Origin of the sequence: Cupriavidus necator (genome assembly GCF_016127575.1) — a bacterium.
Lineage (GTDB): Bacteria > Pseudomonadota > Gammaproteobacteria > Burkholderiales > Burkholderiaceae > Cupriavidus > Cupriavidus necator_D.
Genome location: NZ_CP066018.1, coordinates 224967 through 1124673, shown reverse-complemented (window position 1 = coordinate 1124673; position 899707 = coordinate 224967). Strand labels below are relative to the sequence as shown.

Genomic DNA, 899707 nt, shown 5'->3' with positions numbered 1-899707 from the left:
TCGGCCGGCAGGCACGAAACTTCCAGGTCGTTCAGGATGTGGTTGACGATGCCGTGGCCCAGCTTCACGCCAGGAGCGGTTTCCTGGTTCATGAAGTGCAGCGGCACCTTGACGTGGATCTTGTCGTTGGCCGACACGCGCTGGAAATCTACGTGCAGCACCAGCGGCTTGAACGGGTGCATCTGGAATGCGCGCAGCAGGGCCTGTTCCGACTTGCCAGCGACTTCCAGTTCCAGGATCGACGAGTGGAACGCTTCCTTCTTCAGGGCGTGCCACAGCGCGTTGTGATCCAGTTCGATCATCTTCGGCTCGGCGGCGCCGCCGTAGATGATGCCGGGGGTCTTGCCCGAATTGCGCAGGCGGCGGCTCGCACCCGTTCCCTGTACGCTACGCTCGAAAGCGACAACTTTCATGATGACTCCAAAAGTAAGAAGGCCGTCCGCGACCAGACAGCCTCGTTGCGGCGCAAACAGAAAATGATGCGCCGATCAAGTCACGTTGATCGCCGAAAAACGGCGATCAACGCAGTAAAGCCTTAAATTCTATCAGGAACCCGCAAACAGCGACATGATCGAGTCGCCCTTGACGATGCGGGTGAAGGTCTCGGCCAGCAGCGGGGCGGTCGAGAGCTGGCGGATCTTGGTGCACTTGGCGGCTTCTTCGGACAACGGGATGGTGTCGCACACCACCACTTCGTCCAGCGCCGAGTCCGCGATGCGGGCGGCCGCGCCACCCGACAGCACCGGGTGCGTGCAGTAGGCGAAGACCTTCAGCGCGCCGCGCTCCTTCAGCACCTGGGCGGCCTTGCACAGCGTGCCGCCGGTGTCGATCATGTCATCCATGATGACGCAGTTGCGGCCGTCGACTTCACCGATGATGTTCATCACCTCGGCCACGTTGGCCTTGGGACGACGCTTGTCGATGATCGCCAGGTCGCAGTTCAGTTCCTTGGCCAGTGCGCGGGCACGGACCACGCCGCCGACGTCCGGCGACACCACCAGCAGGTCGCCGTAGTTCTTCTCGCGCAGGTCGCCCAGCAGTACCGGCGAAGCGTAGATGTTGTCGACGGGAATATCGAAGAAGCCCTGGATCTGGTCAGCGTGCAGGTCCATCGTCAGCACGCGCTCGACACCGGCGACTTCCAGCATGTTGGCCACGACCTTGGCCGAGATCGCGACGCGCGCCGAACGCGGGCGGCGGTCCTGGCGCGCATAGCCGAAGTAGGGCATGGCGGCGGTGATGCTGCGTGCCGAGGCGCGCTTGAGCGCGTCGACCATCACCATCAGCTCCATCAGGTTGTCGTTGGTCGGCGCGCAGGTGGACTGCAGCACGATGACGTGCTTGCCGCGAACGTTTTCCTGGATATCAACTTGAACTTCGCCGTCGGAGAAACGGCCAACCAACGCCTTGCCCAGGGGAATGCCGAGGTGCTGTACGACAGCCTCCGCGAGTTTGGGGTTGGCGTTGCCGGTAAATACCATCAAGCCTTCGCTGCTCATTCGGGGCACCTGTCTTGCTGCTGGGGGAGCTTGGTGTCACCGGCAAAGCCGGTGACTGATACAGAGAGTCCGTAAGGACACTATAGGAATGTAATGGCAGGGGAAGAAGGATTCGAACCTTCGAATGCCGGAATCAAAATCCGGTGCCTTGACCAACTTGGCGACTCCCCTACACAACCGGGCCGTTCTTCGTGGTACCAGACTGCCGTACCGCGCCGAACGAAAACTTGCTACGCGAGCGCTGCGAGCGGATGACGTGCCAGACTGCGCACACACCTGCCGTCCCATTCGGGAGGCAACCTTTCCAAAACCTGCTGCGCTGTTGCTGCGTCGGGAAAACGCGCAAACACGCAGGCTCCGGAACCGGTCATCCTGGCATGCTGATTGTGTTGCTTCAGCCATGCCAGGGCTCGGGCGACTTCGCCGAACTTCGCTGTTGCTATCGGTTCCAGGTCGTTGCGACCGAAATCGAATTTGTTTGTGCGAGCAGCGAAGACCGCAATTATGGAGAGCGGCGTATCCCTTGTCAAGCACTCGTCCGAAAAAATTTCAGCGGTGGGGACATGCTGTTTCGGGTGGATGACCACGAACCAGCTCTCGGGCAGCTCGACTGGCGTCAGGTCCTCGCCGATGCCCTGTGCAAAGGCGTTCTGGCCCAACACGAATACTGGCACGTCGGCGCCCAGCGCCAGCCCGATGCGCATCAGTTCGGCACGCGCAAGGCCCAGTCCCCACAGGTGATTCAGCGCCAGCAGCGTGGTGGCGGCATCGGACGAGCCGCCACCGATGCCGCCGCCCATCGGCAGCACCTTGTCGATGGCTATGTCGGCCCCGAACGTGGCACCGGTGGCCGCCTGTAACGCGCGCGCGGCGCGCACCACCAGGTCGGTCTCGGCCGGCACGCCGGGCACGTCGGTGACGCGTGCGACCACGCCGTCGTCGCGCCGGCGGAAATGCAGCGTGTCGCACCAGTCGACCAGCTGGAACACGGTCTGCAGCGTGTGGTAGCCGTCGGCGCGGCGGCCGGTCACGTGCAGGAACAGGTTGAGCTTGGCCGGCGCGGGGCAGTCGCGCAGTTCGGGCGGGGGCAGGGGCTGGCTGCGATGCATGGCGTGGTTCACGGCGTCCGGGGATCGATCACGAGGCGCACCGACAGCGGATTGCTGCCGGCGTCGCGCGCCAGGTCGATGCGGCGCGGCACCTGGGCGGCTGCGTCCTGCCAGGCGACGTAGCGCACGGTCCAGCCGTTCTGCGCCAGCGTGGCCAGCCGGCCCTGCTCGTCGCGCGTGGTGCGCGCGGGCGCGCCCTGCGTGGCGCGGCCGTGCAGCCAGTCGCGCATGCCGGCCACTGGCAGCGCAAAGCCGAGCGCTTCCTCCATCAGGGTGTCGACCTCTGGCGCGTTGCGCGGCGGCTGGTTGGGCAGGTCGAGCGTGGCGCCGGACGGTGTGGCGGTGACCACGGCCAGGGTCTGGCCGAGCGGGGACACCAGGTCCAGCCGCACGTTGCGGCCCTGCTCTTCCCAGCGGAAGCTTCCCTGCACGCCTTCGTCGCGCCCGTAGCGCACGTAGTTGGCGGAGAAGCGGCCGGTGTATTGCTGGCTGGCGGCGGCCTGGTCGCCATCAAAGCTGCGCGACGGTGCCACGCTGGCACACGCCTGCAGCAGCAGCGGGGCGCCAAGGCAGAAGAGCGCCAGGCGTCGGGATCGGTTCATGGGCTTGGTCGTGAGAACGGCGGCGCGGCGGCGTCCGCCGGCTGACGGAAATCCGGCGCCGCGGACCCGGGCTGCGGGTCGCGGCGGGCGGGGTTACTTGGACACTTGCACGTTGACCTTGTAGCGGCGCAGCGTGTCGACCAGGGTCTCGTTCTCGGGGTCGATGCGGACGGCCTCGGTCCAGGTCTTGCGCGCTTCGTCATGCTCGCCGAGCTGCCACAGCACCTCGCCCAGGTGCGCGCCGATCTCGGCCTCGGGCGCCTTGGAATAGGCATTGCGCAGCAGGTCGGCCGCCGGGCGCAGGTCGCCCATGCGGAATTTGACCCAGGCCAGGCTGTCCATGATGTAGGGATCGTCCGGCCCCAGCTCGGAGGCGCGCTCCAGCAGCTTGAGCGCCTCGGGCAGCCGCTCGTTGCGGTCCGCCAGCGAGTAGCCCAGCGCGTTGTAGCCCTGCTTCTGCTGCGGCTGCAGCGCAATCACCTTGCGCAGGCCCTTCTCCATGCTGTCGTAACGCTTCTGGCGCTCGTCGAGCATGGCCAGCTCGTAGATCCAGTCGGCGTTGTCGGGCTCGGCCGTAATGCGGTCGTTGAGCAGCTTGCGGGCGCGGTCATAGGCTTTGCTTTCCATCAGCGTGGCCACCTCGGCCTGGCGGATGGCGGTCATGCGCTGCGCGCGCTGGCCAGGATCGGAGATGTCCTCGGCGTCGGTGAGCATCTCGCCGAAGAGCGCCTGGGCGTCGTCGAGCTTGCCCATGCGCGCCAGCAGCTGTGCGCGCTTGGCGGTCGCCGCGGGCGCCAGCCGGATGTCCTCGATGCGGTCCAGCCACCGGATGGCGCCGGCGTAGTCCTTGCGCTCCTCGGCGATCTGCGCCAGGTACTGGTAGGCAATGTCGGGGTTGGCGGTGGGCTGCTTCTCTACCAGCTGCAGGTATTCCTTCAGGTACTGCTCGGCCTCGCCGTAGCTCTTGGCCTGCAGGCTGGTCAGGCCCAATGCCAGCGGCACGCGCGGGTCGCCCGGGGCTACCTTGCGCAGGGTCTCGAACTCCTGCCGGGCCGACTGCATGTCGTTGCGCAGCAGGTACAGCCGCGCCAGCGTGATATGGCCGTTGACCGAATCGGGCGACTTGTCGAGGAAGCGCTTCAGGATCGCGACGGCTTCGTCGGGCTGCTTCTCGGCGCGCAGCTCGGCCGCCATCAGCGCGGCCGCTTCATAGCCCGGGCGCAGCCGCAATGCCTGGTCGAGCGCGGCGAGCGCGCCCGGCTCGTCGCCGGCGACTTCCCTGGCGCGCGCCAGTGCCAGCTGCGTTTCCGGCAGCTTGGCGTCATTCTTGGTCAGGTCCTGCAGCAGTGTGGCCGCGCCGGCCGCATCGCTGGTGCGCGACAGCTGCTGCTGCAGCTGCAGAATGGCCTCGCCTCGCTGGCTGGCCGGCACCGCCGCCAGCTGTTGCTGCAGCAGGGGCCGGGCATCGTCCCAGCGGCCGTTGAGCACCAGCAGCGTCGACAGCACCTGCGCTGCCGCGGGCGAAGTCGGAGAAATCTCCTTCCACAGGCGCGCGGAGTCCAGTGCCTGCTGCGGGATGCGCGCATTGAAGGCGATCTCGGTGGCGCGCTGCGCGAAGCGCGGGTCGCGGGTCTGCCGGGCCAGTTCCATGTAGGTCCGGTAGGCCGGGCCGACCAGGCCGCGCTGCATGGAAATCTCCGCGGCCAGCACCATATAGACGATGTCGTCGGTCAGCTCCAGCGACGGCAGCGCGCTGCGTGCGGACCTGGCGGCGGCGGGGCGCTCGCTTTCGGCCGCGGCCAGCTGCAGTGCCGGTGGCAATGGCATGGCGCCCGCAGGCGGCGCGGCGTGGCTGGTGCCGGCGGCCAGGGCCAGCAATGCCGAGGCGGCCAGCGCACGCGCATGGCGGCGGGGCGCCTGGAAAAACCGGGCCAGGGCGCCAGCCGTGCGCGCTGTGCGGGAAACGGCGCCTGGAAAAGCGATCGGGAGGCCGCCCGCGGTGGCTTGCAATGTGGAGTCCGGCATCAGGTCCGGCATGAGGTCCGACATGTAGTGATTGCTCCGGCGCGCGCTGGCGAGGGATGAGAGAAAGCGCATTGATAAAGGGCATTGTAGCCTGCCGCTACAATGCGCTGCTTGGCGCCGCAGGCCGGTGCCCGCAGGCGCCGCTGGAGTTTTGAGCGGTAACCAACGGAGAGGTTCGATGCCAGAATTGCCCGAGGTCGAGGTGACCCGGCGCGGCTTGCTGCCGCATGTGGTGGGACGGCGCATCGCCGCGGTCACGGTGCGCCACCGCGGCCTGCGCTGGCCGGTCGATCCGCAACTGGAAATGCGGCTGGCCCAGCGCGTGGTACGCCGGATCGAGCGCCGCGGCAAATACCTGCTGCTGGAATGCGTGAGCGAGGCGGCGGGCGAGCCGGCCGGCTGGCTGCTGGTCCACCTGGGCATGACCGGGACGCTGCGGGTGCTGCCCGAGGCGCCGTCGCCTGGCGCGCACGACCACCTTGACCTGGTGCTGGCCCCCGGTCCCGGCGCCGCGCTGGGCACCAAACCGGGCACCATCGTGTTGCGTTTCCGCGATCCGCGCCGCTTCGGCGCCATCCTGTGGAGCACGCTGCCCGAGGCTGAACTGCCGTCGCACCCGCTGCTGCGCACGCTCGGCATCGAGCCCTTCGATCCTGCCTTCGACGGCGCCTGGCTGCACCGCCACACGCGCGGGCGCAGCGCCGCCATCAAGACCGTGCTGCTGGCCGGCGGCATCGTGGTCGGCGTGGGCAATATCTATGCGTCCGAAAGCCTGTTCCGCGCCGGCATCCGTCCGACCACCCCGGCCGGGCGCCTGAGCCGCGCGCGCTGCGACCGCCTGGCGCAGGCGGTGCGCGAGACCCTGGCACAGGCAATCGAGCGCGGGGGCAGCACGCTGCGCGACTTTGTCGGCAGCGACGGCGCCAGCGGCTATTTCCAGCTGGATTGCCTGGTCTACGACCGCGCCGGCCAGCCATGCCGGGTCTGCGCCACGCCGGTGCGCCAGATCGTGCAGGGCCAGCGCTCGACCTTCTACTGCCCGAACTGCCAGCACTGAGCCTTGGCGGCCACCCCGGGCAGGCGCCGTGTGGCGCACAATGCGCGCCGCCGGCGATTGTCGATGGGTCGGCGCAACACTCCTTGTGCAAGCCATTACTGAGGGGCGTGAATTCCACAAAACCGTCGTGGAAACCTGTATCGTGTGCGCAGTCATAAAAAGTTACAAAATGGCCCGCCGCCTGCAGGTAGACCGTGGTCGGGCCGGCATTGTGCGAACACGGGCGCAGCGCGAAAGCGGCGTGCCCCGAGGTAAAACCAAGTCAGCCGAACAGCTCCATGACAACGCTCGCCCACCAATTCGAACAATACGGCGCCTGGAGAACCGGGGTCCTCCAGTCACTGGCCGAATTCCAGTCCTGGCTGCAGCAGCACGACCTGTACGACGCCCAGGCCGATGACCGCGTGCAGCGCATCCAGAGCGTGCTGCGCAGCGACCGGCTCAAGGTCGCGTTCATTGCCGAGTTCTCGCGCGGCAAGAGCGAGCTGATCAACGCCATCTTCTTTGCCGACTACGGGCGCCGCATCCTGCCGTCGTCGGCGGGGCGCACCACGATGTGCCCGACCGAGCTGCGCTACGACGAGGCCGAGCCGCCGTGCATCCGGCTGCTGCCGATCGAGACACGCCTGCAGGAGGCCTCTACCGCCGACTTCCTGGAGGCCGGCACCTCGGCTTCGCACTGGCATTCGGTGCCGCTGGACCCGTCTTCGCCCGAGGGCATGCTGGCTGCGTTCCAGCACGTGGTGCAGACCGTGCGCGTGCCGCCGGCGCAGGCCGAGGCGCTGGGCCTGTACCACGAGAACGATCCCGATGCCGCCTACGCGGTCGATGCCGAGGGCATGGTCGAGATCTCGCGCTGGCGCCACGCCGTCATCAATTTCCCGCATCCGCTGCTGCGCCAGGGCCTGGTGATCCTTGACACGCCGGGCCTGAATGCGATCGGCACCGAGCCCGAGCTGACGCTGCGGCTGATCCCCGATGCCCATGTGGTGGTGTTCGTGCTGGCCGCCGATGCGGGCGTCACCAAGAGCGACCTGGAGCTGTGGCGCAGCCATGTCGGCGCCGGCCACCGGCGCGGCTGCCTGGCGGTGCTCAACAAGATCGACGGGCTGTGGGATCCGCTGCGCGAGCCGGGCGAGATCGCGCAGGAGATCGCGCGGCAGGTGTCCACCACCGCGCAGGTGCTGGGCATCGAACAGTCGCGCGTCTATCCGGTATCGGCGCAGAAGGGCCTGGTGGCCAAGGTCACGCACGACGACGAGCTGCTGGCGCGCAGCGGCCTGCCCGAGTTCGAGCACGTGCTGTCCGACCAGCTGATCCCGCGCCGGCGCGAGATCGTCTCGGACCAGGCGCACCGGCTGGTGCAGGACATGGCGCGCGCCGCGCAGCAGCTGCTGCAGAGCCGCCGCCGCGATATCGTCGAGCAGCTGTTCGAGCTGCGCGGCCTGCGCGGCAAGAACCACGCGATGGTCAAGCACATGTTGATGCGGGTGCAGGGCGAGAAGGAAGAGTTCGAGCAGAGCATCAGCAAGTTCCAGGCGCTGCGCCTGGTCTTCGGCCGCCACAGCGCCGACATCATCAAGAGCCTGCAACTGCGCGACGTGCGCCTCACCATGCGCAGCGCGCGCGAGCAGATGAAAGAGCGCTTCTTCTCGCGCGGACTGCGCGAAGACATGGACGCGCTGTTTGCGCAGCTGACCAGGCTGGTGACCGATGCCGACAACAAGATCGGCCAGCTGCACCAGCTGATCGAAAGCATGTACCGGCGCTTCAACGCCGAGCACGGCTTCACGCTGCCCGCGCCGATGCAGTTCACTGCCGAGCGCTACGTGGCCGAGCTTGAGGAAACACTGCGCCTGGTGCATGCGCACTTCGGCACGGTCAGCATGCTGACGCGCTCGCGCCCGCAGCTGGTCCAGAGCGCCTTCAGCACCATGGCCAGCCGCGTGCTGGAGAACTTCCGCGACCTGAACCGCGATATCGAGGTCTGGCTCAAGTCGGTAATGACGCCGCTGGAAGCGCAGGTGCGCGAGCACCAGAAGCAGCTGCGCCGGCGCGTCGATTCGATCGAGCGCATCCACGAGGCCACCGACACGCTGGAAAGCCGCATTGCCGAACTCGAGGAAGTGCTCAACGGCCTGGACGAGCGCAGCGGCCGTATCGAGGGCTACGCGCAGCGGCTGCTGCGGCCGACGGCTGCAGCCGACAGCGCGAGCCTTGCGGTGGCCTGATCCTGAAGCCGGTATATCATGTGGCGCCGCACTTAGCGGCGCCTTTTCCTTTGGTGCGCCGCGCGCCCCGCGCTTCAGAACGTTTCACCCAGATGCCCCGCAAACCAGCCCCTCGCGCCGTTCCCGCCATCCCCGACGATATCTGCGTGCCGCCCGACTTCGGCGCCAGCGTGGTCGACTGGCAGCGCCAGCATGGCCGGCACGACCTGCCGTGGCAGAACACGCGCGACCCGTACCGCATCTGGCTGTCGGAGATCATGCTGCAGCAGACCCAGGTGAGCGCGGTGATCGACTACTTCCAGCGCTTTGTCTCGCAGCTGCCCACGGTGCAGGCGCTGGCGGCGGCGCCTGCCGACCAGGTCATGGCGCTATGGGCGGGGCTGGGCTATTACTCGCGCGCACGCAACCTGCACCGCTGCGCTATGCAGGTGGTGAGCGAGCATGGTGGCCGTTTCCCGACCGATCCCGCGGTGCTGGCCACATTGCCCGGCATCGGCCGCTCCACCGCCGCGGCAATCGCCGCGTTCAGCGCCGGCGTGCGTTCTCCAATCCTGGATGGCAACGTCAAGCGCGTGTTCGCGCGCTGCTTCGGCATCCACGGCCATCCGGGCGAGCGCGTGGTGGAAACGCGCATGTGGCAGCTGGCCGAGCTGGCCTTGCCGGCCGCAGGCCCGCGCCAGGCCGAGGACATGATCGCCTATACGCAAGGGCTGATGGACCTGGGCGCCACGGTGTGCTCGCGCGGCAAGCCGGCCTGCCTGGCCGATGCCGGTGCGTGCCCGCTGTCGGCCGACTGTGTGGCGCGCCGCGACGGGCTCACCGGCGTGCTGCCCACGCCCAAGCCGCGCGCGGCCATCCCCGAGCGCAGCACGGTAATGCTGCTGGTGCGGCGCCAGCGCGAAGTGCTGCTGCGCCTGCGCCCCGGCAGCGGCATCTGGGGCGGCTTGTGGAGCCTGCCGGAGATGCCGGTCGACAGCGTGCCCTTCGACACGGAAGCCGCCGAGGCGGCGGCGCTCGACTATGCCCGCGCCTTCGGCAAGCCCGCGCGCGCCGCACTGACCGGCGAGCTGACCCATGTGTTCACGCACTTCCGCCTGCTGATCCGTGCCATCCGGGTCGATGTGAGCGCGGACGGCGCAAGCCTGATGGCGCAGGACGGCGCCGCGGAAGCCGCGCAGCGCTGGATCTCGCTTGACGATCTCGATGCGGTGGGTACGCCCGCGCCGGTGCGCAGGCTGCTGGAGGACCAGGCCCGCGGCGGGCTGTTCTGAGCGCCTAGAGCATGTGGTTCTGGCGCATGTAGCGGTGCACGATCTCGATGCGCATGCCGGCATCGGGCAACGCCATCAGCATCTGCTTGGCCTTGAGCGGCACCGGCAGCAACTCGCACAGCCGGTTGGCGACCCAGCTCGGGTCGTCCCACAGGTAGGGCTCGTCGAATGGCAGGCGGTCGGGTTGCTCGGCATGGAGCCGCGTGACAATGCGCCGCAGCGCATCCAGGCATTCGCCCAGCAGCTCCAGCTTGCAGTCGATGATGTCGGGAGGAAGCACCTCGGCGCGCGCAACCAGCAGGCCGTCGTCGCGGGTGTCATGGCTGACGATATGGAAGCGCTCGCGGCCGCGCGCACGGATCAAGAGCACGCCCAGCTGTTCCATGTTGCAGTCGACGATCTCCGCCAGGCAGCCGATCAGTTCCGGCACGGTGGGCTGGTCCGGCCGGGCCACTTCCTCGCCGCTTTCGATCAGGCAAACGCCGAAGGGAGTGTTGTCGCGCAGGCAGTTGCGCACCATGTCGACATAGCGCGCCTCGAACACGCGCAATGGCAGCCGTCCACCGGGAAACAGCACGGTGTGCAACGGGAACAGCGGCAGGTTGTCGAGCGTCCGCGGCGGATCTTCTGATGCCGTGGGACGGTAGAGGTCGGTCGAGGACATGCAGTGCCAGCTTGGGTATCGCGCAGCAATGGGCCAGCCGGCCAACGCGGCGCGCAGATGCCAATGATGCCAGTGGGCAGTCCCGCCTGCGTCAGCCCGCCGGTGCGAGCTCTCGGTGTCTCACCAGCACATTACCATGCGCCCGGAAGTAGTTGGCAAGCCTTTCCGCAATATAGACCGAGCGATGCTGGCCGCCGGTGCAGCCGATCGCCACGGTCAGGTAGCTGCGGTTGTCGGCAATGAAACTCGGCAGCCACTTTTCCACGTAGGCGCGGATATCCTCGGCCATCGCCAGCACCATTGGCTGGGCCTGCAGGAAGTCGATCACCGGCGTGTCGCGCCCCGTCAGCGGGCGCAAGGCCAGGTCGTAATAGGGGTTGGGCAGCGAGCGCACGTCGAACACCATGTCCGCATCGCTGGGCACGCCGTGCTTGAAGCCGAACGACTCGAATAGCAGCGTCAGCCGCTGGCTGTCGTCGCGGATCAGCTCCTTGATCCAGCTGCGCAGCGTATTGGTGCGCACATTGCTGGTGTCGATGCGGTGCGCGGCCTCGGCCAGCGGGCTCAGCAGCGCACGCTCCATCTCGATCGCTTCCATCAGCGCGGTGTCGTTGAAGGCGGGTTCACCGCCCGGGCCCGGCACGCCGTCGGTACGGACCGAGAGCGGGTGGCGGCGGCGCGTCTCGGAGTAGCGCTGCACCAGTGCGTCGGTGCTGGCGGTCAGGAACACCACCTCGACCTGGTGCTCAGCGGCCAGCGCGCGCACGGTGTCGGGCAACTGGTCGAGCGACTCGCGGCTGCGGATGTCAGTGGCGACGCCCAGGTGCGTATAGCCCTGGCTGTCGAGATAGCGGGTCAGTTCCGGGATGAACTGAGCCGGCAGGTTGTCCACGCAGTAGTAGCCTGCGTCTTCGAGCACGTTCAGTGCGACGGACTTGCCGGAACCGGATATGCCGGTGATGAGGATGATGCGCATAGCAACTGAAGCATAGCATCACGTGATGAAGGCGTCATGACACCACGCGCAAAAGCAAACATGGCGAACCTCGCGGTTCGCCATGCTTTTGTCGTCAGCTTGCGGCGCTGGTTGCGGCTCAGGCTGCCTTGGACAGGCATTCCTTCATGTAGGCCTTGTATTCGTCGCCCTTCTTGCCCTTGCCCGACTTGCTGCAGGAGGCCATTTTCTCCTGCTGGGTCTTGGACGCGCCCTTGGACAGGCATTCCTTCATGAACGCCTTGCGTTCGTCGCCCTTCTTGCCGGCGGCTTGCGTATTGCAGGCCTTCATCTTGTCCTGCTGGGCGTTGGCTGCGGGCTTGTCCGGGGTAGCCGGGGTAGCCGGGGTGGCGGGCGTGGCAGGCATGGCCGGCGTTGCCGGTGCGGTGGCCGCCGGCTTGGCTGGCGTCGCGGGGGTTGCCGGCGTGGCGGTGGTCTGTGCAAAAGCGCTGGCGGCGATCATCGGGGTGACCAGCGCGCACATCGCGATCAATTTCTTCATGCTTGCTCTCCTGGGTGTGGAAAACTTCATGGCCGCGCGCCATTGCCGGCGTTGCAGCTTCCGTAACGGGCGCGATGCCCATTACAGCACAAAACGGAGCATGCCTGAAGAACGTTGACGTTCTGCGTCAACGCCGTTGTAAGCAAATGAAAACGCCGGCGCTCAGAGCAAGCGGCCCTGGCCGCGCGATACTGCATCGGCCTGCATCGCGGCGCGCTGCCGGTCCATGAAGTCGCGCAGCGTATCGATGCCGCGCAGGCGCAGGATGGTGTTGCGCACCGCGGCCTCGACCAGCACGGCCAGGTTGCGCCCGGCCGCCACCTGGATCTTGACCATGTGGATCGGCAGGCCCAGCACGTCGAGGTATTGCGAATCGAGCGGCAGCCGCTCGAACTCGCCGTCATTGCGACGCACCAACTGCACCACCAGCTTGATCTTCATCTTCCGGCGCACCGCGGTCTCACCGAAGATGGTCTTGATGTCGAGCAGGCCCAGACCGCGTACTTCAAGCAGGTTCTGCAGCAGCGGCGGGCAGCGGCCTTCAATGAAATCCGGCCCCAGGCGCACGAAGTCCACGGCATCATCGGCCACCAGCCCGTGGCCGCGCGAGATCAGTTCCAGGCCCAGTTCGCTCTTGCCCAGGCCCGATTCGCCCATGATCAGCACGCCCATGCCCAGGATGTCGAGGAATACCCCGTGCATGGTCACGCGCGGCGCGGAGATACGCGACAGGTACAGGCGCAGGTGGTCGATCACCGCGGCCGACGACACCGGCGTGGTGAACAGCGGCGTGGACGAGCGCGTGCAGCGCAGTTCCAGGTCGGGCGGCGGCTCCATGCCGTCGGCGATCACCAGGAAGGGCGGCTCCAGCAGGATCAGCTCGCCCATCTGGCGCTTGCGGGTCTCGTCGTCCAGTCGCTGGTAATAAGTGATCTCGGGCTTGCCGAGCACCTGGATGCGGTTGGGGTGGATCAGGTTCAGGTGGCCCACCAGGTCGGCGGCGGAGGTGGCTTCGCGGGCGAACTCCACATCGAAGGCGCGATCCGCACCTTCCAGGCCGGCCACCCACGAGAGTTTGATGTCGGCTGCGTTGTCGTCGAAGATGGACTGGGAGGTGACGCCGGTGAGTTCCATGCGGTATGACTGGTGGGGCGGTTTGCGAAGCGCCTTGGCGCCTGCCCGGTCTGGTGCCGGCCCGCTTGAGGGATCAGGGGATCAGGGATGCCATGCGATCAGCAACTGATGGACGGCATCGGGCGTGGGCAGCGTGGCCAGCCCTTCACGCATGTCGCGGTCGGAAAGCAGTTGCGCGATTTCGGACAGGATTTCCAGGTGCTGCTGCGTAGCCTGTTCGGGCACCAGCAGGAAGATCAGCAGCGATACCGGCTTGCCATCGGGCGATTCGAACGGAATTGGTTCGGCCAGGCGCATGAACGCGGCCAGCGGCTGCTTCAGGCCCTTGATGCGGCCGTGCGGGATTGCCACGCCGGCGCCCAGGCCGGTGGATCCAAGCGACTCGCGCGCGAACAGGTTGTCCGTCACGATGGCGCGCGCCACACCATGGTTGTTCTCGAAGAGGAGCCCGGCCTGCTCGAACACACGCTTCTTGCTGGTGACGCTGACGTCGAGGGTGATGTTGCCGGGTGGCAGCAATTTGGCCAAACGATTCATGGGCGATGCGCAGGATTTCAGTTAGCGGGCGGACCGTTCCGCCGGGCAGTGGGCCGGCTCCGGCCTGCCGTTGGCCTGGCCGGAGGCGTCCGGCCCATTATAGAGCAGCGACTACTCCCGCATTGTGCAGCGCAACGGGGCAAGCCGGTGCAGAAAGATACATGGTGATGCAATGGTGCCTCCGCGGCGGGGAGCCGGTGCACCGGTGCGGGGCACGGCCAGGATTCCCTCTCTTTGTATGGCGCAGCATACACCTTGGCGCAGCGCTTGCGAACACCCTTGCTCATTCGGGTGAAAAGCATCGGCTCCGGCGCCACAGCCGGGCCGCGCCGCCAGTGCGGGCGCGGCATGCCGGCGGCAACCGGGAACGCGAGGGCGCAAAAAAGCCGCGCTTCTTGGCGCGGCTTGCCTGTTCAATCCTGATTCAGCAGCCCGCTGCGGGGCTGCCGGGCACGGTCATTGCTGCATTTGCGCTGCGGCCATCTGGTACTTGACCGCTTCGCGGTCGTGGCCTTGCACGCGATCCTTGTAGCGGATCACCTGACGGTCCAGCTTGTCGACGAGTGCGTCGATCGCTGCATACAGGTCTTCGTGATGCGCTTCGACAAAGATGTCCTTGCCCTTGAGATGTAGATTGATTTCCGCGTACTGACGCCGGTCCTTTTCCTTGTGGTTGTCGACAGAGAGCAGCACACTAACGCCAATGACTTGATCGAAATGCCTGACGATTCGCTCCAGCTTCGTTTCCACGTACTCACGCAGAGGGGGCGTGATGTCCAGGTGGTGTCCACTGATCTTGAAGTTCATAGCGCTTCTCCTTCTGAAAGAGCCTCACCAGGCAGGCGGTGGGCTCGGCTACAAAGACTTGCGGAGATTGACTGCGGGGATCTTCAGGGCTTCGCGATACTTGGCAACGGTGCGGCGTGCGACAACGAAGCCTTGTTCGCCCAGCAGTTCGGCAATGCGACTGTCGGAAAGGGGATTCCTCGGGTCTTCGGCTCCTATCAGTTGCTTGATCAAGGCGCGGATGGCCGTTGACGAAGCCGCGCCACCGGTTTCGGTGGACACGTGGCTGCCGAAGAAGTACTTCAGTTCGAAAGTACCCATCGGCGTTGCCATATATTTATTGGTCGTCACCCGGGAGATGGTTGACTCGTGTAAACCCAGTGTATCGGCAATCTCCCGCAAAACCAAGGGGCGCATGGCGATTTCGCCGTGGCTGAAAAAGTTCTTTTGACGCTCGACAATGGCCTGCGAGACACGCAGGATTTTGTCGAACCTCTGCTGGATGTTCTTGATCAGCCAGCGCGCCTCTTGCAGCTTCTGCTGCAGCCCGGCGGTGCCGGACTCACCCTTTGCGCCACGTAGGATTTGCGCATACATGTCATTGATGCGCAGCCTCGGCATCACATCCGGATTGAGCTGCGCGATCCAGCCGCCGCCACCCTTGCGCACGAACACGTCCGGCACCACGAAGTCCGCCTCCGGGCGGCTGTATGCATGGCCGGGGTAGGGCGCCAGCGAGCGGATCAGTTCGTGTGCGGACTTCAGCGCCGCTTCATCCACCTGCAGCGCCTTCTTCAGCCGCGTGTAGTCGCGTACTGCGAGCAACTCCAGGTGGTTGGTCACGATGTTCAGGGCCAGTTCGCGCTGCGGGTGCGTCAGGCGCCGCAACTGCAGGGCCAGGCACTCGGCGGCGTTGCGCGCGCCCACGCCGGGCGGGTCGAAGCTCTGCAGCAGCGTGAGGATGGCGTGGACCTCCTCGATCTCGAACTCGAGTTCTTCCGGCAACTCCGTGCAGATCTCCTCAAGCGATGCGCTCAGGTAGCCATCGTCGTCGAGCGATTCGATCAGGAAGATGGCCAGGCCCTTGTCGCGCGCCGAGATCTTCAGCGGCGTGAGCTGTTCCATCAGGTACTCGCGCAGCGTGGGCTCGGCTTCGCGCAGCTGCATCGGCGTTTTTTCGTCCTCGTCGCCCTGGGGGCGGCGGGCAAAGTCGTCCAGGCTCCAGTCGCTGCTGCCATAGTCGTCGCCGTTGCCGCTGTCGCCATAGCTGTCGTCGTCAGCCGCGCCGTCGGCGCGGGCCTCGCCATTGCCCTGCGGCTCTGCCGGCGCGGGCGCCGGTGCGCTCTGCAGGTTGACCGAGCCGTCGGCCGCCACGCGCAGCGGGCTTTCGATCCAGTCGTTCTCGCGTTCGAGCAGAGGGTTTTCCGTCAGTGCCTGTTCGACCTCTTGCTGCAGTTCCAGCGTGGAAAGCTGCAGCAGCCGGATCGACTGCTGCAGTTGCGGGGTCAGGGCCAGATGCTGGGAAAGGCGGAGCTGTAGCGACGGTTTCATGCGACCTATTCTATGCGCATCTTTCCGTTGTTGGAACGGAAATTGCTATCGCTTATGCGGTCTGATCGCTGCTGGCTGTGGCAGGCCCACGTGCGCCCGCGAATAGGCCTGCCGCTCCATGGCAGGCCGCTGCATCACATGCGGAAGTTCTCGCCCAGGTAGACGCGCCGCACTGCGTCATTGGCGATGATTTCCTCGGGCTGGCCCGCGGCCAGCACCGTGCCTTCGCTGATGATGTAGGCGTGGTCGCAGATGCCGAGCGTCTCGCGCACGTTGTGGTCGGTGATCAGCACGCCGATATTGCGTGCCTTGAGGAAGCTGACGATGCGCTGGATCTCGCCCACGGCGATCGGGTCCACGCCGGCGAAGGGTTCGTCCAGCAGGATGAAGCGCGGCGACGACGCCAGCGCGCGCGCGATTTCCACGCGGCGGCGCTCGCCGCCCGACAGCGACAGCGCCGGGTTGTTGCGCAGGTGCGCGATCTGCAGGTCGTCGAGCAGCGAATCCAGGCGGCGCTCGATCTCGGCCTTGGGCAGGGGCTTGCCGTTGCTCACCTGCAGCTCCAGCACCGCGCGGATGTTCTCTTCGACGTTGAGCTTGCGGAATACCGAGGCTTCCTGCGGCAGGTACGACAGCCCCATGCGCGCGCGCTCGTGGATCGGCAGGCCGCTGATGTGGTCGCCGTCGAGCACGATATCGCCTTCGTCCAGCGCCACCAGGCCCACGATCATGTAGAAGGAGGTGGTCTTGCCCGCGCCGTTGGGCCCAAGCAGGCCGACCACCTCGCCGCTCTTCACGTCGAGCGAGACGTCCTTGACCACCGTGCGCGAGCCATAGCGTTTCTTCAGGTGGCGCACGACCAGCGTGCTGCCGCCGGCAAGGACGGTGGAGGCTTCGACGGAAGGCTTGTCGGCGATGGTTGCGGTATCGGTCATTGGCACAGTCTGGCGTTCAGGCGTTTCTGGCGCCGGCCGCATGCGATGCACGCAGCCGGCGCCAGGCGTCAGGGTTTGTTGGCAGGCGCGGGCGCCGGCTTCAGGTCCAGCGGCGAGCCGCCGCTGCCCGTGGCGCCGGCCTTCTGGTCCTGGCGCGGCGACAGCACCGCGCGCACGCGGCCGGACGGATTGGCGGCCGCGGCATCGCCGCTACCGCCGCCGGCAGCCGTGTAGAACTCCTTGCGGCTGTCGTAGGTCAGCACCGCGCCGCGGATCTCGTCGACCTGCTTGGCGCCCTGCAGGCGCGCCATGCGGGCATTGCCGATCAGCTTGGAGTACTCCTGCTTGCCGTCGTACTCGATGCGGTCGCCCCAGCCGTCGATGTATTCGTCGACGCCTTCGCGCTTCTGCCGGATGTAGGCCTGCTTGCCCGGCTTGGCGGTGGCCACCGCGAACTGGTAGCCCTCGGGATCGGTGCGCAGTTCGGCGGCGTCGGACTTCAGGATCATGGTGCCCTTGGTCAGCACCACATTGCCGGTCAGCGTATAGATCTGCTTGACGTCGTCATAGCTGGCGTTGTCCGCCTCCAGCACCATCGGCTTGTCGCGGTCCGCGCGCTCGGCCAGGGCGGGCTGGGCCAGCAGGCCGAAGGCCATGGCCAGGGCGAGCAGGGCCGGGGCGGTGCGTCGACGGGACGATGTCGTCAGGGAAGCAGTCATGTTGGCAGGGTTGCTTGAGGGCGTCTGGGTACGTTGGTGCGGGTTGGTGCGGCCCCCGGGCCGGGGCTCAGGACCCCGGCGCGCGGCCAGGGGTCGGCCCGGTGATGATGGTGCCGCGTACATTGCCGAGCAATTGTACTTCGCGCGTGACGTTGTTGAAGATCAGGCCGTTGGCGGTCATCACCGACGGGCCGCGCGTCAGCTTGACCGGCTTGTCGGTCTTGACGATGTCGTCATTGACCAGCAGCTGGAAATAACTGGATGCGGCGGTCAGCTGCGGGTCCTTGGACACGTCCACGCCCTGCTGGCGCATGACGAAGCCGTTGCCGTACAGGTCGATCACCGAACCCTCGGCGTTCATGCGGCCCATATCGGCGCGGGCGGTGACCGGCGGGCGGTCCGGCTCATACGCGCGCATGGCGGGCCGGGTCACCTCGTAGGTCTGGTCATCCTCGAAATGGACCATGCGCTCGCCGGTAAAGCGGATTTTGGTGCTGCCGTCCGGCGCCAGCTCAGTGGCCGAGAAGCGGTCCATGAAGTAGTCGGGCTCATGCTTCTTGGCGCTTTGCGCGGCCGGGTCTTCCTTGGGGGAGTTGATCTGGACCAGCCAGAACGTGCTGCCCGCCACGAAGGCCATCAGCAGCAGCGGCAGCAGCCGCATGACGATGCCGCTGAGGGAGGCGAGGAGTGCCTGCATGGTGTCCTTGGCGTTGTGCCGGTTGTGCCGGGCCCGCGCCCGCTCAGATGACCTTGGCGCGGGTCAGGTCGTGGATATGCAGCGCGCCGGTCAGGCGGCCGTCGTCATCCACCACCAGCAGCTGGTTGATGCGGTTGGCCTCCATCACCTGCACCGCTTCGACGGCGAGCTGGTTCTCGTTGACCACGTGCGGGTTGCGGTGCATGACGTCGCCGATGGGAACGGTCTTCCAGTCGCGCGGGGTTTCCAGAAGGCGGCGCAGGTCGCCGTCGGTGAAGACGCCGATGGCGTGTCCGTCCGGGTCCACCACGGCGGTCATGGCCATGCCCTTGCGGGTGATTTCCATCAGCGCCTGGGCCAGCGGGGTGTTTTCACGCACCTCGGGCACGGCGTTGCCGGTGCGCATCACGTCGCGCACATGGGTCAGCAGCTTGCGCCCGAGCGCGCCGCCGGGGTGCGAGCGCGCGAAGTCTTCCTCGCCAAAGCCGCGCGCATCGAGAACCGCCACTGCCAGCGCATCGCCCAGCGCCAGCGCCGCGGTGGTGCTGGCCGTCGGCGCCAGGTTCAGCGGGCAGGCTTCTTTCTCGACCGCCGCGTCCAGGTGGACGTCGGCCAGCTTGGCCAGGTTGGAGTCGGGGTTGCCGGTGACCGAGATCAGCCGCGCACCGATGCGCTTGACGATCGGGATGATCGACAGCAGCTCGCCGGTCTCGCCCGAATTGGAGAAGGCGATCAGCACGTCGTCGCGCGTGACCATGCCCAGGTCGCCGTGGCTGGCTTCGGCCGGGTGCACGAAGAACGCCGGCGTGCCGGTAGAGGCCAGCGTGGCCGCGACCTTGCGCCCGATATGGCCGGACTTGCCGATGCCCGAGACGACCACGCGCCCGGTGCATTGCAGGATCAGCAGCACGGCACGGGCAAAGTCGCCGTTCAGGCGTCCGGAAAGTGCGGAAACCGCATCGGCTTCGGTCTGGAGAGTGTCGCGGGCGAGCCTGAGTGCTCGATCCGCATCGAAATTGGCTATCATGGCGACGAAGTATACCAACGAATGCGATGGCGCCTGGCCCGACCCATGGCGCACGTCGTGCTTGCCGTGCTCGCCGTATTTTGCCGGCTGGGTGCCCGTGCCGGGTCGGACGCGCGCCTGGCCGGTCACCCAGACCGCCTGATGCATTCTCCGCTGGAACTGACCCTGGTGCTGCTGGCCGCCGCCGTCTTCGGCGTGGTCGCATTCCGCATGCTGCAGCTGCCGCCGATGCTCGGCTACCTGGCCGTCGGCATCCTGATCGGCCCCCATGCGCTGGGGCTGGCCAGCGACACCGCGCAGACCAAGTACCTGGCCGAATTCGGCGTGGTCTTCCTGATGTTCTCGATCGGGCTGGAGTTCAACCTGACCAAGCTGCGCTCGATGAAGCGGCTGGTGTTCGGCCTGGGCGGCTCGCAGGTGGTGCTGTCGATGCTGGCGGTGGTGCCGGCCAGCTGGGCTTTCAACTGGCTGTTCCCGCTGTCCTGGCAGGCGTCGGTGGCGCTGGGCGGGGCGCTGGCGATGTCTTCCACCGCGATCGTCTCCAAGATGCTGTCCGAGCGCATGGAGCTTGAGAGCGAGCAGGGCCGCAATATCATCAGCATCCTGCTGTTCCAGGATCTGGCGGTGGTGCCGCTGCTGATCGTGATCCCGGCGCTGTCGCGCGATCCGGGCGACCTGATGGTGGCGCTGGGCCTGGCCACGGTCAAGATCGTGGTGGCCCTGGGCGTCATCTTCTTCCTGGGCCAGCGCCTGATGAGCCGCTGGTTCCACGTGGTGGCGGCGCGCCGCTCGCAGGAACTGTTCATGCTGAACCTGCTGCTGGTGACGCTGGGCATGGCGGCGCTGACCGAGCGGCTGGGCCTGTCGATGGCGCTGGGCGCCTTCATGGCGGGCATGCTGATCTCCGAGACGCCCTACCGCCACCAGGTGGAAGAGGACATCAAGCCGTTCCGCGACGTGCTGCTGGGACTGTTCTTCGTCACCATCGGCATGCTGCTCAATATCCGCGTGGTGCTCGACCACGTATGGCTGGTGCTGGCGCTGCTGGTGGTGCCGGTGCTGTTCAAGCTGGTGCTGATCGCGCTGCTGGCGCGGGTCTTCGGCTCGCGCCAGGGGGTGGCGATCCGCACCGGGCTGGGGCTGGCGCAGGCCGGCGAATTCGGTTTCGTGCTGCTGAACCAGATCGACGGCCTGAACCTGGTCGACCCGGTGCTTATCCAGGTGATCCTGGCATCGATGCTGCTGTCGATGCTGGCCGCGCCATTCCTGATCCAGTACAGCGACGCCATCGTGCTGCGCTTTGCCGCCAACGAATGGCTGATGCAGTCGCTGAACATGACCCGCATTGCCGCGCAGAGCCTGCAGACCGAGAAGCACGCGATCATCTGCGGCTTCGGCCGCAGCGGGCAGAACCTGGCGCACATGCTGGAGCGCGAGGGCATCAACTACGTGGCGCTGGACCTGGACCCCGATCGCGTGCGCGAGGCCGCCGCGGCCGGCGATACCGTGGTCTACGGCGACGCGGGCCGGCGCGAGGCGCTGATCGCCGCCGGCATCCACCGCGCCGCCGCCCTGATCGTCACCTATGCCAACACCCCATCGGCGCTCAAGGTGCTGCACCACGTGCAGGAACTGGCGCCGGCGCTGCCGGTGATCGTGCGCACGGTGGACGATTCAGAGCTCGATACGCTGCAGAAGGCCGGCGCCACCGAGGTGGTGCCCGAGATCATCGAGGGCAGCCTGATGCTGGCCTCGCACGCGCTGGTGCTGCTGGGCGTGCCGATGCGGCATGTGCTGCGCGGCGTGCAGGAGGCGCGCGACGCGCGCTACAGCCTGCTGCGCGGCTATTTCCACGGCCGCGACGATGATGAGGACATGGTCGAGCGCGATTCGGTACGGCTGCATTCCGTGTCGCTCGGGCCGCAATCCACGGCGGTGGGGCGGCGTCTTGGCGTGCTGGGGCTGGAGCGGATCGGCGTGGAGGTGACCGCAGTGCGCCGGCGCGGCATCCGCGCCTTCGATCCGGAGCCCGAGACCGTGCTGGAGCCGGGCGATATCGTGGTGCTGCGCGGCCCGCCCGAGGCGCTGGAGGCTGCGGAAACTCGCATCCTGAACGGCTGAGCCAGGGCGTCGTGCGCGTCAGTGCGGACGCGCCTCGACCCAGGATTCCGGCAGGTTGTCGAGCACGGCGCGTGCGTCCAGCGAGCGGATCGGCACGCTGGCATCGGCCGGGATGCGGCCTTCGCCCTGCAGCATCAGGTAACGCAGGCAGCACACGCGCAGGAAGGACGAGAAATTGCCGGCCACCGCCTCGCTGCCGCGATGTTCGGTCAGTTCATCGTGCAGGCGCGTGATCAGCTGGTTGACGGTCATGTCGTCGCGCCGCGCCAGTTCTTCCAGCACCTCCCAGAACAGGCTCTCCAGCCGGATGCTGGTGGCCACGCCATGCAGGCGCAGCGAGCGCGACTGGCTTTGGTACGACGCCGGATTGGCGCGGATAAAGATTTCACACATGGATGCTCCCGTGCGGGCGGCGCAGCCTGCGGGCATGTGCACGGCTCGCGGATGGGGCGGGCCGTGCCTTCACGCGTGGGGGCGCCGCGTGCGGAAAGCTCTAATGTACGATCCGCGTGCCCAGCACGGCAAGGAACTGCGCCAGCCAGGCCGGATGCGCGGGCCAGGCCGGGGCCGTGACGAGGTTGCCGTCGGTATGGGCCTGGTCGACGGGAATATCGGCATAGGTGCCGCCGGCCAGCTTCACCTCGGGCGCACAGGCCGGGTAGGCGGAGCAGGTCTTGCCTTCGAGCACGCCTGCCGCGGCCAGCAGCTGGGCGCCGTGGCAGACCGCGGCGATCGGCTTGTCCGCCTGGGCGAAGTGGCGCACGATCTCCAGCACGCGCGCGTTCAGGCGCAGGTATTCCGGCGCGCGGCCGCCGGGGATGACCAGTGCGTCGTAACCGGCGGGGTCGATCTCGGCAAAGCTCGCATTGAGGGTGAAGTTGTGGCCGCGCTTCTCGGTGTAGGTTTGGTCGCCCTCGAAGTCATGGATAGCGGTGGCGCAGGCGTCGCCCGCCTGCTTGTCCGGGCAGGCCGCATGCACGGTGTGGCCGACCATCTGCAGTGCCTGGAACGGCACCATGGTTTCGTAGTCTTCGGCGTAGTCGCCCACCAGCATCAGAATCTTCTTTGCCATCGCGCTCTCCTGTATGGTTACGGGTGTCCGGCGGGTGCCGGACGCGGCAGCCCGGCCCCTGGCCAGCCAAGCGGGCCGGCAGGGCCATTGTGCTGGCCGCCCCGATGGCGCGGGTGGTAACTGGTTACCGCGCCGGCGGCCATCCTGCCGCGACCCACTGCGACCCCTCTTTCTGATTGGCGCGCCACGCTGCGCGCCTACCGTTTCCAGACCCCTATGGCAGACTCCATCATCCAGTCCCCCGAGCTCGGCGACGTCACCGGCTACCTGCGCGAGCGCATCCGTACGGTGCCGGACTGGCCCATGCCGGGCGTGATGTTCCGCGACATCACCCCGCTGCTGCAGAACCCCAAGACGCTGCGCGTGCTGATCGATGTCTTCGTGCACCGCTACATGGATGCGCAGCTCGACCTGGTGGCGGGCATCGACGCGCGCGGCTTTATCCTGGGCGCGATCGTCGCGTATGAGCTGAACCTGGGCTTTGTGCCGATCCGCAAGAAGGGCAAGCTGCCGTTCCAGACCGTGGCCGAGGAGTACGAGCTGGAATACGGCAGCGCCACCGTCGAGATCCATGCAGACGCCTGCAAGTCCGGCGACCGCGTGCTGCTGGTCGACGACCTGATCGCCACCGGCGGTACCATGATGGCCGGACTCAAGCTGCTGGAGCGCCTGGGCGCGACGGTGGTGGAGGGCGCCGCCATCGTCGACCTGCCCGAACTGGGCGGCTCGAAGCTGCTGCAGGACGGCGGGCTGCCGCTGTTCACCGTGTGCAAGTTCGAAGGGCACTGAGCCACGCTGACCGGCCCGCAAGATTTCCACGCAAGGAGACCCCATGCCTGACCTGTTGCTGTTCCTGCTGACTTCGATTGCCGTGACTGTGGCCCCGGGGCCCGACAACCTGCAGGTGCTGGCGCGCGGCATGGCGCAGGGCCGGCGCGCGGGGCTGGTCGCGGCACTGGGCTTTTCGGTCGGGTGCCTGTTCCACACCGTGATTGCGGCGGTGGGGCTGGCCGCGGTGCTGCGCTCGTCGCCGCTGGCGTTCCAGCTGATCAAGTATGCGGGCGCGGCCTACCTGATCTGGATCGGCATCCAGGCGCTGCGCGCAAAGGGCGGGCTGGCGCAGGGCGGTGATGTCGATGCGGTGCCGCTCGCGCGCGTGTTCCGCCAGAGCGTGCTCGGCAACATCATGAATCCCAAGGTGACGCTGTTCTTCCTGGTGTTCCTGCCGCAGTTCGTGCGCGCCGATGCCGCGCACCCGGGGCTGCAGTTCCTGCTGCTGGGCGTGGTCTTCATGCTGCAGACGGCGGTGGTGTTCTCGCTGTTCGGGCTGTGCGCGGGCTGGCTGGGCGCCTGGCTGCGCCGCCGCCCGGCCACCGGCCGCTGGCTGGACCGCGCCGCCGGGGCGATCTTCGTCGGGCTGGGGATCAAGGTCGCGCTGCCCTGAGCGGCGCCGCTGGCGCGCATCCGCGCGCCGGTGTTGCCCATTGTCCGCGCGCCGCGCCCATGCCGTTGCCGCTGTCGGGTGACGGGCGCATAATGCCTCATTGACAACTACACGATGACCGGGCCTAGCCTCCAGGGTTTTGTCGGCACTGGTCACACAAAGGCGCACCATGGGCGTACTCCTTCACCTGCTATCAGGCGTTGCCCTGCTCGTCTGGGGCACCAACATCGTCAAGGTCGGCATCCTGCGCGTCTACGGCGCGAACCTGCGCCATGTCCTGTCGACCAGCGTCTCCAACCGCTTCACCGCCTTCCTTGCCGGGCTCGGCGTCACCGGGCTGGTCCAGAGCAGCAATGCCACCGCGGTCATCGTCAGCTCCTTCGTCGGCCAGGGCCTGATCGCCGTGGCACCGGCGCTGGCCATCATGCTCGGCGCCAACGTCGGCACCGCGCTGATGGTGCAGGTGTTCTCGCTGGACCTGTCCTGGCTGTCGCCGCTGCTGATCTTTGTCGGCGTGATCTGCCATCTGACCTGGAAGGGCAGCAGGGCCGGCCACGTCGGCCGCGTGCTGATCGGCCTGGGCCTGATCACGCTGGCGCTCGAGCTGATCTCCATCGCCACCCGTCCCGTGGTGCAGGCTGCCGGCGTCAAGGTCTTGTTCGCCTCGCTGACCGGCGACGCGGGGCTGGACATGCTGGTCGGCGCCTTCCTGACCATCCTGTGCTATTCCAGCCTGGCCGTGGTGCTGTTCTGCGGCGCGCTGGCCTCGGCCGGCGTGGTGTCGATCCACGTGGCGCTGGCGCTGGTGCTGGGGGCCAACCTGGGTTCGGGCATCTCGGCGCTGCTGACCACCTCGGGCAACAACCAGCCGGGCAAACGCGTGACGCTGGGCAACCTGCTGTCGCGCCTGCTGGGCTGTCTGGTGGCGCTGCCGCTGCTGGGCCAGGCCGAGGAGCTGCTGGCGCTGCTGGACCATGACCCGCAACGGCTGATCGTCAATTTCCATCTGCTGTTCAACGTCGCGCTGGCGGTGCTGCTGCTGGGCGCCACCGCGCCGCTGGCGCGGCTGTGCGAGAAGGTACTGCCCGGGCGCAACACCGGCGACAGCCAGGTCACGCCGCGCCACCTCGATACGGCCGCGCTGTCCACGCCAACGCTGGCGCTGGCCAACGCCGCGCGCGAAGTGCTGCGCATCGGCGACCGCGTCGAGCAGATGCTGGACAACATGCTGCGCGTGCTGCGCACCAACGACGCCAAGCTGGCCGACGCCACCTGCCGCATCGACAACGAGGTGGATGACCTCTACACCGCGATCAAGCTCTACCTGACGCGCATCAGCCTGGAAGCGCTGGACGAGCGCGACGGCCAGCGCTGGACCGAGATCATCTCGCTCACCATCAACCTGGAACACGCGGGCGACATCATCGAGCGCATCCTGCTCGATACCAAGGACAAGAAGATCGCCCACAACCTGATGTTCTCGGAGGCGGGAATGCAGGAAATCGCCGAGATGCACGCGCGCCTGGTCGCCAATCTGCGGCTGGGCCTGTCGGTGTTTCTCAACGGCGACCTCAAGAGCGCCCAGGCGCTGATGGCGGAAAAAGCGAACTTCCGCGAGCTGGAGCGCAAGTACGCGCGCACCCACCTGCAGCGCGTGGCGGTGCAGACCGCCGAGAGCATCGAGACCAGCTCATTGCACCTGGATGTGATCAGCGAGCTCAAACGGCTGAATTCGCTGTTCTGTGCGACGGCTTATCCGGTGCTGGAGCAGGCTGGGGTGCTCAACCGCAGCCGGATGAAGGAAGACGATGTGCCGGCGGTGCCGGCGGTGCAGGCAGCGCAGCACTGAGCGGCGACGCTAGAGCTTGTAGCCGAACTTCCGCAACAGCGCCTTGCGCTCGGCCACATCGGCATCGGTCTCGATCCCCAGCGGCGAGGCACCATCGATCACGCCCACCACGCCGCGTCCGGCATCGGTCTGGGCGATGATCACCTCGGTCGGGTTGGCCGTTGCGCAGAAGATGCGGCACACCTCCGGCACTGCCCGCACCGCGGCCAGCACGTTGACCGGAAAGAACCCGTCGCCGAGGAAGATCACGAAGGTATGCCCGGCGCCGATGGCGCGGGCGTTCTCGCAGGCCAGGTCGATCAGGTCTTCATCTGTGCCCGACCAACGCACCAGGCGCTTGCCCGAGGCCTCGCAGAACGCCAGCCCGAAGAGGATGCCCGGCACCGTGCCGACCAGCGCCTCGTGCAGGTCTTCCACGGTCTTGATGAAATGCGAATGGCCGAAGATGAAGTTGGTGGCTTCCGGCTTGGTGACCGGTACGACCGTCAGTTCCATGGCTGGCTCCAGAATGGCGGCGCGGCTTGCCGCCATCCGGTTCATGGTAGGGCGCGGGGTGGTGAATGCAAGCGGGCAGGGATCCTCGCATGGCACGCGTACCTGCTATACCGGATGGACTGGCCCGTCACCGGAGACGCCGATGCCGCTTCTTCGCCTCTTCCTCGCATGGCTTGCCATGGCGCCGTGCGTGGCCGCCGCCCAGGTCGTTCCGGCATCACAGGGCGAAATCGCCGTCAGTGAACTGAAGCGCCCCAATGTCGTCGTCGTGCTGCGGCATGCGAGTGCGCCGGGGGTCGGCGATCCGCCGGGCTTCAAGCTGGACGACTGTTCGACCCAGCGCAACCTGGACGCGAACGGCCGGCAGCAGGCGGCGAGGCTCGGTAGCAGCTGGAAGGCGGCGGGCTTCCGGCCGACGCGGGTCTACAGCAGCGCCTGGTGCCGCTGCCAGGACACCGCCCGCCTGATCGACCTGGGTCCGGTGCGGGTCCAGCCATTGCTCAATTCATTTTTTGGCGCGGATGCACAGCGCCGGGAAGCGCAGACCGCGCAGCTTTCGCGCTTTATCGACGGGCTCGATCCGCGCGGCGGGCCTTACCTGCTGGTCACGCACCAGGTGGTGATCACCGCGCTGAGCGGCCACGGCGCAGACAGCGGTGGCGGCGTCGCGATCGAACTGCAGCCGGGCGGAGCGCCGCGCCGCGCGCGGGTGCTGCCCAACGCCGGGCTGGACTGAAGGGGCAGGCCCGCCTCAGCAGCGGCAAGCTCACCTCATCTTGATACACCTCAACTTGTGCAATCGCTTGCGTAAGCGAGTCGCGACAATTCTTCCCGGGCCTGTATCCGAAAATTCCTAAGGCCTTACCGCTCCAGCAATGGCTTCAGATACTTGCCCGTAAAGCTCGCCTTGCTCCTGGCCACATCCTCCGGCGTGCCGCGCGCGATCACCTGGCCGCCACCGGCGCCGCCTTCCGGCCCCATGTCGATCAGCCAGTCCGCGGTCTTGATGACATCGAGGTTGTGTTCGATGATGACCACGGTATTGCCCTGGTCGCGCAGCTTGTGGATGACCTTGAGCAGCAGCTCGATATCGTGGAAGTGCAGCCCGGTGGTGGGCTCGTCCAGGATATAGAGCGTGCGCCCGGTGTCGCGCTTGGACAGCTCCAGCGACAGCTTGACGCGCTGCGCCTCGCCGCCCGACAGCGTGGTCGCCGACTGGCCCAGCCGGATATAGCCCAGGCCCACGTCCAGCAGCGTCTGCAGCTTGCGCCGCACCACCGGCACCGCGCTGAAGAACTCGTGCGCCTGCTCGACGGTCAGGTCCAGCACCTCGGAGATGTTCTTGCCCTTGTACAGGACTTCCAGCGTCTCGCGGTTGTAGCGCTTGCCGTGGCAGACATCGCACGGCACATAGACGTCGGGCAGGAAGTGCATCTCGACCTTGAGCACGCCGTCGCCCTGGCACGATTCGCAGCGCCCGCCCTTGACGTTGAACGAGAAGCGGCCCGGGTCGTAGCCGCGCTCCTTTGCCGACGGCACGCCGGCGAACAGTTCGCGGATGGGCGTGAACAGGCCCGTATAGGTGGCCGGATTGGAACGCGGCGTGCGTCCGATCGGGCTCTGGTCGACGTTGATGACCTTGTCGAAATGCTCGAGCCCCTCGATGCGGTCGTGCGGCGCCGGCTCCGGCGTCGAGCCGTACAGGTGGCGCGCCACCGCATGGTAGAGCGTGTCGTTGATCAGCGTCGACTTGCCCGAGCCGGACACGCCGGTGATGCAGGTCAGCAGGCCCACCGGCACTTCGGCGGTGACGTTGCGCAGGTTGTTGCCGCTGGCGTTGACGATGCGCAGCAGGCGCTCATCGTCGGGCGCGGCGCGCTCCTTCGGCACCTCGATGCGGCGCTGGCCGGACAGGTACTGGCCGGTCAGCGATGCCGGCGACTCCTCGATCTGCCGCGGCGTGCCCTCGGCCACGATCATGCCGCCGTGCACGCCGGCGCCCGGGCCGATGTCGACCACGTAATCGCAGGCGCGGATCATGTCCTCGTCGTGCTCGACCACCAGCACCGAGTTGCCGATGTCGCGCAGGTGCTTGAGCGTGCCGATCAGACGGTCGTTGTCGCGCTGGTGCAGGCCGATCGAGGGCTCGTCCAGCACATACATCACGCCGGTCAGACCCGAGCCGATCTGCGACGCCAGCCGGATGCGCTGGGCCTCGCCGCCCGACAGCGTATCGGCGCTGCGCTCCAGTGACAGGTAGTCCAGCCCGACGTTGTTCAGGAAGTTCAGCCGCGCCGAGATCTCCTTGATGATCTTGTCGCCGATCTCGCGTTTGGCGCCGTGCATGTCCAGCGTCAGGAAGTAGGTCAGCGCGTCGCGCAGCGGCCAGCCGTTGATCTCGAAGATCGCGCGTGCCTGCTCGCCCTCGCCCAGCTTGACGTGGCGCGCCTCGGTGCGCAGGCGGGTGCCTTGGCAGGCGGGGCAGGGCTGGTTGTTCTGGTACTTGGCCAGTTCCTCGCGCACGGCGACCGAATCGGTTTCGCGGTAGCGGCGCTCCAGGTTGGGGATGATCCCTTCGAACACATGCTCGCGCACGGTGGTGCGGCCGCGTTCGTTGATATAGGTGAACGGGATTTCCTGCTCGCCCGAGCCGTGCAGCACCGACTGCTGCACGTTTTCCGGCAACTCCTCGAACGGGGTCTCGGTGTCGAAGTCGTAGTACGCTGCCAGGCCTTGCAGCATCTGGAAGTAGAACTGGTTGCGGCGGTCCCAGCCCTTGATCGCGCCCGAGGCCAGCGACAGGTTGGGGAAGGCCACCACGCGCTTGGGATCGAAGAAGGTGATCTGGCCCAGCCCGTCGCAGCTAGGGCAGGCGCCCATCGGGTTGTTGAACGAGAACAGCCGCGGCTCCAGCTCCTGCAGCGAGTACGAGCAGATCGGGCAGGCAAACTTGGAGCTGAACATATGCTCCTTGCCGCTGTCGAGTTCCAGCGCAAGCGCGCGGCCATCGGCTAGGCGCAACGCGGTCTCGAACGATTCGGCCAGGCGCTGCTTGATGTCGGCGCGCACCTTGACGCGGTCCACCACCACTTCAATGGTGTGCTTCTCGGTCTTCTTCAGTTTCGGCAGCGCATCGACCTCATAGACCTTGGCCTCGGCCTCGTGCGCGGTGCCGCCGCCCGAGCGGATGCGAAAGCGCACGAAGCCCTGCGCCTGCATGCTGTCGAACAGGTCCGAATGCTCGCCCTTGCGGTCGGCCACCACTGGCGCCAGGATCATCAGCTTGGTGTCCTCGGGCAGCGCCAGCGCGGCGTCCACCATCTGCGACACGCTCTGCGCTTGCAGCGGCAGGTTGTGGTCGGGGCAGTAGGGCGTGCCGGCGCGGGCGTACAGCAGGCGCAGGTAGTCGTGGATCTCGGTGACGGTGCCGACAGTCGAACGCGGGTTGTGGCTGGTGGCCTTCTGCTCGATCGAGATCGCCGGCGACAGGCCTTCGATCAGGTCCACGTCCGGCTTTTCCATCAGCTGCAGGAACTGGCGGGCATAGGCGGACAGAGACTCCACGTAGCGGCGCTGGCCCTCGGCATAGAGCGTGTCGAAGGCAAGCGAGGACTTGCCCGAGCCCGACAGGCCGGTGATCACGATCAGCCGGTTGCGCGGCAGGTCGAGATTGATGTTCTTCAGGTTGTGGGTACGCGCCCCACGGATCTTGATTTCTTCCATATGCCGAAAAGTCGTCGCCAGACAGGCCGCCCTGCCGGGGTTGGCAAGGCTGTCTGAAGGAATCGCAAAACCCAGAAACAAGTACCGTATTTGGCACTTCCGACCGCTGGCGACGGCCGGAATGCGCGCCCGGGCACACGCCCGGGGGCCAGCTGGCATGGCCAGGTGACCCGGGAAGCGCGAAGGAGCAAACCTGTTAATATACCCAACTTCGGTTTCCGGGGTGGCCCGCGCCATGCAGGCGCCCGGCGAAGCCGCCGCCGGCCCCGGGTTCCGGGCGGCAACTTCCCCCCGCGATCCCGATCGAAACTGCCGTTGCGATGCACCGGCAGCCAGCCTGACAGATTCCACGATCCCACGATCGCAATGCCGTCGATCCAGTCTTCTTCCCCGGGTGCGGGTGCCGCTGACGCATCCCAGGCCCCCGCCCGCGAACGCATGACCCGCGCCGAGCTGCGCGCCGCCGTGTCGCTGGCCAGCATCTTCGCGCTGCGCATGCTGGGCCTGTTCCTGATCCTGCCCGTCTTTGCCGAATACGCGCACAGCCTGCCCGACGGGCACGACGCCCAGCGCGTGGGCCTGGCCATGGGCATCTATGGCCTGATGCAGGCATTCCTGCACATCCCGCTGGGCTGGCTGTCCGACCGCATCGGGCGCAAGCCGGTGATGGTGGCCGGGCTGCTGCTGTTCATCGCCGGCGGGCTGGTGGCCGCCTTTTCCGACACGCTCAGCGGCATCATCGCCGGCCGCGCGCTGCAGGGCACGGGCGCGATCTCCGCGGCCATCACTGCCTGCATCGCCGACCTGACGCGCGAACGGCATCGCACCAAGGCGATGGCGATGGTGGGCGGCAGCATCGGCCTGACCTTCGCGCTGTCGCTGGTGATTGCCTCGCCGCTGCTGCACAGCATCGGCATGTCCGGCATCTTCGGGCTGATGTCGGTGCTGGGGCTGGTGGCCATCGGCGTGACGCTGTTCCTGGTGCCGACCCCGCCGCCGCCGCATCCGGTGCGCCTGCCGTTCCGCAAGGTGCTGCTCAACGCCGACCTGGCGCGCCTGAACGTCGGCGTGCTGGCGCTGCACGCTTCCCAGGTGGCCATGTTCATGGTGGTGCCCACCATGCTGGCCGATGCCGGCATGCCGCTGGACCAGCACTGGAAGGTCTACCTGCCGGTGGTGCTGGTGTCCTTCGTGCTGATGCTGGGCCCGATGATGGCGGCCGAGCGCTACGGCCGCGTGCGCCCGGTGCTGCTGGGCGCGGTCGCGCTGATGACCGCGGTGCAGCTGCTGTTTGCCGCCGTGCACGGGCTGTGGGCCATCGTCGGCGTGCTGCTGCTCTTCTTCGTCGCGTTCAACGTGCTGGAAGCGATGCAGCCTTCGCTGGTGTCGCGCTACGCCGCGGCCGCGCGCGGGGCGGCGCTGGGCGTCTACAACACCACGCAGGCGCTGGGCCTGTTCCTGGGCGGCGCGGCCGGTGGCTGGCTGCTCAAGCACGAGGGGCGCAGCGCCGTGTTCGTCGGTTGCGCGGTGGTGCTGTTGCTCTGGCTTATAATCGCCTGGAGCATGAAGGCGCCGCCGGCGCGCGGGCAGGAAGCTGCACCGGCAACGCCGGCCTGATCCGCATCACATCGTAAAGAATCCGGCCTGGAAAAGGCCTAGCATGATCGCGCCACCCGACGTCTGGCCGGGGGCGCGATGTTCGTTTACGTCGCCGCAGTATCGCGTCACACTACATCCGCTTTACCGTCATCGTATTGCCACGCTTTTCAACACAGCGCGTGGCTTTTGGAGAACATTTCATGGCATCGGTCAACAAAGTCATTCTCGTCGGCAACCTCGGCGCAGACCCGGAAACCCGCTACCTGCCCAGCGGCGACGCCGTGACCAATATCCGCCTGGCGACCACCGATCGCTACAAGGACAAGCAGAGCGGCGAGATGAAGGAGGCCACCGAATGGCACCGCGTCTCGTTCTTCGGCAAGATCGCCGAAATCGCCGGCCAGTACCTGCGCAAGGGATCGTCGGTCTATATCGAAGGCCGCATCCGCACCCGCAAGTGGCAGGACCAGTCGGGCCAGGACAAGTACTCCACTGAAATCGTTGCCGACCAGATGCAGATGCTGGGCTCGCGCCAGGGTGGTGGCGGCGGTGGCGGTGACGAAGGCGGCTACGGTGGCGGCGCAGGCGGCGGTGGTGGCTACAGCCGCGAAGCGTCGGGCGGCGGCTACGGCGGTGGCCGCGGCGGCCAGGGCGGCGGCCAGAGCGGTGGCGCTGCGCGCCGGCCGCAGCAGCCCGCCTCGAATGGTTTCGAGGATATGGACGACGATATCCCGTTCTGAGCACGGACTCGCTTCAAGCATCACCCCCGAAAGCCCGCATAAGCGGGCTTTTTTGTGTCCGCATTTTCCGCGCAAACCGCATTTCCTCATGCGCACACATTCGTATGCGGATGTGCGGCCACACCCTATATTTTGCATTCTTAATTTGTATGCAAACTGAGGGTGGTGCGTGAAGGTGGGGAACACAAGGCGCAGTCACGCCATGGCGCTTGCCGGCGTGCTGGCGGGGGCGAGCTGCGGCGTTACGCAGCAGGCGCAGGCGCAATCAGTATCGACTTCCATATCGGTCTACGGCCTGATCGACACCATGGTCCGCTACTCGGACAACAACCGCGGGGACGAGCGCCTGGCTGAACTGAGCGAGGGCTACTTCAGCGGTTCGCGCTGGGGCGCGCGCGGCAATGAGGCGCTGGGTGCGGGATGGTCGGCGCTGTTCAACCTGGAAAGCGGCTTCGACCTGGCCTCGGGTACTTCGCTGCAAGGCACCGCGGCGTCGAACTACGGACAGGTTGGCACGCAGGGTACAGGCCGGCTGTTCGGCCGGCAGTCTTACCTGGGGATCGAGCACCAGGCGTGGGGGAAGCTGACGTTCGGACGCCAGTTCACCACGGCCTATGACGCGACCTTCCGCTTCCAGCCCTATGGCCATCCCAATCTCGATGCGGTGGCCATTCTTAACGGCTATACCGGTCCGCGGCAAGACAACATGGCGAAGTACGCGGGCAGGTGGGGCGCGTTCTCGGCGGCGGCGCACTATACCTTCGGCGAAGTGCCGGGCGATGCGGCGGCCAGCAGCAGCCGGGGGCTGGCGCTGGCCTGGACCACGGCACGGATCGACATTGGTGCCCTGTTCCAGAGCACCAATGCGCTGGCCACCGAAGAGAAGCGCACGATCTGGGGCATCGGCGGCAGCAGCCAGCTGGGGCGTGTCAAGCTGGCGCTCGGCTACCTGGACAACCGCTACCACCTGAGCCCGACCCGCAACCATGTGCTGACCGGCGGCGCCACGGTGCAGGCAACGCCCGCGCTGGCGGTGTCGCTGGCGGCCGGCTATGACCGGCAGAGCGCCGCCAGCGGCCACCGGCTGATGCTGACCAGCGTGGCGGAGTACAGCTTGTCCAGACGCACCAGCGTCTATGCGGAAGCCGATTTCAACCGCATCAGCGGCAGCTATGCGCTGCCCGCCTTCATGGGCGTGCGTGGCAACAAGTTCGGCGGCGGCGTCGGCCTGCGCCATCGCCTGTAAAGCCGGAGGGCCACCGTGATTTCGAGAAGACAGTTCCTTGCCGCGGCGCTGGCCGCGCCGGCATTGCCGGGGATGCCGGCGCGCGCGGACAGCGGCGCCGCGGCATGGCCGCGCCATCCGGTGCGGCTGGTGGTGACTTTCCCGCCGGGCGGGTCCAGCGACATCGTGGCGCGGCTGCTGGCACCGGTGCTGCAGGAAAAGCTGGGGCAGCCATTCGTGACCGACAACCGGCCGGGGGCGGGATCGACGATTGGCGCGGCTGCGGTCGCCGCGGCGCCCAATGACGGCTACACGCTGCTGATGTCGAACTCGGCGGCGCTGAGCATCTCGCCGTTCCTGCTCAGGCGGCCCGCCTACGACCCGGTACGCAGCTTCACGCACGTGCATTACATCGGCGCGGTGCCGACCGTCTTTGCCGTGCATCCGTCGGTGCCGGCGCGCAACCTCGCGGAGCTGGCGGCGTGGATCCGCGCGCAGCGCGAGCCGGTGCCGTTCGGCAGCGGCGGGGCGGCGTCGGTGGCGCATATCGTCGGCGAGCTGTTTGGCCAGCAGGCGGGGTTGCGGCTGACCCATGTGCCATACAAGGGCGCGGGTCCGATGCGCGCCGACCTGCTCGGCGGACAGATCCCGTTTGCGGTGGATGCCCTGCCGCAGAACCTGCCGTTGCTGCAGTCCGGCGCCTTGCGCCTGCTGGCGGTGACCTCGGCGCAACGCGTGCCGCAGGCGCCCCAGCTGCCCACCGTGGCGCAAGCCGGCTATCCCGGCCTGGTGGCCGAAAACTTCGTCGGCGTCTCCGCGCCGGCCAACCTGCCTGAGGACATCGTGCAACGCTTGCATCAACAACTGCAGGTCATCCTGCAACAACCGGCCCTGCGCGGCCGCCTGGAAGCCCAGGGCTTTGTGCTGGCCGAGCGCCGGCCCGATGAGTTTGCCGCCTACGTACGCCAGCAGGCGCAGGCCTGGGGTCCTGTGGTCGTGGCAACCGGGGCGACGCTGTCATGAGCGCGCGCATCCAGGTAGTGCTGTTCGGGCCCGAAGGACGCGGCAGCTTCAATGAAGCCGGGCATGCCGGCGCCATGCGCGCACGCAATGCCGGCCACGACGTGGCGGTGACGTGGATTGCCGATCCGGATCCGCAGGCGCGCGCAGCAGCGCTGCTGGCGCTGTGCCAGACCGGCCCGGACCTGATCGTTGCGCATGGCGGACAGGGGGACTATCCCGTTTCTGTTGCCGCGGCTCGCCATCCCGCCCGGCGCTTCGTGGTCACGCAGGGCAGCGTGCTGTGCGCCAACACCGCGAGCTATGAGGTGCTGCAGGAACAGTCCGCCTTCCTTGCCGGCGTGCTGGCGGCGACGGATTCGCGCACCGGCGTGGTCGCCCATTTGTCGGGCGAAAAGGTGCGCCCCGGGCTGAAGGGGCGCGCGGCGTTTCTCCATGGCGTGCGCAGCGTAGTGCCTGGCCTGCCGGCACTCACGACCTTCTGCGGCAACCAGCACGATCCGGCGTTGGCCGGCGACGCGGTTGCCGCGCAGGCCCGCGCCGGCGCAGATATCGTCTTTGCGATGATCGACGGCGGCCGCGACGGCGCCATCGCCGCCTGCCGTGCCGCGGGCATCCGCCAGATCGGCAACGTGGTCGACTGGACCAGCAGGCATCCCGATGTCTTCCTGGCTTCCGCGGTGGCCGACAGCGGCTTGTGCGTCGAGCAGGCGATCGGGGATTTCGAACGGGACCAAATTGCGTGGGGAACCACCCGCAGCTTCGGGCTGGAAGCGCCGGCGGCCGTCCGCCTTGCCCTGGGCCGCGATGTCAGCCAGGCCGCGCGCGCGGCGCTCGACCACTGGAGCCAGCGGTTGCTCGATGGCGGCGTGTCCGTGGCGCAGAGCTATGACGGGCCGGAGTTTGCGGTGGTGGGCACGCCCACGGTTGCTTAGCCGCGCCGGACGGGAGGCACGGCAGCATCATGCCAGCACCGGCAAGCCGGCCTCCCGTTCCCACTCCACGCAATTCCTGCCCTTGTTCTTGGCCGCATACAGCACGTTATCCGCGCGCATCAGCAGGGCTTCCAGGTCTTCGCCGGGCCGCAGCGTGGCCACGCCAAAGCTGGCGGTCACCGTGTGCATGCCCGGCAGGACGTCCATTTCCGTGCTCTCCAGCGTCTGGCGCAAGCGTTCGGCCAGGTGCAAGGCTGCATCGGGCGGGGTATCGGGCAACAGCACGACGAACTCCTCGCCGCCCAGGCGCGCGGCGATATCGCGCCGCCGGATGCCGGCGGCGATGATCCGGCCGATTTGCGCCAGCACCGCGTCGCCGGCGCTGTGGCCGTAGTTGTCGTTGATGAACTTGAAGAAATCGAGATCGCACAGCAGCACGCTCAGCGGCTTGCCCTGAGGTGGCGGAATTTCCCGCGCGGCCAGCGCCTCCAGGCTGCGGCGCGTGTGCAGCTGCGTCAGCGGATCGGTGTCGCGTTCATGCCGCAGGCCGTCGATCACGTCCAGCGTGGTCGCCGCCAGCAGCGCCAACGCCAGCGTGAGCAGCAGCAATGCCATGGTGACCTGCAGCCACAGCCAGTAGGCCGAGCGGGTGAGGGCGGCAGCGTCCTGTCCGATGACCGGAGCAATGGTCAGCACCGTGCGCGGCAGGAAATGGAGGGCAAACAGCAGGAAGACCCAGAACAGCACCTGGTCCGCGGTGCTGCCTGTGCGCAGGCGGGCCAGCGGCGCGATGCCCAGCAGCAGGATCAGCGCGATGCCGATATTCAGGATGCAGATGCGGGCGACCAGCTGGGGTTGCATGAAATCAAACCAGGCAAGCGCAGCAAACAGGGCCAGCGGCAGCGACACCAGCGCGCAGGTATCGACGCGCGCGCCGATGCGCGCCAGCATGCCACGCAGCATCAGCACGGCGCTGCCCAGGTAGAGCGCACCGGTGACGGTGGCGTTGCCGCCGTCGTTGCGCGGCTGCCAGATGATCTGCAAGGTGATGGCAACCGCGTACAGCAAATAGCAGGCACCTAGCTCCAGCAGGTAGTGCCGCGTGCGCTCATGGTTCCAGGCCAGCAGGAAGCAGAGCGAAAGCAGGATGGCCATGGCGGGATTGACCAGGGCCAGGAATTGACCAGTATCGTGCAACACGGAGAGTCCCCAGTTTTTATGGTTCTCTGGCAGGGACGGGTGCCCGCGTGCGAAGCGCCGTGAACAGGGCGTAAGCCAGGGAACATCGAGGGCGGTACGCGCCCGCGGCGCGGGTCGCGGGGCCGCGGCCCGCTGACAGCTGAGTGGCGGCCGCCCGTAACAAATTGTTTCTGTCAGGACCCATTCTAGTCACGGGTGGCGTCGGCGGCTCCCCCCCAATGGGTGCCAACCGGCAAACAATTGTGAACAATCTGTCAGGGCGCGAATGCCCCGTCGGTCAAATCGAGCGCCAGCGCATGGACGGCGGATGCCGCAGTTGTCCGCATTTGTGACTAATCTGGTAGATGCTGTCCGGATCCTCCGGCAGTTCGGTTTTCCCGTACGCAAGGAGATCACGATGAAGACCAAGAAAGCGATGCCGGCACTGTTGCTGGCGGCAAGCGTGCTGGCGGCGCCGTTTGCGATGGCGCAGGGTGGTGCCAAGTCCAAGCCGATGGCAGATCCCATGGCCGCCTCCGCGCCGGCGGCGCAGAACTCGCCTTATATGCAGGTGCAGCAGTGGAAGAAGGGTGACCGGCTGCCCACCGAGTTCAGGGACCGCCAGTATGTGATCGACGACTACAAGCAATACAACCTGCCCGCGCCGCGCAAGGGCACGCGCTGGGTCGGGATTGGCGCGGAATATTACCTGGTGGCGCCCAACGGTGTGGTCCAGCAGGTTGGATCGGGGTCCTGACCCGGCCTGCTGCGGCGACGACCGCGGGAAAAATAAACAAAGCCGCCACGCCTGGGCGCGTGGCGGCTCTTCTTTGCGATCGGTCTCAGATACCCAGGATCTTTTTCGCTTCGAGCAGCGATTTCATCGATTCGTCATGCTTGCCGGCCTTGTGATAGGCCTCGCCGTCGGCGCGCAGCTTGGCAACCTTGGCGGAATTTTCCGGCGACAGCGCCGGCTTGGTCGACAGTTTGGCGTCGATGGCCTTCATCTCGTTGGGGCAGTTATGGGCCAGCGCCAGGCCGGGGGCGCTGGCCAGCAGCAGTGCCGTAAGGACTAGGACAGATTTGCGCACGATGGCCTCCGCGAGGACGCTGTTGGGATTTCCAGCATAGTCCATCGCCGCGCCATGCTGCGCATGGCCGTTTGCCGGTGCCGCGCATATTCCCCCACGAAGGGGTAAATGGCGATTATTCGTTTCTCCTTTTAACAGCCCGGAGCCACGCTATCCCATCCGCAACTCAACCGTTCGGGTGAGATATTGCCGGTATTTTCTGGCCGCACCGGCGCGCACGGATGCGGTCGTGTGGTGCTTGAATTCGCCCGCTCTGAATCGGGCCAGATGCCCGCCGTGTTACCGCCAGGTGCGGCAATCCGGGTATTTTCATAATTATTATCCCGAGTCATCCGGGATTTCAAACGGGCGTTGACGCTATTAGGGCGGGGCAGTTTTTCGCGGCTCCGGAAACGCGCTTCATTAATGAAACAGCCCGTGCAAATGCACGATTTACCGGAATCACCGCGATCTCTAGATTGAACTCACTCGGCACAGATCCGGGCATGCCATTCATGAGAAACCGGGGGGCTTCCATCGTGCAACGCATTGACCTGAAACTCGCGGCGATCCCGCTCGCCTGCCTCGCTATCCTGCTCGCAGGATGCGGTGGCGGTGGCGGCGATTCCGCGCCAGCCAGCGCCGCGCCATCCGCCAGCGCGGCCGGCCCGGCCGGCGCGAACGGCAAGACCATCCTGTCCGGCGCCAATGCGCCCGCGGCGGACGTTGGCACGGACGGCGACTTCTACCTCAATGCCTCGACCTCGACGCTCTACGGACCCAAGGCTGACGGGGCCTGGCCTGCCGGCGTGTCGCTGGTCGGCCCGCAAGGCGTGGCCGGGGCGCCCGGCGCCGTGCTGCTGCACGGCGCGGCAGATCCCACCGCTGCCGATGGCAGCAAAGGCAGCTTCTACCTCAATACGGCCACCAATACGCTGTTCGGCCCGAAGACGGCCGAGGGCTGGCCGGCCGGGGTCTCCGTGGTTGGCCTGACTGGCCCGGTCGGGGCGCAAGGTCCGCAGGGCGAGAAGGGCGAAAAGGGCGACACCGGCCCCCAGGGCCAGCAAGGAGAGACAGGCGCCGGCGCGACGATCTATACCGCCAACTTCGCTGTGTACGACTCGCCGGATGGCAATGGCACCTATGTCATGACCGGCACCGCGCTGGACCGGCAAAGCAACGATCCGAATTTCGGCGCTGTGATGCCGGTGGGCTGCAGCGGCGGCCTGACCCTGAACGCGAGCCTGGCGGGCCCGGTGCCCGATGACGAGGTCAAGTACACCCTGGCGGCATACCGTGTCGCCAGCGGCGCGGCGCTGGAAACGATCGCCCCGCTTGCCATCACCGATGCGTCCGCCTGTTCGCTCGGCGCCACCGTGCGGACCTGCTCGGCGCCGGCCACGACGGCGGTGGCGGCCAACGACATTGTCCAGGTGCAGGTCAGTGGCAACCGCAACTTCAAATGGGGCGGCGGGCTGTACGTCAACCTCTCCTGCAAGAGCAGCAGCTGATCCATGCGGCGGCCACCCGGCCGCCACCGACCCTCTGCCAGGGCTACGAGCACGGCCGCGCGCCCGCCGCGCCCGCTCCCTGGTTTTCCTGCACGCCTTCCAGTGATATTTTGGAGGGCGGCTTTTTTTTCCGCGCTGTTCCCGATCGTCCCGGACACCGACCAGGCCTGCCGCTGCGCATGGAAACTTCCGCCGAACACTATTCGCTGGCCCTGCTGTGCGCCGCCGTCCTGACCGTGACCGTGGTCGGCATCCACTACGAGGCACTGCGGCTGCTGTCAGCGATACACCCCCGGCGCTGGAGCGGGCGCATGAACATCGGCGTGCTGATCGTCTGCATCATCGTGGTCCATTGCCTGGAAGCGCTGGTGTTCGCGCTGGGTTTCTGGTTCGCCGACCAGGTGCTGGGCCTGGGCGGACTGACCGCGATGGGCGTTGCCGGCGTGTCCGGCGTCCACACGCAGCCAGGCGCGCTGGTCTACGCCTACTTTGCGCTGGAGACCTTCACCACGCAGAGCCTGGGCGACATCGTCCCGGTGGGCGCCAGCCGCCTGATCGCCAGCATCGAGCCGCTGGTCGGCCTGATCCTGATCGGCTGGTCCACCTCGTTCACCTATGTCATGATGCGCCGCGACTGGGAGCTCGAGCGGGACGAAGGAGGCGGGCGTCGCGCGCCCTAGCGGAATCTCCGCGCCACAGCTTGCTGTTGGCCGTATTGTCCTGTGGCCCAACCACGGGCCGCTCCCGCCGCCGGTCCGGCAACCGATACGGCTGCTGCCGCCGATGCGCCCGACATGACCATCTGGGACGGTCCGCCCGGACCCGGCGAGCACGCGCTGACCGTGCATGTCTGGACCCCGGTCGGGTCCGCCCGCGGCGAAGCGCGCCGCCAGCCGCTGGTCGACCGCTATATCGCCGCGGTGGACCGCGACGGCGTGATCTCCACCGGCCATGCAGCGCTGGAATCGCCCGAGGGCATCTATATCAGCCTGTACCCAGGCAGGCGCAGGTGGCATCGACGCCGCAAATGCCGGAAATGCCGGTAGTGTCAGACAGGCCGCGAACGATTAAGCTGGCAGCCTTTGCATAATTTCATCGAGCCACAGGAGAGAAGTCATGCCGAGCCAGCGAACCCTGACCCGCATTTCCGCCATCGCCGCCCTGGCGATGGCCTGCAGCGCGCATGCGCAGAGGCCGGACGGGGACAGCGCTGCCGCCGCCGCCATCAACGAAGCGGTGCAGCAGGGCACCACGCCCTACCGTCCCGACCCGGCCGCGACGCCGGGCAGCATCCAGTCGGACGAATGCCGCGCCCTGGCCGCGCAGATCGCCGAAGCACCCAAGCGCGAATACCGTGCCACCCAGCCGGCCATCGAGACCGCGCAGGGCCGCATGATTCCGGAACTGGAGCGTGACCGGCCGAAGAGGTCGCTGCAGCAGGCGTACCGGGAGAAGTGCACGCAGTAGTGATGAGTGACTGGGGGCCACCCTCACTCGCGCCCCGCCACCACATACGCCCCGGTCCGGTGCAGCTCGCCCTCGGCTTGTTCCAGCGCGCGGATCGCGCCCTTGCCCTTGCGCGCCAGCAGCTGCTCGACCAGGGCCTCGACCACGGCCACGCCGGCGGTGACTGATGGGAAGAACGACGGGCTTTCCACCGAGAACAGCAACGTGCAGTCCGCCGCCAGCGCGATCGGCGCGACCGTGCTGTCGGTCAGCGCGATCACCTTGCAGCCGCACTCGCGCGCGGCGGCGGCGACGCGGATGCTTTCCTGCGAGTAGGGGGCGAAGCTGACCACCAGCACCGCATCCTTGGGCGCCAGGCCACGCAGCTCCATCTCCAGCGTGCCGGCATCGGCGCGGATCAGGTGCACCGTGCTGCGGAACAGCCGGTAGACATAGTGGAAGGTGAACGCGATCGGAAAGCACGAGCGGAAACCCGCCACATGCACGCACGCCGCATGCGACAGCAGTTCCGCCGCTTGCTGCAGCGTCTTCTCGTTGTTGGCGGCGATCATGTCCAGGTTGTGGTGCTGCGCGTCCAGAATCTCGCCCAGCATGCGGCTGGAGCTGCTTTCACGCACCACCTTGCGCGCGCGGCGCGCGTACGGCTGGCTGCCGCCGCGCAGCGCATCGACGAACAGTTCACGCAGCCCCTGCCAGCCCTCGAAGCCGAGATGCTGCGACAGCCGCACCAGGGTGGCAGGCTGCACCCCGGCACTGGCCGCGATCTTGCGCATCGACAGCACCGGCACGTCCTGCGGATGGTCGAGCAGGTAGCGCGCGCCGCCCTGGAACTGCGTGCTGAGCGTGGGGAAGTTGCTGCGCAGCAGCGCCAGCAGGGCGTCCAGGTCCTGCGGCGGCGCTTGCGGCGATGGGGTAGGGCTGTCGGGCGGCATGGGCATTCCGGATTCGGTGTTTGTAACGATTGTTGCACAGGTGCGCCCGCGCGCGCATCGGGCCGGTCGAACAGGGCGGGTCAGGGTTCCCCCTCACTGACGGTTAACGTCTGCATATGCCTTGGCTGTATGTCCTGAGCAGGTCTCGTAACATCACTGTCTGTTCGCTACAACGCCGGTCGGCCGGCATCATATTTTCCTTACCCGCTTAGCAGATCGTGACTTACACTCCGCGCCATAACCTCCGGAATTGGTCATCCGGAACATAATTGGTATCGGAGCGCGGCATGGGACATAGAAGCCCGGCAGTGCGACACGGCGGGAGGGTCAACCCGTCGTTTCGGGTCATTGGGGAAGTTGGGGCAACCGGCAATCCGTGCCGGGGCTGGCGCCTGCGCGGCGCCAGGGCAGCGCATGGCTTCACGCTGATCGAGGTGATGATCACCGTGGCGGTCATTGCCATTCTTGCCGCCGTCGCCATTCCAAATTACAGCCGTCACGTCGTGCGCTCGCACCGGGCCGCGATCGAGTCCTTCATGCTGGAGGTCGCGAGCGCCCAGGAGCGCTACCTGGTCGACAACCGCGCCTATGCCGCCAATCTGGGCGCGCTGGGCATGTCGGTGCCGGCCGCGCAGGCAACGCGCTACGACGTCGCCGTGACGCCGAACGCGGCGCTGCCGCCCGGCTACAGCATCGTGGCCACGCCCAAGGGCAGCCAGCTCGCCGGCGACGCCGACTGCGGCTCGCTGACGCTGACCAGTGCCGGCGCGAAATCGGCGTCTGGTTCAGGCACCGACTGCTGGAACTGACCATGCGGCGCGCCACGTTCCCGCCGTCTTCGCCCGGCCGGCCCACCCGCCGCGGCTTCACCCTGGTCGAACTGCTGTGCGCCATGTCGGTGCTGGCGATCCTCGCGGTCGCGGCGGCGCCGTCGTTCTCTTCACTGATCGCCAACCAGCGCGTGCGCGGCGCCTCGCTTGACCTGACCTCGGCGCTGCTGCTGGCGCGCAGCGAGGCAGTCAAGCGCAATGCCACGGTCACGCTGGCAGCCACCGGCGCCGCATGGACTGCCGGTTGGGCAGTCACCGCAGGCGCCGAGACGGTGCGCAGCTTCGGGCCCTACGGCGGCCTGACCATCACGCCCAGCGCTGCCGGGGCCCTTGCGCTTGGCAACGACGGCCGCCTCACGGGCGCGGCCATGACTTTCGAAGTGGCGCCCAACGGCGATACGGCAGCGGCGTCGCGCGTCTGCGTGCAGGTCAGCGAGACAGGCCGCGTCGCTTCCGACACGGGAGCCTGCTCATGAAGCAAAGAATTCCGCGGCTGCGGCCGAGCATGCCTGTCCGCCGCACGCAGCGCGGCTTCCTGCTGATCGAGGTGCTGGTGGCGGCAGTGATCCTGCTGGTCGCGCTGCTCGGCACCGCCGGGCTGGTGGCGCGCTCGGGCCAGACCGAGATGGAGTCCTACCAGCGCGTGCAGGCGCTGGCGCTGCTGCAGGACATGGTTGCGCGCCTCAACGCCAACCGCCAGGTGGCATCGTGCTATGCCAACGGCGCGACCGGCATGCAGCTGGGCAGCGCGGCGGCGCCGCCGGCGGCGTGCACGCAGGGCACCGCCGCGCAGAAGGCTACCGCCGATGCGGACCTGCAGGCCTGGAACACCGCGCTGCTGGGTAGTGCCGAGATGCGCCTGGGGGCCAGCGCCGCTGATGCCGCCCAGGCCGTCGGCGCCATGATCGGCGCGCGCGGCTGCATCGAGACCGTCGACGCCGTCAACAATATCTACCGCATCACCGTGGCCTGGCAGGGCCTGGCCACCACCGGCGCGCCCGCGCTGGGCTGCGGCAAGGGCCAGTACGGCAACGATGCCTATCGCCGCGCGGTCAGCACGCAGATCCGCATCGGCACCCTGGGAACCGTGTCATGAGCCCCCTGCGCCTGTCCGCGCGCCGCCTGCGCCGCCAGCGCGGCATCTCGCTGGTCGAGCTGATGATCGGCATCACCATCGGCCTGGTGCTGCTGACCGCGCTGGCGAGCCTGTACCTTGCCAACAGCCTGTCGCGCACCGAATTCACCAAGTCTGCCGAGCAGGTCGAGAACGGCCGCTACGCGCTGGAGCAGATCCGGCGCGAAGTGGAGCTGGCGGGGTTCTTCGGCGTCGGCAACATTGCACGCAGCACCAAGGCCGCGGATCCGGCGCTGTGCGCGACGGATGCAGCCGCCCTTGGCTTCTCGCCTGCTGCCGAAACCGTGCCGGTGGCGCTGACCGGCTATGCGCCGGGCGTGGCGGCACCATGCCTGCCGGACCTGGCGCCGACTTCCGAGGTGCTGGTGATTCGGCGCGTGTCGACCACGGCGGTTGCCGCCCCGGCACCGGGCGTGCCCTACCTGCAGGTATCGGCCTGTTCGCAGGACACGCAGACCTTTGTCTTCGATGCCAGCGGCGCGGCGGCCTTCGGGCTGCGCACCAAGGCCTGCGATCCGGCCCAGCCGGCTGAACTGCGCCGCGCCATGGTGCGCATCTTCTACCTGGCCGGCTGCGACCGCTGCAGCAACGGCGGCGACGGCATCCCCACGCTGAAGATGGCCGAACTGGTCAACGGTGCGTTCCAGTCGCGCTCGGTCGCGCAGGGGGTGCAAGACATGCATGTGCTGTACGGTGTCGACCAGGACAGCAACGGCTCGGCCGACTGCTACGTGTCCGATCCCCGCGCGAACAACAGCGCCGTCTGCACCGCCGTTCCCGGCTATGACTGGGGCGTGGTGCTCAACAACCTGGCCAATGTCACCACGGTGCGCGTGCACCTGCTGGCGCGCACGCTGAAGCCCTCGGGCGGGCATTCAGACAACCGCACCTATGACCTCGGCCGCGCGGCGGCCGCAGGCCCGTTCAATGACGGCTACAAGCGCCACGTCTACGCCCAGGTGGCGCGGCTGGTCAATGTGGCCGGGCTGCGCGAGCAATAACGCCATACCGATTCAACACAGCGAAGAGCGAGCAATGATGAAGTCAACGGGCAGGCCGCTGCGCCGCAGGCAATTCGGGGTCACGCTGGTGGTGACGCTGGTGTTCATGGTGCTGTTCCTGCTGGTCGCCGTGGCCATGGTCAATTCGGGGCTGGTCAACGTCAAGGTGGCGGGCAACCAGCAGCACAGCGCCGAAGCACGCGACGTGGCGCAGCAGGCGATCGAGCAGGTGATCAGCGACGACTTCACCAAGGCGCCGGTTGCGGTGGATGTGCCGGTGGACGTGACGGGTGACGGCAAGGCGGATTACATCGCGCAGGTGGCGGCACCGACCTGCGTGACCAGCAAGCCAGTGGCCAAGGTGATCGATCCGGAAAAGCACCCGGAGGATGCCGAATGCACGCTGGGCAGCAGCACCGGCAATGGCAACCTGGTCATGGGCGCAAGCGGTGTCAGTGCGATCAGTTCGCTTTGCAACGATACGCAGTGGGATGTAGCAGCCACCGTCAATGACGTCAATACAACCGGCGCCGTCGCGACGGTGCACCAGGGCGTTGCGGTGCGCACGCTGTATGGCTCCACTTGCCCCTGAAGTCTCGGGCCAGATCCGGATCTTGAAAGGAAGAACCAGCATGTCCATGCCCGCTCGCCGGCTTCGCGCTTCCGCTGCCTGTGCCACAGCCCTGCTCGGGCTGGCTGCCGCGCCCGCGGCGATAGCCGAAGACATCGACCTGTTCACCGGCCTGCAGGCCAACTCCGGGTCGCGTCCCAACGTGCTGCTGATACTCGACAACGCATCGGCGTGGAATGCCAATGCCCAGGTCGATTGCGAAATGCAGAACGTGGTGAGCGCCAACAACGATAACAGCAACGTCGGCGCAGAGCAGTGCGCACTATACAAGGCGGTGTCGGACCTGATCAATGATGACAAGACGAACGGCAAGATCAACCTTGGCGTGATGATGTTCGGGCAGGGCACCAATACGGGTGGCCAGTTCCGCTTCCCGAAGGTGACGCCGCCCACCGCGCCGTCCGGGCTGGTGCTGATGGAGAAAGGTGCGGGCGGACAGGACATGCTCGACTACATCAAGACCATCGACCGTACCAAGGACAGTGCCAACAACTCGCAGGTCGGCGGCGCCATGCAGGAGGCATGGGCCTTCTTCTCCGGCAAGACGGGATTGTCCGGCACCACATACAAGTCGCCGATCACCAACCCGTGCCAGAAGAACTTCATCATCTACATTGCCAACGCGCTCAACAACGGCAAGCCGCAGGACTCCGGCCAGGATGCCTACAACAAGCTCAAGGAGGCGGGCGCCACCACCGCGCAGCTCACTCCGATCCCGCTGCCCAAGGGCAACAACATCGACAACTGGGGCGATGAGTGGGCGCGCTTCCTGAACGACCTGGACCTGAACGCCGCCAACAACGCGGGCTCGACCACGGCGACGCGCCAGAACATCATTACCTACACCATCGGCGTCACTGACGGCAGCCAGCAAAGCCAGGACTACCTGCAGTTCGTCACCAGCATGGCCCAGAAGGGCGGGGGCGGCAACTTTACAGTCCGGGCCGGAGATGACGACGCGCTTTCGAAGGCGCTGAAGGACATTTTCAACGAGATGCAGGCGGTCAACAACGTATTTGCCTCGGTCAGCCTGCCGGTCAGCGTGAACGGGCAGGGTTCGTACCTGAACCAGGTCTATATCGGCATGTTCCGCCCGGACGGTAAGGCCCGTCCGCGCTGGGTGGGCAACCTCAAACAGTACAAGCTGGGCTATGACAGCAACGGCAATCTGGTGATGCTCGACGCCGGGGTGCAAGGCGCGATCGACCAGCCCCCGAAGAATGCGGTTAGCAACGCGGGGACCGGGTTTATATCGCCCAATGCCCGCAGCTACTGGACCGAGGATCCGCCGAAGGCGGTGGGCAGCTCCAGTATCGTGACGGACTGGCCCTCGGACGGGTTCTGGAAGAATGCCTCGTCGCTGCTGCGCAATGCCAAGGATTCACCCGACGGCGAGGTCGTCGAGAAGGGCGGCGCAGGAGAAATGCTGCGCGCAGACTACCTGACCAGTCAGGCCGGGCGCCGGCTGCTGACCTGCGCCGACGCGAAATGCAGCAAGGGGACCGCGCTGGCGAATTTCGATACCGCCAACAAGGCCCTCACCGAGGGCAACGGTCCGTCGCTGCTGAAGACCACTGCCGCGGATGTGGCCAATATGATCAGCTGGGTGCGCGGCAAGGACGTCTTCGCCACGCTGACCGGCACCGACCCCAAGAAAGAGGCGGAGCCCGGCCCCGGCGGCAACGTCACGGTGCGCGGCTCGATCCACGGCGACGTGCTGCATTCGCGCCCGGTGGTGGTCGACTACGGCGGCACCACTGGCGTAGTGGTTTTCTACGGTGCCAATGACGGTGTGTTCCATGCCGTCAACGGTAACCGCACTGCAGCCATTTCCACCACCGCGGGCACGGTGCGCGCGGGCGGTGAACTGTGGGGCTTCATCGCTCCCGAGTTCTACGGCAAGCTGGCGCGGATCTATAGCAACGCTCCCGAGGTGCGGCTGACGGGCAGCCCCCAGGACACCGCCGAGGTCCAGTTTGTTCCACGCGACTATTTCTTCGACGGCACCACGACGGTCTACCAGGACCTGAGCACCCCGGCCACGCCCCAGGTAAAGATCTACCTGACAGCACGGCGCGGCGGTCGCCTGATTTATGCATTGGACGTCAAGGATCCGGCAAAGCCGGAGTACCTTTGGAGCAAGACCAACGCCGACATCCCTGAACTGGGGCAGACCTGGTCGCAGCCGCGGGTGATGCGCGTGCGCGGCTACCCGACGCCTGTGCTGATCATGGGTGCGGGCTACGACCCCGATGGCGAGGATACCGACCCAGCGCTCAATGGCATCGCCACGGCGACGAACAAGCAAGGCCGCGGCGTGATCGTGCTCGACGCCGGGACGGGCGACGTGGTCTGGGCAGCCCTGGCCAATTGCGCTGGCATCAGCACGGGCACCTGCGTCACCATCAACAGCCGCGCGATTCCTTCCGACGTTGCCGTGGTGGACCGCAATGGTGATGGCTATGCCGAAAAGGCTTATGTCGGCGACGTCGGCGGCAATGTCTGGCGTATCGACTTCGGATCGACGGATACGGATACTCCGTCGACGTGGACGGTCGGCAAGCTCGCGCAATTGGGCGGCGCAGTGGACACCAACGAGGCGCGCAAGTTTCTCTATCCGCCCGATGTCGTCGCGACCGGCAAGTACGACGCGGTGATGATCGCCTCGGGCGACCGCGAAAAGCCGCTGTACTCGCTGAGCCAGACCCCTGGCGCGGCGCAGAACGTGCAGAACCGCTTCTTCATGGTCAAAGACCCGAACGTCGATGGGAGGCTGCCTTCGACCTGGACGGCGGTCAAGGCGGCCGATCTTGTCGATGCGACCAACGTGGCCTACCGCGATTCGGCGGTGGCTAGCGGCTTCTACTTGTCGCTGGAATTCGGCGAGAAGGCGGTCAATGCGCCGCTGACCGTGGCGGGCTACACGTACTTCGGCACCAACACGCCTTCCAAGGTCGAGCCCGGAGCCTGCTACCCCGACCTGGGCGTTGCGCGGGGCTACGCGGTGTCATTCCTGAGCGGGCTTGGCATGAACAACGGGCCGCGGTTTGTCAGGTTCGACAACGGCGGGCTGCCGCCGTCGCCCGTGTTCGGCATGGTGTCGGTCACGCAGACCGACGGATCGACCCGGCTGGTCCCGGTGCTGATCGGGGGCGGCAAGGCTGGTGCCTCGGGCGGCGACGACAAGTCATCGCTGGGCGGCCAGGAGGTGAAGCCCGCCAGCACCGGCAAGCGCAAGCGCACCTACTGGCACACGCAGAGCGACAAGACCTAGCCAGCCGCCATCACCGCGGTGCTGCCGCCACAGCGCCGCCTTCCTCCTCCCACCACCCACCCCCCAACGCCTGCAGCAGCGCGGCCGAATCCGCCAGCCGGTCGGCGCGCGCCTGCGCCAGTTCCAGCGACGCCTGGCGCGACTGCCGTTCGGCATCCAGCACCGTCAGCTGGCTGACGCCGCCGAGCTGGTACTGCTCCGACACCACCGCCAGCGTATCGCGCGCCTGCCGCGCGCTGTCGGCGCGTTCGCGCAGCGCGGCGGCATCGGTTTCGAGTGCGCGCAGCGAATCGGCCACGTTCTGCAGGCCCTGCAGCACGGCTTGGCGATACGCGGCCAGCGACTGCTCATAAGCCGCCTCCGCCGCGCGTTTGCGTGCCTGCAGCTCGCCGCCGCGGAATACAGGCTGCACCAGCCCCGCGGCCAGGCTCCATACGTTCAGGCTGCTGAACAGGTCGCGCGCCGCGGTGGCCTGCGTGCCGCCGCTGGCGCTCAGCGTGATCTGCGGATAGAGGTTGGCGGTGGCCACGCCGATATTGGCCGAGGCCTGGTGCAGCAGGGCCTCGGCCGCGCGGATGTCGGGACGGCGGCGTGCCAGCGTGGCCGGCAGGCTGACCGGCAGCGTGTCGGGCAGGTGCAGGTCGTCGAGGCGGAATTCGGGCAGCGTGGCCGAGGCCGGGGTCTGGCCCGTGTACACCGCGAGCTGGTGCCGCGTGGCATCGAGCTGGCGCTGCAGGGCCGGCACCAGGGCCTGGGCTTGCGCAAGCTCCGCGCGCTGGCGCTGCACGTCGACGCGCGCGACGCCGCCCGAGCGCAGGCGTTCCTCTGTGATGCCAAGCTGGCGCTGCTGGGCCGCCGCCACGGCGGCGGTATCGGCCAGTTGCGCGCGCAGGCCGGCTTCGCGGATGGCCGCGGTGGCCACGTTGGCGGCCAGCGCCAGGCGCGCGGCTTCCAGTTCATAGCGCTGGTAGTCCACCGCTGCCTGCAGTCCTTCCAGTTCGCGCCGCTGGCCGCCGAACAGGTCGAGCACGTACGACACCTGCACCGTGGCGCCGTAAAGCGTGAACGGGCCCGGGCTGGGGATCGCGGTGATGCCCAGGGACTGGAAGTCGACCTGCTGGCGCGTGGTGTTCAGTTTTGCGTCGACGGCGGGCCAGCGCGTCGCGCCGGTGCGCGCGGCCAGGTTCTCCTGCGCCTCGCGCAGCCGGGCGCGCGCCTGCGCCAGCGTCGGGCTGGTATCCAGCGCGCTGCGGATGGTGGCGTCCAGCGCCGGGCTGCGGAACAGCGTCCACCACTGCGCGGGCACGTCAGCGCCGGCGGCCAGGGTTTGCGCGTGGGATTGCCCGGCGGCGTCGGCGCTGTCGGCCGCGACGGTTGCCACCGGCTGCGGTCCCGGCACGTAGCCGGCGTCATCGGGCGGCGCGGGCGCGCGGAAGTCGGGGCCGACGGCGCAGCCGCACAACAGTGCCGCGGCGGCAAACAGAGGCGTGAGTCGTTGCATGGCCAACCCCTTCAGTCCAGCGTGCGGCGGTAGAAGCGCACCGAAATTGCCATCACCACCACGATGAACAGCGCCATCGGCCACACATTGGGCCATAGCTCGACCCAGCCGTTGCCCTTGAGCAGGATGCCGCGCACCATGCGGTGGAAATAGGTCATCGGCAGGATGTTGCCGATGGCCTGCGCCCAGCCCGGCATGCCGGCGAACGGGAACATGAAGCCGGACAGCAGGATGTTGGGCAGGAAGTAGAAGAACGTCAGCTGCATCGCCTGCAGCTGGTTCTGCGCCAGCGACGACAGCGTGATGCCCACCGTCAGGTTGGCCGCGATAAACAGCAGCGCCGCCAGGTACACCGCCAGCACCGAGCCGACGAACGGCACGCTGAAGATCCAGCGCGCGGCCAGCAGCACGATGGTCGCCTGGATCAGGCCGATGAAGATATAGGGCACGATCTTGCCGGTCATCACCTCGAGCGGCCGCACCGGCGTGGCCAGCAGGTTCTCCATGGTGCCGCGCTCGCGTTCGCGCGTCATGGCCAGGCCGGTCATCATCACCATGGTCATCGTCAGGATCACGCCCATCAGGCCGGGAATGATGTTGTATTGCGTGATGCCTTCCGGGTTGTAGAGCCGCTGCACCTGCACGTCGAAGGGCGGCTTGCCGCCGGCCAGCGGCGCCAGCGATCCCTTCAGGTCATGCGTGGCCACGCGGTAGGGCAGCTGCGGTAGCGCGGCGATGGCCTGGCCGGTGGCGGAGGGATCGGTGGCATCGGCCTCGACCAGCAGCGCGGGCCGTTCGCCGCGCAGCAGACGGCGCGTGAAGTCGGGCGGGATGGTCAGCACGAACTGCACCTCGCCCTTCATCAGCGCCTCGCGCCCGGCCTGTTCGTCCGGCAGCGTGCCGACCAGCTTGAAATACGTCGATTGCTCCATGCTGGCGATGAAGGAACGCGTGAATTCGCTCTGGTCGGCGGCAATCACCGCGGTCGGCAGGTGGCGCGGATCGGTGTTGATGGCAAAGCCGAACAGCAGCAGCTGCATGATCGGCAGCCCGATGATCATGCCGAAGGTGACGCGGTCGCGCCGCAGCTGCAGGAATTCCTTGAGCACGATGCTCCACCAGCGTTGCAACGAGAAGCGCTGTTGCGCGGCCGGGTTGCGGGCGGCGGCTGTCATGACGCCTCCCTGGCCTTGCGGGCTGCCATATTGTCTTCGGCCCCGCTCATCATGTGGATGAACACGTCTTCCAGGCTGGTCTGGGTTTGCTCGACGCGCCGGCCCGGTCCGGCCAGCCGCGCAAGCGTATCGGCCAGCGCCTGCGCATCGCGCCCGGTCACATGCAGCGCGGTGCCGAAGGCCACGGTCTGCTCCACGCCCGGCGCACCCTGCAGCTGCTCGGACAGCGCGGCGAGGTCGTCGCCTTCCACGCTCCAGGTCGACAGCTTCTGGCTGGCCACCACTTCATCGGCGGTGCCCTGCGCCAGCAGCTTGCCGTAGGCGATATAGGCCAGCTTGTGACAGCGCTCGGCCTCGTCCATGTAGTGCGTGCTGACCAGCACCGAGATGCCGCGCGCGGCCAGCTGGTGCAGCTGCTCCCAGAAGTCGCGCCGGGCCTTGGGGTCCACGCCCGCGGTGGGTTCGTCGAGCAGCAGCAGCTCGGGCTCGTGCAGCAGGCACGCCGCCAGCGCCAGCCGCTGCTTCCAGCCGCCAGACAGCGCGCCGGCCAGCTGCGCCGAGCGCGTGGCCAGGCCCAGGTCTTCCAGCGCGCGGTCGACCGCCTCGCGCCGGTTCGGCATGCCGTAGACGCGCGCGACGAAGTCCAGGTTCTCGCGGATCGACAGGTCGTCCCAGTAAGAGAACTTCTGCGTCATGTAGCCGACGCGGCGCTTGATCTCGTCGGACTCGCTGCGGATGTCGTAGCCCAGGCAGGTGCCCTCGCCGGAATCGGGCGTCAGCAGCCCGCACATCATGCGGATCGAGGTGGTCTTGCCGCTGCCGTTGGGGCCGAGGAAGCCGAAGATCTCGCCGCGCGCGACCTGCATGCTGAGGTCGTTGACCACGTGCTTGTCGCCGAAGTGCTTGTTCAGGCCGCGCACGTCGATGGCGAGTGCGGCCGCGCCGCCGTTCGCTCTGGTGTTCATTGCCGCACCACCTCGACGGGCTGGCCCGGCCGCAGCTTGGGCGCATCGGCCGCCGCCGGGCGCGCTTCGACCAGGAACACCAGCTTGCGCCGCGTCTCGTTGCTGTAGATCACCGGCGGCGTGTATTCGGCCTCGTTGGCGACGTAGCTGATGGTGGCGGCCACCGGCGCGGCGCAGCCGTCGCAGCGCACCTGCACCGCCTGGCCGTTGCGCAGCGCGCCCACCACCGTCTCCGGCACATAGAAGCGCACCTTGACGTTGCCCGGCGGCAGCATGCGCACCACGGGGCTGCCCGCCGGCACCCACTCGCCGAGGCGGTAGGGCGTGTCGTAGACCAGCCCCGCCTGGGTCGTGGCCACGGTCTTGCGCGACAGCTTCCACTCGGCCTGCGCCAGCGCCGCGCGCGCGGCCGCCACCTGCGCGGCCTGCGCGGCTTGCTGCGCATCGCGGCCCGGCAGCCGGGCCACGTCGATATCGCGCTGCAGTTCGCGCACGCGGGCGGCGTCGCTGCCGGCCTGTGCGCGCGATTCGTCCAGCTGCGCCTGCGCGATGCCGCCGATCTCATACTGGCGCTGGTCGCGCCGCAAGGCCGCGGCACTGCGCTGCGCCTGGGCCTGTGCCTGCGCCAGCTGGGCGCGGCTGACCTCGACTTCGACCGGGCGCTTGCCGGTCTTCATGTCTTGCAGCTGTGCCTCGGCTGCGCGCAGCTGGTCTTCGGCCTGCTGGCGCGCGGCGCGCTCGTCGTCGGATTCGAGTGCAAACAGCGCGGCGCCCTGGCCGACCTGCTGGCCGCGCTGCACCGACAGCGTGTCGAGGCGCCCGGCGAACGGCGAGGCCACGCTGACGAATTCGCCTTCGACATAGCCTTGCCAGGTGTCGGCGCGTTCACGGCTGCAAGCGGCGAGCAGCAGCACCGCCGCCAGCGTGGCAAGCGCCGCTGCCGGCAGTTGCGGGCGGGTGGGGTGGGCGTGCTTCATGATGACTCCGGAGAAAGCCTGGACTTGCCGGCATCGGGCGCCGGTGCCAGCCCGTGCGTCAGCAGCGCGGATACGTGGCGCACCAGGGTGTCGGTATCGACCGCTTCGCCGCCGGGCAGCCGGCGCCAGATATGGGTGGTGGCCAGCGGCAGCAGCGTCAGGCCGATCAGCGACGGCATCACCAGCGCCGGCTCCAGGCCGCTGTTGAGCTGCCCGCGCGCGATCGCGGCCGCCAGCGGCGCGCTCAGTGCGCCGGCGCGCTGCAGCGCGAAGCGGTCCAGCACGCGCTCGCGCAGGGCGCCTTCGGCGCTGGCGACTTCGCGGATCCACAGCCCGGGGAACCAGGGCGTGGCGGCCGCGGTGCGGATCAGCTGGCCGGCGATGCCGATCAGCATGGCCATCGGCTCGGCATCGCCGGCGGCAGCGAAGACGCCGGCCACCAGCGGCTGCAGCTTTTCCTCGACCACGGCGTCCAGCAGCAATTCGCGGTCGCTGAAGTAGTAATGGACCAGCGCCGGCGTCACGCCGGCCTGGGTGGCAATCGCCTTGACCGGGGTGCCGGCCACGCCCTGGCGCGAGAACAGCTCGGTGGCCGCATCGAGGATGCGTTCGCGCTGGCCGGGCTGGCCGGCCGCAGGGCGACCGGGGCTGCGGCGGGCGGAGGGTTTCGGTTTGGCGGGTGGGCGCGGCATGGGCGCATGGATGCAAGCGGTCTTCAGTGAATATTAATTTTTGCGTTAATTAATTCAAGGGCGGTTACAACGTCGGCTTTCCGGCACACCCTTTGGCAGGTAGACATGTCATGGGTGCTTGGCTATGCTGCGGGCGCCGGAGCGCGCCGCCTCCGGCACATCCCTTGCCGATCGCCTCTGCCGATGCCGTTTCCGCCACTTGCCAGCGCTCCCGTTCGTATCCGTTTTCGTCGTGTGCTGGCAGCGCTGGCCTGTTGTGCGTGCCTGCCAGCGATGGCGCAGCAAGCGGAGCCGGTGCAAGGCCCGGCTGAAGCGGAGAGCCCGTTTGCCTTTCACGGCCAGAGCACCTACATCTGGCAGCGCAAGCCAGCATTCGGCGCGGCCTACTCCGGCCCCAACAGCCTGGGTACCGAACGGGCCAAGAGCTACTCGTTCAGTGCGACGCTGGATCTGGGACTGAAGCTGTGGCCAGGCGCGGAGTTCCACTTCAATCCGGAAGCCACGCAAGGCGTGCCGTTTTCCGGCCTGCACGGCCTGGGCGGCTTGTCCAACGGAGAACTGGGCAAGGCCGCCAGCACCAACCCGGTGTTCTACCGGGCGCGCGCGTTCGTGCGGCAGACCTGGGGCCTGGGCGGCGGCAGCGAAGCGCTGGAAGCGGATTTCAACCAGTTTGGGCGCACCGTCGATCAGCAGCGCGTGGTGCTGACAGCGGGCAACTTCAGCGTGCTGGATGTCTTCGACCAGAACGAGTTCGGCTCGGACCCGCGCACGCAATTCATGAACTGGTCGTTCATGACGCATGGCGCCTTCGACTATCCGGCCGATGCACGCGGCTATAGCTGGGGCCTGTCGCTGGAATACATCGGCGACGGCTGGTCGGCGCGCATCGGGCGCTTCCTGCAGCCGCTGGAATCCAACGGGCTGCGGCTCGACACCCGCATGTTCGAGCACTACGGCGACATCATCGAAGTGGAGAAGCGCTACCAGCTGGCTGGCCGGCCCGGCACCGCGCGGCTGCTGTGGTTCCGCAACAAGGCGCGCATGGGCGCGTTCAGCGATGCCATCGGCTTCGGCATGGCCAACAACACCACCCCGGACGTCGCCGACGTGCGCCGCGAGCACGCCAAGAGCGGCGTGGGCGTGACACTGCTGCAGCAGGTCACCGATTCACTGGGGATGTTCGCGCGCGCCAGCCTGTCCGACGACAAGACCGAGACCTACGCCTTCACGGAGATCGGCCGCCAGGTGTCGGCGGGCGGCGTGCTGAAGGGCGATGCGTGGGGACGGGCGCGCGATGCGCTGGGCGTGGCGGTGGCGATCAACATGCTGGGCCCAGACCACCGCAACTACCTGGCCGCGGGTGGGCAGGGCGCCTTCCTGGGCGACGGTGCGCTGCGCTACGGGCCCGAGCAGATCCTGGAGATCTACTACAGCTTCCAGCCGGTGAAGTACCTGAGCATCAGCCCGGACTTCCAGTACGTGCGCAACCCCGGCTACAACCGCGACCGCGGGCCGGCGAAGTTCTACGGGGTGCGCCTGCACGGGGAGTTCTGATCCTCCCCGCCTGCCTCATTGCCGCGCGTTGCGCTTGTTATCCGGCCATGCCGTATTGAAGTTGGTGCGGAACGGGTTGATATCGAGCCCGCCGCGGCGCGTGTAGCGCGCATACACCGCCAGCTTGACCGGCTTGCACTCGCGCATCACGTCCATGAAGATCCGCTCCACGCACTGCTCGTGGAACTCGTTGTGGTTGCGGAACGAGATCAGGTACTTGAGCAACCCTTCCTGGTTGATCGGCGCACCCACGTAGCGGATCTGCACGCTGCCCCAGTCCGGCTGGCCGGTGACCAGGCAGTTGGACTTCAGCAAATGCGACACCAGCGTTTCCTCCACCGGCGATTCTTGCTGGTCGGCAGAGAGCAGCTCGGGCGCGGGCTCATAGCGGTCCACCTCGATGTCGAGCCGGTCCAGCAGCAGGCCATCGAGCTCGCCCATCTTCTGCTTGCCCAGGTCCGCTTCAGTCACCAGCCGCACCTGCACGGTGCCGCCGGTGGCTTCGGACAGGTCGTGGTGCAGCAGCTGCTGCAGCGCCTCGGGTGAAGCAATCCTGGTCTGGTTGAACGAGTTCAGGTACAGCTTGAACGACTTGGACTCGATGATATTGGGCGTGTCCGACGGGATGATGAAGCTGGCCAGCGCCACCTGCGGCTTGCCCTTCAGGTTCAGCCACGACAGCTCGTACGCATTCCAGATATCGACGCCGAAGAATGGCACCGGCTTGCCTTCGGGCAGGCCGATCTCGGTGCGCTTGGGCTGGCGCGGGATCGGGAACAGCAGCGAGGCGTCGTATTCGGTCTTGTAGGCCGAGGGCTTGCCCAGCGGCGAATGTTCAGGGAGGCTCATGGGGCGCTCAGCAGGTGTCAGGACAGGAACAGCTTGTACACCGGGTTGTCGGTCTCGTCCCAGTGTACGTAACCCAGCGTCGAAAGGAAGGCGCGGAAGGCGCGCTTCTCGTTCTTCGGCACCTGGATGCCGACGAGGATGTTGGAGGTATCCGCGCCCTGGTTGCGGTAGTGGAACAGGCTGATATTCCAGTTCGGGCTCATGCTGGACAGGAACCGCATCAGCGCGCCCGGCCGCTCGGGGAACTCGAAGCGGTACAGCAACTCGTCATGCGCCAGCGCCGAGCGCCCGCCCACCATGTAGCGGATATGCTGCTTGGCCAGCTCGTCGTTGGACAGGTCCAGCGTGTCGAAGCCGTGCTTGCGGAAGCTGGCCGCGATCTTGTCATTCTCGGCGCGGCTGGCGATCTGCACGCCAACGAAGATATGCGCCATGCTGGTATCCGCGATGCGGTAGTTGAACTCGGTCACGCTGCGCGTGCCCACCAGCTCGCAGAAGCGCTTGAAACTGCCGCGCTCTTCCGGGATGGTCACGGCGAACACGGCTTCGCGCGCCTCGCCCACCTCGGCGCGCTCGGCGACAAAGCGCAGGCGGTCGAAGTTCATGTTGGCGCCGCAGGCGATCGCCACCAGGTGCTGGCCCTTGAGCTTCTCGCGCTCGGCATAGGCCTTCAGGCCTGCCACGGCCAGCGCGCCGGCCGGCTCCAGGATGCTGCGGGTGTCCTGGAACACGTCCTTCAGGCCCGCGCAGATGGCGTCGGTATCCACCAGGATGATGTCGTCGACCAGCTCGCGCGTGATGCGGAAGGTCTCCTTGCCGACCAGCTTGACCGCGGTGCCGTCCGAGAACAGCCCCACTTCCTTCAGCTCGACGCGCTTGCCGGCGTCGACCGAGCGCTTCATCGCGTCAGAGTCCACCGTCTGCACGCCGATCACCTTGATCTCGGGGCGCACCGCCTTGATGTACGAGGCGATGCCAGAGATCAGCCCGCCGCCGCCGATGGCGACGAACACGGCATGGATCGGGCCCGGGTGCTGGCGCAGGATCTCCATGGCGATGGTGCCCTGGCCGGCGATGACCTCGGGATCGTCGAACGGATGGATGAAGGTCAGCTTGTGCTTCTTCTCCAGCTCCGCGGCGTGGTTGTAGGCGTCGCTGTAGGACTCGCCGTGCAGCACGATTTCCACCCACTGGCCGCCGCGTTCGCGCACGGCGTCGATCTTCACCTGCGGCGTGGTGACCGGCATGGCGATGATGGCCTTGCACTGCAGGCGCGCCGCGGACAGCGCCACGCCCTGCGCGTGGTTGCCGGCCGAGGCGGCGATCACGCCGCGCCTGAGCTCTTCCGGCGTCAGCGAGGCCATCTTGTTGTATGCGCCGCGCAGCTTGAAGGAGAAGACCGGCTGGGTGTCCTCGCGCTTGAACCAGACCGAATTGCCGGTGCGCGCCGACAATTGGTGCGCGTAGGTCAGTTCGGTCTCCTGCGCCACGTCGTAGACCTTGGCGGTCAGGATCTTCTTCAGGTAATCGGGTCGGGCGGCGGACGTGCGGGTCATGGTCTCGGGGCGGGCCGTGGGGCGGCGCAAAAAAAGGCGGAAATTCTGGCGGAAACCGTCAATGATAAAGGATGGCGGCGACTTCCACCCGGCCCGGGCGACGCTCCCGCCGCCCGCGACGGGCGGCCCGGGCCGCGCGGAGGTCACTCTTCGTGTGGATGACGATGCACTCATGCGGGCACGGCGAGCCAGGGCGCAGCGGGGGCCGCAGACGCTGGCCCTGGACTTGCGTCGAGGCCAGGTTGCGTGCGCGCCATGTAGGACGGCGTCCGGTGGACGCCGGTCAAAACGACGTGTTACGGTGTAACGCGATGCCACAACTACCGCTAATCGAATCTAATACCGCCCTGTTTCTCGACTTCGACGGCACCCTGGCCGACCTGGCCCCGCGCCCGGAACTGGTGCAGGTCGAACCCGAACTGGTCGGCACGCTGCACACGCTGTTCCAGCGTCTGGACGGCGCGCTGGCCGTCATCTCCGGGCGGCCGATCTCTGAACTCGACCACTTCCTGCAGCCGCTGCGGCTGCCGGCGGCCGGCGTGCATGGTGCTGAATTCCGCACCGACGGCGGCATGGTGTCCAAGACTTCCGCCGCCCCCGGCCTGGAACTGCTGATCCCCCACCTGGAAGCGCTGGTGCGCGCCTATCCCGCGCTGCGGCTGGAGCGCAAGTCCGTCGCCGTCGCCATCCACTACCGCCAGGCGCCTGAACTTGCCGGCGTGGTCGATGCCGCGGTCACCGAGGTGCTGCGCCATGCCGTCGGACTGGAAGCGCTGCCCGGCAAGATGGTGGTCGAGATCAAGCCGGCCGGCGTCGACAAGGGCGACGCCATTGCCGCATTCATGAAATCCGCGCCGTTCGCCGAGCGCATGCCGCTTTTTGCCGGCGACGACCTGACCGACGAGCCGGGCTTTGCCGCCGTGCGCAAGCTCGGCGGGCTGGGCGTGCTGGTGGGCCAGCGCGAGACCGTGGCCAGCGTCACCGTGCCCGGGCCGGCCGCGCTGCGCAGCTGGCTGCACCGATCGGCCCGCGCGCTGGAAGGCGCCGGCGGCCACCCGCGCGCCGTGCCGAATGAGGCCGAGCCAGGCCCGGCCCGGCGCACAACGACATCCTGAGGGAGGTATCGCTGTGACCAATCCGAGCAGCCCGAGCGAACCGGGCCAGCCGCCGACCGAAGGCGTGCACAAGACCGTGGACGGCGGCAGCCGCTTTGCCATTCCGTCGTTGTCGCTTGGCATGATCGGCAACTGCGCCATCTCTGCGCTGGTGGACTGCCGCGCGCGCATTGTCTGGTCGTGCCTGCCGCGCTTCGATGGCGACCCGGTGTTCAACGCCCTGCTGGACCCGAGCGAGAACGCCGGCCATTTCTCGATCGAGATCGAGGACTTCCAGTCGTCGCGGCAATGGTACGAGCCCAATACCGCGGTGCTGCGCACGCGGCTGACGGACATCCACGGCAACTGCCTGGAGATCACCGACTTTGCGCCGCGCTTCTTCCGGCTGGGGCGCTATTTCCGCCCGACCACGCTGGTCCGGCGCATCCGCCCGGTGCGCGGCGCGCCGCGCGTGCGCGTGGTGGTGGCGCCGCGCTTCGAATGGGGCCGCAAGGCGCCGCAGACGACGCGCGGCAGCAGCCATGTGCGCTATATCGGCGACGACATGACCCTGCGCATGACCACCGACGCGCCGATGGCGTATGTGCTGTCGCATACGCCGTTCCTGGTCACGCGCGGGTACAACTTCATCCTCGGCCCGGACGAGACCCTCGCGCACGGCGTGGAAGAAACCGCGCGCGACTTCGAGCAGGAGACCACCGCCTACTGGCGCCTGTGGAGCCGCCGCCTGGCGGTGCCGCGCGAATGGCAGGACGCGGTGATCCGCGCGGCCATCACGCTGAAGATGTCGCTGTTCGAAGAGACCGGCGCCATCGTCGCGGCGATGACCACCAGCATCCCCGAGGCGCCGGGCAGCGGCCGCAACTGGGACTACCGCTTCTGCTGGCTGCGAGACGCCTTCTTCGTGGTGCGCGCGCTCAACAGCCTGTCCGAGGTCGGCACCATGGAGGATTACCTGCGCTGGCTGTCCAACGTGGTGATGCAGTCGCAGGACGGACATATCCAGCCGCTGTACGGCATCGGCCTGGAGCGCGAGCTGCCTGAAAGCATGCTCGACCATCTGCCGGGCTACCGCGGCATGGGCCCGGTGCGCGTGGGCAACCAGGCGCAGGAGCACTTCCAGCACGATGTCTACGGCAACGTGGTGCTGGGCGCGGCCCAGGCCTTCCATGATCACCGGCTGCTGCACCGCGGCGGCCCCGCTGAATTCCGCCGGCTGGAAGAGGTCGGCGAACAGGCAGTGAAAGTGTTCGGCACGCCCGATGCCGGCATGTGGGAGCTGCGCACGCGGGCGCGCGTGCATACGTCGTCGGCGCTGATGAGCTGGGCCGCCTGCGACCGCCTGGCCAAGGTTGCCGACAAGCTCCAGCTGCAGGCGCGTGCCGCCTACTGGCACGACCATGCCGAGCGCATGAAGGAGCGCATTCTGGCCGAATCCTGGAGCGAGGAGCGCCAGGCCTTCGCCGAGAGCTTCGGCGGGCGCGAGCTGGATGCCAGCGTGCTGCTGATGGCCGAAGTCAATTTCATCGAGCCGCGCGATCCGCGCTTCATCGCCACCGTCAAGGCGCTGGAGGCATCGCTGTGCGACGGACCCTATATGCGCCGCTACGAGGCGCCCGACGATTTCGGCAAGCCCGAGACCGCGTTCAACATCTGCACGTTCTGGCGCATCGATGCCCTTGCGCGCATCGGCCGGCGCGAGGAAGCGCGCGAGATTTTCGAGTCGATGCTGGCCTCGCGCAATCCGCTGGGGCTGCTGTCCGAGGATACCCATCCGGTGACCGGCGAGATGTGGGGCAATTTCCCGCAGACGTATTCGATGGTCGGGCTGATCAATGGCGCGATGCGGCTGTCGGCGCCGTGGGACACGGTGATCTGAACCGCCTGCGCGCACGGCAACCAGAACAGAGGACTCCAAGAACAACATATGCCAAGACTTGTAGCGGTATCCAACCGGGTCGCCGATCCCCGCAACGTGGCGGCGGGCGGCCTCGCCGTGGCGCTATCCGAAGCCCTGCGCCAGACCGGCGGCATGTGGTTCGGGTGGAGCGGCAAGGCGCTGGAAACCGCCCAGGGCGGCACGCCCGGTGAAGGCGACCTGCATCTGCAGCAGGCCGGCAACGTGACGCTGGCCACCGTCGACCTGAGCCGCGAGGACCACGACGCCTATTACCTGGGCTACAGCAACGGCGTGCTGTGGCCGGTATTCCACTACCGGCTGGACCTTGCGGACTTTGACTCCAATTTCCTGAACGGATACCGGCGCGTGAACCAGCTGTTCGCGCGCAAGCTGGCGCCGCTGCTGCAGCCCGACGACATCATCTGGATCCATGACTACCACCTGATCCCGCTGGCGTCAGAGTTGCGCGCGATTGGCTGCGGGCAGAAGATCGGCTTCTTCCTGCATGTACCGCTGCCGCCGCCGCTGATCCTGGCCGCCATCCCGCAGCACGAGTGGCTGATGCGCGCACTGTTTGCCTACGACCTGCTTGGCTTCCAGAGCCATGCGGATGTCGAGCACTTCTCGCGCTATGTGCAGGCCGAAGCGCAGGCCGAGCCGATGGGCGAGCACCGCTACCGCGCCTTCCACCGCACGGTGCGGGCGCAGGCCTTCCCGATCGGCATCGACGTCGACGAGTTCATGGAGCTGGGCCGCGGAGCGGACGCGCAGGAAACCTACGAGATGATGTGCGCGCAGTACGCGCGCCGCCGGCTGCTGCTTGGCATCGACCGGCTCGACTATTCCAAGGGCCTGCCGCAGCGGCTCAAGGCGTTCTACCGGCTGCTGGCCGAGTACCCAGAGAACCGTTCGAGCGCAACGCTGGTGCAGATCGCCGCGCCCTCGCGCGAGTCGGTCGATGCCTACGTCGACCTGCGCCGCGAGATGGAACAGCTGAGCGGCTCCATCAATGGCGAGTTCGGTGAGCTGGACTGGATGCCGGTGCGCTATATCCACCGCACCACCGCGCGCAAGCGGCTGCCCGGCCTGTGCCGCGCCAGCCGCGTGGCGCTGGTGACGCCGCTGCGCGACGGCATGAACCTGGTGGCCAAGGAGTTCATCGCCGCGCAGGACCCCGAGGACCCGGGGGTGCTGGTGCTGTCGCGCTTTGCCGGCGCCGCCGAGCAACTGCGCGAGGCGCTGCTGGTCAATCCGTACGACACGCGCGCCACCGCGCAGGCGATCCAGCAGGCGCTGCACATGCCGCTGGCCGAGCGCCAGCAGCGGCATCAGAAATTGCTGGAGCGCATCCGCGCGCAGGATGTGCACTGGTGGAGCAGCGAGTTCCTGCGCGCACTGACTGAGACCGAAGGGGCCTGAGGCGCGGGCTGTTCTTCCGGTCGGGGAGCATGACCATGAGCGAAGACCTGGCAGCGCAATCGTGCACGCCTTGCCGTGGCGGCGTGCCGCCGCTGACGCCGGCTGAAGCCGAGATGCTATTGCAGCAGGCGCCGGGATGGGAGCTGGTCGATAGCGCGACGCGGATCGAACGGCGTTTCACCTTCGGCAATTTCGCGCAGGCGCTGGCGTTCGTGAACGGCGTCGGGCAACTGGCCGAGACGCAGGGGCATCATCCCGAGATCAGCTTTGGCTGGGGGCATGCCACGGTGTCGTGGCGGACCAAGAAGATCAAGGGCTTGCACCGGAATGATTTCATCATGGCGGTGAAGACGAGCGAGCTGGCGGAGGGGATCGGGTGAGGTTGGTGGGGGTCACTTCAGATCCCCGGGCGTATCAATATCCCGAAACGCCCCTTCATCCTCGGTCAGGATCCGCGTCACAGGCTTGTCCTTCAGCAACGCCCGCGCGCCCTCATCCCCATCCAGCTTCAGCAATTCCTCGCGCCAGGCTGCGCCAAAACCCACCGGATGCCCACGTTGCCCGTTGCGCCAAGGGGCGGCGATGGTGTCCGGCGCGGTGATCGTCAATGCCACCGCCCGGATCAGTTCCATCGGCAGCCAGGGCATGTCCGCCAGCGCCACCACCCAGCCGCGCGCTTCGGGCGTGGCGGCCACGGCAGCACGCAGGGCAGCGCCCATGCCGGCTTCGGCGTCGGGCGACTCCAGCACGCGGCAGCCGCCGCGGCGCAGTTCCTCCGCCAGTGCCGGGTTGCCCGGACGAATGACGGCGATCGATTCCGGCAGCGCCGCGGCCAGCGTGCGGGCGCTGCGCCAGGCCACGGAGCGGCCGCCGGGCAGCACCTCCAGCAGCTTGTTGCGTTTGCCGGCGGCGTCGAAGCGGCGGCCGTAGCCTGCGGCCAGCAGGATGCCGGTGGGCAGGTCGGTGCGGAGCAGGGGAGCGTTGGGGGCGGCAGTCATGGCGGCACTTGCGAGGTCGTCAGGTGGGATCGGGCGCGACGTCGCAGCTGCTGCCGGTGCCGGCAGCCATCTCGCGTGCGGCCTTGGCGCCTTCCACCTGCAGGATGTCGGGCAGCGATACGTGGTTCCTGGCCGCGATCACCTCGGCCAGGATCGAGATGGCGATCTCGGGCGGCGTGCGGCTGCCGATGTAGATGCCCACGGGGCCATGCAGCCGCGCCAGCTGCAGCTCGGTCAGGTCGAATTCCTTGAGCCGTTCGCGGCGCGCCTGGTTGTTGCGGCGCGAACCCAGCGCGCCCACGTAGAAGGCGCGGGTGCGCAGCGCTTCCATCAGCGCCAGGTCGTCCAGCTTGGGGTCGTGCGTGAGCGCGATCACGGCGCAGCGCTCGTCCAGCTTCATGTCGGTGACGGTGTCGTCGGGCATGGTGCGCACCATGGTCACGCCGGGGATGTCCCAGGTCTCGGTGTATTCCTCGCGCGGGTCGCACACGGTGACCTGGAAGCCCAGGCCCACGGCGATCTGGCACAGGTACTTGGACAGCTGCCCGGCGCCGATCACCAGCATGCGGTAGCGCGGGCCGTGGATGGTCAGCAGGGTCTTGCCGTCGAACACCAGGCCGTCGGTGGCGTTGGCCGGGCCCAGCGTGGCGGTGCCGGTGGCCATGTCGAGCGTGCGCGCGACCAGGCGGCCGTTCTCAACGGCATCGAGCAGCTCGGCGATGCCGCTGGCCGGGGTCAGCGGTTCGGTCACCAGCTCGATGGTGCCGCCGCACGGCAGCCCGAAGCGGTGGGCTTCCTCGGCGCTGATGCCGTACTTGATCGCTTCCGGGTGGTCGGCGGTGATGCCCTGCCGGCGCACGCGGTCGATGATGTCGTCCTCGATGCAGCCGCCCGAGACCGAGCCCACCACCAGGCCGTCGTCGCGCACGGCCAGCATCGCGCCTTCGGGCCGGGGCGACGAGCCCCAGGTCCGCACTACCGTGACCAGCAGCACGCGATGGCCTTGCTGCTGCCACTGCACGCTGTTCTTCAGGACTTCGAGATCCACGCTGTCCATGATCGTTTCCGCTTCGGTTCCTCTGTTGGTTCATTGTCGCCGGCGGCCGCGGCGGGGGCGCTCTCGGCCGCTGGCGTTTCGTCGGTGGCGTCAGGGGTGACGGCCTCGGTGAAGCGCGCAAAGAAGGTGTCTGCCATCTTGCGCGCCGCGGCGTCCACCAGCCGCGAGCCGATCTGTGCGATCTTGCCCCCCACGTGGGCGTTGACGGTGTAGGTCAGCACGGTCTCGTCACCGTCTGCTTCCAGCCGGACCTGGGCGCTGCCCTTGCCGAATCCCGCCGCGCCACCCTGGCCATCGAAACGGATGGTGTAGCTGTCGGGGGCCTGGATGTCTTCCAGTGCCATGCGGCCCTTGAAGCGCGCCTTGACCGGGCCCACCGCGGCCGTCAGGGCCAGCTGGTACGCGTTGTCGCCGTCGGGCTCGATACTCTCACATCCCGGGATGCAGTGCTTGAGCAGCTCGGTGTCGTTGAGCGCTTCCCATGCCACCTGCTGCGGGACCGGCAGGCGCTGGCTCTGGTTCATTTCCATGGCGGGGCTTCCTTGTTGTGCCTGGCGAGGGCAGGGGTGGCGGCCCGGGGCGGGCCGCCATGGTCGGACAGCAGCGTCTCGAGCGCCAGCAGGCTGTCCAGGTTATGGGCCGGGCGCAGTGCGTCCACGTGCGGCAGGATGGCTTGCACGCCACGCGCCTGCGGGGTGAAGCCGGGGTAGCGCAGCAGCGGGTTGAGCCAGACGATGCGGTGCGCAAAGCGGCGCAGCCGTGCCATTTCGTCGCCGAGCAGGTCGATATGCTCGTGGTCCAGGCCGTCGGTGACCAGCAGTACGGTGGCGCGCCCGGACAGCGTGCGCCGCGCCCAATGGCGGTTGAAGCTGGCCAGCGCCGCGCCGATGCGGGTGCCGCCGGCCCAGTCGCGCACCTGGCCGGTGATCAGCGCGACGGCCTCGTCGGGGTCGCGTTCGCGCAGCGAGCGCGTGATGTTGGTCAGCCGCGTGCCGAACAGGAATACCGACAGCCGCTCGCGCGACTGCATCAGCGCATGGCAGAAGTACAGCACCGCGCGCGAGTACTGGCTCATCGAGCCGGAGATGTCGAGCAGCAGCACCACCGGCGGCTTGCGCTCGGCGTGCTTGCGGAATTTCCAGCGCAGCCACTCGCCATGCTGGCGCACCGCCAGGCGCGCGCTGGCGCGCAGGTCGGCATGGGTGCCACAAGTGGCGGCGCGCAGGCGGCGGGTGCGCTGCAAGGCCAGGTGGGCGCGGCGCGTGCGCACCAGGTGCTGCAGCGCGCGCCATTCCTGCGCGGTCAGGGTTTCAAAGTCGCGCTGCGCCAGGCGTTCCTGGTCGGAGAAGGTCAGCGGCACGTGGATGCGCTCGGCTTCGGCCTGTGCCGGACGTGACTGCGCTTCGGGCTGGCGCGCGGCCAGGGCATCGGCCAGCCGGTTGCTGCGTTTCGGTGGCGGCGCGCCGCTGTCGACGCGCGGCAGCAGCAGCGCGCGCAGCTTGCCTTCCCAGTCGGGATCGCGCCAGAACAGGTCGAAGGCGGCATCGAACAGCGGGCGCTGGTCGGGGCCGGACAGCACCAGCGCCGCCAGCGCGGCGCGTACCTCGTCGCGCTGGCCGATATCGATATGGCGCAGCGCCTCCAAGGCATCGACAGCATGGGCCGGCGACAGCGCGAAGCCGCCGTCGCGCAACAGCCGCATGAAGTGCGTGACATTGCGCGCCAGCACCGGCAGGGCCGGTGCGGCGGGCCGTGCGGCGGCGTGCAGCGTGGCCATCTTCAGCCTCCCGGCGTGGCACCCGCCAGCAGCTCGGCCACGGTGGGGCCGTCCACGCGCGCCAGGTCGTCCTGGTACTTGAGCAGCACGCCCAGCGTGTCGCGCACGGACTGCGGATCGAGCTCGGTCGCGCCCAGCGCGGACAGCGCGCGGCACCAGTCGATGGCCTCGGCGATGCCCGGCGCCTTGAACAGGTCGATGCCGCGCAGCCGGTGGATAAAGTCGATGGCCTGGGCCTGCAGCGCCGCGGCGGCCTCGGGCGCGCGCGCGGCCACGATCTGCAGTTCGCGGTCGCGCTCGGGGTATCCCATCCACTGGTACAGGCAGCGGCGCTTGAGGGCGTCGTGGACTTCGCGGGTGCGGTTGGAGGTGATCACGATCAGCGGCGGGCGCTCGGCGCGGATCACGCCGATCTCGGGGATCGACACCTGGAATTCGGACAGCACCTCCAGCAGGAACGCTTCGAAGGGCTCGTCGGCGCGGTCGATCTCATCGATCAGCAGCACGCGCGGCACGTCGGGCGCGGCGGGGTCGGGCAGCAGGGATTCCAGCAGCGGGCGCTTGAGCAGGTAGTCATCGTGGTACAGCGACTGCGCCTCGGGCCGCTCGCCGCGCGCCTCGGCCAGGCGCAGCGCCATGATCTGGCGCGGGTAGTCCCATTCGTACAGCGCGCTGGCGGCGTCCAGCCCTTCATAGCATTGCAGCCGCAGCAGCCGCGTGCCGAGCACGCCCGCCATCGCTTGCGCCATGGCGGTCTTGCCGACGCCGGGCTCGCCTTCCAGGAACAGCGGCCGCTGCATGCGCAGGGCGAGATAGAGCACCGTGGCGGTCTCGCGGTCGGCGAAGTATTGCTGGCGTTCCAGCTGGGCGATGGTGTCGTCGATGGAGGTGGGAAGCATGAGCAATCTTGTGTGCCAACGCCACAAAAGCGCCGGCGGTTTGCTCCCCTCTCCCGCCGTGCGGGAGAGGGGAGACAACAAGCGGCGGCGAAGCGCTACCCCTTCGCCGCCGCCTCCACTGCCCTTGCCGCCAGCACCGGGATCAGATGCGCCCGGTACTCCGCCGACGCATGCAGGTCGGCATTCAGCGTCGACGCATCGACCTTCACCCCACGCGCCGCCTGCGCGGTGAAGGCGGCCGACAGCGCCTGCTCCAGCGGCTGGCAGCGGAACACGCTGTCGGCCGCGCCTGTCACCGCCACGCGCACCGTGTTGCCGGTGCGCGCCACCATCACGCCCACCAGCGCGAAGCGCGAGGCCGGGTTGCGGAACTTGGCGTAGGCCGCCTGCTCCGGGATCGGGAAGCGCACCGCGGTGATCAGCTCGTCCGGTTCCAGCGCGGTCTCATAGAGGCCCTTGAAGAAGTCGTCGGCGGCGATGGTGCGGCGGTCGGTGACCACGGTCGCCCCGAGCCCCAGCACACCCGCGGGATAGTCGGCAGCGGGATCGTCATTGGCGAGCGCGCCGCCGATGGTGCCCATGGCGCGCACCTGGCGGTCGCCGATGCCGCCGGCCAGTGCCGCCAGCGCCGGGATGCGCCGGCGCACCTCGGCATGCTCGGCCACATCGGCATGGCGCGCGGCGCCGCCGACCACGATCTCATTGCCTTCGACGCGGATCTCGGCCATGCCGGGAATACGCGCCACGTCCACCAGCACGGAGGGCGCGGCCAGCCGCAGTTTCATCGCGGCCAGCAGGCTCTGGCCGCCGCCGAGGAACTTGGCGTCGGGATCGGCCCTGAGCGTGGCCACGGCCGCCTTGGCATCCGCGGCGCGTTCAAAATTGAATGCGTACATGTCGGTTTCCTTTGCGGTGTGCGTGGGTCACGGCCGGGCGGCCTGGATGGCCTGCCAGACCCGGTGCGGCGTGGCGGGCATCTGGATGTCCTTCACGCCCAGCGGGCTGAGCGCATCCACCAGCGCGTTGATGAACGCCGGCGGCGAGCCGATCGCGCCGGCCTCGCCGCAGCCCTTCACGCCCAGCGGGTTGTGGGTGCAGGGCGTGCCGGTGGCGGTCTCGACGGTGAAGTCGGGCAGGTCGCCGGCGCGCGGCATGGCGTAGTCCATGTACGAGCCGGTCAGCAACTGGCCGCTGTCGTTGTCGTAGACGCACTGCTCCAGCATGGCCTGGCCCAGCCCCTGGCCGATGCCGCCATGGACCTGGCCTTCGACGATCATCGGGTTGATGATGTTGCCGAAGTCGTCCACCGCGGTGAACTTGACCACCTGCGACTCGCCGGTATCGGGATCGACTTCCACCTCGCACACATAGGCGCCGGACGGGTAGGTGAAGTTGGTCGGGTCGTAGAACGCGTTTTCGTTCAGGCCCGGCTCCAGCTTGTCGAGCGGATAGTTGTGCGGCACGTAGGCGGAGAGCGCGACTTCGCCGAAGGTCTTGGTGCGGTCGGTGCCGGCCACGCGGAACACGCCGTTGCTGAACTCGATGTCGGTGTCGGCGGCTTCCAGCAGGTGCGCGGCGATCTTCTTGGCCTTGGCCTCGATCTTGTCGAGCGCCTTGACGATGGCCGAGCCGCCCACCGCCAGCGAGCGCGAGCCATAGGTGCCCATGCCGAACGGCACCCGGCCGGTGTCGCCGTGCACGATCTCGACCTGGTCCAGCTGCAGCCCGAGCCGGTCGGCGACCACCTGCGCGAAGGTGGTCTCGTGCCCCTGGCCATGGCTGTGCGAGCCGGTGAACACGGTCACGGTGCCGGTCGGGTGCACGCGGATCTCGCCCACCTCGAACAGCCCCGCGCGCGCGCCCAGCGCGCCGGCGATATTCGACGGCGCCAGCCCGCAGGCCTCGATATAGCAGGAATAGCCCAGGCCGCGCAGCTTGCCGCGCTGCTTCGCTTCGTCGCGCCGGGCCGGGAAGCCCTTGACGTCGGCCAGCTCCTGCGCGCGCGCGAGGCACGGCTCGTAGTCGCCGGTGTCGTAGGTCAGGCCCACCGGCGTGGCGTACGGGAACTGGCGGATGAAATTCTTGCGGCGCAGCTCGGCCGGGTCGATCTTCATCTCGTGCGCGGCGGTTTCTACCAGGCGCTCGACCACATAGGTGGCCTCGGGCCGGCCGGCGCCGCGATAGGCATCCACCGGCGCGGTGTTGGTGAACACGGCCTGCACCTCGGCGTAGATCGCGGGCGTGGCGTACTGGCCCGCCAGCAGCGTTGCATACAGGATGGTGGGCACGCTGCTGGCGAAGGTCGACAGGTAGGCGCCCATATTGGCGGTGGTATGCACCCGCATCGCCAGGAACTTGCCGTCGGCGTCGAGCGCCAGCTCGGCCCTGGTCACGTGGTCGCGGCCGTGGGCATCGGTCAGGAAGGACTCGGAGCGGTCCGCGGTCCACTTGACCGGGCGCCCGATCTTCTTCGAGGCCCAGGTCAGCGCCACGTCTTCCGGGTACAGGAAGATCTTGGAGCCGAAGCCGCCGCCCACGTCCGGTGCGATGATGCGCAGGCGCGATTCGGGTAGCCCCAGCACGAACGCGCCCATCAGCAGGCGTTCGACGTGCGGGTTCTGGTTGGCCACGTAGACGGTGTAGCTGTCGTCCTGGCGCGTGTAGCTGGCATTGACCGCGCGCGGCTCGATCGCGTTGGGGATCAGCCGGTTGTTGACGATGTCCAGCGTGGTCACGTGCGCGGCCTTGGCAAAGGCGGCGTCGGTGGCGGCCTTGTCGCCGTGGCCCCAGGTGTAGCAGGTGTTGGCCGGCACGTCGTCATGCACCAGGGTGGACGCCTTGGCGGCATCCGCGGCGCTGACCACGGCGGGCAGCTCTTCATAGTCGACGTCGATCTTCTCTGCCGCGTCACGCGCCTGCTGCAGGGTCTCGGCGATGACCAGCGCGACCTGGTCGCCGACGTGGCGCACCTTGTCGTGGGCAATCACCGGGTGCGGCGGCTCCTTCATCGGCGAGCCGTCGATGCTGTGGATCAGCCAGCCGCAGGGCAGGCCGCCGACCTTGTCGGCCGCCAGCTCGTCGCCGGTCAGCACGGCGATCACGCCGGGCGCGGCCAGGGCCTCGGTCTTGTCGATCGAGCGGATGCGCGCATGCGCGTGCGGCGAGCGCAGGAAGTACGCGTAGCTTTGCTGCGGCAGCACGATGTCGTCGGTGTACTGGCCGTTGCCGGTCAGGAAGCGATAGTCTTCCTTGCGCTTGACCGGCGCGCCTACCAGGCGCTGGCTTTCGGGTGCGTTCATGGCCGGTCCCCCTTATTCAGCGCTGGCGGCGGTGCCCTGCATGGCCGCCTGGCCCTGCTGCACTGCGCGCACGATGTTGTGGTAGCCCGTGCAGCGGCACAGGTTGCCTTCCAGGTGGGCGCGGATGGTGGCGGCGTCGGCGCCCGGATGTTCCTGCACCAGCGCGGTGGCGCTCATCACCATGCCCGGCGTGCAGAAGCCGCATTGCAGGCCGTGGCATTCGCGGAAGGCTTCCTGCATCGGGTGCAGCGTGCCGGGAGCGGCGAGGCCCTCAATGGTGGTCACGGCGGCGCCGTCGGCCTGGACCGCGAGGATATTGCACGACTTGACCGCCCGGCCATCCAGGTGGACCGTGCAGGCGCCGCACTGCGCGGTGTCGCAGCCGACGTGGGTGCCGGTCAGGCGCAATTGTTCGCGCAGGAACTGGACCAGGAGGGTGTTGGGTTCTACCTGCGCGTCAACGGGCTTGCCGTTGACCGTCAGGCGGATCGGAATCGCCATGCTTGTCTCCATGTGGGGTGGACGCGCATGACCAATTGCCCGAAATCCCGAAAGAACTGCGTGGGACTGGCCACGACGCGGTACTGCCGCTTAAGACGGCTATAGGACGGCTAATTCGTGATATTGGTGCTGCCGCTACAACTGCTGTAGGTGCGCCAGCGCACGCGGCGAGCGGCTTCAATGCTGGCGCGAATGCTGCGGCCGGCGAACGATTGGCCACAACAGGCTCTAACAGTTAATCACAAATCCAGCACAGGTGCCATGTGGTTTGCCCGCTCCCCATTCGCGGGGCGGGGTCCTGGCAGGGCCGCTGCTAGAATGGCCCGGCCCCCTTGCTCACCCTGACATGGAAGCCTTCTTCGACTGGCTGTTCGAAACCATTGCCCTGCCCAAGGTGGGCCTGCCCGCGATCTTTGTGGTCAGCCTGATCTCGGCCACGCTGCTGCCGCTGGGCTCGGAGCCGGCGGTGTTCGGCTACGTCAAGCTCAACCCGCAGATGTTCTGGCCGGCGATCGTGGTGGCCACTGCCGGCAACACCGTGGGCGGCGCCATCGACTGGTGGCTGGGCTATGCCGCCAAGCTGGCGCTGGTGCGCTACCACAAGCGGCGCCGGGCGCGCGAGCACGACCGTGAGCACCTGGAGCACCGCGAGCACGCGCGCAAACCGCCCAAGCCCAAGCTCGACGCGCGCTACTTCCGGTGGATGCGCCGGCTTGGGCCGCCTACGCTGCTGTTCTCGTGGTTGCCCGGCATTGGTGATCCTTTGTGCACTTTAGCCGGCTGGCTGCGCCTCTCCTTCTGGCCCAGCCTGGCCTGGATGGCGGTCGGCAAGTTCATCCGCTATCTGTTCATGACCGCCAGCCTGCTTTGGATCCCGGACAGTTTTTGGCAGAACATTGCGCAAACGTTCAAGGCCTGGTTCTGATCCGGTGCGTTGCCGGCACCACCGTGGGGCGCCATTGCCAGGCCAGAAAGCTGCCTAATCCCTTGTTCCGACAAGGATTCCTCTATGTTGCGGTGCGGCGAAAGCAGGGGTTGAAGTACAATCGCCCTTTAATGAACGATTCGCGCACAGTCCCCGTGCGCAGCAGGAAGCGGTCCCCCAATGAACGCCCCACTCGTGCTCGACGCCAAGCTCGCCGCGCAGGACGCCCCGCCGCGCCTGCGTGAAATCCCTTATAACTACACGTCCTTCTCGGACCGCGAGATTGTCATCCGCCTGCTGGGCGAGGAAGCCTGGCGCATCCTGGACGAGCTGCGCAGCGAGCGCCGCACCGGCCGCTCGGCCCGCATGCTGTACGAGGTGCTGGGCGATATCTGGGTGGTCCGCCGCAATCCCTACCTGCAGGACGACCTGCTGGAAAATCCCAAGCGCCGCCAGATGCTGGTCAGCGCGCTGCACCACCGCCTGAACGAGATCGAGAAGCGCCGCGCCGCCGACCGTGCCGAGCACGCCGAGCCCGCCGCCGAGGACCGTTCGCACCGCGTGGAGCAGCTGGTCGCCTTCGCCAAGCAGGCGATCGAGGACTTCAAGAACGAATTCGCCGCGGCCTACGACCTGCGCAAGCGCGCGCAGCGCGTGCTGGGCAAGGTCACGCAGAAGGACAACATCAAGTTCGATGGCCTGTCGCGCGTGTCGCACGTGACCGACGCCACCGACTGGCGCGTGGAATACCCGTTCGTGGTGCTGACGCCCGATACCGAGGAAGAGATCGCCGGGCTGGTCAAGGGCTGCTTCGAACTGGGCCTGACCATCATTCCGCGCGGGGGCGGCACCGGCTATACCGGCGGCGCCGTGCCGCTGACGCCGATGAGCGCGGTGATCAATACCGAGAAGCTGGAGCAGCTCGGGCCGGTGGAGCAAACCGACCTGCCGGGCGTGTCGCACAAGGTCGCGACCATCTTCTCCGGCGCCGGCGTGGTGACGCGCCGCGTGGCCGACGCTGCCGACAAGGCAGGCCTGGTGTTCGCGGTCGACCCGACCTCGATCGATGCCTCGTGCATCGGCGGCAACGTGGCCATGAACGCGGGCGGCAAGAAGGCCGTGCTGTGGGGCACCGCGCTGGACAACCTGGCCTGGTGGCGCATGGTGGATCCGGAAGGCAACTGGCTGGAGATCACCCGGCTGGACCACAACCTGGGCAAGATCCACGACGTGCCGGTGGCCACCTTCGAACTGAAATGGTCGGACGGCAACCGCGCCCCGGGCGAGAAGGTGCTGCGCACCGAGACGCTGGCCATCGAGGGCCGCAAGTTCCGCAAGGAAGGCCTGGGCAAGGACGTCACCGACAAGTTCCTGGCCGGCCTGCCCGGCGTGCAGAAGGAAGGCTGCGACGGCATCATCACCAGCGCGCGCTGGATCCTGCACCGCATGCCGAAATTCATCCGCACGGTCTGCCTGGAGTTCTTCGGCCAGGCGCGCGACGCGATCCCCAGCATCGTCGAGATCAAGGACTTCCTCGACGCCGAGACCAAGAAGCCCGGCGGCGCCATCCTGGCCGGCCTGGAGCACCTGGACGAGCGCTACCTGCGCGCGGTCGGCTACGCCACCAAGAGCAAGCGCAACGCCTTCCCGAAGATGGTGCTGATCGGCGATATCGTCGGCGACGATGAAGACGCCGTGGCGCGCGCCACCTCGGAAGTGATCCGCATGGCCAACGGCAAGAGCGGCGAAGGCTTTATCGCCGTCAGCCCCGAGGCGCGCAAGAAGTTCTGGCTGGACCGTTCGCGTACCGCCGCCATCGCCAAGCACACCAACGCCTTCAAGATCAACGAAGACGTGGTGATCCCGCTGAACCGGATGGGCGAGTACACCGACGGCATCGAGCGCATCAATATCGAGCTGTCGATCAAGAGCAAGCTCAAGCTGGTCGACACGCTCGAAGCGTTCTTCGCGCGCGGCAACCTGCCGCTGGGCCGCAGCGACGACGCCAACGAGATCCCCAGCGCCGAGCTGCTGGAAGACCGCGTGCAGCACGCGCTGACGCTGCTGCGTGAGATCCGCGCGCGCTGGCGTTACCTGCAGGACCACATGGACGTGCCGCTGACGCAGGCCAAGGCCTCGCTGATCGGGCACGGGCTGGGACTGCTGGGGCAGGAGTTCGATGCGCGCCTGCAGCATCAGCCTGATGCCACCGTGTTCCACCTGCTGCAGGACCGCACCATCCGCGTGTCCTGGAAGGCGGAGATCCGCGCCGAATTGCGCAAGATCTTCAACGGCGGCGAGTTCAAGCCGATCCTGGACGAAGCCCAGAAGATCCACAAGCAGGTGCTGCGCGGCCGCGTCTTCGTGGCGCTGCACATGCACGCCGGCGACGGCAACGTGCACACCAATATCCCGGTCAACTCCGACGACTACGACATGCTGCAGGACGCGCATCGCGCGGTGGCCCGTATCATGGACCTGGCGCGGTCGCTCGACGGCGTGATCTCGGGCGAGCACGGCATCGGCATCACCAAGCTGGAATTCCTGACCGAGGAAGAGATCGGCGACTTCCGCGCCTACAAGCTGAAGGTCGATCCGCAAGGGCGCTTCAACAAGGGCAAGCTGCTGCCCGGCGCCGACCTGCGCAATGCCTACACGCCGTCGTTCGGCCTGATGGGGCATGAGTCGATCATCATGCAGCAGAGCGATATCGGCGCGATTGCCGAGAGCGTCAAGGACTGCCTGCGCTGCGGCAAGTGCAAGCCGGTGTGCGCCACGCACGTGCCGCGCGCCAACCTGCTGTACAGCCCGCGCAACAAGATCCTGGCGACCTCGCTGCTGGTCGAGGCCTTCCTGTACGAAGAGCAGACCCGCCGCGGCATCTCGGTCAAGCACTGGGACGAGTTCTCGGACGTGGCCGACCACTGCACCGTGTGCCACAAGTGCGTGACGCCGTGCCCGGTCAAGATCGACTTCGGCGACGTGTCGATGAACATGCGCAACCTGCTGCGCAAGATGGGGCAGAAGAAGTTCAACCCCGGCACCGCGGCGTCGATGTTCTTCCTCAACGCCACCAACCCCGAGACCATCAACCTGACCCGCAAGGTCATGATCGACTGGGGCTACAAGGCGCAGCGCCTCGGCAATGACGTGCTGAAGAAATTCGCCAAGAAGCAGACCGCGCATCCGCCCGCGACCGTGGGCAAGGCGCCGGTGCGCGAGCAGGTGATCCACTTCATCAACAAGAAGATGCCGGGCAACCTGCCCAAGAAGACCGCGCGCGCGCTGCTCGACATCGAGGACAACGAGATCGTGCCGATCATCCGCGACCCGAAGGCGACCACGCCGGAAACGGAAGCGGTGTTCTACTTCCCCGGCTGCGGCTCGGAGCGGCTGTTCTCGCAGGTGGGCCTGGCCACGCAGGCGATGCTGTGGCACGTGGGCGTGCAGACCGTGCTGCCGCCGGGCTACCTGTGCTGCGGCTATCCGCAGCGCGGCAACGGCCAGTATGACAAGGCCGAGAAGATCGTCACCGACAACCGCGTGCTGTTCCACCGCGTCGCCAATACGCTGAACTACCTCGATATCAAGACCGTGGTGGTCAGCTGCGGCACCTGCTACGACCAGCTCGCCGGCTATGAATTCGACAAGATCTTCCCGGGCTGCCGCATCATCGACATCCATGAATACCTGCTCGAGAAGGGCGTGAAGCTGGAAGGCGTGACCGGTACCCGCTACATGTACCACGATCCCTGCCACACCCCGATCAAGACCATGGACCCGACCAAGCTGGTCAACGACCTGATGGGCGGCAACACCGGCCTGGGCAAGATCGAGAAGAACGAGCGCTGCTGCGGCGAGTCGGGCACGCTGGCGGTGACGCGTCCGGATATCTCGACGCAGGTCCGCTTCCGCAAGGAAGAGGAAATGACCAAGGGCGCCGACAAGCTGCGCGCCGACGGCTTCACCGGCGACGTCAAGATCCTGACCAGCTGCCCGTCGTGCCTGCAGGGGCTGTCGCGCTACAAGGAAGATGCCACGGTGCAGGCGGATTACATCGTGATCGAGATGGCGAAGCATCTGCTTGGGGAAAACTGGATGCCGGAGTACGTCGCGAAGGCGAACGCCGGCGGTATCGAGCGGGTGCTGGTTTAAATCTCGACGATGGCACGCGTACCCAACTGCCCCTTGTGCGAGACCGACGGCGGCGAACTGGTCTGGATGGGCGACCGCGCCCGGCTGATCCTGGTCGAGCATGACCGTTTCCCGGGCTTCTGCCGCATCGTCTGGAACGATCACGTGGCCGAGCTGAGCGACCTGGAGGATGCCGACCAGGCCTGGCTGATGCGGCTGGTCGCACGTGTCGAACGGGTGGTGCGCGAGGTCATGGCGCCGGACAAGGTCAACCTGGCGGCCTTTGGCAACATGGTGCCGCACCTGCACTGGCATATCATCCCGCGCTACCGCTGGGACACCCATTTCCCCGAGGCAATCTGGGCCGCGCCGCAGCGCGCGGCGGATGCCGTGCGCGTGCAGGAGCTGGCCAGCCGGTTGCCGGCGCTGCGTACGGCGCTTTCGCTGCTCGAAGCCGGCGACGCCTGAGGGGCGCGCGGAACCCACGCCTGGCCGTGACCGTCTGAATGCTGTTGCCGCCGTGGCCTGCCGCCACGGTATCCAGAACAACAAGCCCGGCCGGCATCCGCTGACGGGCCAAGCACTGCCGCTATGTCCTCCACTCCGACCTCAGTCACCGTACCGGGCCCTGCCGTCCCTGCCAGGGCCCTCAAGATCCAGAGCCGGCTGCGCATGGCTGCCACGTGGGCGCTGATCAAGCCTTACTGGAAATCCGAGGACCGCCTCGCCGGGCTTGGCCTGCTGGCGCTGGTGGTGGTGCTCAACCTCGGCATCGTCTATATCAACGTGCTGCTCAACGAGTGGAACCGCGTGTTCTACAACGCGCTGGAGCAGCGCGACTACGCCTCGTTCAAGGTGCTGCTGCTGCGCTTCTCGTGGATCGCGGCGTTCTTCATCGTGGCGGCGATCTCGCGCCAGTACTACACCATGATGCTGCAGATGCGCTGGCGTACCTGGATGACCGGCCGCTTCATGGGCCACTGGCTCGGGCACCAGGCCTATTACCGCATCGAGCAGACCCACACCACCGATAACCCCGACCAGCGTATCGCCGACGATTTGCGCCTGTTCACGGACGGCGCGCTGTCGTTGTCGCTCGGGCTGCTCAACTCGGTGGTGACGCTGCTGTCCTTCGTCGGCATCCTGTGGACGGTATCGGGGCCGATCAGCTTTGCGCTGGGCGGCACCGAGTGGACCATCCCCGGCTATATGGTGTGGTTCGCGGCGGGCTATGCGGTGATCGGCTCGCTGGTGGCGCACGTGGTCGGCCGCCCGCTGATCGGCCTGAACTTCCAGCAGGAGCAGTATGAGGCGGATTTCCGTTTCACGCTGGTGCGCCTGCGCGAGAACAGCGAGCCGGTGGCGCTGTACCGCGGCGAGCCCACCGAGCAGGCCGGCCTGCGCGCGCGCTTCGACCGCATCCGCGCCAACTGGAACCAGCTGATGCGCTATACGCGGCGGCTGACCTTTGTCAGCTCCGGCTATGCGCAGTTCGCCATCATCTTCCCGATCCTGGTGGCGGCGCCGCGCTACTTCGCCGGCAAGATGACGCTCGGCGGCCTGATGCAGACCAGCTCCGCCTTCGGCCAGGTACAGGGCGCGCTGTCGTGGTTTGTCGACAGCTACGCCACGCTGGTGGGCTGGAAGGCGGCCGCCAACCGCCTGATCGATTTCCAGGAAGCGATCCGCGTGGCCGAGCGCCAGGACTTGGCGCCGGGCGGCGTGCGCGATATCGAGGTGGAACATACCGGCAAGCCGCAGAATGGCATCACCATCGACGGCCTGGCGCTGGCACTGCCGGTACGCGCCGCGCGCAGCGCGGCCGTGGGCCAACGGCCGCTGGTGGCGCCGTTCTCGCTGTCGGTCGCGCCGGGCGAGCGCTGGCTGGTCAGCGGCCCGTCCGGCTGCGGCAAGAGCGTGCTGTTCCGCGCGCTGGCGGGGATCTGGCCGTACGGCAGCGGCACCGTGACCATGCCCGACGGCGCGCGCATGCTGTTCCTGCCGCAGCGCAGCTACCTGCCGATCGGCACGCTGGCCGATGCGCTGGCTTACCCGGACGCCGGCACCGTGCATAGCGCGGAAGCGCTGCAGGCGGCGCTGCGCCAGGCGCGGCTGGCGGCGCTGGCGGACCAGCTCGACGTGTTCGACAACTGGGCGCTGCGGCTTTCGCCGGGCGAGCAGCAGCGTCTGGCCTTCGCGCGCGCGCTGCTGCAGAAGCCGGACTACCTGTTCCTGGACGAAGCCACCAGCGCGCTGGACGAGGAAACCGAAGGCGCCATGTACCGGCTGATGGTGGAGTCGCTGCCGCAGGCGGCCATCATCAGTATTGCCCACCGCAGCACCGTGGCGGCCTATCATCAACGGCGCCTGCGTTACGTGCCGCAGGACGGGGAAGCGGCCCGGGCTGCGCAAGCCGGCGAGCCTGGGGTAAGCTATCGGGTCGTATGCGAAGCGTGATGCCGTGCCGTACCGGCAGCATCGCGCGGCAATCACCCCCTCAGGAGCGACCCTAACCGGGCCGCGATCATCATGGCAGGCCTGGAAAAAGACACCCCTCATCCCACCGCGCTGACCGTCCATACGCAATCCCGCGTGCTGGAGATCGGCTTCGACAACGGCCGCAGCTTCCGGCTGCCGTTCGAGCTGCTGCGCGTGTATTCGCCGTCCGCTGAAGTCCAGGGCCACGGCCCGGGGCAGGAAGTGCTGCAGACCGGCAAGCGCGAGGTGGGCGTCAACGCGGTCGAGCCGGTCGGCAACTACGCGATCCAGATCCGCTTTACCGACGGCCACGATACCGGCATCTATTCCTGGGACCTGCTGTACCGCCTCGGCGACAACCAGGACGCGCTCTGGCAGGACTACCTGCAGCGCCTGGAAGCCGCCGGCGCCGACCGCGACACCCCGATGCCCGCCGCCGGCGCTGCCGGCGGCCACGGCTGCGGCCATCACTGAGCCGCGCCGAACCGATTACCCTGGAGTCTGAAAGATGAGTGAAACCCACTTCGGGTTTGAAAAGGTCGACGAAGCGGAAAAGGCCGACAAGGTTGCCGGCGTGTTCCATTCGGTGGCGAGCAAGTACGACGTGATGAACGACCTGATGTCGGGCGGCATGCACCGGCTCTGGAAGATGTTCACCATCGCCCAGGCTGGCGTGCGCCCCGGCCACAAGGTGCTGGACATCGCCGGCGGCACCGGTGACCTGGCCAAGGCGTTCGCGAAGCAGGCCGGCCCGACCGGAGAGGTCTGGCTGACCGACATCAACGAGTCGATGCTGCGCGTGGGCCGCGACCGGCTGCTGAACAAGGGTATCGTCACCCCGGTGTGCCTGTGCGACGCCGAGCGCATTCCGTTCCCGGACAACCACTTCGACCTGGTGACCGTGGCCTTCGGCCTGCGCAACATGACGCACAAGGATGCCGCGCTGGCCGAGATGCGCCGCGTGGTCAAGCCGGGCGGCAAGGTCATGGTGCTGGAGTTCTCCAAGGTGTGGAAACCCCTGGAGAAGGCCTACGACGTCTATTCTTTCAAGGTGCTGCCGTGGCTGGGTGAGCGGGTGGCAGGGGATGCCCCCAGCTATCGCTATCTCGCGGAATCGATCAGAATGCATCCAGACCAGGCTTCACTTGTACGCTTGATGGAACATGCCGGCCTGGAAAATGTCGAATACTTCAATCTGACGGCCGGAGTGGTGGCGCTCCACGTCGGGCGCAAGTATTAAGAAGACTTGAAATCGCCATGCCTCGCCCGCATATAGGATGAAACTGACAGGGGATAGCAGAATATGTCGTCATTTCGTGGGAAATTCCTGGTTGGGTCGCTGATCACCGCGATTGCCTTGGGAGTAATGTTCGACGCCAATGCCAAGCGCATGGGCGGTTCGCGCAGCATCGGCAAGCAATCTGAGTCGGTCACGCAGCGCCAGCAGGCGCCGCAGCCCACTTCGCCGACCCAGCAGGCGCAGCAGCCCGCACAGCAGGCGGCTCCGGCAACGGCCGGTGCGGCCGGCGCGGCCGCGGCCGCGGCGCCCAAGCGCAACTGGGGCGGCATCCTGGGCGGCATCGCCGCCGGCCTGGGTATCGGCTGGCTTCTGTCGCACTTCGGTCTGGGCGGGGCGGCGCTGAGCTTCCTGTCCAATCTGATCCTGATCGCGCTGGTGGCGTTCGCTGCGATCTGGCTGATCCGCAAGTTCCGTGGCGGCAGCAAGCGCACCCAGCAGCCGGCCTACGCCGGCGCCGGCAACGCGCCGAACCTGGGCCGCAGCGCCGAGCCCATGTTCCGCGGCGAGCCGACGCCTGTGTCTTCGGGTAGCCCGGCAGGCCCGGCCGCCAATACGGTACTGCCGGCAGCATCGGCAGCCCCGGTCGCGGCCGATGCGGTGGCCCAGCAGCCGTGGGGCGTGCCGGCCGACTTCGATACCGAAGCCTTCCTGCGCAACGCCAAGGTTCATTTCGTGCGCCTGCAGGCCGCGTGGGATGCAGGCAACCTGGACGACATCCGCGAGTTCACCACGCCGGAGATGTTCGCCGAGATCAAGATGGACCTGGCCGACCGCGGCGCCGAGGTCAACAAGACCGACGTGGTCACGCTGGAAGCCCAGCTGCTCGGCATCGAGTCGGCTGCGGCCCAGCATATCGCCAGCGTGCGCTTCTCGGGCATGATCCGCGAGAAGTCCGGCGAGGCGGCCCAGCCGTTCGGCGAGGTCTGGAACCTGGCCAAGCCTGCCAGCGGCACCGGCGGCTGGCTGCTGGCCGGCATCCAGCAAGAGTCCTGATGCCGCACCCCGCGGCGGTGATGCGCCGGGGGGAGTAGCTTAGAATGGAGGCCCACGCGAAAGCGTGGGCCTTTTTTTGTTTGGGACGCCCGACCTGCGGCGTCGCTGCCTGCCCGCCAACCGCGCTGTCATGAATACTCTGCCTTCCGCCCTGGCCATGCCCGCCATCTCGGCGCTGAACCACCTGCTTGAGCAGGAGCCGTGGGCCCGCAACCAGCTCACGCCGTTTGCCGGGCGCGTGATCCGCTTCGATGCGGCCGCCTTCGTGCTGTCGCTGAAGGTGACGGAGCACGGCTGCACCGAACCAGCGCCCGAGGCCGAGGCGCCCGCGGTGACGCTGCGTGTGCCGGTGCAGCAGTGGCCGCTGGTGGCCGCCGACGTGGCCGAAGGCGGCCAGGCCGCCGCCATGCGCCATGTCCGCATCGAGGGCGACGCCGAGCTGGCCAACACCATCTCGACGCTGGCGCGCAACCTGCGCTGGGACGCCGCCGAAGACCTGTCGCGCGCGCTGCGCGGCATCCTGGGCGGGCCGGTGAGCGACAGCGTGGCGCAGCGCGTGGTCGACGGCGCGCGCCAGGTGCATGAGCAGGCCACGCGCGTGGGCCGCGCCCTGGTCGACAACGTCACCGACTACCTGCTGGACGAGCATCCGACCCTGGTGCGCCACGCCGCGCTCGATGCCTTCGGCACCGACGTGGGCCGGCTGCGCGACAGCCTGGCCCGGCTCGAAAAACGGCTGGAGCGGCTGGAGCGCGCCGGCCCGCCGCCGGCTTCCGGACAGTCGGGCCAGTCCGGCAAGCTGCCGTCGCCGCACCGCTGAGCCGGCCGCGCCCCGATCCCATCCACCAACAACATGACTGCCTGCCCGGCCCTGTGAAGACTCCCGAATGACCCGCCTCCTGCGCCTTGGCAAGATTCTCTTCGTCATCCTCTATTACGGCCTGGACGAGCTGGTGCTCTCGGGCTTCAGCAGCCGCAGGATCCGCTTCCTGGTACGCGTCATCACCATCGGGCGCAAGCTCGAGATGCCGCGCGGCGAGCGCCTGCGGCTGGCGCTGACGCGGCTGGGCCCGATCTTCGTCAAGTTCGGCCAGGTGCTGTCGACCCGGCGCGACCTGATGCCGGCGGACATTGCCGACGAACTGGCCAAGCTGCAGGACCAGGTGCCACCGTTCGATTCGGTGGTGGCGGTGAAGATCATCGAGCGCGCGCTGGGGCGGCCGCTGGACCAGCTGTTCGAGACCTTCGAGCACCAGCCGGTGGCCAGCGCCTCGATCGCACAGGTACACTTCGCCACGCTCAAGGGCGGCCCCTGCCACGGCCGCGAGGTCGCGGTGAAGGTGCTGCGCCCGGGCATGCTGCCGGTGATCGACAGCGACCTGGCGCTGATGCGCGACATGGCCACCTGGCTGGAACGCTTCTGGGCCGACGGCAAGCGCCTGAAGCCGCGCGAGGTGGTGGCCGAGTTCGACAAGTATCTGCACGACGAACTCGACCTGATGATCGAGGCGGCCAATGCCAGCCAGCTGCGCCGCAACTTTGCCGACACCAGCCTGCTGCTGGTGCCCGAGGTGTTCTGGGACTGGTGCAGCAGCACCGTGTTCGTGATGGAGCGCATGCACGGCATCCCGATCTCGCGCACCGAGTCGCTCAAGGCCGCCGGCGTGGACATGCACCAGCTGGCGGAAGAGGGTGTCGAGATCTTCTTCACCCAGGTGTTTCGCGACGGCTTCTTCCATGCCGACATGCACCCGGGCAATATCCTGGTGTCGGTGCAGCCCGAGACCTTCGGCCGCTATATCGCGCTGGACTTCGGCATCGTCGGCGCGCTGTCCGAGTTCGACAAGAACTACCTGGCGCAGAATTTCATCGCCTTCTTCCGGCGCGACTACCACCGCGTAGCACTGCTGCACGTGGAGTCCGGCTGGGTGCCGCCAGACACCCGTGTCGAAGAGCTGGAAAGCGCCGTGCGCGCCTGCTGCGAGCCGTACTTCGACAAGCCGCTCAAGGAAATCTCGCTGGGCATGGTGCTGATGCGCCTGTTCCAGACCTCGCGCCGCTTCAATGTCGAGATCCAGCCGCAGCTGGTGCTCCTGCAGAAGACGCTGCTCAATATCGAAGGCCTGGGCCGCCAGCTCGACCCCGACCTGGACCTGTGGAAGACCGCCAAGCCTTTCCTGGAACGCTGGATGCACGAGCAGGTGGGCTGGAAGGGCGCCTGGGAGCGGGTCAAGGTGGAGGCGCCGCTGTGGGCCAAGATGCTGCCCGACTTCCCGCGCCTGGCGCACCAGTTCCTGGAGCGGCGCGCGCTGACCAGCAACGGCGAGCAGGACAAGCTGCTGGCGATGCTGGTGGTGGAGCAGCGCCGCACCAACCGGCTGCTCGGCACCGGGCTGCTGTTGCTGGGCGGCTTTGTCGCCGGCATCGTGCTGACGCATGTGCTGGGCTGGGCGGGCTACTGGTAGCGCACCCAGGCTGATCCATTTTTGAGGTGACCATGAGCGACCCTGCCAAGCCCGTGCCGACCTTCGCCACCCGCAACGCCGCCGACCCGGCATTCTGGGACGAGCGTTTCGAACAGGGCTTCACGCCCTGGGACCAGGGCGGCGTGCCCGAGGAATTCCGGCAGTTCATTGAAGGCCGTGCCCCATGTCCGACCCTGGTGCCAGGCTGTGGCAACGGCTGGGAGGCCGCGTGGCTGTTCGAGCGTGGCTGGCCGGTGACGGCAATCGACTTCTCGCCGCAGGCGGTGGCGTCGGCGCGGCAAACTCTGGGGCCGGCGGGGGTAGTGGTGCAGCAGGGCGATTTCTTTGCCTTCACGCCGCAGCCGCCGTGCGAGCTGATCTACGAACGGGCCTTCCTGTGCGCGCTGCCGCCGGCGATGCGGGCCGACTATGCCGCCCGGGTCGCGCAACTGCTGCCGCCGGGCGGCCTGCTGGCCGGCTACTTCTACCTCGGCGAAAACCGCGGCGGGCCGCCGTTCGCGATGCCGGCCGAGGCGCTGGACGCGCTGCTGGCACCGGCCTTCGAGCGACTTGAGGACCGGCCCACGGCCGCGCCGCTGCCGGTGTTCCAGGGGCAGGAGCGCTGGCAGGTCTGGCGCCGCCGGTCCGGCTGAAGCAGCCGCCGGCCAGCCCTTGTGGCGCAGGCGATGCTCCGCGTGGCGCATTTGCGCCAGCGGGGAATTTTTTTCGTCCACGCTGGTCTGCGTCGCTATAATCCGCGTTTTGATTCGGCTACGACCGCAGCCCCGGCCGCGTTTTCCGCCCAGCGCGAGAACTCCAGGCAGCTCGATATGCGGCCCCGACCGATGAATTGGACTCCGGGCAGATGCGCGCAAGCAACGTGCACTCATGCGCCGCCCGGCATTCGGTTTCTCGCCACAAGGGCACTTCTGCATAGGGCAGCGGCATGCTGATCTGGTTCGTCATCATCTACTGGGTAATCTCGGTCGGCATCGGCCTGTGGGCGGCGCTGCGCGTACGCAACACCACCGATTTCGCCGTCGCCGGGCGCAGCCTGCCATTCCATATCGTCACCGCCACCGTCTTCGCCACCTGGTTCGGCTCGGAGACGGTGCTGGGCATCCCCGCCGTATTCCTCAAGGAAGGCCTGTCGGGCGTGGTCTCCGACCCCTTCGGCTCGTCGCTGTGCCTGATCCTGGTGGGCCTGTTCTTCGCCCGGCCGTTGTACCGGATGAACCTGCTGACCATCGGCGACTACTACCACAACCGCTATGGCCGGCTGGCCGAGGTGCTGACCACGCTGTGCATCGTGGTGTCCTACCTGGGCTGGGTGGCGGCGCAGATCAAGGCGCTCGGGCTGGTGTTCTATACCGTCTCGGACGGCGCGCTGTCGCAGGAGGCCGGCATGATGATCGGCGCAGCCAGCGTGCTGGTCTATACGCTGTTCGGCGGAATGTGGTCGGTGGCCATCACCGACTTCATCCAGATGATCATCATCGTGATCGGCATGCTCTATATCGGCTACGAGGTCAGCGGCCAGGCCGGCGGCGTCACGGCGGTGGTGTCGCACGCGGCCGCGGCCGGCAAGTTCGAGTTCCTGCCGTCGCTGGATTTCATACAGATCATCGGCTTCGCGGCGGCGCTGTTCACCATGATGCTGGGCTCGATCCCGCAGCAGGACGTGTTCCAGCGCGTGACCTCGTCGCGCACCGAGCAGATCGCCGGGCGCGCCTCGGTGCTGGGCGGCGTGCTGTACTTCTGCTTCGCCTTTATCCCGATGTTCCTGGCGTATTCGGCCACGCTGATCGACCCCGGCATGGTGGCCAGGTACATCGACACCGATTCGCAGCTGATCCTGCCGAAGCTGATCCTGCAGCACGCACCGATGTTCGCCCAGGTGATGTTCTTCGGCGCGCTGCTGTCGGCGATCAAGAGTTGCGCGTCGGCCACGCTGCTGGCGCCGTCGGTGACCTTTGCCGAGAACATCCTGCGCCCGTACTTCCGCCACCTCGACGACCGGCAGTTCCTGCGCGTGATGCAGACCGTGGTGCTGGTGTTCACCGCGCTGGTGACGCTGTTCGCGCTCAACTCGCACCTGTCGATCTTTCATATGGTCGAAAATGCCTATAAGGTCACCCTGGTCTCGTCCTTCGTGCCATTGGCCTTCGGCATGTTCTGGAAGCACGCCACCCGCCAGGGCGGGCTGGCGGCGATCCTGCTGGGCCTGTCCTCCTGGCTGACCTGCGAGGTGGCCTTTGCCGATGCCGTGGTGCCGCCGCAAATGGTGGGCCTGCTGTTCTCGATCAGCGGCATGGTGATCGGTTCACTGCTGCCGCAGTGGATTGCAGATCACGCGCCGGTCAAGGAAGTGCATATCGCCTGACGGCCCGGGGTCTGCCACCCCCTCATTTCCGGCGATCAGGCGGCCCCGGAACGGTTTATAATTCAAGGCTTTGCATCGTCGCACGGGAACTTCCCGCGGCCGCCATGGCCCGCGCCGATGTCCGCCTTTGTACCAATTCCGAAGTTTTCTCGCGAAATAACACCATGCCGATCTATGCCTACCGTTGCGACGCCTGCGGCCACGGGCGCGATGTGCTGCAGAAAATGAGCGATGCCCCGCTGACGGACTGCCCGTCGTGCGGCACCGCCGGCGCGTTCAAGAAACAGCTGACCGCTGCTGGTTTCCAGCTCAAGGGCTCGGGCTGGTACGTGACCGACTTCCGCGGCGGCAGCGCCGGCACGCCGACAGCGACCGGCGCCGCTGGTGGCGCCGCTGCAGCGGCGGCCAGCACCCCGGCGGCGGCTGAATCGCCGGCCAGTCCTGCCTCGTCCGCTTCGGCCACGCCCGCGGCAGCCGGCGGCTGCGGCAGCGCCTGCGCCTGCCATTGAGCCGGACCCGCCCCGTGGTTGCCAAGAAGACTTCCGCCCTGAAAACCTGGTTCCTGACCGGGCTGCTGGTGCTGGTGCCGCTGGGCATCACGCTGTGGGTGCTCAGCCTGATCATCGGCACGATGGACCAGAGCCTGGCGCTGCTGCCCGAGGCCTGGCGCCCGGACCGGCTGATGTTCGGCAAGCGCGTGACGGGCCTGGGCGCCATCCTCACGCTGCTGGTCATCCTGCTGGTCGGCCTGCTGGCGCATAACTTCATCGGCCAGCGCCTGGTGCGCTGGTGGGAAGCGCTGCTGGGCCATATCCCGGTGGTGGGCCCGATCTACACCAGCGTCAAGCAGGTCTCGGACACGCTGCTGTCGTCCTCGGGCAACGCCTTCCGCAAGGCGCTGCTGGTGCAGTACCCGCGCGAGGGCTCGTGGACCATCGCCTTCCTGACCGGGCGCCCCGGCGGCGACGTGCAGAACCACCTGCAGGGCGAATACGTCAGCGTCTACGTGCCGACCACGCCGAATCCGACCTCGGGCTTCTTCCTGATGATGCCCAAGGCCGACACCATCGAACTCGACATGACCGTCGACGCCGCGCTCAAGTACATCGTCTCGATGGGCGTGGTGGCACCGGCGGAATTGCCGCGCAAGAACGGCAGCATGTCCCGGCCGGCAGCCCCGGCCAATCCGGCCGGCAGGGCCAGCAGCGAGGAAACGGTCGAGACGACCGATCCTTAAGCATCCAATCTGATCACGGGCCGCCCGATGTGCTTCGGGCGGCCGCGTTTTACCGGGAATCTCCTTATGTCCTCCATGCGTACTCACTACTGCGGTCTGGTGACCGAACAATTCTCGGGCCAGGAAGTGGCCCTGACCGGCTGGGTCCAGCGCCGCCGCGACCATGGCGGCGTGATCTTCATCGACCTGCGCGACCGCGAAGGCCTGGTGCAGGTGGTGTGCGACCCGGACCGCCCCGAGATGTTCAAGGCCGCCGAAGAGATCCGCAATGAGTTCTGCATCCGCGTCACCGGCAAGGTCCGTCCGCGTCCGGCCGGCACCGAGAACGCCAACCTGACCTCGGGCAAGATCGAGGTGCTGTGCCATGAGCTGACCGTGCTGAACCCGTCGGTCACGCCCCCGTTCCAGCTCGACGACGACAACCTGTCGGAAACCACGCGCCTGACGCACCGCGTGCTGGACCTGCGCCGCCCGCAGATGCAGTACAACCTGCGCCTGCGCTACAAGGTGGCGATGGAAGTGCGCAAGTTCCTCGATGCGCAGGGCTTTATCGACATCGAGACCCCGATGCTGGGCAAGAGCACGCCCGAAGGCGCGCGCGACTACCTGGTGCCGTCGCGGGTCAACCCGGGCCATTTCTTCGCGCTGCCGCAGTCGCCGCAGATCTTCAAGCAGATGCTGATGGTCTCCGGCTTCGACCGCTACTACCAGATCACCAAGTGCTTCCGCGACGAAGACCTGCGTGCCGACCGCCAGCCGGAATTCACGCAGATCGACTGCGAGACCTCGTTCCTGACCGAGCAGGAGATCCGCGACCTGTTCGAGGACATGATGCGCACGGTGTTCAAGAACGCCATCGACGTCGACCTGGACGCCAGGTTCCCGGTGATGGAGTTCCGCGAGGCCATGGCCCGCTTCGGCTCGGACAAGCCTGACCTGCGCGTCAAGCTGGAATTCACCGAGCTGACCGAGGTGATGAAGGACGTCGACTTCAAGGTGTTCTCGAGCCCCGCCAACAGCGACAACGGCCGCGTGGTCGGCCTGCGCGTGCCGGGCGGCGGTGCGATCTCGCGCGGCGAGATCGACGCCTACACCCAGTTCGTCGGCATCTACGGCGCCAAGGGACTGGCCTGGATCAAGGTCAACGAAGTGGCCAAGGGCCGCGACGGCCTGCAATCGCCGATCGTCAAGAACCTGCACGACGCCGCCATTGCCGAGATCCTCAAGCGCACCGGCGCCCAGGACGGCGACATCATCTTCTTCGGCGCCGACAAGGCCAAGGTGGTCAACGACTCGATCGGCGCGCTGCGCCTGAAGATCGGCCACTCTGACTTCGGCAAGGCCAACGGCCTGTTCGAAGACACCTGGAAGCCGCTGTGGGTGGTCGACTTCCCGATGTTCGAGTACGACGAGGAAGACGCGCGCTGGGTGGCCATGCACCACCCGTTCACCAGCCCCAAGGACGAGCACCTGGAATACCTGGAGACCGACCCGGGCAAGTGCCTGGCCAAGGCCTACGACATGGTGCTGAACGGCTGGGAAATGGGCGGCGGCTCGGTGCGGATTTTCCGTTCGGACATCCAGAGCAAGGTGTTCCGCGCGCTCAACATCAATGACGATGAAGCCCGCGCCAAGTTCGGCTACCTGCTGGACGCGCTGCAGTACGGCGCGCCTCCGCACGGCGGCCTGGCCTTCGGCCTGGACCGCATCGTCACGATGATGGCCGGCGCCGACTCGATCCGCGACGTGATCGCCTTCCCGAAAACCCAGCGCGCCCAGGACCTGCTGACCCAGGCCCCGAGCTCGGTCGACGAGAAGCAACTGCGCGAACTGCACATCCGCCTGCGCGCCACGGAGCCCAAGCCGACGGCCTGAGTTGCCTGAAGTCCGCAAGGAAGCCGCGCGATTGCGCGGCTTTTTTGCTTTATGCGCAACGTCTGGGCGCCTGCGCTGTGAGGCGCGCGGCGCATTGGTTTCGATTTGTTACCGGTCGGAACGAAGGGCGCCGCGGCGGGGTCTGCTCTCTTTGACACGTAATTTGCCGAGCGGCCTCGCAATGAAGGCTTCCGGCACTCGGGAGGAAATTCGTGACCCTGGATATCGACCTGATCCGCCAGTTCCTGCTGGCCCATGACCAAACCATCCTGACCTGGCTGGTGGCCGGACTGGTGATGATGCTGCTGGCGCGCTTCGAGCTGCGCCGCGCCGTGCGCCGCTCGGCGCAGGCCATGTCTGAATCGGTGGCCACCACGGTGGCCGCCTGCGTGCCCGACATCGCCCATGCGGTGCAGTCGGCCGCGCCCGCCGCGGCGGCCGAGCCGGTGGAAATGCAGCGTGCCGAAGCGCTGCGCCGGCTGGCGCTGGATACCGTCGGCGTGGTCATGACGCGCGGGCGCTGGCTGGACGAGCTCGGCAACCTGCGCCTGGCCGACGACGCCTTGCTGGCCGGCCAGCGCGCCGACGGCGCCGACCCGCTGCTGGTGGTGGCGCCGCAGCCGGTGGTGCAGGCCTACCTGGATGCGCAGCGCGTGTTCGAGGACGAGGCCGCGCAGGTGCAGGCACTGCGCCGCGACGCCCAGCGCGTGCAGGAGGCGCTGCAGGCCCTGGACGCCGAGGTTGCCCATATCGAGCAGGAAACCGGCAGCATCGTGCTGCGTTTCGAGCAGGTCAACGCGCAGGCGGCGCAGGGCATGGATGGCGGCGATTACCAGCGCTTCCTGATCCAGAAGTACAACTCGCTGGGACAGCGCGAGAAGGAAATCGCGCTGGAGCGCACGCGGCTGCAGGGCGAGGTCCGGCACCGCGCCGACGCGCTGGCCACGCACGCGCATGGCGCGTCCAAGCGCTACCGCCAGGCGCTGGCGCCGCTGATGGACCAGCTGCGTGCCGCCTGGGGCCACGGCGATTCGCCCCAGGTGTTCGACACCTGGCAGCGCACTGCCGCCGACGAGCCGTACCTGGCACCCCGTGCCACCTATGGCACGCGCAGCGCCGCCTGAAGGCCGCCGAGGGTCGACCCGGGCGTGCGCCGCCACGCTTTCGCGTGGCAACGTGGCACGGCTGCGCTATCCTTGGGTTTGTCCTTTCGCCCAGACCCATGTCCTACAAGATCCCGGAATCCGTGCTGGTGGTGATTTACACGCCAGATCTTCAAGTCTTGCTGCTGGAACGCGCCGATCGCCCGGGGTTCTGGCAGTCCGTGACCGGCAGCCTCGACACCCTGGACGAACCCCTGGCCCTGACCGCCGCGCGTGAAGTGGCCGAGGAAACCGGCATCATCGCCGGCGAGCACCAGCTGACCGACTGGGCCCACACCATCCAGTACGAGATCTACCCGCAGTGGCGCCACCGCTACGCCGAAGGCGTCACGCGCAATACCGAGCACTGGTTCGGGCTGCGCGTGCAGCAGGCGCTGCCGGTGACGCTGGCGCCACGCGAACACCTGCAATACCAGTGGCTGCCGTGGGAGCAGGCGGCGCAGCAATGCTTTTCCAGCAGCAATGCCGAGGCCATCCGCCAGCTCGCCTGGCGCGCGGCCGGGGCTGGCGCTGGCGAGCGGCAGGCGGTATACGGAGCGCAGCCATGAAGCTGCGCGTGGTCACCTACAACATCCACAAGGGAGTGACCGGCATCTCGCGGCGCCCGCGCATCCAGAACGTGCGCGCCGGCCTGCATGCGATGGATGCGGACATCGTCTTCCTGCAGGAAGTGCAGGACCGCAACGACCGGCTGGTGGCCGCGGCGCTGTTCGATCCGGAGCATACGCAGCTCAACTACCTGGCCACTGACGCCTATCCGCACTCGGTCTACGGCCGCAACGCGGTCTATGACTACGGCCATCACGGCAACGCGATCCTGTCGCGCCACCCGATCCTGATGTCCGAAAACCTGGATATTTCCGACCACCGCTTCGAGCAGCGCGGGCTGCTGCATGCGGTGGCGGATGTGCACGGGGTGGAAACCCACCTGATCTGCGTGCATTTCGGCCTGTTCGCGCGCAGCCGCGTGCGCCAGGCCGAGGCCCTGGTGGAGCGTGTGCGCACCGTGGTGCCCGCGGGCATGCCGCTGGTGATCGCCGGCGACTTCAACGACTGGAACCACCGGCTCGATGCGCAGATCTGCAATACGCTGGGCGCGGTCGAGGCCTCGCACGCGCGCGGTGCGCGGCTGCATACCTTCCCCAGCCATATGCCGTGGTGGCAGCTCGACCGCATCTATGTGCGCGGCTACGAGATCGAGCGCGCGCATGCGCTGACCGGCCGCGACTGGGCGCAGCGCTCGGATCACGTGCCGCTGGTGGCGGAACTGGGGCATCCGCGGGGCGAGCTGGCCATGCCCGCGGAGCCCGCCGGCAAGGCCGCCTGAATTCAGCGCGCGCTGTCCGGATAGTCGCGGATGAAGGCGAACACCGCCTGCGGGTCGTTCAGGTCCAGCACCGGCAGCGCGGTCATGGCAGCGACCGCGGCAGGGTCGTCGCTTGCCACCGCCACCACGCCCGGCACCTCGTCCCACAGCGGCGTGCGCCCCAGTGCCGGGCGATATACCTCCAGCTTGGGAAAATCACTGCGCTTGTAGCCCTCCACCAGCACCAGTTCGGTGTCGGCCGGCAGCACGGCGAGCGCATCGTCCAGTTCGGGCGAGGGCACCGCTTCCGGGTAGTGGCGCATCAGCGTAAGGTGGCGCGCGCCGACCAGCACGACATTGGCGCAGCCGGCCTCGCGCATGCGCCAGGAGTCCTTGCCGGGCGTGTCGGGGTCAAAGCCGTGATGGGTATGCTTGACGCCGGCCACGCGCAGGCCGGCGGCGACGAAACAGGGGATGAGCTGGTCCAGCAGCGTGGTCTTGCCGCTGCCGGACGATCCGGTAATGCCGAATACCTTCACAATGGGTTCCGTGGGGGCGTCAGTCGTCGCTTGCCCGTCGCTGGCTGCGCGGGCAAGCATCAGTCTCGACGATAGCAGAGATGCGCCTGCCAATGTGCGCGCGGCGCCTTGCGCCCGGCAATCTGTCCGATAATCACGGCATGTCACGGATCTCCCACTCCGCTCATGCCGACACCCGCGCGCACGACCCCGCAGCGGCCGGCGACCACGCGCCGCGCCGCCACATGCTGCGCTGGACCTGGCGCCGCGGCAAGCCCACCACCGGCAATGCGGTGCGGCTGCTGCACGGCGGCCAGGACTTCTTCCCCGCGCTGATCGCCGCCATCGACCAGGCCGCGTTCCAGGTGATGCTGGAAACCTACATCTATGCCGATGACGAGGTCGGCCGCGCGGTCAGCGACGCGCTGATCCGCGCCGCCGCGCGCGGCGTGACCGTGCGCGTGACCGTGGACGGATTCGGCGCCGGCGACATGCCCGCCGAGCTGGCCGCGCGGCTGCGCGCCGGCGGCGTGCAACTGCGCGTATTCCGCATGCTGCGCGGCTTCCGGCTGGCGCGGCGCCACCTGCGCCGGCTGCACCGCAAGCTGGCGGTGATCGACCGGCGCGTGGCTTTTGTCGGCGGCATCAATATCATCGACGACCACAACCACGGCCCGTTCGAAGGCGCCAACCTGGGGCCGCGCTATGACTTCGCGGTGCAGGTCGGCGGCCCGCTGGTGGACGGCATCGCGCTGTCCGCCGAGCGGCTCTGGTGGCGCTTGTCGCTGCGCGATATGCACGGCACCGAACGCGCCGCCGCGGTGGCCGACTACCCGCTGGTCACCGACCTGCCGCCGCGCCCGGAAGCCGCGGGCGGCGTACGCGCCGCGCTGCTGCTGCGCGATAACCTGCGCAACCGCCGCACCATCGAGCGCGAATACCTGCGCGCGCTGGGCGCCGCGCGCCACGACGTGATCCTTGCCAACGCCTACTTCCTGCCTGGCCACAAGATGCGGCGCGCGCTGCTGGCCTGCCGCGCGCGCGGCGTGCGCGTGCGGCTGCTGCTGCAGGGGCGGGTCGAATACCGGCTGCAGCACTACGCCACCCATGCGCTGTATGCCTCGCTGCTGGAGGCCGGCGTCGAGATCTACGAGTATGCCGAGAGCTTCCTGCACGCCAAGGTGGGCGTGGTCGACGAGGCCTGGGCCACGGTCGGGTCGAGCAATATGGACCCGTTCAGCCTGCTGCTCGCGCGCGAAGCCAACGTCGCCGTTTATGATGCGGCCTTCGCCGCTGAACTGCGCACCGCGCTGGAATACGCCATTGCGCACCGCAGCGTGCGCGTGATGCCCGAGGTGCATGCGCGCCGCTCGCCGCTGCACCGGCTGGCCAACTGGGCGGCCTATATGCTGCTGCGCCTGGGTGTCGTCATTGCCGGTGTCGCGGGGCGCTACTGAACGACAGCCGCGAACGCGGTGTGCGTTTGCTGCCATGCGGCAGGGCGCTCGCTGCAACCGGTCGCGGCGCAAGCCATGACCGACATGACGGACATGCTGCATTGCAGTCCGTTTAGAAACAGCGGTCTAATTAAAAGCTTGATGGTCGGCTGCTGCGCCAGAATAATCTGAACGACCGTTCTTTTTTGGCTTAGACTGCGTGCATTCGCGGTATGCACCGGCAAATCCGCCGGTTCGGCCGCAAGCAAATAATGCAACGTCAGGGTCATACGCGGGGCCGCAGCAGGGTCCCGCAGAACGGAGAAAAAACATGCGACACCAGTCAGCCCGTCTCGAATCCGCCGCCGCCTCCCCCGCGCCAATGCGCAAGGGTGAAATGACGCGCGTGGCGATTCTGGATGCCGCACTGGAATTGTCGTCCCGCGACGGGCTCGAAGGTCTGACCATCGGGCTGCTCGCGGAACGCATGCAGATGAGCAAGAGCGGTGTCTTCGCGCATTTCGGTTCGCGCGAAGACCTGCAGGTGGAGGTGGTGCGGGAGTATCACCGCCGGTTCGAGCAGGAGGTGTTCTATCCCTCGCTGCAGGAGCCGCGCGGCCTGCCCCGGCTATGGTCGATGGTGCGGCGCTGGATGGAGAAGCGCATCCAGGAAGTGACGACTGGATGCATCTACATCAGCGGCGCCGTGGAGTACGACGACCGTGCCGGCAGCCTGGTGCGTGACGAGCTGGTCAAGAGCGTCACCATCTGGCGGGCAGCGCTCACGCGCGCCATCAACCAGGCGCGGGAGGAAGGGCACCTGCGCGCGGACTGCGATCCGCGCCTGATGCTGTTCGAGATGTACAGCCTTGAACTAGGCTTGCATCATGACGCCCGTTTCCTGCGCCTGCCTGACAGTGCCGAGCTTGCCATGGTCGCGCTCAACAAGCTGATTCAGTCTTACCGTACCTGAGGTCGCCCCGGTCGGACCGTATCGCGCAAGCGGGACGGGCGGCGTGGCGGCATCGCACAACTCCAAGGAGTCTCAGATGGGCCAGTACACCGCACCGTTGCGCGACATGCAGTTCGTGCTCCATGAACTGCTCGGCGCCGAAGCCGAACTCAAGGCGATGCCGCCGCACGCGGACATCGACGCGGACACCATCAACCAGGTTATCGAGGAAGCCGGCAAGTTCTGCTCGGACGTGGTGTTCCCGCTCAACCAGGTGGGCGACCGCGAAGGCTGCACCTACGTCGGCGACGGCGTGGTCAAGGCTCCCACCGGCTTCAAGGAAGCCTACCAGCAGTATGTCGAGGCCGGCTGGCCGGCGCTGGCGTGCGATCCCGAGTTCGGCGGCCAGGGCCTGCCGATCGTGATCAACAATGTGGTCTACGAGATGCTGAACTCGGCCGGCCAGGCCTGGACCATGTACCCGGGCCTGTCGCACGGCGCGTACGAGGCGCTGCACGCGCACGGCACGCCAGAACTGCAGCAGACCTACCTGCCCAAGCTGGTCTCCGGCGTGTGGACCGGCACCATGTGCCTGACCGAGCCGCACTGCGGCACCGACCTCGGCATCCTGCGTTCCAAGGCAGAGCCGCAGGCCGACGGTTCCTACCTGATCTCGGGCACCAAGATCTTCATCTCGGCCGGCGAGCACGACATGGCCGAGAACATCATCCACCTGGTGCTGGCACGCCTGCCGGACGCGCCGGGCGGCACCAAGGGCATCTCGCTGTTCGTGGTGCCCAAGTTCATCCCCGATGCCAACGGCAACCCGGGCGAGCGCAACGGCATCAAGTGCGGCTCGATCGAGCACAAGATGGGCATCCACGGCAACGCCACCTGCGTGATGAACCTGGACGGCGCGCGCGGCTGGATGGTGGGCGAGCCCAACAAGGGCCTGAACGCCATGTTCGTGATGATGAACGCCGCGCGCCTGGGCGTGGGCGCGCAGGGCCTGGGGCTGACCGAAGTGGCGTACCAGAACTCGCTGGCCTACGCCAAGGACCGCCTGCAGATGCGCGCGCTGACCGGCCCGAAGGCGCCGGACAAGCCCGCCGACCCGATCATCGTGCACCCGGACGTGCGCCGCATGCTGCTGACGCAGAAGGCCTACGCCGAAGGCGGCCGCGCCTTCAGCTACTGGACCGCGCTGCAGATCGACCGCGAGTTGTCGCACCCTGACGAAGCCGTGCGCAAGCAGGCCGGCGACCTGGTCGCGCTGCTCACGCCGGTGATCAAGGCCTTCCTGACCGACAACGCCTTCACGTCCACCAATGAGGGCATGCAGGTGTTCGGCGGCCACGGCTATATCGCCGAGTGGGGCATGGAGCAGTATGTGCGCGATGCGCGCATCAACATGATCTACGAAGGCACCAACACCATCCAGGCGCTGGACCTGCTGGGCCGCAAGATCCTGGGCGACATGGGCGCCAGGATGAAGGCCTTCGGCAAGATCGTGCAGGAATTCGTTGAAGCCGAAGGCACCAACGAAGCCATGCAGGAGTTCATCAACCCGCTCGCCGACATTGGCGACAAGGTGCAGAAGCTCACCATGGAAATCGGCATGAAGGCGATGGGCAATGCCGACGAGGTGGGCGCTGCCGCGGTGCCGTACCTGCGCGTGGTGGGCCACCTGGTGTTCTCATACTTCTGGGCCCGCATGGCCAAGATCGCGCTGGAGAAGGAAGCGAGCGGCGACAAGTTCTACACCGCCAAGCTGGCCACGGCACGCTTCTACTTTGCCAGGCTGCTGCCGGAAACCGCCGCCGAGATCCGCAAGGCGCGCGCCGGTTCGGCCACGCTGATGGCGCTGGACGCAGACCTGTTCTGAGTCGACTCTACCCGTCGTTCCCGGCCGGGAACGACGGCTTCGCATCTGTCTAACGCTCACTAATCCAGGAGCGAGCATGTCCAATTTCATCGTCAAGAAGGTCGCCGTGCTGGGTGCCGGCGTCATGGGGGCGCAGATCGCCGCCCACCTGATCAATGCGCGCGTGCCGGTGGTGCTGTTCGACCTTCCCGCCAAGGAAGGCCCCAAGAACGGCATCGCGCTGCGCGCCATCGAGAACCTGAAGAAGCTCTCGCCCGCGCCGCTGGGCATCAAGGAAGAGGCCGGCCTGATCCAGGCGGCCAACTACGAGGACGACATCGCGCTGCTCAAGGAATGCGACCTGGTGATCGAGGCGATCGCCGAGCGCATGGACTGGAAGCACGACCTGTACAAGAAGGTCGCGCCGCACCTGGCCTCGCACGCGATCTTCGCGACCAACACCTCGGGCCTGTCGATCACAGCGCTGTCCGACGGGTTTGATGCGGACCTGAAGTCGCGCTTCTGCGGCGTGCACTTCTTCAACCCGCCGCGCTACATGCACCTGGTGGAACTGATCCCGACCGCGACCACGCAGCCGCAGATCCTCGACCAGCTGGAAGCCTTCCTGACCACCACGCTCGGCAAGGGCGTGGTACGCGCCAAGGACACGCCCAACTTCATCGCCAACCGCGTCGGCATCTTCTCGATCCTGGCCGTGTTTGCCGAAGCCGAGAAGTTCGGCATCCCGTTCGACGTGGTCGATGACCTGACCGGCTCCAAGCTGGGCCGCGCCAAGTCCGCCACCTTCCGCACCGCGGACGTGGTCGGCCTGGACACCATGGCGCACGTGATCAAGACCATGCAGGACACCCTGCACGACGACCCGTTCGCGCCGGTGTACAAGACCCCGGCCGTACTCAAGGGCCTGGTCGACGCGGGCGCGCTGGGCCAGAAGACCGGTGCCGGCTTCTACAAGAAGGAAGGCAAGGCCATCAAGGTGCTCGACGCCAAGACCGGCCAGTACGTCGATGCCGGCAAGAAGGCCGACGAGATCGTGGTGCGCATGCTGAAGAAGGATGCGGCCGAGCGCATCAAGCTGCTGCGCGAGTCGACCAACCCGCAGGCGCAGTTCCTGTGGGCGGTGTTCCGCGACGTGTTCCACTACATCGCCGTCTACCTGGAGCAGATCGCAGGCTCCGCCGCCGACATCGACCTGGCGATCCGCTGGGGCTTCGGCTGGAACTCGGGTCCGTTCGAAGACTGGCAGTCGGCCGGCTGGAAGCAGGTGGCCGAGTGGGTCAAGGAAGACGTGGAAGCCGGCAAGGCGCTGTCGGCCGCGCCGCTGCCGGCATGGGTATTCGAGGGCCCGGTGGCAGAGAACCAGGGCGTGCACGCCGCTGCCGGTTCGTGGTCGCCGGCGACGCAGTCCTTCGTCGCGCGCAGCAAGCTGCCGGTGTACCAGCGCCAGGCATTCCGTGCCGCGATCAAGGGCACTGCCGCGGCCGATCCGCGCAAGGCCGGCCGCACCGTCGAAGAGAACGACGCCGTGCGCATCTGGGTGAGCGAAGGCCAGGACGACGTGCTGGTGGTCTCGTTCAAGAGCAAGATGAACACCATCGGGCCGGACGTGATCGACGGCCTGACCCGCGCCATCGACCTGGCCGAAGCCGGCTACAAGGGGCTGGTGGTGTGGCAGCCGACTTCGCTGCAGCTGGGCGCACCGGGTGGCCCGTTCTCCGCCGGCGCCAACCTGGAAGCGGCCATGCCCGCCTTCATGATGGGCGGCGCCAAGGGCATCGAACCGTTCGTGAAGAGGTTCCAGGACGGCATGATGCGCGTGAAGTACGCCTCGGTGCCGGTGGTGTCCGCGGCGTCCGGCATTGCGCTGGGCGGCGGCTGCGAGCTGATGCTGCATTCGGCTTCGCGCGTGGCCGCGCTGGAGACGTATATCGGCCTGGTCGAAGTGGGCGTGGGCCTGGTGCCGGCCGGCGGCGGCCTGAAGGAAGCCGCGCTGGCGGCCGCGCGCGCGGCGCAGGCCGCGGGCAGCACCAACATCCTGCAGTTCCTGACCAGCCGCTTCCAGAGCGCGGCCATGGCCAAGGTCTCGGCCTCGGCGCTGGAAGCGCGCCAGATGGGCTACCTGCAGCCGTCCGACAAGATCGTCTTCAACGTGCACGAGCTGCTGTACGTGGCGCAGAACGAAGTGCGCGCGCTGGCCAGCGCCGGCTACCGCGCGCCGCTGCCGACGCTGGTCCCGGTGGCCGGCCGCTCGGGCATTGCCACCATCAAGGCATCGCTGGTCAATATGCGCGACGGCGGCTTTATCTCGACGCACGACTTCCTGATCGCCAGCCGCATCGCCGAGGCGGTGTGCGGCGGCGACGTCGAGGCCGGCTCGCTGGTGAGCGAGGACTGGCTGCTGGCGCTGGAGCGCAAGGCCTTTGTCGACCTGCTCGGCACCGGCAAGACGCAGGAGCGCATCATGGGCATGCTGCAGACCGGCAAGCCGGTGCGTAACTAACAGGGCAAGCGAGGAACCGACATCATGAAACAACTGCAAGACGCATATATCGTTGCGGCCACCCGCTCGCCGATCGGCAAGGCCCCGAAGGGCGCGTTCAAGAACACGCGCCCGGACGACCTGCTGGCAACCATCCTGAAGGCTGCCGTGGCGCAGGTGCCGGACCTGGACCCGAAGCTGATCGAAGACGCCATCGTCGGCTGCGCGATTCCTGAGGCGCAGCAGGGCCTGAACGTGGCGCGCATCGGTGCGCTGCTGTCGGGCCTGCCCAATACCGTGGGCGGCATCACCGTCAACCGCTTCTGCGCCTCGGGCGTGAGCGCGGTGGCGATGGCTGCCGACCGCATCCGCGTGGGCGAGTCCGACGTGATGATCGCCGCCGGCGTGGAATCGATGAGCATGGTGCCGATGATGGGCAACTCGCCGTCGATGTCGCCGGAGATCTTCACCCGCGACGAGAACGTGGGCATCGCCTACGGCATGGGCCTGACCGCCGAGAAGGTGGCGCAGCAATGGCAGGTCAGCCGCGAGGACCAGGATGCGTTCTCGCTGGCCTCGCACCAGAAGGCCATCGCGGCGCAGCAGGCCGGCGAGTTCAAGGACGAGATCACGCCGATCGAGATCGTCGAGCGCTTCCCGGACCTCGCCAGCGGCCAGGTGAACGTGAAGTCGCGCACGATCTCGCTGGACGAAGGCCCGCGCCCGGAGACCTCGCTGGAAGGCCTGGGCAAGCTGCGCCCGGTGTTTGCCAACAAGGGCAGCGTCACCGCCGGCAACAGCTCGCAGACCTCCGACGGCGCCGGCGCGCTGATCCTGGTCTCGGAAAAGATCCTCAAGCAGTTCAACCTGGTGCCGCTGGCGCGCTTCGTCTCGTTCGCGGTGCGCGGCGTGCCGCCCGAGATCATGGGCATCGGCCCCAAGGAAGCGATTCCGGCGGCGCTGAAGGCTGCGGGCCTGACCCAGGACCAGCTTGACTGGATCGAACTGAACGAGGCCTTTGCCGCGCAGTCGCTGGCGGTGATGCGCGACCTGCAGCTGGATCCGGCCAAGGTCAACCGCATGGGCGGCGCGATTGCGCTGGGCCACCCGCTCGGTGCCACCGGTGCGATCCGTTCGGCCACGGTGGTGCACGCGCTGCGCCGTCACAACCTGAAGTACGGCATGGTGACCATGTGCGTTGGCACGGGCATGGGCGCCGCAGGTATCTTCGAGCGCGTCTGAACGCGCCTGCGGGACGGTCCCTCGGGACTGTCCCGCCCTTCTGCATCAGGTGAAGAAAGCAGTAACCGGGGGCTGCCGCCCGCGACGCGGGTCACCAGGTAGGGAGGAGACAATAATATGCAGGAGACAGCCATCCTGGCCGATGCCGCGTGCGATCTGCCGCGCGACGTCATGGCCCAGCTGAAGGTCCACACGATTCCGTTCCGCATCCGCGCGGGCGAACACTTTGTCGCCGATACGCGCGATGAAGACGCGCTGCCCACGCTCTACCAGCAATACCTGATCGGCCGCCAGGACCACTACGCCGAATCGATCCCGCTGCTCGAGCGCGAGCTGGAAGAACACCTGCTGCGCAACGTGGTGGCCCACTGCGACCGCGCCATCCTCTTCACCATTGCCAGTTCGCGCAGCAAGCTGTATGCGCATGCCACCGGCGCGGTGATCGGCACCGTGGCGCGCAGCGTGCGCCTGCGCAAGGAAGCCGGGCGCACGGGCCTGTTCGACCTGACCGTGGTCGACACCGGCGCGATCGGGCCGGGCCAGGCGCTGATCGTGCGCGAAGCCGCGCGCATGGCCGCCGCCGGCGCCAGCCCGCAGGCGGTGCGGGAAGCGGTCGAGACGCGCCTGCGCGATGCCGCCCATATGTTCCTGGTGCCCGACGAGCTGCTCTACATGTACACGCGCGCGCGCCAGAAGGGCGAGGGCAGCATTACCTGGGGGCGCTATGTGATGGGCAGCGCCTTCAATATCCGCCCGGTGGTGCGCATGCACCGCGGGCACACCGAGGCCATTGCCAGGGCGCGCGGCTCCGAGGAGGGTGCGCGCCGCGTGCTGCAGCATGCCGAGCAGTGCATCCGCGGCGGCGACCTGATGGTGCCGGCGATCTCGGTCTGCTATGCCGGCCCGCTCGATGACGTGCGCGAGATGCCGGCGTTCCAGTCGCTGGAGCGCACCGCGCGCGGACAGGGCGTGGCACTGATGCTGGCGCCGATGAGCCTGACGGTGGCGCTGAATGTCGGCGCGCGCGCGTTCGGGCTGAGCTATCTTTCCGAATCGCCGCCGCCTTTTGAATAAACCCAGCAATGCATCCACAGATGAGGACACCATGAGCATCCGCACCGGCATCGAGCAGGGCATCCTGACCATCGAGTTCGACCGCATCGACAAGAAAAACGCCATCACCGCGGCGATGTACCAGGCCATGGCCGACGCGCTGCGCGCGGCCGAGACCGACCGCAACGTGCGCGCCATCCTGCTGCGCGGCAAGCCCGAGATCTTTACCGCCGGCAACGACCTGGAAGACTTCATGCAGCGCCCGCCCACCGCCGGCGAAGGCGCGGAGCAGGCGCCGGTGTTCCAGTTCCTCTACCAGATCAGCCACGCCACCAAGCCGGTCGTGGCAGCCGTCAGCGGTGCCGCGGTCGGGGTGGGCACCACCATGCTGCTGCATTGCGACCTGGTCTATGCGTCCGATACGGCCAAGTTGTCGCTGCCGTTCGTGCAGCTGGGCCTGTGCCCGGAGGCCGCCTCGAGCCTGCTGCTGCCGCGGCTGGTCGGCTACCAGCGCGCGGCCGAGAAGCTGCTGCTGGGCGAAGCCTTCAGCGCGCAGGAGGCGCTGGAGATCGGGCTGGTGACGCGGGTGCTGCCGGTGGCCGAGCTGCACGACTTTGCGTTGGAGCAGGCGCGCAAGCTGGCGGCCCTGCCGGCGTCGTCACTGCGCGAGACCAAGCGGCTGATGAAGGCGGGCGATGTGGCGGTGGTGGAAAAGCAGATGGCCGACGAGGGCGCGGTGTTCCGCAGGATGCTGGTGGCGCCGGAGGCGAAAGAGGCGTTTGCTGCCTTCTTCCAGAAGCGCAAGCCGGATTTTACGAAGTTCGAGTAAGGCCCACGTCTGTCCAATCCCGCTTGTTCTCTCCCCTCTCCCGCTCGTGGGAGAGGGGAGAAAACAGCCAGCAAGCGCTGGCTTATCCCTTCAAGCCGACGGCAGCATCCGCGGCTGCCGCGATTCATCCGTCGCCACATACGTCAGCGTGGCCTCCGTCACCTTGACGATCTCATTGCTGTGGCGCATCCGTTGCGCGTAGACCTCGACCGACACCGTGATCGAGGTACGGCCGGTCTTGACGATGTCCGCATAAAAGCTGACCAGGTCGCCAACGAACACCGGATGCTTGAACAGGAAGGAGTTGACCGCGACGGTGGCCACGCGGCCCTGGGCGCGTTCCACCGCCGGGATCGAGCCGGCGATATCCACCTGCGCCATGATCCAGCCACCGAACACGTCGCCGTGCACATTGGCGTCGGCGGGCATGGGCACCACACGCAGAGCGGGATTCTTGCCGGCGGGCAGGGCGGGGACGGTGTGGGGAGCGTTCATGACGGTGTGTGGTGGACTGCGGAAGGAGGCGGGGCGCGGCGAAAGACCCTTCGCCTGCCACGTAATGCGAACTCTGCGACAATCGCGCATTGGCCCGAATTCTAACGTATGCGCCGCTATTCCACGACCGCCGAGCCGGCCCCCGCTCCTGCTTCAAACACGCTCTTTCCCGGTCAGCGCGCGCCCCGCAGCGACTGGCAGACGGTGCGCAACCTGCTGCCCTATGTCTGGCACTACAAGTGGCGCGTGATGCTGGCGCTGGCGTGCCTGGTGTCCGCCAAGGTGGCCAACCTGGGCGTGCCGGTGCTGATGAAGCAGCTGATCGACAGCATGAACCTGCAGCCGGGCGATCCGCGCGCGCTGCTGGCCGTGCCGGTCGGGCTGATCGTCGCCTACGGGCTGCTGCGGCTGTCGGCGACACTGTTCACCGAGTTGCGGGAGATGCTCTTTTCCAAGGTCACGCAGAGCGCCGTGCGCGAGATCGCGCTGCAGGTGTTCCGACACCTGCATGCGCTGTCGCTGCGCTTCCACCTGGACCGGCAGACCGGCGGCATGAGCCGCGACATCGAGCGCGGCACGCGCGGCATCCAGTCGCTGATCTCGTACTCGCTGTACAGCATCCTGCCCACGCTGGTCGAGATGGGGCTGGTGATCGGCTTCTTTATCCTGCACTACGACATCTGGTTCGCGGCCATCACCGGCTGCGCGCTGGTGGGCTATATCGTCTTTACCATCGTGGTGACGGAATGGCGCACGCATTTCCGCCGCCGCATGAACGAGCTCGATTCGCGCGCCAACCAGAAAGCGATCGATTCGCTGCTCAACTTCGAGACCGTCAAGTACTTCGGCAATGAAGAGTACGAGGCGCAGCGCTACGACGAGAACCTGCGCAAGTACCGCACCGCGGCGATCCGCTCGCAGAACTCGCTGTCGTTCCTGAACTTCGGCCAGCAGACCATCATCGCACTGGGGCTGATCCTGATCCTGTGGCGCGCCACCGTGGGCGTGGTCGACGGCAAGCTCACGCTGGGCGACCTGGTGCTGGTCAACACCCTGATGATCCAGCTCTATATCCCGCTGAACTTCCTCGGCGTGATCTACCGCGAGATCAAGCAGGCCACCACCGACATGGACCGCATGTTCGTGCTGCTGGGCACCAACCAGGAGGTGGCCGACGCGCCCGGCGCGCAGCCGCTGCAGGTCAGCGGCGCGCAGGTGCGTTTCCGCGACGTGCGCTTCAGCTATGAGCCGGACCGGCTGATCCTGGATGGCGTGGATTTCACCATCGCGGCGGGCACCACCACCGCGGTGGTCGGGCACAGCGGCTCGGGCAAGTCGACGCTGGCGCGGCTGTTGTTCCGCTTCTACGACGTCAACGGCGGCGCCATCGAGATCGACGGCCAGGACATCCGCGCGATCACGCAGGACAGCCTGCGCCGCGCCATCGGCATCGTGCCGCAGGACACGGTGTTGTTCAACGACAGCATCTTCTACAACATCGCCTACGGCCGGCCAGACGCCAGCCGCGACGAGGTCATCGCCGCCGCGCGCGCCGCGCAGATCGACAGCTTCATCCGCGAGCTGCCGCAGGGGTACGACACCCCGGTGGGCGAGCGTGGCCTGAAGCTGTCCGGCGGCGAGAAGCAGCGCGTGGCGATCGCGCGCACGCTGCTGAAGGACCCGCCGGTGCTGGTCTTCGACGAAGCCACCTCGGCGCTGGATTCACGCACCGAGCAGGCGATCCAGGCCGAGCTGATGCGGCTGGCGCAGAACCGCACCACGCTGCTGATCGCGCACCGGCTGTCCACCGTCGTGCATGCCGACCAGATCCTGGTGATGGACCACGGCCGCATCGTCGAGCGCGGCACCCATGCCGAGCTGATGCGCGCGCGTGGCCGCTACGCCGAGATGTGGGACATCCAGGCGCGCGCCGCCGCCAAGGGCGGCGAAGCCGTGGGCGCGGATGCGCTGGCACTCGACGTGGGCGACGCCACGCAGGACGCCTGACGGGACTGCATTCTCCTGTATCCGCGTGCACCAAGGGGCGGCGGGCATTGTCGACAATCATTGCCGACGATGGCGCTGCGGCAATCGCCTCGCACACTTTTGGTTCGGCAATCGCTTGCGGGCACGCCCTGAAACGGGGCTGAAAAACCTGGCACGTCCCTTGCGGACGAATCCCTCCGAGATCACGATCAACGGAGAGATTCAATGCCTCATTTCCACGCTGCGCTAGCGTCCCCCGGCGTTTGCGCTGCTGCCGCCGAGAACCATGAACATACCGGCACGCGCGCGTCCCGCACTGCGGCACGGCGCCGCCTGCTGAAGCTCGGCGTGATGATCGGCACCAGCCTGGTGCTGTCGACACAGTTCGCCGGCGCGGCCCACGCGCAGGCTGCACCAACCAAGGTCCGCTTCCAGCTCGACTGGCGCTTCGAAGGGCCGGCGGCGCTGTTCCTGCTGGGCGAGCAGAAGGGCTACTACAAGGCCGAGAAGCTCGACGTCTCGATCGATGCCGGCAACGGCTCGGGCAACGTGGTCAACCGCGTGGCCTCGGGCACGTACGACATGGGCTTCGCCGATATGTCGTCGGTGATGGAGTTCTACGGCAACAACCCCGACGCGAAGAACAAGCCGGTGGCCGTGATGATGGTCTACAACAACACGCCCGCCGCCGTCCTCGCGCTGAAGAAGTCCGGCATCCGCGCGCCGAAGGACCTCGCCGGCAAGCGCATGGGTGCTCCGGTGTTCGACGCCGGCCGCCGCGCCTTCCCGATCTTCGCCAGGGCCAACGGCCTGCAGGCGTCCTCGTTCAACTGGCAGGCAATGGACCCGACGCTGCGCGAGACCATGCTCACGCGCGGCGACCTCGATGCCATCACCGGGTTCTCGTTCACATCGATCCTGAACCTGAACGCGCGCGGCGTGAAGGATGAAGACATCGTGGTGCTGCCGTACCCGCAGTTCGGCGTGAAGCTGTACGGCAACGCGGTGATCGCCTCCGAGGATTTCATGAAGAAGAACCCCGAGGCGGTGAAGGCCTTCCTGCGCGCCTTCAGCAAGTCGGCGCGCGACGTGATCGCGCGGCCGGAAGAGGGCATCAAGGCGGTCAAGGCGCGCGACGGCATCATCGATGAGAAGCTGGAAGTGCGCCGGCTCAAGCTGGCGCTGGACAGCGTGGTCAAGTCGCCGGACGCGAAGGCCGAGGGCTTCGGGCGCGTCAGCGAGCCGCGCCTGTCGCTGATGGCCTCGCAGGTGGCCGATGCCTTCGGCACCAAGGGCCGCATCAACCCCGATGCCCTGTGGACCGACGCGTTCCTGCCCAGCGCGGCCGAACTGGATGTGCTGCGATGATGACGCGCCAGGCTGCCTTCATGCCCGCCTCCGGCGGGAGCGCCGCGCCCGCGGCCGCGGAACCCTTTGTCGATTTCAACCGGGTCTGGCTGGCCTATAACGACGAGCTCGCGCACAAGGGCGAGTTCGCGGTCGAGGACATCTCGCTGCAGGTGGCGCCGGGCGAGTTCATTGCCATCGTCGGCCCGTCCGGCTGCGGCAAGTCCACCTTCATGAAGCTGGCGACCGGGCTCAAGGCGGCCACGCGCGGCGTCGTGAGGATTGCCGGCGAGAAGGTGACCGGCCCGCTCAAGCAGGTCGGCATGGCCTTCCAGGCGCCCACGCTGCTGCCGTGGCGCACCACGCTGGACAACGTGATGCTGCCGCTGGAGATCGTCGAACCATATCGCTCCACCCTGCGCGCACGTCGCGACGAGTACGTCGAGCGCTCGCGCAAGCTGCTGCATACGGTGGGCCTGGCCGGCTACGAGGACAAGTACCCGTGGCAGCTGTCCGGCGGCATGCAGCAGCGCGCCTCGATCTGCCGCGCGCTGGTCCACGAGCCGCGCATGCTGCTGCTGGACGAGCCCTTCGGCGCGCTCGACGCCTTTACGCGCGAGGAGCTCTGGTGCGTGCTGCGCGACCTGTGGCAGGCGCAGCGCTTCAACGTGATCCTGGTCACGCACGACCTGCGCGAGGCCGTGTTCCTGGCCGACACCGTCTACGTGATGAGCCAGCGCCCGGGCCGCATCCTGATGCGCAAGGAGATCGACCTGCCGCGCCCGCGCGACCTGGAACTGACCTATACCGAGCCATTTGCCGACCTGGTGCACATGCTGCGCGAGAAGATCGGCCATGTGCGCCAACACTGAGGCAAAGCTACCATGATGACTCTCACTTCCGCGCAGGAGCGCCGCGTGCAGCGCGTGGCGCCCTGGCTGCTGCTGGCCGCGGTGCTGCTGCTGTGGCAGGGCGCGTGCATGGCCTTCGGCGTGTCCGACTTTATCCTGCCGACACCATCGGCGATCGTGGCCTCGCTGGTGGAATATGCCGACGTGATCGCCGGCCATGCGTGGCGCACCTTCTGGACCACCATGGTGGGCTTCGGCGTGGCCATCGCCGTGGGCGTGCTGCTGGGGCTGGCAATGGGCTCGTCACGGCTGCTCTATGCCGCCAGCTATCCGCTGATGACGGCCTTCAACGCGCTGCCCAAGGCCGCCTTCGTGCCGATCCTGGTGGTGTGGTTCGGCCTGGGCGCGGGTCCGGCCATCCTGACCGCGTTCCTGATCTCGTTCTTCCCGATCATGGTCAATATCGCCACCGGGCTGGCCACGCTGGAGCCGGAACTGGAGGACGTGCTGCGCGTGCTCGGCGCCAAACGGCGCGACGTGTTGTTCAAGGTCGGTCTGCCGCGCGCCATGCCGTATTTCTTCGCCTCGCTGAAGGTGGCAATCACGCTGGCCTTTGTCGGCACCACGGTGTCGGAGATGAACGCCGCCAACGAGGGCATCGGCTACCTGCTGGTGTCGGCCGGCTCGGCCATGAAGATGCCGCTGGCCTTTGCCGGGCTGGTGGTGATCGCGGTGATGGCGATGGCGATGTACGAGCTGTTTGCGGTGGTCGAGAAGCGCATGACCGGCTGGGCGCATCGTGGCTGACGGCTTGCCGCCGGACAGGTGACGGAGGCCCGGGCGCGGGTGGATAATCCGCGTCATGGAAATCAAATGGCTTGAAGACTTCGTCAGCCTGGCCGAGACGCACAGCTTCTCGCGCTCGGCCGAGCTGCGCCACGTCACGCAGCCGGCGTTCTCGCGCCGCATCCAGTCGCTGGAGGCGTGGGTCGGCACCGAGCTGATCGACCGCTCGAGCTACCCCACCAGCCTGACCCCGGCCGGCAAGGTGTTCTACGAGCAGGCGCTGGCCATGCTGGCGCAGGTCAGCGAGACCCGTGCGCTGATGCGCGGCCAGCGCTCGGCCAACGCCCAGGTGCTGGAGTTCGCGGTGCCGCATACGCTGTCGCTGACCTTCTTCCCGGAATGGCTCAAGGCGCTGGAGCGCAGGATCGGCACGCTGCCGTGCCGGCTGCGCGCGCTCAACGTCCACGACGCGGTGCTGATGCTGGTGGAGGGCGGCTGCGACCTGGTGATGGTCTACCACCACGCGCGCCAGGCGATCCAGCTGGATCCGGCCCGGTACGACATGCTGGTACTTGGTACCGAGCGGCTGTCGCCCTACAGCGTGCCGGACGCTGCCGGCAAGCCGCAATTCCGGCTGCCCGGCACCGACAAGAAGCCAGTGCCCTTCCTCAGCTACACGCCCAACGCCTTCCTCGGCCGCATGGTCGACCTGCTGCTGGCCGACACCTCCGAGGCGCTCAAGCTCGACAAATGCTACGAGACCGACATGGCCGAGGCGCTCAAGGTGATGGCGCTGGCCGGCCACGGCATGGCCTTCCTGCCCGAAAGCGCGGTGCGCGAGGACGTGGCCGCGGGCCGGCTGGTGCGGGCCGAGTCGGCGCGCGGGCTGCCGTTGTCGATCGACATGGAAATCCGCCTGTACCGCGAGCGCCCGGGCGAGAACGGCAACGAACGCCGCGCCGGGGCACGGCGCAAGCGCCAGCTGGTCGACCAGGTGTGGTCGACCTTGTCGGCGGCCCAGTCCGCCCAGCCGGCCGGCTCCCCGGTTTCCGCCAGATGACAACGTTATGCAGGTTTTGCATGACCGGATGAGCAAACGGCATTGGATTCGGGCGGGGCGCCAGCCCTAAGCTTGCGGGCATTCTTCACACCGGAACCAACCGATGTCTTCCGCAGCACCGACCAATATTGCTGGCCAAAAGCACGCACTCCCGTCTTACCTCAATGCCGACCATCTCGGCCCCTGGGGCATCTACCTGCAGCAGGTCGACCGTGTCACGCCTTACCTGGGCTCGCTGGCACGCTGGGTCGAAACCCTCAAGCGCCCCAAGCGCGCGATGATCGTCGACGTTCCCATCGAACTGGATAACGGCACCATTGCCCATTTCGAGGGCTATCGGGTGCAGCACAACCTGTCGCGCGGCCCGGGCAAGGGCGGCGTGCGCTTCCACCAGGACGTGACCCTGTCCGAGGTGATGGCGCTGTCGGCCTGGATGTCGGTGAAGAATGCCGCGGTCAACGTGCCCTACGGCGGTGCCAAGGGCGGCATCCGCGTCGATCCGCGCACGCTCTCGCACGCCGAGCTGGAACGCCTGACGCGCCGCTACACCAGCGAAATCAACATCATCATCGGGCCGAGCAAGGATATTCCGGCGCCGGACGTGAACACCAACGCCCAGGTCATGGCCTGGATGATGGACACGTACTCGATGAACTCCGGCAGCACGGCCACCGGCGTGGTGACCGGCAAGCCGATCTCGCTGGGCGGCTCGCTCGGCCGCCACGAAGCCACCGGCCGCGGCGTGTTCGTGGTCGGCTCCGAGGCCGCGCGCAATATCGGCCTGGAGATCAAGGGCGCGCGCGTGGCGGTGCAGGGCTTCGGCAACGTGGGCGCGGTGGCGGCCAAGCTGTTCCATGAGGCCGGCGCCAAGGTGGTGGCGGTGCAGGACCACCGCACCACGCTGTTCGACCCGGCCGGCCTGGACGTGCCGGCGATGATGGAATACGCCTCGCACAGCGGCACCATCGAAGGCTTCCGCGGCGAAGTCCTGCGCACCGAGCAGTTCTGGGAAGTCGACTGCGACATCCTGATCCCGGCCGCGCTGGAAGGCCAGATCACGGTGCAGAACGCGCCCAAGATCACGGCAAAGCTGGTGATTGAAGGCGCCAACGGCCCGACCACGCCGCAAGCCGACGATATCCTGCGCGAGCGCAATATCCTGGTCTGTCCCGACGTGATCGCCAACGCCGGCGGCGTGACCGTGTCCTACTTCGAATGGGTGCAGGATTTCTCCAGCTTTTTCTGGACCGAGGAAGAAATCAACCAGCGCCTGGTACGGATCATGCAAGAAGCCTTCCGGGCAATCTGGCAAGTGGCACAGGACAACAAGGTGACGCTGCGCACGGCGGCGTTTATCGTGGCCTGTACGCGGATCCTGCAGGCGCGCGAGATGCGCGGCCTGTATCCCTGATCCGGGCACGGGAAACGGGATAAGGCACTGCCATGGTGCAATGCAATAATCGTCACGCTCCCCATGGCTCATGACCGTCAGACGCGGTCTCCGGCAAGCGCCGGAGACCGCGTTGTCGTATCCGGACGCCGTGCGCAGTGATTGCCCTGAAGTGGGGTTCTAGGAGAAAACCCAGTTGTATTGCGGCGGATGCTGCGCAATACTGTTTCACCAGTGGGGGTTTTATCTCTAGAATCCCGCTTTCTCTTCATGGTCAAGGAGATGTTATGAATTTCGCCAAGCTGGCTGCCCTGATGATTGCCGGGGGCGTGATGTGCGGGACGGCACAGGCAGCTGAACAACTGACGGGCACGCTGAAGAAGATCAAGGACACCGGCGTCATCACGCTGGGCGTGCGCGAGTCGTCGATTCCGTTCAATTACAACCTGGGCGGCGTGCGTCAGGTCGGCTATTCCTACGATATCAACATGAAGATCGTGGAAGCCATCAAGGACCAGCTCAAGCTGCCGAACCTGCAGGTCAAGGAAATCCCGATCACCTCGCAGAACCGCATCACGCTGCTGCAGAACGGCACCATCGACATCGAGTGCGGCTCCACCACCAACAACCTGGAGCGCCAGAAGCAGGTTGGGTTCACCAACTCCATCTTCATCATCGGCACGCGCATCATGGTGAAGAAGGACGCCGGCATCAAGGACTGGGCCGACCTGAAGGGCAAGAACGTCGTCACCACCGCCGGCACCACGTCGGAGCGCCTGCTGCGCAAGATGAACGACGACCAGAAGCTGGGCGTGAACATCATCAGCACCAAGGACCATGGCCAGTCGTTCCTGACGCTGGAATCGGGCCGCGCGGTCGCGTTCATGATGGACGACGCGCTGCTGTACGGCGAGCGCGCCAAGGCCAAGAACCCGGCCGACTGGATCGTGGTGGGCAAGCCGCAATCGCGCGAGTCCTATGGCTGTATGATCCGCAAGGACGATCCGCAGTTCAAGAAGCTGTCCGATACCGTGATCTCCGGCATGATGAAGGACGGTTCGATCAACACCCTGTACACCAAGTGGTTCATGACGCCGGTGCCGCCGAAGGGCCTCAACCTGGACTTCCCGCTGTCCGAAGACATGAAGGCGTTGTTCAAGACGCCGAACGACAAGGCGCTGGACTGACCTGCCGTTGACAGCAGTGTGAAACGGAAGGCATGTCCTTCCGTTTCTTTTTGAGGACGCAACATGAACTACAACTGGCATTGGGCAGTTTTCCTCGAACAGGCCGCCCAGAACGAGACCTACCTGGACTAGATGATCTCGGGCCTGAAGGTAACGCTCGCCCTGGGACTCTCGTCCTGGGTCATCGCCCTGGTCATCGGTTCGGTGCTCGGCGTGCTGCGCACCGTGCCCAACAAGTGGCTGGCGGGCATCGCCGCCACCTATGTGGAAATCTTCCGCAACATCCCGCTGCTGGTGCAGCTGTTCATCTGGTATTTCGTCGCGCCCGAGCTGCTGCCCGGTGGCGAGGCGATCAAGCAGATGAACCCGTTCGCGCAGCAGTTCCTGGCCGCCATGCTGTGCCTGGGCACCTTCACCGCCGCGCGGGTCTGCGAGCAGGTGCGCTCGGGCATCAACTCGCTGGCGCGCGGGCAGAAGAATGCCGGCCTGGCGATGGGCTTCACGCTGCCGCAGACGTACCGCCACGTGCTGCTGCCGATGGCGTTCCGCGTGATCGTGCCGCCGCTGACTTCCGAATTCCTGAACATCTTCAAGAATTCGGCGGTGGCTTCGACCATCGGCCTGCTGGAACTGGCGGCGCAGGGCCGGCAACTGGTGGACTACACCGCGCGCCCGTATGAATCGTTCATCGCGGTCACGCTGATGTACGCGCTGATCAACGTGACGGTGATGCTGATCATGCGCTGGGTGGAAGCCCGCACGCGCGTGCCCGGCTTTATCGGCGGCAAGTAAGGGGGCGCCATGGCTTATTCCTTCGATTTCACTTCCATCACCCCTGCCACGCTCGAGGTCCTGGGCGAGGGCATGATGGTCTCGCTCAAGATCACCGTCACCGCGGTGGTGGTGGGCATCGTCTGGGGCACCATCCTGGCGATGATGCGGCTGTCGTCGTTCAGGCTGCTGAACTGGTTTGCGCAGGGGTACGTGACCATCTTCCGCTCCATCCCGCTGGTGATGGTGCTGTTGTGGTTCTTCCTGATCATTCCGCAGGTGCTGCAGAACCTGTTCAACCTGTCGCCGGCGACCGACCTGCGCATGACGTCCGCGCTGGTGGCCTTTGCGCTGTTCGAGGCCGCGTACTACTCGGAAATCATCCGCGCGGGCATCCAGAGCGTGTCGCGCGGGCAGATGTTCGCGGCGCAGGCGCTGGGCATGACCTATGGCCAGTCGATGCGGCTGGTGATCCTGCCGCAGGCGTTCCGCAACATGGTGCCGCTGCTGCTGACCCAGGGCATCATCCTGTTCCAGGATACGTCGCTGGTCTACGTCAGCGCGCTGGCCGACTTCTTCGGCCAGGCCTACGGCATCGGCGAACGTGACGGCCGCATCGTCGAGATGCTGCTGTTCGCCGGCGTGGTGTACTTCGTTATCTGCTTCTCCGCTTCGCTGCTGGTCAAGCGTTACCAGAAAAAGGTGGCTGTATGATCGAAATCAACAATGTCTCCAAGTGGTACGGCGCCTTCCAGGTGCTGACCGACTGCACCACCAAGGTCGCCAAGGGTGAAGTGGTGGTGGTATGCGGCCCGTCCGGGTCGGGAAAGTCCACGCTGATCAAGACCGTCAACGCGCTTGAGCCGTTCCAGAAGGGCGATATCCTGGTCGACGGCACCTCGGTGGGCAATCCCAAGACCAACCTGCCCAAGCTGCGCTCGCGCGTGGGCATGGTGTTCCAGAACTTCGAGCTGTTCCCGCACCTGTCGATCACCGAGAACCTGACCATCGCGCAGATGAAGGTGCTCGGCCGCTCCAAGGACGAGGCGATGGCCAAGGGCCTGAAGTACCTGGACCGCGTGGGCCTGAAGAGCCAGGCGGAGAAGTACCCCGGCCAGCTGTCGGGCGGCCAGCAGCAGCGCGTGGCGATCGCCCGTGCGCTGTCGATGGACCCGATCTGCATGCTGTTCGACGAGCCGACTTCGGCGCTGGACCCGGAGATGGTCAACGAAGTGCTGGACGTGATGGTGCAGCTGGCGCAGGAAGGCATGACCATGATGTGCGTGACCCACGAAATGGGCTTCGCGCGCAAGGTGGCCAACCGCGTGATCTTCATGGACCAGGGCAAGATCGTCGAGGACTGCGAGAAGGAGGAGTTCTTCGGCAATATCGAACACCGCTCCGAGCGCGCCAGGCAGTTCCTGTCGAAGATCCTGCATCATTGACCGGCCTGGCAGGGCAAGCAGAAAGGGACGCCTCGGCGTCCCTTTTTTCGTTCCCGATGGCTCAGGTGCAGGCCGTGTTGGCCGCGTTCTTCGCCTGCACTTCAGGCGGGATCGGCACCGTCAGCGTCATGGTCGGGTGCCCGTCCTCGAACATGATCAGCTCGCCCGGGGCGAAGCGGGTCCAGGTCTCGTTGTCGGTCAGCGGCTGGGTGGCGATCACCGCCACGCGGTCGTCCGGTGTGGTGACCTGGGCGAAGTCGATCGACAGGTCGGCGTCGATCAGGTGCGCGGTCGAGAACGGCCACTGCCGCACGATGTAGTACAGGTGCGTGGAGCAGTGCGCGAACTGGGCCTGGCCGTTGCACAGCAGGTAGTTGAACACGCCATGCAGCGTGATCTCGCGGGTGATGTCGGCCAGCGCATGGCACAGCTCGTTCAGCGGCGGCTGCGAACCCGGGAAGCGCTTGCGCAGGCCCTGCATCAGCGTGCAGAAGGCCAGTTCGCTGTCGGTATCGCCCACTGGCTGGTAGACGCCGGACAGGAACGGGGTGAAGCCCTTCAGGTCGCCGTTATGGGCAAAGATCCAGTGGCGGCCCCACAGCTCGCGCATGAAGGGGTGGCAGTTCTCCAGCAGCACGGTGCCCTGCGTGGCCTTGCGGATATGCGAGATGACGTTCTTGGACTTGATCGGGTAGCGCTTGATCAGGTCTGCCACCGGCGAGGTGCCGGCTGACTGGTTGTCGATAAACAGGCGGCAGGCCTTGTCCTCGAAGAAGGCCACACCGAAGCCGTCGGCGTGATGGTCGGTCAGGCCACCACGCGCGGCAAAGCCGGTGAAGGAGAACGTCACGTCGGTCGGCGTGGCGCAGTTCATGCCTAGCAGCTGGCACATATCGGGGCACCGGTCGGCAGTGGGCTGCCGCTTTGCAATAGAATGCAGACATTATCCCGCGCACCCGGGCCGCTGCCAAGCAGCGTCGGCCGGCCGCGCGCGGCGACCGGCCATCCTGCACGTATCTCCCCAATAACCATGCGCCAATACAAGATCGCCGTGATTCCCGGAGACGGAATCGGCACGGAAGTCATGCCCGAGGGCATCCGCGTGATGGACGCCGCGGCGCGGCGCTTCGGCATCGACTTCCAGTGGGACCACTTCGACTTTTCCAGCTGCGACTACTACGCCCGCCACGGCAAGATGCTGCCGGACGACTGGTTCGACACGCTGGTCAAGTACGACGCCATCTACTTCGGCGCGGTGGGCTGGCCTGATGCCGTGCCTGACCACGTCTCGCTGTGGGGTTCGCTGCTGCAGTTCCGGCGCTCGTTCGACCAGTACGTGAACCTGCGCCCGGTGCGGCTGATGCCCGGCATCAGGAGCCCGCTGGCCGGCCGCCAGCCTGGCGATATCGACTTTTATGTGGTGCGCGAGAACACCGAGGGTGAATACTCCAGCATCGGCGGGCGCATGTTCCCGGGCACCGAGCGCGAGATCGTGGTGCAGGAAACCGTGATGAGCCGCACCGGCGTCGACCGCATCCTGAAGTTTGCCTTCGAGTTGGCACAGAAGCGGCCGAAGAAGCACCTGACGTCGGCGACCAAGTCCAATGGCATCTCGATCACCATGCCGTACTGGGACGAGCGCGTCGAGGCGATGGCGGCCAGCTACCCCGGCATCAAGGTCGACAAGTACCACATCGACATCCTGACCGCGCATTTCGTCCAGCATCCGGACTGGTTCGACGTTGTGGTGGCCAGCAACCTGTTCGGCGACATCCTGTCCGACCTGGGCCCGGCTTGCACCGGCACCATCGGCATCGCGCCGTCGGGCAATATCAACCCCGACCGCACCTTTCCCAGCCTGTTCGAGCCGGTGCACGGCTCGGCCCCGGATATTGCCGGGCGCGGCGTGGCCAACCCGATCGGCCAGATCTGGTGCGGCGCCATGATGCTGGAGCACCTGGGCCATGAAGCAGCCGGCGCCGCCGTACTGGGCGCGATCGAAAAGGTGCTGGCCGCGGGCCCCGAACACGCGCCGCTGACGCGCGACATCGGCGGCAAGGCCGGCACTGCCGACCTGGGCCTGGCTATCGCGGAGGCGCTGTGAGCGCGGCGGTCGCGGGCGATCCCCGCGCCTTGCTGCTGGACAGCTTCCACGCGGCGGTGGCGGCGGCCGATCCGCTGCAGATCGTGGCGCAGCACCTGCCACCCCCGCACGCGGGCGGCCGCACGCTGGTGGTGGGCGCGGGCAAGGCCGCGGCGTCGATGGCCGCGGCGGTCGAGCGTGCCTACGCTGGCAAGGCCACGCTGGAGGGGCTGGTGGTCACGCGCTACGCCCACGGGCTGCCGACCGACCATATCCGCGTGATCGAGGCCGGCCATCCGGTGCCCGACGAGGCCGGCGAGCAGGCCGCCGCCGATATCCTGGCCAGCGTGCAGTCGCTGACGCCGCAGGACCGGCTGCTGGTGCTGGTGTCAGGCGGCGGCTCCAGCCTGCTGTCGCTGCCGGCCGAAGGCATCCCGATGGCTGACCTGAAGGCCGCCACTCGGGAACTGCTGCGCTGTGGCGCGCCGATCACCGAGATGAATATCGTGCGCAAGCATGTCTCGCGCATCCAGGGCGGGCGGCTGGCGCAGGCAAGCCGTGCGCCGGTGACCACGCTGATCGTCTCGGACGTGGCCGGCGACGATCCCAGTGCGATCGCCTCGGGCCCGACCGTGGCCGACCCGAGCACCTTTGCCGATGCGCTGGAGATCCTGCGCCGCTGGGGCGCGCAGGTGCCGGCCAGCGTGCAGGCACACCTGGAGTGCGGCGCCCGCGGCGACGTGCCGGAGACGCCCAAGCCGGGCGATGCACTGTTCGCCCGGGTCGACCACCGCATGATCGCCACTGCCCATGGCAGCCTGCAGGCGGCCGCGGCGCTGTTCCGCGAACGCGGCATCACCCCGGTGGTGCTGGGCGATACCGTGACCGGCGAAGCGCGCGAAGTGGCCCGCGTCTACGCCGCGCTGGTGCGCGAGATTCGCGCGTACAATGCGCCGTTTGCCGCGCCCGTGGCGCTGATTTCCGGAGGTGAGTGCACGGTCACTTTGCCTGCCGGCGGTGGCGCCACGAAGGCACGGGGCGGGCGTTGCTCCGAATTCCTGCTGTCGCTGGCGGTCGAGCTTGACGGCATGCCCGGCGTGCATGCGATCGCAGCCGACACCGACGGCATCGACGGTTCGGAAGACAATGCCGGTGCGCTGGCCGATCCGACCACGCTGGCGCGCGCCGCGGCCGCCGGCCTGCCGGGACTGCGCCAGCTGGACGCGCACGACGCCTGGGGCCTGTTCGATGCCATCGGCGACCTGGTAGTCACCGGCCCGACGCGCACCAATGTGAACGACTACCGCGCCATCCTGATTCTCTGATTTCGACGAACGCCAGCCGCCGCCGCGGCAGGCCCAAGCTAGCCATGACCCAGAAGCTCACCATCACCCGCCCGGACGACTGGCACCTGCACCTGCGCGACGGCGCGGCCCTGGCCGCCGTGCTGCCCGACACCGCGCGCCAGTTCGCACGCGCCATCATCATGCCCAACCTGAAGCCGCCCGTGACCACGGTGGCGCAGGCGCAGGCCTACCGTGCCCGCATCCTGGCGGCGCTGCCGGCCGGCCTGCAGTTCGAGCCGCTGATGACGCTGTACCTGACCGACAACACCACGGCCGAAGAGATCGCCGCGGCCAAGGCCAGCGGCTTCGTGCACGGCGTCAAGCTGTACCCGGCCGGCGCCACCACCAACAGCGACGCCGGCGTGACCGATATCCGCCGCTGCTACCCGGCGCTGGAAGCGATGCAGCGCGCGGGCCTGCCGCTGCTGGTGCATGGCGAGGTGACCGACCCCAGCATCGACATCTTCGATCGCGAAGCCGTCTTTATCGACCGCGTGATGACGCCGCTGCGCCGCGACATGCCCGAGCTGAAGGTGGTGTTCGAGCACATCACCACCAAGGATGCGGCCGAATACGTGCGCGACGCCAGCGGCCCGGTCGGCGCCACCATCACCGCGCACCACCTGCTCTACAACCGCAACGCCATCTTCACCGGCGGCATCCGCCCGCACTACTACTGCCTGCCGGTGCTCAAGCGCGAGACCCATCGCGAGGCCCTGGTGGCGGCCGCGGTCTCGGGCAGCCCGCGCTTTTTCCTGGGCACCGACAGCGCGCCGCACGCGCGCGGGCTGAAGGAGCACGCCTGCGGCTGCGCCGGCTGCTATACCGCGCTGCATGCGATGGAGCTGTATGCCGAGGCCTTCGACGCCGCCGGCGCGCTGGACAAGCTGGAAGCCTTTGCCAGCTTCAACGGCCCGGCCTTCTACGGCCTGCCGCGCAACACCGGCACGCTGACGCTGGAGCGCGAGGACTGGGAACTGCCGGCCGAGCTGCCCTATGGCGACACCACGCTGGTGCCGCTGCGCGGCGGCGAGACGCTGCGCTGGAAGGCCCGCTAAACCCTGCTGCGGCCTTGCCCATGCAGGCGCAAGCGGGCGACGAGCCCTTCGTCGCCGCGCTGGCCGGGATCGACTGGTCCCGGCCGTGGTTCCAGCTGTTTGCTGCGCAGGGTGCCGCGCTCGCTGCGGCGGTGCAGGGCGGCGCCGATCTGCGCGCGCTGCTAAGTGCGCATGCAGCCCAACTCCGCCTGTGCAATGCCCGCGGCCTGCCGCTGCGTTTCATTGCCCAGCATGCCTTGCCGGAAGGCAGCGCCTATGAGGCGCATATCCATGCCACCGGCGAGATCCCGACCCGCGACAATCTCCACGATTTCTTCAACGCGCTGACCTGGCTGCATTTCCCGCAAGCCAAGCGCGTGCTCAACCAGATCCAGGCCGAGGTCATTGCGCGCGAAGGCGTGCAGACCACGCGCGGCAGCGTGCGCGATGCGGCGACCCTGTTCGACGAAAATGCGGTGCTGTTTGTCAGCACCGACCAGGACCTGGCGGATGCGCTCAAGGGGTTTGCGTGGCAGCGGCTGCTGGTCGAATCCAGGCCGGCGTGGGGCAGGGCCTGCACGGTGGTGCCGTTCGGCCATGCGCTACTCGAAAAACTGGTGCAGCCGTACAAGTCGGTCACTGCCCATGCATGGGTGCTGCCGCTGGCGCCGCAGCAGGCGGCAGGCCCGTGGCTGGACGTCATGCTGGCGCAATCCCTTGCCGCTGCGGCCCAGGCTGGCGCGCTGCGCGGCGGGCGCAGTTTTGCGCCGCTGCCGGTGATGGGTATTCCGGGCTGGTGCGACGATAACGCCGAACCTGGCTTCTACGCCGATACCTCTGTGTTCCGCCCAGGACGGCGCGCCGACTGAAGGCGCCGCCAATCGGTGTTAGACTGCGGGCCGCAAAGCAGGCCAGGCAACCGCTGCCTGCACCGCAAGGTGCAGGGGGAGGAAAGTCCGGACTCCACAGGGCAGGGTGTTGGCTAACAGCCATCCACGGCAACGTGCGGAATAGGGCCACAGAGACGAGTCTTGCCGCCGGGTTCGCCCGGCGGGAAGGGTGAAACGCGGTAACCTCCACCTGGAGCAATCCCAAATAGGCAGGCGATGAAGCGGCCCGCTGAGTCTGCGGGTAGGGAGCTGGAGCCGGCTGGTAACAGCCGGCCTAGAGGAATGGTTGTCACGCACCGTTTGCCGCAAGGCGGGCGGGGCGCACAGAATCCGGCTTATCGGCCTGCTTTGCTTCTTCTTCCGGCATGACCCGGCGCCACCACGGCGTACCGGGTCTGCATCTTCCTTTCAGGCTTCGACGATTTCCATCGTGTGCGTGATCTCGGCCGTCTTGGCCAGCATGATCGACGCCGAGCAGTACTTTTCGTGCGACAGCTTGATGGCACGCTCGACCGTGGCGGGGTTGAGATTCTTGCCGGTCACCACAAAATGGAAGTTGATGCGGGTGAAGACTTTGGGGTCCTCGCCGGCGCGCTCGGCCTGCAGCTGCACGCTGCAGCCGGAAACGTCCTGGCGGCCGCGCTTGAGGATCAGCACCACGTCATAGGCGGTGCAGCCGCCGGTGCCGAGCAGCACCATCTCCATCGGCCGCGGTGCCAGGTTATGGCCGCCGCCGTCGGGCGCACCGTCCATCGCCACGATATGGCCGCTGCCGGTCTGGGCCACGAAGCTCATGCCGTCGGCACCCATCCATGTCACTTTGCATTCCATTTTGTTCGTTCCTGTCGTTTATATTGTGTGCTTCCGATCACAGGCGCATGATCTCGAATCTTGCAATTCTCAGTATATGGCATCGCCCAGCTTGGGTTGCTGACGCCCAAATCCCTATGAAATCTGAGGGTTTCCTCTAGTATGACAGCTCAATGACATGCCTTGATTTTTCGTAAGTCATTGATTTCTAAGCGAAATGCTCTGTCTGGTGCGTCACGTTTTTCTTTCCGCAATACGAAATTGAATTTCGCAGTACAAATTTTCCTTGCACTGGGGAAAACCCCATGTATAATTTGAATCATTGAACGACGGCACTGACAGCGCGCCAGAGTGCGAAAGCGAAGCCCCAGGGCAAGCCGCACCGCCCGCCAGTCCCTCCGTCGATCTCCCAGTGTCTCCTCCACCCTCCTCCTTTGGTGGATTCAAACCCAAGCTCAACCGCTTGGGTTTTTTTTCGCCCCTGCGTTCTGGCGCGCTAAGCACTGAAAAGCGCGCGACGCTGCCCTGGTTTGGGCCCGCGATGGCGGCGACCTTGACGAAAAGGTCAGTCTTTGCTTGTGCGGTTCCGGTAGCCGCCAGTATAATGGAAGGCTTTCCGTCATACCCGCGGAAGAAAGAGCAGGATCAGGCCAGCCCTCACGGGCCAGCCACAAGACTTGCAGGGGCGAGTACAAGCCTTCGCGAGTCGGATTTCGGGTACGAACTAATAGTCAGGAAAAATCATGAAGACCTTTTCCGCCAAGCCTCATGAGGTAAAGCGCGACTGGTACGTGATTGACGCGACGGACAAAGTCCTCGGCCGTGTCGCCAGCGAAGTGGCACGCCGTCTGCGCGGCAAGCACAAGCCGGAATTCACTCCGCACGTCGACACGGGTGATTACATCATCATCGTCAATGCAGCCAAGCTGCGTGTCACGGGTACCAAGGAAACGGACAAGAAGTACTATCGCCATTCGGGCTACCCGGGCGGTATCTACGAAACGACGTTCGGCAAGATGCAGCAGCGTTTCCCGGGCCGTGCCCTGGAAAAGGCTGTCAAGGGCATGCTGCCGAAGGGTCCGCTGGGCTACGCGATGATCAAGAAGCTGAAGGTTTACGCCGAAGCCGAGCATCCGCATGAAGCGCAGCAGCCCAAGGCGCTGGAAATCTAAGGAGGCCAATCCATGATCGGTAACTGGAATTACGGTACTGGCCGCCGCAAGAGCGCTGTGGCTCGTGTCTTCATCAAGTCGGGCAAGGGCGATATCATCGTCAACGGCAAGCCCATCAAAGAGTATTTCGCTCGCGAAACCTCGCTGATGATCGTGCGCCAGCCCCTGGAACTGACCGCTCACGCTGAAACGTTCGACATCAAGGTCAACGTGACCGGCGGTGGCGAAACCGGCCAGGCCGGCGCAGTGCGCCACGGCATCACCCGCGCCCTGATCGACTACGATGCGACCCTGAAGTCGGCCCTGTCGAAGGCTGGCTACGTCACGCGCGATGCACGTGAAGTCGAGCGTAAGAAGGTCGGCTTCCACAAGGCGCGTCGTCGCAAGCAGTTCTCGAAGCGCTGATGCGTTTTCGCAGGTCCGGTACTGCCGGATCTTGCGAGACCAAAGAAACCGCACGCTGGCCGTGCGGTTTTTTTTCGCCTGCAGGGTACGGAAATACTCTGGCCTGCCGAAAAAGCGATTGGGCAGCCATACTTTTGTGGGGTATGGGCTGCGCGCGGCTACAATCACGCCCTGTCGCCATCGGCAAGTGCTGCTTGCCGGCGCGAATGCGCCACGGCCGGAGGGTTCGGCACGAACGAGAGAGGAGTGAGAGTGATGCTGTTTTCGAAAAAGAAGGGCCTTTCGATCGATACTCTGATCGGCGAAGACACCGCCGTCGACGGCGACCTGGTATTTGCGGGCGGCCTGCGCCTGGACGGCCGCGTGCGCGGCAACGTCACCGCGGCGCCGGGCAAGCCGAGCATGCTGGTGGTCAGCGAAAAAGGCATGATCGAGGGCGAGATCAGCGTTGGCCACCTGGTGCTCAACGGCACCGTCAAGGGCCCGGTGCAGGCCACCGACCTGCTCGAACTGCAGCCGCATGCCCGCGTGCTGGGCGACGTGCGCTATGCGGCGCTGGAAATGCACCAGGGCGCGCTGGTCGAAGGCCGCCTGATGCCGCTGGTGCAAGGCGAGATCAAGGCGCTGCCGAACCTGGTCGAGGCGGCGCCGGCGGTCGAAGTGACGGAAGCGGCGGACGAGGCTGCTGTCACGGACCGCGCAACGCCCGCTGCCGACACCCAACCCACTGAAAAGGCCGCCTGAGCGGCACCCGCCATGCCGGGAACCCCTTGAAAACACAGGGTTTCGGCACGATCTTTCAGTAGCGCTTAGAATACAGGCGTATCTAAACAGGAGAACCCCCCATGAACGCAGTCGCAGAGGCACCCGTTACCGAGGACGTGCCGGCACCGTTCGTCTTTACCGACAGCGCCGCCGACAAGGTCAAGCAGTTGATCGAGGAAGAGGGCAATGCCGAACTGAAACTGCGCGTGTTCGTGCAGGGCGGCGGCTGCTCCGGCTTCCAGTATGGCTTCACCTTCGATGAGGAAGTCAACGAAGACGACACCACCATGGTCAAGAACGGCGTCACCCTGCTGATCGACTCGATGAGCTACCAGTACCTGGTCGGCGCCGAGATCGACTACAAGGAAGACATCAACGGCGCGCAGTTCGTGATCAAGAACCCGAATGCCTCGACCACCTGCGGTTGCGGCTCGTCGTTCTCGGTCTGACCGGCACCGGCCCAGAAAAAAACGCACCTTCGGGTGCGTTTTTTCTTTTCCGCGATGGCTTACCGCGCGGCGCGCCAGACCACGGGAAACCAGTCTTCGCGCATGCGCTCGCCGGTCTGCTGATCGATGCCGGGAAAGGGCGGTGAGGTGCGCCCGGGCCGCAGCATGAAGCGCACGTCGTCGCCCAGGAAGCGCGCCGAGAACGCTCGCCGGCGCCCGCTGCCGGTATTGCCGGCAGCGCCATGCACGGTACGGAAGTCGAACACCACGGCATCGCCTGGCTCCAGTTCCGGTGCGAGCAGGGTGTAGCTGCCGTCTTCCACGTCCGGCATCTCCATGAAGGCGTCGTTACCTCCATAGAAGTTCTCGTTGCTGGCCCAGCGCTTGGGCCGCACCAGCCGCGCCCAGCGGTGCGAGCCGGCCACCACGCGCAGGGTATTGGCCTGCGTCACCGGGTCCAGCGGGATCCAGTAGCTCGCGGTCTGGGTGCCGTCGACACAGTAGTAGGGCAGGTCCTGGTGCCACGGCGTGGGCTTGGCCGTGCCGGGCTCCTTGACCAGGATGTGTTCGTGGAACACCTGCACCGCCTGCGACTGCATGATGCGCCCGGCAATGGCAGCCGCCGGCGACTGGCGGATAAAGTCATCGAACGGCGTAATGCGCTGCCAGTTGCAGTAGTCCTCGAAGAAGCGCCCGCTTTCGCCGGGCCGTACGTTCTCGATGGCGAAGGCGCCCGGCTCGGCCAGGTTCTGCGCAAAGCCGTCGCGCAGCCGTTCGACCCAGTCGGTGAAAGCGCCGCGCAGCACCAGCACGCCGTCGCGCTGGTAGGTGTCGATGTGTTCCTGGGTGATGTTCATGGCGATATTGTGTGGGGGCGATGTGCCCAGTATCGCCATGCATTGGGGATAGGAAAAGCATATATTTCCTATGTTGCGATATAGGAAATCATGATCCCCTTCTCTTTCCGCCAGCTCGAATACTTTGTCGCCGCAGCCGAGCACGGCAGCATCAGCGCGGCGGCTCGCGCGCGCCATGTGTCGCAGCCGTCTGTCTCCACCGCGATCGCGCAGCTGGAAGACACTCTGGGCGAGCCTCTCTTCAGGCGCCAGGTCAGCCGTGGGTTGTCGCTGACGCCCGCCGGTCAGCGCCTGCTGGGGCGGGCACGAGACATCCTTGCGCTGGCGGCCGGCCTCACCGTGGACGACGCCACCGGCCGGGGGTTGACCGGCCAGCTCTCGCTGACCTGCTTCCAGGACCTCGGGCCGTACTTTGTGCCACGTCTGCTGGCGGGGCTGCGCCGGCACCATCCGGGCATCTCGGTGACCTTGTTCGAGGCCGACCTGGCGACCGTCCACCGCACGCTGCAGGCGGGCAAGGCCGAACTGGCGCTGACCTATGAACTGGGGCTCGATGCCCGCACCGAGCGCCGCACGCTGGCGGAACTGGCACCCTATGCGCTGCTGCCCGCCGGCCATCCGCTGGCAAGCGGCACCGATGTGAGCCTGGCCGACCTGGCCGGCGAACGGCTGATCCTCGAGGACATCCCGCAGACGCGCGAGTACTTCCTGTCGCTGTTCTGGGCGCATGGCCTGCACCCGGTGCTGCACCAGTACACGCAGACCTTCGAGATGCAGCGCGGACTGGTGGCGCACGGCTATGGCGTGGCGCTGTCGTGCACGCGCCCGGCCGGCGACCACAGCTACGACGGCGTGCCGATCGCCTGCCTGCCGCTGCGCGAGCCGGTGACGCCGCAGCGCGTGGTGCTGGCGCGCTCGCCGGCCATGCGGGCCTCGCCGCTGGCACAAGCGTTCATGGATTGGGTGGAGGCGGGCGGCGCGATGCGCCTGCCTTAGCGCGGATAGATCGCGCCCAGCACGCGCGGCCCGGCGGCGCCGGTCACGGTGGGCACGTTGCCGGGCAGGCGCAGCAGGCACTGGCGTGCCAGCCAGGCAAAGGCGATGGCTTCGACCTGCGACACCGGCACGCCGTAGTCATCCGAGGTCTCGATGGCCACGCCGGGCAATGCCTGCGTCAGTCGTGCCATCACGAACGCATTGCGGGCGCCGCCGCCGCAGACGATCAGGCGGCGCGCATCAGGCGCATGGGTGCGCATGTCGCGCGCGATGGCCTCGGCAGTCAGCGCGGCCAGTGTCGCCTGCACATCGGCAGGCGCGAGGTGTTGGAACGAGGCGAGACGGGCTTCGAGCCAGCCCGGATGGAACAGGTCGCGCCCGGTGCTCTTGGGCGGTGCTGCGCTGAAGTAGGGCTCGGCCAGGCACTGCGCCAGCAGCGCGGCGTCGACCCGCCCGCTGGCGGCCCAGTCGCCGTTGCTGTCGAAGGGAAGCCCGCGGTGGCGGCCGACCCAGTAGTCGAGCAGCGCATTGCCCGGGCCGCAGTCAAAGCCGCTGACGGCGCCGCCCGCCGCGGGCAGGATGCTGATATTGGAGATGCCGCCGATATTGCAGGCAACGCGGGTTTCGGCGTCGCTGCCGAACAGCGCATGGTGCAGCGCCGGCACCAGCGGCGCGCCCTGGCCACCGGCGGCGAGGTCGCGGCTGCGGAAGTCCGCCACCACGTCGATGCCGGCGAGCTCGGCCAGATGCGCCGGATGCTGGCTTTGGCGGGTGTAGCCGATGCCGTCGTACAGGCCCGGCCGGTGGCGGATAGTCTGGCCGTGGGCGCCGATGGCGGCCACCGCGGCCGCGTCGACCTGGGCCTCGCTCAGCAGTGCCGCCACGCAGTCGGCGTAGACCTGCGCCAGTGCATTGGCTGCCAGCGCCTCGCGATGGATCTCGTCCTCGCCCGGCTGCTGCAGGGCAGAGAATGCCGCGCGCAGCGTGTCGGGGAAAGGCTGGCTGGCGGCCGCCAGCACGGCGGGCCGCGCGCCGCTGAAATCCACCAGCACTGCGTCGGCACCGTCCATGCTGGTGCCGGACATGATGCCGATATAGCGTTCGCTGCCAGGCACGGGCTGGGTCACGATGGGCGCGGTCAGTTGGAGGCGGTCAGCACGTTGTAGGTGCGCAGCGCATTGATGCGGCTGAGCAGCCCGCTGGTGTAGGTCAGGAATTCCTGGCGCGACTTGCCGGTCAGCGTCGGCGATTCCATCAGCGTGATGGTCAGCGGGTTCTGCGGCACGTCGTTGAAGCGGAACTCATAGTGCAGGTGCGGGCCGGTGGCCCAGCCGGTCGAGCCGACATAGCCGATCAGCTGGCCCTGGCGCACCGGCTGGCCCTGGCGCATGCCGGCAAAGCCGGACAGGTGCGCGTAGTAGGTCGAGTAGCCGTTGGCGTGGTTCAGGATGACGATATTGCCGTAGCCGTTCTGCTGGCCCACGAACTCGACCACGCCGTCGCCGGTGGCCAGCACCTTGGTGCCGGTCGGGGCGGCGAAGTCCACGCCCTTGTGCTGCGCCCAGTCATGATGCAGCGGATGCTCGCGGCCGCCGAAGCCCGACGACACGCGCGAGAATTCCACCGGCGAACGCAGGAACGGCCGCTTCATGCTGCGCCCGTCGAAGGTGTAGTAGGCGCCGCCGTCCTTGCTGTCTTCGGGCGCGAACCACAGCGCCTGGTGCAGCTGGTTGCGGTTGATCAGCTCCAGTGCGACCACGCGGCCGTTGCGCACGAAGGTGCCGTCGCGGAAGCCCGCTTCGTAGATGATGCGGAAGCGGTCGCCGCTGGCGATGTCGTGGTGGAAGTCGATCACGCCGGAGAAGATCGACAGCATCTGCTGCACGACTTCGTCGGGCACGTTGGCCGCGTCCATGGCCTTGAAGAAACCGCCCGCGGAAATCGCGCCCGAGGCCATCTCATAGTGCACGTCATTGTCGACGCGCTGCACCTTGGCCTTGTAGGTGGCGGCGGTGTTGTCGCTGGCCGCGCGCACGCGTTCGATCACCAGCTCGCGCGAGGCGGCTGCGTCGCCGCCCAGGTTGGCCTGCAGCGACACCAGCGTGTTGCTTTCGTCGATCTCCGCCTGCACCGCCTGGCCGGGGTTCAGGTTGAACAGGCCGCGCGCGGTCGGGTTCTTGACGATGAACGCCTGCGCGTCGGCATCGTCCACGCCCAGCCGCTTGAGCAGGCTGGCGATGGTGTCGCCGCGCTGCATGCGTTCTTCGCGCACGTAGACGGCCTGGCTGTCGGTAAGCTGTTCAAGTTGCTCGCGCACGTCGGGCATGCGCAGCGCCTGCTGCGTGCGCGGTGCGAGCGGATCGTCAAAGGCGCTGCGCGGCGCAACGCCCATCGCCGCGGCCATGCCGAGCGTGAAGATTGCGCCCACCGAGGCCGTCAGTTGTTTGCGCCGCCGCGCGTGCTGGGGGTTGGTCGGATCGACAAGAACCACCAGCTCACGCGCGAAAACTTCGCGGAGTCTGGACCACATCACGTAAAATTCAACCTTGGTCTGAGCACCGCTGCCGGGGACGATGTGTCTCGTCTGCCTTCCTCCCCCGAGGTGCGGCGCGGGCTCTTCACTGTTATTTGGCCGCCTGCACTGCTGCATAAAGTGGCGGGTGGCGCACTGGAAAGGCTTCCGTAGGCGCCGGGAATCGCGGATTATACCAAAATCCGGCCCTGGCGGCTGTCAGGAAATTTCCTAAAATTTCAAGTATTTCAAAGACTTACGTCATGACTGAAGTTGCCACGGGCCCCACGGCCAAATACCCCCTGACGCCGTCGGTGATGCAGGCCCTGGAAGTCTCCAAGCGAGGCTGCGACGAACTGCTGATCGAATCCGAATGGGCGCAGAAGCTGGCGCGCAGCGAGGCCACCGGCGTGCCGCTGCGCATCAAGCTGGGCCTGGATCCGACCGCGCCCGACATCCATATCGGCCATACCGTGGTGCTGAACAAGCTGCGCCAGCTGCAGGACCTCGGCCACCAGGTGATCTTCCTGATCGGCGACTTCACCTCGACCATCGGCGATCCGTCGGGCCGCAACAGCACGCGCCCGCCGCTCACGCGCGAGCAGATCGAGGCCAACGCCCAGACCTACTACCGCCAGGCCAGCCTGGTGCTGGACCCGGCCCGCACCGAGATCCGCTACAACAGCGAGTGGTGCGATCCGCTGGGCGCGCGCGGCATGATCCAGCTGGCGGCCAAGTACACCGTGGCGCGCATGATGGAGCGCGACGACTTCACCAAGCGCTTCCGCTCCGGGATTCCGATCTCCGTGCATGAGTTCCTGTACCCGCTGATGCAGGGCTATGACTCGGTCGCGCTCAAGTCAGACCTGGAGCTCGGCGGCACCGACCAGAAGTTCAACCTGCTGGTCGGGCGCGAGCTGCAGAAGGAATACGGCCAGGAGCCGCAGTGCATCCTGACCATGCCGCTGCTGGTGGGCCTGGACGGCGTCGAGAAGATGTCCAAGTCCAAGGGCAACTACGTCGGCGTGACCGAGGCGCCTAACGAGATGTTCGGCAAGCTGATGAGCATCTCGGACGACCTGATGTGGCAGTACTACACGCTGCTGTCGTTCCGCCCGCTGGCCGAGATCGAGCTGATGAAGCAGGAAATCGCGCTGGGCCGCAATCCGCGCGACTGCAAGGTGCTGCTGGCGCAGGAAATCGTGGCGCGCTTCCACAGCCAGGCCGATGCCGAGAAGGCGCTGGAAGACTTCAACCACCGCGCCCGCGGCGGCGTGCCGGACGATATCCCGGCAGTGAGCCTGACTGGCGCGCCGCTGGGCATCGCGCAGCTGCTCAAGCAGGCCAACCTGGTGCCGTCCACCTCGGAAGCCAACCGCAATATCGAGCAGGGCGGCGTCAAGATCGATGGCGCCACGGTCAGCGACAAGGCCACCAGGGTGGCAGCGGGCACCTATGTCGTGCAGGTGGGCAAGCGCCGTTTCGCGCGCGTGACGCTGGCCTGAGGCGGCCGGGATGATCGCGCTGATCCAGCGGGTGGCCCAGGCCCGCGTCACGGTCGAAGGCCGCACCACCGGTGAAATCGGCGCCGGCCTGCTGGCGCTGGTCTGCGCCGAGCGCGGCGACACCGAGGCGCAGGCCGAGCGGCTGCTGGCCAAGATGCTGTCGTACCGGGTGTTTTCCGATGCTGCCGGCAAGATGAACCTGCCGGTTCAGAACATGGACGGCAACGGCAACGCCGGCGGGCTGCTGGTGGTTTCGCAGTTCACGCTGGCGGCCGATACCAACAGCGGCACGCGGCCGAGTTTCACGCCCGCTGCCTCGCCCGAGGACGGCCGGCGCCTGTACGAGCATTTCGTGGCGCAGGCGCGCGCCGCCCATCCGCAGGTGCAGACAGGCGAGTTCGGCGCGATGATGCAGGTCAGCCTGGTCAACGACGGCCCGGTCACCTTCTGGCTGCGGGTGCCGCCGGCCTGAACAGATTCCAAGCTGCCGCGCCCCGGCGCGGCACCAAGACAGGAGAGACAAATGAAAGTCTGGAGCAAGTCCTTCAACGACAACGCGCCGATTCCCGGCGAGTTCGCCTTCTGCGTGCCCGACGCCGCCGCCCACGTGGCCCTGTCGAATAACCGCAATCCCGACCTGCGCTGGGAAGACGCCCCGGCCGAGACGCGCTCGTTCGTGCTGATCTGCCACGACCGCGACGTGCCAAGCAAGGGCGACGACGTCAACCAGGAAGGCCGCGAAGTGCCGGCCGCGCTGCCGCGCGTTGACTTCTTCCACTGGGTGCTGGTCGACATCCCGCCGGGCCTGACCTCGATCGCGGCGGGCTCGCACAGCGACGGCGTGATCGCGCGCGGCAAGCCGGGCCCCGAAGCCACCGGCGGCACCGCCACCGCGGGCGGCCTGCGCCACGGCATCAACGACTACACCGGCTGGTTCGCCGGCGATGCCGACATGAAGGGCGACTACTACGGCTATGACGGCCCGTGCCCCCCGTGGAACGACACGCTGCTGCACCACTACGTGTTCACGCTGTATGCGCTGGACATCGACCGGCTGCCGCTCGATGGCACCTTCACCGGCGCGCAGGTGCGCGAGGCGATCCAGGGCCATGTGCTGGCGCAGGCCAGCCTCACCGGCACTTATACGCTGAACCCCAATCTGGCGAAATAACGTCTGGCCGGCGCCGCGCCAGCCGCGCGGCGCCGGCCTCAAAGGAAATCCCGAAGGAAACGGCATGTCGCAAAGCCCCGGGCCGCATTCGCTGGCCTATACCCACCTGATCGTGATCCGCCACGGCGAAACGGCCTGGAACCGGGAGCGCCGGCTGCAGGGCCAGCTCGACATTCCCCTGAACGAGACCGGCCGCGCCCAGGCGCGCGCGCTGGCCACGGCGCTGGCGGGCGAGCCGATCGATGCGGTCTATGCCAGCGACCTGTCGCGTGCGATGGAAACCGCTGCGCCGCTGGCCGAGGTGCTCGGGCTGCAGGTGCGCCCCGATGCGCGCCTGCGCGAGCGCAGCTACGGCACGCTGCAGGGTAAGACCTACGCCGAAGTAGCCGAGCACCTGCCCGAGGATTTCGCCCGCTGGCAGGCGCGCGTGCCGGACTACGCGCCGCCTGAAGGCGAGTCGCTGCTGGGCTTCCATGAGCGCGCGGTCGAGGTGGTGCTGGCGCTGTCGCGCCGGCATCCCGGCGAGCGCATCGCGCTGGTGGCGCACGGTGGCGTGCTTGACTGCCTGTACCGCGAGGCCACCGGCATGACGCTGGAAGCACCGCGCCAGCATGAACTGCTCAATGCCAGCGTCAACCGGCTACGCAGCGACAGCAGCCACCTGACGCTGGCGCAGTGGGGCGATGTCAGCCACCTTGAAAACCTGTCGCTGGACGAGGTGGACCGGCGCGTGCCTTAGCGCTACACGCGGACGCGGAACGGGGTGAAGTCGGTATTGCGGTCGAAATAATCCTCGTTCTCGGCCCGCTTCAGGAACCCGACCACCTTGTACGTCACCGGTGTCATCACCACTTCCCAGCCGGTCTTCAGCACGTACTGCGCCACTGCCACCTGGATCACCTTTTCCAGCGGCCAGATGCCGTAGAACGCGATCACGTAGAACAGCGACGAGTCGACCAGCTCACCGGCCAGCGAAGAGCCGATCGTGCGCGTCCACAGCCACCGCCCCGAGGTCCACAGCTTCATCTTGGCCAGCACGTAGCTGTTGGTGAAGCTGCCGCAGCAGAAGGCGATCAGCGAGCCGAGCGCAATCCGCCAGGTGTTGCCGAACACGTCCTGCAGGCTTTTCTGGTAGTCCGCCATGAAGGGCGCCACCGGCATGTTCAGCACCACCAGGCTCATGAAGGTGGCGAAAGCCAGCGCGGCAAAGCCGGCCCAGACCACGCGCCGGTCGCGGCCGTAGCCGTAGACCTCGGTCAACACGTCGCCGAAGATGTAGGAGATCGGGAAGAACAGCACGCCGGCGCCGAAGGTCACCGTGCCGATCACGGGCAGCGTCACCTGTGCCGCCTTGGCCGCGCCGATCAGGTTCGAGCACAGCAGCACGGTAACAAAGGCCACCATGACGAAGTCATAGTAACGGTAGACGCGGCCAGCGGGGCCTGCGCTGGCGGGGATGGCGGACATGGGGGCTCCCGGTCGGACGCGCTGGCGCGCGGTGTTTTGGGCGCGATTATGCCAGCGGACCCCGGATTCTGCCGCGGCATGCGCAAGCGTTGCTGCGGCCGCCTGAAATGAAAATTCCCGGCCGAAGCCGGGAATTTCAGGTGGAGCGGCGCAGCCGGGTGGCCGGGTCAGATATCCAGCTTGCTGATCTTGGAGCCGTTTACCGAGACGTCGAACATCAGGCCGGCATTGGTCTGCACGAAGGCAATCACCGGCTGCTGGCTGGTCAGGGTGTCGAGCCTGCCGTCCGCGCCGACCTTGGCCACCGCCACGTTGGCATCGGCGCCGGCGGTCCAGCCCTTGCTGGCAACAAACTTGTTGTAGGCCTCCGGGGTCATGAACATGATGATGACGGCCTTGGACTGCCCGCCGGCGGTCAGCCCGACCGAGGCCTGCGTCGTGCTGTAGTAGCCGACCGTCGCGCCCTTCGATCGCAGCGCACCCTCGCCGTACTCGCCGCCTACCACCAGGCCGGCCGAGATGACACGCGGGAACACCAGGACTCCTTGCGCACGCTGCGCCAGGTCGCGTGCGCCGGGGTTGGCGGAGAACAGCCGGTTCAGCGCTCCGTCCACCCCTGCATCGATTTCCTGCTTCTTGGCGACCGGGTCCTTCGAGGCGCTGGTGCCGGTGGTGGTGCAGCCTGCCGCCATTGCGGTGGCAACGAGCAGGCCCGATCCGGCAACCCGGGTAACAAAGTGGCGACGATTCATAGGTAACCTCCTGATGGGAAAAGTACCGCGTCTGGCTCAGTGGCTCAGTTGGCTGCGGCTGCCGCGGGTGCCTTGACCGTAATGGCCACGACTTCACGGTAGACGATCTTGGCCATCTGGCCCTGCTTGATGCCGTTCAGGTCGATGGCCGGATCCTGCACTTTCACGGTGCGCAGCGTCTCGCGCGGACCGCGGAAGGTGATCAGGCGCTTGGCCGGGTCGACCTTGGTGATCTGTGCGGTCACTGTGGTGGTGATCTCGCGCATGATGCCGGGCTTGCCGCCCTCGGCGGCGCGCGTGGTGCGGTCGACCGATTCGGCCAGTGCGGTGGCCTTGCTGTCGACCGGCTCAAGCGCGGCGACCAGCGCGGCGCCACGCGCCACGGTGAGGATGTCGCCCTTGCGGATCTGGCCAAAGTTGCGGGCCTCGTCGCCAGCCACCAGTTCGACCACGTTGCCGCGCGGGCCCTGGACCAGCACGGCCTTGGATTCGGGATCGATATCGACGATCTTGCCGCTGATGACCGCCTCTTCGGCCACGCCGACCGGCGCCGGCGGGCGCTGGGCGTTGGCACTGCCGGCGGCGAACGCGGTGGCGGCGAGGGCTGCGGCGAGCAGGCTGGACGAATGGCGAATCATTGGCTTTCCTTGACGTATTTGTGAAGGTGCCGTGCCTGGCGGGGCGCGGCCATCGCAGCACCGGGCCGGTGCCGATAAAGCCATTGTGGACAATCGGCCACGGGCCAGCAATCCACTTCGAAAAAATTTGGAGCGCGAAATTAAAACGTTTAATTGGTGCTGCGCCGGGGCCCTGCCAAGGCGCTGTTGCTGCTTCGTGCTGTCAGGCGTCGCCGAACAGTTCGCTGGCGCCGCTGCCTTGCGGGTTGGCCAGGCCGAAATGCCGGTAGGCGGCAGCCGTGGCCACGCGCCCGCGCGGCGTGCGCTGCAGGTAGCCTTGCTGGATCAGGTAGGGCTCGAGCACGTCCTCGATGGTGTCGCGCTCCTCGCCGATGGCCGCGGCGAGGTTGTCCACGCCCACGGGGCCGCCGCCGAACTTGTGCAGCACTGCTTCCAGCAGCTTGCGGTCCATCAGGTCGAAGCCGACGCTGTCCACGTCCAGCATGGCCAGCGCCGCGTCGGCCATGGCGCGGGTGATGTTCCCGTCACCCTTGACCTCGGCGTAGTCGCGCACCCGGCGCAGCAGCCGGTTGGCGATACGGGGCGTGCCGCGCGCGCGCCGGGCGATCTCCAGCGCGCCCTGCGGGTCGATACGGGCATGCAGCAGCTGCGCCGAGCGCGTGACGATGCGGGCCAGCTCATCGGCGGTATAGAACTCCAGCCGCGCCACGATGCCGAAGCGGTCGCGCAGGGGGTTGGTCAGCATGCCGGCACGCGTGGTGGCGCCCACCAGCGTGAACGGCTGCAGGTCGAGCTTGACCGAGCGCGCCGCCGGGCCCTCGCCGATCATGATGTCGATCTGGTAGTCCTCGAGCGCCGGGTACAGGATCTCCTCGACGACCGGCGAGAGCCGGTGGATCTCGTCGATGAACAGCACGTCGTTGGCTTCCAGGTTGGTCAGCAGCGCGGCCAGGTCGCCCGGGCGCTCCAGCACGGGGCCCGAGGTCTGGCGCAGGTTGACGCCCATCTCGCGCGCGATGATGTGGGCCAGCGTGGTCTTGCCCAGGCCCGGCGGGCCGAACAGCAGCACGTGGTCCAGCGCCTCGCGCCGGTTGCGCGCGGCGTGCATGAAGATATCGAGCTGCCCGCGCACCTTTTCCTGGCCGACATACTCGTCCAGCAGCTTGGGCCGCAGCGCGCGCTCGAACGCCTCCTCCTGCGACGAGGCGGGGGTGGCGGCAATTACGCGGGCGGGGGCGGCAAGCTTGTCAGTTTCGATCATGGTGGTCAGGGGCCCGGACAGCGGCAACAATCCGCCATTCTACGCGCCTATGCAGGTCTCAAGCCTTGGACAATGCCTTGAGCGCCAGCTTGATGCCGTCCGACACGCCGGTCCCCGCCGGCACCTGCTTGATCGCGGCGGCGGCTTCCTTTTCCGAGTAGCCCAGCGCCAGCAGCGCATTGAGCACGTCGACGGCGCTGTCCGGCACCGCCGGCGTGCCCGGCACGTGGCCCAGCTCCGCGCCCAGCTTGCCCTTGAGCTCCAGCAGCAGCCGCTCCGCGGTCTTCTTGCCGATGCCGGGAATGCGCGTGAGGCGGCCGGCTTCCTGCAGCGTGATGGCCTGCGCCAGCTCGGGCACCGACATGCCCGACAGCACCGCCAGCGCCATGCGCGCGCCGATGCCGGTGATCTTGATCAGCTCGCGGAAGGTGTTGCGCTCCGATGCGGTGCCGAAGCCGTACAGCAGGTGCGCGTCCTCGCGCACGATCAGCTGCGTCAGCAGTGTCACCGGCTGGCCCACCGCGGGCAGGTTGTAGAAGGTGCTCATCGGCACGTCCACCTCGTAGCCGACGCCGTGGCAGTCGACCAGCAGGTGCGGGGGATTCTTCTCGATAAGGGTGCCGGCGATGCGTCCGATCATGGTGCGGAGGAGGGAATGGAAGGTGGGGGTCAGGGACCAGGCGGCCGCAAGTGTAGCCCAGCGGCCGCCCTGCCGGGGTCAGCGCGCCGGCGTATCCACCGCGCGCCGGCCCAGCGCCGGGTCGTCGGTGAAGAAACCATCGATGCCGGCCGCGATAAAGGCCTGCACTTCCCGCTCCATGCCGGACGGGCTGCGCGTGGCGTCGTCGCCGCCGGCCTGCAGCACCTTGGGCAGGAAGCTGTTTTCCGGACGGAAGGTGTAGGGATGGACGAACAGCCCGGCAGCATGCGCCTGGCGCACCACCGGCGTCGGCGCAGCCAGCGCGCCCTGCGCATCGCGCGGCACCACGCTGCTCTTCTCGGGGCCGATGCCGTCGGCATAGGCTGCCACCTCGCGCAGGCCGGTCGCGCCCAGCATGTCGCCGAAGGTGCGGCCGTCGCCCGCCAGCTTCCAGTCGGCCGGGCCCTTGCGCGGGTTGCCGATGAGCTGCACCAGCTTCACGTTGTGCTGCCCGCTGCCAAGCGTGCGCCGCAGCGCGCGCAGGCTGCCGGTCTCGAAGCATTGGATAAACACGGGTGCGTTGCGCAGGTAGGGTTGTGCCCGCAGCGCGGCCACCAGCTTGTCCTCGAGCGGCAGCCCGATGCCGCGGAAGTAGCTCGGGTGCTTCAGCTCTGCGTAGATGCCGATGGGTTTGCCGGTGCGCAGCGCGGCCTGCTCGGCCAGGCGCACGATCTCGTCGAAGGTCGGCACCTCGAACTGGTCGTTCAGGCGCGCATTGTCCGGGCGCAGGCGCGGGATGCGCTCACGCGCGCGCAGCGTCTTGAGCTCCGCCAGCGTGAAGTCTTCGGTGAACCAGCCGCTCAGGCGCTCGCCGTCGATCACCTTGGTGCGCTTGCGCTCGGCGAACTGCGGCAGTTCGGCCACGTTGGTGGTGCCGGTGATGTCGTTCTCGTGGCGCGCTACCAGCACGCCGTCGCGTGTCATGACCAGGTCGGGCTCGATGGCGTCGGCGCCGTCCTCGATGGCTTTGGCGTAGGCGGCAAGTGTATGTTCGGGGCGCAGCGCGCTGGCGCCGCGATGGGCGATCACCAGCGGTTTGGGAGGCTGGGTGGCGGCGGCCGCAGGCGCAGCGCTCGCGGCGGGTGCCGGCACCGGAGCCGCGGACACGGGCTTAGGGCGCGGCGCGGTGGCGCAGCCCGCGACCAGCGCGGCGCAGGCCGCGGCGGCCGGAAACAGCCAACGCCGGAAGGCAAGAACAGGGAAGAGGCTGGGGCGCCGGCGCGGCGCGCTCAATCGGGACTGACTAGGCATGCAGCGTTCCTGTGGTGAGACCAAGGCCCGATTGTAAGAGATGGGGAAGCGGGCACAGCAAGCGCCAGCCGCTGGCGTGTTCAGCCGACCAGCCGCCCGCGCCGCACGCGCATGCCTTTGCGCACCAGGTCGGGCGCCAGGCCCGACAGCGTGCCCAGGGTATCGCTGCCGTTGGCATGGCAGATCGCCACGCCGAGCGCATCGGCCGCATCGCTGCCGGGCTGGCCGGGCAGCATCAGCAGCCGCGTCACCATTTCCTGCACCTGCGCCTTGTTGGCGCGGCCGTAGCCGACCACCGCCACCTTGAGCTGCAGCGCGGTGTACTCGAACACCGGCAAGCCGTAGCCCACCAGCCCGCAGATCGCCGCGCCGCGGGCCTGGCCGAGCAGCAGCGTGGACTGCGGGTTGACGTTGACGAAGACCTTCTCGATCGCCGCGCAGTCGGGTGCATAGGTGCGCGACACTTCGCTGATGCCGTCGTAGAGCGTCTTCAGCCGTTCCGGCAACGTTGAATTGCCGTCGCTCTTGATCGTGCCCGAGGCCACGTAGGCAAGCTTGTTGCCGTGCTTCTCGATCACGCCGAAGCCGGTGGTGCGCAGGCCGGGGTCGATGCCTAGGATTCGCATTGGGTGGGTAGGATGGATGCCGTCGCTAGTGTATTGCTTTTTGCACCGGCACCTAAGGCAAAAAGCGGTTTCGCTTTCCCTTGCAGGAGAACGAAACCGCTTCGGAGCCGGCGGCCTTGCCAGGCAAGGCCGCAAGCCTGCCAGTGCTTAGTGGCGGAAGTGGCGCGTGCCGGTCACCACCATGGCGATGCCGCGTTCGTCGGCGGCGGCGATCACTTCGTCGTCGCGCATCGAGCCGCCCGGCTGGATCACGCAGGTCGCGCCCGCGTCGACCACCACGTCCAGGCCGTCACGGAACGGGAAGAACGCGTCCGAGGCCACTGCCGAGCCGGCCAGCGTCAGGCCGGCATTCTGCGCCTTGATGCTGGCGATGCGGGCCGAATCCACGCGGCTCATCTGGCCCGCGCCCACGCCCAGCGTCATACCGCCGCCGCAGAACACGATGGCATTGGACTTGACGAACTTGGCCACGCGCCAGGCGAACATCAGGTCGTCCATTTCCTTCGGGTTCGGGTGGCGGCGCGTCACCACGCGCAGCTCGGACGGCTGCACGTTCCTGGCGTCCGGGCTCTGCACCAGCAGGCCGCCGCCGACACGCTTGAAGTCATACTGGTTGATGCCCTGGCCCAACGGGATCTCCAGCAGGCGCACATTCTGCTTGGCCGCGAACACGGCACGCGCGCCGGCGCTGAACGACGGGGCGATCAGCACTTCGACGAACTGCCTGGCCACGGCCTGCGCGGCGGTTTCGTCCAGCTCGACGTTGAAGGCGATGATGCCGCCGAAGGCCGAGGTCGAATCGGTCTTGAAGGCCTTGTCATACGCTTCCAGCGCATTCGCGCCCAGCGCCACGCCGCACGGGTTGGCGTGCTTGATGATGACGCAGGCGGCGCCGCTGGCGGCGTCGAACGACTTGACGCATTCCCAGGCCGCGTCGGCGTCGGCGATGTTGTTGTACGACAGTTCCTTGCCCTGCAGCTGCACGTAGTTGGCCAGCGCGCCGTCCACGGCCCTCAGGTCGCGGTAGAACGCGGCGGACTGGTGCGGGTTCTCGCCGTAGCGCATTTCCTGCACCTTGTCGAAGGCGAGGTTCAGCGTCTGCGGGTAGGCGCTGCGGCCCTGGTGCGACTTGTCGGCACCCAGGCTGGTCAGGTAGTTGGTGATGGCGCCGTCGTACTGGGCGGTGTGCGCGAACACCTTGGTGGCCAGGCGGAAATTGGTGTCGTAGCCGACGCTGTTGGCGTTGGCGCGCATTTCGTCGAGCACCACGGCGTAGTCGGCCGGGTCGACGATCACGGTCACGTCGCGATGGTTCTTGGCCGCCGAACGCAGCATGGTCGGGCCGCCGATGTCGATGTTCTCGATCGCGTCGGGCAGGGTGCAGTCATCCTTGGCCACGGTCTGCTGGAACGGGTACAGGTTCACCACCAGCAGGTCGATGGTCGGGATGTCGTGCTCGGCCAGCGCGGCCATGTGCTCGGGCAGGTCGCGGCGCGCCAGGATGCCGCCGTGGACCTTGGGATGCAGTGTCTTGACGCGGCCGTCGAGCATTTCCGGGAAGCCGGTGTAGTCGGCCACCTCCGTCACGGGCAGGCCGCTGTCGGCCAGCAGCTTGGCGGTGCCGCCGGTGGAAAGCAGCGTGACGCCGAGCGCGTTCAGTTCGCGCGCGAAATCGACGATGCCGGTCTTGTCGGAAACGGAGAGTAGGGCTTGCTTGATCATGGCTGTGGGAGACGCTTCAAATTCAAAGTAAACCGTGCTGCTGCAGCTTCTTGCGCAGCGTATTGCGATTGATGCCCAGATAGGCGGCGGCCAGCGACTGGTTGCGCTCGGCGCGCACCATCACGGCTTCCAGCAGCGGCCGTTCGACCGCCTCGAGCACCATGTTGTACATATTCGACGGCTCTTCGCCGTCCAGGTCGCGAAAATAAGTGTCCAGGCTTTCCCGGATACACTGGTCGATAGCGTTGCGGCTCATGCGGCAAGCAACTCCCCGTTTTTGTTGTTGTTCGCTTCGTCTTGGTCTTGTGCTGCGTCGTCCACGTACACCAGCCGGTCAGAGATCTGCGCCTGCTCGTCGAAGAACGCATTGACCGCCGCCAGTTGTTCGGCGGTGCTCTCCAGTGTGTTCATGCGGTGGCGGAACAGGTTGGCGCCGCGCAGCCCGCGCGTGTACCAGGCAATATGCTTGCGCGCGGTGCGCACGCCGGTGAATTCGCCATAGAAGGCGTAGTGGTCTTCCAGGTGCGCATTCATGATGGCACGGATCTCGGCCACTTCCGGCGACGGCAGCATCTCGCCGGTCTTCAGGAAGTGCTCGATCTCACGGAACAGCCAGGGCCGGCCCTGCGCCGCGCGGCCGATCATGATCGCGTCCGCGCCGGTCAGCGCCAGTACTTGCTTTGCCTTCTGCGGCGTGGTGATGTCGCCGTTGGCGACCACCGGGATCGAGACCGCTGCCTTGACCGCGGCAATGGTCTCGTACTCGGCGTTACCGTGGTACAGGTCGGCGCGGGTGCGGCCGTGGATGGTCAGCATGCTGATGCCCGCGTCCTCGACCATGTGCGCGATGCGCAGCGCATTGCGGTTCTCGCGGTTCCAGCCGGTGCGGATCTTCAGCGTGACCGGCACCCGGTCGCCCACTGCGCCGACCACGGCCTGAACGATGCGCACCACCAGCGGCTCGTTCTGCAGCAGGGCCGAGCCGGCGGCGACGTTGCACACCTTCTTGGCCGGGCAGCCCATGTTGATGTCGATGATCTGCGCGCCGCGGTCCACGTTGTAGCGCGCGGCCTCGGCCATCATCGACGGCTCGGCGCCGGCGATCTGCACGGCGATGGGTTCGACCTCGCCGGCGTGGTTGGCGCGGCGCATGGTTTTCTCGCTCTTCCACAGCTGTGCGTTGGACGCCACCATTTCCGACACCGCATAGCCCGCGCCGAGCTGCTTGCACAGCTGGCGGAAGGGCCGGTCCGTCACGCCCGCCATCGGGGCGACAAACAGGTTGTTGCGGAGTTGGTGAGGTCCGATCTGCACGGTTGGGCGGCGGTTCTGAGAGGCCGTCCCGGTGACCGTAGCGTTCCCCTCGCGGCGTGGATGGCGCCAGGGAAGGGGTCGGGACAGCCTGCTCTGAGACGGAAGACGAAACGGAAAAACATGCCCCTGCCGAAACTGCAGCCGGCCTTGGATCGGGACATGTGCGAGGGCAGGATTCTACCGCCAAACCATCGCCATTGCCCAAGATTTGAGCATCCGGAGCGCAACCGGGCAGGGGCCGTGGCGCAAACGCCGCCATGCGCGTGGCGCTTGCGCCACTGGCGGGGTCAGCGACGCATCCCGAACATCATGTGGCGCGCCAGCGCATGCCGCAGCGGCGGCAGGCAGGCCAGCACGGCCAGCGACGCGCCCCGCGCGTGCGCGGCCAGGGGGTAGGCGATGCCGAACACACGTGGCAGCAGGTCGGTCACGCCGATGGTGACGGCGCGGTCGAGCCGGTGGCGGCTGGCGAAGGCTTGCAGCGCCTGCGGCGTGCAGGCGCTGCGCAGCGAATCGGCCAGCGCGAAGGCGTCGCGCAAGCCCAGGTTGAGTCCCTGTCCGGCCACCGGGTGCAGCGTTTGCGCGGCATTGCCGACCGCCGCCACGCGGCCGTTGACGGTCACCGGGGCCGCATTCAGGCCGAGCGGGAAGGCATGGCGCTTGCCGGCCAGCGTGAAATGGCCCATGCGGTCGCCAAAGGCCCGGCCCAGTTCCGCCGCGAACTCCGCTTCCGGCAGCGCGATGCGCCGCGCGGCCTGGTCCGGCGGGCAGCACCACACCAGCGCATAGCCCGGCACGCCATGCTCCTCGTGCGGCAGCAGCGCCAGCGGGCCTTCGTCGGTAAAGCGCTCCCAGGCCCAGCCCGGCTGCGGGCGCGAGCAGGTCACATGGGCGATCACCGCGGTCTGGCGGTAGTCGCGCGTGCGCGCGCCGCGGCCCTGGTGGGCGGCCTGCTGGTGGAACAGCCCGCCCTCGGCCTGCACCACCAGGCGCGCGGCCAGGTGTGCCACCTGGCCGTCGTGGCCGGTGCCGGCCAGTTGCACGGCGCCGGCATCGGGATCGTCCGCGGCGCTCGGCGCAGGATCCTGTGCGATCTGGTCGATGCGGGTCTCGAACACACGCTGCAGCCGGCCTTCGCCCGCCGCCTGCGCGGCATGGGCGAGCGCGCGCTCCAGTGCCTCGCACAAGTCGCCGTAGCGGACCACGTAACCGAGCGCCGGCACGCCGTAGTCGTCATGGTGCAGCCGCACATGGCCGAAGCGGCCGCGCTGCGAGACATGGATATGCTCGATCGGGCTGCCGGGCACCGGCCAGGCGCCGATCTGCTCCAGCAGCTGGCGGCTGCCATGCGACAGCGCGATCGCGCGCGGATCGCGCGCGGCGCGCGCCGGCGTGGCGGCATCGACCAGTGTCAGGCGCCAGCTGGTAGTGCGGAGCAACTGGCAGGCCAGCGCCAGCCCGACCGGGCCGCCGCCGACGATGGCGATATCGCGCAGGCTTTGGAAATCAGGCTGCGCGGCCGGCATCGTCGCTGCCTCCTGCATGACCCGCATCCGCCTCCGTTGGTGCTGCCGCATCGCGCTTCCAGCAGATCGCATCCGAGCGCGATTTGCCGGCCGCGGCGTCGCGCAGCGCGTTCTCGAGCTTCTGGTGGTTGAAACCCGGCAGTGCGCGCAGCTGCTCAAGCAGTGCACCATGGTTGGCGGCATTCAGCGGCGCCACGCAGCCCTGGCCCGAATCGGGCGTGCCGATCAGGATCAGCCAGGCCGTGCCGGCCCAGGGCGCGCGGTCGGACACCCGGACCACCACGCGCTCGAGCGTGTCCCAGGCGACTTCCTCGCGCTGGCCGTCGGGGCGGTGCACCACCACGCGGTCGTCGTACAGGTTGATGATGAAGGGTTCGGACGGATCGGGCCGGCGGTCGCTGCCAGCATTGCTGCCGCTGCGGGCCTGGCCCGGAAAGATCCTGCGCAGCCAGCCGATCATCGCAGACCTCCGGCAGCATTGGCGTTATCGCGCATCAGCGCCTCGATCTCGTCGGCCAGCACCGGCACGCCGCGCGTGATCAGCTCGCAGTCGCCGTCGGTGACCACGGCGTCGTCCTCGATGCGGATGCCGATATGCCAGTAGCGCTCGGGCACGTCCTCGGCCGGGCGCACATAGATGCCGGGCTCGATGGTCAGCACCATGCCCGGCTGCAGCGGCCGCCACGGGCGCTCGCCTTCGCCGCCGTGGCTGGCCACGCGGTATTCGCCCACGTCATGGACATCCATGCCAAGCCAGTGGCCGGTGCGGTGCATGTAGAAGCGGCGGTAGCTGCCGCTGGCGAGCACGTCGTCGAGCGTGCCTTCCTTGTTGCGGTCGAGCAGGCCGGTATCGAGCATGCCCTGCGCCAGCACGCGCACGGCGGCGTCATGCGGCACGTTGTAGGGCACGCCGGCGCGGGTCTCGGCGATGGCGGCGTCCTGCGCGGCCACCACCAGGTCGTACAGCTCTCGCTGCGCCGGCGAGAAGCGGCCCGAGACCGGGAAGGTGCGGGTGATGTCCGAGGCGTAGCCGTCGAACTCGCAGCCGGCATCGATCAGGCAGAGGTCGCCGTCCCTCAGTTCGGCGGGGCCGGCGCGGTAGTGCAGCACGCAGGCGTTGGGGCCGGCCGCGACGATCGAGTTATAGGCCACGCTCTGCGCGCCATGGCGGCGGAACTCATAGAGCAGTTCCGCCTCCAGGTGGTATTCACGCAGTCCGGCACGGGTGGCCTGCATGGCCCGTACATGGGCGCCGGCGGAGATCTGCGCCGCGCGGCGCATGGTGGCCAGCTCGCCGGCATCCTTGAACAGGCGCATTTCGTCGAGCACGGTGCGGATGTCGAGCGCAACCGACGGCGCGGCGACCCCGGCGCGGCCCTGCATGCGCACGGCGTCCATCCAGCGCCGCATCTGCACGTCGGTGCGGGTCGAGTCGGCCAGCGGGTAGGCAATCTGCGCGCGGTTGGCCAGCAGCGGCGGCAGCGCGGCGTCGATCTCTTCGACCGAATGCGCTTCATCGAAGCCGAACACGGCGCGCGCGCCATCCGGGCCGAAACGGAAACCGTCCCAGATCTCGCGCTCTTCATGCTTGGGGCGGCAGAACAGGATGCTGCGGTCGGCATCGGCGGGGTCGCCCGGCGCGCCGGCCACCAGCACCAGCACGGCCTCGGGCTCGGTAAAGCCGCTCAGGTAATAGAAATAGCTGTCGTGCCGGTACGGGTAGTCGCTGTCGCGGTTGCGCATGGCTTCCGGCGCCGTGGGCAGGATCGCCACACCGCCGCCGCCGGCGCGCAGGTGCTGCAGCACACGGGCGCGGCGGTCGCGGCAGGCGGCGAGGAGGGCGTTGTCGGGTGAGGACATGGTAGGGCCTGGGATGAGGAGGATCAGGGCGATTCTACCGCCGCTGGCGCCTCGCTGGCCGCGGGATCGTCCGGGCGCCTTGCCAGCCCCCGCCCAGTCAGTCGACCTAGCGCCCGTGCGCCGCCACAGGCGCTGCTGTCGCAAGCGCCGCATCCAGCTCGGCCAGCTGCGCCGGCGTGCCCACGTTCTCCCAGCGCCCGTCGAAGCGTTCGCCGGTAGCGGCGCCGGCCTCGATGGCCTCCCAGTAGTAGGGTGTCATCGGCATTTTGGTGCCAGGTTCGATGGCGGTGAAGAGGCGCGTGTCGTACAGGCCGATATTGCCGAATGTCAGCCGTTCGCCACCGTTGGCCAGTGTCCCGTCGAGCGTCAGCAGCCCGTTCGGTTGCAAGGTGAAGTCGCCGTTCGGGTGAAAGTCCGGGTTGGGCACCATCACCAGGTGCATGCGCGGGGCGGGCGCGCCGGCCATGTCGTGCGCGCGAGGCAACAGCCTGCGGAAGTCGTAGTCGCAGAAAATGTCGCCCGACACGGCCAGGAAGATCTCGCCGCGCTCCGGGTGCGCGGACAGCAGCGGCAGGGCCTGTGCGATGCCACCGGCGGTTTCCAGCGCAGTGCCCTCGGCAGAATAGGCCAGCCGTACGCCAAAACGGCTGCCGTCTCCCAGCGCGGCTTCGATCTGTCCGCCCAGCCAGGCATGGTTGATGACGATGTCGCGCAGGCCGGCACGCGCCAGCGCCTCGATCTTCCAGACGATCAGTGGCTTGCCGCCCACCGCCAGCAGCGGCTTGGGGCAGGTATCGGTCAACGGACGCATGCGGTCGCCGCGGCCGGCGGCGAAGATCATGGCCTTCATCAGAACAGAGCCTCCAGGGCAAGCAGCGCGGCCATGCCACCGGCGATGGTCCAGCCCACGCTGCGGGTTCGAGCGGCGATCAGGATGGCCACCACGCCGGCCACCAGCCGCGCGTTGGCGGGGGTGAGGGCAAGCTCGCCATGCTGCATCAGCAGGTCAGGGGCGATCAGCGCCGACAGCATCGCTGCCGGCACGAACTGCAGCGCGGTGCGGAACCACGACGGCAGCCGCACGCGGCCTTCCACGGCGATGAACGACAGGCGGATCAGGAAGGTTGCCAGGCCCGCGGCAAGGAAGACCCACAGCAGGGTCATCGCACTCATGCGGCCTCCTTGCCGGCTGTTCCGCCTGGCGTGGCATCGGCGCCACGGCTGGCCGGGCGTTGCCCGGGGCGGTTGCCGCGGCCCAGCAGCAGCATGCCCACGGCAATGCCGCCGAGCGCCGCCACCATCAGCCCGAGCTTGTGCGGCAGGCTGTAGCAGGCCACCGCCAGCACGCTGGCGGCCAGCGCCGCGGCCACGTGCGAGCGGTGCTTCAGGCCCGGCACGATGATGCCGATGAAGGTCAGCGGCAGGAAGAAGTCGAGCGGCCAGTCGCGCGGCACCTGGGCGCCGACCAGCACGCCGGCCAGCGTCGACAGCTGCCAGCTGGCCCACAGCGCGAAGCCGCCGCCGAAGTAGTACCAGTGGCGGTAGCGGGCGCGCGGGCCGCTGTCGCCAAGCCGGTGCGTCATCGCGGCAAAGGCTTCGTCGGTCAGCAGGTAGGCGATCAGCGCCTTCCAGCGCCGCGGCAGGTGCGCGAGCGTGGGCGCGATGGTGGCGGAATACAGCGCATGGCGCAGGTTGACCATGGCCACCGTCAGCGTGATCACCACTGCCGGGGTGCCGGCGGTCCACAACTGGGTCAGGATCATCTGCGAGGCGCCGCCGAACACGACCACGCTCATCGCGCAGGCCAGCCACGCCGGCATGCCGGCGCCGACGGCCAGCACGCCGTAGATCAGGCCGAACGGCACCACGCCCAGCAGCATCGGCGCGAGCGCGCGCGCGCCGGCCAGCCATTCGCCGGCGGCGGTGATGGCGGGCGCGCGGTGGTCGCGCAGAACGGGCTGGTTGTCGGGCACGGCGTCAGAACGTGTAGCCGGCCGGGCTGGCCACGCCTTCGAGCGCGTCCAGTAGCCGGATCAGCTTGCGCAGTTCGGTGTAGCGGCCGGCCACCTGGCGGGTGTACTTCATCACCAGCGGCAGGTTGGCGAGGTAGCCGTCCTTGCCGTCGCGGTGGTACAGGCGGGCAAAGATGCCCAGCACCTTGAGGTGGCGCTGCAGGCCCATCCACTCAAAATCGCGATAGAACTCGCCAAAGTCGGCGCTGACCGGCAGGCCGGCCTTGCGCGCGCGCTCCCAGTAGCGGATCAGCCAGTCCAGCTGCTGCTCCTCGTCCCATTCGATATAGGCGTCGCGCCATAGCGAGACCGCGTCGTAGGTGATCGGGCCGATCACCGCGTCCTGGAAGTCGAGCACGCCCGGGTTGGCGCCGCCATCGAGCACCATCAGGTTGCGCGAGTGGAAATCGCGGTGCACGTAGACCTGCGGCTGCGCAAGGATATTGGTGAGTAGCGCTTCAGTCACTTCGCGCAGGTCCGCCTGCTGGGCCTCGGTCAGAGTGGCGCCCAGGTGCCTGGCCACATACCACTGCGGGAACAGGTCGAGCTCGCGCTGCAGCAGCGCGCGGTCGTAGGCCGGCAGTTCGCCGGGGCGGGTGGCGGCCTGGATGCGGACCAGCGCGGCGGCCGCGTCGGCGTACATGGCGTGGGCGGTGGAGTCATCGAGCCGCGACAGGTAGGTCTGGTTGCCAAGGTCGGCCAGCAGCAGGAAACCCTGCTCCAGGTCCTGCGCCAGCACGGTCGGCACGGTCACGCCGGCCGCGCCGAACAGCCCGCATACGTGGATGAACGGGCGGCAGTCCTCGTGCGCCGGCGGGGCGTCCATCACGATGGCGGTGGGATGCGCCGGATGGCCGGTGCTGACGCGGAAATAGCGCCGGAAGCTGGCGTCGGCCGAGGCGGGGGCGCAGGAATCGGGATCGGCGGACCAAGTCGGGCCAAGTCCGGATACCCAGGCCTTGAGCTGGTCCAGGCGCGGGTCGTGGGGGAGAGCTGCCATACAGATACGTGTGGGGAACGGGCGCAGAGTGGAAACGTAAATGAAACCGAAAGTAAGCGGGAAGGCGACCCTAGGTTGCCCCGTATAATACCCGACCAGACCCGGGCGCCGGGCGGCCCCCGGGTGGGGCCATTCGGTGCCCCGCAGCCTGCTCCGGCGGGGGCTGGCGGCTTGCAGGCGGGCCGCAGCCGACGCCGAGACTGACAACCCGTGCGAATGACCGAACAACGACGATCACCGAACAACAGGGCCTTGCCTTCGCCTGCCCCAACCAGCGTTCCTGCCCGAGCCAGGCGCGCCGGCGGCCTGCACGCGGGCGCACTGCGGCCGCTGGTGCTGGCCATGGCCAGCCTGTCGGCCGGCGCACACGCGCAGATGTCCGGTTCGGCGATCCCCGATCTCGACCAGGTCGAGCCGGTGTTCGAAGCCGCGCCGAAAGCGCCGCCGCTTCCGGTGGAATCCGGCGAACTGGTGCCGCGGCTTGCCGAACCCGGCAAACAGTCTGACGCCGGCTCCGACGCCCCGACCTTTATCGAGGCCGACCGCATGACCGGCTACAGCGAGCGCGGCGTCGAGCTGGAAGGCCATGCCGAGCTGCGCCGTGACGGCGGTGCGATCAAGGGCGACAAGCTGACCTACGACCAGGACACCGACGAAGCCTTTGCTCAGGGCAATGTGCGCATGTCGCGCAGCGGCACGCTGGCGGTCGGTCCCGAGGCGCGGATGAAGGTCGAGGCCAACGAAGGCTATATGCTGTCGCCGGACTATTATTTCCAGCAGACCGGCGGCTCGGGCAAGGCCGAGCGCATCGACTTCCTGGACAAGGACCGCAGCACCGCCAGGCACGCGTCATACACCACCTGTTCGCCGGACAACGCCGACTGGTATTTCAGCGCGAACCGGATCGACCTGGACAACGACCGCCAGGTGGGCGTGGCCTACGGCGGCGTGCTGAATTTCTTCGGCGTGCCGATTGCTGCGGCGCCGGCGTTCAGCTTTCCGCTGAACGACGACCGCCGCAGCGGTTTCCTGCCGCCGCTGATGGGCTACGGCTCGCGTTCGGGCTTCGACCTGACCACGCCATACTACGTCAATATCGCGCCGAACCGCGACCTGACCATCTATCCGCGGCTGATGACGGAGCGCGGCCTGCAGCTCGGCGGCGAATACCGTTATCTGGGCCAGGGCTACAACGGGCGCCTGCGCGCCGAGTTCCTGCCGGACGACAAGAAGACCAATTCGAACCGCTGGGCCTACTCGATCCAGCATAACCAGAACCTGGCCAAGGGTCTCAATGCCTACCTGAATGTGAACCGGGTATCGGACGACCAGTACCCGGACGATTTCAACCGCAGCGTGTCGCAATCGACGCTGCGCCAGTACACGCAGGAAGGCGGCGTTACTTATAACTGGCAGGATTTCACGTTCCTGGCCCGGGTGCAGAAGTTCCAGACGCTGCGCCCAAGCGAGCCGTCGTACGAGCGCGTGCCGCAGCTCAACGGCAAGTACATCCGCTATGACCTGGGCGGCTTCGACGTGCAGGTGGAAGCGGACTACACGCGCTTCCGCATTCCGCTGACGTCCACCGGCTTCCAGCAGCCGCAGGGCGAGCGCATGTTTATCCAGCCGAGCATCAGCTACCCGATCGTACGGGCGGGCTGGTACGTGACGCCGAAGGTCACCTTCAACGCGACCCAGTACCAGATGGAGGCGGCCTCCAACACGCCTACGGTGCAGAATAATTTCTCGCGCGTGCTGCCGACCATGAGCCTGGACTCGGGCATGACATTCGAGCGCGAGGCACCGACGGTCAGCCGCCTCTTCGGCGTGAACTATGTGCAGACGCTGGAGCCGCGCCTGTTCTACGTGTACACCCCGTTCCGCGACCAGAGCCAGTTCCCGCTGTTCGACACGGTGCAGTCCGACTTCGGCTACGGGCAGATCTTCAGCGAGAACCCGTTCACCGGCTACGACCGCGTCGCCGACAACAACAAGCTGACCGGCGGCCTGACCACGCGCCTGATCGAAGCCGACACCGGAATCGAGCGCTTCCGCGGCACCATCGCGCAGCGCTACGACTTCACCGGCCAGCGCGTGCAGATCAACGGCACGCTGGCGGATCCCAAGGCGGGTTTCTCGGATCTGCTGGCGGCCACCACCATCCAGATGTTCCGCGGCTATTACCTGGACGCGGGGGTGCAGTACAACCCGGACAGCGACCGGATCAACTACGGCAACGTGGCGGTCTCTTACCGGCCCGAGTCGCGCAAGGTGATTAACGCAGGCTACCGCTACCGCCGCCCGACCTCGGTGACCGACAACACCGCGATCGACCAGTTCGAGGTGTCAAGCCAGTGGCCGATCACGCGCCGTGCCTACGGCATCGCACGCTTTGCCTTCGACCTGGCCGCAAGCCAGATGGTCGATGCGCTGGCCGGCGTCGAGTACGCCGCCGACTGCTGGGTCGGCCGCGTGGTCTACCAGCGCTTCCGCAACACCACGCAAGGCTACACCGGGCGGGTCTTCCTGCAGGTGGAGTTCCGTGGCCTTTCCAAGATCGGTTCCAACCCGTTGAACATCCTGCGCCTGAACGTGCCCGGCTATGAGCCCGTGTCGGCCAAGCCGGTGCCGACGACCCAGTTCGATCACTATGAATGACGGATTACGATGAAACGTCAAGAATTCGCCGTGTTTTCCTTTCTCCTGACGTCCTGGCATCGCTTGCTGCTGCCGGCCGTGCTGGCCGCCATGACGGTGCCGGCTGCCGCGCAGCTCAAGGCGCCCGGGACGGCGCCGCGCTCCAGTGGCATCTTCGTGCCGCAGGCGTCTGACGTCGCGACGCCGTCGAGCCAGCCCAAGCTGGGCGTGCCCCAGGCCGGCGGCCAGAAGCGTTCGCAACTGGTCGACGAAGTGGTGGCAGTCGTCAACAACAGCGTGATCACGCGGCGCGAGCTGCTCGACCGTGCCGACGAGATCGAAGGCCAGCTGCGTGCCGCCGGCCGCCCGGTGCCCGCGCGCGCCGACCTGCTGGGCGAGGTGCTCGAGCGCCTCGTAATGGAGCGCGTGCAGACCCAGGCCGCACAGGAGGCCGGCATCCGCGTGACCGACCAGGAAATCGACCGCGCCATCGAATCGGTGGCACAGCAGAACCGGCTGAACGCGACCGAGCTGCGCCGCCGCGTCGAGGCCAGTGGCATGACCTGGACCAAGTACCGCGAGGAACTGCGCAAGCAGGTACAGGTGATCCGCCTGCGCGAGCGCGAGGTCGATTCCAAGGTGCAGGTCTACGACGGCGAGATCGACAACTACCTGGCGGCGCGCGGCGGCCAGGGCGCCGCCAGCGGCCCGACCGAATACAACGTGGCGCAGATCCTCGTGCGCGTGCCCGAGAATGCCTCGGACGCACAGAAGCAGGCGCAGCGCGCCAAGGCCGAAGGGCTGCTCAAGCAGGCCCAGGGCGGTGCCGACTTCGCGCAGCTGGCGCAGGCCAATTCCGAGGGCCCCGAGGCGGCCCAGGGCGGCGCGATGGGCTTCCGCGAGATCGGCCGCCTGCCGGCACTGTTCGCCAACGCCGTGGTCGACCTGCAGGCTGGCGGGGTGGCGCCGCAGGTGGTGGAAAGCGCGGCGGGCTTCCATGTGGTCAAGCTGGTGGCCAAGCGCGCGGCGCCGGCATCCAGCCCGGCCGCGGCCTCGAAGATCACCCAGACCCAGGTGCGCCACATCCTGATCCGCACCGGCCCCAACATGCCCGAAGCCGAGGCGCGCCGCCAGCTCAGCACGCTGCGCGACCGCATAACCCACGGCGGCGATTTTGCCGACGCGGCCAAGCGTTTCTCGCAGGACGGCTCGGCGCAGAACGGCGGCGACCTCGGCTGGGTCTCGCCGGGCGAGCTGGTGCCCGAGTTCGAGCAGGCGATGAGCCGCCTGCGCCCGAACGAGATCTCGGAGCCGGTGGTCACGCAGTTCGGCGTGCACCTGATCCAGGTGCTCAACCGGCGCGAGACCGAGATGTCGCCCGAGAAGCAGCGCGACTTCGCCCGTGCCGAAGTCCGCGAACAGAAGCTGCGCGCAGCCTATGATGACTGGGTGCGCCAGCTGCGCTCGCAGGCGTACGTGGAGTACCGGGTCAACCGGCAGCGCTGAAGCGCCGGTCCCCGATCCGCTGACCTGACATGCCCGACCCGCTAGCCCTTGCCATCTCGACCGGAGAACCCGCCGGCATCGGTCCCGATATCACCATCGGGGCGTTGCTGCAGCTGGCGGGCGCCAACAATGGCGTCGGCGGCGGGCAATACCGCTTCCATGTGCTGGGCGATGCCCGCCTGCTGGCCGATCGCGCCGCGGCGCTGGGCGCCACGCACGCCTGGGAGCGGCGCATTGCCGACGGCGACGTGGTGGTCGAGGACATCCCGCTGGCGGTCGCGTGCGAGGCCGGGCGGCTCGACGCGCGCAACGGCCCCTATGTGCTGAAGCTGCTCGATGCCGCCATCCGCGGCTGCCGCGCGCGCGGCAAGGCCGCGCCCCGGTATGCCGCAATGATCACGGCGCCGGTGCAGAAGAGCACCATCAACGACGCCGGCGTCCCCTTCACCGGCCATACCGAATACCTGGCCGAGAGCGCCCGCGTGCCGCGCGTGGTGATGATGCTGGCCGGTCCGCAGCCCGCGCACGACGGCGCCATGCTGCGCGTGGCGCTGGCCACCACCCACCTGCCGCTGCGCGCGGTGCCCGATGCGCTGTCGGTGCCGCTGCTGGTGCAGACGCTGTCGATCATCGATGCCGACCTGCGCCGCTACTTCGGCATCTCGCGGCCGCGCATCCTGGTCACGGGCCTGAACCCGCACGCCGGCGAAAGCGGCCATATGGGCCGCGAAGAGATCGACATCATCACGCCCGCGCTGGCGCAGGCCAAAGATGCCGGCATCGACGCGCGCGGACCCTTTCCGGCCGACACGCTGTTCCAGCCGCGCCACCTGCGCGATGCCGACTGCGTGCTGGCGATGTACCATGACCAGGGGCTGGCGCCACTGAAATACGGCACCTTCGGCCACGGCGTGAATATCACGCTGGGGCTGCCCTTTATCCGCACCTCGGTGGACCATGGCACCGCGCTCGACCTTGCCGGCACCGGCCAGGCCGAACACGGCAGCATGATCGAGGCCATCCGCAGTGCGGTCACCATGGCCGGCCACGCCAATGGCCGGCGCCCTGGCAGCAACGGTGCCACGGGCAGCCATCCTGGCCACACCCATTCCGGCCTGCAGCCGCCATGCTGAAGCTGGACGAATAACCCATGCGTTCAAACGTGCACCAGGGCCATGTGGCCCGCAAACGATTCGGGCAGAACTTCCTGGTCGACGACACCATCATCCACGGCATCGTCAATGCCATCAGCCCGCAGGCCGACGACGTGCTGGTCGAGATCGGCCCCGGCCTGGGCGCGCTGACCGACCCGCTGCTCGAACGGATCCCGCAGATGCAGGTGGTTGAGCTGGATCGCGATCTGGTCGAGCGCCTGCGCCGCCGCTATGGCGAGCGCCTGCAGGTCCACGCCGGCGATGCGCTGGCGTTCGATTTCGACAAGCTCGCCGTGCCCGGCCGCCCGCTGCGCATCGTCGGCAACCTGCCGTACAACATCTCCAGCCCGCTGCTGTTCCACCTGATGGATTTCGCCGACCACGTGCGCGACCAGCACTTCATGCTGCAGAAAGAGGTGGTGGAGCGCATGGTGGCCGAACCCGGCAGTAAGGCCTTCGGCCGGCTCTCGATCATGCTGCAGGTGCGCTACTACATGGAACACGTGCTGGACGTACCGCCGGGCGCCTTCAATCCGCCGCCCAAGGTCGATTCCGCCGTGGTCCGCATGATCCCGTGGCCGCGCCACAGCGACGGCCGGCTGCGTTCGCCGCATGCCGATTGCGACATCACCGTGCTGGGCGACGTGGTCACTGCAGCGTTCTCGCAGCGGCGCAAGGTGCTGCGCAACACGCTCTCGTTCCTGCGCGACCAGGTCGACTTCGATGCGATGGGCTTCGACCTCGGCCGCCGCGCCGAGGAAGTGCCCGTCGGCGAATATGTCGAACTGGCCCGGCGCCTCGGTGGTACGCCATCCGGCCGGGCCGGACAGGCCGCCTGAGGCCCGCGCATCCCGATTCCCGAATTTCCCGCGACTATTTCGTGCAAGACCGTCCCATGACAGCCCAGACCCAAACCAACCGGCGTCCCGTGATCCTGACCGGCGACCGTCCCACCGGCCCGCTGCACCTTGGCCACTATGTCGGCTCGCTGAAGAGCCGCGTGACGCTGCAGGACACGCATGAGCAATACGTGCTGCTGGCCGACACCCAGGCCATGACCGACAACGCGCACGATCCCGACAAGGTGCGCCGCAACGTGCTGGAAGTGGCGCTGGACTACCTGGCCGTGGGCATCGACCCGGCCAAGACCACCATCACCGTGCAGTCGCACCTGCCGGCGCTGGCCGAGCTGACGCTGATGTACCTGAACTTCGTCACGGTGGCGCGGCTCGAGCGCAACCCGACCATCAAGGAAGAGATCCAGGCGCGTGGCTTTGGCCGCGACATCCCGGCCGGCTTCCTGTGCTACCCGGCATCGCAGGCCGCGGACATCACTGCCTTCAAGGCCCACGTGGTGCCGGTGGGCGAAGACCAGGCGCCGCTGATCGAGCAGACCAACGAGATCGTGCGCCGCATCAACCACCAGGTCGGCCGCGAAGTGCTGCCCGAATGCAAGGCCCTGATCCCCGAGTTCGGCCGCCTGCCTGGCGTCGACGGCAAGGCCAAGATGAGCAAGTCGCTGGGCAACGCGATCGCGCTGGGGGCTTCGCCCGAGCAGATCAAGGCTGCGGTGCACAGCATGTACACCGACCCCAACCACCTGCGCGTGTCGGACCCGGGCCAGGTCGAGGGCAACGTGGTGTTCACCTACCTGGATGCGTTCGACCCCAACACCGAGGAAGTCAAGGCGCTGAAGGAGCACTACCGGAAGGGCGGCCTGGGCGACATGGTGCTCAAGCGCCGCGTCGAGGGCATCCTGCAGGACATGCTGGCCCCGATCCGCGCGCGCCGCGAAGAACTGGCCAAGGATCCGGACTATGTGTTCGACATCCTGCGCCAGGGCACCGCGAAGGCACGCGCACTGACCCAGCAGACGCTGGACGAAGTGCGCGACGCGCTCGGCATGTTCTCGTTCGAGGCACGCCGCTGAGCGTCAGGCAGGGGCGGCTCCGGCCGCCGCAGTATTGCGCTTGCCGCGCCGCTCAGGCGCGGCGATTGACCAGCACGATGCCGGCCAGCACCAGGAGTGCCGCCACGGCAAAGCGCGGGCCCACCGCGTCGTGCATCAGCACGACGCCGAAGGCGACCCCGAACAGCGGCGTCAGGAAGGAAAATACCGACAGCCGCGACGCCAGGTAGCGCCGCAGCAGCCAGAACCAGGTCAGGTAGCTGGCAAACGCGATCAGCACTGACTGGTAGAACAGGCTCGCCAGCACCACCCCGTCGATCTGCACGGTTGCGGTCTGGCCGGCGGCCACCGCCATCGCCAGCAGCATCACCGCGGACACCGCCAACTGGTACAGCAGGGTCTTGCTGGCCGGGGCGCTGGCCAGCGGGCTGGCGCGCACCACCAAGGTGGTGGCGGCCCACAGTGCGCCGGCGAGGATGCCAAGCGCATCGCCCGGCAGCGTGCTGCCCTGCGCCGACGGCGCGGCAATGCCATCGGCAAAGGCCAGCGCCATGCCCGCGAACGCGAGCGCCACGCCCAGCCATTGCCCCCTGTGCAAGCGCTCGCCCGGCACCACGAAATGCAGGCCCAGCGCGGTGAAGATCGGTGCGGTGTACAGGAACACCGCCATGCGCGAGGCCGTGGTGTGTCCCAGCCCGACGAAGATGCAGAAGAACTCCGCGCCGAACAGCAGCCCGGCCAGCAAGCCGGCGTTCAGCGTGCCGTCGCGCCGCCACAGCGGCGTGCCGCGCCAGGCGGCAAAGCCGAACACCAGCAACGCCGCCACCGCCGAGCGCACGCCGGCCTGCAGCACCGCGCCCATCAGCGGCGCGGTGACCTTGATCACCACCTGCTGCAGGCCCCAGGCGGCGCACAGCACCACCATCAGGCCCACGGCGATGCCGTCGAGCGGCTGCCGGGTCAGGGCTTGCGTGCTCATCGCCAGCGTCCGTCAGGGACGCCTGGCGTCGCGGGTCGAATGGCGCTCGATCAGTTCGATCTTGTAGCCGTCCGGGTCTTCGACAAAGGCGATCACGGTGGTGCCGCCCTTGACCGGGCCGGCTTCGCGCGTGACCTTGCCGCCGGCGGCGCGGATGCGCTCGCAGGCGGCCGCGGCATCGTCGGTCTCCAGCGCGATATGGCCGTAGGCCGTGCCCAGGTCATACTGGTCGACGCCGTAGTTGTAGGTCAGCTCCAGCACCGCGGTCTCGCTCTCGGGGCCGTAGCCGACGAAGGCGAGGCGGTACTTGTACTCAGGGTTGTCGCTCTGGCGCAGCAGCTGCATGCCGAGCACGCGGGTATAGAAATCGATGGAGCGCTGCATGTCGCCGACGCGCAGCATGGTGTGGAGGAGTCGCATTTGAGGGCCTTCAACAGTTTTAGGTATAGGAAGGCGCCATTTTAGTGCGTTTGGCCGAAACGTACCGGCCCGCTCCCGCCCGCTCAGAAAGTCGGCAACAGCTCGGGCGGGTGTGCCCGCAGTTGCGCGCGCGCATCGCGGAACTCGGGGAAGATCGATTCCACGGTCTGCCAGAAGCGCGGGCCGTGGTTCATTTCCTTCAGGTGCGCCAGCTCGTGCGCGGCGACATAGTCGATCATCGACAGCGGGAAATGCATCAGGCGCCAGTTCAGCCGGATCTTGCCGTCGGCGGTGCAGCTGCCCCAGCGCGTGGCAGCCGAGGTCAGCGCAAAGCCGGTGTGGCGCACGCCCAGCTTGTCGGCGTAGATATCGAGGCGCTCGGCCAGCAGCCGGCGCGCCTGCTGCTGCAGCCAGCCCTGCACGCGGTCCTTGATCTGCTGCTCGTCGGCATGGCCCGGCAGCGCCAGGTGCAGCACGCGACGGTCGGCATCGAACAGCAGCGCGCCGAGCGGCGACTCCAGCGACAGCGTCAGCGGCTGCCCCAGGAAGGGCAGGCTGGCGCCGTCGCGCCATTGCACCGTGGGCAGGATGCGGCGCGACTCGCGGTGGCGCCACTCGCCCAGCTTGTTGAAGATCCAGCGCTGTTTTTCTAGGATGGCCGACTCGATGTCCGCCAGCGTGACCCAGCGCGGCGCCGTGATCGACAGGCCGCGGTCGTCGATGGTGAAGCCGATGGTGCGGCGCGCCGAGCGCTTGAGCGTGTAGTGCAGCGGCCGTTCGCCGATACGCAGCAGGCGTGCATTGGGTTGCGGCACCGGCCAGGCGGGCTGCTGCGGCGGCTCCGGCGCAGGCGGGGCCGCAGGCTGCGGCGCCTGGGCGGACTCCGCCAGCGGCAGCTCCAGCTGCGCGCCGTCGGCGTCGGTGGCGGGTCGCAGCAGCTTCATGCGGCGGGCCCGCCCGGGGCCGCGCTCCGGTAGCTCTGCGGATCGATGCGGCGCATATCGCGCTCGATCCATTCCGCCACCTCCTGGTTGAGCTGGTCCGCGGTCTTGTTGGCCGAGGCGATCGCCGGGCCAACCGAGATCGTCACCATGCCCGGGTGCTTCAGGAACGAATTGCGCGGCCACACCCGGCCCGAGTTGACCGCCATCGGCAGCACCCAGGCGCCGGTTTCCACCGCCAGGCGCGCACCGCCGCTCTTGTAGCGCGCCTTCTCCAGGCCCGAAGGCGTGCGCGTGCCTTCCGGGAACATGATGATCCAGGCGCCTTCGGCCAGCCGCTCGCGGCCCTGACGCGCGGCCGAGGCGAAGGCGCGGGTGCCTTCCTTGCGGTTGATATGGACCATCTTCAGCATGCCCAGCGCCCAGCCGAAGAACGGCACCAGCAGCAGCTCGCGCTTGAACACGAAGCACAGCGGCTTGGGCATCAGCGCCACGTAGGCCACGGTTTCCCAGGCTGACTGGTGCTTGGACAGCAGCACCACCGGCTTGTCGAGCATCACGTCCATATGCTCATGGCCTTCAATGCGGTACTGGATGCCGCAGATGCCGCGCGCGGCCCAGATCACCAGCAGGGGCCAGCCGCGCACGAAGCGGAAGCGCTGGTCGGCATTCATGAACGGGAACACCAGGAAGCAGGCGCAAGCGTACGGCGGCGTCAGCACCAGCAGGTACAGCGCAAACAACAGGGAACGGAGAAACGTCATGCGGGGGGGCGGGGGTGCGAATAGGGAATGGATGCGGGCGGTCAGCCGGCGCTATGAGTGGGTGGGCGCTGTGCGCCGCCGTTGCCGGTCAGCCAGCGCGCAAACGCGAGCAGGTCGTCGTGCACTTGCGTGCCCGGCGGCAGGGCGCCCTGGTCGAGGGTCTTCTGGCCCTTGCCGCTGCGTACCAGGTGCGGCGCGCAACCGACCGCCACGCCGGCTTCCAGGTCGCGCAGCGAATCGCCAACGATGGGCACGCCGCGGAGCTCGATGCCGAAGCGCTCGCTGATCTGCTCCAGCATGCCGGGCTTGGGCTTGCGGCAGTCGCAGCCGTCCGCGGCGGTATGGGGGCAGAAGAACACCGCGTCGACGCGCCCGCCCAGGCGCGCGAGCAACGTGTGCATCTTCTCGTGCATGGCGTTGAGCGCGCTCATCTCGAACAGCCCGCGGCCGATGCCGGACTGGTTGCTGGCGAGGACCACGCGGTAGCCGGCCTGGTTCAGCGCGGCGATGGCCTCCAGGCTGCCGTCGATCGGCACCCATTCATCGGGCGTCTTGATGAACTGGTCGCTGTCGAGGTTGACCACCCCGTCGCGGTCCAGGATGACAAACTTGGGCGGCGTCTGCGGCATGTGCGGCTCCGGTGGCTGAGATCAGGCGGCCAGCTTGGAGATGTCGGCCACGCGGTTGGCCATCGCGTGCAGCGAAGCCAGCAGCGCCAGGCGGTTGGCGCGCAGCTGCGCATCCTCGGCCATCACCATCACATCATTGAAGAAGCGGTCGACGGCATCGCGCAGCTGGGCCAGGTCGCGCAGCGCGGCGGTGAAATCGCCGCTGGCGAAGGCGGCTTCCACGGCCGGGCGCACGCGCTCGATGGCGGCGTGCAGCGCGCCTTCGGCCTCTTCCCGGAACAGCGCCGGATCGACCGCGCCGACTGGCTCGGTGTTCTTGCGCAGGATGTTGGTGATGCGCTTGTTGGCGGCGGCCAGGGCCTCGGCCTCGGGCAGCGCGGCAAAGGTGCGCACGGCTTCCATGCGGCCCAGGATGTCGTGCAGCTGGTCCGGGCGCAGGCTGACCACGGCCTCGACTTCGTTGGTGGTGTAGCCCTTGTCCTTCAGGTAGCCGCGCACGCGGTCGTACAGGAAGTCGGCGATTGCGTCGGGTGCCGGCTTGACTGCAGCGATGCCGGCAAAGGCCTGCTGCGTCAGCGCCAGCAGCGACGACAGCGACAACGCCAGCGGCTTTTCGATCAGCATGCGCAGGATGCCCAGCGCATGGCGGCGCAGTGCGAACGGATCCTTCTCGCCGGTGGGCTGCAGGCCGATGCCCCAGATCCCGACCAGGGTCTCGAGCTTGTCGGCCAGCGCCACGGCGGTGCTGACCGCGCCTGCGGGCAGCGCATCGCCGGCAAAGCGCGGACGGTAGTGTTCGGAGCAGGCCAGTGCCACGTCTTCGGCTTCGTCGTCGTGGCGGGCATAGTACGTGCCCATGGTGCCCTGCAGCTCGGGGAACTCGCCGACCATGTCGGTCAGCAGGTCGGCCTTGGCCAGTTCGGCGCCGCGCATCGCGGCGGCCTTGTCGGTCGGCACGCCGCTGCCGTTGAGGGCGTCAGCGATATGGCCGGCGATCTGCTGCAGGCGCTGCACGCGGTCCAGCTGGGTGCCGATCTTGTTGTGGTAGACCACGCTGGCCAGCTGCGGCACGCGCGACGCCAGCGTCTTCTTGCGGTCCTGGTCGAAGAAGAACTTGGCATCGGCCAGGCGCGGGCGCACCACGCGCTCGTTGCCGGTGATGATCGACTGCGGCGTCTCGGTGGCCAGGTTCGACACGATCAGGAAGCGGTTGCGCAGGTGGCCGTCGGCATCGGTCAGCGCAAAGTACTTCTGGTTGGTCTGCATGGTCAGGATCAGGCATTCCTGCGGCACCGCCAGGAAGGCTTCCTCGAAATGGCAGGCATAGACCACCGGCCATTCCACCAGCGAATTGACTTCGTCGAGCAGCGACTCGGGCATGATCACCTGGTCGGCGCCGGCTTCCTTGAGCAGCGCGGCGCGCATGCGCTCGCGGCGCTCGGCGTAGCTGGCGACCACGTGGCCGGCGGATTCCAGCCGCTGCGCATAATCATTGGCATGCGCGATCTCGATCACGCCATGCGACAGGAAGCGGTGGCCCTGGGTCAGGTTGCTGGCCTGCAGCCCCAGCAGCGTCACCGGCAGGATCTCGGCGCCGAACAGTGCGATCAGGCTGTGCGCCGGGCGCACGAAATGCACGGTGCTGCCGTCCGGGCGCTGGTAGCTCATGACCTTGGGGATCGGCAGCTTCGCAATGGTGTCTTCCAGCGCTGCCTGCACCGCGGCAGCCAGTTCGGCGCCGCGCGCGGTATAGCGGTAGAAGAAGGCCTCGGCCTTGCCGTCGGAGGCGCGCTCCAGCGACTGCCAGTCGATCTCGGCAACGCCGACCGACTTGGCCAGCGCAGCCAGCTTCTTGGCCAGCGGCGCGGTGGGCTCGCCGTTGGCGTCCAGCGCCACCGACAGCGGCAGGACCTTCTCGCGCTGCTCGCGGTCCGGCGCGCTGCGGCGCACGCCCGACACCAGCGCGGCCAGGCGGCGCGGGGTGGCGAACGGCGTCACGGTGGCGCCCGGCTCAAGCAGGTCGCGCTCGCCCAGGCCGGCGAACAGGCCCTGCGCGAAGGCGTCGCCCAGGCGCGCCAGCGCCTTGGGTGGCAGCTCTTCGGTGAACAGTTCGATCAGCAGCGAGTCGGTCATGGGTTGCGACATGAATCGTATCCAACAGGTTGTAGCGCGCGCCGCTTGTCAGCAGCGCGGCGAAAGATTAGGTTCCACTCCGGACAGCAGCCACAGGCCGTTCTGTTGCCGGAATTGCAGCGTGGTGTAGGCGCATTGCGCGGCCGCCGCGGCGCTGGCCGCGCCGTTGCTGCCGCCGCGGCTGCCTGCAGCCGGGAAGCGTGCGTCGATGCGGCGCAGGCGCTTGTCGTAGCGGATCTCGTCGATGCGCCCGCCCACCCAGAAATCGATCTTCGGCGGCAGCTGCGCCGCCGAATAGTAAGTCTTGACCGTGCGGCGGGTGCGGCCGTTGCGGGTCTCCATCTCAACCCACGTCAGCGGGTAGCGGATCGCGCTTTCATAGGCGCGCAGCGGCACGCGGTGCCACCCCAGGTCGCGCTGGCCGGACAGGTCGCACGAGAACGAGCGCACCAGCTGCGCCCACTGGTCGAGCGCGTTCAGCGACGGGCGCCATTGGCGCGCCATGGCCAGCTGCAGCGCCTGCGGATCGGCCTCGCACACATTGCTCAGTTCGGCCGGCAGCATCAGCACCTGCGCGCTGGGTGCCGCCTGCGCGCGCGCGCCGATGGCATTGCCGGCGGCGGCGAGCGCGGCGATCGCCATGGCGCAGCACAGCGCGCTGCGCGCCAGTTGCGTCATGCCCGGGCTCCGCCGTTGCCGCACATCGGGAAGCCGAGGGCCTCGCGCGAGTCGTAGTAGGCCTGCGCCACCTGGCGCGACAGGTGGCGGATGCGGCCGATATACGCCGCGCGCTCGGTCACCGAGATCGCGCCGCGCGCGTCCAGCAGGTTGAAGGTGTGGGCGGCCTTGAGCACCTGCTCGTAGGCGGGCAGCGCCAGGCGCGTGCCGGCGGCCTGGCCTTCCTCGGCGCCATCGCCGTTGCCCATCAGCCGCTTGGCTTCGCCTTCGTGCTCGGCGAAATGGCGGAACAGGATCTCGGTGTTGCTGTGCTCGAAGTTGTAGGTCGACTGCTCGACTTCGTTCTGGTGGTACACGTCGCCATAGGTCAGGCGGCGCGTCTCGCCGTTCTCGACCCACTCGGTCCAGATCAGGTCATAGACGTTCTCGACCTTCTGCAGGTACATCGCCAGGCGTTCGATGCCGTAGGTGATCTCGCCGGTGATGGGCTTGCAGTCGATCCCGCCCACCTGCTGGAAGTAGGTGAACTGCGTCACTTCCATGCCGTTGAGCCAGACTTCCCAGCCCAGGCCCCAGGCGCCCAGCGTGGGGTTCTCCCAGTCGTCCTCGACGAAGCGGATGTCGTTCTGCTTCAGGTCCAGGCCGAGCGCCTCGAGCGAGCCCAGGTACAGCTCCAGGATGTTCTCCGGCGCGGGCTTGAGCACCACCTGGTACTGGTAGTAGTGCTGCAGGCGGTTGGGGTTCTCGCCATAGCGGCCGTCCTTGGGGCGGCGCGACGGCTGCACGTAGGCGGCACGCCACGGCTCGGGGCCGAGCGCGCGCAGGAAGGTGTGTACGTGGGATGTGCCGGCGCCGACCTCCAGATCGATGGGTTGCAACAGCGCGCAGCCCTGCCGGTCCCAATAGGCCTGCAGGGTCAGAATCATTTGTTGGAAGGTCAGCATATGAAGACTAGGTAGAGGCACCCGGGCGCGGTCGCGGCGCCCGGCATGCAGGCCGCGCGGCGCGTGCCGGAGCCGGCGCATGCGGATTTTGCCAAACCCTGAATTCTATCGGCTTTTTGGCGAGGCGCCCCGTTTGGCGGGGCCGGCTAGGTCACGCACCGATGGTGGAGGATGTCCGCCAATGTCGGTCCTACGCAACGCATCGGGAAAATACCGAGGCGGATTTCAGGTTTGGCCGCTGCTGGCCGATAACGTTTTTGTATACAGTATGAGTAAGCAACCCGTTTCAGAGCGTTGCGATTGACAGTCCGTGCCGGCATGGCGGGCACGGCGGCTGCTGGCTGGCACCGCAGTAGCCGTTTGTCGGTAACTGATTATTGATGGGGACTTGGCATCATGGCACTTCTTTCTCGCAAACCTTACCTGGTCGCAATCGCGGTCATGATCGCCGCGGCCACCGTGTCCGTGGCGACCGGGCTGCTGAACTGAACCGGCTGGCGCCCACCTGAGGCGCCACCACCGGCACCGCAATCCAGCGCCGGACGGTGGCGGCGATCCCGCCGGGTCCGGTGCCTGCGCCAGCCTGTGCCTTCAGCCTGCACCGCGCAGCTTGCGCACACGCCAGGCAGCAAGCCCCAGCACCAGTGCAAACAGCGCCAGCACCGGCGCGTTCCCCCAGCGGATATAGGGCGTCAGCCCCTGCATGCCCTGCACCTCGGCCGCCAGCGTGCCGACCGTGAAGGTCGGCAGGCGTTGCTGCACCGAGCCGTCCGGACGCACCACCGCGGTCATGCCGGTATTGGTCGAGCGCAGCATCGGCCGGCGCGTTTCCAGTGCGCGCATGCGCGAGATCTGCAGGTGCTGGTCCAGCGCGATGGTGTCGCCGAACCATGCCAGGTTGGTCAGGTTGGCCAGGACATTGGCCGGCGCCGGCTGCTGGCGCAGCGTCTGCGCGATCTCCTCGCCGAACAGATCCTCGTAGCAGATATTGGGCGCCACGCGCACGCCGCGCACCGGCAGCGAGGCCTGGTCGAGCCCGCCGCGGCGGAAGTCGCCCAGCGGCATCTTCATCATGTCGACGAACCAGCGGAACCCCAGCGGGATGAATTCGCCGAACGGCACCAGGTGGTGCTTGTTGTAGCGGTACAGGCGTTCGGTCTCGGGGCCCAGGCCGAAGACGCTGTTGGTGAAGTCCACCGGCGAGTCGGCGCCGGCGGCGCCGAACAGCACCGTGGTGCCGCTGGCCAGCGCGTAGTCGCGCACCGCCACGGCCACGTCGACCGGCAGCTCCTGCAGGATGACCGGGAACGCGGTTTCCGGCGTGACCACGAGGTCGGCCGGCGCGGCGGTGATCATGTCGCGGTACAGCTCGATCGAGCGCTGGATGCCGGCGGGCTCGAACTTGATGTCCTGGGCCACGTTGCCTTGCAGCAGCCGCACCGACAGCGGCTTGCCGGCGGGCGTGGTCCAGGCCAGCGGCGCCAGCGCGGCGCCCGCGGCGGGCAGGGCCAGTGCCAGTGCCAGGGCGCCCAGCGCCCGGCCGCGCTCGCCGCGACCCAGCCCGCGTACTGCAGCCGCCAGCAGTGCCGCCACCGCGGCTGCCAGCGCGCCGATGCCGTACACGCCAAGCAGCGGCGCGAAGCCGGCCAGCGGGCCATCGGCATGGGCATATCCGCCCGACAGCCACGGGAAGCCGGTAAACACCACGCCGCGCAGCCATTCGGTGAGTCCCCAGGCAGCGCCGAAGGCCAGCGGCGCCAGCAGCGTGGCCCGGGGCAGGCGCGCCGTCAGCCGATGCCACAGCGCGCCGGCCAGTGCCGGGTAGAGCGACAGGAAGCCCGAGAACAGCACCACCGCGAGCGCGGCCATCCACGCCGGCATCTCGCCGTAGACGTGCATGCTGATATAGAGCCACCAGATGCCGGACAGGAACCAGCCCAGCCCGAAGGCATAGCCAGTGGCGGCGGCCAGGCGCGCGCGCGGCGCGTCGGCCATCAGCGCGGCCAGGCCGGCCAGCGACAGGATCTGCAGCCACCACCAGTCATGGGGGGCAAAGGCTTGCGTATGGGCGATGCCGAGCACGCCGGCCAGCAGCAGCCGCGCCATGGTCGCCGTGCGCGAATGCGCGCGCGTGCCAGGCACGCCCGCCGGGGCGGCGTCGGCAGCGGCGGCGCCGTTGAGGATCGGGGCGGAACGCTTCATGCGCCGGCCGCGCCCGCGTTGTCGCCGTTGGATTCCCGGTGCACCTGCAGCAGGTGCACCTGGCGCGCGTCGGCGCGCAGCACTTCGAAGCGGATCGGCGGCAGGGTGATGACCTCGCCGCGGTGGGGCACGTGGCCCACGTGGTTGGATAGCAGCCCGCCCACGGTATCGACATCGTGGTCGGAGAAGGCGGTGCCGAAGGCGTCGTTGAACTGGGCGATCTCGGTCAGGCCGTGCACGCGCCAGCTGCCGTCGGGCATCGGCAGGATATTGTCCTGGTCTTCGTCCAGGTCGAACTCATCCTCGATGTCGCCGACGATCTGCTCCAGCACGTCCTCGATCGTCACCAGGCCTGCCACGCCGCCATACTCGTCGACGACCATGGCGATATGGTTGCGGTTGATGCGGAAGTCGCGCAGCAGGATGTTCAGGCGCTTGGACTCGGGGATGAACACCGCCGGGCGCAGGGTCTCGCGCAGGTCGAAGGCGGGGTCGGTGTAGTAGCGCAGCAGGTCCTTGGCCAGCAGGATGCCGATGATGTTGTCACGGCTGCCTTCATAGACCGGGAAGCGCGAGTGCGCGGTCTGCTGCATGAAGGGGATGAACGCCTCCGGGGCATCCGCGATATTGACCATATCCATCTGCGCGCGCGGCACCATGATGTCGCTCGCGGTCAGTTCGGAGACCTGGAACACGCCCTCGATCATCGACAGCGAGTCGGCGTCGATCAGGTTGCGCTCATGCGCTTCCTGGAGCACTTCGAGCAATTCCGCGCGGGTGTCCGGCTCGGGGGAAATCAGGTCTGACAGGCGTTCGAGAAGCGATCTGGGCCGATCGGCCTGCTTCAGGTAAGCGGGCTTCGAACTGGGATAAGGGTCGTTCATTTCGCGGCGAGCGCGTGGTGGAGATCGTCTGAAGGATACACTAAAAGCCTGGCCGTCCCGTGACGGCGGGCGGTGGTCTGCGACAATATGTGCAGCAGGCGGCGCCCGGTCGGCGCCGCCCGTGAGAAAGGAATTACGCGGGGATCACACGGTGCGATCGCCCTGGTAAGGGTCGGCGTAACCGAGCGCCTGCAGCGTTTCGGTCTCGATCGCCTCCATTTCCTCGGCCTCGGCGTCTTCCTCGTGCTCGTAGCCTTGCGCATGCAGCACGCCGTGCACGATCAGGTGCGCATAGTGCGCTTCCAGCGGCTTGCGCTGCTCGCGCGCCTCGGTTTCCACCACCGGGCAGCAAAGCACGATATCGCCCGTGACCGGGTCTTCCTCGTTCTCCGCATAGGCAAAGGTCAGCACATTGGTGGCGTAATCCTTGCCGCGATAGGTGCGGTTCAACGTGCGGCCCTCTTCCTCATCGACGAAGCGGATGGTCAGCGCGGCGTCGGCATACAGCGCCGACTTGACCCAGGTCTCGATCTTGCGGCGCGGCGGCAGGCCGGCGCGCTTGCCGACGCCGTCGCCGTTCTGGATCTCGAGTTCGAGTCCGGGCGGGGTGGCCGGCGTGCCGGTGGTGGTGACCACCGGCGTGGCGGTCACGGCCACCGACAGCGAGTCATGGTTGTCCGGGCGCACCAGCAGGCCAGCCTGCTGGTTGGTGTCGGTGTGCTCGGCCAGCAGCGCGACCACGCCGTCGGCGGCCTGCGACAGGTCCAGCGTCAGGCTGCGGCCGTCGGGCAACTGCACGCGCAGCGCGTGCGCGGCGCTCTTGCGCGCGCGGCCGTCGCCGTCGAACAGGGTCAGGCTCACGGCGGAAGACTTGGATTTCTGGGATTTCAATTAAGCGTCCTTGTGCTGGGCGTGGTATTCGTCATAGGCATCGACGATGCGGGCCACCAGCGGATGGCGCACCACGTCGATGCTGGTAAAGCGGGTGCAGGCAATGCCGCGCACGTCGCGCAGCACGTGCAGCGCCTCCACCAGGCCGCTCTTCTGCCCCCTGGGCAGGTCGATCTGGGTGGTGTCGCCGGTGATCACCGCCTTGGAGCCGAAGCCGATGCGCGTGAGGAACATCTTCATCTGCTCGGGCGTGGTGTTCTGCGCCTCGTCCAGGATGATGAAGGCATGGTTCAGCGTGCGCCCGCGCATATAGGCCAGCGGCGCGATCTCGATCATCTGGCGCTCGAACATCTTCTGCGTGCGGTCGAAGCCAAGCAGGTCGTACAGCGCGTCATACAGCGGGCGCAGGTAGGGGTCGACCTTCTGCGCCAGGTCGCCAGGCAGGAAGCCCAGGCGCTCGCCGGCTTCCACCGCCGGGCGCGTCAGCACGATGCGCTTGACCGCGTCGCGCTCCAGCGCATCGACCGCGCACGCCACTGCCAGGTAGGTCTTGCCGGTGCCGGCCGGGCCGACACCCAGCGTCAGGTCGTGCGACAGGATATTGCGCAGGTAGTCGCGCTGCGCCACGGTGCGGCCCTGCAGGCCGGTGCGGCGCGTGTGCAGCACCGGCGATTCGTCGCCGATCTCGCGCTCTTCGACATCGTCGCCGTTGCCGGGCAGGTAGCTGCCATGCGCGGACAGCTGGCGCGTTTCAACCAGGCCCAGCTGCACGTCGTCGATCGACAGCGGCGTGCGCGCCTGGTTGTAGAAGCGCTCCAGCGCCGTTGCCGCATCCTGCGCGTTGCCGCCGCGCACCGTCATGCGGTGGCCACGGCGCTGGATGTTCACGTCCAGCGCTTGCTCGATCTGGCGCAGGTTCTCGTCGAGCGGCCCGCACAGGTTCTGCAGCCGGGTGTTGTCGTCCTTGGGGGCGACGAATTCTGCGGAAGGGACTTTCATCGGTTGGCGATGGCCTCGCTGGATGGTGCCTGGTTACTGCCGAACCACGATCTCGCCGCGCAGCGAGTGCGGGAAGGCCTGCGTGATGCTGACATCGACCAGCTGGCCGACCAGCCGGTCGCGGCCTGCCTGCGGCACGCCCGGCAGCGCAAAGTTGACCACGCGGTTGTTCTCGGTGCGCCCGTGCAGCTCGGTCGGATCCTTGCGCGCGGGGCCTTCCACCAGGATGCGCTGCACCGTGCCGACCATGTTCTGGCTGATGCGCTGCACGTTTTCCTCGATGGTGGCCTGCAGGCGCTGCAGCCGGCGCAGCTTGACCTCGTGCGGGGTGTCGTCGTGCAGGTTGGCAGCGGGCGTGCCCGGGCGGGGGCTGAAGATGAACGAGAACGAGGTGTCGTAGCCGATCTCTTCGATCATCGCCATCAGCTTCTCGAAGTCGGCATCGGTCTCGCCGGGGAAGCCGACGATAAAGTCCGAAGACATCGACATATCCGGGCGCAGCACGCGCAGCTTGCGGATGATGCTCTTGTACTCCAGCACGCTGTAGCCGCGCTTCATCGCCATCAGGATGCGGTCGGACGCATGCTGCACCGGCAGGTGCAGGTGGTTGACCAGCTTGTCGCAGCGGCCGTACAGCTCGACCAGGCGCGAGGTGAATTCCTTCGGGTGGCTGGTGGTGTAGCGGATGCGCTCGATGCCGGGGATCTCGGCCACGTACTCGATCAGCAGCGCAAAGTCGGCGATCTCGGTGGTGTCGCCCATCTTGCCGCGGTAGGCGTTGACGTTCTGGCCCAACAGCGTGACTTCACGCACGCCCTGTTCGGCCAGGCCGGCGACTTCGGCCAGCACGTCCTCGAACGGGCGCGACACTTCCTCGCCGCGGGTATAGGGCACCACGCAGTAGCTGCAGTACTTGGAGCAGCCTTCCATGATCGAGACAAAGGCGCTCGGGCCTTCGACGCGTGCCGGCGGCAGGTGGTCGAACTTCTCGATCTCGGGGAAGGAGATATCCACCTGCGACTGGCCGGTGCGCTGGCGGCGCGCGATCAGGTCGGGCAGGCGGTGCAGCGTCTGCGGGCCGAACACTACGTCGACATAGGGTGCGCGCGAGACGATGCTGGCGCCTTCCTGGCTGGCCACGCAGCCGCCCACGCCGATCACCAGGTCGGGTTTGACGGCCTTGAGCGCCTTCATCCGGCCCAGTTCCGAGAACACCTTCTCCTGCGCCTTCTCGCGCACCGAGCAGGTGTTGAACAGGATCACATCGGCCTCTTCGACGTTGTCGGTGGGTTCCAGCCCCTGGCTGGCGTTGAGGACGTCGACCATCTTGTCCGAGTCGTACTCGTTCATCTGGCAGCCGTACGTCTTGACGAAAACTTTCTTCATATGCCGATCTCAGTGGTTGACCTGGGGGCATCAGGGTGTTGCAACAACACGGCCGGCGCGTGGGGCGCGCCGGTCGCACTTCCGGGGGACTACGATTTCTTCTTCAGCGCCTTCTGTTCCGGCTCGCTCAGCACCCACGCGGTCAGCAACTGGCCGTACAGGTCCAGCTTGTACCGCACCGGCAGCTTCTGGCCCGCCACCGCGGCACTGGCCAGCAACTGGTTGTCGGAGCCGAACAGGCGCAGGCCCGGCGCCACGCCGACGGTCTTGCCGTCGAGCGTGGCCGTCTGCGGGGCACCGGCAGACGGCGTGGCGATAACGAGCCTGGCCGCCTGCGCATCGTCCGGGATCGCCCGCACCGGCTGGGCCATCGCGCTTGCCGCACCGAGCAGCAGGGCGGCGGCGCAGGCCAGCGCTGGCAACAGCCTGCGGGCGCGCCCGGGTTGAACAGACTCCGGCGCCTCGCGGCGCGCATCACGACCTGCTGGCATGGGGGAGAACTCCGACAAATGGGACGACGCGTTGGCGGGAATGGCCCAAAGGCGGGCGCAACCCGGCATTTTACCCCGCTGGCGGCCTGGCCGGGTCGGCGATGCGGCGGGGCTCAGAACAGGCAGGATGCCTCTTGCAGCACACGCTGCTTGGACACCGTGCCCATCAGTTCGCGGCCGGCGCTGTCGCGCACCAGCGGGATGCGGTTGATGCCGTGCTCGGCAAACACCGCCAGGGCGTCGCGCAGGCGCGAATCCGGCGTCAGCGCGGGGAAGTCGCGCTCGGCCAGCGCCAGCACGTCGTCCGCGGCGCCCTCGCGCTGGGCGCGCTGCAGCGCATGGATTGACAGCGCGCCCAGCAGGCGGCCATCCGCTTCGACCAGATAGAGGTAGCGCGTGCCGGTCTCGGCAAACTTGTCGGCTGCGGCCGACAGGGTGGCGTTGGGGTCGAGCACGGTATCGGTCGGGTCGCACAGGCCCGCCAGCGTCAGCGTGCGGGCGTGTTCGGCCGCGGCCGAGGCCTGCGCGCGCTCGGCGATCACGCTGTACAGCGACAGCGTCTGGCAGCGTGACGCGGTGTAGTACGCCGCCACTGCGCCGATCATCGACGGCAGCAGCAGCGCGGGCGCCAGCGTCATCTCGAACACCATCAACACCGACATCAGCGGCGCCTGGCTGGTGGCCGCCAGGAACGCGCTCATGCCCACCAGCGGCAGCAGCGGCGCCGCAGCGGCCGCCGTGCCCTGCATGCCGATGGCCAGCAACTGCCCGAGCGCCGCCCCCACGAACAGCGACGGCGTGAACACGCCGCCGACCGCCCCCGAGCCCATGCTGATCACCGTAGCCACCAGCTTGGCCAGCAGCACGCCGGCCACCGGCACGCTCAGCGGCTGCTCCTGCAGGATGGTCTGGATGGTGGAATAGCCGTTGCCAACCACCTCGGGCACCGCCATCGCGAGCACGCCGACCAGCGCCCCGCCCAGCGTCAGCCGGGCCACCGGGCCGCCAGGCATCGCTGCAAAGCGGCTGCGCGCAAAGCCCGCCGCACGCATGAACAGCGCGCCCGCAATGCCGGCGGCCACGCCCAGCGCGGCCGCGGCCAGCAGGATGTGCGGGCGCAGGTCGGGGGCGATATCCAGGCCCGGGTAGAGCGGCTGCAGGCCGCCGTGCCACTGGCTGACCATGGCACCGGCCACCGAAGCCAGGAAGAGCGGCATCAGGCGCTGCACCGCGAGCGCCCCGAACACCACTTCGGCAACGAAGACGGCAGCGGAGAAGGGGGTGTGATAAACGGTGGCAAGGCCCGCCGCGGCCCCGCAGGCGGTCAGCATGCGGCGCATGTTCGAGCCGCCGCCGCGTTCCAGCCGGGTCGACGGGAACAGCGAGCCGCACAGCGCCGCCAGCTGGATCATCGCACCTTCCTTGCCGACCGAACTGCCGCTGACGATCGAGAAAAATGACGAGAGCGCGCGCAGCAAGGTGATCCGCACCGGCAGGCGGCCGCTGCCGCTGGATACCGCTTCCATGTAGTCGGTGGCGCCGCCGTGGCTGCCGGCCAGGCGATTGGCCAGCACCAGCAGGCTGCCCGCCAGCGCGCCGCCCACGGCCGGCACCACCACACGCCACGCCAGCGCCAGCGTGGCGAATACGGCGACCACGTCGGCATGGCTGGAAAACAGGACCACGCCCGCGCCATCCAGCGCCTCCTTGAACAGCGTGGTGGCAATGGCCGCGACGATCCCGACCGGGATGGCCGCGAACAGGGTGACTTCCTGGTCTTCGAGGAAACGCAAGCGCATGGCGGCTTTCCGGGGCACATGTGGAGCGGGTGCGGAGCCGGAGAGGGGCGGGCAGAGGCTGTCATGATAGCGCAGCGCCACCCGCGCAGACCCGATGTGCGCCGGCGCGCATGCGGGGCCGCGCGCGGTGCAGAACCCGCTGGTCCCGGACTGGTACACTACCGCTCTTTCCTTCGCGGGCGGGCCGGTGCCCTGCCGTGCCGGCTTCCCGGCGTTCGCGTTCCGATTCCGATCCGATTACCAGGAGCCATCCGGCGTTTGGCGCACCGCGTGCGCAGCGATGGCCCAAGCAGCAATTCATGTCTTTTTCTGAACTCGGCTTGTCCGACAAGATTGTGCGTGCCGTGGCCGAACAGGGCTACACCACGCCGACTCCCATCCAGGCCCAGGCGATCCCCGCCATCCTCAAGGGCGGCGACCTGCTCGCCGGCGCGCAGACCGGCACCGGCAAGACCGCCGGCTTTACGCTGCCGATGCTGCAGCTGCTGTCCGACTCCGCGGCGCGCGGCGCCAATGGCGCGCAGCGTCCGGCCCGCCTGCCGGTGCGCGCACTGGTGCTGACGCCCACGCGCGAACTGGCCGCCCAGGTCGAGGAGAGCGTGCGCAACTACGGCAAGTACCTGCGCCTGCGCTCGATGGTGATGTTCGGCGGCGTCGGCATCAATCCGCAGATCGAGCAGCTCAAGCGCGGCGTCGAGATCGTGGTGGCCACGCCCGGCCGCCTGCTGGACCACGTGTCCCAGCGCACCATCGACCTGTCGCAGGTGGAACTGCTGGTGCTGGACGAAGCCGACCGCATGCTCGACATGGGCTTCATCCACGATATCCGCAAGATCCTCAACGTGCTGCCGGCCAAGCGCCAGAACCTGCTGTTCTCGGCGACGTTCTCCGACGACATCCGCGCGCTGGCAGACCGCCTGCTGAACAACCCGGCCTCGATCGAGGTGGCGCGGCGCAATACCACGGCCGAGACCGTGGACCAGCGCGTCTACCCGGTGGATCGCGAGCGCAAGCGTGAACTGCTGGCCCACCTGGTGCGTCAGCATGACTGGCACCAGGTGCTGGTGTTCACCCGCACCAAGCACGGCGCCAACCGCCTGGCCGAGCAGCTGACCAAGGACGGCCTGTCGGCACTGGCGATCCATGGCAACAAGAGCCAGTCGGCGCGCACGCGCGCGCTGTCGGAATTCAAGTCCGGCACGCTGCGGCTGCTGGTGGCAACCGATATCGCCGCGCGCGGCATCGATATCGACCAGCTGCCGCACGTGGTCAATTTCGACCTGCCCAACGTGCCCGAGGACTATGTGCACCGCATCGGCCGCACTGGCCGCGCCGGCGCCGAGGGCGAAGCGATCTCGCTGGTCTGCGTGGACGAGATTGCGCTGCTGCGCGATATCGAACGCCTGATCAAGCGCAAGCTCGAGCAGACTGTGCTGCCGGGCTTCGAGGTCGACCCGAGCATCGCACCCGAGCCGATCCAGAAGGGTCGCCAACAGCGTGGCGGTGGTGGCCAGGGGCAAGGACAAGGCCAGGGCCGCGGACGCGCCCAGGCGCGTCCGGCCGGCAACGAAGGTGAGGGCGCCCAGCGCCAGCGCCCGGCGCGCGAAGCGCAGGCTGCGCCGCGGCAAGCCCAGGGCGGCCAGCGCGGCAACGGTGCAGCCAACGGCAACCGTGGCGGCCAGCCCGCCGGCGGCGCGCGCAATCCCGCACCGCGCCGCGACGGCCAGGAGCCGGCGCGCCAGCAACGGGCCGCGGCGCAACCCGCGCGCCAGCCGCACGACGCGGCCCCGGCACCGGCGCGCAATCGCCGTCCGGCGCCGCAGGCCGCGCTGCTCGGCGGCAACCGCAAGCCGGCGCGCTGAGCGGGACAGGCTGACACCATGCACGCGTCCGACACCCCGGCCGACCCCGGCGTTCCCTACGCCGGCCTGACGCCGGAGCTGATGCTGGACGCGCTGGAAGGCGCCGGCCTGCGCCCCGACGGGCGCCTGCTGGCGCTCAACAGCTATGAGAACCGCGTCTGGCAGCTGGGCATCGAAGATGCCGCGCCGGTCATCGCCAAGTTCTACCGTCCGGGCCGCTGGACCGATGCGGCCATCCTGGAAGAACACGCCTTCGTGCAGCAACTGGCCGATGCCGAGATCCCGGCCGTGCCGGCCATGGTGCTGGCACCGGGCGCGGCCGGCACGCTGCTGCATCACGCCGGCTTCCGTTTCGCGGTATTCCCCCGCTGCGGCGGCCGCGAGCCGGCGCTGGACCGTTCCGACACGCTGACCTGGCTCGGCCGCTTCATCGGCCGCATCCACGCGCTGGGGGCGACGCAGCCCTACCAGGCGCGCCCGGCGCTAAATCTTGAAACCTTCGGCGTTGCCCCACGCGACTGGCTGCTCGCCAGCGGCTGCATTCCCGCCGACCTGCTGCCCGCATGGCAATCGGTGGCCGACCTGGCGCTGGACGGCGTGCGCCGCTGCTATGAGCGCGCCGGCGAGGTGCGCCTGCTGCGCACCCACGGCGACTGCCATCGCGGCAATGTGCTGTGGATCGGCGAGGACGACGCGCGCGGCGGCACCCATGGCGCAACGGGCCCGCATTTCGTTGACTTCGATGACAGCCGAATGGCGCCGGCGATCCAGGACATCTGGATGCTGCTCGAGGGCGACCGCGCGGCCATGCAGGACCAGCTGGCCGACATCGTTGCCGGCTATGAGGACTTCGCCGAATTCCAGCCGCGCGAACTGTGGCTGGTGGAAGCGCTGCGCACGCTGCGGCTGCTGCACTACAGCGCCTGGCTCGCCAGCCGCTGGGCCGACCCGGCCTTTCCGGCCGCGTTCCCTTGGTTCGGCACGGCGCGCTACTGGCAGGATCGCATCCTCGAACTGCGCGAACAGGTGGCGCTGATGGACGAAGCGCCCCTGTGGGGCGCCTGAGGTCTACCGGTCGGCGCCGCCAGGGCGCCGGTTTTCCACTAATTTGCTCAACCCTTCTTTTCCGGCGCCTTGACCAGCAGCACCGGGCACTCTGCCTGCGCCAGCACGCGGCCTGCGACTGAACCGATCACCGCATCGAAGAACGAACCGCGGCCATGCGTACCCATCACAATGGCCGCGGCGTCGACCGAGCGCGCACAGGCGACGATGCGCTCCGGCGCGAAGCCGTGCAGCGGGTGCCGCTCGAACGGCACCTTGGCTGCGGACAGGATCTCGCAGACCGTCGCCATGGCCTTCTCGCTGGCCTCCTTGTGCCAGTCATCGATGGTCTCCTTGCTGACAAAGGCGCGCACCTGGCCGCTTACTTCCGGCGCCACATGCACGACATGCACTGTGAAGCCGCTCTGCAGCAGCTTGCCTTCGGCGATAAAACGGGCCGCGGCGTCGCTGAAGGCCGAACCGTCGGTGGCGAGCACGATATTGGTCATGTTGGAAATCTCCTGGATGGGGGCTGTCGGCAGGCGGTGCGCCATGAGGCGGCACCGCCATCTGGAACCATCATGGCACCTAGTGTCCTGCCAGGACCCGATTTAGATCAAGTCGGATCGGATTTATCCGATTTCGCCGTGCGATAGCCGGCCGGCTGACGGATTCCGTCAAGCCGGCTGAAGCATTTGGCCATTGCCCCGTCAACGCCGTGGCGCGTAGCATGCTCCCGAGCCCCGCGGCAGGCATTGGCACGTCCGCGCTGCCGCAGGCACGGCCCATCCCATACCAATTCAATGCAAGCTGTCCCCCGGCCATGGCCCGGGCGGGCGGCGATTCCGGAGACGACGATCATGAGTGAGCGTGGCAACCTGCTGCCCCTGCGCGGTATCAAGGTGGTGGAATTCGAAGGCATCGGCCCCGGCCCGTTGTGCGGTGCGATGCTGGCTGGCCTGGGCGCCGAGGTCACGCTGGTGACCCGGCCGGTCGCGCCGGATGCCCGCCGCATCCTGCGCGGCCAGCCCGTGCCGCCTGAGATGGAGCTGGAGCACGGCAAGCGCGTGGTGCAACTGAACCTGAAGTCTGCGGACGACGTGGCCGCCGCACTGGACCTGGTGGCCGGCGCCGACGCGCTGATCGAAGGGCTGCGCCCGGGCGCGATGGAGCGCCTCGGCCTGGGCCCGAAGGCGTGCCATGCACGCAATCCGCGCCTGGTCTACGGGCGCATGACCGGTTGGGGCCAGACCGGCCCGCTGTCGCAAAGCGCCGGCCACGACCTCAACTACATCGCGCTGACCGGCCTCTTGTCGATGGCTGCGCGCGAAGGCTCACTGCCGATGGTGCCGCCGACCGTGATGGGCGATGCCACCGGCGCGCTTGGCCTGGCATTCGGCATCACCAGCGCCATCCTGAGCGCGCGCGCAAGCGGCGAGGGCTGCGTGGTGGATGCGGCCATCACCGATATCGTCGCCATGCTGGGCTCGCTGGTGCAGGTGTCGCGCGCAGCCGGCACGCTCGGCGGCCCGCAACCGAGCCCCTTCCACGATTCGCCGTTCTATGACGTTTTCCCTTGCGCCGACGGCCGCGCCATCACGCTGGGCGCGCTCGAGCCGCAGTTCTACCGCGAGCTGCTCGAGCGGCTCGAGCTGACCGACATCGACCCCGCCACGCAGTATGACCGTGCCCAGTGGCCCGCGGTGAAGGCCCGCATTGCCGCTTGCATCGCAGGCAAGTCAAGCACTCAGTGGGAGGCGTTGCTGGGCGGCACCGACGTGTGCTTTGCGCGCGTGCTGACCCTGGACGAGGCCGCGCGCCATCCGCACAACCAGGCACGCGGCACGTATCGGCTGTACCGGCAGGGCGAGCGCGAGGTGCCGCGTTCGGCGCCGGCGCCGCGCTTCCTGCCCGCGGGCACGGAATGACCTGGGGCCGCGGCACCGATGCCGCGGCCTCTCGAATCGGCTTGATCGGTTCGGCTACCATGCGGCATCCACCCAGACCGGAGACCCATGCCATGGCCGAACCCAGCCTGCAGCAACTGGTGACGGAGTTCGCCTGGGGCACGGTCTGGACTCGCGACGGCCTGGACCGCAAGCAGCGCAGCCTGGTGTCGATGCTGATTGCGCTGAACCGGCCGCAGGAGCTGGCCGGGCATCTGCGCGGCGCGCTCGCCAATGGCGTTACGCCGCAGGAACTGCGCGAACTGATGGTGCACAGCGCGATCTACTGCGGATTCCCCGCGGCGCTGGATGCCAGCCGCAAGCTGACTGAAGTCCTCGACGCTGCCAACGGGTAACGCCGACCGCGGCATCGATACGAAAACAGCGATGCAGAAGAGTCTGACTCTGATGCAGATTTTGCCGCATCTGCGCGGCGAGGATTCGGCGCATCAGGATCTCTCCGGCCCCTTAACCTTGGCACCAGGCCAAGCCATGCAAGTCGTTAAGGAGCCTCAAATTGCATCTCGCGCTGATCGTCGACGAACCCTCCCGGTTCCGCACCACGCTGTCCGCTGAAATCCGCGCTGAGTTGGGCGCCGGTGAAGTACTGGAAATGGACGGCATGCAGGAAGCATTCCGGCTGGTCCGCGAGCAACGGCCGGGGCTGGTGCTGGTCGATATCGAGTGCTTCGGCAATCCCGGCATCGACTTTGTCCGGTGCGTCTCGGCGACGCAGCCCACCGTGCCCTTGCTGGTACTGTCCGACAGCGACGCCACCCTGGCCTCGGTGCGGGCGCTGCGCGCCGGCGCCCATGGCTTCGTGGTCAAGCAGCGTGGGCTGGCCGAGGTGATGCAGGCCGTACGCGGTGTGCTGAGCGGCTACCTGGTCTTTCCCATGCATACGCTGGAAACCGTGCGCCAGATCGGCGAGCAGCGGGAATCCGGCTTTGCGCGGCTGAGCAACCGCGAGATCACCATCCTGCAATACCTGGCGCGCGGCCATTCCAACAAGTCGATCGCGGCGCAACTGCTGATCAGCAGCAAGACGGTCAGCACGCACAAGGCCAACATCATGGCCAAGCTCAATGTCGGCTCCCTGGTCGAAATGGTGGACTACGCGCGCCGGCATCAGCTGGTGTGGTAACGCGCACCCCGGGCGGCTTGCGGCACCATGCCGCCATCGCGGGTAGACTGTTGGCGTGTGTGACGAATCCGAACTTTTCGCCCGATGCCACCGACCCTGAATGCCGCCGCACGCCGCCTGGGCGCTGTCGTGCTTGCCTGTGCCGCCGCATGCCAGGCCACGCCTGCCTTCGCCAACGAACCGATGTGGTTTGCGCAGGGCCGACCGGTGCCGGCGGCCCGCCAGGCCGTCGATGCGCTGGCCGCGGCCGCGGCCGACGGCCTCGACCCGCGCGACTACGATGCCGACGCCTTGCGCCAGGCCGTGGCCCAGGCCGCCAGCGGGCCAGCATTGCCGCCGGACGCTGCCGCACGCGTGGATGCGGCGCTGAGCGCCGCGATGGAGCGGATGCTGGCAGACCTGCACGGCGGGCGCGTCAACCCGCGCGCGGTCCATGCCAACTTTGCCCCGCAGGCGGAACGGCCCTTCGATGCCGCCATCTGGCTGCGCGATGCCGTCAGGCAGCAACGGCTGCCCGATGCCATCCGCCAGGCAGCGCCCACCTTCCCGCTCTATGGCACGCTGCGGGAGGCCCTGGCGCGGTACCGCGAGATCGCGAAGCAGCCGGCCTGGGGGCAGCCGCTGCCACCCTTGCCGGCGAGCAAGCTGACGCCGGGCCAGCCCTGGGCCGGTGCCGCGGCGCTGGCTGCACGCCTGGTTGCGCTGGGCGACCTGCCCGCCGGCACCCAGGTGCCGGCCCGCTACGAAGGGACCCTGGTCGACGGCGTCAAGGCGTTCCAGTCGCGCCACGGCCTGGAGGCCGACGGCGTGATCGGCGCGGCCACGCTGGCACAACTCAACCTGCCCATCGCCAGCCGTGTGCGGCAAATCGAACTGACCATGGAGCGGCTGCGCTGGACGCCGCTGGACGGTCCGCGCATGATCGTGGTCAATGTGCCGGAATTCATGCTGCGCGCCTATGAGATCCGCGACGGCAAGCTCGACATCAAGCTCGAGATGAAGGTGATCGTGGGCAAGGCACTGGATACGCGCACGCCGTTGTTCGAGGAGGATATGCGCTACATCGAGTTCAGCCCGTACTGGAACATCCCGCCCTCGATCGCGCGCCGCGAGACCGTGCCGCACCTGCGCCGCGATCCGGCCTATTTCAACCGGCAGGGCCTGGAGTTCGTCACCGGCGACGGCAAGGCCGTGACCACGCTGTCCGAGGAAAATCTCGAGGCAGTGCTGAACGGCCGCATGCGCATCCGCCAGCGGCCGGGCCCGCTGAACGCGCTGGGCGATATCAAGTTCGTGTTTCCCAACAACGAGAACATCTACCTGCACCACACGCCCTCGCCGCAGCTGTTCAAGCGCGGCCGGCGCGACTTCAGTCATGGCTGCATCCGCGTGGAAGCCCCAGTAGCATTGGCCCAGTTCGTGTTGCACGATATGCCGGACTGGAACGAGACCCGGATCCGCGAAGCGATGACGCGTGGCAAGTCCAATACGGTGCGCCTGCAGCAGCCCTTGCCGGTGGTGCTGGCCTACGGCACGGTCATTGCGCGCGCCGATGGTCGTGTATCCTTCTTGCCTGACATTTACGGTCACGACAAATTGCTGGAGAAGGCACTGCGGCAACGCAACGGACGGCCCCAGCAACCAGCTATTGCAAGCGCCTCTGGCACCACCCGCTGAGGCGCCACTGGCACATTCAGAGGAAGTACCATGACTGATGCGACGCGCCAGGCACGCCGCCGCTTTCTTCATACCGCCGGAGGCCTGGCCCTTGCCGCCGGCCTGATGCCGCTGGCGCCGCGCCAGGCGCTGGCAGGCCTGCCTGCAAACCGGGCCCTGGCTGGCCTGCCGGACGCCCGCACGCTGGCGTTCGACCACACCCACACCGGCGAACGCGTGTCGTTGGTCTATGCCGTTGGCGACCGCTTCGTGCCCGACGCGCTGACTACGCTCAACGGCTTCCTGCGCGACCACTATTCCGGCAAGGTCGGCATGATCGACCCGCAACTGTTCGACCTGCTGTTCCAGGTCCGCCGCGAGCTTGGCACCGACCAGCCGTTCCAGGTCATTTCCGGCTACCGCAGTCCGACCACCAATTCGCGCCTGCGCAACACGCGCGGCGGCGGCGTGGCCAGGCACAGCCTGCACATGGACGGCAAGGCCATCGACATCCGCCTGGCCGGCGTGCCGCTGGCGGACGTGCGCGACGCGGCCAAGTCATTGCAGGGCGGGGGCGTCGGCTTCTATGAGTCTGACCAGTTCGTGCACATCGATACCGGGCGCGTGCGTTACTGGTAAGCGTCGTCTGTGGCCGCCCCATGATGGGCGGCTCTCGTTTGCGCGCCCTGGTAACGACCCAAAGCAAAAAGCCGCGAACCCATGCGGGATCGCGGCTTTTTAAATAGATGGTGGCGAATCAGGGACTCGAACCCCGGACCTGCGGATTATGATTCCGTCGCTCTAACCGACTGAGCTAATTCGCCAACGAAGACTGAGATTATACCTGGGCTTTCGATGCTGTCAACACCTTCGTGTGAAGATTTTGCACGAAGGGCCCATGCATAAAAAAACGGCAGGCCGGATGGCCTGCCGTTTCCGTTAGTGCCGGACGACTGCTCAATCGTTGGCGTAGATGTTCACGTCCTTGGTCTCGCGGATGAACAGCGCGCCGATCACGAAGGTGATGGCTGCGATGATGATCGGGTACCAGAGACCGTAGTAGATGTTGCCGTTCTGGGCCACCAGCGCAAACGAGATGGTGGGCAGCAGGCCGCCGAACCAGCCGTTGCCGATATGGTAGGGCAGCGACATCGAGGTGTAGCGGATGCGGGTCGGGAACAGCTCCACCAGCATGGCGGCGATCGGGCCGTACACCATGGTGACGTAGATCACCAGGATGACCAGGATCACCAGCACCATGATCGTGTTCATCTGTGCCGGGTCGGCCTTGGTCGGGTAGCCGGCGGAGGCCATCGATTCACCAACCTCCTTCTTGAACGCCGCGATCTGCTTCTTGCTGGGCTCGTCGAAGCTGTGGCCGTTCACCAGCTGCGCGTCGAAGGCCTTGATCTCCTTGTCGCCGATCTTGACCGTGGCCACGGTGCCGGCCGGGGCCTCGACCACTTCATAGCTGGCCGATGCCTGGGCCAGCGTGCGCTTGGCAATGTCGCAGGAGCTGCGGAAGTCGATCTCGCGGGCGATCGGGCTGCCCTGGAACGAGCACTGCTTCGGGTCGGCGGTGACCACGATCTGGGCGCTCTTCTGGGCGCGCTCCAGAGCCGGGTTGGCGTAGTGGGTCATGGCCTTGAACAGCGGGAAGTAGGTCAGCACGGCCAGCGCGCAGCCCGCCATGATGATCCACTTGCGGCCGATCTTGTCCGACAGCGAGCCGAAGAAGATGAAGAACGGCGTGCCGAGCACCAGTGCGCCGGCGATCAGCAGGTTGGCCGTCTTGGCATCGACCTTGAGCACCTGGGTCAGGAAGAACAGCGCATAGAACTGGCCGGTGTACCAGACCACGGCCTGGCCGGCGGTCAGGCCGAGCAGGGCCAGGATCACGATCTTCAGGTTGCGCCACTGGCCGAAGGACTCGGTCAGCGGGGCCTTGGAGGTCTTGCCCTCTGCCTTCATGCGCTGGAACGCCGGCGATTCATTCATCGACAGGCGGATATATACCGACACGCCCAGCAGCAGGATCGACACCAGGAACGGGATGCGCCAGCCCCAGGTCTCGAAGTTGGGCCCGGTCATTTCGCGGCACAGCAGGATCACGATCAGCGACAGGAACAGGCCCAGCGTGGCCGTGGTCTGGATCCACGAGGTATAGGCGCCGCGCTTGCCGTGCGGTGCGTGCTCGGCCACGTAGGTGGCGGCACCGCCGTACTCGCCGCCGAGCGCCAGGCCTTGCAGCATGCGCAGTGCGATCAGGATGATCGGCGCGGCCCAGCCGATGGTGGCATAGCCCGGCAGCAGGCCGACGATGAAGGTCGACAGGCCCATGAGCAGGATCGTCACCAGGAAGGTGTACTTGCGCCCGATCATGTCGCCCAGGCGGCCGAACACCAGCGCGCCGAACGGCCGCACGATAAAGCCGGCGGCGAATGCGAGCAGCGCGAAGATGAAGGCCGAGGTGGGATCCAGTCCGGCGAAGAACTGCTTGGCAATGATTGCCGCCAGCGAGCCGTAGAGATAAAAGTCGTACCACTCGAACACCGTGCCCAGCGATGAGGCAAAGATCACCTTGCGCTCTTCGGCTGTCATCGGTGCGTTCTGCGCGCCCCCTGCGGGCACCGCAACGTTTTGCACGTTTGCCATATTGTCTCCTCCGTCTGGAATGGATCTCGGGTGGGCGTGGCGCGGGAAAGACCGCGCGGCTGGCCGCTATGCCTGAGTTGCAGAGGATTGTGGGTGGCGAAACTTACTGCGTTCTGACAGAACGGGGCACGGAATCGTCAAAGAATATCGGGGTATACGCTAGCCGTGGGCGCGAGCTTGGCTGCTGCGCTGCGGGGCGCAATTCACTTGTGTGGCGGAATGGCGCGCTTTGCAGGGCTGCGGCTATGCAGCATCAGTGCCTGTTCCGCGCGAGGCGCCCTGCGAAGGCGCAGGGGCGGGCGCGGCCAGGCTATCGGCGTCCGCTTCGCCGTCGGCGCGGTTCATGCGCCAGGCGTAGAGCGCGGCCATCAGCACGTAGACCACCAGCGCGCCTTGCGCGCCGACCCAGAACGAGAACGGCCAGCCAAAGAAGTCGAAGCGCAGGTCGCGCGCAAACCATGCCACCACGAAGGTGACGGTGAACCAGATCGCGAGCAGGCCGCAGATCCAGCGCAGGTTGCGCCGCCAGGCCTGGCGCTGGCGGGCTTCGGCACTATCGGGGGCGGGGCTGTCGTTCATGCGGGCGGCAGGTAGTCGGGCCGGCGCAGCGTCACGCGGAAATGCGCGCCGGCCAGCCGTGGCGATTGTTGGTAGACGTGGTCGGAAATCTGGACGTCGCCGCCGTGCTGCTGCACGATCTCGCGCACGATGGCCAGGCCCAGGCCGCTGCCTTCGGTATTGGTGCCGAGCACGCGGTAGAAGCGCTCCATCACGCGCTCGCGCTCGGCCGGCGCAATGCCCGGGCCGGTGTCTTCCACATCCAGGTAGGCGAACGGCTCGAAGGCATCGGCGCTGACGCGCACCGTGGCGTGCCCGCCGCGCGGCGTGTAGCGGATGGCGTTGTCGAGCAGGTTGTTCAGCATCTCGGTCAGCATCAGGCGGTTGCCTTGCACCATCACCGGATGTTCGTCGGCATCCAGGCCCAGGTCGATGTCGCGCGCCCAAGCCTGCGGCAGCCAGTCCTTGACCACCTCGCGCGCGAGCGCCGCCAGGTCCAGCGCGGCCATGCCGCCGGTGCCCGCCAGGTTTTCCATGCGCGCCAGCGACAGCAGCTGCGTGACCAGGTGCGCGGTGCGCTCAGAGCTGCCGGCGATCTGCGCCAGCGAGCGCCGCAGCTCTTCCGGCGACTGCTCGCGCTGCGCCAGCTCGGCCTGCATGCGCAGGCCCGCCAGCGGCGTCTTCATCTGGTGCGCGGCATCGGCGATAAAGCGCTTCTGGGTCTGCACCGACTGGTCCAGGCGCGCCAGCAGGTCGTTGAACGAACCCACCAGCGGCGTGATTTCCTGCGGCGCGGCGCGTTCGTCGATCGGGCTGGTATCGCCGGGGTTGCGCGCGCGGATGCGCTGCTGGATCGCGGTCAGCGGCGCCAGCCCGCGCGACAGCCCGAACCACACCAGCACCACCGCCAGCGGCAGGATCACGAACTGCGGCAGGATCACGCCCTTGATGATCTCGTTGGCCAGGCGCGCGCGCTTGTCCAGCGTCTCGGCCACCTGCACCAGCACCGGCTGGGTGCCGCTGACCTGCTTCAGGTCGATATAGGTGTAGGCCACGCGCACGTCGTTGCCGGCCACGCGGTCATCGCGCAGGGACACCAGCCCCGCGTGGCCCTGGTCCTCCTCGGACGGCAGCGGCAGGTCGTGGTCGCCGGCGATGTATTCGCCGCGCTTGCCGACCACCTGGTAGTAGATGTTGTCGGTCTCGTCGGCGCGCAGGATCTCGCGCGCCGACAGCGGCAGCTGCAGCGTGATGCGCCCGTTGACCTCGCGCACCTGCTGCGACAGCACGATGGCGCTGGCTTCCAGCGCGCGGTCGAAGGGCCCGTTGGCGATCGACTTGGCCACCAGGTAGGTCACCGCGATGCTCATCGGCCAGAGCAGCAGCAGCGGCGCCAGCATCCAGTCGAGGATCTCACCGAACAATGAGCGCGGCGCGGAATTTGCCGCGCTTTCCTCCAGGTGCGGCAACGCGTCGGCCAGGTCCTGGTCGGTAGTGTCCGGGGCCGGGGCGGCGGAAGGAGGGGGGGGCGCGGGGCGGGGCACGCGCCGCCAGGGCAGTCGCAGCAGGCTCATCTCGGCGAGGTTGCGCTCAGGTCAGTCGCGTGGCCTGCGGTGGGGTCGGATCAGTGATGCGTGGCCACCGCCGGCTGGAATTTCTCCAGGCAGTAGCCAAGCCCGCGCACGGTGGCGATGCGGATGCCGCCGACTTCGATCTTCTTGCGCAGCCGGTGCACGTAGACTTCGATGGCGTTGTTGCTGACTTCCTCGCCCCACTCGCACAGGTGGTCCACCAGCTGCTCTTTCGATACCAGGCGGCCGCTGCGTGTGAGCAGGATCTCCAGCAACCCGATCTCGCGCGCGGACAGGTCCAGCATCTGCTCGTTGAGATAGGCGATGCGTCCGACCTGGTCGTAGGCCAGCGGCCCGTGCCGCATCAGCGTGGCGCCGCCGCCGGCGCCGCGCCGCACCAGCGCGCGCACGCGCGCTTCAAGCTCGGACAGGGCAAAGGGCTTGGCCATATAGTCGTCGGCGCCCAGGTCCAGGCCCTTGACGCGCTCGTCGACGCTGTCGGCGGCGGTCAGGATCAGCACCGGCAGCATGGCGCCGCGCGCGCGCAGGCGCTTGAGCACTTCCAGCCCGGACATGCGCGGCAGGCCCAGGTCCAGGATCAGCAGGTCGAAGGTCTGGGTCGACAGCGCGGAATCGGCTTCCAGGCCGTTGGTGACGTGGTCGACGGCGTAACCCGAGTGGCGTAGCGAGCGCGTCAGGCCGTCCGCCAGCACGTCGTCATCTTCGGCGATCAGAATGCGCATGGTTGTCTCCACCCTGGCCGGCATAGCCGGCGCCGGCGGAATGGGGCGCGATGGGGCTTGCCAAGCATACTGTTTTTTTATACAGTACCCGCACGTTCCGCTGGGGCTGCCCGGGGAGACCCCCTGGAGAGCGGCCGCGCAGACAGCCGGGCCGGCGCTGGAGCCGGAAAATGCCGGTGCCGCGCCACATGCGGCCTATTTATACACCATTGATTCAAGGACGACCATGGACGACAAGAAGGCAGGTGCCGGCGTGAGCGCCGAGAAGCAGAAGGCGCTTGCCGCCGCGCTCTCCCAGATCGAGAAGCAGTTCGGCAAGGGCTCGATCATGCGCCTGGGCGACGGCGAGGTCGAGAAGGACATTCAGGTGGTATCCACCGGTTCGCTCGGCCTGGACATCGCGCTTGGCGTCGGCGGCCTGCCGCGCGGCCGCGTGGTCGAGATCTATGGTCCGGAATCGTCGGGCAAGACCACGCTGACGCTGCAGGTCGTGGCCGAGATGCAGAAGCTGGGCGGCACCTGCGCCTTTATCGACGCCGAGCATGCGCTGGACGTCAGCTACGCCAACAAGCTGGGCGTCAACGTCGGCGACCTGCTGATCTCGCAGCCGGACACCGGCGAACAGGCGCTGGAAATCACCGACGCGCTGGTGCGCTCGGGCTCGATCGACCTGATCGTGATCGACTCGGTGGCGGCGCTGGTGCCCAAGGCCGAAATCGAAGGCGAAATGGGCGATTCGCTGCCCGGCCTGCAGGCCCGCCTGATGAGCCAGGCGCTGCGCAAGCTGACCGGCACCATCAAGCGCACCAACTGCCTGGTGATCTTCATCAACCAGATCCGCATGAAGATCGGCGTGATGTTCGGCTCGCCGGAAACCACCACCGGCGGCAACGCGCTCAAGTTCTACGCCTCGGTGCGCCTGGATATCCGCCGCATCGGCTCGATCAAGAAGGGCGACGACGTGATCGGCAACGAGACCAAGGTCAAGGTGGTCAAGAACAAGGTCTCGCCGCCGTTCCGCGAAGCCTTCTTCGACATCCTCTACGGCCAGGGCATCTCGCGCCAGGGCGAGATCATCGACCTGGGCGTGGACGCCAAGATCGTCGAGAAGTCCGGCGCCTGGTACAGCTACAACGGCGACAAGATCGGCCAGGGCAAGGACAACGCGCGCGAATACCTGCGCGAGAACCCTGACATCGCCGACGAAATCGAGAACAAGGTGCGCGCGGCGCTGGGCGTGGTGGCCATGAACCCCACGGCGGCTGCCACGCCGGTAGCGGTCGAAGACTGACCGCGCCAGCGGCCATTGCGCCATCCGGAAGGCCGGGGCATCGCCGATGCCCCGGCCTTTTTGCTTGGCGCGGACCCCTCCATCCACAGATTCCGGCAACCATGGCAACCCGTCCCCCGCTTTCGCTGAAGGCCCGCGCCGTCGGCTACCTGTCTCGCCGCGAGCACAGCCGCGCCGAACTGGCGCGCAAGCTGGCGCCGCATGCCGAGTCGGCCGAGCAGCTGGAGCAGTTGCTGGACGCGCTGGAGCGCGAGAACTGGCTGTCGAACCAGCGCTTTGCCGACAGCCTGGTGCACCGCCGCGGCGCCCGCTACGGCACCGCGCGCGTGATGCAGGAAGCCAAGACCCACAAGCTCGGCAGCGAGCAACTGGGCGATCTGCAGGAGCGGCTGCGCGCCACGGAAGTGGAGCGCGCCCGTGAGGTCTGGCGCAAGCGCTTCGGCACCCCGCCGGACACGCCCGAAGCGCGGGCCAGGCAGATCCGCTTCATGGTGGCGCGCGGGTTCTCGCGTTCGGTCGTCGGCAAGATCATCCAGGGTGCGGACGAAGACTACGGCGACGACGGTGGCGAGGCCTGATGCGCCATGGTCGGCCGACAATCCCGCTGCGACAGTTGCTGCACAAGGATGTTCCCGGCCAAAGCGGCGCGGCATGTTAAACTCCCCCGGTTTTCGGTGCTCCGGCACCGCCGTTCCCCAGCCCCCGTATTTCCAGCCTGGCCATGCCTCTGTCCCAGCCCGTCAACCGCTCCCAGCGTCACCGTCGCGCCATTACGGCCGAGGCGTACCAGAGAGAGGACGGCTTGTGGGATATCGAGGTGCGCCTGACCGACACCAAGCCTCGCGACATCGAACTGGCCGGCGACCGCGTCCGCCCGGTAGGCCAGCCCCTGCACGACCTGTGGTTGCGCGTCACGATCAATGAGGAAATGACGGTGCTGGATGCCGAGGCCTGCTCGGACTGGGTGCCGTATCCATCTCATTGCGACACGATCGGCCCGGCTTACCGCAAGCTGATCGGCCTGAACCTGCGCAAGGGCTTTCGCAAGGCCGTGCGCGAGCGCCTGGGCGGCATGCACGGTTGCTCACACCTGACCGAGGCCGCTGGCGTGCTGCCCAGCACGGCGATCCAGGCCTTTGCCGGTGAAGTCATCAATATCCGCGACAACGGCGAGGACGACCCGAATCCGGAGCCGCCCTATCAGTTGAACGGCTGCCACGCCCTGCGTTTCGATGGCGAGGTGGTTCGTCAGTTTTACCCGCGCTGGTATGGTCACCAGCCGACGCCCAAGGTACGGGCCGAGGCAGCACCTGCCGTCGCAACTGCGCCTCAGGCGCCGCCCGCGGCCAATGGCGACCGCGGCAATGATGGCAACGACGCTGTCCCGGCCGAGCGGCCGACCGGCACCTCCGGCTGATTCTCAGGATTGGCCAGCCTGACGAGAGAGTTCGTCTTCTTTCAGATTCTTCCCTTCTACCTTTTACGCCTACCCGAAAGGAAACACGCATGAATATCCATGAGTATCAAGGCAAGGAAATCCTGCGCAAATACAATGTGCCGGTTCCGCGCGGCATCCCCGCGTTCTCGGTTGACGAGGCCCTGAAGGCCGCAGAAACGCTCGGCGGCCCGGTGTGGGTCGTCAAGGCTCAGATTCATGCGGGTGGCCGCGGCAAGGGCGGCGGCGTGAAGGTTGCCAAGAGCATCGACGACGTCAAGACCTACGCTTCGAACATCCTGGGCATGCAGCTGGTCACGCACCAGACCGGCCCGGAAGGCAAGAAGGTCAACCGTCTGCTGATCGAAGAAGGCGCCGACATCAAGAAGGAACTGTACGTTTCGCTGGTGGTGGACCGTGTTTCGCAGAAGGTCGCGCTGATGGCCTCGAGCGAAGGCGGCATGGACATCGAAGAAGTCGCCGCCCACAGCCCGGAAAAGATCCACACCCTGATCATCGAGCCGTCGGTTGGCCTGACCGACGCTGAAGCCGACGACATCGCCCGCAAGATCGGCGTGCCCGACACGAGCGTGGCGCAAGCCCGCCAGGCCCTGCAAGGCCTGTACAAGGCGTTCTATGAAACCGACGCTTCGCTGGCTGAAATCAACCCGCTGATCCTGACCGGCGACGGCAAGGTCATCGCGCTGGACGCCAAGTTCAACTTCGACTCGAACGCGCTGTTCCGTCACCCGGAAATCGTTGCCTACCGCGACCTGGATGAAGAAGACGCCAACGAAATCGAAGCCTCGAAGTTCGACCTGGCCTACATCTCGCTGGACGGCAACATCGGCTGCCTGGTGAACGGCGCCGGCCTGGCCATGGCCACCATGGACACCATCAAGCTGTTCGGCGGCGAGCCGGCCAACTTCCTCGACGTGGGCGGCGGTGCCACCACCGAGAAGGTGACCGAAGCCTTCAAGCTGATGCTGAGCAACAAGAACGTGCAGGCCATCCTGGTCAACATCTTCGGCGGCATCATGCGTTGCGACGTGATCGCCGAAGGCGTGATCTCCGCTTCCAAGGCCGTGCACCTGACGGTGCCGCTGGTCGTGCGCATGAAGGGCACCAACGAAGACCTCGGCAAGAAGATGCTGGCCGACTCGGGCCTGCCCATCATCTCGGCCGACACGATGGAAGAAGCCGCCCAGAAGGTGGTGGCCGCTGCCGCTGGCAAGTAAGCCGTCGCACGAACGCAACCATACGCGAACGCGGGCGGTGCGCAGGCGCTTTGATGCGCCCTCGCGCGCGCCGCTCGTAGCCAAGCAAAGGATTACAGCATGTCGATTCTGATCAACAAAGACACCAAGGTCATCACCCAGGGCATCACCGGCAAGACCGGCCAGTTCCACACCCGTGGCTGCCGCGACTACGCCAACGGCAAGAACTGCTTCGTCGCGGGCGTGAACCCGAAGAAGGCCGGTGAAGACTTCGAAGGCATTCCCATCTACGCCAGCGTCAAGGACGCCAAGGCTCAGACCGGCGCCACCGTGTCGGTCATCTACGTGCCGCCTGCAGGCGCCGCTGCCGCGATCTGGGAAGCCGTTGACGCCGACCTGGACCTGGTGGTCTGCATTACCGAAGGCATCCCCGTGCGCGACATGATGGAAGTCAAGGACCGCATGCGCCGCGAGAAGAAGAAGACCCTGCTGCTGGGACCGAACTGCCCGGGCCTGATCACGCCGGACGAAATCAAGATCGGCATCATGCCGGGCCATATCCACAAGAAGGGCCGCATCGGCGTGGTGTCGCGCTCGGGCACGCTGACGTACGAAGCCGTGGGCCAGCTGACCGCGCTGGGCCTGGGCCAGTCGTCGGCTGTCGGCATCGGTGGCGACCCCATCAACGGCCTGAAGCACATCGACGTGATGAAGATGTTCAACGACGATCCGGAAACGGACGCCGTGGTCATGATCGGTGAGATCGGTGGTCCGGACGAAGCCAACGCGGCTTACTGGATCAAGGAAAACATGAAGAAGCCGGTGGTTGGCTTCATCGCTGGCGTGACCGCGCCTCCGGGCAAGCGCATGGGCCACGCCGGCGCGCTGATCTCGGGCGGTGCCGATACCGCCCAGGCCAAGCTGGAAATCATGGAAGCCTGCGGTATCAAGGTGACCAAGAACCCGTCGGAGATGGGCCGCCTGCTGAAGGCAATGCTGTAAGTCGTACCTCGCCATTCCAGCGAGCGCTGGAATGGCGAACCAGGCAATGCCCCCGCCCGCGCGGGGGCATTGTCATTCTGGAGGACGGATTCGGCGTGGCTTCCGGCACGAAACATTACAGGATTGAAATCTAATCGAAAGGTTCGTGCGGTAAACAGTCATGTCCGTGTTTCGAGACATCCGAAATCCCGTCAGATGACGGGTGTGCAACCTATAAAATTCGAGGAGCCCTCCCGTGGAACTGCTGTCTTCCACCACATTCTGGATTGCGTTGGGATCGATCATCCTGACCAATATCGTCCTGTCCGGCGACAACGCGGTGGTGATCGCGCTCGCCTCGCGCAACCTGCCGCCCGCCCAGCAGAAGAAAGCCATCTTCTGGGGCAGTGCCGCCGCCATCATCATGCGCGTGGTGCTGACCGTGGCCGCGGTCAAGCTGCTGAGCCTGCCGTACCTGAAGATCGTCGGTGCCATGCTGCTGGTCTACATCGGCGTGCAACTGCTGACCGGCGATGACGATGAGGAAGGCCACGACGGCAAGGACAATATCTGGGCCGCCATCCGCACCATCCTGATCGCGGACCTGGTGATGTCGCTCGACAACGTGGTGGCCGTGGCCGCCGCCGCGCAGAAGGGCCCCGAGGGCAGCCAGCTGATGCTGCTGATCATCGGCCTGGGCCTGTCGATCCCGCTGATCGTGTTCGGCAGCACGCTGCTGCTCAAGGTCATGGAGCGCTTCCCGGTCATCATCGTGCTGGGTGCCGCGCTGTTGGGCTACCTGGCCGGTGAGATGCTGGTCAGCGACCCGGTCGACGCCGCCTGGTTCGAAGTCCACGTGCCGCACGCCCACCTGGTATTCGGCGCCGCCGGCGCGATCCTGGTGGTGATCATGGGCAAGCTGCTGAGCCGCCGGTCGGCACAGGCCGCCTGACGAGATTTCGCCCAGGCGAGAAGGGCGGCCAGCTGGCCGCCCTTTTTCGTTGGCGCGCCGCAAGGCGGCCGTCGGTGCCTTGGCCAACTAACTCATGTGAGTGATCGCACATTTTGTCGCTTCGCGCGGCGGTAGCGAGCGCAAGTGACAAATTTTGGCGCATACGGCATGCATCCCCCTGATGGGTGACGAAATTTGTCGCTTTTCACCCCCAACCGATGGGGGATGCCGCTGGCACGGTTACTGCTCAATAGTCCCCGCGTCACGAAACCGAAGACGTGCAACGCTCAACTAAAATCTCTTCGAGGGGTCAAATCATGCAACGGGTACAACAACTGAAGAAGCTGGGCCGTCGTGTCCAGAAGGGCTTTACGCTGATCGAACTGATGATCGTGGTTGCGATCATTGGTATTTTGGCGGCAATTGCGATTCCGCAGTATCAGGATTATGTGACGCGTAGCCGGTGGTCGAGCCCGCTGACGGAAATTGCACCGTTGAAGCAGGCGATCGCCCAATGTGCGCAGGTCTCGGGTGGGAACCTGACCGCATGCGGAACTCTTGCTCAGCTCACCGCTGCGACCGGTTACCCGGCAGTACCCGCACCGGCCGGTGTCACCTTGCTGTTTGGCGCTGGCGCGCCGACGGCCCCCACCGCTACTACAACGACCATTGAGCTGACTGCAGCGGCAAACAACCTGGGCTTGGCAAACGGATGTGTGGTGACTCTGACCGGTACCGCCAATGCGAACTCGATTGTTTGGACCGGTGTAACTACGGGCGCAACTTGCACGCGTGCGCAGACGGGCATCTAAGTACGGAATGCCTGAGAAAAAGCGCCTCTGGGCGCTTTTTCTTTGCCCGGCCCCCAAGCTATGATGCGCCTTTTCCCTAAACAGGCGCCTCGATGCAGCCTTCCAGGCCCTTCCTACCGTCGGCCGCCCTCATCGCAGCAATCGCCGTCCCGCTGCTAGTCTCCCGGCACACGCTGCCGCTGGCGACGTTCTATGGCGAATGGACAGCTGCACTCTGTGTGATCGCCGTCCTCGCGATCCATGCGGGTCGCCGCCCCGCTGCATCGCCTGCCGTGTCGCTGCCGTGGGTATCACTGCTGTTTCTCTGCTTGGTCGCCGTCGGTCTTGCATTGGGCGCTACCGGGCACCATGACGTGACCGGTAGCCGCCTCATCACCGTGCTCACGCTGTTCCTCGGCGCCACGGTGGCATGCACCGCATGGTCTTACCGAGGCACGACCGCAGCCTCAGTGCAGAATATCGGCGACACCCTCGCCACGGCCTTCCTCATCGCCGGCCTGCTGGGCACGCTCACACAATGGGTGCAACTGTTCCATCTCGAACCGCGTGCCTTCGGCCTCGTCTCCACCTATTTCTACGACAACAACCGCCGCCTGTGGGGCAACCTGAACCAACCCAACCACCAGGCCACCGTCGAAGGCCTGGCGCTGGTGGCGTCAGTGTGGCTGGCATCGCGGGGCCGCCTGCGATTTCCGATGTGGCTGGCCGCTGTAACCTTGCTGGAAAGCGGCATCGTGCTGTCCGGTTCGCGCACCGGCGTGCTGCATGTTGGCCTGGCTGCCTTCTACGCGCTAGCCGCGGCGTGGCTGGCGCGAGGCGCTCGACGTGACTCGGATCCTATGCAACGTCCGGTCGGGCTGATCGTCGCTGCAGTTGCAATGTTGGCGATGCTACTGATCCTGCAGCCCGCAATCCGCGCCGCAGGGCAAGCCTTCGACTGGCGCCTGTTCGACACCATCGCCCAACTCGAAGCCGAAGACCAGCTGTCCGCACGCGGCGCACTGTGGACCCACGCGCTGGCAATTTTCCGCTCCCACCCGTGGTTCGGCGTCGGCTGGGGCGAGTTCGGCTGGGCGCAATTCCAGCAGTTGCAGCAAGTCGGCGTGAAGGTGGAGATGTCCCTGCACGCCCACAACGCCATCCTCGACCTGCTGGCAAAGACGGGCATCGTCGGTACCGCCGGCGTAGGCCTGATCCTGCTGGCGTGGCTATGGCGCGTGATTCGCGTTCGCTTGTGGCACGGCGATAGCGAAGAGCGCAAGCAGACCGTGCTGGTTCTCACCTGGCTGGCGATGCTGTGCGCGCATTCGATGCTCGAATACCCGCTGCATTATCTCTATTTCTTCCTGCCGTTCTGCTTCATGCTCGGTTGGCTGGAGCCGTCGGGTTTCGGGCGTTGGCGCGTGCCGATGCCAGTGGCACGTGGGCTGGCGCTCGCGTTTGTCGTGGTGGCTGTGGCCGTGCTGGCCACCATGTGGCAAGACTACCGCCGCGCCGAAGCCCGCGAATACGCCAGCAGCGAAGGCCGCAACGCCTTGCCGATGCCGCGCTTCTGGTTCCGCCAGCACGCGCAGGCCGACGCTGCCGGCCTGGCCACCATTACGCCGGCCAATGCGGCAGAGTTGTTGCCCGCCCACATCGCCGCCGTCCACCTGCTGCCTACGCCGACCATGATCGCGCGCACCGCATGGCTGCTGGCGCTGACCGGCGATCCTGCGCAAGGCCGCCAGTGGATGGAACGGCTGCGCTGGTACTACCTTGGCGATGAAGTCGCGCAATACGCCGAGATTGCGAAGGCCTGCCGCGACCTGACGCCAGACGAACGCCCGCAGGTATTCTGCGCATGGGTCGGCGACCGTTCGCGTCGGTATTCCGAATGGCGCCGGGACTGACCTAGTAGTACGGATACGGGCTGTAATAGACCGGTGGCGGAGGCGGCGGATAGTAGTAGTACCGTGGTGACGGCGGCGCAGCGGCGACGCGTCCGGGGGCCGGCACGCGGTTGCCGCTGGCGTACATGCACTGAACGTAGGCGGCATCGTATTGCTGTTGCGTGCCGTAGCCGGCGTACTGGGCATTGCCCGCGCCGACCGCCGCGCCAGTCAGCAGGCCGACGCCCGCACCCACCGCCGCACCCGATCCGCCATTGAACGCCGCGCCCGCCGCTGCGCCCAGCGCGGTGCCGACCACGGCGCTGCCGACGGCGGCATTGTTGGCGGCCTGCGAGGATGAGACACCGCCCACCCGCCCGAAGGCGAACTGGCGGCAGTTGTAGTCGTCGGCGCGGAACTGGTCGAAGCTCTTGCCGGTGCCTGGCAGCACCATCACGCTGGGGCCGGCAGGCATCACGGCGCAGGCGCCGAGGGTCAGGGTGGCCACGGCCAGCGTGGCGCGGGTCAGGGCATGCATGGTGTCACCCCGCATCAGGAGTTGGCCGGCGGCTGTGCCGGTATGCGCTGCCAGCCGCCGGGGCAGGCCTGCACATAGGGGTAGTAGCCTTCGGGCTGGTCGCAGTGGTACCACCAGCCCTGCTGCGGCGCTACGCCGTCCGGGCCGGGGACCGGCACGGGGCCGTTCGGTCCCTGTTCGATGTACTGCGGCGGCGCCGCGGGTGCGGTGACCACGGCGGGCGGGTAGTAGTACGGGGCGGGGTAGCCATACGGGTAGCCGCCGTAGAACACGCCGGGCCCGAAATAGAGGCCCACGCCGACGCTTGTGCGCGTCTTGATGAAGCCGCCGCGTGCGTCGCTATCGTGCAAAGCGGCATCGTGGAGATCGGCCCGCCCGGCGAGGGCGGCGCCGCTTGCGGCCGTGGCCGCGAGTGCCAGGGCGATCTGGCAGAGCATGCGCCCGTTCATGGTATCCACCTCATCCCCGCGCGCACCGCATGGCACGCCACGGACAGGGTCAGCAGGCCGCAACCAGCGGCGGGCCTGCAATCATATTGAATACCAAATTGTCCCGCGCCGGCGCCACGGCGGCCCGGCTGGAAATGCGGCGTTACCTCTATTACCGGGGAACGACCCTAGCGTAAGACATTATGACACTGCCCATCGCGGCGCGTGTTGCAGGCGTCACGTGCGGAGGTCAGCCGGCCGCCACCCAATCCCCCGACTTGCCCCCATGCTTTTCCAGCAACTTCACATTGCCGATCACCATGCCGCGGTCCACCGCCTTGCACATGTCGTAGATCGTCAGCAGCGCCACCTGCACGCCGGTCAGTGCTTCCATCTCCACGCCGGTCTGGCCGCGGGTTTCGGTGCGCACGGTGCAGGCGACAGTGGCGGTGGCCTCGTCCAATGCGAACTCGACCGCCACCTTGGTCAGGCCGATCGGGTGGCATAGCGGGATCAGGTCGGCGGTGCGCTTGGTGGCCATGATCGCCGCCACGCGGGCGATGCCGATCACGTCGCCTTTCTTGGCGCTGCCGTCGCGCACCAGCGTGAAGGTGGCTGGCTGCATGGTGATGGTGCCGGTGGCCACGGCGACGCGGTGAGTGCTGGCCTTGTCGCCGACGTCGACCATGTGGGCTTGTCCGGCGGTATCGAAATGGGTGAGCTGGGTCATGATCGAGAGCTTCAGTGCGAACTGCGTGCTGGTGGCCGCCGGCGTCCCTGGGAAGCATCCGATGGGAACGGCCACGGGAGGCCGCTATCATAGCAACATGCCAAAACACCCATCGCTTCGCAGGTCTGCCGCACGCGGCCCCGGCGCCGTGGCGGACGCTGTTCCCGCCGGCTCCGCGTCACATCGCGCAGGCGCCGGCCATTGCCGCGCTGGCGGCGCATGGACGCCATGGCGGCGGCCGCTGGCGGCGCTGCTGGCGCTGACGTTCGCGGCGCCGGCCTGGCCCCAGGGTACGCCGCGCACGGCCCCGGCGCCAGCCACGCCGGTGGCGGCTGCGCCCGCGGCCAGGCCCCCGCAGCCGGTGCCCGCCATCTCGGGCGAGGCCAGCGACCAGGTCTATGACAACCTGAACCGCAGCGTGAAGGCGGGCCAGAAGTCCGAGTTCGGCCTGCGCACCAACAACGCGGTGGTGGAGGCCGGCGGCGTGCAGCTGCCGGACCTGGGCGACCCGTCCACGGCGTCGCTGTCGCCCGACATGGAAAAGCGCCTGGGCGACCGCATCATGCGCGATATCCGGCGCGACCCGCTGTACGTGCCGGATCCGCTGCTGTCCGATTACCTGAACGCGCTGGGCTACCGGCTGGTGCAGGCGGCGCGGCGCCAGAATATCTCCGGCTCGACCGGTGCGGGCACCTTTGCCACCGGCTTTGACCTGTTCGCGGTGCGTGACCGCAGCATCAACGCGTTTGCGCTGCCGGGCGGCTATATCGGCGTGCATACCGGGCTGCTGGTGCAGTCCGATACGGAATCGGAACTGGCCTCGGTGCTGGGCCATGAAATCGGCCACGTGATGCAGCGGCATATCGCGCGTGGCATCACCTCGCAGGACCAGTCGATGTGGATCGCGCTGGCCTCGATGGTGCTGGCGGGCCTGGCCGCCACGCGCAGCCCGGACGCCGCGGCGGCGCTGGCCATGGGCGGGCAGGGCGCGGCCATCGCCAACCAGCTGTCGTTCTCGCGCGGGGCCGAGCGCGAGGCCGACCGGGTCGGCTTCCAGATCCTGACCGCGGCGGGGTTTGACCCGCAGGGCATGCCCGATTTCTTCATGCGGCTGCAGCGCGCATCGGGGACCGCGGAAAATTCGGTCCCGTCTTATGTGCGGACTCACCCGCTGACCTCCGAGCGGATTGCCGACATGCAGGACCGCGTCAGCCATGCCAGCAAGCGCAAGGTCGCCAACACGCCTGAATACGAGTTTGCGCGGATGCGGGCCCGCGTGATCCAGGAATCGTCGCCCAGCGACCTGCAGAACCTGCGCGCGGCGCTGCGCACGCAACTGCCGGGAGCAACGGCACTGCGCGCTCCGGCGCTGCACTACGGCCTTGCCTTCACCGAGCAGCGGCTGGGCCGCTACCCGGCCGCCGAACAGGAGCTGGCCGAGGCGCGACGTCTCTACGGCAATATTCCCGGTGCCTCCTCGGGCAGCCCCATGCTGGACGTGATGGCGGTGGAACTGGCGCGCGCGCAGGGCCGCGTGCCCGAGGCGCTGTCCCAGGCCAGCGCGTCGATGAAGGCGTTCGCGCTGTCGCATGCGGTGGCGATTGCCTATGCCGATACCCTGGTCGGCTCAGGCCGCTATGAAGAGGCCGTGCGCTTCCTGCGCGAACGCACGCGCCAGGAGACCAGCCGCAGCGAATGGTGGGAGCTGCTGGCGCGCGCCTACGCGGGCCAGGGCAAGCGCTTGCAGCAGCACCAGGCGCTGGCCGAGAAGTATGCGATGGACGGCGCCTACCAGGCCGCGATCGAGCAGTTGCAGATCGCGCGCAAGGCCGGCGACGGCGACTTCTACACGCTGTCCGAGGTCGATGCGCGCCTGCACCAGCTGGAGCGCCAGTACCGCGAGGACAAGCAGGACAGCAAGGGCATGCCTAACTGAGGCAGGCGTTCAGCCAGCCGGCGGCGCCGGCTGGCGCACGAAGCCAAAGCGCCTGGGCACCTCGCTCTCGGCAACCGGCTCGATCGGGATGTCGCGGCCATCGTGGTGGAATACGCCCAGGTCAGTGCCGCAGGCTTCGCCATGCCAGGTGCTGGCGCCGCTGAACAGTTCCAGGTCGTGGTCGTGCAGCAGGGCGGCCTGCTGTGCCGGCGGGCTGCCTTGCGCCATGCCCTCGACCGTGCCGGCCAGCACCACGTTGCCGTGCTCGTCGGCGTAGCAGGCCTGCAGCGTGAAGGCCTGCTGCGTGGTCGTGCGCAGCGCGCCTTCATGCAGCCGCACCACCCACGGCGCATAGCCCAGCGAAACGAACACCCGCTGCGGGCCGTTCTGGAAGTACCAGGCGCCGCGCTCGTCGCACAGGTAGTTGCGTTCGATAAAGCCGATCAGCGCTTCATGGCGGATGGGGTCGCCCGACAGCCCGTGCTGCTGGGCGTACTCATTGCGCAGGCGCCACTGGCCGCGGCGGTCCAGTGCCAGCCAGCCGTAGGCGTTGGGCACGTTGGGCCAGCGTGCCATGGCTTGCCTGACGATCTCGTCCATGTCCGTCTCCTCGGCGGGCCGTGGGGGGACTGCGCCCGCCTCACATCATGCCGTCAAAAAATCTCAGGATCCGTGCCGGCAACCATTCGATGTCGCCGCTGAAGCGCCCGTCGGGCAGCAGGGGCAGGTGCCGGCGCCAGCCCTCGGGCGGGGTCATGAAGCCGACATGGCCGCCGTGCTCGGGCTGTTCCAGCCATACCTGGGGGCTGGCGTCGGCCGGGCCGGGCAGGTGCCGGGCCGGCAGGAAGGGATCGTTGCGCGCATTGAGCACCAGCGTGGGCACGGTGATGTCGCGCAGCACGGGTTTGCTGGCGGCGCGGCGCCAGTAGTCGTCGGTATCGACAAAGCCGTGCAGCGGCGCGGTGACGACGTTGTCGAAGGCGTACAGGTCGCGGCTGGCCAGCATCGTGTCGCGGTCGAACAGCCCCGGGAACTGCCCCAGCTTGGCCAGCGACTTGCGCTTGAGCGTCTGCAGGAACATGCGCGTATAGACCAGGTTGAAGCCGGCCGACAGCGCCGCGCCGCCGGCAGCCAGATCCAGCGGCGCGGAGATCGCCGCGGCCGCATGCACGTGGCCGGCGCTGGTGCCGTCCTCGCCCAGGAAGCGCAGCAATGCGTTGCCGCCCAGCGAGATCCCCACCACCAGCAGCTTGCGCCCGTTGGCGCAGTGGCGCTGGCGCATGCGTTCCAGCACCCAGCGGATCTCGGCCGAATCGCCCGAATGGTAGAAGCGCGGTGCCAGGTTGAGCTCGCCCGAGCAGCCGCGGAAATGCGGGACCACGCCCTGCCAGCCGCGCAGGGACAGCGCATGCATCAGCGCCTGCGCGTAGTGGCTGCCGGAATCGCCCTCCAGGCCGTGGAACATCACCACCAGCGGCGTGTCCGGGCGCACCGGGTGGGTGGTCCAGTCGAGGTCGATGAAGTCCTGGTCGGGGGTATCCCAGCGCTCGCGGCGGAAGCTCACGCGCGGCGGGCGGCGCGTGAAGCGCGCGGGGATGATGGTCTGGGCATGGCCGCCGCGCAGCCACCAGGGCATCGGCACGCCTTCGCCGTAGCCATGGCCGGGCGCCGTGGCGGGATCAGCCTGGGCGGCGTGGACGGCCTGGGGAAGGCGGTGGTGCGGAAGCTGCGTCATGCCGGCGTGGTGTTGCAGCAGGCCGCGGCGCGGCGGCCATGCGGGTTCAGTGCAGCGCCTGCCCCGGCGCGGCGGCCACGGCGGCAACCTGCACCGCGTTGGCCGGGCTGCAGTGGATATGCGCCAGGCGCCAGCCTTCGTGGTTCTGCATCAGTACATAGGTGGTGTGCACGTACAGGTCGGCCTCGACGCGGTCGCCGCCGAAGCGCAGCGCCTCGGTCACGTCGAAGATCGACACGGCCATCGACGCATGGCTGCTGGTCTCGATTGCATCGACCAGCACCGGCTGTTCTTCCAGCAGTTGCAGGAAGGCCTGGCGCAGCTGTTCGTGGCCGATCAGGCGCTGGCCGTCGGGCAGCACGCAGGTGATCGAGTCTTCGTCCAGCCACAGGCGCAGCGCGCCGTCTGCGTCGCGCAGCTTCAGCGCTTCGCGAAAGGCTTCGACGATGTCTTCGGCGGAATCGAACAGGCGGGCAAAGCGAGGCATGGTGGCAGTAGAAGTGGCGAGGGCAGTGAGGTCAGGGCCGGTGCAGCAGCTTGCGCAGCTCGACGAACACCATTTCAGGTTCGATCTCTTTCAGGCAGCGCAGGTGGCCCAGCGGGCACTCGCGCTTGAAGCAGGGACTGCACTCCAGTTGCAGCCACATGATACTCGCTGCCTGTGACAACGGCGGCGTGTGGCGCGGGTCGCTCGAGCCGAACACCGCCACCTGGGGCCGGTTCAGCGCCGCGGTGACGTGCATCAGGCCGGAGTCGTTGCAGACCGCGGCTTCGGAGAGCGCCAGCAGGTCCACGGCGTCATCCAGCGAGGTCTGGCCGCACAGGTTGCGCACGAACGGGGCCTCGCTGACGATCTCGGCGGCGATCTCGGCGTCCTTGGCCGAGCCCAGCGTGATCATCTGCGCATACGGGTAGGAACGCCGCAGCATCTGCGCGAGCCTGGCGAAATGCCCGGCCGGCCAGCGCTTGGCCGGGCCGAACTCGGCACCCGGGCAGAACGCGATCACGCGCGTGTGCGGGGCGATGCCAAAGCGCTCGGCGGTGGCCGCCATGCGCGTCGGGTCGACGCGCAGGCGCGGCTCGGGCAGGTCTTCGGGCAGGCGCGCGCCGGGCTTGAGCGCCAGGCGGGCGTAGTGCTCCACCATCGGCGGGCGCTTGTCGCGCGGCGGGTTGGCGTGGCGCACGTTGAGCAGGCCGAAGCGGGCTTCGCCGCGGTAGCCGATGCGCAGCGGGATGCCGGCCAGCCAGGGGACCAGTGCCGACTTGAGCGAGTTCGGCAGCACGTAGGCGAGGTCATAGCCTTCGTTCTTGAGCTGCTGCGCGAACATCAGCCGTGCCGACAGCTGCAGCTTGCCGTGCGCGAGGTCGGACGGGAACACGCGGCCGATCTCCGGCATGCGCGCGAGCACGGGCGCGACCCACTTGGGCGCGAGTGCGTCGATGACCAGGCGCGGATGGCGCGCCTTGAGCAGCGCAAAGAGCGGCTGCGCCATCAGGGCGTCGCCGATCCAGTTGGGGGCGATGACGAGGGCTTTCTTCATGGGCGGGGCGCTTGGAGCCGGCACGGGAGCGTCGGCGCGGACGCCGGCAATGCCGACGCTCCGGGGCGCCTGCAAGCGGCCCGGAGCGTCAGGATCGTGCGAATGCGGGCGGCTCGGGTCAGTGGTGGCCCTTCAGCACGGTGCCCGGCTTGAGCTTGTAGACGGTGCCGCAGTACGGGCACTTGGCTTCGCCGGTGTCTGCCACGTCGAGGAACACGCGCGGATGGTAGTTCCATGCCGGGGTGTTGGCGGTCGGGCAATGCAGCGGAATGTCTTCAGCGCCGATTTCGATGATGGTGGCGGTTTGCGTCATGGTGTTGCAGGGAGTGATGCTTATTGTTCGATGAAAACAGAGGGTGTGCCTCGCCCGGCAGTGCCGGGCGCGCGCAACAGGGGCTGGCAGCCGGTGCTCAGACCAGCGTCAGCCACTTCTTGTACTTTTCGTTGGTGCCGCCCACGGCGGCAAAGAACGCGTCCTGGATCTGCTTGGTCACCGGGCCGCGGCGGCCTTCGCCGATGACGCGGTCGTCCAGTTCGCGGATCGGCGTGACTTCGGCGGCGGTGCCGGTGAAGAAGGCTTCGTCGGCGCAGTACATCTCGTCGCGGGTGATGCGCTTTTCACGCACCTCGATGCCCAGGTCGCGCGCGATGGTCAGGGTGGCGTCGCGGGTGATGCCGTCCAGGCACGAGGCCAGGTCCGGGGTGTAGATCACGCCGTTGCGCACGATGAAGACGTTCTCGCCCGAGCCTTCGCTGACATAGCCCTCGGTGTCGAGCAGCAGCGCTTCGTCGTAGCCCAGGCCGGTGGCTTCCTGGTTGGCCAGGATCGAGTTGATGTAGTAGCCGCTCGCCTTGGCGCGCACCAGCGACACGTTGACGTGGTGGCGCGTGAACGACGAGGTCTTCACGCGGATGCCGCGCTCCATGCCTTCCTCGCCCAGGTAGGCGCCCCACGGCCAGGCCGCGATTGCCACGTGGATGGTGTTGCCCTTGGCCGAGACGCCCAGTTTCTCGTCGCCGACCCACACGATCGGGCGGATGTAGCAGGATTCCAGCTTGTTGGCGCGCACCACTTCTCGCTGCGCCGCTTCCAGCGTGGCCTCGTCGAAGGGCATGACCATCTGGAAGATCTTGGCCGAATTGAACAGGCGGCGGGTGTGCTCCTTCAGGCGGAAGATGGCTGTGCCTTCGGGGGTCTTGTAGGCGCGTACGCCCTCGAACACGCCCATGCCATAGTGCAGCGTATGCGTCAGCACGTGGATCTTGGCGTCGCGCCATTCGATCAGCTTGCCGTCCATCCAAATCTTGCCGTCGCGATCCGCCATCGACATGTCTGTTCTCCCTGCGCCGTGGAAATAGCAAAAACGATATTGTAAGCCCGGGGGGCATGGGTCACAACGCGGTGCGGGCGCCGCTGCGGTCTAGAATCCTCTTTTTCGGGCATTCTTGCCCTGTTCCGCGCACCGTGCCGCCGCGCTGGCGGCCTTGATTCCCACACTCGCCGTGCCTTTGACCCCACATCCCGGACCCGATGTCCCGCCTGACAGGGCTTCCGACCCCGGCGGCGCGTCCGCGCCGCAGGCCGGCTGGCAGCAGGCGCTGGAGGCGCTGCGCGCGCTCGCCGGCAGCGAGCCTGCCGCCGGGGGCGAAGGCGGCAGGCGCCTGCTGTGGGCGCTGACGCTGGATGCCGACGGCGCGCCCGGCACGATCGAGCCGCTCGAGCAGGTGCGCGGCGCGCGCGGCTGGGGCAAGCCCAGGCCGGTGCCGCTGGCGCGCGTGGCCGAGGACGACCGGCTGGCGCCGTGGGACGCCCGCGTGGCCCGCGCCATCCGCCGCGACCAGTCGCACAACCGGCGCTACGTGCTCGACCGCGCCGCCGCGGCGATGGCGCTGGTGGGGCACCCGGGCGTGGTGCTGGCGCATGCGCCGTCGCAGACGCTGGAGGTGGTGGAGGACGCGCCCGCGCTGGAAGCGGTGCGCAGCGCCGGCCGCTACGTGCTGCGCATGTTCCCGCCGGTGCGCGAGGCGCCGGCGATGGAAGCCTTGCTGCCGGCCGCCGCGCGCCAGGAGGCCGAGGCCCTGCGCCAGCTCACGGTGGTGCGCGACGGCCCGCACCGGCTGCGGCTGATCCGCTTTACGCCGGCGCAGTTCGAGGCTGCCCGGCTGATCGGCGATGGCCTGGCGATCCCGGAGGACGGCCACGCCCAGCTCGACCAGACCTTGCGCGCGCTGGCCGGCCAGTTCCAGGTCCAGGCCGACCAGACGGGCGGATCGCGCGCGGTGGAGGCTGACGCGCGCCTGCGCGCCGAGGTGGCACCGTTGGGCGGGCTGGCGGGGCGCGGCATTTCGCTGCGGCTGGTGGTGACGCCGCTGGGGCCGCTCGGGCCGCGGCTCGCGCCCGGCGCCGGACGCGAGCGCCTGATGGCGGCGGTGCGCGGCGAGACCCTGGCCACGCAACGCGACCTGGATGCCGAGCTGGCCAGCGTGGCCGAGGTCTTCGCGGCATTGCCGCAGCTGGTGGCGCTGGCGCCGCCGGGCGGCGAATACACCTGGATGCTGGACGATCCGGAGGACGCGCTCGCCGTGGTCGAGGCGCTGCCCGGACTGCCCGCCGTGCAGGCCGTGGAATGGCCGCGCGGCAAGGAGATTCGCGTGCTGCCGGCCGACCTGCGGCAGCTGGGCGTGCAGATCGAGAGCCGCGGCGCGTGGTACCGGCTGGCCGGCGAGCTGCGCGTGGCCGAGGGGCTGGTGCTGGAACTGGGCAAGCTGATCGACTGGACCGGCAGCCACGCCGGGCGCTTCGTGCCGATGGGGCAGGGCGTCTACGTGGCGCTGACGCGCACGCTGCGCGGCCGGCTGCGCGACCTCGCCGGCGTCGGTGAGCATGTGCCCGACGGTATTCGCGTCCCGCAGATGGCCACGCCGTGGCTGGATGACGTGCTGGCCGGCGCCGGCGTCGATCCCGATGCGCATTTCCGCCAGCGCATCGCCCGGCTGCGCGCCGCGCGCGAGGCTGACATCGCGCTGCCTGCCACGCTGGCGGCTGAGCTGCGGCCCTACCAGGAGGCTGGCTACCGCTGGGCCATGACGCTGGCGGCCTCGGGCCTGGGCGCCTGCCTGGCCGACGACATGGGCCTGGGCAAGACCCTGCAGGCGCTGGCGGTGCTGGTGGCGCGCGCCGGCGGCGGCGCCGCGCTGGTGATCGCGCCGACTTCGGTGTGCGGCAACTGGGCGGCCGAGGCGCGGCGCTTTGCGCCCACGCTCAACGTCCATGTTTATGCCGAGGGCGATCGTGAGACTCTGCTGGCGCAGGCCGGGCCGCATGACCTGGTGATCATCTCGTACACGCTGCTGCAGCAGGCCAGCAAGGCGTTCTGCGCGCGCGAATGGCATACCGTGGTCGCGGACGAGGCGCAGGCCTTCAAGAACGCGGTCACGCGGCGGGCGCAGGCCATGTTCGCGCTGCCGTCGGGCTTCCGCATGGCGCTGACCGGCACGCCCGTGGAGAACCGGCTGGCCGAGCTGTGGTCGGTGATGCGGTTCTGCAATCCGGGCTTGCTGGGCTCGCTGGCCCGCTTCAACGAACACTTTGCCAACCCGATCGAGCGCGGCGGCATGCGCGAGGCGCGCCAGCGGCTGCGCCGCATGATCGCGCCGTTCGTGCTGCGCCGGACCAAGACGCAGGTGCTGGACGAACTGCCGCCGCGCACGGAGCTGGTGATCCGGGTCGAGCCCGAGCCGGTCGAAGCCGCGCACTACGAGGCCCTGCGCCGCCAGGCCCAGACCGAGGCCGAGGCCGCGCTGGCGCGCGTGGAAGCGGCACGCAAGGCCACCAAAGGCGCGCCTGCCGGGGCCCGTGCGCGCGCCCTGGCGCAGGCCCAGCACCAGGCCCAGGCGCGCATCCACGTGCTGGCGCAGCTGATGCGGCTGCGGCGCGCCGCGTGCGACCCGCGCCTGGTCACGCCGGAACTCAGCGGCCAGCTGTCCGAAGGCGCCAAGGTGCGCGCCTTTGTCGAGCTGGCCAGCGAGCTTGCCGCGAGCGGCCACAAGACCCTGGTGTTCAGCCAGTTTGTCGACTTCCTGCAGCTGCTGCGCCAGGGGCTGGAGCGCGCCGGGCTGGCGCTGCAGTACCTGGACGGCGCCACCCCCGCGGCCGAGCGCACCCGCCGCGTGGCCGCCTTCCAGGCGGGCGAGGGCGATGTCTTCCTGATCAGCCTGAAGGCCGGCGGCTTCGGCCTGAACCTGACCGCGGCCGACTACGTGATCATTGCCGACCCCTGGTGGAATCCCGCCGCCGAAGACCAGGCCATGGGCCGCGCGCACCGCATCGGCCAGCAGCGCCCGGTGACGGTGTACCGGCTGATCAATGCCGGCACCATCGAAGAGCGCATCGTCGACCTGCACCGCGACAAGCGCGCGCTGGCCGACGGGCTGCTGGAGGCCGACGACGACAGCGCCGCGGGAACCGGCGCGCCGCTGCCGGACGTGGACGAGCTGGTGGGGTTGCTGCGGCGCTGAGGCGATGCCGAGGAGGGGTACATATGCCCCGATCGAATACCCTCAAGCGAACACGGTCGTTTGGTTTTGGCAGGAACCTTGCTATCGTGTGGCGCTGGCCCGGGGCTCAGATCCCGGTCATCATTGTGCCGACCCGCCGCGCCGGGTCTTATCTTGCTGATACTTACCGACGGTGCCCCCCATGCCTACTTCGTCCCGCCTGCTTCCGCGCTTGTCCTTCCGTTCCGCTACCGGCCTGGCCGCGCTGTGCGCCGCCGCTGCCATCAGCACGGTCAGCTCGCCCGCCCGCGCGCAAGGGGAGTGGCCGACGCAGCCGGTGACGATCCTGATGGGCTTTACTGCCGGCTCCGGCGTCGACATCGTCGGCCGCACGCTGCAGGAATCGCTGCAGAAGTCGCTGAAGGCCACCATCATCTACGACTACCGGCCGGGCGCCGGCGGCAACGTCGCCTCCGAGGTGGTGGCGCATGCCAGGCCGGATGGCTACACGCTGCTGCTGGGCACCGCCGCCACGCACGGCATCAACCCGGCGCTGTACAAGAACCTGCCGTTCGACGCCGAGGCCGATTTCACCCCGATCGCGCCGCTGGTCGAGGTCTCCAACGTGCTGACCGTCAACCCGGCGGTGCTGGACGTGAAGTCGGTCAAGGAGTTTATCGAGAAGGTCAAGGCCAACCCGGGCAAGTACAACTTTGCCTCCACCGGCAACGGCACCGGCACGCACCTGGCCTTTGCCGAGTTCAATGCGCGCGCCGGCCTGGACATGGTCCACGTGCCCTACAAGGGCGGCCCCGACGCGCTGCAGGCGGTGGTGAAGGGCGAGGTCTGCTGCATCTTCAACCAGGTGCAGAGCGTGCTGCCGCAGTACCGCGCCGGCAAGGTGCGCCTGCTGGGCGTGACCACCAAGCAGCGCGTGCAAGTGATTCCCGACGTGCCGACCATTGCCGAGAGCGGCCTGCCCGGCTTCAACAGCACCATCTGGTTCGGCTTCTTCGGGCCCAAGGGGCTGGATCCGAAGATCGCGCGCAAGGTCAACGATGCGGTGAAGGTGGCGCTGGAAACGCCGGCGATCCGCCAGAAGCTGATCGATGCCGGCAACACGCCGCGGGTCGAGACCGTGGATCAGTTCAAGGCTACGGTGAAGGGGGATCGGCAGAAGTGGGCGGGGGTGGTCAAGACCGTGGGCGCGTCGATCGACTGACGCGCGCCGGCCTCGGTCAGGTCCGTACCCCCAGCCGCGTGAGCAGGTGCGCCAGTTGCGCCTGCGTGCCCGTCCCGGTCTTGGTGAAGATCGCCTTGAGTTGCGTGCGCCCGGTCTCGCGCCGGATGCCGATCAGCTCGCACGCCTCGGGCAGGCCGATGCCCGATGACAGCTGCAGTGCCAGCCGGGTCTCGGCCGGAGTGAGGCCGTAGAGGTCGCGCAAAACGGCTGGCAGCGTCATCGGCGCGGTGCCGGGCTCGTGGATCGCCACCAGCACGCTGGGGCGCTGCCAGTCCATCGCCAGATGGTGTGCCGGCGGCAGCGGCAGCAGCACGACCTGGGCCTGGCGGCCGGCGCTGTCGACCGCACGCAGCGCCTGCGCCGGCTGCGGGTTGGCGGGGTTGCATGCCGCCCGCAGCGCCTCGGCAAACGGGCGCGACAGCTGCCAGTCGGCTTCCTCGCGCACGGCTATGGCGGGCGGCGCCACGGCGCGGGTTTCGACCGACACCGCCGGCAGCAGCCGGCGCACCCAGGTCTCGCCAATGCTGTTGGCCAGCAGCGGCTTGCCGTCGTCGCGGAACACGATCACGCCGAACGGCAGCCGCTCCATCAGTTGCGCCGACGCATGCGCCAGTGTCGACACCTGGTGGGTGCGGTCGCGCAGCGCCATCGCATGGCGCATGTGCGGGATGGCCCAGTCGAGCGCGCGCGCGTCTTCGGGCGAATAGTGGTCGTGGCCCTGCGGGCGCTGCAGCGACAGGAACACGTCGTAGTGCGGCTGGCGCTCGATCAGGCAGGCCATCACCGACGACTGTTCGAATTGCCGCAGGAACTCGCCGTAGAAGGGCGACTTGCGCATCGCCTGCGCGCCCAGCTCGCGTGAATCGATATACCAGTTGCCCACCGACATGCGCCTGGCGAACGGCAGGGCCGGGTCGATGGCTACGTAGTGTTCGCTGTAGGCGGCCACCGCCTCCGGCATGGGGTTGACCTCCTGGTTCACCAGCACGCGCTCGTTGACGGTGTCGAGCACCAGCAGATGGGCATGCGTGCTGCCGCTCGCCTGGCACAGCGCGCCCAGGCTGCGCTGCCAGGCATCGGCATCGAAGATCCCCTCGTACAGCGCGCGAATGGTGTCGTGCATCTGTGTGTCGCTCATGGCTTCCCTTCTTTTTACTTCTTTTATTTTTAGCACTTTCTTCGCGGGGCAACGGGCGGGCCGCGGGCGCGGCGCCGGCCCGCTGCCGGGCGCGTGGTGTTCAGGCCTCGTCCAGCGCCGCGCCCAGGCGCGAGAGCAGATGCGTCAGCTGGGCCTGGCTGTTGCAGCCGGTCTTGTGGAATATGGCCTTGAGCTGGGTGCGCGCGGTTTCGTGGCGGATATTCAGCTGCTGGCTGGCTTCGGGCAGGCCCTGGCCGGTGGCCAGCTGGGTGGTCAGCCGGGTCTCCGCCGGGGTCAGCCCGTACAGGTCGCGCAGCACCGGCGCCAGCAACAGCGGCGCGCTGTCCTGCTCATGCACGATCACCAGTGCCGCCGGTTCCTGCCATTGCGCGGCAAACGCGTGCGAGGGCGGCAGCGGCAGCACGATCACCTGCGCGCAGGCACCGTTGCCGTCGGTGGCGCGGGCGGCCTGCGCGGCGACCGCGCGCTGCGGGTCGCAGGCGGCCTGCACCATGTCGGCGAACGGGCGCGACAGGTTCCAGTCCGACACCTTGCCGGCCGGGTCCAGGCGCCGCGCCCAGCGCTCGCCGGCGCGGTTGCTCAGCAGCACCTGGCGCTGCGGCGAGAACACCAGCAGGGCAAAATTGAGCCGCTCCACCAGCTGCGTCGACAGCCGCGCCAGCACCGTCAGCCCCAGCGTGCGGTCGCGCATGGCCATGGCGCTGCGCATATGCGGGATGATCCAGTCCATGCCGCGGGTGTCGTCGGGCGAGAACAGCGGCTGCGTGCGCGCGCGCTGCATCGAGAAATAGACTTCGTAGTGGGGCTGGCGCTCGACCAGGCAGGCCACGTAGGAGCGCAGGTCGTAGCGGTGGAAGAAGTCGCGGTAGAACGGATGGCGGGCCATGGTGCCTTCGCCCAGTTCGCGCGCGTCGATATACCAGTCGCCCGGCCGAAGGCGCGGCGCGTACTGCTTGGCCGGATCGATGGCCTGGTAGTCCGATTCGTACTCGGAAAACAGTTCCACCACCGGATTGACGATCTCATTGACGGTGACCTGGTCGCGGACGGTGTCCCAGACCATCATCGAGGCATGTGCCGTGTCCGCCAGTTCCGTCAGGGTGTGCAGGCTCTGCTGCCAGGCACCGGGATCGAGAATGCCCTCGTACAAGCCACGGATCGCTCCGTGCATGTCGGCTTCTTTCATCTGACTCACCCCCTGCATTCGCGACAAGGAAATGCGCGGCGCCGGCGCTGCGTCTGATCGCACACCGGCTGCATTCTTTTTGGCTGCTTGTTATTTTGGCCGCCTGTTGTCATGGCCGTTTCAAGACCGGCTCTGGCGCTTTTTGCGTGTCTGTTATAGCAGACGTTGCATACATTACCGCACTCGGGGGTCAAGAGGGGCATGGAGCTGACCCTTCTTTCGTGGGGAGGTATGTCACTAGCACCCTGTGGGGTTGTCCTGAATGTGCTGCAAGGGCCGCATGCTAAGTGCGTAACGGTCCGGAATCGGCAAAGCGTTGACCACGATCAGGTAAAATGCCCGTTTCCCCGAATTCCAGCGAAATCTCGCGCCATCCATCGCCATGACCTCTGTCCTGCGTCTTTCCGACCTGATTTCCCAAGGCAAAATCTCCGGCAAGCGGGTGTTTATCCGCGCCGACCTGAACGTGCCGCAGGATGACGCCGGCAACATCACCGAGGACACCCGCATCCGCGCCTCGGTGCCGGCCATCGAGGCATGCCTGGCTGGCGGCGCCGCGGTGATGGTCACCTCCCACCTGGGCCGCCCGACCGAGGGCGAGTTCAAGCCCGAGGACTCGCTGGCGCCGATCGCCACGCGCCTGTCCGAGCTGCTGGGCAAGCCGGTCAAGCTGGTGCAGAACTGGGTCGACGGCGTCGAGGTGGCGCCGGGCCAGGTGGTGCTGCTGGAAAACTGCCGCGTGAACAAGGGCGAAAAGAAGAACAGCGACGAACTGGCCCGGAAGATGGCCAAGCTGTGTGACGTCTACGTGAACGATGCCTTCGGCACCGCCCACCGTGCCGAAGCCACCACGCATGGCATCGCCAAGTACGCCCCGATCGCCTGCGCCGGCCCGCTGCTGGCCGCCGAGATCGACGCGCTGGGCAAGGCGCTGGGCCAGCCGGCGCGCCCGCTGGTGGCGATCGTGGCCGGGTCCAAGGTCTCGACCAAGCTGACCATCCTGAAGTCGCTGGCCGACAAGGTCGACAACCTGATCGTCGGCGGCGGCATCGCCAATACCTTCATGCTGGCCGCCGGCCTGAAGATCGGCAAGTCACTGGCCGAAGCCGACCTGGTCGGCGACGCCAAAACCATCATCGACATCATGGCCAGGCGGGGCGCCTCGGTGCCGATCCCGGTCGACGTGGTGTGCGCCAAGGAATTCAGCGCCACTGCCGCGGCCACCGTCAAGGACGTCAAGGACGTGGCCGACGACGACATGATCCTGGACATCGGCCCCAGGACCGCCGCGATGCTGGCCGAGCAGCTCAAGGCCGCCGGCACCATCGTCTGGAACGGCCCGGTGGGCGTGTTCGAATTCGACCAGTTCGGCAACGGCACCAAGGTGCTGGCCCAGGCCATCGCTGAATCGAAGGCGTTCTCGATCGCCGGCGGCGGCGACACGCTGGCCGCGATCGCCAAGTACGGCATTGCCGACCGCGTGGGCTATATCTCCACCGGCGGCGGCGCGTTCCTGGAATTCCTGGAAGGCAAGAAGCTGCCCGCATTCGAAGTGCTGGAGCAGCGCGCCGCAGGCTGACGCATCCGCCGGGCCCGGCGGTATTGCCGGGGCCCTGAACCAGGAATTCCGCGCATGACTCGTTCCACCAAGATCGTCGCCACCATCGGCCCCGCCTCCAGCTCGCTGGAAATCCTGACCCGCATGATCGCGGCGGGGGTCGACGTGGTGCGGCTGAATTTTTCGCACGGCACCGCCCAGGACCATCTCGACCGCGCCCGCCTGGTGCGCGAAGCCGCGCAGGCATGCGGGCGCGAGGTCGCCATCATGGCCGACCTGCAGGGCCCCAAGATCCGCGTCGGCAAGTTCGAGCACGGCAAGATCACGCTCAAGGTGGGCGATCCGTTCATCCTGGATTCGAGCTGCCAGCTCGGCAACGAGCAGCGCGCCGGCCTGGACTACCAGGACCTGCCGCGCGACGTCGGCCCGGGCGACCTGCTGCTGCTCAACGACGGCCTGATCGTGCTGGTGGTGGACCGTGTGTTCGGCAGCGAGATCTTCACCACCGTGCGCGTGGGCGGCGAGCTGTCCAACAACAAGGGCATCAACCGCCAGGGCGGCGGGCTGTCGGCGCCGGCGCTGACCGCCAAGGACATGGACGACATCAAGACCGCCATGGCCCTGGGCGCGGACTACGTCGCCGTCAGCTTCCCCAAGAATGCCACCGACATGGAAATGGCGCGCCAGCTGACCGCCGTGGCCGGCCAGCCGCACGGCCACAAGGCCCGCATGATCGCCAAGATCGAACGTGCCGAGGCGATCCGCCCGGGCGTGCTGGAAGAGATCCTGCAGGCGTCCGACGGCATCATGGTGGCGCGCGGCGACCTGGCCGTGGAAGTCGGCAATGCCGCCGTGCCGGCGCTGCAGAAGCGCATGATCAAGCTGGCGCGCGAGGCCAACAAGCTGACCATCACCGCCACCCAGATGATGGAGAGCATGATCGTCAACCCGGTGCCCACGCGCGCCGAGGTCTCGGACGTGGCCAACGCCGTGCTGGACGGCACCGACGCGGTGATGCTGTCGGCTGAAACCGCCGCCGGCCGCTACCCCGTGGAGACGGTCGAGGCCATGGCCGCGGTCTGCATCGAAGCCGAGAAGTCCGAGGTGGTGCAGCTCGACACCGATTTCCTGAACCAGACCTTCTCGCGCATCGACCAGTCGGTGGCGATGGGTGCGCTGTTCACGGCCTATCATTTGCAGGTGAAGGCGATTGCCGCGCTGACCGATTCCGGCGCCACCGCATTGTGGATGAGCCGTCACCGAATCCATGTGCCGATCTATGCGATGACGCCCAACCTGGCCTCGCAGCGCAAGATGCAGCTGTACCGCAACGTGGTGCCGCTGCCGCTGCAGTCCAGCGCCGACCGCGACACCGCGCTCGAGCAGGCCGAAGAGCTGCTGCTGGCGCAGGGCGTGGTGCAGCGTGGCGATTTCATCGTGCTGACCATCGGCGAACCGATGGGGCAGCCGGGCGGTACCAACACCCTGAAGATTGTCAGGGTGGGGTATTGAGCGCCGACAGAAAAATACAGAGACACCCAATTTTTATTTAGGAGTTAGACATGCCACTCGTATCGATGCGCCAGCTGCTGGACCACGCGGCCGAGAACAGCTACGGCCTGCCGGCCTTCAACGTGAACAACCTCGAGCAAGTGCAGGCCATCATGCAGGCGGCCGACGAGGTCAACGCCCCGGTGATCATGCAAGCCTCGGCCGGCGCGCGCAAATACGCCGGTGAGCATTTCCTGCGCCACCTGATCGAAGCCGCGGTCGAAGCCTACCCGCACATCCCCGTGGTGATGCACCAGGACCACGGCCAGTCGCCGGCGATCTGCCAGGGCGCGATCGACCTGGGCTTCTCGTCGGTGATGATGGACGGCTCGCTGCGCGAAGACGGCAAGACCCCGGCCGAGTACGAGTACAACATCGACGTCACCCGCAAGGTGGTGCAGCTGGCCCACGCCGTCGGCGTGACCGTGGAAGGCGAACTGGGCTGCCTGGGCTCGCTGGAAACCGGTGAAGCCGGCGAAGAAGACGGCATCGGCGCCGTCGGCGTGCTGGACCACTCCATGCTGCTGACCGATCCGGAGCAGGCCGCCGACTTCGTCAAGGCCACCCAGCTGGACGCCCTGGCCATCGCCATCGGCACCTCGCACGGCGCCTACAAGTTCACGCGCAAGCCCACCGGCGACATCCTGGCGATCAGCCGCATCAAGGAAATCCACGCCCGCATCCCCAACACCCACCTGGTGATGCACGGCTCGTCGTCGGTGCCGCAGGAACTGCTGGAAGAGATCCGCAAGTTCGGCGGCGACATGAAGGAAACCTACGGCGTGCCGGTCGAGGAAATCCAGGAAGCGATCAAGTACGGCGTGCGCAAGATCAACATCGACACCGACATCCGCCTGGCCATGACCGGCGCGATCCGCCGCTTCTTCGCCGAGAACCCGAGCAAGTTCGACCCGCGCGAATACCTGAAGCCGGCCCGCGAAGCCGCCAAGCAGGTGTGCAAGGCGCGCTACATCGCCTTCGGCTGCGAAGGCCAGGCCGGCAAGATCAAGCCGATCGGCCTGACCGATATCGCGCAGCAGTACAAGGCGGGCAAGCTGTCGCAGGTCGTGCAGTAAATGTCCCTAGTCCGCCTTCCGCGCTAGGGGAAGGCGGATTGCAGTTCCGGCCGCCGCGGCACGCATCCAGCGCCCGGCGGCTTCGCCGTTTTATCGGAACCATCATGTCCAACGCTCTCTACCAGTCCTCCATCAACTCGCTGCCGCTGCTGGGCCACGGCAAAGTGCGCGACAACTATGCCGTCGGCAATGACAAGCTGCTGATCGTCACCACTGACCGCCTGTCGGCGTTCGACGTCATCATGGGCGAGCCGATCCCCGACAAGGGCCGCGTGCTGAACCAGATGGCGAACTTCTGGTTCCGCAAGCTCGCGCACATCGTGCCGAACCACGAGACCGGCATCGCGCCCGAGACCGTGGTCGCGCCGGAGGAAGTGGAGCAGGTCAAGGGCCGCGCCGTGGTGGTCAAGCGCCTGCGGCCGATCCTGGTCGAAGCCGTGGTGCGCGGCTATCTCGCCGGCAGCGGCTGGAAGGACTACCAGGCCACCGGCAAGGTGTGCGGGATCGAGCTGCCCGCCGGCCTGCAGAACGCGCAAAAGCTGCCCGAGCCGATCTTCACCCCGGCCGCCAAGGCCGAGATGGGCGAGCACGACGAGAACATCTCGTTCGCCGAAGTCGAGGCCCGCATCGGCATCGCGCTGGCGCGCCAGATGCGCGATATCTCGATCCGCCTGTACAAGGAAGCGGCCGAGTTTGCGGCCACGCGCGGCATCATCATCGCCGATACCAAGTTCGAGTTCGGCCTGGACGACAATGGCGTGCTGACGCTGATGGACGAGGTCCTGACCGCCGATTCGTCGCGCTTCTGGCCGGCCGATTCCTACCAGGTGGGCACCAACCCGCCGTCGTTCGACAAGCAGTTCGTGCGCGACTGGCTGGAAGCCGTGCGCATCGACGGCAAGCCCTGGCCCAAGACCGCGCCGGCGCCGCAACTGCCGGACGAGGTGATCGAAAAGACCGCCGCCAAGTACCGTGAAGCGCTGACGCGTCTGACGGGCGAAGAACTGCAGTAAGTTATCAATTTCCCGACGGTGTTCTCCCTCTCCCCTCAGCGGGAGAGAGCCGGGGAGAGGGGTGGTTTAGCAAGGCGCCACGCGTCGGGAAACGCCAGCCCTCTCCCCCGGCCCCTCTCCCGCAAGCGGGAGAGGGGAGCAAACAATCAAGGATCTGAAGTGAGCAAGCAAGACAAGCCGCTGGTCGGCGTGGTGATGGGCAGCAGTTCCGACTGGGACGTGATGCAGCACGCAGTGGCCATGCTGAAGGATTTCGGCGTGCCGTTCGAAGCCCAGGTGGTGTCCGCGCACCGCATGGCGGACGACATGTTCCGCTATGCCGAGAGCGCGCGCAGCCGCGGCATCCGCGCCATCATCGCCGGTGCCGGCGGCGCCGCGCACCTGCCCGGCATGATCGCCGCCAAGACCATCGTGCCGGTGTTCGGCGTGCCGGTGCCGTCCAAGTACCTGCGCGGCGAGGATTCGCTGCTGTCGATCGTGCAGATGCCCAAGGGCGTGCCGGTGGCCACCTTCGCCATCGGCGAGGCCGGTGCCGCCAATGCCGCGCTGCACGCGATCGCCACGCTGGCCACCACCGACGAGGCGCTGGCCGGCGCGCTGGAAGCATTCCGCGCGAAGCAGACCGAAGCCGCGCGCGCGATGACTTTGCCACTGTAATGCTGCCGCTGTAATCATCCGGACATCCCACGGAACCTAGCAATGCCCACCGATATCCATCCCTATCTCTCCGAAGCCCACACGCCGGAATCGCGCGCCGAGTTCGGCGTCGACCGTCCCGACGCGCCCATCCTGCCTGGTGCGTGGCTCGGCATGCTGGGTGGCGGCCAGCTCGGCCGCATGTTCACGCATGCGGCGCAGGCGATGGGCTATCGCGTATGCGTGCTCGATCCGGACCAGGACAGCCCGGCCGGTTCGGTGGCGGACAAGCATATCTGTGCGCAATACACCGACGAGGCCGCGCTGGCCGAGATGGGCAAGCTGTGCCAGGCGGTAAGCACCGAGTTCGAGAACGTGCCGTCGCTGTCGCTGGACCGGCTCGAGCAGCTGGGCGCCTTTGTCGCGCCGCGCGGCTACTGCGTGTCGATCGCGCAGAACCGCATCGGCGAGAAGAAGTTCTTTGCCGCGTGCGCCGAGCGCACCGGCGTGTCGCCGGCCCCGCACTGGGTGATCCAGCACGATGCCGATGTCGACCAGCTGCCCGACCACGTGCTGCCCGGCATCCTCAAGACCGCGCGCATGGGCTACGACGGCAAGGGCCAGGCGCGCGTGAAGACGCGCGACGACGTGCGCGCCGCCTGGAACGCCATGCAGCATGTGCCGTGCGTGCTGGAGCAGATGCTGCCGCTGGCTTATGAGGTCTCGGTGCTGGCCGCGCGTGCCGCGGACGGCTCCACCGCCACCTGGCCGCTGGCCGAGAACGTGCACCGCGACGGCATCCTGTTCTCGACGGTGATGCCGTCGACCAGCGTGTCGCCCGAGATCGCCGACCGCGCGCGTGCCGCAGCGGCTGCCATCGCCACGGAGATGGGCTACGTCGGCGTGCTGTGCATCGAGTTCTTCGTGCTGACCGACGGCTCGCTGGTCGCCAACGAGATGGCGCCGCGCCCGCACAACTCCGGCCATATCACCATGGATGCGTGCGAGACCAGCCAGTTCGAACAGCAGGTGCGCGCCATGGCGCGGCTGCCGCTGGGCAGCACGCGCCAGCACTCGGCCGGCAAGATGCTGAATCTGCTGGGCGACGTGTGGTTCGAGTTCGGCCTGGAGCGTACGCCTTCCTGGGACGAGGTGGTGGCGCAACCCGGCGCCAAGCTGCACCTGTACGGCAAGGGCGATGCGCGCCCGTCGCGCAAGATGGGCCACGTCAACTGCGTGGGCGAGCATGCCGAAGCGGCCGACGCCGCCTTTGCCGCCGCCGCGCAGGCGCTGCATATCCCGCTCTGAAGCCATAGCTCCAAGGAACACGATGTCGCCGCGCATGCCCACGGCCGCTGAACTGGACGAAGCCGTCCGCCTGCTCGAGGCCGGGCAACTGGTCGCCTTTCCCACCGAAACCGTCTACGGGCTCGGTGCGGATGCCGAGAACCCCGAGGCGGTCGCCCGCATCTTCGCGCTCAAGGGCCGGCCGTCGAACCATCCGGTGATCGTCCACGTGGTGGACGGCGCCGATATCGGCTACTGGACCGACGAGGTCCCCGAGGCAGCGCAGCAACTGATCGACGCGTTCTGGCCCGGCCCGCTGACGCTGATCCTGAAGCGCGCCGCGCATATCCATCCGGCCGTCGCCGGCGGCCAGGACAGCATTGGCGTGCGTTGCCCCTCGCACCCCGTGGCGCAGGCGCTGCTGGCGCGCTTCAAGCGCGGCCGCGGCGGCATTGCCGCGCCGTCGGCCAACAAGTTCGGCCAGGTCAGCCCGACCACCGCGCAGCATGTGCGCGATGAATTCGGCGATGCGGTCTATGTGCTGGAAGGCGATGGCGTGGAGGTCGGTATCGAATCGACCATCGTCGACCTGTCGCGGCTGGACCAGGGCATCGGCCCGGTGCTGCTGCGGCCGGGGGCGATCACCGCGGCGATGATGGCGCAGGTACTGGGCGCGGCCCCGCTGCCGCCCGACGCGGCCGCGCCGCGGGCTTCAGGCACGCTCAAGGCTCACTACGCGCCGCACACACCGCTGCTGCTGGCCGATGCGCAAGCAGCTTCGGCGCAGCTGGCCTCGCTGCCGGACGATGCCCGCGTGGCGTGGGTCGGCCGGGCGCCGCTGGTGGACCAGCGCTGTACCTGGGTGCAGGCGCCTGCGGATGCGGCGGCCTATGCGCGCGAGCTTTACCGCTTGCTGCGCAAGCTCGACAAGCAGGGCTATACGCAGCTGATGTTCGAGGTGTTGCCTGAAGGGCAGGATTGGGCGGGGGTGCGGGATCGGCTGGAGCGGGCGGCGGCGGCGTTTGGGGGATAGGGGGCGGTGGCTTGCCTGGGGGCTTTACTTCGTTGAAGCTCCGGCCCTCTCCCCAACCCTCTCCCGCAAGCGGGAGAGGGAGCACACAGGCGGTGGTTCCTGACTCATGCGGTGCAAATAACCTGCCGGTTTGCTCCCTCTCCCGCGTGCGGGAGAGGAGCCAGGAAGAGGGCCGGCGTGTGCCAAGCACGATGCCGCCAATTCAGCCGCCCAGCAGCCTCAGCGCCGTATACACCGCCATCCCCACCACGATCATCCCCACCATCTTCCGCGTCAGCAGGTAGAACAGCGTGGCCGCAATCCCCGCCATCAGCTTGTCGTTGGAGAACGCCACCGTGAAATGCCCCTGCCAGGTCATCAGGTCCGGCAGGATGATCGCCGCCAGCGCCGCGGCCGGTGCATAGCGCAGCGCCCGCGCGATGCGGTCGGGCACGGTGACATGCTCGCCGGCCATCAGGAACAGCGCGCGCGTGACGATGGTGACGACCGCCATGCCAAGGATGGCAATCCAGATTTCAAGATGGCTCATGCGCGGTCTCCCGGCGGCGTTTCCGGCGCGGCGGCGTTGGTGACCTCGGGGGCCTTGGGCTTGCGCCGGCGGATGCCGCGCAGTGCCGCGCGCGCGGCCAAGTCGTCGCTGGCCATGCCGGCGGCAATCGCGCCCACCACTGCCACCACCAGGCTGAGACGGTACGGCAAATCGAAGCAAAGCAGCGCCAGCACCGCCGACACCACCACTGCCAGCAGCGTCGAGCGCGAGTTGATGGTGGCGATCATCACCGGGATCAGCGCCATGGTGCCGGCCAGCCCCAGGCCCCAGCTGTCGGGGAACAGACTGGCCAGCACGATGCCGATGATCGACGACAGCTGCCACATGCAGAAGTTGGTCAGCGCCATGCCCCAGAAGTAGCCTTCCTTGCCGGGCTCGTAGCCGGGCGTGCTGTACTTCTGCAGGAAGTAGACGAAGTGCAGGTCGCCGTTGAACGAGCCCAGGATGGTGCGCCGCCATAGCGGCATGTAGCTGAAGTGCGGCTGCATGCCGGCGCTGAAGATCACAAAGCGCAGGTTGACCACGGCCGCAGTCAGCCAGATGGTCCACAGCGGCAGGCCCGCGGCGAACAGCGGCAGCACGGCCAGTTGCGCCGAGCCGGCATAGACCAGCAGCGACATGCCGATGGCTTCGGGCACGGTCATTACGGATTTGCTCATTGCCACGCCGGTCACCAGGCCCCAGGAGAAGACCGCGGGCAGGGACGGGGCAAAGTAGCGCGCGCCGTCGATAAAGCCGGCGCGTTCGGCGGGTGCGAAGCGATGCCAGAGGCGCAACCACACCGGGGGTTGTCGGGAAGTCATGTCAGAGGGCGAGGGGGCAATGCAGGCCCGGGGCCGAGGGCCGGCCCGGAAGGCTGCCGCCGCAGGACGCGGCCGGCACCCTGGCATTATAGGGGCGGATCGGACGCTGGTAAGCGTCCGCTTAACAAAATGCGGCCGCGGCGTTGGCGCCAGGCCACGGCGCCGCGCCGCGGCCTGCCCGGCGCGGACTTAGGGTGCGCCGCGGTACACCCATTGCAGCAAGGCGTCGTGTGCTTCCAGCGCCTGCGCGGCATTGGGATGGTTGATCATGCTGACCACCACGTAGCGGCCGCCGTCGGCAGCATCCACATAGCCGGCCAGCGCGCGCACGTCGGCCAGCGTGCCGGTCTTCAGGTAGCCGTTGCCGGCCGCGTTGGCGCGCGTCAGGCGGTTGCGCAGCGTGCCGTCGACGCCCAGCACCGGCAGCGAATCGATCAGCACCGGCCCCACGTTGCTGGCCGCGGCCTGCTGCAGCAGGCGCGCCATGTCATAGGCGCTGATGCGTTCCTCGCGCGACAGGCCCGAGCCGTTGTCCAGCACCAGGCCGGGCATGTCCAGCCCCTGGCGCGCCAGCCAGCGCTGCACCACGCGGATCGAGCGCCCGGTGCTGGCCGGGCCGCCGCGGTCCATTTCTGCGCCGATGGTCAGGAACAGCTGGCGTGCCATCACGTTGTTCGAGAACTTGTTGATGTCGCGCACGATGTCTGCCAGCGGCAGGCCGTAGTGGCGCGCCAGCAGCACCGCGCCGCGCGGCACCTTGCCGCTGCGCAGCGCGGGCATATGGGCAAAGCGCCCGCCGGCGCGCTGCCATTCGGCGACGAAGCCGCCCCATGTGAACTCCGCATGCGACAGCGTGGCGATATTGAGCACGTGCTCGCCGCAGTCGCTGGCATAGTCGCCCGAGAACGACGCCAGCACGGTGCCGTCCGCCTGCGGCAGCACGCTCGGGCTGGCGCTGGACTGCCAGTCGCCGCAGCGGCCGTTGGTCAGCGTGAGCCGGTTGTCCAGCTTGAGCTGCGCCAGCTCGGGCGTGACGCTGACTGCCACGGTCTGGCTGGCCGGGTCCGGCGTCAGCGTGAATGACAGCGTCTTGAACGCATACAGCAGCGCATCGGGGCCGACGTTGTAGGCGCGCTGCACTTCGCCGTCGATGGTGCCGTTGCCGTCCAGGCCATCGGCAAAGTAGCTGCGGTCCAGCACCAGGTCGCCGTTGATGCCGGTAGCGCCCCCGGCGCGCGCCTTCGCCACCAGCTTGGCCATTTCCTCGGGCACCAGCTTGGGATCGCCGTGGCCGCGCAGGTAGACGTTGCCGTTGACGGTGCCGTCGAAGCCGGGCTGGGCGTCGGCATAGAGCGAGGTCTGCCAGCGGTAGTCGGGCCCCAGCAGCTGCAGCCCGGCAAAGGTGGTGACCAGTTTCATGGTCGAGGCCGGGTTCATCGGCTGCTGCGCATTCCAGCTGGCGCGGGCGGTGCCCGCGCCCAGCCTGACCACGTAGAAGCTGGCGGCCGACGCCGGCACGCCGGCTCGGCGTAGCGCCGCGGCCACCGGGGTCGGCACGCCGGCGCTCACCAGTGCGGGATCGGCAGCGGTTTTTGCGGCGGTGGCGGCCTTCGCCGCTTTTGCCGCCTTGACCGTCTTGGCGGGCGCCTTGGCTTGCGCCGGGGTGGGCGCGGGACCGCCGGCCAGCAGCACGGCGGCAAGGATGGGCGAGAGCAGTGGCGACAGGCAGCGCAGCAGGGCGCCGGGTCGCGATGCAGTAGGCGCGGCGATTGTTCTTGGCATGGCGGCCATGTTAACGCATGGCCGCGGGCCGGCAGATGACAGTCTTGCCGACTGCCCTCAGCCGGCCCGCGGCGGCGCCAGCCGAGCCAGCAGCGACTTCAGCGTGGCCTGCTCGGCCTCGCTCAGCGCCGAGCCGACGTGCGCGTCGTGCGCCACCACCGCCTGCGTGGCGGCTTCCAGCGTGCGGCGGCCGGCTGCCGTCAGCACCAGGCTGTAGGCGCGGCGATCGCCGGCTGCCGGGCGGCGTGCCACCAGGTTCATCTCTTCCAGCGCGTCGACCAGCAGCACCGCCCCCGAGCGCGCGATGCCGAGGATCTGCGCCAGTTCGGTCAGCTTCAGGTGCGGGTTGCGCGAGATGATGATCAGCGCCGAAAAGCGCGGCGGCGTGATCTGCCATTGCGCCAGCGACAGCACGAAATCTTCATAGATGCGGATCTGCGCGCGGCGGATGGCGTAGCCGATCAGATTGTCGAGCACGCCATAGTCGATGTTCGGCACATGCGGGTCGAAACCGGCATCGGCACCGCCGCTTGCGGCCGGATCCGGCGCAAGCGGGTCTCGCGCCTTGCGCCGCGCGGACGCGGCGGTGGTGCTGCGCGGGCGCGGGGGTGCGGCGGGCGGTGTGCCGGATGCGTCGGGATTCATTTCAGCAGTTTCCAGTTGCCGTTGTCGATGGTCAGCATAACCCGCCCGCGCTGGTCGAAGCCATAGTGGTCTTGCCCACTGTAATTCAGCACGCCGTGCGAGACCACGATGTCGCGCTCGGTCTCCAGTGCCTGCCGCAGCGCCTGGCGGAATGCCGGCGTTCCCGGCCTGGCGTGCCTGAGCGCCACCGGCACGATGCGCTCCAGCACCAGCCCGGCGTCGTAGGCGTGGGCGCCGAACTGCGTGCGGCTGTCGGCCCCGTATTGCTTCTCATAGCGGGTGACGTAGTCCAGCCCCGGCTTGCGCACCGGGTCGCCCGCGGGCAACTGCTCCGGCACGATCACCGGCCCGGCCGGCAGGATCGCGCCATTGACCATGCGCCCGCCGATGCGGATCAGGTCCTTGGTGGCCGCGCCATGGGTGTGGTAGATGGTGCCGCCGTAGCCGCGCTCGCGCAGCGTGGTGTGCGGCAGCGCGGCGCCGGTGCCGGCGCCGGCGATCAAAATGGCGTCGGGTTTGGCGGCAATCAGCTTGATGGCCTGCGCGGTCACGCTGGTATCGGCGCGGCCGTAGCGCTCGGTGGCGATCAGGCGGATGCCGTTGGCGCTGGCGGCGGCGGTGAAGTCCTTCAGCCAGGTCTCGCCGTAGGCATCGGCAAAGCCGATAAAGCCGATGGTCTTGACGCCGTTGGTTTTGGCGGTGGCGGCCACGGCATTGGCCATCAGCCGCACCGGCTGCGCCAGCCGGAAGGTCCAGCCACCGCGCCCGGGCTTGAGTTCGATCGGCGAGAACGCCAGCTGCACGGTCTGGGCCTCATCGGCCACCTCGGCAATGGCGATCGACGGCGCCACCGCGGACGAGCCCAGGATGATGTCGACCTTGTCCTCGGAGACAAAGCGGCGCGCCACCTTGGCGCCCTGGGTGGGGTCCGAGGCATCGTCCAGCACGATGTAGCGTACCGCTTCGCCGCCGATCTTCTGCGGCAGGTAGGCCAGCGAGTTCTTCTGCGGGATACCCAGCGACGCCGACGGGCCGGTGGTGGACAGGCTGACGCCGACGGTGATGTCGGCCAGCGCACTGCCGGCGCTGAAGGCGAGGGCCGCGGCCAGTGCGAGGCGGGCCAGCTTGGTGGTGGTCAGGGGCGCCATGGTGTCTCCTCTCTCGATGGTCTTGTTCTGCATTGTCAAACCTGCCGGATCCTACCGCCTGCCCTGCATCGACTGCCGGTCGAATCCCGCCAGCTGCTTGTACCGCAGCGAGATCGCCTCCAGTTCCGCGCGCGGGATCACCTGGTCGATGTCGGCAAAGCCCTGCGGCGCGCGTTCCTCGGCCAGCTGCATCACCTGCTCGGGCCCGTTCATGCGGTTGCGCAGCACGATTCCGGCGGTGCGCGGCAGGCGCTCGGCCTCGTATTCGCGCAGCGCGTAGCCGGTGTCGGGCGTGCCGAGCAGGCTGTCGAGCAGGTAGCGCGCGTCCAGGATCGCCTGGGCGCTGCCGTTCGAGCCGATCGGGTACATCGGGTGCGCGGCGTCGCCCAGCAGCGTGACGCGGTCGAAGGTCCAGCGCGGCAGCGGGTCCTTGTCGACCATCGGGAATTCGTAGATCGCCTCGGCACCGTCGATCAGCGCGGGGATGTCGATCCAGTCCCACCGCCAGTCGGCAAACGCGGCGCAGAACACGGATTTGTCGACCTGCTTGTTCCAGTCGCTGCGCGGCGGGGTGTCGGGCACGCTGTCGGGCACGCGCAGCTCGGCGATCCAGTTGACCAGCGAGCGGCCCTGGCGGCGCAGCGGCTCCGAGATCGGATAGGCCACGAACTTCTGGTCCTGGTGCCCGGCCATGAACATCGAGCGGCCGTCCAGGTAGGGCGGCGCCTCGGTGACCGCACGCCACAGCAGGCGGCGCGAAAAACGCGGCAGGTCGCCGGTGGGGTAGAAATGGCGGCGCACCGCCGAGTGGATGCCGTCGGCGCCGACCAGCACATCGGCGCTGGCCTCGACCTCGGCATTGTCGCTGCGGCGGCGCAGGCCAAAGCGCGCCTGTCCGCCCGCGCCGGTGTCCAGCACGGTCTCGAAGCCATGGCCGGTATGCACGGCGCCGGCGCCCAGGCGCTCCACCGCGGTACGGTGCAACAGCATCTGGAATTCGCCGCGATGGATCGAGAATTGCGGCCAGTCGTAGCCGGCCGCCAGCCCGCGCGGCTCATGCCAGATGCGCTGGCCGCGCTTGTTGTAGTACGAGAGCGACGAGGTCTCGATGGCGATATCCGCCAGCGCGTCGCGCAGTCCCAGCTCGGACAGGATACGCACGGCGTGCGGCAGCAGGTTGATGCCCACGCCCAGCGGGCGCAGCGTTTCGCTGGCCTCCCAGACCTCGGCCTCGATGCCGTGGCGGTGGCATAGCAGCGCCAGCGTCAGTCCGCCGATGCCGCCACCGGCGATTGCGATCTTCATGGTGTCTCCCCCGCGTGCAGGATGCGCCGGTACGCAAGCGCGGGCGCGCTGCCTCCGGTCGAATTGGATTTGTTATGGAGTATAACAATTCGACCGGATGCGACAAGATGGGGAAGACCCCGGAGTGACGCCTCCGGGGTCGGGAAAAACCCGCGCTCAGCCGAGCGCGGCGCCTTCCGGCTTGGCTTGTGCCTGCAGCGAAGGCACCGGGAAGACGATGTCGTACAGCCAGTTGTACACCAGCGCGTAGACCATGTAGAAGCCGGCCACGGCGAGGTCCATGATGAGCGCATCGACCAGGCTGATGTCCAGGTACCAGGCCACCGACGGCAGGAACACCACCAGCAGGCCCAGCTCGAACAGCACGGCGTGCAGCACGCGCACCGGCACCGACTTGCGCAGCTGGCCGGTGAAACGCAGCATGCCCTTGTCGAACAGCACGTTGTACAGGTAGTTCCAGCCGGTGGCGATCAGCGAGGCGACCGCTCCGATCACGCCCATCTCGTGCAGTTCGTAGCCGAAGGCCCAGCTGGCCAGCGGCGCGAAAATCAGCAGGCCGACCACCTCGAAGCCGACGGCGTGGCGAATCCGGTCCCAGGTCTTGCGCATCGTTGTTCTCCTTGCGTGTCAAACGCGATGGGAGCTAGTCTATCTGCTGGGCAGGGATTGCCAAGTTGGATACTATCTGTAAAACAGATAGATAAGCATGGAAAGTTATTTATGAGCCTCTCCATCGAGCAATTGCAGGCATTCGTCGCGGCGGCTGACACCGGTTCGTTCTCGGCCGCCGCGCGCCGGCTGGGCAAGGCGCAGTCGGTGGTCAGCGCGGCGGTGTCCAACCTGGAAATCGACGCCGGCAACGCGCTGTTCGACCGCTCCGCCCGTTACCCGGTACTGACCCCCGCGGGCGAGCGGCTGCTGGCCGAGGCGCGCGTGATCCTGGAGCGCTGCGAGCACTTCCGCGGCGTGGCCAAGAGCCTGGGCGAGGGCGTGGAGACGCGGCTGGTGCTGGCGGTGGACGAGCTCTATCCGGAAGAGACGCTGGGCATGCTGCTGGAAGAGTTCTCCAGCCGCTTCCCGGCGGTGGAGCTTGAGTTGCTGTTTCCGCTGATGGAGGACGTCAGCCGGCTGGTCCTGGAGGGCGGCGCCGACCTCGGCATCATGTGGCGGCAGGAGGTGCTGCCACCGGCGCTGGGCTTCCATGCGCTGGGCTGGGTGCCGATGCAGATCCTGTGCGCGCCCGAGCATCCGCTGGCCGGCCAGCGTGTGGACTGGGAGGAACTGAAGCGCTATCGCCAGCTGATGGTCGCCACCCGCTCAGACAGCGAAGAGAAGATGCGCCTGCGCGTGGCCGCGGACGTGTGGTGGGTGGAAAGCCAGTGGGTGATCGTGGAGCTGGTCAAGCGCGGGCTGGGCTGGGCCTTCGTGCCGTGGCACGTGGTGGCCAATTCGCCGGCCGCGGCGCGGCTGGTGACGCCGCCGCTGGCATTCCAGCAGCAGGACTGGCCGGTGGCGATGGAGCTGGTCTGGCACAAGCAGCGGCCGCTGGGCAAGGCTGCCACCTGGCTGCGCGAGCGCATCTGCCAACAGCCGCTGCCGCGCGCGCCTGCGGCTAGCGCTGGCTGACGGCCTGGTTCGAACCGGCCTGTGCCGGCGCAGCCTCCGCACCGGGCGCATGCCAGCCGCCGCCCAGCGCCTTGATCAGTACCACCGCCGCCGTGTACTGGCGGCCGGCGATCGACAGCGCGGTGCGCTCGGCGGTATAGGCGCTGGTCTGCGCCGTCAGCACGTCGAGCAGGCCAGCGGTGCCGGCGCGGTAGCGGTTGTTCACCAGCACCAGCGCCTCGCGCGCCGAGCGCAGCGCGTCGTTCTGCACCACCGCTTCCTGTTCCAGCAGCCGTTGCGCGGCGAGGTTGTCCTCGACTTCCTGGAACGCGCCCAGCACGGTCTGGCGGTAGTTGGCCACGGCCTGGTCGTAGGCCGCCACCGCCTGCGCCTTGGCCGCGCTGCGCAGCCCGCCGTCGAACAGCGTGCCGGCCAGGCCGCCGCCGATCGACCAGATCCGGTCCGGCAGCGACATCCAGCGCGCCAGCGTGCTGGCGGTCAGGCCGCCGCTGGCCGACAGCGACAGGGTCGGATAGTAGGCCGCCTGCGCCACGCCGATCTGCGCATTGGCCGAGGCCATGCGGCGCTCGGCCGCGCCGATGTCTGGGCGGCGTTCCAGCAGTTGCGACGGCACCGCGGCCGGCACGCGCGGCAGCGCGGTGCGGAAGTCGTCGGCGACCAGCGTCAGCGCCGCGGGCGGCTTGCCCACCAGCACCGCGATGGCGTGCTCCAGCTGCGCGCGCGTGATCTGGATGTCGATCTGCTGCGCCTGCGCGCTCTTGAGCTGGGTCTCGGACTGCAGCACGTCCGAGCGCTGCGCGGTGCCCGCCGCATACTGATTCTGCACCAGCTGCAGCGACTTCTGGTAGTCGGCCACGGTGCGGTCCAGCAGGGCCTTCTGCGCATCGGCCACGCGCAGCAGGAAGTAGCTCTGCGCCAGCGTTGCCTGTGTCGACAGCAGCGTCGAGGCCAGGTCGGCCTGGCTGGCTTGCGCGCTGGCCTCGCTGCTTTCCACCTGGCGCCGCACGCGGCCCCAGACGTCGATTTCCCAGGTTGCGCCCAGGGTCGCGCTCTGCCCGTTGAGCGTGCTGCCGCTGGCGCCGCGCGCGCGCGAGGCGCCGGCCTGTGCGTCGACGGTCGGGAAGAAGCCGGCGCGCGCGGCCTGCAGCGACGCCACCGCCTGGCGGTACTGCGCCTCGGCGGCCTTGATGTTCTGGTTCGAGATCTGCACCTCGGACATCAGCGCGTCGAGCTGCGCATCGCCGAACACGGTCCACCAGTCGGCGCGTGCCAGCGCATCCTGCGGCTCGGCGGGCTTCCAGTCGCCGGTCCAGGCGGGGGTGGCGGCATCGGCTTCCTTGAAGGATGCGGAAACCGGCGCGTCGGGGCGCTGGTAGTCGGGGCCGACGGCGCAGCCGGCCAGCAGCAGCGCGCAGGCCAGCGACACCGGCAGGGCATGGGTCAGGAGGCGGGAAAGAACTGTCATGTCGAGTCTTCGCAAATCTAGACGGCGGCCGGCTGGTCAGGCGTGCCGGCACCACGGCGGCGCTGGCGCCAGGCCTTGACCTTCAGGCGCCAGCGGTCCAGCGTCAGGTAGACCACCGGCGTGGTGTACAGCGTCAGCAGCTGGCTTACCACCAGTCCGCCGACAATGGAGATGCCCAGCGGCGCGCGCAGTTCGGCGCCGTCGCCGCGGCCGATTGCCAGCGGCACCGCGCCCAGCAGCGCGGCCATGGTGGTCATCAGGATCGGGCGGAAGCGCAGCAGGCAGGCGCGGTAGATCGCGTCGCGCGGCGACAGGCCATCGCGCCGTTCGGCATCGATGGCGAAGTCGATCATCATGATCGCGTTCTTTTTCACGATGCCGATCAGCAGGATCACGCCGATCAGCGCGATGATGCTGAAGTCGGTCTTCGATGCCAGCAGCGCCAGCAGCGCGCCCACGCCGGCGGAGGGCAGCGTCGACAGGATCGTCAGCGGATGCACATAGCTTTCATACAGCACGCCCAGCACGATGTAGATCGTGATCAGCGCCGCCAGGATCAGGATCGGCTGACTCTTGAGCGAATCCTGGAACGCCTTGGCGCCGCCCTGGAAGTTGGCGCGCAGCGTCTCCGGCACGCCGATGCGCGCCATCTCGCGCGTGATCGCGTCGGTCGCCTGCGACAGCGAAGTGCCCTCGGCCAGGTTGAACGAGATCGTCGAGGCCGCGAACTGGCCCTGGTGGTTCACGCCCAGCGGCGTGCTGGACGGGGTCACGCGCGCGAACGCCGCCAGCGGCACGCGGTTGCCGTTGCCGGTGACCACGTAGATGTCCTTGAGCGCATCGGGCCCTTGCAGGTATTCCTGGCTCAGCTCCATCACCACGCGGTACTGGTTCAGCGGATGGTAGATGGTGGACACCAGCCGCTGGCCGAAGGCATCGTTGAGCACCGCATCCACCTGCTGCGCGGTCACGCCCAGGCGCGAGGCCGCGTCGCGGTCGATGATCACCGAGGTCTGCAGGCCCTTGTCGTTGGTATCGGTGTCGATATCCTCCAGCCCCTTCAGGTTCGACAACGCGGCGCGCACCTTGGGCTCCCACGCGCGCAGCACTTCCAGGTCGTCCGACTGCAGCGTGAACTGGTACTGCGAGCTGCTCTGCCGCCCGCCGATGCGGATATCCTGCACCGACTGCAGGAACAGGCTCGCGCCCGGCTCCTTGGACAGCTTGCCGCGCAGCCGCGCGATGATGGCGTCGGCCGATTCGTTGCGCTCCGACAGCGGCTTGAGCGTGACGAACATCTGCCCGGTATTGCGCTGGGAACCGCCGGTAAAGCCGGTCACGTTGACCACGGCGGGGTCGGACTGGACGATCTTGATGAAATTGTCGAGCTTGCCGCGCATGGCCTGGAACGAGGTGGCCTGGTCGGCGCGGATAAAGCCGATCAGCCGGCCCGTGTCCTGCTGTGGGAAGAAGCCCTTGGGAACGATCACGTACAGGTACACGTTGAGTGCGATGGTGGCGATCAGCACCAGCCACACCAGCGGACTCAGGCGCAGCGCCGTGGACAGCGAGCGCGCATAGCCGTCGTGCAGCCACTGGAACATGCGCTCGGTGGCGCGGAAGAAGCGGCCCTGCTTCTCCGGCTCGGGCGGGCGCAGCATCCGTGCGCACATCATCGGCGTGGTGGTCAGCGACACCACCAGCGACACCAGGATCGCCACCGACAGCGTGATCGCGAATTCCTGGAACAGCCGGCCGACGATGCCGCCCATCATCAGCAGCGGGATGAATACCGCGATCAGCGACAGGCTCATCGACAGCACCGTGAAACCCACTTCGCGCGCCCCGCGCAGTGCCGCGGCAAGCGGCTTCATGCCTTCCTCGATATGACGCGAGATGTTCTCCAGCACCACGATGGCATCGTCGACCACAAAGCCGGTGGCGATGGTCAGCGCCATCAGCGACAGGTTGTTCAGCGAGAACCCGGCCAGGTACATCACCGAGAACGTGCCGATCAGCGACACCGGCACCGCCACGCTGGGGATAAGGGTGGCGCGCACATTGCGCAGGAACACGAACACCACCATGATCACCAGCGCCACCGAGATCATCAGCGTGTTCTCGACCTCGCGCAGCGAGGCGCGGATGGTGGGCGTGCGGTCCATCATCACGTCCATCGAGATTGCCGCGGGGATCATCTTTTGCAGCTGCGGCAGCATCTCGTTGACGCGGTCGACGGTCTCGATGATGTTGGCGCCGGGCGAGCGGTTCAGCACCAGCAGCACCGACGGCTTGCCGTTGGCCGAGCCGGCGTTGCGGATGTCCTGCACCGAGTCGACCACATTGGCCACGTCGCGCAGCCGCACCGGCACCGCGAACGAGTTGGGGCCGCTGGTGGCACTGGTGCCTCCGGTGGCGCCGCTGGTGATGGTGGTGGTGCCGCTGCTGGTGGTCAGCGTGGTCACGGTCACGCCGTTGACCACCTTGGTGCTGACGCCGCCGCTGGCGGCGGCGTTGGCGGTGCTGGCAATCAGCGCGCCCGCCGACGTCGACGAGAAGGTTCCCGGCGTGGCATAGCGGATGATCAGCGGCATGTAGTCTTCCGCCTTCATCGCCTGGTCGTTGGCGTAGACCTGCCAGTTGCTGGCGGCGTTCTCCAGCGTGCCCAGCGGCCGGTTGGCGTTGGTCGCGCTGATGGTGTTGCGCACATCCTCCAGCGAGATGCCGTAGTTGTTCAGCGCGGTCGGGTTCAGCTCGACCCGCACGGCCGGCAGCGAGGCCCCGCCGATGGTGACCTGGCCCACGCCATCGACCTGCGACAGCTTCTGCGCCAGGATGGTCGAGGCCGCGTCGTACAGCTGCCCGCGCGTCATGGTCGGCGAGGTCAGCGCGATGATCATGATCGGCGCATCGGCCGGGTTGACCTTGCGGTAGGTCGGGTTGTTGGGCAGGCTGGTCGGCAGTGTCGCGCGCGAGGCGTTGATGGCCGCCTGCACGTCGCGCGCGGCGCCGTCGATATTGCGCGACAGGTCGAACTGCAGCGTCACCCGGGTGGAGCCGAGCGAACTGCTCGAAGTGATCTCGGTCACGCCGGCAATGGTGCCGAGCGCGCGCTCGAGCGGCGTCGCCACGGTGGCGGCCATCGTTTCAGGACTCGCGCCTGGCAGCGACGCCGATACCGAGATGGTCGGGAAGTCCACCTGCGGCAGCGGCGACACCGGCAGCAGCCGCAGCGCGGCCAGCCCCGCCAGCAGGATGCCGAGCGTCAGCAGCGCGGTCGCGACGGGGCGGTGGATGAAGGCAGCCGAGAGATTCATCGTTACACCGGCTCCTCGCCCGTGCCGCCTTCCTCCGGATCACCGAAGCGCCGCTTGCGCCAGCCTTTCACGCGCGTGGCCACGCGGTCGAACGCCAGGTAGATCACCGGCGTGGTGAACAGCGTCAGCACCTGGCTGACCAGCAGGCCGCCCACCATGGTCACGCCCAGCGGCCGGCGCAGTTCGCTGCCGATGCCGGAACCCAGCATCAGCGGCAGCGCCGCCAGCAGGGCCGCCATGGTGGTCATCAGGATCGGGCGGAAACGCAGCAGGCAGGCCTGGAAGATCGCATCGCGTGGTTTCATGCCGCCCTCGCGCTCTGCCTCGAGCGCGAAGTCGATCATCATGATCGCGTTCTTCTTGACGATGCCGATCAGCAGGATGATGCCGATGATCGCAATGATGCCCAGGTCCTGCCCCGCCAACAGCAGCGCCAGCAGCGCGCCGACGCCCGCCGATGGCAGCGTCGACAGGATCGTGACCGGGTGGATGGTGCTTTCATACAGCACGCCCAGCACGATATACATCGTCACCACCGCGGCCAGGATCAGCCACAGCGTGTTCGACAGCGACGCGCGGAAGGCCAGCGCGGCGCCCTGGAAGCTGGTCTGCATCGAGATCGGCAGGCCCAGCTCCTGCTCGACCCTGGTGATCTTGTCGACCGCGGCGCCCAGCGATTCGCCCGGCGCCAGGTTGAACGAGATCGTCGCCGCCGGGAACTGGCCCTGGTGGTTGATCACCAGCGGGCCGGTGCGTTCGGTGATGCGCGCGAACGCGCCCAGCGGCACCTGGCCGCCGGAAGAGGAGGGCAGGCGCAGGTCGGCCAGCGACTGCGGATTCTTGCGGAATTCCGGCATGGTCTCCAGCACCACGCGGTACTGGCTCGACTGCGTGAAGATGGTCGACACCAGCCGCTGGCCGAAGGCGCTGTACAGCGCGCTGTCGATCACCGCGGTGGTGATGCCGAAGCGCGCCGCGGCGTCGCGGTCGATATCGACATAGGCGCGCAGGCCGTTGTTCTGCTGGTCGCTGGTGACGTCGCGCAACTCGGGTTCCTGGCGCAGGCGTTCCACCAGCTTCGGCACCCACGCGGCCAGCGTGGCGGGATCGGGGTCCTCGACGGTGAACTGGTACTGCGTGCGCGAGACCTTGTCCTCGATGGTCAGGTCCTGCACCGGCTGCGTGTACAGCGACACGCCGCCCAGTTCGTGCACGGCCTGCTGCAGGCGCTGCGTGACCACGTCGATGGGGTCGCGCTCGCCCTTGGGCTTGAGGTTGATCAGCATGCGCCCGGCGTTGAGCGTGGTGTTGGTGCCATCCACGCCGATGAACGACGACAGGCTTGCCACTGCCGGGTCCTGCATCACCACCTTGGCCACGGCCTGCTGCCGGCGCGCCATGGCGTCGAACGAGGTGGTCTGGGCGGCCTCGGTGATGCCCTGGATCACGCCGGTGTCCTGCACCGGGAAGAAGCCCTTTGGCACCAGCAGATACAGCAGTCCGGTCAGCACCAGCGTGGCCACGGCCACGACCAGCGTCGCTTTCTGACGATCGAGCACCCACTCCAGCGCACGGCCGTAGCGCTCGATCACGTTGTCGAAGAAGCGGCCGCTGGCGCGGTGAAAGCGCGACAGCTTCTCTTCCGGCACATGGTGCAGCAGGCGCGCGCACATCATCGGCGTGAGCGTCAGCGATACCACCGCCGAGATCAGGATCGACACCGCCAGCGTGATCGCGAATTCCCGGAACAGGCGCCCGACCACGTCGCCCATGAACAGCAGCGGGATCAGCACCGCCACCAGCGAGAAGGTCAGCGAGATGATGGTGAAGCCGATTTGTTTCGAGCCCTTGAGCGCCGCCGCCATCGGCGAATCGCCCTTCTCGATGTAGCGCATGATGTTCTCGATCATCACGATCGCATCATCGACCACGAAGCCGGTGGCTATCGTCAGTGCCATCAGCGTCAGGTTGTTGATCGAGAAGCCGGCCAGGTACATCACGCCGAAGGTGCCCACCAGCGACAGCGGCACCGCCACGCCCGGGATGATGGTGGCCGGTATATTGCGCAGGAACAGGAAGATCACCAGCACCACCAGCGCGATCGCCAGCAGCAGCTCGAACTGCACGTCCTCGACCGAGGCGCGGATGGTGGTGGTGCGGTCGGTCAGCAGCTGCACGTGGACCGAGGCCGGCAGCGCATTCTGCAGTTGCGGCAGCAGCGCCTTGATGCGGTCCACCACTTCGATCACGTTGGCACCGGGCTGGCGCTGGATATTCAGCACGATCGCGGGCTTGTCGTTGGCCCAGGCGGCCAGGCGGCTGTTCTCGGGGCCGTCGACGATCTCGGCCACGTCGGTGATGCGGATCGGCGCGCCGTTCCTGTAGCCCAGGATGATCTGGCGGTATTCGTCGGCCGAGCGCAGCTGGTCGTTGGCGTCGATGGTGGAGGCGCGCGCGGGGCCGTCGAAGCTGCCCTTGGCGCCGTTGACGTTGGATGCGCCAATGGCGGTGCGCAGGTCGTCGATCGACATGCCCAGCGAAGCCAGCGCGGCCGGGTTGGCCTGGATGCGCACCGCGGGGCGCTGGCCGCCGCTGATGGTGACCAGGCCCACGCCCTGGATCTGCGAGATCTTCTGTGCCACGCGCGTGTCGACCATGTCCTGCAGCCTGGGCAGCGGCATGGTGTCCGAGGTCATGGCGATGGTCATGATCGGCGCGTCGGCCGGGTTGACCTTGCTGTAGACCGGCGGCATCGGCAGGTCGGATGGCAGCAGGTTGCTGCCGGCGTTGATGGCGGCCTGCACCTCCTGCTCGGCCACGTCCAGCGGCAGCGTCAGCTCGAACTGCAGCGTGATCACCGAAGCGCCGCCCGACGAGGACGACGACATCTGCTTCAGGCCCGGCATCTGGCCGAACTGCCGCTCCAGCGGCGCGGTCACCGACGAGGTCATCACGTCCGGGCTGGCGCCAGGATAGAGCGTAGTGACCTGGATGGTCGGGTAGTCGACCTCGGGCAGCGCCGACAGCGGCAGCAGCCGGTACGCCACCAGCCCGGACAGCAAGATGGCCAGCATCAGCAGCGCCGTGGCGACCGGGCGCTCGATGAAGAGGCGTGAGGGGTTCATGCGCTGTCCTTACTGCTGCGCGCCGCCGGCGGGCGGGGCGCTGGCGCCGGCCTGGCGGTGGCGGCGATGTTCGCCGGCCGCGCCGGGGGCCGCGGCCCCGCTGGCGTCGGCGTGCGCGCCGCTGGCACCGCCGCCGTCCCGGTTGCGGCGGCCGCGCCCGCGCGGCTGGCTGGCCGGCACCACCGCGGCGGCGCGCGCGGCCGGGTCGACGGCCTCCACCGTCATGCCTTCCTTGAGGCGGTCGGCGCCGTCCACCACCACGCGCTGGCCGGGCTCCAGGCCCTTGAGCACGGCATTGCGGCTGCCGTCGCCCGGGCCCAGCGTGACCACCTGCACCTTGACCTTGCTGCTGTCATCCACGGTGTAGACGAAGGTACCCTGCTGGCCGCGCTGGATCGCCGCCACGGGGATCACGGTGGCGTCCCTGAGCGTATCGACGCGCGTGCGCACGTTGACGAACTGGTTGGGGAACAGCATGCCGTCGGCGTTGGGGAAGACCGCCTTGAGCTTGACCGTGCCGGTGGTGGTGTCGATCTGGTTGTCGGTGGTCAGCAGCGTACCTTCGCCGAGCTGGTTGCGCACCTGGCGGTCCCACGCCTGCACCGGAAGTTCTTCGCCGGCGTTGAGCTTCTTCAGCACCGAGGGCAGGTTGTCCTCGGGGATGGTGTACATCACGGCGATGGGCTGGATCTGCGTGATCAGCGCGATGCCGTTGGTGTCGCTGGTATTGACGATATTGCCGGGGTCGACCTGGCGCAGGCCGATGCGGCCCGACACCGGCGCGACGATCCTGGTATAGCCCAGCTGCAGGCGCGCGTTGGCGACATTGCCCTGGTCGGTCTTGACCACGCCCTCGTACTGGCGCACCAGCGCGTCCTGGGTATCGACCTGCTGCTTGGAGATCGAGTCCTGGCCCAGCAGGGTGCGGTAGCGCTGCTGGTCGAGCCTGGCGTTCTGCAGCAGTGCCTGGTCGCGCGCGAGCTGGCCCACGGCCTGGTCCAGCGCCGCCTGGAACGGGCGCGGGTCGATCTCGGCCAGCACGTCGCCGGCCTTGACCATCTGGCCTTCCTTGAACAGCACCTTGAGCAGCGGGCCGGACACCTGCGCGCGCACGGTGACGTTGGACACCGGGGTCACGTTGCCCAGGCCGTTGAGCACCACATCCATATCGCGCTTGGCCACGGTGGCGACCACCACGGGCGAGCGCGGCATGCCGGGGCCGCCGGCGCCACCCCGCGCGCCCGGGCCGCTGGCGCCCCGCTGCGCGCCTGCAGCCCCGGCCGTCTCCTGCGGCGCCTGGCCGCGATGGGCGTACCAGTACCAGGCGCCCCCCGCGAGCAGCAGCACCAGCACGCCGGCGGTCAGCCGGCGCCGGCCGGTGCGCCGCGGCGGAGTGCCCTCGGGCGCAGGCGAAGACGGGGTCGGGGAGGGGGTAGGCTGGCCTTGTTCGGGGTTGGACATGTCCGCAAATCCTGGGGGCGGCGCGCGCGGCGCGCCTGCAATGTTCGGTCTGGCAAGTGACGATGCAGCAGTATGCCGCAACGCCACGGGCGCCGGCCCGCCGCGTGGAGGGGCACGCCGCGGGTGGCCGGCAGGCCGGCAAGTGCCGTGTGGCGCGCAATGCGGCGGCGCCGGTGGCACGTCATGCCGCAAGGATAATGTGCGGGCCCGGACGCCCGTATTTCGGCGCCCGGCGCTTTTATTACAGCGGATTACCAGCGCCCCGGGTGTAACCTCCGGAAACAAAACCGCCCGGCCAAACCGGCATGTGTGGCGCCGGGGCTGACTATCATGTGCCTATGCGAACGAACCAGCCTACCCAGATCCTCGTCGTCGACGACGATCCCGAACTTCGCGACCTGCTGCGCGAGTACCTGACCCAGCAGGGCTTTGCCGTCTCGGTGATGCATGACGGCGACGGCCTGCAGGCGCGCCTGGAGCGCGAGCGCCCGGCGCTGATCGTGCTGGACCTGATGATGCCCAAGGTCGACGGCCTGACCGCGCTGCGCAACCTGCGCGCCAAGAACGACGACATCCCCGTAATCCTGCTCACGGCCCGCAGCGACGAGATCGACCGCATCGTCGGGCTCGAGATCGGCGCCGACGACTACCTCGGCAAGCCGTTCTCGCCGCGCGAGCTGCTGGCGCGCATCAACGCCGTGCTGCGCCGCAAGCTGGCACGCCCCGCGGCCGCGCCCGAGGACCGCGAATCGGTCGCCTTCGGCCCGTTCCGCGTCAATTTCCGCCAGCGCACGCTGGGCCGTGCCGGCCAGACGCTGTCGATCAGCGATACCGAGTTCGCGCTGCTCAAGCTGCTGCTGATGCATCCGCTCGAAGTGCTGTCGCGCGAGCGCATCGTCGAGCTGATGTACGGCAGCGCCAGCGGCATCAGCGACCGCGGTATCGACGTGCAGATCTGGCGCCTGCGCCGGCTGCTCGATGAAGACGCGCAGCGCCCGCGCTATATCCAGACCGTGCGCGGGCGCGGCTATACCTTCGTGCCCGACGAAGCGGAAGAGATGTCCGCGGGACTCCCCGAATAATGGCCGCGGCGCCCGCCCCCTGGCGCCGCATGCCACCAGAGCCTGCTTTCCGATGAAGTTGCGACGTATCGACACCCTGTTCGGCCGCATTGCGCTGCTGATTGCCGCCGTGCTTGTGATCAGCCATTTCTCATGGCTGGCCATCCTGCGCATGGACCGCCGCCAGCAGCAGGTGGACTATTCAGTCGAGCAGATGCTGTTCCAGCTCGACAGCATCGAGCGCGCGCTCGACGCGCGTCCGCCGGCGAAGCTGCCCAGCCTGGTTGAGACAGCCAACACGGCCGACGCCGAAGAGCATGCCGTCGTGCCCAAGGGCGGGCGCTCGCGCCGGCTGGTCGAGCAGTTCATCGGCAGGCTGCCGCAGGGCACCGAGATCCGGCTGGAGGACGAGACCACGCCGCGCATCTGGATCAAGCTGCCCAGCCGGGCCCGCTGGATCGCCATGCCGATCCTCTGGGTCCACAATCCGCCGCCTGACAACCGGCTGGTGCCTGGCGTGATGCTGGTGGTGGGCGTGGCCATCGTCTTTGCCGTGCTGATCGCCTGGCAGATCCAGCGGCCGGTGCGCGACATGGCCAATGCGGCAGAGCTGCTGTCGCGCCAGCACGCCGTGCCGCCGCTGCGCGAGCGCGGCCCGCATGAGCTGCGCCAGCTGATCGAGCGTTTCAACCGCATGGTGGCCGACCTGGCGCGCATCGACCAGGAGCGCAACACCATGCTGGCCGGCATCGCGCATGACCTGAAGACACCGCTGGCGCGGCTGCGCCTGCGCGCCGAGATGCTGGCCGATCCCAAGGCCGCCGCGGGGGTGACGCGCGACGTCGAGTCCATGTCGGCCATCGTCGAGCAGTTCCTGAGCTTCGCGCAGACCAGCGAGTCGACCGCGCGCCCGGTGCCGGTGGACCGGCGCGTCAATGAGCTGGCCGCGTCGCTGGCCGAGCAGGAGCGCCAGGTGGTGCTGTCGCTGGGCGCGGGCGAGGGCTTCCGCATGATCGCCACGCAGCTGGACCGGATCGTCGGCAACCTGGTCGACAACGCCTACGCGTATGGCAAGCCGCCGGTATGCATCGCGACCGCGCGCACGCCGGAGGGTTACCTGCTGGTGGTGGAGGATCAGGGCGCCGGCATTCCCGAGGATGACAAGGAACGCGCCACGCTGCCCTTTGTGCGGCTGGACCCGGCCCGGGGCGGCAATGCGCATTCCGGGCTGGGGCTGGCGATCGTGGACCGGCTGGTGCGGCAGGCGGGTGGGAAGCTGAACCTGGTGAATGCCGATGGTGGCGGGTTCCGGGTGGAGATGCTGTTCGGGGCAGCCGAGGCCTGAGCCGGCGTCAGGGCTGCCTCAGGCCGTTTTCAGACCTTCTTTTTCTCCCCGATCCGGCTTTCCTTCCCGGCCAGCAGCTTGGCAATATTCTGCCGGTGCCGAGCAATCAGCAGCACGCTGATCACGAAGATCGCCCCCGTCATCACATCCACGCCGTTCATCAGCACATGGAAGAACGGCGCGAAGATCGCCGCCACCAGTGCCGCCAGCGACGAGTAGCGGAAGAAGAACGCGATGATCAGCCACGTGGCCAGCGTGCCCAGGCCGAGGATCGGGTCGATGGCGAGCAGGATGCCGGCCGCGGTGGCCACGCCCTTGCCGCCGGCGAAGCGGTGGTACACCGGGAACAGGTGCCCCAGGAAGACCGCCAGCGCCACCATGGCCAGGCCGGTTTCGTTCAGCCCGTAGGCCGGCCCGAAGCGCGCGGCCAGCCATACCGCCAGCCAACCCTTCAGGGCATCGCCGATCAGCGTCAGGATGGCGGCCTTCTTGTTGCCGGTGCGCAGCACGTTGGTGGCGCCGGGATTGCCGGAGCCATAGGAGTGCGGGTCCGGCAGGCCCATCAGCTTGCTGACGACCACAGCGAAGGAAACGGAGCCGATCAGGTAGGCGGCGAGGGCGAATAGCAGATTGGCCATGTGTAGTGGGGTGTTTTCAGGCTGGCGCGATTGTAGCGCGGCAGGGGCCTCGCTACGTCCGTGACTTTCCGGATTGGCATCGAGGCTTGCCTCGGTTTGTGCGGGGGCTCTCAGTCAGGCAGTGCGCATTGCACCGGCTGGGCGTCCACCAGCATGGGCAGCAGCTTCGGGTCCACGCTGACCAGGTAGCCGCGGCGCCCGCCGTTGATATAGATGCGCGCCAGCTCCAGCACGGTCGATTCGACGTAGACCGGCATGCGCTTGCGCGTGCCGAAGGGCGAGGTGCCGCCCACCATGTAGCCGCTGTGGCGCTGCGCCACCTCGGGCTTGCACGGCTGCACGCTCTTGCGGCCGGCCTGGCGCGCCAGGTTCTTGGTCGAGACCGAGCAGTCGCCGTGCATCAGCACCACCAGCGGCTGCGCGCGCTCGTCTTCCATGATCAGGGTCTTGATCACGTCGTGCTCGGGAACGCCCAGCTGGCGCGCCGATTCGCCGGTGCCGCCGTGCTCGACATAGTCATACGGATGCTCGCCGAAGGCGACGCCATGCTTGCGCAGGTACTGCGTCGCGGGGGTTTCTGATACGTGCCTGGTCTTGCTCATGACAGTGGTCGCCGCCCGCTTGTTCAGCCGCGCGGATGGTGCTGCTGGTGCAGCTCGCGCAGGCGTTCGCGGGCGACGTGCGTATAGATCTGGGTGGTGGAAATATCGGCGTGGCCCAGCAGCAGCTGCACCACGCGCAGGTCGGCGCCGTGGTTGAGCAGGTGCGTGGCAAAGGCGTGCCGCAGCGTGTGCGGCGACAGCGGCGCGTGCACGCCGGCATCGCGCGCATGGCGCTTGATCAGGTGCCAGAACGCCTGCCGCGTCATGCCTTCGCCGCGCTGCGTGACAAAGAGCGCGTCGCAGGCGCGCCCGGCCAGCAGCGCGGGGCGCGCACTGGCCAGGTAGCGGCGCAGCCAGTCGCCGGCCTGCTGGCCGAACGGCACCAGCCGCTCCTTGTCGCCCTTGCCGCCGACCACGCGCGCCACGCCTTCGTTCAGGCCGATCTCGATGGTCTTCATCTGCGTGAGCTCCGACACGCGCAGCCCGCTGGCGTACATCAGTTCCAGCATGGTGCGGTCGCGCAGCCCCAGCGGCGTGTCGGTGTCGGGCGCTTCGAGCAGCGCGTCGACCTGGGACTCGGTCAGGGTCTTGGGGTAGCGCGGCGGCTGCTTGGCGGGGCGCAGCAGCAGGCAGGGGTCGGCTTCGACCAGGTGTTCGCGCAGCGCCCACTGGTAGAAGCGGCGGAACACCGCCAGGCGACGGTTGGCCGACGAGGCGCGGCTCTGCGTGTGGCGTGCGTTGAAGTAGGCCGACAGCGCGCCGTCGTCCGCGCCCGGCAACTCGCCGCGGTGCTCATGCTGCAACCAGCGCGCCAGCAGCGTCAGGTCGCGCCGGTAGGCATCGATGGTATTGCGCGAGAGGCCGTCTTCCAGCCACAGCGCGTCGCAGAAGCGGCTGACCAGTGCCACGTCGGCGTCGCTGGGCGCGGCGGCGATGTCAGGTGCCTGGGCGGCGCCGCTCATATCAGCATGGCGCCCTCATGGCGCAGCAGCCAGCGTTTGACGTCGAGGTAGAAGCCGTCTTCGGCATGGGGCGAGAACCCGCCGATGCCGCGCGCCGAGACTACGCGATGGCAGGGGATCACGATCGGGAACGGGTTCTGCCCGCAGGCTTGGCCCACCGCGCGCGGCATCGCGCCGATGGCCTCGGCGATGGTGCCATAAGTGGTCACCGCGCCGCGCGGCACCGCGCTGATGGCCTGCCACACGCGCTGCTGGAAGTCGCTGCCGGCCGGGGCCAGCGGCAGGTCGAAGGCGGCGTCGGGGTTGGCGTAGTAGGCCTCCAGTTGCGCCGCGAGCTGTTGCGTCAGCGCGTCCGCCGGGGCGCGCGCCTCGACGTGCCCGGGAAGGTACACGATGGCCCGGATGCGCGCGCCGTCCGTGCGCACCCCGATCTTGCCGAAGGGGGCGGGGAGGATGGCGTCATAGGTGGCGGGCATGGCGGTCAGGCTGGGGCGAATGCTGGATTTTAGTGCTTTTTGGCGCGGGCAAGAAAAAAGGGCCGCCTCGCGGCGGCCCTTTGCGGGTGGCGTCACACCGGCCGGATCATTGCTCCAGCTTGATGTTCTGCACCTTCACAAGATTCTTCATCTTGTCGAATTCCTTCTTGATCTCGGCCGCATGCTGCGCCGGCGTGTTGCCCGACGGCTCGGCGCCGGCGGTGCGCAGGCGCTGCTGGAAGTCCTTGTCCTGCAGGGCCTTGACGGCGGCCTCGTTGAGCTTCTTGATGACGTCGTCAGGCGTGCCGGCCGGCGCCACCAGGCCGTACCAGGCCGGGTCGTTCGGCTCCTTCAGGCCCATTTCGCCGAAGGTCGGCACGTTGGGCATGGATTCCAGGCGCTTGTTCCAGGCCACCACGATCGGGCGCAGCTTGCCGGCCTTGATGTAGGGGATCGAAGAGGGCAGGTTGTCCACCATGATCGGCACCTGGCCGGCCAGCACGTCGTTCAGCGCCGGGCCCGCGCCGCGGTACGGGATATGGACCATGAAGGTCTTGGTCGAGACCTTGAACTGCTCGCCCAGCATGTGGCCGAAGCCGCAGGTGCCCGACGAGGCGTACGAATACTTGCCCGGGTTGGCCTTCAGCACGGCCAGGAACTCCTTGTAGTCCTTGGCCGGGAAGCTCGGGTTCACGGCGATCACGTTGGCCACGTTGGCCAGGTTGGTGATGGGCTTGAAGTCCTTGATCGGGTCGTACGACAGCTTGGGGTTGCAGGCCGGGTTCACGGCCATGGTCGAGACCGTGGAGATGCCGATGGTGTAGCCGTCCGGCGCGGCCTTGGCGATCGCGTCGGCACCGATCGAACCGCCCCCGCCGGCGCGGTTCTCCACCACCACGGGCTGGCCCAGGATGCGGCTCATCTGGTCCGCGGCGCCGCGGCCGACGATGTCGGTGGTGCCGCCGGGTGCGAACGGAATGATCAGTCGGATCGGCTTGGTGGGGTAGCTCTGGGCCTGCGCCGCGGTGGCGGCGGCGGCCAGGGCCAGGGTCAGTGCGAGTTTGCCAGCTTGCATGAGATCATGTCTCCCGTCAGGAAATCCGGGCAGGGTGCCGCCCGGAAGAAAAGAAGCCGTCGCCGTGCCACAGGTGGGGCCGTGCGCCGGCAGCGTAATTGTGTCAGCCGCCCAGCAGCCCGCGCTTGACCTCGGCGTCGACCGGGCGCTCGCCCAGGAAGACCCGCAGCACGGCCTGGTAGAAGTCTTCGCCGGGGATCGGCCGGCCGCGAGGCGTGCCGTTGATGGCGATGACGGTCCCCGTCTGCGGGGAAAAATCCAGGTTGATCACGTCGCCCTTGTGCGCGGTGCCGACCTCGCCCAGGGTGCGCTCGAACTGTACCAGCCGCGTGGCCAGCCCCTGCATCTGCTGCTCGCTGTGGTTGTTGCGGATACCCTGGCGGATGGCGCGCACGACGTCCGGCGGTTCGGTCTCGCGCAGCATGCGCAACTGTAGCCGCTTTGCGCCGGGCGTGCCCAGCACCAGGGCCGCGTTGCGGGCTTTCTCCTGCAGGTACAGGGCGGCCACGTAGCCCTTGGCCAGGAAGCCCGCGCGCAGGGCGGTGCCGTTGAGCTGCAGTTCCTTGCCGCCCACGCGCGCCGCATCGTCAAAACGTATCCCTTCGATTTCCACCGAGCGTGCCGGCACCGGTACGGCGCCCGCGGCCGTGGCGGCGCACAGCGCCACCAGCACGGCGGCCAGGCGCAGGCAGCGGCCCGGGTGCAGACCAGGGCGGAAGGGGGCTCGGAGGTGGGTGTCCGGGCGCGACGGCGCGGACCGGGTGCGGGACAACATGGCGGCAGGCGTACAACTTGGCATGCCATGCTGGCCTAAATCTGGAAAAATACCTATCCGTATCTGCCCTAGTCCGCACATTACGGTTTTTTGCCGTTATCTACCCCCCGCCACCGCCGCCGCAATCCCGCGCGACGGCCCGCAGGGCAGCTGCCGCGTCATGCCACCGCCACCAAAACAACGATAAATGTCTTCTGCTCTCCTGCTGGTCCCGGACTTCAGCCTGATCCTCATCGGCTGGCTGCTGGTGCGGTATACCCCGTTCGACCGTGCCTTCTGGGGCGGGGTGGAGCGCCTGGTCTACTTCGTGCTGTTCCCGGCGCTGCTGCTGCAGTCGACCAATACCGCGGTGCTGGATTTCTCGTCGACCTCGGCCATGCTGGGGCTGGCGCTGCTGGTGATGGCCACCGGCATGGCCGGCGGCTACGCCGTCAAATGGGTGTTGCGGCCGGATGCGCTGAGCTTTGCCTCGGGCCTGCAGACCGCGTTCCGCTTCAATTCCTATATCGGGCTGGCGCTGGCCTCGCGCCTGGGCGGCTCCGAGGGGCTGGCGCTGATGGCGGTGATCGTCGGCTGCACGGTGCCGCTGTGCAACGTGGCGGCGGTGTGGGCGCTGGCGCGGCACGGCCAGACCGCGCTGTGGAAAGAGCTGGCGCGCAACCCGCTGATCCTGGCCACTGCCGGCGGCCTGCTCACCAACCTGATGGGGCTGCATGCGCCCGAGGTGCTGGGCATGACGCTGAACCGGCTGGGCTCGGCCTCGACCGCGCTGGGGCTGATGACGGTGGGCGCCGGGCTGCAGATGAGCGGTGCCACCGGCACCGCGGGGCCGGTGGCCTGGTGGACCGGGGTCAAGCTGCTGGCGATGCCGTGCGTGGCCTGGCTGGTGGGGCGGCACCTGCCGCTGACCGCGCTGCAGTACCAGATCGTGGTGCTGTATGCCTCGCTGCCCACGGCCTCCAGCGCGTATATCCTGGCGGTGCGCATGGGCGGCAACGGGCCGATGGTGGCGGCGACGATTTCGCTGATGACGGTGGCGGCGATCGTGACCACGCCGCTGTGGCTGGCGCTGGTCAGCTAGTCCGGCGGCGGGCCGCCCTGGGCCAGGGCCCAGTCGATATGCTCGCGCACCAGCGGCGTGGCGCTCTCGCGCCGCTCCAGCAGTGCTGCGCGGATGCGCGCGGCCAGGGCCGCGTCTTCGGCGCGCGTGCCCGACAGCGCCGCGCGCAGGCTGTTGCCCAGACCCACAGCCAGGTTGCGCAGCCAGCGCTCATGGCCGATGCGGCGGATCGGGCTGCCTTCGAGCCGCTGGTTGAATTCCGCTTCGGTCCACTGGAACAGCGCCACCATGTCGGGCGCGTCGAGCCCGTTGCGCACGTCGAAGTCCGGCACCATGGCCACATGCGCGAACTTGTTCCACGGGCAGGCCAGCTGGCAGTCGTCGCAGCCGTAGACGCGGTTGCCCATGGGCGCGCGGAACTCCACCGGAATCGGGCCCTTGTGCTCGATGGTCAGGTAGGAGATGCAGCGGCGCGCGTCCAGCCGGTACGGCGCCACGATGGCGCGCGTGGGGCAGATGTCCAGGCAGCGGTGGCAGTTGCCGCAGTGGCCGGACTCGGGGGCGTCGGCCGGCAGCGGGATGTCGACCAGGATCTCGCCCAGGAAGAACATCGAGCCGCCGTCGCGGTCCAGCAGCAGCGTATGCTTGCCGCGCCAGCCGAGCCCGCCCTGGCTGGCCAGCGCCACTTCCATGACGGGTGCGGAATCGGTAAAGACACGGTAGCCGAATTTTCCGATTTCGGCCTCGATCCGGCTGGCCAGCTGCTGCAAACGGCTGCGCAGCACCTTGTGATAATCGCGGCCGCGCGCATACAGCGACACCACCGCCGTGGCCGGATCGTCCAGCCGCGCCAGCTCGTGCCGGCGCCAGTCGGTGGCGCCGGCCTGCGCGCCGGCAGCCGGAAGGTACGGCATCCGCGCCACGATCGCGCGCACGGTGCCGGGCACCAGTTCGGCCGGCCGGGCGCGCCGCAGGCCGTGGTTCGCCATATAATCCATGTCGCCGTGGTAGCCCTGCGCCAGCCACGCCATCAGCCCCGGCTCGGCATGACTGAGGTCGACATCGGCGATGCGCACCGAGGCAAAGCCCAGTTCCGCGCCCCATGCGCGGATCGACGCGGCCAGTGCCGCAAGTTCCCCGGGGCCCGCGGCCAGGTGGGCGGCGGTGCCGGGAACGGGGGTAGGTGGCGCATCTGCCTGCCCTGGGGCGACTCGGTCGATCATCCCTGAATTGTACGCAATGCCCTTGCTCGAAGAACGCACCCTGACGCTGCCCGACGAAGCCGCCACCGCGCGCCTGGGCGCCGCGCTGGCCGCCGCCGTGCAGGCCATGCCGCCGCGCACGGTGCATGTGCAGCTGTCCGGCGACCTGGGCGCCGGCAAGACCACGCTGACGCGCACGATCCTGCGCGCGCTCGGCCATGCGGGCAAGGTCCGCAGCCCCACCTACACGCTGTGCGAGCCCTACGAGGTGGCCCGCGCCGACGGCTCGCCGCTGACCGTCTACCACTTCGACCTGTACCGCTTTGCCGATCCCGAAGAGTGGATCGACGCGGGTTTTCGCGACTGCTTCGCCGAACCGGCCTTCAACCTGGTCGAGTGGCCGGAAAAGGCCGGCCGCCTGCTCGGGGAACCGGATCTCCATATGTTGCTCCAATCGGACATGGCCGGGGCGGATGATGCCGGCGAGCGGCGGATCGCGACGATGCGCGCCTATACTCACACTGGACTTACCCTGCTGAACGCATGCTGATCAAGCGACTTGCCACCGACCGCCCCGATGGACCCGACGGCCTGCTGCAGGCGCGCCGCAAATGGATGGCGCAGGCACTGAAGCTGGGCGCGGGCACGGCCGTGCTGACCCTGGCCGGCCCGCAGATCGCGTTTGGCGCCGGCATCGTCGCGGTGCGCGTATGGCCGGCCGAGGACTACACCCGCGTCACCATCGAATCCGATTCCCCGCTGGCCGCCGTGCACCAGATGATCCGCGACCCCGACCGGCTGGTGGTGGACATCGACGGCCTGGACCTGTCGCCCACGCTGCGCGAGCTGGTGGCCAAGATCACCCCGAACGACCCCTATATCCAGACCGTGCGCGTCGGCCAGAACCGCCCGCGCGTGGTCCGCATGGTGTTCGACCTGAAGGAAAACGTGGCGCCGCAGGTGTTCACGCTGGCGCCGATCGGCAGCTACCGCAACCGCCTGGTGTTCGACCTGTACCCGGTCAATCCGCCCGATCCGCTGTGGAAGCTGGTGCGCGACACCGAGGAAAAGCAGCGCCGCTTCGCCACCTCGGACCCGGCGCCGGGCAACGATGGCATCGCCGGCGCGCCGGCCGGTGCCGAGGAAGACGCGATCGGCGCGCTGGTGCGCCGCTTCGACGAGAAGGGCGAGGTGCCGCCCACCACCGCGCCGCTGCCGCCGCCGGTGGCCTCGGCCCGGCCCAGGCCGTCGGCACCGCCGGTGCCGAGCCCCAATGCCCCGGTGGTGCCGCCGGTCGCACGCGACAATCCCACTGCCGAACGGCCCTTCAAGATGCGCCGCCTGCTGACCGTGGCGATCGATCCCGGCCATGGCGGCGAAGACCCGGGCGCGATCGGCGCCGCCGGCTCGCGCGAGAAAGACGTGGTGCTGCAGATCGCGCACCGCCTGCGCGCCAAGATCGATGCCCAGCCCAATATGCGCGCGATGATGACGCGCGACGCCGACTTCTTCGTGCCGCTGAACGTGCGCGTGCAGAAGGCGCGCCGGGTGCAGGCCGACCTGTTCGTATCGATCCACGCCGATGCCTTCCTGTCGCCCGAGGCACGCGGCGCGTCAGTGTTCGCGCTGTCCGAGCGCGGCGCCTCCAGTACCGCGGCTCGCTGGCTAGCCAACAAGGAAAACGCTTCCGACCTGATCGGCGGCGCCAACATGGGCAACAAGGATGCGCAGGTGGCGCGCGTGCTGCTGGACCTGTCCACCACCGCGCAGATCAATGACAGCCTGCAGGTCGGCAAGGCCGTGCTGGGCGAGATCGGCGGCATCAACAAGCTGCACAAGGGCAGCGTCGAGCAGGCCGGGTTTGCGGTGCTGAAGGCGCCGGATATCCCGTCGATCCTGATCGAGACGGCCTTTATCAGCAATCCGGAAGAAGAGCGCAAGCTCAACGATAACGCGCACCAGGAGCAGCTGGCCAATGCCATCCTGAAGGGGATCCGGTCGTACTTCGCGCGCAATCCGCCGCTGTCGAAGAATCCGTCAGTGTGAGTCTGGCGGGCACAAAAAAACCGGGGCATGCCCCGGTTTTTTCATGGCTGCGTGCCTCAGGCCCGCGCCGCGGCCTGGTCCTCCTGCAAGGCATCGCGGTCGGCATAGCGCGACGCGATCACCGAGCACACGATCAGCTGCAGCTGGTGATAGACCATCAGCGGCAGCACCAGCAGGCCCAGCGCCGGATGGCCGGCAAACAGGATCTTGGCCATCGGGATGCCGTTGGCCAGGCTCTTCTTGGAGCCGCAGAACACCGCCGTGATCTCGTCCTCGACAGAGAAGCCAAGGCGGCGCGCGGTCAGCGTGGTAAAGCCCAGCACCACGAACAGCAGCACCGCGGCGATCAGCATCACTGCGCCGATGGTCTGCCACTGGTACTGGTGCCACAGGCCCTGGGCGGTGGCATCGCAGAATGAGGAATAGACGATCAGCACGATCACGCCGCGGTCGATCTTGTTGGTGATGTGCTTCTTTTTCGCCAGCCAGCTGCCGATCAGCGGACGCAGCATCTGCCCCAGCGCGAACGGCAGCAGCAGTTGCAGCGCCACGCCGGTGAGCGCCTTGCCCAGCGGCATCGAGGCGCCGCTGGCGCTGATCACCAGCCCCATCAGCAGCGGCGTGACCAGCATGCCGATCAGGCCCGAGATGGTGGCGTTGAAGATCGCTCCGGACACATTGCCGCGCGCCATCGAGGTCATGGCCACCGACGACGATACCGTCGACGGCAGCGCGCACAGGAAGAACACGCCCAGCAGCAGGTCCGGCGGCAGCGTATTGCGCAGCGACAGCATCAGCAGCACGCCCACCACCGGGAACACCACGTAGGTGAAGGTCTGCACGAACACATGCAGGCGCCAGTGCTTGGCACCCGACACCAGCTTGTCGCGCGAGAGCGCCGCGCCGTGCAGGAAGAACACCAGCGCCACGCCCAGGCTGGTCACCACGCCCAGGTGCAGCGGGCCGTCGCCGGCGCCGATTTCAGGGGCGGCCAGCGCAATGGCGATGGCCGTCAACATGACGAGAACGAAGCGGTCGATCAGGTCATAAAGTTTCTTGAGCTTGCGGACAATGCGAGACATGACTGCGGGTGGATCCTGCGATGTTAGGGTTTTGCCTAGTATTGGACGCCAGCCAAGTCTAGAATGCAAATTCATTTATAGAATCTATTTATCCGGCCGTTGCATGAATTACACACTGCGCCAGTTGCGCGTCTTCCTGGCCGTGGCCAATACCGGCGGCTTCAGCCGGGCCGCCGATGTGGTCGGCCTGACCCAGCCTGCGGTCAGCCGCGGCGTGGCTGAGCTGGAAGAGGCACTTGGCGTGCGCCTGCTGGACCGCACCACGCGCGAGGTGGTGCTGACCGAGGCCGGCCACGCGCTGGCGCCAGCGCTGGAGCGGCTGCTCGGGCAGCTCGACGACACGCTGGAAGAGACGCGCCAGCTTGGTGAACGCTATCGCGGTCGCGTAGTGATAGCTGGTGCGCCGACGATCTCGGCCCGGCTGATGCCGCTGTACGTGGCCGCCTGCGCCGCCCAGTACCCCGAGATCCGCCTGACCGTGCGTGACAACGTGCAGGCCGACGGCCTGGAGCAGGTGCGCGCCGGCGCCGTGGACTTTGGCGTGCTGATCGATCCGCTGGTGCGCGACGGGCTGGTGGTGGAGCCGGTGGCGACCGACCCGTTCTGCTTTGTCTGCCGGCGCGACCATCCGCTGGCGCAGTCGCCTTCGGTGCCATGGGCGGCGCTGCATGGAATGCAACTGGTGCTGCTGGACTTTGCCTCCGGCAGCCGGCCGCTGATCGACCGCGTGTTCGGCCGGCATGGCGTGGTGCCGCTGGTGGTGCAGGAGCTGGGCCACTCGGCGAGCGTGTTCGGCATGGTCGAGGCCGGCATCGGCGCATCGGTGCTGCCGTCGTTCTCGCTGCCGCTGCCGGCGGCGTCGCCGCTGGTGTGGCGCCCGCTGGTGCCGTGCGAGGAGCGCAGCATCGTCATGGTCCGGCGCGAGGACCGTTCACTGTCGCCGGCCGCGGCGGCGGTGTGGGACCTGGTGCGCCGCCTGACCGTGCGCGCCGAGGCGCCCGCAATGAGCGCCGCGGCCTGACCCGGTCACACTCTGTCAACGCGCGGTGACCATCACCGCTTCCAGTTCAAAGCTGCCGTCGGCCTGTACGCGATAGTGCGCGCGCACTTCCGCAGGCGCCATCTGCCACAGGTGGCGGATGGCCTCCACGGCCACCGGCGCGGTGCGCATGCGCCTGACCCAGCTGTCGAACTCGATGCCGATGCGCCAGATGTCCGATACGGCGATGCCATCGGCGCCAAAGCCTGCCGCCTCGAACATCGACTGCCACCCCGCCGGCGTGTAATCGCGCACGTGCGAGGGATCGCGCAGCAGTTCCACCGATTGCAGCCAGGTATCGCGCAGCGGATCCGGCGCACCGGCAATATCGATCAGCACCACTTTGCCGCCGGGCTTGAGCACCCGCCGGATCTCGGCCAGTGCCGACGGGACGTCGCGCCAGTGGTGCGCGCTCATGCGCGAGACCACCGCGCAGAAGCTGGCATCGTCGAACGGCAGCTGCTCGGCAGCGCCCTGGCGCGTGCGGATATTGGCCAGCCCGCGCTCGCGCGCCGCGGCCTCGACCACAGCCAGCATGTCCGCCGACAGATCGTAAGCCGTCACTTCGCCCGCAATCGCTGCCGCGGCGAAGCTGGCATGGCCCGCGCCGCAGCCCAGGTCCAGCACGCGGCTGCGCGGGCGGTTGGCTGCGGGGATCAGCGCGGCCAGTTCGTCTTTCAGTTGCTGCAGGTCCGCGCCGCTGGCGTGGACGGCGCTGGTGAGGTAGGCGCTGGCGGTGGCGCCGAACTGGGCGGCGACGAGTTCCTGCTGTTGCATGGTGCTGGGCTCCTTGGGCCACGCCCAGATCGGCGGGCGGCCTTCTTTGTTGGGGGAGGGGACTTGCCCGCGAGGCGGGTTCGGCATACTGTAGGCGGGCAGTTTTCCCGGTACAAGTTACCGATTTATCCTGGTATAAGCGGCACCAGCCTGTCATGCCCTTGTCTGCCGATCCCGCTGTTGTCCCGTCTGCATCGCCATCGTCGCGCGAATCCGTGCTGGGCGCTTTCCTGCGTGCGCACCGTGAACGGCTGGCGCCGGCCGATGTCGGGCTCGCACCGGGCCGGCGCCGCCGCACCCCCGGCCTGCGCCGCGAGGAAGTCGCGCAATTGGCGGGCTTGAGCGCGACCTGGGTGACGTGGCTGGAGCAGGGGCGGCCGGTATCGCTGTCGGCACGCGCGCTGGCCAGCCTGGCTGCCGCGCTGCGGCTGTCGCGCGCCGAGCGCGCCTACCTGTTCGAACTGGCGGGCCGCCGCGACCCGCAGCAGGCCGCGGACGAAACCGTGCCGCCGGTGGTGCTGGCCAGCGTGCATGCCATCGGCGGGCCGGCCTACCTGCTCGACCGGCAATGGACCGCGCTGGCCTGGAACGACGCCGCCGCGGACCTGTTTATCGGCTGGCTCGATGCCGCCAGCGCCGAGCGCAACCTGCTGCGCGCGATGTTCGTGTCGCCGGGGCTGATGGCGCTGGTGGAAGACTGGCCGCACCGCGCGGCACGGCTGGTGGCGGAATTCCGCGCGCACAGCATCCGCCATGCGGACGAGGCGCCGACGCGTACGTTGATCGAGGGGCTGATGGCTGAGAGCGCGGCCTTCCGCGATGCCTGGTTGTCGCAGGACGTGGAAGACCGCGAGGGCGGCCGCCGCGGCTTTCACCATCCGCAGCAGGGCGCGCTGCAGTTCGAGCAGCTGACGCTGGTGCCGGCGGCGGCGCCCGGTTTGATGCTGGTAATGCTGCTGCCCGGCTGAGCGGGCAGCGCCGGGGCTTTACTTGGGCTGCATCCGGATCGCGCCGTCCAGGCGGATTACTTCGCCATTGAGCATGGTGTTCTCGATGATCGAGCGGGCCAGCTTGGCGTATTCAGCCGGGCGGCCCAGGCGCGGCGGGAACGGCACCATCCTGCCGAGCGCGTCCTGCACTTCCTGCGGCATGCCCAGCAGCATCGGCGTTTCGAAGATGCCGGGGGCGATGGTCATGCAGCGCACGCCGTCGCGCGACAGGTCGCGCGCGATCGCCAGCGTCATCGCCACCACGCCGCCCTTGGATGCGGCATAGGCGGCCTGTCCGATCTGGCCGTCAAAGGCCGCCACCGAGGCAGTATTGATAATCACGCCGCGCTCGCCTTCGCTGTCGGGGGTGTTTTGCACCATGGCTGCGGCGGCCAGGCGGATCATGTTGAAGGTGCCGACCAGGTTGATGCGGATGGTCTTGTCGAAGGCTTCCAGCGGATGCGGGCCGTTCTTGCCGACGGTCTTGTTGGCGGTGGCGATGCCGGCGCAGTTGACGATGCCGGAGAGCCGGCCCAGTGCCTGGGCGGCCGCTACCACGGCCTGGCCGTCGGCTTCGGAGGTGACGTCACAGCGGACGAACTGGCCGCCCAGTTCAGTTGCCAGTGCCTGGCCGGCGGACTCGTTCAGGTCGGCGATCACGACCCTGGCGCCGGCTTCGGCCAGCATGCGGGCGGTGCCTGCACCCAGGCCCGAGGCGCCGCCGGTGACGATGAATACGTTGCCTTGGATTTGCATTTGGGCTTGTCTCCTTGGATTGGGTATTTGTTGCCGTTTACGTAAACGTCAATTCGTTGGCGGTATTTTACGGGGTGGTGGGGGATGTGCAAGGGGTGGGTTTGCTAGGCGCCAAGCCAGAAACCATCCCTGCCAGGCGCGACCCCATTCAATCGCCAAAACAAAAGCGGCCCAAAGGCCGCTTTCATGACGCATAAAACTGAGCAGTCGAAACGATTACTTCAACGCCTCAAACACCCGCGCAGTAATCTCATCGACATTACCCACCCCCAGGATCTTCCGATACTGAGGCGGCGCCACCTTGGCCGAGGCATCTCCCTTGGCAGCCCACTCCGAGTAGTAATCCACCAGCGGACGCGTCTGCTGCGAATAGACATCAAGACGCTTCTTGACCGTCTCTTCCTTGTCATCGTCACGCTGGATCAGCGCCTCGCCGGTCTCGTCGTCCACGCCCTCGGTCTTGGGCGGGTTGTACTTGACGTGGTAGGTGCGGCCCGAGGCCACGTGCACGCGGCGGCCGCTCATGCGCTCGATGATGGCGTCGAACGGCACGTCGATTTCCAGCACGTAGTCGATTGCCACGCCCGCTTCCTTCATCGCCTCGGCCTGCGGAATGGTGCGCGGGAAGCCGTCGAACAGGTAGCCGTTCTTGCAGTCGTCTTCCTTGAGGCGGTCTTTCACCAGGCCGATGATGATGTCGTCCGACACCAGTCCGCCCGCGTCCATGACCTTCTTGGCTTCTACGCCCAGCGGGGTGCCGGCCTTTACCGCGGCGCGCAGCATGTCGCCCGTGGAGATTTGCGGAATGCCGAACTTCTCGCAGATGAACTTGGCTTGCGTGCCTTTGCCGGCGCCGGGCGCACCCAACAGGATCAAACGCATTTACGGGTCCTCAGAGTTTTTAATCTGTATGGCGGGAGATCAGAAGGAGGGTAACGCCGTAACTTGACGCAGGACTTACTGCGGTCCTGATGCGTTCTGACTGCGTTCAGCGCGGGCACTGCTCAGGCGTACCCACGCATACGGCCGGCGGCGGCTGCCAGGGGGATGGCGGCGCGGCACACCGGACGGGCTCTATCTTTATCTCCCCACCGAGCCTTGGCCGGAGGCACGCTTGCGCATGCCGGCCGGGCGGCTCTGTATCGGCAAGCATTATGCCATGAGGCGGCGCCAAATCGGCCCGAAATCCGCCCCCTGGTTCAGGTTGCAGCTGTATGAACCTGAGCGGGCAGGCGCCCGCGCGGGTCACTTTCCGGCGGTTTGGTCAGGGCCCTTCCTGGGCCATCGACTGCGCCCACAGCGCGCGCACCCGTTCCAGGTCGGCCGGGGTGTCGACCCCGGGGGCCGGCGCGGCGCTGGTCTGCAGCACCGCAATGCGCTCGCCATGCCACATGGCGCGCAGTTGCTCCAGCGCCTCGGTCTGCTCCAGCGGCGCCGCCGCCAGCGTCGGGAAGCGGCGCAGGAAGCCCGCCCGATAGGCGTACAGCCCGATATGGCGCAGCACCGGCATGCCGGGCAGCGGCACCTGTGCCAGCGCCGCGGGCACGGCCGGCACGCCCGACCAGGCATCGCGCGCCCACGGGATCGGTGCGCGCGAGAAGTACAGTGCGCGGCCGGCGGCGTCGCATACCACCTTGACCACATTGGGATTGAAGACTTCGGCGATGTCCTGCAGCGGATGCGCCGCGGTGGCGATGGCGCAGTCGGCGTGGTGCGCCAGGTGCAGCGCCACCTCGTCGATCAGCGACGGTTCGATCAGCGGCTCGTCGCCCTGCACATTGACCACGATGGCGTCGTCGGCCAGCCCCAGCTGGGCGGCCACTTCAGACAGGCGGTCGGTGCCGGAAGGGTGGTCGGCGCGGGTCAGCACGGCTTCGATGCCGTGCGCGGCGCAGGCCTGCGCCACCGCGGGCGCATCGGTGGCGACCACGGTGCGCTGCGCCGACGACGCATGCGCGCGTTCGGCCACGCGCACGATCATCGGACGCCCGCCGATATCGGCCAGGGGCTTGTCAGGCAAGCGCGTCGAAGCGAGCCGCGCGGGAATGACAACAGTGAACGCAGGGACGGTCATGGCGCGCACTCAGTTGCCGGAGGCAGGGCCGTCCGGGTTGACCGCGCGGCCCGGCACCGACTGGCGGGCCTCGTCGGCCAGCATCACGGGGATGCCGTCGCGGATCGGGTACGCCAGCTTGTCGGCGTGGCAGATCAGCTCCTGCGCGGCGCGGTCGTATTCCAGCTTGCCCTTGCACAGCGGGCAGACCAGGATTTCAAGCAGCCGGTTGTCCATCTCGGTGTTCCTCGTTGCGCCCTGCGGCGCCGGGCGTGGTCGCCGGCGCGGTCGGCGCGGGTTTGATTTGCGCCAGCACGGCGCGGCGGATTTTTTCGATCAGGCCGGCATCGATCACGGGCCTGGTGGGGACGACCCAGATGCGGGGGTCGTCGAAGCGCTCGCATTTTACGGCATCCTTCTCGGTGATCAGGATCACGTCGGCGTCGAGCGCGTCGGGATGGTCGACGAACGGGTCGGCGACAAAGTCATAGTGGTCCGGCAGCGGCAGCGTCTTCGGTGTCAGGCCCGCGCCGCGCAGGCTGGCGAAGAAGCGCTCGGGGTTGCCGATGCCGGCCGCGGCCAGCACGCGCCGGCCGGCAAAGGCGCTGACCGGCCGCGCCATGGTGGGGTCGGCAAGCTGCCAGGCATCGTCCAGCTCCAGCCGCATGCCGTACATGCCGGGGCGGTCGGGCGTGGCGCGGAAGTTGGGGTCGTTGATCAGGGTCGCGTCGCGCGGGCGCGAAAGCGGCTCGCGCAGCGGGCCGGCCGGCAGCAGCAGGCCGTTGCCGCCCATGCGCGAGTCGAACATCACGATCTCGAAGTCGCGCTGCAGCTTGTAGTGCTGCAGGCCATCGTCGAGCAGCAGCACATTGACGCCCGGGTGCGATACCAGCATGGTCTGCGCGCACAGCGCGCGGTCGGGGAAGACCCAGACCGGCACGTCGGTGGCGCGCGCAATCAGGAGCGGCTCATCGCCTACGTCGGACGCCTTTGATGTCGGCTTCACGCGGCGCGGGTGCTTGAGTTCCACGCCGTAGCCGCGCGACACCACGCCGGGGCGCAGTCCCGCCTCGGTCAGCGCTTGTGCCAGCGCGATCACCGCCGGCGTCTTGCCGGTGCCGCCCACGGTCACGTTGCCGACCACCACCACCGGCATCGGCAGCCGCGTCGACTTGAACCAGCCGCGCTGGTAGCCATGGCGGCGCACCCGCGCGATCAGCCCGAACAGCAGCGAGAACGGCAGCATCGCCCACGCGAACCAGCCGCGGCGTTGCCACTGGGCGGTCACGAAGTCGGCAAGGGCATGTCGGGGAACGGGCATGGGCGCGGCGGGCGGTGGAGTCGGTGGTTGGGATGGGATTGTAGTGCGCCCGCGGCTTCGCTCCCTGGGGGCGCAGGCGGCTCAACCATTATGGGCATTGCACAGCGCATGCGGCAAGCCCGCCGGCCGCATGCGCCACGGCGCCCGGGGTCAGCGCGGCTGCGCGCTCTGCGTGGCGAAGGTCAGGCGCGACAGCCCGGCCAGCCGCGCGGCCTCCATCACGTTGATCACGGCCTGGTGGCTGGCCTGTGCGTCGGCATTGACGATCACCACCGGCGGCTGGCCACCGGAGTTGGTGCCCGAGGCGGCGCGCAACTGGTCGGCCAGGCTGGTGACGTCCTTCTGCTCCATCACCTGCCTGTTGACGGAGTAGACCCCGCGCGATGACACCGACACCACGATCTCCTGCGGCCGCTGCTGGGCGCGCTCGGCGTCGGCGGTGGGCAGCTGGATCTGCAGCTCGGTAAAGCGCGAGTAGGTGGTCGTGATCATCAGGAAGATCAGGATCACGAGCAGCACGTCGATCAGCGGGATCAGGTTGATCTCCGGCTCTTCGCGCCGCTGGCGGGAACGGAAGTGCATGGCGTTCGTTCCGTTCGGCGATCAGGCGCGGCGCTGCGGCAGGATCGCGTCGAGGAACGACGTGGCGCGGAATTCCAGCTCGGCCACGTAGTCATCCACGCGCCGGCGGAAGTAGCGCCAGAAGATCAGCGCCGGGATTGCCACGATCAGGCCGAAGGCGGTGTTGTACAGCGCCACCGAGATGCCGTGCGCCAGCTGTTCAGGGCTGGCGCCGGTGCCGCCCTGGCTGCCGAAGATCTCGATCATGCCGATCACCGTGCCCAGCAGGCCCATCAGCGGCGCCACCGAGGCGATCGTGCCGAGTGCGTTCAGGTAGCGCTCGAGCTCATGCGCGACCACGCGGCCGGCTTCCTCCACCACGTCCTTGGCGGCATCGCGCGAGGTGTGCGGCTGCAGCACCACGTGGCGCAGCCCGGCGGCCAGCACCCGGCCCAGCGGCGAGTTCTGCTCAAGCGTGTTGACCACTTCCGGCGTGGCGCGGCGCTGCTGCGCGGCCGCCAGCGCCTCTTCATAGAGCCTGGCGGGCAGGACCCTGCTGCGCTTGAGGGTAAGAAAACGTTCGACGATCAGCGCCAGCGCGATGACCGAGGCGAGCAACAGCGGCCAGATCGGCCAGCCGGCCGCTTGAATGATGGAAAACAATTGGACCCCCGGGATCGACAACCGAATAACAAAACCCCAAACCACCTGGACGGCATGCCTTGATGCGCGTCTGGCCGCTGGCGGCGCGCGCTCCGGCATTGCTCTGAAAAATCAGGCGCCACTCTAACCTGCGCCCTGTCGCACGGCAAGACGGCACCCGGCGCTGTCTCGGCCACGCATCGCTCGTGCCGGTCCATTTCCACAGCAAAGCGGGACAGTGTTGTGGATCGATTGTGGAAAGCCGCCTGACAAGCGTGCTAACACATTGATCCATAAGGGCAAAGATGTTCCTGCCTAAATTTTGTGCAAATGCCCGCCGCAAGCCCTGCGGCGCATGGTGCACGCAGCCAGGCACCGCTCTCCACAACCTGAGGAGGCGCGTCGGTGTGCTGGCGCACCTTGCGGTGCGGCTTTCCACACAGCGCCGGGACAGGATTGTGGAGCGCTTGTGGAAAGCTGCCTGAGAGGTCATCTAAGTCGTTGATTTATAAGGTGGCACCATGGATTGCTTAAAAAACAGGCAAAGGGGTGTATCAGTGCAGCGCGCGGTCGATGTGGCGGCAGGCAGGACAAAAACCGGATTTTTCCACATTCCGCAGGGAGAGCACTGTGGACGGCCTGTGGACAAATCCGGGAGAAGCCGGTTAACCCATTGATTTTTATAGCCTCACAGGGTCCTGCTCAGAAATTGTGCAAATGCAGCATGGACGCTGCGCCGCGGACGGCCGGCAACGCTGCGATACGCCACGCGCCGCGTTGGTCGCTTTCCATGGGACCGCAAGCGGGGTTGGGGCCACTTGTGCTGGAAAAGTGTGGTTTGCGGCCCGTTTTATCCAGAGAAGCTGTGGATAACTTTGTGAACAAGCCTGCCGGGCACTTTGTAAGTGATTGATGCAAAAGAGAATTGGTTATATTGCCTAATTTTTGTTTTACGCGTAAAGCTCATAAGAATCAAAGGGTTGCACGAACCCATGCGCCTTTCGGGGGAGGCCGCCGGCATCAGCGCTACCCCCTTGACATAGAGGTTATGCTGTGGACATGTCCCATTCACGCCGCTTGCCACCAGTGCGCCATGCCAGACTTGCCGAATTTTTCGCGTGACCCTTCCTCCACCGCGCCGCGCAGCGGCCGCGATGTCATCCCTGTCGGTGAGCTGAACCACACAATCGCCAGGCTGCTTGAACGCAGTTTTCCGCTGGCCTGGGTGCGCGGCGAGATTTCCAATTTCACGCGCGCCGCCAGCGGGCATTGGTATTTCTCGCTCAAGGATGCACGCGCGCAGATCCGCTGCGTGATGTTCCGCGGGCGCAACCAGCATGTCGACTTCCAGCCGCGCGAGGGCGAAGCGGTGGAGGTGCGCGCCGTGGTCACCATGTATGAGGCGCGCGGCGAGGTGCAGTTGGGCGTGGAGGCAATGCGCCGGGCCGGGCTGGGCAACCTGTACGAAGCCTTCCTGCGCCTGAAGGAAAAGCTGGCGCAGGCGGGGCTGTTCGCGCCGGAGCGCAAGCGCCCGGTGCCGGCGCATCCTCGCACCATCGGCGTGGTCACCTCGCTGCAGGCGGCGGCGCTGCGCGATGTGCTGACCACCTTGCGCCGGCGCGCGCCGCATGTGCCGGTGCTGGTCTATCCGGTACCGGTGCAGGGCGCGGGCGCGGCGCAGAAGATCGCCGACATGCTCGATGCGGCCAGCGCGCGGCGCGAGTGCGACGTGCTGATCCTGTGCCGCGGCGGGGGCAGCATCGAAGACCTGTGGTCGTTCAACGAAGAGGTGGTGGCGCAGGCGATTGCGCGCTGCGCGCTGCCGGTCATCTCCGGAGTGGGCCACGAAACCGACTTCACCATCGCCGACTTTGTCGCCGATGTGCGTGCGCCCACGCCGACCGGCGCGGCCGAGCTGGTCAGCCCGGATCGCGCGCACCTGCTGGCACAGGCGATGCGTGCGCGCGACGCGCTCACGCAGTGCATGCGGCGCGGGCTGGACCTGCGCGCGCAGCACCTGGACTGGCTGGCGCGGCGAGTGCGCAGCCCGCAGGCGCAGCTGCAGGAGCGGCGCGCGCGCGTCGACAATCTGGCGCGACACTTGCGCTCGGCATTGCGCGACACGGTGGTGTCGCAGCGCCACCGCCAGCAATTGCTGGCGATGCGCTGGAGCGCGTGCCGTCCCGATGCCAGCGCCGCCCATGCCGACGTGGCCCGCCTGTGGCAACGCCTGCAGGCCGCCGCCGTGCGCCAGCACGAGCGCGCCGGCCAGCGCCTGGCGCGCAGCGCCGGCGCGCTTGAGTTGCTGGCGCCGCAGCGTACGCTGGAACGCGGCTATGCGGTGCTGCTGGACCAGCGCGGACGCGCGCTGCGCTCGCCCGCCGAGATCCGCGCGGGCAGCGTGGTCGAAGCGCACCTGGCCAAGGGCGTGGCCGACCTGGCGATTGCCGGCGTGCAGGCCAAGCTGCCGGATTTCTGAGCGCCTGCGCGGCCCGGGAACGCCTCCCATTCGCGATGCCGCGGCGGGCGCGAAACGCTCAGGCAAGCCGGGCGGAAATCCCCCCGGAAACCCCTGCCAGGACAAACTAACATCGGAGCTGGGGGCTTTGTCCCGCGGTTTGCGCGGGTATTGCAAGTCCCCTACAATCGCCAATTCCGGACCCACAACCCCAACCCACAGAGACAGAACAATGGAACACAAGCTCCCCCCGCTGCCGTACGCGCATGATGCCCTGGCTCCGCATATCTCCAAGGAGACGCTGGAGTTCCATCATGACAAGCACCACCAGACCTACGTCACCAACCTGAACAACCTCATCAAGGGCACCGAGTTCGAGAACTCGACCCTGGAAGAGATCGTCAAGAAGTCGTCGGGCGGTATCTTCAACAACGCTGCCCAGGTGTGGAACCACACCTTCTACTGGGATTCGATGAAGCCCAACGGCGGCGGCCAGCCGACCGGCGCGCTGGCTGATGCCATCAACGCCAAGTGGGGCTCGTTCGACAAGTTCAAGGAAGAGTTCACCAAGACCGCCGTGGGCACCTTCGGTTCGGGTTGGGCCTGGCTGGTCAAGAAGGCCGACGGCTCGCTGGACCTGGTCTCGACCTCCAACGCCGCCACCCCGCTGACCACCGACGCCAAGGCGCTGCTGACCTGCGACGTGTGGGAACACGCCTACTACATCGACTACCGCAATGCCCGCCCGAAGTACGTCGAGGCATTCTGGAATGTCGTGAACTGGGACTTCGCCGGCAAGAATTTCGCTGGCTGATCCGCTGTAGCGTGACAATTTAGTTTGGAAAGCGGCGCAATAGTTTGGAAAAACCAAGCTGGCTGTCGCGCTAAAGTCGAGAAAGTGCAATCAGAGCAGGGCCCTCCATAAGCAGAGGGCCTTGTTTTTTTTGGGTATCCGAATTTCGCAAGTGATGCCCCATCGCATGCTTGCAATGCAAGCCGCTTACGCCACCTCCGCCACCTCGCCCACGGGGGCCTCCTGCACCGCCACCTGCGCCGGCGGCCGGATCCGGAACCAGATCGCATACATCGCCGGCAGGAACACCAGCGTCAACAGCGTGCCGGCGAGCGTCCCCCCGATCAGCGTATAGGCCAGCGTGCCCCAGAACACCGAGTGCGTGAGCGGGATGAAGGCGAGGATGGCCGCCACGGCCGTCAGTAGCACCGGCCGGGCCCGTTGCACGGTAGCTTCCACCACCGCGTCGTACGGCGACAGTCCCTCCTTCAGGTTGCCCTGGATTTGCCCGATCAGGATCAGCGTGTTCCGCATCAAGATGCCGGACAGCGCCACCAGCCCCACGAGCGCATTGATGCCGAACGGCTGGTGGAAGAGCAGTAGCGTCGGGACCACGCCGATCAGGCCGAGCGGACTCGTCAGGATGACCATGACCATGCCCGCCATCGACCGCACCTGAAACATGATGATCAGCAGCGTGATCGCCAGCATGATGGGGAACAGCGGCGCCAGCGCCTTGTTCGCCTTGCCCGATTCCTCGATGGAACCGGCCATCTCGATGCGGTAGCCGGAGGGCAGCTTCTGGATGACCGGCTGCAGTTGCGCCAGGATGGCCTTCGATACGTCGGGCGGCTGCTGGTTGTCGGCAATGTCGCCCCGCACGGTGATGGTCGGCGTGCGGTCGCGTCGGCGCAGGATGGGATCTTCCATGCGCACGTCCACCGTGCCGACCTGCGAGAGGGGAACGCGCCCGCCGTTGGCGCCGATCAGCGTGAAGCCGGCGATGCGCTCCGGGTCGAGGCGGATGTCGCCCGCGGCGCGCGCCACCACCTGCACCGAGCGGATGTCCTCGCGCACCTCGGTCACCGGCACGCCGGTCAGCAGAAATTCAAGCTGCTGCGCCACGTCGTGGGAGGTCAGGCCGACCGCCTGCAGCCGGTCCTGCTGGAGCGTAAAGTGCAGCCCCGGCACCCGCGGGCCCCAGTCGGTGTTGACGGTGCGCATCAGCGGGCTGGCGTCCATCACGCCCTCTACCTGCTCCGCGATGGCGCGCAGCTTGTCGGGGTCCGGGCCCATGACGCGGAACGCGACCGGGAAGGGCGAGTAGGGCCCGAACACCAGTTGCGTCACGCGCACCCGCGCGCCCGGCGAAAGGCCTTCGGCGATGGCCTGGCGGAGCCGGCCCTTGAGCACGTCGCGTTCTTCCTGGTTGTCGGTGCGCACCACGATCTTGGCGAAGGACGGGTCGGGTAGTTCCGGCGACATCGCCAGGTAGAAGCGCGGAGCCCCCTGGCCGATATAGGACGTCACGATCTTCGCTTCTGGCTGTTTGTCGAGCCACGCTTCCACCTTCTCCGCCGCGGCGCTGGTCTGTTCGATGGACGTGCCATAGGGCATCTGCACCTCCACCAGCACCTCGGGACGGTCAGAGGTCGGGAAGAACTGCTTGCGCACGGCGCCCATGCCGACCACGCTCGTGGCGAACAGTCCGACGACGATTGCCGCCACGAGCCATTTCCGCCCGATGACCCGCCCCAGCAGCCCACGAAAGCGCTGGTAGTTCGGCGTGGCGTAGATGGCGCCATGGCCGCCTTCCACCTTCGTCATCTCGGGCAGCAGCTTCACGCCGAGATAGGGCGTGAAAACGACCGCGACGATCCACGACGCGATCAACGCGATCCCCACGATCCAGAACTGGTTGCCGGTGTACTCGCCTGCGGAAGACTTTGCAAAGCCGTTCGGCATGAAGCCCACGGCGGTGACGAGCGTGCCAGACAGCATCGGCGCGGCTGTATGGCTCCAGGCATAGGCCGACGCCGCGATCCGTCCATACCCTTCCTCCATCTTCACCACCATCATTTCGATGGCGATGATGGCGTCGTCCACCAGCAGTCCGAGGGCCAATATCAGGGAGCCCAGCGTGATGCGGTCGAAGCTCTTTCCGGTCGCGGCCATGACCACGAAGACGGCGGCCAGCGTCAGCGGCACGGCCGCCGCGACCACGATACCCACCCGCCAGCCCATGCTGACGAAGCTCACCACCAGCACCACGATCAGCGCGGCGAAGAACTTGACCATAAACTCCTCGACGGCCGACTTGATGTTGACGGCCTGGTCGGTGACCTTGCTCAGTTCCATGCCCAGCGGCAGCTCGGCGTTGACCTTCGCTACTTCCGCTTCGAGCGACTTGCCGAGGTCGAGGCCGTTCCAACCGTCGCGCATCACGATGCCGAGCAGCAGCGCCGGCTCGCCCTTGTTGCGCACGACGAAGGTGGCCGGGTCCTGGTAGCCGCGTTCGACGGTGGCGATGTCAGACAGCTTCAGCGTGCGGCCGTGTGCCACCACGGGGGTGTCGCGGATGCGTTGCAGCTTGTCGAACGCGCCGTCGAGCCGCACGAAGACCTGCGGCCCGTCAGTGTCGATGGAACCCGCGGGGGTGAGCACATTCTGGCTGTTGAGCGCGGCGAAGATGTCCTGCGGCGTCACGCCGAGCGTGGCCAGCCGGTCGTGCGAGAACGACAAGTAGATGCGCTCCGCCTGCTCGCCGATGATGTTGACCTTCTTCACGCCGGCCACATGCAGGAGGCGCTGGCGGATGGTCTCCGCCTCGCGTACCAGCAGCCGCTGCGGCTCGCCCCTGGCCTTCAGCGCGAAGAGGCCGAAGGTCACGTCGGAGTATTCGTCGTTGATGAGCGGGCCGATGACGCCGGCCGGCAGGGAACGCGCCTCGTCGCCGAGCTTCTTGCGGGCCTGGTAGAACTCCTCGGGGACTTCCTTTGGCGGCGTGCTGTCGAGCAGCGTGACGGTGGTGAACGCCAGTCCGGGCCGCGTGTAGGTTTCCGTGCGGTCGTAGTAGCGCAGTTCCTGCATGCGCTTTTCCAGCTTTTCAGCGACCTGGTCCTGCATTTCCTGCGCCGTCGCGCCGGGCCATGCCGTGATGAAGATCATCGACTTGACGGTGAATGGCGGGTCCTCCGCGCGGCCGAGTTGGAAGAAGGCGACGAAGCCGGCGACCGAGATGAGGATGATCAGGAAGAGGGTGACGGCACGCTCGCGCACGGCGAGTGCCGAGAGATTGAAGCCACTCATTGCTGCTCCCGCACGCCGTTGACGGGGTTGCGGCCTTTACCATCGGTGGCGGCTTCGGCCACCTTCACCTCCGACGCCAACCTGACCTGCTGCCCTTCGTTCAGCAGGTGCGCCCCCAGCGCCACCACGCGGTCGCCGGGCTGGATCTGGCCCTCGACCTTCGCGGCATCGTCGCTGATGGCGCGCACGGTGACCGGCCGCCACGTCACGTGCGCCGGGGTGCCGGTGAGCACCCAGACGCCGGGGCCCTTGCCCGGATCGTGGAGCGCGCCGATGGGAACCTGCAGGCCGGATTGCGACGCTTCCTGTGGATCGGCCACCTGCAGCGTGACGGTGGCGCCGAGCGGCGCATCGGTCAGTGCGCCGCCAAGCACGTAGCGCGCCTCATAGGTGCGGGTCTGGCGGTCGGCGGCGTCGGAAAGCTGCCGCAGGGTCGCGGTGACTGCCATGCCGTCCTTGCCGTAGAGTGTCGCGCGGGCTGTGGAGCCTACCGGCGGGCGCAGGGTTTCGGGCAGGTGGATGATGGCCTCGCGTTGTCCGGCGCGGGCCAGCCGCGCCACCACCTGGCCGGCATTCACGACCTGCCCGGGTTCGGCGAGGGTCTCGACCACGACGCCGTCGGCATCGGCCAGTAGCACGGCGTAGTCGGACGCGTTGCGCGCCACGTCGGCCTGTGCCTCTTCCGCCCTGAGCTGCGCCCGCGCCGAATCGGCGGAGGCCTTGATCTGGTCATAGGCAGATGCCGATACCGCCCCGGCCGCCACGAGGTCGCGGTAGCGCTCCTCGTCAGCCGCCAGTTGCGTGGCGCGCGCCTTGGCGGCGGCCACGGCTTCCTGCCGCGCGCGTGCTGCCAGCTTCAGGTCGACGGGGTCGAGCCGCATTAGCGGCTGGCCGCGCTTCACGGATTGGCCAGTGTCGACCAGGCGCTCCAGCACCTTGCCCGACACGCGGAAGCCCAGGTCGCTCTGCACCCGTGCGGCGACGATGCCGGTGAAGGCGCGCCGGGCGGCTGACGCGTCCTGCACATTTTCCACCCTCACCAGTGGCGCTTGCACGCGGGGATCGGGCTGTGGCTTGCCGCTACATGCCGCAAGTGCGAGCGGTAGGAGGCACATGGCCGCGAAGGCAGGAGCACTGGTGGCGGCGTGGGTGACGGTGGATGCGGAAAATCGGCGCTGAAGCATGAGGGCCCTCCATACAGATGGCCTTCACTGTAGTAACAGTGACCAATTTAGTCAATGGTCACTCTCATTTTCGCGCCCGAGGACCTGCGCACACTCGGAGGGATCAGGGTGCCAGGCTGCGCAGGATCAGGCTGCTGAGCTGCGCCGGCGCCACTTCGACGAAGTCAAGGTTGTGCTGGAGCTGTAGCGGGTCGAGGTAGGGCTTCATCACGAGGTAGATGGCGTGAGCCGTTTCGTCGAGCGGCGTCTTGCGCTCGAACTCACCCGACTCGCGCCCCTCGCGCACGATCTGCAGGATCAGTTGCTGCATATGGGCATCGTAGGCGCGGGCCGAAGCCCACTGTTCCTCGCAGGCCACCACGGCAATGGCGTACAGCTTGCGGTCCTGGAAGAAAAGCCGGCTGCCAGCCTCCGCCAGCGTGCCGAAGAGGCGTCGCAGCCGCTCGGAGGCCGAGTCGGCGCCGGCCACCGCCTCGTCCACGGCCTGCCGCATCTGGTTGAGGCAGTTGCAGCAGATGACCTCGCCGATTGCCTGCTTAGAGTCGAAGAACTTGTAGACGTAGGCCTTCGAGAATCCGATGGCCTTGGCCAGGTCGGACACCGTGGTCTTTTCATATCCGTAGAGGCTGAAGTGCTCGGTGGCCGCCTCCACGATTTGGTTGCGCACGCCGTGGTCCACGGGACCGCGCGGCTGGGGAGTGGTGGGTTGGGTATCGGTCATGTCGTGAGCTTACACGTTGAATCGTCATTGACAAAGAGTGACCAGTTTGTATTATGGTCACAAGTCACGAAAAAAGTTCGACCATGTTATTCCGGCAGCCCATGCATTCCCGACGCCTCCCTTCCCGTTCCCGATCGCTCACTCACCTGTCCGGCCTCGTTGCCGCCGTGACTGCTCTGGCGGCGCTCGCCGGCTGTGCCGTCGGCCCCGACTACCGCAAGCCCGAGGTGCCCACCGCCGACCGCTTCCTCGGGCAACGCGACGTGGAGCAGCGCCGGGCCGCCACCCGGGCGGATCTCGAAGTCTGGTGGGAAGGGTTTGGCGACCCCCAACTGACGCGCTTCGTGCGGCTGGCGCTCGACCAGAACCTCAACCTGGCGGTCGCCTCCGCCCGGGTCACGCAGGCCGGGGCCGGACTGCGCTTCGCCACGGCCGCGCTACTGCCCTCGGGCGCCGTCAGCGCCCAGGCCGCGAAGCAGTACCAGTCCCTGGAGACGCCGCTGGGCCGGGTGCTGAATGCAACGCCAAACTTCGACCGGCATGGCAGCCTGTACGAGGCCGACCTCACCGCAAGTTGGGAGATCGACATCTTCGGCGGCCTGCGGCGGGAGCGCGAGGCGTCGCAGGCGGAGTATCAGGCGTCGGAGGCCGGGCTGGCTGCCACCCGCGTGGAGGTGGCGGCACAGGCCGCCGACACCTACGTGACCATCCGTGGCCTGCAGGCCCGGCTGTCGATCGCGCGGCAGCAGGTGGATACGCAGCAGAAGCTGGTCTCGACCGTCAGGCTGCTCTACGCCAAGGGACTGGCCGCCGCGCTGGAGGTGCAGCAGGCGGAAGGTGCCCTCGCGCAGGTGGAGGCCACCATTCCGGAACTCGAAGCCGGACTCGACGCCGCGCTGAACGCGATGGACGTGCTGCTCGGCAGCCAGCCGGGCACCTACCGCGCCGAACTCGCCGACATCAAGGCGATCCCGGCCGCGCCGCGGATCGAAGCCACCGGCACGCCCGCCGACTTGCTGCGGCGGCGCCCCGACCTGATCGTGGCGGAACGCCGGCTGGCGGCGTCGAATGCCCGCATCGGCGCGGCCATCGCCGAGTACTACCCGAAGGTCTCGCTCAGCGGGCTGCTGGGCAGCGCGACGACCGTGGCCAGCGGCAACCTGTTCTCGGCCAGTGCCAACCAGGCTGCCGGCGTGGCCGGGCTGCGCTGGCGACTGTTCGACTTCGGGCGCATCGGGGCGCAGATCGACCAAGCGAAGGGGCAGGAGGCCGAGGCGCTGGCGGGCTATCGACTGGCCGTGCTGCATGCGTCGGAGGATGTCGAGAATGCCTTCACGGCGCTGGTCAAGCGCGAGGAACAGACCAATGCCCTTGAACGTGGGGAACAGGCGCTCCGGCAGGCGCGGAATTCGTCGTTCGCGGCCTACGAGAAGGGCGTTGTCCGCCTGATCGAGGTGCTGCTCGCCGACGAGAACCTGCTGAAGACATCCGATGCGAAGGCGCAGGCCGAAGCGCAGTCAGCCCGCGCGGCCATCGCGGCATTCAAGGCCTTGGGCGGGGGGTGGCAGGCGGCTGCGGTGCCGCCGGCGCCGGGGGGTACGGTGCTGTAGGCGGGCTGCGACCGGCCTGCGCGTGTGTTGAGGGCACGGCATGACATGACTCGCGCCATACTGTCTCGTCCGAGGTTCACTATCTTTATCAGGCAAACGCTTGTTTCCGGCCTTCGAGGCTGCAGCCTATGTTACCGGCGCCATCATTCCTGCCGACTGTGGGTGGTCTGTAGCGGGCGTGCGACTCAACAGTTGACGGGCGTGCCGGTCCAGGAACCGGGTTGACTCGCCGCACCCACTACGGCCGCCTGGAAGCGAGAAGCGACGCTTGGACGTTCGACGCGCTGGCGTGGACGAATGTCACATCATGGCCCGACACCGGCCGAAGCTTGGTAATTCGCGAAGGGCCGTGAATCGGCCGACGCGGTCACCCAAAATGTTGGGATGACTGACTCAAATTGGCCGACTACGGCCCGACGCTGAACACAGCCGAGTGCTCGTCCTGCACCGATCCACATAGGACAGAAGGCGACCCCAAAGAGGCGTTCGAGGCAACGCGCTGAACGGCAGAATCTGCGGGCCCATATCCGACGCCACCCTTTCGCGGAAACTGCAGCTTTCCTCTACATCAGCTTTTGACCCAACAGGTCTCCTTGGCAAGGCCGGCACGAGATGCATAGACTACGATGGCGCCCGTGCCCAGGAGCCATCATGACAACTACCGTCCCTGCCGCCAAAGGAATCAACCGGCTGAAATCGATGTGGCGAAATGGCCAAGCAACGCTTGGCGCCATCGCGACCATACCTTCGGTTCAGACCATCCAGATCATGGCTCATGCCGGTCTCGATTGGGTCCTCATCGACATGGAGCACGGCGCAATCGATGCCGGCACTGCTCACGCGATGATTTGCGCGACTTCCGGCACCCCGCTCGTGCCGCTGGTCCGGGTTGCGGCAACCAATGCGTGGCAGGCCAAGGTCCCTCTTGACCTCGGCGCTTTGGGGGTCTGCTTTCCGATGACGACGACCCGGGCCGCTGCAGAGGCGGCAGTGCGGGCTGTCCGCTACCCGCCCGAAGGAGATCGCTTCTGGGGCCCGTTCTATGCCCCGCCGCGATGGGGTCTAACCATGCGCGAATATCTGGATTGCGCAGATGGCGAGGTGCTTGCCATTGGCACGATTGAACACGTCGATGCCATTGGCAATATTGAAGACATTGTCGCAACGCCCGGACTTGACCTTGTTTTCATCGGTCCCGGGGACCTTGCCACCAGCATGGGATACCGGGGGCGGACGGACCTCCCCGAGGTGCAAGCGGTAATCGCACAACTTGAGACCCCAATTCTAAAGAGCCGGGTTTTGCTCGGCGGCGTCGCGCCGACTACCGACCTGGCAAATGCCATGATCGCACGCGGCTACCGCGCGGTCGTCATCGGTATGGACTGGTCCCTGCTCCAAAGGGGGCTAGCATCAGTCGTTGACGGCATCAGTCGGTAGAAGTTCGTCACAACCAACAAATCCTCCCTAAGCGGCGAGTCCTCGCCCATCGCTTCGCGAAGCCGCCATACTCGGCATCTCAGCCGTGGGTTATCAGTGACCGTGATGGCCGCACAACAGCCCTTGGGCTTCGGTTGGCGACCGTCTCTTGATGGCCGGAGGGTTACCGCGCGAGCGGTTTAGGCCACCGACCCTTCTGAGCCATTCAGACTCCCGAAGGCGAAGGGCCTGTTTGGCCGATGAACGGACGGTGGCAGGGAGCCACCACAACGACGGCAACCGCCCAGGAGCGCGCATGTGTCTGCCGAGTTCCGGTCAGTTCCCGTGCGCACCATGTGCACGCATGTTTTCCAGCCACCGGGTACGTGTCCTCTCGTTGGCAAAGGTAAGCCCATACAGGTTCTCGCGGATCGGCTTGATCCCGGCGAAACTCAGCATACTGCGCTCGAAGCCGCGGACTCCGTATGCGCCAAAGTACCAGCGATACAGCAGCGCCGGCATTCCCATGGTCACGATGATGCGTGCCGAGCGGCCGGCGAGCAGTCGTCTGGGGAACCCTTTCTCCTTGTAATCCATGGCAAATCCGGGCCGAAAGATGTGTTCGAGAAAACCCTTGAATAGCGCCGGCATGGTTCCGTGCCATAGCGGAAACAGGAAAACCCAATGCTCCGCCCAGCGCATGTCCTCCCTTGGCTGCTCCAATGCAGGAGGCAGTGTGCCAGTCTCGAACTCAGCCTGCGTGCGAAGCAGCGGGAAGTCGAGCTTCGCCACCTCGATGCGCCGTACGCCGTGTCCTGCCGTGGTCGCGCCTTGAGCGTAGGCGTCCGCCAGCGCATGCAGCAAGCGCTGGCCCGATGGGTCTGGATGCCCCTGGATGATCACGATGCGCTTGGACATGTTGCGGGTGGAGCTGTTCGGAAGGCCAGCGGTACGACGCACTAAGGCACGCCGTGCCAGAGGGCAAGCCTCACGGCCAACGGGTCGTCTACCACGGCAGACGGCGTGTCGAAGCGCATCGTTGACCTGTGGACCGGATCGTAGGTGGGCCAGCCGCAATCGCCGTTGACGGCGAACGCAACCCAGGCCCGGTGCATCGCGTCGGCGAGCGACTGTGGCGGTGTTGGGCCGACCAGCGCCTCTGCTCCGGGGCCCAAAGTATCGAAGATGAATGGTATCTCCACCCCATGCGCCGCGCCCAGACGACCTCCCAACTGAGGCGAACGCCACGCGAACTCATACATGTACGTCGAAATCCGGGCATTCGCCGCGTGGGCGTCTGCGAGTCGAACGGCAGGGATGCGCCAGTACCAATCCGTCTGGATTTCCGAGAACAGCTCACCAGCGGTGGCCGTGGGATGTGCTGCGCGGTAGCCGCTCAGGCCTCCGGCCGACAGGCCGTACGCGGCCACCAGCGCCAGGACGGAGGCCTCGGTAATGCGATCTATGGCTCCGCTGGGGACCAGGAAGAGCCGGGTCTCCTTGGTATTCGAACCGACCAACAGTGCTGTGTTCGCGGCCACGCCCGCGCGAATGGCGTCGATTGGGGGGGCAGGAAGAATTGCTCCATCGACCGTAGGCGCCCACGGGAGGCTGCTAAGCGCAACCTCCCCCCAGAAAGCCGGGTCCGGATCGGCAGTCAGTTCCTCGCGCAATTGCGCCTGTGCCTGCAGAACCTGCGCGGGCGTGGTTGAGGCAATCGCCTCCCTGGTGGGATCGACCTTCAGGAGCGCCGCCAGCCTGTGGCCAATGCGTTTCGCCGTGTTGGCCGAAGTGACATGGGGTGTGTTTCCGCTTTCCACGATTGCCCGCCGAAACAACCCTTGCGCGCGTGGCACGGTAAGGAGGGTTGCGACGCTCATCCCGCCGGCCGACTGCCCAAAAATAGTGACCTGACCTGGGTCCCCGCCAAATGCATCAATGTTCTGCTGCACCCACTCGAGCGCGGCGATCTGGTCAAGTAGTCCGAGATTGGCGAGACCGTCGCCGAGGCAATCCTCGCCGCCGCCAACGAGTTCTCCGAGTGCCTCCGCGATGCCGGGCGGGTACGCAATCTGTGGCGATTTCGGCCCAAACGAGAGCGCATCCCGCACGCCACGCCAGGGTGCTGCGGATTGCGGCGGCCGCAGCCTGTTCATGCCGAACGGTGGGCCAGCATATGGGATGCCCTTGAACGCGTACACGCCATCGCAGCGGAGGCCTCGCACCTTGCCAAGACGCGTTTCGACAATCGGGTACATGGCCGGCTCCCCCGAAAGGTTGGCACTTGGATAGTGAATAGTCATGAAGGGCCGTGGCTGCTTTGCGCCGGATCAAGAGAAAGCGAGTCCTGGATGTCCCCGCTCCGACATCGGCGCGTTCCAATTGCTGCGGATCACCGACCGTTTCAAGGTCGGGAACGGCGCTTCGCACCGTTTTGAAAAACCCATTAGGACAGAATTGGCCTGGCTTGCCCTGAATTCTTGCTTGTCCACGCAAGTCGCCCGCCTCAACGGTATTGGCGGCGTACGCTTTGGGGACGAACTCAGGGCGGTCGCGCGAGTGGCCACATTAGAAGGAGCTTCCGCCGTTGGGTGCCACCTGTTGGATGGCAGAAACTGGCAGTTACTAGGCCGGCAAGCGACCGCTATCCGGCCACGCACCTCACTCCAAGATAGCGCGCTGTGCTCTCAAGTGGTATGGCCGACAAACAATTGAACGGCACGCAGATTCTTGGTCCGTCGATAGATCAGTGATGCTCTTTGGTGCGTCGGATGGAATGCATTCTGTAGGCTGAATCGTCAAGGCCAACCCCGTTGACTTAGGTCAACCGCGCTGGCGAGATAGCACCTAGTTTTAATGCAGAGGCTGCGTACATACGAGCCGCTAGTCTCAAGGCTTTGTCGCTAGTGTCGCCGATCTGCGACGTTGTTGTGGTACGAGACGGATACTCTCCAACGCTATGAAACACAGGCGCATCATAGTCACCAACTACGGCGGGCCCGATGCGCTTCACGTAGTGGAGGAGGAATGCCCCGAACCCAAGGTCGGCGAAGTGCGGGTGAGGGTGCTGGCAGCCGGTGTGGGCCAACCGGACCTAATGATGCGCGAGGGCTTTCACCCCGAAACGCCCCCGCTGCCTTTTACGCCCGGTTGGGATCTGGTCGGCATGGTGGACAAACTAGGCAGTGGGGTCTCCGGGGTTGAACCCGGTCAGATCATTGCAGCCTTGCCGATCAGCGGCGCATACGCCGAGTTCGTCTGTCTGGCTCAGCGCGAACTGGTTCCCGTGCCTCCGGGAGTGGACGTGGCCGAGGCTGTCAGCCTCGTACTGAACTACGTTACTGCGTACCAGATGTTGCATCGCTGCGCCAAAGTCGAGCCGGGTCAGCAGGTCTTGATTCACGGTGCGGCGGGCGGAGTTGGCTCGGCACTATTGCAGCTTGGGCGCCTCGCCGGGCTGCAAATGTACGGGACCTGTTCATCGCAAGATGCGATGGCGGTTTCTGGCCTGGGCGGCATACCCATTGACTATCAAAGGCTTGATTTCGTGGAAGAGATACGCCGCCTGACGGGTGACGGCGTAGACGTCGTCTTCGACGGGATCGGCGGCAGCAACATCTGGCGTTCCCGCGACGCTCTCCATCCCCGCGGGAAAGTCGTAGCCTATGGCCTTACTGCCTCGCTACGTGGGGGACGCCTGGCATCAGGTCGCTCGGGGCGTCGTAACCGCTTCCAGCGACTTGCGATTTTCGGTGTGTGCATTGTTGGAGGCTGGCTCCTCCCGGGCCGGAAGCGGGTGGTCCCCTACAGCATTCAATGGCTCAAGCGGATGAAACCGGCATTGTTCCGGCAGGACTTGACTGTTCTGCTGGACCTACTTCAACAAGAGAGAATCAAGCCGCTGATTGCTCGGAAATTCTCTCTTAGCGAGGCAAAACTTGCGCACGAGTTGCTCGGTGAGAAAGGCGTGGCCGGCAAAATCGTGCTCATGACCAACGAGGCATTGATGGGGTGACCGACGCCAAGCCCGAAAACTCGCAAGTCAGGATTGGCCTGACTGAGGCGGAAAGGGCGAGCATGTAACGCTGGCCTGCCGCAACCACAGACTTCCGTTTGCGACCCATCTCCGCCATCGACTGGGTGTCGATTCAACGACCGTTCATGCCGTCTCTACGGACAAATGATCATACCCCGTTAGTCGGAGGAAAGATCCACGGCCGCCCCGGCTTTCAAATTCTGGTTCGATCGACAAGAATAGGAGTCGGCGGTGAGTCGCCGTCACCCACAGAAAGTGCCGAATTTGGCTCAATCCTGCTACAAAGGAGATTGCCATGAGCAAGCCCTACAAGCGGTTGGACAAGAATGATGCAGCCGTTCTCTTGGTCGATCATCAGGCCGGTCTTCTCTCCCTCGTTCGCGATATCGAGCCAGACAAGTTCAAGAACAATGTTCTGGCCGTTGCAGACCTTGCCAAGTATTTCAAGCTCCCCACCGTTCTGACCACCAGTTTCGAGGATGGACCAAATGGCCCTCTGGTCCCGGAGTTGAAGCAGATTTTTCCCGATGCACCTTTCATTCCTCGGCCAGGACAAATCAATGCGTGGGACAACGAGGACTTTGTCAAAGCAGTGAAGGCCACGGGAAGGAAGCAGTTGATAATTGCCGGCGTGGTCACTGAGGTCTGCGTTGCCTTTCCAGCGCTTTCCGCGATGGCCGAAGGCTATGATGTGTTCGTCGCCACGGATGCATCGGGTACGTTCAATGAAGTAACGCGCCACTCGGCGTGGAACAGGATGGCAGAGGCTGGGGCACAGTTGATGACGTGGTTTGGTATCGCCTGCGAACTGCACCGCGACTGGAGGAATGATATCGAGGGACTTGGAACGCTATTTTCGAATCACATCCCTGATTATCGAAATCTGATCACGAGCTACACGACCGTAAAGGCAGGCCAGTAACGCAAGAGGCCTACTTCAATCAAGCCGGCCTGATCGGCGCCTCCAACGTGCTGGATATCCAGCCGTCGCTGACGCTGGTTCCCGCGGCCGGCATCAAGCTGACCTTCGCCTGTGACTTCATCTGGCGGGCAACCACGCACGACGCGGTCTACACCTCGGCGGGCATCCCGGTTCCCGGCACCGCGGGCCGCTCCGGCCAGTACAGCAGCAGCCAGCTCTCTGTGGATGTTGCATGGCAGGCGAGCCGGCATGTGCTGGTCAATGGCGGCGCCGTGTATGTGGATGAGAGCCGCACGCTGAAAGCCGTTGGCGGACACAACACGCGCTTTCTCTACCTGGCGCTCGGCTATACGTTCTGATGCGGCGGGTGCCATGCGACACATCCACAAGCTATTGAGCGCGACGAGCGGTCATGGCTGCCTGCGGCCGCGCCCGGGAGTGCGCGGCATAGCGCACGGCTTCCGGCGTCCAGCGTCCTATGCCTGGAACGCAGTGGTACAGCCACACCGGCTACCAGGCACGTCCCCAAGTACCTATGCTCAAGCCCGACAGCGTCGGCTTTTGCGGCACTGGCAAGGCGTGGCGCGGGCCCGGTATTCCAATAACAAATCGGTATGGTGACGAAAAGAAAATGCGAATGGACGCTGTGATTCGCCATTTCTAGAATCACCTCACGCTGAATGGTCGCGTAAATCCGCCGCACTAAAAGAGCGCCACCAAGAATCCACCAGATGCTGATGCCGTAAATGGGGCAGGGGTCGTTGTTGCCCGCGGTTTCGTGCACAGGGCGGGGCAGGCATCCCCGTATCGGTTCGGACAGGCGCAAGACACTGGAGACAATATGAAGAACCCCCTTGCGGGTGCCGCCTTTGCGGCGCTTGCGGCCTGCTGCACCGGCGCCTTCGCACAGAGCAATGTCACGCTCTATGGCCGGCTGAATACATCGATGGAGTATTCCGATGCGTCGACGGCTTCCGACGGCACCAAGCTGGGCGGCACCGGCCGGCTGACCAACAACCGCTCGGTCTTCGGCATGCGCGGCGAGGAATCGCTGTATGGCAGCCTCAAGGCGATCTGGCAGATCGAGAGCAATATCTCATTGGATACGGGCAGCGGACAACTGGCCAGCCGCAACACCCGCATTGGATTGGCCGGCTCAGCTGGCAGCTTTTTCATGGGCAACTGGACCACGCCCTACCTGGAAGCCACCTCGTCCTACGATCCGTTCTATCCGACCACGGCTGGCTACATGGCGCTGATCGGCAATGGCTCGACCCCGACCTCCGACAATGTCCAGGACACCAGCTCCTTCGATCGCCGCCAGAAGAACAGTGTCCATTACCGCAGCCCGAAGTGGAACGGCTTCAGCGGCGGCGTGACCTGGGGTATCAACGAAGAGCGCATTACGGTGCCGCGCAACCCGAGCCTGTGGTCGTTCGCGGGGGCCTATGACAACGGCCCGCTCAATGTCGTGTTGGCCTATGAGCGCCACAACAACTACCAGACCGCGGGACGCGACGACGAAGGTATGAAGATCGGGCTGTCGTACCAGTTCCCGACCACCAAGGTCTCGGCCATCTATGAGCGGCTGCACTACCGCACCGCCACCGGCGACCTGAAGCGCGATGCCTACTACGCGTCTGTGGTGCAGAAGCTATGGACGGGCAGCCTGCGCGCCGGCGTCGGCGTGGCCGGCAACGGCCGTGGCAACGCCACCGAGACTGTCGGCTTCTTCCGCAGCGGAGCGGATACCGGCGCGGTCCAGGCCACCCTGGGCTATGAGTACCCGCTGTCCAAGCGCACCTCGGTGTTTGGCTTCTACAGCCGCATCTTCAACAAGAAGAATGCCACCTACGACTTTGCGATCAATGAGCTGGGCATTTCCGCCGGCGCCGATCCGCAGACCGTTGCGCTGGGCATGCGCCACGTCTTCTGAGCACGGCGCACGTCAGGCCATCCCCCACGATTCCAGGAGTACCCCAATGAAATTCCAGAACATCCTGCGCGCGGCGCTTGCGACGGCGCTCTGCCTGCCGCTGCTGCACGGCGCGGCGCAAGCCGAAGCGTATCCCGACAAGCCGATCCGCATGATCGTGCCGTTTGCTGCCGGCAGCGCCACCGACCTGCTCGCACGCATCGTCAGCGCCGAGATCGGCACCAGCTCGAACATGCAGATCGTGGTGGACAACCGCCCCGGCGCGGGTGGGACCATCGGCACCGCGGTGGTGGCCAAGGCGCCCGCGGACGGCTACACGCTGCTGCTGACCTCCGCCGGGCATGCGGTCAATCCCACGCTCTATCCCAAGCTGCCGTACGACACCACCCGCGACCTGAAGGGCATCTCCACGGTGGCGACCATGCCCTACCTGCTGGTGGTCAGCGCCTCCAGCCCCTACCGCACGCTCAAGGACCTGCTGGCGGCTGCGCGCGCCAGGCCCGATTCCGTCACCTACAGCTCGGCGGGCAGTGGCAGCTCTTCGCACCTGAGCGGCGAGCTGTTCAACGTGACCGCGGGCGTGCAGACCCGGCATATCCCGTACAAGGGCGCGCCGGCGGCGATCACCGATGTGATGAGCGGGCGCGTCGACATGTTCTTCGCGCCGTCCATCACTGCGCTGCAGTTCGTCAAGGACGGCAAGCTGCGCATCCTGGGCGTGGCCACGGCGGCGCGGGTGCCGTCGCTGCCGGACGTGCCCACCATCGCCGAAGCGGGCGTGCCGGGCTATGTCTTCGATGCCTGGTTCGGCGTGCTGGCGCCCGCAGGCACGCCCAAGGATGTCGTCGCCCGCCTGAACACGGCGATGCAGCAAGCGCTCAGCGCGCCGGCGACCAAGGAGAAGCTCATTGCGCAAGGCGCCGAGGCCAAGCCCTCGACGCCGGCTGCCTTCGACAAGCTGATCGCCGCCGACATCGCCAAGCTCGAGCCCATCGTCAAGCGCTCGGGCGCACAGCCGGGCCAGTAACGCCGCCACGGCGCCCGGGGGGCCGGGCGCCACCTCTCCTGCACGAAGGGAACATCGATATGCGTTGCATTGCACGGGCCCTGGCGCATGCCATGGCCGTCGGCTGCCTGGTGGCGGCTTCGGGAGCGCAGGCGCAAGCCGGCGCGTATGCCGACCGGATCCTGGTCAATGGCACGGTACTCACCATGAACGCCACGGACACAGTGGCGCAGGCCCTGGCCATCCGCGGCGACCGCATTGCCGCGGTGGGGACCAGCCGGGACATCCGGCGCCTGGCCGGCCCGCGCACGGAGGTGATCGACCTGGGCGGGCGCACGGTCATCCCCGGCCTGATCGACACCCATATCCACGCCATTCGCGGCGGCCAGAGCTATGCCTTCGAGACCTACTGGTATGAAGGCGAGACCACCAGCCTGGCCGCGGGGCTGGGGCTGCTGCGAAAGACCGCGCTGTCGCGTGGCCCCGGCAAATGGGTGGCCGTGACAGGTTCCTGGCACCCCGACCAGTTCACCGAGAAGCGCGCGCCGACCCCTGCCGAGCTGACCGCGCTGCTGCCTGACAATCCGGCCTATGTGCAGTACCTGTACGACTATGCACTGGTCAACGCCAGGGCGATCGAAGCGCTCAAGCTCGACCAGCCGGATGCGCTGCCGCCGGGCATCCGCGTGGAGCGCGACAGCGAAGGGCGCCCCACCGGCCGGATCTTCGGCGCGATCCGGCCGCTGTCGGCGCTGTTCGGCCGCATCCTGGCGCAGAGCCAGGTCGACGCCAGGGCTAGCCTGCAATCCTTTTTCAGCCGCCTTAACAGCCTCGGCGTCACCGCGCTGATCGACCCTACCGCGGGACCGGGCCCGGCCTACGATCCGCTGTACGCGTTGTGGCGCGAGGACAGCCTGTCGCTGCGGGTCGGCTACCGCATCCCGACCATGGTCGCTGGCAACGAGGCCGAATGGTTCCGCAATACGCTGGCCTACCTGCCGCCGCGCCTGGGCGACGGCAAGCTGCGCTTCCTCGGCCCGGGCGAGATGCTGGTGTTCGGCATGGACGACGGCGTGAAGATGGGACCTGGCTTCCAGCCGTCGGCGAAGGACCGCGAGGAACTGCTCAAGGTGGCAACGTTCGCCGCCAGCCGCGGCTATCCGGTCGAGATCCATGCCTATACCGACGATGCCGCCAGCGCGATCCTCGATGTCTTCGAGGAAGTGGGCAAGTGCCATGACCTGGGCAAGCTGCGCTGGGCCATGGCCCACCTGAATACCGGCAAGCCGGAGACGTTCCGGCGCATGAAGGCGCTTGGGCTTTCCTACACGGTGCAGATGGGGCCGTACTTCGAGGCCGGCGCCATCGGCCACGCCAACGACCACCATGTGGCCGAGGCCGCGCCGCCCGTGCGCCTGGCCCTGCAGCACGGGCTGAAGGTGGCGGGCGGCACGGATGCCACGCGCATCGGCATCCCCGGCGTCTGGCGCGCGCTGGAGTTCCACGTCGGCGGCTATTCGATCGGCAAGGAAGTCAGGCGCAAGGAGGACTTCCGGCTGTCGCGGCTGGAGGCGCTGCGGCTGTACACCGCCAATGCCGCGTGGATTTCATTCGACGAGGCTTCGCGCGGCACGCTGGAGGCCGGCAAGCTGGCCGACCTGGCGGTGCTCGACAAGCCCTACCTGACCGTCCCCGTTGAAGACATCCACCGCATCCGTTCGGTGCTGACGATGGTCGACGGCAAGGTGGTCCATGCCGACGGCGGCTTTGCCGCGCGCAAGGCGCGCTAGCCATCGGCGCCGCAAGCGCACAGGAGGGAATACGCCATGCCGCACCTGATCGTCGAATACACCCACAACCTCGCGCCGGTCGTGCGCATCGATGCCTTGCTGGCCGGACTGAGCGCGGTCCTGATCGCGCAGGACGGCGCGTTTCCGGTGGGCGGCATCCGTGCGCGCGCGCTATGCCTGGAGTCCTACCGCATGGCCGACGGCAGCAGCGACGATGCCTTCGTGCACGTGACGCTGGCCGTCGCGCGGGGGCGCTCGCAGGACGTGCTCGACCGTACCGTCAGCGCCTTGTTCGATACCTTGACCGCGCATTTCGCCGAGCCATACCGGCGCCGCTACCTGGCCTTGTCGCTGGAGCTGCGGGAGTTTGCCGGTGCCTACCGGAGCCTCAACAACATCCATCAGCGCTACAACACCACGGCTGCATAGGGCGGCGGCCGCGTACCACCACAACGACAAGAAAGACCCACGGAGGAGACAGCAAATGAAGATCGGAACCATGGGGGCCGCGCTGCTTGCGCTTAGCCCGACGCTGGCCGCGGCGCAGTCCGTGACGATGTACGGCGTGATCGATACCGGCGTGGAATACGTGAACAAGGTCGGCGCGGGCGGCGACAGCCTGGTGCGCATGCCGACCCTCACCGGCACCGTGCCGTCGCGCTGGGGCCTGCGCGGCACCGAGGACCTGGGCGGCGGGCTCAAGAGCGTGTTCGTGCTGGAGTCCGGCTTCGCCCCCGATACCGGCGGTGCCAACCAGGGCGGACGGCTGTTCGGGCGGCAGGCGCTGGTGGGGCTGAGTGGCAAGTGGGGCCAGCTGTCGCTGGGGCGGCAGTACACCATGCTGTTCTGGGCCAACCTGGACTCGGACATCCTCGGCCCCAACGTGTACGGCGCGGCGTCGCTCGACAGCTACCTGCCGAATACGCGTGCCGACAATGCGGTGGCTTACAAGGGCACCTTCGGCGGGCTGACCGTCGGTGCCACCTACAGCTTCGGGCGCGATGCGATCAACGCCGGCCCCAGCCCGGCCGGCACCAATTGCGCGGGCGAGAACCCTGCCAGCAAGTCTGCCTGCCGGGAATGGTCGGCGCTGATCCGGTATGAGCACAAGGGCTGGGGCGTCACCGCTGCCTATGACTCGCTGCGCGGCGGGCCCGGCGCATTCGGCGGGCTTGGCAACAAGTCGCTGACCGACGACCGCCTGTCGCTGAGCGGCTATGTACTGCTGTCGCGCGCCAAGCTGGGCGTGGGCGTGATCCGCCGCGACAACGAAGGCAGCGCGACGCCGCGCAGCGAGCTCTGGTATGGCGGCATGGCCTACGACATCACGCCGGCCTTCACGCTGGCCGGGCAGGTCTATTACCTCAAGTTCCATGACAGCGCCAACAAGGCCATGCTGTATGCGCTGCGCGGTGCCTATGCCTTTTCCAAGCGGACTTCGGTCTATGCCACGGCTGGATTCATCGATAACGGTGGGCAGCTTGCCCAGTCAGTCAGTGCCGGGGCGGCGGGGTCCAATCCCAGGGCGGGTGGGTCGCAGTTCGGGGCGATGGTGGGGGTCAAGCACGTCTTTTAGCGGGCTGTCTGCCTTGGCGCCATGCGGTCGGGTGTCGTGCCGAGGCAGACAGGTCTGCAGGCGGCAGCGGAATGCGCTGCATGATGGCTAGGAATCGTCCTAATTTGCTGGCTTTTCGATAAACGTTGCAATCTTTGACACGTGTAACGCACGTTTTGCGGATAACATCGCCTGCGCTCCGCAGAAGGTGCTTCGCGCGTAATACGGGTGCCATGCGGTAATCCTCTCTCAGGAGGCCGCTCGCATGGGTATTCGCGACAACCTGCCTTTTCCCGCCCGCACCGTCACGGTCTCCGGCCCCGCATTGCCGGATATTCTCGGGCAATCCCCCTTCACCTTCGTGCGCCTGGAGGGCAAGGAAGGCGTCTGCGGCCTGTTCGAATACGACATCGAACTGAAGACGCCGGACAAGGCCTACAACTTCCACGGCCCGGAAGGCAACTTCGACTTGCGCGAGATGAGCGGGCGCGAGCTGACCGTGCATATCGAACTCGACGGCATGGGTACGGGGTTGGCGGGACGCATTGGCGCAGGCACTCGCGAGATCAGCGGCATTGTCGATCGTGCCCGCTACCTGCGCGCCGAAGGGCGGCACTTCGTCTACGGACTGACGCTGCGCCCCTGGCTGTGGATCGCCTCGCAGAACCGGAACAGCCGCGTCTTCGAGAACCGCACCGACATCGAGATCATCGAAGAGGTCCTGTCTGCGTACTCCTTTCCGGTTGAGCGCAGGCTCGACGTGGCGAAATACCCCAGGCGGGTCTACCGCACCCAGTGCGACGAGAGCGACTACACCTTCATCGCCCGCCTCATGCAGCACTGGGGAATATCGTGGTTCTTCGAACATTCTGACGGCAAGCACCGCCTGGTTCTGGTCGATCACGTCGGTGGCTATTTCAGCATGCCGAGCGAGGCGTACCAGGCGCTGGAAATCCATCCGCCTGGCGCCCGGGTCGATCAGGAACACCTCGATGCCTTCTCGGTTGTCGATGCCGTGGTCGCAGGCAAGTACACGACCAATGCCTACAGCTTCACCCAGCCACGCGGCAACCTGAGCGCCAGCAGTTCGGACCCGCGGGACACGGGCCTGAACACTGGCGCGCTGCATCAGGAGGTGTACGACTTCCCCAGCGAGCACGCCCAGCCCGCCACGGACAACCGCCCGTGGGACGAAGGCGACATGATCGCCCGCATCCGCATGGAGGAGATCCGTTCGCGCGGCCTGCGCTGCTTTGGCGCCGGCAACCTGCGTGCCGTGGTGCCCGGCTGCACCATGCACGTCAAGGGACACCCCCAGCACGCCGCCAACCGCGAATACGTGGTGCTCAACACCAGCCTCAGGCTGGAAGACGTGGCCGAAGCCTCTGGTGAAGGCCAGCGGTGGCACTGCCGGGTGGAATTCGAGTGTCACCCCACCCATGAGGTCTTCCGTCCGGCACTGAGCATCCCGTGGCCAGTGGTCACTGGCCCGCAAAGCGCGACGGTAGTTGGCCCCGAAGGCCATATCGTATGGCCCGACCGCTTCGGGCGCGTGCGCGTGCAGTTTCCGTGGGACCGCTTCAACAGGATGTCCTGCTGGGTACGCGTGGCGACGCCATGGGCGGGTTCGCAGTACGGCCAGGTCAGCATCCCGCGCATCGGCAGCGAAGTGCTGGTGATGTTCCTGGACGGCGGTGATCCGGACAAGCCCATCGTGATGGGCGCGGTGCCGAACAGCCTCAACATGCCGCCGTGGCAGCTACCGCATCAGCATGCGCTGACCGGCATTCGCAGCCGTGAGCATGACGGCTCCAGCAGCGGTCATCTGGTGTTCGACGATACCAAGGGGCAAATCCAGTCCCAGCTGTCCTCGGACTACCAGCGCTCGCAACTGAGCCTGGGCTACCTGAGCCGCATCGAGGACAACCGGGGTCGCCAGGATCATCGGGGCAACGGCTTCGAATTGCGCACCGATGGGCACGGTGCCGTGCGCGGCGGCGATGGCCTGCTGATCAGCACCGAGCCCCGACCCGATGCCAGGGCGCACCATAAGGACATGGGCGAGACGGTTGACCGGCTGCAGCAGGCCCAGCATGCCCACGACACCATGGGCCAGCTCGCGCAGCACCATCACGCGCAGGATGAGGAACAGCAGGACGTCGCCAAGGCGCTCAAGGCCCAAGATGAAGAAATCCGCGGTTCGGGCGAGGTCAATGGCGAGTTGACCGCGCCTCATCTCGTCCTTGCGTCGGCAGCAGGATTGGCCGCGACGACCGCCAAATCCACCCAATTGCACAGCGGCGAGCATCTGGCTGTCACGACTGGCAAGCATGCATCCATCGTCAGCAGCGGCGGCATCTTTGCCAGCGCGGCGCGACGGATTGCGCTGTTCGCGCACAGCCTCGGCATACGGCTGGTGGCCGCCACGGACCACATTGCGCTCGAAGCGCAGGATGGCGACATCAAGGGCACCGCCAAACGCAACATTCATTTCCGCGCGCTTGGCGACATCGTTTTCGAGGCCGACCAGGGCATTCTGTTCAAGGTCGGGCAGACCTATATGCGCGTGACTCCCTCGCAGATCGTCGAGGGCATGGGCGGGGTAAGGCAGATTCACGCGACCGATTTCAGTGTCGATGGCCCGGATGGCATGAACCCCAGCGCCCTGGCGCTACCACAGAGCGATTTCGATCAGGAGGTGTACTTGCATCTGCCCGACGGCTCGCCCGCCAGGAACTGGAAATTCCGGCTGACGCAATCCGACGGCAACGTGATCGAGGGCCTCACCGGCCCCGATGGGCTGACCAAGTTCCAGCAAAGCCAGGGCGCTGAAAACATCATGATTCAGATTCTGGAGTCCGCAAGTGGCCACTGATCGCATCCATCTGAAAACCGGCGAAGAGATCGGCGGACACGCCGGAGCCGTCGTTGCACTCACACCTTCGACCGACACGCGCCGCGCCAGTCTGCCGGTGCCGCCTGACAAGGTGATTCCGGTCATCTTCCTGCCGGGCATCATGGGGAGCCACCTTCGCATGAGCCGGAAGCGGCAGGAAGATCTCAAGCGCGACGACAACATTGCCTGGCGGCCGGATGACACTGGGGACACGCTTGCCCGCCGCAACGACTCTCCGGGTCGCCGGCAAATGAACTTCGATCCCGATGAAACCGAAGTGGACCGTTACGAGATCACCGAGGACGCCGGAAAGTTCGACATGACCGGCGAGGAAACGGTCAATTCCGACAAGCGGCACGCCAACGTCCCCGATGGGCTGCCCGACATCGGCTTGCTGATGAGCGCGCCGTTGCCGCCTGCCGCCGAGCAGTGGAAGGCCAAGCGTGGCAAGCACGAGGCCACCGCCGCGCAGAAGGCCCGCTGGCGCGGCTGGAGCGAAGTCATGTTCGAGACCTACGGCGAGGTGATCAAGCTGATGGAGGCTCACCTGAACGACATGCTGGTGGCCGGGGAGCTCTCGCCGGCCTGGAAGAAGGGCAAGAAGGTGGAAGTGCTGGGCGTCAACCCCGCCTATTGGGGCGGCGCCGGCGATGCGCTGACCGAGGCCGATGTCCTGCGCGTGGCGAACTGCTGGTATCCGGTCTACGCGATGGGCTACAACTGGCTGGAAAGCAATGGCACGTCCGCAAAGAAGCTGGCCAGGCGCATCGACGAAATCATCGGGATGTACAAGGCCAACGGGCGGCAGTGCAAAAAGGTGATCGTCGTCACGCACTCGATGGGTGGCCTGGTGGCCCGCGCCCTGCTGCATCCGGACTACGGCAACGCGCAGGACAAGATTCTCGGCGTCTACCATAGCGTCCAGCCTGCGCTCGGCGCCGGGGCGGCCTACAAGCGCGTGCGCACAGGGTCCGACGTGCAGGACAATCTGGTTGGGAACATTGCCCGCAATGTCATGGGCAGAACAGGCAAGGAAGTGACGGCGGTATTTGCCAATGCCTCGGGGCCGCTGGAGCTGCTGCCGACCGCCTCCTATCCGCGAGGATGGTTGCGTCTGCAGACCGGCGACTACCGACAGGCCATGGCGCTGCCGATTGCATCGGATGCACCGCTGAAGGCGTATCTGAGCGATCTGGACTTGCATCAGAAGCTGGGCGTGGACAAGCCGGCGCCGCCGATGGCGGTGGGCGATCCGGTCTACGACATCTACACGCGCAATCCGAAGTGCTGGTGGCGGCTGCTGAATCCGGATTGGATCAATCCGGCTAACAAGCCTTACGTCGATATGGATGCAGATACGGCCGCTAAGTGGAAAATCGCCGAAGCGCAGAAATTCCACAAGAAGATCAAGGACCTGTATCACCCCACGACCTATGCGAGCTACGGCGAGGACAGTTCGCAGAAATGCTACGGCAGCGTGACTTGGCGGGCGGACACTGCCGATCTGGCACCGCATGGCGACCCACTCACGTGGACCATCGAGAGCGAGGATGCCGAGGGCCGCATCGTGGTGCGCACCAGAGGCAATCAGACGCTCACCCTGCGCCTGGAGCCGCCGACAGATGCCGGGGACCAGACGGTGCCTGCCAAGGCGTCCGCCGAAGCCGTGCGCGGTACGCTATTCCGGCAAACCGGCTACGAGCATCAGGGCAGCTATCAGAATGACCAGGTGCTGGCGAGCGCGCTGTATTCGATCATCAAGATTGCCAACACTGCGCCATGGTGGGGCATATGACCCGCTGCGGCTTCACCACGATCTTGGCTGGCCTGCTGCTCGCGGGTTGCCAATCGTTTGCGTATCCGGAGAACAAGATGTCGGAACCCGTTGCACTGTCGCCGCGCTTGCAGACTCTCTTCGCCAAGACCAAACCAGTGTGCTTTGGCCGCTATGTGATGGAAGTCCCGGCGGAAGCCAAACTACTGTGGGGCTTCCAGGATTTCCCCGGCGAAATTGTGACCCATGTCGGCGCGGCAGGCAGGCTGATGGAAATGGCGGAAACATATCGCGCGGCGCAACTCGCAAAAGACAAGACGGCTGAAATCACTTACTTCGGGCGGGGGCCAACGGAACACAGTGTACAAGTTCGCTGGTTCCCAAGCGATGTCGCCAAGCAATATGGGGCCGAAGGGACCTACACCTTTGTCACGGCAGGGCCGCATCTGTATGAGTGGTCGGGCGGACGAAAGAACCCCGAACTGATTCGAGCGCTGCGTGCACGCGACAACGCAGAAATCCCCACGGCCCCCGGCGTCTGCATCGACCACGGCTTCGTCGCGGACGCGTCCGGCAGCTATCAGGAAATCTTTGGCGCAGGCATTCGGCTGCCCAGCCTGCCCGATGTGAGCTTTTCCGTGGACTCCAACAAGCTGGCCAGCGTGGACGGCGAACCTGGTCTGCTGACTTCGATTGCCGAGCAAAGGAAGTACCTGGGTAGCCGCTACCCGAAATTGACGACCCTGCGCGAGGGCAAGCGCACGGTCGGCGTCTGGCAAGGGGAAGAATCGCTGGTCCGCCGTGCGGATGGCACACATGACTTCGAGTGGGAAGCTGTTGGCAGGGAGCGAACGACGCTGCATCCGGCAGTGATCGGCGCCAAGATGTACACCAAGGTGGCGGCCAATCGCATCGGCGCTGCGGATCAGGCATCGCTGACGGACGAAGAAGCTGTAGCCCTCTGGGACAGGCTGCTGGATGGTGTGCGTTTCCGCGTGAACGCACCGCCGACGCAGACCGGTGATCCGGTCACGGTTCGGTCGGGCGAAACCACCCCGCTGTCCGGCATCTGGCGCGCCTCGCTTCCGCCCGAACACCCTCAGGCGGATTGGGTGGCCAGCAAGTCCGGCATCCTGCGGCAAAAAGGGATGCCGATGATCCGCTTCGGGCTTTTGCCGTCCGACGAAGCGCTGGTTGTCTGGACGTGGATGGGCGAGGCCAGCACATGAGCCCCCGCCGCATCATCACGGTCGGTGACATGACAGATCGCACAAGCACTACAACATGGGAGGAGCAATGATCCACCGCGCCTTGGCCATCATCAGCATGACTGCCCTGCTGATGGTGGGCGGCCAATCGTATGCCGCGCCGGAGAACGGAAAGTTGGAATCCGTAGCGATGTCACCGCGCTTGCAGACCCTCTTTGCCAAGACCAAGCAGGTTTGCTTTGGGCGCTATGCGATGGAGGTCCCGGCGGAAGCTAATCTCGGGAGTGGTGCCCAATACTTTAGTAGGGAACGTTCTACGCTGCACCCAGCTTGGATCCACGCGAATATGCGAACAGAGGTCGTCGCTGCGGACAAGGCATCGCTGAGCGACGAGGAAGCCATTGTCCTTTGGGACAAGCTACTGGAAGGCGTGCGTTTTCGAGTCAACGCGCCGCCCACCCAAACGGGCGATATGACCGACCACAATGGCGTGGTGGCCACGGGTTCCCCCAAAATACAAGCGCCGTAGCGCGGCTGCATGACGAGGTGGACTGCCCAACAGCCGCGCCCGCCAAGCGCGTCCGCTAACTATCCAAAACCTCCCCCAACAACCGACTATTAGGCCAGTTCCCATCAACCGCCAATTCCCTGGCAACATCCCTGAGCGTTTCCATCACAGCCAGCGTCGCCCGCGACGGCGGCCGCGCGGCCGCATAGCCGATCATCCGATGCAACTCCAGCCCACGAATCGGCAAGGCCTGCAGACGCTGCGCCTGCAGCTCGTCGCGTATCGCCGCGGCAAAGTGCACGGTCCAGCCGAACCCGCGCACCACCAGGCGCCTGGCCACCTCGATTGATTCGACCTCCATCGTGACTTGCAGCTCCACCCGCTGGCGCGCCGCCAGCGCTTCCAGCGCCAGGCGCACGCCTGACTTGGACACCCCAGTCAGGATCAGAGGCAGGCCCTGCAGCTGTTCAATGTCCACAGGCCCATCCCCCAGCGACGCAGCGCCCCAGGGGCCGATCGCGCACAGGCTTTCGGCAACCAGCGGCACTACCGAGACCCCGGGGCTCGACACCGGCCCGCTCAGCAGCCCGACGTCGAGCGTGCCTTGCAGCAACGCATCCTGTAGCGCGGGCGCAAAGTTCTCGACCAGTCGCAGCCGGATTTCCGGATAGCGCTGGCGCAGCGCCTCGGCCAGCGGGATGAACAGCAGCGGCGCCAGCGCCGGGGTCAGTCCCAGCGCCACCAGCCCGCGCGGCGAGGCCGCCAGGTCGGCGATGTCGACCTTGACCTGGTCGGCATAGCGCAGCAGGAAGGACGCGCGGTCCAGCAACACCAGGCCTTCCGGCGTGGGCGTGGCGCCGCGCACATGGCGTTCCAGCAGCCGCACGCCCAGCTCTTCCTCGAGCAGCCGGATCTGCCGGCTCAGCGCGGGCTGCGCGATGTGCAGCGCAGCCGAGGCGCGGCCGAAGTGCTGCAGCGTGGCCAGCACCTTGAAATAGCGAAGCTGTCGGAGATCCATCGTCATGCCTCAGGGTAGGTGCCTTATCGTGCAATCGATTGCACGATAAGGCACAAAGAAGCGGAGCCATATGGCGGCCGCCTTACAGGGGCCGGGTTGATGCCCGCACCACCAGCTCGGGAGTCAGCAGGGTCCGCGCCGTGGTGGCGATGCTGCCGTCGAGCGCGCCCAGCATCAGCGCCGCCGCGCGCGTGCCCATCTCGTAGAACGGCACGCGGATGGTGGTCAGTGCCGGCGACACCGCGTGCATCAGCAGCATGTCGTTGTGACCGACCACGGACAGGTCCGACGGACAGCTGCCGCCCGCCGCGCGCACGGCCGCATAGCAGCCGAGCGCAAGGAAATCATTGGCGGCCACGACCGCGGTGATGCGCTGCCGCCGCGACAGCAGCTGCGCGCACGCGGCCTGGCCGGCGTCTTCCGTATAAGCCGGCGCACGCTCCACCGGGCATTGGGACGCGGACAGGCCCAGGTCAGCCACTGCCTGCAGGAAGCCCGCCTCGCGTTCATGCCCGGTCGACAGGCTGGATGGCCCGGCAACATGCCCGATGCGGCGGTGGCCCAGCGCATGCAGGTGGCCGACTGCCAGCGCCATCGCCTGGCGGCTGTCGCCGACCACGCTCGACACGCGCCCCGCATCGTCGCTGCGGTTGACCATCACAATGGGCACGCCCTGCGCCAGGCAGTGCGCCACCACGGGGTCGTTGCGCTCGGCGGTGGCCAGGATCAGGCCGTCCACCTGGCGCGCCAGCAGCTGGTCGACGATAAAGGTCTGGCGCGCCTTGTCGCCGCCGGCATTGGCCACGATCGGAATATAGCGATGCCGGGACAGGGCGTTCTCGATGCCCAGTACGATCGGCGGGAACACCGGGCTGCCGATGTCAGGCACCACCACGCCGATGGTGCCTGAGCGCCGCGTGCGCAGTGCCGCCGCGATGCGGTTGGGCGAGTAGTGCAGGTCCTGTGCCGCCTTGAGCACGCGCGCCACCAGTTCGTCGCCGATGCGGTGGCGGGTCTCGGGGTTGAGCACGCGCGACACGGTCGAAGGATGGACGTCCAATGCCTCGGCGATCTGCTTGATGGTGGGTTTGCTCATCGCTGTCGTGCCATGTGCGGCAGGCTGCTTGCCATACCTTCTGGTTATCGGGATGCCGCCAAAAAGTGGATTGGACGCCGGGCTGCGGCCATTCCTAGAATCGGCCTCGATGCCGGCCAGCTTCGCGTTTGTTGTGCAATCGATTGCATTGTAATCTGCTGACTAGGCGATGCCAAGTCGCAGATCGACCCGGACCAGAAGGACATCAAGGACAAGGAGAAGCACATGAAAGGAGCGGTTTCGCTCGCCGGCAGGGCGCCGGTGTACCAGGAGTTTGACGATCCCACCCCGGCGGGCGGGCAGGTGGTAGTTGACGTAGGCGCCGCGGCGCTGTCACGGCTGGATATGGCCATTGCCGAGGGCCGGCATTACATCAAGCCGGCGGCGGGCAGCTTTGTCGTCGGGCGCGAGGGCGTGGGGCGGCTTGCGGATGGACAACGGGTCTACTTCAACGTCAACGCACCGGTCGCGCCGTTCGGCTCGATGGCGCAGCGCGCGCTGGTGGATCCGGCGCTGACCTTCCCGGTGCCGGACGGCATCGATGACGAGCGCGCCGCCGCGCTCGGCAACGCCGGCCTGGCGGCATGGCTGCCGCTGTCGTGGCGGGCGCGCATGCAGCCGGGCGAGACCGTGCTCGTGCTCGGCGCGACCGGTATCTCGGGATTGCTGGCGGTGGCCGCGGCAAAGCTGCTGGGTGCCGGCCGCGTGATCGCGGCAGGGCGCAATGTGCAGGCGCTGCAGCGCGCACGCCGGCTTGGCGCGGATGCGGTGGTGCCGCTCGACCAGCCCGGCGACTTGCTGGATGCCTATCGCAACGCGGCCGACGGCAACGTCGACATCGTGCTGGATTACCTGTGCGGCGCGCCGGCAGAGGCCGCGCTGCTGGCGCTTGGCCACGGCGGGCGGCTGGTCCATATCGGCACCACGGTGGCGCCCACCATTGCCTTTGCCGGCGCCGCGGCGCGCAAGGCGTGTTTCGACATCATGGGCTTTGCCTACTACCATGCGCCCGTCGCGGTCCAGGCGCAGGCCTATGCCGAGCTATGCCGGCATACCGCGGCAGGGCGCATGGAAATCGATATCGTCTCCGCGCCGCTGGAGGATGTCGGGCAAGTGTGGGCCGCGCAGGCCAGGGGCGCGCGCCAGCGTTTCGTGCTGGTGCCCTGAGTCGGCAGGGGTTCTTGCCAAGCGGCATCGAGCGATGCCGTTTGGTCATGACGCCGGAAGAACAAGCCCGGCCGGATCGCCGCGTCCGCGCATGGCGCCGGACTGGCGACCGCCAGCACTGCCACGATTGCGTGGACATCCAATGCTGGCGGTCGCGTGACCTGAATGAACTACGGAGCGAGCACGTCAGGGTCCGCGGCTTCGGCGCCAAGTTGCAGGGCGCCGGGCGGGCAGGTTCAACATCTCCGTGAGTCGAAAGAGGTTCAGGGCAAGGGCGGCTTGGGCAGGCGCGTCTCCCCCGGTTCGAGTTTCAGTTCGACATCGAGACGGAAGCCGCCGCCATCGACCGGCTCAAAATCGCGCAGCAGCGAGCCGACGGCGCCAAACGCCGCGTCGCTGAAGGCAAAGGGATCCAGGGCATCGAAGATCTGCGTGGTCAGTACCTTGTGCCCTGGTGCGATGGCGATGAAGTGAAGATGGGCCGGGCGCATGTGGTCGCGGTTCTGCAGGGCCAGGAGGTCGCCGCAGGGGCCGTCGATCGGGACGCCATAGCCTGAGGGCCGCACGCTCTCGAACCAGAAGCGCCCGTCGGCATCGGTCTCGAACGCGCCACGCAGGTTCATGTCCTCCTGGTGTTCGTCCTGGTTCTCGTACAGGCCGCTTGGCGCTGCCTGCCATGTCTCGACGCGCGCGCCGGCGATCGGCGTGCCGTCGATCGACACGACGCGTCCCTGCACGAACAGCGGATCGCCCGTGGTGTCCGGGGTTGCGATGTGCGCGCCGTTGGCGCGAACCGGCTGGTTCGCACGCCAGAACGGGCCGATCAGCGCGGGCTCGGTGCCGCCGGCTGCAAGCACGGCCTTGGCATCCATCAGAAGCACCAGCGTGGCAAGCCCGAGAATATCCGCCAGCAAGATGCCCTCGTGTTTTTTCGGTCCGGTGGCCTGGCCGATGCGGACCATGAAGTCCAGGCCATGGTGGAGTTCCTCATAGGTCAGTTGGACCTCTGACGCGAAGGCGTGCGCATGCCGGATAAGCGCATCAAGAATGGTCCTGGTGCGCGGGTCGTGTGTCCCGGAATTCGCTTTGAGCACGGCCTTCAGCAGTGCCTCGGGGGTGGCTGGAATCGATTGCGCGTTCGATGCGGATGGCGCGAGCGCGCTTTCTGCGGAGGCAGATGTCATGATGGTCGGCTCCTGATGATTGAAAGAGTGGATGTTGCCTGGCGAGGAGACGGACATTGGCGCCCGGTCTCAGTCGCTCTGGATACGTGCCTTGTTCGCGACTTCGGCCCGGAGCGGGACATTTTCCGCGACCCGGGCAGCGAGTTCTGTGGGCTGGCACAGCCACGGCCTCGAAGCCGAGATCGCGCGACTGTTGCCGCACTTCGCTGCTCGGCAGGATGCGACGGACGTACAGGTGGCGGCTCGGGTGCGCCTGCCGGAGCAAACAGCGCCTGTATGGTCTCGGAACGATAGCCCGCAAAGCCGGACTCGGCCAAGGTCGGAATCTGCGGCAGCCCGGGCTAGCGCCGAAGGCTACTGGGCGCTAGCACCCTGAGCGACCCGGCGGCCGTCTTCAGTCTGCGGCGCGGTGTTCCGCCTTGTCCGCTTCCGTTTCCGTGATGTAGCCGTCCTTGCCGTAGACGAGACCGGTGGCCTCGGCTGCCTTCACTACGTCCGGGTGCCAGGCAATGCGGCCGCACTCCTCGTCGGTGCCGCCGACCACCGAGTACACGACCAGGGCGTGGTCGTTAGGGTTGCGGAACCCTCTCATCACGCCGATCGGGCAGGAGATCACATCCCACTGGTTCAGCATCAGCGAGTACTGGCCCTTCTCGCCCCAGATGACTTCCATCTGGCCATTCAACGGGCAGAACACTTCCTCGGTCTTGTGCGCGTGCAGGCTGGCGCCTTGCCCGACCGGGATTTCGATAAAGGTCACGCCGAAGCGGTGGTTACCCGGAATCGCCGGCTCGACGCCTTTGTTCTCGAGCACGCCGCGGTTCATGATCTTGTAGATGTTCTTCTTCATGCCGGGCAGGCGGCTTTCGATGAAGGTCTCACCGTAAGGTTTGACCTTGCCCCAGCGCGCGATGCGGGTGGCTTCCATTTCCTGAGGAGTGGGATCCATGCTGATTCCTTGGTGCAATGAAGTTGGGAGAACGAGAGGGCGATCGCCTTCTGTCCGTGCAACTTTAAGAAGCGCCCAGCGATTAATCCATTACCATTTTTCTCGCGACTCGATAACATTTCGGTATCGAGAACTTGCAAGACTTCGGTACTTTGTCGTGACGGTATCCTGCCGGCCGATGGAATCTTCTCCCTTCAGGGAGTGGCCTGATGCTTCAGCCTTCCGCGCCGCCGCGCGCCAGCCGCGCGGCGGCGCGCAGGCTGCGCACGATGCGGTCGAAGGTGGCGGCTCGCGCCTCGTCGGTGCGCTGGCGCAAGGCGAACGACGGGTGGTAGGTGGCGATGACAAGCCGTCCCTCGTGCTCGACTGGCGTCTCCATCATTCCAGCCAGGGACACGCTCTTGCGGCCCAGCACCGCACGAGCCGCGGTGGCGCCAAGCGCGACCACGACCCTGGGCCCGACCTTCTCCAGTTCGCGCTCCAGCCACAGGCTGCAGGCCTCGATCTCCTGCTGTGCCGGCGACTTGTGCAGCCGGCGCTTGCCGCGCCATTCGAACTTGAAGTGCTTGACCGCATTGGTCATGAAGAGCTTGTCGCGGTCCAGCCCCGCGCTGGCCAGTGCTTCGTCCAGGAGGTGCCCGGCCGGGCCGACGAAGGGGGAGCCCTGCAGGTCTTCCTGCGCCCCCGGTTGCTCGCCAACCAGCATGATGCGCGCATGGGCGGCGCCGGCGCCGGGCACGCCCTGGGTGGCATTGCGCCACAACGGGCAACGCCGGCATTGGTTCAGTTCATCGCGGCTGACGGGCAGCTTCCTGTGCTCGGGCATGGGGGCACGGCGCGCTGTGCTGCTGTCGGTCTCATCCGGTGGCAGCTTCGGTCGCCGATTCTTCAGCGTCGGCCATGGCCGCGGATGCCGCATGGGGCTGGGCGCCTGGCTCGGCGGCGCGGATGCGCAGCACGGTCTGGCGTGAAGTGCTGAAGCGCCGCGCGGTCTCGCTCACTGAATTGCCCGCGGCCAGCGCGTTCAGGATCGCATGGCGCTGTTCAGGCGTGTGCTTGGGCGGGCGGCCCACCTGACGTCCCATGGCCTTGGCCGCGGCCAGGCTCTCGCGCACGCGCACGCTGCGGGCGGCGCCTTCCAGCGCGGCGACCGCACGCAGCACCTCGACCGCCTCCGGCGGCGTGGTGTTGGCCAGGTCGTCACGGGACAGCTGCACGCAATACAACGCCACCCCCAGCAGGCGGAAGCGCCGGATGGTGGCCAGCACCTCGGGCACGCTCCAGCCCAGGCTGCACAGCCGCAGTGACACGACCGAGTCGGCCGGCTGCACCTGGTGCTGCAGCGCGCGCAGGCGCGGGCGCTGCAGCGCGGGCACTGACGCGGGCTCTTCTTCCCAGAAGGCATGGCGCGCATCTACGCCATAGCCGGCCTCGCGCGCGGTTTGTAATTCGTCCATCATGGCCGGCTGGCCATCGGCACAATTGGAGTAGAGGAATGAGGTCGGCATGGTGGTGATGAACGGCGCGGACGCGCCGTCCGGTATCGGTTGCATTTCGGACAGGGATACTCCTGTTTCGGCTTACTGCGCCACGCCGCAAATTTCATGCCGCGCTTGCCCCGCACAGGGCAAAGGTGAGGGGGCTCCCAAGGCACGGTATGCAGGCAAATGAAGCCGCGGCAAGCCTGGTCCGACCGACGCGGCGCTGCGGGCACAATTACAAGGCTTCGCGCAGGAATTGCAACGACTGGCAGGTGCGCTGCCTGCGCTGGGGCGGGCACGGAATCTGCGTTCTCCCCAGCGCAAAGCCGGAGCGCCGGCAAATCCCACCAGGAGAAAGCCGTGGACAAGTCGAAGATTCCCGCAGACCAGGCCCAGGCCCTCGGCGCATTGATGGACGACCATCGCGCTGTCAAGAAGCAGTTCAAGGCGTTCAAGGACACTGAAGATCGCGACGAGAAGCAGGCGATCGCGCTGGACGTGTGCCACCAGCTCACGGTGCACGCCACCATCGAGGAGGAGATCTTCTATCCGGCGCTGCGCGGCGTCAGCGACGAGATCGACGACCTGCTGGACGAAGCCGAGGTCGAGCACCAGGTGGCGAAGGACCTGATCGCTGCGATCGAGGAGGATCCGGCCGGCGACAAGCTCGAGGCCAACTACACGGTGCTGTCAGAATACGTTGCCCACCATATCGAGGAAGAGGAGGGCGAGCTGTTCAAGAACGCGATCAAGGAAAAGGTCAACCTGCGCGACGTGGCACAGGCCATGGCGGCGCGCAAGGAAGAACTGATGCGCGAGACCGCTTGACGCGCCTGCGCCCGGGCCAGGCCGGGCGCGGCTCTTCAGCGGATTTGAAGGAGTCGCACAATGCGGCGCGTCCCGCGCCCGCGGGCGGGGCGTTACCATCACGCGGTCATCACCCGCCGTACCGCAACTGCCCCATGACCTTTGTCGTGACGGATGCCTGCATCCAGTGCCGCCATACCGATTGCGTCGAAGTCTGCCCGATGTCGTGCTTCCACGAAGGGCCCAACTTCCTCGCCATCGACCCCGACCAGTGCATCGATTGCTCGATGTGCGTGCCGCTGTGCCCGGTCGGCGCGATCTACTCGGAGCATGACCTGCCCGAGGACCAGCGCCATTTCATTGCCCTCAATGCCGAACTGTCGCGGCGCGCTGACTGGCTGCCGTTGCTCAAGGCCAAAGGGCCGATCCCCGGCCATGAGCAATGGGCCGGTCATCCTGACCGCCTCTCGTTGCTGGAGCGCTAGCGCGCCTCAGCGTAATCCGGGAACGCTTCTTCCAGCGTCAGCACGGTGCCGGTCAGCGTGCCGTCGTAGCCGGGCAGTGCATTGACGCGCTGGCGGAAGGCTTCGCTGGTAAGCGCGTCCACCGCGCCGGCCAGTGCCGCGCTGCGCAGCTTGGCGCGCTCGATCGCAAAGAAGTAGCGCTCCTTGATCACCGGCACGAACGCCAGCCCGAAGCGCCGCGCCGCGGTTTCCACGCCAAAGCCCACGTCGGCCATGCCGCTGCCGATATACGCGGCCACCGCGGCGTGGGTGAATTCACCGTTGCTGTAGCCCTCGATGCGGGCCGTGTCGATGCCGCGCGCGGCCAGCATCAGGTCCAGCAGCAGGCGCGTGCCCGAGCCCACCTGGCGGTTGACGAAGCGCACCTCGCGCCGGGTCAGGTCTTCCAGCGTGTGGATGCCAAGCGGGTTGTCCGGCCGCACGAACAGTCCCTGGCTGCGCACCGCCAGGTGCACCAGGCAGTGGGTGTCCGGCTTGAGCCAGGTGGTGAAATGCCGCCACATGCCGTGCTCGAACTCGCCCACCGGCACATGGAAGCCGGCGATATCGCAGGCGCCTTCGGCCAGTGCCGCCACGGCCTCGACGCTGCCGCAGTACTTCAGGTCGTGCCGCACCTGCTGCTCGTCGAGGAAGTCGCGCAGCGCCGCCACCGCGAAGCCGTGGCTGGCATGCAGCCGCGCCGTGGCTTCGGGCTGGTCCATCAGCTTCTTCAACTCGATCTCCAGCTCGGACGCCAGGCTGTCCAGCGTCGGCGACAGCCGCGCGCCGATCCGCTTGCTGGCCCACACCAACTGCTGCGCCAGCGGCGTCAGCGCGCTGCCGCGCCCGCGGGTCTTGTCGATCAGCGGGCCGCCGAACAGCGCCTCGGCATCGCGCAGGATGCCCCAGGCGTAGCGGTAGGACAGCGATACCGCCTGCGCCGAGTGGCTGATGCTGCCGGATTCCTCGATATGGCCGAGCAGGGCCACCAGGCGGGACACGTCCAGGGCCTCGCCACCGGGGCTGGCGTCGTCCCGGATCTGCAGGTGCGGGTGGATCGAGATGCGAATCATATGTAGAAAATAGCTTATTGAAGGGCCGCTGTCACTCTCATATAGTCCTTCAAACGGGAAAAAACGGCGACGTCACAGCCCGTAAATAGGAAAAAAATAGCATATAAGAGGCCGCGCTGCCGATCTGCGCAATGCCTCACAGGAGACGCTATGCCAGAAATTTCCCCCCACGCACCGGCATCCGCCGATGCCACGCGCATCGCCGCCATCGTGGCCGCGCGCCAGGACATACCGGGCGCCTTGCTGCCGATCCTGCATGAGATCCAGGACACACAGGGCTATATCCCCGACGCCGCCGTGCCCGTCATTGCCCGCGCGCTGAACCTGTCGCGCGCCGAGGTGCACGGCGTGATCACCTTCTACCACCATTTCCGCCAGCAGCCGGCCGGGCGCCACGTGGTGCAGGTCTGCCGCGCCGAAGCCTGCCAGTCGGTCGGCGCCGAAGCGCTGGCCGAGCATGCGCAGCGCGCACTTGGCTGTGGCTTTCATGAAACCACCGCGGACGGGCAGGTGACGCTGGAGCCGGTTTATTGCCTGGGCCAGTGCGCCTGCGGCCCCGCCGTGATGGTCGGCGAGCAGCTGCACGGCTATGTCGATGCCAGGCGCTTCGACGCGCTGGTGCGCTCGCTGCGCGAGTCGTCCGCGGAAAAGACCACGGAAGCCGCGGAGGCACAGGCATGATCACGATCACCACCATCTTCGTGCCGCGCGATTCCACCGCGCTGGCACTGGGCGCCGACGACGTCGCCCGCGCCATCGCGCGTGAAGCCGCGGCGCGCAACGAGCACGTGCGCATTGTGCGCAATGGCTCGCGCGGCATGTTCTGGCTGGAGCCGCTGGTCGAGGTGCAGACCGGAGCCGGCCGCGTGGCCTATGGCCCGGTCAGCGCCGCAGACGTGCCGGGGCTGTTCGACGCCGGCTTGCTGCAAGGCGGCGAGCACGCGCTGTCGCAGGGCGTCACCGAAGAGATCCCCTTCCTGAAGCAGCAGGAGCGCCTGACCTTCGCCCGCGTCGGCATCACCGATCCGCTGTCGCTGGACGACTACCGCGCGCATGAGGGCTTTGCCGGCCTGGAGCGCGCGCTGGCGATGCAGCCCGCCGAGATCGTGCAGGAGGTCACCGACTCCGGCCTGCGCGGCCGCGGCGGCGCGGCGTTCCCGACCGGCATCAAGTGGAAGACCGTGCTGGGCGCGCAGTCCGCGGTCAAGTACATCGTCTGCAATGCCGACGAGGGCGACTCGGGCACGTTCTCCGATCGCATGGTGATGGAAGACGACCCGTTCATGCTGATCGAAGGCATGACCATTGCCGCGCTTGCGGTGGGTGCGGAGCAGGGCTACATCTACTGCCGTTCCGAATACCCGCACGCGATTGCCGTGCTGGAAAGCGCGATTGGTATCGCCAACGCCGCCGGCTGGCTCGGCGACGACATCCGCGGCAGCGGCAAGCGCTTCCACCTCGAAGTGCGCAAGGGCGCCGGCGCCTATGTCTGCGGCGAGGAAACCGCGCTGCTGGAAAGCCTGGAAGGACGGCGCGGCGTGGTGCGCGCCAAGCCGCCGCTGCCGGCGCTGCAGGGGCTGTTCGGCAAGCCCACGGTGATCAACAACGTGATCTCGCTGGCCACCGTGCCGGTGATCCTGGCGCGCGGCGCGCAGTACTACCGCGACTACGGCATGGGCCGTTCGCGCGGCACGCTGCCGTTCCAGCTTGCCGGCAACATCAAGCAGGGCGGACTGGTGGAAAAGGCGTTCGGCGTGACGCTGCGCGAGCTGCTGGTCGACTACGGCGGCGGCACGCGCAGCGGCCGCGCCATCCGCGCGGTGCAGGTGGGCGGGCCGCTGGGCGCCTACCTGCCCGAGTCGCGCTTCGACGTGCCGCTGGACTATGAAGCCTATGCCGCGTTCGGCGGCGTGGTCGGCCACGGCGGCATCGTGGTGTTCGATGAAACCGTCGACATGGCAAAGCAGGCCCGCTACGCGATGGAGTTCTGCGCGATCGAATCGTGCGGCAAGTGCACCCCGTGCCGGATCGGCTCGACCCGCGGCGTCGAAGTGATGGACCGCATCATCGCCGGCGAGCAGCCGGTCAAGCACGTCGCCCTGGTGCGCGACCTGTGCGACACCATGCTCAACGGCTCGCTGTGCGCGATGGGCGGCATGACCCCGTACCCGGTGCTGTCCGCGCTGAATGAATTCCCCGAGGACTTCGGCCTCGCCTCCAACCCAGCCAAGGCCGCCTGAGCCAGGTCCAGCAGAGACACGGGAGACAAACCGCCATGAACGCCCGCAACGAGATCGATTTCGGCACGCCCGCCAGCCCATCCACCGAACTGGTCACCCTGGAGGTCGATGGCGTCAGCGTCACCGTGCCCGCCGGCACCTCGGTGATGCGCGCCGCGATGGAAGCGCAGATCGCCGTCCCCAAGCTGTGCGCCACCGACAGCCTCGAAGCCTTCGGCTCGTGCCGGCTGTGCCTGGTCGAGATCGAAGGGCGCCGCGGCTATCCGGCATCGTGCACCACGCCGGTCGAAGCCGGCATGAAGGTCAAGACCCAGAGCGACAAGCTGGCCGACCTGCGCCGCGGCGTGATGGAGCTGTATATCTCCGACCACCCGCTCGATTGCCTGACCTGCCCGACCAACGGCAACTGCGAGCTGCAGGACATGGCCGGCGTGGTCGGCCTGCGTGAAGTGCGCTACAACGACGGCGGCCCGGAAGCTGCGCCGATCGCGACCCACACGCAGATGAAGAAGGACGAATCCAATCCTTACTTCACCTACGACCCCTCCAAGTGCATCGTCTGCAACCGCTGCGTGCGCGCCTGCGAGGAAACGCAGGGCACCTTCGCCCTGACCATCAGCGGCCGCGGCTTCGATTCCCGCGTCTCGCCCGGAACCAGCCAGTCGTTCATGGAATCGGACTGCGTCTCGTGCGGCGCCTGCGTGCAGGCGTGCCCGACCGCGACGCTGACCGAGACCTCGGTGATCAAGTTCGGCCAGCCCTCGCACAGCACCGTGACCACCTGTGCCTATTGCGGCGTGGGCTGTTCGTTCAAGGCCGAGATGAAGGGCAATGAAGTGGTGCGCATGGTGCCGTACAAGGACGGCAAGGCCAATGAAGGCCACGCCTGCGTCAAGGGCCGCTTTGCCTGGGGCTACGCCACGCACAAGGACCGCATCCTCAAGCCGATGATCCGCGCCAAGATCACCGATCCGTGGCGCGAGGTGTCGTGGGAAGAGGCGATCGACTATGCCGCGTCGCAGTTCAAGCGTATCCAGGCCGAGCACGGCAAGGACTCCATCGGCGGCATCGTGTCGTCGCGCTGCACCAATGAAGAGGGCTACCTGGTGCAGAAGCTGGTGCGCGCAGCCTTCGGCAACAACAACGTCGACACCTGCGCGCGCGTGTGCCATTCGCCGACCGGCTACGGCCTGAAGCAGACCCTGGGCGAATCGGCCGGCACGCAGACCTTCAAGTCGGTGGAGAAGGCCGACGTGATCATGGTGATCGGTGCCAACCCGACCGACGGCCACCCGGTCTTTGCGTCGCGCATGAAGAAGCGCCTGCGCGCCGGCGCCAGGCTGATCGTGGTCGATCCGCGCCGCATCGACCTGGTCGACTCCCCGCATATCCGTGCCGACTATCACCTGCAACTGCGCCCGGGCACCAACGTGGCGCTGGTGACCTCGCTGGCCCACGTGATCGTCACCGAAGGCCTGCTCAACGAAGCTTTCATCGCCGAGCGCTGCGAGGACCGCGCCTTCCAGCAATGGCGCGATTTCGTCTCGCTGCCGGAGAACTCGCCGGAGGCGATGGAAAGCGTGACCGGCATTCCGGCGGAACAGCTGCGCGGTGCCGCACGCCTGTATGCCACCGGCGGCAACGCTGCGATCTACTACGGCCTGGGCGTGACCGAGCATGCGCAAGGCTCAACCACCGTGATGGGCATTGCCAACCTCGCCATGGCCACCGGCAATATCGGCCGCGAAGGCGTGGGTGTGAACCCGCTGCGCGGGCAGAACAATGTGCAGGGCTCGTGCGACATCGGTTCGTTCCCGCATGAGCTGCCGGGCTATCGCCACGTGTCGGACTCGACCACGCGCGGTCTGTTCGAAGCCGCGTGGAATGTCGAGATCAGCCCCGAGCCGGGCCTGCGCATCCCCAATATGTTTGAAGCCGCGCTGGCCGGCAGCTTCAAGGGCCTCTACTGCCAGGGCGAGGACATTGTCCAGTCCGACCCGAACACGCAGCACGTGTCCGAGGCGCTGTCATCGATGGAATGCATCGTGGTGCAGGACATCTTCCTGAACGAGACCGCCAAGTACGCGCACGTGTTCCTGCCGGGCTCGTCCTTCCTGGAAAAGGACGGCACCTTCACCAACGCCGAGCGCCGCATCTCGCGCGTGCGCAAGGTGATGCCGCCCAAGGCGCGCTATGCCGACTGGGAAGCCACCATCCTGCTGGCCAATGCGCTGGGCTACCCGATGGACTACAAGCATCCGTCGGAGATCATGGACGAGATCGCGCGCCTGACGCCGACCTTCGCCGGTGTCAGCTACAAGCGCCTGGACCAGCTCGGCAGCATCCAGTGGCCGTGCAACGCCGACGCGCCGGAAGGCACGCCGACCATGCATATCGACACCTTCGTGCGCGGCAAGGGCAAGTTCATCATCACCAAGTACGTGCCCACCACCGAGAAGATCACGCGCGCCTTCCCGCTGATCCTGACCACCGGCCGCATCCTGTCGCAATACAACGTCGGCGCGCAGACGCGCCGTACCGACAACGTCTACTGGCATGCCGAGGACCGGCTCGAGATCCATCCGCACGATGCCGAGGAGCGCGGCATCAAGGACGGCGACTGGGTCGGGGTGCAGAGCCGTGCCGGCGACACGGTGCTGCGCGCGATCGTCAGCGAGCGCATGCAGCCGGGCGTGGTCTACACCACCTTCCACTTCCCGGAATCCGGCGCCAACGTGATCACCACCGACAACTCCGACTGGGCCACCAACTGCCCGGAGTACAAGGTGACCGCGGTGCAGGTGCTGCCGGTGGCGCAGCCGTCGGCGTGGCAGCGGGAGTACCAGGAGTTCAACGCCCAGCAGCTGCAACTGCTGGAAGCCGCCAGCGCCGACCCGGCGCAGGCCGTACGCTGAGCGGAGGGCCGCACCATGATGCGCTGCATGCAGTCACCGGAGGTGCATCCGGCCGCGGCCGGAGACGCCGAGCCGCCCACTCACAGCACCTTCGCCGTCAGCCGCTGGCGCCGCGGCGAGCTGATGCTGAGCCCCGATGAAGTGGCCGAGGAAGTGCCGGTCGCGCTGGTGTACAACGGCATCTCGCACGCGGTGATGCTGGCGACGCCGGCCGACCTGGAGGACTTCGCACTCGGCTTCAGCCTGAGCGAAGGCATCGTTACCCGTGCCAGCGACGTCTATGACATCGAGATCGACACGCGCGAGCACGGCATCGCCGTGCAGCTGGAGATCGCATCGGAAGCCTTCATGCGGCTCAAGGACCGCCGCCGCTCGCTGGCCGGGCGCACCGGCTGCGGGCTGTGCGGCACCGAATCGCTGGAACAGGTGATGCGCCTGCCGGCACCGGTGCGCAGCGATGCCAGCTTCCATACCGACGTGATCCAGGCCGCGTTCGTGCAACTGCAACTGCGGCAGGAACTGCAGCAACACACGGGTGCGACGCACGCTGCCGCATGGCTGCGTGCCGATGGCCATGTATCACTGGTGCGTGAAGACGTGGGCCGCCACAACGCGCTGGACAAGCTGGCGGGCGCGCTCGCCAGCAGCGGCGAGGACATCTCCAGCGGCGCGGTGCTGGTGACCAGCCGCGCCAGCTATGAAATGGTGCTGAAGACCGCCGCCATCGGCGCCGGCGTGCTCGCCGCAGTGTCCGCACCGACGGCGCTGGCCGTGCGGCTTGCCGAACAAGCCAGCATCACCCTGGCCGGCTTCGTGCGCGCCGGCGCGCACGTGGTCTATGCCCATCCCCAACGCCTGCAGCACGAAGCGAGCCTGGCATGAAGATCGACAACCTCATCACCATGGCCAACCAGATCGGCAGCTTCTTCGAGGCCATGCCGGATCGGGAAGAGGCCGTCTCTGATATTGCAGGGCATATCAAGCGGTTTTGGGAGCCGCGCATGCGCAAGGCCTTGCTGGGGCATGTGGATGCCGAGGCAGGGAGCGGGCTGCTGGACATCGTGCGCGAGGCGCTGGGGCGGCATCGGGCGATGCTGGAGTAGCTTGCAGGCCGGTTGCCGCTATGTGTCCTGCGCCCAGCGCTCCACCAGATCCGCAGGGATCGCCTGGAACACTTCATCGAAGCGCTTGCCGGTCAGCCGCTCGGCTTGCCTGAGCAGCAGTGCCACCGGGCTGCTGGGTTCGTGGAACTCGAACCATTGACGCGCGGTGCGGATGGTGGCCAGGGCGGCATCGCGATCCCGCGGTTTGCAGGCGCCTGAGTGCACGGCGGTTGCGGCAGGGGAAAGACCGCCGGCAGCATCGCCGCATGAAGGAGAAGCGACTGGCGCGGCGGTGGATGCAGCGACCGGCGGTGCCGGGGCGGTCGCGACAGTGCTCGTCATCATGCCAAGCAGCTTGAGCAGAGGGCTCAAGTCGGGGCTGTCCTGCCGGAGGTTGGCTTTTGCCCAACCGTCAATGGCCGCTGCCTGGCCTGCGGCCTCGTCGAGTGCCGTGAGGGCGGGGCTGTTCTGCTGGCGCAGATCCTGCATTTGCTGCCGCACCGATTCCGGCGCCAGGGCGTCCGCGGGCCGCGGCACGCCGAGCGAGCGCTCGACATCCCGGATCTGCAGCCGGAGCGCCGCGTTGCCTGTGATCGTCAACTCCCGCACGTCCCGCATCAGCCCCTCCGGGTCGGTCAGCGCGGCGAGCGCATTGGCGCGCATCGCGGGATCGGTTTCGCCATCGACGCATAACTGCGGATGGATGGCATCGGGCCATTTTGCCAGCAGCCGCGCCATGGCCGCGAGTCCGTCGCGCAGACCGCTTGCCTGGCCTAGCCGGGTACGGCAGCGCAGCAGCAGCGCCAGGATGCGGATGTCGCGCGTGCGCAGCAGCAGGCGCCGGCAGTCGCGCTCCAGATCCGCCCAGTTGATGGCTTCGGGCTCGCTGACGAAGTTGCCGTACTGCGCGTCGGGCTTCGGCGCCGCCTTGGCCAGCAGCACGACGAACTCAGGGTCGTACTCCAGGTCGTCACCGCATGGCCTGTCGGGTGCGACAGGTTCCAGCAGTTCCGGGAAGGGAAAGTCGGGTCTTGGCACCGGTACGGCCTTGGCTTTGGCATTCATGGTCAGTGTGTTGCATAGTGTTCGGGCTCGAACACCATGCCGGTGATGGCGCGGCTTCGATCCGGTTCGCCCAGCCATGTGGACCAGCCCAGGCGTTCCTGCGAGCCCAGGATGGCAGGCGGCGCCGAGTCCGGGATCACCTGCAGCTCGGCTTCCCAGACGAACTCGAAGCCGACGAAGGCGCGCACCCATTCGATGAGCGTCGGAAGATCCCTGCCGTTCGGCGTGAAGTTCAAGTATTGCTGCAACCCGAGCGGGCCGATCACCAGGCGGAACTTGTGTTGGCGGTCCGGCACCATTTCGCCAAGCATGGCGCCTTGCCCCATGACGCCTGGGGCGCCCGGGTGTCCCAGGCGGCTGCGCTCGGCCGGATCGACGGCGATCCAGTGCAATACATACTCTTCAAGCCTGACGGGCACACCAAAGAAGTGAGAAAGCGTGGCCGCGATGCCGTCGGGATCGCGCGCTTCGCGCACCTGGTGCGCACTCGCAGCGAGCCGGGCGTGCGGCGGCAGGGTGCTGTGCGCGATTTCGTCGGCTTCATTGCCCGCCAGCCAGCCGACATAGCGGGAGAACACCTCGCCGTCGCGCCGATCGAGGCCCGCGGTGGCTTGGGCGCTTGCCCACGCGCGGTAGAACTGCGTGAAGGCGCGATGGTGGAAAAGATCCAGGAAGTCGGCGGTGGTGTTGTCCCGGTGTGCTTCGCTACGCTCGCGTACAACTTCCGTCAGGTGAATCGGCAGCGCCCCGTTCGGCCCCAGCATGCCCAAGCCAAACAATTGCACCTTGAGCCGGCCGGCCAGCGGCTGCACCTGCGCGATCTCCCGGGGCGCGAAGGTGAGCGCGGCCTGCTGGCCAGCCCGGAAAGGCTCGTCGCGTGGCCGGCTTGCCTGCCCGATCGGGGGCAAGTCAGGGTGCCGGGCGGACAGATGCCGCAGGAGCCCCAGGAAGCTCAGCTTCCACGGCGCCTGGCCGGCATAGTTTCCGGGCGCGGCCGTCGCCGCCGGCGAGGGCGGCACATTGTCGTCGTTGCCTTTGAACATGGCTACACGGCGCTGCGGCCGCCCATGCGCACGGGCCAACGATGCACCAGGCCGCGTTGCATGGAGTGCAGTTCGGTTTGCGTGAAGACATTGACCGAGACGTGGCGCGCCAGGAAATGCTCCAGCACCACGCCGAACAGATATGGGCTGATGCCGGAGAAGCCGCCTTCGTCCACCGTGAGCTGGCACTGGATGCCGCGGCCGTAGATCAAGGGCCCGTTGCCTGGCAGCCGGCGCATGACTGGCTTCACGTTCGCGCCGATCAGGCTCTGGATTTGCCCCTGGTGCGCGAGGTCGTCGTTCGCCACGAAAAGCCGCAGCATGTCACGCAGGCCCTGGCCGCCTGAGCGATGCTCCAGGTCGGTCAGCGACAAGTAGTTGAAGCCCAGCAGCCGTATCAGGCGCCAGGCCATTTCTCCGTCCGCATAGGGCGGCCGTGGTGCCGACGGCGCGCGGATCAGGCCGATCCCGTCCACGGGGATGGAAGCTGCCGGGGTCAGGTCGTGCCGGCCATTGCGCGGTACAAGATTGGGCAGATCGCGATTTGTAACCAGCGATTCCACTGACAGGTAGCGCAAGGCGTCCGGGTAGGGAGCTTCGTTCTGGTCCACCAGCGACACGAACAGCTCGGTGCCGACGTATGCCGTGCGTGTGCCGTACTTGCGAGCCTGCTCAGAGATCAGCCGACGCTCGCGCCGCAGGGAAAAGTAGCGGCCGTGGTTGCCTTCATCACTATTCAGGGTGGTAAAGAGCGGCTGGAAGTCGATGCCTGCGCTGTGCTCGGACCTTTGTGCGCAGAGCTGCCTGACGGTGTGGATTTCGTAGTCAAGCGGATGCTGCCGGTCGGCGACCAGGTGAAACTCGGCGCGGCCCGGCGTGACCTCGATGCGATCGGTGCGCTTTGGAAACAGATTGACCACCGGTGTGCAAAACAGCGCGAACTGTTCGCGGTCGACCTTGCTGGTCAGATCCCGGGGCGGCTTTGACAGCAGCACGACGATCTCGGCTTCCTTGCCGCGGATCCGGCTCAGGCCCTGAGCGAGCTTGTTGAGGCCGAAGAAATAGAAGCGCTGTGGGCAAGCGAAGTACTCATGCAACAGGTTGTGCCCGTGGAAGCTGTTCCACTGCAAAGGCAGCGCGCCTTCGCCCGGTCCCATTCCCACGTAACTGACAGCATCCTGCGCCACTGCGCAGGGGCGCTCGCTCATGGCCCCGGGGTGTCCGATCAGCGTCGCCACACCGGCGCTGTGCAACAGTTCGAACAGTTGTGAGGCGATCAGGTCATCGCCGCGCAGATAGACCGGCAGGTGGTCCAGGCCGGGCAGCTGGTCGAAGGTCGCGCCTCGCGTACAGCGCAGGCGCAACCGCAGTGCACCCTGTACTGTCACATGGGCGGGCACATAGCGCTCCGGCCCCCTGACATCGGGCGGAATGCCAGTGAGCCGCGCTTCGGTGATCTCAACCGGCCACAGTGTCAACGGCTGCGTGGTCCTGAACTGGCAGGCCGTCTTCTCTCCAGGCGCCGCCGCCGCGTTGACCTCCGTGCCGCGCGGAACCTCCACGCCATGCGCAAAATCGCCCTCGTTCTGGCTGGGTCGGAACTGCGCGACCGCAATCGATGGCGTCGGCGCCACATAGTTGGGGTAGATCACCTCCAGCAGCCGCTGGGTGAAGCGTGGGAACTCTGCGTCCAGCTTGATCTCGGTACGCGCTGACAGGAAGCAGAACGCCTCGATCAGGCGCTCGACGTAGGGGTCGGCCACCTCGATGCCCTGCATGCCCAGCCGTTTCGCGACCTTCGGGTGCTGTTTGGCGAATTCCCCGGCCAGCTCGCGCATATAGACGAGCTCGCGATTGTAGTAATCGAGCAGTTGCGGATCCATGGTGTCAGCTGGCGTGGATCGATTGGACACTCATCCGGCTGGTTTCCAGGTCGAGCGAGCTTTGGGCAGTGAACGCCATCGGATACGGGTTCATATGGATCAGGCCTTTGATCTCGAACACCAGGGTGTTATAGCGTTGTGGCGCATCTTCTTTCAGTAGCGGCTTCACTTCCAGCGAGCCGGGGATGAGCCGGGGTTCGAAGTCCAGGATCGCACGCCTGACGATGGTGACGATATCGCTCCACTTGTGTTCGGCCAGATAACTGCCGGCGACCGGGGACACGCCGTAGTTGATGGTCGATGCGGCAGCAGCGGGATAGCGCTTGCGATCGATTTCATCCTCGCGATTGGTGGTGTTGAGCAGATAGGTGAGGTCGCGTTGGATGATCTCGCGCATCTGGGCACGCGTGACGGTGTATTCGTCCGCGCTTTCCGTCTGGCGCTGGGGCGCGTCGTCGCGCAGCCGGTCCAGCAACGTCGGCAGCAGTTGCGAATTCGGGCGGCGCGGCGGGCGGTGTTCAGCCATGCTCCGCGTCCAGGGTGAGCGTTGTCACATCCAGCATGGCGACATCTCCCGTGTCTGTCATCCAGGTCTTCTGGCCGAAACCGATGACACCTGTCTCACCCGCTTCACTCCAGCTGGTTTCGCGAGCCAGCCGAATCCCGTCGCTGCCTTGTTCGGAGCCTGGGTAGCGCACCGGCAGGAAGCCACGGCTGACCACGCCGTCGGCGAGTGTCACCGTGGCCGGGCGCCATAACAGATCCAGCAACCCGGACGCCTTGCCCAACTCGATCTTGCGCATCTGCGCAAAGGGCAGCCAGGCGTAGCGCCCCGCGGTCACGATCTCGCAGGTCGGTCCCAGCCGTGTGTCTGTGTCGGTAATCCAGGCAAAGCGCACGCCGTCGTGCGCGCCGGCTGAGGCTGGCACCTGCGACAGGGCCAGGTGCCGGCTGGCGTCCGCGGCTGAGCATTCGCCGGCCTTGTTTTCCGCCAGAGCCGTGTGGAGCTTTGCCACCCACGCCGGGGCCGGCAGCAGCGAGCCGGGGGTGCGCTGGCCGGCGAATACCTCGCCACGAAACACCTCCGCACGGATCAGGTCGCGGTACACATGCGCGGTTTGCGCGAAGCCGGGCGCAAGCTGCGTGGCGACCTGCAATTGCTTGAGGGCCCTGGACCAGTCACCGACCACGCAGAGCCACTGGAATAGCTGCCAACGGAAAGCGAAAGAGCCAGGTTCCTCGCGGACCTGCGCCTCCGTCTGGGCCAGCGCGCCTTTGACCGAGCCGCTTCGGCGAAGGATTGATGACAGCCCCGTGCCGGGTGCCTGACGAGGGGTGTGCGCTTCAAGCGTCATGGCCAGGATCAGGCGGCAGCGCCGGCGCGGGACGGTAGGCGCTGTCCATCGACACCAGATGGTGTTCGCGACGGGTAAGCAGGGCCGTGACATCGCGGCGCCGCGTGGGCGCAATGTCGCCAGCGAACAGCCACAGCACGTCCGGCGCAGCCGGGGTTGAAAAGAGTTCGTGCTCTTCCAGGGATTCCCGGGAGCCGATCAGCGAATCAATATGGCCTGCCGTGTCCAGCATGTCCATCAAGCTATCGGCATGGTTCGCTTCGCGCGCGAGCGTTTGCAGCGGCTTCGGTTCGCCCTCCGCCGGGATCGGAGCTGTCGACGCTGCGTTGGAGCTGGCATGTGCACTGACGTAGTTCGGGTCCCTTAGCGCCGCCTCGGCCTCGCGTTTGAGCTGATCGAGCACGTCGGCCGGCTCAGGGCCAGCCGCCGCCGTTGTCCCCGCACCACCGGCTGGCTTCACCAGCGAGAACGGATCGGCACCGTCTGGCTGCGTCCCGCCGAGCGCATCCCAAGGCCAGGGCGCATTGCTGTCGCCATCGAGTCTGGCGTTGACGGCGTGGATTTCCGCAGTGCGGTTCTGCCAGTCGCTCATAGCCCGGCCACCTGAGGTTATTGGTTTTCGAAAGCGTCTGATGATAATCGCAAATCCTGGTGTAACGAAATTCTAAATGGAATGGAATTTTCCTATTTAATATCCGGAAAATCAGAATTAAAAAGTGATCATAGAGATTTAAGGGTGATCCTATGGACATTGGATAAAAATTATGTATATCTCGGATGGATTGTCAAAATTTGTAATATTCCATGGGGACATGGTGTTGGGTCATTGTCGGCCAGAAGAAAACGTGATAACCGCGCGATGGAGTGAATAAAGTACATAAAATCAATGAGTTATATAGATTTTTGGTGCCGATGCGCCAGAGGCCTGGTCGCGGACGAGACATTTGCTAGCGTATTGTTTTGGTCATATCCTAAAAAAGCCAAATAACAAAATCTCCGTGCAATGGTAGTCCTCTTATCCAAGGGGCGAACGGCAAAGGCATCGAATGGATATTTCGCGTCAGGCTTTATTTGGCCGACTCAATCTCACGCTATTCAAGGCGATCGAAAGCGCGACGGCCTTTTGCAAGCTCCGCGGCAACCCGTACGTGGAGCTTGTGCATTGGCTCCACCAACTGCTGCAAGCCCCGGATGGCGACCTGCAGCGGATGCTGCGCCATGCCGGCGCCGACCTGTCCGTGCTTGAAGCCGACCTGACCCGCGCGCTGGCCGCGTTGCCTGCCGGCGCCACCTCGATCAGTGACTTTTCGTTCCAGCTTGAGTCGGCGATCGAGCGAGCGTGGGTCTATGCGACGCTTGCTTTTTCCGATGACCACGTGCGCGGCGCTTATCTGCTCGCTGCGCTGCTCAAGACGCCGGAGTTGCGCCGTACGGTGCTGGGCATCTCAAGCCAGTTCGCGAAGGTGCGGCCCGATGACCTGGTGGAAATGGCACCGGCGCTCATCGCGCAATCGCCTGAGAGCCGTGAAGCGGCTTATGACGGCAGTGGCCTGGCGCCGGCCACACCGGGTGAAGCCAGTGGCGCGACGGCACCTGCCAGTGCCGGCAAGCCCGCCCTGGGCAGGTACTGCCGCGACCTGACCGAGGAGGCACGCGCGGGCCGGCTGGATCCGGTGATCGGTCGCGAGCATGAGATCCGCACCATGACGGACATCCTGCTGCGCCGCCGTCAGAACAATCCGCTCCTGACCGGAGAGGCGGGTGTCGGCAAGACCGCCGTCATCGAGGGGCTGGCACAGGCCATTGCCGCGGGTGAGGTGCCGCCCAGCCTGAAGGACATCAGGCTGCTGAGCCTCGACGTGGGTGCGCTGCTAGCGGGCGCCAGCATGAAAGGCGAGTTCGAAGCGCGGTTGAAGGGCGTGCTTGAGGAAGCTGCCAAATCCCCGACGCCCGTGATCCTGTTCGTCGATGAGGTCCACACACTGGTTGGCGCCGGTGGCCAGGCCGGCACCGGCGATGCCGCGAACCTGCTCAAGCCGGCGCTGGCGCGTGGGACACTGCGCACGATCGGCGCCACCACCTGGAGCGAATACAAGCGCCACATCGAGAAGGACCCGGCGCTCACCCGCCGCTTCCAGGTCCTGCAGGTCATGGAACCGGACGAAGCCAGGGCGGTTGCCATGGTGCGGGGTCTGGTCCGGACGTTCGAGGCGCATCACCAGGTACTGATCCGCGACGAGGGGGTGCGCGCCGCCGTCAGGCTATCGCATCGCTTTATCCCGTCGCGGCAGTTGCCCGACAAGGCGATCAGCCTGCTCGACACCGCTTGTGCGCGCGTAGCCCTGTCATTGCATGCGCCCCCGGCAGAAGTCGAACATCTGCGCCACGAACTCGCCGCGGCCGACGCCGAGTGCGCACTATTGGCCCGGGAAGCCGGCTTTGGCCGGCCGGACGCTGCGCGGATTGCGCTCGCACGGGCTCGGCGCGAGCAGTTCGAAGCCGACCTGGCTTTGGCCTCGGCGCGCTGGGACCGGGTGCGCGGTCTGGCGACCGACCTGGTCGCCCGCCGATACGCACTGGTGCAGTCCGCGTCGGATGAATCGACTGTGGCCGCGCCGGCGCGACGAACCCTGGATGAGCTCGAGGGCCATCTTCATGCCGCGCAAGCGGATGCGCCGCTTGTGTACACGGAAGTGGATGAACGCGTGGTCGCCGCAATCGTCGCCGACTGGACCGGTATCCCGGTTGGGCGCATGGTCGCGGACGAGGTGGCAACCGTGATGCAGCTGCCGCAGACACTTGGCGAACGCGTGATCGGGCAAGGCCATGCGCTAACCCAGCTCGGGGAGCGCGTCACGACCGCCCGTGCACAACTGACTGACCCCAACAAGCCGGTCGGAGTCTTCCTGCTGGCAGGCCCGTCGGGCGTTGGCAAGACCGAGACTGCGCTGGCGTTGGCCGACGCCCTGTACGGCGGTGAGCAAAACCTCATCACCATCAACCTCTCGGAATTCCAGGAGCCGCATACCGTCTCGACGCTCAAGGGCGCGCCGCCGGGTTATGTCGGCTACGGCGAAGGGGGCGTACTGACCGAAGCGGTGCGCCGCCGGCCCTACAGCGTGGTGTTGCTCGACGAGGTCGAGAAGGCCCATGCCGATATCCACGAAGTCTTCTACCAGGTCTTCGACAAGGGCTACATGGAGGATGGCGAGGGGCGCCATATCGACTTCAGGAACACCATCCTGCTGCTCACCAGCAATGCCGGCTCCGATCTGCTGGCGAATCTCTGTGAAGACCCGGCGCTGATGCCGGAGCCCGCTGCACTGCGCGACGCGCTGATGCCCGAGCTGCGCAAGGTGTTCCCGGCGGCGTTCCTCGGGCGGCTGGTAGTCGTGCCATATCTGCCGCTGGCGGCTGAAAACCTGGGCCGCATCGTGCGCCTGCATCTCGATCGCGTGGCGGTGCGCATGCAGCATCAGCACGGCATTGTGCTGACTTACGACGACCCGGTGGTCGAGTTCATCGTGGCGCGCTGTCCGGTCGGCGAGACCGGCGCCCGGCAGCTGATCGGCTTCATTGAGCAGGTCATCCAGCCGCAACTGGCGCGCCTGTGGCTGTTGGCCCTGTCCGAGAAGCGCGAGCTCGCCGTGATCGCGATCCGCGTCGCCGACAGCGCGCCTGCCGGGCTCGCCTACCACACCGAATACCGCGTTGGCCACGATGCCGTTGTGCCGGAGTGTCCCGAGGCCGGCTCGGCTTGACGCCGACCGGCATGTCCATGTAACCCGCAGGGGAGATCCATGTCTGTTGTGAACAGTTCGCAGAAATTCATCGCGCGCAACCGCGCGCCGCGCGTACAGATCGAGTACGACGTCGAAGTCTATGGCTCGGAGAAGCGTATCGAGCTGCCCTTCGTGATGGGCGTGCTGGCCGACCTGTCGGGCAGGCCGGCCGAGCCGCTGCCGGCGGTTGCCGATCGCAAGTTTCTTGAGATCGATATCGACAACTTCGACGAGCGCATGAAGGCCATGAAGCCGCGCGTGGCGTTTGCGGTGCCCAACACGCTGTCCGGCGACGGCCAGCTCATGGTCGACATGACATTCGAGAGCATCGAGGATTTCTCGCCCGCGGCGGTAGCCGGCAAGGTTGATGCGCTCAGGCAATTGCTCGAAGCCCGCACCCAGCTCGCCAACCTGCAGACCTACATGGATGGCAAGTCGGGCGCCGAATCGCTGATCAACCAGTTGCTGCAGGATCCCGCGCTGCTGCAGTCGCTTGCCAAGGCGCCCAAGCCCAGGGCCGGCGACGACGAACCTCAGTCGCCGCAGTCCTGAATGGATCGGCTACTTGCCTTCCTGAACCACCTCATCAAGCAAGGATTCCATGGCCACCGCCCAACCAGCACAACACCAAGCGCTCGCGAGCGCTGACCATTCCGACTTCGCCGCGCTGATCAGCCGCGAATTCTCGCCCAAGACCGAACAGGCCCGCGAGGCCGTCGACCTCGCCGTCAAGACCCTGGCCGAGCAGGCGCTCGCCAGCTCGTTCACCATGAGCGATGATGCCTACAAGAGCATCGAAGCCATCATCGGCGCCATCGACAAGAAGCTCTCCGAGCAGATCAACCTGATCCTGCACCATGAGGACTTCCAGAAGCTGGAGTCCGCCTGGCGCGGCCTGCACCACCTGGTCTCAAACACCGAAACCGACGACAAGCTGCGCATCCGCGTGATGGATGTGTCCAAGGAAGAGCTGCGCCGGACCCTGCGCCGCTACAAGGGCATCGGCTGGGACCAAAGCCCGTTCTTCAAGCGCATCTATGAAGAAGAGTACGGCCAGCTTGGTGGTGAACCCTACGGCTGCCTGGTAGCCGACTACTACTTCGATCACACACCGCCCGACGTCGAACTCCTTGGCTCGCTTGCCAAGATCTCGGCAGCGGCTCACGCCCCGTTCATTGCAGGCGCCTCGCCGTCGGTGCTGCAGATGGATTCGTGGCAGGAACTCGCCAATCCGCGCGATCTGTCCAAGATATTCCAGAACCTGGAATACGCGCCGTGGAACAGCCTGCGCAACTCGGAAGATGCCCGCTATGTCGGCCTCGCCATGCCGCGTTTCCTGTCGCGCCTTCCCTACGGCATCAAGACCAATCCGGTCGATGAATTTGACTTCGAGGAAGACACCGACGGTGCGGATCACCGCAAGTACGTGTGGAGCAATGCTGCCTACGCCATGGCGGTCAACATCAACCGTTCGTTCAAGCTCTATGGCTGGTGCACGCTGATCCGCGGCGTCGAAAGCGGCGGCGTGGTCGAGAACCTGCCGTGCCACACCTTCCCGACCGACGATGGCGGCATTGACATAAAGTGCCCGACCGAAATCGCCATCTCGGACCGCCGTGAAGCCGAACTGTCGAAGAACGGCTTTATCTCGCTGGTGCACCGCAAGAACACCGACTACGCAGCTTTTATCGGTGCCCAGTCGATGCAGAAGCCAGCCGAGTACTACGACGCTGATGCGACCGCCAATGCCAACCTGTCGGCACGCCTGCCGTACCTGTTCGCCTGCTCGCGCTTTGCCCATTACCTGAAGTGCATCGTGCGCGACAAGATCGGCGCCTTCAAGGAACGCGAGGACATGCAGCGCTGGCTCAACGAATGGATCATGAATTACGTTGATGCCGACCCGGCCAACTCGTCGCAGGAGACCAAGGCACGCCGACCGCTGGCTGCAGCCGAGGTGGTCGTCGAGGAACTGGAAGGCAACCCCGGCTACTACAGCGCCAAGTTCTTCCTGCGTCCGCACTTCCAGCTCGAGGGCCTGACCGTTCCGCTGCGGCTTGTGGCGCGCCTGCCGTCGGTCAAGGACGCCGCCTGAGCGTCGCTCAGGCGTTGAAACGTACCGGTAGTTCCACGCCGAGGTATCGCGCCCCTGACCTGATTGGGGCGCGGCCCTGGCTGTGGCTCTTGTCTGCAGTACCTGTCTTAACGTCAAGGAGTTTTGCAATGGCACAGGACATTTTCCTGAAGATCAATGGCATCGATGGCGAGTCGCAGGATTCGTCGCACAAGAACGAAGTCGAAGTGCTGGCCTGGGACTGGAGCATCGAGCAGCAGTCCACCATGCACGCGGGCAGCGGCGGCGGCGCCGGCAAGGCGACCGTGTCGGACCTGTCCTTCGAGCACTTCATCGACCGCGCCTCGCCCAACCTGATGAAGTACTGCCTGACCGGCAAGCACATCAACGAGGCCGTGCTGGTGGTGCGCAAGGCCGGCGGCAATCCGCTCGAATACCTGAAGCTCACCATGACCGACGTGATCGTCACCAAGGTGAGCCCCAAGGGCTCGGTGGATGACGAAGTGCGCATGCGCGAGAAGGTGGCGCTGTCGTTCTCCAGGGTGAAGCAGGAGTATGTGGTGCAGAACGCCCAGGGCGGCAGCGGTGGTGCTGTGACCGCGGGCTACGACATCAAGGGCAATAAGGAAGCCTGATTGTCATGACCGGTCTCGCCGGCTACCCGAGTGGAAGCTGGCGAGGCCAAGGACGCTGGCATTGACCGAGTGCGGAATCCATGCGGATGACAACGGCCAGACTCCGAGCGGCCGTTAAAGAGATGACCTCATGAGTGCGCTAAACAATCTGAAGAGCCTGGCCGTTGGGCGGAATCGCACCGTTAGCGTTTCCAGCGCGGCGATTCCCGACCTGCTGGGACAGCCCCAGCTGGAATGAGATGGCTCAGTTCGTGACGCTGTATAGCATTGTCAAGCTGACGGCACAAGTCAGGACGCCCCCGGGGAACTTGATATGGCCGCCAAACTGAACATGGCTGGCCTGTTTCTGGCCGCACTTCTAACGACTGGCTGTCAACGAGCGGCCACAAATCCCTTTCCGCCCATGGATATCCACCAGCCATACAAGACGCATTGCATTGGCCGTTTCCTAATTGACCTGCCAGAAGAGTTCAATTCGGTACCGGATTCGATGGACAGTCCCGGCGATGCCGAGTTGCTCTATGGCAAAGATAAGGACTTCAAGCGCATCTATGTCAAGGTGCCCAAGCAACGTCCGGTGGAGGCAGAGCCGGTCATCCTGCGCGAAGATTTTGAGCGGGCGGTGAGTAAGCGAATGCAAGAACTAAGGGATGCACGCAATGAAGTTACACATGCCCCGATGTTGGTGTCCAGTACACCGTTAGGTGAAGGTGAAGGAGGCTATCTGATTCGTCGCTACGACAATGCGCAGCAAGGTAAATACTTTAGAAGCGAAATCCACCTCCTGGCGGGAGACTTGCGATACGTCATCTTTGAGGAAAAGAGCTACCCCGATAGCGAGCCGGCGGAAGCGGTAGAAGCGCGGTTGCGAAACCTCGCAGTCCACACTCGCGCCTATACCGACCCGGAGGCTGCCGGTCCCGGCTTCTGTGTCAAAGGCGTAGTGCTGAACGACATCCACGACGAAGAGACGGCGATGTTCAGTTTTCAAAGTGAACTCCATAAGGATCTTCTCTTTGACATCCATTCGCGCGCGCTTGTCACGCAGGACGAGGGCATGATCGCGCGACTGGAAAAGCGATTGGAAGGCGCCCCGCTGGCATATCGGCTCGCATTCCACACCCTACGCAAGGGCAAGCGAACCGTTGCCGGCATGGAAGCAGATGAGCTTGTGGAGACCTTCAAGGAAGAGGGATACAGGCGGCAGGGTTTGAAGGCGGAGACCAAGCGGGATACGCCGCAGTACATGCAGCCGCAGATGCATCTTACGTTAATGACCGGCGGACAGATTCCTGGTGGCGCTTATGTCGACTCATCGATGGATGACGATGAGGTGCTGAGGATTTGGGACAAGGTGGCGAATTCGATCCGGCCCCGGCCAGGTGCGGTGGAGGGAGAGAGGAGGTGAGCAGGGAAACCAGAACCCATCCCATGAATCGGCTAGCTGCTTTTGCTTCGTGTTCTCGCACCGTTAGCGTTTCCAGCGCAGCCATTCCTGATTTGCTGGGACAGCCCCAGCTGGAATTCGTGAGGCTCTCAGGTCATGAGGGATTGAGCGAACTCTTCACCTACAAGGTAGACCTGCGTGCGGTCTCGCCTGCCGCGGAACAGTATCTTGCGGAGGCAGATCCCGATGCGATGATCGGCCGCGAGATGACCGTCACGATCGAGCTCGATGGCATGGGCACAGGGCTGCTGGGTGGCGTGGGCGCAGGGCACCGCGAGATCACCGGCGTCATCTCAGATATCGAGCATGTCGGCGGCGTTGCGGAGAATCGCTTGTACCGGTTCACGCTGCGTCCCTGGCTGTGGCTCGCGACGCAGACGTCGGACTTCAAGCCCTTCCAGAAGAAGACGGTGATTGAGATTCTTGACGAGGTGCTTGCGGACTACCCGTTCTCGGTGGAGAAGCGCCTCGATACATCGGTCTATCCGAAGCTTGCCTGGGAGGTGCAGCATGGCGAGACCGATGCGCATTTCATCCAGCGCCTGACCGAAGAGTATGGCATTACATACTTCTTCGAGCATGACGGCGGACACCATCGGCTGATCCTGGCCGCCGAATCGGGCGCGTACCGCGCGTTTCCCAGCGAGGCCTATCGCACGCTGCCACTCTATCCGCGTGGCTTCAAGATCGACCAGGAACATCTGGTCCGCTTCGATCCGGTCAACCGGCTGCGCACGGGCAAGGTGACGTTGAACGACTACGATCCACGCAAGCCGCGCGCGAATCTGACCACCGACAACAGCCAGCCGCGCAATACCAGCTTCGCCGACTTCGAGCGCTACGAGCACCCGGGCGACTATGTCGATCCGGCGGTGGGCGAGATGCGGGCGAGGATCCGCATGGAGGAGCGCCGCTCGCGTGGCCGGCGTGCGCGGGGCGTGGGTGCGCTGCGCGGAGTGGTGGCGGGCTGCACCTACCTGGTGAGCAATCACGGCAACCCGGCGATGAACCGCGAGTATCTGGTGATCGGTGCGACGCTGGAGCTGGAGGATGTCGGCGGCGAATCCGGCAGCGGGCAACAGTTTTCGTGCCGCGTTGCGTTTGAAGCGCACCCCACTGATGAAGTCTTTCGCCCGCCGCGCACGGTCGGCAAGCCATACGTGGCCGGCGTGCAGCGGGCCGTGGTGACCGGCCCGAAGAACCAGGAGATCTGGTGCAACGATCACGGCAACGTGATCATTCAATTCGAATGGGATCGCTACGGGAAGTACGACGAGAACTCGTCACCGTGGATTCGGGTGGTCAACGGCTGGTCGGGCGACCAGTTCGGCGCGATGCACATTCCGCGTATCGGGCAGGAGGTCATTGTGGCGTTCATCAACGGCGATCCGGACTGTCCCGTGATTGTCGGGCGGGCGCCGAATCAGCTCAATCTGCCGCCGTGGGCGCTGCCGGGGCAGCATGCCTTGTCGGGGATTCGCAGCAAGGAGTTGTTTGGCGGGCGCCACAATCACCTGCTGATGGACGATACGAAGGATCAGATCCAGGCGCAGCTGTCCTCGGATCACCAGGCATCGCAACTGAACCTGGGCTATCTGACCGGGGTGCCGGACCACGCCGGGCGCAAGGACCGGCGTGGTGAAGGCTTCGACCTGCGCACCGATGGGCAGGGTGCCATACGCGGTGGGAAGGGCTTGTTCGTTACCGCGGAAGGGCAGGTAGGCGCCATGGGCGGGCACCTGTCGCGCGACGAGTTTATCCGCTGCATGGAGGCGGCGCTGGAGGCGGCGAAGGCGTTGGGGGACTATGGCCATGCCCATGAAGGGCTGGCTGCCGATACGGACCCGCAGGCCGAACTCACGCGGGCCGTCAGGGAGTGGGACGCTGGCGCCAACAACCACAAGGACGTGCCTGGTGAGGGAGGTCAGCCGCTGATCGGTGCCTATGCGCCGGCGGGCATGGCACTGGCCACGCCCAAGATATTGACGACGTATGCCGGCAAGCATATCGACACCGTCTCACGGTTGAACCAGCAAATGACCGCAGGGCAGCAGTTCGTTGTCAATGCGGGGCAGGGAATCGGGTTCTTCGCGCACAGCGGTGAGCTGCGCGGCATTGCGCATCAGGGCAATCTGCTTCTGCAGGCGCAGAAATCCAACATCGAAGCGAATGCCAGACAGAACGTAGTGGTGACCGCAACCGATGGCAACATCGTTCTGAACGCGGGCAAGAGCCTGAGCTTGATGACAGCGGACGGTGCCGGCATCCGCATTGGCGGAGGCAAGGTGGATATCTATGGTCCTGGCGGGATCCTGCTGCATACGTCGGATTTCGACATCGTAGGGCCGTCCAGCCTGAACGGACCGTTGCCGCAGTTTAGCCAGGGTGACGCGGGCCGAAAGTTCCTGCTGAAGGCAGGCGAGCTCGAGCGACCGGTCCCCAATGCACCCTACCAGATTGTCAAGGCGGACGGCAGTGTGGTGGAAGGTGTAACCAATGCCGCTGGCGAAACCGCGCAGTCGGCTTCGGATCTGATCGAGGCGGTGAGCGTAAAGATATTTGCGCCCAAGCTGTACTGAGTCTGCTTCGCATCGATTGTCACGGAACCAGATATGAGTGCACCCATAGTATCCAGACAAGGGGTCAACCCGATTGCCAGCGCCGACGACATTCACGTTCCAAGTAAGGCGCTCCGAAAGCTCGACCTGAAGACGCTGCCCGGCATCATCATCTTCGTGCACGGCGTGAACTCGAACGGCGAATGGTTCGCCAGCGCTGAAGAAGGCTTGTGCAAAGGCTTGAATCAGCGCCAGCAGCGCGGGGAAACGGGCGATACGTACGACATGGGGGCGCTACGGCCAGCGCAGTATCTGTCGGAGCTGACACCCAAAGGCTACCTGTCCCGGGAAGTCAATGCGACGAACTTCGTTGCCGATGGCGACCAGAGCCCCATTATCCGATTCCGCTGGGGCTATAAAGCTGCCAAGGAGGACCTGGCGACGGTTGGGCCAAACATCTTGCTTGACGAAGAGGATGCCTGGGGCGGCGGTCCCTTCGCCAACGGATGCTCTGCCCTGCCGGATCTGTGGACCACGGGCACGGTCACCGACCTGTTTGCCGGGTTACAGGCGCAGGACCTGAATACGGAGACAAGCCGGCTGATCTACGGCTGCCCCCCACGCCACTATGGAGCGCATGCCGCCCGGCGCCTGGCCGCACTGGTGGCGCAAGTCCGGGTCAAGCATATTGACGCCTATGGCAAGGCGTGTCCGGTCACGGTGGTCTGTCACAGCCAGGGCAATATGGTCGGCATGGCCTCGGCATTTATTGGCAAACATGACTTCGGCGGGGATGGCGTGGCGGACACCTATGTACTCGCCAATCCGCCATACAGCGTCCTGCCGAACTTCTTCGATAACTTCGGGCAGTACAACGCCGACACGGACCTGGGCCGCGTCACCGTTTTTGCGCGGCGCAAGACGCTGGATCGCTTCTTTGAGATTGTCGGTGCCTCCAGCTTTGATCATGCCAGCGACGACTGCGTCAACGCCCTGACGCCCACCCGGCGTCCCAAGCAAGGGGAAGCCCCCTGGACTGCCGGGAAGGACAGCAAGGAACGTCAGACACGCAAGCACGTTTTCCTCTATAGCAATCCCCACGATCAAGTGATTTCAGTAAGCACCGTGCAGGGGATGGGGTGGCTGGGCCTGTCGAAGGAGGTGCTGGCCGGTACCGATCACGACATGCTGGAGTCGGCCAAGGCGCGCGGCGATCGCCCCTATGCTTTCGCGCATCATGCCGAAGTCTTGTTCCAGCGTGTGTGGGCCCAGGGCAATCCGGGCAAGTATGGCCAGATGCCATTCGAAGTTGGTGCCAAGCCAAGCAACTTCGTCTATTACGACAAAGGTAACCCGTCGAAGGTCGATCCGATCCAGGGCGATGGGAAGGCATTCTGGTACCGCAAGCCATTGCCACTGCGCTTTCATCTGACGCGGGTATGGCAGGACGACCAGCGCGGCTTCGGAGAAAAGCTTGGTGCGACCGCGCTCGGTGGAATCTATGAAATGGCCTTCGCCCTGCTAAGGGTGACGACGTTCGGGCATGTCAACTATGTGCCCGTGAACGCCGACCCACCGGACGGCTGGACCGTGCCGATCAATGCCCCGGCAGTGAAGGAGGCCATCGCGCCGCGGGCCATCCACCTGTATCACCCCGACAAACGGGCGCCTGACGATGGTGGGCAAAGCGCGAAAGCCGGGACAGTGGAAGGGATCTTCAACCAGGGACCCGAGTCGCACACGGATGCGCTCAATCCGGCAGGCAGGAGCGACGACATCTACGACAAGTACCGGAGCGCGGGGCAGGGCGCGGCGGACTACAGCGACGAAGCGGCGCTGCGCTATGAACACAATGCCAGCGTGCGTCAGCTTGCCCGACGCAAGGCTGACGATCCCTATGAGGCGGCCATTGAGCAGATGAAGGATGGCGGGGACCTTGCGGGGGACGAGTATGCGGAATTCCGCGAGTTCGATGCAGACAAGCGCGGGTATTTCCTGAAATACGCGGTGGATCTGAATGCTACGAACCACTCGACCATCCTGACCAATCCGGTGCACTGCGAGAAGGTGCTCGCCTATGACGTTGATGTGGGCATCTGCATGATGCCGGAGGCGGAGATGAAGTGGCTGAGGCAACTGGCGGACTGGAGGCGCTGTGACCGGGAAGACGATCAGATGAAGGAATGGAGTTGGTACTACGGTTCTGGTCGGATAAATGGAGATCGGCTGGAGAGTCAAAAGGATTACAAAGCTGATGTTCCGAGAGCGCTTGGTATGGATGATGAGCGCTCGGACAACCGCATCTCACAGACACCTTCCGCAAACAAGCATCACCGACCCACCGAGCGTGACCCAGCCTTCGGCGGGCAAGTTCTGCAGGGAGGGCTCGGTGAACACCACTGACCGATTCAAACAGCACACCAACCGGCTAGCCGTGGCCATCGCGGGAGCCGTCACTGCGGCGCTGCTGTCAGCCTGTTCATTGGGAAAACCCATGTCTACCTACCACCGAGATCCGTCGCCGTATCCAATTGCTGCGCGCGTGCCCGCGAGCGGCCCTGACGCCCCAGTCGCATATGTGCTTGGCGTGCAATGGATGAATCCCCTGATGTGGAAGGACTACCCGACCCACTGGAATTTGCTGTGGGCGCAGGGACTGGCGCACCGCAATCCGTCCGATACGGACAGCCCGCATCTGAAGCTCGGTGATGCGCCGGGGCTGCTTGTCCGCGGCGTCAACCCAGTCTGGAAGAACGACAATCCCAACCCGGTCTACTGGAAAGCGCTTAACGCCTTGATCCGTGAGCCGCTCTATCCACTGGGCTACCACACCGCGGCCAACGCGAACTACTTCTATTCGATCCGAAACGGCACGCGACGGCCGGATTTTGCCGACATCCGAGTGTTCGCCGGCATGCCGCAGACATGGATCAATACACCCACCTATATCAAGGAGTCCAATCGATACATGAATGGCCGGGACCGATTGGCAGAGCAGATCGATTGGGGAATGCCGGCACCGTCGATTCTGGCAGAGAACGAAGAGCATGCCGATGAGCGTATGGCGGACTATTTTGTGAAGAACTATGCCGGTTATGACGGTCAGCCCAGAAGGGGGCTCCCTTATGACTCGGACATGGTAATCGGCCTGCCAACCTTCACGCTTAACGCAGCGCGCCGGCTGTTCTTTATGGAAATCTATAGCGCGGCCGAGGCGATGAGCCTGAAGATCTTCCCCGAACCAAAGCTGGCCAATGTCACGGTGATGGCGGGCGAGGAAGCCGTGGGCTTCTATGACCTGCAGGCGGCGATTGCCTACCTGAACGCCAACCCGAAGAAGACGGTGTGGGTGTACACCATGGACGCGCCCAACTACCCGAAAGGCGAGCAGACCAACGAAAATTCGGTGCTGCTGATCCTGGGACATCCCAGCGCGGATTGGGGCTATGCGCCGCTGGCGGCGCTGTACACCCCGCAGCAGCACGAGGGCGGCATCGGAGCGAAGTCAGCTACCCCTGGTGGCGCGTGGCAGGGCCTGCTGCAAGCCGTGCAAGCGCAAGTGCCGCAGGAGCATCCGGTCGACCGCGTCTACCACGACATGGACCGGCGCGCGCCCAATGTGACCACAGTGCTTGCGCCCCTGCGTGCGGCGGTGCACCAGCAGTGGCCGGACCTGGACCAGTTGAAAGACTTCCGCAGCGTCTCGGAACATATGGTGGGCCCGGCGCGCGCGGCCAGCGCGGGGCTGAACATTGCCTATGCGGTGGCGTATGCGGACCAGACCGGGCATAGCGCAGTCGTGACCAGCGTGGCGGAACCCAACGATGCGTGGACGGTGCTGGTGGCGCCACCGCCAGGCTGGACCAAGCGCGAACCTCCCAAGGAATGGCCGCGGGCGCGGGGCAGGACAACTGCCTACTACCCGTGGTTCGGCAAGCAGACGGATGGGCGTTGAGGGGATGAAAGAACCATGGCCACTCGCATGAACAAGGTAGCCGTACGGCGCGCGATTGCTGTCATGGTGGGCGCCACCGTCGCGGCGCTCCTGTCGGCCTGTTCATCGGGAAAGCCCATGTCCAACTATCACCGAGATCCGTCGCCGTATCCACTTGCTGCGCGCACACTCGCGAGCGGCCCCAACGCGCCGGCAGCGTATGTACTTGGGGTGCAGTGGATGAATCCGCTGATGTGGAAGGACTACCCGACCCATTGGAACCTGTTGTGGGCGCAGGGAATGGCGGACCGCAACCCCTCTGATACGGACAGCCCGCATCTGAAGCTCGGTGACGCGCCGGGATTGCTCGTCCGCGGGGTCAACCCGGTCTGGAAGAATGACAATCCCAATCCGGTCTATTGGAAAGCCCTTGATGCCCTGATCCGTGAGCCGCTCTATCCACTGGGCTACCACACGGCGGTCAACGCGAATTACTTCTACTCGATCCGGAACGGCACGCGACGGCCGGACTTTGCCGACATCCGAGTATTTGCCGGGATGTCGCAGGCGTGGATCAATACACCGACCTATATCAAGGAGTCGAATCGGTATCTGAACGGCCTAGACGAACTCGCTCAACATATCCGGCTTGGCATGCCGGCCCCCTCAATACTGGCGGAGAATGAGGAGCACGCCGAGGCGCGCATGTATGACCTCTTCGTGAAGATTTACGACGACAGGGGCAGTCCGGTACGGGGGCTGTCCCATGATAGCGACATGGTGATTGGCCTGCCCACCTTCACGCTTAACGCAGCGCGCCGGCTGTTCTTTATGGAAATCTATAGCGCGGCCGAGGCGATGAGCCTGAAGATCTTCCCCGAACCAAAGCTGGCCAATGTCACGGTGATGGCGGGCGAGGAAGCCGTGGGCTTCTATGACCTGCAGGCGGCGATTGCCTACCTGAACGCCAACCCGAAGAAGACGGTGTGGGTGTACACCATGGACGCGCCCAACTACCCGAAAGGCGAGCAGACCAACGAAAATTCGGTGCTGCTGATCCTGGGACATCCCAGCGCGGACTGGGGCTATGCGCCGCTGGCGGCGCTGTACACCCCGCAACAGCACGAGGGCGGCGTCGGAGCGAAGGCAGCTACCCCTGGTGGCGCGTGGCAGGGCCTGCTGCAAGCCGTGCAAGCGCAAGTGCCGCAGGAGCATCCGGTCGACCGCGTCTACCACGACATGGACCGGCGCGCGCCCAATGTGACCACAGTGCTTGCGCCCCTGCGTGCGGCGGTGCACCAGCAGTGGCCGGACCTGGACCAGTTGAAAGACTTCCGCAGCGTCTCGGAACATATGGTGGGCCCGGCCCGCGCGGCCAGCGCGGGGCTGAACATTGCCTATGCGGTCGCGTATGCGGACCAGACCGGGCATAGCGCAGTCGTGACCAGCGTGGTGGATCCCAACGATGCGTGGACGGTGCTGGTGGCGCCACCGCCAGGCTGGACCAAGCGCGAACCTCCCAAGGAATGGCCGCGGGCTCGGGGCAGGACAACTGCCTACTACCCGTGGTTCGGCAAGCAGACGGATGGGCGTTGAGGGGATGAGAACAATGGTCAATTGGATGAACACGCTTTGCCACCAACGAGGATTTCGTCGGGGCGCTCCTGCTGGCCCGCTCATCGGAAGAGTTGCACCGGCCCATTGCAGTATGTACGCCATTTACCTGGGAGCAGATATATCAATGGCAGATTCCATTGTTGTCGTTGGCGATGGTCACACGCATGGCGGCGTCGTGCTGGCAGGCTCGCCCAACCGCAAGATCAACGGTCGCCCTATCGCACGTCAGGGGGATGCAGTCAGTTGTCCCTTGCATGGGATAAGCCGCATTTCGCAGGTAAGAGGCCTGTACAAGGTCGATGGCGTGCCAGGTGCGGTCAGCGGTGATATGACGGATTGCGGCGCGGTACTGATTGGCTCGGTGTCGGCGCGGGTGGGCTCATGACTCGCAAGGCTCTCTTGATACGGCACAGGATGGCGAGAAGCGTGTCGCTGCTTGGCCTATTCGCAGCATCGGTCCTCGGCTCGGCCTGCTCCACAGCACCGGCCCAGCGCGAGCAGATGAAGCTGGATCTGGCTGTATCCGCCAAAGATACCGTCAACCCTGACGACAAGGGCAGGCCCTCTCCGGTCCTGGTTCGGGTCTACGAACTCAAGACCGACAGCGCGTTTGAGAATGCGGACTACTACTCGCTGGAGAAGTCGGACAAGACGCTGCTGACGCAGGATCTGCTGGCACGAGACGAGTTCATCCTCCGGCCCGGCGAGTCGCGCGACATCGAGCGCAAGCTCAATCCGGACACGCAAGCCATCGGCATTCTGGTCGGGTACAGGGAGCTTGGCAAAGCCACCTGGAGATCTGTCTACAAACTGCCACCGGCGCCGGACGCTGCGTGGTACCGCATGGCAATTCCGGCACGCAAGGTCAAGCTGCAAGTCTCGTTGGACCAGCAGACCATCACAATTTCCAAACCTGATTGAATCCATGAGCTGGTACAACAAGGTCGTCTGGAGCGAGGGACTGTTCCTGCGCCCGCAACTCTTTCAGCAGCAGGAGCGCTATCTGGAACACTACGCGCACAAGCGTAGCGCCGCGCTCAGCCCGTTCTTCTGGGGCTTTCACCATTTCTCGATCGATGCTGAAGCGCTCTCGCTGGGTAAGCTGGTGGTCTCCAGTGCCGCTGGAATCTTCCAGGACGGTACGCCCTTTGACGCTCCGGCACATACGGCAGTGCCGGCGCCGCTTGCGCTTCAGGCCGAGCACCTGAATCAGATCATCTGTCTGGCGGTGCCGATCCGCACGCCAAATGCGGAAGAAACGAATTTCGATGATGCCACGGATTCCCTGGCGCGATACCGTGCCTTTGAGCAGGAATTGCTGGATGCGAATTCGATCGCACAGGGACCAAAACTGGTGCAGTTGGCAGACTTGCGTCTTCGGCTTTTGCCGGAGAAGGAACTCTCCGAGTCCTGGCTTGGCCTGCCGTTGACAAGAGTGACGGAAATCCGCGCCGATGGCAGTGCCAGACTGGATGCAGCGCTGATTCCGCCGGTCAATGTCTACACGGCCAGTGCATTGCTTCAAACATGGCTTACCGAAATCCACGGCCTCCTGCATCTCAGGGCCGATGCGATGGCCGAGCGCCTGTCTGCTGCCACTATGCGGGGCGGGGATGCTGCCGAAGTATCGGAATACCTGATCCTCCAATTGCTGAACCGGTACGAGCCGATTCTGACCCACCTGCTGAAGGCCAAGGCCGCGTCGCCAGAGGTGTTGTACCTGCACCTGGCGGCATTGTCGGGGGAACTGTCGACGTTCGTGCGCACCCAGACCCGTCGGCCGGCTGAGCATGCGGCTTATCGGCACGATGCTCCGCATCTTTGCCTGAAGCCATTGGTTGACGACCTGCGCTTCCTGCTCAATGTGGTGCTGGAACGCGCTGCGCAGCGGATTGAAATCACGGAGCAGTCACATGGGATCCGAACGGCGGTGCTCGATCCGGGCGAGATCGGCCGTTTCGCGACCTTTGTGCTGGCGGTGACCGCGCAGGTTCCGGCGGATCTGTTGCAGCAGCAGTTTCCGGCCCAGACCAAGGTGGGGCCGTCTGCGCGGTTGGCGGAACTGGTTCGGTCCCATCTTCCTGGAATTCCGCTGCAGTCATTGCCGGTGCCGCCACGGCAGATCCCGTTCAATGCTGGCCATGTCTACTTTGAACTGTCCCAGCAGCACCCGCTCTGGGACCAGGTGGCGCAGTACGGTGGGCTGGCGCTGCACGTAGCGGGGACCTTTCCTGAGTTGCGTATGGAACTGTGGGGAGTGCGGCAATGAGCAAGCCACTTGTGTCGAGTGATCCCCAATTGGACTCGCAAGCAGCACAGCCTGCCAAGGCAGGAGATCGCGCGAGCCCACGCGCCGCAGCGGAGGCGAGCAGCCAGAACGACGCGCGCAAGTCCGTTGAGCAGCGGGTGGAAGAGATCAGCCGCAAGGCCAATCCCTTGCTTGCGGCAGCGCGGCCGCTGTTGCGCGCACTGGCCGACATGCCGACATCGCTGCGACAGGATCAGGCGGCTGCACTGAAGGGAATTCTGGTGGGGGAAGCGAAAGATTTTCAGGCAGTCTGCGAGCGCGCCAATATTCGGCGCGAGCACGTTCTGGCTGCACAGTATTGTCTGTGCACGGCGCTGGATGAGGCTGCCAATGGCATGCCATGGGGGCGCCATACCTGGGCGAACAACAGCTTGCTGATCCAGCTGCATGGCGAAAACGATGGCGGCGAGAAGGTGTTCCAGTTGTTGGGGCGGCTGGCGAGCTCCGCCGCAGAGCACATGGACGTGATCGAGGTGATCTATCACATCTTGTCACTCGGCTTCCTTGGCCGCTATGCTGGCCACGCCGATGGCGATCGCCAGCTCGACGCCATTCGGCAGCGGTTGTTGCACCTGATCAGCGCGGCACGCGAAAGCGTGCCGCGCGACCTGTCGCCACACTGGCGCGGCGCGGACGCCGGGCGCCTCAGCCTGCTTCGCACAGTGCCGGTGTGGGTCACGGCGTCGGTGCTGGCACTGGCGGTCTTTGGCCAGTTCGCCTGGTACAAGTACCAACTCTTGTTCCGCACCCACGATCTCGAACAGCAAATCCTCGCCATCGGCAAGGCAACACCGCCGGAGCCGCCCAAGGCGCTGCGCCTCGCCGAGTTGCTCAAGGATGAGATTGCGCGTGGGGTTATCAGCGTACAGGAGGATGCGACCCGCAGTGCCGTCACGTTCCGCGGGGATGACATGTTCGGCGGTGGCCGCGCCGAGGTCAGCGACAAGGTCCTGCCGTTGCTGGACAAGGTTGCCGGAGAAATCAACAAGGTATCCGGCAAGGTGACCGTGGTCGGCCACAGCGACAACGTTCCCATCAAGACGGCGAAGTACCCGTCAAACCAGGTGCTGTCGGAAGAGCGTGCTGCGACCGTGACAGAGTACCTGGCCAGCAAGGGCGTCGCAAAGAATCGGCTCGAAGCGATTGGCAAGGGCGATTCGGAGCCGCTTACCGACAACAAGACGCCAGCCGCCCGGGCAAGGAATCGCCGGGTCGAAATCGTTGTAACGCCGTAATCGGGGTCAGGCATGGAATTTCTGAAACGTATCGGCGCTGTGCTGTTCTCCCGGCAGACGCTCGCGCTCATTGCCGTGCTCATGGTCGCGGCAGCTATCTGGTTCATCGGGCCGCTGCTCGGGTTCAGTAGCATGCATCCGCTGGCGGGCATCGGCGCGCGCGTCACGCTCATGGTGCTGTTGCTGGCAACGACGCTGTTCTGGTTGCTTGGCTGGCCGGTCTCCACGACAGGCCTCGCCGCGCTGTGTCTGCTGATCTGGCATGCGGGGCCGTTGCTTGCGATTGGCGCCAGCCATCCGCTGGAGCCGAGCTCAGTCCGCATTCTGCTGATCGCGGCGATTGTGCTCGTGTTCGTCGGCTATGTGTTGTACCTGCTTTGGCAGCGCGCACGCACGGACAAGACTTTTGTCGAGAGCCTGCTGAACTTTGGCGGGAAGCGCGAGGAGGTTGTGGCCAAGGATGAAATCGCCAGGCTGAACACGGCGGTTCAGACTGCCCTGCGACAACTCAAGGGCATGCGTAGCGGCAGCCGGGTCGGTCGCCTGTTCGAAGGCCGCCGCTACCTCTATGAACTGCCCTGGTACATGATGGTTGGCGTGCCGGGGGCCGGCAAGACGACGGCGTTGCTGAACGCCGGACTGCAATTCCCTATCGCGGGTCAGATGAGTGCGGCGGCTCGCGCACGGGATGGCACCGAGCAGGCAGATTGGTGGTTCACCAATGAGGCGGTTCTGATCGACACGGCAGGCCGCTATACGGCGCAGGAAGCGGGTTCGGCGATCGACCCGGCAGAATGGAAGGGATTCCTCGGCCTGCTGCGAAAATATCGCGCCCGCGCCCCGATCAACGGCGCGCTGGTGACGATCAGCGTGGAGGACCTGCTTTGGCACTCCAAAGAGGAGCGGGTGATCGAAGCGGCCAGGATTCGGGCGCGCCTGGCCGAACTGCGCGAGGAACTGGGCATCCAGTTTCCTGTCTACGTGCTGGTGACCAAGGTCGATCAGCTTGCCGGCTTCACGGACTATTGCCAGTACCTGACCAGCGAAGGCCGTGCCCAGCCTTTGGGGTTCACCTTTCCGGTTGCGGGAAAGCGGCGGCGGGGACAGCCAGCAATCGATGTTGTTGCGCAGTGCCGTGAGGAGATGTGGGCGCTGGTGGAGCGGCTGGAAGCCGGGCAGGTCGGACGGCTGTATGAGGAGTTCGATCTGGCCCGACGCCGGGCGCTCTACGCGCTGAGCGACGAGTTCGCGAGCGTGACGGAGCCGCTTGTCGCGATGCTGGAGCAGGTATTCCTTGACTCGCGCTATGACGACACCGAGCGGAATTCCATGTTGCGCGGCGTGTATTTCACCAGTGCGGCGCAAACCGGGGAAGCGATCGTCGCGGATGCGAGCACCGTGATCCGGCGGGTGCGTGGCAACGGGAAGTCTGGCGCCCAGGACGCCGCCGTCGCGGAAAAGTCAACCGGCAACCGCAGCTACTTCCTGCAGGACGTCTTCAAGCGCATCATCGTGCCCGAGGCGCACCTGGTGAAGCCGAACCTGCGCTGGGAGTTCCGCTTCCGCCTGTTGCGCCTGTTTGGCCATGCGCTGGTGCTGGTCATTTCCCTGTGGCTAGCCGGAGCGCTCTATACGAGCTTTGGCGACAATCGCAGCTATCTGGCGGTGGTGCAGGAGAAAGCCAAGGCGCTGGCCGCCACGGTAACGGCGTTTTACAAGAAGCCGCAGCCTGATGCGATGCCGGAGGTGTTGGGAGCGGCCCGCGACCTGCCTGCCTACGCCGGCCTGGATCTGGTCAATCCTTCTGCTGATTGGCGCTATGGCCTGTACAGCGTGGTGCCGGTGCTGGGCGCCGCGACCTTGACCCATACCAGGTTGCAGGACAACCTGCTGGTGCCGTACCTGGTGCGCCGGGTCGAAGCGGTGCTGTCAACGGCGGTCAGTCAGCGCGACGCCAAGCAGGCCTACGACACGCTGCGGGTCTACCTGATGCTGCATGACAAGGACAAGTTCAACGCATCCGACGTGCGTAGCTGGGTGCGCAGCGACTGGGCGACGGGCAACGGGGCGGATGCCTTTGGTGGCCGCGTGGCGGTGCTGGAGCATCTGGACAGCCTGCTCGATGGCAGCCGGCCGGTCTTGTCGCCCTACGCAAAGAACGAGGCACTGATCCGCTCGGCGCGCGATTTCCTGGACAGCGATACCTCGGTCGAACGCCTGTATGACCGCGCCAAGGCGGCCATGATGGAAGAGGCACCGCAGGATTTCACGCTGGTGCGCGCGGTCGGTCCCCAGGCCGGCACGGTCTTTACCCGGGCCAGCGGCGAGCCGCTGGAGCGCGGTATTCCGGGGCTTTTTACCTATGCCGGCTACCACGACCTGTTCAATGTCCGTTTGCCGGAGTTTGTCGCCAGGGCGCAGGCGGTCGACATTTGGGTGATGGGGCGTGGAACAGGGCCTGGCGCTCAAAAAAAAACGGCTGACAATGCCGTCGGCCGGCTCACGGGCAATGATCCGCTCACGCGCGAGATCCGGCGCCTTTACCTGAGCGAATATGCCCGGAACTGGGAGAAGTTTCTGGGTGACATCCGGACCGTGACGGGAAGCAACCTGGCCTTTGACCTGGAGATCCTGCGCAACTTTGCCGCGCCGGATTCACCGCTTGCCCGGCTGGGCAGGGCCGCGGTGCAAGAAACGACGCTCAGCCGCACGCTCGAGCCCGAGGAAAAGTCCCTTGCGGAGAAGGCGTTGTCAGCGCTGGACAAGAAGGCCGACAAAGCCAGCGCACTGAGCGTGCGTGCCGAGGCCCGTCAGGAACGCGAGCTGGTCGATAACCGCTTCGCCGCGCTGCGCGAAGTGGTTACCGGCCAGGCCGACGCGGCGGCGCCAGGCGCGCGGGACACCGCCGGCAAGCCGCAACTGGATACGATTGCCGGCATCGTCAATGCTTACTACACCAGTCTGGTAGTGGCCAATAACGCGCTGAGCACCCGGAACCTGCCGCCGCCCGCGGATGCAGGCGAGCAGTTGCGCATGGAGGCGGCGAAGCTGCCGGCGCCCTTCAAGGCGGTGCTGACCGACCTGGTCGTGCAGGGCGCCAGGGACGTCAACAAGGGTGTTGGCGATATCCTGATTGCGCAGATGGACGCCGTCATCGGCGAGAGCTGCCGCGGCGCCATCGACGGCAAGTATCCGTTCACGCCGACGTCGATGCAGGACGTGGACCCGGAAGACTTTGCACGCGTCTTCGCCGCGGGCGGAGTGTTGGACGACTTTTTCCAGAAGGTGTTGGCGCCGCACGTGGATACCACCATCTCGCCTTGGCGCTACAAGCTGACCGCCCCCGACGTGCCGCCCGTGGCTGGCCCGAGTCTGGTGCCGTTCCAGCGCGCCAGGGAAATCCGGGAAGTGTTCTTCCGGGATCCGGGAGCGAAGAAGATGGCCTGGAAGGTCGACCTGAAGGTGGTGGAACTCGATCCCGAAATCGTCGAGCTGAACATGGACTTCGACGGACAGAGCCAGCGTTACGTGCACGGTCCGGTCATCCCGCTCAAGGTGACCTGGCCGGGACCGCGGGGCGGGCAAGGGGCCGAGATCACTGCCAGCCCCCGGATTCGTCCGGATACCTCGACGCTGGCCGCCAACGGCCCGTGGGCCCTGATGCGGGTGATTGCCAAGGGCAGGCTCGCCGGCTCCGCTAGCGCCAGCCACTTCATGGCCGAATATGACTTCGACGGCCGCAGGGCGAAGCTCGATATCAATACCGGCAGCCTCGCCAACCCCTGGACCACCGGGCTGCTGCAGGGCTTCCAGTGTCCCGGGAGATCCGGGTGATCACGGCGCCGTCGATTTTCGGCAAGCTGCCAGCGCTGGGAGACTTTGTTCGCCACAATGCGCCGCTGGACCAGGTGCAGGCGTGGCGGAGCTGGTTCGATCATCGGGACGACGAACTCCTGGCGAGGGCGGCGTCGCATTCCGCGGGCGGCGGCGTCCGGCATTGGCTGCACCTGACCCCGCCCAGTCTCTCGGTTCAGTCCCGCTTGCGCCCGTCTGGACCATGCCTCTTCATCCTGCGGCCGTGCGGCCTGCAGTTTCCCAGCGAAAGCAGCTACCTGCTCGGTGTCTTGGCTGCATCGCATGACCGGGTTGGGCGCCGCTATCCGCTGGTGGTCTGGCAGGCCGCGAGCGCGCAATGGGCCGGTCATATCCTTGCCGCGCCCGCACAGTGGCTTACCGATTTGGTGCAAATCGTGCACGGCCACACACACACGGCGGACCGCACCGGCCTGGCCGCGGCGGTCGATGCCCTCTGGGCCCGCCATCGGCCAGGCTGGCGTGAGCGTGCCCAGCGTTCGCTCAGGCGGCTGGCCCATCCCGGCCTGGCGCTTCAGGCGACGGCGTTATCGGGCCAAAGTCAACGCGAGACGACTGGCCCCCGGGCCTATTGCGCGATGGCAGCCTTGGCAGCGTTTGGCAGTCCGCTGCCCACTGCGCTATCGAGATTGACGGCGTTGCTTCCATTCGCCGAATCGTGGCCGGACTCTGATCCTTCCTCCAGGGGGGAATTTTCTGCCAGCGCCATTACCGACGGCTTACCTCAGCCTCAACGGCTCCAGCAATGCCCCGTCATACTCTCCTCGCGAGATCCGTCCAAGCTCCAGCATCCGCTGCAGGATATAAACCTGCCGCTGCCGCGCCCGCCTCGGATTCGCCACCGGATTATTAGCCGACGGCGCCTTGGGGAGCCCGGCAAGCATCGCACACTCAGCCAGCGTCAACTGATCCAGCCGCTTGCCAAAGTAAGTCCGCGCCGCATCGGCAAAGCCGTACGCCCCCTGGCCCAGGTAGATCTTGTTCATGTACAACTCCAGGATCTCGTCCTTGGTCAGCGCCTTTTCAATCCGGTATGAAAGCAGCACCTCGTACAGCTTGCGGGTATAGGTCTTGTCCCGCGACAGGTAGAAATTGCGTGCCACCTGCATGGTGATGGTCGATGCCCCCTGCGACAGCTCGTCCGACAGGTTGGCAACGCCGGCACGGACGACGCCGATGTAGTCGATGCCGTCATGCACGTAGAAGCGCTCATCCTCGATCGCCACCACGGCGCCGGTCAGCTCGCGCGGGATCTTGCCGATGGGCACGTAGTCGGGCGTATGGCGGAAGGCGGTGAGGGCGTCGAGCGACGGCAGCTGCCGGTTGGCGGCCAGGATGGCGATGGCAGCCAGCAGCGCGCCGCCGATCACGGCGAGCACCAGCAGCTTGATGAAGGCGGACCAGAGTCTTTTCATGGCACGTATTGTGCCAGCCGTGTGCGGCAGGGTGCGAGTCCCGCCGCAGGCGGAACCTTCAGGCCGTGGGGACGGCCACGTTGAGCGACTGCGCCAGGCGCTCAAGATTGCGCCAGATGGCCGGGTTGATGTTTAGCGTGTCGCTGGCCTGCGCCCGGTTGGCGGCCTCGTACTCGCCGGGGTACTGCACGCGGTCGACGCCCGGCGCCGGCGGTGTGTCGTGCAGGTAGCGCACGAACGCCTCGACCTCGGCGCTCTGCCAGTCCAGGCCCAGGTCCAGCGCGGGATTGAGCAGCACCGCGAACAGGTTGTTGGTGGCCACGCCGCCGCGCGGATTGTCTGGCTGGATGGTACCGCCGCCGGACAGCACGCCCGCCAGCAGCTCGGCCACAACGCCCAGTGCGTAGCCCTTGTGGCCGCCAAAGGGCAGCAGCGCGCCGGGGTGTTCGCCGAACATGGTTGACGCGTCGGTGGTGGGGTTGCCGTCGGCGCCGATGATGCTGCCTTCGGGCGCCGGCTCGCCTTTCTCGGCCAGCACACGGGCCTTGTTGATGGCAATCGCGCTGGTGGCGATGTCCACCACCAGAGGCGGCCGCCCGTTGGGCATCGGGCCGGCGAAACACAGCGGGTTGGTGGTGAGCCGCGCCACGCGGCCGCCGAACGGCGCCACCACCGGCGCGCGGTTGATCACGTTGGTGAAGCTCAGCAGCACAAAGCCGGCGGCGGCCGCCATCTCGCCGTAGTGGCCCATGCGGCCGAGATGGTGCGAGCGGCGCAGAGTGACGATGCAGTGGCCATGCTGGCGCACGCGCTCGATCGCTGCTTGCATCACGGACTTGCCCACGTGCTGGCCGAAGCCGCCGTCGCCGTCGAACACCATCAGCGTGCCCTGGTCCAGCACGCATTTGGCGCGGCCTTGCGGGTTGACGCTGTGGCCGTCGAGGGCGGTGCGGTAGTTGGGCAGGATCGACAGGCCGTGGCTGATATAGCCGCAGCGGTCGGATTCGACCAGGTGCTCGGCCACGTCGTCAGCGATGTCGGCGGGCACCTGCTGCGCGGCGAGGATGTCGCGGGCAAGCTGGCGGGCGCTGGTGAGGGAGATCTTCATGGTTCGTACCTCCTCAGACCCAGCCCAGCCAGCGCCAGTAGGTGGCTGCGAACAGCAGCATCATGGCGTAGCCGATGATCGTCACGGGGATGCCGATGCGCGCGAACTGGCGGCCGTTGAAGGTTTCCGTGCCCAGGCACACCATGTTCTGCGGCGCGTTGATCGGCAGGATAAAGCCGAAGCTGACGGTAAAGCCCAGCAGCATGGTCATGCCCACGCGGTTGATGTCGCCGGGCAGTGTCTGCAGCACCGCGATCAGGATCGGCAGCAGTGCCGCGGTCAGCGCGGTGGCGCTGGCAAAGCCCAGGTGGATCAGGATCAGGAAGGCCGACAGGATCGCAAACACCAGCAGCGCGCCGTGCGCCGCCAGTCCGGAATGCGTGACCACGAACTGCCCCAGCCACTGGCCGGCGTTGGTGGACAGCAGCGCCGTGCCCAGGCTGATGCCGACGCCGAACACGATCAGCGTGCCCCACGGCGTGCGTTGCTGCATGGTCTTCCAGTCCATCACGCCGATGCGCGGCATCATCAGGATCACCAGGCCGACGAAGGTCACGGTGGCGGTATCGAAGCTGTGCAGCTTGCCTTCGGTGGCCCAGAACAGCAGCAGGCCCAGCGATACCGCGGCCAGCCGCTTCTGCGGCGCGCTCATGGGGCCGAGGGCCGACAGCTCGCGCTGCACGGCTTCCTTGCCGCCGGGGATGGCGTCGGTTTCGGCGGGCAGCAGCAAGCGCACCAGGAAATACAGCACCACCGACATTGCGATGGCCCATGGCGCGCCCGCGATCAGCCATTGCAGCCAGGTGATGCGCTCGCCCAGCAGCTTGTCCATGAAGCCCACCGTCAGCAGGTTCTGCGCCGCGGCGGTCTGGATGCCGACGTTCCAGATGCTGGTGGCCTGCGCCACCGTGATCATGATGCCGGCGGCGATGTTGGACTTCTTGTCGACGCCGAACGCTGCAATCACGCCCATCATGATCGGCACCACGCAGGCACTGCGCGCGGTGGCGCTGGGCACCACCAGGCTCAGCGCGATGGTGACGGCGATCGTGCCGATCAGGATGCGGCGCGTGCTGGTGCCAATGGCAGACAGCGTCACCAGCGCGATGCGCCGGTCCAGCCCGGTCACGGTCATCGCCGCGGAGATGAACAGCGCCGCGGCGACCAGTGCCAGCGCGGTGTTGGAGAACCCCGCCAGCGCCATGCCGAGCGCCTTCGAGGTGCCGTACTGCACCGAGGGGTCGTTGACGGTCGGCGCAAAGCCGATCAGCCCCGCCATCAGCGAGGTGATCATGATGGCGCTGGTCTCATATGACACCGCCTCGGTGATCCACACCACGATGGCGAAGGCGAGGATCGCCAGCATGCGCTGGCCGGCGACGGTCAGCCCCTCGGGCTGCGGGATCGCCAGCACCACCAGCAGCGCAGCAACGGCGGCGAACAGGCCCCAGTGCAGCGTGAGTTTCGGCGCCGGCACGACAGCCTGTGCAGCCGCGGCGGAAGGGGCGGAAGGGGCGGAAGGGGCGGAAGGGGGGGAGGCGGAAGTATCTGTCATTGCCGGCATCCTTTTGGTTGGTGATCCTGCTCGGTACCCGGGTGCACCTGGCTCGGACGGCTCTCGGCAGACAGTGCGGCGCGCCGGCGCTGGCACAGCGCGGCCGGCAGGACAGGCAGGTGTCGGTCGCGAGACGGCATCCGTGTGCGGTGTGCCCGGAGCGGCCTCGCTGCTGGCGTGGCCGCCGCGTTCGACATGATAGGAATTTTCCGACCGGCAGCCGGCCCTGTCGAGGGCGATTCCAAGCTATTTCCGCCCGCCATGAGCAAGATCAAGTCCACGTGTGATCAATGGATACCCGCGCCGCCGCAGGCGTCATACCAGTGAGAAGCTCGCCACATAAGGTCTGGCGGCGGTGTGTGCGCAAGCGCGCCACCATGGCCCCGGCCGGGTGATGCATGAGCGGGAGTGATCTGAAATAATTGGAGCCGACCATGAAGGTTTTAGTACGTGGACTGAAAGCAGGCCTGGACGCGGCGGCACTGCGCGAGGCGCTGGCGCGGTATGCGAAGATCCGTTCGGTGGAACTGGTGGAAGCGGGCGACCCGAAGCACCCGTGGGCGTGGGTCGATATCGATGCCAGTGCGCTGACGGTGTGGAAGCTGGTGGCGCGGCTGGACCGGCGCTATATCGCCGGCTGCCACCTGCGCTGGCATGTGCCGGCGTACCGCGCGCGCTGAAGCGCCGGCACAGCATCGGCCTGCATCGCAAGGACAATCAGGAAAGAACAATGATCAAGTGGCTTCAACGCGCAGGATGCCTGTCCGCCCATGCCGTCGTGCCGCAGGCTCCGGCCGCGGCCAGCGTGCAGGGCCGGCATGACCTGGCATTCGACACCATCAGCAATGCGCGCGACCTGGGCGGCCTGGCCGGCGCGGGCGGACGCCGCGTGCGCCAGGGGCGCCTGTACCGCAGCGGCAACCCCGCGCTGGCCAGCGCGGCGGACCTGGAGCGGCTGCAGACGCTCGGGCTCGACATGGTGGTGGATTTCCGTTCGCCCGGCGAGAAGTCGCCTGAAGAGGCCGCCTTCGGCCAGCGCTTCCACTGGGTGGCGGCGCCGGTGCTGGAGGGCAGCATGGCGATGGATGTGCTGATGCCGCGCCTGCGCGCCAGCACGCCGGCACAGATGGATGCCTTCATGCTGGAGGTCTACGGCGACTTCCCGGTGCGCTACCGCGAGGCCTTTGCCGGCTTCATGCGTACCGCGCAAGGCGGCAAGACGCTGCTGTTCCACTGCACCGCCGGCAAGGACCGCACCGGCTTTGCCGCACTGCTGTTGCTGGCGGCGCTGGGCGTGGCGCAGGACGATATCCTGGCCAACTACCTGGAGTCGAACCAGCGCAATGCGCAGTTCAACCAGACTGCGCTGGCGCGCATGGCCGGGCTTGGCGTGGCCCCCGCGGTGATGACGCCGCTGCTGGAAGTCCGCGCCAGCTATCTCGATGCGTCGATGCGGGCCATCGACGCGGGCTGGGGCAGCGTCGACAACTACCTGCGCGACGCGCTCGAAGTGGACGTCGCGCAGCTGCGCGGGCACTACCTGGCAGGCTGACTCAGAGCTGCCCGCATTCGCGCAGGATGCGGGCGGTGTTCAGCGCAATCATCCCTTCTTCATCGGTCGGCAGCACCAGCACCGGCACGCGGCTGTCGTCGCGGCTGACGCGCTGGCTGTTCTCGCCGTTGGCGCCACCGTCGAGCGCGATGCCGAACAGCCCCGCCAGGTGTTCGCAGATGCGTGCGCGCACCGGCGGCGAGTTGGCGCCGATGCCCGCGGTGAACACCAGCGCGTCAAGGTCGCCCAGCGTGGTGGCGAGCTTGCCGATCTCCTGCGCGGCGCGGTAGGCGTAGAAGTCCAGCGCCAGCCGCGCGCGCGGCGCATCGCTGGCCAGCAGCGCGCGCATGTCGCTGCTCACGCCTGACAGTCCCTTCAGCCCGGATTCCTGGTACAGCATCGTCTGGATCTCGGCCGGCTTCATGCCCTGCTGCGCCAGCCACAGCAGCGCGCCGGGATCGACCGAGCCGCAGCGCGTGCCCATGGGCAGGCCGTCGAGCGCGGTCAGGCCCATGGTGCTTTCCACGCTGCGGCCGTCGCGCATGGCGCACAGGCTGGCGCCGTTGCCCAGGTGGGCCACGATCACGCGGCCCTCGGCCAGGTCGGGCGCGACCTGGCGCAGCCGGCGCGCGATGTACTCGTACGACAGCCCGTGGAAGCCATAGCGCCGGATGCCGCGCTCGTAGTACGCGTAGGGCAGCGCCATCAGCTGCGCCAGCACGTCGTGGCCGGCATGGAAGGCGGTGTCGAAGCAGGCCACCTGCAGCAGGTCCGGCACAGCCTCGCGCACCGCGCGGATTGCAGTCAGGTTGTGCGGCTGGTGCAGCGGTGCCAGCGGCACCAGCGCTTCCAGCTTTGCGATCACCTCGTCGTCGATGCGCACGGCCTGCGCATAGTCGGCACCGCCATGCACCACGCGATGGCCGATCGCCACCGGCGGGTTGTCGCGCAGGCCCACGCTCAGTACCAGCCGCACCAGGCGGAAGGCGGCGTCGTGGTCGGCCACCTGGGCCTGCGGGAAGGTCTCGTCGGCGACCACGCGCCCGTCGACCATGCGCGCGGTCAGGCGCGGCGCCACGCCGATGCCCTCGATCTGGCCGTGCGCGCTCAGCACCGGGTTGATGTCGGCATTGCCATGCGCGGCGTCGGGCACGGCGTAGACCGAGACCTTGACGCTGGATGAGCCGGCGTTGACAACGAGGATGACGGGATGCACGGCGGGGTGGATGGCGGGCACGCTGGATGGACTCCCAAGTGGTTGCGCAAGGGCTGCACGGGCATGGCTCAGACCTGCGCCGCGGCTGCGGCGCTGCGGCGCGCATGGGCCAGCAGCACGGCAATGGCGCAGCTGCCGATGCGCGCGCACACTGTCGGCCCGGCTGGTGAGGATGATGGGAACGCGCGCGCCCAGCACGATGCCGGCGGCTTCGGCGCCGGCCAGGAAGGTCAGCTGCTTGGCCAGCATATTGCCCGCTTCCCTTGCGACAGGCGCCGCCCGGTGCGCAGCCCGCCGGCCGCGCGCGGGTGCGCGATTGCTGCGGTGCGCAAAGTGCCCTGCGCCAGTATAGGCGACGATTCTTTCCAGTCGATGACCGCGCGGCGCGCTAACAGTGTGGCATTGCGCGCAACCAGTCTCTGGGTTGCACCGCAGGGCAGCGGCTGGTACGCTTGGTTTTGTTGCAAAGCAACATGCGTCACTTCGGCCGCGCCGCCAAGCGCGCGGATACGCCGGACGGGGCGCCAACCAGGGGAGTGGAATGACCGCACGCGAACGCGCCGACCTGCCGCGGGACAGCAGCGCCACCTCGACCGCTACCAGTCTGTCCGCGCACGCCAACCCGTTCGCGGCACTGGCACAGCCGGCGCTGGAATACGCCCTGGACGCCTGGCAGCGCACCGTGCTGCTGCTCGACATCCTGCGCCAGCGCGGCAACGAGTCCGCCGAGCATGAGCTTGAGGGCATGCCGCCCGTGCTGGTGTTCGAGCACGAACTGCTGGCCGATGGCCGCCAGCTGCCTGAACCCGCCAACTACGCGCTGCTGCGCATCGTGCCGCCGGCGGACAGCCCGACCGATCCCGCCCTGCGCCCCTTCGTGGTGATCGACCCGCGCGCAGGCCACGGCCCGGGCATCGGCGGTTTCAAGGCCGACAGCGAGATCGGCATCGCGCTGCGCACCGGTCATCCGTGCTATTTCATCACCTTCTTCTACGAGCCCTGCCCGGGCCAGACCATCGAATCGGTGGCGCGCGCCGAGGCTGCCTTCCTGCAGATCGTTGGCGAGCGCCACCCGGATGCACCGGGCAAGCCCTTCATCATCGGCAACTGCCAGGCCGGCTGGGCGCTGATGATGCTGGCCGCGGTGGCGCCGGAGCGCACCGGCCCGTTGCTGCTGGCCGGCGCGCCGCTGGCGTACTGGTCCGGCGTGCGCGGGCGCAACCCGATGCGCTACAGCGGCGGCCTGCTGGGCGGTTCGTGGCTGGCCTCGCTGATTGCTGACCTGGGCAATGGCCGCTTCGACGGCGCCTGGCTGGTGGAGAACTTCGAACAGCTCAATCCCGCCAATACACTGTGGGAGAAGCTCTACGACGTCTATGCGAAGGCCGACACCGAAGGCCCGCGCTTCCTCGACTTCGAGCGCTGGTGGGGTGGCCACTTCCTGATGAACCGCGCCGAGATCGACTGGATCGTGCAGAAGCTGTTCGTCGGCAACCGGCTCACCGCGGGCGAGGTGCGCAGCACCGACGGCAAGACCGTGGTGGACCTGCGCAACGTGCGCTCGCCGGTGATCATCTTTGCCTCCTGGGGGGACAACATTACGCCGCCGCAGCAGGCGCTGAACTGGATCCCGGACCTGTACGCGAGCGATGAGGAACTGGTCGCCAACGACCAGGTGATCGTCTACTGCCTGCACCCGACCGTGGGCCACCTCGGCATTTTTGTCTCCGCGGGCGTGGCCAACCGCGAGCACAGCGAACTGTTCTGCGCACTGGACCTGATCGACGTGCTGCCGCCGGGCCTGTACGAGGCGAAGATCGAAGACGTCGCGCCCGACCTGCGGCACCGCGACCTGGTCGAAGGGCGCTACCTGATGCGCTTCGAGCGCCGCGGCATTGCCGACATCCTGGCGCTGGACGACGGCCGCGACGACGAGCGCGCCTTCGAGGTGGTGCGGCGCGTGGCCGAGGTCAACCAGCATATCTACGACACCTTCGCCTCGCCGTGGGTACGCGCCATGTCCAACGAATTGAGCGCGCAGTGGCTGCGCGCGCTGCGTCCCGCGCGGCTGGAGCGCGAGCTGGCGACCGACGTGAACCCATGGATGGCGTGGATCGGCGCGCTGGCGCCGCTGGTGCGCGAGCATCGCGCGCCGGTATCGGCGGACAATCCGCTGCTGACGCTGGAGCACGCGGCCTCGGCGCAGATCGTCAGCGCGCTCGACCAGTTCCGCGACCTGCGCGATGCCTGGTACGAGCGGGCCTTCGAGGCGATCTACGCTTCGCCGGCGATGGCGGCGCTGGTGGGGCTGCGCGCGCCGGCGCCGGTCAACCTGGAGTCGCCCGTGACTGTGGCGCTGCGCAAGGAGCTGGCCGCGCGCCGGCTGCATGATGCCGAGGCGGCGATCGGGCAGGGTGGCACGCTGGAGGCCTTTGTGCGCGTGCTGGCCTACGTTGCCGATCGCCCCAGCGCCATCGAGGAGCGGCCGTTCAACCTGCTGCGTCGCATCGCGCGCGAACAGCAGCAAGCCACCGGGCAATCCGGCGGCCAGGCCGACCTGGCCGCGTTCAAGACCGCGGTGCGCCAGCAGAGCTTTATCGTCAGGCTGGATCCGCAGCGCGCGATCCGGGCGCTGCCGGCACTGGTGCCGGACCGCGAGACCCGCCGCAAGCTGATGGTGGCGGCGCATCGCGTGATGACGGTCGGCGGCCCGCTGTCAGGCGAGCGGCTGGGGCGCTATCGCGAAGTCGCCGAAGTGATGGGGACGGGTCATCCGCGCGAGGTTGCCGACTCAGCCAAGGGGGATGAGGCCGCGCACCAGGACTGAGTGCGCCGGACCGATCCGCAATTCGGATTACCATAGCCGCGTCTCGGACTCCATTGCGGTGCCGGCCACCGGCACCCGACATCCATGCTTGAACTTCAGGGAGCCATCTGGTTCCGCTCCGGCTCGCAAGACTGGGGCGGCAAGGACCGCATCGCGCTGCTCGCCGCCATCGGCGAACACGGCTCGATCACCGCAGCCGCGCGCGCGGTCGGCATCAGCTACAAGGCCGCGTGGGACGCCATCGATGCCATGAACAACAGCGCGGGCGAGCCGCTGGTGGTGCGCGCCGCCGGTGGCAAGGGCGGCGGCGGCACGCACCTGACCGCGCGCGGCGAGCAACTGATCCGCACCTATCGTGCGCTGGAAGGCGAACACCAGCGCTTTGTCGCACAGCTGTCGCTCTTGGGCGAGGGGGCGGCCGACGATATCCACCTGATGAGGCGAATGATGATCAAGACCAGTGCACGCAACAAGCTGTTCGGGCGCGTGGCCAGCGTGCGCGGCGGCGCGGTCAATGACGAGGTCGTGCTGGAACTGCCCGGCGGGCAGCAGATCGTTGCCACCATCACGCATGAAAGCGTCGAGACGCTGGCCCTGGCCGAGGGCGCGGAGGCGTTTGCGCTGATCAAGGCATCTTCGGTGCTGGTGGGGCTGCCCGATCCGGGGATGCGGCTGTCGGCGCGCAACCAGCTGCCGGGCGTGGTGTCGCGCGTGATGCCGGGTGCGGTGAATGCCGAGGTGGTGATCGAACTCGACGGCGGCGGTACGGTTGCGGCGATCGTGACCAATGGCAGTGTGGAAGCGCTGGGGCTGCAGGTGGGGGTGGCTGCGCTGGCGGTGTTCAAGGCGTCAAGCGTGATCCTGGGTGTAGTGGCGTGAGGTAGTCCTGCGGCAGGAATGGGAAGATGGGCGGGCATGGCGGCTGCCCCCGGCGTGCAATAATAGCCACCCAAAAAAACAGCCGTTCCACATCCAATGCACGCCGCCCTGGCCGGCTTCTCCCTCGGTCTTTCCCTGATTCTTGCCATCGGTTCCCAGAATGCTTTCGTGCTGCGACAAGGGTTGCGGCGCGAGCATGTGTTCTGGGTCTGCCTGGTGTGCGCGCTTTCCGATGCGCTGCTGATCCTGCTGGGCGTTTCCGGCTTTGCCGTGATGATCCGCGAGCTGCCCTGGCTGGGTGCGGCGATGCGCTACGGCGGCGCGGCTTTCCTGATCTGGTATGGCGCGCGCAGCTTCCTGGCCGCGTGGCGCTCGAACGCGGTGCTGGATCCCAGCGACGCCGCGCCGCGGCCGCTTGGGGCCGCGCTGGCGGTGTGCCTGGCGTTCACCTGGCTCAATCCACATGTGTATCTCGATACGGTGATGCTGATCGGTTCGGTGTCGACGCAGTTCGCAGGGAACGCGCGCGAGTTCGCCGCGGGTGCCATGACCGCGTCGTTCCTGTTCTTCTTTTCGCTGGGCTATGGCGCGGCGCTGCTGCGGCCGGTGTTTGCGCGGTCGCGTGCGTGGCAGGTGCTGGAAGTGGTGATCGGCATCACCATGTGGGTGATTGCCGCGCGGCTGCTGCTGGGCTGATTGCAAGGAGACAGACGCATGCCAGGAAACGTCGAGATCAAGGCCCGCATTGACAGTATCGAAGCCGTGTTGCCGCATGCGGCAGCGCTGGCCGACAGCGGTCCCGAATACATCCGCCAGGACGATACCTTCTTCCCCTGTGTCAACGGCCGGCTCAAGCTGCGCGAGATTGCGCCCGACCGCGGCGAGCTGATCTTCTATGCGCGTGCCGACGAGGCGGGGCCGAAGGAGAGCTTCTATATCCTGTCGCCGACGCGATCGCCGGATACCCTGCGCGCGGCGCTGGCCGCGGCGCATGGCGAGGGCGGGCGGGTGCGCAAGCTGCGCACGCTGTACCTGGCTGGCCGCACGCGCGTGCACCTGGACCGGGTCGAGGACCTTGGCGATTTCCTGGAATTGGAAGTGGTGCTGGCCGAAGACGAGCGCCTGGAGAACGGCGTGGCCGAAGCCCACGCATTGCTGGCGCGGCTGGGCATTCCCGCGTCCAACCTGATTGAAGGCGCTTACGTCGACCTGCTGCGCGCGGCTCAGGCCACGTGCGCCGACACCGGCGCGTAGACCGGCGGATGGTGGCGGCTGGTGCCGCTGCCGAAGATGCGGCCCTCGCGGATTTCCAGCACGTGGTCGCCCAGCGCCTCGACATCGGCGGGATCGTGCGAGATCACCAGCATCGGCACATCCAGGCTGGCCTGCAGCGTGCGCAACTCCGCGCGCATGCGCGCGCGCAGCGCGGGGTCGAGCGCGGAGAAGGGTTCATCCAGCAAGACGATGTCGGGCTGCGCCACCAGCGCGCGCGCCAGTGCCACGCGCTGCTTCTGGCCGCCGGAGATCTCCGCCGGGTAGTTGCCGACGATGTCGGCCAGGCCGAAGGCGTCGATCCAGCGCTGCGCTTCCGGATGCACGGCGCCGCGGCGCGGGTTGCGCCAGCCGCGCGACAGGCCGAAAGCGATGTTCTGGCCCACGGTCAGGTGCGGGAACAGCGCGTATTCCTGGAACAGGTAGGCCACCCGGCGCTCTTGCGGGCGCACGTCGATGCCGGCGTCGGCATCGAACAGCGTGCGGCCGTTCAGCACGATGCGGCCGCTGTCCGGTGCCAGCAGGCCGGCGATGGCGCGCAGCGTCAGGCTCTTGCCGGCGCCCGAGGGTCCGAATAGCGCAATGCGCCGGCTGGCCGAATCGAAATCGATATCCAGTGCAAAGTGGCGGTCGGCCGAGACCATCTGCTTGCGGATGCTGACGTGCATGCTCATGGCGGGTCCCGGCTTAGCGGATGCGCGGGCGCAGGCGCCGGCGTTCATAGAGTTCAGCGGGATTGCGCGCGGCGGCCGGCACCAGGCGCCCGGCGACCACCAGCAGCAGCACGCAGGTGACGGAGGTCACCAGCACCAGCAGGTTGGCGGTGTTGTCGTCGCCGGCCTGCACCGCCTCATAGATGGCGACTGACAGCGTTTGCGTGCGTCCGGGCAGGTTGCCGGCGATCATCAGCGTGGCGCCGAATTCGCCCAGCGCGCGGGCAAAGGCCAGCAGCACGCCGGCGATGATGCCGCGCGCGGCCAGCGGCAGCGTGACGCGGAAGAAGATGCCGGCTTCGGGCACGCCCAGCACGCGGGCGGCGTTTTCCAGCTGATGGTCCACGCCTTCAAAGGCGGCGCGCGCTGACTTGAGCACCAGCGGGAAGGCGACGATGGTGGAGGCCAGCACCGCGCCCTGCCAGGTGAAGACCAGTTCGATGCCCAGGCGCGCCAGCCACTCACCGAAGACGCCACGGCGCCCGACCAGCACCAGCAGGTAATAGCCGAGCACCGTGGGCGGCAGCACCAGCGGCAGCGTCAGCACCGCATCGACCACGTCACGCAGCGGCGAGCGCCAGCGCGCCAGCGCCCAGGCCGCGCCGACGCCGAGCACGGCATTCAGCGCGGTGGCCCAGCCGGCCACCTTCAGCGACAGCAGCAGCGGTACCCAGACGGCGTCCATGGTGCGCGCAGCGTTCCGTCAGGGCTTCTGGAAGCCGAAACGCGACAGGATGGCCTGGCCTTCCGGCGAGGCGACGTAGTCGACGAACTGCGCCGCTTCCTTCTGCTGGCGCGTCTGGCCGGTGATGGCGATGGGGTAGGTCACCGGCGTGCGGCTTGGCACGCGCACGGCCACCTTGACCTTGTCCGGCATCACCGCGGCGTCGGTGGCAAAGACGAAGCCGGCCTGGACTTCGCCGCGCGCGACGTAGTCCAGGCTCTGGCGCACGTTCTGCGCCGGCACGCCCTTGGCGGCCACGGCGTCCCACAGCCCGGCCGCTTCCAGCGCGCCGCGGGTGTAGCGGCCCACCGGCACCGAGGCCGGGTTGCCGTAGGCGATGCGCTTCACTTCCGGGCGGGTCAGGTCCTGCAGCGAGGCGATGGCCAGCTTGCTGTCCGCGGGCACGATCAGCACCACCTGGTTGGCGGCGAAGTTGCGGCGCGAGGCCGGCGCGATCACCTTCTCGGCCTCGGCCTTGTTCATTGCCTCCTGGTCGGCCGAGGCAAACACGTCGGCCGGCGCGCCCTTGATGATCTGCTGCATCAGCACGTCGGACGCGCCGAAGTTCAGCACCACGTGCGTGCCGGGATGGGCGCGCTCGAACGACTCGGCCAGCGACTTGAAGGCATTGGTCAGGCTGGATGCCGCGGACACCACCAGGTCGGCGGCAAAGGCAGGCGGCGCGGCCAGCGCCAGCGTGGCGACGCAAGCGGCCAGCAGGAACCCGCGGCGGCAGGAACGGAGGGCAGACATCGGAATCCTCGGGAATCGGCCAGCCGGCACGTGTGGCAAGGCCTGTGCGGGTGGACTGTCACGCGCAATATACGTCTGTATATAGCGCTACGTCAATGATGCGCCATGACGGCCGTCATGGGTATTCGACGTGGCTTAAGTGCTGTATCAGGGACTGCGAATGAGCCCCAGTGGTGGGAGCCGGCGCCCCCGGGCGCCAGCCGTGCCGGTTTCACGCCGGCGGCATGCCATCCTTGAACAATGACTTCAACTGGGTGCGCAACTCAGGGGTGTCCTGATGCTGGTGCACCGCTACCGCGTGCTGGACCGCGGCTTCGAGCAGTTCGTCTTCGCTGTCGGCGCTCATTGCCACCGTGCAGTGGGTGTCGCTCGGGAACTCGCGGCAATCGATAAACTTGCGTGCCATGATGCCTCCTGACGCCGGCCCGCAGAGTGGGCTGGAGCCGGTGCATCCAGTATAGGCACGGCGGTAGCCGTCTACAGCACTGGCGTCAGCACTCTGCCGTCAGCCAGGAATGCATCCAGGTTCTGCAGCGTCAGCGCGGTCATGGCGGCGCGCGTTTCATGCGTGCCGCTGGCCATGTGCGGCGCCAGCACGACATTGTCCAGTGCCATCAGTGCGGGCGGCACGTTGGGCTCGTCCTGGAACACATCCAGGCCGGCGCCGCCCAGGCGCCCGTCAACCAGAGCCTCGACCATTGCCGCCTCGTCGATCACGCTGCCGCGCGACACATTGACCAGGATGCCCCTGGGCCCGAGGGCGTCGATGACCTCGCGCGATACCAGCCCGGCCGTCGACGGCCCGCCGACGGTGGCCACCACGAGGAAGTCGGCCCATGTCGCCAGCGCCTTCAGGTCCGGCTCGAAGCGCCACGGCGCGCCCTCGCGCGGGCGGCGGTTGTTGTAGGCGATCTCCATGTCGAAGCCCTGCGCGCGGCGCGCCACGATCTCGCCGATGCGGCCCAGCCCGAGGATGCCGAGCTTCTTGCCCGACACGCGCGTGGTCAGCGGGAAGCTGCCCTGCGGCCAGCGCCCGGCGCGCACGAAGCGGTCGCCATGGGCGATGCCGCGCGCCGCGTCCAGCAGCAGCCCGAAGGCCAGGTCGGCAACGCAGTCGTTGAGCACGTCGGGTGTGTTGCTGACCTGGATGCCGCGCGCGCGGGCCGCATCCAGCGCGATCGCGTCATAGCCCACGCCGAAGCTGACGATGGCTTCCAGGCGCGGCAGCGCATCGATCAGCGCCGCGCTGCAGCCGTGGCGCGCCGAGGTCACCACCACGCGCACCTGCTGGCCCTCGCTGCGCGCCCACGCGATCGGATCGGCCTGCTGCCACAGCGCGGCGGCGCCGTAGTGTTGCTGCAGGGTGGCATTGGTCCGCGGCGCGAGCGGGCCGACCTGGAGGATCTGGGGAGCAGGCATGGGATGCGGGATGCAAGGAGGGGACGGGCAATGGTAGCGCAAGGGGCCCCTCATGCGCAGGGAGCTGGCAAAGCGTGCGCGCGCAAGTTGCGCGATGTTCATGCAGGCCGGTGGTATCGCGCCCGCGGGCGGCGGGTTATGCTGCGATCCTGATCCCTGTTGCCCCACTTCACGTGCCATGAAAACCATCTACCTGGCTGGCTTCGACGTCTTTCGCAAGGATGCGCGCGCCTGGGGCGAGCACCTCAAGTCGCTGTGCGCGGCGCACGGCTTCAGCGGCCTGTATCCGCTCGACAAATCCGCGCCCGATGGCCTGTCGGGCGCCGACACCGCGCGCTGGATCTATGACGCCAATCTTGCGCTGCTGCGGCGCGCCGACATGGTGATGGCCAACCTCGACGATTTCCGCGGACCGGGCGAGCCGGATTCCGGCACCGCGTTCGAGGTGGGCTTTGCGGTGGCGCTGCAGAAGCCGGTCTGGGCCTACAGCGCGGATGCGGGCACGCTGCGCGAGCGCGTCACCGTGGCCACCGACGAGGATGGTGCGCCGCTGGATGCGCGCGGCTTCGTGGTGGAGGATTTCGGGCTGGGCAAGAACCTGATGCTGGCGTGTGCGGCGAAGCTGGTGCAGGGTGGGGCGGCCGAGTGCCTGGCGGCGATGGCCGAGGCGATTCACCGGCGGGCGGCTGAAGCGGCCGCGCGCCGCGAGCGCGACGCGGCCGCGTGGGGCGACGACTAGCGCTGCAGCGACAGCACCCCGGCCGCGATATCGGCCGCCGTGGTGGCGACGATCTCGCGGTACGCCGCCACGACGCCATCGACTGCGCCGGGCGCCGGCAGCTCTGCCTGGGTGCGGCCGCTGACCACCTTGCCGTCAGGCAGCCGCCGCACGGTCCAGTTGATGGTGGCGCCGGCACGCTGGCCCACGTCGGCATCCAGGCGCAGCACTTCCGTGGTGATCCGGTACAGCGGCTGCACGTCGGACATCCCCTGCTGGTAGGTGTCGACCGCGCCCAGCGTGGCCTGCAGGCGCTGCGACAGCGCGTCGCGCAGCTCGTCGGGCAGCGGCGCGGACCAGCGCGCCAGGTCCAGCAGGCGCAGGCCGGCGTCGCCGCCATCGCGCACCACCAGTTGCGGGCGGTTGAGCCGCTCCGGCACGCGCACTGGCGCGACTTCCAGCCATAGCGTGTTGGTCGATGCCGGCGTCGTCGTGGCCGGCAGCGGCGCGACCGCGCCCTGCGCCAGCGTGTAGTAGCGCGGCTCGGGCGAGGCGCACCCGGCCAGCACGGCCGCGGCCAGCGCGCCGGCGAGGAGGCTGGTGATAGGAAGGCGCTTCATCATTCTTGCTCCGGCTTGCCGCGCAGCAGCGCTTCAGGGTGGCGTTCGAGGTAATCGGTCAGCGTGCGCAGCGACGTGGCGGTGCGCGTCATCTCCTGCAGCATGCGGCGCGTGTCCTGCTGCAGCGGCGCGTCCGAGGCCAGCGTGCCGTTGGCCGCGGTCAGCGTCTTGCGCGCATCCTGCAGCGCGGCCAGCACCTGCGGCGCAACGTCGCCGTTGAGCTGCTGCACCAGCTTGTCGGCGGTTGCCAGTGTCCTGTTCAGGCTGGCCACCGTGGTTCGCAGGTCCTGGCCGATCTGGTCGAACGGCACCTTGTCGATGCGGTTGACGATATCGCCCACCTGCGCCTGCAGCTGGTCGAAGGTGCCAGGCGTGGTGGCGAATTCCGGGATCGGCGCGTCCAGGTCGACCTTGGCCGGCGGCGCCTTCGGGAAGAAGTCGAGCGCCACGTAGAGCTGGCCGGTGAGCAGGTTGCCGGTGCGCAGCTGCGCGCGCATGCCACGCTGCAGCAGCCCCTGGATGATCTTGCGCGCGCGCTCGCGGTCTTCGACATCGCGTTCGCGGAAGCCCATGCGCGACGGGTACAGCTCCACCACCACGGGCATGCGGAACGCTTTCTTGTCGCGCTGGTACTCGATGCCGATCGAACGCACCTGGCCCACGATTACACCGCGGAAATCCACCGGTGCACCCGGCGACAGCCCGCGCACGGACTGGTCGAAATTGAGCACCGCCAGCGTGGGCGCCAGTTCTTCCGGCTCCTTCATCGCCTCGGCCTGGTCGTTGGCCAGCAGGAACTGCGTGTTCTCGGCTGCGGCGTCGGTGGCGGTGGTGTGGTCCGGCGCCTGGAAGGCGACGCCGCCCAGCAGCACCGTCACCAGTGACTGGGTCGACAGCTTGAGCCCGCCCGCATCGAGCTTCAGGTCCACGCCGCTGGCATGCCAGAAGCGTGTGTCGGCGGTAACCAGCTTGTCATAGGGTTTGTTGACGAACACGCGCAGCGTGAGGTCGCGTCCATTGGGGTCGAGCTGGTAGGCCACCACCTGGCCCACCAGCACGCGCCGGTAGTAGACCGGCGAGCCGATATCGAGCGAGCCCAGCTCGGAGGCGCGCAGCACGAACTGCTTGCCGGAGGCATCGGTGGTCACCACCGGCGGCACTTCCAGCCCCTTGAAGTCGCGCGCGGATTCATTCGACTTGCCCGCGTCCACGCCGATATAGGCGCCCGACAGCAGCGTCTCCAGCCCGGACACGCCGCTGGCCGCAAAGCGCGGGCGCACCACCCAGAAGCGGGTGTCGGCCACGGCGAAGTTCTCGGCGTCCTTGGTCAGGTCGATCGACGCCACCACGTGCGAGCGGTCGCGTGCCAGCCGCACCGACTTGACCAGCCCGATGTCGACGTCCTTGTAGCGCACCGCCGTCTTGCCGGGCGTCAGGCCCTCGGCGGTGCGGAAGGTGACCGTGATCTCCGGCCCGCGCGAGGTCAGCGTATGCACCAGCAGCGAGATGCCGACCACCGCGGCGACGATCGGGATCAGCCAGACCAGCGAGGGCAGCCAGCGCGCGCGGCGCCGGCGTTCTGGCCGCGGCAGGCCCGGTGGTGCCGGCGGGGGCGAACCCGAGGGTGTGGAGGCTTGGTTGTCAGTGTCGGGCATTGTTGTCTTCCAGCGAATCCCACAGCAGGCGCGGATCGAAGCTGAGCGAGGCCAGCATGGTCATGACCACGACCGCGCCGAAGGCCATGGCGCCGCCGCCTGGGATGATGGTGGCCAGCGCCCCGGCCCGCACCAGCGAGGCCAGCAGCGCCACCACGAAAATATCGAGCATCGACCAGCGGCCGATCACCTCCACCAGCCCGTACAGCCGGGTCTGCTGCCGGATCCGCCAGGTCGAGCGGAAATGCACGGACAGCAGCAGGAAGGTGAGGATCACCATCTTCAGCAGCGGCACGATGATGCTGGCGATCAGCACCAGCCCGGCCAGCATGTGCGAGCCGGACAGCCACAGGTAGATCACGCCGGACAGGATGGTGTCCTGCTGCGTGCCGAGGATGGACTGGGTCACCATTACCGGCAGCACGTTGGCGGGAATATAGAGGATAAAGGCGGCCAGCAGGAAAGCCCAGGTGCGCGCCAGGCTGTCGGGCTTGCGATGGTGCAGGGTGGCGCCGCAGCGCGGGCAGGGCTCGCCCTCCAGTGTGCGCGGGCTGACCAGGTCGCAGGCGTGGCACGACAGCAGGCCCAGCCGGCTGGCGGTCGGGACCTGCGGCAGCGGGCTGCGCTCGTCGTCGTCGGTGAGTTCGGCCACCACCTCGCGCGCCAGCTGGCGCGGGCGGGCCAGGCGGCCGCCTGGCTGGCGGGGACGCTGCGTCGGCGGTTGCGGCTGTTCCGTCATCGGCCTTCCTCGCCCGCGGCCGCGGCGTTGTCATCGGGTGTTTCCAGATGGCGCCACAGGTCGCGCGGATCGAACGACAACATCGCCGCCAGCACGATCACCAGCGCCGCGAACGACCACAGCGCGATGCCGGGCAGCACGCGCGCCATGCTGGACAGCTTCACCAGCGTGACCAGCACGCCGATCATGAAGACTTCGATCATGCCCCAGGGCCGGGTCTGGCGGATGCCGCGCACGATGCGGTCGAAACCGGCGGGCATGCGATGCTGCGCCATCGGCACCAGCAGATAGGCCATCATCAGCATTTCGGACAGAGGAAAAAGGATGGTGGTGGCGAACACCAGTGCCGCCACCAGCCCCATCTTGTCGGTGTACAGGGCCTGCACGGCGCCCAGCAGCGTGGTCTGGGTGCGGACCCCCTGCAGGTCCATCTCGACGATCGGGTAGGCGTTTGAGACCAGGAACAGGATCAGCGCGGTGATCACCAGCGGCAGCAGCCGTTGATACTGGCGGCGGCTTTCGCGGTAGAGCTGGCCGCCGCAGCGCAGGCACAGCGCGCGCTCGCCGGGCGAGATCGGCGTGCGTTCGTAGACCGCGTCACAGTATTCGCATGCCACCAGCCGGTGCAGCATGGCCGGCGAGAGGTCCGGGGTGGCGGGCGCGCCGGGCGCGTCGTGTCCTGCCATCAGCCGGGGTGCTTGCCGGTCGTGGCCGGCGGGACGTCGGGGTTGTCGACCACGGCCGGCGCCGGCGGCGCGGCCGCCAGTGCCTCGCTCTGCTTCAGGTCTTGCTTTACCTCTGCCTGCGAGCCGATGGTCCAGTCGCGCAGCAGCGCATAGGCCACTGCCAGCAGCGTCGGGCCGATGAACACGCCCAGGAAGCCGAACGCCAGCGCGCCGCCGAGCACGCCCAGCATGATCCAGATCAGAGGCATGCCGGTGCCCTTGCTGATCAGCAGCGGCTTGACGATGTTGTCAGCCATGCTGACCACGCCCACGCCCCATACCACCAGGAAGATGGCCCAGCCGGTGGCGCCGGTGTGGTACAGCCACAGCGCGGCCGGCAGCCACACCAGCGGCGGGCCGACCGGGATCACCGACAGGAAGAAGGTCACGAAGCCAAGGATGGCAGCGCCCGGCACGCCCGCGATCCACAGGCCGATGCCGGCCAGAACGGCCTGGATGAAGGCCGTGCCCAGCACGCCGTAGACCACGCCCTTGACGGTGCTGCCGGCCAGCTCCAGCAGGTGGTCGGCGCGCTCGCCGGCGATGCGGTGCATGCCCGCGCGCAACCAGGCAATGGCAAGCTCGCCGCCGGTGTAGAAGAAGAACGCCAGGATGATCGACAGCGCCAGCTGGCCCAGCCCGGCGCCGATCGACAGCCCGGCGCCCAGCAGCATGTGGCCAACCGGGGCGATCAGCTTGCGCAGGTTGGCGACCATCTCGGAATCGGCATTGATGACGCTGTTCCAGGAGTTCTGCAGGTAGGAGCCGACATAGGGAAGGCTGCTCAGCCAGGCCGGCAGCTGCGGGATGCCGTGTTCCCTATAGCGGTCAACCAGCGCGGACAGCTCGTCCAGGTGCGCCGAGAAGCTGGCGCCGGCGTAGACGAACGGACCCAGCACCACCACGGTGGCCAGCAGCACGCAGATCAACGCTGCCAGGCTGCGCCGGTTGCCCAGCCAGCGCGACAGCACCGTGTAGGGGTACCACGAGCTGAAGGCCAGGATCGCGCCCCACAGCAGCGCGGTGGTGAACGGCGCGAGCACCAGCAGCGAGCCGCCGATCAGCACGATCAGTGCGAAGACGGCTGCGATCTTCTCAATTAACTGGCCGGAACTCATGGATGGATCTCCCTTGGTCCCGTCGGTGTGACGGGAACGGCGTAAATATAGCTTACGTTGGGTGGGGCGATGCGGAAGGGGGGCGGTGGGTTAGTCGTCACTATGGCGGTGGGCCGCTGCGTGCGGCGTGTTCCCCCTCGTGGGGGCACAGTGCCATAGGTTTGTGACGGTGGATAGCGGGTGGGTGTCTGGGCTTTTTGCTAGCGGTCGGTATGTGGCGCTTGGTCGGCGTGGCTGTTTCGCCGGCGTAGCTGGCGAGTCACTTTTTGTCCGAGCGACAAAAAGTAACCAAAAAACGCGTCGCCTGAGCGGCCGGCAATCAATTCCAGGGTGTTGGTGGTTCGCACGGTGGTGCTTGCCGTTCCGGCGTGGTTGCCCGTTCGACCCTGCTACGCCATGTGAGTCAGGGGCAGTGCCTGCGTTAACCCACTATTGAACGATCCCCATGCAGGGCGCAGGCCGCCTGCTGCGAGCGGCATCGCGGGGACGCCTACGGCTGCTGCGCGGGCTCAAAGTGCATCGTCGGTTTCTTCTGCGCTTGCGCGGGGCGCAGCCAAAGGCGTTGATGCGATGTCCGGGTGCCCTCAATCCGGCACCGCCATCACCCCACTCTTGAGCAGTGCAGCCACCAGATCCGACTGCGTCACCATCCCCACCACGCGCCGGTGGTCGTCGATCACCGGCGCGTGGTGCAAGCCGCCGTCCGAGAATGCCTGGGCCAACTCCACCATCGGCTGCTCGGGTCGGGCGGTGACAACGGCGCGTGTCATCAGGTCCCGCACGGTACCAGCCAGCCGCCGCGCACCGGTATCACGCTGCGCCGCAAAAAAATCGCTCTGGGTGATGATGCCTACCAGCCGCCGGGTGGCGTCCACTACCGGCAGGGCCTTGATACGGTGCCGCGACAGCAGGTGCCCGGCCTCATGTGCAGGCTGGTCCGGGGTCACCATGACCACGTCGCGCGACATGATCTCGCCGCACAGCACGTTGCCGAAGTGGCGCCGGTAGGCGCGCAACTGCGCGGCCACCAGGATCTGTTCGAGGTCGTCTTCTTCGATATCCAGGAATTCGCCGCGCACCTTCAGCGCAGCATCGAGGTCGGCGCGGGTGACGCCAACGCGCTGGGATGGCGGCACGTCCTTGGTCCCGTGCTGCATGGCAGGCTCGGGCGGGCGGTGCGGGTAGCGCCGCCGCGACAGGTTGTTGAAGGCCAGCGCCATCATCAGCAGCAGCATCGAATTGAACAGCACGGGCACGGCAACGAAGCCGAAGCCCAGCGCACTGACCGCCGGCCCGCCGAATACGGCGGTGATGGCCACCGCGCCGCTGGGCGGGTGCACGCAGTGGAACTGGAACATCAGGGCGATGGAGACGGCCACTGCGACCGCTGCGGCCAGGCCAGGGTCCGGGATCCAGCGCGCGCACGCCACGCCGACCACCGCGGCAATCAGGTTGCCGCCAATCACTGACCAGGGCTGTGCCAGCGGCGATGATGGCACGGCGAACAGCAGCACCGCGCAGGCCCCCATCGGCGCGACAAACCAGGGGTTGAAGCCGCCCAAGGTCTGGTGGCTGATCCATTCAGTGCAGAGCAGGCCCAGCAGGGCGCCCAGGCAGCTTTTGAGGCGCTCCTTGCGGCTGGCGGCAACGGGTAGCGGAACGAATGTGCGCAGCCATGCACGGGCATTCTGCGCCAGGGCAGCGACAGCGGGGGCGGTTGGCATTCTTGTGACGGGGGGCGCTTTGGAATGGTGCGCGTAATATATCACGGGGTGATATATTTGGCCGCCTTTGGTGCAGCGCATCCCAATCGTGGGGCGTGATGCACCGCACAAGCGCATGGCGGCACTGGGCGTGGCGCGCCTGCCGGTGGTGGGAAGCGCCGGGACCTGGGCGGGTCCCTTTACTTGTAGGTCGACAGCAGGATGCTGGTCTCGGTGGCGCTGATGCCATCGATCAGCCGGATCCGGTCCAGCGCGCGGTCGAACGCTTCCAGTGTGTCGGCGCGCAGCTCGGCAATGATGTCCCAGCGGCCGTTGGTGGTATGCAGCGCTTGCACATTGGGCTCGCCGCGCAGCGCCTGCAGCACGGTGCGGGCCTTGTTGCCTTCCACGGCAATCGTCATCCAGGCGCGGATGCGGTGCGCTTCGGCCTCGGGCCGCAGGCGCACCGTGTAGCCAACGATCACCCCTTCCTGTTCCAGTTTGTCGATGCGGTTCTGCACGGTCGCGCGCGACACGCGCAGCGCCTGCGCCAGCGCCGTGACCGGCATGCGCGCGTTGTCGCGCAGGAGTGAAATCAACTGGTGGTCGGTGGCATCCATGGGGTGGGCAAACAGTCTTTTCAAAGCGCCAGCATACGCTGGCATTTTGATAAATGCCTCGCGCAAATTGCGCAATTTGCTGGCTATTAGTTAACACCAGCTTGCCCGAGAATTCAATCGAGCGATTGATTTCCCGAAACCTGCCATCAAAAATGGAGCCCCCGTGACCCACTCCCCCACGATCCTGCTGGTCGAGCCGACCTTCTACGACGTGTCGTACAGCATCAATCCGTGGATGGACCCGGCTGCCTGGGCACGCGACCCGCGCGGCATGCACCGCAGCGCGATGCAGTCGTTCGACGCGCTGCGCGAGGCGCTGGGCCGGGCCGGCTTTGCGGTCGAGGTGGCCCCCGGCGCGCCGGGGCTGCCCGACATGGTGTTCCCGGCCAACGCCGCGGTGGTGCTCGATGGCCGCGCGTTGCTGGCGCGCTTTCGCTACCCGCAACGCCGTGGTGAAGAAGCGCCGTTCGCCGACATCTTCGGCAAGCTGCGCGAACGCGGCCTGCTCGACGAAGTCGCGCTGCTGCCCGAGGGCTGCTTCCAGGAAGGCGCGGGCGACTGCATCTGGGATGCCGGCCGCGGCCACTTCTGGGCCGGGTTCGGTCCGCGCTCGTCGCATGAGGCAGCCGTGGCGGTGTCGAACTACTTCGGCAAGGACGTGGTGGCGCTGGAACTGGCCACCGAGCAGAGCTACCACCTGGACGTCTGCTTCTGCCCGCTTTCCGGCGGCGAGGTGCTGTACTACCCGCCGGCCTTCAGCGAAGCGGCGTTGCGCGAATTGCGCGCGCGCGTGCCGGCGCGGCTGCGCATCGAGGCCAGCGCCGACGACCTGCGCCACTTCAGCGTCAATGCCGTCAATCTCGACGACCAGGTGGTGATGACCCGCACCACGCCGCACCTGCGCACCGAGCTGGGCCGGCGCGGCTACCAGCTGCATGAGGTCGACCTGTCGCCCTTCATGCTGTCCGGCGGCGGCGCCTATTGCATGACGCTGCGCCTGGATCGCCGCAGCGGGCCGGGCATCGCCGCGGTGGCGGCCTGAGTGCAGGCATCGCACAGACAGCCAAGGAGACGGTCATGAAAAGCACCGCCCGATCCCTGTTCCTGGACGCCAGTGACGTGGCCCGGCTGGTGGCCACCATCGGCCCGCAGGCCGCCATCGTGGACCTGGCCGGGCAGGTCCGGCAGGCCTTTCTGCGCTGGCACGACTTCGACAAGTCCGCGCGGCTGGCGAGCCATTCCGCGCGTGGCGTGATCGAGCTGATGCCGGTCAGCGACGGCATCCAGTATGCGTTCAAGTATGTCAACGGCCATCCGCGCAATGCGCAGCATGGCATGCCGACGGTGATGGCCTGCGGCCTGCTGGCCGAGGTGGAAACCGGCTTCCCGCTGATGCTGGCCGACCTGACGCTGGCCACTGCGCTGCGCACCGCGGCCACCTCGGCGCTGGCGGCGCGCGCCATGGCGCGGCCCGGTGCGGCGACGATGGCGCTGATCGGCAACGGCGCGCAGGCCGAGTTCCAGGTGCTGGCCTTCCAGGCGATGCTGGGCGTGCGCGAGATCGCCGCCTATGACATCGATCCCGCCGCCACCACACGGCTGATGCGCAACCTTGGTGGCGTACCCGGACTTTCGATCCGGCGTGCCGAATCGATCGAGGCCGCGCTGGCCGGGGCGGACATTGTCTCCACGGTCACCGCCGACAAGACTCGCGCCACCATCCTCACGCCGGAAATGGTGCGGCCCGGCATGCACCTTAATGCGGTTGGCGGCGACTGCCCCGGCAAGACTGAACTGCACCCCGATATCCTGCGCCGCGCGCGCATCGTGGTGGAATACGAAGACCAGACGCGCATCGAAGGCGAGATCCAGCAGTTGCCGGCCGACGCGCCGGTGACCGAGCTGTGGCAGGTGCTGGCCGGCCACGCGCCCGGCCGCGCGGCGGCGGACGAGGTGACCGTGTTCGATTCGGTTGGGTTTGCGCTGGAAGACTACGCCGCGCTGCGCTGGCTCTACACCGCAGCGCAGGCGCACCGGGCGGGCAGGGCGGTTGAGCTGGTGGCGATGCCGCCGGATCCGCGCAACCTGTACGGCTGGATGATGGCGCAGGCCGACGGCGACGAAGCCGGGCTGGCAACGCCGCGGCAGGCGGCAGTGGCCTGAGGCTGCAAGCGATGCCGGGGCCGGCATGGCCCCGGCGCAGCCGTGCTCAGGCGGTGCGGCCCATCATCAGCTGGGCGCGCAGGAAGCCCTTGACCTCTTCCAGCGACGGCGTCTTCAGGAACACCATGATGCCCCAGTGCTGCAGGGCATCGGCCACGCCTTCATAGGCCTGGCGGTTGGTGATCACGGCGAAGATCACGTGCTGGCTGGCAAAGAAATTTTGTAGCTTCTCGATGGTGGCCGACTCGGCGTCGTTCAGTTCGTCGACGTAGTACAGCACCACGCGCGGATGCTCGCTGACCGAGGTGATGACGGTGTCCAGCACATCGTCGACCACCACGCTCTTGAGCGGCAGCCCCCACTTGGCAAGCTGGCCGTGGATGCGCTGCGCTTCCTGGTGGTTGGGGTGGAATACCACCAGGTCCAGGCCGTGCGGCGACGCCGATTCCGGCCCGATGCGCGTCGCCAGCAGGCGGTGCACGGTCTCCTTGTGGATGCGCCGATGGCCGCCGTTGGTCTTCCAGGCGCCAAGTTCGCCGCGCTCGACCATCTTCTGGACGGTGCCCAGAGAGACGTTAAGCAGTTTTGCCGCTGTACGCGTGCTGTAATAAGGCTTTTCAGCCAGTGCCGGATCCAGTTTCATCCCATCACCCGTGGTCCTGAAGGCAGTCGCGCCGGGACGGCGCCCGCGGCGCCAGGCACATGCGCCGCGCGGTTGTCACTGCCAATGGTTGACTGACCCTTTGTCCTGACCCGCTCCCCCGCCGGCCGGACGGCTTTCTTTATAAATTTGTTGTTTCTTTCATTTCCAGCCGATCAGCGACTTTCTGGACGTATTGAAGATCTCAGACTCGGATCTGCTGGAAGCCAATAATATGCCGCAAACGCCAATCCATCTGTAAGAAAAAACATAAATCCATCGCGTATTGGTTGTTTAACGCACATTGGTGCTTGCAGGCAGGCACGACAGTAACGGAGACATTGTCCTGCCCCGGTGGTTCCCCGGGGTTCGACGCAGCTCTGAAGCATCCGCTGAATACAGCGGGCGCTTCAGAGTTCTGTCGTGACATGACAGATTGCGCGGCATGGCCGGCGCGACTGTTCCCGATTCCCCGGCCACGCTTCAAAGCCCGTACTTGCGCACCTTGTCGAACAGCGTGGTCTTCGCCACGCCCAGGGCTTCGCTGGCGCGGCTCAGGTTGCCGTCGTGGCGGCGCATGGCATCGGCAATCAGTGCGCGCTCGAATTGCTCGACTGCCTGCGCCAGCGGCAGGGCTTCGGGAGCGGTGGTGCCGTGGCCGGGGTTGCAGCCCAGCCCCAGCACATGGCGCTCGGCCAGGTTGCGCAGCTCGCGCACATTGCCGGGCCATGGGTAGGCTACCAGCGCGGCCAGCTCGGCCGGGGTCGCGGGCACAGCCTCGCGGTTGAAGCGCAACGCGGCCTGCGCGACGAAATGCTCGAACAAAGCTGGCACGTCTTCGCGCCGCTCGCGCAGCGGCGGCAATTCCAGCGTGATCACGTTCAGGCGGTAATACAGGTCGGCGCGGAACTGGCCGGCATCGGAGAGCGCGCGCAGGTCGGCCTTGGTGGCGGCCACCACGCGCGTGTTGACCGGCACCGGCTGGTTGGAGCCAAGCCGTTCCACCACGCGTTCCTGCAGCACCCGCAGCAGCTTGATCTGCAGCGGCATCGGCATGCTCTCGATCTCGTCGAGAAACAGCGTGCCGCCTTCGGCGTGTTCGATCTTGCCGATGCGGCGGCGCGCGGCACCGGTGAACGAGCCGGCTTCATGGCCGAAGATCTCGCTCTCGAACAGCTGTTCTGGCAGGCCGCCGCAGTTGATGGCAACAAAGTTGCGCGCGTGGCGCTGGCTGGCCTCATGCAGGCAGCGCGCCACCAGTTCCTTGCCGGTGCCGGTCTCGCCGTGGATCAGCACATTGGCGTCGGTGCCGGCCAGGTCGGCGATCAGGCGGCGCAGCCGCTCGACCGTGGGCGAATGGCCGATCAGGTGGGCTTCCAGCTTCTGGCGGCCCGCCAGCCGTTCTCGCAGTTCTGACACTTCCAGCGCGAGCCGGCGTTGCTCCAGCGCGCGGCGCGTGGCGTCCACCAGCTGCTCGGGCGAGAACGGCTTTTCCAGGAAGTCGTAGGCGCCTTGCTTCATCGCCTGCACCGCCAGCCCCACGTCGCCATGGCCGGTGATCATGATCACCGGCAGCGCGGGGTCGCGCTCGCGCAGTTGCGCGAGCAGCGCCATGCCGTCCTGGCCCGGCAGGCGAATGTCGCTGACGACCACGCCGGCATAGCCCGGCCCGGCCTCGCGCAACGCGGCCTCGGCGCTGCCCACGCCACGCGTGGCAATGCCCTCCAGGCGCAGCGCCTGCTCGCAGCCCAGGCGTACGTCGGCATCGTCCTCGACGATCAGTACAGTCAGGTCAGCCGGCATGCTTTGCGTCCTGTGGGTTGGCGTCGTGCGGCGCCAGCGGCAGCACCAGCGTGAAGCAGGCGCCGCCGTCCGGGTGGTTGGCGGCGGACAGGCTGCCGCCGTTTTCATTGAGGATGCCGGCCGACAGCGTGAGGCCGAGCCCCAGCCCTTGCCCGGCGGGCTTGGTGGTGAAGAAGGGCTCGAACAGTCGTGCGAAGGCTTCCTCGGACAAGCCGGCGCCATTGTCGCGCACGGTCAGGTGGACCATGGCGCCCGCCACGTGCGCGTGCAGCGCAATGCGCGGCGCGGGCTGGCCGGCGAGGGCATCGAGCGCGTTGCCGAGCAGGTTCACCAGTACCTGTTCCAGGCGGTTGGGATCGCACACCACCGCCAGCGTCGGATCGACATCGCGCTGCAGCGCGGGTTGGACCGCGTCCACGCGCGTCTGCAGCAGGAACAATGCGTTGTCCACCGCTTCGGCCAGCCTGGCCTGGCGGCGGCCGTTGCCGGACTTGCGTGCAAACGACTTGAGCGCGCCAGTGATGCGGCCCATGCGTTCGACCAGCCCGATGATGGTGTCGAGGTTGGCGCGCACGGTGGCGTAGTCGCCGCGCTCGAGGAACTTGCCGGTATTGCCTGAGATGGTGCGCAGCGCCGCCAGCGGCTGGTTCAGCTCATGCGCGATGCCGGTCGACATCTGCCCCACGGCGGCCAGCTTGCCGGCCTGCAGCAGCCCGTCCTGGGCCTGGCGCAGCACGGTCTCGGCACGGATGCGTTCGGCCACCTCGGCCTGCAGGCGCTGGTTGGAGGTGGACAGGTCGGCGGTGCGATCGGCCACCTTGCGCTCCAGCTCGCTGTTGGCCGCCTCCAGCGCGGCGCGCGCCGCCAGGCGCTCGTTGACGATGCGCCGGCGCACGTTCCACGCCGCCCCCAGCAGCAGCACGAAGGCGCTCAGCACGCCGGCCAGCGCCGCCGTGTTGAGCGCGGCCACGCGTGCCTGCGAGGTATTGGTCAGCAGCGTCAGCTGCCAGTCGGTGCCGGGCAGCGCGGCATGCTGCGCCAGCATCGGCGGGCCGCGGCGCAGGCGCACCAGTTCGTCGCTGCTGCTGCCGTTGCCGTTGTTCAGCTTGCGCACCAGGGTCAGCGGCAGTTGCGGCAGCGGGGCGCGGTTGTACTGCAGGCTGCGCATCAGGCGCTCGCGCGCCTCGGGTGACAGGGGGCGCAGTGCGGCCAGCTTCCACGACGGGTCCGAGGCCAGGATCACCACGCCGTTCTCGTCGGTCAGCAGCATCTGGCTGTCGGCGCCCTGCCAGCGGTTCTCCAGCGGCTCCAGGCCAATCTTGACCACCGCCACGCCGACCGGGTTGTCGCGCTCGCCCAGCGGCGCCGACAGGTAGTAGCCCGATTCGCTGCGGGTGGTGCCCACGCCGTAGAAGCGCCCCAACTGGCCGTCCATGGCCGCCTGGAAGTACGGGCGGAAACTCAGCGCTTCGCCCAGGTAGCTGTCCGGGCGCTGCCAGTTGCTGCTGGCCAGCACCTTGCCGTGCGCATCCAGCACATAGATCACGCGCGTGCCGGCGCGCGTATTGAGGGCGCTCAGGTAGTCATTGGCGCGTGCCGCGCGGGCGGCGTCGTCCGGGCGCAGCAGCAGCGCGGCGATGCGCTCGTCCAGCGACAGCAGGCCGGGCACGTAGTCGTAGTGGGCCAGCTCGCTTTCCAGTGCCTGCGTGTACAGCCGCAACTGCACCTGGCCGCGTTCGGCCTGGCGCGCCAGCGCGGTGTCGTAGCTGTAGCGGTAGCCGAGCGAGCCCGCCAGGCCCACCAGCATGGCCAGCGCCAGCAGCGCGAGCAGCGGCGCAAGGCCGCGCAGGCCGTGGGGCAGGCGCGAGCCGGTGGGTGCGGCGGACGCAGGTGCGGTGGCGCGGGTGGTATCGCCGGGAGGGTGTAGCGGACCGGTCATCAGGTGTTGGGTGAGGCAGGTGGCAAAGCCGCCGCGCGGACCAGAGGGGCAGGGCCGGCGCGGGTGCCTACTTTTACCACACCAGGGGGGCGGTGCCGCGCCAGAATGCAAAAAGGCCCGGTTGCCGTATCGGCAACCGGGCCCTGGCACGCCTGGCGGACGGTATTACTTGCCCGCGAGGACCTGGGCAGGTGCCAGGCCGGTGGTGGTATCCGCGGCGGGTTCATCCTCCTCGGACGGTACCGGCGCGCCGATGGCGTCTTCGCTTTTGGCGACGACGGCGGTGGCAATCGCATTGCCGAGCACATTGGTCACGGTGCGACCCATGTCGAGTACGTGGTCGATGCCCAGCACCAGCAGGATGCCGGCCTCCGGCAGGCCGAACATCGGCAGCACGGCGGCGACCACCACCAGCGAGGCGCGCGGCACGCCGGCGATGCCCTTGCTGGTGACAAGCAGGACCAGCAGCATGGTGATCTGCTGGGTCAGCGACAGCTCGATGCCATACACCTGCGCCACGAACAGCGCGGCAAACGAGGTGTACATGATCGAGCCGTCCAGGTTGAACGAGTAGCCCAGCGGCAGCACGAAGTTGGTGATGCGCTCCTTGACGCCGAAACGGGTCAGCTGGTCGATCACTTTCGGGTAGGCCGATTCGCTGCTGGCGGTGGCGAAGCCGATCATCAGCGGCGCGCGCATCTGCTTGAGCAGGCGGAACACGTCACGGCCCAGGAAGAAGTAGCCGCCGGCGATCAGCGCCACCCACAGCAGCGCCAGCGCCAGGTACAGGCTGCCAATCAGCTTGGCGTACACGACCAGCACGCCCAGGCCCTGCGCGGTGATCACCGCCGCGATGGCGCCGAACACGCCAACCGGGGCAAACGCCATCACGTAGTTGGTGACCTTCAGCATCACCGTGGCGAGGCCTTCGATGCCTTGCAGCACGGGCTTGCCCACGCCGTCCTTGACCGTGCCCAGCGCAAAGCCGAAGAACAGCGAGAACACCACGATCTGCAGGATCTCGTTGTGCGCCATGGCCTCGACAAAGCTCTTGGGGAACATGTGGGCGATGAAGTCGCGCAGGTTCAGCGCGCCGGTCTTCAGGTTCGAGGCCGCGTCAGCCGGCGGCAGCGGCAGGTTCATGCCGTGGCCGGGTTCCAGCAGGTTGGCCATCACCAGGCCCAGCAGCAGCGAGGTGATCGAGGCGCCAATGAACCACATCATTGCCTTCAGGCCGATGCGGCCCACGGCGCGGCCATCGCCCATGCTGGCGATGCCGGCCACCAGCGTGGCGAACACCAGCGGGCCGATGATCATCTTGATCATCCGCAGGAATACATCGGTCAGGATGGACAGGTGGTCCGCAATCGATTTGGCGGTGGCGGCGTCCGGCGCCATGTTGTGCGCGGCGGTGCCGACCAGCACGCCGAGCAGCATCGCAATGAAGATCAGGGTGGGCAGTCGATTCAGTTTCATCGTGGATCAGGCCTGTGCGTCCGTCCCCTGTGGCAGGGACGGGCGTCTGTGTATTGCGGGAAGGCTGGGCGGCGATGTCGGGGCGCCAGGCCGGCCTTGTCGTGGTTCAGCGCGGCAACAGGTGCCGTGGGTTCGCCGGAGTGGCGAAGGGGGTGGGCAAGGCGGGGTCGGTCATGTGTGTCCTCCTTTGTTTTTGGCATCGGCCGGGACGCCGGGCAGCGTGCCGGCATACCCGTCTGGCGCTGTAAGCGGCGGCCTATATTGCACGCGCCGTGCCAGCCCGAAAGGGCTGCAGGAGTTGTGCAACTTGTTGAATATAAAGGAGAAAAAGATGTGATTCCGGCGCCGGATTCGGGAATCCGGACCGGCATGCGAAAACGCCGTTCGGGAATCCGAACGGCGTTCTAGGTGTTAACCCGGGGTTTTGAGGTGCTGGCAGCGGGGGAAGGTGGGGCCTTTGCCGGCGTCACAGGGCTGGAAAAAACGAGGGCCTTGCTTGATGTGGTTCCTGGCCAAACCACCCTCTCCCCATGAGGGGAGAGGGAGAACACCTTGCTTAGGCTAGCTCGGGCGGCTTTGGAGCACCCTTTGCAGGCGCCGGGGAACTCATTTCAGCCGCCGTCCCAGCGTTTCCGGCACCATTGCCAGGCCGATCAGCGATACCAAGCCACAGCCGATCACATACAGCGCGGGCGCATTGGCGTCACCGGTGACCTGGATCAGCCGGGTCGAAAAATACTGCGCAAAGCCGCCGAAGATCGCGATCGCCACGCAATACGCGATCGACAGCCCAGTGGCGCGCAGCCGCTGCGGCAGCACCTCGCTGACCAGGACCATCGAGGCCGGCGCGGTCATCGACATCGGCACCGACAGGCAGCCCACCACCACCAGCAGGCGCGCGAGCGACGGCTCGGCGTTGATCAGCACGAAGGCCGGGTAGACCATTGCCAGCAGCGCCACGCGCGACCACAGCACTACGGTCTTGCGGCCGATGCGGTCAGCCAGCCAGCCCGCGAACGGCGACAGCGCCACCTGCACCAGCGCCGCCACGCACGCGGCCCAGATGCCCAGCGACAGCGGCATCTTCAGCACGCTGACCGCGTAGTTGCTGAGGTAGTACACGACGATATAGGTCGAAGAGGCCAGGCCGATCATCAGCAGGATGCTGGCGATGATCTCGCGGCCATGGCGGCGCAGCAGCGGCCATTGCGCGGCGTGCTCGCCGTGGCGCACGGGCGCGGCGGTTTCTTCCAGCCGGCGGCGGATCACCAGGCCGACCGGGATCACCAGGATGCCGATCAGGAAGGCGAGGCGCCAGCCCCAGGCTTCCAGCTCGGCCGGCGCCAGCACGTTGCTCAGCACCAGGCCGGTGATCGCGCCCAGCAGCGCCGCCAGGCCCTGGCTGAACGGCTGCCATGCGGTATAGAAGCCGCGCGTGCGGTCATCGGCGTATTCCAGCAGCAGCGCGGTCGATGCGCCCATCTCGCCGCCGATGGCAAAGCCCTGCACCAGCCGCGCCACCACCACCAGCACCGGCGCGAGGATGCCGATCTGCGCGTACGGCGGCGTCACCACGAAGATCAGCGAGCTCAGCCCCATCAGCCACAAGGTCAGCGCCACCGCCGGCTTGCGCCCGGCGCGGTCGGCATACATGCCGATCAGCAGGCCGCCCAGCGGGCGCATCAGGAAGCCGACGCCAAAGGTGGCGAACGACATCAGCAGTTGCCCGGTAGGGTTGTCGACCGGAAAGTAGAGCCGGCCGATCAGCGTGGCAAAGAAGCTGTAGACGACGAAATCATAGAACTCCAGGCCATTGCCGATGGTAATGGCGGCAATGGCGCGCGTGCGTGACAGTTGCGCCTGGGGCGCAGCGACCGCCACGCCGGCGGTGGTGTCGATGGACATGGGTGTCTCCGTAAAACGATAAGGCGCCGGCCGGGGCGCACGCGGCGGCCCGGCGGCAGAACGGCTCTTGCTGGCCGCGGGATCAGTCGCGCGATGCGTGGTTCAGCATCGGCAGGTCCAGGCCCTGCTCGCGCGCGCAGTCGACGGCGATCTCGTAGCCGGCGTCGGCATGGCGCATCACGCCGGTGGCGGGGTCGTTGTGCAGCACGCGGGCGATGCGGGCGGCGGCTTCATCGGTGCCGTCGCACACGATCACTACGCCGGAATGCTGCGAGAAGCCCATGCCCACGCCGCCGCCATGGTGCAGCGAAACCCAGGTGGCGCCGCTGGCGGTGTTGAGCAGCGCGTTCAGCAGCGGCCAGTCGGACACGGCGTCGGAGCCGTCCTGCATGGCCTCGGTCTCGCGGTTGGGGCTGGCGACCGAGCCCGAATCCAGGTGGTCGCGCCCGATCACGACCGGCGCCGACAGCTCGCCGCTGCGCACCATCTCGTTGAAGGCCAGGCCCAGCTTGGCGCGCAGGCCCAGGCCCACCCAGCAGATCCGCGCCGGCAGGCCCTGGAAGCTGATGCGCTCGCGCGCCATGTCGAGCCAGCGGTGCAGGTGCTCGTCATCGGGGATCAGTTCCTTGACCTTGGCGTCGGTCTTGTAGATGTCCTGCGGGTCGCCCGACAGCGCGGCCCAGCGGAACGGGCCGATGCCGCGGCAGAACAGCGGGCGGATGTACGCGGGCACGAAGCCGGGGAAGTCGAAGGCATTGGCCACGCCTTCTTCCTTGGCCATCTGGCGGATATTGTTGCCGTAGTCGAAGGTCGGCACGCCCATCTGCTGGAACGCCAGCATGGCGCGCACATGCGCGGCCATCGACGCCTTGGCGGCCTTGACCACCGCCGCCGGCTCGCGCTGCGCGCGCTCGCGGTATTCGTCCCAGCTCCAGCCGGCCGGCAGGTAGCCGTTGAGCGGGTCATGCGCGCTGGTCTGGTCGGTGACCATGTCCGGGCGCACGCCGCGGCGCACCAGCTCGGGCAGCACCTCGGCGGCGTTGGCGCACAGCGCGATCGAGATCGCCTTGCCCTGCGACGTGTAGCGGTCGATGCGGGCCAGTGCGTCGTCAAGGTCGGTGGCCTGCTCGTCGACATAGCGGGTCTTCAGGCGGAAGTCGATGCGGCTCTGCTGGCATTCGATATTGAGCGAACAAGCGCCGGCCAGCGTGGCGGCCAGCGGCTGCGCGCCGCCCATGCCGCCCAGGCCGGCGGTCAGCACCCAGCGGCCCTTCAGGTTGCCGCCGAAATGCTGGCGGCCGGCTTCGACGAAGGTCTCATAGGTGCCCTGCACGATGCCCTGGCTGCCGATATATATCCAGCTGCCGGCGGTCATCTGGCCATACATGGCCAGGCCCTTTGCATCGAGTTCGTTGAAGTGTTCCCAGTTGGCCCAGTGCGGCACCAGGTTGGAGTTGGCGATCAGCACGCGCGGCGCGTCGCGATGGGTGCGGAACACGCCCACGGGCTTGCCCGACTGCACCAGCAGGGTCTGGTCGTCTTCCAGGCGGGTCAGCGCTTCCACGATGCGGTCATAGCATTCCCAGTTGCGGGCGGCGCGGCCGATGCCGCCATAGACCACCAGTTCCTTCGGGTTCTCCGCCACCTCGGGGTCGAGGTTGTTCATCAGCATGCGCAGCGGGGCTTCCGTGAGCCAGCTCCTGGCCGTCAGCGTGGTGCCGCGGGGGGCGCGGATTTCGGTGTCGCGGAAACGCGTGGGGTTGGTGGTGGTCTTGGTCACGGGAACTCCTTCGGTCGTGCAGTCGGGAACGCTCGCTTTTTTTGGCGATGCATAGGCATGTATAGTCCTGTATATACAGGCATGTATGAATCGGTGTAATCCCGTAGGACGGATGAGCCTCAATACGGCGTTTTAGTCACAATGGAAGCGGAGCACCGGGGAGGGCGGACATCTGGCCTCGTGACTGGCGCCGGATCTAATCACGACCCGGCGGCCTGGGAGGCCTGCGCGTCACGCTGCCGGCATCCGGCAAGGAACACATCCAGCGCCACCGGACGCCCGATCACATACCCCTGCGCATAGTCCACCCCGATCGCGCGCAGCGCATCGAGGGTGCGTTCATCCTCCACCCACTCCGCCACCGTGCGCACCCCCAGCCGGTGCCCGATGTCGTTGATCGAGCTGACGATCTCGCGGTCGACCGCGTTGTCGGCCAGTTGCCGGATGAAGCTGCCGTCGATCTTCAGGAAGTCCACCGGGAACTGCTTCAGGTAGGCAAACGACGACAGGCCCGAGCCGAAGTCGTCCAGCGACACGGTGCAGCCGGCGCGCCGCATCTCCGTCACCAGCCGGTTGGCCGCGGCCATATTGTTGATCAGCGCGGTTTCCGTGATCTCCAGCCGGATGCGGCTGGCGGGCAGCGCACTGGCCTCCAGCTCTGCATGCAGGAAGGGCAGCAGGAAGGGCTCGCCGAGCGAGTTGGCGGACAGGTTGATCGATACCGACAGCCCGGGCACGGCGCCCAGGCGTTCGCCGTAGCCGCGCAGCACGTTGCGGATGACCCAGCGGTCGACGTGGCCCATCAGGTCGTAGCGCTCGGCGGCGGGAATGAAGGCACCGGGCATGATCAGATCGCCGTGCTCGTCGACCATGCGCACCAGGATCTCGATATGGCAGTGTTCGGCGCCGTCTTCGTTCTCCTCCGGCTGCAGTGCGCGGATCTCCTGCGCGAACAGGCGGAAGCGGTTCGCTTCCAGCGCCGAATGGATGCCGGCGGCGACTTCCAGCTCGCGGTGGTGGCGGCGCGCATCGCTCTCGTCGCGGCGGTAGACCGAGACGCGGCTGCGGCCGGCGGCCTTGGCGGCGTAGCAGGCCACGTCGGCGCGGCTCATCAGTTCGCTGACCGGGGGCACGTCCAGGTCGATCGCGGCGATGCCGATGCTGGCGCCCATGTCGTACACGCGTCCTTCCCACGGGAAGCGGCGGCCGCGGATGGCGTCGATCACGCCCTGGCAGACCTGTTCGGCCTGGTCGACGGTGCAGTCCTTGAGCAGCAGCGCGAACTCGTCGCCGCCCAGGCGCGCCAGCACGTCGTCGGGACGCACGTGGTTGCGGATCATGTAGCCCAGTTCGCGCAGCAGCACGTCGCCGGCGCCGTGGCCGGCGGTGTCGTTGACGATCTTGAAGCGGTCCAGGTCGATGAAGCACAGCGCGGCGCGGTGGCCGTGCAGCCGCGCCGCGTCGCAGGCTTCGCGCAGGCGCTTCTCGAACCAGGTGCGGTTGGGCAGGCCAGTGAGCGCATCGTGCATGGCCGAACGCGCCAGCTCGCGCTGCAGCGCGCGCGCGGTGGTGATGTCCTGGAACACCAGCACCGCGCCCAGCACCTCGCCGCGCGCGGTCAGCACGGGAGCGGCCGAGTCCTGCACGTCGTGGCGCTCGCCGGTCAGGCTCTGCAGCACGGCGCCGTCCTGCAGGTAAGCCGGCGCGAGCGTGCGCAGGCAGGCTTCGACCGGGCTGGGGATGGGGTCGCCGGTGGCTTCGTCGACGATGCGGAAGACCTGCTCCAGCGGCAGGCCGGTGGCGCTGGCCATGGTCCAGCCGGTCAGCTGTTCGGCGATCGGGTTCATGAAGGTCACGTGCATGGCCGCATCGGTGCAGATCACCGCATCGCCGATCGAGCGCAGCGTGATGTGCAGGCGTTCCTTCTCTTCGAACAGCGCCTCGGTCAGGCGCCGCTGCTCGGTGATGTCCCAGTTGGTGCCGACCAGGGCCTGCGCGGTGCCATCGTCGGTGCGCGTGACCATGGCCATCGCGCGCACGTGGCGCACGTCGCCGCCGGGGCGTGCGATGCGGTATTCGGTATCGAACGGCGCCTCGCCACGGATGGCTTGGCGCATCTCGCCGCTGACGCGGCTGACGTCGTCCGGATGCAGCATCGCGATCCATTGCTCCACCACTGGCGTGCCGCCCGCGGGGTCGGTGCCGTGCAGCGCATGCATGCGCGCATCCCAGGTGACGCCGGCGCTGGTGAAGTCCCACTCCCAGATGCCCACGCCGCCGGCTTCAGCCGCCAGCTGGATGCGGCGTGACAGCCGTTCCAGCTCTTGCTGCGCCAGCTTGCGCGCGTGGATGTCTTCCACCTGGGTGATGAAGTGCTGCGGCTCGCCGGTCTGTTCGTCGCGCACCAGCGACACCGCCAGCAGAACCCAGCGGTAATGGCCGTCCTTATGGCGGTAGCGCTTTTCCAGGCGGTAGGACTCGATCTTGCCGGACAGCAGGTTGTCGACCTGGCGCAGGTCGCCGGTCAGGTCGTCGGGGTGGGTCAGCTGCTGGTAGCTCAGCTCGTGCAGCTCGGCCGCGCTGTAGCCCAGCAGCTCGGTCATGGCGCGGTTCACCGTCTGGCAGCGGCCGTCCATGCCGACCAGCGCCATGCCGATGGCTGAATGCTCCATGGCCTGGCGAAAGCGCTTGTCGCTGCTGCGCAGGCTGGCGCGGCCGTGCCGGTTCTGCTCGGTCAGGTAGGCGATGCAGACCGGGAACACCATGATCACCGCCGCCGACAGCGGCACTGCTTCATGGCGGTGCGCGAGCAGCATCAGCGCCTGCAGGCAGAGTGTGGCCACCAGCGTCAGCAGCGCGGTCGCAAACGGATTGCCGGCCAGCGCCACCAGCACCAGCGGCAGCGACATCGCGGCAAACGGGTCATGGCTCTGCCACTGCGCAAAGGCGCCGATGGCCAGGCACAGCGCCAGCGCGCCCGCCTGCGGCGCCAGCACCGGCCGCGCGACGGCGGCGCGCACGCGCACCTCCGTCATCGACAACATCATCGGCAGCAACAGCGCCATGCCGAGCGCGTCGGCCTGCCACCACGTCCACCAGACCGAGGCGAAGCTGGTGCCATGGGTCGCGGCGATGGCCATGGCGCCGGCGGTGGCCCCCAGTGCCGGCGCCAGGATGCCGCCCACCGCCAGCATCACCGCGAAGGCGGCCAGCGGACCGTGGCGCCCCAGGACGGCATGCCGGTCCAGCAGGCGCAGCAGCCCGAGCGCGAACAGCATCTCGGCCAGGTTGGCGCCGGTCAGCATCAGCGCGGTGGCGACGCTGTCGCCGGCCGCATGGTTGGCCAGCACGCTGGCGCCCAGCATGCCGGCCAGCAGCCACGGTCCCTCCGCGCGCGGCCGGTGCAGCAGCAGGCCCAGCCCGAAGGCGTTGGGCAGCCACACCGCCGCCACGGTACCGGGCAGCCGCGCCAGCCACAGCGCAGCCGCCGCCAGCACGAAATAGCCGGCGCCGGCCAGCAGCAAGGGCAGCCAGCGGCGCTGCGGGGCAGGATGGTCGTTGGCGGCCTGGTGGCTCGGCGGGGCCGTGTGGGGCGTCATGGACGAGAACGATGCAAAAAGGCGGTGCGTCTGGGTGGGAGGAGGCGGCTTGCCCGGCGCGCCCGGGCGGCACGGCCCCGGATGCGGGGACGGAATGCCGCCCAGCGTAGGGGCAATGTAGCGAGGATAAGGACGCGGCCATTGGCAGGACAGGGGGCAGGTTGGGGGCTATCTTGGCACTGGTGCTGGGGGCGATTTTTTGGTAGGGACCGTCAGGCATGCGGGTAAGCCAGTTCATAACCTCACGGGTAATCGCGCCACGGCCCCGCCGCGCCCATCATGCAGCCATGGCCTGACCTGAGGCCGCTATACGGATTCCCAACCAAGACCAGGAGTACGCCATGTCTGCCGCCATCCAAGCCCAAGTCACTGCCGATCCCACCACCCTTGCCGACCGCTACCTCGCCGCCTGGAACGAGACCGATGCCGCGCGCCGGCGCGAGCTGATCGCGCTGGCGTGGACGGAATCGGCAAGCTATGTCGATCCGCTGATGCGCGGGGACGGCCATGCTGGCATCGACGCGATGATCGTCGCGGTGCAGACGAAGTTCCCCGGGTTTCGCTTTACCCGCGTGAGCCCGGTCGATGCGCACGGCGAGCACCTGCGCTTTACGTGGGAACTGGCCCCGGCGGGAGAGCCGGCGCTGGTGGTCGGCACCGACTTCGCCACGATTTCCGCCGATGGCCGGCTGGCGCGCATGACCGGCTTCATCGACCGGGCCCCGGCCGGGCTGGCCTGACCGAGGCGCGCGCCGCCGCTATGTGGCCTGCCCCACCGACAGCCCCCCGCCCACTGGCGGCAAGCTGCTGCATCCAGTGCGGCAGACAGGGGAAGGCAAATGGCGCGATTTCTGCGGGTGGCGGCATGGGGGCTGGCCGGCACGGCTGTCGCCGTGGCCGTGGGGGCCTATGCCGCGGTATGGGTCGGCGAGCGCAAGGCGTCGCGCATTGTCGAGGTCAAGGTTTCACCCATCGCCATCCGTGAAGATGCCGCCGGCATCGCGCTCGGCAAGTACTTGTTTGAATCGCGCGGCTGCATGGAATGCCACGGTGCCGGCGGCGGCGGCAAGCAGGTGATCGACGACCCCGGCGGCCTGCGCGTGCGCGCGCCGGACCTGACGCGCGCCAATCCGGACATTGCCGCCTACCAGCCGGTTGACTGGGTACGGAGCATCCGCCATGGCGTGGCGCCCTCGCACCGGCCGCTGCTGATCATGCCCAGCGAGGACTACAACCGCCTGAGCGACGAGGACCTGGGCGCGCTGGTGGGCTACCTGCGCAGCCTGCCGCCGGCGATGGGGGCGCCCGCGGAAATCCGCATGCCATGGCTGGTGCGGGCGCTGTACGGCGTGGGCATCGTGCAGGACGCGGCCGCCAAGATCGACCACAGCTTGCCGGTGCAGCCTGCAATGGTGCCGGCGCCCACGGCCAGGTACGGCGGCTACGTCGCCAATGCGTGCCTGGGATGTCACGGGCCGGACTTCCGCGGCGGCAAGATCCCGGGCGCGCCGCCCGACTGGCCGCCCGCGGCGGACCTGCGCCCCGTGCCGGGCGGCGCCATGTCGCGCTACGGCCAGGCTTCGGCCTTTATCGCGATGATGCGCAGCGGCAAGCGCCCAGATGGCACCGAAGTAAGCCGCGTGATGCCGTTCGATTCGTTCGGACGCATGAACGATACCGACCTGACCGCGCTCTATCTGTTCCTGGCCGGCATGCCGCAGCGCTGAGCGCGCGCGTCAGCGCCGCGCCAGCCGCCGGCCGGCGGCGATGCCGGGCAGCTCCACCCAGCGGTGCAGCAGTAGCGCCAGCGCCAGCGCCAGGCCGGCATCGATGGCAAAGCGCAGCAGTTGCAGCGCGGTCTGGCCGGGCGCCAGTTCGGGCATCAGGCGCTTGACGCCCTCGATCACGGTGGGGTGCGTCAGGTACAGCGCATACGACAGTTCGCCCAGCCAGACCAGTACGCGCGGCACGCGCAGCACGCCGGCGTGCTCGGCCGCCACGGCGCCGGCCAGTAGCGCCGCCGCGGGCAGCCCGCGTCCGGCCAGGCTGAAGTCGGGCCCGACCAGCGGCAGCGACAGCGCGAACGCCGCGCAACCGGTTGCCAGCATGCCCACCGCGATGGCCGGCGTCAGCAGGTGGCGCCAGCGCGCGTAGGCCCACGCCAGTCCGCAGCCCAGCAGGAATTCCAGCACCAGCGGATTGCTGGCCATGGCCAGCCACGGCGTGGCGAACGGGTAGCCCTGCGTCGGATCTGCCGCCAGCGCGCCGAAGCGCCACCACGGCAGCACCAGCGTGGCCAACGCGAAGACCCCCAGCACCACCAGCAGCGCGCGCCGCCCGGCCAGCAGCAGGCCGAGCGCGAAGGCGGCATAGAACGCCAGCTCATAGTTGAGCGACCAGCCCACGTACAGCGCCGGGTAGCCATAGTACGGCGCGTGGCCGGTGGCAGTCGGCAGGAAGGCCAGCGACGCCGCGAACACCGCCGGCGTGACCGGATTGAGCAGCAGCGCATGGATGGCCGACATGGTCCAGTACGGCGGCGCCAGCCGGCAGCAGCGCCGGATCATGAAGCTGAGCGGGCGCTCGGGCTGGGGCCGCGCCAGCACCGCGACCCAGGCGATGATGAAGCCGCTGATGACAAAGAAGACGTCCACGCCGACATGGCCGCGCTTGATCACGTTGTCGGTCAGCCAGTTGAGCGCCGGCGCATCGGCGCCGCCCAGCGCCAGGCCGGAGTGGTAGACCACCACGAACGCGGCGGCCAGCCCGCGCAGGGCCTGGATGCTGTCGAGCCGCGCCACTGACGGGGACTGGGCCGCCGGCACGCGCGTGGCAGCGGTGGCGTGCGGGACCGGTGCCGCGGAGGCGCCGGAATAAGTGTGTTCTGGAACAGTCGATGGCACTGTTGCGGCGGCAGAAATCGGAAAGCGAAGGGATTCATGAGGGACAGCCGCCACATGCCCAAAGTTCGTGCAAAACGGCTTCGGGGGCAGGGTAGTGCGCATGGTGTCCGGCAAGGTGACCGAAATTGCACTATCCTCATTTGTCCTTTGCGCCAGGCTGCGGCGCATGGGCAGTGCCCGCGCGCCGCACGATTGCGCCCGGCGGGGGCACTGGAAAGAACCAGCGGGCAACGTACCCAAGGAGTGTCCCCCCATGACCACCCTCAATATCAACGTCAACGGCAAGACCCGTGAAGTCGACGTGGACCCGTCCACGCCGCTGCTGTGGGCGCTGCGTGACAACCTTGAAATGACCGGCACCAAGTTCGGCTGCGGCATGGCCGCATGCGGTGCCTGCACCGTGCACGTCAACGGCCAGGCTACGCGCAGCTGCGTGACGCCGGTATCCGCGGCTGCCGGCGCGCGCATCACCACCATCGAAGGCATCGGCACTGACAAGGTCGGGCGCGCCGTGATGGACGCCTGGCTCAAGCACGACGTGGCGCAATGCGGCTACTGCCAGAACGGCCAGGTGATGAGCGCCATCGGCCTGCTGCGCACCAAGCCGCGGCCCACCGACGCCGACATCGACCAGGCCATGGCCGGCAACCTGTGCCGCTGCGGCACGTACCAGCGCATCCGCGCGGCGATCAAAGACGCCGCCCGTGCGCTGGCCTGAGCGGGAGGAAACCAATATGCGTATCCGAGGCATCGAAGCCCTGGCAGGCGGCCAGGCCGGCAATAGCGGCGAAGCGCGTCCGAACACCGGCGTGGCCACGCTGGACCGCCGCAGTTTCCTGAAGCTGACCGGCCTCGCCGGCGGCGGCCTGGCGCTGGGCGTGGCCCCGCTGGTGCAGGCACAGGAGGGCGCCAAGCCCAAGGCGCCGCCGCCGGCGCCGCAGGCATTCCTGATCATCGCGCCGGACAACACCGTGACTGTGGCCGTGAACCGGCTCGAATTCGGCCAGGGCGTGCACACCGCGTTGCCGATGGCGCTGGCCGAAGAGCTGGACGCCGACTGGCGCAACGTGCGCGCCACGCTGGCGCCGGCCGGCGATCCGTACAAGGACCCTGGCTTCGGCATGCAGATGACCGGCGGCTCCACCGCGCTGAACCACTCGTTCCAGCAGTACCGCGAACTGGGCGCGCGCGCCCGCGCCATGCTGGTGGCGGCTGCCGCGCAGCAATGGAAGGTCGATCCGGCCAGCTGCAAGGTGGAGCAGGGCGTGGTCACGTCCGGCAGCCACCGGGCCACCTTCGGCGAACTGGCGCCGGCGGCGATGGAGCTGCCCGTGCCGCAGCGGGTTACGCTGAAAGACCCGTCGCAGTTCCGTATCGTCGGCAAGCCCACGCCGCGGCTGGATGCGCGCGGCAAGATGGACGCGACCACGCCGTTCGGCATCGACACGCACCTGAAGGGCATGGTGGTGGCCGTGGTAGCGCGCCCGCCGCGCTTTGGCGGCAAGGTCAAGAGCTTCAGCGCCGACAAGGCGCGCGCGGTGCAGGGCGTGCGCGGCGTGCTGCAGGTGCCGGTCGACCGCGGCGGCAGTGGCGTGGCGGTGATTGCCAGCGGCTACTGGCCGGCCAAGATGGGCCGCGATGCGCTCGAGATCCAGTGGGAAGACGCGGGCTCGAAGGTGTCGTCGCAGGCGCTCTTCGACGAATACGCAAGGCTGGCCGGCCAGCCCGGCACGGTGGCGCGCGCGGGGAGCGGGGATATCGGCTCGGCCATCAACGGTGCCGCGCGCAAGATCGAGGCCGACTTCCGCTTCCCGTACCTGGCGCACGCGCCGATGGAGCCGCTGAACTGCACGCTGCAGCCGGAAGTGGCCGGCGGCAAGGTGCAGTCGGTCAAGGTCTGGGTGGGCTCGCAGTTCCAGACCGTCGACCAGGCCGCGGTGGCGCGCACGCTGGGGCTGGCGCCGGACAAGGTGGTGCTCAACACCATGATGGCCGGCGGCGGCTTCGGCCGGCGCGCGGTGCCGACCTCGGACTACATCGTGGAAGCGGCCAACGTGCTCAAGGCCTGGGTAGCCGCCGGCCACACCGAGCCGCTCAAGGTGGTGTGGAGCCGCGAGGACGATATCCGCGGCGGCTACTACCGACCGCTGCACCTGCACCGCGCCCGCATCGGGCTGGATGCGCAGGGCAAGGTGGTGGGCTGGCAGCACACCATCGTCGGTCAGTCGATCCTGAAGGGCACGCCGTTCGAGCCCTTCATGGTCAAGAACGGCGTCGACGCCACCATGACCGAAGGCATCGTCGAGAATGACTATGACCTGCCGCTGCAGATGTCGGTGCACCATCCGCAGGTGGACGTGCCGGTGCTGTGGTGGCGCTCGGTGGGCAATACGCATACCGCCTTCGTCAAGGAAACGCTGGCCGATGAAATGGCCGCAGCCTCGAAGCAGGACCCCGTGGCATTCCGCCTGGCCCGGCTCGACGAGAAGAAGCACGCGCGCCACCGCGCCGCGCTGCAGCTGGCGGTGGACAAGTCCGGCTATGGCAAGCGCAAGCTGTCCAAGGGCCATGCCTGGGGCGTGGCCGTGCACGAGTCGTTCAACACCGTGGTGGCCTACGTGGTCGACGTCTCGGTGGTGAAGGGCGAGCCGCGCGTGCACCGCGTCACCGCCGGCGTGCATGCCAACCGCGTGGTCAACCCGATGTCCGCCGAGGCCCAGATCCAGGGTGCCTGCATCTTTGGGCTGGCCATGACCAAGCCGGGGTTTGCCATCGAGATCGAGAACGGCGCCGTGAAGAACAGCAACTTCCCGGACTATCCGCCGCCGCGCATCACCGATGCGCCGGTGGTGGACGTGTTCTTCGTGCCCTCGCAGGAGAACCCCACCGGCCTGGGCGAGCCGGGCGTGCCGCCGATCGCGCCGGCAGTGGCGAACGCGCTGTTCACGCTGACGGGCAAGCGCCAGCGGCAATTGCCGTTTGTGATGGCTTGATGGTCTGACCGCAGCCGGCCGCCGAAGGGGAGGTGCAGCCGCATCGCGCATCCCCCGAATGCGGCTGGCACGCGCTATTTGTTGTAATCGCACCAGTCTTTGCCGGGCCGTGGCTCCACCCTATTGCGTTTGCGCGGCGAGCCGCGTAGAACGGGAAAAACTGCGCGCAAGGAACAGCGCGGAAAAAAATACGCCAGCACCGCCCTGCCGCCGCGTTTCGCGGACCGGGGGCGTGCCCGGAGACCGAGGTGTGATCATGGAGACCCAGGAAAGTACGCTGACCCTTGCGCTGATGACCGAGCCCGCGCGGATCCGGATCTGCCGGGCGCTGCTGGAGGCCGGCGAGGCGGGCCTGCCGGCCACCGACCTGGCGCAGGTCGCACGGCTGAGCCTGGCGCGCGCCGGCCACGTGTTCCTGGAACTGGTGCAGGCCGATGTGCTGGCGCTGTCGATCCAGGAGCGCCGCGTTTGCTACGTGCTCAAGGCGCGCCGCGCCGTGACCGAGGCACTGGGCTATATCGACGCCAGCGGACTGGCCGACTGATCCTTGCGGCGTGGCCGGGCTACTTCCGGACTTCCTTCAGTGCCCGCTCACGCGCGGCCTCCCGGTCCTGCGTGAGCCGGTAGGCCGCGTAGTACTTGTAGATATTGCGCACATAGGTGGTGGTTTCGATGCCGATCTTCTCCGCCACCACGATCTCGACATTGTTGAACCACTTGTCGGGATCCAGCCCGCGCGCCGCAGCCTCCTTGCGCATCTTGGCGATATTGCCGGGCCCGGCGTTGTAACTGGCAAAGGCGAACAGCGGCCGGTTGGATTCCGAGAAATGCGCGTCGGGGAAGTACTTCGTCATCAGCCGGTCCATGTACTTGGCGCCGGCGTGGATGTTGGACTCGACCATCTGGATATTGCCCACGTTCAGTTCCTTGCCGGTGGCGGGCATGATCTGCATGATGCCGACGGCGCCCACGCGGCTGCGCGCCTGCTGGTTGAGCTGTGACTCCTGGAAGCCCTGTGCCGCCAGCATCAGCGGGTCGAAGCCATGGTCCTTGCCATACTTCTCGAAGAAGGCAACGGTCTGCTGGAAGCGCTTGTATTCGGCGTCCTCGGTGTTGTTCTTGATCTGCTTGACCCGGCGCATGGATTGCTTGATCAGGTATTCCGCCATGCCCTGCTTCTTGACGTAATTGACATAGAAATCGTCAATGACCTGCCGCAACTGCGGGCTGTCCTTGCGGAAGGCCCAGCCGACATAGCCGCCTTCACGCACCGCCAGGTCCTGGCGCACCTTGATGTCAGGCAGGATCTGCGCCCACATTGCGGCCTTCCAGTCGTCGACCACGACGATCTCCAGCAGGCCCGCGTTCAGCATCTCGAGCACGTCCTCGTCTTCAAGGGCATCGGGCAGCAGCACCAGCTTCATCGGCGCCTTGCCGGACTGGCGCAGGCGGTTGTTCAGTGCAGTCAGGCTGTCGTAGTAGCTGCTCGCGCGGCGCACGTGGACGGTCTTGCCCGCCAGGTCGTCCAGGCTCTTCAGCGCCGGCGACTTGGGGCCGGTCACGATCAGCTCGCGCACTGGCTTGCGGTCGCGCGGCGCGGCAAAGTCGACCATCTTCAGCCGGGCCTCGGTCTCGGTCAGGTTGCCGGCGGCGATATCGCCCAGGCCCGCCGCCAGGTCGGGCAGCAGCCGGTCGCGCGTGGTGGGGATGATGATGATGGTGAGCGGGCGCTTGCCCAGTCGACTGGCGTAGGTCTTGTTCAGGTAGCGCTCGAATTCCCGCACCAGTTCTGCGGTAATTCCGCGCTCGTGGCCTTTGTCGCTGAAGTAGAGGGTGCGGCTGTAAGGCACCAGCACGCGGATGACGCGACTGTTGACCATCACATCGAAGTCGCCCATGCGCGGCTTGTTGGCCAGGTTGAGGCCGCGCGGCCTGGCGACATCTGCCTTGCCGGTTGCGGCTTTCGCCGCGGGGGCCGCAACGGGCGCGGACGCCGGCGCCGGCTTCTGCTGCGCTACGGCAAACGTGCTGCACAGGCTGAGTGCGCCCACCAGGCCGGACAGGAGAAGGCCTGCGAACCAGTGGCGTGGGTGGGCAGCGGACATGGCGCAGATGGCAAGCCGGGCAGAAAGGCGCACGACTCGCTCGTATCGAGTCTAGGCGCGATCCTGCCTCTTGCAAGCCGCCAGGGTCCGGATGCTGCCGAAGGGCAAACGGGAGGGGTATGTCTGGCAAGAAGAAGGTGGCCGGCTGATCCCGGCCACCCGTCTCGCAAAGGCTGGCGCTATTGCTTTGGTGCGGCCATTTCCTGCTTGGCCGTTGCATCGGCTGCCTTGTTCTCTACTTTGCGCTCCTGCTTGGCAGCGCCGACTTCTTCCTTGTACTCACCCTTGGCCGCCTTCTTCTTGGCCTTGTACTCGGCGGCGGCCTTCTGGCGCGCCTCGCGGCGTTCCACCAGCGGGTCCTTCGGCGGCTCGATCTGGGTCATGCCGGGCGGCACGCCCTGGCCGCCTGCCGGCGTGGCAGAGGTTGCCGGCATCGCCGGGGTCGCGGGCATGCCCTGGGCAGCAGGGGTTGCCGGCGTGGCCGGGGTAGCGGGGGTGGCGGTTGTCTGGGCAATGGCCGCAGCGCAGCTGAGGCCAGCCAGGCCTGCGGCAATCACGCTGGCGATTCGGGTAAGGCGAGCAGGCTGTTTCGTATCCATGGAATACCTCCAGAGTCGCTGTCGGAGGCGCCGGCAACGGAAGCGCTCGGCGCGGCGTACGCCGTACATCCGGCCAAGACGGGCGCGCGGCGACAAGCCCAGTCTAGGTAGCGGCACCACGTTGCGCTGTCAGGCACACGCCCGAATGGGTGCCGGGATTATTCCTACAGGCGGGTCGTTGCCGGCCGGGAGCCCATGCCGCGCAAGGCATCAACCGCTCCTCGGGAAAACCCGCATCACACCCGCGTCTTGAAATGCCCCTACCCCGTCCCTATAATTAGCACTCGTCAGGGGTGAGTGCTAACAGCCTCCTGCGACACCTGAACATTTCTGACGGCCGTCGCCTCGGTAGCCGGCCGATTTGTGATCAAAAACTCACTTTGTATCTAGGAGTCCGTATGAATCTGCGTCCTTTGCACGACCGCGTGATCGTGAAGCGTCTGGACAACGAAACCAAGACCGCGTCCGGTATCGTGATTCCCGACAACGCTGCCGAGAAGCCCGATCAAGGCGAAGTGCTGGCAATCGGTCCTGGCAAGAAGGATGACAAGGGCAACAACATCGCCCTCGACGTCAAGGTCGGTGACCGCGTGCTGTTCGGCAAGTACGCCGGCCAGGCCGTGAAGGTGGAAGGCCAGGAACTGCTGGTCATGCGCGAAGAAGACATCATGGCCGTGGTGAACAAGTAATTCACCAACTGACCGCCACCCCGTACAGATTTCAGGAGATTCAAGAATGGCAGCTAAAGACGTAGTGTTCGGCGACGCCGCACGTGCCAAGATGGTCGAAGGCGTGAACATCCTCGCCAACGCAGTCAAGGTGACCCTGGGCCCGAAGGGCCGCAACGTGGTGCTGGAGCGCAGCTTCGGCGGCCCGACCGTGACCAAGGACGGCGTGTCCGTGGCCAAGGAAATCGAGCTGAAGGACAAGCTGCAGAACATGGGCGCCCAGATGGTCAAGGAAGTGGCTTCCAAGACCAGCGACAACGCCGGTGACGGTACCACCACCGCTACCGTGCTGGCCCAGTCGATCGTGCGCGAAGGCATGAAGTTCGTTGCCGCCGGCATGAACCCGATGGACCTGAAGCGCGGCATCGACAAGGCTGTTGCCGCCGCCGTGGAAGAGCTGAAGAAGGTCAGCAAGCCCACCACCACCAGCAAGGAAATCGCCCAGGTTGGCGCGATCTCGGCCAACAGCGACACCTCCATCGGTGAGCGCATCGCCGAAGCCATGGACAAGGTCGGCAAGGAAGGCGTGATCACGGTTGAAGACGGCAAGTCGCTGGCCGACGAGCTGGAAGTCGTGGAAGGCATGCAGTTCGACCGCGGCTATCTGTCGCCGTACTTCATCAACAACCCGGAAAAGCAGGTTGTCCAGCTGGACAACCCGTTCGTGCTGCTGTTCGACAAGAAGATCAGCAACATCCGCGACCTGCTGCCGGTGCTGGAGCAAGTGGCCAAGGCCGGCCGCCCGCTGCTGATCGTCGCTGAAGACGTCGAGGGCGAAGCCCTGGCGACCCTAGTGGTCAACAACATCCGTGGCATCCTGAAGACCGCCGCCGTCAAGGCCCCGGGCTTCGGCGACCGCCGCAAGGCCATGCTGGAAGACATCGCCATCCTGACCGGCGGCACCGTCATCGCTGAAGAAATCGGCCTGACGCTGGAAAAGGCTGGCCTGAACGACCTGGGCCAGGCCAAGCGCATCGAGATCGGCAAGGAAAACACCATCATCATCGACGGCGCCGGCGACGCAGCTGCGATCGAAGGCCGCGTCAAGCAAATCCGCGCCCAGATCGAAGAAGCGACCTCGGACTACGACCGTGAGAAGCTGCAAGAGCGCGTGGCCAAGCTGGCCGGCGGTGTTGCCGTGATCAAGGTTGGCGCTGCCACCGAAGTCGAAATGAAGGAAAAGAAGGCCCGCGTGGAAGACGCCCTGCACGCCACCCGCGCTGCGGTGGAAGAAGGCATCGTCCCCGGCGGTGGTGTGGCCCTGCTGCGTGCCCGCGCTGCGATCTCGGCACTGACCGGCGAAAACGCCGACCAGAACGCCGGTATCAAGATCGTGCTGCGCGCCATGGAAGAGCCGCTGCGCCAGATCGTGCTGAACGCCGGTGAAGAAGCTTCGGTGGTCGTTGCCAAGGTTATCGAAGGCAAGGGCAACTACGGCTACAACGCCGCTTCGGGCGAGTACGGCGACCTGGTGGAAATGGGCGTGCTGGACCCGACCAAGGTCACCCGCACCGCACTGCAGAACGCCGCTTCGGTGGCTTCGCTGATGCTGACCACCGACTGCGCAGTTGCCGAATCGCCGAAGGAAGAATCGGCTCCGGCAATGCCGGGCGGCATGGGCGGCATGGGCGGCATGGAAGGCATGATGTAATTCATCGCCGACCGACTGCCCTTACGGGCAGGCTGTCTTGAAGAACCCCCGCGGGTGCGAGCCCGCGGGGGTTTTTTCGTTCCGGGCAGCGCGACGCTCGCGCCTTGCCATGCACGAGCGCAGAAAACTCTCACCCTGATCTAAGGCTTGCCCTATTTGTGGAGCGGAAGGCGCTGGCTACATTTCTAATCGCCGCCTATTGAACCCGCGGGCAAATCCCGGATCAACCCACCTCCTAGCATGGCTGCCATGGAAAACGAAATCACTACATCGCCACGACGCTGGCTGGTTCATGCCACCGCGTGCATCAGGCGCGTGCCTTCGGTGCTTGCCTGTGCGGCACTCATGTGCCTGGCATACGCCCAGGCGCATGCTGCCTGCATGGGAACCACCGTGACCTCGCCGTTCCTGCCGGCCACGGTGAGCATCAGCAAGACCACCGGCATCGGCCAGGTGATCTCCAGCGCCACCATTACCGTAACGGTGACGTGCGACGACACCGGACTGCGGCATCCATCTACCAATGGCTGGGCCCTGAACTACACGCCGCAGACGCCGCTGGTGGCGACTTCGATCTCGCAGCAGACCTTTGCCACCGCCATGCCGGGACTGGGCTATCGCATGTACATGCCCGACGGCAACCTGATTGCACCGACCAGCTACGGCACCAACGGCGGCGACAACTTCGGTGCCAACTGCATGGGGGCGGCTTCGGGCGGGGTGCCTTGCACGATGCCGCTGGGCACCTCGACCCAGACCTTCCGGTTCCGGCTGGACCTGGTGCGGACCAGCACGGTGCTGACCAGCGGCACGTTCAGTGACAGCCTGATGCGCTTCGGCTACCAGGACAGCTGGACGGGGGGCTCGGGACCGGGGCCGTGGACGGCCCAGTTCGGCGAGCAAATGACTTCGCCAGTGACCTTCCGCTTCATTCCGCCAAGCTGCAACCTCAGCGCCGGCACGGCGAACCAGGTCATTACCTTGCCCAAGATCAGCGCCTCGTCCCTGCCCACCATCGGCTCGACCGCGGGCGCGACGAGATTCGGGCTCACTCTCGAGAATTGCGTCACCCAGTCGATCGTCACGATGAACATCAGCGGCGATGCCACCGCCGTGGGCAGCGTCCTGCGGAACAACGGCTCGGCGCAAGGCGTTGGCCTGCAGATGCTGAATGGCGGCCCGGCGGGCACCCCGCTGCCGCTCAACGCCGATGTCGGCATGGGCAATGTCGGCGCGGCAATGACCATGGCCATTCCGTTGGGGGTGAGGTACTACCGGGTAGGCCCGGTCACGCCAGGCACGGTCGACAGCGTGGCAACGGTCAATTTCAACTACAACTGAGGGATGCGCGCGGCAAGGGCTGAGGCCGGCTCCGGCGCGCGTCAGACCACAACCACGCAGCACCAGTCGAAGCGCTTGTTTTCCAGCTCGCCGGTGCGGCGGCTGACGTAGCCGCGGGGGTTGCAGACCACGCGCGAATCGTCGATGCAGTAGTCGAAGCTGGTGTGGGTATGGCCGTGGATCCACAGGTCCGCCTTTGCTACCAGGTCGGGCCGGCGCGACAGGAAGCCGCCCGAGACCAGGTCGTGCGAGTAGCGCGGGTCCAGGCTGCCCAGGTCGGGGCCGTGATGCGTGACCACCACGGTCTTGCCATCGTAGGGCTGCGCCAGTTGCGCCGCCAGCCAGGCCGACGCGGCCTGGTGGCGCGCCAGCGCGTCCTGGGGCGTGAAATGCCGCGGACGGCCGTCGTCGCCGTGGAGTTCGATCAGGCGGTGATCCAGCATCACAGCCGCGCAAGCCTGCATCGCGTCATCGCGCCGGTCAGTGCCGAACAGGGTGTAGTCAGTCCACCAGGTAGTGCCGATGATGCGTACCCGTCCGTGCGCGCCATTGAATTCGGCCACGGTGCCATTGAGCACCTGTATGCCCGGGTGCGCCTCGGTGGCTTCGGCCATCAGGCGATCCACGGTATCGAAGTTGCTTTCGTAGTATTCGTGATTGCCGGGCACATAGACCACCGGCTGGCTGAAGGTGCGCGCGGCCCAGTCGATGCCGTCGCGCCCGTTGGCGATGTCGCCGGCCAGCACCACGACGTCGGCATCGCAGGCAGGCACGGACTGCGGCATGTTGTGCTCGATGTGGAGGTCGCTCAGGATGCGTAGCTTCATGGGGACTCCGGAGGCGCATGGGGCTCGCTGCATGGGCCGCTACGGCGGCGGGTGGTTGCCTGCATTCTTAATAAGCCAGCCCGTCTGGTCAAGTCCCGCGAATCCCGACGAAAAGCAAAAAAGCCCGGAACCAGGTCCGGGCAAGTGACTGTCTAGCCGGCATTGCACCGGGAGACAGCCGGGGGAAACGATCACGGTTTCCCGGAAGTATTACCCTCCCTGTCCGGCCATGGTGGGCAGGAGAACGCGATAGATCTGGATAAAGGCTGGCCCGAGCAGCACCAGCAACAGCGACGGGAAGATGGTGAAGATCAGCGGGAACAACAGCTTGAGCGCGATCTTGGCGGCTTGCTCCTCGGCCCGCATGCGGCGTTTGGTGCGCAGCATGTCGGACAGCACGCGCAGGGACTCGCCCAGGCTGGTGCCGAAGCGGTCGGCCTGGATCAGCATGGAGGCGAACTTGTCCACGTCCTCCACGCCTGTACGCAGCGACAGGTTAGACAGCGCCTTTTCCTTCGAGAAGCCCGAGCGCAGCTCCAGCAGCATCAGCTGGAGCTCATCGGCCAGCACCGGGCAGCGCAGCGCCAGCTCGTCGGCCACGCGCATCAGCGCTGCATCGAGCCCGAGGCCGGCCTCCACGCAGACGGTCAGCAGGTCGATCACGTCCGGAAACTCTTCAAACACCGTACGCTGGCGCTGCGCGACCTTGCGCGCGAGAACGACGTTGGGCAGGTAGTAGCCGATTGCCCCCAGCACTGCCAGCAACGCGAACATGATATTCCGGTCCTGCAGGCCGGGCTGGCCGGCGGCTGCCAGCAGCCCGATCATCGGCAGGGCGATGGCCAGAACGGTCTTGGCCGCAAAGTACAGCGGTGCGGCACTGGCATTGCGCCAGCCGGCGTTCATGAAGCGCACGCGCAGCTGCGAGCTCTCCCACCCCTCCTTGGGCAGTGACAGCCGCGATACCGGCTGCGCCCATTGCACCAGCTTTTCGTATAGCGGATTCTGCTTGCCAGGATCAGCCCCGAGCTGACCCGCCTGGCCTGCAATCTGCTCCGCCCGCCCCCGCAAGCGGTTGGGCGAGAACACGTAGAGCACCCCGAACACCGTGCCGAACGCCGCCACGAAGATCAGCGCGAGCACGACAAACTGGTCCGCCTGAAACCCCTGGATAATGCCTTGCATGATGGACTCCCGTCAGGATAGCTGTCCAAGCCCTGCTTCTTCGAGCACTGCATGTACTTGTGGAACCGCACGCTGCACATTCATACCCGGATACGGATGATCTTGCGCATCCACAGCACACCGAAGGTCATTGATACCAGCGCGCCGCCGATCATGCGCAAGCCAATCGGGTCCTCCCACAGCACCTTCATGAAGCCTGGATTCACCACCAGAATCAGCCCGGCAGTGCCGAAGGGCAACAGCCCCAGCACCCACGCGGACATCTTGCCTTCCGCCGACAGCACACGGATCTTGTCGAACAGCTTCAGCCGCTCGCGCACCATCGTGCCGATGGTGTCGAGGATCTCCGCCAGGTTTCCGCCGCTTTCACGCTGGATCAGCACCGCGATGACGAAATAGCGCAGGTCGCCCACCGGTACCCGGATGGCAAGGTTGGTCATGGCCTCGTCCAGTGCCACGCCATAATTGATTTCCTCGAAGGTGGTGCGGAACTCCGGCCCGATCGGGGCCTTCATTTCCTGCCCGACCATGCCGAGCGCGCCACTGAATGAGTGCCCGGCGCGCAGGGCACGGCTGATCATGTCGACGGCATCAGCCAGCTGTGCCTCCATCCGCTTGATCCGCTTGGCGCGCTGGCGCATCACATGCAGCACTGGCAGCAGGGCGGCCAGCGCCGCGCCGGCGAGCACCAGCGGTACCGGGATCGGCAACAGCGGAATCAGTGCCACCGTGCACAGCGCCACCATCGCGCAGTAGCCCAGCAGTTGCGCCACCGACCAGGTGCTGCCGGATTGCTCCAGCCACCGGTCCAGCGCGCCCACGCGGGGCACGCTCATGAGCCACTTCTGCAAGCGCGGCGAGCCTGCCAGCATGCGCTTCTTCAGGATCGACAACTGCTCTGCGCTGACATGTCCGCCCGCCGACAGCGCCCGCAGCCGCGCCTCGATGCGCTTGGCCGCGGGGCCATGGGCGTTGCTCCACCACAGGTAGATGCCCTCGACGCAGAGCACCACGGCCACGAACAGCAGGATGCCGAAGGCGTAGAAGATCGTGCTCATGTGTAGCTCCCCGGGATTGTTTGTTGTTGTATCGTGCCAGGCGGATCAGACTTCGAAGCGCTTGGCCGGGTCATAGGTCTCATCCGGCAGCCCCACGCCGAACACGCGCAGCCGCTCGGCAAACTTGGGATAGACCCCGGTCGCCCGGAAATTGCCGCGGACCGTGCCATCCTTGTCCACGCCCGTGCGCTGGAAGGTGAAGATCTCTTGCATATTGATGATGTCACCCTCCATGCCGGTGATCTCCTGGATGCTGATGATCTTGCGCCGGCCGTCGGTCATGCGCGCCGCCTGCACGATCACCGTGATGGCCGAGGAGATCTGCTGCCGCATGGCCTTGGCCGGCATGGTCAGGCCGGCCATGCTGACCATGTTCTCCAGGCGCGTCAGCGCGTCGCGCGGGGTGTTGGCGTGGATCGTGGTGAGCGAGCCCTCGTGGCCGGTGTTCATTGCGTTGAGCATGTCCAGCGCCTCGCCGCCGCGCACTTCGCCCAGGATGATGCGGTCGGGGCGCATGCGCAGTGCGTTGCGCACCAGTGCGCGCTGGGTGATCTCGCCCTTGCCTTCAATATTGGGTGGTCGCGTTTCCAGCCGCAGCACATGGGGCTGGCGCAGCTGCAGTTCGGCCGCATCCTCGATGGTGACCACGCGCTCGTCTTCCGGGATAAAGCCCGACAGGATGTTCAGCAGCGTGGTCTTGCCGCTGCCGGTGCCGCCCGACACCAGCACGTTGACCTTGGCCTGCGAGAGCGCCTGCAACAGCTGCGCCATCGGCGGCGTCAGGCTGCGCAGGTTCACCAGGTCGGACACCTGCAGCGGATTCACGGAAAAGCGGCGGATCGACAGCAGCGGCCCGTCGATGGCAGAGGGCGGGATAATGGCGTTGACGCGCGAGCCGTCGGGCAGGCGTGCGTCGACCATCGGGCTGGTCTCGTCGATGCGGCGCCCCACGCGCGACACGATCTTCTCGATCACCTTCATCAGGTGCGCGTCGTCGTAGAACACCACGTCGGTCAGTTCCAGCTTGCCGCGCCGCTCCACATAGGTCTGGCGTGCGGTGTTGACCAGGATGTCCGACACGGTGGGGTCATGAAGCAGGGGCTCGAGCGGGCCGAAGCCGAACATCTCGTCGTAGATCTCAACCGTCAGTTGGCGCCGCTCGTTTTCGTTGAGCAGCACTTTCTGTTCGTCGATGATCAGGTTGACCAGTGCAGCGATCTCCTGTCGCACCTGCTCCTGCGGATAGCGCGCCAGCCGCTCCAGCTCCACGCGGTCCAGCACGGTCTCGTGCACGTCGCGCTTGAGTTGGTGGTAGCCGCCCGACACGGAGGCTGCCGACGTCGCAAACTGGATTGCGGCGTGGCCGTTGGCAGTGAAGGCAGGCCCGGCATTGGCCAGCTGCTCGCGAATGGACATGATGAACTCCTCGTTATCGGCTTCGGTTGGCCGCCGCCCAGGCTGGCCGTTGTCAGGGTATTCAGGTGCTCCGCGCGCGCAGCATCAGCCTGCGCAGCGGCGATACCGATTCGGGCCTGCTGCGCCGCTCGGCTTCCGGCGTGGCGCACAGCTGCGTGGCCATGGCCTGCAGCGCGCGCGCCATGGCGCTGCGCCGGCTCAGCTTGGCGACAGGCTCGCCGTGGCTGACGGCCTCATCCACGGCAGCGGGGTCGTCGGGCAGGGTAAAGGCGGCCTTCATGCCGAAGATCTCCTCCATCGTTGCGCGCGGCATCTCGTTCTTGCGGCCGGTGCGGTTCAGCACCAGGCGGACCTTGTCGGTGGGGTAGTGCAGCGCACGCAGGATATCGAGCAGGCGACGGCCCGGTCGGCCGAAAGAGAGGGCTGGCTCGGCCACCACGCAGATGCGGTCGCTGTGATCCAGCATGCCGATCGACAACGGGTCGATGCTCTGGCCCAGGTCGAAGATCACGAAGTCATAGGCCGGCTGCACCACCGAGAGGATCCACTCCAGCTTGTCCTTCTGGATCTGGCTGGCCTTGATTGGATCGGCCGCACCCGCCAGCACGTCGAAGCCGTTGTCCACATGCACCAGGCAGGCTTCCAGGAAGGCGGCATCCATACGGTCGATCTGGCTGCAGATATCGGGCAGTGTGGAGGGCGGGGTCTTGTCGCTGACGATATAGGTCAGGTCGCCGAAGTGCCGGTTTAGGTCCACCACCAGCACGCGCTTGTCAAGGTGCCGGGCCAGCGCGTCGCCCAGATTGGCCGCCACGAAGCTGGTACCCGCGCCGCCCTTGCACGAGATTACCGAAATCACCTGTCCGGTTTCTTGCGCACGCGGCACGTGGCCGACTTCCACGCGCTTAAGCGCCTCGGCCAGTTGCCCCTTGTCCAGCGGCCACGACAGCACATCGCGGATGCCGGCACGCATGGCCTTGATCAGCACCTCGGAGCTGGGTGCCTGCGTGATCAGGATGCAGGGCAGTTCAGGGTGTTGCTGGCGCAGGGTCTCGATGGCGTGCATCTGCGAGGCATTGATGGCCGGCAGTTCCAGGATGAGCAGGTCGGCCATGCGCAGCCGGCTGGCATGGAACGGGAAACGAGACAGGCCTTCCTGCAGCGTCATGGCCTGGAAGTTGCCAACTACGGTGCTGAGCCGGTTGATCTCGGCCAGCCGGTCGGCGTCTTCGGAAACGATCAGAATTCTGAGCATGGTGTGCTCCTGGTTCATGCGCGCTAGTTGCAGATCTTGCCGCTGGTGGCAGAGTCAAGGCTCTCCCGCGGCAGCGTGGTGGAGAACGGAGGCATCGATACCGTGATCGGAACGACCGGAATGAAGGTCTTGACCGAGACGTCAGCCACACTGACGGTGACGGAGCGGCAAGAATTGCGCGCGGTGTCGGCGTCGGCGTCGCAGCCACTTGGCTCGTAGGCGACCTGGATATTGGTGTCCTTCAGCAAGGGCATCAGATACGTCATCCTGTCCTTGATGGCTGTGTCTGTGACGTCGCACACCACCGCGATGCGTGCACCCAGTCGGGTGGCTTCGCCGGCGGTGTTCCAGTAAAACAGCACGCGAGAAAATTCTGCAATGCCGATCAGCAGCATGAAGAAGATGCTGGCAACCAGGGCGAACTCGATGGCGGTTGCGCCGGCCTGGCGTGAACGCTGGTGCATGGCACGGATTGGAGTCATAGCACCTGCCTCATTACCGTTGCGATATCGGAGAACGCCAGGGCTCCCACATTGAGGTAGGACTGGATTGGCGAGTAGGTAAAGCCCGAGATCTTCACTTCAACCAGGTTGATGGTGCCCGCCGGCGGGCGTGAACTGTCGCCCCCCTCGTAGATGGCGACGTTGGCAAACTGCTTGCTGCCGCAGCCGGTCGAGTCAATGCGGTCACAGACGACTACCATCGACGGACTGAGGCCATTCACAAGTGCCGCGCCACCGCAAGTGGTCTTGCCATAGACGGCGATGCATTTCGCCTGGTCAACTGGGTAGTTCGGCTCGCTGGGCGCATATTGCGAAAGGAAGCGTGCCGCATCGCGCGTGGCCTTGGTCAGGGCGTTGTACTGGTAGATCGCGCGCCCGTACTCCGCCACCCCGGTCACCAGGATTAGCAAGGGCACCAGGACCAGTGCGAACTCCACCGCGACCACCCCGCGCAGCTTGCTCCTGTGCTGCCTGCATTGCGCCATGATTCGCTCCTATTGCACCAGCACCGGCACACGGGGGCCTGAGCCCGTACTGGACCCAGGCACGCCCTGGGTCGCGCACGGGCTGGTGGGGTCCTTCGAGTCGCCCAGATATTCGAGGGTGGTCACAGCCTTTGCGCTCTGTTCCTGCATTGGCTCTACCATCAGCATGCAGGTCCAGGAGATCACCGTAGCTTGCTTGTCCTCGGCAAGGTCATTGCAGTTCACCATCGGCACCTGTACCAACCTGCGATCGGCGCCGGCCTGATGCACCTGCCTGGGTGATGGCGTGCCCTTGACGTCCAACCCACTGTCAGTCTGGAATGGCTCGTTGACTGCCCGCTTCTGGATAAAGTCAGGGTAGGCGTTGCCACCGTTCGGCGCATTCCACGTGGTCGTGGTGTAGGCATAGCCGGTAAAGTCGGGCGCCCCGTCCTTCGGGTCCTTATATGAGCCGGTATAGATCCCGAAGCGGGTATTCCACGCCGCGATCAGCGATGCGATGCTGCCTGGCTCGCCCACCTTGGAGCCCACGACCGGCAGGTCGCACTGTCCGCTGCCGGCAAGCAGATCGGCCAGTTCGGAAGCGCCGCCTGCCGGAGGCGAAAGGTCAGCCCAGCCAAAGCTGCCAGGACCGTATGGGTCGCTCGGATCGACCCTGGACTTGATCCAGTCGCCCCGGTTGTACGCGGTTTTCGCCGGATTCGCCGTTGGCGGCGAGCAGACATAAACCGGGATGGCACAGGCGGCTTGCGCGCTGGTGGTGGTGGCGACAGCCATGGCATTGACGGTACTGGCCTTGATATCGATCCCCGGCAGCAGGTTGAGCATATGGATGAACCAGTGGGCAATGCCCTTGCGCTCGGCGGTGCATTTCACGTACTTCACCTTGTCGAGCGAGAACGGAACGTTGTTCTTGGTGTAGAAGGTGCTGTCAGGTGTATCGCTATATGAGACGTTGAGATTTTCGAACATTTCCACTGCCTTGCCCTGGAACAGGGCAGCGTTGCTCGTGCCGGTGGCCAGGCCGGCTGCCTCGGACACGAGCAGCGGCGTGGCGCCCGTTACATCGCGCGCAGCAGCCAGCGCGCAGGCATCGACGCTATTCTGCAGCTCGCTCTTGGTTACATAGAGCTTGCCCAGATCGAGCGCCAGCCCGACAAAGCCGATCAGCACCGCCAGCGACAGTCCCACGATGATGGCAACCGCGCCACGCTGGCGCGCGCGCCGCGTCAGCCTGGATCGTGTGAAGCCCGATGTAGACATGATGGTCTCCTGCGGTTCTGGTGCTCAGCGGCCGTTGCCACCCATGCCCACGCCGCCATAGCCGCCGGCGCCGAAGTCGATAGTCATGGAGGGTGCGCCGCCTTGCTGGCCCCCTGACAGCGAACGGTCGAAGTTCTTCATCGCTGCCACAGCCGTTTTGCCATCGGTACCGGTGACAGTGGGCAGCCCGGCGGGCGCGTCGGGATTGATGATCTGCATTTGTGTGACGGTTGCCAGCGCTACGCCGCGCTGGCCGTCCCACACCGGCGTCGAGGTCATGCAGGCCGACAGTCCCAGGCAGGCCAGGCTGCCGAGCACCAGGACGGCGGCGCCGCGCGAAAGCTTCAGTGTCTTGTTCATGGTCGTTCTCCGGTTCTGCTGGTGGCGCGGCGGATCAGTTGCCGCCCGATGCGGTGCGGCCGGCAGTAGCCGCGGCCCTGGCCTGGGCCAGGCGGGCGGCGGTGGCTTCGATGCGGGCGATGCGCGCGGTAGTGTCCTCGGCCGGGGGCGCGGCCGCCGTGTTGCGGGCGGGCGCCGGGGCCGGCAGGGCAGGACGCGTGCTTGCGGCGGGTGCAGGTTCCGGTGCGGCCGGCGCGGGCTCATCCAGCGGTTTGCCGTTCGGCACGGCCGATACCGAAGTGCCGGGCGCGCCTTCGCTGCGCGGTGCCGTGGGCGGCGTGGCGGGTGCTGCGGCCGGCGCGGCGGGCTGCGACGGTGCCGGCACGGGTTGCGGCTGACGCTTGCCGCTGCCTTCCATATTGCCCATGAAGTACAGCGACAGCGGGTTGGGTGTGGAGAAGCTGTCGGTGGGCAGCGGGTAGTTGCTGGTCTGCATCGGCTTGACCAGCCGCGGCGTGATGACGAACACCAGTTCGGTCAGGTCCTGCTGGTACTGGGTGCTGCGGAACAGCGTGCCCAGCACCGGCACTTCGCCCGCACCCGGCAGCGCCTTGAGCGAGCCGCGCGCGCTGTCCGTCAGCAAGCCGCCGATGGCAAAGCTCTCGCCGTCGCGCATCTGCACGGTGGTGGAGGCGCGGCGGGTGGTGATCACCGGCAAGATGGACTGGCCGGCCAGGGTGCCGCCGCGGATGGTGGCGCCAGTGGGCGACAACTCGGACACCTCCGGCGATACCTTCAGGTGAATGCGGCCGTTGGCCAGCACAGTGGGCGTGAACTTCAGACCGACGCCGAACTCTTCTTCCTGCAGGGTGACAGTGCCGGCCCCGTTCAGCACATTGGCCTGCGCCACCGGGATATAGATCTTGCCGCCTGCGAGGAAGCTGGCTTCCTGCCCGCTGATGGTGACCAGGTTCGGCTCGGCCAGGATCTTGACCAGGCTGTCATTCTTTTGCGCATCGATGGCGATGTCGAATGGCCGGTTGTTGGCCTTGCTGGCAAAGATCGCGGACGAGGCGCCGGTCAGCAGCGAAGTCACCAGCCCGCCGCTCCAGGAACCGAAGCCGCCCTGCAGGTTCACCGTCGAGCCGAGTTGGTTCAGCAGCGTTTTGGACACCTCTGCCACCTTCACTTCCAGCATGACCTGCTGCGGGGTATCCACCGACAGCATGTTCAGCACGCCGCCCTTCTTGTTGCCGTCGCCGCCCTGCGCGGCATTGGCATAGGCCTGGGCGATTTCCATGGCTTGCTGCGCGGTCTGCGCATTGGTGACGCTGCCGGTCAGCACCAGGTTATCGGCGGCGGTCATGACGCGGATGCCGGGCTCGCCGGGCAACAGCTGACCCAGCGAAGTCTGCAGCCCGCCGGCGTCGGCATTCACCACCACGTTGATGATGCTGCAAGAGCCGCTGCGGCCCTGCACGATCATGTTGGTGGTGCCCACCGCGCGGCCGAGCACGTAGAGCGTCTGCGGCGACACCATGGTGGCCTGCACCACATTGGGATTGCCCAGCGTGCGGTTGCGCACCGGCTCCTGCAGCGTGATCAGCTGTGACTTGCCGACCGGCACCATCACGCTTGATTCGCTGCGGATCGCGCCGGTGCAGTTGGGCCCGCGCGCCTCGCCTGAAGTCACGGGCGGCGCCGACGCGGCCGGTGCGGCGGCTCCGGGCGTCATGCTGATGGTCATCTGCATCGGGCCCTGGGGGGCCTTGGCGGCAGCCGGTGCGGTTGCCTTGGTCAGGTTGCCAGCCTCAATGGCGGCCTGCGCCGCAGCAGCCAGCGGCGTGCAGAGGATGGCGGCCAGCACCAGGATGCGGGTGCCGCCTGCAGCTTCGGATCGTTTCTGGTTCATTTTGAATCTCCCCCCGGAGAGGCTGTTGCAGCTCAGGATTTGTTGGATGGCTGGCGTAGGTGCTCAGAAGCACTCGACGCCACCCTGCATGCCTGCCAGCACGCCGATGCAATTGCCCGAGCGTGCGGGCGCCGCCGCTACCGTACGAGTCTTGACTACGGTGCGCGTCTCGGTCTTGGTCACCACCTTGGCCGGTGCCTCCGGTGTCTTGCCAAGCAGCGTTCCCTTGGTGGCGCCGCCGGTGCTGATGTCGGCCACATCCAGCTGGTTGCGCAGCACCAGCGACAGCGTGCCGACGCTACGCGCCACGTCGAGCTTCTCGGCCTGTTCGGGCGTGACTTCCAGCGTCACCGCATTGACCACCTTGGGCTGGGTGTCGTCGCGGCTGACCTGTTGCGCTACCGCCAGCACCAGGATTTTCTCGAGCACGATCTTCGAGATGCTGCCGCTCTGCGTGGTCTTGGCTTCTTCGTTGGTATTGACGATCACGTCGACGTAGTTGCCCGGCAGCGCGAAGCCGGCCACGCCCACCACGTCGTTGACGCGGACCGTGATGGCACGCTTGCCGTCATTGATCACGGCGGACAATCCACCCTTGGTGCCCACCGGCGCCAGCTTGGCGTCGAGGACGGGCTCGCCGCGCTGCAGGCTGGTGCGGACCACGCGGCCCTCCAGCGCCTTCATGTCCTCAAACGCGCCGGGCGGCACGCTGCCTGTCGGCCAGCTGACCATGCGCAGCTGGCTGCCGTTGAGCGGCTGGCCGAGGTTGAGGTCGTTGGCGGCGACGACCACCTGCCTGACCGAGCTGGACGACTGCTGGACCAGCCATCGCGACGCGGATACCACTGCCGCCACGCCGGCGACGAGGGCAATCAGCAGCATCAGGATTGCGCGTGTGTTTTTCATGATGATTCTCCCCCTACAGTTGTCCGATGGTTCGGTGGTGCAGTTCAGCTTGCGGCGCGATGGTCATCCGACCATCGATGGCCAGCGCCTAGCGATGGCATGGCATCGGCCGAAGCGCGCAGCCCGTAGTAGCCTTGCCATGCAGACACCAGGCCTGCCTCGGTAACCTGTGCGGCATGGCCGTGGTAGCGCACGCCCGAGTCCACCAGGCGCAGCAGGTCGCGCGGGATGCAGGCCAGCAGCGGCGTATCGCTGGCGTAGTGCAGGCTGTCGACCAGGAAATCGAACATCGCATCCGTGCTGGTCAGTCCGAAGCCAGCGGCGGTGCGTTGATAGACTTCGCGGTAGTCGTCGACCGACAGCGGGCCCACGTAGAGCTTGCTGCCGAGCCGGCGCAGGAAGGCGTCGTCGCCCAGCTCCGACGGTTCGAGGTTGGTCGAGAACACTGGCCAGACATCGAACGGCACCGAGAAGCGCACGCCGGTTTGCAGCGTGAACATGTCAATGCTGCGATCCAGCGGCACGATCCAGCGGTTCAGCAGGTCGCTGACGCCAACCAGCTGGCGGCCCAGGTCATCGATGATGTAGATGCCATTGTTGGCCTTCATGTGAGGAGGCGCCTGGTAGAAGCCGGAGACGCGGTCATAGCGCAGGTCCAGCATGGATAGCGTCAGCTCGCCGCCGGACAGCACCACCGGGCGATGGCACAGGACCCAGCGGCGGTCCAGCGAGCGGCGCGCCAGCGAGGCTTCGCTGTCGTCGAACGGCACATGGACCAGCGGATCGAACACCTGGATGATTTCGCCGGCGACGGTGATGGCATGCGGCACTGGTACCGCGCCAGGCAGCAGCGTGCCCAGGCGCTGCGCCAGGTAAGTCTTGCCACTTCCGGGCGGGCCGTAGATCATCAGCGCGCGGCAGGTGTTCAGCGCCATGCCGATTGCGTCGAGCAGATGGACCGGGATCACCAGGTCATGGAAGGCGGCAGTAACGTCCGCCTTGGTCACGGAAGCTTGGTTGACCGAGTGGCGCTTGATGGCATCGAGGTACGCATCCAGCGTGACCGGCGCAGTGCCGACATAGCTGCAGCGCGCCGAGGCTTCCGCCGCGCGGGTATAGCCGGCGTCAGTGAGCCGGAAGCGCACATCCAGGTCGCTGGCGCCGCGGTGCGCGATCTCCAGCAGGCGCTCGCGCACGGCGACGGCCGCGATTTCATTGACCACCAGTGCCGGCAGCTTGAGCGTGTCGGTCAGTACTGCCAGCGTGACGGTGCGGTGCTGGTAGGCGGCCTTCATCAGCAGCCCGAGCAACTGTGCGATCTCCAGGCCGGTATCAGCAATCGTGCGCGGCAGCACGTGCCAGGGCGGCACCGGCAGCGTGCCATGCTCGGCATGGACATTCCTGCCGGTCGCGACGGGCTCAAGGAGCCGTGGTGCGTGACCTGAGTCGTGATGCTCGTTCATTGCCATCCCCTGTTCGCTGGTCAGTGTGTTCTCGTTCCTGCAGGCGCCCGTGACTGGTCGGCGCGTTGTGTCGCTTGTGGCTTGTGTCATGTGCCGGCAAAGAGCATCGTCAGCGTCCCGGCGGCAATCGCTACGCCGTAAGGCAAGGAGCCGGCTGACGCCTCGGCTTGCGGTTGCACCGGCCGGGAACCCGGCACCAGGGCGGCGATCAGCATGTGGCCCACTCGGGCGAGGGTCGAGCGTCCCTGTCCTGTGGCAAGCACCTGTACCAACGCCCAGGCCCCACCAATCACGCAGGTTGCCAGTGCGATCTTCAGCGCCATGCTGCCGCCGAGCCAGGCGCCCACGGCTGCCATCAGCTTGACGTCGCCGGCCGCCATGCCGCGCATCAGATAGAACGGCAGAAACAGCACCAGGCCCACCGTCCAGCCATAGAGCCACGCCAGCGAACCGGCGGCAGGGCCATGAATTGTTGCCATCAAGGGCAGCGCAGCGATCCAGGCGCCGAAGGTCAGCCAGTTGGGAATGCGGCGGCGGTCCAGGTCGATGGCCGCGGCTGTGAGCACGATGCCGATCGTGGCGGGGCCAACGAGGGGGGCGAGGGCAGTGGCGGCTTGCATGGCGATAGTGGAAGGTAGCTTGGTTTGTGTCCGGGGCGTGCGCTGGTCGGATAGATCAGGGCATCCTGGAGGCGATCAACTCGTACATGGCTTTCACGGCATTGCTGAGCGTGGCGACGGAAACGACAATTGCCATTGCGATCAGACTGCCGAGCAATGCGTATTCGATAGAGGAGACACCCCAGTCGTCGCGCAAAAAATCTTTTGACCTGGCGAGGAGCTTCGGCATTTGGCGTCTCCGGTGTCTGTGTTGGCGTGTCGGGCGGGAGTCCGTGCCGCATGGCCGTCCGGAACAGGGCGGCCATGCGTGCGGATCGGCTATCAGGCCGGTACGGCGTTGGTGAGGGTATCGCCGATGTATTTGAAGATGAGGTTCAGGTTCGTGCCAATAAGCGTCACCGAAACGATGATGACAACTGCGATGAGTGCGGCGATGAGGCCATATTCAATGGCGGTCACACCGTCTTCATCACGGATGAACTGCTTGATCATGGTGGTCAGGTTTTGCATGACAAACTCCTTTGGTTGGGAACAAGCACTGCAGAACTTTGAAACTGCAGATAGGGCAACAACGGCATCTGATATCAATGCTTGGAAATCCGGCAGCAGGGCGGCGCGCAGATTGCGCAGGCGTGAAATGGCCACTGGCCGGGACCGCCGTGCACACCGCGTGGGTTGCGTGACTGCAGCCGGCGTTGTGCCGACGCATGCATGCACCGCGCGGCGTGCTGCACATGGCCTGCACGCGCCATGCAACGGAACTGCGCGCTGCTGGTGCCCCTGGCAGCAGCAGCGTGGCCGATATTCCGGTGTGGCATCGCAGGTTGGCGTGCGACTGGCATGGTGAAACTCCCCTTATCTTTCTGGAACTGATGCCGGCGAACGTTGCGCCGGCATCGCGGCAGTCAGGACTGCGGTGCCGCGTGCCTGACATAGGCAAACGCCAGGCCAGGCCAGCGGAAACCGTTGTGCCACAAGGGTTTGCGGGTAGCGATGCGCGGTGGCCGCAGGTTCGGCGGGCCTGCAAGCGGCTTTTCGGCCACGCTTCGTTGCTGGGTGGAAACGCGGGTCTTGCAAGCCATTCCGGACCCCGCTACAGATGTCCTAGATCGCGGGAAGTGCTCAAGTGGGCCGCGCTGACGAAAGAGGGCGGCAATTTCATCCAAAAGCATGAGGCAACGTTCGCGCCGAAGATCGGCATTCGTCGCAGTCGGTAGTCCTCCTGGCTGCTTCGCTCCCTTTTTTCCGGTGACGGCCAGACTGACGGATGAGAACGCCTTCTGCCGAGGCAACGTTTCCGGATCGAAACATTGCAAAGTACGCCAGGGCCGCGAGAGTGCCTGCAGGTTTCACAGACACTCCCTGCAAACCCTTGTGTGCAGGGGGCTCCAGGCTCGCGCGGGCGCGTGATTCACGTTGGAAACATGGCATGTGAGATGGCTGTTCTTCGCTGCAATCGCAGGCGTGCGCAGGGGTGGGCGCAATCGACTTGCGAAGGGGGAGCCGCGCGACAAGGCATGCGGTTCACGCAGGCTTCGCGTCTTGTCGACGGCCTGCCGGGGGGGGGCGGCGCTGCGGGGTATTGGGTGTGTATCGCGATTGGAGTTCGCGCGTGGGCGAGAGCCGTGGCAGGTGCGGGGGGCAAGGCAGCCACCTCGCATTGCCGATGGCCGCAGGGGCTGCGCTATAAGCTGTGATCCGATGCGCCCTGCGGAGCGGGGCATCGCATGAGCGCGGAAGCTCAGCCCAACGCTGCCTGCAGCCATGCAGTGCCATGGCGTGGCCCGCCACGGCCACGCAGGTGGGCCGGGACGCCCGCCATGCCGCAATGTGCGACGCGCGCTGCAGGCTAGCCGGAAATGGGCACGGGCGGGCGGGTGACGGCCCTATTGTCCGCGGATATAGGCGACGGCATTGGTATCCTCATGCACTTTTCGCCAGCCCGGTAGGCCATCGATCAGCTTTGATGCAGGACTAGAGGGCTCCAGAACGGCCCATCGGATCTTGTATTCCTGGATCAGGGCGTGCAGGACCTTGGCATCGCCAGAATAGGCTGCCATATACCTTCGCACGAAATCGTCGCCGTAGAGGTCGGCGCGGCCGTCGATGAGCGGCGCAATGCCGGAGAATATGAGGTAGCCGCCGAAGTTGTAGCTGTTGAAGACCGGCCCGGCGGCACCTGCCGCCATGGCCGCGTTGACGGCCTCACGGGGCAGTACCCGGCTCTGGTCGTGCTGGATGCCTTTGGCAAGGAAGGCGATGCTGCCCATGAACAAGGCCATGCACAACGCGGTAATGGTTCGAATACTCCGTGGTGACAGGCGTGGCTTGATTTCCGGACGGATGGCTGCGCGTAGCTGGGGGCCTACGCTGGGCATCAGCAACAGCGGGGCCAGCAACCCCGGCAGTTCGGCATAGCGCGCGAAGGCCAGGGCAAGGTGAACCAGCCCGAAGCACATCAGGATCCGGGTTGCAGGCAGGCGGAACCCGAAGTAGAGCGCGCCGAACAGCACAAAGCCAAGCCACAGCTCGATTGGCTGGATCAAGCGGAAATCCGGTGACTTCCATTCGCTGATGATGCTGAGCGAAAAACTCATGCCGGAAACGTGGAAGGGGAAGAGCAGGCCGTCCACGCCGTTCGGTGTCAGCAGGGCCGCCAGGACGGTCAGTGCCAGGAATGGTGCCCATGCCCGCGCGCTCCGGCGTGGATGTCCTTCAGTCAGGAAGGCCTCGACGGCCAGCGCGCCGGCCAGCCCGATACCGAGAAGGAAGCTGCCATGCAGGTTGGCCCAGGCCAGCATGACGACCGGCAGCCACAGGCTGGGTCGCTTGCCTTGCTCACGCGCCAGCACAAGGTGGGCGGCCCAGATCACCATCAGCGGCCAGGCCAGCGCATGGGGGCGGGCGAGCAGATGCTGGGCCAGCGTGAGGAAGGCCAGGAGTGTCACGGCGAACGCATGCAGTGGTTCGATATAGCGCAGCAGGAACCGCAACAGTACGGTCAGCGTGACGGCAGTCGCCAGCGCGGTGACCAGCACCGGCCCGGCCCAGCCGAGCCAGGCATGGGATGCGCCAAGGATGACTTCGGCCAGCCATTCATGCGGAACCCATTTTGCGCCGTGAAAAGAGAATGAGAACGGATCGGTCGCCGGCACTGCGTGGTTGGCAAGGATCCATTTGCCGGCGGCGATGTGCCAGAGGGTGTCGGCATCCACTAGCAAGCGGCCACCGATAAATGAGAGGATCGAGAACAGGCTGAGTCCGAAGAGGGCGAGCCAGAACCATTGCTTCGTGGCGAACTGCTGGAGCAGGCTTTCCCTGCTGGTCGTCTCCACCCAGGTCGTGATGATTTTCATGGCGTCTCGCGGTGGCTGTAATGGTTACCCATCCGGATCAGGCGGGAAGGGCGCGCGGCTGGCCCGGCGCCGCCGGGGGCGCAGTTGCCAGGCTGTCGCAATAACCGCGCCATCGCCGCAGGTGCGCTTGTTTTCCCGGGGAGAGGGCGCCGCCTGGGTGAGCGCGTTGCCGAGATGGCGACAACGTGCCCGTGCTCCCGTTTCCACGACGAATCGTGCTTAATTCTTTGAAGCTCGCGGCCGCATGCGAGGCAGCGCGCGCGTGCGGCCATCCCTGCTCCAAAAGTATGAGTCGGAGCGTGCGGCACACAGTGCATTTGGCGGAGACCGACGCGCAATGGCGCCGCTGTGCGTCCGCGCGGGATGAGTCGCCGGGAGTAAGCCGCCCGAACGCGAACGTTTCAGCGGGGAAACGCGCGCTGTCGCCGCGGACTGGCTGCGCCCCCGGTCAATGTCGGGAGAACCGGAATGGCACACGGGATTGCGGTCGAAGCGGGTCGCGATTCAGTTTGGAAACGCTCGCACGAGCCGGATTTCAGCGCCCCCGCGCAGGCCTTGGTTCTGCTTGTACATCGGTGGGCGCCTGACCAGAATGGAGCCAGTACATCGATGCATCGCCGCTGCATTGCCAAGAAGAAATCAGGCCGGCGCTGCCACAGAATATCAGGGGGATGGGGAGCGATGAGCCTGGACCATAGCCCGGCAGCAACGCCGGGGTCAGTGATGTCGCGGCATTGGCTGGACCTGGAGCGTCTCCGGGCCTACAGCGTTGCCGTGCTGATCATCTATGGTGCCTTGATCGTGGCATGGGCATTCAAAACGAGGGGCTTCACCACGGATTCGCTGGGTCGCCCTGGCGTGGATTTCTCGGCCTTCTGGAGTGCGTCGTATCTGGTCATGAAGGGTCAGGCTGCCAAGGTCTATGACTACGAGACGCTGCGGCACGTCATAGCGGCGTTCGGTGCAGTCCGGGGCGAGGGGAAGTTTTTCCTGCCATGGGTCTACCCGCCGACCTTCCTGCTGTTCGTGATGCCGCTGTCCTTGTTGCCGTTTGCAGCGAGCTATCTGCTTTTCATCGGCAGCACGGCAGTCGTGTACATCACCGCGGTACTCAGGATCCTGGCTTTTCCCGGTGTGCCGCGCCACGTGGTGTGGCTGCCCGTGCTGGCTTTTCCCGGAATCCATGAGGCCGCCTTGATCGGGCAGAACTCGTTACTGACGGCCGGCATGGCGGCATGGGCGCTGATCCAGTTGAGAACCCGGCCGGTGCTGGCGGGCGTGCTGATTGGCTTGCTGAGCGTGAAGCCGCAACTGGCGGCGTTGCTCCCCGTAGCATTGGTGGTGGACCGCGCATGGAAGGCATTCTTTACCGCTGCGGCAACCGCGGCTGCGATCGCTGCCTGCAGCATTGCCCTTTGGGGATGGGAAACCGTACCCGCGTTCCTGGAAAGCGGCACGCTCTTCAGGCAGATCGTACTTGAGCAGGGCGAGATTGGATGGCGCCATTGTCCGACCGTCTTCGCCATGATGCGCCGGGCCGGGGCGTCGGTGACGGTCGCGTACCTGGCCCATGGGCTGGGCGCGGTGTTTGCGATCTGGGTGCTGGTCAGAGCCTGGCGCGGCCGGAGTTCGACGGCACTGCGTATTGCCGCGCTGGCCGCGTCCACCGTGATGGTAAGCCCCTACCTCTGGTACTACGAACTGACCTGGGTGGGACTGGCGATCGCAGGCCTGGCAGTCGAGGGTGTGAAGCACGGCTGGATGAAAGGGGAGCGGGAACTGCTGGTGGTGGCATGGCTGCTGCCGTTTGCCCTGAGCATGAATCAGGCGGGTCATCTGCCACCTGCCGGGCCGCTGGTGACGCTGTTGCTGCTGATGGCAATCCTGCGCAGGGCGCGGGCCGGGGAGCGGTTCGCACCAGGTAAATAACAAGGCGCATGACAGCGCAATCACGACGGTGTGTGTGCACAAGCCACCCCGTCTCGGGAGGGGATCATGTCGGGTCCATACGATGTCAAACTGCTTTCCCTCGTTGTGCCCTGCTACAACGAATCCGAAAGCATCAGCAAATTCTTCGCCAGCGTCATTCCAGTGCTCGAATCCATCGATGCGATCCGCTTCGAGATCGTGCTGGTAAACGACGGCAGCTCGGACGACACGCTGGACAAGCTCATTGCATATTCGCGCCGGGATGCACGGGTGCGAGTCGTGGACCTGACGCGGAATTTTGGCAAGGAAGCTGCCTTGACTGCGGGACTCGACGAAGCCCTTGGCGACGCGGTGATTCCCATGGACGCTGATTTGCAGGACCCGCCCTCACTGATCCCTGAGCTGGTCATGCGCTGGCGGGAAGGGGCAGAGGTGGTGCTTGCCCAGCGCAGCAGCCGCGTGTGCGACTCCTGGCTCAAGCGCGTGACCGCGGGCGCCTACTACCGCATCCATAACAAGCTGTCCGAGCAGAAGCTTCCCGTGAACGTCGGGGACTTCCGCCTGATGGACCGGGTCGTGATCAACGCGCTCAAGCAGATGCCGGAACGGCGGCGCTTCATGAAGGGACTGTTTGCCTGGGTGGGCTACCGGACCGTGATCGTGCCCTATGAGCGCGAGTCGCGCAGCGCCGGGCGTTCCAAGTTTTCGGGCTGGCGTCTGTGGAACCTCGCGCTTGAAGGCATTACCAGCTTCAGCACCATCCCGCTGCGCAGCTGGACATACATCGGAGTCCTGATTGCGCTTGGCGCGTTCTGCTACGGCACCTTCATCGTGGCACGTACCCTGATCCTCGGTATTGATGTCCCTGGCTATGCGTCGCTGCTTTCGGTACTGCTGTTCCTGGGAGGCATCCAGCTGATCGGGTTGGGCGTGGTCGGCGAGTACGTCGGCCGCATCTATGATGAAGCCAAGGGACGGCCGATCTATCTGGTGCGGCGCCGTTACCAGGAAACCGGCCAGGACAGGCTCATCGCCTCGGGAAGGCGTGTGATCCGGATCGACCGCGGGCATGTGAGCAGTGGCCGCTGATGCGTGCCCGGCCTGGCCGCGGGACGATGCCTAGTCCCGATAAGTCCAGGCCCGGTGCGCAAGGTAGCTGAAGGCCGGCACCGTCAGGACCACGCCGGCCAAACCAGCCCAATAGCTGGCCCCCAGATATTGCGCCGTCCAGGAAATGCCCATGGTCAGGCCCAGCCCAAGCAGCGATACGCCGGCAAAGCGGCCCAGGGTCCGGTTGCGCAGCCGCGACGAGAAGCTCCACAAGGTGTTGAGAAGATAGGAGCAGGCGGTCGCGCACACGAAGGCCACGCAGTTCGCCGCGACCGGTGAGGTCGCCAGGGTGGTGACCAGCGTCGCGGTGATGGCGACATGCACGCCCGTCGAGGTGGCGCCCGATACCAGGAAGCGCGTGACCCGGCGAAGTTCGGGCGTGGTGATGCTGGCGCTCACGATGCGCGCACGACAGCCATCAGGGAAATGCCGAACGGCAGCGATCCGCGTGCCAGCCAATGGCGTTCCGTGCTGAACAGGCGGTGCAATGCCTGGTTGACGGGTTGGGGCGGGAGACCCGCTCCCGTTGCCTTCCGGCTGCCGCTCAGCCGGTCGCTGATGCGGGCCGCCACCGCAAGCGGGAACAGCAGCGTGTTGAAATAGGACATCCGTTCCACGCGCATGCCGCACCGGGTGGCGAGTGCATGCAGCGACCGCTTGCCATAGCGGCGCTGGTGATGCAGGAAGACGTCGTGGGAACTCCATAGCCATTGATAGGCGGGCACGGTAATGAGTGCAGCGCCGCCGGCTTTCAGCATCCTTGCGGTGCAGTCCAGTGCCCCGGCATCGTCGGCGATGTGTTCCAGGCAATCAAGCAGGCAGACCAGGTCGAAGCTGTGTTCGGGGAATGGCATGTCGTCGGGGCACCTGCCACTGCGGATGTCGCAGGCTCCCAGGGTCTTCTCCCGCGCCAGCCGCAGGGCGGTGCCATCCATTTCCACGGCGCTGACGTTGCCGAACCGTGACAGCATCTCAAGGTTTCCGCCGGTGCCCGCGCCGATCTCCAGGATCGACGCGTCGCGCGGCAACGCCAGGCTGGAAAGGATCGTGCCGACGATTTCGCGCCGCCCCCGGAACCACCAGTGGCTGGCTTCGGTCTCGGCCATTTCAAGGTAGGCATCAGGTGACATCGGTCGCTTCCTCCGCGATGGATCGGCTAGCCCTGCACGCAGATCAACCCCAGGTCCCCCTTCTTCACCTGCAGCTTGTAATCCCGCATCAACCTGAACAGCGTCACCCGCGAAATCCCCAGCTCTGCCGCCACGTCAATCAGCCGTTCATGATGCCGCTGCAGCGCCTCGACGATCGCGGTCTGCTCGGCCGCTTCGCGGATGGCCGCGAGCGTGAGCGGGCGGTCGTCGGCGGGGGTGGCCAGCTCCAGGTCGTCGGGCTGGATCACGCCGTCTTCGCACATGGCGGCGGCGTGGCGGATGCGGTTGATCAGCTCGCGCACGTTGCCGGGCCAGTTGTGCTGCTGGATCGCGCGCAGCGCCATCGGCGAGAAGCCGCGGATGCGTGCCGGCGACTGCTTGCGCACGTTGTCCAGCACGTGTTCGGCGATCAGCAGGATGTCGCTGCCGCGTTCGCGCAGCGGTGGCTGGCGCACGCGCAGCACGCACAGCCGGTGGTAGAGGTCGCCGCGGAAGCGTTCGGCGGCGATCGCGGCTTCCAGGTCGACATGGGTGGCGGAGATGATGCGCACATCGACCTCCACCGATTCCGTGCCGCCCAGCCGCTCGATGCGGCCGGTTTCCAGGAAGCGCAGCAGGCTGGTCTGGCTTTCGATCGGCATGTCGCCGATTTCATCCAGGAACAGGGTGCCGCCCTGTGCCATCTCGATGCGGCCGGGCTTGCGCTTGGTCGCGCCGGTGAAGGCGCCGCGCTCATAGCCGAACAGCTCTGACATCAGCAGCGTGGGCGGGATCGCCGCGCAGTTGACCGCGACGAAGGGGCGCGAGGCCCGCTCCGAAGCGCGGTGGATGGCATGAGCGGCCAGTTCCTTGCCGGTGCCGGACTCGCCGGAGATCAGCACGGGTGTGTCCCAGCGCGACACCTTCTCGATACCGCGGAAGAGCGATTGCATGGCCGGGCAGCTGCCGATCATGCCGTCCGGGCGTGCGGTGCCGGGGCGGGCATGCTGCGCGCCCGGGCGCAGTTGCGCCATGCCGAGCGCGTGGCCGAGCGATTCCGCCAGGCGAGGGTGCTGGACCGGTGCGGTGTAATAGTCGACGAAGTACAGGCCCAGCAGCCGGCGCGCGGATTCGGTCAGGGACTCCTGGCCGGCGATGATGCCGATCCAGCCGATATGCGGCAGCGAGAGCCAGGGCTCGAACGATTCCAGGTCGGCATCGCTGAAGCCGCCTTGCAGGTCGAGCATCGCCGCAAGCGGCTGGTTGCCCGGGGGTAGCGCGTGGAGGTCTTGCAGGTTGGAGGCGAAGCTGATCTTCCAGCCACGCTGTGCGAGCATCCTGCAGAGCATGGCGTCGTGGTGCTGCGACAGGTACAGCAGCGGGCGGTTGGTGTACGCGCTCATAAATTTCCCCGGATCTTTTGCTTTTACAAAGCCGGTGGCCTGCTGTTGCGGGTCACTGGTTTCGTTGGCTCTAAGGCTTGCGCCTGCCGCAACATGTCAATGCCACGGCCTGGCGCTCTCCCAAAATTGCTGCCCGCGGCGCTGCGTTGCGCGGGCCGGTGGGCCCGTTTTCGCCGCCGCCGCGACCTCGCCTCCCTGGCATCGGTCGCGGCGGCTGCCGCTTCGCATCGCCTGCATGGCAGGCTGTTGCTTCACCCCGTTTCTTGTCCGGATGCGCCGGCTCGGCCGATGCGTCCGCTTGTTGTCTGCGTGCCGCCCCGGTCAGCCGTGGCGTGCCGCATAGTCCAGGTACCACGGGCCGCTTTTCGTCCGCTTGCGGCCCGTGTTCCTGAACGACCTCCGCTAATCTTGTCGACGACCCCTGCACCTGGCCAGCCGATGCGGACCAGTTCCTGCCGCGTGGCCCACGCTTACAGCGCCAGTCCGAATCCCGCCCTGGGATGCGGGGTCGTCCTGAAACTGATCTTCGGCGAACCCGTGCCAGTGTGTTGCCGCTTCGGTTTCAGACGTCCCCCTGTTCCGGGCTTCTGTTCGCGCGGACATATGTGCGACGAACGTGCCAGATATGGCTAATCCTTTGATAACAAAAGGAAAAGGAAATTTTCGGCTGGCCTTGGGCAATTGCTGGCGATCAATAACGTTCCGCTTCTGATACATCTGGCGGGATTTCTATATTGCAGCGCAGCATTCGGCGAGCGGGTAATTAGGCGCATGGATCACAGTGCGTGGCAAGCGAGTGTCGACAAGCCTACTTTTCACCGGCAATGCCCATCCGAAGGAGGGAGAGCAAAATTTCAAACGGACAGGTGTCAGGGCTCGAATGCAGCACGCGAATGAAGCTGCCAGGTAGTTTCATTTCCGTTACAACGTTTTGAACTCTGTACCTCGGTAGCCACCCCGGCGTGCCGCGGTTGTCTTCAGCCTTTTGGCGCCGCGCACGCGGTTGCGGGCGCGGTTGGGTGGACGGAATCGACGCGTTGACAAGCGTTTGCACGATGCGGCGCCGGGCGGGCCCGGCCGTATCTCATCTCTTTGGATGGGGCGGGTAGATTTTTCACGGACGCTGGCACGGTGTGCGATCTGGTTGCATTGGTGAAACTCGGACCGCTCTGGCAACGCCGCGGCACCGCGTACGGCAGGCCATCGCAGGGCTTGCGGCACCCGCCAAGCCCTTGATTTCACTGGTCTAGACGAAAATGATTCGTATTGCCAACATCTGCGCCTCAAACAATTTCATGCATGAAACCGCTTGGCGGGCGTGCTGCCGTCGGCGCCAGGGTGGACGTGGCCGGCTTCCTGCCGGACCTGTTCCTCCAGCCAGGCATGGAACTGCTGGATGGCCTTCTCGCGCGGATTGCCTTCGCGCCAGGTGACCCAGTAATGGAGGCTGGACGGGATGCGGGTGGGCCCGATCTGCACCAGTTCGCCGCTGGCCAGGTAATCGTGCGCCAGCTGGGCGCGCGCAGTGGCTACGCCGAGCCCGGCGACGGCCGATTGCAGCATCAGGCCGGCATCCTGGAAGATCGGGCCGCGTTCGGGCTCGTCGCCTGGCAGGCCGGCGGCTTCGAGCCAGTCGCGCCACGGGCGCAACGCAAAGCGCAGCATCGGCATGCGCGGCACGTCGGCCAGCGTGAAGCCGGGGTAGCGCGCCAGCAGCGCCGGGCTGGCCACCGCGATCACATGGTCCTCGATCAGGTTGTGGCATTCAAAACCGGGCAGGTCGATGCGCTGGTGCCAGATGCCGACATCGACGCTGTACGGGTCGGGCGGCGTGATCTCCGCATGCAGCCGCAGGTGCAGGTCCAGCGACGGCACCTGGGCGTGCAGGCTGGGCAGGCGCCGGATCAGCCAGGCATTGGCCAGATCGGCCATCACGCTGACCTGCAGCCGTGTTACCGGCGGCGCGGCGCTGTTGCCGGCCTCGCGCAGCGCGCTTTCGATACTGTCGAGCGCGCCGCGCACCTGTTCCGCCAGCCGCGCGCCCACGCTGGTGGGGGTCATCTGGCTGCCGGTGCGCTGGAACAGCTTGGTGCCCAGGCTGGTCTCGAGCGCGCGGATATGGTGGCTGATGGCGCTGTGCGTCAGGGCCAGTTCCTCGGCCGCGCGCGAGAAGCTGCGGTGGCGCGTGGCGGCCTCGAGCGCACGCAGCGCTTGCAGCGGCGGCAGGTGGACGGGGCGTTGGGCGGGTTTGGCGGGGGATTTGGCCATGGCCGTCAAATTCTACTCACAATTGCCGCGGGTATCTTTCGTTGGCTTTGGTTTGCCGGAGGAACGACAATTCGGGCCATCATGACGACTACGACTTCAAACTTGTCTTCCGCGCCCTCGCAAGCGCGATTTGCCCCTGGTGCTGCTGCCGGCGCCCGCTGGCGCGTGCTGGCGGTATTCTCGCTGGGCTTCCTGGTGTCCTATCTGTTCCGCGGCGTCAACCTGGGCTTTGCGCCGAACCTGACGCGCGAGCTCGGGCTCAATGCCGGCGACCTGGGCCTGCTCACCAGCTTCTACTTCCTCGGCTTCGCCTGCGCCCAGTTGCCTGCGGGAATCCTGCTGGACCGCTACGGCCCGCGCCGCACCGAGGCCGTGATGCTGCTGGTGGCGGTGGCCGGTTCGATGGTGTTCGCGCTGGCGCCCGGCATGGGCGGGCTGGCCGCCGGCCGGCTGCTGATCGGGGTAGGCGTGTCGGTGTGCCTGGGCGCCACCATCCAGGCGCTGTCGATGTGGTTCCCGCTGTCGCGCATGCCCTTGCTCAACGGTGTGGTGATGGCCATCGGCGGCCTGGGCGCGGTGCTGGTCGGCGCGCCGCTGTCGTGGCTGCTGTCATTGACTGACTGGCGCACGGTCAGCATGGGGCTGACCTGCATATCGCTGGCGATGGCGGTGCTGCTGTGGTTCGGCGTGCCGGACAAGCCGCGCGCCGGCAAGGAAAGCCTGCGCGAACAACTGCGCGGCACGCGCCAGATCCTGGTCAGCGAACGTTTCTGGCGCGTGGTGCCGCTGACACTGCTCAACCAGGGCGTGTTCATGGCGGTGCAGACGCTATGGGTGGGTGCGTTCCTGCGCGACGTGCCCGGCTTCGATCCAGCCAGCAGCGCACAACTGGTCTCGGTGATCGGCTTCGCGATGATGGCCGGCTGCGTCGGCGCGGGCTGGGCCGCGCGCCACCTGGAGCGTATCGGCGTAAGCCTGTATGCCTTTGCCGGCACTGGCATGACCGCCTTTATCATGGTCCAGCTGCTGCTGATGGCGCAGGTCCCGCTGCCGCCGGTGCTGCTGTGGGTGGCTTATGGCGTGTTCGGCTCCAGCGGCATCCTGACCTATGCGGTGCTGGCGCGCAGCTTCCCGGATGCGCTGATCGGAAGGGCTACCACGGCGCTGACGCTGACCGTGTTCCTGTCGACCTTTGCCTGCCAGGTGGGTATCGGCTTCGTACTGGACCTGTGGCCCGTTATTGGTGGCCATTACCCGAAGGAGGCGCACCTGACGGCGTGGGCCGTGCTGGTGGCGCTGCAGGCGCTGGCGGCGGTGTGGTACGCGATGGGCGGGCGGCGCGCCCGCCGCGAGGCGGCTGCCGCCCGCTGAGCCGGTCGGCTAGAGAAAGACCGGACGGTCGTCCAGCTCGTTCGGGTTGTGCCCGCCGTCGGAGGGGAAGTGCGTGGCCAGCAGTGCATGGATGCTCGCCACGGTGGCCAGCACCGGCCGTACCGACAGGTCCTGTCTGAGTCCCAGCACCAGTTCGTCGCACAGCTCGCGCCAGGTGGCGGGCCCCACGCTGGCGTCGATGCCGCGGTCGGCGAGCAGCTCGACCGCATGGTCGGCCAGGTTGATATAGAGCAGCACGCCGGTATGGTCCGCGGTGTTCCAGACCTCGAGCGCGCCAAACAGGAAGCGGGCGCGCTCGCGCGGCGTGACGCCGGACCAGGCATCGCCCACCGGCAGGCTGGCTTCGATCACCACGCGGATCTCGCCGCGGTGGCTGGCTTCGCCGGCATGCACGGCTGCATGCAGCTGCTGCTGGGCTTCGGCTGGAAAGTGCTTGCGGGCTGCGCTGGCCGTGGTGGCGATATGGTGCAGGGCACGTCGGAGATTCGGCATTGTCTTCGTTCCTTGTGCTGTCACCAGTTGCCCGAGGCGCCGCCGCCGTCGAAGCCGCCGCCGCCCCCGCCACCAAAACCGCCGCCGCTGTCACCGCCCCCGCCAAATCCTCCGCCACCACCCCAGCCGCCGCGGCGGCGCCAGTCCTGCCCCATGGTGTAGCCGCCCAGTCCGCCGAGGCCGCCGGCGATCACGTCGCGCCCGCGCCGGGTGGTGACGATCTGCGGCCCGCGCCGGCGCAGGATGGCACTGAGGAAGAAGAACACGATGATCGCCAGCGGCAGCAGTGCCGGCAGCCACTCGGCCAGCGCGGACGATTGCTGCGCCTTGCGCTGCGGTGCCGCCAGGCCTTCCTTGTCGATGGTGGCCTGGATCGCCGAGATCCCCGCCGCCAGCCCGCCGTAGAAGTCGTTCTGGCGGAAGTGCGGGGCCATCACGTCCTGCAGGATGCGCCTGGACATGGCATCGGTCAGAGACCCTTGCACGCCGCGCCCGACCTCCAGCCGCATCTTGCGCAGCCCGGGCGGGTTGTCCTTGGCGATCAGCACGATCACGCCGTCGTCGATGCCCTTGCGCCCGGCGCGCCAGGCGTCGGCCACGCGGATGCTGTAGGCATCGATCGGCTCTGGATCGGTGGTGGGCACCATCAGCACGAAGATCTGGCTACCGCGCTGCTGCTCGTATTCCGCCAGCACGTTCTCGAGCGCGCCGCGCTGCTGCGGCGTCAGCGTGCCGGTCAGATCAGTCACGCGCTGGGTCAGCGGCGGCACCGCGACGAAGCCGTCTGCCGCCAGCGCCGGGCCGGCCAGCAATGCCGCCAGCCAGAGCAGGGCGGCCGCCAGCCAGGCGTGCCGCCAGGGCGAGCGCGGGGTGTGGCCCATGGAGTGGCCCGCCTCAGAATTTGACTGCGGGCGGCGTGGAGATGGCTTTCTCGTTGTCCACCGTGAACGACGGCTTGACCGGGTACTTGAAGATCATCGCCGTCAGGTTGGTCGGGAAGCTGCGCGCCAGCACGTTGTACTGCTGCACGGCGGCGATATAGCGCTGGCGGGCCACGGTGATGCGGTTCTCGGTGCCCTCGAGCTGCGATTGCAGGTCGCGGAACGAGGCGTCGGCCTTCAGTTGCGGGTAGTTCTCGGACACCGCCAGCAGGCGCGACAGCGCGCTGGACAGCTCGCCCTGGGCCTGCTGGAAGCGCTTGAAGGCTTCGGGGTCGTTCAGGGTCTCGGGCGAGACCTGGATGCTGGTGGCGGCGGCGCGCGCCTTGGTCACGGCCTCGAGGGTCTCACGCTCGTGCGTGGCGTAGCCCTTGACCGTGTTGACCAGGTTCGGGATCAGGTCGGCGCGGCGCTGGTACTGGTTGATGACTTCGCCCCAGGCTGCCTTGACCGCCTCGTCCTTGGCCTGGAAGTCGTTGTAGCCGCAGGCGGACAGCAGGCTGGCCATGACCGCCAGCAGCAGCCAGCGCAAGACCGGCATCGGCGAGCTGCCGGGCAAGGAGGGGGACGAAGAAGCGCGCATCGGAGACTCCGCGGGTTGGACGAAAACCCAAGTGTAGCGCACCGCCCTTGTCGCCAGAGGTGCAGGCGGCGCACTGGTGCGCCGCCTGCCTGGCAAGGCCTCAGCCCGCCGCGAACGCCTTGCGCGCGGCCTCGAGCGTGGCCGCCAGGATGGCGTCGTCATGCTGCGCCGAGACAAAGCCGGCCTCGAAGGCCGACGGCGCCAGGTAGACGCCGTGATCCAGCATGGCGTGGAAGAAGCGGTTGAAGCGCGCGGTGTCGCTCCTGGTCACTTCGGCGAAGCTGCCCGGCACGCCCTCGCGGAAGTAGATCCCGAACATGCCGCCGATGGCGTCCGCCGCGAACGGTACGCCCGCAGCCTTGGCGGCCTCGGCCAGGCCGTCGGCCAGCTTGCGGGTCTGGCTGGCCAGGCGGTCATAGAAGCCGGGAGCCTGGATCAGCTTGAGCGTGGCCAGGCCCGCGGCCACCGCCAGCGGGTTGCCCGACAGCGTGCCGGCCTGGTAGACGCCGCCCAGCGGCGCCAGCCTGGCCATGATGTCGCGGCGCCCGCCGAAGGCCGCCGCCGGCATGCCGCCGCCGATCACCTTGCCCAGGCAGGTCAGGTCGGGCCGGATGCCGTAGTGCGCCTGCGCGCCGCCCAGCGCCACGCGGAAGCCGGTCATGACCTCGTCCAGGATCAGCACTGCGCCGTCGCGGGTGCAAAGCTCGCGCATGGCCTTCAGGAAGGCATCGCTGGCGCGCACCAGGTTCATGTTGCCGGCCACCGGCTCGACGATCACCGCGGCGATCTCGCCGGCATGCCTGGCGAAGGCCTGTTCCAGCTGCTCGACGTTGTTGTACTCCAGCACCATGGTGTGGCGCGTTACGTCGGCCGGTACGCCGGCCGACGACGGCGCGTTCTGGGTGGTGTCGGCAAAGGTCAGCAGGCCGGAGCCGGCCTTGACCAGCAGGCTGTCGGCGTGGCCGTGGTAGCAGCCTTCGAACTTGATGATCAGGTCGCGCCCGGTGAAGCCGCGCGCCAGCCGCAGTGCGCTCATGGTGGCTTCGGTGCCGGAGGAGACCAGCCGCACCTGCTCGATCGACGGCACCAGCTTGCAGATTTCCTCGGCCATGGTGATCTCGGCCTCGGTCGGGGCGCCGAACGAGAAGCTGTGCGCAGCGGTTTCCTGTACCGCACGCACCACTTCGGGGTGGGCGTGGCCCACGATCATCGGGCCCCAGGAGCCGATGTAGTCGATATAGCGCTGCCCGTCGGCGTCCCACATATAGGCGCCTTCGGCACGCGTGATGAAGCGCGGCGTGCCGCCCACCGAGCGGAAGGCGCGCACGGGCGAGTTGACGCCCCCGGGAATGGTCTGTTGGGCGCGGTCGAAGAGCTGCTGATTACGGGACATGGCGTTGAGGTGAGGACAAGGACTGCTGGGATCGTGTGCGGCGGCCCGGGACTTATCGTTGACATGCGGCAAAAACAGCGGAAATTCGCTGCAATTACCGGCCAATCAGGCGCTAACAGGGCGCTAACATGCGCGAACACGGCGGATCTGGCACGATTCTGGCGGCCGCCGGCTGGCGCCGGCGGCACGGTTTCGGTACCATCTGCGCTGGATTTTAATGGAGAGTGGCCAGAGCCTGTTATGGAATACAAGACTTGGATGTGCCTGATCTGCGGCTGGATCTACGATGAAGCCGCAGGCGCGCCGGAAGACGGCATCGCCCCCGGAACCCGGTGGGAAGACGTGCCGATCAACTGGACCTGCCCGGAATGCGGTGCGCGCAAGGAAGATTTCGAGATGGTCGCCATCTGAGGCGACGTCCCCAGAACAACAATAACCGGGCGCGCGTCGCGCCGATGCGACAAAACGCTGGCTGGCCGCGGCCGGCCCCGATTGACGGCCCCCCGGCGTCTTGTCACACTCTGTTGCAAAATGACTGCCCGTCCCTCTGCCGCTGGTGGGGAGGACGGTAGGCAGGTGCGGGTTCCACGCACCGCCACTGCCGGGCACAGCCCGGCCTTGGAAGGGAAACAAGAATTGTCGGGGGTCCGTCGGGGCGCGCATGGGTCGCGCTGCTCCGCGCGGGTGTTCTCTAGTGCTTGCCGGCGCTCCGCAAGGGGCAGCTGGTCGCGGGAACAACAATGCGGGTCGCTCAAACAGAAGAAAACCAGCGGGTCAATACCGCCGGCGCCCAGGGTCTGGCGCCTGGCGTTTCCATTCCGGACACCACGGCGCAGCCGCGCCGCAAGGTGCTGGTCATCGATGATTCCAGCACCATCCGCCGCACCGCGGAGATCTTCCTGTCGCAGGCGGGATACCAGGTGGTGCTGGCCGAAGACGGCTTCGAGGCGCTCGCCAAGGTGGGCGAGCTGCACCCGGACCTGGTCTTTTGCGACATCCTGATGCCCCGCCTGGACGGGTACCAGACCTGCTCCCTGATCAAGAAGAGTCCGCGCTTTCACGCCATCCCCGTGATCATGCTGTCCTCGCGCGACGGCGTGTTCGACCGCTCGCGCGGCCGCCTGGTCGGCGCGCACGACCATCTTGCCAAGCCTTTTACCCGCGAAGCGCTGCTGCACGCCGTGCAGGCCTGCCTGCCATGCCAGGCCGCGGGCCACGTGCTGCCTGCCTGACGCGCATGCACGCGACGCCATGTACGAATCGAAGGAAAACCTCATGACTGCCATCAACAAGATCCTGATCGTCGACGACTCCCCCACCGAAGCCCTGTTCATGTCCGACCTGCTCGGCAAGCGCGGCTTCAAGGTCTCGGTTGCCAGCAACAGCGACCAGGCCTTCGCGCGCCTGCAGGCCGAGAGCTTCGACCTGATCCTGATGGACGTGGTGATGCCTGGCCAGAACGGCTACCAGGCCACCCGCGCGATCAAGCGCGACGACCGCTTCAAGGACATCCCGGTGATCATGTGCACCAGCAAGGGCCTGGACACCGACCGCATCTGGGGCATGCGCCAGGGCGCGTCGGACTACATCGTCAAGCCCGTCGACGGCGAAGAGCTGCTGGGCAAGATTGCCGCGCTGGCGCACTGAGCTGCCAGCGCAGGCCGTACGGGAAGCCACTGCCACCTGTTCCGGGGACCGCCAGATGAACGCGCCACGCCAAGACCTCCGCGCCCGCCAGACTCGCCTGCAGGACTACCAGGCCATGCTGGCCCGGCGCCTGCGCGAGGCGCGCAGCCTGCCCGCGGCCGACAGCTACCTGGCGCTGCAGGTGGGCGCGCGCAACTGGCTGCTGCCGCTGGCCGATACCGGCGAAGTGCTCGACATGCGCCCGCCCAGCCCGGTGCCGCTGACGCAGCCGTGGTACAGCGGCCTGGTCAATGCGCGCGGCAGCCTGCTAGGCGTGATTGATTTCAGCCTGTTCTGCGGCGGCGCGCCAACGCCACTGCAGCCCGGCAGCAAGATCGTGGTGCTGTCGCGCCAGGTGGAGCGCGCCTGCGCGATCCTGGCCACGCGCGTGGCGGGTTTGCGCCATGCCGCCGACCTGAGCCTGCCGCACGGCGATGCGGCGCCGCCGCCGGCCGGCACGCCGGCATGGGAAGGGCAACGCTTTGCCGACCGCGACGGGCGTGACTGGCAGGTGCTGGACGTGCGCGCGCTGCTGGACGCGCCGGCCTTCCTGCAGGTGGGACGGGTTACGGCCTGAGGCCTGAGGCCCGCCACCGCGCCGCCAATAACAAGAAACAAGAATGACGCGCAGGCCACTGCCTGCCGCACCCGGCACGAGCCGCCGGGCATGACAACGATTAAATGGAAGAGGGTGCCATGGGTTTCAAGAAATTCAGCCTGGGCCGGCGCACGCCGGCAGCCGAAGCAGCCACCGGCCTGGCGGGCGGGCCCGGCATGGCCTATGCCGGCGGCCCGGAACCCGCACCGGCACCCCCATCCGCCGACGGCCTGGGCGCCACGCCAATGGAGCATGTCACGCGCTGGCTTGGGCGCATGCCGTTCTCGTCGCAGCAGCGGCTGCTGACGGTGGGCGTGGTGGTGTCGCTGGTGGCGCTGCTGGGCTCGGTGTACCTGGACAACCGCATCGCCAACAACGCCGCCGCGCAGATCGAGATCGCCGGCGACATGCTGATGCACTCGCAGCGCCTGGGCAAGGCGGTGCCGGTGGCGCTGCTGGGCAATGCGCAGGCCTTCACGCAGCTGCGCCAGTCGAAAGACGCGCTGGCGGGCGACCTGAAGGCGCTGCAGGAAGGCAGCGACGAGAAGCGCGTGCGCGCCACCACCGGCGCGGCCGAACCGCTGCTCGAGACCGCGATGCAATCGTGGAAGCGCTCCGAGAAAAGCGCCGCCGACGTGCTGGCGCAGCAGCCGGTGCTGAACACCATTGGCCAGACGCTGCAGATCTTCAATGCTTCCAACCCCGAGCTGCTGGAATCCGCCGAACAGGTCGCGGCAATCAAGCTGCAGTCCGGCGCCAACGCGCGCGAGGTGGCGGCGTCGGCGCAGCTGGTGATGCTGACGCAGCGCCTGGGCAAGAACCTGAACGAGTTCCTGGCCGGCGAAGGCGTCAACCCCGAAACCGCGTTCCTGCTGGGCAAGGACACCAACACCTTCCGCGAATCGCTGGACGGCCTGCTCAACGGCAGCGAGGCGCTGCGCCTGTCGGCGGCCGCCGACGAAGAAACGCGCGGCTACCTGAAGCAGCTGTCGCAGCGCTTTGAAGCGGTGCAGAAGACCACGCAGACAATCCTGCAGAACCTGCCCGGCCTGATTGCCGCCAAGCGCGCGCAGCAGCAGATCTTCAACGACAACGAGGCGCTGCGCGGCGAACTCTCGGCGCTGCAGCGCGCCTACGCGCAATCGGCGCGCGTGCGCCCGGTGACGCTGGGCGCGACCGTGGTGTCGGCGGCCATGACGCTGCTGTGCCTGGTAGGCCTGGCGGCGCTGTACCTGCGCGACTCACGCGTGCGCGCGCTGGAAGCCGAGGCGCGCGAGCGCGAGGCCGAGTCCCGCCGGCTGGACGAAAAGCGCAACAACGACAATACCCAGAAGGCGATTCTGCAGCTGATGAACGAACTGCAGGACATCGCCGACGGCGACCTGACGCGCCAGGCCACGGTGACCGAGGACATCACCGGCGCCATTGCCGACTCGGTCAATTACACCGTGGAAGAACTGCGCGAGCTGGTCGGCCGGGTGCAGCAGACCGCCGGCGAGGTGACGCAGGCCTCGGGGCAGGTGCAGTCCACCTCGACCCAGCTGGTGTCGACCACCGAAGAGCAGTCGCGCCAGATCCGCCAGACCGGCGAATCGGTGGTGGAGATGGCCGACCGCATCACGCAGGTGTCGCGCGGCGCGGCCGAGTCCGCCAACGTGGCGCGTGCCTCGCTGTCTGCCGCGGAGCAGGGCCAGCAGGCGGTGCAGAACGCCATCACCGGCATGAACGACATCCGCGAGCAGATCCAGGAAACCTCCAAGCGCATCAAGCGCCTGGGCGAGTCGTCGCAGGAGATCGGTGAAATCGTCGAGCTGATCTCGGACATTACCGAGCAGACCAACGTGCTGGCACTGAACGCCGCCATTCAGGCCGCGTCCGCGGGCGAGGCCGGGCGCGGCTTCTCGGTGGTGGCCGAAGAAGTGCAGCGGCTGGCCGAACGCTCCGGCGAGGCCACCAAGCAGATCGGCGCGCTGATCCGCACCATCCAGACCGATACCCAGGACGCGGTGCACGCCATGGAGCGCAGCACGCAGGGCGTGGTCGAAGGGGCGCGGCTGTCGGACAACGCCGGCGCCGCACTGGTCGAGATCGGGCGCGTGTCGCGCCAGCTGGCCGAGCTGATCGAGCAGATCTCGCAGTCCACCTCGCACGAGGCCGACCTGGCCACCACCGTGGCCCGCCATATCGAACGCATCCTGCAGGTCACCGAGCAGACCACCACCGGCACGCGCCAGACTGCGCAGTCGGTGCGCCAGCTGACGCTGCTGACCGAAGAGCTGCGCAACTCCGTGTCGCGATTCAAGATCGCCTGAGTGGCCGGATGACGCCTGCGACCGCTTCCGCGCACCGCGGCCTTACCAGGCTTAGCGGCCACGCGCTCCATGCCAACTCCGCGCCTGCCGCCTGTTGCGGCAGGTTGCCCGCGGCCGCCCTCCGGGCGCCGCACTGGAAGCCGTCATGTCCCTGAATTTCCCTGTCCCGCGCGATGGCGCCGCAGCCGGCGCACCGGCTGAAGCCAGCGCCGTGCCCGAGCCGGCTCCGGCGCCGCCATCCGCCAGCGCACCTGCTGTTTCCGACCCAGGCGCCCCCGCGCGCGACCTGTCCGGGCTGGCGTGGCTTGCGCCCAGCCTGCGCAGCGCGCTCGAAGACGCCGCCGCCGAGCTTGGCCACTATGTCGACGAGGTCCGCCAGGCGCCCGAAGCGCTGGGCGCGCGCGACACCACCTCGCTGCGGCTGGCCGGCCAGCACCTGCACCAGGCCGCCGGCGCGGTGCATATCGTCGGGCTGCACGGCACCGATCCGTATTGCCAGGCCCTGCGCCGCCTGCTCGAAGCCATCGACGCCGGCACCGTTGCCGCCGGCCCCGAGGCGCTGGCGGTATTCCGCGCCGGCGTGCAGGCATTGGCCGAGTATGTCGACGACCTGATGGCCGGTGACGATGAAGCGCCGCTGCGCCTGTTCCAGCCCTACGCGGGCGTGCTGGCGCGCCTGGGCGAAGAGCGCGTGCATCCGGCCGACCTGTGGCTCGATGAGCTGCAGATGCTGCCCGGCATGCTGCTGCCGGCGAAGGGCCCGGCGCCGGTCATGCGTGCGCGCCAGCAGTTTGAATCGGCCTTGCTCAAGGCATTGCGCCTGCCTGCGCCGTGCACCGACGCGGCGCTGCTGCGCGAAGCCTGGCTGCCGCTGTGCGCTGCGCTGGACGAGGTGCGCGCCAATGAGCAGGAGGCGCGCCGCGCGGCGGATCATCCGGATCGCGGGGTCTGGCATGTGCTGGGGCTGGTGTTCCGCGCGCTGGGCCTTGGCCTGTTGCCTTCCGACCTGCTGGCCAAGCGCTTTGCCGGCCGCGCCAACCTGCTGCTGCGCCAGTACCTGCAGGGCCATGTGCGCGTGCCGCAGGCGCTGCTCAACGACGCGGTGTTCCTGCTGGTCTGCACCGGCCTGGCCCGCGACGGGGCCGGTGACGACGATGGCGTGGCTGAGCCGCGTGCCGCGTTGCGTGCCGATATTGCGCGCACGCTCGCGGCATTCCGCCTCGACCCCGCGCACGCGCTTGCCAATGCGGACTTCCGCCAGCGCTATTACGGCTGGCTCGACCCGATCGACACGCGCAACCTGCAGCAGGCCGCCGCTGGGCTCGAGCACGCCGCCGCGGGCGAGCCGGCCGGCTGGGAAACCGCGCTGGCCGCGCTGGCCGAAGCCGCGCAGCCGCTCGGGCAGCCGGCGCTGCAGCGCTGCCTGGCGCAGGCGGCCATGCACGGCGGGCAGCACCACCGCGGCGAGGCGCTGGGCGCCGCCGGCATCGCGTTGTTCCTGGCGCGCGCGCTGGCGCTGCCGTGGCGCGTGCACGGGCAATCCGCCCATCCGGCGGCGGCGCGTTTTGCCGCGCAGTGCGAGGCGCTGGCGACATGCCTGGCCGATCCCGCCGCGAGCGCGCCCGCGTGGCTTGCGGGCATGGTCGACGAGGCGCGCGCCCAGGCGCTGCGCAGCGAGGCCGTGACGCAGCTGCGGGCGCAGCTGGACAGCGGTGAATCGTGGCTGGACAGCTTCGACCGCAACGCGGCCCGCGCCGAAGGCGCAGGCCACTTGCGCGATGCCTGCCAGGCCTTCGCCGCGCTTGGCGCCACGCTGGCGCAATTGCAGTCGTCCGCCGCGCTGCCTGCAGCGCTGGTGGACGATGCCGCGCAGGCCGCCGCCGCGGTGCAGTCCGTCAATGCGCGGCTGGCCGTTTCGGGCGAACTCGCTGATGCCAGTGCGCGCGCCGCGCTGCTGGGCGAGGTCGCAGCCGAGCTGGGCGCGGTCCATGCCTTTGCCGATGCGCTGGAATTCGGCCGCGTGCGTCGGGCCGATACGCTTGCCGAGGCCGGCGAGCCCGATGCGCCGCGCGCTGCGCAGCATCCGCTGGCCGCCGCGCGCGCCGCCGCGGCCGAGGCGATCCAGGCTGGCCCCGTTCCCGATGCGCCGCCAGTGCAGCGCCTGCGTGCCGCGCTGCAGGCGCTGGCCGACCAGGCCACCATCGATGACGATGCCGCGCTGCGCCGCCAGGCCGCCGAAGCCACCATGCAATGCAATGCCTGGCTGGCCGGCAGCGATGATGCGGCCGGCAGGCTGGCACTGGCACTGGCCGAGCCGGCACGGGCTGCGGCACCCGCAGCCGCGCCGCCCGCGGCGCAAGGCCTGCCGGCTGACGGCGACAAGTCGGCGCTGGACGCCGAACTGCTCGACATCTTCCTGAACGAAGCCGACGAGGTCCTGGGCGGCATCGCCGGCGACCTCGGCTCGGGCGTTGAGGCGCTGCACGATGCCGATACCCTCAGCCGCGTGCGGCGCGCCTTTCACACGCTCAAGGGCTCCAGCCGCATGGTCGGCCTGCATCGCTATGGCGAAGCGGCGTGGGCGGTCGAGCAGGTCATGAACCTGTGGATTGCCGAAGCGCGCGAGCCGGTGCCCGCGCTGCTGGCGCTGCTGCGCCGCGCCCATGCCGAGTTGTCGGCATGGGCGGCACAGCTGCATCGCGATGCGGCAACCTGGCACGACATCGCGCCGCTGGTGGCAGCCGCCGAAGCGGTGCGCGACCCGGGCGCCGCGCAGGCCGCGGATGAACTGCCAGTACTGCCCGGCGCGGCTGCGGAAGCGCCGCCCGGGCCGGCCGTCGACGCCGCCGGTCACACCGGCGCCGATGCGGTCGGGCACGGCGAAGACAATGTGATCCCGTTCCGCCTGTCCGGCGGCCTGTCGGGCGAGGACGACCACTACAAGGTGATCGGGCCGGTGCGCATCGGCCTGGCGCTCTACAACGTCTACCTGCAGGAGGCCGATGACCTGCTGCGCCAGTTCGCCACCGACATCTCCGAATGGCGGCATGAAGGCCATCCGTGCCCGAGCGAGCTGGGGCTGCGCGTTGCCCACACGCTCCAGGGCAGTGCGTCCACCGTCGGCCTGGAACCCGTGCGTGAGATCGCCGAGGCGCTGGAGGCCCTGCTGCTGCAGCTGGGCTCGCACCCGGTGGCGATGCACCCGGGCGATTTCCGCCTGCTGGAGCAGGCGGTCGAGCGCCTGCGCGGCATGCTGCACCAGTTTGCCGCGGGCGTCTGGCCGGATGCCGATGCCGGCCTGCGCCGCAGCCTGGTTGAGTTTGGCGAGCGCGCGCTGCTGCGTCCGCGCGTGGCGGTGCCCGCGCCGCAGGCGCCGGCCGAGCCGGACGGTTCGGTGGCGCAGCTGCTGGGCCAGTTGCCGCCCGCGCAGGAAGACCAGCCGGAGCCGCCGGCAGTGCCGCATGACGCGGTGGTTATCGCGCTGCCGACCCCGCACCGGGCGCCCGCTGCGCCGGTAGCGGACGAGGGCGCCGCGCCGGATCCCGCGCTGGTCCAGATCTTCCTGGAAGAGGCACAAGGCACGCTGCCCGAGCTGGGCAAGCTGCTGCGCGGCTGGGAAGCCGCCCCGGAAGACTCGCGCCACGGCGGCCTGGTGCTGCGCGCGCTGCATACGCTCAAGGGCAGTGCGCGCATGGCGGGTGCCATGGCGCTGGGCCAGGCCGCGCATGAAATGGAGACGCTGCTCGACGCCAGCCTGCGCGGGCAGGGGCAGCAGGCCGTCGGGCCAAAGCTGTTCGAGCGGCTCTATGCCTGGTACGACCGCATCCTGGCGCATGTCGAGGCGCTGCCGACTGGCCGCCTGCTGCCCGCGGACGATCCGGACGTGGTCAATGGCCTGGCCGAGGTGCCCGAGCAAGCGCAGGCCGATGCGCCGCTGCCGCAGGCGGATACCGTCGTCGAGGCGGTGCCCGCCGCCAGCCTGCCCGCCATGCCGGGGCCGGCAGACGTGATGGTGGCGATGCCGCCGGCCGTGCCCGCCGAGCCGCAACGCGCGCTGGTGCGCGTGCAGGCGCGCGCGCTCGACACGCTGATCAACGAAGCCGGCGAAGTCGGCGCCACGCGCGCGCGCCTGGACAGCGAACTGGAGGCGATGCGCGCCTACCTGGGCGAACTGAATGACAACGTCGCGCGCCTGCGCGGGCAGTTGCGTGAAATCGAGATCCAGGCCGAATCGCAGATGGCGTCGCGCATTGCCGACGCGCAGCACAAGCAGGAATTCGACCCGCTTGAGTTCGACCGCTTCACGCGCTTCCAGGAGTTGACGCGGATGATGGCCGAGTCGGTCAACGACGTGGCCACCGTCGAGCAGAACCTGCAGCGCGGCTTTGACCGCGCCGCCGGCGACCTGGCGGCGCAGGCGCGCCTGACGCGCGGCTTGCAGCGCGGGCTGATGCAGGCGCGCATGGTGCAGTTCGACGCGCTGGCCGAGCGCCTCTACCGCGTGGCACGCCAGGCCGCGGCCGAGACCGGCAAGGAAGTGCGCCTGCTGATCAAGGGCGGCACCGTGGAAATCGACCGCTCGGTGCTGGACCGCATGGCCGGCCCGATCGAGCACCTGATCCGCAACGCGGTGGTGCACGGCATCGAGGCCGCCGCGCCGCGCCGCGCCGCGGGCAAGGCCGCCACTGGTGCGCTGACGCTGGAGGTGCAGCAGGAAGGCAACGAGGTGGTGCTGCATTTCGTCGATGACGGCGGCGGGCTGGACCTGGAGCGCATCCGCGCGCGCGCGGTCGAGCGCCGCCTGCTGGCGCCGGACGACGACGCCAGCGAAGCGCGCCTGACCGAGCTGATCTTTGCGCCGGGCTTCTCCACCGCCGACGCGGTGTCGGAGCTGGCCGGCCGCGGCGTGGGCATGGACGTGGTGCGCGCCGAGACCGTGGCGCTGGGCGGACGCATCACGCTGGAGTCTAAGCCCGGGCAGGGCACCACCTTCACGGTGCACCTGCCGCTGACCACGGCGATCACGCAGGTGCTGGTGATCTCGCTGGGCGCGCGGCGCTATGCCGTTCCCAGCGGCATGATCGACCAAGTCCAGCAGCTGCGCGCCCCGGCACTGCTGGATGCCTACAACCAGGGCCGCCTCACTGTGGCCGGCGCCGAGGTGCCGTTCTTCTACTTCGGCGCGCTGCTGGAGGAAGGCAACGCGGTCGCGGCCGGGCGCAAGTATTCGCCGGTGGTGCTGGTGCGCAGCGGCGCCGAGCGCGTGGCGGTGCATGTTGACGATGTGGTCGGCAACCGCGAAGTGGTGGTCAAGCATATCGGCCCGCACCTGGCACGCCTGGAAGGCATTGCCGGCGCGACCACGCTGGGCGATGGCGAGATCGTGCTGATCTACAACCCGGTGGTGCTGGCGCAGCGCTTGGTGCGCGAACGCGGCCAGCCGGTGCCGCAGGCCTTGCCGCAGACGCCTGCCGTGCAGGCGCGGATGGGCGCGGTTGCGGAACTGGCGAGCGACGGCACCACCGAGCCGGTGCGCGGCCTGGCGGTGCAGCCGACCGTGATGGTGGTGGATGACTCGCTGACCGTGCGCAAGGCCACCCAGCGCCTGCTGAGCCGCGCCGGCTACCAGGTGGTGCTGGCGCGCGACGGTGTGGATGCGCTCAAGCAACTGCAGGATGTCATGCCGGACGCGATGCTGGTCGACATCGAGATGCCGCACATGGACGGCTTCGACCTGACCCGCAACGTGCGCTCCGACGCGCGCACCGCGCATATGCCGCTGGTGATGATCACCTCGCGCACGGCCGACAAGCACCGCCGCTATGCCGAGGAGATCGGCGTCAACGTGTACCTGGGCAAGCCTTACAACGAGGATGAGCTGCTGGGCACGCTGCATCGGTTGCTGGGTGAACGGGCGGCCGGTACGGCGGGGTCGGTGGGGCAGATGCTGGGGGATGGCCAGGCGGACTGACGGTTTGCTCCCCTCTCCCGCTTGCGGGAGAGGGGAGCACCCAATCGGTAAGCGGATGCTGTGCGGAAGCCTGCCAATGACTTCCAAGACAAAAAGGCTCGACATCGCAAGATGCCGAGCCTTTTTTCCTCCTCCACGGGCGCGCCGCACGGCGCGCCGTTCCAGCTGACTACCAGCGCATCTGCGCGTTCTTGCCGCCGGTGCTGACCGTGGCAGTCTTGGTCCGGCCCTGGTAAGTCGCCCGCACGTTGTACGTGCCCGACGGCGCCTTCACCAGGCAGCGCGGACCGTCGGCGACAAAGCTGGCGACTTCCTTGCCGCCGCGCATCAGCTTGACGTCCACGTCGGACAGGTACTCGCCGCGCGCGCCCTGCGTGAACAGCAGGCTCATGTTGTACTTGCGCGCCTCCGATTGCAGCGCGACCTGCTCGTCTTCGGCGACACCGCCGCAGATATAGGCGACCGAGCCGGCCGTACGCTGGACCATCGCATCACGCGGCGGCGGCGGGGGCGGCGTGGTCAGCGGCGGGCGTGGCTGCGCGGGCGCTGCCATCGGCGCTGGCGCCGGCGCGGCTGGTGGCGTGCCGGTGGGCGCGGGTGCCGGGGATGCCGTCGGCGGCGGTGCTGCCGTGGCAGGCGCAGCTATGCCCGGCGCGGGTTGTGTGGCAGGGGGCATGGTGTCGGCCGGCGGCGCGGCCGGCATCGTGGCACCCGGGGTCGGCGCCATGGTGCCGGCCGGAGTAGCGGGTGCCGGGGCGGCAGGCGCAGGGTTGGCCTCCACCACCGGCGCCTGCGCATGGCTGGCCGCTGGCACCAGGGCGAGCAGTGCGACCACGCCGGCGCTGAGCGCGATCACCAGGCGCTTGACGCGCGAGCGGCGTGCCAGGCGCGCTTCGACAAGTTCCAGCGAACGGGTAGGGGCAAACGGGGGCAGGTGCAGCATCGTGGCCTCCTTGGGCGAGCTTCGGAATCAGATGCCCCGGAGGACCCCGTGGGATCACTCCGGGTCTCTCTTTTCCATCCTAGGGCCCAAGGGTGGGCGACACTGCCGGGCTTGGTCCTACATCCGCGTCAGCCGACGGCGCATTGTGGCCCGCAGGCGGCGTGTGAGCGACTTCGCAGGTGCAGGAAGAAAAACGGCCCTGCCCGCAAAGGGAAGGGCCGTTGACGGCGTCTGATCCTGGCGGACGGGCTATTTCCGGCTCACCAGCCGCTTGGGCACCGAAAGCGTCAGCGCCGCGCCCACCACCAGGCAGGCGGTCAGCAGGTACATGCCCGAATCGGTGCTGTGGGTCAGGTCCTTGAGCCAGCCCACTGCATAGGGGCTGAGGAAGCCCGCAAGGTTGCCCAGCGAGTTGATCAGCGCGATGCCCGCGGCCGCGCCAGTGCCGGCCAGGAAGGAAGTCGGCAGGCTCCAGAACAGCGGCAGCGTGGTCAGGATGCCGATGGTGGCCAGCGTCAGCGCCACCATTGCCAGCGTGGTGTCGCTATGCCATTGCACCGACAGCAGCAGGCCCAGCGAACCGGCCAGCGCGGGCAGCGCGATATGCCAGCGGCGCTCGCCGCTGCGGTCTGCGCTGTAGGCCACCAGCACCATGCCGACCACTGCGCAGCCATAGGGGATGGCGGTCAGCAGGCCGATATCGAGCGCGCCCTTGACGCCGGTCTGCTTGATGATGGTCGGCAGCCAGAAGCTGACGCCGTACAGGCCCATCACGAAGCAGAAGTAGATCGCGCTCATCAGCCAGACGCGCGGGCTGGACATCACGGTGCGGATCGGCGGGTCTTCCTTGTGCGCATCCTCGCTGGCGATATTGCGCTCCAGCAGCGCCTTCTCTTCCGGCGACAGCCACTTGGCGTGGGCGATGCGGTCGTCCAGGTAGGCCAGCACCCACAGCCCCACCAGGATCGACGGAATGCCCTCGAGCAGGAACATCCACTGCCAGCCGGACCAGCCGTTGTGGCCGTGGAAGGACTGCATGATCCAGCCCGACAGCGGCCCGCCGATCACGCCTGCCAGCGCGACCGCGGTCATGAAGTAGGTGGTGGTGCGCCCGCGCCGGTTGGCCGGGTACCAGTAGGTCAGGTACAGGATGATGCCGGGGAAGAAGCCGGCCTCGGCAATGCCCAGCAGGAAGCGCAGCACGTAGAACATGGTCGGCGTGGTGACGAACATCATCGCCGCCGAGATCGCGCCCCAGGTGATCATGATGCGCGCGATCCAGATGCGCGCGCCCACCTTGTGCAGGATCACGTTGCTGGGCACTTCGAACAGGAAGTAGCCGATAAAGAAGATGCCGGCGCCCAAGCCATAGATGGTCTCGCTGAACTGCAGGTCGTTGAGCATCTGCAGCTTGGCAAAGCCCACGTTGACGCGGTCCAGGTAGGCCACCACGTAGCACAGCAAGAGGAAGGGCACCAGGCGCCAACTGACCTTGCGGTAGGTGGCGTCTTCAAAGGCGGCGTCGCTGATGCCGGGGTTTACTGCGGTTGTTGTCATGCTGTCTCCTGAGGATATGGCGCTTCTGTATGATGCGTTTACAGCTACGACTAACGGGGAAGGCAGGTGGCCGGCACCGGCTCAGACGCAGCGGCCGCCGTCCACTTCGATGCAGGTGCCGGTGATAAAGGCAGCTTCGTCCGAGGCCAGGTACAGGCAGGCGTTGGCCACGTCCTGCGGGGTCGACATGCGGCCCATCGGGATGGTGGCAAGGAATCTGGCGCGGTTCTCGGGCGTATCGGGCATGCCCATGAATTCTTCGAGCAGGGCGGTGGCGCCGATCACGGGGTTGACGCAGTTGACGCGGATATTGTCCTTGCCGAGTTCCGCGGCCATGGCCTTGCTGGCGGTGATCACCGCGCCCTTGCTGCCGTTGTACCAGACCAGGCCCGGGCGCGGCCGGATGCCGGCGGTGGAGGCAATATTGACGAACACGCCGCCGCCGCGCTGGCGGAAATGCGGGATAAAGGTGCGCGCCGACCAGTAGATGCTCTTGACGTTGACGGCGTAGACGCGGTCGAACTCCTCTTCGGTGACTTCGAGGATGGGCTTGTTGCGATGGGTCGTGCCGGCGTTGTTGACCACGATATGGACGTCGCCGAAGGTGGCCAGCGCGGCTTCGCGCATGGCCTCGGTGCCGGCTTCGCGCGAAACGTCGGCGCGCACCGCGCGGGCCCGGCCGCCGGCGTCGCGGATCGCGGCGGCGACGCGTTCGGCGGCTTCCTCGCGCAGGTCGGCGACCACCACGTTGGCGCCTTCGCGCGCAAAGGTGTGGGCAATGCCTTCGCCGAACCCGGAACCGCCGCCGGTGATGATCGCTACCTTGTTGGCCAGTCTCATGGCTTGTCTCCTGGTGTCGTGGTTATGTTCTGGTGTTCCGTGCTGCGGGGTACTCAATGCCTAGTGCGAGAACGGCCCCCGCCCGCGCAGGGCATTGGCAACCATCATCAGTGCCAGCAGGAAGGGCAGTGCCACATACAGGCACCAGTGCACGCGGTCGCCGACGACGTCGCCCCACTTGCGCTTGAAGACCTGCAGCCGCGGCATGCCGGAAGGATTGGTGGCGCGCTTGTTCCGGACATGCCATGCCATCCAGAAAAAGAAGATGGCAAAGGCGACGGACAGGAAATTGATGTTACCCATGTTGGATGGCGATGGTTTTCAGGGTGGTGAATCCGTACAGGGCCTCGAAGCCCTTCTCGCGGCCGTAGCCAGACTGGCCGGTGCCGCCGAAGGGCAGTTCAACGCCGCCGCCGGCACCGTAGTTGTTGATAAAGACCTGGCCCGCGCGCAGCTTGTGCGCCAGGCGCAGCTGGCGCCCGCCGTCGCGGGTCCAGACGCCGGCCACGAGCCCGTAGGGCGTGCCGTTGGCCAGTGCGATGGCTTCGGCCTCGGTGTCGAACGGCATCGCCGCCAGCAGCGGGCCGAACACTTCTTCCTGCGCCAGCCGGTGCGCCGGCGGCACGTCGCGGAACAGCATCGGCACCTGGTAGTAGCCGGCCTCGGGCGCGTCGGCCACGATCTGGCCTTGCGCCATCACGGCCACGCCGGCGTGCTGCGCATCCGAGACAAAGTCCCACACGCGCTGCTGCTGCTTGCGGCTGATCAGTGGCCCGCATTCCAGGTCCAGCTCGGACGGGCCTACGCGCAGCGACTCGAACACCGACGCCAGCCGGTCGAGCAGCGCGTCATAGACCGGCCGCTCCACCAGCAGGCGGCTGCCGGCCGAGCAGGTCTGGCCGGCATTCTGCACGATGCCGTTGACCACCACCGGCACCAGCGTATCCAGGTCGGCATCGGCAAAGACGATCTGCGGCGACTTGCCGCCCAGCTCCAGCGTGACCGGCACGTGGTTCTCGGCGGCCAGCTGGGCCACCTGCTTGCCGGTCTGGGGCGAGCCGGTGAACGAGATATGGTTGATGCCCGGGTGGCGCGCCAGCGCGGCGCCGGCTTCATGGCCGTAGCCGGTGATGATATTGAGCGCGCCTTCGGGCAGGCCGGCATCGGCGGCGATCTCGGCCACGCGCAGCAGCGACAGGCAGGCGTCCTCGGCCGGCTTGACCACGCAGGCATTGCCGGTGGCCAGCGCCGCGCCCACGCTGCGCCCGAAGATCTGCAGCGGGTAGTTCCACGGGATGATGTGGCCGGTCACGCCGTGCGGCTCGCGCACGGTCAGCACGGTGTAGCCGGGGTTGTAGGGGATGGTCTGGCCGTGCAGCTTGTCCACCGCGCCGGCGTAGAACTCGAAATAGCGGGCCACGGCGCGGGCATCGGCGCGCGCCTGGCGCAGCGGCTTGCCGGTGTCGCGGGCCTCGAGCGCGGCCAGTTCGTCCTCGTGCGCGATCAGCGCCACGGCGACGCGGTTGAGCAGGCGCACCCGCTCCGCTGGCGCCATCTGGCCCCAGGCGCCTTCGGCGGCCTGGCGGGCCGCATGGACGGCGACGTTGATATCGGTGGCGTTGCCGCGTGCGATCTCGGCGAACGGCTCGCCGTTGGACGGATCGAAGACCTTGATGCGCAGGCCGTTGTCGGGCGCGATCAGGCGGTTGGCGACGAAGTGCTGGGCGTGCATGGGTGGCTCCGGGGCAGCGGGTGCAACAGGGGGCAGCACGGCGGCTGCGCTTTTCAGTGACGGCTGAAGAATGCGCCATTATCGCCGACACTGGCCAGCGTGCAATGCGCCGTGCCTGGCCCAGCTGTCAGCCTGCGGTCAGGCATGAGCCGCTATAATGCCCGCCATCCAACAACACCGCGCAGGCATCTGGAGAACCGCATGAGCTTCAACCTCGTAACCCCGGGCAAGGACATCCCCAACGATTTCAACGTCATCATCGAGATCTCGGCCCAGAGCGATCCGGTGAAGTACGAGGCAGACAAGGAAACCGGCCTGCTGTTCGTCGACCGCTTTATCGGCACAGGCATGCGCTATCCGGCCAACTATGGCTACATCCCGCAGACGCTGTCGGGCGACGGCGACCCGGTGGATGTGCTGGTGCTGTCGCCGTTCCCGATCCTGGCCGGCGCCGTGGTGCGCTGCCGTGCACTCGGGATGCTGAAGATGACCGACGAGTCGGGCGTGGACGCCAAGCTGGTCGCTGTGCCGCTGGACAAGCTGTCGCCGGCCACCGCCTACATGAAGGGCCTGTCGGACGTGCCGCAGAACCAGCTGGACCAGATCAAGCACTTCTTTGAGCACTACAAGGCACTGGAAGCCGGCAAGTGGGTCAAGGTCGAAGGCTGGGCTGGCATCGAGGAAGCCCACAAGGAAATCACCGACGGCGTGGCCAACTACAAGAAGTAAGCTGAACCGCCGCTGAAGAAGCCCCGCTCCGGCGGGGTTTTTTGTTGCCGCGCGCTTGATGTACGGCAGCATCCGGGCAAGTGCCTTGCGCTACGCTATGCGGGTGCTGACAAGAGGAGTCCCCTATGAATCCCATCACCGAAATCCAGGCATTGCCGCAGGCCTTGTCGCCGCTGCGCCGCTATGACCGGCTGGCGGTGTGCTTCCACTGGGCGGTGTTCCTGCTGGTGGCGCTGGCCTATTCCGCGATCGAGCTGAAGGGCAGTTTTGCCAAGGGCACGCCGCCGCGCGCGCTGGCGATGACAGTCCATGAATGGGCGGGGGCGCTGGTGCTGGTGCTGGCGGTGCCGCGCCTGGTGTGGCGCCTGGTGCGCGGCGCGCCCGCGCCGGAGCCGGGCGCGCGCTGGATGCAGTTGGCCGGCGAGGCCATGCACTGGGTGCTTTACTTGTATATCCTGGCCCAGCCGCTGCTGGGGCTGCTGGCGATGAACGCTGGCGGCCACCTGCTGGCGTTGCCTTCGCTGGGGCTGGAAGTGCCGGCGATGGTGGCGGCCGACCCGGCGCTGAAGGACACCGTCAAGGAGGTCCACGAGACCCTGGGCACCGCCTTCTACCTGGTGATCGGCCTGCACGCGATGGCGTCGCTGTTCCACCACTACATGCTGGGCGACAACACGCTGCGGCGGATGTGGCGCTGAGCGCCGGCTTGCGTGTTCAGGCGCGGGCGAACGGGTTGCGTTCGCTCAGTTCGTCCAGGTAGGCGTCGATGCCCTGGCGCTCGCGCTCAAGGAAGCGCTCGACGGCATCGGCAAAAGCGGGATGCGCCAGCCAGTGGGCCGAGCGCGTCGCCACCGGCAGGAAGCCGCGCGCCATCTTGTGTTCGCCCTGGGCGCCGCCTTCGAAGGTGCGTATGCCTTGCTCGATGCAGAATTCCAGCGGCTGGTAGTACGCGGTTTCGAAGTGCAGGCAGGCGTGGTACTCCAGTGCGCCCCAGTAGCGCCCGTAGAGCGTGCTGACTTCGGGCGTATCGTCATAGACCAGCAGCGAGCTGGCGATAGGCTGGCCCTCGCGCTCGGCGATCACCAGCAGCAGGTGCTGCGGCATGGCGGCGCCGATGCGCCGGAAGAAGTCCAGGTTCAGGTAGGGCGTGGAATGGTGCTCGCGGTAAGTCTGGCGATAGCACCGGTTGAAGAACTTCCACGCATCGTCGTCGATCTGCGCGCCACGCAGGCGCCGGAAGCCGATGCCGGCCTGCGCGACCTGGCGGCGCTCGGCGCGGATGTTCTTGCGCTTTTTCTGCGACAGCGTGGCCAGGAAGTCGTCAAAGCTGCCATAGCCGTCATTGGTCCAGTGGAACTGCACGCCGTGCCGCATCAGCATGCCGGCCTGCTGCATCAGCGCGGCCTCGGCCTCGTCGGGGAACAGGATGTGCAGCGACGACATCTGGCTTTCGGCGGCCAGCGCCAGCGCCATCTGCAGCAGCAGGCGGCGCGCATGGGCGTCTTCGGCCAGCAGCCGCGCGCCGCGCACCGGCGTGAAGGGAATTGCCGCCAGCCATTTGGGGTAGTACTCGAGCCCGTTGCGGGCATAGGCGTCGGCCCAGGCCCAGTCGAAGACATATTCGCCATAGGAATGCGCCTTGGCGTAAAGCGGCATGGCCGCGGCCAGCCGTTCCGGGCGGCCGTCCTTGGCCGGCGCCCACAACGTCAGGTAGCGCGGGTTCCACCCGGTCTCGGCGCAGGCGCTGCCGCTGGTGTGCAGGGCGTGCAGGAAGGCATGCTTCAGGAACGGCGTGGCGTCGGCGTGGTGCGCCACCAGGGCGTCCCAGGCGGCGGCATCGATCTCGCCCAGGTCGGAGATGATTTCGGTACGGTATTCCTGCGCAGGGTCGCCTGCCGACTTGCGCTTGTGCCGTGCCGGCTGGCGCTGGTCCTTGCCCTCGCCGGGCACGCATGATTCAGACTGCATTGCACCAGTTCCCGTCTGTGGATCGATCGAGTCTACCGGAAACGATGCGCCGTTGCTGCGCCGCACGGCAGGGGCGGGCGTCGTAAAATGGAGCATCCTCGTCACCAGTGCTTGCCGAGGCATCCCGGGATGCTTCAGGCGGCGGCATGGTCCGCATGGTTCGATAACCAAGGCCCGATATGAAGAACCCGTTTTTCAACCTGTATTCCCACGGCTTTGCGCGTGTCGCGGTGGGCGTGCCCGTCTGCCGGGTGGCCGACCCGGCCTTCAACGCCGCCGAGACCATTGCCCTGGCGGCGCAGGCGGCCCAGAAGGGCGCCGTGCTGGTTGCGTTCCCGGAGCTGGGCATCTCCGCCTACACCTGCGACGACCTGTTCCACCAGCGCGCGCTGCTGGACGCCTGCGAGGCGGCGCTGGCCACCATCGTCGAGGCCTCGCGCAAGCTGCCGGCGGCGCTGATCGTCGGCATGCCGCTGCGGGTCGAGCACCAGTTGTTCAACTGCGCCGTGGTGGTCGCGCGCGGGCGTATCCAGGGCGTGGTGCCCAAGTCCTACCTGCCGAACTACTGGGAGTTCTACGAGGCGCGCCAGTTCAGCGCCGCCGACAACGCCGCGGTCGAGTCGATCCGGCTGCTGGGCCAGGACGTGCCGTTCGGCGCCGGGCTGCTGTTCGATGTCGAAGACATCCCCGACTTCCGCTTCCACGCAGAAATCTGCGAAGACGTCTGGGTGCCGATCCCGCCGTCGTCGTTCGCGGCGCTGGCCGGGGCCACGGTGCTGGTCAACCTGTCGGCCTCGAATATCGTGGTCGGCAAGGCCGGGTACCGGCACCAGCTGGTCTCGCAGCAGTCGGCACGATGCCTGGCGGCCTACCTGTACACCTCGGCCGGCAAGGGCGAGTCTTCCACCGACCTGGCCTGGGACGGCCAGGCGCTGATCTGCGAGAACGGCGAGCTGCTGGCCGAATCCGAGCGCTTTGCCGATACCTCGCACCTGCTCTGCGCTGATATCGACGTCGAGCGGCTGTCGCGCGAGCGCATGCACCAGGTCACCTTCGGCCACTCGGTGCGCCGGCACAAGGCAGAAGTGGACAAGTTCCGCGTGGTGCGCTTCCCGCTCGACCTGACCCTGGAAAAGTCGCTGCCGCTGGCGCGCAACGTGGCGCGCTTCCCGTACGTGCCGGCCGATCCGCGCCAGCGCGACGAACGCTGCATGGAGGTCTACAACATCCAGGTGCAGGCGCTGGTGCAGCGCCTGTCGGCCAGCAAGATCAGCAAGGTGGTGATCGGCGTGTCGGGCGGGCTGGATTCCACCCACGCGCTGCTGGTCTGCGCCAAGGCGATGGACCGCCTGGGCCTGCCGCGCGCCAATATCCTGGCCTTCACCATGCCGGGCTTCGCCACCAGCGACCGCACGCTGCTGCAGGCGCGCCAGCTGATGCAGGTGGTGGGCTGCACCGCGACCGAGATCGATATCCGGCCGTCGTGCCTGGCCATGCTGAAGGACCTGGGCCACCCATACGCCGCCGGCGAGAAGGTCTACGACGTGACCTTCGAGAACGTGCAGGCCGGCGAGCGTACCAACCACCTGTTCCGGCTGGCCAATTTCCACCACGCCATCGTGATCGGCACCGGCGACCTGAGCGAACTGGCGCTGGGCTGGTGCACCTATGGCGTGGGCGACCACATGTCGCACTACAACGTCAATGCCAGCGTGCCCAAGACGCTGATCTCGCACCTGGTGCGCTGGGTGGCCGAGACCGGGCAGGTGGGCGAGGGCGGTTCCGACGTGCTGCTGGCCGTGCTCGACACCGACATCAGCCCCGAGCTGGTCCCGGGCGACAGCAACCACGGCCCCGAGCAGAAGACCGAGAGCACCATCGGCCCGTATGAGCTGCAGGACTTCAACCTCTACTACACGCTGCGTTTCGGCTTCACGCCGTCCAAGATCGCCTTCCTGGCGCTGCATGCCTGGGGCGACCGCGAGCGCGGCGTCTGGCCCAACGGCCCGCATGTGGTACGCAATCAGTACGGGCTGCCGGAGATCAAGCGCAACCTGGCGATCTTCCTGGACCGTTTCTTCCGCACCAGCCAGTTCAAGCGCTCATGCATCCCGAACGCGCCCAAGGTGGGCTCGGGCGGATCGCTGTCGCCGCGCGGTGACTGGCGCGCGCCGAGCGATTCAGAGTCGGTGGTGTGGTTGGCGGACCTGGAGAAGGTGCCGGACTGAGCGCAGCGCCGGTCGAGCTCCGGCTCTTGGGTGGCGGCTTGTGCACAGTTTCTCCAGTGGCTGTCCACAGGTTTATCCACAGGGCCGGGGCCTGCCCGGATGCGCGCTAGCCAACGCTGCGGCCGCGCTGGCTGTGGGGCAGGCGGAAATGCAAGCGGCCAAGGGCTGGTAAAATGCCACCCGGAGAGCGCCGCGACCGCGGCGATGCGCCGCCAGGCGCGTGAACAAACGATAAACAGGGGCCAGTCATGAAGCAGATTACCGCCATCATCAAACCGTTCAAGCTCGACGAGGTGCGTGAAGCCCTGGCCGACGTCGGCGTGACCGGTCTGACGGTGACCGAAGTGAAGGGATTTGGCCGCCAGAAAGGGCATACCGAGCTCTACCGTGGCGCCGAGTACGTGGTCGACTTCCTGCCCAAGATCAAGATCGAAGTGGTGGTGGCCGAGAACCAGCTGGACACCGTGCTGGACGCCATCGTCAAGGCCGCCCACACCGGCAAGATCGGCGACGGCAAGATCTTCGTCACCGAGATCGAGCGTGTGATCCGCATCCGCACCGGCGAGCAGGACGAAGCCGCGGTCTGAGCCTCGGGCCAGGATAGAGAAACGCCGCCTTGCAGGGCGGCGTTTTCATTGGTGGGTGCGGTTCAGCTGGGCAGCTTCCACCCGTAGCGCACCGACACCAGCCGCATGGCGATGATCGCCACTGCCCCGGTCAGCAGCGCCGCTTCCTGCTGCACCGCCAGCCAGGTCATGCCGACATAGATCCAGCAGCCGACAAAGGAGCAGGTGGCGTAGGGCGAGCGGTCGCGCAGGATCATCGGCACCTCGTTGCACAGCACGTCCCGCACCACGCCGCCGAACACGGCCGAGATGATGCCCATCATCACCGCCACGGTGGGCGTCATCTGCGCCACCAGCGCCAGCGAGGCGCCGGTCACCGAGAACAGCCCCAGCCCGATCGCGTCGGCCACGATCATGGCCCGGTCCGAGGCCACGCGGCTGACCACGCGCAGCACGAACGAGGCGCCGAACGACATCACGAAGATCAGCAGCACGTAGCCTTCGTGGTCGACCCAGTAGAACGGGCGCCGGTCCAGCAGCACGTCGCGCACGGTGCCGCCGCCAAAGGCGGTGGCAAAGGCCACCACGAAGGTGCCGACCACGTCCAGGCGCTGCTTGCGCGCGTCGACCACGCCCGAGACCGCGAAGGCGAGCACGCCGATCACCTCCATGATGTGGAGGATCAGGGGCAGCCGCCCCATCAGCAATTCAAGCGGAACGTGCATCCGTGGCGATGCGTCAGGTGCGCGGCTGGCGCAGCAGCACCATCAGCGCGCCGGCGCCGCCTTCGGCCTCGCGCGCCTGCACGAAGGCGAGCACTTCCTCCTTCTGCACCAGCCAGCTGCGCACCTTGCCCTTGAGCACTGGCAGCTTGTCGGGCGAGCCCAGGCCCTTGCCGTGGATCACGCGCACGCAGCGCACGCCGTTGCGCACCGAGCGGCGCAGGAACTCGGCCAGCGCCTCGCGCGCCTCGTCGCTGCGCAGGCCGTGCAGGTCGACCTTGTCCTGCGCCACCCATTCGCCGCGGCGCAGCTTGCGGATCACGTCCATGCCGATGCCGGGCCGGCGGAACGACAGGGTCTCGTCGGTTTCCAGCAGGCTTTCCACGTCGAAATCATCGGACAGCGAGGCCGCCAGCACGGCTTCGTCGTTGCGGCGCGACTGCACCGGCACCGGGGCGGGCTTGCTGGCGGGCAGGGGGGCGCGGTTGCGGTCGCGCAGCTGGCTGACCTGGCCCACGCTGGTGCGGAAGACGTCGGCCTCTTCACGGGCGCGCCGGGCGGCCTGCTCGGCGGCCACGCGCTCGGCTTCGCGGCGCTCGGTATCGGCCTTGAGGGTGTCGCGCAGCCTGGCAAGGTCGTTCAGGCCGAAACGTTGGGGCGGTCGGTCGGGTTTGCTGGCGCCGTGCGTCATTGAAAAATCTCCGGGGGCTCGGCGCAGATTATATCGACTGGCGGGGCGGCAGGAGATGCCGCAGGGGACGCGCCGGCGGGCCGTGGCGGCCCGGCCGGCGGAGGGGCGTGCTTACTTCAGGGCTTCAACAAAGCGCTGGGCGTCCAGCGCGGCCATGCAGCCCGTGCCGGCGCTGGTGATGGCCTGGCGGTAGACATGGTCCTGCACGTCGCCGGCGGCAAACACGCCCGGCACGCTGGTGGCGGTGGCGTCGCCCTGCAGGCCCGACTTGGTCACCAGGTAGCCGTTTTCCATGGCCAGCTGGCCTTCGAACAGGTCGGTGTTGGGCTTGTGGCCGATGGCGATGAACACGCCCGCCAGCTTCAGGTCCTCGGCCTGGCCGGTCTTGGTGCCGCGCACGCGGATGCCGGTCACGCCGGATTCATCGCCCAGCACCTCGTCCAGCACGCTGTCGTAGCGGATCACCACGCGGCCTTCCTTTTCACGCTGCAGCAGGCGGTCGACCAGGATAGGCTCGGCGCGGAAGCTGTCGCGGCGGTGGATCACGGTGACCTTGCTGGCGATATGCGACAGGTACAGCGCCTCTTCCACGGCGGTGTTGCCGCCACCGACCACGGCCACTTCCTGGTTCTTGTAGAAGAAGCCGTCGCAGGTGGCGCAGGCCGACACGCCGCGGCCCATGAAGGACTCTTCGGACGGCAGGCCCAGGTACTGCGCCGAGGCGCCGGTGGCGATGATCAGCGCGTCGCACGTATATTCACCGGCGTCGCCGATCAGGCGGAAGGGGCGGGCCGGCTGGCCGTTGTCGTCCACCAGCTTGGCGGTGTGGATGTGATCGAAGATGATTTCGGTCTTGAATTCCTCGGCGTGCGCCAGCAGGCGCTGCATCAGTTCAGGACCCTGGACGCCCTTGGCATCGCCCGGCCAGTTCTCGACGTCCGTGGTGGTCATCAGCTGGCCGCCCTGTGCCAGGCCGGTGATCAGCACCGGTTCCAGGTTGGCGCGGGCCGCGTAGACCGCGGCGGTATAGCCGGCGGGACCAGAACCGAGAATCAGCACTTTTGCGTGTTTTGCCATGATGCGTTCCTGTGGCCGGTGCGGCATGCTGCCCACCGGCATTGCTCGAAAGCGACATTATAAGAGGAGCCGCATTTGCTCACTGTTGCAAATTCCAATGAGTGCGATAGTCTCGGGCCACGTTAAAATGGCCGCCACGATGACCGTCAGTCACCTGGTGAGCAACCACTGACCGCTGCCGGCATCGGCCCGAAACGCATCCGGAATCACCTTACACGCGAGTCTTAACCAGGCATGGCCCGAGCTACCACGACCACCCGCACCGATCCCTCAGCCTTGCCATCCCGCATCGGCAAACTGCTGGGAGAGGTCCGCTGGTTCCTGCTGCTGGCCGTCACGCTGGGTTTCCTGTGCGTGCTGGCCAGCTACAGCAAGACCGATCCCGGCTGGTCGCATGCCAACCAGGTGGCCGATATCCACAACCTGGGCGGGCGCGTCGGCGCCTGGGTGGCCGACGTGCTGTTCTTCATCTTCGGCTTTTCCGCCTACTGGCTGGCGGTGCTGCTGGTGCGCCGCTGCTGGCGCGGCTGGCGCACGCTGACCGCCGAGCTGCCCGAGCGCGCGGACCCCGGCCTGCACCGCCAGGGCGTGACCGTCAGCTGGATCGGCTTTGGTCTGACCCTGTTCTCCAGCATGGGCCTGGAGGCGATCCGCATGTACCCGTTGCGCGCCGCGCTGCCGCGCGCGCCGGGCGGGGTGCTGGGCGATCTGCTGGGCGGCTGGCTGCAGGTGGCGCTGGGTTTCACCGGCGCGACCCTGCTGTTGTTGCTGCTGCTGGCGATCGGGCTGTCGCTGTTCTTCCATTTCTCCTGGCTGACCGTGGCCGAGCACGTCGGCGGCTTTGTCGAGACCCTGTTCCTGGGCTTCAAGGCCCGCCGCGAGAGCAAGCAGGACCGCATCATCGGCGAGGCCGCCAAGACCGAGCGCAAAGAAACCGTCGAGGTGCAGCGCGTGCGCATCGAAGAGGCGGCGCCGGTGCAGATCGTGCGCCCGCAGGCAGTGCCCAAGCATGAGCGCGTCGAGCGTGAGAAGCAGCAGCCGCTGTTTGCCGATATCCAGGACTCGGACCTGCCGCCGCTGTCGCTGCTGGACCCGATTCCGCCGCACCAGGAAACCGTCAGCGCCGAGACTCTGGAGTTCACCTCGCGCCTGATCGAAAAAAAGCTCAAGGACTTCGGCGTCGAGGTCAAGGTGGTGGCGGCCTACCCGGGCCCGGTCATCACGCGGTATGAGATCGAGCCGGCCACCGGCGTCAAGGGCAGCCAGGTGGTGAACCTGGCGCGCGACCTGGCGCGCTCGCTGTCGCTGGTGTCGATCCGCGTGGTCGAGACCATCCCGGGCAAGAACTACATGGGGCTGGAGCTGCCCAACCCGAAGCGCCAGACCGTGCGCCTGTCGGAAATCCTCGGCTCGCAGGTCTACAACGAGAGTTCGTCCAGCCTGACCATGGCGCTGGGCAAGGACATCGCCGGCAAGCCGATGGTGGCCGACCTGGCCCGCATGCCGCACTGCATGGTGGCCGGCACCACCGGCTCGGGCAAGTCGGTCGGCATCAACGCGATGATCCTGTCGCTGCTGTACAAGGCCAAGGCGGAAAGCGTACGCCTGATCCTGATCGACCCGAAGATGCTCGAAATGAGCGTCTACGAGGGCATCCCGCACCTGCTGTGCCCGGTGGTGACCGACATGCGCCAGGCCGGCAATGCCCTGAACTGGGCGGTCGGCGAGATGGAGCGCCGCTACAAGCTGATGAGCAAGCTGGGCGTGCGCAACCTGGCCGGCTACAACAAAAAGATCGACGAGGCCGCGGCCCGCGAAGAAAAGATCCCCAACCCGTTCAGCCTGACCCCGGACGCCCCGGAGCCGCTGGACCGGCTGCCCACCATCGTCATCGTCATCGACGAGCTGGCCGACCTGATGATGGTGGTCGGCAAGAAGGTGGAAGAGCTGATCGCCCGCATCGCGCAGAAGGCGCGCGCGGCCGGCCTGCACCTGGTGCTGGCCACGCAGCGTCCGTCGGTGGACGTGATCACCGGCCTGATCAAGGCCAATGTGCCGACCCGGATCGCGTTCCAGGTCAGCAGCAAGATCGACTCGCGCACCATCCTCGACCAGCAGGGCGCCGAAGCGCTGCTGGGCATGGGCGACATGCTCTACCTGGCGCCGGGCACCGGCCTGCCGGTGCGCGTGCACGGCGCCTTTGTCTCGGACGAGGAAGTCCACCGCGTGGTGGAAAAGCTCAAGGAATCCGGCGAAGCCAACTACATCGAGGGCATCCTCGAAGGCGGCCTGACCGATGACGCCGGCGGCGGCGACGGGTTTGGCGGCGGTGCCGGCATTGGCGGCGGCGGCGGCGAGGCCGATCCGCTGTACGACCAGGCGGTCGAGGTGGTGCTGAAGAACCGGCGCGCGTCAATCTCGCTGGTGCAGCGCCACCTGCGCATCGGCTACAACCGTGCCGCGCGGCTGCTGGAGGATATGGAGAAGGCAGGGCTGGTGTCGGCGATGTCGGGCAACGGCAATCGTGACATTCTGGCGCAGGGTGGCGGTGCGGCCGCGCGTGACGATGACTGAGCGCTGCCAGCGCTCCTCCCATGCGGCCTGTGATGTGTGCTAGCGGCGCTTGAGCAGCACGTCGAGCTTCGTGTTGATGGTTTCAAATTGCTTGTCGAAGCGCACTTCCAGGCGCTCGATGCGCGCATCGGCCGCATCGAGGCGATCCGTGAGGCGGCGGTCCATCTCGGTCATCCCGGTGGCGAGCGGCGCGGTGGCCTTGTCGACCTTGTCTTGCGTGGTCTCATTCAGCCATGTCATCACGGAAAAGACAACATCGCCGCAGATCAGGCGCGGTTCCCGCGGTGTCTGCCGTAATATCCGGTTACCCGCGAGCGCGGGCCGTGTGGAATCCTCCGGCTGCCGCCTGCTCTAAACAGACAAGTTGCCCGTGCAGCGGCCTACAGCGTTGGGCGCAGCACACGCGGCGACGCCCTCCATAACTACCAGGACCCGAACCATGCGCAACCGCATCATCGTGTCGGCCTGCGCCGCGCTGGCGATGTTTGCCATCCAGGCGCCGGCCCATGCCGCAGCCACTGACCAGTTGCAGAGCTTTGTCACCGGCGTGAAGAGCGCGCGCGGCGAATTCACGCAGCGCCAGGTCAAGGGGCAGGGCGCCAACGGCAAGGTGACCGGCACCTCCAGCGGCACCTTTGTGTTCTCGCGCCCGGGCAAGTTCACCTGGCGCTATACCAAGCCCTACGACCAGCTGCTGCAGGCCGACGGCCAGACCCTGTACATCTATGACAAGGACCTGAACCAGGTCACCGAGCGCAAGCTCGACGGCGCACTCGGCTCCAGCCCGGCGGCGATCCTGTTCGGCAGCAACGACCTGGAAAAGAACTTCGTGGTCAAGAACGGCCCGACGCGCGACGGCGTAGAGTGGCTGGAGCTGACGCCCAAGGCCAAGGACACGCAGTTCGAGCGCATCGGCATCGGCTTCAAGGCCGGCAATCTTGAAGCCATGGAACTGCGCGACGCGTTCGGCAACACCACCCTGCTGACCTTCACGGGCATGCAGAAGAACCCGCCGCTGGCGGCCGATGCATTCCGGTTTACGGTGCCCAAGGGCGCCGATGTGATGAAGCAGTGAGGCCCGCCATGAACGATCCGCAGGAAGGTCCCGCAGTCACCATCCGTTCGCGGCGCAGCCAGCACGCCGTGTTGCTGGCCAGTGCCGGCGCGCTGCTGTTGGCGGCATGTGCCAGCAGCGGCGGCGGCGCCAGCAAGTTCGATGTCGATTCCTTCCTGCGCGCACCGGACTCGGGATTGCCCGAAGTGCTGGGCAATTCTGGCTTTCTCAAGGCCACGCGCGTGTCCGCCACCGAGTGCGCGGTGATGCTGCAGTCGGCCAGCACCGGCGTGCTGGAAGACCTGCCGCCCAGCAGCAATGCGCGCGGCCCGGCCTGGCTGTTGCATCCGAAGGGCCAGCCGGACCAGGTATGGCTGGTGGTCAGCGAGTCCGGCGGCGAGCGCACCTGCCATGGGCCGCTGCCGGCCGACGCCATGCAGGCGCTGGCCGCCCGGGCCAAGGGCTGAACCCGAGGCGCCGCCGTCAGTGCGGCTTGATGGCGATCTTCAGCACGCCGTCGCGCTGGTTGGCGAACAGGTCGTAGGCCGCGACGATGTCGTCCAGCCTGTACTGGTGCGTCACCAGCGCTCCCAGGTCGACCCGCCCCGACTCGATCACATTGATCAGCCGCCGCATGCGTTCCTTGCCGCCGGGGCACAGCGCGGTGTTGATCTTGTGGTCGCCCAGCCCCGCGGCGAAAGCCGACAGCGGAATGGTCAGGTCGCTTGAATAGACCCCCAGGCTGGACAGCGTGCCGCCGGGCTTGAGCACGCGCAGCGACTGCTCGAAGGTTGCCTGCGTGCCCAGCGCCTCGATCGAGGCATCCACGCCGCGCCCGCCGGTCAGCTTCATGACCTCGTCCACCACGTCGCAGTTGCGGAAGTTCAGGACCACGTCCGCGCCCATCTTGCGCGCGATCTCCAGCCGGTGGTCGTTGCCGTCGATGGCGATGATGGTGGTGGCGCCGCACAGCCGCGCGCCGGCGGTCGCGCATAGCCCGATCGGGCCCTGCGCGAACACGGCCACGGTGTCGCCGATGCGGATATTGGCGTTTTCCGCGCCCTTGAAGCCGGTGGACATGATGTCGGGGCACATCAGCACCTGCTCGTCGGTGAGGCCATCGGGGATTGGCGTCAGGTTGGCCTGGGCGTCGGGCACCAGCACGTATTCCGCCTGGGTACCGTCGATCATGTTGCCGAAGCGCCAGCCCGCGGTCGCCTTGTAGCCGTGGCAGCCGCACTGGCCGCTGGCCATCAGGTAGCTGCCATCCTGCGAGGCCACGCCGTCCTGCGCCGCGTAGGAGTTGAAGTTGGGGCAGATTGCGCCGGCGATCACGCGCTGGCCTTCGCGGTATCCCGTCACCGCGCTGCCGAGCTTTTCAATGATGCCGACGGGCTCATGGCCCACGGTCAGGCCCTTCGCCACCGGGTACTCACCCTTGAGGATGTGCACGTCGGTGCCGCAGATGGTGGTGGTGGTGATACGCACCAGGGCATCGTTGGGGCCGATATCCGGGATCGGCTTGTCTGCCAGTTCGATCCGGCCAGGCTCGACAAAAACGGCGGCTTTCATCATTGCGGTCATGCGTTGCTCCCAGGGAAGGCGCAGAGGGATGCGCGGTGGGTGGAGTGGTGCGGGACGTTGCCGGCCCGCTTACTCACTGATAGCACGCATGGCTTATAGCTCGGTTTATCCAGATCAAGCCGAAGCCACACTGAAAATGTGCGCAATACAGCGTAATCTGGCAAAAGTTTCATATCGGTGTGCAAAGAAGCTGAACGCCGCGGTGTGCCGCGTGTCCCAGCATCCTCATACTCGCCAAATCCATCAGGAGAACGACATGATTGCGAAGCGAACCATCCGGCGTTGGCTGCGCCAGTCCGCCATGCTGGCGGCGGGCGGGGCCCTGCTGGCGGCTTGCGCGGCGCCCGCGCCGACCGGCCCGCAAGGCGCGCGTGGCACGCCGGAGGGCTGTGCCGCCGACAAGCTGGCCGACGATGCCTTGGTCGGCAAGCCCGAGGCCGAAGCCATCGGCCTGCTGCAGGGCTGCGCGTGGCGACTGGGCGAGCGCGACGGCCAGCAGTTCCCCGGCACCATGGACTACAACCCGCAACGCCGCACGCTGGGCGTCAAGGCTGGCAAGGTGGTCTGGGTACGCCGCGGCTGAGATTTCGGCGCCCGCCTTGCCGGTTCGTCTTCGCACAGGGGGCGATTACGTTAGTGCGGGCATCTCCCTGGAATTGATCGGTCAACGGGCGTCAACATGACAGAAATGTAATTTGACCGCCTGAACAAGAATCAATATTGTTTCCCGCTGACCGGAATCCAATAACCGGGCGGCCTCGGGGTCCCCGGCGGCTGCCCAAACCATGCTGGGGAGCCATCCGCGTGAAGACCACTATCCGAACCTTGCTGCCGCGCGCTGCGGCGCTGGCCCTGCTGACCCTGCCGCTCGCCGCTGCGGCGCAGGAAAAGGTGCTCAACCTCTACACCGCGCGTCACTACCAGACGGACGAAGCGCTGTACGCCAACTTCACCAAGCAGACCGGCATCAAGATCAACCGCATCGAAGGCCAGGAAGACCCGCTGCTGGAGCGTATCCGCAATGAAGGCGCCAACAGCCCGGCGGACGTGTTCATCACGGTGGATATCGGCCGCCTGTGGCGCGCCCAGCAGGCTGGCGTGTTTGCGCCGGTAAAGTCGAAGGCGCTGGAATCGCGCATCCCGGCCAACTATCGCGACCCCAATGGCGAATGGTTCGGCTTCTCGGCGCGCGGCCGCGTGATTGCCTACAACAAGACCGCGGTCAAGGCCGGCGATATCGCCAGCTATGAAGACCTGGCCGATCCCAAGTGGAAGGGCAAGGTCTGCACGCGTTCCAGCGGCCATGTCTACAACCTGTCGCTGGTCTCCAGCCTGATCGCCCACGATGGCGAGGCACGCACCGAGCAGTGGGCGCGCGGCGTGGCCGCCAACCTGGCGCGCGTGCCCAAGGGCGGAGACACCGACCAGCTCAAGGCGGTTGCCGCCGGCGAGTGCGACGTGGCCATCGCCAACACCTATTACATCGCGCGTCTGCTGAAGTCGACCAAGCCGGAAGACAAGGCCGTGGCCGACAAGCTGGGCGTGCTTTGGCCGAACCAGTCGAGCCAGGGCGTGCACATGAACGTCTCGGGCGGCGGCATGCTCAAGCATGCGCCCAACAAGGAAGCGGCGGTCAAGTTCCTGGAGTACCTGGCCAGCGACGAGGCGCAGCGCTACTTTGCCGACGGCAACAACGAATGGCCGGTGGTGCAGGGCGTGAAGGTCAGCAACCCGGCGCTGGAAGCGCTGGGCACGTTCAAGGCCGACACCATCAACGTGGCCGAGCTGGGCAAGTACCAGCCGCAAGCGCAGAAGCTGGTGGACCGCGCCGGTTTCAAGTAAGCCGCCACGGCCTTTGCAGTAGGGGCGGTTCCTGCTACAGCAGGAACCGCTTGTTCCCAGTCACCTGCGTGGGCTCCAGCTTGCGGAACGTCAGCTTCACGCTGCTGTTGAGCCGCCGCCCCGCCTGTCGCCGCACCAGTGCGCGGTGCAGCAGGCCCTTGTGGCCGACCGTGCCTTCGGCATAAGGCTGGTCCGAGGTCCCGCCCAACGCCATCGCGGCCAGTGCCTGGTTGCGTTCGGCCGCACTCTTTTCCAGCAGCTTGTCCAGCGCCATGCGGGCGCGCACCTGCGCGGCCAGCGCGATGTCGCCGGGATTGGCGCGGGCGCGCTCGGCGTCCCACGGCAGTTGCACCTTGCCGGCAACGCGGCGCAGCGCGGCGCGCAGTTCGGCGCCATCCATCCGGGTTTCCTGCACGATCCAGACGGCGTCATGGCGCAGCACCGCTTCGGCATCGGCCATGCGGCGCACCAGCGCGGGCTGCAGCTCGGGCGACGAGAACTGCCGCGCGCGGCGGATCGCGTTGAGCGCGATGCGTCGCACCTGCGGGTTGGCGTGATCGAACAGGTCGGCGATGACGCGCGCGGCGGTGTCGGCCGAATCGACCATCTCGGCCAGCTGTCCGGCCAGCGAGACTTCTTCCACGCCGCTCAGCTTGTTGCGGCTCAGCCGGTTCAACTTGAACAGCAGGATGTGATATCGCAGCATAGGTTCTTGCGCGGCAGGCCTGCCGCTGTTCGCTCCCGGGCGAACGCCGGGCCATAAGAGGCTATCGGCGCGTTGTGGCGCGACTTTAGGGCAAGAAGCGTGGGAGGCTCAGCGCTGCGCTTCGCGCCGGATCGTGCGCGACAGCACGATCACCGGCAGCAGGCCCACGGCCACGATCACCAGCGAGGCGGTGGCGGCCTCGGTCAGGCGCTCGTCGGCAGCGAGGTTGTAGGCCTGCACGGCCAGCGTGTCGAAGTTGAACGGGCGCATCACGAAGGTGGCCGGCAACTCCTTCATCACGTCGACAAAGACGATCAGTGCCGCGGTCAGCAGGCTGCCTCGCAGCATCGGGAAATGCACGCGCCGCAGCGTGGCGCCGGGGCCGTGGCCCAGGCTGCGCGCGGCCGCATCCATGCTGGGGGTGATCTTGCCCAGCCCGGCATTGACGGTCTGCAGCGCCACGCCCAGGAAGCGCACCAGCAGCGCATAGACCAGCGCGGCGATGCCGCCGGTCAGCAGCAGCCCCACCGAGAGCCCGAACTGCTGCTGCAGCCAGGCCGACAGCGCGTTGTCGAGCCGCGCCACCGGCACCAGCACGCCCACGGCAATGACCGAGCCCGGCAGCGCATAACCCATGCCGCACAGCCGCGTCAGGCCGCGCATCAGCCAACTGCGCTTGCCGTTGGCCGCGCGCGCGGCGTAGCCCACCGCCAGCGCGACCGTCACCGCGGCCAGCGCGGTGGCGCTGGCCAGCAGGAAGCTGTTGCGCACCAGCCCGACAAAGCGCGCGCCGAACTGCGCATCGCCGTCGGTGAAGGCCATGCGGCACAGCATCAGCGCGGGAATCAGGAAGCCCAGCAGCACCGGCACCATGCATACGGCCAGCGCCAGCCAGCCGCGCGCGCCGTCCAGCGTCCAGGCCACGGCGCGGCGCTGGTTGCCGTAGACCTGCGCGCGGCCGCGGCTGGCGCGCTCCATCAGCAGGATGGCGGCGACGAACAGCAGCATGCATGCCGACAGCTGCGCCGCGGCGTTCTTGTCGCCAAGCGAGAACCAGGCGCGGTAGATGCCAGTGGAGAAAGTCGGGATGGCAAAGTAGGCGACGGTGCCGAAGTCGGCCAGCGTTTCCATCATTGCCAGCGCGGTGCCGGCAACGATGCCGGGGCGAGCCAGCGGCAGCACCACGCGCCAGAGCCTGCTCCAGGTGCCGTGGCCGAGCAGGCGCGCGGCCTCCAGCGTGTTCTGGGTCTGCTGCAGGAAGGCGGCGCGCGCGGTCAGGTAGACGTAGGGATACAGCACCAGCGAGAACAGGGCGATGGCGCCGCCCAGCGAGCGGATATCTGGAAACCAGTACTCGCGCGCCTTCCAGCCGGTCAGCTCGCGCAACCAGCCCTGCACCGGCCCGGCAAACTGCAGCGCGTCGGTGTAGGCATAGGCGATCACGTAGGCGGGCATCGCCATCGGCAAGACCAGCGCCCATTCCATCACGGCGTGGCCCGGGAAACGGTAGGTCGATACCAGCCAGGCGGTGGTCACCCCCAGCAGCAATACCCCCACGGCGACGCCGCACAGCAGCCAGACGGTGTTGAGCACGTATTCCGCCAGCACCGTGTCGATCAGGTGGCGCCAGGTGTCGCCGGCGGGCAGCAGCACGGCCGAGGCGATCACCAGCACCGGCACGGCGATCAGCAGCGCCATCACCAGGGTGGCCAGGGTCAGGGGATGGAAGCGGCGGCGGCTGGACAGGAGCATGCGTCGGAAAGTGGGCGGAAGTGCCGCGCACAGCGTGCGGCTGCCGCATTCTAGCAATGTGGGGCACGCATTTGCCCCGAAAGGCGCTCACGGCCCCCGGCCGCGTCCCTATAATGCGCACATGCGAACCGATTCCTATTCACGCTTGCCCGGCGCCCAGGCCCGCAGCCGGCCGGCGACCCGCGCAGGCGTTGCTGACGTCACTGGCGCTGGCGCCGCTGTCATCGAGGTCGACCATATCCGTCACGCTTTTGGCCGCCATGTGGTGGTCAAGGGGCTGTCGTTCTCGGTGGCGCGCGGCAATATCGCCTGCCTGCTGGGGCCCAGCGGCTGCGGCAAGACCACGGTGCTGCGTGCCATCGCCGGTTTCGAGCCGCTGCAGGACGGCCGCATCGTGCTGGACGGGCAGGTCGTGTCGTCGTCCGGGGCGATGCTGGCGCCGGAGCAGCGCCGCATCGGCATGGTGTTCCAGGACTATGCACTGTTCCCGCACCTGGACGTGGCGGCCAACGTGGGTTTCGGCCTGGTGCGCGCCAGCCGCGCCGGGCGCGCGGCGCGCGTGGACGAGGTGCTGCAGCTGGTCGGACTGGCCGGCGCGGGCCGCAAATATCCGCATGAGCTTTCCGGCGGCCAGCAGCAGCGCGTGGCGTTGGCGCGCGCGCTGGCACCGCGCCCGGAGCTGCTGCTGCTCGACGAGCCGTTCTCCAACCTCGACGTCGACCTGCGCGAACGCCTGAGCCTGGAGGTGCGCGCGATCCTGAAGGCGCAGGGCACCACCGCGATCCTGGTCACCCACGACCAGCACGAGGCCTTTGCCATGGCCGACGAGATCGGCGTCATGCACGACGGGGTGATCGAGCAGTGGGGCAGCGCGCACGACCTCTACCACCGGCCGACATCGCGCTTTGTCGCGGGCTTTATCGGGCAGGGCGTGCTGATGGCGGGGCGGTTGCGCGAGACCGCGGAGATTGAACTGGAACTAGGCCTGCTGCGCCCCGCGGCGCCGCTGGCGCTGCCCGCTGGCGCCGCCGTAGACGTGCTGGTGCGCCCCGATGACATCATCCACGACGACGCCAGCCCGATGCGCGCCGAGGTGGTCCACAAGGCCTTCCGCGGCGCCGAGATCCTGTACACGCTGCGCCTGGCCAGCGGCGGCCGCGTACTGGCGCTGGTGCCGTCCCACCACAACCATGCCGTGGGCGAGCGCATCGGCATCCGTGTCGAGATCGAGGATGTGGTGGCATTTGCCGCCTAGCGTGCCACGCAGGGGCAGGGCGCCGATGGTCTACACTGTGGCGTTCTGCATTCACAAGGCTTGAATACCGTGGCGGACACGCTGTTTTCCGATACTCCCGACCGTTCCCGGCAACCGCTGGCCGAGCGCCTGCGCCCGCGCACCATCGACGAGGTGATCGGGCAACAGCACCTGCTCGGTGCGGGCAAGCCGCTGCGCGTGGCGTTCGAGTCCGGCGAGCCGCATTCGATGATCCTGTGGGGCCCTCCGGGCGTGGGCAAGACCACGCTGGCGCGGCTGATGGCCAGTGCCTTCGACGCCGAGTTCATCGCGCTGTCGGCGGTGCTGTCGGGGGTCAAGGACATCCGTGAGGCGGTCGAGCGCGCCGAGCAGTTTCGCGCGCACGGCCGGCGCACGCTGGTGTTCGTCGACGAAGTCCACCGTTTCAACAAGAGCCAGCAGGATGCCTTCCTGCCGCATGTGGAAAGCGGGCTCTTCACCTTTATCGGCGCCACCACCGAGAACCCCTCGTTCGAAGTCAACGGTGCCTTGTTGTCGCGCGCTGCGGTCTATGTGCTCAAGAGCCTGGACGATGCCGAGCTGACCCAGCTGGCGCTGCGCGCCAGCGAAGAACTCGGCGCACAGGCGGGCGACCTGAGCTGGCAGGACGAAGCACTGCAGCTGATCGTGGCCTCGGCCGATGGCGACGGGCGCAAGCTGCTGAACAATATCGAGATCGTGGCGCGTGCCGCGCGCACCGCCGGCGCCGCGCAGATCGATACCGCGCTGCTGGGCAGCGCGCTGTCGGAAAACCTGCGCCGCTTCGACAAGGGCGGCGACGCCTTCTACGACCAGATCAGCGCGCTGCACAAGTCCGTGCGCGGCTCGGACCCGGACGCGGCGCTGTACTGGTTCTGCCGCATGATCGACGGCGGCGCCGACCCGCGCTACCTGGCGCGGCGCATCGTGCGCATGGCATGGGAGGATATCGGCCTGGCCGATCCCCGTGCCGCCCGCATCACGCTGGACGCGGCCGAGACCTATGAGCGCCTTGGCTCGCCCGAGGGCGAGCTGGCGCTGGGTCAGGCCCTGATCTACCTGGCCGTGGCGCCCAAGTCCAACGCCGGCTACAACGCCTACAACGCGGCGCGCGCCTTCGTCGCCAAGGACAAGTCGCGCGCGGTGCCGGTGCACCTGCGCAACGCGCCGACCAAGCTGATGAAGGAGCTTGGCCACGGCCACGCCTACCGCTACGCGCACGACGAGCCCGAGGCCTACGCCGCCGGCGAGCACTACTTCCCGGACGACCTCAAGGCCCAGGACTGGTACCAGCCGGTGCCGCGCGGGCTGGAGGGCAAGATCGCCGAGAAGCTGCGCCACCTGCGCGAGCTGGATGCCGCCTGGCATCGCGAGCAGCGCGTGGCCAAGCCAAAGGACGGCGGCAAGGGCGGGGAGTGAGCGGTGGCGTGAGCCGGCAACACGGCGCTGGCCTGGCATCGCCCGGTTCGCGCCGGACGGGGCCGGTGCAGTAAAATGGCGGGTCCGCCGGCATGTCGCTGGCCCTGCACTTCACCAAAGCAACATGCTCGACATCCAGCTGTTCCGCAAAGACATCGACGCCGTGGCGCAACGCCTTGCCACGCGCGGCTACCAACTCGACGTTGCGGCGTTCCAGGCACTTGAGGCCGAACGCAAGCAACTGCAGACCCAGACCGAGGAACTGCAGGCGCGCCGCAACAGCCTGTCCAAGCAGATCGGCATGCTCAAGGGCAAGGGCGAGGACGCCTCGGCCGTGATGGCGGAAGTTGGCGGCATCGGCGACACGCTCAAGGCCTCGGCCGCGCGGCTGGACGAGATCCAGGCGCACCTGGCCGAGCTGATGCTGGCCATCCCCAACCTGCCGCATGAAAGCGTGCCGGTGGGCAACGACGAAACCCAGAACGTTGAAGTGCGCCGCGTGGGCGAGCCGCGCCAGTTTGACTTCGCCGTGCGCGATCACGTCGACGTGGGCGATAAGCTGGGCCTGGACTTCGACACCGCGGTCAAGGTCACCGGTTCGCGCTTCTCGATGTTGCGCGGCGGCCTGGCGCGCATGAACCGCGCGCTGGTCCAGCTGATGCTCGACACCCATACGCAGGAACACGGCTACACCGAGATGTACGTGCCGTACATGGTCAACGCCGCCTCGATGCGCGGCACCGGCCAGCTGCCCAAGTTCGAGGAAGACCTGTTCAAGGTGCCGCGCAAGGTCGGCAGCGAAGACGGCGAGCGCATCGAGAACTTCTACCTGATCCCGACCGCCGAGGTGCCGCTGACCAATATCGTGCGCGACGCCATCGTCGCCGGCGAGAAGCTGCCGCTGCGCTTTGTCGCGCATACGCCGTGCTTCCGCTCGGAGGCCGGCTCGTATGGCAAGGACACGCGCGGCATGATTCGCCAGCACCAGTTCGACAAGGTCGAGCTGGTGCAGGTGGTGCCGGCCGCGCAGTCGTTCGAGGCGCTGGAACAACTGACCGGCCACGCCGAGGCAATCCTGAAGAAGCTGGAGCTGCCGTTCCGCACCATCGTGCTGTGCACCGGCGACATGGGCTTCGGCAGCACCAAGACCTACGACCTCGAAGTGTGGATCCCCGCGCAGAACACCTACCGCGAGATCAGCTCGTGCTCGAATATGGGCGACTTCCAGGCGCGCCGCATGCAGGCGCGCATGCGCGCGGGGCAGGGCAAGCCGGAGCTGGTGCACACCCTCAACGGCTCCGGGCTGGCCGTGGGCCGCACGCTGGTGGCGATCCTTGAGAACTACCAGAACGCAGACGGCTCGGTCACCGTGCCGGCCGCGCTGCAGCCGTACATGGGCGGCATCACCCGCCTGGAACCGGAGATGTAAAGCGAACCGAAAAAATCCGCTGCCAGCCTATTGCATCGGCTGGCCGGACATGGCTATAATTTCGGTTTCGCCACACGGCAACAAGTTACCGGAGAGGTGGCAGAGTGGTCGAATGTACCTGACTCGAAATCAGGCGTACCGGCGACGGTACCGTGGGTTCGAATCCCACCCTCTCCGCCAAAACAAGAAGCTGTCGGAATCGACCACCGGCAGGCAACAACAGTGTAGTAAAACTCAGGCCGACGCCCACGACAGTGCGCGTCGGTTTTGTTTTTTCCGCGGCCGGTTTTTCATGCGGCGGGCATGGGCCGCGGCACTGGCCCGCGTACCGGACGCGCTGCCGGGTGCACTATCATGGCGATCCGCAACGCAGGATGCCGCACCATGACACAGCCACCCGCCAGCCAACCCCCAGCACCGGCCTTCCACGGCGATCCGGCCGAACTGCCGGCCGACCCCAACCTGGTCGCCGGCATGCCGTACCGGCACTACAAGGGCGGCGCCTACACGGCAGTCGGCATCGGCCGCTTCGAGGCCGATCTCGCGCCCGTGGTGGTCTACCGCGCGATGCGCGATCCCTCATTGCTGTGGGTGCGCCGCGCCGATGTGTTCAGCGCACCGGTGGCCACGCCGCAGGGCGAGGTGCCGCGCTTTGCGCCCGCCTGGCCCGCGGCGCTGGCGTGCCTGGACTTCCTGCCCCGCCAGGCGGTGCTCGATGTGCTGGCGCTGCACGATACGCCGTACCGGCACTACCACGACCGCCGCCATATCCTGGAGATGTTCGAGACCGCCCACGCGCGCGGCATTGCGCTGGACCGCGCGCAGGCGCTGGCGGTGCTGTGCCACGACGCGGTCTATGTGGCGGGGTGCGGGCACAACGAAGCCGCCTCAGCCGCGCTGATCGAAACGGTGGCGCCCGGCGAGGACCGCGCGGTGCTGGAGCGTGCCGCGCAGATCGTGCTCGATACGCGCGGCCATGGCCCGAGCATTGCCGGCGCCGACACCGTGCTCGATCTCGACCTGCTCAGGCTGGCCGCGGCTTCGGAAATGTTCGATGCCCACAGCCTGGATGTGTTCGCCGAGAACCGCGCCATGCTGGCCGCCCGCACCGGTCTCCAGGGGGAGGCGCTGGAGACTGAATTCATGCGCCGCCGCGCGGCGTTCCTGGGCAAGCTGGCGCAGCGCCCGCGACTATTCCTGACCGACGCCTTTGCCGACTGCGAGGCGCCGGCGCGCGCCAATATCGCCCGCATCGTCGGCGCCGCGGGTGCGTCCCGTGATTGACGTGCCGGCAGGCGCGAGCGCCTTCGCCGAGGCCTGGCTCACGCCGGGCACGGCGCTCGGGCTGCTGGCGCTGTTCACGCTGGTGACGGTGCTGCTGCTGAGCCTGGTGCCGCTGCTGGTGGCGCTGTTGCGGCCGGTGGTGCGCTGGCTGGACCGGTGGCGCGTGTGGGGGGCCGGCGCACTGTCCGCGCGCGTGGCCGCACAGCCGCGCCGGCTGAGCACGCTCACGCTGCGCATGCTCGAGCGCGACATGGCCGAGCTGCTGGTGGTCCTGCTGGCCGGCGCCGTGCTGCTGGCCTGCGGCAGCGCCCTGTTCTGGCTGGCCGGCGAGGTCGCAGAAAGCGGGGGCGTGGTGCGCATCGACCAGATCGTGTTTGCATGGCTGCGTGCCTTGCGTACCGACTGGCTCGATATCGCAATGGTGGCAGTGACCGAACTGGGCGGCGCGCGCATTTCCCTGGCGGTGGGCGTGGCGGTGTTCGCGTGGCTGTGCTGGCGGCGCGCCTGGACCGTGGCCCTGTACTGGGCCGCCGCGCTGCTGGGGGCGCGTGCCTGCGTGATGGCGCTCAAGCTGGGCATGGCGCGCATGCGCCCGGCCAGCATCTACAGCGGCCTGGAATCGTATTCCTTCCCCAGCGGACACGCCACCAGCAGCATGGTCACCTATGGCTTCCTGGCCTTCCTGATGTGCCTGCGCCAGCCGTGGCGCGTGCGCATCCCGGTGCTGGCACTGACCGTGGTGGCGGTGGCGGCGATCGGGGTATCGCGGCTGTACCTGGGCATGCACTGGCTGTCGGATGTCGCTGCAGGCTATGCGCTGGGGCTGGCATGGATCGCGCTGCTCGGCACGGCTTACCGCACGCTGCACGTGCCGGCGCCGAAGGAATCGGTGGCGCCATGGCGGCTGGGCGCGGTGGCGGCGGCAGCGGTGGTGGTGGCGTTCAGCTATGTGGCGTGGTTCCGGCTGCCGGATACGCTGGAGCGCTACCGGCAGGCCGTCGCGCCTACGCCAGCCGTGGCGGCGCTTCGGCTTCCGGCGCCTGCGGCAGGCGCGACACCAGCAGCTGGTCGATCTTGTGATGGTCGATGTCCAGCACTTCGAAGCGATAGCCCGCCACGGTGATCGACTCGGATTTCTTCGGGATGCGCTTGAGCGAATAGATCACCAGCCCGGCCGCGGTGTCGACATAGTCCTCGCCGGGCAGGGTGTCGAGATCCAGCGCCTTCTTCAGGTCCACCAGCGGGGTGAGGCCGTCGACCAGCCAGGAGCTGTCGTCGCGCCGCACGATCTGCTCGTCCTCGCTGGAATACAGGATGTCTCCCATCAGCGCGCCGACGATATCGTCCAGCGTGACGATGCCCACCACCAGCCCGTATTCGTTCATCACCACGGCAAAGTTCTGGTGCATCTCGCGGAAGCGCGTGAGCGCCTCGGACAGGGTCAGCGTGTCGGGGATCACCAGCACGTTCTTGTCGTGGTGGCGGCCGATATTGTTGATCACGGTGGCGCTCTCGTCGGCCAGCAGCAGCTGCAGGATGTCCTTGGAATCGATATAGCCCTGCACGTCGTCGAGGTCGTGCCCGCACACCGGGTATTGCGCGTGCGGCTGGTTGACCAGCTTGCGGCGCACGCTGTCGGCGGGTTCGTCGAGACTCAGGTAGACCACGTCGTCGCGCGGCGTCATGATCGCGGTAATGCTCTTGAACTCGAGCTCGAACACGTTTTCGATCAGGTGGAGTTCATGCTTGTGCAGCACGCCGGCTTCGGCGCCGGCATCGACCATCGCGGCGATGTCCTCGGTGGTGATCTGGTCGACCGGCTTGGTCGGCAGGCGCAGCAGCCGCAGCGTGGCATCGGCGGCGGCGTTGAAGATCCAGACCAGCGGCTTGAGCACGCGCAGCAGCGTCAGCATCGGGTCGATCACCGCCACCGCGCACCGCTCGGGGAAGGTCATGGCGATGCGCTTGGGGATCAGGTCGGCAAACTGGATGAACAGCAGCGTCACGATCAGGAACGAGCCGATATTGGCCACGCGCTGGGCGTGGACCACCTGCATATAGGGCGACAGCGTTTCCAGCAGCAGGTCCGATACATGTTTCTCGCCGAGGATACCGGCCAGGATGGCCACGCTGTTGACGCCGATCTGCACGATCGTGAAGAAATTCCCGGGCTCTTCCTTGAGCCGCAGTACGCGCGTGGCGCGGCCATCGCCGCGCTCCGACAGGACTTGCAGCTTGGTGCGGCGCGCGGCGGTCAGCGCGATCTCGGAGACCGAGAAAAAGGCGCTGACAAGGACAAGGGCGATCAGGGTCAGGACGAACATAGGCGGTTTGGCGCACGCAGGTTGTGCCTGCAGGCGGCTTGATGATGGTGCACGCCGCGCGCGGCTGTCAATCGGACATCAGTCAGACATCAGGCGGACCTCGATCGCGGCTCCGGGGCGTGGCGTCAAAGCTGGCGGCTGGCGCTTCCAGCCGCTGCGGCAGCGTTGCGGCCAGTTCCGCGGCGGCCAGCGCAAACTGCGCGCGCAGGTCGTCGGCCAGGCTGGAGCCGGCGCGATGGCTGGCGCGCAGCATCTGGACCTCGAACGGCAGCACTGGCGCCACGTCGTGCAGCGCGACCCGCTCGGGGCTGGCGCTGAGCGCGGTGTACTGGTCCAGCAGGGTCACGCCCAGCCCCGCATCGACCAGGGCCAGCGCCAGCGAATAGGTCTGCACCTCCAGCGTCGAGCGCGGCTCCAGCGCGTGCCGGGCCAGGGTCTGGCGCACCAGCAGCCCGAGCGAGCTGTTGTCGTCATAGCCGATGAAGGCGCGCTCCATCAGCCGCTGCATCGGCACCACCTGGCGGCGCCCGCCGGCGGGCAGCGGCTGGCCGCGCGGCACCGCCAGCAGCATGCGGCCGCTGGCCACCGGCTCGCTGGCGATGGCCTCGTGGCCCGGCGGCGCAAAGGCAAAGCCCAGGTCGATCTGGTTGGCCAGCAGCGCCCCGACGATCTCGTCGGTATGGTGGGTCAGCACCTGCACCTGCGTGTCCGGGTGGCGCGCGCAGAAGCGCCGCACCGCCGGCACCAGCAGCGGGTTGGCCAGGCTGGGGGTGGCGGCCACGCGCAGCCGCCCGGCGCCCTTGTGGCGCAGGCTTTCCGAGACCCGGCGCACGCGCTCGATCTCGCCATATAGCCTTTCGACATCGCCATAGAGCGCATTGGCCTCGGGCGTGGCCTGCAGCCGGCCGCGCACCCGCTCGAACAGGCGAAAGCCGAGCGAGGCCTCGGCGTGCTGCAGCACGCGCGTGACCACCGGCTGGGACACGTGCAGCAGGCGCGCGGCCTCGCTGACGGTGCCGGTCAGCATCACGGCGCGGAAGACTTCGATCTGGCGCAAGCGCATGGCAATCCGGGAAGCGGGCAGGCATCCATAGCCTGATGACATATTCTGGCACGTATTCGCATTGGGCAATCCGCGCCGCCTGCACTACGCTTTGCCGGATCGGGAAAAAGCAATCAAGGGATGGCAATGCAGGTAGTGATCGTGGGCGCCGGCGTGGTCGGCATGACGACGGCGTGGCGCCTGGCCGAGGACGGCCACCAGGTGACGGTGCTGGAGCGCCACGACGGGCCGGCCGAGGAGACCAGCTTTGCCAATGGCGGGCAGCTCAGCTACAGCTATGTGGCGCCACTGGCCGGGCCGGGCGTGATGGCCAAGGTGCCGGGCTGGCTGCTGCGGCGCGATTCGCCGATGCGCTTCCGGCCCGCGGCCGACCCGGCGCAGTGGCGCTGGCTGGCAGCCTTCATGGGCGCCTGCAATGCCGCCACCAGTGAAGCCACCACGCGCAAGCTGCTGCGGCTGGGGTTCTATTCACGCGACCTGATGCAGGCTTTCGTGGCCCGGCACCAGCATGACGATGTTGGCGCCGGTTTCGATTTTGCGCGGCGCGGCAAACTGGTTGTGCACCGCGATGCGGCGGCGTTCGACGCGGCCTGCCGGCTGCTGGACTACCAGGCCAGCCTGGGTTGCGAGCAGCAGGCGCTGGACCGCGATGCCTGCGTGGCGCTGGAGCCCGCGCTGGCCGGCATCCGCAACGAGATTGCCGGCGCCATCTACACGCCGAGCGAGGAAGTGGGCGACTGCCACCGCTTCTGCCTGTCGCTGGCACGGTTGCTGCAAGACGGGGCGCACGCCGGGGTGTCGATGCGCTTCGGCACCGTCGTGCAAGAGCTGGTGCAGCAGGGTGGGCGCGTGACCGGCGTGCGGACCGCCAGCGGCGTGGTGCCGGCCGACGTAGTGATCGTGGCCGGCGGCATCGGCAGCGTGCCGCTGCTGCGCCCGCTGGGCGTGCGGCCGATGCTGTGGCCGCTCAAGGGCTACAGCATCACGGTGCCGCTGGCCAGCGGCACGCGCGCGCCGCATATCAGCGTGACGGACTTTGCCAACAAGATCGTCTACGCGCGCATCGGCAATACACTGCGGGTGGCGGGCATGGCCGACCTGGTGCGCGGCGGCACCCGCATCGACCCGGAGCGGGTCGGCACGCTGGTGGCACAGACACGCGCGCTGTTCGAGGGCATCGTGCCCGAGCTGCCGCTGGCGCAGCTGCAGCCGTGGGCCGGGCTGCGCCCGGCCACGCCGGACGGCCTGCCGCTGGTGGGGCCGTCGCGGGTGTCCGGGCTATGGCTGAACCTGGGCCATGGCGCGCTCGGTTTTACGCTGGCGATGGGCAGCGCCGGCCTGCTGGCCGACCGGCTGGCAGGGCGCCGTCCGGCCGTCGAAGCAGAGGATTTTGATGCTGCGTGCGCCTAACGTCCTGTCCCGCTAGCGCCGCAGGCAAGTGTTGGTTCATGCCGTACCCGTGCGTCCGCAAGCCACGACGCCGTCCACGAAACATGCCTCAATGACCAAGCCCCACTACAAGGAGCGCCACATGCAATCACTGCACCCCCACCGATCCGCCACCCGCCGCGCGCTTGCGGCCGCCACGCTGCTGCTGGCCGCCGGCGCCGCCCATGCCGCCGATGGCGACACGCTGAAGAAGATCAAGGACAGCGGCGTGATCTCGCTTGGCTATCGCGAATCGTCGATCCCGTTCTCATACACCGACGGCAAGGAGGTCATGGGCTATTCGCACGAGATCCTGCTGCAGATTGTCGACAAGGTGAAGAGCGAACTGAAGATGCCCGGCCTGCAGATGCGCCTGACCCCGATCACCTCGCAGAACCGCATCCCGCTGGTGCAGAACGGCACCATCGACATCGAATGCGGCAGCACCACCAACAACCTGGAGCGCCAGAAGCAGGTGGCGTTCTCCAACAGCATGTTCGTCTACGGCATCAAGATGCTGACCAGGAAGGATTCGGGCGTGAAGGAGTTCACCGACCTGAAGGACCGCAATGTGGTCACCACCGCCGGCACCACCGGCGAGCGCCTGCTGGTCAAGATGAACGGCGAGAAGGCCATGAACATGAACCTGATCAGCACCAAGGACCACGGCCAGTCCTTCCTGATCCTGGAGACCGGCCGCGCCGCTGCCTTCGTCATGGACGAGCCGCTGCTGTACGGCGAGCGCACCAAGGCCAAGAGCGCGGCCGACTGGGTGGTGGTCGGCGCGCCGCTGCAGACCGAGAACTACGCCTGCATGTTCCGCAAGGACGATCCCTCGTTCAAGAAGCTGGCCGACGGCGTGATCGCAGACCTGCAGACCAGCGGCCGTGCCGAGAAGCTGTACAACAAGTGGTTCATGTCGCCGATCCCGCCGCGCGGCATCAACATGAACTACCCGCTCTCGGCCGACATGAAGGCGCTGTTCGCGGCGCCCAACGACAAGGCCTACCAGTAAGGGCAGGGCGCCACGGCCTGGCCGTATCAGGTCCGGCGGTTATTTAGCCATAATGAATCAGTATTTAGCGCTCGATAGTGTTTGCGGTAGTGTTGAGCCCGATATAGGCTCATAGCAGCACAACTGGCCGGCGGCCCTCACAAGCGGCCTCCGGCGCTGTCTGTCCCCCACACTGCTTATCCGCATCCACTGGAGAACATATGCGATCGATTCGTACTGGCTGGCTCAAATCCCTGCTGGCTGCCTCGCTGCTTGCCGGCGCCGGGCTGGCGTCCACCGCGGCGCAGGCCGCCGACCTGCTCGATACCGTCAAGCAGGCCGGCGTGCTAAAGATCGGCCTGGAGGGCACGTATCCGCCGTTCGGCTTCCGCGGCGCGAAGAACGAGCTGGAAGGGTTTGACGTGGACGTGGCGCGTGCGGTGGCGGGCAAGCTGGGGGTGAAGCCGGAGTTCGTCACCACCGAGTGGAGCGGCATCATTGCCGGCCTGCAGGCGGGCAAGTTCGACGTGATCGTCAACCAGGTCAACGTCACGCCTCAGCGCCAGCAAGTGCTGGACTTCTCCACGCCCTACGTCTACTCGGATGCGCAGCTGATCCAGCGCAAGGACGACAAGCGCCAGTTCAAGTCGCTGGAAGACCTGAAGGGCCACAAGCTCGGCGTCAGCCTGGGCAGCAATTTCAACGACCTGGCCAAGTCGGTGCCGGGCATCGACGTCAAGACCTATCCCGGCGCGCCTGAGTACCTGCGCGACCTCGCGGCACAGCGCGTCGACGCCGCGCTGAACGACCGGCTGATGGTCGCCTACCTGGTCAAGACCGCCAACCTGCCGCTGCGGCCGGGCGCGATCGTGGCGGGTGCCACCACGCAGGTGGCCATCCCGTTCCGCAAGGACAACCCCAAGTTCGCGCAGGCCATCAACCACGCGCTGGATGACCTGGGCAAGGACGGCACGCTTGGCAAGCTCTCGGTGAAGTGGTTCGGCACCGACGTGACCAGGCCCGCCGGTAAGCCAATCAAGTAAGCCAGTCAGGTAAGCCGGCCAGCAAGCCGGGCGGTATCATGTCGCGGCGCCGCGGTCTGCATGGCTGCCGCGCCGTTTTCTTTTTCATTCTTCTGCCGCCGCCACGCCCATGTCCGCTCTCCAGCTTGTCACCGATTCCCTGCCAGTGCTGCTGCAGGGCACGCTGCTGACCATCAAGTTCGCGTTGTGGTCGATGGTGTTCGGGCTGATGCTGGGCACGGTGGTGGCGCTGATGGGCATCAGCCATAGCCGTGTGCTCAAGGCGGCGGCGCGCACCTACGTCAGCATCATGCGCGGCACGCCGCTGCTGGTGCAGATCTTTGTCGTCTACTACGGGCTGCCGGGCATCGGCATCGCGCTGGAGCCCACGCCCGCGGGCGTGCTGACGCTGAGCCTGAACGTCGGCGCCTACCTGTCCGAGAGCATGCGCGGGGCCATCCTGGGCGTGTCGCGCGGCCAATGGCTGGCAGCCTACAGCCTGGGCCTGACGCCGGCGCAGGCACTGCGCTACGTGATCGGCCCGCAGGCGCTGCGGCTGGCGGTGCCAAGCCTGTCCAACAGCCTGATCAGCCTGATCAAGGACACCTCGCTGGTATCGGTCATCACCGTGACCGAGCTGCTGCGCACGGCGCAGGAGGTGATCGCGGCCACCTACCAGCCGCTGCCTCTGTACCTGGCGGTGGCGGCGATCTACTGGGTGCTGAGCACGGGGCTGTCGGGGGTGCAGCATATGCTGGAGCGGCGCTTGTCGCTGCCCGGACGCCACTGATCGGCGCGCAAAGAAAAAGGCCAGCTCTGCGGAGCTGGCCTTTTTTTATCGCCGGGCCGGTCAGCCCTGCGCGATGCGGCTGGCGATATGCCCCAGCGCCTCTTCCACCTGGTCCACCAGGACCAGGCACAGGTCGCCCGGCTGCAGGTGCGACAGCGCGGTATCGATGGCGAGGAACTCGCCACGGATCTCCTCGACCTGGCCGGCGCGTTGCGCGCCCTGCAGGCCTTCGCGCAGCAGCGCCAGCACCTCGCCGTCGGCGCGGCCGCGCTGGCACTGGTCCTGGTACAGGATGACTTCATCGAACACGCCGCCCAGGATCTGGGTCTGGCGGCGGATGTCGTCGTCGCGGCGGTCGCCCGCGCCGCTGATCACCACCATGCGCCGCTTGGCCGGGATGGTCTCGACAGCGTTGCACAGCGCCAGGATGGCATCCGGGTTGTGGCCGTAGTCGGCGATCAGCGTGGCGCCGCGGTAGTCGAACACGTTGAAGCGTCCCGGGGCGGTCTGCGCGTCGTTGACGAAGGTGGCCAGGCCGCGGCGGATGGTCGGCCAGTCGATGCCCAGCGCCCACGCGGCGGCGATCGACGACATCGCGTTATCGACCTGGAAGCCGATGGTGCCGTTGCGCGTCAGCGGGACCTCGGCTACCGCGATGCGCACTTCAGTATCGCCTTCGGACGCCACGATGTCGGCGCCGTCCACGAACACCACGCGCTTGCCCTGCGCGCGGTGCGTGGCCATGGCCGGCTGGTTGGGATCGTGGGCGAAGAAGGTGACGCTGCCGGGGCAGGCGTCGGCCATGCGCACCACCATCGGGTCGGCTGCGTTCAGGACCGCCATGCCGTGCGGCGCGACGTTCTGCACGATCACGCTCTTGAGCACCGCCAGGTCTTCCACCGAGTTGATGTAGGACAGGCCCAGGTGGTCGCCTTCGCCCACGTTGGTCACCACCGCCACGTCGCAGCGGTCGAAGGCCAGGCCTTCGCGCAGCAGGCCGCCGCGCGCGGTTTCAAACACGGCGGCGTCCACGTCCGGGTGCAGCAGCACGTTGCGCGCGCTGCGCGGGCCGCTGCAGTCGCCGGTGTCGATGCGCTCGCCTTGGATATACACGCCGTCGGTGCCGGTCATGCCCATGCGCAGGCCGCTGGTGGCCATGATGTGGGTGATCAGCCGGACCGTGGTGGTCTTGCCGTTGGTGCCGGACACGGCCACCACCGGGATGCGGCCATCGTCGCCATCGGAGAACATGGTCGAGACAATGGCTTCACCGACCGCGCGGCCCTTGCCGTACGACGGCTGCAGGTGCATGCGCAGGCCCGGCGCGGCGTTGACCTCGACGATGCCGCCGGCCTGTTCCTCGAACGGCTTGAGCATGGTCTCGCACACGGCGTCGACGCCGGCGATGTCCAGGCCCACCATCTGCGCCGCCGCCACGGCACGCGCGGCGATGTCCGGGTGGACGTCGTCGGTGACGTCGGTGGCGCTGCCGCCGGTGGACAGGTTGGCGTTGTTGCGCAACACCACGCGCGTGCCGTTGGCCGGCACGGAATCGGCGGTCAGGTTCTGCTTGGCCAGCGTGGCCAGCGCGATGTCGTCAAAGCGGATCTTGGTCAACGAGGTCGCATGGCCTTCACCGCGGCGCGGGTCGCGGTTCACTTCCTCGACCAGCTGGCGCACGGTATGCACGCCGTCGCCGATGACCTGCGGCGGGTCGCGGCGCGCGGCCGCCACCAGCTGCTTGCCGACCACCAGCAGGCGGAAGTCATGGCCCGGGATATAGCGCTCGACGATTACGTCCGAACTGATGTCCGAGGCGACCTCGTAGGCCGTCATCACTTCCTCGCGGGTGCGGATGCGCACCGCCACACCCTTGCCCTGGTTGCCGTCGCGCGGCTTGACCACCACCGGGGCGTCGATTTCCTGCGCTGCGGCCCAGGCCTCTTCGGCGCTGCGCACCGAGCGGCCCAGCGGCACCGGCACGCCGGCGGCGTGCAGCAGGGTCTTGGTCAGGTCCTTGTCCTGCGCGATCGATTCGGCCACGGCGCTGGTGCGGTCGGTCTCTGCGGCCTGGATACGGCGCTGCTTGCTGCCCCAGCCGAACTGCACCATCGAGCCCTGCGTCAGGCGCCGGTAGGGGATGCCGCGCGCCACGGCGGCGTAGACGATGGAGCCGGTGCTGGGCCCCAGGCGCACGTCCTCGTCCAGCTCGCGCAGGCGGTGCAGCGCGTCTGCCAGGTCGAACGGGGTGTCGTTGCGCGCGGCGCGGCACAGGGCCTCGGCCAGCTCGAACGCAAGCCGGCCGACTTCTTCCTCGCTGTATTGCACGATCACCTGGTAGGTGCCGGGCTCGACCGTCTGCGCGGTGCGGCTGAAGGTGACCGGGCAGCCGGCGGCGGCCTGCAGGCGCAGCGCGGTCACTTCCAGCACGTGGGCCAGCGACAGCTCACCCGACTCCTCGTCCGGGCGCAGCGGCCCGATTTCGGGGAAACGGGCGCGCAGCCGGTCTTCAAAACCGGGCAGCGCCGACAGCATGTTGGTGGCATCCTGGCAGGCCACGATCGCCTCGATGGCGGTGTGGCGGCACCACAGGTTCGGGCCCCGCAGGGCCCGGATACGTGAGACTTCCATAGAACGGTTTCCGTGTCTTCTATGCGCGGTTGAGCTTGGGGCCGCGTCAGGCGCGGCGCGCAGGCTGGCCCATCCAGTGGTGCACCAGGTCGACGGTGGCGCCGGTGGCGGCCTCGTCGCACTGCAGTACCAGCAGGTCGCCCGGCACCAGCTGGCTGAGCGCGGTTTCAATGGCGCTGGCGCGCGTGCCTTCGTCGATGATCTTGGTCACGCGCCGGCCTTCGTACAGGCCCTGCTTGAGCAGCGCGCGCGCCTCGGCATCGGGCAGGGCGCGCTTGACGCTGCGGTCCTCGCACAGGAAGACGCGGTCGAAATGCTGCCCCAGCGCCATGCCCTGGCGCACCAGGTCTTCGTCGCGGCGCTGCATGCCGGCGCCGTAGACCACCATGCGGCGCTCGGCCGGGAAGCGCTCCAGCGCGGTCGCCAGGGCTTCCAGCGCGGGCGCGTTGTGGGCGTCGTCGACCACCACGGTGGCGCCGTTGCGCTCGAACAGCGTGAAGCGGCCCGGCACGTCGACCTGGCCGACATCGAAGGTCACCACGCCGGCGCGGATCAGGTCGTTGGAAATGCCCAGCGCCCAGCCCGCGGCCACGGCCGCCAGCACGTTCTCGACCTGGAACGCGACGCGTCCGGCATAGGTCAGCGGCACCGCGGCCACGTCCACCAGCGCGGTTTCGCTGCTGCCGGTGGCCAGCACGATCTTGCCTTCGCGCAGGTACACCGCGCGCTTGCCGGCGGCGCGGTGCGACACGATAGCAGGCAGTTCCGGCGTCAGGCCGAAGAAGATCACGTCGCCGTCGCACAGCCCGGCCATCTCCACCAGGCGTTCGTCGCGCGCGTTGAGCACGGCCGCGCCGGTCTCCAGCACCACGTCGACCTGCGTGCGCAGCACGTTGTACATGCGGTCCTCGTCCTCGACGTAGTAGTCGCCGAGGTGGTCGGGCTGGTCGAAATTGGTGACCACGCCGACCTGGCAGCGGTCGTAGGCCAGGCCTTCGGAGAGGATGCTGCCGCTGTCGTTCTCGAACACGGCGGCCTCGACCGCGCGGTTCATCAGGATGCGATGGCCCGATTCCCAGTTGGCGCGGTCGCCGCTTTCCACCTGGCGGCGGTCCAGGAACAGCCCGTCGCTGCAGGCCAGGCCGGTATGCTTGCCCGACAGCTGCAGCAGGCGCGCCACCAGGCGCGCGACCACGGTCTTGCCGTTGGTGCCGGTCACGCCCACCACCGGGATGCGGCCCTGGTCGTCATCGGACTCAGGGAACAGGTGGTTGACGATGGCGCGGCCGACCGGGCGCGGCGTGCCTTCGGCCGGCTTGATATGCATCAGCAGGCCGGGGCCGGCGTTGACCTCGACGATGGCGCCGCGCTGCTCGGCCAGCGGGCGCGAGATGTCCTCGGCCACCAGGTCCACGCCGGCGATGTCCAGCCCGACCACGCGCGCGGCGAGCGCCGCATGCGCAGCGACGCTCGGGTGCACACGGTCGGTGACGTCGAAGGCGACATTGCCGTTGCGCTGGATCAGCACGGTGCGGCCTTCGGGCGGTACCGAGCTGGCGTTCATGCCCTGGCGCTTCAGTTCCAGGCGCGCGGCCGAGTCCAGCCGCACACGGTTCAGCGGATGATCCTCGGTGGTGCCGCGGCGCGGATCGGAATTGATCTGCAGCTCGATCAGCTCGTCGATGGTGGACTTGCCGTCGCCGACCACGCTCGCGGTCTCGCCCATGGCGGCGGCCACCAGGCGGCCGCCCACCACCAGCAGGCGGTGCTCGTTGCCGGGGATGAAGCGTTCGACGATGACGCCGTTGCCTTCGTCGATGGCCACGCCGTAGGCGGTCTCGACTTCCTCGCGGGTCATCAGGTTGGTGAACACGCCGCGGCCGTGGTTGCCGTCATAGGGCTTGACCACCACCGGCACGCCGATGTCCTCGGCGGCGTCCCAGGCGTCTGCCGGGGAATCGACCATGCGGCCCTCGGGGACTGGCACGCCGCAGGACTCCAGCAGGCTCTTGGTCAGGTCCTTGTCGCGCGAAATGCTTTCGCCGATGGCGCTGGTGCGGTCGGTCTCGGCGGTCCAGATGCGGCGCTGGCGCGCGCCGTATCCCAGCTGCACCAGGTTGCCGTCCGACAGGCGGATCGCCGGGATGTCGCGGTCGTCCGCGGCATCGACGATGCAGGCGGTGCTGGGGCCCAGGCAATGCTCGTCCACCAGGCGGCGCAGGTTGTCCACGGCGGCGGGGACGTCGAAGGGACGGTCCTCGATCGCGGCCATGACCAGGTCGCGGGCGGTGAACAGGGCGACGCGGGTGACTTGCTCGTGCCAGGCGCGCACGATCACCTTGTAGACGCCGCGCACCGGGGTCTCGCGCGCCTTGCCGAAGCCGCCGGGCATGCCCGCCAGGTTCTGCAGCTCAAGCGTCACGTGTTCCAGGATATGGCCGGGCCAGGTGCCGTCCTTCACGCGCTGCAGGAAGCCGCCGCGCTCGCCGATACTGCAGCGATGCTCGATCAGCGACGGCAGCCAGGCCGACAGGCGCTCGTGGAACCCCGGAATCGTGTTGGAGGGAAAGTCCTCCAGTTCCCCGATATCGACCCATGCCTCCAGTACGGGCCGATATGTCCACATATTCGGGCCGCGCAGCGACATGACATCGAAAATCTCAATGTCCTTCTTTTTCATTGAATTAGCTTGAGGCAGTGGGCGGAACCGCCCGAGAAATGGAAGCCTAACCTTTCAGTAACGTTACAGCACAGAGCGGGTTGACTTTCTTCGTGTAAAAGTGATTGTGCAGTGCATCAGGAGTACTCGCGCGTTCGTCGTTATGTATACTGCGGGCGAATTCGCGGGCCGCCAGAGCGTGCCCGGCCTAAATTTGTTTCAAGTTATGTCCGTACCCCCTGGACGCACGCCGCGCCATCCATGACCCAGTCCTCCCTGCCTGTCCCTACCGCCCCTGCTGCCGACGAGCCCTGGCGTACCGAATCCGGATCGTGGCTCCGACCCGGCGAGACCGTCCTGGCCGGACTGGCTCTGGACCTCGACGCGAAGCTGCATTTTACCCAAGGGTGGCTGGTTGTGACCGACCAGCGCATCGTTGCCCGGGCTCCCGGTGAAAAAAATGTGCGGGAATGGAACATCGGGACCTCCCTGCGCCTGTCGCACACCGACCACGCGGGCGTGGGCGCGCTGGAACTGAGCGGTCCAGAAGGCCGGCTGGCGAGCTGGCGATACACGCTTGGTTACAATCCGGCCGCGCTGCGGCTGGCCGACCAGTTCGAATTCCAGCGCGATGCCGCCGGCGCGCGCCCGGCGGGCGGGGCGGGCGAAGTGCTGTGCCCGACCTGCAAGGCGCCGCTGCCGCCGGACGAGGAACAGTGCCCCCAATGCAGCCGGGAGCTGGAAACCCCGCCGTCGACCTGGGCGCTGCTGCGCCTGTGGCGCTTTGCCCGGCCGTACCAGTGGCAGCTGCTGGCGGGCTTCCTGCTGACGCTGCTGTCCACCGCGGCCACGCTGGTGCCGCCGTACCTGACCATGCCGCTGATGGACAAGGTGCTGATCCCGTTCCAGAACGGGGTGCCGATCGACTACGGGCTGGTGCGTCTGTACCTCGCGGGATTGCTGGGGGCGGCGCTGGTGGCCTGGTCGCTGGGGTGGGCGCGCACTTACCTGCTCGCGCGCGTATCGGAGCGTATCGGCGCCGATCTGCGCACTACTACGTACGAACATCTGCTAAAGCTGTCGCTGGAATACTTCGGCGGCAAGCGCACCGGCGATCTGATGGCGCGCATCGGCTCGGAAAGCGACCGCATCTGCGTCTTCCTGTCGCTGCACCTGCTGGACTTTGCCACCGACGTGCTGATGATCCTCATGACGGCGGTGATCCTGGTGTCGATCAACCCGTGGCTGGCATTGGTCACGCTGGTGCCGCTGCCGTTCATCGCCTGGATGATCCACCTGGTGCGCGACCGCCTGCGCCACGGCTTCGAGAAGATCGACCGGATCTGGTCCGAGATCACCAATGTGCTGGCCGATACCATCCCCGGCATCCGCGTGGTCAAGGCCTTTGCCCAGGAAAAGCGTGAGGTGTCGCGCTTCCGCGAGGCCAACAAGCACAACCTGGCGATCAACGACCGCGTCAACGCGGTATGGTCGCTGTTCACGCCGACGGTCACCCTGCTGACCGAGATCGGCCTGCTGATCGTGTGGGTGTTCGGCATCTGGCAGGTGTCGCACAGCGCCATCACGGTGGGTGTGCTGGTGGCGTTCCTGACCTATATCAGCCGCTTCTATACCCGCCTGGATTCGATGAGCCGGATCGTCTCGGTGACGCAGAAGGCCGCTGCCGGCGCCAAGCGCATCTTCGACATCCTCGACCATGTCTCGAGCGTGCCGGAGCCGGTGCGCCCGGCGAAGCTGGACAAGGTCGAAGGCGCCATCGACATGAGCGACCTGGGCTTCCGCTACGGCAACCGCGCGGTGATCCGCGGGCTGAACCTGTCGATCGAGCCGGGCGAGATGATTGGCCTGGTGGGGCACAGCGGCTCGGGCAAGAGCACGCTGGTCAACCTGATCTGCCGTTTCTACGATGTTTCCGAGGGCGCGATCCGCGTCGACGGCGTCGATATCCGCTCGCTGCCGGTGTCGGAGTACCGCCGCCATATCGGCCTGGTGCTGCAGGAGCCGTTCCTGTTCTTCGGCACGATTGCCGACAATATTGCCTATGGCAAGCCCGACGCCACGCGCGAGGAGATCATCGCCGCCGCGCGCGCCGCGCATGCGCACGAGTTCATCCTGCGCCTGCCGCACGGCTATGACTCGCTGGTCGGTGAGCGTGGCCAGGCGCTGTCAGGCGGCGAGCGCCAGCGCATCTCGATCGCGCGCGCGCTGCTGATCAACCCGCGCATCCTGATCATGGACGAGGCCACCTCGTCGGTCGACACCGCCACCGAGAAGGAAATCCAGAAGGCGCTCGACAACCTGGTGCAGGGCCGCACCACCATCGCCATCGCGCACCGCCTGTCGACACTGCGCAAGGCCGACCGGCTGGTGGTGATGGACCGCGGCCAGATCGTCGAAGTCGGCAGCCATGATGAGCTGCTGTTGCGCGAAGGCGCATACTACAAGCTGTACCAGGCGCAGGCGCGCAATGTCGACACTGAGGACGGCGAAGACGAAGCGATCGAAACGCCGGAGGCCGCCAATGCCCAATGACGTTCCCGCCACCACGCCGACACCCATGTTTACGCTAGATCGCAATCGTTTTGGCCGCCTGGTCCTGATCGCCGAAGACGGCACCGTCCACGAAGGCGTGGTGCCGGTGCGCGCCTTCCCGATTTCCGCGCCGCAGGGCGGCATCGGCCTGATGAGCACCGACGGGCATGAGGTGGTGTGGATTCCGCGGCTGGAGGATGTGCCGCAGGCAGAGCGCGACATGATCGAAGCGGAACTCGCCTCGCGCGAGTTCATGCCGGAGATCCAGCGTATCGTCAGCGTGTCGACCTACGCCACGCCCAGCGTGTGGACGGTGCAGACCGATCGCGGCAAGACCGAGCTGGTGCTGCGCGGCGAAGAGGCAATCCGGCGCCTGGCCGGCAGCACGCTGCTGATATCGGACACGCACGGCATCCACTACCTGATCCGCGACCTGACGGCGCTGGACAAGCACAGCCGCAAGATCCTCGACCGCTTCCTCTGAGGTGTCGCTGGCGACGCCGAAACCCGGGCCGGCGCGCTGCCGGCCGGGTTCCTGATCCTTGTTCCTAGTGCAGCATCTCGGATGCGTCGTCTTCGTCGTCCCAGTCATCGTGCATGACCGGCACGTCAGGCGCCATGTCGAACACCATCGAGTGGTAGCGCACGCTGAACCACTCGCGGAACATCTGCAGCGACAGTTCCTCGGGCCACATCGAGTCATCGAACCACTCGCCCAGCATGAATTCAAAGAATTCCTGCCAGCGCTTCTCGACCCAGCGCAAGGCGTTGTCGTGCGTATCGGCCAGCTCTTCCGGCAGCAGAAACACGCTCTGGTCCTCGCGCACCTGCTCTAGCGTGAGGCCGGCCACCGGCTGGGGATCGACCGCCTGGATCCAGTCCAGGAACGGCTGTTCCGGGACCAGCGCGACCATGGAACGGTTGATGGTGAAGCGGGGATGGTCAGACATGGCGAAAGCCTTCAAGGACTGCAACCGCCTATTGTAGTCCTTCGCCGTGCGGCTTCCGTGCGCGCTACTGATAATCCATGGTAAAGATCATCGCGCTTGATACCGTCCCCGGGGAGGGCGTGCCGCCAAGGCCGATGTAGCGCGCGCCGAAGCGGTATGTGGCGGGGACGTTGGCCGTGATGTTGCCCATCGCATTGCGCACCTGCAGGGGTACAGGCTCGGTGCCGCTCGCATTGACGATCTGCACGCCTGCGCCGCTGGCCATGCCGCCCGTCCCGGCATTGGTGATGCCGAGGATGCCGGCTCCGGCCGAGGCCACCGGCGTACCCGCGGCCGCGTCCAGCGTCATGCCGACAATGGCTCCGCCACTGCAGGTCAGCTGGATGGCGAAAGGCGTGTTGCCACCCACCCCCTGGTTTGCGAGCGTGAGTGCGCTGATTGCTGGCAGGTTCACCACCGGGGGGTAGGTACTGTTGCAGGAAATTTCCCGCGGTGTCACGTTGCCGCTGAGGCCGATGTAGTTGCTGGTGCCACCCAGTCCCCCCGCCGTGCTGCCGTCATAGACGCCGAAGCCGAATCGGGTCTGGGCAGGATCGAGACTGCCTGAGATGATCGGCCCGGTCTTCACAAATTCCACTGATACCGACACGGAATAGTTCAGGCTGGCGTCCAGGTAACCAAGGTTCGCGCTGCGAGTATCGCATTTCACACCGGCTGCATTGGTCATGGGCTGGCCCGCTGCATTGCGCAGCCGGATGCCGATGCCGGGGACGCCGGTGGAGTACACGCCCGGCATGACCTCGGTGCCGTTGCCATAGTAGCAGGAGATGATAGGAGCGCCGGCCACAACCGCTGGTGGCACGTAGGTGCAAGTGCCGCTGAATGTGTAGTAGTGCACCGTGCCGGGAATGGTGCTGCCGACGGCAAGGTTGGCGGCGACAGCCATGTCGCTCAGTGTTTGCAGATATGGCATCGCCGGCGTGGCGCTGCAGGCCGCTTGAGCGAAATGCGGGACCGCAAGGGATGCAAGTACCACCAGCCAGTGGCGCAGGGCGCTGATTAATTGCTTTCGGTTCATGGCAGGTTCGCCGTGATGGCATGCGCGCATGCACAAACGGCCAGGTTGTGGGCCGGCCGTCCGGCTTTCCGGCATGCCGGTTGAAGTTACGCTACTACGATAGGTGTGGCGCATTCCGGCAGAAATAAGGCTTGCCTTAAATCTGGGTCAGAAGTCTCACGCCACTGGAACGCAAGAACCGCCCAACAGCCCCGTGATCGGCATCATGCCGCAAGGCTCTGTCATCCGGACTTCCGTTCGCTTTCGTCCCGCCATTGAGGAAAACGACAGGCGCATTGCCGCCGGTTACTGGCTATAGTCCGAGGGGCTGCAGGCAGGCCATGCCGTCTGAAGAGTGCAAGGCATGAACTGATACTTGTCTGTCATGAATCGGGCGCCCGCCGACAAGGCAAGGGCCCGGCAAGGAGAAGTCATGGATACGTATGTCGACCTGCAGCGGGCCATACTGAACAACATACCCGACCAGGCCTGGCTGAAGGACGTCGGCTCCCGCTACGTCCTGGTCAATGACGCCTTCATGGCCGCATGCGGGCGGTCCGAGGCCGAGATTCTGGGCAGCACGCCGGACAAGGTGTGGTCGGAGGAATGGGGACAGGTCTACCTGGACACCGACAAGGCGGTGGTGGCCAGCGGCATCCGCCGGCGTTATGAGGAATGCCGTCACGGCCAGGACGGCAGCCTGCGCTGGTTCGATACCATCAAGATGCCGATTCGGGGCCAGGACGGCGCGGTCGTCGGCACGGTTGGCATCTCGCGCGACATTACCGACCGCAAGCGCTCCGAGCAGGAGCTGCTGGAATCGCGCGCGCAGCTGCGTGAGCTGTCCGCCTACCTGCAGTCCGTGCGCGAGGCGGAGCGCACCCGGATCTCACGCGAGCTGCACGATGAGCTTGGGCAGTCCCTGACGGCATTGCGCCTGGGACTCAGCTTTATCGAAGCGCAGCAGGGCCCCGATGCCGGCGACGCGTGCCGCAAGCATTTGCAGATGCTCAAGCAGATCGCGGATTCGACGGTGGACGCGGTGCAGCGCATCGCGGCAGACCTGCGCCCGCCGCTGCTGGATGAGCTGGGGCTGACCGCGGCGATCGAGTGGCTGGCCGAGTCTTTTTCCGAGCGCGGCGGCATCGCCTGCGAGCTGGCGCTGCAGCCCGTCGGCGAGCTCAGCGCCGAACTCAGCACCGCGGTCTTTCGCATCGCGCAGGAAGCGCTGACCAATGCCTGCCGCCATGGCCGCGCCGATCGCGTGCGGGTGGAGCTGAGCGCGGCCGGCGGGACCTTGCGGCTGGTGGTTGCCGACAACGGCCGCGGCATCGATGCGTCCAGGGCCGGGCATCGCCGCAGCCTGGGTTTGCTGGGGATGCGCGAGCGTGCGCTGATGCTGGGCGGCAAGCTGGCGGTAACCAGCGAGAAGGGCGGCGGCACCCGGGTCGAGGCGCAGATCCCCAATGCCGGCACTGCCGGCAACGGAGGCGCAAGATGATCCGCCTGATGCTTGCCGACGACCACACCATCATCCGCGACGGGCTCAAGAAGATCTTCTCCACCGTGCCCGACATGCAGGTGGTGGCCGAAGCCGCCGACGGCTGCGAAGTGTTGGCGCTGCTGCGCGCGCAGACGCCGGACGTGCTGTTGCTGGACATGTCGATGCCGGGGCGCAGCGGCATCCTGCTGATCCAGCAGATACGGGCCGGCTATCCGGCGCTACCGATCCTGGTGCTGAGCATGTACCGCGAGTCGCAATATGCGGTGCAGGCTATCCGCGCGGGCGCGGCTGGCTACCTGACCAAGAATGTGGAGTCCGACCAGCTGCTCGGTGCCATCCGCAAGGTGGCGCGCGGCGGTACCGCGGTCTCGCCGGCGATTGCCGACAAGCTCCTCAGCCAGGCCCGGCAGCCCGATGCCATGTTGCCGCATGCACGCCTGACGGCGCGTGAACTGCAGGTGTTCCAGATGCTGGCCGAGGGGCTGGGCATCAACGAGGTCGCCGCGGCGCTGTCGCTCAGCGCCAAGACGGTAAGCACCCACAAGGCCAACATTCTCGGCAAGATGGATATCGCTTCGACGGCCGGGCTGGTGCACTACGCCATCCGCCACGGCCTGCTCGCCGAAGCCGGGGACGCGGCCTAGTCTGCTGCGGTGCGTCTAGGAAAATCCTTAGGTCGAATTCAGCCAATCCTGATGTAGTGATGCCGCCCCGGCACCTACGCTTCAGGTAGCGAAGCCCTGACTTCGCCTGCATAACAAGACCTGAGGAGACAAGCCATGCAGCTGGACCTGCTGATCCGGGACGCCTGTGTACGCGACGACGCGCCCCTGACCGATATCGCCATCCGCGACGGCCGCATCGCCGCCATCGAGCCCGGCATCGACGTGCCGGCGCATGAAGTGATCGAGACCGGCGGCCGCGCGGTCATCCCGGGGCTGGTCGAAGCGCACCTGCACCTGGACAAGGCTCTGCTGCACCGCCGCCTGCCGGCACGCTTCGGCACGCTGGACGAAGCCATCCGCGTCACCGGCATCCTGAAAAGCAAGCAGCAGCGCCAGGATGTGCTGGACCGCTCGCGCCAGGTGCTGGACATGGCGGTCAGGAACGGCACGGTGGCGATCCGCGCGCATCCCGATGTCGACCTGATCCAGGGGCTGATCGGGGTGGAGACGCTGCTTGAACTGAAATCGGAGTACCACGATCTGCTCGACCTGCAGATCGTGGCCTTCCCGCAAGAGGGCATCCTGAAATCGCAGGGCACCCGCGAGCTGCTGACAGAAGCCATGGACATGGGCGCCGATGTGGTCGGCGGCTGCCCGTACAACGAGCTGAGCTGGGCCGACACCATGCGCCATATCGACATGGTCTTCGAACTGGCGCAACGCTATGACGCGCCGGTCGACATGCATGCCGATTTTGCCGACGACACCGGCGACCAGCGCTTTGCCGCAGTGTCATATATCGCGCAGAAGACCATCGAAGCCGGCTACCAGGGGCGCGTGTCGCTGGGCCATGTCACGAGCCTGGGCGCGCTTGACGCGGCGCAGCTGCAGCCGCTGATCGAGCAGATCCGCGAGGCCGGCATCAGCATCGTCACGCTGCCCGCCACCGATCTCTATCTCGGCGGCCGCAAGGACGTCCAGAACCAGCGCCGCGGGCTGGCGCCGGTGAAGGCCCTGCACAGCGGCGGCGTCAACGTGGCGTATTCCTCGAACAATATCCGCAACGCCTTCACGCCGTTCGGCAAGGCCGACATGCTGCAGATCGGCAACATGCTGGCGCACGTGGCCCAGTTCGGCGTGCCCGAGCACCAGCTCGCGGTGCTCGACATGGGCACGCACAACGCCGCGCGCGCGATCGGCCTGCACGACACCTATGGCCTCAAGGTCGGGCGCCAGGCTGACCTGGTCGTGCTCGATACCTTCCAGGTGGCCGATGCGCTGATCGACATCCCGCCGCGGCTGTGGGTGGTCAAGCGCGGCAAGATCACCGTAGTCACGCAGCATCGCTGCGAGATCCATCGGCACCGGTGCTGCCCACACTGACCGCAATGCCCGTTCCCCGTCCATCAAGGAGTCGATCATGAGAAAGCTGCCCGCCGAAGTCGTGGCTTCACTGCTTGCCATCACCACCGTTCCCATCGCCGCGCATGCCTCGCACCTGCCGCCATGGGCCATCTTCATTAGCTGGGCCGCGACCTTTGCCATGGGCGGCCCCACGCCGGAGAACCTGAAGAAGATCTGGCCGACACTGCCGGTGGGCTCGCTCTTTGCCTTTGTCATCGTGCTTTGCTTCCGCCAGGCGGCCGAGCAGTTCTCCGGGCCAGCGCTGATCGTGGCGGAGATGGTGATCCTGTTCGCGCTCAACGCTTCGATGATGTATCTCGCTCGCGTGTTCGTCACGCTGCGCTTCATCCCCGGCATGTTCTTTGGCTTTGCCTCGTATTTCGCCACGCTGTTCGGCGGCTTCGGCCCGGTGCCGGGCGATCCCGTTGTCGCGCTTGGCGCGGTGATCGCCATGAATGCGCTCGGACCGGCCTATGCCTGGATCAAGCATCACTACGCGGCACCGGAATCCGTTGCCGAACGCCCATGGCAAGGCTGGAAGACCGGGACCTGAGCCGACGCGTCCTGCCGGGTTTGCGTGCCAGGCGCAGCATGACCCGGCGCCATCATCGAATCGTTATCGCGGCTGCCAGCGTGGGCCGGCCGCGCGTATCCGGGGGAAGTGGGTATGGAATTTCTGGGTGAAGTGGATCCTTGCGGCACCGGCACGTCGCGCCGGGCATTCCTGGCCGGCTCGGCCGCGCTGGCGGGCAGCACCATATTGCCTGCCGTCGGCCAGGAACTGGCGCAGGAGCCGGCGCAATCCGGGCGCGCAGGGCTGGCGCATTCGTCCGCGGGCATGGTCACCAGCCCGCATGGACTGGCCAGCCAGGCGGGGCTGGAGGTATTGAAGGCCGGGGGCAACGCCATCGAGGCGGCGATTGCCATCGGCGCGGTGCTGAGCGTGACATACCCGCACTTTACCGGCCTGGGGGGCGACGCCTTCCTGGTGGTCAGCGACCGCGGCGGCAATGTGCGCACGTTCTCCGGCATCGGCCAGGCGGCGTCCGAGACCTCGGGCTATGCCGGCACGATTCCGCTGCGGGGCCCGGCAGCGGCACTCACTGCCGCCGCCACCGTTGCGATCTGGGACCGCGCCTTTGCCTTCAGCCGGGACCAGTGGGGCGGCACGCAGTCGTGGTCGGCGCTGCTGGCGCGGGCCACCGAGTACGCCGCCAACGGATTCCCGGTCACGCCGTCACAGTGCTTCTGGCAGGAGTTCCGCTCGGCGGACCTGTCAGGCTGGGATGGCTTCGGACAGGTCTTCATGCCAGACGGGCGCATGCCCAGGCCCGGCCAAATGTTCCGCCAGCCTGAGCTGGCCCGCACCCTGGACCGGGTGGCGACACAGGGCGGGCGCGAATTCTACGAGGGCGACCTCGCCGGTCGCCTTGCCGCCGGGCTGGCCAAGGCCGGCTCGCCGTTGCGCGAACAGGACCTGGCGCGCTGCCAGGCGCGCGAAGAAGTGCCGCTGCGCGTGGCCTACCGCGACGGCGAACTGCTCGGCCTGCGTCCGCCCACGCAAGGCGTGACCACGCTGGAGATCATGGGCATCCTCGACCGGTTCGATCTGTCCGGTATCCAGGAAGGCAGCGCAGACTATTACCACCTGCTGGTCGAGGCCGTGAAGCTGGCGTTCCTGGACCGCAACCGCTACGTCGCCGATCCCGATTTTGTCGACGTGCCGCTGGAGCGGCTGTTGTCCAGGTCCAATCTCGACGCCCACGCGCGCCGCATCCGCATGGACCGCGCCATGGCGTGGCCGCATGTGTTCAAGCCCGGCGACACCGTCTACATCGGCGCCGCCGACCGCGAGGGCCGCTGCGTGAGCATGCTGCAGACCGTCTATTTCGACTGGGGCAGCGGCCTGGTCGTCGGCGACACGGGGGTGCTCTGGCACAACCGCGGCGCATCGTTCAGCCTCGATCCCGCCAGCCCCAACGTGCTGCGCGGCGGCAAGCGGCCATTCCATACCCTCAATCCCGGCATCTACCTCAAGCAGGGCCGGCCGCACCTGCTGTACGGCACGCAAGGCGCCGACGGCCAGCCGCAGACACTGGCCGCGGTGCTGACACGGATGATCGACTACGGCATGGATCCGCTGACGGCTCTGCGCCGCCCGCGCTTCCTGCTGGGCAAGACCTTCTCGGACAGCCGCGACAGCCTCAAGCTGGAACAGGATGCCGGCCTGCCGGTGTTCAACGAGCTTGCCGCGCGCGGCCATCAACTGAGCCCGATCCCTGCGCAAAGCCAGCTGGCCGGTCATCCGGGCGCGATCCGGATCGATACCGGCGGGCAGCTTAGCGGCGCGCACGACCCGCGCAGCGATGGCCGGGCGCTGGGGGTATAGCGCGCGGCGCCCGGCGCCGGCGGCGCTTCCCGGTGACGCTGCGTTGTACCGGTGCGTCACCCAAAGAAAGAGCCCTCGGCCAGGGAGGACGAGGGCCACAAGTGGTAGCGGGCGAGTCGCAGTACGCCCGCATACCATGATGGCGCCGCTACGCGATCCGGGCATCCCCAATTCTGGGGATGTTGCTTTCCAGTGCGCGCTGACAGCACCAACCATCAATGGAGCAAAGGGACGTGCAATTCCCTGAAATCGAACGCGTCCGATTTGTCATTGATGCCATGAATGGTCAGGACGGCATCGTGGGTCATCGCCAGCTGCAGGCCTGCGGCAATCGCGGCATCGCGTGACGGGTAGACCGGTCCCGGGTTGTCGGGGTCGTATTCGAGGGCCCACTGCGCGTCTCGGGTGAGGATGACCTCGATGGACTTGATTGGCATCGCCAACTCCGTCTCTTGTGGACGATGTGCGGTCGCGCCGGCGTGGACAAAGGGCCTGGCAACGGGGAGCCGGTGCCAGGCGTCCGCCTGTGGAGCACTGTGATGCTGATGCCGTGCATGGCCCGGCCTGCAGCGATTCCAGCGTAGGCCAGGGCTGGGGACATGACTGTAAACAACTGCAAAGGCTGCGGTGCGATTTGGTTACCGTCCTGGAAAACAGATGGCGGGGTATCCGCTGCCAAAGAAAAAACCCGCGAAGCCTTCGGCTATCGCGGGTTTCTAGACCTGCAGGTGCTGCATCGGACTGAATACTGGTGGAGCCGGCGGGAATCGAACCCGCGTCCGTAAGCCCTCCACAGAGAGTTCTACATACTTAGTTCTGTCATTTGATTTAACCGGCGCATCGCGGACGAACACGCTCTACGACGGCGAGTCACTAGGTTTTCGTCCCCGGCTTCGTGACCCTTCCGGAGCTTATCTGACGTAAATGACCTCGCGTGGTCTTGCGACCCTAGCCCGTCAGCGAGCCAGTGCGAGGACGGCCGCAATTAAGCGGCCAGTGCGTAACGTTCGTCGTTAGCAGTTATTGCATTCCCATTGATTAACGAGGTGACGGGTCCTCGGTATGCCCTCCACTGCTTTGTAACCCACGTCGAAACCAGGTCGGCCCCAGTGAGGAAGCTGGATTGTACCCGGTTGGACGCAAGCTGTCGCGGGGAGTTCCGGGAACGGCCAGGATACCCCTGCGACACAATCAGGCGACCACGGCGGGCAACAGCAGCGGGATCAGCTCGGCCGGGTGGCGAATCAGGTGGTCGGCGCCCCAGGTCTCGGGCGGCTCGGCGTCGCCGCAATAGCCATAGGCGGCTGTGACGGTGATCATGCCGGCGGCCTTGCCGGCCTGGATGTCGCGCAGGTCATCGCCCACATAGACGCACTGGCGCGGGTCGACGCCGGCGCTTGCCGCGGCATGCAGCAGCGGGGCGGGGTGCGGCTTGGCGTGGGGCGTGGTGTCGCCGCTGACGACCGCGCTGGCGCGCGGGGCCAGGCCGATCGCGGCGACCAACGGCACGGTGAAGCGGGCGATCTTGTTGGTGACGATGCCCCACGGGATGCCCGCTGCCTCGAGCGCGGCCAGCACTTGCGGCATGCCGTCGAACAGGCGCGTGTGCACCGCGATGTCGGCCTCGTAGTAGTCCAGGAAGACATCGCGCAGCGCCGGGAACTCTGCATCCTCCGGACGCAGGCCGAAGGCTGCACCCAGCAGTCCACGCGCGCCGTGCGAGGCGACGGGACGCAGTTTTTCATAGGCCACCGGCGCCTGGCCGCGCTCGACGACCAGCCGGTTGGCCGCCGCCGCCAGGTCCGGCGCGGTATCTGCCAGCGTGCCGTCGAGGTCGAAGAAGACCCCTGCGATGCCGGCGCTCATGCTGCCACCCGGCGGAACGCCATCATGTAGTTCACATCGGTGTCGCTGCCCAGCGCATACACCTGCGACAGCGGGTTGTAGGTCATGCCGCGCATTTCCACCAGGTCCAGCCTGGCCTGGCGGGCAAAGCGCGCGAGCTCGGACGGCGTGATGAACTTGTCGTAGTCGTGCGTGCCGCGCGGCAGCATGTTGAGCACATACTCCGCGCCGACGATGGCCAGCAGGTAGGCCTTCAGGTTGCGGTTGATGGTCGAGAAGAACACATAGCCGCCGGGCTTGACCAGCGTGGCACAGGCTTGCACGATCGACGCCGGATCCGGCACGTGCTCCAGCATCTCCATGCAGGTCACCACATCGACGCTGGCCGGTTCACGTGCGGCCAGCGCTTCTGCGGCGATCTCTTCGTAGGTCACGGCAACCCCGGTCTCCAGGCTGTGCAGGTCCGCTACCTTCAGTGCCTTGGTCGAGAGATCGATACCGCGCACCGTGGCGCCCAGGCGTGCCATGCTTTCGGACAGGATGCCGCCGCCGCAACCCACGTCGACCACGCGCTTGCCGGCCAGACCGGCGATGCCGTCGATCCAGCGCAGGCGCAGCGGGTTCAGCTCATGCAGCGGCTTGAACTCGCTTTCCGGGTCCCACCAGCGGTGGGCCAGTTCGCTGAACTTGTCGATTTCCTTCGGATCGGCATTGCCGCGCGGCAGGTCCTGATTGGCGGCGCCGGCTGCGGAAAGGGTTTGCGATTGCAACGTCATCGTATGCGGGGCCGGCGGCACTAGCCGCGCCGGCGGTGTGAAGGGAAGAGAGGGACAGTCCGGGCAACTGTACCAAAAAAAAAGCCCAGCTTGCGCTGGGCCTTTCGTCGTCGGAAAGAATCCGATTAACGTGCGCTGCGGGTGCCGACCACTTCGACTTCCACGCGGCGGTTCGGCTGCTGGCAGGCGATCTGGGACTTGCGGTTGCCCTTGCACGACTTCGGATCGACCTTCAGCTGGCGCTTGCCCTTGCCTTCGGTGTAGACGCGGTTGGCTTCAACGCCCTTGCTCACCAGGTAAGCCTTGACCGATTCAGCACGACGGATCGACAGGCGATCGTTGTACTTGTCCGAACCGAACGAGTCGGTGTGGCCAACGGCGATGATAACTTCCAGGGTGATGCCTTGCAGTTTCGAGACCAGGTCGTCCAGCTTGGCCTTGCCTTCCGGCTTCAGGACAGCCTTGTCGAAGTCGAACAGGGTGTCAGCAGCGAAAGTGACCTTCTCGCTCGAGACGACCGGAGGAGCCACCGGAGCCGGTGCCGGTGCCGGTGCGGCCGGGGCCAGGGCGCCGTCGCACAGCGCGTTGGCGGTGGCCGGGGTCCAGGAGCTGTCGCGCCAGCAGAGCTCGTTCGTGCCATTCTTCCACACGTACTCGCTCGTACCGTTGCCCCAGTTGTCGTTCACTGCCTTCTTTTCATAAGGGACGGACTGAGCTTGAGCGGATGCAGCCATTACTGCGGTAGCTGCAACGAGCGCGAGCTTGGCAAATTTTTTCATATTTCTCCTCTCAGGATGAGATCACCGCAGGGTTACTGCGAGCAAATGGACGAAAACAAGTCATACATTCTTCGGAGTATAACATTCTCGATGTGGTGGATGCTCCACTTCGAACAATGTCTGGCTCTTCGCTGGGGAATTGTGCCACAAGGGTCGTTTCCTAAGAAGTAAATATATTCGATTCGCCGCATGGGTTTTGGGCCTGTGGTGTTTGTGCAACATAGGTCTTGTGTCGCCCGCAAAGCCTTGTGGCATCAGGGATTCCGGGTTTCAGCGAGGGCCTCGGGAGGTGTGCGCAAGGGCTGTCCGGAGAGCGGCAGGCGGGGGGTGGCGGCATGTTAGAATGACACGTTGCCCAGCCGTCAGGCGCCCACTGTGCCGCGCGCTAAAGGGCCTGTCATTCGCTTAAACCTGCCGCATAAACCACGCCGCAATGGATCCATTCGCAAAAGAAACCCTTCCGGTCTCCCTCGAAGAGGAAATGCGCCGCTCCTATCTCGATTACGCCATGAGCGTGATCGTGGGCCGGGCGCTTCCTGATGTGCGGGACGGCCTGAAACCGGTGCACCGGCGCGTGCTGTTTGCGATGCACGAGCTTAACAACGACTGGAACCGACCCTACAAGAAGTCGGCCCGTATCGTCGGTGATGTGATCGGTAAGTATCACCCGCACGGCGATACCGCAGTCTACGACACCATCGTCCGCATGGCGCAGGACTTCTCGCTGCGCTACATGCTGGTCGACGGCCAGGGTAATTTCGGTTCGGTCGACGGCGATAACGCCGCGGCCATGCGTTATACCGAAATCCGCCTGGCGAAAATCGCCCACGAGATGCTGTTCGACATCGACAAGGAAACCGTCGATTTCGACAGCAACTACGACGGCTCTGAAAAAGAGCCTTCGATCCTGCCGGCGCGTATTCCCAATCTGCTAATCAACGGTTCGTCCGGTATTGCGGTGGGCATGGCCACCAATATCCCGCCGCATAACCTGAATGAAATCGTCGATGGCTGTCTGCACCTGCTGCGCAACCCGCAGGCGACGGTGGATGAACTGATTGAATTGATTCCGGCGCCTGATTTTCCGACCGCCGGGATTATCTATGGCATCCAGGGCGTTCGCGAAGGCTATCGCACCGGCCGCGGCCGCGTGGTGATGCGGGCCAAGACGCACTTCGAGGACATCGACCGCGGCCAGCGCCAGGCGATCATCGTCGACGAGCTGCCCTACCAGGTCAACAAGCGCACCTTGCTCGAACGCATCGCCGAACTGGTCACTGAAAAGAAGATCGAGGGCATTTCCGACATCCGCGACGAGTCGGACAAGTCCGGCATGCGCGTGGTGATCGAGCTCAAGCGCAACGAGGTGCCCGAGGTTGTTCTCAACAACCTATATAAGAACACCCAGCTGCAGGACACCTTCGGCATGAACATGGTGGCGCTGGTCGACCGCCAGCCGCGCCTGCTGAACCTGCGCCAGATGCTGGAGTACTTCCTGGCGCACCGGCGCGAAGTCGTCACCCGCCGCACGGTATTCGAGCTGCGCAAGGCGCGCGAGCGCGGCCACGTGCTGGAAGGCCTGGCCGTCGCGCTGGCCAACATCGACGAATTCATCGCCATCATCAAGGCCGCACCGACTCCGCCGATCGCCAAGCAGGAACTGATGGCGAAGGCATGGGATTCGGCCCTGGTCCGCGAAATGCTTGCGCGCGCCGAAGGCGAGACCCCGGGCGGCCGCGCCTCCTATCGTCCGGACGGGCTGCCGCCGGTGTTCGGCATGCAGGCAGACGGCCTGTACCGCCTGTCGGATGGCCAGGCGCAGGAAATCCTGCAAATGCGCCTGCAACGCCTCACCGGGCTCGAGCAGGACAAGATCGTCCAGGAATATCGCGACATCATGGCGGTAATCACCGATCTTCTGGATATCCTGGCGCGGCCGGAGCGTATTACTGCCATCATCGTCGACGAACTCACCGCTATCCGCGCCGAATTCGGCGATGAGCGCCGTTCGCAGATCGAGCTGAACGCGACCGAGCTGGACACCGAAGACCTGATCACCCCGCAGGACATGGTGGTCACGCTGTCGCACAGCGGCTATATGAAGAGCCAGCCGATTTCCGAGTACCGCGCGCAAAAGCGTGGCGGACGCGGCAAGCAGGCGGCAGCGACCAAGGAAGACGACTGGATTGACACGCTGTTCGTGGCCAATACCCACGACTACATCCTGTGCTTCTCCAACCGCGGCCGGCTCTACTGGCTGAAGGTGTATGAGGTGCCGCAGGGCTCGCGCAACTCGCGCGGGCGCCCGATCGTCAACATGTTCCCGCTGTCCGAAGGCGAGAAGATCAATGTGATCCTGCCGGTCAAGCAGTTTGACGCCGAGCACTTCATCTTTATGGCCACCGCCCGCGGCACGGTCAAGAAGACCGCGCTGACCGAGTTCTCCAATCCGCGCAAGGCCGGCATCATCGCGGTCGACCTGGACGAGGGCGACTACCTGATCGGCGCGGCCGTGACCGACGGCCAGCACGATGTGATGCTGTTCTCCGATGCCGGCAAGGCCGTGCGCTTCGACGAGAACGACGTGCGTCCGATGGGCCGCCAGGCGCGCGGCGTGCGCGGCATGAACCTGGAAGACGGCCAGACCGTGATCGCCATGCTGGTGGCGCCGGCCGAGACCGCCGAAGAGGCTGAGGCGGGCATGCGCGGCAGCGTGCTGACCGCGACCGAGAACGGCTACGGCAAGCGCACCCCCATTGCTGAGTACACTCGACACGGTCGCGGCACCAAGGGCATGATTGCGATCCAGACGAGCGAGCGCAATGGCCGTGTGGTGGCGGCAGCACTGGTTTCGCCCGAGGATGAGATCATGCTGATCACCACCGGTGGCGTGCTGATCCGTACCCGCGTGGCTGAAATCCGCGAAATGGGCCGCGCCACGCAGGGTGTCACGCTGATCAACGTTGACGAAGGCACCAAGTTGTCCGGGCTGCAGCGCATCGTCGAAAGCGATGCCGATAACGGTGCCGGTGGCGACGAGGCTGAAGACGCCGACGGTGCAGAAGGTGCTGCCGGGGCCGACTTGGACGCTAATCCGTAAGACAAATCGTAAATTGTTGCAACAATAGGACGCCCGCCGGAACTCGCGTCGCGGCTGTCCGGACTAAAACGGACGTATTTACCAGGGAGTCACAATGCTCAAAACCTATCGACGTATCGCAGTTCTGGCCGCTTTCGTTCCGACCTTCATGATGGCGCAGCACGCCCATGCGCAGGATGCGGAAAAGACAGCAGCCATCAAGGAACTGCTTTCCGTCATGCAGGCAGACCAGGCTGTCAAGGGCCAGGCCGAAAACTGGCAGCAAGGCGCCAAGCAGGAAGCTCCGCTGGTGCTGGAACAAGTGCTGGTCGAGAACAAGACCCTGAACGACAAGCAGAAGCAGGCCGCTGTCGAAAAGCTGAAGAAGAACGGCGCGGTCCAGCGCATGGTTGACGGCGCCGGCTCGGCCTTCAGCACCGATGGCTTCCGCAAGGACGCGATCCAGGCGCACTACGATGCCTTCGGCAAGTACTACTCGACGGCGGAACTCAAGGACCTGACCACCTTCCTGAAGTCGCCGACCGGCCAGAAGTTCATGGCCAACCAGGGCAAGGCGACCCAGGAGATCTGGGGTTCGATGATGCAGAAGTACGGCCCGCAGGTCGGCAAGTCGATGCGCGACGCCGCAGAGAAGGAAATCACCGCCGCTTCGAAGTGATGCTGGCGTGATCCGCCACTGAATCAGACCGCCGTCCGCCTGCAGCCTTGCAGGCAAGTGCGGCCCCGGGGCCTGGCCCCGGGTGCCCAACGGGGCGCGGGTTTGAGGGATAATGGCTGCTTGGGTAACACCGGCAGCCATTTTTCCATTCCCCGTCTCATGAACGATCCCCAGAATCCCGCTCTTGCCGGCATGATGCAGCGTGCATTGGCCGAACGTGTCTACAACTTCTCCCCTGGCCCGGCGGCGCTGCCCGCCGAAGTGCTGCAGCAGGCTGCCGAGGAGATGCTGTCCTGGCACGGGACCGGGGTTTCGGTGATGGAAATGAGCCACCGCAGCCGCGAATTCGAAAGCATCCATAACGAAGCGATCGCTGACCTGCGCGAGTTGCTGCACATCCCCGCCAATTTCAAGGTGCTGTTCCTGCAAGGTGGCGCCATTGGCGAAAACGCCATCGTGCCGCTGAACCTGATGCGGCTGCGCAGCGCCGAGCAGCCCAAGGCCGATTTCGTCGTCACCGGCACCTGGTCGGTCAAGACCGAGCAGGAAGCCCGCCGCTATGGCGCGGTCAATATCGCGGCCACCAGCGAGGCGGAGAAATTCCACCGCATCCCCGACATTGCTGACTGGAAGCTGTCGGACGATGCCGGGTACGTGCACCTGTGCACCAACGAGACCATCGTCGGCGTGGAGTTCCAGGACATTCCCGATATCGGCCAGGTCAAGGGCGACCGCGTGGTGGTGGCGGATGCTTCCAGCCATATCCTGTCGCGCCCGATCGACTGGTCGCGCGTGCAGGTGGTCTACGGCGGCGCGCAGAAGAATATCGGCCCGGCCGGCGTCACCATCGTGATCGTGCGCGACGACCTGATCGGCCATGCCCACCCGCTGTGCCCGTCGGCATTCAACTGGCGCCTGGTGGCCGAGCACAACTCGATGTACAACACGCCGCCGACCTATGCGATCTATATCGCCGGCCTGGTCTTCAAGTGGCTCAAGCGCCAGGGCGGCGTGCCCGCGATCGAGCAGCGCAATATCGCCAAGGCGTCGGCGCTGTACAACTACCTGGACCAGAGCGATTTCTATCGCAACGAGATCCATCCGAGCTGCCGCTCGCGCATGAACGTGCCGTTCTTCCTGGGCGACGAATCGCGCAATGAGGTGTTCCTGCAACAGGCGCGGGCCAACGGCCTGGTGCAACTCAAGGGACACAAGACCGTTGGCGGCATGCGCGCCAGCATCTATAACGCGATGCCGCTGGAAGGCGTGATGGCGCTGGTCGATTTCATGCGCGAGTTCGAGCGTACGTCCGCCTGACGCGCATTCCCGCTGGCTGCCCGCGCACCTCAGGCACAGTGCGCCGGCAGGCAGAGGTCAGTTTTTCTCCGGCCGCCGCGCCCCGGCGGCCCACCGGATTCATACAAAATGACAAGCCAAGACCGCACCCCCGCGCGCGAGGAGACGCCGCCCAACGAGCAGCAGAACGACACCCACCTGAGCGAAGCCGAGCGCAAGCTGTCGGTCGAGCTGAGCCCGCTGCGCGAGCAGATCGACACCGTTGACCGCGAACTGCTGGCGATGCTGAACCGCCGCGCCAAACTGGCACTCGAGGTCGGTGAGGTCAAGAAGAAGTACGGTGCGCCGGTGTTCCGCCCGGAGCGCGAGCTGCAGGTGATCCGCAAGGTGCAGGGCGCCAACCCCGGCCCGCTGCTGGGCGAAAGCGTTGCGGCGATCTGGCGCGAGGTGATGTCCGCCTGCCGCGGGCTGGAAAAGCCGCTGGAAGTGGCTTTCCTCGGCCCGGCCGGCACGTTCTCCGAGCAGGCGCTGTATGCGCACTTCGGCCATGAGGTGTCGGGCGTGCCTTGCCCGAGCATCGACGAGGTGTTCCGTGCCGTCGAGGCGGGCACGGTCGAGTACGGCGTGGTGCCGGTCGAGAACTCCACCGAGGGCGCGGTGTCGCGCACGCTCGACCTGTTCCTGCAGACCTCGCTGAAGATCAGCGGCGAGATCGCGCTCAAGGTGCACCACAACCTGATGGCATCCACGCCCGACATGCAGGGCGTCACGGTGGTGCGCGCGCATGCGCAGGCACTGGCGCAGTGCCAGCACTGGCTGACCGCCAACTATCCGCACCTGGAGCGCCAGGCGGTGTCGAGCAATGCCGAGGCCGCGCGCATGGCCAGCGAAGACCCGACCGTGGCCGCGATTGCCGGCGAGTCCGCCGCCAACCGCTATCACCTGCATATCGTGCGCACGCATATCCAGGACGATCCGCACAATCGCACGCGCTTTGCCGTGATTGGCCGCTATGAGACCGAGCCGTCGGGCAGCGACCAGACCTCGATGATCCTGTCGGTACCTAACAAGGCCGGCGCGGTGTACCAGCTGCTGGCGCCGCTGGCGGAGAACGGTGTGTCGATGTGCCGCTTCGAGTCGCGCCCGGCGCGCAGCGGCGCGTGGGAGTACTACTTCTACGTCGATGTGGAAGGGCACCAGCATGAGCCGGCAGTGGCGCGCGCCATCGAAGAGCTGCGGCGCAACGCGGCTTACCTGAAGGTGCTGGGCTCGTATCCGTCGAGCAAGTAAGGCAGCCAGGCAAGAACAAGGAGACGAGATGGCGGAGCAGGGTAAGCAAGGCGGCACGGTGTTCGGACCCGGCTATGTGCGGGCGATTTCGCCGTACGTGGCCGGCAAGCCGATTTCGGAAGTCGCGCGCGAGTTCGGCCTGGACGAGGCCGGCATCGTCAAGCTCGCCTCCAATGAGAATCCGCTCGGCATGCCCGAGTCGGCCCGCCGCGCGGTGGCCGATGCGGTGGCTGAACTCGGCCGCTACCCGGATTCCAACGGCTTTGCGCTGAAGGGCGAGCTGTCGGCGCGCTTCGGCGTGCCCGCCGACTGGCTGACGCTGGGCAATGGCAGCAACGACATCCTGGAGCTGGCCGCGCATGCGCTGGTGGAGCCGGGTCAGTCGATCGTCTATGCCGAGTACTCGTTCGCGGTCTACGCGCTGGCCACGCAGGAGATCGGCGCACGCGCCATCGAAGTGCCCGCGCGCGACTACGGCCATGACCTGGAGGCGATGGCCGCGGCGATCGCGCCCGATACGCGCCTGGTCTTTATCGCCAACCCGAACAACCCGACCGGCACGTTCGTGCCGGCCGCGCAGATCGAAGCCTTCCTGCAGCGGGTGCCGGCCAATGTGGTGGTGGTGCTGGACGAGGCGTACAACGAATACCTGGATGCCGACCAGCAATACGATTCGCTCGCCTGGGTGCGCCGCTACCCGAACCTGATGGTGTCGCGCACGTTCTCCAAGGCCTATGGCCTGGCGGGCCTGCGCATCGGCTACGCGGTGGCGCAGCCGGAGCTGTCGGACCTGCTGAACCGCATCCGCCAGCCGTTCAACGTCAACAGCGTGGCGCAGGCCGCGGCCATCGCCGCGCTGGGCGATGCCGGGTTCCTGCGCCGCAGCGCCGAGCTGAACCGTGCCGGCAAGCGCCAGCTGACCGATGCCTTCGACCGGCTCGGGCTGGAATACGTGCCGTCTTCCGGCAACTTCGTGATGGTGCGCGTGGGCGATGACGACGGCGCCGGCGCGCGCGTCAACCTGGCGTTGCTGAAGCAGGGCGTGATCGTGCGGCCGGTGGGCAACTACAACCTGCCGCGCTGGCTGCGCGTGACCATCGGCCTGGCCGAGGAGAACGCGGCCTTCATCGCGGCGCTGGAGCGGGCGTTGGCGTGAGCGCGGCTACAATTGCGGCGTTTCGCTGCAGGCTGCTTGCCTGCCTCGTTGCCAATCATCGATTTACCTCGGCCTGGTCCGAGCCACTGCCCCTAGCGGCCTGAGATTGTGAGTGCATTGCATTTTTCCCGTGTTGTCATTGTCGGTGTCGGCCTGATCGGCGGCTCGCTCGCGCTGGCGCTCAGGCGCGCCGGCGTGGTGGGCACGGTGGTCGGGGTGGGGCGCTCGCCGGCGTCGCTGCAGAAGGCGCTGGACCTTGGCGTGATCGACGAGGCCGCGACGCTGGCGGATGCCGCGCGCGGCGCCAGCGTGATCGTGCTGTGCGCGCCGGTGGCGCAGAACTTTGCGCTGCTGCACGCGCTGGAGCCGCACCTGCAGCCGGGCACCATCGTCACCGATGCCGGCAGCACCAAGTCAGACGTGATCATGGCGGCCAAGACGGCGCTCGGCGACAAGGTCGCGCAGTTCGTGCCGGCACACCCGATCGCCGGGCGCGAGCTCAACGGCGTGGAGGCGGCGCTGCCGGACCTGTACCTCGGCAAGAAGACCGTGCTGTGCCCGCTGCAGGAAAACTCGCGCGCCGATGTCGCCGCGGTGCGCGCCATGTGGGAAAGCGCCGGCGCAGAATGCCATGTGATGTCGGCAGTGCAGCACGACGCGGTGTTTGCCGCGGTCAGCCACCTGCCGCACGTGCTGTCGTACGCGCTGGTGGCGCAGGTCGCCAATGCGGAAGATGCCGCGCTGAAGCTGGGCTTCGCCGGCGGCGGTTTCCGCGATTTCACGCGCATCGCGGCCTCGTCGCCGGAAATGTGGCGCGATATCTGCGTGGCCAACCGCGACGCGCTGCTGCGTGAGCTGAATACCTACCAGTCGGTGCTGGCGCACCTGAAGGCGCAGATCGAGAAGGGCGACGGCGACGCGCTCGAACGCATCTTCGCGCGCGCCAGCAAGACCCGGCTGGCCTGGGGCGCAGAGCGTGCCGCGGGCAACCATACCGAACCCTGAACCAATCGCCTGACCGCGGCGCCCCGGCGCCCACGAGAACCATGGAACACCTGACGCTAGGCCCCCTGACCCGCGCCAACGGCACCGTCCGGCTGCCGGGCTCGAAGAGCATCTCCAACCGCGTGCTGCTGCTGGCCGCACTGGCCACGGGCGAGACCCGCGTGCGCGATCTGCTCGATTCCGACGACACCCGCGTGATGCTGCAGGCGTTGCGCACGCTCGGCGTGGCGTGGCGGCAGGAAGGCGACGACTACATTGTCACCGGCGCCGGCGGCAATTTCCCGAACAAGTCGGCCGAGCTCTTCATGGGCAATGCCGGCACCGCGATCCGCCCGCTGACTGCCGCGCTTGCGCTGCAGGGCGGCAACTACAAGCTGTCGGGCGTGCCGCGCATGCATGAGCGGCCAATCGGCGACCTGGTCGACGGCCTGCGCCAGGTGGGCGCCGTGATCGACTACCTTGGCAATGAAGGCTTTCCGCCGTTGCATATCCAGCCGGCCGGCATTCGCATCGATGCGCCGATCCGCGTGCGCGGCGATGTGTCGAGCCAGTTCCTGACCGCGCTGCTGATGAGCCTGCCGATGGCGCAATCCGACAGCGGCCGCATCGAGATCGAGGTGGTGGGCGAGCTGATCTCCAAGCCGTATATCGAGATCACGCTGAACCTGCTGGCGCGCTTCGGCATCGAGATCGAGCGGCAGGGCTGGGAGCGCTTCGTGCTGCCGGCCGGCGCGGCTTACCGCTCGCCGGGCGAGATCTTTGTCGAGGGCGATGCGTCGTCCGCTTCCTACTTCCTGGCGGCCGGCGCGATCGGCGGTGGCCCGGTCCGGGTGGAAGGCGTGGGCATGGCCAGCATCCAGGGCGATGTGCGCTTCGCCGAGGCGCTCAACCGCATGGGCGCCAATGTGATGGCCGGTGACAACTGGATCGAAGTGCGCGGCACGGAACGCGACGACGGGCGCCTGCACGGCATCGAACTGGACTGCAACCATATCCCCGATGCGGCGATGACGCTGGCGGTGGCAGCACTGTTTGCCGAAGGCACGACCACGCTGACCAATATCGCCAGCTGGCGCGTCAAGGAAACGGACCGTATCGCGGCGATGGCGACGGAACTGCGCAAGCTCGGCGCAGTCGTGGAAGAGGGGGCAGACTACCTGCGTGTGACGCCGCCGCAGCCGTGGCAGACTCCGGCCGACGGCATTGGCACCTATGATGACCATCGCATGGCGATGTGCTTCTCGCTGGCAGCCTTCGGGCCGCTGCCGGTGCGGATCAATGATCCGGGCTGTGTGGCGAAGACGTTCCCGGATTACTTCAGCGTGTTTGCGGGCGTGACCGGCTAGGCGCCGGCCAGGTTGGCGTGGTTGCGCTGCGCCGCGGCATGATTGCGGGCAGTCCCGGCTTGGCGGCGCTCGCGCTTCTCCCAGTAGCGGTCGAAGAAGTAGTGGGCCACGGTATTGACGGCCGGCTCGATGAAGGTGATGGCACCGCTGATGGCGAGGCTGCCGGTCAGCGCATACGTCACGCTGAACGCGATGCCGAGGTGCATGATGCCGAACGTCAGGGTTTTTGCCATGTTAGATTGCCTCGCGACTGGGACGGGAAGGGCACCGTGCCGCGACTGCGGTCAAGCGCCATGAATCAAATAATAATGATTCTCAATTGAATTCACAATCAATCGTTTCTTTTGGCTTTATAAACAATGACTATCGTCAACGTCATCGCCATTGACGGGCCGACTGCCTCGGGCAAGGGCACTGTCGCGCACAAGGTTGCGGACGCCGTGGGCTTTCACCTGCTCGACAGCGGCGCCCTGTACCGGCTCGTGGCGCTGGCCAGCGACCGCGCCGGGATTGACCTGGCGGACGTGGACGCGCTTGCAAAGATCGCTTCCCGCCTCGATGTGAAGTTCGGCCCTGACCGCGTCTGGCTGCAAGGCGAGGAAGTCAGCCTGGCAATCCGTGCCGAGGCGATCGGCAACCGGGCCTCGGCCATCGCCGTGCACCAGCCGGTGCGCGATGCGCTGACCCAGCTGCAGCGCAGCTTCCGCAAGCTGCCCGGGCTGGTTGCCGACGGCCGCGACATGGGCACCGTGATCTTCCCGGATGCGCCGCTCAAGGTGTTCCTGACCGCAAGTGTTGAGGCGCGCGCTCGCAGGCGCTATAAACAATTGATTGATAAGGGAATTTCTGCTAATATTGAAGACCTTTTGCGTGACCTTGAAGCGCGCGATGTACGGGATCGCACCCGCACCGCCGCGCCGCTTCGTCCCGCCGAGGATGCAAAGCTGCTGGATACCTCCGATATGACGGTGGACCAGGCAGTGGCGCAGGTGCTGGAGTGGTTTGCCGCTGTGCGGCCCGATGCATGAGATGCATGCGGGCGCATCAGTAGAAGCGGCGTACCCCGACGGCACCAGATGGCGCCAGCCCGGGCAAGACTTGTGGCTGGCTTGTGTCAAACCTGACCCCGCTGCACTGGCAGACTGAGCGCGATAGTCGCGCCGGCCAGCGTATTGCGGATTTCACCTTACGTTTATGTCCGACCTGCAAACTAACGAATCCTTTGCCGCACTGTTCGAGGAATCCGTCGCCCGCTCCAATATGAAGGCTGGCGAAGTGATCTCCGCTGAAGTCGTGCGCATCGACCACAATTTCGTGGTCGTCAATGCCGGCCTCAAGTCCGAGGCATTCGTGCCGGTGGAGGAGTTCCTGAACGACCAGGGCGAACTCGAAGTGCAGGCCGGCGACTACGTCTCCGTGGCCATCGATGCGCTCGAGAACGGCTATGGCGACACCATCCTCTCCCGCGACAAGGCCAAGCGCCTGGCATCGTGGCTGAACCTCGAGAAGGCGCTGGAAGACGGCGAGATCATCTCGGGTACCGTGACCGGCAAGGTCAAGGGCGGCCTGACGGTGATGGTCAACGGCATCCGCGCGTTCCTGCCGGGTTCGCTGGTTGACGTGCGCCCGATCAAGGACACCACCCCGTACGAAGGCAAGACCCTGGAATTCAAGGTCATCAAGCTGGATCGCAAGCGCAACAACGTGGTGCTGTCGCGCCGCGCCGTGGTCGAAGCGACCCTGGGCGAAGAGCGCCAGAAGCTGATGGAAACCCTGAAGGAAGGCGCCATCGTCAACGGTATCGTCAAGAATATCACCGACTACGGCGCGTTCGTGGATCTGGGTGGCATTGACGGCCTGCTGCACATCACCGACCTGGCCTGGCGCCGTGTCCGCCACCCGAGCGAAGTGCTGTCGGTTGGCCAGGAAATCACCGCCAAGATCCTCAAGTTCGACCAGGAAAAGAACCGCGTCTCGCTGGGCGTGAAGCAGCTGGGCGAAGATCCGTGGGTCGGCATCTCGCGTCGCTACCCGCAAGGCACCCGCCTGTTCGGCAAGGTGACCAACCTGACCGACTACGGCGCGTTCGTCGAGATCGAAGCCGGCATCGAAGGCCTGGTGCACGTGTCGGAAATGGACTGGACCAACAAGAACGTTGCCCCGTCCAAGGTTGTCCAGCTGGGCGACGAAGTCGAAGTCATGGTGCTGGATATCGACGAAGACAAGCGTCGTATCAGCCTGGGCATGAAGCAGTGCAAGGCCAATCCGTGGGACGATTTCTCGCGTAACCACAAGAAGGGCGACAAGCTGGCCGGCCAGATCAAGTCGATCACCGACTTCGGCGTGTTCATCGGCCTGCCGGGCGGCATCGACGGCCTGGTGCACCTGTCGGACCTGTCGTGGCAAGAGACTGGCGAAGAAGCCGTTCGCAAGTACAAGAAGGGCGACGAAGTCGAAGCCGTGGTTCTGGGCATCGACGTCGACAAGGAACGCATCTCGCTGGGCATCAAGCAGCTGTCGGGCGATCCGTTCAACAACTTCATCTCGGCCAACGACAAGGGTTCGCTGGTTCAGGGCACCATCAAGGCGGTTGACGCCAAGGGCGCCGTGGTCCAGCTGGCTGACGATGTGGAAGGCTACCTGCGTGCTTCGGAAATCTCCGCTGACCGCGTGGAAGACGCCCGCAACGTGCTGAAGGAAGGCGAGCAGATCACCGCCCTGGTGGTGAACGTCGACCGCAAGTCGCGCAACATCAACCTGTCGATCAAGGCCAAGGACAGCGCAGAGCAGCAAGAAGCGATGCAGAAGTTCCAGGCTGACACTGGCACGGCTGGCACGACCAACCTCGGCGCCCTGCTGAAGGCCAAGCTCGGCCAGGACAACCAGTAATCGCAGGCCCCCGCGCTTGCGCGTATGCCCATGACCAAGTCGGAGCTCGTCGAAAAACTGGCTGCCCGCTTCCCCCAGCTGCTGCTGCGGGACGCGGACATCTCGGTCAAAACGATACTCGACGCGATGTCGGAGGCGTTGGCCGATGGCCACCGCATCGAGATTCGCGGATTCGGCAGTTTTGGTCTGAACAAGCGTCCGCCTCGCGTGGGGCGCAATCCCAAGTCCGGCGAGCGTGTGCTGGTGCCCGAAAAACGGGTGCCGCACTTCAAGGCGGGCAAGGAATTGCGCGAACGGGTTGACCGCAGCCAGCCGGCGCCTCCGGGCGCCAATGGCAACGGTCATGCCGCCGGCACGGCCCAGGCCGTGCCGGGCAAGGTAGGCCAGGGCAGCGCTCCCGCCGCAGCGGCGGGATTGCACGAGGGTGGGCTGAATTTTGTCCGCTCTTCCTGATTGCCGGGTTTTGCCTGCTGCTTGTGTGGTTGAAAAAAGCGCCCCCTTAGGGGCGCTTTTTTTATTGCTGCCGGCCTTGCGTGCGCACCGAGACGGGTGGCGCATCGTGCGCAAGCGGCTTGCCGGCGTCTGGCGCCGGGCCGCAGCCCGGGCCGCATTACGGCCCGGTTACCGAATAGGTGAAGCGTATCCGTTACAATGCCGGGGTCTTTGCCGGACCTCGCGCGAGTGCGCCGGTGCCGCTTCCACGTCACGCTGAAACGCTGCCAACCGCATGAAACTGTTCGCCTGGATCGTCCGCATCGTCGTATTCGTGCTGCTGTTCGTGCTGGCGCTGCGCAATACCGCCGAAGCCTCGCTGCAGCTGTTCTTCAACGCCGTCTGGCATGCCCCGCTGATCCTGATCCTGTTCGCGGCCTTCGTGCTCGGCGCGGTCGCGGCACTGGCATCGATCGCGCCCAACCTGATGCGCCAGCGCATGGAGCTTGCCCGGCTGCGCCGCGCCCTGGCCGATGCCGGCGCGCAGGCGAGCGCGTCAGCGGCATCGCCGCCGTCGCCAACGTCGGCAGCCGCCGCCGCGCCGCGCGACGGCAAACCTGTTCCCTATAACGTAGTCGGCCCGAAGGTCTGATCCATGATGTTTGAAACCTGGTGGCTGCTGGCGCTGCCACTTGTCTTTGGCCTTGGCTGGATGGCGGCGCGCTTCGATGTGCGCCAGCTGATCAGCGAGCAGGGCGCCTTGCCGCGCTCGTATTTCAAGGGCCTCAACTTCCTGCTCAACGAGCAACCCGACAAGGCCATCGACGCCTTTATCGAGGTCGCGCGGCTGGACCCGGAAACCACCGAGCTGCACTTCGCGCTGGGCGCGCTGTTCCGCCGCCGCGGCGAAACCGAGCGTGCCATCCGCGTGCACCAGAACCTGGCGACCCGCCCCGACCTGCCCGAGCCCGAGCGTGAGCATGCCTTGTTTGAACTGGGCGAGGACTTCCTGCGCGCCGGCCTGCTGGACCGCGCCGAGGAATCGCTGCGCCGGCTGATGTCGGGCCCCTACGCGGCGTCGGCCAAGCGCGTGCTGCTTGAGCTCTATGAAGTGGAAAAGGAGTGGCAGAAGGCGATCGAGGCTGCGCGCGAGCTGCAGACGCTGGAGCAGACCAGCTACAGCCTGCAGATTGCCCAGTTCTGCTGCGAGCTGGCGCAGGACGCGCTGCAGCGCAAGCGCCCCGAAGATGCGGTGAAGTGGCTGAACCAGGCCGTTGCCGAGAATCCTGCCAACGTGCGTGCCCCGATCCTGTTGGGCGACGTGGCCGCGGCGGCGGGCGATGCCCGCGCGGCGCTTGGCCACTGGCTTGGCATCGAACGGCAGGATGCATCCTTTCTGCCGCTGGTGGCGGACCGCGTGGTCAAGGCCTACGCCAGCCTGCAGGAGGAGGGCGCCGCACTGGAATGGCTGCGCGGCCTGCTCAAGGGCAAGCTGGCGCCGGAGGTGCTCGATACCGCCTACAAGGCAGAGCTGGAAGTGAATGGCCCGGAAGCCGCCGCGCGCCTGATGCGCGAACAGCTGCGCCGCCAGCCCACGCTGCTGGCGCTGACCAAGTATTTCGAGGCGCAGGCGGCGGTGGTCACGGCCGGCGCCCCGTCCGCGCAGCCGGCGGGTGCCGATGCCCCGGCAGAGGGTGCCGAGGGCGCCGACGGCAACGGCGAGCAAGCGCAGGAAACCACGGCCATCCGTGACCTGCTGCAGCTGCGCACGCGCAACCTCGCGCGCTACACCTGCCGCGAGTGCGGCTTCCGCGCCCGGCTTTTCTATTGGCAATGCCCGGGATGCAACCGCTGGGAAACCTACGCCCCGCGGCGTTCCGAGACGCTCGGCTGATCCCGGGCGGCCTGTGCAACAGAATTGAATTGACGCTATGAAAGTCACGATCATCGGCAGCGGCTATGTCGGCCTTGTCACCGGCGCCTGCCTGGCGGAACTTGGCAACGACGTGTTCTGCCTGGACCTGGACGAGCAGAAGATCGCGCTGCTTAACGCAGGCGGGGTGCCGATCTACGAGCCGGGCCTGCAGGAGCTGATCCAGCGCAACCGGGCCGCCGGGCGGCTGACCTTTTCCACCGACGTGGCGGCCAGCGTCGAGCACGCCGACGTGCAGTTCATCGCCGTGGGCACGCCCCCGGACGAAGACGGCTCTGCCGACCTGAAGTACGTGTTGGCGGCGGCGCGCAATATCGGCCGCCATATGACCGGCTTCAAGGTCGTGGTCGACAAGTCCACCGTGCCGGTTGGCACCGGCGACCGCGTGGCCGCCACGATCCGCGCGGAGCTGGCCGCGCGCAGCCTGGAAGACCTGCAGTTCTCGGTGGTGTCGAACCCCGAGTTCCTGAAGGAGGGCGCCGCGGTCGAGGACTTCATGCGCCCGGACCGCATCGTGCTGGGCTGCAACGCCGACGTCGCCGGCCGCCACGCGCAGGCCACCATGCGCCAGCTTTACGCGCCGTTCAACCGGCACCACGAGCGCACCTTCTACATGGACGTGCGCTCGGCCGAGTTCACCAAATACGCCGCCAATTCGATGCTGGCCACGCGCATCTCGTTCATGAACGAGCTGGCCAACCTGGCCGACGAGGTCGGCGCCGATATCGAACTGGTGCGCATGGGCATCGGATCGGACCCGCGCATCGGCTACAGCTTCCTGTATGCCGGCGCCGGCTATGGCGGTTCATGCTTCCCCAAGGACGTGCAGGCGCTGATGCGCACCGCCGCCGACCATGGCAAGCCGATGCGCGTGCTGGAAGCGGTGGAATCGGTCAACGGCGCACAGAAGCGCGTGCTGGGCGACAAGGTCGTGCGCCGCTTCGGCGATGACCTGACTGGCCGCACCTTTGCGGTGTGGGGCCTGGCCTTCAAGCCCAACACCGACGACATGCGCGAGGCACCGTCGCGGGTGCTGGCACGCGAACTGGTGTCGCGCGGCGCGTCGCTGCGCATGCACGACCCGGTGTCGATGGCCGAAGCCCGGCGCGTGCTGGATGCCGACCTGGCCGACCTGCCGGGCGGCGCCGCGCGCGTGAGTTTCCACGAGAACCAGATGGATGCGCTGGACGGCGCCGACGCGCTGGTGATCGTGACTGAATGGAAGGTGTTCCGCAGCCCAGACTTCGGTCAGATCAAGCGGCGCCTGAAGGCCCCGGTGGTCTTCGACGGGCGCAACCTGTATGAGCCTGAGGCCATGGTCGAGACCGGCGTGGAGTACCACGCCATCGGCCGCCCGACCCGGCAGGCCGTGAACGAATGAGGCGCCGGCGGGTCAACGGACTCATCAACCGATAAGCTAACGCGGCGGCCGCGGCCGGCGCGATATTGCCAAGGATCTTCATGAACAAGACCGTCATTCCGCAGGAGCAGATCCGGCAGTCCCATATCCTGGTGGTCGGCGACATGATGCTGGACCGCTACTGGTTCGGCGATGTGGAGCGCATCTCGCCGGAAGCACCGGTGCCGGTGGTCCAGGTCAAGCGCAGCGACGAGCGCCTGGGCGGCGCCGCCAACGTGGCCCGCAATGCCGCGGCACTGGGCGCACGCGTGGGCATGCTGGGCGTGGTCGGCGACGACGAGCCGGCCCGCACGCTTGAAGCGCTGCTGGGCGAGAGCCATGTGCAGCCCTACCTGCACCGCGATCCCAAGCTCAACACCACCATCAAGCTGCGCGTGGTGGCGCACCAGCAGCAGTTGCTGCGCGTGGATTTCGAGAGCGCGCCGGCGCATGAAGTGCTGGCCGCGGTACAGGACCGCTTCCTGGCCCTGATCAACGACTACCAGGTGCTGGTGCTGTCCGATTACGGCAAAGGCGGTCTGACCCACGTCACGCGCATGATCGACGCCAGCCGCGCGGCCGGGCGCAAGGTGCTGATCGATCCCAAGGGCGACGACTACTCGCGCTACCGCGGCGCCACCCTGATCACCCCCAACCGGGCCGAGATGCGTGCCGTGGTCGGCGCCTGGAAGACCGAGGCCGACCTGACCATCCGCGCGCAGAACCTGCGCCGCGGGCTGCAGCTGGAGGCGCTGTTGCTGACGCGCTCGGAAGAGGGCATGACGCTCTACACCGAGGCCGAGGTGCTGCACGTCTCCGCCCAGGCGCGCGAGGTCTATGATGTATCGGGTGCGGGCGATACCGTGATCGCCACGCTCGCCACCATGCTGGGTGCCGGCGTGCCGCTCAAGGAAGCCGTGCAGCATGCCAATCGTGCCGGCGCCATCGTGGTGGGCAAGCTTGGTACCGCCGTCGTCTCTTATTCTGAATTGTTCGGCGCCGCCCCGTGAGGCGTGGCGCCCCCATCCTGATCCGACCATGACCATCATCGTCACCGGCGCCGCTGGCTTTATCGGCAGCAACCTCGTCAAAGGCCTGAACGACCGCGGCGAGACCAACGTCATCGCTGTCGACAACCTGACCCGTGCCGACAAGTTCCACAACCTGGTCGACTGCGAGATCTCCGACTACCTGGACAAGCAGGACTTCCTCGCGCGCTTTGCCCGCGGCGAGTTCGGCAAGGTGCGGGCGGTATTCCATGAGGGCGCGTGCTCCGACACCATGGAGACCGACGGCCGTTACATGATGGAGAACAACTACCGTTACACGCTGTCGCTGATGGAGAGCTGCCTGGAACAGGGCACGCAGTTCCTGTATGCGTCGTCGGCGGCTACCTACGGTGCTTCGCAGGTGTTCCGCGAAGACCGCGAGTTTGAGCGCCCGCTGAACGTGTACGGCTACTCCAAGTTCCTGTTCGACCAGATCGTGCGGCGCCGGCTGCCGTCGGCGCTGTCGCAGATCGTGGGCTTCCGCTACTTCAACGTGTACGGCCCGCGTGAAACGCACAAGGGCCGCATGGCCTCGGTCGCCTTCCACAACTTCAACCAGTTCCGCGCCGACGGCACGGTGAAGCTGTTCGGCGAGTACGGTGGCTATGCCCCCGGCATGCAGAGCCGCGACTTTATCTCGGTCGAGGACGTGGTCAAGGTCAACCTGCACTTCTTCGACCATCCGGACAAGTCCGGCATCTTCAATCTCGGCACCGGCCGCGCGCAGCCGTTCAACGACATCGCCGCCACCGTGGTCAATACCCTGCGCGAGGCCGAAGGCAAGCCGCGCCTGTCGCTCGATGAACTGGTGCAGGAAGGCCTGCTCGAGTACGTCAAGTTCCCCGATGCGCTGCGCGGCAAGTACCAGTGCTTTACGCAGTCGGATGTGTCGAAGCTGCGCAGCGCCGGCTACAGCGAGCCGTTCCTGAGCGTCGAGGAAGGCGTGGCGCGCTACTGCCGCTGGCTGATCGAACGCGCCGGCTGACAATCGGCGCGCAGCCGGCCGACACGCTTTCGTGCGGCCGGTGTCAACTTTTGTTGCCGCATGGGCCGCCGCTGCGGCCCGCCCCTATCCTGACCTGACCTCGCCGCCCCGGCGGGGGTGGTACCTCAGACCATCCACAGGAAAGGAGAGCCTTCATGTTCAAGCATTGGGTCCGGCAACTTGCCCGGCGTTTTTCCCTGGTATTCCTTGCTGCAACCATCTGCCTGTTCGCAGGCGGTGCCGCGCATGCCGCCATCGATGTCAACACGGCGGACGAGGCGGCGCTGACCTCGGTCAAGGGCGTGGGAGCCGCCACCGCCCGCAACATCATCGACGAACGCAACAAGCGTGGGCCCTACAAGGACGCCGCGGACCTGGCCGAGCGCGTCAGCGGCATCGGGCCGAAGTCCGTGGCGAAGCTGCAGGACGCTGGCCTCGCCATTGGCCCGAAGGGAGCCGCAGCAGCGGCCCCGGCCAAGGCCGCCAAGGCAGCGCCCGCGGCGGCCACCAAGCCGGCGCGCTAGCAGGCGCAGGGGCTGGCGCCCGGCTGCCACGTGGCCGGGCGCTCTCCTTGCTGGTATGGGTTGTGCTAGACCCTTGCCGCTTCGCACGCCCCGTGGCGGCGGAGTATCATGCGGACGCCGCGCCGGCAGGATCTGCCGCGCGTGACTGCCGACAGGCACGCATCTACCAAACAACCAGGCACAAACGCGGCGGCCGCCGACCAGGCGGCCAGCCCGGACCACAGGGAGCAGAACAATATGGCGAATGGCGAGGACGCGGGATTCCTGCCGCAGTGGCGGCTCAAGACCGAAGGTGTGATCGGGCCGGATGAGCGGCTGCCCGCCGGGCAGACGCTGCTGGCCGGCATCCAGCACGTGGTGGCGATGTTCGGCTCGACCGCCATTGCACCGATCCTGATGGGTTTCAACCCGAATATCGCCATCCTGTTTTCCGGCATCGGCACGCTGATCTTCTTCCTGTGCGTGCGCGGGCGGGTGCCGAGCTATCTTGGCTCCAGCTTCGCTTTCATCGCCGTGGTGATCGCCGCCACCGGCTACGCGGGCAGCGGCCCCAACCTCAATATCCCGGTGGCACTGGGCGGCATCATCGCCGCCGGCGCGCTGTACACGGTGATCGGCCTGATCGTGCAGGCGGTGGGCTACGCCTGGGTCGAAAAGCTGATGCCGCCGGTGGTGACCGGCGCCATCGTCGCGGCGATCGGGCTGAACCTGGCCCCGGTAGCGGTCAAGGCGGTCAGCGGGGCGGCCCTCGATACCTGGGTGGGCCTGCTGACGGTGGTGGCCGTGGGGCTGGTGGCGGTGCGTGCGCCCGGCATGATCGGGCGCCTGCCGGTGCTGATCGGCGGCCTGGCCGGCTACCTCGCCTACTACCTGGGCACCAATGTGATGGGGCTGGGCAAGCCGATCGACTTCTCCAGCGTGGCAGCGGCCAGCTGGTTCGGGCTGCCGGCGTTCACGGCGCCGACCTTCGAGCTCAGCGCCATGCTGCTGATCGCCCCGGTGGCGATTGTGCTGGTGGCGGAGAACCTGGGTCATATCAAGGCCATCGGCGTGATGACCGGGCGCAACCTGGACCCGTATATCGGCCGTGCCTTCATCGGCGACGGCATCGCGACCATGCTGTCGGCCAGCGGCGGCGGCACCGGCGTGACCACTTATGCCGAGAACATGGGCGTGATGGCGGTCACCAAGATCTACTCGACGCTGATCTTCGTGGTCGCGGCCGCGGTGGCCATCCTGCTGGGCTTCTCGCCCAAGTTCGGTGCGCTGATCCTGACCATCCCGGGTCCGGTGATCGGCGGGCTGACCATCGTCGTGTTCGGCCTGATCGCGGCGACGGCGGGCCGGATCTGGGTGCAGAACAAGGTGGACTTCTCCAGCTCGCGCAACCTGATCACGGTTGGCGCCACGCTGACGGTGGCCGCCGGCGACCTGACGCTGAAACTGGGCGGCATGACGCTGGGCGGCATCGGGACTGCCACCTTCGGCTGCATCCTGCTGTACCACCTGTTGGGCGAAGGCAACCACGAAGAGGGCTGAGCCAGGGCAGGATGGGCGCAGGCGGGCGGGTGGCAGCGTAAATCCCGCCTGCCGGCGAGGGATAGGTGTCTGGATTACAATGGCCGGCGAATTGGAATCCCCCGTTTGCGACCCCCTTTCGCGACCCCTCGCTCCATGGCCTACAAGACAATTGAAGACACCATCGGCAATACGCCGCTGGTCAGACTGCAGCGCATCCCCGGTGCCGCCAACGACGCGCGCGGCAATGTGATCCTCGGCAAGCTCGAAGGCAACAACCCGGCCGGTTCGGTCAAGGACCGCCCCGCGGTGTCGATGATCGCCCGGGCCGAGGCGCGCGGGCGCATCAAGCCGGGCGACACCCTGATCGAGGCGACTTCCGGCAATACCGGCATCGCGCTGGCCATGGCGGCCGCCATCCGCGGCTACAAGATGGTGCTGATCATGCCCGAGGACCTGAGCCTCGAACGCCGCCAGAGCATGGCGGCCTACGGTGCCGAGATCATCCTGACCCCGGTCAAGGGCGGCATGGAGTACGCCCGCGACCTGGCGGATTCGATGGAGCGCGATGGCAAGGGCGTGATCCTCGACCAGTTCGCCAACCCGGACAACCCGCAGGCGCACTACGAGGGCACCGGGCCGGAGATCTGGCGCGATACCGACGGCCGCATCACCCACTTCGTTTCGGCGATGGGCACCACCGGCACCATTACCGGCGTGTCGCGCTACCTGAAGGAACAGAACCCGGAGATCCAGGTCATCGGCGCGCAGCCGGCCGAAGGCTCGCGCATCCCGGGCATCCGCAAGTGGCCCGAGGCGTATCTGCCCAAGATCTACGATGCCAGCTACATCGACCGCACCGAGCCGGTGAGCCAGGGCGATGCCGAGCACATGGCGCGGCGCATGGCGTCCGAAGAGGGCATCTTCTGCGGCATTTCGGCCGCGGGCGCGCTCTGCGTGGCGCTGCGCATTGCCGAGGAAGTGGAGAACGCCACCATCGTGTTCGTTGTGTGCGACCGCGGCGACCGCTACCTGTCGACCGGCGTGTTCCCGGCGTGACCTGAACCGGTGCCAACAAGAAAGGCCTCGCAAATGCGAGGCCTTTCTTGCTTTGGCGGGCAGCTGGCGTCAGCCCATCGCCGCCTTGACCGCCTCGCCCAGCTGGTACACCGCCAGCGCATAGAAGAAGCTGCGGTTGTAGCGCGTCAGCACGTAGAAGTTGCGCAGGCCGAGCAGGTACTCGGTCGGCTGGTCGGGGGTGGGCAAGTCCACCACCAGCACGCCAGTCTCGCCTTCGCGCGCGGGGTCGATCGGCTCGTCCACGCGCAGGCCGGCGCGGGTCAGCTGGTTGAGCGTGCGCGTGGGCCACGGCTCACCGTCGGCCGCGGCGGTGGCGATACCCAGGCTGCCGGCGTCGCCGGCAATGCGCCACACCACCGGGCGGCCCGGCTCCCAGCCGTGCAGCTGCAGGAAGCGCGCGACACTGCCGATGGCGTCGGTAGGGCTGTTGCGCAGGTCGATGCGGCCGTTGTTGTCGTAGTCGATGGCGTATTCGCGCAGGCTGGTCGGCATGAACTGCGGGATGCCGATCGCGCCCGCGAAGGAGCCCAGCACCGAGTACACGTCGGTGCGGGTGTCGCGGCACCACAGCAGGTAGTCGGCCAGCTGGTTGCGGAACAGCGTGGTGCGGGCTTCGCGGTTGGGCGTGTCCGGGTAGTCGAAGGCGAGCGTGGACAGCGAATCGAGCACGCGGAAGGTGCCCATGTCGCGGCCATAGATGGTTTCCACGCCGATGATGCCGACGATGACCGATGCCGGCACGCCGAACTCGGCTTCGGCGCGGCGCAGCGTGTCGCGGTTGTCCTGCCAGAAGCGCACGCCCGCGTTGATGCGGATCGGCTCGATAAAGCGCGAGCGGTAGGTGCGCCAGCTTTTGCGGCCGGTGGTGGCGGGCGGCATGATCAGACGCACCACGGTGGCGGAATAGACCGCCTGGCCAAACCACTCCTGCAGCATGCCACGGTCAAGGCGGTGGCGGGCCACCATCTCGTCGATAAATGCGCGGGTCTGCGGATTGTCGCGGTAGCGGCCGGGTTCGATCTCTTCCTCGCGCATGCTGACGCGGCGCTTGCCCGCGGCGAGCAGGCTGGGGGAGAGGCCGCAGAGTCCGAGTGCGGCAGCGGAAAGCGCGGCGCCCAGCAGGGGGCGTCGCAGTGAGCGCTGGGTGTCGGTCATGATGTCCTTTGCAAGTCGCACCGAGTATAGCGGATGCCACTGCGGCAACTGCCGGCAAGTCGTCACGAGATGGCGCGCCGGCGCCGCTGGGTGGCTTGGGCTGGCGTGTGCTAACGTAGCGATTGGAGACAACATCGCGACGATAAGAGATGCCGACAGGCTATTACACGCACCCCGAGTTCCAGCGGCACGAGATGGGGCATTTCCATCCGGAGTGCCCGGAACGCCTTCAGGCGATCGAGGATCACCTGATTTCGCACGGCCTGGACGGGCTGCTGGAGCGCCGCGAAGCCCCGCCCGCCACGCGCGAGCAGCTTGAGCGCGTGCACCGGCCCGACTATGTCGATTCACTCGAACGCGCCAGCCCGGCCAGCGGCTATCACGCGATCGATCCGGATACCTCGATGAACTCGCACACGCTTGCCGCCGCCACGCTGGCCGCGGGCGCGGCGGTGGCGGCCACCGATGCGGTGATCGCCGGCGAGTTCGAAAACGCGTTCTGCTGCGTGCGCCCGCCCGGCCACCACGCCGAGCCCGACCGCGCCATGGGCTTCTGCTTCTACAACAACGTCGCCATCGCCGCGCGCCACGCGCTGCGGGCGCACGGGCTGGAGCGCGTGGCCATCATCGATTTCGACGTGCACCACGGCAATGGCACCGAAGCGGCATTCCGCGGCGACGAGCAGGTGATGATGTGCAGCATTTTCCAGCACCCGTTCTATCCGTACAGCGGCACCGAGCATCTCGCGCCCAATATGGTCAACATACCGCTGCCGGCCTATACCAACGGCATGGCCGTGCGCGAAGTGGTCGAGACCATCTGGCTGCCGCGGCTCAATGAGTTCCGCCCGCAGATGCTGTTTATCTCCGCCGGCTTTGACGCGCACCGCGAGGACGACCTGGGCCAGATGGGCCTGGTGGAGCAGGACTACGCCTGGATCACCGGCCAGCTGGTGGACGTTGCGCGCGCCCATGCGCAGGGCCGCATCGTCAGCTGCCTGGAGGGGGGCTACAACCTGAGCGCGCTGGGCCGCAGCGTGCTGGCGCACCTGAAGGTGCTGCTGGAACGATAGGAGAGCATGGCCATGGCCGAGACCGATGCGCGCGTGGACGCGCCGCTGCTGACCGAATCGCGCGACACCGCGGGCGTGGTGCGGCTGACCATGAATCGGCCGCAGGCGTTCAATGCACTGTCAGAAGGGCTGCTCGACGCGCTGACCGAAGCCCTCGGCCGGCTGGCGTCGGACCATACCGTGCGCGTGGTGGTGCTGGCCGGCGCCGGCAAGGCCTTCTGCGCCGGGCACGACCTGCGCGAGATGCGGGCCTCGCCGTCGCACGACTACTACCGGCGCCTGTTCGACCGCTGCACGCGCATGATGATGGCGATCCAGAAGATGCCGCAGCCGGTGCTTGCGCGCGTGCAGGGCATCGCCACGGCGGCGGGCTGCCAGCTGGTGGCCATGTGCGACCTTGCGGTGGCCGCCGACGATGCGCGCTTTGCGGTGTCCGGCGTCAACCTGGGCCTGTTCTGCTCGACGCCCGGGGTGGCGTTGTCGCGCAACCTGCACCGCAAGCAGGCGATGGAGATGCTGCTGACCGGCGACATGATCGACGCCGAAACCGCCCGTGAGCGCGGGCTGGTGAACCGGGTGGTGCCCGCTGGCCAGCTCGACGAAGAGGTGGCGCGCCTGGCCGCCAGCATCTGCGCCAAGCCGGCCGCCGCGGTGGCCGCCGGCAAGTGTCTGTTCTACCGCCAGCTGGAAATGGGCATCGAGGCCGCCTACCAGCTGGCCGGCCAGACCATGGCCTGCAACATGATGGACGAGTCGGCGCTGGAGGGGGTGCAGGCCTTCATTGACAAGCGTTCGCCGTCCTGGCGTGGCTCATAATCGACTTTTTTGCCCCTTATATGCCGGGAACGTATAAAGACATCGGTAAAAAGTCGTTTATGGTATGAAGCGAATCGCATAAAATACGCGCTTCAGAAAAATAACGAGCGGCAACAGCGCTGGAGATCCCTCGCCTGTTGCCGTTTTTCTTTTGGTCACCTTTCCATGATCGAACTGCAAGGACTGTCGCAGCGCTTCCCGGGCGCGTCTGGCGACGTGCATGCATTGCGGGACGTCAGCCTGTCGATAGCGGCGGGCGAGGTCTTCGGCATTATCGGCCGCAGCGGCGCCGGCAAGAGCACGCTGGTACGCGCCATCAACCTGTTGAACCGGCCCTCGAGCGGCCGCGTGATCGTCGCGGGCCAGGAGCTGACCGCGCTGGACACGGGCGCGCTGCGCCTGGCACGCCGCGAGATCGGCATGATCTTCCAGCACTTCAACCTGCTGTCGTCGCGCACGGTGTATGAGAACGTGGCGCTGCCGCTGGAACTGGCCGGCAAGCCCAAGGCTGAGATTGCCGCGACGGTGCTGCCGCTGCTGGACCTGGTGGGCCTGTCGGCGCTGAAGGGCCGCTATCCGGCGCAGATCAGCGGCGGGCAGAAGCAGCGCGTGGGCATTGCGCGCGCCCTGGCCAGCAAGCCCAAGGTGCTGCTCTCGGACGAGGCCACTTCCGCGCTGGACCCGGAAACCACCCGCTCCATCCTGGAACTGCTCAAGCAGATCAACCGCGACCTGGGCCTGACCATCGTGATGATCACGCACCAGATGGAAGTCATCAAGCAGGTCTGCGACCGCGTGGCCGTGCTTGAAGCCGGCCGGGTGGTGGAGACCGGGCGCGTGATCGACGTATTCCTGCGCCCGCAGCACGACGTCACCCGCGCCATGATCGGCGACGTCATCTCGCAGGAACTGCCGGCCAGCGTGCTCAAGCGCGTGGAGAGCCGGCTCGGCAACGGGCGCGACCATGTCTACCGCCTGGCCTTCACCGGCGAGGGCGTGGACCAGCCGGTGCTGGCCCAGGCGATCCGCCGCTACGGGCTGGACTTCAATATCCTGCACGGCCATATCGACGAGATCCAGGGCCAGGCTTTCGGCTCGCTGGCGATCATGGCCACGGGCGAACTGGCCGACGTGAAGGCGGCGATGGAATACCTGCAGGCGCAAGGCGTCGTGGTGGAGGAGTTCGAGCATGTGGTCTGAAATGTTTGACCTGTTCCTGACCTCGTTCAACGAGACCCTGCTGATGGTGGCGATCTCGGGCGTGGTCGGCTCGCTGCTGGGCGTGCCGCTGGGCGTGCTGTTGCACCTGACCAACCGTGGCGGCGTGCTGTCGCACCCGCTGTTCAACCGCGGCATCGGCGTGGTGGTCAACGCCGTGCGCTCGATCCCGTTCATCATCCTGCTGGTGGTGGTGATCCCGTTCACGCGCTTTATCGTCGGGTCGTCGATCGGCACCACCGCGGCGATCGTGCCGCTGACCATCGCGGCGATCCCGTTTATCGCGCGCCTGGTGGAAAGCGCGCTGCGCGAGGTCGACAAGGGCCTGGTCGAGGCCGCTCAGTCGATGGGCGCCACCACCCGCCAGATCGTGTGGAAGGTGCTGCTGCCCGAGGCCATGCCCGGCATCGTCGCCGGCCTGACCATCACCTTTGTCAGCCTGGTCGGCTATTCGGCCATGGCCGGCGCGATCGGCGGAGGCGGTCTGGGCGACCTGGGCATCCGCTACGGCTACCAGCGCTATATCACCGAGGTCATGGTGGCGGTGGTGGTGATCCTGATCGTGTTCGTGCAGGCCGTGCAGAGCTTCGGCGACTGGCTTGTCCGCCGTATCAGCCACCGCTAATCCGTCAACGCCAAGTCAATTATTTTCTGAAACAGGAACGCATATCATGCAACGTCGCAACCTGCTGCAATGGATTCTCGGCGCCGCGATCGGCGCAACGCTGGCAACGGGCGCCGTCGCCCAGGAAAAGCCGATCAAGATCGGCGTGACCGGCGGCCCGCACGCCCAGATCATGGAACAGGTGAAGAAGGTCGCCGCCAAGGACGGCCTGAACATCCACGTGGTCGAGTTCAGCGACTACATCCAGCCCAACGCCGCGCTGGCCGCCGGCGACCTGGACGCCAACAGCTACCAGCACCTGCCGTACCTGGAAGCCCAGATCAAGGACCGCGGCTACAAGTTCACGCATATCGCCTATACGGTGACGTTCCCGATGGGCGTGTACTCGAAGAAGATCAAGTCGCTCGACCAGCTCAAGCAGGGTGCGCGCGTGGGCGTGCCCAACGATCCCACCAACGGCGGGCGCGGCCTGTTGCTGCTGCAGAGCAAGGGCGTGATCAAGCTCAAGCCTAACGCCGGCCTGAAGGCCACGCCGCTGGACATCGTCGAGAACCCGAAGAAGATCCGCATCGTCGAGCTGGACGCCGCGCAGCTGCCGCGCTCGCTGGATGACCTGGATGCCGCCGCCATCAACGGCAACTACGCGGAATCGGCCGGCCTGTCGCCCGTCAAGGATGCCATCGCCATCGAAGGCCCGAAGGGTCCGTACGCCAACCTGATCGCGATCCGCGAGGCTGACAAGAGCAAGCCCTGGGTGGCCAAGCTGGTGAAGGCTTATCACTCGCCGGAAATCAAGCAATACGTCACATCGACCTTCAAGGACTCGGTCATTACCGCCTGGTAAGCCGACGCCACTTTGAGGGTTTCATCCAATCAGACGATGCCCGCAAGCCCCGGTTTGCGGCACAATCGTCGGACGGCTGGGATCTGCCGGGCTATGCCCGGCATCATTTTGCCGATAAAATAGTACGATCGTTCGAAAAACAGGAGAGCCGCCAACCCGGTGGTTATAATGACGAGCGAACAAAATTTCTGACTATCAGCTATCAGTGGAGTGAGCGCATGAAAGTACTCGTCGCAGTCAAGCGGGTGGTGGATTACAACGTCAAGGTCCGCGTCAAGGCGGACGGCAGCGGCGTCGATCTGGCCAACGTGAAGATGAGCATGAACCCCTTCGACGAAATCGCCGTGGAAGAGGCCGTGCGCCTGAAGGAAGCCGGTGTTGTCACCGAAGTGATCGCCGTCTCGTGCGGTGTCACGCAGTGCCAGGAAACCCTGCGCACCGCGATGGCCATCGGTGCCGACCGCGGCATCCTGGTGGAATCGAACGAAGACCTGCAACCGCTGGCCGTGGCCAAGCTGCTGAAGGCGCTGATCGACAAGGAACAGCCGCAACTGGTGATCCTGGGCAAGCAGGCCATCGACGACGACTCCAACCAGACCGGCCAGATGGTGGCCGCGCTGGCTGGCCTGCCGCAAGCCACGTTCGCCTCCAAGGTGGTGGTTGCCGACGGCAAGGCCTCGGTGACGCGTGAAGTCGATGGCGGCCTGGAAACGCTGTCGCTCAAGCTGCCGGCCGTGGTGACGACCGACCTGCGCCTGAACGAGCCGCGCTACGTGACGCTGCCGAACATCATGAAGGCCAAGAAGAAGCAGCTCGATATCGTCAAGCCGGAAGACCTCGGCGTCGACGTCAAGCCGCGCCTGTCGACCCTGAAGGTGGTCGAGCCTGCCAAGCGCAGCGCGGGTGTGATGGTGCCGGACGTTGCGACGCTGGTGCAGAAGCTGAAGAACGAAGCCAAGGTTATCTGAGCGCGGGGGAGAAATAACATGACTGCACTCGTCATTGCTGAACACGACAATCAATCCATCAAGGCCGCCACGCTGAACACCGTGACTGCCGCTGCCCAGTGCGGCGGCGACGTGCACGTGCTGGTGGCTGGTGCCAACGCCAAGGCCGCGGCCGATGCGGCCGCCAAGATCGCCGGCGTGACCAAGGTCCTGCTGGCCGACGCCCCGTACTTCGGTGACGGCCTGGCCGAGAACGTGGCCGAGCAGGCGCTGGCCATCGCCAACGACTACTCGCATATCCTGGCTCCGGCCACCCCGTACGGCAAGAACATCCTGCCGCGCGTGGCTGCCAAGCTGGACGTGGCCCAGATCTCGGAAATCTCCAAGGTCGACGCCCCGGACACGTTCGAGCGCCCGATCTACGCCGGCAACGCCATCGCCACGGTCAAGTCGGAAGACAAGATCAAGGTCATCACCGTGCGCGGCACCGCCTTTGACGCCGCCGCCGCCGAAGGTGGCTCGGCTGCCGTCGAGACCCTGCCGGCCGTGGCCGACGCAGGCGTTTCGCAGTTTGTTTCGCGCGAAGTGGCCAAGAGCGACCGTCCGGAACTGACCGCCGCCAAGATCATCGTCTCGGGTGGCCGTGGCGTGGGTTCGGGCGAGAACTACACCAAGGTGCTGACGCCGCTGGCCGACAAGCTGGGCGCCGCGCTGGGTGCCTCGCGCGCCGCCGTGGACGCCGGCTTCGTGCCGAACGACTACCAGGTCGGCCAGACCGGCAAGATCGTCGCGCCGCAGCTGTATATCGCCGTCGGTATCTCCGGCGCGATCCAGCACCTGGCCGGCATGAAGGACTCCAAGGTGATCGTTGCGATCAACAAGGATGCCGAAGCCCCGATCTTCTCCGTGGCCGACTACGGCCTGGTAGGCGACCTGAACACCGTGGTGCCGGAGCTGGTGGCAGCACTGGGCTGATGCCTTGCCGGCCGCCAGGCGGCCGGCACTGGTAGCAAGTACGAGCCGTTCCGGGGGTGACCCGCGAACGGCTTTTTCATACATGTTGGGAGACATCGATGACTTACCGTGCGCCGATCAAGGACATGCTGTTCGTCATGAACGAGCTGGCCGGGCTAGAGGCCGTGAGCAAACTGCCGGGCTTCGAGGAAGCCACGCCGGAAACGGCCGAGGCAGTGCTGGACGAGGCCGCCAAGTTCAACGAGCAGGTCGTCGCGCCGCTGAACCGCGCCGGCGACCTGGACCCGAGCAGCTGGAAGGACGGCGTGGTCACCACCACGCCCGGCTTTAAGGAGGCCTTCCGCCAGTTCGGCGAGGGCGGCTGGCAGGGCGTGCTGCATCCGCAGGAGTTTGGCGGCCAGGGCCTGCCCAAGCTGGTCGCCACCGCCTGCAACGAGATGCTGAACACCGCGAACCTGTCGTTCGCGCTGTGCCCGCTGCTGACCGATGGTGCCATCGAAGCGCTGCTGACGGCCGGCACGGATGAGCAGAAGGCCACCTTCCTGCCCAAGCTGATCTCGGGCGAGTGGACCGGCACCATGAACCTGACCGAGCCGCAGGCCGGCTCGGATCTGGCCGCAGTGCGCACCCGTGCCGAGCCGCAGGGCGACGGCACCTACAAAGTGTTCGGCACCAAGATCTTCATCACCTACGGCGAGCACGACATGGCGAAGAACATCGTCCATCTCGTGCTGGCCCGCACGCCCACCGCGCCCGAGGGCGTCAAGGGCATCTCGCTGTTCATCGTGCCGAAGTTCATGGTCAACGCCGACGGCAGCACCGGTGAGCGCAACGACGTGCATTGCGTCTCGATCGAGCACAAGCTGGGCATCAAGGCGAGCCCCACGGCCGTGCTGCAGTTCGGCGACCATGGCGGCGCCATCGGCACGCTGGTCGGCGAAGAGAACCGTGGCCTCGAGTACATGTTCATCATGATGAACTCGGCACGCTTCTCGGTCGGCATGCAGGGCATCGCCGTATCCGAACGCGCCTACCAGCAGGCGGTGGCCTTTGCGCGCGAGCGCGTGCAGAGCCGCCCGGTCGATGGTTCGGCGCGCGAGGCGGTGACCATCATCCACCACCCTGACGTCAAGCGCATGCTGATGACCATGCGCGCGCTGACCGAAGGCGCGCGCGCCGTGGCCTACGTGGCCGCGGCCGCCAGCGACGCGGCGCACCAGCATCCCGACGAAGCGGTGCGCCAGCAGAACCAGGCCTTCTACGAGTTCCTGGTGCCGGTGGTGAAAGGCTGGAGCACCGAGCTGTCGATCGACGTCACCAGCCTGGGTGTGCAGGTGCACGGCGGCATGGGCTTTATCGAGGAGACCGGCGCGGCGCAGCACTACCGCGACGCGCGTATCCTGCCGATCTACGAAGGCACCACGGCAATCCAGGCCAACGACCTGATCGGCCGCAAGACCGTGCGCGACGGCGGCGCCGTGGCGCGTGCGATCTGCGCGCAGATCGCCGAGACCGAGGCTGCGCTGGGCAATCACAGCTGCGCCGGGTTCACCGCGGTACAGGCGCAACTGGCCAAGGGTCGCGCGGCGCTGGAAGACGTGGTGGCGTTTGTCGTGGCCAATGCCAAGTCCGACCCGAACGCCGTCTTTGCCGGCAGCGTGCCTTACCTGAAGCTGTGCGGCATCGTGTTCTCCGGCTGGCAGTTCGGCCGTGCGATGCTGGCCGCCGATGCGAAGCGGGCCGGGGATCCGGGCTTTTATGACGCCAAGATCGCCACCGCGCATTTCTTTGCGGAGCACATCCTGTCGCAGGCGTCGGCTTTGCGCGATGCCATCGTCAGTGGTGCGGCACCGGTGAATGCGATGACGGCCGAGCAGTTCTGAGTGGCCTGACAGTCGCCGGAAAGAAAAAGGGCGGCCCCGCGGGGCCGCCCTTTTTGCTTATCGAGGCAGCCTGCTTCAGGCAGTGGCAGGCCTGGGCGCCAGGTGATGGCGCGCCGGCTTCAGGTAGCGGCCCACCGACAGGTCGTCGGCGCGGATCGCCGGCGACGTGCCAGAGACCAGGTCCGAGAGCAGCTTGCCCGAGCCGCAGGCCATGGTCCAGCCGAGCGTGCCGTGGCCCGTGTTCAGCCACAGGCCGCGCACCTGGGTCGGGCCGACGATCGGCGTACCGTCCGGCGTCATCGGGCGCAGGCCGGTCCAGAAGGCGGCCTGGCTGACATCGCCGGCGCCCGGGAACAGGTCGGTGACCACGTGTTCGAGCGTGCGGCGCTTGGCCGGATCCAGGCTGCGGTCATAGCCGACGATCTGCGCCATGCCGCCCACCCGGATGCGGTCGTCGAAGCGGGTGATGGCAACCTTGTAGGTTTCGTCCAGCACGGTGGACACCGGGCTGCGCGACGGATCGCTCAGCGGCACCGTGATCGAGAAGCCCTTGAGCGGATACACGGGCAGGTTGGACATGCCACGCAGGAACGGCTTGACCAGCTGCGTCGACCAGCTGCCCAGCGCCACCACCACCAGGTCGGCATCCATCGGCTGGCCGTCGACCACGGCGCCGGTGACGGCATCGCCCTGGGTCATCAGTCTGTCGATCGAGCGGTTGTACAGGAATTTCACGCCCAGCAGCTCGGCCATGCCCGCGAGCCGTTGCGTAAACAGCGCGCAGTCGCCGGTTTCATCGTTGGGGAGGCGCAGGCCGCCGGCCAGCTTGTGGCGGACGGCGGCCAGCGCCGGTTCGCTCGCGGCGAGTTCCTCGCGCGAAAGCAACTGGTAAGGCACGCCGGCTTCTTCCAGCACGGCGATGTCCTTGGCCGCGCCTTGCAGCTGCTCGTCGGTGCGGAACACCTGCAGCGTGCCTTGCTGGCGGCCTTCATAAGCGATGCCCGTCTCCGCGCGCAGCGCGCGGATGCAGTCGCGGCTGTATTCGGCCAGCCGTACCATGCGCTCCTTGTTGACGGCGTAGCGTTCGGCGCTGCAGTTCTGCAGCATCTGCCACATCCATTGCAGCTGGAACAGCGTGCCGTCCGGACGGATGCTGAGCGGGGCATGTTGCTGGAACATCCACTTGATCGCCTTCAGCGGTACGCCCGGCGCCGCCCACGGCGACGCATAGCCGGGCGAGATCTGCCCCGCGTTGGCAAAGCTGGTGCCGAGCGCGGGCCCGGCCTCGCGGTCGACGACGGTCACTTCGTGACCGGCCTTGGCCAGATACCACGCACTGGTGACGCCAATAACGCCGCTGCCTAGTACGAGAACGCGCATGTCCGGGGGCTCCAACTGCGGTGACAAGTTGATAAAGGATTTATCTCTATACTATTGAAACCAATCCAGTCATTGTTATCGAATTTCTCAGGAAAACAGGAAAAACTCATGAGAACGAGTCGCCAGCCCATGCGCACCCTCGACCGGCTCGACCGCAAGATCCTGACGGCGCTGCAGAGCGACGGCCGGATGTCGATGAAGGACCTGGCCGAAGCGGTCGGGCTGACCATCACGCCCTGCATCGAGCGCGTCAAGCGCCTGGAGCGCGATGGTGTCATCATGGGCTACTACGCACGGCTGAACCCGGCGCTGCTGGGCAGCGCGCTGCTGGTGTTCGTCGAGATCTCGCTGGGCAACAAGTCGGGCAATATGTTCGAGCAGTTCCGGCGCGAGGTGCTGCGTATCCCGGAAGTGCTGGAATGTCACCTGGTATCGGGCGATTTCGACTACCTGATCAAGGCGCGCATCCGCGAGATCGGTGAATACCGCCGGCTGCTGGGCGACATCCTGCTGCAGCTGCCCGGCGCAGCGCAGTCGAAGAGCTATGTGGTGATGGAAGAGATCAAGGAGACGCTGGCGATTTCCGTCGAGGAGAAGAGCCAGGCAGTGTGACCAAGGCCAGCATGGAGCGCCCCCCGCCGAAACCCAAGCCTGTCAGCAGCCGCCCGACGCGGCCCGATGCCGACCCCGACGCACTCGCGCCGCAGGCAGGCCCGCGGCCGCCCGTGGCGCGCAAGGGCCGAGGCGCCGTGAGCAACCTGCAGGGGCGTTTCGAGCGCGACCTGCGTGAAGCGTTCGACGATGGCTGGAGCAGTGCACCAGAAGAGGCGCCGCGTACCACCGAAGCCGCACCGTCGCCGGAGGCAGCGCCGCTGCCGCCGCTGCGCACGGAAGTCCATATCGAGCGCGCCCGTTCGGTCCTGACGCGCAATGCATCGCCCGACATCCCGTTCGATGTCTCGCTCAACCCCTACCGCGGTTGCGAGCACGAAATGTGGAGTGAAACGTCTCCGCTGAGATCCTCACGATGACGCTGGTTTCCCAGCGGGGATCGACTAAAGGGGTAACTCCAATCTCAGTAGGAAAGTGTTCATAGGTAATGGCTGGAGGGCAGCGCATAGCGGACTGCTGGCAGGGCATCGTCGAGATTTGTTCACGAAAGCCACAGCCGTGATCACCTTCGCGTGAACATTTTTTGTCCTGCATCTCAATGGATTATGTCTAGCTAGTGACTGTGAATGGAGTCACTTGGAGGCTCATATTGAAATTTTAATTTTATTATTCTATGCGAACATGATGTGGAATCGATAATTGCCATTATTCTGGCAAAGAAAATAGATGTACTTCTGTGAAGCGGGGAGCGGCTGCCTAAGTAGGGCGGTAGATGTCCACTCTGAATTTGTTCAGATAAAAGTTCTGGTCCTGTACCTGACCGGGACGTGCTAGCATTCGCGAAAGGGCTCAGCACTCGCGAACATGTCCAATGTTTCAATGCTCGATTTCTTGGAAGGTGAGATTGTGCTTTGCGCGCACCATGAACCAGGTGTGAGCAGTCTCACGGTTGGGCAGCCATCTTTTTTCATTCGGACCAGTAGTCAATCACTTGTTTTTGAAGAGCCCAGTCTCTATTTACACGAGCGCATAGTTGCGCGAGGAATTAGAACTAGCCCGCATACTTGGGCAGCCGTGGCACAGGCATTGAAAACCTGGTTTCAGTATCTGCAGATCCTGAAGAGAGACTGGAGGCTGGCGTCCTCACAAGATCGAATTGATTACAGAGATGCTTACATGGTTGCGATTTCCCCGAAGACGGGGGGGAAGTACCATGCGTCCACGGTAAAAAGCAGAATGTCGGTTATCCGAGATTTTTATATTTATGCGCGGGATGCCGAATGGTACGACGGAGACATTGGGTCAAATCTCTGCGGCAGCGATTTTCGACATTACAGAGACGTTGATCTTCCAAAGGCTCGGCCTAATTTGGCAATTCATCCTCTGACGCGACAGGATTTGCGGGCATTATTGCAGTATGCTGGGCCTCGTGCAACGCAAAAAATGGCCGGTGATCAACGGCTAAGCCGAAATAGGATCATTTTCGATCTGGGATGGGCTGTGGGCCTCCGCGTAGGAGAGATTGCAGCATTGACGATCTTGCAGTTTCTCGCGCTGGCACCTGATCCTTTAGCTCCGAGTGCTGATCAGCAACTGAGTATCGTCCGAAAGGGAGGCAAGACATGCGCTGTCGCGATTCCTAATTGGCTCGTGTCCGATATTCTTGCTTACATTGAAGGTGAGCGCGCCGCGGTACTCCAGGTGACTGATATTCCTTTTCGAAATCAACCGATCCGGCTATTTCTGAGTCAATACGGAAGCAGTCGCCAGAGTAAGCCAATTTCAATCAGCCGCATGCAAGGAATTTTTGAGGAGGCATGCCTCGGTATCGGGCGGTTGAAGATTGTCGATTGCATCGATCCAGAGGGCGCCAATAATTTTTTTAGGAAGCGGGCGAGGCACTCAATCCATGATCTCCGGCATACATACGCCGTGCTTACGTATCACGCTGAACGTATGAGCGGAAATCCAGAGCCTTGGAAAAAAATACAAGCACAACTCGGACACAAGCATCTACAGACGACTATTGATATCTATTTAGCTCATGTGGAGGTATTTAATATGCAGCCTGGTCTGTATGATGTGCGGAAAATAATCGGATTATGAGCGAGAATAGGACCATCCGTGCGAAGCGAGTGTCTTCGGCGGCGAGCGTCGTTCGCCAGCTTAATGCCGAGGATGGTTCTAAGGATCGTGCCCATCCATTGTTTCCTGTAAATCTTCTTGAATCGGGGCGTCGTGACGATGGACGGCCGACGCTTCGTGCACTGATCCGAACCGATGTCGGGGAGACGCAGGCACTTGATCTTAGCTTCCTTCTCACGCAGTCAGAGTTGATGCCGCTCTTTGCACAAGCGATTTTGCTTTGGGCTCCCACCCGTAGTATTCGCACGCGTGTGGGGCTAGTTTATACGTTGCGAAATGGATTGTTTTCGTATTTGGACAGTTGCTACGCAGGAGTAGAGCTAACTCCGCCTGATCTTAATGATGAATTGTTCACCGGATATCGTGAGTGGCTATTTGCAAGACGTGTTAGGGGGAAACCGCTCCATCCTAATAGCATCAAAAACTATCTCGGATGTCCGCGGATATTGCTATCAGTGATAGACAAGGGGCCCTGGGCAGAAAGCGCCCAGTCCATCGCCCAACGTGTGCCTCGAGGTCCCTTTGGGGCAGCTCGAAGAGCCTCACCCTTGGAAGTCATTTCAGCCAGCTCGCTAGTAGCGATTATCGATGCGTGTGAAGAAGAACTGGAGGAGATTGCTTCGAGGCTGGATTATGGGGGCGTCCTCATCTCGGAGGGTAAGCGAGCAATCGAAGAAGGACACACTGACCTCAAGAACGTTTCGGTATGTCTTGCAATGTTGGCGGCGAAGTATCCAAACGTGCTTCCTACGCTTGAGGATATTGGGAAGGAAAATAGGAGCCTCGGGTACGCAGCGACGGAGCACGGTGCCCGAACTCTAGCGTCTTACTTGTATTCCAGTCCCCGTGATCTCGTTCCTCTGGTGATATTGCTAACCATCGCCACAGTCTTTAACCCCAATACGGTTCTACGCCTCAAGTGGAGCGCGATTGACAGAAATTTCCTTCGACTTGGGCTGAGAGGAATACGTGTAATCGGAGAAAAGGCCCGCGCAAAGAAAGATCTGGTGCGGTTGCTTGATCCATCGGCGAGCATTTCGAGGAAGTTTTGCTTTGACTATCTCTTAGATCTTTTGGAGCGAATTACGTCGAGGATTCGGCCAGTTTGTGAAAAAAAGGATCGCGATAGAGTATTCGTCTTTGTGCCCAAAGTAGGTCAGAAGCGGGTGATCTCATTCACCGATGACACCCTACGTTCCTCGGGATGGCGGCCGAAGCTGCAGGAGTTTATTGCTGATAATAGGCTGCCAAATTTTACCTTGGGGCAGATTCGACCCACCATTATTGATATGGTGCAACAGTTCGATGGTGGCCTGGAGGCGGCGCGGGCAGTGGGTAATCATTCCCGCATGAGCACAACCTGGACACATTACACCAGCGATGGAGCCCGCAAGCGGAACCGGGAAAAAGTCGGAGAGGTAATATTATTACGGGAGAGATGGATCAATACACAGGGAAAAATTGATCCCCGTCGACTTACCAATACTGATGACCGTGCGGCGGCTACGCCAGGCTTTCGCTGCCTTGATCCGTTTGATTCTCCCTCCCCGGGGCAGCGCTCCGGCGTACTGTGCAAAGACTACGGAGGCTGTCCGACCTGTCCCCTTGCGGTCGCGAGACCAAATGATGCCATTAGTGTTGCATACTACCTTGCATTGAAAAGCAGTCTCCTTGCCAGTCAAGTGCAGATGAGCGGGAATAGTTGGTCCTGCCGTTGGGCACCAAGGCTGTCGGCTTTGAACAACCTCCTAAATATGGTGCCCGAACAGATCATGAGCAAAGCTTTGAGGTTTCATATTTCGCTGCCGCAGGTGGGCTGATAGGTATGCAGCGCAACTCCGCCAAACTTAATCGATCTAGTTCGCGCGAGCCAAAAGCGCTGTTTCAGAGAAATAAGGAGGAGCTAGAAGATTATTGGCTCAGTGAGCATAGTCAATTTAAGGATGTTAGGTGGGAGTTTACGCCGACTACGCCTGGCCTTAAAAAAACCGCAAGCACCATCAATTGGAGTATAGAACTCTTTGACGGGAGTAAGCTCACTGACCCACACCACGCTGCACGCTTACATTGGTCGAAGACGCTCCTTTTGACTCTCCTTAAAATGCCGGCCGAAGGAGTGCCGACGATGGTTGGAGGTGTTTCCGCCCACCAGCAATCTTTCAAGTGGTTATTGTCGTGGATGGCCATAAATGGCTACCACGTACCATCTCAGCTGACAGCTGGCGTCGTCTCCAGATATATAGATGAATTACCCCAATTCATGCTTGACTGTACAGACGAGGAAAAAATCACTGTGTCGGTTGCAAGACGTGCCCTTGAAGCCCTTGCTAACTTGTGGCGTCAACGTATTCCTATGGCGCAGATGGGAATTGAATCCATTTCAATAGATCCATTTTTTCGAAAATCATTGGCTAGTATCGCTGACGAATGCGCCGGACAAAGCGTAGGGTGGATAAAGCCCATACCAGATGAAGTTGCTGTGCCGATGTTCAATGAAGCGCTCTGGTTTCTGTCGCAGCCGGCTGAAGACATACTTCGGCTTGTGGCGATCCTTGCGCAACATCCAAATGAAGGGCGCGCGCAGCGAATCAAGAGAATGCGACGCGACCTGCGACGATTCGAGTTTGGGAGTGGAAAAGATTCGAGTGAGCCATGGCATCGACCTCTGGCCGAGTTGCCAAGTGACATGTATGGAGAGAGTGCAGCACATAGGACTACACGAATGCTTGCATATGATTTGCTGGGTGCGTGCGCCATCATTGTTCAAGGAATGTCGGGCATGCGCATTTCAGAAATTTGTGGGCTAAAGGGAGGCATTGATCCTGTGTCTGGGCTACCAAGTAATGTCCGTTTGGAATCCAGCTCACGTGGTCTATACGAGTGGTTTCTTGTCCGATCGTTGCTCTCAAAGACTAAGGAGGGGCCCCCCATCGAAGTTGACTGGGTGCTTGGGATGCGCCCGGAAGGAAGCAATGAAATACCGCCTGCAATACGTGCGCTTCAGGTTCTTAACCGTCTTTTCTCGCTTTGGCGTGATCACGCGGTCACCGATCGGCTAATACTTCAGTGGCGCGGCCATGCCTCCCTCTCTCATCCTTCGGGGACGCTGAAGCCCATTTTGTCGGACTCCCTCAGGAAAGCAATGAGGGATTTTATTGTTGACTGGGTAAACCTGACGGCTCTGCCGAACGAATCGCGGCAAAAAGTATCCGACGGCGAGCTGATCCCTTGGCGCGAGTCAAAAGGAAAGATCTTTAGCTCTCATATGCTTCGAAAGACCTGGGCCAGCTTTACCCTGGCGGCAAATCCGAGCCTTCTTGGTGCAATACAAATGCAGTTTCATCACCTCAATATGGCGGTGACGGAGGGCGGTTATATAGGGAATAATCCACTCCAAGTTGAAGCCCTGGATTCGGTTTCTAGGCAAAGAAGAAATTTACTGATTTATGAGATGGCAACAGGAGATAGTATTGCCGCGGGTAGAATGGCCCAAACTTTGGGTGATTCGATCGCTGAATTTAAAGACGATTTAGGCGAATTACCAACTTCTGAGAGGTGGCGGATCGTCGACGAGTGGGCTGACAATCAAGAGCTTCAATTCTTTTTTACGGAGTATGCAACATGCTGTCCGGTAAAAACGAGCGAAATGAGGTGTCATGAGATTTCAAATACCTCATTATGGTTCCGGCGATATCCGAATTTTGCCACGCGAGATTCAAGCGTATGTGCGGGATGTGCATGTGCGATTATTGATAAGAGTCACATAGCATTTTGGTCGGAGCGCTTTACAAAAAGCCAAATCGCAATTCGTGAGGCGGAAGCGGTGGGTAAAATGAATGGTTTCAGGGTGATCCTTGAGCGCGCAGAGCAGGCGAAGAAGATACTGCGAAAACTCGGTGTAAATGTCAGTGAGCTATAGGACAAAAAACACATAAAGGATTTGGTGAGTCAAATGTCGTTAAAAAGAAAAGCGATATATTCGGGAGACTCCATCGAGCAGGAATTTCTAGATGCGCTGGCGCGGCTGCAGATCGGGAAGCCAAAAACTAAGAAGATGAAAGATCGGCTAGCTGCCGGGAAGATGAAGATCACGATCAGTAACGTTGCCGTCGAGGCGGGGCGGTCTAGAACATTAATTGGACTAGATAAAAACTGTCGATATCCAGTAGTTAGAGAGAAAATAAGAGAAGCGAAGGAAAAGCCTTCGCTTCCAACTACGCACACAGAGATCATTCAACGATTGCGCGCTGAAAAACTCGAACTTCAGGTTGAAGTTCGGAAGCTTCGCGCAGAAGCTACTGCTCACTATTTTGCCCGAGTGAAGGCCGAGAAGGAGTTGGAGCAGGAGCGTGCGCGCGCCGCTCGAGTCAATAAGCTACTTGCCGGCAAGCAAAAAATTGCCCGCATCGTTGGGGGGGATTCTCAAAGCTAGGTCCCACGACATACTTGTACGCTGTCCTTGGAGAACCGTAGCTCGATTGCATGCCCATCCAATTGCAGAGCGCTCGCCCACTTCACGAATCAGGCTAGTAGGTATCTGTGTTCACCCTGAGCCTGAAGACGAGCTTCGATTCCTCCCCAGAACCGCCAAGTGCGCAGGCCATGATAATCTCGTTTAATGAACTGGAAGCACATCGTGCCAAGGGTATCATTTGCAAGATACCCATCCACAAGGGCGGCTGGGAAGAACTCCAGGCGGAGTCAGGAGTCCGATCTGAGTGGGAATATACGCTGATGAATCCTGCCAACTCTCCGAGCCGGACCGTATTCGCATCTTCGCCACTTCCTCACTGAACTGCCGCAATGCATAGCCCGGCACCGAATCAGCGAGCAGCCGCTGGTCGCGTTGGCGAAGCGGCAAGTTCAGGCGAACGCACCGGATGCTATGACAGTGCACCGGAGCAGTTGCTCAGTTCCACACGCCCGCTATCGGACACTGCCAATACAGCCATCCAGCTGGGGAATTCGAGCCATGCTGACGCGCTGCCTGGTCCGTAGACAGGCATGAGCATACCGTCATGCGAGCGCATCCAACACCCCTGCTTTAGTTTGTTGACGAAGACCCTTACCAAGAGACGGTGCCGCCGCACCGTACCCTGCAACCCTTGAATTCTCGCCAAAAGAGGTCGGGGAGCAGATAAAGCGAAGGGCGAACTGTTGAAAAAGGAGGAGCGTCGCAGGGACGTACTGTTTGCCGGTTTGCCCTGGCAACGCGAAAGTGGCGGAACCGAACCAAAGGGCCGCGGTACACCAGGCGCTGAACGAAGTGGGAACTACTACTGGTGAGGGTCGATGAACAACTCGTGAACATCGACCCCGAGAAATTCCGCAAGCCTGCAGATATTGTCAATTGTTGCGTTGTTCACCGCGCGCTCGATCTGACTGACATAGGTCCGATGGAATCCTGCCTTGATGGCTAAGTCTTCCTGAGATAGGCCCGCAGCCTCCCTTGCCTTCCGTAGGTTGGAGGCAACCCTAAGCCGCGCGTAGGTCTTTTCAGCACTCTTTGACATGGGGCGCAGAGTGCGCAAACCAAGGCTAAAAATCTACACACATGCAACTCTACTGGATATACATCTACTGTTTATAAATCTATAATGCCATGGTTTGTAGGTGCACCTGTGGGACCAATGCTGCCCTGCATCACTGCGTAACAGACAAAGGCCAAGAAGGCGATGATTTTGTTTTTGGACTATGACGGTGTCTTGCATCCAGACGCCGCTTACTTGGTGAACGGGCGCCCCGAGCTTCGCGCGGCTGGAACGCTGTTCATGTGGGCGCCGATTCTCGAGGAAATTCTCGCGCCGTACCCTCAGGTCCGTATTGTCCTTTCTACGTCGTGGGTTCGGGTCCTCAAAAGCTTCAGTCGCGCACGTGCCTATCTGCCGGCTGCGCTGCAAGCACGTGTCATCGGCGCGACTTGGCATTCGGCAATGGCGCAGCATCATGAAGGCGCTCATCGCGTAGACGCGAGTTGGTTCAACGAGCTCTCGCGGTATGCCCAGATCGCACGCTACATTGCGCGGGCCGGGCTGCGGGCCGAACACTGGCTGGCCGTCGATGACGACAGCGAGGATTGGCCCGCCGAGCTGCGCGACTACTTGGTCGAGACGGATGGCGTGCTGGGCCTCTCGAGCGCGTCTGCGCAGTCCGAACTGGCGCAGCGGCTGCAACGCATGACCGCTAAAGCCCTGCTCGGGAGCTAAAACCGATGCTACGCGTTACCGTGGAACTTATTCCAGACGGCCAGGAGGAATACTGCCGAACACTTGGGCGGATCGAGATCGACAATGTGTTGGGCGAATCCCTGACCACCGGCGCCTATCGCATCGTCATGGACGAGTTCGATGCACGCATCCCAGCGCAGTGCTCAACCTTCCGGACTATTGCGTCGCTGGACAATGTGGAGCGCGACCTCGTTCGCCCCATGCAATTGGTCGGCATGGCGCTCAGCGTCGTGGCCCCCGTCAAGCGCACCATGCATAGCTCGCAGAACGAACCGCAGGGCGTCGTGCTGACGCGCGAGGCCATTTAACGCGGCTCGAACCCGCCGGGGGAGGGCCATGACCGAAAAGTTCGTGTTCCGAGAAATGGGTTTCACGCGGGGGCGCACCTTCGATCTAGCCGACAATTGCGTGGTACCCCCGCAGAGATTCCCAATATCCTCGCACGTCCGCCCCTTTTTGATGTGGTCAAGCTCGCTCATCAATATCCGCTGGAACCGTTGCATGGGGCGAATCGACGGCTCAGGGTGAGTTGCGAAATCCTCGAGCGCCAATTTCTTCGCACGCAGGGGATCCTGCGCAACGTCGAGCGCATCCCGACTGCCGAGCAGGCAGGGCGCGCCCTGGCGCATTGGCTGCCGGCTGGACTGAAAACCATTGTGCAAGACCAAGAACGGTATATCTATTTGACTGACGTCCCATTCGAGTTGGAAACGCTGATCAGGCGATGGCTGCGCTGGCAGCTCGATAGTGCGCCGGAGACTGATCCATGGCAGCGACGGGCTGGCGCTTTCGCATGACGGATGGTGTGCGTTCATGGGCTGGCTGACCGATGCCCTGCAGCGCGGACTGGATCAAATGGAAATCGGCTTGTAATTAGATCCGCATGCCTCGCACCACCACGCGCCCACGCAGCTGCCAAGCCAACAACTATCGCGTGGATTCACTTAACCCCATAGGACCGAGAAGGTCCTGCTTCGCGCCGACGTCACGGCCTCGGCGCATTCACCTCCAAGCCATTCGTTGCATGCAAAATCTCGCAGTTCTTATCCTTCCGGGTACCTGGTCATCGCTCGTCGAATTCAAGGCGGCCATTAAGAAGCAGGCGCCAAACTATCGCTTTGCCAATGGCGTGCTCGTGGATCAGCGAACCCGCCAGGGCGTCCACATCCACTTTCAAAAGGGGCACAACTCGAGCATTGTGGAGGACTTTCGATGTGGCGGTACCTATTGGTACGACTCCGATGACATGCGGGCCATCGCTCGGCATACCTCTCATGTCCTCCTTGCGGACGCCGGCGGAAGTCGGCAGCGCATGGCACATGTGATGGGCGCTGCGAGCGCCGTGGTCCGGGCCGGCGCACTAGGCGTGTATGTGGAGAACGCCGGCGTAGCCCATCCCTCACAGAACTGGCTGGCGCTGGCCAATGACGGCATCGATGGCATTTTTCGGGCATTCGTCGCCACCGTAGATGCTGGAGGTAGTGGCGCTCACTGCAGTGGCATGCAAAATTTTGGACTGAAGGGCGTGAGTGTCCCGTCTAACATCCCCGACTGCACAACCGTCGCCGGCGCTTTCGCTTGGCATTTGGTCGTGAAGGAGGTGAAGGTGAAAGTCGGTGAAACCATGATGGTCGGCACGAAATCTTACAGCTCTCGCGTCCGGATCGTTGAATCTACAGTAGCCCCCGAAGGCTCAATGTTTTACAACCGATTCGGCACCTTGCAACTCCTGCCCGCGACGTCTGTGCACTAACGCGACATATCAACAGATGTCGGCACCCTGGTGTAGAGTGACTCGCGCCCGACTGCGAGATGGCGCATCTGCACTCTCGCTAGCAAAAGCGCGTAGCGCGGGTCGCTGTAGACCATCGCTTTGGGGGATGGCCAGCCAAAATAGGAACGCAACGATCCGCATCGCTGCTGCAAATGGAACCGCAGCGCATTTTGGGACGGGAAAAACTAGAGCATAGCTTCCTCCGGTTGCTCTCGTCGCGGTCATACGGATAGGGAGATCGCTCGCGTCGCGCCGCGGACATGGGTTCCTGGCGTGGGCCCAGAATTGCGTCTCGCTGCCCAGGCGTTCAATGCTTAGGCCGGTTCGAGTTCGGCCATTAAGACTCGTCCGATGCGTCGTCGAGCACATTGATGCTCGATTTGAACGGCGCCTATTGACGCTGTGCCTGCCCAAGTTGGGCTCGTCGCCCACTACCATTACGAAGATCGAAGTTAAGTGAGCTGGGCAAAATTTCGGGGGCATGGGTACCCTGGCAATGGTTTGCTTCGCGTCGTCGGTTGGGGCGCACGCGTGGTCTCCACGCGTGTGGGAGATTTTCTGAATAGTGTCCTGGCTTGACTGAGCACGTCCAGACCGAGACTGTCTTACTGTCCCAGGGACGTCGCTGTCTAGTTTCTCCCAACCAGATGCCATGTATGCACGTCTCCGATGCCTCTTGCTGCAATCACCCCGTGGTCTTCGAGTAGGAAGGTTTTTCCAAGTTGCTGTCGAGTGTCGTCAGTTACTTGAATGCCGCCGACTATGCCCTGAGACTCCATCCGGCTCGCGATGTTCACGGTATCACCCCACAAGTCATAGATGAACTTTCGCCTCCCAATCACCCCGGCTACGACGGCCCCGCTATGGATGCCAATCCGCAACCGCAGCGCGTAGCCGCTTCGCTGATTGAATCGGCTCAGCGACTCCATCATGTCTAATGCCATATGGGCGGCCCGAACGGCATGATCCGCCACCGGTATCGGCAAACCGGCGGCCGCCATGTATGCGTCGCCGATTGTCTTGATCTTCTCGAGTCCCCGGCCGTCGGCGATTTCATCAAAGGCGGCAAATATCTCGTTTAGTACCTCCACTAGTAGTTCTGGGCTCATGCCGGGAGCGAAGCGGGTGAAATGCACAATATCTGCAAACAGTACTGACACCGACTCGAACCTGTCGGCGATGACGTCCGGAGGGCCGGCGGATAAAGGATGGGAACGCTGTTTCAGACGTTCGGCGATCGGAGCTGGCAACACGTTTAGCAGAAGACGCTCAGTGACCTGTTGCTCGCAAACAAGCTTTTCGTAAAGGCGCCTGAGCTCATCGCTCTGACGGACTATCGTCTCCCGGCTCGCTTCCAGTTCCTGCACCTTGCGCTCGAGTTCCTTGCCGTACTGCAAGGACTCACTGTGCAGCAGGCGTACCTCCAGCATGTTCCGCACCCGCATCAGTACCTCGCCGAGATCGAATGGCTTGCTGACAAAGTCCTTCGCGCCGGCCTGCAGTGCGCGCAGTTTGTGATCGGGTTGGGCGGTGACAACGATCACCGGAAGGTAGCTGTCCGGCTGGACGACCTTGAGATTCTCCATGACCTCGAACCCGTCCATGCCAGGCATCTGGAGATCCAGCACGATCAGGTCATAGTGGTTCCTGCCGTGAAGCTCGGAAACCATGCGCGGATCGGTGGTTGATTCGACGCTGGTATATCCGGCCGCATGCAGCATCCTTTCGAGCAGCAGGACATTGGCCTCCAGATCGTCAACGACCAGGATTTTTGCAGCCAGGATGTCCGATGGGTGGATCATGGCAAGCCAGTTCGCGGGACTCGGTGCTAGCCCTGCGCAATTGATCCTCGCGGTTGTTCCAGTGCGGCGTTCAGTGCATCCATGAATTCGTGGATCCTGATGGGCTTGGTCAGGTACCGGAAGAATCCTGCCTTCATGCCCCGCTCGATGTCGCGTGGCATGGCATTGGCACTGAGCGCGATGACCGGAATATGCATTGTCATCGGGTCTTCGCGCAGGCGTCCCAGTGCTTCGATGCCATTGATGTCCGGCAGATGGATATCCATCACTATCGCATCGGGCAGCGAAGTGCGCGCGAGCTCGACTCCGAGAATCCCGGTGGCCGCCGACAGCAAATGCACGTCTGCCCGGCGGGCGAGGAGTTGCTCCAGGAGCTTAAGGTTGGCGGGGTTGTCTTCGACATACAGCAAGGTGTGCATCGTGGACGGGGCTTCGATTGGCGACCGGACAGGTGCGGCGGCCTCCGTGCTCTCGCCAGCCATTGCGGGAGGCGCGGCAGCAGGCAGTTCGACCCGGAACACGCTGCCCACGCCAGGCGTGCTTTTGGCGCTGATGGTTCCTCCCATCAACTCGGCCAGCCGCTTGGCCACCACGAGGCCGATGCCGGTGCCTTCCACGGGGCCTGCCTCATGCCCCAGGCGGTTGAACGGCTGGAATAGCTGGGCCAGCCGTTCCGGTGTCAACCCTACTCCAGTGTCGCGCACGCTGACGCCTACGCGATGTCCCGTCGTCGTCACCTGCACATCGACTGAGCCTTGGTCCCGGTTGTACTTGATGGCATTGGAAAGCAGGTTGAGGAGGATTTGCTTCAAGCGGGTCCTGTCGGCACGGACGAAGCAGGGTGGTTCGACTGCGGGAAACCGCATGCGGACCGAGCGTTTCAGTGCTTGCTGCTCAAGCATTGCCTGGCACTCGTGCAAGGTGTCGATGACCGATACCGGCTCAGGGGACAGCGACGCCTGACCGGCTTCTATCCTGGCCAGGTCAAGGACTTCGTTGATGAGCTCCAGCAAATGCCAGCCCGCCTTCAGGATCTGGTCGATGCTGGCCTGCTGCGACGCAGTCGGAGGCGGAGCCTCAGAGGCCATCAGCTGCGCGAAGCCAAGGATGGCGTTCAGCGGATTGCGCAATTCATGACTCATGCTTGACAGGAACTCCGACTTCGCATGGTTGGCACTTTCAGCAGAGGCCTGGGCCTGCTTCAGCGCTTCGATGTCGGTGCCGGATGCAAGCCACTTTACGATCTTGCCATCAGCATCCTTCAATGGTGACCCGCGTTCGAGGTGCCATCGGTAGGCGCCATCGGATGCCCGTTTCAGGCGATATTCGATTTCGTACTCGCAGCCTCTCGCCACTGCGTCTGCCCAGTGGCCGATATTGCGCGCGTAGTCCTCGGGGTGGACGGCCGATTTCCAGGCGCCGGACCGAGTCTGCTCAAGACTGAGGCCGGTATAGCTCGTCCACCGTCGGTTGCAGTAATCGATCCGGCCATCCGCATCGGCGGTCATGATCATGTGAGGGATGCCGTCGGCGAGCAGCCTGAAGTGCGGCTCGCCCTCCCTGAAGTCGAGGGCGGAAGGTCGATCCTTTCCCGATCCGTCATGAGGCTGCCTGCGCATGATCTGCCCCCGCAGTCGGCGGTCTGGCGTCTGCACGCAAGAGGCGATGGCAGGCCGGCCGGAATCCGCGTCATGAAGGAAAGCATACTCGCAGCCACTGCCGGCGCAAACCGGCATGCGCGGGGAAGTCCCCGGTCAACTCGCGAGTCGACAGTGCGCCACTTGGGGCGGCTCAGCCGAGGCTGGATGCCACTTCAATGCCGCGCAGGACATGGATACGGCTCAACATGTCGCTGGCATGGCTCAGGAAGCCCTGGCGTGCGCGTCCGGACAGCGTGACGGGTTTCATCAGCATGACGCTCAGTGGGTTCTGCGGCACGTCATTGAAGCGAAGCTCGTAGTGCAGATGCGGTCCGGTCGCCCAGCCAGTCTGTCCGATATACGCGATCAGTTGCCCCTGCGTGATGCGCTGGCCGGGCTGGATGCCAGCGAAGCCAGACAGGTGCGCATAGTACGTCGAGTAGCCGTCAGGATGCTTGAGGATGACGATATTGCCGTAGCCTGTCTGCTGGCCGACAAAGTCAACAGTCCCGTCCGCTGTGGCGAAGACCCGGGTTCCTGTCGGGGCGGCAAAGTCGACACCCTTGTGCTTGATCCATTGGTGGTGCACCGGGTGGTTGCGCCAGCCGAAGCCAGACGACAAGCGCGAGAACTCGACCGGCGAGCGGAGAAACGGGCGCGCCATGCCCCGTCCGTCGAAGGTGTAGTAGGCACCGGAGTTGCTGCCATCTGCGCCGTCATACCACAGGGCCTGGTAGAGCTGGGCGCGGTTGACGAGTTCGACGGCCACGACGCGACCGTTGCGCACCAGCGCACCATCACGGAAGCCCGCCTCATAGACAATGTGAAAGCGATCGCCTTGGACGATGTCGTGCTGGAAATCGACCACGCCCGAGAAGATCGAGATCATCTGCCGGACGATGTCGTCGGGCACCTTCGCGGCGTCCATCGTCCTGAAGAACCCATTCGCGGTGATGGTGCCGGAACGCATCTCGTAACGCAGTTCGTTCCTGACCGCCTGCAAGTTCGCCTTGAAGGCGGGCTTCTGGAAGTCGCCGGCCCGCCGGATCAGCAGTTCGCGCGAGGCGGAGGAATTGCCGGCAACGAGGGCGCGCAGCGAGACCAGCAGCTTGTCCTGGTCGACCTCCGCCTGGACGACCTGATCCGGCTGGAGGTTGAAAAGGGTGCGCGCCGCCGGATCCCTGGAAATGAACTGCTGTGCGTCCGGATCTTCCACGCCGAGCCGTCTGAGCAACGTGGCGATCGTGTCGCCGCGTCGCATGGGCTCCTCGTGGATGTAAGTTGCACCGGCATCCGCCAGCTTTTCGAGCTGGTCGCGCACGTCGGGCAGTTGCAGGGCTTCCAGCCGGCGTGGCGCACCAGCGTCATGGTAGGCGCTGCGCGGCGCCACGCCCATGGCTGCCGCCATGCAAAGCATGAGGACAGCCGCCAAGCCGGCTGGCAGCCAGGACGGTGTGTATCGGCTCATTCCCCGCCTCCTGTCTGACCCGCGCATCTTGCCGACTACCCTTGCTGCCCCGTCGGGCCCTATCGGGCGCCGATCTCCCGGCGGTCAGGCGACATCCTGGCCAGGTAGCGGGCCACTGCCGGGATGTCTTCGTTCGACAAGGCGGCGGCAATGCTGTCCATGGCGCCGGACGCGTCATGGCGTTTGCCGCTCTTGAACGCGGCAAGCTGTTGCCCAAGGTAGCTCTCGCCCTGGCCGGCGAGGCGTGGTGCCAGGTCCTTTCCGGTCAACCCTTCGGCATGGCAGGCCTGGCAACTGCGCGCCTGGACCACAGCCTTGCCGCGCGCCTCGAGCGCGGCGCTGGCCGTGACATCCGGGCTACCTGTGGGCGCCTGCTTTGCGTAATAGGCTGCCAGCAACCCGATCTGCTCATCAGTCAGGTTCCTGGCGAGCGGCCCCATGGTCGGGCTGTCGCGCTGCCCGCTGGCGAAGGCGCGCAACTGCGCCTCGATAAAAGCCGCCGGCTGGCCGGCCAGGGCAGGGTACTCGGCATTGTGGGACTGACCGCGCGGGCCATGGCAGGCGAAGCAGGTCTCCGGGAATTGCGGCCAGCGTCCACCATCGGTCTGGCTGGCTACGGCCTGGTTATCCAGTGCCGTCCCGAACCGGTGATAGCCCACGAGGTCGGGGACGATGAAGGCGGCCACCGCCACCACGGCCGCAGCCGCCACGAGAACAGGGCGCTTGTATTTCATTCATGCCTCCCGAACCGGGTATGCCAGGGCGCCCAGCACCTGCAGGGCGGCGCGGTGGCCGGAGCGCACGGCACCATCCATGGCGCCGGCCCAGATGTCGGCCGTCTCGGTGCCAGACCAGATCAGCCGCCCTGTCGGCGGATGCAGGTACTGGCCCAGCTTCGTCCAGAAGCCCGCCGGCATCGGGTTGATGCAACTCATCGACCAGTTATCGACCTTGCCCCAGTCGAGGTCGTGGTATTGCGTCGGCTTCAACGCCTTGTCCCCGAACGCCTGGGCATAGATGGCCGAGAGGATGCGTTCGGCAGCCTTGGGCTCGGCGGGCAGGAAGCCAGGCTTGACGAATGCGCTGATCACGCCGACCGAGCCGTCTGGCGGCGAGTTGTCGACCGACCAGATCAGCGGGCCGTCCAGCGGCACAACCTGTCCGTTGAATCCCTTGTCGCGCCAGAAGGGCCGTGCATAGACATGCGCCGTCTTGCGCATGGGCGCGTGCGCCGGCCAGAACCGATGCAATTGCGCGCGTCCGGCGGGCAGCGGCGGGTCGAAGACGACCTGCTGGCATAGCGCCGGATTCAGTGCGGCGATCACGTGGCGCGCCCGTACCACGCCCTGGTCGGTGTGCAATTCGACAATGTCGCGATCCCAGCCAACGATCTTGCGTACCGGGCAGGACAGCCGCACCTTGTGGCCAAGTTCGCGTGCCATCCGGATGCTGAGGATCTGCGCGCCGCCGACGAAGCGCGTCTCCTGGGCGCCGCCCTTGATCCTCTCAAGTGTGTCGTAGTCGCTGTTAGCGCTGTTGATCACCGACAGGTAGTGCAACAGTCCCAGTTGCGCCGGTTGCGCGCCGAGCGACAGGGTTGCGGCCAGGCTGAAGGAGAATTTTTCCTCGTTGCTCAAGTCTTGCCGTGCCAGCCAGTCGCCGAGCGACAGCTTGTCTAGTTCCGCCGCGTTTGCCGCTGTCCAGGGGGCGCCGCTGGGTACGCGGCCCGCCAGCTCGCTGAGTTTGGCGGCGACCTTTCCCTGGGCGCCGACGCCGCCCTGGAGATCCTGCGCCACGCGCACGTCGCCGGCCAGGAACACGGTCTTGCCCTGGTAATAGGTTTCGAAGGTGTCGACGCCGAGCTCGCGCGCCAGGTCAGCAATGGCGGTCTGGCCGGGCCCGATCCACTGCCCGCCGGCTTCCGAGACCACGCTGTTGCCAAGGTCATGGTTGTAGGTGCGGCCGCCGACACGGCTACGTGCCTCCAGGACGACGAACGTGTCACATCCGCCGCGTTTCAGGTCGCGTGCGGCGGTCAGGCCCGCCAGTCCGGCACCGATGATCGCGACATCGAGCACGTCGCGCCCCGCAGATGCGGCGCCGGCGCCCTTCACCCGCGGCGCTGCACTCGCTGTGCGTGGTGTGCCTGCCAGCAGCGTTGCAGCGCTAGCCGCCGCAGCCGCGCCGAGGAGGCGGCGTCGGGTCAGTGCGACTGTGTCGCGGTTCACGATGTCTGCCGGTGCGGCATCGACTTCCAGCGCATCTTCACGTGTCTTCGCGTGCATTGTTAGGACAAAAGTTAAATGATTGGCATGCTCGCGGCAAATATAGGTCAACAACACAAACAAGTCAAAATTATGAATCGCGAGCCCAAGTTGATTCCTGCGTAGGCGAGGAGAGTCCATGTGGGATAGGGAATACCCGCCCTTTTACTTCTGACTTATCTTTGTCATCATGACCTAATGTTGGTAGGTTGTTCTACAAACGAGGCGACCGGAAGCGCACGTGACCGGGCGCCGGGCTTAATGAAGAATCAGGAGAGCATCCATGGATGAATCCAAGCGCAGCGCCTTCGATGAGGACGGTGCCGTCCTCATCGAAGGCTGTCTCAACGCGGAACAGTTAGCCATGTGCAGGCAGGTCTTTGACTGGGGCATCGAGAACCCGGGGCCCAACGCTCATAGCCTGTTTGACGGCTCCGTGCAACGGTCGCACGTCGATAACGCCAATCCATTCGCAAAGGGGCGGCTGGATGAGCTGGTCGCCTCGCTCCCGTTCGGCCAGCTGTTCGCCGATCTCTGGGGCTCTAAACATGTCTGGTACTTTGCGGAAGAGTTGTTCCTCAAGCAGGGAGGCCGGGCCGGGCGCTCGCCCTGGCACCAAGACACCTCCTACCTGCCTTGGGGGGGAAAGCACTTCGCCAACGCGTGGATCAGCTTCGAGGCGGTCCCCAAGCGTAATGCGCTGGAGATCGTCAGGGGCTCGTACCTGGGTACGCGCCACGACGGCAGCACCTTTCAGAACCCCGACGACCCGACCGAGCCGTTGCACGGCGGTGGGGTCTGGCCGCGGCTGCCTGACATCGAGGCCGAACGCCGCATCGATCCCAATGCCTACGACATCCTCTCCTGGGCTACGCAGCCCGGAGATGTTCTGCTGCTGCACCCGGGTTCGCTGCACGGCGGGGGTGCTGTCGACGCCGATTTCCCGGACCGCCATACGCTGGTCTTGCGCTTCTTCGGCGATGACGCGGTTTTCAGTCCGTTGCCGGACCACAGCGATTCGGGCTTCACGCCGGCGGGTGTGCTGTACGTCGAGGAGCTGGCATCGCTGAAGGCAGGTGATCCCTTCCGTGCGCCATGCTTCCGCCAACTCATCTGATAAACGATACCGACATCATGACAACCACGACGATGAAACGGCAGCCGGTCATTCCGCCCGGCACCCAGCCGCTCTACGACGCCTACCATTTCGCCCCCGCGACCCGCGTGGGCGACACCATCTGGGTGTCGGGCCAGGTTGGGCTAGACGCAGCGATGAAGCCCGGCGAGGGCATGGAGGCACAGGCTCGGCTGGCCTTTGCATCCCTGAAAGCGGTCCTCGAAGCGGCAGGCGCAAGCCTGGAGGATGTTGTCGAGCTGACGACCTATCACACCAACCTGCGGCAGGAAATCGAGGCCTTCACGAAGGTCAAGGACGAATACCTGCCGAGCCGTTATCCGTCCTGGACTGCGGTGGGGGTGACAGAGCTGGCGCTTCCCGAGCTGTGCATCGAGATTCAGGCGGTGGCGGTAGCTGGCAGCGGCGGCGCCTGAGCCTGGTTGTCCTGCGCGCGCCTCGAGCGCAGTCGAAGTCCGTGGATCACGATTTCCAGAGCTGGGCAGGCGGGCCTGCACTGCCGGGACGGTCAACACCTGTGCCCGGCCGTGCGGCCTTGAGGACCTGTGTATCTCCAGCACAGCCTCGGGCGGCATGGGGCATCGCCGGATCACTACGGCGGTCTGACTGACAGCGTTGGCTTGCGGCTTCCGGTGCCACCCCAGCAGCCGCGAGCCGTGCCTCGTGCCATTGGTTCGCCGCTGCGCACGGTACCGGGTGCGTTTGCGAGCATCGCAGCCAAACGCGCAGGGAATACCCTAGCTCTTTTTTTCTTTTGTTCTTTGTCATTGTTACCTAAGTTTGGTAACGTGTTCTACCGAAAAAAACACACGAAGCGAGGCACTTCGTTGCCATGCCAGACAGGAGACTCAGATGAGATACAAGACGTTGTTCCTCAGCGTGACCCTTGCGTTCGGCGGAGCGGCCTATGCCGCGGCCTCCGAGCAGGACGCGGGCCGGCTCGGCAAGGACCTCACTCCGGTGGGTGCCGAACGGGCCGGTAACAAGGACGGGTCGATTCCGGAGTGGACCGGCGGGGACATGAAGGCACCGGGTGGCTGGAAGCCCGGCACGGCGCGCCCCGACCCGTACGCGAATGACAAGCGCGTACTTTCGATCGACGCGTCCAATGTCGACAAATACAAGGACAAGCTTGCCCCCGGACAGATCGAAATGGTGAAGACGATCCCGGGTTATCGGATGGATGTTTATCCGACCCACCGTTCTTGCGGTTTCCCCGACTTCTTCTACGAGCGGACGAAGAAGAACGCAACGACGGCGAAGCTTGGCGCCAACGGCCAGGACCTCGCCGAGGCGATCGGCGCCGCCGTGCCGTTCCCGATTCCGCAGAACGGCGCCGAAGCCATGTGGAACCACAAGCTGCACTGGAAAGGAGAGGGATTCCAGATGAGCTATGCGGGCTACATCCCGCCGAAGGGCACCGACAGCATTGGGGAGCCGCTTGGCCAGCAGGAATGGCAGATGTCGCCGATGTGGTCGCCGTCGAACAAGGGCGTCGACGACGCCCGCGGCATCGAGAGCCTGTACCTCAACACGTTTACCAGCCCGCCCTCGATCGCGGGGGATGCCACCCTGACGCAGTACAAGTTCTCCGAGGCCAACGACGTCTGGCTGTACTTCGCGAGCCAGCGCCGCGTGCGCCGCGCGCCGACATACCAGTACGACGCCCCGCAGCTCAACACCGAGAACCTGCTGACCGTCGACCAGTACATGCAGTTCAACGGCCCACTAGACCGCTATGACTGGAAGCTGGCCGGCAAGAAGGAGATGTACGTGCCCTACAACACGTACCGGGTCAACTCTTCGGCGAACAAGGTCGATGAAGTCGTCAAGCCGAAGTTCCTCAGCCGCGACCTGACGCGCTATGAGCTGCACCGGATGTGGGTGGTCGAGGCCACGCTCAAGCAAGGCATGCGGCATACCTTCCCCAAGCGCGTGTTCTACATCGACGAGGACACGTGGACGATCCTGGTGGAGGACATGTACGACGCGCAGGGCAAGGTCTGGCGCACCACCGAGATGGGTCCCTACATGGCCTGGGAAGTGCCGGCCTGCGTCTGGGCGGCCAATACCAGCTATGACCACCAGACCCGCCGCGCCGTGCTCGACCGAGTCGTCGCCGGCCACAAGGAGCCTGACTGGCTCGCCGCGAGGGAAGGGCGCCTGAAGGAGAAGACCTTCGAGCCGGACGGCCTGCGCCGGTTCACCACACGATAAGCCAAAAAAGAGAACCACGGGGAGACAGGCATGAAACTGCGTGATGTTGCAGCAGCGGCGGCGCAAGCCGCCGCGGGGATGCGGATGGAACGGAAGCTGGCCCGCTCGGTAATCGTAGGCCTGCTGGCGATGGCGGATGCCGGCTCGGCTTACGCTGCACAGTGGACGCTCGACAACGGCTGGGCGGTAGCCTTCGACTCGACGGTTTCGTTTGGTGCAGCGATGAGAACGTCGAAAACGAACTGCAGCTTTGTCGGCAACGACAACGGCGGCTGTGTCGGCGACGCGCCTACGCCGCTGCAGAAAAGTAACCCGTCTGTCTTCTCGTCGAACCTGGATACGCTGCGCCTGAATCAGGACGACGGCAACCTGAACTACAAGCGCTGGCAGCCGGTTTCGGCCAATGCGCAGTGGACCAGCGACCTCTATGTCAAGGGCACCAACGGGTGGAGCGGGCTGGTGCGCGGCGTCGTCAACTATGACTTTGCGACCGCCCACACCAGACGAACCGATCTCGACTCGGATGCGCGAAACTTCGCCACCAGCGACCCGCGTCTGCTCGACGCCTACATCACCAAGGAATTCGACGTCGGCGACCAGCAGGCGCGTGTCCGGGTCGGCAACCAGGTGCTGAACTGGGGTGAAAACCTCTACATCCCGGGCGGTATCAACGCGATCAACGCGATCTACCTGCCGTCCGCGCACCAGCCGGGAACGCCGCTTAAAAATCTGTTCATCCCCGCGCCCATGGTCTCTGCGAGCACTTCACTCGGCAAGGACCTCGGCCTGGAGGCCTTCTACCAGTGGAAGTGGAACAGCTTCAAGTTCGACGCGCCCGGGACCTTCTTTTCGACCAGCGACTTCCTCGGCAAGGGCGGACGGGGCTTCTATATCCCGACTTCAGCCGTCAATGGCGCGCTGGCTGCGTCGGGGCTGGCCCCGCTTCCCACCGGCACGATCGGCGACACGGGGACCCGGATCGTCGGCATCAATCCCGCGACCGGGATGCCCTACAACCGCCGCCTGAGCACCGGGGAGCTGGCGAACCCCAATACCAATCCGGTCGGGCCCCTGGTCGGAACCGGCACCTTCATCCCGCGCGGCCCGGACAACAATCCGAGCAACAACGGGCAAGGTGGGATGGCGATGCGCTACAAGTTCCCCGACAGCGGCAACGAACTCGGCCTCTATTACTACCACTACAGCGAGAAGGTGCCGTTCGTGAGCTACCAGGTGGTCAACACGACGAGCAACCCGTTCGGCTGGCAGGCGTCCCTCGACTACGGCAAGAACCGCGACCTGTTCGGCCTCTCGTACAACTTCCAGGTTGGCGAATGGGCGATCGGCACCGAGCTGTCGTACCGTCCGCGGGACAGCGTCGCCATCGATCCGACCACGGTCATCGATCCGGCCAACCCCTACTACTGCAACGCCCTGGCCGATTTTGCGGTCAAGCCGGTCGGAAGCAGTTGCCGCGGGGCGATCGACACGCAGCACTATCAGCTCCACCTGACCGGCATCCACATCATGTCGCCTTCGGGCTCGTTTGGCTGGCTGCTGCGCGCGTTGGGCGCGTCCGAAGGCACGATCACCGCGGAAGGTGCGCTGGCGTATTACCCGAAGCTCAGGCTCAACGCCGGGATTCCGTATGCGGTCACCGCCGACTACACGCTGCCCACCAAGTTGTCGGCGGGGATGGTGCTGGCAGCCTCGGTGACCTATCCCAACATCTTCGGCACGCGGGCATCGCTGTCACCGGACATCGCCGTCATGCAAGGCATCGGAGGCTATTCGGCCACGGCGCTGCCTGGCTTCATCCGGGGCGCGGGCGCCGCAGTGATCGGCGCGACCCTCGACTTCAAGACGAAGCCGGAGACAAAGATGCGCCTCGACTACACGCACAACTGGGGCGGTAGCGGCAGCAACCTGCTGCGCGACCGCGATTTTGTCTCCCTCAGCATGACCACCTCCTTCTAATGCTTTCACGCTTGATAACCCGTCTGGAAGCGGCCCTGTTCGGGCACCGCCTTCCTTTCCTGCTCGCACTGGCAGGATTCACCGCCTTGATGGGCGTGCTCGGCGCGAAGCTGCACCTCGAAGCCGGCTTCGAGAAGCAGTTGCCGCAAGGCCACGAGTACATCAAGACCTTCGAGCAGTTCCGCGACAAGCTCTTCGGTGCCAACCGGCTGACCATTGCCGTGCATGCCCGCAAGGGCGATGTCTGGAATGCGGCGGCGCTTACGCAGGTCCTCAAGGTGACCGAGGCCGTCACCTATCTTCCGGGCGTAGATCGCACCAGCGTGACGTCGCTGTGGACACCGAATGTCTTCTTCACCGAGATCACCGAGGACGGCTTCCGGGCAGAGGCGGTGGCAGGCGGGGATATCGTGCCGGAAAAGCTCTCCGCCGATGTCATCGGCAAGATGCGTCAGCGCACCATGGCCGGCGGCCATGTCGGGACCCTGGTCGCACGCGACCAGTCCAGCGCCCTGATCACCGCCGAACTGGCCGACGTCGATCCCCGCACGGGCAAGAAGCTCGACTATATCCAGTTCAACCGGCTGCTCGAGGAAAAGATCCGGCGCCCGTTCGAGAACGACCAGGTCGAGATCGAGATCATCGGCTTCGCCAAGCAGATCGGCGACATTGCCGACCGCGGAGCGGACGTGACGCGCTTCTTCGGCATCGCCTTCCTGCTCACCGGGCTGGCGGTCTACTGGTACTGCCGGTCGGTGCGCCTGACCCTGCTGCCGCTCGGCTGCTCGCTCGTGTCCTTGGTCTGGCAGTTCGGCACGCTGCACCTGCTGGGCTATGGGCTTGACCCGCTCGCCATCCTGGTGCCGTTCCTGGTGTTCGCGATCGGTGTCTCACACGGTATCCAGCAGATCAACTTTATCGTCCGCGAGGTCGCCCAGGGTACCGACTCCGCCATTGCCGCCCGGCGCAGCTTCACCGGCCTGCTGATTCCCGGATCGCTGGCGCTGATCACCGCGCTGGCGAGCTTCGTCACGCTTATTCTCATCCCGATCCCGATGATCCGAGAACTGGCGATCACCGCGGCCATCGGCGTGGGCTACAAGATCGTCACCAACCTGATGATGTTGCCGGTGGCGGCGTCGTACTTCCGGTTCACGCCTGAGTTCGCGAAACGGGCGCTGGCGCGGCGCGAGAGTCATAGCGGATGGCTGGGGGCGGTGGCCCGGATCGCCCAGCCGCGGAACGCACTGATCGTGACCGTCGCCGGCGCAGTGGTTTTCGGCCTTGCGTTCTGGCAGAGCCAGGACAGGCACGTGGGCAGTCTCCAGGCCGGGGCGCCGGAATTGCGCGCGGATTCCCGCTACAACCTGGACGTCGCCGCGATCGTCAGCCGCTTCGACGTCGGCCTGGACTGGCTCACCGTGGTGTTCGAGGCCACGCCCGATCGCCATGGCGAGGTTTGCTCCCGCGCCGACGAGTTCCTGTTCGTCGACGACTTCGCCTGGCGCATGGGCAGCGTACCCGGCGTGGTGTCCACCGATTCGCTGGCCGCCCAGCTCAAACTCTACAACGCCGGCATGAACGAAGGCAGTCCGAAGATGGCCACCGTGACGCGGGACCCCCGCGGGCTCGGCTCGCAGTTCCAGGGCGTGAACAACCGCATCGCCGGGCTTTCGTCGAGCGACTGCCGAGTACAAGGCGTCAACCTTTATCTGCCCGATCACCGCGCCACGACGATCAAGACCGTGGTGGCGGCGGTCAAGCAGTTCCGCGAGTCCAACCGGCTTGATGGCGTCACGGTCAGGCTGGCAAGCGGCAATGCTGGCGTCCAGGCAGCCACGAATGAAGTGCTGGAGGCCAGCGAGTTGCCGATGATGCTGTACGTCTACGCCGCCATCCTCATTCTGGTCTTCCTTGTGTATCGGGACTGGCGGGCGATGGTTGCGTGCTGCCTGCCGCTGACCGTGGCCACGTGGATTGGCTACTGGTTCATGAAGGAGCTTGAGATCGGCCTGACCGTGGCGACGCTGCCGGTGATGGTGCTCGCGGTCGGCATCGGCGTGGACTACGCCTTCTACATCTACAACCGCCTGCAGGTACAACTGGCAAACGGTCTTGCGTTCACCGACGCGCTTGCGGTCGCGCTGAAGGAGACAGGGCTGGCGACCGTGTTCACGGCCATTACGCTCTCGGTCGGTGTGGCGACCTGGATGTTCTCGAGCCTTAAATTCCAGGCCGACATGGGAGCTCTGCTGACCTTCATGTTCCTCGTCAACATGGTCATGGCCATCACCCTCCTGCCCGCGTTCGCGGCGGTGCTGGAGAAGTTCTTTCCCCGGCGCGGCCCAGTGCGCATGCCGGAAATCCTGAAGCACTGAGACGCAAGTAGGCGTCAATCTCCCATGAACCTGCACCGATTTTTACCTGTTGTCGCGATCGCCTTGGGCGTGGTGTGCCCGTCGCGGGCGGTGGAGACCGCTGCCGCAGCTCCGTGGCCGACCCTGGAGCCGGCCCGGCAGGTGTCCAATGCGGTCGCCGCACCGCTGCTGGCGTCTGCGCGTGCCGGCAACCGCGTGGTCGCCGTCGGCGACCACGGCGTCATCCTCCTTTCTGATGACGGCATCAAGTTCCGGCAAGCAAGGATGGTGCCGGTCCGCTCGCTGCTGACTTCCGTTCAGTTCATCGATGCGCGGCGCGGCTATGCGGCGGGGCACGATGGCGTTGTGCTTGGCACACAGGATGGCGGCGAGACGTGGATGCTCTTGCGTGCCGAGCGGGGCGCAGAGCAGCCGATCCTTTCGCTCTACTTCGACAGTCCGGAGCATGGCATCGCCGTAGGGCTGTACGGCTGGGCTATCGAAACACGCGATGCCGGCCGGACCTGGTCCGAGATCAAGGTGGAGGCGGGTGAAAACGCGGACCGTCACCTACTGCACATGTTCGGATCCGGCCGCGGATCGCTCTTCATCGCTGGCGAAGGCGGCACCATCTTCCGCTCCGCCGACAGAGGCAAGTCGTGGCAGGCGTCGACCACTGGCGACAACGGCTCGCTGTGGTACGGGCACTCACTTCCCGACGGCTCTCTTCTGGTCTGCGGCATGCGAGGACACCTGTACCGCAGCAGCGACGACGGTAAGACATGGCAGCGCGTGGACTCGCATACCACCCAATCGCTGACCGGGATCGCGGAGCTTGCTGACGGCCGCATCGTCGTCGTCGGCATGGCCGGGACCGTACTCGACAGCAAGGACGGCGGCAAGACGTTCTCGGTTACGCAGCGCGCAGGGCAGGAGTCCCTGACTGCAGTGCTAGCGAACGGTTCGCGGCCGCTGCTGATGTCAATGGCGGGTCCGTTGCAGGACGACGGCCCGGACAGGCGATAGGCACCCAAAAGTATTGTCCAGTCGTCCCTTCATAGGGCGGCATTCCTTCCAACCCAATCACTTGTCAGACACAATTCTCAAGGAGACAAACCATGGCAAAGCACCCCGTCGTCGTCTATGGCGCAAGCGGCTACACCGGCATGTTGATCATGGACTGGCTGATCGACCAGGGCATCCCTTTTACGGCCGTGGCGCGCAACGCAGGCCGGGCGAAGGAAATGATGGCACAGCGTGTCGTGCGCCTGGAATCGGCAAACTATGAACTCATCGAGGCGGAACATGACGTCGATGCCCTGGTGAATGCATTCCGCGGCGCGAGGGTGGTATGCAACACCGTCGGGCCATTCTCCACGGTCGGGCTCGTTGGCGTCGAAGCGGCGCTCAAGGCGGGATGCCATTACCTCGACACCACGGGCGAGCAGCCGCACATCCGCCGGGCGCGCGATCAATTCGGCGACCTGTACCGGCAGGCCGGGCTGCTGCTGTCGCCGTCCAATGCCTACATGTACACGTTCGCCGAGATTGCCGCGGAGCTGGCGCTGGAGACACCCGGCGTCGATGCCCTGGAAACCGCGACGTTGGCGCGCGGCCCGCGTAGCGGCGGTGCCGGCGTGAGCGTGGGTTCGACCGCGACGATCTTTGAAGGCTATCGCCACGAGGCTTGCTACCTCTGGGAGAAGAAGCTGGTGCCATATGCGGCGGATGCGTCGTTCAATGTGGTCGATCCTGCCTTCATGCAACCGGTGTTCTGTCTGCCGTGGGGCGGTACGTCGCTGCCGGTCTACTTCGAAAACGATCCGCGCGTACGCAGCTGCATCTCCAGTGTCGGTTTTTACGACAACAACGCGATGCAGACAGTGCATGCGCTGGGCAAGAAGTGGGAAGCAGAGTACAAGCACCTGCCCCGCGAGCAGCAGGACGCGGTGCTGAAGCAGATCGTTGATTCGACCACGCCGGCCATGCCGCCAAGGGAACGCACTACGCTGCAGCGCACCGTCGATTTCGCCATCGGCCGCGGTCAGGTCGCTTCGGTGCGGGCGACCGTGCATGGGACCACGCCATACATCGCCACCGGGGCTATCCAGACGGCAGGCGTCATCAAACTACTCGACGGCGACACCGCAAAGGTCGGCTTCGCATCCGGCTCGAAGGCCTTCGGACACCGCTACCTGCTCGGCTTCCTCGAGCAGCGCGGGCTGGCTCGTGCGACGGTTTCGCATCTGTAATTGCCGTGCCGCCCCGGCCTGCTCTTCAGGCCCGGGGCGGGAAAAATGCACCGGCCGCTTTGACCCGTACACGGACGGCTCGCACCGCAACCCGGCCGAACCGTCACAGATTCTGAGGACTACTTGAAATGGCAATCATTGATTATTTTGACCGCGGGTTGCGCATCAATCCCCGCGGCATTGCCTATATCCAGGGCGAGCGCAGCTACTCGTTCCGGGAGATTGGCGAGCTTTCCTGCCGCATCGCCAACGGGTTGCTGGCGGAAGGCTTCGGCAGGGAAACCAAGGGAGCGGTCTGGGCAGATAACGACGTGACTGCCTGGAGTTGTGCGCTGGGGCTATGGCGAGCGGGGATGGCGTACATCCCCGTCAACGGGCGCAACGCGCCGGAGGAGAACCAGTTCATTCTTGACGCATTCGACTGCGAAGTGCTGTTCTTCCAGGAAGCGTTCGCATCGGTAATCGAGACGCTGCGTCCCCGACTGCCGAAGGTCAGGCTCTGGGTGTGTATCGATGCCGCGCTGCCGTGGGCGCCGTCGCTGTCTACTTGGAGCGAGGGCCAGGCCTCGAGCGCGCCGCTCATCGATTACGACATGGACGATGTCGTGACCCTTTCGGCAACGGGCGGGACGACCGGAGCACCCAAGGGCGTAATGAACGCGCACCGCGCTTACCAGGCGTACTTCGCGCAGTTCATGATGGCGTTCCCCTACCAGGGGGACGAACGCCCGGTGAATCTCGCCGCCGCGCCGATGACGCATACCGCCGGGATGCTGTCGCTGCCCTGCACTGCGCGCGGCGGTACGGTGGTCGTGCTGCCGAAGCCGGACCCGGCAGCGTTGATCGGTGCGATTGCGAAGCACCGGGTCACGGAGCTCTTCCTGCCGCCGACGGTGATCTACCGGTTGCTGGACATTCCCGGGATCGGGAAACAGGATTTCTCATCGCTCAAGTACTTCCTTTATGGTGCTGCGCCCATGTCGGTAGAGAAGCTCAAGCGCTCTATCGAGGTGTTTGGCCCGATCATGGCCGGCGGCTACGGTCAAACCGAGGCCCCGGCGTCGATCTCCTACCTGACGCCGGCCGAGCATTTTGTCGGCGGCGAACTGGCGTCCGACGAACGGCTATCCTCGGTCGGCCGTCCCAACCCGCTCATCCGTGTGGAGATCATGGGCGAGCACGGCGAGGTTCTGCCGCAAGGCGAGACCGGCGAGATCTGCGTGCGCGGCGACCTCGTCATGAAGGGCTACTACAAGGCGCCCGACAAGACTGCGGAGGCGATCGTCGACGGCTGGCTGCATACCGGCGACATCGGACACCTCGATGCGGAGGGCTACCTCCATATCACCGACCGCAAGAAGGACATGATCATCAGCGGCGGCTTCAACGTCTATCCGAGTGAAATCGAGCAGGTGATCTGGTCCCATCCGGCTGTGCAGGACTGCGCGGTGATCGGCGTGCCGGACGAGAAGTGGGGCGAGGCGGTGAAAGCCGTGGTGGAACTCAATGCGGGCTACGAGGTAAGCGCCGACGAGCTCGTTGCCCTTTGCAAACAGAAGCTCGGCTCGGTCAAAGCGCCGAAGAGCGTGGAATTCGTCGCCGCACTGCCGCGAAGCCCGGTCGGGAAGGTGTTGAAGAAGGATCTGAGAGAACAGTACTGGCAAGGACAGCAACGCAAGATCTGAACGAGGCACCCAGGAAAGAAGACATGAGCAACATTTACATCGCCGGCATCGCAATGACCATCTTCGGCCGGCATTTCGACATGAGCATCGAGGGACTCGCCGGTGCCGCGCTACGCGGCGCCTTGCAGGACGCCGGCTGTAGTGCCGACGCCATCGGTGCGGCCTTCTACGCCGGCATCACCAATGGCCAGCTTCAGGGGCAGTTGTCGATCCCTGGCCAGGTCGTATTCAGCAAGGTCGGTATCGAAGGCATTCCTGTGTTCAACGTCGAAAATGCCTGCGCGTCCGGCAGCACGGCGGTGCACCTTGCAGTACAGCACCTCAGGGCAGGCAGCTGCGACGTCGCGCTGGCACTTGGCGCGGAGAAGATGAACGTCGCTGACAAGTCGAGGTCGTTCGCCTTGTTCGACGCGGGATGGGACGTATCCCGCGTCGAGGAAAACTTCGCGACGCTGGCGAAGCTGGGGGAAGGCATCGAGCCGCCGCCGGGATCGGAATCCGACCGGCCCTATAGCCGCTTCATGAAGATCTATGCCGCCCTGTGCCGGTATCACATGAAGACCTACGGCACGACACAGCGCCAGATTGCGGCTATATCGGCGAAGAATCACGGGCATTCGGTGCACAACCCGCATTCGCAGTTCCGCCAGGCTTTTACGGTCGAAGAGGTGCTCGCCGCGCCGCCGATCACCTATCCGATCACGCTGCCGATGTGCGCGCCGGTCTCGGACGGTGCAGCGGCGGCAATCCTCTGCACGGAAGAGGGTCTGCGGCGCATCGGCGCCGATCGCAGTCGTTGCATCCGGATCGCGGCGAGCGTGATCCGCAGCTTTTCGCATCGGCGCATCGACGAGCCGGAGAAGAACATCGGCCGCCTCGCCGCGCTTCAGGCTTATGAGCAGGCCGGCCTGGGCTCTGAGGATATCGACGTGGCCGAGGTACACGATGCCTCGGCGATGGGCGAGATCATCCAGGCCGAAAACCTTGGGCTGGTGCCGCTGGGGGAGGGTGGGCCGGCTGCGGAGCGCGGGGAATTTACACTCGGCGGGCGCATTCCGATCAACACGTCTGGCGGCCTTGAATCCAAGGGCCATCCACTGGGTGCGACAGGTATCGGCCAGCTCTACGAACTGGTCACCCAACTGCGTGGAGAAGCAGGGGCGCGGCAGGTAGGCGGCGCGCGTCACGCGATTCAGGAGAACGGTGGCGGCTTGCAGGGCGTCGAAGAGGCTGCGCTTGCAATCCATATTTTGAGCAAGGAGTGAGGGAGGCAGATATGGACGGGTTCAACTGGCAAGGCGGACAGGCGTATCGGCCACTTGGAGGCTGGGTGGAGCGGCCAGATGACCTGCAGCCGCAACTCGACGGTGACGTCAGCGCGGATGTGGTCGTTGCCGGGGGCGGCTTTGCCGGACTGTCCACCGCGCTGGAGCTTGCCGCGCGCGGGGCAAAGGTGATCGTCCTCGAACGCGAGTTCGCCGGGTTCGGCGCGAGCGGGCGCAACGCGGGCTATCTTGCGGGTGGGCAGGGGTTGGAGTACGACCTGTTTCTCAAGCGCGTGGGACACCAGCAGGCCAGGGAAATCGTGCGCTTCTACGATGAAGGCGTCGACTACGTGGAGCGCAAGCTTGCAGAGTACGCGATCGACTGCGACTACAACGCCTCGGGCATCATCCGCGCGGGCGTCCATCCGTCCCAGGAAAGGAAGCTGCGCAAGAGCATGCGTACCGGCGTGCAACTTGGCTCTCCCGGGGAGTTTCTGGACTACGCCGCGATGCGGGCACGGGGCATCCCGCCGGCGTTCCTGTTCGGATGTCATGTCCCTCGTGGCGGTACGCTCGATCCCGGCAAGTATGTTCTGGGGCTGCGGCGCGCGGCGCTGCGCGCGGGCGTGAAGCTCTATGAGAACACGCCGGTGCTGTCCTGGGACGAAGGTCCCACCGTCCGGGTGCGGACCGCGAAGGGCAGCGCGAGCGCGCCGTTCCTGGTGCTTGCAACCAACGCCTATACGCCGCAACTTGGCTTGCTGCGGAACAAGGTAATGCCGCTGCGGGTGTCGGCAATCGAGACTGAGCCATTGTCCTCGGCGCAACTGGCGTCGCTTGGCTGGCCACGGCGCGAAGGCATCGTGACGTCGCACTGGACCATGGAAAGCCATCGGCTGACGGCGCGCAATACGCTTGTTCTGACGACGAAGCGGTTGCGCTACATCTATGGTGCGCAGACACCGAACGTGCCGGACGAAGCGTCCTACCGTGCCCTGGCCAGGGCGCTGCATGAGCGGTTTCCCATGCTGGGAGGGGTCGCCATCCGGTCATGCTGGAGCGGGTACATCAGCCTTGCCTACGATGCGCTGCCCGTGGTCGGCGCGGCGGGTGCTGACCGCAACATCCTTTATACCGCCGGGTGTTCCGGGCATGGCGTAGGTACCCAGTCGTTGATGGGACTGCTGCTGGCCGAACGGATACGTGGCGCGGAGCATCCGCTACTCTCGGCGTTGCACCACAGGACGCCGTCGACGCTGCCCGAACCGCTGCAATGGTGCGCCGTCAATTCCGCGCTGGGCGTGGCCAACATGATGGACGATCGGGTGAACCGCAAGGCACGCTACGCAGCGCGGTCGTAGGCCTCGCCGATCATTGCCGTCGCAATCAGGACAAAGGAGGTAAGCCCCCGCCGAAGCGACCCGGGCGCCACGCGCGTCGACGGGCGTCAGATATAATGATGCCCGCCCAGCCTACCGCTGGCGCGATTCCTTACAAAGGGCTGAAAAGCCCTGAATCAAGGCAGACAGGATGACAGTGCCCATGGAGCAGCGCACCCCCAGGAAGCGGCGTGCATCGAGCGCAGCCGCCACAGGAGCCGACCCCGACAGCTTGCGAGCCCAGGGCTTGCGCACGCGCAATGCCATCGTTCGCGTTGCCAGAAAGCTGTTGCTCGAGGGCGGCAGCCTGGAATTCTCGCTGCGTGCCGTCGCCCTCGGCGCCGGGATTAGCATCAGCAATCTCCAGTACTACTTTCCCACCCGGCAGGCCGTCCTGCGGGCGATCATGGCGCCGATTATCGACGCCTATCTCGAAGACCTGAAGCGCGCGCTGGACAGCCGCGTCACGCCGCGCGAGTCGCTCAACGCACTGCTGGATAAGGCGCTCAGCGACGCGAGGAATGTCAAGGACTCGGCGCTGTGGTGGCACTTCGTTTCGCTGGCATCGACCGATCCCGAGTGCGCGCGGATGTTTGAGGAGTGGTATGACACGCTGACGCGCGGCATTGCGGAACTGGTGCGGGCGATCAATCCGGAACTGAAAACGGCAGACAGCCTGCACGCTGCCTCGTTGCTGATTGCGCTGGCCGACGGACTGGCGCTGCAGGTCGGCGCGGGGCGTCGCAAGCGTGACTCGCGCGGGCTCGATGCGGCATATCGGACCGCTGTCGAGCAGATCATATTCAAGGAGCGGTCAACCGAAATGGCCGGCTAGCGGCGACAAAGCAACGCTACTGCGTGCCAACGCCAGGAGACAGGGAATACCCTGTCTTTTTTTTCGCTTGTATGTTTGGCAACATGACCTATGTTTGGTATCGTGTTCTAACACGATGAGCGATGGGCGTGCCGTATCTGCGGCAAGCCGCCACGCATGCTTCCATGACAGGAGGAGACTCAGAATGATTCGATTGCACAAGACCGCGGCGTTGCCGGTAGTTGGCCTGACCGGATTCGAGACGCCGCTGAGCGAAGAGGAAAACGCGATTCAGCAGACGGTTCATCGCTTTGCGCGCGATGTGCTGCGGCCGATCGGCAGGGAGCTTGACCGCATGGCGCCCGAGGACGTCATCGCTGCGGGTTCTCCGTACTGGACGGCGATGATGGAGAGCGCGAAGCTCGGGCTCGATCCGCAACTCATCGCGCAGTTCCCGCCGGAGGTCGCGGTGCGCATCGAGTCCCTGATCGGCGAAGAGCTGGGCTGGGGGGATTCGGGTCTGGCCGTTTCGCTCGGCGCTGCGACCATGCCGCTGACGATGGCGCAGTCGCTCGGCAATCAGGAACTGATCGAGATGTGCACTGGAAAGATCGGTTGCTGGATGAATACGCAGCCTGACCGTGGCTCCGATGCCGCGATCCTCTACCGCGAAGAGCTGAGCGCAGGCGGAAAGCAGCCGGTTGGCAACGTGACCGCCAGGGTCGGTGCCGACGAGATCGTCATCAACGGGCAGAGCTCGGCATGGGTGTCGAACGGGTCGGTGGCACAGGTGGCGCTCGCCTACATGGCGGCGGACTATGGCGACGGGTTCCACGGGACGGATGAGCACGGCGCGTTCACCAACGGCATCGGCCTGATCCTGCCGCTCGACCTGCCTGGCATTTCGCGCGGCAAACCGCTGGACAAGATCGGCCAGCGTGCGTTGCCCCAGGGCGAGATCTATTTTGATAACGTCAGGGTGCCCAAGCGCTTCGCCATCGCGCTGAAGGATGAGTACCTCGGAAACCTGGCTTCTACATGGTCGTTCGCAGGTACTCACATGTGCCAGGTCTTTGTCGGTGCGGCCCGCGCCGCGTTCGAACTTGCGCTTGCCTATTGCCATGAGCGCAAGCAGGGCGGGGCGCTGCTGCTGGAACACCAGATGACCCAGTTGCGCGTGGGCGAGATGCTGCGCCGGCTCGAGATGGCACGGGCCATCGCCCGGCGCAGCCTGGCGTTCGCGCGACTGTCTCCGCAGAGCCACCCTTATGCGACCGCGCAGGCCAAGGTCAGCGTAACCGAGGAGGCCATGAAGATCACGCACGAGGCATTTCAGCTCTTCGGCGGCAACGGCACGACGCGCGAGTTCCCGATCGAGAAGTTGTTCCGCGACGCGCGCTCGGCGCTGATCGAGGACGGCGAGAACTACGTGCTCACGTCGCGGTTGGGCGTGCTGGCCGGGCGCCTCTACCAGAATGGGTGGGCGCGGGAGTAGGCGCCCGGTCAAGCGCGGGATACCGGCCGTCGCTGCAGGCGGCTGGAGCGCGCCAGACCAATCAGCCATTTGCATGGGAAAGCCGCGATGACGTCAAGCTCCTGCTCGACCACGACCGCCTTCGGGCATCAGCCTGGCTCCAGTGAGCTGCTCCACTTCATCCGGGCATCGGTCGCAAGGATTCGAATGGACGCCGCGGACGGTGCCGCCATCGAACGCCGCTTGTCGAGCCTTCTGCGGCACGCGCTCGCGACAGGCTCGCCATTCGATATCGCGCTCGTATTGGGGAGCGCGGCCGAACTCATGCTGTTCCCGGAGCAGGAGGTGCTGGAGCAGTGTACAGCCGCAGTCCAACAAGTCGATCAACAGGCGCTGCGTGGGCTCGTCTGGGCTGTCCGGCACAGAAGCATGAGAAGCGGGAAGAGCGTTCGCAGGTTTGCGCTCGACCCGCAATGAGATGACAGGAAACAGCGAAGCACTATGGGCAAGATTTCGTCCTCGGACACTTCAATCAACACGCAGCGAAGGCAATTGCTGAAAATGGCCGGCGCCTCCACGGCGGCAGGAACCATCGGCTTGAGCCCGGGGCCGGCCAAGGCGGCGGCCAAAGCCGGCACGCCCGAAGACGTCCTCGACGTCGCCATCATCGGCGCGGGCCTGGCGGGCCTGACCGCCGCGAGGGACCTGCGCCAGGCAGGCTGCGAGTCCTTTGTCGTGCTGGAAGCGCGCAATCGCGTGGGCGGGCGGACGCTTAACTACGATGTGGGTTCGGGACAGGTGTCCGAAGTCGGGGGACAGTGGATCGGCCCCGGCCAGACGGCGGTGGCCGATCTGGCGCGCGAACTCGATGTGGGCACGTTTCCCAGCTACTACAAGGGGAACACGGTCATCCTCGGCGGTGACGGTCGTCTGGAGGTCGACCTGAAGGGCACATTCGGCAGCGACGAGGCGATCGGTGGCAGGCTCAGCGTGCTTTCGCGCGACGTGCCGTCGGGCGCGCCGTGGAAATCACCGAAGGTCGTGGAACTGGACAAACTGTCGGTCGGCGACTGGCTGGCGAAGCAGAACATCAAGCCCGAGGACCGAACGGGGTGGAATGCGAGCATCGCGCTTTCCGGTGGCGTGATGCCGGCAAAAATGGGGATGCTCCATTTCCTGTCAATGATCAACTCGGCCGCCTGCGACTATATGCAGCTGGACAGCATCAAGCACAGCGCCCAGGAAACGCGATTTGCCGGTGGTTCGCAGATCCTCTGCGTCAGGATGGCGCAGGCATTGGGGAAGAGGGTGCGCCTGTCGAGCCCCGTCCGGCGGATCTCGAACTGGGACCGCGAGGTCGTCACGCTGCACACGGACCAGGGCGAAGTGCGCGCGCGCCAGGTCATCATGGCACTGAGTCCACCCTTGTGCCAGCAGTTGCAGTTCGATCCGCCGCTGCCGCAGAAGCGTGCAGCGCTGCAGCGCGCCTGGCCCGCCCATTCGCCGGCGCGGAAGACGGCGATGGTCTATTCCCGTCCGTTCTGGCGCGACAAGGGACTGAACGGACACATCTTCCAGGTCGACGGGCCCATTCTGTGGGCCTTCGACAACTCGCCGCCGGGGGGCGAGCTCGGCGTTATCAATGCCTTCATCTCGAATGCGTCGGTTCCCTCGGATCACAAGGCGGCGCAGAGGTTCCTGTCAGAGATCTATGCGCAGGCCTTCGGCAGCGAAGCCTTGGCGCCGGTGTCATACCACGATCACGACTGGGGCCGTGCCGATCCCTGGACGATCACCTGTGTCTCCGCGATTCCGCCGGGCTTCTGGAGCACCCACGGCGAGGCATTGCGGCCGCCCTGCGGCAGGCTTATCTGGTCGGGCACCGAGACGGCCGAGATCTGGGCCGGCTACATGGATGGCGCCGTGCGCTCTGGCCATCAGGCCGCCCTCCAGGTTCTCAATGCCTTGCGTCGCGCCTAGGAGACGGAAATGAAGAAGCGCATATGGCTGGGCGTTCCCGCTATCGCTGCCGCCGGGCTGCTCGCCTGGTTCGGCCACGACCTCCTGGGGATCTATCGCCTCGACCGCTATATCACGGCGTCGGCTGCCGCTTATAACGCCGACGGCAGCCCGTGGCCACGCGTGACCGACGCCTGCATCGGCTGCCACGGTGCCAAGGGCAATTCGCTGCACCAGGGCTATCCGAGCCTCGCGGGCCAGCCGGCACCGTACGTGGCGGCCCAGCTTCGCAAGTTCGCCAGCGGGGAGCGGTCCAATCCGATCATGGGCCCGTTGGCCAAGACGATGAGTGAGGCAGAGATCAACGATCTTGCCGGCCACTTCGCCAGGCAGCCGGCCGGCGCCAACCGTTACTTCACGCCCGATGCGGGATTGCTGGAGAAGGGCAAGCGGCTGGTGGCCTCGGGAAACTGCGCCGCGTGCCATGGCAGCCAGCTGATGGGGCACGACCAGTTCCCGCGCCTCGCGGGCCAGGGCTACGAGTATCTGCTGGCGCAGTTTGATGCGTTTGCCACCGGCACGCGCGGCGAACCGACCGGGATGATGAAAAGCGTGGCCGCGGCGGCGTCGCCGGAGGACCGCAAGGCGATGGCCACCTACCTCGCCAGTCTGGCGCCGCGAAAGCCGTGAACAATCCAATCCTGCAAATCGAGCCTTGGGAGTCGTGATGGACCGCAATCTCTATCTTCTCTGTTTTGCGATGTTCGTCCTCGTGATGACGTCATTGATCCACGGCCTGAAGTTCCTCAGGCAGCGCAACTACCTGCTCGGCTTCGAATGGCTGATCGTGACCTTCTCCGCGTCGAATTTCCTGCTTTTCGCCTTGGGTGGCGTGCAGTTTTCGTATGGCATCTCGTACTTTTGCGATGCGTTCTCCCGGGGCTTCGGCATCCCGGTGGTTGCCTTGGCCGGGCTGATGTCCGTTACGCATCGCTACAAGCCGTCCATCCTGATGGATGTCGTGTTCTTCGCGGGAGCGATCGCAGGGACGATCGTGCTGTTGTCGATCGACGCGCTGGCGCAGCCGAGGCCGTATTTCTATGTGGTGATGTGGTCGGTATTTTCGGTATACCTGGCCTGGTTTGCCTGGAAGCTGCTCAGCGCCGGGGAAGGCTGGCACGCATTTGGCGTGTTCATGGTCCTGCTGACCGCGCAAGCCATTGCCTGCATCTATGATTTCCATACGATCCCCGGCGACGACGAGCAACACCTGATCTTCTTTTCGCTCGCTTGCCTGACTTGGTCGTTCATGTGTGTGGAGCTGTACTACGCGTACTGCGCGCTGGATCGCGCGGAAAAGGATGCGGGGTCGCTGGCTCCCGTGCCGGCGCTTCGATGAACGGGGCGACCGGATGAGCAATGCTTCTTCAGCGTTCGCCGGCACGCGGCCGGCACAGGAGACACTGGGTTTTGACCTGGGCGGACTCGAAGCCTGGATGGCGCGCCATGTGGAAGGCTTTGCCGGCCCGCTGACCGTTGAGCGGTTCAGCGGCGGCCAGTCCAATCCAACGTACAAGCTCGTCACGCCGCGCCAGGCTTACGTGATGCGCGCCAAGCCCGCGCCGAAGGCAAAGCTGCTGCCGTCGGCGCATGCGATCGAGCGCGAGTTTCGTGTGACGGCGGCGCTTGCCGACACCGAAGTGCCTGTGGCCAGGATGTATGCCCTGTGCGAGGACGAAGCCGTCATCGGTCGTGCCTTCTACATCATGGAATTCGTCAATGGCCGCGTGCTATGGGATCCCGCGCTGCCTGGCATGAGCAACAGCGAACGTACGGCGATCTATGACGAGATGAATCGCGTGATCGCGGCGTTGCATCGCGTGGACTACAAGGCCATCGGCCTTGCGGACTACGGTAAGCCCGGCAATTATTTCTTTCGCCAGATCGAACGATGGAGCAGGCAGTACAGGCTGTCCGAAACCGAATCGATCCCGGCGATGGATGCGCTGATTGCATCGCTGCCCGACCGAATCCCGGAGGAAGCGGAGGAGCAGGTCTGCATCGTGCACGGGGACTACCGGCTCGACAACCTCATGTTCCATCCGACCGAGCCCCGCGTACTCTCGCTGCTCGACTGGGAGCTGTCGACGCTGGGTCATCCGATGGCCGATTTCAGTTATCACTGCATGAGCTGGCACATTTCACCGGGCCCGCTGCGAGGCATGGGAGGTGTCGACCGGGCCAACCTGGGTATCCCGGACGAAGCGCTTTACCGCCGCGCGTATGAGCAGCGCACCGGGCGCAGGATCGGCGGGAACTGGAACTTCTATCTCGCGTTCAGCATGTTCCGAACCGCAGGCATCCTGCAGGGGATCATGAAGCGGGTGGTGGATGGCACGGCGTCATCGGCGCAGGCGCTCGAAACGGGAAAGCTCGCCCGACCCATGGCCGCGATGGCCTGGAAATACCTGCAGAAGCAGGCGCGATGACCAGCATCCATGGGGCCGCAGCCGCGGCTTCGTCGGGTCAACCGGACCAGCGCGATCACGAATTCCTGTTCTATGCCAGAAGCGGGGAACGCTACTGCGCCTGGGACGTCCTGCGTTGACTCCGGTACTGACACCATTTCTCTACATCGCCCAATCATGACGAATTCCAACTCTCCCCTCGCTCAGCCCCGGTTTGCCGAGTCCCTCGATTTCACCGGCAAGACCGTGTTGGTTGTGGGGGGCTCCAGCGGCATAGGCAATGGCATCGCGCAGGCATTCCGGCAACTCGGTGCAGAGGTTCACGCCTGGGGCACGCGTGCCCGGGCGTCCGACTATCGCTTCGACGAAGGTTCAGATCTTTCTGGCCTGCACTACGCGCAAGTGGATGTTTCCGACCAGGCGGCCGTCAACGCCGTGCGGCCCGCCTTCGAACGCCTGGACGTGCTGGTGCTGGCGCAAGGTACGATCCAGTACAAGCGTGCCGAGTTCGAGATGGTCACCTTTGACCAGGTGCTGCACGTCAATCTGTCCAGCGTGATGGCCTGCGCGGTCAAGTTCCGGCCGATGCTCCATGAGAGCCGGGGTTCGCTGATTACGCTGAGCTCGATCGCGGGCTTCCGGTCCGTGCGGGGAAACCCGGCTTACGCCGCATCCAAGTCCGGCGTGGTGGGCTTGACCCGTACGCTGGGTGAAGCGTGGGCAGCCGAAGGTATTCGCGTCAACGGCATCGCCCCTGGCCTGGTGGACACAAAACTGACCAAGGTGACCACGGCGTCGCCGGCTCGGCTCGATGCAACGCTGTCGCGCGTGCCCATCGGCCGCATGGGCTTGCCGCACGAGATAGCCGGGGCAGCCATCTTCCTGGCCTCTCCCCTGGCCTCCTATATGGTTGGCGAGACCCTTCTCGTCGACGGCGGCCTGACGCTCGCCTGACGTCGGGCGCCGCGGAGTCATCATTAACTGATTGGTGTTTTGTCCTGCTAATGAAACGACCTGGAGTTCGGCCATCTGGCGGGCTTCCGGTGCAAGGGGATCTATCGATATGCAAATTGGTATTCCGCTGGAAACACTGCGAGGCGAGACTCGCGTCGCCGCCACCCCGGAGACAGTCAAGAAGTACGTCGCGCAGGGCCACAAGGTGGTCGTGCAGGCCGGCGCCGGCGTAAGCGCCAGCCAGCCCGACAGCGCGTATGAGGCGGTCGGCGCCACCATCGGCACCGCCGCCGAAGCTCTGGGCGCCCAGCTGGTGCTCAAGGTGCGCGCACCGGACGCCGCCGAACTGGCGCAGATGAAACCGGGCGCCGTGCTGGTCGGCATGCTCAATCCCTTCGATGCCGAGAACAACGCGCGCATGTCCGCCGCGAACATCACCGCCTTTGCCCTCGAAGCCGCGCCGCGCACCACGCGCGCGCAGAGCATGGACGTGCTGTCGTCGCAGGCCAATATCGCCGGCTACAAGGCCGTGCTGGTGGCGGCGCACCACTACCAGCGCTTCATGCCGATGCTGATGACCGCCGCCGGCACCGTCAAGGCGGCGCGCGTGCTGATCCTGGGCGCGGGCGTGGCGGGCCTGCAGGCCATCGCCACGGCCAAGCGCCTGGGCGCGGTGATCGAGGCCTCCGACGTGCGCCCCGCGGTCAAGGAGCAGATCGAATCGCTCGGCGGCAAGTTCCTCGACGTGCCCTTCCTCACCGACGAAGAGCGCGAGATCGCACAGGGCGTGGGCGGCTATGCCCGCCCGATGCCGCCCGACTGGATGAAGCGCCAGGCCGAACTGGTCCACCAGCGCGCGATCCAGGCCGATATCGTCATCACCACCGCGCTGATCCCGGGCCGCAAGGCGCCGGTGCTGCTGCAGGAAGCCACTGTGGCGCAGATGAAACCCGGCTCGGTGGTGGTGGACCTGGCCGCGGCACAGGGCGGCAACTGCCCGCTGACGGTGGCCGACGAAGTGGTCGAGCGCCACGGCGTCGTGCTGATCGGACACACCAACCTGGCCGGCATGGTCGCGGCGGACGCCTCGGCGCTGTACGCGCGCAACGTGCTCGACTTTCTCAAGCTGCTGATCGACAAGGACGGCAAGCTCGTGATCAACACCGACGACGACATGGTCGCGGCCTGCCTGATGACACGGCGCGAAGAACTGGCGCTGGCCAGCTGATCCGGCAATCAAGGAGATATCGATGGAAATGGTTAGCCACACGGTGATCAACCTGATCATCTTTGTACTGGCGATCTACGTGGGCTACCACGTGGTCTGGACGGTCACGCCCGCGCTGCACACGCCGCTGATGGCGGTGACCAACGCAATCTCGGCCATCATCATCGTCGGCGCCATGCTGGCCGCCGGCCTGACCGAGGGCTACGTTGGCCGCGCAATGGGCACGCTGGCGGTGGCGCTGGCAGCGGTCAATGTGTTCGGCGGCTTCCTGGTCACGCAGCGCATGCTGGAGATGTTCAGGAAGAAGGCACCCAAGGCGCAGCCCGAAGCCAAGGGGCAGCCCGGCGGAAAACTGGCGGAGGTAGCGCAATGAATGGCCTGTCGATGAATATGGTGACGCTGTCCTACCTGGGCGCGTCTGTGTGCTTTATCCAGGCGCTCAAGGGGCTGTCACACCCGACCACGGCGCGGCGCGGCAATGTCTTCGGCATGGCCGGGATGGTGGTCGCGGCGCTTACCACGGTGGCGCTGATCTTCAAGCTGAAGAGTGGGTTGTTCTCCGGCGGGGCGGACCCGTCCGCGCCGGGCACCGGCCTGGCGCTGATCCTGGCCGCGCTGGTGGTGGGCGGCGGTATCGGTGCCTATGTGGCGAAGAAGGTGCAGATGACCAAGATGCCGGAACTGGTGGCGGCGATGCACTCGCTGATCGGCCTGGCCGCGGTGTTTATCTCGGTGGCGGCAGTGGCGGAGCCCGCTGCCTTCGGCATCACGGCTGCCGGTTCGCACGACATTCCGCTGGGCAACCGCATCGAGCTCTTCATTGGCTGCTTCGTCGGCGCCATCACTTTCTCGGGCTCGGTGATCGCCTTCGGCAAGCTGGCCGGGCGCTACAAGTTCCGGCTGTTCCAGGGCGCGCCGGTGGTGTTTGCCGGCCAGCACTGGCTGAACCTGCTGCTGGCGGTGGCGATGGTAGGCTTCGGCATTGCATTCTTCCTGACGCAGGCGTGGATGCCGTTCCTGGTCATGCTGGCGCTCGCCTTCGTGCTGGGCGTGCTGATCATCATCCCGATCGGCGGCGCCGACATGCCGGTGGTGGTGTCGATGCTGAACTCATATTCGGGCTGGGCAGCAGCGGGCATCGGCTTCTCGCTGAACAACCCGATGCTGATCATCGCCGGCTCGCTGGTGGGGGCAAGCGGTGCCATCCTCTCGTACATCATGTGCAAGGCGATGAACCGCTCGTTCTTCAACGTGATCCTGGGCGGCTTCGGCGGCGACGCCGCGGCCGCGAGCGGCCCGGCAGGGCAGGCGCAGCGCAATGTGAAATCGGGCTCGGCCGATGACGCTGCCTTCCTGATGGGCAATGCGGAGACGGTCATCATCGTGCCGGGCTATGGCCTGGCCGTGGCGCGCGCCCAACACGCGCTCAAGGAACTGACCGAGAAGCTGGCCGAAAAGGGCGTGACCGTGAAGTACGCGATCCACCCGGTGGCAGGCCGCATGCCGGGCCATATGAACGTGCTGCTGGCCGAGGCCGAGGTGCCGTACGACCAGGTCTTCGAGATGGAAGACATCAACAGCGAGTTCGGCCAGGCCGACGTGGTGCTGGTGCTGGGCGCCAACGACGTGGTCAACCCGGCGGCCAAGAACGACCCCAAGTCGCCGATCGCCGGCATGCCGATCCTGGAGGCGTACAAGGCCAAGACCATCATCGTCAACAAGCGCTCGATGGCCGCCGGCTATGCCGGGCTGGACAACGAACTGTTCTACATGGACAAGACCATGATGGTGTTCGGCGACGCCAAGAAGGTGGTCGAAGATATGCTCAAAGCAACGGACTGATCCCGACGAAGACCGGGAGGAGGTGGTGCAAGCCACTGGGCGAAGGCAGCCGCGTCGGCGAGCGCGCCATAGTCACCGAAGAACTGCAACTAGCCCTGACGATGCGCAGCCTGCAGGGCGAGGAAGTCGGTTGACGCTCTAAAACGGCCATCCCAAAATATCACACGGTCTGTGTTTGCAGGCACTCTATTTTTATGACAGATGTTATTATAAATAGACTGAAAACAGAGTTGCGTAGCGCCTGACCGCTCCTGGAACGCCTCGGCTGCGGGAAGATCGCAACGGACTGCCAGGGAGGATGATCGACATGAGCACAGCTTTTAGCAATTCCGACATGCAGGGAAACATCCAGCGCGTGGATTTCGGGCGCGTTTCGGTCTTCTTCGGCGAGAAAAGCGGAAAGTATCCCGACGGAAGTCAGGTATTGATACGAGGCTCGGAGACTCGCGCGGCGTTCGACACGCCGCTTGTCGCGAACTACATCGGCCCCGAATTTGACGCGACCGAGCTGGTGGTGATGGGCCATGTGCATGAGGACCATATGGCCGGTTTGCATCGTCTTCCGTATGCATCGGTATATGTGCACGAACGGGATTTGCCAGCGGCAAGGAGCTGGGACGGCATGGTCGCCGCTTTCGGCAATGCGGAGTATGCATCGGAGACGCTGCTCAAGTTCCAGCGCGATTTCTTTTATGCGCCGCGGCCTGATGCGCAAGGCTACGTCGACGGCGCGTGCTGGGGTCTGGGGCAGGCCGGCATTCGCGCTTTCCACCTTCCAGGGCACACCGCGGGCCACACCGTTCTTCTTGTTGAACCGGAGGGAGTGGCTTTCACGGGCGACATCGACCTGACTGGATTTGGGCCTTACTATGGCGACGCGGGGTCCAGCCTGGCGGACTTCCGTCGCAGCCTGGCACGGCTGCCCGAGATTCCGGCCAAGGTTTGGGTTACGTCCCATCACCGGGGCGTCTACACCGATCGCGAGCACTTCCTGCGTGATCTCGCTGCCTATGTGGCCAAGCTGGACGAGCGCGAACAGCGCCTGATGGCCATGCTGCGCGAATCGCCAAAGACACTGGCGCAGCTGGTCGACCTGCGGCTGCTGTATCCGCCGGGCTATGAAGGCTTGTGGGTGGTCAACGCCGAGACCCGTACGATTTCTCAGCATCTGGCGGAGCTGCTGGCTGACGGGCGGGTTGAGGTGAGTGAAGATGGCGTCTATCGGATGAGGTGACATACCTTGGAGGCCATTTCGGCAGTGGCCCTCGCGCCATGTCCCGATGCAGATCGCTGAAGCAGCATCGCATCGGGTTGGCATCGGCAACGGTTTGAGGATATCCGTCGCGCTCAGAAGTTGTGGCGGATACCTAGTGCGGCGCCGAACATGCTGGTCTTGCCAGCACCCGGTTGATAGCCGTTGTTGAACGCAATGGATGCGGTGTCCAGGCACAGGCCAGCATTCTTCGCATAGGCGGTGGTCAGATACAGGTCCGTACGCTTGGAGAGGTGGTAGTCGGCGATGAACATCAGCTGCCTTGGATTGCCCGCAGGCCTCAGCGCCGGCAAGGTCGAGGACCGGAAGGTCTGGTAGTAGTAGTCCAGCGTCAGGCTCAGGGCAGGCGTCATCTCGTAGTAGACGCCAGCCCAGTACAGATTGTCGCGCGTCAGTGTCTGCCCCGGCGCAGTCGACATGCCCCAGCGGTATCCACTCATGAAGATCGCGGGCCCGACGGCGTAGCTGGCTGCTGCGGCGGCCTTCTTGAATGTGCCGGTACCGGCGAAGCCGCTATTGCCGATGATGCTCGGGTTCACCTGATCATAGGTCACGGTAGCGCTGAACGGCCCTGCCGTATAGGACGCCCGGGCACCATAGCCGGTATCGCGGCGAAACTGGCCCGGAACCTCTCCCGATCCGCCAAGGCGGCTGAGGTCCACGGTGCCGCTGCTTCCGCCGGTGCCAAAACTCCAGTGGGCCCCGACGCTGACCGGACCGAAGGTCCCGGAATACTTGACGGTGTTGTCTTCGCGGTACACCGGTCCGATCTGGGCGATGACGGGTTCATACAGGCTCGACATGGCCGCCGGCGAGAAGTTGGCCAGTGCCTCGAGCATCGAGGTGTATTGGCGCCCGAAGGTGATCTTGCCGTAGGTGGCGCTCTGCAGGCCGATGAATGCCTGCCGGCCAAACAGGCGGCCGCCTTGCTGCATGGTGCCATCGTCGCCGCCGACGCCGCTTTCCAGCACAAAGACGCCGTTCACGCCGCCGCCGAGATCCTCCACGCCGCGCAGACCCCAACGCGAACCAGACAGGCCTTCGCCGTTCAGCGCGTATCGATTGGCCGAGCCGCCGCCCGCGCTCTTGAAGTTGGTATCGATTTCAAGGTTGGTGTCCAGCGTACCGTACAACGTGATGGAGGACTGAGCATGTGCCGCGCCTGCGAAGGCACCAAGTGCTGCCAGTGCGATAACAGGCGTGGTGCCCCAGTTGCGTGCCACATTGCGCGGCACTCGGTGTTTCTCCTCACGGCGCTGTTCCATGACGACGGCACCATCCTTGCTCAACGCATTACGCCTGAATGCATCCATCAACAATCTCCATGTTTGTCAGTTGCCTGGCGGCCGCATGCAAGAACATCGGCCGCGCACTCTTCCTGAAGTCCTGCCCGGCGATTCGCGCGAATCGTGAATTAGCATAACGAGCGTGATGTTAAATAGAAAGGGCGGGTATTCCCTGCGTGGTCCCGGCAAGGAGAGGGGCACAGGCGTTGCCATATGCTGGCGTGTGCGGACACAGGCTTCGCGATCCGGATGGAATGCGCCGCATCTGGGAGATGCTGGAGGCGAGAACGCTGGAGAGGCTAGAATCAGAACATAACGTCGATTCTGTAAAATCAGGCTTCTGGCGGCTAACCAGTCGGCATCCAGTTATCGAAATCCTCAAGAGACAGAACAGAACATGGACAGCGACGACGATATCGAGCAGGTCTCAACCCGGGGTCGTCCGGTCGGCGACCGCGAAGCGAAGCGCAAGGAGCTGCTGCGCGCGGCATCAATGGTGATTGCACAGGAGGGATATGCCAACGCATCGCTGCGCAAGGTTGCCAAGCATGCGGGCTACACCACTGGCGCGGTGACGTATTACTTCGCGAACAAGGAAGAGCTGGTGGTGGCGCTGATGGAAAGCGCATTCGACCGTTTCGACGCGATGCTGGAGTCGGCCCGGGAAAGGGGTGACATCCTCGCGCCGTTCGAAAGCTGGATAAGGCTGACGGACCGCAGCACGAGGTTCTGGCCGGCGACATCGGAGTTGCTGGCGCAGGGGCGACACGAGCCAGCGTTTGCGGAAGTCATCGCCAGGCGCTACGCGCGTTATCGCCGCTTGCTCGCCGCCATTGTCAAGGACGCTCAGGAACGGGGGACGGTCCGCAACGATATTTCGGCGGACATCCTCACCGACCAGCTCGTTGCCATGGGCGACGGGTGGATGATGATGTACCCCATCGAGCCCAAGCGATTCACGCCAAAGCGAATGCGGGCGCTGATCGATGCCCTGGCGGTGCTGGTTGCGCCCGTGCCAGGGGAGCAGAAGCCTGGCGGACGGGCGGCGCGCACGTAGCACCGGATCAGGGATGATGGGCGCCATCCAGGGCGCGGGCGACGTCAGCGGCAGCCCTAGTGCCGGTCTCGATGGCACCGTCGATGCCGCCAACCCCGATCGGCGCTATGTCCGCTCCTGCGAAATGGATGCGGCCGTGGGGCTGTCGCATCAAGGGAGCTGCCTGCGTCAGATTGCCGGGGCGGTGATGCATCCATCCGCCTTTGGAAAACGGGTCGTTCGCCCAATCCTGGCAGACGGTGTCCACTACTTCGATGTCCGGAATGAAGTCCCGCAGCGCCTGCTGTACTGCCTCGCGGTCATTGCCGTCCAGCGTTGAGGGATCGGCGCAGAAGCACACCACCAGCGTATCGCCATCGTCGCGGCGTTCGGCATGGGCGGTATTGATGGGATGCTTGCCCGCCGGCGCATAGATCACGAAGGGCTCGATCTCGCCCCTGACCCGTACCCAGATCTTGCTGGGCATGATCGGGTTCTTTTGCTCGATCATGGCGCGCACGGGTTGCGGCAGCGCAGGCGTGACGGAAAACTCGCTCAGCATGTTCAGCGGCAATGCCACCACGGCGCGCCGGGCCCGGATACGCTGTCCATCGCGGGTGGTCACGATGACCTCATGCCCGTTGTCATCGACAGCGGCCACCGGCGTCGAGAGGCGCAACTCAGCTGTCGACTCGGCGCTCATGGCGTCGATCAGGCGACCGGTGCCGCCCTCGATCGGCCAGTGGCCGGCGACTTCCTTGAACGCGCTCCAGCTGCCAAAGCAGATCGCGCACCAGAACAGCAGTTGCGCGAGTCCCTGCTCGTGTTCAGAGCAAACCAGGATGGACATCGCGTTGACCAGCAGGTCACGGTCGTGCGCGGAGAGTTCAAGCGCGTCAAGCCGGTCGCCGATGGTTTGCCTGTCGATCGCGCTGACATCGGCTGCTGCCAGGTCATCCACCTGGGGAAAGTGCATCCGGGCATCGGCAAAGAAGCGGGCGACCAGCGGCGCGGTCAGTTGGTGGAGTTGCTCCCACGTCCCGGTGTGCACCGCGCCGTCGGCGTACCAGTAGGCTCTCGTCACCGGCATTGGCGTCGCCAGCCCGATGCCATAGCGCTTGAGTTCGCGCCACACATGCGCCTGGGTCCAGTGCACGTAGGTGCCGCCCAGATCGAGGTGCAGGCCAAGGGCCTTTCCCCACCAGGTCCGGCCGCCAATCCGGTCACGCGCTTCGAGCAGTACCACTGAATGGCCTGCCATGCTGAGGTCCCGTGCAGCAGTAACGCCTGCAAAGCCAGCGCCAATCACGGCAACATCGTACAGATCTGTCATGAGTACATCCGTAGTGAGTTTCGGGGGATGCAGGGGTTTCGCAAGGCCCTGCTGTCATGCAATCGCGTAGCAGCCGCCGGCGCTCCTTCATGCGGCGCGTGCCTTGCGGTTCGAGCGTTCATCGAGCCTGCTTGCGACCTTCAGGGCGCCGTTGAGAGCAAACCAGCGCAGCGGCTCGGGCAGCGTCAATGGGGGGATGTGTTGCATCAGCATCGCAAGCAGCGGGTTTTCGATACCGCAGATCTTCCCGGCCAGCATGTGTCCGACCATGCCCTGTGTGCCGACGCCGTGGCCGGAACATCCCGCCGCGTAGTAGATGTTCCGATCCGCTCCGGTGGTGCCGATCACCGGCAGGCCATCGTCGGCATAGCTGATGTAGCCGCTCCAGCTGCGCCGGATGGCGATGCCCTTCAGGGGTGGAAAGCGGTCGTGAAGGGCCATCCGCAGCGCCCGATGTTGGGCATGCTCTGGCACGTCCGGAGTCTGCGAGCCGAACGGGTAGCGCAGGCGCTTGGTCGTCACGACCAGCGTGTTGCGCGCCGTCAGGCGATGGCTCTCCATGACCCAGTGCATGGTCGTGATGCCTTCGCGACGATGCCACCCAAGCGCGGCCAGCTGGACGGGGGAAAGCGGTTCGGTTTCCATGGCCGACAGCCGCAATGGCACCACCTTGTCCGCGAGCGGGCCGAGTTGCGGCGTGTAGGCGTTGGTGGCCAGGATCATGACCGGCGCGCTGACGCTGCCGCGCGGCGTCCGCACCTTGACGGTCGGTCCTTCGGTGTAGGACAGCAACGGCGTGTTCTCGTGGATCGTCACGCCCGCCTGCAGGGCTGCGCGCCGCAGCCCCAGGACGTACTTGCCGGGATCGAGCGTGCCGCCGTTCGACACGTAGCTGCCGAACAGGAACGCTGGCGGGATGCCGCGTGCGCGCATCTCGGCCTGGTCCAGATACTCCGATGGGCATCCGAGTTCGGCGCTGATGCGCATATCGTCGCGCACCCTGGCTTCCTGTGAGGGGTCGATGCCGGCACGGATCAGTCCCGATTGGTTGTAGTCGCAGTCTATCCCGTGCTCGGCGAACTTGCCTTCGGCGAAGCTGACGCCGTCCTCGTAGAAGCGGACGATCTGCCTTGCTTTCTCATGGCCTGCGCGCTTGAGGAAGCGGTCGTACTTGAGTCCCTGCCCGCCGGCGAGATAGCCCGCATTGCGGCTGCTCGCTCCATAGCCGCAGAATTCGCGTTCAAGGACGACCACCTTCACGCGGTGCCGCGCAAGCTCCAGCGCCGCGCAGAGGCCGGCAAAGCCCGCGCCGACGATGACCACATCGGCGTTGGTGTGGCCCTCGAGCGGTGGCTGCAGATCGGCCGGCTTTTCTATCCAGCCGCCCAGTGTTCGGTATGTCTTGAAGTCTTCAGTCACGTTGCCGTGCTCCTTGGTCTGGAGATCCATGCTGCCGGGACACAACCACCCGGCAATTTGCTGACATGCCGTGTCAGGCGGCCATGGGCGTGTCCGTGGATTGACGCACGCCGTTTGCGGCGCCGGGCCCTTCGTCGGTAACGGCTTCCAGCGAGCGGTTGGTCGTGCGCGGGCCGAACAGGGCGACGGGGATGGAGAACACGATGTAGCAGGCTGCCGCGGCGAGCATTACACCCGCCATGCCGCTTGCGGAGAACAGCGCGGCGCCCAGGACGCCGGCGGCCGCTCCGCCGAACCGGCCGCCAGACATCACGATGCCACTGCCCAGGGCGCGCAGCTGCGTCGGAATCGTCTCCGGGATGTAGGTGTAGTACGCGTTGACGACGAGCCCGGTGATGATGGAGGCGAGGCCCCCCGCACCGATCACCACCCAGCTGGTGGCCGAGATGCCGAGCACGACCAACGGCAGTGCACTGAGCACGGACACAACAAGGATGGTGGATTTGCGTTCATACCGGTCGAGAAACAGCATGGCTACGAACGGCGTGACGCCATAGATCACGTTCCACAGGAACAGGATGAAATACGCATCATCCTCGGAGTACTTGAGGCTGTACACGAGCGAGTAGACGCCCCACTGCCCGAACAGGTAGTAGGCCAGGGTGGCGCCGAAATAGCCGAGCGTGAGAATGGCTATGGTTCGAAGAACGGCCTTGTTGTTGATGAGGTCGCGCAGTGTTGGTGCTGCGGCGTTCTGTTGAGCTGAGGCAATTCCGGGTTCGTCGAGCGGACCGCGGCGCAGTGCGCGTGCTTCCAGTTCGCTGACGATGCGTTCGGCGCGGTCGGACCGCCCGCGCGACACACACCAGCGCACCGATTCGGGCAGGACCAAGCGTGCCAGGGGCGCAATCAGCAGGCCGATGCTGCCAGCCAGGAACAGGTTGCGCCAGGCACCGGTACTGCTGTGCGGGAGATAGAACATCGCCAGCGCCGCAGCCCCGATGCCGGAGACCACGAACCCGATCGTCACGATGGAGACGAAACGGCCACGCGCCTTGCCGGGAAACATCTCGGCGATATAGACAAGCAGCACCGATGTGGCGGCCTGCACGCCGACACCCGTGACGACGCGGGAGGCCAGTATGGTCTCGTAGGTAGGCGCGAACGCCGTCGCTAACGCGCCCAGCGAGTACAGGACGGTGGTCCATACCAGAACCGAGCGTCGTCCCCACCTGTCAGACAGCCTTCCTCCCACCAGCGCGCCGACAATCATCCCGATGAAGAACGCGCTGCTGATGAGGCCGATCTGCTCCGTGCTCAGATTGGTATGGGCTTTGATCGTTGGACTGGCGTAGGCAAAGATGGCGTTGTCGTAATACTCCAGCATCAGGTTGGCCGCGAGCAGCGCGGCCCAGACGTAGTGGGAAGCCATCACCGGCAGGCGGTCAAGCCTCGCCAGGATGCTGGATGGCTTATCCGGCCTGACAACCGTATTGGGACGATTCATGTTGGTGTCTCCATCAGCTTTGTCGCTGTTCTATTTTCTTTTGGGATCGTGTGCCGCGACCCTGGTGTGCAAACGGGGCGGCGGCATCCGGCAGTCAGCCGGCGCCGCAGCCGGCGACCGCAATGGCGCGTATCTCGACGAGGAACTCGGGGCGGGCCAGCTGGCTTACGCCCACGCCTGTCCACGAGGGATAGCGGTCGGGTAGGTATTCATCCTTGACCTTCACAAACTCATGGATGTCGCCGCGCAAGTCGGTGTGGAAAGTCATGATCTCCACGATATCGGCCATGCTGGCTCCCGCGGCTTCGAGGACCGTCTTCAGGTTTTCAAACGCCTGTCGGGCCTGCGCTTCCATTCCCTGTCCCACCGTGGCCGTCGCCAGATCGAACCCCACCTGGCCGGACACCCAGATCATGTCGCCGACACGGGTCGCCGACGAGAAATGAAGCTGGTCGTAGTGCCTTGCCTGTGCAAGGCCGGGATTGATCATTTGTCGTTTCATGGCTGCTTCTCCGTCCAAGGCGATATCAGGCGATCTGGCGGAAGACAGGCGAGCGGAACGGCTCGCCTTCATTGAGCTTGGCCATTTCTTCGCTGAATAGGGGCCCGTTACGGGCATAGCGCGGGTTCGACAGCGGCAGGGCGCGGAACGTGGCGTCGTCACCGAAGAATCGAAGTACCAGGGTATGGCGGGTCGGACAGTCGGCGTCGACGGCGGCTCCTCCGTGCAGCGAACGCGGATGCAGGAATACGACGTCGCCGGGCGTCACGCCCCAGGAGAGCACGTCCCAGGCGTTCGGATCTTCGGCGAGTTCCTTGTCGATATGCGGAAGGCGGGGCAGCGTGCCGTCGCCGTAGAGCGGATCGGTCGGGTCATCGGCATTCGCGAAGCTGGCCCCGTCGTACTGGATGCCGAGATGCGAGCCGCGAATGATCTCCAGCGAATTCCTCTTTGGAATGGGCTGGAAGGTGATCCAGGCGTTGCCCCAGTGCTTGCCGGCCCAGGGTAGGTTGGCGGTGTCCTGATGCCACGGTCCGCGGCCGCTTTGGCCACCTTCCTTGGCGAACACCTCCTCGGCGAAATACCAGACATGCGCCGATCCCCATAACTGCTGGAATATCTTTCCGAACGGTAGCGTCGAGACCAGATCGTCAAGCTTGTCCTTGACGACCGGATTGGCGTTGTCGATATGGGTCTGCAGGCTCGTGCCGTCCAGCGAGCGGAAGTGATACGGACCCGGATTGGCGACGTTCCACTTGAACGCCTCGTAGCACTGAGCGAGCTGCGCCGGGTCAAGACAGTTTTCTACAAGTACGGCGCCGTCATTGCGAAACGCTTCTCGTTGGGATTGGGTGGTGAGCATGATCGGTCTCCTTCATTCTTCGTGATGGACGCTGGCCGGCGCGATGCATGAACAATAACCCGCAATGCTCTTTAAGACAACACGTGTTGTGTTAATGTGTGGGCATCGTGATTCCCGGAGGATCGGCGAGGTAGCGGTCCGGGTAATCGTGACGAGAGCTTGCTCAGGCTTTCGTCTCCGTGGACAAGAAGACGTCGTCTAGGTGTATGGCTTCAACTCGTGGTGGCACCACGAGATGCGGATGCCGCGGCATATGCTGGGGCAACATCCCGGCGGCCGCCTCGTTGCGTGGCGGGCTGCGGGCCTTGACCGCCAGAGGGACCTTGGTCGGATCGGGATGCGCCCGCATCCACCGGCTTTTCGGGCTGGTCGCGCAGATCGGGCAGTTGAATGGCTTCCACCCGGCGCTGTGCACCTGGGTCGTGGCAGGCGCTGTGCGGCGCCCCACCCATGGCCGCCGTCATGCAAGGCGTAAGGAATGCAAAGCGTGAGGACTGCCGCGACGGCCGCGGTCGGCTAGGGATGCAGTGGATCCGCGCTTTTTTCCGTCGCGTGCCTGACCCTCAGATCCTGCCAACTACCCGTGCTGCGCTGTCGGACCTATCTGGCTCCGATCTCGCGTGGGGCTGGGGACATCCTGGCGCCAGGTAGCGGGCCACCGCCGGGATGTCGACAAGGTGCCGGCAATGCCGTCCGCGCATTCGGTCAATGGCCGCACGAACAGCTTGATGTGGGAGATCGTGGGTAGCGCTTGCCCGATGTTCATTTCCTTGAATCAACTTCGAGGCCGTCGAGAACCTAGGGGTGTCATGAAACGCCACTTGGTCGAATGGCAAAAAGTGGATTTAGAACGGCCCTTCGCTTCGTCGCGGTCAAAGGCCGCTACTGGCCGTTCTCCGCCGTTGATCCCGTCCGGCGCTCGCTAGATCTCATCGGCGATCGGTGCAGGTTTGCGGGTACGCGGAGGCATCGGTGCCGGCGGGGCTATAAGGGATTCGGCAGGAGCTCACATGGCGAGCATGTGGCCCATGATCAAGAGGTTGGACTGCACATATTCTTTTTTGGACCACGGCGCAGCAAGCTTTGGCGAAATGCCGGACCTCCTACGTCGTTCCATTCGTCCATTAGCGAAATCAAAGGGAGACACCTAAGTTCCTCAAGGCTTCGCGGTAGCGGCCCAAAAACTGTCATTGCAATATGCGCGGTTGATCGCGATAGTGCCGAAGGACGAGCAAAGTTCCAGGAGAGCTTGAAGAGTCAAAGATCAAGCGGCTGCAAGTATGAGCGCCAGCCGCTTGTGGTCGACCCTCCAGTCACCATGCAGTTCCAAATTTCACTTTTTCCAAGGCGTCCAAGATTCACAATGCGCTTTGCCGGACGAAGAATGGGAAGCCAACCGGGGAGAGCACATTGAAGCATCTTGACCTGCTCAACGATTTCCGGGAACTCATGGCGCTGCTAGAAAAAAACAGGTCGAGGCATCATCCGCAATGGGCAGCTTCGACATCCATAAGGTATCGGAAGGACTCGTGCTTGGGGTGCTACGCGAGCAAGCCGCTGGTCTTTGTCAAAGCGGAGGTAACCCATCTCGACAAGCGAATGCTGTTCCAGAGCGGGCGTAGCATCGGTGCCGAATCGATGAGCCAATCCCCCGACAGCGGCAGGTCGTCCACCGGGTTCTCGACCAATGCTCGAAGCAAGGGCGCTCTCGACGATAGCGACTTCGAGGAACTGGTCGAGGCCTAGCGCGCCATCGAGCCGGCGCACGTCCACGACCCCAGGCATTTCGTCCCGATCTCGAGGGACTGATCGGCTTCACAGGATCGCATTCCGCGGCGGACCGACAGCGGTCCGGCAAGGGCGTGCCGCGCGCCTGCAGCGCGCTTTGGGCTATTGGAAGAGAATGGTGCTTGCTGCGTCTTCGCTCTAGTTGTAACCCAGCACGGCGACGGTCCTGACATCGGGTCGCTCGTTTGAGCCATCCATGAGCACGTCCGTGGGCCTCTTGCGCACAAGGTGCGTGACAAGGTCTTGGCGCGCAAGATGCATCGATTGCTGCGACTGTTGCGGTGAGCCTTCTGCGTGAATGCAGGAAAGCGGTTCGACATAGGAGGAAATCATCGTGACTCCTTTGGGTGGAAGTCTAAACACGCGAAGTTAATCGTGCCGCTGAACCCCCTCCCGCGTTCGTCGGAGGGGGCATACCTTTTACATCGCTGCAGCGAAGATAGCGATGACTTGCGCCGTGGTGGCCCTGCGTGGATTCGTCAGCATGCATGCATCTTTTTGTGCGTTGTGCGCCATCACCTCATGGTCTTCCGCCTTGACGCCCAGGCTGGCCAGGCCGGCAGGAATGCCGATCGAAGCGGCGAGAGCCCGGATCGCCGAGATCGCAGCCTTGGCCGCGTCACTGGTACTGAGGCTCGCAACGTTTTCGCCGAGCAGTTCTGCGATCTTCGCGAAGCGTTCAGGCGCGGCAATAAGGTTGAATTCCGATACATGGGGCAGCAAGATCGCGTTGCACACACCATGTGGCAGGTTGTAGAGGCCGCCAAGTTGATGGGCCATTGCGTGCACATAGCCGAGCGACGCATTGTTGAAGGCCATGCCAGCAAGGTATTGCGCGTAGCACATCGCGGCACGCGCTTCCAGCGAATTGCCATTGGCTACGGCCTTGGGCAGCCACTCGCCGATCAACGCAATCGCTTTTTCCGCGCATGCATCGGTAATTGGCGTGGCCGCGGTGGAAACGTATGCTTCGACGGCGTGCGTGAGCGCATCCATGCCGGTCGCGGCAGTCAATGCGGGCGGCATTGCGACCATCAGCCGGGGATCGTCGATTGCGATCAGCGGTGTGCAGCGCCAATCGACGATGGCCATCTTCACGTGATTGCTCGAATTGGTGATGATGCAAAAGCGAGTCATCTCCGCAGCGGTGCCGGCGGTCGTATTGATGGAAATGAGCGGCGTCATTGGCACCGTCGATTTGTCGATGCCCTCGTAGTCGCGGATATGTCCGCCTCCGGCGGTAACGAGGCCGATTCCTTTCGCGCAGTCGTGCGAGGAGCCGCCGCCCAGCGAGACAATGAAGTCGCATCCCTCCTGCTCGAACAGCTTGACGCCGTCATGAACATTGACGTCGGTTGGATTGGGTTCGGCCCCTGGAAAAATGAGTGGCCTGAAGCCCTGCCTCGCGGATGTACCCCGCGATGGTTTCGGATAGCCCCATCTTGTGCAGGCCGGCATCCGTGACGATGAGGGCCTTTCTTGCGCCTTGCGCTTTGGCGCGCGTGCCGGTCTCGCGCGCACAGCCTGGACCAATGAGAGTCACGCAGGGAATGAAGAAGCTGTCGATGCGATCAGCGGCGTTCAGGTGGGTCATGGCGTCTCCAATATTGTAGTGATGAGGTGTCTTGCACCCACATGCCATGACGCACGAACTGTACCTGTGTCCTTAAAGAGATTTTTTGGCAGCGATTGATCCCGTGCGAATCGCAGGGTGTTGTGATTTGAATCGATGTGTTCAATCCTGGAGCAGTGTGGGGTGTCTCCGACGGGTTGAGCGGCCGACACGGGGGGATTGACCGACGCCGCGCAGACTGGCTGTCAAGCCGGGTAGCCAGTTTGCAATGCCGGTCTGTTGGCGTGACAGTAGCGCTTCATGCGCGCGGTCTGGAACGTTCGGTGATGGGAAGGACACATTGGATATCAGCGGCGGCGGCAGTCGACCCTACTGCGACGTCCAACGCGATAGTCCGAAAGGCTGTTCAGGCAATCAGCGGAAGTTGGTCGACATAAGACAAACGATCGTTTTCCGACCCATTGCGGTCGATTGTGAGCTATGACGGCACAAGGCGCCAAGCTTGGTACTGCCCCAGTGAAGCCGGATACGCCCATAGTACGAGGTAATGACACGGGGGCATGCGTGGGCTGAAGGGGGCATCGGCATCGGTCTTCAACGAGGTAACCCCAGCCCACGCTGGGCGATCAGGTTTCGCTGAATTTCCGCGGTGCCGCCGCCGATGACGGTCAGGATCGCGTACCGCAGCAACCGTTCGAACCTGCCGCTGGCGATCGCGCTTTCGGCGTCCTCGGACAAGGTTGCTCCAGTGCCGAGGATATCGAGCGCCGCTTGGCCTAGGCGTTCCGTCAATTCGCCCGTAAAGGCCTTGCTCATGGCCGCTTCATGAATGGGGACCTTGCCTTGCTCGGCCATGGCGATACTCTTCATGAACAACTGCCGCCCGGCTTCCACTTCGGCCGCCAGCGCGCCAATGCGGTCGCGAACTGCCCCATCATTGGCCAGCACCGTCTTGTCACGGACGCAACGAACCAGTCGTTCGAATTCCGCGCGGGCATTGGCGATGAAGCTTCCCATCATCATGCGCTCCGTTGCAAGCGCCGATGTCAGGACTGTCCAGCCGTCGTTGAGTTTCCCGACCAACGCACTGGCGGGAACCCGGACATTGTCCAGAAATTCCTGGCAGAACGTGTGACCGTACATTGCCATCGATGGTCTGACGGTGAGGCCCGGGCTGTTCATTGGAACAATGAAGATGCTGAGGCCCGCGTGCGGTCGCACCGCATTCCGGTCGGTGCGGGCGGCCAGCCATATGTAGTCCGCCTTTTCGGCGGCCGTGGTCCAGATTTTCTGGCCGTTGATGACCCACTCGTCGCCGTCGCGCTCGGCGGTCGTCTGCATCGATGCGAGGTCCGAGCCCGACCCTGGTTCGCTGTAGCCCAGGCAGAAGGTGATCTCGCCGCGGGCGAGCTTGGGCAGGAACTCGGCCTGTTGCTCGGCCGTACCGAACGCCATCAGTGCATGCGCCTGGATGTCCCCGCGGCCGCCCATGGGTGCACCGGCTTGCTGGATCTCTTCCATGAATGCGAGTTGCTCGTAGGGCGTGCGTCCCTGGCCACCATACTCCCTGGGCCAGCTCATCGTGTTCCAGCCTTTGCTGCCTAACAGCCTGGTGAACTGTGTGTCATAGCCCCACTCTTCGTAGGCATGGTCTTGTTCGTGTCTGGGCGAATCGCCGGACCAGTTTTCCTTCAGCCAGGCCCGTACTCATCACGGAACGCATTTCCGGCCGGGCCGAGATCGTGCTCGGGAAGCATCGCGCCCTGCTCGAGCAGGGCCCGGGCGAGCTCCTCACGCGCCTGGCGTACGCCGCCGTGACGCGCAAGATCCGCATGCGTGCGGCGGAAATGCCGCGGTGCCTCATGTTCCTCCGAGTATGCGATGGCGCCGAAGGTGTGATGCGTTTCGAGCGATACCTGACGCAGCGCAGGGCCGGCGAAGGCGCGTGCGGCTGCGCCAAGGATCCGCCAGTTCTCGGAGCCGAGGTCATGCGTCCTGGCGGCGTTGTGGAGCATCAGCCGTGCGGCCTCCAGCGCCATCAGGCAGTTGGCGAGTTTGTGCTGTATCGCCTGGAAGCGCCCGATCGGCTGACCGAACTGCTGTCGTTCCTTGGCATAGGCAACGGCCATGTCGAAGCCTTGCCGGGCGGTGCCGAGCGCGCGCGCCAGCAGCGCAAGCGCGCCGATCCGACGCAGGTCCTCGGCCAGCCCGGGCGGGAGCGGCAACGTTGACGCGGGCACGTGATCGAAGCTTGCCGCTGCCAGCGGTGGCACCGCCAACCCAGGTGTTTCCGTCACGCTCAGGCCGACCGCGCCGCGCGGTACGATGGCTAGTACCGGCCCCGGCTCGGCCAGAACGAGCAGGTGGGTGGCATGCGTTCCGGCCTCGACAAAGGCAATGCGACCCTGCAGCTTGCCGTTGGCGACCCGCACGCCGCCAGCTTGCCGATCGCCGTCAAAGCCGCCGAAGGCGAAGCTCACGCTGGCGTCGCCGCGATGCAGCGCACTCAGTAGCGCGGCCGACTCGTCGGATCTGGGACGCCCGGGCAGGTGCGGTGACAGGGCGAGATTGGCAAGTGCGGCACCGATCAGCGGCGCTGGGCAGGCGGCGCGCCCCAATTCTTCCAGCGCCACGGCAATTTCTCGCATACCGCCTTCCTGCGGATTGCTGCCCAGGCTGGTCAGGCCTTGCTCCGCCAGGTCTCGCCAGATCGACGTCAGCGCCTGGGGGTCTGCGGCAAACTCCACGGCCTGCGCGGCGGGCCACCTCCGGGCGAGCAGTCGACGCAGGCTCTCCTGCAGCATCAGCCGCTCTTCATCACTTGGCAGCATTGCTGCGGAGGGGAATGTCGTTTGCTCCTGGGGCATGATGTCTCCTGTGGCGCATCAGCCGCGATGCGGCCGTGATGGATGCCTTGCCAGGAGATTCTGGTTCGCCGACGCCATACGGTCACCACACTTTCCGGGTGTCCGGCGGGCGGCGGAGTGATCGCGCCATCAGTCGATCAGGCCACGCCTGCGCGCGGCGATCACCGCGTCGTAGCGGCTCGGAACCCCCAGCTTCTCGAACACGTTCTTCATGTTCCACTTCACTGTGTCCAACGTGAGGTTGAGGGTCAGTGCGATCCGCTTGTTCGACATGGACTCCGCGGCCAGGCGCAGGATTTCAATCTCGCGCGGCTTGAGCTCGGGGCCGTTCGCCTGCGCGTCGGGCTCACCGGCCTGCTGAACCGGCGTATGCGCCGCGACACCGCGGCGCAGGACCTCGACCAGATAGTCGCCGCCGGAGCCGGGGCCAAGCGTGGGCTGCAGTTGCTGCAAGGCCTGCCGCACGCGCTCGCCTTCATCGAGCAACGTGCGAACGAGCCCTAGTCTCTGGGCTGCTTCGACAGCAGCCCGCAGAAGACGCATGGCTTCGGTAGCCTCGTCCATTTCAGCAAGGGCGGTGCCCGCCAGCAAGTCGGCCTGCACCACACATTTTTGCCGCCCGTATGCCACACCGTAGTTGCGCAGCGTTTCTGCGCGCGCCAGCGCTTCGTTCCAGTCCATGCCGGCCAGCGCCAGCCGGGCTCCGGTCAGGGCCGCGATCGCCTCGATCTCGGCGAGGAAACCCGTTCCGTAGCGATAGCGGCTGGCCAATCGGTCAAGTTCGGTCTGCAGCTTCCGGGCGGCATCCTGATGGTTCAACTGGAGTTCCAACCGCGCTTGTCCGGCCAGCACATAGGCCAAAGGCCGATCCAATGCCAGCTCGCGGCAGCGGACTTCCTCCTCGCTCAGCGCGTGCAGTCCCTGCGCTGCCGATGCCTGCGTCGCCATCAGGCGGCTGCGGACGATGATCGCAAGCGTCATCGGCTCGGGCGAGGAGAGACGCAGCAAATCGAGCCGGTTGGCCAGCACTTCGTTCGCCTCGGCCAGCAGGTCGGCCTCGTAATACGCGTTGGCGAGGAATGCCGCGCTGTTGACGGCCGACACCGAACGCCGGCCGTGCGCTGCCTCGGCGCGCGCCACCAGGGCGCTGCCGGTCCGGATGGCCTCGCGATTGTTGCCCTCGAGCAGGTGGCTGAGCAGCAGGGTCGATTCGGCCACCAGGGCCATGTCATCCTGAAGCTCGGAGCGTGGCAACCGCGCGATGTGCTCGTGGAGCGAGCGGGCGTCCTCGTACCGCCCGGCCGCGCAATAGGAAAAACTGAGCACAGCCAGGTGCGCCTGGCGCAGGAAGCGATCGGTCAGGCTTTCGAAGTCCGACGGCGCCACGAGGGCCAATGCGGCTTCGGTGTCGTCGCGTTGCAGCGCGATGCTGGCCCGCAGATAGAGCGCGTGCAAGGCAAGTCCCGGCGCCAGCGTGCGCGGCGTCTTCTCCAGCCGCTCAAGCCAGCCCTGCGCGTCGCGCCAGCGGCCCGCGGCTACCAGTGCCCAGCAACCGAGGAGCAGCAGCCGGGGATGGCCCAGCAGCATATCGGCCGGAAGTTCGTCCATCCAGTGTTGCAGCGTGCTGAAGAAGCTCATGCTGCGGATTGGCAGGTCAGCCCGCTCGACCAAGTGCACCGCGGCCTCGGTGTCGTGCGCGTGATAGGCGTGACGTAGCGCTTCAATCAGGAGGCCGCGTTGCTCGAACCACTGGCTGGCCCGCGCATGGATCTCGCGCATCAGCGCAGGATCGCGCTGTTGCAGCTGGTCCTGGAGGAAGCTTGCGAAAAGCGGATGAAATCGGTACCACGGCTGGGGGCTGTCGAGCTCGGCCGGCAACAGGAAGAGGTTTTCACGCTCGATCTGGTCGAGCAGCGCGGGGGCCTTTGCATTGGCTGTGACGTGTTGCGCCAGATCGGCATTGAAGCGGCGCAAGACCGAGAGCTTCTCGATGAAGTCGGTGACGTCTGGCGCCAGATGGCGCACCACGTCTTCGGAAAGATAGCGCTGCAGATCCGTGCGGCGATGCAGCATCTGAGACAGCACGTCCCGGTTGGCCGGGCTGCGCTTGAGCCGGATGCAGATCATCTGCAGGCAAACCGGCCACCCGTCGGTGATGTCGTGGATCAGGCGCGCATCGTCCGGCACGACGTCGCCGAGGTGCTTGGCCAGGAAGTCCTGCGTTTCCGCGAAATCGAACGGCAGGTCGGGGAAGGTGATCTCCGACAGCTCCCCGGTCAGGCGCTGGCGGCTTACGGCAAGCGGTGGATGGGTCCGTGAGGCCAGGATCAGGTGCAGGGTCTCGGGCCCGTGATCCACCAGACCCTGGATCAGCGCATGGGTGTCGCTGTCGTCGACGTGATGATAGTCGTCGATGAAGAGGAACACTTCCTGGCGTCGCTGGCACACCGCGTCAACGATGGTCGCGATCAGTCCTGCAACCGGCAGATCGGCACGCACCTCAGAGGCAAGGGCAGTTCCGTCATCGACGGGCAGTCCTGCCTGCTGCAGTGCGCCGGTCAGATAGGCGCGAAACTGCGGCAAGTGCCGCTCGTCCGGTGACAGGGACAGCCAGCAGACCAGTTCCCCGTCCTTGAGCAACTGCTGGCGCCACTGGGCCAGCAAGGTCGTCTTGCCGAAGCCCGCACTGCCGCACACCAGCGTCAGCCGGCTGTCGCGCGAATCCAGCAGCCGCGCCAGCAGCTTGGCCCGCGGCGTGGACTGCGGGCTGATGCGCGGCGGCGCGAACTTGGTGGGGATAAGAAGGCGATCGGGGGCCAAGCCAGGGTCTCCTGCTGACATGCGAAGGGCATCTTATCGGAAGTGCCGCGGAAGGTCGAAGCGGCCGCCTGGAGGCTGTGTCCCTCGGGCCATCCCGCACGATGGGTCTTCGGCGCACAGCTCTGGCCCTGTCACACCCGATTACACCCGATAAGTGTGGTGCGCCCACCCGGCCGGCAACCCATCATTGAACCAGAAGCGAAGGGACAGCCAGATCCGGACAAGCTGGGCGGCCAGGGCACGCTGTAACGCTGCATCCCGCCTCGCAAGGAGACAGCGCAATGCACTACGAAACCATTATCCATGAACAGCGGGGGCCAGTCGCGTGGATCACGTTGAACCGGCCAGCCGAGCTGAATGCGGTGAACCAGCGCATGCTCGAAGAGCTTCATGATGCACTCACTGCAGTACGGGCCGATGCGGGCCAAGCCGTACTAGTGCTGACCGGATCCGGCCGCGCGTTCTGCGCCGGCGCCGATCTCAAGGCGCTGCTTGCCGGCCTCGACACCGCCCCGGGCGAGCCGAATTTCGCCGATCGCACGCTGGCCACGCTTTCGCTGCTGCGCAACATGCCCAAGCCAGTCATCGCTGCCGTCAACGGGCTGACCATCGCAGGCGGGCTGGAACTGGCGATGTGCTGCGACATCCTGATCGGCGCGGCGAGCGCCAGGATCGGCGACGGCCATGCCAACTTCGGCGTGTTTCCTGGCGGTGGCGGCGCAGCGGTCCTGCCGCGCCGCGTCGGCCTCAGCCGGGCCAAGCAACTGCTGTTTACGGGCGACCTTGCCGACGCCGCGCAGATGCAGGCCTGGGGGGTGCTCAACGAGGTGCTGCCCGACGAGGAACTGCTGCCGGCGGTGGCGGCGCTGGCAGAGCGGATGGCGGCCAGGAGCAGTCTCGTACTGCGCCGCATGAAGGAAGTGGCCAACCGCTCGGTCGACCTGTCGATGGATGCCGCGCTGCGCGACGAACTGCTGATGTGCCAGCAGCACACCCGGTCCCATGACTTCCGCGAGGGTCTCGCCGCCTACGGCGAGAAGCGCCCGCCTGCATTCCGCGGCATCTGACCGTCCCGGCTGCCCCAGGCAAGCCAAAAACATAAAGGAGACAAAGATGAAGATCGACTTCTCGAGGTGGTCGCTCGATGCCGCCTCGCGTTTCGCGCAACGCGAGGCCCTGGTCAATGTTGAGCGCGACCGCCGCTTTACCCACATGGAGCTGCACCGGCTCACCAATCGGATCGCCCGCTTGATCAAGGAGCGGCTCAGGCTTGCGTCAGGCGACGTCTACCTGACTATCCTCGACAACGACAATATGAGCCTGCTGACCTTTTGCACGCTGGCCAAGGCGGACGTGAAGGCGGCATGGTGCAACTTTCGGGACACCTTCGACGAACACCTCTGGCAGATCGACTGGGTCGAGCCCAAGGTGGTATTCCTCGAAACCGCGCTGCTGGACAAGTACTACGACACGCTGCGCCAGCGCGGCATCCGCATCGTGTGCATGGATCCGCTCGCGGCGCCCCGCGATGGCGTGTCCTGTTTCTGGGACCTGCTGGAGGGCGTGTCGGACGCGGAGCCGCATATCGAGCTGGACGCAGACGAACCGATGCTCCTGCGCTTCACCGGCGGCACCACCGGCCGCGGCAAGTGCTGCATGTACACGCTGAACAACTGGCTGGCCCTGCACCGCTACTTCTATTCGATGCCGGACGACATGTTCGGCAATGACGCCCGTCACCTGAGCATTACGCCGCTGAGCCACGGGTCCGCGGCCTATGCCACGACGCTTGCTTTCAAGGGCGGCTGCCATGTGACGATGAACGCTTCGGATCTCAGACAGTTCTGCGCCAATATCCAGAACGAGCGGATCACGTCCAGCCACCTCGTGCCGACCATCCTTTACCGCTTCCTGGAATTTGGCCTGCACGAGCAATTTGACCTGTCCAGCCTGCGCACGATCCTCTATGCGGCGGCGCCGATGAGTCCGGCCAAGCTCGCGCTGCTGCAGGAGAAGTTCGGCAACATCTTCATCCAGGCCTATGGCAGCAGCGAAGTGCTGGCACCCGTGGCCGTGCTGAGCAAGGCGGAGCACCTGTGTGCGCCTGGCCAAAGCAACAGGCATCTGAGCTCTACCGGCATCGCGCTGCCAGAAACCGAGATCGTGGTGATGGACGAACAAGGCCATGAACTGCCGGTCGGCGAGACCGGCGAACTCTGGATCCGCGGACCAGGCGTGATCAAGGGCTACTACAAGAATCCGGAAGCGACTGCAACCGAATTCCAGGGCGGCTTCTGGAAGTCCGGTGACCTCGGCTACGTCGACGAAGACCGCTATGTGTACATCGTCGATCGCAAGAAGGACATGATCATCAGCGGCGGCTTCAACATCTACGCCATCGAGGTCGAAGCCGCGCTCAATGCGCACCCCGCCGTGCTGATGTCGGCGGCAGTCGGCGTGCCGCATGCCGAGTGGGGCGAATCCGTGCACGCCGAGGTGGTGCTCAAGGAAGGCCATACGCCCGATCCGGCCGAGATCGTCGCCTTCTGCAAGGAGCGCATCGGGTACAAGGCGCCGAAGACGGTGACCATCGTTGACCAGCTCCCAATGACGGTGATCGGCAAGGTGCTGCGCCGGCAAGTGCGCGACAAATACTGGGCCGATCAGCAGCGCAAGGTGAACTAGTCAACAGCTCGAGGGCAACAAGATGAGCATGTCAAACCGTGTCGCCATCGTCTCGATGGCACAAGTCAACTACAACGAGAAGCGGGCGTGTTCGCCCGAGGAACTGGCCTACCAGGCAATCCGTCCGGTGCTGCAGGAAACCGGCCTGCGGTTCCTGCCGGCCTATGAGAAGGGCGGGATCGACGCAAGCCTGATCTGCCACGAACACTCGCGCATCGCGCGGCCATTCTCGGCCTCGCTGGTGGTGGACGTTGCCGGCGCGAACCTGCGTCCCGATGAAAAGATCGACCAGGACGGCGCCGTCGGCGTCCTTGAGGCGGCCTGGCAGATCGCCTCCGGCGAGTTTGAAACGGTGCTCGTGGTCGCTGTATGCCACGACTCCACCAGCCGCAGCGGGGGCAATGCAATCGAGAACAAGGTCTTCGATCCCTTCTTCTGCCGGCCGCTCGGCCTCGACAACGTGCAGGCTGCCGCACTACAGGCAAACCGCTACATGGAGAAGTACGGTGTCACCTCCAAGCAATGTGCCGGGGTGTCCGTGAAGAACCTGCGCCACGCGAAGGACAACCCGCTGGCGCTGCGGGCGGGCGACTACAGCGTTGCCGACGTGCTCGGCTCGAAAGCCCTGTCGGATCCGATCACGGCGCTGCAGACGCGTGCGTTCGGCGACAGCGCCATCGTGATGCTGCTGGCCAGCGAGCAGCGGGCCCGGCAACTGACCAGCAAGCCCGTCTGGATCAAGGGGCAGGCCAATTGCTGCGACGGCTACTACCTGGGGGATCGCGACCTCGCGGAATCCGAGGTGCTGACGATCGCGGCGAACAAGGCTTACCGCATGGCCGGCATCAGCGATCCGCGCAAGGAGATCGATCTGCTCGAAGTGACCGATGAGTTCTCCTACCAGGAGCTGATGACTTACGAGGGGCTAGGCCTGTGTGACGCCGGCCAGGGCGGCCGCTGGCTGGAATCCGGCATGAGCAGCCGGGGTGGCCATCAGCCCGTCAATCTTTCCGGTGGCGCGCTGTCCGGCTGTTCCCATACCACCATCGGCATGGCCCGTATTGCCGAGATCGTGTTGCAACTGCGCGGCGAGGCGGGTGCGCGCCAGGTGGACGGTGCACGCACGGGGCTTGCCCATCTGGCTTCGGGGCCTTGCGGGCAATTGCAGCAGGTCATGGTTCTGGGCACCACGCCATGAGGCCCGCCAGGTGAGGCGGGACGACGCAAGACGGCGCGGCAACGGAGAAACGGAATGAATCGCAGAGTGGCAATCGTCGGCTTCGGCCAGACGGAGATGATGGCGCGCAGCCCGCTGAGCAAGGCGGAGCTAGCCAACCAGGCCGTGCGGCGGGCACTGGAAGATGCGCAGATCACGATGAAGCAGGTCGACGAGATCGTGCTGGCCGACATCGACTACGTGTCGGGCACGGCGGAGTCGGAAATGGAGCTGGCCGACTGGGTCGGGCACCGCCGCAAGCCCGTGGTCAAGATCGAAACCGGCGGCACCGTGGGCGGGTCGGCGGCGCTGTCGGCTGTACACCATATCGCAGCCGGCGCCTGTGACGTCGCGCTGGTGTCGGCAACGGCGAAGTTCGTCGGCCCGCCGCCCGGCACGCTGCCGCGCGGGCCGTTCCTGCAGGCGGCGATCAATTCCGGCCTGCACGCGCTCACCGAAAAATGGTGCAGCGTGGGCGCCGTGGGGACCTTTTCCCTGATGGCGAGCTCCTATGTCAAGCTGTCCGGCTGCACCGAGGAAGCGGTTGCCATCGCCCGGGTCAAGGCCGCCAACAACGCGCTTAAAAACCCCTATGCGCATCTGCGCGAGCACCTGACCGTGGAAGACGTGCTCAACTCGCCGATGCTGACGGCGCCGATGCGCCAGCTCCATATGTGCCCGATCACCGAAGGCTCGGCGGCGATGATCTTCGCCAGCGAGGACGTGGCGCACAAGCTCACCAAAAAGCCGGTATGGGTGAAGGACATGGTCACCATCCACTCCGCGCAGCACTGGGCCGCGCTGCAGGACTTCATCGCCCCCAGGGAGCGTTGCGTGCTGCCGAGCCTGGCCAAGGCGTGCGAAGTGCTCTACAAGCGCAACGGCATCACGCATCCCGCCAAACAGCTCGATGTGATCGAGATGTACGAGCCCTGCACTTGGGCCGAACTGGTGTGGATGGAAACCATGGGCCTGTGCGAGCCGAACCAGGCGTGGAAGCTGATGGGCACCGGCGCCACCGATATCGATGGCGAACTGCCAATCAATCCATCAGGCGGGGTCACGTGTACCAACCCGGGCGTTCCCTCGACCCTGCTGCGTTATGGCGAACTGGCCCTGCAGATCCGCGGCGATGCCGGCGAGCACCAGGTCCCGCGCGATGTCAGGCTTGGCCTGGCCACCGGCTTCGGCGGCACCGGCTGGACGCCGCTGATGCTGCTGTCCAAGGACAAGTAAGGAGGAAAGGCAATGAGCACCGAGCAACCCGAAACCCTTCCCGTGCCGCCGACGCGCCTGCGAACGCCCTTCTTCATGGAGTACCCGCTGGGCTTGTTCAACGGCAGGTTTTCCCGCGAAATGCGCGACAACGGCCGCCTCATGGGCATGGTCTGCCGCCATTGCGGCTTCAGCATGCTGCCGCCGCAGGCCGTTTGCAGCGTCTGCCATGGCGAGAACTTCGAGGATCCGCAATGGGTGGAGATGGGGCCCGAGGCCACGGTGGCGGGCTTCATGTCGTTCAACATGCCATTCATCGACACCAACGATCTGTCGGTGCAGTCAAGCGCCTATCCCGTCGGCGTCCTGATGGTCGATTCGCCGGGCCGCAATGCCGGCTTCCTGTGGCACTACATTGGCGAAACCGACCTGAGCAAGGTGCACAACGGCATGCGTGTGCGCGCCGTGTTCCGGCCCGAGGCCGAACGCAAGGGGTTGATGACCGACATCCTTTACTGGGAGCCGGTGCGCGACCCTGCCACAACACAAGGAGACTAAGGCAATGTATCCCGCATACCTGGAAGACGCGGAACCCGCCATTTTGCGCCAGCCGGTGCTGTATGCCGACATCAACTACGACGTGGGCGAGACCAATGGCCGCTTCTTCGCTGCGCTGCGCGACCACGGCAGGATCACCGCGACCTGCTGCGCTGCCTGCGCGCGCAGCTATGTGCCGCCGCGGCTGTCCTGCCCAGAGTGTTTTGCCAAACTGAAGGACTGGGTCGATGTCAGCGACACCGGCACGGTGGTCTCTTTCACCATCGTGCGCGAGCCCGGGATGCTGCAACCCGTGGCCCGCCCCTATGTCCTCGCGCTCATCCGCCTAGATGGCGCTGACACGGCGCTGGCGCACTACCTCGGCGACGTCGACGCCGCGGCCGTGAAGACCGGCATGCGCGTGCGCGCGGTGCTGGCGGACGAGTGCATGGGCAACATCTGGGACATCCGCTACTTCAAACCAGTCGGCGACAGCGCCTGATCGAGATCCGGCACGCGCTGGCGCTAGCCGGAACTCAGGAGACAAGATATGGCGATCATCGATTTCTTCGACCGCGGCTGGCAGATCGATCCCGATGCTGCGGCCTACGTGATGGACGACGAGTTGTTCACCTTCGATGCAGTTGGCACGCTCTCATGCCGCATCGCACACGCGCTGCTCGCGGCGGGCATGGGGCGCGGCAAGATCGGTGCGGTGCTGGGCGCCAACCATCCCACCGCGTGGACCTGCACGCTGGGCCTGTGGCGTGCCGGCATGGCATGGATGCCGGTCAATCCGCGCGGCTCGACGGAGGAGAACCATCAATTGCTGAACGCCTTCGACTGCGAAGTGCTGTTCTTCCAGAAGGCGTTCGCGCCTGTGGTAGAGGCGATGCGCCCGAAGCTGCCCAAGGTCAGGCTCTATGTCTGCATTGAAGAAGCCGTGCCAGGCGCGAGCGCACTGCCGGACTGGATTGCGGGGCAACCGGCGACTAGGCCGGAGGTTTCGTACGAGCCGGATGACACGATCGCCGTGATGCCAACCGGCGGCACGACGGGGCTGCCCAAGGGGGTGATGAACACCCATCGCAGCTTCCAGGCCTTCTGCGCGCAGTTCATGATCGCCTGCAGCTACCGCGCCGACGAGAAGATCGTGAACCTGGCCGCCGCGCCCATGACGCACACGGCGGGTGTGCTGTCGCTGCCGTGTACCGCGCGTGGCGGCACGGTGGTGGTACTGACCAAGCCGGATCCTGCCGCGCTGGTCAAGGCAATCGAGAAGCACCGGGTCAGCGAGTTCTTCCTGCCGCCGACCGTGATCTATCGGCTGCTCGACATGCCGGGCATCGGGGAGCACGACTACTCCTCGCTGAAGTACTTCATCTGCGGCGCGGCACCGATGTCGGCCGAAAAGCTGCGCCGTGCGATGGCGGTGTTCGGGCCGGTCATGATGGAAGCCTACGGCCAGACCGAGGCGCCAGGATCGATCGCGATCAAGCGGCCCGAGGAAAACTTCTCCGGCGGCGAGATCGCCGACGAAGCGCGGCTGCTTTCATGCGGCCGCCCCGGCCCGCTGGTGCGCGTGGCGATCATGAACGCGCGCAACGAGCCGCTTGCCACCGGCGAGACCGGCGAGATCTGCGTGCGCGGGGACCTGGTGATGAAGGGCTACTACAAGGCGCCGGAGAAGACGGCTGAGGCGATCATCGACGGCTGGCTGCACACCGGCGACATCGGGCACATCGATGGCAACGGCTACCTGCGCATCACGGACCGCAAGAAGGACATGGTCATCACGGGTGGCTTCAATGTGTACCCCAGCGAAGTCGAGCAGGTGATCTGGGCCCACCCCGCGGTGCAGGACTGTGCGGTGATCGGCGTGCCGGACGCCACCTGGGGCGAGGCCGTCAAGGCCGTGGTCGAACTGAACCCGGGCATGGACGTAAGCGGCGAGGAGTTGATTGCGCTATGCAAGGAAAGGCTGGGCAGCGTGAAGGCACCGAAGTCGGTGGATTTCGTCTCCACCCTGCCGCGCAGCCCCAACGGCAAGGTGCTGAAGAAGGACCTGCGAACCCCGTACTGGACCGTGCAGAACCGCAGCATCTGATTACAGGGACGAGGAGATCCATGAGCAGCAATGTACTGATCGCCGGCGTCGGGATGGTGCCGTTCAGGCGCCCCGGCCAGAGCGACCCCTATGACGTGATGGCCGAAAAGGCGGTGCGCACCGCCCTGGCCGATGCCGGCATCGATTACAGCCTGGTGGACCAAGCTTTCGCGAGCTTCGTCTACGGAGACTCGTGCTCGGGGGAACGCGCGCTCTACCGGGTCGGTATGACCGGCATCCCGATCACCAACGTCAACAACAACTGTGCTTCGGGTTCTTCGGCGCTGTACCTGGCGCGGCAGGCAGTGCTGGCAGGCGCGGCGGAATGCGCGCTTGCGGTCGGCTTTGAGCAAATGCAGCCCGGCGCGTTGGACCGGGTGTTTCCAGGCCATGCCGATCCGCTGGAGCGCCACCGCGAGAGCGTGGCGGTGGCGATGGGCTTTGGTGAAGCGGAACGCGCGTTGCCGCCAGCGCTGATGATGTTCGGCTCGCAGCTCGAATGGACGGCGCGCGAACTGCATATCCCGGACGAGGTGTTCGCGCGCATTGCGGTCAAGGCGCGCGCACATGCCAGGCACAACCCCTACGCGATCTTCCGCGACCCGCTCACAGTCGAAGCGGTGCTGGCCGCCCCCACGGTCTGGGGGCGCCTGCGCAAGCTCTACGCCTGCCCGCCGAGCTGTGGCGCCGCCGCCGTGATTGTGTGCAGCGAGCCGTTTGCGCGACGCCACGGGCTGCGTATGGACGTGGCGATCCTCGCGCACGAAATAGGCAGCGATATTTCTGCCGACCTCGATCCGCCCAACGTGCCCGATGCGCTGAGCCGGGGCGCGGCGCGCCGCACGGCTGACCGCGCATACGCCATGGCCGGCGTGGCGCCGCTGGACATTGACGTGGCGGAAGTGCACGACTGCTTCGTCAGCAACGAGTTGCTCACCTACGCGTGCCTGGGCTTCTGCGAAGAGCAAGACCTTGAGCGCTTCGTGGTCGAGGGACGCAACACCTACGGCGGCCAGGTGGTGGTGTGTCCGTCAGGTGGCTTGTTGTCCAAGGGGCACCCGCTGGGCGCGACCGGGCTGGCGCAGATCACCGAGCTCGCCACCCAATTGCGTGGCAGCGCCGGCCAGCGGCAGGTCGAGGGCGCCCGCACGGCGCTGCAGCACAACGGCGGGTTGGGCACTGCGGTATCAGTCGCGATCCTGCAGCGCCAGGGCTGAGCCGCGGATCTGCTCATTTCGACCACTGGACATCATCTCCGGGAGCCTGAACATGGACCAACCCGTCCTTCTGACGCGGCAAGGTGCCGTCGCCACCATTACGCTGAACCGGCCCGAGCGGGGCAACGCCATCGACACCGAGGCGGCGCGCGCGCTGATCGGGTGCATCGACGAGGTGGCGACCGACACGGCGGTACGCACGGTCGTGCTGCGTGCTGCGGGGCGGCAGTTCTGCGCCGGTGGGAACATCGACGCCTTCCTCCACGCCGGCGCAGGCCTGCCGTCCATGCTCGAAGAACTGCTCGGCCCGTTGCATACTGCCCTGTACAAGCTCGCCACGCTGCCGGTTCCAGTGGTCAGTGCGGTCAACGGGCCGGTCGGCGGCGGCGGCATCGGCCTGGCGCTTTGCGCGGATATCGTGCTGGCGGCCGAGTCGATGAAGCTGCGCGGCGGCTATTCCGCCATCGGGCTCACGCCAGATGCCGGTTCGTCCTGGTTCCTGACGCGCCGCGTCGGCGCCATGCGCGCCAAGCAACTCTTCTTCACCAATGGGGCGCTTTCCGCCAGGCAGTGCCTGGAGATGGGGATCGTGAGCGAGGTGGTCCCGGATGCCGGGCTTCCGGCACGCGCGGATGCGCTGGCTGAAGCACTGGCGCACGGCGCGACCGGAGCGCTGGGGCGGATCAAGCAACTGGTTGACGGTGCGCACGAGAGAACACTGCGCGTGCAGCTCGATCTTGAGCACAGCCTGATGGTTGAGTCCGCTGCCAGTGCTCATGCCGCCGAAGGCATTGCTGCCTTTATCGACAGGCGGGCGCCCAGGTTCGACTGACAACGGGACGCCAGGCCGTTACGGCCCTGGTGGCGTTCTTCACGAGGTAAGTCAATGCAAGTCAATCTCGATTTTACCGGTCGCCACATCTTCGTGTTCGGCGGCACCACTGGCATCAACTTCGGCATCGCCCAGGCGTTCGCCAGGCAAGGCGCCAGCGTGACAGTGGCCAGCCGCAAGCAGGAGAACGTCGATGCCGCGCACCAGCAGCTCGCACAGCTTGGCGGGCCGGTCCTTGGGGTCTGCGCCGATGTGCGCGATTTCGATGCGGTAGGCCGGGCGTTCGCCGAAGCGGTCGAACGCTTCGGCCCTGTCGATGTGCTGATTTCCGGTGCTGCGGGCAATTTTCTGTGCGAGGCGAAGGACATGTCGTCGAACGGATTTCGCGTGGTGGTCGACATCGACCTGGTCGGCACTTTCCACGTGCTGCGCCAGGCCTATGGCCACCTGCGCAAGCCAGGCGCGGCGGTGATCAATATCACGGCTCCGCAGTCCTTCGTGCCGATTCGCTACCAGGCGCACGCCAGTGCCGCCAAGGCGGGGGTCGACCAACTTACGCGCGTGCTCGCGCTCGAATGGGGCGGTGATGGCATCCGCATCAACTCGATCTCGCCAGGGCCGATCGAGGGTACGGAGGGCTTCCGGCGGTTGATGGCGCCCACCGAGGCGGAGCGCGCCGCTGCGCAATCCAGCGTGCCGATGCAGCGCTTTGGCACCGTGGACGATATCGCCAATCTTGCACTGTTCCTGGCATCGCCCTATGCGGGGTACATCTCGGGCGCGCTTGTGCCGTGCGACGGCGGTGGTGCCCTGGAGAGCGTCAAGGTGCCACTTGAAGCGGCGGGCCGTGCGGCAGCGGCGACCGGAAAGCCGGCCTGAAGGGCGCTGTCCGGCGATCTGGCTGACCTCCGCTGGAGGCACCGTTAGGCCGCACGCGCTATGGCGTCGGCCGGCAGGAGATGGAATGTGAGTGGCAACGACAACAGCGAGAGCACCGGCGGCGCCGTGCTGGCGAGGCTCACCTCCTTGCGGCACGAGATTCGCCGCGCCAGCCGGCGCGCGAATGCGCTCGCCGCCTGTGCCGGGCGTCTGGGCAGCGAGGCCTATAGCGCCGCATTGGCAGAGGTCTTCGATGACTGGATGATCAACAGCATCGGGCAGCAGCAACTTGTCTGCTTTGCCTCGGCAGCCGAGCTCGGGATCCTGCTGGAGCAGCACGTTGATCGATGCTTCGCCACGGCAATGCAGTCGGAGGGCCAACTGCTGCGCGTCCTCTACTGGGCGGTCATGCGGCGCTGGGACTTCTACCGCCGCCTGCGCGCCGGTGACGGCCAGTGCCTGCCAGTCCAGGCTGACCTGGTGGCCGGTGCTTCACCGAATCCGCAGGCGCTGTGCGCGGACTGCGCCCGACTGTCGGAGGACCCCAGGCGCGGAACCGGCCATTCGCGCCTCTATGCTCTTTCCGCCGCGTCCCGCCGGCACTACTCCTCGCACCTGGCGGTGTTGCGGTGCGAGCACCGCTGCAGCACCTGCGGGGCGCGCTGGGTGATGAGTTGCCACGCCGGCGATCCGTTTGTCGGCTGGACATTGCGCTGCGGCAGTACACGCCAGGCCTCACAGCCGGGCATGCATGTGGTTGCCTGATGGCTGTATGCGTTGCGGCGCACGCCATCAGCCAGCGGATTCCATGAGGCACGGCGCCTTCGCGCGCCTGCGCCAGCAAACCTGACAGGAGAAGACGCATGACTCGTCGTACTGCAAGACCGTTGTGGATCCGCGTAATGTCTCGCGCTCCTGGCATGGCCCTTGCCGGGGGCGCGGCACGCGCAGTCCTGGCGATTGCCATGGCGCTGTGTGTCCTGGCTGGCGCGCCGGCGCTAGCCGGCCCGCTCGACGACCCGAGGAGCGATGCCTTCTACACGCCGCCCCAGCCGTTGCCGAGCGGGCCCCATGGCACGCTGATTCGCTCCCGTCCATTCATTCCGGTTGGATTGCTGGCTTACGGCTGGCAGGTCATGTACAAGTCCAACGACGTCAATGGCTTGCCGATTGCCATCACCGGCACCGTGCTGGTGCCCTTTACGCCATGGCTCTCCGGCCCCCGGCCGGTTATTGCGTGGGCTCCAGGAACGCAGGGCCAGGCCGACAACTGCGCGCCCTCGCACCAGTACGCGCTGAGCACGGAATATGAAGCGACGATTGCCGGCGCGACGCCGGCAACCCTCGCCCGCGGTTGGGCGATCGCGATGACGGACTATCAGGGTCTTGGTACACCGGGCGATCACACCTGGGGGATCGGCAAGGCCGAAGGGCAAGCCGTCCTCGACGCGGCACTGGCGGCGCAGCAGTTGAGCGGGGCGGGCCTGTCGGCGAACGCCCCCGTCGGCATCATGGGCTATTCCCAGGGTGGCCATGCAGCGGCTTTCGCGGCCGAACTGCAGCCCGCATATGCCCCCGGTCTGAATGTGCGGGGCGTTGCCGCAGGAGCTGGGCCATTCAGCATCGCTGATGTATATGCGAACGTTAATGGTGGCCCGTTCGGCGGGGTAGGGCCGATTGCGCTGATGGGCCTGAATGCCGCCTACCCTGAACTTGGCCTCTCATCGATCCTCACACCCTATGGGCAGTCGGTGATTGCCGACTTTCGCGGCACAAAATGCCTGCTTGACGTGACTGCCAGCTATCCGTTCCTGTCTGACTCGGTCCTCGTCCAGGCTCCAGCCATCCTGAACCGCGCCGACTGGCTGGCGCGCATGGCGCAGAACCAGAGCGGCAATGGCGTGCCTGCCGTACCGGCATTGGTGTACGCGGGAACCCTCGACGAGATCATCCCCTTTGGGCAGAACCAGAAGCTGTTTGCCGCCTGGTGTGCGCGCGGTGGCAACGTGGCGTTCCGGACCATCGGCGCGACCGAACACGCCACTGGGCTGCTTCTCGGCTTGCCGGTTGCACTGGACTGGATGACACAGCGATTCGGCAGTGTCCCTGCGGTATCCGAGTGCCCATAGGGCGCTGTCCTCGCTTGAATTTCATCTCAATAGCAAACCGTTCGGGCCGCGTACGCTTGCCCACGCGCGTCGGAGAACGCAACGACCTTCTTCGATGAAGGGTAGGACAATTCCGTTTGGGGCTGCATGCGTAAGGGCTTCGATTAGTTAGTGCTCTCATTTGATGCAGGCTGGCACGGCCCACATATGCCGCGGTGAGATGATTGACGGGACTGGACCAGGAGCGGCCATAGGTGTGGTCCGACCCGAATGTCGCAAAATCGGCCAGCTCGGACATCGAGAATGGGAGAGCCGGTGTCTCAAACTGGCCGAGAGCTGCCTGTGAGCCTAGTTAGAGCGGGGTGTCCCTAGCCGGAAGTCGGCCTTGAGCCGTTGCGATATCCCCCCTTATCTCAATGGTCCGATGTAGAAGCCACTGCGGCCACCCATCTAAGTAGGTGCGAATGACGGTCCTGGAATCAGACATGCGGCCGAAAGGGAAGGGCGGCAGTCTCTACTGCCCATTCCTGCTGTACCGCGTTTCGTTTACCAGCATCTGCTTCGCAGCGGCTACTGTAAGTCATGGCGAGGCAGAGAACGGCGCTGTTGGCCGTCCCCCGGTCATTAAGCCGTTCGGATGCCGAAGCTCTCGGTGCCCCTTGCTGCATGATCCTCGCCAATTGATTGCGATGATTGCGAGAGGCAGATCAGGCTTGCTCGAAGGCGAGTTGCCTTGGGGAGATCGCGAACGACGCTTAGTTCGCTGTCGAACCCGGTCGTCCCCAAATTAGGACACAATAACCGGGTCGGCTTCACTGCCGCCTGGCACGAGCATGTCGACGAGCCGCCGGGAGAACAGCACACCGAACTTTCCCCTCCCTTCGTCAACGGCAAGGTCGCGTTGCTCAGACACTTGTTCGATGAACTTGCGTGTCGTCGGAGTAAGGTGAGTCTTCAACTGAGCCAACATGCTGTCTACGACCTGGACTTCGTGCGCCAGTCGGTGCAGGCCAACAGCCTGAATATCGACACCGACTGTGCGCTCCCATAGCGATCTGTAGTGCTTGAAGATGGGAGCGCGGCCGTTGAAATAGACCTCATTAAACTTGAGTTTCTCAAGTACAACATTGCCATGAAGCAGGTCGTTTCTCTCATTCATCAGGGTGTGATACGCCTTGAACGCTGCATGCTTGTAGTCCACTGGAGACGCGAAGCCGATGCAGGTCATGGAGAGACTTTTGATGCGAACGTCGATGGGCTGGCGGATCGCGTTGTCTCGCAGTCTCTCGTCGGATTTTAGTTCGGGCCGCATGAGGGCGAACAGCAGGAGATTGACGAAAGCTTCGGCCATTACCGGGAGCATCGATCGGATGCCGAAGCATAGGCCAAGGCCCTTTGAGTATCTTGCGGCCACCTCAGACCAGTCGGTGTCAAGCTCCTGGTGGGCGCTCGTGATGTCCGGGATTGCCTCATCTTCGGGGCAAAGGTTCAAAGCGTCCAGTTCGCGGAGGAGCGAGTTGACTGAACTGCGGATCCGCTGATACGGATTCACGAACTCGGTCCAGTCTTCGAGCGACTTTCGCAACTGAGCCATCTGCTTGCCGTGACCCGCGAAATCGGCCTTGATCTGAGTGGCCAGGGCTGGCATGTCGGCTTGGCTGATGCCGTGAGTGTCAAGAAGGAGGACGATCGTCCGGAAGTTCGTCCCTTGGAACAGCACCCAACCGGTGGACGTCCGTAGCATCCATTCCCAGTGGATCAGGTTGTCCGAGCTGTCATTCCGCAAAAAATTCTGTGGGCCATTCGGAAGACCAAATCGAGCGCGGAAATAGCAGTACAGATCGCTTGGTGCGACCTCGTTTCTGAGGGTAAGAAACGTCGACTTGGGTGCTCGATCCTTGCGTCGCAACTCTGCGAGGATCTCGGCGAACGGTGGGCAGTCGAGCGCAGCAACGAAATCGGTGGGAAGTGACATGGCAATTCGTTGACGGTGAAAAAAATGCCAAGGAGGAGTACACGGCCTGGAAACGGCTGGAGCAACGATCGTCTACGCGTTGCGTAGCGTCGATCCCTGACCGATAAGTGCCTGAACGTCAGGCAGTTCCGCTACTCGGACACAAGCTGTAGACTACCCGTCCGTGTCGTTCGATTCTCGTTGACATCCGATAGCTGAGAGAGAACTATCGGCCTTGAGATCCGTTGGAAATTCAAGGCCGCACCCGGGGGCTGGAGTCGGATCAAGCAAGTGCGGCCGCACGAAGCCAGAGCACGCCAGGAGATGCAGCCGGATTGATCTTCACGAGTCGGCATCAATTATCGGCTGGCGATTATGATAACCAAGCCAAACACGGAGGAGAAGGCTTTTCACTGCTAAAGCCATTCACAAAAGTCGAGCGATTGATACTCGTTGCGCGTGAAAGAGATAATCTCCGGATAGCCATCAAGCCCGACAACCCTGACGGGCCCAAGCGAGCGTTCACGCATGCAAACCAACGTTGCCGTGCGGATTTGCTCCGAAACCATAGCCTGGTGATAGGTATCGCGCTCAACATGGTACACGTCGCCGCATGCGTACGTACATTGCGCCCGTGCCGTGGCTTGGACTCTGTTGACAGTCTTCCGAAGAACGTTTCTCGTCGCCGCGGCGTATCGATCCCCGATGTAGTCGACTTCATAGAGCGGTTGCCCGTCCGCCGGGCGTTCGGCCACGTCATAGAGGATGTTCGTGATCTCACCTTTGATGATCCGGCTGTCCACGTGGCAATTGTGCGTGTGGATGTAAGCCGGCATTCCGGTCACCGGCCGTCGTCCGGGAGGCCAGAAATGCAGGCGCCATTCCGCCGAATCGTCGCGTCCCAGCATGACGACGTAAAAGCCGTGGGGGTGAATCAGACAGTTCGGCTTCGCTCGCATCAGCCATGACTTGATGGCGGCTTGAAGTGCGGTCACTGGCTCACCCCGAATCAGATCCCATTCCAAAGGGAAGCTAGGCTTAGCGGACATAAGGTGATGCCGAGGTCATGGCGCGTGCGGCTTGCGCTTCTATGTCTGCGATAGGGGCATCGTCTCCGAACATCGCGGCAAGCGTCGTGGGGAGAGCCCCATCGTCATTGGCTGCAATCCGGTAGGCATCGTCGCGTATCCAGGAGAGCTCGTTGACGAATGCCGAAAAGTCTCGATGACTGCGCAGATAGCGAGCGGCAGTGTCCTTTGGGTCCTCCCGGGTGACCAGAATCTCGTCGGAAGAGCCCTCGATGCGGAAGGTCGACAGGCGCTTGCTGAGAAATAGTTGAATGTCAACTAATCCCCGATTGTCTCGCGAGACTTCGATAACCTTGAGGATCGTCGCCAACACCTCTTGCTGCACGTATCGCGCGCTCCAGGCTTGGCGGTCAAAGGATGACGTTTTGCGGTAGCTTGCATATTTGGTGCAGAGGGTGTCGTCGCGGAAATCGAGGAGAATGATCTCGACGCGGATCGGAAGCCGATTCCGCCGTGCCTGCTTCACAAGCAAAGGGAGAATTTCGGCTCGAAAATGCCTGCCGGTTCGCACGAAGATCTTGTAATCGGTGGCCTTATTCGCAATGTCTTCGAGTGCCTGACCGATGTCCTGCGGCAGCAGAATGGCGGTCGCGGCCATGTCGTTGGGATCGACAAAGAAATAGAGGATATACAGGCCCGAGGCGAGCGCAAAGACCCCACCGGCGACAATCGAGATGAATAGACTGTTGGCGGCGTTCCAAACGGCTGTGTTGGGCGCGTAGAAGGCGATCGCAAAGACGCCCACGAGGCCGATGGCTAGAAGGATGCTAGACAGGAGCAAAAAGCTGCGTCGCTGTGATGGCGAACTGAGGATGCCTACGAGGGACATGACTTATTCAAATGGCGATGTTAGGACGATCGCCGGCATAGTCGATCGTTTTGGCGCAGGAACCCGCGAGTTCCTGCTGCGACGTTGGTCCAGCGCACGGATTGAGGCACGCTTCGTTTAAGTGGTGCCCCATGGAACTCGCCGCAGTCCCGCCGGTGGCGTCTTGCCATTCCCTGTTCCGGAGCTCGGGAAGGCCTTGCCACCCGGACCAAAGTCGTCCGTCTCGACCTCGAAAACGCTGATCCCGATCTGCTGGCCGCCATGCATGTGACTCACGACGCGATGGTGCTCCTTGGAGTAGGGGGCCTGGGTCGTGGAGCCTCCATATTCACCGCTATTCGCGAGTACCACATGCTGATACATGTGGAAGCGGAGCGCGCTAATCATGCCATCGAACGTCTTGATGTCCTTGTTCATGGCGGCGACCACGAACATGTGGGACTGGTCGCGCAAGTCGGCAGCGAGGGCGATGTCCGTGGCGTCATAGCAGATGGCGCCGCTGATGGCGTAGGTGCGACTCCCGCTGCGGAGCTCGATGATAGCCTGATACGGCCGCCATGACTCCATTCCTATCTCCCGCTCGTCCTTTGTAAGATGAAACTTGCCCTGGTTGATGACGAGGAATGACCGGCCCGTTTCCCGTCGCTGAGGGATGATCCACTTGGCAACATTGATCGGTGCCCTCGTTATTGGCGACAGCTCTCCTACCATGCCGGCATAGATGATGGCGCCCGTTGCGTCCGACAGGGCACGTAGCAGATCGAAATCCTCGACATGAACGGAAAGCTCGGGGAACACGATGAGGTCCACGAAAGGCCGCCCCTCCGCTTCCTCGCCAGGTTCTGCTTTTGCGTGAGCGAGCGTACGTACGTGCCGGTTGATCAGGACACTCAAAAGGCCGAGGTGTTGCCGATGCCAGGCTCTGTAGTCGCTACCGTCCAGACACTTACCAAACTCCGTGAAGTGCGAAGCTTGCGGCAGCAGACCCTGTACCACCACGACGCGAAGGCGAGACTCGCGCCGCAAGGGGAACTGAACCGGAAAGCGATAGACTGGCACCATGGAGCTGCGTCCGAAAATGGCGTTCTGCCCCTGTAACCGTTCATAGAGTATCGTTTCCAGTATGTCGAAGGACTCGATAGCGGCAGCCTGCGGGATCAGTGGACTCTCGACTTCGAGGCCGGGCCATCGCAGGAGCTGCAACAGCAGTTCGCTGAACCATGGGGTGACGGAGGCGTCGTGGCCGGTAATCGAGCCGGACGCATGATGCATGCCGAAGCGGCGTTTCTGCCAGGTCGAGCGAATGCCTGTGTAAGGGCTTGGCTCCCCGGCGAGCACATAGCGGCGACTGGTGAAGTCGACGTTGCCTAGGGCGGCGGCGCGTAGCACGCGGCCCAGTGCGTAGGTCCACGCCGCAAATCCCTCACACCATTCTGGCGTGGTATAGAGCGCGTTCAGGGTTTCGCGCGATTTCCGCAACGAGGGGCTGACTTCAAGGTGAACGTGCGGATGGGATAGTCTGTCCCAATCGGCACAGCGGACCTGAATGAAGTCCGGTCGCAGTTGTTCGGGCGTATCGGCTTTCCGCATACAGCGCACCAGGCCAAGCGCCAGCTTCAGCAGCGCATTCTCCTGGCGGAGCGGATTGTGAGCGCGGCAGAAGACCACCTGCAAAGGCAGCCAGACGCTGTTGCGCAGAGGGGGACCCGAAGGGCGCGTGTGGTCTCCAGCACCGGTGATATCGGCTGGTGTGCGTTGCCTTGGGCGTGGTGGGCGCGCGAAGCAGTAGTCGTACAGTTCGCTATCGGTCTGACGCAACAGCTCGCGCGCCAGCCGCAGCGCTTCCTGATTTCGCCCCTTGGACCAGGCCTGGATCCCGCGCTTGAAATTCGCTTGCGACCCCGTGATCTGGTAGGCGACATAGCTGAGGGCAACGAAGTCGCCGGCCGGGAGGGTCTGTGCCGGGCCGGGATGGCCCTGTACCAGTCCGGCAACGATCGCGTGACGATGCAGCTCGGGCGTTCCTTCGGGCGGCGCAAGCGGCCGACCAGTTACCGTCAGGAAGAGCGAGGCTTGTTGCTGGAGGTACCACGGGGAATCGCGTCGATTCAGCAGTTGATGTGCGGTGGCCGCCAGCGCGTCCCGGAAGTGCTCGACATCCGGCCCGGGCCCGGCATCGCTATCCCAGCCAATCTCGGTGGCCCCGGACCGGAAGAGTTCGGCAAGCACGTATTGGGCCACGAGGCGCTCGAACGCGACCGGGCAGTCGAGCTTGTCGCGCAGCGCTTCGAGTACCGGGAGCAGGATGTCGGCGGCCGGGTAGATCCCGAACGCGTAGCGAAGCACTTGCACCAGGGCGGGATTCGTGACCCAGGCGGCCGCGAGGCGACGCGCGACGGCTTCGCATTCGTGCGCGACACCGGCCGCCTCCTCGCCCAGAAAGCTCATCTTCAGTCGCAGGCTTTTGACAAGGCGAAACGCTGCAAACCGCGTCAGCGTATCGTCCTTGACCTGTAGCTTGGGCCGTTCGATGAGGGACAAGGGCGAAGACGAGGGAGCGCTTGTCTCGGCCTCGCGGCTGAGTTCGGCCAGTGCGAGAAGGCCGTTCAGGCCCGCCGAGGTCTGTTGGAGCGATTCCAGATCAAACGGGCCACTCAGGCTTTGCTGCAGCAGGCGCATGGCCGCCACATCGCCACTTTCCGCGCTGACGGCCGCGAACTCTTCGTGCTCGGTCTTGCGTGCGTTCAGTTTCAGAACGTTGCGGTCGTCCTCGACATGCTCGTTCACCGTCACGTCCAGGATACGCTGGACCCATTGGGTAATCACGCCAGGGATGTGTGTGTGCGGCAGCCTGGCGTCGACCGAGACGACGATACGCAGATCATCGACGTACCGACAGTAGTCCACCAGAGTGAACTCGTCTCCTTCGAAGTGAATCGCGGTGTTGAGCTGACGTCCAATTTCCTTGTCGAAGTCGATCAGGTAGGCGTTGGCAAAGAAGCCGCTGGCGGCCAGACCCTGCGCCAGACCTCTGGGTAGAGCGCGGTCGCGTAGCAGGGGCGCATAGGTCGAGTCCTGAGGATCCCAGCGCAGCGTCAGGGCTTCGCGCGCCACCGCGAGGAAATCCTCGTCGTGCTTGGGATAATCAGGAAATGTTTCGCAAAACTTCGCATAGTGTCGCCGCAGGGACTCGATTAGTCGTCCAACGTCGATGTTGTCGTAGAAAGCGGACAGATCCAGCTTGACGAGCAGCACGGTGCCACCCTTGTCGCGCGCCTGTTCGGCAAAGTACTTGGGCCGGTCGATGAATCGCTGATAGTCGGTGAAGTATCGCGTGTAGATGTCGGAGTTGCCCCAACGAAACCGGGCATGTTTCGTCCCCGGCAGGAGCTCGGTCCAGGAACACAGCAGGCGGTTTCCATAGCTGTACACGCCCATGCGCTGCGCCTCGGCGAAGTCGGCATGCCCGATGGTGGGCCCCTGGAGCGTTTCGATGCAATCCGCAAGACAGAGCATGAGGGCACTGGCCACGGTCTGCTCCCGGACGGGAAGATGCGCGAGTGGCCGGAGAACGGGCGCTTCACCGGGGTCGACCACGGGATACCAGCCAGGCTCTGGCCGCTGGGGCACGGTGCCGATGACCCAGCGGCCGCTTTTGGGTGCGGGAACCATCCTGGCCGCCTGGTTAAGATATTGGCCTGTGCGCAGCGTTTGCGCCCACTGTTCCAAGGTTTGCTCAAGATCGACCGCCGACGTGTCGAGTTCGAGCGTGTCGGCAAACCAGTTATGTTTGCGGATATAGGTGTGCGTTTTCTTCCAGGCCTGGGCCAGTACGACCTTGTCGGAAAGGAGCGCCACCGTGGGCGCCAGAAACTGATATTTCGAACTCGTCATGACTTGGGCTGTGTCGGGCGCCGGGCAAAGGGCGTCGGCGGCGGAGCCGGGCGATCGGCAAGCCGCGCGTCGCCAGGTAGGTCAGGGGGGCGGTGGCGTTTGACCACCACCGCGTCATCGGGGACGCGCGCTTAGGTCAACCGCTGCGCATGGACAAGCGGGTCGCGCTGGCTATGACAGTCTTCCCCAAAGCCTGCGCAGGCGAGGGCCGTGGTTCCGTTCGAGGACATGCAGGCCAGCGCGGACGGCATCGATGCATTCGCTGGCCAGGATGTTGCGTTGCTTGCTTGAGACGGACTTTTTATCCAGGCGCTCGAGCACTGCTTGGGCGGCGTCGAGCGCCTGGCGGTAACTGGATAGCGTGCTCTCGAATGAACCCAGCGAGGCCGCGCGGGCTTGCGTCCGCAGGCACTGCAGGAAATGCCGGAACGAACTGGGTTCGGCAAAGCCCGCCAGCGTCGGCTGGAGCGAGGAGAACAGGACGTCTGCATGCCCGCTGCCAAAATCGTCCGGTGTGCGCAGATGGTCGAGCAAGCCCAGCTTTTGGGCAATATCCAGATTCTGGATCCTGTACTCCGAGAACAGATTGGGGGCGTAGTACCAGGTGGAGCGCGTCTTCCGGTCTTCCTCGTCAGCGGCAAGGAAGCGATTTTGCATGAAGATACGGACGTTCATCCAGGTCCCCGAACTGATGGCATTCGCGCCTGCGCAGGCGGCCACCAGCAGTTGCTGATTGGCATAGCCGAGCATGACCTGTTTTCCGCTCAAGCGGGCGCTGGCGACGATGTCCAGAATATTGGCGAACCATGTCGGATCGTTCACCAGATAGACCCCCGACGGGGCTTCGGCGATTAGATAGATGGTGCGCGCGGGCCAGGCGTCCATGGCCTCGACAACGGCTTCCACCTGCTTGTCATCGCGAACAGCGTCATAGCTCAGCGCAATGGTCTGCATGGCGCGGGCACTGTCGACGCCCAGGCGCTGGGCGCATTCGCCGACCTGCGCCATGGCATCCAGCCAGGCGGCGTCGACCTTTGCGGCCAGGGCGCCAGGCAGGATGATCTGCTGCGCGCCGCATGCCGCATTCATGTCGATCAGGCGTTCCATGATGTGCGCCACGGTGGCAGGTTGTTGCAGGTTGCCGCCCTGCGCCCAGTGCGCATGGCCGACCAGCCGTGGGTGGCTGGCCTGCGGCAGGAACATCTGCGGGTCAAGCAGGACCCGTCCGCCATCTCTCGCCAGATCCTCCGACAGGCGGACCATTTGCTGCATGTCCAGATCGCGCGGACTCAGCACGACGGTGCCGCCCCGCCATGCGCCGACCAGCACGCGGCAATGGTCCATCATGCCGTGCCCCATTTGCAGATGCAGTTCCACCGCAATGTCCCCCTGTCAGAATCTCCCCGTCCCGAAAACCGTTGGCGCGGGCGGGCGGTTGTCTCATGCTTGGTATTGGACCAACAGTTCTGCGAGCCAGTCACGTGCCTCGGCGGCCGAGTGCGGCCGATGGCTGCGCCGTATCTGCGTGAGCGCCATCACCAGGTCGGCGAATCCCGCGACACCGCAAGGCTCGCGCGTGAGCCGCGGTAAGGGAACGCTTTGCACACGCTGGAAGACCTCCACGTGGTCTCGTGCGCCCTCGCAATAGAAGTTGCGGCCTTCGATGCAGGTATGAAGGGTGACGCCCAAGGCGAACAGGTCGCTGCGCACGTCGACTTCGGCCGCGAGCGCGTTGAACTGCTCCGGTGGCGCGAATCCGGCGGTACAGGGACCGATGGGGCCCACGGTGAGGGCGGTCCGGTCAAGATGGCGCGCGATGCCAAAGTCCAGCAGCCAGATCGCCCCCGTGTCGGCATGGAGGAGCAGGTTGGCAGGCTTGATGTCGCGATGCACGATACCGCGTTGCTCGGTCAGGGTGAGCACCTGGAGGATGTCGGTCGCCAGTCGGACGACATTCGGGTCCTGCAGGCTGCCGGCGTCCAGGTGCTGCTGAATCGATGCGCCGGGGATGAACGACTCGACCACGTACGGGATCGGTTGGCCGCCTTGCCGGGTCATGCCCGATTCCAGGATGGTGGGCGTCAGGGGGCACTGGATGCGCTGTACCGCGCTCAGTTCGCGTTCGAACCGCGCCATGTCGGTTCCCGGATTGAACACTTTCAGGACGATGGCGCCATGCTGCGGGCACGTGCCGCGAAAGACGATCTTCTGTCCCCCCGAGGCAATGAAATGCAGATTCTGGAAACGCTGGAATTCCGCAGGCAGATCGGTCAGGGGCGCGTGCATCTAGTGTCGGCTCGCCGTGTTTGGACCGTCGCGCCGCACGCACTCGTTGAAGAGCCAGGACGCCTGGGAGACCGGATGCTTGCCGCATCGGGCGGGCAGCCGGCTGTCGTCGATGCCGTGGGCCGGCTCGATCAGGCCGATACCTAGGTCGGCGGCGCGGAGAAACAGGTCATCCTTGCCCTCAAGCCGATCGAGCAGCAGGAATGACTCGGAGGCGAACCACGTGTTCTGGAAGGCCTGCTCCAGGCCGCGGCGCCAGTTGCCGATCTTGGCCTCCACAGCCACGAGGCGCTTGATCGCATAGGTCTCGGCCAGTGGCTTGCGCCGCAACCGGTCCCCGGCCTGCCGGCCCACCTCTGCGGCAAGCAGGCGTTCCCATGTCTGCAGGCCGCGTTTCCTGCCCAGTCGCTCGCACAGGACGGTGGGATCGAGGGTGCCGACCTGATGCAGGTAGTGCAGCCAGAACGTATCGCCGCTTTCCAGGTGCTCCCGCGCAGGCACCCAGGCCGCCGCAATGGCGGGATCCCACTGCACGATGACCACATCGGGAAAGCAGCCCGCGATCCTGGGTTCAAGAAATACGGTCGTGGCGCGGTTGCGCGGTGCACGGGCGGGCAGCGTCTCGCAGAACAACCGCACGATCTCCAGCTCCGGCCCGTCGACGGGCGTGCGGAAAGAGGCGAGCGGGTGCTGGGCGGCCGTTTGGCTGCAGGCGTACGAAAACATGGGCAGAGGGATCAATGCCCCTTGCGGGGCTTTCACGTCACGGCGAATGCTACCCGACATTGCGCGGCTAGGCGATCCTCCATTTGCGGGGAGCCCTGGGGAAGGTGGCGCGCCGCGCGGGGAAACCCACGGCGGGGCGGACGGCGCCAGGCAGGCTGAATGCGTCGGCATTTTTCGCGGCAGGCGGGGCAACATAATTACGCTTACTTTGCCCCCGAGAATGCACGCTTCGGGCGCGGGTGCCGCGGTGGGATGTGCTGGGCGATGCCTAGGGCAGTGGTGCCCTGAATCACCGTGCGTTCGATGAACTGCTCCAATGCGATAAGCAAGACCCGGAATTCCGCAGCCCCAGGGGACCACCCGCGATGGGCGGCCGCATTGCCCGCATCGGTAACCACTGACAGAATTGCCGCCTCAGTTTCCCCGATGTAGCCCTTGTCCTTAAGCAGGGCGACCTTCTGTTCCAGCGTGTGTCCGGGATCGAGTTTCAGGATCTCGGTAGTCCGGTCAAAGGCGGTACGCAAGCCCACCGACGCTAGAATGAACGCATCCGCTTCCAGGGCGATGTAGGTCTGGTGCAAGATCTGCGAGAGATGGGCGTCGATCTGCTCGATCTTGGCGAGCCATTCAGGACGCCGGCTGACGCGCTGCGGTGTAGGGAAAGTCGTGACGGTACGCGGGTGATAGATTTGCTCCTTGCCGTCGGCACCAGTGCGGCCATCCCCAATCTTCGGAATTCCAACTGCTGGACCAGTAGAGCACGGTCTTGCAACCCAAGCACTGCAGTAGTCGATGATCCGTCTGGCCGTTGACGCTATGCGGTCCATCCGTCCATTCCCACGGTACTTTGACCTCTCCATGGACACTACATTCGCGTTCGCCGTAGCATTCCGGGCAATGGGCAGTCATGGCAGATTACGGTTGGTACGTGGGTGATATTGGACAATGTGCTCGTGGTTTGTGGTGCACATGCGCAAGTCCTTTACGGGTATATGACCTTCTGGAAGGCTGCATGCGGGTCCACTCTAGCGACATGGTCGCGGTTGAGCCGGGCGAAGCACTTTGGGAACTGTTGCGTTTTCGCGACGGTGGGTTCACGTGGACGTCCGCGATTTCTTGGGGCGAACTCGTTCGGTTGGTGACTACCTAGTAGGACTCCTAGACCTCCATGGTTCGCCCCATCAATCGCATGGCGCCCGTGCCAAACGCACTATCCACAGACTATCCACATGTTAATAACAGCTTATCCACAGCCTGGCTGATGGCCTACCGTCGTTTTGGGTTTGCACAAGCCGGCGGCTAGCGCACCTCACTTTTGCGGTTCGAGAGCGCCTCCAGTCCGCCTCGGCAAACACCTGTGGTGGCAGCCGCGAGTTTATGGCTGGCGAAGTCACCTCAAGTATTCCTGACTGCCTCAGAATAAGCTTCCCTGGGGCGAAGGATTAATGGGTGCCTGGAATAGGTCGGTACGCAGTTTTCTGCGTTCCTGATTGAGGCCGAGCCGATTGCATGCAAGCTCGAATCGTTTGGCAATCAGCTCTGAGAATATGCCCGTGCCGCGCATTCTGCGCCCGAATTCGGCGTCATAATGCTTGCCGTCTCTCATGCTTTCAATAATGCTCAGGACATGATTCTTCCGTCCGGGGTAGTGTTGCTCGAGCCATTCGATGAAGATGTCGTGCACCTCCAGCGGTAATCTGAGCAACACATAAGCGGCAGCGGACGCACCGGCATTTGCAGTTGCGCTTAGGATATTCTCCAGTTCATAATCGTTAAGCGCGGGAATCATAGGCGCGGCCAATACACCGGTGGGTATCCCGGCAGCAGTCAGCATGCGAATAGCGTCCACTCGCCTAGATGGGGTGCTGGCACGCGGCTCCATCCTCCTAGCAAGCTCCGCATCCAGCGTGGTGACGGAGAGATAGACGCGAGCGAGACCCTTCTCCGCCATCCGCGAGAGGATGTCGATGTCGCGTGTCACGAGATGCGACTTGGTAGTAATCGCTACCGGATGATTGAAAGCCTCGAGCACCTCGAGGATTCTGCGAGTCAGCTGGTGTTCTCGCTCAATAGGCTGGTATGGGTCAGTATTGGTACCGAGGGCAATTACGCTAGGTATATAGGTACGTTTTGAAAGCTCTTTCTCGAGTAACACAGCAGCATTTGGCTTCGCAGTAAGCTTGGTCTCAAAATCAAGGCCGGGGGAAAGGCCTAAATATGCATGCGTAGGCCGGGCAAAACAGTACGAGCAACCATGTTCACATCCCCGGTATGCATTAATCGACTGGTCAAATGGGACATCTGGCGATTGGTTTCTCGAGATGATTGATTTTGCATCCTCAAATGCTACAGTTGTTTTGGGCGCGGGGCGTTCACCCTCGAGCTCTAAAATGGCTGCAAGTGCATCGTCGTCGTGCGCTCTGTCCCAATTGTCGAACCTGGATTCAATGTTGGACAGCGCGCCTCGGCCCTTGCGAAGTCCCGGGCGAAGTGATGTCATCAGCGCCTCTCTTAAGTCTTGATGCACTGTATATATATACAGTATTTGGCCGTGAAAAACAATGTTCGCGCCCCCCCACCATCGCACGGAAAAAATACCCAGAGAGGTTGATGGCACAGGGAGTTACCAACTAACGTGAACAAAATGACGGACCATAAAACACGGCTGCATCTACTGCTTCGCCCGGCCGACGCACGCCTACCTGGACCTGTCGCCAGGGCTGGACTTTGAAACGCAGCTTTATGCCAAAGCCAACGCCGCCGAGCGGTTGCGCGAGGCGCTGGCACGGCCGTCTTACCGCTGCGAGACCATCGCGCTGGGCGTCAACACCGACGCCTACCAGCCGATCGAGCGCGAACAGCGCATCACGCGCGGCGTGCTGGAGGTGCTGAACGAGTGCGACCACCCGGTGGCGCTGATTACCAAGTCGTCTCTGATCGAGCGCGATATCGACCTGCTCGCGCCGATGGCGGCGAAGCGGCTGGCGGTGGCGGCGGTCACCATCACCACGCTGGATGCTGGCATCGCGCGCACGCTGGAGCCGCGCGCGGCCACGCCGTCACGCCGGCTGCGCACCATCCGCACGCTGACCGACGCCGGCATCCCGGTGGGTGTGAGCATCGCCCCGGTGATCCCGTTCATCACCGAACCCGACCTGGAGCGTGTATTGGAAGCGGCGCACGAAGCGGGCGCCGTCTATGCAAACTACATCGTGCTGCGGCTGCCCTGGGAAGTGCGGCCTCTGTTCGAGGAATGGCTGCTGGCGCATTTTCCCGAGCGCGCGGAACGGGTGATGAACCGCGTGCGCGACATGCGCGAGGGCAAAGCCTACGATGCCAGCTTTGCCTCGCGCATGCGCGGTACGGGCGTGTGGGCGGACTTGCTGCGCCAGCGTTTCTACAAGGCCGCCGAACGGCTAGGGTTTCGTTACAACCGGTTCGAGCTGGATACGTCGCGTTTCCGCCCGCCAGTCAGGGGGCCCCGCGGCAAGGACGATCCGCAGGGTTCGCTGTTCTGAGTCTTCCGGGCGCGTTCGGTGGCCTGCTGGTCGCCGATCATGCTGCTGGCGAGTTCCAGCGCGGCCTTCGCGCTCGATGGCGGCAGTCCCGAGGACAGCGCCAGCCTGACAGCGATCGCCGCCAGGCGTCCTTCCTCATAGGTTGGCATGTCGATGCTTGCTCCTTTGCGCCAGGGTGTGGCCCCGCCGCGCGTGACGCCGCCGGAATCGGTCGGCTCTAACAGTATGGGCGAATTGGCGGAAAGGAGAGCCGCCGTTTGCGCCGGCCTTGATCGTGCGCAAGCGCGCAGTGCGCTCTAGGTATCGGGCCGGTCCCAATAGGGCGGGTTGCCGAAGCGCTCGGCGAAGAAATCCACGAAGGCGCGTGTCTTGGGCGGTACCAGGTGCCGGCTGGGAAACACTGCCCAGATCGACACTGCCGGCACCACCGGGTATTCGTCCAGTACTGTCACGAGCGCGCCGCTGCGCAACAGCGGGCCCACATCCCAGGTCGACTTGAGCGAGATGCCGACGCCGGCCACCACCGCATCACGCAGCACTTCGCCGTTATCCACGCGCAGGTTGCCGCGCACGTGCACCACGGTCTCGCCCAGCGGCGTATTGAAGCGCCACGCCGACTGGTCGGCCAGCACCAGGCAGTTGTGCTGGCGCAGGTCGTCCGGGTGGCGCGGCACGCCGTGGCGCTGCAGGTAGGCGGGTGAGGCGCAGATCACGCGGTGGCTGGGTGCGAGCGCGCGTGCCACCAGCGTGGAATCCGGCAGCACGCCCATGCGCAGCGCCACGTCGATGCTGGCATCGACCAGTCCGATCACCTGGTCGGTCAGGCGCAGGTCAAGCGCGATATCGGGGTAGGCGGCAAGGAATTCGGGCAGCGCCGGCGAGACATGCTGGCGCCCGAAGGACGCCGGCGCGGTCACGCGCAACTGCCCGCGCGGGCGCTCGGCGCTGGTGCCGACCGATGCGCTGGCAAGAGCCGCGGTGGCAAGCAACTGCTCCGCATGTGGCAGGAAGCGCTCGCCGTCGGCGGTGAGTGCCAGCCGCCGGGTGGTGCGATGCAGCAGGCGGCTGCCCAGCGACTGTTCCAGCCGGCCCAGGCGGGCGCTGGCGCTGGAGGTGGACAAGCCCAGGTCGCGCGCGGCGGCCGACAGATTGCCCAGCGCCGCGGCGCGGACGAAGACGGCAATGTCGAGCAGGTCGAAATGCACGGCGCCAATGTCGCCGCGGCAGCTATTGCGACAACGCGCGGGCGGCCTCGACCTGCGATTCGAAGAAGGTCTGGAAACTGATTGCCAGCCCGGCCATCAGCAGGCCGGTGCCGATCAGCAGCGACAGGATCACCAGGATCACTACCGGCCAGCCGGAGCGTGTAGGCTTGCCGAGTTGGTTGAAGCGCGCGTCCCATTTGTCGTCCGGGCGCAGCCCGTAGACGATGGCCGCCAGGAAGGCGCTGATGACAGAGGCTCCGCCGGCGACGGCGAAGGTCCAGTTCAGCGCCGGGCTGCCCGCGCCGGTCGCCATCGAGGCCACGCCGATCGCGCCTGCCAGCAGCGCCAGCAGGTGCACCCAGCCATACGGATCGCGCAGGCCGCCCAGGTAGAAGCGATGCGCGCCCAGGCTGCCGCACAGGAACGCCAGCGCCACCGTCAGCAGCTTCGATTTGCCGCGGGCGGGCGGCGAGGCGAGCGTCGAGGAATGGCGGGCTGGCGTGGCTGCAGGCATGGTCGGATTTCCGGCGGTTGCGGGCCGGCAATGCACCGGCACAGGAACGGCGGCACATGGGTACCGGCCGGCCCACATTGTACGCCGGCAGTCAGCGCAAGAAAGGGAAGTGCGTCAGAAGACGCGCAGGACGGCGCTAATGCCAGCCTGACTGCAGGCCGTCCAGGAAGGCCACCGCGTGCTCGCTGATATGTGTTTCGCCGTAGAGGACCAGGGTCAGGATGCCCATGAACAGGATCGACAGCGATAACTGGCCGGCATGTTCGGCCAGGTCGCTAAGAAGGGATGGCATGATAAACCTCACAGAATTATTGTTATTGTCTTTCTGGAGGCTGCGCCCGTGCCGTCTTGATCGGGTCCGGCAGGAGGTGTCGGGCAGAGGCAGGTCAGTTCGATTGCCGTCTGCACTGGACGGCACGCTGTGAGCCCCGGACAGCGCCGGGCGGCAGCCTGTGCGTGGCACCCGGAAAGCGGGGCACACACTTAAATAGAGACAGGGAGAGCGGGGAAGGAGTTCCGCGACCAGCCGAAAGACCGTTGGGCCGTGCGGCAATAGGCGGGGTTGCGCCGACAGCCGTCAGCAGCGACCGTTATCGGCCATTGTCGCGGCCACGTGCCTGCCAGCCGGGGCCGACGTTGCCTGGCCGGGAGTCGTTGCGGGCTTCATTGGGATTGTCGCGTTCCTGGCCGCGGCCGCGGTTGTCGTCGCGGGCACCAGCCAGCGCGGCGCGGCGCCCGCTCAGGCGGTCGTCGGCACGGGCACGTGCTTCCATGCGGTCGATCTGGGCTTGCACGTGCTCGCGGCTCTCGGCGCGCACGCTGGCCATCTGCCAGCCGTCGCGGGGCTGCGGCTGCATCCGTGCGGACCGGCTATCGGGCCGTACTTGTTGCCAGAACGCGACCTGGGCATGGCTGGTGGCAACCGCGCCGACCAGGCCCGAGGCCACCAGGATGCCAGCCACCAGGTCGCGCAGGAGAGAGCGGGTGAGCATGCGGATTCCCAGGTTCCTGACGCACTGTGTTGCTGTTGGAAGATGGGTTCATGGTACGCATGGGCCATCGGGGCGCCTATGCCAATCCCGTTACCGGTGTAACGGATTGTTTCGGCCACCAAGACCCCCGTTCCGTGGGGTTTTCAGCGGGATTCAGGGTCGGTAGCGGATGCGGTAAATGGCCCCGGCAAGGTCGTCGCTGACCAGCAGCGAACCGTCCGGCGCAACCAGGACATCGACCGGGCGGCCCCACGGCCTGCCGCCGCGCAGCCAGCCCTGCGCGAACACCTCCTGGCGCACCGCCTTGCCGGCATCGTCCAGCGCCACGCGGACCACGCGGTAGCCGGACGGCTCGCTGCGGTCCCAGCTGCCGTGCTCGGCAATGAAGACGTTGTGGCGGTAGGCCGCCGGGAATTGCGTGCCGGTGTAGAAGCGCATGCCCAGGGCCGCGACGTGCGCACCCAGGCGGGCCACCGGTGGCACGAACTCGGCGCAGGGGCGCTGGCTGCCGTATTCGGGATCGGCAACCGTGCCGGCATGGCAGTAAGGGTAGCCGAAATGCTGGCCGGCAGCGGTGGCGCGGTTGAGCTCGTCGTCGGGAACGTCGTCGCCCATGCGGTCGCGCCCGTTGTCGGTGAACCACAGCTCGCGCGTGGCCGGGTGCCAGTCGAAGCCGACGGTGTTGCGCACGCCGCGTGCCACCACCTGCAGGTCGCTGCCGTCGGGCTTCATCTTCATGATGTTGGCGTAGCGGTTCTCGTCCGGCGCGCAGATATTGCATGGCGCGCCGACCGGCACGTAGAGGTAGCCGTCGGGGCCGAAGGCGATGAATTTCCAGCCGTGATGCCCGTCCGTCGGGAAGCGGTCGCTCACCACCGCTGGTGCCGGCGGCTGGTCGAGGCTGGCCTCGATATGGTCGATCCGCACGATCTTCGACACCGAGGATGCGTACAGGCTGCCGTCGTGCAACGCCACGCCGACCGGCATGCGCAGCCCGGTGGCGACCGTGCGCACGCGCGGCCGGGCCCCCAGCGCGTCGGTCACCGCGTAGACCTTGCCTTCGCTGCGCGAGCCGACGAAGAGCGTGCCCGACGGCGACATCGCCATGGCGCGTGCACCCGGCACGTCCTGCGTCAGCACCTCGATGCGGAAACCAGGCGGCAGCCGGACCTGGTCCAGCGGCAGGGCGGCCGGCGCGGACCCGGTGCCTGCCAGCAGTACAATGGCGAGCAGGGAAGCAGGCCGTAAGGTGCGGGCCATGAAGTGCAGAACGGGGCGCATGTCGGGCCTCCTGTCGCGGTTTTTGCCACGATGCCTGCACGGCAGGCGCGCGTCAATCACCTAAGTGTTTGTTTGGCCTCGGTAATTGGGCTATACTCTTGCGTTTCGTGTTCGAACGTCCTCGAACACCCCGTTTTCTGAGGAATCATTCCATGGTCGTTATCCGTCTGGCTCGCGGCGGCAGCAAGAAGCGCCCGTTCTTCAACATCGTCGCCACCGACTCGCGCAACCGTCGCGATGGTCGTTTCATTGAGCGCGTTGGTTTCTACAACCCGCTGGCTACGGAAGGTGAAGAAGGCCTGCGCCTGGCGCAAGACCGCCTGGCCTACTGGCAAGGTGTTGGCGCTCAGCTGTCGCCGACCGTTGCCCGCCTGGTCAAGCAAGGCGCCGCCAAGGCTGCTGCCTGATAGTCGCCTGCAGCGCGCCCCGTCGAGCCGTTTTTGCGGCCGGCCGGGCGCGTTCTTATTGCACACGTGACTGAACGAAAGCAGGGCGCCGCCCGGCCGCTGAACCGACCGCTGGTTCAGCCCCAGGGCGAGCCGCAAAAGGCTTGCAAACTGCCCGCGGCGCTCCTGTATGCCGACCCCCTGCCGGAAGACCTGGTGGAGGTCGGCTATATTGGCGCTGCCTACGGCATCCGCGGCTGGATCAAGGTCTTGCCGCATGCCGATGATGCTTCGGCCCTGCTGCATGCCCGCCGCTGGTGGCTGCTGGCACCGCCGCAGGCGGGGCTGGTGGCGGCCGATGCGTCGCGTGCCCAGCCCGTCTGCGTGAAGATCGCGCAGTCGCGCGAGCACAGCGGCACCGTCGTGGCGCAAGCGTCCGGCGTGGCCGACCGCAATCTTGCGGAAGCGCTCAAGGGCCGTCGCGTGTGGATCCGGCGTGCGGATTTTCCCGCGCCGGAAGAAGATGAGTTCTACTGGGTCGACCTGATCGGCTGCACCGTCAGCAACGAGCAAGGCGAGTTGCTGGGCGAGGTGTCCGGGCTGATCGACAACGGTGCCCACCAGATCCTGCAGGTGGCCTGCGTGCTCCCTGACGGCAAGGCCGGTGAACGGCTGATCCCGTTTGTCGATGCGTTCCTGCGCTCGGTCGATACCGCGGGCAAGCGCATCGTGGTCGACTGGGGGCTCGATTACTGAACCCGTGCCTTCGCGGTGCGGGGTTCGGAAGGGAGAGAGCGGATGCAGTTCGATGTGATCACGCTGTTTCCCGACATGTTTCGCGCGCTGACCGACTGGGGTATCACCAGCCGGGCGGCAAAGCAGCAGCGCTATGGCTTGCGTACCTGGAATCCGCGGGATTTCACGGTCGACAACTACCGCACCATCGACGATCGTCCTTACGGCGGCGGCCCCGGCATGGTGATGCTGGCCAAGCCGCTGGATGACGCGATCGATGCCGCGGTGGCGGCTCAGGCGCAGGCCGGCGTGCCAGAGCCGCATGTGGTGCTGATGTCGCCGCAGGGCAAGACGCTGTCGCATGCCAAGGTGATGGAACTGGCCGAACGGCCGGGCCTGGTTTTGCTGTGCGGCCGGTATGAGGCCATCGACCAGCGGCTGATCGACCGCCGCGTGGACGAGGAAATCAGCCTCGGCGACTTTGTGCTGTCGGGCGGCGAACTGCCGGCGATGGCGCTGATCGACGCCGTGGTGCGGCATCTGCCGGGCGTGCTGGGCGATGCGCAGTCGGCCGTGCAGGACAGCTTTGTCAACGGCCTGCTGGATTGTCCGCACTACACGCGGCCGGAAGAATATGAAGGCGTGCGGGTGCCCGAGATCCTGCTCGGGGGCCATCACGCCGAGATCGAGAAATGGCGGCGCCAGCAGGCGCTGGCCAATACCGCGAGCAAGCGTCCCGATCTGATCGAGGCCGCTCGCAAACAAGGTTTGCTGACCCGGGCCGACGAGAAGTTCTTGTCGGAATGGGCGGCGAAGGAAGGGCGGGGGGAGACCCCCGCCAGGTAAAACCCCATCCTCTGCCGGGGCCCGGGCAATGCCTGGGGCATACAACGCCGGCACGATGGCTACGGAGAAAAACGATGAACATCATCGAGCAGATCGAGAAGGAAGAGATCGCGCGTCTGACCGCGAACAAGACCATCCCCGCATTCGCGCCTGGCGACACCGTGGTTGTCAGCGTGAACGTGGTGGAAGGTAACCGCAAGCGCGTGCAGGCCTACGAAGGCGTCGTGATTGCCAAGCGCAACCGCGGCCTGAATTCGTCCTTCATCGTGCGCAAGATCTCGTCGGGTGAAGGCGTGGAACGTACGTTCCAGCTGTACTCGCCGCTGATCGCTGCCATCGAAGTGAAGCGTCGCGGCGACGTGCGTCGCGCGAAGCTGTACTACCTGCGCCAGCGTTCGGGCAAGTCCGCACGTATCAAGGAAAAGCTGGTGTCGAAGGCTGCTGTCGCTGCCAAGGCTGCGCAGTAAGCTGGGCATGCCGGCCGGGGCAGCCCGGCCAGCGTTTCCTCAGGAAGGGCACCCCAGGGTGCCCTTTTTGCATTGGCGCGGCGCAACGATGGAAGCGGCAGGCGCTTTTTGCTGCAGCGCCAGAATGCGCGCTTCTGTCATACTTGCGATGTTATGCGTCCTGCTTTCGATCCCGAATCCCTCCCCGTCATCGACACCGACCTGCGCAACGGCGCCCTGAGCGCGCCGCGGCTTGAGGTGGACTTTATCCGGCACCGCTTCCGGGTGCCGCCGGCCTGGGCGCCGGAGCTGACCGATGAATCGCGCGTCTATGACCGCAGCCGCGGACTGCGCGACGCCGCCGTGCTGGTGCCGCTGGTGGAGCGCCATGACGGCCTGACGGTGCTGCTGACGCAGCGCAATGCCAACCTGAGCGCGCATGCCGGGCAGATCAGCTTCCCGGGCGGGCGGCAGGAGTCATGGGATGTCAACCGTATCGACACCGCGCTGCGCGAGACGGAAGAAGAGGTGGGGCTGGCGCGCGACTATGTCGAAGTGCTGGGTGCGCTGCCGGACTACATTACCGGCACCGGTTTCCACGTGAGCCCCGTGGTAGGGCTGGTGCGCGACGGTTTCACGCTGCGCCCGGATGCCTCGGAGGTTGCCGATGTCTTCGAGGTGCCGCTCGCGTTTCTGATGGACCCATCCCACCACGAACGGCGGCTGTTCCGCTGGGTCGACGGCGAGCGGGTGTTCTACGCCATGCCCTATCCGCGCGAGACTGGCGGCCACCGCTTTATCTGGGGCGCCACCGCGGGCATGCTGCGCAATCTTTACCACCTGCTGGCCGCCTGAGCCGCCGGCTTCTTACGCTGCGGCCTGGTCCTTGCTGCCGATGCAGTGGGGGCAGCTCTTGCCGACCACGTAGTGCGGGCTTTGCTGCTCCTGCGGCGTGACCACCGCGCGGCAGGCAAAGCACTGCTTGGGGCCGGCTGGCTCCAGGTTGGGGTTCAGCGCGGTGCGGTAGTCAAAGACGAAGCAGTCGCCGCGATAATGGCTGCCGCCGACTTCCTCGAAGTACTTCAGGATGCCGCCCTCGAGCTGGTACACGCGCTCGACGCCGACTTCCTGCATATGGATCGCCGCCTTCTCGCAGCGGATGCCGCCGGTGCAGAACGACACCACGGTCTTGCCTTCCAGCTCCGCCTTGTGGGCCGCCACCGCCTCGGGAAATTCGCTGAACTTGGCGATGTCATATTCCACGGCGTCTTCGAACGTGCCAACCGCGACTTCGAAATCATTGCGCGTGTCCAGCATCACCACCGGGCGGCCTTCGTCGTCGTGCCCCTGGTCCAGCCAGCGCTTCAGTTCGGCCGGACGCACTGACGGCGCGCGGCCTTCCTCGGGGCGGATCAGCGGCATCTTCATGGTGATGATTTCCTTCTTGGCGCGCACCAGCATGCGCTTGAAGGGCTGGTTTTCCGACAGGCTTTCCTTGGGCGCGATATCGGCAAAGCGCGCATCGGCGTGCAGCCAGTCCATGAAACCGTCGATGGCTGCGCGCGGCCCGGCCAGGAACATATTGATGCCTTCGGGCGCGAGCAGGATCGTGCCCTTCAGGCCGGCCGCTTCGCAGCGCTCGCGCATGGCCGGGCGCAGGGTCTCGATGTCGTCCAGCGAGACGAATTTGTAAGCGGAAATATTGACGATCTGCATGGGAGACTGCGCCTGCGCGGCCGCGTCCCGAAGGGCGCCGACGGCTTGCGATAACTGCCTGATTGGAAAGGTGAAATTATAACGCGTGCGGGCGCCGCCGCCGCGCATTCCCAAGCACTCCGATCAGCTATGCCGGGCCCTCGCGCCAGGCCGCCCGCACGCAATATCGGAGGCATGCCAGCGGCCCGAGCCGGTACAATGTCGCCCATGTCCGCACCCCGCTTCGTACACCTCCGCCTGCATTCCGAATACTCCATCGTGGACGGCATCGTCCGCCTGGAAGACGCCGTCAAGGCCGCTGCCGCCGACGGCATGGGCGCGCTCGCCCTGACGGATCTCGCCAACGCCTTCGGGCTGATCCGTTACTACAAGGAGGCGCGCGGCAAGGGCGTGAAGCCGGTGGTCGGTGCCGACGTCTGGCTCACCAACGCCGAAGACCGCGACAAGCCGTCGCGCCTGCTGCTGCTGGTGCAGGACCGCCGCGGCTACCTGAACCTGTGCATGCTGTTGTCGCGCGCGTGGCTGGGCAACCAGCACCGCGGCCGCGCCGAGATCGATCCGGCCTGGTTCCTGGAACCCGGCGAAGACGACCTGCCGCTCGCGACCGGCCTGATCGCCCTGTCGGGCGCAATGGGTGGCGATATCGGCATGGCGCTGGCCAACGGCAATGCCGACGGTGCGCGCCGCGCGGCACAGCATTGGTCCACGGTATTCGCGCAGCGCTTCTACATCGAACTGCAGCGCGCCGGCAATGCCGGCACCGATGCCTACGTGCAGCAGGCCGTGCAACTGGCGGCGGAACTGCAACTGCCGGTGGTGGCCACGCATCCGGTGCAGTTCATGACGCCGGACGACTACACCGCGCACGAGGCGCGCGTGTGCATCGCCGAGGGCGAGCTGCTGGCCAATCCGCGCCGCACGCGGCGCTTTACCACCGACCAGTACTTCAAGACCCAGGACGAGATGTGCGCGCTATTCGCCGACATCCCCTCGGCACTGGAGAACGCGGTCGAGATCGCGCGCCGCTGCAACCTGACGCTGGAACTGGGCAAGCCGCGCCTGCCGCTGTTCCCGACGCCCGACGGCATGTCGCTGGACGACTACCTGGTCTACATGGCCAAGGACGGGCTGGAGAAGCGCCTGGCGGTGCTGTTCCCCGACGAGGCGGTGCGCGAATCCAAGCGCCCGGAATACTACGCACGGCTGGAATTCGAGACCGGCACCATCATCAAGATGGGCTTCCCCGGCTACTTCCTGATCGTGGCGGACTTTATCAACTGGGCCAAGAACAACGGCGTGCCGGTGGGACCGGGCCGCGGTTCGGGCGCCGGTTCGCTGGTCGCGTATGCGCTCGGCATTACCGACCTGGATCCGCTCAAGTACGCGCTGCTGTTCGAGCGTTTCCTGAACCCGGAACGGGTCTCGATGCCCGACTTCGACATCGACTTCTGCCAGCACGGCCGCGATCGCGTGATCACGTACGTGAAAGAGAAGTACGGCAAGGACGCGGTATCGCAGATCGCCACCTTCGGCACCATGGCGGCAAAGGCCGCGGTGCGCGACGTGGGCCGGGTGCTCGATCTCGGCTACGGCTTTGTCGACGGCATCGCCAAGCTGATCCCGTTCAAGCCGGGCAAGCTGGTCACCATCGAGGAAGCCAAGAAGGAAGAGCCGCTGCTGACCGAGCGCGAGAGCAACGAGGAAGAAGTGCGCCAGCTGCTGGAGCTGGCACAGCGCGTCGAAGGCATGACCCGCAACGTCGGCATGCATGCCGGCGGCGTGCTGATCGCGCCCGGCCGGCTGACCGACTTCTGCCCGCTGTACACGCAGGGCGCGCAGAACGACGGCATGAGCGGCGTGGTCAGCCAGTACGACAAGGACGACGTCGAGGCCGCCGGCCTGGTCAAGTTCGACTTTTTGGGCCTGACCACGCTGACCATCCTGGACTGGGCCGAGCGCTATATCCGCCGTCTCGACCCCAGCAAGGCTGACTGGAACTGCAGCCATATCCCGCTCGACGACGGTCCCGCCTTCGATATCCTCAAGACCGCCAACACGGTCGCCGTGTTCCAGCTGGAAAGCCGCGGCATGCAGGGCATGCTGAAGGACGCCAAGCCTGACCGCTTCGAGGACATCATCGCGCTGGTGGCACTGTACCGCCCGGGCCCGATGGACCTGATCCCCAGCTTCTGCGCGCGCAAGCACGGCCGCGAGAAGGTGGAGTACCCGGATCCGCGCGTCGAACCCGTCCTGAAAGAGACCTACGGCATCATGGTCTACCAGGAGCAGGTGATGCAGATGGCGCAGATCATCGGCGGCTACTCGCTCGGCGGCGCCGACCTGCTGCGCCGCGCCATGGGCAAGAAGAAGCCCGAGGAGATGGCCCAGCATCGCGTCATGTTCCGCGAAGGCGCCGACAAGAACGGCCTCTCCGCGCAGCAGGCCGACGATATCTTCGACCTGATGGAGAAGTTCGCGGGCTACGGCTTCAACAAGTCGCACGCGGCCGCGTATGCGCTGCTGGCGTACTACACCGCCTGGCTCAAGGCCCACCATCCGGCCGAATTCATGGCAGCCAACATGTCGCTCGCCATGGACGACACCGACAAGGTCAAGATCCTCTACGAGGACTGCAAGCTCAACAAGCTCGCGGTGCTGCCGCCGGACGTCAACGCCAGCGAATACCGCTTCGCGCCGACCGACCCCAAGACCATCCGCTACGGCCTTGGTGGCATCAAGGGCAGCGGCCAGGGCGCGATCGAAGATATCCTGCGCGCACGCGAGGAGCGCCCGTTCACCGATCTGTTCGACTTCTGCGAACGCGTCGACCGCCGCCAGGTCAATCGCCGCACCATCGAGGCGCTGATCCGCGCCGGCGCCTTCGACAGCCTGAACGACAACCGCGCCCAGCTGCTGGCCTCGGTGCCGATCGCGATGGAGGCCGCCGAGCAGAAGGCCGAGTCCGCCAACCAGGTGTCGCTGTTCGACCTGATGGGCGATGCCGGCGATGCGCACCGCCCCGAGCTGCTCGACGAGCCGCGCTGGAGTCCCAAGCGCACGCTGCAGGAAGAGAAGCAGGCGCTCGGCTACTACTTCTCAGGCCACCTGTTCGATGCCTACCGCGACGAGGTGCGCCGCTTCAACAAGGGCACGCTGGCCGCGCTGGAAAAGGAAGTGCAGGGCAACGGCGGCGGTTTCGGCCGCGACGTGCGCGGCAAGACCATCGCCGGCGTGATCAGCGGCGTCCGCACGCAGATGACGCAGCGCGGCAAGATGGTGATCGTCACGCTCGACGACGGCACCGGGCTGGTCGAGATGACGGTGTTCAACGAGCTGTTCGACGCCAACCGGCACATGTTCCGCGAGGACGAGCTGCTGATCGCCACGGGGAACGCGCGGCACGATACGTTTACCGGTGGGGTGAGGTTTACGGCGGAATCGGTGATGGACCTGGTGGCCGCACGCGTCAAGTTTGCCAGCGCCGTGCGGTTGTCGATGAATGGCAATTCCTCGACCGGGATGCTGCGCGAACTGCTGATGCCGCACCTGGCCCGCGCCAGCGGTGGACAGGGTTTGCCGGTGCGCATCCACTACCAGTCGGGGGCGGCTTCGTGCGAGGCCATGCTCGGAGCGGACTGGAAGGTGGTGCCCTCCGACGAGGCGCTGACCGCGTTGCGGCTGGCACTGTCGCCGGACAGCGTCAGCACCCTCTACGAATAAGCCGACGGCAGCGGCGGTCTCAGGCCGCCTGCCGGGCGGCGCGCGCGCTGGCCGCCAGTGCTAGCAGCGCGTCGACGTGGGCCTCGATGCCCGGATCGTAGTTGAGCATCGCCATCGGATTCGCCAGCCGGCCCTGGCCGCTGCGTGCCGCGTCGACCGCGGCGTGAATCGCGCGGTCGAGCGTCTCGGCGCGATCGCGTGCGAAGGCATGCACCGCCTGCGGCCGGATCACCTCCAGGCAGGCAATATTGTCGGCAAAGACCAGCGGTGTGCCGCACAGCACCGATTCCACGCCGACCAGTCCGAACGGTTCATAGCCCGACGCCAGGATGGTGAAGTCCGCGGCGCGGTAGAGCGCGTCGATGCGGCTGCTGTAGCCCAGTTCCCGTACCCGCGGGATGGTGCGCCCGACCGGACGGCCGGCCACGGCAAGCGTGATCGGCAGGTCCGATTTGGAGAAATAGTCGGCAAGCAGGTCGAAACCCTTGCGGGCATGGCCCGAAGACGGGAACAGGAATACGACCTCATCGTCACCGAAACCGAACTCACGGCGCAACGCGGCGCGCGCGTCGGCGTCGACCGGCGTGAAGCGCTGCGTGTCGACCGGCGGGTAGATCAGTTCCACGCGGTCCGGCGGCATCCCGTACAGCTCGATCACCTCGCGGCGCATCAGCGCCGAATGTGCCACCACGCGGTGCGCGCCAGCATACTGCGCACTCTCCAGGTCGATCTGCCACTGGTCGGAGCGGCGCGCTGTCGTGCCGCGCGCGCCGAGATAGCCGCGATGGGTGCCGCCGCAGATGGCGATATCGGAGCCGCGCACGCGGTTGCAGCCGATCAGCACTTCGTCCGCGGGACGGCGCGCTTGCAGCCGCCACGAGAAGTAGCGGTCGCGCAGCTTGCCGGGCAGCCACGACACCACGATCCGGTGCGGGACAATGCCGGCCGACTCTGCCACGCCGGCGTCGAAGCGGCGCGCGTAGACCGACACCTCGGTGCCGGCGCGGCCTGCCATGGCCCGGCTGATGTCGAGCGCATAGCGTTCCAGGCCGCCGCCAGCGCCGAAGCGATTGCAGGAGATGCCAACTTTCATCGATGCATGGAATAAAGGGGAGGGGCGGCCGGCGCCTCAACGGGTGACCTCAGGGGCGGCTGCCTTGAGATCGGTGTCGGCCTGCAACTGCGCCAGCTTGGCGTACTTGTAGTAGCTTGCCTGCGCATTCATCAGCGCCACGCCGAAGCCTGCGCTGCCGTCCAGGAAGCCGCGCTTGAGCAGGTAGGTCCGGATGAAGGCCCACAGGCCGTGGCCCGCGGCGGACGCCACCGAACTACGCTTGCCCCGCGCGTAGGCCTGCTGCGCGCCTGCGCTGGAGTAGCTGTCGATCTTGCGCAGCACGTCCGACAATGTGCGGTAGCTGTAATGGATCAGCGGCTCGCGCAGATGGGTGACCGGGTCGTCCACTTTCAGGTGTTCGTGGACCAGGTCATCCGTGAAGCGGCCGCGGCCCTTGCGGAAGACGCGGGTCACATAGTCCGGGTACCAGCCGGCGTGGCGCACGAAGGTGCCGCAGAACGCTGACAGGCGCGGCAGCGCAAGCGCGTGGGCGTCGGACCGCTTCAGATGGCCCAGGATCTCGTCGCGCAGGGCGGGCGTGACACGTTCGTCGGCGTCGAGACTCAGGATCCAGTCGCCCGTGGCGGCGTCAACCGCGCGGTTCTTCTGCGGGCCGAAGCCAGGCCAGTCGTCGGTCTGGATGACGGTGGCGCCGGCGGCACGCGCAATCGCCACAGTGTCATCCGTGCTGGCCCAATCCACTATAATCGCCTCTTCGCACCAGGACACGCTTTCGAGGCATGGCCCGATATTGTGAGCTTCATTCCTAGTAATGATGACGGCCGAGACTCTCATGGAACATAGGGGAGGCACGCAGGTCGGACAAGACCGACGGGCCGCCGGAGTCGCCCACGGCGCCAGGCGCTGGATCGAGACCGCGTATTCTACCGCACTGGCGCATGGCGCCCTCCGCGCACCCTGATGCCATCGAGTCGGCTAGCGGGCCGCTCCCTGAAACTCAAATTGATGATACGAGCACAATTGTTCCGTTCCGCCGGGATGGAAGAAGTCTTCCTTCTGCCTGCGCGTGCAGCATTGGTCTCTCAGTTGCCCGCTGCAATCTGGGCAAGACTGGACACACTGGTGCTGGCCGCATGATCGGCGCCTACGTCATCAATCTCGACTCCGCGCGGGAACGCCGGGAGCGCATTTCCGGCCAGCTGGCGGGCCTTGGCATCCCGTTCCAGGTGTTCCGGGCCGTGGATGGCCGCGTGCTGGCGGAGCAGGAAGTGGCCAGCAAGTACGATGCCGCGGCCGCCGCCGCGCGCTACCGGCCAATGAGCCGGGGCGAGGTCGGGTGCGGGTTGAGCCACCTCGGTGTATACCGCAAGATGCTCGACGACGGCGCCGCCTTTGCGCTGGTGCTGGAGGACGATGCTTCGCCTGGCCCCGACCTGGCAACCGTGCTGGCCGACCTGGAGTCGCGCCTGGATCCGGACCGGGCCGAGGTAGTGCTGCTGTCCCATGTCGACAAGTACACCCGCTGGGGTGCCCGCAGGCTCGGCGGTGAACGACGCCTGGTCAGGCGCTACGGCGAATGGTGGCGCGCGCACGGCTACGTGGTGACGCGTGCCGCAGCGCGACGGCTGCTGGCGGGCTTGCAGCCGATGTGGTGCGCGGCCGACTACTGGTCGGCCTTCGAAAAGCAGGGCCTGGTGTCGGTCAGTGCGGTGGTGCCATATTGCATCGGCCTGACCGAGCTGGCCGAGACCTCGTCGCTCGAAACGCATCGCGCCGACCTGGACGCCACCGACAAGGCTCAGCGCAGCATCGGCTATTATCTGCGCCGCTACGTCTATCAGCGCTTCCTGTTCCAGCTCATCGTCAGGCCCTTCCTTCGGGTAGCCCGGCAGAAGCGGCCGGGCTAGCGCCGGGCCGGCACGCCGCCTCCACACACAAGAAATATCAGTGACCACATCCAAACCGCCCATTTCGCCAGGTGCCGCCGTGCCGTCCAGCATGGCCAGCCGGCTCTGGTCTTACCTGCGCCCCGAGTTACGCATCTTCATCGGCGCTATCCTCGCCATGGCCGTGGTTGCGGGCAGCGAAGGGGTGATCCCCAAGGTTGTCAATGACCTGCTCGACAAGGGCTTCGGCGGCGACTACGCCGGCACGCTGTGGCATGTCCCCGCCATCCTGACCGGCGTGGCCCTGATCCGCGGCGTGGCGCAGTTTGCCTCGGGCTACCTGCTGAACCTGATCTCGAACCGCGTGCTGCTGAAGATGCGCCTGCAGATGTTCGAGCGCCTGCTGCAGGCGCCGGCGTCGTTCTTCCACCGCAACACGGCGGCTTCGCTGATCAACGCCGTGATCTTCGAGGTCAACCAGGTGCTGCAGATCCTGACCAGCGTCTTTATCACGCTGGTGCGGGACTCGCTGACGGTTGTCGCGCTGCTGATCTACCTGTTCTATACCAACTGGCGCCTGACGCTGATCGTGGCGGTGATCCTGCCGGTGATCGGCTACCTGATGTCGAAGATCAACCGCCGGCTGCGCAAGCTCAACCGCGATCACCAGGCTTTTACCAACAACGCTGCCTATGTCGTGGAAGAGGCCGTGGGCGGCTACAAGGTGGTCAAGCTGCACGGCGGCGAGGCCTACGAGATGGGCCGCTTCCGCACCGTGGCCGAGCGGCTCAAGAACTACTCGATGCGCATGGCGGTTGCCGGCGGGTTGAACCAGCCGGTCACGGCCTTCCTGGCCGCGCTGGCGCTGTCGGTGATCATCACCATTGCGATGGTGCAGGCGCAGGCCAACCAGACCACGGTGGGCGGTTTTACCGGCTTTGTGATGGCGATGCTGCTGCTGATCTCGCCGCTCAAGCACCTGACCGACATCAACCAGCCGCTGACACGCGGCATCACCGCAGCCGAGATGATCTTCCGGCTGATCGATGAGCCGATCGAGCCGCAGGACGGTGGCAAGATGCTGGGTCGTGCCCGTGGCGAGCTGGCCTTCGAGCAAGTCGGCTTCCGCTACGGTGAAGCATCGCGCGCCGCGCTGGAGGGCATTGACCTGCGCGTCAGTCCGGGCGAAGTGGTGGCGCTGGTGGGCCCGTCGGGAAGCGGCAAGACCACGCTGGTCAACCTGGTGCCGCGCTTCTTCGACCCGACTGGCGGGCGCATCCTGCTGGATGGCACGCCGCTGACCGAGTTGTCGCTGAAGGACCTGCGCAACCAGATTGCCTTCGTCAGCCAGGACGTGGTGCTGTTCAACGACACCGTCGCCGCCAATGTGGCATATGGCGCGCAATCCGACCGCGAGATCGACATGGCCCGCGTTGAGCGCGCGCTGGCGGCCGCTTACCTGACGGAAACGGTCAAGGGGCTGCCGGAGGGCCTGAACACCAATATTGGCGACAACGGCATGAAGCTGTCCGGCGGTCAGCGCCAGCGGCTGGCGATTGCCCGGGCGCTGTATAAGAACGCGCCGATCCTGATCCTGGACGAGGCGACTTCGGCACTGGATTCGGAGTCCGAGCGCCAGGTCCAGGCGGCGCTGGAGGAACTGATGAAGGGCCGGACCACGCTGGTGATTGCGCACCGGTTGTCCACCATCGAGAATGCTGACCGCATCGCGGTGCTGGACCACGGGCGCGTGGCGGAGCAGGGCACGCACGCGCAGTTGCTTGCGGCCAACGGCCTGTACGCCGGGCTGCACCGGATCCAGTTCGCGACGCAGCAAGGGTAACGGACCTGCCAACGACAAAGGCCGGCGCTTGCGCCGGCCTTTGTCGTTTCCTTCGTGCTCAGTTTGGCGAGGTGACGGGCGGCTGCACGCCCAGCACTTCATCGATGGCAGCCAGCACCTGATCCCGCCGCGGCACCACGCCGCCGCCGCCCAGCGAGACCACGCGGCCCGGCGCATCGACGCCGTACAGGTGGCGCGACGTGGTCGTGAACAGGATCACGGTCGGGCGGCGCAGCGCATCGGCGATATGCACGAAGCCGGTGTCCATGCCAACCACCAGCGATGCCTTGCCTACCATCTGCGCCACACCGGTGATGCTCAGGCGTGGCATCACTTCGGCGTTGGGCACGCTGGCGGCGATGGTTTCGGCTTCCTTGCGCTCCGCGTCGTTGCCCCAGGGCACCAGCACGCGCAGCCCGCGCGCCGAGATCGCGCTGCCCACGCTGATCCAGTCGGCGACCGGCCACTTCTTTTCCTCGCTCGAGGTGGCATGGAACAGCATCGCGTACGGACCCTTGGCGGCCGGCGCCGGCGTGTCTGCTGGCATCTCCAGGCCGTAGTCCATGTCCCTGGTCAGCTCATAGCCCAGGGCGCGGCTGACGGCGCGGCGCATCCGCTGCCGCGCGCAATCTTCTTCGACAAATGGCTGGAACACATGGTTGTAGGCGAAGCGAGCGCCGCTCTCGCCCAACTCTGCCACGGGGTAGCCATAGCGATTGCGCGTGCGTGCCAGGAACGTCACGATGGCGCTCTTGTAGACGCCGTGGACGTCCAGCACCGCATCGTACTTCTCGCGACGCAGTTCACGCAGCGCGCTGAAGATCGCACGCAAGCCAGCCCAATTGCGCGATTTCTTGAAGCCGCGCAGCGGCGCGGAAATCACACGCTCGATATTCGGATTCCAGCGCGGCACGTCGGCGCAATATGAGTCGGCGATCCAGTCGATCTTGACGCCGGGAAAGGCCCGCTGCAGGTCCGCGACCAGCGGCTGGGTGAACACCATGTCGCCGAGAGAGGTCAGCTTGACGATGAGAATACGTTTCATCAGGAACAGTATGGTGGGCAGTATGCCTGCCTGGTTCGGAAGGTGCGTAGTATGCCTTATGCAGGGGACATGTGTCCGTGCGATGCATGGGCGACATGGCGCCCGCCACACCCATGCCGATCCGTTAGTATCTGCATCAGAAGCTCACGATCGATGACGCCTATCCAACAGGAGACCACCATGTCCGACCCGGCATTCGCCATCAGCCGCTACCCCGTTCCCGCGCTGACCGACCTCCCCGACGACATCCGCGCCCGCATCCTGGAAGTCCAGGAAAAAGCCGGCTTCGTCCCCAACGTCTTCCTGGCGCTGGCGCACCGTCCCGACGAGTTCCGCGCGTTCTTCGCCTACCACGACGCGCTCATGCTCAAGGAGGGCGGCCTGACCAAGGGCGAGCGCGAGATGATCGTGGTGGCGACTTCCGGTGCCAACCAGTGCCTGTACTGCGTGGTGGCGCATGGCGCGATCCTGCGCATCTATGAGAAGAAGCCACTGGTGGCGGACCAGGTGGCGGTGAACTACCTGAAGGCGGATATTCCGCAGCGCCAGCGCGCGATGCTAGACTTCGCGATGAAGGTGTGCAAGGCGTCGCATGAAGTGGGCGATGCCGACTTTGCTGCGCTGCGCGAGCACGGTTTTTCCGAGGAGGATGCCTGGGATATTGCCGCGATCACGGCGTTCTTCGGCTTGTCGAACCGGATGGCCAACACCGTCAGCATGCGCCCGAACGACGAGTTCTACCTGATGGGCCGGGTGCCGAAAGCGAAGTAATGCCGCAGCGGCTCAGCGCACCTCGGCGCAGGCACCGCTCTTTGGGTCGAACAGCACCGGCCACGCCTGCTCGTAGATGCCGGGCGTGCAGTGCTTCTCGCAGCGGTTATGGGCCAGCGTCACGCGGCGCGGATCCTGCCACACCAGCAGCTTGCACTGGCTGCCGTCGATGGCCTGCAGTTCGATGTGCGGGGTCGCGCGGACCTGGCGGAACTCGGCCAGGTTGAATTCGCAACTGCCGCGCCGCGATACCCATAGCTTCCACTTGAGCGCACGCACCTCGTTGGCCTTGACGTCCATCAGCGCGTCTTCGCGGAAGCCGTCTTCCTCGGTGCGCTTGCAGGCGGCGGCAATGTTGATGGTCTTGTTCGCGATCGGGGTGGCGCGCTCCTTGGGCGCGGCGGCGATTGCTTCGCCCTTCGCCTCGGGCGGCGGTGCGGGGGCGCGCTTGACAATCGGCAATGGCGCGCACGCCACCGACAACAGAAGGGCCAGCAGACAGGTCCCATGGTTCGTGGCGTTCATGCCGGACTCCTTGCTTGCCGACCGGGCCGCGCCCCGCATCGGGGCGGCAAGCCGGGCGCGGCATCCGTGCGGATGCCGCTGACTACCTTGGCTTAGTTATAGCGGATGGCAAACGGAATTGGAGTAGGACCATCACCGAGTCCGTAAGGAGACGGACGCTAGCGGACACGCGCAGGCGCTGCAGCGCAGTTACGTTCGTAAACAGCTTGATACACAGATGCGGAACACGGCGTGCTAGCCTTTCTCAACCATCGCTCGCCGCCGCCAAAATGAAGCCCCGCGCCCTTGTTGCCCTCATCGTATTGCCCGTGCTCCTTGGCACCCTCCCCGCCGCCGCCCATGCCGATGACGACTGGGACGACGATGATGATCACCGCTACGCGCGCCGGCACAAGGGCGGCGACTACAAGGAAGAGTTCTGGGTCGGCAACTGCAAGATCAAGCGCAAGTGGAAAGACAACGGCGAGTACAAGGAAGAGCGCAAGTGCAAGGACCGGCCGGTCGTGTACCAGCCGCCGCCGGCTGTGTATTACCAGCCCGAACCTGCCTTCGTGGTGAGTCCGCAAGTCGTGATCCGGCCCTAGTCCGGCCAGAATGCGGAAAGGCCCGCCAGTGAGCGGGCCTTTCCATGCCTGCGCCGGCATCTTCACATGAGGATGATGTCGTACTGTTCCTGGTGGAACGTCGATTCCACCTGCAGCGAAATCGGCTTGCCGATGAAGTCGCCAAGCATCGCCAGATGCTGGCTTTCTTCTTCCAGGAACAGGTCGATCACTTCCTGCGAGGCCAGGATGCGGAATTCGCGCGGGTTGAACTGGCGCGATTCGCGCATGATCTCGCGCAGGATGTCGTAGCAGGCCGTACGCGGCGTCTTGACCTGGCCCTTGCCGTGGCAGACCGGGCATTGCTCGCACAGCACATGCGCCAGCGACTCGCGCGTGCGCTTGCGCGTCATCTCGACCAGGCCCAGTTGCGAGAAGCTGTTGACCGTGATGCGGGTGCGGTCGCGTGCGAGCGCTCGTTTCAGCTCGGACAGCACCGCGTCGCGGTGCTCGGCGTTCTCCATATCGATGAAGTCGATGATGATGATGCCGCCGAGGTTGCGCAGGCGCAGCTGCCGCGCGATGGTGTGGGCCGCCTCCAGGTTGGTCTTGAAGATGGTGTCGTCGAAGTTGCGCGCGCCCACGTAGCCGCCGGTGTTGACGTCGATGGTCGTCATCGCCTCGGTCTGGTCGATCATCAGGTAGCCGCCCGACTTCAGGTCCACCCGGCGCGACAGCGCCTTCTCGATCTCGGCGTCGATATTGAACAGGTCGAAGATCGGGCGCTCGCCGGTGTAGTGCGACAGCCGCGGCAGCACCGCCGGGGTGTATTCCTTGGCGAACTCCAGCAGCATCTGGTAGTTCTCGCGCGAGTCGATCTGGATCACGCCGGTGGCGTCGTTGATAAAGTCGCGCAGCACGCGCTGGGCCAGGTTCAGGTCCTGGTAAAGCAGGTTGGGTGCGGGCAGGGTAGTGGCGTTCTGGCGGATCGCGCCCCAGATCTTGCGCAGGTAGGCGATATCGTTGCCGAGTTCTTCGTCGGTCGCTTCCTCGGCAATGGTGCGCACGATAAATCCGCCGCGCTCGTCGTCGGGCACCAGGCCCTGCACGCGGCTGCGCAGCGCCTCGCGGTCCACTTCGCCCTCGATGCGCTGCGAGATGCCGATATGCGGGTCCTGCGGCAGGTACACCAGGGTGCGCCCGGCGATGCTCACCTGGGTGGACAGGCGCGCCCCCTTGGTGCCGATCGGGTCCTTGATCACCTGCACCATGAGTGCCTGGCCTTCGAACAGGGTCTTCTCGATGGCCAGCTGCGGGGTGGAATTGTTGCGGTCGGCATCACGCGGATGCCAGATGTCGGCCACGTGCAGGAAGGCGGCGCGCTCCAGGCCGATATCGATAAAGGCCGATTGCATGCCGGGCAGCACGCGCACCACCTTGCCCAGGTAGATATTGCCGACCAGCCCGCGCGTGAGCGTGCGTTCGACATGCAATTCCTGCACCGCGGCCTGCTGCACGATGGCGACGCGGGTCTCTTGGGGCGTGATGTTGACGAGGATGTCTTCAGTCATAGCGGGTGAAACGCGTCGCCGGTGGCCCGGCTGTATAGGGTGGCCCGGCGCTGGGCCGGGTCTTGTCTGGGCACGGAGGGCGCTGCTCAGAACTGCAGGCGGGCCTGGCGAAGTAACGCCGCCGTCTCAAACAAGGGCAAGCCCATGATACCTGAATAGCTGCCACTGATCCGCTCGACGAACTCGGCCGCCCGGCCCTGGATGCCGTAGGCACCGGCCTTGCCGAGCGGCTCGCCGCTGGCGACGTAGCGTTCGATCTCGGCGGGCTGCATCGGGCGGAAGGTGACTTCTGAGATCGACAGCGCATGCCGCATGCCCGTGGTCGACACGATCGTCACAGCGGTCAGGACGCGGTGGGTGCCGCCCGAGAGCGCGCCCAGCATGGCCGCGGCATCGGCGCCGTCGGCGGGTTTGCCCAGGATGCGGCCGCCCAGGCAGACCGTGGTGTCGGAGGTCAGCACCGGCGCATCGGGCAGCGCGCGGCGTTCGCGACGGCGCAGCGCAGCTTCGGCCTTCAGCGCGCAGACGCGCTGGACGTAGTCGTCGGGGGTCTCGCCGGGCTGGACGGCCTCGAGCGCTTCGGCATCCTCGTCGTCATCGGCCAGCAGCAGTTCGTAGCGCACGCCGAGCTGGGTCAGCAGCTCGCGGCGGCGCGGGCTCTGCGAGGCGAGGTAAAGATAGTCGTGCAGGGTGTCGGGCATCGCGGCGGAGGGGCCTTCCGGCGACAGCCGGGATCAGGCCCGATGATAGGGGTGGTTCTGTGTGACGGACCAGGCGCGGTACAGCTGCTCGGCCAGCAGCACGCGCACCATGCCGTGCGGCAGGGTCAGGCTGGACAGCCGGATCAGGGTGCTGGCGCGGGCTTTCAGGGCGGGGTCGAGCCCGTCGGCGCCGCCGATCAGGAAGGCCACGTCGCCGCCCTCGCGCTGCCAGTCGGTCAGCTGCGCGGCCAGTTGCACGGTGGTGAAGTCGCGTCCGCGCTCATCCAGCGCGACGATGCGGCATTGCTTCGACAGCGAGCCCAGCACCGCCTCGATGCGCGCGGCTTCGCGCTGCATCACGGTGGCGGCGTTGTTGCTGGACGAGCGGGTTTCGGGCTTGACCTCGCGCAGTTCGATGCGCAGCTCGGGCGGCATGCGCTTGGCGTACTCGCTGAAGCCGGTTTCGATCCAGCCGGGCATCTTGTGGCCGACGGCCACGATCACCAGTTGCATGGGGCAGGGGATGGGTCATGCTGCGCGGCCACCGGGCGGCCGCGCGCCGGGACTCAGGCCGAGCGGGTGGTGCGCTTGCGCGCGGCCGGCTTGGCTGCTGCGCTCTTGCTGGCAGCGGTCTTGCTCGGGGCCTTCTTGGCCGCGGTCTTGGTTGCAGTCTTGCGCGCGGTGGTGCCGGCAGCGGTCTTGCGCGGCGCCGCGGCGCGGGTGCCGGCGGTCTTGGTCGCTGCCGTCTTGGTGGCGGTCTTGCGGGCCGGCTTGCGGATGGTGGCGATGGCGTCCGCGTCGGTGTCCTCATGGCCCATCGGCGGCGACGGCTCCTTCATGCCTTCGGGCAGGCGGGCCAGCGCGGGGCGCAAGTTGCTGGCGCGGCGCACGGTGCGCACCGGGGCCTCGTCCTCGTCCTCGTCCATCGGCTCGCTGGCCTTGGCCAGGCCGCGGCCGCCGGCGGCCAGCTTCATGCGCACCGGCTTGTCGCCCCAGATCTCTTCCAGGTTGTAGTACAGGCGCAACTGCGGCTGCAGGATGTGGACCACGGCGTCGCCGCAGTCGACCAGCACCCATTCGCCGGTTTCCAGGCCCTCGACCGCCACGATATGGCCGCCGGCTCCCTTCACCGTATCCCGCACCGACGCTGCCAGCGCCTTGGTCTGGCGGTTGGATGTCCCGCTGGCAATCACCACCCGGTCGAACAGTTCAGTCAGGTGGCTGGTGTCGTACACCTTGATGTCCTGCGCTTTGACATCCTCGAGGCCGTCGACGATGGCGCGTTGCAGTTTACGAATATCCATGGTGTCTTCTTGTTCAGCTGAGATCGGTTGGGGGTGGGCGCCGGGACTGGTGCAACCCCGGTCATGCCCTGGCCGGGGCGTCGCGGTACAGCCCGTGGTTGGCAATGTAGTGTGCCACGCCGGGCGGCAGTTGGTCATCTGCCGGCTGGCCGGCTGCCAGCCGCTGGCGCAGGTGGGTGGAAGACAGGTCGACGGCGAGCGTCTGGTCGATCCACATCCGGCCGGAGGGCGTGCATTGTATCAGGTGCGTGTCAGCCTGGCGTTCGGCCAGTGCCGCCAGCACCGGACCCTCCAGTGCCGCCAGCTCAAAGCGCGGCCGCGTGGCGGTGCACAGGTGCACGTGTTCGAACAGTGCCTGCCAGCCGTGCCAGGTGTGCAGGCGCAGCAGCTGGTCGGCGCCCATCAGCCAGCACAGCGAGGCTTCGGGGCCGTATTCGGCGCGCAGCTGGCGTACCGTGTCGATGGTGTAGCTGGGGCCGGCGCGGTCCACTTCCATGCGGCTCACGCGGACTCTGGCGCCGCTGTCGCTAAGCGCCGCGGCGGCCAGTTCGGTCATGGCCAGGCGGTCGGCGGCAGGGGTCACGTCGTCGCCTTTTTGCCACGACTGGCCGGTGGGTATCCACACCAGCTCATCCAGCCCAAGGTGTTCGATGCACAGCCGCGCCAGTGCCAGGTGGCCGACGTGGGGAGGATCAAATGTGCCGCCCAGGATACCCAGGCGATAGGGGCGGGCGGACGGTTGCGGCGGTTCTCCCGCGTCGGCGGCGGGCTTGCGGTGTTGCGCTGGATTGGCCATAGGTCAGGCGTCAGGCCCAGTCGCGCGCTGGCAGGAAATCGGTGTACAGCGCCGCTTCGGGGCTGTCCGGTTCCGGTTGCCAGTCATAGCGCCAGGTCACCAGCGGCGGCATCGACATCAGGATGGATTCGGCGCGTCCGCCCGACTGCAGGCCGAACAGCGTGCCGCGGTCGAACACGAGGTTGAATTCGACGTAGCGCCCGCGCCGGTAGGCCTGGAAGCCGCGCTCGCGCTCGCCGTAGGGCGTGTCCTTGCGCGCCTGCAGGATCGGCAGGTAGGCGTCCAGGAAGGCGTCGCCGACCGACTGCATCATGGCGAAGCTGCGCTCGAAGCCCAGCGCGGAGAAGTCATCGAAGAAGATCCCGCCCACGCCGCGCGCCTCGTTGCGGTGGCGCAGGAAGAAATACTCGTCGCACCACTGCTTGAAGCGCGGGTACAGGTCGTCGCCGTAGGGCGCCAGCGCCTGCTGGCAGGTGCGGTGGAAGTGCGCGCAGTCGCCGGCGTCGCCGTAGTAGGGCGTCAGGTCCATGCCGCCGCCGAACCACCATACCGGCTCGGCCCCCGGCTTGAGCGCCAGGAAGCAGCGCACGTTCATATGGACCGTGGGCACATAGGGATTGCGCGGGTGGAACACCAGCGACACGCCCATGGCCTCGAAGCTGCGCCCGGCCAGCTCCGGCCGGTTGGCGGTGGCCGACGGCGGCAGGGTGTCGCCGCTCACGTGCGAGAAGCCCACGCCGGCGCGCTCCATCACCGCGCCGCCTTCCAGGATGCGGGTGCGGCCGCTGCCGCGCAGGCGTTCGGTGGGCGGTTTCTCCCAGGCGTCGGTCAGGAACGGCTGGCCGTCGATGGCACCGATGGCATCGGTGATGCGGTCTTGCAGACCGAGCAGATAGGCACGGACTGCCTGGGAATCGATCATGGTTGGCGGAAAGCGGATGGACCGGGCTGAGGGCAGCCCGGCAGCCTTGGCGGCTGCCGGGCGCGTCACAGCGTTGTCACGATTGTACCGGCTGAGGCGGCCGGCGGGTCGCGCGGTCCAAAGCTGGCCGGCAAGGCGGATCAGCCATGCCGGCCGGAACGGCGTTTGCCGGGAAGGATCAGCGCTTGATGGCGCGGTAGCCGATGTCGGTCCGGTACTGCATGCCGTCGAAGCGGATCTGCTCGACCGCGGCATAGGCGGCGCGCTGCGCTGCCTTGACGGTGTCGGCCAGGCCCACCACGCACAGCACGCGCCCGCCCGAGGTCAGCAGGGTGCCGTCCTTGAGGGTGGTGCCGGCGTGGAAGGTCACGCTGTCGTCGGTCTCGGCCGGGATGCCGGTGATGGCATCGCCCTTGCGCGGGCTGTCGGGATAGCCGTAGGCCGCCATCACCACGCCCAGCGCGGTGCGGCGGTCCCAGTCCAGCTCGATGCTGTCGAGCTTGCCGTTGACGGCGTGCTCCATCACATCGACCAGGTCGGTCTTCAGGCGCGCCAGGATCGGCTGGGTTTCGGGGTCGCCCATGCGGCAGTTGAATTCCAGCGTCTTCAGGTTGCCGTCCTTGTCGATCATCAGGCCGGCGTACAGGAAGCCCGTGTACGGGATGCCGTCCTTTTCCATGCCGCGCACGGTCGGCAGGATGATCTCGCGCAGCGCGCGCGCATGCAGCGCGGGCGTGACTACCGGGGCGGGGGAATACGCGCCCATGCCGCCGGTGTTGGGGCCGGCGTCGGCATCCAGCAGGCGCTTGTGGTCCTGGCTGGTGGCCAGCGCCAGCACGTTCTTGCCGTCGACCAGCACGATAAAGCTGGCTTCCTCGCCGTCCAGGAACTCTTCGATCACCACGCGCGCGCCGGCGTCGCCGAGCTTGTTGTCGGCCAGCATCATGTCGACCGCGGTATGCGCTTCTTCCAGCGACATCGCCACCACCACGCCCTTGCCCGCGGCCAGGCCGTCGGCCTTGATCACGATCGGAGCGCCCTGGGCGTCGATGTAGGCGTGCGCCTGGGTGGCGTCGGAGAAGGTCTGGTAAGCGGCGGTCGGGATGCCGTGGCGCTCCATGAACGCCTTGGCGAAGTCCTTGGACGATTCCAGCTGCGCGGCAGCCTGGGTTGGCCCGAAGATGCGCAGGCCCTTGGCGCGGAAGATATCGACAATGCCGGCGGCCAGCGGGGCCTCGGGGCCAACCACGGTGAAGGCCACGCCCTCGCGCTCGGCAAAGGCGGCGATGACCTCGGGGTCGGTCAGCGGAACATTCTGCAGGCGCTTGTCGAGCGCGGTCCCGCCGTTGCCCGGCGCCACGTACACCACCTGCACCTTGGGGGACTGGGCCAATTTCCAGGCCAGCGCGTGTTCACGTCCACCCGAGCCGACAACCAATACTTTCATGATCACTGCCAGAAAAGAAACACATACTAAAAGGCGGCGGCCTAGGCTGTGTCCGGGGCGCCGCCGATGGGGGCTTGTTGCAGCTTAGTCTTCGATCACCGCGTTGGTGAAGACTTCCTGCACGTCGTCCAGGTTTTCCAGGGCGTCGAGCAGTTTCTGCATCTTGGCCGCGTCGTCGCCGGCAAAGCTGACTTCGTTCTGCGGCTTCATCACCACGTCGGCCACCTCCGCCTTGAAGCCGGCGGCTTCCAGTGCGGCCTTGACCGCCGAGAAATCGTTGGGCGGGCAGGTGACTTCGATCGAACCGTCGTCGTTGGTGACGACGTCGTCGGCGCCGGCTTCGAGCGCGGCTTCCATCAGCTTGTCTTCCGGCGTGCCGGGGGCATACAGGAACTGGCCGCAGTGGGTGAACATGAACGCCACCGAACCTTCGGTGCCCATGTTGCCGCCGTGCTTGGAGAACGCATGGCGCACTTCGGCCACGGTGCGGGTGCGGTTGTCGGTCAGGCAGTCGACGATGATGGCCGCGCCGGCCAGGCCGTAGCCTTCGTAGCGGATTTCTTCGTAGTTGGCGCCTTCCATGCCGCCCACGCCGCGCTGGATCGCGCGCTGGATGTTGTCCTTGGGCATGTTCGCGTCCATGGCCTTGTCGATCGACAGGCGCAGGCGCGGGTTGGAGTCGACATCGCCGCCGCCGAGCTTGGCGGCAACGGTGATTTCCTTGATCAGGCGGGTCCAGATCTTGCCGCGCTTGGCGTCAGCGGCGGCCTTCTTGTGTTTGATATTGGCCCATTTCGAGTGACCGGCCATGATTCTCTCCGAAGCGGAATGCGGTGATCTGCGGTGATGTTGTGCGGGGTTGCCATGCGCGCCGTGGCCGGGGTGGCAAAGCCCTCGGACAGCGCGCGCCAGGTGACGGATATGCCTGGCGGCTGGCTATAATCAGCCCAGGATTTTATCACGCGGGCCTGCCCGCGCCGCTGCCGTGGCGAGTCCCGCGGTGCCAGACCTCAAAACCCCAGGAACATCATGGCCGACCCCATCCTCATCGCCAAGAACGCCGAACATGAACTGGTGCTGCTGCCGCAGATGGGCAACCGGCACGGGCTGATCACCGGCGCCACCGGCACCGGCAAGACCGTCACGCTGCAGACCCTGGCGCAGGGCTTCTCGCGACTGGGCGTGCCGGTCTTCATGGCGGACGTCAAAGGTGACTTGACCGGCATTTCGCAGGCTGGCCAGCCGTCCGACAAGCTCAAGCAGCGCCTGGCCGACCTGAACCTGCCGGAGCCGGCATGGGGCGCGTGCCCGACCACGCTGTGGGACGTGTTCGGCGAGAAGGGCCACCCGGTGCGCGCCACGGTCTCGCACATGGGCCCGCTGCTGCTGTCGCGCATGCTGGAGTTGAACGACACCCAGCAGGGGGTGCTGAACCTGGTGTTCCGCATTGCCGACGCCAATGGCCTGCTGCTGCTCGATGCCAAGGACCTGCGCGCCATGCTGCAGTACGTCGGCGACAACGCCGGCCAGTTCACCACCGAGTACGGCAATATCTCGGCCGCCTCGATCGGCGCCATCCAGCGCGGGCTGATCGCGCTGGAATCGCAGGGTGGGGATGTCTTCTTCGGTGAGCCGATGCTGAACCTGGAAGACTTCATCCAGACCGAGAAGGGCCAGGGCGTGGTCAATATCCTGGCCGCCGACAAGCTGATGAACGCGCCGCGGCTGTACGCGACCTTCTTGCTGTGGATGCTGTCCGAGCTGTTCGAGAAGCTGCCCGAGGCCGGCGACCTGGACAAGCCCAAGCTGGTGTTCTTCTTCGACGAGGCCCACCTGCTGTTCAACGATGCGCCCAAGGCGCTGCTCGACAAGATCGAGCAGGTGGTGCGGCTGGTGCGTTCCAAGGGCGTGGGCGTGTACTTCGTCACGCAGAACCCGATCGACATCCCCGACACCGTGCTGGGCCAACTGGGCAACCGCGTGCAGCATGCGCTGCGCGCCTTTACCCCGCGTGACCAGAAGGCGGTCAAGGTGGCGGCCACCACCATGCGCGCCAACCCCAAGCTGGACCTGGAAACCGCGATCGGCGAACTGGGCGTGGGCGAGGCCCTGGTGTCGTTCCTGGATGCCAAGGGCACGCCCTGCGTGACCGAGCGCGCCTGGGTGCTGGCACCGGGCAGCCGCATCGGCCCGGCGACGGAGGAAGAGCGCAAGCAGCTGATCGCCGGTTCGCTGGTGGCGGGCACCTACGAGAAGACCGTGGACCGCGAATCCGCCTATGAAAAGCTGCGCGGCAGCGTGGCGACGGTCGGCAATGGCAACGGCAAGGGCGCCGGAGGCGCGCCGGCGGGGCAGCCAGCGGGCGAGCAGGACAGCGGCTGGCTCGGCACGGCCGGCGACATCTTCGGCACGCTGACCAAGGGCACCGGCAAGACCGGCCGCGGCGATTCGATCCTGGAGTCGATGGCCAAGTCGGCCGCGCGCACGGTGGGCTCGCAGGTCGGGCGCGAGCTGATCCGCGGCGTGCTGGGGAGCCTGCTGGGCAAGAAGAAGTAAAGACCCGGACTGACGCAATGACGGAAAGGGCCGCACGATGCGGCCCTTTCCCTTAGCGACGCTGCGCTTGTTGCTGCGCCTTGGCCGCTGCCGCATCCTCGCGCATCTTGCGCGCGAACATCCGCGCAAAGAACCACCCCATGCCGATGATGAAGACGATCACGCCCAGGCTCATCAGGCCGGTGCTGGTACTGAACAGGATCTTGAAGGCTTCCATGCTTGGCTCCCTTTGCTTTGGCGATGGCCGCCGGCGAGGTCTCGCCGGCGCCTGCCGCCAGTGTAGGGAGCCCTGTGGCGCGGACTATTGAGGCCGGTCAAGCGCAAGCCAGCCCGCCGCGCGCCACTCAGTTCTTGGTGCCGAACAGGCGGTCGCCCGCATCGCCCAGGCCCGGCACGATGTAGGCGTGCTCGTCGAGATGGCTGTCGAGCGAGGCCACGAACAGCTGCACGTTCGGATGCGCCTTCTGGAACACTTCCACGCCCTCGGGCGCCGCCACCAGCGCAACGAAGGTGATGGCCTCGTCCTTCACGCCGCGCCGCTTGAGCACATCCACGGCATGCGCAGCCGAATAGCCCGTGGCGACCATCGGGTCGCACAGGATGAAGCTGCGGTCCTCCACGTCGGGCAGCCGCACCAGGTATTCCACCGGGCGGTGCTGCTCGTCGCGGTACACGCCGATATGGCCGATGCGCGCCGACGGGATCAGCTCGACCAGGCCGTCGCTCATGCCCACGCCCGCGCGCAGCACTGGCACGATGGTCAGCTTCTTGCCGGCGATCACCGGCGCGTCCAGCTCCACCAGCGGCGTCTCGATGCGGCGCGTGGTCAGCGGCAGGTTGCGGGTGATCTCATAGCCCATCAGCAGCGTGATCTCGCGCAGCAGTTCGCGGAAGGTGCGCGTCGACGTTTCCTTGTCGCGCATGTGCGAGAGCTTGTGCTGGATCAGCGGGTGGTCGAGGATGAACAGGTTGGGAAAGCGCGGGTCTTGTTTCATGGCTGGCGGCGAGGGCTCGGCGGGATAGGGGCAAGCAGGTGAAGCGGGCGGCGAGATCGGGTCGACCAGCGCGCCGCGCCGTTGCAGCCGGATTGTAATGGAAGCGGGCCGCCCTGCCCGTGGCTTCGCTTCCGGGACCCGCCCACGCCAGCGCCGCCGGCGGGCTCCCTGAACCGCCGGGAGCGTCCGGCGGCGCCTTGCGCTAGTCAAGCGCGCGGTTCTTCGACTCGATATCCACCATGTAGATGGCGATCGCCGCCACGGCAAGAAATGACGAAAGCAGCGCCAGGGCGAGGGTGAACTGGCTGGCCATGATCGGTGCAATGATGGACGGCGCGAACAGGCCGCCAAAGCGCGCCATCGCACCCGCAGTGCCCATCCCGCTGGCCCGCAGGTCAGTCGGGTACACCTCGGGCGTGAAGGCGTAGAGGGCGCCCCAGGTACCGAGCAGCGAGAAGCTCATCAGCAGGGTCGAGCCGACGATAAGCGCGGTGGACGTACCCAGGCTGTAGAGCATGCAGCCTGCCGCGCTGAGCAGCAGGAAGCCGATCAGGGTCGGCTTGCGGCCCCAGCGCTCGACGCCGTGCGCGGCCAGCGCGAACCCGGGGAGCTGCACCAGCGCGAGCACGATCAGGAAGACCTGGCCGCGCATGAAGCCAAAGCCCTGGCCCGCCAGCTTGACCGGCAGATAGACGAAGACGCCGTAGTAGGCGATCGAAATAAGCGCCCAGGCGGCAAGCAGGCAGATGGTGCGGCGCCGGCAGCCGCGCGCGAACAGCGCAAAGACCGACTTGCGCTCCATAGGCTGCGGCTCCAGGTTGCCGATTTCAACGGACACGCGATTGGCGGTGGCGACACGCTGCAGCACCGCGCGCGCCTCGGCCGAGCGACCCGATTTATTCAGGTAGAGCGGAGACTCGGGAACAAAGAAGCGGAACACCACGCCGACCAGGGCCGGGATGCCCGTGACGAGGAAGATCAGCCGCCAGGCATCATTGCCTCGCGACACGGCGATCAGCGCAAGAATGGCGAGCAGGATCGTGCCGACGGCCCAGAACGACTCCAGCAGGACCAGCCAGCGACCGCGCCGGTCCGAGGGCAGGAACTCGGCCATCATGGTGTAGTCGACGGGCAGCGTGCCGCCGACGCCGATGCCGGTCAGGAAGCGCAGCAACAGCAGCCACTGGAAGTCCGGTGCGAAAGCGGAAGCGACACCGCAGATGGCGTCGATGACCACCGCCATCATCAGCACGGGCCGGCGGCCGATCCTGTCAGCCAGCCGGCCGAACACGAAAGCGCCGATCAGCATGCCGACAAAGAACATCGTCCCGGTCTGCAGCGCGGTCGGTACGGGAATGCCAAAGGTCGCCGCAATCGACGGCGCGGTGAAGCCGATCGACAGCACCTGCATCGCGTCAGCCAGCCAGACCAGGCCGAAGATGACGAAGAGCCGATACTGGAACCGGCCGACGCCGGCCGCGCGGATGCCTTGCTCGATCGTGATGGTTTGAGGCGACGCTCCCCGCGCGCTGGGCTGTGGGGACGCGCCTAGCGTGACTTCCGGGATGGTCGTTGTTGCCATGGATGAAATTGATGACGACATGTTGTCTACCTGTCTTTATAGGCTGGTTCTTGAACTCGGACGCACACGTATCGAAGCAGGGCCAGACGGTACTGACTAATGCGTGATGATCACACCGGGCAATCGCACCGAATTGCAACGAAACGTGGTGAGTACTCCAATTGGCGAGGCTAGAACTGACCCGGTAGCACGCTCGCAACACCTGCTTGGTTCTGATACGACATAGTCACTCCTTGTTGTCTACCCTTGGTTGGTCCAGGCCCGGCCTCCCGGTCGGCGCTGCGGGGGACTATGCAAGCCCCGGGCCAGCGCTTCCGGTGATGTAAAGGGCCAATCTTTTAGTTTTGTTGTCTCGTCTGCCGCTTGCGGCGCGCCGTCCTTGTGCGGGGCGGCACCGCTGCGAGCCACGCGGCACTCATGTAGTGCGCACTACATGATCGTTCAGCGTAAGCTACATGAAACTGGCGGGCAAGGCCGAATTGCGTTTTCCCTCCTCGGGGTTTTCCCGCGCGTGGCGCGCATGGCGCCGGCGCGGGAATGCACGTTCCCTGCCCGGTGGCGAAGCGCCTTGCCAGGCACGGCGTAGGTGCGGTCAGCGTGGATGCGGCAGGCGCGGTGAGCCGGCCCCGCCGGGTCTGCTAGTCCTAGTGGGCAGGCATCGCGCGCAGGCGCGCGACGGTGTTCTCCAGGTCCTGCCATGCGGGTTTGTCGGGCGCAAAGCGCGCGCGCAGGTACTGCGTCAGTTGCGCGATCTGCTGGTCGTCGAGCGTGTCGGCATAGGCCGGCATCGCCCCCAGTTCGCTGTTGGGCGGTGCCGGCATGCCTTGCAGCAGCACCTGGATCACGTTGTCCGGCAGCTTGCTGTGCAGGTTCGTATTGAGCGCCAGCGAAGGCTTGACGCCGAACTGGGCGATGCCCTGGTCCGACTGGTGGCAGACCGCGCATGCGCTCTGGTACAGGCGTTCGCCGGGACCGCCCAGGGTGCGCGCGGCCTGCGCGCTGCGCTGCTCGAGCTGCGCTGCCTGTGCGGCCAGTACGGCAGGCGAGGGCGCTGGCGTGCCGAACGAGGCCACGTAGTGCGCAATCGCGCGCACGTCGGACTCAGGCAGTTGCGCCAGTTCCTCGACCACCGGTGCCATCGGTCCGGCCGCGGCGCCATGGTGCGGCGCATAGCCGCCGCGCAGGTAGGTGAACAGCGCCGCTTCGGTCCAGGGCAGCGGTGCTTGCGACAGCGCGGTCAGCGGCGGCGCTTCCCAGCCTTCGGCGCTGCCGCCGGTCAGGTACTGGCGGCCGCCCTTTTCGCCGCCGAGCGCGTTGCGCGGCGAATGGCAGGCGCTGCAGTGGCCCAGCCCTTCGGCCAGGTACGCGCCGCGATTCCATTGCGCGGAGCGCGACGGGTCCGGTGTAAAGCGCTCGTTGCGATGGAACAGCAGGTTCCAGCCGGCCAGCAGCGGGCGCAGGTTGAAGGGGAACGACAGCTGCGTCTGCGGGACTTCGGCTTTCACCGGCTCTGCCGACATCAGGTACCCATACAGCGCCTGCATGTCGCCGTCGCTGATCTTCGCGAATGCGGTGTACGGGAACGCGGGATACAGGCGGCGCCCGTCGCGGTGGATGCCCTCGCGCATGGCGCGCTCGAACGCGGCGAAGGACCAGTTGCCGATGCCGGTCTGCACATCCGGGGTGATGTTGGTGCTGTAGACCGTGCCGAAGGGCGTCTCCAGCGGCAGGCCGCCGGCGTTCTTCGCGCCGCCCGGCGCGGTATGGCAAACCGCACAGTCTCCCGCGGCGGCCACCAGCCGGCCGCGTTCGAGCGTGGCGGCGGAGTAGAAGCCGGCCTCGGGCGGCGCCACCGGTGCGATCGGCGCGCGCCAGGGCATCAGCGTGGCGCACACGCCGGCAGCGGCTGCGGCGGCTGCGGCGATCCAGCCGCGCTTGCTGCGCTGGTTGCCGGGCCTGGCCTCGGCCAGCGCCAGCCGGATGCGGTCGGCGCTGAAGGGCGGCGCGCGCAGGCGCACGCCGGTGGCATCGTAGATGGCATTGGCCACGGCCGCGGCGGCGGGCATGGTGCCGGTCGGGCTGGCAGCCAGCGCGTCATGCGGGGCGAGCGTGCCGGCCAGGCGGACTTCCGGCAGGGCGCTGCCCGGCACGGCCGGCAGCGCCTGGCTGGCAGATGGCGCCTCGGCCGGCCAGGTGTCGAAGGCGGGCGTGGCCGACGTCAGCTGCAGGGCAGCATCGGCCACGGCCAGCTCCAGCGAGCGCGCGGACGGCGCGGCTTGCGCGCGCGGCAGCGATTCACTGTCATGCCCCACCGTCACGCGCGTGACCGCCAGCTCGCCGGTGGTGCCGTCGACCTCGACCTCGGCCACCCATGCCGACCAGGTCTGCCCGGCTTCGTGATCGATGGTGTGGGCATAGGCAAAGCCGCGGCCGCGCTGTACGTTGCCTGCCGCTGTGTTGGCGCGGGGCGCGGCCGGCGTCCAGGCGGCGCGCTCGGCCACTTGCCGTACCAGTGCCGTGCCGCGCGCATCGTCGAGATGCGCCAGCCGCAGTGCGACCGGATCGGTGCCGGAGGCGGCGGCAAGCTCGTCGAGATGGGATTCCCGGGCGAACACCTGGGCCCGGGCGGCCGCCGGTGGCGCGGCATCGAACGCGGCGGCGTTGCCTGTCGCAACCAGGTCGACATGCGGGATGCGATAGGGCGGCATGGTGGTGGCGCCTGCATGGTCGGCATCGATGCCGTCCGCCACGGGCGATGCCGTATGCGTCAGCCACAGCGCCAGCGGTACGGCCGGGGCGGCGGTGCCCGCCAGCGTTGCGGCGTAGGCTTCGATGGCAGTGCCGGCCAGCGCGGTGTCGACGCGCACATCGAGCGCGGCATCGGCAAGGCCTACATCGGCGGCACACAGCCGACGCATCACGGGCAGTCCGGCGGCGTGGGCCAGCAGCGCCGCGTCGGCGGCGGCGTGCGGCGCGAGCAGCGCCGGGTCCGCGCGGTCATCGGGCGATTGCCAGCAGGCCAGCACCACCTGTTGCGGCGCGATGCCCAGCAGCGCGGCAAGCTCGGCGCGCAGCGCGCCAGGGCGCGTGCTCGGCAGCCACACGGTCAGCTTGCCGTCGCGCCAGTCGGCGACGGCTGTGCAATACGCCTCGCCGCGGGTGCCGGCCAGCGGCCACTGGTAGTGCTGCGTGTGGCGCGCGTCGGCGCCGGCCAGCACCGCATCGGCATTGCCGCGCCGGGCCAGCGCGTGGCGCGTTACCGGTGCGTCGTCGGCGCGGGGCGGGGCGGACCATCGTGCCTGCAGCGCCTGGATTGCGTTGGCGGCCTGTGCGCCGGAAGCCGCCGCCACGCCGGCAAAGTTGTTGCGGATGACGACCGCGCGCACGCCCGGCAGCGCCAGCGCGGCCTCGTGCTGCGCGCCCAGCAGGCGTGCCGCCAGCGGCTTGCCGTCGATCCAGCGCAGGCCAGGCGGTGTCAGCACCCGGGCAACCAGGCAGTCGGCGGCGGGCGGCGGCATGCTGCCCGCGACCGCGGTCGCAGGGGTGGCCTGGGGCACGAGTCCTTCGTTCACGATGCCGACCCCCCGGCCGTCTGCCGTTGCAGCATCGCGGCACGTTGCACCGCGCGCACGATTTCCACATGGGTGCCGCAGCGGCACAGGTTGAAGCGCAGCGCCTCGCGGATCTGGGCCTCATCGGGATCGGGATTCTGCGCGAGCAGCGCCTTGGCGGTCATGATCATGCCATTCAGGCAATAGCCGCATTGCGCGGCCTGCTCGTCGATAAACGCTTGCTGCACCGGGTCGGGCTGCGCATCGGTGCCCAGTCCTTCCAGCGTGGTGACGGCGTGCCCGACCACGGCCCTGACCGGCAGCACGCAGGCGCGCGCCGGCATGCCGTCCACCAGCACCGTGCAGGCGCCGCACTGGCCCAGGCCGCAGCCGTACTTGGGCCCGTTGCAGCACAGGTCGTTGCGCAGGATGTAGAGCAGCGGCGTGTCAGGGGCCACGCTCAGCGTATGCTCGGCGTGATTGACTTGCAGCGTCAGGGGGCGGGGCGTGTTCATCGGGGGGCTGGGGGCGGTTTGAACATCACGCATCGCTGCGCCGCGCCCCTTCGATGAGGGGCTGCGGCGAACAGGGTTGGTCAGGCGTCAGGCCGCTGCGGACAGCGTCCCGGTCCCGGCCGACACCAGCGGCACGTTGAAGACATCGTAGCCGAAACACCAGTCGGGGTTCTCGTTGCTGCGCAGCCAGGTGTTGTTGTGCGAGACCAGCTGGACCTTGCTCGCGCGCTCGTTGCGGTTCGCTTCATACAGCGCGAATGCCGAGGCGAAGTCGTCCACGCCGGTCTCGGTGAAGCAGCGCGTGAGCATCGCGGCATCCTCGATCGCCATCGCGGCGCCTTGTGCCATGTGCGGTTTCATCGGGTGGCAGGCATCGCCGAGCAGCACCAGGCGGCCCCGGCTCCACAACGGCAGCGGGTCGCGCTCCAGCAGCGGCCACTTGGTCACTTCGACGGTGCCTTCGATCAGCGACTGCACACCCTCGTGCCAGCCGTCGAATGCGGCGCGCATTTCCTCGATGCTGCTCGGGACCCAGCTCTTGCTCATGTCCCAGTCGGGCTCGGGCACGCCGGTGACGTAGTAGATCTCGTCGAGCTTGCTGGTATCGAAGTAGACCATCATGTGGCGGTCGTCGGTCCACCACTTGGTGCAGCGCTCATGCGTGAAGCCCTTGACGCGCGAGATCGGGAACACCGCGCGGTGCGCCACGTAGCCGGTGTACTTGGGCGGCTCGGCGCCCAGCAGCGTCTCGCGGATGCGCGAGTTGACGCCGTCCGCGCCGATCACGATGTCGGCCTCTTCGACCGTGCCGTCGGTGAAGCGCAATTGCACCACGTCGCCCTGGTCGGTGACGCTTTCCAGCTTCTTGTTGAAGAACAGCGTGTCGGGAGCCACGGCGTCGGTCAGCAACTTGTGGAAGTCGCCGCGGTGCACAGTCAGGTAGCTGGCGCCGTAGTGGCGCTCCGCGTAGTCGCCCAGCGGGATCTGCGCGATCACCTCGCCGCTCAGGCCGTCGCGGCTGTACCAGTAGTCGGGGTGGCAGCCCATGTCGTTGAGCGCGTTCTCGATGCCGATGCGCCGCATGATCTTCATCACGTTGGGCCCCACATGGATGCCCGCGCCCAGGCGTGAGAACGCCGGTGCCTGTTCATACAGCCTGACTTGGAAGCCGGCTCGCTGCAGCAGGGCGGCCGCGGCCGTCCCTCCGAGTCCGGCGCCGACAACTGCGATTCGCGGTTTGCCTTGCACGTTCTTTCTCCTGGCAATGACACAAGGTCGATGGGGGCTGGGGCGGCCACTCGGCCGACCGTTGAAAACGAGTGTACACACTCAAAATATCAAAGTAAAAGAAGAAATTGATGAACCTATGGAAAACCCTTACTGAAAACGTGAAGACGCCGCACATCGCGCTGTATCGGTGAATTTACGCGCAAAAACAGGGATTGATTAGTTAAGTATGCACTGAACGAGTGAATTCGTGGCGGCGCAGATTCTGTTTGCCTAGATAAAGTGTGTACACTACAATAAATCGCAGCATGCAGAGCCCGCCAGGGCGAAGCAGGCAGGGTAGACAGACAAACAGATGACGGAGTCGACAGTGCAGAAAGTTTTCCGAATCGGCCAGATCGTGCCGAGCTCCAACACCACCATGGAAACCGAGATCCCGGCGATGCTGGCCGCGCGCCAGCTGGTGCGCCCGGAACGCTTCACCTTCCACTCAAGCCGGATGCGGATGAAGAAGGTGGTCAAGGAAGAGCTGGCGGCCATGGACGCCGAATCCGACCGCTGCGCGGTGGAACTGAGCGACGCCCGCGTCGACGTGCTCGGCTACGCCTGCCTGGTGGCCATCATGGCCATGGGCCACGGCTACCACCGCGTGTCCGAGCAGCGCCTGCAGGCGCATACCGCCGAGAACGGCGGCGACGCGCCGGTGATCACCAGCGCCGGCGCGCTGGTGGATGCGCTCAAGGTGATGGGCGCGAAGCGCATCGCCGTGGTGGCACCCTATATGAAGCCGCTGACCGAGCTGGTGGTCGACTACATCCGCAATGAAGGCTATGAGGTGGTCGACTACCGCGCGCTGGAAATCCCCGACAACCTTGAGGTGGGCCGCCATGACCCGGCGCGGCTGCCGGAGATCGTCGCGCAGATGAATACGGCCGACGCCGATGTCATCGTGCTGTCGGCGTGCGTGCAGATGCCGTCGCTGCCGGCCGTGGCCAAGGTCGAGGCAATGACCGGCAAGCCGGTGGTTACCGCCGCCGTCGCCACCACCTATGCGCTGCTGAAGCGGCTCGGGCTGGAGCCGGTGGTGCCGGGCGCCGGCGCGCTGCTGTCGGGCGCGTACTGAAGGGGGCGGCCATGGCAGACAGCACCTTTCTCTACGGCGCCAACGTGAACGCCAACGGCATCCGCCAGCACTACCTGCGCTATGGTGGGCAGGGCGGCGCGCGCGCGCAGCGCGATGCCGTCATCATCGTGCCGGGCATCACCAGCCCGGCAGTGACCTGGGGCTTTGTCGGCGAGCAGTTCGGGCGGCAGTTCGATACCTATGTGCCCGACGTGCGTGGCCGCGGCCTGTCGCAGGCCGGCGCTGAGCTGGACTACAGCCTCGATGCGCAGGCTGCCGATGTGATCGCGTTTGCCAAAGCGCTTGGCTTGCAGCGCTACGCCATCGTCGGCCATTCGATGGGCGCGCGCATCGGCATCCGCGCCGCGCGCAGCAAGCCGGCAGGCCTGACGCGCCTGGTGCTGGTCGATCCGCCGGTGTCGGGTCCGGGCCGCCGCCCGTATCCGTCGCAACTGCCGTGGTACATCGATTCGATCCGGCTGGCGCAGCAGGGCATCGACGTGGAAGGCATGCGCCGCTTCTGCCCGACCTGGACCGAGGACCAGCTGCGCCTGCGCGCGCAATGGCTGCATACCTGCGACGAGCGCGCGATCCTGGCCAGCTTCAATGGCTTCCATGAGGACGATATCCACACCGACCTGCCGCACGTTGCCGTGCCGGCTCTGCTGATGACCGCCGGCCGCGGCGACGTGATCCGCGAGGAAGACGTGCAGGAGATGCGCAAGCTGCTGCCCGCGCTGCTGCTTGCGCATGTCGCCAACGCCGGCCACATGATCCCGTGGGACGACGAGGCCGGCTTCTACCGCGCCTTCGGCGACTTCCTGGGTGCGGCGCTGAACTGATCAAGGAGCGAACATGCCCGTAAGCGATTACGACCTGACCGCGGCGTGGAAGCAGGTGCTGACGCTGTCGAAGCTTGAGCCGGGACAGACCGTCACCGTGCTGACCGGCGCCGCCACGCATCCGCAGACGCTGCGCACCGCGATGGTGGCGGCGGCATCGATGGGCGCCATCGTCAACCGGCTCGACCTGCCGCCTGTCAACGGCGAAAAGGCGCTCAGCCGCGACGCGCTGGCCTACCTCGGTACCACGCCGCTCACCGGCAATCCCGCCGCCATCGCTGCGCTCAAGGCGAGCGACCTGGTGCTGGACCTGATGACGCTGCTGTTCTCGCCCGAGCAGCACGAGATCCTGGCGCAAGGCACCAGGATCCTGCTGGCGGTGGAACCGCCCGAAGTGCTGGCACGGCTGGTGCCGACCGAGGCCGACCGTGCCCGCGTCAAGGCCGCGACCGCGCGGCTGGGCAAGGCGCGCGAGATGCATATCGTGTCCGACGCCGGCATGGACCTGCGCTGCCGCCTGGGCGAATTCCCGGCGATCAGCGAGTACGGCTTTGTCGACGAGCCCGGCCGCTGGGACCACTGGCCGAGCGGCTTCGTGCTGACCTGGCCGGACGAGGGCGGCACCAACGGCACCATCGTGCTGGACCGTGGCGACATCCTGCTGCCGATGAAGTCTTACATCCAGGCGCCGATCCGCATCACGGTCGAAGCCGGCTATGTGCGCCGCATCGAGGGAGGCGTGGACGCCGAACTGCTGGCCGATTACATGGCCTCGTTCAACGACCCCGAGGCCTATGCCATGTCGCATATCGGCTGGGGCCTGCAGCCGCGCGCCAGCTGGTCGGCGCTGGCGATGTACGACCGCGAGGCCACCATCGGCATGGATGCGCGTGCCTACGAGGGCAACTTCCTGTGCTCGTTCGGTCCCAACAACGAAGCCGGCGGCAGCCGCACCACGGCCTGCCATATCGATATCCCGGTGCGCCACTGCACCGTCAGCCTGGATGGCGAGCCCGTGGTGGTGCGCGGCAAGGTGATGGACGGCCACCACGCGCCGGCCGCTTCTCTCTACAAGGACGCGCTCCATGGATGACGCCGTGCAGACTTACCAGCGTCAGGGCTTCGGCGCGTCGATTCCACTGAAGGCCCCATACGGCCTGCTGATCATCGACTTCGTCAACGGCTTCGCCGACCCGGCGGTGTTTGGCGGCGGCAATATCCCCGAGGCGATCCGCAATACCCAGCCGCTGCTGCGCACCGCGCGCGAGCAGGGCTGGCCGGTGGCGCACAGCCGCATCGTGTTCGCCGACGACGACAGCGACCACAACATCTTCACGCTGAAGGTGCCGGGCATGCTGACGCTGAAGGAGGATGGCCACAACAGCAAGATCGTGCCGGAGCTGGCGCCGGCGCCGGGCGAACTGGTGGTGCGCAAGACGGTGCCGTCGGCGTTCTTCGGCACCTCGCTGGCGGCCTGGCTGACGCAGCGTGGCGTGCAGACGCTGCTGGTGGCGGGTTGCGTCACCAGCGGCTGCGTGCGCGCCAGCGTGGTTGACGCGATGTCGCTGGGCTTCCGCCCGCTGGTGGTGTCGGATTGCGTGGGCGACCGCGCGCTGGGTCCGCATGACGCCAACCTGTTCGACATGGCGCAGAAATACGCCACCGTGCTGACGCGCGACGAGGCACTGGCGCGGGTTGCCGGCGTGCGCGCCGCCGCCTGAGGCGTGGCGACGCGGCCGGGCCTGGCGTCAGCCTGCCGCCGCGCGCCGGCCGCGGGCCGGCTTGCGCGGCGCGGCCGGCGGCGCCACATCCGCATCCGGCACCGCGCCGGGCACGGCCACGGCGCGCAGCACCGTCTGCTGGATCACATCGCGCCAGTGCGCCAGCGCGGGCGGGCTCATCATGGGTTCGCCCAGGAAGGCGCTGAGCGTATGATGGTTGGAGTTGTAGAAGTAGCCAAGCGAAGCGATCACCATATAGACATCGCGCGCGCCCGCGTCGGGCCGGAACAGCCCCGCGGCTTTGCCGCGCGCGAGGATGCCGTCGAGCACCGACAGCGCGTAGCTGGAGATCTCGCGCAGCCGCACCGACTTCTTCGCGTGCTTGCCCTGGCTCATGTTCTCGCTGGTCAGGATGGCGACGAACTCCGGATGGTCGAGGTAGTACTGCCAGACGAAGTCGATCAGCTGCGACAGCGCGCGCACGGGGTCGGCGGCGTCGAGCTCATGTTCCAGCTGCTGCTCGGCTTCATTGAGCTGCAGGTAGATGGTCTCCAGTACTTCGACAAACAGCTTTTCCTTGCTGCCGAAGTAGTAATAGATCATCCGGTCGTAGGTCTTGGCCAGCGACGAGATGCGTTCGATGCGGCCCCCGTCGTAGCCGCGCTGGGCGAAGACCTTGATCGCAGCCTTCAGGATGCGGTCGCGGCTGTCCTGCGCTTGTCTGGCCCGCGTGCCGGCTGGCGCCCGCTTTGCGGTTGGCTTGGGCGCGGTCGTGATCGTCATGGTCGATGCTTGGGCTATTCCACTGTTGGCTTGCAGTATAACGGGCGCCCCGGGGCGCAGCCGGTGAAGGAGATGGCAGAACGATGACGGCAACCAACCTGCAATCCTCGGCACAGGCCGACGCCGAAACGCCGCGCACGCTGCGGCTGGCGCTGCTGCAGGCCACCGGCGTGCTGCTGGTGACGCGCGCCCCGCAGGCGGCGCCGCGGCCCGCGCCTGGCCAGCCCGGCGCGGCTTCGGACTACGTGCCGGCGCTGCCGGACATCTTCATTGCCGTGCGCGACAGCGGCGAGGTGCTGGCCTTCAATGGCCACGTCGACCTCGGCACCGGCATCCGCACGGCCCTGGCGCAGATCGTGGCGGAAGAACTCGACGTGCCGCTCGAACGCGTACGCATGGTGCTTGGCCATACCGAAGCCACCCCCAACCAGGGTCCCACTATCGCCAGCGCATCGATCCAGATTTCGGCGCTGCCGTTGCGCCGCGCCGCGGCACAGGCGCGTGCGTGGCTGCGGGCGCGTGCCGCGCAGCGGCTCGGCGTGGAGGCCGGCGGGCTGGAGGCAGAAGACGGCGTGTTCCGCGATCCCGGCACGCAGGCCAGCATCGGCTATGGCGCGCTGCTTGCCGGCGAGCACCTGGAACTGCCGCTGGCCGAAGACATACCGACCAAGCCGGTCGAGTCCTACCGCATCGTCGGCCGCGCCGCGGGCCGCGTCGATATTCCCGGCAAGGTGCGCGGCGCGCTGACCTTTGTCCACGACGTGCGCGTGCCCGGCATGCTGCATGGCCGCGTGGTGCGACCGCCGTATGCGGGGCGCGACAGCGGCGACTTTGTCGGCAACAGCCTGCTGGAAGTCGACCGCGACTCCGTGCGCGACGTGCCCGGCCTGGTCGATGTGGTGGTGCAGGGCGACTTTGTCGGCTTGGTGGCCGAGCGCGAGGAATACGCGGTCCAGGCCGCGCGCCGGCTGCGCGTGCGCTGGAAGCCGGTGCCGCCGCTGCCCGCGCTGGACGATCCGGAGCCCGCGCTGCGCGCCAATCCGGCCACGCGGCGCGAGTTGCTGTCCGACGGGGAGCCGCCGGCAAGCGGCGCCGGCACGGTCTTGCAGCGGCGCTTTGTCTGGCCGTACCAGATGCATGGCTCGATCGGCCCGTCATGCGCCGTGGCCGACTGGCATGACGATGGCCTGACGGTGTGGTCCGGCACGCAGAACCCGCATGTGCTGCGCATCGACCTGGCGAGGCTGTGCGGGCTCGGCGAAGACCGTATCGAGGTCGTGCGCATGGAGGCCGCCGGCTGCTACGGGCGCAACTGCGCCGACGATGTCTGCGCCGACGCGGCACTGCTGTCGCGCGCGGTCGGGCGGCCCGTGCGCGTGCAGCTATCGCGCGAACAGGAACACCTGTGGGAGCCCAAGGGCGCGGCCCAGCTGATGGACGTCAGCGCCACGCTGGGGCCGGACGGCGCGCTGCTTGGCTATGACTTCACCAGCCGCTATCCGTCCAACGATGCGCCCACGCTGGCGCTGGTGCTGACCGGTGCCGTGCCCAACGCGCCGCGCACGCTGGAGATGGGCGATCGCACCGCCGTGCCGCCATACGCGTATGGCGCGCGCCGCATAGGTTGCGACGACACCCCCGCGATCGTGCGCGCGTCCTGGCTGCGTGGCGTGTCGGCGCTGCCCAATGCGTTTGCGCATGAGTGCGTGATCGATGAGCTGGCGGCAGAGGCGGGTGCCGATCCCGTGGATTTCCGGTTGCGGCACCTGCCGGATGTACGTGCCGCGGCCTTGCTGCGTGCCGTGGCTGAAGCGGCTGGCTGGCAGCGGGGCGTGGCCGGATCGCGGGGCATCGCGGATGCCGAAGGCCGGCTGCGCGGCCGGGGCGTGGCCTATGCCCGCTATATCCACAGCCGTTTCCCGGGCTTCGGCGCAGCCTGGTCGGCCTGGGTGGTGGACCTGGCGGTGGATGCCGGCAGCGGCCGCATCACCATTGAGAAGGTGGTGGTCGGGCAGGATACCGGCATGATGGTCAATCCCGACGGCGTGCGCCACCAGATCCACGGCAACGTGGTGCAGACCCTCAGCCGGGTGCTGAAGGAGCAGGTGCGCTTCGATGCGGATGGGGTCGCCAGCCGCGAATGGGGCAGCTATCCGCTGCTGACCTTCCCGGAAATCCCGCCGATTGAAGTGGTGCTGATGCCGCGCCAGTCGGAGCCGCCGCTGGGCGCGGGCGAATCGGCCTCGCTGCCGGGCGCGCCGGCGCTTGCCAACGCCTTGTTCGATGCGCTGGGGGTGCGGCTGCGCCGGCCGCCGTTCGTGCCCGAGACGGTGCTGGCGGCGCTAGCGGCGATGAATAGCTGACAGTTTTCTCCCCTCTCCCGCAAGCGGGAGAGGGGAGAAAACCCTCGGCGTCCGTGGACCCTAGACGCCGTTCCCCTCGTCGATCTCACTCATCTTGCGCAGCAGGTAAGTCACCGCCACACGCTCGGCCGGATTCAGGCTGCCGAAGGTCTGCTCCGAGATTTCCTTCGCAAACGGCACGGTCTCATCGATCAGTGCCAGCCCGTCGGGCGTGACCGTCACCACCACCTTGCGCCGGTCATTGGGATCGTGCGACACCGCAATCAGCTCACGCGACTTCAGCCGGTCGATGATGCCCCGCACGGTGGCCTGGTCGATGGCGGTGGCGCGCACCACCTCGTTCATCGAACACGGCTGGCGGTCCCTGACCGCGCACAGCACCACGAACTGCGCCGCAGTCAGCTGCGAATCCGGGATGGTCTGCTGGAAGATCGCCACATGGCGCTGGTAGGCGCGCCGCAGCAGGTGGCCCACCTGCTCGGTGAAGTCGTAGTCTGCGGCGGTCTTGCCGGAAGGCGGGTCGGAGGGCTGGGGCACGAACCTGGTGCAGTGGGTAAGGTGACCCAGAGTATACCGAGGAAGGGGGCAGGAAAGGTGGCCGGGAAGGTGGCCGGAGCCGCCGAGGTGATGCCCGATGCCATTGCGTCTTTTCGAATACAATCGTCGGGTCGTTTCGCGGGGCCGACGTGCCCGCCCGCTTTCCCCTGTATTCCCCGTGCCCGCCTCCCAGAAGTCTCTCGCCGCACCTGCCGCGCTGCCGTCGCCGCAGCGCTCGGGCCTTGTCATCGCCGCCGTCGGCGCGGTGCTGTTCTCCGCCAAGGCGATCGTCGCCAAGCTGATGTACCGCTACAACGTCGATGCGGTGATGGTGATCACGCTGCGCATGCTGTTCGCGGTGCCGCTGTTCATGGCGATCGGCTGGTGGCAGTCGCGCCGGCTGGCGCCGCTGTCGTGGGCGGATCGCGGCCGCGTTGTGTTTCTCGGCTTTATCGGCTACTACCTGTCGAGCTTCCTCGATTTCATCGGCCTGCAATACATCACCGCCGGGCTGGAGCGGCTGATCCTGTTCCTGACGCCGTCGTTCGTGCTGCTGGCCACCGCGCTGGTGTTCCGCCGGCCGATCGCCATGCGCCAGTGGCTGTCGCTGCTGCTCGCCTACGCCGGCATCGTGCTGGTATTCGCGCATGACCTGGACGTCAGCGGCAGCCAGGTGTGGCTGGGCGGCGCGCTGGTGCTGGGCAGCGCCATGACCTATGGTATCTACCTGATCCTGAGCGGCGAACTGGTGCGGCGTATCGGCTCGCTGCGGCTGGTGGCGTATGCGATGTGCGTCTCGACCGCCTGCTGCGTGATCCAGTACCTGGTACTGGGCCGGCCGGTGGCGGAACTGGCGCAGCCGGCTCCGGTGATGTGGCTGTCACTCGTCAATGCGGTGTTCTGCACCGTGCTGCCGGTGTCGCTGACCATGGTGGCGGTGTCGCGCATCGGCGCGCCGATGGCGTCGCAGGCGGGCATGATCGGCCCGGTGTCGACGCTGTTCCTGGCCTTCTGGCTGCTGGGCGAGCCCGTCAGCGGCGTGCAACTGGCCGGCAGCGCGCTGGTGATGGGCGGCATGTATTTGCTGTCGGCAAGAAAGACGTGATTCCGGGCCGGCCCCGGAGCTGGCCCCCCAAAGACAACAGACAAAAGGAGAAAGACATGGATCTGGGACTGCGCGGCAAGCATGCGCTGGTATGCGGCGCCAGCAAGGGCCTGGGCTTTGCCTGCGCCGACGCGCTGGCGGCCGAGGGTGTTGACGTGGTGATCGTGGCGCGCGGCGCCGAGGCGCTGGAGAAGGCCGCGGCCGGCCTGCGCGCGCGCCATGGCCGCCGCGTGATCGCGGTGGCGACCGACATCACCACGCCCGAAGGCCGCAAGGCGGCGCTGGACGCCGTGGCCAAGCTGGGCGACCTCGACATCCTGGTCAACAACGCCGGCGGCCCGCCGCCGGGCAACTTCCGCGACTGGGAGCGCAGCGACTGGCTGGCCGCGCTGGACGCCAACATGCTGACCCCGATCGAGCTGATCAAGGCCACTGTCGACGGCATGATCGCGCGCAAGTGGGGCCGCATCATCAATATCACCAGCGGCGCGGTCAAGGCGCCGATCGATGTGCTGGGCCTGTCCAATGGCGCGCGCTCGGGCCTGACCGGCTTTGTCGCGGGCGTGGCGCGCGAAGTGGCGCAGCACGGCGTGACCATCAACAACCTGCTGCCGGGCCCGTTCAACACCGACCGCCTGCTCAAGACCATGGAAGGCGGCGCCAAGAAGGCTGGCCTGAGCGTCGATGAGGTGGCGCAGCGCCGCGCCGCGGCGAACCCGTCGCGCCGCTTCGGCGAGCCGGCCGAGTTCGGCGCCACCTGCGCGTTCCTGTGCAGCCGCCATGCCGGCTACATCACCGGGCAGAACATCCTGCTCGATGGCGGCGCCTACCCGGGCACCTTCTGATCCCGCTGCTTTCTCCTGTTTCCTGACGTTCACCGACCCCGCAACAAGGAACCCCTGATGACTCGCCCCCGCATCGCGTTGATCGCCCACGACCACAAGAAGGACGACATCGTTGCCTTCGCCACGCGCCACCGCGCCTTCCTTTCGCAGTGCGAGCTGCTGGCCACCGGCACCACCGGCGGGCGCCTGATCGACGAGGTCGGGCTGGAGGTGACGCGCATGCTGTCGGGGCCGTGGGGCGGCGACCTGCAGATCGGCGCGCAACTGGCCGTAGGCCTGGTGCGCGCCGTGGTGTTCCTGCGCGACCCGATGACGCCGCAGCCGCATGAACCCGATATCAACGCGCTGGTGCGCGCCTGCGACGTGCACAACGTGCCCTGCGCCACCAACGTGGCCACTGCCGAGCTGTTGATCGCCGGGCTTGCCCGCGAGGTCGACGAAGCGGCGGCCAGCTGAATTCCCGATCGATGCAACACCATAGCGAAGGAGCGACACAGATGAGCAAAGCCATCCGGATCGAGCAGACCGGCGGTCCCGAAGTCATGCAGTGGGTCGATGTCGAGGTGGGCGAGCCCGGTCCCGGCCAGCTGCGCGTGCGCCATGAGGCGGTGGGCCTGAACTACATCGATGTCTATTTCCGCACCGGGCTGTACAAGCAGCCGCTGCCGGGCGGGCTGGGCATGGAAGGCGCCGGCGTGGTCGAAGCGGTGGGCGAGGGCGTGCGGCACGTCGCCGTGGGCGACCGCGTGGCCTACGCTGGCCGACCCACCGGCGCCTACGCGCAGGTGCGGGTGATGCCGGCCGATATCGTGGTGCGGCTGCCCGATGCGATCCCGTTCGACACCGCCGCGGCGATGATGCTGCAGGGCCTGACGGCGCAGTACCTGATCCGCGACAGCTACAAGGTGCAGCCGGGCGACACGGTGCTGCTGCATGCCGCCGCCGGCGGCGTCGGCCTGATTGCGAGTCAGTGGCTCAAGGCGCTCGGCGTGACCGTGATCGGCACCGTCGGCAGCGACGAGAAGGCCGAACTGGCGCGCGCCAACGGCTGCGCCCACACCATCGTCTACACGCGTGAGTCGTTCGTGGAGCGGGTCAGGGAGATCACCAACGGCAAGGGGGTGCCGGCGGTCTATGACTCGATCGGCAAGGACACCTTCCAGGGCTCGCTCGACTGCCTGGCGCCGCGCGGCACCATGGTCAGCTTCGGCAACGCCTCGGGCCCGGTGCCGCCGTTCGACCTGTCGGTGCTGGGCAACAAGGGCTCGCTGCGGCTGACGCGGCCGACGCTGATGACCTACGTGGTGCACCGCGAACTGCTGGAGCCGATGGTGGCCGACCTGTTCGACGCCGTGGCCACCGGCAAGGTGAAGATCGACGTCCGCCAGCGCTACGCGCTGTCTGAGGTGGCGCAAGCGCATCGCGACCTGGAAGCGCGCAAGACCACGGGCTCGACCATCCTGCTGCCGAACTGAGCAACAGCCAGGCAGGCAAGCAAAAGCCCCGGGGCGGCAGGCGCTGCCCCGGGGCTTTGGCTTTGAGCGATGCCGTCAGTGCGGCCGGACCGTGGTGGCGGTGGCGCGCGTCTGCGCCTGGCGCAGGATATGCGGCGGCAGGCGCTTCAGGATCAGGTGCACCGCCAGCGGAATCAGCACCACGTCATCGACAATGCCCAGGCCCGCGACCACGTCGGGGATCAGGTCGATCGGCGAGATTGCGTAGAGCAGCAGCCCGATGGCGGCGGGCTTGAGCCAGGGCGGCGCGTCCGGATGGCGCAGCGCGTACCAGAACAGGCGGCCGTCGCGGCGAACCAGCGTCCACAGGGCCGAAAATCGCTTCCACATGAGAGGCCTCCTTCACATTGCGGGCGCCGGTTACTGGCGCATGCACAGATAGCTTGGGCCGTTATCGGCGGCTTCAAGTTCCGCAAGGTATGGGCGGTGCGGGGAGGGTGCCCGGAACGGGCGGCAGGGCGGGGAATTGTGGCGATTCCGCCCCCGCGCGGCGGAGGCGGGCGCCGCGCACCGTCACCGGCGCGCGGCTGGGCTGCGTGGCGAATCAGCCCGGGATCTTGCCTTCCACGCCTTCGACGTAGAACTTCACGCCATGCAGGAAGCCGTCGTCGGCCACCTGGTCCTTGGCCAGCTGTTCCTTGCCGGTGTTGTCCTTGATCGGACCCTTCCAGATCGGCGCGCTGCCGTCGGCGATGCCCTTCTTGCGCTCTTCGACCAGCGCCTTGACGTCAGCCGGCACATCGGCGTTGAAGCTCTTCAGGTCGATCATGCCTTCCTTCAGGCCCCACCACGTGGTGCTGTTCTTCCACTGCTTGTTCAGCACGTCTTCCACCACCTTGTTGTAGTAGACGCCCCACGAGATCACCGACGCGGCCAGGTGGGCCTTGTCGCCGAACTTGCTCATGTCGCTGTCCCAGCCGAAGGCGTGCACGCCCTTTTCCTGCGCGGTCTGCACCACGGCGGCGGAGTCGGTGTTCTGCATCAGCATGTCGACGCCCTGGCCGATCAGCGTGGTGGCGGCTTCGCGCTCCTTGCCCGGATCGAACCACTTGTTGACCCACACCACCTTGACCGTGGCCTTGGGGTTGACGCTGCGCGCGCCCAGCGTGAACGAGTCGATATTGCGGATCACCTCGGGGATGGGCACCGATGCCACCACGCCCATCTTGCCGGTCTTGCTCATCTTGCCCGCGACCACGCCCGCCAGGTAGGCGCCTTCATAAGTGCGCACGTCGTACTGGGCCAGGTTCTCGGCGGTCTTGAAGCCGGTGGCGTGCTCGAACTTTACGTCCGGGAATTCCTTGGCGACCTTGAGCATCGACTCCATGTAGCCGAAGGTGGTGCCGAAGATCAGCTTGTTGCCCTGGCTGGCCAGGTCGCGGAACACGCGCTCGGCGTCGGCCGCGGATTCGGGCACGTTCTCGACGAAGGAGGTCTTGACCTTGTCGCCGAACTTCTCTTCCACGGCCTTGCGGCCGTTGTCATGCGCGAAGGTCCAGCCGGCATCGCCGACCGGCCCGATATAGACGAAGGCGACCTTGAGCGGCTCGGCCTTCTGCTCGGCCGCGGGCGCGGAGGCCGCGCCCGCCGTCTCGGCAGGCTTGTCGGCCTCTTTCTTGCCGCAGCCCGCGAGGGTCAGCAAGGCGGTGGCGGCCAGGGCCGCCAGGGTCTTCCTGCGCGTGACGATCATGATTTCTCCTTGTGATGAATTGTTGGTAGCTCAGGGATTTCCGTAAAAAAACTCGAGGCTCAGGCATTGCCGGGCCGGAAGGGCTTGCCCAGCGAGGCCGGCATGTTCAGCCGGATCCAGGCCGGGTTGCGCGAGATCAGCGCCAGCACCACGATGGTGGCCGCGTACGGCAGCATCGACAGGAACTGCGACGGCACCGACACGCCGATCCCTTGCAGGTAGAACTGCAGGATGGTCACGCCGCCGAACAGCCACGCGCCCACCAGCACGCGGCCCGGGCGCCAGGTGGCGAAGGTGGTCAGCGCCAGCGCGATCCAGCCGCGACCGGCGACCAGGTTCTCGACCCACATCGGCGTGTACACCAGCGACAGGTAGGCGCCGGCAAGCCCGCAGCAGGCGCCGCCGAACAGCAGCGCGCCAAAGCGGATGGTGCGCACCGGGTAGCCCAGCGCGTGCGCCGATTCCGGCGCTTCGCCGATCGCGCGCAAGGTCAGCCCCGCGCGCGTGCGGAACAGGAACCACATGATGGCAAAGCACAGCAGCAGGCTGAAATACACCATCCAGTGATGCTGGAAGAAGGCCGGCCCGAAGAAGGGCAGGTCGGCCAGGCCGGGCACGGCCTTGGCCTGCGCCGGCATGGCGAAGCCGACAAAGCGCTGGCCCATGAAGGCCGACAGGCCGGTGCCGAAGATCGACAGCGCCAGGCCGGTGGCGACCTGGTTGGTGGCCAGCACCAGCGCCAGCCACGAGAACAGCGTGGCCATCAGCATGCCGGCGAGCGCGCCGGCGGCAAAGCCGAGCAGCGGCGACTGGGTCTGGTAGCCGACCATGAAGCCGGCCACCGCGGCGACCAGCATCATGCCTTCGGCGCCGAGGTTGAGCACGCCCGAGCGCTCGTTGATCAGCAGGCCCAGCGCGGCCAGCAGCAGCGGCGTGCCGGCGTTGATGGCGGTGGCGATAAGGGGAGCGAGTTGTTCCATATTGTTCTGTAGCTCCGCTCAGGCCGTGGTGGCGCGCCAGCGCAGGCGGTTTTCGATCAGCGTGTCGCAGGCCAGCAGGAAGAACAGCAGCATGCCCTGGAACACCCAGCCAATGGCCGACGGCAGGCCCAGGCGCGATTGCGCCATCTCGCCGCCGATATAGAACAGCGACATCATGATGCCGCCGAAGACCGTGCCGACCGGATGCAGCCGGCCGATAAAGGCGACGATGATGGCGGTGAAGCCGTAGCCCGGCGAGATCGACGGCAGCAGCTGGCCGATCGGGCCGGTCACTTCGAACGCGCCCGCCAGGCCCGCGGTGGCGCCCGAGATCAGCAGTGCGCTCCACAGCGCGCTGCGCGCCGAGAAACCCGCGTAGCGCGCCGCCGCCGGCGCGGTGCCGCCCACCTGCAGGCGGTAGCCGGCAAAGCTGCGGAACACGAACACGGTCATCACCGCCACCAGCACCAGCATCACGGCAAAGCCGGCATGCAGGCGCGAGCCCGACATCAGGTTGGGCAGCAGGTACTCGGACGAGAACACCTTCGACTGCGGGAAGTTCATGCCGTTGGGATCCTTCAGCGGCCCGTTGACCACCCACAGCAGCAGCTGCTGCGCGATATAGGTGAGCATCAGCGAGACCAGGATCTCGTTGGCGTTGAACCTGTCCTTGAGCACCGCCGTGAGCGAGGCCCACAGCATGCCGCCGACCATGCCGGCGAGTGAGGCCAGCACCAGCACCACGGTGCCGTTCATGGCCTGGCCCGGCACATCGAAGTAAAGCACGGTGGCGCCGGCGCAGATGCCGCCGGCAATCAGCTGCCCGTCGGCGCCGATATTCCACACGTTGGCGCGGTAGCACACCGACAGGCCGAGTGCGCACAGCACCAGCGGCACGGTCTTGAGCAGCACCTCGCCGATGGCGCGCTGGTCGCGCAGCGGATCGGCCAGGAAGACCTTGAGCGCGGCCACGGGGTCCTTGCCGAGCACCAGGAACAGCAGCGCGCCGAACAGGAGCGTCAGCGCCAGTGCGACCACCGGCGAGGCATAGGCCATGGTGCGCGAGGGCAGGCCACGCGGCGCCAGCGAGAGGGGGGAGCGGGGCAGCAGTTGTCGCACATCAGCCATGGCTTGCCACCTCCGCGCCGGATTGCGCCTGGGCGGGCCCGCCTTGCCACAGTCCGCTCATCCACAGGCCGATCTGCTCGCGCGTCGCGGTCTCGGCCGGCACCGAAGGCGACAAGCGGCCCTTGGCGATCACGTGCAGCCGGTCGCAGATCGCGAACAGCTCGTCGAGCTCTTCCGACACCACCAGGATGGCGCAGCCGGTGGCCTTCAGCGCCAGGATCTCGTTGTGGATCTGCGCCGCGGCGCCAACGTCCACACCCCAGGTCGGTTGCGCCACGATCAGTACCTTAGGGCCGCTTTCGATCTCGCGGCCGACAATGAATTTCTGCAGGTTGCCGCCCGACAGGCTGCGCGCCAGCGCGTGCGGCCCGCTGGCCTTGACGCGGAAGCGGCTGATCACGGCCGAAGCCAGCCCGGTGGCCGCGCCGGGCGAAATCATGCCTTGCCTCACATAGGGTGGCGTCTGGTGCGACAGCAGGATATTGGTCGCCAGGCTCATGCCCGGCACCGCGCCGCGGCCCAGGCGCTCTTCCGGCACGAAGGCCAGGCCCGCGCGCCGGCGCTGGCGCGCATCGAGCCGGCCGACTGGCTTGCCGCCGAGCTGCACCGACATGTTGTCTGCGCGTGTGTCTTCACCGGACAGCGCGGCCAGCAGCTCCTGCTGCCCGTTGCCGGACACGCCGGCAATGCCGACGATCTCGCCGGCGTGGACATCCAGCGAGATCCTGCTCAGCTCGGTCGCGAAGGCATGCGCGCGCGGCAGCGACAGGCCCTGCACGCTGAGCCGCACCGGGCCGCGCTCGGCAGCCACGCGCGTCTCGCGCGGGGGCTCGCCGCCGATCATCAGCCGCGACAGCGAGGCCGCGGTTTCCTGGCGCGGATCGCACACGCCGGTGACCTTGCCCATGCGCATCACGGTGGCCTGATGGCACAGTGCGCGGATCTCGTCGAGCTTGTGGCTGATGTAGAGGATGCTGGTGCCTTCGGCGGCCAGCTGGCGCAGCGTGACGAAGAGCGTTTCCACTGCCTGCGGGGTCAGCACCGAGGTGGGCTCGTCCAGGATCAGCAACTGCGGATTGGCCAGCAGCGCGCGCACGATCTCCACGCGCTGGCGCTCGCCGACCGACAGCGTATGCACATGGCGGTTCGGCTCCAGCGGCAGCCCGTAGCGCTCGGCGGTGGCGCGGATGCGCTCGGCCAGCTGCTTTATGTTGCCTTGCTGTCCGGCGGGCAGGCCGAGTGCGATGTTCTCGGTCACGGTCAGCGTGTCGAACAGCGAGAAATGCTGGAACACCATGGCGATGCCCAGGTTGCGGGCGTCGTGCGGACTGTTGATGGTGACCGGCGCCCCGTTGAAGTGCATCTCGCCGGCATCCGGACGGACCGCGCCAAAGATAATCTTCATCAGGGTGGATTTGCCTGCGCCGTTTTCACCCAGCACGGCATGGATCTCGCCGGGGGCGACGCTGAGGCTGACGTCGTCATTGGCGACGACGCCCGGGTAGCGCTTGCTGATATGGGCCAGCGCCAGCCTGGGAGGGAGTTGTGATGTCACTGAGGCGGCTCGGGTTGTTGTGATGGCAGCAACGTGGGATGAGTCAACAGCGCGGCAGTGCGTGGCGCAGCATCGCCGCGACGCATTGCAGCATTCATCATGGTTTGGTGATGCCCGATATTGGTGATGGATTATATAAGTGACAGGACACCGGGCGGGCCGATTCCGGCGTCATTCCAGTCCCTGCAACGGTTTGGGGGTGGTTGCAAGTCGCGTGCCGGCCACAGCACGAAAAAAAGCCGCCGGCTCCTTGCGGAGCCAGCGGCTGGACTGGAGCAGCGGCGGGCGGCCAGGGCGGCCGCTCGCCGGCAGGGCTCAGGCGCCGGTGGTGGCGAAGCGCCCGTCGCGGAAATCCGCCAGAGTCTGGTAGATCTGCTCCTGCGTGTTCATCACGAACGGCCCGTACTGCGCGATCGGCTCGTTCAGCGGCTGGCCCGCGATCAGCAGGAAGCGCGCGTCGGCCTCGGCCCTGACGATGACGCCGTCAGACTGGCCGGCGTTGTCCAGCACGCCCATGCGCTGGGCCTCGATCACGGCGCGGTCGTCGCCGCTGCCGATCGAAACCTCGCCCCGGTACACGTAGACGAACGCGTTGTGCCCGGCCGGCAGCGCCTGCGCAAAGGTCTGGCCGGCCGGCAGGTGCACGTCCAGGTAGACCGGCTCGGTCACCGGGCGCGTGATCGCGCCGGCCACGCCGTGCGTGGCGCCCGCCAGCACGCGCACCGTGGCGCCGTTGTCCAGCGCCACCGTCGGGATCTCGGCGGCGGGCAGGTCGCGGTACCACGGCGCGGTCATCTTGTCCGCGGCCGGCAGGTTCAGCCATAGCTGGAAGCCTTCCATGCGGCCGTCTTCCTGCTCGGGCATTTCCGAGTGGACCACGCCTGCGCCTGCCACCATCCACTGCGCGCCGCCGTTCTGCAGCAGCCCCTCGTTGCCGGCGCTGTCGCGATGGCGCATGCGCCCGGCCAGCATGTAGGTGATGGTCTCGAAGCCGCGGTGCGGGTGATCGGGGAAGCCGCCGATGTAGTCGTCCTTGCTGTCGGTGCCGAAGGCATCGAGCATCAGGAACGGGTCCAGCCGGCGCTGCAGGTTCTGCGTCAGCACGCGGGTCAGCTTGACGCCGGCGCCGTCCGAGGTGGCAATGCCCCGCACCACGCGGTCCACGGCGCGCGAGCGTTGCACGGTTTCGGCGGCGGCGGCGGGAACGGTGGCGAAGGTGGTGGCAAGGGTGTCCATGTCTTTCTCCTGTGGGCGGGTTCCGCGCGGCAATGGCCGGGCCGGTTTCCCGTCGTTTCAGCTACCTCGTCAATTTAGTGTTTTGGCGCGGAAAGAGTAGAGGGTCGCCGGGCAACAGATTGTTCTGCTGGCGTACCGACTGTTGGTCCAGGTTCTTTCGAATTCAGAACGATCCGGGAGGTCGCCGTGTGCCGGCTAATGCACGGCCGAACATGCCGTCCTACTGCCGCCAATTCGCGCAAGATCGGCGCAGGAAGGCCGGAAAAATGCGGGAAGATGACAGGATCGATGAAGATCGCTATAATAGCGCTCTCTTTGTCATCCGTTGAGGTGAGATGCGGGGTGTCAAAACCTCGCCAGCCCTTGCCAGTCAACGGCCGATGGACCGGCGGCGCGTCGGAAAACTTCAATATTTGCGCTGCCACTGGCCAACCGATCGCAACAACTTTGCGTCGCCGGTTGCGCCGCTTCAGGGACTGCCAATCCAACCCGGCATCCCGTCAATCGGACTTCCCGCCCACGGCGGAGGAATCCACAGACCGTCCGCCGGCAATCGTGCCGGTCATGGCGGCAATGCAATCTGAACCGGGACTGGTGGCGCCCTATCTCCGCACGCACCAGCCCATATTGTTTTCCATCGCCGGGAAGTGGCGTGCTGCGCGCTTTTCGGTTTCGGAAAAGGGGAGAGTATGTCAAAGCAATCGGCACGGGTCTTCGCCTGGGCAGGACTGACGCTGGCCGCGCTGGCTGCACTGGTGGCATGGATCGGCGTCGATGTGATTCGCCAGTACCAGGAGCGCCTGCTCTACGACGTGGCCGACCACCTGCGCCTGGTGGTGCTGTCCATGACGCTGGCGCTGGCCACCGGCATCCCGGCCGGCATCGCGCTGAGCCGCCCGTGCATGCGCCGCTGGGCCGACCGCCTGATGCAGGTTTTCAACGTGGGCAATACCGTGCCGTCGCTGGCGGTGCTGGCGCTGGCCCTGGCCGTGCTCGGCATCGGCGAGCGGCCCGCCATCCTGGCGCTGTGGCTGGCCTCGCTGCTGCCGATCGTGCGCAACACCTACGAAGGCCTGCGCAATGTCTCGCCCACGCTGCTGGAAGCGGCGCGTGGCATCGGCATGACGCCGGTGCAGCGCCTGGTGCGCGTGGAATTGCCCAACGCGCTGCCGGTGATGCTGGCCGGCATCCGCATCGCCCTGGTCATCAACGTGGGCACGGTGCCGCTGTCCTTCCTGATCGGTGCCAACAGCCTGGGCGAGCTGATCTTCCCGGGCATCTACCTGAACAACCAGCCGCTGCTGCTGCTGGGCGCGGCCGCCACGGCGCTGCTGGCGCTGGCCCTGGACGCGCTCTTTGCCGCCGCCGGCCAGCTGTACCTGCGCCGGCGCGGGCTGGCGCGCTGAACATGGGGACCGAAATGGAAAACCAGATGCAATTCATCCGCCGCCGTGCCCGGCGCGTCGCCCTGGTGGTGGCTGCCGTCACCGCTTTTGCGGCGGGGCTGGCGCTGGCCACTGCGCCTGAAGCGCGTGCAGAGGCCACGCCGATCCGCGTGGGCGGCAAGAACTTCACCGAGCAGCTGCTGCTGTCGTCGATGACTTCGAAATACCTGCGCGCCAAGGGCCTCACCACCGAACTGACCGCCGGCCTGGGCAGCACGCTGATGCGCCAGGCGATGGAGAGCAACCAGCTCGACGTGGTGTGGGACTACACCGGCACCGCGCTGATCGTGTTCAACAAGGTCCAGGAAAAACTCGGCGCCAGGGAAAGCTACGAGCGCGTCAAGCAGATGGACGGCGCGCGCGGGCTGGTGTGGCTCGATGCCTCGAACATCAACAACACCTATGCGCTGGCGATGCCAAAGGAACGCGCGGCCAGCGGCGTGACCACGCTGTCGGGCTTTGCCGAGCAGATGCGCCGCGCCGGCTCCGACGCCAGCCACCCGTTCGCGGTCGACATGGAATTCGCTGCGCGCCCGGACGGCCTGGAGCCGCTCAAGGCGCTGTACAAGCTGCCGTTCTCGCGCCGCGACGTGATCCAGCTCGACCCGGGCCTGGTCTACACCGCACTGAAGAACAACCAGGTGGAGCTGGGCCTGGTCTATGCGACCGACGGCCGCGTCAAGGGCTTCGACCTGGTGCTGCTGGAAGACGACCTGCACTTCTTCCCGCCGTACAACGCGGTGCCGGTGGTGCGCAAGCCGGTGCTCGACAAGCATCCGGAACTGGCCGGCCTGCTCAATGCACTCGCTGCCAAGCTCGACAACGAGAGCATGACCGACATGAACTACAAGGTGGACATCGGCCAGCAGCCGGTGGACAAGGTCGCGGAGGACTTCCTGCGCAGCCACGGACTGATCTGAGGGAGGCCGCATGGACTTGTTCTCTTACCTGCAGCACAGCTGGCCCACGCTGCTGAAAATGACCGGCGAGCACCTGGCGCTGGTGGGCTCGGCAGTGGGGCTGGCGATCCTGATCGGGGTGCCAATGGGCATCGTGATCACGCGCTTCCGCGCGCTGGCCACGCCGCTGCTGGCGCTGGCGACGATCGTGCTGACGCTGCCGTCGATCGCGCTGTTCGGGCTGATGATCCCGATCTTCGCGCGCTTCGGCCATGCGCTCGGCTACGTGCCCGCGGTGACGGCGGTGTTCCTGTACTCGCTGCTGCCGATCATGCGCAACACCTACACCGCGCTGGCCAATGTCGACCCCGGCATCCAGGAAGCGGGGCGCGGCATCGGCATGACCGCCTGGCAACGCATGCGGCTGGTGGACCTGCCGCTGGCGGTGCCGGTGATCCTCGGCGGCGTGCGTACCGCCGTGGTGATGAATATCGGGGTTGCCACCATTGCCGCCATCATCGGCGCGGGTGGCCTTGGGGTGCTGATCCTGCAGGCGATCAGCCAGAGCAACATGAGCAAGCTGGCCGTGGGCGCGGTCCTGGTCAGCCTGCTCGCCATCGTGGCGGACGCCTTCCTGCAGTGGTTGCAGCGGGCACTGACGCCAAAGGGAATCCGCATATGATCGAACTCGACCAACTCACCAAGTCCTTCCCGCAGAAAGACGGCACCGAAACGCGCGCCGTCGACACCGTGTCGCTGACGGTGCCGCGCGGCGAGATCTGCGTCTTCCTCGGCCCCTCGGGCTGCGGCAAGACCACCACGCTGAAGATGATCAACCGGCTGATCGAGCCGACCTCGGGCACGGTGCGCATCGAGGGCGAGGATACGCGCGGCCTTGACGGCGTGACCCTGCGCCGCAAGATCGGCTACGTAATTCAGCAGATCGGCCTGTTCCCCAACATGACCATCGAAGAGAACATCATGGTGGTGCCGCGCCTGCTCGGCTGGGACAAGAAGCAATGCCGCGAGCGCGCGCGCGAGCTGATGGCGATGGTGCAGCTCGATCCCAACCGGCTGCTGAAGCGCTATCCGCGCGAGCTCTCCGGCGGGCAGCAGCAGCGCATCGGCGTGATCCGCGCGCTGGCGGCCGACGCGCCGCTGCTGCTGATGGACGAGCCCTTCGGCGCGGTCGACCCGATCAACCGCGAGAGCATCCAGAACGAATTCCTGCAGATGCAGCGCCAGCTCGGCAAGACCGTGATCATGGTCTCGCACGATATCGACGAAGCGATCAAGCTGGCCGACAAGGTGGCGGTGTTCCGCCGCGGCAAGCTGGTGCAGTTCGACCATCCCGACGCGCTGCTGGCGCATCCGGCCGATGAGTTCGTGCAGGCCTTCGTCGGACATGACAACACCCTCAAGCGACTGCTGCTGGTGCGCGCCGGCGACGCCGCCACCATGCCGCCGAGCTGCCGCCCCGACATGCCGCTGGCCGAAGCGCTGGGCGTGATGGACGATGCCGACGTGCGCCACCTGCCGGTGGTGGACGACGCCCAGGTCGCGCTGGGCTACGTCACGCGCCGCGATGCGCGATCCGGCAAGGGGCAGTGCAGCGACGTGATGCGCCCGTTCGCCGTCACCGCGGCCTTCGACGAGCACCTGCGCATCGTGCTGTCGCGCATGTACCAGCACAACACCAGCTGGCTGCCGGTGATGGGCGCGGACGGCGCCTACCTGGGCGAGGTCACGCAGGAATCGATCGCAGGGTACCTGAGCTCGGGACGTTCGCGCGGGCAGGCCGGGGTGCTGGCCGCCTCCGCTTCCGCGCCGCTGCGGGCGGCGGCCTGAGCCAGCGGCAGGGCGGCGGCATCCGCGCTATGCTAGGTGCATGCTCCGCTATTGCCGCTCGCCCTTGTGCCTGGTCGTCGAAACCCGCTGGCTGATACCGCGCGGGTTTGACGGCTTCACGCCCGGTCCGCTGATCCTGCTGCGCCCCGGCGCCAGCCAGGCGCTGATCGAGCATGAGAAGGTGCATGTGCGCCAGTTCTGGCGCAGCTGGGGCCTGATGGGCGTGCTCTACCTGGCCAGCCGGCGCTGGCGCCTGCGCTATGAAGTGGAGGCCTACCGCGAACAATTGCGGCACAGCCCGCCGGGCGCGGCGCATGGCCTGGCGCGCGTGCTGGCGTGCAAGTACCGGCTCAGGATTTCAGAAGCCGAGGCGTACCGTCTGCTGACGCAAGACCTGCACGGCGATCTCTAATGAAGAACGGCCCGCACCAGTTACTGGTGCGGGCCGTTTCTCTTGTCTGGCGGAAGCGGTGAGATTCGAACTCACGGATGGGTCACCCCATCGGCAGTTTTCAAGACTGCTGCCTTAAACCACTCGGCCACGCTTCCTGGAAGTGCGGGCATTGTAGCGCGAAAGGGCATGGGCCCGGCGCGCTGCCGCCTGCAGACCCGACGGTCAGGCCGCGCATTATACAAGGCTCGCGTGGATCGATGGTGGTCTTGTGTTGCGGCACGCAAGCGCGCGTAAACTTCCTGCCACATCCGCTGCCGCGGATGTCGGCGTCTGTCTGACATTACGGAACCTTCACACGCCGGCATCGCTCATATTGTCGTGCCGGATGGCGCGGTGTGTGCCGCATCCCCGGCTTTCGCCTGGCAACAGAGGAGAACTCAAAATGCGAATCCATAGCAAGAAATGGCTGATCGTTCCGGTGGCTGCAGCGGCTGTGCTGGCCGGTTGTGCCGCTCCGTATGACAGCGGCTACAACACCGGCTACAACGCCCCGCCTCCGGGGTACCAGACTCCCAACACCTCGCAGGCCCCGGCTGGCGCGGTGTACTACGGCCGCGTGGAATCGATTGAACCGATCACCAGTACGCAAGGCAGCTCGGGCCTGCTCGGCACCGTGATCGGCGGTGCGGCCGGTGGCCTGCTGGGCCACCAGATCGGCGGCGGACGCGGGCAGACCGCGGCGACCATCGGCGGTGCCGTGGTCGGCGCCGTGGCCGGCAACCAGATCGAGAAGCGCGCGGGCAGCAACACCCAGACCGCGTACCGCGTCAACGTGCGCCTGGATGATGGCCGCATCGCCACGGTGACCCAGTCGAGCCTGGGCAACCTGCAGGTGGGCATGCGCGCACGCGTGGCCAATGACATGGCAACGCCGTACTGACATGCCAGCCTGACGTTTGCCAGCATGTAAAAGGCCACGCATCGCGTGGCTTTTTTTTGTACCGGTGCCCGTCGGCGCTCAGTCCTTCAGGAACATCTCCTGCAGGTCGTTGAGGAAGCGCCGGCCCAGCTCGGTGGCGCGGATGGTGGTCAGGTCCGCTTCCAGCAGCCCCTTCTTTTCCGCCTCGGCCAGCTGCTTGCTGATGGTATGCAGCGGCAGCCCGGTGTAGTCGTGGAAGCTCGATGCCGGCACGCCGTCGGTCAGGCGCAGCGCGTTGAGCATGAACTCGAACGGCAGCTCGTCGGCGCCGACATCGCGCGCTTCCTGCACGGCATTGCCGGCCAGCGCCCGCTCCATGTAGGTGGCCGGATGCTTGTGCCGCATCTGGCGCAGTATCCGATGCGGGAACGACAGCTTGCCGTGCGCGCCGGCGCCGATGCCGAGGTAGTCGCCGAAGCGCCAGTAGTTCAGGTTGTGGCGCGCCTCGCGATGCGGCTTTGCGTACGCAGAGGTTTCGTAGTGCCGGTAGCCGGCCTGAGCGGTGCGCGCTTCGATCCAGTCCTGCATCTCGTACGCGCTGTCGTCGTCCGGCAGCGCCGGCGGGAATTTGGCGAAGAGGGTGTTGGGCTCCAGCGTCAGGTGGTACAGCGACAGGTGCGTGGTGCCGTACGACAGCGCGGCTTCCACATCCTGCCGGCATTCATCCAGCGTCTGGCCGGGCAGGGCGTACATCAGGTCCAGGTTGATGTTGTCGAAGCTGGCCTGGGCGATGTCGATCGCCTTGCGCGCTTCGGCACCGCCGTGGATGCGCCCGAGCGCCTGGAGGTGCCGGTCGTTGAAGCTCTGGATGCCGATCGACAGCCGGTTGATGCCGCTGGCGCGGTAGCTGGCGAACTTGTCGGCCTCGAAGGTGCCGGGGTTGGCCTCCATCGTGATCTCGGCGTCGGCATCCAGCGGCAGCAGCGCGCGGATATCCGACAGCAGCCGGTCCATGCCTGCCGCCGACAGCAGGCTGGGCGTGCCGCCGCCGATAAAGACCGTATGCACCGGCCGGCCCCACACCAGCGGCAGCGACTGCTCCAGGTCCGCGCGCAGCGCGTCCAGGTAGATGTCTTCCGGGATCTCGTGGTTGTCGGCGCCGGGTGCGGCGTGCGAGTTGAAATCGCAATACGGGCACTTGCGCACGCACCACGGGATATGCACGTACAGCGACAGCGGCGGCGAGCCGGGCAGGCTGATCTGCCCGGGCTTGAGCCAGAGCTGCTTGCTGTCCACGGGCACGGACGCGGAGACCGGTACGATCGGGATCATCGGGTGGCGCTTTGCGCGGCATCGGCCTGCAGCCGTGCCACCAGTGCGCGCAGCGCCTGGGCCCGGTGGCTGACCGTGTTCTTCTCTTCGGGCGATAGCTCGGCGGCGGTCTTGCCCAGGTGCGGCAGCAGGAAGTGCGGGTCGTAGCCAAAGCCGCCCGCGCCGCGCGGCGCGTCGACGACCTCGCCGTGCCAGAGGCCTTCGGCAATGATCGGGCAGGGGTCTTCGGCATGGCGCACGAACACCAGCACGCAGTAGTAGTGCGCGTGGCGGTTCAGCTTGCCGGCCAGTTGCGAGACCAGGTGCGCATTGTTGGCGGCATCCGACCTGGCCTGCCCGGCCATCTGCGCATAGCGCGCGGAATAGACGCCGGGCGCGCCGTCCAGCGCCTGCACGCAGATGCCGGAATCGTCGGCCAGCGCGGGCAGCCCGGCCAGCCGGCTGGCATGGCGGGCCTTGGCCAGCGCGTTCTCGACGAAGGTGGCAAAGGGCTCTTCGGCCTCGGGAATGCCCAGTTCGCCCTGGGGCACCACGTCAAAGCCGAGCGGGGCCAGCAGCGCGCCGAATTCGCGCAGCTTGCCGGCGTTGTTGGAAGCCAGTACCAGGCGTTGCATCGCGGGTCCCGCTGCTCAGGCCAGGCCGAGCGCTTCGCGCTGGTGCTGCACCAGGCGGGCGATGCCGGCTTCGGCCAGGCGCGTCATGGCGTCCAGGTCGGCGCGGCTGAACGGTGCGCCTTCGGCGGTGCCCTGCACCTCGACAAAGCCGCCGCTGCCGGTCATGACCACGTTCATGTCGGTGTCGCAGCTGCTGTCCTCGGCGTAGTCCAGGTCCAGCACCGGCACGCCGTCGACCATGCCGACCGAGACCGCGGCAACATGGTCGCGGATCGGGCTGGCCGCGATCAGGCCGTCGCGCAGCATGGTCGAAACCGCGTCATGGGCGGCGACAAAGGCGCCCGTAATGGCCGCGGTGCGGGTGCCGCCGTCGGCCTGCAGCACGTCGCAGTCCAGGTGGACGGTGTATTCACCCAGCGCCGCCAGGTCGAACACCGAGCGCATGGCGCGGCCGATCAGGCGCTGGATTTCCTGGGTGCGGCCGGTCTGCTTGCCGCGCGCGGCCTCGCGGTCAGAGCGGGTATGCGTGGCGCGCGGCAGCATGCCGTATTCGGCCGTGACCCAGCCTTCGCCGCTGCCCTTCTTGTGCGGCGGCACCTTGGCCAGCACGCTGGCGGTGCAAAGCACCTTGGTGTCGCCAAAGGCACACAGGACAGAGCCTTCGGCGTGGCGGGTGTAGTGGCGGGTAAGGCTGATGGAACGCAGCGCATCGGCTGCGCGGCCGCTGGGTCGCATGGGATGGTTTGTCCGAATCGGGGAGAGACCGCGATTCTAACGCCGCCAGCCCTTGAGCGCCGCATCGCACGCGGGGAGGGCATTACCGCATCAGGTTGCTGGTCTTGTCGATGGCGGCGCGGATCTCTGCGATCGAGCGCTCGATCTCCTCTTCGGACAGCAGGTCGCTGTCAGTGCCGGTGCGCTCCAGGATCGAGGTGGTGAAGGCGTTCAGCGGCAGGGTGTCGGTCATGACCGAATCCTGCCCCGCCGCATTGCTGTCCAGTTCCCACATCATGGCGATGCCGGTGGTGTTGTCGGCACCTTCGCCGGCGTTCTGCAGCGCCTGCTCGATCAGCGCCGGCACCGCCTGCACCACCGACAGGCGCGACAGCTTGTCCACCAGCGCGGGCTCTTCGAGCGCGCCCCACAGGCCGTCGGAGCAGAGCAGGGCCACGTCGCCCGGCTCCAGCCGCACCGGGCCGCCCAGGTCGATCAGCGGCAGGTTGGGCGAGCCCAGGCAGTTGTAGAGCTTGTTGCGCTCCGGGTGGTTGGCCACATGCATCGGCAGCACGCGTTCCTGCTGCAGCAGGTTCTCGATCTTGGAGTGGTCGCGCGTGCGCGTCAGCAGCCGGCCCTTGCGCAGCAGGTAATAGCGCGAGTCGCCGGCATGGGCCCAGTAGATCTGGCCCTGCTGCACAAGGCAGCAGACCACCGTGGTGCGCGGCACGTCCGCCATCTGGTTGGCCTCGGCATAGCGGTGGATCTCGCGGTGGGCCAGCATGATGGTGTCCTGCAGGAACTCGGCCGGGTTGCGCACCGTGGGCCGCGCCTGCACCTGGAACTGGCGCGCCAGCGTCTGCAGCGCCTGCTGCGCGGCGACCTCGCCGTGCGCATGGCCGCCCAGGCCGTCGGCCAGCACCATCAGCAGCGCGTCGCGCGTGAAGCAATAGCCCATGCGGTCCTGGTTGACGCGGCGGCCGCCTTTCCTGCTTTCCTGGTAGACAGAGAATCGCATGTTGGCTTTCAGGGAATTCAGTGGACTGGCCGCAAGCGGGGCGCCAGATTTGTGATTCAGTCGACGCTCGCGCCGGGGACGGGTTCGTCACGCCGGCGCAGCAGGGTCAGGAAGCGCGAGGTCGCCGCGGGCCGCTCCGCCGGCGCCAGGGCCGGGGCTTGCGTCTGCGGCGCCAGCGCCTGTTCGCCGAGGGCGTTGGTCTGCTCGCGCAACTCCTTCTGCAGCCGGAACACGCTCTGCGGGCGCTCGGCCGGCGTCAGCCGCAGGCACCATTCGACCAGGTCCACCAGCCCGTTGGTGTAGCTGCTGCGCAGCCGCGCCAGGGCATCGCCCATGCGGTCTTCCTTTTCACGCTGGTTGGCTTCCTGCGGCGGCATGCCGGCCATGCAGGCATAGAGCGTGGCGCCCAGGCTGTAGACATCGGTCCACGGGCCCAGGTCGGAATGCTTGCCATAGAGCTCGGGCGCGGCAAAGCCGGGGGTGTACATCGGCTGGAAGCGGGCCGCTTCCATCGTCAGGGTCTGCCGCGCGGCGCCAAAATCCAGCAGGATCGGGGATTCGTCCTCGCGCAGGTAGATGTTGCCGGGCTTGATGTCCAGGTGCAGCAGCTTGTGGATATGGACCTCGCGCAGGCCGCTCATCAGGTCGTGGAAGACCTTGCGCATGAAATGCTCGCGCAGCACCTTGGGGCCGCCTTGCTGCCGGGCGGCCAGCACGTGCTCCTGCAGCGTCTTGCCGAGCTCGTAGTTCATCACCATGTAGACGGTGGAGTTCTCGCGGAAGAAATTCACCACGCGCACCACGCTGGGATGGGAGATGCGGGCCAGCGAGCGGCCCTCTTCAAAGAAGTACTTCAGGCCCAGCCGGAACGCGGCGGCGTTTTCCTCGGGCACCACGGGGATCAGTTCGCCCGGGTTGCGCCGCGCCAGCGACGCCGGCAGGTATTCCTTGATGGCAACCGGTGCGCCGGTATCGTCGGTGGCCAGGTAGACGAAACTGAACCCCCCGCTGGCCAACTTCTTTACAATACGATAGTTGGACAACAGCGTGCCGACGGGCAGCGGTGCACTCTTCGGTTGTGTCGTGCCCTTTGGCTCTGTCATGGGAATAGGGACCTGATTTGCCTCCGGATTGTCCGGGCTAATCGGTCACTTGTAAAGAACACAAATAAGGGCATTGTTGCCCTCCTTTCAACGTATTGAGAGCTCCCCGGAATCCCGTACGGGGCGCTCGAGGCGGGACCCGCCGGTCGCCAGCAGCCCGGGGCCGCCGCCATTCACGAGAACATCCAATGATCCACAGCATGACAGGCTATGGCCTGGCGACGCGCCAGGCGCCATTGACCAACGCGCAAGGCGAGCCCAGCGGGCGCTCCGCGTCCGTTTCGGTGGAATTCCGCACTGTCAATTCGCGTTTCCTCGACCTGTTGTTCCGGGCCCCGGAAGAGTGCCGCGCGTTCGAGCCGGCCCTGCGTGAGATGCTGATGGCGGAGCTGTCGCGCGGCAAGCTGGAGTGCCGCATCAACCTGCAGCGCACCGACACCGGCGGCGCCACCCTGGCCCTCAATGAGGGGCTGCTGGCGCAGATCCGCGCGCTGGAAACCACCGTCGCCGCCACCTTCGCCAGCGCCGGCACCCTGCGCATGGGCGAGATCCTGCGCTGGCCGGGCGTGCTGGTCGAGCCGGAACTGTCGCAGGAGGCACTGCGCGAGGCGGTGCTGGGCGCCGCGCGCGAGGCGCTGGACCAGCTGCTGGAAGCCCGCCGCCGCGAAGGCGACGCGCTCAAGGCGACGCTGATGGAGCGCATCGACGCCATGCTGGCGATCGTCGAGCGCCTGACGCCGACCATCCCGCAGCTGATCGCGCACCACCAGGAAAAGCTGACCGAGCGCCTGCAGGAAGCCTTCAACCTGGCCGCGCCCACCGGCATGCCGTCGATGAGCCGCGACGAGATCGCCGAGCGCATCCGCCAGGAAGCCACCGTCTACGGCATCCGCATCGACATCGCCGAAGAGCTGTCGCGGCTGCAGGCGCACCTGAACGAGACCCGGCATATCCTGAAGAAGGGCGGCCAGGCCGGCAAGCGCCTGGACTTCATGATGCAGGAGCTCAACCGCGAGGCCAACACGCTTGGCTCCAAGGCCGCCGCCAAGGAACTGGCCGATGCCTCGATGGAGCTCAAGCTGCTGATCGAGCAGATGCGCGAACAGGTCCAGAATCTCGAATAAAGACAGCCTCAGGAATCACCAAAGAATCATCATGAGCCCAACGCCTCAATCCGCGCCACACACTGCCATCGATACCGTCTACCCCGGCAACCTCTTCATGGTGGTGGCGCCGTCAGGAGCCGGCAAGTCGACGCTGGTCAACAAGTTGCTGTCGCAGGACCCGGCCATCCGCCTGTCGATCTCGCACACCACGCGCGCCCCGCGCCCGGGCGAGCAGGACGGGCGCGAGTACCACTTCGTCACGGTCGACGCGTTCCGCGCCGCGCGCGACCGCGGCGACTTCCTGGAATGGGCCGAGGTCCACGGCAACTACTATGCGACCTCGCGCGTGTGGATCGAGCAGCAGATGGCGCAGGGCAACGACGTGCTGCTGGAAATCGACTGGCAGGGCGCGCAGCAGGTGCACCAGCGCTTTTCCAACGCGGTCGAGATCTTCATCCTGCCGCCGTCGCTGACGGCGCTGGAAGAGCGCCTGAAAAAACGCGGCCAGGACGAGCCCAATGTGATCGTGCGCCGGCTGCTGGCGGCGGGCAGTGAAATGGCCCACGCCTCGGAGTCGGACTACGTCATCATCAATGAGGTCTTCGACGATGCTCTGGAGCAGTTGCGCAACGTGATCAGCGCCACGCGGCTGCGGTTTTCCTCGCAGAAAGCACGGCATACGGAGCTGTTTATCGAGCTGGGCATCCACTGAGCCGATGCCTGCCGATGACAGCCGCGCGGGGCGCCGCCGGCGTTTTCCGCCGCGTGCTGTAAAATAGCAACCCAACGTAAGGTTTTGTCCCAAGGTGGATTTGATATGGCGCGTATTACCGTCGAAGATTGTCTGAAACACATTCCGAATCGCTTCGAGCTCGCGCTGGCGGCCACGTATCGTGCCCGTCAGCTGGTGCAGGGCCACACGCCCAAAGTCGAAGCAAAGGACAAGCCGACCGTGGTGGCACTGCGCGAGATCGCGTCGGGCCAGGTCGGCATCGAGATGCTGAAGAAGGTCCCGACCTGATTGGTCAGGCGGCCCATGGCTTATCCTCGCATCGTGCCAGCACGTATCCAGCCGGATTCCAGGGGCCGCCGCCATGCCTTCGCCGCATTCGCCCTCCAAGCCTCCCTCCCAGCCGTCGCCGACTGCCGTGGCGCCGGCGCTTGGCGATGCGGCCCCGCCTACGGCGCCTAAGCGCACCATTCCGGGCCAGCCCTCCGTGAACGCGCGCACCGGCGCTCCCAATCTTCCCGATCCGCTCGGCGACGATGTCGTCGGCGAGCGTGCCGTCGCGCCCGCGCTGGCGCCGGGCAAGTCCAGGGGCGCGGCGCTGCAGGACGAGCTGGCCGCGATGCAGGATGTGGCGCCGGCGGCTGACAGCCTGTTTATCGACGCAGTGCTGGCGCAGTCATACCGGCACTTCTTCGGCCCGACCTCGCAGCCGGCGGTGCCGCCGCGCCAGCAGGTCATCTCCATCACCCGGCTGATGGAGAAACTCGCGTACCTGAAGGCGCCCGACCTGGCGCGCGTGCGCGAGGCCTTCCAGTTTTCCGACGAAGCCCACCTGGGCCAGTACCGCCAGAGCGGTGAGCCCTACATCACCCATCCGGTGGCGGTGGCCGAGCTGTGCGCGGACTGGAAGCTGGATGTGCAGTCCATCATGGCGGCGCTGCTGCACGACGTGATGGAAGACCAGGGCATCACCAAGAGCGAGCTGGTCGAGAAATTCGGCCCCAAGGTCGCCGAACTGGTCGACGGCCTGACCAAATTGGACAAGCTCGAATTCCAGAGCCGCGAGCAGGCGCAGGCGGAGAGCTTCCGCAAGATGCTGCTGGCGATGGCGCGCGACGTGCGCGTGATCCTGGTGAAGCTGGCCGACCGTACGCACAACATGCGCACGCTCGACTTCGTCCCGCCGGAGAAGCGCCGCCGCATCGCGCTGGAGACCATGGAGATCTATGCGCCGATCGCGCACCGTCTCGGTCTCAACACGATCTACCGCGAGCTGCAGGAGCTGTCCTTCAAGGTCGGCTCGCCGTTCCGCTACGCCACGCTGGAAAAAGCCGTCAAGGCCGCGCGCGGCAACCGCCGCGAGGTGGTCAAGCGTATCCTGGAAGCCGCGCAGAAGGGGCTGGCCGACGCCGGCATCGTGGCCGAACTGTCCGGGCGCGAGAAAACGCTCTACAGCATCTACCGCAAGATGCACGACAAGCAGCTGTCGTTCTCGCAGGTGCTGGACGTATATGGTTTCCGCGTGGTGGTGGAAACGCAGATGCACTGCTACATGGCGATGGGCGCGCTGCATGGGCTGTACAAGCCCATGCCCGGCAAGTTCAAGGACTACATCGCCATCCCCAAGATCAACGGCTACCAGTCGCTGCACACCACGCTGGTGGGTCCGTTCGGCACGCCGGTGGAGTTCCAGATCCGCACGCGCGACATGCACCAGATCGCCGAGGCCGGCGTGGCCGCGCACTGGATGTACAAGCACCAGGCCGATCACGCCAACGATATCCAGCAGCAGGCGCACCAGTGGCTGCAGTCGCTGCTCGATATCCAGAGCCAGACCGGCGATTCGCAGGAATTCCTCGAGCACGTCAAGATCGACCTGTTCCCGGATGCGGTCTACGTGTTCACGCCCAAGGGCCATATCCGCGCGCTGCCGCGCGGCGCCACCGCGCTGGACTTTGCCTACGCGGTGCACAGCGACCTGGGCAACCAGTGCGTCGCGGTCAAGATCAACAACGAGATGTTGCCGCTGCGCACCGAGCTCAAGAGCGGCGATATCGTCGAGGTGGTGACGGCGCCGTACTCCAAGCCCAATCCGGCGTGGCTGTCGTTCGTGCGCACCGGCAAGGCGCGCGCGGCGATCCGCCACTACCTGAAGACCACCAAGCTCGACGAAGCCATCCAGCTTGGCGAGCGCCTGCTGGAACAGTCGGCGCGCCAGCTCGGCTTCGAGCTCAAGGCGGTGCCGCAGTCGGTGTGGGACCGCATGGTGCAGTGGACCGGCAACAAGCAGCGCGAAGACATCTTTGCCGACCTGGCACTGGGCCGGCGCGTGCCGGCGGTGGTGGCCAAGCGCATGGAGATCCTGCTCCAGGAGCTGTCCGGCGATGTCGACAGCGCGCTGCTGGCGGCGGTGCAGACCTTCGCCGGCGAAGAAGCGCCCGCGGTGCCGATCACCGGCGACGAAGGCATGTCGATGATCTTCTCGGCGTGCTGCCGCCCGATCCCGGGCGACTCCATCGTTGGCTACCTGGGCAAGGGCGAAGGGCTGCAGATCCACGTGCAGGACTGCAAGATCGCCAAGCGCCTGCACAGCAAGGATCCGGAGCACTGGATCGACGTGATGTGGGCCAAGAAGACCACGCGCGCCTTCGACGTGTCGATCAAGGTGATGGTGCGCAACGTCAAGGGCATCGTTGCGCGCGTGGCTGCCGACCTGACCGCCGCCGACGCCAACGTCGCGCACGTGGCCATGGAGCAGCAGGACGCCGGCCACCAGGAAGCCACCTATATGCAGTTTATCATCCAGGTGCAGAACCGCCTGCACCTGGCCAACGTGATGCGCGGGCTGCGCCGCAACCCGGACGTCATCCGGATATTCCGCGACCGCAACGACGGCTAGGAGGCCGTTCTAGGACGGCCCTGGCGTCGTTGTGCGGCCTTGCCGTGCTACTTGTACTGTCTGCGGCCGCACGCCTAGCCAGGGCCGCCCTAAAACGGCCTCCACTCCAGGCTATTGTTTCCGCGACGGGTAGCGGACTTCCAGGATATCGATCTGCTCGACCCCGGCCGGCGTGCGCAGCGCCACGGTGTCGCCCTCGCGCGCCTTGATCAGCGCCTTGGCGATCGGCGAGATCCAGCTCACGTGGTTGCTGTCCAGGTCGACTTCATCCATGCCGACGATGGTGATGGTGGTTTCTTCGCCGGCACGATTGGCGTAGGTGACGGTGGCGCCGAAGAAGATCTGGTCGTTGTCGCCCTGCAGCGACGGGTCGACCACTTCCGCCTTGTCGAGGCGGCGCGTCAGGAAGCGGATGCGGCGGTCGATCTCGCGCAGGCGCTTCTTGCCGTAGAGATAGTCGCCATTCTCCGAGCGGTCGCCATTGGAGGCCGCCCACGACACGATCTGCACTACATCGGGCCGGTCGACGTCGATCAGCTGCATCAGCTCATTGCGCAGGCGGTTGTAGCCTTCGGCGGTGATGTAGTTCTTGGTGCCGGGAGGTAGCGGCGTTGCGCCTTCGGGGAGGTCGTCGTCCTCGTCGCCGGACGACTCTTTGACAAATGCCTTGTTCATGTTCCGGATCACTTCTTGGATCTGTCATTATAGGAAAACGCCACAGGCGAACCTCGCCGGCGGGCATCTGCTGCACCCCTTCCAAAGAAAGATCACAAAAAAGTTGCGAAGGGGCTTCCCAAAAATAAAAACTGGGTTATAATCTTTTTCTCGCGTGCGGCTGTAGCTCAGTTGGATAGAGTACTTGGCTACGAACCAAGGGGTCGTGGGTTCGAATCCTGCCAGCCGCGCCACCTATGCAGAAAGAAGAGGGCTTCCGGAAACGGAAGCCCTTTTTCGTTTCCGTCCTTTCGCCGTCGTGCCGTTCGACTTGCGCGCCGCGGCTACCGTTCCCGCTTTCCGTCTGCACCCACGCAAACCTGCGATTGCTGCGTCACGCCTTGCGGTCGCGCGTGCGGCCTCCTAGGCTCGAATCAGGCACAACCTCGACCCTGGGAGCTGAGCGCATGGAAAACGCAGAGTGGCGCGTTGAAGAGTACCGCGGCATGGATGTCTATGTCCTGGTATCGCCGCACGGGCAGGACAGCATCGGCCGTTGGGGCTATGAAGTCCGCGTGTCGCAGGAAGGCGCCGACCCGGCCGACGCGGGCGATACCGAGTTGCTTGCCAGCGGCCCGCAGCAGTTCGCCACGCGCCATGCGGCGGAGGTGGCTGCCTTCGGCGCGGGCTATGCCCTGGTGGACCGACTGCTCGGGCCCGCCGAATAAGGGTTGCGCGTCATTGTGGTTGGCGCAACGGCTTATATCATGCCGTGATCTATTGCTATTGACGCGGATCATTCTTGATCCTGCGCGGCACTCCTACGCTGGAAATGAAGCGAGCGAAGTCTCGCTCGCCATTGCAGCAGAACGGAGTGCCCCCCGCCATGCCGGAATATGCAGGCTACAAGATCGTCTATGAAGTGATTGCGCTGCCCAGGTCCAAGTGGGCCATCCTGATCGAGATCATGCGCCGCACCGACGGTCAGATTCTCGCGAGGCGGCACAACCCGTTTCCCAACCAGCCGTTCGACACCAAGCTCGAGGCGCTCGAACACGTCAATCGCTATGTCGAAGCCTTGCTTGCAACGCACGAACCGGACGGCAAAGTCAGGCGCATTGCATGATGGCGCGAGGCACGAGCGAACGATTTCATGCGCACGGCAAAATAGCGCTTGCCATGCGCGGATGAATCACCCATAATCCGTCTCCTTCAGACGCGGGGTGGAGCAGTTGGCAGCTCGTCGGGCTCATAACCCGAAGGTCGCAGGTTCAAGTCCTGCCCCCGCAACCAACGCCTTATATCAGTATCCAGCGGCATTCGCCGCAGTCCTTCAAGGCGTTGTTCTCAAGGCCGTCCGGCCTGACTCACTCACTGCTCCGATGTCATTCCGCGCAACCCAAAGGCATGCCTTGCAGCGTTCGTGCGCTGGCACCACTAGGTGCGCACCAGTTCCGCCGCACGCCTGAAGGTATCGCGCACCAGCGGCTGGTCTTCACGCTCCGCGGCGTCGGCATGCTCACGCAGCCGCGTGGCCAGCACCGTCAGTGTTCCGTGCGCCTGCGGCCCGCCCGCGGCCTGGCACTTGGTTACCGCTTCGCGCATCACCGCATCGAGCTCGCCGCTGACATCGGCACCATCGAAGGCGCTCACCGAGAGAGCCGAGATGCGTTCCAGGTAGAGATTGACCAGCGCTTCATCGTGTAGCGGTTCGGACATGTCGGCTCCTTGTCGGTGACGGGGATACAGAACCCATTGTAGTGAAGCCGCCGCCTGCACAGGATCAAACGGTAATGATTCTTGTTCGGGTCCCTGCCGCGCTTCCCATACAATGTGCACCTGCCCGATTCATCCCGACATTATTGCCATCATGATGCTGCAGATTCCCGACGTACTGTCCAAGGCGCCAGGTGGCGCAAGTCCGGCAGGTCGTCGACGCGGCGGCGTGGGCCGACGGCAATGAGACCTCGGGCTACCAGTCGGCGCTGGCCAAGCGCAACCTGCAGTTGCCGGAGGGCTCGCCGCGGCGCGCCAGGTGGGCGACCTGATCCAGGACGCGCTCGGCAACAACGCGCTGTTCTTCTCGGCGGCGCTGCCGCTGAAGGTCTATCCGCCGCTGTTCAACCGCTATGAAGGCGGGCATACCTTTGCCAACCATGTCGACAACGCGATCCGCTACCTGCGCGGCACCAGCTTCCGTATCCGCTGCGACCTGTCGGCGACGCTGTTCCTGACCGAGCCAGACGAATACGACGGCGGCGAACTGGTGATCGAGGACACCTACGGCCAGCAGCGCGTGAAGCTGCCGGCCGGGCATATGGTGCTGTACCCGGCCACCAGCATCCACCACGTGACGCCGGTCACGCGCGGGGCGCGGGTGTCATCGTTCTTCTGGATCCAGAGCATGGTGCGCGACGATGGCCAGCGCGCGCTGCTGTTCGAGCTGGACGCGCGTATCCGCCAGGTGGCGCAGGAACTCGGCCAGGCGCATGAATCGGTGATCGGCCTGACCGGGGTTTATCACAACCTGCTGCGCCGCTGGGCGGACTCCTGAACTCCGGCGGCGCTGCATCCCGTCAGCCAGCAAGCAGGCGCGGCTATCCGTCGCGCCGTCGCTGCATCTGCAACAGTTCGATCGGAGAGGGCTGGATGCGCCGCCGCGCCGGGCGCAGCGCGCGGTTGGGCCACAGCACGTAGTTGGTGTGCGGATCCAGCGGCTTGCCGAAGTACGAGACCCAGACCTGTACGCCGTGCTCGGTTTCGGCAACGATGGCCGCGACGGCGCGCGCCGCGGCGGAAGGGGACTTGAGCAGTTCCGCCAGGGCTTCGACGCCCTGCACGACATGGTGCTTCACCCCGGCAAACCATGCGTACTGACGCATGGCGGACAACAAACGCTTGGTCATGAACGCGACTCTGGTTGTGTGGAAAGTGCGAATGAGACCCGCACGCTTCCGGTTTGTTCACGTCGGTTTGCGAAATACCAGCATGACAGCGGCGCCATGTCGCTGTGATGGCATGCGCGTGGCATGCGTCACCTGGTATCGCTCCTGTGCGGCCCGCATCACGTGGCGTGCGCCGGCTCAGGTACCAGTGCAGAGAGTACCATTGCCAGCCGGTCCAGGGCAGGATCGATATCCAGCAGGTCGATGGCGCCGAAGCCCAGCAGCAGCCCCGCGCAGGTAGCAGGGGGCGTGGCATAGCAGGGATCGAGCGTGGCAAGTGCCAGGCCGGCCAGGCGCGCAGTCGAGACCAGTGCCTCGGACGCCACCGGCACGCGCAGCCGCGCCGCCAGGTGGAAGCCCGCCATTGCCGGCAGCGGCTCCAGCCACGGCGACAGGTCGCCGTGCAGCCGCGCCAGCAGGCGGGCGCGGCGCTGGGCGTGGCGCGCGTGCGAACGCCGGATATGGCGCAGCAGGTGACCCTCGGACAGGAAGCGCGCCAGCGCCTGCTGGATCAGCGTCGGCGTGTACCAGTCCATCAGGTGCTTGACCTTGCGCGCGGCCGGCATCAGCCAGGGCGGCACCACCAGGTAGCCGCAGCGCAGGTTGGCCACCAGCGTCTTCGAGAACGTGCCGAGGTAGACCACGCGGCCATGCCGGTCCAGCGTCTGCAGTGCGTCCAGCGCCTGGCCGCCGTAGCGGAATTCGCTGTCGTAGTCGTCTTCCAGGATCACCGCGTGGCGGAGTGCCGCCCAGTCCAGCAGCGCCTGGCGCCGCGCCAGGCTCATCGGCACGCCCAGCGGCGACTGGTGCGATGGCGTGACATAGACCAGCGTGGCATCGTTCGGCAGCGCCTCCACCACCAGCCCTTCACCATCGACCGGCACTGGCACCACCCGTGCGCCCAGCCCCTGGAACAACGAACGCGCCATCGGATAGCCGGGATCCTCCATCGCCACCACGGCGCCGGGCCCGAGCAGCAGCCGGGCCAGCAGGTCGATGCCCTGTTGCGCGCCGCCCGTGACCAGGATGTCGGTCGGCATGCTCTGCACGCCACGCGTGAAGGCGATATGGCGGGCAATGGCCTGGCGCAGCACCATCTCACCGGCCGGATCGGCGACGCCGGGCGGGCGCTGGCGCTCGGCGGCCAGCGCCGCGCGCACGCAGCGCGACCAGGCTTCATGCGGAAAGCGCGTGGTATCGGCCTGCCCCGGCTGGAACCCAGAGCGCGCGCCGCCGCCGGAGTCCAGGAACGGCGTCGGCACCGCCATCCAGCGCTGCACGGCAGGCGGCAGCACCGGCGCCGCCGCCATGCGCATGGCCGGGCGGGCCAGCCCCTCGGCCACATAGGTGCCGTCGCCGACGCGCGCGTGCAGCCAGCCTTCGGCCACCAGTCGTTCATACGCCGTGGTCACCGTCTTGCGCGCCACGCCCAGCTGGGTGCCAAGCAGGCGCGTAGGCGGCATGCGTGCGCCGGCCTCGAGCCGGCCGCCCTGGATCGCGTCGCGGATCTGGTGGACGATCTGCGCGGTCAGGTCGCTGGCTTGGTCCAGGGCGAGATGCAGTTCCATAAGGTACGCGTCGGTCAGGATTGGTCTACTGATTCTGCCGGAAATTGGCAGTGTGCGGGGCCAATCGATGGGTCTATCTTTCATCCCAACGGGCGCGACACCAGTGCCCGCCGAATCCAACCTGTCAAAGCGGAGATCGATCATGGAAGAACGGATGAACTGGCAAGACGTGGCCCCTGACGCCTACAAGGCAATGATTGGCCTGGAGGTCTATCTGGCACGCTGCTCGCTGGAGACCACGCTCAAGGAACTGGTGAAGATCCGCGCCTCGCAGATCAACGGTTGCGCGTTCTGCCTGGACATGCACATCACCGATGCGCGCAAGCATGGCGAAAGCGAGCGCCGCCTGAACCTGCTGCCGGCCTGGCGTGAAGTGAGCTGGTTCACCCCGCGCGAGCGCGCCGCGCTGGCGTGGACCGAGGCGCTGACGCTGCTGCCGCAAAGCCAGGCGCCGGATGCGGACTACCAGGACTTGCGAGAGCAATTCTCGGAAAAGGAAATGGCCGACCTGACGCTGCTGATCTCGGCCATCAATGCATGGAACCGCTTCGGCGTCGGTTTCCGTCGCCAGCCGCCTGCGCTCTGAGCCACGGCGCACATCCGCCCGACCCCAGCCTGACCCGCGCCGTGGCCTGCCGATTGACAAGCCGCGGCGCAGTGCATTAGCTTCTGTTGCAGATGCTGCACAAATGGCAACCGCCGGCGGCGCCGGCATTGGGGGCATGGTGGCGACACGTCAGGAGGGCGGGCAAGCCGTGGCCAAGGGTACTGTCGAGGCCCGGCGCGAGCGCGGCAGGGCCGCCCGCCAGCAGGTGCCGCGCGGTGCGCACGAGGCCATCGGCAACGTCGACCGCGACCCCGTCGAACTGCTGGAAATCAGCAGCCAGGGCCGGGTTGAGCGGCTGGTGCCGCTGCGCTACGGCCGCATGATCCAGTCGCCGTTCGCGTTCTACCGCGGCAGCGCCATCCTCCAGGCCCACGACCTGGCCGGCACCGCGGATTCCGGCCTGCATATGCAGATCTGCGGCGACTGCCACCTGGCCAACTTCGGCGGCTTTGCCACGCCCGAGCGCGCGCTGCTGTTCGACCTCAACGATTTCGACGAAACCAGTCCCGGTCCGTGGGAATGGGACCTCAAGCGCCTGTGCGCAAGCTTCGTGGTGGCGGCACGCCACCTGCGGCACAAGTCCGCTGTGGCCGAAGACATGGTGCGCGAGGCGGTGGGCAGCTACCAGCGCCGCATGCTCGCTTATGGCGAAATGGGCATGCTCGACACCTGGTACGACCGCATTACCTTCGAGCGGCTGCTCGAAGAAGACACCTTGCCCGAAGTCCAGAAACGCATCCGGCGCGGCATGGAGCGCGCCGCCGACCGCACCCACGAGTCGCTGCTGCCCAAGCTGGCCGAGCGCATCGGCGACCGCTGGTCGATACTCGATGCGCCGCCGGCGATCTTCCACGTGCGCGGCGAGCAGACGCTGTTCGGGCCGGACGACGACTGGCTGGCCGCCAGCGACGCGGACCTGGCGCTGGACCAGGCCTACCAGGACTACCTGTCCACGCTGGCCGCCGACCGGCGCCGGCTGCTCGGCCATTTCACGCGCCATGACCTGGCCTTCAAGGTGGCCGGGGTGGGCAGCGTGGGCAAGCGCTGCCTGGTGCAGCTGCTGGTGGACCAGCATGACAAGCCGCTGTTCCTGCAGGTCAAGGAGGCCACCAGGTCGGTGGTGGCGCGTTACTTCAAGAGCGCGCCGACCGCGCACGAGGGCCGCCGCGTGGTCGAGGGCCAGCGGCTGATGCAGGCCGCGAGCGACCTGTTCCTCGGCTGGACCAAGGGGCCGTTCGGGCGGCACTTCTATCTGCGGCAGCTGCGCGACATGAAGCTGTCGGCACAGATCGAGCTGATGGACGGCGAGCTGCTCGGCCGCTATGCCTCGCTGTGTGGCTGGGTGCTGGCGCGGGCGCACGCCAAGGCCAGCGGACTGGCCGCCGAGGTCAGCGGCTACCTGGGCCGCAGCGACCGCATGGCCGAGGCGATGGTAGGCTATGCCAATGGCTATGCTGACCAGGTCGAGCGCGACTACGATCAGTTTGTCGCCGCGTGCCGTTCGGGGCGCCTCGAGGCGCGCACCGATGCCGACATGGCTGCTGATTTCCGCGTGTAGCCCACGCGCCTTGCCTGGCCAGGAGTCTGCCCATGACAGAAGACACCCTGCTGCAACTGATGACGGAAGTCGAGAAGGAAGACCCCATCGACTACGCCGACCTGCCGTTCGACGACGCTGCGCTGCGCCGGCTGGCGTGCCGGCTGATCGCCGAGCGCTCCAGCGAGATGGAGGCGTCCGGCCTGCCGGTGGAAGCGCTGCTGGCCACGATGTGGGCCTCGACAGCCAAGCTGGTGCTGGAAAACCTGGTGCTGAACGCGCGCTTGCTGAGGCTGCAGGGCCTGCCCGACGACGCCCAGGCGCTGATCGAGCGCATCGCGCGGCAGTCGCGCGGCGGGGCCTGAACGCGCCAGCCTGACTTCCCGGCCCGCACCGCGGGCCATGTGCCGCAATCGTCTCAAGCTGCGGCGGCTCTGCCGTTTCGCTAAAATACGCGTTTTCACCCAGCCGGTCCGCGCTGTGACTGACACGCGGCGGAGGCGGCTGACCAGGAGGATTTCGGTGATCAAGTGGATTATCGTCGCGGGCTACCTCGGTGCCGTGCTGTATGTGCACTTCCGCGGCAAGGTGCGCCTGCGCATCTGGCGCCAGCTGCTGGACCATTCGGCCCTGGTGGCCCCGATCAACTGCTTCATGTATGCGTTCTCGGGCGTGCCCCGCACGCCGTACATCCCGGTCGACAATTTCCCCGACCTGGAAAAGCTGCGCGCCGCCTGGCCCGAGATCCGCGACGAAGGGCTGGCGCTGACCGCGATGCGCAAGATCAAGGCAGCGGACAAGAACGACGACGCCGGCTTCAATTCCTTCTTCAAGTACGGCTGGAAGCGCTTCTACCTGAAGTGGTACGAGGCCCAGCACCCGTCGGCCGAGCAGCTCTGCCCCAAGACCGTGGCGCTGCTGCGCGAGCTGCCCACGGTGAAGGCGGCGATGTTTGCCGAGCTGCCGCCGGGCGGCAAGCTCAACCCGCACCGCGACCCGTTCGCCGGCTCGCTGCGCTACCACCTGGGCCTGGCCACGCCGAACGACGACCGCTGCTTTATCGAGGTCGACGGCGAGCGCCACAGCTGGCGCGACGGTGAGGGCGTGGTCTTCGACGAAACCTACCTGCACTGGGCCGAGAACCGCAGCGATGCCAACCGGCTGATCCTGTTCTGCGATATCGAGCGCCCGATGCGCTACGGCTGGGCTGCGAAGTTCAACCACTGGATGGGCCGCAAGGTCATGACCGCGGCCAGCTCGCCCAATGACGAGCACGACCAGACCGGCATGATCAACCGGCTGTTCCGCTTTGTCTGGCTGGGCGGCCAGTATCGCCGCCGCTTCAAGGCCTGGAACCGCCAGCTTTACTACGTCACCAAGTTCGGCCTGATCGTGCTGGGCGTGGGGCTGATCGTCTTCCTGTAAGAAGCAAAATCCGGCGGTTTGCTCCCCTCTCCCGCAGGCGGGAGAGGGGAGCAAACAATGGGCCCGTTTCTTTTCCTCGCGGAGATCCCGATGCGCACCCGTATTGCAGTGTTGCTGGCCTTCGCTGTCGTTGGCGCGGCCGCTTGCAGCAACACCCCGGCAGAGCGCCCGGGGAGCGCCCAGACAATCGGCAAGCCCAACCCCGCCTCCGTCAACTGCACGCAGCGCGGCGGCAAGCTGCAGATCGTGTCGACCCCGGCCGGCCAGTCCGGCATCTGCATCTTCCCGTCAGGCAAGCAATGCGAGGAGTGGGCGCTGATGCGCGGCGAATGCACGCCGGGCTGAGCCGCCAGGCTTCAATCGCGGCGGCGTTCGTTGGCCAGCGTGGTGTAGTAGTCGCGCTTGGCTTGATACATGCGGCTGTCGGCCAGCTTGACGACCTCATTCAGCCGGTCGCCCTGCAGACAGGTGGCGTGGCCGATGGAAAGGCTCAGGCGTGTGCCCGGGTAGAACTGGTTGTTCAGCTCCACCACCTTGCCGATCTGCTCGACCACCGTGGCGGCGCCGCGCTCGTCGCGCCCGGGCAGCAGGATCATGAACTCGTCGCCGCCGATACGCGCCACGCAGGCCTGCTCGCCCACCGCCTTCTTCAACACCTCGCCGGTGCGGCGCAGCAGCCCGTCACCGTCGGCATGGCCGAACTGGTCGTTGACCACCTTGAGGCCGTTCAGGTCCACCGCCACCACGCTGACCGGCCACGGGCCCTTGCGGCCCAGCCGCGCCAGCTCGTCCTCATAGTAGGCGCGGTTGTAGAGCTTGGTCAGCACGTCGTGCTTGCCCAGGAACTCGACATAGGCTTCTGCCTTCTTGCGCGCCGTGATATCGGTCAGCGACACCAGCACCTGGTCCCAGTCCGCTTCCCGCCCGGGGAATACCGACCACTGCATGAAGACGTCCACGGCGCGGCCATCGAGCGCGTAGTTGATGACTTCGCGCTGCTGCCACAGCTTCTCGTGCCAGAGGTCGATCAGCTGCTCGGCAAAATGGATGCGCATGTCGTCGCGGAACACATCGCCCAGCCGCGACAGCAGGGCCTGCTTGCTGTCCGCGCCGAACATCTGCAGCGTCTGCTGGTTGACGTCGAGCACTCGGATCTCCTGCATGCAGCGTGAGACAAAGTCCGGATGCACGTTGAGGAAGGTGCGGAAGTCGGTGATGCCGGCGCCGCGCACTTCATCGAGCAGCACCTTGACCGCGCTGAAGTCCTCTACCCACAGCGACACCGGCGAATGCTCGAACAGTCCCAGCGCATACTGCTCGCTGCGGCGCAGTTCACGCTCGGTGCGCATGCGCGGGGTGATGTCCCTGATCGACAACAGCACGCGCTCCCAGGTATCTTCGTGGCCCGGCAACACCGTGGCCTCCAGCTGGATATCGAGCCGCTCGCCATCCAGCGCGTAGTTGACGGTCTGGCTGGCGAAGCGATTGCCGCCGTCCCACAACTGGCCGAGCTCCTCGACATGCTGGTCGAGCATGTCGTCGCGGAAGACTGTGTCGAGGTTGGCCACCAGGTCGTCGAGATCGGCTGCCCGGAACAGCTCCAGCGTGCGCTGGTTCACGTCGATCACGCGGATCAGCGCCGAGCACTGCGCCGCTTGCCGCGGGTCCGCGCGCAGGTGGGCGCGCAGGTCGGTGACACCTTCCTTGCGCAGTTGCGCAAAATACTCGCGCACGGCGCTGAAGTCTTCCAGCCACAGCGAGACAGGTGCCAGTTGGAACAGGGTTTGATAGTCGTCCAGGTTGTTGCCGGCAGGGTTGCCGGCACTCTTGCCGACGGACGTTGCCGCGGATGCACTGCTCAAGGCTTTTCTCCTTCTTCTTTTTCCCGTGGTGCACGGCGCCCCGTGGTCGGTCTTCGCCCCCGGAGACCAGCCGGGCCGCCCCTGCGCACCAGCGCATTAGCATAGGCGAGGCGCAGGCAAAAGGGGAGGGATATTGCAGGCAGGCGCCAGGGCTAGCCCGCCAGCCGCTGCACGATGGCGGCCAGCGTGCCCAGCGCCCGCTCGATCTGCGCCGAGCGCGGCGTGCCGCAGTTGACGCGCAGGCAGTGGTCGAAGCGGCCGGCGTTGGAGAACATCACGCCCGGCATCACGCGGATGCCGGCCTGCAGCGCCTGGTCGAACACCGCCTCGGACGATATCTGGGCGGGCAGTTCCACCCACAGGTGCATGCCGCCGCGCGGGGACCCCAGCCGCGTGCCGGCGGGAAAGCTTGCGGCGATGGCCTGCGCGAACCATTCGCGCTGCGCGCACAGCCGGGTGCGCAGCCGGCGCAGGTGGCGGTCGTGCGCGCCGGAAGCCAGGAAGTCGGCGGCCGCCATCTGCGACAGCATCTCGTTGGGCCGCGACAGGCCGAACTTGAGCATTTCCACGCGCGCCTGCCATTTGCCGGCGGCGATCCAGCCCAGGCGCATGCCGGGCGCCAGCACCTTGTGCAGCGAAGCGCAGTGGATCACGTTGCCGCTGCCATCCCAGGCCTTGGCCGCGGCCGGCGGCGCATCGCTGTCGGCGGTGGCCGAGAAGCAGTCGTCCTCGATCAGCGCGATGCCGCGCGCTTCGCACCACTGCACCAGCCGCGCCTTGTGCGCGTCCGGCATGATGCAGCCGAGCGGGTTCTGCAGGTTGGGCACCACCGCCACCGCACGGATGTTGTCGTAGTGCTGCGCGGCCAGCTCCAGCGCCTCCAGCGAGATGCCGGTCTGGGGGCTGCACGGGATCTCCAGCGCGCGCATGCCCAGGCTTTCCAGGATCTGCAGCAGGCCGTAGTAGGTCGGCGATTCCACCGCGATCACGTCGCCCGGCCCCGCCACCGCGCGCAGCGCGAGGTTGAGCGCCTCGGTGCAGCCGTTGGTGATGACGATTTCTTCCGGCGCGAGCTGCACGCGCGCCCGCAACGCCTGGCGCGCCAGCGCGGAGCGCAGCGGCTGGTAGCCCTCGGGCTCGACCGCTTCGCCGAACAGCATCGGATGCCGGCGCAGCGCACGGGTCGCGGCGCTGCGCAGCGCCTCGGTCGGATACAGTGACGGCGCGCAATAGGCGCCGCCCAGGTTGGTATGCACATGCTGGTGCTGGCCACGCGCCAGCAAGCCGGAAATGCGCTGGTGGATGCCGACATACTGCGCCGGATCAGGCAAGGCCGCGGCCGGCTCGGCCAGCGCCGCCAGCGGCGAACGCAGCGGTGCCGCGACGAAATAACCCGAGCGCGGCCGCGCTTCCAGCAAGCCGTCGCTCTCGAGCTGCCTGCATGCCTGCAGCGCGGTGGACAGGCTCACACTGTGCAGCGCCATCAGCGCGCGCACCGACGGCATGCGGTCACCGGCGGCGAGCGTTCCGGATTCGATGGCGCGGCGGTAGTGGCCGGCAACCTGGCGGTAGAGCGGGGCGGATTCCATTGGGGCCATCGTGGCGCGGTTGGCCGCATCAGTACAGATACAGAAGCGGGGCGACTGTATCGTAACAGGGCTGAATTCGCATGGCTGTTCCGGTCCAGGCGGTTCCGCGGTGTGCCTGCCGCGGCTGAGATCAGGTCGATAGGCTGGAGTCCTGTGCCTGTTACCGGAGTCCTGCCATGCAAAGCGATCTCAACGACACATCAACCGTGGTACCGCTTCTGGCCGGCCAGTGCCTGCGCCTGCGCGTGGCGGCGGGCACCGTGCTGCATGCCGGCGCGGGTGAACTGGAGCTGGCCGGGCCGCCCCAATGGCTGGCCGAGACCTGCTACGTACCGCGGCGGCGCCTGCGCGCGGGCGATACGTGGACCGTGCCCGCGCGCGGCTGGCTGACGCTGTCGGCAAGCCGCGCCGGCGCATTGTCGATCACTGACCCGCCGGGCTGGCTGCCCCGGCTGCAAGCCTGGCTGGCGTTGTCCTGGCGCCGCACCGGCCCGGCCCGCCAGCCCGAATCCCGCCAGATTCCCGACTCCGCGCCCGAAAGCCTATAAAATTGCGCTCCGGCCGGCCTGGCACATTGGTGTGCCCAACCCCCCGGCCGCAGTTCTCGGGTTCCCCATGCTACGTCTAAGTGAAGTCAAACTCCCGCTCGACCATACCGAAAGCGACCTGGACGCCGCCGTGCGCACCAGCGCCGCGCAGATCGGCGTCAAGGGAGACGCCCTGATCGGCTATACCGTGTTCCGCCGTGCCCACGATGCGCGCAAGCGCTCGGATATCAAGCTCACCTACATCATCGATATCGAGGTCGGCGACGAGGCCGCGGCAATCAAACGCATGGCCGGCAAGCCGAACTGGAGCGTGACGCCCGACATGGCGTACCACTTCGTCGCGCGCGCGCAGGCGGGCAGCTCGCATCCGCGCCCGGTGGTGATCGGCATGGGCCCGTGCGGCCTGCTGGCCGGCCTGATCCTGGCGCAGTCGGGCTTCCGCCCGATCATCCTGGAGCGCGGCAAGGAAGTGCGCGAGCGCACCAGGGACACCTTCGGCCTGTGGCGCAAAAGCGTGCTCAATCCGGAATCGAACGTGCAGTTCGGGGAAGGCGGCGCGGGCACGTTCTCGGACGGCAAGCTGTACAGCCAGATCAAGGACCCCAAGCACTATGGCCGCAAGGTGCTCAACGAGTTCGTGCGCGCCGGCGCGCCGGAGGACATCCTGTACAAGGCGCGCCCGCACATCGGTACCTTCCGGCTGGTCAGCATGGTCGAGAAGATGCGCGCCGAGATCATCGAACTGGGCGGCGAGATCCGCTTCGAGACGCGCGTCGACGATATCGACATCGACAACGGCCAGGTGCGCGGCCTGAAGCTGTCCAGCGGCGAATACCTGGAAGCCGACCACGTCATCATGGCGGTCGGCCACAGCGCGCGCGACACCTTCGAGATGCTGCACAGGCGCGGCGTGTTCATGGAGGCCAAGCCGTTCTCGCTGGGTTTCCGCATCGAGCATCCGCAGGGGCTGATCAACCGCAGCCGCTTCGGCAAGTTCGCCGGCAACAAGCTGCTGGGCGCGGCCGATTACAAGGTCGTGCATCACTGCAGCAACGGGCGGTCGGTGTACAGCTTCTGCATGTGCCCGGGCGGCACGGTGGTGGCGGCTGCGTCAGAGCCGGGCCGAGTGGTGACCAACGGCATGAGCCAGTACAAGCGCGCCGAGCGCAACGCCAATGCCGGCATCGTGGTCGGCATCACGCCCGAGGACTATCCCGGCGGCCCGCTCGCCGGCATCGAATTCCAGCGCAAGTGGGAAGAGCGCGCGTTCGAGCTGGGCGGCAGCAACTACTGCGCGCCGGGCCAGCTGGTGGGCGATTTCATCGCGGGACGGCCGTCGACGTCGCTGGGTTCGGTCGAGCCCTCGTACAAGCCCGGCGTGACGCCGACCGACCTGAGCACGTCGCTGCCTGACTACGTGATCGCGGCGATCCGCGAGGGCATTCCCGAGATCGACAAGAAGCTGCCTGGCTTTGCCCTGCATGATGCCGTGCTGACCGGGGTGGAGACGCGCACCTCGTCGCCGCTGCGCATCCGCCGCAACAACGATGACTACCAGAGCATCAATGTGAAGGGCCTGTACCCGGCGGGCGAAGGCGCGGGTTATGCCGGCGGCATCTACTCCGCGGCGATCGACGGCATCGAAGTGGCCGAGGCGGTGGCGCTCAGCATCGTCGGCGGCAAGGCCGCCTAAGCCTGCTGCAGGTAAGCCGCGGCGCCGAGCGCTGCGGTGCGCCCGCTGGCAAAGCACGCCGTCAGCAGGTAGCCGCCGGTGGGTGCCTCCCAGTCCAGCATCTCGCCGGCGCAGAACACGCCCGGCAGCGCGCGCAGCATCAACCCTTCATCCATCGCCTCGAAGCGCACGCCACCGGCGCTGCTGATCACTTCGTCGATGGGCCGCGGGCGCAGCAGCCGCAGCGGCAGCGCCTTGATCGATGCGGCCAGCGTGCCGGCATCGTGCATCGCTTCCTTCGACAGGCATTCGCGCAGCAGTCCGGCCTTGACGCCGGTGAGGCCGAGCCGGCTTTGCAGGTGGCTCGACAGCGAGCGCGCGCCGCGCGGATGCGTTACCTGCGCGCTGACATGTTCGGCGCTATGCGCCGGCAGCAGGTCCAGGTGGATGGTGGCGCCGCCATCGGCCTCGATGCGGTCGCGGATCGGCGCGGACAGCGCGTAGACCAGGCTGCCTTCGATGCCGGTCGCGCTGATGACGAACTCGCCCTGGCGGTAGTGCGCTTGCCCGTCGCGGTCGGTCAGGGCGATGGCTACTGGCTTGACCGGCTCGCCGGCAAAGCGCGCCGCAAACGCTTCGCTCCACGCCACATCGAAGCCGCAGTTGGCAGGCCGCAGCGGCGCAATCTCGACGCCGCGCTCGGCCAGCCGCGGCACCCACGCACCATCCGATCCCAGCCTTGCCCAGCTGGCACCGCCCAGCGCCAGCACCACCGCGCGTGCCTGCACGACCATTTCACCGTGCGGCGTGGCAAAGCGCAGCGCATGCTGCGCGCCCTCGTCCCAGCCCAGCCAGCGGTGACGCATATGGAACTGCACGCCGGACTCGCGCAGGCGGTGCAGCCACGCGCGCAGCATCGGCGCGGCCTTCATGTCGGTCGGGAAGACGCGGCCGGAACTGCCGACGAAGGTCTCGATGCCAAGCCCGTGCACCCAGTCGCGCAGGGCCTGCGGGCCGAAGCCCGCCAGCATCGGCGCGATCTGTGCGGTGCGGGCGCCATAGCGGCCGAGGAAGGCCGGCTCCGGCTCCGCGTGGGTCAGGTTCATGCCGCCCTTGCCGGCCATCAAAAACTTGCGCCCGACCGACGGCATCGCGTCGTAGACGGCCACGCTGGCACCTTGCGCCGCCAGCACTTCGGCCGCCATCAGGCCGGCCGGACCGCCGCCGATGACGGCAACGTCGACGCTGGCTTGGGAAGGGGAGGAAGTGGCGGAAGAGGGCATCAGGAGGCTCGGCAGGGGGCGGGGTGTTTCCGCCGCGGATTATAGAGCCTGCGGCAGCGCTAGAATGACGCTTTGCCGCGCATCGCCATCATGACCTCCGCCACTCACTCCGCAGACACCGTCATCGCCGCCACCCGCCACTGGCTGGAGCGCGCCGTGATCGGGCTCAACCTGTGCCCGTTCGCCAAGAGCGTGTATGTGAAGGAGCAGGTGCGCTACGCGGTCAGCACCGTCACCGAAGCGCCGGACGTGATGGACGACCTGGAGCGCGAACTGCGCCTGCTGGCAGACGCCGACCCCGACCAGATCGACACCACGCTGCTGATCCTGCCGGATGCCGTGGCCGATTTTCTCGACTTCAACGACCTGCTGTATTTTGCCGAGCGCCTGCTCGGCAGCCTCGGGCTGGAAGGCACGCTGCAGATCGCCAGCTTCCATCCGCAGTACCAGTTTGCCGGGACCGAGCCGGACGATATCGAGAACTACACCAACCGCGCCCCGTATCCGATCCTGCACCTGCTGCGCGAGGACTCCATCGCCCGCGCGGCGGCGGCGTTCCCGGATGCGGCGGATATCTACGAGCGCAACCAGGCCACCATGCGCCGCCTGGGCCACGAGGGCTGGCAGCGCTGGATGGCGGGCGAGGACGAGCCCGGCAAAGGCTGATTACGCAGCCGACACCGGCGCGGTGAAGAAGCGCTCGCGCATCTCTTCCAGCCCCAGTCTTTCCAGCACCTCTTCCAGCCGCTCGGCCGGGCGGCGGCGCGGCAGGTCCTTGTACTGCGCGATGATCAGCTCGTTTTTCATCGAGTGTTCCCAGCCCACCAGCTCGGTCACGCTGACCTGGTAGCCATGCGCCTCCAGCTGCAGGCAGCGCAGCACATTGGTCACCTGGCTGCCGAACTCGCGCGTGTGCAGCGGGTGGCGCCAGATTTCCGTCAGCGGATTACCCGCCAGCAGCTTGCCCTTGTGCTTGCGCAGCACGCTGGCCACCTCGGCCTGGCAGCACGGCACCAGCACGATATGGCGGGCCTGCTTGGCCAGCGCAAAGCGGATCGCGTCGTCGGTCGCGGTATTGCACGCATGCAGCGCGGTGACGACGTCGACGGTGGGCGGCAGCTGCGGCGAGGTGATCGAATCCGCCACCGACAGGTTCAGGAACGACATCCCAGCAAAGCCCAGCCGCGCAGCCAGCGCCTGCGAGGTCTTCACCAGTTCTTCACGGGTTTCGATGCCGAAGATGTGTGAGTCGTCCTGCAGCGCCTTGAAGAACAGGTCGTAGAGGATAAAGCCCAGGTACGACTTGCCGGCGCCGTGGTCCACCAGCGTGACGCGGCCGCGCTCGGCCTTGACCTCCTGCAGCAGCGGTTCGATGAACTGGAACAGGTGGTAGACCTGCTTGAGCTTGCGCCGGCTGTCCTGATTCATCTTGCCGTCGCGCGTCAGGATATGGAGTTCCTTGAGCAGTTCGATGGACTGGCCGGGGCGGATTTCGTGGGTATTTGACATGAGGGGGACTGCGCAGGCTGCGGGACGCGGCGCGTCCCGGAATGCCGACAGTTTACCGAAAAGTCCCGCTTGGTCCCCGAGTGACGCTGGCCTCACCGGTGCGGGGCGCGGTGTGGTTGGCGCTTTCGCATCGCCGGCACGGACTCTCGGCGGGCTCGATCGAGCTTGCGAGCTGCTGTCGGATAAATGGTAAAAGTATTAAAAATGCTGCATTGTTACCGTCACGGGATGCCTGCGTTTCTCCGGGCGTCTGCCGCTCGGCTCCGGCGAAAGCGCGGCAAATGGTCAGAAACCGCCTGCCTTGGCCACCAGCGGCGGCGTGTCGCATCTGGATCAAGGCTGAATTCCGAAATCGGCAATGATCCTGAAACAACATAATTGACACGATTTGTGTCATGAATTCGAAATACGCAAATTTGGCAGACGGGATTGTCGGGATGAGGTGCCGGGCTGGCGGCGCAGGCCCGCGCGGCGGGACGTCCGGCGGCGCGGCGCGCCGCCGGAACAGTGCCCTCTACTGCAGGGAAGCGCATTTCCCGCCAAGAAATGCGAGGACTGAGGAAATGCCGTCGGTGGTGGCGGAGTAAATCATGAACCGCCCTTGCTGGCGGCTTTTAACCAACCCCGTCCTGACCAATTCCTTCAAATGGAATGTTACGGAAGAGGGAGTTAAATCGGAAGATGCGGAGATAATACCTGCCGGTATTCCTTCCGGTCCGGAATCGGCGAGCAGTAAAAATATCCTGAGCCGATTTTCCTGTGCTAACGCCCCCAGTATTTCCACTGCATTCTTTATATCCAGTTCTGCCATTTTTTTGCTTCTTTATTTTATGCCGCGGGCAGCTGGCAGGGGCGGTATGACTGCCCCGGTTCGCCTTGAAGTCCAGCAGGCAGGCCGCATGCGGCCTGCCGCCCGTGGCGCGGCTTGTCATCCGTAAATCAACGCTCAACAGCACCCCATTGCTGGCAATGTGCCGGTTCCGAGAATAGTTCGTATAACCTCCGCCCATTGTGAAGGATTACTTTTTGTTACATTCGGGGGAGTCCCTGGTAGGGTTATTTCAACGCTATTAAAAATATTGAAATTATTCCTCTTCGGCCCTAAGGAACCTTTTGATAGCATGCACGCCGCTGCTGCCGGATAACCGTTCGCATCAGTGTTTTCCTTTACATATGGCTTCCATATGAGGCGCCTTTCATATGGCGCAACCGTTTCTGTGCATTCCCATGGAAGGAGTCGTTATGACATTCGCAAATCTGCGCCGCAAGGCGCGTCAGCAAGGTCAGGGCATGACCGAATACATCATCATCGTGGCACTGATCGCCGTGTCCGCGATCGGCGTCTATGCCATGTTCGGCCAGACCATCCGCAACCAGACCGCGGGCCTCGCCCAGGAAATGGCCGGCAAGAACTCGGCATCCAAGCAGGCCATCAAGCAAGCCGGCAGCGCCGCGGACGATGCCAGCTCCAAGGCCAACCAGGGCAAGGGGCTGAACAACTACAACGTCGGCAACGACACGGGCAAGAACAACTAAGCGGCATCGCCGCCAGTTGCTCGCTGCGCTCCAGCACTCGCGATCCCGGAACATGGGCAAAACAGGTCTTGCGCATCGACGCAGCCGTCCCGGCCAGCGCGGTCAGGCACTCGCCTTCGCGCTGGTGTTCCTCGCCATCGGCGGGCTGGCCCTGTATCTCGCCTTCAACGCGAGCCAGCTGACCAGCGCCAAGACCAAGCTGCAGAACACGGCGGACGCAGCGGCCTATAGCGCCGCGGTGCTGCAGGCGCGCGACTACAACTTTGCCGCCTACGCGAACCGCGCGATGGTGGCCAACCAGGTGGCCGTGGCCCAGGCCGTGAGCCTTAAGTCGTGGATCGACGAGCTGAAGGGCACCTACACGGAAAACACCTGGATCGACACGCTGGTCAAGATCTTCTCCGACGGGCAGTTGCTGTGGACCACGCCCAAGCAACTGGGCAAGGCCGCGATCACGCCGGTGCGATCCGCCCTGAACACGCTGCTGCCGCCGCTGGTGACCGGGCTTGATGACATCATCGCCGCGCTCAGCATGGCGCAGCGCGCCTACCACGCGGGCACCATCGCCGCGGTACCGCTGGTGACCGACGAAGTCGCCAAGCGCAACCAGCCGGATTCGACGGTCAGTTCCGGCTACTTCTTTGGCCCGCGCTATGGCGTTCAGCTGGCCCGCTGGACCAAGTTCACCACCGTGACTGATCCGCAGAATCCCAAGCAGGGTTCGGCCACCGGCAAGGACCGCTTTGCCGACGTCACCACCGACGGCACCACGCTCGACGGCTTTTTGAAGGACCGCGGCTCGCCGCGCTCGCCGACGGCGGTCCCCACTGCCTACAAGGGCTGCAAGGGCGCGGTGGTGGCCATCATGGTGACCGTCGTCACGCATGATGGCGGCACGCATCTGCGCCGCGACAAGAAGGGCTGGGAAGCACTCGATGCCTCGCAGGCCAACGGCACGCTTGCCTGTGTCTGGGCCACGCCGGCCGGCCCGGTCGGGTTTGCGATTCCCACGGTGTCCAGTGTCGGGCGCGGCGGCGCGGCCAATGGCCCGGGCGGGCGCTATTCGGGCCGCTCCGGCTATGGCGGCTACAGCAACTTCGGCGGTTCGCTGCTGAACCCGCTGACGCTGATCGCCGCGCAGATGCAGTACTCGTCGGGCCCGGGCAAGACCCTGCACAACAAGCCCGCGGGGCTGCAGGAGTACGCCGACCTGAGCAACCAGCCCAAGCCTGGCACCGGGCCCGTGGACGATTTCAACCGCGCGCCCTCGATCACGATCGAGGCGCAGCGCCAGGACACTTCAGTCGTCACCAGTTCGCGCGTGCTGCCGGGCGGAGATCGCCTGACGCTGGACGGGCGCATGGCCGGCGGCATGATGCGCGCGCTGGCCAGCGGCAGCGCGTACTTTATCCGCCCGACCGACAGCGGCGGCATGGCGGGTGCGCTGCGCAGCGCGGCGGGGTGGCGGCGCGCCGATTCGCGCATCGAATACCCGAGCCTCTTCAATCCGTACTGGCAGGCATCGCTGACGCAGACCAGCGATCTCGAACGCGTTGCCGCGATCGCGGCACAGGGCAACTGAGGGAGCGGACATGCGCATGCGCAGGCCAGCCAGGCCGAACCGGGCAGCCGGACAGGCAATGATCGAATTCGTGATCGCCGCGATGACGGTGCTCGGCGTGCTGTTTCTCGGCATGGCGATGCTGGGCAAGTTCAGCGACGTGCGCAACAAGGCGCTGATGGCCTCGCGCTATGCCGGCTGGGAGCGCACGGTCTGGACCGTCGACCCGGGCTGGCGCGCGTCGCACGGCAGCTTCGCCAGCAAGGGCGACGAAGAGATCCGCAGCGAATTCGTGCAGCGCGTGCTGGGGCACGACCAGGCCGCGCTGGCGTCGAGCGACCGCACCGCGCGCCGCCTGCCCGGCGGCATGGCGCCGATGTGGAAGGACCATGCCGGCGTCGACATGCTGCGCAACTATGCCGACGTGACCCTGGGCAGCGGCGTCGACGAAACCCCGGCAGCCACGCTCAAGCCGATCACGGCTGCCATGGGTGCGGCCAACGCGGTCAGTGCCGGCTTCGACCTGGCCACGCGCAACCTCTACCGGGCCGAGGTGGGGTTGTCCGTCGCCGGCGACAACGCGGCCCTGCGCGCGCTGTGGCCGGGCTGGACCGGCTTCGGCATGCAGGACCACACCGTGCTGCTGACCAACGCCTGGACGCCCGAGGGGCGCAACGGCACGCTCGCCGTGATCAAGGAAGCGGTGCCCACCAGCAAGGGCGGCGTGATCGACACCGCGCTGACCGTCGGGCTGGCCGCCTTCGGGCCGGAAATCCTGAAACTGGACCTGGGCCGCATCCAGCCCGACGTGGTCCCCGCCGACCGCCTGGGGAGCCGCTGAGATGAAAGCCTGCATGCATGGCGTGCTGATGCGCTGCCTGGCCGCGCTGCTGCCGGCCGCGCTCGCCTGGTCCGCGGCGGCAGCGACCGCGACGGACTGCACGCGGCAGCCGGTTGCGCCTGCCAGGGCGCATGCGGTCGGCACCGACATGGTGGTCAACGGCCTGCCCACGCGGGTGCTGACGATGGAGTTCGCCGGCACCGCCGAAGCGGTCTCGGACGCGTGGCGCCAGTACTGGACGCGCGAAGGCGTGCCGGCGCGCGGGCAGCGGGCCGGCGGCCAGTACGTGCTGAGCGCGATCGACGGGCTTTGCCACTATGTGCTGTCGCTGGAGCCCAGGCCCGCGCCGGGCGGGCATGTGGCGGGCATCTTCTCGGTCAGCAAGCTGGCGCCGGTGGCGTCCGGCACCGGGCTGGGCGACCTGGGCCTGCCGCCCGGCGCCAAGGTCCTGTCGGATGTCCAGAGCACGGACCGCGGCCAGCGCGGGCGCACCCTGGTGGTCCGGCTGCCCGGCAACGCGCAGGCGGCGCGGCAGCGCGCCGCCGAGCGGCTGGCGGCGCAGGGCTGGAGTTCGGTGGTGCAGATGCCCGCGCCCGTGGCCGACGGTTCGGGCCGCATCGAGGGCCTCACGCTGGCCATGCAGCGGCAGCAGGAACGCATGGATGCCACCTTTGTCGACCGCGCCGGCCAGACCGACGCGGTGATCACCGTGGCGCGGCCGGAGTAGCGCGATGGCAATCCGTAGCAGGCGCCAGCGCGGGCAGGCCGCGTTCGAATACATCGTCATCACGCTGCTGGTCGTTGCCGTGCTGGTCGCCGGCGGCGACAACTCGGTCATCAGCATGCTGGCCGCGGCGTTCAGGTCCTTCTTTCAGGCATACAGCTTTTCCCTGTCACTTCCCTGACGCACCGCCAGCGGGCGGCGTCTGGCTACTGCAAGCACATTCATGCTGAAGAAAATCAAGATTCATTCAATCATCGGGAATCCCTGGGTCGTCCTCGTCATCGCCGTGCTGGTCGCCGGCCTGCTGACACTGTGGATCTACCACTTCCTGAGCGGGCGCGAAGCGGCACTGAAAGAGCAGCTGGCCGCGCAGCTGAACGAGGGCCGCCGCGTGGCTGTCATGGTGCCGGTGCGCAACGCCGCGCCGGGCACGGTGATCGACGGCAATGGCTTCGCGGCACGGGAGATTCCGGCCGACCTGGTCTACGAAGACATGATCCTGGCGAGCAGCTTCGACAAGGTGGCGAACCTGCGCCTGGTGCGCCAGGTGCGGCAGGGCCAGCCGGTGCGGCGTGCCGACGTTGAAGCGCTGCAGTCGCGCGATTTCTCCGACCTGCTCAAGCCCGGCAAGCGCGCCTTCACCATCGAGGTCGACATGGTCAACTCGACGGCCAAGATGCTCAAGCCTGGCAACCATGTCGACCTGTTCCTGATCAGCTCCACCTCGCCCACTGCGGCAGGCACCGACAAGCAGACCGCGCGGCTGCTGATGTCGGACATGCTGGTGCTGGCCACCGGCCAGGACGTGCGCCCGCGCGACTATGGCGAAGCCATGGCGGCGCAGGCCGCGGAAGGCGCGGAGGGCGTGGACACCAACCCGGATTACGACAGCCTCACGCTGATGGTGTCGCCCGAACAGGCGGCGCGGCTGGCGCTGGCGCAGAAGGTCGGCAGCCTGCGCGCGGTGCTGCGCAATGCGGCCGACAAGACCGCGACCCCGCAGATCGCGGTCAGCGAGCACGCGCTCTTCGCCGGTGGCGACGAAGCGGCCATCGAATACATCGTCGGTGGCCGTTCCGCGGGCGCCAACATGATCTCCAAGCTGCCTACCGCGCAGGACATCGGCAACGCCATTTCTTCGGCGCTGGCCAATGGCGGGTCCATGGGCGGTTCCGCGGGCGGCATCGCCCAGGCCCAGCAGGGCGCCGTTGCCAACGCCGCCAACGCCATGGCGGGCCGGCCGGCCTCGCGTTGAGCGCGGCGGTGCACGACATCGGATTATCCAGAACACCAACTGACGGAACACGCAATGGATGGGTCTTTCGCGCAGCGCGGCGGCATCGCCGGGCGCCTGCAGGCGGTCACGGTACACGGAGCACCGGACGGGAAAACGGGTAAGGGGGCGCGCCATGCGGTGCGCGGGGGTATGGCAGCACTGGCGGCAGCAGCGTTGGCCTCGGGAGCCTGGGCCGCCGAGCCCGTGACCACCGCGGCCCGCACAGGCGCGCAGCCGCCGTCGTACGAGCTGCCGGCGCGCTTTGGTGCGATCGAGCTGTTCAAGGGCGAGGTGCGCGCGCTCGAGGTGCCGGGCACCATCAGGCGCGTGGCCATCGGCAATGGCGCGCTGGTCAGCAGCACCGTGGTCGACGGCCGCCTGCTGCTGCTGGCAGAGGAGATCGGCACCACCAGCCTGATCGTCTGGAACGAGCGCGGCGTGGCGCTGCAGGGCAAGCTGCGCGTGGCGCCGGCCGATACCGCCGACGTGGCCCAGCGCCTGCGGGCGTCGCTGGGCAGCGTGCGCGGCCTGAAGATCGAGGTGGTCGGTCCCAGCGTGGTGCTGTCGGGCATCGTCGATCCGCAGATGGTGCCGCTGATCAAGACCGCCACCTCGGGCCTGGACAGCGTGGTCAACCTGGTGCGCGCCGACGAGGGCGATGCGCTGAAGAAGACCGTGCACTTCAAGGTGCACATCATGGAGATCACCCGGCGCGGCATGGAGAAGCTTGGCATTGCCTGGCAGCAGAGCTTCAACGGCCCGCAGATCGCGTTCGCGGGCAATCCGGTGCACACCGGGCGCTATCGCACGCTGCCGTCCACCGATGCGGCCACCTTCACCGATACCCCGAGCCAGGTGGCCGGCGCCGCCAGCGGCTTCTATCTCGGCATTGCCACGACCATCTTCTCGCGCATCAACCTGGCCATTTCCGATGGCGATGCCTACGTGCTCGCCGCGCCGGAGCTCAACAGCAAGAGCGGCGGGCTGGCCACCTTCCTGGCCGGCGGCGAAGTGCCGATTCCCAAGGCCGGCGCGTTCGGCACCACCGACGTCGACTACAAGCCGTACGGCATCAAGCTCAACATCCGCCCGGCGGTGAACGTCGACAATGTCATCTCGACCACGCTGGAAACCGAGATCAGCCAGATCGACCCGTCGGTATCGTTCGGCGGCTTCCCGGCCTTCCTGACGCGCCGCACCACCTCCGAGACCTCGATCCGCGCGGGCGAAACGCTGGCGATCTCGGGGCTGGTCAATGCCGACGCATCCAAGGCCGTCGACAAGGTGCCGCTGCTGGGCAGCATCCCTATCCTCGGGCGATTGTTCCGTTCCGACGAATTCCGCAACAACAAGAGCGACCTGGTGATCTTTGTCACCCCGGTCGTCTATGACCCGGCCAGCCCGGAGAACGCCGCGCTGCTGCAGCGTGGCGCGGATGTCGATGCCAACTACCGCCACCGCTTCGGCGAGCCAAGCCCGCTGCCCGCTGCGAATGCCGTGCGTGAGCAGGAAGTGATGGAGCAGAAGCGGCCGCCGCTGCCCCCGCCCGGCGTCGATCCGATGAACGGAGGCTGATCCGGCCATGCTCAATATCCGCCTGCAGCAGCGCAATGGCAGCGCCGAGGTGATCCATGTGAAGGGGCCGGGCTGTACCATCGGCAAGGATCCCGGCTGCGACATCGTCCTCAAGGGCCTGCTGATCGGCAAGGTCCACGCCCGCATCGAAGGACACAACGGCGGCTGGTATATCGAGGATCAGGGCGGCATTGCCTCGACGCTGATCAATGGCGACCCGGTCACGCGCTATGGCCCGCTGGCGGCGGCCGACCAGATCGAGATCGGCGGCTTCGTGCTGTCCGTCGTGGCCGAGCCGGGGCGAGCGGGAGCGGGCGTGGCGGCGCAGCCATCGCCGCAGCAGCACCACGCCCAACCACCACAGGATGCCGCGGCGCCTCAACCGGTGGTGCCGGTGCCCATGCCTGTGCCGCCTCCGTCGCCGCCGCGGGAGGCGGTGACCCTGTCGCCATCGCCCCAGGCAAGCGTGCCGGTGCCGCGCGAAGCGGTGCCCGCACCCAGGCCGCCGGCACCTGCGCCGAAGCCAGCGCCGGTGGCCGCCAAACCTGCGCCGGTGGCGCCGCTCGACGAGGCCTTGCGCGCACCCATCAACTCGCCGCGCGGCGTGGAACTGCGCAAGCAGGCGCACCAGCGCCTGATCGCTGCGCTCGACCTGCGCCGCGTCAACGTCGCGCGCATGGCCGAGGACGAGCTATGCGAACTGGTCGGCTCGCTGCTCGACGACATCCTCAAGGAGAGCGTGTTCCGCAGCCAGGAGATCCCGCTGGACGCGCTCAAGCAGAGCGTCTTTGACGAAGTGATCGGGCTGGGTCCGCTCGAAGAGCTGCTGGACGATGACGCGGTCTCGGAAATCATGGTCAACTGCCATGACGAGATCTTTGTCGAGCGCGCCGGCAGGCTGACGCGTTCGCCGGTGATCTTTACCGACGACCGCGCCGTGTTGGGCGCCATCGAGCGCATCGTCGCGCCGCTGGGACGGCGCATCGATGAAAGCTCGCCGATGGTCGATGCGCGCCTGCCCGATGGCTCGCGCGTGAACGCGGTGATCCCGCCGCTCGCCCTCAAGGGGCCGAACATCACCATCCGGAAGTTCTCGCGCAAGAAGCTCAGGGGCGAAGACCTGGTCGGCTTCGGCTCGCTGTCGCCCGAGATGCTGGAGTTCCTGCGCACCGCCGTGGAGCGGCGCGCCAATATCGTGATCTCCGGCGGCACGGGCTCAGGCAAGACCACGCTGCTGAACGTGCTGTCCAGCTTCATCCCGGATGACGAACGCATCGTCACGGTCGAGGATGCGGCCGAGCTGCAGCTGTCGCAGCCCAACCTGGTGTCGCTGGAGGCGCGGCCGCCCAATATGGAAGGCAAGGGCGCGGTGACGATCCGCGACCTGGTCAAGAACTGCCTGCGCATGCGCCCGGACCGCATCGTCGTCGGCGAATGCCGGGGCGGGGAAGCGCTGGACATGCTGCAGGCCATGAATACCGGCCATGACGGCTCGCTGACCACGGCCCACGCCAACTCGCCGCGGGACTGCCTGTCGCGTCTTGAGGTGATGACGCTGATGGCGGGGCTGGACCTGCCGGTGCAGGCCATTCGCGAACAGGTCTGCTCGGCGGTCGACGTGATCGTGCAGCAGACGCGCTTCTCCTGCGGTTCGCGGCGCGTGACGCATATCACCGAGGTCAGCGGCATGGAAACGGGCGTGGTGCAGCTGCAGGACGTGTTCATGTTCCGCGAGGAAGGCTACGGTGCCGACGGCAAGGTCAAGGGGCGCTATGTCGCGACCTCGTATATCCCGGATTTCTACCAGGACCTGATCCGGCGCGGCATCCAGGTCAATACGGGCATCTTCACCGCCCGCGACGAGTAAGGAGGCAATATGAACCTTGCCCTGGTGCTGTGCGGCGCCTTCCTGATGACCGTGCTGATTGCGTGGGCCGTGCTGTCGCAGGGCAAGCGCTGGTTCGTGCGGCATACGCAGACGCTGGCGACCGAGGTCGAGGCCTCGCTGGCCGATCTCTTTATCTTCATCAATATGCGGCAGGTGGCCGGCATCTCGGTGGTGGCGGTGTTCGCGCTGCCGCTGCTGACCTGGCTGGTATCGCAGAACGTGTTCTTCGCGATGCTCAGCATTCCGGTGAGCCTGCTGCTGCCGCGCGCGCTGGTGAAGAAGATGCAGCGCAAGCGCCTGATGGCCATCGAAGACCAGATGCCCGACGCGCTGCTGATGATGTCGAGCGCGCTGCGCGCCGGCGCCAGCTTCCCGATGGCGCTGGAAAGCGTGGTGGCGGAGTCGCGCCCGCCGATCTCGCAGGAGTTCGACCTGCTGATGCGCGAAGTCCGGCTTGGCGTGGACCTGATGGACGCGCTGCGCAATATGGAAAAACGCATTCCAGTGCCCGACTTCCTGATGGTGACCGCGGCCATCACGATCTCGCGCGAGGTGGGCGGCAACCTGGCCGAGACGCTGGAGTCGGTGGCGCGCACGCTGCGCGAGAAGCATCAGATGGAAGGCAAGATCCGCGCGCTGACCGCGCAGGGCAAGATGCAGGGCCTGGTGATGACGGGCTTGCCGCTGTTCCTGATCGTGGTGCTGAACCACATGGAGCCGGTGGCGATGGCACCGCTGTTCAGTTCGCCGATCGGCTGGGGCACGCTGTCCGTGATCGCGGTGATGGAGCTGCTTGGCTACAAGGCGATCAGCAAGATCACCCATATCGATGTCTGACCGGGGCCGACCATGATGCTTGTTGTTGCCTTCGCCCTTGCCGCCGGCCTGGTCGGCGTGCTCGCCGCCACCACCATGGCCATGCGCCGCCTCACCGTGGCCGTTCCCGACGAGGCGCGCGACTACCTCGACCCGTTGCCGCCGTCGCTGCGCGCGGTCTGGCCGGTGGTGCGCTTCTTCGACCACCATCTCGTCTGGATCACGCCGAAGTCGCTGCGCGCCGCGGTGGACGAGCAACTGCGCCTGACGGGCATGTCGTTCCTGATGACGGCGCGCCAGTTCCTGTCGCTGTCGATCGTTTCGGCGCTGGCGTTCTGCCTGCTGGCGGGCATAGCCATGCTGGGGCTGGGCGTGTTCTCGCCGCTGCTGCTGCTTGCCGCCAGCGCGCTGGGCTTCTTCTATCCGCGCATCTGGCTACGCGACGTGCGCAAGCGCAACCTGCTGCAGGTCACGCGCCACCTGCCGGTGTTTCTGGATTTCCTGACACTGAGCGTAGAGGCCGGCCTGAACATCAACGGCGCCCTGCTGCAGGCGGTGGAGAAGGGGCCTGAGGGCCCGCTGCGGCGCGAGTTCGAGCACGTGCTGCGCGACCTGAAGTCGGGCCTGAGCCGCGCCGATGCGCTGCGCCGCATGGATGACCGCCTGCGCGTGAAGGAGGTCACCAATTTCGTCGGTGCCGTGATCCAGGCGGAGCGCATGGGCTCGGGGCTGGCCGCCACGCTGCGCTTCCAGTCGGAGCAGCGGCGCACCGAGCGCTTCCAGCGCGCGGAGAAGCAGGCCATGGAAGCGCCGGTCAAGCTGATCTTTCCGCTGGTGGTGTTTATCTTCCCGGTCACCTTTATCGTGCTTGGCTTCCCGATCGTGATGAAGTTTATGCAGGAAGGGCTGCTGTGAGGCAGGCGCGCCTCTACCTGCGGGCCGGCCACAGCACGCTCGACACCGGCGTGCGCGTGTCGGTGGCGGCCACTGCGCGCGAACGCATGACGGGGCTGCTCAGCCGCGATTCGATGGCACCGGACGAAGCCTTGCTGCTGTCCCCCTGCGGCGCAGTCCACACCTTTGGCATGCGCATGGCGATCGACGTGGTGTTTCTCGACAAGCGGCAGCGCGTGCTGGCGGTGCACCCGTGCGTGGGACGCCTGCGCGTGCGTGCCCACTGGCGCGCGCGCCAGACGCTTGAGCTCGGCGCGGGGCGCGCGGCGGCATTGGGGATTGCGCCGGGCCAGAACCTGGAACTGCGGGAGGAGGGGCCATGACGCACCAGCAAAAGCACGCGGCGCGGCGCGGGGCACGGGGACAGTCCGCGGTGGAATTCCTGATCATCGCGCCGGCGCTGCTGCTGCTGTGCCTGGGCGTGATCCAGTTCGGGCTGCTGTACCAGGCCAAGGCCACGCTAGACCACGCCGCCTTGCAGGCCGCGCGCGAAGGCGCCGTCGACCACGGCCGGCTGGCCAGCATGCGCAAGGGGCTGGCGCTGGGGCTGACGCCGCTGTTCGTGCGCTCCGCCGACCGTACCGCGCATGCCACCGGCTATGCCAAGGCCCAGTTCGAGGCCCGCACCCAGGCCAGGATCGACGTGCTGAACCCGACGCCGGCGGCGCTGCAGGATTTCGGGCGAAGCGGCTACTACGCCGGCAAGACCACGCGGGAGATCCCCAACGACAGCCTGATGTACCGCGCCACCAGCGCGGGGCCGTCCTCTGGCGTCAATATCCAGGACGCCAACCTGCTGAAGATCCGGGTCACGTACTGCTACGAAATGTTCGTGCCGTTTGCCGACCGCACCATCTACTCGCTGGTCAACGGCATCCGGAATTTTGTTGCGACCGGTTCGTACCGCGGCATGGAGGTCCCGACCACGCCCAATTTCTGCACCGGACGGGCCACGCTGGCGTCGGAATGGCGCATCCCGCTCGAGTCCGAGGCGATCGTGCGGATGCAATCGCCGTATCGCGGCAACTGACGCATCCGCAGTCGCCGTTTTTGTAAGTATTTGTGAAAATTTGCCGGGATAAGCCCGAAGACACCGATGCCAGAATCGACAAGGTCGACAAAATTGCCGAAGCGGGGTTGTTTGGCGTTGCTGTTGTTGTGTAACCTCGGGTTCGTGCCGCAACCGGCGCTGGCGGCGATGGAGGTTTCTCGCTCCGAAGGCGTGCAGATCATCACCACGCGGCGTGCGCCGCCGGCGGTGAGCGGCGCCGTGCCGGCGTCGGCAGCGCGGGCTCCGGCGGCTTCCGCGCCCCAGGCAGCGGCACCGTCCGCACGCGGCAACGCGCCCGACCTGGCGCAGGCCGCCGTCGCGGGGGCCGCGCAGGCGGCGATTCCGAGCGTGGCGGCCAGCGATGAGCGCGAGCTGGTCAAGCGTGCGCTGGCCGAAGAGCAGCGCGGCATGAACGAGGCGATCGCGAACTACGCGCGCGCCAGCAAGGCCGGAGCCGGCCCGGAAACACTGGCGCCGCTGGAGCGCGAAGTCCGCGTGCGGCTGCAGAAGATCGACATGCTGATGCGCGCCCCGCATTGAGGCGCGTACCGGACAGGCCGGCATCACAAAAAGAAGAAGGGGAAGTACCTTGAAGGGAATGACGTTTGGACTGACGACCCGCAAGGCCGCCATTGGCCTGGGCGTCGTGGCCCTGCTGGCCTTGGCGGGCTGCAAGAAGAAGCCTGCTGACAGCGCCGCTGCGCAAGGCGATGCGCAGCCCGCGCCTGCAGCGGCATCGGCGCAGCCCGTGGCATCGGCGCCGGCAACGCCCGCGCAAACCAACGTTGCCGGGCTGTGGTCGGGCGCGTTCGTGGTCAACCGCGACAAGGAAGACCGCTCGTGGTATCCGCTGCTCAATGAGATTCCGGACCATGCCGGCTTTATGCGCAACGGCAGCCGGCAGGAGCTGGTGATTGCGCTGGCGCAGGCCTCGTCCGTCGACGTGCTGCGCTTCCGCGGCCTGTCCGATGCCGGGGCGCGCAGCAATGCGCGCCATGCCCGCGTCGAAGCCTCGGCCGGCGGCACGCAAGGCCCCTGGACCGTGATCTACGATGCGGACCTGCCGGGGCAGGACGGCTACGATACCCGCGTGCCGCTGGCCCAGCCCGTCAAGGCCGGGGCCCTGCGCCTGACGCTTACCGGCAACCGCTGGCCGGGCGACCAGGACGAGGGCCAGATCGGCCTGCAGCAGTTCATGGCCTACGGCAAGCCCGAGGCCGCGGCCGACAAGGTGCGCCAGGTGGGCGGCATCTACCAGTTTCCGGTGGAATTCGGTTCGTCCGGCTACGTGCTGCTGCACCAGGATGGTGCCGCGGTGGAAGGCTGTTACGTGGAAGGCGACTACAGCAACAAGCAGATGAAGATCACGCAGGTGCTGGGAACGATTTCCGGCGGGCTGGAAAACGGTGCCCTGCTGGCCTTCCGGCGCACCACCGAGGGCACGCCTGAGAAGGGCGCCATGGCCTTCAGCCCCGACGGCAGCCATGCCTACGCAGCGCTGGTGAAGGGCGATGCCCGCACCTTCGACAGCGTGCGCGAGGCCGGCGGCTGGCGCCTGGCGGACAAGGCGCCGCCGTGCTTCCCGAAGGCCGAGGCCGCCCCCGATCCCATCGGCCAGGCGCTGGAAGGCGCGGGCCGCGTGCAGCTCTACGGCGTCAACTTCGAAACCGATTCCGACGTGCTGAGCGCGGCGGCCCGGCCGCTGCTGGACCGTGCCGCCAAGGCGGTGCTGGCGCACCCCGACTGGCGCCTGCGCGTCGAGGGGCATACCGACAGCACCGGCGGCGACGCGCGCAACCAGCCGCTGTCCGAGCGCCGCGCCGCCGCCGTCAGGCGCTATCTGGAAAGCGCCGGCGTGCCCGCCGACCGGCTCGATGCCAAGGGCTATGGCGCCACCCATCCGCTGATGTCCAACGACACGCCGTTCGGCCGCGCGCAGAACCGCCGCGTGGAGCTGGCCAAGCAGTGATGCCTGCGCTCGTGGCCGCGCCGGCGCGCGGTGTGGTGGCGGCAATGCTGCTGGCGGGCGCGGTGCCGGCCGGCGCCGAGATCGTGATGCATGCCGACCGCGGCAGCGGCGTGACCTTCCTCACGTCGCGCAGCGCAGCGCCGGCACGGCTGGCGTCCACCGCGGCGCCCGCGGCATTGCCAGCGCGGGCGTTTATCGGGCTGCCAACGCTGGCGGCGGCAAAGGCCGCGGTCGTCAGCGCCAAGTCCCCACCCTCTGAGCTGGTTGCCCTCGCGCACCGCGCGGCGCAGGCCGCGGCGGTGGACCCGCATCTGCTGATGGCCATGGTGGAGGTGGAGTCGGGCTGGAACCCGCAAGCCACCTCCGACAAGGGCGCCATCGGCCTGACGCAGCTGATGCCGGCCACGGCTCGCATGCTGGGCGTGACCGATGCCTATGACCCGGCCCAGAACCTGCAGGCCGGTGCGTCCTACCTGGGCGGCCTGCTGTCGCGCTTCAACGGCGACACCAGCCTGGCCCTGGCCGCCTACAACGCGGGCGAAGGCGCGGTGCTGCGCCACGGGTCGCGCATCCCTCCGTTTGCCGAGACCCAGGCCTACGTGCCGCAGGTGCTGGGCCGCTATGCGCGCTTGCGCGGCGGCCAGGACGGCAGCGCCGCGGCGCCCTTGCGCCAGCCGGCGTCGCCGGCGCAGCACGGCGGCCTTGCCATTGTCTCGTATCAGAACCCCCCGCCTCCGCGGTGAAGAAAGAGGAGAAGTCATGATGTCGTACTGGATTCCGCGTGCCTGCCTGCCGGTCATGCTGGCGCTGGCCGTTGCCGGCTGTGGCAAGGAAGAAGGGCATTCCGTAGCGGCCAGCGATGCCTTGCCGAAGGCCTGCCAGGAAGCCGAGGCCGCGCAGCGCGCCTGCACCGAGAACATGGCGGCCAAGCTCGACAAGTCGGGGCAGGCCGCGGCCGCCCAGACCCTGCGCGACGGGCTGCCCGGCGAGCTGGAATCGATCCGCACGCGCTGGGCCGGCGTCTCCGACAAGGATGGCCTGGCGCAGTCCTGTGCGACGGTGCGCGACAGCTTCCGCGACATGCCGCAATGCAAGGACTGACTGCCGGTGCTTTGCTGAACTGACCAATGGAGAGGCGACAGATGCCGAAGAATTCCGACCGCGCTAGCGCGCGGCAATCCCTGGACCGCCGCACGGCGCTTGGCGCAAGCGTGGCCTTCGCTGCGCTGCTGCTGCCGGCAGCCGCAGCGGCCGGCGTTTGCGATGCGCCGTGGATGCATGACGGCGGCGAGATCCGCATGACCATGCAGGGCGGTGCGCCGGGCACGGCGACCATGTCCGTGTCCGGCGTGCGCAAGTCGGGCAAGGGCCAGTGCAATGCCAATATCAGCGTCGTGTCGAATGTGGCCGCGGCCGGCTCGGGCAACGAGACGCGGCTGGACTACACCATGGCGGTGATCGAAGACCGCCTGTCCATCTCGCGCGGCGGCGCGCCGGGCAAGGTCGAGGGCAAGAGCGCCGCCGGCACGGCATCGGGCATGCTCGACAGCAGCGCGGTCGGGACCCTGGCCTATGGCGGCGTCATTGAAGCGGAAGGACAGCGGCTGCCGGGCGAATCGCAGACGGTGCGCATGGACCTGCAGATGACCGCCGCCGGCCAGAGCGCCGGCCAGGCCAGGATCCCGTCCGCCAAGGTCACCATCGGCGGCAAGGTCGTCGGCAAGCGCGCGACCATCCCCACCCGCCTCGGCCAGAAATCCTGCTGGCCGGTCCGCTACGAGCGCAGCACGACCATGGCGCCGGTCACGGTGGCGGGCCACACCGTGTCGGTGCCGCCGGCGAGCGCCAGCGTTACGGACTGGTACTGCCCCGACATGGGCCTGGTCATGAAGCAGGAGGTCGTGCAGAACGGCCAGACCGGCACCATCGAGGTGGTCTCGGTCAAATAGCCCGGACATCGTCCGGATCGTCCCCCAGGCTTCTCCACGAAGGCGATGGCAGCCCGGCCGACGCGGCAAGGTGTGCGCTAAAGTTCTCCGCGCTGCTGCCGTTGGTTTATGGATCGATAACAAGCGGAGCGCCGGCACCCGCCGCGCGGCTGCACAAGACGATTCAGGGGACGCATGACGCATGAGTCGGGTTTGCGCCTGGAGCTTGCCGAGCCAGGCGAGCAGGTGCATGCGCGCTACACGCCGCAGCCAGGCAGGCTGCCGCCGGACCAGGCCAGCCTGCGCCAATGCCTGGACAGCCTGGGCTGGGCCGGGGCGCGGCTGGATGCGCGCGCGGTGGCGCAGTTCCTGGCGCAATGCCAGCGCGCCGAGCATGAGATCGATGCCACCATCGGTGCGCTGATCGACGGCGCGTTCGAGCTCGACATCACCGCCGACGGCCTGGCCGTGCGGCTGACGCTGCTGCCAGCCGAAGGCGGCCGTCCGGTCGGCGCGGAGGACATCCGCTGCGCCGCGGCGGCGCGCGGCGTGGTGGCGCCGATCCAGACCCTGGCACTGGACGCCGCGCTGGCCGAAGGCCGTTGCGAGCTGCGCACCATTGCCGCCGGCGTCGCGCCGCGCCAGGGTGAGCCGGCGCGCTTCATCAACCTGCTCGAACCGCGCAAGCCGGCGCAGCCTGACGACGAGGCCGGCAAGGTCGACCTGCGCGACCTGGGCAACCTGCTGCTGGTCAGCCCCGGCACGCCGCTGATGCGGCGCGTTCCGGCGGTGCGCGGCAATGACGGCGTCGACGTATTTGGCAAGCCCGTCGCCGCCGATCCGGTCGATGACCCGCCTTTTGCCGAAGGCCTGACCGGCGCTGCCGCCGATGCCGACGATGCGGAGCTGCTGCGCGCGGTGATCGCAGGATCGCCGGTGGTGGGCGTGCACGGCATCTCGGTCAGCCCCGTGGTGCAGGTGGAATCGGTCGACCTGCACTCAGGCAACGTGGCGTTCGACGGCACGCTGCGCGTGTCGGGCGACATCCGCACCGGCATGTCGGTCAACGTCAGCGGCGACGTGGTGGTCGAGGGCACCATCGAAGCCGCCAATGTCGAGGCCGGCGGCAATGTCATCGTCAAGGGCGGCATCATCGGCAAGGCCGACACCGGCCGCACCGAAGGCGGCATCAGCCGCGCCAGCGTGCGCTGCAAGGGCGCGGTGAAGGCGCGCTTTATCGAAAACGCCGTGGTCGAGGCCGGCACCGAGGTCAACGTCGAAAGCGGCATCCGGCAGAGCGATGTTGCTGCCGGCGAGCGCATCGTGGTGGGCGGCACCGGCGCGCAGGGCAGCATCAGCGGCGGCCGCAGCCGTGCCTTGCTGGCGGTGCGCGCCGCGGTGCTGGGCGCACCGGCCGGCACCGCCACCAGCATCCAGGTCGGCCTGAATCCATTTGCCGACGCACAGCGCGCCGCGCTGGAAGCCGAGCGCCGCGGCATGCTGGCAGAGCAGAACAAGGTCAAACAGCTGGTGGATTTCTTTGCCAAGCATCCCGAGAAGGCCGTTGGCGACCTGCGCGAGAAGGCGCGCGCGACACTGTTCAAGCTGTCGCGTGACCTGTTCGAGCTGGAGGCACGCTTGACCGAACTGGGGCAGCAGATGCAGCCGGCCGCCGAGGCCGTGATCGACGCCGCGCGCCGCATCCATGGCGGCGTCACGCTGCAGGTAGGCAGCCGCGTGCTCAAAGTGATGGAAGACAAGCCTGGCGGCCAGATCCGCCTGGTCGACGACCGCATCGCCGTCAACTGAACGCGCGCTGTTATCCGCGGGGATTTGTACTATGCTGCAGTTATGTCCTGGGGTGCCGCAGGATGGGCGAGAGAGCTAGAGTCGGGCAGTGAATGAAGAAGCGGATCAGCACTCTGCGGAAGCGTTACACGGAACCAACTCACGTGGCACTGGAATAACCGGAAGGCCAGCCAGCAAGGCTGGCCTTTCTGCTTTCCGTGACGGCTGCCAGGCGAACTACACTGAAGGTGCAACCATTACCCAAAGGAGGTTGCTATGGCCGCGACCTTGATTACCGCGCTGGTCCTGATCGCCCTCGTTGCGTGCGCCGCATTTGCCATCTGGATGTTGCGGGAAAAGAACCCGACGCTGCTGCAGCAGCAGGAGCAGTCAGTGCGCACATGGTTTGATCACATGATCCATCGCCACTGACGCCTGGCGATTGGCTTTCGTGCAGCCCGCCGCAACGGCGGGCTTTTTCATGGGCTGGGGTTTATGCCGCCCGCAAACGCAGTTCATGCAAGCCGCTGCGCTCCACCCGGGTGCCGAGTGCCCGTCCCTCGTCTTCAAACATGGCCTGCAGCCACGCCATATCCACTTCGCGCGCGTAGGCCAGACGGAAATGGCTGCGCCGCAACGGCACCAGCCGCAGGTCGGCGCTGCCGCCGGCATCGAAGCTGACAAAGGCCATCAGCGCCAGGTCCGGCCGATATTCGTCGTAGCCACCGATGCCTTCGTAGTCGTTGATGAAATCGCCGCAGCCGTACAGGATCGGCTTGCCGGCATGCAGCTCAATCCCGAGCGGATGATGCGAGGAATGCCCGTGCACGATGTCGATTTCGCCGCCCTCTACCAGCGCGCGGGCGAAGGAGCGTTGCGCGGGGTCGATGTGGTAGCCCCAGTTCGGGCCCCAGTGGATCGATACCACCACGATGTCGCCGGCACGCCTGAACTTGCGCACCTGCGCGGCAATGCGTTCGCGCGATGCCACCGACCAGTCTTCCAGCAGGTTCACGCCGGAATGTCCGGCGCTGGCGCGCCAGGCCGCGGGGGTGCCGGCATTTTCCATGGCAAGGGCCAGCACCAGCACGCGGCCGCCGCCGGGCCGCGGCAGCAGTGCGGCGTGCGCCGCGCTTGCCTCGTCGGGGCCGGCGCCGGCATGCGCGATATGCGCGCCGTCCAGCGCTGCCAGCGTATCCGTCAGGCCCGCGCGTCCCCAGTCCATCACATGGTTGTTGGCCAGCACCGCGCAGTCGATGCCGGCGGCCTGCAGGCAGGCGACATTGCCCGGATGCATGCGATAGTGCACCGCCTTGCCGGGCCAGACATCGTCGCTGGTGGTGATGGCGGTTTCCAGGTTGACGATGCGCGGCCGCGCAGCGCGGCTTTCCAGCTCCGCCAGGGCATCGCCCCAGGGGTATTCCGGCGCGGCGGGGCGTGCGATCGGGCCGGCCTTATGCTCGGCCAGGCGCACGTAGTCGAGCGCTGAATGTACATACGATTCATGCAGCAGCGGCTGGCTCGGATGCGCGAGGATCTGGTCGATGCCGCGCCCGGTCATCACGTCGCCGCACAGGAACAGGGGAGGGTGGCTGGCTGTGTTCATGGTGCGGACGGACGGCGCGAGGGCGCCGTCCCGGCTGTTCATTCATGATAGGCCGGCAGGGTGGCGGGGCGGCATGAACGCGTTGCGGCACTTGCCATGGGGATTGTGCGCGTGGGGCCAGAGCCCCATTTACATTCAAGCGGTGACTGCCTTAAATGATCTAGTCATCGGTCCTCGTGGCCATTTCCCTGCACCCAGACGCCGCGCGCCGTCCGATGTTTCCAACCAGCATCGGGAGGCACACTATGGCCCAGCCATCGCAGGAACACATTGAGGCACTCAAGGCGCAGTTGCGCGGGCGCCTGCTGCAGCCGGACGACAGCGGCTACGACGAAGCGCGCCGCATCTGGAACGCGATGATCGACCGCCGTCCGCCACTGATCGTGCAGGCCGCGGGCGCTGCCGACGTGATCGCCGCGGTCAACTTCGCGCGCGACCATGGCGTGCTGCTGTCGATACGCGGCGGCGGCCACAATATCGGCGGGCTGGCGATCTGCGAGGACGGCATGGTGCTGGATCTGTCGCAGATGAAATCCGTGCGCATCGATCCCCACGCGCAACGCGGCTATGTGGAGCCCGGCGCCACGCTGCGCGATTTCGACCATGAGGCGCAGGCCTTCGGCCTCGCCACGCCACTGGGCATCAACTCCACCACCGGCGTGGCCGGGCTGACGCTCGGCGGCGGCTTCGGCTGGCTCAGCCGCAAGTTCGGTACCACCGTCGACAACCTGGTATCGGCACAGGTCGTGACCGCCGACGGCAAGCTGGTGCGCGCCAGCGCCGACGAGAACGCCGACCTGTTCTGGGCGCTGCGCGGCGGCGGCGGCAACTTCGGCGTGGTGACGATGTTCGAGTTCCGGCTGCACCCGGTCGGCCCCGAGATCTATGGCGGGCTGATCGTCTATCCGCTGGAACAGGCCGCCGCGGTGTTGCCGGCCTACCGTGAACTGTTCAAGTCGATGCCTGACGAGCTGACCGTCTGGGTGGTGCTGCGCCAGGCGCCGCCGCTGCCGTTCCTGCCGCCCGAGACGCACGGCAAGCCGGTCGCGGCACTGGCGATCTGCTATATCGGCCCGCCTGACAAAGGCCCCGAACTGGTCGAGCCGTTGCGCAAGCTCGGCACGCCCTATGGCGAGCATCTCGGCCCGATGCCGCTCACGGCATGGCAGCAGGCCTTCGATCCGTTGCTGACACCGGGCGCTCGCAACTACTGGAAATCGCACAACTTCGCCGGGCTGGACGACGGCCTGATCACGATGCTGATCGAACAGATCGGCAAGCTGCCCTCGCCGCAATGCGAGGTCTTTATCGGCGCCATGGGCGGGCAGACCAACCGCGTCGCGCCCGATGCGACCGCCTATGCCAGCCGCGATGCCAACTTCATCATGAACCTGCACGGGCGCTGGGACGCGCCCGCTGACGACGACAAGTGCATCAGCTGGGCCCGTGAAGTGTTCCGCGCGGCAGCGCCCTTCGCGCTGGGCAGCGTCTATGTGAACTTCCTGACGCAGGAAGAAACCGACCGCATCGGCGCGGCCTACGGGCCCAACTACGACCGGCTGGTCGAGGTGAAGCGGCGCTATGACCCGGGCAACCTGTTCCGCCACAACCACAACATCAATCCGGCGGCGTAACTGGCGTAATCTGCAGGGACAGGCAGGAAGGCGGGGCAGGGCGGGTGGCCTGCCCCGCTTTCACGCGGCTGCAATACCGGCATGCGAGTATCGGCGCGACCGCGTTGTATCCACAGGGAGAGCAGATCAGATGAGACCGGGCGAAGCAGAGTTGGTGCGGCGCATCCACAACGAGGTGGCCGACTACTACGACGAAGAGATCGAACTGGAACTGGACGACCGCGAAGCCAGCGAGGCCTTCGGCGATCCGGTGCACCTGGACGACGAGGCCGAGCAGGACAGCCGCCGCCACTATTTCCGCGAGCTGTTCCGCCTGCAGGGCGAACTGGTGCGGCTGCAGAGCTGGGTGGCAGCCACCGGACACAAGATCGTCATCATCTTCGAAGGACGCGACGCCGCCGGCAAGGGCGGCGTGATCAAGCGCATCACGCAGCGCCTGAACCCGCGCGTCTGCCGCGTGGCGGCGCTGCCAGCGCCCAACGACCGCGAACGCACCCAGTGGTACTTCCAGCGCTACGTGGCACACTTGCCCGCCGCCGGCGAGATCGTGCTGTTCGACCGCAGCTGGTACAACCGCGCCGGCGTCGAGCGCGTGATGGGCTTCTGCTCCGACGACCAGTACGAGGAGTTCTTCCGCTCAGTGCCCGAGTTCGAAAGGATGCTGGTGCGCTCCGGCATCCAGGTGTTCAAGTACTGGTTCTCGATCACGCACGACGAACAGCGCCTGCGCTTCCTCAGCCGCATCCACGATCCGCTCAAGCAGTGGAAGCTGAGCCCGATGGACCTGGAATCGCAGCGCCGCTGGGAGGACTACACCAAGGCCAAGGAAATCATGCTCGAGCGCACGCATATTGCCGAGGCGCCGTGGTGGGTGGTGCAGGCCGACGACAAGAAGCGCGCACGGCTGAACTGCATCCATCACCTGCTGAGCCAGGTGCCCTATGCGGAAGTGGAGGCGCCCAGCGTGGTGCTGCCGGGGCGCGAACGGCATGAGGACTATGTGCGGCAACCGGTGCCGAAGGAGATGATCGTTCCGGATGTGTATTGAGGGAACAGCCCCTAGGGTTTGCACGGGTGCGCCATCGTCCCCCTGGGGTAGGCGGCTACCTATAATGAAAACAGCCACCTGTAAATCCAAGGGTGGCCGTTATCGTGGAACTGCTAGTTTTTTGGGCGGCCATGCTTGCTGCCTACCTCCTGATGAAGCGTGCCGGCTGCTTCAGCCAGCCGGTGCTTTATCCCGATTTCGACCATCCTTTCCGTTACTGGTGGGCGCATCGGCTGGGGCGCCCGCTGCCACCGCCGACTTTGCCCGATCACAGGCAACAAAAAACCCGGAGAGCGTGATGCTGTCCGGGTTTGCTTGTGTGGGCGATGCCCTGGAATTCTGTGGTGCCGAAGAGAGGAATCGAACCCCCGACCTTCTCATTACGAATGAGCTGCTCTACCGACTGAGCTACTTCGGCAACATGTTCCGGTGAACTGGAACAGCCCGCAATAGTAGCAGCGTTTTTCCGCCTTGTGAACCCCTTTTGTGTCGCCCGTGCCATCCGGCCGGGGCCAAAAGAAAACGGGGCGCCACCTGGGCGCCCCGTCCTGTTGCCGCTCGGCCGGAATCAGGCCTTGTCTTCGGCTTCCAGGTGGTAGCGGGTGACGCGTTCCACTTCGTTCTTGGAGCCCAGGATCACGGAGACGCGCTGGTGCAGTTTTTCGGGCTGCACGTCCATGATGCGCTGGTGGCCGTTGGTGGCGGCGCCGCCGGCCTGTTCAACCAGCATGGCCATCGGGTTGGCTTCGTACATCAGGCGCAGCTTGCCGGGTTTTTCCGGCTCGCGCTTGTCCCACGGGTACATGAAGACGCCGCCGCGGGTCAGGATGCGGTGCACGTCGGCGACCATCGAGGCGACCCAGCGCATGTTGAAGTTCTTGCCGCGCGGGCCTTCTTCGCCGGCCAGGCATTCGTCGATATAGCGGCGCACGGGCGGGGCCCAGTGGCGCATGTTCGACATGTTGATGGCGAATTCCTTGGTGTCGTCCGGGATCGTCACATTGGAGTGCGTCAGCACGAAGCTGCCTGCCTCGCGGTCGAGCGTGAACATGTGCACGCCGTTGCCGACGGTCAGCACCAGGGTGGTCTGCGGGCCGTAGACAGCGTAGCCGGCGGCGACCTGGTGGGTGCCGGGCTGCATGAAGTCGGCCTCGGTCACGGTCTGGCCCGGCTTGGGCATGTGCAGCACCGAGAAGATGGTGCCGATCGAGACGTTGACGTCAATGTTCGACGAGCCGTCCAGCGGGTCGAACATCAGCAGGTATTCGCCCTTCGGGTAGCGGTTGGGAATCTCGTAGAACGATTCCATTTCTTCCGACGCCATCGCGGCGAGGTGGCCGCCCCATTCGTTGGCGTCGAGCAGCACTTCATTGGCGATCACGTCCAGCTTCTGCTGGGTTTCGCCCTGGACATTGCCGGTGCCGGCCGAGCCCAGCACGCCGGCGAGGGCGCCCTTGCTGACAGCGTTGGAAATGGCCTTGCAGGCGCGCGCGACCACTTCGATCAGCAGCCGCAGTTCGGGCTGGATCGTGTTGTGCTTGCGCTGCTCCTCGACCAGGTAGCGGGTGAGGCTGATGCGAGTCATGGTTGGTTCTCCTTGGATGGCCGCAATTCTACATGCCCGGCCGCGCTTGGCCGGGCAAAGGGGGGCGTTGGCGGGCCTCCTTGTGTCGTTCCCGCCGCTCAGGCGGCCAGCGCCTTGCCCACGATCTCGCGCACGTCGCGCGACAGCGTGCTGCTGGCGGCGACGCGTTCCAGTTCGGCGCGCATGCGGTCGCGCAGCGCCAGTTCGTACTTCTGCCAGCGGTCCATCACCCGCGCCAGGCGCGCCGCCACTTGCGGGTTGATGGCGTCGAGCGCCAGCACCTGGTCGGCCCAGAAGCGGTAGCCCGAGCCGTCCTGGGCGTGGAACTGGGCCGGGTTGCCGGAGCAGAAGCTGAAGATCAGCGAACGCGCGCGGTTGGGGTTGCGCAGGTTGAAGGCGGGGTGCTCCATCAGCGCGAGCACGGTGTCGATGGTGCGCTTGCCGGCGTGCGGGCCGACGTCACCGCGCTGCATGCCTTGCAGCGAGAACCATTTGTCGATCACCAGCGGGTCGTCCTCGAAGCGCTCGTAGAAGTCCGCCAGCGCGTGCTCGCGGCCGGGGGCGAAGCTGTTGACCAGCGCCGACAGCGCGGCGAAGCGGTCGGTCATGTTGTCGGCGTTCTGGTACTGCTGCTCGGCCAGCGCCTGCATTGCGGCATCGCCGCCGTCGGCCAGGTAGCCGAGCGCCAGGTTGCGCAGTGCGCGCCTGGCGGCGGAGGTGGCATCGGGCGAGTAGGCGCCCGGCGTGGCGTTGCCCTCGTAGGCGGCGAGCCAGTCGGCCTGCAGCGCGCGCGCCAGGCCTTCGCGCATGAACTGGCGGGCGCGGTGGATGGCGGCGGGATCGGCCACGCCCATGCGCTCGGCCAGGTAGGCCTCGGCGGGCAGCACCAGCGCCTGTTCGCGGAAGGCGGGGTTGAGCGTGTCGTCGGTGAGCACGGCGCGCATGGCCTGCACCAGCGCGGGATCGAGCTTGAGCTCGCGCCCGGCCTGGACCTCGGCCACCAGCTGCAGCAGCGCGCGCGTGGCCAGGCGCTGGCCGGCTTCCCAGCGGTTGAAGGCATCGCTGTCGTGCGACAGCTGGAAGGTCAGCTGCGCGTCGGTGTACTCGGCATCGACGATCACCGGCGCCGAGAAGTTGCGCAGCAGCGAGGGCAGCGGGGCACTGGCGCCGCGCGGCAGGTTGATGAAGCGGAAGCTCTGCTCGGCCTGCGTGAAGTCGAGCACGCGCGTGGTCGCCCCGGGCGTGCTTTCGCCTTCGAGCTGCAGCGGCAGGTCCTTGCCGTCTGCGCCAAGCAGTCCGAGCGCGAACGGGATATGGAAGGGCTGCTTCTCGGGCGTGCCGGCGCGGGTCTCGATGCCGACCTTGGGGCAGCGCTGCGACAGCGTCAGGGTCAGGCTGCCGTCGTCGCCGTTCCAGTCCGTGCGCGCCGTCACCACCGGGGTGCCGGCCTGGCTGTACCACAGGCCGAACTGCGTCAGGTCGCGGCCGTTGGCATCGGCCATGGCCGCGCGGAAGTCGTCGCAGGTGACAGCCTGGCCGTCATGGCGCTGGAAGTACAGGTCCATGCCCTTGCGGAAGCCCTCGCGGCCGAGCAGGGTCTGGTACATGCGCACGACTTCGGCGCCTTTCTCATACACGGTGACCGTGTAGAAGTTGTTGATCTCTTCGTAGCTGTCGGGGCGCACCGGGTGCGCCATCGGGCCGGCGTCCTCGGGGAACTGCACCTGGCGCAGCACGCGCACGTCCTCGATGCGCTTGACCGCGCGGCCGGATTCCGAGCCCATCATGTCGGCCGAGAACTCCTGGTCGCGGAACACCGTCAGGCCTTCCTTGAGCGAAAGCTGGAACCAGTCGCGGCAGGTCACGCGGTTGCCGGTCCAGTTGTGGAAGTACTCGTGGCCGACCACCGCCTCGATATTGGCGAAGTCGGTGTCGGTGGCGGTCTGCGCGTTGGCCAGCACGTACTTGGTGTTGAAGATGTTCAGGCCCTTGTTCTCCATCGCGCCCATGTTGAAGTCGCCCACGGCGACGATCATGAAGCGGTCCAGGTCCAGTTCCAGCCCGAAGCGGCGCTCGTCCCAGCGGATCGAATGGATCAGCGAATCCATGGCGTGGCGGGTCTTGTCGAGGTCGCGCGCCTCGACCCAGACCTGCAGCAGCTTGTCCTTGCCGGAGGCGGACTGGATCCGTTCCTCGATGCATTCGAGCTTGCCCGCGACCAGCGCGAACAGGTAGGCCGGCTTGCGGAACGGGTCTTCCCATACGGCTTCATGGCGGCCGTCGGGCAGTTCGCGCTGGCCCACCAGGTTGCCGTTGGACAGCAGCACCGGATAGGCGGCGCGGTCGGCGCGCAGCGTGACGCGGTAGGTCGCCATCACGTCGGGGCGGTCCAGGAAGTAGGTGATGCGGCGGAAGCCCTCGGCTTCGCACTGGGTGAAGAAGTTGCCGTTGGACACATACAGGCCCGACAGCGTGGTATTGGCCGCGGGCTGGCAAGCGGTGGTGATCTCCAGCGTGCCCTGCGCCGGCAGGCCGGGGATGGTCAGCGTGCCGGCATCCTGGGTCGCGTCGGCGACCGGCTTGCCGTCCAGGCTGACGCCGATCAGTTCGAGTTCCTCGCCGGCCAGCACCAGCGGTGCGTCGGGCGCGCCGGCCTGGCGCGCGAAGCGCAGCGTGCTGGTGACCAAGGTGCGCTGGGGATCGAGGTCCAGCACCAGTTCGGCGTGGTCGATGGCGAACGGCGGCGGGGTATAGTCTTTGCGATAGACGGTAACGGGCGTGTCGGTGCGCAGCATGGAAAGATCCTGTCTTCGGAAGACCGTTAGGAAAGGGGGCGGGCCATGCGCGCGGCAGCGAAGCATGGCGCTGAAGTCCTCATTGTAGCCAAGGGGTCGGGGCGCGGCCCGGCGCGGCACGGCATCGGCATGCTGCGGGGAATTCCGCGCCGGCGGCGTGGTCTCAGAGACACGTGGGTATTCAGAGGAAAGCGAGGTAGCACTATGTGGCAGCGCGCAGGCGGTGTCGGCAATGCAGGAGCGGCAGGCGCGTGGCCGGGGCCGCGCGGGTGTTGGGGGGCGATGGCGTTGCTGGCGGCGCTGCTGCTGTCGGGGTGCGCCAGCACCGTGGTGACCGATGTCACGGCGTTCCGCCAGCCCGGCTGGCAGAACGATGCGCCGCGCACCTACAGCTTCGAGCGCAGCGCCGAGCAGGCGGCGCAGCTGGACCGCCAGACCTATGAGCAGTGGCTGGCCACGGCGCTGGCGGGGATCGGCTTCGAGCAGGTGCCGGCGAAACAGGCGCGCTATCGCGTCAGCATGGATTTCGATGCCGCGCCCGGCATCGTGCGCGTGGCCGAGACCGTCTACCCGGACCCGTGGTACGGCCCGTGGGGCCCGTACTGGGGGCCTGGCTACTACCGCCCGTACGGGCCCTGGGGTCCGTGGGGCCCATGGGGCCCGGGCTACTGGCCGCCGCAGACCGTGGTGCGCGACATTTCGGTGACGTTCTCCAGCCTGCGGGTGTATTTCAGGGATGCGGCCAGCGGCAAGCGGGTCTACCAGGTCACCGCGCAGAACCAGACCGAGAACGGCAGCCTGCCTGCGGTCATGCCCTACCTGATCCGCAGCGCCTTTACCGACTTCCCGGCCGAGAGCGGCCGTCCGCGCCGGGTGACGCTCGAGGTCGAGAAGGACGCAAAGTAGGGTCGCCGGGGCCGGCCGCGCGGTCCCGGCCAGGCGATGCGTGCGGATGCATGCACGGGCATGCGTCTGCACCTGTATTGCATACGCAATGGTAAAAGCTGTTTAACTGGAATAATCCACCCAAAAAGCGGCCTGCAGGCGGGCTCTGGTGGTACTTTGCGCGGACACGTGGGCTAGAATGGTTGCTCGATTTTTCCGGCCTGTCTGCCGGGATCGCCAGTATCGCTGCCAGGCGTTGTCCTTCGCTGCCGGCCCGTATCCTGAGATTTCTCGATCGGGGCTGAGCCGGATCTTGGCGGGGAGAGGGGCGCTTCCGGTCCGGGCCATTTTCCGGACGAGCCAATGAGCAGCAAGAATAGCGGTGATGCACCGCAACATGCCCCGAACAGTCCTGAAGCGCAATTGCGCCTCGCCGCGCTGGAATACCATCGCAGCCCCACCAAGGGAAAGATCCAGGTAACCGCGACCAAGGCGCTGTCCAACCAGCGCGACCTGTCGCTGGCCTATTCGCCGGGCGTGGCCTATGCCTGCGAGGAAATCGCCAAGGATCCCGCCACTGCCGCCGAGTACACCTCGCGCGCCAACCTGGTGGCCGTGGTCACCAACGGCACCGCCGTGCTGGGCCTGGGCGATATCGGCCCGCTGGCCGGCAAGCCGGTGATGGAGGGCAAGGGCTGCCTGTTCAAGAAGTTCGCCGGCATCGATGTGTTCGACATCGAGCTCGACGCGCGCGACCCGGACAAGATCGTCGAGATCGTTGCCGCGCTCGAGCCCACGCTGGGCGGCGTGAACCTGGAAGACATCAAGGCGCCGGAGTGCTTCTACATCGAGCAGAAGCTGCGCGAGCGCATGAACATCCCCGTCTTCCACGACGACCAGCACGGCACCGCCATCATTTCCACCGCGGCGCTGCTCAATGGCCTGAAGGTGGTCGGCAAGGACGTGGCCAAGGTGAAGCTGGCCGTGTCCGGCGCCGGCGCGGCTGCCATTGCCTGCCTGGACACCATGGTCAGCCTCGGCGTGAAGCGCGAGAACATCTCGGTGGTGGACTCCAAGGGCGTGATCTATGTTGGCCGCGACGCCAACATGGAAGCCAACAAGGCGCGCTACGCGCAGGACACCTCGGCGCGCACGCTGGCTGACATCGTCAAGGACGCCGACGTCTTCCTGGGTTGCTCGACCGCCGGCGTGCTGACCGCCGAGATGGTCAAGACCATGGCCGACAAGCCCATCATCCTGGCGCTGGCCAACCCCGAGCCGGAAATCCGCCCGGAAGTGGCCAAGGCCGCGCGCCCGGACTGCATCATCGCCACTGGCCGTTCGGACTACCCGAACCAGGTCAACAACGTGCTGTGCTTCCCGTACATCTTCCGCGGCGCGCTGGATTGCGGCGCGACCAAGATCACGGAAGCGATGAAGCTGGCCTGCGTCAAGGCCATCGCCGAGCTGGCCGAGGCCGAACTCAACGACGCCGTTGCCGCCGCCTACGGCGGCCGCGAGCTGAAGTTCGGCCCGGACTACATCATCCCGACGCCGTTCGACCAGCGCCTGATCGAGAAGATCGCGCCGGCGGTGGCCAAGGCCGCGGAAGAATCCGGCGTGGCCACGCGCCCGATCAAGGATCTCGAGGCGTATCGCCAGCAGCTGTCCACCTATGTCTATCACACCGGCCTGATCATGAAGCCGGTATTCTCGGCCGCCAAGGCTGCGCCCAAGCGCGTTGCCTACGCCGAGGGCGAGGAAGAGCGCGTGCTGCGTGCCGTGCAGACCGTGGTCGACGAAGGGCTGGCCCGCCCCACCCTGATCGGCCGCCCGCACGTGATCCAGATGCGCATCGAGAAGGCCGGCCTGCGCCTCAAGGCCGGGGTGGACTTCGATCTGGTCAATCCGGAAGAAGACCCACGCTATCGCGCCTACCACGAGGCCTACCACGCGCTGCGCGGCCGCGACGGCGTGACGCCGGACATGGCCAAGGTGGCACTGCGCCGCTCCAACACGCTGATCGGCGCCATGCTGATGCATATGGGCGATGCCGATGCGCTGCTGTGCGGCACGGTGGGCCGCTTCGAGGCACACCTCGAGCACGTGCGCGACGTGATCGGCCTGGCGCCGGGCGCCAAGGTGTTCGCCGCGATGAACGCGCTGATGCTGGAAAAGCATACGCTGTTCATCACCGACACCTTCGTCAACGACGATCCCACCGCCGATGAACTGGCCGCGATCACGCAACTGGCCGCTGAGGAAATCGCGCGTTTCGGCCTCGTTCCCAAGGTCGCGCTGATGTCGCACTCGATGTTCGGCTCCTCTACCCGTCCGTCGGCGCGCAAGATGCGCGAGGCCGCGGGGATCCTTGCCAAGGTGGCTCCGCACCTGGAAGTGGAAGGCGAGATGCAGGGCGACGCTGCCCTGGACGAAGACGTGCGCCGCCACTTCCTGCCGTCGACCAAGCTGGCCGGCAGCGCCAACCTGCTGGTGATGCCGACGCTGGACGCCGCCAATATCGCCTTCAACCTGCTCAAGATCACGGGCGGTCAGGGCGTCACGGTGGGCCCGATCCTGCTGGGCGCGGCCAAGCCGGTGCACATCCTGAACCCGCAAGCCACTACGCGCCGCATCGTCAACATGACGGCCGTGGCCGTGGCGGAGAGCAACGCGGTGCGCTGATGTCCTGACGGGCGTGAGCCAATGCAAAAAGCCGGGTCTGGTGACCCGGCTTTTTCTTTGATGCTGCCCCGCGGCAAGCGCGCACGGCGCGCTGCGGGATCGGTGGCTATTGCAGCACGTTGTACTGCTCGCGCATCACGACAATGATCGACTTGGCCGCGGCGAGCTGCGTGCCCAGGTTGTCGACGGATTCTTGCGGGAAATCGACCTCGGCGCTCCAGTTGCATCCGGTATGGTCAGGCTGGTGCATTCGCACCGCGTGCAGTTCGCATTCGCCGCACTCGGGGTTGTTGTCGAGGCACTGGTTCAGGATGGCCATCAGTTCGGAACGGGTCTTCGGGTATCGCCGCATGAATCACCTCTCTCAATGTCGTTTTTGAGGTCCGGATCACCAATCTAGGAAGCGTCAAAGAGCGCTTCCAATTGAATCCACCTATGAAATACCGGCTTCCGATCCATACTGCCCGACGGCATGGGATGGCGCGGCGCAGCATTCTGGCGCCTAATTTCGGCGCAGTGTGATGTCAACGCGGCAATGAAAAAGCCCGCCGGAAGGGCGGGCTCCAGGACTGCCGGTGAGGCGGTTACGTCATCAGAACTTGTGACGCATGCCCACGCCGAAGGTATCGCCGTGCTCGATGCCGGTGATCTTGTCGTAGTAGTAGGCGGCGTAGACGTCGGTGCGCTTGGACAGGTTGTAGTCGTAGGCGACGGCAAACGTGTTGCGCTTGAAGTCACCGATCGCGTTCTCGGTCTTGCCATAGGCGTAGGACGCCAGTACGCTGCCGGCACCGACCGGCACCGAGGCCCCGACCTGACCGTTGGTGTGCTTGATGTCGCCGCTGGCGGCCGTGCTGGCCTTGGTCTTGATGTACTGGCCCTGGGCGAACAGCTTGACCACCTTGAAGTCGTATGTGATGCCGCCCAGCACAGCGTCCTGGCGGCTCAGGCCTGCTACCGACAGGTCGTCCGGAACCGCGTTGAAGCGGACCTGCTGGAACGCGACGGTCGCGGCGAACGGCCCGTTGAAGTACATCAGGTTGCCGCCCCATTTGTTCTGGCCCGCAGCACCTGCCTTCTCGCCTGCCGAGTAGATCAGGTTCGCGCTCAGGCCGCCGAAGTTCGGGGTGGAGTACAGCACCGAGTTGCTCCAGCCCGAGTCGCCGATGATGCCCGGATCCACCACGCCGTTGCTGGCCGCACCGAAGTAGGTGTGGAAGATGGTCGGCGAGAACACGTACGAGTCGACCAGCGGGTTGAACAGGATGGTCGAGATGAAGTACGGGGTGGTGTTGCGGCCCAGCTTCAACGTACCCAGCTTGTCATTCTGCAGGCCGACGTACGCGTTGCGGCTGAACATCGAGTCGCCGGTGAAGCGGCCGCTGTTGCCGCTGTCCGTGCGGAAGAACCCGTTCAGGTCGAAGATGGCCTTGGTGCCGCCGCCCAGGTCTTCGGTGCCCTTGATGCCCCAGTAGGACGTCTGCATACCGCCCGAGTTGGCCACCCATGCGCGCTCGCCCGAACCCGGGCTCTTGACGCCGCCGATGAACATGTCAGCCTGGCCGTACAGCGTGACGCTGGACTGGGCCATGGCCGCACCGGAAAAAAGGGTAGCCGCTACTGCCGCCAGCTTTAGTGCCGGCTTGTACTGCTTCTGCATTGTTAGACCTCCGTGGTTTTTGATCCTGCTTGGAACGTTGTGTACTGGGTCCCTGTCGGGTTCTTCTAATGTCTTGGTGCTTTTATTCGTGCCGCCTGGCTTGGCTCGGTGAGGGGTGGTGCATGGGTGCCGGCGGCATCGGGTACAGCGTTTTTTGTTATACAGGTGACGCTTTTTTGCTCAGGCGGATACTAAGTCGTCAAGCCGGAACTGCGCAATGCGATGGATCTGGTTGATGCAAGTTTGCAACTCTTGCTGCGGCGTGTTTTCCAGTCGCCGCGCGAACTCCGCGATGATCCCGTGGCGGTCGTAGCCGCGCACGGCCAGGATGAACGGGAAGCCGAACTTCTGGTTGTAGGCCGCGTTGAGCGACTGCAGGCGGTCGAACTCCTCGGGCGTGCACAGGTTCAGGCCGGCGCCGCTTTGTTCGCGCGTGGATTCGGCGGTCAGCTCGCCGCGCACGGCGGCCTTGCCGGCCAGCTCCGGGTGGGCGCGCACCAGCTTGAGCTGGGCCGCCTCGCCCGCTTCATCGACCGCCTTGCGCAGTGCCTGCGCCAGCGCTGCGCCGTCGGCGAAGGGCCGCTGCGCGGCTGCGGTCTCGGCAAACCACGGCGAGTGTTCGTAGATGCCGCCCAGCACCTGCACGAACTCCGCGACAGGCATGGTGTTGAGTTGGGCGATGGTGCAGGTCTGGCTCATGCTTGGTTCCGGGGGGTGTAGGGGTGGGTATCGGCCCAGTGGCGGGCGATGTCGACACGGCGGCAGATCCACACCTTGTCGTGTCCCTGCACATAGTCGAGAAAGCGCTGCAGCGCGCGGAAGCGGCCCGGGCGGCCGAGCAGGCGGCAGTGCATGCCGATCGACAGCATCTTGGGGCTGTCCTGGCCGCTCGGGTCGCCTTCCTCATACAAGACGTCGAACGCATCCTTCAGGTACTGGAAGAACTGTTCGCCGGTATTGAAGCCCTGCGGCGTGGCAAAGCGCATGTCGTTGGAGTCGAGCGTGTACGGCACCACCAGGTGCGGCTTCTTCTCGCCGCCGGTGACTTCCACTTCGGTCCAGAAGGGCAGGTCGTCGCCGTAGTAGTCCGAGTCGTACAGGAGGCCGCCGTGCTCCACCACCAGGCGGCGCGTGTTGGGGCTGTCGCGGCCGGTGTACCAGCCCAGCGGCAGTTCGCCGGTCAGGTCCTTGATGATCTGCATGCCGATGCGCATGTGCTCGCGCTCGGTGGCTTCGTCGATGCCCTGGTAGTGGATCCAGCGCCAGCCGTGGCAGGCGATCTCGTGGCCCAGTTCGACAAAGGCGCGGGTCAGTTCAGGATGGCGTTGCAGCGCCATCGATACGCCGAAGATGGTCAGCGGCAGGCCGCGCTTCTCGAACTCGCGCAGCAGGCGCCAGACGCCGGCGCGCGAGCCGTATTCGTAGATGCCCTCCATGCTCATGTGGCGGTCGGGGTAGGCCGCGGCGCCGACGATCTCGGAGAGGAACTGCTCGGAGGCGGCGTCGCCGTGCAGCACGCAGTTTTCGCCGCCTTCTTCGTAGTTGAGGACGAACTGCAGCGCAACGCGCGCACCGCCCGGCCAGCGGGCGTGCGGCGGCCGGGCACCATATCCGATGAGATCGCGTGGATAGTTATCTTTTGTCATGTGTCTTTGCTTGCTTCAGGAAAACGCCCGGCACCGCCGCGCCGCCCGCAAGCGCCGACCATCACGCAATGAACGTGCCAGTCGTGCCGGCGGCGGTGTCGGATACTTCGATACCGTTGCTTCAGTTACTCGGTGCCGTGCGAGTTGGCGGCGGCGTTGCGCATGGCCTCCTCGCGCGACTGGATGCCGTTGTAGAACAGGTTCAGCGCCACGGCCACGATCGTGCCCAGCACGATGCCGCTGTGGGTGAACGGCCCGGTCCACTTCGGCAGGTACTGGAAGAAGGTCGGTGCCAGCGTCGGGATCATGCCGGCGCCGATCGAGATGGCGACGATGAACAGGTTGTGGCGGTTGCGGTTGAAATCGCACGAACCCAGGATGCGGATGCCGGTGGCGGCCACCATGCCGAACATCACGATGCCGGCGCCGCCCAGCACGAACTGCGGCACCGAGGCCACCACGTGGGCCATCTTGGGGAACAGGCCGAAGGCGATCAGGATGATGCCGCCGGCAGCCGCCACGTAGCGCGAGCGCACGCCGGTCACCGTCACCAGGCCCACGTTCTGCGAGAACGAGGTATACGGGAAGGTGTTGAAGATGCCGCCGATCACGGTGCCCAGGCCGTCGGCGCGCAGGCCGCGGGTCAGGTCCTCGTTGCTCAGCTTCTTGCCGGTGATGTCGGACAGCGCCAGGAACATGCCGGTGGACTCCACCAGCGTAATCAGCATGACGATGCACATCGACAGGATGGCGGTCACTTCGAAGGTCGGCATGCCGAAGTGCAGCGGCGTGATGACGGCGACGAAGCTAGCTTCATCCAGGCCTTCGAAGGACACCTTGCCCATCGCCATCGCCACCAGCGTGCCGGCGATGATGCCCAGCAGCACTGCGCAGTTGGCCACCAGGCCACGGCCGTACTTGGTCAGCAGCAGGATGATCAGCAGCGTCAGGCCGGCAATGCCGAGGTTGGCCAGGTCGCCGTAGGCGAGGTTGGGCACCTCCTTGACCACGCCGTCGATCACGGCACGGGTGGTGGGCTGGCCGCCGGCCGCCCAGTTGATGCCCACGCGCATCAGCGACACGCCGATCAGCGTGATCACCGTGCCGGTCACCACCGGCGGGAACAGTCCCAGCATGCGCCCCATCATCGGCGCGATCAGGATGCCGAATATCCCCGATGCGATCACCGCGCCATAGATGCCGAGCAGGCCGACATTGGGATCGGTGCCGATGGCGATCATCGGCGCCACCGAGGCGAAAGTCACGCCCATCATCACCGGCAGGCGGATGCCGAACTTCCAGAAACCAAAGGCCTGGATCAGCGTGGCCAGGCCCGCGGCGAACAGGTCGGCGTTGATCAGGAACGCCAGCTGGTCCTTGGGCAGCTTGAGCGCGCCACCAACGATCAAGGGCACGGCAACCGTGCCGGCGTACATCACCAGAACGTGCTGCAACCCGAGCGCGAGCAGGCGCCCGGAAGGCAAACGCTCGTTGGTGAGGTCCGTCGGGACCGTGGTGCTTGCGGAATTCATGGGTGCGTCTCCTCTCCTTTGGTTTGATGGGAACACCACTGCCATGGCCCCGGTCCTGGATCCCGGAGGGTCTCCGGACCGTTATCTGCCTGTCGTCTCAGCACTCTCGTCGGTGAGCCGGGTGCTGTTTGCCGATCAGGTCTGGCCTTGTAGTTGGGGGCAGGGGCGGGAACACCGTGCTAGGTGGAGCGGCCTAGCACGCTGCGAAGATCAAAGTTGCCCGGCTCGTCCGGCTGCACGCGGTCGGCGCAGGCGCCAAGGTGGTGCGCCATGCGCGACTGGGCCAGCGCGGCATTGCCCTGTTCGAGTGCGTCGAGGATCTCTTCGTGTTCATCGAACGAGCAGGCGTTGTTGCCCGGGGCTTCCACGCTGGCGATCATCAGCGTGGTGCGCGACACCAGCCGGCGCATCATGTTGACCAGCAGCGCATTGCCCGACAGTTCCGCCAGCGCCGTATGGAACTCGGCGGACAGGCGGATCCATTTGGGCCGGTCATGCGTGAGGAAGGCCTGGCGCTCGCTGGCCACCATCTGGCGCAGCGGCGCGATCACGGCCTTGACGTCGGGCATGCCGGCAAGCTTTTCCAGCACCGCGCGTTCCAGCATCTGGCGCAGCTCGAACATGTCGTGCGCTTCGTCGGTGGAGGGGCTGGCGATAAAGGCGCCGCGGTTGGGCTCGAGGTCGACCATGCCGTCGGCGGCCAGGTGCGACAGCACCTTGCGCACAGTGTGTCGCGCGGTGGCATAGATCTCGCAAAGGGAATGCTCGGTCAGCTTGGTGCGCGGCGGCAGCCGGTGCTCCATGATCGCGTCGTAGATCTCGTGATACATGCGCTCTTCGACCGAGCCCTTGCGTGCGGGCCTGGCGGGCTTGCCCGCCTGGATTTCGGTCGGCTCGGCGTCGGCCTTGGTTTCGGCGTTGGCGGCAATCAGCTTCAGGCTCTTGGACATCGTGGCACCAGCAGTCAGGCGGGGCACCGCAAATCCTGGACATCAGGCAGCGGTGATCCAAAAATTGTTGACAATTATTTGGTTACTGCTCCAATATTGTCAACAAAACCGACTCAGGTTTTCGACAACTCAGGGAAATCCCTGAATTGCCAACCGGGTAGTGCAGGCGCATTGTCGCCACGCACCACCCAGCGCCGGGATGCGTTACCAGACGTACCGAGCGGGCACCATTCCCACAAATGGTGCTAGTGAAGGCAGCGGCGCCCCTCACAACCCAATCGCCTAAGGAAAAACACGATGGGACGCTTGACCACACACGTACTCGACACCGCTGCCGGCACGCCCGGCAAGGGCATGTCGGTTACTCTTCATAAAATTGTCGACAATCGCCGCGAAACCCTGAAGACAGTCGTGACGAACCACGACGGCCGTTGCGACCAGCCGCTGCTGGAAGGTGCGGACTTCGCCGTTGGCGTGTATGAGCTGGAATTCGCCGCGGGCGACTACTTCCGCGCGCAAGGCACGCAGCTGCCCGAGCCGGCTTTCCTGGACGTGGTGCCCCTGCGCTTCGGCATTGCCGATGTCAACGCGCACTACCACGTGCCCCTCCTGGTCTCGCCCTGGTCGTACTCGACCTACCGCGGCAGCTGAAGCGGTGGCATAGGGAAACAGGAGACAAGACATGGAAGGCTACATTCTCGACTGGGCCAATCTGCTGCTGCGCTGGGTGCACGTCATCACGGCGATCGCGTGGATCGGCTCCTCGTTCTATTTCGTCTGGCTCGACAACAGCCTGACCCGTCCCACCGATCCTGACCTGCAGGAGAAGGGTGTCGGCGGCGAGCTGTGGGCCGTGCACGGCGGCGGTTTCTACAACCCGCAGAAATACCTGACCGCACCCAAGACGCTGCCTGAGAACCTGCACTGGTTCTACTGGGAGTCGTATTCCACGTGGATGACCGGCTTCGGCCTGCTGGTGGTGCTGTACCTGTTCAACGCCAGCACGTTCCTGATCGACAAGAACGTCTACGACATGTCGCCCGGCGCGGCGGTCGGCCTGGCGCTGTCCTACCTGGCCGCGGGCTGGGTGGTCTATGACGTGATCTGCCGCGTGTTCGGCAAGAGCGACAAGACCGTGGGCGTGCTGGTGGCGATCTACGTGGCCGTGGCTGCCTACGTGGCGTGCCACCTGTTCTCGGGCCGTGCGGCGTTCCTGCTGACCGGTGCGATGATCGCCACCATCATGAGCGCCAACGTGCTGGTGTGGATCATCCCGGGCCAGCGCAAGGTGGTTGCCGCGCTGCGCGCGGGCCAGCCGGTCGATCCGGTCCATGGCAAGAACGCCAAGCAGCGCAGCGTGCACAACACGTACTTCACGCTGCCGGTGCTGTTCGCGATGCTGTCGAACCACTACAGCATGACCTACAGCTACAAGTACAACTGGGCCGCGCTGATCCTGATCATGCTCGCCGGTGTGCTGATCCGCCAGTTCTTCATCCTCAAGCACAAGGGCAAGATCAACGTGGCCTGGCCCGCAGCCGGCGTTGCCGTGCTGGCCGTGGTCGCCGTGCTGATCGCGCCGCAACCGCGCCCGGCCGTGGCCAAGGCAGAAGGTGGTGAAGCCGCCACCGCCGTCAGCTTTGCCAAGGTGCAGGAAGTGATGAACGCACGCTGCGTGCAGTGCCACGCCGAGCAGCCGAAGATGATGCCGACCGCAGCCAAGGGCATCAAGCTCGATACCGCGGAAGACATCAAGGCCCACGCGCAGCTGATCTACCAGCAGGCCGTGCAGCAGAAGGCGATGCCGCTGGGCAACGTGACGCAGATCACCGACGACGAACGCGCCCTGCTGGGCCAGTGGTTCGAAGGCGGTGCCAAGACCACCAACTGAGGGTGGCCTGATCTGAAAAGCATCAGGGCCGGCGCGTGCCGCCGGCCCGCGAATTCCGAGCATCGGTGATCGACGGTCCGGAGGGTTGTGCAGTTGGCAACCGTCAGTACCGGACCGGCGAGGGTTTGAACGGGGCCTTGTGCCCCGTTTTTTTTCGGCGACTTATCCGCCGATATTCAGCAACGCCAGCACCCCCAGCACCAGGAAAATCCCCGCCGCGATCTTGTGCACCAGTCCGATCGGCATCTTGTTGGCAAACTTGTCGCCAAGCAGGACCGCCGGCGCATTGGCGACCATCATGCCGAAGGTGGTGCCGGCCACCACGGCAATCACCGCATCGCTGAAGCGCGCGGCCAGCGCCACGGTGGCGATCTGGGTCTTGTCGCCCATCTCGGCAAAGAAGAAGGCCACGATGGTGGTGCCGAGGATGCCAAGGGCGCCCTTGACCGGCCTGGCTTGTTCGGCGTCGTCGAGCTTGTCGGGGATCAGCATCCATGCCGCCATTGCGATAAAGCCCAGGCCCAGGATCCAGCGCAGCAGGCTTTCGCCCAGCACATGCGTGATCCAGCCGCCGAGCGCACCGGCAAAGCCGTGGTTGAACAGCGTGGCGATCAGGATGCCAAGGATGATGGGAACGGGCTTGCGGTAGCGCGCGGCCAGCACCAGCGACAGCAATTGCGTCTTGTCGCCCATTTCAGCGAGGGCGACGATGCCTGTGGAGACGAGGAAGGCTTCCATATTGGTCTTGTGGGGTAACCGGGCCGCAATGCATCGCGAGATGCCAATGACGCACACCTTTCCCGGCCCGGCCAGAAAGGTATGGTCATCGGTCTCGCCAGGCTGGACGCTGCCGGGTCCGTATCAGTACGGCCGGGCGGGTCCGGAGCTGCGCACGCCATAACCGCAAGCGGTCAAGTCTGTTGACGTACGCCCCTGTCCCCCGGAGTCCGCATTGCGCGGCGCGGTGAGAGCAGGGCGGCTACTCCCCAATGGAAGCGGCAATTATAGCGGCGGCGGGGGCAGGCGTCCACCTGCCCCCGCCACAAGGCCTGCACCCTCAGCCGGGTACAGGCGCGTTGTCGCTGGTCTGGCGGCCGCGGAAATCGGTCCAGCACAGGGCCTTGAAGTCATAGAGCTTGCAGCGGCGCGCGGTATCGAAATACCAGCGCCAGGAGAAGTTCTCGATGATGATGCGGCCCGGCAGCGCGTGCTCCAGCAGTGCCTGGGCGCGCTTGAGGCGGTACAGTGGCACGCTCATGTCGACGTGGTGCGCGGTGTGTTCCATGATGTGGTGCAGCGCCGCGCCGATGCCGTGGCGGAAGCGCAGGTGCACGGTGGTCGAGACAAAGGGCTGTGCCTTGGCCCACATGGCCTTGGTGTCATACCAGGCGACGCTGGTGTGGGTGTGGTGCACATACAGCACGAAGCCGACGGTGACGTTCCAGACCAGGAATGGCAGCACAAAGCCCGCGCCGGTCAGCAACCACACCGACTGCTCCGTGGCCAGCGCCAGGCCCGCCAGCGCGCCGATCCAGGCCAGCCCGAAGGCGGCTACCAGCACACAGTCGCCGGTGAAGATCGGGCGGCGCGTAGCCATCTGGCGCTTGCTGGGGAAGAACATCTTGCACCACCAGATTTCCACCAGGTAGTACAGGCCCGGGCCGAAGCCGGTGCGGTAGATGCGCTCCATCACGCGGCGCCAGCGCGGCAGCGCGTTGAATTCTTCCAGTGAGTAGGGCGCCCAGACGAAGTCGAAGCCCTTCAGGTTGGTATAGCCATGGTGCACCACGTTGTGGCCGACTTCCCACAGGCTGTACGGCGTCAGCGAGGGCAGGAAGGTGAGCCGGCCCAGCCACTTGTTCAGGCCGCGGCGCGGGGTCAGGCTCTGGTGGCAGGCATCGTGGCCGATGATAAACAGGCGCGCGATGATCAGCCCGGCCAGCACGCCCAGCGCCAGCTTGGCGGCCCAGTGCTGCGCCAGCACCACGCCGGCCAGCACGGCGCCGAACAACAGGTAGTCGAAGGCGAACAGCAGCAGTGCGCGCGGCGTGCTGCGCTGGCCCAGCGGGATCAGCCAGCCGCGGATGATCTTGCGCGAGGGCAGCGGGGCGTCCGGCGCAATCGGCTCCGGCAGCGGGGCGTGGTTGGGCGCGCCCTTGCGCGCGGCATGGGGCACGTCATGCGGGCCACTGGCGCGCTCAGGGGCGTGAGCGGCGGATTGGAAAGCGGTCATGCGGAACCTTCTGATTGCGGTCGGATGGGTAAGGGCGCACGGCGCGCAGAACGGCCGCGGCGGAACCGCAAGGTTAGAAGGCTTTGTCGAAGACGGCCTTGACGGTCGTCAAGCCGGAGGCGGGGGCGAAGCGGTAAAAGCGCGCCCGCCGCATGGCGGCGGGCGGCTGCTGGCCAGGTGACGGATCAGGCGGCCGGCACGTGGGCGGCCTCGCCCATCACATAGACGCTGTCGATGACGCGGTCGTCGCCCAGCATGGCAAAGGCGAACAGCTCTTCTTCCAGCGTTTCCGAGCGGTTGCTGCGGCGGGCGATCAGCGGCGTGGCCTTGGGGTCCAGCACAATGAAATCGGCCTCGCAGCCAACGCTGAAGCTGCCGACGCGGTCGGTCCAGCCCAGCGCCTCGGCCGCGGCGCGGGTGGCCAGGTAGAACATGCGCAGCGCGGTCAGGTAGTAGCCGCCCATGCGCGCCACCTTGTGCGCCGCGTTCATGGTGCGGAACATCGAGAACGAGGTGCCGCCGCCGACGTCGGTGGCCAGCGTCACGTTCAGGCGGTTGGCGTCGGACTGGTGGAAGTCATAGAAGCCGCTGCCCAGGAACAGGTTGGAGGTGGGGCAATGCGCCACCGCGGCGCCGCTGTCGGCCAGGCGCCGGCGGTCGTCCTGGTCCAGGTAGATGGCGTGGCCGTACATCGCGCCCGGGCGCAGCAGGCCGTAGCGGTCGTACACGTCCAGGTAGCTGCGCGCGTCCGGGAACAGCTCGGCCACCCATTTGACCTCGTCGCGGTTCTCGGCCACGTGGGTCTGGATAAAGGCGTCCGGATAGGCGCGCGCCAGCTCGCCGCAGGCGGCCAGCTGCGCCTCGGTCGAGGTCGGGGCAAAGCGCGGTGTGATGGCGTAGGCCAGGCGTCCCTTGTTATGCCAGCGCGAGAGCAGGTCGGCGGAGTCCCGGGCACCGGTCTCGGCCGTATCGCGCAGGAATTCCGGGCAGTTGCGGTCCATCATCACCTTGCCCGTGACCATGCGCAGGTTGCGCGCCTCGCTTTCGGCAAAGAGGGCCTCGGCCGAGGCCTTGTGCACCGTGCTCCAGACCACCGCGCTGGTGGTGCCGTTGCGCAGCAGTTCCTCGGTGAAGAAGCCGGCCACGCCGCGCGCGTAGTCGGGATCGGCAAAGCGGCGCTCTTCGGGGAAGGTGTAGGTCTCGAGCCAGTGCAGCAGGCCCGGCGACGGCGACGCGATCATGTCGGTCTGCGGGTAGTGCACGTGGGTGTCGATAAAGCCGGGCACGATCAGCTTGCCGCGGTGGTCGACGATCTCGGCGTCGGCCGGAATGCGCGCAGCCAGCTGCGTATAGTCGCCGGCAGCGGCGATGCGCCCGTTGGTGACGATCAGCACCCCGTCGTCCCAATACTGATATGCATCCTCATGGAATTGCGGATCGCGCAGGAAATGCAGCACGCGGCCGCGAATGGCACGGGTGAGGGAGTCAGTCTTGGGGTTGGTCGTCATGGTGTGTCTCTTGTGGCCGGCCCGCGCGGAACGGCATGGTTCAAGCAGCGGGCCGGGCTATTGGCATGCGCCGCGCTCAGGCCGCTGGGGCCGTTGCGGGCGGGGACTTGGGCGGGCTCGACCAGAAGTGGTCGACTTCCGCCAGGAATTCGGCCTTCTGCATGGCAGGCAGGAAGGCCGCTTCAAAGCTGTTGCGGGCAAGCTTGTGGGCATCGGCCGCGTCCAGCGGCAGCGCCTCGAAGGTGGCTTCCCAGTTGGCGTTCATATAGCCGCCGAAGTAGGCAGGATCGTCCGAATGCAGCGTGATCACCACGCCGGCATCGAGCATGCGCTTGAGCGGGTGGTCGCGCAGGTCCGGGTAGACCTTGAGCTTGACGTTCGACAGCGGGCACACGGTCAGCGCCACGCGCTCGCGCGCCAGGCGTTCCACCAGCGCCGGATCGTCGATGGCGCGCACGCCGTGGTCGATACGCTGCGCCTTGAGGATGTCGAGCGCGTCGGTGACGTATTGCGCCGGACCTTCCTCGCCCGCGTGGGCCACCAGGTGCAGGCCCAGCTCGCGCGCCCTGGCGAACACGCGCGCGAACTTCTCGGGCGGGTTGCCTCGCTCGGACGAATCCAGGCCCACGCCGACAAAGCGGTCGCGGTAGGGCAGCGCGGCCTCCAGCGTGGCGAAGGCGTCTTCCTCCGGCAGATGGCGCAGGAAGCACAGGATCAGGCTGCTGGAGAAGTCATATTCGGTGCGCGCCTGGGCCAGGGCATCGGCGATGCCGTCGATCACCACGCCGATGGGCACGCCGCGCGCGGTATGGGTCTGCGGATCGAAGAAGATCTCGGCGTGGCGGACGTTGTCGGCGACGGCGCGCTTGACGTAGTCCATGGTCATGTCGAAGAAATCTTCCTCGGTCAGCAGCACGCTGGCGCCGGCGTAGTAGATGTCCAGGAACGACTGCAGGTCGGTGAAGGCGTAGGCGGCGCGCAGCGCCTCGACGCTGGGATAGGGCAGCGCCACCTGGTTGCGCTGCGCGAGCCGGAAGATCAGTTCCGGCTCAAGCGTGCCTTCGATATGCACATGCAGTTCGGCCTTGGGAGTGCGGCGGATCTGTTCCGCGAGCGCGGCATCGATGGTCATGGGGGCCTCGTTTCTGGGCTTTTCTGTGCCTGCCGGCGGGGCCGGCGGCACGGGTTCAGGGATGCACCGCCTCCGGGCGGCCCAGACGCAGCGCGGCAAGGCGCTGTTCGCGGACCTGGAGCAGCTGGGCGACGATGGCTACCGCAATCATAGCCGGAGCCTTGTCGGTAATCCCGGGAACCCCCATGGGGCATGTCATTTCCGCAAACCGGGCCGGGTCGATGCCGTGCTCGGCCATGCGGTGTTCAAAGCGCGCGCGCTTGGTCTTGGAGCCGATCAGGCCGAAGTAGGCGAAATCGGTGCGCTTGAGGATTTCTTCGCACAGGGTCTGGTCCAGCGCATGGCTGTGCGTCATGACCAGGAAGTAGCTGCCCGCGGGCGCCTGCGCCACTACCGCTTCGGGCGTGTCGCTGGCCTCGGCCTCGACATTGTCGGGCAGCCCGCCGGGGAACAGCGTGTCGCGCTCGTCGACCCAGTGCACGCGGCACGGCAGCGTGGCCAGCACCTTGACCAGTGCATGGCCGACATGGCCCGCGCCAAACAGCACCACGTGCATGGTGTCGGGCACCAGCGTATCGGTCCAGCTGCCGTCGGCGTGCAGCGTTACGCCGGGGGTCACGGCATGGCTGTCGCCATGGGTGATCGCGCCGCTGGCCGGCACCTGGCGCTGCAGTGCCTTGCCGGCGGTGAAATTGCGTTCGACCGCGTCAAGCCAGTGCAGGTCGGCTTCGCCCAGCACCTCGAATGCGAGCTGCACCACGCCGCCGCAGCACTGGCCCAGTGCCGGCCCGAGCGGGATGCGCTCGATCCGGCGTTGTTCACCGCGCACCAGCATCTCGCGCGCGATATCCATGCCGCGCCACTCCAGGTGGCCGCCGCCGATGGTGCCGACCAGGTCGTCGGCGCTGACCAGCATGCGGATGCCGGCCTCGCGCGGGGCCGAGCCCTTGACCTCGACGATGGTGACCATCGCCGCCGGCAGGCCGGCGCGCACCATGCGGGCGGCGTCGGCGAAGCGGAAGGGTTTGAGCGGTGCGTCCTGCATGTCGGGGGCCTTGTCGGTGTTGCCTGGTTGCTGCTTGATGCTGTGGTGCTGCCTGCGCTGTGTCATCGCAAGGGTGGCGCGCGCCTGCTTCTTCCACCGGCCCCATGCCCGTCAACGCGGCCAAGGGGGGAAAGTCCGGGGGCGCCCGCAGGCGCGCGCTTCCTGCGATCGTTCCGCCAGCTCAGGCTGGCTGCGCCGCGGCTTCGCGCACGGCGTCGACGGCGTCCAGGATCGCCTCGCTGGTGGCCGGGGCCTTCAGCGGCGGGTTGATGCGGTAGTCGCCAACGGCAGCCACGGCGTCGCGGATCGCGAAGAACACCGAGAACGGCAGCAGCAGCGGCGGCTCGCCCACGGCCTTGGAGCGGTGGATGCTGTCCTCGACGTTGCGGTTCTGGAACAGGCGCACGTTGAATTCCTCCGGGCAGTCGTTGACCGTCGGGATCTTGTACGTGGACGGGGCGTGCGTCATCAGCTTGCCGTCCTTGTTCCACCACAATTCCTCGGTGGTCAGCCAGCCCATTCCCTGGATAAAAGCGCCCTCGACCTGGCCGATGTCGATCGCCGGGTTCAGCGAGCGGCCGGCGTCGTGCAGCGCGTCGGCGCGCAGCAGCTTCCATTCGCCGGTGAGCGTGTCGACCAGCACCTCAGAGCACGCGGCACCGTAGGCGAAGTAGTAGAACGGGCGGCCCTGCAGCTTGCTCTGGTCCCAGTGCAGCTTGGGCGTGGTGTAGAAGCCGTCGGACCACAGCTGCACGCGCGCCACGTAGGCTTCGCGCGCCAGCTCGCCGAACGACACGCGCAGCTCGCCGGCGCTGACCAGGTCATCGTTGAAGCGCACCTCGGACGGCTCCACGCCGGCCTTGCGCGCGGCAAACACGGCCAGGCGCTCGCGGATCTGGCGCGCGGCGTCCTGCGCGGCCTTGCCGTTCAGGTCGGCACCGGTGGAAGCTGCGGTGGCCGAGGTATTGGCCACCTTGCTGGTATCGGTCGCGGTCACGCGCACGCGTTCCATGCGGATGCCGAGCTCATGCGCCACCACCATCGCCACCTTGGTGTTCAGGCCCTGGCCCATCTCGGTGCCGCCGTGGTTCACCAGCACCGAGCCGTCGTTGTAGACGTGCACCAGCGCGCCGGCCTGGTTGAAGTGGGCCACGTTGAACGAGATGCCGAACTTCACCGGGGTGATGGCGATGCCCTTCTTCAGCACCGGGCTGGTGGCGTTGAACGCGCGCGTGGCCTCGCGGCGGGCGCGGTATTCGCTGCTGGCCACCAGTTCGTCGATCAGCTCGTGGATGACGTTGTCTTCCACGGTCTGGCCGTAGGGCGTGACGTTGTGCTCGGTCTTGCCGTAGAAGTTGGCGCGGCGCACGTCCAGCGAATCCTTGCCGACCGTGCGGGCGACATTGTCCAGGATGTACTCGACCGCGAACGCGCCCTGCGGGCCGCCGAAACCGCGGAAGGCGGTATTGCTCTGCGTGTTGGTCTTGCCGCAGTAGCCGTCGATCTGCACGTTCGGCAGCCAGTAGGCATTGTCGAAGTGGCAGATGGCGCGGGTCATCACCGGGCCCGACAGGTCGGCCGAGAAGCCGGCGCGCGACACCATCTCGACCTTGACGCCCTCGATATGGCCTTCATCGTCGTGGCCCACGGTGTAGTCGAACACGAAGTCATGGCGCTTGCCGGTGATCATCATGTCGTCGTCGCGGTCCGGGCGCAGCTTGACCGGGCACATCAGCTTCCAGGCGGCCAGCGCGGCGCAGCAGGCGAACAGCGCCGACTGCGACTCCTTGCCGCCGAAGCCGCCGCCCATGCGGCGGCATTCGACCAGCACCTGGTGCGCCTGCCAGCCGAGCATATGGCACACCGCGTGCTGCATTTCGGTCGGGTGCTGGGTCGAGCACCACACTTGCATGCCGTCGTTCTCGCGCGGCGCGGCGTACGAGATCTGGCCTTCCAGGTAGAACTGCTCCTGGCCGCCCAGGTGGATCTTGCCGCTGTCCTGGTGGGCCGCGCTTGCGATGCGCGCAGCGGGCTCGCCGCGCGTCAGGTGCATCGGCGGCAGCACATAGCTGCCGGCCTCGTGCGCGGCTTGCGGCGACAGCACCGGGGGCAGGTCTTCGTAGTCGATGGTGCCCAGGCGGGCGGCGCGGCGCGCGGCGTCATGCGAGGTCGCCACCACGATAAAGACCGGCTGGCCGATGAACTGGACCACGTCGCGCGCCAGGATCGGGTCGTCGTGGATGATCGGGCCGCAGTCGTTGGTGCCGGGGATGTCGTCCACCGTCAGCACGTCGACCACGCCGGGCGCGGCGCGCACCTTGTCGAGCGAGATCGACTTGATGCGGGCGTGCGCGCGGGTACTCATGCCGAGCGCGGCGTGCAGCGTGCCGGCCAGCTCGGGGATGTCGTCCGTGTAGGTGGCGGTGCCGGCCACGTGCAGGTGGGCGGATTCATGCGGACGCGAGATGCCGACCTGCGAGACCTGTTCGGCGGTGGCGTCGAGCAGGAAGGGTTCGGTTTGCTTGTTCATGCCGATGCTTTCCTTTTTCTCTGGCTCAGGCCGTGGCGGTTTCAGTGGCGCCGGCGCCGATGGCGCGGACGTTGACGGCTGCCGCGGACAGCGCTTCGGCGCGGGTCTCCAGCCAGAAGCGGTACAGCAGGTTGGCGGCACCGCGGCTGCGGTAAGACGCGGTCGCGCGCATGTCGGACAGCGGCGTGTAGTCCTGCGCCAGCGCGGCCATGCCGGCGCGGGCGGTGGCTTCATCCCACGGCTGGCCGGTCAGGGCCGCCTCGGTGGCGGCGGCGCGCTTGGGCGTGGCGGCCATGCCGCCGAAGGCGATGCGCGCCTGCGTGACGAGGCCGTCCTGCACGGTGATGCCGAATGCGGCACACACGGCGGAAATATCCTCATCAAAGCGTTTGGACAGCTTGTAGGTGCGGAAGTGCTGCGGGCCGGCCACCGGCACGCGCAGCGCGGCGACGAATTCGCCCGGCTGCATCGCGGTCTTCTGGTAGGCCAGGTACAGGTCTTCCAGCGGCAGCGTGCGGCGCGTCTCGCCGTGCTGCAGCACCACTTCCGTGCCCAGCGCGATCAGCGCCGGCATCGAGTCGCCGATGGGCGAACCGTTGGCGATATTGCCGCCCAGCGTGCCGGCATTGCGGATCGGCAGCGAGGCAAAGCGCTTCCACATCTCTTCCAGCTCGGGGTGTGCGGCGTTGAGTGCGGCGTAGGCCTTTTCCAGCGTCACGGCGGCGCCGATCTCGACCATGCCGTCGCGTTCCTCAATGTGGTTCAGGTCTTCCACCTGGCCCACGTAGAGCAGGTTGCCCAGCTCGCGGAACTGCTTGGTGACCCACAGGCCCACGTCGGTGCTGCCGGCCAGGATGCGGATATCGGGCTGTGCCGCCTTGATCGCGCCGAACTCGGCCGCGCTGCGCGGGGCAAAGAACTCCTGGCCCTGGGCGCGGTAGCGGAAGGTCTCGCCGCGCTTGAGGTTGCGCAGGGTGTCGGCGATCTGCTTGGGGTTGAGCTTGTCCGCCGTAGGGGCGGGCAGGGCCATCATGCGCTCGCCGGCGTCGATGATCGGGCGGTAGCCGGTGCAGCGGCACAGGTTGCCGGTCAGCGCGTCGCAGATGGTCTGGCGCGAGGGCGCTTCGCCGCCCGGGGTGTGCTGCTGGTACAGCGCCCACAGCGACATCACGAAGCCGGGAGTGCAGAAGCCGCACTGCGAGCCGTGGCACTCGACCATGGCTTCCTGCACCGGGTGCAGGTTGCCGTCGGCCTGGCGCAGGTCCTCGACCGTGATCAGGGCCTTGCCGTCGAGCGTGGGCAGGAACTGGATGCAGGCGTTGACCGCCTTGAATTCGACATCGCCGCCGTCCTGCAGCTCGCCGACCACGACGGTGCAGGCGCCGCAGTCGCCTTCGGCGCAGCCTTCCTTGGTGCCGGTGCAGCGCGCGTCTTCACGCAGGTACTGCAGCACGGTGCGGGTAATGGGGGCGTCGGATACTTCCTTGACCTGGCCGCGGTGGAAAAAGCGGATGGTTTGCGTCTCCATGGTCTTCTCTCTCTTGGTGATGGCGGAAACATAGCACCCTGGCCTTTCATGCAATATTCGGCCCAGGTGATATGCCCCATCAGCGGGCGGCCCGATTGGTGCCCCGCCGCACCGCCAGGCGCCCCCCTGGAGGAGGTGATTTGACCGTTTGTGGGGCGCCTGTCATACACTATGCGCCGTTCCCATCCCCCACGCCACCCATCTGGCCCCCGCCGGAGGGCCGCCATCGCCATGCACGGACGCGACCATCTCGATACATATTTGCTGCGGGTGCTTCACACCCTGCTGACCGAGCAGAGCGTGACCCGCACGGCCGTGCGCCTGGGCCAGTCCCAGCCCGCCATCAGCAATACCCTGAAGCGCCTGCGGGAGATCACCGGCGATGCCATTTTGGTGCGGGGCAAAAACGGCATGGTGCCGACCGAGCGCGGCCGCGAACTGCTGGCGCTGGCCGAGCAGAGCCTGGCGGCGATGGACCGCATCGCGCGCCCGCCGCAGCAGTTCGACCCGGCCACCACCACGCGCACCTTCCACCTGGGCGCGCCGGACTACCTGGACGCGTTCTTCCTGCCCAATATCGTCGAGCGCGTGCGCCGGCTGGCGCCGGGCGCCAAGCTGTTCGTGCATCCGATGACGTCGTCGTCGGACTTCCTGGACGACCTGGAGCAGGGGCAGCTCGATATCGTGGTCGGCAACTGGCTGTCGCCGCCTGAGCACCTGCATATCTCGCCGCTGTTCGACGACGAGGTGGTGTGCATGCTGGGCGCGCAGCATCCGCTGGCGCGCAAGGGGCTGACGCTCAAGCACTACCTGGAGATGCCGCACTTGGCCCCGGCGCCGTATGCGTCGATGCAGCGCAGCATGATCGACCAGGCGCTGGCCGAGCAGGGCTACAAGCGCAATATCCAGGTCACGCTGCCGTATTTCGGCCTGGTGCCGTATGTGCTGATGAAGACGGATATGGTCTTTACCACCGGTCGCCAGTTTGCTGCGCACTACGCGCAGTACCTGCCGATCCGCATGGTGCCCTCGCCGGTGTCGTTCCCGCGCATGCGCTTCTACCAGCTGTGGCACGAGCGCTGCCATGCGGCGCCGGATGTGATGTGGATCCGGCGCATGATCGCCGAGGTGGCGGCGGACCTGCCGCAGTTGCCGCGGCTGGAGGCAGAGGCCGGCTGAGCGGGCCGGGCAGCAGGCGAGGGGGCTTACTTTGCCTTGTAGCTCGGGAAGAACAACTGCTCGCCTTCCACCTTGTACCCGGCAATCGCGTCCTGTCCTTCCTTTGACGTGATCCACTCCACCAGCTTGATCGCATCCGTGTGGTTGATACCCGCATGCCTGGCGGGGTTGACCGCGATGATTCCGTACGGGTTGAACATCTTCGGATCGCCTTCGATGGCGATGGCCAGGCCGGTCTTGGCGCGATAGGCGCCGTAGGTGGCGCGGTCCGACAGCGTATAGGCCGGCATCTGCGCGGCCATGGTCAGCACCTCGCCCATGCCCAGGCCGGCGTTGACGTACCACGGCTGGCCCTTGGGCTCGATGCCGAGCTGCTTCCAGTAGTCCTTCTCCATCACGTCGGTGCCGGAGTTGTCGCCGCGCGAGATGAACTTGCTGCTGCTGCCGGCGAGCTTGCGGAACCCCGCCAGCACGTCCTTGCCGCCCTTGACGCCTGCCGGGTCGCTGGCCGGGCCGACCACGATGAAGTCGTTGTACATCACGTCGCGGCGGTTCACGCCGTAGCCGGCCGCGACAAAGGCGTCTTCCACCTTGCGCGCGTGCACCAGCAGCACGTCGACGTCGCCCATCTCGCCCATCTTCATGGCCTTGCCCGAGCCGACCGCGATCACCTTCACGGTGACGCCCGCCTTTTGCTCGAAGCGCGGCAGCAGGTATTTCAGCAGGCCCGAGTTCTCGGTGCTGGTGGTGGTGGCCAGCTTCAGTTCCCCGGCATGGGCCGCCGACAGCAGGCCTGCGCAGGCCATCGCAACGAGATGGCGCGCTGGGCGGCGCAGGCGTTGGGCAAGGCGAGGCGACATGCGGTGGCTCCTTTGTATTATGTTTTTCCAGACATAATTGCTTTTGCCTTTCGATCTCATGGAGAATGCGGCAAAAGAACATAAGAATGGGGTATTCATTGTGGTCCAGCCGAGATCGACAAGTAAATATGCTGCGGAGGACATATGATCTTCCGCTTTGACCTGTTTCCGGTGATCGCGCCAGACGACAATCCGCGCGCGAATGGCAAGGTGTTCCAGCTGCTCAAGGCCGTGCGCGAAACCGGGTCGCTGCACCGCGCCGCGCGCGAGATCGGCTTGTCGTACCGCCATGCCTGGGGCGTGATGCGGACCTGGGAGGAAATGCTCGGGCGCAGCGTGCTCGATATGGAGCGCGGCCGCGGTGCCTCGCTGACCCGCTTCGGCGAACGCCTGCTGCGCGCCGAGCTGCGCCTGCGCGAATCGGTCGACCCGGTGGTGCAGAAGGCCATGGCGGACTTCATTGCCGAGCTGGACGATGCCCAGCAGCCGCAGTCGCAGGTGCATTTCACCGGCAGCCATGACCCGGCGGTGGAGGTGCTGGCCGCCGCACTGGGCGAGGCAGGAACCTCGCTGCAGCTCGATACGGTGTTTTGCGGTAGCGTGGAGGGGCTGATTTGCCTGCAGGAGCGGCAGTCGGAACTGGCCGGCTTCTATGTCTCGCCGGTGCAGACCGCGGGCTCGGTCGCGCATGTGACGCTGCGCAAGTGGCTGCGGCCGGCCGCGGTGCGGCTGCTGCGGCTGGCTTGGCGCGAGCAGGGCCTGATCCTGGCGCCGGAGGTGGCGCGCGAGGTGCATGACCTGCGCGACCTGGCGCGCACCCAGGCGCGCTTCGTCAACCGGCAGCGCAGTTCGGGCACGCGCATGCTGTTCGACCAGCTGCTGGCCGCGCAGGGCCTGTACCCCGACCAGATCGCCGGCTACGACGAGACCGAGTTCAGCAACGAGAAGGTGGCCGAGGCCGTGCACGGCGGCCGCGCGCAGGTGGGCTTCGGGCTGCGCATGAATGCCGAGGCCCATGGGCTGGCCTTTGTGCCGTTGACGCGCGAGGCCTACTACCTGGCGCTGCGCAAGAACGACCAGACCGCCGGCTGGATGGCAGCACTGCTGGCGCTGCTGGCCGACCCGGCCTTTGCCCGGCGCATCGAAACGCTGCCCGGCTACACCATGGCCGAGCCGGCCGGCATCCTGACCCCGCAGGAGGCGTTGCCGTGGTTCGGGCCGGGCGGCAAGGAGGACGCCTGAGGGCGAGCCGGGCGGCATGACGCCGACGGGCGCGCGGCTGCGCGGCCCGGTCCGTATTACACTCCCTGCCAGGCGCACCGCGGTTTTGCATCGGCTTGCGCCAGACCCTTGCAAGGAGCGCCATGCTGGAAACCGCCGCGCTGGCCGCGGGCATGTCCTGGGCCAGCGGCTTTCGCCTCTACCTTGCGGTGCTGGCCGCCGGCGTGCTGGCGCGCCTGGGCTGGCTGGACCTGCCGCCCGGGCTGCAGCCGCTGGAATCCTGGTGGGTCATCGGCGTGGCCGCCGTGCTGGCCGTGGCCGAATTCGTCGCCGACAAGGTGCCCGCGTTCGATACCGTCTGGGATGGCATCCATACCTTTATCCGCATTCCCGCCGGCGCGATCCTGGCCGCCGCCGCCTTCGGCCAGCTGGATCCGCAGTGGATGGTGGCGGCAGGGCTGATCGGCGGCACGCTGGCCGGCACCGCGCATGCGGTCAAGGCGGGCACGCGCGCGCTGATCAATGTGTCGCCGGAACCGTTCTCCAATTGGACGGCCTCATTCACTGAAGACCTGACCGCGACCGGCAGCCTGCTGCTGGCGTTCTTCCTGCCGGTGGTGTTCCTGATCTTGCTGGTGGTCTTCCTGCTGGTGTCGGTGTGGCTGCTGCCGAAATTGTGGCGCGGCGTGCGCCGGCTGCATGCGAGCCTGCGCGGCAGGACCGAGCGGCCTGGCACACCGCGCTAGCTTCCCGGCCATTCCCGTTTTTTTTCGACTGACCCGAGGCGCGCCGCCGCCAGAAACCAAGAACCAAAGCAACCGATGCCTCCCGAGTCCGCCATCGAAGCCCCGGCCACGGCCGCCAACCCCGCCGGCACGCGCCCCGCGCATGGCGGTCGCTTCTCCGCCTGGCGCCAGGCGCTGCGCATGGCGCGGCGCGACTGGATTGCCGGCGAGCTCTACCTGCTGCTGTTTGCGCTGGTGCTGGCCGTGGCCGCGCTGACCAGCGTGGGCTTCATGGCCGACCGCATGCGGCTGGGCCTGGAGCGCGACGCGCGCCAGATGATCGCGTCCGACGTACTGCTGGTGGCTGACCAGCCTTTCGATGCCGCCTTCGCGCAGCGTGCGCAAGCGGCGGGGCTGGCCGTGGCCCAGACCGTCACCTTCCCGAGCATGGCGACTGCCAACGGCAAGGCGCCGGCCGGCGGCGACGCGCCCAGCCAGCTGGCCGCGCTCAAGGCGGTGACCGACGGCTATCCGCTGCGGGGCAAGCTCAAGGTGGCCAGTGCGGCGGGGGCGCCGGATGCGCCCGCCGAAGGCATTCCCGCGCCGGGCACGGTATGGGTCGACGAGGCGCTGCTGGGCGCCCTGGGGGTTGCCGTGGGCGACACCCTGCAACTGGGCAGCCGCAGCTTCCGCATCGACCGCATCATCACGCAGGAGCTTGATCGCGGCACCGGCTTCATGAACTTCGCGCCGCGCGTGCTGATGCCGCTGTCGGACCTGGACAGCACCGGGCTGATCGGCTGGGGCAGCCGCGTGACCTACCGGCTGCTGGTGGCCGGCCCCGACGCCGCCGGCGCTGCCTTCCAGAAATGGGCGCAGGACGAGATCGGACGCCGCAAGCTGCGCAATACCCGGGTCGAGTCGCTGGAGTCGGGCCAGCCGCAGATGCGTGCCACGCTGGACCGCGCCGAGCGCTTCCTGTCGCTGGTGGCGGTGCTGTCGTCGATGATCGCGGCGGTGGCCATCGCCATGTCGGCGCGCCGCTATATGCAGCGCCACACCGATGCCTGCGCGGTCTACAAGTGCCTGGGGCTGTCGCGCGGGCAGATCCTGCGCGCCTTCGGCCTGGAGTTCCTGCTGGTGGGGGCCGCGGGCGCGCTCGCCGGGGTGCTGCTCGGGTACCTGGCGCACTATGGCCTGCTGCTGTCGCTGGGCGGGCTGCTGCGGGTGTCGCTGCCGCAGCCGTCGCTGCTGCCGGCACTGGTGGGCGTGCTGGCGGGGCTGGTGCTGCTGGCCGGGTTCGCGCTGCCGCCGCTGCTGGCGCTGGCACGGGTGGCGCCGCTGCGGGTGCTGCGCCGCGATATCGGGTTGCCGCCGGTGTCGGCCTGGGTGGCCTATGCACTGGGCCTGGGCGCCTTTGTCGCGCTGCTGCTGGTGGCGGCGCGCGACCTGCGGCTGGGGCTGACCACCGCGGGCGGCTTTGTCGCCGCGGGCGTGGTCTTCGCGGTGCTGGCGCTGGGGCTGCTGACGCTGCTGTCGCGCCTGCTGCGCGGGCGCCTGCGCGGGCGCGCGGCGATGGGCTGGCGCTTTGCGCTGGCAGTGCTGGAACGCCGCCGCGCGGTCACGGTGCTGCAGACCGTGGCGCTGGCGGTGGGGCTGATGGCGCTGCTGCTGCTCGGCATGACCCGCAACGACCTGGTCGATTCGTGGCGCCAGGCCACGCCGGCCGACGCGCCCAACCGCTTCATCATCAATATCCAGCCGGACCAGCGCGAACCGTTGCGCCAGATGCTGGCCGGCGCCGGCATCAACGACCTGCTCTACCCGATGGTGCGCGGGCGCCTGACCCATATCGGCGAGCGCGCCATCCGCGGCGACAGCTTCGAGGACGGGCGCGCGCGCAACCTGGTCGAGCGCGAATTCAACCTGTCCTATACCGATGCGCTGCCCGAGGGCAACCGCGTGATTGCCGGGCGCTGGTCCAACGGCCCGGACGCCGGCGCCTCGGTGGAAGAGGGCATCGCCAAGACGCTGGGCATCCGGCTTGGCGACACGCTGCGTTTTGACGTGGCCGGCCAGGCGGTGCAGGCCCGCGTGACCTCGCTGCGCAAGCTGGACTGGGGCTCGATGCGGGTCAATTTCTTCGTGATCCTGCCGCCGCAGGCGATGCAGGGGCTGCCCGAGACCTACATCACGTCGTTCCACCTGCCGCCCGCCAGCACGGCGCTGGGCAACCGGCTGATCGCGGCCTTCCCCAACATCACCGTGGTCAATACCGACCTGATCCTGCGCCAGATCCAGGACATCCTGGACCAGGTGATCGCGGCGGTGGAGTTCCTCTTCGTGTTCACGCTGGCCGCCGGCGTGACCGTGCTGTACGCGGCGCTGTCCGGCGCGCGTGACGAGCGCATGCGCGACGCGGGCCTGCTCAAGGCGCTGGGCGCCTCGGCCGCGCTGGTGCGCCAGACCCAGTACGCCGAGTTCCTGGTGGTGGGCGGCCTGGCCGGATTCCTGGCCAGCCTGGGCGCGATCGCGGTGGGCTGGGGCCTGTCGCAGTTCGTCTTCGATTTCCCGTACCGCTTCAATGCCTGGATCGTGCCGGTGGGCGTGGTTTCTGGCATGCTGTGCGCTTTTGCCGGCGGCTGGCTGGGCCTGCGCGAAGTGCTGCGCCAGCCCGCGCTGGCGACCTTGCGTGATGCCTGAGTGGCTGCGCTGTTTGAGTGTGTGATGAGTACTGAATCCAACGACAAGCCCGGCACGGCCGAGGTGACTGCATTTGAGCTGGTGGGCGGCGAAGCGCGCGTGCGCGAGCTGGTCGACCGCTTCTACGACCTGATGGACCTGGAGACCCAGTTCGCCGGGCTGCGCGCGCTGCACCCGCCCTCGCTGGAGGGCTCGCGCGACAAGCTGTTCTGGTTCCTGTGCGGCTGGCTGGGCGGTCCCAACCACTTTATCGAGCGCTTCGGCCACCCGCGCCTGCGCGCGCGCCATATGCCGTTCGAGATCGGCGTGAGCGAGCGCGACCAGTGGATGCGCTGCATGGCGCTGGCAATGCAGGACATCGGCCTGTCCGAAGACCTGCAGCTGCGCCTGATGCAGGCGTTCTTCCAGACCGCCGACTGGATGCGCAACGTGGCGCGCTGAGGCGCCGCCGCTCCCTTCTTTCAACCGAAAGGTTTCGCAAGTTCATGACAGACCAACTGCCTGAAGACGCCGTGCGTTTGCTCGATTTCTGGTTCGGCCAGCCCGGTTCTGCCGCCTGGAATACCGAGCGCCCGCAATGGTTCACCAAGTCGGACGCCTTCGATGCGCAGATCCGCACCAACTTCCTGTCCGACTGGCAGGTCGCCTGCGACGGGGCCCCGGACGACTGGTCGGTCACGCCCGAAGGCGCCTGCGCGCGCGTGGTGCTGCTGGACCAGTTCCCGCGCAACATGTTCCGCAACGATCCGCGCAGCTTCGGCAGCGATACGCTGGCGCTGGCACTGGCCAGGCGCATCGTCGCCACCGGCATGGACCGCAAGCTGCCGACGGACTACCACCGCATGTTCTGCTACATGCCGTTCGAGCATTCCGAGGCGCTGGAGGACCAGGACGAGGCAGTGCGTCTGATGACGCAGCTGCGCGAGGCCAGCGGCGGCGTGGTGGATGTGGTGGAGTGGGCCGAAAAGCACCGCGCGATCATCGCGCGCTTCGGCCGCTTCCCGCACCGCAATGCGGTGCTGGGCAGGCAGAGCACAGAGCAGGAACTGGCGTTCCTGCGGCAGCCGGGCTCGTCGTTCTGAACCGGGCCGGCAGCAGGGGCGCGCTCAGGTCTTGTCGCGCGCCTGTTGCCACTTGTCGACGCGCACGCGCGGAGCGGCCGCCAGCTGGCCCAGCTGGCCCAGCAGGCCGGCGGGCGTGTCTGCCACATGCAGCAGGTCGGCATGCACCTGCTTCATGAAGCCTTCCCGCACTGCGTGCGCAAGGAAACCCAGCAGGCCGTCGTAGAACCCGTTGACATTCAGCAGGCCCACCGGCTTGTCGTGGTAGCCCAGCTGCAGCCAGGTGAAGGTCTCGAACAGCTCTTCGAAGGTGCCCACGCCGCCCGGCATGGCGATAAAGGCGTCGGCACGGTCCGCCATCATCTGCTTGCGCTCGTGCATGTTGCGCACCACGTGCAGCTCGGTCAGGCCGCGGTGGCCCACTTCCTTCTGCATCAGCGCGTCGGGGATGATGCCGATGGCGCTGCCGCCATGTTCCATCACGGCGTCGGCGACGATGCCCATCAGGCCCACCTTGCCGCCGCCGTACACCAGCGCCAGGCCGCTTTCGGCCAGCGTGCGGCCTAGCAGGCGCGCGCCTTCGGCGTATTCGGGACGGTTGCCGGGGCTGGAGCCGCAATACACGCAGACCGATTTCACTTTGCTTCCTTTGCCGCGTCGGCTGCGGCCTTGGCTGCCGCGTAGTCGCGCGCCAGCTGGTCGAATGCGTCCCGGGCCCGGCCGCGCAGGTAGGGCGCCAGGATCGAGAAGATGTGGTAGCTCGATCCGTGCAGGTAGCCGCGAATCTGCTCGGGGTCGTTGTACTGGCGCGGATGCTGCACGAACTGGAACGACAGCCAGTAGGTGGCGATCACCACCATGTTGGTGCAGATGGCCTCGACCTGCTCGGGCGTGGCTTCCATCTCGCCGTCGTCGATGAACTGGCGGCAGATCTCGTGCGCAAAGCGCTTCTTCTGCTCGACGATGCGCTTGAAGTTGGTCTCCAGCATCCGGTTGCGCGCCAGCAGGTCGTTGATGTCGCGGTACAGGAAGCGGTAGTTCCACAGGAACTCGGACATGTACTGCAGGTAGCCCCAGCTTTCGTCCAGCGTGGCCTTGTGGTCGTCCGGCATCTTCAGGCGCCGCTCCATCTCCTGCTCGAAGCGCACGAAGATGGAGTTGATGATGTCGTCCTTGTTGCGGAAGTGGTAGTAGAGATTGCCGGGGCTGATCTCCATGGCTTCCGCAATCGTCGTGGTGGTGACGTTGGGTTCGCCGACTTCGTTGAACAGGCGCAGCGAGACGTCGAGGATGCGGTCCCTGGTGCGGCGGGGGCCGGTTTGCGGTTTCGGTTCCATGGGCGTCCGGGCGATCGGTGCGATCAGTAAGTCGGGGGCAGGGTAGCGATTATAAGCAATCGGCCCGGCCACCCCATCCGGCATCCCCGGCGAGTGACGGATCAGCCCGCCAGCGTCCGCACCCAGCGCACCACGTGCGGCCCGGCGATGGCGACCCAGGTGCCGCCGCACAGCACCAGCGCCAGCATTACCGCGGCGCTGCCGAAATCCTTGGCACGCTTGGACAGGCTGTGCCGCTCCAGCGAAATGCGGTCGATTGCCGCCTCGACGCTGGAATTGAGCAACTCGACGATCAGCACCACCAGCAGCGTGCCCAGCAGCAGGATGCGCTCGACCACGTCCACCGGCAGCAGGAATGCCCACGGCGCCAGGATTGCCACCAGCGTCAGCTCCTGGCGGAACGCGCTTTCCTCGAGCACCGCATAGCGCAGCCCCGACAGCGAATTGATGGCCGCATGCCAGGCGCGCGTCAGGCCGCGGTTGGCCTTGTGGGGGTTCTGCTCGATCGAATAGTCAGCGCTCTGGACTGCCTGCGGCGGCCTCTGCAGAGGCGGGTCGGACGGCAGTTCCGGATGGGGTTTGGGCATGGTTTTGCGGGGCGGGTTGGGCCGCTGCGCTGTCGCGGCCTGGCTTGCCGGCAGCGAACGGCCGAAGATGGGCCAGGAACTGCTCGGAGGCGGCGCGCCACGAGAACCGCTCGGCGTGGGCACGTGCCGTGGCGCGGTCGATGCGCAGCGCTTCCAGGCAGGCTTCGCGCAGGTCTTCGTGCATCGCGCCGGCGGGGCTGTCGCCCAGCACATCGATCGGGCCGGTGACCGGATAGGCGGCCACGGGCAGCCCGCTGGCCAGCGCTTCCAGCAGCACCAGCCCGAAGGTGTCGGTACGGCTCGGGAACACGAACACATCAGCCGAAGCATACACCCGGGCCAGCTCGGGCTGGCTCAGCACGCCCAGGTAGTTGGCGCCCGGATAGCGCGCGCGCAGCGCCGGCAGCGCCGGGCCGTCGCCGACCACCCACTTGGAGCCGGGCAGGTCCAGCGCCAGGAAGGCCTCGACGTTCTTTTCCACCGCCACGCGGCCCACGTACAGGAAGATCGGGTGGGCGGTGTTGAGCACGTTGGGGCGCTGCAGCGTGAACACGTCCAGGTCCACGCCGCGCGTCCACAGCACGGCGTTGGTGATGCCATTGCGCCGCAGGTCGTCCAGCACCACCGGGGTGGGCGCCATCACCGCCTGGGCCTGGCCGTGGAACCAGCGCAGGAAGCGGTACGTCCATGCCAGCGGGATACCGAAGCGCGCCTGCACGTATTCCGGAAAGCGCGTGTGGTAGGCGGTGGTGAAGGGCAGCCGGCGGCGGAGCGCGTGGCGCCGCGCGGCCAGGCCCAGCGGCCCTTCGGTGGCGATATGCAAGGCATCCGGAGCGAAGGCCTCGATGCGGCGCTGCACGCGCGCCGCCGGGAACAGCGACAGGCGGATCTCGGGGTAGGTCGGGCACGGCACGGTGCGGAATTCCAGCGGCGTGATCATGTCGACCGTGTGGCCCATGGCCTCGAGTTCGCGGCGCGTGGACTTGAGCGTGCGCACCACGCCGTTGACCTGCGGTTCCCAGGCATCGGTGACGATCAGGATCTTCATGCAGCCTCCTCGGGCGCGGTGGAAGGGCAATGCGGTTGGGGCAAACGGTGGCAGGCCGGGATCAGCCCGCCACGGCGGCGCGGCGACGGCGGCGCGTGGCCGGGGCCGGCGCGTCCAGCAGCGTGGTCCAGTAGACGATCTTCAGCTCGCCTTCCATGGTCTCGACCAGTGCCGACAGGCTTTCGACCCAGTCGCCGTCGTTGCAGTAGAGCTGGCCATTGACCTCGCGGATCTCGGCCTTGTGGATATGGCCGCAGACCACGCCATCGCAGCCGCGGCGGCGCGCTTCATCGACCATCGCGCTCTCGAACGCGCCGATGTAGTTGACCGCGTTCTTGACCTGGTGCTTGAGGAACTGCGACAGCGACCAGTACGGGAAGCCCAGGCGCGCGCGCAGCCGGTTGAAGTGGCGGTTCAGCGCCAGGATCACCGTGTACAGCGAATCGCCGAGGTAGGCCAGCCAGCGCGCGTGCTGCACCACGCCGTCGAACAGGTCGCCGTGCACCACCCACAGCCGGCGCCCGGAGGCGGTGACATGCACCGCCTCTTCGCGCACGGTGATGTCGCCGAAGGCCATGCCGTCGAACTGGCGCGCGGCCTCGTCGTGGTTGCCGGGAACGTAGATCACTTCAGTGCCCTTGCGCGCCTTGCGCAGCAGCTTCTGCACCACGTCGTTGTGGCTTTGCGGCCAGTACCAGCCGCGGCGCAGCTGCCAGCCGTCGATGATGTCGCCGACCAGGTAGAGCTGGTCGGATTCGTTGTGCTTGAGGAAGTCCAGCAGGTAGTTGGCCTGGCAGCCGGGCGTGCCCAGGTGGATGTCCGACAGCCAGATGGCGCGGTAGCGCTGGATCGGGTGCGGCTCGGGCGGGTAGGTCTGCTGCTGTTCGCGCTGGGGTGCCAGCGCGGCATCCAGGGCCGGCGCCATGAAGGCGGTCAGCGGCGCGGCGCTGTCGCTGTCAGGGCTGCGGCGCAGCCATTGCGTCAGTTGCGCGGTCTTCGACAAATACCCGCGGGCAGATCGGATTGCTTGCACCATGGCAGTCCCGGTTGCGGCGATGGCTGCATTCAGCCAGCCCGCGATGACGGTGCCGTGACGGAAACATGACTGACATATGAATCGTGGCGGAAGTGGAACAGTCCTGGCTGGCGCAGGTGTCAGTGCCCGCGCGCGGACAGCTCCGCGAGGGCGTCGAGTACCGCACGCACCGCGGCGGGATGGCGCAGCAGCGTGACATGACCGATGCCGGCCAGCGCAATATGCCCGGCGCCGTCGAGCCAGCCGGTGCAAGGCGGCCCGGCGATCGAGTCATGCCAGCTGAAGATCGAGATCATGCGCGCACGGCGGCGCGGGGTTTCCGCGGCGGCGAGCGCGCGCAGCCAGGGGCTGCCGCAACGCATCTGGCGCGCATTGGGGCCGCCGCCAAAGCGCGCCAGCGCGCTGCCGTGATGGGGGCTGCCCAGCGTCACCACGCCGGCGCAGACGTCTTCGTCGCCCGCCAGCTGCAGTGCGGCGCGCGCGGCCAGCCCGCCCATGCTGTGGCAGACCAGCAGCGGCGGGCGTCCGGCCTCGGCTGTGATGCGCCGCATGGCGGCCAGCAGCGTGCGCGCGTAGTCGTCGATGTCGCCGAACACCGGCTTGAGCTCGATCCCCTCGCAGCGGTAGCCAGCGGCGGCCAGTGCCGGCTGCATGTCGAGCCAGATGGCCTGCCCGCAGGCGTAGCCGTGCACCAGCAGCACCGGCGGGGCGTCGCGGCCGGGCAGGGCATCGAGCGGTGCGGCAAAGGGCGCGTGCGCGCGGAATGGCTGCAGCCAGTCGAACATGCGCAGCACGGCCACGCACTCGGCCGCAAAGCAGCGCAACGCCTCAGGCAGGCGCAGCGGACGGCGCGTGGCGGCGAGTTCAAGCGGTGGTGCGGGCGGGTGATTGCCGCGCCCGACCCACAGGCCGCGCCCGCTCAGGGCGAAAGCGAAGGCAATGCCGCTGGCGAAGCTGCCGAGGATGGCCGCCACACCGGCGGCGACCGCGCCGGGCCATGGCCATCCGGCCAGTTGCACCAGCCCGGCGGCGATGCCCAGCGCGGCGGCTGCCTGCAAGGTCACCGCAAGGCGGCGGATGCCGGCAGCCGACAGGCTCATGGCTTGGGCGGGCGCAGGTCGGTCAGCCGCGTGCCGGCCAGGCGGTCATGCAGGAACTGGCGGCGCGGATCCAGCCACGCCAGCAGGACCCAGACCAGCAGGCCGGCGCACAGCACCGCTACAAACGGCCCCTTGACCAGCCCCAGCATATGGCCGACTGCCGCCGATGGCGGCAGCCACAGCCATGCCAGCACGTAGCGCAGCGCCGCCTGCGGCCAGCGCGGCGGCACGCCGGCGGCGTTCTCGACGCGCATGCGCCAGGTCTGCATGGCCAGGGTCTGGCCGTTGCGTTGCCAGAACCAGGTGAAATACAGGCCCATCACCAGGAAGCTCCACACCTGGATCACGAGCGGCCCGTCCACACCAAGCTTCTGCAGCAGCGGTTGCACCAGCAGGTAGGCAGCGGTCGAGGCGCTCAGCACGCCGAACAGCAGCACGCCCTCATAGAGCATGCAGGCGATGCGTCGGCGCAAGGGCGGGGCGGCGGGGCGGGCGGCTGCGGCGGGCTTGGGATCGAGGGTGGCAGCGGGCATGGAAGGCGAAGAAGGCTGGGCTGGCGCACGGGGGCATGGCGGTGCCGGCGCGGGTCAGTCGGGGCCGGCCTTGCTGCGCTGGCCGGCGTGAGACAGCCATTATGCCAAATGACGTGGGGATTACTGGCGCACGGTGGCGTCGGAAGCCGCGGCCGCTTCGGTGGCGACCTCGGCTGCGGATGCCGGTGCGGCGAGCGCTGCCGGTGCCGAGGCGGCCGGCGCCGAGGCGGCGGTCACGGCCGCGGGCGCGGAGGCCGGTTGCGCCTGGGCTTCGCTGGCGGGCTTGCCGGCAGTGTGGCCACTGCGACCCGCTGCGGCGCTGGCCGATTTCGGCTCGCGGTGGAACTCGCGGCTGGTTTCGCTGGGCAGGCGCTTGCCACTGGGCAGCGCGCTGACAGCGCCGGGGCGGCGCGGCACGTGGTCGGTGGCGGCCAGCTTCTTTTTCTGCTCTTCAGGCAGCTGCTGGTACTTGTCCCAGGCCTCGGCCTTTTTCTCGGCCGGCAGCGAGCGGGTGATCTGGTAGTTCTCGCGCGCCAGCCGACGTTGCTGCGGGGTCATCTTGACCCATTCCGCCATGCGCGCCTGCAGCCGGGCCTGCTCGGCCGGGGAGAACTTGGGGTAGCGCTCGGCGATGCGCAGCCACTTGTGGCGGTTCAGTTCCGGCAGGCTGTCCCACAGCGGCTGCAGCGGGGCCAGGATGCGCTGGTTGACCGGGCTCAGATCGGCCCAGGCCGGCCGGGCATTGGTTGCCTGCGCGGCCGCAGGCGCTGTCACCGCCGAAGCCCCCTGGGCATGCGCCGCGGGCGGCAGCAGGCCCCAGCAGGCGGCTGCGCCGGCACCGGCCAGCAGCGCGGCCAGCCGGCGGCGCAAGGCGTCGGGGTGGAATATTGCGCGCGCCATGCTATTGCCCGCGCTTCAGGAATACGTGGAAGCCCTCGTCGGCGTAGGCCGTGGGCGGCAGGTCGTCGAGCAGCATGGCGGCGTCGATATCGGCCAGTTCCTCGATGCGCTTCTGCTCCTGCCAGTGATAGATGCCGATCAGGCCGGCGGCCAGCGCCACCAGCGTCCAGATCAGGCCAAGGCGGCGCAGCCAGGCGCCGGCGCGGTACAGCGGGGAGCTGTCTTCATCAAACAGCGGGACGTGCGCGCCGGGCATGGCCAGTTGCGGGACCAGCACGGGCGCCTCGGCCTTCTTGCGGGCGACCGCCATCCGGCGCGCAGCGGCGAGCCTTTCGGTGATGTCGGCCGGCAGGTCGTCGGTGCCGGCATCGAGTGCCGCCCGAATCTCTTGGGCAAACCGGCGTTCGCGGATTTCTTTTTCGTTTCTGCTCATAGTCGGACCCCCCGTGCGCGCAGGGCCTGCGCAAGTGTATGCGTGGCACGGGAACAGTGCGTCTTGACGCTGCCTTCGGAGCACCCCATTACGGCGGCGGTTTCGGCGACGTCCATATCTTCCCAGTAACGCATCAGGAATGCCTCGCGTTGACGCGTCGGCAGGCGCTGGATTTCCTGCTCGATGATGTGCATGACCTGGGCGCGCTCGACCTTGTCGGCGCTGCTTTCGGCCGATTCGGAGCCGGCCTGTGCCTCCAGCGTCTCAAGCAGGTCATTGTCGTCGCCGTCGCGGTCGTCGCGCAGGCTGGAAAACAGCGAGACCCAGGTGTTGCGCACCTTCTGGCGGCGGAACCAGTCGTGGATGGTGTTCTGCAGGATGCGCTGGAACAGCGGCGCCAGCTCGGCGGCGCCTTTGTCGCCGTACTTCTCGGCCAGCTTGATCATGGCGTCCTGGACAATGTCCAGCGCGGCGTCGTCGTCGCGGACCGCAAATACGGCCTGCTTGAAGGCGCGGCGCTCGACGCTGGCAAGAAAATCGGACAGTTCCTGGTCGGTGGCCATTCGGGCGGTTGCGGCTCGTTGCTGCGGGACAAATGCCCGGTTCTGGTGAATGTGCTGCGTACGGCCCGTGGCACATTCGAGGTGCTGCGATGCTAGCAAAAAAACGACCCCCTGTACCACTTTGTATTGCTGCAAATACATTGCGGCGCGCAAAAAATCCGCCGCAACTCCGGAAAATCCCTCATGCGCAGGGCAAAAACAACCGTAGACCGCGCTGGTGCATTGCAGTATCATCATCGGTTCACACGACATCAGTGGTTGTCTCATCCGGCCGCTTATGAGGCGGTCTTCCATGCAGACGCGCACCGCTTGAACCCGAGCCACAAGCCCGGCAGAGAGCATCCAAACAATTTTTTGCCGAAAATTGCAAAGGACTGAAATGAACATGCCCAGCGCGGAATTCTCCCACGCAGACAGCAATTCATCTGCCGCACCCGAAATGATCGGGGCGGAAATTCTCGTTCACGCACTTGCCGAAGAAGGCGTCGAGTACGTCTGGGGCTACCCCGGCGGCGCAGTGCTGTATATCTACGACGAGCTCCACAAGCAAACCAAGTTCGAGCACATCCTGGTGCGCCACGAGCAGGCCGCGGTTCATGCCGCAGACGGCTATGCACGGGCAACCGGCAAGGTGGGCGTGGCGCTGGTGACCTCCGGTCCCGGCGTGACCAATGCCGTCACCGGTATTGCCACCGCGTACCTCGACTCGATCCCGATGGTGGTGATCACCGGCAACGTGCCGACCCACGCCATTGGCCAGGACGCCTTCCAGGAGTGCGACACGGTCGGCATTACCCGCCCGATCGTCAAGCACAACTTCCTGGTGAAGGACGTGCGCGACCTCGCCGCGACCATCAAGAAGGCGTTCTTCATTGCCGCGACCGGCCGTCCGGGCCCCGTGGTGGTGGACATCCCCAAGGATGTCTCGCGCAATGCCTGCAAGTACGAGTACCCCAAGTCGATCGACATGCGCTCGTACAACCCGGTAAACAAGGGCCACTCGGGCCAGATCCGCAAGGCCGTGGCCCTGCTGCAAGGCGCCGAGCGTCCGTATATCTACACCGGCGGCGGCGTGGTGCTGGCCAATGCCAGCGACGAGCTGCGCCAGCTGGCGGCGCTGACCGGCCACCCGGTGACCAACACGCTGATGGGCCTGGGCGCGTTCCCCGGCACCAGCAAGCAGTTCGTCGGCATGCTCGGCATGCACGGCACGTATGAAGCCAACATGGCCATGCAGAACTGCGACGTGCTGATCGCCATCGGTGCCCGCTTCGACGACCGCGTGATCGGCAACCCGGCGCACTTCACCTCGCAGGCGCGCAAGATCATCCATATCGACATCGATCCGTCGTCGATCTCCAAGCGCGTCAAGGTCGACATCCCCATCGTCGGCAACGTCAAGGACGTGCTGCAGGAACTGATCGCCCAGATCAAGGCCAGCGATATCAAGCCCAAGCGCGAAGCGCTCGCCAAATGGTGGGAGCAGATCGAGCAATGGCGTTCGGTGGACTGCCTGAAGTACGACCGCAGCTCCGAGATCATCAAGCCGCAGTACGTGGTGGAAAAGATCTGGGAACTGACCAAGGGCGACGCCTTTATCTGCTCCGACGTCGGCCAGCACCAGATGTGGGCCGCGCAGTTCTACAAGTTCGACGAGCCGCGCCGCTGGATCAATTCCGGCGGCCTGGGCACGATGGGCGTGGGCCTGCCGTACGCGATGGGCATCAAGAAGGCATTCCCGGAAAAGGAAGTCGTCACCATCACCGGTGAAGGCTCGATCCAGATGTGCATCCAGGAACTGTCGACCTGCCTGCAGTACGACACCCCGGTGAAGATCTGCTCGCTCAATAATGGCTACCTGGGCATGGTGCGCCAGTGGCAGGAGATCGAGTACGACAACCGTTACTCGCACTCCTACATGGACGCGCTGCCCGATTTCGTCAAGCTGGCCGAGGCCTACGGGCACGTCGGCATGCGCGTCGAGAAGACGTCGGACGTCGAGCCGGCGCTGCGCGAGGCGTTCCGCCTGAAGGACCGTACCGTGTTCCTGGACTTCCAGACCGATCCCACCGAAAACGTCTGGCCGATGGTCCAGGCGGGCAAGGGCATTTCCGAAATGCTGCTCGGCGCGGAGGACCTGTAATGCGTCACATCATTTCGGTCCTGCTGGAAAACGAACCGGGCGCGCTGTCGCGCGTGGTGGGCCTGTTCTCGGCCCGCGGCTATAACATCGAGACGCTGACCGTGGCACCCACCGAGGATGCCTCGCTGTCGCGCATGACCATTGTCACCTCCGGCTCGGATGACGTGATCGAGCAGATCACCAAGCACCTGAACCGCCTGGTGGAAGTGGTCAAGGTGGTCGACCTGACCGAAGGCGCGCACATCGAACGCGAGCTGATGCTCGTCAAGGTGCGCGCGGTGGGCAAGGAGCGCGAGGAAATGAAGCGCACCGCCGACATCTTCCGCGGCCGCATCATCGATGTCACCGAGAAGACCTACACCATCGAGCTGACCGGCAACGGCGTCAAGCTCGATGCGTTCCTGGACGCCATCGACCGCACCGCCATCCTCGAGACCGTCCGTACCGGTGGCTCGGGCATCGGCCGCGGCGAGCGCATCCTGAAGGTCTGACCGGGCCCCGGCTCACCCATACGGCTTCACGCAGCATCCCCGGGGCGGCGCGATCCGGACGCACACGATGCGTCCGAGGATGCCGCCCCCCTCATACAAAAGACAGAGATTGAAGGAATCATCATGAAAGTGTTTTACGACAAGGACGCCGACCTCTCCCTGATCAAGGGCAAGAACGTCACCATCATCGGCTATGGCTCGCAGGGCCATGCCCACGCGCTGAACCTGAAGGATTCGGGCGTCAATGTGACGGTCGGCCTGCGCAAGAGCGGCGCGTCGTGGAACAAGGCTGCCAACGCCGGCCTGCAAGTGAAGGAAGTGGCCGAGGCCGTCAAGGGTGCCGACGTGGTCATGATCCTGCTGCCGGACGAGCAGATCGCCGACGTGTACAAGAACGAAGTGCACGACAACATCAAGGAAGGCGCGGCGCTGGCCTTCGCCCACGGCTTCAACGTGCACTACGGTGCCGTGATCCCGCGCGCCGACCTGGACGTGATCATGATCGCGCCGAAGGCCCCGGGCCACACCGTGCGCGCCACGTACACGCAAGGTGGCGGCGTGCCGCACCTGATCGCCGTGCACCAGAACAAGTCCGGCGCCGCCCGTGACATCGCGCTGTCGTACGCCACCGCCAACGGCGGCGGCCGTGCCGGCATCATCGAGACCAACTTCCGCGAAGAAACCGAAACCGACCTGTTCGGCGAGCAGGCCGTGCTGTGCGGCGGTACCGTCGAGCTGATCAAGGCTGGCTTCGAAACCCTGGTGGAAGCCGGCTACGCGCCGGAAATGGCCTACTTCGAGTGCCTGCACGAACTGAAGCTGATCGTCGACCTGATCTACGAAGGCGGCATCGCCAACATGAACTATTCGATCTCCAACAACGCGGAATATGGTGAGTACGTCACCGGCCCGCGCGTGGTGACCGAAGAGACCAAGAAGGCGATGAAGCAGTGCCTGACCGACATCCAGACCGGCGAGTACGCCAAGAGCTTCCTGCTGGAGAACAAGGCCGGCGCCCCGACGCTGATCTCGCGCCGCCGCCTGACGGCCGAGCACCAGATCGAGGAAGTGGGTGCCAAGCTGCGCGCGATGATGCCGTGGATCGCCAAGAACAAGATGGTCGACCAGTCGAAGAACTAAGCTGCATCGCTGTCTGATGGCCCGCGCCGCACGGCGGCGGGCCGAAGCCGTTCAGCGTTCCGTGCCACGCCCTTCTATTATCAGAGGGGAGTCGCGGGACCTGAACGGCTTTTTGTTATGCTTGTCAGACTTTGGGCAAGGCGTGCATTATCCTGCTCCGCGACCACGGGGGCGCCGCCCGATGGCGGCTATTGCCGCCGCCGCGCCGCCTTGCCATGGTCTTGTATCCACCGACACCTGTACTGCATGAACTATCCTCATCCGCTGATCGCCCGTGAAGGCTGGCCGTTCCTGGCCGGCGCCTTTGTCATCTCGCTGCTGGTGCACGCCAGCGCGGGCTTCTGGTGGGCGTTGCCGTTGTGGATCATCACGGTATTCGTGCTCCAGTTCTTCCGCGATCCGCCGCGCCCGATCCCGTCGCAGCCCAACGCGGTGCTGGCCCCCGCGGACGGCCGCATCGTCGTGGTCGAAAAGACCCAGGACCCGTACGCCGGCCGCGAGGCGCTGAAGATCAGCGTCTTCATGAACGTCTTCAACGTGCACTCGAACCGGGTCTCGGTCGATGGCGCGGTCGAGAAGGTCGAATATTTCCCCGGCAAGTTCGTCAACGCCGACATGGACAAGGCCTCGGTCGAGAACGAGCGCAATGCCGTGCTGATCCGGCGCGCTGCGGACGGCCAGCTGGTGACGCTGGTGCAGGTGGCCGGCCTGGTGGCTCGCCGCATCCTGTGCTACACCAAGGTGGGCGACAACCTCTCGCGCGGCCAGCGCTACGGCTTTATCCGCTTCGGCTCGCGCGTGGACGTCTACCTGCCGCTCGATGCGCGTCCGCGCGTGACCATCGGCGAGAAGGTATCGGCCTCGTCGACCATCCTCGCCGAACTCGACGTGAAGTGAGAGACAGCCTGACCGGAGGACTGTGATGGTTGCCTTCCATCGACGTAACAAGCGCAGCAGCAGCGGCAACGTGACCCACCTGCGGCCGTTCCGCCATAACCAGCTGCGCGGCGCCGACGACAACTTCGATGACGAAGCCGCCGACGACCACGACATCGTCTATCAGCGTCCGCGCCGGCGCGGCATCTACCTGCTGCCCAACGCGTTCACCACTGCGGCGCTGTTCGCGGGTTTTTTCGCCATCGTCCAGGCCATGAACATGCGCTTCGATGCGGCGGCCATCGCCATCTTCGCGGCGATGGTGCTGGACGGCATGGACGGGCGCGTGGCGCGCATCACCAATACGCAGAGTGCGTTTGGCGAGCAGTATGACTCGCTGTCGGACATGACCTCTTTCGGGGTTGCGCCGGCGCTGGTGATGTATGAGTGGATCCTGCATGACCTGGGCAAGTGGGGGTGGATCGCAGCCTTTGTCTACTGCACCTGCGCTGCGCTGCGCCTGGCGCGCTTCAACGCCAACATCGGCGTGGTAGACAAGCGCTTCTTCCAGGGCCTGCCCAGCCCGGCCGCCGCCGCGCTGGTCGCGGGCTTCGTCTGGCTGGTGATCGACAACAAGCTGCCGGTCAAGGAGCTGTGGATGCCGTGGGTGGCGTTCGGCATCACGCTGTACGCCGGCCTGTCGATGGTGTCCAACGCGCCGTTCTACAGCGGCAAGGCGCTTGACGTTCGCTACCGCGTGCCGTTCGGCATGATGGTGCTGGTCCTGGTGCTGTTCGTGGTGGTGTCCACCGATCCGCCGGTGGCGCTGTTCGGCCTGTTCGTGGCCTATGCGATCTCGGGCTATGTGCTATGGGCCTGGCGGGCGATGCACGGCAAGCCGGCCATCGAGAAGAAGCAGCGCGAGAACGGCGGCAAGGCTTCTTAGACGTTTCAGGCAGAAGGGCGCTCAGGCGCCCTTCATGCATTTCCGGATTCACAATTGTTTTCATGCCGCGGCCATCAAGGCGTGGCACTCTGCAGTGTTTTCCACTCACCGTCAGGAGGATGTCATGGGCATGTTCGACTTCATCAAGGAAGCGGGAGAAAAGCTGTTCGGCACGGGCGAGGCCAAGGCCGCGCAAGAGGCCGCCGCGGCGGATGCGTCGGCGGAGAAGGTCGATGCCGCCAATCGCGCCGCGGGCGATGCGATCGAGGGCTACATCAGGAAGATGGGCCTGGATGCCACCGGGCTGATGGTGCAGGTGGACGGCTCGCAGGGGCTGGTCACCGTGTTCGGCGTGGCACCGGACCAGGCCACGCGCGAGAAGATCATCCTGTGCGCCGGCAATGTCGAGGGCGTGGACAAGGTCGAGGACAAGATGTCCGTCAACGTCGAATCCGCGGAATCGAGCTGGCATACCGTGGTCAAGGGCGACACGCTGTGGGCGATCTCCCAGGCTGCTTACGGCAACGGTGCCGAGTACAACAAGATCTTCGAGGCCAACAAGCCGATGCTGAGCCACCCGGACAAGATCTACCCGGGCCAGAAGCTGCGCATTCCGCCCAAGGGCTGATCCGTGCCGCTGGCGGGTCCGGGCAATATGGGCTAAACCCTGTATTGCATGGGCGCGCCAACTCGGCTATAGTCGCTGGCATGATTTCGCGCCAAGTTCTAATCGCCCGCACCACCCTAGGTGGCCTACTAGGCCATCAGGTCGGGACGCGCGCGCGCTAAGGACGGACTTACCCCTTAGCGCGAAATCCGCAAGGAATTTTTCCAACGCCCCGGCCTGCTCCATGCACGCCGGGGCGTTTTGCATTCCACAGCCGTGGAGCGCGGAACAGGCGGTAGGCCCCGGACGCAGCATGCCGGGGACAGCACACGACAAGCAATCAGGAGCTCCACAAAATGTCTGACAAACTCATCATTTTCGACACCACCTTGCGTGACGGCGAGCAGTCGCCCGGCGCCTCGATGACCCGCGAGGAAAAGATCCGCATCGCACGCCAGCTGGAACGCCTGAAGGTCGATGTGATCGAGGCCGGTTTCGCGGCGAGCTCCAACGGCGACTTCGAGGCCATCCGCTCGATCGCGCAGGTGGTCAAGGACTCGACCATCTGCTCGCTGGCCCGTGCCAACGACAAGGACATTGCCCGCGCCGCCGAGGCGCTCAAGCCGGCCAACTCGTTCCGCATCCACACCTTCATCGCCACCTCCGCGCTGCACATGGAGAAGAAGCTGCGCATGACGCCGGACGAGGTGTACCAGCAGGCCCGCCTGGCGGTGCGCTTTGCGCGCCAGTTCACCGACGATATCGAGTTCTCGCCGGAAGACGGCAGCCGCTCGGACATGGACTTCCTGTGCCGCGTGCTGGAAGGCGTGATCGCCGAGGGTGCGACCACCATCAACCTGCCGGATACCGTGGGCTATGCCGTGCCGGAAGGCTACGCCGAGCTGATCCGCTCGGTGCGCGAGCGCATTCCCAACTCGGACAAGGCGATCTGGTCGGTGCACTGCCATAACGACCTGGGCATGGCCGTGGCCAACTCGCTGGCCGCCGTCAAGATGGCGGGCGCGCGCCAGATCGAATGCACCATCAACGGCCTGGGCGAGCGCGCCGGCAACACCAGCCTGGAAGAAGTGGTGATGGCGGTGAAGACCCGCCGCGACTATTTCGACCTCGATATCGGCGTGGATACCACGCAGATCGTGCCGGCCTCGAAGCTGGTGTCGCAGATCACCGGTTTCGTGGTGCAGCCGAACAAGGCCGTCGTGGGTGCCAATGCCTTCGCGCATGCCTCGGGCATCCACCAGGATGGCGTGCTCAAGGCGCGCGACACCTACGAGATCATGCGTGCGGAGGATGTGGGCTGGAGCGCCAACAAGATCGTGCTGGGCAAGCTGTCGGGCCGCAATGCCTTCAAGCAGCGCCTGCAGGAGCTTGGCATCGAGCTTGAAAGCGAAACCGAAGTCAACGCCGCCTTCACCCGCTTCAAGGAATTGGCCGACCAGAAGGCCGAGATCTTCGACGAGGACATCGTCGCCATCGTCTCGAATGAGGCCCAGCACGATGCCAACGAGCACTTCCGCTTTATCTCGCTGTCGCAGCGCTCCGAGACCGGTGAGCGCCCGCATGCGCGCGTGGTGTTCAGCATGGACGGCCAGGAGCAGAGCGGCGAGGGCGAGGGCAACGGTCCGGTCGACGCCACCCTGCATGCGATTGAATCACGCGTGTCCAGCGGCGCAGAGATGGTGCTCTATTCGGTGAATGCCATCACCGGCGGCACCGAGGCCCAGGGCGAAGTCACCGTGCGCCTGTCCAAGGCCGGCCGCATCGTCAACGGCGTGGGCACCGACCCGGATATCGTCGCCGCCTCGGCCAAGGCCTACCTGGCCGCGCTGAACAAGCTGCACGACAAGGCTGTGCAAAAGATCAATCCGCAGATCTGACCCAGGCCCCTGCGTAGACGGCGGAAGGCTTACCCGGCCTGAGCGTCCGGACCAGGCCCGCCATTCCCGACCCGGGGATGGCGGGCTTTTTTCATGGCTCAGCGGCGGCGCTCGTCGGGGTCGTACATCGGGTCGGGCGTGATCTGGGTCTGGCGCAGGATGCCGGCGTCGTCGAAATAGAAGTGGTACAGCGACGGCCACACGTCTTCATGGCGGAAGCGGTAGGACCAGACCTCGCGCCGCATCAGCGGGTAGTACTCGACCGGCAGGCGCGTCATGCCGAAATGCTCGGCCACATCCTGCTTGGTCCAGGTGCCGACCTGCGCCTTGTACAGTTCCAGCGTGGACAGCACATTGCTGAAGCGGGTCAGGTTGCCGTTGCGGTCGAAGTCGGCACCATAGGCGTACTGGCCCAGCGGCTGCTTGGTGTAGATCCAGCGCGAGGTACCGTCGCGCAGCTGGAACACATCGGTGGGCGGCCCGAACGCAGCCTGTACTGCGGCCTGCGGCTGGCCCACCAGCCTGGTGCCTTCCGGTACCGGCATCAGCGTGGTGCAGGCAGACAGCATGGCGGCGCCCAGCGCCAGCATGAGCCGGCGCGCGCCGTTGGCGATGACAGAATTCATGGCGAACCTCGGTCGATGCGTGGATGGTGAATACCGCAAGTGTAGTGCGGCCTCCGCGCTTGTGTGCGCCGGGCGCTGCTTTTCAGTGGATCTTCCCGCAACCTGGCGCTTTCCTCGCGGAAACGGCAGTCAATGATCGGGCCCGGTGGCATTTGCCCGCAACCGGTCGCTGCCTTACTATCCTGCGCTTTCCGGGAGAGAACATGAAGGTTGCGGCACGGTGGCGTGGATGGCTGGGCGGGTTGTTGCTGGCGGCAGCGGCGGGCGCGTCGGCTCAAGAGCCGATCCGGCTGGGCATGATCGACGGGTTGTCCGGCCCGTTTGCCAACGCGGGCGAAGCCGTGACGCGCAACCTGCGCCTGGCAATCGAGCGCATCAATGCGCGCGGCGGCGTGAAGACCGCCGAGGGTGCGCGGCCCATGGAGCTGGTCACCTTTGACAGCAAGGGCAATGTCGACGAGAGCCTGATCCAGTTGCGGGCCCTGACCGACAAGCGCATTCCCTTTGTCCTGCAGGGCAACAGCTCGGCCGTGGCCGGCGCGCTGGTGTCGGCCATCAACCGCCACAATGCGCGCCAGCCCGACGCGCGCGTGCTGTTCCTGAACTACTCGGCGGTCGATCCCAGCCTGACCAACGAGAACTGCAGCTTCTGGCATTTCCGCTTTGACGCCAGTGCCGACATGCGCATGCAGGCGCTGACCGAGGTGATCCGCCAGGACCAGTCGGTGCGCAAGGTGTACCTGATCGATCAGGACTACAGCTTCGGCCACCAGGTGTCGCGCTCGGCTCGCGAGATGCTGGCGGCGCGCCGGCCGGATATCCAGATCGTGGGCGACGAGTTCCACCCGATCGGCAAGATCAAGGACTTTGCGCCCTATATCGCCAAGATCAAGGCGAGCGGGGCGGACGCAGTCATCACCGGCAACTGGGGCAACGACCTGACGCTGATGGTCAAGGCCGCACGCGAAGGCGGACTGCAGGCCAAGTTCTACACCTTCTATGGCAATGGCCTGGGCGCGCCCGCGGCGATGGGCGATGCCGGCGTGGGCCGCGTGCTGGCGGTGGCCGAGTGGCACCCGAATGTGGGCGGGGCGGCGTCGGACGCGTTCTACCAGCAGTTCCGCGCGCGCTATCCGGAGCCGAAGGACGACTACGTGCACCTGCGCATGCAGATGATGGTGGAAATGCTGGCGCGCGCGATCGAGCAGGCCGGTTCCACCGATGCGGTCAAGGTGGCGGGCGCGCTCGAGAACATGCGCTACGTCAACCAGTTCCACGAGGCCACCGTGCGCGCCGACGACCACCAGGTGCTGCAGCCGCTGTACGTGTCGGTGATGGAGCGCCAGGGCGGGGCAGTGCGCTTCGACAATGAGGGCTCGGGTTATGGCTTCCGTACCGTGCGCAAGCTCAAGGCCGCGCAGACCACGCTGCCCACCACGTGCCGGATGGAGCGCCCCTGAGCGCCAGCGCGCCCGCACGGGCCGCCCGGTATTCCTGCCGTAGCTTTTCGGCTATAATCCGCGGCTGTCGTTGCCTGGCCGTTGGCCCGGTGGCGGCGGTAGCCAGTCAAGACATGGCACGACGCATGCGGCGCATCCCGCGCTGTAGCGTTCGCAAGTGAAAGGAAATCATCATGGCAGTTGCCGATATCAACAAGTCCGAAGTCATCAAGCAGTTCGCACGTGGCGCCAACGACACTGGCAGCCCCGAAGTGCAAGTGGCCCTGCTGACCACCCGCATCAACGAACTGACCCCGCACTTCAAGGCCAACATGAAGGATCACCACAGCCGCCGCGGTCTGCTGCGCATGGTGAGCCGCCGTCGCCGCCTGCTGGACTACCTCAAGTCCAACGACGCCGACCGTTACCGCGCCCTGATCGAAAAGCTGGGCCTGCGCAAGTAAGGTTGCGCCCGATGGCAGCGCGATTCCAGGGTTTGCACGGTTTCGCGTGAGGCCTCGATGCCTGCTTCAGCAATGCTGGGGCAGGCATTTTGCATTTCTGGCGGGGTGAATCGGCCTTGCCCAGAGATGCGGGCAGTTGATGGAGTGATTTTCGCTTCACGCCGCCCGGCGGACATTCTGATTCACCGGGCGCCCGTTGCAGCAAGCTGCGCAACGGAGTAAGTTGTTCTTTTTTTGTTTTCAATACCCCGGACCGGCCAAGGAAACAGGGCTTTGTGTCATTCCAGCACGGCATCGGCAACGCCGGTGCCGTGCTGGAATGGCATAGCACTTCCCTGCGACTGCGACCGGCGACCCGGCAGTTTGCCTGCGGCTGAGAACGCAGGCGTCGCAGGCCGTGCGCGTGTTATTGCGTGATTGCGCGGCCTGCACGCAAGCCAAGGAATGCACATGTCCATGTTCAACAAGATCGTCAAGGAATTCCAGTGGGGCCAGCACACGGTCCGCATGGAAACCGGCGAAATCGCCCGCCAGGCCGGCGGTGCCGTGCTGGTCGATGTGGAAGACACCGTGGTGCTGGCGACCGTGGTCGCCGCCAAGAACCCGAAGCCGGGCCAGGACTTCTTCCCGCTGACCGTCGACTACATCGAGAAGACCTACGCGGCCGGCAAGATCCCCGGCGGCTTCTTCAAGCGTGAAGGCCGTCCGTCGGAAAACGAGACCCTGACCTCGCGCCTGATCGACCGTCCGCTGCGCCCGCTGTTCCCGGAAGGCTTCTACAACGACGTCCAGGTGGTGATCCACGTGGTGTCGCTGAACCCGGAAGTGCCCGCTGACATTCCCGCGCTGATCGGCGCGTCGGCCGCGCTGGCCGTGTCGGGCATCCCGTTCAACGGCCCGGTTGGCGCCGCGCGCGTGGGCTACAAGGATGGCCAGTACCTGCTCAACCCGACCCGCTCGCAGCTCGCCACCTCGGACCTGGACCTGGTGGTCGCCGGTACCGAGCGCGCCGTGCTGATGGTGGAATCGGAAGCCAACCAGCTGTCGGAAGACGTCATGCTGGGCGCCGTGGTCTATGGCCATGAGCAAATGCAGATCGCGATCAACGCCATCCATGAGCTGGTGCGCGAAGGCGGCAAGCCCGAGTGGGACTGGGCCCCGGCCGCCAAGAACGAGCCGCTGATCGCCAAGGTCACCGAAGTTGCGCTGCCGCTGCTGCAGGAAGCCTACCAGCTGCGCCAGAAGTCGGCCCGCAGCCAGAAGCTGAAGGAAGTAAACGCCAACGTGGCGGCCGCGCTGGCAGCCGCCGGCGTGGAAGCCGACAAGGTGGAAGTCGGCAACATCATGTTCGACCTCGAAGCCAAGATCGTGCGCGGCCAGGTGCTGGCCGGCGAGCCGCGTATCGACGGCCGCGACACCCGCACGGTGCGCCCGATCGAGATCCGCTCGTCGGTGCTGCCGCGCGCGCACGGCTCGGCGCTGTTCACCCGTGGTGAAACGCAGGCGCTGGTGGTGGCCACGCTCGGCACCAAGAGCGACGAGCAGATCATCGACGCACTGGCCGGCGAATACCGCGACCGCTTCATGCTCCACTACAACATGCCCCCGTTCGCCACCGGTGAAACCGGCCGCGTGGGCAGCCCGAAGCGCCGTGAAATCGGCCACGGCCGCCTGGCCAAGCGCGCACTGATCCCGGTGCTGCCGAAGGACGATGAATTCGCCTACACCATCCGCCTGGTTTCGGAAATCACCGAATCCAACGGCTCGTCGTCGATGGCTTCGGTCTGCGGCGGCTGCCTGGCGCTGATGGACGCCGGCGTTCCGGTCAAGGCACACGTGGCCGGCGTGGCCATGGGCCTGATCCTGGAAGGCAACAAGTTTGCCGTGCTGACCGACATCCTGGGCGATGAAGATCACCTGGGCGACATGGACTTCAAGGTGGCGGGTACCGACAACGGCATCACCGCGCTGCAGATGGACATCAAGGTCCAGGGCATCACCAAGGAGATCATGCAGGTCGCGCTGGCGCAGGCCCGTGAAGGCCGCCTGCACATCCTGCACAAGATGCAGGAAGCGATGGGCCACGCCCGCACCGAACTGTCGGCGCACGCTCCGCGCATGATCACCATGAAGATCCATCCGGACAAGATCCGCGAAGTGATCGGCAAGGGCGGCTCGACCATCCAGGCGCTGACCAAGGAAACCGGTACCACCATCGACATCCAGGAAGACGGCACGATCACGATCGCGTCGACCTCGACCGACGGCATGGCCGAAGCCAAGCGCCGCATCGAGGGCATCACCGCGGAAGCCGAAGTGGGCAAGATTTACGCCGGTACCGTGCTGAAGCTGCTGGACTTCGGCGCCATCGTCAACATCCTGCCGGGCAAGGATGGCCTGCTGCACATCTCGGAAATCGTCAACGAGCGTGTCAAGGACATCAAGGACTGGCTGAAGGAAGGCCAGCAGGTCCGTGTCAAGCTGATCCAGGCTGACGAGAAGGGCCGCCTGCGCCTGTCGCTGAAGGCCGCGCTGACCGAAGAGGGCGGCAGCATCAGCCCGATCAACGCCGGCGAAGCCGCCGCGCCGGCGGCTCCGGCCGAAGGCTCGGAACAGCAGTAAAGCCAGCGGGGCAGGATTGCCCGCAGGTGCCGCCGCAAGGTGGTGCCGCCAAAAAAACGGCTGGACGATGTCCAGCCGTTTTTTTGTTTACACTGCCGGCAACCCTATCGAGCCAAGGCTCACACCGACCCTGGTGCGACGCATCGTCGACCCGCGCCAAGACAAGTACAAGGAGCAGAGCAGCATGCAAGCCATCGAGATCCGCGAATACGGTGCCCCCGAAGTCCTCCAGCTGACCGAGCGTCCCGACCCGGTTGCGGGGGCGGGCGAGGTCCTGATCCGCGTGGCTGCCGCCGGCGTCAACCGTCCGGACGTATTCCAGCGCACCGGCAACTACCCCGTGCCGCCGGGCGCTTCGGACCTGCCCGGCCTGGAAGTGGCGGGCGTGGTGGTGGGCGGCGACCTGTCGCATGCCGACAACCGCTTCGGCCTGAAGGTGGGCGACCGCGTCTGCGCGCTGGTGCAGGGCGGCGGCTACGCACAGCTGTGCACGGCGCCGCTGGCACAGGTCCTGCCCGCGCCGCAAGGCCTGAGCGATATCGAGGCCGCGGCGCTGCCCGAGACCTTCTTCACCGTCTGGAGCAATGTGTTCGACCGCGGCTGCCTGGGCCAGGGCCCGCGCGGCAAGGATGAGACCCTGCTGATCCAGGGCGGCTCCAGCGGCATCGGCACGACCGCGATCCAGATCGCCAAGGCGCTGGGCTACAAGGTGTTTGTCACCGCCGGCACCGATGAGAAATGCAAGGCCTGCGAAGACCTGGGCGCCGATCGCGCGATCAACTACAAGACGCAGGACTTCGTCGCCGAGGTGTCGGCGCTGACCGGCGGCAACGGTGTCGATGTGATCCTCGACATGGTTGCCGGCCCGTACCTGGCGCGCGAGCTGAAGTGCATCGCCGACGATGGCCGCATCGTCATCATTGCGCTGCTGGGTGGCGCCAAGGCCGAGATCCCGCTGGGCGATATCCTGCGCCGGCGCATCACCGTGACCGGCTCCACGCTGCGTCCGCGCCCGGCATCGTTCAAGGGCAAGATCGCCGCGGCACTGCACGAGCAGGTGTGGCCGCTGCTGGCCGCCGGCAGGATCAAGCCGGTGATCCACGAGGTGTTCCCGGCCGCGCAGGCGGCCGATGCGCATCGCCTGATGGAGTCGAGCGAGCATATCGGCAAGATCGTGCTGACCTGGTAAGGCACATCGAGCGTTGCATGTGGCCAATGCTGCCGCCCGCCGCCATCGGGCGGCGGTAGCGCCGTGCCCCCGCCACAAGCTACAATAGCGGGTTTGATTTGGGAGGGGCACTTCGTGAGACAAAAGCTCGTCATCGGCAATTGGAAGATGCATGGCAGCCTGGCTGCAAACGCGGCGCTGCTGGAGGGCATCAAGGCTGGCGCGGCCAAGGCGACGCTGGCGGTCTGCGCGCCGTTCCCCTATCTTGCACAATGCCAGGCGTTGCTGAATGGCTCGCAAGTGGCCTGGGGCGCACAAGATGTGTCGGCAGAGGCGCGCGGCGCCTTCACCGGTGAAGTCTCGGCATCGATGGTGGGTGAGTTTGGCTGCACTTATGTGCTGGTCGGCCACTCGGAGCGCCGCACCTATCATGGCGAAACCGACCAGACCGTCGCGGCCAAGGCGCTGCGCGCGCTGGAATTCGGCATCGTCCCGGTAGTCTGCGTGGGTGAAACACTGGCCCAGCGCGAGGCGGGCGAAACCGAAGCGGTGGTCGGCAGGCAGCTGCAGGCCGTGCTGGACGCGCTGACGGTGGAGCAGCTGAGCCGCGTGGTGTTGGCCTATGAGCCGGTCTGGGCGATCGGCACCGGCAAGACCGCCACCAGCGAGCAGGCGCAGGCGGTGCACGCGTTCTTGCGCGGCCAGGTTGCCGCGCGCGACGCGGGCGTGGCCGAGCGTATGGCCATCCTGTACGGCGGCAGCGTCAAGCCGGACAATGCGGCCGAACTGTTTTCCATGACCGATATCGACGGGGGCCTGATTGGCGGCGCCTCGCTGAAGTCGGCAGATTTTCTCGCGATCGGCAACGCCTGAATGCCGGCCGTTCCGATCGACCGATCAGGCAAGTAACCAGCCAGTAAGGCTTATCTAAATCAAATGGCAATCTTCAAGACTTTGTTGGTGGTGCTGCAGGTGTTGTCGGCGCTGGGCGTGATTGGCCTGGTGCTGATCCAGCATGGCAAGGGCGCCGATGTCGGCGCGGCATTCGGTTCGGGTGCCTCGGGCAGCCTGTTCGGTGCCACCGGCTCGGCAAACTTCCTGTCGCGCACCACCGCCGTGCTGGCCACGCTGTTCTTCGTCTGCACGCTGGCGCTGACGCTGCTGGGCAACTACAAGCCGGCTGCATCGCTGGGCGTGATGGGCGCGGCGCCGGCTTCGGCGCCCGCAGTGGCAGGTGCTTCGGCTCCCGCTGCAGCCCCGGCAGCGGCCGCTGATGCATCGGCGCCGGCAGCTCCCGCTGTACCGAAATAATCCGTAAGCCTTGCGGCGGATTCCTGAGTTTTTTTGCAGTTGTGCGTTGAACAAAGCAAGAAATCTGGGTTAGAATGCAAGGCTTGAAACGATTCCCCAGCGATGGGTTCCGAGCAAAGACGAAAGCCTCTGCAACGGACCTGAAGGGCCTGAAAACCCGGCGCCAGGCAATATTGTTTCTCCCCCAGCCGACGTGGTGAAATTGGTAGACACGCTATCTTGAGGGGGTAGTGGCGAAAGCTGTGCGAGTTCGAGTCTCGCCGTCGGCACCAAACAACTTGATCGGAGTCCCTGGCCGGGCAATGCACCCGAGCGTGGGGCTCCGGCAGTCCGCAAGGCGGCGCGCCATGAGGCTCATGGCTTAGCGCCTGGGGTGGGCAACAGGACGCCGCTTCAGCTGGTGCTGTTGACAACATTCCAGATAAGGCTGGCCGTACCTTGAATCTCGAAGCCTACTTCCCCGTTCTCATCTTCATCATCTTCGGTGTCGTGCTTGGCGTGGCGCTGATGTCGATCGGTCGGATCCTCGGTCCGAACAAGCCCGATCCCGCGAAGCTGTCGCCGTACGAGTGCGGCTTCGAAGCGTTCGAGGACGCGCGCATGAAGTTCGATGTGCGCTACTACCTCATCGCCATCCTGTTTATCCTGTTCGACCTCGAAACCGCCTTCCTGTTTCCGTGGGGTGTCGCCCTGAGGGATATCGGCTGGCCGGGTTTCATCGCCATGGGCGTGTTTCTGCTGGAATTCATCGTGGGCTTCGTCTACATCTGGAAAAAGGGCGCGCTCGATTGGGAGTGATGTGAAATGGCAATCGAAGGCGTTCTCAACGAAGGCTTTGTCACGACTACCGCTGACAAGCTGATCAACTGGACCCGCACCGGGTCGCTGTGGCCGATGACTTTCGGCCTGGCCTGCTGTGCCGTGGAAATGATGCATGCCGGCGCCGCGCGCTACGACATGGACCGCTTCGGCGTGATTTTCCGCCCGTCGCCGCGCCAGTCGGACGTGATGATCGTGGCCGGCACGCTGTGCAACAAGATGGCCCCCGCGCTGCGCAAGGTCTACGACCAGATGGCAGAACCGCGCTGGGTGATCTCGATGGGCTCGTGCGCCAATGGCGGCGGTTACTACCACTACTCGTACTCGGTGGTGCGTGGCTGCGACCGCATCGTGCCGGTGGATATCTACGTGCCGGGCTGCCCGCCGACGGCCGAGGCGCTGATCTACGGCGTGATCCAGCTGCAGAACAAGATCAAGCGCACCAACACCATCGCGCGCAAGGGCTGAAATGGCGAAGCTTGACATCCTGAAGGCCGCGCTCGAGAAAGCTCTCGGCAAGCGCGTGCAGAACCTGATCGAGGCGACCGGCGAACTGACGCTGATCGTCAAGGCCGACGACTACCTCGAAGTTGCCCGCATCCTGCGCGACGACCCGTCGCTGCGCTTCGAGCAGCTGATCGACCTGTGCGGCGTGGACTATTCCGAGTACGGCGACGGTGCCTGGGACGGCCTGCGCTTTGCCGCGGTTTCGCAGCTGCTGTCGATCACCCACAACTGGCGCCTGCGCGTGCGCGTGTTCGCCCCGGACGATGATTTCCCGGTGCTGCCGTCGCTGATCGACGTGTGGAACGGCGTCAACTGGTTCGAGCGTGAAGCCTTCGATTTCTACGGCATCGTGTTCGACGGCCATCCGGACCTGCGCCGCATCCTGACCGACTACGGTTTCGTCGGCCATCCGTTCCGCAAGGATTTCCCGGTCTCGGGCTTCGTCGAGATGCGCTACGACCCGGAGCAGAAGCGGGTCATCTACCAGCCGGTCACGATCGAGCCGCGCGAAATCACCCCGCGCGTGATCCGCGAGGACAACTACGGCGGCTTGCACTGATAACGCGCCATGGCAGACATCAAGAACTACACCCTGAACTTCGGCCCGCAACACCCGGCTGCGCACGGCGTGCTGCGCCTGGTGCTGGAGCTGGACGGCGAAGTCATCCAGCGCGCCGACCCCCATATCGGCCTGCTGCACCGTGCCACCGAGAAGCTGGCCGAGCAGAAGACCTGGATCCAGAGCGTGCCATACATGGACCGACTCGACTATGTGTCGATGATGGTCAACGAGCACGCCTACGTGATGGCGATCGAGCGCCTGCTGGGCCTGGAAGTGCCGGTGCGCGCGCAGTACATCCGCGTGATGTTCGACGAGATCACCCGCCTGCTGAACCACCTGATGTGGATTGGCTCGCACGCGCTGGACGTGGGCGCGATGGCGGTGTTCCTGTACGCCTTCCGCGAGCGCGAGGACATGTTCGACATGTACGAGGCGGTGTCGGGCGCGCGCATGCACGCGGCCTATTACCGTCCGGGCGGCGTCTACCGCGACCTGCCTGACACGATGCCGCAATATCGTGCCTCCAAGGTACACAACGAGCGCGCCATCAAGGCCATGAACGAGGCGCGTTCGGGTTCGCTGCTGGACTTCATCGAGGACTTCACCAACCGGTTCCCGAAGTACGTCGACGAATACGAGACGCTGCTGACCGACAACCGGATCTGGAAGCAGCGCCTGGTGGATATCGGCGTGGTCAGCCCGGAACGTGCGCTGCAGATGGGCTTTACCGGCCCGATGCTGCGTGGCTCCGGCATCGAGTGGGACCTGCGCAAGAAGCAGCCGTACGAGGTGTACGACAAGCTGGACTTCGACGTGCCGGTGGGCGTGGGCGGCGACTGCTACGCGCGCTACCTGGTGCGCGTGGAAGAGATGCGCCAGTCCAACCGCATCATCAGGCAGTGCGTGGAATGGCTGCGCCGCAACCCGGGCCCGGTGATCACCGACAACCACAAGGTGGCGCCGCCCTCGCGCGTGGACATGAAGTCCAACATGGAAGAACTGATCCACCACTTCAAGCTGTTCACCGAAGGCATGCACGTGCCGGAAGGCGAAGCGTATGCAGCGGTGGAGCATCCGAAGGGCGAATTTGGCATCTACGCGATCTCGGACGGGGCCAACAAGCCGTACCGCCTGAAGATCCGTGCACCTGGTTTCCCTCACCTGGCCGCGCTCGACGAAATGGCCAAGGGACACATGATTGCTGACGCGGTAACGATCATCGGCACGCAAGACATCGTCTTCGGCGAGATCGACCGCTAATCACGGACCGCCGGCCCGGACGACGATCCGGGCGCTTTCCGCGGCGCTCCCCAGGGGGAGCGGGCGGAAGACCCGCGGCGGACCGGTACGGCCTCAGGCCTGCCGGCGGAACGGGCAGCGACGGCTGCAAACCTGCGGAAGGGAACGCCCGGTGGCGCTGCCTGACGCCGTTTTACTGCAATGACCATGCTATCAGCAGAAGCTCTCAAGGAAATCGATCGCGCGATCGCGAAGTATCCGGCCGACCAGAAGCAGTCGGCCGTGATGGCGGCGCTTGCCGTGGCGCAGGGCGAGGTGGGCTGGGTTTCCCCCGAAGTCATGCAGTTCGTCGCCAGCTATCTCGAGATGCCGCCCGTGTGGGTGGAAGAGGTGGCGACCTTCTACAACATGTATGACACCAAGCCGGTGGGCAAATTCAAGCTCGCCGTCTGCACCAACCTGCCGTGCGCCCTGTCGGGCGGCGAGCGGGCCGGCGAGTACCTGAAGCGCAAGCTCGGGATCGATTACAACGAGACCACCGCTGACGGCTGCTTCACCCTGAAAGAGGGCGAGTGCATGGGCGCTTGCGGCGACGCGCCGGTGATGATCGTCAACAACACCCGCATGTGCAGCTTCATGAGCGACGACAAGCTCGACGCGCTCGTCGACGAGCTGAAAGCCGAAGCTGCCAAAGGGGGCAAGTAACATGACCAGTCTGCACGACCGCCATATCCAGCCGCTGATCCTGGCCGGCCTGGACGGCAAGAATTGGCACCTGGAAGACTACGTCAAGCGTGGCGGCTACCAGCAACTGAAGCGCATTCTGACCGAGAAGATCCCGCCCGAGCAGGTGATCGCCGACGTCAAGGCCTCGGGCCTGCGGGGCCGCGGCGGTGCGGGCTTCCCGACCGGCCTGAAGTGGAGCTTCATGCCGCGCACGTTCCCGGGGCAGAAATACCTGGTCTGCAACACCGATGAAGGCGAGCCCGGCACGTTCAAGGACCGCGACATCATCCGCTACAACCCGCACTCGCTGATCGAAGGCATGGCCATCGGCGCGTATGCGATGGGCATCACCGTGGGCTACAACTACATCCACGGCGAGATCTGGAACGAGTACAAGATCTTCGAGGAAGCGCTCGAAGAGGCGCGCGCTGCCGGCTTCCTGGGCGACAACATCCTGGGTTCGGGCTTCGATTTCCAGCTGCACGCGCACCACGGCTACGGCGCCTATATCTGCGGCGAGGAAACCGCGCTGCTCGAATCGCTGGAAGGCAAGAAGGGCCAGCCGCGTTTCAAGCCGCCTTTCCCGGCCAGCTTTGGCCTGTACGGCAAGCCGACCACCATCAACAACACGGAAACGTTTGCCGCGGTGCCGTTCCTGCTGGCCGTCGGCCCCGAGAACTACCTGAAGCTGGGCAAGCCGAACAACGGCGGCACCAAGATCTTCTCGATCTCGGGTGACGTCGAACGTCCCGGCAATTACGAGATCCCGCTGGGAACGCCGTTCGCCAAGCTGCTGGAGCTCGCCGGCGGCATGCGCGGCGGCAAGCGCATCAAGGCGGTGATCCCGGGCGGTTCGTCCGCGCCGGTAGTGCCGGGCGACCTGATGATGGCGTCCGACATGGACTACGACTCGATCGCCAAGGCCGGCTCGATGCTGGGCTCGGGCGCTGTGATCGTGATGGACGAGACGCGCTGCATGGTCCGCTCGCTGCTGCGCCTGTCGTACTTCTATTTTGAGGAATCGTGCGGCCAGTGCACGCCGTGCCGTGAAGGCACCGGCTGGCTCTACCGCATGGTCAATCGCATCGAACACGGAGAGGGGCGCCAGGAAGACCTGGACCTGCTCAACAACGTCGCGGAAAACATCATGGGCCGCACCATCTGCGCGCTCGGCGATGCCGCGGCGATGCCGGTCCGCGGCATGCTCAAGCACTACTGGAAAGAGTTCGAATATCACGTCGAACACAAGCAGTGCATGGTTCCGGCCTACATCTAAGCGTGGCAGAACATGGTTGAACTAGAGATCGACGGCAAGAAGGTTGAGGTTGCTGAAGGCAGCCTGGTGATGGAAGCAGCCCGCAAGCTGGGCACCTACATCCCGCACTTCTGCTACCACCGCAAACTGTCCATCGCGGCCAACTGCCGCATGTGCCTGGTCGAGGTCGAAAAGGCCCCGAAGGCGCTGCCTGCCTGCGCCACGCCGGTGACCCCCGGCATGAAGGTCTTCACCAATTCGGAGAAGGCGGTCAAGGCGCAGAAGTCCGTGATGGAATTCCTGCTGATCAACCACCCGCTCGACTGCCCGATCTGCGATCAGGGCGGCGAATGCCAGCTGCAGGACCTGGCCGTGGGCTACGGTGCCTCGGAGTCGCGCTACAAGGAAGAGAAGCGCGTGGTGTTCCACAAGAACGTGGGCCCGCTGATCTCCATGGAGGAGATGACCCGCTGCATCCACTGCACCCGCTGCGTGCGCTTCGGCCAGGAAGTGGCCGGCGTGATGGAGCTGGGCATGCTGGGCCGCGGCGAGCATTCGGAAATCACCACCTTCGTCGGCAAGACCGTCGACTCGGAACTGTCGGGCAACATGATCGACCTGTGCCCGGTCGGCGCGCTGACCAGCAAGCCGTTCCGCTACTCGGCCCGCACCTGGGAACTGGCACGCCGCAAGTCGGTGTCGCCGCACGACGGCCTGGGCGCTAACCTGGTGGTGCAGACCAAGAACCAGCGCGTGATGCGCGTGCTGCCGCTGGAAAACGAAGACATCAACGAGTGCTGGATCTCCGACAAGGACCGCTTCTCGTATGAAGGCCTGAACAGCGCCGACCGCCTGACCCGCCCGCTGCTGAAGCAGGGCGGCGAATGGATGGAAACCGACTGGCAGACCGCGCTCGAATATGTGGCCAACGGCCTCACCAGCATCAAGCGCGATCATGGCGCCGACCAGATCGCCGCGCTGGCCAGCCCGCACAGCACGCTGGAAGAGCTGTTCCTGCTGGGCAAGCTGATGCGCGGCCTGGGCAGCGACAATGTCGACTTCCGCCTGCGCCAGACCGACTTCTCGGCGGCACTGAAGGGCGCGCCGTGGCTGGGCATGCCGGTGGCCGACGTGACCACCCTGCAACGCGTGCTGGTGGTCGGCTCGTCGCTGCGCAAGGATCATCCGCTGCTGGCCTCGCGCCTGCGCCAGGCTACCAAGAAGGGTGCCCGCGTGGCGGTGCTGGGTGCCGGCGGTGAAGACCTGCTGATGCCCTTGGCCGCCCGCATCGACGTGGCGCCGTCGGGCTGGACCGCGGCCCTCGCAGGCGTGGCCCGTGCCGTGGCCGCCGCCAAGGGCGTGGCTGCCCCGGCCGGCACCGAAGGTTTCGACGGTGGCGATGTTGCCGCCAAGACGGCCGAAGCGCTGCTGTCGGGCGAGCGCCGTGCGGTGTTCCTCGGCAACGAGGCCGTGCGCCATCCGCAGTTCTCGGCGCTGCACGCGCTGGCACAGTGGATCGCCACCGAAACCGGTGCGACGCTGGGCTTCCTGACCGAAGCCGCCAATACCGTCGGCGGCTATGTCGCCGGCGCGCTGCCCAGGCAGGGCGGCGCCAATGCGCAGGCGATGCTGGACACGCCGCGCAAGGCCTACATCCTGCTGAACACCGAACCCGAGTTCGACGCCGCCGACCCGCGCAAGGCGCTGGCCGCGCTGGCCCAGGCCGGCACGGTGGTGGTGCTGTCGCCGTTCCGTTCGGAAGCGGCCATGCAGTACGCCGACGTGATCCTGCCGGTGACGCCGTTCACGGAAACCGCCGGCACCTTCGTCAACTGCGAAGGCAAGCCGCAGAGCTTCAACGGCGTGGTGCGCGCGCTGGGCGAATCGCGTCCGGGCTGGAAGGTGCTGCGCGTGCTGGGCAACCTGCTGGACGTGGCCGGCTTCGACTACGAAACCGCCGAATCGGTGCGTGCCGAAGTGCTGTCGGCCCCGGTCGACGCGCAGCTGGACAACGCCACCGACGCGCCGATCCGCGTGGCCGCCGCTGCCGCCAACGGCATCGAACGCATTGCCGATGTGCCGATCTACCACGCCGATCCGATCGTGCGCCGCGCCGAGTCGCTGCAGCTGAGCGCTGCCGCGCGCCGCGCCATGCAGATCGCGCTGCCGGCCGACCTGTTCGCCAGCCTTGGCATCCAGTCCGGCGATCCGGTGCGGGTCACGCAAGGGCAGGGCAGCGTGGTGCTGCCGGCCGTGCTCGAAGCCACGCTCCCGGCCAACACCGTGCGCGTGCCGGCGGCGACGCCGGCGGCCATGAGCCTGGGCGCGATGTACGGCACGGTCACCGTAGAGAAGGCCATTGACCTGGCGCCGGCCACCGGCACCGTGGCCACGGCGTAAGAACAAGAGCGAGAACAAGACATGATTGACTGGATTACCTCGCAAGGACAGGGCCTGCTGGGTGCCTACTGGACGCCGCTGTGGATCCTGATTCGCGCCGTGATCATCGTGGTGCCGCTGCTGCTGTGCGTGGCTTACCTGATCCTGTGGGAGCGCAAGCTGATCGGCTGGATGCACGTCCGTATCGGCCCGAACCGCGTGGGTCCGCTGGGCCTGCTGCAGCCGATTGCCGACGTGCTGAAGCTGCTGCTCAAGGAAGTCATGATGCCCACGCAGGTCAGCCGGGGCATGTACCTGATTGCCCCGCTGATGGTGCTGATGCCCGCCGTGGCGGTCTGGGCCGTGATTCCGTTCCAGGCTGAAGTGGTGCTGGCGGATGTGAACGCCGGCCTGCTGTACGTGATGGCGATCAGCTCGGTGGGCGTGTACGGCGTGATCCTGGCAGGCTGGGCCTCGAACTCCAAGTACGCCTTCATCGGCGCCATGCGTGCCGCGGCCCAGATGGTGTCGTATGAAATCGCGATGGGCTTTGCGCTGGTGACGGTGCTGATGGTTGCCGGCAGCCTGAACCTGTCGGCCATCGTCAACGGCCAGAACACCGGCTACTTTGCCGACATGGGCATCAACATCCTGTCGTGGAACTGGCTGCCGCTGCTGCCGATGTTCGGCGTCTACTTCATCTCGGGCGTGGCCGAAACCAACCGCCACCCGTTCGACGTGGTGGAAGGCGAGTCGGAAATCGTGGCCGGCCACATGATCGAGTATTCGGGCATGGGCTTCGCGCTGTTCTTCCTGGCCGAGTACATCAACATGATCATCATCTCGACGATGACCGCGCTGATGTTCCTGGGCGGCTGGGCGCCCCCGATCGACAGCGTGCTGACCAACGCGATCCCGGGCTTCTTCTGGCTGGTGATCAAGGTATTCCTGCTGCTGTCCGTCTTCATCTGGATCCGTGCCTCGTTCCCGCGCTACCGCTATGACCAGATCATGCGCCTGGGCTGGAAGGTGTTCATCCCCCTGACGGTGGCGTGGCTGATCATCGTGGCGATCTGGATCAAGTCGCCCTGGAACATCTGGCACTGAACGGCCAAACGACGGTGCGCGCCGGGGCGCGCGCCGTGTGGAAATACTAGGAAGCATCATGCTGCTCGCCATCAAGGACTTCTTCAACAGCCTGCTCCTGAAGGAACTCTTCAAGGGCATGGCCCTGACCGGCCGCTATCTCTTCGCGCGCAAGATCACCGTCCAGTTCCCGGAAGAGAAAACGCCGATCTCGCCGCGCTTCCGCGGTCTGCACGCGCTGCGCCGCTACCCCAACGGGGAAGAGCGCTGCATCGCCTGCAAGCTGTGCGAGGCGGTGTGCCCGGCGCTGGCCATCACGATCGAGTCCGACGCGCGCGCCGACGGCACGCGCCGCACGACCCGCTATGACATCGACCTGACCAAGTGCATCTTCTGCGGTTTCTGCGAAGAGGCCTGCCCGGTCGACGCCATCGTGGAAACGCAGATCCTGGAGTACCACGGCGAGAAGCGCGGCGACCTGTACTTCACCAAGGACATGCTGCTGGCAGTGGGCGACCGCTACGAGCCGCAGATCGCCGCAGCGAAGGCTGCCGACGCAAAGTATCGCTAAGCCGAAGCAGCGACAGAAGTAACGACCGGTTCGCGGCTGCCGCAAGCAGCAGACCTGGCAGCCGCCGCCACCGAATTGAATGCGGTCCCTGCAATGCAAGGGGCCAATGCAAGGATGCCGCAGGAGCGGGCCACCCGAGGGGGTGGCTTGTGCCGGACGGCCCAGAGAGGATCCGATAGGGACCATGGAACTCACGACCACCATCTTCTACGTCTTTGCGCTGGTGCTGGTGCTCTCCGCACTGAAAGTCATCACTGCGAAGAACCCGGTGCATTCCGCACTGTTCCTCGTGCTGTCGTTCTTCACGGCGGCGGCGATCTGGATGCTGCTCAAGGCGGAATTCCTCGCCATCCTGCTGGTGCTGGTCTATGTCGGCGCGGTGATGGTGCTGTTCCTGTTCGTGGTGATGATGATCGACATCGACATCGAGCACCTGCGGCGGGACTTCTGGACCTACGTGCCGATGGCCTCGGTGGTGGGCGCGCTGATCATCGCCGAGATGGCGATCGTGCTGGTGCGCAACTTTATCGGCACCACCACGCCGGTGGCCACCAACGGTTCGCAGGACCCGGGCTACTCGAACACCGCCGCGCTCGGCAAGCTGATCTACACCGACTATATCTACGCCTTCGAAGTGGCCGGCATCATCCTGCTGGTGGCGATCATCGCCGCCGTGGCGCTGACCCTGCGCCGCCGCAAGGACGTCAAGGCCCAGGACGTGTCGGCGCAGCTGCGCACCCGCCGCGACGAGCGCGTGCGCCTGGTGCCGATGCAGTCCGAAGGCCAGACCCAGCAGACGGAAGCCGCGGCTGCCGCCAATAAGAACTAAAGCCCGGAGAAATCGCTGTGCTCTCTCTCGCTCATTTCCTCGTGCTCGGTGCGATCCTGTTTGCGATCAGCATCGTCGGCATCTTCCTGAACCGCAAGAACGTGATCGTGCTGCTGATGGCGATCGAACTGATGCTGCTTGCGGTGAACATCAACTTCGTCGCCTTCTCGCATTACCTGGGCGACCTGGCTGGTCAGGTTTTCGTTTTCTTCATCCTCACGGTGGCCGCCGCCGAGTCGGCAATCGGTCTCGCCATCCTGGTTGTGCTGTTCCGCAACCTGGATACGATCAACGTGGACGACATGGACACCCTCAAGGGCTGATCCGTGGCGCACTACGCAGATACCCAAGACTCACCGACCGCACACCACTAAGCGTCCTATGGCAACCACGCTCAACCCCAACCTGCTGCTTGCGATCCCGCTGGCGCCGCTAGTCGGCTCCGCGATCGCCGGCCTGTTCGGTACCAAGTTCTTTGACCTGTTTTCCTCGGAGTCGCGCGGCGGCCGGATGGTGGCCCACACCTCGACGATTCTGGGCGTGGCCATTGCCTGCGTGCTGTCGGTGATGGTGCTGCTCGACGTCATGAACGGCGCCGGCTACAACGGCACCGTCTATGAGTGGATGGCCATCGGCAGCCTGAAGATGGAGGTCGGCTTCCTGGTCGACTCGCTGACCGCGATGATGATGGTGGTGGTTACCTTTGTCTCGCTGATGGTGCACATCTACACCGTCGGCTACATGGACGGGGACCCCGGCTACAACCGCTTCTTCGCCTACATCTCGCTGTTCACCTTCTCGATGCTGATGCTGGTGATGAGCAACAACTTCCTGCAGCTGTTCTTCGGCTGGGAAGCGGTGGGCCTGGTGTCGTACCTGCTGATCGGCTTCTGGTACACCCGCCCGACGGCGATCTTCGCCAACCTGAAGGCGTTCCTGGTCAACCGCGTCGGCGACTTCGGCTTTATCCTGGGCATCGGCCTGCTGCTGGCCTATGCCGGCAGCATGAACTACACCGAAGTATTCGCCGCGCGCGACCAGCTGGCGACCGTGATCTTCCCGGGCACCGACTGGCTCATGATCACCGTGGCCTGCATCTGCCTGTTCATCGGCGCGATGGGCAAGTCGGCGCAGTTCCCGCTGCACGTCTGGCTGCCTGACTCGATGGAAGGCCCGACCCCGATCTCGGCGCTGATCCACGCGGCAACGATGGTGACCGCCGGCATCTTCATGGTGGCACGCATGTCGCCGCTGTTCGAGCTGTCGGATACGGCGCTGTCCTTCGTGCTGGTGATCGGTGCCATCACGGCGCTGTTCATGGGCTTCCTGGGCATCATCCAGAATGACATCAAGCGCGTGGTCGCTTACTCGACCCTGTCGCAGCTGGGCTACATGACCGTGGCGCTGGGCGCTTCGGCATACTCGGTGGCCGTGTTCCACCTGATGACGCACGCGTTCTTCAAGGCACTGCTGTTCCTGGGCGCGGGCTCGGTCATCATCGGCATGCACCACGACCAGGACATCCGCAACATGGGCGGCCTGCGCAAGTACATGCCGCTCACCTGGATCACCTCGCTGGTGGGTTCGCTGGCGCTGATTGGCACGCCGTTCTTCGCGGGCTTCTACTCCAAGGACTCGATCATCGAGGCCGTGGCCGAGTCGCATATCGCCGGTTCGGGCTTTGCCTACTTCGCCGTGCTGGCGGGCGTGTTCGTCACCGCGTTCTACTCGTTCCGCATGTACTTCCTGGTCTTCCATGGCAAGGAGCGCTGGGGCCAGAACCATGCCCACCAGCATCATGAAGGCGACCATGAGGACGAAGAGGTCTCGCACGACCACCACCATGGCCTGGCCGCCGGCGAGAAGCCGCACGAGTCGCCGTGGGTGGTGACGCTGCCGCTGGTGCTGCTGGCGATCCCGTCGGTGATCGTCGGTGCGATCGCGATCGAGCCGATGCTGTTCGGCAACTTCTTCAAGAACGGCATCGCGTTCAAGGATGTGATCTTCGTCGGCGAGAACCACCACGCCATGGCCGAGCTCAAGGAAGCGTTCCACGGCTGGGTGGCAATGGCGATCCACTCGCTGACCACGCCCGTGCTGTGGCTGGCCGTCGCCGGTGTGGTGCTGTCCTGGTTCTTCTATATGAAGCGCCCGGATATCCCTGAAGCCATCGCGAACCGCTTCTCGGGTCTCTACAAGCTGCTGGACAACAAGTACTACATGGACGCCATCAACCAGGCCGTGTTCGCCCGCGGCGCACGCCTGCTCGGTACCGGCCTGTGGAAGGGCGGCGACCAGAGCCTGATCGACGGCCTGTTCGTCAACGGCGCGGCGCGCCTGGTGGCTTCGTTTGCTTCGGCAAGCCGCTACCTGCAGTCGGGCTATATCTACCACTACGCGTTCGCGATGATCGTCGGCATGCTGGTGCTGCTGACGCTGACGGTCACGGGCGTGATCGGCACCAAGTGATAGGCACCAAGTAAGGAAAACATAGAAATGGTTCTGTCTTTCTCAATCTGGCTGCCTGTCTTTTTCGGCCTGCTGATCCTGGCCTTCGGCTCGGACCGCAGCCCTGGCTTTGTCCGGTGGATGTCGCTGTTCGGCTCGATCGCCAGCTTTGTCGTCACGCTGCCGCTGGTCTTCGGCTTCGACCGCGCCAGCGCGGCCATGCAGTTCGTCGAAAAGGCGAGCTGGATCGAACGCTTCAATATCAACTACCTGCTGGGTGTTGACGGCATCTCGATGTGGTTCGTGGTGCTGACCGCCTTCATCACGGTGATCGTGGTGATCTCGGCCTGGGAAGTGATCACCGAGCGTGTGGCCGAATACATGGCCTCGTTCCTGATCCTGTCGGGCCTGATGGTCGGCGTGTTCTGCACGCTGGACGGCATGCTGTTCTACGTGTTCTTCGAAGCCACGCTGATCCCGATGTACATCATCATCGGTGTCTGGGGCGGCCCGAACCGCGTCTATGCCGCGTTCAAGTTCTTCCTGTACACGCTGGCGGGCTCGCTGCTGACGCTGATCGCGCTGCTGTACCTGTACAACAAGACCGGTACCTTCGACATCCTGCAATGGCACCAGGCCAAGCTGTCGATGAACGAGCAGATCGCGCTGTTCATCGCCTTCTTCGTCGCCTTCGCGGTCAAGGTGCCGATGTGGCCGGTACACACCTGGCTGCCGGACGCCCACGTGGAAGCGCCGACCGGCGGTTCGGTGGTGCTGGCCGCCATCATGCTGAAGCTGGGCGCCTACGGTTTCCTGCGGTTCTCGCTGCCGATCGCGCCTGACGCCAGCCACTACCTGGCCCCGTTCATCATCACCATCTCGCTGATCGCGGTGATCTACATCGGCCTGGTGGCCCTGGTGCAGGCCGACATGAAGAAGCTGGTGGCGTACTCGTCGATCGCCCACATGGGCTTCGTCACGCTGGGCTTCTTCATCTTCAGCGACATCGGCGTGGAAGGCGGCATCGTGCAGATGATCTCGCACGGCTTTATCTCCGGCGCGATGTTCCTTTGCATCGGCGTGCTGTACGACCGCGTGCACTCGCGCCAGATCGCCGACTACGGCGGCGTGGTCAACACCATGCCCAAGTTCGCCGCGCTGGCAGTGTTCTTCGCGATGGCCAACTGCGGCCTGCCGGCCACCTCGGGCTTCGTCGGCGAATTCATGGTGATCCTGGGCGCGGTCAAGTTCGACTTCTGGATCGGCCTGCTGGCCGCCACCGCCCTGATCTTCGGCGCCGCCTACTCGCTGTGGATGGTCAAGCGCGTGATCTTCGGCGACATCGTCCACCAGCACGTGCGCGAGCTGGTCGACCTGAACAAGCGTGAGTTCGTCATGCTCGGCCTGCTGGCCATCATGACGCTGTACATGGGCCTGCACCCGAAGCCCTTTACCGACGTGATGCACGCGTCCGTGGTGAACCTGCTGTCCCACGCGGCACAGTCCAAGCTGTAATCGGGGAGAGAAATCAACATGCAAACGTCCTCGACACTCGGCCCCGTGGCGCCGATCATCTTCCTGGCGATCGCCATCGGCGCGGTCAACTGGATCGACCTTGCACGTGGCAAGGGCAAGCAAAGCGTGGCATATCCGCTGTCGCTGCTGGCCACGCTGGCGCTGACCGTCTGGTTCGGCCTGAATGCCGCCGCCGGCGAGACGCACTACGCGTTCGCCAACCTGGTCGTGATCGATCCGATGGCAAACGTGCTGTCCGCGTTCTGCTCTGCCGGCCTGTTCGTGACACTGGTCTACACGCGCCGCTATCTGGCGGATCGCGACATGTTTGCCGGCGAGTTCTACCAGCTCGCGCTGTTCACGCTGGGCGGCCAGATCGTGATGATCACCGGCAACAACTTCCTGACCCTGTACCTGGGCCTGGAGCTGCTGTCGCTGTCGTCGTACGCACTGGTGGCACTGCGCCGCGAATCGCGCGTGACCTCGGAATCGGCGATGAAGTACTTCGTGCTGGGCGCGCTGGCTTCGGGCTTCCTGCTGTACGGCATCTCGATGATGTATGGCGCCACCGGTTCGCTGAACCTGGGCGAAGTGTTCCGCGTGGTCGAGTCGGGCCGCGTCAACACCACCATGCTGGCCTTTGGCGTGGTCTTTATCGTCGCCGGCCTGTCGTTCAAGCTGGGTGCCGCGCCGTTCCACATGTGGATCCCGGACATCTACCAGGGTTCGCCGACCGCGGTGACGCTGCTGATCGCCGGCGGCCCGAAGGTTGCTGCTTTTGCGCTGTTTATCCGCGTGCTGGTGGAAGGCCTGCTGCCGCTGGCCAATGACTGGCAGATGATGCTGGTGGTGCTGTCGATCATCTCGCTGGCCATCGGCAACCTGACCGCCATCGTGCAGAGCAACCTGAAGCGGATGCTGGCGTACTCGACCATCTCGCACATGGGCTTCGTGCTGCTGGGCCTGCTGTCGGGCGTGGTCGCCAACAAGGCTGACGGCGCCGCCGATGCGTACAGCTCGGCGATGTTCTACTCGGTGACCTACCTGCTGACCACGCTGGGCACTTTCGGCATCATCCTGCTGCGCACGAACAAGGGTTTCGAGGCCGAGACCCTGGAAGACCTGAGGGGCATGTCGCGCCGCAACCCGTGGTTCGCGTTCCTGATGCTGGTGATGATGTTCTCGCTGGCCGGCATTCCGCCGACCGTGGGCTTCTATGCCAAGCTGGCCGTGCTGGATGCGGTGGTCAAGTCGGGCATGACCTGGCTGGCCGTGGTGGCCGTGCTGTTCTCGCTGATCGGCGCGTTCTATTACCTGCGTATCGTCAAGCTGATGTACTTCGATGCGCCCGCTGCTGAAGAAGAGCTGGAAGCAACCTTTGGCCTGCGCTCGATGCTGAGCGTGAACGGCGCCGCGGTGATCCTGCTGGGTATTTTCCCGGCCGCGCTGATGAACCTGTGCTACCAGGCCATCCGCTCGACCCTGGGTTCCTGATCCGCCACACGCCATGAGCGCATCCGCAAGCGGCTGGTTTGTCATCCTGCTGGCACTGATCAGTGCGAACCTGCCGTTTGTGAACCAGCGCCTGTTCGTGCTGATCCCGCTGCGGCGGGCGCGCAAGCCGCTGTGGCTGCGCCTGCTGGAACTGATCGTATGGTTCGCGGTGGCGGGCGCCGCCGGCTTTGCGGTGGAGGCCAGCCTTGGCAACGCCTTCCCGCAGGGCTGGCAGTTTTATGCCATTACCGCGTGCATGATGCTGGTGTTTGCCTTCCCGGGCTTCACCTGGCAATACCTCGTCAAACACCGCACGGCCTGAAGCCGGTCTTGTCGGCGCCGGGCCCTGCCTGATCCGGAGCGTCCATGACCGACAAGATCCAACGCGGCACCCCGCCTACCGCTGAACCCGCCGGGAACGACGACGCACTGAAGGAAGTGTGCGTCGCCTCGGCCACGGTCCATCGCGGCAAGTTCCTCACCCTCAAGCAAGATATCGTCAGGCTGCCGGACGGCAAGCAGACCGGGCGCGAGTACGTGGTCCATCCGGGCGCGGTGATGATGATCCCGCTGTTCAGCGACGGCACCGTGCTGATGGAGCGCCAGTTCCGCTATCCGATCGGCGAAGTGATGCTGGAATTCCCCGCCGGCAAGCTTGATCCGGAAGAGGGCGCGCAGCGCTGCGGCGAACGCGAACTGCTGGAGGAGACCGGCTACAGCGCGGCGCGCTGGGACTACCTGACGCGCATCCACCCGGTTATCTCGTATTCCACCGAGTTCATCGACATCTTCCTGGCGCGCGACCTGACGCATGGCGAGGCGCAGCTCGACGACGGCGAGTTCATCGAGACCTTCATCACGCCGGTGGGGCAGGTGATCGATTGGGTCCGCAGCGGCCGCATCACCGATGTAAAGACCATCATCGGCGCATTCTGGCTGGAAAAAGTGATCTCGGGTGCCTGGCAACCGGGCGAACAGCCGCTGCCGCATTACGCCGTATAGTGAGTAGTGAGCCGCGTGGATTCTGCGCCATGCGGTTGTTCCCGAACGGTCGTTCTAAAAAATTTAGCACGACCGTTCACAAAATTTCGATTCGCGGATAATATAGCTTTTGACGGGCTGGAAAGATCATGAAGGTGCTCGACCTGCGCTGCGCGCATGACCATGGTTTCGAGGGCTGGTTTGCCTCGGAAGAAGATGCGCAGTCGCAAATCTCGCGTGACCTCGTCCAATGCCCGGTCTGTGGCGACCACGCCGTGACGCGGCTGCCCAGCGCGCCGCGCCTGAACCTGTCGGGCGCGACCGCGCGCGAAGGCAGCGCCAGGCCGGCGCAGCCGGCTGCCGCACCGGAGACACTGCAAGCGCTCTATATGAAGGCAGTGAAGCAGGTGCTGGCACAGACCGAGGATGTTGGCGATCGCTTTGCCGAAGAGGCAAGGCGCATGCACTATGACGAGGCGCCGGAACGCGGCATTCGCGGTTCGGCCTCGGCGGAGGAGGTGCAGGCGCTGGCCGAAGAGGGCATCGAGACTTTCCCGCTCGTGGTGCCGGATGCGCTGAAGCAGACGGCTCACTGAATTGCGTCTTGTGCCCGTTTGCTGTCGGCGCTTGACGTGCAGGCAGAACAAACCGCCGGCGGCCCCACGCCAAGCCGGCACCACTGGAGACGGGCATGGATCTCAACTACTCGGCGTCCGACAACGCCTTCCGCGAGGAAGTGCGTAGCTGGCTCGAAGCCAACTTGCCGGCGGACATCCGCAGCAAGATTCTCAACCACCGCCGTCCGAACCGCGACGACCTGGTGCGCTGGCACAAGACCCTGGCCGGCAAGGGCTGGTCGGCACCGCACTGGCCCGTCCAGTACGGCGGCACCGGCTGGAACGCCACCCAGCGCCATATCTGGGATGAAGAGAACGCCCGCGTCGGCGCGCCCGGCGTGCTGCCGTTCGGTGTGGCGATGGTCGCGCCGGTGATCATGAAGTACGGCAGCGAAGAGCAAAAGTCGTACTACCTGCCGCGCATCCTGGACTGCACCGACTGGTGGTGCCAGGGCTATTCGGAGCCGGGCTCGGGCTCGGACCTGGCCTCGCTGAAGACCCGTGCCGAGCTGACTTCGGACGGCAAGCACTACATCGTCAACGGCCAGAAGACCTGGACCACGCTCGGCCAGCACGCCGACATGATCTTCTGCCTGGTGCGCACCGACCCCGAAGCCAAGAAGCAGGAGGGCATCTCGTTCCTGCTGATCGACATGAAGACCCCGGGCATCACCGTGCGCCCGATCATCATGCTCGACGAAGAGCATGAGGTGAACGAAGTCTTCTTCGACAACGTCGAGGTGCCGGTCGAGAACCGCGTCGGCGAAGAGAACAAGGGCTGGACCTACGCCAAGTACCTGCTGGGCCACGAGCGCACCGGGATCGCCCGCGTGGGCAACTCCAAGCGCGAGCTGGGCTTCCTCAAGCGCGTGGCGCGCCAGCAGCAGAAGAACGGCAAGCCGCTGCTGGAAGACCCGGTGTTCGGCGCCAAGGTGGCCGCGCTGGAAATCGAGCTGATGGCGCTGGAAATCACCGTGCTGCGCGTGGTCTCGAGCGAAGCGGCAGGCAAGGGCCCCGGCCCCGAGGCCTCGATGCTCAAGATCAAGGGCACCGAGATCCAGCAGCTGCTGACCGAGCTGATGGTCGAGGCCGTCGGCCCGTACGCGCAGCCGTTCGACACCGCCTACCTGGAGTGCGAGACCGAGCACGCCGTGACCGGCTACGACGACGCCGCGCCGCTGGCCGCGTACTACTTCAACTATCGCAAGACCTCCATCTATGGCGGGTCCAACGAAATTCAGAAGAACATCATCAGCCAGATGATTCTGGGGCTGTGAGGAGACACGCAACATGAACTTCAATCTCAGCGACGAACAGAAGCAGCTGGCCGACGCCGTCCGCCGTTTCATCGACAAGGACTACGGCTTCGAGTCCCGCAAGCAGAACTACGAAAGCGCCGCCGGCTATGGCGACGCCGCCTGGGGCTCGCTGGTCGAGCTTGGCCTGACCGCGCTGCCGGTGCCGGAAGCGCAGGGCGGTTTCGCGGGCAAGGCCCTGGACATGATGGTGGTGCAGCAGGAGCTGGGCCGAGGCCTGATCGTGGAGCCGTACCTGGCCACGGTGGTGGGCGCCTACGCCCTGGGCCTGGCCGGTGGCCAGGATGCACTGCTGGAACAGGTCGCCGGCGGCGAACTGAAGCTGACCGTGGCCTTCAACGAGCCGCAGGCGCGCTATGAACTGAACAACGTGCGCGTCACCGCCCGCGACGGCAAGCTCAACGGCCGCAAGACCGTGGTGCTGCACGGCGGCCAGGCCGACAAGCTGATCGTGTCGGCCCGCAGCAGCGGTGCCGAAGCCGACCAGGACGGCATCTCGCTGTTCCTGGTGGATGCCAGGGGCGCCGGCGTCAGCATCAAGGACTACCGCACCATCGACAACCTGCGCGCGGCCGACATCACCTTCCAGGATGCCCCCGCGCAACTGCTGGGCGAAGCCGGCAAGGCCTTCCCGGTGATCGAGCAAGTGGCCGACTACGCTGCCGTGCTGCTGTGCGCCGAGGCCGTGGGCGTGATGGATACGCTCAATGCCGCCACGCTGGAATACGCCAAGACGCGCCAGCAGTTCGGCGTGCCGATCGCGCGCTTCCAGGCGCTGCAGCACCGCATGGTGGAGATGTTCATCCACGCCGAGCAGTCGCGCTCGATCACGCTGCTGGCCGCGGCACGCTTCGAAGAAGTAACGCCGGAAGAGCGCCGCCGCTATGTCTCCGCCGCCAAGGCGCGCGTGGGGCAGGCAGCGCGCACGGTTGGCCAGGAGGCAGTGCAGATCCACGGCGGCATGGGCGTGACCAACGAACTGCCGGCCGCGCACATGTTCAAGCGGCTGACGCTGATCAACACCACCTTCGGCGACGTGGATCACCACCTGGGCAGGTTCGCCGCCCAGCCGGGGTTCCAGGAAGCTGCCTGATCCTGCCAGTCCAATCAAAACCGCGCTGTAGTCCAGGCGCGGTTTTTTTCTTTGGGGACCGTTAGGGGCGGGTTCGGCAAATACGGACGCCGGCCCCCGGCGGCCATGCGATCATTGCCTGAGCAAACTTGGTGCCATGGCGCCAATCACTACAGAGAGACAACCGATGCTGTATTTCGAGGACTTTGAAGTCGGCAGCCGCCGCGAACTGGGTTCGTACCTCGTCACCGAGGAAGAGATCCTGGCCTTTGCCCGCCAGTACGATCCGCAGCCGTTCCATATCGACAAGGAAGCCGCTGCCAGGAGCATCTATGGCGGCGTGATCTCGAGCGGCTGGATGACGTGCTCGATCATGATGCGGCTGCTGGTGCTGAGCACCACCGGCAAGTCGGCCAGCATGGGCTCGCCTGGCGTGGACGAGATCCGCTGGCTCAAGCCCGTCTACGCCGGCGACACGCTCACCGTCGTGCTGAATGTGCTCGATACCCGGCCGTCGCAGTCCAAGCCGGACCGCGGCGTGGTCCACACCCAGTGGGAAGCCACCAACCAGCGCGGCGAACTGGTCTGCACCGTCAAGGGCATGGGCATGTACGGCCGCCGCCCCGCTTAAGAACACTTTATCGTCAAGAGGAGACTATCGACATGCGTACCATCGCATCGCTGGAAGAACTGGAAGGCCTGCAGGGCCAGGAGGTCGCGGTCAGCGACTGGATCGAGGTGACCCAGCAGCAGGTCAACCAGTTTGCCGATGCCACCGGCGACCACCAGTGGATTCACATCGACGTGGAGCGCGCGAAGAAGGAGTCGCCCTATGGCGGCCCGATCGCGCACGGCTTCCTGACGCTGTCGCTGCTGCCCAAGTTCATGCACAACGCGCTGCACATGCCGTCGAAGATCGGCGTTAACTACGGCCTGAACCGCGTGCGCTTCACGGCACCCGTGCCGGTGGGCAGCAAGCTGCGCGCGCGCATCAAGCTGCTGAAGGTCGAGCGTCTCGATCCGCTGCCGAAGTCGCCCGAACTGGTTGGCGCACAGTCGACCTGGGAAGTCACGGTGGAGCGCGAAGGCAGCGACCGTCCGGTCTGTGTCGCCGAGTCGATCACGCGCCGCTACGGGTGACGGATACGCAGTTTTGACGCGGTGCGACAATATGCCACACAGGCATGTCGCGCCCCTGGAGGCCGCCTGATGCGCGGCTTTCTGCATTTTTAGGAACCGATTTGTGACGTTGATGCCTGTCAAATGCTGCTTCGCGGATTTGTGCGTCGATTGTCCGTTCTGCTGAACAGTGTGTTCTGTGCCGTTGGGTTTACCCCTAATGTTGCGTTGCGGTACAGTCGCGCCCACGATGTTTTACGTGTTGCGCTCCCCGGCCGAAAACCGCGCTTGCCATGAAGGCAAGTCCGTCGGGAAGTGCAAAAACCTCGTATTCCAACGCTACCCGGCCGCCGTACTGAGCCGGGACCGTTCGCGGTTTCGGCCAGGTGCCGCAGCGCCGGCAAGGTCCTACAGGGCCTGCAGCGCACGCAGTCAGTTGTCCTTCCGTGTTCATGGCGTTGCAAGGCCGCATGGTCCCCCGGCGTTCGATCCGCCGCCCGACCGCAACGCCAGCTAAGGACACGTCCTTCCGGTTTTCCCTCAGCCCCACGCCTCTTGCGCGAGCATCAGGCGGTTTAGCCGCGCTTTTGCCCGAAGCGCGGTGTAACCAAACCAGTCGTGACATGAAGAAACCCATACTGCCGCGTTGGACGCGGTTCCTGCCTTGCCTTGGCCTGCTCCTGCTCGCCGGCTGCAACATGACGCTGCTCGACCCGAAAGGGCAGGTCGGCGTCGACATCAAGAACATCATCCTGATTGCAACCTGGCTCATGCTGCTGGTGGTGCTGCCGGTGATCGTGCTCACGCTGGTGTTCGCCTGGAAGTACCGCGCGTCCAATACCTCGGCGCGCTATGAGCCGGACTGGTCGCACTCCACGGCGATCGAAGTGGTGGTGTGGCTGATCCCCTGCCTGATCATCATTGCGCTGGGCATCATCACCTGGAAGTCCTCGCACGACCTGGACCCGTACAAGCCGCTCGAATCCAGCAAGAAGCCCGTCACCGTCGAGGTGGTGGCGCTGAACTGGAAGTGGCTGTTCATCTATCCGGAACTGAAGATCGCCACGGTCAACCAGATCGCCTTCCCGGTCGACACCCCGGTGAACTTCAAGATCACCTCGGATTCGATCATGAATTCGTTCTTCATCCCGCAACTGGGCAGCCAGGTGTACGCCATGGCAGGGATGGAGACCAAGCTCCACCTGATCGCCAACGAAGCCGGCTCTTACGACGGCGTATCCGCCAACTACAGCGGCGGCGGCTTCTCGGGCATGAAGTTCAAGGCGGTCGCCATGTCGAACTACGAGTTCGACCAGTGGGTCGCCAAGGTTCGCGCCTCGTCCACCGAACTGGGGGTTGAAGGCTACAAGACGCTGGCACAACCCAGCGAGAAGGAGCCGGTCACGTACTACGGCAAGGTGGAAGACAAGCTCTTCCACAACATCCTGCACAAGTACATGGACCACAGCGGCACGGCGCTCGCCGCCGACGGGTTCAAGGGCGGCCCGATCTGCACGTCGCGCAACACCCTCGGTGAAGAGCAGCTGTCGATGACCACGCCTGTGAAGGCGCTGGGCGCGCAATCCTAGGAGCAATGATGTTTGGCAAGTTGAGTTTGTCGGCGATTCCGTTTCATGAGCCGATCATCATGGTCGTTCTGGCCGGCGTCGCCCTGGGCGGTGCCGCGCTGCTAGGCGCGATCACCTATTTCAAGAAGTGGGGCTACCTCTGGAACGAGTGGTTCACCTCGGTCGACCACAAGAAGATCGGCGTGATGTACTGCCTGGTCGCCCTGATCATGCTGCTGCGCGGCTTCGCCGACGCGGTCATGATGCGCACCCAGCTGGCGCTCGCCACCAATGGCGCGACCGGCGTGCTGCCGCCCGAGCATTACGACCAGATCTTCACCGCCCACGGCGTGATCATGATCTTCTTCGTGGCCATGCCGCTGATGACCGGCCTGATGAATCTGGTCGTGCCGCTGCAGATCGGCGCGCGCGACGTGGCGTTCCCGTTCCTGAACACGCTGTCGTTCTGGCTGTTCGTGTCGGGCGCCATGCTGGTCAATGTCTCGCTGGGCGTCGGTGAATTCGCCAAGACCGGCTGGCTGGCCTACCCGCCGCTGTCGGGACTGGACTTCAGCCCGGGTGTGGGGGTGGACTACTACCTCTGGAGCTTGCAGATCTCGGGCCTGGGCACCTTGCTGACCGGCGTGAACTTCCTGGTGACGATCCTGCGCATGCGCGCGCCGGGCATGACGCTGATGCGCATGCCGGTGTTCACCTGGACCGCGCTGTGCACCAACGTGCTGATCGTGGCCGCTTTCCCGGTGCTGACCGTGACCCTGGCGCTGCTGGGCCTGGACCGCTACGTCGGTACCCACTTCTTCACGAACGACGGTGGCGGCAACGCCATGATGTACGTGAACCTGATCTGGATCTGGGGCCACCCCGAGGTGTACATCCTGATCCTGCCGGCGTTCGGCATCTTCTCTGAAGTGATCGCCACGTTCTCGGGCAAGAAGCTGTTCGGCTACAAGGGCATGGTGTACGCCACCGCCGCGATCATGGTGCTGTCGTTCATCGTGTGGCTGCACCACTTCTTCACGATGGGCTCGGGCGCCAACGTCAACGCGTTCTTCGGCATCACCACCATGATCATCTCCATCCCGACCGGGGTGAAGATCTTCAACTGGCTGTTCACCATGTACCGCGGCCGGGTCCAGATGACCTCGCCGGTGCTGTGGACGCTGGGCTTCATGATCACCTTCGTGATCGGCGGCATGACCGGCGTGCTGATGGCCGTGCCGGCCGCTGACTTCGTGCTGCACAACAGCCTGTTCCTGATCGCCCACTTCCACAACGTGATCATCGGCGGCGTGCTGTTCGGCTACCTGGCCGGCATCACCTACTGGTGGCCGAAGGCGTTCGGCTTCACGCTGAACGAGCGCCTGGGCAAGTGCGCCTTCTGGTGCTGGCTGGTCGGCTTCTACTTCGCCTTCATGCCGCTGTACGTGCTGGGCCTGATGGGCATGACCCGCCGCCTGAACCACACCGACAACCCGGCCTGGACGCCGTGGCTGTACCTGGCCGTCGTGGGCGTGGTGTTCGTGGCGCTGGGCATCTTCTTCCAGGTGCTGCAGATCGTGGTGTCGATCCGCGACCGCAAGAAGCTGGCCGACGTGACCGGCGACCCGTGGGGCGGCCGTACCCTGGAGTGGGCCACCTCGTCGCCGCCGCCGTTCTACAACTTCGCGCACACCCCGGTGGTGCGTGACCTGGACGCGTTCTCCGACATGAAGGCCCGTGGCGAGACGCTGCCGACCGAAGGCTACGAGAAGATCCACATGCCCAAGAACACGGGCGCGGGCTTCATCATCGGCGCCTTCAGCCTGGTGTTCGGCTTTGCCCTGACCTGGCATATCTGGTGGATGGCCATCGTTGGCCTGGTGGGCATGGTGTGGGCGTTTATCCACCGCAGCAACGACGACCATATCGACTACTACGTGCCGGCCACCGAGGTCGAGCAGATCGAAACGCGCCATCTGCAGCGCATTGCTTCGCAAGCCTGAGAACCATGTCGACTCAAGTCCTAGACCGCATCCCCGCGCAGGCCGGCGCACCGGCCAAAGCCGACGCGCATGGCCATGACCATGCGCACCACGATACCAGTGCCAATACGGTGTATGGCTTCTGGATCTACCTGATGAGCGACTGCATCATCTTCGCCGGACTGTTCGCGGCCTTCGCCGTGCTGCGCGGCGAACTGGCAGGCGGCCCGTCGGCGAAGGAGCTGTTCGAGCTCAACTATGTGCTGGTGGAGACCTTCATCCTGCTGTTCTCCTCGATCACGTACGGCATGGCGATGATCTCGCTGCAGAACCGCAGCCTGAGCCGCGTGCAGGTGTGGCTCGGCGTCACGTTCCTGCTGGGCGCGGCGTTCATGGCGATGGAAATCAACGAATTCCATCACCTGATCGCCGAAGGCGCCGGCCCGGGCCGCAGCGCTTTCCTGTCGTCGTTCTTCACGCTGGTCGGCACCCACGGCCTGCACGTCGCCAGCGGCATGCTGTGGATGATCGTGCTGATGTGGCAACTGTCGAAGAAGGGCATCACCCCGACCCTGAGCAAGCGCCTGATGTGCCTGTCGCTGTTCTGGCACTTCCTGGACGTGGTCTGGATCGGCGTGTTTACCGTGGTCTACCTGATGGGACATCTGTGATGGCACAACACAACGCACCGGCGGCGCACGGCGCCCACGACTCGCACGACTCGCACGCGGGTCATGACACCCACGCCAGCTTCAAGTCGTACGCAATCGGCTTCATCCTGGCCGTGATCCTGACCGTGATCCCGTTCAAGCTCGTGATGGACGGCAGCATGGACAAGGGCACCATCCTCTGGATCATCCTCGGCATGGCCGCGGTCCAGATCCTGGTCCACCTGAAGTACTTCCTGCACCTGGACACGTCGTCCGAGCAGCGCAGCAACGTGATCGCGCTGCTGTTCACGGCGCTGATCCTGGTGATCGTGGTGGCGGGTTCGCTGTGGATCATGCACAACCTGAATGCCAACATGATGGTGATGTAAGGACCAACGTCCTGGCATCAAGAGCGGGGCCCTGCAAGGGGCCCCGTTTTTTTTGCCCGTCGCCTGCCTTGGGGCGTGGTGCCCGGCCTTGGTGCGGGGACGCGCATCGCCTGGTGCCTTGCGCATGCCGCCCGCACGGAATTGCGCAGATGCACGGGAGTGGTGCGTGCGCCGCCCGCACTGCTCTGGTGCGGATGCGCGATCGCGGGCGGCGGCAGCGCCTGCGCGCCGCGCCAGCACGCCATCTGCCGGGGGTGCGGTGGGTATCAGGCGGCCTGCCTCCATGGCACGCTAGTTGCAGAAGCATCACCCGGGGAGCGTAGTCCCTGACTAACACCATAAACGGGAGCTGCAAATGCAACGACGTGACATGCTGAAGCTGTCGGCGATAGCCGCCGCGGCAATGATCGGTACCAGCCCGCTGGCCATGGCGCAGTCCAAGGAACCGATCAAGGTCGGTATCCTGCACTCGCTGTCCGGCACCATGGCCATTTCGGAGACGTCGCTGAAGGACGTGGCGCTGATGACCATCGACGAGATCAACAAGAGCGGCGGCGTGCTGGGGCGCAAGCTGGAGCCGGTGGTGGTGGATCCCGCCTCGAACTGGCCGCTGTTCGCGGAAAAGGCGCGCCAGCTGATCACCAAGGACAAGGTCGCGGTGACCTTCGGCTGCTGGACCTCGGTGTCGCGCAAATCCGTGCTGCCGGTCTACGAAGAGCTGAACTCGCTGCTGTTCTACCCGGTGCAGTATGAAGGCGAAGAGATGTCGAAGAACGTCTTCTACACCGGTGCAGCGCCCAACCAGCAGGCCATTCCGGCGGTGGAATACCTGATGAGCAAGGAAGGCGGCGGCGCCAAGCGCTTCTTCCTGCTGGGCACGGACTACGTCTACCCGCGCACCACCAACAAGATCCTGCGCGCGTTCCTGAAGAGCAAGGGCGTGGCCGACAAGGACATCGAAGAGGTCTACACCCCGTTTGGCCACAGCGACTACCAGACCATCGTCGCCAATATCAAGAAGTTCTCGCAGGGCGGCAAGACCGCGGTGATCTCCACCATCAACGGCGACTCCAACGTGCCGTTCTACAAGGAACTTGGCAACGCCGGGCTGAAGGCCAAGGACGTGCCGGTGGTGGCGTTCTCGGTGGGTGAGGAGGAACTGCGCGGCATCGATACCAAGCCACTGGTGGGCCACCTGGCCGCATGGAACTACTTCATGTCGGTCAAGAACCCCGAGAACGACGCCTTTCGCAAGCAGTGGGCGGCATGGGTCAAGGCCAACAACCTGCCCGGCGGCGACAAGCGTGTGACCAACGACCCGATGGAAGCCACCTACGTGGGCATCCATATGTGGGCGCAGGCCGTGAAGAAGGCTGGCACCACCGATACCAACAAGGTGCGCGCCGCCATGTACGGCCAGACCTTCAAGGCACCGGACGGCTTCACGCTGACCATGGGCGAGAACCACCATTTGTACAAGCCGGTGATGATCGGCGAAGTGAAGGGCGACGGCCAGTTCTCGGTGGTGTGGAAGACGCCGAAGGCGGTGCGCGCGCAGCCGTGGAGCCCGTTCATCGCGGGTAACGAAGGCAAGCCGGACAAGGTGATGTAAGCCGGGCCACCCGCTGCCGGTTGGCTCCCCTCTCCCGCTTGCGGGAGAGGGGCTGGGGGAGAGGGCTGGCGCTTGCCAGCCAGATGGCACTCGCTTCGTCATGGACACCTGCCTTCTCCCCAAACACTTATTCCGCAACTCGCCAGCACCTATGCGCAATCCCTTATCCGTTTCCATCCTGCCATGGCTGCGCGCCCTGCTGGCGGCGCTGCTGCTGGCGGCTGCGCCGTGGGCCGCGGCGCTGACGCAGGCCGACCTGAAGCCGCTGGCCGAAGACGATTTCGATGCCAAGACCGCGGCGCTGACCGCGCTGGCCAAGGCCCCGCCGGAACAGGCCGGCCCGATCCTGAAGGCCTTGCAGGACGACGCGCTGCAATATGCGCCGTCGGTCGGCATGGTGCGCCAGGATGGCGACAAGACCGTCGATGCTGTCACGGGCAAGCCGGTCGCGGTGAAAGCCGACGAGCTCGAATCCCTGACCCTGAACAACAGCCTGCGCGCGCTGGTCGACAGCGCCGCCAGCAGCCTGCTGCTGCAGTCGCCCGATATCGCGGTGCGCGCGCAGGCCATCGCCACGCTGCGCGACCAGCCCGAGAGCGCCTCGCGCGCCGCGGTCGAGGCCGCCCGCAAGAACGAGGCCGATGCCGGACTGCGCACCAGCCTGGACGTGATCTGGGCCAACCTGGTGCTGGCCGAGCCGGCCGATCCCGCAGCGCATGACGCGAGGCTTGAAGCCATCCGCATCCTCGGCAGCGACAGCAACCCGCAGAGCCGCCAGAAGCTGGCGCCGCTGGTGGAGCGCGACAGCGCCGGCAACTACCGCGAGCCCGATGCCGACGTGCGCCTGGCCGCGCAGCAGGCGCTGGACACGCTGCGCAGCGACCAGCGCCGCGCCGAGCTGATCGGCAACCTGTTCGCCGGCCTGAGCCTGGGCAGCGTGCTGCTGCTGGCCGCGCTCGGGCTGGCCATCACTTATGGCCTGATCGGCGTCATCAACATGGCGCACGGTGAATTCCTGATGATCGGCGCCTATGCCACCTACGTGGTGCAGTCGCTGTTCCGCGCCTACGCGCCGGGTGCGTTCGACTGGTACCTGCCGGCGGCGCTGCCGGCCTCGTTCCTGGCCGCCGCGCTGGTGGGCTTCGTGCTCGAGCGGCTGGTGCTGCGCCACCTGTACGGCCGCCCGCTGGAAACGCTGCTGGCCACCTTCGGCGTGAGCCTGCTGCTGATGCAGGCGGTGCGCACGCTGTTCGGCGCGCAGAACGTGGAAGTGGCCAACCCGGCGTGGATGAGCGGCGGCATCGAATGGATGCCGGGCCTGGTGATCCCGTACAACCGCATCGTCATCATCCTGTTCGCGCTGGCGGTGGTGGCGGTGGCGTGGGCGGTGCTGAACCGCACGCGGCTGGGGCTGTTCGTGCGCGCCACCACGCAGAACCGCACCATGGCGGCCTGCGTCGGCGTGCGCACCTGGAAGGTCGACAGCTACGCCTTTGCCTTTGGCGCCGGCATTGCCGGGCTGGGCGGCTGCGCGCTGTCTCAGATCGGCAATGTCGGCCCCGACCTGGGCCAGGCCTACATCATCGATTCGTTCATGGTGGTGGTGCTGGGCGGCGTCGGGCAGCTGGCCGGCACCATCGTCGGCGCCTTCGGGCTGGGCATCATCAACAAGTTCATCGAGCCCTTCTACGGCGCGGTGCTGGCCAAGATCTTTGTCCTGGTGCTGATCGTGCTGTTTATCCAGAAGCGGCCGCAGGGACTTTTCGCGCTCAAGGGGCGCAGCGCGGAGGCATGATGCAGCGAGTCCAATCGAATTCTTCCGCCACCGCGTTCCGGCTAGCGGTGCCAGAGCGGCAGGCGCTGTTCTCGCCGCGCGGCTGGCTGGTGCTTGCGGCGCTGGTGGTGATCGTCGGCATCGGCGTGCCGGTGTGCGCGCTGGTGTTGCCGGAGGGGCATCCGCTGCACCTGTCGGCTTATGCGCTGACGCTGGTCGGCAAGATCATGTGCTTTGCGCTGGCGGCGATCGCGCTGGACCTGGTGTGGGGCTACTGCGGCATCCTGAGCCTGGGCCACGGGCTGTTCTTCGCGCTGGGCGGCTATGCCATGGGCATGTACCTGATGCGATCGATCGGGCGCGAGGGCGTGTACAAGAGCGAACTGCCGGACTTCATGGTGTTCCTCGACTGGAAGGAGCTGCCATGGTTCTGGCACGGCACCGAGCACCTCGGCTATGCGCTGCTGCTGGTGGTGCTGGTGCCAGGCGTGCTGGCGTGGCTGTTCGGCTTCTTCGCCTTCCGCTCGCGCATCAAGGGCGTGTACCTGTCGATCATCACGCAGGCGATGACGTATGCGGCGATGCTGCTGTTCTTCCGCAACGAGACCGGTTTCGGCGGCAACAACGGCTTCACGGACTTCAAGCGCATTGCCGGCTTTGCGATTGCGGCGCCGCAGACGCGCACGGCGCTGTTCGTGCTGACCTTCCTGGCGCTGCTGGCGGGCTTCATCGCCTGCCGCTACATCGTCACGTCCAAGCTCGGGCGCGTGGTCACCGCGGTGCGCGATGCCGAGATGCGGGTGATGTTCTCCGGCTACAACCCGCTGGGCTACAAGCTCTTCGTGTGGACCTTTTCGGCGGTGCTGTGCGGCATCGCGGGGGCGCTGTACGTGCCGCAGGTGGGCATCATCAACCCCGGCGAGATGTCGCCCGGCAATTCGATCGAGATGGCGGTGTGGGTCGCCGTGGGCGGGCGCGGCACGCTGATCGGACCGGTGATCGGCGCGTTCCTGGTCAATGGTGCCAAGACCCTGTTCACAGCCCACTTTGCCGAATACTGGCTGTTCCTGCTGGGCGCGATGTTCGTGCTGGTGACCTTGTACCTGCCCGATGGCGTGACCGGGCTGTGGAACCGGCTGCGCGAGCGGCGCGCGGCCGCACCATCAGCCGCTGCAGACCCTGTTTCCGCGCCTGCCGTGGCAGGCCGCACGGGAGGTGAAGCATGAACGCCGCACTCCAGCACGGCCAGGCCGAAAGCGGCGATGCCACCGGCCTGGGCCGCATCGTCGAGCCCGGCACCATCGATGTCTCGCACGGGCCGATCCTGTACCTGGAAGACCTGACGGTGCAGTTCGACGGCTTCCGCGCGCTGAACAAGCTGACCTTGTCGATCGACCATGGCGAGTTGCGCTGCGTGATCGGTCCCAACGGTGCCGGCAAGACCACGATGATGGATGTCATCACCGGCAAGACCGGGCCGCGCAATGCCAATGTCAGCGGGCGCGTGTTCCTGGGCCAGACCATCGACCTGATGCGGATGACCGAGCCGCGCATCGCGCAGGTCGGCATCGGCCGCAAGTTCCAGAAGCCCACGGTGTTCGAGCAGCACGCGGTGTGGGAGAACCTGGAACTGGCGATGAAGGCCGACAAGCGCTGGTGGTCGTCGCTGCGCGCGCGGCTGACGGCGGAGGGGCATCGCCGCATCGAGGAAACGCTGGCGCTGACCGGACTGGAGGCAGAGGCCTACCGGCCCGCCGGGCTGCTGTCGCACGGGCAGAAGCAGCGCCTGGAGATCGGCATGCTGTTGATGCAGCAGCCGCAGCTGCTGTTGCTGGACGAGCCGGTGGCCGGCATGACCGATGAAGAGACCATGCAGCTGGCGGCGCTGCTCAACGGCCTGCGCGGCAGCTGCTCGATGATGGTGGTCGAGCACGACATGGAGTTCGTCGCCGCGCTCGCGGGCGATGCCGGCCAGGTCACGGTGCTGGCCGAGGGCAGCGTGCTGGCCGAAGGCACGCTCGACAGCGTCAAGCGCGATGAGCGCGTGATCGAATCCTACCTGGGAAGATAAGCATGCTGCAGGTCAATGCACTGAACCAGTTCTATGGCGGCAGCCATATCCTGCGCAATGTCAGCTTCGACGTGCCCGCCGGCAAGCTGACCACGCTGCTGGGCCGCAACGGCGTGGGCAAGAGTACGCTGCTCAAGTGCCTGATGGGCGTGGTGCCCACGCGCAGCGGCAGCATCCAATGGCAAGGGCAGGCGCTGGAGAAGAAGGCTCCGTATGAGCGCGTGTCCGCCGGGCTGGCCTATGTGCCGCAGGGCCGGGAGATCTTCCCGCGGCTGACGGTGGAAGAAAACCTGCTGATCGGCGCAGCCAGCCGGGCGCGGCCGTCCGGCGTGCCGGACCGGATCTACCAGTTGTTCCCGGTGCTGCGCACCATGCGCCTGCGCCGCGGCGGCGACCTGTCCGGCGGCCAGCAGCAGCAACTGGCGATCGGGCGCGCGCTGATGAGCGAGCCGGGCCTGCTGATCCTGGACGAGCCCACCGAGGGCATCCAGCCTTCCATCATCCAGGACATCGGCCGGGCGCTGCGCCTGCTGGTCGACGAGTTCGGCATGACGGTGCTGCTGGTCGAGCAGTACTACGAGTTCGCGCGGCATATTGCCGACCACTATGTCGTGATGAGCCGCGGCGAAGTGGTGGCGCGGGGTGCCGGCGCCAGCATGGAGCAGGACGGCGTGCGGGAGCTGATCGCCGTGTAGGGCGGCTGCGCGGCAGCGCCGGGATTTGTGGGTCATACGCTGCTTACGCGAAGCCAGGCAGCGCGCTATGATTGCTTGCAACTCCCGCCATTGCGCGCGCGCCTCCGCCGGCTGTCCTTGCCATGCGCCATCCCGATCTTCCTTCATCGCTCACCGTGCCCGCCGCATGGCAGGCCACCCTGCGGCTGCGCTTTGCGCAGCGCGGCGAACGCACCGCGCTGACCGAGCGGCGCCACCAGGGGCCGCTGCTGGTGCAGAAGCCGCTGTACCCGGAAGGCGGCATCTGCCACGCGGTGATCCTGCATCCGCCGGCTGGCGTGGCAGGCGGCGACAGCCTGGATATCGACGTGACGGTCGAGGATGGCGCGCACGCCGTGCTGGCCACGCCGGGTGCCACCAAGTGGTACAAGTCGCTCGGCCGCGAGGCGGCGCAGCATGTGCGCCTGACGGTGGGCGCAGGCGCGCGGCTGGACTGGCTGCCGCAGGAGAACATCGTCTTCGACGACGCCCGTGCGCGGATTTCGACCGTGCTCGACGTCGCGCCCGGCGGCAGCGCGATCGGCTGGGATGCTGTGGTGCTGGGCCGGCAGGCATCCGGCGAGCAGTGGACCCGCGGCGCGCTGTGGCTGGATACCCGCGTCGGCACGGGCGAGCGTGCGTTGTGGATCGAGCAATCGCATCTTGAAGCCGAGTCGCCGCTGCGCACCGCGGTGGCCGGCCTCGATGGACTCAATGTGCTGGGCACGCTGTGGGCGGTAGGCGAGGGCGCGACGCAGGAACTGGCCGAAGCCCTGGCCGAACAGCTGCCTTATACGCCGGAGCTGCGCGCCGGCGTGACCTGCCTGGCCACCAGCGGCCAGTCGATGCTGCTGCTGCGCGTGCTGGGCCGGCAGATGGAAGCCGTGCGCCACGTCATGGTCGACAGCTGGCAGGCGCTGCGCATGCCGATCCACGGTGTCGCGGCGCGGCCGCTGCGGCTGTGGGCCACGTAGGCCGCCAACAGAGACAACCGAACACAAGAAACCAGGAACAAGAGATGGAACTGACGCCGCGAGAGAAAGACAAGCTGCTGATCTTCACCGCCGCGCTGCTGGCCGAGCGGCGCAAGGCACGCGGGCTGAAGCTGAACTACCCGGAAGCGGTGGCGCTGATCACCGCCGCCATCATGGAAGGCGCGCGCGATGGCCGCACCGTGGCCGAGCTGATGCATGAGGGCACCACCGTGCTGGGCCGCGAGGACGTGATGGATGGCGTGGCCGAGATGATCCCCGAGATCCAGGTGGAGGCCACCTTTCCGGATGGCACCAAGCTGGTGACCGTCCACCATCCCATTGTCTGAACATGACCGATTCCGATTCTGGACCGCGATAACAAGACCAACCCGAGAGCCGACATGAACCGTACCGCCTGCCTGCGCCTTGCCCTGGGCACTTCCCTGACCGTTGCCGCCGGCGCCGCCCTGGCGCATCCCGGCCACGATGCCGCCACCGTCAGCGCCAGCCTGTGGGCCGGCCTGGCGCACCCCTTCACCGGCGCCGACCATTTGCTGGCGATGGCGGCGGTGGGCGTGTGGAGCGCATTGATTGCCCGCTCGGCCGCCGACACCCTGCGCCTGCCGCTGGCCTTCGTGGCGCTGATGCTGGTGGGGGCTGCAATCGGCCTGTCCGGTGTGGCGCTGCCCGCAGTCGAACCGATGATCGCGGCCTCGTTGCTGGTGATCGGGTTGCTGCTGGCGCTGCGCGCGAAGCTGCCGGCGTGGGCCGGTACGCTGCTGGTCGGCGGCTTTGCCATCTTCCACGGCTACGCCCACGGGGCCGAACTGCCCGCCACTGCGGGCGCGCTGCCTGCGGTACTCGCATACGTAGGCGGGTTTGCGGCCGCCACCATGGCGCTGCACCTGCTGGGCATCGGCGCCGGCACGTTGCTGCGCCGCCATGCCGGCTGGCTGGCCCGCGCGGCAGGTGCCGGCGTGGCGCTGTATGGCGCCAGCCTGCTGGTGGCCTGAGGAGAATCGCCATGATCCCCGGTGAACTGATGCCCGCCGACGGCGAGATCGAACTGAATGCCGGCCGCGCCACGGTCAGCGTGACGGTGGCCAATACCGGCGACCGGCCGATCCAGGTCGGCTCGCACTTCCATTTCTACGAGACCAATGCGGCGCTGGCCTTTGACCGCGAAACCGCGCGCGGCTTCCGGCTGAATATTGCCGCCGGCACCGCGGTGCGCTTCGAGCCCGGTCAGACGCGCACGGTGGAACTGGTGGCGCTGGACGGCGACCGCATCGTCTATGGCTTCAACGGCAAGATCATGGGAGCGCTGTGATGGCAAAGATCTCCAGGCAGGCCTATGCCGAGATGTTCGGCCCGACCACCGGCGACCGCCTGCGGCTGGCCGATACCGGGCTCATCATCGAAATCGAGAAAGACTTCACCATCTATGGCGAGGAAGTGAAGTTCGGCGGCGGCAAAGTGATCCGTGACGGCATGGGGCAGAGCCAGCGCATGGCCAGCGATTGCGTCGACACCGTCATCACCAATGCGCTGATCGTTGACCACTGGGGCATCGTCAAGGCCGATATCGGCCTGAAGGGCGGGCGCATCGCGGCGATCGGCAAGGCCGGCAATCCGGATATCCAGCCGGGCGTCACCATCGTGGTCGGGCCAGGCACCGAGGTGATCGCGGGCGAGGGCATGATCGTCACCGCAGGCGGCATCGACAGCCATATCCACTTCATTTGCCCGCAGCAGATCGAAGAGGCGCTGATGAGCGGCGTCACCACCATGATCGGCGGCGGCACCGGGCCGGCCACCGGCACCTTTGCCACCACCGTGACGCCGGGGCCGTGGTACATGGAGCGCATGCTGCAGGCAGCCGATGCCTACCCGATGAATATCGGCCTGCTGGGCAAGGGCAACGCCAGCCAGCAGGGGCCGCTCCTGGAGCAGGTGGAAGCGGGCGCCATCGGCCTGAAGCTGCACGAGGACTGGGGCACCACGCCGGCGGCGATCGACACCTGCCTGTCGGTGGCGGACGCGACCGATACCCAGGTGGCGATCCATACCGACACGCTCAACGAAGCCGGCTTCGTTGAAGCGACCATCGCCGCGTTCAAGGGCCGCACCATCCATACGTACCACACCGAAGGCGCGGGCGGCGGCCATGCGCCCGATATCATCAAGGTGTGCGGCGAGGCCAACGTGCTGCCGTCGTCGACCAACCCGACGCGCCCGTACACGGTCAACACGCTGGACGAGCACCTCGACATGCTGATGGTGTGCCACCACCTGGACCCGTCGATTGCCGAGGACATCGCCTTTGCCGAAAGCCGCATCCGCCGCGAGACCATCGCCGCCGAAGACATCCTGCACGACCTGGGCGCGTTCTCGATGATCTCCAGCGACTCGCAGGCGATGGGGCGCGTCGGCGAGGTCATCATCCGCACCTGGCAGACCGCGCACAAGATGGCGCTGCAGCGCGGCAAGCTGCCGGGCGATCCCAACGATGCGCGCGGCGGGCACGACAACTTCCGCGTCAAGCGCTATGTCGCCAAGTACACCATCAACCCGGCGCTGACGCATGGCATCGCTCATGAGGTGGGCTCGGTTGAAGTCGGCAAGTGGGCCGACCTGGTGTTGTGGCGTCCGGCGTTCTTCGGCGTCAAGCCCAGCCTGATCCTGAAGGGCGGCATGATTGCCGCGGCCGCGATGGGCGATCCCAATGCGTCGATCCCGACGCCGCAGCCGGTGCACTACCGGCCGATGTTTGCTTCGGCCGGCGGGGCGCTGCACCGTTCGTCGCTGACCTTTGTGTCGCAGGCGGCGCTGGCGGCCGGCATCGGCGAGCGCTACGGACTGGCCAAGACGCTGTCGGCGGTGCGCGGCACGCGCACGGTAAGCAAGCGCGACATGGTGCACAATGACTGGCAACCGCATGTCACGGTCGATCCGGAGACCTACCAGGTCGTTGCCGACGGCCAGTTGCTGACCTGCGAGCCCGCCACCGAGCTGCCCATGGCGCAGCGCTATTTCCTGTTCTGACTGGCCGGGGCCCGCGCCCCGCATCGCCCATGCTGAAGATCGACAAACTCCTGAGCGCCCCGCACGGCATCGCGCCCGTGCTGGTGCGCCGCGCGCCCAAGCTGGTCCTGCCCTTCGCCGAACGCAGCAAGAGCCGCCTGCGCGCGGTGCTCGACAACGGCGACGAAGCCGCGCTGTTCCTGGCGCGCGGCACCGTGCTGCGCGGCGGCGACCTGTTGGTGGCCGAAGACGGCAGCTTCGTGGAAGTGCAGGCCGCTGCCGAGGCGGTGCTGGAAGTGCGTGCGGAAGACCCGCATGCGCTGATGCGCGCGGCCTATCACCTCGGCAACCGCCATACGCCGGTGGAGATCGGGCGCGACTACCTGCGGCTGGAATATGACGCGGTGCTGGCGGACATGCTGCAACGGCTGGGCGTGCGCGCCGAACGTGCCGAGCTGCCGTTCGAGCCGGAGGCTGGGGCCTATGGCGGCGGGCACAAGCATGGGCACGATGCGACGTTTGCGGAGGACTATGCGGCGGCGCAGGCGGTGTTTCATGAGCATCATGGGCACTCGCACTCGCACTCGCACGATCACGTGCATGACGAGAAGTGTGGACATAAGCACTGAATTTTGCCCTGCAAGGTGGGTGCCGGACCATGCCAACCGATGAAGAACTGAACTCGCCGATACTCCCCTCTCCCGCTTGCGGGAGAGGGGAGCAAGCCATCGCTGAACCGGAGTCCGCGCCATGACGCAACTCCACCAGTTGATCTCACTGCTGCACCTCGCATCGCCATCGCTGCCAATCGGCGGCTTCAGCTATTCGCAAGGCCTGGAAGCTGCGATCGATTGTGGCAGCGTGCACGATGCGGCAAGCGCAGAACGATGGATCCGCGACAACCTGCTGCATGTGCAGGCGCAATGCGAAGCGCCGCTGTGGCTGCTGCTGCATCGCTGCTGGAAAGCGGGCGATGCCGCGCAGGTGCGGACATGGAACGACTGGTTCCGCGCCACGCGCGAGACTTCCGAGTTGCGGCTTGAGACCGAGCAGATGGGCTGGTCGCTGTCCAGGCTGATTGCGCAGATGGAGTGGGGCGCGCCCGTGCTGCGCGAGACGCTGGCGGCGCTGTCGCCGGTGTGCCTGCCGACGGCGTTCACTGCGGCATGCGTGGCGCTGCAGGTCGAGGCGCGCGACGGCCTCGCTGCCTATTGCTTCAACTGGGCCGAGAACCAGGTCGCCGCGGCGATCAAGGCGGTGCCGCTGGGCCAGGTGGCGGGGCAGCACATGCTGCGGCGCCTGCACTGCGCGGTGCTCGACACAGTCGATGAAGCCACGCGCCGCGCCGACGCCACGCCGCCGCAACTTTCCACCTTTTCCCCGATGCTGGGCCTGCTTTCCGCGCGCCACGAAACGCAGTACTCCCGGCTGTTCCGATCCTGAACCCATATCGCACCATGACCCAGGCCCGTACCAAGAAGAACCCTCCGCTGCGCGTCGGCGTCGGCGGCCCGGTTGGCTCCGGCAAGACCACGCTGCTGGAAATGCTGTGCAAGGCGATGCGCGACCGCTACGACCTGGTTGCCATCACCAACGACATCTACACGAAGGAGGACCAGCGTCTCCTGACGGTCTCCGGCGCGTTGCCGGCGGAACGCATCATGGGCGTGGAAACGGGCGGATGTCCGCACACCGCGATCCGCGAGGACGCCTCGATCAACCTGGAGGCGGTGGACCGCATGCTGGCGCGCTTCCCGGATGCTGACGTGGTCTTCATCGAGTCCGGCGGCGACAACCTCGCTGCCACCTTCAGCCCAGAACTTTCTGATTTGACGATCTACGTCATCGACGTAGCCGGCGGTGAGAAGATTCCGAGAAAGGGTGGGCCGGGCATTACCAAGTCCGACTTGCTGGTGATCAACAAGACGGACCTGGCGCCATACGTCGGGGCATCGCTGGAAGTGATGGAGAGCGATGCGCGCAAGATGCGCGGCGCCCGGCCGTTCGTGATGGGCAGCGTCAAGTCCGGGCAGGGCCTGGACGAGGTGATCCGCTTTATCGAACGGCAGGGCATGCTGGGCGTCTAGTCTGCGCTGTCGCCCTTGGCATCGGATGCGGCGTTGGTGGCGTGAGTCAGCGACGGGCGGAAGCTGCCCTTGCCCGCCAGCGCCCGCGCCACCGCGGCCACCAGGTTCAGCTCGGGCTCGGTCAGCTCCGCCATATGGCGCACGGTGGCCTCGATCGCCGCGCGCTGGCGGTTGCCGAAGGGCGCGCGCGATTGTTCCACCTGCAGCTGGCTGGCGTCATGGCGGCTGAAGTCGAGCATCTCCGGGGTTGGCACGGCGAGCGTCTCGGCCAGCCTGCAGATGTTGGCGAGCGCCAGGTTGCGCTTGCCGCTTTCGATGCCGCTCAGGTATGAGCGCGACAGCCCGCTCTCAAGCGACAGGGTTTCCTGGGACCAGCCCCGCTGCTTGCGTAGCCAGGCAAGATGCAATCCGAATAGTCTGAGATTTCGAGAAGTCATGGGGTCGTGAAAGGTTCGGAGTGGTCTGAGGCTAAGGGTTTGACCTTGAGGCCACGACAACTTATCCTCTTCCTCACTATCGGTGTCCGACCCGCAAATTGAGGGGTGCGCCAGGCAAAATGGCGCGACACGATGGCATCAACCGGACGGCCTGCATGGCCGAGCCAAACGGGCCACTGCGCAATGCTGCGCGCAACGCTGTCATGCGTGCGCCGCACTGCGCGGACAGCCGCCTTGCGGCCTGTCGCCCTGCAGGGGGATTGCCATGCAGATCTTCACGCTGTTCGAGGCGCGGATGCGCGCCCTCCATGCCGACCGCCACGCGCCGTCGGACTTCATTCCCGGGTTCCAGTCACGCTTGCTTGCCGCTGCAGCCGGCCTCGGCAGCACCTGCGACTACGTCTTTCTCTGCGCCGGCGAGACCCAGGCTGAATTTGCCGCGGACCGCCATGAATGGTGGGGCTGCCTGCGCGGGGGCCTGCGGCTGTGGTCGCCCGGGCGCGGCTGCCTGCTGATGGGCGGCGGCGAGCTGTTTGCGCCGGCGCCAGGCGTACCGATGCAGGTGCAGGCGATGGTCGACACCATCCTGGTGCGCACCGTGCCGCAAGGGCCGGCCGATGCATCGCGGCCGGTGGCGCTGCCTGCGGGGTGGCACTGCGCGCTGGGCGGCATTGCCGCGGTCGGGGCCAATGGCGCCGAGGGGGTGGCGGGCATGCACGTGTTGCCGGCAGAGGTGGTGCGGGCCGAGGGCCCGCAGCCGGAGCAGGGCATGCGGCCGGAGTTCATCCAGCTGGACCAGTCGGGCGATGACTGGGCGCAGCGGCTGCAGGCGCGCGGGCTGCGCTGGGCGCTGTGCTACCGCGGCGCCATCGGCCTGCACTGGCATGGCGCGCTGGTGCGGGCCGGTGGGGACATGGCCTTCCTGCAGCCCGGCACGCTCTACGCGCCGGACCCGCACGAGTCATGCCGGCTCGACGTGCTGTTGCCGGGCACCGGCCTGCTGTGCTGCTTCGGGCCGGGCGATGACGTCGAGATTGGTGTTGCGGCGCGCGGCGGACGGCGCGCGGACGGGTATGCGATTGCGTGCCACGCGCTGGCGCCGACCTGATGCCAGGCGGGTCAGCCGGGGCCAGCGCCCCGGCCGCGGCAGTGCCGTGCTCAGTGCCGCTTGTATTGCGTGGCGCCGAACAGGACCTCGCGCGCCTTGTCGTCCTGCAGCGCCTTGCGCGCGCTGGCCAGCACTTCCACGCCGCGCTTGACCGCGGGGCGCTCGGCGATCTCGTTGAACCAGCGCTTCAGGTTCGGGTAGTCGTCCAGGTCCACGCCCTGGTTCTGCCAGCTGCGCAGCCACGGGAAGGTGGCGATGTCGGCGATGGTGTACTGCTCGCCGGCCAGGCAGGCGTGCTTTGACAACTGCGTGTCGATCACGCCGTACAGGCGCCTGGCCTCGTTGGTGTAGCGGTTGACCGCGTACTCGATCTTCTCGGGCGCGTACATGCGGAAGTGGTGCGCCTGGCCCAGCATCGGGCCCACGCCGCCCATCTGGAACATCAGCCACTGCAGCGCCTCGTACTTGCCGCGCACGTCCTCGGGCAGGAACTTGCCGGTCTTGCCGGCCAGGTAGAGCAGGATGGCGCCCGATTCGAACAGCGAGATCGGCTTGCCGTCCGGGCCGTCGGGGTCGACGATGGCCGGGATCTTGTTGTTGGGGCTGATCTTCAGGAAGTCCTCGCCGAACTGGTCGCCGGCGCCGATGTTGATCGGATGGACCTTGTACTCCAGGCCGCATTCTTCCAGCATGATGTGGACTTTGTGGCCGTTGGGCGTGGCCCAGGTGTAGACGTCGATCATCGCAAAAGATCTCCTGGCTGCGATCGTTGGGGATGGCCACATCAACCACTGACGTGGCGAACCGGGCGATTTAAGCACAGAAGAAAAAAACGCGCAGACTGGCTGCGCGTTTTCCATACTGCCGGCAGGGCCGAAGCCCCGCGGCGTTGCCAGGCGGTCAGAACCCGCGTGCCACCGGCATCCTGATGTCGTCCGGGTTCAGGTTCATGTGCTTGGCCAGCTCCAGCTTGGCGATGGCGTTGCGGTGCACCTCGTCCGGGCCGTCGGCCAGGCGCAGCGTGCGCTGGTGCGCCCACCAGTTGGCCAGCGGGAAGTCGCTGGAGACGCCGGCGGCGCCATGGACCTGGATGGCCCAGTCGATCACCTTCAGCGCCACGTTGGGGGCGATCACCTTGATCATGGCGATCTCGGCCTTGGCCACCTTGTTGCCCACGGTGTCCATCATGTACGCGGCCTTGAGCGTCAGCAGGCGCGCCATCTCGATCTCGCAGCGGGCTTCGGCGATACGTTCCTGCGTCACGCCCTGGCTGGACACCGGCTTGCCGAAGGCCACGCGCGACAGCGCGCGCTTGCACATCAGTTCCAGCGCGCGCTCGGCCACGCCGATGCTGCGCATGCAGTGGTGGATGCGGCCCGGGCCCAGGCGGCCCTGCGCGATCTCGAAGCCGCGGCCTTCGCCCAGCAGGATGTTCGAGGCCGGCACGCGCACGTTCTTCAGCTCGATCTCCATATGGCCGTGCGGCGCGTCGTCGTAGCCGAACACCGGCAGGAAGCGCTTGATGGTGATGCCCGGGGTATCGGCCGGCACCACGATCATCGACTGCTGCTCATGGCGGCCGGCGTCGGGATTGGTCTTGCCCATCACGATGTAGACCTTGCAGCGGGGGTCGCCCGCGCCCGACGACCACCACTTGGTGCCGTTGATCACATAGTGGTCGCCGTCGCGCTCGATGCGGCATTCGATATTGGTCGCGTCCGACGAGGCCACGGCCGGCTCGGTCATCAGGAAGGCCGAGCGGATCTCGCCGGCCAGCAGCGGCTCGAGCCACTTGTCCTTCAGTTCCTCGGAGGCATAGCGCTCCAGCGTCTCCATGTTGCCGGTGTCGGGGGCCGCGCAGTTGAAGACCTCGGCCGACCAGGGCACCCGGCCCATGATTTCGCACAGCGTGGCGTATTCCAGGTTCGACAGGCCCTGCGGGGCGCGCGGCGAGCGCGGCAGGAACAGGTTCCACAGGCCGGCCGCGCGTGCCAGCGGCTTCAGCTCCTCGATCACCTTGGTCGGCACCCAGGCATTGCCGGCGCGGCGGTTGGCGTCGATCTCCGCGGCGAAACGCTTTTCGTTCGGGTAGATGTGCTGGTCGAAGAAGGCCAGCAGTTTGGCCTGCATTTCCTTGACCTTCGGGCTGTATTCGAAATCCATGTGGTCTCCTCGCTACGGAATCAGTGGGCGCCGGGGTGGGCGGCGGCGCCTCGTTGGCCTCGGCAGGCCTCGGCATCAGTGCGGCATGGGCCGATGAAATGCACTCTATCTGAAAGCTGATAATAAGAAAAATGAATTATCTGGATTTGCCAGTATCAATTCCCTGCATTCCGTGACAGAATCTCCGGCATGCAGCTCTCCCGCATCGACCTGAATCTCTTCGTGGTGTTCGACGCCATCTACAGCGAAGGCAGCATCACCGCGGCCGCGCGCCAGCTCAACCTGACGCAGCCCGCGGTCAGCCATGCGCTGGGCCGGCTGCGCACGCTGTTCGACGACCCGCTGTTCGAGCGGCGCGGGCAGGGCATGGCGCCCACGCCGCTGGCGCGCTCGCTGGCCGCCGAGGTGCGCAGCGCGCTGCAATCGTTCGCGCGCACGCTGCAGGATACGCCGCACTTCGATCCCACCAATACCGTGCGGCGTTTCACCATCGGCATGCGCGACGCGCTGGAATCCACGCTGCTGCCGCCGCTGATGGCGCGCGTCACGGCAATGGCGCCGCAGGTGGAGATTGCCGCGATCCGCTTCGACCGCCGCGAGATGGAATCCGAGCTGCTGGCCGGCACGCTGGACGCCGCGCTGGACATCCTGCTGCCGGTCTCGCCCGCCATCCACCACGCGCCGTTCATGGCCGATCCGATGGTGGTGCTGGCGCGGCGCGACCATCCGCTGGTGAAGAAGGAACTGACGCTCGAGCGCTACCTCGCGGCCGAGCATGTGCACGTGTCGTCGCGCCGCCGCGGCGCCGGGCTGGAAGACCAGGCCCTGCACCGCATGGGCCTGACGCGGCGCGTGCGCCTGCGTTGCCAGCACTACGCGGCCGCGTGCCGCGTGGTCAGCTGCACCGACCTGCTGGCCACGCTGCCGCTGCGCTATGCGCGCATCGCCAATGAGCCCTATGCCAACCGCCTGCTGTCGCTGCCGTTCAAGGTGCCGTCGCTGGAACTGCACCTGTACTGGCATGCGGGCGGCGAAAACGACGGTGCCAACCGCTGGCTGCGCGAGCAGCTGATGGCGGTGATGGCCGCGCTCGGCACCGGCATGGCCGACGTGGCCGCCGCCAGCTAAGTGCCCTCGCGCCCGCACGGCGGGCACCGCAAGCGATCCCCGCGGCGCCTCGGTGCGGCGCGCGCGGGTCACACGTAAGGAATTGTTCATGGGCTAGACCCTGCCGGTCCGCGCCCATACCATCGTCCGGTCTTTCTGCCCCCGGCGCCGCCGCCGCGAGCCCGTGTCCACACGGTGCTGGCGGTGGTTGCCGCGCCGGCTGTCCGCGCCTGCGGATCCCCCGGGGCAGGTTCCTTCCTCCGATGACCACGACGATTCAGAACGATGACCGGGAAACGCTTGCTTGCTGATCACCAACCCATGCCGCCGCGACGCGCGCGGCGCACCACGCTCGCCCTGACCACCCTTTGCGCTGCTGCGGCGCTGGCACTGTCCGCATGTGGCGGCGGTGGTGGCGATGGCGATGGCGGCGGCGGTACTTCGTCGAACGCATCGCAAGCGAACGGGCAGGCCAGCGCGCCGTCCGGCTCTGGCTCGATCACGCCATCCACCGCAGGTGCCTGCTATACCGTCAGCGGCACGGCGCCGGCACCCGCGGCGGGCGGCGGCGTCTCGCTGCTGCCGGCGCGCGGCAGTGCGGTCAGCAATTACCGCGTGCTGGAAGAGCCGCGCAGCGCCGGCCTGTGCTACGCCAACTATCGGCGCGAGCAGGTGGGCCTGCCGCCGCTGGCGGCACGCGATCCGCTCAATACCGTGGCGCAGAACCACACTGCCTACATGCTGGCCAACGCCACGCTGACGCACGACGAGACCAGCGGCAAGCCGGGCTATACCGGCGCCACGCCCAACGAGCGCATCCAGGCCGCCTATCCGACCAATGCCACCGCGGAAGTCGTGGCCGGTGCCAACCGCTGGACTTCGGTTGCCAATGCGCAGCTGTCGATGTCGCCCAAGGACGCGCTGGTGTCGGACCTGGTCAACGCGCCGTTCCACCGCGCCGCGCTGCTGGGCAGCTACGGCTCGGCCGGCAGCGGCTTTGCCGAGCGCGTGGGCCCTGATGGCAGCGGCACCTCGGCCAGCTACTACCAGACCATCGACCTGGCCGATGCATCGAAGGGCGGCAGCGACAGCCAGATGGTGGCCTACCCGTACAACGGCCAGGCCGACGTGCCGGCCAGCTGGGTCAACACCGAAAGCCCCAACCCCGCCCCAGGCTATGAGGGCAAGACCGTGGGCTATCCGGTTTCGCTGCAGGCCATCAACACCTCGCTGCAGTTCGATGCCGACAACTTCGTCATCACCGACGCGCAAGGCAACAATGTGAGCTGCCTCAAGGTCGACAGCCGTTCGTCGGGCCTCTCCAGCGCGGCACGCGGCCTGGCGATCTGCACGCCGGTGGCGCCGCTGGCCAGCCAGCAGCGCTACAGCGTGAGGGTTACCGGCCGGCTGGGTTCGCAGCCGGTGGACCTGAGCTGGTCGTTCACCACACGCTGACCAGCACTCGCCAGCACAGCGGCGCGCTCATTGCGGCGCGCCGTGCCGCAGTTCGATGCGCACCTGGCCCGGGGCCAGCGTGCGGTCGGCCTGCACGGCAAATGGCACCGGCGGGCGTTGCGCCGCCGGCATCGACTGCCAGAGCCGTCCTGCCCATTCCCTGATTGCCTCACTGTCCGGTTCGGCCGCCAGCAGCGTGACCGATGCCGCCGCCGGCATGCGCGCGGCCGTGGCGGCGGGGTCGTCCTGGATCGACACGACCATGCTGGATGCGGTGTGCGCCGCAGGGGCGCGCGCGGCCGCCATCGGTGGCCCTGCCTTGCGTGCAAAATCTGCCCGCGGCGCGGCCGCCGGCGGTGCCGCGGGTGCCGGCATTGCCGGCTGCGGGACTGCTTCTGCCATGGCCGGATACGCGGGAGCGGCCGGTGCGGCGGCCACGGCCGGCGCCTGGGCGGACAAGCTTTCGGTCGCTTGCGGCGGTGCTTGCGTGGCGGCCTCGCGTGGCGCCGTGCCCCCGGCCGTTGCCGACGCGCGGCTGCGCTGCCCGGCGTGCGCCGGGGCAGGCCGCTCTTCCCGCTGCGGGGCCGGGGCAGCCTTCGCGGCTGGCGGCGGATTTGCCGGCGTGGCCGTCCCGGGCTCCGCCGCAGCTTGCGGTGCGGGCGCTGCCGCCATCTCTGCGGCGGGCGCAGCGGCCGGGGCGGACACCTGTTCAGGCGCCGACGCCGGCAGCAGTGCGCCATCATCGATCTGCCGCAGCACGATGCTGGTGGTCAGCCCGGCCACTGCCGCGACGCTGGCCACTAGCCCGAGCGAGCGCCACCACCGCCGCGCGCGCGCGGCGCGCGCTGCCATGGATTGCGTTGCGGTCCCTGTGGCCCGTGGTGTTGCCGCCTCAGCTGCCTGTGCCTGCAGCCACGCGCTGGCAGCGGCACCGACCGGGGCACCCAGGATCTCCGCTGCGGGCTCGCCTGACGCCACGCGTGCAAGCAGCGCATCGCGTCGCGCGGCCTGCGCCGCCTGCAGGCGCGCGGCTTCTTCCTGCACCGCCATGGCCAGCGTTGGCGGCGCGGCGAAGGGCAGGACCGCCGCGCCGGCCCGCTGGCGATCCTCCTCCTGTTGTGCCGCACGTGCGGCCGCGTGCACCGACTCTGCCAGCGCAGCGGACGGCGCGTAAGCGGGCAGCTCCCGCAGCAGCGCCGAAAGCCGGTCCTTGCCGTCGATAAAGCGGTCGGCCGCGTTCACGACGGCGTCTCCTGCGAGCCCGGCACGCTGCCGGCCAGGTTTGCGCGCAGGCGCGCAAACGCATAGCGCAGCCGGCTCTTCACCGTCTCGAACTTCTCGCCGAGCATCTGCGCAATCTCTTCGACGCTCATGTCGCTGAAGAAGCGCAGCACCACCACCTCGCGCTGGGCGACGGGCAGCTGCAGCAGCGCGCGCTGCACGTGGTGCGCGTGCTGGCGCAACTGCAGCTCCGCTTCCGGCGACAGGTCGTCGGCCGGCATCTCCGCTGGCTGGTCGTCCAGCGCTTCGCGCTGGCGCGCATCGGCGCTGCGCACCTGGTCGAGCCAGGAATTGCGCGCAATCTGGAACAGGAAGGTGCGGAACGCCGCGTCCGGCTGGTAGTCGCCGCAGCGGGTCATCAGCTTGACCCAGGTCTTCTGCGCGATGTCTTCCGCTTCGCCGCGGTTGCCCTGGCACAGCCAGGCCACGTAGTTGTAGAGGCCGGCGTTATGGCGGCGGAACAGCTCGGTGACGGGCTGCTCGATGATGCCGCCCGCCACCAGCAGCATCAGGTCATGGTCGGGCAGCGCGGACAACGCGGCGCCGGGCGCGGCGGAAGGGACGGGGTCGGGTGCCTGCATGCGCCGGAGTATAGGAGAGCGCAAGGCGGCGCGACAGTCCGCCGCGCCGCCTTGCGCCGGCTCGCGGCCCGGGCTGGTGTCAGCGTGCCGCACGCTCGGCCGGCCCGCCGCTGGTAGCGCCGGCCGGACTGGCCGTGGCCAGGCTCTGTGCCAGGTCCACCAGCTTGAGGAACTCGCCCCGATAGCCAAAGCGGTCGGTGCCGCGGGCGCCCTGGGCCAGCGCGTGGGCATCGGCGTAGCGCCAGTCGCCGGTGAACTTGCCGCCGCGCAGCACCTGACCGAAACCGGCCACCGCCGCGGCAAAGCGGAAGTCGTCATCGCCTTGCGCCAGCGGACGGATGGCCTGCCGCACGACGGTGATGTCCATCAACTGGCTGGTGCTGGCGGCAGGCAGCTTGTAGCGCAGCTTGATGTGCGCGAGCTCGCCGTCGCGCCCCGGCGCGGGTGCGGCCGGCTGGTAGCGCAGCGGATCGACCAGCCCGGCCTGGCCGGCCAGCGTCAGCTCATACAGCGCCGTCACGGTGTGGCCCGCGCCGATATCGCCGGCATCGACCTTGTCGTTGTTGAAGTCCTCGCGCGCCAGCATGCGGTTCTCATAGCCGATCAGGCGATACTCCTTCACCGTGGCCGGATTGAATTCCACCTGGATCTTCACGTCGCGCGCGATGGTGGCCAGGGTCGAGCTGATCTCGCTGACCAGCACCTTGTTGCCTTCCATCAGGTTGTCGATATACGAATAGGCGCCGTCGCCGGCATCGGCCAGCTGCTCCATCAGCTGCTCGTTGTAGTTGCCGGTGCCGAAACCGAGCGTGGACAGCGATACGCCCGACTTGCGTTTCTCTTCCACCATGCTCTTGAGTTGCCGGAAGTCGGTCACGCCCACATTGAAGTCGCCGTCGGTGGCCAGCAGCACGCGGTTGATGCCGCCGGCGATAAAGCTCTGCTGCGCGGCCTGATAGGCCAGCGCGATGCCGCTGGCGCCGGCGGTGCTGCCCCCGGCCACGAGCTGGTCGATGGCGGCGCTGATGGCGGTCTTGTCGCTGCCCGGCGTGGGTGGCAGCGCCACGCGCGTGCCGCTGGCATAGGTGACCAGCGTGATGCGGTCCTGCGGCCGCAGCTTGTTCACCAGCAGCTTGAGCGAGGACTTCAGCAGCAGCAGCTTGTCCGGCGAATTCATCGATCCCGACACATCCACCAGGAATACCAGGTTGGCGGGCGGCAGCGCGGCGCTGGCCATGTCCTTGCCCTTGATGCCGATGCGCAGCAGCACATTGGCCGGGTGCCAGGGCGCGGGCGCCAGCGCGGCATGCACGGCGAACGGACGGCCGTCGGCGGGCTGGGCATAGTCATAGGGGAAGTAGTTCAGCAACTCTTCCACGCGCACCGCATCGGCCGGCGGCATGCGTCCGGCATTGAGCATGCGGCGCATATTGCTGTAGCTGCCGGTATCGACATCGATGCTGAAGGTGGATACCGGCGCCTGCGCCACCAGCCTGACGCCGTTTTCCTCGATGGCGCCGTAGCGTTCGCGCTCGGCTGGTACCGGCGGTGGAAGGTGGTAGGGCATCGCCAGCGGGGCGCGCGGGGCGATGGCGTGCATTTCCATGGCGGGTGCCACCTGGCCAGCCTTGGCGGCGTGGTCGTGCGTGGGCGCCGGGGCCGCGGGCGGCGGCACAGGCTGGGCCACTTCCGGGGGAAGCGACGGCGAATGCCCGCCGCAGGCCGACAACACCAGAGCGGCGGCAAAACTGGAAATGATGGCCGGTGCGCGAAGTTGCATATTGTTCTCCTGAGCGGCCACGGGGCGGGTCCCCGGTCATGACGGCCTGTCGATGAAACGGTGCTGGCGAGGGGTTGGGGTTAAGCCGGGAGAATCTTTTTTGCACCTGCATGTGGCTCCCTCATGTGGCGGCAGTCAGACTTTCTTGCCCCAGGATGCTCCGATCGCCACTACAATCGTTTGATCCTTCCCCAGGAGATATCGCATGGCTCACCCTGACCTCTCTTCGATGGCGTGGCGCGGCGCGCTGGCCCTTGCCCTGACTGCGCTGCTCGGTGCTTGTGGTACCCAGGGCGGAGGGACCGCCGCGCCCGCAGCACCGGCCGCGCCGTCGGCCACGACACCGCCTGCCGCGATGCCGCCGGCCCCGGAAGTTGCCTCCGGGTATCGCCCGGGCATGTCCACCGTCTACGCGCAGCGCCACATGGCTGCCGCGGCCAACCCGTTGGCGAGCGAGGCCGGGCGCGCCATCCTGCGCCAGGGCGGCTCGGCCATCGACGCCGCCATCGCGATGCAGGCCGTGCTGACGCTGGTCGAGCCGCAGGCCACCGGCATCGGCGGCGGTGCCTTCATCATGTACTGGGACGGCAAGAACGTTCAGGCCTTCGACGGCCGCGAGACCGCCCCTGCCGGCGCCACCGAAAACCTGTTCCTGCGCCCCGACGGCAAGCCCATGGAGTTCAGCGAGGCCCAGATCGGGGGACGCTCCGTCGGCACGCCCGGCGTGATGCGCGCGCTGGAAATGGCACACCAGAAGCACGGCCGCCTGCCGTGGGCCAAGCTGTTCCAGCCCGCCATCGACCTGGCCGAGAAGGGTTTCCCGATCTCGCAGCGGCTGTACACGCAGGTGGCTGCCGACAAGTTCCTGGCCAATTCGCCGGAGATGGCCGCGTACTTCCTGGATGCACAGGGCAAGCCCAAGCCGGCCGGCACGGTGCTGAAGAACCCGAAGCTGGCGCAGACCCTGCGCGATGTCGCCCGGCGCGGTGCCGGCGTGCTCTACAACGGGCCGATCGCGCGCGATATCGTCGCCAAGGTCAACGGCGGCAGCAATGCCGGCTCGCTGTCGCTGGCTGACCTGGGCAGCTACCGGGCCAAGCAGCGCGTGCCGGTCTGTACCGACTACAAGCGCTGGAAGATCTGCGGCATGCCGCCGCCGTCGTCGGGCGGCATCGCCATCGCGCAGATCCTGGGCACGCTGCAGGCGCTCGAGACCAAGAATCCCAAGTACGCGCTGGCCGCGCTCAAGCCGCAGGGCGTGAACACGCCGGCGGTGATGGAGGCCAATCCCGACGCGGTCCACGCAATCTCCGAAGCCGACCGCCTGGCCTACGCCGACCGTGGCCTGTACGTGGCCGATGCCGACTTCGTGCCGGTCAACGTGACCGGCCTGGTCAGCCCGTCCTACCTTGCCACGCGCGCGGAGCTGATCGGCGACAAGAGCATGAGCAAGGCCCAGCCGGGGGTGCCGCCGGGCACGGCGATGGCCTACGCGCCCGACCGTTCACCGCCGCGCGTCTCCACCTCGCAGATCGTTGCGGTCGATGGCCGCGGCGGGGCGATTTCAATGACCACCACGATCGAGTCGTACTTCGGCTCCCATTTGATGGTGCGCGGCTTCATGCTGAACAACCAGCTGACCGATTTCTCCTTCGTGCCGAGCGAGAACGGCAAGCCGGTGGCCAACCGCGTGCAGCCGGGCAAGCGCCCGCGCTCGTCGATGGCGCCGACGCTGGTGTTCGACCGCGAGAGCGGCCAGCTGGTCGCCACGGTCGGTTCGCCGGGCGGCTCGCAGATCATCGAGTATGTGTCCAAGACCCTGGTCGGCATGCTGGACTGGAACATGGACGTGCAGGCCGCCATCGGCATGGGCAACTTCGGCAGCCGCAACGGCCCGACCGAGGTGGAGAAGGGGCTGGTCTCGCCGGGCCTGGTGCAGGCACTGCAGCAGCGCGGCCACCAGGTGGCCGAGATCGAGATGACCAGCGGCACGCAGGCGATCATGCGCAAGCAGGGGCCTGACGGCAAGGTGGTGTGGGCCGGTGGTGCGGACCCGCGGCGGGAAGGGGTGGCGCTGGGGGATTGAGCGCCGCGCGATGCAGATGAAAAACGGGCGCCTCGGCGCCCGTCTTCTTTTGCTGCAGCAGTTGCCGCGTCAGCCCTTCGCCTTCTGTGCGTACTGCCACCCCATCTCCGCCATCGGCCGCGCGCGCTTGCCTGCGTCCAGCGCCTGCGCCGACGACGCGGTGCCGTCCACCACGCGCTTCATGATCCCCTGCAGGATGCCGGCGATGCGGAACATGCTGAAGGCCAGATAGAAGTTCCAGTCGCCCGTGATCGGGCGGCCGGTGCGCTGCTCGTACAGGCGGCGGTAGCTGGCTTCGTCGGGGATGCCCAGCGCGGCGAAGTCAACGCCGGCAATGCCGCGGAACTGGCCCGGGGCGATATGCCAGCTCATGCAGTGATAGCTGAAGTCGGCCATCGGGTGGCCCAGCGTGGACAGTTCCCAGTCCAGCACCGCCAGCACGCGCGGCTCGGTCGGGTGGAACATCAGGTTGTCGAGCCGGTAGTCGCCATGCACGATCGAGGTCAGGTCGGCGTCTTCCTGCGGGATATGCTGCGGCAGCCAGTCCATCAGCGCGTCCATCGACGGGATCGATTCGGTCTCGGACAGCTTGTACTGCTTGGTCCAGCGCTCGATCTGGCGCTGGAAGTAGTTGCCGGGCTTGCCGTAGTCGCCCAGGCCGATGGCGTTGTAGTCGACCGTGTGCAGCGCGGCGATGACGCGGTTCATCTCGTCGTAGATGGCGCTGCGCTCGGCGGTGCTCATGCCCGGCAGCGACTGGTCCCACAGCACGCGGCCGGCGACGAACTCCATGATGTAGAAGGCGCGGCCGATCACGGACTCGTCCTCGCACAGCGCGTACATGCGCGCCACCGGCACGTCGCTGCCGGCCAGCGCGGCCATCACGCGGTATTCGCGCTCGATCGCGTGCGCCGAAGGCAGCAGCTTGCTCTTGGGGCCGGGCTTGGCGCGCATCACGTAGGTCTGGCCCGGCGTGACCAGCTTGAAGGTCGGGTTGGACTGGCCGCCCTTGAACTGCTCCACGGTCAGCGGGCCGGCAAAGCCCTCCACGTGCTGGCGCATCCAGGCTTCCAGCGCGTCGGTGTCGAAGCGCTGCTGGTCCGCTACCGGGCGCGTGCCCTCGAAGTGCGATACGTTGCTGGTCATGCTGTCTCCGTTGGTTTTCTGTTCGGTATCGGTTGGGATTCGATCAAGTCCGCGGCGCGCTCAGCCCTGCGGCTGGCGTCCGCGCAAATACTGGTGCAGCAGCACTTCCATGGTGGTGTGGCGCGTGCCGCTGTGCACGGGCGTGGGCGGCGAGTAGTTGGTCATGCGCACCACCCAGTCGAGCGGGCCGTCGCCCATGTCGAGCACATTGATGCAGCCCGCGGTCTGCAGCAGCGAGCCGAAGAACACGCGCCGCCCGCAGGTGATGGCCTGCGACAGGATGGCGCGGTTGGTGCCGCCGTGCAGCACCATCAGCGCGGTGTCCCAGTCGGGATCGGCGCGCAGGCGCTCCAGCGCGGGCAGCACGCGGTCGAGGAACTGGCCGATGGTCTCGCCGTTGAGGAAGCGCTTGTCTTCCGGGACTTCGCCTTCGAAGGCGCCGACGAAGGCGTCGCGCAGGTCCTGGTCGGCAATCGCGGACAGGTCGCCGCCGCGGATCTCCTGCAGCGCGGGCCAGACTTCAGGCACGATGCCGTCCATCTCCGGCAGCTCGGCCAGCACGCGCTCCGCGGTCTCCACCGTGCGCGGCAGTCCGCTGACGATGACGCGGTCGAAGCGGATCTGTTCGGCGGCAAAGGCGCGGCCGGCGGCGGTCGCCTGCATGCGACCGGTCTCGTTCAGCGGCACCATCTCGGGCAGGGCAGGGCGCCCGGCCTCGTCGAAATATGAAACGGCACCATGCCGCATCAGGTAGATGCGGCGACGCGAGGGCGGCGGCAGTTCCATGCGTTGTCTCCTTGCATTGTGCGGCATGCCCGTCTGTCGCGGGCTGGCCGTTCGGGTAAAGCCAGGCGTCCGGCGCCCGGCTTCAGAGGTACTGCGGCTTGCGCTTTTCCAGGAAGGCGCTGATGCCTTCGCCGCCGTCGGGGTGGTGCAGCGCGGCGACGAAGCTGTCGCGCTCGGCCAGCAGGTGTTCGGCGCGCGATGCGGTGGCTGCGTGGTTGATCAGGGCCTTGATGCGGCCCACGGCGTGCGGCGACTGGCGGGCAAGGCCAGCGGCCAGGCGCAGGGCCTCGTCCAGGGCCTGGCCCGGCTCGGTGACGCGGTTGACCAGCCCGAACTGCGCCAGCCGCGCCGCGTCCACCGGTTTGCCTTCCATCATCAGCTCGCTGGCCAGCGGGCGCGGCAGCGCGCGTGCGATCTCATACGAGCCGCCGCCGTCGGGCGTGAGCCCCACGGAGACATAGGCCATCACGAACTTGGCATTGCTGGCCGCCACCACGAAATCGCACGCCAGCACCACCGAAAAGCCCGCGCCCGCGGCCGCGCCTTCCACTGCCGCGATGATCGGCTTGGGAAAGGCGTGCAGCGACTCGACCCAGCCGTTCAGCAGGGCGATGCTGGCGGCCTGCACCTCCTGCGGCTGGCTGCGGTTGCCGAGCAGCCGGTTCAGGTTGCCGCCGGCGCAGAAAATGCCGTCGGCGCCGGTGATGATGACCGCGCGCACCGAGTCATCGGCGGCGGCCTGATCCAGCGCCTGCTGCGAGGCCGCGTAGATGTCCGGGTGCAGCGCATTGCGTGCCTCGGGGTTCGAGATGGTCAGCACCAGGGTCGAATCGACGCGGTGGGAAAGCAACTGTGCGGGCATGGGCGTGGCTCGGTCGGTGGGGCGGTGGCGGGCTTACTGCTCTTCGGCCAGCAGCGACAGGCCCAGGCCGGCACGGCGCCACAGCCACGGGCTCGGGCGGTAGCGCATGTCGCCGGTCAGCGCTTCCATGTTGCGCAGCGTCTCCAGCACCAGTTGCGGGCCGACCGCATCGCCCAGCGCCAGCGGGCCCTTGGGATAACCCAGGCCCAGGTTGACGGCGAGGTCGATGTCCGACGGCGTGGCGATGCGCTGCTGCGCGATATCGCTGGCGATATTGATGATGCAGCAGAGCACGCGCTGCGCGACGAAGCCGGCCGAATCACGGATCACCGTGACCGGCACGCCGTCGCTGGCGAACAGGCCGTGCGCGGCATCGCGGGCGGCGGCGCTGGTGGCCGGCGTGGTCATCAGCGTGCGGCGCTTGGTGGCCTCGAACGGCAGCAGCGTGTCGATGGCAACCGTGCGGGCCGGGTCCAGGCCCTGTTGCAGCGCGCTGGTGGTGGCGTCCAGGCCCAGCGGGGTGACGATGATCAGCGCGTCGGCCGACGGCTTGTTGCCGCCTTCCGGGGTCACGCCCAGCGCGCCCAGCAGCTTGGTCACCATGGCGTGGCCGCGCTCGCTGGCGTGGCTGACCCACACGCTCGACGGACGTGCGCCCGGCACCGCGGCGGCTGCCGGCACCTGCTTCTGGCCATCGGCATACGAATAGAAACCAGCACCCGCCTTGCGGCCGATCAGCCCGCCGACCGCGCGGATCGCGGTGATCGGCGAGGGGCGGTAGCGCGGTTCCTGGTAGAACTGGTTGTAGATCGATTCCATCACCGGGTGCGACACGTCCAGCCCGGTCAGGTCCATCAGCTCGAACGGGCCCATGCGGAAGCCGGCCTGCTCGCGCATGATGTTGTCGATGTCGGCAAATCCGGCCACGCCTTCCTGCGCGACCTTCAGGCCTTCGATATTCATGCCGCGGCCGGCATGGTTGACGATAAAGCCTGGCATGTCCTTGCAGCGCACCGGCGTATGGCCCATGCGGCGCGACAGCGCCATCAGCGCGTCGCCCACCGCGGGGTTGCCCGACAGGCCGTCGATGACCTCGACCACCTTCATCAGCGGCACCGGGTTGAAGAAGTGGTAGCCGGCGATGCGGCCCGGGTGCCTTGAACCCACGGCGATCGCGGTGATCGACAGCGACGACGTGTTGGAGGCAATGACGGCGTCTTCACGCAGGACCGCTTCGAGCTTGGCGATCAGGTCGCGCTTGACCTCCAGCTTCTCGACGATGGCTTCCAGCACCATGTCGCAGCCGGCCAGGTCTTCCAGCGTGCCGCAGGGCTTGACGCGGGCCAGCGTGGCCTCTGCGTCGGCGGCGCTGATCTTGCCCTTGTCGGCGAGCTTGGCCAGCGTGTCCTGCAGGTACTGGCGCGCGGCGGCCACGGCTTGCGGGTTGGCGTCGTACAGGTTGACGGTCAGGCCCGCCTGCGCGGCGATCTGCGCGATGCCCCGGCCCATGGCGCCGGTGCCGACGATACCCAGCGTATCGATGGTGAAAGTGCTCATCAGTTGCCCCAAAAGTTGTGGTTAAATTAGCACGATCGTACGTTTTTTGCACCTTCCGCAACAGTCCGGCGGGGCAGGCGGCGTGCGCTGATCGGCCAGCCGGTACACTGCAGACCCCGGATGGTCCACAATCACCCGACATCCGCACCGTGCGATGCGGGGATCATTCCAATAACGGAGAGAGACGACATGCTGAAGCTCTGCGGTTTTGCCGCCAGCAACTACTACAACAAAGTGAAGCTGGCGCTGCTGGAAAAGAACGTGCCGTTCGAAGAGGTGCTGGCCTGGATCGGCCAGACCGACCTGGCGGCCACGCCCGCGGGCAAGGTGCCCTACATCATCACCGAATCCGGCCCGCTGTGCGAGTCCGAAGCCATCGTCGACTACGTCGAGGCGGCCTATCCGCAGACGCCGCTGCTGCCGCTCGACCCGTACCAGGCCGCCAAGGTGCGCGAGATCGTCGTCTTCATGGAACTGTACCTGGAGCTGACCGCGCGCGAGCTGTACCCCGAGGCATTCTTCGGCGGCAAGGTCAGCGATGGCGTCAAGGACCGCCAGCACAAGCTGCTGACGCGCTATGTCCCCGCCTTCGCCAAGCTGGCGAAGTTCTCGCCGTATATCGCCGGCGACACCTTCACGCTGGCCGACTGCGCCGCCGCGGCGCACCTGCCGCTGGTGTCGTCGTGCACCAAGATCATCTACGGCACCGACCTGCTGGCCGACCTGCCGGTCAAGGACTACCTGAAGACGCTGTCGGCGCGTGAATCGGTGCAGAAGGTCAATGCCGACCGCAAGGCCAATCTTGAGCTGATGGCGAGCCGCAGCAAGTAGTAAGCGAAGCGGCGTGAACTGCCGCATGTGTGAAAAACGCCCGCGAATTCATCGCGGGCGTTTTTGTTTTCATCACAGCCTGGCCAGCCGCTCCAGCGCCAGCGCCAGCGTCTCTTCCTTCTTGGCAAAGCAGAAACGCACCACGCCCGATTCACGCGGCTGCGTGTAGAAGGCCGAGACCGGGATCGCGGCCACGCCGATCTCGCGCGTCAGCCACATGGCGAAGTCGGCCTCGCTCAGGTCGGAAATGGCCGAGTAGTCGACGCACTGGAAGTAGGTGCCGTCCGACGGCAGCAGCTTGAAGCGGCTGTTGGCCAGCCCGGCGCGGAAGAAGTCGCGCTTGGCCTGGTAGAACGCCGACAGCTGCAGGTAGGGCGCGGGATCGGCCATGTAGTCGGCCAGGCCATGCTGCACCGGCGTGTTCACGGTGAACACGTTGAACTGGTGCACCTTGCGGAACTCGGCCATCAGCGCGGCCGGCGCGGCCACGTAGCCGACTTTCCAGCCGGTCACGTGATAGGTCTTGCCGAAGCTGGAGATCACGAAGCTGCGGCGCGCAAGCTCAGGATGGCGCGAGACCGAGGCGTGCTGCTGGCCGTCGTAGACCATGTGCTCGTAGACTTCGTCCGAGAGCAGCAGGATGTCGGTGCCGGCCAGGATCTGCGCCAGCTGGTCCATGTCGGCCGCGCGCAGGATCGTGCCGGTGGGGTTGTGCGGCGTGTTGATCAGGATCATGCGCGTGCGCGGCGTGATCGCGGCGGCCAGCTTGTCGAAGGGCACGCGGAATTCCGGCGCTTCCAGCGTGACCGGCACGGCGGTGGCGCCGGCCAGCTCGATCGCGGGCAGGTAGCTGTCGTAGCACGGCTCCAGCACGATCACCTCGTCGCCCGGATGCACCGCGCACAGGATCGCGGTCAGGATGCCCTGGGTGGCCCCGGCGGTGACGGTGATCTCGGTGTCCCAGCTGTACTGGTGGCCATAGAGGCTGGCGATCTTGGCGGCGATGGCCTGGCGCAGGCGCGGCACGCCCGCCATCGGCGGGTACTGGTTATGGCCGGCGCGCATGGCGGCGGTCACGGCATCGACGATCCTGGGGTCGCAGTCGAAGTCCGGGAAGCCCTGGCCCAGGTTGACGGCGTTCTTCTCGGTGGCCAGCGCGGACATCACGGTGAAGATGGTGGTGCCGACTGCGGGCAGGCGCGAGGGCGGCGGGGTCAGCGGCGTCAACTGGGTGTGGGTGGTGTCTGCGGACATGATGCGAACGTGTCGATGCGGTGGGGACGGGATGCGATCAGGCGTGCGGCGCCACCACGTAGGCGGCGCCGGGAGCCGACATTCTAAAGCGGATCGGCGGCGCTGGCGGCGCCAAGCGTGGCCAGCCAGGCGCCGAAGGCCGGCGGCGTCATCACTTCCACGCCGCTGCTGCGGCGCAGGCGGGTGCGCAGCTTGAGCACGGCCTTGTCCTTCGATACCAGGCAGGCGGCGCCGGCAAAGTGCGCCAGCTCAACGAACTTCTGGTCGTCGGTGTCCTTGCAGCGGGGCAGGCGGATGGCGTCGTAGTCGGCCTGCGGCGGCGCGGCTTCCAGGCTGGCGAGGCGGTCGACGGTGGCCAGCGCGGCATCGATATCGATGTCAAAGCGGGCAAATTGCGGATAGGCCAGCACCCGCCGCAGTTCCTCGCGGCAGTCGGCGCGGATCACCGGGGCGATGGTGCCGGCCTCAAGCGCGGTGCGGATCGGCTCCACATGCGGGTCGCGGAAGACCAGCAGGTCCACCCAGATGTTGGAGTCCAGCACCACGCGCGGCGCTGATGTGACGCCGGCGGGGCTGGCGAAGAGGGTGGTTGCGGTGGTGTCGAGGCGCATTCGCTACAATCTTGGCTTGTTTGTCCTTGGCTACTGCCGCGATTTTGCCATGCTCATCGTTTTGTCTCCCGCCAAGTCGCTGGACTACGAGACTCCCCCGCGCCTCAAGACCCATACGCTGCCGCGCTTTATCGACCGTTCCGCCACGCTGATCGAGCGCCTGCGCAAGCTGGCGCCGCAGGATGTGGGCGCGCTGATGGACATCTCCGACAAGCTCGCGGTGCTCAATGTGACGCGCTACGGCGACTGGTCGCCGGAGTTCACCGCGGCCAACAGCAAGCAGGCGGTGCTGGCCTTCAATGGCGACGTCTACGACGGCCTCGACGCGAAAACGCTGTCGGCCGACGACCTCGGCTTTGCGCAGAAGCACCTGCGCATCCTGTCCGGCCTGTACGGCGTGCTGCGCCCGCTGGACTGGATGCAGCCCTACCGGCTGGAGATGGGCACGCGCCTCGACAACGTTGCCGGCAAGGACCTGTACGCGTTCTGGGGCGACGATGTCACGCAGATGATCAACGCCGACATGGCCGCGCTTAGGCAGGAAGGCGCGCCGGTGCTGGTCAACCTGGCCTCGGAAGAATATTTCAAGGTGGTGCGGCCCAAGGTGCTGCAGGCCAGGATCGTCACGCCGGTGTTCGAGGACTGGAAGGGCGGCCGCTACAAGATCATTTCGTTCCACGCCAAGCGCGCGCGCGGCACCATGGCGCGCTACGCCGTGACGCAGCGCGTGACCGAGCCGGAAAAGCTCAAGCGCTTTGCCGAAGACGGCTACGCCTTCGACGCCGCGGCCTCGGATACCACCCGCTGGGTGTTCCGCCGCCGCCTGGAAGACTGAAACCCATCGCCACGAGACTGCCAGCCATGCCTGCCGCCTTGCACATCTCTTCGCAATTCGACTCCGGCGCCATCGAGGTCGAGGCGCTCGACCGCGCCGACGATATCCGCCTGCGCATCCGCGCCGATTCGCACGCCGACTTCCGCCAATGGTTCCATTTCCGCCTGCAGGGCGCGGCGGGGCAGGCGTGCCGGATGCACTTCCTGAACGCCGGCGACTGCACCTACCCGGACGGATGGCGCGACTACCGCGCGGTGGCTTCGTACGACCGCGCCAACTGGTTCCGCGTGCCGACGCGCTTTGACGGCCAGGTGATGACGGTGGAATTCACGCCCGAGCACGACAGCATCTGGTTTGCGTATTTCGAGCCGTATCCGGATGAGCGCCACCTGTCGCTGCTCGCCAGCTGCCAGCGCTCGCCGCTGGCGCGGCTGTCGCACCTGGGCAGCACCGTGGACGGGCGCGACATGACCCGCGTCACGCTGGGCCAGCCCGGCCCCGGCAAGAAGACCATCTGGATGATCGCGCGCCAGCACCCGGGCGAGAGCATGGCCGAATGGTTTGTCGAAGGCGTGCTGCAGCGCCTGACCGGCACCGGCATGTGGGCGGGCGACCCGGTCGCGCGCAAGCTGCTGGAGCGCGCGGTGTTCCATATCGTGCCGAACATGAACCCGGACGGCTCGGCGCGCGGCAACCTGCGCACCAACGCCGCCGGCGCCAACCTGAACCGCGAGTGGATGGCGCCGAGCCCGGATACCAGCCCCGAGGTCTACCACGTGCGCCGCGCCATCGAGGCCAGCGGCTGCGACATGTTCTTCGACATCCATGGCGACGAGGGACTGCCGTACAACTTCGTCGCCGGCAGCGAGATGCTGCCGGGCTTTACCGAGGCGCGCCGGCGCGAGCAGCAGCGCTTTATCGAGGCCTTCAAGCGGGTCTCGCCGGATTTCCAGGATGTGCACGGCTACGCGGCCAGCAAGTACAACGCGGATGCGCTCAAGCTGGCGTCCAAGTACATCGGGCATACCTTCGGCTGCCTGGCGCTGACGCTGGAGATGCCGTTCAAGGACAATGCCGACCTGCCGGATCCGGCGGTCGGCTGGAACGGGGCGCGCAGTGCGCTGCTGGGGATGGCGATGCTGCAGGCGATCCTGGACTACCTGGGCTGAGCCAACGCAAACGGCCCAACCGGACGAAACCGGGTGGGCCGGAACGGCGTTGGCGCGGACGCGGTGCGCCCGCTTTGCGCCTATTGCTTCTTCCTGGCCTTGCTGGTCGTCTTGGCCGAGCCGGAGGTGGACTTGGCGCTCGTTGACTTCGACGACCTGGACGCCGTCGCCTTGCTTGACTTCGATACCGTGCTCTTGCCCTTGGCCCCCTTGCGGCTCTTGCTTGCCGAAGCTTGCGTAGCAGCAGGCACGGCCGGCGCGGCAGCCGGTTCGCTGATGGTGGCGCCGCCGCTGTCCAGCAGCTCATACGCCAGCATCATCCCGTCGTCATAACCGCAGCGCACCTTCACCGGCTGCCAGTCGTCGCTGCCGCGGCGCTTGTGCGCGGTGGCGGCGAAGGTGACCACCGAGCTGACCGGTACGGCCTGCTTGCCGGGCGAGAAGCGTCCGCTCCATGGCTCGGTCGTGGCCTGTCCCGCGGCGAGCGCGCCGGTGGGGATCTTCAATGCATCGTAGCTGGCCGAGCGCGGCACCACCCAGCTGGCGTGGGCGGCGCAGTCCGCCACGTCGCTGGTGGCGTTCTCGGTCTTCATCAGTTGTTCGCGCATGCGGGTCCGGTACTCGGACAGGCTGACGCGGCCGCGGTCGGGCAGGGTGACGGTCTTGGTGGGTGGCGTGGGAGTGGCGGGTGCCGGGGCGGCGGCGGCAGGTCGGGCGGGCGCGGCGGCGGGTGCCGGGGCAGGTGCAGGGCCGGCGCTGGCATCTTCGGCCGGCATATTGGCGCAGCCTGCCAGCGCGATCGCACCGGCCACTGCGGCAGCCACCATGCGGAGCTGGCTGCCGAGCAGTTCGGAGATTCGTCGGATCACGGTGTGAGCGGTGTGTGCGTTCTTCGGTTTGCCCGCGGCGCCGTAGGGCCGGCAGGCAAGATGGGTTCGCAAAGGAATGCCATGATAGAGGAAACCTATCTGACAAAGTTCCTAAATCTTGTTACCCATTCTTCTAACGCATGATGTCGTGCAACAAGTGACTTGTGCTCTAGCAGGAATCCCCTGTTTCGCACAACTGCGGTGAACCCGCAGCTTATGCGGGGCTGCGTGGCGCAGCCCCGGCCCGGGTCAGGCCACGCGCGACGGCATCGAGCGCGTAAAGCGCAGCAGTTCGTCGAGCAGCAGGTTCAGGTCATGGCGCAGCCTGGCAAAGCCCGCGGTATGCGTCAGGCCCACCTCGTCCATGTAGAGCTTGCGGTTGACCTCCAGCTGCAGGCTGTGGCAGCCGGCCTGGGGCTGGCCCACCACGCGCACGATCTCCACGCCCTTGTACGGGTGATTGCGCCAGACGTCGTAGCCCATCTCCTTGAGCACGCCCTCGACCCGGTCGGTGAAGCGCTTGTCGCAGGTGGTGCCGTCGCGGTCGCCGACCACGAAATCCGGATGCTCCAGCCCCGGGAACTCGGTGGCGAATGGCGCGGCGTGGCTCGGCATCGAATGGCAGTTGATATGCCAGGCGCTGCCGTGGCTGGCCACGGCGCGGTCGGCCAGCTTCTGCAGCTGCGCGTAATAGGGCAGGTAGCAGCGGTTGATGCGCGCCTGCACTTCTTCCACGCTCAGCTTGCGGTCGTAGATGGCCTCGCCGGTGTCCAGCACGCGCCAGACCAGGCCCTTGCCCAGCCGGGTCTTGGCGGTCTCCTGCCGGGCGCCGGGCCAGGGTGCGTCGAGCAGGGCTTCGTCGATTTCTTCCAGCGCGCGGTTGGCGTCCAGGTAGCTGCGCGGGAAGCCCGCGCACAGCAGCGCGATGCCGCGCGCCGGGGCGCCGGCGTAGAGCTCGTCGACAAAGGTGTCTTCGGCCTGGCGCAGCAGCGGCAGCGGCAGGGCGGGGTCGGGGCGGAAGTCCGTCGGGTAGGTCGTCGCGCTGTGCGGCGAGTCCAGGAACAGCGCCGCGGGCTCGCCCTCGGGCTGGTACAGGTAGAACGGACTGTCCGCGGTGGTTCGGTCGGTGTCGGTCATGGTGTTGCCGTAAAGTCAGTCGAGCGAGATCCTGGCGGCGGCGGCCACGCGCTTGTTCTTGGCCACTTCGCTCTTGATCTGGGCGGCAAAGTGCGCCGGCGTATCGCCTACCGGGGTCGCGCCCAGCTTCTCGAGCTTGGCCTTCACTTCCGGCAGTGCCAGCACCTTGACCGCGGCGGTGTGGAGCCTGGTCTGGATATCCGCCGGCAGGTTGGCCGGCGCGATCAGGCCGAACCAGGCGGCGTCGTTGACCTCGCCCAGGCCCAGCTCGGCGAAGGTCGGCACGTTGGGCAGCGCGGCCACGCGCTTGGGCGCTGCCACGGCGAGCGCACGCAGCTTGCCGCCTTCAATGAATGGCAGCGACGACGGCAGGTTGTCGAACAGCACCTGCACCTGGCCGGCCAGCGCGTCGTTCAGCGCCGGGCCCACGCCCTTGTAGGGCACGTGCAGCAGTTCGGTCTTGCTGCTCATCTTGAACAGTTCCCCCATCATGTGCGAGACGCTGCCGTTGCCCGCCGAGCCATAGGCCAGCTTGTTGGGCTGCGACTGCGCCAGCGCGATGAAGGACTTCATGTCGGTGGCCTTGACCGCCGGGTTGATGCTCATCACGTTGGGCACCGAGGCCAGGTTGGTGATGGTTGTGAAGTCCTTGGTTGCATCGTAGGACAGGCGCGGGTAGACCGCCGGATTGATGCCATGGGTCGAGGCCGTGGCAATGCCCAGCGTGTAGCCGTCCGGCGCCGCCTTGGACAGGAAAGCGGTGCCGATGCTGCCACCGGCGCCGCCGCGGTTGTCAACCACCACGGCCTGGCCCAGTTGCTGGCCGAGCTTGTCGGCGACGATGCGCGCGACGATGTCCGTGGTGCCGCCGGCGGGGAAGGGCACCACCAGCGTGATCGGCTTGGTCGGATAGCCGGCCTGGGCCATGGCGCTGAAGGAGATGCCGGCAGCGGCGGCGGCCGAAGCGGTGGCCAGGAGGCGGAGAAGATGGCGACGTTGCATGGGGGGATCCAGGGCGAGGGGAGGAATAAAGTGGATTTCACGATTCTGCGCGCCCGAGCAAGCGTGCCGCAAACGAAATAAAATCCTTAGCTCATTCCATTTGGTCGTGAATTAGAGGTGATTTATGCGACGCTTATGTCCGTCGCTGACCGAGTTGCAGGCCTTTGAGGCCGCGGCACGCCATAACAGTTTTACCGTAGCCGCGCGTGAACTGCATGTCACGCAAGGCGCGGTCAGCAAGCAGGTGCGCAGCCTGGAGGCTTACCTGGGCGTGGAGCTGTTCCAGCGCGTGCGCCAGCGCCTGATGCTGACCACCGCGGGCGAGCGCTACCTGGAGCGCATCGGCCCCAGCCTGAACGAGCTGGAGGCCGCCACCGTCGAGCTGATGGCGCGGCAGGGGCGGGGCGGCGTGCTGCATATCGCCAGCATGCCGACGCTGGGCGCCAAGTGGCTGATCCCGCGCCTGCCGCAGTTTTTCGCGCGCCATCCGGAAGTGAAGCTCGAATTCGTGCCGCACGCGCAGGGCTACGATTTTTCCGAGCCGGACCTGGACGCCGCGATCCGCTTCGGCGACGGCGTCTGGCCCGGCAGCCTGGCCGACTACATGACCGGGCGCGAGGTGCTGCCGGTGTGCCGTCCGGGCCTGCTGGCGTCCGAGCCCGGCGGCGTTGCGCCCACGCCCGCTGCCTTGCTGCGCTATCCGCTGCTGCACCACACCACCGTGCCCGAAGCCTGGCCCGACTGGTTCGCCACGCTGGGGGTGCCAACCCGCGAGGCCTGGAGCGGCGCGCGCTTCGACCAGTTCTCGCTGCTCACGCAGGCCGCGCTTTCGGGTCTGGGCATCGCGCTGATCCCGCGCTGCCTGATCGAGGAAGAGCTGGCCACCGGGGCGCTGGTGGTGGCGCATCCGGCCCAGGTGCTGGCCAAGAAGGGCTATTACCTGTGCTATCCGGAGCAGAAGCAGCACCTGCCGGCGCTGCGCACGTTCCGCGCATGGGTGATGGAAGGGGCCGACCTGGCGCGGCCCACCTGACGTTCAGCCCACGTCCGATGTCAACCGGCGCAACTGCTCCAGCAGCTTCGCCGCCGGCGCCGGCAGGATGCCCTGGCGGCGCCGGTACACCGCCAGCCGGCGCGGCGCCTGGGCGCCTTCAATGGGCAGCGGCAGGATCATGCCGGCCTTTTGCTCGGCCTCGTACATCGGCGCAGCCATCCAGCTGAGGAAGCCCGCGCGTGCCACCAGCGCCTTGAGCGCAATGATCGAGCGGGTTTCGGCGACGATGTCCGGCGGCGGCAGCCCGGCGCGCGCAAACAGCCGCTGCAGTTCGTCGAAGGGCGCCGTGCCGCGCGGCGGCATGACCCAGCGGCAAGCGGCGGTATCCGCCAGCCGCAGCGCCGTCCTGCCCGTCAGCGGATGTCCGGCGGCGGCGACCACGAAGCTGCTGTCGCTCCAGCCAACATCCGCCACGGCGCAGATTTCCTCGTTCTCCGGCAGGGCGATGCCGATGGCCAGGTCGATCTCGCGGCGCAGCAGCGCATCGGCCAGGAAATCTCCCACCCCTTCGACAATGCGCACGCGCAGCCCAGGCCAGCGTGCCAGCACCGCCTCGATCGCCTCCGGCAGCACCACGCTGGCGACGCTGGCGACGGTGCCCACGCGGATGGTGCCGGCGGCCAGCCCGCGCAGCGCGCGCACGGCCTCGGTGGCGTGCTCGGCCTCGTGGCGCAAGAGGTTGGCGTGCGGCAGCAGGGCCTCGCCGTAGGCCGTCAGCACCATGCCGGTGGCATAGCGTTCGAACAGTGGCGCGTCCAGCTGGGCTTCCAGCCGCTGGATGGTGCGGCTCAGTGCCGGCTGGGTGAGGTTCAGCTGTGCGGCGGCGCGGCCCAGGCTGCCGTGTTCGCACACCGCAAGGAAGGCAAGGAGCTGGCGCAGATCGAGGGTCATGCCGAATCGTAATGACTTTGCCCCAAAACGGCAATTTCTGGGCAAGGCCTGATTGTCCATACTGGTCCGCAAGCTTTGTCACTGATTCCGCACTGGAGCCTCCACGACCATGGCCATTTCCGCCACGCCTGCCGCCGCCACTCCCACGACCGTGCGCACCGCTGTGCTGGACCTGCTGCGCGCGTTCGGCATGACCACCATCTTCGGCAATCCCGGCTCGACCGAGCTGCCGCTGTTCCTCGATTTTCCCGACGACTTCCGCTACATCCTCGGCCTGCAGGAGTCCGTGGTGGTGGGCATGGCCGATGGCTATGCCCAGGCCACCCGCAATGCGGCCTTCGTCAACCTGCACTCGGCGGCCGGTGTCGGCCATGCCATGGGCAGCATCTTCACCGCCCACAAGAACCGCACCCCGATGGTGATCACTGCCGGGCAGCAGGCGCGCTCGATCCTGCCGTTCGAACCCTTCCTGTTCTCGGCCCAGGCCACCGAGCTGCCCAAGCCCTACGTGAAGTGGAGTTGCGAGCCGGCGCGGGCCGAAGATGTGCCGCTGGCGATTGCGCGCGGCTACTACATCGCCATGCAGCCGCCGCGCGGGCCGGTGCTGATCTCGATTCCCGCCGATGACTGGGCCCGGCCGTGCGAGCCGGTGCTGCCGCGCACGGTCAGCACTGAAAGCCGCGTGCAGCCGGCACTGCTGGCGCAGATCGGCGACGCTCTCGATGCCAGCCGCCGGCCGGCGTTCGTGGTGGGCGCGGCCGTGGACCGCGATGGCGCCTGGGACGATGTGGTGCGGCTGGCGGAACGGCACCAGGCGGCGGTGTGGGTGGCGCCGATGTCGGGGCGCTGCGGCTTTCCGGAAGACCATCCGCTGTTTGCCGGCTTCCTGCCGGCGATGCGCGAGAAGATCGTCGGGCTGCTCACGGGCCACGACCTTGTGTTCGCGCTGGGGGCGGCAGCCTTCACCTATCACGTCGAGGGGGGTGGCCCCCATGCGCCGCCCGGGGCGCAGGTGGTGCAGCTGATCGACGATCCGAATATCGCCGCATGGGCGCCGGTGGGCACTGCCGCAGTCGGCAGCATCCGTCAGGGCGTGGCCGACCTGCTGGCGCGCCCGGCGCCGCCGCGGCGCGAAGCCCCGCGCCCGCGCGTGCCGGCACCGCGCGCCGAGCCCGGCATGCCGATGAGCGTCGCCTATGTCCTGCAGACGCTGGCGGAGCTGCGCGACCCTGATTCCATCGTGGTCGAGGAAGCGCCCAGCGCGCGCCCGGTGATGCATCGCCACCTGCCCATCCTGCGCAGCGAGACCTTCTATACGATGTGCAGCGGCGGGCTTGGCTACGGCCTGCCCGCGGCAGTGGGCGTCGCGCTGGGCAAGCCGGGGCGCAAGGTGATCGGCCTGGTCGGCGACGGCTCCAGCATGTATTCGATCCAGGCGCTGTGGAGCGCCGCGCAACTGGGCCTGCCGATCACGTTCATTGTGCTCAACAACCGGCGCTACGCCGCCCTGCAGGAGTTTGCGCCGACCTTCGGCTTTGGCAGCGAAGATCCGCTGGTCGGCACGGCCTTGCCCGATCTGGATTTCGTGTCGATTGCGCTCGGGCATGGTTGCGAGGCGGCGCGAGTGGCTCATCCTGCCGCATTGCGCGAAGCGCTGGCGACAGCCCTGCGGATGCGTGTGCCGACCGTGGTGGAGATCGAGGTAGCCTGAGCCGCGGCGCCAGACGACAGACGACAGACGAAGTACCCCTTCCAGGAGACTCCAGGATGCAAAGCATCACCATGCTGATCAACGGCGAGCGCACGCAGGCCGCCAACGGTGCCACCTTCGAGCGCCGCAACCCGCTTGACCACAGCGTGGCCACGCGGGCGCCGGCAGCCACCGCCGCCGATGCGCTGGCCGCTGCCGACGCTGCCGCGCGCGCCTTCCCGGCCTGGCGCGACACCGGGCCGGGCGAACGGCGCGCCTTGCTCATGCGCGCGGCGCAGGCACTTGAAGGCAAGGCCGGGGCGCTCACCGCCGCGATGGCGGCAGAGACCGGTGCGTCGGCGATGTGGGCCGGCTTCAATGTGCAACTTGCCGTCGGCATGCTGCAGGAGGCCGCTGCGCTGACCACGCAGATCAACGGCGAGGTGATTCCCTCCGACGTGCCGGGCAGCCTGGCCATGGCGGTGCGGCAGGGCGCGGGCGTGGTGCTGGGCATCGCGCCGTGGAACGCACCGGTGATCCTGGGCGTGCGCGCCGTGGCCACGGCGCTGGCGTGCGGCAATACGGTCATCCTGAAGGGTTCGGAGATCTGTCCGGCCACGCATGGCCTGATCGTCGATGCGCTGGCGGAGGCGGGCTTCCCGGCGGGAGTGGTCAACTTTGTCACCAACGCCCCGGCCGATGCCGCCGCCGTGGTCGAGACCATCATCGCCCACCCGGCAGTGCGCCGCATCAACTTCACCGGCTCCACGCGCGTGGGGCGGCTGATCGCGCAGGCCTGCGCGCGCCACCTGAAGCCCGCGGTGCTGGAACTGGGCGGCAAGGCGCCGCTGGTGGTGCTGGACGATGCCGACCTGGACGCCGCGGTGGACGGTGCCATCTTCGGCGCCTTCGCCAACTCAGGCCAGATCTGCATGTCCACCGAGCGCATCGTGGTGGATGCCAGCATCGCGGACGCCTTCGTGGCACGCTTTGCCGCGCGCGCCGGCGCCTTGCCGCTGGCGGATCCGCGCACCGGCCCGGCGGTGCTGGGCTCGGTGGTCGACATGAGCACCGTCGAGCGCTGCAACGCCATGATCGACGACGCGCTGGCCAAGGGCGCGCGGCTGGTCTGCGGCGGCAAGGCGGCCGACACGCTGATGCGGGCCACGGTGCTGGATTACGTGACGCCGGACATGGAGATCTATCGCGAGGAATCGTTCGGGCCGGTCAAGGCCGTGGTGCGCGTGGATGGCGTGGAAGCGGCCATTGCCTGCGCCAATGATTCGGCCTATGGGCTGTCGGCGGCCGTGTTCGGCGGCGATGTGGCGCGCGCGATGCGGGTCGCCGGCCGCATCGAATCGGGCATCTGCCACGTCAACGGCCCGACCGTGCACGACGAGGCGCAGATGCCGTTCGGCGGCGTGAAGGCGAGTGGTTATGGCCGCTTCGGCGGCAAGGCCGGGATCGATGCCTTCACCGAGCTGCGCTGGATCACGGTGCAGACCACGCCACGGCAATATCCGTTCTGAGTGGCGCCGCAGAGCGCTGCGGCAGGCTGCAGCAAAACCTAAGGCAGGAGACAACCATCATGCGATTCCCCCACCGTATCGCGCGCGCCCTTTGCGCCGCACTGTGCGCGCCGGGCCTGCTGGCTGGCGTGAGCGCGCCGGCCGCCGCGCAGCCGTGGCCGGACAAGCCGATCCGGCTGGTCGTCAACTTCCCGGCCGGCGGGGCCGCGGATACGCTGGCGCGCGGCATCTCGCCCGGTCTGTCCGAGGCGCTGAAGCGTCCGGTGGTGATCGACAACCGCCCCGGCGCCAACGGCATCGTCGGCGGCGATGCCGTGGCCAAGGCGCCGGCCGATGGCTATACCTTCCTGCTGACCTCGGGCGGCGCGGTGGCGATCGATCCCTTCCTCTACAAGAAGATGCCGTACGATCCGATCAAGGATCTGACCCCGGTCGCGTCGGTGGCGCTGGTGCGGGTCTACCTGCTGGTGCATCCGTCGGTGCCGGCGAAGACGCTGGAAGCGTTCATCGCCTATGTGCGCGAGCATCCGGGCAGGCTTAGCTACGGCTCGGCCGGCAACGGCAGCACGCCGCATATCGCTGCCGAGATGTTCAAACGCGCCGGCAAGCTGGACGCCGTGCACGTGCCGTACAAGGGCGCGGCCCCGGCCCTGAGCGACCTGCTGGCAGGGCAGGTGCAGTTCATGTTCGATCCCGGCCCCGGCCTGCAGCACGTGGCCAGCGGCAAGCTCAGGCTGCTGGCGGTGGCCAGCGCCAAGCGCGCGGCGCAATACCCGGACGTGCCGACGCTGGCCGAGGCCGGCCTGCAGGACGTGGACGGCGACTCGACCTTCGGCGTCTATGCGCCCGCCGGCACGCCGCCGGCCATCGTCGAGCGCATGAACCGCGAGATCAACCGCACGCTCGCCGGCGCGCAGCTGCAGGAAAACGTCAACAAGCTGGGCGGCGCCGTGGCGCCGCTGAGCATCCAGGCGTTTGCCGAGCGGCAGAACGTGGATCGCGCGCGCTATGGCAGGTTCATCCGGCAGGCGGGCATCACCGTGGACTGACCCATGAAAAAAGGCGGCATGTCGATGCCGCCACTTACGCGCTTCAGCAGCCAGCGCTGCCTTACTTCGACAACACCTTCATCGCCTGTTCCAGCCCGGCCAGCGTCACCGGATACATCCGTCCCTTCATCAGCTGGTTGATGACCGTGATCGACTGCCGGTACTGCCACAGCCCTTCCGGCTCGGGGTTGAGCCAGACGAAGTGCGGGAACTGCTCGGTCATCCGGTTCAGCCAGACCGCGCCGGCTTCGGTGTTGTTGTACTCCACCGAGCCGCCCGGCTGCAGGATCTCGTACGGGCTCATGGTGGCGTCGCCGACGAAGATGATCTTGTAGTCGGGCGTGTACTTGTGCAGCAGGTCCCACGTGGCCAGCTTCTCGGCGTGGCGGCGGCGGTTGTTCTTCCACACGTAGTCGTACAGGCAATTGTGGAAGTAGTAGTACTCCAGGTGCTTGAACTCGGTCTTGGTGGCCGAGAACAGCTCTTCCACGCGCTTGATGTGGTCGTCCATCGAGCCGCCCACGTCCATCAGCATCAGCACCTTGACCTTGTTGTGGCGCTCGGGCCGCAGCTTGATGTCGAGCAGGCCGGCGTTGGCCGCGGTGGAGTGGATGGTGTCGTCCAGGTCCAGCTCGGTGTCGGCGCCTTCGCGCGCAAAGCGGCGCAGCCGGCGCAGCGCCACCTTGATATTGCGCGTGCCCAGTTCGACCTGGTCGTCATAGTCCTTGTAGGCGCGTGTCTCCCACACCTTGATCGCGGTGCGGTTGCCCTTGGACGGGCCGCCGATGCGGACGCCCTCGGGGTTGTAGCCGCCGTGGCCGAACGGCGAGGTGCCGCCGGTGCCGATCCACTTGTTGCCGCCCTCGTGCTTTTCCTTCTGCTCCTCGAGCAGCTGCTTGAGGCGCTCCATCAGCTTGTCGAGGCCGCCCATGGCCTCGATCTTGGCTTTTTCCTCGGGCGAGAGTTCGCGCTCCAGCGTCTTCTGCAGCCAGTCGAGCGGGATGTCGGACTTCCAGTCGACCAGGCTCTCGACGCCCTTGAAGTAGGCGGCGAAGGTCTGGTCGAACTTGTCGAAGTGCTTCTCGTCCTTGACCAGCGTCATGCGCGACAGGTAGTAGAACTCGTCGATGGACGGCGAGATGACCTGCGCCTTGAGCGCTTCCAGCATGGTCAGGTATTCCTTGACCGAGACCGGCAGCTTGGCGTGGCGCAGCGAGAAGAAGAAATCGATCAGCATGATGCCTCGCTATCAGTCGGCGGCCGCTTCAGCGCGGACGGTCGAGCTGGAATTGCAGGTGTTGACGCACGGCCGGCCATTCGCTGGCGATGATCGAGAACACCACGGTGTCGCGCAACGAGCCGTCCGGCATGCGCTGGTGGTTGCGCAGCACGCCGTCCTGCCTGGCGCCCAGGCGCGCGATGGCGGCGCGGCTCTGCTGGTTCATCCAGTGCGTGCGGAACTCCACGGCGATGCAGTCGAGATGGTCGAAGGCATGGCCCAGCAGCATCAGCTTGCATTCCGTGTTCAGCGGCGTGCGCTGGACGCGGCGCGCATACCAGGTGGAGCCGATCTCCACACGCCGGTTGGTCGCGTCGATATTCATGTAGGTGGTCATGCCCGCCAGCTCGCCGGCGGCATCGCGCACCGCGAACGGCAGCATCGAGCCCTGTTCCTGCAGCGCCAGGCGCCGCGCGATCTCGGCCTCCATGCGCTCGGGCGCGGGCACGCTGGTGTACCAGAGCTTCCACAGCTCGCCGTCGGCGCAGGCGTTGCGCAGGCCCTCGGCATGCTCGGCGCGCAGCGGCTCCAGCGTGACGTGCCGGCCCACCAGCGTGACGGGTTTGACGAACGCAGTCATGGCGGGCAATGCCTCAGCGGTTGGCGCGGTTCATGAACACCAGGCGCTCGAACAGGTGCACGTCCTGCTCGTTCTTCAGCAGCGCGCCATGCAGCGGCGGGATCGCGGCCTTCTTGTCCGGGCTCTTCAGCGCCTCGGGCGGGATGTCCTCGGCCATCAGCAGCTTGAGCCAGTCGATCAGTTCGGACGTGGACGGCTTCTTCTTCAGGCCCGGCAGGTTGCGCATCTCGTAGAACGATTCCAGCGCGGCCGCCACCAGCTCGCGCTTGATGCCGGGGTAGTGCACGTCGACGATCTGCTGCATGGTGTCGGCGTCGGGGAACTTGATGTAGTGGAAGAAGCAGCGGCGCAGGAAGGCGTCGGGCAGCTCCTTCTCGTTGTTCGAGGTGATGATCACCAGCGGGCGGTGCTTCGCCTTGACCAGTTCGCGCGTCTCGTAGACGTAGAACTCCATGCGGTCGAGTTCGCGCAGCAGGTCGTTGGGGAATTCGATGTCGGCCTTGTCGATCTCGTCGATCAGCAGCACGACCTGCTCGTCGGCTTCAAAGGCCTGCCACAGCACGCCCTTGACGATGTAGTTGCGGATGTCGTGGACGCGGTCGTCGCCCAGCTGCGAGTCGCGCAGGCGCGACACCGCGTCGTACTCGTACAGGCCCTGCTGCGCCTTGGTGGTCGACTTGATATGCCACTGCAGCAGCGGCATGCCCAGCGCGGCGGCGACTTCCTCGGCCAGCATGGTCTTGCCGGTGCCGGGCTCACCCTTGATCAGCAGCGGGCGCTGCAGCGTGCGCGCGGCATTGACGGCCAGCTTGAGGTCGTCGGTGGCGACATACTGGTCGGTGCCCTCGAAACGGGCCTGCTGGGCGATGGAAGCTTGGGCGGAAGCGTTGGCGATGTTTGACATGAGGCAACCTGAGGTGACGGCCTCGGATCGAGGGCCGGGTTGGCGTGCTTGGCGCGGTCTCTTCGCGCTGTCATGCGCGCTTTCATTATGGAAACGGGGTCCGGTGCAGGGCGCCCGCGCGCTGCTGGCGGCAGCATTCGCGAACGGTCGTGCAGATTCCCGGGATCAGCCAGTATAAAAGACCTTTGCGGTTCGTGTTGGGGCGCGCTGACAGGCCGCCGGCGGCCCGGGCCGGTTGCTGGACTGGCAGGTGCCGGCTGCGGTACAATGCGGCGGTTTGACGCGCCCCCACGTCCAGTTCTCCCAGCATCCGGCAGTCCGCGTTCAGAAGTCCCAGCGGCCCTTCCGGGTCGCGGCGATTGCGAGAGGTGGTTCCAGAATGGTGTTCCACATCCCGGCAACAGACCGGATGCGACATGTCTGGCGGGTTGCACCTCGGCAATCCCTCCGGCTGCCCTGGTTTTCCCCGCAGCAGCATTCTGAAACCGTCTCCGCCCGGCAGGGCAGGTCACACGGTTTAACTTCCAATCCGCAAAGACAATGAAAAAGCTCCTCACGATGGTGGTGCTGGGCGCGGCTGCAACGGCTGCGCAGGCACAGGAAGTCAAGGGCAATGGAGACGCTGCCAAGGACAAGGTTGCAATGTGCATCGGCTGCCACGGCATTCCGGGCTACCGTGCGTCATTCCCCGAAATCTATGAAGTGCCGCTGCTGGGCGGCCAGAGCGCCAAGTACATCGAGAACGCGCTCAAGGCCTACCAGAAGGGCGAGCGCAAGCACCCGACCATGCGCGGCATCGCCGCGACGCTGACCGAGCAGGACATCGCCAACGTGGCGGCCTACTACTCGCAGCAGAAGGCCGGCACGCAGAACAATTCCCTCAAGTAAGAGACCCCTCATGAATACGCTCAAGACGCTTTCGTTCGCGCTCGGCGCACTCGTGCTGGGTGCTGCCGCGATGCCGGCCTCGGCCGCCGACCTTGCCGCCGGCAAGGCGCTGGTGGAAAAGGGTGCCTGCGTGGCCTGCCACGGCGCGGGCATGAACGCCCCGATCTCGCCGGACTACCCCAAGCTGGCGGGCCAGCACGCCGACTACCTGTACCACGCGCTGGCGTCGTACCAGGTGTCGGGCAACCCGCTGGTGGGCCGCTCCAATGCCATCATGGCGGGCCAGGTCAACGCCAATCCGGCCGTGACCGACAAGGACGGCAAGCCGCGCCCGTTCACCCGCAAGGAGCTGAAGGACATGGCCGCCTACATCGAGTCGCTGCCTGGCGACCTGGTGCTGAAGAAGTAAGAACGCGCGGCCGCCGCCGCGCCAATGCAAAAAAGCCGCTTCCCTGGAAGCGGCTTTTTTGTTGTGTGCGCGAGCGCGGGGCCCTGGCCCCGCGGCGCTATCAGTTGCCGCTGCCCGACACCAGCCGGCGCTGGCGCACCGATTCGGCCAGTCCCTCGAGCACCTTGACCGAGTCGTCCCAGCCGATGCAGGCATCGGTCACGGACTGGCCGTAGGTCAGCTGCTCGACCGGCTGGCCCTGAACGTGGTCCTGGCGGCCCGCCACCAGGTGCGATTCCACCATCACGCCGATGATGCGCTGGTCGCCGCTGGCGATCTGGCGGCCGATCTCCTCGCACACCGGGATCTGATTCTCATGCTTCTTGCTGCTGTTGGCGTGCGAGGCATCGATCATCAGGCGCGAGGCCAGGCCGGCCTTGGCGATGGCGTCGCACGCTTCCTGCACGCTGGCGGCGTCGTAGTTGGGCGCCTTGCCGCCGCGCAGGATCACATGGCAGTCTTCGTTGCCCGAGGTCGACACGATCGCCGAGTGGCCGCCCTTGGTCACCGACAGGAAATGGTGCGGCTGCGACGCGGCCTTGATCGCATCGACCGCGATCTTGACGTTGCCGTCGGTGCCGTTCTTGAAGCCCACCGGGCACGACAGCCCCGAGGCGAGCTCGCGGTGCACCTGCGACTCGGTGGTGCGGGCGCCGATCGCGCCCCAGCTGACCAGGTCGGCGATGTACTGCGGGCTGATCATGTCGAGGTACTCGGTGCCGGTGGGCACGCCCATCTCGCTGATGTTCAGCAGCAGTTCGCGCGCGGTGCGCAGGCCATCGTTGATCTTGAAGCTGCCATCCATGTGCGGATCGTTGATCAGCCCCTTCCAGCCCACCGTGGTGCGCGGCTTCTCGAAGTACACGCGCATCACCACTTCCAGCTCGCCGGCGAAGCGGTCGCGCTGGACCTTGAGCAGCTTGGCGTAGTCCAGCGCGGCGCGGGTATCGTGGATCGAGCACGGGCCGATGATGACGATCAGGCGGTCATCCATGCCGTGCAGGATGCGGTGCATGGCCTGGCGCGCGCCGTAGATCACGTCCGAAGCCTGTTCGGAGCAGCCGAACTCGCGGATCAGGTGCGCGGGCGGCAGCAGTTCCTTGAGTTCGCGAATGCGCAGGTCGTCGGTGTTCTTCAGCATGATGGCTCCGGGATTCTTGTGAGGTCGTGAGTGGGTGGGGAAACAAACAGGTATAAAAAAAACCGCCAGGGTCGCTGGCGGTCTTTTTTGTATTCGGGGCGCTGCCTACAGCCGTCCCTCCCTATCCGCCAGCGGTGTGAGATCGCTAAAAAAGTAAAAGTAAAACTTAGCGGACATGGCGGAAAAAGGCTTTGGCTTGGGTCAGCTTGAATCGATTATCGTCGTGAGCGCCGAATTTATGCTGCACTGCGTAGCAGAAAGGCAGGAAATTGCGCGCCGGCCGGTCAATTTTCGGCGTGCGTCAGTTGCCTGTCGCGCCGCGAAGCATCTTTATAGCGCCTTTTGCCAGAATTGGCAAGTGTCGACGAGGCCATGCGGTGCGCTGGCGTACGCATCTCCCGGCGCCTTGCCAAGCCTTGTCCCGCCACTGCTTTTCGGCTTTCCCCGACATACCCGGGGCTATATTGGAACCGGGGAGCAGTGAGCACGGGGAGGTGCATCATGAGCGTCGATGAAGCGAGGCTGAATGCCTTCATGGAAAAATTCGTCAACGATATCGGCGCGGTGATGCATGCCGCGACCGTGGTGGTGGGCGATGAACTCGGCCTGTACAAGGCCATGGCGGAAAAAGCAATGACCGCCGAAGTGCTGGCGGCAAAGACCCATACAGACGTGCGCTACCTGCGCGAATGGCTGTCGGCACAGGCGGCCAGCGGCTACGTCGACTATGACCCGGCCACCGGGCAGTTCAGCCTGAACGAAGAGCAGGCCTATGCGCTGGCGCAGGAGGGCAGCCTCGCATTCATCCCGGGCGCGTTCCAGATCGCGGTGGCGCAGTTCCGCGCCATCCCGAAGGTGATCGATATCTTCCGCAACGGCCGCGGGCTGGGCTGGCACGAGCACGATCCCGCGCTGTTCCACGGCACCGAGCGCTTCTTCCGGCCGGGCTACGCGGCGCACCTGGTTTCGGAATGGATTCCCGCGCTGGACGGCATGGAGGCGCGGCTCAAGGCGGGCGCATCGGTGGCGGACGTGGGCTGCGGCCACGGCGCGTCGACCATCATCATGGCGCAGGCGTATCCGGCCTCGCGCTTTGTCGGTTTCGACTACCACGAGCCTTCGGTGCGCCATGCGGCCGAAGCCGCGCGCCGCGCCGGCATGACCGAGCGCGTGCGCTTCGAAGTGGCCACCGCCAAGGACTACGGCGGCAAGGACTATGACCTGGTGACGGTATTCGACTGCCTGCACGACATGGGCGATCCGGTCGGCGCGGCACGCCACGTGCGCGAGACCCTGCGTGCCGATGGCGCCTGGATGATCGTGGAACCGTTTGCCAACGACACGCTGGAGCAGAACCTGAACCCGCTGGGCCGGGTGTTCTATTCCGCGTCCACCTTCATTTGCACGCCAGCGTCGCGCGCGCAGGAAGTCGGCCTGTGCCTGGGCGCGCAGGCGGGCGAGGCGCGCATGCGCGCAGTGGTTGAGCAGGCCGGCTTCAGCAGTTTCCGCCGCGCGGCGCAGACGCCGTTCAACCTGGTGTATGAAGTGCGGCCGTAAGGCCGGGGCGATCCCGTGAAAAACGGGACCCCGCAGGGTCCCGTCTTCGTCATCGCCGGACTGGTCAGGCGGTGCCGCCCACCGTCATGTTCTCGATGCGCAGCGTCGGCTGGCCCACGCCCACCGGCACGCTCTGGCCTTCCTTGCCGCACACGCCGACGCCCGAGTCCAGGCGCATGTCGTTGCCGATCATGGTGACATCCTTCAGCGATTCCGGGCCGTTGCCGACCAGCGTCGCGCCCTTGACCGGGTAGGTGATCTTGCCGTCCTCGATCATGTAGGCCTCGCTCGCCGAGAACACGAACTTGCCGTTGGTGATGTCCACCTGGCCGCCGCCGAAGTTGACCGCATACAGGCCGCGCTTGACGCTGGCGATGATCTCCTGCGGATCCCTGTCGCCGTTGAGCATGTAGGTGTTGGTCATGCGCGGCATCGGCAGCGCGGCATAGCTTTCGCGGCGCGCATTGCCGGTGACCGGCATCTTCATCAGGCGCGCGTTGAGCGTGTCCTGGATATAGCCGCGCAGGATGCCGTCCTCGATCAGCGTGGTGCACTGGGTCGGGTTGCCTTCGTCGTCCAGGTTGAGCGAGCCGCGGCGGTTGGCCAGCGTGCCGTCGTCGACCACGGTCACGCCCTTGGCCGCGACGCGTTCGCCCATGCGGCCGGCAAAGGCCGACGAGCCCTTGCGGTTGAAGTCGCCCTCCAGGCCGTGGCCGACGGCTTCATGCAGCAGCACGCCGGGCCAGCCCGGGCCCAGCACCACGGTCATCGAGCCGGCCGGGGCCGGGCGCGCGTCCAGGTTGACCAGGGCCGAAGAGACGGCCTCGTCAACATATTTCTGCAGCAGCTCGTCGGTGAAGTAGCCATAGGCATAGCGGCCGCCACCGCCGGAAGAGCCGACCTCGCGGCGCCCGCCGTGTTCGGCGATCACCGTGACCGAGACCCGCACCAGCGGACGCACGTCGGCGGCGATCACGCCGTCGCTGCGCGCCACCAGCACCACGTCGTATTCGCCGGCCAGGCCTGCCATCACCTGCACCACGCGCGGATCCTTGGCGCGCGCCATGCGCTCGACGCGCTCAAGCAGCGCCACCTTCTCGGCCGCGCTCATGGAGTCGAGCGGGTCGTTGGGCGCGTACAGGTTGCGCCCGGCGTGCGTGGCCAGCTCGCCGGCCACCTTGACGCGGCCGTTGCCGGCACGGCCGATGGTGCGCGTGGCCGCCGCGGCCTGCGACAGCGCCGCCAGGCTGATGTCGTCCGAATAGGCGAAGGCGGTGCGGTCGCCCGAGACCGCGCGCACGCCCACGCCCTGGTCGATGCTGAAGCTGCCCGACTTGACGATGCCTTCTTCCAGGCTCCAGGCCTCGTTGCGGGTGTACTGGAAGTACAGGTCGGCATAGTCGACCTTGTGCGTGAAGATATCGGCCAGCACGCGCTGGAGCTTGGCCTCGTCCAGGCCGTACGGTGCCAGCAGCAGTTGCTGCGCGGTGGCCAGGTTGCGGATTCCGAGATCGCCGGCGTTCATGAGATGTCCTTTCTTCCTGGGGACGCGCCGGCTTGCGGCCGGCGCGGCAAAAAATTCTCCGGGCGGGAGCCGGTGAAGGCTGCCGCGATTGCGTACATGCTACAGCACCCGGTGTCGCAGTGCCGGCAGGTTCTGCCGGACCTCGGCCAGGCGCGCGGGATCGATCACGCCGCCGACCACGCCTTCGCCCTCAGGCAGCGTTGCCAGCACCTCGCCCCACGGATCGACCAGCATCGAATGGCCCCACGTGCGCCGGCCATTCTCATGCTTGCCGCCCTGTGCCGCGGCCAGCACATAGCATTGGTTTTCAATGGCGCGGGCGCGCAGCAGGATCTCCCAGTGCGCCTGCCCTGTGGTGTAGGTGAAGGCGGCCGGCATCAGAATCAAGCTGGTGCCGTCGCCGGCGGCCAGTCCGCGGTAAAGCTCGGGGAAACGCAGGTCGTAGCACACCGACATCGCCACCCGGCCGCAGGGCGCGTCGAAGCTGACCGGCGTGCGCCCGGCCAGGATGGTGCGCGACTCGTCGTAGCTTTCAGTGCCGCGGGTGAAGCCGAACAGGTGGATCTTGTCATAGCGCGCCACGCGCTCGCCGCGCGGGTTGAAGGCGAGCGAGGTGTTGTACACGCGCGCCGGGTCGTCGCACCACATCGGCAGCGTGCCGCCGACCAGCCAGATGCCGTGGCGGCGTGCCGCATCGGCCAGGAACTGCTGCACCGGGCCGTCGCCGTCATGCTCGCGCACGGCCACCTTGTCGGATTCGGAGCGGCCCATCATGCAGAAGTATTCGGGCAGCAGCACCAGTGCCGCGCCGCCGGCTGCGGCCTCGGCGATCAGCGCGTCGGCGCGCGCCAGGTTGGCATCGAGCGAGGTGCCGGTCACGGTCTGGACGGCGGCAACGCGGAACGGGGCGGAGGCGGCGGTTGCAGTCATAGGCGGCGTTGTTTTCCTCAGCGCGGGAGGGCGGGGTCCGCGCGGTTCTGGAAGGTCGGGGCTTGCGCCTTATTGTCCTCCAGTTTGCCGATCTGCGGGTTGGCCCAGCTGCCGGTGATGCGGTAGTGCTGGGTGAACACCTTGGAGAACTCGTCGGCAAACAGCAGTTGCGCGGCCAGCGTGCCGATTCCCAGCACCGGGTTGATAAAGGCGGCCGCGATCGAGGTGGAGGTGGCGTTGATGCGTGGCACCACATCCACGCGCAGGTCCTGGGTCTCGCGCAGCAGGTTGGCGGTGCCGCTCATGCTGGCGATGATCTGCGGGCTCCTGAGCTCGAAGTCCTGGATCGTGCCGACGCCGTTCTCGATCGTGCCAGTGCCGGCAATGCGGTCGAACACCAGCCCGCGGCCCGACAGGGTGCGGAAGTCCAGCATGGCAAAGCGCAGCAGGCCTTGCAGGCTGAGCACGCCCAGCAGCCGCGCCGCGCCGGGCTCCACGCTCAGGATCTGGCCATTCTCCAGGTCCAGCGACAGCTTGCCCGACAGCGTCGGGTAGTCGATCGACAGCGGCGAGCCGCGCCAGGCCACGCGGCCTTCGAGCTTGCCCTTGCCGTCGCTCAGCGTGTGCGCCAGCCCCAACCGTTCCAGCGTGGCGCCGGCATCGCGCACGTCGATGCTGAAGGACAACAGGGTGCGGCGCTCGGCATTGGCGTCGGCGCGCAGCTGGCGCGGCACGCGCCAGCTGCCGCTGCCGGTCAGGGTGGCGCCGGGTTGCTCGATCTGCAGCTTTTCCAGGGTCCAGACCGGATCGGCGGAGCTGGTGCCGGTATGGGCCTTGACTTCAAGCTTGCCGAAGTCGTGCCCGCGCAGCATGAACTGGTCGACCACCAGGTCGATCGCGGGCAGCTCGTCGATGCTGCTGGCGAGCGCGTCCACCACGTTGCGCTCGTCGCTGGCATCGGGCACGTTCAGGCGCGCCAGGCGCAGTTGCAGCGACCCGGTGGCCGAGGGCCCGGCCGGACGCCACTGCACCGCGCCGGCCACCTGGCGCGAGTCGATCCTGGCGTTCCAGCCGCCGGCTTCGCGGTTGGCGTCGAGCACCACCTCGTCGAGCGTGCGGCCCATGGCGTGCAGCGTGCGCGCGCGCAGCGCAATGCGGCCAGGCAGGAAGGGTGAGGGCGCCGCGGCGGGGCCCGCGCTGCCGGCACCGCCGCCGAAGGCCGCCCGCCATGCATCGATATCGAGCTGGTCGAAGGTGGCCGCGGCGCTGACGCCGGCCGCGGGCGGCGGCGGCGCCTGCTGCATGCCGATGGCGCCGGCGAGCACGTCGATGCCGCCGCCCTGGTCGCGGCGCAGCAGGTAGCGCGCGTTCAGCGCATGGCCCAGCTGCAGCACCAGCTCGCTGGTGCCGGCGCGGTCCGGGGCGCTGGCCGGGCGCAGGTCCGCGCGCAGCGCCAGGTCTTGCGCCGCGGCCTTGGCCAGCGGCGCGGGCAGGCCGATCGCCATGCCATTGAGTTCGGAGCTCAACTGCACCTGCAGCTGGCGCTCGCGCGTGGCGATCACGGCGCTGTAGCTGGTGCTGCCTTCGAGCCGCGCGGCCACCGGCGCCAGCGCCGAGCCCGCGGCGGCCTCGCGCAGCCCGGCGGCCGAGACGCTGCCGCTGGCGGTGACGTGCGTGGCGCCGTCCGGCTGGGTGCCGCCGCCGAGCCGGATCTCGCCACCGAGGAAGCGGGCCCGCATGTTCTCCAGCCCGAAACCGTGTTCATTGAATGTGATGGTGCCGTTGGCATGGCCCAGTTGCGGCAGCTGCGGGCTGAGCACGACATCGTTGCCGGGGAAGCGGAAGCGGCCGTCCACCTTGGCGGCATTGGCGTGTTCCAGCGGCATGTCGAGCTTGAGCCTGAGCTCGCCGTTGCCGTGGGCCTGCGCCGCATCGGCCACGTGCCCGGTCCATTCGCGCACCGGCGAAGCACTGATGTAGCGCAGGAAGCCCTGCACCGGTCCGCTGGCGCCGCCGTCGATCACCAGCTTGCCGTGCGGGCCAAGGTCATCGATGCGGCCCTTGACGTCCTGCAGCGTGACGCCGGGGATGTCGTGGACCGTGGCCCGGCTTGCCAGGAACGTCATGCCGCCGCGGTCGAACACGACCCGCCCGGAAATGTCGGTGAAGGTTGGCCACGCCTGCGCGCCGGTGGTGGTGCCGCTGGCGGTCTCGTGCGGGGCGATCTGGTAGCTGACGTGTTCGATCGGCACCTCGACATGGAACTCGCCGGCCTTCTCGTGCGGGGCATGGAACGGGAAATGCGCCAGGTCGCCGCGCAGCACGAAGCTCACGCCGGCAGCTTCGCCACCCGCCAGCGCACCGGCCAGGTAGTGCCGGGTGCCGGCCGGAATGCTCAGCGGCAGGTAGCGCGGCACGCGCGCCACCTGGGCGCGGGTCATTTCACCGCTCAGGTCGGCGATGCCGGATACACCGTCGCCGCCTGCGCGCCAGGTGCCGCGCACCGAGCCGGCCGCATCGGCATTGGCAAAGCGCACGCCGTCCAGCGTAACCGCGAGCTTGCCTCCGGCATGGGTCCAGCGCACTTCGCCGCCGATCTGGTCGAACGGCAGCCGCGGCTCCTCGAACAGGCCAGGCAGCACCAGTGCCGCGCCGTTGCCTTCGAAGCGGGCATTGCCCTGCTGGTCATCGAAGGAGAAGGTGCCGGACAGGTGCGAAAAGCCAGGCGTGCCCAGCCGGGGGTGGCCGCTGGCGTCCACCGCGGGCACGGCCGGCTGGCCGTTGACCGAGACGTCGCGCAGCGTGCCCTGCACGCTGTAGCGCAGCTTGCCGTCGCCGCGCTCGAGCATGCCGGCGCGCTCGCGGCTCCAGCTCACGTTGAGGTTGTCGATGTGGCCAGCTGGCTGCAGCGCGCGCAGCCGGCGCAGCACCGCGGTGTCCAGCGGCATCGAGCTGGACACCGCGCGCAGCGTGTTCAGGTCCAGCGTGGGCGCCTTGAGCGAGAACTTGCGCAGGGTGCCGTCCTTGCCGGAGGCCCAGCCGAGGGTGACCTTGCGCATGCCTTCGCGCCAGGTGCTGTCGGCGGGGGTGCCCTCGTCGTCGCTGGCGGGCTGGGGTTGCCAGAGCAGGGTGTCGACGGTCAGCAGGTTGCTGCCGTCGCGCTCGGTCCGGTGTAGCAGGAAGGCCTGCGCATTGGCCAGGCGCAGCGGGGCGGAGGCGCCGGCCAGCTGCAGGTCGACGCCGCTGGCGCGCAGCCGCGTCTGGCTGCGCACGATGCGGCCCTGGCGGAATTCAATGCTGCCGTCGGTGCTGAAGGTGCCGCTGGCGACGCGCTCGAACATCGCCAGGTAGCGCTGCAGCACCGGCAGCTGCAGCTGGCCAAGGTCCCAGCTGGCCTGCCCGGTCCAGTAGCGCCAGTTGCCGGCGCTGTGCAGGTAGTCGTTGCTGAAGGAGGACTGCACCACCAGCGGGCTCGGGCCCAGCGCCGGCGAGCGCGCTTCCAGCGTCACCGTGTGGCGCGCGCCGTCGCGGCGGGTGTCGAGGCGGATCTCGCCGATATCGAGCTGGGGCAGGCGTGCCTTCTCGTCCAGCCAGCGCAGCTTGCCGTCGGACAGCGCCACGCGCCCCTGCGACATCAGCCAGCCCAGGAAGCGATCGTCGTCCTGCTGGCCGCCGGTCGCGTCCACCAGCATGCCGCCGACCAGCAGCCGGCCCTCGGGCGTGCGCCGCACCAGGATGTCGGTGCCGGTCGCGCCCAGGCTGACGAACTGCAGGTTCATGCTGAACAGCGAGCGCCACGCCAGCTTGCCGTCGAGCGTGGCGGCCGCAAGCAGCACGCGCTGTCCGGAGTCCACGGCGCGCAGGCCGCGGGCGCGGAAGGCCGGGTGCCAGCCGTCCCAGTAGGTATCGAGCGCGCCGATGCTGACCTTGGCCGAGAGCGCCACCGAGCCGCGTTCTTCCAGCCACTGGCGCGCGGTGGACGCCTGTGGCCACAGCACGAAGCGGATCAGCAGGCCCGCCACCAGCGCCAGCGCGGCCAGCACCAGCGCCAGCCGCACCAGCGCGCGGCCCAGCCCGCGCCAGAACGGGTGGCGCACGGCTGCCGCCACGCCGCGCGTGCAGGCGCGCAGGAACGCGCCGGCGTGCGCGCGGGCGGAATCGTTGCGCCGGGCGCTGGTGGCATCGTTGGCCGGGGGATTCACGGGGTGTGGCGGGGCCAGGGTGGAGGCGGCGTCCTGCCCGCCCGCGCCGCCATTGGGGGGGGAACCATCAGCGGGTTGTGGGGCGCGGCTGGACATGCGCAGATTATCCGACAATACTAGCCGCTCTCCAATCTGGTGCCCGGCCGGCTGAAACAAGAACGCGCAAGCTGCGCGCACCCAAAGCGACAATAGCCACGATGGCGCGCCCGCTGCGCGGACAACAGGACGCGAGCAGGTGAACCGCGGGACCAACCACGGGCCGCACCTTTTCTCGCATTTCAAATACTGGAATGACTGCCTCTGAACCGACGAGTTCCGCCGCTGGCGACGCTGCTGACCAACATGGCGCGCGCGCCACACCGGATCCGGCCAATCCGGCGGACCCGCAGCCGGGGCCGGGCGCCGGCACCATGGCTGCCGGCGCCTTCGCCATCACCGCGGCGCAGGCGCTGCAGCCGGCTGACGAGGCTGGCCACGCGGGCGGCCACGTATTGTACTCGGCTGCGTATTCGCACTACGCGCGCCGCGTGGTGCAGGCCCGGCCGGATTTGCCGGCCATCCTGGCCGCCGCAGCCGCCCAGCCGCTGACGCGCGCCTGGATGCAGGCGCGGCTGCAGGCGCTGCACGAGCCCTCGGCCGATGCCGAGGAATCCGCCAAGCGCAGCCTGCGCCGTCTGCGCGCCGAAGTGATGTGCGCGGTGATCGAGCGCGACCTGCGCGGCCTGGCCACGCTGGGCGAGGTCACCGGCGCCATGACCGACCTGGCCGAGCTGGCGATCCAGCACGGCCTGGCGATGCTGGGCGACGACCTGGCCGCCACCTTCGGCCGCCCGGTCGGCGCCCAAAGCGGCGAGGTGCAGGAGTTGGTGGTGGTGGGCATGGGCAAGCTGGGCGGGCGCGAGCTCAATGTCTCGTCCGACATCGACCTGATCTTCCTCTATGACGAGGACGGCGAGACCCAGGGCGGCTCGCGCAGCCTGTCCAACCACGAGTACTTCATCCGTCTCGGCCGCCGGCTGATCAACCTGCTGGCCGAGGTGACCGCCGACGGCTATGTGTTCCGCGTCGACATGCGGCTGCGCCCCAACGGCGACGCCGGACCGCTGGCGTGCAGCCTTGGCATGCTGGAGGAATACCTGGTGGTGCAGGGGCGCGAGTGGGAGCGCTATGCCTGGATCAAGGGCCGCGTGGTGTCGGCGCTCGACACGCCGCACGCGCAGCGCACCGCCGGCCTGCTGGCGCGGCTGACCACGCCCTTCGTGTTCCGCCGCTACCTGGACTACGGCGTGATCGCCGCGATCCGCTCGCTGCACGCGCAGATCCGCAGCGAGGCCGCCAAGCGCAGCGGCGGGCTGGCGGGGCACGGCGTCAACCAGCGGTCGTTCAATATCAAGCTGGGCCGCGGCGGCATCCGCGAGATCGAGTTCATGGCGCAGGTGTTCCAGCTGATCCGCGGCGGCCAGGACCCGGCACTGCGCGTGCGCCCGACGCTGGAAGTGCTGGCGGTGGCGGTCGAGCGCGGGCTGCTTCCCGCCGGCCAGGCCGGGCAGCTCGGCGATGCCTACCGCTTCCTGCGCCAGCTCGAACACCGGCTGCAGTACCGCGACGACGCCCAGACCCACCACCTGCCGACTTCGCCCGACGAACAGCTGGCGGTGGCGCGGATGATGGGTTGCGACGACTGGCAGCAACTGCTGGCGCGCCTGGCGGCGCTGCAGGAGCCGGTGGCGCAGCAGTTCGAGGCCACCTTCTCGGATCCCGATGCCGCCCCGTGCGAAGCGCTGTGGCCGGGCATTGTGTTCGACGACAACGCCGCGCAAGCGCAGGACAACCCGGAACAGAAGCAGGACGACGCGGCCTGCGGCGATAACGCCGCGCCCTGCCAGCGCCTGCAGGCCGCCGGCTTTACCGACTGCACCGGGCTGCTGGACCGGCTGCGCGCGATCGCCTCGTCGCTGCGCTACCGCGCGCTGTCCGAGTCCAGCCGCGCGCGCTTCGACCAGCTGGTGAACCGCGCGCTCGACCTGGCCGCGCGCCAGGAAGATGCCGACAGCACCATCGCGCGCTTTATCGACTTCCTCGAGGCGATCAGCCGCCGCGCCTCCTACCTGTCGTTGCTGTCCGAATACCCGCAGGCGATGGACCGCGTCGCGCAGACGCTGCATGCCTCGCGCTGGGCCGCGGCCTACCTGACGCGGCATCCGCAGCTGCTGGACGAACTGCTCGACAGCGATGCGCTGGCCGGCGCGCCCGACTGGGCCGCCTTCCGCAAGCGCCTGCATGAGCGGCTGCTGGCCGCCGAAGGCCAGATCGAGCAGCAGATGGACATCCTGCGGCGCGAGCATCATGTCGAGACCTTCCGCGTGCTGCTGCAGGACCTGCAGGGCATGCTGACGGTGGAGCAGGTGGCCGACCGCCTGTCCGACCTGGCCGATGCCATGCTCGAGGCCACGCTGGAAACGGTCTGGCGCCAGCTGGCCACGCGCCACCGCGACACGCCGCGCTTCGCGGTGATCGCCTACGGCCGGCTGGGCGGCAAGGAACTGGGCTATGCCTCGGACCTGGACATCATCTTCCTGTACGACGATGACCATGAACGTGCGCCTGACGTCTACTCCGCGTATGCGCGCCGGCTGATCACCTGGCTGACCAGCCATACCGCCGCCGGTGCGCTGTTCGACGTCGACACTCGGCTGCGCCCCAACGGCGCGGCCGGCCTGCTGGTGACCAGCTTCGAGGCGTTCCGCCGCTACCAGCTGCGCGAAGGCGACAACACCGCCTGGGTGTGGGAACACCAGGCGCTGACGCGCGCGCGCTTCTGCGCCGGCGATGCCGCCATCGGCGACCGCTTCGAGGCGCTGCGCGGCGAGGTGCTGTGCCAGGACCGCGATGCCGCCGCGCTGCGCGACGAGATCATGCAGATGCGCCGCAAGGTCGCCGAAGGCCATCCCAACCCGACCGACCTGTTCGACCTGAAGCACGATCGCGGCGGCATGGTCGATATCGAATTCACGGTGCAGTACCTGGTGCTGCTGCACAGCCGGGCGCACCCGCAGCTGACGCGCAACGCGGGCAATATCGCGCTGCTGCGCGCAGCGGGCGAGCTGGGCCTGATCGACGCCACGCTGGCACTGGCGGTGGGCGATGCCTACCGGCTGTTCCGCGCGCGCCAGCACCAGCTGCGGCTCGAGGGGCAGGCGCATGCGCGCGTCGCGCCCGAGTCGGTGGCGCAGCAGACCGGACAGGTGCGCGCGCTGTGGCAGGCCGTGTTCGGTGAGGCCTGACGCGGCAGTTCCGCCGGCACCCGCCGGCGCATCGTGGCCGGGGCTGCTGGCGGCGATCGCGCTGGTGTGGGCGCTGTCGGCCTGGTTCACCTTCATGCCGTGGTGGCATGCGCACGGCCTCTACCTGCGCGATGCGGTGCGGCTGGACGGCCAGTGGTGGCGCCTGGCCACCGCCATGTGGGTGCACCTGGACGGACACCACTGGCTGGCCGACGCGCTGGCCGCCACCGGCGTGCTTGCCATCGCCGCGCGCGTGGCGCGTGCGCGCACCCTGTTGCTGGTGCTGGTTGCCTGCGGCATCGGCGTGCAGGTGGTGCTGCTGCGCGTGCCGGCGATTGCATGGTATGGCGGGCTCTCAGGCGCCTTGCACGGGCTGGCCCTGTGGGGCGCGCTCGGGCTGTTGCGGGCATCGGGCCTGGCGCGCGTCACCGGCGTGCTGCTGTGCCTGGGCGTGCTGGCCAAGGTCTGGGTGGAACAGTCGTGGCTGGCGCCGGTGGTGTTCGATCCGGCCTGGGGTTTTGGCGTGGTGCGCGTCGCGCACGCGGCCGGCGCCGTCGCCGGCCTGCTGTGCTGGGTCTTGCAGGAGTGGTGGCTGGCGCGGCGCCCGGCCCGCGGCGACGACGCCTGAACCGACCAGGCGCCGGGCTTACATGCGGCGCCGCAGCGCGAAGGCCAGCAGGCCGGACAGCGCCAGCAGCACCGCGGTCCAGGGCGCAACGGCGCCGCCGCCACCGCCACCACCGTTGCCCGAGGCCGGTGCCGGCGCAGCCTGCGCCGGTGGCATGCCCGCCGCGGCCGCCAGTGCGCCGTCGGCATCGAGCAGGCCGGCGCCGCAGACGCCCGGATTGGTGGTGCAATAGGTGCCGGACGGATGCGGGCGTGCCGAAGACTTCAGCGCCGCGGTGACCTGGGCCGGGGTCAGCGAGCCATTGACCGCGAACATCATGGCCACCACGCCCGAGACCATCGGTGCGGCGAAGCTGGTGCCCGCGGATGACGTCACCACATAGTTGCCCAGGCCAGTCTTGCCATCGTTGTTCAGGGTGCGAATGACCGAGGGCGCGGTCGTGCACTGCCCATTGACTACCTGCGAGTTGCCACACCCGCCGCCTGGCGCGCTGATCGCGACCTGCGGGCCGACATTGGCATAGCTGGCATTCTCGCCGTCGTTGGCATGCGCCGTGACCGCGATCACGCCGCTGCAGTCGCCCGGCGCCTCCACCGCGCCGCGCTCGTTGCCGGCGGCGGCCACCACCACCACGCCGCGCGCGTTCAGGTCGGTGACGGCCTGTTGCTCAATGCTGCTGCAGGTGCCGCCGCCGAGGCTGATATTGACCACGCGCGCCGGCGTCGGATTGGCCGGCACGTTGGGTACCGACAAGCCGCCGGCCCAGCGCATGGCATCGACGGTATCGGACAGCAGCGCGCCGCAGCGGCCCGAGACGCGCACCGGCAGGATGCGCGCGTTCCAGTCGACGCCCGCGATGTCCTGCGCGTTGTTGGTCAGCGCGCCCAGCACGCTGGCGACACGGGTGCCGTGCCAACTGTTGGGCTCGGTCGTCGGGGCCGGCGATCCACCCGGGCACGAGAAACCCGCTGTCACGTTGTCGCCGGCATCGGTGGCATCGGCGTCGCGGCCATCGCCGTCATTGGAAATGGTGCTGCTGCTGATGAAGTCGTAGCCAGGCAACACGCGCGCCGCCAGGTCGGGGTGCGGCAGGATGCCGGTGTCCACCACCGCGATCACCACGCCGCTGCTGCCGCGGCTGCGGTCCCACGCGCGCGGCAGGTTGACGCCGCCCACCGCCGTGCCGGTGCCCATCAGGTAAGGCTGGCGCGAGATGAACTCGGAATCGTTGGGCAGGGTGTCGTGCAGCTTCAGCCAGCGGTCGGGCACGGCATCGGCGATGCGCGGGTCCTGGCGCAGCCGGGCCGCCGCGCCTTCCGGGTCGGCTGCCAGTGCGTCGGGGACCTGCAGCAGTTGCAGGTTGCCGCCCATGGCGCGGCGCGCCGTGACGGCAATGCCGGTGCGCGCGCTCAGCTGCTTGAGCGCATCCGCCGCGGCTGCGGGCGTCTTGCTTGTGCCATCGGCGCCGTCACGCCAGCGCACGATGATCTGGCCGGTGTAGGCGGGTGCGGCATGGACGCCGGCAGCCAGTGCCGCGCTGGCCGGTATTGCGCCGCACACAGCGGCGGCGGCGATGACGATGGCCCGCCAGCGGCGGGCCACGGGGCTGCTACGGAAGTCGGACTGCGCGGGTTGCGGCATGCATACCTCCTGGGGCGTAGCGCGCGGGGGCTTGTTATGTAGCGAATACGATTCAGCGTCGTTGCGCAAGGGCGACCGAAGGCTTAAGAACCGTCCTGCAGTCGGGCTCAGCTCTGCGGCATGTCACGGCTGGTGGGAATGTTGCGGTTAGGCTTGAGCACGCGGTCGGGCTCGGCGGTCTCGATGCGGGGCGTGGCGCGCAGGGTTTCGACCGCCTGGTCGATGGTGGCATCCGCCGACGGCGAGATCGCGGTGACCAGCCAGACGCCGCCGGACATCGGGCGCTTGACCACATAGCGGATCGGGCCCTTGATCCCGGCCAGCAGCTTGCCGGCGTCCTCCGACAGGTTCACCGCGGGCGGCTTGAAGCGCACCATGATGTCGCCAAGGGAACGGTCATCGCTGATGCTGCCCGGCGGCGGGGCCGAGGACTTGGGCTGGGCCTGGCAGGCGGACAGCGCCAGCAGTGCGGCCGATGCGGCGGTGGCGATGGCCAGCACGGCGCGCAGCGATGCGCGCGGTCGTTGCCGGAGGCCGGCTTGCGCTTGGCGGGTCATGGTGAAGCTCCTGTCAGTGTATGGATTGGCGCACGTGCGGGGCGGGCGGGGCCGTCAGCCGGCGGCGCGGCGGCTGCGCCGGCCATCCTTGCCGCCCGCACCGCGCGCGGGCTGGCTGCCCTGGCCGCCGGCCATGCCTTGCGCCAGCATTTCTTCCGCATGTTGCAGCGTGGTGGCGGTGACAGTGGCGCCGCCCAGCATGCGCGCGGTCTCGACCACGCGCCCGGCGGGGTCCAGCACCCTGATGCGCGAGCGCGTGACCGAACCGTCGCCCGCATCGGTGGTTTCCTTGCTCACCAGCAGGTGCGTGCCGGCCTGCGCCGCCACTTGCGGCAGGTGCGTCACGCACAGCACCTGGCGCGCGCGGCCCAGCTCCTGCAGGCGCCGGCCGACCACCTCGGCCACCGCGCCGCCGATGCCGGTATCGACCTCGTCGAAGATCAGCGTGGGCGTGGGCGAGGCTTCGCTGGTGATCACCGAGATCGCCAGGCTGATGCGCGCCAGCTCGCCGCCCGACGCCACCCGGGCCAGCGGCCGCGGGCTCACGCCGGCATGGCCGGCGACCAGGAATTCGACCTGCTCGAGCCCGTGGCTCTGGCCTTCGTCGAGCGCATTGAGCGCGGCGACAAAGCTGCCGCCGGCCATCGACAGGCCCTGCATGGCGTCGGTGACCGCGGCGGACAGCGCCTGCGCGGCCTGCTTGCGGGCGTGGCTGAGATGCTGCGCCAGGGTCAGGTAGGCGGCCTTGGCCGCGGCCTCGCGCGCCATCACCTTGTTCAGGTCCTGCGCGGCCTGCAGGTCGTCCAGCTGCTGGCGGCGGGCCACCAGCTCGTCGGGCAGCTGCTCGGGCGGCAGGCGGTACTTGCGCGCGGTGGCGTGCAGCGCCTGCATGCGTTCGTCGACCGCCTGCAGCCGCTCGGGATCGAGTTCGAGCCGGTCGACATAGCGCGTGAGCGAGTGCGCGGCTTCCTCGGCCTGCATCTGCGCGGGCTCGAGCGCGGCCAGCACGTCGCGCAGCGCGCCATCGACATCGGCCAGCTGCTGCAGCTTGTGCACGATGGTATTCAGCGCCGACAGCACCGAGCCGTCGGCCTCGGACAGTGCGTCCAGCGCGGCGCGGCTGCCGTCGATCAGGCCGGCGGCATGCGACAGCCGGTTGTACTCGGACTGGATCTCTTCCCATTCGCCCGGCTGCGGGTTGAGCTTGTCCAGTTCGCCGACCTGCCATTCCAGCCGCTCGCGTTCGAGCTGCATCTCGCGCGACTGGTGTTCCACCGCCTCGCGCTGGCGCACGCAGGCACGCCAGGCGCGCCAGGCCTCGGCCACCGCGCCGGCCTGCTGGGTGAGGCCGGCGTGGGCGTCGAACAGCAGCCGCTGCGCATCGGGGCGCAGCAGCAGCTGGTGCGCGTGCTGGCCGTGGATGTCGACCAGCTGGTCGCCGACTTCGCGCAGCTGCGCCAGGGTGGCGGCGGCGCCGTTGATAAAGGCCTTGCTGCGGCCGCCGGCATCGACCGTGCGGCGCAGCAGCACGGTATGCACGCCGTCTTCCGCTTCGCTGTTGAGCTCGCGCTCGGCCAGCCAGGCATCCAGTGCCGGGTGGGTCGAGAAGGTGGCGCTGACGCTGGCGCGCGGGGCGCCTTCGCGCACCACGCCGGCATCGGCGCGTTCGCCCAGCACCAGCGCCAGGGCATCGATCAGGATGGATTTGCCGGCGCCGGTCTCGCCGGTGAAGACGGTGAAGCCAGTGGTGAAGTCCAGGTCGAGCGTATCGACGATGACGAAATCGCGGATGGACAGGCTGCGCAGCATCGTGGCGTGGAAGGTAGTCGGTCCGATGGGTTCGGGCTCAGGCTTGGAGGGCGGCTTGATACTGGCTCAGAGGCGGTTGTCCTCGGACGGGTATTCGTGCCAGTGCAGCTTCTTGCGCAGCGTGGCGTAGTAGTTGTAGCCGACCGGGTGCAGCAGGTTGATGGTCTTTTCGGAGCGCCGCACCACGATGCGGTCGCCCGGCAGCAGCGAGGTCAGCGACTGCATGTCGAAGTTGACGCTGGCGTCGCGCGCGCTGGCCACCTCGATGGTGACCTCGGCGTCGTGCGGCAGCACGATCGGGCGGTTGGACAGCGCGTGCGGGGCAATCGGCACCAGCACCACGCCCGACAGCGTCGGATGCAGGATCGGGCCGCCGGCGGACAGCGCGTAGGCGGTGGACCCGGTGGTGGTCGACACGATCAGGCCGTCCGAGCGCTGGTTGTACATGAAGTGGCCGTCCACCGACACCGCCAGCTCGACCATGCCGGAGATGCCCGAGCGGTTCACCACCACGTCGTTCAGGGCCAGCGCGGAGAAGATGTTCATGTCGTCGCGCACCACGCGCGATTCCAGCAGCAGGCGGGTCTCGGCCTCATAGCGGCCGTCGAGCATGTCGGGCAGCACGGTGTGCGCGTCTTCCAGCGCGATGTCGGTCATGAAGCCCAGCCGCCCGTGGTTGACGCCGATCAATGGCACGTCATAGCCGGCGAGCTGGCGGGCGATGCCCAGCAGCGTGCCGTCGCCGCCCAGCACCACGGCCACGTCGGCCTGCCGGCCGATCTCCTCGGCGGACAGGGCAGGGTAGGCGGTCAGCCCGGTGGCGAGCGAGGTTTCGCGCTCGAACACCACGTCCTGCCCGTTGCGCAGGATATAAGAGGCGATCTCCTCCAGCGGCCCTTCGATGCCGGCAGTGGAGTACCGGCCCACCAGGGCGACGGTCTTGAACGAAGTGCGCACGGCGCTGGCTTTCGGGGGGGCGGACATGCGTGGATTAGACCATACCGCCATGACGCTTGTCAGCAGGCGCCAGCGAGCGGGCCAGGCCGGCCGCCAGAAGGTCCAAAACTTGCGTAAAATCGGGGCATCATGGATGAACGCTCCAAAACGCTGCTCAAGACCCTGATCGAGCGCTATATTGCCGAAGGGCAGCCGGTCGGTTCCCGCACCTTGTCGAAATACTCGGGGCTGGACCTGTCGCCTGCGACGATTCGCAATGTGATGTCCGATCTGGAGGAAATGGGCTTTATTGCCAGTCCGCACACCTCGGCCGGCCGTATCCCGACCCCGCGCGGCTACCGGCTGTTCGTCGATTCGATGCTGACGGCCAAGCCGCTGGAGCGCAACGCCGACCTGGCCGAGCTGACCGGCCAGATCCAGGACCAGCTCGGCGGCCAGCAGCTGGGGCCGCAGCGCATGATCACGGCGGCGGCGCGCACGCTGTCCAACCTGTCGCACTTCGCCGGCGTGGTGATGACGCCGCGCCGCGCGCAGGCGTTCCGGCAGATCGAATTCATGCGGCTGTCGGACAAGCGCATCCTGCTGATCATCGTCAGCCCCGAGGGCGACGTGCAGAACCGCATCATCCAGACCGAGCTGTCGTACACGCCGGCCCAGCTGATCGAGGCGGCCAACTTCTTCAACTCGCACTATGCCGGCATGAGCTTCGACGCGGTGCGCGGCCACCTGCGGGTGGAACTGCAGGACCTGCGCCGCGACATGTCGCAGCTGATGCAGGCCGCGGTCGAGGCCGGCAGCGTCGCCGAGGACGAGGACGACGACCACGTCTTCATCAGTGGCGAGCGCAAGCTGCTGGAAGTGGAAGACCTGGCCTCCAGCATGGACAAGCTGCGGCGCCTGTTCGACGTGTTCGAGCACAAGACCAGCCTGCTGCAGCTGCTGGACGTGTCCAGCCATGCGCAGGGTGTGCAGATCTTTATCGGCGGCGAAAGCCGGCTGGTGCCGATCGAAGACATGGCGGTCATCACCGCCCCGTACGAGGTCGACGGCCAGATCGTCGGCACGCTCGGCGTGATCGGCCCCACGCGCATGGCGTATGAGCGCGTGATCCCCATCGTCGACATCACCGCGCGCCTGCTGTCCAGCGCCCTGAGCCAGAACTAGTGCAAAGACTGGCTGGTCTGACAAGCGGCCCCATTCCTGCCGAGCGCGGCAATCGCCGGTGCGCCGCACCGGCGCCATCCCGGCACCGTGTCAACCCGGAAGCGACATGACGTTTTCTCCCGAACCGGCCTACCAGCACGGCCACGCGCCGCGCACGGCGATCCTGCTGGTCAACCTGGGCACCCCGGACGCTCCCACGCCCAAGGCGGTGGGGCGCTACCTGAAGGAGTTCCTGTCCGACCCGCGCGTGGTCGAGATCCCGCGCGCGGCCTGGCTGCCGCTGCTGCATGGGGTGATCCTGCCGCTGCGTTCGCGCGCCTCGGCGCTGAAATACGAATCGATCTGGCTGCGCGAGGCCCATATGACGGGCTCGCCGCTGCTGGTCTACAGCGAGCGCCAGGCCCATGCGCTGCAGCGGCTGATGAACCAGCACGGCCATGAGGTGACGGTCGCGTGCGCAATGCGCTACGGCAACCCGTCGATCGCCTCGGTGCTGGAGGCGCTGCGCCGGCAGGGCTGCGAGCAGGTGCTGGTGCTGCCGATGTATCCGCAATACTCCGGCACCACCACGGCCACGGCCTTCGACGAGGTGTTCCGGGTGCTGGGCCAGTGGCGCAACCAGCCCGAGCTGCGGCTGGTCAAGCATTTCCATGACCATCCGGCCTATATCTCGGCGCTGCACCAGCAGGTCGGCGCCTACTGGGCGCGCCACGGCATGCCGGACTTTGCCCGCGGCGACAAGCTGATCCTGTCGTTCCACGGTGTGCCGCGGCGTACGCTGGAGCTGGGTGACCCCTATCACTGCGAATGCCTGAAGACCGGCCGGCTGCTGGGCGAGGCGCTGGGCCTGCAGCCGGGCCAGTACCAGGTGACGTTCCAGTCTCGTTTCGGCAAGGCGGAATGGCTGCAGCCGTACACCGCGCCGACGCTGGCCGAGCTGGGCAAGGTCGGCGCGGGCCGGGTCGATGTCTTCTGTCCCGGCTTTCCGGCCGACTGCATCGAGACCCTGGAGGAAATCGCCATGGAAGGGCAGACCGAGTTCAAGGTCGCGGGCGGCAAGGATTTCCACTTCATCCCGTGCCTGAATGACGCCGATCCGTGGGTCGCGGCCATGGCCGAGATCGCGCTGCAGCACCTGCAGGGCTGGCCGCTGGCCACGCCGCATCCGCATGAACTGGAAGCACGGCGCACGCGCGCCCAGACCCGGGGAGCGGCGGCATGAATGTCGACTTTGAGCCGGATGCGCGCCAGCGCATCGACAAATGGCTGTGGTGCGCGCGCTTCTTCAAGACGCGCTCGCTCGCGGCCGAAGCGGTGGAGCGCAGCAAGGTGACCGTCAACGGCCAGCCATGCAAGAACTCGCGCGAGGTGAAGCCCGGCGACATGGTGGTGCTGGAAGCGCACCAGCAGCGCTGGGAACTGGTGGTGAAAGGCATTGCCCCGGCGCGCGGGCCGGCGCCGGTGGCGCAGACGCTGTACGAGGAAAGTGCCGAAAGCCAGTCGCGCCGGCTGGCCGACGCCGAGCGCCGGCGCCTGCAGCCGGAGCCGTCCGCGCAGATCCAGGGGCGCCCGACCAAGCGGGACCGGCGCCGCATCGACCACCTGAAGAGCTGAAATGACAATGCGGCGGCACCGGGAAGCCCCCGCTGCCGCCGCGCGCTTGGACCAGGGTCAGGTGGCGCTTATTCCTGCGTGACTTCCTGGCTGACGATAGGGACGATGTAGTGCTTGAACACCGCCTTGCCGCTGCCATACTCCGTATCGCGCGGGGTGAATGCGCCGGAAAGGCAGATAAAGACGGTCATGACCGCCAATGCGGCCACAAGGCAGAGTGTCACGACTGGCAGCTTATGCATGGCCAACCTTCCGGAAGAGGCACAAAGATGAACCATCTCCACAACCCCCGGCATTTTTGTCATTTTTATTACTGGGAATCTTAGTGATTGCGATGCAGCAAAGCAATAAGGCGTCGATTGCATATGCCTGGCCTTTGTAACCGTGTGTTTCCGCGTCACGCCAGCGCCACTCTTGAAAACCTGCGCCTTGCCACCACCTGCACGGAACACGCGCCGATTTACCACCCGCGGCCAGGCCCATGGCGGGCCGCGACAATGCATTGATACGGATCGACATGGAAGAACAGAAGCAGACGCCAACCACCCAGACGCCTACGCCCGCTGGCGATGAGGCGGCCAACGCCAGCCAGGAGGCCGGCGCGCCGGAAACCGCTGCCGTGGACGACGTGGCGGCCCAGCTGGCCGCCCTGGAAGCCAAGGCGCGCGAGCATTACGACCTGTATATGCGCGCCGTTGCCGAGGGCGAGAACATCCGCCGCCGGGCGCAGGAAGATGTCGCCAAGGCGCACAAGTTCGCCATCGAGAACTTCGCCGACAACCTGCTGCCGGTGATGGACAGCCTGCAGGCCGCGCTGGCCGACGGCTCGGGCGATATCGCCAAGCTGCGCGAAGGCGTCGAGCTGACCGCGCGCCAGCTGGCCGCCGCCTTTGAGCGAGGCAAGATCGTTGAACTCAACCCGGTGGGCGAAAAATTTGACCCGCACCGCCACCAGGCCATCTCGATGGTGCCGGCGGACCAGGAACCCAATACCGTGGTGACCGTGCTCCAGCGCGGCTACACCATTGCCGAGCGCGTGCTGCGGCCGGCTCTGGTGACGGTGGCGGCACCGAAATAAGGCCGCCTGGGGCGGCGGCGTGCCGTCCTGGATCGCGACCTGACGCCCGGTGCCGGCTGGCCCGGGCGTTTGTCATTCTGGAGCGAGCATGACCACTGAACCAGGCGCTGGCCCGGCGACATTCCCGGCCCCCCACCTCGACCACCGCGCCTTCGAGGCATTCGGCATGCGCGAGGTCGATGACGGCAGCATCGACGCCGCCATCGCCGCTGCGGGCGATGCGCTGGTGTGCGTGTTCTTCTGGGGGGAGGACTGCTTCAACTGCGAGATGGCCAAGAAGGCCATGCTGGCCAACCCCGAACCGATCCGCGCGCTGGAACTGCGCTGGCTGCATGCCAACGTCTACGCGCATCCCGGGCTGGGCCGGCGCTTTGGCCTGCATGGCATCCCGGTGTTCATGTTCTTCCGGAACGGCAAGAAGCTGGGCCGCGCCACCGGCTGGCATGGCCACGGCCAGTTTGCCGCCGCGGTGGCCAATGCGCGGCTCAAGGCCAGCGGCAAGCCGCTGGCCGGCTGAGTGGGTTCAGCGGGACAGCGCGTAGCCGATGCGGAACTGCCACGGCAGCTTGTGGTTGTAGTCCAGCAGGCTCTCGCCATAGCCGACGAAGTAGCCCGCCATCAGGTAGCCCGCGGTGCCGGGGATCAGCCGCGCCATCGGGTAGGTCAGCTGCGCGTCGACACTGCCGTACCACTTGCGCGTGCCCTTGCGCAGCGTGGCGGAGAACTCCCATGAGTCCGGGCGCCCGTAGGCAATGCCCAGGTCCATGAAACCGCGGTAGTGGGCGATGTCGGGGTTGTCGCCCTTTTCCACGTAGGCGTAGAGCTTGGGCGCGACGCGCCAGTGCCAGTCGTTCTGGTCGCCAAAGTAGAAGGTCGGCTTGACGAAGACCGTATTGATGCTGCGCGAGTCGTCGCCGTTGCGGCCATTGGATTCATGCTCCAGGCCGGCCGCCAGCGACAGCCGGCTGATGGCGTTGTTGCGCACGCCGGTATCCGACAGGTAATAGAACAGGCTGGGCCGGTAGTTGGTGTCGCGGAACGGCTTGGACTGCTCGGACAGGTCCCATAGCGAGAACTGGGTGTAGGCCACGTAGAGGTTGTCGAACAGACGCTTCGACGCCGGATCTTCGCCCTGGAAGAGGCGGTACTTGAAGCTCAGCTGGAACTTGGCGTTGGCCCCGTCATGCGCGCCGACCATGAAATACATCGGGTCATGGAACGATAGCCGGGCGCTGTCGCGCAGGTCGGCCGGAGCGGGTGCGGCAGCGTCGGCGGTGGTGACCGGGGTCACCGGTACGGCGGCTTCGGTGGCCGGCTCCAAGCCGTTCGCTGCCAGCGCCTTGCCGGCAACCGGCGGCTCAGCGGTGGCGGATTCACCGGGCCGCGGCAGGCGGTTCAGCGTCAACAGCACCGGCGCGGCGTCGATGCCGGTGGCATCCAGCCGCACCTGGCCGCGCAGGGCCGGCGGCAGCGCCACCGTGTAGCGGATCGCGCGGTGCTCGCCGCGGCGCAGGTTGACCACGGCCGGGCCCGAGACTTCGCGCCACAGCACCAGCCGCACCGGCGCCTGCAGGTCGCCCGAGGCGGTCACTTCGAGCGTGTCGGGAATACGGTAGCGGCGCGTGGCGTCGTCGGCGCTGACCACCAGCGTCAGCGTGAGCGGCTGGTTGCCGTCGATCACGCGCGGCGGCTGCAACAGCGCCACGCCGGCGTGGCCGGCGAGGGGGCAGGCCAGCATCAGCGACAGGCAGAGCGGGGCAACGGCGCGGCCGGCGGGCGCGAGCCGGCGCCGGCGGGGGAGGGTAATACGGGACATGGCTTGCGGGCACCGCGCCGCCATGTGACGGCAACGCGGCTAGGGAAAATGCGGACCCGCAAAGACTACCACGCACCCATCGGAGGGTTGTGACGAATTGTACGCTGCACTTGATGCGTGACGCGTACCGGACTTAGCGGTTGGCGCGGCGCTTGACGCAATCGACATAGTGGTCGCCGTCGGGCGGCTGGCCGGTGCGCTGTGCCTGCCACAGCATTTCGCCCAGGCATTCCATCACCTGGTGCTGCGCTTCGTGCGGGGAATCCAGGCGGCGTGCCAGCGCCTCATAGGCCTGGCGGATGCCGCGCGGCTGGTCGACCGAGACCTGCTCGGAGATCGACAGGTGCATCGACAGGTGCAGGAAGGGGTTGGTCTGGCCTTGCTCGGGTGTGTAGTCCTGCGACAGCGCACCTTCGGTGTCGCGCAGCAGGCCGTGGTACTCGGGGTGCTCGCCGATCCAGTCTACAGCGATGGCTTCCAGCGGGGTCAGCACGCCGCCTGTGAGCTGCTTCTGCCAGGCATCGCAGAAGAACCGGCGGACTTCTTCTCGTGAGGGATTAAACATGGTGGCGACATTGTAAACGAGGGCCGCGGCCCGCGCTGGCGGTCCGGTTGCTGCAGACGGCGCCAAGTAGAATGCGGGATCGCCGACTTCCCGCCCGCCCGATGACCGCTTCCGCCCAAACCGCCCCGGACCATGCCCGCGACAAGCTGGCCGGCGTGCTGCTGATCGCGCTGTCGGCCAGCGCCTTTGGCGCCATGGCGATCTTCGCGCGCTTTGCCTACGCGGCCGGCGCGGATGTCTACGGGCTGCTGCTGGTGCGCTTCGTGCTGGCCGCCGCGGCACTGGCCTGGGTGATGCGCACGCGCGGCATCGGCCTGCCGCCGTGGCGCCGCGTGCTGGCGCTGGCGGCGATGGGCGGCATCGGCTATGTCGGCCAGTCGTTCTGCTTCTTCAGCGCACTCAACCATGCGCAGGCCAGCCTGGTGGCGCTGCTGCTGTACCTGTACCCGCTGTTCGTGACGATCCTGGCGGCCATCTTCCTGAAGGAGCGGCTGACCACCGCCGCGGTGATCGCGCTGGTGCTGTGCTCGGTCGGCGCCGGCCTGACCGTCGGCGGCGGCGAGGGCTCGCCGCTGGGGATCGCGCTGGGGCTGGCGGCGGCGGTGATCTACTCGGTCTATATCATCGTCGGCGCGCGCGTGACCGCTGGCGTCAACCCGATTGCCACCACCACGGTGATCTGCACCGCGGCGGCGCTGGTCTACGGCGCCGTCGGCCTGCTGCGGATGGGGGCGGGCGCGCCGCCGCAGTTCCCGGCCACTGCCGGCGGCTGGCTGGCGCTGGCGGGCATCGCGCTGCTGTCGACGGTGCTGGCGATCCTGACCTTCTTCGCCGGCCTGCAGCGACTGGGCGCGGCGCAGGCGTCGATGCTGTCGACGCTGGAGCCGGTGGTCACCGTGTTGCTGGCGGCGCTGCTGCTGGGCGAGCATATCGGCACGGCGCAGGCCGTGGGTGGCGGGCTGATCCTGGCCGGCGTGCTGTGGCTGACCCGCAGGGGCAGTGCGCCGGCGCCGGCCCGCGCCGATATGCAAGGGAATTGAACGGGTTGCTCAAAGGCGCTGTCGTGGCGCGCACAAAGCGTTGGGTACAATCGCCCCTTCCCTCAAATCCCGTACAGGAAAGAAGCGCATGTCCCAGATCGACAACGCCGCGCTGGCGCAGCTGTTCACCGAAGCCCGCACGCACAACGTGTGGCAGGACCGCCACGTGGACGACGCCGTGCTGCACCAGATCTATGAAGCGATGAAGTTCGGCCCGACCGCTGCCAACAGCAGCCCGGCGCGCATCGTGTTCGTCAAGAGCGCTGCCGAGAAGGCGCGTCTGGTGGACTGCGTGTCGGCCGGCAACGTCGACAAGACCCGTTCGGCGCCGGTGACGGCCATCATCGCCTTCGACACCGCCTTCCACGACCAGCTGCCCAAGCTGTTCCCGCATGCCGACGCCCGTTCCTGGTACGCCGGCAACGACGAGAAGATCGCCCGCGACGCGCTGATGAACAGCTCGCTGCAAGGCGGCTACTTCATCCTGGCGGCGCGCGCGCTGGGCCTGGACTGCGGCCCGATGGGCGGCTTCGATGCCGACAAGGTCAACGCAGCCTTCTTCCCCGATGGCAAGTGGCAGGTCAACTTCCTGTGCAACCTGGGCTACGGCGAGGCCGACAAGCTGTTCCCGCGCGGCCCGCGCCTGTCGTTCGACGAAGCCTGCCGTATCGTCTGATCGCGCTGCGCACCATCAAAAAAGCGACCCGGCCGTGGTCGCTTTTTTTTGGGGGGCACGCAGCAGCGCTTCAGGCCGTCCACTCCTGCAGGGGATCGGGATTGCAGGCCAGGTAGCGCTGGGGTTCGGCAATGCCAAGCCGCGCGCGGGCCGCGCCGATGGGTTCGTGCAGCAGCTTTTCATAGTCCTCGCCCAACAGCCAGCGGGCGCGCCGGCCCAGCCGGTAGCCTTCCAGCACGGCCCGCGCAAAGGCCAGGCTGCCGCTCACGCGCAGGCTTTTCAGCGACGCCGCGATGGCGATGAAGGCCCAGCCCTTGCCGCCGGTCTGCGCATAGCTGAATGCCACCAGTGCGGCTTCGCCAAGGCTTTCATCGGCCCGGTAGCCGGTGAGCACATGCCAGATGTCGTGGATGTCGCGGGTACGCCGGCCGAACCACATGTAGGCGTCCTCGATCAACGGTTCCTGGTCCAGGTTCGAGACCTTGGCCAGCCCGTCAGCGCTGTAGCCGGTCTGTTCCAGGAACGCGCGATAGGCCGCGCCCACCGTGCCCGGTGCGAACCTGGCCACGTAGGCGGGATCGGACAGGCGCTCCGCCAGCTCGATGCGCTGGTAGACCATGCGCCGCCCGTCGGGCGTGCTCAGCAGCCGGTTGAAGTTGCGGGGCATGGACGGCCCGTTGAGCGCGCGCATGATGCGGAACACCTGCTCCGTGTCGTTGCCGTTCGCCATCAGCTTGCGAACGGCCTGGAACGCGGCGAAGACATTGTGCTTGTAGGGGTTGGAAGCGGTGGTGGTGGCCATGGGCGGGGCTCCGTGGATCAGGCGACCTGCGCCTGGGCCGGCGCGGGGACTTGCAGCCGGGCGGCGGCGTCGCGGACGAAATCGACGCTGGTGTCGATGGCGGTCACCGGCAGCATATGCCCGCCGCTGACCAATGTCAGCGTGGCGCCCGGAACCTTGGCGGCGAGCGCTTCGCCATGCTCGGCAAAATCCAGGATGCGGTCTTCGCGGCCGTAGAGGACACTGACCGGCACGCGCAGCGTGCCGTAGCGGTGCAGCAGCGCCGGCAGGCTCTGCGCGGCGCCGATCAGGTCTTCGGACGCGGCCAGGAAGTGGCGCGGCCGCAGCGCCAGCAGCCCGCCTCCGCGCGTCGGGAAGTCGTCCGGCACCGGGTCCGGGCCGAACACGATGTCCATCACGGCTTCGCGGCGCCGAATCGACATCGGCACCACCAGCGTCCATGCCATCAGCCGGCGCAGCCACGCGCTGGGCACGGTCATGGCCTGGAACACCGGCGAGATCGCCTTGGGCGGGTGCGTGAGCGGCGCGATCAGTGCCAGCCCGCCCACGCGCTCGGGGTGGTGGATGGCCAGTGCCAGCGCAATCGCGCCACCCAGCGAATGGCCCACCACCAGCGGACGCTCCAGGCCAAGCTTGTCGCACAGCGCGGCGAGCGCTGCGGCCTGCGCCGGCAGGTCCGCGGCGCTGCCCGGCTTGCGTATGGAGTGGCCCGCGCCGGGGCGGTCGACGGCGATCACGCGGAAATGCTCGGCAAGCGGCCCGATCATGCCGTAGCCAAAATTCTCAAGCTGGCCGGACAGGCCATGCACCAGCAGCACCGCCGGGCCCTGGCCGCGCTCCACCACGTGCAGCCGCGCGCCGGGCACGTCGACAAAGCGGCCGTGCGGCGGCATGGCGGCTTCGATGCGCCGCGCGGTGCGCCACGTGTACAGATACAGCGACGCGCCCAGCGCCAGGATCAGCCCGATCAGCACCGCGAAAACGGTCAGGACGATGGTCATGATTGCACCTCGCTGGCGGCAACGGCCGGCACCGTGTTGTTGTTGTCGGTGGTGTCCTGGCCGTCCCGGTGCGCCCGGTGTGCCAGGGGAGAGGGAGGCGGGACATCGAACTGCAACACGCCGTCTGCGATGCGCCCGTGCCGGATCGCCAGCAGGTCTTTCAGGTAGTTCTGGTGCACGCGCCATGGCTTGCGATGCCCTTGCCGGGGCAGCACGGTGGCGGCACGCTGCACGTAGCCGGAGGTGAAATCCAGGAACGGGGTCGGCTCAACGTCAGCCGGGGCGCGCGGCACGGCAATGCGGTGGGCGTGGCGATCCATATGACGCAGCAGGCGGCAGACGTACTCGGCCGTGAGGTCGGCCTTGAGCGTCCACGAGGCATTGGTGTACCCGAAGGCCAGCACGAGGTTGGGCACATCGCTCAGCATCATCCCCTTGTAGGCCAGGCATTCGGCGGGGCGGCGCGGCTGGCCGTCCACGGTGAGTGCAATGTCGCCCAGCATGTTCAGCTTGAGGCCGGTGGCCACCACCACGACATCCGCGGCCAGCGTCTTGCCGCTGGCCAGCACGATGCCGTTCTCGGTGAACCGGTCGATGGTGTCGGTCACCACCGATGCGCGCCCGTCGCGGATCGCGCGGAACAGGTCGCCGTCGGGCACCAGGCACAGGCGCTGGTCCCAGGGCCGGTAGCGGGGCGTGAAGTGGGTGCCGACGTCATAGCCCGGCGCCAGTTGCGCTGCCGCCATGCCGATCAGGCGCTGCCTGACGCGGTCCGGCCGGCGCCGCGCCAGCTGGAAGAACATCATGCCCAGCAGCACGTTCTTCCAGCGCGTGGCGGCGTAGGCCAGCCGCTCCGGCAGCACGCGGCGCAGCTTGTGGGCGATGGCGTCCTCGCCGGGGCGCGTCACGATATAGGTGGGAGAGCGCTGCAGCATCGTCACGTGCGCGGCGCTTTTCGCCATGGCCGGCACCAGCGTGACCGCCGTGGCGCCGCTGCCGATCACCACCACGCGCTTGCCGGCGTAGTCGAGCGATTCGTCCCAGAACTGCGGATGCACCATGCTGCCGCGGAATTGCGCTTCGCCTGCAAATTCGGGCCGGTGGCCCTCGGCATAGCTGTAATAGCCTGCGCACACATAGAGCAGGCGTGTGCGCAGGCGCAGCCGGCTGCGGTCCGCACTGCGTTCGGCTTCGACCGTCCAGCAGGCTGCGGCGCTGTCCCATGCCGCGCTGATGACCCGATGGCCGAAGCGGATATGTGACGTGATGCCGGCCTCTTCGGCGGTTTCGCGGATGTAGGCGCGAATCGACGGCCCGTCGGCGATGGCCTTGGCGCCGCGCCAGGGCTTGAAGCGGTAGCCCAGCGTGTACATGTCCGAATCCGAGCGGATGCCGGGGTAGCGGAACAGGTCCCAGGTGCCGCCCATGGCCTCACGCGCCTCCAGGATGGCGTAGCGCTTGCCGGGGCAGCGCATTTGCAGCTGGCGCGCGGCGCCGATGCCGGACAGGCCGGCGCCTACGATCAGGACATCAAGGACTGCGTCATCGGGACTTGAGGCGGTCATTGGGGGATTCGGGCGAGTGGCGCTTCTGACAACATAGATTGTCAGAAGCGATCCGGCAAGGAATCTGACAATAGGGAATGTCATAATGGCGCGCATGACGACCGAGCTCACCCCCGCGCGTCGCTACCGCGGCGCCGAAGCCGAAGAACGACGTGCCCAACGCCGTGTGCAGCTGATTGCCGCGGCCGTGCAGGTCTACGGCGAGCGCGGCTACCAGAACGCCACCGTCAAGGCCGTGTGCGAGGCCGCGGGCCTTACCGAACGGTATTTCTATGAGTCGTTCGCCAACAGCGAGGCCTTGCTGCTGGCATCGTTTCAAACGGTGACCCACCGCTTGCTGCACACCCTCGCCCTGGCGGGCGAGGGGGCCGGAGGCGAGGGCCAGCAACGCGCGCTGGCCATGCTGCGCGCCTATTTCGGGGCGCTGCGGCGCGAGCCGCGTTCAGCGCGGGTGTTCCTGGTGGAAATCCGCGGCGTCAGCAAGCTGGTCGACGGGGCGCTGGCGGATTCGCTGGATGAATTCGGCGGGCTGCTCGCGCAAGCGCTGCTGCCGCCGGGACGCAAGCTCGATCCGTTGCTGACGGCGGGGGTGGCGGGCGGGGTGGTCCACATCGCCCTGCGCTGGATCACGCACGGCTACGCGCCCGAGGTGGAGGTCGTCGCGCGCACCGCGCTACAGCTGGCCCTGGTGCTGGCGCACGAGCCGGACTAGGACATCAGGCCCGGGTTACAGCTGCGGCGCCGGCGTCTTTTCCCTGAACTCGCATAGCGGCTCGATCACGCAGTGCCAGCACTCTGGCTTGCGCGCCTTGCACACGTAGCGGCCGTGCAGGATCAGCCAGTGGTGGGCATCGTGCAGGAACTCATGCGGCACGCACTTGAGCAGCTTCTGCTCGACGATCTGCACGGTCTTGCCCGGCGCCAGCCCGGTGCGGTTCGCTACCCGGAAGATATGCGTGTCCACCGCGATGGTGGGCTCGCCGAACGCGGTGTTGAGCACCACGTTGGCGGTCTTGCGGCCCACGCCCGGCAGCGCCTCCAGCGCTTCGCGCTCGGGCGGGACCTTGCCGCCGTGGCGCTCGACCAGGATGCGGCAGGTTTCGATCACATGCTTCGCCTTGGTCTTGTACAGCCCGATGGTCTTGATGTACTCGCTGAGGCCGGCTTCGCCCAGGTCCAGCATCTGGCGTGGGGTATGCGCTACCGGGAACAGCCGCCGCGTGGCCTTGTTGACGCCGACGTCGGTCGCCTGCGCCGACAGCAGCACGGCGATCAGCAGCTCGAACGGCGAGCTGTATTCCAGTTCGGTGGCCGGGGCAGGGTTGGTTTCGCGCAGCGTCTCAAAGATGGCACGGCACTTGGCGGCGTTCATTGTTTTTCTTCCGGGTCGGTATTGGCGTTCTGGTCGGATCCAGGCCTGGCAAGTCCCGCGCGCGCGCGCCGTGCTTCGGCGGCGTCGATCTGGGCCTGCACCGCAGCCGAGACGTTCTCCGTATTGCGCGGCTGCGCGGCCTGCTGCTTCTGCCGGGCGCGTTCGATGGCGGCCTGGATGATGGCGCGCTTGCGTTCCTGCGCGGCGCGCTCGGCATCGTTCTCCGGCGCTTCGGCTTGCACCGCGGCCAGCTTGGCGGCGGCCTTGGCGGCCAGGCGCGCGTCGTTTTCCTCGCGCTCGCGCACCAGCCGCGCATTGCGCGCCAGGTAGCGCGCGTGCGCGGCATCGGCCTGCGCCTGCGACCACGCGGCCCAGCCGGTGCGCGCGCCGGTGACCGGGACCATGTCGATGCAGTCGACCGGGCAGGGCGCCACGCACAGGTCGCAGCCGGTGCACCAGTCAGGGATCACCGTATGCATCTGCTTGGCGGCGCCGGCAATCGCATCGACCGGGCAGGCCTGGATGCAAAGCGTGCAGCCGATGCAAAGGCTCTCGTCGATGCGGGCCACCGCGCGCGGCTGTTCGCTGCCGCGCTCCGGGTCCAGCGGCAGTGGTTCGGTGCCGAGCGCCGCGGCCAGGCGCACGATTCCTTCCGCGCCGCCGGGCGGGCAGCGGTTGCAGGCGGCTTCGCCGCTGGCCATGGCTTCGGCGTAGGGGCGGCAGCCGTTGAAGCCGCATTTTGTGCACTGGGTCTGTGGCAGCAGCGCTTCGATGCGGTCGGCAAGGGACTTGACGGCGGGATTCACGACTACGGGCAGGAAATCAGGGGACAAGACAGGGACCAAGGCCGGATCAGAACGGTCAAGACACGATATTTACGGGGCGCTGTGAGGGTTTGGCGACATAACAGCCGAACCCGGCGGCGGACAATAGGCCAGCGACCCTGCGGCACCGGGATCTCTGTGGACCCCTGCGAGCCATCGCGCCGCAAGGATTATCCCCGATTTCGCCGGCGGGCAGAAACGGCGATGATGCGCGCACCGCCGGATTGCCGCATTCCGGCCTATGCCATAATCCGCGCAACGATCGACCAGCCACCCCATGTCAACTGAGCCCAAGACCAAACGCGACCCGGAAGGGACGCGCCGACGCATCCTCGCTGCGGCCACCGAGGAATTCGCCAAGGGGGGTCTGGCCGGCGCCCGCGTCGACCAGATTGCCCGGCGCGCGGAAACCAACGAACGAATGCTGTACTACTACTACGGCAGCAAGGAAGGCCTGTTCCTGGCGGTGCTTGAGAAGCAATACGCTAATTTCCGCGCCGACGAGGAGCAGCTGCACCTGGTCGACGAAGACCCGGTCCAGGGCGTGCGCACGCTGGCGCGTTTCGTCTGGGACTGGTATTACGAGCACCCGGAGTTCATCCGCCTGGTCAACAGCGAGAACCTGCACGAGGCCCGGCACCTGAAAAAGTCGGCGCAGCTGCAGCAGCTGATCAACCCGGTGGTGGATGTGCTGGCCGACGTGATCCGGCGCGGGCAGGAACAAGGCGTGTTCCGCGACGATATCGACGTGCCGCAGTTCTACCTGACGATTTCCGCGCTGGGCTACTACGTGCTGTCCAACCGCTATACCATCAGTGCCGTGATCGGCCGCGACGTGGCCTCGCAGCAGGAGCATGAGCGCTTTGCCGAGCTGCACTCGGAAATGCTGCTCAGCTACCTGAAGAAGCACTGAGCATCCCGGCCCCGCAAGAAGAAACGCCCGCAATCGCGGGCGTTTTCTTACCTGGTGGCCGAGGCCTGGTGGTACTTGCGGATAAAGTCGCGCAGCTGCGGGTAGATCTCTTCGCGCCAGCGCCGGCCCGAGAAGATGCCGTAGTGGCCGCAGTGTGCCGCGTTCAGGTGCTGCTTGCGGATTTTCGGGATGCCGGCGCACAGGTCGTGCGCCGCGGCGGTCTGGCCCGCGCCCGAGATGTCGTCCAGTTCGCCCTCGACGGTCATCAGCGCGGTGCTCTTGATGTCCTGCGGCCGCACCGGATTGCCGTCGATGGCCCAGGTGCCGTTGGCCAGGCGGAATTCCTGGAACACCTCGCGGATGGTGTCGAGGTAGTACTCGGCGGCCATGTCGAGCACCGCGTTGTATTCGTCGTAGAAGCGCACGTGGGCTTCGGCGTCATCCGCATCGCCCTCGACCAGGCTCAGGTAGAAGTCATAGTGCGAGGAAAGGTGCCGGTCCGGGTTCATCGCCACGAAACCGGCATGCTGCAAAAAGCCCGGGTAGACGCGGCGGCCGTGGCCGGGGTAGTTGGCCGGCACGGTGTAGATGACGTTGTTCTCGAACCACTCGAACGACTTGTTGGTCGCCAGCGAGTTGACCGCGGTGGGGCTCTTGCGGGCGTCGATCGGGCCGCCCATCATGGTCATGGTGCGCGGCGTCTTCTCGCCGGCCGAGGCCATCAGCGAGATCGCGGCCAGCACCGGCACGGTGGGCTGGCATACCGAGATCACATGCAGGTTCTCGGCGCCGATATGGCGGATGAATTCCTGGATGTAGTAGATGTAGTCCGACAGGTGGAACGCGCCTTCCTCGACCGGCACCATGCGTGCGTCGATCCAGTCGGTGACGTAGACCTTGTGGTCCTGCAGCAGCGTGCGCACCGTGTCGCGCAGCAGCGTGGCATGGTGGCCCGACAGCGGCGCGGCCACCAGCACCACCGGCTCATCCTTGAGCAGCTTGATGGTCTCCGGGTCGTCGGCATAGCGCTTGAAGCGCACCAGCTTGCAGAACGGCTTTTCAAGCACGGTCTGCTCGACGATGGGGATGTCGCGCCCGTTGGAGCGCACCGACTTGATGTCGAATGCCGGCTTTTCGTATTCCTTGCCGAGCCGGTACAGCAGTTCATAGCCGGCAGCCAGGCGGGGTGCGCCGGGAACCAGCGAGAGCGGGCTGAGGGGGTTGGTGAAGGTCTTGGCGGTCGCCTGGGCCCACGCGGTCAGCGGGTGCAGGATCGAGCGCTGGAACTCATGCAATTGGTAGAGCATGCCTTTTCTGCCTGGGTCTAGCTAAGAGGTACGTACTACCAAGTACTAATGTACTGACAATACACCGGGGGATCGTGGCGCCGATTATGCCTTTAACCGAACGACCGTGCTAACGATCTTGCTCTGCAGCATATACCTTAAAGTACATCTGTTGCTGCGGAAAACAATAAGGTAAAAGGCTGATTTCTTGATGACATTGGCTGATAAATCGTAAACAAATGCAAAAAGCGGCCGAAGCCGCTTTTTGTGCATTGCTTTGTGACGCTTGCGCCAGTCGCCACCTGTTGCGGGATGGCGATTGCAAAAGCCTTTTACATCACAGCTGCGATCGCATCGACGACGGCGTCGATGTTGCGGCTGTTCAGCGCGGCCACGCAGATGCGGCCGGTGCCGACGGCGTAGATGCCATGCTCGTTGCGCAGGCGGTCCACCTGGGCCGAGGTCAGGCCCGAGTACGAGAACATGCCGCGCTGCGCCTTGACGAAGGAGAAGTCGCCCGGCACGCCCTTGGCGGCCAGCTTGTCGACCAGCGCATGGCGCATCAGCTTGATGCGGTCGCGCATCTCGGCCAGCTCTTCTTCCCACATGGCGCGCAGTTCCGGGCTGTTCAGCACGGTCGCGACCACGGTGCCGCCGTGCGTCGGCGGGTTGGAGTAGTTGGTGCGGATCACGCGCTTGACCTGCGACATCACGCGCTGCGCTTCTTCCTTGCTGGTGGTGACGATCGACAGCGCGCCGACGCGCTCGCCGTACAGCGAGAAGCTCTTCGAGAACGAGCTCGACACGAAGAAGGGCAGTCCGGAGTCCGCGAACAGGCGCACGGCGGCGCCGTCCGGGTCGATGCCGTCGGCAAAGCCCTGGTAGGCCATGTCCAGGAACGGGATCAGGTTGCGTTCCTTGACCAGTTCCACCACCTGCTTCCACTGCTCGGGCGACAGGTCCACGCCGGTCGGGTTGTGGCAGCAGGCGTGCAGCACGACGATGGTGTTGGCCGGGAACGACTTCAGCGATTCCACCATGCCGGCAAAGTTCAGGCCGTGGCTGGGGGCATCGTAGTAGGCATAGTTGACCACCGGGAAGCCGGCGGATTCGAACAGTGCGCGGTGGTTTTCCCAGCTCGGGTCGCTGATGGCGACCTTGGCGTCCGGATACAGGCGCTTCAGGAAGTCGGCGCCGATCTTCAGCGCGCCGGTGCCGCCGAGTGCCTGGGCCGTCACCACGCGGCCTTCCGTGATCAGCGGCGATTCCTTGCCGAACAGCAGCGTCTGCACGGCCTGGTCATAGGCGGCAATGCCTTCGATCGGCAGGTAGCCACGCGGCGTGGCGGTGGTCAGACGTGCCTTTTCTGCCTCCTGGACGGCGCGCAGCAGGGGGATTTTCCCTTCGTCGGTGAAGTACACGCCAACGCCCAGGTTGACCTTGGTCGGGCGGGTATCGGCATTGAAGGCTTCGTTTAGGCCCAGGATCGGGTCGCGCGGGGCCATCTCGACGGCAGAAAACAAACTCATTTGGAATCTCGTGGTCGGCTATGTAAGAAAACGGGAAGGCGTAGAATGCTTCGGACTGCGCTGGGGGCTGACAGGCCCCCGTGACGCTTCCGGCTTGAAGCGGGGGCTGGCAACCCCAAGATTCTAGCGTATTCGCCCCGTATTCCTGAGGTATTTCCCTAATCCCGCCCGTAAATTCGCCCCCTATGTCGAACCTTGCAGAAGCCGCGCCGGCCCTGGACGAAGACAAATTCGTCACATTCCCCGGCTCCCCGTTCCAGCTCTACCAGCCGTTCCCGCCCGCCGGCGACCAGCCGGAGGCCATCCGGCAACTGGTGGAGGGGGTCGAGGACGGCCTGTCGTTCCAGACGCTGCTGGGGGTGACGGGTTCGGGCAAGACCTTCACCATGGCCAATGTGATCGCCCGGATGGGACGGCCGGCGATCGTGTTCGCGCCCAACAAGACGCTGGCGGCCCAGCTCTACGCCGAGTTTCGCGAGTTCTTCCCGCGCAACGCGGTCGAGTACTTCGTCAGCTACTACGATTACTACCAGCCCGAGGCCTACGTCCCGCAGCGCGACCTGTTTATCGAGAAGGACTCGTCGATCAACGAGCATATCGAGCAGATGCGGCTGTCGGCGACCAAGAGCCTGCTGGAGCGCCGCGACACGATCATCGTGGCGACCGTCTCTGCGATCTACGGTATCGGCAACCCGACCGAATACCACCAGATGATTCTCACCTTGCGGGCCGGCGACAAGATCAGCCAGCGCGATGTGATCGCGCGCCTGATCGCGATGCAGTACACCCGCAACGAGACCGATTTCCAGCGCGGCACCTTCCGCGTGCGCGGCGACACCATCGACATCTTCCCGGCCGAGCATGCCGAGATGGCGGTGCGGCTGGAGATGTTCGACGACGAAGTCGAGTCGCTGCAGTTCTTCGACCCGCTGACTGGCCGCGTGCGCCAGAAGATCCCGCGCTTCACGGTCTATCCGTCGAGCCACTATGTGACCCCGCGCGAGACCGTGCTGCGCGCGATCGAGGCGATCAAGTCGGAGCTGCGCGAGCGGCTGGAGTTCTTCCACAAGGAAAACCGGCTGGTGGAGGCGCAGCGGCTTGAGCAGCGCACCCGCTTCGACCTGGAAATGCTGTCCGAGCTGGGCTTCTGCAAGGGCATCGAGAACTATTCGCGGCACCTGTCCGGCGCGAAGCCGGGCGAGCCGCCGCCGACGCTGGTCGACTACCTGCCGCCCGACGCGCTGATGTTCCTGGACGAGTCGCACGTGCTGATCGGCCAGCTCAACGGCATGTACAACGGCGACCGCGCGCGCAAGACCACGCTGGTGGAGTACGGCTTCCGGCTGCCCTCGGCGCTGGACAACCGGCCGCTGAAGTTCGACGAATTCGAGCGCAAGATGCGCCAGGTGATGTTTGTTTCGGCCACGCCGGCGCAGTTCGAGCAGGACAATGCCGGGCAGGTGGTGGAGCAGGTGGTGCGTCCGACCGGGCTGGTCGATCCCATCATCATGGTGCGCCCGGCGACCACGCAGGTGGATGACCTGCTATCGGAAATCCACGCCCGCGTGGAGGTTGGCGAACGCGTGCTGGTGACCACGCTGACCAAGCGCATGGCCGAGCAGCTGACCGAGTTCCTGTCCGAGAACGGCGTCAAGGTGCGCTACCTGCACTCGGACATCGACACGGTCGAGCGCGTGGAGATCATCCGCGACCTGCGCCTGGGCACCTTCGACGTGCTGGTGGGCATCAACCTGCTGCGCGAAGGCCTGGATATTCCCGAGGTGTCGCTGGTGGCGATCCTCGATGCGGACAAGGAAGGCTTCCTGCGCGCCGAGCGCTCGCTGATCCAGACCATCGGGCGCGCCGCGCGCAACGTCAACGGTACCGCGATCCTGTACGCGGACCGCATGACCGAGTCGATGAAGAAGGCGATTGGAGAGACCGAGCGCCGCCGTGCCAAGCAGATCGCCTTCAACGAGGCCAACGGCATCACGCCGCGCGGCGTGGTCAAGCGCATCAAGGACATTATCGACGGCGTCTATAGCGTCAACGATGCCAGGGCCGAGCTGCTGGCGGCGCAGGAGCAGGCCCGCTACGAGGACATGAGCGAGAAGCAGGTCTCCAAGGAAATCAGGCGTTTGGAGAAGCTCATGCTCGATCACGCCCGCAACCTGGAGTTCGAGCAGGCGGCGCAGGTGCGCGACCAGCTGGCCAAGCTCAAGGCGCAGGTGTTCGGCGCCAGTGGAGAGGGCGCGCTGCCGCCTGCCTGATACGCCGCACCGCCACGCGCGCTTCGCCTATAGTGAAATTCGCGGCGGCGCCGGTCATGAAGGGTGAAAGCGCGAAGGCTGCCGCAAAGGAGGCAAGATGGAACGCCAGTTTGAATACGGCGGCTACGCGGTCGTGGTCAGCGCGGTCCCCAATGCCGCCGGCGGGTTTGCGGCGCAGATGCGCATCGCCGATGCCTTCGGCGAGCCATCCGGCCCCAGCTACGAGGCGATTGCGGGCGACGCGCCCACGCCCGAAGGGGCCATCGCCCTGGCGGAGGCCGGCGCCATGCGCGCGATCGACGCCGGCGAGGTCAACTAGCCAGGCATCACCCATTTTCCGTGGAGAACCACAATGAGCGATATCGGTGAATGGAAGAAGAAGGTCTATGAAACCCACGAGGTGCAGGTCCAGGTCAAACAGCGCTCACAGAGCGAATGGTCCTACACCGTGCGCGTCTGCCGCCCCGGCACCAATATCCGCGCCGCCGGCACGCTGACCGAGACCTCGCGCATCACCGAGCACTACAAATCGCGCGAGGCCGCGGAAGTGGCCGGGTTTGCGCACGGCGAGCGGCTGGCCAAGCAGCTGGCCTGAAGGGCTGCGGGTAGAATTGCGGCTGTCCGGCCGGCGGCCTTGCCGTGTGCCGGTGCGCCCGCCGTTCCACTCCCGCCAAGCCGTGATCCGATGAAGACATACGCCATCCTGATGTGTTGCATGGGAAACATCTGCCGTTCCCCGACGGCGGAGGGCGTGCTGCGCGCCAAGCTGGCTGCGGCGGGGCTGGACGCACTGGTGGAACTGGATTCGGCGGGCACGCATGAATACCACCTGGGCCGCGCGCCCGATCCCCGCACCCAGCGCCACGCGCTGCAGCGCGGCTATGACCTGTCCGCGCTGCGCGCGCGCAAGGTCGGCCTGCCTGACTTCGACCGCTTCGACCTGATCCTGGCGATGGACCGCGAGAACCTGGCCGGCCTGGCGCGGCTGCGCCCCGATGCCGGCGCCAAGCTGCGCCTGCTGATGAGCTTCGCCACCCGCCACGACGCCGACGAGGTGCCGGACCCCTACTACGGCGAAGGCGATGGCTTCGAGCGCGTGCTCGACTACATCGAAGATGCCTGCGACGGCCTGGTGGCCGAGTTGCGCCAGCGCCTGCAAGGCAACGCCGGCTGATCCCGGCGCCCGCTCCATCGTCCTTTCTGCGGCCCGCGCCGCGACGCCTCCGGCGCCGCGCCCGGCGGACCGATCCCACGAGAATCCATGCTTCGCAAACTGTTCCGCAAATGGCGCGAATCGCGCAATGCAAGCCTGCAGCTCGACGCCATCCTGGCCGCTGCCGATCCTGAGGCGCCGCTGGCCGAGCGCAACGGCTGGCTGATCGAGTTGGGCTTCTGGATCCGCCGCGATGGCGGGCTGGGCGCCGATACTGACAGCCAGGAACCTGGCACGGACCGCCGCCACCCCGAGCATGTGCGGCTGCGCTACCTGCTGCAGGTGCTGGAGCGGCATCCCGACTGGGCCGGGCGTTTCGCCCTGACGGTGCGCAGCCTGGTGCGCGAGAACGACCCCACCGGACTGTTCTGCGATACCGGCGTGGCCCTGCACCCGGGCTTCGTCAGCGAGATGGTGGGCCGGCTGCAGAACCGCTTCCTGCCGCCGCCGCCCAACCGCAGCGACATGGCGGGGCTGTTTGCGCTGGTGTTCGTCGGGGATGAGGACGCGGAGTGGGTCGAGGCCATCGACGATGGGCTGCTGGCGCGGCTGGCGCGCGTGCTGCAGGCCGGCAGCGCCGGGGGCGAAGCGGCGGGCATGGCGCACTATCGCGATGCGCTGGGCCAGACGCTGGCCACCAGCATCGCGGTGCTGGTCAGCCAGGTGCGCGCCACCGGCCTGAGTCAGGCGATCCGTTCGCGCCTGGCCGGGCGGGTGGAAGAGACACCGTTCTTCCGCCTGGACGAGGCCATCCAGGCCTTGCGTGAAGAGGGCCTGCGCCATGACGACAACAGCTTTGGCCACCGCCTGAACTACTTCCGCGCGCTGCTGGACGGCTGCCATGCCGCGATCCGCCAGGTGTATGAGGACCTGGAGGAAAACGGCGTGTCGGTCGAGGTGGTGTTCCAGATCGAGCGCATGAAGGTGCAGCTCAGCCGCATCGAGCTGCTGCTGGCGGCCTGGGTCGAGCCCCGCCGGCCCGGCATGCATGCGCACCTGGTGGCGGAGCTGATCCGATCGACCCAGGCCCGGCGCAGCATCTCGCACCTGGCCGGCACCTCGTTCGCGCAGCTGGCGCGCAAGGTGGTGGAGCGCTCGGCCGAGACCGGCGAGCACTACATCACGCGCGACCGCAAGGAATACGCCGAGCTGGTGCGCGCCGCGGCCGGCGGCGGCCTGGTCTCGGTCGCCACCGTGTACCTGAAGTTCCTGATCTACGGCCTGCACCTGGACAAGTTCAGTGAAGGGTTGCTGGCCTCGCTCAACTACGCCGGCAGCTTCCTGGCCATCCACTTTGCGCACTTCACGCTGGCGACCAAGCAGCCGGCCATGACCGGGCCGGCGCTGGCGCACCGGCTGGACGGGGCAGGGCGGCCGGAAGGGCGCGAGATATTCGTCGACGACACCATTGCCATGATCCGCTCCAACGCGGCGGCGATCGTCGGCAACCTGGCGGTGGTGTTCCCGGTGGCGCTGGGGATCCAGTGGCTGGCGCACAAACTGCTCGGCGCCAACCTGATCACGCCGGCCAAGGCGATTGCCACCATCGAGTCGTTCTCGATCCTGGGCCCGACGCCGCTCTATGCCGCCTTCACCGGCGTGCTGCTGTGGCTGTCCAGCCTGATTGCCGGCTGGGCCGACAACTGGTTCGCGCTGCATCGCGTGCACGACGTGATGGCCTACAACCGGCGCCTCCAGTACGTGCTGGGTGCGCGCGGCGCCACCCGTCTGGCGGATTTCTGGAAGCGCAACCTGTCGGGCATAGCCGCCAACGTGTCGCTGGGCCTGCTGCTGGGGCTGGGGCCGGAAATCCTGAGCTTCTTCGGGCCCCATATGGAAGTGCGCCATGTGACGCTGTCGACGGGCTCGGTCGGCGCCGCCATCGGCGTGCTGGGGCTGGATGCACTGCGCATGCCGTCGCTGTGGCTGGCGGTGGCGGGCATTGCGCTGATGGGGATGCTGAACGTGGCGGTGAGCTTCGCGCTGGCGTTCAATATGGCGCTGCGGTCACGCAACCTGCGGCGCGTGGACCGCGCCGAACTGAGCGCGGCCGTGCGGCGGCGCATCCTGAAGCACCCGTTGTCGCTGGTGATTCCGCCGCGCGCGGCAGGCCCGGAGACGGCCGCGGGCGGGCGCGAAGCGTGATCGGGGCGTGGTGCGCTGCGGCAGGGGTAGTTGACTGAATTAGTCGGGTACCTTTATACTTGACGGAAACGATCAAGTATTAGCTTCACCCCCAGAGCCCTGCACCATGAGACTGACCACCAAAGGCCGCTTCGCGGTCACTGCGATGATCGACCTGGCCATGCGCCAGGACCAGGGACCGGTCACGCTCGCCGGCATCAGCCAGCGGCAAAAGATCTCGCTGTCCTACCTGGAGCAGTTGTTTGGCAAGCTGCGCCGGCACGAGATCGTCGAAAGCGTGCGCGGCCCGGGCGGCGGCTACAGTCTGGCGCGCAAGGCCGAAGACGTCACCGTGGCGGACATCATCATCGCCGTGGACGAGCCCCTGGATGCCACCCAGTGCGGCGGCAAGGGCAATTGTAACGGAGATGACGGCTCCGGGCGCTGCATGACCCATGAACTGTGGGCCACGCTGAACCAGAAGATGGTCGAGTACCTCGACTCCGTTTCCCTCAAGAACCTGGTGGACCAGCAGCGCGAGCGCCAGCCGGCCGTGCTGCACGACATGCGCGAGGACGCCGCGCAGCCGGTCGCGGCCGCTGCGCGCGGCAAGGCCGACAAGCAGGAAAAGCCGGTCCGGGCCAGAATGGTGAATTCAGTTTTCAGCCTGGCGCAGTCCTGAGCGCGCCCAGGCAACGACAGCAAAACAGCGATCAGCGGTCCCTAACAAGGCAGTCATAACGATGAGCACCCCACATTTCCCCATCTACATGGATTACTCGGCCACCACGCCGGTGGACCCGCGCGTGGCGGACAAGATGATTCCGTACCTGCGCGAGCAGTTCGGCAACCCCGCCTCGCGCAGCCACGCGTACGGCTGGGAAGCGGAGCGCGCGGTGGAAGAAGCACGTGAGCAGGTGGCCGCACTGGTCGGCGCCGACCCGCGCGAGATCGTGTGGACCTCGGGTGCGACCGAATCGAACAACCTGGCGATCAAGGGCGCCGCGAACTTCTATTCGGGCAAGGGCAAGCACATCATCACCCTGAAGACCGAGCACAAGGCCGTGCTCGACACCACGCGCGAGCTGGAGCGCCAGGGCTTTGAAGTGACCTACCTGGACGTGAAGGAAAACGGCCTGCTTGACATGGAAGTGTTCAAGCAGGCGCTGCGCCCGGACACCATCCTGGTGTCGGTGATGCTGGTCAACAACGAGATCGGCGTGATCCAGGACGTCGCGCAGATCGGCGAGATCTGCCGCGAGAAGGGCATCATCTTCCATTGCGACGCCGCGCAGGCAACCGGCAAGGTGGCGATCGACCTGGGCAAGCTGAAGTGCGACCTGATGTCGTTCTCGGCCCACAAGACCTACGGCCCCAAGGGCATCGGCGCGCTGTACGTGCGCCGCAAGCCGCGCGTGCGCATCGAGGCGCAGATGCACGGCGGCGGCCATGAGCGCGGCATGCGCTCGGGCACGCTGGCCACGCACCAGATCGTCGGCATGGGCGAAGCCTTCCGCATCGCCCGCGAAGAGATGGCGACCGAGAACGAACGCATCCGCATGCTGCGCGACCGCCTGTGGAACGGCCTGTCGGACATGGAAGAGGTCTACCTGAACGGCGACCTGGAACAGCGCGTGCCGCACAACCTGAATGTCAGCTTCAACTTCGTCGAAGGCGAGTCGCTGATCATGGCGATCAAGGACGTGGCGGTGTCGTCGGGTTCGGCCTGCACCTCGGCCTCGCTGGAGCCGTCGTATGTGCTGCGCGCCCTGGGCCGCAACGACGAACTGGCGCACAGCTCGATCCGCTTCACGGTGGGCCGCTTCACCACCGAGCAGGAGATCGACTACACCATCGAACTGCTCAAGAGCAAGATCGGCAAGCTGCGCGACCTGTCGCCGCTGTGGGAAATGTTCAAGGACGGCGTCGATTTGAATTCGATCCAGTGGGCCGCGCACTGACGCGCCCGCACAGATCATCAGAACAAAACGCAATACCCCCGCAAAGATACGCAAGAGGTAAGCAAAATGTCATACAGCACCAAGGTTCTCGATCACTATGAAAACCCCCGCAACGTCGGTTCGTTCGACAAGAACGACGATGCGGTCGGCACCGGCATGGTCGGTGCGCCGGCCTGCGGCGACGTGATGAAGCTGCAGATCAAGGTCAACGAGGCGGGCGTGATCGAAGACGCCAAGTTCAAGACCTACGGCTGCGGCTCGGCCATTGCCTCGTCCTCGCTCGTGACCGAGTGGGTCAAGGGCAAGACCGTGGACCAGGCGCTGGAGATCAAGAACACCCAGATCGCCGAAGAACTGGCGCTGCCGCCGGTGAAGATCCACTGCTCGATCCTGGCCGAAGACGCGATCAAGGCCGCCGTCGAAGACTACAAGAAGAAGCACGGCGCCGAGCAGAAGGCTGCCTGATTCTGTCGCACTGACCACGGCATCGACGAAGGAAGACGCAACGATGATCACCATGACCGAGAAGGCGGCCAAGCATGTGGCCCGCTACCTGGAACGCCGCGGCAAGGGCGTGGGCCTGCGCCTGGGCGTGAAGACCACCGGCTGCTCGGGCCTGGCCTACAAGCTGGAATACGTCGACGAGCTGCTGCCGGAAGACGCGGTGTTCGAATCGCACGGCATCAAGGTCATCGTCGACGCCAAGAGCCTGCCGTATATCGACGGCACCGAACTCGACTACGCACGTGAAGGGTTGAACGAAGGTTTCCGCTTCAACAACCCCAACGTCAAGGACGAGTGCGGCTGCGGCGAGTCCTTCACGGTCTGAGGCGCGCCAGCGCAAGCAAGCCCCGGTGGAGCGCAGCATCGTCGGGTTCCGCCGGGACGAGGAAGGCCACTGGGTGGCCGAACTCGAATGCGGGCACGGCCAGCATATGCGGCACGACCCGCCATGGCAGTCGCGGCCATGGACGCAAAGCGAGCAGGGCCGCGCCGGCATGATCGGCATGCGGGTGAACTGCCTGAAGTGCGACCGCAACGAACCGCCGGCCGAGGGGGCACGCAAGCCCGCCTGAGCGGCACCGTGGCGGCAATGGACAAAGGGGCGGCGCGGCCGCTCTTTTTTCTTGGGGAAGCAGTTGAAAGACGATTTTTTTGCGCTGTTCGGCCTGCCGGCGCAGTACGGCGTCGATGACGCCGCGCTGGATGCGGCGTACCGCACCGTGCAGTCGCAGGCGCATCCGGACCGCTTTGCCAAGGCGGGCGACGCCGAGCGCCGCGTGGCCATGCAATGGGCCGCGCATGCCAATGAAGCCTACCGTACGCTGCGCCAGCCGTTGCGGCGCGCGACCTACCTGCTGAAGCTGCGCGGCGTCGATGTGCAGGCCGAGAACAACACGGCCATGACTCCGGCCTTCCTGATGCAGCAGATGGAATGGCGCGAAGCGCTGCAGGAAGCGGTGGAAGAGCGCGCAGTGGACCGGCTCGATGCGCTGCTGCGCGAGCTGCGCCAGGAAAAGCGTGAGCGCCACGAAGCACTGGGCGCGTTGCTGGATTCCGGCGACAACGAGGCGGCTGGCGGCGCGGTGCGGCAACTGATGTTTATCGAGAAGATCGAGCACGATACCAGCGAGGCCATCGACCGGCTGGAACACTGACCGGCACGTTTGCCGGGGCCGTGACACAATGGCGCCCGGCGCGAAAACCGCTCCCCAATGCCACCCGCATGGCGGTTTCCACTGCCGCACAAGACAGCAAAGAAATACCATGGCACTGCTCCAGATTTCCGAACCCGGCATGTCGCCGGCGCCCCACCAACGCCGCCTGGCCGTCGGCATCGACCTCGGCACCACCAATTCGCTGGTGGCCGCGGTGCGCAGCAGCATTCCCGAAGTGCTGGGCGACGAGCGCGGCCGCGCGCTGCTGCCGTCGGTCGTGCGCTACCTGCCGGACCGTACCGCCCATATCGGCTACCGGGCCCAGGAAGAAGCGGTGCGCGACCCCAAGAACACCATCGTCTCGGTCAAGCGCTTCATGGGCCGCGGCCTGCGCGACGTGGCCAATATCGAGCACAGCCCGTATGACTTTGTCGACGCGCCGGGCATGCTGCAGATCAAGACCGCCGCCGGCGTAAAGAGCCCGGTGGAGATCTCGGCCGAGATCCTGGCCACGCTGCGCCAGCGCGCTGAAGACACGCTGGGCGACGACCTGGTCGGCGCCGTCATCACGGTGCCGGCCTACTTCGACGAGGCCCAGCGCCAGGCGACCAAGGACGCCGCGCGCCTGGCCGGCCTGGAAGTGCTGCGCCTGCTCAACGAGCCCACTGCCGCGGCCATTGCCTACGGCCTGGACAATGCCTCGGAAGGCATCTACGCGGTTTACGACCTGGGCGGCGGCACCTTCGATATCTCGGTGCTCAAGCTCACGCAGGGCGTGTTCGAGGTGCTGGCCACCGGCGGCGACTCGGCCCTCGGCGGCGATGACTTCGACCAGCGCCTGCTGTGCTGGATCGTCGAGCAGGCCAGCCTGCAGCCGCTATCGGCGCAGGACATGCGCCTGCTGATGGTGCGTGCGCGCGCGGCCAAGGAAGCGCTGTCGGAAAGCGACAGCACCGTGATCGACGCCGTGCTGGAGTCCGGCGAGATCGTCCACCTGACGCTGACTGTCGAGATCTTCGACCAGGTCACCGCGCACCTGGTGCAGAAGACCCTGGCGCCGGTGCGCAAGGCGCTGCGCGACGCGGGCGTCGCGCCCGACGAGGTCAAGGGCGTGGTGCTGGTCGGCGGCGCCACGCGCATGCCGTCGATCCGCAAGGCCGTGGGCGACTACTTCGGCCAGACCCCGCTGACCAACCTCGACCCGGACCGCGTGGTGGCGCTGGGCGCCGCGATGCAGGCCAACCTGCTGGCCGGCAACCATGCCCCGGGCGAAGACTGGCTGCTGCTCGACGTGATCCCGCTGTCGCTGGGCGTTGAGACCATGGGCGGCCTGGTCGAGAAGATCATCCCGCGCAACAGCACCATCCCGGTGGCGCGCGCGCAGGAATTCACCACCTTCAAGGATGGCCAGACCGCGATGGCGATCCACGTGCTGCAGGGCGAGCGCGAGCTGGCCAGCGACTGCCGCTCGCTGGCGCGCTTCGAGCTGCGCGGCATCCCGCCGATGGTGGCGGGCGCGGCGCGCATCCGCGTGACCTACCAGGTCGATGCCGACGGCCTGCTGTCGGTGACCGCGCGCGAAACGCATTCGGGTGTGGAAGCCTCGGTCACGGTCAAGCCGTCGTACGGCCTGGCCGACGACGATATCGCGCGCATGCTGCAGGAAAGCTTCCGCGAGGCCGAGCACGACATGAAGAGCCGCGCGCTGGCCGAAGAGCGCGTGGAAGCCGACCGGCTGGTCGAGGCCACGCAGCGCGCGCTGGAAACCGATGGCGACCTGCTGTCGGCGGAAGAGCGCACCGCGGTCGAGGCGCTGATGGCTACGGTGCGCGAGATCGCCACCGGCGAAGACCACCACGCCATCCACGCCGCGGTGGAGAAGCTGTCGCACGGTACCGACGAATTCGCCGCCCGCCGCATGGACCGTTCGATCAAGAGCGCGCTGGCCGGGCGCAAGGTGCAGGAGCTGGGCTGATCACCGGGCCCGCACCGACATACAGACATCAGGACACCACATGCCACAGATCGTTGTTTTGCCCCACGTTGAATATTGCCCGGAAGGGACGGTGATCGAAGCCGAGAAGGGCGTCAGCGTCTGCGACGCGCTGCTCTCGCACGGCATCGAGATCGAGCATGCGTGCGAGAAGTCGTGCGCCTGCACCACCTGCCACGTGATCGTGCGCGAGGGCTTCAATTCGCTCAACGAGGCCGAGGAGAAGGAAGAAGACCTGCTCGACAAGGCCTGGGGGCTGGAGCCGAATTCGCGGCTGTCGTGCCAGGCCATCGTCGATGATGAAGACCTGACCATCGAAATCCCGAAGTACACCATCAACCACGCCAAGGAAGGCCACTGAGCGGCCGGCAAATCTCAGCGGAGAACAATCCCATGAAGTGGACCGATACCTACGCCATTGCCGAAGCGCTGTATGACAAGTTCCCGGATGTCGATCCGGCGGGCGTGCGCTTCACTGACCTGCGCCGCTGGGTGCTGGAGCTCGACGGCTTTGCCGACGCGCCCGAGCGCTCGGGCGAGAAGATCCTGGAGGCGATCCAGCAGGCCTGGATCCAGGAAGCCGAATAAGCGACGCAGTATCGGGATGGCGACAAAAGGCCGGCAAATTGCCGGCCTTTTGCTTTGCTGCTGCGCGAGAGCCGGATCAGCCCCGCATCAGCGCGCCGTTCTCCAGGTGCACGCGCTCGCCTGGCTGCACGGCGGGGTCTTTCTCGTAGGTGAAGGTGCGGTGGCTGCCGTCATCCATGCGCACGCGCACTTCATAGTGCGTGTCCTTGCTGACGGTCTTCTCGATCTGGTTGCCGGCCACGCCGCCACCCACGGCACCCACCACGGTGCCGACGATGCGGCCATTGCCCTTGCCGACCTGGTTGCCCAGCAGCCCGCCCACCACGGCCCCGCCGAGCGCGCCCAGGCCGCTGGTGTTGGGCTTCTGGGTCTGGATCGGCGTCACCGAGACGATACGGCCGGCGTAGGGGCTGCCCTTGGCAGCCTGGCGCTCGGTGTCGGCACGCTGGCTGGCGCGCGGCTCGCTGTCGCGCTGCGCGGCCTGGCGTGCCGGGGCGGTGCGTGGCGCGGCTTGCGACGAACCGGTGGCATCCTGGCCGGCCGGGCGCTGCTGGCCGTCGTTGTAGACCGGCGGCCGGGTTGTGCTGCCCGGGGCGGGCGCTGCCGTGACCGGCAGCGGCCCTTGCGGGTCTGCCTGCGCACCGGCCTGCGCCGGCAGGTCAGGGCTGGCCTTGCCGATCGGCAGCACGCCAGTGACGGCGGCGACCGCGGTCAGGCTGGCGATCACCACGGCGACGGCTGCCGCACCGACGAGCGGATGCAGCCGGCGTTGCGGCGGCAGCGGGGCAGGGGTGTTGTCGTTCGGGGTGGCTTGGCTTTGCATTGCTATGGCTCCGGTGCGGCGAAGGCCGCGTTGGGATGGAACCAGTGTGGCCGAAGCGGGTGGGGTTTTCCGTTTGTTTTTGTAAATATATGTAGGCGGAAAATATCTTTTATATCAATGCCTTATGGTTGGTTGGGGCGCATATCACGGGGCCAGGCTGTAACATTCGGCGGCTTGGCATGACATTGGCGGCGCCCCAAGGAAAAAGCCCCACCGATTCGGTGGGGCTTCATCTTGCCAAAGCGCTTGCTCAGTCTTCCCGGCGCAGGTGCGGGAACAGGATGACGTCGCGGATATTCGGGCTATCCGTCAGCAGCATCACCAGGCGGTCGATGCCGATGCCGCAGCCGCCCGTCGGGGGCATGCCGTATTCCAGCGCGCGGATGTAGTCGGCGTCGAAGTACATGGCTTCTTCATCGCCGGCGTCCTTCTGCTCGACCTGCTTGCGGAAACGGTCGGCCTGGTCCTCGGCATCGTTCAGCTCCGAGAAGCCGTTGGCGATCTCGCGGCCGGTGATGAACAGTTCAAAGCGCTCGGTGATGCCAGGCACCGTGTCCGAGGCGCGTGCCAGCGGCGAGACCTCGACCGGGTAGTCGACGATGAAGGTCGGCTCCCACAGCTGGTTTTCCGCGGTTTCCTCGAACAGCACCAGTTGCAGCGTGCCCAGGCCGGCGTTGAGGAACTGCGGCGCGTTGGTGTTGACGCCGAACTTCTTCAGCTCGGTGCGCAGGAACCCGGCATCGGCCAGTTGCGCATCGGTGTACTGCGGTGCGAACTTCTGGATCGCCTGGCAGATCGTCAGCCGATGGAACGGCTTGGACAGGTCCAGCTCGCGGTCCTGGTAGGTCAGCACGGCACTGCCGCGCGCATCGATCGCGGCCTTGCGGATCAGGTCCTCGGTGAAGTCCATCAGCCAGCGGTAGTCCGTGTAGGCCGCGTAGAACTCCATCATGGTGAACTCGGGGTTGTGGCGCGGGCTCACCCCTTCGTTGCGGAAGTTGCGGTTGATCTCGAACACACGCTCGAAGCCGCCGACGATCAGGCGCTTCAGGTACAGCTCGGGCGCGATGCGCATGAACATCTGCATGTCCAGCGCATTGTGGTGCGTGATGAAGGGCTTGGCCGCGGCGCCGCCCGGGATCGGGTGCAGCATCGGCGTTTCCACTTCCATGAAGCCGGCATCGGCCATATGGCGGCGCAGCGACGAGATCGCATTGGTGCGGGCGCGGAAGGTGTTGCGTGTTTCCGGCGACACGATCAGGTCGACATAGCGCTGGCGGTACTTCATTTCCTGGTCGGCCAGGCCGTGGAACTTGTCCGGCAGCGGACGCAGCGACTTGGACAGCAGGCGCAGCTCGCGCACCTGCACCGACAGCTCGCCCTTGTTGGTGCGGAACAGTTCGCCGCGGGCGCTGATGATGTCGCCCAGGTCCCAGTGCTTGAAGGCCGCGTAGACCTCTTCGCCGACCTTGTCGCGGGTGATGTAGAACTGGATCTGGCCGCTGCCGTCCTGCACCGTGGCAAAGCTGGCCTTGCCCATCACGCGCTTGAGCATCATGCGCCCGGCGATGGCGACCTCGACCGGCGCGGCCTCGAGCGTGGCCTGCTCGGTCTCGGTGTATTGCGCCTGCAGCGCGGCGGCCTGGTGGGTGGGGCGGAAATCGTTGGGGAAGGGCACGCCTTGCTGGCGCAGCGCGGCCAGTTTCTCGCGCCGCTCCGCGATGATCTTGTTCTCGTCGACGGCGGGAGTATCTGCGGCGGCTGGCTTGGCCTGGGCGCGGTTCGGTTCAGTCATGATGTCTTGTCGGATCGCGCGCGGCGTGCCGCGCGCGGATTCAGATGGCTTGATGGGTGCGGCTTAGTAGTTGCGGAGATCGTCCAGCTCGGTGCTGCCGAAATCCGGGCGGTGCAGGTAGGCGACGATGCGGCCGGCGGTTTCCTCGGCCGACGCCAGCTGTTCATTGGCTTTCAGCTCGCGGAAGCGCTGCACCTGGGCGAAGTCGGCATTGCGGATGGTGGCCTGCATGCCGGTGTCGATCACGCCCGGGGCCAGCGCCACGGCGCGCACGGTGCGCGGGGCTTCGGCCTGGGCGTACTCGGCGTTGACCGAGCGCATGAACATGTCCAGCCCGGCCTTGCCGGCGCAGTAGGCGCTCCAGCCTTCGACCGGGCGGCGCGCCGCGCCGGAGGAGATCGCCAGCACCTTGCGCGGGCAGTCGAACTTCTCGGTGCGCTCCAGGAACGCCGCGGTCATCGTCATCGGCGCCGCCAGGTTGGTCAGCAGGTGCGGCACCAGGGTTTTCTCCTGCAGGCGCGTGACCGGGCCGATCGGTTCGACCACGCCCGCGTTCAGGATCAGCGTGGCGCTGGTCGGCGGGATGTCGAGCGTATCGAGCACGCTGGCGAGCCAGGTTGCGGCGGGGCCGGCCTGCGACAGGTCCTGCAGGTGCCAGGCCACCGGCACGCCGCTCATGGTGGCGATGCGCTCGAGCTCGCTGTTGCGGCTGCGCGCCACGCAGATCAGTCGGTTGCCCGGCACGAGCAGGGCATTGGTCAGTGCCGCGCCCAGCCCGCGCGAGGCGCCGGTGATGATGTAGAGGTGATTGGCTTCGCTCATGGTGCCCCGGTCGGAAAGGCCGCAGCTGCGGCGGTACAGCGATGATCCAGCGATTGCGGTGATGTTGCTGTGCCGCCGCGGGCGGCCCGGTACGGCCTTACAGTCCCTGCTTGAGGCTGGCCTCGATGAACGGGTCCAGGTCGCCGTCCAGCACCTTCTGGGTGTTGGACATTTCCACGTTGGTGCGCAGGTCCTTGATGCGGCTCTGGTCCAGCACGTAGGAGCGGATCTGGTGGCCCCAGCCCACGTCGGTCTTGCCGGCTTCGAGCTTGTCGGCCTCGGCCTGGCGCTTGCGCATCTCGTGCTCGTACAGGCGCGATTTCAGCATCGACATGGCTTCGGCACGGTTGCGGTGCTGTGAGCGGTCGTTCTGGCACTGCACCACGATTCCGGTAGGGATGTGCGTGATCCGCACGGCCGAATCGGTCTTGTTGATGTGCTGGCCGCCCGCCCCCGAGGCGCGGTAGGTGTCCACGCGCAGGTCCGCCGGGTTGACCTCGACCTCGAACGAATCGTCGACCTCGGGGTAGACGAACACCGACGAGAACGAGGTATGGCGCCCGCCCGACGAATCGAACGGCGACTTGCGCACCAGGCGGTGCACGCCGGTTTCAGTACGCAGGTAGCCGAAGGCGTATTCGCCCTCGATCTTGATGGTCGCGCTCTTGATGCCGGCCACGTCGCCTTCGGACTCTTCCAGCACCTCGGCCTTGAAGCCCTTGCGCTCGCAGTACTTCAGGTACTGGCGCAGCAGCATCGAGGCCCAGTCGCACGCTTCGGTGCCGCCAGCGCCGGCCTGGATGTCGATAAAGGCGTTGGCCTGGTCCATCTCGCCCGAGAACATGCGGCGGAATTCCATGCCCGCGACGATCTCCTCGAAGCCCTTGACGTCGGCCTCGATCGCTTCGAGGGTGTCGTCGTCGCCTTCTTCCCTGGCGAGCTCAAACAGCTCTTCGGCGCCGCTGAGGTCGTCGGTGAGCTTGCTGAGCACGCTTACCACGCCCTCGATTGCCTTCTTTTCCTTGCCGAGGTCCTGGGCCCGCTTGGGGTTGTTCCAGACGTCGGGGTCTTCCAGCAAACCGTTGACTTCGTCCAGCCTTCCTACTTTGACATCGTAGTCAAAGATACCCCCGTAGATCTTCCGTTCGCGAACGGAGATCGGAGATGGCACCGGAGATGGCGTTGAGGCGTTCTGCTTCCATGATGTTCCTGCGCTTCGAAAACCTCGAATTATAGCGGATCGGCGCGGCAACCCGGGGCTTCCGGACCGCCTCGGCGGGCCGCGGACCGAACGGATTGGCCGCGGCGCGGTCTATCCGCCGGTGCCGGGCGTCGCACGCGGCGATAATACGGGTCGCAAGCCGCCCCCGGCACGACAAAGAACAGGGACGAATGACGCAAACCAGACATGACATCGAACCAGGCCGGCGCCGCGCGCTGGGCCTGCTGCTGGCCGCCGCGGCCGCGGTCGCGGCCGGCTGCGGCACCACGGGCGGTCCCGTGCCGGACGGCTACTACCGCGTCGAGCGCGGCGACACGCTGTATTCGATCGCGCGCAAGCACCGCCGCAGCGTACGCGACCTGACCCGCTGGAACAGCGACATCACCAGCCCCAGCCAGATCGAGGTGGGCCAGCTGATCCGCGTGCGGCCGCCGGGTGGTGCCTCAGGCAGTGCTTCGGCCGGCCAGGCCGTGACCGATACCCCGCGTGTCGACAGCGGCCCGGCCTCCCGGCCGCCCGCCAGCAGCATCCGCCTGCAATGGCCGGCCGACGGGCGCGTCACCGCCGGCTTCGCGCCGCCGGCCAGCAAGGGCCTGAGCATCGCTGTGCCGGCCAACGGCGCGGTGCGCGCCGCCGCCGCCGGGCGCGCCATCCACGTCGGCAACCTGCGCGGCTACGGCATGCTGGTGATCGTCAAGCACAGCGACGACTGGCTGACCGTCTACGGCAACCTGGACCAGCCGCTGGTCACGGAAGGCGCCCAGGTCTCGGCAGGGCAGGACGTGGGCCGCATGGGCGCGAGCCCGAGCGAGCTGCACTTCGAGGTGCGCGGCAACGGCAAGCCAGTGGATCCCGCTGCCTACCTGCCGTCGCGGGGCTGAACGGGGGGGAGCCCCCGGGAGCACGCTACTGCGCGTGTTCGATCACCAGCTGCACGCGGGTGACGCCGTTGAAGGTGTTGTTGTCGAGCCGGTAGGCCACCTGTGCGCTGGCGCCGAGCGAGTCGGCATGGTTGAACCAGATCGCGTCGAGGCGCTGGCTGCCGCGCCCGAGCTGCAGCTTCAGGTGCTTGCCCTTGAGCACGCTCTGGCGCAGCACGTCGAACTCGCCGCAGAAGGTCGGCGCTGGGAAGCCCTGGCCCCATACCTGCTGCTCCAGCAGGGTGACGAATTCCGGGCTGAAGCACTGGTCCTCGATATCGCCATCGGTCTCGATCACGCGCGCCAGCTGGTCGTCGGTCAGCCATTCGCGGCCGACCGCCTCGAAGGCCTCCTGGAACTCGGCAAAACGCTCGGCGCGCACGGTCAGCCCGGCCGCCATGGCGTGGCCGCCGAACTTGAGCAGCATGCCGGGATGGCGCTTGGACACCAGGTCAAGCGCATCGCGCAGGTGGAAGCCGGGGATCGAGCGGCCCGAGCCCTTGACGGTGGTCTCGTCGCCCGGGGCGAAGGTGATGGTGGGGCGGTGGAACTTGTCTTTCAGACGCGACGCCACGATGCCGATCACGCCCTGGTGCCAGGTGTCGTTGAACACGCTGACGGTGAAGCGCGCTGAGGGGTCCGGGCCGGCCAGCGGCTGCTCCAGGATCTGCAGCGCCTCCTGCTGCATGCCGGCCTCGATGTCGCGCCGCTCGCGGTTCATGCTGTCCAGCTCCTGCGCGATCTCCCATGCGCGGTTGGCATCTTCCGTCAGCAGGCATTCAATGCCCAGCGACATGTCCGCCAGCCGGCCGGCCGCGTTCAGGCGCGGACCCAGCCCGAAACCCAGGTCGAAGGTATTGGCGCGCGCCGCCTCGCGCCCGGCGGCGCGGAACAGCGCCGCCACGCCCGGCTGCATCCGTCCTGCGCGCATGCGGCGCAGGCCCTGTGCCACCAGGATGCGGTTGTTGGTATCCAGCTTGACCACGTCGGCCACCGTGCCCAGCGCCACCAGGTCCAGCAGCGTCTGCAGCGGCGGCTGCGTGGCCTGGGTATAGACGCCGCGCTGGCGCAGTTCGGCGCGCAGCGCCAGCAGCACGTAGAACATCACGCCCACGCCCGCCAGGTTCTTGCTGGGGAATTCGCAGCCCGGCTGGTTCGGGTTGACGATCACCGCGGCCTGCGGCAGCTCCGACCCCGGCAGGTGGTGGTCGGTCACCACCACGTCGATGCCCAGCGCATTGGCCGCAGCCACCCCGTCGACGCTGGCGATGCCGTTGTCGACCGTGACGATCACGTCCGGCTGCTGCCTGGCCGCCAGCGCCACGATCTCCGGGGTCAGGCCGTAGCCGTACTCGAAGCGGTTCGGCACGATGTATTCCACCCGCGCGCCCAGCATGCGCAGCCCGCGCACGCCCACCGCGCAGGCGGTGGCGCCGTCGCAGTCATAGTCGGCCACGATCAGCAGGCGCTTGCCGGCGGCGATGGCGTCGGCCAGGTAGGCTGCGGCGTGGCCGATGCCCTTCATGGCCGCGGGCGGCACCAGTTCGGGCAGGTCGGTGGCCAGCTCGGCCGCGCGCGCCACGCCGCGCGCGGCCAGGATGCGCGCCAGCGTGGGGTGCAGGCCGGCGGCCGCCAGCGAGCTGGCGTGTTCGGGAGAGTATTGGCGGATGGCGATCCGGGTCATGGGCGGGGCGGCAGGTGATGTTTCAGTAGGGGCGGCGCGTGTCAGGCGGCTTTATGCGGCATAGGCGAGGTCGGACAGCAGTGCGCGCCAGTCGCCGCGCTGGCCCATTCCGCGCCAGAACTTGCGCAGGTCGGCACGGCGCACGGTGAACTCGGCAAAGTGATTCTCGCCGGCCAGCACCAGCGTGATGGCGCCGACCTGGCCGGCCACCAGTGCTTCCAGTGCCGGCGCGAACCAGTCGGCATCCAGCGCATGCATGCAGTCCAGCCACAGGCCCCAGTCTTCGGCGATATGCGCTTCGGTGGCGCTGTCGAGCATGGCCAGCACCGTGCCCTGCACCGCGCTGGCGCCAGCCAGGCCGGCCGGCACCGGCAGCACGCGGCTGCCCGCGGCCAGGGCCAGCCCGCTCAGGAAGGGATCGTTGCTCAGCACCGTATCGGCCAGCCGCGGCACCGGCTGCAGCGCGCCGCCGCCGTACAGCCAGACCGAATTGACCGGCGCCTCGCCGGCGGCCTCGCGGGCCTGGTTGACGCGGTGGTCGTACCAGGTCATCTGGATCTCGTTCTGCAGGCGGCGCCAGTCGCGGGCGCGTTTGCCGGCCTGCATCCAGATATCGATATTGCGGCCCGCCGCGCGCAGCGGCGTGGTCGCCTCCAGCGGGCCGAATACGGCTTCGGGCAGGTACCAGCGCTGCGGGCAGGGTGATTCCAGCGCGATGCCCGATTCCAGCAGCAGTTCGTCGATGGCGGCGCGCAGGGCCGCGGCTTCCTGCGGCCGGATGCCCAGCTGGGCGGGCGGCATCAGCACCAGGTGATCGCGCGCGGCGTGGATGTGCACCGGCTGCAGGCAGGTCCAGGACTGGCCATCGGGGGTGGCGGGGACGGCGCCGCCACTGTCGGCCAGCCGCATATAGGGCGCCAGCGGCACCCGGACCGGGTCCAACCCCGCCTTGCCGGCCAGCCAGCGCTCCTGCGGCAGGCTGCGCAGGAAGGGGTCGTCATGCCGCTCGCGCGGGCCGGGCTCGGCCCGGGTCAGCAACTTTCCGAGCGCGGGCAGCTCCAACTGCCGCAGCAGCGCGCCGGGGACGACATCGTCCCGGCCGTCGTCGCCGGCGCCCGGCGGGACGGAAAAGGGCACAATCAGGGTCAGGTGCGTCATCATGGTGGCGAGATTGTAAACTCCCGGCTGGCCGGCGCCAGTCTTGCGAGAGGCAGGCGGCGCACCCGATGGCCCGCATGCGTGCCGCCGGCGCCCCTCCACCGGGCACCGGCGCTTTCCCGAAACAACAGGAATCCTCTTGAACTTTCCCTACGAGTGGCAGATCGGCTGGCGATACACCCGCGCAAGCAAGCGCGCCAGCCGCAACACCTTCATTTCGTTCATCTCGATGATCTCGATGTTCGGGATCGCCCTTGGCGTGGCCGCGCTGATCGTGGTGCTGTCGGTGATGAACGGCTTCCAGAAGGAAGTGCGCGACCGCATGCTGTCGGTGCTGGCGCATATCGAAGTGATCGGCCCGTCGGCGCTGCCGGACTGGCAGAAGACCGCGGCCGAGGCCTTGCAGAACAAGGAAGTGACCGGCGCCGCGCCCTATGTCGCGGCCCAGGCCATGCTGACCCGCGACGACGCCGTGCGCGGCGTGCTGCTGCGCGGCGTGGAGCCGTCGCAGGAGCCCAAGGTCTCCGACATCGGCAGCCAGTTCCGGGCCGGCAGCATGACGGCGCTGGAGCCAGGCGGCTTCGGCATCGCGCTGGGCAACGAGCTGGCCAACGCCATGGGCGTGCAGGTCGGCGACAAGGTCACGCTGGTGGCGCCGCAGGGCACCATCACGCCGGCGGGCGTGCTGCCGCGGCTCAAGCAGTTCACCGTGGTGGGCGTGTTCTCGTCCGGGCACTTCGAGTTCGACAGCGCGCTGGCGCTGGTCAACATGCATGACGCCGAGACCCTGTTCCGCCTGAGCGGCCCCACCGGCGTGCGCCTGAAGCTGCAGGACATGCAGCGCGCGCCGCAGGTGGCCAACGAGCTGGCCGGCACCATGTCGGGCGAGCTCTACCTGCGCGACTGGTCCAAGCAGAACCGCAACTGGTTTGCCGCGGTGCAGACCGAGAAGCGCATGATGTTCATCATCCTGACGCTGATCATCGCGGTGGCCGCGTTCAATCTGGTGTCGACCCTGGTGATGACCGTCACCGACAAGCAGGCCGATATCGCCATCCTGCGCACCATGGGCGCGCAGCCGGGCTCGATCATGAAGATCTTTATCGTGCAGGGCGTGGCCATCGGCTTTATCGGCACCGTCCTGGGCGTGGCCGGCGGCACGCTGATCGCCACCAATATCGACGTGATCGTGCCTTTCATCGAGCGGCTGCTGCACGTGCAGTTCCTGCCGCGCGACATCTATTTCATCAGCGAACTGCCTTCGGATCCCCGCGTGAACGACATCGCCACCATCGGCATCATCTCCTTCGTGCTGGCCACGCTGGCCACGCTCTATCCCAGCTGGCGTGCCGCCCGCGTCAACCCGGCGGAGGCGCTGCGCTATGAGTGAAGCCGTGTTGCATGCCGAGACCCCCACGCCCGCCGCGGACCAGCCGCGCACCGGCTCGCCGGTGCTGGTGGCCGAGGGCCTGACCAAGCGTTTCCGCCAGGGCGAACTCGACGTGGACGTGCTGCGCGGCGTCGATGTGCGCGTCGATGCCGGCGAGAAAGTTGCCATCGTCGGCGCCTCGGGCTCGGGCAAGAGCACGCTGCTGCATGTGCTGGGCGGGCTGGATGAGCCCGACTCCGGCCGCGTCGCGCTGCTCGGCAAGCCCTTCACGGCGCTGCGCGAGCGCGAGCGCAACGTGGTGCGCAACCGCCAGCTGGGCTTCGTCTACCAGTTCCACCACCTGCTGCCGGAATTCACCGCGCTGGACAACGTGGCCATGCCGATGCGCATCCGCGGCCTGACCCAGCATGACGCGCGCGGCGTGGCGCAGGCCATGCTGGAGCGCGTGGGCCTGGGCGGGCGCGCGAAGCACCGCCCGGGCGAGCTGTCCGGCGGCGAGCGCCAGCGCGTGGCGATCGCGCGCGCGCTGGTGGGGCAGCCGGCCTGCGTGCTGGCCGACGAACCCACCGGCAACCTCGACGACCACACCGCCGGCGGCGTCTATGACCTGATGCTGGAACTGTCGCGCACGCTCGGCACCAGCTTCATCATCGTCACCCATGACCTGGACCTGGCCGGACGCTGCGATCGCGTGCTGCGGCTGCGCGACGGGCACCTGCACCAGGAACGCTGAGCGGGCCGGCCCATGTGGATCGACACCCACTGCCACCTCGACGCCAGCGAGTTCGACGCTGACCGCCAGCAGGTGGCCGACGCGGCCGAGGCCGCCGGCGTGCGCGGCATCGTGGTGCCGGCGGTGGCAGCGTGGAACTTCGAGGCCGTGCGCGCGCTGGCGCGCCACGATGTGCGCTGCGTCTATGCACTCGGCATCCATCCGCTGTGCTCGCCCGGCGCCGGCCAGGCCGACCTTGACACGCTGCGGCGCGAGGTGGCGGCGAGCATGGGCGACCCGCGCTTTGTCGGCATCGGCGAGATCGGGCTCGACTTCTTCGTCGCGGGGCTGGATGCTGAGCACCAGACCTGGCTCTACGCGGAGCAACTGAAGATTGCGCGCGAATTTGACCTGCCGGTGCTGCTGCATGTGCGCAAGTCGCAGGACCAGGTTGGCGCGCAACTGCGCAAGCTGGGCGTGAAGCGCGGCATTGCCCACGCCTTCAACGGCAGCAATGAACAGGCGCGGCGCTTTGTCGAGCAGGGCCTGAAGCTCGGCTTCGGCGGCAACGTCACTTTCAGCCGTGCGCGGCAGATCCGCCGGCTGGCGACGGAGCTGCCGCTGGAGGCGCTGGTGCTGGAAACCGACGCACCCGACATGGCGCCGGCGTGGCTGTCTGACGATCAGTTCGGCGAACAGCACAAGGCGCGCAACACGCCGGCGGAGGTGGCGGGCGTGGCGCGTGTGATGGCTGAATTGCGCGGCATCGATGCGATGACGCTGGCGCACGCGACATGGCGCAACGCCGTGGATGCGATGCCGCGGCTAGGAACCTTTGCCGAAAGCATGGCGCCACGACCGGGCCTGAGGTAGACAGGACTTCGCCGGTCAGACTTCGTCGATGCGCCCGCTCTCACCCCATCCGAATCACCGGCGTGCTGTACTGAATCCAGTCACACAACTTCACTTCCTCCTGACAGCCTGACAAGGTTCCAGCCCCACTGCGGCGGTACAACCGTCTCTGTGCAGAACACGCAGGAGAGTTGTGGTGCGCTGGTTCGTGGTGGCTTTCGTCGCGGGATGCTGGACGCTGCAGCAGCAGTCAATGCTGCCGCCGCAGGATGGCCTGCGCCTCGGTGCTGTGGCGCTGACATTGGTCGCTCTCGGCATCGCCTTGTGGGGCAGGCGCCTGCACGTCGTGCTGCATGGCCTGGCGCTTGCCGGGCTGGCGTTCGGCGCCGCCTTCTGCTGGGCGGCCTGGCGGGCCGAACTGCGCATGCGCGACTGGCTGCCGGCCACGCTGGAGGCGCGCGACCTCGACGTGCGCGGCGTGGTGTCGGGGCTGCCGGCGGATGCCGCCACCGGGACGCGTTTTGCCTTGACTGTGGAGCAGGGTGATGCGGGCCAGCCTCTGCCGCGCCGCGTGATCCTCAACTGGCGTGGCGCACCGCCCGACCTGCGTCCCGGGCAGCGCCTCACGCTGACCCTGCGCCTGCGGCGTCCGCGCGGACTCGCCAATCCTTTTGGTTCTGACTACGCCTATTGGCTGCTGGCGCAGGGCTATGGCGCCACCGGCTATGTGCGCCGCGCACAAGGGCCGCCGCAGGACGCGTCCGCGGAGCGGCTGGCATGGCGCATTGAGGCCGTGCGCGCCGCCGTGCGCGATCACCTGCGCGCGGCGCTGCCGGCCGATGCGCGCTTTGGCGCGGTGCTGACCGCGCTGGTCATTGGCGACCAGCGCGGTATCGATGCGGACGACTGGCAACTGTTCCGGCGCACCGGCGTCAGCCACCTGGTCGCGATCTCCGGGCTGCATATCACCATGATCGCCGGCATGGCGGCGTCGCTTGCCGGGCTGTTGTGGCGGCATTCGTTCGGACTCGGCCGCTGGCTGCGCCGGCCGTTGCCGCTGTGGCTGCCGGCCCGGCAGGCCGCGCTGGTGGCGGCCGTGGCCAGTGCGCTGGCTTACGGCCTGCTGGCCGGCATGCAGGTCCCGGCGCTGCGCACCGTGGCCATGCTCTGCGTGGCGGCCATTGCGGTATGGAGTGCGCGTGCGCCGCCCGCCTCGGTGGTGCTGGCGTGGGCGGCGCTGGCGGCATTGCTGCTGGATCCGTGGGCGGTGATGTTGCCCGGCTTCTGGCTGTCCTTCGGCGCGGTGGCCGTGATCTTCTTCGCGGCCCGGCCCGGCCGGGATGCTTCGACGGAAGGGCGTTGGCAACGCCTGCGGTCCGTGCTCGCCGCCGGGGCGCGCACGCAGTGGGCCGTGACCATCGGGCTGGTGCCGCTGACGTTGCTGCTGTTCGGCCAGGTATCGGTGGTGTCGCCGTTGGCCAATGCGGTGGCGATCCCGGTCGTCAGCCTGCTGGTGACGCCGCTGGCTTTGCTCGGCGCCGCCTTGCCGATGGCGCTGGCCGGGCCGGTGCTGGCGGTGGCCCACCTGGCTATGGTGGCGCTGGCCGCGGTGCTGGGCTGGCTTTCGGCGCTGCCATGGGCGATGTGGGAAGCGGCCAGCGCGGGGCCGTTGGCGCTGGTGCTGGCGGCGCTCGGTGTCGGGCTGCTGGTCGCGCCGGTCGCCACCGCGCGCGCGCGCCTGCACGGCGGGCTGCTGATGTTGCCGATGCTGCTGGCGCGCGGCCCGCCGGTTGCGCATGGCGAGTTCCGCGCGGTGATGCTGGACGTGGGGCAGGGCACGGCGGTGCTGGTGCGAACGCGCGCCCATGCGCTGCTGTATGACACCGGGCCGTCTTATGCGTCGGGATCCAGCGCCGGTGCGCAGGTGGTGGTGCCATTGCTGCGGGGCGAGGGGGTTGGCCGGATCGACCACCTGATGGTCAGCCATGAAGACACCGACCATGCCGGCGGCGTGGCGGACATCACGGCGGCGGTGGCCGTGTCCGCGCGCAGCACCGGAGCGCCTGCCGGTCACGTTCTGCTTGGGTCGGCGGCCAATGACTGGTCGCCATGCGCGGCGGGCCAGCAATGGGAGTGGGACGGCGTGCGCTTTACCGTGCTGCATCCGCTCGCGGAGCAGGCGCAGCAGGCAGCCATTGCCAGCAATGCGCGCAGCTGCGTGCTGCGCGTGGATGCGGCGGCGCACAGCCTGCTGCTGACCGGAGACATCGGCGTGGCGCAGGAGCGTGCGTTGATCGACAGGTTGCCGGCCGAGGTGCTGCGTGCCGACGTGCTGGTGGTGGCCCACCATGGCAGCGGCACCTCATCCGGTGCAGCCTGGCTGGAGGCAGTGCGCCCGTCGGCGGCGGTGTTCCAGCTGGGTTATGCCAACCGCTATCGCCACCCGAGCGGCGAGGTGTGGGAGCGCTACGGCCGCGCGGGCGTCCTGCGCTACCGGACCGATGAAACCGGCGCGGTGACCATGGACACTGCGCCCGGGGGCTTTGCGTTGTCGGTGTTCCGGCAGGCGCAGCCGCGCTACTGGCGGGCGCGACCGCCGGCGCCGCGTTAGCGTCAACTGGCCTTGCGGCGACGCGTGCGGGTGGCGGGCAGCGCGGGCGTGGCTGGCTCGGCTGCGGCGGGCCTGGCGCGGTTTCGTGCCGGCGGTACTGGCCGGGCCGGCTCCGCACCGGCAATGCGTCGTTCGCGCAGATGCGCCTTGGCGCGCTGCAGGCGGGGGGCGACGGTGTCGGCGCGCGCAAGCGCCACGCCGGCGGCCAGGACGTCGCCCAGCACCAGGTGGCTGATGCGCGAGGTCATCGGCGTGTAGACCTCGCTGTCTTCCTCGACGTCGGAAAACACGCAGACGTCAGCCAGCCGCGCCAGCGGCGAGCCGCTGTGCGTGATTGCCAGCACGCTGGCGCCGCTGCTGCGCGCCAGCGTGGCAGCGGTCAGCATGTCCCAGGTGCGGCCGCTGTTGGAGACCAGCACGGCCACGTCGCCACGGGCGAGCAGCGCGGCCGACATGCTGAACACGTGCGGGTCGGAATACGCAACCGTCGGCATGCCCAGGCGGAAGAACTTGTGCTGGATATCCAGCGCGACGATGCCGGAGTTGCCGCAGCCGTAGAACTCGATGCGGCGCGCGCCGGCGAGCAGCTGGATGCCATGCTCGATCTGGTCGGCCGACAGCGCATTGCGCACGCTCATCAGCGTGGCAATGGTGCGGTCGAAGACCTTGCCGGCGATGTCCGCGGGGCGGTCGTCGGCCGCGACGTCCTGGTGCACGAAGGGCGTGCCGCCGCCAACGTTCTGCGCGAACTGCAGCTTGAATTCGCGGAAGCCGTCGTAGCCCAGCGCCGCGCAGAAGCGCGCGATGGTGGGCTGCGACACGCCGGCGCGCTCGGCCAGCTCGGGCATCGACAGCCGGATCACGGCGGCGCCATGCCGGGCGACATAGTCGGCCAGGCGGCGTTCAGAAGGGCGGAGCGTGTCGTAGACGGCTAGGATTCGGTCGCGCATGGCGGCGGGAGGCAGTGTCGGGGGTTGCGGATATGTAGAGATTCTACATCGGATGGCGCCGCATCTTGCCCGAAATGGTGCGTCGCCCGCCCTCGGGGTTTGCCCTGATTCCGGGAATTTCTGCGCAATTGTGATGCATGAGCGGGTCGACGGCGTGCTCGCGCTCGGTATAATGGCGGCGATCTGTAGAAAATCTACATGCGATGGCGCGGCATTGCCGCGCCGCCACCAAGCCCACAAGGAACGTCTCCGCCATGCCTTCTGCCGTCCATGCCGAGCTTCTTGCCGTCACCGAGCGCATCGTCGCGCGCAGCCGCGCCAGCCGCGCCGCCTACCTTGCCCGCTGCGAGCGCGCGCAGGCTGAACTGGGGCCGCTGCGCGGCATGTCCTGCGCCAACCTGGCGCACGGCTTTGCCGCATTGCCGGCCAACGACAAGCTGAAGCTGCGCGTCGACCATGCCCCCAACCTGGGCATCGTCACCGCGTACAACGACATGCTGTCGGCGCACCAGCCGTACGAGCGCTACCCCGCCGTGATCCGCGAGGCCGCGCGCGCGGTGGGCGCGGTGGCGCAGGTGGCGGGCGGCGTGCCGGCGATGTGCGACGGCATCACGCAGGGCAACCCGGGCATGGAGCTGTCGCTGTTCTCGCGCGATGCGATTGCGATGGGCACCGCGGTGGCGCTGTCGCACAACACCTTTGATGCGGCGCTGATGCTGGGCGTGTGCGACAAGATCGTGCCCGGCCTGCTGATGGGCGCGCTGCAGTTCGGCCACCTGCCGATGGTGTTCGTGCCGGCGGGCCCGATGGCCAGCGGGCTGCCCAACAAGGAGAAGGCGCGCGTGCGCCAGCTCTACGCCACCGGCCAGGTCGGGCGCGATGCGCTGCTCGAAGCCGAATGCCAGGCCTACCACGGCGCCGGCACCTGCACCTTCTACGGCACCGCCAACAGCAACCAGTTCCTGATGGAAATCATGGGCCTGCACCTGCCGGGCGCGGCCTTCGTGCACCCGGACAGCGGCCTGCGCGATGCGCTGACCGCGGCGGCCGCGCAACGCGCGATCGCCCTGCGCGCGCGCGGCGACGAATACCTGCCGCTGGCGCGCATCGTCGACGAGCGCGCCATTGCCAACGCCATGGTCGGCCTGCTGGCGACCGGCGGCTCCACCAACCACACCATCCACCTGGTGGCGATGGCGCGCGCCGCGGGCATCGTCATCGACTGGAACGATTTCGACCTGCTGTCGCGCATCACGCCGCTGCTGGCGCGCGTCTACCCGAATGGCTCGGCCGATGTGAACCACTTCCATGCCGCGGGCGGCGCCGGTTTCGTCATCCGCGAACTGCTGCAGGCCGGCCTGCTGCATGAGGACGTGCAGACCGTGGCCGGCCCCGGGCTGGCCCGCTATGCGCAGGAGCCGGTGATGGCCGACGGCGTGCTGCGCTGGCGCGACGGCGCGGCGCACAGCGGCGACGCGCAGGTGCTGGCGACGGTCGCGGAGCCTTTCTCGGCCGAGGGCGGGTTGCGGCTGATGCAGGGCAACCTGGGCCGCGGCGTGATCAAGGTCTCGGCGGTGGCGCCGGAGCACCGCGTGGTCGAAGCCCCGGTGCGGGTGTTCGATGCGCAGGAGGCGCTGCAGGCGGCCTTCGATGCGGGCGAGCTGACCGGCGACCTGGTCGCGGTGGTGCGTTTCCAGGGGCCGAACGCCAACGGCATGCCCGAGCTGCACCGCCTGACCCCGGTGCTGGGCGCGCTGCAGGACGCCGGCCACAAGGTGGCGCTGGTGACCGACGGCCGCATGTCCGGCGCGTCGGGCAAGGTGCCGGCGGTGATCCACGTTGGCCCCGAGGCGCTGGCCGGCGGCGCGCTCGCGCGCGTGCGCGACGGCGACCGCATCCGTGTCGATGCCGTTGCCGGCACGCTGCAGTGGCTGGGCGACGAACGTGAATTCGCGGCGCGCGAGCTGGCCGCGGCGCCGGACGACGATTTCGCGCAATTCAGCCTGGGGCGCGGCCTGTTCGGCCTGTTCCGGCGCCACGCGCGCATCGCGGAAGAGGGCGGCAGCGCACTTGACCTGTCCGAGGCGGATGTTGGGGCCGGCGCAGGCGGGCGCCAACGTACCGCAGCGGCGCAAACCGTCGCACAATAGCCAGGCCTGAGGCCGATTTTCCCCTGAAGTTCCCTGCGGGGCGGCAGCGCCCCCCCGACGTCTTTGCGCCGCCGCAAGGACGTCCAGCTGGACCGACAAGGACAGACAAGGATGGCGACACCATCCGATACCAAGACCGACGGAGCAGACATGATCTATATCCTGATGGGCGTTTCCGGCAGCGGCAAGACCACGGTCGGCCAGTTGCTGGCGCAGCGACTGGGCTGCGGCTTCCATGACGCCGATGCATTCCACAGCGACGCCAACAAGGCCAAGATGCACGCTGGCGTCCCGCTGACCGACGAAGACCGCTGGCCATGGCTGGCGGCCATGCGCGCCGCCATCGACGCGGCCCGGGCCGAAGGCCGCACCCATGTGTTCACCTGCTCGGCACTGCGCCAGGCCTACCGCGACCGGCTGACCCCGCCCGACGGCGGCGTGACCTTCGTCTTCATGAAGGGCGATGCATCGCTGATCGGCACGCGCCTGTCCGCGCGCACGGAACACTTCTTCAACCCCGACCTGCTGCAAAGCCAGTTCGATACGCTGGAAGAGCCCAGCGACGCGCTGGTGCTCGACATCCGCCAGTCGCCCGAGGCGCTGGTCGCCACCATCCTGCAGGCCACGGTGCCGCAGGGCGCCGGCGCGGCGCGCTGACCTGCTGACCTCGCCGACCGTTCCGGCCGGCCCCGTTCCCGTGCAGCCCGCAAGCGGCCGCCAGCCTGGCTGGCGGCCGTTTTTGCGTGCGCTGGCAGACATCTTGCTAGTTCACTTTCCGTGCCGGCCGGCACCCGCCAGCTTGCGGGTTTCGCCGGTACGGGTATGCTGAAAGGGCCAGTGACTCGACAGTATCGCCGTGAGCGTCCCGAACGGGCAGGCGCGGCGGGCTGGGGACGGGAAAGCCAGGGCAAAACCAGGGCAGCCGGTAGCGACCACGAAGTCGCAGTGAAGCGGTAGCACCGGAAGCCCGCGACATGGAGGAACGGCCATCATGGCGGGGCGGTATTTCGACGAGATGCTGGACTGGCGCACGGACGGGGCGCAATGGGTTATCCAGGCGGGGCAGGCGTTGCCTGAAGGCGCGGTGCGCCCGCATTACCGGCATTTCGCTGACTGGCTGGCGCGGCAGTCTGAAGGCACGATGGGCAACAAGCGCGCCGAGGCCGACCTGATCTTCCGGCGCGTGGGCATTACCTTTGCCGTCTACGGCGACAAGGATGAAGCCAACAGCGGCACCGAACGCACCATTCCGTTCGACGTGATCCCGCGCATCTTCCCGGCGAACGAATGGGCGCTGCTGGAAAAAGGGCTGCGCCAGCGCGTGGCCGCGCTCAACCGCTTTGTCCACGATATCTACCACGGCCAGGACATCATCCGCGCCGGCGTGATCCCGCCCGACCAGATCTACAACAACGCCCAGTACCGGCCCGAGATGCTCGGCGTCAACGTGCCGCACGACATCTATGCGCACGTGGCCGGCATCGACGTGGTGCGCGCCGGCGAGGGCGAGTTCTACGTGCTGGAAGACAACCTGCGCGTGCCCTCGGGCGTGTCGTACATGCTGGAAAACCGCAAGATGATGATGCGGTTGTTCCCGGACCTGTTCGCGCGCAACCGCGTGGCGCCGGTGGCCCACTATCCTGACCTGTTGCTCGACATGCTGCGCGGGGTGTCGCCGCAGGCCATTGCCGATCCCACCGTGGTGGTGCTGACGCCGGGCATGTACAACTCGGCCTACTTCGAGCATGCCTTCCTGGCGCAGCAGATGGGCGTGGAACTGGTCGAAGGCAGCGATCTCTTCGTCGAGGACGACCACCTGTTCATGCGCACCACGCAGGGCCCGCAGCGCGTCGACGTGATCTACCGCCGCGTCGACGACGACTTCCTCGACCCGCTGGTGTTCCGCCACGATTCCTCGCTGGGCGCGGCCGGCTTGCTGTCGGTCTACCGCGCCGGCAACGTGACCATCTGCAACGCCATCGGCACGGGCGTGGCCGACGACAAGTCGATCTATCCGTACGTGCCCGACATGATCCGCTTCTACCTGGGCGAAGAGGCCATCCTCAGCAACGTGCCGACCTATATGTGCCGGCGCCCGGACGACCTGCAGTACGTGCTGGACCATATGGAAGAACTGGTGGTCAAGGAGACCCACGGCGCCGGCGGCTACGGCATGCTGGTCGGCCCGGCCGCCACGCGGGCCGAGATCGATGCCTTCCGCGAAGTGGTGAAGGCGCGCCCGGAGCAGTACATCGCGCAGCCGACGCTGGCGCTGTCGACCTGCCCGACCTATGTGGAGTCGGGCATCGCGCCGCGCCATATCGACCTGCGCCCGTTCGTGCTGTCGGGCAAGGAGGTGCGCATGGTGCCTGGCGGGCTGACCCGCGTGGCGCTGCGCGAGGGCTCGCTGGTGGTGAATTCCTCGCAAGGGGGCGGCACCAAGGACACCTGGGTGCTGGAACGATGAACGCGAACCACATGATGACCGCCGCAACGACCGCCATGGCGACCGCCGCCACGCCAGGAGAGCCCACATGCTGAGCCGCACCGCCGACCACCTGTTCTGGATGGCCCGCTATACCGAGCGCGCGGAGAACACCGCGCGCATGCTCGACGTCAACTACCAGACCTCGCTCCTGCCGCAATCGGCCGAGGTGGCCGAGCAGGGCTGGTGGGCCATGCTCGATATCTCGGAGCTGACCGATGTCTTCGACCACAAGTACGGACTGCTGTCGCGCGACGATGTGATCGACTTCATGGTGCGCGACATGACCAACGCCTCGTCCATCATGAGCTGCCTGCGCGCGGCGCGCGAGAATGCGCGCGCGGTGCGCGGCTCGCTGACCACCGAGGTCTGGGAGACCGTCAACACCACCTGGCTGGAGGTGCAGCGCCTGATCGCCGACGGCGTGCTGAAGGAGGACCCGTCGGCGTTCTTCGAATGGGTCAAGTTCCGCTCGCACCTGGCGCGCGGGGTCCAGTTCGGCACCATGCTCAAGGACGATGCCTTCCACTTCATGCGGCTGGGCACGTTCCTGGAGCGCGCCGACAACACCGCGCGGATCCTCGACGTCAAGTTCCAGGCATCGGGCAGCGACGAGAGCGATGCCAACCGCGACCAGAACGATTTCTATCACTGGGCCGCGGTGCTGCGCTCGGTCTCGGGCTTCGAGGTCTACCGCAAGGTCTATCGCGCGGTCATTACGCCGCAGCGCGTGGCCGAGCTGCTGATCCTGCGGCCCGACATGCCGCGCTCGCTGGTGTCGAGCATGGACGAGGTGGTGGCCATCCTGCATACGGTGCGCAACCAGCAATCGGCGGAAACCGAGCGCCAGGCTGGTAAACTCCACGCCGACCTGAAGTACGCGCGCATCGACGATATTTTCGCGGTCGGCCTGCACGCGTACCTGACCAGCTTCCTGGAGCGCATCGGCGATCTCGGCAATGGCATCAGCCGGGACTTCCTCGTGCCGCTGCTGGCTGCCTGAAATGGGCCGCCGGCAGCCTCCATGTGCCGCCGCCGCGCCCTGATACCGTGAAATACAAGATCCACCACCATACTGTTTACCGCTACGCCGAGCCGGTGCGCCGCAGCGTGCACGAAGTGCGGCTCGAGCCGCGTTCGGGCCCGCTGCAGACGGTGCACCGCTGGCAACTGGTCGCGCCTGGCAATCCGTCGGCGGCGCGCGACGGATTCGGCAATATCGTGCACAACTTCACGGTGGCCGGACCGACCGGCACCATCTCGATCGAAGCCAGCGGCGAGGTGGAAGTGCTGCCGCCGCATGGCGACCTCGACCGGGACGGCCACCATGCGTTCTGCGACGCTCCGCCCCCCGGCGAGTCCCGGGTGTCGCCGCTGTACTTCCTCGGCAGCACGCCACTGACCTCGGCTCCGCCGGAGATGCAGGCGTTTGCCGCGCCGTTCCTGGCGGCCGGGCACGAGATTCCGGCGCTGCTGGCGTTGGCCCAGGGGATTGCGGAGCGGGTGCGCTACAAGCCCAACACCACTGACGTCGGCACCTCGGCGGCCGAGGCCTTCAGCCTGGGCAGCGGCGTGTGCCAGGACCAGGCGCAGGTGATGGTGGCGGCGTGCCGGGCGCTCGGTATCCCGGCACGCTATGTGAGCGGATACTTCTACGATCCGGCCGCGATCGAGATGGCCAGCCATGCCTGGGCCGACGTATGCCTGGACCCGGCGCGCGAGGTGTGGTGCAGCGTCGACATCACCCACGGCTGCCTGACCGACGAGCGTCATATACGCCTCGCGGTGGGGCGCGATTATGCGTCGGCTGCACCAGTCAGGGGCATCCTGGAAGGGGGTTCCGGCGAGACGCTTGAAGTTGATGTGAGCATCACGCCGCTTTTTACCTGATTAGGTGCCTGATTCCAGACAGGGCGCGGTGCCGCAATACGGGCGCTAGAATCCCGGGTATGCAGGCCATCGGCTGGCCACTTCCGGCCGCCGCAAAGCACACCAAAACAAGACCATGACTTACTGTGTAGCCATGCGGCTGGATGCCGGCCTGGTATTCCTGTCCGATTCCCGCACCAATGCGGGGGTAGATGCCATCTCCACGTCGCGCAAGATGACGGTGTTCGAAGAGCCCGGCGACCGCGTGATGGTGCTGATGACCGCCGGCAACCTGGCGATCAGCCAGTCGGTGCGCCAGATCCTGGCCGAGAACCATGACGAGAAGCGCTCGCTGTGGACCGCGCGCGACATGTTCGAGGCCGCTTCCATCGTCGGCGAGGCGGTGCGCCAGGTGCACAAGCGCGATGCGCATGCGCTGCGCGATGCCGGCATCGAATTCAATGTCAGCCTGATCTTCGGCGGCCAGGTGCGCGGTGAACGCGTGCGGCTGTTCAACATCTACGCGGCCGGCAATTTTGTCGAGGCCACGCCCGAGAACTGCTACTTCCAGATCGGCGAGGCCAAGTACGGCAAGCCCATCATCGACCGCGTGGTGCACCCGTCGCTGCCGCTGGCCGAGGGGGCCAAATGCGCGCTGATCTCGATGGATTCGACGCTCAAGTCGAATATCTCGGTCGGCCTGCCGCTGGACCTGCTGGTCTATGAGGCCGATACGCTGTGCGTGACGCGCTTCGTCAACATCGACGAGCGCAACGCCTACTTCCGCATGATCCGCGACACCTGGGGGCAGCGCCTGCGCCAGGTCTTCGGCGAGATCCACAATCCCGAGTGGGATCCCGGCGCGCCCGCGGAATTCTCGCTGGCGCGTCCCGGCGAGGCCGACCGCTGGGGCCAGCCGGTGCGCGCCAAGCGCAATCCGTCGCGTACCCAGGACTGAGGCCGGGCGAGGAAACAAGCGATGCGCGAGATCATTCATTTTTCCCATGCCAACGGCTTCCCGGTGACCACCTACCGCAAGCTGTTCGGCGAACTGGACGGCGACTTCGAATTCCGCGCCGTGGACCGCTACGGGCACAAGCCTGAATTCCCGGTGACGCGCGGCTGGCCGCACCTGGTGGAGGAGCTGCTCGGCGAGATTGACCGCCAGTACCACGAGCCGGTGTGGCTGGTGGGCCATTCGCTGGGCGGCTTCCTGTCGCTGATGGCGGCGCTGCGGCGCCCGGAGCGCGTGCGCGGCGTGGTGATGCTGGATTCGCCGATCATTGCCGGCTGGCGCGCGTCGCTGCTGAAGACCGCCCAGATGTTCGGCATGGACGAAAAGCCCGGCCCGGCGGCGGTGACCAAAAACCGGCGCACCCACTGGCCGGACGCCGAGGCGGTCTGGGAACACTTCCGCGCCAAGCCCAACTTCGCGGTGTGGGACCAAGAGGTGCTGCGCGACTACGCCATCCACGGCACCGAGCCGACCGGCAAGGACAACGAGCGGCGGCTGCGCTTTGACCGCGAGGTCGAATACTGGATCTACCGCACGCTGCCGACCAGCCTGGGGCGCAAGGTGGCGCGCGGCGCGCCGGTGCCGGTCGGCTTTGTCGCCGGCACGCGTTCGCGCGAGGTGCGCCAGTGTGGGCTGGGTGCCACCCGCAAGCTGGTCGGCCCGAATCTGCGCTTTATCGAGGGCGGCCACCTGTACCCGATGGAGCGGCCGCAGGAGACGGCGCAGCTGGTGCGCGACCTGATCGGCGCGATGCGCCGCGAGGGGCGCTGAGGCGGGGTGCGGCGCATGCGCCGCAACGCACCGGGAAGGCCTGTTGCAGCCCCGCCGAGGAGGGGTGCTGTCACAATTTCCGGGTCGGCGGGAATCGGGCTCTCATGTATAATCCCGATTTCCCCGGCAAGCTCGGTTTATGACCAAATTCGTCTTCGTCACCGGTGGCGTCGTCTCTTCTCTCGGCAAGGGCATCGCTGCTGCCTCGCTCGCGGCCATTCTTGAGTCGCGCGGCCTCAAAGTCACCCTCCTCAAGCTAGATCCCTACATCAACGTCGATCCCGGCACGATGAGCCCCTTCCAGCATGGCGAGGTGTTTGTCACGGAAGACGGTGCTGAAACCGACCTCGATCTCGGCCACTACGAGCGTTTCGTCTCGGCCAAGATGCGCAAGTCGAACAACTTCACCACGGGCCAGATCTACGAATCGGTGATCCGCAAGGAGCGCCGCGGCGAATACCTGGGCAAGACCGTGCAGGTGATCCCGCATATCACCAACGAGATCCAGGCCTTTGTCGAAAGGGGCGCCGCGGCGTCGCACGACGGCAAGGCCGACGTGGCGCTGGTGGAAATCGGCGGCACCGTGGGTGACATCGAATCGCTGCCGTTCCTGGAAGCCGCGCGCCAGATGAGCCTGCGCATGGGCCGCAACCACTGCGCCTTCGTGCACCTGACGCTGGTGCCGTTCATTGCCAGCGCTGGCGAGCTCAAGACCAAGCCGACCCAGCACTCGGTGCAGAAGCTGCGTGAAATCGGCATCTCGCCGACCGCGCTGCTGTGCCGCGCCGACCGCCCGATCCCGGACGACGAGCGCGCCAAGATCTCGTTGTTCGCCAATATCCCGCAAGACGCCGTGATTTCGGTGTGGGATGCGGACAGCATCTACAAGATCCCGCAGATGCTCAACGAGCAGGGCCTGGACCGCCTGATCTGCGAGGAACTGCGCCTGGATCCCAAGCCCGCCGACCTGTCGATGTGGCAGAAGCTGGTCAACGCCCAGGAAAATCCCGAGCACGAGATCACCATCGGCATGGTCGGCAAGTACGTCGACCTGACCGAGTCGTACAAGTCGCTGATCGAGGCCCTGCGCCACGCCGGCATGCACACCGCCACGCGCGTCAACATCGAGTACATCGACTCCGAGGAACTGGAATCGGGCCACCTCGAAGTGCTGGCCCCGCTCGACGCCATCCTGGTGCCGGGCGGCTTCGGCAAGCGCGGCACGGAAGGCAAGATCCGCGCGATCCAGTACGCCCGCGAGAACAAGATCCCGTACCTGGGCATCTGCCTGGGCATGCAGCTGGCCGTGATCGAGTTTGCCCGCCACCTGGCCGGCATGACCGATGCCAACTCGACCGAGTTCAACCTGGAAACCGAACACCCCGTGGTCGCGCTGATCACCGAGTGGGTGGACCGCGAAGGCAAGGTCGAGCAGCGCTCGGCCGATTCCGACCTGGGCGGCACCATGCGCCTGGGCGCCCAGCGCGTGCCGGTCAAGGAAGGCACCAAGGCAGCGACGATCTACGGCGCCGAGGTCAATGAACGCCACCGTCACCGC

806 protein-coding genes, 8 tRNA genes, 2 other RNA genes, 9 pseudogenes and 1 riboswitch (2 of these 826 only partly in view) are annotated in these 899707 nt (G+C 66.7%); of the genes and pseudogenes, 458 read left to right on the top strand and 367 right to left on the bottom strand.

Features of this window, described 5'->3' with window-relative positions:
* From I6H87_RS05185 to I6H87_RS05160, 6 genes are all read right to left on the bottom strand, one after another.
* On the bottom strand, positions 1 to 413 hold the 5' portion of the coding sequence (locus I6H87_RS05185; protein ID WP_010814373.1) for a 50S ribosomal protein L25/general stress protein Ctc. The gene continues 205 nt to the left of window position 1, outside the view; 413 of the gene's 618 nt are visible here — the first part of the coding sequence; the start codon lies at positions 411 to 413; its stop codon lies beyond the left edge, outside the window.
* A gap of 132 nt (positions 414 to 545) precedes the next feature.
* On the bottom strand, positions 546 to 1499 hold the full coding sequence (locus I6H87_RS05180) for a ribose-phosphate pyrophosphokinase (RefSeq protein ID WP_010814374.1): 954 nt from the start codon (positions 1497 to 1499) through the stop codon (positions 546 to 548).
* 94 nt (positions 1500 to 1593) lie between these two features.
* Positions 1594 to 1670: transfer RNA gene (locus tag I6H87_RS05175), tRNA-Gln, on the bottom strand.
* 59 nt (positions 1671 to 1729) lie between these two features.
* Positions 1730 to 2608 carry a 4-(cytidine 5'-diphospho)-2-C-methyl-D-erythritol kinase gene (gene ispE, locus I6H87_RS05170; RefSeq protein WP_011614479.1) on the bottom strand — a complete coding sequence of 293 codons (879 nt, stop codon included), beginning with the start codon at positions 2606 to 2608 and terminating at the stop codon, positions 1730 to 1732.
* 8 nt (positions 2609 to 2616) lie between these two features.
* On the bottom strand, positions 2617 to 3210 hold the full coding sequence (gene lolB, locus I6H87_RS05165; RefSeq protein ID WP_010814376.1) for a lipoprotein insertase outer membrane protein LolB: 594 nt from the start codon (positions 3208 to 3210) through the stop codon (positions 2617 to 2619).
* Positions 3211 to 3303: 93 nt separating this feature from the next.
* A complete protein-coding gene (locus I6H87_RS05160; RefSeq protein ID WP_011614480.1) occupies positions 3304 to 5259 on the bottom strand; it encodes a tetratricopeptide repeat protein in 1956 nt (651 codons plus the stop codon).
* Positions 5260 to 5413: 154 nt separating this feature from the next.
* Here I6H87_RS05160 and mutM point away from each other — a divergent pair, with 154 nt between their 5' ends.
* From mutM to mutY, 3 genes are all read left to right on the top strand, one after another.
* Positions 5414 to 6292, top strand: a complete 879-nt coding sequence (mutM, locus tag I6H87_RS05155) for a bifunctional DNA-formamidopyrimidine glycosylase/DNA-(apurinic or apyrimidinic site) lyase (RefSeq protein ID WP_011614481.1) — start codon at positions 5414 to 5416, stop codon at positions 6290 to 6292.
* 278 nt (positions 6293 to 6570) lie between these two features.
* Positions 6571 to 8523, top strand: coding sequence for a dynamin family protein (locus I6H87_RS05150; protein ID WP_011614482.1), 1953 nt, complete (start codon positions 6571 to 6573; stop codon positions 8521 to 8523).
* 92 nt (positions 8524 to 8615) lie between these two features.
* On the top strand, positions 8616 to 9794 hold the full coding sequence (gene mutY / locus I6H87_RS05145) for an A/G-specific adenine glycosylase (protein ID WP_011614483.1): 1179 nt from the start codon (positions 8616 to 8618) through the stop codon (positions 9792 to 9794).
* Positions 9795 to 9798: 4 nt separating this feature from the next.
* Here mutY and I6H87_RS05140 read toward each other — a convergent pair whose 3' ends face one another.
* From I6H87_RS05140 to I6H87_RS05090, 11 genes are all read right to left on the bottom strand, one after another.
* Positions 9799 to 10458: an LON peptidase substrate-binding domain-containing protein gene (locus tag I6H87_RS05140; protein ID WP_010814381.1), complete on the bottom strand. Its 660-nt coding sequence runs from the start codon at positions 10456 to 10458 to the stop codon at positions 9799 to 9801.
* A 91-nt stretch (positions 10459 to 10549) separates the two neighbouring features.
* Positions 10550 to 11434 carry an RNase adapter RapZ gene (gene rapZ / locus I6H87_RS05135; protein ID WP_010814382.1) on the bottom strand — a complete coding sequence of 295 codons (885 nt, stop codon included), beginning with the start codon at positions 11432 to 11434 and terminating at the stop codon, positions 10550 to 10552.
* Positions 11435 to 11552: 118 nt separating this feature from the next.
* Positions 11553 to 11954, bottom strand: coding sequence for a PsiF family protein (locus I6H87_RS05130; RefSeq protein ID WP_011614484.1), 402 nt, complete (start codon positions 11952 to 11954; stop codon positions 11553 to 11555).
* Positions 11955 to 12116: 162 nt separating this feature from the next.
* Complete coding sequence (hprK, locus tag I6H87_RS05125; protein ID WP_010814384.1) at positions 12117 to 13088, bottom strand: HPr(Ser) kinase/phosphatase; 972 nt, start codon at positions 13086 to 13088, stop codon at positions 12117 to 12119.
* 81 nt (positions 13089 to 13169) lie between these two features.
* Positions 13170 to 13625, bottom strand: a complete 456-nt coding sequence (gene ptsN / locus I6H87_RS05120) for a PTS IIA-like nitrogen regulatory protein PtsN (RefSeq protein WP_010814385.1) — start codon at positions 13623 to 13625, stop codon at positions 13170 to 13172.
* A gap of 456 nt (positions 13626 to 14081) precedes the next feature.
* Complete coding sequence (hpf, locus tag I6H87_RS05115) at positions 14082 to 14432, bottom strand: ribosome hibernation-promoting factor, HPF/YfiA family (protein ID WP_010814386.1); 351 nt, start codon at positions 14430 to 14432, stop codon at positions 14082 to 14084.
* A 48-nt stretch (positions 14433 to 14480) separates the two neighbouring features.
* Positions 14481 to 15962: an RNA polymerase factor sigma-54 gene (locus I6H87_RS05110; RefSeq protein ID WP_011614486.1), complete on the bottom strand. Its 1482-nt coding sequence runs from the start codon at positions 15960 to 15962 to the stop codon at positions 14481 to 14483.
* Positions 15963 to 16096: 134 nt separating this feature from the next.
* Positions 16097 to 16897 (bottom strand): LPS export ABC transporter ATP-binding protein, encoded by an 801-nt coding sequence (gene lptB / locus I6H87_RS05105; protein ID WP_010814388.1) that lies wholly within the window; start codon positions 16895 to 16897, stop codon positions 16097 to 16099.
* A gap of 68 nt (positions 16898 to 16965) precedes the next feature.
* Positions 16966 to 17616 (bottom strand): lipopolysaccharide transport periplasmic protein LptA, encoded by a 651-nt coding sequence (lptA, locus tag I6H87_RS05100; RefSeq protein WP_011614488.1) that lies wholly within the window; start codon positions 17614 to 17616, stop codon positions 16966 to 16968.
* A gap of 67 nt (positions 17617 to 17683) precedes the next feature.
* Positions 17684 to 18313, bottom strand: coding sequence for an LPS export ABC transporter periplasmic protein LptC (lptC, locus tag I6H87_RS05095; RefSeq protein ID WP_010814390.1), 630 nt, complete (start codon positions 18311 to 18313; stop codon positions 17684 to 17686).
* Positions 18314 to 18356: 43 nt separating this feature from the next.
* Positions 18357 to 19340, bottom strand: a complete 984-nt coding sequence (locus tag I6H87_RS05090) for a KpsF/GutQ family sugar-phosphate isomerase (protein WP_010814391.1) — start codon at positions 19338 to 19340, stop codon at positions 18357 to 18359.
* Between the two features lie 141 nt (positions 19341 to 19481).
* On the opposite strand from I6H87_RS05090, the gene I6H87_RS05085 reads away from it, so the two are divergent.
* Complete coding sequence (locus I6H87_RS05085; protein WP_010814392.1) at positions 19482 to 21461, top strand: monovalent cation:proton antiporter family protein; 1980 nt, start codon at positions 19482 to 19484, stop codon at positions 21459 to 21461.
* A gap of 18 nt (positions 21462 to 21479) precedes the next feature.
* Here I6H87_RS05085 and I6H87_RS05080 read toward each other — a convergent pair whose 3' ends face one another.
* Positions 21480 to 21854: a ribbon-helix-helix domain-containing protein gene (locus tag I6H87_RS05080; RefSeq protein ID WP_010814393.1), complete on the bottom strand. Its 375-nt coding sequence runs from the start codon at positions 21852 to 21854 to the stop codon at positions 21480 to 21482.
* A 100-nt stretch (positions 21855 to 21954) separates the two neighbouring features.
* Positions 21955 to 22533: a DJ-1/PfpI family protein gene (locus tag I6H87_RS05075; RefSeq protein WP_010814394.1), complete on the bottom strand. Its 579-nt coding sequence runs from the start codon at positions 22531 to 22533 to the stop codon at positions 21955 to 21957.
* Between the two features lie 216 nt (positions 22534 to 22749).
* Here I6H87_RS05075 and I6H87_RS05070 point away from each other — a divergent pair, with 216 nt between their 5' ends.
* From I6H87_RS05070 to I6H87_RS05060, 3 genes are all read left to right on the top strand, one after another.
* A complete protein-coding gene (locus I6H87_RS05070) occupies positions 22750 to 23322 on the top strand; it encodes an adenine phosphoribosyltransferase (RefSeq protein WP_011614490.1) in 573 nt (190 codons plus the stop codon).
* Positions 23323 to 23365: 43 nt separating this feature from the next.
* Positions 23366 to 23977 (top strand): LysE family translocator, encoded by a 612-nt coding sequence (locus I6H87_RS05065; protein ID WP_010814396.1) that lies wholly within the window; start codon positions 23366 to 23368, stop codon positions 23975 to 23977.
* A gap of 169 nt (positions 23978 to 24146) precedes the next feature.
* Positions 24147 to 25826 (top strand): Na/Pi cotransporter family protein, encoded by a 1680-nt coding sequence (locus I6H87_RS05060; protein WP_010814397.1) that lies wholly within the window; start codon positions 24147 to 24149, stop codon positions 25824 to 25826.
* Between the two features lie 9 nt (positions 25827 to 25835).
* Here I6H87_RS05060 and I6H87_RS05055 read toward each other — a convergent pair whose 3' ends face one another.
* Positions 25836 to 26321 (bottom strand): adenosine-specific kinase, encoded by a 486-nt coding sequence (locus I6H87_RS05055; RefSeq protein ID WP_010814398.1) that lies wholly within the window; start codon positions 26319 to 26321, stop codon positions 25836 to 25838.
* Positions 26322 to 26463: 142 nt separating this feature from the next.
* Here I6H87_RS05055 and I6H87_RS05050 point away from each other — a divergent pair, with 142 nt between their 5' ends.
* Complete coding sequence (locus tag I6H87_RS05050; RefSeq protein WP_010814399.1) at positions 26464 to 27057, top strand: histidine phosphatase family protein; 594 nt, start codon at positions 26464 to 26466, stop codon at positions 27055 to 27057.
* 125 nt (positions 27058 to 27182) lie between these two features.
* Here the strand turns inward: I6H87_RS05050 and uvrA are convergent, their stop codons facing one another.
* The gene (gene uvrA / locus I6H87_RS05045; RefSeq protein WP_010814400.1) at positions 27183 to 30044 is read right to left on the bottom strand and encodes an excinuclease ABC subunit UvrA; all 2862 of its coding nucleotides are present in this window, start codon (positions 30042 to 30044) and stop codon (positions 27183 to 27185) included.
* Between the two features lie 366 nt (positions 30045 to 30410).
* Between uvrA and I6H87_RS05040 the strand changes: the two genes are divergently transcribed.
* The 5 genes from I6H87_RS05040 to I6H87_RS05020 all read left to right on the top strand — a co-directional run bounded on the left by I6H87_RS05040 (position 30411) and on the right by I6H87_RS05020 (position 35563).
* A complete protein-coding gene (locus tag I6H87_RS05040; protein WP_011614491.1) occupies positions 30411 to 31661 on the top strand; it encodes an MFS transporter in 1251 nt (416 codons plus the stop codon).
* Between the two features lie 182 nt (positions 31662 to 31843).
* The gene (locus I6H87_RS05035; protein WP_011614492.1) at positions 31844 to 32383 is read left to right on the top strand and encodes a single-stranded DNA-binding protein; all 540 of its coding nucleotides are present in this window, start codon (positions 31844 to 31846) and stop codon (positions 32381 to 32383) included.
* A 202-nt stretch (positions 32384 to 32585) separates the two neighbouring features.
* Positions 32586 to 33629, top strand: coding sequence for a porin (locus tag I6H87_RS05030; RefSeq protein WP_231881377.1), 1044 nt, complete (start codon positions 32586 to 32588; stop codon positions 33627 to 33629).
* Between the two features lie 15 nt (positions 33630 to 33644).
* Complete coding sequence (locus tag I6H87_RS05025; RefSeq protein ID WP_011614494.1) at positions 33645 to 34631, top strand: Bug family tripartite tricarboxylate transporter substrate binding protein; 987 nt, start codon at positions 33645 to 33647, stop codon at positions 34629 to 34631.
* Positions 34628 to 35563, top strand: coding sequence for a BMP family lipoprotein (locus I6H87_RS05020; protein ID WP_011614495.1), 936 nt, complete (start codon positions 34628 to 34630; stop codon positions 35561 to 35563). Before I6H87_RS05025 ends, I6H87_RS05020 begins: the two co-directional genes overlap by 4 nt.
* A gap of 27 nt (positions 35564 to 35590) precedes the next feature.
* On the opposite strand, the gene I6H87_RS05015 is transcribed toward I6H87_RS05020, so the two are convergent.
* Positions 35591 to 36763 carry a GGDEF domain-containing protein gene (locus I6H87_RS05015; RefSeq protein WP_011614496.1) on the bottom strand — a complete coding sequence of 391 codons (1173 nt, stop codon included), beginning with the start codon at positions 36761 to 36763 and terminating at the stop codon, positions 35591 to 35593.
* Between the two features lie 397 nt (positions 36764 to 37160).
* Between I6H87_RS05015 and I6H87_RS05010 the strand changes: the two genes are divergently transcribed.
* On the top strand, positions 37161 to 37499 hold the full coding sequence (locus I6H87_RS05010; RefSeq protein ID WP_011614497.1) for an RcnB family protein: 339 nt from the start codon (positions 37161 to 37163) through the stop codon (positions 37497 to 37499).
* Positions 37500 to 37584: 85 nt separating this feature from the next.
* Here the strand turns inward: I6H87_RS05010 and I6H87_RS05005 are convergent, their stop codons facing one another.
* On the bottom strand, positions 37585 to 37878 hold the full coding sequence (locus tag I6H87_RS05005) for a PA2433 domain-containing protein (RefSeq protein ID WP_011614498.1): 294 nt from the start codon (positions 37876 to 37878) through the stop codon (positions 37585 to 37587).
* Positions 37879 to 38351: 473 nt separating this feature from the next.
* On the opposite strand from I6H87_RS05005, the gene I6H87_RS05000 reads away from it, so the two are divergent.
* The 4 genes and pseudogenes from I6H87_RS05000 to I6H87_RS04985 all read left to right on the top strand — a co-directional run bounded on the left by I6H87_RS05000 (position 38352) and on the right by I6H87_RS04985 (position 40790).
* Positions 38352 to 39323, top strand: a complete 972-nt coding sequence (locus I6H87_RS05000) for a collagen-like domain-containing protein (RefSeq protein WP_011614499.1) — start codon at positions 38352 to 38354, stop codon at positions 39321 to 39323.
* Between the two features lie 179 nt (positions 39324 to 39502).
* Positions 39503 to 40003 (top strand): potassium transporter Kef, encoded by a 501-nt coding sequence (locus tag I6H87_RS04995; RefSeq protein WP_010814410.1) that lies wholly within the window; start codon positions 39503 to 39505, stop codon positions 40001 to 40003.
* A gap of 117 nt (positions 40004 to 40120) precedes the next feature.
* Positions 40121 to 40321: pseudogene (locus I6H87_RS04990) on the top strand (DUF308 domain-containing protein); the annotation flags it as partial.
* A gap of 118 nt (positions 40322 to 40439) precedes the next feature.
* Positions 40440 to 40790: a hypothetical protein gene (locus I6H87_RS04985; RefSeq protein ID WP_011614501.1), complete on the top strand. Its 351-nt coding sequence runs from the start codon at positions 40440 to 40442 to the stop codon at positions 40788 to 40790.
* Between the two features lie 23 nt (positions 40791 to 40813).
* Here the strand turns inward: I6H87_RS04985 and I6H87_RS04980 are convergent, their stop codons facing one another.
* Positions 40814 to 41722: a MurR/RpiR family transcriptional regulator gene (locus tag I6H87_RS04980; protein WP_011614502.1), complete on the bottom strand. Its 909-nt coding sequence runs from the start codon at positions 41720 to 41722 to the stop codon at positions 40814 to 40816.
* 287 nt (positions 41723 to 42009) lie between these two features.
* Between I6H87_RS04980 and I6H87_RS04975 the strand changes: the two genes are divergently transcribed.
* Genes I6H87_RS04975 through I6H87_RS04950 form a run of 6 tightly spaced genes read left to right on the top strand, consistent with a single transcriptional unit; the run spans position 42010 to position 48593 of the window.
* The gene (locus tag I6H87_RS04975; protein WP_011614503.1) at positions 42010 to 42531 is read left to right on the top strand and encodes a type IV pilin protein; all 522 of its coding nucleotides are present in this window, start codon (positions 42010 to 42012) and stop codon (positions 42529 to 42531) included.
* Positions 42532 to 42533: 2 nt separating this feature from the next.
* A complete protein-coding gene (locus tag I6H87_RS04970) occupies positions 42534 to 43028 on the top strand; it encodes a GspH/FimT family pseudopilin (protein WP_011614504.1) in 495 nt (164 codons plus the stop codon).
* A complete protein-coding gene (locus I6H87_RS04965) occupies positions 43025 to 43648 on the top strand; it encodes a type IV pilus modification PilV family protein (RefSeq protein WP_010814416.1) in 624 nt (207 codons plus the stop codon). The genes I6H87_RS04970 and I6H87_RS04965 overlap by 4 nt, the downstream gene beginning before the upstream one ends.
* Complete coding sequence (locus tag I6H87_RS04960) at positions 43645 to 44688, top strand: PilW family protein (protein WP_010814417.1); 1044 nt, start codon at positions 43645 to 43647, stop codon at positions 44686 to 44688. Before I6H87_RS04965 ends, I6H87_RS04960 begins: the two co-directional genes overlap by 4 nt.
* A 34-nt stretch (positions 44689 to 44722) precedes the next feature.
* On the top strand, positions 44723 to 45280 hold the full coding sequence (locus tag I6H87_RS04955; RefSeq protein WP_011614505.1) for a pilus assembly PilX family protein: 558 nt from the start codon (positions 44723 to 44725) through the stop codon (positions 45278 to 45280).
* A 40-nt stretch (positions 45281 to 45320) separates the two neighbouring features.
* A complete protein-coding gene (locus I6H87_RS04950) occupies positions 45321 to 48593 on the top strand; it encodes a pilus assembly protein (RefSeq protein ID WP_011614506.1) in 3273 nt (1090 codons plus the stop codon).
* Positions 48594 to 48603: 10 nt separating this feature from the next.
* On the opposite strand, the gene I6H87_RS04945 is transcribed toward I6H87_RS04950, so the two are convergent.
* Genes I6H87_RS04945 through I6H87_RS04925 form a run of 5 tightly spaced genes read right to left on the bottom strand, consistent with a single transcriptional unit; the run spans position 48604 to position 53903 of the window.
* Positions 48604 to 50094: an efflux transporter outer membrane subunit gene (locus I6H87_RS04945; RefSeq protein ID WP_011614507.1), complete on the bottom strand. Its 1491-nt coding sequence runs from the start codon at positions 50092 to 50094 to the stop codon at positions 48604 to 48606.
* 11 nt (positions 50095 to 50105) lie between these two features.
* A complete protein-coding gene (locus I6H87_RS04940; protein ID WP_011614508.1) occupies positions 50106 to 51269 on the bottom strand; it encodes an ABC transporter permease in 1164 nt (387 codons plus the stop codon).
* Positions 51266 to 52234 carry an ABC transporter ATP-binding protein gene (locus tag I6H87_RS04935; RefSeq protein WP_011614509.1) on the bottom strand — a complete coding sequence of 323 codons (969 nt, stop codon included), beginning with the start codon at positions 52232 to 52234 and terminating at the stop codon, positions 51266 to 51268. The genes I6H87_RS04940 and I6H87_RS04935 overlap by 4 nt, the downstream gene beginning before the upstream one ends.
* A complete protein-coding gene (locus tag I6H87_RS04930; RefSeq protein WP_011614510.1) occupies positions 52231 to 53211 on the bottom strand; it encodes an HlyD family secretion protein in 981 nt (326 codons plus the stop codon). Before I6H87_RS04930 ends, I6H87_RS04935 begins: the two co-directional genes overlap by 4 nt.
* On the bottom strand, positions 53208 to 53903 hold the full coding sequence (locus I6H87_RS04925) for a TetR/AcrR family transcriptional regulator (protein WP_010814424.1): 696 nt from the start codon (positions 53901 to 53903) through the stop codon (positions 53208 to 53210). The genes I6H87_RS04930 and I6H87_RS04925 overlap by 4 nt, the downstream gene beginning before the upstream one ends.
* A gap of 183 nt (positions 53904 to 54086) precedes the next feature.
* Between I6H87_RS04925 and I6H87_RS04920 the strand changes: the two genes are divergently transcribed.
* Positions 54087 to 55457, top strand: coding sequence for a carbohydrate porin (locus I6H87_RS04920; protein WP_136227735.1), 1371 nt, complete (start codon positions 54087 to 54089; stop codon positions 55455 to 55457).
* Between the two features lie 15 nt (positions 55458 to 55472).
* Here I6H87_RS04920 and queF read toward each other — a convergent pair whose 3' ends face one another.
* Both queF and ilvA read right to left on the bottom strand, forming a co-directional pair.
* Complete coding sequence (queF, locus tag I6H87_RS04915) at positions 55473 to 56306, bottom strand: NADPH-dependent 7-cyano-7-deazaguanine reductase QueF (protein ID WP_010814426.1); 834 nt, start codon at positions 56304 to 56306, stop codon at positions 55473 to 55475.
* Positions 56307 to 56323: 17 nt separating this feature from the next.
* Positions 56324 to 57862, bottom strand: a complete 1539-nt coding sequence (gene ilvA / locus I6H87_RS04910) for a threonine ammonia-lyase, biosynthetic (protein ID WP_010814427.1) — start codon at positions 57860 to 57862, stop codon at positions 56324 to 56326.
* Between the two features lie 311 nt (positions 57863 to 58173).
* On the opposite strand from ilvA, the gene otsB reads away from it, so the two are divergent.
* The 4 genes from otsB to I6H87_RS04890 are packed head-to-tail and all read left to right on the top strand — an operon-like array spanning position 58174 to position 62676.
* Positions 58174 to 58977, top strand: coding sequence for a trehalose-phosphatase (gene otsB / locus I6H87_RS04905; RefSeq protein WP_010814428.1), 804 nt, complete (start codon positions 58174 to 58176; stop codon positions 58975 to 58977).
* Positions 58978 to 58990: 13 nt separating this feature from the next.
* On the top strand, positions 58991 to 60856 hold the full coding sequence (locus I6H87_RS04900) for a glycoside hydrolase family 15 protein (protein WP_011614512.1): 1866 nt from the start codon (positions 58991 to 58993) through the stop codon (positions 60854 to 60856).
* Between the two features lie 48 nt (positions 60857 to 60904).
* Positions 60905 to 62296 (top strand): alpha,alpha-trehalose-phosphate synthase (UDP-forming), encoded by a 1392-nt coding sequence (otsA, locus tag I6H87_RS04895; protein ID WP_010814430.1) that lies wholly within the window; start codon positions 60905 to 60907, stop codon positions 62294 to 62296.
* A 35-nt stretch (positions 62297 to 62331) separates the two neighbouring features.
* Positions 62332 to 62676, top strand: a complete 345-nt coding sequence (locus tag I6H87_RS04890) for a 4a-hydroxytetrahydrobiopterin dehydratase (protein WP_010814431.1) — start codon at positions 62332 to 62334, stop codon at positions 62674 to 62676.
* A gap of 12 nt (positions 62677 to 62688) precedes the next feature.
* Here I6H87_RS04890 and I6H87_RS04885 read toward each other — a convergent pair whose 3' ends face one another.
* From I6H87_RS04885 to I6H87_RS04850, 8 genes are all read right to left on the bottom strand, one after another.
* Complete coding sequence (locus I6H87_RS04885; RefSeq protein ID WP_010814432.1) at positions 62689 to 63294, bottom strand: nucleotidyltransferase family protein; 606 nt, start codon at positions 63292 to 63294, stop codon at positions 62689 to 62691.
* Between the two features lie 19 nt (positions 63295 to 63313).
* Positions 63314 to 64351 carry an XdhC family protein gene (locus tag I6H87_RS04880; RefSeq protein ID WP_010814433.1) on the bottom strand — a complete coding sequence of 346 codons (1038 nt, stop codon included), beginning with the start codon at positions 64349 to 64351 and terminating at the stop codon, positions 63314 to 63316.
* Positions 64324 to 64881 (bottom strand): SRPBCC family protein, encoded by a 558-nt coding sequence (locus I6H87_RS04875; RefSeq protein ID WP_011614514.1) that lies wholly within the window; start codon positions 64879 to 64881, stop codon positions 64324 to 64326. Before I6H87_RS04875 ends, I6H87_RS04880 begins: the two co-directional genes overlap by 28 nt.
* A complete protein-coding gene (locus I6H87_RS04870) occupies positions 64872 to 66128 on the bottom strand; it encodes a vWA domain-containing protein (RefSeq protein ID WP_010814435.1) in 1257 nt (418 codons plus the stop codon). Before I6H87_RS04870 ends, I6H87_RS04875 begins: the two co-directional genes overlap by 10 nt.
* Before the next feature lie 2 nt (positions 66129 to 66130).
* A complete protein-coding gene (locus tag I6H87_RS04865) occupies positions 66131 to 67027 on the bottom strand; it encodes an AAA family ATPase (RefSeq protein WP_010814436.1) in 897 nt (298 codons plus the stop codon).
* Between the two features lie 95 nt (positions 67028 to 67122).
* Positions 67123 to 67923 carry an FAD binding domain-containing protein gene (locus I6H87_RS04860; protein WP_010814437.1) on the bottom strand — a complete coding sequence of 267 codons (801 nt, stop codon included), beginning with the start codon at positions 67921 to 67923 and terminating at the stop codon, positions 67123 to 67125.
* 27 nt (positions 67924 to 67950) lie between these two features.
* Positions 67951 to 70326: a xanthine dehydrogenase family protein molybdopterin-binding subunit gene (locus I6H87_RS04855; RefSeq protein ID WP_011614515.1), complete on the bottom strand. Its 2376-nt coding sequence runs from the start codon at positions 70324 to 70326 to the stop codon at positions 67951 to 67953.
* 12 nt (positions 70327 to 70338) lie between these two features.
* Positions 70339 to 70827, bottom strand: a complete 489-nt coding sequence (locus I6H87_RS04850) for a (2Fe-2S)-binding protein (RefSeq protein WP_011614516.1) — start codon at positions 70825 to 70827, stop codon at positions 70339 to 70341.
* Between the two features lie 346 nt (positions 70828 to 71173).
* On the opposite strand from I6H87_RS04850, the gene I6H87_RS04845 reads away from it, so the two are divergent.
* The 17 genes from I6H87_RS04845 to I6H87_RS04765 all read left to right on the top strand — a co-directional run bounded on the left by I6H87_RS04845 (position 71174) and on the right by I6H87_RS04765 (position 91107).
* On the top strand, positions 71174 to 71752 hold the full coding sequence (locus tag I6H87_RS04845; RefSeq protein ID WP_011614517.1) for a YqaA family protein: 579 nt from the start codon (positions 71174 to 71176) through the stop codon (positions 71750 to 71752).
* Positions 71753 to 71932: 180 nt separating this feature from the next.
* The gene (locus I6H87_RS04840) at positions 71933 to 75907 is read left to right on the top strand and encodes a DUF3683 domain-containing protein (protein WP_011614518.1); all 3975 of its coding nucleotides are present in this window, start codon (positions 71933 to 71935) and stop codon (positions 75905 to 75907) included.
* 9 nt (positions 75908 to 75916) lie between these two features.
* Positions 75917 to 76354: an HIT family protein gene (locus I6H87_RS04835; RefSeq protein ID WP_011614519.1), complete on the top strand. Its 438-nt coding sequence runs from the start codon at positions 75917 to 75919 to the stop codon at positions 76352 to 76354.
* A gap of 123 nt (positions 76355 to 76477) precedes the next feature.
* The gene (locus tag I6H87_RS04830; protein ID WP_011614520.1) at positions 76478 to 78343 is read left to right on the top strand and encodes an ABC transporter ATP-binding protein/permease; all 1866 of its coding nucleotides are present in this window, start codon (positions 76478 to 76480) and stop codon (positions 78341 to 78343) included.
* Positions 78344 to 78415: 72 nt separating this feature from the next.
* Entirely contained in the window at positions 78416 to 78838 is a 423-nt protein-coding gene (locus I6H87_RS04825; protein ID WP_011614521.1) for a gamma-butyrobetaine hydroxylase family protein, read from the top strand.
* 34 nt (positions 78839 to 78872) lie between these two features.
* A complete protein-coding gene (ubiE, locus tag I6H87_RS04820) occupies positions 78873 to 79604 on the top strand; it encodes a bifunctional demethylmenaquinone methyltransferase/2-methoxy-6-polyprenyl-1,4-benzoquinol methylase UbiE (RefSeq protein ID WP_010814445.1) in 732 nt (243 codons plus the stop codon).
* A gap of 63 nt (positions 79605 to 79667) precedes the next feature.
* The gene (locus I6H87_RS04815; RefSeq protein WP_011614522.1) at positions 79668 to 80657 is read left to right on the top strand and encodes a Tim44 domain-containing protein; all 990 of its coding nucleotides are present in this window, start codon (positions 79668 to 79670) and stop codon (positions 80655 to 80657) included.
* Positions 80658 to 80787: 130 nt separating this feature from the next.
* Positions 80788 to 81477, top strand: a complete 690-nt coding sequence (locus I6H87_RS04810) for a ubiquinone biosynthesis accessory factor UbiJ (RefSeq protein ID WP_041687137.1) — start codon at positions 80788 to 80790, stop codon at positions 81475 to 81477.
* Between the two features lie 67 nt (positions 81478 to 81544).
* Complete coding sequence (gene ubiB / locus I6H87_RS04805) at positions 81545 to 83122, top strand: ubiquinone biosynthesis regulatory protein kinase UbiB (protein ID WP_010813941.1); 1578 nt, start codon at positions 81545 to 81547, stop codon at positions 83120 to 83122.
* A 32-nt stretch (positions 83123 to 83154) separates the two neighbouring features.
* Positions 83155 to 83775, top strand: coding sequence for a methyltransferase domain-containing protein (locus I6H87_RS04800; RefSeq protein WP_010813940.1), 621 nt, complete (start codon positions 83155 to 83157; stop codon positions 83773 to 83775).
* A 293-nt stretch (positions 83776 to 84068) separates the two neighbouring features.
* A complete protein-coding gene (locus I6H87_RS04795; protein WP_011614524.1) occupies positions 84069 to 85505 on the top strand; it encodes a high affinity choline transporter 1 in 1437 nt (478 codons plus the stop codon).
* 164 nt (positions 85506 to 85669) lie between these two features.
* The gene (locus I6H87_RS04790) at positions 85670 to 86014 is read left to right on the top strand and encodes an FmdB family zinc ribbon protein (RefSeq protein WP_041687139.1); all 345 of its coding nucleotides are present in this window, start codon (positions 85670 to 85672) and stop codon (positions 86012 to 86014) included.
* Between the two features lie 14 nt (positions 86015 to 86028).
* Positions 86029 to 86742 (top strand): DUF502 domain-containing protein, encoded by a 714-nt coding sequence (locus tag I6H87_RS04785; protein ID WP_010813937.1) that lies wholly within the window; start codon positions 86029 to 86031, stop codon positions 86740 to 86742.
* A 66-nt stretch (positions 86743 to 86808) separates the two neighbouring features.
* Entirely contained in the window at positions 86809 to 88617 is a 1809-nt protein-coding gene (gene aspS, locus I6H87_RS04780) for an aspartate--tRNA ligase (protein ID WP_011614526.1), read from the top strand.
* 212 nt (positions 88618 to 88829) lie between these two features.
* A complete protein-coding gene (locus I6H87_RS04775; protein ID WP_010813935.1) occupies positions 88830 to 89741 on the top strand; it encodes a membrane protein in 912 nt (303 codons plus the stop codon).
* A gap of 98 nt (positions 89742 to 89839) precedes the next feature.
* Positions 89840 to 90328: a dihydroneopterin triphosphate diphosphatase gene (gene nudB, locus I6H87_RS04770; RefSeq protein WP_010813934.1), complete on the top strand. Its 489-nt coding sequence runs from the start codon at positions 89840 to 89842 to the stop codon at positions 90326 to 90328.
* Positions 90325 to 91107 carry an endonuclease/exonuclease/phosphatase family protein gene (locus I6H87_RS04765; protein WP_011614527.1) on the top strand — a complete coding sequence of 261 codons (783 nt, stop codon included), beginning with the start codon at positions 90325 to 90327 and terminating at the stop codon, positions 91105 to 91107. Before nudB ends, I6H87_RS04765 begins: the two co-directional genes overlap by 4 nt.
* 2 nt (positions 91108 to 91109) lie before the next feature.
* Here I6H87_RS04765 and mobB read toward each other — a convergent pair whose 3' ends face one another.
* Positions 91110 to 91625 carry a molybdopterin-guanine dinucleotide biosynthesis protein B gene (gene mobB / locus I6H87_RS04760; protein ID WP_010813932.1) on the bottom strand — a complete coding sequence of 172 codons (516 nt, stop codon included), beginning with the start codon at positions 91623 to 91625 and terminating at the stop codon, positions 91110 to 91112.
* A gap of 92 nt (positions 91626 to 91717) precedes the next feature.
* On the opposite strand from mobB, the gene clsB reads away from it, so the two are divergent.
* Positions 91718 to 93061 carry a cardiolipin synthase ClsB gene (gene clsB / locus I6H87_RS04755; protein ID WP_041687141.1) on the top strand — a complete coding sequence of 448 codons (1344 nt, stop codon included), beginning with the start codon at positions 91718 to 91720 and terminating at the stop codon, positions 93059 to 93061.
* Here the strand turns inward: clsB and I6H87_RS04750 are convergent.
* Positions 93055 to 93330 (bottom strand): hypothetical protein, encoded by a 276-nt coding sequence (locus I6H87_RS04750; RefSeq protein ID WP_041687143.1) that lies wholly within the window; start codon positions 93328 to 93330, stop codon positions 93055 to 93057. The genes clsB and I6H87_RS04750 overlap by 7 nt on opposite strands.
* 92 nt (positions 93331 to 93422) lie before the next feature.
* Here I6H87_RS04750 and I6H87_RS04745 point away from each other — a divergent pair, with 92 nt between their 5' ends.
* From I6H87_RS04745 to I6H87_RS04720, 6 genes are all read left to right on the top strand, one after another.
* Positions 93423 to 94013: a TetR/AcrR family transcriptional regulator gene (locus tag I6H87_RS04745; RefSeq protein WP_026201385.1), complete on the top strand. Its 591-nt coding sequence runs from the start codon at positions 93423 to 93425 to the stop codon at positions 94011 to 94013.
* 76 nt (positions 94014 to 94089) lie between these two features.
* Positions 94090 to 95877, top strand: a complete 1788-nt coding sequence (locus I6H87_RS04740; RefSeq protein ID WP_010813929.1) for an acyl-CoA dehydrogenase C-terminal domain-containing protein — start codon at positions 94090 to 94092, stop codon at positions 95875 to 95877.
* Between the two features lie 76 nt (positions 95878 to 95953).
* Positions 95954 to 98377 (top strand): 3-hydroxyacyl-CoA dehydrogenase/enoyl-CoA hydratase family protein, encoded by a 2424-nt coding sequence (locus I6H87_RS04735; protein WP_011614529.1) that lies wholly within the window; start codon positions 95954 to 95956, stop codon positions 98375 to 98377.
* Positions 98378 to 98398: 21 nt separating this feature from the next.
* Complete coding sequence (locus I6H87_RS04730) at positions 98399 to 99598, top strand: acetyl-CoA C-acyltransferase (RefSeq protein ID WP_037025321.1); 1200 nt, start codon at positions 98399 to 98401, stop codon at positions 99596 to 99598.
* A gap of 117 nt (positions 99599 to 99715) precedes the next feature.
* Positions 99716 to 100672, top strand: coding sequence for a DegV family protein (locus I6H87_RS04725; RefSeq protein ID WP_011614530.1), 957 nt, complete (start codon positions 99716 to 99718; stop codon positions 100670 to 100672).
* A gap of 31 nt (positions 100673 to 100703) precedes the next feature.
* Positions 100704 to 101480 (top strand): enoyl-CoA hydratase, encoded by a 777-nt coding sequence (locus I6H87_RS04720; protein WP_011614531.1) that lies wholly within the window; start codon positions 100704 to 100706, stop codon positions 101478 to 101480.
* A gap of 90 nt (positions 101481 to 101570) precedes the next feature.
* Here I6H87_RS04720 and I6H87_RS04715 read toward each other — a convergent pair whose 3' ends face one another.
* Positions 101571 to 101975: an acyl-CoA thioesterase gene (locus I6H87_RS04715; protein ID WP_037025319.1), complete on the bottom strand. Its 405-nt coding sequence runs from the start codon at positions 101973 to 101975 to the stop codon at positions 101571 to 101573.
* Positions 101976 to 102083: 108 nt separating this feature from the next.
* Here I6H87_RS04715 and I6H87_RS04710 point away from each other — a divergent pair, with 108 nt between their 5' ends.
* The 10 genes and pseudogenes from I6H87_RS04710 to I6H87_RS04665 all read left to right on the top strand — a co-directional run bounded on the left by I6H87_RS04710 (position 102084) and on the right by I6H87_RS04665 (position 112798).
* Positions 102084 to 103982 (top strand): ABCB family ABC transporter ATP-binding protein/permease, encoded by a 1899-nt coding sequence (locus I6H87_RS04710; protein WP_011614532.1) that lies wholly within the window; start codon positions 102084 to 102086, stop codon positions 103980 to 103982.
* Between the two features lie 204 nt (positions 103983 to 104186).
* On the top strand, positions 104187 to 105329 hold the full coding sequence (locus I6H87_RS04705) for an ABC transporter substrate-binding protein (protein ID WP_011614533.1): 1143 nt from the start codon (positions 104187 to 104189) through the stop codon (positions 105327 to 105329).
* Positions 105326 to 106180 (top strand): ABC transporter ATP-binding protein, encoded by an 855-nt coding sequence (locus tag I6H87_RS04700; protein WP_011614534.1) that lies wholly within the window; start codon positions 105326 to 105328, stop codon positions 106178 to 106180. The genes I6H87_RS04705 and I6H87_RS04700 overlap by 4 nt, the downstream gene beginning before the upstream one ends.
* A 12-nt stretch (positions 106181 to 106192) precedes the next feature.
* Positions 106193 to 106966, top strand: coding sequence for an ABC transporter permease (locus I6H87_RS04695; protein ID WP_010813920.1), 774 nt, complete (start codon positions 106193 to 106195; stop codon positions 106964 to 106966).
* Between the two features lie 55 nt (positions 106967 to 107021).
* Complete coding sequence (locus tag I6H87_RS04690; protein WP_011614535.1) at positions 107022 to 108005, top strand: LysR substrate-binding domain-containing protein; 984 nt, start codon at positions 107022 to 107024, stop codon at positions 108003 to 108005.
* A 103-nt stretch (positions 108006 to 108108) separates the two neighbouring features.
* Positions 108109 to 109416, top strand: a complete 1308-nt coding sequence (locus tag I6H87_RS04685) for a Glu/Leu/Phe/Val family dehydrogenase (protein ID WP_010813918.1) — start codon at positions 108109 to 108111, stop codon at positions 109414 to 109416.
* Between the two features lie 266 nt (positions 109417 to 109682).
* Positions 109683 to 110582 carry a glutamate/aspartate ABC transporter substrate-binding protein gene (locus I6H87_RS04680; protein WP_010813917.1) on the top strand — a complete coding sequence of 300 codons (900 nt, stop codon included), beginning with the start codon at positions 109683 to 109685 and terminating at the stop codon, positions 110580 to 110582.
* Positions 110583 to 110645: 63 nt separating this feature from the next.
* Positions 110646 to 111374: pseudogene (locus tag I6H87_RS04675) on the top strand (amino acid ABC transporter permease).
* A gap of 9 nt (positions 111375 to 111383) precedes the next feature.
* Positions 111384 to 112067 (top strand): glutamate/aspartate ABC transporter permease GltK, encoded by a 684-nt coding sequence (gene gltK / locus I6H87_RS04670; RefSeq protein ID WP_010813915.1) that lies wholly within the window; start codon positions 111384 to 111386, stop codon positions 112065 to 112067.
* Positions 112064 to 112798 (top strand): amino acid ABC transporter ATP-binding protein, encoded by a 735-nt coding sequence (locus I6H87_RS04665; RefSeq protein ID WP_010813914.1) that lies wholly within the window; start codon positions 112064 to 112066, stop codon positions 112796 to 112798. The genes gltK and I6H87_RS04665 overlap by 4 nt, the downstream gene beginning before the upstream one ends.
* Before the next feature lie 61 nt (positions 112799 to 112859).
* Here I6H87_RS04665 and I6H87_RS04660 read toward each other — a convergent pair whose 3' ends face one another.
* Positions 112860 to 113690, bottom strand: coding sequence for a class II glutamine amidotransferase (locus tag I6H87_RS04660; protein WP_010813913.1), 831 nt, complete (start codon positions 113688 to 113690; stop codon positions 112860 to 112862).
* Positions 113691 to 113828: 138 nt separating this feature from the next.
* Between I6H87_RS04660 and I6H87_RS04655 the strand changes: the two genes are divergently transcribed.
* From I6H87_RS04655 to rnpB, 5 genes are all read left to right on the top strand, one after another.
* Positions 113829 to 114902: a tartrate dehydrogenase gene (locus tag I6H87_RS04655; RefSeq protein WP_010813912.1), complete on the top strand. Its 1074-nt coding sequence runs from the start codon at positions 113829 to 113831 to the stop codon at positions 114900 to 114902.
* A complete protein-coding gene (locus I6H87_RS04650; protein ID WP_010813911.1) occupies positions 114899 to 116206 on the top strand; it encodes a glycerate kinase type-2 family protein in 1308 nt (435 codons plus the stop codon). Before I6H87_RS04655 ends, I6H87_RS04650 begins: the two co-directional genes overlap by 4 nt.
* Positions 116207 to 116250: 44 nt before the next feature.
* Positions 116251 to 117285, top strand: a complete 1035-nt coding sequence (gene pyrC / locus I6H87_RS04645; RefSeq protein WP_011614536.1) for a dihydroorotase — start codon at positions 116251 to 116253, stop codon at positions 117283 to 117285.
* A 20-nt stretch (positions 117286 to 117305) separates the two neighbouring features.
* Complete coding sequence (locus I6H87_RS04640) at positions 117306 to 118133, top strand: DUF3025 domain-containing protein (protein WP_010813909.1); 828 nt, start codon at positions 117306 to 117308, stop codon at positions 118131 to 118133.
* Between the two features lie 34 nt (positions 118134 to 118167).
* Positions 118168 to 118508: RNase P RNA component class A (gene rnpB, locus I6H87_RS04635), an RNA gene on the top strand.
* Between the two features lie 54 nt (positions 118509 to 118562).
* Here rnpB and I6H87_RS04630 read toward each other — a convergent pair.
* Positions 118563 to 118985 carry an OsmC family protein gene (locus I6H87_RS04630; protein ID WP_010813908.1) on the bottom strand — a complete coding sequence of 141 codons (423 nt, stop codon included), beginning with the start codon at positions 118983 to 118985 and terminating at the stop codon, positions 118563 to 118565.
* A gap of 722 nt (positions 118986 to 119707) precedes the next feature.
* Between I6H87_RS04630 and rplM the strand changes: the two genes are divergently transcribed.
* The 4 genes from rplM (at position 119708) to erpA (ending at position 121755) form a co-directional block, all read left to right on the top strand.
* Positions 119708 to 120136 (top strand): 50S ribosomal protein L13, encoded by a 429-nt coding sequence (gene rplM / locus I6H87_RS04625; RefSeq protein ID WP_010813907.1) that lies wholly within the window; start codon positions 119708 to 119710, stop codon positions 120134 to 120136.
* Between the two features lie 12 nt (positions 120137 to 120148).
* Positions 120149 to 120541, top strand: a complete 393-nt coding sequence (gene rpsI, locus I6H87_RS04620; protein WP_010813906.1) for a 30S ribosomal protein S9 — start codon at positions 120149 to 120151, stop codon at positions 120539 to 120541.
* Between the two features lie 255 nt (positions 120542 to 120796).
* Entirely contained in the window at positions 120797 to 121285 is a 489-nt protein-coding gene (locus I6H87_RS04615) for a bactofilin family protein (protein ID WP_011614537.1), read from the top strand.
* Positions 121286 to 121386: 101 nt separating this feature from the next.
* Entirely contained in the window at positions 121387 to 121755 is a 369-nt protein-coding gene (gene erpA, locus I6H87_RS04610) for an iron-sulfur cluster insertion protein ErpA (protein ID WP_010813904.1), read from the top strand.
* Positions 121756 to 121814: 59 nt separating this feature from the next.
* Here erpA and I6H87_RS04605 read toward each other — a convergent pair whose 3' ends face one another.
* Entirely contained in the window at positions 121815 to 122612 is a 798-nt protein-coding gene (locus I6H87_RS04605) for a phytanoyl-CoA dioxygenase family protein (RefSeq protein ID WP_011614538.1), read from the bottom strand.
* Positions 122613 to 122702: 90 nt separating this feature from the next.
* Between I6H87_RS04605 and I6H87_RS04600 the strand changes: the two genes are divergently transcribed.
* Positions 122703 to 123608: a LysR family transcriptional regulator gene (locus I6H87_RS04600; protein WP_011614539.1), complete on the top strand. Its 906-nt coding sequence runs from the start codon at positions 122703 to 122705 to the stop codon at positions 123606 to 123608.
* On the opposite strand, the gene I6H87_RS04595 is transcribed toward I6H87_RS04600, so the two are convergent.
* Positions 123605 to 124693: an anhydro-N-acetylmuramic acid kinase gene (locus I6H87_RS04595; RefSeq protein WP_051398509.1), complete on the bottom strand. Its 1089-nt coding sequence runs from the start codon at positions 124691 to 124693 to the stop codon at positions 123605 to 123607. The genes I6H87_RS04600 and I6H87_RS04595 overlap by 4 nt on opposite strands.
* 53 nt (positions 124694 to 124746) lie before the next feature.
* Positions 124747 to 126138, bottom strand: coding sequence for a M23 family metallopeptidase (locus I6H87_RS04590; RefSeq protein WP_011614541.1), 1392 nt, complete (start codon positions 126136 to 126138; stop codon positions 124747 to 124749).
* A gap of 245 nt (positions 126139 to 126383) precedes the next feature.
* Here I6H87_RS04590 and tyrS point away from each other — a divergent pair, with 245 nt between their 5' ends.
* The 4 genes from tyrS to I6H87_RS04570 all read left to right on the top strand — a co-directional run bounded on the left by tyrS (position 126384) and on the right by I6H87_RS04570 (position 129535).
* Positions 126384 to 127625, top strand: coding sequence for a tyrosine--tRNA ligase (gene tyrS / locus I6H87_RS04585; RefSeq protein ID WP_010813899.1), 1242 nt, complete (start codon positions 126384 to 126386; stop codon positions 127623 to 127625).
* A 10-nt stretch (positions 127626 to 127635) separates the two neighbouring features.
* Positions 127636 to 128097 (top strand): D-aminoacyl-tRNA deacylase, encoded by a 462-nt coding sequence (dtd, locus tag I6H87_RS04580; protein ID WP_010813898.1) that lies wholly within the window; start codon positions 127636 to 127638, stop codon positions 128095 to 128097.
* A gap of 51 nt (positions 128098 to 128148) precedes the next feature.
* Positions 128149 to 128796 (top strand): YbhB/YbcL family Raf kinase inhibitor-like protein, encoded by a 648-nt coding sequence (locus I6H87_RS04575; protein ID WP_011614542.1) that lies wholly within the window; start codon positions 128149 to 128151, stop codon positions 128794 to 128796.
* A 64-nt stretch (positions 128797 to 128860) separates the two neighbouring features.
* Positions 128861 to 129535 (top strand): histidine phosphatase family protein, encoded by a 675-nt coding sequence (locus I6H87_RS04570; protein WP_011614543.1) that lies wholly within the window; start codon positions 128861 to 128863, stop codon positions 129533 to 129535.
* A 2-nt stretch (positions 129536 to 129537) separates the two neighbouring features.
* On the opposite strand, the gene I6H87_RS04565 is transcribed toward I6H87_RS04570, so the two are convergent.
* The 17 genes from I6H87_RS04565 to I6H87_RS04485 form a co-directional block, all read right to left on the bottom strand.
* A complete protein-coding gene (locus tag I6H87_RS04565) occupies positions 129538 to 130263 on the bottom strand; it encodes a queuosine precursor transporter (RefSeq protein ID WP_011614544.1) in 726 nt (241 codons plus the stop codon).
* Between the two features lie 167 nt (positions 130264 to 130430).
* Positions 130431 to 131015 carry a BPSL1445 family SYLF domain-containing lipoprotein gene (locus tag I6H87_RS04560; protein ID WP_010813894.1) on the bottom strand — a complete coding sequence of 195 codons (585 nt, stop codon included), beginning with the start codon at positions 131013 to 131015 and terminating at the stop codon, positions 130431 to 130433.
* 44 nt (positions 131016 to 131059) lie between these two features.
* Positions 131060 to 131653: a hypothetical protein gene (locus I6H87_RS04555; RefSeq protein WP_010813893.1), complete on the bottom strand. Its 594-nt coding sequence runs from the start codon at positions 131651 to 131653 to the stop codon at positions 131060 to 131062.
* Positions 131654 to 131855: 202 nt separating this feature from the next.
* Complete coding sequence (gene ruvB / locus I6H87_RS04550; protein ID WP_010813892.1) at positions 131856 to 132914, bottom strand: Holliday junction branch migration DNA helicase RuvB; 1059 nt, start codon at positions 132912 to 132914, stop codon at positions 131856 to 131858.
* 58 nt (positions 132915 to 132972) lie between these two features.
* Positions 132973 to 133554, bottom strand: a complete 582-nt coding sequence (gene ruvA, locus I6H87_RS04545; RefSeq protein WP_010813891.1) for a Holliday junction branch migration protein RuvA — start codon at positions 133552 to 133554, stop codon at positions 132973 to 132975.
* A gap of 78 nt (positions 133555 to 133632) precedes the next feature.
* Complete coding sequence (locus I6H87_RS04540; RefSeq protein ID WP_011614545.1) at positions 133633 to 134865, bottom strand: glycerophosphodiester phosphodiesterase; 1233 nt, start codon at positions 134863 to 134865, stop codon at positions 133633 to 133635.
* 80 nt (positions 134866 to 134945) lie between these two features.
* Positions 134946 to 135491 carry a crossover junction endodeoxyribonuclease RuvC gene (gene ruvC / locus I6H87_RS04535; RefSeq protein ID WP_010813889.1) on the bottom strand — a complete coding sequence of 182 codons (546 nt, stop codon included), beginning with the start codon at positions 135489 to 135491 and terminating at the stop codon, positions 134946 to 134948.
* A gap of 147 nt (positions 135492 to 135638) precedes the next feature.
* On the bottom strand, positions 135639 to 137213 hold the full coding sequence (gene purH, locus I6H87_RS04530; protein ID WP_010813888.1) for a bifunctional phosphoribosylaminoimidazolecarboxamide formyltransferase/IMP cyclohydrolase: 1575 nt from the start codon (positions 137211 to 137213) through the stop codon (positions 135639 to 135641).
* Positions 137214 to 137235: 22 nt separating this feature from the next.
* The gene (locus tag I6H87_RS04525) at positions 137236 to 137469 is read right to left on the bottom strand and encodes a Fis family transcriptional regulator (RefSeq protein WP_010813887.1); all 234 of its coding nucleotides are present in this window, start codon (positions 137467 to 137469) and stop codon (positions 137236 to 137238) included.
* Complete coding sequence (dusB, locus tag I6H87_RS04520; protein WP_010813886.1) at positions 137466 to 138527, bottom strand: tRNA dihydrouridine synthase DusB; 1062 nt, start codon at positions 138525 to 138527, stop codon at positions 137466 to 137468. Before dusB ends, I6H87_RS04525 begins: the two co-directional genes overlap by 4 nt.
* Before the next feature lie 287 nt (positions 138528 to 138814).
* Positions 138815 to 140053 (bottom strand): UbiH/UbiF/VisC/COQ6 family ubiquinone biosynthesis hydroxylase, encoded by a 1239-nt coding sequence (locus I6H87_RS04515; protein ID WP_010813885.1) that lies wholly within the window; start codon positions 140051 to 140053, stop codon positions 138815 to 138817.
* Positions 140034 to 140513, bottom strand: a complete 480-nt coding sequence (locus I6H87_RS04510; RefSeq protein WP_010813884.1) for a hypothetical protein — start codon at positions 140511 to 140513, stop codon at positions 140034 to 140036. Before I6H87_RS04510 ends, I6H87_RS04515 begins: the two co-directional genes overlap by 20 nt.
* Entirely contained in the window at positions 140510 to 141913 is a 1404-nt protein-coding gene (locus I6H87_RS04505) for an aminopeptidase P N-terminal domain-containing protein (RefSeq protein WP_011614546.1), read from the bottom strand. Before I6H87_RS04505 ends, I6H87_RS04510 begins: the two co-directional genes overlap by 4 nt.
* A gap of 106 nt (positions 141914 to 142019) precedes the next feature.
* Positions 142020 to 142763, bottom strand: coding sequence for an N-acetylmuramate alpha-1-phosphate uridylyltransferase MurU (murU, locus tag I6H87_RS04500; RefSeq protein ID WP_011614547.1), 744 nt, complete (start codon positions 142761 to 142763; stop codon positions 142020 to 142022).
* Complete coding sequence (locus I6H87_RS04495) at positions 142763 to 143086, bottom strand: AzlD domain-containing protein (RefSeq protein ID WP_010813881.1); 324 nt, start codon at positions 143084 to 143086, stop codon at positions 142763 to 142765. Before I6H87_RS04495 ends, murU begins: the two co-directional genes overlap by 1 nt.
* The gene (locus tag I6H87_RS04490) at positions 143083 to 143886 is read right to left on the bottom strand and encodes an AzlC family ABC transporter permease (protein ID WP_010813880.1); all 804 of its coding nucleotides are present in this window, start codon (positions 143884 to 143886) and stop codon (positions 143083 to 143085) included. The genes I6H87_RS04495 and I6H87_RS04490 overlap by 4 nt, the downstream gene beginning before the upstream one ends.
* A 4-nt stretch (positions 143887 to 143890) precedes the next feature.
* Positions 143891 to 144925 (bottom strand): aminoglycoside phosphotransferase family protein, encoded by a 1035-nt coding sequence (locus I6H87_RS04485; protein WP_011614548.1) that lies wholly within the window; start codon positions 144923 to 144925, stop codon positions 143891 to 143893.
* 216 nt (positions 144926 to 145141) lie between these two features.
* On the opposite strand from I6H87_RS04485, the gene I6H87_RS04480 reads away from it, so the two are divergent.
* From I6H87_RS04480 to trpS, 5 genes are read left to right on the top strand one after another with little or no spacing between them, the layout of a single operon-like run.
* A complete protein-coding gene (locus I6H87_RS04480) occupies positions 145142 to 147583 on the top strand; it encodes an LPS-assembly protein LptD (protein ID WP_011614549.1) in 2442 nt (813 codons plus the stop codon).
* Positions 147584 to 147592: 9 nt separating this feature from the next.
* Entirely contained in the window at positions 147593 to 149068 is a 1476-nt protein-coding gene (locus I6H87_RS04475; RefSeq protein WP_011614550.1) for a peptidylprolyl isomerase, read from the top strand.
* A gap of 29 nt (positions 149069 to 149097) precedes the next feature.
* A complete protein-coding gene (pdxA, locus tag I6H87_RS04470) occupies positions 149098 to 150201 on the top strand; it encodes a 4-hydroxythreonine-4-phosphate dehydrogenase PdxA (protein WP_011614551.1) in 1104 nt (367 codons plus the stop codon).
* Positions 150202 to 150218: 17 nt separating this feature from the next.
* Positions 150219 to 151061, top strand: a complete 843-nt coding sequence (gene rsmA, locus I6H87_RS04465) for a 16S rRNA (adenine(1518)-N(6)/adenine(1519)-N(6))-dimethyltransferase RsmA (protein ID WP_010813875.1) — start codon at positions 150219 to 150221, stop codon at positions 151059 to 151061.
* Between the two features lie 56 nt (positions 151062 to 151117).
* Positions 151118 to 152152 carry a tryptophan--tRNA ligase gene (trpS, locus tag I6H87_RS04460; protein ID WP_010813874.1) on the top strand — a complete coding sequence of 345 codons (1035 nt, stop codon included), beginning with the start codon at positions 151118 to 151120 and terminating at the stop codon, positions 152150 to 152152.
* A gap of 52 nt (positions 152153 to 152204) precedes the next feature.
* On the opposite strand, the gene I6H87_RS04455 is transcribed toward trpS, so the two are convergent.
* From I6H87_RS04455 to I6H87_RS04385, 15 genes are all read right to left on the bottom strand, one after another.
* Positions 152205 to 153110 (bottom strand): DMT family transporter, encoded by a 906-nt coding sequence (locus I6H87_RS04455; RefSeq protein ID WP_011614552.1) that lies wholly within the window; start codon positions 153108 to 153110, stop codon positions 152205 to 152207.
* Positions 153111 to 153122: 12 nt separating this feature from the next.
* A complete protein-coding gene (gene gloA, locus I6H87_RS04450) occupies positions 153123 to 153530 on the bottom strand; it encodes a lactoylglutathione lyase (protein ID WP_010813872.1) in 408 nt (135 codons plus the stop codon).
* An 83-nt stretch (positions 153531 to 153613) separates the two neighbouring features.
* Positions 153614 to 154474 carry a M48 family metallopeptidase gene (locus I6H87_RS04445; protein WP_010813871.1) on the bottom strand — a complete coding sequence of 287 codons (861 nt, stop codon included), beginning with the start codon at positions 154472 to 154474 and terminating at the stop codon, positions 153614 to 153616.
* Positions 154471 to 155235: a lysophospholipid acyltransferase family protein gene (locus tag I6H87_RS04440; RefSeq protein ID WP_011614553.1), complete on the bottom strand. Its 765-nt coding sequence runs from the start codon at positions 155233 to 155235 to the stop codon at positions 154471 to 154473. The genes I6H87_RS04445 and I6H87_RS04440 overlap by 4 nt, the downstream gene beginning before the upstream one ends.
* A gap of 41 nt (positions 155236 to 155276) precedes the next feature.
* Positions 155277 to 155864: a D-glycero-beta-D-manno-heptose 1,7-bisphosphate 7-phosphatase gene (gene gmhB, locus I6H87_RS04435; RefSeq protein WP_010813869.1), complete on the bottom strand. Its 588-nt coding sequence runs from the start codon at positions 155862 to 155864 to the stop codon at positions 155277 to 155279.
* Between the two features lie 21 nt (positions 155865 to 155885).
* On the bottom strand, positions 155886 to 158009 hold the full coding sequence (gene glyS / locus I6H87_RS04430) for a glycine--tRNA ligase subunit beta (protein ID WP_011614554.1): 2124 nt from the start codon (positions 158007 to 158009) through the stop codon (positions 155886 to 155888).
* Between the two features lie 36 nt (positions 158010 to 158045).
* Entirely contained in the window at positions 158046 to 158675 is a 630-nt protein-coding gene (locus I6H87_RS04425) for a hypothetical protein (protein WP_010813867.1), read from the bottom strand.
* Positions 158672 to 159619, bottom strand: coding sequence for a glycine--tRNA ligase subunit alpha (glyQ, locus tag I6H87_RS04420; protein WP_041687146.1), 948 nt, complete (start codon positions 159617 to 159619; stop codon positions 158672 to 158674). Before glyQ ends, I6H87_RS04425 begins: the two co-directional genes overlap by 4 nt.
* A gap of 591 nt (positions 159620 to 160210) precedes the next feature.
* Complete coding sequence (lnt, locus tag I6H87_RS04415; protein ID WP_010813865.1) at positions 160211 to 161821, bottom strand: apolipoprotein N-acyltransferase; 1611 nt, start codon at positions 161819 to 161821, stop codon at positions 160211 to 160213.
* On the bottom strand, positions 161818 to 162705 hold the full coding sequence (locus I6H87_RS04410) for a CorC family transporter (protein WP_010813864.1): 888 nt from the start codon (positions 162703 to 162705) through the stop codon (positions 161818 to 161820). Before I6H87_RS04410 ends, lnt begins: the two co-directional genes overlap by 4 nt.
* A gap of 144 nt (positions 162706 to 162849) precedes the next feature.
* Positions 162850 to 163596, bottom strand: a complete 747-nt coding sequence (ybeY, locus tag I6H87_RS04405; protein ID WP_011614557.1) for an rRNA maturation RNase YbeY — start codon at positions 163594 to 163596, stop codon at positions 162850 to 162852.
* Positions 163597 to 164595: a PhoH family protein gene (locus I6H87_RS04400; protein WP_011614558.1), complete on the bottom strand. Its 999-nt coding sequence runs from the start codon at positions 164593 to 164595 to the stop codon at positions 163597 to 163599. It abuts the gene before it with no gap.
* Between the two features lie 33 nt (positions 164596 to 164628).
* Positions 164629 to 165981 (bottom strand): tRNA (N6-isopentenyl adenosine(37)-C2)-methylthiotransferase MiaB, encoded by a 1353-nt coding sequence (miaB, locus tag I6H87_RS04395; RefSeq protein WP_011614559.1) that lies wholly within the window; start codon positions 165979 to 165981, stop codon positions 164629 to 164631.
* Positions 165982 to 166070: 89 nt separating this feature from the next.
* Positions 166071 to 166472 (bottom strand): hypothetical protein, encoded by a 402-nt coding sequence (locus tag I6H87_RS04390; protein ID WP_010813860.1) that lies wholly within the window; start codon positions 166470 to 166472, stop codon positions 166071 to 166073.
* Positions 166473 to 166585: 113 nt separating this feature from the next.
* Entirely contained in the window at positions 166586 to 168271 is a 1686-nt protein-coding gene (locus I6H87_RS04385) for a ClcB-like voltage-gated chloride channel protein (RefSeq protein WP_011614560.1), read from the bottom strand.
* 299 nt (positions 168272 to 168570) lie between these two features.
* On the opposite strand from I6H87_RS04385, the gene I6H87_RS04380 reads away from it, so the two are divergent.
* Positions 168571 to 170133 carry a DEAD/DEAH box helicase gene (locus tag I6H87_RS04380; RefSeq protein WP_011614561.1) on the top strand — a complete coding sequence of 521 codons (1563 nt, stop codon included), beginning with the start codon at positions 168571 to 168573 and terminating at the stop codon, positions 170131 to 170133.
* 18 nt (positions 170134 to 170151) lie between these two features.
* Positions 170152 to 171198 (top strand): serine/threonine protein kinase, encoded by a 1047-nt coding sequence (locus tag I6H87_RS04375; protein WP_010812233.1) that lies wholly within the window; start codon positions 170152 to 170154, stop codon positions 171196 to 171198.
* 47 nt (positions 171199 to 171245) lie between these two features.
* Here the strand turns inward: I6H87_RS04375 and I6H87_RS04370 are convergent, their stop codons facing one another.
* On the bottom strand, positions 171246 to 171686 hold the full coding sequence (locus I6H87_RS04370) for a universal stress protein (RefSeq protein WP_010812232.1): 441 nt from the start codon (positions 171684 to 171686) through the stop codon (positions 171246 to 171248).
* 351 nt (positions 171687 to 172037) lie between these two features.
* On the opposite strand from I6H87_RS04370, the gene I6H87_RS04365 reads away from it, so the two are divergent.
* The 5 genes from I6H87_RS04365 to I6H87_RS04345 all read left to right on the top strand — a co-directional run bounded on the left by I6H87_RS04365 (position 172038) and on the right by I6H87_RS04345 (position 176562).
* Positions 172038 to 173105: a CaiB/BaiF CoA transferase family protein gene (locus I6H87_RS04365; RefSeq protein ID WP_011614563.1), complete on the top strand. Its 1068-nt coding sequence runs from the start codon at positions 172038 to 172040 to the stop codon at positions 173103 to 173105.
* Positions 173102 to 173479, top strand: a complete 378-nt coding sequence (locus I6H87_RS04360) for a carboxymuconolactone decarboxylase family protein (RefSeq protein ID WP_011614564.1) — start codon at positions 173102 to 173104, stop codon at positions 173477 to 173479. Before I6H87_RS04365 ends, I6H87_RS04360 begins: the two co-directional genes overlap by 4 nt.
* A gap of 161 nt (positions 173480 to 173640) precedes the next feature.
* Positions 173641 to 174267 (top strand): LuxR C-terminal-related transcriptional regulator, encoded by a 627-nt coding sequence (locus tag I6H87_RS04355; RefSeq protein ID WP_010812229.1) that lies wholly within the window; start codon positions 173641 to 173643, stop codon positions 174265 to 174267.
* A gap of 84 nt (positions 174268 to 174351) precedes the next feature.
* Entirely contained in the window at positions 174352 to 175944 is a 1593-nt protein-coding gene (locus I6H87_RS04350; RefSeq protein ID WP_062804664.1) for a L,D-transpeptidase family protein, read from the top strand.
* A gap of 30 nt (positions 175945 to 175974) precedes the next feature.
* Entirely contained in the window at positions 175975 to 176562 is a 588-nt protein-coding gene (locus I6H87_RS04345; protein WP_010812227.1) for a YcbK family protein, read from the top strand.
* Between the two features lie 108 nt (positions 176563 to 176670).
* Here I6H87_RS04345 and I6H87_RS04340 read toward each other — a convergent pair.
* From I6H87_RS04340 to I6H87_RS04320, 5 genes are all read right to left on the bottom strand, one after another.
* Positions 176671 to 176747, bottom strand: a tRNA-Met gene (locus I6H87_RS04340).
* 133 nt (positions 176748 to 176880) lie between these two features.
* Complete coding sequence (locus I6H87_RS04335; RefSeq protein WP_010812226.1) at positions 176881 to 178578, bottom strand: MFS transporter; 1698 nt, start codon at positions 178576 to 178578, stop codon at positions 176881 to 176883.
* A 243-nt stretch (positions 178579 to 178821) separates the two neighbouring features.
* Positions 178822 to 179157, bottom strand: a complete 336-nt coding sequence (locus I6H87_RS04330; RefSeq protein ID WP_010812225.1) for a DUF4212 domain-containing protein — start codon at positions 179155 to 179157, stop codon at positions 178822 to 178824.
* The gene (locus tag I6H87_RS04325) at positions 179154 to 180710 is read right to left on the bottom strand and encodes a sensor histidine kinase (RefSeq protein WP_037025083.1); all 1557 of its coding nucleotides are present in this window, start codon (positions 180708 to 180710) and stop codon (positions 179154 to 179156) included. The genes I6H87_RS04330 and I6H87_RS04325 overlap by 4 nt, the downstream gene beginning before the upstream one ends.
* Positions 180711 to 180760: 50 nt before the next feature.
* Complete coding sequence (locus I6H87_RS04320; RefSeq protein WP_010812223.1) at positions 180761 to 181450, bottom strand: response regulator; 690 nt, start codon at positions 181448 to 181450, stop codon at positions 180761 to 180763.
* A gap of 226 nt (positions 181451 to 181676) precedes the next feature.
* Between I6H87_RS04320 and recA the strand changes: the two genes are divergently transcribed.
* The 8 genes from recA to I6H87_RS04280 all read left to right on the top strand — a co-directional run bounded on the left by recA (position 181677) and on the right by I6H87_RS04280 (position 190030).
* Positions 181677 to 182741 carry a recombinase RecA gene (recA, locus tag I6H87_RS04315; RefSeq protein ID WP_010812222.1) on the top strand — a complete coding sequence of 355 codons (1065 nt, stop codon included), beginning with the start codon at positions 181677 to 181679 and terminating at the stop codon, positions 182739 to 182741.
* A gap of 101 nt (positions 182742 to 182842) precedes the next feature.
* Complete coding sequence (gene recX, locus I6H87_RS04310; protein ID WP_011614566.1) at positions 182843 to 183319, top strand: recombination regulator RecX; 477 nt, start codon at positions 182843 to 182845, stop codon at positions 183317 to 183319.
* Positions 183320 to 183462: 143 nt separating this feature from the next.
* A complete protein-coding gene (locus I6H87_RS04305; RefSeq protein WP_011614567.1) occupies positions 183463 to 184158 on the top strand; it encodes a DUF2889 domain-containing protein in 696 nt (231 codons plus the stop codon).
* Between the two features lie 89 nt (positions 184159 to 184247).
* Entirely contained in the window at positions 184248 to 185414 is a 1167-nt protein-coding gene (gene sucC / locus I6H87_RS04300) for an ADP-forming succinate--CoA ligase subunit beta (protein ID WP_010812219.1), read from the top strand.
* 99 nt (positions 185415 to 185513) lie between these two features.
* A complete protein-coding gene (gene sucD / locus I6H87_RS04295) occupies positions 185514 to 186395 on the top strand; it encodes a succinate--CoA ligase subunit alpha (RefSeq protein WP_011614568.1) in 882 nt (293 codons plus the stop codon).
* Between the two features lie 235 nt (positions 186396 to 186630).
* Positions 186631 to 187326 (top strand): TerC family protein, encoded by a 696-nt coding sequence (locus I6H87_RS04290; protein WP_011614569.1) that lies wholly within the window; start codon positions 186631 to 186633, stop codon positions 187324 to 187326.
* 317 nt (positions 187327 to 187643) lie between these two features.
* Positions 187644 to 188138 carry a pilin gene (locus I6H87_RS04285; RefSeq protein WP_011614570.1) on the top strand — a complete coding sequence of 165 codons (495 nt, stop codon included), beginning with the start codon at positions 187644 to 187646 and terminating at the stop codon, positions 188136 to 188138.
* A gap of 92 nt (positions 188139 to 188230) precedes the next feature.
* Positions 188231 to 190030 (top strand): PglL family O-oligosaccharyltransferase, encoded by a 1800-nt coding sequence (locus I6H87_RS04280; RefSeq protein ID WP_011614571.1) that lies wholly within the window; start codon positions 188231 to 188233, stop codon positions 190028 to 190030.
* A gap of 1 nt (position 190031) precedes the next feature.
* Here the strand turns inward: I6H87_RS04280 and I6H87_RS04275 are convergent, their stop codons facing one another.
* The 3 genes from I6H87_RS04275 to moaC all read right to left on the bottom strand — a co-directional run bounded on the left by I6H87_RS04275 (position 190032) and on the right by moaC (position 191705).
* The gene (locus I6H87_RS04275; protein WP_011614572.1) at positions 190032 to 190547 is read right to left on the bottom strand and encodes a glycine zipper family protein; all 516 of its coding nucleotides are present in this window, start codon (positions 190545 to 190547) and stop codon (positions 190032 to 190034) included.
* Positions 190548 to 190561: 14 nt separating this feature from the next.
* Complete coding sequence (locus tag I6H87_RS04270; protein ID WP_011614573.1) at positions 190562 to 190996, bottom strand: hypothetical protein; 435 nt, start codon at positions 190994 to 190996, stop codon at positions 190562 to 190564.
* Positions 190997 to 191225: 229 nt separating this feature from the next.
* Positions 191226 to 191705 carry a cyclic pyranopterin monophosphate synthase MoaC gene (gene moaC / locus I6H87_RS04265; RefSeq protein WP_011614574.1) on the bottom strand — a complete coding sequence of 160 codons (480 nt, stop codon included), beginning with the start codon at positions 191703 to 191705 and terminating at the stop codon, positions 191226 to 191228.
* Between the two features lie 97 nt (positions 191706 to 191802).
* Between moaC and I6H87_RS04260 the strand changes: the two genes are divergently transcribed.
* Entirely contained in the window at positions 191803 to 193641 is a 1839-nt protein-coding gene (locus I6H87_RS04260) for a beta-barrel assembly-enhancing protease (RefSeq protein ID WP_136227736.1), read from the top strand.
* Positions 193642 to 193650: 9 nt separating this feature from the next.
* On the opposite strand, the gene I6H87_RS04255 is transcribed toward I6H87_RS04260, so the two are convergent.
* From I6H87_RS04255 to I6H87_RS04230, 6 genes are all read right to left on the bottom strand, one after another.
* Positions 193651 to 194241, bottom strand: a complete 591-nt coding sequence (locus I6H87_RS04255) for a DUF2946 family protein (protein WP_010812209.1) — start codon at positions 194239 to 194241, stop codon at positions 193651 to 193653.
* Between the two features lie 40 nt (positions 194242 to 194281).
* The gene (locus I6H87_RS04250) at positions 194282 to 195376 is read right to left on the bottom strand and encodes a YheT family hydrolase (protein WP_011614576.1); all 1095 of its coding nucleotides are present in this window, start codon (positions 195374 to 195376) and stop codon (positions 194282 to 194284) included.
* Between the two features lie 46 nt (positions 195377 to 195422).
* Positions 195423 to 195863, bottom strand: a complete 441-nt coding sequence (locus I6H87_RS04245) for a YybH family protein (protein WP_010812207.1) — start codon at positions 195861 to 195863, stop codon at positions 195423 to 195425.
* A 31-nt stretch (positions 195864 to 195894) separates the two neighbouring features.
* Positions 195895 to 196917, bottom strand: coding sequence for a lipopolysaccharide heptosyltransferase II (gene waaF, locus I6H87_RS04240; protein WP_010812206.1), 1023 nt, complete (start codon positions 196915 to 196917; stop codon positions 195895 to 195897).
* A 118-nt stretch (positions 196918 to 197035) separates the two neighbouring features.
* The gene (locus I6H87_RS04235; protein WP_010812205.1) at positions 197036 to 197230 is read right to left on the bottom strand and encodes a zinc-finger domain-containing protein; all 195 of its coding nucleotides are present in this window, start codon (positions 197228 to 197230) and stop codon (positions 197036 to 197038) included.
* 97 nt (positions 197231 to 197327) lie between these two features.
* A complete protein-coding gene (locus I6H87_RS04230) occupies positions 197328 to 198248 on the bottom strand; it encodes a branched-chain amino acid transaminase (RefSeq protein ID WP_010812204.1) in 921 nt (306 codons plus the stop codon).
* Positions 198249 to 198420: 172 nt separating this feature from the next.
* Between I6H87_RS04230 and I6H87_RS04225 the strand changes: the two genes are divergently transcribed.
* Positions 198421 to 201435, top strand: a complete 3015-nt coding sequence (locus tag I6H87_RS04225) for a DEAD/DEAH box helicase (RefSeq protein WP_041687152.1) — start codon at positions 198421 to 198423, stop codon at positions 201433 to 201435.
* Between the two features lie 181 nt (positions 201436 to 201616).
* Positions 201617 to 202636 carry a Bug family tripartite tricarboxylate transporter substrate binding protein gene (locus I6H87_RS04220; protein WP_011614578.1) on the top strand — a complete coding sequence of 340 codons (1020 nt, stop codon included), beginning with the start codon at positions 201617 to 201619 and terminating at the stop codon, positions 202634 to 202636.
* A 16-nt stretch (positions 202637 to 202652) separates the two neighbouring features.
* Here I6H87_RS04220 and I6H87_RS04215 read toward each other — a convergent pair whose 3' ends face one another.
* Together I6H87_RS04215 and I6H87_RS04210 are read right to left on the bottom strand one after the other, a co-directional pair.
* Positions 202653 to 203795 carry a helix-turn-helix transcriptional regulator gene (locus I6H87_RS04215; RefSeq protein ID WP_011614579.1) on the bottom strand — a complete coding sequence of 381 codons (1143 nt, stop codon included), beginning with the start codon at positions 203793 to 203795 and terminating at the stop codon, positions 202653 to 202655.
* A 100-nt stretch (positions 203796 to 203895) separates the two neighbouring features.
* Positions 203896 to 205002 carry a helix-turn-helix transcriptional regulator gene (locus I6H87_RS04210; protein ID WP_011614580.1) on the bottom strand — a complete coding sequence of 369 codons (1107 nt, stop codon included), beginning with the start codon at positions 205000 to 205002 and terminating at the stop codon, positions 203896 to 203898.
* A gap of 382 nt (positions 205003 to 205384) precedes the next feature.
* Between I6H87_RS04210 and I6H87_RS04205 the strand changes: the two genes are divergently transcribed.
* From I6H87_RS04205 to I6H87_RS04175, 7 genes are all read left to right on the top strand, one after another.
* Entirely contained in the window at positions 205385 to 206581 is a 1197-nt protein-coding gene (locus I6H87_RS04205) for a phosphoglycerate kinase (RefSeq protein ID WP_011614581.1), read from the top strand.
* 54 nt (positions 206582 to 206635) lie between these two features.
* Positions 206636 to 208072 carry a pyruvate kinase gene (gene pyk / locus I6H87_RS04200; protein WP_010812198.1) on the top strand — a complete coding sequence of 479 codons (1437 nt, stop codon included), beginning with the start codon at positions 206636 to 206638 and terminating at the stop codon, positions 208070 to 208072.
* 50 nt (positions 208073 to 208122) lie between these two features.
* Complete coding sequence (gene fba, locus I6H87_RS04195; RefSeq protein WP_010812197.1) at positions 208123 to 209187, top strand: class II fructose-bisphosphate aldolase; 1065 nt, start codon at positions 208123 to 208125, stop codon at positions 209185 to 209187.
* Positions 209188 to 209291: 104 nt separating this feature from the next.
* Positions 209292 to 210200 (top strand): phosphoribosylaminoimidazolesuccinocarboxamide synthase, encoded by a 909-nt coding sequence (locus I6H87_RS04190; protein WP_010812196.1) that lies wholly within the window; start codon positions 209292 to 209294, stop codon positions 210198 to 210200.
* Between the two features lie 159 nt (positions 210201 to 210359).
* Positions 210360 to 210857 (top strand): 5-(carboxyamino)imidazole ribonucleotide mutase, encoded by a 498-nt coding sequence (gene purE / locus I6H87_RS04185; protein ID WP_010812195.1) that lies wholly within the window; start codon positions 210360 to 210362, stop codon positions 210855 to 210857.
* Positions 210858 to 210899: 42 nt separating this feature from the next.
* Complete coding sequence (locus tag I6H87_RS04180; protein WP_011614582.1) at positions 210900 to 212144, top strand: 5-(carboxyamino)imidazole ribonucleotide synthase; 1245 nt, start codon at positions 210900 to 210902, stop codon at positions 212142 to 212144.
* A gap of 22 nt (positions 212145 to 212166) precedes the next feature.
* Positions 212167 to 213156, top strand: a complete 990-nt coding sequence (locus I6H87_RS04175) for an L-threonylcarbamoyladenylate synthase (RefSeq protein ID WP_010812193.1) — start codon at positions 212167 to 212169, stop codon at positions 213154 to 213156.
* A 202-nt stretch (positions 213157 to 213358) separates the two neighbouring features.
* On the opposite strand, the gene I6H87_RS04170 is transcribed toward I6H87_RS04175, so the two are convergent.
* The 7 genes from I6H87_RS04170 to I6H87_RS04140 all read right to left on the bottom strand — a co-directional run bounded on the left by I6H87_RS04170 (position 213359) and on the right by I6H87_RS04140 (position 219998).
* On the bottom strand, positions 213359 to 213685 hold the full coding sequence (locus I6H87_RS04170) for an AzlD domain-containing protein (protein ID WP_011614584.1): 327 nt from the start codon (positions 213683 to 213685) through the stop codon (positions 213359 to 213361).
* Entirely contained in the window at positions 213682 to 214509 is an 828-nt protein-coding gene (locus I6H87_RS04165) for an AzlC family ABC transporter permease (protein WP_041687155.1), read from the bottom strand. Before I6H87_RS04165 ends, I6H87_RS04170 begins: the two co-directional genes overlap by 4 nt.
* Before the next feature lie 189 nt (positions 214510 to 214698).
* Positions 214699 to 216300: a D-alanyl-D-alanine carboxypeptidase/D-alanyl-D-alanine endopeptidase gene (dacB, locus tag I6H87_RS04160; protein ID WP_011614586.1), complete on the bottom strand. Its 1602-nt coding sequence runs from the start codon at positions 216298 to 216300 to the stop codon at positions 214699 to 214701.
* Between the two features lie 48 nt (positions 216301 to 216348).
* Positions 216349 to 216936: a MarR family winged helix-turn-helix transcriptional regulator gene (locus I6H87_RS04155; protein ID WP_010812189.1), complete on the bottom strand. Its 588-nt coding sequence runs from the start codon at positions 216934 to 216936 to the stop codon at positions 216349 to 216351.
* Positions 216933 to 218084, bottom strand: coding sequence for an ABC transporter substrate-binding protein (locus tag I6H87_RS04150; RefSeq protein ID WP_041687157.1), 1152 nt, complete (start codon positions 218082 to 218084; stop codon positions 216933 to 216935). Before I6H87_RS04150 ends, I6H87_RS04155 begins: the two co-directional genes overlap by 4 nt.
* 51 nt (positions 218085 to 218135) lie before the next feature.
* The gene (locus tag I6H87_RS04145) at positions 218136 to 219389 is read right to left on the bottom strand and encodes a flavin-dependent oxidoreductase (RefSeq protein ID WP_011614588.1); all 1254 of its coding nucleotides are present in this window, start codon (positions 219387 to 219389) and stop codon (positions 218136 to 218138) included.
* A 156-nt stretch (positions 219390 to 219545) separates the two neighbouring features.
* Entirely contained in the window at positions 219546 to 219998 is a 453-nt protein-coding gene (locus I6H87_RS04140) for a PACE efflux transporter (protein WP_010812186.1), read from the bottom strand.
* Positions 219999 to 220109: 111 nt separating this feature from the next.
* On the opposite strand from I6H87_RS04140, the gene I6H87_RS04135 reads away from it, so the two are divergent.
* Positions 220110 to 221015, top strand: coding sequence for a LysR family transcriptional regulator (locus I6H87_RS04135; protein WP_010812185.1), 906 nt, complete (start codon positions 220110 to 220112; stop codon positions 221013 to 221015).
* Here I6H87_RS04135 and I6H87_RS04130 read toward each other — a convergent pair.
* From I6H87_RS04130 to I6H87_RS04115, 4 genes are read right to left on the bottom strand one after another with little or no spacing between them, the layout of a single operon-like run.
* Entirely contained in the window at positions 221002 to 222480 is a 1479-nt protein-coding gene (locus I6H87_RS04130) for an efflux transporter outer membrane subunit (protein ID WP_051398457.1), read from the bottom strand. The genes I6H87_RS04135 and I6H87_RS04130 overlap by 14 nt on opposite strands.
* Before the next feature lie 17 nt (positions 222481 to 222497).
* Positions 222498 to 225797: an efflux RND transporter permease subunit gene (locus I6H87_RS04125; RefSeq protein WP_010812183.1), complete on the bottom strand. Its 3300-nt coding sequence runs from the start codon at positions 225795 to 225797 to the stop codon at positions 222498 to 222500.
* 2 nt (positions 225798 to 225799) lie between these two features.
* Positions 225800 to 228922, bottom strand: coding sequence for an MdtB/MuxB family multidrug efflux RND transporter permease subunit (locus I6H87_RS04120; protein WP_010812182.1), 3123 nt, complete (start codon positions 228920 to 228922; stop codon positions 225800 to 225802).
* Between the two features lie 9 nt (positions 228923 to 228931).
* Positions 228932 to 230383, bottom strand: coding sequence for an MdtA/MuxA family multidrug efflux RND transporter periplasmic adaptor subunit (locus I6H87_RS04115; protein WP_136227737.1), 1452 nt, complete (start codon positions 230381 to 230383; stop codon positions 228932 to 228934).
* Between the two features lie 338 nt (positions 230384 to 230721).
* Between I6H87_RS04115 and I6H87_RS04110 the strand changes: the two genes are divergently transcribed.
* Positions 230722 to 231465, top strand: coding sequence for a response regulator (locus I6H87_RS04110; RefSeq protein WP_011614591.1), 744 nt, complete (start codon positions 230722 to 230724; stop codon positions 231463 to 231465).
* Positions 231466 to 231517: 52 nt separating this feature from the next.
* Positions 231518 to 232789 carry an ATP-binding protein gene (locus I6H87_RS04105; RefSeq protein ID WP_010812237.1) on the top strand — a complete coding sequence of 424 codons (1272 nt, stop codon included), beginning with the start codon at positions 231518 to 231520 and terminating at the stop codon, positions 232787 to 232789.
* 29 nt (positions 232790 to 232818) lie between these two features.
* On the opposite strand, the gene plsY is transcribed toward I6H87_RS04105, so the two are convergent.
* The 6 genes from plsY to I6H87_RS04075 form a co-directional block, all read right to left on the bottom strand.
* Positions 232819 to 233427, bottom strand: coding sequence for a glycerol-3-phosphate 1-O-acyltransferase PlsY (gene plsY, locus I6H87_RS04100; RefSeq protein WP_011614592.1), 609 nt, complete (start codon positions 233425 to 233427; stop codon positions 232819 to 232821).
* Positions 233428 to 233537: 110 nt separating this feature from the next.
* Entirely contained in the window at positions 233538 to 234029 is a 492-nt protein-coding gene (locus I6H87_RS04095) for an aminoacyl-tRNA deacylase (RefSeq protein WP_010812239.1), read from the bottom strand.
* Positions 234030 to 234052: 23 nt separating this feature from the next.
* Positions 234053 to 234991 carry a site-specific tyrosine recombinase XerD gene (gene xerD / locus I6H87_RS04090; RefSeq protein ID WP_010812240.1) on the bottom strand — a complete coding sequence of 313 codons (939 nt, stop codon included), beginning with the start codon at positions 234989 to 234991 and terminating at the stop codon, positions 234053 to 234055.
* Positions 234988 to 235467 carry a methylated-DNA--[protein]-cysteine S-methyltransferase gene (locus I6H87_RS04085; RefSeq protein WP_011614593.1) on the bottom strand — a complete coding sequence of 160 codons (480 nt, stop codon included), beginning with the start codon at positions 235465 to 235467 and terminating at the stop codon, positions 234988 to 234990. Before I6H87_RS04085 ends, xerD begins: the two co-directional genes overlap by 4 nt.
* Positions 235468 to 235573: 106 nt before the next feature.
* Positions 235574 to 236542: a tripartite tricarboxylate transporter substrate binding protein BugE gene (locus tag I6H87_RS04080; protein WP_010812242.1), complete on the bottom strand. Its 969-nt coding sequence runs from the start codon at positions 236540 to 236542 to the stop codon at positions 235574 to 235576.
* A gap of 103 nt (positions 236543 to 236645) precedes the next feature.
* Entirely contained in the window at positions 236646 to 237317 is a 672-nt protein-coding gene (locus I6H87_RS04075; protein ID WP_231881378.1) for a chalcone isomerase family protein, read from the bottom strand.
* A gap of 187 nt (positions 237318 to 237504) precedes the next feature.
* On the opposite strand from I6H87_RS04075, the gene I6H87_RS04070 reads away from it, so the two are divergent.
* Positions 237505 to 238398, top strand: coding sequence for an AEC family transporter (locus I6H87_RS04070; RefSeq protein WP_010812244.1), 894 nt, complete (start codon positions 237505 to 237507; stop codon positions 238396 to 238398).
* On the opposite strand, the gene queG is transcribed toward I6H87_RS04070, so the two are convergent.
* On the bottom strand, positions 238395 to 239600 hold the full coding sequence (queG, locus tag I6H87_RS04065) for a tRNA epoxyqueuosine(34) reductase QueG (RefSeq protein ID WP_010812245.1): 1206 nt from the start codon (positions 239598 to 239600) through the stop codon (positions 238395 to 238397). The genes I6H87_RS04070 and queG overlap by 4 nt on opposite strands.
* 16 nt (positions 239601 to 239616) lie before the next feature.
* Here queG and tsaE point away from each other — a divergent pair, with 16 nt between their 5' ends.
* On the top strand, positions 239617 to 240129 hold the full coding sequence (gene tsaE / locus I6H87_RS04060; protein ID WP_010812246.1) for a tRNA (adenosine(37)-N6)-threonylcarbamoyltransferase complex ATPase subunit type 1 TsaE: 513 nt from the start codon (positions 239617 to 239619) through the stop codon (positions 240127 to 240129).
* Positions 240123 to 241625, top strand: coding sequence for an N-acetylmuramoyl-L-alanine amidase (locus I6H87_RS04055; protein WP_010812247.1), 1503 nt, complete (start codon positions 240123 to 240125; stop codon positions 241623 to 241625). Before tsaE ends, I6H87_RS04055 begins: the two co-directional genes overlap by 7 nt.
* A 56-nt stretch (positions 241626 to 241681) precedes the next feature.
* On the opposite strand, the gene I6H87_RS04050 is transcribed toward I6H87_RS04055, so the two are convergent.
* A complete protein-coding gene (locus I6H87_RS04050; RefSeq protein ID WP_011614596.1) occupies positions 241682 to 242707 on the bottom strand; it encodes a bile acid:sodium symporter family protein in 1026 nt (341 codons plus the stop codon).
* A gap of 103 nt (positions 242708 to 242810) precedes the next feature.
* Between I6H87_RS04050 and I6H87_RS04045 the strand changes: the two genes are divergently transcribed.
* Positions 242811 to 243728: a LysR family transcriptional regulator gene (locus tag I6H87_RS04045; RefSeq protein WP_010812249.1), complete on the top strand. Its 918-nt coding sequence runs from the start codon at positions 242811 to 242813 to the stop codon at positions 243726 to 243728.
* Between the two features lie 15 nt (positions 243729 to 243743).
* Here I6H87_RS04045 and I6H87_RS04040 read toward each other — a convergent pair whose 3' ends face one another.
* The gene (locus tag I6H87_RS04040; protein WP_011614597.1) at positions 243744 to 244523 is read right to left on the bottom strand and encodes a class I SAM-dependent methyltransferase; all 780 of its coding nucleotides are present in this window, start codon (positions 244521 to 244523) and stop codon (positions 243744 to 243746) included.
* Between the two features lie 155 nt (positions 244524 to 244678).
* On the opposite strand from I6H87_RS04040, the gene I6H87_RS04035 reads away from it, so the two are divergent.
* A complete protein-coding gene (locus I6H87_RS04035; RefSeq protein WP_010812251.1) occupies positions 244679 to 245491 on the top strand; it encodes an MmyB family transcriptional regulator in 813 nt (270 codons plus the stop codon).
* An 18-nt stretch (positions 245492 to 245509) separates the two neighbouring features.
* Here the strand turns inward: I6H87_RS04035 and I6H87_RS04030 are convergent, their stop codons facing one another.
* From I6H87_RS04030 to I6H87_RS04000, 7 genes are all read right to left on the bottom strand, one after another.
* On the bottom strand, positions 245510 to 246268 hold the full coding sequence (locus I6H87_RS04030) for a 3-hydroxyacyl-CoA dehydrogenase (protein WP_011614598.1): 759 nt from the start codon (positions 246266 to 246268) through the stop codon (positions 245510 to 245512).
* 216 nt (positions 246269 to 246484) lie between these two features.
* Entirely contained in the window at positions 246485 to 247150 is a 666-nt protein-coding gene (gene adk / locus I6H87_RS04025) for an adenylate kinase (protein WP_010812253.1), read from the bottom strand.
* A 382-nt stretch (positions 247151 to 247532) separates the two neighbouring features.
* Positions 247533 to 248342 (bottom strand): 3-deoxy-manno-octulosonate cytidylyltransferase, encoded by an 810-nt coding sequence (gene kdsB / locus I6H87_RS04020; RefSeq protein WP_010812254.1) that lies wholly within the window; start codon positions 248340 to 248342, stop codon positions 247533 to 247535.
* Between the two features lie 9 nt (positions 248343 to 248351).
* Positions 248352 to 248558 (bottom strand): Trm112 family protein, encoded by a 207-nt coding sequence (locus tag I6H87_RS04015; RefSeq protein WP_010812255.1) that lies wholly within the window; start codon positions 248556 to 248558, stop codon positions 248352 to 248354.
* Complete coding sequence (lpxK, locus tag I6H87_RS04010) at positions 248539 to 249642, bottom strand: tetraacyldisaccharide 4'-kinase (RefSeq protein ID WP_010812256.1); 1104 nt, start codon at positions 249640 to 249642, stop codon at positions 248539 to 248541. The genes I6H87_RS04015 and lpxK overlap by 20 nt, the downstream gene beginning before the upstream one ends.
* Before the next feature lie 150 nt (positions 249643 to 249792).
* A complete protein-coding gene (locus tag I6H87_RS04005; RefSeq protein WP_011614599.1) occupies positions 249793 to 250224 on the bottom strand; it encodes an ExbD/TolR family protein in 432 nt (143 codons plus the stop codon).
* A 21-nt stretch (positions 250225 to 250245) separates the two neighbouring features.
* Positions 250246 to 250866: a MotA/TolQ/ExbB proton channel family protein gene (locus I6H87_RS04000; protein WP_010812258.1), complete on the bottom strand. Its 621-nt coding sequence runs from the start codon at positions 250864 to 250866 to the stop codon at positions 250246 to 250248.
* 1072 nt (positions 250867 to 251938) lie between these two features.
* Here I6H87_RS04000 and xseA point away from each other — a divergent pair.
* Together xseA and sodB are read left to right on the top strand one after the other, a co-directional pair.
* Positions 251939 to 253324 carry an exodeoxyribonuclease VII large subunit gene (gene xseA, locus I6H87_RS03995; protein WP_041687163.1) on the top strand — a complete coding sequence of 462 codons (1386 nt, stop codon included), beginning with the start codon at positions 251939 to 251941 and terminating at the stop codon, positions 253322 to 253324.
* A gap of 211 nt (positions 253325 to 253535) precedes the next feature.
* A complete protein-coding gene (gene sodB / locus I6H87_RS03990) occupies positions 253536 to 254117 on the top strand; it encodes a superoxide dismutase [Fe] (protein ID WP_010812260.1) in 582 nt (193 codons plus the stop codon).
* A 186-nt stretch (positions 254118 to 254303) separates the two neighbouring features.
* Here sodB and I6H87_RS03985 read toward each other — a convergent pair whose 3' ends face one another.
* From I6H87_RS03985 to I6H87_RS03975, 3 genes are all read right to left on the bottom strand, one after another.
* Positions 254304 to 257405, bottom strand: coding sequence for an efflux RND transporter permease subunit (locus I6H87_RS03985; protein ID WP_011614602.1), 3102 nt, complete (start codon positions 257403 to 257405; stop codon positions 254304 to 254306).
* Positions 257402 to 258589, bottom strand: a complete 1188-nt coding sequence (locus tag I6H87_RS03980) for an efflux RND transporter periplasmic adaptor subunit (RefSeq protein ID WP_011614603.1) — start codon at positions 258587 to 258589, stop codon at positions 257402 to 257404. Before I6H87_RS03980 ends, I6H87_RS03985 begins: the two co-directional genes overlap by 4 nt.
* A gap of 103 nt (positions 258590 to 258692) precedes the next feature.
* Positions 258693 to 259310, bottom strand: coding sequence for a TetR/AcrR family transcriptional regulator (locus I6H87_RS03975; RefSeq protein WP_010811215.1), 618 nt, complete (start codon positions 259308 to 259310; stop codon positions 258693 to 258695).
* 101 nt (positions 259311 to 259411) lie between these two features.
* Here I6H87_RS03975 and I6H87_RS03970 point away from each other — a divergent pair, with 101 nt between their 5' ends.
* Both I6H87_RS03970 and I6H87_RS03965 read left to right on the top strand, forming a co-directional pair.
* The gene (locus I6H87_RS03970; protein ID WP_051398458.1) at positions 259412 to 260920 is read left to right on the top strand and encodes an efflux transporter outer membrane subunit; all 1509 of its coding nucleotides are present in this window, start codon (positions 259412 to 259414) and stop codon (positions 260918 to 260920) included.
* 651 nt (positions 260921 to 261571) lie between these two features.
* A complete protein-coding gene (locus I6H87_RS03965; RefSeq protein WP_041687165.1) occupies positions 261572 to 262357 on the top strand; it encodes an HpcH/HpaI aldolase family protein in 786 nt (261 codons plus the stop codon).
* 315 nt (positions 262358 to 262672) lie between these two features.
* On the opposite strand, the gene I6H87_RS03960 is transcribed toward I6H87_RS03965, so the two are convergent.
* The 3 genes and pseudogenes from I6H87_RS03960 to I6H87_RS34245 form a co-directional block, all read right to left on the bottom strand.
* A complete protein-coding gene (locus I6H87_RS03960; protein ID WP_010811218.1) occupies positions 262673 to 263254 on the bottom strand; it encodes an NAD(P)H-dependent oxidoreductase in 582 nt (193 codons plus the stop codon).
* A 41-nt stretch (positions 263255 to 263295) separates the two neighbouring features.
* On the bottom strand, positions 263296 to 264594 hold the full coding sequence (locus I6H87_RS03955) for a carboxylesterase/lipase family protein (protein ID WP_041687623.1): 1299 nt from the start codon (positions 264592 to 264594) through the stop codon (positions 263296 to 263298).
* A gap of 386 nt (positions 264595 to 264980) precedes the next feature.
* Positions 264981 to 265154: pseudogene (locus I6H87_RS34245) on the bottom strand (integrase); the annotation flags it as partial.
* A 141-nt stretch (positions 265155 to 265295) separates the two neighbouring features.
* On the opposite strand from I6H87_RS34245, the gene I6H87_RS03950 reads away from it, so the two are divergent.
* From I6H87_RS03950 to I6H87_RS03895, 12 genes are all read left to right on the top strand, one after another.
* Positions 265296 to 266351 (top strand): medium chain dehydrogenase/reductase family protein, encoded by a 1056-nt coding sequence (locus I6H87_RS03950; RefSeq protein ID WP_011614607.1) that lies wholly within the window; start codon positions 265296 to 265298, stop codon positions 266349 to 266351.
* Between the two features lie 316 nt (positions 266352 to 266667).
* Positions 266668 to 267294 carry an isochorismate family cysteine hydrolase YcaC gene (gene ycaC, locus I6H87_RS03945; protein WP_010811221.1) on the top strand — a complete coding sequence of 209 codons (627 nt, stop codon included), beginning with the start codon at positions 266668 to 266670 and terminating at the stop codon, positions 267292 to 267294.
* Between the two features lie 47 nt (positions 267295 to 267341).
* Positions 267342 to 267653 (top strand): alginate export family protein, encoded by a 312-nt coding sequence (locus I6H87_RS03940; protein ID WP_010811222.1) that lies wholly within the window; start codon positions 267342 to 267344, stop codon positions 267651 to 267653.
* A 482-nt stretch (positions 267654 to 268135) separates the two neighbouring features.
* On the top strand, positions 268136 to 269230 hold the full coding sequence (locus I6H87_RS03935; RefSeq protein WP_011614608.1) for a porin: 1095 nt from the start codon (positions 268136 to 268138) through the stop codon (positions 269228 to 269230).
* A 46-nt stretch (positions 269231 to 269276) separates the two neighbouring features.
* Complete coding sequence (locus I6H87_RS03930; protein ID WP_010811224.1) at positions 269277 to 270257, top strand: tripartite tricarboxylate transporter substrate binding protein; 981 nt, start codon at positions 269277 to 269279, stop codon at positions 270255 to 270257.
* Positions 270258 to 270349: 92 nt separating this feature from the next.
* Complete coding sequence (locus I6H87_RS03925; RefSeq protein WP_231881379.1) at positions 270350 to 272026, top strand: amidohydrolase; 1677 nt, start codon at positions 270350 to 270352, stop codon at positions 272024 to 272026.
* A 36-nt stretch (positions 272027 to 272062) separates the two neighbouring features.
* The gene (locus I6H87_RS03920) at positions 272063 to 272455 is read left to right on the top strand and encodes a 5-carboxymethyl-2-hydroxymuconate Delta-isomerase (protein ID WP_011614610.1); all 393 of its coding nucleotides are present in this window, start codon (positions 272063 to 272065) and stop codon (positions 272453 to 272455) included.
* Between the two features lie 55 nt (positions 272456 to 272510).
* On the top strand, positions 272511 to 273602 hold the full coding sequence (locus tag I6H87_RS03915; RefSeq protein WP_011614611.1) for a porin: 1092 nt from the start codon (positions 272511 to 272513) through the stop codon (positions 273600 to 273602).
* 244 nt (positions 273603 to 273846) lie between these two features.
* On the top strand, positions 273847 to 276456 hold the full coding sequence (locus I6H87_RS03910; RefSeq protein ID WP_011614612.1) for a type VI secretion system Vgr family protein: 2610 nt from the start codon (positions 273847 to 273849) through the stop codon (positions 276454 to 276456).
* A complete protein-coding gene (locus tag I6H87_RS03905) occupies positions 276446 to 278272 on the top strand; it encodes an esterase/lipase family protein (protein WP_011614613.1) in 1827 nt (608 codons plus the stop codon). The genes I6H87_RS03910 and I6H87_RS03905 overlap by 11 nt, the downstream gene beginning before the upstream one ends.
* Entirely contained in the window at positions 278269 to 279480 is a 1212-nt protein-coding gene (locus tag I6H87_RS03900; RefSeq protein WP_011614614.1) for a T6SS immunity protein Tli4 family protein, read from the top strand. Before I6H87_RS03905 ends, I6H87_RS03900 begins: the two co-directional genes overlap by 4 nt.
* 67 nt (positions 279481 to 279547) lie before the next feature.
* On the top strand, positions 279548 to 279988 hold the full coding sequence (locus tag I6H87_RS03895; protein WP_011614615.1) for a T6SS immunity protein Tli4 family protein: 441 nt from the start codon (positions 279548 to 279550) through the stop codon (positions 279986 to 279988).
* Between the two features lie 55 nt (positions 279989 to 280043).
* Here the strand turns inward: I6H87_RS03895 and I6H87_RS03890 are convergent, their stop codons facing one another.
* Together I6H87_RS03890 and I6H87_RS03885 are read right to left on the bottom strand one after the other, a co-directional pair.
* Positions 280044 to 280985 (bottom strand): LysR family transcriptional regulator, encoded by a 942-nt coding sequence (locus tag I6H87_RS03890; RefSeq protein ID WP_037025144.1) that lies wholly within the window; start codon positions 280983 to 280985, stop codon positions 280044 to 280046.
* Positions 280986 to 281067: 82 nt separating this feature from the next.
* Entirely contained in the window at positions 281068 to 282081 is a 1014-nt protein-coding gene (locus I6H87_RS03885) for a LacI family DNA-binding transcriptional regulator (RefSeq protein WP_010811233.1), read from the bottom strand.
* 225 nt (positions 282082 to 282306) lie between these two features.
* Here I6H87_RS03885 and I6H87_RS34785 point away from each other — a divergent pair, with 225 nt between their 5' ends.
* The gene (locus I6H87_RS34785; protein ID WP_011614616.1) at positions 282307 to 283248 is read left to right on the top strand and encodes a zinc-binding dehydrogenase; all 942 of its coding nucleotides are present in this window, start codon (positions 282307 to 282309) and stop codon (positions 283246 to 283248) included.
* Positions 283249 to 283511: 263 nt separating this feature from the next.
* Here I6H87_RS34785 and I6H87_RS03875 read toward each other — a convergent pair whose 3' ends face one another.
* From I6H87_RS03875 to I6H87_RS03860, 4 genes are all read right to left on the bottom strand, one after another.
* On the bottom strand, positions 283512 to 284432 hold the full coding sequence (locus I6H87_RS03875) for a dioxygenase family protein (protein ID WP_010811235.1): 921 nt from the start codon (positions 284430 to 284432) through the stop codon (positions 283512 to 283514).
* Between the two features lie 394 nt (positions 284433 to 284826).
* Positions 284827 to 285381 carry a cupin domain-containing protein gene (locus tag I6H87_RS03870; protein WP_011614618.1) on the bottom strand — a complete coding sequence of 185 codons (555 nt, stop codon included), beginning with the start codon at positions 285379 to 285381 and terminating at the stop codon, positions 284827 to 284829.
* Between the two features lie 214 nt (positions 285382 to 285595).
* Positions 285596 to 286207 carry a UdgX family uracil-DNA binding protein gene (locus tag I6H87_RS03865; RefSeq protein ID WP_041687167.1) on the bottom strand — a complete coding sequence of 204 codons (612 nt, stop codon included), beginning with the start codon at positions 286205 to 286207 and terminating at the stop codon, positions 285596 to 285598.
* 31 nt (positions 286208 to 286238) lie between these two features.
* Positions 286239 to 286934 (bottom strand): recombinase family protein, encoded by a 696-nt coding sequence (locus I6H87_RS03860; protein WP_011614620.1) that lies wholly within the window; start codon positions 286932 to 286934, stop codon positions 286239 to 286241.
* A 288-nt stretch (positions 286935 to 287222) separates the two neighbouring features.
* Here I6H87_RS03860 and I6H87_RS03855 point away from each other — a divergent pair, with 288 nt between their 5' ends.
* Positions 287223 to 287690: a hemerythrin domain-containing protein gene (locus I6H87_RS03855; RefSeq protein ID WP_010811239.1), complete on the top strand. Its 468-nt coding sequence runs from the start codon at positions 287223 to 287225 to the stop codon at positions 287688 to 287690.
* Positions 287691 to 287824: 134 nt separating this feature from the next.
* Complete coding sequence (gene fdxA / locus I6H87_RS03850) at positions 287825 to 288154, top strand: ferredoxin FdxA (protein WP_010811240.1); 330 nt, start codon at positions 287825 to 287827, stop codon at positions 288152 to 288154.
* On the opposite strand, the gene I6H87_RS03845 is transcribed toward fdxA, so the two are convergent.
* Positions 288151 to 289245, bottom strand: a complete 1095-nt coding sequence (locus tag I6H87_RS03845; protein WP_010811241.1) for a substrate-binding domain-containing protein — start codon at positions 289243 to 289245, stop codon at positions 288151 to 288153. The genes fdxA and I6H87_RS03845 overlap by 4 nt on opposite strands.
* A gap of 150 nt (positions 289246 to 289395) precedes the next feature.
* On the opposite strand from I6H87_RS03845, the gene I6H87_RS03840 reads away from it, so the two are divergent.
* From I6H87_RS03840 to I6H87_RS03820, 5 genes are read left to right on the top strand one after another with little or no spacing between them, the layout of a single operon-like run.
* The gene (locus I6H87_RS03840; RefSeq protein WP_011614621.1) at positions 289396 to 289926 is read left to right on the top strand and encodes a formate dehydrogenase subunit gamma; all 531 of its coding nucleotides are present in this window, start codon (positions 289396 to 289398) and stop codon (positions 289924 to 289926) included.
* Entirely contained in the window at positions 289923 to 291485 is a 1563-nt protein-coding gene (locus I6H87_RS03835) for a formate dehydrogenase beta subunit (protein WP_011614622.1), read from the top strand. Before I6H87_RS03840 ends, I6H87_RS03835 begins: the two co-directional genes overlap by 4 nt.
* A 35-nt stretch (positions 291486 to 291520) precedes the next feature.
* Complete coding sequence (gene fdhF, locus I6H87_RS03830) at positions 291521 to 294400, top strand: formate dehydrogenase subunit alpha (protein ID WP_011614623.1); 2880 nt, start codon at positions 291521 to 291523, stop codon at positions 294398 to 294400.
* A gap of 15 nt (positions 294401 to 294415) precedes the next feature.
* Positions 294416 to 295282, top strand: a complete 867-nt coding sequence (fdhD, locus tag I6H87_RS03825; RefSeq protein ID WP_010811245.1) for a formate dehydrogenase accessory sulfurtransferase FdhD — start codon at positions 294416 to 294418, stop codon at positions 295280 to 295282.
* Positions 295279 to 295503 (top strand): formate dehydrogenase subunit delta, encoded by a 225-nt coding sequence (locus tag I6H87_RS03820; RefSeq protein ID WP_010811246.1) that lies wholly within the window; start codon positions 295279 to 295281, stop codon positions 295501 to 295503. Before fdhD ends, I6H87_RS03820 begins: the two co-directional genes overlap by 4 nt.
* Positions 295504 to 295521: 18 nt before the next feature.
* Here the strand turns inward: I6H87_RS03820 and tssA are convergent, their stop codons facing one another.
* From tssA to I6H87_RS03790, 6 genes are read right to left on the bottom strand one after another with little or no spacing between them, the layout of a single operon-like run.
* Positions 295522 to 296568, bottom strand: coding sequence for a type VI secretion system protein TssA (gene tssA, locus I6H87_RS03815; protein ID WP_011614624.1), 1047 nt, complete (start codon positions 296566 to 296568; stop codon positions 295522 to 295524).
* A 2-nt stretch (positions 296569 to 296570) separates the two neighbouring features.
* Positions 296571 to 297611: a type VI secretion system baseplate subunit TssG gene (gene tssG, locus I6H87_RS03810; protein ID WP_011614625.1), complete on the bottom strand. Its 1041-nt coding sequence runs from the start codon at positions 297609 to 297611 to the stop codon at positions 296571 to 296573.
* Between the two features lie 2 nt (positions 297612 to 297613).
* Positions 297614 to 299494, bottom strand: a complete 1881-nt coding sequence (gene tssF / locus I6H87_RS03805; protein ID WP_041687169.1) for a type VI secretion system baseplate subunit TssF — start codon at positions 299492 to 299494, stop codon at positions 297614 to 297616.
* Between the two features lie 4 nt (positions 299495 to 299498).
* On the bottom strand, positions 299499 to 300020 hold the full coding sequence (gene tssE, locus I6H87_RS03800) for a type VI secretion system baseplate subunit TssE (protein ID WP_011614627.1): 522 nt from the start codon (positions 300018 to 300020) through the stop codon (positions 299499 to 299501).
* Positions 300013 to 300849 (bottom strand): type VI secretion system accessory protein TagJ, encoded by an 837-nt coding sequence (locus tag I6H87_RS03795; protein ID WP_011614628.1) that lies wholly within the window; start codon positions 300847 to 300849, stop codon positions 300013 to 300015. Before I6H87_RS03795 ends, tssE begins: the two co-directional genes overlap by 8 nt.
* Positions 300839 to 301441: a TagK domain-containing protein gene (locus I6H87_RS03790; protein ID WP_011614629.1), complete on the bottom strand. Its 603-nt coding sequence runs from the start codon at positions 301439 to 301441 to the stop codon at positions 300839 to 300841. The genes I6H87_RS03795 and I6H87_RS03790 overlap by 11 nt, the downstream gene beginning before the upstream one ends.
* A gap of 454 nt (positions 301442 to 301895) precedes the next feature.
* On the opposite strand from I6H87_RS03790, the gene tssH reads away from it, so the two are divergent.
* The 15 genes and pseudogenes from tssH to I6H87_RS34850 form a co-directional block, all read left to right on the top strand.
* Positions 301896 to 304610: a type VI secretion system ATPase TssH gene (tssH, locus tag I6H87_RS03785; protein WP_011614630.1), complete on the top strand. Its 2715-nt coding sequence runs from the start codon at positions 301896 to 301898 to the stop codon at positions 304608 to 304610.
* Positions 304611 to 304649: 39 nt separating this feature from the next.
* Entirely contained in the window at positions 304650 to 305183 is a 534-nt protein-coding gene (gene tssB / locus I6H87_RS03780) for a type VI secretion system contractile sheath small subunit (protein ID WP_010811254.1), read from the top strand.
* Positions 305184 to 305232: 49 nt separating this feature from the next.
* On the top strand, positions 305233 to 306726 hold the full coding sequence (gene tssC / locus I6H87_RS03775; RefSeq protein ID WP_011614631.1) for a type VI secretion system contractile sheath large subunit: 1494 nt from the start codon (positions 305233 to 305235) through the stop codon (positions 306724 to 306726).
* Positions 306727 to 306854: 128 nt separating this feature from the next.
* On the top strand, positions 306855 to 307340 hold the full coding sequence (locus tag I6H87_RS03770) for an Hcp family type VI secretion system effector (protein WP_010811256.1): 486 nt from the start codon (positions 306855 to 306857) through the stop codon (positions 307338 to 307340).
* Positions 307341 to 307653: 313 nt separating this feature from the next.
* On the top strand, positions 307654 to 308748 hold the full coding sequence (locus I6H87_RS03765; protein ID WP_011614632.1) for a T6SS immunity protein Tli4 family protein: 1095 nt from the start codon (positions 307654 to 307656) through the stop codon (positions 308746 to 308748).
* 23 nt (positions 308749 to 308771) lie between these two features.
* Positions 308772 to 311366 (top strand): type VI secretion system Vgr family protein, encoded by a 2595-nt coding sequence (locus tag I6H87_RS03760; protein WP_011614633.1) that lies wholly within the window; start codon positions 308772 to 308774, stop codon positions 311364 to 311366.
* Positions 311367 to 311399: 33 nt separating this feature from the next.
* Entirely contained in the window at positions 311400 to 313748 is a 2349-nt protein-coding gene (locus tag I6H87_RS03755; RefSeq protein ID WP_011614634.1) for a T6SS effector phospholipase Tle3 domain-containing protein, read from the top strand.
* A gap of 91 nt (positions 313749 to 313839) precedes the next feature.
* Complete coding sequence (locus I6H87_RS03750; RefSeq protein WP_011614635.1) at positions 313840 to 315300, top strand: hypothetical protein; 1461 nt, start codon at positions 313840 to 313842, stop codon at positions 315298 to 315300.
* 15 nt (positions 315301 to 315315) lie between these two features.
* The gene (locus I6H87_RS03745) at positions 315316 to 316875 is read left to right on the top strand and encodes a hypothetical protein (protein ID WP_041687171.1); all 1560 of its coding nucleotides are present in this window, start codon (positions 315316 to 315318) and stop codon (positions 316873 to 316875) included.
* A gap of 145 nt (positions 316876 to 317020) precedes the next feature.
* The gene (locus I6H87_RS03740; protein WP_010811517.1) at positions 317021 to 317281 is read left to right on the top strand and encodes a PAAR domain-containing protein; all 261 of its coding nucleotides are present in this window, start codon (positions 317021 to 317023) and stop codon (positions 317279 to 317281) included.
* A gap of 29 nt (positions 317282 to 317310) precedes the next feature.
* A complete protein-coding gene (gene tssJ, locus I6H87_RS03735; protein WP_011614637.1) occupies positions 317311 to 317817 on the top strand; it encodes a type VI secretion system lipoprotein TssJ in 507 nt (168 codons plus the stop codon).
* 4 nt (positions 317818 to 317821) lie between these two features.
* Positions 317822 to 319165: a type VI secretion system baseplate subunit TssK gene (gene tssK, locus I6H87_RS03730; protein WP_010811519.1), complete on the top strand. Its 1344-nt coding sequence runs from the start codon at positions 317822 to 317824 to the stop codon at positions 319163 to 319165.
* A complete protein-coding gene (tssL, locus tag I6H87_RS03725; protein ID WP_011614638.1) occupies positions 319162 to 320439 on the top strand; it encodes a type VI secretion system protein TssL, long form in 1278 nt (425 codons plus the stop codon). The genes tssK and tssL overlap by 4 nt, the downstream gene beginning before the upstream one ends.
* Before the next feature lie 12 nt (positions 320440 to 320451).
* Positions 320452 to 324273 (top strand): type VI secretion system membrane subunit TssM, encoded by a 3822-nt coding sequence (gene tssM, locus I6H87_RS03720; RefSeq protein WP_011614639.1) that lies wholly within the window; start codon positions 320452 to 320454, stop codon positions 324271 to 324273.
* Positions 324252 to 324638: pseudogene (locus I6H87_RS34850) on the top strand (TagF domain-containing protein); the annotation flags it as partial. The gene tssM and the pseudogene I6H87_RS34850, both read left to right, overlap by 22 nt.
* A 393-nt stretch (positions 324639 to 325031) precedes the next feature.
* Here I6H87_RS34850 and I6H87_RS03715 read toward each other — a convergent pair.
* The 3 genes from I6H87_RS03715 to I6H87_RS03705 are packed head-to-tail and all read right to left on the bottom strand — an operon-like array spanning position 325032 to position 328390.
* The gene (locus tag I6H87_RS03715; protein WP_010811523.1) at positions 325032 to 325727 is read right to left on the bottom strand and encodes a transglycosylase domain-containing protein; all 696 of its coding nucleotides are present in this window, start codon (positions 325725 to 325727) and stop codon (positions 325032 to 325034) included.
* 58 nt (positions 325728 to 325785) lie between these two features.
* A complete protein-coding gene (locus tag I6H87_RS03710; protein ID WP_011614641.1) occupies positions 325786 to 326835 on the bottom strand; it encodes an Ldh family oxidoreductase in 1050 nt (349 codons plus the stop codon).
* A 13-nt stretch (positions 326836 to 326848) separates the two neighbouring features.
* Positions 326849 to 328390 (bottom strand): DASS family sodium-coupled anion symporter, encoded by a 1542-nt coding sequence (locus I6H87_RS03705; RefSeq protein ID WP_011614642.1) that lies wholly within the window; start codon positions 328388 to 328390, stop codon positions 326849 to 326851.
* Between the two features lie 434 nt (positions 328391 to 328824).
* Here I6H87_RS03705 and I6H87_RS03700 point away from each other — a divergent pair, with 434 nt between their 5' ends.
* A complete protein-coding gene (locus tag I6H87_RS03700; protein WP_010811526.1) occupies positions 328825 to 329070 on the top strand; it encodes a hypothetical protein in 246 nt (81 codons plus the stop codon).
* Positions 329071 to 329120: 50 nt separating this feature from the next.
* Complete coding sequence (locus I6H87_RS03695) at positions 329121 to 329942, top strand: tyrosine-protein phosphatase (RefSeq protein WP_010811527.1); 822 nt, start codon at positions 329121 to 329123, stop codon at positions 329940 to 329942.
* A 1-nt stretch (position 329943) separates the two neighbouring features.
* Here I6H87_RS03695 and I6H87_RS03690 read toward each other — a convergent pair whose 3' ends face one another.
* Together I6H87_RS03690 and I6H87_RS03685 are read right to left on the bottom strand one after the other, a co-directional pair.
* Positions 329944 to 331179: an acetate/propionate family kinase gene (locus tag I6H87_RS03690; RefSeq protein WP_041687633.1), complete on the bottom strand. Its 1236-nt coding sequence runs from the start codon at positions 331177 to 331179 to the stop codon at positions 329944 to 329946.
* A 47-nt stretch (positions 331180 to 331226) separates the two neighbouring features.
* Positions 331227 to 331419 (bottom strand): annotated as a pseudogene (locus tag I6H87_RS03685) (phosphate acetyltransferase); the annotation flags it as partial.
* A 280-nt stretch (positions 331420 to 331699) separates the two neighbouring features.
* On the opposite strand from I6H87_RS03685, the gene I6H87_RS03680 reads away from it, so the two are divergent.
* The 4 genes from I6H87_RS03680 (at position 331700) to I6H87_RS03665 (ending at position 336118) form a co-directional block, all read left to right on the top strand.
* Positions 331700 to 333985, top strand: a complete 2286-nt coding sequence (locus tag I6H87_RS03680; RefSeq protein WP_011614644.1) for a DUF3141 domain-containing protein — start codon at positions 331700 to 331702, stop codon at positions 333983 to 333985.
* Positions 333986 to 334069: 84 nt separating this feature from the next.
* Complete coding sequence (locus I6H87_RS03675) at positions 334070 to 334864, top strand: TOBE domain-containing protein (RefSeq protein WP_010811530.1); 795 nt, start codon at positions 334070 to 334072, stop codon at positions 334862 to 334864.
* Between the two features lie 96 nt (positions 334865 to 334960).
* The gene (locus I6H87_RS03670; RefSeq protein ID WP_062804604.1) at positions 334961 to 335560 is read left to right on the top strand and encodes a LysE/ArgO family amino acid transporter; all 600 of its coding nucleotides are present in this window, start codon (positions 334961 to 334963) and stop codon (positions 335558 to 335560) included.
* 18 nt (positions 335561 to 335578) lie between these two features.
* A complete protein-coding gene (locus I6H87_RS03665) occupies positions 335579 to 336118 on the top strand; it encodes a class IV adenylate cyclase (protein ID WP_011614646.1) in 540 nt (179 codons plus the stop codon).
* Here the strand turns inward: I6H87_RS03665 and I6H87_RS03660 are convergent.
* The 5 genes from I6H87_RS03660 to I6H87_RS03640 all read right to left on the bottom strand — a co-directional run bounded on the left by I6H87_RS03660 (position 336088) and on the right by I6H87_RS03640 (position 339745).
* The gene (locus I6H87_RS03660) at positions 336088 to 336810 is read right to left on the bottom strand and encodes an ATP-binding cassette domain-containing protein (RefSeq protein ID WP_011614647.1); all 723 of its coding nucleotides are present in this window, start codon (positions 336808 to 336810) and stop codon (positions 336088 to 336090) included. The two genes, I6H87_RS03665 and I6H87_RS03660, sit on opposite strands and share 31 nt — an antisense overlap.
* Before the next feature lie 13 nt (positions 336811 to 336823).
* Complete coding sequence (gene modB, locus I6H87_RS03655; protein WP_010811534.1) at positions 336824 to 337534, bottom strand: molybdate ABC transporter permease subunit; 711 nt, start codon at positions 337532 to 337534, stop codon at positions 336824 to 336826.
* Between the two features lie 18 nt (positions 337535 to 337552).
* Positions 337553 to 338326, bottom strand: coding sequence for a molybdate ABC transporter substrate-binding protein (modA, locus tag I6H87_RS03650; protein WP_010811535.1), 774 nt, complete (start codon positions 338324 to 338326; stop codon positions 337553 to 337555).
* 211 nt (positions 338327 to 338537) lie between these two features.
* Complete coding sequence (locus I6H87_RS03645) at positions 338538 to 338732, bottom strand: DUF1059 domain-containing protein (protein WP_010811536.1); 195 nt, start codon at positions 338730 to 338732, stop codon at positions 338538 to 338540.
* Positions 338733 to 338803: 71 nt separating this feature from the next.
* On the bottom strand, positions 338804 to 339745 hold the full coding sequence (locus tag I6H87_RS03640) for a 2-hydroxyacid dehydrogenase (protein WP_010811537.1): 942 nt from the start codon (positions 339743 to 339745) through the stop codon (positions 338804 to 338806).
* 178 nt (positions 339746 to 339923) lie between these two features.
* Between I6H87_RS03640 and I6H87_RS03635 the strand changes: the two genes are divergently transcribed.
* Positions 339924 to 340484 carry a nucleoside 2-deoxyribosyltransferase gene (locus I6H87_RS03635; protein WP_174549465.1) on the top strand — a complete coding sequence of 187 codons (561 nt, stop codon included), beginning with the start codon at positions 339924 to 339926 and terminating at the stop codon, positions 340482 to 340484.
* Here the strand turns inward: I6H87_RS03635 and I6H87_RS03630 are convergent.
* From I6H87_RS03630 to I6H87_RS03600, 7 genes are all read right to left on the bottom strand, one after another.
* The gene (locus I6H87_RS03630) at positions 340481 to 341086 is read right to left on the bottom strand and encodes a PqiC family protein (protein WP_011614649.1); all 606 of its coding nucleotides are present in this window, start codon (positions 341084 to 341086) and stop codon (positions 340481 to 340483) included. The two genes, I6H87_RS03635 and I6H87_RS03630, sit on opposite strands and share 4 nt — an antisense overlap.
* Positions 341083 to 342738 (bottom strand): PqiB family protein, encoded by a 1656-nt coding sequence (locus I6H87_RS03625; protein WP_011614650.1) that lies wholly within the window; start codon positions 342736 to 342738, stop codon positions 341083 to 341085. The genes I6H87_RS03630 and I6H87_RS03625 overlap by 4 nt, the downstream gene beginning before the upstream one ends.
* Complete coding sequence (locus I6H87_RS03620) at positions 342725 to 343477, bottom strand: paraquat-inducible protein A (RefSeq protein ID WP_011614651.1); 753 nt, start codon at positions 343475 to 343477, stop codon at positions 342725 to 342727. Before I6H87_RS03620 ends, I6H87_RS03625 begins: the two co-directional genes overlap by 14 nt.
* The gene (locus I6H87_RS03615) at positions 343474 to 344163 is read right to left on the bottom strand and encodes a paraquat-inducible protein A (protein ID WP_010811542.1); all 690 of its coding nucleotides are present in this window, start codon (positions 344161 to 344163) and stop codon (positions 343474 to 343476) included. Before I6H87_RS03615 ends, I6H87_RS03620 begins: the two co-directional genes overlap by 4 nt.
* The gene (locus I6H87_RS03610; protein ID WP_010811543.1) at positions 344163 to 345320 is read right to left on the bottom strand and encodes an AI-2E family transporter; all 1158 of its coding nucleotides are present in this window, start codon (positions 345318 to 345320) and stop codon (positions 344163 to 344165) included. The genes I6H87_RS03615 and I6H87_RS03610 overlap by 1 nt, the downstream gene beginning before the upstream one ends.
* Positions 345321 to 345904: 584 nt before the next feature.
* Positions 345905 to 347044, bottom strand: a complete 1140-nt coding sequence (locus tag I6H87_RS03605) for an HPP family protein (RefSeq protein ID WP_010813069.1) — start codon at positions 347042 to 347044, stop codon at positions 345905 to 345907.
* 179 nt (positions 347045 to 347223) lie between these two features.
* Positions 347224 to 347643: an Lrp/AsnC family transcriptional regulator gene (locus I6H87_RS03600; protein WP_010813068.1), complete on the bottom strand. Its 420-nt coding sequence runs from the start codon at positions 347641 to 347643 to the stop codon at positions 347224 to 347226.
* A gap of 163 nt (positions 347644 to 347806) precedes the next feature.
* Here I6H87_RS03600 and I6H87_RS03595 point away from each other — a divergent pair, with 163 nt between their 5' ends.
* Together I6H87_RS03595 and I6H87_RS03590 are read left to right on the top strand one after the other, a co-directional pair.
* A complete protein-coding gene (locus tag I6H87_RS03595) occupies positions 347807 to 348685 on the top strand; it encodes a dimethylarginine dimethylaminohydrolase family protein (protein WP_011614653.1) in 879 nt (292 codons plus the stop codon).
* A gap of 35 nt (positions 348686 to 348720) precedes the next feature.
* Positions 348721 to 349806: an ornithine cyclodeaminase gene (locus I6H87_RS03590; protein WP_010813066.1), complete on the top strand. Its 1086-nt coding sequence runs from the start codon at positions 348721 to 348723 to the stop codon at positions 349804 to 349806.
* A 46-nt stretch (positions 349807 to 349852) separates the two neighbouring features.
* Here I6H87_RS03590 and I6H87_RS03585 read toward each other — a convergent pair whose 3' ends face one another.
* From I6H87_RS03585 to I6H87_RS03555, 7 genes are all read right to left on the bottom strand, one after another.
* Positions 349853 to 350449, bottom strand: a complete 597-nt coding sequence (locus tag I6H87_RS03585; protein ID WP_010813065.1) for a helix-turn-helix domain-containing protein — start codon at positions 350447 to 350449, stop codon at positions 349853 to 349855.
* 480 nt (positions 350450 to 350929) lie between these two features.
* Positions 350930 to 352249 carry a sigma-54-dependent transcriptional regulator gene (locus tag I6H87_RS03580; protein ID WP_010813064.1) on the bottom strand — a complete coding sequence of 440 codons (1320 nt, stop codon included), beginning with the start codon at positions 352247 to 352249 and terminating at the stop codon, positions 350930 to 350932.
* Complete coding sequence (locus tag I6H87_RS03575) at positions 352239 to 354188, bottom strand: sensor histidine kinase (protein WP_011614654.1); 1950 nt, start codon at positions 354186 to 354188, stop codon at positions 352239 to 352241. The genes I6H87_RS03580 and I6H87_RS03575 overlap by 11 nt, the downstream gene beginning before the upstream one ends.
* Positions 354189 to 354353: 165 nt before the next feature.
* Positions 354354 to 355664 (bottom strand): dicarboxylate/amino acid:cation symporter, encoded by a 1311-nt coding sequence (locus tag I6H87_RS03570; protein ID WP_010813062.1) that lies wholly within the window; start codon positions 355662 to 355664, stop codon positions 354354 to 354356.
* A 606-nt stretch (positions 355665 to 356270) separates the two neighbouring features.
* Positions 356271 to 357569, bottom strand: a complete 1299-nt coding sequence (locus tag I6H87_RS03565; protein WP_011614655.1) for an MFS transporter — start codon at positions 357567 to 357569, stop codon at positions 356271 to 356273.
* 82 nt (positions 357570 to 357651) lie between these two features.
* Positions 357652 to 359349 carry a urocanate hydratase gene (hutU, locus tag I6H87_RS03560; RefSeq protein WP_011614656.1) on the bottom strand — a complete coding sequence of 566 codons (1698 nt, stop codon included), beginning with the start codon at positions 359347 to 359349 and terminating at the stop codon, positions 357652 to 357654.
* A gap of 200 nt (positions 359350 to 359549) precedes the next feature.
* Positions 359550 to 362948, bottom strand: a complete 3399-nt coding sequence (locus I6H87_RS03555; protein WP_011614657.1) for a diguanylate cyclase — start codon at positions 362946 to 362948, stop codon at positions 359550 to 359552.
* A gap of 341 nt (positions 362949 to 363289) precedes the next feature.
* On the opposite strand from I6H87_RS03555, the gene I6H87_RS03550 reads away from it, so the two are divergent.
* Entirely contained in the window at positions 363290 to 363688 is a 399-nt protein-coding gene (locus I6H87_RS03550) for a nuclear transport factor 2 family protein (protein ID WP_011614658.1), read from the top strand.
* Between the two features lie 99 nt (positions 363689 to 363787).
* Positions 363788 to 364675 (top strand): c-type cytochrome, encoded by an 888-nt coding sequence (locus I6H87_RS03545; RefSeq protein WP_010813054.1) that lies wholly within the window; start codon positions 363788 to 363790, stop codon positions 364673 to 364675.
* 9 nt (positions 364676 to 364684) lie between these two features.
* On the opposite strand, the gene I6H87_RS03540 is transcribed toward I6H87_RS03545, so the two are convergent.
* On the bottom strand, positions 364685 to 365773 hold the full coding sequence (locus I6H87_RS03540) for an acyltransferase family protein (RefSeq protein ID WP_041687179.1): 1089 nt from the start codon (positions 365771 to 365773) through the stop codon (positions 364685 to 364687).
* A 331-nt stretch (positions 365774 to 366104) separates the two neighbouring features.
* On the opposite strand from I6H87_RS03540, the gene I6H87_RS03535 reads away from it, so the two are divergent.
* The 3 genes from I6H87_RS03535 (at position 366105) to I6H87_RS03525 (ending at position 369388) form a co-directional block, all read left to right on the top strand.
* Positions 366105 to 366569 carry a (2Fe-2S)-binding protein gene (locus tag I6H87_RS03535; RefSeq protein WP_010813052.1) on the top strand — a complete coding sequence of 155 codons (465 nt, stop codon included), beginning with the start codon at positions 366105 to 366107 and terminating at the stop codon, positions 366567 to 366569.
* A gap of 16 nt (positions 366570 to 366585) precedes the next feature.
* On the top strand, positions 366586 to 368844 hold the full coding sequence (locus I6H87_RS03530; RefSeq protein ID WP_011614660.1) for a xanthine dehydrogenase family protein molybdopterin-binding subunit: 2259 nt from the start codon (positions 366586 to 366588) through the stop codon (positions 368842 to 368844).
* 256 nt (positions 368845 to 369100) lie between these two features.
* A complete protein-coding gene (locus tag I6H87_RS03525) occupies positions 369101 to 369388 on the top strand; it encodes a hypothetical protein (protein WP_037023964.1) in 288 nt (95 codons plus the stop codon).
* 19 nt (positions 369389 to 369407) lie between these two features.
* Here I6H87_RS03525 and I6H87_RS03520 read toward each other — a convergent pair whose 3' ends face one another.
* Complete coding sequence (locus I6H87_RS03520; protein WP_041687181.1) at positions 369408 to 370949, bottom strand: MltF family protein; 1542 nt, start codon at positions 370947 to 370949, stop codon at positions 369408 to 369410.
* Between the two features lie 179 nt (positions 370950 to 371128).
* Positions 371129 to 371548, bottom strand: a complete 420-nt coding sequence (locus I6H87_RS03515) for a hypothetical protein (protein WP_011614662.1) — start codon at positions 371546 to 371548, stop codon at positions 371129 to 371131.
* 398 nt (positions 371549 to 371946) lie between these two features.
* On the opposite strand from I6H87_RS03515, the gene groES reads away from it, so the two are divergent.
* From groES to I6H87_RS03500, 3 genes are all read left to right on the top strand, one after another.
* A complete protein-coding gene (gene groES, locus I6H87_RS03510; protein ID WP_010813047.1) occupies positions 371947 to 372237 on the top strand; it encodes a co-chaperone GroES in 291 nt (96 codons plus the stop codon).
* 46 nt (positions 372238 to 372283) lie between these two features.
* Entirely contained in the window at positions 372284 to 373927 is a 1644-nt protein-coding gene (gene groL / locus I6H87_RS03505; RefSeq protein ID WP_010813046.1) for a chaperonin GroEL, read from the top strand.
* 381 nt (positions 373928 to 374308) lie between these two features.
* Positions 374309 to 375268, top strand: a complete 960-nt coding sequence (locus I6H87_RS03500; RefSeq protein ID WP_011614663.1) for a fimbrial protein — start codon at positions 374309 to 374311, stop codon at positions 375266 to 375268.
* A 41-nt stretch (positions 375269 to 375309) separates the two neighbouring features.
* Here I6H87_RS03500 and I6H87_RS03495 read toward each other — a convergent pair whose 3' ends face one another.
* The 16 genes from I6H87_RS03495 to I6H87_RS03420 form a co-directional block, all read right to left on the bottom strand.
* Positions 375310 to 376095 (bottom strand): metallophosphoesterase, encoded by a 786-nt coding sequence (locus tag I6H87_RS03495; protein ID WP_010813044.1) that lies wholly within the window; start codon positions 376093 to 376095, stop codon positions 375310 to 375312.
* Between the two features lie 210 nt (positions 376096 to 376305).
* Positions 376306 to 377280 (bottom strand): type II secretion system F family protein, encoded by a 975-nt coding sequence (locus I6H87_RS03490; RefSeq protein WP_010813043.1) that lies wholly within the window; start codon positions 377278 to 377280, stop codon positions 376306 to 376308.
* A gap of 80 nt (positions 377281 to 377360) precedes the next feature.
* Positions 377361 to 378338 (bottom strand): type II secretion system F family protein, encoded by a 978-nt coding sequence (locus I6H87_RS03485; RefSeq protein WP_010813042.1) that lies wholly within the window; start codon positions 378336 to 378338, stop codon positions 377361 to 377363.
* Between the two features lie 45 nt (positions 378339 to 378383).
* Positions 378384 to 379754: a TadA family conjugal transfer-associated ATPase gene (locus tag I6H87_RS03480; protein WP_010813041.1), complete on the bottom strand. Its 1371-nt coding sequence runs from the start codon at positions 379752 to 379754 to the stop codon at positions 378384 to 378386.
* 61 nt (positions 379755 to 379815) lie between these two features.
* Positions 379816 to 381009 carry a CpaE/TadZ family protein gene (locus I6H87_RS03475; protein ID WP_010813040.1) on the bottom strand — a complete coding sequence of 398 codons (1194 nt, stop codon included), beginning with the start codon at positions 381007 to 381009 and terminating at the stop codon, positions 379816 to 379818.
* Positions 381010 to 381032: 23 nt separating this feature from the next.
* Entirely contained in the window at positions 381033 to 381491 is a 459-nt protein-coding gene (locus tag I6H87_RS03470) for a TadE/TadG family type IV pilus assembly protein (protein ID WP_010813039.1), read from the bottom strand.
* Positions 381488 to 381997, bottom strand: a complete 510-nt coding sequence (locus I6H87_RS03465) for a TadE/TadG family type IV pilus assembly protein (RefSeq protein WP_010813038.1) — start codon at positions 381995 to 381997, stop codon at positions 381488 to 381490. Before I6H87_RS03465 ends, I6H87_RS03470 begins: the two co-directional genes overlap by 4 nt.
* A gap of 9 nt (positions 381998 to 382006) precedes the next feature.
* Positions 382007 to 383260 carry a pilus assembly protein TadG-related protein gene (locus I6H87_RS03460; protein WP_010813037.1) on the bottom strand — a complete coding sequence of 418 codons (1254 nt, stop codon included), beginning with the start codon at positions 383258 to 383260 and terminating at the stop codon, positions 382007 to 382009.
* Between the two features lie 24 nt (positions 383261 to 383284).
* Entirely contained in the window at positions 383285 to 383620 is a 336-nt protein-coding gene (locus I6H87_RS03455; RefSeq protein WP_010813036.1) for a hypothetical protein, read from the bottom strand.
* A 34-nt stretch (positions 383621 to 383654) separates the two neighbouring features.
* Entirely contained in the window at positions 383655 to 385511 is a 1857-nt protein-coding gene (locus I6H87_RS03450) for a type II and III secretion system protein family protein (RefSeq protein WP_010813035.1), read from the bottom strand.
* A gap of 63 nt (positions 385512 to 385574) precedes the next feature.
* Entirely contained in the window at positions 385575 to 386417 is an 843-nt protein-coding gene (cpaB, locus tag I6H87_RS03445) for a Flp pilus assembly protein CpaB (protein WP_010813034.1), read from the bottom strand.
* A gap of 44 nt (positions 386418 to 386461) precedes the next feature.
* Positions 386462 to 387880: a DUF8689 domain-containing protein gene (locus I6H87_RS03440; RefSeq protein ID WP_010813033.1), complete on the bottom strand. Its 1419-nt coding sequence runs from the start codon at positions 387878 to 387880 to the stop codon at positions 386462 to 386464.
* A gap of 86 nt (positions 387881 to 387966) precedes the next feature.
* Entirely contained in the window at positions 387967 to 388500 is a 534-nt protein-coding gene (locus I6H87_RS03435; protein WP_010813032.1) for an A24 family peptidase, read from the bottom strand.
* A gap of 55 nt (positions 388501 to 388555) precedes the next feature.
* Positions 388556 to 388729, bottom strand: coding sequence for a Flp family type IVb pilin (locus I6H87_RS03430; RefSeq protein WP_010813031.1), 174 nt, complete (start codon positions 388727 to 388729; stop codon positions 388556 to 388558).
* Positions 388730 to 388821: 92 nt separating this feature from the next.
* Positions 388822 to 389010: a Flp family type IVb pilin gene (locus I6H87_RS03425; protein WP_010813030.1), complete on the bottom strand. Its 189-nt coding sequence runs from the start codon at positions 389008 to 389010 to the stop codon at positions 388822 to 388824.
* A gap of 1376 nt (positions 389011 to 390386) precedes the next feature.
* Positions 390387 to 391856, bottom strand: coding sequence for a hypothetical protein (locus I6H87_RS03420; protein WP_010813029.1), 1470 nt, complete (start codon positions 391854 to 391856; stop codon positions 390387 to 390389).
* A gap of 681 nt (positions 391857 to 392537) precedes the next feature.
* Here I6H87_RS03420 and I6H87_RS03415 point away from each other — a divergent pair.
* Both I6H87_RS03415 and I6H87_RS03410 read left to right on the top strand, forming a co-directional pair.
* On the top strand, positions 392538 to 393785 hold the full coding sequence (locus tag I6H87_RS03415; protein WP_062804602.1) for a glycosyltransferase family 87 protein: 1248 nt from the start codon (positions 392538 to 392540) through the stop codon (positions 393783 to 393785).
* A 66-nt stretch (positions 393786 to 393851) separates the two neighbouring features.
* Positions 393852 to 394874 (top strand): glycosyltransferase family 2 protein, encoded by a 1023-nt coding sequence (locus I6H87_RS03410; protein ID WP_011614665.1) that lies wholly within the window; start codon positions 393852 to 393854, stop codon positions 394872 to 394874.
* A 30-nt stretch (positions 394875 to 394904) separates the two neighbouring features.
* On the opposite strand, the gene I6H87_RS03405 is transcribed toward I6H87_RS03410, so the two are convergent.
* From I6H87_RS03405 to I6H87_RS03390, 4 genes are all read right to left on the bottom strand, one after another.
* Positions 394905 to 395294: a GtrA family protein gene (locus I6H87_RS03405; protein WP_011614666.1), complete on the bottom strand. Its 390-nt coding sequence runs from the start codon at positions 395292 to 395294 to the stop codon at positions 394905 to 394907.
* A complete protein-coding gene (locus I6H87_RS03400; protein ID WP_010813025.1) occupies positions 395291 to 396025 on the bottom strand; it encodes a class I SAM-dependent methyltransferase in 735 nt (244 codons plus the stop codon). The genes I6H87_RS03405 and I6H87_RS03400 overlap by 4 nt, the downstream gene beginning before the upstream one ends.
* Before the next feature lie 26 nt (positions 396026 to 396051).
* Positions 396052 to 397428, bottom strand: a complete 1377-nt coding sequence (locus tag I6H87_RS03395) for a sigma-54 dependent transcriptional regulator (protein ID WP_010813024.1) — start codon at positions 397426 to 397428, stop codon at positions 396052 to 396054.
* A gap of 1293 nt (positions 397429 to 398721) precedes the next feature.
* Complete coding sequence (locus I6H87_RS03390; RefSeq protein WP_010813023.1) at positions 398722 to 399696, bottom strand: LysR substrate-binding domain-containing protein; 975 nt, start codon at positions 399694 to 399696, stop codon at positions 398722 to 398724.
* 81 nt (positions 399697 to 399777) lie between these two features.
* Between I6H87_RS03390 and I6H87_RS03385 the strand changes: the two genes are divergently transcribed.
* A complete protein-coding gene (locus I6H87_RS03385; protein ID WP_041687185.1) occupies positions 399778 to 401067 on the top strand; it encodes an MFS transporter in 1290 nt (429 codons plus the stop codon).
* 9 nt (positions 401068 to 401076) lie between these two features.
* Here the strand turns inward: I6H87_RS03385 and I6H87_RS03380 are convergent, their stop codons facing one another.
* The 4 genes from I6H87_RS03380 to hemL all read right to left on the bottom strand — a co-directional run bounded on the left by I6H87_RS03380 (position 401077) and on the right by hemL (position 404494).
* Positions 401077 to 401580, bottom strand: a complete 504-nt coding sequence (locus I6H87_RS03380; RefSeq protein WP_010813021.1) for a TPM domain-containing protein — start codon at positions 401578 to 401580, stop codon at positions 401077 to 401079.
* 20 nt (positions 401581 to 401600) lie between these two features.
* Positions 401601 to 402461 (bottom strand): TPM domain-containing protein, encoded by an 861-nt coding sequence (locus I6H87_RS03375; protein ID WP_011614668.1) that lies wholly within the window; start codon positions 402459 to 402461, stop codon positions 401601 to 401603.
* A 13-nt stretch (positions 402462 to 402474) separates the two neighbouring features.
* Complete coding sequence (locus I6H87_RS03370) at positions 402475 to 403101, bottom strand: LemA family protein (protein ID WP_011614669.1); 627 nt, start codon at positions 403099 to 403101, stop codon at positions 402475 to 402477.
* Positions 403102 to 403201: 100 nt separating this feature from the next.
* Positions 403202 to 404494: a glutamate-1-semialdehyde 2,1-aminomutase gene (gene hemL / locus I6H87_RS03365; protein ID WP_010813018.1), complete on the bottom strand. Its 1293-nt coding sequence runs from the start codon at positions 404492 to 404494 to the stop codon at positions 403202 to 403204.
* A 240-nt stretch (positions 404495 to 404734) separates the two neighbouring features.
* Between hemL and I6H87_RS03360 the strand changes: the two genes are divergently transcribed.
* From I6H87_RS03360 to I6H87_RS03335, 6 genes are all read left to right on the top strand, one after another.
* On the top strand, positions 404735 to 404905 hold the full coding sequence (locus I6H87_RS03360) for a rubredoxin (RefSeq protein ID WP_010813017.1): 171 nt from the start codon (positions 404735 to 404737) through the stop codon (positions 404903 to 404905).
* Between the two features lie 329 nt (positions 404906 to 405234).
* A complete protein-coding gene (locus tag I6H87_RS03355; protein WP_010813016.1) occupies positions 405235 to 405726 on the top strand; it encodes a response regulator in 492 nt (163 codons plus the stop codon).
* A gap of 43 nt (positions 405727 to 405769) precedes the next feature.
* On the top strand, positions 405770 to 406141 hold the full coding sequence (locus tag I6H87_RS03350; RefSeq protein ID WP_010813015.1) for a response regulator: 372 nt from the start codon (positions 405770 to 405772) through the stop codon (positions 406139 to 406141).
* A gap of 55 nt (positions 406142 to 406196) precedes the next feature.
* Positions 406197 to 406757 carry a chemotaxis protein CheW gene (locus I6H87_RS03345; protein WP_011614670.1) on the top strand — a complete coding sequence of 187 codons (561 nt, stop codon included), beginning with the start codon at positions 406197 to 406199 and terminating at the stop codon, positions 406755 to 406757.
* 119 nt (positions 406758 to 406876) lie between these two features.
* Entirely contained in the window at positions 406877 to 409090 is a 2214-nt protein-coding gene (locus I6H87_RS03340) for a methyl-accepting chemotaxis protein (RefSeq protein WP_011614671.1), read from the top strand.
* Between the two features lie 145 nt (positions 409091 to 409235).
* Positions 409236 to 415061, top strand: coding sequence for a hybrid sensor histidine kinase/response regulator (locus tag I6H87_RS03335; RefSeq protein WP_011614672.1), 5826 nt, complete (start codon positions 409236 to 409238; stop codon positions 415059 to 415061).
* A gap of 169 nt (positions 415062 to 415230) precedes the next feature.
* On the opposite strand, the gene I6H87_RS34780 is transcribed toward I6H87_RS03335, so the two are convergent.
* The 5 genes from I6H87_RS34780 to I6H87_RS03310 all read right to left on the bottom strand — a co-directional run bounded on the left by I6H87_RS34780 (position 415231) and on the right by I6H87_RS03310 (position 420133).
* The gene (locus I6H87_RS34780; RefSeq protein WP_081225841.1) at positions 415231 to 415614 is read right to left on the bottom strand and encodes a hypothetical protein; all 384 of its coding nucleotides are present in this window, start codon (positions 415612 to 415614) and stop codon (positions 415231 to 415233) included.
* A 639-nt stretch (positions 415615 to 416253) separates the two neighbouring features.
* Positions 416254 to 417561, bottom strand: coding sequence for an MFS transporter (locus tag I6H87_RS03325; protein ID WP_011614674.1), 1308 nt, complete (start codon positions 417559 to 417561; stop codon positions 416254 to 416256).
* An 81-nt stretch (positions 417562 to 417642) separates the two neighbouring features.
* Positions 417643 to 418401, bottom strand: coding sequence for an SDR family oxidoreductase (locus tag I6H87_RS03320; protein ID WP_010813009.1), 759 nt, complete (start codon positions 418399 to 418401; stop codon positions 417643 to 417645).
* Positions 418402 to 418461: 60 nt separating this feature from the next.
* Positions 418462 to 418704 (bottom strand): hypothetical protein, encoded by a 243-nt coding sequence (locus I6H87_RS03315; RefSeq protein ID WP_010813008.1) that lies wholly within the window; start codon positions 418702 to 418704, stop codon positions 418462 to 418464.
* Entirely contained in the window at positions 418697 to 420133 is a 1437-nt protein-coding gene (locus tag I6H87_RS03310) for an aldehyde dehydrogenase family protein (RefSeq protein WP_010813007.1), read from the bottom strand. The genes I6H87_RS03315 and I6H87_RS03310 overlap by 8 nt, the downstream gene beginning before the upstream one ends.
* A 201-nt stretch (positions 420134 to 420334) precedes the next feature.
* Between I6H87_RS03310 and ppa the strand changes: the two genes are divergently transcribed.
* Positions 420335 to 420862 (top strand): inorganic diphosphatase, encoded by a 528-nt coding sequence (gene ppa, locus I6H87_RS03305; protein ID WP_010813006.1) that lies wholly within the window; start codon positions 420335 to 420337, stop codon positions 420860 to 420862.
* A gap of 125 nt (positions 420863 to 420987) precedes the next feature.
* Positions 420988 to 421560 (top strand): cytochrome b, encoded by a 573-nt coding sequence (locus I6H87_RS03300; protein ID WP_010813005.1) that lies wholly within the window; start codon positions 420988 to 420990, stop codon positions 421558 to 421560.
* A gap of 16 nt (positions 421561 to 421576) precedes the next feature.
* Here I6H87_RS03300 and I6H87_RS03295 read toward each other — a convergent pair whose 3' ends face one another.
* Complete coding sequence (locus I6H87_RS03295; RefSeq protein WP_011614675.1) at positions 421577 to 422830, bottom strand: GNAT family N-acetyltransferase; 1254 nt, start codon at positions 422828 to 422830, stop codon at positions 421577 to 421579.
* A 179-nt stretch (positions 422831 to 423009) separates the two neighbouring features.
* On the opposite strand from I6H87_RS03295, the gene I6H87_RS03290 reads away from it, so the two are divergent.
* Positions 423010 to 425058: an NAD(+) synthase gene (locus tag I6H87_RS03290; protein ID WP_010813003.1), complete on the top strand. Its 2049-nt coding sequence runs from the start codon at positions 423010 to 423012 to the stop codon at positions 425056 to 425058.
* 248 nt (positions 425059 to 425306) lie between these two features.
* Positions 425307 to 425645 carry a P-II family nitrogen regulator gene (gene glnK / locus I6H87_RS03285; RefSeq protein ID WP_006162803.1) on the top strand — a complete coding sequence of 113 codons (339 nt, stop codon included), beginning with the start codon at positions 425307 to 425309 and terminating at the stop codon, positions 425643 to 425645.
* A 62-nt stretch (positions 425646 to 425707) separates the two neighbouring features.
* Here glnK and I6H87_RS03280 read toward each other — a convergent pair whose 3' ends face one another.
* From I6H87_RS03280 to trxB, 3 genes are all read right to left on the bottom strand, one after another.
* Positions 425708 to 426349 (bottom strand): trimeric intracellular cation channel family protein, encoded by a 642-nt coding sequence (locus tag I6H87_RS03280; protein WP_011614676.1) that lies wholly within the window; start codon positions 426347 to 426349, stop codon positions 425708 to 425710.
* A gap of 13 nt (positions 426350 to 426362) precedes the next feature.
* On the bottom strand, positions 426363 to 427037 hold the full coding sequence (locus I6H87_RS03275) for a Smr/MutS family protein (protein ID WP_010813001.1): 675 nt from the start codon (positions 427035 to 427037) through the stop codon (positions 426363 to 426365).
* A gap of 111 nt (positions 427038 to 427148) precedes the next feature.
* Positions 427149 to 428114: a thioredoxin-disulfide reductase gene (gene trxB, locus I6H87_RS03270; protein WP_010813000.1), complete on the bottom strand. Its 966-nt coding sequence runs from the start codon at positions 428112 to 428114 to the stop codon at positions 427149 to 427151.
* 234 nt (positions 428115 to 428348) lie between these two features.
* Between trxB and I6H87_RS03265 the strand changes: the two genes are divergently transcribed.
* Positions 428349 to 430688 carry a DNA translocase FtsK gene (locus I6H87_RS03265; protein ID WP_011614678.1) on the top strand — a complete coding sequence of 780 codons (2340 nt, stop codon included), beginning with the start codon at positions 428349 to 428351 and terminating at the stop codon, positions 430686 to 430688.
* A 39-nt stretch (positions 430689 to 430727) separates the two neighbouring features.
* On the opposite strand, the gene I6H87_RS03260 is transcribed toward I6H87_RS03265, so the two are convergent.
* Entirely contained in the window at positions 430728 to 430928 is a 201-nt protein-coding gene (locus I6H87_RS03260; RefSeq protein WP_010812998.1) for a hypothetical protein, read from the bottom strand.
* Between the two features lie 199 nt (positions 430929 to 431127).
* Between I6H87_RS03260 and lolA the strand changes: the two genes are divergently transcribed.
* Together lolA and I6H87_RS03250 are read left to right on the top strand one after the other, a co-directional pair.
* Entirely contained in the window at positions 431128 to 431763 is a 636-nt protein-coding gene (gene lolA / locus I6H87_RS03255) for an outer membrane lipoprotein chaperone LolA (protein WP_010812997.1), read from the top strand.
* A gap of 8 nt (positions 431764 to 431771) precedes the next feature.
* Positions 431772 to 432209 (top strand): hypothetical protein, encoded by a 438-nt coding sequence (locus I6H87_RS03250; protein WP_011614679.1) that lies wholly within the window; start codon positions 431772 to 431774, stop codon positions 432207 to 432209.
* A 16-nt stretch (positions 432210 to 432225) separates the two neighbouring features.
* Here the strand turns inward: I6H87_RS03250 and I6H87_RS03245 are convergent, their stop codons facing one another.
* Positions 432226 to 433326, bottom strand: coding sequence for an NAD(P)-dependent alcohol dehydrogenase (locus I6H87_RS03245; RefSeq protein ID WP_010812995.1), 1101 nt, complete (start codon positions 433324 to 433326; stop codon positions 432226 to 432228).
* 256 nt (positions 433327 to 433582) lie between these two features.
* Between I6H87_RS03245 and I6H87_RS03240 the strand changes: the two genes are divergently transcribed.
* Complete coding sequence (locus tag I6H87_RS03240) at positions 433583 to 433909, top strand: hypothetical protein (RefSeq protein WP_010812994.1); 327 nt, start codon at positions 433583 to 433585, stop codon at positions 433907 to 433909.
* A 221-nt stretch (positions 433910 to 434130) separates the two neighbouring features.
* On the top strand, positions 434131 to 435168 hold the full coding sequence (locus tag I6H87_RS03235) for a Fe(3+) ABC transporter substrate-binding protein (protein WP_011614680.1): 1038 nt from the start codon (positions 434131 to 434133) through the stop codon (positions 435166 to 435168).
* Positions 435169 to 435202: 34 nt separating this feature from the next.
* On the opposite strand, the gene I6H87_RS03230 is transcribed toward I6H87_RS03235, so the two are convergent.
* A complete protein-coding gene (locus I6H87_RS03230; RefSeq protein ID WP_010812992.1) occupies positions 435203 to 435874 on the bottom strand; it encodes a hypothetical protein in 672 nt (223 codons plus the stop codon).
* Positions 435875 to 435982: 108 nt separating this feature from the next.
* The gene (locus I6H87_RS03225; RefSeq protein ID WP_010812991.1) at positions 435983 to 437626 is read right to left on the bottom strand and encodes an ABC transporter permease; all 1644 of its coding nucleotides are present in this window, start codon (positions 437624 to 437626) and stop codon (positions 435983 to 435985) included.
* 121 nt (positions 437627 to 437747) lie between these two features.
* On the opposite strand from I6H87_RS03225, the gene I6H87_RS03220 reads away from it, so the two are divergent.
* From I6H87_RS03220 to I6H87_RS03195, 6 genes are all read left to right on the top strand, one after another.
* Entirely contained in the window at positions 437748 to 438881 is a 1134-nt protein-coding gene (locus tag I6H87_RS03220; protein ID WP_081225771.1) for an ABC transporter ATP-binding protein, read from the top strand.
* A gap of 69 nt (positions 438882 to 438950) precedes the next feature.
* A complete protein-coding gene (locus tag I6H87_RS03215; RefSeq protein ID WP_011614682.1) occupies positions 438951 to 440318 on the top strand; it encodes a replication-associated recombination protein A in 1368 nt (455 codons plus the stop codon).
* A gap of 124 nt (positions 440319 to 440442) precedes the next feature.
* Entirely contained in the window at positions 440443 to 441747 is a 1305-nt protein-coding gene (gene serS, locus I6H87_RS03210; RefSeq protein WP_011614683.1) for a serine--tRNA ligase, read from the top strand.
* Between the two features lie 90 nt (positions 441748 to 441837).
* Positions 441838 to 441927, top strand: a tRNA-Ser gene (locus I6H87_RS03205).
* Between the two features lie 174 nt (positions 441928 to 442101).
* A complete protein-coding gene (locus I6H87_RS03200; protein ID WP_011614684.1) occupies positions 442102 to 443031 on the top strand; it encodes a DUF1653 domain-containing protein in 930 nt (309 codons plus the stop codon).
* Positions 443024 to 444154 carry a phosphatase PAP2 family protein gene (locus tag I6H87_RS03195; protein ID WP_011614685.1) on the top strand — a complete coding sequence of 377 codons (1131 nt, stop codon included), beginning with the start codon at positions 443024 to 443026 and terminating at the stop codon, positions 444152 to 444154. Before I6H87_RS03200 ends, I6H87_RS03195 begins: the two co-directional genes overlap by 8 nt.
* Here the strand turns inward: I6H87_RS03195 and paeA are convergent.
* Complete coding sequence (gene paeA, locus I6H87_RS03190) at positions 444036 to 445355, bottom strand: polyamine export protein PaeA (RefSeq protein WP_010812984.1); 1320 nt, start codon at positions 445353 to 445355, stop codon at positions 444036 to 444038. The genes I6H87_RS03195 and paeA overlap by 119 nt on opposite strands.
* An 82-nt stretch (positions 445356 to 445437) precedes the next feature.
* On the bottom strand, positions 445438 to 446418 hold the full coding sequence (locus I6H87_RS03185; RefSeq protein WP_010812983.1) for a LysR substrate-binding domain-containing protein: 981 nt from the start codon (positions 446416 to 446418) through the stop codon (positions 445438 to 445440).
* A 126-nt stretch (positions 446419 to 446544) separates the two neighbouring features.
* Between I6H87_RS03185 and I6H87_RS03180 the strand changes: the two genes are divergently transcribed.
* From I6H87_RS03180 to I6H87_RS03165, 4 genes are all read left to right on the top strand, one after another.
* On the top strand, positions 446545 to 447828 hold the full coding sequence (locus I6H87_RS03180; RefSeq protein ID WP_041687641.1) for a D-amino acid dehydrogenase: 1284 nt from the start codon (positions 446545 to 446547) through the stop codon (positions 447826 to 447828).
* 121 nt (positions 447829 to 447949) lie between these two features.
* Complete coding sequence (locus tag I6H87_RS03175; protein ID WP_011614688.1) at positions 447950 to 448861, top strand: glutamate/aspartate ABC transporter substrate-binding protein; 912 nt, start codon at positions 447950 to 447952, stop codon at positions 448859 to 448861.
* Between the two features lie 200 nt (positions 448862 to 449061).
* On the top strand, positions 449062 to 449883 hold the full coding sequence (locus I6H87_RS03170) for a transporter substrate-binding domain-containing protein (RefSeq protein WP_011614689.1): 822 nt from the start codon (positions 449062 to 449064) through the stop codon (positions 449881 to 449883).
* A gap of 109 nt (positions 449884 to 449992) precedes the next feature.
* A complete protein-coding gene (locus tag I6H87_RS03165; protein WP_010812979.1) occupies positions 449993 to 450652 on the top strand; it encodes an amino acid ABC transporter permease in 660 nt (219 codons plus the stop codon).
* Positions 450653 to 450712: 60 nt separating this feature from the next.
* Here I6H87_RS03165 and cphA (I6H87_RS03160) read toward each other — a convergent pair whose 3' ends face one another.
* Complete coding sequence (gene cphA, locus I6H87_RS03160; protein WP_011614690.1) at positions 450713 to 453283, bottom strand: cyanophycin synthetase; 2571 nt, start codon at positions 453281 to 453283, stop codon at positions 450713 to 450715.
* 46 nt (positions 453284 to 453329) lie between these two features.
* A complete protein-coding gene (gene cphA / locus I6H87_RS03155) occupies positions 453330 to 455963 on the bottom strand; it encodes a cyanophycin synthetase (protein ID WP_011614691.1) in 2634 nt (877 codons plus the stop codon).
* A gap of 240 nt (positions 455964 to 456203) precedes the next feature.
* Between cphA (I6H87_RS03155) and I6H87_RS03150 the strand changes: the two genes are divergently transcribed.
* Both I6H87_RS03150 and I6H87_RS03145 read left to right on the top strand, forming a co-directional pair.
* Entirely contained in the window at positions 456204 to 458495 is a 2292-nt protein-coding gene (locus I6H87_RS03150; RefSeq protein ID WP_011614692.1) for a cyanophycin metabolism-associated ABC transporter, read from the top strand.
* A complete protein-coding gene (locus I6H87_RS03145) occupies positions 458485 to 458979 on the top strand; it encodes a cyanophycin metabolism-associated DUF1854 family protein (RefSeq protein ID WP_010812975.1) in 495 nt (164 codons plus the stop codon). Before I6H87_RS03150 ends, I6H87_RS03145 begins: the two co-directional genes overlap by 11 nt.
* 64 nt (positions 458980 to 459043) lie before the next feature.
* Here the strand turns inward: I6H87_RS03145 and I6H87_RS03140 are convergent, their stop codons facing one another.
* Both I6H87_RS03140 and I6H87_RS03135 read right to left on the bottom strand, forming a co-directional pair.
* Complete coding sequence (locus tag I6H87_RS03140) at positions 459044 to 459445, bottom strand: hypothetical protein (RefSeq protein ID WP_010812974.1); 402 nt, start codon at positions 459443 to 459445, stop codon at positions 459044 to 459046.
* Between the two features lie 64 nt (positions 459446 to 459509).
* Positions 459510 to 460523 carry a fimbrial protein gene (locus I6H87_RS03135; RefSeq protein WP_231881386.1) on the bottom strand — a complete coding sequence of 338 codons (1014 nt, stop codon included), beginning with the start codon at positions 460521 to 460523 and terminating at the stop codon, positions 459510 to 459512.
* A gap of 412 nt (positions 460524 to 460935) precedes the next feature.
* On the opposite strand from I6H87_RS03135, the gene I6H87_RS03130 reads away from it, so the two are divergent.
* The 5 genes from I6H87_RS03130 (at position 460936) to I6H87_RS03110 (ending at position 466464) form a co-directional block, all read left to right on the top strand.
* Positions 460936 to 462003, top strand: a complete 1068-nt coding sequence (locus I6H87_RS03130; protein ID WP_011614694.1) for a sensor histidine kinase — start codon at positions 460936 to 460938, stop codon at positions 462001 to 462003.
* Positions 462000 to 462650, top strand: coding sequence for a response regulator (locus I6H87_RS03125; RefSeq protein WP_010812971.1), 651 nt, complete (start codon positions 462000 to 462002; stop codon positions 462648 to 462650). The genes I6H87_RS03130 and I6H87_RS03125 overlap by 4 nt, the downstream gene beginning before the upstream one ends.
* A gap of 135 nt (positions 462651 to 462785) precedes the next feature.
* Positions 462786 to 464054, top strand: a complete 1269-nt coding sequence (locus tag I6H87_RS03120) for an amidohydrolase family protein (RefSeq protein ID WP_011614695.1) — start codon at positions 462786 to 462788, stop codon at positions 464052 to 464054.
* Between the two features lie 37 nt (positions 464055 to 464091).
* Positions 464092 to 464628, top strand: coding sequence for a DUF1097 domain-containing protein (locus I6H87_RS03115; RefSeq protein ID WP_011614696.1), 537 nt, complete (start codon positions 464092 to 464094; stop codon positions 464626 to 464628).
* 114 nt (positions 464629 to 464742) lie between these two features.
* On the top strand, positions 464743 to 466464 hold the full coding sequence (locus tag I6H87_RS03110; protein ID WP_010812968.1) for a gamma-glutamyltransferase family protein: 1722 nt from the start codon (positions 464743 to 464745) through the stop codon (positions 466462 to 466464).
* Between the two features lie 215 nt (positions 466465 to 466679).
* Here the strand turns inward: I6H87_RS03110 and I6H87_RS03105 are convergent, their stop codons facing one another.
* Positions 466680 to 466901 (bottom strand): hypothetical protein, encoded by a 222-nt coding sequence (locus I6H87_RS03105; RefSeq protein ID WP_010812967.1) that lies wholly within the window; start codon positions 466899 to 466901, stop codon positions 466680 to 466682.
* Positions 466902 to 467063: 162 nt separating this feature from the next.
* On the opposite strand from I6H87_RS03105, the gene I6H87_RS03100 reads away from it, so the two are divergent.
* Complete coding sequence (locus tag I6H87_RS03100) at positions 467064 to 467249, top strand: hypothetical protein (RefSeq protein ID WP_153018154.1); 186 nt, start codon at positions 467064 to 467066, stop codon at positions 467247 to 467249.
* Here the strand turns inward: I6H87_RS03100 and ssrA are convergent.
* The 4 genes from ssrA to ompA form a co-directional block, all read right to left on the bottom strand.
* Positions 467214 to 467572: a transfer-messenger RNA gene (gene ssrA, locus I6H87_RS03095) on the bottom strand. The two genes, I6H87_RS03100 and ssrA, sit on opposite strands and share 36 nt — an antisense overlap.
* An 83-nt stretch (positions 467573 to 467655) precedes the next feature.
* Positions 467656 to 468330 (bottom strand): phosphoglycolate phosphatase, encoded by a 675-nt coding sequence (gene gph, locus I6H87_RS03090; RefSeq protein ID WP_010812966.1) that lies wholly within the window; start codon positions 468328 to 468330, stop codon positions 467656 to 467658.
* Complete coding sequence (ubiG, locus tag I6H87_RS03085) at positions 468327 to 469085, bottom strand: bifunctional 2-polyprenyl-6-hydroxyphenol methylase/3-demethylubiquinol 3-O-methyltransferase UbiG (RefSeq protein WP_010812965.1); 759 nt, start codon at positions 469083 to 469085, stop codon at positions 468327 to 468329. The genes gph and ubiG overlap by 4 nt, the downstream gene beginning before the upstream one ends.
* 125 nt (positions 469086 to 469210) lie before the next feature.
* Positions 469211 to 469864, bottom strand: coding sequence for an outer membrane protein OmpA (gene ompA / locus I6H87_RS03080; protein ID WP_010812964.1), 654 nt, complete (start codon positions 469862 to 469864; stop codon positions 469211 to 469213).
* A gap of 433 nt (positions 469865 to 470297) precedes the next feature.
* On the opposite strand from ompA, the gene gyrA reads away from it, so the two are divergent.
* The 7 genes from gyrA (at position 470298) to aroA (ending at position 479715) form a co-directional block, all read left to right on the top strand.
* A complete protein-coding gene (gene gyrA / locus I6H87_RS03075; RefSeq protein ID WP_011614697.1) occupies positions 470298 to 472964 on the top strand; it encodes a DNA gyrase subunit A in 2667 nt (888 codons plus the stop codon).
* 94 nt (positions 472965 to 473058) lie between these two features.
* On the top strand, positions 473059 to 473622 hold the full coding sequence (locus I6H87_RS03070) for a DUF2059 domain-containing protein (RefSeq protein ID WP_010812962.1): 564 nt from the start codon (positions 473059 to 473061) through the stop codon (positions 473620 to 473622).
* Positions 473623 to 473781: 159 nt separating this feature from the next.
* The gene (gene serC / locus I6H87_RS03065) at positions 473782 to 474939 is read left to right on the top strand and encodes a 3-phosphoserine/phosphohydroxythreonine transaminase (protein ID WP_051398460.1); all 1158 of its coding nucleotides are present in this window, start codon (positions 473782 to 473784) and stop codon (positions 474937 to 474939) included.
* Positions 474940 to 475047: 108 nt separating this feature from the next.
* Positions 475048 to 476208: a prephenate dehydratase gene (gene pheA / locus I6H87_RS03060; protein ID WP_011614699.1), complete on the top strand. Its 1161-nt coding sequence runs from the start codon at positions 475048 to 475050 to the stop codon at positions 476206 to 476208.
* Positions 476209 to 476236: 28 nt separating this feature from the next.
* Complete coding sequence (hisC, locus tag I6H87_RS03055; protein WP_010812959.1) at positions 476237 to 477364, top strand: histidinol-phosphate transaminase; 1128 nt, start codon at positions 476237 to 476239, stop codon at positions 477362 to 477364.
* A gap of 108 nt (positions 477365 to 477472) precedes the next feature.
* Complete coding sequence (locus I6H87_RS03050; RefSeq protein ID WP_011614700.1) at positions 477473 to 478369, top strand: prephenate dehydrogenase; 897 nt, start codon at positions 477473 to 477475, stop codon at positions 478367 to 478369.
* A 41-nt stretch (positions 478370 to 478410) separates the two neighbouring features.
* Positions 478411 to 479715, top strand: a complete 1305-nt coding sequence (aroA, locus tag I6H87_RS03045; RefSeq protein ID WP_010812957.1) for a 3-phosphoshikimate 1-carboxyvinyltransferase — start codon at positions 478411 to 478413, stop codon at positions 479713 to 479715.
* Here the strand turns inward: aroA and I6H87_RS03040 are convergent.
* Entirely contained in the window at positions 479712 to 479948 is a 237-nt protein-coding gene (locus tag I6H87_RS03040) for a DUF2061 domain-containing protein (protein ID WP_011614701.1), read from the bottom strand. The genes aroA and I6H87_RS03040 overlap by 4 nt on opposite strands.
* Positions 479949 to 480074: 126 nt before the next feature.
* Between I6H87_RS03040 and cmk the strand changes: the two genes are divergently transcribed.
* The 11 genes from cmk to cysM all read left to right on the top strand — a co-directional run bounded on the left by cmk (position 480075) and on the right by cysM (position 491503).
* Positions 480075 to 480743 carry a (d)CMP kinase gene (gene cmk, locus I6H87_RS03035; RefSeq protein WP_010812955.1) on the top strand — a complete coding sequence of 223 codons (669 nt, stop codon included), beginning with the start codon at positions 480075 to 480077 and terminating at the stop codon, positions 480741 to 480743.
* 166 nt (positions 480744 to 480909) lie between these two features.
* On the top strand, positions 480910 to 482604 hold the full coding sequence (rpsA, locus tag I6H87_RS03030; protein ID WP_010812954.1) for a 30S ribosomal protein S1: 1695 nt from the start codon (positions 480910 to 480912) through the stop codon (positions 482602 to 482604).
* A gap of 30 nt (positions 482605 to 482634) precedes the next feature.
* Complete coding sequence (locus tag I6H87_RS03025; RefSeq protein ID WP_010812953.1) at positions 482635 to 483057, top strand: integration host factor subunit beta; 423 nt, start codon at positions 482635 to 482637, stop codon at positions 483055 to 483057.
* A 274-nt stretch (positions 483058 to 483331) separates the two neighbouring features.
* Positions 483332 to 483688: a LapA family protein gene (locus I6H87_RS03020; protein WP_010812952.1), complete on the top strand. Its 357-nt coding sequence runs from the start codon at positions 483332 to 483334 to the stop codon at positions 483686 to 483688.
* A gap of 3 nt (positions 483689 to 483691) precedes the next feature.
* Positions 483692 to 484930 carry a lipopolysaccharide assembly protein LapB gene (gene lapB, locus I6H87_RS03015; protein WP_010812951.1) on the top strand — a complete coding sequence of 413 codons (1239 nt, stop codon included), beginning with the start codon at positions 483692 to 483694 and terminating at the stop codon, positions 484928 to 484930.
* Positions 484931 to 484967: 37 nt separating this feature from the next.
* Positions 484968 to 486350, top strand: coding sequence for a UDP-glucose dehydrogenase family protein (locus tag I6H87_RS03010; protein WP_010812950.1), 1383 nt, complete (start codon positions 484968 to 484970; stop codon positions 486348 to 486350).
* An 80-nt stretch (positions 486351 to 486430) separates the two neighbouring features.
* Complete coding sequence (gene rfaE1, locus I6H87_RS03005) at positions 486431 to 487378, top strand: D-glycero-beta-D-manno-heptose-7-phosphate kinase (protein WP_010812949.1); 948 nt, start codon at positions 486431 to 486433, stop codon at positions 487376 to 487378.
* Positions 487379 to 487406: 28 nt separating this feature from the next.
* A complete protein-coding gene (rfaD, locus tag I6H87_RS03000) occupies positions 487407 to 488402 on the top strand; it encodes an ADP-glyceromanno-heptose 6-epimerase (RefSeq protein WP_010812948.1) in 996 nt (331 codons plus the stop codon).
* A 155-nt stretch (positions 488403 to 488557) separates the two neighbouring features.
* Positions 488558 to 488926, top strand: coding sequence for a ComEA family DNA-binding protein (locus I6H87_RS02995; RefSeq protein ID WP_010812947.1), 369 nt, complete (start codon positions 488558 to 488560; stop codon positions 488924 to 488926).
* Between the two features lie 237 nt (positions 488927 to 489163).
* Positions 489164 to 490465 (top strand): solute carrier family 23 protein, encoded by a 1302-nt coding sequence (locus I6H87_RS02990; protein ID WP_011614702.1) that lies wholly within the window; start codon positions 489164 to 489166, stop codon positions 490463 to 490465.
* A 135-nt stretch (positions 490466 to 490600) separates the two neighbouring features.
* On the top strand, positions 490601 to 491503 hold the full coding sequence (gene cysM, locus I6H87_RS02985) for a cysteine synthase CysM (protein WP_010812945.1): 903 nt from the start codon (positions 490601 to 490603) through the stop codon (positions 491501 to 491503).
* A gap of 69 nt (positions 491504 to 491572) precedes the next feature.
* On the opposite strand, the gene mltB is transcribed toward cysM, so the two are convergent.
* Positions 491573 to 492679, bottom strand: coding sequence for a lytic murein transglycosylase B (gene mltB / locus I6H87_RS02980; protein ID WP_010812944.1), 1107 nt, complete (start codon positions 492677 to 492679; stop codon positions 491573 to 491575).
* A gap of 149 nt (positions 492680 to 492828) precedes the next feature.
* Between mltB and I6H87_RS02975 the strand changes: the two genes are divergently transcribed.
* The 8 genes from I6H87_RS02975 to I6H87_RS02940 all read left to right on the top strand — a co-directional run bounded on the left by I6H87_RS02975 (position 492829) and on the right by I6H87_RS02940 (position 501060).
* The gene (locus tag I6H87_RS02975) at positions 492829 to 493752 is read left to right on the top strand and encodes a histone deacetylase family protein (RefSeq protein WP_010812943.1); all 924 of its coding nucleotides are present in this window, start codon (positions 492829 to 492831) and stop codon (positions 493750 to 493752) included.
* A 12-nt stretch (positions 493753 to 493764) separates the two neighbouring features.
* Entirely contained in the window at positions 493765 to 494568 is an 804-nt protein-coding gene (locus I6H87_RS02970) for an enoyl-CoA hydratase (RefSeq protein ID WP_174549455.1), read from the top strand.
* Positions 494569 to 494733: 165 nt separating this feature from the next.
* Positions 494734 to 495768 carry a methionine ABC transporter ATP-binding protein gene (locus I6H87_RS02965; RefSeq protein ID WP_011614704.1) on the top strand — a complete coding sequence of 345 codons (1035 nt, stop codon included), beginning with the start codon at positions 494734 to 494736 and terminating at the stop codon, positions 495766 to 495768.
* Positions 495758 to 496411, top strand: coding sequence for a methionine ABC transporter permease (locus tag I6H87_RS02960; protein ID WP_011614705.1), 654 nt, complete (start codon positions 495758 to 495760; stop codon positions 496409 to 496411). Before I6H87_RS02965 ends, I6H87_RS02960 begins: the two co-directional genes overlap by 11 nt.
* A gap of 46 nt (positions 496412 to 496457) precedes the next feature.
* Complete coding sequence (locus I6H87_RS02955) at positions 496458 to 497255, top strand: MetQ/NlpA family ABC transporter substrate-binding protein (protein ID WP_011614706.1); 798 nt, start codon at positions 496458 to 496460, stop codon at positions 497253 to 497255.
* Positions 497256 to 497473: 218 nt separating this feature from the next.
* Entirely contained in the window at positions 497474 to 498223 is a 750-nt protein-coding gene (locus I6H87_RS02950) for an electron transfer flavoprotein subunit beta/FixA family protein (RefSeq protein ID WP_010812938.1), read from the top strand.
* Positions 498224 to 498241: 18 nt separating this feature from the next.
* Positions 498242 to 499177, top strand: coding sequence for an electron transfer flavoprotein subunit alpha/FixB family protein (locus I6H87_RS02945; RefSeq protein ID WP_010812937.1), 936 nt, complete (start codon positions 498242 to 498244; stop codon positions 499175 to 499177).
* A 98-nt stretch (positions 499178 to 499275) separates the two neighbouring features.
* Positions 499276 to 501060, top strand: coding sequence for an acyl-CoA dehydrogenase (locus I6H87_RS02940; RefSeq protein WP_011614707.1), 1785 nt, complete (start codon positions 499276 to 499278; stop codon positions 501058 to 501060).
* Between the two features lie 75 nt (positions 501061 to 501135).
* Here I6H87_RS02940 and I6H87_RS02935 read toward each other — a convergent pair whose 3' ends face one another.
* Positions 501136 to 502440 (bottom strand): D-amino acid dehydrogenase, encoded by a 1305-nt coding sequence (locus I6H87_RS02935; RefSeq protein WP_011614708.1) that lies wholly within the window; start codon positions 502438 to 502440, stop codon positions 501136 to 501138.
* A gap of 108 nt (positions 502441 to 502548) precedes the next feature.
* Here I6H87_RS02935 and I6H87_RS02930 point away from each other — a divergent pair, with 108 nt between their 5' ends.
* From I6H87_RS02930 to I6H87_RS02905, 6 genes and pseudogenes are all read left to right on the top strand, one after another.
* On the top strand, positions 502549 to 503052 hold the full coding sequence (locus I6H87_RS02930) for an Lrp/AsnC ligand binding domain-containing protein (protein WP_010812934.1): 504 nt from the start codon (positions 502549 to 502551) through the stop codon (positions 503050 to 503052).
* 11 nt (positions 503053 to 503063) lie between these two features.
* A pseudogene (locus I6H87_RS02925) lies at positions 503064 to 503429 on the top strand (radical SAM protein); the annotation flags it as partial.
* A gap of 487 nt (positions 503430 to 503916) precedes the next feature.
* Positions 503917 to 505158, top strand: coding sequence for a tyrosine-type recombinase/integrase (locus I6H87_RS02920; protein ID WP_011614711.1), 1242 nt, complete (start codon positions 503917 to 503919; stop codon positions 505156 to 505158).
* Positions 505155 to 507017, top strand: coding sequence for a hypothetical protein (locus tag I6H87_RS02915; protein WP_011614712.1), 1863 nt, complete (start codon positions 505155 to 505157; stop codon positions 507015 to 507017). Before I6H87_RS02920 ends, I6H87_RS02915 begins: the two co-directional genes overlap by 4 nt.
* Entirely contained in the window at positions 506900 to 509116 is a 2217-nt protein-coding gene (locus I6H87_RS02910) for an integrase (RefSeq protein ID WP_136227742.1), read from the top strand. The genes I6H87_RS02915 and I6H87_RS02910 overlap by 118 nt, the downstream gene beginning before the upstream one ends.
* A gap of 24 nt (positions 509117 to 509140) precedes the next feature.
* Positions 509141 to 509629 (top strand): hypothetical protein, encoded by a 489-nt coding sequence (locus I6H87_RS02905; RefSeq protein WP_136227743.1) that lies wholly within the window; start codon positions 509141 to 509143, stop codon positions 509627 to 509629.
* Between the two features lie 844 nt (positions 509630 to 510473).
* On the opposite strand, the gene I6H87_RS02900 is transcribed toward I6H87_RS02905, so the two are convergent.
* Positions 510474 to 510710, bottom strand: coding sequence for a helix-turn-helix domain-containing protein (locus I6H87_RS02900; protein ID WP_041687194.1), 237 nt, complete (start codon positions 510708 to 510710; stop codon positions 510474 to 510476).
* A 162-nt stretch (positions 510711 to 510872) separates the two neighbouring features.
* Here I6H87_RS02900 and I6H87_RS02895 point away from each other — a divergent pair, with 162 nt between their 5' ends.
* The 4 genes from I6H87_RS02895 to I6H87_RS02880 all read left to right on the top strand — a co-directional run bounded on the left by I6H87_RS02895 (position 510873) and on the right by I6H87_RS02880 (position 513177).
* Positions 510873 to 511403, top strand: coding sequence for an HAD domain-containing protein (locus I6H87_RS02895; protein WP_011614715.1), 531 nt, complete (start codon positions 510873 to 510875; stop codon positions 511401 to 511403).
* A gap of 5 nt (positions 511404 to 511408) precedes the next feature.
* A complete protein-coding gene (locus I6H87_RS02890) occupies positions 511409 to 511732 on the top strand; it encodes a hypothetical protein (protein ID WP_011614716.1) in 324 nt (107 codons plus the stop codon).
* Positions 511733 to 511828: 96 nt separating this feature from the next.
* The gene (locus I6H87_RS02885) at positions 511829 to 512221 is read left to right on the top strand and encodes a hypothetical protein (RefSeq protein ID WP_136227744.1); all 393 of its coding nucleotides are present in this window, start codon (positions 511829 to 511831) and stop codon (positions 512219 to 512221) included.
* 227 nt (positions 512222 to 512448) lie between these two features.
* Positions 512449 to 513177, top strand: a complete 729-nt coding sequence (locus tag I6H87_RS02880) for a hypothetical protein (protein WP_051398461.1) — start codon at positions 512449 to 512451, stop codon at positions 513175 to 513177.
* A gap of 650 nt (positions 513178 to 513827) precedes the next feature.
* On the opposite strand, the gene I6H87_RS02875 is transcribed toward I6H87_RS02880, so the two are convergent.
* The 5 genes from I6H87_RS02875 to I6H87_RS02855 all read right to left on the bottom strand — a co-directional run bounded on the left by I6H87_RS02875 (position 513828) and on the right by I6H87_RS02855 (position 520393).
* Positions 513828 to 515000, bottom strand: coding sequence for an adenylate/guanylate cyclase domain-containing protein (locus tag I6H87_RS02875; protein WP_011614718.1), 1173 nt, complete (start codon positions 514998 to 515000; stop codon positions 513828 to 513830).
* 26 nt (positions 515001 to 515026) lie between these two features.
* Positions 515027 to 516619 carry a PAS domain-containing hybrid sensor histidine kinase/response regulator gene (locus tag I6H87_RS02870; RefSeq protein ID WP_041687196.1) on the bottom strand — a complete coding sequence of 531 codons (1593 nt, stop codon included), beginning with the start codon at positions 516617 to 516619 and terminating at the stop codon, positions 515027 to 515029.
* A gap of 172 nt (positions 516620 to 516791) precedes the next feature.
* On the bottom strand, positions 516792 to 518108 hold the full coding sequence (locus tag I6H87_RS02865) for a M23 family metallopeptidase (RefSeq protein WP_011614720.1): 1317 nt from the start codon (positions 518106 to 518108) through the stop codon (positions 516792 to 516794).
* 59 nt (positions 518109 to 518167) lie between these two features.
* Positions 518168 to 518842 (bottom strand): c-type cytochrome, encoded by a 675-nt coding sequence (locus tag I6H87_RS02860; RefSeq protein ID WP_011614721.1) that lies wholly within the window; start codon positions 518840 to 518842, stop codon positions 518168 to 518170.
* The gene (locus I6H87_RS02855) at positions 518843 to 520393 is read right to left on the bottom strand and encodes a flavin monoamine oxidase family protein (protein WP_081225769.1); all 1551 of its coding nucleotides are present in this window, start codon (positions 520391 to 520393) and stop codon (positions 518843 to 518845) included.
* Positions 520394 to 520655: 262 nt separating this feature from the next.
* Here I6H87_RS02855 and I6H87_RS02850 point away from each other — a divergent pair, with 262 nt between their 5' ends.
* The 22 genes from I6H87_RS02850 (at position 520656) to I6H87_RS02745 (ending at position 546612) form a co-directional block, all read left to right on the top strand.
* Positions 520656 to 521489 carry a phytanoyl-CoA dioxygenase family protein gene (locus tag I6H87_RS02850; protein WP_011614723.1) on the top strand — a complete coding sequence of 278 codons (834 nt, stop codon included), beginning with the start codon at positions 520656 to 520658 and terminating at the stop codon, positions 521487 to 521489.
* A gap of 17 nt (positions 521490 to 521506) precedes the next feature.
* On the top strand, positions 521507 to 521923 hold the full coding sequence (locus I6H87_RS02845) for a RidA family protein (RefSeq protein WP_041687650.1): 417 nt from the start codon (positions 521507 to 521509) through the stop codon (positions 521921 to 521923).
* Positions 521924 to 522359: 436 nt separating this feature from the next.
* Positions 522360 to 523724 (top strand): DUF1329 domain-containing protein, encoded by a 1365-nt coding sequence (locus I6H87_RS02840; RefSeq protein ID WP_011614725.1) that lies wholly within the window; start codon positions 522360 to 522362, stop codon positions 523722 to 523724.
* Between the two features lie 30 nt (positions 523725 to 523754).
* On the top strand, positions 523755 to 525701 hold the full coding sequence (locus I6H87_RS02835) for a DUF1302 domain-containing protein (protein ID WP_011614726.1): 1947 nt from the start codon (positions 523755 to 523757) through the stop codon (positions 525699 to 525701).
* Complete coding sequence (locus I6H87_RS02830) at positions 525701 to 528079, top strand: efflux RND transporter permease subunit (RefSeq protein ID WP_198489262.1); 2379 nt, start codon at positions 525701 to 525703, stop codon at positions 528077 to 528079. The genes I6H87_RS02835 and I6H87_RS02830 overlap by 1 nt, the downstream gene beginning before the upstream one ends.
* A 24-nt stretch (positions 528080 to 528103) precedes the next feature.
* Positions 528104 to 529084, top strand: a complete 981-nt coding sequence (locus I6H87_RS02825; RefSeq protein ID WP_011614728.1) for a WD40/YVTN/BNR-like repeat-containing protein — start codon at positions 528104 to 528106, stop codon at positions 529082 to 529084.
* A gap of 92 nt (positions 529085 to 529176) precedes the next feature.
* Positions 529177 to 530310, top strand: a complete 1134-nt coding sequence (locus I6H87_RS02820; protein ID WP_011614729.1) for a saccharopine dehydrogenase family protein — start codon at positions 529177 to 529179, stop codon at positions 530308 to 530310.
* 128 nt (positions 530311 to 530438) lie between these two features.
* Positions 530439 to 531995, top strand: coding sequence for an AMP-binding protein (locus I6H87_RS02815; protein ID WP_011614730.1), 1557 nt, complete (start codon positions 530439 to 530441; stop codon positions 531993 to 531995).
* 23 nt (positions 531996 to 532018) lie between these two features.
* Complete coding sequence (locus I6H87_RS02810; RefSeq protein ID WP_011614731.1) at positions 532019 to 533260, top strand: thiolase family protein; 1242 nt, start codon at positions 532019 to 532021, stop codon at positions 533258 to 533260.
* Positions 533261 to 533271: 11 nt separating this feature from the next.
* Positions 533272 to 534621 (top strand): NAD(P)/FAD-dependent oxidoreductase, encoded by a 1350-nt coding sequence (locus tag I6H87_RS02805; protein ID WP_011614732.1) that lies wholly within the window; start codon positions 533272 to 533274, stop codon positions 534619 to 534621.
* Positions 534622 to 534802: 181 nt separating this feature from the next.
* Positions 534803 to 535474 (top strand): TetR/AcrR family transcriptional regulator, encoded by a 672-nt coding sequence (locus I6H87_RS02800; RefSeq protein ID WP_011614733.1) that lies wholly within the window; start codon positions 534803 to 534805, stop codon positions 535472 to 535474.
* A gap of 184 nt (positions 535475 to 535658) precedes the next feature.
* Entirely contained in the window at positions 535659 to 536948 is a 1290-nt protein-coding gene (locus I6H87_RS02795) for an acyl-CoA dehydrogenase family protein (protein WP_011614734.1), read from the top strand.
* Positions 536949 to 537134: 186 nt separating this feature from the next.
* Positions 537135 to 537404 carry a hypothetical protein gene (locus I6H87_RS02790; protein ID WP_231881388.1) on the top strand — a complete coding sequence of 90 codons (270 nt, stop codon included), beginning with the start codon at positions 537135 to 537137 and terminating at the stop codon, positions 537402 to 537404.
* Positions 537405 to 537428: 24 nt separating this feature from the next.
* The gene (locus tag I6H87_RS02785) at positions 537429 to 538907 is read left to right on the top strand and encodes a flavin monoamine oxidase family protein (RefSeq protein WP_041687200.1); all 1479 of its coding nucleotides are present in this window, start codon (positions 537429 to 537431) and stop codon (positions 538905 to 538907) included.
* 9 nt (positions 538908 to 538916) lie between these two features.
* On the top strand, positions 538917 to 539576 hold the full coding sequence (locus I6H87_RS02780; protein ID WP_011614737.1) for a c-type cytochrome: 660 nt from the start codon (positions 538917 to 538919) through the stop codon (positions 539574 to 539576).
* Positions 539577 to 539613: 37 nt separating this feature from the next.
* Positions 539614 to 540285, top strand: a complete 672-nt coding sequence (locus I6H87_RS02775; RefSeq protein WP_011614738.1) for a hypothetical protein — start codon at positions 539614 to 539616, stop codon at positions 540283 to 540285.
* Positions 540286 to 540298: 13 nt separating this feature from the next.
* A complete protein-coding gene (locus I6H87_RS02770) occupies positions 540299 to 541375 on the top strand; it encodes a phosphotransferase (RefSeq protein WP_011614739.1) in 1077 nt (358 codons plus the stop codon).
* A 156-nt stretch (positions 541376 to 541531) separates the two neighbouring features.
* Positions 541532 to 542308 carry an SDR family oxidoreductase gene (locus I6H87_RS02765; protein ID WP_051398462.1) on the top strand — a complete coding sequence of 259 codons (777 nt, stop codon included), beginning with the start codon at positions 541532 to 541534 and terminating at the stop codon, positions 542306 to 542308.
* Between the two features lie 109 nt (positions 542309 to 542417).
* Positions 542418 to 543536 (top strand): Re/Si-specific NAD(P)(+) transhydrogenase subunit alpha, encoded by a 1119-nt coding sequence (locus I6H87_RS02760; RefSeq protein ID WP_011614741.1) that lies wholly within the window; start codon positions 542418 to 542420, stop codon positions 543534 to 543536.
* Between the two features lie 22 nt (positions 543537 to 543558).
* Positions 543559 to 543909 carry an NAD(P) transhydrogenase subunit alpha part 2 gene (locus I6H87_RS02755; RefSeq protein WP_011614742.1) on the top strand — a complete coding sequence of 117 codons (351 nt, stop codon included), beginning with the start codon at positions 543559 to 543561 and terminating at the stop codon, positions 543907 to 543909.
* Positions 543906 to 545378 carry an NAD(P)(+) transhydrogenase (Re/Si-specific) subunit beta gene (locus I6H87_RS02750; RefSeq protein WP_011614743.1) on the top strand — a complete coding sequence of 491 codons (1473 nt, stop codon included), beginning with the start codon at positions 543906 to 543908 and terminating at the stop codon, positions 545376 to 545378. The genes I6H87_RS02755 and I6H87_RS02750 overlap by 4 nt, the downstream gene beginning before the upstream one ends.
* A 307-nt stretch (positions 545379 to 545685) precedes the next feature.
* A complete protein-coding gene (locus I6H87_RS02745; RefSeq protein WP_051398513.1) occupies positions 545686 to 546612 on the top strand; it encodes an MBL fold metallo-hydrolase in 927 nt (308 codons plus the stop codon).
* Between the two features lie 113 nt (positions 546613 to 546725).
* Here the strand turns inward: I6H87_RS02745 and I6H87_RS02740 are convergent, their stop codons facing one another.
* Entirely contained in the window at positions 546726 to 547964 is a 1239-nt protein-coding gene (locus tag I6H87_RS02740; RefSeq protein WP_011614745.1) for a porin, read from the bottom strand.
* A 370-nt stretch (positions 547965 to 548334) separates the two neighbouring features.
* Between I6H87_RS02740 and I6H87_RS02735 the strand changes: the two genes are divergently transcribed.
* Entirely contained in the window at positions 548335 to 548994 is a 660-nt protein-coding gene (locus tag I6H87_RS02735; RefSeq protein ID WP_011614746.1) for a TetR/AcrR family transcriptional regulator, read from the top strand.
* Between the two features lie 7 nt (positions 548995 to 549001).
* Here I6H87_RS02735 and I6H87_RS02730 read toward each other — a convergent pair whose 3' ends face one another.
* The 5 genes from I6H87_RS02730 to I6H87_RS02710 all read right to left on the bottom strand — a co-directional run bounded on the left by I6H87_RS02730 (position 549002) and on the right by I6H87_RS02710 (position 554596).
* Complete coding sequence (locus I6H87_RS02730; RefSeq protein ID WP_011614747.1) at positions 549002 to 550306, bottom strand: flavin monoamine oxidase family protein; 1305 nt, start codon at positions 550304 to 550306, stop codon at positions 549002 to 549004.
* Positions 550307 to 550393: 87 nt separating this feature from the next.
* A complete protein-coding gene (locus tag I6H87_RS02725; protein WP_011614748.1) occupies positions 550394 to 551755 on the bottom strand; it encodes an NAD(P)/FAD-dependent oxidoreductase in 1362 nt (453 codons plus the stop codon).
* Positions 551756 to 551798: 43 nt separating this feature from the next.
* Positions 551799 to 553232: an MFS transporter gene (locus I6H87_RS02720; RefSeq protein WP_011614749.1), complete on the bottom strand. Its 1434-nt coding sequence runs from the start codon at positions 553230 to 553232 to the stop codon at positions 551799 to 551801.
* A 94-nt stretch (positions 553233 to 553326) separates the two neighbouring features.
* Positions 553327 to 553734, bottom strand: a complete 408-nt coding sequence (locus tag I6H87_RS02715) for a RidA family protein (RefSeq protein ID WP_011614750.1) — start codon at positions 553732 to 553734, stop codon at positions 553327 to 553329.
* 25 nt (positions 553735 to 553759) lie between these two features.
* A complete protein-coding gene (locus I6H87_RS02710) occupies positions 553760 to 554596 on the bottom strand; it encodes a phytanoyl-CoA dioxygenase family protein (RefSeq protein ID WP_011614751.1) in 837 nt (278 codons plus the stop codon).
* Positions 554597 to 556006: 1410 nt separating this feature from the next.
* On the opposite strand from I6H87_RS02710, the gene I6H87_RS02705 reads away from it, so the two are divergent.
* A complete protein-coding gene (locus tag I6H87_RS02705; RefSeq protein WP_041687204.1) occupies positions 556007 to 556342 on the top strand; it encodes a hypothetical protein in 336 nt (111 codons plus the stop codon).
* A gap of 180 nt (positions 556343 to 556522) precedes the next feature.
* Here I6H87_RS02705 and I6H87_RS02700 read toward each other — a convergent pair whose 3' ends face one another.
* The 5 genes and pseudogenes from I6H87_RS02700 to I6H87_RS02685 all read right to left on the bottom strand — a co-directional run bounded on the left by I6H87_RS02700 (position 556523) and on the right by I6H87_RS02685 (position 563644).
* Positions 556523 to 556717 carry a hypothetical protein gene (locus I6H87_RS02700; RefSeq protein WP_041687206.1) on the bottom strand — a complete coding sequence of 65 codons (195 nt, stop codon included), beginning with the start codon at positions 556715 to 556717 and terminating at the stop codon, positions 556523 to 556525.
* An 87-nt stretch (positions 556718 to 556804) separates the two neighbouring features.
* Positions 556805 to 557978 (bottom strand): annotated as a pseudogene (mdh, locus tag I6H87_RS02695) (iron-dependent methanol dehydrogenase).
* A gap of 573 nt (positions 557979 to 558551) precedes the next feature.
* Entirely contained in the window at positions 558552 to 559565 is a 1014-nt protein-coding gene (locus I6H87_RS34230) for an acyl-CoA dehydrogenase family protein (RefSeq protein WP_231881412.1), read from the bottom strand.
* Between the two features lie 83 nt (positions 559566 to 559648).
* Positions 559649 to 560824: an acyl-CoA dehydrogenase family protein gene (locus I6H87_RS34225; protein ID WP_011614754.1), complete on the bottom strand. Its 1176-nt coding sequence runs from the start codon at positions 560822 to 560824 to the stop codon at positions 559649 to 559651.
* 129 nt (positions 560825 to 560953) lie between these two features.
* The gene (locus I6H87_RS02685) at positions 560954 to 563644 is read right to left on the bottom strand and encodes a winged helix-turn-helix domain-containing protein (RefSeq protein ID WP_136227746.1); all 2691 of its coding nucleotides are present in this window, start codon (positions 563642 to 563644) and stop codon (positions 560954 to 560956) included.
* A 281-nt stretch (positions 563645 to 563925) separates the two neighbouring features.
* Here I6H87_RS02685 and I6H87_RS02680 point away from each other — a divergent pair, with 281 nt between their 5' ends.
* From I6H87_RS02680 to I6H87_RS02625, 12 genes are all read left to right on the top strand, one after another.
* The gene (locus tag I6H87_RS02680; RefSeq protein WP_011614756.1) at positions 563926 to 564711 is read left to right on the top strand and encodes an enoyl-CoA hydratase/isomerase family protein; all 786 of its coding nucleotides are present in this window, start codon (positions 563926 to 563928) and stop codon (positions 564709 to 564711) included.
* Positions 564712 to 564757: 46 nt separating this feature from the next.
* Positions 564758 to 566329 carry a class I adenylate-forming enzyme family protein gene (locus I6H87_RS02675; RefSeq protein WP_011614757.1) on the top strand — a complete coding sequence of 524 codons (1572 nt, stop codon included), beginning with the start codon at positions 564758 to 564760 and terminating at the stop codon, positions 566327 to 566329.
* 55 nt (positions 566330 to 566384) lie between these two features.
* On the top strand, positions 566385 to 567527 hold the full coding sequence (locus I6H87_RS02670; protein ID WP_231881389.1) for a thiolase family protein: 1143 nt from the start codon (positions 566385 to 566387) through the stop codon (positions 567525 to 567527).
* Positions 567528 to 567581: 54 nt separating this feature from the next.
* Complete coding sequence (locus tag I6H87_RS02665; RefSeq protein WP_011614759.1) at positions 567582 to 568781, top strand: thiolase C-terminal domain-containing protein; 1200 nt, start codon at positions 567582 to 567584, stop codon at positions 568779 to 568781.
* Between the two features lie 12 nt (positions 568782 to 568793).
* On the top strand, positions 568794 to 569318 hold the full coding sequence (locus tag I6H87_RS02660) for a Zn-ribbon domain-containing OB-fold protein (RefSeq protein WP_011614760.1): 525 nt from the start codon (positions 568794 to 568796) through the stop codon (positions 569316 to 569318).
* 4 nt (positions 569319 to 569322) lie between these two features.
* Complete coding sequence (locus I6H87_RS02655; RefSeq protein WP_011614761.1) at positions 569323 to 569799, top strand: Zn-ribbon domain-containing OB-fold protein; 477 nt, start codon at positions 569323 to 569325, stop codon at positions 569797 to 569799.
* Between the two features lie 48 nt (positions 569800 to 569847).
* Complete coding sequence (locus I6H87_RS02650; RefSeq protein ID WP_011614762.1) at positions 569848 to 571404, top strand: class I adenylate-forming enzyme family protein; 1557 nt, start codon at positions 569848 to 569850, stop codon at positions 571402 to 571404.
* A 20-nt stretch (positions 571405 to 571424) separates the two neighbouring features.
* Positions 571425 to 572621: a lipid-transfer protein gene (locus I6H87_RS02645; protein WP_011614763.1), complete on the top strand. Its 1197-nt coding sequence runs from the start codon at positions 571425 to 571427 to the stop codon at positions 572619 to 572621.
* Between the two features lie 52 nt (positions 572622 to 572673).
* On the top strand, positions 572674 to 573453 hold the full coding sequence (locus I6H87_RS02640) for an enoyl-CoA hydratase/isomerase family protein (protein WP_011614764.1): 780 nt from the start codon (positions 572674 to 572676) through the stop codon (positions 573451 to 573453).
* Positions 573454 to 573507: 54 nt separating this feature from the next.
* Positions 573508 to 574332, top strand: a complete 825-nt coding sequence (locus tag I6H87_RS02635) for an SDR family oxidoreductase (RefSeq protein ID WP_011614765.1) — start codon at positions 573508 to 573510, stop codon at positions 574330 to 574332.
* 60 nt (positions 574333 to 574392) lie between these two features.
* The gene (locus I6H87_RS02630) at positions 574393 to 575097 is read left to right on the top strand and encodes a hypothetical protein (protein ID WP_011614766.1); all 705 of its coding nucleotides are present in this window, start codon (positions 574393 to 574395) and stop codon (positions 575095 to 575097) included.
* A gap of 98 nt (positions 575098 to 575195) precedes the next feature.
* On the top strand, positions 575196 to 576461 hold the full coding sequence (locus I6H87_RS02625; protein WP_081225768.1) for a lipase family protein: 1266 nt from the start codon (positions 575196 to 575198) through the stop codon (positions 576459 to 576461).
* A gap of 766 nt (positions 576462 to 577227) precedes the next feature.
* Here I6H87_RS02625 and I6H87_RS02620 read toward each other — a convergent pair.
* The 9 genes from I6H87_RS02620 to I6H87_RS02580 all read right to left on the bottom strand — a co-directional run bounded on the left by I6H87_RS02620 (position 577228) and on the right by I6H87_RS02580 (position 589717).
* A complete protein-coding gene (locus tag I6H87_RS02620; RefSeq protein WP_011614768.1) occupies positions 577228 to 578415 on the bottom strand; it encodes a hypothetical protein in 1188 nt (395 codons plus the stop codon).
* A gap of 395 nt (positions 578416 to 578810) precedes the next feature.
* Positions 578811 to 579389: a hypothetical protein gene (locus tag I6H87_RS02615; RefSeq protein ID WP_136227748.1), complete on the bottom strand. Its 579-nt coding sequence runs from the start codon at positions 579387 to 579389 to the stop codon at positions 578811 to 578813.
* 43 nt (positions 579390 to 579432) lie between these two features.
* Positions 579433 to 580311, bottom strand: coding sequence for a hypothetical protein (locus tag I6H87_RS02610; RefSeq protein WP_041687211.1), 879 nt, complete (start codon positions 580309 to 580311; stop codon positions 579433 to 579435).
* Between the two features lie 117 nt (positions 580312 to 580428).
* Positions 580429 to 584205, bottom strand: coding sequence for an RNA-directed DNA polymerase (locus tag I6H87_RS02605; protein ID WP_062804588.1), 3777 nt, complete (start codon positions 584203 to 584205; stop codon positions 580429 to 580431).
* 171 nt (positions 584206 to 584376) lie between these two features.
* Positions 584377 to 585582, bottom strand: coding sequence for a hypothetical protein (locus I6H87_RS02600; protein WP_011614774.1), 1206 nt, complete (start codon positions 585580 to 585582; stop codon positions 584377 to 584379).
* Between the two features lie 63 nt (positions 585583 to 585645).
* Positions 585646 to 586491 (bottom strand): serine/threonine-protein kinase, encoded by an 846-nt coding sequence (locus I6H87_RS02595; RefSeq protein WP_011614775.1) that lies wholly within the window; start codon positions 586489 to 586491, stop codon positions 585646 to 585648.
* Positions 586492 to 587217, bottom strand: a complete 726-nt coding sequence (locus I6H87_RS02590) for a hypothetical protein (RefSeq protein WP_041687219.1) — start codon at positions 587215 to 587217, stop codon at positions 586492 to 586494.
* A 203-nt stretch (positions 587218 to 587420) separates the two neighbouring features.
* The gene (locus I6H87_RS02585; RefSeq protein ID WP_051398464.1) at positions 587421 to 588044 is read right to left on the bottom strand and encodes a DUF4145 domain-containing protein; all 624 of its coding nucleotides are present in this window, start codon (positions 588042 to 588044) and stop codon (positions 587421 to 587423) included.
* 587 nt (positions 588045 to 588631) lie between these two features.
* Positions 588632 to 589717, bottom strand: a complete 1086-nt coding sequence (locus tag I6H87_RS02580; RefSeq protein ID WP_011614778.1) for a PA0069 family radical SAM protein — start codon at positions 589715 to 589717, stop codon at positions 588632 to 588634.
* A 148-nt stretch (positions 589718 to 589865) separates the two neighbouring features.
* Between I6H87_RS02580 and I6H87_RS02575 the strand changes: the two are divergent.
* Positions 589866 to 590735 (top strand): annotated as a pseudogene (locus I6H87_RS02575) (PA0069 family radical SAM protein); the annotation flags it as partial.
* A gap of 296 nt (positions 590736 to 591031) precedes the next feature.
* Here the strand turns inward: I6H87_RS02575 and I6H87_RS02570 are convergent.
* The 5 genes from I6H87_RS02570 to I6H87_RS02550 all read right to left on the bottom strand — a co-directional run bounded on the left by I6H87_RS02570 (position 591032) and on the right by I6H87_RS02550 (position 594727).
* Entirely contained in the window at positions 591032 to 591940 is a 909-nt protein-coding gene (locus I6H87_RS02570) for a LysR family transcriptional regulator (protein ID WP_010812932.1), read from the bottom strand.
* Positions 591941 to 591962: 22 nt separating this feature from the next.
* Positions 591963 to 592454 carry a TM2 domain-containing protein gene (locus I6H87_RS02565; RefSeq protein WP_011614779.1) on the bottom strand — a complete coding sequence of 164 codons (492 nt, stop codon included), beginning with the start codon at positions 592452 to 592454 and terminating at the stop codon, positions 591963 to 591965.
* A 136-nt stretch (positions 592455 to 592590) separates the two neighbouring features.
* Positions 592591 to 592746, bottom strand: coding sequence for a hypothetical protein (locus I6H87_RS02560; RefSeq protein ID WP_010812930.1), 156 nt, complete (start codon positions 592744 to 592746; stop codon positions 592591 to 592593).
* 298 nt (positions 592747 to 593044) lie between these two features.
* Positions 593045 to 593446 (bottom strand): hypothetical protein, encoded by a 402-nt coding sequence (locus I6H87_RS02555; protein ID WP_010812929.1) that lies wholly within the window; start codon positions 593444 to 593446, stop codon positions 593045 to 593047.
* A gap of 153 nt (positions 593447 to 593599) precedes the next feature.
* On the bottom strand, positions 593600 to 594727 hold the full coding sequence (locus I6H87_RS02550; protein ID WP_010812928.1) for a PQQ-dependent sugar dehydrogenase: 1128 nt from the start codon (positions 594725 to 594727) through the stop codon (positions 593600 to 593602).
* Positions 594728 to 594879: 152 nt separating this feature from the next.
* Between I6H87_RS02550 and rpsP the strand changes: the two genes are divergently transcribed.
* The 5 genes from rpsP to I6H87_RS02525 all read left to right on the top strand — a co-directional run bounded on the left by rpsP (position 594880) and on the right by I6H87_RS02525 (position 597995).
* Positions 594880 to 595134, top strand: a complete 255-nt coding sequence (gene rpsP, locus I6H87_RS02545) for a 30S ribosomal protein S16 (RefSeq protein WP_010812927.1) — start codon at positions 594880 to 594882, stop codon at positions 595132 to 595134.
* A 111-nt stretch (positions 595135 to 595245) separates the two neighbouring features.
* Positions 595246 to 595869 (top strand): ribosome maturation factor RimM, encoded by a 624-nt coding sequence (rimM, locus tag I6H87_RS02540; RefSeq protein WP_051398514.1) that lies wholly within the window; start codon positions 595246 to 595248, stop codon positions 595867 to 595869.
* Positions 595870 to 595911: 42 nt separating this feature from the next.
* Entirely contained in the window at positions 595912 to 596694 is a 783-nt protein-coding gene (gene trmD / locus I6H87_RS02535) for a tRNA (guanosine(37)-N1)-methyltransferase TrmD (RefSeq protein WP_011614780.1), read from the top strand.
* 74 nt (positions 596695 to 596768) lie between these two features.
* Positions 596769 to 597161 carry a 50S ribosomal protein L19 gene (gene rplS / locus I6H87_RS02530; protein ID WP_010812924.1) on the top strand — a complete coding sequence of 131 codons (393 nt, stop codon included), beginning with the start codon at positions 596769 to 596771 and terminating at the stop codon, positions 597159 to 597161.
* 153 nt (positions 597162 to 597314) lie between these two features.
* A complete protein-coding gene (locus tag I6H87_RS02525; protein ID WP_010812923.1) occupies positions 597315 to 597995 on the top strand; it encodes a CoA pyrophosphatase in 681 nt (226 codons plus the stop codon).
* A 12-nt stretch (positions 597996 to 598007) separates the two neighbouring features.
* Here the strand turns inward: I6H87_RS02525 and I6H87_RS02520 are convergent, their stop codons facing one another.
* On the bottom strand, positions 598008 to 598856 hold the full coding sequence (locus I6H87_RS02520) for a sulfurtransferase (protein ID WP_010812922.1): 849 nt from the start codon (positions 598854 to 598856) through the stop codon (positions 598008 to 598010).
* Positions 598857 to 599063: 207 nt separating this feature from the next.
* Here I6H87_RS02520 and dnaE point away from each other — a divergent pair, with 207 nt between their 5' ends.
* Positions 599064 to 602576: a DNA polymerase III subunit alpha gene (gene dnaE / locus I6H87_RS02515; protein ID WP_041687221.1), complete on the top strand. Its 3513-nt coding sequence runs from the start codon at positions 599064 to 599066 to the stop codon at positions 602574 to 602576.
* A 19-nt stretch (positions 602577 to 602595) separates the two neighbouring features.
* Here the strand turns inward: dnaE and I6H87_RS02510 are convergent, their stop codons facing one another.
* Both I6H87_RS02510 and I6H87_RS02505 read right to left on the bottom strand, forming a co-directional pair.
* Positions 602596 to 603669: a glycosyltransferase family 4 protein gene (locus I6H87_RS02510; RefSeq protein ID WP_011614782.1), complete on the bottom strand. Its 1074-nt coding sequence runs from the start codon at positions 603667 to 603669 to the stop codon at positions 602596 to 602598.
* 36 nt (positions 603670 to 603705) lie between these two features.
* Positions 603706 to 604485 (bottom strand): glycosyltransferase family 2 protein, encoded by a 780-nt coding sequence (locus tag I6H87_RS02505; RefSeq protein WP_037023915.1) that lies wholly within the window; start codon positions 604483 to 604485, stop codon positions 603706 to 603708.
* Between the two features lie 299 nt (positions 604486 to 604784).
* Between I6H87_RS02505 and I6H87_RS02500 the strand changes: the two genes are divergently transcribed.
* On the top strand, positions 604785 to 605558 hold the full coding sequence (locus I6H87_RS02500) for a glycosyltransferase family 25 protein (RefSeq protein WP_010812918.1): 774 nt from the start codon (positions 604785 to 604787) through the stop codon (positions 605556 to 605558).
* Positions 605559 to 605649: 91 nt separating this feature from the next.
* Positions 605650 to 607380: a lipid A export permease/ATP-binding protein MsbA gene (msbA, locus tag I6H87_RS02495; RefSeq protein WP_174549456.1), complete on the top strand. Its 1731-nt coding sequence runs from the start codon at positions 605650 to 605652 to the stop codon at positions 607378 to 607380.
* Positions 607381 to 607438: 58 nt separating this feature from the next.
* Here msbA and waaC read toward each other — a convergent pair whose 3' ends face one another.
* Positions 607439 to 608425: a lipopolysaccharide heptosyltransferase I gene (gene waaC, locus I6H87_RS02490; protein ID WP_011614784.1), complete on the bottom strand. Its 987-nt coding sequence runs from the start codon at positions 608423 to 608425 to the stop codon at positions 607439 to 607441.
* Positions 608426 to 608605: 180 nt separating this feature from the next.
* Here waaC and I6H87_RS02485 point away from each other — a divergent pair, with 180 nt between their 5' ends.
* Entirely contained in the window at positions 608606 to 609196 is a 591-nt protein-coding gene (locus tag I6H87_RS02485; RefSeq protein WP_010812915.1) for a peroxidase-related enzyme, read from the top strand.
* Between the two features lie 12 nt (positions 609197 to 609208).
* Here the strand turns inward: I6H87_RS02485 and I6H87_RS02480 are convergent, their stop codons facing one another.
* The gene (locus I6H87_RS02480) at positions 609209 to 609721 is read right to left on the bottom strand and encodes a hypothetical protein (RefSeq protein WP_010812914.1); all 513 of its coding nucleotides are present in this window, start codon (positions 609719 to 609721) and stop codon (positions 609209 to 609211) included.
* A gap of 269 nt (positions 609722 to 609990) precedes the next feature.
* Between I6H87_RS02480 and I6H87_RS02475 the strand changes: the two genes are divergently transcribed.
* Complete coding sequence (locus tag I6H87_RS02475; protein WP_011614785.1) at positions 609991 to 610305, top strand: hypothetical protein; 315 nt, start codon at positions 609991 to 609993, stop codon at positions 610303 to 610305.
* A gap of 62 nt (positions 610306 to 610367) precedes the next feature.
* Here I6H87_RS02475 and rng read toward each other — a convergent pair whose 3' ends face one another.
* From rng to I6H87_RS02435, 8 genes are all read right to left on the bottom strand, one after another.
* Positions 610368 to 611834, bottom strand: a complete 1467-nt coding sequence (gene rng / locus I6H87_RS02470; RefSeq protein WP_010812912.1) for a ribonuclease G — start codon at positions 611832 to 611834, stop codon at positions 610368 to 610370.
* An 86-nt stretch (positions 611835 to 611920) separates the two neighbouring features.
* On the bottom strand, positions 611921 to 612535 hold the full coding sequence (locus tag I6H87_RS02465) for a Maf family protein (RefSeq protein ID WP_011614786.1): 615 nt from the start codon (positions 612533 to 612535) through the stop codon (positions 611921 to 611923).
* A gap of 33 nt (positions 612536 to 612568) precedes the next feature.
* A complete protein-coding gene (gene rlmH, locus I6H87_RS02460; protein ID WP_011614787.1) occupies positions 612569 to 613048 on the bottom strand; it encodes a 23S rRNA (pseudouridine(1915)-N(3))-methyltransferase RlmH in 480 nt (159 codons plus the stop codon).
* A gap of 53 nt (positions 613049 to 613101) precedes the next feature.
* The gene (gene rsfS / locus I6H87_RS02455) at positions 613102 to 613839 is read right to left on the bottom strand and encodes a ribosome silencing factor (RefSeq protein WP_010812909.1); all 738 of its coding nucleotides are present in this window, start codon (positions 613837 to 613839) and stop codon (positions 613102 to 613104) included.
* Between the two features lie 61 nt (positions 613840 to 613900).
* Positions 613901 to 614635, bottom strand: a complete 735-nt coding sequence (locus I6H87_RS02450; protein WP_011614788.1) for a nicotinate-nucleotide adenylyltransferase — start codon at positions 614633 to 614635, stop codon at positions 613901 to 613903.
* A gap of 10 nt (positions 614636 to 614645) precedes the next feature.
* Complete coding sequence (gene hemF, locus I6H87_RS02445) at positions 614646 to 615557, bottom strand: oxygen-dependent coproporphyrinogen oxidase (protein WP_011614789.1); 912 nt, start codon at positions 615555 to 615557, stop codon at positions 614646 to 614648.
* A gap of 178 nt (positions 615558 to 615735) precedes the next feature.
* Positions 615736 to 617004 carry a phosphoribosylamine--glycine ligase gene (gene purD, locus I6H87_RS02440; RefSeq protein ID WP_010812906.1) on the bottom strand — a complete coding sequence of 423 codons (1269 nt, stop codon included), beginning with the start codon at positions 617002 to 617004 and terminating at the stop codon, positions 615736 to 615738.
* An 84-nt stretch (positions 617005 to 617088) separates the two neighbouring features.
* Complete coding sequence (locus I6H87_RS02435) at positions 617089 to 617814, bottom strand: YebC/PmpR family DNA-binding transcriptional regulator (RefSeq protein WP_010812905.1); 726 nt, start codon at positions 617812 to 617814, stop codon at positions 617089 to 617091.
* A gap of 219 nt (positions 617815 to 618033) precedes the next feature.
* On the opposite strand from I6H87_RS02435, the gene I6H87_RS02430 reads away from it, so the two are divergent.
* Entirely contained in the window at positions 618034 to 619560 is a 1527-nt protein-coding gene (locus I6H87_RS02430) for a helicase HerA-like C-terminal domain-containing protein (protein ID WP_010812904.1), read from the top strand.
* 52 nt (positions 619561 to 619612) lie between these two features.
* Here the strand turns inward: I6H87_RS02430 and I6H87_RS02425 are convergent, their stop codons facing one another.
* From I6H87_RS02425 to I6H87_RS02400, 6 genes are all read right to left on the bottom strand, one after another.
* Positions 619613 to 619777 (bottom strand): DUF3149 domain-containing protein, encoded by a 165-nt coding sequence (locus tag I6H87_RS02425; protein WP_010812903.1) that lies wholly within the window; start codon positions 619775 to 619777, stop codon positions 619613 to 619615.
* 127 nt (positions 619778 to 619904) lie between these two features.
* Positions 619905 to 620555, bottom strand: a complete 651-nt coding sequence (upp, locus tag I6H87_RS02420) for a uracil phosphoribosyltransferase (RefSeq protein WP_010812902.1) — start codon at positions 620553 to 620555, stop codon at positions 619905 to 619907.
* Positions 620556 to 620757: 202 nt separating this feature from the next.
* Complete coding sequence (locus I6H87_RS02415; protein WP_011614790.1) at positions 620758 to 622158, bottom strand: MFS transporter; 1401 nt, start codon at positions 622156 to 622158, stop codon at positions 620758 to 620760.
* Positions 622159 to 622781: 623 nt separating this feature from the next.
* Positions 622782 to 625655, bottom strand: coding sequence for a c-type cytochrome (locus tag I6H87_RS02410; RefSeq protein WP_136227807.1), 2874 nt, complete (start codon positions 625653 to 625655; stop codon positions 622782 to 622784).
* Positions 625656 to 625705: 50 nt separating this feature from the next.
* A complete protein-coding gene (locus I6H87_RS02405) occupies positions 625706 to 626203 on the bottom strand; it encodes a (2Fe-2S)-binding protein (RefSeq protein ID WP_010812899.1) in 498 nt (165 codons plus the stop codon).
* A gap of 87 nt (positions 626204 to 626290) precedes the next feature.
* On the bottom strand, positions 626291 to 627451 hold the full coding sequence (locus I6H87_RS02400; protein WP_010812898.1) for an FAD-dependent monooxygenase: 1161 nt from the start codon (positions 627449 to 627451) through the stop codon (positions 626291 to 626293).
* 349 nt (positions 627452 to 627800) lie between these two features.
* Between I6H87_RS02400 and I6H87_RS02395 the strand changes: the two genes are divergently transcribed.
* From I6H87_RS02395 to I6H87_RS02380, 4 genes are read left to right on the top strand one after another with little or no spacing between them, the layout of a single operon-like run.
* Positions 627801 to 628553 (top strand): maleate cis-trans isomerase family protein, encoded by a 753-nt coding sequence (locus I6H87_RS02395; RefSeq protein ID WP_010812897.1) that lies wholly within the window; start codon positions 627801 to 627803, stop codon positions 628551 to 628553.
* A gap of 11 nt (positions 628554 to 628564) precedes the next feature.
* Positions 628565 to 629395 (top strand): alpha/beta fold hydrolase, encoded by an 831-nt coding sequence (locus tag I6H87_RS02390; protein WP_011614793.1) that lies wholly within the window; start codon positions 628565 to 628567, stop codon positions 629393 to 629395.
* Positions 629396 to 629408: 13 nt separating this feature from the next.
* Positions 629409 to 630488 carry a 2,5-dihydroxypyridine 5,6-dioxygenase NicX family protein gene (locus tag I6H87_RS02385; RefSeq protein WP_011614794.1) on the top strand — a complete coding sequence of 360 codons (1080 nt, stop codon included), beginning with the start codon at positions 629409 to 629411 and terminating at the stop codon, positions 630486 to 630488.
* Complete coding sequence (locus I6H87_RS02380) at positions 630481 to 631116, top strand: N-carbamoylsarcosine amidohydrolase (RefSeq protein WP_011614795.1); 636 nt, start codon at positions 630481 to 630483, stop codon at positions 631114 to 631116. Before I6H87_RS02385 ends, I6H87_RS02380 begins: the two co-directional genes overlap by 8 nt.
* 27 nt (positions 631117 to 631143) lie before the next feature.
* On the opposite strand, the gene I6H87_RS02375 is transcribed toward I6H87_RS02380, so the two are convergent.
* Positions 631144 to 631899 (bottom strand): TetR/AcrR family transcriptional regulator, encoded by a 756-nt coding sequence (locus tag I6H87_RS02375; protein ID WP_011614796.1) that lies wholly within the window; start codon positions 631897 to 631899, stop codon positions 631144 to 631146.
* Positions 631900 to 631982: 83 nt separating this feature from the next.
* On the opposite strand from I6H87_RS02375, the gene I6H87_RS02370 reads away from it, so the two are divergent.
* Positions 631983 to 634262, top strand: a complete 2280-nt coding sequence (locus I6H87_RS02370) for a xanthine dehydrogenase family protein molybdopterin-binding subunit (RefSeq protein ID WP_011614797.1) — start codon at positions 631983 to 631985, stop codon at positions 634260 to 634262.
* 60 nt (positions 634263 to 634322) lie between these two features.
* Here I6H87_RS02370 and I6H87_RS02365 read toward each other — a convergent pair whose 3' ends face one another.
* Positions 634323 to 634799: a MarR family winged helix-turn-helix transcriptional regulator gene (locus I6H87_RS02365; protein WP_011614798.1), complete on the bottom strand. Its 477-nt coding sequence runs from the start codon at positions 634797 to 634799 to the stop codon at positions 634323 to 634325.
* Positions 634800 to 635016: 217 nt separating this feature from the next.
* On the opposite strand from I6H87_RS02365, the gene I6H87_RS02360 reads away from it, so the two are divergent.
* The 4 genes from I6H87_RS02360 to I6H87_RS02345 are packed head-to-tail and all read left to right on the top strand — an operon-like array spanning position 635017 to position 638224.
* Entirely contained in the window at positions 635017 to 635904 is an 888-nt protein-coding gene (locus I6H87_RS02360) for a DMT family transporter (protein ID WP_037024398.1), read from the top strand.
* A gap of 56 nt (positions 635905 to 635960) precedes the next feature.
* Positions 635961 to 636749, top strand: coding sequence for an SDR family oxidoreductase (locus I6H87_RS02355; RefSeq protein WP_010809246.1), 789 nt, complete (start codon positions 635961 to 635963; stop codon positions 636747 to 636749).
* Positions 636750 to 636803: 54 nt separating this feature from the next.
* On the top strand, positions 636804 to 637205 hold the full coding sequence (locus tag I6H87_RS02350; protein WP_174549480.1) for a methylglyoxal synthase: 402 nt from the start codon (positions 636804 to 636806) through the stop codon (positions 637203 to 637205).
* A gap of 41 nt (positions 637206 to 637246) precedes the next feature.
* Positions 637247 to 638224 (top strand): quinone oxidoreductase family protein, encoded by a 978-nt coding sequence (locus tag I6H87_RS02345; RefSeq protein ID WP_010809244.1) that lies wholly within the window; start codon positions 637247 to 637249, stop codon positions 638222 to 638224.
* A 75-nt stretch (positions 638225 to 638299) separates the two neighbouring features.
* Here the strand turns inward: I6H87_RS02345 and I6H87_RS02340 are convergent, their stop codons facing one another.
* The 6 genes from I6H87_RS02340 to I6H87_RS02315 all read right to left on the bottom strand — a co-directional run bounded on the left by I6H87_RS02340 (position 638300) and on the right by I6H87_RS02315 (position 644852).
* Positions 638300 to 638593 carry a YkvA family protein gene (locus tag I6H87_RS02340; RefSeq protein ID WP_011614800.1) on the bottom strand — a complete coding sequence of 98 codons (294 nt, stop codon included), beginning with the start codon at positions 638591 to 638593 and terminating at the stop codon, positions 638300 to 638302.
* A gap of 214 nt (positions 638594 to 638807) precedes the next feature.
* Entirely contained in the window at positions 638808 to 639953 is a 1146-nt protein-coding gene (locus I6H87_RS02335; RefSeq protein WP_010809242.1) for a BMP family ABC transporter substrate-binding protein, read from the bottom strand.
* 59 nt (positions 639954 to 640012) lie between these two features.
* Positions 640013 to 640933 carry an ABC transporter permease gene (locus I6H87_RS02330; RefSeq protein WP_010809241.1) on the bottom strand — a complete coding sequence of 307 codons (921 nt, stop codon included), beginning with the start codon at positions 640931 to 640933 and terminating at the stop codon, positions 640013 to 640015.
* Positions 640934 to 640951: 18 nt separating this feature from the next.
* On the bottom strand, positions 640952 to 642061 hold the full coding sequence (locus I6H87_RS02325; RefSeq protein WP_010809240.1) for an ABC transporter permease: 1110 nt from the start codon (positions 642059 to 642061) through the stop codon (positions 640952 to 640954).
* Positions 642054 to 643616 carry an ABC transporter ATP-binding protein gene (locus tag I6H87_RS02320; protein ID WP_011614801.1) on the bottom strand — a complete coding sequence of 521 codons (1563 nt, stop codon included), beginning with the start codon at positions 643614 to 643616 and terminating at the stop codon, positions 642054 to 642056. The genes I6H87_RS02325 and I6H87_RS02320 overlap by 8 nt, the downstream gene beginning before the upstream one ends.
* A 315-nt stretch (positions 643617 to 643931) precedes the next feature.
* Positions 643932 to 644852: a pirin family protein gene (locus I6H87_RS02315; protein ID WP_011614802.1), complete on the bottom strand. Its 921-nt coding sequence runs from the start codon at positions 644850 to 644852 to the stop codon at positions 643932 to 643934.
* Between the two features lie 689 nt (positions 644853 to 645541).
* On the opposite strand from I6H87_RS02315, the gene I6H87_RS02310 reads away from it, so the two are divergent.
* From I6H87_RS02310 to I6H87_RS02290, 5 genes are read left to right on the top strand one after another with little or no spacing between them, the layout of a single operon-like run.
* The gene (locus tag I6H87_RS02310; RefSeq protein WP_011614803.1) at positions 645542 to 646258 is read left to right on the top strand and encodes an ABC transporter permease; all 717 of its coding nucleotides are present in this window, start codon (positions 645542 to 645544) and stop codon (positions 646256 to 646258) included.
* A 26-nt stretch (positions 646259 to 646284) separates the two neighbouring features.
* Positions 646285 to 647217 carry a glycine betaine ABC transporter substrate-binding protein gene (locus I6H87_RS02305; protein WP_231881390.1) on the top strand — a complete coding sequence of 311 codons (933 nt, stop codon included), beginning with the start codon at positions 646285 to 646287 and terminating at the stop codon, positions 647215 to 647217.
* Between the two features lie 10 nt (positions 647218 to 647227).
* Positions 647228 to 647878, top strand: a complete 651-nt coding sequence (locus tag I6H87_RS02300) for an ABC transporter permease (RefSeq protein WP_010809235.1) — start codon at positions 647228 to 647230, stop codon at positions 647876 to 647878.
* Positions 647875 to 649044, top strand: a complete 1170-nt coding sequence (locus I6H87_RS02295) for an osmoprotectant ABC transporter ATP-binding protein OsmV (protein WP_011614805.1) — start codon at positions 647875 to 647877, stop codon at positions 649042 to 649044. Before I6H87_RS02300 ends, I6H87_RS02295 begins: the two co-directional genes overlap by 4 nt.
* Before the next feature lie 40 nt (positions 649045 to 649084).
* Positions 649085 to 649456 (top strand): hypothetical protein, encoded by a 372-nt coding sequence (locus I6H87_RS02290; protein WP_010809233.1) that lies wholly within the window; start codon positions 649085 to 649087, stop codon positions 649454 to 649456.
* Positions 649457 to 649503: 47 nt separating this feature from the next.
* On the opposite strand, the gene I6H87_RS02285 is transcribed toward I6H87_RS02290, so the two are convergent.
* A tRNA-Ser gene (locus tag I6H87_RS02285) sits at positions 649504 to 649593 on the bottom strand.
* A gap of 287 nt (positions 649594 to 649880) precedes the next feature.
* Between I6H87_RS02285 and I6H87_RS02280 the strand changes: the two genes are divergently transcribed.
* Positions 649881 to 650378 (top strand): outer membrane lipoprotein, encoded by a 498-nt coding sequence (locus tag I6H87_RS02280; RefSeq protein WP_010809232.1) that lies wholly within the window; start codon positions 649881 to 649883, stop codon positions 650376 to 650378.
* 78 nt (positions 650379 to 650456) lie between these two features.
* Here I6H87_RS02280 and hemW read toward each other — a convergent pair whose 3' ends face one another.
* The 5 genes from hemW to I6H87_RS02255 form a co-directional block, all read right to left on the bottom strand.
* On the bottom strand, positions 650457 to 651689 hold the full coding sequence (gene hemW / locus I6H87_RS02275) for a radical SAM family heme chaperone HemW (RefSeq protein ID WP_062804639.1): 1233 nt from the start codon (positions 651687 to 651689) through the stop codon (positions 650457 to 650459).
* Entirely contained in the window at positions 651686 to 652303 is a 618-nt protein-coding gene (rdgB, locus tag I6H87_RS02270; protein WP_010809230.1) for an RdgB/HAM1 family non-canonical purine NTP pyrophosphatase, read from the bottom strand. The genes hemW and rdgB overlap by 4 nt, the downstream gene beginning before the upstream one ends.
* Positions 652304 to 652318: 15 nt before the next feature.
* Positions 652319 to 653038, bottom strand: coding sequence for a ribonuclease PH (rph, locus tag I6H87_RS02265; RefSeq protein WP_010809229.1), 720 nt, complete (start codon positions 653036 to 653038; stop codon positions 652319 to 652321).
* Between the two features lie 82 nt (positions 653039 to 653120).
* Positions 653121 to 654035 (bottom strand): PP2C family protein-serine/threonine phosphatase, encoded by a 915-nt coding sequence (locus I6H87_RS02260; protein ID WP_011614807.1) that lies wholly within the window; start codon positions 654033 to 654035, stop codon positions 653121 to 653123.
* Between the two features lie 56 nt (positions 654036 to 654091).
* Positions 654092 to 655138 carry a serine/threonine protein kinase gene (locus tag I6H87_RS02255; protein ID WP_011614808.1) on the bottom strand — a complete coding sequence of 349 codons (1047 nt, stop codon included), beginning with the start codon at positions 655136 to 655138 and terminating at the stop codon, positions 654092 to 654094.
* A gap of 188 nt (positions 655139 to 655326) precedes the next feature.
* Here I6H87_RS02255 and I6H87_RS02250 point away from each other — a divergent pair, with 188 nt between their 5' ends.
* The 4 genes from I6H87_RS02250 to I6H87_RS02235 all read left to right on the top strand — a co-directional run bounded on the left by I6H87_RS02250 (position 655327) and on the right by I6H87_RS02235 (position 659873).
* Complete coding sequence (locus I6H87_RS02250) at positions 655327 to 656262, top strand: YicC/YloC family endoribonuclease (RefSeq protein ID WP_010809226.1); 936 nt, start codon at positions 655327 to 655329, stop codon at positions 656260 to 656262.
* A 31-nt stretch (positions 656263 to 656293) separates the two neighbouring features.
* Positions 656294 to 656956: a guanylate kinase gene (gene gmk / locus I6H87_RS02245; protein ID WP_010809225.1), complete on the top strand. Its 663-nt coding sequence runs from the start codon at positions 656294 to 656296 to the stop codon at positions 656954 to 656956.
* Between the two features lie 105 nt (positions 656957 to 657061).
* Complete coding sequence (gene rpoZ / locus I6H87_RS02240; protein ID WP_006578656.1) at positions 657062 to 657265, top strand: DNA-directed RNA polymerase subunit omega; 204 nt, start codon at positions 657062 to 657064, stop codon at positions 657263 to 657265.
* A gap of 196 nt (positions 657266 to 657461) precedes the next feature.
* A complete protein-coding gene (locus tag I6H87_RS02235) occupies positions 657462 to 659873 on the top strand; it encodes a RelA/SpoT family protein (RefSeq protein ID WP_037024397.1) in 2412 nt (803 codons plus the stop codon).
* Positions 659874 to 659984: 111 nt separating this feature from the next.
* Here I6H87_RS02235 and greB read toward each other — a convergent pair whose 3' ends face one another.
* A complete protein-coding gene (greB, locus tag I6H87_RS02230) occupies positions 659985 to 660548 on the bottom strand; it encodes a transcription elongation factor GreB (protein ID WP_010809223.1) in 564 nt (187 codons plus the stop codon).
* Positions 660549 to 660704: 156 nt separating this feature from the next.
* Between greB and I6H87_RS02225 the strand changes: the two genes are divergently transcribed.
* The 4 genes from I6H87_RS02225 to I6H87_RS02210 all read left to right on the top strand — a co-directional run bounded on the left by I6H87_RS02225 (position 660705) and on the right by I6H87_RS02210 (position 661820).
* A tRNA-Arg gene (locus I6H87_RS02225) sits at positions 660705 to 660781 on the top strand.
* Positions 660782 to 660994: 213 nt separating this feature from the next.
* Positions 660995 to 661255, top strand: coding sequence for a hypothetical protein (locus tag I6H87_RS02220; RefSeq protein ID WP_010809222.1), 261 nt, complete (start codon positions 660995 to 660997; stop codon positions 661253 to 661255).
* Positions 661256 to 661329: 74 nt separating this feature from the next.
* Positions 661330 to 661653 (top strand): hypothetical protein, encoded by a 324-nt coding sequence (locus I6H87_RS02215; RefSeq protein WP_231881391.1) that lies wholly within the window; start codon positions 661330 to 661332, stop codon positions 661651 to 661653.
* 91 nt (positions 661654 to 661744) lie between these two features.
* Positions 661745 to 661820: transfer RNA gene (locus tag I6H87_RS02210), tRNA-Met, on the top strand.
* Positions 661821 to 661964: 144 nt separating this feature from the next.
* Here the strand turns inward: I6H87_RS02210 and I6H87_RS02205 are convergent.
* Positions 661965 to 662246, bottom strand: a complete 282-nt coding sequence (locus I6H87_RS02205; RefSeq protein WP_010809220.1) for a hypothetical protein — start codon at positions 662244 to 662246, stop codon at positions 661965 to 661967.
* A 151-nt stretch (positions 662247 to 662397) separates the two neighbouring features.
* On the opposite strand from I6H87_RS02205, the pseudogene I6H87_RS02200 reads away from it, so the two are divergent.
* Positions 662398 to 663081 (top strand): annotated as a pseudogene (locus tag I6H87_RS02200) (Fe2+-dependent dioxygenase).
* 43 nt (positions 663082 to 663124) lie between these two features.
* Here I6H87_RS02200 and I6H87_RS02195 read toward each other — a convergent pair.
* Both I6H87_RS02195 and pdxR read right to left on the bottom strand, forming a co-directional pair.
* The gene (locus I6H87_RS02195) at positions 663125 to 663433 is read right to left on the bottom strand and encodes a hypothetical protein (protein ID WP_010809219.1); all 309 of its coding nucleotides are present in this window, start codon (positions 663431 to 663433) and stop codon (positions 663125 to 663127) included.
* A gap of 158 nt (positions 663434 to 663591) precedes the next feature.
* Entirely contained in the window at positions 663592 to 665040 is a 1449-nt protein-coding gene (gene pdxR, locus I6H87_RS02190) for a MocR-like pyridoxine biosynthesis transcription factor PdxR (RefSeq protein ID WP_011614811.1), read from the bottom strand.
* Positions 665041 to 665182: 142 nt separating this feature from the next.
* Between pdxR and I6H87_RS02185 the strand changes: the two genes are divergently transcribed.
* The 5 genes from I6H87_RS02185 to I6H87_RS02165 all read left to right on the top strand — a co-directional run bounded on the left by I6H87_RS02185 (position 665183) and on the right by I6H87_RS02165 (position 668954).
* A complete protein-coding gene (locus I6H87_RS02185) occupies positions 665183 to 665626 on the top strand; it encodes a carboxymuconolactone decarboxylase family protein (protein WP_010809217.1) in 444 nt (147 codons plus the stop codon).
* Positions 665627 to 665762: 136 nt separating this feature from the next.
* Positions 665763 to 667205, top strand: coding sequence for a DUF2252 domain-containing protein (locus tag I6H87_RS02180; protein ID WP_062804640.1), 1443 nt, complete (start codon positions 665763 to 665765; stop codon positions 667203 to 667205).
* Positions 667206 to 667237: 32 nt separating this feature from the next.
* Positions 667238 to 667549 (top strand): hypothetical protein, encoded by a 312-nt coding sequence (locus tag I6H87_RS02175; protein ID WP_010809215.1) that lies wholly within the window; start codon positions 667238 to 667240, stop codon positions 667547 to 667549.
* A gap of 157 nt (positions 667550 to 667706) precedes the next feature.
* The gene (gene lpxO, locus I6H87_RS02170) at positions 667707 to 668609 is read left to right on the top strand and encodes a lipid A hydroxylase LpxO (RefSeq protein ID WP_010809214.1); all 903 of its coding nucleotides are present in this window, start codon (positions 667707 to 667709) and stop codon (positions 668607 to 668609) included.
* 90 nt (positions 668610 to 668699) lie between these two features.
* Positions 668700 to 668954, top strand: a complete 255-nt coding sequence (locus I6H87_RS02165; protein ID WP_041687227.1) for a putative hemolysin — start codon at positions 668700 to 668702, stop codon at positions 668952 to 668954.
* Between the two features lie 11 nt (positions 668955 to 668965).
* Here I6H87_RS02165 and I6H87_RS02160 read toward each other — a convergent pair whose 3' ends face one another.
* The gene (locus tag I6H87_RS02160) at positions 668966 to 670471 is read right to left on the bottom strand and encodes a sensor domain-containing diguanylate cyclase (RefSeq protein ID WP_011614815.1); all 1506 of its coding nucleotides are present in this window, start codon (positions 670469 to 670471) and stop codon (positions 668966 to 668968) included.
* Positions 670472 to 670623: 152 nt separating this feature from the next.
* Positions 670624 to 672060, bottom strand: coding sequence for an aminotransferase-like domain-containing protein (locus I6H87_RS02155; protein WP_010809211.1), 1437 nt, complete (start codon positions 672058 to 672060; stop codon positions 670624 to 670626).
* Between the two features lie 176 nt (positions 672061 to 672236).
* Here I6H87_RS02155 and I6H87_RS02150 point away from each other — a divergent pair, with 176 nt between their 5' ends.
* Both I6H87_RS02150 and I6H87_RS02145 read left to right on the top strand, forming a co-directional pair.
* Positions 672237 to 672608, top strand: a complete 372-nt coding sequence (locus tag I6H87_RS02150; protein ID WP_010809210.1) for a hypothetical protein — start codon at positions 672237 to 672239, stop codon at positions 672606 to 672608.
* Positions 672609 to 672675: 67 nt separating this feature from the next.
* The gene (locus tag I6H87_RS02145; protein WP_010809209.1) at positions 672676 to 674301 is read left to right on the top strand and encodes an NAD(P)/FAD-dependent oxidoreductase; all 1626 of its coding nucleotides are present in this window, start codon (positions 672676 to 672678) and stop codon (positions 674299 to 674301) included.
* Here I6H87_RS02145 and I6H87_RS02140 read toward each other — a convergent pair.
* Complete coding sequence (locus I6H87_RS02140; RefSeq protein WP_011614816.1) at positions 674298 to 675563, bottom strand: TIGR03862 family flavoprotein; 1266 nt, start codon at positions 675561 to 675563, stop codon at positions 674298 to 674300. The two genes, I6H87_RS02145 and I6H87_RS02140, sit on opposite strands and share 4 nt — an antisense overlap.
* Before the next feature lie 90 nt (positions 675564 to 675653).
* Here I6H87_RS02140 and I6H87_RS02135 point away from each other — a divergent pair, with 90 nt between their 5' ends.
* A complete protein-coding gene (locus I6H87_RS02135) occupies positions 675654 to 676229 on the top strand; it encodes a DUF1415 domain-containing protein (protein ID WP_011614817.1) in 576 nt (191 codons plus the stop codon).
* Here I6H87_RS02135 and I6H87_RS02130 read toward each other — a convergent pair whose 3' ends face one another.
* Together I6H87_RS02130 and I6H87_RS02125 are read right to left on the bottom strand one after the other, a co-directional pair.
* Positions 676230 to 677072, bottom strand: coding sequence for a class I SAM-dependent methyltransferase (locus tag I6H87_RS02130; protein ID WP_011614818.1), 843 nt, complete (start codon positions 677070 to 677072; stop codon positions 676230 to 676232).
* A 514-nt stretch (positions 677073 to 677586) separates the two neighbouring features.
* Complete coding sequence (locus tag I6H87_RS02125) at positions 677587 to 677883, bottom strand: ArsR/SmtB family transcription factor (RefSeq protein ID WP_010809205.1); 297 nt, start codon at positions 677881 to 677883, stop codon at positions 677587 to 677589.
* A 431-nt stretch (positions 677884 to 678314) separates the two neighbouring features.
* Here I6H87_RS02125 and I6H87_RS02120 point away from each other — a divergent pair, with 431 nt between their 5' ends.
* From I6H87_RS02120 to I6H87_RS02030, 19 genes are all read left to right on the top strand, one after another.
* Positions 678315 to 678608: a Flp family type IVb pilin gene (locus I6H87_RS02120; protein ID WP_010809204.1), complete on the top strand. Its 294-nt coding sequence runs from the start codon at positions 678315 to 678317 to the stop codon at positions 678606 to 678608.
* 52 nt (positions 678609 to 678660) lie between these two features.
* On the top strand, positions 678661 to 680190 hold the full coding sequence (locus I6H87_RS02115; protein ID WP_011614820.1) for a pilus assembly protein TadG-related protein: 1530 nt from the start codon (positions 678661 to 678663) through the stop codon (positions 680188 to 680190).
* Between the two features lie 58 nt (positions 680191 to 680248).
* Positions 680249 to 681010, top strand: coding sequence for a hypothetical protein (locus I6H87_RS02110; protein WP_010809202.1), 762 nt, complete (start codon positions 680249 to 680251; stop codon positions 681008 to 681010).
* Between the two features lies 1 nt (position 681011).
* Positions 681012 to 681737 (top strand): hypothetical protein, encoded by a 726-nt coding sequence (locus I6H87_RS02105; RefSeq protein WP_011614822.1) that lies wholly within the window; start codon positions 681012 to 681014, stop codon positions 681735 to 681737.
* A 4-nt stretch (positions 681738 to 681741) separates the two neighbouring features.
* Positions 681742 to 681915, top strand: a complete 174-nt coding sequence (locus I6H87_RS02100; protein ID WP_010809200.1) for a hypothetical protein — start codon at positions 681742 to 681744, stop codon at positions 681913 to 681915.
* 42 nt (positions 681916 to 681957) lie between these two features.
* On the top strand, positions 681958 to 682989 hold the full coding sequence (cpaB, locus tag I6H87_RS02095) for a Flp pilus assembly protein CpaB (protein WP_011614823.1): 1032 nt from the start codon (positions 681958 to 681960) through the stop codon (positions 682987 to 682989).
* 54 nt (positions 682990 to 683043) lie between these two features.
* On the top strand, positions 683044 to 684585 hold the full coding sequence (locus I6H87_RS02090; RefSeq protein ID WP_231881392.1) for a type II and III secretion system protein family protein: 1542 nt from the start codon (positions 683044 to 683046) through the stop codon (positions 684583 to 684585).
* A 7-nt stretch (positions 684586 to 684592) separates the two neighbouring features.
* Complete coding sequence (locus tag I6H87_RS02085) at positions 684593 to 686452, top strand: TadA family conjugal transfer-associated ATPase (RefSeq protein ID WP_010809197.1); 1860 nt, start codon at positions 684593 to 684595, stop codon at positions 686450 to 686452.
* A gap of 9 nt (positions 686453 to 686461) precedes the next feature.
* Positions 686462 to 687310 (top strand): type II secretion system F family protein, encoded by an 849-nt coding sequence (locus I6H87_RS02080; protein WP_011614826.1) that lies wholly within the window; start codon positions 686462 to 686464, stop codon positions 687308 to 687310.
* Between the two features lie 12 nt (positions 687311 to 687322).
* A complete protein-coding gene (locus I6H87_RS02075; protein ID WP_010809195.1) occupies positions 687323 to 688204 on the top strand; it encodes a type II secretion system F family protein in 882 nt (293 codons plus the stop codon).
* Positions 688201 to 688566, top strand: coding sequence for a DUF192 domain-containing protein (locus I6H87_RS02070; protein WP_010809194.1), 366 nt, complete (start codon positions 688201 to 688203; stop codon positions 688564 to 688566). Before I6H87_RS02075 ends, I6H87_RS02070 begins: the two co-directional genes overlap by 4 nt.
* Complete coding sequence (locus I6H87_RS02065) at positions 688563 to 689273, top strand: TadE family protein (RefSeq protein ID WP_010809193.1); 711 nt, start codon at positions 688563 to 688565, stop codon at positions 689271 to 689273. Before I6H87_RS02070 ends, I6H87_RS02065 begins: the two co-directional genes overlap by 4 nt.
* 168 nt (positions 689274 to 689441) lie before the next feature.
* On the top strand, positions 689442 to 689834 hold the full coding sequence (locus I6H87_RS02060) for a hypothetical protein (protein WP_041687668.1): 393 nt from the start codon (positions 689442 to 689444) through the stop codon (positions 689832 to 689834).
* A 58-nt stretch (positions 689835 to 689892) separates the two neighbouring features.
* The gene (locus I6H87_RS02055) at positions 689893 to 691263 is read left to right on the top strand and encodes an OmpA family protein (protein WP_062804616.1); all 1371 of its coding nucleotides are present in this window, start codon (positions 689893 to 689895) and stop codon (positions 691261 to 691263) included.
* Positions 691263 to 692006, top strand: coding sequence for a lytic transglycosylase domain-containing protein (locus tag I6H87_RS02050; protein ID WP_011614830.1), 744 nt, complete (start codon positions 691263 to 691265; stop codon positions 692004 to 692006). Before I6H87_RS02055 ends, I6H87_RS02050 begins: the two co-directional genes overlap by 1 nt.
* A 16-nt stretch (positions 692007 to 692022) precedes the next feature.
* Positions 692023 to 692364: a hypothetical protein gene (locus I6H87_RS02045; protein ID WP_011614831.1), complete on the top strand. Its 342-nt coding sequence runs from the start codon at positions 692023 to 692025 to the stop codon at positions 692362 to 692364.
* A gap of 41 nt (positions 692365 to 692405) precedes the next feature.
* Positions 692406 to 693212 (top strand): hypothetical protein, encoded by an 807-nt coding sequence (locus tag I6H87_RS02040; RefSeq protein WP_011614832.1) that lies wholly within the window; start codon positions 692406 to 692408, stop codon positions 693210 to 693212.
* A gap of 174 nt (positions 693213 to 693386) precedes the next feature.
* Positions 693387 to 695000 (top strand): flagellar assembly protein A, encoded by a 1614-nt coding sequence (locus I6H87_RS02035; RefSeq protein WP_010809187.1) that lies wholly within the window; start codon positions 693387 to 693389, stop codon positions 694998 to 695000.
* Positions 695001 to 695255: 255 nt separating this feature from the next.
* Complete coding sequence (locus I6H87_RS02030) at positions 695256 to 695411, top strand: hypothetical protein (RefSeq protein ID WP_010809186.1); 156 nt, start codon at positions 695256 to 695258, stop codon at positions 695409 to 695411.
* 61 nt (positions 695412 to 695472) lie between these two features.
* Here the strand turns inward: I6H87_RS02030 and I6H87_RS02025 are convergent, their stop codons facing one another.
* Positions 695473 to 696585: a CapA family protein gene (locus I6H87_RS02025; protein ID WP_167686574.1), complete on the bottom strand. Its 1113-nt coding sequence runs from the start codon at positions 696583 to 696585 to the stop codon at positions 695473 to 695475.
* 245 nt (positions 696586 to 696830) lie between these two features.
* Between I6H87_RS02025 and I6H87_RS02020 the strand changes: the two genes are divergently transcribed.
* The gene (locus tag I6H87_RS02020; protein WP_010809184.1) at positions 696831 to 698219 is read left to right on the top strand and encodes an FAD-binding oxidoreductase; all 1389 of its coding nucleotides are present in this window, start codon (positions 696831 to 696833) and stop codon (positions 698217 to 698219) included.
* Positions 698220 to 698349: 130 nt separating this feature from the next.
* Entirely contained in the window at positions 698350 to 699267 is a 918-nt protein-coding gene (gene ppk2, locus I6H87_RS02015; RefSeq protein WP_011614833.1) for a polyphosphate kinase 2, read from the top strand.
* Between the two features lie 342 nt (positions 699268 to 699609).
* On the opposite strand, the gene I6H87_RS02010 is transcribed toward ppk2, so the two are convergent.
* The 3 genes from I6H87_RS02010 to pepN all read right to left on the bottom strand — a co-directional run bounded on the left by I6H87_RS02010 (position 699610) and on the right by pepN (position 703647).
* Positions 699610 to 699685 (bottom strand) — tRNA-Thr (locus I6H87_RS02010).
* A 150-nt stretch (positions 699686 to 699835) separates the two neighbouring features.
* Positions 699836 to 700852, bottom strand: coding sequence for a class 1 fructose-bisphosphatase (locus tag I6H87_RS02005; protein WP_011614834.1), 1017 nt, complete (start codon positions 700850 to 700852; stop codon positions 699836 to 699838).
* Positions 700853 to 700950: 98 nt separating this feature from the next.
* Positions 700951 to 703647, bottom strand: a complete 2697-nt coding sequence (gene pepN / locus I6H87_RS02000) for an aminopeptidase N (protein WP_011614835.1) — start codon at positions 703645 to 703647, stop codon at positions 700951 to 700953.
* Positions 703648 to 703929: 282 nt separating this feature from the next.
* Between pepN and I6H87_RS01995 the strand changes: the two genes are divergently transcribed.
* Together I6H87_RS01995 and I6H87_RS01990 are read left to right on the top strand one after the other, a co-directional pair.
* Positions 703930 to 704553: a DUF4136 domain-containing protein gene (locus I6H87_RS01995; protein ID WP_011614836.1), complete on the top strand. Its 624-nt coding sequence runs from the start codon at positions 703930 to 703932 to the stop codon at positions 704551 to 704553.
* A 342-nt stretch (positions 704554 to 704895) separates the two neighbouring features.
* Complete coding sequence (locus I6H87_RS01990; protein WP_010809179.1) at positions 704896 to 707217, top strand: NADP-dependent malic enzyme; 2322 nt, start codon at positions 704896 to 704898, stop codon at positions 707215 to 707217.
* 106 nt (positions 707218 to 707323) lie between these two features.
* Here I6H87_RS01990 and I6H87_RS01985 read toward each other — a convergent pair whose 3' ends face one another.
* The 6 genes from I6H87_RS01985 to I6H87_RS01960 form a co-directional block, all read right to left on the bottom strand.
* On the bottom strand, positions 707324 to 707569 hold the full coding sequence (locus tag I6H87_RS01985; RefSeq protein WP_010809178.1) for a hypothetical protein: 246 nt from the start codon (positions 707567 to 707569) through the stop codon (positions 707324 to 707326).
* Positions 707570 to 707809: 240 nt separating this feature from the next.
* Positions 707810 to 708877, bottom strand: a complete 1068-nt coding sequence (locus tag I6H87_RS01980) for a porin (RefSeq protein ID WP_011614837.1) — start codon at positions 708875 to 708877, stop codon at positions 707810 to 707812.
* A 180-nt stretch (positions 708878 to 709057) separates the two neighbouring features.
* A complete protein-coding gene (gene uraD / locus I6H87_RS01975; RefSeq protein ID WP_010809176.1) occupies positions 709058 to 709576 on the bottom strand; it encodes a 2-oxo-4-hydroxy-4-carboxy-5-ureidoimidazoline decarboxylase in 519 nt (172 codons plus the stop codon).
* Entirely contained in the window at positions 709573 to 710523 is a 951-nt protein-coding gene (gene puuE / locus I6H87_RS01970) for an allantoinase PuuE (RefSeq protein ID WP_010809175.1), read from the bottom strand. Before puuE ends, uraD begins: the two co-directional genes overlap by 4 nt.
* A 125-nt stretch (positions 710524 to 710648) precedes the next feature.
* Positions 710649 to 712055: a nucleobase:cation symporter-2 family protein gene (locus I6H87_RS01965; RefSeq protein WP_010809173.1), complete on the bottom strand. Its 1407-nt coding sequence runs from the start codon at positions 712053 to 712055 to the stop codon at positions 710649 to 710651.
* Positions 712056 to 712234: 179 nt separating this feature from the next.
* A complete protein-coding gene (locus tag I6H87_RS01960; protein WP_011614838.1) occupies positions 712235 to 713005 on the bottom strand; it encodes a GntR family transcriptional regulator in 771 nt (256 codons plus the stop codon).
* 297 nt (positions 713006 to 713302) lie between these two features.
* Here I6H87_RS01960 and uraH point away from each other — a divergent pair, with 297 nt between their 5' ends.
* Together uraH and I6H87_RS01950 are read left to right on the top strand one after the other, a co-directional pair.
* A complete protein-coding gene (gene uraH / locus I6H87_RS01955) occupies positions 713303 to 713656 on the top strand; it encodes a hydroxyisourate hydrolase (protein WP_010809171.1) in 354 nt (117 codons plus the stop codon).
* A 31-nt stretch (positions 713657 to 713687) separates the two neighbouring features.
* Entirely contained in the window at positions 713688 to 714896 is a 1209-nt protein-coding gene (locus tag I6H87_RS01950; RefSeq protein WP_010809170.1) for a urate hydroxylase PuuD, read from the top strand.
* Between the two features lie 162 nt (positions 714897 to 715058).
* Here I6H87_RS01950 and I6H87_RS01945 read toward each other — a convergent pair whose 3' ends face one another.
* The 7 genes from I6H87_RS01945 to xdhA all read right to left on the bottom strand — a co-directional run bounded on the left by I6H87_RS01945 (position 715059) and on the right by xdhA (position 724872).
* Positions 715059 to 715634 (bottom strand): TMEM165/GDT1 family protein, encoded by a 576-nt coding sequence (locus tag I6H87_RS01945; RefSeq protein ID WP_010809169.1) that lies wholly within the window; start codon positions 715632 to 715634, stop codon positions 715059 to 715061.
* 114 nt (positions 715635 to 715748) lie between these two features.
* Positions 715749 to 715896: riboswitch (yybP-ykoY riboswitch) on the bottom strand.
* Between the two features lie 57 nt (positions 715897 to 715953).
* Positions 715954 to 717129, bottom strand: coding sequence for a fatty acid desaturase (locus I6H87_RS01940; RefSeq protein ID WP_010809168.1), 1176 nt, complete (start codon positions 717127 to 717129; stop codon positions 715954 to 715956).
* Positions 717130 to 717314: 185 nt separating this feature from the next.
* Entirely contained in the window at positions 717315 to 718637 is a 1323-nt protein-coding gene (guaD, locus tag I6H87_RS01935; protein WP_011614840.1) for a guanine deaminase, read from the bottom strand.
* A gap of 76 nt (positions 718638 to 718713) precedes the next feature.
* Entirely contained in the window at positions 718714 to 719769 is a 1056-nt protein-coding gene (locus I6H87_RS01930) for an adenosine deaminase (protein ID WP_010809166.1), read from the bottom strand.
* A gap of 55 nt (positions 719770 to 719824) precedes the next feature.
* A complete protein-coding gene (gene xdhC / locus I6H87_RS01925) occupies positions 719825 to 720814 on the bottom strand; it encodes a xanthine dehydrogenase accessory protein XdhC (RefSeq protein ID WP_011614841.1) in 990 nt (329 codons plus the stop codon).
* A gap of 181 nt (positions 720815 to 720995) precedes the next feature.
* Positions 720996 to 723344 carry a xanthine dehydrogenase molybdopterin binding subunit gene (gene xdhB / locus I6H87_RS01920; protein ID WP_062804615.1) on the bottom strand — a complete coding sequence of 783 codons (2349 nt, stop codon included), beginning with the start codon at positions 723342 to 723344 and terminating at the stop codon, positions 720996 to 720998.
* 25 nt (positions 723345 to 723369) lie between these two features.
* The gene (gene xdhA / locus I6H87_RS01915; RefSeq protein WP_011614843.1) at positions 723370 to 724872 is read right to left on the bottom strand and encodes a xanthine dehydrogenase small subunit; all 1503 of its coding nucleotides are present in this window, start codon (positions 724870 to 724872) and stop codon (positions 723370 to 723372) included.
* A 231-nt stretch (positions 724873 to 725103) separates the two neighbouring features.
* Between xdhA and I6H87_RS01910 the strand changes: the two genes are divergently transcribed.
* Positions 725104 to 726051, top strand: a complete 948-nt coding sequence (locus tag I6H87_RS01910; RefSeq protein WP_010809162.1) for a LysR substrate-binding domain-containing protein — start codon at positions 725104 to 725106, stop codon at positions 726049 to 726051.
* 26 nt (positions 726052 to 726077) lie between these two features.
* Here the strand turns inward: I6H87_RS01910 and I6H87_RS01905 are convergent, their stop codons facing one another.
* The gene (locus tag I6H87_RS01905; protein WP_010809161.1) at positions 726078 to 726911 is read right to left on the bottom strand and encodes an ABC transporter substrate-binding protein; all 834 of its coding nucleotides are present in this window, start codon (positions 726909 to 726911) and stop codon (positions 726078 to 726080) included.
* A gap of 144 nt (positions 726912 to 727055) precedes the next feature.
* On the opposite strand from I6H87_RS01905, the gene I6H87_RS01900 reads away from it, so the two are divergent.
* The 5 genes from I6H87_RS01900 (at position 727056) to I6H87_RS01880 (ending at position 732642) form a co-directional block, all read left to right on the top strand.
* Positions 727056 to 728153 carry a substrate-binding domain-containing protein gene (locus I6H87_RS01900; protein WP_010809160.1) on the top strand — a complete coding sequence of 366 codons (1098 nt, stop codon included), beginning with the start codon at positions 727056 to 727058 and terminating at the stop codon, positions 728151 to 728153.
* 122 nt (positions 728154 to 728275) lie between these two features.
* Positions 728276 to 728878, top strand: coding sequence for a DUF4126 domain-containing protein (locus I6H87_RS01895; RefSeq protein ID WP_010809159.1), 603 nt, complete (start codon positions 728276 to 728278; stop codon positions 728876 to 728878).
* Positions 728879 to 728953: 75 nt separating this feature from the next.
* Positions 728954 to 731560, top strand: a complete 2607-nt coding sequence (locus I6H87_RS01890; protein ID WP_011614844.1) for an ABC transporter permease — start codon at positions 728954 to 728956, stop codon at positions 731558 to 731560.
* Between the two features lie 24 nt (positions 731561 to 731584).
* Positions 731585 to 732001 (top strand): group II truncated hemoglobin, encoded by a 417-nt coding sequence (locus tag I6H87_RS01885; RefSeq protein ID WP_010809157.1) that lies wholly within the window; start codon positions 731585 to 731587, stop codon positions 731999 to 732001.
* 44 nt (positions 732002 to 732045) lie between these two features.
* The gene (locus tag I6H87_RS01880; protein ID WP_010809156.1) at positions 732046 to 732642 is read left to right on the top strand and encodes a DUF924 family protein; all 597 of its coding nucleotides are present in this window, start codon (positions 732046 to 732048) and stop codon (positions 732640 to 732642) included.
* Between the two features lie 24 nt (positions 732643 to 732666).
* Here the strand turns inward: I6H87_RS01880 and I6H87_RS01875 are convergent, their stop codons facing one another.
* The 10 genes from I6H87_RS01875 to I6H87_RS01830 all read right to left on the bottom strand — a co-directional run bounded on the left by I6H87_RS01875 (position 732667) and on the right by I6H87_RS01830 (position 740158).
* Positions 732667 to 733260, bottom strand: coding sequence for an LOG family protein (locus I6H87_RS01875; RefSeq protein ID WP_011614845.1), 594 nt, complete (start codon positions 733258 to 733260; stop codon positions 732667 to 732669).
* Entirely contained in the window at positions 733257 to 733958 is a 702-nt protein-coding gene (locus I6H87_RS01870; protein WP_010809154.1) for a TetR/AcrR family transcriptional regulator, read from the bottom strand. The genes I6H87_RS01875 and I6H87_RS01870 overlap by 4 nt, the downstream gene beginning before the upstream one ends.
* Positions 733959 to 734059: 101 nt before the next feature.
* Positions 734060 to 734545: a diacylglycerol kinase gene (locus I6H87_RS01865; RefSeq protein WP_010809153.1), complete on the bottom strand. Its 486-nt coding sequence runs from the start codon at positions 734543 to 734545 to the stop codon at positions 734060 to 734062.
* Positions 734472 to 735593: a glycosyltransferase family 4 protein gene (locus I6H87_RS01860; protein ID WP_011614847.1), complete on the bottom strand. Its 1122-nt coding sequence runs from the start codon at positions 735591 to 735593 to the stop codon at positions 734472 to 734474. Before I6H87_RS01860 ends, I6H87_RS01865 begins: the two co-directional genes overlap by 74 nt.
* Before the next feature lie 61 nt (positions 735594 to 735654).
* Complete coding sequence (locus tag I6H87_RS01855; RefSeq protein ID WP_011614848.1) at positions 735655 to 736629, bottom strand: UDP-2,3-diacylglucosamine diphosphatase; 975 nt, start codon at positions 736627 to 736629, stop codon at positions 735655 to 735657.
* A 119-nt stretch (positions 736630 to 736748) separates the two neighbouring features.
* Positions 736749 to 737729 (bottom strand): esterase/lipase family protein, encoded by a 981-nt coding sequence (locus tag I6H87_RS01850; protein ID WP_010809150.1) that lies wholly within the window; start codon positions 737727 to 737729, stop codon positions 736749 to 736751.
* Positions 737726 to 738262 carry an RDD family protein gene (locus tag I6H87_RS01845; RefSeq protein ID WP_011614849.1) on the bottom strand — a complete coding sequence of 179 codons (537 nt, stop codon included), beginning with the start codon at positions 738260 to 738262 and terminating at the stop codon, positions 737726 to 737728. The genes I6H87_RS01850 and I6H87_RS01845 overlap by 4 nt, the downstream gene beginning before the upstream one ends.
* Positions 738263 to 738382: 120 nt before the next feature.
* Positions 738383 to 739162 (bottom strand): DUF3106 domain-containing protein, encoded by a 780-nt coding sequence (locus tag I6H87_RS01840; RefSeq protein WP_011614850.1) that lies wholly within the window; start codon positions 739160 to 739162, stop codon positions 738383 to 738385.
* A 1-nt stretch (position 739163) separates the two neighbouring features.
* Positions 739164 to 739595, bottom strand: a complete 432-nt coding sequence (locus tag I6H87_RS01835; RefSeq protein WP_011614851.1) for a DUF3619 family protein — start codon at positions 739593 to 739595, stop codon at positions 739164 to 739166.
* Entirely contained in the window at positions 739592 to 740158 is a 567-nt protein-coding gene (locus I6H87_RS01830) for an RNA polymerase sigma factor (protein ID WP_010809146.1), read from the bottom strand. Before I6H87_RS01830 ends, I6H87_RS01835 begins: the two co-directional genes overlap by 4 nt.
* A 379-nt stretch (positions 740159 to 740537) precedes the next feature.
* On the opposite strand from I6H87_RS01830, the gene I6H87_RS01825 reads away from it, so the two are divergent.
* The 7 genes from I6H87_RS01825 (at position 740538) to I6H87_RS01795 (ending at position 748259) form a co-directional block, all read left to right on the top strand.
* Positions 740538 to 742301: an acetolactate synthase 3 catalytic subunit gene (locus tag I6H87_RS01825; RefSeq protein WP_041687231.1), complete on the top strand. Its 1764-nt coding sequence runs from the start codon at positions 740538 to 740540 to the stop codon at positions 742299 to 742301.
* A complete protein-coding gene (gene ilvN, locus I6H87_RS01820) occupies positions 742301 to 742792 on the top strand; it encodes an acetolactate synthase small subunit (protein WP_010809144.1) in 492 nt (163 codons plus the stop codon). Before I6H87_RS01825 ends, ilvN begins: the two co-directional genes overlap by 1 nt.
* A gap of 123 nt (positions 742793 to 742915) precedes the next feature.
* On the top strand, positions 742916 to 743932 hold the full coding sequence (ilvC, locus tag I6H87_RS01815) for a ketol-acid reductoisomerase (protein WP_010809143.1): 1017 nt from the start codon (positions 742916 to 742918) through the stop codon (positions 743930 to 743932).
* Positions 743933 to 744178: 246 nt separating this feature from the next.
* Positions 744179 to 744829, top strand: a complete 651-nt coding sequence (locus tag I6H87_RS01810; RefSeq protein ID WP_010809142.1) for a phosphatidylserine decarboxylase — start codon at positions 744179 to 744181, stop codon at positions 744827 to 744829.
* 25 nt (positions 744830 to 744854) lie between these two features.
* Complete coding sequence (gene pssA, locus I6H87_RS01805; protein WP_010809141.1) at positions 744855 to 745754, top strand: CDP-diacylglycerol--serine O-phosphatidyltransferase; 900 nt, start codon at positions 744855 to 744857, stop codon at positions 745752 to 745754.
* 124 nt (positions 745755 to 745878) lie between these two features.
* Entirely contained in the window at positions 745879 to 746382 is a 504-nt protein-coding gene (gene lysM / locus I6H87_RS01800) for a peptidoglycan-binding protein LysM (protein WP_010809140.1), read from the top strand.
* 335 nt (positions 746383 to 746717) lie between these two features.
* Positions 746718 to 748259, top strand: coding sequence for a 2-isopropylmalate synthase (locus tag I6H87_RS01795; RefSeq protein WP_010809139.1), 1542 nt, complete (start codon positions 746718 to 746720; stop codon positions 748257 to 748259).
* 98 nt (positions 748260 to 748357) lie between these two features.
* Here the strand turns inward: I6H87_RS01795 and I6H87_RS01790 are convergent, their stop codons facing one another.
* Positions 748358 to 748885, bottom strand: coding sequence for a hypothetical protein (locus I6H87_RS01790; protein WP_010809138.1), 528 nt, complete (start codon positions 748883 to 748885; stop codon positions 748358 to 748360).
* Positions 748886 to 749088: 203 nt separating this feature from the next.
* On the opposite strand from I6H87_RS01790, the gene I6H87_RS01785 reads away from it, so the two are divergent.
* The 45 genes from I6H87_RS01785 to ureG all read left to right on the top strand — a co-directional run bounded on the left by I6H87_RS01785 (position 749089) and on the right by ureG (position 793268).
* The gene (locus I6H87_RS01785) at positions 749089 to 750345 is read left to right on the top strand and encodes a branched-chain amino acid ABC transporter substrate-binding protein (protein WP_010809137.1); all 1257 of its coding nucleotides are present in this window, start codon (positions 749089 to 749091) and stop codon (positions 750343 to 750345) included.
* A 173-nt stretch (positions 750346 to 750518) separates the two neighbouring features.
* Positions 750519 to 750788 carry a 30S ribosomal protein S15 gene (gene rpsO / locus I6H87_RS01780; protein ID WP_010809136.1) on the top strand — a complete coding sequence of 90 codons (270 nt, stop codon included), beginning with the start codon at positions 750519 to 750521 and terminating at the stop codon, positions 750786 to 750788.
* 450 nt (positions 750789 to 751238) lie between these two features.
* Positions 751239 to 753410, top strand: a complete 2172-nt coding sequence (pnp, locus tag I6H87_RS01775) for a polyribonucleotide nucleotidyltransferase (protein WP_011614853.1) — start codon at positions 751239 to 751241, stop codon at positions 753408 to 753410.
* A 184-nt stretch (positions 753411 to 753594) separates the two neighbouring features.
* Positions 753595 to 754599, top strand: coding sequence for an NAD(P)H-quinone oxidoreductase (locus tag I6H87_RS01770; protein ID WP_011614854.1), 1005 nt, complete (start codon positions 753595 to 753597; stop codon positions 754597 to 754599).
* Positions 754600 to 754746: 147 nt separating this feature from the next.
* Entirely contained in the window at positions 754747 to 755451 is a 705-nt protein-coding gene (gene tpiA, locus I6H87_RS01765) for a triose-phosphate isomerase (RefSeq protein ID WP_051398465.1), read from the top strand.
* Between the two features lie 63 nt (positions 755452 to 755514).
* Entirely contained in the window at positions 755515 to 755889 is a 375-nt protein-coding gene (secG, locus tag I6H87_RS01760) for a preprotein translocase subunit SecG (protein ID WP_010809132.1), read from the top strand.
* A gap of 187 nt (positions 755890 to 756076) precedes the next feature.
* A tRNA-Leu gene (locus I6H87_RS01755) sits at positions 756077 to 756161 on the top strand.
* Positions 756162 to 756327: 166 nt separating this feature from the next.
* Complete coding sequence (locus I6H87_RS01750; protein ID WP_010809131.1) at positions 756328 to 756687, top strand: NADH-quinone oxidoreductase subunit A; 360 nt, start codon at positions 756328 to 756330, stop codon at positions 756685 to 756687.
* 6 nt (positions 756688 to 756693) lie between these two features.
* Positions 756694 to 757176, top strand: coding sequence for a NuoB/complex I 20 kDa subunit family protein (locus I6H87_RS01745; RefSeq protein WP_008643342.1), 483 nt, complete (start codon positions 756694 to 756696; stop codon positions 757174 to 757176).
* A 1-nt stretch (position 757177) separates the two neighbouring features.
* The gene (locus I6H87_RS01740; protein WP_010809130.1) at positions 757178 to 757774 is read left to right on the top strand and encodes an NADH-quinone oxidoreductase subunit C; all 597 of its coding nucleotides are present in this window, start codon (positions 757178 to 757180) and stop codon (positions 757772 to 757774) included.
* Between the two features lie 9 nt (positions 757775 to 757783).
* Positions 757784 to 759037, top strand: a complete 1254-nt coding sequence (locus I6H87_RS01735) for an NADH-quinone oxidoreductase subunit D (RefSeq protein ID WP_010809129.1) — start codon at positions 757784 to 757786, stop codon at positions 759035 to 759037.
* 186 nt (positions 759038 to 759223) lie between these two features.
* Positions 759224 to 759721 (top strand): NADH-quinone oxidoreductase subunit NuoE, encoded by a 498-nt coding sequence (nuoE, locus tag I6H87_RS01730; protein ID WP_010809128.1) that lies wholly within the window; start codon positions 759224 to 759226, stop codon positions 759719 to 759721.
* 1 nt (position 759722) lies between these two features.
* Positions 759723 to 761018, top strand: coding sequence for an NADH-quinone oxidoreductase subunit NuoF (gene nuoF / locus I6H87_RS01725; protein ID WP_010809127.1), 1296 nt, complete (start codon positions 759723 to 759725; stop codon positions 761016 to 761018).
* 12 nt (positions 761019 to 761030) lie between these two features.
* Entirely contained in the window at positions 761031 to 763397 is a 2367-nt protein-coding gene (gene nuoG / locus I6H87_RS01720) for an NADH-quinone oxidoreductase subunit NuoG (protein ID WP_011614857.1), read from the top strand.
* A 21-nt stretch (positions 763398 to 763418) separates the two neighbouring features.
* Positions 763419 to 764483 (top strand): NADH-quinone oxidoreductase subunit NuoH, encoded by a 1065-nt coding sequence (gene nuoH / locus I6H87_RS01715; RefSeq protein WP_010809125.1) that lies wholly within the window; start codon positions 763419 to 763421, stop codon positions 764481 to 764483.
* Between the two features lie 58 nt (positions 764484 to 764541).
* On the top strand, positions 764542 to 765033 hold the full coding sequence (gene nuoI / locus I6H87_RS01710; protein WP_010809124.1) for an NADH-quinone oxidoreductase subunit NuoI: 492 nt from the start codon (positions 764542 to 764544) through the stop codon (positions 765031 to 765033).
* Positions 765034 to 765217: 184 nt separating this feature from the next.
* Positions 765218 to 765862, top strand: coding sequence for an NADH-quinone oxidoreductase subunit J (locus tag I6H87_RS01705; RefSeq protein ID WP_010809123.1), 645 nt, complete (start codon positions 765218 to 765220; stop codon positions 765860 to 765862).
* Between the two features lie 17 nt (positions 765863 to 765879).
* Entirely contained in the window at positions 765880 to 766185 is a 306-nt protein-coding gene (gene nuoK, locus I6H87_RS01700; RefSeq protein WP_010809122.1) for an NADH-quinone oxidoreductase subunit NuoK, read from the top strand.
* Positions 766186 to 766243: 58 nt separating this feature from the next.
* The gene (nuoL, locus tag I6H87_RS01695; RefSeq protein ID WP_011614858.1) at positions 766244 to 768331 is read left to right on the top strand and encodes an NADH-quinone oxidoreductase subunit L; all 2088 of its coding nucleotides are present in this window, start codon (positions 766244 to 766246) and stop codon (positions 768329 to 768331) included.
* Between the two features lie 27 nt (positions 768332 to 768358).
* A complete protein-coding gene (locus tag I6H87_RS01690; RefSeq protein WP_010809120.1) occupies positions 768359 to 769825 on the top strand; it encodes an NADH-quinone oxidoreductase subunit M in 1467 nt (488 codons plus the stop codon).
* An 18-nt stretch (positions 769826 to 769843) separates the two neighbouring features.
* On the top strand, positions 769844 to 771319 hold the full coding sequence (gene nuoN, locus I6H87_RS01685) for an NADH-quinone oxidoreductase subunit NuoN (RefSeq protein ID WP_010809119.1): 1476 nt from the start codon (positions 769844 to 769846) through the stop codon (positions 771317 to 771319).
* Between the two features lie 13 nt (positions 771320 to 771332).
* Entirely contained in the window at positions 771333 to 771641 is a 309-nt protein-coding gene (locus tag I6H87_RS01680) for a DUF2818 family protein (protein WP_010809118.1), read from the top strand.
* 44 nt (positions 771642 to 771685) lie between these two features.
* Entirely contained in the window at positions 771686 to 772321 is a 636-nt protein-coding gene (locus I6H87_RS01675) for an NUDIX domain-containing protein (RefSeq protein ID WP_010809117.1), read from the top strand.
* Between the two features lie 128 nt (positions 772322 to 772449).
* Complete coding sequence (locus I6H87_RS01670; RefSeq protein WP_011614859.1) at positions 772450 to 772896, top strand: DUF1178 family protein; 447 nt, start codon at positions 772450 to 772452, stop codon at positions 772894 to 772896.
* A 95-nt stretch (positions 772897 to 772991) separates the two neighbouring features.
* Positions 772992 to 774194 carry an acyl-CoA dehydrogenase family protein gene (locus I6H87_RS01665; RefSeq protein WP_010809115.1) on the top strand — a complete coding sequence of 401 codons (1203 nt, stop codon included), beginning with the start codon at positions 772992 to 772994 and terminating at the stop codon, positions 774192 to 774194.
* A 13-nt stretch (positions 774195 to 774207) separates the two neighbouring features.
* The gene (locus tag I6H87_RS01660) at positions 774208 to 775326 is read left to right on the top strand and encodes an acyl-CoA dehydrogenase family protein (RefSeq protein ID WP_011614860.1); all 1119 of its coding nucleotides are present in this window, start codon (positions 774208 to 774210) and stop codon (positions 775324 to 775326) included.
* Positions 775327 to 775492: 166 nt separating this feature from the next.
* On the top strand, positions 775493 to 775936 hold the full coding sequence (locus tag I6H87_RS01655) for a MaoC family dehydratase (protein ID WP_011614861.1): 444 nt from the start codon (positions 775493 to 775495) through the stop codon (positions 775934 to 775936).
* Positions 775937 to 775968: 32 nt separating this feature from the next.
* A complete protein-coding gene (locus I6H87_RS01650; protein WP_010809112.1) occupies positions 775969 to 776445 on the top strand; it encodes a MaoC family dehydratase in 477 nt (158 codons plus the stop codon).
* 602 nt (positions 776446 to 777047) lie between these two features.
* Complete coding sequence (gene cyoA, locus I6H87_RS01645) at positions 777048 to 778013, top strand: ubiquinol oxidase subunit II (RefSeq protein ID WP_010809111.1); 966 nt, start codon at positions 777048 to 777050, stop codon at positions 778011 to 778013.
* An 8-nt stretch (positions 778014 to 778021) separates the two neighbouring features.
* Positions 778022 to 779995: a cytochrome o ubiquinol oxidase subunit I gene (gene cyoB / locus I6H87_RS01640; RefSeq protein ID WP_010809110.1), complete on the top strand. Its 1974-nt coding sequence runs from the start codon at positions 778022 to 778024 to the stop codon at positions 779993 to 779995.
* Positions 779996 to 780000: 5 nt separating this feature from the next.
* Entirely contained in the window at positions 780001 to 780645 is a 645-nt protein-coding gene (gene cyoC, locus I6H87_RS01635) for a cytochrome o ubiquinol oxidase subunit III (RefSeq protein ID WP_010809109.1), read from the top strand.
* On the top strand, positions 780645 to 781013 hold the full coding sequence (cyoD, locus tag I6H87_RS01630; RefSeq protein WP_010809108.1) for a cytochrome o ubiquinol oxidase subunit IV: 369 nt from the start codon (positions 780645 to 780647) through the stop codon (positions 781011 to 781013). The genes cyoC and cyoD overlap by 1 nt, the downstream gene beginning before the upstream one ends.
* A 355-nt stretch (positions 781014 to 781368) precedes the next feature.
* A complete protein-coding gene (gene urtA, locus I6H87_RS01625) occupies positions 781369 to 782625 on the top strand; it encodes an urea ABC transporter substrate-binding protein (protein ID WP_010809107.1) in 1257 nt (418 codons plus the stop codon).
* Positions 782626 to 782776: 151 nt separating this feature from the next.
* Positions 782777 to 784420 (top strand): urea ABC transporter permease subunit UrtB, encoded by a 1644-nt coding sequence (gene urtB / locus I6H87_RS01620; RefSeq protein ID WP_011614863.1) that lies wholly within the window; start codon positions 782777 to 782779, stop codon positions 784418 to 784420.
* A complete protein-coding gene (urtC, locus tag I6H87_RS01615) occupies positions 784420 to 785625 on the top strand; it encodes an urea ABC transporter permease subunit UrtC (protein WP_011614864.1) in 1206 nt (401 codons plus the stop codon). The genes urtB and urtC overlap by 1 nt, the downstream gene beginning before the upstream one ends.
* Positions 785622 to 786470: an urea ABC transporter ATP-binding protein UrtD gene (urtD, locus tag I6H87_RS01610; protein ID WP_010809104.1), complete on the top strand. Its 849-nt coding sequence runs from the start codon at positions 785622 to 785624 to the stop codon at positions 786468 to 786470. Before urtC ends, urtD begins: the two co-directional genes overlap by 4 nt.
* Positions 786471 to 786472: 2 nt before the next feature.
* Complete coding sequence (gene urtE, locus I6H87_RS01605; protein ID WP_010809103.1) at positions 786473 to 787165, top strand: urea ABC transporter ATP-binding subunit UrtE; 693 nt, start codon at positions 786473 to 786475, stop codon at positions 787163 to 787165.
* A 122-nt stretch (positions 787166 to 787287) separates the two neighbouring features.
* Positions 787288 to 788157 (top strand): urease accessory protein UreD, encoded by an 870-nt coding sequence (locus tag I6H87_RS01600; protein WP_011614865.1) that lies wholly within the window; start codon positions 787288 to 787290, stop codon positions 788155 to 788157.
* 44 nt (positions 788158 to 788201) lie between these two features.
* The gene (locus I6H87_RS01595; RefSeq protein WP_010809101.1) at positions 788202 to 788504 is read left to right on the top strand and encodes an urease subunit gamma; all 303 of its coding nucleotides are present in this window, start codon (positions 788202 to 788204) and stop codon (positions 788502 to 788504) included.
* 54 nt (positions 788505 to 788558) lie between these two features.
* Positions 788559 to 789170: a HupE/UreJ family protein gene (locus I6H87_RS01590; RefSeq protein ID WP_010809100.1), complete on the top strand. Its 612-nt coding sequence runs from the start codon at positions 788559 to 788561 to the stop codon at positions 789168 to 789170.
* A gap of 11 nt (positions 789171 to 789181) precedes the next feature.
* On the top strand, positions 789182 to 789487 hold the full coding sequence (locus tag I6H87_RS01585; protein ID WP_011614866.1) for an urease subunit beta: 306 nt from the start codon (positions 789182 to 789184) through the stop codon (positions 789485 to 789487).
* Entirely contained in the window at positions 789484 to 791202 is a 1719-nt protein-coding gene (gene ureC / locus I6H87_RS01580) for an urease subunit alpha (RefSeq protein WP_269446654.1), read from the top strand. The genes I6H87_RS01585 and ureC overlap by 4 nt, the downstream gene beginning before the upstream one ends.
* A gap of 29 nt (positions 791203 to 791231) precedes the next feature.
* Complete coding sequence (gene ureE, locus I6H87_RS01575) at positions 791232 to 791810, top strand: urease accessory protein UreE (RefSeq protein WP_011614868.1); 579 nt, start codon at positions 791232 to 791234, stop codon at positions 791808 to 791810.
* 121 nt (positions 791811 to 791931) lie between these two features.
* The gene (locus tag I6H87_RS01570) at positions 791932 to 792624 is read left to right on the top strand and encodes an urease accessory protein UreF (RefSeq protein WP_011614869.1); all 693 of its coding nucleotides are present in this window, start codon (positions 791932 to 791934) and stop codon (positions 792622 to 792624) included.
* A 14-nt stretch (positions 792625 to 792638) separates the two neighbouring features.
* Positions 792639 to 793268 (top strand): urease accessory protein UreG, encoded by a 630-nt coding sequence (gene ureG / locus I6H87_RS01565; RefSeq protein ID WP_010809095.1) that lies wholly within the window; start codon positions 792639 to 792641, stop codon positions 793266 to 793268.
* On the opposite strand, the gene I6H87_RS01560 is transcribed toward ureG, so the two are convergent.
* On the bottom strand, positions 793265 to 793705 hold the full coding sequence (locus I6H87_RS01560) for a helix-turn-helix domain-containing protein (protein ID WP_011614870.1): 441 nt from the start codon (positions 793703 to 793705) through the stop codon (positions 793265 to 793267). The genes ureG and I6H87_RS01560 overlap by 4 nt on opposite strands.
* A 265-nt stretch (positions 793706 to 793970) precedes the next feature.
* Here I6H87_RS01560 and I6H87_RS01555 point away from each other — a divergent pair, with 265 nt between their 5' ends.
* On the top strand, positions 793971 to 794813 hold the full coding sequence (locus I6H87_RS01555; RefSeq protein ID WP_011614871.1) for a hypothetical protein: 843 nt from the start codon (positions 793971 to 793973) through the stop codon (positions 794811 to 794813).
* A 50-nt stretch (positions 794814 to 794863) separates the two neighbouring features.
* Here the strand turns inward: I6H87_RS01555 and I6H87_RS01550 are convergent, their stop codons facing one another.
* Both I6H87_RS01550 and I6H87_RS01545 read right to left on the bottom strand, forming a co-directional pair.
* Positions 794864 to 795556, bottom strand: a complete 693-nt coding sequence (locus I6H87_RS01550; protein ID WP_010809092.1) for a glutathione binding-like protein — start codon at positions 795554 to 795556, stop codon at positions 794864 to 794866.
* 157 nt (positions 795557 to 795713) lie between these two features.
* Entirely contained in the window at positions 795714 to 796976 is a 1263-nt protein-coding gene (locus I6H87_RS01545) for an acyl-CoA dehydrogenase family protein (protein WP_010809091.1), read from the bottom strand.
* 189 nt (positions 796977 to 797165) lie between these two features.
* Between I6H87_RS01545 and I6H87_RS01540 the strand changes: the two genes are divergently transcribed.
* Together I6H87_RS01540 and I6H87_RS01535 are read left to right on the top strand one after the other, a co-directional pair.
* Complete coding sequence (locus I6H87_RS01540; RefSeq protein WP_010809090.1) at positions 797166 to 798104, top strand: LysR family transcriptional regulator; 939 nt, start codon at positions 797166 to 797168, stop codon at positions 798102 to 798104.
* A gap of 264 nt (positions 798105 to 798368) precedes the next feature.
* Complete coding sequence (locus I6H87_RS01535; protein ID WP_011614872.1) at positions 798369 to 799538, top strand: CAP domain-containing protein; 1170 nt, start codon at positions 798369 to 798371, stop codon at positions 799536 to 799538.
* Positions 799539 to 799565: 27 nt separating this feature from the next.
* On the opposite strand, the gene I6H87_RS01530 is transcribed toward I6H87_RS01535, so the two are convergent.
* The 3 genes from I6H87_RS01530 to I6H87_RS01520 all read right to left on the bottom strand — a co-directional run bounded on the left by I6H87_RS01530 (position 799566) and on the right by I6H87_RS01520 (position 803180).
* On the bottom strand, positions 799566 to 800780 hold the full coding sequence (locus I6H87_RS01530; protein WP_198489261.1) for a hypothetical protein: 1215 nt from the start codon (positions 800778 to 800780) through the stop codon (positions 799566 to 799568).
* Positions 800777 to 801400 carry a sigma-70 family RNA polymerase sigma factor gene (locus I6H87_RS01525; RefSeq protein WP_011614875.1) on the bottom strand — a complete coding sequence of 208 codons (624 nt, stop codon included), beginning with the start codon at positions 801398 to 801400 and terminating at the stop codon, positions 800777 to 800779. The genes I6H87_RS01530 and I6H87_RS01525 overlap by 4 nt, the downstream gene beginning before the upstream one ends.
* Before the next feature lie 79 nt (positions 801401 to 801479).
* Positions 801480 to 803180 carry a vWA domain-containing protein gene (locus I6H87_RS01520; RefSeq protein ID WP_011614876.1) on the bottom strand — a complete coding sequence of 567 codons (1701 nt, stop codon included), beginning with the start codon at positions 803178 to 803180 and terminating at the stop codon, positions 801480 to 801482.
* Positions 803181 to 803385: 205 nt separating this feature from the next.
* On the opposite strand from I6H87_RS01520, the gene ggt reads away from it, so the two are divergent.
* Positions 803386 to 805266 (top strand): gamma-glutamyltransferase, encoded by a 1881-nt coding sequence (ggt, locus tag I6H87_RS01515; RefSeq protein ID WP_011614877.1) that lies wholly within the window; start codon positions 803386 to 803388, stop codon positions 805264 to 805266.
* Between the two features lie 69 nt (positions 805267 to 805335).
* Here ggt and I6H87_RS01510 read toward each other — a convergent pair whose 3' ends face one another.
* From I6H87_RS01510 to I6H87_RS01495, 4 genes are all read right to left on the bottom strand, one after another.
* A complete protein-coding gene (locus tag I6H87_RS01510) occupies positions 805336 to 806412 on the bottom strand; it encodes a phosphotransferase (protein WP_010809084.1) in 1077 nt (358 codons plus the stop codon).
* Between the two features lie 60 nt (positions 806413 to 806472).
* Complete coding sequence (locus I6H87_RS01505) at positions 806473 to 807198, bottom strand: histidine phosphatase family protein (protein ID WP_010809083.1); 726 nt, start codon at positions 807196 to 807198, stop codon at positions 806473 to 806475.
* 82 nt (positions 807199 to 807280) lie between these two features.
* Positions 807281 to 808060, bottom strand: a complete 780-nt coding sequence (locus tag I6H87_RS01500; RefSeq protein WP_010809082.1) for an oxepin-CoA hydrolase, alternative type — start codon at positions 808058 to 808060, stop codon at positions 807281 to 807283.
* A gap of 33 nt (positions 808061 to 808093) precedes the next feature.
* A complete protein-coding gene (locus tag I6H87_RS01495; RefSeq protein ID WP_011614878.1) occupies positions 808094 to 809617 on the bottom strand; it encodes a 3-hydroxyacyl-CoA dehydrogenase in 1524 nt (507 codons plus the stop codon).
* A gap of 189 nt (positions 809618 to 809806) precedes the next feature.
* Here I6H87_RS01495 and I6H87_RS01490 point away from each other — a divergent pair, with 189 nt between their 5' ends.
* Positions 809807 to 810448 carry a glutathione S-transferase gene (locus I6H87_RS01490; protein WP_010809080.1) on the top strand — a complete coding sequence of 214 codons (642 nt, stop codon included), beginning with the start codon at positions 809807 to 809809 and terminating at the stop codon, positions 810446 to 810448.
* Positions 810449 to 810520: 72 nt separating this feature from the next.
* Here I6H87_RS01490 and I6H87_RS01485 read toward each other — a convergent pair whose 3' ends face one another.
* Both I6H87_RS01485 and I6H87_RS01480 read right to left on the bottom strand, forming a co-directional pair.
* Positions 810521 to 811702 (bottom strand): pyridoxal phosphate-dependent aminotransferase, encoded by a 1182-nt coding sequence (locus I6H87_RS01485; RefSeq protein ID WP_011614879.1) that lies wholly within the window; start codon positions 811700 to 811702, stop codon positions 810521 to 810523.
* A gap of 83 nt (positions 811703 to 811785) precedes the next feature.
* A complete protein-coding gene (locus tag I6H87_RS01480) occupies positions 811786 to 812313 on the bottom strand; it encodes a PIN domain-containing protein (protein ID WP_010809078.1) in 528 nt (175 codons plus the stop codon).
* A 49-nt stretch (positions 812314 to 812362) separates the two neighbouring features.
* Between I6H87_RS01480 and yaaA the strand changes: the two genes are divergently transcribed.
* Both yaaA and I6H87_RS01470 read left to right on the top strand, forming a co-directional pair.
* Positions 812363 to 813148 carry a peroxide stress protein YaaA gene (gene yaaA / locus I6H87_RS01475; RefSeq protein WP_010809077.1) on the top strand — a complete coding sequence of 262 codons (786 nt, stop codon included), beginning with the start codon at positions 812363 to 812365 and terminating at the stop codon, positions 813146 to 813148.
* Positions 813149 to 813174: 26 nt separating this feature from the next.
* A complete protein-coding gene (locus I6H87_RS01470; RefSeq protein ID WP_011614882.1) occupies positions 813175 to 814317 on the top strand; it encodes a M14 family metallopeptidase in 1143 nt (380 codons plus the stop codon).
* An 80-nt stretch (positions 814318 to 814397) separates the two neighbouring features.
* Here I6H87_RS01470 and I6H87_RS01465 read toward each other — a convergent pair whose 3' ends face one another.
* The 3 genes from I6H87_RS01465 to I6H87_RS01455 all read right to left on the bottom strand — a co-directional run bounded on the left by I6H87_RS01465 (position 814398) and on the right by I6H87_RS01455 (position 817325).
* Positions 814398 to 815186, bottom strand: a complete 789-nt coding sequence (locus I6H87_RS01465; protein ID WP_368013924.1) for a BspC domain-containing protein — start codon at positions 815184 to 815186, stop codon at positions 814398 to 814400.
* 249 nt (positions 815187 to 815435) lie between these two features.
* Positions 815436 to 816323, bottom strand: a complete 888-nt coding sequence (locus I6H87_RS01460; RefSeq protein ID WP_010809074.1) for an N-formylglutamate amidohydrolase — start codon at positions 816321 to 816323, stop codon at positions 815436 to 815438.
* Positions 816324 to 816338: 15 nt separating this feature from the next.
* The gene (locus tag I6H87_RS01455; RefSeq protein ID WP_010809073.1) at positions 816339 to 817325 is read right to left on the bottom strand and encodes a tripartite tricarboxylate transporter substrate binding protein BugE; all 987 of its coding nucleotides are present in this window, start codon (positions 817323 to 817325) and stop codon (positions 816339 to 816341) included.
* Positions 817326 to 817449: 124 nt separating this feature from the next.
* Between I6H87_RS01455 and I6H87_RS01450 the strand changes: the two genes are divergently transcribed.
* A complete protein-coding gene (locus tag I6H87_RS01450; RefSeq protein WP_010809072.1) occupies positions 817450 to 818358 on the top strand; it encodes a LysR substrate-binding domain-containing protein in 909 nt (302 codons plus the stop codon).
* Positions 818359 to 818361: 3 nt separating this feature from the next.
* Here I6H87_RS01450 and I6H87_RS01445 read toward each other — a convergent pair whose 3' ends face one another.
* Positions 818362 to 819270 (bottom strand): LysR family transcriptional regulator, encoded by a 909-nt coding sequence (locus I6H87_RS01445; RefSeq protein WP_010809071.1) that lies wholly within the window; start codon positions 819268 to 819270, stop codon positions 818362 to 818364.
* 109 nt (positions 819271 to 819379) lie between these two features.
* Here I6H87_RS01445 and mdlC point away from each other — a divergent pair, with 109 nt between their 5' ends.
* Genes mdlC through I6H87_RS01430 form a run of 3 tightly spaced genes read left to right on the top strand, consistent with a single transcriptional unit; the run spans position 819380 to position 823538 of the window.
* Complete coding sequence (gene mdlC / locus I6H87_RS01440) at positions 819380 to 820981, top strand: benzoylformate decarboxylase (RefSeq protein ID WP_011614885.1); 1602 nt, start codon at positions 819380 to 819382, stop codon at positions 820979 to 820981.
* A 56-nt stretch (positions 820982 to 821037) separates the two neighbouring features.
* Positions 821038 to 822489 carry an aldehyde dehydrogenase gene (locus tag I6H87_RS01435; protein ID WP_011614886.1) on the top strand — a complete coding sequence of 484 codons (1452 nt, stop codon included), beginning with the start codon at positions 821038 to 821040 and terminating at the stop codon, positions 822487 to 822489.
* A 59-nt stretch (positions 822490 to 822548) separates the two neighbouring features.
* Positions 822549 to 823538, top strand: a complete 990-nt coding sequence (locus tag I6H87_RS01430) for a Bug family tripartite tricarboxylate transporter substrate binding protein (RefSeq protein WP_011614887.1) — start codon at positions 822549 to 822551, stop codon at positions 823536 to 823538.
* A 61-nt stretch (positions 823539 to 823599) separates the two neighbouring features.
* On the opposite strand, the gene I6H87_RS01425 is transcribed toward I6H87_RS01430, so the two are convergent.
* Genes I6H87_RS01425 through I6H87_RS01415 form a run of 3 tightly spaced genes read right to left on the bottom strand, consistent with a single transcriptional unit; the run spans position 823600 to position 826301 of the window.
* A complete protein-coding gene (locus I6H87_RS01425; protein WP_011614888.1) occupies positions 823600 to 824775 on the bottom strand; it encodes a vWA domain-containing protein in 1176 nt (391 codons plus the stop codon).
* A 28-nt stretch (positions 824776 to 824803) separates the two neighbouring features.
* Positions 824804 to 825397, bottom strand: a complete 594-nt coding sequence (locus I6H87_RS01420) for a GNAT family N-acetyltransferase (RefSeq protein WP_011614889.1) — start codon at positions 825395 to 825397, stop codon at positions 824804 to 824806.
* 13 nt (positions 825398 to 825410) lie between these two features.
* Positions 825411 to 826301: an AAA family ATPase gene (locus I6H87_RS01415; RefSeq protein ID WP_010809065.1), complete on the bottom strand. Its 891-nt coding sequence runs from the start codon at positions 826299 to 826301 to the stop codon at positions 825411 to 825413.
* Positions 826302 to 826841: 540 nt separating this feature from the next.
* Here I6H87_RS01415 and I6H87_RS01410 point away from each other — a divergent pair.
* Both I6H87_RS01410 and I6H87_RS01405 read left to right on the top strand, forming a co-directional pair.
* The gene (locus I6H87_RS01410; protein ID WP_010809064.1) at positions 826842 to 827189 is read left to right on the top strand and encodes a c-type cytochrome; all 348 of its coding nucleotides are present in this window, start codon (positions 826842 to 826844) and stop codon (positions 827187 to 827189) included.
* Between the two features lie 10 nt (positions 827190 to 827199).
* Entirely contained in the window at positions 827200 to 827598 is a 399-nt protein-coding gene (locus tag I6H87_RS01405; protein WP_010809063.1) for a c-type cytochrome, read from the top strand.
* Between the two features lie 100 nt (positions 827599 to 827698).
* Here I6H87_RS01405 and aroG read toward each other — a convergent pair whose 3' ends face one another.
* Positions 827699 to 828778, bottom strand: coding sequence for a 3-deoxy-7-phosphoheptulonate synthase AroG (gene aroG, locus I6H87_RS01400; protein WP_010809062.1), 1080 nt, complete (start codon positions 828776 to 828778; stop codon positions 827699 to 827701).
* Positions 828779 to 829279: 501 nt separating this feature from the next.
* Here aroG and I6H87_RS01395 point away from each other — a divergent pair.
* Positions 829280 to 830335: a class I SAM-dependent methyltransferase gene (locus I6H87_RS01395; RefSeq protein ID WP_011614891.1), complete on the top strand. Its 1056-nt coding sequence runs from the start codon at positions 829280 to 829282 to the stop codon at positions 830333 to 830335.
* Positions 830336 to 830399: 64 nt separating this feature from the next.
* Here the strand turns inward: I6H87_RS01395 and tldD are convergent, their stop codons facing one another.
* From tldD to I6H87_RS01380, 3 genes are all read right to left on the bottom strand, one after another.
* Positions 830400 to 831860, bottom strand: a complete 1461-nt coding sequence (gene tldD, locus I6H87_RS01390) for a metalloprotease TldD (protein ID WP_010809060.1) — start codon at positions 831858 to 831860, stop codon at positions 830400 to 830402.
* Between the two features lie 99 nt (positions 831861 to 831959).
* The gene (locus tag I6H87_RS01385; protein ID WP_010809059.1) at positions 831960 to 832790 is read right to left on the bottom strand and encodes a carbon-nitrogen hydrolase family protein; all 831 of its coding nucleotides are present in this window, start codon (positions 832788 to 832790) and stop codon (positions 831960 to 831962) included.
* 17 nt (positions 832791 to 832807) lie between these two features.
* Complete coding sequence (locus I6H87_RS01380) at positions 832808 to 837088, bottom strand: YhdP family protein (RefSeq protein ID WP_232626211.1); 4281 nt, start codon at positions 837086 to 837088, stop codon at positions 832808 to 832810.
* Positions 837089 to 837402: 314 nt separating this feature from the next.
* Between I6H87_RS01380 and glnE the strand changes: the two genes are divergently transcribed.
* Both glnE and rrtA read left to right on the top strand, forming a co-directional pair.
* Positions 837403 to 840276: a bifunctional [glutamate--ammonia ligase]-adenylyl-L-tyrosine phosphorylase/[glutamate--ammonia-ligase] adenylyltransferase gene (gene glnE, locus I6H87_RS01375; RefSeq protein ID WP_458741758.1), complete on the top strand. Its 2874-nt coding sequence runs from the start codon at positions 837403 to 837405 to the stop codon at positions 840274 to 840276.
* Positions 840266 to 840904 (top strand): rhombosortase, encoded by a 639-nt coding sequence (gene rrtA, locus I6H87_RS01370; RefSeq protein ID WP_011614894.1) that lies wholly within the window; start codon positions 840266 to 840268, stop codon positions 840902 to 840904. The genes glnE and rrtA overlap by 11 nt, the downstream gene beginning before the upstream one ends.
* 18 nt (positions 840905 to 840922) lie before the next feature.
* Here the strand turns inward: rrtA and mprA are convergent, their stop codons facing one another.
* From mprA to I6H87_RS01350, 4 genes are all read right to left on the bottom strand, one after another.
* Complete coding sequence (gene mprA, locus I6H87_RS01365; RefSeq protein ID WP_011614895.1) at positions 840923 to 842545, bottom strand: MprA protease, GlyGly-CTERM protein-sorting domain-containing form; 1623 nt, start codon at positions 842543 to 842545, stop codon at positions 840923 to 840925.
* Positions 842546 to 842652: 107 nt separating this feature from the next.
* Complete coding sequence (locus tag I6H87_RS01360) at positions 842653 to 843102, bottom strand: hypothetical protein (RefSeq protein ID WP_011614896.1); 450 nt, start codon at positions 843100 to 843102, stop codon at positions 842653 to 842655.
* A gap of 54 nt (positions 843103 to 843156) precedes the next feature.
* Complete coding sequence (gene recN / locus I6H87_RS01355; protein WP_011614897.1) at positions 843157 to 844911, bottom strand: DNA repair protein RecN; 1755 nt, start codon at positions 844909 to 844911, stop codon at positions 843157 to 843159.
* Positions 844912 to 844977: 66 nt separating this feature from the next.
* The gene (locus I6H87_RS01350) at positions 844978 to 845895 is read right to left on the bottom strand and encodes an NAD kinase (RefSeq protein WP_011614898.1); all 918 of its coding nucleotides are present in this window, start codon (positions 845893 to 845895) and stop codon (positions 844978 to 844980) included.
* 102 nt (positions 845896 to 845997) lie between these two features.
* Between I6H87_RS01350 and hrcA the strand changes: the two genes are divergently transcribed.
* From hrcA to I6H87_RS01335, 3 genes are all read left to right on the top strand, one after another.
* On the top strand, positions 845998 to 847032 hold the full coding sequence (hrcA, locus tag I6H87_RS01345) for a heat-inducible transcriptional repressor HrcA (RefSeq protein ID WP_010809051.1): 1035 nt from the start codon (positions 845998 to 846000) through the stop codon (positions 847030 to 847032).
* Positions 847033 to 847138: 106 nt separating this feature from the next.
* Entirely contained in the window at positions 847139 to 848254 is a 1116-nt protein-coding gene (hemH, locus tag I6H87_RS01340) for a ferrochelatase (protein WP_010809050.1), read from the top strand.
* Positions 848251 to 848646 (top strand): RNA-binding S4 domain-containing protein, encoded by a 396-nt coding sequence (locus I6H87_RS01335; RefSeq protein ID WP_010809049.1) that lies wholly within the window; start codon positions 848251 to 848253, stop codon positions 848644 to 848646. The genes hemH and I6H87_RS01335 overlap by 4 nt, the downstream gene beginning before the upstream one ends.
* Before the next feature lie 68 nt (positions 848647 to 848714).
* Here I6H87_RS01335 and I6H87_RS01330 read toward each other — a convergent pair whose 3' ends face one another.
* Complete coding sequence (locus I6H87_RS01330) at positions 848715 to 848888, bottom strand: hypothetical protein (protein WP_010809048.1); 174 nt, start codon at positions 848886 to 848888, stop codon at positions 848715 to 848717.
* 275 nt (positions 848889 to 849163) lie between these two features.
* Between I6H87_RS01330 and grpE the strand changes: the two genes are divergently transcribed.
* Together grpE and I6H87_RS01320 are read left to right on the top strand one after the other, a co-directional pair.
* On the top strand, positions 849164 to 849724 hold the full coding sequence (grpE, locus tag I6H87_RS01325) for a nucleotide exchange factor GrpE (protein ID WP_010809047.1): 561 nt from the start codon (positions 849164 to 849166) through the stop codon (positions 849722 to 849724).
* An 88-nt stretch (positions 849725 to 849812) separates the two neighbouring features.
* Positions 849813 to 850241, top strand: coding sequence for a thioredoxin family protein (locus I6H87_RS01320; protein WP_011614899.1), 429 nt, complete (start codon positions 849813 to 849815; stop codon positions 850239 to 850241).
* Between the two features lie 6 nt (positions 850242 to 850247).
* Here I6H87_RS01320 and I6H87_RS01315 read toward each other — a convergent pair whose 3' ends face one another.
* A complete protein-coding gene (locus I6H87_RS01315; protein ID WP_011614900.1) occupies positions 850248 to 851540 on the bottom strand; it encodes a phospholipase A in 1293 nt (430 codons plus the stop codon).
* Positions 851541 to 851673: 133 nt separating this feature from the next.
* Positions 851674 to 852105, bottom strand: a complete 432-nt coding sequence (locus I6H87_RS01310) for a DUF1841 family protein (RefSeq protein WP_010809044.1) — start codon at positions 852103 to 852105, stop codon at positions 851674 to 851676.
* Positions 852106 to 852206: 101 nt separating this feature from the next.
* On the opposite strand from I6H87_RS01310, the gene I6H87_RS01305 reads away from it, so the two are divergent.
* Positions 852207 to 853145: a DMT family transporter gene (locus I6H87_RS01305; RefSeq protein ID WP_041687238.1), complete on the top strand. Its 939-nt coding sequence runs from the start codon at positions 852207 to 852209 to the stop codon at positions 853143 to 853145.
* Positions 853146 to 853233: 88 nt separating this feature from the next.
* Complete coding sequence (locus I6H87_RS01300) at positions 853234 to 853821, top strand: malonic semialdehyde reductase (protein ID WP_010809042.1); 588 nt, start codon at positions 853234 to 853236, stop codon at positions 853819 to 853821.
* 70 nt (positions 853822 to 853891) lie between these two features.
* Here I6H87_RS01300 and I6H87_RS01295 read toward each other — a convergent pair whose 3' ends face one another.
* Genes I6H87_RS01295 through I6H87_RS01285 form a run of 3 tightly spaced genes read right to left on the bottom strand, consistent with a single transcriptional unit; the run spans position 853892 to position 857189 of the window.
* On the bottom strand, positions 853892 to 854623 hold the full coding sequence (locus tag I6H87_RS01295; protein WP_011614902.1) for a Coq4 family protein: 732 nt from the start codon (positions 854621 to 854623) through the stop codon (positions 853892 to 853894).
* A 17-nt stretch (positions 854624 to 854640) separates the two neighbouring features.
* Positions 854641 to 855624, bottom strand: coding sequence for an alpha/beta fold hydrolase (locus I6H87_RS01290; RefSeq protein ID WP_011614903.1), 984 nt, complete (start codon positions 855622 to 855624; stop codon positions 854641 to 854643).
* On the bottom strand, positions 855621 to 857189 hold the full coding sequence (locus I6H87_RS01285; protein ID WP_011614904.1) for a flavin-containing monooxygenase: 1569 nt from the start codon (positions 857187 to 857189) through the stop codon (positions 855621 to 855623). The genes I6H87_RS01290 and I6H87_RS01285 overlap by 4 nt, the downstream gene beginning before the upstream one ends.
* An 85-nt stretch (positions 857190 to 857274) precedes the next feature.
* Here I6H87_RS01285 and I6H87_RS01280 point away from each other — a divergent pair, with 85 nt between their 5' ends.
* Positions 857275 to 857901, top strand: coding sequence for a TetR/AcrR family transcriptional regulator (locus I6H87_RS01280; protein WP_010809038.1), 627 nt, complete (start codon positions 857275 to 857277; stop codon positions 857899 to 857901).
* 15 nt (positions 857902 to 857916) lie between these two features.
* Here the strand turns inward: I6H87_RS01280 and nth are convergent, their stop codons facing one another.
* Together nth and rsxB are read right to left on the bottom strand one after the other, a co-directional pair.
* Positions 857917 to 858561, bottom strand: coding sequence for an endonuclease III (nth, locus tag I6H87_RS01275; RefSeq protein WP_011614905.1), 645 nt, complete (start codon positions 858559 to 858561; stop codon positions 857917 to 857919).
* Positions 858558 to 859367: an electron transport complex subunit RsxB gene (gene rsxB / locus I6H87_RS01270; RefSeq protein WP_011614906.1), complete on the bottom strand. Its 810-nt coding sequence runs from the start codon at positions 859365 to 859367 to the stop codon at positions 858558 to 858560. Before rsxB ends, nth begins: the two co-directional genes overlap by 4 nt.
* A 295-nt stretch (positions 859368 to 859662) precedes the next feature.
* On the opposite strand from rsxB, the gene I6H87_RS01265 reads away from it, so the two are divergent.
* Positions 859663 to 860298, top strand: a complete 636-nt coding sequence (locus I6H87_RS01265; protein WP_010809035.1) for a TetR/AcrR family transcriptional regulator — start codon at positions 859663 to 859665, stop codon at positions 860296 to 860298.
* Positions 860299 to 860345: 47 nt separating this feature from the next.
* On the opposite strand, the gene I6H87_RS01260 is transcribed toward I6H87_RS01265, so the two are convergent.
* Together I6H87_RS01260 and I6H87_RS01255 are read right to left on the bottom strand one after the other, a co-directional pair.
* Positions 860346 to 861605 (bottom strand): polyhydroxyalkanoate depolymerase, encoded by a 1260-nt coding sequence (locus I6H87_RS01260; RefSeq protein WP_011614907.1) that lies wholly within the window; start codon positions 861603 to 861605, stop codon positions 860346 to 860348.
* A gap of 311 nt (positions 861606 to 861916) precedes the next feature.
* The gene (locus tag I6H87_RS01255; protein ID WP_010809033.1) at positions 861917 to 863113 is read right to left on the bottom strand and encodes an amino acid aminotransferase; all 1197 of its coding nucleotides are present in this window, start codon (positions 863111 to 863113) and stop codon (positions 861917 to 861919) included.
* Positions 863114 to 863298: 185 nt separating this feature from the next.
* Here I6H87_RS01255 and uvrB point away from each other — a divergent pair, with 185 nt between their 5' ends.
* The 14 genes from uvrB (at position 863299) to iscX (ending at position 874920) form a co-directional block, all read left to right on the top strand.
* Entirely contained in the window at positions 863299 to 865383 is a 2085-nt protein-coding gene (uvrB, locus tag I6H87_RS01250) for an excinuclease ABC subunit UvrB (protein WP_010809032.1), read from the top strand.
* Between the two features lie 97 nt (positions 865384 to 865480).
* A complete protein-coding gene (locus tag I6H87_RS01245) occupies positions 865481 to 865702 on the top strand; it encodes a hypothetical protein (RefSeq protein ID WP_010809031.1) in 222 nt (73 codons plus the stop codon).
* Positions 865703 to 865735: 33 nt separating this feature from the next.
* Complete coding sequence (locus I6H87_RS01240; RefSeq protein WP_010809030.1) at positions 865736 to 865978, top strand: hypothetical protein; 243 nt, start codon at positions 865736 to 865738, stop codon at positions 865976 to 865978.
* Positions 865979 to 866068: 90 nt separating this feature from the next.
* Positions 866069 to 866557: a low molecular weight protein-tyrosine-phosphatase gene (locus I6H87_RS01235; RefSeq protein ID WP_010809029.1), complete on the top strand. Its 489-nt coding sequence runs from the start codon at positions 866069 to 866071 to the stop codon at positions 866555 to 866557.
* Between the two features lie 87 nt (positions 866558 to 866644).
* Entirely contained in the window at positions 866645 to 868741 is a 2097-nt protein-coding gene (locus I6H87_RS01230) for a site-specific recombinase (RefSeq protein WP_011614909.1), read from the top strand.
* A 106-nt stretch (positions 868742 to 868847) separates the two neighbouring features.
* Entirely contained in the window at positions 868848 to 869402 is a 555-nt protein-coding gene (iscR, locus tag I6H87_RS01225) for a Fe-S cluster assembly transcriptional regulator IscR (RefSeq protein ID WP_011614910.1), read from the top strand.
* A 55-nt stretch (positions 869403 to 869457) separates the two neighbouring features.
* On the top strand, positions 869458 to 870681 hold the full coding sequence (locus tag I6H87_RS01220; protein ID WP_269446663.1) for an IscS subfamily cysteine desulfurase: 1224 nt from the start codon (positions 869458 to 869460) through the stop codon (positions 870679 to 870681).
* A gap of 66 nt (positions 870682 to 870747) precedes the next feature.
* Positions 870748 to 871146: a Fe-S cluster assembly scaffold IscU gene (iscU, locus tag I6H87_RS01215; protein ID WP_010809025.1), complete on the top strand. Its 399-nt coding sequence runs from the start codon at positions 870748 to 870750 to the stop codon at positions 871144 to 871146.
* A 43-nt stretch (positions 871147 to 871189) separates the two neighbouring features.
* Positions 871190 to 871510, top strand: a complete 321-nt coding sequence (gene iscA / locus I6H87_RS01210; protein ID WP_010809024.1) for an iron-sulfur cluster assembly protein IscA — start codon at positions 871190 to 871192, stop codon at positions 871508 to 871510.
* A gap of 25 nt (positions 871511 to 871535) precedes the next feature.
* Positions 871536 to 871757, top strand: a complete 222-nt coding sequence (locus tag I6H87_RS01205; RefSeq protein WP_011614911.1) for a DUF3565 domain-containing protein — start codon at positions 871536 to 871538, stop codon at positions 871755 to 871757.
* 63 nt (positions 871758 to 871820) lie between these two features.
* The gene (hscB, locus tag I6H87_RS01200) at positions 871821 to 872339 is read left to right on the top strand and encodes a Fe-S protein assembly co-chaperone HscB (RefSeq protein WP_010809022.1); all 519 of its coding nucleotides are present in this window, start codon (positions 871821 to 871823) and stop codon (positions 872337 to 872339) included.
* Between the two features lie 109 nt (positions 872340 to 872448).
* Positions 872449 to 874314 carry a Fe-S protein assembly chaperone HscA gene (gene hscA / locus I6H87_RS01195; RefSeq protein ID WP_010809021.1) on the top strand — a complete coding sequence of 622 codons (1866 nt, stop codon included), beginning with the start codon at positions 872449 to 872451 and terminating at the stop codon, positions 874312 to 874314.
* A 40-nt stretch (positions 874315 to 874354) separates the two neighbouring features.
* Complete coding sequence (fdx, locus tag I6H87_RS01190) at positions 874355 to 874693, top strand: ISC system 2Fe-2S type ferredoxin (RefSeq protein WP_010809020.1); 339 nt, start codon at positions 874355 to 874357, stop codon at positions 874691 to 874693.
* 32 nt (positions 874694 to 874725) lie between these two features.
* On the top strand, positions 874726 to 874920 hold the full coding sequence (gene iscX / locus I6H87_RS01185; RefSeq protein WP_010809019.1) for a Fe-S cluster assembly protein IscX: 195 nt from the start codon (positions 874726 to 874728) through the stop codon (positions 874918 to 874920).
* A gap of 76 nt (positions 874921 to 874996) precedes the next feature.
* On the opposite strand, the gene I6H87_RS01180 is transcribed toward iscX, so the two are convergent.
* From I6H87_RS01180 to prfB, 4 genes are all read right to left on the bottom strand, one after another.
* Positions 874997 to 875743, bottom strand: a complete 747-nt coding sequence (locus tag I6H87_RS01180) for a glycine zipper 2TM domain-containing protein (RefSeq protein WP_010809018.1) — start codon at positions 875741 to 875743, stop codon at positions 874997 to 874999.
* Between the two features lie 250 nt (positions 875744 to 875993).
* Complete coding sequence (lysS, locus tag I6H87_RS01175) at positions 875994 to 877538, bottom strand: lysine--tRNA ligase (protein ID WP_011614912.1); 1545 nt, start codon at positions 877536 to 877538, stop codon at positions 875994 to 875996.
* A 63-nt stretch (positions 877539 to 877601) separates the two neighbouring features.
* Positions 877602 to 878360, bottom strand: coding sequence for an SDR family oxidoreductase (locus I6H87_RS01170; RefSeq protein ID WP_010809016.1), 759 nt, complete (start codon positions 878358 to 878360; stop codon positions 877602 to 877604).
* 97 nt (positions 878361 to 878457) lie between these two features.
* Positions 878458 to 879562, bottom strand: a protein-coding gene (gene prfB / locus I6H87_RS01165) for a peptide chain release factor 2 (RefSeq protein WP_099045607.1) whose coding sequence is annotated in 2 segments (ribosomal slippage) — positions 878458 to 879480 and positions 879482 to 879562 — 1104 coding nt in all. Because the reading frame shifts where the segments join, the coding sequence is not laid out codon by codon here.
* Between the two features lie 190 nt (positions 879563 to 879752).
* On the opposite strand from prfB, the gene I6H87_RS01160 reads away from it, so the two are divergent.
* Positions 879753 to 880463, top strand: coding sequence for a peptidoglycan DD-metalloendopeptidase family protein (locus tag I6H87_RS01160; protein WP_010809014.1), 711 nt, complete (start codon positions 879753 to 879755; stop codon positions 880461 to 880463).
* 25 nt (positions 880464 to 880488) lie between these two features.
* Here I6H87_RS01160 and recJ read toward each other — a convergent pair whose 3' ends face one another.
* Positions 880489 to 882186, bottom strand: coding sequence for a single-stranded-DNA-specific exonuclease RecJ (gene recJ, locus I6H87_RS01155; protein ID WP_010809013.1), 1698 nt, complete (start codon positions 882184 to 882186; stop codon positions 880489 to 880491).
* 51 nt (positions 882187 to 882237) lie between these two features.
* Positions 882238 to 883347 (bottom strand): hypothetical protein, encoded by a 1110-nt coding sequence (locus I6H87_RS01150; RefSeq protein ID WP_011614914.1) that lies wholly within the window; start codon positions 883345 to 883347, stop codon positions 882238 to 882240.
* Positions 883348 to 883483: 136 nt separating this feature from the next.
* On the opposite strand from I6H87_RS01150, the gene I6H87_RS01145 reads away from it, so the two are divergent.
* The 4 genes from I6H87_RS01145 (at position 883484) to I6H87_RS01130 (ending at position 888909) form a co-directional block, all read left to right on the top strand.
* The gene (locus tag I6H87_RS01145; protein WP_010809011.1) at positions 883484 to 884734 is read left to right on the top strand and encodes a lipoprotein-releasing ABC transporter permease subunit; all 1251 of its coding nucleotides are present in this window, start codon (positions 883484 to 883486) and stop codon (positions 884732 to 884734) included.
* Positions 884727 to 885467, top strand: coding sequence for a lipoprotein-releasing ABC transporter ATP-binding protein LolD (gene lolD / locus I6H87_RS01140; RefSeq protein ID WP_011614915.1), 741 nt, complete (start codon positions 884727 to 884729; stop codon positions 885465 to 885467). The genes I6H87_RS01145 and lolD overlap by 8 nt, the downstream gene beginning before the upstream one ends.
* Before the next feature lie 12 nt (positions 885468 to 885479).
* Complete coding sequence (locus I6H87_RS01135) at positions 885480 to 886319, top strand: TatD family hydrolase (protein WP_010809009.1); 840 nt, start codon at positions 885480 to 885482, stop codon at positions 886317 to 886319.
* Between the two features lie 175 nt (positions 886320 to 886494).
* A complete protein-coding gene (locus I6H87_RS01130) occupies positions 886495 to 888909 on the top strand; it encodes a DNA internalization-related competence protein ComEC/Rec2 (RefSeq protein ID WP_011614916.1) in 2415 nt (804 codons plus the stop codon).
* 2 nt (positions 888910 to 888911) lie between these two features.
* Here I6H87_RS01130 and I6H87_RS01125 read toward each other — a convergent pair whose 3' ends face one another.
* Positions 888912 to 889859 (bottom strand): MurR/RpiR family transcriptional regulator, encoded by a 948-nt coding sequence (locus I6H87_RS01125; protein WP_011614917.1) that lies wholly within the window; start codon positions 889857 to 889859, stop codon positions 888912 to 888914.
* A 43-nt stretch (positions 889860 to 889902) separates the two neighbouring features.
* Positions 889903 to 890115: a hypothetical protein gene (locus I6H87_RS01120; RefSeq protein WP_136227752.1), complete on the bottom strand. Its 213-nt coding sequence runs from the start codon at positions 890113 to 890115 to the stop codon at positions 889903 to 889905.
* On the opposite strand from I6H87_RS01120, the gene edd reads away from it, so the two are divergent.
* The 8 genes from edd to I6H87_RS01080 all read left to right on the top strand — a co-directional run.
* Positions 890114 to 892009, top strand: a complete 1896-nt coding sequence (gene edd, locus I6H87_RS01115; protein ID WP_011614918.1) for a phosphogluconate dehydratase — start codon at positions 890114 to 890116, stop codon at positions 892007 to 892009. The genes I6H87_RS01120 and edd overlap by 2 nt on opposite strands.
* 150 nt (positions 892010 to 892159) lie before the next feature.
* Positions 892160 to 892666, top strand: a complete 507-nt coding sequence (locus tag I6H87_RS01110; protein WP_037024362.1) for a gluconokinase — start codon at positions 892160 to 892162, stop codon at positions 892664 to 892666.
* 334 nt (positions 892667 to 893000) lie between these two features.
* Entirely contained in the window at positions 893001 to 894476 is a 1476-nt protein-coding gene (locus tag I6H87_RS01105) for a circularly permuted type 2 ATP-grasp protein (protein WP_010809004.1), read from the top strand.
* A gap of 67 nt (positions 894477 to 894543) precedes the next feature.
* Positions 894544 to 895497 (top strand): alpha-E domain-containing protein, encoded by a 954-nt coding sequence (locus I6H87_RS01100; protein WP_010809003.1) that lies wholly within the window; start codon positions 894544 to 894546, stop codon positions 895495 to 895497.
* A 47-nt stretch (positions 895498 to 895544) separates the two neighbouring features.
* Positions 895545 to 896384, top strand: a complete 840-nt coding sequence (locus tag I6H87_RS01095) for a transglutaminase family protein (protein ID WP_193385847.1) — start codon at positions 895545 to 895547, stop codon at positions 896382 to 896384.
* A 115-nt stretch (positions 896385 to 896499) separates the two neighbouring features.
* Positions 896500 to 897321: a proteasome-type protease gene (locus I6H87_RS01090; protein ID WP_010809001.1), complete on the top strand. Its 822-nt coding sequence runs from the start codon at positions 896500 to 896502 to the stop codon at positions 897319 to 897321.
* Between the two features lie 21 nt (positions 897322 to 897342).
* A complete protein-coding gene (locus tag I6H87_RS01085) occupies positions 897343 to 898149 on the top strand; it encodes an alpha/beta fold hydrolase (protein ID WP_010809000.1) in 807 nt (268 codons plus the stop codon).
* 139 nt (positions 898150 to 898288) lie between these two features.
* Positions 898289 to 899707, top strand: the 5' portion of a protein-coding gene (locus I6H87_RS01080) for a CTP synthase (protein ID WP_010808999.1). The gene runs 234 nt beyond the window's last position; 1419 of the gene's 1653 nt are visible here — the first part of the coding sequence; the start codon lies at positions 898289 to 898291; its stop codon lies off the right edge, out of view.

What these genes read in the sequence shown, in the direction of transcription:
- I6H87_RS05180 (WP_010814374.1), bottom strand. Translation starts at nt 1,499, where the DNA reads ATGAGCAGCGAAGGCTTGATGGTATTTACCGGCAACGCCAACCCCAAA.
- ispE (WP_011614479.1), bottom strand. Translation starts at nt 2,608, where the DNA reads ATGCATCGCAGCCAGCCCCTGCCCCCGCCCGAACTGCGCGACTGCCCC.
- lolB (WP_010814376.1), bottom strand. Translation starts at nt 3,210, where the DNA reads ATGAACCGATCCCGACGCCTGGCGCTCTTCTGCCTTGGCGCCCCGCTG.
- I6H87_RS05160 (WP_011614480.1), bottom strand. Translation starts at nt 5,259, where the DNA reads ATGTCGGACCTCATGCCGGACCTGATGCCGGACTCCACATTGCAAGCC.
- mutM (WP_011614481.1), top strand. Translation starts at nt 5,414, where the DNA reads ATGCCAGAATTGCCCGAGGTCGAGGTGACCCGGCGCGGCTTGCTGCCG.
- I6H87_RS05150 (WP_011614482.1), top strand. Translation starts at nt 6,571, where the DNA reads ATGACAACGCTCGCCCACCAATTCGAACAATACGGCGCCTGGAGAACC.
- mutY (WP_011614483.1), top strand. Translation starts at nt 8,616, where the DNA reads ATGCCCCGCAAACCAGCCCCTCGCGCCGTTCCCGCCATCCCCGACGAT.
- I6H87_RS05140 (WP_010814381.1), bottom strand. Translation starts at nt 10,458, where the DNA reads ATGTCCTCGACCGACCTCTACCGTCCCACGGCATCAGAAGATCCGCCG.
- rapZ (WP_010814382.1), bottom strand. Translation starts at nt 11,434, where the DNA reads ATGCGCATCATCCTCATCACCGGCATATCCGGTTCCGGCAAGTCCGTC.
- I6H87_RS05130 (WP_011614484.1), bottom strand. Translation starts at nt 11,954, where the DNA reads ATGAAGAAATTGATCGCGATGTGCGCGCTGGTCACCCCGATGATCGCC.
- hprK (WP_010814384.1), bottom strand. Translation starts at nt 13,088, where the DNA reads ATGGAACTCACCGGCGTCACCTCCCAGTCCATCTTCGACGACAACGCA.
- ptsN (WP_010814385.1), bottom strand. Translation starts at nt 13,625, where the DNA reads ATGAATCGTTTGGCCAAATTGCTGCCACCCGGCAACATCACCCTCGAC.
- hpf (WP_010814386.1), bottom strand. Translation starts at nt 14,432, where the DNA reads ATGAACTTCAAGATCAGTGGACACCACCTGGACATCACGCCCCCTCTG.
- I6H87_RS05110 (WP_011614486.1), bottom strand. Translation starts at nt 15,962, where the DNA reads ATGAAACCGTCGCTACAGCTCCGCCTTTCCCAGCATCTGGCCCTGACC.
- lptB (WP_010814388.1), bottom strand. Translation starts at nt 16,897, where the DNA reads ATGACCGATACCGCAACCATCGCCGACAAGCCTTCCGTCGAAGCCTCC.
- lptA (WP_011614488.1), bottom strand. Translation starts at nt 17,616, where the DNA reads ATGACTGCTTCCCTGACGACATCGTCCCGTCGACGCACCGCCCCGGCC.
- lptC (WP_010814390.1), bottom strand. Translation starts at nt 18,313, where the DNA reads ATGCAGGCACTCCTCGCCTCCCTCAGCGGCATCGTCATGCGGCTGCTG.
- I6H87_RS05090 (WP_010814391.1), bottom strand. Translation starts at nt 19,340, where the DNA reads ATGATAGCCAATTTCGATGCGGATCGAGCACTCAGGCTCGCCCGCGAC.
- I6H87_RS05085 (WP_010814392.1), top strand. Translation starts at nt 19,482, where the DNA reads ATGCATTCTCCGCTGGAACTGACCCTGGTGCTGCTGGCCGCCGCCGTC.
- I6H87_RS05080 (WP_010814393.1), bottom strand. Translation starts at nt 21,854, where the DNA reads ATGTGTGAAATCTTTATCCGCGCCAATCCGGCGTCGTACCAAAGCCAG.
- I6H87_RS05075 (WP_010814394.1), bottom strand. Translation starts at nt 22,533, where the DNA reads ATGGCAAAGAAGATTCTGATGCTGGTGGGCGACTACGCCGAAGACTAC.
- I6H87_RS05070 (WP_011614490.1), top strand. Translation starts at nt 22,750, where the DNA reads ATGGCAGACTCCATCATCCAGTCCCCCGAGCTCGGCGACGTCACCGGC.
- I6H87_RS05065 (WP_010814396.1), top strand. Translation starts at nt 23,366, where the DNA reads ATGCCTGACCTGTTGCTGTTCCTGCTGACTTCGATTGCCGTGACTGTG.
- I6H87_RS05060 (WP_010814397.1), top strand. Translation starts at nt 24,147, where the DNA reads ATGGGCGTACTCCTTCACCTGCTATCAGGCGTTGCCCTGCTCGTCTGG.
- I6H87_RS05055 (WP_010814398.1), bottom strand. Translation starts at nt 26,321, where the DNA reads ATGGAACTGACGGTCGTACCGGTCACCAAGCCGGAAGCCACCAACTTC.
- I6H87_RS05050 (WP_010814399.1), top strand. Translation starts at nt 26,464, where the DNA reads ATGCCGCTTCTTCGCCTCTTCCTCGCATGGCTTGCCATGGCGCCGTGC.
- uvrA (WP_010814400.1), bottom strand. Translation starts at nt 30,044, where the DNA reads ATGGAAGAAATCAAGATCCGTGGGGCGCGTACCCACAACCTGAAGAAC.
- I6H87_RS05040 (WP_011614491.1), top strand. Translation starts at nt 30,411, where the DNA reads ATGCCGTCGATCCAGTCTTCTTCCCCGGGTGCGGGTGCCGCTGACGCA.
- I6H87_RS05035 (WP_011614492.1), top strand. Translation starts at nt 31,844, where the DNA reads ATGGCATCGGTCAACAAAGTCATTCTCGTCGGCAACCTCGGCGCAGAC.
- I6H87_RS05030 (WP_231881377.1), top strand. Translation starts at nt 32,586, where the DNA reads ATGGCGCTTGCCGGCGTGCTGGCGGGGGCGAGCTGCGGCGTTACGCAG.
- I6H87_RS05020 (WP_011614495.1), top strand. Translation starts at nt 34,628, where the DNA reads ATGAGCGCGCGCATCCAGGTAGTGCTGTTCGGGCCCGAAGGACGCGGC.
- I6H87_RS05010 (WP_011614497.1), top strand. Translation starts at nt 37,161, where the DNA reads ATGAAGACCAAGAAAGCGATGCCGGCACTGTTGCTGGCGGCAAGCGTG.
- I6H87_RS05005 (WP_011614498.1), bottom strand. Translation starts at nt 37,878, where the DNA reads ATGGACTATGCTGGAAATCCCAACAGCGTCCTCGCGGAGGCCATCGTG.
- I6H87_RS04995 (WP_010814410.1), top strand. Translation starts at nt 39,503, where the DNA reads ATGGAAACTTCCGCCGAACACTATTCGCTGGCCCTGCTGTGCGCCGCC.
- I6H87_RS04985 (WP_011614501.1), top strand. Translation starts at nt 40,440, where the DNA reads ATGCCGAGCCAGCGAACCCTGACCCGCATTTCCGCCATCGCCGCCCTG.
- I6H87_RS04980 (WP_011614502.1), bottom strand. Translation starts at nt 41,722, where the DNA reads ATGCCGCCCGACAGCCCTACCCCATCGCCGCAAGCGCCGCCGCAGGAC.
- I6H87_RS04975 (WP_011614503.1), top strand. Translation starts at nt 42,010, where the DNA reads ATGGGACATAGAAGCCCGGCAGTGCGACACGGCGGGAGGGTCAACCCG.
- I6H87_RS04970 (WP_011614504.1), top strand. Translation starts at nt 42,534, where the DNA reads ATGCGGCGCGCCACGTTCCCGCCGTCTTCGCCCGGCCGGCCCACCCGC.
- I6H87_RS04965 (WP_010814416.1), top strand. Translation starts at nt 43,025, where the DNA reads ATGAAGCAAAGAATTCCGCGGCTGCGGCCGAGCATGCCTGTCCGCCGC.
- I6H87_RS04960 (WP_010814417.1), top strand. Translation starts at nt 43,645, where the DNA reads ATGAGCCCCCTGCGCCTGTCCGCGCGCCGCCTGCGCCGCCAGCGCGGC.
- I6H87_RS04955 (WP_011614505.1), top strand. Translation starts at nt 44,723, where the DNA reads ATGATGAAGTCAACGGGCAGGCCGCTGCGCCGCAGGCAATTCGGGGTC.
- I6H87_RS04950 (WP_011614506.1), top strand. Translation starts at nt 45,321, where the DNA reads ATGTCCATGCCCGCTCGCCGGCTTCGCGCTTCCGCTGCCTGTGCCACA.
- I6H87_RS04945 (WP_011614507.1), bottom strand. Translation starts at nt 50,094, where the DNA reads ATGCAACGACTCACGCCTCTGTTTGCCGCCGCGGCACTGTTGTGCGGC.
- I6H87_RS04940 (WP_011614508.1), bottom strand. Translation starts at nt 51,269, where the DNA reads ATGACAGCCGCCGCCCGCAACCCGGCCGCGCAACAGCGCTTCTCGTTG.
- I6H87_RS04935 (WP_011614509.1), bottom strand. Translation starts at nt 52,234, where the DNA reads ATGAACACCAGAGCGAACGGCGGCGCGGCCGCACTCGCCATCGACGTG.
- I6H87_RS04930 (WP_011614510.1), bottom strand. Translation starts at nt 53,211, where the DNA reads ATGAAGCACGCCCACCCCACCCGCCCGCAACTGCCGGCAGCGGCGCTT.
- I6H87_RS04925 (WP_010814424.1), bottom strand. Translation starts at nt 53,903, where the DNA reads ATGCCGCGCCCACCCGCCAAACCGAAACCCTCCGCCCGCCGCAGCCCC.
- I6H87_RS04920 (WP_136227735.1), top strand. Translation starts at nt 54,087, where the DNA reads ATGCCGTTTCCGCCACTTGCCAGCGCTCCCGTTCGTATCCGTTTTCGT.
- queF (WP_010814426.1), bottom strand. Translation starts at nt 56,306, where the DNA reads ATGAGCCTCCCTGAACATTCGCCGCTGGGCAAGCCCTCGGCCTACAAG.
- ilvA (WP_010814427.1), bottom strand. Translation starts at nt 57,862, where the DNA reads ATGACCCGCACGTCCGCCGCCCGACCCGATTACCTGAAGAAGATCCTG.
- otsB (WP_010814428.1), top strand. Translation starts at nt 58,174, where the DNA reads ATGCCACAACTACCGCTAATCGAATCTAATACCGCCCTGTTTCTCGAC.
- otsA (WP_010814430.1), top strand. Translation starts at nt 60,905, where the DNA reads ATGCCAAGACTTGTAGCGGTATCCAACCGGGTCGCCGATCCCCGCAAC.
- I6H87_RS04890 (WP_010814431.1), top strand. Translation starts at nt 62,332, where the DNA reads ATGAGCGAAGACCTGGCAGCGCAATCGTGCACGCCTTGCCGTGGCGGC.
- I6H87_RS04885 (WP_010814432.1), bottom strand. Translation starts at nt 63,294, where the DNA reads ATGACTGCCGCCCCCAACGCTCCCCTGCTCCGCACCGACCTGCCCACC.
- I6H87_RS04880 (WP_010814433.1), bottom strand. Translation starts at nt 64,351, where the DNA reads ATGGACAGCGTGGATCTCGAAGTCCTGAAGAACAGCGTGCAGTGGCAG.
- I6H87_RS04875 (WP_011614514.1), bottom strand. Translation starts at nt 64,881, where the DNA reads ATGGAAATGAACCAGAGCCAGCGCCTGCCGGTCCCGCAGCAGGTGGCA.
- I6H87_RS04870 (WP_010814435.1), bottom strand. Translation starts at nt 66,128, where the DNA reads ATGGCCACGCTGCACGCCGCCGCACGGCCCGCCGCACCGGCCCTGCCG.
- I6H87_RS04865 (WP_010814436.1), bottom strand. Translation starts at nt 67,027, where the DNA reads ATGCTTCCCACCTCCATCGACGACACCATCGCCCAGCTGGAACGCCAG.
- I6H87_RS04860 (WP_010814437.1), bottom strand. Translation starts at nt 67,923, where the DNA reads ATGTACGCATTCAATTTTGAACGCGCCGCGGATGCCAAGGCGGCCGTG.
- I6H87_RS04855 (WP_011614515.1), bottom strand. Translation starts at nt 70,326, where the DNA reads ATGAACGCACCCGAAAGCCAGCGCCTGGTAGGCGCGCCGGTCAAGCGC.
- I6H87_RS04850 (WP_011614516.1), bottom strand. Translation starts at nt 70,827, where the DNA reads ATGGCGATTCCGATCCGCCTGACGGTCAACGGCAAGCCCGTTGACGCG.
- I6H87_RS04845 (WP_011614517.1), top strand. Translation starts at nt 71,174, where the DNA reads ATGGAAGCCTTCTTCGACTGGCTGTTCGAAACCATTGCCCTGCCCAAG.
- I6H87_RS04840 (WP_011614518.1), top strand. Translation starts at nt 71,933, where the DNA reads ATGAACGCCCCACTCGTGCTCGACGCCAAGCTCGCCGCGCAGGACGCC.
- I6H87_RS04835 (WP_011614519.1), top strand. Translation starts at nt 75,917, where the DNA reads ATGGCACGCGTACCCAACTGCCCCTTGTGCGAGACCGACGGCGGCGAA.
- I6H87_RS04830 (WP_011614520.1), top strand. Translation starts at nt 76,478, where the DNA reads ATGTCCTCCACTCCGACCTCAGTCACCGTACCGGGCCCTGCCGTCCCT.
- I6H87_RS04825 (WP_011614521.1), top strand. Translation starts at nt 78,416, where the DNA reads ATGGCAGGCCTGGAAAAAGACACCCCTCATCCCACCGCGCTGACCGTC.
- ubiE (WP_010814445.1), top strand. Translation starts at nt 78,873, where the DNA reads ATGAGTGAAACCCACTTCGGGTTTGAAAAGGTCGACGAAGCGGAAAAG.
- I6H87_RS04815 (WP_011614522.1), top strand. Translation starts at nt 79,668, where the DNA reads ATGTCGTCATTTCGTGGGAAATTCCTGGTTGGGTCGCTGATCACCGCG.
- I6H87_RS04810 (WP_041687137.1), top strand. Translation starts at nt 80,788, where the DNA reads ATGAATACTCTGCCTTCCGCCCTGGCCATGCCCGCCATCTCGGCGCTG.
- ubiB (WP_010813941.1), top strand. Translation starts at nt 81,545, where the DNA reads ATGACCCGCCTCCTGCGCCTTGGCAAGATTCTCTTCGTCATCCTCTAT.
- I6H87_RS04800 (WP_010813940.1), top strand. Translation starts at nt 83,155, where the DNA reads ATGAGCGACCCTGCCAAGCCCGTGCCGACCTTCGCCACCCGCAACGCC.
- I6H87_RS04795 (WP_011614524.1), top strand. Translation starts at nt 84,069, where the DNA reads ATGCTGATCTGGTTCGTCATCATCTACTGGGTAATCTCGGTCGGCATC.
- I6H87_RS04790 (WP_041687139.1), top strand. Translation starts at nt 85,670, where the DNA reads ATGCCGATCTATGCCTACCGTTGCGACGCCTGCGGCCACGGGCGCGAT.
- aspS (WP_011614526.1), top strand. Translation starts at nt 86,809, where the DNA reads ATGTCCTCCATGCGTACTCACTACTGCGGTCTGGTGACCGAACAATTC.
- nudB (WP_010813934.1), top strand. Translation starts at nt 89,840, where the DNA reads ATGTCCTACAAGATCCCGGAATCCGTGCTGGTGGTGATTTACACGCCA.
- I6H87_RS04765 (WP_011614527.1), top strand. Translation starts at nt 90,325, where the DNA reads ATGAAGCTGCGCGTGGTCACCTACAACATCCACAAGGGAGTGACCGGC.
- clsB (WP_041687141.1), top strand. Translation starts at nt 91,718, where the DNA reads ATGTGCGCGCGGCGCCTTGCGCCCGGCAATCTGTCCGATAATCACGGC.
- I6H87_RS04750 (WP_041687143.1), bottom strand. Translation starts at nt 93,330, where the DNA reads ATGACCCTGACGTTGCATTATTTGCTTGCGGCCGAACCGGCGGATTTG.
- I6H87_RS04745 (WP_026201385.1), top strand. Translation starts at nt 93,423, where the DNA reads ATGCGCAAGGGTGAAATGACGCGCGTGGCGATTCTGGATGCCGCACTG.
- I6H87_RS04740 (WP_010813929.1), top strand. Translation starts at nt 94,090, where the DNA reads ATGGGCCAGTACACCGCACCGTTGCGCGACATGCAGTTCGTGCTCCAT.
- I6H87_RS04735 (WP_011614529.1), top strand. Translation starts at nt 95,954, where the DNA reads ATGTCCAATTTCATCGTCAAGAAGGTCGCCGTGCTGGGTGCCGGCGTC.
- I6H87_RS04725 (WP_011614530.1), top strand. Translation starts at nt 99,716, where the DNA reads ATGCAGGAGACAGCCATCCTGGCCGATGCCGCGTGCGATCTGCCGCGC.
- I6H87_RS04720 (WP_011614531.1), top strand. Translation starts at nt 100,704, where the DNA reads ATGAGCATCCGCACCGGCATCGAGCAGGGCATCCTGACCATCGAGTTC.
- I6H87_RS04715 (WP_037025319.1), bottom strand. Translation starts at nt 101,975, where the DNA reads ATGAACGCTCCCCACACCGTCCCCGCCCTGCCCGCCGGCAAGAATCCC.
- I6H87_RS04710 (WP_011614532.1), top strand. Translation starts at nt 102,084, where the DNA reads ATGCGCCGCTATTCCACGACCGCCGAGCCGGCCCCCGCTCCTGCTTCA.
- I6H87_RS04705 (WP_011614533.1), top strand. Translation starts at nt 104,187, where the DNA reads ATGCCTCATTTCCACGCTGCGCTAGCGTCCCCCGGCGTTTGCGCTGCT.
- I6H87_RS04700 (WP_011614534.1), top strand. Translation starts at nt 105,326, where the DNA reads ATGATGACGCGCCAGGCTGCCTTCATGCCCGCCTCCGGCGGGAGCGCC.
- I6H87_RS04695 (WP_010813920.1), top strand. Translation starts at nt 106,193, where the DNA reads ATGATGACTCTCACTTCCGCGCAGGAGCGCCGCGTGCAGCGCGTGGCG.
- I6H87_RS04690 (WP_011614535.1), top strand. Translation starts at nt 107,022, where the DNA reads ATGGAAATCAAATGGCTTGAAGACTTCGTCAGCCTGGCCGAGACGCAC.
- I6H87_RS04685 (WP_010813918.1), top strand. Translation starts at nt 108,109, where the DNA reads ATGTCTTCCGCAGCACCGACCAATATTGCTGGCCAAAAGCACGCACTC.
- I6H87_RS04680 (WP_010813917.1), top strand. Translation starts at nt 109,683, where the DNA reads ATGAATTTCGCCAAGCTGGCTGCCCTGATGATTGCCGGGGGCGTGATG.
- gltK (WP_010813915.1), top strand. Translation starts at nt 111,384, where the DNA reads ATGGCTTATTCCTTCGATTTCACTTCCATCACCCCTGCCACGCTCGAG.
- I6H87_RS04665 (WP_010813914.1), top strand. Translation starts at nt 112,064, where the DNA reads ATGATCGAAATCAACAATGTCTCCAAGTGGTACGGCGCCTTCCAGGTG.
- I6H87_RS04660 (WP_010813913.1), bottom strand. Translation starts at nt 113,690, where the DNA reads ATGTGCCAGCTGCTAGGCATGAACTGCGCCACGCCGACCGACGTGACG.
- I6H87_RS04655 (WP_010813912.1), top strand. Translation starts at nt 113,829, where the DNA reads ATGCGCCAATACAAGATCGCCGTGATTCCCGGAGACGGAATCGGCACG.
- pyrC (WP_011614536.1), top strand. Translation starts at nt 116,251, where the DNA reads ATGACCCAGAAGCTCACCATCACCCGCCCGGACGACTGGCACCTGCAC.
- I6H87_RS04640 (WP_010813909.1), top strand. Translation starts at nt 117,306, where the DNA reads ATGCAGGCGCAAGCGGGCGACGAGCCCTTCGTCGCCGCGCTGGCCGGG.
- I6H87_RS04630 (WP_010813908.1), bottom strand. Translation starts at nt 118,985, where the DNA reads ATGGAATGCAAAGTGACATGGATGGGTGCCGACGGCATGAGCTTCGTG.
- rplM (WP_010813907.1), top strand. Translation starts at nt 119,708, where the DNA reads ATGAAGACCTTTTCCGCCAAGCCTCATGAGGTAAAGCGCGACTGGTAC.
- rpsI (WP_010813906.1), top strand. Translation starts at nt 120,149, where the DNA reads ATGATCGGTAACTGGAATTACGGTACTGGCCGCCGCAAGAGCGCTGTG.
- I6H87_RS04615 (WP_011614537.1), top strand. Translation starts at nt 120,797, where the DNA reads ATGCTGTTTTCGAAAAAGAAGGGCCTTTCGATCGATACTCTGATCGGC.
- erpA (WP_010813904.1), top strand. Translation starts at nt 121,387, where the DNA reads ATGAACGCAGTCGCAGAGGCACCCGTTACCGAGGACGTGCCGGCACCG.
- I6H87_RS04605 (WP_011614538.1), bottom strand. Translation starts at nt 122,612, where the DNA reads ATGAACATCACCCAGGAACACATCGACACCTACCAGCGCGACGGCGTG.
- I6H87_RS04600 (WP_011614539.1), top strand. Translation starts at nt 122,703, where the DNA reads ATGATCCCCTTCTCTTTCCGCCAGCTCGAATACTTTGTCGCCGCAGCC.
- I6H87_RS04595 (WP_051398509.1), bottom strand. Translation starts at nt 124,693, where the DNA reads ATGTCCGGCACCAGCATGGACGGTGCCGACGCAGTGCTGGTGGATTTC.
- I6H87_RS04590 (WP_011614541.1), bottom strand. Translation starts at nt 126,138, where the DNA reads ATGTGGTCCAGACTCCGCGAAGTTTTCGCGCGTGAGCTGGTGGTTCTT.
- tyrS (WP_010813899.1), top strand. Translation starts at nt 126,384, where the DNA reads ATGACTGAAGTTGCCACGGGCCCCACGGCCAAATACCCCCTGACGCCG.
- dtd (WP_010813898.1), top strand. Translation starts at nt 127,636, where the DNA reads ATGATCGCGCTGATCCAGCGGGTGGCCCAGGCCCGCGTCACGGTCGAA.
- I6H87_RS04575 (WP_011614542.1), top strand. Translation starts at nt 128,149, where the DNA reads ATGAAAGTCTGGAGCAAGTCCTTCAACGACAACGCGCCGATTCCCGGC.
- I6H87_RS04570 (WP_011614543.1), top strand. Translation starts at nt 128,861, where the DNA reads ATGTCGCAAAGCCCCGGGCCGCATTCGCTGGCCTATACCCACCTGATC.
- I6H87_RS04565 (WP_011614544.1), bottom strand. Translation starts at nt 130,263, where the DNA reads ATGTCCGCCATCCCCGCCAGCGCAGGCCCCGCTGGCCGCGTCTACCGT.
- I6H87_RS04560 (WP_010813894.1), bottom strand. Translation starts at nt 131,015, where the DNA reads ATGAATCGTCGCCACTTTGTTACCCGGGTTGCCGGATCGGGCCTGCTC.
- I6H87_RS04555 (WP_010813893.1), bottom strand. Translation starts at nt 131,653, where the DNA reads ATGATTCGCCATTCGTCCAGCCTGCTCGCCGCAGCCCTCGCCGCCACC.
- ruvB (WP_010813892.1), bottom strand. Translation starts at nt 132,914, where the DNA reads ATGATCGAAACTGACAAGCTTGCCGCCCCCGCCCGCGTAATTGCCGCC.
- ruvA (WP_010813891.1), bottom strand. Translation starts at nt 133,554, where the DNA reads ATGATCGGACGCATCGCCGGCACCCTTATCGAGAAGAATCCCCCGCAC.
- I6H87_RS04540 (WP_011614545.1), bottom strand. Translation starts at nt 134,865, where the DNA reads ATGCCTAGTCAGTCCCGATTGAGCGCGCCGCGCCGGCGCCCCAGCCTC.
- ruvC (WP_010813889.1), bottom strand. Translation starts at nt 135,491, where the DNA reads ATGCGAATCCTAGGCATCGACCCCGGCCTGCGCACCACCGGCTTCGGC.
- purH (WP_010813888.1), bottom strand. Translation starts at nt 137,213, where the DNA reads ATGATCAAGCAAGCCCTACTCTCCGTTTCCGACAAGACCGGCATCGTC.
- I6H87_RS04525 (WP_010813887.1), bottom strand. Translation starts at nt 137,469, where the DNA reads ATGAGCCGCAACGCTATCGACCAGTGTATCCGGGAAAGCCTGGACACT.
- I6H87_RS04515 (WP_010813885.1), bottom strand. Translation starts at nt 140,053, where the DNA reads ATGCCGGCCGCGCAGCCTGATTTCCAAAGCCTGCGCGATATCGCCATC.
- I6H87_RS04510 (WP_010813884.1), bottom strand. Translation starts at nt 140,513, where the DNA reads ATGATCGGCTGGCTGCGCAGGATCTTTCCGGGCCAGGCCCGCAGCGGC.
- I6H87_RS04505 (WP_011614546.1), bottom strand. Translation starts at nt 141,913, where the DNA reads ATGTCCTCACCCGACAACGCCCTCCTCGCCGCCTGCCGCGACCGCCGC.
- murU (WP_011614547.1), bottom strand. Translation starts at nt 142,763, where the DNA reads ATGAAGGCCATGATCTTCGCCGCCGGCCGCGGCGACCGCATGCGTCCG.
- I6H87_RS04495 (WP_010813881.1), bottom strand. Translation starts at nt 143,086, where the DNA reads ATGAGTGCGATGACCCTGCTGTGGGTCTTCCTTGCCGCGGGCCTGGCA.
- I6H87_RS04485 (WP_011614548.1), bottom strand. Translation starts at nt 144,925, where the DNA reads ATGGCAGCTCTCCCCCACGACCCGCGCCTGGACCAGCTCAAGGCCTGG.
- I6H87_RS04480 (WP_011614549.1), top strand. Translation starts at nt 145,142, where the DNA reads ATGACCGAACAACGACGATCACCGAACAACAGGGCCTTGCCTTCGCCT.
- I6H87_RS04475 (WP_011614550.1), top strand. Translation starts at nt 147,593, where the DNA reads ATGAAACGTCAAGAATTCGCCGTGTTTTCCTTTCTCCTGACGTCCTGG.
- pdxA (WP_011614551.1), top strand. Translation starts at nt 149,098, where the DNA reads ATGCCCGACCCGCTAGCCCTTGCCATCTCGACCGGAGAACCCGCCGGC.
- rsmA (WP_010813875.1), top strand. Translation starts at nt 150,219, where the DNA reads ATGCGTTCAAACGTGCACCAGGGCCATGTGGCCCGCAAACGATTCGGG.
- trpS (WP_010813874.1), top strand. Translation starts at nt 151,118, where the DNA reads ATGACAGCCCAGACCCAAACCAACCGGCGTCCCGTGATCCTGACCGGC.
- I6H87_RS04455 (WP_011614552.1), bottom strand. Translation starts at nt 153,110, where the DNA reads ATGAGCACGCAAGCCCTGACCCGGCAGCCGCTCGACGGCATCGCCGTG.
- gloA (WP_010813872.1), bottom strand. Translation starts at nt 153,530, where the DNA reads ATGCGACTCCTCCACACCATGCTGCGCGTCGGCGACATGCAGCGCTCC.
- I6H87_RS04445 (WP_010813871.1), bottom strand. Translation starts at nt 154,474, where the DNA reads ATGAAGCTGCTGCGACCCGCCACCGACGCCGACGGCGCGCAGCTGGAG.
- I6H87_RS04440 (WP_011614553.1), bottom strand. Translation starts at nt 155,235, where the DNA reads ATGACGTTTCTCCGTTCCCTGTTGTTTGCGCTGTACCTGCTGGTGCTG.
- gmhB (WP_010813869.1), bottom strand. Translation starts at nt 155,864, where the DNA reads ATGCCGCAGACGCCGCCCAAGTTTGTCATCCTGGACCGCGACGGGGTG.
- glyS (WP_011614554.1), bottom strand. Translation starts at nt 158,009, where the DNA reads ATGTCGCAACCCATGACCGACTCGCTGCTGATCGAACTGTTCACCGAA.
- I6H87_RS04425 (WP_010813867.1), bottom strand. Translation starts at nt 158,675, where the DNA reads ATGACGCAACTGGCGCGCAGCGCGCTGTGCTGCGCCATGGCGATCGCC.
- glyQ (WP_041687146.1), bottom strand. Translation starts at nt 159,619, where the DNA reads ATGCTGACCTTCCAACAAATGATTCTGACCCTGCAGGCCTATTGGGAC.
- lnt (WP_010813865.1), bottom strand. Translation starts at nt 161,821, where the DNA reads ATGAAGCGTTCCGCCCCGATCCTCAACGGCGCCGCCGCTGCCGACGCC.
- I6H87_RS04410 (WP_010813864.1), bottom strand. Translation starts at nt 162,705, where the DNA reads ATGAACGACCCTTATCCCAGTTCGAAGCCCGCTTACCTGAAGCAGGCC.
- I6H87_RS04400 (WP_011614558.1), bottom strand. Translation starts at nt 164,595, where the DNA reads ATGAAAGTCCCTTCCGCAGAATTCGTCGCCCCCAAGGACGACAACACC.
- miaB (WP_011614559.1), bottom strand. Translation starts at nt 165,981, where the DNA reads ATGAAGAAAGTTTTCGTCAAGACGTACGGCTGCCAGATGAACGAGTAC.
- I6H87_RS04390 (WP_010813860.1), bottom strand. Translation starts at nt 166,472, where the DNA reads ATGCCAGCAGGTCGTGATGCGCGCCGCGAGGCGCCGGAGTCTGTTCAA.
- I6H87_RS04385 (WP_011614560.1), bottom strand. Translation starts at nt 168,271, where the DNA reads ATGCGCTTGCGTTTCCTCGAAGACCAGGAAGTCACCCTGTTCGCGGCC.
- I6H87_RS04380 (WP_011614561.1), top strand. Translation starts at nt 168,571, where the DNA reads ATGTCTTTTTCTGAACTCGGCTTGTCCGACAAGATTGTGCGTGCCGTG.
- I6H87_RS04375 (WP_010812233.1), top strand. Translation starts at nt 170,152, where the DNA reads ATGCACGCGTCCGACACCCCGGCCGACCCCGGCGTTCCCTACGCCGGC.
- I6H87_RS04370 (WP_010812232.1), bottom strand. Translation starts at nt 171,686, where the DNA reads ATGACCAATATCGTGCTCGCCACCGACGGTTCGGCCTTCAGCGACGCC.
- I6H87_RS04365 (WP_011614563.1), top strand. Translation starts at nt 172,038, where the DNA reads ATGAGTGAGCGTGGCAACCTGCTGCCCCTGCGCGGTATCAAGGTGGTG.
- I6H87_RS04360 (WP_011614564.1), top strand. Translation starts at nt 173,102, where the DNA reads ATGACCTGGGGCCGCGGCACCGATGCCGCGGCCTCTCGAATCGGCTTG.
- I6H87_RS04350 (WP_062804664.1), top strand. Translation starts at nt 174,352, where the DNA reads ATGCCACCGACCCTGAATGCCGCCGCACGCCGCCTGGGCGCTGTCGTG.
- I6H87_RS04345 (WP_010812227.1), top strand. Translation starts at nt 175,975, where the DNA reads ATGACTGATGCGACGCGCCAGGCACGCCGCCGCTTTCTTCATACCGCC.
- I6H87_RS04335 (WP_010812226.1), bottom strand. Translation starts at nt 178,578, where the DNA reads ATGGCAAACGTGCAAAACGTTGCGGTGCCCGCAGGGGGCGCGCAGAAC.
- I6H87_RS04330 (WP_010812225.1), bottom strand. Translation starts at nt 179,157, where the DNA reads ATGAACGACAGCCCCGCCCCCGATAGTGCCGAAGCCCGCCAGCGCCAG.
- I6H87_RS04325 (WP_037025083.1), bottom strand. Translation starts at nt 180,710, where the DNA reads ATGAGCCTGCTGCGACTGCCCTGGCGGCGCGTGCCCCGCCCCGCGCCC.
- I6H87_RS04320 (WP_010812223.1), bottom strand. Translation starts at nt 181,450, where the DNA reads ATGCGCATTCTGATCGCCGAAGATGACGACGTGCTGGCGGACGGCCTG.
- recA (WP_010812222.1), top strand. Translation starts at nt 181,677, where the DNA reads ATGGACGACAAGAAGGCAGGTGCCGGCGTGAGCGCCGAGAAGCAGAAG.
- recX (WP_011614566.1), top strand. Translation starts at nt 182,843, where the DNA reads ATGGCAACCCGTCCCCCGCTTTCGCTGAAGGCCCGCGCCGTCGGCTAC.
- I6H87_RS04305 (WP_011614567.1), top strand. Translation starts at nt 183,463, where the DNA reads ATGCCTCTGTCCCAGCCCGTCAACCGCTCCCAGCGTCACCGTCGCGCC.
- sucC (WP_010812219.1), top strand. Translation starts at nt 184,248, where the DNA reads ATGAATATCCATGAGTATCAAGGCAAGGAAATCCTGCGCAAATACAAT.
- sucD (WP_011614568.1), top strand. Translation starts at nt 185,514, where the DNA reads ATGTCGATTCTGATCAACAAAGACACCAAGGTCATCACCCAGGGCATC.
- I6H87_RS04285 (WP_011614570.1), top strand. Translation starts at nt 187,644, where the DNA reads ATGCAACGGGTACAACAACTGAAGAAGCTGGGCCGTCGTGTCCAGAAG.
- I6H87_RS04280 (WP_011614571.1), top strand. Translation starts at nt 188,231, where the DNA reads ATGCAGCCTTCCAGGCCCTTCCTACCGTCGGCCGCCCTCATCGCAGCA.
- I6H87_RS04275 (WP_011614572.1), bottom strand. Translation starts at nt 190,547, where the DNA reads ATGCATGCCCTGACCCGCGCCACGCTGGCCGTGGCCACCCTGACCCTC.
- I6H87_RS04270 (WP_011614573.1), bottom strand. Translation starts at nt 190,996, where the DNA reads ATGAACGGGCGCATGCTCTGCCAGATCGCCCTGGCACTCGCGGCCACG.
- moaC (WP_011614574.1), bottom strand. Translation starts at nt 191,705, where the DNA reads ATGACCCAGCTCACCCATTTCGATACCGCCGGACAAGCCCACATGGTC.
- I6H87_RS04260 (WP_136227736.1), top strand. Translation starts at nt 191,803, where the DNA reads ATGCCAAAACACCCATCGCTTCGCAGGTCTGCCGCACGCGGCCCCGGC.
- I6H87_RS04255 (WP_010812209.1), bottom strand. Translation starts at nt 194,241, where the DNA reads ATGGACGAGATCGTCAGGCAAGCCATGGCACGCTGGCCCAACGTGCCC.
- I6H87_RS04250 (WP_011614576.1), bottom strand. Translation starts at nt 195,376, where the DNA reads ATGACGCAGCTTCCGCACCACCGCCTTCCCCAGGCCGTCCACGCCGCC.
- I6H87_RS04245 (WP_010812207.1), bottom strand. Translation starts at nt 195,863, where the DNA reads ATGCCTCGCTTTGCCCGCCTGTTCGATTCCGCCGAAGACATCGTCGAA.
- waaF (WP_010812206.1), bottom strand. Translation starts at nt 196,917, where the DNA reads ATGAAGAAAGCCCTCGTCATCGCCCCCAACTGGATCGGCGACGCCCTG.
- I6H87_RS04235 (WP_010812205.1), bottom strand. Translation starts at nt 197,230, where the DNA reads ATGACGCAAACCGCCACCATCATCGAAATCGGCGCTGAAGACATTCCG.
- I6H87_RS04230 (WP_010812204.1), bottom strand. Translation starts at nt 198,248, where the DNA reads ATGTCGATGGCGGATCGCGACGGCAAGATTTGGATGGACGGCAAGCTG.
- I6H87_RS04220 (WP_011614578.1), top strand. Translation starts at nt 201,617, where the DNA reads ATGCCTACTTCGTCCCGCCTGCTTCCGCGCTTGTCCTTCCGTTCCGCT.
- I6H87_RS04215 (WP_011614579.1), bottom strand. Translation starts at nt 203,795, where the DNA reads ATGAGCGACACACAGATGCACGACACCATTCGCGCGCTGTACGAGGGG.
- I6H87_RS04210 (WP_011614580.1), bottom strand. Translation starts at nt 205,002, where the DNA reads ATGAAAGAAGCCGACATGCACGGAGCGATCCGTGGCTTGTACGAGGGC.
- I6H87_RS04205 (WP_011614581.1), top strand. Translation starts at nt 205,385, where the DNA reads ATGACCTCTGTCCTGCGTCTTTCCGACCTGATTTCCCAAGGCAAAATC.
- pyk (WP_010812198.1), top strand. Translation starts at nt 206,636, where the DNA reads ATGACTCGTTCCACCAAGATCGTCGCCACCATCGGCCCCGCCTCCAGC.
- fba (WP_010812197.1), top strand. Translation starts at nt 208,123, where the DNA reads ATGCCACTCGTATCGATGCGCCAGCTGCTGGACCACGCGGCCGAGAAC.
- I6H87_RS04190 (WP_010812196.1), top strand. Translation starts at nt 209,292, where the DNA reads ATGTCCAACGCTCTCTACCAGTCCTCCATCAACTCGCTGCCGCTGCTG.
- I6H87_RS04180 (WP_011614582.1), top strand. Translation starts at nt 210,900, where the DNA reads ATGCCCACCGATATCCATCCCTATCTCTCCGAAGCCCACACGCCGGAA.
- I6H87_RS04175 (WP_010812193.1), top strand. Translation starts at nt 212,167, where the DNA reads ATGTCGCCGCGCATGCCCACGGCCGCTGAACTGGACGAAGCCGTCCGC.
- I6H87_RS04170 (WP_011614584.1), bottom strand. Translation starts at nt 213,685, where the DNA reads ATGAGCCATCTTGAAATCTGGATTGCCATCCTTGGCATGGCGGTCGTC.
- I6H87_RS04165 (WP_041687155.1), bottom strand. Translation starts at nt 214,509, where the DNA reads ATGACTTCCCGACAACCCCCGGTGTGGTTGCGCCTCTGGCATCGCTTC.
- dacB (WP_011614586.1), bottom strand. Translation starts at nt 216,300, where the DNA reads ATGGCCGCCATGCCAAGAACAATCGCCGCGCCTACTGCATCGCGACCC.
- I6H87_RS04155 (WP_010812189.1), bottom strand. Translation starts at nt 216,936, where the DNA reads ATGAATCCCGACGCATCCGGCACACCGCCCGCCGCACCCCCGCGCCCG.
- I6H87_RS04150 (WP_041687157.1), bottom strand. Translation starts at nt 218,084, where the DNA reads ATGGCGCCCCTGACCACCACCAAGCTGGCCCGCCTCGCACTGGCCGCG.
- I6H87_RS04145 (WP_011614588.1), bottom strand. Translation starts at nt 219,389, where the DNA reads ATGAAGATCGCAATCGCCGGTGGCGGCATCGGCGGACTGACGCTGGCG.
- I6H87_RS04140 (WP_010812186.1), bottom strand. Translation starts at nt 219,998, where the DNA reads ATGCGCAAGACCTGGGACCGGATTCGCCACGCCGTCGGCTTCGAGGTG.
- I6H87_RS04135 (WP_010812185.1), top strand. Translation starts at nt 220,110, where the DNA reads ATGAGCCTCTCCATCGAGCAATTGCAGGCATTCGTCGCGGCGGCTGAC.
- I6H87_RS04130 (WP_051398457.1), bottom strand. Translation starts at nt 222,480, where the DNA reads ATGACAGTTCTTTCCCGCCTCCTGACCCATGCCCTGCCGGTGTCGCTG.
- I6H87_RS04125 (WP_010812183.1), bottom strand. Translation starts at nt 225,797, where the DNA reads ATGAATCTCTCGGCTGCCTTCATCCACCGCCCCGTCGCGACCGCGCTG.
- I6H87_RS04120 (WP_010812182.1), bottom strand. Translation starts at nt 228,922, where the DNA reads ATGAACCCCTCACGCCTCTTCATCGAGCGCCCGGTCGCCACGGCGCTG.
- I6H87_RS04115 (WP_136227737.1), bottom strand. Translation starts at nt 230,383, where the DNA reads ATGTCCAACCCCGAACAAGGCCAGCCTACCCCCTCCCCGACCCCGTCT.
- I6H87_RS04110 (WP_011614591.1), top strand. Translation starts at nt 230,722, where the DNA reads ATGCGAACGAACCAGCCTACCCAGATCCTCGTCGTCGACGACGATCCC.
- I6H87_RS04105 (WP_010812237.1), top strand. Translation starts at nt 231,518, where the DNA reads ATGAAGTTGCGACGTATCGACACCCTGTTCGGCCGCATTGCGCTGCTG.
- plsY (WP_011614592.1), bottom strand. Translation starts at nt 233,427, where the DNA reads ATGGCCAATCTGCTATTCGCCCTCGCCGCCTACCTGATCGGCTCCGTT.
- I6H87_RS04095 (WP_010812239.1), bottom strand. Translation starts at nt 234,029, where the DNA reads ATGAGCAAGACCAGGCACGTATCAGAAACCCCCGCGACGCAGTACCTG.
- xerD (WP_010812240.1), bottom strand. Translation starts at nt 234,991, where the DNA reads ATGAGCGGCGCCGCCCAGGCACCTGACATCGCCGCCGCGCCCAGCGAC.
- I6H87_RS04085 (WP_011614593.1), bottom strand. Translation starts at nt 235,467, where the DNA reads ATGCCCGCCACCTATGACGCCATCCTCCCCGCCCCCTTCGGCAAGATC.
- I6H87_RS04080 (WP_010812242.1), bottom strand. Translation starts at nt 236,542, where the DNA reads ATGCAAGCTGGCAAACTCGCACTGACCCTGGCCCTGGCCGCCGCCGCC.
- I6H87_RS04075 (WP_231881378.1), bottom strand. Translation starts at nt 237,317, where the DNA reads ATGTTGTCCCGCACCCGGTCCGCGCCGTCGCGCCCGGACACCCACCTC.
- I6H87_RS04070 (WP_010812244.1), top strand. Translation starts at nt 237,505, where the DNA reads ATGTCTTCTGCTCTCCTGCTGGTCCCGGACTTCAGCCTGATCCTCATC.
- queG (WP_010812245.1), bottom strand. Translation starts at nt 239,600, where the DNA reads ATGATCGACCGAGTCGCCCCAGGGCAGGCAGATGCGCCACCTACCCCC.
- tsaE (WP_010812246.1), top strand. Translation starts at nt 239,617, where the DNA reads ATGCCCTTGCTCGAAGAACGCACCCTGACGCTGCCCGACGAAGCCGCC.
- I6H87_RS04055 (WP_010812247.1), top strand. Translation starts at nt 240,123, where the DNA reads ATGCTGATCAAGCGACTTGCCACCGACCGCCCCGATGGACCCGACGGC.
- I6H87_RS04050 (WP_011614596.1), bottom strand. Translation starts at nt 242,707, where the DNA reads ATGTCTCGCATTGTCCGCAAGCTCAAGAAACTTTATGACCTGATCGAC.
- I6H87_RS04045 (WP_010812249.1), top strand. Translation starts at nt 242,811, where the DNA reads ATGAATTACACACTGCGCCAGTTGCGCGTCTTCCTGGCCGTGGCCAAT.
- I6H87_RS04040 (WP_011614597.1), bottom strand. Translation starts at nt 244,523, where the DNA reads ATGCAACAGCAGGAACTCGTCGCCGCCCAGTTCGGCGCCACCGCCAGC.
- I6H87_RS04035 (WP_010812251.1), top strand. Translation starts at nt 244,679, where the DNA reads ATGCCCTTGTCTGCCGATCCCGCTGTTGTCCCGTCTGCATCGCCATCG.
- I6H87_RS04030 (WP_011614598.1), bottom strand. Translation starts at nt 246,268, where the DNA reads ATGCAAATCCAAGGCAACGTATTCATCGTCACCGGCGGCGCCTCGGGC.
- adk (WP_010812253.1), bottom strand. Translation starts at nt 247,150, where the DNA reads ATGCGTTTGATCCTGTTGGGTGCGCCCGGCGCCGGCAAAGGCACGCAA.
- kdsB (WP_010812254.1), bottom strand. Translation starts at nt 248,342, where the DNA reads ATGACCGTCCCTGCGTTCACTGTTGTCATTCCCGCGCGGCTCGCTTCG.
- I6H87_RS04015 (WP_010812255.1), bottom strand. Translation starts at nt 248,558, where the DNA reads ATGGACAACCGGCTGCTTGAAATCCTGGTCTGCCCGCTGTGCAAGGGC.
- lpxK (WP_010812256.1), bottom strand. Translation starts at nt 249,642, where the DNA reads ATGCCCGTTCCCCGACATGCCCTTGCCGACTTCGTGACCGCCCAGTGG.
- I6H87_RS04005 (WP_011614599.1), bottom strand. Translation starts at nt 250,224, where the DNA reads ATGCACTTCCGTTCCCGCCAGCGGCGCGAAGAGCCGGAGATCAACCTG.
- xseA (WP_041687163.1), top strand. Translation starts at nt 251,939, where the DNA reads ATGCCAGACTTGCCGAATTTTTCGCGTGACCCTTCCTCCACCGCGCCG.
- sodB (WP_010812260.1), top strand. Translation starts at nt 253,536, where the DNA reads ATGGAACACAAGCTCCCCCCGCTGCCGTACGCGCATGATGCCCTGGCT.
- I6H87_RS03985 (WP_011614602.1), bottom strand. Translation starts at nt 257,405, where the DNA reads ATGAGTGGCTTCAATCTCTCGGCACTCGCCGTGCGCGAGCGTGCCGTC.
- I6H87_RS03980 (WP_011614603.1), bottom strand. Translation starts at nt 258,589, where the DNA reads ATGCTTCAGCGCCGATTTTCCGCATCCACCGTCACCCACGCCGCCACC.
- I6H87_RS03975 (WP_010811215.1), bottom strand. Translation starts at nt 259,310, where the DNA reads ATGACCGATACCCAACCCACCACTCCCCAGCCGCGCGGTCCCGTGGAC.
- I6H87_RS03970 (WP_051398458.1), top strand. Translation starts at nt 259,412, where the DNA reads ATGCATTCCCGACGCCTCCCTTCCCGTTCCCGATCGCTCACTCACCTG.
- I6H87_RS03965 (WP_041687165.1), top strand. Translation starts at nt 261,572, where the DNA reads ATGACAACTACCGTCCCTGCCGCCAAAGGAATCAACCGGCTGAAATCG.
- I6H87_RS03960 (WP_010811218.1), bottom strand. Translation starts at nt 263,254, where the DNA reads ATGTCCAAGCGCATCGTGATCATCCAGGGGCATCCAGACCCATCGGGC.
- I6H87_RS03955 (WP_041687623.1), bottom strand. Translation starts at nt 264,594, where the DNA reads ATGTACCCGATTGTCGAAACGCGTCTTGGCAAGGTGCGAGGCCTCCGC.
- I6H87_RS03950 (WP_011614607.1), top strand. Translation starts at nt 265,296, where the DNA reads ATGAAACACAGGCGCATCATAGTCACCAACTACGGCGGGCCCGATGCG.
- ycaC (WP_010811221.1), top strand. Translation starts at nt 266,668, where the DNA reads ATGAGCAAGCCCTACAAGCGGTTGGACAAGAATGATGCAGCCGTTCTC.
- I6H87_RS03935 (WP_011614608.1), top strand. Translation starts at nt 268,136, where the DNA reads ATGAAGAACCCCCTTGCGGGTGCCGCCTTTGCGGCGCTTGCGGCCTGC.
- I6H87_RS03930 (WP_010811224.1), top strand. Translation starts at nt 269,277, where the DNA reads ATGAAATTCCAGAACATCCTGCGCGCGGCGCTTGCGACGGCGCTCTGC.
- I6H87_RS03925 (WP_231881379.1), top strand. Translation starts at nt 270,350, where the DNA reads ATGGCCGTCGGCTGCCTGGTGGCGGCTTCGGGAGCGCAGGCGCAAGCC.
- I6H87_RS03920 (WP_011614610.1), top strand. Translation starts at nt 272,063, where the DNA reads ATGCCGCACCTGATCGTCGAATACACCCACAACCTCGCGCCGGTCGTG.
- I6H87_RS03915 (WP_011614611.1), top strand. Translation starts at nt 272,511, where the DNA reads ATGAAGATCGGAACCATGGGGGCCGCGCTGCTTGCGCTTAGCCCGACG.
- I6H87_RS03910 (WP_011614612.1), top strand. Translation starts at nt 273,847, where the DNA reads ATGGGTATTCGCGACAACCTGCCTTTTCCCGCCCGCACCGTCACGGTC.
- I6H87_RS03900 (WP_011614614.1), top strand. Translation starts at nt 278,269, where the DNA reads ATGACCCGCTGCGGCTTCACCACGATCTTGGCTGGCCTGCTGCTCGCG.
- I6H87_RS03895 (WP_011614615.1), top strand. Translation starts at nt 279,548, where the DNA reads ATGATCCACCGCGCCTTGGCCATCATCAGCATGACTGCCCTGCTGATG.
- I6H87_RS03890 (WP_037025144.1), bottom strand. Translation starts at nt 280,985, where the DNA reads ATGGATCTCCGACAGCTTCGCTATTTCAAGGTGCTGGCCACGCTGCAG.
- I6H87_RS03885 (WP_010811233.1), bottom strand. Translation starts at nt 282,081, where the DNA reads ATGAGCAAACCCACCATCAAGCAGATCGCCGAGGCATTGGACGTCCAT.
- I6H87_RS34785 (WP_011614616.1), top strand. Translation starts at nt 282,307, where the DNA reads ATGAAAGGAGCGGTTTCGCTCGCCGGCAGGGCGCCGGTGTACCAGGAG.
- I6H87_RS03875 (WP_010811235.1), bottom strand. Translation starts at nt 284,432, where the DNA reads ATGACATCTGCCTCCGCAGAAAGCGCGCTCGCGCCATCCGCATCGAAC.
- I6H87_RS03870 (WP_011614618.1), bottom strand. Translation starts at nt 285,381, where the DNA reads ATGGATCCCACTCCTCAGGAAATGGAAGCCACCCGCATCGCGCGCTGG.
- I6H87_RS03865 (WP_041687167.1), bottom strand. Translation starts at nt 286,207, where the DNA reads ATGCCCGAGCACAGGAAGCTGCCCGTCAGCCGCGATGAACTGAACCAA.
- I6H87_RS03860 (WP_011614620.1), bottom strand. Translation starts at nt 286,934, where the DNA reads ATGCAACCGATACCGGACGGCGCGTCCGCGCCGTTCATCACCACCATG.
- fdxA (WP_010811240.1), top strand. Translation starts at nt 287,825, where the DNA reads ATGACCTTTGTCGTGACGGATGCCTGCATCCAGTGCCGCCATACCGAT.
- I6H87_RS03845 (WP_010811241.1), bottom strand. Translation starts at nt 289,245, where the DNA reads ATGATTCGCATCTCGATCCACCCGCACCTGCAGATCCGGGACGACGCC.
- I6H87_RS03840 (WP_011614621.1), top strand. Translation starts at nt 289,396, where the DNA reads ATGCCAGAAATTTCCCCCCACGCACCGGCATCCGCCGATGCCACGCGC.
- I6H87_RS03835 (WP_011614622.1), top strand. Translation starts at nt 289,923, where the DNA reads ATGATCACGATCACCACCATCTTCGTGCCGCGCGATTCCACCGCGCTG.
- fdhF (WP_011614623.1), top strand. Translation starts at nt 291,521, where the DNA reads ATGAACGCCCGCAACGAGATCGATTTCGGCACGCCCGCCAGCCCATCC.
- fdhD (WP_010811245.1), top strand. Translation starts at nt 294,416, where the DNA reads ATGATGCGCTGCATGCAGTCACCGGAGGTGCATCCGGCCGCGGCCGGA.
- I6H87_RS03820 (WP_010811246.1), top strand. Translation starts at nt 295,279, where the DNA reads ATGAAGATCGACAACCTCATCACCATGGCCAACCAGATCGGCAGCTTC.
- tssA (WP_011614624.1), bottom strand. Translation starts at nt 296,568, where the DNA reads ATGAATGCCAAAGCCAAGGCCGTACCGGTGCCAAGACCCGACTTTCCC.
- tssG (WP_011614625.1), bottom strand. Translation starts at nt 297,611, where the DNA reads ATGTTCAAAGGCAACGACGACAATGTGCCGCCCTCGCCGGCGGCGACG.
- tssF (WP_041687169.1), bottom strand. Translation starts at nt 299,494, where the DNA reads ATGGATCCGCAACTGCTCGATTACTACAATCGCGAGCTCGTCTATATG.
- tssE (WP_011614627.1), bottom strand. Translation starts at nt 300,020, where the DNA reads ATGGCTGAACACCGCCCGCCGCGCCGCCCGAATTCGCAACTGCTGCCG.
- I6H87_RS03795 (WP_011614628.1), bottom strand. Translation starts at nt 300,849, where the DNA reads ATGACGCTTGAAGCGCACACCCCTCGTCAGGCACCCGGCACGGGGCTG.
- I6H87_RS03790 (WP_011614629.1), bottom strand. Translation starts at nt 301,441, where the DNA reads ATGAGCGACTGGCAGAACCGCACTGCGGAAATCCACGCCGTCAACGCC.
- tssH (WP_011614630.1), top strand. Translation starts at nt 301,896, where the DNA reads ATGGATATTTCGCGTCAGGCTTTATTTGGCCGACTCAATCTCACGCTA.
- tssB (WP_010811254.1), top strand. Translation starts at nt 304,650, where the DNA reads ATGTCTGTTGTGAACAGTTCGCAGAAATTCATCGCGCGCAACCGCGCG.
- tssC (WP_011614631.1), top strand. Translation starts at nt 305,233, where the DNA reads ATGGCCACCGCCCAACCAGCACAACACCAAGCGCTCGCGAGCGCTGAC.
- I6H87_RS03770 (WP_010811256.1), top strand. Translation starts at nt 306,855, where the DNA reads ATGGCACAGGACATTTTCCTGAAGATCAATGGCATCGATGGCGAGTCG.
- I6H87_RS03765 (WP_011614632.1), top strand. Translation starts at nt 307,654, where the DNA reads ATGGCCGCCAAACTGAACATGGCTGGCCTGTTTCTGGCCGCACTTCTA.
- I6H87_RS03760 (WP_011614633.1), top strand. Translation starts at nt 308,772, where the DNA reads ATGAATCGGCTAGCTGCTTTTGCTTCGTGTTCTCGCACCGTTAGCGTT.
- I6H87_RS03755 (WP_011614634.1), top strand. Translation starts at nt 311,400, where the DNA reads ATGAGTGCACCCATAGTATCCAGACAAGGGGTCAACCCGATTGCCAGC.
- I6H87_RS03750 (WP_011614635.1), top strand. Translation starts at nt 313,840, where the DNA reads ATGTCTACCTACCACCGAGATCCGTCGCCGTATCCAATTGCTGCGCGC.
- I6H87_RS03745 (WP_041687171.1), top strand. Translation starts at nt 315,316, where the DNA reads ATGGCCACTCGCATGAACAAGGTAGCCGTACGGCGCGCGATTGCTGTC.
- I6H87_RS03740 (WP_010811517.1), top strand. Translation starts at nt 317,021, where the DNA reads ATGGCAGATTCCATTGTTGTCGTTGGCGATGGTCACACGCATGGCGGC.
- tssJ (WP_011614637.1), top strand. Translation starts at nt 317,311, where the DNA reads ATGGCGAGAAGCGTGTCGCTGCTTGGCCTATTCGCAGCATCGGTCCTC.
- tssK (WP_010811519.1), top strand. Translation starts at nt 317,822, where the DNA reads ATGAGCTGGTACAACAAGGTCGTCTGGAGCGAGGGACTGTTCCTGCGC.
- tssL (WP_011614638.1), top strand. Translation starts at nt 319,162, where the DNA reads ATGAGCAAGCCACTTGTGTCGAGTGATCCCCAATTGGACTCGCAAGCA.
- tssM (WP_011614639.1), top strand. Translation starts at nt 320,452, where the DNA reads ATGGAATTTCTGAAACGTATCGGCGCTGTGCTGTTCTCCCGGCAGACG.
- I6H87_RS03715 (WP_010811523.1), bottom strand. Translation starts at nt 325,727, where the DNA reads ATGAAAAGACTCTGGTCCGCCTTCATCAAGCTGCTGGTGCTCGCCGTG.
- I6H87_RS03710 (WP_011614641.1), bottom strand. Translation starts at nt 326,835, where the DNA reads ATGAAGATCTCCCTCACCAGCGCCCGCCAGCTTGCCCGCGACATCCTC.
- I6H87_RS03705 (WP_011614642.1), bottom strand. Translation starts at nt 328,390, where the DNA reads ATGACAGATACTTCCGCCTCCCCCCCTTCCGCCCCTTCCGCCCCTTCC.
- I6H87_RS03700 (WP_010811526.1), top strand. Translation starts at nt 328,825, where the DNA reads ATGAAGGTTTTAGTACGTGGACTGAAAGCAGGCCTGGACGCGGCGGCA.
- I6H87_RS03695 (WP_010811527.1), top strand. Translation starts at nt 329,121, where the DNA reads ATGATCAAGTGGCTTCAACGCGCAGGATGCCTGTCCGCCCATGCCGTC.
- I6H87_RS03680 (WP_011614644.1), top strand. Translation starts at nt 331,700, where the DNA reads ATGACCGCACGCGAACGCGCCGACCTGCCGCGGGACAGCAGCGCCACC.
- I6H87_RS03675 (WP_010811530.1), top strand. Translation starts at nt 334,070, where the DNA reads ATGCTTGAACTTCAGGGAGCCATCTGGTTCCGCTCCGGCTCGCAAGAC.
- I6H87_RS03670 (WP_062804604.1), top strand. Translation starts at nt 334,961, where the DNA reads ATGCACGCCGCCCTGGCCGGCTTCTCCCTCGGTCTTTCCCTGATTCTT.
- I6H87_RS03665 (WP_011614646.1), top strand. Translation starts at nt 335,579, where the DNA reads ATGCCAGGAAACGTCGAGATCAAGGCCCGCATTGACAGTATCGAAGCC.
- I6H87_RS03660 (WP_011614647.1), bottom strand. Translation starts at nt 336,810, where the DNA reads ATGAGCATGCACGTCAGCATCCGCAAGCAGATGGTCTCGGCCGACCGC.
- modB (WP_010811534.1), bottom strand. Translation starts at nt 337,534, where the DNA reads ATGGACGCCGTCTGGGTACCGCTGCTGCTGTCGCTGAAGGTGGCCGGC.
- modA (WP_010811535.1), bottom strand. Translation starts at nt 338,326, where the DNA reads ATGTCTGCCCTCCGTTCCTGCCGCCGCGGGTTCCTGCTGGCCGCTTGC.
- I6H87_RS03645 (WP_010811536.1), bottom strand. Translation starts at nt 338,732, where the DNA reads ATGGCACGCAAGTTTATCGATTGCCGCGAGTTCCCGAGCGACACCCAC.
- I6H87_RS03640 (WP_010811537.1), bottom strand. Translation starts at nt 339,745, where the DNA reads ATGCCTGCTCCCCAGATCCTCCAGGTCGGCCCGCTCGCGCCGCGGACC.
- I6H87_RS03635 (WP_174549465.1), top strand. Translation starts at nt 339,924, where the DNA reads ATGAAAACCATCTACCTGGCTGGCTTCGACGTCTTTCGCAAGGATGCG.
- I6H87_RS03630 (WP_011614649.1), bottom strand. Translation starts at nt 341,086, where the DNA reads ATGATGAAGCGCCTTCCTATCACCAGCCTCCTCGCCGGCGCGCTGGCC.
- I6H87_RS03625 (WP_011614650.1), bottom strand. Translation starts at nt 342,738, where the DNA reads ATGCCCGACACTGACAACCAAGCCTCCACACCCTCGGGTTCGCCCCCG.
- I6H87_RS03620 (WP_011614651.1), bottom strand. Translation starts at nt 343,477, where the DNA reads ATGACGGAACAGCCGCAACCGCCGACGCAGCGTCCCCGCCAGCCAGGC.
- I6H87_RS03615 (WP_010811542.1), bottom strand. Translation starts at nt 344,163, where the DNA reads ATGGCAGGACACGACGCGCCCGGCGCGCCCGCCACCCCGGACCTCTCG.
- I6H87_RS03610 (WP_010811543.1), bottom strand. Translation starts at nt 345,320, where the DNA reads ATGAGTTCCGGCCAGTTAATTGAGAAGATCGCAGCCGTCTTCGCACTG.
- I6H87_RS03605 (WP_010813069.1), bottom strand. Translation starts at nt 347,044, where the DNA reads ATGCCAACCGCCCCCGCTGTCGCTGCCCTGGCGCAGAATGCCCGTGCA.
- I6H87_RS03600 (WP_010813068.1), bottom strand. Translation starts at nt 347,643, where the DNA reads ATGGATGCCACCGACCACCAGTTGATTTCACTCCTGCGCGACAACGCG.
- I6H87_RS03590 (WP_010813066.1), top strand. Translation starts at nt 348,721, where the DNA reads ATGAAAAGCACCGCCCGATCCCTGTTCCTGGACGCCAGTGACGTGGCC.
- I6H87_RS03585 (WP_010813065.1), bottom strand. Translation starts at nt 350,449, where the DNA reads ATGAAACTGGATCCGGCACTGGCTGAAAAGCCTTATTACAGCACGCGT.
- I6H87_RS03580 (WP_010813064.1), bottom strand. Translation starts at nt 352,249, where the DNA reads ATGCCGGCTGACCTGACTGTACTGATCGTCGAGGACGATGCCGACGTA.
- I6H87_RS03575 (WP_011614654.1), bottom strand. Translation starts at nt 354,188, where the DNA reads ATGACCGGTCCGCTACACCCTCCCGGCGATACCACCCGCGCCACCGCA.
- I6H87_RS03570 (WP_010813062.1), bottom strand. Translation starts at nt 355,664, where the DNA reads ATGAAACTGAATCGACTGCCCACCCTGATCTTCATTGCGATGCTGCTC.
- I6H87_RS03565 (WP_011614655.1), bottom strand. Translation starts at nt 357,569, where the DNA reads ATGTCCATCGACACCACCGCCGGCGTGGCGGTCGCTGCGCCCCAGGCG.
- I6H87_RS03555 (WP_011614657.1), bottom strand. Translation starts at nt 362,948, where the DNA reads ATGACGCCCCACACGGCCCCGCCGAGCCACCAGGCCGCCAACGACCAT.
- I6H87_RS03550 (WP_011614658.1), top strand. Translation starts at nt 363,290, where the DNA reads ATGTCTGCCGCCATCCAAGCCCAAGTCACTGCCGATCCCACCACCCTT.
- I6H87_RS03545 (WP_010813054.1), top strand. Translation starts at nt 363,788, where the DNA reads ATGGCGCGATTTCTGCGGGTGGCGGCATGGGGGCTGGCCGGCACGGCT.
- I6H87_RS03535 (WP_010813052.1), top strand. Translation starts at nt 366,105, where the DNA reads ATGACCACCCTCAATATCAACGTCAACGGCAAGACCCGTGAAGTCGAC.
- I6H87_RS03530 (WP_011614660.1), top strand. Translation starts at nt 366,586, where the DNA reads ATGCGTATCCGAGGCATCGAAGCCCTGGCAGGCGGCCAGGCCGGCAAT.
- I6H87_RS03525 (WP_037023964.1), top strand. Translation starts at nt 369,101, where the DNA reads ATGGAGACCCAGGAAAGTACGCTGACCCTTGCGCTGATGACCGAGCCC.
- I6H87_RS03520 (WP_041687181.1), bottom strand. Translation starts at nt 370,949, where the DNA reads ATGTCCGCTGCCCACCCACGCCACTGGTTCGCAGGCCTTCTCCTGTCC.
- I6H87_RS03515 (WP_011614662.1), bottom strand. Translation starts at nt 371,548, where the DNA reads ATGGATACGAAACAGCCTGCTCGCCTTACCCGAATCGCCAGCGTGATT.
- groES (WP_010813047.1), top strand. Translation starts at nt 371,947, where the DNA reads ATGAATCTGCGTCCTTTGCACGACCGCGTGATCGTGAAGCGTCTGGAC.
- groL (WP_010813046.1), top strand. Translation starts at nt 372,284, where the DNA reads ATGGCAGCTAAAGACGTAGTGTTCGGCGACGCCGCACGTGCCAAGATG.
- I6H87_RS03500 (WP_011614663.1), top strand. Translation starts at nt 374,309, where the DNA reads ATGGGAACCACCGTGACCTCGCCGTTCCTGCCGGCCACGGTGAGCATC.
- I6H87_RS03495 (WP_010813044.1), bottom strand. Translation starts at nt 376,095, where the DNA reads ATGAAGCTACGCATCCTGAGCGACCTCCACATCGAGCACAACATGCCG.
- I6H87_RS03490 (WP_010813043.1), bottom strand. Translation starts at nt 377,280, where the DNA reads ATGCAAGGCATTATCCAGGGGTTTCAGGCGGACCAGTTTGTCGTGCTC.
- I6H87_RS03485 (WP_010813042.1), bottom strand. Translation starts at nt 378,338, where the DNA reads ATGAGCACGATCTTCTACGCCTTCGGCATCCTGCTGTTCGTGGCCGTG.
- I6H87_RS03480 (WP_010813041.1), bottom strand. Translation starts at nt 379,754, where the DNA reads ATGTCCATTCGCGAGCAGCTGGCCAATGCCGGGCCTGCCTTCACTGCC.
- I6H87_RS03475 (WP_010813040.1), bottom strand. Translation starts at nt 381,009, where the DNA reads ATGCTCAGAATTCTGATCGTTTCCGAAGACGCCGACCGGCTGGCCGAG.
- I6H87_RS03470 (WP_010813039.1), bottom strand. Translation starts at nt 381,491, where the DNA reads ATGACTCCAATCCGTGCCATGCACCAGCGTTCACGCCAGGCCGGCGCA.
- I6H87_RS03465 (WP_010813038.1), bottom strand. Translation starts at nt 381,997, where the DNA reads ATGGCGCAATGCAGGCAGCACAGGAGCAAGCTGCGCGGGGTGGTCGCG.
- I6H87_RS03460 (WP_010813037.1), bottom strand. Translation starts at nt 383,260, where the DNA reads ATGTCTACATCGGGCTTCACACGATCCAGGCTGACGCGGCGCGCGCGC.
- I6H87_RS03455 (WP_010813036.1), bottom strand. Translation starts at nt 383,620, where the DNA reads ATGAACAAGACACTGAAGCTTTCGCGCGGCGCCGCCGTCCTGGTGCTC.
- I6H87_RS03450 (WP_010813035.1), bottom strand. Translation starts at nt 385,511, where the DNA reads ATGAACCAGAAACGATCCGAAGCTGCAGGCGGCACCCGCATCCTGGTG.
- cpaB (WP_010813034.1), bottom strand. Translation starts at nt 386,417, where the DNA reads ATGAAAAACACACGCGCAATCCTGATGCTGCTGATTGCCCTCGTCGCC.
- I6H87_RS03440 (WP_010813033.1), bottom strand. Translation starts at nt 387,880, where the DNA reads ATGAACGAGCATCACGACTCAGGTCACGCACCACGGCTCCTTGAGCCC.
- I6H87_RS03435 (WP_010813032.1), bottom strand. Translation starts at nt 388,500, where the DNA reads ATGCAAGCCGCCACTGCCCTCGCCCCCCTCGTTGGCCCCGCCACGATC.
- I6H87_RS03430 (WP_010813031.1), bottom strand. Translation starts at nt 388,729, where the DNA reads ATGCCGAAGCTCCTCGCCAGGTCAAAAGATTTTTTGCGCGACGACTGG.
- I6H87_RS03425 (WP_010813030.1), bottom strand. Translation starts at nt 389,010, where the DNA reads ATGCAAAACCTGACCACCATGATCAAGCAGTTCATCCGTGATGAAGAC.
- I6H87_RS03420 (WP_010813029.1), bottom strand. Translation starts at nt 391,856, where the DNA reads ATGAAAATCATCACGACCTGGGTGGAGACGACCAGCAGGGAAAGCCTG.
- I6H87_RS03415 (WP_062804602.1), top strand. Translation starts at nt 392,538, where the DNA reads ATGAGCCTGGACCATAGCCCGGCAGCAACGCCGGGGTCAGTGATGTCG.
- I6H87_RS03410 (WP_011614665.1), top strand. Translation starts at nt 393,852, where the DNA reads ATGTCGGGTCCATACGATGTCAAACTGCTTTCCCTCGTTGTGCCCTGC.
- I6H87_RS03400 (WP_010813025.1), bottom strand. Translation starts at nt 396,025, where the DNA reads ATGTCACCTGATGCCTACCTTGAAATGGCCGAGACCGAAGCCAGCCAC.
- I6H87_RS03395 (WP_010813024.1), bottom strand. Translation starts at nt 397,428, where the DNA reads ATGAGCGCGTACACCAACCGCCCGCTGCTGTACCTGTCGCAGCACCAC.
- I6H87_RS03390 (WP_010813023.1), bottom strand. Translation starts at nt 399,696, where the DNA reads ATGGCCAAATCCCCCGCCAAACCCGCCCAACGCCCCGTCCACCTGCCG.
- I6H87_RS03385 (WP_041687185.1), top strand. Translation starts at nt 399,778, where the DNA reads ATGACGACTACGACTTCAAACTTGTCTTCCGCGCCCTCGCAAGCGCGA.
- I6H87_RS03380 (WP_010813021.1), bottom strand. Translation starts at nt 401,580, where the DNA reads ATGCCGAATCTCCGACGTGCCCTGCACCATATCGCCACCACGGCCAGC.
- I6H87_RS03375 (WP_011614668.1), bottom strand. Translation starts at nt 402,461, where the DNA reads ATGGGCCACACCCCGCGCTCGCCCTGGCGGCACGCCTGGCTGGCGGCC.
- I6H87_RS03370 (WP_011614669.1), bottom strand. Translation starts at nt 403,101, where the DNA reads ATGCGCGCTTCTTCGTCCCCCTCCTTGCCCGGCAGCTCGCCGATGCCG.
- hemL (WP_010813018.1), bottom strand. Translation starts at nt 404,494, where the DNA reads ATGTCCCGTAATCAGCAGCTCTTCGACCGCGCCCAACAGACCATTCCC.
- I6H87_RS03360 (WP_010813017.1), top strand. Translation starts at nt 404,735, where the DNA reads ATGGAATACAAGACTTGGATGTGCCTGATCTGCGGCTGGATCTACGAT.
- I6H87_RS03355 (WP_010813016.1), top strand. Translation starts at nt 405,235, where the DNA reads ATGCGGGTCGCTCAAACAGAAGAAAACCAGCGGGTCAATACCGCCGGC.
- I6H87_RS03350 (WP_010813015.1), top strand. Translation starts at nt 405,770, where the DNA reads ATGACTGCCATCAACAAGATCCTGATCGTCGACGACTCCCCCACCGAA.
- I6H87_RS03345 (WP_011614670.1), top strand. Translation starts at nt 406,197, where the DNA reads ATGAACGCGCCACGCCAAGACCTCCGCGCCCGCCAGACTCGCCTGCAG.
- I6H87_RS03340 (WP_011614671.1), top strand. Translation starts at nt 406,877, where the DNA reads ATGGGTTTCAAGAAATTCAGCCTGGGCCGGCGCACGCCGGCAGCCGAA.
- I6H87_RS03335 (WP_011614672.1), top strand. Translation starts at nt 409,236, where the DNA reads ATGTCCCTGAATTTCCCTGTCCCGCGCGATGGCGCCGCAGCCGGCGCA.
- I6H87_RS34780 (WP_081225841.1), bottom strand. Translation starts at nt 415,614, where the DNA reads ATGGCAGCGCCCGCGCAGCCACGCCCGCCGCTGACCACGCCGCCCCCG.
- I6H87_RS03325 (WP_011614674.1), bottom strand. Translation starts at nt 417,561, where the DNA reads ATGACAACAACCGCAGTAAACCCCGGCATCAGCGACGCCGCCTTTGAA.
- I6H87_RS03320 (WP_010813009.1), bottom strand. Translation starts at nt 418,401, where the DNA reads ATGAGACTGGCCAACAAGGTAGCGATCATCACCGGCGGCGGTTCCGGG.
- I6H87_RS03315 (WP_010813008.1), bottom strand. Translation starts at nt 418,704, where the DNA reads ATGGGTAACATCAATTTCCTGTCCGTCGCCTTTGCCATCTTCTTTTTC.
- I6H87_RS03310 (WP_010813007.1), bottom strand. Translation starts at nt 420,133, where the DNA reads ATGCACGCCCAGCACTTCGTCGCCAACCGCCTGATCGCGCCCGACAAC.
- ppa (WP_010813006.1), top strand. Translation starts at nt 420,335, where the DNA reads ATGAGCTTCAACCTCGTAACCCCGGGCAAGGACATCCCCAACGATTTC.
- I6H87_RS03300 (WP_010813005.1), top strand. Translation starts at nt 420,988, where the DNA reads ATGAATCCCATCACCGAAATCCAGGCATTGCCGCAGGCCTTGTCGCCG.
- I6H87_RS03295 (WP_011614675.1), bottom strand. Translation starts at nt 422,830, where the DNA reads ATGCAGTCTGAATCATGCGTGCCCGGCGAGGGCAAGGACCAGCGCCAG.
- I6H87_RS03290 (WP_010813003.1), top strand. Translation starts at nt 423,010, where the DNA reads ATGAAGAACCCGTTTTTCAACCTGTATTCCCACGGCTTTGCGCGTGTC.
- glnK (WP_006162803.1), top strand. Translation starts at nt 425,307, where the DNA reads ATGAAGCAGATTACCGCCATCATCAAACCGTTCAAGCTCGACGAGGTG.
- I6H87_RS03280 (WP_011614676.1), bottom strand. Translation starts at nt 426,349, where the DNA reads ATGCACGTTCCGCTTGAATTGCTGATGGGGCGGCTGCCCCTGATCCTC.
- I6H87_RS03275 (WP_010813001.1), bottom strand. Translation starts at nt 427,037, where the DNA reads ATGACGCACGGCGCCAGCAAACCCGACCGACCGCCCCAACGTTTCGGC.
- trxB (WP_010813000.1), bottom strand. Translation starts at nt 428,114, where the DNA reads ATGGCAAAACACGCAAAAGTGCTGATTCTCGGTTCTGGTCCCGCCGGC.
- I6H87_RS03265 (WP_011614678.1), top strand. Translation starts at nt 428,349, where the DNA reads ATGGCCCGAGCTACCACGACCACCCGCACCGATCCCTCAGCCTTGCCA.
- I6H87_RS03260 (WP_010812998.1), bottom strand. Translation starts at nt 430,928, where the DNA reads ATGACATGGCTGAATGAGACCACGCAAGACAAGGTCGACAAGGCCACC.
- lolA (WP_010812997.1), top strand. Translation starts at nt 431,128, where the DNA reads ATGCGCAACCGCATCATCGTGTCGGCCTGCGCCGCGCTGGCGATGTTT.
- I6H87_RS03250 (WP_011614679.1), top strand. Translation starts at nt 431,772, where the DNA reads ATGAACGATCCGCAGGAAGGTCCCGCAGTCACCATCCGTTCGCGGCGC.
- I6H87_RS03245 (WP_010812995.1), bottom strand. Translation starts at nt 433,326, where the DNA reads ATGACCGCAATGATGAAAGCCGCCGTTTTTGTCGAGCCTGGCCGGATC.
- I6H87_RS03240 (WP_010812994.1), top strand. Translation starts at nt 433,583, where the DNA reads ATGATTGCGAAGCGAACCATCCGGCGTTGGCTGCGCCAGTCCGCCATG.
- I6H87_RS03230 (WP_010812992.1), bottom strand. Translation starts at nt 435,874, where the DNA reads ATGCTGCGATATCACATCCTGCTGTTCAAGTTGAACCGGCTGAGCCGC.
- I6H87_RS03225 (WP_010812991.1), bottom strand. Translation starts at nt 437,626, where the DNA reads ATGCTCCTGTCCAGCCGCCGCCGCTTCCATCCCCTGACCCTGGCCACC.
- I6H87_RS03220 (WP_081225771.1), top strand. Translation starts at nt 437,748, where the DNA reads ATGCGAACCGATTCCTATTCACGCTTGCCCGGCGCCCAGGCCCGCAGC.
- serS (WP_011614683.1), top strand. Translation starts at nt 440,443, where the DNA reads ATGCTCGACATCCAGCTGTTCCGCAAAGACATCGACGCCGTGGCGCAA.
- I6H87_RS03200 (WP_011614684.1), top strand. Translation starts at nt 442,102, where the DNA reads ATGGCGATCCGCAACGCAGGATGCCGCACCATGACACAGCCACCCGCC.
- paeA (WP_010812984.1), bottom strand. Translation starts at nt 445,355, where the DNA reads ATGTTCGTCCTGACCCTGATCGCCCTTGTCCTTGTCAGCGCCTTTTTC.
- I6H87_RS03185 (WP_010812983.1), bottom strand. Translation starts at nt 446,418, where the DNA reads ATGCGCTTGCGCCAGATCGAAGTCTTCCGCGCCGTGATGCTGACCGGC.
- I6H87_RS03180 (WP_041687641.1), top strand. Translation starts at nt 446,545, where the DNA reads ATGCAGGTAGTGATCGTGGGCGCCGGCGTGGTCGGCATGACGACGGCG.
- I6H87_RS03175 (WP_011614688.1), top strand. Translation starts at nt 447,950, where the DNA reads ATGCAATCACTGCACCCCCACCGATCCGCCACCCGCCGCGCGCTTGCG.
- I6H87_RS03170 (WP_011614689.1), top strand. Translation starts at nt 449,062, where the DNA reads ATGCGATCGATTCGTACTGGCTGGCTCAAATCCCTGCTGGCTGCCTCG.
- I6H87_RS03165 (WP_010812979.1), top strand. Translation starts at nt 449,993, where the DNA reads ATGTCCGCTCTCCAGCTTGTCACCGATTCCCTGCCAGTGCTGCTGCAG.
- cphA (WP_011614690.1), bottom strand. Translation starts at nt 453,283, where the DNA reads ATGGAAGTCTCACGTATCCGGGCCCTGCGGGGCCCGAACCTGTGGTGC.
- cphA (WP_011614691.1), bottom strand. Translation starts at nt 455,963, where the DNA reads ATGAAAAAGAAGGACATTGAGATTTTCGATGTCATGTCGCTGCGCGGC.
- I6H87_RS03150 (WP_011614692.1), top strand. Translation starts at nt 456,204, where the DNA reads ATGACCCAGTCCTCCCTGCCTGTCCCTACCGCCCCTGCTGCCGACGAG.
- I6H87_RS03145 (WP_010812975.1), top strand. Translation starts at nt 458,485, where the DNA reads ATGCCCAATGACGTTCCCGCCACCACGCCGACACCCATGTTTACGCTA.
- I6H87_RS03140 (WP_010812974.1), bottom strand. Translation starts at nt 459,445, where the DNA reads ATGTCTGACCATCCCCGCTTCACCATCAACCGTTCCATGGTCGCGCTG.
- I6H87_RS03135 (WP_231881386.1), bottom strand. Translation starts at nt 460,523, where the DNA reads ATGAACCGAAAGCAATTAATCAGCGCCCTGCGCCACTGGCTGGTGGTA.
- I6H87_RS03130 (WP_011614694.1), top strand. Translation starts at nt 460,936, where the DNA reads ATGGATACGTATGTCGACCTGCAGCGGGCCATACTGAACAACATACCC.
- I6H87_RS03125 (WP_010812971.1), top strand. Translation starts at nt 462,000, where the DNA reads ATGATCCGCCTGATGCTTGCCGACGACCACACCATCATCCGCGACGGG.
- I6H87_RS03120 (WP_011614695.1), top strand. Translation starts at nt 462,786, where the DNA reads ATGCAGCTGGACCTGCTGATCCGGGACGCCTGTGTACGCGACGACGCG.
- I6H87_RS03115 (WP_011614696.1), top strand. Translation starts at nt 464,092, where the DNA reads ATGAGAAAGCTGCCCGCCGAAGTCGTGGCTTCACTGCTTGCCATCACC.
- I6H87_RS03110 (WP_010812968.1), top strand. Translation starts at nt 464,743, where the DNA reads ATGGAATTTCTGGGTGAAGTGGATCCTTGCGGCACCGGCACGTCGCGC.
- I6H87_RS03105 (WP_010812967.1), bottom strand. Translation starts at nt 466,901, where the DNA reads ATGCCAATCAAGTCCATCGAGGTCATCCTCACCCGAGACGCGCAGTGG.
- I6H87_RS03100 (WP_153018154.1), top strand. Translation starts at nt 467,064, where the DNA reads ATGACTGTAAACAACTGCAAAGGCTGCGGTGCGATTTGGTTACCGTCC.
- gph (WP_010812966.1), bottom strand. Translation starts at nt 468,330, where the DNA reads ATGAGCGCCGGCATCGCAGGGGTCTTCTTCGACCTCGACGGCACGCTG.
- ubiG (WP_010812965.1), bottom strand. Translation starts at nt 469,085, where the DNA reads ATGACGTTGCAATCGCAAACCCTTTCCGCAGCCGGCGCCGCCAATCAG.
- ompA (WP_010812964.1), bottom strand. Translation starts at nt 469,864, where the DNA reads ATGAAAAAATTTGCCAAGCTCGCGCTCGTTGCAGCTACCGCAGTAATG.
- gyrA (WP_011614697.1), top strand. Translation starts at nt 470,298, where the DNA reads ATGGATCCATTCGCAAAAGAAACCCTTCCGGTCTCCCTCGAAGAGGAA.
- I6H87_RS03070 (WP_010812962.1), top strand. Translation starts at nt 473,059, where the DNA reads ATGCTCAAAACCTATCGACGTATCGCAGTTCTGGCCGCTTTCGTTCCG.
- serC (WP_051398460.1), top strand. Translation starts at nt 473,782, where the DNA reads ATGAACGATCCCCAGAATCCCGCTCTTGCCGGCATGATGCAGCGTGCA.
- pheA (WP_011614699.1), top strand. Translation starts at nt 475,048, where the DNA reads ATGACAAGCCAAGACCGCACCCCCGCGCGCGAGGAGACGCCGCCCAAC.
- hisC (WP_010812959.1), top strand. Translation starts at nt 476,237, where the DNA reads ATGGCGGAGCAGGGTAAGCAAGGCGGCACGGTGTTCGGACCCGGCTAT.
- aroA (WP_010812957.1), top strand. Translation starts at nt 478,411, where the DNA reads ATGGAACACCTGACGCTAGGCCCCCTGACCCGCGCCAACGGCACCGTC.
- I6H87_RS03040 (WP_011614701.1), bottom strand. Translation starts at nt 479,948, where the DNA reads ATGGCAAAAACCCTGACGTTCGGCATCATGCACCTCGGCATCGCGTTC.
- cmk (WP_010812955.1), top strand. Translation starts at nt 480,075, where the DNA reads ATGACTATCGTCAACGTCATCGCCATTGACGGGCCGACTGCCTCGGGC.
- rpsA (WP_010812954.1), top strand. Translation starts at nt 480,910, where the DNA reads ATGTCCGACCTGCAAACTAACGAATCCTTTGCCGCACTGTTCGAGGAA.
- I6H87_RS03025 (WP_010812953.1), top strand. Translation starts at nt 482,635, where the DNA reads ATGACCAAGTCGGAGCTCGTCGAAAAACTGGCTGCCCGCTTCCCCCAG.
- I6H87_RS03020 (WP_010812952.1), top strand. Translation starts at nt 483,332, where the DNA reads ATGAAACTGTTCGCCTGGATCGTCCGCATCGTCGTATTCGTGCTGCTG.
- lapB (WP_010812951.1), top strand. Translation starts at nt 483,692, where the DNA reads ATGATGTTTGAAACCTGGTGGCTGCTGGCGCTGCCACTTGTCTTTGGC.
- I6H87_RS03010 (WP_010812950.1), top strand. Translation starts at nt 484,968, where the DNA reads ATGAAAGTCACGATCATCGGCAGCGGCTATGTCGGCCTTGTCACCGGC.
- rfaE1 (WP_010812949.1), top strand. Translation starts at nt 486,431, where the DNA reads ATGAACAAGACCGTCATTCCGCAGGAGCAGATCCGGCAGTCCCATATC.
- rfaD (WP_010812948.1), top strand. Translation starts at nt 487,407, where the DNA reads ATGACCATCATCGTCACCGGCGCCGCTGGCTTTATCGGCAGCAACCTC.
- I6H87_RS02995 (WP_010812947.1), top strand. Translation starts at nt 488,558, where the DNA reads ATGTTCAAGCATTGGGTCCGGCAACTTGCCCGGCGTTTTTCCCTGGTA.
- I6H87_RS02990 (WP_011614702.1), top strand. Translation starts at nt 489,164, where the DNA reads ATGGCGAATGGCGAGGACGCGGGATTCCTGCCGCAGTGGCGGCTCAAG.
- cysM (WP_010812945.1), top strand. Translation starts at nt 490,601, where the DNA reads ATGGCCTACAAGACAATTGAAGACACCATCGGCAATACGCCGCTGGTC.
- mltB (WP_010812944.1), bottom strand. Translation starts at nt 492,679, where the DNA reads ATGACCGACACCCAGCGCTCACTGCGACGCCCCCTGCTGGGCGCCGCG.
- I6H87_RS02975 (WP_010812943.1), top strand. Translation starts at nt 492,829, where the DNA reads ATGCCGACAGGCTATTACACGCACCCCGAGTTCCAGCGGCACGAGATG.
- I6H87_RS02970 (WP_174549455.1), top strand. Translation starts at nt 493,765, where the DNA reads ATGGCCGAGACCGATGCGCGCGTGGACGCGCCGCTGCTGACCGAATCG.
- I6H87_RS02965 (WP_011614704.1), top strand. Translation starts at nt 494,734, where the DNA reads ATGATCGAACTGCAAGGACTGTCGCAGCGCTTCCCGGGCGCGTCTGGC.
- I6H87_RS02960 (WP_011614705.1), top strand. Translation starts at nt 495,758, where the DNA reads ATGTGGTCTGAAATGTTTGACCTGTTCCTGACCTCGTTCAACGAGACC.
- I6H87_RS02955 (WP_011614706.1), top strand. Translation starts at nt 496,458, where the DNA reads ATGCAACGTCGCAACCTGCTGCAATGGATTCTCGGCGCCGCGATCGGC.
- I6H87_RS02950 (WP_010812938.1), top strand. Translation starts at nt 497,474, where the DNA reads ATGAAAGTACTCGTCGCAGTCAAGCGGGTGGTGGATTACAACGTCAAG.
- I6H87_RS02945 (WP_010812937.1), top strand. Translation starts at nt 498,242, where the DNA reads ATGACTGCACTCGTCATTGCTGAACACGACAATCAATCCATCAAGGCC.
- I6H87_RS02940 (WP_011614707.1), top strand. Translation starts at nt 499,276, where the DNA reads ATGACTTACCGTGCGCCGATCAAGGACATGCTGTTCGTCATGAACGAG.
- I6H87_RS02935 (WP_011614708.1), bottom strand. Translation starts at nt 502,440, where the DNA reads ATGCGCGTTCTCGTACTAGGCAGCGGCGTTATTGGCGTCACCAGTGCG.
- I6H87_RS02930 (WP_010812934.1), top strand. Translation starts at nt 502,549, where the DNA reads ATGAGAACGAGTCGCCAGCCCATGCGCACCCTCGACCGGCTCGACCGC.
- I6H87_RS02920 (WP_011614711.1), top strand. Translation starts at nt 503,917, where the DNA reads ATGTCCAATGTTTCAATGCTCGATTTCTTGGAAGGTGAGATTGTGCTT.
- I6H87_RS02915 (WP_011614712.1), top strand. Translation starts at nt 505,155, where the DNA reads ATGAGCGAGAATAGGACCATCCGTGCGAAGCGAGTGTCTTCGGCGGCG.
- I6H87_RS02900 (WP_041687194.1), bottom strand. Translation starts at nt 510,710, where the DNA reads ATGTCAAAGAGTGCTGAAAAGACCTACGCGCGGCTTAGGGTTGCCTCC.
- I6H87_RS02895 (WP_011614715.1), top strand. Translation starts at nt 510,873, where the DNA reads ATGATTTTGTTTTTGGACTATGACGGTGTCTTGCATCCAGACGCCGCT.
- I6H87_RS02890 (WP_011614716.1), top strand. Translation starts at nt 511,409, where the DNA reads ATGCTACGCGTTACCGTGGAACTTATTCCAGACGGCCAGGAGGAATAC.
- I6H87_RS02880 (WP_051398461.1), top strand. Translation starts at nt 512,449, where the DNA reads ATGCAAAATCTCGCAGTTCTTATCCTTCCGGGTACCTGGTCATCGCTC.
- I6H87_RS02875 (WP_011614718.1), bottom strand. Translation starts at nt 515,000, where the DNA reads ATGATCCACCCATCGGACATCCTGGCTGCAAAAATCCTGGTCGTTGAC.
- I6H87_RS02870 (WP_041687196.1), bottom strand. Translation starts at nt 516,619, where the DNA reads ATGCGCAGGCAGCCTCATGACGGATCGGGAAAGGATCGACCTTCCGCC.
- I6H87_RS02865 (WP_011614720.1), bottom strand. Translation starts at nt 518,108, where the DNA reads ATGAGCCGATACACACCGTCCTGGCTGCCAGCCGGCTTGGCGGCTGTC.
- I6H87_RS02860 (WP_011614721.1), bottom strand. Translation starts at nt 518,842, where the DNA reads ATGAAATACAAGCGCCCTGTTCTCGTGGCGGCTGCGGCCGTGGTGGCG.
- I6H87_RS02855 (WP_081225769.1), bottom strand. Translation starts at nt 520,393, where the DNA reads ATGCACGCGAAGACACGTGAAGATGCGCTGGAAGTCGATGCCGCACCG.
- I6H87_RS02850 (WP_011614723.1), top strand. Translation starts at nt 520,656, where the DNA reads ATGGATGAATCCAAGCGCAGCGCCTTCGATGAGGACGGTGCCGTCCTC.
- I6H87_RS02845 (WP_041687650.1), top strand. Translation starts at nt 521,507, where the DNA reads ATGACAACCACGACGATGAAACGGCAGCCGGTCATTCCGCCCGGCACC.
- I6H87_RS02840 (WP_011614725.1), top strand. Translation starts at nt 522,360, where the DNA reads ATGAGATACAAGACGTTGTTCCTCAGCGTGACCCTTGCGTTCGGCGGA.
- I6H87_RS02835 (WP_011614726.1), top strand. Translation starts at nt 523,755, where the DNA reads ATGAAACTGCGTGATGTTGCAGCAGCGGCGGCGCAAGCCGCCGCGGGG.
- I6H87_RS02830 (WP_198489262.1), top strand. Translation starts at nt 525,701, where the DNA reads ATGCTTTCACGCTTGATAACCCGTCTGGAAGCGGCCCTGTTCGGGCAC.
- I6H87_RS02825 (WP_011614728.1), top strand. Translation starts at nt 528,104, where the DNA reads ATGAACCTGCACCGATTTTTACCTGTTGTCGCGATCGCCTTGGGCGTG.
- I6H87_RS02820 (WP_011614729.1), top strand. Translation starts at nt 529,177, where the DNA reads ATGGCAAAGCACCCCGTCGTCGTCTATGGCGCAAGCGGCTACACCGGC.
- I6H87_RS02815 (WP_011614730.1), top strand. Translation starts at nt 530,439, where the DNA reads ATGGCAATCATTGATTATTTTGACCGCGGGTTGCGCATCAATCCCCGC.
- I6H87_RS02810 (WP_011614731.1), top strand. Translation starts at nt 532,019, where the DNA reads ATGAGCAACATTTACATCGCCGGCATCGCAATGACCATCTTCGGCCGG.
- I6H87_RS02805 (WP_011614732.1), top strand. Translation starts at nt 533,272, where the DNA reads ATGGACGGGTTCAACTGGCAAGGCGGACAGGCGTATCGGCCACTTGGA.
- I6H87_RS02800 (WP_011614733.1), top strand. Translation starts at nt 534,803, where the DNA reads ATGGAGCAGCGCACCCCCAGGAAGCGGCGTGCATCGAGCGCAGCCGCC.
- I6H87_RS02795 (WP_011614734.1), top strand. Translation starts at nt 535,659, where the DNA reads ATGATTCGATTGCACAAGACCGCGGCGTTGCCGGTAGTTGGCCTGACC.
- I6H87_RS02790 (WP_231881388.1), top strand. Translation starts at nt 537,135, where the DNA reads ATGGACGCCGCGGACGGTGCCGCCATCGAACGCCGCTTGTCGAGCCTT.
- I6H87_RS02785 (WP_041687200.1), top strand. Translation starts at nt 537,429, where the DNA reads ATGGGCAAGATTTCGTCCTCGGACACTTCAATCAACACGCAGCGAAGG.
- I6H87_RS02780 (WP_011614737.1), top strand. Translation starts at nt 538,917, where the DNA reads ATGAAGAAGCGCATATGGCTGGGCGTTCCCGCTATCGCTGCCGCCGGG.
- I6H87_RS02775 (WP_011614738.1), top strand. Translation starts at nt 539,614, where the DNA reads ATGGACCGCAATCTCTATCTTCTCTGTTTTGCGATGTTCGTCCTCGTG.
- I6H87_RS02770 (WP_011614739.1), top strand. Translation starts at nt 540,299, where the DNA reads ATGAGCAATGCTTCTTCAGCGTTCGCCGGCACGCGGCCGGCACAGGAG.
- I6H87_RS02765 (WP_051398462.1), top strand. Translation starts at nt 541,532, where the DNA reads ATGACGAATTCCAACTCTCCCCTCGCTCAGCCCCGGTTTGCCGAGTCC.
- I6H87_RS02760 (WP_011614741.1), top strand. Translation starts at nt 542,418, where the DNA reads ATGCAAATTGGTATTCCGCTGGAAACACTGCGAGGCGAGACTCGCGTC.
- I6H87_RS02755 (WP_011614742.1), top strand. Translation starts at nt 543,559, where the DNA reads ATGGAAATGGTTAGCCACACGGTGATCAACCTGATCATCTTTGTACTG.
- I6H87_RS02750 (WP_011614743.1), top strand. Translation starts at nt 543,906, where the DNA reads ATGAATGGCCTGTCGATGAATATGGTGACGCTGTCCTACCTGGGCGCG.
- I6H87_RS02745 (WP_051398513.1), top strand. Translation starts at nt 545,686, where the DNA reads ATGAGCACAGCTTTTAGCAATTCCGACATGCAGGGAAACATCCAGCGC.
- I6H87_RS02740 (WP_011614745.1), bottom strand. Translation starts at nt 547,964, where the DNA reads ATGGATGCATTCAGGCGTAATGCGTTGAGCAAGGATGGTGCCGTCGTC.
- I6H87_RS02735 (WP_011614746.1), top strand. Translation starts at nt 548,335, where the DNA reads ATGGACAGCGACGACGATATCGAGCAGGTCTCAACCCGGGGTCGTCCG.
- I6H87_RS02730 (WP_011614747.1), bottom strand. Translation starts at nt 550,306, where the DNA reads ATGACAGATCTGTACGATGTTGCCGTGATTGGCGCTGGCTTTGCAGGC.
- I6H87_RS02725 (WP_011614748.1), bottom strand. Translation starts at nt 551,755, where the DNA reads ATGGATCTCCAGACCAAGGAGCACGGCAACGTGACTGAAGACTTCAAG.
- I6H87_RS02720 (WP_011614749.1), bottom strand. Translation starts at nt 553,232, where the DNA reads ATGAATCGTCCCAATACGGTTGTCAGGCCGGATAAGCCATCCAGCATC.
- I6H87_RS02715 (WP_011614750.1), bottom strand. Translation starts at nt 553,734, where the DNA reads ATGAAACGACAAATGATCAATCCCGGCCTTGCACAGGCAAGGCACTAC.
- I6H87_RS02710 (WP_011614751.1), bottom strand. Translation starts at nt 554,596, where the DNA reads ATGCTCACCACCCAATCCCAACGAGAAGCGTTTCGCAATGACGGCGCC.
- I6H87_RS02700 (WP_041687206.1), bottom strand. Translation starts at nt 556,717, where the DNA reads ATGATTTCCTCCTATGTCGAACCGCTTTCCTGCATTCACGCAGAAGGC.
- I6H87_RS34225 (WP_011614754.1), bottom strand. Translation starts at nt 560,824, where the DNA reads ATGCCCCAGGAGCAAACGACATTCCCCTCCGCAGCAATGCTGCCAAGT.
- I6H87_RS02680 (WP_011614756.1), top strand. Translation starts at nt 563,926, where the DNA reads ATGCACTACGAAACCATTATCCATGAACAGCGGGGGCCAGTCGCGTGG.
- I6H87_RS02675 (WP_011614757.1), top strand. Translation starts at nt 564,758, where the DNA reads ATGAAGATCGACTTCTCGAGGTGGTCGCTCGATGCCGCCTCGCGTTTC.
- I6H87_RS02670 (WP_231881389.1), top strand. Translation starts at nt 566,385, where the DNA reads ATGGCACAAGTCAACTACAACGAGAAGCGGGCGTGTTCGCCCGAGGAA.
- I6H87_RS02665 (WP_011614759.1), top strand. Translation starts at nt 567,582, where the DNA reads ATGAATCGCAGAGTGGCAATCGTCGGCTTCGGCCAGACGGAGATGATG.
- I6H87_RS02660 (WP_011614760.1), top strand. Translation starts at nt 568,794, where the DNA reads ATGAGCACCGAGCAACCCGAAACCCTTCCCGTGCCGCCGACGCGCCTG.
- I6H87_RS02655 (WP_011614761.1), top strand. Translation starts at nt 569,323, where the DNA reads ATGTATCCCGCATACCTGGAAGACGCGGAACCCGCCATTTTGCGCCAG.
- I6H87_RS02650 (WP_011614762.1), top strand. Translation starts at nt 569,848, where the DNA reads ATGGCGATCATCGATTTCTTCGACCGCGGCTGGCAGATCGATCCCGAT.
- I6H87_RS02645 (WP_011614763.1), top strand. Translation starts at nt 571,425, where the DNA reads ATGAGCAGCAATGTACTGATCGCCGGCGTCGGGATGGTGCCGTTCAGG.
- I6H87_RS02640 (WP_011614764.1), top strand. Translation starts at nt 572,674, where the DNA reads ATGGACCAACCCGTCCTTCTGACGCGGCAAGGTGCCGTCGCCACCATT.
- I6H87_RS02635 (WP_011614765.1), top strand. Translation starts at nt 573,508, where the DNA reads ATGCAAGTCAATCTCGATTTTACCGGTCGCCACATCTTCGTGTTCGGC.
- I6H87_RS02630 (WP_011614766.1), top strand. Translation starts at nt 574,393, where the DNA reads ATGGCGTCGGCCGGCAGGAGATGGAATGTGAGTGGCAACGACAACAGC.
- I6H87_RS02625 (WP_081225768.1), top strand. Translation starts at nt 575,196, where the DNA reads ATGACTCGTCGTACTGCAAGACCGTTGTGGATCCGCGTAATGTCTCGC.
- I6H87_RS02620 (WP_011614768.1), bottom strand. Translation starts at nt 578,415, where the DNA reads ATGTCACTTCCCACCGATTTCGTTGCTGCGCTCGACTGCCCACCGTTC.
- I6H87_RS02610 (WP_041687211.1), bottom strand. Translation starts at nt 580,311, where the DNA reads ATGTCCCTCGTAGGCATCCTCAGTTCGCCATCACAGCGACGCAGCTTT.
- I6H87_RS02605 (WP_062804588.1), bottom strand. Translation starts at nt 584,205, where the DNA reads ATGACGAGTTCGAAATATCAGTTTCTGGCGCCCACGGTGGCGCTCCTT.
- I6H87_RS02595 (WP_011614775.1), bottom strand. Translation starts at nt 586,491, where the DNA reads ATGCACGCGCCCCTGACCGATCTGCCTGCGGAATTCCAGCGTTTCCAG.
- I6H87_RS02590 (WP_041687219.1), bottom strand. Translation starts at nt 587,217, where the DNA reads ATGTTTTCGTACGCCTGCAGCCAAACGGCCGCCCAGCACCCGCTCGCC.
- I6H87_RS02585 (WP_051398464.1), bottom strand. Translation starts at nt 588,044, where the DNA reads ATGGACCGCATAGCGTCAACGGCCAGACGGATCATCGACTACTGCAGT.
- I6H87_RS02580 (WP_011614778.1), bottom strand. Translation starts at nt 589,717, where the DNA reads ATGACATCACTTCGCCCGGGACTTCGCAAGGGCCGAGGCGCGCTGTCC.
- I6H87_RS02565 (WP_011614779.1), bottom strand. Translation starts at nt 592,454, where the DNA reads ATGCCTGCAGCCACGCCAGCCCGCCATTCCTCGACGCTCGCCTCGCCG.
- I6H87_RS02560 (WP_010812930.1), bottom strand. Translation starts at nt 592,746, where the DNA reads ATGCCATCCCTTCTTAGCGACCTGGCCGAACATGCCGGCCAGTTATCG.
- I6H87_RS02555 (WP_010812929.1), bottom strand. Translation starts at nt 593,446, where the DNA reads ATGCTCACCCGCTCTCTCCTGCGCGACCTGGTGGCTGGCATCCTGGTG.
- I6H87_RS02550 (WP_010812928.1), bottom strand. Translation starts at nt 594,727, where the DNA reads ATGCGCCCCGTTCTGCACTTCATGGCCCGCACCTTACGGCCTGCTTCC.
- rpsP (WP_010812927.1), top strand. Translation starts at nt 594,880, where the DNA reads ATGGTCGTTATCCGTCTGGCTCGCGGCGGCAGCAAGAAGCGCCCGTTC.
- trmD (WP_011614780.1), top strand. Translation starts at nt 595,912, where the DNA reads ATGCAGTTCGATGTGATCACGCTGTTTCCCGACATGTTTCGCGCGCTG.
- rplS (WP_010812924.1), top strand. Translation starts at nt 596,769, where the DNA reads ATGAACATCATCGAGCAGATCGAGAAGGAAGAGATCGCGCGTCTGACC.
- I6H87_RS02525 (WP_010812923.1), top strand. Translation starts at nt 597,315, where the DNA reads ATGCGTCCTGCTTTCGATCCCGAATCCCTCCCCGTCATCGACACCGAC.
- I6H87_RS02520 (WP_010812922.1), bottom strand. Translation starts at nt 598,856, where the DNA reads ATGCAGATCGTCAATATTTCCGCTTACAAATTCGTCTCGCTGGACGAC.
- dnaE (WP_041687221.1), top strand. Translation starts at nt 599,064, where the DNA reads ATGTCCGCACCCCGCTTCGTACACCTCCGCCTGCATTCCGAATACTCC.
- I6H87_RS02510 (WP_011614782.1), bottom strand. Translation starts at nt 603,669, where the DNA reads ATGAAAGTTGGCATCTCCTGCAATCGCTTCGGCGCTGGCGGCGGCCTG.
- I6H87_RS02505 (WP_037023915.1), bottom strand. Translation starts at nt 604,485, where the DNA reads ATGAGAGTCTCGGCCGTCATCATTACTAGGAATGAAGCTCACAATATC.
- I6H87_RS02500 (WP_010812918.1), top strand. Translation starts at nt 604,785, where the DNA reads ATGATCGGCGCCTACGTCATCAATCTCGACTCCGCGCGGGAACGCCGG.
- msbA (WP_174549456.1), top strand. Translation starts at nt 605,650, where the DNA reads ATGGCCAGCCGGCTCTGGTCTTACCTGCGCCCCGAGTTACGCATCTTC.
- waaC (WP_011614784.1), bottom strand. Translation starts at nt 608,425, where the DNA reads ATGAAACGTATTCTCATCGTCAAGCTGACCTCTCTCGGCGACATGGTG.
- I6H87_RS02485 (WP_010812915.1), top strand. Translation starts at nt 608,606, where the DNA reads ATGTCCGACCCGGCATTCGCCATCAGCCGCTACCCCGTTCCCGCGCTG.
- I6H87_RS02480 (WP_010812914.1), bottom strand. Translation starts at nt 609,721, where the DNA reads ATGAACGCCACGAACCATGGGACCTGTCTGCTGGCCCTTCTGTTGTCG.
- I6H87_RS02475 (WP_011614785.1), top strand. Translation starts at nt 609,991, where the DNA reads ATGAAGCCCCGCGCCCTTGTTGCCCTCATCGTATTGCCCGTGCTCCTT.
- rng (WP_010812912.1), bottom strand. Translation starts at nt 611,834, where the DNA reads ATGACTGAAGACATCCTCGTCAACATCACGCCCCAAGAGACCCGCGTC.
- I6H87_RS02465 (WP_011614786.1), bottom strand. Translation starts at nt 612,535, where the DNA reads ATGCCCGACACCCTGCACGACTATCTTTACCTCGCCTCGCAGAGCCCG.
- rlmH (WP_011614787.1), bottom strand. Translation starts at nt 613,048, where the DNA reads ATGCAACTGGTGATCGTGGCCGTCGGCCACAAGATGCCCGGCTGGATC.
- rsfS (WP_010812909.1), bottom strand. Translation starts at nt 613,839, where the DNA reads ATGGATATTCGTAAACTGCAACGCGCCATCGTCGACGGCCTCGAGGAT.
- I6H87_RS02450 (WP_011614788.1), bottom strand. Translation starts at nt 614,635, where the DNA reads ATGGCCAATCCAGCGCAACACCGCAAGCCCGCCGCCGACGCGGGAGAA.
- hemF (WP_011614789.1), bottom strand. Translation starts at nt 615,557, where the DNA reads ATGATCGATTCCCAGGCAGTCCGTGCCTATCTGCTCGGTCTGCAAGAC.
- purD (WP_010812906.1), bottom strand. Translation starts at nt 617,004, where the DNA reads ATGAAAGTATTGGTTGTCGGCTCGGGTGGACGTGAACACGCGCTGGCC.
- I6H87_RS02435 (WP_010812905.1), bottom strand. Translation starts at nt 617,814, where the DNA reads ATGGCCGGTCACTCGAAATGGGCCAATATCAAACACAAGAAGGCCGCC.
- I6H87_RS02430 (WP_010812904.1), top strand. Translation starts at nt 618,034, where the DNA reads ATGGCCGACCCCATCCTCATCGCCAAGAACGCCGAACATGAACTGGTG.
- I6H87_RS02425 (WP_010812903.1), bottom strand. Translation starts at nt 619,777, where the DNA reads ATGGAAGCCTTCAAGATCCTGTTCAGTACCAGCACCGGCCTGATGAGC.
- upp (WP_010812902.1), bottom strand. Translation starts at nt 620,555, where the DNA reads ATGAAACAAGACCCGCGCTTTCCCAACCTGTTCATCCTCGACCACCCG.
- I6H87_RS02415 (WP_011614790.1), bottom strand. Translation starts at nt 622,158, where the DNA reads ATGTCGTCATCAATTTCATCCATGGCAACAACGACCATCCCGGAAGTC.
- I6H87_RS02410 (WP_136227807.1), bottom strand. Translation starts at nt 625,655, where the DNA reads ATGCCGCCGCCCGCCGCCGACTGCCTGGTTGCCCGGGTGCTGACACCG.
- I6H87_RS02405 (WP_010812899.1), bottom strand. Translation starts at nt 626,203, where the DNA reads ATGAACACGCCCCGCCCCCTGACGCTGCAAGTCAATCACGCCGAGCAT.
- I6H87_RS02390 (WP_011614793.1), top strand. Translation starts at nt 628,565, where the DNA reads ATGGCAGACAGCACCTTTCTCTACGGCGCCAACGTGAACGCCAACGGC.
- I6H87_RS02385 (WP_011614794.1), top strand. Translation starts at nt 629,409, where the DNA reads ATGCCCGTAAGCGATTACGACCTGACCGCGGCGTGGAAGCAGGTGCTG.
- I6H87_RS02380 (WP_011614795.1), top strand. Translation starts at nt 630,481, where the DNA reads ATGGATGACGCCGTGCAGACTTACCAGCGTCAGGGCTTCGGCGCGTCG.
- I6H87_RS02375 (WP_011614796.1), bottom strand. Translation starts at nt 631,899, where the DNA reads ATGACGATCACGACCGCGCCCAAGCCAACCGCAAAGCGGGCGCCAGCC.
- I6H87_RS02370 (WP_011614797.1), top strand. Translation starts at nt 631,983, where the DNA reads ATGACGGCAACCAACCTGCAATCCTCGGCACAGGCCGACGCCGAAACG.
- I6H87_RS02355 (WP_010809246.1), top strand. Translation starts at nt 635,961, where the DNA reads ATGGATCTGGGACTGCGCGGCAAGCATGCGCTGGTATGCGGCGCCAGC.
- I6H87_RS02345 (WP_010809244.1), top strand. Translation starts at nt 637,247, where the DNA reads ATGAGCAAAGCCATCCGGATCGAGCAGACCGGCGGTCCCGAAGTCATG.
- I6H87_RS02340 (WP_011614800.1), bottom strand. Translation starts at nt 638,593, where the DNA reads ATGTGGAAGCGATTTTCGGCCCTGTGGACGCTGGTTCGCCGCGACGGC.
- I6H87_RS02335 (WP_010809242.1), bottom strand. Translation starts at nt 639,953, where the DNA reads ATGATCGTCACGCGCAGGAAGACCCTGGCGGCCCTGGCCGCCACCGCC.
- I6H87_RS02330 (WP_010809241.1), bottom strand. Translation starts at nt 640,933, where the DNA reads ATGGAACAACTCGCTCCCCTTATCGCCACCGCCATCAACGCCGGCACG.
- I6H87_RS02325 (WP_010809240.1), bottom strand. Translation starts at nt 642,061, where the DNA reads ATGGCTGATGTGCGACAACTGCTGCCCCGCTCCCCCCTCTCGCTGGCG.
- I6H87_RS02315 (WP_011614802.1), bottom strand. Translation starts at nt 644,852, where the DNA reads ATGGACACCCTTGCCACCACCTTCGCCACCGTTCCCGCCGCCGCCGCC.
- I6H87_RS02310 (WP_011614803.1), top strand. Translation starts at nt 645,542, where the DNA reads ATGTCAAAGCAATCGGCACGGGTCTTCGCCTGGGCAGGACTGACGCTG.
- I6H87_RS02305 (WP_231881390.1), top strand. Translation starts at nt 646,285, where the DNA reads ATGCAATTCATCCGCCGCCGTGCCCGGCGCGTCGCCCTGGTGGTGGCT.
- I6H87_RS02300 (WP_010809235.1), top strand. Translation starts at nt 647,228, where the DNA reads ATGGACTTGTTCTCTTACCTGCAGCACAGCTGGCCCACGCTGCTGAAA.
- I6H87_RS02295 (WP_011614805.1), top strand. Translation starts at nt 647,875, where the DNA reads ATGATCGAACTCGACCAACTCACCAAGTCCTTCCCGCAGAAAGACGGC.
- I6H87_RS02290 (WP_010809233.1), top strand. Translation starts at nt 649,085, where the DNA reads ATGCTCCGCTATTGCCGCTCGCCCTTGTGCCTGGTCGTCGAAACCCGC.
- I6H87_RS02280 (WP_010809232.1), top strand. Translation starts at nt 649,881, where the DNA reads ATGCGAATCCATAGCAAGAAATGGCTGATCGTTCCGGTGGCTGCAGCG.
- hemW (WP_062804639.1), bottom strand. Translation starts at nt 651,689, where the DNA reads ATGATCCCGATCGTACCGGTCTCCGCGTCCGTGCCCGTGGACAGCAAG.
- rdgB (WP_010809230.1), bottom strand. Translation starts at nt 652,303, where the DNA reads ATGCAACGCCTGGTACTGGCTTCCAACAACGCCGGCAAGCTGCGCGAA.
- rph (WP_010809229.1), bottom strand. Translation starts at nt 653,038, where the DNA reads ATGCGACCCAGCGGCCGCGCAGCCGATGCGCTGCGTTCCATCAGCCTT.
- I6H87_RS02260 (WP_011614807.1), bottom strand. Translation starts at nt 654,035, where the DNA reads ATGCGATTCTCTGTCTACCAGGAAAGCAGGAAAGGCGGCCGCCGCGTC.
- I6H87_RS02255 (WP_011614808.1), bottom strand. Translation starts at nt 655,138, where the DNA reads ATGACAGAGCCAAAGGGCACGACACAACCGAAGAGTGCACCGCTGCCC.
- I6H87_RS02250 (WP_010809226.1), top strand. Translation starts at nt 655,327, where the DNA reads ATGATCCACAGCATGACAGGCTATGGCCTGGCGACGCGCCAGGCGCCA.
- gmk (WP_010809225.1), top strand. Translation starts at nt 656,294, where the DNA reads ATGAGCCCAACGCCTCAATCCGCGCCACACACTGCCATCGATACCGTC.
- rpoZ (WP_006578656.1), top strand. Translation starts at nt 657,062, where the DNA reads ATGGCGCGTATTACCGTCGAAGATTGTCTGAAACACATTCCGAATCGC.
- greB (WP_010809223.1), bottom strand. Translation starts at nt 660,548, where the DNA reads ATGAACAAGGCATTTGTCAAAGAGTCGTCCGGCGACGAGGACGACGAC.
- I6H87_RS02220 (WP_010809222.1), top strand. Translation starts at nt 660,995, where the DNA reads ATGGAAAACGCAGAGTGGCGCGTTGAAGAGTACCGCGGCATGGATGTC.
- I6H87_RS02205 (WP_010809220.1), bottom strand. Translation starts at nt 662,246, where the DNA reads ATGTCCGAACCGCTACACGATGAAGCGCTGGTCAATCTCTACCTGGAA.
- I6H87_RS02195 (WP_010809219.1), bottom strand. Translation starts at nt 663,433, where the DNA reads ATGACCAAGCGTTTGTTGTCCGCCATGCGTCAGTACGCATGGTTTGCC.
- pdxR (WP_011614811.1), bottom strand. Translation starts at nt 665,040, where the DNA reads ATGGAACTGCATCTCGCCCTGGACCAAGCCAGCGACCTGACCGCGCAG.
- I6H87_RS02185 (WP_010809217.1), top strand. Translation starts at nt 665,183, where the DNA reads ATGGAAGAACGGATGAACTGGCAAGACGTGGCCCCTGACGCCTACAAG.
- I6H87_RS02180 (WP_062804640.1), top strand. Translation starts at nt 665,763, where the DNA reads ATGGTGGCGACACGTCAGGAGGGCGGGCAAGCCGTGGCCAAGGGTACT.
- I6H87_RS02175 (WP_010809215.1), top strand. Translation starts at nt 667,238, where the DNA reads ATGACAGAAGACACCCTGCTGCAACTGATGACGGAAGTCGAGAAGGAA.
- I6H87_RS02165 (WP_041687227.1), top strand. Translation starts at nt 668,700, where the DNA reads ATGCGCACCCGTATTGCAGTGTTGCTGGCCTTCGCTGTCGTTGGCGCG.
- I6H87_RS02155 (WP_010809211.1), bottom strand. Translation starts at nt 672,060, where the DNA reads ATGGAATCCGCCCCGCTCTACCGCCAGGTTGCCGGCCACTACCGCCGC.
- I6H87_RS02150 (WP_010809210.1), top strand. Translation starts at nt 672,237, where the DNA reads ATGCAAAGCGATCTCAACGACACATCAACCGTGGTACCGCTTCTGGCC.
- I6H87_RS02145 (WP_010809209.1), top strand. Translation starts at nt 672,676, where the DNA reads ATGCTACGTCTAAGTGAAGTCAAACTCCCGCTCGACCATACCGAAAGC.
- I6H87_RS02140 (WP_011614816.1), bottom strand. Translation starts at nt 675,563, where the DNA reads ATGCCCTCTTCCGCCACTTCCTCCCCTTCCCAAGCCAGCGTCGACGTT.
- I6H87_RS02135 (WP_011614817.1), top strand. Translation starts at nt 675,654, where the DNA reads ATGACCTCCGCCACTCACTCCGCAGACACCGTCATCGCCGCCACCCGC.
- I6H87_RS02130 (WP_011614818.1), bottom strand. Translation starts at nt 677,072, where the DNA reads ATGTCAAATACCCACGAAATCCGCCCCGGCCAGTCCATCGAACTGCTC.
- I6H87_RS02125 (WP_010809205.1), bottom strand. Translation starts at nt 677,883, where the DNA reads ATGGCAGAACTGGATATAAAGAATGCAGTGGAAATACTGGGGGCGTTA.
- I6H87_RS02120 (WP_010809204.1), top strand. Translation starts at nt 678,315, where the DNA reads ATGACATTCGCAAATCTGCGCCGCAAGGCGCGTCAGCAAGGTCAGGGC.
- I6H87_RS02115 (WP_011614820.1), top strand. Translation starts at nt 678,661, where the DNA reads ATGGGCAAAACAGGTCTTGCGCATCGACGCAGCCGTCCCGGCCAGCGC.
- I6H87_RS02110 (WP_010809202.1), top strand. Translation starts at nt 680,249, where the DNA reads ATGATCGAATTCGTGATCGCCGCGATGACGGTGCTCGGCGTGCTGTTT.
- I6H87_RS02105 (WP_011614822.1), top strand. Translation starts at nt 681,012, where the DNA reads ATGAAAGCCTGCATGCATGGCGTGCTGATGCGCTGCCTGGCCGCGCTG.
- I6H87_RS02100 (WP_010809200.1), top strand. Translation starts at nt 681,742, where the DNA reads ATGGCAATCCGTAGCAGGCGCCAGCGCGGGCAGGCCGCGTTCGAATAC.
- cpaB (WP_011614823.1), top strand. Translation starts at nt 681,958, where the DNA reads ATGCTGAAGAAAATCAAGATTCATTCAATCATCGGGAATCCCTGGGTC.
- I6H87_RS02090 (WP_231881392.1), top strand. Translation starts at nt 683,044, where the DNA reads ATGGATGGGTCTTTCGCGCAGCGCGGCGGCATCGCCGGGCGCCTGCAG.
- I6H87_RS02085 (WP_010809197.1), top strand. Translation starts at nt 684,593, where the DNA reads ATGCTCAATATCCGCCTGCAGCAGCGCAATGGCAGCGCCGAGGTGATC.
- I6H87_RS02080 (WP_011614826.1), top strand. Translation starts at nt 686,462, where the DNA reads ATGAACCTTGCCCTGGTGCTGTGCGGCGCCTTCCTGATGACCGTGCTG.
- I6H87_RS02075 (WP_010809195.1), top strand. Translation starts at nt 687,323, where the DNA reads ATGATGCTTGTTGTTGCCTTCGCCCTTGCCGCCGGCCTGGTCGGCGTG.
- I6H87_RS02065 (WP_010809193.1), top strand. Translation starts at nt 688,563, where the DNA reads ATGACGCACCAGCAAAAGCACGCGGCGCGGCGCGGGGCACGGGGACAG.
- I6H87_RS02060 (WP_041687668.1), top strand. Translation starts at nt 689,442, where the DNA reads ATGGAGGTTTCTCGCTCCGAAGGCGTGCAGATCATCACCACGCGGCGT.
- I6H87_RS02055 (WP_062804616.1), top strand. Translation starts at nt 689,893, where the DNA reads ATGACGTTTGGACTGACGACCCGCAAGGCCGCCATTGGCCTGGGCGTC.
- I6H87_RS02050 (WP_011614830.1), top strand. Translation starts at nt 691,263, where the DNA reads ATGCCTGCGCTCGTGGCCGCGCCGGCGCGCGGTGTGGTGGCGGCAATG.
- I6H87_RS02045 (WP_011614831.1), top strand. Translation starts at nt 692,023, where the DNA reads ATGATGTCGTACTGGATTCCGCGTGCCTGCCTGCCGGTCATGCTGGCG.
- I6H87_RS02040 (WP_011614832.1), top strand. Translation starts at nt 692,406, where the DNA reads ATGCCGAAGAATTCCGACCGCGCTAGCGCGCGGCAATCCCTGGACCGC.
- I6H87_RS02035 (WP_010809187.1), top strand. Translation starts at nt 693,387, where the DNA reads ATGACGCATGAGTCGGGTTTGCGCCTGGAGCTTGCCGAGCCAGGCGAG.
- I6H87_RS02030 (WP_010809186.1), top strand. Translation starts at nt 695,256, where the DNA reads ATGGCCGCGACCTTGATTACCGCGCTGGTCCTGATCGCCCTCGTTGCG.
- I6H87_RS02025 (WP_167686574.1), bottom strand. Translation starts at nt 696,585, where the DNA reads ATGAACACAGCCAGCCACCCTCCCCTGTTCCTGTGCGGCGACGTGATG.
- I6H87_RS02020 (WP_010809184.1), top strand. Translation starts at nt 696,831, where the DNA reads ATGGCCCAGCCATCGCAGGAACACATTGAGGCACTCAAGGCGCAGTTG.
- ppk2 (WP_011614833.1), top strand. Translation starts at nt 698,350, where the DNA reads ATGAGACCGGGCGAAGCAGAGTTGGTGCGGCGCATCCACAACGAGGTG.
- I6H87_RS02005 (WP_011614834.1), bottom strand. Translation starts at nt 700,852, where the DNA reads ATGACTCGCATCAGCCTCACCCGCTACCTGGTCGAGGAGCAGCGCAAG.
- pepN (WP_011614835.1), bottom strand. Translation starts at nt 703,647, where the DNA reads ATGCTGCGCACCGACACGCCCGTTACCGTCTATCGCAAAGACTATACC.
- I6H87_RS01995 (WP_011614836.1), top strand. Translation starts at nt 703,930, where the DNA reads ATGGCGTTGCTGGCGGCGCTGCTGCTGTCGGGGTGCGCCAGCACCGTG.
- I6H87_RS01990 (WP_010809179.1), top strand. Translation starts at nt 704,896, where the DNA reads ATGAGCAGCAAGAATAGCGGTGATGCACCGCAACATGCCCCGAACAGT.
- I6H87_RS01985 (WP_010809178.1), bottom strand. Translation starts at nt 707,569, where the DNA reads ATGCGGCGATACCCGAAGACCCGTTCCGAACTGATGGCCATCCTGAAC.
- I6H87_RS01980 (WP_011614837.1), bottom strand. Translation starts at nt 708,877, where the DNA reads ATGCAGAAGCAGTACAAGCCGGCACTAAAGCTGGCGGCAGTAGCGGCT.
- uraD (WP_010809176.1), bottom strand. Translation starts at nt 709,576, where the DNA reads ATGAGCCAGACCTGCACCATCGCCCAACTCAACACCATGCCTGTCGCG.
- puuE (WP_010809175.1), bottom strand. Translation starts at nt 710,523, where the DNA reads ATGACAAAAGATAACTATCCACGCGATCTCATCGGATATGGTGCCCGG.
- I6H87_RS01965 (WP_010809173.1), bottom strand. Translation starts at nt 712,055, where the DNA reads ATGAATTCCGCAAGCACCACGGTCCCGACGGACCTCACCAACGAGCGT.
- I6H87_RS01960 (WP_011614838.1), bottom strand. Translation starts at nt 713,005, where the DNA reads ATGTCCAAGAGCCTGAAGCTGATTGCCGCCAACGCCGAAACCAAGGCC.
- uraH (WP_010809171.1), top strand. Translation starts at nt 713,303, where the DNA reads ATGGGACGCTTGACCACACACGTACTCGACACCGCTGCCGGCACGCCC.
- I6H87_RS01950 (WP_010809170.1), top strand. Translation starts at nt 713,688, where the DNA reads ATGGAAGGCTACATTCTCGACTGGGCCAATCTGCTGCTGCGCTGGGTG.
- I6H87_RS01945 (WP_010809169.1), bottom strand. Translation starts at nt 715,634, where the DNA reads ATGGAAGCCTTCCTCGTCTCCACAGGCATCGTCGCCCTCGCTGAAATG.
- I6H87_RS01940 (WP_010809168.1), bottom strand. Translation starts at nt 717,129, where the DNA reads ATGACCGCTTTCCAATCCGCCGCTCACGCCCCTGAGCGCGCCAGTGGC.
- guaD (WP_011614840.1), bottom strand. Translation starts at nt 718,637, where the DNA reads ATGACGACCAACCCCAAGACTGACTCCCTCACCCGTGCCATTCGCGGC.
- I6H87_RS01930 (WP_010809166.1), bottom strand. Translation starts at nt 719,769, where the DNA reads ATGACCATCGATGCCGCGCTCGCGGAACAGATCCGCCGCACTCCCAAG.
- xdhC (WP_011614841.1), bottom strand. Translation starts at nt 720,814, where the DNA reads ATGCAGGACGCACCGCTCAAACCCTTCCGCTTCGCCGACGCCGCCCGC.
- xdhB (WP_062804615.1), bottom strand. Translation starts at nt 723,344, where the DNA reads ATGAACAAGCAAACCGAACCCTTCCTGCTCGACGCCACCGCCGAACAG.
- xdhA (WP_011614843.1), bottom strand. Translation starts at nt 724,872, where the DNA reads ATGGAGACGCAAACCATCCGCTTTTTCCACCGCGGCCAGGTCAAGGAA.
- I6H87_RS01910 (WP_010809162.1), top strand. Translation starts at nt 725,104, where the DNA reads ATGCACGGACGCGACCATCTCGATACATATTTGCTGCGGGTGCTTCAC.
- I6H87_RS01905 (WP_010809161.1), bottom strand. Translation starts at nt 726,911, where the DNA reads ATGTCGCCTCGCCTTGCCCAACGCCTGCGCCGCCCAGCGCGCCATCTC.
- I6H87_RS01900 (WP_010809160.1), top strand. Translation starts at nt 727,056, where the DNA reads ATGATCTTCCGCTTTGACCTGTTTCCGGTGATCGCGCCAGACGACAAT.
- I6H87_RS01895 (WP_010809159.1), top strand. Translation starts at nt 728,276, where the DNA reads ATGCTGGAAACCGCCGCGCTGGCCGCGGGCATGTCCTGGGCCAGCGGC.
- I6H87_RS01890 (WP_011614844.1), top strand. Translation starts at nt 728,954, where the DNA reads ATGCCTCCCGAGTCCGCCATCGAAGCCCCGGCCACGGCCGCCAACCCC.
- I6H87_RS01885 (WP_010809157.1), top strand. Translation starts at nt 731,585, where the DNA reads ATGAGTACTGAATCCAACGACAAGCCCGGCACGGCCGAGGTGACTGCA.
- I6H87_RS01880 (WP_010809156.1), top strand. Translation starts at nt 732,046, where the DNA reads ATGACAGACCAACTGCCTGAAGACGCCGTGCGTTTGCTCGATTTCTGG.
- I6H87_RS01870 (WP_010809154.1), bottom strand. Translation starts at nt 733,958, where the DNA reads ATGGAACCGAAACCGCAAACCGGCCCCCGCCGCACCAGGGACCGCATC.
- I6H87_RS01865 (WP_010809153.1), bottom strand. Translation starts at nt 734,545, where the DNA reads ATGCCCAAACCCCATCCGGAACTGCCGTCCGACCCGCCTCTGCAGAGG.
- I6H87_RS01860 (WP_011614847.1), bottom strand. Translation starts at nt 735,593, where the DNA reads ATGAAGATCCTGATCGTCACCGATGCCTGGGAACCGCAGGTCAACGGC.
- I6H87_RS01855 (WP_011614848.1), bottom strand. Translation starts at nt 736,629, where the DNA reads ATGGTGCAAGCAATCCGATCTGCCCGCGGGTATTTGTCGAAGACCGCG.
- I6H87_RS01850 (WP_010809150.1), bottom strand. Translation starts at nt 737,729, where the DNA reads ATGAGCCTGTCGGCTGCCGGCATCCGCCGCCTTGCGGTGACCTTGCAG.
- I6H87_RS01845 (WP_011614849.1), bottom strand. Translation starts at nt 738,262, where the DNA reads ATGCCCGCTGCCACCCTCGATCCCAAGCCCGCCGCAGCCGCCCGCCCC.
- I6H87_RS01840 (WP_011614850.1), bottom strand. Translation starts at nt 739,162, where the DNA reads ATGGCGCGCGCAATATTCCACCCCGACGCCTTGCGCCGCCGGCTGGCC.
- I6H87_RS01835 (WP_011614851.1), bottom strand. Translation starts at nt 739,595, where the DNA reads ATGAGCAGAAACGAAAAAGAAATCCGCGAACGCCGGTTTGCCCAAGAG.
- I6H87_RS01830 (WP_010809146.1), bottom strand. Translation starts at nt 740,158, where the DNA reads ATGGCCACCGACCAGGAACTGTCCGATTTTCTTGCCAGCGTCGAGCGC.
- I6H87_RS01825 (WP_041687231.1), top strand. Translation starts at nt 740,538, where the DNA reads ATGAACATGCCCAGCGCGGAATTCTCCCACGCAGACAGCAATTCATCT.
- ilvN (WP_010809144.1), top strand. Translation starts at nt 742,301, where the DNA reads ATGCGTCACATCATTTCGGTCCTGCTGGAAAACGAACCGGGCGCGCTG.
- ilvC (WP_010809143.1), top strand. Translation starts at nt 742,916, where the DNA reads ATGAAAGTGTTTTACGACAAGGACGCCGACCTCTCCCTGATCAAGGGC.
- I6H87_RS01810 (WP_010809142.1), top strand. Translation starts at nt 744,179, where the DNA reads ATGAACTATCCTCATCCGCTGATCGCCCGTGAAGGCTGGCCGTTCCTG.
- pssA (WP_010809141.1), top strand. Translation starts at nt 744,855, where the DNA reads ATGGTTGCCTTCCATCGACGTAACAAGCGCAGCAGCAGCGGCAACGTG.
- lysM (WP_010809140.1), top strand. Translation starts at nt 745,879, where the DNA reads ATGGGCATGTTCGACTTCATCAAGGAAGCGGGAGAAAAGCTGTTCGGC.
- I6H87_RS01795 (WP_010809139.1), top strand. Translation starts at nt 746,718, where the DNA reads ATGTCTGACAAACTCATCATTTTCGACACCACCTTGCGTGACGGCGAG.
- I6H87_RS01790 (WP_010809138.1), bottom strand. Translation starts at nt 748,885, where the DNA reads ATGAATTCTGTCATCGCCAACGGCGCGCGCCGGCTCATGCTGGCGCTG.
- I6H87_RS01785 (WP_010809137.1), top strand. Translation starts at nt 749,089, where the DNA reads ATGAAGGTTGCGGCACGGTGGCGTGGATGGCTGGGCGGGTTGTTGCTG.
- rpsO (WP_010809136.1), top strand. Translation starts at nt 750,519, where the DNA reads ATGGCAGTTGCCGATATCAACAAGTCCGAAGTCATCAAGCAGTTCGCA.
- pnp (WP_011614853.1), top strand. Translation starts at nt 751,239, where the DNA reads ATGTCCATGTTCAACAAGATCGTCAAGGAATTCCAGTGGGGCCAGCAC.
- I6H87_RS01770 (WP_011614854.1), top strand. Translation starts at nt 753,595, where the DNA reads ATGCAAGCCATCGAGATCCGCGAATACGGTGCCCCCGAAGTCCTCCAG.
- tpiA (WP_051398465.1), top strand. Translation starts at nt 754,747, where the DNA reads ATGCATGGCAGCCTGGCTGCAAACGCGGCGCTGCTGGAGGGCATCAAG.
- secG (WP_010809132.1), top strand. Translation starts at nt 755,515, where the DNA reads ATGGCAATCTTCAAGACTTTGTTGGTGGTGCTGCAGGTGTTGTCGGCG.
- I6H87_RS01745 (WP_008643342.1), top strand. Translation starts at nt 756,694, where the DNA reads ATGGCAATCGAAGGCGTTCTCAACGAAGGCTTTGTCACGACTACCGCT.
- I6H87_RS01740 (WP_010809130.1), top strand. Translation starts at nt 757,178, where the DNA reads ATGGCGAAGCTTGACATCCTGAAGGCCGCGCTCGAGAAAGCTCTCGGC.
- I6H87_RS01735 (WP_010809129.1), top strand. Translation starts at nt 757,784, where the DNA reads ATGGCAGACATCAAGAACTACACCCTGAACTTCGGCCCGCAACACCCG.
- nuoE (WP_010809128.1), top strand. Translation starts at nt 759,224, where the DNA reads ATGCTATCAGCAGAAGCTCTCAAGGAAATCGATCGCGCGATCGCGAAG.
- nuoF (WP_010809127.1), top strand. Translation starts at nt 759,723, where the DNA reads ATGACCAGTCTGCACGACCGCCATATCCAGCCGCTGATCCTGGCCGGC.
- nuoG (WP_011614857.1), top strand. Translation starts at nt 761,031, where the DNA reads ATGGTTGAACTAGAGATCGACGGCAAGAAGGTTGAGGTTGCTGAAGGC.
- nuoH (WP_010809125.1), top strand. Translation starts at nt 763,419, where the DNA reads ATGATTGACTGGATTACCTCGCAAGGACAGGGCCTGCTGGGTGCCTAC.
- nuoI (WP_010809124.1), top strand. Translation starts at nt 764,542, where the DNA reads ATGCTGCTCGCCATCAAGGACTTCTTCAACAGCCTGCTCCTGAAGGAA.
- I6H87_RS01705 (WP_010809123.1), top strand. Translation starts at nt 765,218, where the DNA reads ATGGAACTCACGACCACCATCTTCTACGTCTTTGCGCTGGTGCTGGTG.
- nuoL (WP_011614858.1), top strand. Translation starts at nt 766,244, where the DNA reads ATGGCAACCACGCTCAACCCCAACCTGCTGCTTGCGATCCCGCTGGCG.
- I6H87_RS01690 (WP_010809120.1), top strand. Translation starts at nt 768,359, where the DNA reads ATGGTTCTGTCTTTCTCAATCTGGCTGCCTGTCTTTTTCGGCCTGCTG.
- nuoN (WP_010809119.1), top strand. Translation starts at nt 769,844, where the DNA reads ATGCAAACGTCCTCGACACTCGGCCCCGTGGCGCCGATCATCTTCCTG.
- I6H87_RS01680 (WP_010809118.1), top strand. Translation starts at nt 771,333, where the DNA reads ATGAGCGCATCCGCAAGCGGCTGGTTTGTCATCCTGCTGGCACTGATC.
- I6H87_RS01675 (WP_010809117.1), top strand. Translation starts at nt 771,686, where the DNA reads ATGACCGACAAGATCCAACGCGGCACCCCGCCTACCGCTGAACCCGCC.
- I6H87_RS01670 (WP_011614859.1), top strand. Translation starts at nt 772,450, where the DNA reads ATGAAGGTGCTCGACCTGCGCTGCGCGCATGACCATGGTTTCGAGGGC.
- I6H87_RS01665 (WP_010809115.1), top strand. Translation starts at nt 772,992, where the DNA reads ATGGATCTCAACTACTCGGCGTCCGACAACGCCTTCCGCGAGGAAGTG.
- I6H87_RS01660 (WP_011614860.1), top strand. Translation starts at nt 774,208, where the DNA reads ATGAACTTCAATCTCAGCGACGAACAGAAGCAGCTGGCCGACGCCGTC.
- I6H87_RS01655 (WP_011614861.1), top strand. Translation starts at nt 775,493, where the DNA reads ATGCTGTATTTCGAGGACTTTGAAGTCGGCAGCCGCCGCGAACTGGGT.
- I6H87_RS01650 (WP_010809112.1), top strand. Translation starts at nt 775,969, where the DNA reads ATGCGTACCATCGCATCGCTGGAAGAACTGGAAGGCCTGCAGGGCCAG.
- cyoA (WP_010809111.1), top strand. Translation starts at nt 777,048, where the DNA reads ATGAAGAAACCCATACTGCCGCGTTGGACGCGGTTCCTGCCTTGCCTT.
- cyoB (WP_010809110.1), top strand. Translation starts at nt 778,022, where the DNA reads ATGTTTGGCAAGTTGAGTTTGTCGGCGATTCCGTTTCATGAGCCGATC.
- cyoC (WP_010809109.1), top strand. Translation starts at nt 780,001, where the DNA reads ATGTCGACTCAAGTCCTAGACCGCATCCCCGCGCAGGCCGGCGCACCG.
- cyoD (WP_010809108.1), top strand. Translation starts at nt 780,645, where the DNA reads ATGGCACAACACAACGCACCGGCGGCGCACGGCGCCCACGACTCGCAC.
- urtA (WP_010809107.1), top strand. Translation starts at nt 781,369, where the DNA reads ATGCAACGACGTGACATGCTGAAGCTGTCGGCGATAGCCGCCGCGGCA.
- urtB (WP_011614863.1), top strand. Translation starts at nt 782,777, where the DNA reads ATGCGCAATCCCTTATCCGTTTCCATCCTGCCATGGCTGCGCGCCCTG.
- urtC (WP_011614864.1), top strand. Translation starts at nt 784,420, where the DNA reads ATGCAGCGAGTCCAATCGAATTCTTCCGCCACCGCGTTCCGGCTAGCG.
- urtD (WP_010809104.1), top strand. Translation starts at nt 785,622, where the DNA reads ATGAACGCCGCACTCCAGCACGGCCAGGCCGAAAGCGGCGATGCCACC.
- urtE (WP_010809103.1), top strand. Translation starts at nt 786,473, where the DNA reads ATGCTGCAGGTCAATGCACTGAACCAGTTCTATGGCGGCAGCCATATC.
- I6H87_RS01600 (WP_011614865.1), top strand. Translation starts at nt 787,288, where the DNA reads ATGCGCCATCCCGATCTTCCTTCATCGCTCACCGTGCCCGCCGCATGG.
- I6H87_RS01595 (WP_010809101.1), top strand. Translation starts at nt 788,202, where the DNA reads ATGGAACTGACGCCGCGAGAGAAAGACAAGCTGCTGATCTTCACCGCC.
- I6H87_RS01590 (WP_010809100.1), top strand. Translation starts at nt 788,559, where the DNA reads ATGAACCGTACCGCCTGCCTGCGCCTTGCCCTGGGCACTTCCCTGACC.
- I6H87_RS01585 (WP_011614866.1), top strand. Translation starts at nt 789,182, where the DNA reads ATGATCCCCGGTGAACTGATGCCCGCCGACGGCGAGATCGAACTGAAT.
- ureE (WP_011614868.1), top strand. Translation starts at nt 791,232, where the DNA reads ATGCTGAAGATCGACAAACTCCTGAGCGCCCCGCACGGCATCGCGCCC.
- I6H87_RS01570 (WP_011614869.1), top strand. Translation starts at nt 791,932, where the DNA reads ATGACGCAACTCCACCAGTTGATCTCACTGCTGCACCTCGCATCGCCA.
- ureG (WP_010809095.1), top strand. Translation starts at nt 792,639, where the DNA reads ATGACCCAGGCCCGTACCAAGAAGAACCCTCCGCTGCGCGTCGGCGTC.
- I6H87_RS01560 (WP_011614870.1), bottom strand. Translation starts at nt 793,705, where the DNA reads ATGACTTCTCGAAATCTCAGACTATTCGGATTGCATCTTGCCTGGCTA.
- I6H87_RS01555 (WP_011614871.1), top strand. Translation starts at nt 793,971, where the DNA reads ATGCAGATCTTCACGCTGTTCGAGGCGCGGATGCGCGCCCTCCATGCC.
- I6H87_RS01550 (WP_010809092.1), bottom strand. Translation starts at nt 795,556, where the DNA reads ATGATCGACGTCTACACCTGGGCCACGCCCAACGGCCACAAAGTCCAC.
- I6H87_RS01545 (WP_010809091.1), bottom strand. Translation starts at nt 796,976, where the DNA reads ATGGATTTCGAATACAGCCCGAAGGTCAAGGAAATGCAGGCCAAACTG.
- I6H87_RS01540 (WP_010809090.1), top strand. Translation starts at nt 797,166, where the DNA reads ATGCAGCTCTCCCGCATCGACCTGAATCTCTTCGTGGTGTTCGACGCC.
- I6H87_RS01535 (WP_011614872.1), top strand. Translation starts at nt 798,369, where the DNA reads ATGACCGGGAAACGCTTGCTTGCTGATCACCAACCCATGCCGCCGCGA.
- I6H87_RS01525 (WP_011614875.1), bottom strand. Translation starts at nt 801,400, where the DNA reads ATGCAGGCACCCGACCCCGTCCCTTCCGCCGCGCCCGGCGCCGCGTTG.
- I6H87_RS01520 (WP_011614876.1), bottom strand. Translation starts at nt 803,180, where the DNA reads ATGCAACTTCGCGCACCGGCCATCATTTCCAGTTTTGCCGCCGCTCTG.
- ggt (WP_011614877.1), top strand. Translation starts at nt 803,386, where the DNA reads ATGGCTCACCCTGACCTCTCTTCGATGGCGTGGCGCGGCGCGCTGGCC.
- I6H87_RS01510 (WP_010809084.1), bottom strand. Translation starts at nt 806,412, where the DNA reads ATGACCAGCAACGTATCGCACTTCGAGGGCACGCGCCCGGTAGCGGAC.
- I6H87_RS01505 (WP_010809083.1), bottom strand. Translation starts at nt 807,198, where the DNA reads ATGGAACTGCCGCCGCCCTCGCGTCGCCGCATCTACCTGATGCGGCAT.
- I6H87_RS01500 (WP_010809082.1), bottom strand. Translation starts at nt 808,060, where the DNA reads ATGCCCGCACAGTTGCTTTCCCACCGCGTCGATTCGACCCTGGTGCTG.
- I6H87_RS01495 (WP_011614878.1), bottom strand. Translation starts at nt 809,617, where the DNA reads ATGAGCACTTTCACCATCGATACGCTGGGTATCGTCGGCACCGGCGCC.
- I6H87_RS01490 (WP_010809080.1), top strand. Translation starts at nt 809,807, where the DNA reads ATGCTGAAGCTCTGCGGTTTTGCCGCCAGCAACTACTACAACAAAGTG.
- I6H87_RS01485 (WP_011614879.1), bottom strand. Translation starts at nt 811,702, where the DNA reads ATGTCCGCAGACACCACCCACACCCAGTTGACGCCGCTGACCCCGCCG.
- I6H87_RS01480 (WP_010809078.1), bottom strand. Translation starts at nt 812,313, where the DNA reads ATGCGCCTCGACACCACCGCAACCACCCTCTTCGCCAGCCCCGCCGGC.
- yaaA (WP_010809077.1), top strand. Translation starts at nt 812,363, where the DNA reads ATGCTCATCGTTTTGTCTCCCGCCAAGTCGCTGGACTACGAGACTCCC.
- I6H87_RS01470 (WP_011614882.1), top strand. Translation starts at nt 813,175, where the DNA reads ATGCCTGCCGCCTTGCACATCTCTTCGCAATTCGACTCCGGCGCCATC.
- I6H87_RS01460 (WP_010809074.1), bottom strand. Translation starts at nt 816,323, where the DNA reads ATGACCGACACCGACCGAACCACCGCGGACAGTCCGTTCTACCTGTAC.
- I6H87_RS01455 (WP_010809073.1), bottom strand. Translation starts at nt 817,325, where the DNA reads ATGCAACGTCGCCATCTTCTCCGCCTCCTGGCCACCGCTTCGGCCGCC.
- I6H87_RS01450 (WP_010809072.1), top strand. Translation starts at nt 817,450, where the DNA reads ATGCGACGCTTATGTCCGTCGCTGACCGAGTTGCAGGCCTTTGAGGCC.
- I6H87_RS01445 (WP_010809071.1), bottom strand. Translation starts at nt 819,270, where the DNA reads ATGACCCTCGATCTGCGCCAGCTCCTTGCCTTCCTTGCGGTGTGCGAA.
- mdlC (WP_011614885.1), top strand. Translation starts at nt 819,380, where the DNA reads ATGGCCATTTCCGCCACGCCTGCCGCCGCCACTCCCACGACCGTGCGC.
- I6H87_RS01435 (WP_011614886.1), top strand. Translation starts at nt 821,038, where the DNA reads ATGCAAAGCATCACCATGCTGATCAACGGCGAGCGCACGCAGGCCGCC.
- I6H87_RS01430 (WP_011614887.1), top strand. Translation starts at nt 822,549, where the DNA reads ATGCGATTCCCCCACCGTATCGCGCGCGCCCTTTGCGCCGCACTGTGC.
- I6H87_RS01425 (WP_011614888.1), bottom strand. Translation starts at nt 824,775, where the DNA reads ATGCTGATCGATTTCTTCTTCTCGCTGCGCCACGCCAAGCTGCCGGTC.
- I6H87_RS01420 (WP_011614889.1), bottom strand. Translation starts at nt 825,397, where the DNA reads ATGACTGCGTTCGTCAAACCCGTCACGCTGGTGGGCCGGCACGTCACG.
- I6H87_RS01415 (WP_010809065.1), bottom strand. Translation starts at nt 826,301, where the DNA reads ATGTCAAACATCGCCAACGCTTCCGCCCAAGCTTCCATCGCCCAGCAG.
- I6H87_RS01410 (WP_010809064.1), top strand. Translation starts at nt 826,842, where the DNA reads ATGAAAAAGCTCCTCACGATGGTGGTGCTGGGCGCGGCTGCAACGGCT.
- I6H87_RS01405 (WP_010809063.1), top strand. Translation starts at nt 827,200, where the DNA reads ATGAATACGCTCAAGACGCTTTCGTTCGCGCTCGGCGCACTCGTGCTG.
- aroG (WP_010809062.1), bottom strand. Translation starts at nt 828,778, where the DNA reads ATGCTGAAGAACACCGACGACCTGCGCATTCGCGAACTCAAGGAACTG.
- I6H87_RS01395 (WP_011614891.1), top strand. Translation starts at nt 829,280, where the DNA reads ATGAGCGTCGATGAAGCGAGGCTGAATGCCTTCATGGAAAAATTCGTC.
- tldD (WP_010809060.1), bottom strand. Translation starts at nt 831,860, where the DNA reads ATGAACGCCGGCGATCTCGGAATCCGCAACCTGGCCACCGCGCAGCAA.
- I6H87_RS01385 (WP_010809059.1), bottom strand. Translation starts at nt 832,790, where the DNA reads ATGACTGCAACCGCCGCCTCCGCCCCGTTCCGCGTTGCCGCCGTCCAG.
- I6H87_RS01380 (WP_232626211.1), bottom strand. Translation starts at nt 837,088, where the DNA reads ATGTCCAGCCGCGCCCCACAACCCGCTGATGGTTCCCCCCCCAATGGC.
- glnE (WP_458741758.1), top strand. Translation starts at nt 837,403, where the DNA reads ATGGCTGCCGGCGCCTTCGCCATCACCGCGGCGCAGGCGCTGCAGCCG.
- mprA (WP_011614895.1), bottom strand. Translation starts at nt 842,545, where the DNA reads ATGCCGCAACCCGCGCAGTCCGACTTCCGTAGCAGCCCCGTGGCCCGC.
- I6H87_RS01360 (WP_011614896.1), bottom strand. Translation starts at nt 843,102, where the DNA reads ATGACCCGCCAAGCGCAAGCCGGCCTCCGGCAACGACCGCGCGCATCG.
- recN (WP_011614897.1), bottom strand. Translation starts at nt 844,911, where the DNA reads ATGCTGCGCAGCCTGTCCATCCGCGATTTCGTCATCGTCGATACGCTC.
- I6H87_RS01350 (WP_011614898.1), bottom strand. Translation starts at nt 845,895, where the DNA reads ATGTCCGCCCCCCCGAAAGCCAGCGCCGTGCGCACTTCGTTCAAGACC.
- hrcA (WP_010809051.1), top strand. Translation starts at nt 845,998, where the DNA reads ATGGATGAACGCTCCAAAACGCTGCTCAAGACCCTGATCGAGCGCTAT.
- hemH (WP_010809050.1), top strand. Translation starts at nt 847,139, where the DNA reads ATGACGTTTTCTCCCGAACCGGCCTACCAGCACGGCCACGCGCCGCGC.
- I6H87_RS01335 (WP_010809049.1), top strand. Translation starts at nt 848,251, where the DNA reads ATGAATGTCGACTTTGAGCCGGATGCGCGCCAGCGCATCGACAAATGG.
- I6H87_RS01330 (WP_010809048.1), bottom strand. Translation starts at nt 848,888, where the DNA reads ATGCATAAGCTGCCAGTCGTGACACTCTGCCTTGTGGCCGCATTGGCG.
- grpE (WP_010809047.1), top strand. Translation starts at nt 849,164, where the DNA reads ATGGAAGAACAGAAGCAGACGCCAACCACCCAGACGCCTACGCCCGCT.
- I6H87_RS01320 (WP_011614899.1), top strand. Translation starts at nt 849,813, where the DNA reads ATGACCACTGAACCAGGCGCTGGCCCGGCGACATTCCCGGCCCCCCAC.
- I6H87_RS01315 (WP_011614900.1), bottom strand. Translation starts at nt 851,540, where the DNA reads ATGTCCCGTATTACCCTCCCCCGCCGGCGCCGGCTCGCGCCCGCCGGC.
- I6H87_RS01310 (WP_010809044.1), bottom strand. Translation starts at nt 852,105, where the DNA reads ATGTTTAATCCCTCACGAGAAGAAGTCCGCCGGTTCTTCTGCGATGCC.
- I6H87_RS01305 (WP_041687238.1), top strand. Translation starts at nt 852,207, where the DNA reads ATGACCGCTTCCGCCCAAACCGCCCCGGACCATGCCCGCGACAAGCTG.
- I6H87_RS01300 (WP_010809042.1), top strand. Translation starts at nt 853,234, where the DNA reads ATGTCCCAGATCGACAACGCCGCGCTGGCGCAGCTGTTCACCGAAGCC.
- I6H87_RS01295 (WP_011614902.1), bottom strand. Translation starts at nt 854,623, where the DNA reads ATGGCCACCACCACCGCTTCCAACCCCTACAAGCACAATGTCTTCGCC.
- I6H87_RS01290 (WP_011614903.1), bottom strand. Translation starts at nt 855,624, where the DNA reads ATGACCATCGTCCTGACCGTTTTCGCGGTGCTGATCGGGCTGATCCTG.
- I6H87_RS01285 (WP_011614904.1), bottom strand. Translation starts at nt 857,189, where the DNA reads ATGACCGCCTCAAGTCCCGATGACGCAGTCCTTGATGTCCTGATCGTA.
- I6H87_RS01280 (WP_010809038.1), top strand. Translation starts at nt 857,275, where the DNA reads ATGGCGCGCATGACGACCGAGCTCACCCCCGCGCGTCGCTACCGCGGC.
- nth (WP_011614905.1), bottom strand. Translation starts at nt 858,561, where the DNA reads ATGAACGCCGCCAAGTGCCGTGCCATCTTTGAGACGCTGCGCGAAACC.
- I6H87_RS01265 (WP_010809035.1), top strand. Translation starts at nt 859,663, where the DNA reads ATGTCAACTGAGCCCAAGACCAAACGCGACCCGGAAGGGACGCGCCGA.
- I6H87_RS01260 (WP_011614907.1), bottom strand. Translation starts at nt 861,605, where the DNA reads ATGCTCTACCAATTGCATGAGTTCCAGCGCTCGATCCTGCACCCGCTG.
- I6H87_RS01255 (WP_010809033.1), bottom strand. Translation starts at nt 863,113, where the DNA reads ATGAGTTTGTTTTCTGCCGTCGAGATGGCCCCGCGCGACCCGATCCTG.
- uvrB (WP_010809032.1), top strand. Translation starts at nt 863,299, where the DNA reads ATGTCGAACCTTGCAGAAGCCGCGCCGGCCCTGGACGAAGACAAATTC.
- I6H87_RS01245 (WP_010809031.1), top strand. Translation starts at nt 865,481, where the DNA reads ATGGAACGCCAGTTTGAATACGGCGGCTACGCGGTCGTGGTCAGCGCG.
- I6H87_RS01240 (WP_010809030.1), top strand. Translation starts at nt 865,736, where the DNA reads ATGAGCGATATCGGTGAATGGAAGAAGAAGGTCTATGAAACCCACGAG.
- I6H87_RS01235 (WP_010809029.1), top strand. Translation starts at nt 866,069, where the DNA reads ATGAAGACATACGCCATCCTGATGTGTTGCATGGGAAACATCTGCCGT.
- I6H87_RS01230 (WP_011614909.1), top strand. Translation starts at nt 866,645, where the DNA reads ATGCTTCGCAAACTGTTCCGCAAATGGCGCGAATCGCGCAATGCAAGC.
- iscR (WP_011614910.1), top strand. Translation starts at nt 868,848, where the DNA reads ATGAGACTGACCACCAAAGGCCGCTTCGCGGTCACTGCGATGATCGAC.
- iscU (WP_010809025.1), top strand. Translation starts at nt 870,748, where the DNA reads ATGTCATACAGCACCAAGGTTCTCGATCACTATGAAAACCCCCGCAAC.
- iscA (WP_010809024.1), top strand. Translation starts at nt 871,190, where the DNA reads ATGATCACCATGACCGAGAAGGCGGCCAAGCATGTGGCCCGCTACCTG.
- hscA (WP_010809021.1), top strand. Translation starts at nt 872,449, where the DNA reads ATGGCACTGCTCCAGATTTCCGAACCCGGCATGTCGCCGGCGCCCCAC.
- fdx (WP_010809020.1), top strand. Translation starts at nt 874,355, where the DNA reads ATGCCACAGATCGTTGTTTTGCCCCACGTTGAATATTGCCCGGAAGGG.
- iscX (WP_010809019.1), top strand. Translation starts at nt 874,726, where the DNA reads ATGAAGTGGACCGATACCTACGCCATTGCCGAAGCGCTGTATGACAAG.
- I6H87_RS01180 (WP_010809018.1), bottom strand. Translation starts at nt 875,743, where the DNA reads ATGCAAAGCCAAGCCACCCCGAACGACAACACCCCTGCCCCGCTGCCG.
- lysS (WP_011614912.1), bottom strand. Translation starts at nt 877,538, where the DNA reads ATGACTGAACCGAACCGCGCCCAGGCCAAGCCAGCCGCCGCAGATACT.
- I6H87_RS01170 (WP_010809016.1), bottom strand. Translation starts at nt 878,360, where the DNA reads ATGAGCGAAGCCAATCACCTCTACATCATCACCGGCGCCTCGCGCGGG.
- I6H87_RS01160 (WP_010809014.1), top strand. Translation starts at nt 879,753, where the DNA reads ATGACGCAAACCAGACATGACATCGAACCAGGCCGGCGCCGCGCGCTG.
- recJ (WP_010809013.1), bottom strand. Translation starts at nt 882,186, where the DNA reads ATGACCCGGATCGCCATCCGCCAATACTCTCCCGAACACGCCAGCTCG.
- I6H87_RS01150 (WP_011614914.1), bottom strand. Translation starts at nt 883,347, where the DNA reads ATGATGACGCACCTGACCCTGATTGTGCCCTTTTCCGTCCCGCCGGGC.
- lolD (WP_011614915.1), top strand. Translation starts at nt 884,727, where the DNA reads ATGAGTGAAGCCGTGTTGCATGCCGAGACCCCCACGCCCGCCGCGGAC.
- I6H87_RS01135 (WP_010809009.1), top strand. Translation starts at nt 885,480, where the DNA reads ATGTGGATCGACACCCACTGCCACCTCGACGCCAGCGAGTTCGACGCT.
- I6H87_RS01125 (WP_011614917.1), bottom strand. Translation starts at nt 889,859, where the DNA reads ATGCGCGACCGAATCCTAGCCGTCTACGACACGCTCCGCCCTTCTGAA.
- edd (WP_011614918.1), top strand. Translation starts at nt 890,114, where the DNA reads ATGCCTTCTGCCGTCCATGCCGAGCTTCTTGCCGTCACCGAGCGCATC.
- I6H87_RS01120 (WP_136227752.1), bottom strand. Translation starts at nt 890,115, where the DNA reads ATGGCGGAGACGTTCCTTGTGGGCTTGGTGGCGGCGCGGCAATGCCGC.
- I6H87_RS01110 (WP_037024362.1), top strand. Translation starts at nt 892,160, where the DNA reads ATGATCTATATCCTGATGGGCGTTTCCGGCAGCGGCAAGACCACGGTC.
- I6H87_RS01105 (WP_010809004.1), top strand. Translation starts at nt 893,001, where the DNA reads ATGGCGGGGCGGTATTTCGACGAGATGCTGGACTGGCGCACGGACGGG.
- I6H87_RS01100 (WP_010809003.1), top strand. Translation starts at nt 894,544, where the DNA reads ATGCTGAGCCGCACCGCCGACCACCTGTTCTGGATGGCCCGCTATACC.
- I6H87_RS01090 (WP_010809001.1), top strand. Translation starts at nt 896,500, where the DNA reads ATGACTTACTGTGTAGCCATGCGGCTGGATGCCGGCCTGGTATTCCTG.
- I6H87_RS01085 (WP_010809000.1), top strand. Translation starts at nt 897,343, where the DNA reads ATGCGCGAGATCATTCATTTTTCCCATGCCAACGGCTTCCCGGTGACC.